General features: G+C 43.4%; 813 protein-coding genes, 5 tRNA genes, 1 other RNA gene, 11 pseudogenes, 4 riboswitches and 2 other annotated features (2 of these 836 running past the window's edge). Of the genes and pseudogenes, 679 read left to right on the top strand and 151 right to left on the bottom strand.

Annotation, left to right across the window (positions count from 1 at the left end):
• The 4 genes from prmA to mtaB form a co-directional block, all read left to right on the top strand.
• Nucleotides 1–492: the end of a 50S ribosomal protein L11 methyltransferase gene (gene prmA, locus NST34_RS24805; RefSeq protein WP_341128940.1), read on the top strand. The gene continues 564 nt to the left of window position 1, outside the view; 492 of the gene's 1,056 nt are visible here — the last part of the coding sequence; the start codon falls outside the window, past its left edge; it ends in the stop codon at nt 490–492.
• Between the two features lie 2 nt (nt 493–494).
• A complete protein-coding gene (locus NST34_RS24800; RefSeq protein ID WP_042190984.1) occupies nt 495–1,178 on the top strand; it encodes a site-2 protease family protein in 684 nt (227 codons plus the stop codon).
• 278 nt (nt 1,179–1,456) lie between these two features.
• A complete protein-coding gene (locus NST34_RS24795) occupies nt 1,457–2,221 on the top strand; it encodes an RsmE family RNA methyltransferase (RefSeq protein ID WP_042190982.1) in 765 nt (254 codons plus the stop codon).
• 3 nt (nt 2,222–2,224) lie between these two features.
• The gene (gene mtaB, locus NST34_RS24790) at nt 2,225–3,568 is read left to right on the top strand and encodes a tRNA (N(6)-L-threonylcarbamoyladenosine(37)-C(2))-methylthiotransferase MtaB (protein WP_339243213.1); all 1,344 of its coding nucleotides are present in this window, start codon (nt 2,225–2,227) and stop codon (nt 3,566–3,568) included.
• A gap of 709 nt (nt 3,569–4,277) precedes the next feature.
• Here mtaB and NST34_RS24785 read toward each other — a convergent pair.
• Together NST34_RS24785 and NST34_RS24780 are read right to left on the bottom strand one after the other, a co-directional pair.
• Nucleotides 4,278–4,604: an AzlD domain-containing protein gene (locus NST34_RS24785; protein ID WP_341059756.1), complete on the bottom strand. Its 327-nt coding sequence runs from the start codon at nt 4,602–4,604 to the stop codon at nt 4,278–4,280.
• Nucleotides 4,595–5,329 (bottom strand): AzlC family ABC transporter permease, encoded by a 735-nt coding sequence (locus NST34_RS24780; protein WP_341129593.1) that lies wholly within the window; start codon nt 5,327–5,329, stop codon nt 4,595–4,597. Before NST34_RS24780 ends, NST34_RS24785 begins: the two co-directional genes overlap by 10 nt.
• Nucleotides 5,330–5,558: 229 nt before the next feature.
• Between NST34_RS24780 and NST34_RS24775 the strand changes: the two genes are divergently transcribed.
• The 4 genes from NST34_RS24775 (at nt 5,559) to NST34_RS24760 (ending at nt 11,132) form a co-directional block, all read left to right on the top strand.
• Nucleotides 5,559–7,769 (top strand): hypothetical protein, encoded by a 2,211-nt coding sequence (locus NST34_RS24775; protein WP_341128939.1) that lies wholly within the window; start codon nt 5,559–5,561, stop codon nt 7,767–7,769.
• A 158-nt stretch (nt 7,770–7,927) separates the two neighbouring features.
• Complete coding sequence (locus NST34_RS24770; RefSeq protein WP_042190972.1) at nt 7,928–8,488, top strand: ECF-type riboflavin transporter substrate-binding protein; 561 nt, start codon at nt 7,928–7,930, stop codon at nt 8,486–8,488.
• A gap of 110 nt (nt 8,489–8,598) precedes the next feature.
• Nucleotides 8,599–10,305 (top strand): ABC transporter ATP-binding protein, encoded by a 1,707-nt coding sequence (locus NST34_RS24765; protein ID WP_341128938.1) that lies wholly within the window; start codon nt 8,599–8,601, stop codon nt 10,303–10,305.
• Nucleotides 10,302–11,132, top strand: coding sequence for an energy-coupling factor transporter transmembrane component T family protein (locus tag NST34_RS24760; RefSeq protein ID WP_341128937.1), 831 nt, complete (start codon nt 10,302–10,304; stop codon nt 11,130–11,132). Before NST34_RS24765 ends, NST34_RS24760 begins: the two co-directional genes overlap by 4 nt.
• Nucleotides 11,133–11,184: 52 nt before the next feature.
• Here the strand turns inward: NST34_RS24760 and NST34_RS24755 are convergent, their stop codons facing one another.
• A complete protein-coding gene (locus tag NST34_RS24755; protein WP_076284792.1) occupies nt 11,185–12,171 on the bottom strand; it encodes a Na/Pi cotransporter family protein in 987 nt (328 codons plus the stop codon).
• Between the two features lie 99 nt (nt 12,172–12,270).
• On the opposite strand from NST34_RS24755, the gene NST34_RS24750 reads away from it, so the two are divergent.
• Nucleotides 12,271–13,695, top strand: a complete 1,425-nt coding sequence (locus NST34_RS24750) for a class I SAM-dependent rRNA methyltransferase (protein ID WP_341128936.1) — start codon at nt 12,271–12,273, stop codon at nt 13,693–13,695.
• A 471-nt stretch (nt 13,696–14,166) separates the two neighbouring features.
• On the opposite strand, the gene NST34_RS24740 is transcribed toward NST34_RS24750, so the two are convergent.
• Nucleotides 14,167–14,841 carry a DUF4097 family beta strand repeat-containing protein gene (locus tag NST34_RS24740; RefSeq protein WP_341128935.1) on the bottom strand — a complete coding sequence of 225 codons (675 nt, stop codon included), beginning with the start codon at nt 14,839–14,841 and terminating at the stop codon, nt 14,167–14,169.
• Nucleotides 14,842–15,238: 397 nt separating this feature from the next.
• Between NST34_RS24740 and NST34_RS24735 the strand changes: the two genes are divergently transcribed.
• The 30 genes from NST34_RS24735 (at nt 15,239) to rnpB (ending at nt 52,626) form a co-directional block, all read left to right on the top strand.
• Entirely contained in the window at nt 15,239–16,039 is an 801-nt protein-coding gene (locus NST34_RS24735; RefSeq protein WP_341128934.1) for a MerR family transcriptional regulator, read from the top strand.
• Between the two features lie 293 nt (nt 16,040–16,332).
• Complete coding sequence (addB, locus tag NST34_RS24730) at nt 16,333–19,845, top strand: helicase-exonuclease AddAB subunit AddB (protein ID WP_341128933.1); 3,513 nt, start codon at nt 16,333–16,335, stop codon at nt 19,843–19,845.
• 2 nt (nt 19,846–19,847) lie between these two features.
• The gene (addA, locus tag NST34_RS24725) at nt 19,848–23,957 is read left to right on the top strand and encodes a helicase-exonuclease AddAB subunit AddA (RefSeq protein WP_341129592.1); all 4,110 of its coding nucleotides are present in this window, start codon (nt 19,848–19,850) and stop codon (nt 23,955–23,957) included.
• Between the two features lie 41 nt (nt 23,958–23,998).
• Nucleotides 23,999–25,180 carry an exonuclease SbcCD subunit D gene (locus NST34_RS24720; RefSeq protein ID WP_042190957.1) on the top strand — a complete coding sequence of 394 codons (1,182 nt, stop codon included), beginning with the start codon at nt 23,999–24,001 and terminating at the stop codon, nt 25,178–25,180.
• Nucleotide 25,181: 1 nt separating this feature from the next.
• Nucleotides 25,182–28,595 (top strand): AAA family ATPase, encoded by a 3,414-nt coding sequence (locus NST34_RS24715; protein ID WP_341128932.1) that lies wholly within the window; start codon nt 25,182–25,184, stop codon nt 28,593–28,595.
• A 366-nt stretch (nt 28,596–28,961) separates the two neighbouring features.
• Entirely contained in the window at nt 28,962–29,321 is a 360-nt protein-coding gene (locus NST34_RS24710) for a histidine triad nucleotide-binding protein (RefSeq protein ID WP_042130338.1), read from the top strand.
• A 139-nt stretch (nt 29,322–29,460) separates the two neighbouring features.
• Nucleotides 29,461–29,634 carry a 30S ribosomal protein S21 gene (gene rpsU / locus NST34_RS24705; protein WP_036657994.1) on the top strand — a complete coding sequence of 58 codons (174 nt, stop codon included), beginning with the start codon at nt 29,461–29,463 and terminating at the stop codon, nt 29,632–29,634.
• 15 nt (nt 29,635–29,649) lie between these two features.
• Entirely contained in the window at nt 29,650–30,093 is a 444-nt protein-coding gene (locus NST34_RS24700; protein ID WP_042190953.1) for a GatB/YqeY domain-containing protein, read from the top strand.
• A 139-nt stretch (nt 30,094–30,232) separates the two neighbouring features.
• Nucleotides 30,233–31,597 carry an NfeD family protein gene (locus tag NST34_RS24695; protein WP_149647677.1) on the top strand — a complete coding sequence of 455 codons (1,365 nt, stop codon included), beginning with the start codon at nt 30,233–30,235 and terminating at the stop codon, nt 31,595–31,597.
• A gap of 63 nt (nt 31,598–31,660) precedes the next feature.
• Entirely contained in the window at nt 31,661–32,662 is a 1,002-nt protein-coding gene (gene floA, locus NST34_RS24690; RefSeq protein ID WP_042190951.1) for a flotillin-like protein FloA, read from the top strand.
• Nucleotides 32,663–32,680: 18 nt separating this feature from the next.
• Nucleotides 32,681–33,232: a hypothetical protein gene (locus NST34_RS24685; protein ID WP_076299665.1), complete on the top strand. Its 552-nt coding sequence runs from the start codon at nt 32,681–32,683 to the stop codon at nt 33,230–33,232.
• Nucleotides 33,233–33,403: 171 nt separating this feature from the next.
• Nucleotides 33,404–33,697, top strand: coding sequence for a sporulation protein YqfC (gene yqfC, locus NST34_RS24680; protein ID WP_060621997.1), 294 nt, complete (start codon nt 33,404–33,406; stop codon nt 33,695–33,697).
• Nucleotides 33,694–34,875, top strand: coding sequence for a sporulation protein YqfD (yqfD, locus tag NST34_RS24675; RefSeq protein ID WP_076284784.1), 1,182 nt, complete (start codon nt 33,694–33,696; stop codon nt 34,873–34,875). Before yqfC ends, yqfD begins: the two co-directional genes overlap by 4 nt.
• A gap of 15 nt (nt 34,876–34,890) precedes the next feature.
• Entirely contained in the window at nt 34,891–35,862 is a 972-nt protein-coding gene (locus tag NST34_RS24670) for a PhoH family protein (RefSeq protein WP_042190944.1), read from the top strand.
• A gap of 14 nt (nt 35,863–35,876) precedes the next feature.
• The gene (locus tag NST34_RS24665) at nt 35,877–38,132 is read left to right on the top strand and encodes an HD family phosphohydrolase (protein ID WP_076284783.1); all 2,256 of its coding nucleotides are present in this window, start codon (nt 35,877–35,879) and stop codon (nt 38,130–38,132) included.
• The gene (ybeY, locus tag NST34_RS24660; protein ID WP_076117315.1) at nt 38,129–38,626 is read left to right on the top strand and encodes an rRNA maturation RNase YbeY; all 498 of its coding nucleotides are present in this window, start codon (nt 38,129–38,131) and stop codon (nt 38,624–38,626) included. Before NST34_RS24665 ends, ybeY begins: the two co-directional genes overlap by 4 nt.
• Nucleotides 38,626–39,021, top strand: a complete 396-nt coding sequence (locus NST34_RS24655) for a diacylglycerol kinase family protein (protein ID WP_042190936.1) — start codon at nt 38,626–38,628, stop codon at nt 39,019–39,021. The genes ybeY and NST34_RS24655 overlap by 1 nt, the downstream gene beginning before the upstream one ends.
• A gap of 205 nt (nt 39,022–39,226) precedes the next feature.
• Nucleotides 39,227–39,646 (top strand): cytidine deaminase, encoded by a 420-nt coding sequence (locus tag NST34_RS24650; RefSeq protein WP_042130321.1) that lies wholly within the window; start codon nt 39,227–39,229, stop codon nt 39,644–39,646.
• A gap of 630 nt (nt 39,647–40,276) precedes the next feature.
• A complete protein-coding gene (era, locus tag NST34_RS24645) occupies nt 40,277–41,170 on the top strand; it encodes a GTPase Era (protein WP_042190933.1) in 894 nt (297 codons plus the stop codon).
• A 112-nt stretch (nt 41,171–41,282) separates the two neighbouring features.
• Nucleotides 41,283–41,426, top strand: a complete 144-nt coding sequence (locus tag NST34_RS24640; RefSeq protein ID WP_076117313.1) for a YqzL family protein — start codon at nt 41,283–41,285, stop codon at nt 41,424–41,426.
• 36 nt (nt 41,427–41,462) lie between these two features.
• A complete protein-coding gene (gene recO / locus NST34_RS24635) occupies nt 41,463–42,218 on the top strand; it encodes a DNA repair protein RecO (protein WP_341128931.1) in 756 nt (251 codons plus the stop codon).
• A 424-nt stretch (nt 42,219–42,642) separates the two neighbouring features.
• Nucleotides 42,643–43,530: a glycine--tRNA ligase subunit alpha gene (gene glyQ / locus NST34_RS24630; protein ID WP_042130314.1), complete on the top strand. Its 888-nt coding sequence runs from the start codon at nt 42,643–42,645 to the stop codon at nt 43,528–43,530.
• Nucleotides 43,523–45,598: a glycine--tRNA ligase subunit beta gene (gene glyS, locus NST34_RS24625; RefSeq protein WP_076284782.1), complete on the top strand. Its 2,076-nt coding sequence runs from the start codon at nt 43,523–43,525 to the stop codon at nt 45,596–45,598. The genes glyQ and glyS overlap by 8 nt, the downstream gene beginning before the upstream one ends.
• A gap of 239 nt (nt 45,599–45,837) precedes the next feature.
• Entirely contained in the window at nt 45,838–46,314 is a 477-nt protein-coding gene (locus NST34_RS24620) for a YaiI/YqxD family protein (RefSeq protein ID WP_042194373.1), read from the top strand.
• A gap of 39 nt (nt 46,315–46,353) precedes the next feature.
• Nucleotides 46,354–48,174 carry a DNA primase gene (dnaG, locus tag NST34_RS24615; RefSeq protein WP_042190927.1) on the top strand — a complete coding sequence of 607 codons (1,821 nt, stop codon included), beginning with the start codon at nt 46,354–46,356 and terminating at the stop codon, nt 48,172–48,174.
• 40 nt (nt 48,175–48,214) lie between these two features.
• Complete coding sequence (gene rpoD / locus NST34_RS24610; RefSeq protein WP_042130309.1) at nt 48,215–49,348, top strand: RNA polymerase sigma factor RpoD; 1,134 nt, start codon at nt 48,215–48,217, stop codon at nt 49,346–49,348.
• A 106-nt stretch (nt 49,349–49,454) separates the two neighbouring features.
• Nucleotides 49,455–50,279 carry a hypothetical protein gene (locus NST34_RS24605; protein WP_341128930.1) on the top strand — a complete coding sequence of 275 codons (825 nt, stop codon included), beginning with the start codon at nt 49,455–49,457 and terminating at the stop codon, nt 50,277–50,279.
• Nucleotides 50,280–50,284: 5 nt separating this feature from the next.
• Nucleotides 50,285–51,055, top strand: coding sequence for a tRNA (adenine(22)-N(1))-methyltransferase (locus NST34_RS24600; RefSeq protein ID WP_341129591.1), 771 nt, complete (start codon nt 50,285–50,287; stop codon nt 51,053–51,055).
• Nucleotides 51,031–52,146: a Nif3-like dinuclear metal center hexameric protein gene (locus tag NST34_RS24595; protein WP_341059774.1), complete on the top strand. Its 1,116-nt coding sequence runs from the start codon at nt 51,031–51,033 to the stop codon at nt 52,144–52,146. Before NST34_RS24600 ends, NST34_RS24595 begins: the two co-directional genes overlap by 25 nt.
• Nucleotides 52,147–52,210: 64 nt before the next feature.
• Nucleotides 52,211–52,626, top strand: an RNA gene (rnpB, locus tag NST34_RS24590) — RNase P RNA component class A.
• 532 nt (nt 52,627–53,158) lie between these two features.
• On the opposite strand, the gene NST34_RS24585 is transcribed toward rnpB, so the two are convergent.
• On the bottom strand, nt 53,159–54,379 hold the full coding sequence (locus NST34_RS24585) for an aminotransferase-like domain-containing protein (RefSeq protein ID WP_341128929.1): 1,221 nt from the start codon (nt 54,377–54,379) through the stop codon (nt 53,159–53,161).
• 93 nt (nt 54,380–54,472) lie between these two features.
• Here NST34_RS24585 and pdxR point away from each other — a divergent pair, with 93 nt between their 5' ends.
• On the top strand, nt 54,473–55,912 hold the full coding sequence (pdxR, locus tag NST34_RS24580; RefSeq protein ID WP_341128928.1) for a MocR-like pyridoxine biosynthesis transcription factor PdxR: 1,440 nt from the start codon (nt 54,473–54,475) through the stop codon (nt 55,910–55,912).
• A 5-nt stretch (nt 55,913–55,917) separates the two neighbouring features.
• On the opposite strand, the gene NST34_RS24575 is transcribed toward pdxR, so the two are convergent.
• On the bottom strand, nt 55,918–57,858 hold the full coding sequence (locus NST34_RS24575; RefSeq protein WP_076299660.1) for a S8 family peptidase: 1,941 nt from the start codon (nt 57,856–57,858) through the stop codon (nt 55,918–55,920).
• A 309-nt stretch (nt 57,859–58,167) separates the two neighbouring features.
• Here NST34_RS24575 and NST34_RS24570 point away from each other — a divergent pair, with 309 nt between their 5' ends.
• From NST34_RS24570 to thiI, 6 genes are all read left to right on the top strand, one after another.
• Nucleotides 58,168–58,665 carry a YpuI family protein gene (locus NST34_RS24570; RefSeq protein WP_042190914.1) on the top strand — a complete coding sequence of 166 codons (498 nt, stop codon included), beginning with the start codon at nt 58,168–58,170 and terminating at the stop codon, nt 58,663–58,665.
• A 234-nt stretch (nt 58,666–58,899) separates the two neighbouring features.
• Nucleotides 58,900–59,121, top strand: coding sequence for a DUF1540 domain-containing protein (locus NST34_RS24565; protein ID WP_042190912.1), 222 nt, complete (start codon nt 58,900–58,902; stop codon nt 59,119–59,121).
• Between the two features lie 12 nt (nt 59,122–59,133).
• Nucleotides 59,134–59,547, top strand: coding sequence for a hypothetical protein (locus NST34_RS24560; protein ID WP_341128927.1), 414 nt, complete (start codon nt 59,134–59,136; stop codon nt 59,545–59,547).
• A 182-nt stretch (nt 59,548–59,729) separates the two neighbouring features.
• Nucleotides 59,730–60,440 carry a lytic transglycosylase domain-containing protein gene (locus tag NST34_RS24555; RefSeq protein ID WP_149647605.1) on the top strand — a complete coding sequence of 237 codons (711 nt, stop codon included), beginning with the start codon at nt 59,730–59,732 and terminating at the stop codon, nt 60,438–60,440.
• Between the two features lie 127 nt (nt 60,441–60,567).
• Nucleotides 60,568–61,719 carry a cysteine desulfurase family protein gene (locus NST34_RS24550; protein WP_341128926.1) on the top strand — a complete coding sequence of 384 codons (1,152 nt, stop codon included), beginning with the start codon at nt 60,568–60,570 and terminating at the stop codon, nt 61,717–61,719.
• Between the two features lie 3 nt (nt 61,720–61,722).
• Nucleotides 61,723–63,009, top strand: a complete 1,287-nt coding sequence (gene thiI, locus NST34_RS24545) for a tRNA uracil 4-sulfurtransferase ThiI (protein ID WP_341128925.1) — start codon at nt 61,723–61,725, stop codon at nt 63,007–63,009.
• Between the two features lie 37 nt (nt 63,010–63,046).
• Here the strand turns inward: thiI and NST34_RS24540 are convergent, their stop codons facing one another.
• Nucleotides 63,047–63,739, bottom strand: coding sequence for a TerC family protein (locus NST34_RS24540; RefSeq protein WP_341128924.1), 693 nt, complete (start codon nt 63,737–63,739; stop codon nt 63,047–63,049).
• A 172-nt stretch (nt 63,740–63,911) separates the two neighbouring features.
• Between NST34_RS24540 and NST34_RS24535 the strand changes: the two genes are divergently transcribed.
• From NST34_RS24535 to NST34_RS24510, 6 genes are all read left to right on the top strand, one after another.
• A complete protein-coding gene (locus NST34_RS24535) occupies nt 63,912–64,571 on the top strand; it encodes a TerC family protein (RefSeq protein WP_341128923.1) in 660 nt (219 codons plus the stop codon).
• Nucleotides 64,572–64,840: 269 nt separating this feature from the next.
• Nucleotides 64,841–65,350 carry a hypothetical protein gene (locus NST34_RS24530; RefSeq protein ID WP_042190902.1) on the top strand — a complete coding sequence of 170 codons (510 nt, stop codon included), beginning with the start codon at nt 64,841–64,843 and terminating at the stop codon, nt 65,348–65,350.
• A 206-nt stretch (nt 65,351–65,556) separates the two neighbouring features.
• Nucleotides 65,557–67,398, top strand: coding sequence for a translational GTPase TypA (gene typA, locus NST34_RS24525; RefSeq protein ID WP_042190900.1), 1,842 nt, complete (start codon nt 65,557–65,559; stop codon nt 67,396–67,398).
• Nucleotides 67,399–67,523: 125 nt separating this feature from the next.
• Nucleotides 67,524–67,820 carry a YlaH-like family protein gene (locus NST34_RS24520; RefSeq protein WP_042190898.1) on the top strand — a complete coding sequence of 99 codons (297 nt, stop codon included), beginning with the start codon at nt 67,524–67,526 and terminating at the stop codon, nt 67,818–67,820.
• An 83-nt stretch (nt 67,821–67,903) separates the two neighbouring features.
• The gene (locus NST34_RS24515) at nt 67,904–69,001 is read left to right on the top strand and encodes an LCP family protein (protein WP_042190896.1); all 1,098 of its coding nucleotides are present in this window, start codon (nt 67,904–67,906) and stop codon (nt 68,999–69,001) included.
• 101 nt (nt 69,002–69,102) lie between these two features.
• A complete protein-coding gene (locus tag NST34_RS24510; RefSeq protein ID WP_042190894.1) occupies nt 69,103–69,555 on the top strand; it encodes a pyridoxamine 5'-phosphate oxidase family protein in 453 nt (150 codons plus the stop codon).
• Nucleotides 69,556–69,584: 29 nt separating this feature from the next.
• Here the strand turns inward: NST34_RS24510 and NST34_RS24505 are convergent, their stop codons facing one another.
• Nucleotides 69,585–70,160 (bottom strand): YhcN/YlaJ family sporulation lipoprotein, encoded by a 576-nt coding sequence (locus tag NST34_RS24505; protein WP_042190892.1) that lies wholly within the window; start codon nt 70,158–70,160, stop codon nt 69,585–69,587.
• A 105-nt stretch (nt 70,161–70,265) separates the two neighbouring features.
• Here NST34_RS24505 and NST34_RS24500 point away from each other — a divergent pair, with 105 nt between their 5' ends.
• Together NST34_RS24500 and NST34_RS24495 are read left to right on the top strand one after the other, a co-directional pair.
• Nucleotides 70,266–71,597: a PhoH family protein gene (locus NST34_RS24500; protein WP_042190890.1), complete on the top strand. Its 1,332-nt coding sequence runs from the start codon at nt 70,266–70,268 to the stop codon at nt 71,595–71,597.
• 387 nt (nt 71,598–71,984) lie between these two features.
• Nucleotides 71,985–73,211, top strand: a complete 1,227-nt coding sequence (locus tag NST34_RS24495; RefSeq protein WP_341128922.1) for an extracellular solute-binding protein — start codon at nt 71,985–71,987, stop codon at nt 73,209–73,211.
• On the opposite strand, the gene NST34_RS24490 is transcribed toward NST34_RS24495, so the two are convergent.
• Both NST34_RS24490 and NST34_RS24485 read right to left on the bottom strand, forming a co-directional pair.
• Nucleotides 73,203–74,330, bottom strand: a complete 1,128-nt coding sequence (locus NST34_RS24490; RefSeq protein WP_256721654.1) for a coiled-coil domain-containing protein — start codon at nt 74,328–74,330, stop codon at nt 73,203–73,205. The genes NST34_RS24495 and NST34_RS24490 overlap by 9 nt on opposite strands.
• Nucleotides 74,331–74,657: 327 nt before the next feature.
• A complete protein-coding gene (locus tag NST34_RS24485) occupies nt 74,658–74,894 on the bottom strand; it encodes a DUF2626 family protein (protein WP_042130273.1) in 237 nt (78 codons plus the stop codon).
• A gap of 345 nt (nt 74,895–75,239) precedes the next feature.
• On the opposite strand from NST34_RS24485, the gene NST34_RS24480 reads away from it, so the two are divergent.
• The 38 genes from NST34_RS24480 to NST34_RS24295 all read left to right on the top strand — a co-directional run bounded on the left by NST34_RS24480 (nt 75,240) and on the right by NST34_RS24295 (nt 118,269).
• A complete protein-coding gene (locus NST34_RS24480; RefSeq protein ID WP_042130271.1) occupies nt 75,240–75,890 on the top strand; it encodes an RsfA family transcriptional regulator in 651 nt (216 codons plus the stop codon).
• A gap of 164 nt (nt 75,891–76,054) precedes the next feature.
• Complete coding sequence (locus tag NST34_RS24475; RefSeq protein ID WP_341128921.1) at nt 76,055–77,011, top strand: ketopantoate reductase family protein; 957 nt, start codon at nt 76,055–76,057, stop codon at nt 77,009–77,011.
• Between the two features lie 27 nt (nt 77,012–77,038).
• A complete protein-coding gene (locus NST34_RS24470; protein WP_341128920.1) occupies nt 77,039–77,425 on the top strand; it encodes a DUF3397 domain-containing protein in 387 nt (128 codons plus the stop codon).
• A 151-nt stretch (nt 77,426–77,576) separates the two neighbouring features.
• Nucleotides 77,577–79,286 carry a peptide ABC transporter substrate-binding protein gene (locus tag NST34_RS24465; RefSeq protein ID WP_341128919.1) on the top strand — a complete coding sequence of 570 codons (1,710 nt, stop codon included), beginning with the start codon at nt 77,577–77,579 and terminating at the stop codon, nt 79,284–79,286.
• A 221-nt stretch (nt 79,287–79,507) separates the two neighbouring features.
• Entirely contained in the window at nt 79,508–80,440 is a 933-nt protein-coding gene (locus NST34_RS24460; RefSeq protein ID WP_076284768.1) for an ABC transporter permease, read from the top strand.
• A gap of 33 nt (nt 80,441–80,473) precedes the next feature.
• The gene (locus tag NST34_RS24455) at nt 80,474–81,388 is read left to right on the top strand and encodes an ABC transporter permease (RefSeq protein ID WP_042194363.1); all 915 of its coding nucleotides are present in this window, start codon (nt 80,474–80,476) and stop codon (nt 81,386–81,388) included.
• An 11-nt stretch (nt 81,389–81,399) separates the two neighbouring features.
• Nucleotides 81,400–82,395, top strand: coding sequence for an ABC transporter ATP-binding protein (locus NST34_RS24450; RefSeq protein ID WP_042190876.1), 996 nt, complete (start codon nt 81,400–81,402; stop codon nt 82,393–82,395).
• Nucleotides 82,392–83,312 carry an ABC transporter ATP-binding protein gene (locus NST34_RS24445; RefSeq protein WP_042190873.1) on the top strand — a complete coding sequence of 307 codons (921 nt, stop codon included), beginning with the start codon at nt 82,392–82,394 and terminating at the stop codon, nt 83,310–83,312. The genes NST34_RS24450 and NST34_RS24445 overlap by 4 nt, the downstream gene beginning before the upstream one ends.
• Nucleotides 83,313–83,543: 231 nt before the next feature.
• Nucleotides 83,544–85,175 carry a bacillithiol biosynthesis cysteine-adding enzyme BshC gene (bshC, locus tag NST34_RS24440; RefSeq protein WP_339266557.1) on the top strand — a complete coding sequence of 544 codons (1,632 nt, stop codon included), beginning with the start codon at nt 83,544–83,546 and terminating at the stop codon, nt 85,173–85,175.
• A 122-nt stretch (nt 85,176–85,297) separates the two neighbouring features.
• A complete protein-coding gene (locus NST34_RS24435) occupies nt 85,298–86,569 on the top strand; it encodes an adenosylhomocysteinase (RefSeq protein ID WP_188114736.1) in 1,272 nt (423 codons plus the stop codon).
• 364 nt (nt 86,570–86,933) lie between these two features.
• A complete protein-coding gene (gene mraZ, locus NST34_RS24430; RefSeq protein WP_036683674.1) occupies nt 86,934–87,371 on the top strand; it encodes a division/cell wall cluster transcriptional repressor MraZ in 438 nt (145 codons plus the stop codon).
• A 36-nt stretch (nt 87,372–87,407) separates the two neighbouring features.
• Nucleotides 87,408–88,361, top strand: coding sequence for a 16S rRNA (cytosine(1402)-N(4))-methyltransferase RsmH (rsmH, locus tag NST34_RS24425; protein WP_341128918.1), 954 nt, complete (start codon nt 87,408–87,410; stop codon nt 88,359–88,361).
• A gap of 23 nt (nt 88,362–88,384) precedes the next feature.
• Nucleotides 88,385–88,777 carry a septum formation initiator family protein gene (locus NST34_RS24420; protein WP_341128917.1) on the top strand — a complete coding sequence of 131 codons (393 nt, stop codon included), beginning with the start codon at nt 88,385–88,387 and terminating at the stop codon, nt 88,775–88,777.
• 45 nt (nt 88,778–88,822) lie between these two features.
• Entirely contained in the window at nt 88,823–91,054 is a 2,232-nt protein-coding gene (locus NST34_RS24415; RefSeq protein WP_341128916.1) for a penicillin-binding transpeptidase domain-containing protein, read from the top strand.
• Nucleotides 91,055–91,134: 80 nt separating this feature from the next.
• A complete protein-coding gene (locus tag NST34_RS24410) occupies nt 91,135–93,060 on the top strand; it encodes a stage V sporulation protein D (protein WP_076299654.1) in 1,926 nt (641 codons plus the stop codon).
• A gap of 55 nt (nt 93,061–93,115) precedes the next feature.
• Nucleotides 93,116–94,603 (top strand): UDP-N-acetylmuramoyl-L-alanyl-D-glutamate--2,6-diaminopimelate ligase, encoded by a 1,488-nt coding sequence (locus tag NST34_RS24405; RefSeq protein WP_341128915.1) that lies wholly within the window; start codon nt 93,116–93,118, stop codon nt 94,601–94,603.
• Nucleotides 94,603–96,006: a UDP-N-acetylmuramoyl-tripeptide--D-alanyl-D-alanine ligase gene (locus NST34_RS24400; RefSeq protein ID WP_306035475.1), complete on the top strand. Its 1,404-nt coding sequence runs from the start codon at nt 94,603–94,605 to the stop codon at nt 96,004–96,006. The genes NST34_RS24405 and NST34_RS24400 overlap by 1 nt, the downstream gene beginning before the upstream one ends.
• A gap of 21 nt (nt 96,007–96,027) precedes the next feature.
• Entirely contained in the window at nt 96,028–96,993 is a 966-nt protein-coding gene (mraY, locus tag NST34_RS24395) for a phospho-N-acetylmuramoyl-pentapeptide-transferase (protein ID WP_042190854.1), read from the top strand.
• A gap of 3 nt (nt 96,994–96,996) precedes the next feature.
• On the top strand, nt 96,997–98,418 hold the full coding sequence (gene murD / locus NST34_RS24390) for a UDP-N-acetylmuramoyl-L-alanine--D-glutamate ligase (RefSeq protein ID WP_076284760.1): 1,422 nt from the start codon (nt 96,997–96,999) through the stop codon (nt 98,416–98,418).
• Nucleotides 98,419–98,472: 54 nt separating this feature from the next.
• Nucleotides 98,473–99,570: a stage V sporulation protein E gene (gene spoVE, locus NST34_RS24385; RefSeq protein WP_042130238.1), complete on the top strand. Its 1,098-nt coding sequence runs from the start codon at nt 98,473–98,475 to the stop codon at nt 99,568–99,570.
• A 5-nt stretch (nt 99,571–99,575) separates the two neighbouring features.
• A complete protein-coding gene (murG, locus tag NST34_RS24380; protein WP_042190850.1) occupies nt 99,576–100,688 on the top strand; it encodes an undecaprenyldiphospho-muramoylpentapeptide beta-N-acetylglucosaminyltransferase in 1,113 nt (370 codons plus the stop codon).
• 308 nt (nt 100,689–100,996) lie between these two features.
• Nucleotides 100,997–102,280, top strand: coding sequence for a UDP-N-acetylglucosamine 1-carboxyvinyltransferase (gene murA, locus NST34_RS24375; protein ID WP_042190848.1), 1,284 nt, complete (start codon nt 100,997–100,999; stop codon nt 102,278–102,280).
• Between the two features lie 63 nt (nt 102,281–102,343).
• Nucleotides 102,344–103,114, top strand: a complete 771-nt coding sequence (locus tag NST34_RS24370) for a cell division protein FtsQ/DivIB (protein WP_042190846.1) — start codon at nt 102,344–102,346, stop codon at nt 103,112–103,114.
• A 344-nt stretch (nt 103,115–103,458) separates the two neighbouring features.
• Nucleotides 103,459–104,721, top strand: coding sequence for a cell division protein FtsA (gene ftsA, locus NST34_RS24365; protein WP_042190844.1), 1,263 nt, complete (start codon nt 103,459–103,461; stop codon nt 104,719–104,721).
• Between the two features lie 61 nt (nt 104,722–104,782).
• Nucleotides 104,783–105,904, top strand: coding sequence for a cell division protein FtsZ (gene ftsZ / locus NST34_RS24360; RefSeq protein WP_076284759.1), 1,122 nt, complete (start codon nt 104,783–104,785; stop codon nt 105,902–105,904).
• A 351-nt stretch (nt 105,905–106,255) separates the two neighbouring features.
• Nucleotides 106,256–106,402, top strand: coding sequence for a hypothetical protein (locus tag NST34_RS24355; RefSeq protein WP_223179028.1), 147 nt, complete (start codon nt 106,256–106,258; stop codon nt 106,400–106,402).
• A 143-nt stretch (nt 106,403–106,545) separates the two neighbouring features.
• Nucleotides 106,546–107,493 carry a sigma-E processing peptidase SpoIIGA gene (gene spoIIGA / locus NST34_RS24350; RefSeq protein WP_042194361.1) on the top strand — a complete coding sequence of 316 codons (948 nt, stop codon included), beginning with the start codon at nt 106,546–106,548 and terminating at the stop codon, nt 107,491–107,493.
• Nucleotides 107,494–107,584: 91 nt separating this feature from the next.
• Nucleotides 107,585–108,307, top strand: coding sequence for an RNA polymerase sporulation sigma factor SigE (gene sigE / locus NST34_RS24345; RefSeq protein ID WP_028530613.1), 723 nt, complete (start codon nt 107,585–107,587; stop codon nt 108,305–108,307).
• Between the two features lie 78 nt (nt 108,308–108,385).
• Nucleotides 108,386–109,168 (top strand): RNA polymerase sporulation sigma factor SigG, encoded by a 783-nt coding sequence (sigG, locus tag NST34_RS24340; RefSeq protein ID WP_036683631.1) that lies wholly within the window; start codon nt 108,386–108,388, stop codon nt 109,166–109,168.
• Nucleotides 109,169–109,377: 209 nt separating this feature from the next.
• Complete coding sequence (locus tag NST34_RS24335) at nt 109,378–109,722, top strand: YlmC/YmxH family sporulation protein (RefSeq protein ID WP_076284758.1); 345 nt, start codon at nt 109,378–109,380, stop codon at nt 109,720–109,722.
• 133 nt (nt 109,723–109,855) lie between these two features.
• Nucleotides 109,856–110,713: a peptidoglycan editing factor PgeF gene (gene pgeF / locus NST34_RS24330; protein ID WP_339243116.1), complete on the top strand. Its 858-nt coding sequence runs from the start codon at nt 109,856–109,858 to the stop codon at nt 110,711–110,713.
• Nucleotides 110,714–110,715: 2 nt separating this feature from the next.
• Entirely contained in the window at nt 110,716–111,402 is a 687-nt protein-coding gene (locus NST34_RS24325; RefSeq protein WP_042190837.1) for a YggS family pyridoxal phosphate-dependent enzyme, read from the top strand.
• Between the two features lie 11 nt (nt 111,403–111,413).
• Nucleotides 111,414–111,854, top strand: coding sequence for a cell division protein SepF (locus tag NST34_RS24320; protein WP_042190833.1), 441 nt, complete (start codon nt 111,414–111,416; stop codon nt 111,852–111,854).
• A gap of 34 nt (nt 111,855–111,888) precedes the next feature.
• Nucleotides 111,889–112,128 (top strand): YggT family protein, encoded by a 240-nt coding sequence (locus NST34_RS24315; RefSeq protein WP_042194359.1) that lies wholly within the window; start codon nt 111,889–111,891, stop codon nt 112,126–112,128.
• A gap of 9 nt (nt 112,129–112,137) precedes the next feature.
• Nucleotides 112,138–112,920 (top strand): YlmH family RNA-binding protein, encoded by a 783-nt coding sequence (locus NST34_RS24310; protein ID WP_042190831.1) that lies wholly within the window; start codon nt 112,138–112,140, stop codon nt 112,918–112,920.
• Between the two features lie 227 nt (nt 112,921–113,147).
• A complete protein-coding gene (locus tag NST34_RS24305) occupies nt 113,148–113,660 on the top strand; it encodes a DivIVA domain-containing protein (RefSeq protein WP_042130215.1) in 513 nt (170 codons plus the stop codon).
• Nucleotides 113,661–113,901: 241 nt separating this feature from the next.
• Nucleotides 113,902–114,176 (top strand) — a binding site (T-box leader).
• 374 nt (nt 114,177–114,550) lie between these two features.
• Complete coding sequence (gene ileS / locus NST34_RS24300) at nt 114,551–117,643, top strand: isoleucine--tRNA ligase (RefSeq protein WP_341059800.1); 3,093 nt, start codon at nt 114,551–114,553, stop codon at nt 117,641–117,643.
• 335 nt (nt 117,644–117,978) lie between these two features.
• The gene (locus tag NST34_RS24295) at nt 117,979–118,269 is read left to right on the top strand and encodes a DUF5665 domain-containing protein (RefSeq protein WP_371915735.1); all 291 of its coding nucleotides are present in this window, start codon (nt 117,979–117,981) and stop codon (nt 118,267–118,269) included.
• Nucleotides 118,270–118,273: 4 nt separating this feature from the next.
• On the opposite strand, the gene NST34_RS24290 is transcribed toward NST34_RS24295, so the two are convergent.
• Nucleotides 118,274–118,522: a hypothetical protein gene (locus tag NST34_RS24290; RefSeq protein WP_341128913.1), complete on the bottom strand. Its 249-nt coding sequence runs from the start codon at nt 118,520–118,522 to the stop codon at nt 118,274–118,276.
• A gap of 173 nt (nt 118,523–118,695) precedes the next feature.
• Nucleotides 118,696–119,421, bottom strand: coding sequence for a TraR/DksA C4-type zinc finger protein (locus tag NST34_RS24285; RefSeq protein WP_042190825.1), 726 nt, complete (start codon nt 119,419–119,421; stop codon nt 118,696–118,698).
• Nucleotides 119,422–119,667: 246 nt separating this feature from the next.
• Here NST34_RS24285 and lspA point away from each other — a divergent pair, with 246 nt between their 5' ends.
• From lspA to NST34_RS24215, 14 genes are all read left to right on the top strand, one after another.
• A complete protein-coding gene (gene lspA / locus NST34_RS24280; protein ID WP_042190823.1) occupies nt 119,668–120,180 on the top strand; it encodes a signal peptidase II in 513 nt (170 codons plus the stop codon).
• Entirely contained in the window at nt 120,173–121,144 is a 972-nt protein-coding gene (locus NST34_RS24275) for an RluA family pseudouridine synthase (RefSeq protein ID WP_042190820.1), read from the top strand. Before lspA ends, NST34_RS24275 begins: the two co-directional genes overlap by 8 nt.
• Before the next feature lie 207 nt (nt 121,145–121,351).
• Nucleotides 121,352–122,605, top strand: coding sequence for an LL-diaminopimelate aminotransferase (locus NST34_RS24270; RefSeq protein WP_341128912.1), 1,254 nt, complete (start codon nt 121,352–121,354; stop codon nt 122,603–122,605).
• A 626-nt stretch (nt 122,606–123,231) separates the two neighbouring features.
• The gene (pyrR, locus tag NST34_RS24265; RefSeq protein WP_149647673.1) at nt 123,232–123,795 is read left to right on the top strand and encodes a bifunctional pyr operon transcriptional regulator/uracil phosphoribosyltransferase PyrR; all 564 of its coding nucleotides are present in this window, start codon (nt 123,232–123,234) and stop codon (nt 123,793–123,795) included.
• Between the two features lie 4 nt (nt 123,796–123,799).
• Complete coding sequence (locus NST34_RS24260) at nt 123,800–124,705, top strand: aspartate carbamoyltransferase catalytic subunit (RefSeq protein ID WP_042190812.1); 906 nt, start codon at nt 123,800–123,802, stop codon at nt 124,703–124,705.
• A 110-nt stretch (nt 124,706–124,815) separates the two neighbouring features.
• Nucleotides 124,816–126,099, top strand: coding sequence for a dihydroorotase (locus NST34_RS24255; protein WP_341128911.1), 1,284 nt, complete (start codon nt 124,816–124,818; stop codon nt 126,097–126,099).
• Nucleotides 126,100–126,217: 118 nt separating this feature from the next.
• Nucleotides 126,218–127,396, top strand: a complete 1,179-nt coding sequence (carA, locus tag NST34_RS24250) for a glutamine-hydrolyzing carbamoyl-phosphate synthase small subunit (RefSeq protein ID WP_042190808.1) — start codon at nt 126,218–126,220, stop codon at nt 127,394–127,396.
• A gap of 1 nt (nt 127,397) precedes the next feature.
• A complete protein-coding gene (carB, locus tag NST34_RS24245; RefSeq protein ID WP_341128910.1) occupies nt 127,398–130,625 on the top strand; it encodes a carbamoyl-phosphate synthase large subunit in 3,228 nt (1,075 codons plus the stop codon).
• Nucleotides 130,626–130,735: 110 nt separating this feature from the next.
• Nucleotides 130,736–131,482: an orotidine-5'-phosphate decarboxylase gene (pyrF, locus tag NST34_RS24240; protein WP_076284747.1), complete on the top strand. Its 747-nt coding sequence runs from the start codon at nt 130,736–130,738 to the stop codon at nt 131,480–131,482.
• Nucleotides 131,479–132,117: an orotate phosphoribosyltransferase gene (pyrE, locus tag NST34_RS24235; protein WP_042190802.1), complete on the top strand. Its 639-nt coding sequence runs from the start codon at nt 131,479–131,481 to the stop codon at nt 132,115–132,117. Before pyrF ends, pyrE begins: the two co-directional genes overlap by 4 nt.
• Nucleotides 132,118–132,651: 534 nt before the next feature.
• Nucleotides 132,652–134,139, top strand: coding sequence for an ABC transporter substrate-binding protein (locus tag NST34_RS24230; protein WP_339797913.1), 1,488 nt, complete (start codon nt 132,652–132,654; stop codon nt 134,137–134,139).
• A 112-nt stretch (nt 134,140–134,251) separates the two neighbouring features.
• Entirely contained in the window at nt 134,252–134,416 is a 165-nt protein-coding gene (locus NST34_RS24225; RefSeq protein WP_019909365.1) for a hypothetical protein, read from the top strand.
• Between the two features lie 82 nt (nt 134,417–134,498).
• Nucleotides 134,499–134,575 (top strand) — tRNA-Met (locus NST34_RS24220).
• A gap of 44 nt (nt 134,576–134,619) precedes the next feature.
• Nucleotides 134,620–134,693 (top strand) — tRNA-Ile (locus tag NST34_RS24215).
• 119 nt (nt 134,694–134,812) lie between these two features.
• Here the strand turns inward: NST34_RS24215 and NST34_RS24210 are convergent.
• On the bottom strand, nt 134,813–135,274 hold the full coding sequence (locus NST34_RS24210; protein ID WP_341129590.1) for a site-specific integrase: 462 nt from the start codon (nt 135,272–135,274) through the stop codon (nt 134,813–134,815).
• Nucleotides 135,275–135,484: 210 nt separating this feature from the next.
• On the opposite strand from NST34_RS24210, the gene NST34_RS24205 reads away from it, so the two are divergent.
• From NST34_RS24205 to NST34_RS24185, 5 genes are all read left to right on the top strand, one after another.
• Nucleotides 135,485–135,748 carry a GNAT family N-acetyltransferase gene (locus tag NST34_RS24205; RefSeq protein ID WP_076284744.1) on the top strand — a complete coding sequence of 88 codons (264 nt, stop codon included), beginning with the start codon at nt 135,485–135,487 and terminating at the stop codon, nt 135,746–135,748.
• Between the two features lie 76 nt (nt 135,749–135,824).
• Entirely contained in the window at nt 135,825–136,301 is a 477-nt protein-coding gene (locus tag NST34_RS24200) for a GNAT family N-acetyltransferase (RefSeq protein ID WP_076299641.1), read from the top strand.
• Nucleotides 136,302–136,517: 216 nt separating this feature from the next.
• Complete coding sequence (locus NST34_RS24195; RefSeq protein ID WP_341129589.1) at nt 136,518–137,120, top strand: restriction endonuclease; 603 nt, start codon at nt 136,518–136,520, stop codon at nt 137,118–137,120.
• Between the two features lie 206 nt (nt 137,121–137,326).
• A complete protein-coding gene (locus tag NST34_RS24190) occupies nt 137,327–137,572 on the top strand; it encodes a hypothetical protein (RefSeq protein WP_340972110.1) in 246 nt (81 codons plus the stop codon).
• An 11-nt stretch (nt 137,573–137,583) separates the two neighbouring features.
• Nucleotides 137,584–137,799: a hypothetical protein gene (locus tag NST34_RS24185; protein WP_340972108.1), complete on the top strand. Its 216-nt coding sequence runs from the start codon at nt 137,584–137,586 to the stop codon at nt 137,797–137,799.
• Between the two features lie 97 nt (nt 137,800–137,896).
• Here NST34_RS24185 and NST34_RS24180 read toward each other — a convergent pair whose 3' ends face one another.
• From NST34_RS24180 to NST34_RS24170, 3 genes are read right to left on the bottom strand one after another with little or no spacing between them, the layout of a single operon-like run.
• Nucleotides 137,897–138,421, bottom strand: a complete 525-nt coding sequence (locus NST34_RS24180) for a hypothetical protein (protein ID WP_341128909.1) — start codon at nt 138,419–138,421, stop codon at nt 137,897–137,899.
• An 11-nt stretch (nt 138,422–138,432) separates the two neighbouring features.
• Nucleotides 138,433–139,293: an SAR2788 family putative toxin gene (locus NST34_RS24175; RefSeq protein ID WP_341128908.1), complete on the bottom strand. Its 861-nt coding sequence runs from the start codon at nt 139,291–139,293 to the stop codon at nt 138,433–138,435.
• Nucleotides 139,294–139,314: 21 nt separating this feature from the next.
• Complete coding sequence (locus NST34_RS24170; protein ID WP_341128907.1) at nt 139,315–140,259, bottom strand: S8 family peptidase; 945 nt, start codon at nt 140,257–140,259, stop codon at nt 139,315–139,317.
• Nucleotides 140,260–140,527: 268 nt separating this feature from the next.
• Between NST34_RS24170 and NST34_RS24165 the strand changes: the two genes are divergently transcribed.
• The 4 genes from NST34_RS24165 (at nt 140,528) to NST34_RS24150 (ending at nt 142,022) form a co-directional block, all read left to right on the top strand.
• The gene (locus tag NST34_RS24165) at nt 140,528–140,692 is read left to right on the top strand and encodes a hypothetical protein (RefSeq protein ID WP_341128906.1); all 165 of its coding nucleotides are present in this window, start codon (nt 140,528–140,530) and stop codon (nt 140,690–140,692) included.
• On the top strand, nt 140,685–140,885 hold the full coding sequence (locus NST34_RS24160) for a helix-turn-helix domain-containing protein (RefSeq protein ID WP_341128905.1): 201 nt from the start codon (nt 140,685–140,687) through the stop codon (nt 140,883–140,885). Before NST34_RS24165 ends, NST34_RS24160 begins: the two co-directional genes overlap by 8 nt.
• 226 nt (nt 140,886–141,111) lie before the next feature.
• Nucleotides 141,112–141,182, top strand: a tRNA-Ser gene (locus NST34_RS24155).
• A 336-nt stretch (nt 141,183–141,518) separates the two neighbouring features.
• Nucleotides 141,519–142,022, top strand: a complete 504-nt coding sequence (locus tag NST34_RS24150) for a hypothetical protein (protein WP_341128904.1) — start codon at nt 141,519–141,521, stop codon at nt 142,020–142,022.
• Nucleotides 142,023–142,358: 336 nt separating this feature from the next.
• Here the strand turns inward: NST34_RS24150 and NST34_RS24145 are convergent, their stop codons facing one another.
• Nucleotides 142,359–143,348: a hypothetical protein gene (locus NST34_RS24145; protein WP_341128903.1), complete on the bottom strand. Its 990-nt coding sequence runs from the start codon at nt 143,346–143,348 to the stop codon at nt 142,359–142,361.
• Nucleotides 143,345–143,839, bottom strand: coding sequence for an RNA polymerase sigma factor (locus tag NST34_RS24140; protein WP_341128902.1), 495 nt, complete (start codon nt 143,837–143,839; stop codon nt 143,345–143,347). The genes NST34_RS24145 and NST34_RS24140 overlap by 4 nt, the downstream gene beginning before the upstream one ends.
• A gap of 408 nt (nt 143,840–144,247) precedes the next feature.
• On the opposite strand from NST34_RS24140, the gene NST34_RS24135 reads away from it, so the two are divergent.
• A complete protein-coding gene (locus NST34_RS24135; protein WP_341128901.1) occupies nt 144,248–144,421 on the top strand; it encodes a hypothetical protein in 174 nt (57 codons plus the stop codon).
• A gap of 124 nt (nt 144,422–144,545) precedes the next feature.
• Here the strand turns inward: NST34_RS24135 and NST34_RS24130 are convergent, their stop codons facing one another.
• From NST34_RS24130 to NST34_RS24120, 3 genes are all read right to left on the bottom strand, one after another.
• The gene (locus NST34_RS24130) at nt 144,546–144,737 is read right to left on the bottom strand and encodes a hypothetical protein (RefSeq protein ID WP_341114452.1); all 192 of its coding nucleotides are present in this window, start codon (nt 144,735–144,737) and stop codon (nt 144,546–144,548) included.
• Nucleotides 144,738–144,783: 46 nt separating this feature from the next.
• Nucleotides 144,784–145,326, bottom strand: coding sequence for an ImmA/IrrE family metallo-endopeptidase (locus NST34_RS24125; RefSeq protein WP_231573332.1), 543 nt, complete (start codon nt 145,324–145,326; stop codon nt 144,784–144,786).
• A gap of 140 nt (nt 145,327–145,466) precedes the next feature.
• Entirely contained in the window at nt 145,467–145,643 is a 177-nt protein-coding gene (locus NST34_RS24120; protein WP_076098563.1) for a YjfB family protein, read from the bottom strand.
• A 149-nt stretch (nt 145,644–145,792) separates the two neighbouring features.
• On the opposite strand from NST34_RS24120, the gene NST34_RS24115 reads away from it, so the two are divergent.
• Entirely contained in the window at nt 145,793–145,939 is a 147-nt protein-coding gene (locus tag NST34_RS24115) for a hypothetical protein (protein WP_156113170.1), read from the top strand.
• A gap of 78 nt (nt 145,940–146,017) precedes the next feature.
• Here NST34_RS24115 and NST34_RS24110 read toward each other — a convergent pair whose 3' ends face one another.
• Nucleotides 146,018–146,449, bottom strand: coding sequence for a NucA/NucB deoxyribonuclease domain-containing protein (locus NST34_RS24110; protein ID WP_339248645.1), 432 nt, complete (start codon nt 146,447–146,449; stop codon nt 146,018–146,020).
• Nucleotides 146,450–146,556: 107 nt separating this feature from the next.
• Here NST34_RS24110 and NST34_RS24105 point away from each other — a divergent pair, with 107 nt between their 5' ends.
• Both NST34_RS24105 and NST34_RS24100 read left to right on the top strand, forming a co-directional pair.
• Complete coding sequence (locus NST34_RS24105) at nt 146,557–146,973, top strand: cytidine deaminase (protein ID WP_042194350.1); 417 nt, start codon at nt 146,557–146,559, stop codon at nt 146,971–146,973.
• Between the two features lie 173 nt (nt 146,974–147,146).
• Complete coding sequence (locus NST34_RS24100) at nt 147,147–148,622, top strand: glycosyl hydrolase (protein WP_341128900.1); 1,476 nt, start codon at nt 147,147–147,149, stop codon at nt 148,620–148,622.
• A gap of 81 nt (nt 148,623–148,703) precedes the next feature.
• On the opposite strand, the gene NST34_RS24095 is transcribed toward NST34_RS24100, so the two are convergent.
• Nucleotides 148,704–149,192: a PH domain-containing protein gene (locus NST34_RS24095; protein WP_341128899.1), complete on the bottom strand. Its 489-nt coding sequence runs from the start codon at nt 149,190–149,192 to the stop codon at nt 148,704–148,706.
• Between the two features lie 117 nt (nt 149,193–149,309).
• On the opposite strand from NST34_RS24095, the gene NST34_RS24090 reads away from it, so the two are divergent.
• Together NST34_RS24090 and NST34_RS24085 are read left to right on the top strand one after the other, a co-directional pair.
• Nucleotides 149,310–149,870, top strand: coding sequence for a hypothetical protein (locus NST34_RS24090; RefSeq protein ID WP_149646645.1), 561 nt, complete (start codon nt 149,310–149,312; stop codon nt 149,868–149,870).
• 382 nt (nt 149,871–150,252) lie between these two features.
• Nucleotides 150,253–150,588, top strand: a complete 336-nt coding sequence (locus NST34_RS24085) for a YolD-like family protein (protein WP_042130171.1) — start codon at nt 150,253–150,255, stop codon at nt 150,586–150,588.
• Here NST34_RS24085 and NST34_RS24080 read toward each other — a convergent pair.
• On the bottom strand, nt 150,585–150,749 hold the full coding sequence (locus NST34_RS24080; RefSeq protein ID WP_179283823.1) for a hypothetical protein: 165 nt from the start codon (nt 150,747–150,749) through the stop codon (nt 150,585–150,587). The genes NST34_RS24085 and NST34_RS24080 overlap by 4 nt on opposite strands.
• A gap of 298 nt (nt 150,750–151,047) precedes the next feature.
• Between NST34_RS24080 and NST34_RS24075 the strand changes: the two genes are divergently transcribed.
• The 9 genes from NST34_RS24075 (at nt 151,048) to NST34_RS24035 (ending at nt 156,660) form a co-directional block, all read left to right on the top strand.
• Nucleotides 151,048–151,734 carry a M15 family metallopeptidase gene (locus tag NST34_RS24075; protein WP_341128898.1) on the top strand — a complete coding sequence of 229 codons (687 nt, stop codon included), beginning with the start codon at nt 151,048–151,050 and terminating at the stop codon, nt 151,732–151,734.
• A 76-nt stretch (nt 151,735–151,810) separates the two neighbouring features.
• Nucleotides 151,811–152,281 (top strand): WGxxGxxG family protein, encoded by a 471-nt coding sequence (locus tag NST34_RS24070; protein WP_076284736.1) that lies wholly within the window; start codon nt 151,811–151,813, stop codon nt 152,279–152,281.
• A gap of 161 nt (nt 152,282–152,442) precedes the next feature.
• A tRNA-Leu gene (locus NST34_RS24065) sits at nt 152,443–152,528 on the top strand.
• Between the two features lie 40 nt (nt 152,529–152,568).
• Nucleotides 152,569–152,814, top strand: a complete 246-nt coding sequence (locus tag NST34_RS24060) for a TipAS antibiotic-recognition domain-containing protein (protein WP_341128897.1) — start codon at nt 152,569–152,571, stop codon at nt 152,812–152,814.
• 30 nt (nt 152,815–152,844) lie between these two features.
• Nucleotides 152,845–153,276, top strand: a complete 432-nt coding sequence (locus NST34_RS24055) for a MarR family winged helix-turn-helix transcriptional regulator (protein ID WP_341128896.1) — start codon at nt 152,845–152,847, stop codon at nt 153,274–153,276.
• Nucleotides 153,277–153,400: 124 nt separating this feature from the next.
• The gene (locus tag NST34_RS24050; protein WP_060626660.1) at nt 153,401–153,754 is read left to right on the top strand and encodes a carboxymuconolactone decarboxylase family protein; all 354 of its coding nucleotides are present in this window, start codon (nt 153,401–153,403) and stop codon (nt 153,752–153,754) included.
• 104 nt (nt 153,755–153,858) lie between these two features.
• On the top strand, nt 153,859–155,553 hold the full coding sequence (gene lpdA, locus NST34_RS24045; RefSeq protein ID WP_341052369.1) for a dihydrolipoyl dehydrogenase: 1,695 nt from the start codon (nt 153,859–153,861) through the stop codon (nt 155,551–155,553).
• Nucleotides 155,546–156,490, top strand: coding sequence for a lipoate--protein ligase (locus NST34_RS24040; RefSeq protein WP_076284732.1), 945 nt, complete (start codon nt 155,546–155,548; stop codon nt 156,488–156,490). Before lpdA (NST34_RS24045) ends, NST34_RS24040 begins: the two co-directional genes overlap by 8 nt.
• An 85-nt stretch (nt 156,491–156,575) precedes the next feature.
• A tRNA-Leu gene (locus NST34_RS24035) sits at nt 156,576–156,660 on the top strand.
• Nucleotides 156,661–156,767: 107 nt separating this feature from the next.
• Here NST34_RS24035 and NST34_RS24030 read toward each other — a convergent pair.
• Nucleotides 156,768–156,974, bottom strand: coding sequence for a DUF6809 family protein (locus NST34_RS24030; protein WP_341129588.1), 207 nt, complete (start codon nt 156,972–156,974; stop codon nt 156,768–156,770).
• An 88-nt stretch (nt 156,975–157,062) separates the two neighbouring features.
• Between NST34_RS24030 and NST34_RS24025 the strand changes: the two genes are divergently transcribed.
• Nucleotides 157,063–157,371, top strand: a complete 309-nt coding sequence (locus NST34_RS24025; RefSeq protein ID WP_341052373.1) for a hypothetical protein — start codon at nt 157,063–157,065, stop codon at nt 157,369–157,371.
• 104 nt (nt 157,372–157,475) lie between these two features.
• On the top strand, nt 157,476–157,646 hold the full coding sequence (locus NST34_RS24020) for a hypothetical protein (RefSeq protein WP_341128895.1): 171 nt from the start codon (nt 157,476–157,478) through the stop codon (nt 157,644–157,646).
• An 84-nt stretch (nt 157,647–157,730) separates the two neighbouring features.
• Here the strand turns inward: NST34_RS24020 and NST34_RS24015 are convergent, their stop codons facing one another.
• The 6 genes and pseudogenes from NST34_RS24015 to NST34_RS23990 all read right to left on the bottom strand — a co-directional run bounded on the left by NST34_RS24015 (nt 157,731) and on the right by NST34_RS23990 (nt 160,848).
• Nucleotides 157,731–158,129, bottom strand: a complete 399-nt coding sequence (locus NST34_RS24015; RefSeq protein ID WP_076284730.1) for a nuclear transport factor 2 family protein — start codon at nt 158,127–158,129, stop codon at nt 157,731–157,733.
• A gap of 4 nt (nt 158,130–158,133) precedes the next feature.
• Complete coding sequence (locus tag NST34_RS24010) at nt 158,134–158,955, bottom strand: cytoplasmic protein (protein WP_341059830.1); 822 nt, start codon at nt 158,953–158,955, stop codon at nt 158,134–158,136.
• A gap of 26 nt (nt 158,956–158,981) precedes the next feature.
• Nucleotides 158,982–159,611, bottom strand: coding sequence for a DsbA family protein (locus tag NST34_RS24005; RefSeq protein WP_076284728.1), 630 nt, complete (start codon nt 159,609–159,611; stop codon nt 158,982–158,984).
• A gap of 100 nt (nt 159,612–159,711) precedes the next feature.
• Nucleotides 159,712–159,891: pseudogene (locus tag NST34_RS24000) on the bottom strand (FMN-dependent NADH-azoreductase); the annotation flags it as partial.
• A gap of 121 nt (nt 159,892–160,012) precedes the next feature.
• Nucleotides 160,013–160,216 (bottom strand): annotated as a pseudogene (locus NST34_RS23995) (transposase); the annotation flags it as partial.
• A gap of 509 nt (nt 160,217–160,725) precedes the next feature.
• Nucleotides 160,726–160,848 (bottom strand): hypothetical protein, encoded by a 123-nt coding sequence (locus NST34_RS23990; protein ID WP_341128894.1) that lies wholly within the window; start codon nt 160,846–160,848, stop codon nt 160,726–160,728.
• A 56-nt stretch (nt 160,849–160,904) separates the two neighbouring features.
• On the opposite strand from NST34_RS23990, the gene NST34_RS23985 reads away from it, so the two are divergent.
• Nucleotides 160,905–161,327 carry a hypothetical protein gene (locus tag NST34_RS23985; protein WP_339797843.1) on the top strand — a complete coding sequence of 141 codons (423 nt, stop codon included), beginning with the start codon at nt 160,905–160,907 and terminating at the stop codon, nt 161,325–161,327.
• Between the two features lie 148 nt (nt 161,328–161,475).
• Here the strand turns inward: NST34_RS23985 and NST34_RS23980 are convergent, their stop codons facing one another.
• Both NST34_RS23980 and NST34_RS23975 read right to left on the bottom strand, forming a co-directional pair.
• Nucleotides 161,476–162,549: a Gfo/Idh/MocA family oxidoreductase gene (locus NST34_RS23980; RefSeq protein ID WP_341128893.1), complete on the bottom strand. Its 1,074-nt coding sequence runs from the start codon at nt 162,547–162,549 to the stop codon at nt 161,476–161,478.
• 327 nt (nt 162,550–162,876) lie between these two features.
• On the bottom strand, nt 162,877–163,707 hold the full coding sequence (locus NST34_RS23975) for a DNA-binding protein (RefSeq protein WP_341128892.1): 831 nt from the start codon (nt 163,705–163,707) through the stop codon (nt 162,877–162,879).
• Between the two features lie 376 nt (nt 163,708–164,083).
• Between NST34_RS23975 and NST34_RS23970 the strand changes: the two genes are divergently transcribed.
• The 3 genes from NST34_RS23970 (at nt 164,084) to NST34_RS23960 (ending at nt 171,402) form a co-directional block, all read left to right on the top strand.
• Nucleotides 164,084–167,980: a X2-like carbohydrate binding domain-containing protein gene (locus NST34_RS23970; RefSeq protein WP_341129587.1), complete on the top strand. Its 3,897-nt coding sequence runs from the start codon at nt 164,084–164,086 to the stop codon at nt 167,978–167,980.
• Nucleotides 167,981–168,064: 84 nt separating this feature from the next.
• Nucleotides 168,065–168,910, top strand: a complete 846-nt coding sequence (locus NST34_RS23965) for an NAD-dependent epimerase/dehydratase family protein (RefSeq protein ID WP_341128891.1) — start codon at nt 168,065–168,067, stop codon at nt 168,908–168,910.
• 281 nt (nt 168,911–169,191) lie between these two features.
• Nucleotides 169,192–171,402 (top strand): helix-turn-helix domain-containing protein, encoded by a 2,211-nt coding sequence (locus tag NST34_RS23960; protein WP_341128890.1) that lies wholly within the window; start codon nt 169,192–169,194, stop codon nt 171,400–171,402.
• 179 nt (nt 171,403–171,581) lie between these two features.
• On the opposite strand, the gene NST34_RS23955 is transcribed toward NST34_RS23960, so the two are convergent.
• On the bottom strand, nt 171,582–172,505 hold the full coding sequence (locus NST34_RS23955) for a helix-turn-helix transcriptional regulator (protein ID WP_341128889.1): 924 nt from the start codon (nt 172,503–172,505) through the stop codon (nt 171,582–171,584).
• Nucleotides 172,506–172,912: 407 nt separating this feature from the next.
• On the opposite strand from NST34_RS23955, the gene NST34_RS23950 reads away from it, so the two are divergent.
• The 7 genes from NST34_RS23950 to NST34_RS23920 all read left to right on the top strand — a co-directional run bounded on the left by NST34_RS23950 (nt 172,913) and on the right by NST34_RS23920 (nt 184,613).
• Nucleotides 172,913–173,797, top strand: a complete 885-nt coding sequence (locus NST34_RS23950) for an ABC transporter permease (protein ID WP_143759569.1) — start codon at nt 172,913–172,915, stop codon at nt 173,795–173,797.
• A 15-nt stretch (nt 173,798–173,812) separates the two neighbouring features.
• Nucleotides 173,813–174,709, top strand: a complete 897-nt coding sequence (locus NST34_RS23945; protein WP_042190759.1) for a carbohydrate ABC transporter permease — start codon at nt 173,813–173,815, stop codon at nt 174,707–174,709.
• 108 nt (nt 174,710–174,817) lie between these two features.
• The gene (locus NST34_RS23940) at nt 174,818–176,473 is read left to right on the top strand and encodes an extracellular solute-binding protein (RefSeq protein ID WP_042194338.1); all 1,656 of its coding nucleotides are present in this window, start codon (nt 174,818–174,820) and stop codon (nt 176,471–176,473) included.
• A 98-nt stretch (nt 176,474–176,571) separates the two neighbouring features.
• Nucleotides 176,572–177,705, top strand: coding sequence for an SGNH/GDSL hydrolase family protein (locus NST34_RS23935; protein WP_076284720.1), 1,134 nt, complete (start codon nt 176,572–176,574; stop codon nt 177,703–177,705).
• Between the two features lie 61 nt (nt 177,706–177,766).
• Entirely contained in the window at nt 177,767–179,473 is a 1,707-nt protein-coding gene (locus tag NST34_RS23930; protein WP_341128888.1) for an alpha-1,3-galactosidase-related protein, read from the top strand.
• Between the two features lie 145 nt (nt 179,474–179,618).
• Nucleotides 179,619–182,000 (top strand): glycoside hydrolase family 95 protein, encoded by a 2,382-nt coding sequence (locus NST34_RS23925; protein ID WP_341128887.1) that lies wholly within the window; start codon nt 179,619–179,621, stop codon nt 181,998–182,000.
• 552 nt (nt 182,001–182,552) lie between these two features.
• Nucleotides 182,553–184,613: an alpha-galactosidase gene (locus NST34_RS23920; protein WP_341059845.1), complete on the top strand. Its 2,061-nt coding sequence runs from the start codon at nt 182,553–182,555 to the stop codon at nt 184,611–184,613.
• Between the two features lie 71 nt (nt 184,614–184,684).
• Here the strand turns inward: NST34_RS23920 and NST34_RS23915 are convergent, their stop codons facing one another.
• Entirely contained in the window at nt 184,685–185,554 is an 870-nt protein-coding gene (locus NST34_RS23915; protein WP_076284717.1) for a helix-turn-helix domain-containing protein, read from the bottom strand.
• A gap of 253 nt (nt 185,555–185,807) precedes the next feature.
• Between NST34_RS23915 and NST34_RS23910 the strand changes: the two genes are divergently transcribed.
• The 3 genes from NST34_RS23910 to NST34_RS23900 all read left to right on the top strand — a co-directional run bounded on the left by NST34_RS23910 (nt 185,808) and on the right by NST34_RS23900 (nt 194,996).
• Nucleotides 185,808–188,132, top strand: a complete 2,325-nt coding sequence (locus NST34_RS23910; RefSeq protein WP_076284716.1) for a glycoside hydrolase family 95 protein — start codon at nt 185,808–185,810, stop codon at nt 188,130–188,132.
• Between the two features lie 227 nt (nt 188,133–188,359).
• The gene (locus tag NST34_RS23905; protein WP_341128886.1) at nt 188,360–189,901 is read left to right on the top strand and encodes a response regulator; all 1,542 of its coding nucleotides are present in this window, start codon (nt 188,360–188,362) and stop codon (nt 189,899–189,901) included.
• Between the two features lie 301 nt (nt 189,902–190,202).
• On the top strand, nt 190,203–194,996 hold the full coding sequence (locus tag NST34_RS23900) for an S-layer homology domain-containing protein (protein WP_341128885.1): 4,794 nt from the start codon (nt 190,203–190,205) through the stop codon (nt 194,994–194,996).
• 396 nt (nt 194,997–195,392) lie between these two features.
• Here NST34_RS23900 and NST34_RS23895 read toward each other — a convergent pair whose 3' ends face one another.
• Complete coding sequence (locus NST34_RS23895; RefSeq protein ID WP_340972030.1) at nt 195,393–197,147, bottom strand: cache domain-containing sensor histidine kinase; 1,755 nt, start codon at nt 197,145–197,147, stop codon at nt 195,393–195,395.
• A gap of 227 nt (nt 197,148–197,374) precedes the next feature.
• On the opposite strand from NST34_RS23895, the gene NST34_RS23890 reads away from it, so the two are divergent.
• The 3 genes from NST34_RS23890 to NST34_RS23880 all read left to right on the top strand — a co-directional run bounded on the left by NST34_RS23890 (nt 197,375) and on the right by NST34_RS23880 (nt 201,000).
• A complete protein-coding gene (locus NST34_RS23890) occupies nt 197,375–198,331 on the top strand; it encodes an ABC transporter permease (RefSeq protein WP_042190740.1) in 957 nt (318 codons plus the stop codon).
• A gap of 27 nt (nt 198,332–198,358) precedes the next feature.
• Nucleotides 198,359–199,249, top strand: coding sequence for a carbohydrate ABC transporter permease (locus NST34_RS23885; RefSeq protein WP_042190738.1), 891 nt, complete (start codon nt 198,359–198,361; stop codon nt 199,247–199,249).
• A 137-nt stretch (nt 199,250–199,386) separates the two neighbouring features.
• Nucleotides 199,387–201,000 carry an extracellular solute-binding protein gene (locus tag NST34_RS23880; protein ID WP_197071323.1) on the top strand — a complete coding sequence of 538 codons (1,614 nt, stop codon included), beginning with the start codon at nt 199,387–199,389 and terminating at the stop codon, nt 200,998–201,000.
• Between the two features lie 68 nt (nt 201,001–201,068).
• Here NST34_RS23880 and NST34_RS23875 read toward each other — a convergent pair whose 3' ends face one another.
• Complete coding sequence (locus NST34_RS23875; RefSeq protein ID WP_076284712.1) at nt 201,069–201,920, bottom strand: helix-turn-helix domain-containing protein; 852 nt, start codon at nt 201,918–201,920, stop codon at nt 201,069–201,071.
• A gap of 131 nt (nt 201,921–202,051) precedes the next feature.
• Between NST34_RS23875 and NST34_RS23870 the strand changes: the two genes are divergently transcribed.
• Nucleotides 202,052–204,517: a beta-mannosidase gene (locus NST34_RS23870; protein ID WP_076284711.1), complete on the top strand. Its 2,466-nt coding sequence runs from the start codon at nt 202,052–202,054 to the stop codon at nt 204,515–204,517.
• 267 nt (nt 204,518–204,784) lie between these two features.
• Nucleotides 204,785–206,968 carry an alpha-galactosidase gene (locus NST34_RS23865; protein ID WP_076284710.1) on the top strand — a complete coding sequence of 728 codons (2,184 nt, stop codon included), beginning with the start codon at nt 204,785–204,787 and terminating at the stop codon, nt 206,966–206,968.
• 44 nt (nt 206,969–207,012) lie between these two features.
• Here NST34_RS23865 and NST34_RS23860 read toward each other — a convergent pair whose 3' ends face one another.
• Nucleotides 207,013–207,891, bottom strand: coding sequence for a helix-turn-helix transcriptional regulator (locus tag NST34_RS23860; protein WP_042190729.1), 879 nt, complete (start codon nt 207,889–207,891; stop codon nt 207,013–207,015).
• Nucleotides 207,892–208,209: 318 nt separating this feature from the next.
• Between NST34_RS23860 and NST34_RS23855 the strand changes: the two genes are divergently transcribed.
• From NST34_RS23855 to NST34_RS23795, 13 genes are all read left to right on the top strand, one after another.
• Complete coding sequence (locus NST34_RS23855; RefSeq protein WP_076284709.1) at nt 208,210–208,407, top strand: hypothetical protein; 198 nt, start codon at nt 208,210–208,212, stop codon at nt 208,405–208,407.
• On the top strand, nt 208,400–209,662 hold the full coding sequence (locus NST34_RS23850; protein ID WP_076284708.1) for a DNA polymerase IV: 1,263 nt from the start codon (nt 208,400–208,402) through the stop codon (nt 209,660–209,662). Before NST34_RS23855 ends, NST34_RS23850 begins: the two co-directional genes overlap by 8 nt.
• Nucleotides 209,659–210,132, top strand: coding sequence for a hypothetical protein (locus tag NST34_RS23845; RefSeq protein WP_042190722.1), 474 nt, complete (start codon nt 209,659–209,661; stop codon nt 210,130–210,132). The genes NST34_RS23850 and NST34_RS23845 overlap by 4 nt, the downstream gene beginning before the upstream one ends.
• Before the next feature lie 151 nt (nt 210,133–210,283).
• Nucleotides 210,284–213,214 carry an insulinase family protein gene (locus NST34_RS23840; protein ID WP_341128884.1) on the top strand — a complete coding sequence of 977 codons (2,931 nt, stop codon included), beginning with the start codon at nt 210,284–210,286 and terminating at the stop codon, nt 213,212–213,214.
• A gap of 258 nt (nt 213,215–213,472) precedes the next feature.
• Nucleotides 213,473–213,904, top strand: coding sequence for a MarR family winged helix-turn-helix transcriptional regulator (locus NST34_RS23835; RefSeq protein WP_042190718.1), 432 nt, complete (start codon nt 213,473–213,475; stop codon nt 213,902–213,904).
• Nucleotides 213,905–213,922: 18 nt separating this feature from the next.
• Entirely contained in the window at nt 213,923–215,305 is a 1,383-nt protein-coding gene (locus NST34_RS23830; RefSeq protein WP_341128883.1) for an MATE family efflux transporter, read from the top strand.
• Between the two features lie 293 nt (nt 215,306–215,598).
• The gene (locus tag NST34_RS23825; protein WP_076284705.1) at nt 215,599–216,498 is read left to right on the top strand and encodes a carbohydrate ABC transporter permease; all 900 of its coding nucleotides are present in this window, start codon (nt 215,599–215,601) and stop codon (nt 216,496–216,498) included.
• Between the two features lie 63 nt (nt 216,499–216,561).
• Nucleotides 216,562–217,344: a carbohydrate ABC transporter permease gene (locus tag NST34_RS23820; RefSeq protein ID WP_283912227.1), complete on the top strand. Its 783-nt coding sequence runs from the start codon at nt 216,562–216,564 to the stop codon at nt 217,342–217,344.
• A 139-nt stretch (nt 217,345–217,483) separates the two neighbouring features.
• Nucleotides 217,484–218,848, top strand: a complete 1,365-nt coding sequence (locus NST34_RS23815; RefSeq protein WP_341128882.1) for an ABC transporter substrate-binding protein — start codon at nt 217,484–217,486, stop codon at nt 218,846–218,848.
• Between the two features lie 132 nt (nt 218,849–218,980).
• Nucleotides 218,981–220,753 carry a cache domain-containing sensor histidine kinase gene (locus NST34_RS23810; RefSeq protein WP_076300792.1) on the top strand — a complete coding sequence of 591 codons (1,773 nt, stop codon included), beginning with the start codon at nt 218,981–218,983 and terminating at the stop codon, nt 220,751–220,753.
• Nucleotides 220,728–222,326, top strand: coding sequence for a response regulator transcription factor (locus tag NST34_RS23805; protein ID WP_042190710.1), 1,599 nt, complete (start codon nt 220,728–220,730; stop codon nt 222,324–222,326). Before NST34_RS23810 ends, NST34_RS23805 begins: the two co-directional genes overlap by 26 nt.
• Before the next feature lie 24 nt (nt 222,327–222,350).
• A complete protein-coding gene (locus NST34_RS23800; protein ID WP_341128881.1) occupies nt 222,351–224,216 on the top strand; it encodes a DUF2264 domain-containing protein in 1,866 nt (621 codons plus the stop codon).
• Nucleotides 224,206–225,321 (top strand): glycoside hydrolase family 88 protein, encoded by a 1,116-nt coding sequence (locus NST34_RS23795; protein ID WP_341128880.1) that lies wholly within the window; start codon nt 224,206–224,208, stop codon nt 225,319–225,321. Before NST34_RS23800 ends, NST34_RS23795 begins: the two co-directional genes overlap by 11 nt.
• 175 nt (nt 225,322–225,496) lie before the next feature.
• Here the strand turns inward: NST34_RS23795 and NST34_RS23790 are convergent, their stop codons facing one another.
• Complete coding sequence (locus NST34_RS23790) at nt 225,497–226,507, bottom strand: LacI family DNA-binding transcriptional regulator (RefSeq protein ID WP_149646679.1); 1,011 nt, start codon at nt 226,505–226,507, stop codon at nt 225,497–225,499.
• A 345-nt stretch (nt 226,508–226,852) separates the two neighbouring features.
• Here NST34_RS23790 and NST34_RS23785 point away from each other — a divergent pair, with 345 nt between their 5' ends.
• From NST34_RS23785 to NST34_RS23740, 10 genes are all read left to right on the top strand, one after another.
• Nucleotides 226,853–228,166, top strand: a complete 1,314-nt coding sequence (locus NST34_RS23785; RefSeq protein WP_076300769.1) for an ABC transporter substrate-binding protein — start codon at nt 226,853–226,855, stop codon at nt 228,164–228,166.
• Between the two features lie 2 nt (nt 228,167–228,168).
• A complete protein-coding gene (locus NST34_RS23780) occupies nt 228,169–229,047 on the top strand; it encodes a carbohydrate ABC transporter permease (RefSeq protein WP_179085781.1) in 879 nt (292 codons plus the stop codon).
• Nucleotides 229,034–229,873: a carbohydrate ABC transporter permease gene (locus NST34_RS23775; protein ID WP_076284699.1), complete on the top strand. Its 840-nt coding sequence runs from the start codon at nt 229,034–229,036 to the stop codon at nt 229,871–229,873. Before NST34_RS23780 ends, NST34_RS23775 begins: the two co-directional genes overlap by 14 nt.
• 23 nt (nt 229,874–229,896) lie before the next feature.
• Entirely contained in the window at nt 229,897–231,552 is a 1,656-nt protein-coding gene (locus tag NST34_RS23770) for an alpha-glucosidase (RefSeq protein WP_341128879.1), read from the top strand.
• Nucleotides 231,553–231,569: 17 nt separating this feature from the next.
• Nucleotides 231,570–232,514, top strand: a complete 945-nt coding sequence (locus tag NST34_RS23765) for an MTP-1 family protein (RefSeq protein ID WP_445667676.1) — start codon at nt 231,570–231,572, stop codon at nt 232,512–232,514.
• A gap of 36 nt (nt 232,515–232,550) precedes the next feature.
• Nucleotides 232,551–233,612, top strand: coding sequence for a BtaManbiosPhlase (locus tag NST34_RS23760; RefSeq protein ID WP_042190695.1), 1,062 nt, complete (start codon nt 232,551–232,553; stop codon nt 233,610–233,612).
• Between the two features lie 67 nt (nt 233,613–233,679).
• Nucleotides 233,680–236,229 (top strand): beta-mannosidase, encoded by a 2,550-nt coding sequence (locus tag NST34_RS23755; protein ID WP_341129585.1) that lies wholly within the window; start codon nt 233,680–233,682, stop codon nt 236,227–236,229.
• A 31-nt stretch (nt 236,230–236,260) separates the two neighbouring features.
• Entirely contained in the window at nt 236,261–237,274 is a 1,014-nt protein-coding gene (locus tag NST34_RS23750; RefSeq protein ID WP_076300771.1) for a zinc-dependent alcohol dehydrogenase family protein, read from the top strand.
• A gap of 202 nt (nt 237,275–237,476) precedes the next feature.
• A complete protein-coding gene (locus NST34_RS23745) occupies nt 237,477–238,661 on the top strand; it encodes an MGDG synthase family glycosyltransferase (protein ID WP_341128878.1) in 1,185 nt (394 codons plus the stop codon).
• Entirely contained in the window at nt 238,648–239,859 is a 1,212-nt protein-coding gene (locus tag NST34_RS23740; RefSeq protein WP_076284695.1) for an MFS transporter, read from the top strand. Before NST34_RS23745 ends, NST34_RS23740 begins: the two co-directional genes overlap by 14 nt.
• A 23-nt stretch (nt 239,860–239,882) precedes the next feature.
• On the opposite strand, the gene NST34_RS23735 is transcribed toward NST34_RS23740, so the two are convergent.
• Nucleotides 239,883–241,268: an MFS transporter gene (locus tag NST34_RS23735; protein WP_341128877.1), complete on the bottom strand. Its 1,386-nt coding sequence runs from the start codon at nt 241,266–241,268 to the stop codon at nt 239,883–239,885.
• 110 nt (nt 241,269–241,378) lie between these two features.
• Here NST34_RS23735 and NST34_RS23730 point away from each other — a divergent pair, with 110 nt between their 5' ends.
• From NST34_RS23730 to NST34_RS23720, 3 genes are all read left to right on the top strand, one after another.
• Nucleotides 241,379–242,263, top strand: coding sequence for a LysR family transcriptional regulator (locus tag NST34_RS23730; protein WP_042190664.1), 885 nt, complete (start codon nt 241,379–241,381; stop codon nt 242,261–242,263).
• A gap of 421 nt (nt 242,264–242,684) precedes the next feature.
• Nucleotides 242,685–243,308 carry a hypothetical protein gene (locus tag NST34_RS23725; protein ID WP_341128876.1) on the top strand — a complete coding sequence of 208 codons (624 nt, stop codon included), beginning with the start codon at nt 242,685–242,687 and terminating at the stop codon, nt 243,306–243,308.
• 74 nt (nt 243,309–243,382) lie between these two features.
• The gene (locus tag NST34_RS23720; protein ID WP_076284692.1) at nt 243,383–243,571 is read left to right on the top strand and encodes a hypothetical protein; all 189 of its coding nucleotides are present in this window, start codon (nt 243,383–243,385) and stop codon (nt 243,569–243,571) included.
• 56 nt (nt 243,572–243,627) lie between these two features.
• Here NST34_RS23720 and NST34_RS23715 read toward each other — a convergent pair whose 3' ends face one another.
• Complete coding sequence (locus NST34_RS23715; RefSeq protein WP_341128875.1) at nt 243,628–243,864, bottom strand: hypothetical protein; 237 nt, start codon at nt 243,862–243,864, stop codon at nt 243,628–243,630.
• A 279-nt stretch (nt 243,865–244,143) separates the two neighbouring features.
• Here NST34_RS23715 and NST34_RS23710 point away from each other — a divergent pair, with 279 nt between their 5' ends.
• From NST34_RS23710 to NST34_RS23700, 3 genes are all read left to right on the top strand, one after another.
• Nucleotides 244,144–245,127, top strand: a complete 984-nt coding sequence (locus tag NST34_RS23710; protein WP_042190654.1) for an ABC transporter ATP-binding protein — start codon at nt 244,144–244,146, stop codon at nt 245,125–245,127.
• Nucleotides 245,105–245,878 carry an ABC transporter permease gene (locus tag NST34_RS23705; protein WP_076284690.1) on the top strand — a complete coding sequence of 258 codons (774 nt, stop codon included), beginning with the start codon at nt 245,105–245,107 and terminating at the stop codon, nt 245,876–245,878. The genes NST34_RS23710 and NST34_RS23705 overlap by 23 nt, the downstream gene beginning before the upstream one ends.
• Nucleotides 245,879–246,006: 128 nt before the next feature.
• Nucleotides 246,007–247,146, top strand: a complete 1,140-nt coding sequence (locus tag NST34_RS23700) for a 5-methyltetrahydropteroyltriglutamate--homocysteine S-methyltransferase (protein ID WP_341128874.1) — start codon at nt 246,007–246,009, stop codon at nt 247,144–247,146.
• A 592-nt stretch (nt 247,147–247,738) separates the two neighbouring features.
• Here the strand turns inward: NST34_RS23700 and NST34_RS23695 are convergent.
• The 3 genes from NST34_RS23695 to NST34_RS23685 form a co-directional block, all read right to left on the bottom strand.
• The gene (locus NST34_RS23695; RefSeq protein WP_341128873.1) at nt 247,739–248,680 is read right to left on the bottom strand and encodes an NAD(P)H-binding protein; all 942 of its coding nucleotides are present in this window, start codon (nt 248,678–248,680) and stop codon (nt 247,739–247,741) included.
• Nucleotides 248,681–248,758: 78 nt separating this feature from the next.
• Entirely contained in the window at nt 248,759–249,658 is a 900-nt protein-coding gene (locus NST34_RS23690) for a LysR family transcriptional regulator (RefSeq protein ID WP_341128872.1), read from the bottom strand.
• Nucleotides 249,659–249,747: 89 nt separating this feature from the next.
• A complete protein-coding gene (locus NST34_RS23685; protein ID WP_341128871.1) occupies nt 249,748–250,938 on the bottom strand; it encodes a coenzyme F420-0:L-glutamate ligase in 1,191 nt (396 codons plus the stop codon).
• A gap of 205 nt (nt 250,939–251,143) precedes the next feature.
• Between NST34_RS23685 and NST34_RS23680 the strand changes: the two genes are divergently transcribed.
• The gene (locus NST34_RS23680; RefSeq protein ID WP_341059892.1) at nt 251,144–252,091 is read left to right on the top strand and encodes a helix-turn-helix transcriptional regulator; all 948 of its coding nucleotides are present in this window, start codon (nt 251,144–251,146) and stop codon (nt 252,089–252,091) included.
• A gap of 64 nt (nt 252,092–252,155) precedes the next feature.
• Nucleotides 252,156–252,701 (top strand): DinB family protein, encoded by a 546-nt coding sequence (locus tag NST34_RS23675; protein WP_445667675.1) that lies wholly within the window; start codon nt 252,156–252,158, stop codon nt 252,699–252,701.
• A 61-nt stretch (nt 252,702–252,762) separates the two neighbouring features.
• On the opposite strand, the gene NST34_RS23670 is transcribed toward NST34_RS23675, so the two are convergent.
• Nucleotides 252,763–254,370, bottom strand: coding sequence for a response regulator transcription factor (locus NST34_RS23670; RefSeq protein WP_341129583.1), 1,608 nt, complete (start codon nt 254,368–254,370; stop codon nt 252,763–252,765).
• 14 nt (nt 254,371–254,384) lie between these two features.
• On the bottom strand, nt 254,385–256,073 hold the full coding sequence (locus NST34_RS23665) for a sensor histidine kinase (RefSeq protein WP_042190641.1): 1,689 nt from the start codon (nt 256,071–256,073) through the stop codon (nt 254,385–254,387).
• Between the two features lie 431 nt (nt 256,074–256,504).
• Here NST34_RS23665 and NST34_RS23660 point away from each other — a divergent pair, with 431 nt between their 5' ends.
• The 4 genes from NST34_RS23660 to gnpA all read left to right on the top strand — a co-directional run bounded on the left by NST34_RS23660 (nt 256,505) and on the right by gnpA (nt 262,041).
• Nucleotides 256,505–257,965 carry a carbohydrate ABC transporter substrate-binding protein gene (locus tag NST34_RS23660; protein ID WP_341128870.1) on the top strand — a complete coding sequence of 487 codons (1,461 nt, stop codon included), beginning with the start codon at nt 256,505–256,507 and terminating at the stop codon, nt 257,963–257,965.
• Nucleotides 257,966–258,055: 90 nt separating this feature from the next.
• Nucleotides 258,056–258,997 carry a carbohydrate ABC transporter permease gene (locus tag NST34_RS23655; protein ID WP_339242973.1) on the top strand — a complete coding sequence of 314 codons (942 nt, stop codon included), beginning with the start codon at nt 258,056–258,058 and terminating at the stop codon, nt 258,995–258,997.
• A gap of 39 nt (nt 258,998–259,036) precedes the next feature.
• The gene (locus NST34_RS23650; RefSeq protein ID WP_341128869.1) at nt 259,037–259,861 is read left to right on the top strand and encodes a carbohydrate ABC transporter permease; all 825 of its coding nucleotides are present in this window, start codon (nt 259,037–259,039) and stop codon (nt 259,859–259,861) included.
• 26 nt (nt 259,862–259,887) lie between these two features.
• Entirely contained in the window at nt 259,888–262,041 is a 2,154-nt protein-coding gene (gene gnpA / locus NST34_RS23645) for a 1,3-beta-galactosyl-N-acetylhexosamine phosphorylase (RefSeq protein ID WP_341128868.1), read from the top strand.
• Nucleotides 262,042–262,474: 433 nt separating this feature from the next.
• Here the strand turns inward: gnpA and NST34_RS23640 are convergent, their stop codons facing one another.
• Nucleotides 262,475–263,380, bottom strand: coding sequence for an AraC family transcriptional regulator (locus NST34_RS23640; protein WP_341128867.1), 906 nt, complete (start codon nt 263,378–263,380; stop codon nt 262,475–262,477).
• 170 nt (nt 263,381–263,550) lie between these two features.
• Between NST34_RS23640 and NST34_RS23635 the strand changes: the two genes are divergently transcribed.
• On the top strand, nt 263,551–264,405 hold the full coding sequence (locus NST34_RS23635; protein WP_341128866.1) for a sugar phosphate isomerase/epimerase family protein: 855 nt from the start codon (nt 263,551–263,553) through the stop codon (nt 264,403–264,405).
• A 124-nt stretch (nt 264,406–264,529) separates the two neighbouring features.
• Nucleotides 264,530–265,543 carry a Gfo/Idh/MocA family protein gene (locus NST34_RS23630; RefSeq protein ID WP_042190630.1) on the top strand — a complete coding sequence of 338 codons (1,014 nt, stop codon included), beginning with the start codon at nt 264,530–264,532 and terminating at the stop codon, nt 265,541–265,543.
• A gap of 88 nt (nt 265,544–265,631) precedes the next feature.
• Here NST34_RS23630 and NST34_RS23625 read toward each other — a convergent pair whose 3' ends face one another.
• On the bottom strand, nt 265,632–265,850 hold the full coding sequence (locus NST34_RS23625) for a hypothetical protein (RefSeq protein ID WP_341128865.1): 219 nt from the start codon (nt 265,848–265,850) through the stop codon (nt 265,632–265,634).
• A gap of 266 nt (nt 265,851–266,116) precedes the next feature.
• Here NST34_RS23625 and NST34_RS23620 point away from each other — a divergent pair, with 266 nt between their 5' ends.
• The 4 genes from NST34_RS23620 (at nt 266,117) to NST34_RS23605 (ending at nt 269,097) form a co-directional block, all read left to right on the top strand.
• The gene (locus tag NST34_RS23620) at nt 266,117–266,647 is read left to right on the top strand and encodes a hypothetical protein (protein WP_341128864.1); all 531 of its coding nucleotides are present in this window, start codon (nt 266,117–266,119) and stop codon (nt 266,645–266,647) included.
• 16 nt (nt 266,648–266,663) lie between these two features.
• Nucleotides 266,664–267,311, top strand: coding sequence for a hypothetical protein (locus NST34_RS23615; RefSeq protein WP_341128863.1), 648 nt, complete (start codon nt 266,664–266,666; stop codon nt 267,309–267,311).
• Nucleotides 267,312–267,411: 100 nt separating this feature from the next.
• On the top strand, nt 267,412–268,524 hold the full coding sequence (locus NST34_RS23610) for a hypothetical protein (protein WP_341128862.1): 1,113 nt from the start codon (nt 267,412–267,414) through the stop codon (nt 268,522–268,524).
• Nucleotides 268,525–269,097: a type 1 glutamine amidotransferase family protein gene (locus NST34_RS23605; protein ID WP_341128861.1), complete on the top strand. Its 573-nt coding sequence runs from the start codon at nt 268,525–268,527 to the stop codon at nt 269,095–269,097. It abuts the gene before it with no gap.
• 58 nt (nt 269,098–269,155) lie between these two features.
• Here the strand turns inward: NST34_RS23605 and NST34_RS23600 are convergent, their stop codons facing one another.
• The gene (locus tag NST34_RS23600) at nt 269,156–269,728 is read right to left on the bottom strand and encodes a hypothetical protein (RefSeq protein ID WP_042190616.1); all 573 of its coding nucleotides are present in this window, start codon (nt 269,726–269,728) and stop codon (nt 269,156–269,158) included.
• Nucleotides 269,729–270,038: 310 nt separating this feature from the next.
• On the opposite strand from NST34_RS23600, the gene rnhA reads away from it, so the two are divergent.
• From rnhA to NST34_RS23585, 3 genes are read left to right on the top strand one after another with little or no spacing between them, the layout of a single operon-like run.
• Nucleotides 270,039–270,701 (top strand): ribonuclease H, encoded by a 663-nt coding sequence (gene rnhA / locus NST34_RS23595; protein ID WP_341128860.1) that lies wholly within the window; start codon nt 270,039–270,041, stop codon nt 270,699–270,701.
• A 44-nt stretch (nt 270,702–270,745) separates the two neighbouring features.
• A complete protein-coding gene (gene ung / locus NST34_RS23590; RefSeq protein WP_076284675.1) occupies nt 270,746–271,414 on the top strand; it encodes a uracil-DNA glycosylase in 669 nt (222 codons plus the stop codon).
• 31 nt (nt 271,415–271,445) lie between these two features.
• Nucleotides 271,446–271,850: a hypothetical protein gene (locus tag NST34_RS23585; protein WP_042190609.1), complete on the top strand. Its 405-nt coding sequence runs from the start codon at nt 271,446–271,448 to the stop codon at nt 271,848–271,850.
• A 93-nt stretch (nt 271,851–271,943) separates the two neighbouring features.
• Here the strand turns inward: NST34_RS23585 and NST34_RS23580 are convergent, their stop codons facing one another.
• Nucleotides 271,944–273,053 carry an AI-2E family transporter gene (locus NST34_RS23580; protein WP_076300786.1) on the bottom strand — a complete coding sequence of 370 codons (1,110 nt, stop codon included), beginning with the start codon at nt 273,051–273,053 and terminating at the stop codon, nt 271,944–271,946.
• Between the two features lie 206 nt (nt 273,054–273,259).
• Nucleotides 273,260–273,547, bottom strand: a complete 288-nt coding sequence (locus NST34_RS23575) for a hypothetical protein (RefSeq protein ID WP_341059917.1) — start codon at nt 273,545–273,547, stop codon at nt 273,260–273,262.
• Nucleotides 273,548–273,856: 309 nt separating this feature from the next.
• Here NST34_RS23575 and NST34_RS23570 point away from each other — a divergent pair.
• From NST34_RS23570 to NST34_RS23545, 6 genes and pseudogenes are all read left to right on the top strand, one after another.
• Nucleotides 273,857–274,039 (top strand): annotated as a pseudogene (locus NST34_RS23570) (DeoR family transcriptional regulator); the annotation flags it as partial.
• Between the two features lie 51 nt (nt 274,040–274,090).
• Nucleotides 274,091–274,630, top strand: coding sequence for a DeoR/GlpR family DNA-binding transcription regulator (locus NST34_RS23565; RefSeq protein WP_331281445.1), 540 nt, complete (start codon nt 274,091–274,093; stop codon nt 274,628–274,630).
• A 146-nt stretch (nt 274,631–274,776) separates the two neighbouring features.
• Nucleotides 274,777–275,688 (top strand): 1-phosphofructokinase, encoded by a 912-nt coding sequence (pfkB, locus tag NST34_RS23560; protein WP_341128859.1) that lies wholly within the window; start codon nt 274,777–274,779, stop codon nt 275,686–275,688.
• A 38-nt stretch (nt 275,689–275,726) separates the two neighbouring features.
• On the top strand, nt 275,727–277,655 hold the full coding sequence (locus NST34_RS23555; protein WP_076284670.1) for a PTS fructose transporter subunit IIABC: 1,929 nt from the start codon (nt 275,727–275,729) through the stop codon (nt 277,653–277,655).
• Between the two features lie 273 nt (nt 277,656–277,928).
• Nucleotides 277,929–278,429 (top strand): Crp/Fnr family transcriptional regulator, encoded by a 501-nt coding sequence (locus NST34_RS23550; RefSeq protein ID WP_076284669.1) that lies wholly within the window; start codon nt 277,929–277,931, stop codon nt 278,427–278,429.
• A 317-nt stretch (nt 278,430–278,746) separates the two neighbouring features.
• Nucleotides 278,747–279,418 carry a YitT family protein gene (locus NST34_RS23545; RefSeq protein ID WP_076284668.1) on the top strand — a complete coding sequence of 224 codons (672 nt, stop codon included), beginning with the start codon at nt 278,747–278,749 and terminating at the stop codon, nt 279,416–279,418.
• A 732-nt stretch (nt 279,419–280,150) separates the two neighbouring features.
• Here NST34_RS23545 and trhO read toward each other — a convergent pair.
• Nucleotides 280,151–281,047, bottom strand: coding sequence for an oxygen-dependent tRNA uridine(34) hydroxylase TrhO (trhO, locus tag NST34_RS23540; RefSeq protein WP_341128858.1), 897 nt, complete (start codon nt 281,045–281,047; stop codon nt 280,151–280,153).
• Nucleotides 281,048–281,530: 483 nt separating this feature from the next.
• On the opposite strand from trhO, the gene NST34_RS23535 reads away from it, so the two are divergent.
• The 9 genes from NST34_RS23535 (at nt 281,531) to metE (ending at nt 292,305) form a co-directional block, all read left to right on the top strand.
• A complete protein-coding gene (locus NST34_RS23535; RefSeq protein WP_042190589.1) occupies nt 281,531–282,325 on the top strand; it encodes a TIGR00266 family protein in 795 nt (264 codons plus the stop codon).
• 167 nt (nt 282,326–282,492) lie between these two features.
• A complete protein-coding gene (locus NST34_RS23530; RefSeq protein ID WP_341128857.1) occupies nt 282,493–282,846 on the top strand; it encodes a hypothetical protein in 354 nt (117 codons plus the stop codon).
• A gap of 610 nt (nt 282,847–283,456) precedes the next feature.
• On the top strand, nt 283,457–284,158 hold the full coding sequence (locus NST34_RS23525) for a response regulator transcription factor (RefSeq protein ID WP_042190586.1): 702 nt from the start codon (nt 283,457–283,459) through the stop codon (nt 284,156–284,158).
• Nucleotides 284,155–285,153 (top strand): sensor histidine kinase, encoded by a 999-nt coding sequence (locus NST34_RS23520; RefSeq protein WP_341128856.1) that lies wholly within the window; start codon nt 284,155–284,157, stop codon nt 285,151–285,153. The genes NST34_RS23525 and NST34_RS23520 overlap by 4 nt, the downstream gene beginning before the upstream one ends.
• Nucleotides 285,154–285,238: 85 nt before the next feature.
• Nucleotides 285,239–286,009, top strand: a complete 771-nt coding sequence (locus NST34_RS23515) for an ABC transporter ATP-binding protein (RefSeq protein WP_076300832.1) — start codon at nt 285,239–285,241, stop codon at nt 286,007–286,009.
• On the top strand, nt 285,984–287,933 hold the full coding sequence (locus NST34_RS23510) for an ABC transporter permease (RefSeq protein ID WP_341128855.1): 1,950 nt from the start codon (nt 285,984–285,986) through the stop codon (nt 287,931–287,933). The genes NST34_RS23515 and NST34_RS23510 overlap by 26 nt, the downstream gene beginning before the upstream one ends.
• 17 nt (nt 287,934–287,950) lie before the next feature.
• Nucleotides 287,951–288,574 carry a DedA family protein gene (locus NST34_RS23505; protein WP_042190577.1) on the top strand — a complete coding sequence of 208 codons (624 nt, stop codon included), beginning with the start codon at nt 287,951–287,953 and terminating at the stop codon, nt 288,572–288,574.
• Nucleotides 288,575–288,623: 49 nt separating this feature from the next.
• On the top strand, nt 288,624–289,484 hold the full coding sequence (locus NST34_RS23500) for an undecaprenyl-diphosphate phosphatase (RefSeq protein ID WP_042190575.1): 861 nt from the start codon (nt 288,624–288,626) through the stop codon (nt 289,482–289,484).
• Between the two features lie 160 nt (nt 289,485–289,644).
• Nucleotides 289,645–289,850, top strand: a riboswitch (cobalamin riboswitch).
• A 154-nt stretch (nt 289,851–290,004) separates the two neighbouring features.
• The gene (gene metE / locus NST34_RS23495; RefSeq protein ID WP_341128854.1) at nt 290,005–292,305 is read left to right on the top strand and encodes a 5-methyltetrahydropteroyltriglutamate--homocysteine S-methyltransferase; all 2,301 of its coding nucleotides are present in this window, start codon (nt 290,005–290,007) and stop codon (nt 292,303–292,305) included.
• A gap of 138 nt (nt 292,306–292,443) precedes the next feature.
• Here the strand turns inward: metE and NST34_RS23490 are convergent, their stop codons facing one another.
• Nucleotides 292,444–292,596, bottom strand: a complete 153-nt coding sequence (locus NST34_RS23490; RefSeq protein WP_076120659.1) for a DUF1540 domain-containing protein — start codon at nt 292,594–292,596, stop codon at nt 292,444–292,446.
• Between the two features lie 369 nt (nt 292,597–292,965).
• Between NST34_RS23490 and NST34_RS23485 the strand changes: the two genes are divergently transcribed.
• Together NST34_RS23485 and NST34_RS23480 are read left to right on the top strand one after the other, a co-directional pair.
• On the top strand, nt 292,966–293,745 hold the full coding sequence (locus tag NST34_RS23485) for a hypothetical protein (RefSeq protein WP_042190570.1): 780 nt from the start codon (nt 292,966–292,968) through the stop codon (nt 293,743–293,745).
• A gap of 237 nt (nt 293,746–293,982) precedes the next feature.
• A complete protein-coding gene (locus NST34_RS23480) occupies nt 293,983–295,113 on the top strand; it encodes a DUF4349 domain-containing protein (RefSeq protein ID WP_341128853.1) in 1,131 nt (376 codons plus the stop codon).
• 173 nt (nt 295,114–295,286) lie between these two features.
• Here the strand turns inward: NST34_RS23480 and msrA are convergent, their stop codons facing one another.
• Nucleotides 295,287–296,273: a peptide-methionine (S)-S-oxide reductase MsrA gene (gene msrA / locus NST34_RS23475; RefSeq protein ID WP_341059928.1), complete on the bottom strand. Its 987-nt coding sequence runs from the start codon at nt 296,271–296,273 to the stop codon at nt 295,287–295,289.
• A gap of 99 nt (nt 296,274–296,372) precedes the next feature.
• Entirely contained in the window at nt 296,373–296,993 is a 621-nt protein-coding gene (locus NST34_RS23470) for a TVP38/TMEM64 family protein (protein ID WP_341128852.1), read from the bottom strand.
• A gap of 165 nt (nt 296,994–297,158) precedes the next feature.
• On the opposite strand from NST34_RS23470, the gene NST34_RS23465 reads away from it, so the two are divergent.
• From NST34_RS23465 to NST34_RS23425, 9 genes are all read left to right on the top strand, one after another.
• Entirely contained in the window at nt 297,159–298,094 is a 936-nt protein-coding gene (locus NST34_RS23465) for a Gfo/Idh/MocA family protein (protein WP_341128851.1), read from the top strand.
• Nucleotides 298,095–298,119: 25 nt separating this feature from the next.
• On the top strand, nt 298,120–298,443 hold the full coding sequence (locus tag NST34_RS23460; RefSeq protein ID WP_042190561.1) for a hypothetical protein: 324 nt from the start codon (nt 298,120–298,122) through the stop codon (nt 298,441–298,443).
• 124 nt (nt 298,444–298,567) lie between these two features.
• Nucleotides 298,568–298,885, top strand: coding sequence for a winged helix-turn-helix transcriptional regulator (locus NST34_RS23455; protein WP_042129916.1), 318 nt, complete (start codon nt 298,568–298,570; stop codon nt 298,883–298,885).
• Between the two features lie 250 nt (nt 298,886–299,135).
• Complete coding sequence (locus NST34_RS23450; protein ID WP_340971915.1) at nt 299,136–299,867, top strand: hypothetical protein; 732 nt, start codon at nt 299,136–299,138, stop codon at nt 299,865–299,867.
• 200 nt (nt 299,868–300,067) lie between these two features.
• On the top strand, nt 300,068–300,817 hold the full coding sequence (gene ric, locus NST34_RS23445) for an iron-sulfur cluster repair di-iron protein (protein ID WP_076284448.1): 750 nt from the start codon (nt 300,068–300,070) through the stop codon (nt 300,815–300,817).
• Between the two features lie 404 nt (nt 300,818–301,221).
• Nucleotides 301,222–301,932, top strand: a complete 711-nt coding sequence (locus NST34_RS23440) for a hypothetical protein (protein WP_341128850.1) — start codon at nt 301,222–301,224, stop codon at nt 301,930–301,932.
• 218 nt (nt 301,933–302,150) lie between these two features.
• Nucleotides 302,151–304,574, top strand: coding sequence for a nitrite reductase large subunit NirB (nirB, locus tag NST34_RS23435; protein WP_341128849.1), 2,424 nt, complete (start codon nt 302,151–302,153; stop codon nt 304,572–304,574).
• A 32-nt stretch (nt 304,575–304,606) separates the two neighbouring features.
• Nucleotides 304,607–304,927 carry a nitrite reductase (NAD(P)H) small subunit gene (locus NST34_RS23430; protein WP_042190549.1) on the top strand — a complete coding sequence of 107 codons (321 nt, stop codon included), beginning with the start codon at nt 304,607–304,609 and terminating at the stop codon, nt 304,925–304,927.
• 52 nt (nt 304,928–304,979) lie between these two features.
• On the top strand, nt 304,980–305,771 hold the full coding sequence (locus NST34_RS23425) for a formate/nitrite transporter family protein (protein ID WP_076284451.1): 792 nt from the start codon (nt 304,980–304,982) through the stop codon (nt 305,769–305,771).
• 272 nt (nt 305,772–306,043) lie between these two features.
• Here the strand turns inward: NST34_RS23425 and NST34_RS23420 are convergent, their stop codons facing one another.
• Entirely contained in the window at nt 306,044–306,769 is a 726-nt protein-coding gene (locus NST34_RS23420) for a Crp/Fnr family transcriptional regulator (protein WP_042129903.1), read from the bottom strand.
• 419 nt (nt 306,770–307,188) lie between these two features.
• Here NST34_RS23420 and NST34_RS23415 point away from each other — a divergent pair, with 419 nt between their 5' ends.
• Genes NST34_RS23415 through pgmB form a run of 3 tightly spaced genes read left to right on the top strand, consistent with a single transcriptional unit; the run spans nt 307,189 to nt 312,442 of the window.
• Nucleotides 307,189–309,495 (top strand): glycoside hydrolase family 65 protein, encoded by a 2,307-nt coding sequence (locus tag NST34_RS23415; protein WP_076284452.1) that lies wholly within the window; start codon nt 307,189–307,191, stop codon nt 309,493–309,495.
• Nucleotides 309,492–311,774, top strand: a complete 2,283-nt coding sequence (locus NST34_RS23410; RefSeq protein ID WP_341128848.1) for a glycosyl hydrolase family 65 protein — start codon at nt 309,492–309,494, stop codon at nt 311,772–311,774. Before NST34_RS23415 ends, NST34_RS23410 begins: the two co-directional genes overlap by 4 nt.
• A gap of 32 nt (nt 311,775–311,806) precedes the next feature.
• Nucleotides 311,807–312,442 (top strand): beta-phosphoglucomutase, encoded by a 636-nt coding sequence (gene pgmB / locus NST34_RS23405; RefSeq protein ID WP_076284454.1) that lies wholly within the window; start codon nt 311,807–311,809, stop codon nt 312,440–312,442.
• Nucleotides 312,443–312,516: 74 nt separating this feature from the next.
• Here pgmB and NST34_RS23400 read toward each other — a convergent pair whose 3' ends face one another.
• Entirely contained in the window at nt 312,517–312,681 is a 165-nt protein-coding gene (locus tag NST34_RS23400; RefSeq protein WP_179085761.1) for a hypothetical protein, read from the bottom strand.
• 317 nt (nt 312,682–312,998) lie between these two features.
• On the opposite strand from NST34_RS23400, the gene NST34_RS23395 reads away from it, so the two are divergent.
• The 16 genes from NST34_RS23395 (at nt 312,999) to NST34_RS23320 (ending at nt 336,702) form a co-directional block, all read left to right on the top strand.
• Nucleotides 312,999–314,792: a cache domain-containing sensor histidine kinase gene (locus NST34_RS23395; RefSeq protein WP_076284455.1), complete on the top strand. Its 1,794-nt coding sequence runs from the start codon at nt 312,999–313,001 to the stop codon at nt 314,790–314,792.
• A 19-nt stretch (nt 314,793–314,811) separates the two neighbouring features.
• Nucleotides 314,812–316,140, top strand: coding sequence for a response regulator (locus NST34_RS23390; RefSeq protein WP_042190532.1), 1,329 nt, complete (start codon nt 314,812–314,814; stop codon nt 316,138–316,140).
• A gap of 117 nt (nt 316,141–316,257) precedes the next feature.
• Entirely contained in the window at nt 316,258–317,178 is a 921-nt protein-coding gene (locus NST34_RS23385) for a carbohydrate ABC transporter permease (protein ID WP_042129891.1), read from the top strand.
• Nucleotide 317,179: 1 nt separating this feature from the next.
• The gene (locus NST34_RS23380) at nt 317,180–318,052 is read left to right on the top strand and encodes a carbohydrate ABC transporter permease (RefSeq protein WP_341128847.1); all 873 of its coding nucleotides are present in this window, start codon (nt 317,180–317,182) and stop codon (nt 318,050–318,052) included.
• A gap of 132 nt (nt 318,053–318,184) precedes the next feature.
• The gene (locus NST34_RS23375) at nt 318,185–319,648 is read left to right on the top strand and encodes an ABC transporter substrate-binding protein (RefSeq protein WP_076284456.1); all 1,464 of its coding nucleotides are present in this window, start codon (nt 318,185–318,187) and stop codon (nt 319,646–319,648) included.
• 400 nt (nt 319,649–320,048) lie between these two features.
• Nucleotides 320,049–322,670 (top strand): bifunctional acetaldehyde-CoA/alcohol dehydrogenase, encoded by a 2,622-nt coding sequence (gene adhE / locus NST34_RS23370; protein ID WP_042129885.1) that lies wholly within the window; start codon nt 320,049–320,051, stop codon nt 322,668–322,670.
• Between the two features lie 253 nt (nt 322,671–322,923).
• Nucleotides 322,924–325,185, top strand: coding sequence for a formate C-acetyltransferase (pflB, locus tag NST34_RS23365; RefSeq protein ID WP_076284457.1), 2,262 nt, complete (start codon nt 322,924–322,926; stop codon nt 325,183–325,185).
• 217 nt (nt 325,186–325,402) lie between these two features.
• On the top strand, nt 325,403–326,140 hold the full coding sequence (pflA, locus tag NST34_RS23360) for a pyruvate formate-lyase-activating protein (protein ID WP_076284458.1): 738 nt from the start codon (nt 325,403–325,405) through the stop codon (nt 326,138–326,140).
• 422 nt (nt 326,141–326,562) lie between these two features.
• Nucleotides 326,563–327,972 (top strand): extracellular solute-binding protein, encoded by a 1,410-nt coding sequence (locus tag NST34_RS23355; protein WP_076284460.1) that lies wholly within the window; start codon nt 326,563–326,565, stop codon nt 327,970–327,972.
• A gap of 127 nt (nt 327,973–328,099) precedes the next feature.
• Entirely contained in the window at nt 328,100–328,984 is an 885-nt protein-coding gene (locus tag NST34_RS23350; RefSeq protein WP_042190519.1) for a carbohydrate ABC transporter permease, read from the top strand.
• A complete protein-coding gene (locus NST34_RS23345) occupies nt 328,984–329,814 on the top strand; it encodes a carbohydrate ABC transporter permease (protein WP_042129876.1) in 831 nt (276 codons plus the stop codon). Before NST34_RS23350 ends, NST34_RS23345 begins: the two co-directional genes overlap by 1 nt.
• A gap of 29 nt (nt 329,815–329,843) precedes the next feature.
• The gene (locus NST34_RS23340) at nt 329,844–331,700 is read left to right on the top strand and encodes a cache domain-containing sensor histidine kinase (protein WP_076284461.1); all 1,857 of its coding nucleotides are present in this window, start codon (nt 329,844–329,846) and stop codon (nt 331,698–331,700) included.
• Nucleotides 331,675–332,460, top strand: a complete 786-nt coding sequence (locus NST34_RS23335; RefSeq protein ID WP_076284462.1) for a response regulator transcription factor — start codon at nt 331,675–331,677, stop codon at nt 332,458–332,460. The genes NST34_RS23340 and NST34_RS23335 overlap by 26 nt, the downstream gene beginning before the upstream one ends.
• Nucleotides 332,461–333,006: 546 nt before the next feature.
• Nucleotides 333,007–334,032 (top strand): ABC transporter permease, encoded by a 1,026-nt coding sequence (locus NST34_RS23330; protein ID WP_341128846.1) that lies wholly within the window; start codon nt 333,007–333,009, stop codon nt 334,030–334,032.
• Between the two features lie 15 nt (nt 334,033–334,047).
• Nucleotides 334,048–335,010: a carbohydrate ABC transporter permease gene (locus tag NST34_RS23325; protein WP_256716416.1), complete on the top strand. Its 963-nt coding sequence runs from the start codon at nt 334,048–334,050 to the stop codon at nt 335,008–335,010.
• A 93-nt stretch (nt 335,011–335,103) separates the two neighbouring features.
• Nucleotides 335,104–336,702 carry an ABC transporter substrate-binding protein gene (locus NST34_RS23320; RefSeq protein ID WP_341128845.1) on the top strand — a complete coding sequence of 533 codons (1,599 nt, stop codon included), beginning with the start codon at nt 335,104–335,106 and terminating at the stop codon, nt 336,700–336,702.
• Between the two features lie 82 nt (nt 336,703–336,784).
• Here the strand turns inward: NST34_RS23320 and NST34_RS23315 are convergent, their stop codons facing one another.
• The 3 genes from NST34_RS23315 to NST34_RS23305 are packed head-to-tail and all read right to left on the bottom strand — an operon-like array spanning nt 336,785 to nt 341,111.
• Complete coding sequence (locus NST34_RS23315; RefSeq protein WP_341128844.1) at nt 336,785–338,062, bottom strand: ABC transporter substrate-binding protein; 1,278 nt, start codon at nt 338,060–338,062, stop codon at nt 336,785–336,787.
• 23 nt (nt 338,063–338,085) lie between these two features.
• Complete coding sequence (locus NST34_RS23310) at nt 338,086–339,330, bottom strand: response regulator (RefSeq protein WP_341128843.1); 1,245 nt, start codon at nt 339,328–339,330, stop codon at nt 338,086–338,088.
• Between the two features lie 11 nt (nt 339,331–339,341).
• Nucleotides 339,342–341,111 (bottom strand): sensor histidine kinase, encoded by a 1,770-nt coding sequence (locus NST34_RS23305; RefSeq protein WP_341128842.1) that lies wholly within the window; start codon nt 341,109–341,111, stop codon nt 339,342–339,344.
• Between the two features lie 351 nt (nt 341,112–341,462).
• Between NST34_RS23305 and NST34_RS23300 the strand changes: the two genes are divergently transcribed.
• The 8 genes from NST34_RS23300 to NST34_RS23265 all read left to right on the top strand — a co-directional run bounded on the left by NST34_RS23300 (nt 341,463) and on the right by NST34_RS23265 (nt 350,934).
• Complete coding sequence (locus NST34_RS23300; protein WP_341128841.1) at nt 341,463–343,715, top strand: copper amine oxidase N-terminal domain-containing protein; 2,253 nt, start codon at nt 341,463–341,465, stop codon at nt 343,713–343,715.
• Nucleotides 343,716–343,938: 223 nt separating this feature from the next.
• The gene (locus tag NST34_RS23295; protein WP_042190503.1) at nt 343,939–344,400 is read left to right on the top strand and encodes a Fur family transcriptional regulator; all 462 of its coding nucleotides are present in this window, start codon (nt 343,939–343,941) and stop codon (nt 344,398–344,400) included.
• A gap of 2 nt (nt 344,401–344,402) precedes the next feature.
• Nucleotides 344,403–344,666, top strand: coding sequence for a membrane protein insertion efficiency factor YidD (gene yidD / locus NST34_RS23290; protein ID WP_042190501.1), 264 nt, complete (start codon nt 344,403–344,405; stop codon nt 344,664–344,666).
• A gap of 350 nt (nt 344,667–345,016) precedes the next feature.
• Nucleotides 345,017–347,029, top strand: coding sequence for a methionine--tRNA ligase (metG, locus tag NST34_RS23285; RefSeq protein ID WP_341128840.1), 2,013 nt, complete (start codon nt 345,017–345,019; stop codon nt 347,027–347,029).
• A gap of 220 nt (nt 347,030–347,249) precedes the next feature.
• Nucleotides 347,250–348,239 (top strand): metal ABC transporter solute-binding protein, Zn/Mn family, encoded by a 990-nt coding sequence (locus tag NST34_RS23280; protein ID WP_341128839.1) that lies wholly within the window; start codon nt 347,250–347,252, stop codon nt 348,237–348,239.
• Nucleotides 348,240–348,273: 34 nt separating this feature from the next.
• Nucleotides 348,274–349,023 (top strand): metal ABC transporter ATP-binding protein, encoded by a 750-nt coding sequence (locus NST34_RS23275; protein ID WP_042190495.1) that lies wholly within the window; start codon nt 348,274–348,276, stop codon nt 349,021–349,023.
• Nucleotides 349,024–349,353: 330 nt separating this feature from the next.
• Complete coding sequence (locus NST34_RS23270) at nt 349,354–350,157, top strand: metal ABC transporter permease (protein WP_341128838.1); 804 nt, start codon at nt 349,354–349,356, stop codon at nt 350,155–350,157.
• A 63-nt stretch (nt 350,158–350,220) separates the two neighbouring features.
• The gene (locus NST34_RS23265) at nt 350,221–350,934 is read left to right on the top strand and encodes a cytochrome c biogenesis CcdA family protein (RefSeq protein ID WP_042129852.1); all 714 of its coding nucleotides are present in this window, start codon (nt 350,221–350,223) and stop codon (nt 350,932–350,934) included.
• On the opposite strand, the gene splB is transcribed toward NST34_RS23265, so the two are convergent.
• On the bottom strand, nt 350,931–352,007 hold the full coding sequence (gene splB, locus NST34_RS23260; protein ID WP_341128837.1) for a spore photoproduct lyase: 1,077 nt from the start codon (nt 352,005–352,007) through the stop codon (nt 350,931–350,933). The two genes, NST34_RS23265 and splB, sit on opposite strands and share 4 nt — an antisense overlap.
• A 193-nt stretch (nt 352,008–352,200) precedes the next feature.
• Between splB and mntR the strand changes: the two genes are divergently transcribed.
• From mntR to NST34_RS23245, 3 genes are all read left to right on the top strand, one after another.
• Nucleotides 352,201–352,626, top strand: a complete 426-nt coding sequence (gene mntR / locus NST34_RS23255) for a transcriptional regulator MntR (protein WP_042190488.1) — start codon at nt 352,201–352,203, stop codon at nt 352,624–352,626.
• 303 nt (nt 352,627–352,929) lie between these two features.
• A complete protein-coding gene (locus tag NST34_RS23250; protein ID WP_076300852.1) occupies nt 352,930–354,561 on the top strand; it encodes a family 10 glycosylhydrolase in 1,632 nt (543 codons plus the stop codon).
• Nucleotides 354,562–354,652: 91 nt separating this feature from the next.
• Complete coding sequence (locus NST34_RS23245) at nt 354,653–355,582, top strand: patatin-like phospholipase family protein (RefSeq protein ID WP_076300853.1); 930 nt, start codon at nt 354,653–354,655, stop codon at nt 355,580–355,582.
• Nucleotides 355,583–355,662: 80 nt separating this feature from the next.
• Here NST34_RS23245 and NST34_RS23240 read toward each other — a convergent pair whose 3' ends face one another.
• The gene (locus NST34_RS23240) at nt 355,663–356,004 is read right to left on the bottom strand and encodes a hypothetical protein (RefSeq protein ID WP_042190481.1); all 342 of its coding nucleotides are present in this window, start codon (nt 356,002–356,004) and stop codon (nt 355,663–355,665) included.
• A gap of 7 nt (nt 356,005–356,011) precedes the next feature.
• Complete coding sequence (locus NST34_RS23235) at nt 356,012–357,052, bottom strand: DUF1385 domain-containing protein (RefSeq protein ID WP_143759581.1); 1,041 nt, start codon at nt 357,050–357,052, stop codon at nt 356,012–356,014.
• A gap of 114 nt (nt 357,053–357,166) precedes the next feature.
• On the opposite strand from NST34_RS23235, the gene NST34_RS23230 reads away from it, so the two are divergent.
• The 4 genes from NST34_RS23230 (at nt 357,167) to NST34_RS23215 (ending at nt 360,963) form a co-directional block, all read left to right on the top strand.
• Nucleotides 357,167–357,658: a YqhR family membrane protein gene (locus tag NST34_RS23230; RefSeq protein WP_076284474.1), complete on the top strand. Its 492-nt coding sequence runs from the start codon at nt 357,167–357,169 to the stop codon at nt 357,656–357,658.
• A 74-nt stretch (nt 357,659–357,732) separates the two neighbouring features.
• Nucleotides 357,733–358,803, top strand: a complete 1,071-nt coding sequence (locus NST34_RS23225) for a M24 family metallopeptidase (protein WP_341128836.1) — start codon at nt 357,733–357,735, stop codon at nt 358,801–358,803.
• Between the two features lie 47 nt (nt 358,804–358,850).
• A complete protein-coding gene (gene efp, locus NST34_RS23220) occupies nt 358,851–359,408 on the top strand; it encodes an elongation factor P (RefSeq protein ID WP_042190473.1) in 558 nt (185 codons plus the stop codon).
• 301 nt (nt 359,409–359,709) lie between these two features.
• Complete coding sequence (locus NST34_RS23215) at nt 359,710–360,963, top strand: aspartate kinase (protein ID WP_341129582.1); 1,254 nt, start codon at nt 359,710–359,712, stop codon at nt 360,961–360,963.
• A gap of 1,293 nt (nt 360,964–362,256) precedes the next feature.
• Here the strand turns inward: NST34_RS23215 and NST34_RS23210 are convergent.
• Nucleotides 362,257–363,669 (bottom strand): response regulator transcription factor, encoded by a 1,413-nt coding sequence (locus NST34_RS23210; RefSeq protein ID WP_341128835.1) that lies wholly within the window; start codon nt 363,667–363,669, stop codon nt 362,257–362,259.
• 86 nt (nt 363,670–363,755) lie between these two features.
• Between NST34_RS23210 and NST34_RS23205 the strand changes: the two genes are divergently transcribed.
• Nucleotides 363,756–365,228, top strand: coding sequence for an extracellular solute-binding protein (locus tag NST34_RS23205; RefSeq protein ID WP_341128834.1), 1,473 nt, complete (start codon nt 363,756–363,758; stop codon nt 365,226–365,228).
• Between the two features lie 97 nt (nt 365,229–365,325).
• Here NST34_RS23205 and NST34_RS23200 read toward each other — a convergent pair whose 3' ends face one another.
• Nucleotides 365,326–366,192 (bottom strand): YitT family protein, encoded by an 867-nt coding sequence (locus tag NST34_RS23200; protein ID WP_081382878.1) that lies wholly within the window; start codon nt 366,190–366,192, stop codon nt 365,326–365,328.
• A gap of 302 nt (nt 366,193–366,494) precedes the next feature.
• Here NST34_RS23200 and NST34_RS23195 point away from each other — a divergent pair, with 302 nt between their 5' ends.
• From NST34_RS23195 to NST34_RS32185, 30 genes and pseudogenes are all read left to right on the top strand, one after another.
• Nucleotides 366,495–366,758, top strand: coding sequence for a YqhV family protein (locus NST34_RS23195; protein ID WP_371915730.1), 264 nt, complete (start codon nt 366,495–366,497; stop codon nt 366,756–366,758).
• Between the two features lie 82 nt (nt 366,759–366,840).
• Complete coding sequence (spoIIIAA, locus tag NST34_RS23190; RefSeq protein ID WP_341128833.1) at nt 366,841–367,842, top strand: stage III sporulation protein AA; 1,002 nt, start codon at nt 366,841–366,843, stop codon at nt 367,840–367,842.
• A complete protein-coding gene (gene spoIIIAB, locus NST34_RS23185) occupies nt 367,835–368,353 on the top strand; it encodes a stage III sporulation protein SpoIIIAB (protein WP_042190466.1) in 519 nt (172 codons plus the stop codon). The genes spoIIIAA and spoIIIAB overlap by 8 nt, the downstream gene beginning before the upstream one ends.
• A 13-nt stretch (nt 368,354–368,366) precedes the next feature.
• Complete coding sequence (spoIIIAC, locus tag NST34_RS23180) at nt 368,367–368,570, top strand: stage III sporulation protein AC (RefSeq protein ID WP_036682849.1); 204 nt, start codon at nt 368,367–368,369, stop codon at nt 368,568–368,570.
• A gap of 7 nt (nt 368,571–368,577) precedes the next feature.
• A complete protein-coding gene (gene spoIIIAD / locus NST34_RS23175) occupies nt 368,578–368,967 on the top strand; it encodes a stage III sporulation protein AD (protein WP_042129828.1) in 390 nt (129 codons plus the stop codon).
• Nucleotides 368,968–369,009: 42 nt separating this feature from the next.
• Nucleotides 369,010–370,251, top strand: a complete 1,242-nt coding sequence (gene spoIIIAE, locus NST34_RS23170; RefSeq protein WP_341128832.1) for a stage III sporulation protein AE — start codon at nt 369,010–369,012, stop codon at nt 370,249–370,251.
• Between the two features lie 104 nt (nt 370,252–370,355).
• A complete protein-coding gene (spoIIIAF, locus tag NST34_RS23165; RefSeq protein WP_341059968.1) occupies nt 370,356–371,117 on the top strand; it encodes a stage III sporulation protein AF in 762 nt (253 codons plus the stop codon).
• A 40-nt stretch (nt 371,118–371,157) separates the two neighbouring features.
• Complete coding sequence (gene spoIIIAG, locus NST34_RS23160) at nt 371,158–371,799, top strand: stage III sporulation protein AG (RefSeq protein ID WP_042190462.1); 642 nt, start codon at nt 371,158–371,160, stop codon at nt 371,797–371,799.
• Between the two features lie 67 nt (nt 371,800–371,866).
• Nucleotides 371,867–372,787 carry a SpoIIIAH-like family protein gene (locus tag NST34_RS23155; RefSeq protein WP_341128831.1) on the top strand — a complete coding sequence of 307 codons (921 nt, stop codon included), beginning with the start codon at nt 371,867–371,869 and terminating at the stop codon, nt 372,785–372,787.
• 147 nt (nt 372,788–372,934) lie between these two features.
• Nucleotides 372,935–373,444: an acetyl-CoA carboxylase biotin carboxyl carrier protein gene (gene accB, locus NST34_RS23150; RefSeq protein ID WP_076284481.1), complete on the top strand. Its 510-nt coding sequence runs from the start codon at nt 372,935–372,937 to the stop codon at nt 373,442–373,444.
• Nucleotides 373,445–373,498: 54 nt separating this feature from the next.
• Entirely contained in the window at nt 373,499–374,842 is a 1,344-nt protein-coding gene (accC, locus tag NST34_RS23145; RefSeq protein WP_042190455.1) for an acetyl-CoA carboxylase biotin carboxylase subunit, read from the top strand.
• 114 nt (nt 374,843–374,956) lie between these two features.
• The gene (locus NST34_RS23140; protein WP_042132343.1) at nt 374,957–375,373 is read left to right on the top strand and encodes an Asp23/Gls24 family envelope stress response protein; all 417 of its coding nucleotides are present in this window, start codon (nt 374,957–374,959) and stop codon (nt 375,371–375,373) included.
• Nucleotides 375,374–375,447: 74 nt separating this feature from the next.
• Nucleotides 375,448–375,987 (top strand): alkaline shock response membrane anchor protein AmaP, encoded by a 540-nt coding sequence (gene amaP, locus NST34_RS23135; RefSeq protein WP_042129814.1) that lies wholly within the window; start codon nt 375,448–375,450, stop codon nt 375,985–375,987.
• Between the two features lie 15 nt (nt 375,988–376,002).
• Nucleotides 376,003–376,236 (top strand): DUF2273 domain-containing protein, encoded by a 234-nt coding sequence (locus NST34_RS23130; RefSeq protein ID WP_042190453.1) that lies wholly within the window; start codon nt 376,003–376,005, stop codon nt 376,234–376,236.
• Between the two features lie 298 nt (nt 376,237–376,534).
• Nucleotides 376,535–376,987, top strand: coding sequence for a transcription antitermination factor NusB (gene nusB / locus NST34_RS23125; RefSeq protein WP_042190451.1), 453 nt, complete (start codon nt 376,535–376,537; stop codon nt 376,985–376,987).
• 145 nt (nt 376,988–377,132) lie between these two features.
• Complete coding sequence (folD, locus tag NST34_RS23120) at nt 377,133–377,990, top strand: bifunctional methylenetetrahydrofolate dehydrogenase/methenyltetrahydrofolate cyclohydrolase FolD (RefSeq protein WP_042129810.1); 858 nt, start codon at nt 377,133–377,135, stop codon at nt 377,988–377,990.
• 12 nt (nt 377,991–378,002) lie between these two features.
• Nucleotides 378,003–379,382: an exodeoxyribonuclease VII large subunit gene (gene xseA / locus NST34_RS23115; RefSeq protein ID WP_341128830.1), complete on the top strand. Its 1,380-nt coding sequence runs from the start codon at nt 378,003–378,005 to the stop codon at nt 379,380–379,382.
• Nucleotides 379,360–379,617 (top strand): exodeoxyribonuclease VII small subunit, encoded by a 258-nt coding sequence (gene xseB, locus NST34_RS23110; RefSeq protein WP_042129807.1) that lies wholly within the window; start codon nt 379,360–379,362, stop codon nt 379,615–379,617. The genes xseA and xseB overlap by 23 nt, the downstream gene beginning before the upstream one ends.
• Nucleotides 379,604–380,551 (top strand): polyprenyl synthetase family protein, encoded by a 948-nt coding sequence (locus NST34_RS23105; protein WP_076299520.1) that lies wholly within the window; start codon nt 379,604–379,606, stop codon nt 380,549–380,551. The genes xseB and NST34_RS23105 overlap by 14 nt, the downstream gene beginning before the upstream one ends.
• A gap of 99 nt (nt 380,552–380,650) precedes the next feature.
• Nucleotides 380,651–382,555, top strand: coding sequence for a 1-deoxy-D-xylulose-5-phosphate synthase (dxs, locus tag NST34_RS23100; RefSeq protein ID WP_076284485.1), 1,905 nt, complete (start codon nt 380,651–380,653; stop codon nt 382,553–382,555).
• A 46-nt stretch (nt 382,556–382,601) separates the two neighbouring features.
• On the top strand, nt 382,602–383,504 hold the full coding sequence (locus NST34_RS23095) for a TlyA family RNA methyltransferase (RefSeq protein ID WP_076284486.1): 903 nt from the start codon (nt 382,602–382,604) through the stop codon (nt 383,502–383,504).
• Between the two features lie 138 nt (nt 383,505–383,642).
• A complete protein-coding gene (locus NST34_RS23090) occupies nt 383,643–384,089 on the top strand; it encodes a hypothetical protein (RefSeq protein WP_076284650.1) in 447 nt (148 codons plus the stop codon).
• A gap of 148 nt (nt 384,090–384,237) precedes the next feature.
• Complete coding sequence (ahrC, locus tag NST34_RS23085; protein ID WP_042190440.1) at nt 384,238–384,687, top strand: transcriptional regulator AhrC/ArgR; 450 nt, start codon at nt 384,238–384,240, stop codon at nt 384,685–384,687.
• 64 nt (nt 384,688–384,751) lie between these two features.
• Nucleotides 384,752–386,479 (top strand): DNA repair protein RecN, encoded by a 1,728-nt coding sequence (gene recN, locus NST34_RS23080; protein WP_042190438.1) that lies wholly within the window; start codon nt 384,752–384,754, stop codon nt 386,477–386,479.
• A 138-nt stretch (nt 386,480–386,617) separates the two neighbouring features.
• Nucleotides 386,618–387,730 carry a SpoIVB peptidase gene (spoIVB, locus tag NST34_RS23075; RefSeq protein ID WP_081382880.1) on the top strand — a complete coding sequence of 371 codons (1,113 nt, stop codon included), beginning with the start codon at nt 386,618–386,620 and terminating at the stop codon, nt 387,728–387,730.
• A gap of 199 nt (nt 387,731–387,929) precedes the next feature.
• The gene (gene spo0A / locus NST34_RS23070) at nt 387,930–388,745 is read left to right on the top strand and encodes a sporulation transcription factor Spo0A (protein WP_042129795.1); all 816 of its coding nucleotides are present in this window, start codon (nt 387,930–387,932) and stop codon (nt 388,743–388,745) included.
• A gap of 374 nt (nt 388,746–389,119) precedes the next feature.
• A complete protein-coding gene (locus NST34_RS23065) occupies nt 389,120–389,713 on the top strand; it encodes a hypothetical protein (protein WP_341128829.1) in 594 nt (197 codons plus the stop codon).
• Nucleotides 389,714–389,779: 66 nt separating this feature from the next.
• Nucleotides 389,780–389,903: pseudogene (locus NST34_RS23060) on the top strand (tyrosine-type recombinase/integrase); the annotation flags it as partial.
• A 204-nt stretch (nt 389,904–390,107) separates the two neighbouring features.
• Nucleotides 390,108–390,254: a hypothetical protein gene (locus NST34_RS23055; protein ID WP_234532344.1), complete on the top strand. Its 147-nt coding sequence runs from the start codon at nt 390,108–390,110 to the stop codon at nt 390,252–390,254.
• Nucleotides 390,255–390,790: 536 nt separating this feature from the next.
• Nucleotides 390,791–391,006: an HNH endonuclease gene (locus tag NST34_RS32185; protein ID WP_076284490.1), complete on the top strand. Its 216-nt coding sequence runs from the start codon at nt 390,791–390,793 to the stop codon at nt 391,004–391,006.
• A gap of 401 nt (nt 391,007–391,407) precedes the next feature.
• Here the strand turns inward: NST34_RS32185 and NST34_RS23050 are convergent, their stop codons facing one another.
• Nucleotides 391,408–392,151: a hypothetical protein gene (locus tag NST34_RS23050; RefSeq protein WP_341128828.1), complete on the bottom strand. Its 744-nt coding sequence runs from the start codon at nt 392,149–392,151 to the stop codon at nt 391,408–391,410.
• Nucleotides 392,152–392,451: 300 nt separating this feature from the next.
• On the opposite strand from NST34_RS23050, the gene NST34_RS23045 reads away from it, so the two are divergent.
• The 3 genes and pseudogenes from NST34_RS23045 to NST34_RS23035 all read left to right on the top strand — a co-directional run.
• Nucleotides 392,452–392,649, top strand: coding sequence for a hypothetical protein (locus tag NST34_RS23045; protein ID WP_076284493.1), 198 nt, complete (start codon nt 392,452–392,454; stop codon nt 392,647–392,649).
• Nucleotides 392,648–392,794 (top strand): annotated as a pseudogene (locus NST34_RS23040) (M15 family metallopeptidase); the annotation flags it as partial. The gene NST34_RS23045 and the pseudogene NST34_RS23040, both read left to right, overlap by 2 nt.
• Before the next feature lie 409 nt (nt 392,795–393,203).
• A pseudogene (locus NST34_RS23035) lies at nt 393,204–393,299 on the top strand (sporulation transcription factor Spo0A); the annotation flags it as partial.
• Between the two features lie 245 nt (nt 393,300–393,544).
• Here the strand turns inward: NST34_RS23035 and NST34_RS23030 are convergent.
• The 3 genes from NST34_RS23030 to NST34_RS23020 form a co-directional block, all read right to left on the bottom strand.
• Complete coding sequence (locus NST34_RS23030; protein WP_076284494.1) at nt 393,545–395,287, bottom strand: ABC-F family ATP-binding cassette domain-containing protein; 1,743 nt, start codon at nt 395,285–395,287, stop codon at nt 393,545–393,547.
• Between the two features lie 252 nt (nt 395,288–395,539).
• Nucleotides 395,540–396,787, bottom strand: coding sequence for a CynX/NimT family MFS transporter (locus tag NST34_RS23025; RefSeq protein ID WP_076284495.1), 1,248 nt, complete (start codon nt 396,785–396,787; stop codon nt 395,540–395,542).
• 296 nt (nt 396,788–397,083) lie between these two features.
• Complete coding sequence (locus NST34_RS23020; protein WP_076284496.1) at nt 397,084–397,647, bottom strand: helix-turn-helix domain-containing protein; 564 nt, start codon at nt 397,645–397,647, stop codon at nt 397,084–397,086.
• 146 nt (nt 397,648–397,793) lie between these two features.
• Between NST34_RS23020 and NST34_RS23015 the strand changes: the two are divergent.
• Both NST34_RS23015 and NST34_RS23010 read left to right on the top strand, forming a co-directional pair.
• Nucleotides 397,794–398,057 (top strand): annotated as a pseudogene (locus NST34_RS23015) (cyclic-phosphate processing receiver domain-containing protein); the annotation flags it as partial.
• A 94-nt stretch (nt 398,058–398,151) separates the two neighbouring features.
• On the top strand, nt 398,152–398,442 hold the full coding sequence (locus tag NST34_RS23010) for a MazG nucleotide pyrophosphohydrolase domain-containing protein (RefSeq protein ID WP_042190426.1): 291 nt from the start codon (nt 398,152–398,154) through the stop codon (nt 398,440–398,442).
• A gap of 60 nt (nt 398,443–398,502) precedes the next feature.
• Here NST34_RS23010 and NST34_RS23005 read toward each other — a convergent pair.
• Nucleotides 398,503–399,253 (bottom strand): annotated as a pseudogene (locus tag NST34_RS23005) (SDR family NAD(P)-dependent oxidoreductase).
• A gap of 163 nt (nt 399,254–399,416) precedes the next feature.
• On the opposite strand from NST34_RS23005, the gene NST34_RS23000 reads away from it, so the two are divergent.
• The 4 genes from NST34_RS23000 (at nt 399,417) to NST34_RS22985 (ending at nt 408,470) form a co-directional block, all read left to right on the top strand.
• Entirely contained in the window at nt 399,417–400,328 is a 912-nt protein-coding gene (locus tag NST34_RS23000; protein WP_076284497.1) for a LysR family transcriptional regulator, read from the top strand.
• 116 nt (nt 400,329–400,444) lie between these two features.
• Complete coding sequence (locus NST34_RS22995) at nt 400,445–406,894, top strand: phosphodiester glycosidase family protein (RefSeq protein ID WP_341128827.1); 6,450 nt, start codon at nt 400,445–400,447, stop codon at nt 406,892–406,894.
• Nucleotides 406,895–407,382: 488 nt separating this feature from the next.
• Nucleotides 407,383–408,042 (top strand): helix-turn-helix domain-containing protein, encoded by a 660-nt coding sequence (locus NST34_RS22990; RefSeq protein WP_042190416.1) that lies wholly within the window; start codon nt 407,383–407,385, stop codon nt 408,040–408,042.
• 119 nt (nt 408,043–408,161) lie between these two features.
• A complete protein-coding gene (locus tag NST34_RS22985; protein ID WP_042190413.1) occupies nt 408,162–408,470 on the top strand; it encodes a hypothetical protein in 309 nt (102 codons plus the stop codon).
• 183 nt (nt 408,471–408,653) lie between these two features.
• Here the strand turns inward: NST34_RS22985 and sda are convergent, their stop codons facing one another.
• The 4 genes from sda to NST34_RS22965 form a co-directional block, all read right to left on the bottom strand.
• Nucleotides 408,654–408,827 carry a sporulation histidine kinase inhibitor Sda gene (gene sda, locus NST34_RS22980; protein WP_081382883.1) on the bottom strand — a complete coding sequence of 58 codons (174 nt, stop codon included), beginning with the start codon at nt 408,825–408,827 and terminating at the stop codon, nt 408,654–408,656.
• Between the two features lie 216 nt (nt 408,828–409,043).
• Entirely contained in the window at nt 409,044–409,376 is a 333-nt protein-coding gene (locus tag NST34_RS22975; RefSeq protein WP_042190411.1) for a LytTR family DNA-binding domain-containing protein, read from the bottom strand.
• Nucleotides 409,377–409,513: 137 nt separating this feature from the next.
• Nucleotides 409,514–410,041 carry an accessory gene regulator ArgB-like protein gene (locus NST34_RS32180; RefSeq protein WP_445667674.1) on the bottom strand — a complete coding sequence of 176 codons (528 nt, stop codon included), beginning with the start codon at nt 410,039–410,041 and terminating at the stop codon, nt 409,514–409,516.
• A complete protein-coding gene (locus NST34_RS22965) occupies nt 410,022–410,687 on the bottom strand; it encodes a hypothetical protein (protein WP_341128826.1) in 666 nt (221 codons plus the stop codon). Before NST34_RS22965 ends, NST34_RS32180 begins: the two co-directional genes overlap by 20 nt.
• A 137-nt stretch (nt 410,688–410,824) precedes the next feature.
• Here NST34_RS22965 and NST34_RS22960 point away from each other — a divergent pair, with 137 nt between their 5' ends.
• The gene (locus tag NST34_RS22960; RefSeq protein ID WP_341128825.1) at nt 410,825–411,343 is read left to right on the top strand and encodes a DinB family protein; all 519 of its coding nucleotides are present in this window, start codon (nt 410,825–410,827) and stop codon (nt 411,341–411,343) included.
• A gap of 140 nt (nt 411,344–411,483) precedes the next feature.
• Here the strand turns inward: NST34_RS22960 and NST34_RS22955 are convergent, their stop codons facing one another.
• Nucleotides 411,484–412,053 (bottom strand): thymidine kinase, encoded by a 570-nt coding sequence (locus tag NST34_RS22955; RefSeq protein ID WP_042129772.1) that lies wholly within the window; start codon nt 412,051–412,053, stop codon nt 411,484–411,486.
• A 158-nt stretch (nt 412,054–412,211) separates the two neighbouring features.
• On the opposite strand from NST34_RS22955, the gene NST34_RS22950 reads away from it, so the two are divergent.
• The 3 genes from NST34_RS22950 to NST34_RS22940 are packed head-to-tail and all read left to right on the top strand — an operon-like array spanning nt 412,212 to nt 416,012.
• Nucleotides 412,212–412,421, top strand: a complete 210-nt coding sequence (locus tag NST34_RS22950) for a hypothetical protein (RefSeq protein WP_042129770.1) — start codon at nt 412,212–412,214, stop codon at nt 412,419–412,421.
• A 17-nt stretch (nt 412,422–412,438) separates the two neighbouring features.
• Complete coding sequence (locus NST34_RS22945) at nt 412,439–414,172, top strand: ABC transporter ATP-binding protein (protein ID WP_341128824.1); 1,734 nt, start codon at nt 412,439–412,441, stop codon at nt 414,170–414,172.
• Nucleotides 414,153–416,012 carry an ABC transporter ATP-binding protein gene (locus NST34_RS22940; protein WP_042190395.1) on the top strand — a complete coding sequence of 620 codons (1,860 nt, stop codon included), beginning with the start codon at nt 414,153–414,155 and terminating at the stop codon, nt 416,010–416,012. The genes NST34_RS22945 and NST34_RS22940 overlap by 20 nt, the downstream gene beginning before the upstream one ends.
• Before the next feature lie 173 nt (nt 416,013–416,185).
• Here the strand turns inward: NST34_RS22940 and NST34_RS22935 are convergent, their stop codons facing one another.
• Nucleotides 416,186–416,491, bottom strand: a complete 306-nt coding sequence (locus tag NST34_RS22935; RefSeq protein WP_060622617.1) for a DUF2627 domain-containing protein — start codon at nt 416,489–416,491, stop codon at nt 416,186–416,188.
• 167 nt (nt 416,492–416,658) lie between these two features.
• Here NST34_RS22935 and lpdA (NST34_RS22930) point away from each other — a divergent pair, with 167 nt between their 5' ends.
• From lpdA (NST34_RS22930) to lipB, 5 genes are all read left to right on the top strand, one after another.
• The gene (gene lpdA, locus NST34_RS22930) at nt 416,659–418,080 is read left to right on the top strand and encodes a dihydrolipoyl dehydrogenase (protein ID WP_076284503.1); all 1,422 of its coding nucleotides are present in this window, start codon (nt 416,659–416,661) and stop codon (nt 418,078–418,080) included.
• Nucleotides 418,081–418,210: 130 nt separating this feature from the next.
• A complete protein-coding gene (locus NST34_RS22925) occupies nt 418,211–419,242 on the top strand; it encodes a thiamine pyrophosphate-dependent dehydrogenase E1 component subunit alpha (RefSeq protein WP_341128823.1) in 1,032 nt (343 codons plus the stop codon).
• A gap of 3 nt (nt 419,243–419,245) precedes the next feature.
• On the top strand, nt 419,246–420,232 hold the full coding sequence (locus NST34_RS22920; RefSeq protein WP_042190385.1) for an alpha-ketoacid dehydrogenase subunit beta: 987 nt from the start codon (nt 419,246–419,248) through the stop codon (nt 420,230–420,232).
• Between the two features lie 157 nt (nt 420,233–420,389).
• Nucleotides 420,390–421,751, top strand: a complete 1,362-nt coding sequence (locus NST34_RS22915; protein ID WP_341128822.1) for a dihydrolipoamide acetyltransferase family protein — start codon at nt 420,390–420,392, stop codon at nt 421,749–421,751.
• A 57-nt stretch (nt 421,752–421,808) separates the two neighbouring features.
• A complete protein-coding gene (gene lipB, locus NST34_RS22910) occupies nt 421,809–422,519 on the top strand; it encodes a lipoyl(octanoyl) transferase LipB (RefSeq protein WP_076284505.1) in 711 nt (236 codons plus the stop codon).
• Nucleotides 422,520–422,601: 82 nt separating this feature from the next.
• Here the strand turns inward: lipB and prli42 are convergent, their stop codons facing one another.
• Nucleotides 422,602–422,703 (bottom strand): stressosome-associated protein Prli42, encoded by a 102-nt coding sequence (gene prli42 / locus NST34_RS22905; protein ID WP_094872112.1) that lies wholly within the window; start codon nt 422,701–422,703, stop codon nt 422,602–422,604.
• A 98-nt stretch (nt 422,704–422,801) separates the two neighbouring features.
• On the opposite strand from prli42, the gene NST34_RS22900 reads away from it, so the two are divergent.
• Entirely contained in the window at nt 422,802–423,929 is a 1,128-nt protein-coding gene (locus tag NST34_RS22900) for a tripeptidase T (RefSeq protein WP_341060022.1), read from the top strand.
• A gap of 219 nt (nt 423,930–424,148) precedes the next feature.
• Here the strand turns inward: NST34_RS22900 and NST34_RS22895 are convergent, their stop codons facing one another.
• Nucleotides 424,149–424,322 carry a hypothetical protein gene (locus NST34_RS22895; protein ID WP_179085764.1) on the bottom strand — a complete coding sequence of 58 codons (174 nt, stop codon included), beginning with the start codon at nt 424,320–424,322 and terminating at the stop codon, nt 424,149–424,151.
• A gap of 77 nt (nt 424,323–424,399) precedes the next feature.
• Between NST34_RS22895 and NST34_RS22890 the strand changes: the two genes are divergently transcribed.
• The 9 genes from NST34_RS22890 (at nt 424,400) to NST34_RS22850 (ending at nt 432,656) form a co-directional block, all read left to right on the top strand.
• Complete coding sequence (locus NST34_RS22890; protein ID WP_076299537.1) at nt 424,400–424,972, top strand: NUDIX hydrolase; 573 nt, start codon at nt 424,400–424,402, stop codon at nt 424,970–424,972.
• Complete coding sequence (locus tag NST34_RS22885) at nt 424,963–426,162, top strand: endonuclease Q family protein (RefSeq protein WP_076284508.1); 1,200 nt, start codon at nt 424,963–424,965, stop codon at nt 426,160–426,162. Before NST34_RS22890 ends, NST34_RS22885 begins: the two co-directional genes overlap by 10 nt.
• An 81-nt stretch (nt 426,163–426,243) precedes the next feature.
• Nucleotides 426,244–426,894 carry a stage II sporulation protein M gene (gene spoIIM / locus NST34_RS22880; RefSeq protein ID WP_076284509.1) on the top strand — a complete coding sequence of 217 codons (651 nt, stop codon included), beginning with the start codon at nt 426,244–426,246 and terminating at the stop codon, nt 426,892–426,894.
• An 89-nt stretch (nt 426,895–426,983) separates the two neighbouring features.
• On the top strand, nt 426,984–427,448 hold the full coding sequence (fur, locus tag NST34_RS22875) for a ferric iron uptake transcriptional regulator (RefSeq protein WP_042129744.1): 465 nt from the start codon (nt 426,984–426,986) through the stop codon (nt 427,446–427,448).
• Nucleotides 427,449–427,610: 162 nt separating this feature from the next.
• Entirely contained in the window at nt 427,611–427,844 is a 234-nt protein-coding gene (locus NST34_RS22870; protein WP_188114651.1) for a DUF4227 family protein, read from the top strand.
• A 158-nt stretch (nt 427,845–428,002) separates the two neighbouring features.
• The gene (xerD, locus tag NST34_RS22865) at nt 428,003–428,896 is read left to right on the top strand and encodes a site-specific tyrosine recombinase XerD (protein WP_042190365.1); all 894 of its coding nucleotides are present in this window, start codon (nt 428,003–428,005) and stop codon (nt 428,894–428,896) included.
• A gap of 227 nt (nt 428,897–429,123) precedes the next feature.
• Entirely contained in the window at nt 429,124–430,302 is a 1,179-nt protein-coding gene (gene deoB, locus NST34_RS22860; protein ID WP_042190363.1) for a phosphopentomutase, read from the top strand.
• Between the two features lie 45 nt (nt 430,303–430,347).
• Nucleotides 430,348–431,172: a purine-nucleoside phosphorylase gene (locus tag NST34_RS22855; protein WP_076284512.1), complete on the top strand. Its 825-nt coding sequence runs from the start codon at nt 430,348–430,350 to the stop codon at nt 431,170–431,172.
• Nucleotides 431,173–431,324: 152 nt separating this feature from the next.
• Nucleotides 431,325–432,656, top strand: coding sequence for a pyrimidine-nucleoside phosphorylase (locus tag NST34_RS22850; protein ID WP_340971701.1), 1,332 nt, complete (start codon nt 431,325–431,327; stop codon nt 432,654–432,656).
• 104 nt (nt 432,657–432,760) lie between these two features.
• On the opposite strand, the gene NST34_RS22845 is transcribed toward NST34_RS22850, so the two are convergent.
• Nucleotides 432,761–433,774: a serine hydrolase domain-containing protein gene (locus tag NST34_RS22845; protein ID WP_341128821.1), complete on the bottom strand. Its 1,014-nt coding sequence runs from the start codon at nt 433,772–433,774 to the stop codon at nt 432,761–432,763.
• A gap of 325 nt (nt 433,775–434,099) precedes the next feature.
• Here NST34_RS22845 and NST34_RS22840 point away from each other — a divergent pair, with 325 nt between their 5' ends.
• The 13 genes from NST34_RS22840 to NST34_RS22780 all read left to right on the top strand — a co-directional run bounded on the left by NST34_RS22840 (nt 434,100) and on the right by NST34_RS22780 (nt 449,633).
• Complete coding sequence (locus tag NST34_RS22840) at nt 434,100–435,287, top strand: D-alanyl-D-alanine carboxypeptidase family protein (protein ID WP_042194299.1); 1,188 nt, start codon at nt 434,100–434,102, stop codon at nt 435,285–435,287.
• Nucleotides 435,288–435,461: 174 nt separating this feature from the next.
• A complete protein-coding gene (spoIIAA, locus tag NST34_RS22835; RefSeq protein ID WP_042129729.1) occupies nt 435,462–435,815 on the top strand; it encodes an anti-sigma F factor antagonist in 354 nt (117 codons plus the stop codon).
• Nucleotides 435,812–436,267 carry an anti-sigma F factor gene (gene spoIIAB, locus NST34_RS22830; RefSeq protein WP_042129726.1) on the top strand — a complete coding sequence of 152 codons (456 nt, stop codon included), beginning with the start codon at nt 435,812–435,814 and terminating at the stop codon, nt 436,265–436,267. The genes spoIIAA and spoIIAB overlap by 4 nt, the downstream gene beginning before the upstream one ends.
• An 11-nt stretch (nt 436,268–436,278) precedes the next feature.
• Entirely contained in the window at nt 436,279–437,034 is a 756-nt protein-coding gene (gene sigF / locus NST34_RS22825) for an RNA polymerase sporulation sigma factor SigF (RefSeq protein ID WP_042129724.1), read from the top strand.
• A 98-nt stretch (nt 437,035–437,132) separates the two neighbouring features.
• Complete coding sequence (locus tag NST34_RS22820) at nt 437,133–440,066, top strand: PAS domain S-box protein (RefSeq protein WP_341128820.1); 2,934 nt, start codon at nt 437,133–437,135, stop codon at nt 440,064–440,066.
• 40 nt (nt 440,067–440,106) lie between these two features.
• A complete protein-coding gene (locus tag NST34_RS22815; protein ID WP_076284516.1) occupies nt 440,107–440,769 on the top strand; it encodes a response regulator transcription factor in 663 nt (220 codons plus the stop codon).
• 204 nt (nt 440,770–440,973) lie between these two features.
• Nucleotides 440,974–442,572, top strand: coding sequence for a HAMP domain-containing methyl-accepting chemotaxis protein (locus tag NST34_RS22810; protein ID WP_042190353.1), 1,599 nt, complete (start codon nt 440,974–440,976; stop codon nt 442,570–442,572).
• A gap of 41 nt (nt 442,573–442,613) precedes the next feature.
• Nucleotides 442,614–443,699 carry a chemotaxis-specific protein-glutamate methyltransferase CheB gene (gene cheB, locus NST34_RS22805; protein ID WP_341128819.1) on the top strand — a complete coding sequence of 362 codons (1,086 nt, stop codon included), beginning with the start codon at nt 442,614–442,616 and terminating at the stop codon, nt 443,697–443,699.
• 193 nt (nt 443,700–443,892) lie between these two features.
• Nucleotides 443,893–444,897 (top strand): helix-turn-helix transcriptional regulator, encoded by a 1,005-nt coding sequence (locus tag NST34_RS22800; protein WP_341060035.1) that lies wholly within the window; start codon nt 443,893–443,895, stop codon nt 444,895–444,897.
• Between the two features lie 191 nt (nt 444,898–445,088).
• A complete protein-coding gene (locus NST34_RS22795; protein ID WP_341128818.1) occupies nt 445,089–446,495 on the top strand; it encodes an MFS transporter in 1,407 nt (468 codons plus the stop codon).
• 136 nt (nt 446,496–446,631) lie between these two features.
• A complete protein-coding gene (locus tag NST34_RS22790) occupies nt 446,632–447,399 on the top strand; it encodes an ABC transporter ATP-binding protein (RefSeq protein WP_341128817.1) in 768 nt (255 codons plus the stop codon).
• Nucleotides 447,400–447,403: 4 nt separating this feature from the next.
• A complete protein-coding gene (locus NST34_RS22785; protein WP_341128816.1) occupies nt 447,404–449,392 on the top strand; it encodes an ABC transporter permease in 1,989 nt (662 codons plus the stop codon).
• A 19-nt stretch (nt 449,393–449,411) separates the two neighbouring features.
• On the top strand, nt 449,412–449,633 hold the full coding sequence (locus NST34_RS22780) for a hypothetical protein (protein WP_339266252.1): 222 nt from the start codon (nt 449,412–449,414) through the stop codon (nt 449,631–449,633).
• A gap of 91 nt (nt 449,634–449,724) precedes the next feature.
• On the opposite strand, the gene NST34_RS22775 is transcribed toward NST34_RS22780, so the two are convergent.
• Nucleotides 449,725–450,732: an ABC transporter substrate-binding protein gene (locus tag NST34_RS22775; protein ID WP_339266250.1), complete on the bottom strand. Its 1,008-nt coding sequence runs from the start codon at nt 450,730–450,732 to the stop codon at nt 449,725–449,727.
• 213 nt (nt 450,733–450,945) lie between these two features.
• Between NST34_RS22775 and NST34_RS22770 the strand changes: the two genes are divergently transcribed.
• The 6 genes from NST34_RS22770 to NST34_RS22745 all read left to right on the top strand — a co-directional run bounded on the left by NST34_RS22770 (nt 450,946) and on the right by NST34_RS22745 (nt 458,808).
• Complete coding sequence (locus NST34_RS22770) at nt 450,946–452,004, top strand: FecCD family ABC transporter permease (RefSeq protein ID WP_042190334.1); 1,059 nt, start codon at nt 450,946–450,948, stop codon at nt 452,002–452,004.
• Between the two features lie 2 nt (nt 452,005–452,006).
• Nucleotides 452,007–453,041, top strand: a complete 1,035-nt coding sequence (locus NST34_RS22765; protein WP_042194295.1) for a FecCD family ABC transporter permease — start codon at nt 452,007–452,009, stop codon at nt 453,039–453,041.
• Nucleotides 453,042–453,084: 43 nt separating this feature from the next.
• Nucleotides 453,085–454,800: an ABC transporter ATP-binding protein gene (locus tag NST34_RS22760; RefSeq protein ID WP_341128815.1), complete on the top strand. Its 1,716-nt coding sequence runs from the start codon at nt 453,085–453,087 to the stop codon at nt 454,798–454,800.
• A gap of 42 nt (nt 454,801–454,842) precedes the next feature.
• Complete coding sequence (locus NST34_RS22755; RefSeq protein WP_042190330.1) at nt 454,843–455,883, top strand: NAD(P)/FAD-dependent oxidoreductase; 1,041 nt, start codon at nt 454,843–454,845, stop codon at nt 455,881–455,883.
• A gap of 141 nt (nt 455,884–456,024) precedes the next feature.
• A complete protein-coding gene (locus NST34_RS22750; RefSeq protein WP_341128814.1) occupies nt 456,025–457,650 on the top strand; it encodes an AraC family transcriptional regulator in 1,626 nt (541 codons plus the stop codon).
• Nucleotides 457,651–457,782: 132 nt separating this feature from the next.
• Nucleotides 457,783–458,808 (top strand): iron-hydroxamate ABC transporter substrate-binding protein, encoded by a 1,026-nt coding sequence (locus tag NST34_RS22745; protein ID WP_256716300.1) that lies wholly within the window; start codon nt 457,783–457,785, stop codon nt 458,806–458,808.
• 143 nt (nt 458,809–458,951) lie between these two features.
• Here the strand turns inward: NST34_RS22745 and NST34_RS22740 are convergent, their stop codons facing one another.
• Nucleotides 458,952–459,980: an ABC transporter substrate-binding protein gene (locus NST34_RS22740; protein WP_256716301.1), complete on the bottom strand. Its 1,029-nt coding sequence runs from the start codon at nt 459,978–459,980 to the stop codon at nt 458,952–458,954.
• A gap of 103 nt (nt 459,981–460,083) precedes the next feature.
• Nucleotides 460,084–461,670: an AraC family transcriptional regulator gene (locus tag NST34_RS22735; protein ID WP_341128813.1), complete on the bottom strand. Its 1,587-nt coding sequence runs from the start codon at nt 461,668–461,670 to the stop codon at nt 460,084–460,086.
• A gap of 146 nt (nt 461,671–461,816) precedes the next feature.
• Here NST34_RS22735 and NST34_RS22730 point away from each other — a divergent pair, with 146 nt between their 5' ends.
• From NST34_RS22730 to NST34_RS22710, 5 genes are all read left to right on the top strand, one after another.
• Nucleotides 461,817–462,176, top strand: a complete 360-nt coding sequence (locus NST34_RS22730) for a (2Fe-2S) ferredoxin domain-containing protein (protein WP_042190321.1) — start codon at nt 461,817–461,819, stop codon at nt 462,174–462,176.
• A 168-nt stretch (nt 462,177–462,344) separates the two neighbouring features.
• Nucleotides 462,345–462,494 carry a hypothetical protein gene (locus NST34_RS22725; RefSeq protein WP_179085765.1) on the top strand — a complete coding sequence of 50 codons (150 nt, stop codon included), beginning with the start codon at nt 462,345–462,347 and terminating at the stop codon, nt 462,492–462,494.
• 169 nt (nt 462,495–462,663) lie between these two features.
• Nucleotides 462,664–463,818, top strand: coding sequence for an AI-2E family transporter (locus NST34_RS22720; protein ID WP_042190319.1), 1,155 nt, complete (start codon nt 462,664–462,666; stop codon nt 463,816–463,818).
• Between the two features lie 19 nt (nt 463,819–463,837).
• Complete coding sequence (locus NST34_RS22715; protein ID WP_341128812.1) at nt 463,838–465,310, top strand: carboxylesterase/lipase family protein; 1,473 nt, start codon at nt 463,838–463,840, stop codon at nt 465,308–465,310.
• Nucleotides 465,311–465,333: 23 nt separating this feature from the next.
• Nucleotides 465,334–465,738, top strand: a complete 405-nt coding sequence (locus tag NST34_RS22710) for a VOC family protein (RefSeq protein WP_341128811.1) — start codon at nt 465,334–465,336, stop codon at nt 465,736–465,738.
• Nucleotides 465,739–465,788: 50 nt separating this feature from the next.
• Here the strand turns inward: NST34_RS22710 and NST34_RS22705 are convergent, their stop codons facing one another.
• Nucleotides 465,789–467,285, bottom strand: coding sequence for an N-acetylmuramoyl-L-alanine amidase family protein (locus NST34_RS22705; protein WP_341060308.1), 1,497 nt, complete (start codon nt 467,283–467,285; stop codon nt 465,789–465,791).
• Nucleotides 467,286–467,492: 207 nt separating this feature from the next.
• The gene (locus NST34_RS22700; protein ID WP_341128810.1) at nt 467,493–468,683 is read right to left on the bottom strand and encodes a PstS family phosphate ABC transporter substrate-binding protein; all 1,191 of its coding nucleotides are present in this window, start codon (nt 468,681–468,683) and stop codon (nt 467,493–467,495) included.
• Nucleotides 468,684–468,890: 207 nt separating this feature from the next.
• Nucleotides 468,891–469,039, top strand: a riboswitch (FMN riboswitch).
• Nucleotides 469,040–469,165: 126 nt separating this feature from the next.
• On the opposite strand from NST34_RS22700, the gene NST34_RS22695 reads away from it, so the two are divergent.
• The 7 genes from NST34_RS22695 to NST34_RS22665 all read left to right on the top strand — a co-directional run bounded on the left by NST34_RS22695 (nt 469,166) and on the right by NST34_RS22665 (nt 478,735).
• On the top strand, nt 469,166–470,125 hold the full coding sequence (locus tag NST34_RS22695) for a DMT family transporter (protein ID WP_076284531.1): 960 nt from the start codon (nt 469,166–469,168) through the stop codon (nt 470,123–470,125).
• 303 nt (nt 470,126–470,428) lie between these two features.
• On the top strand, nt 470,429–472,180 hold the full coding sequence (locus NST34_RS22690; RefSeq protein ID WP_076284532.1) for a sensor histidine kinase: 1,752 nt from the start codon (nt 470,429–470,431) through the stop codon (nt 472,178–472,180).
• An 11-nt stretch (nt 472,181–472,191) separates the two neighbouring features.
• A complete protein-coding gene (locus NST34_RS22685) occupies nt 472,192–473,832 on the top strand; it encodes a response regulator transcription factor (protein WP_149647061.1) in 1,641 nt (546 codons plus the stop codon).
• A gap of 109 nt (nt 473,833–473,941) precedes the next feature.
• Entirely contained in the window at nt 473,942–475,645 is a 1,704-nt protein-coding gene (locus NST34_RS22680) for a sugar ABC transporter (RefSeq protein ID WP_341060055.1), read from the top strand.
• A 247-nt stretch (nt 475,646–475,892) separates the two neighbouring features.
• Nucleotides 475,893–476,783, top strand: a complete 891-nt coding sequence (locus NST34_RS22675) for an ABC transporter permease (protein WP_042129685.1) — start codon at nt 475,893–475,895, stop codon at nt 476,781–476,783.
• Between the two features lie 24 nt (nt 476,784–476,807).
• Entirely contained in the window at nt 476,808–477,686 is an 879-nt protein-coding gene (locus tag NST34_RS22670) for a carbohydrate ABC transporter permease (RefSeq protein ID WP_042190304.1), read from the top strand.
• Nucleotides 477,687–477,688: 2 nt separating this feature from the next.
• Nucleotides 477,689–478,735: a glycoside hydrolase family 53 protein gene (locus tag NST34_RS22665; protein WP_341128809.1), complete on the top strand. Its 1,047-nt coding sequence runs from the start codon at nt 477,689–477,691 to the stop codon at nt 478,733–478,735.
• Nucleotides 478,736–478,794: 59 nt separating this feature from the next.
• On the opposite strand, the gene NST34_RS22660 is transcribed toward NST34_RS22665, so the two are convergent.
• Nucleotides 478,795–479,829: a glycoside hydrolase family 53 protein gene (locus tag NST34_RS22660; protein ID WP_341128808.1), complete on the bottom strand. Its 1,035-nt coding sequence runs from the start codon at nt 479,827–479,829 to the stop codon at nt 478,795–478,797.
• 263 nt (nt 479,830–480,092) lie between these two features.
• Here NST34_RS22660 and NST34_RS22655 point away from each other — a divergent pair, with 263 nt between their 5' ends.
• The 5 genes from NST34_RS22655 (at nt 480,093) to NST34_RS22635 (ending at nt 485,462) form a co-directional block, all read left to right on the top strand.
• Nucleotides 480,093–480,755 carry a stage V sporulation protein AA gene (locus tag NST34_RS22655; RefSeq protein WP_339266226.1) on the top strand — a complete coding sequence of 221 codons (663 nt, stop codon included), beginning with the start codon at nt 480,093–480,095 and terminating at the stop codon, nt 480,753–480,755.
• On the top strand, nt 480,752–481,177 hold the full coding sequence (locus tag NST34_RS22650) for a stage V sporulation protein AB (RefSeq protein WP_076284537.1): 426 nt from the start codon (nt 480,752–480,754) through the stop codon (nt 481,175–481,177). Before NST34_RS22655 ends, NST34_RS22650 begins: the two co-directional genes overlap by 4 nt.
• Nucleotides 481,178–481,809: 632 nt before the next feature.
• Nucleotides 481,810–483,423 (top strand): spore germination protein, encoded by a 1,614-nt coding sequence (locus tag NST34_RS22645; protein WP_076284655.1) that lies wholly within the window; start codon nt 481,810–481,812, stop codon nt 483,421–483,423.
• A gap of 127 nt (nt 483,424–483,550) precedes the next feature.
• On the top strand, nt 483,551–484,885 hold the full coding sequence (lysA, locus tag NST34_RS22640) for a diaminopimelate decarboxylase (protein WP_076284538.1): 1,335 nt from the start codon (nt 483,551–483,553) through the stop codon (nt 484,883–484,885).
• A gap of 145 nt (nt 484,886–485,030) precedes the next feature.
• Entirely contained in the window at nt 485,031–485,462 is a 432-nt protein-coding gene (locus NST34_RS22635) for a peptidylprolyl isomerase (RefSeq protein WP_076299556.1), read from the top strand.
• A 57-nt stretch (nt 485,463–485,519) separates the two neighbouring features.
• Here the strand turns inward: NST34_RS22635 and NST34_RS22630 are convergent, their stop codons facing one another.
• Nucleotides 485,520–486,278: a YwaF family protein gene (locus NST34_RS22630; protein ID WP_076299557.1), complete on the bottom strand. Its 759-nt coding sequence runs from the start codon at nt 486,276–486,278 to the stop codon at nt 485,520–485,522.
• Nucleotides 486,279–486,558: 280 nt separating this feature from the next.
• On the opposite strand from NST34_RS22630, the gene NST34_RS22625 reads away from it, so the two are divergent.
• Nucleotides 486,559–490,002 carry a collagen binding domain-containing protein gene (locus NST34_RS22625; protein ID WP_341128807.1) on the top strand — a complete coding sequence of 1,148 codons (3,444 nt, stop codon included), beginning with the start codon at nt 486,559–486,561 and terminating at the stop codon, nt 490,000–490,002.
• 81 nt (nt 490,003–490,083) lie between these two features.
• Here the strand turns inward: NST34_RS22625 and NST34_RS22620 are convergent, their stop codons facing one another.
• Together NST34_RS22620 and NST34_RS22615 are read right to left on the bottom strand one after the other, a co-directional pair.
• Nucleotides 490,084–491,187 carry a sensor histidine kinase gene (locus tag NST34_RS22620; protein WP_341128806.1) on the bottom strand — a complete coding sequence of 368 codons (1,104 nt, stop codon included), beginning with the start codon at nt 491,185–491,187 and terminating at the stop codon, nt 490,084–490,086.
• A 38-nt stretch (nt 491,188–491,225) separates the two neighbouring features.
• Nucleotides 491,226–491,309: pseudogene (locus NST34_RS22615) on the bottom strand (DNA-binding response regulator); the annotation flags it as partial.
• A 358-nt stretch (nt 491,310–491,667) separates the two neighbouring features.
• Between NST34_RS22615 and mscL the strand changes: the two are divergent.
• The 21 genes from mscL to NST34_RS22510 all read left to right on the top strand — a co-directional run bounded on the left by mscL (nt 491,668) and on the right by NST34_RS22510 (nt 510,844).
• Nucleotides 491,668–492,072, top strand: a complete 405-nt coding sequence (mscL, locus tag NST34_RS22610; protein WP_076299560.1) for a large-conductance mechanosensitive channel protein MscL — start codon at nt 491,668–491,670, stop codon at nt 492,070–492,072.
• A 248-nt stretch (nt 492,073–492,320) separates the two neighbouring features.
• Nucleotides 492,321–492,496: riboswitch (FMN riboswitch) on the top strand.
• 216 nt (nt 492,497–492,712) lie between these two features.
• A complete protein-coding gene (gene ribD, locus NST34_RS22605) occupies nt 492,713–493,813 on the top strand; it encodes a bifunctional diaminohydroxyphosphoribosylaminopyrimidine deaminase/5-amino-6-(5-phosphoribosylamino)uracil reductase RibD (protein ID WP_149646792.1) in 1,101 nt (366 codons plus the stop codon).
• A gap of 101 nt (nt 493,814–493,914) precedes the next feature.
• Nucleotides 493,915–494,583, top strand: a complete 669-nt coding sequence (ribE, locus tag NST34_RS22600; RefSeq protein ID WP_042190280.1) for a riboflavin synthase — start codon at nt 493,915–493,917, stop codon at nt 494,581–494,583.
• A gap of 62 nt (nt 494,584–494,645) precedes the next feature.
• On the top strand, nt 494,646–495,899 hold the full coding sequence (locus tag NST34_RS22595; RefSeq protein ID WP_341128805.1) for a bifunctional 3,4-dihydroxy-2-butanone-4-phosphate synthase/GTP cyclohydrolase II: 1,254 nt from the start codon (nt 494,646–494,648) through the stop codon (nt 495,897–495,899).
• A 36-nt stretch (nt 495,900–495,935) separates the two neighbouring features.
• Nucleotides 495,936–496,403: a 6,7-dimethyl-8-ribityllumazine synthase gene (gene ribH / locus NST34_RS22590; RefSeq protein ID WP_042194286.1), complete on the top strand. Its 468-nt coding sequence runs from the start codon at nt 495,936–495,938 to the stop codon at nt 496,401–496,403.
• Between the two features lie 135 nt (nt 496,404–496,538).
• Nucleotides 496,539–497,330 carry a segregation and condensation protein A gene (locus tag NST34_RS22585; RefSeq protein WP_042190275.1) on the top strand — a complete coding sequence of 264 codons (792 nt, stop codon included), beginning with the start codon at nt 496,539–496,541 and terminating at the stop codon, nt 497,328–497,330.
• On the top strand, nt 497,299–497,901 hold the full coding sequence (gene scpB / locus NST34_RS22580; RefSeq protein WP_042190273.1) for an SMC-Scp complex subunit ScpB: 603 nt from the start codon (nt 497,299–497,301) through the stop codon (nt 497,899–497,901). The genes NST34_RS22585 and scpB overlap by 32 nt, the downstream gene beginning before the upstream one ends.
• A gap of 186 nt (nt 497,902–498,087) precedes the next feature.
• A complete protein-coding gene (locus tag NST34_RS22575) occupies nt 498,088–498,801 on the top strand; it encodes a DUF2953 domain-containing protein (protein ID WP_076284544.1) in 714 nt (237 codons plus the stop codon).
• An 83-nt stretch (nt 498,802–498,884) separates the two neighbouring features.
• A complete protein-coding gene (gene ytfJ / locus NST34_RS22570) occupies nt 498,885–499,388 on the top strand; it encodes a GerW family sporulation protein (protein WP_076284545.1) in 504 nt (167 codons plus the stop codon).
• A gap of 166 nt (nt 499,389–499,554) precedes the next feature.
• On the top strand, nt 499,555–500,754 hold the full coding sequence (locus NST34_RS22565) for a D-alanyl-D-alanine carboxypeptidase family protein (protein WP_149646798.1): 1,200 nt from the start codon (nt 499,555–499,557) through the stop codon (nt 500,752–500,754).
• A 35-nt stretch (nt 500,755–500,789) separates the two neighbouring features.
• Nucleotides 500,790–501,455, top strand: a complete 666-nt coding sequence (locus NST34_RS22560; RefSeq protein WP_076284546.1) for a nucleoside recognition domain-containing protein — start codon at nt 500,790–500,792, stop codon at nt 501,453–501,455.
• A 52-nt stretch (nt 501,456–501,507) separates the two neighbouring features.
• The gene (locus NST34_RS22555; RefSeq protein ID WP_042190265.1) at nt 501,508–501,996 is read left to right on the top strand and encodes a spore maturation protein; all 489 of its coding nucleotides are present in this window, start codon (nt 501,508–501,510) and stop codon (nt 501,994–501,996) included.
• A 66-nt stretch (nt 501,997–502,062) separates the two neighbouring features.
• The gene (locus tag NST34_RS22550; RefSeq protein ID WP_341128804.1) at nt 502,063–502,407 is read left to right on the top strand and encodes a peptidoglycan recognition protein family protein; all 345 of its coding nucleotides are present in this window, start codon (nt 502,063–502,065) and stop codon (nt 502,405–502,407) included.
• A 20-nt stretch (nt 502,408–502,427) separates the two neighbouring features.
• The gene (locus tag NST34_RS22545; RefSeq protein ID WP_036676166.1) at nt 502,428–503,186 is read left to right on the top strand and encodes a pseudouridine synthase; all 759 of its coding nucleotides are present in this window, start codon (nt 502,428–502,430) and stop codon (nt 503,184–503,186) included.
• Nucleotides 503,187–503,306: 120 nt separating this feature from the next.
• Complete coding sequence (locus tag NST34_RS22540) at nt 503,307–503,828, top strand: redoxin domain-containing protein (RefSeq protein WP_042190261.1); 522 nt, start codon at nt 503,307–503,309, stop codon at nt 503,826–503,828.
• Complete coding sequence (gene resB, locus NST34_RS22535; protein ID WP_341128803.1) at nt 503,828–505,513, top strand: cytochrome c biogenesis protein ResB; 1,686 nt, start codon at nt 503,828–503,830, stop codon at nt 505,511–505,513. The genes NST34_RS22540 and resB overlap by 1 nt, the downstream gene beginning before the upstream one ends.
• Complete coding sequence (gene ccsA, locus NST34_RS22530; RefSeq protein WP_042190256.1) at nt 505,510–506,772, top strand: cytochrome c biogenesis protein CcsA; 1,263 nt, start codon at nt 505,510–505,512, stop codon at nt 506,770–506,772. The genes resB and ccsA overlap by 4 nt, the downstream gene beginning before the upstream one ends.
• A 76-nt stretch (nt 506,773–506,848) precedes the next feature.
• Nucleotides 506,849–507,565, top strand: coding sequence for a response regulator transcription factor (locus NST34_RS22525; protein WP_036676174.1), 717 nt, complete (start codon nt 506,849–506,851; stop codon nt 507,563–507,565).
• Nucleotides 507,566–509,002: an ATP-binding protein gene (locus tag NST34_RS22520; RefSeq protein WP_076284549.1), complete on the top strand. Its 1,437-nt coding sequence runs from the start codon at nt 507,566–507,568 to the stop codon at nt 509,000–509,002.
• Between the two features lie 118 nt (nt 509,003–509,120).
• The gene (glpK, locus tag NST34_RS22515) at nt 509,121–510,614 is read left to right on the top strand and encodes a glycerol kinase GlpK (protein ID WP_341128802.1); all 1,494 of its coding nucleotides are present in this window, start codon (nt 509,121–509,123) and stop codon (nt 510,612–510,614) included.
• Between the two features lie 14 nt (nt 510,615–510,628).
• Nucleotides 510,629–510,844 (top strand): DNA-binding protein, encoded by a 216-nt coding sequence (locus NST34_RS22510; protein WP_341128801.1) that lies wholly within the window; start codon nt 510,629–510,631, stop codon nt 510,842–510,844.
• 70 nt (nt 510,845–510,914) lie between these two features.
• On the opposite strand, the gene NST34_RS22505 is transcribed toward NST34_RS22510, so the two are convergent.
• From NST34_RS22505 to NST34_RS22480, 6 genes are all read right to left on the bottom strand, one after another.
• Nucleotides 510,915–511,907, bottom strand: coding sequence for a 3-oxoacyl-[acyl-carrier-protein] synthase III C-terminal domain-containing protein (locus tag NST34_RS22505; protein ID WP_042190247.1), 993 nt, complete (start codon nt 511,905–511,907; stop codon nt 510,915–510,917).
• Nucleotides 511,908–511,958: 51 nt separating this feature from the next.
• On the bottom strand, nt 511,959–512,309 hold the full coding sequence (locus NST34_RS22500) for a hypothetical protein (RefSeq protein ID WP_042190245.1): 351 nt from the start codon (nt 512,307–512,309) through the stop codon (nt 511,959–511,961).
• Nucleotides 512,310–512,347: 38 nt separating this feature from the next.
• The gene (locus NST34_RS22495; RefSeq protein ID WP_042129622.1) at nt 512,348–512,716 is read right to left on the bottom strand and encodes a carboxymuconolactone decarboxylase family protein; all 369 of its coding nucleotides are present in this window, start codon (nt 512,714–512,716) and stop codon (nt 512,348–512,350) included.
• 10 nt (nt 512,717–512,726) lie between these two features.
• Nucleotides 512,727–514,370: a thiamine pyrophosphate-binding protein gene (locus tag NST34_RS22490; RefSeq protein ID WP_052404378.1), complete on the bottom strand. Its 1,644-nt coding sequence runs from the start codon at nt 514,368–514,370 to the stop codon at nt 512,727–512,729.
• Nucleotides 514,371–514,488: 118 nt separating this feature from the next.
• Nucleotides 514,489–514,584, bottom strand: a riboswitch (cyclic di-GMP riboswitch).
• Nucleotides 514,585–514,775: 191 nt separating this feature from the next.
• Nucleotides 514,776–516,026 (bottom strand): methyl-accepting chemotaxis protein, encoded by a 1,251-nt coding sequence (locus NST34_RS22485; RefSeq protein WP_042190241.1) that lies wholly within the window; start codon nt 516,024–516,026, stop codon nt 514,776–514,778.
• 122 nt (nt 516,027–516,148) lie between these two features.
• Nucleotides 516,149–517,105, bottom strand: coding sequence for a helix-turn-helix transcriptional regulator (locus NST34_RS22480; RefSeq protein ID WP_341128800.1), 957 nt, complete (start codon nt 517,103–517,105; stop codon nt 516,149–516,151).
• Nucleotides 517,106–517,278: 173 nt separating this feature from the next.
• Between NST34_RS22480 and NST34_RS22475 the strand changes: the two genes are divergently transcribed.
• Nucleotides 517,279–518,112 carry an SDR family NAD(P)-dependent oxidoreductase gene (locus NST34_RS22475; protein WP_341129581.1) on the top strand — a complete coding sequence of 278 codons (834 nt, stop codon included), beginning with the start codon at nt 517,279–517,281 and terminating at the stop codon, nt 518,110–518,112.
• A 72-nt stretch (nt 518,113–518,184) separates the two neighbouring features.
• Here NST34_RS22475 and serA read toward each other — a convergent pair whose 3' ends face one another.
• Nucleotides 518,185–519,777 carry a phosphoglycerate dehydrogenase gene (gene serA, locus NST34_RS22470; RefSeq protein ID WP_076284555.1) on the bottom strand — a complete coding sequence of 531 codons (1,593 nt, stop codon included), beginning with the start codon at nt 519,775–519,777 and terminating at the stop codon, nt 518,185–518,187.
• A gap of 245 nt (nt 519,778–520,022) precedes the next feature.
• Nucleotides 520,023–520,253: a binding site (T-box leader), on the bottom strand.
• 110 nt (nt 520,254–520,363) lie between these two features.
• Nucleotides 520,364–521,275 (bottom strand): hypothetical protein, encoded by a 912-nt coding sequence (locus NST34_RS22465; RefSeq protein WP_341128799.1) that lies wholly within the window; start codon nt 521,273–521,275, stop codon nt 520,364–520,366.
• A gap of 115 nt (nt 521,276–521,390) precedes the next feature.
• On the opposite strand from NST34_RS22465, the gene NST34_RS22460 reads away from it, so the two are divergent.
• Genes NST34_RS22460 through NST34_RS22450 form a run of 3 tightly spaced genes read left to right on the top strand, consistent with a single transcriptional unit; the run spans nt 521,391 to nt 523,188 of the window.
• Nucleotides 521,391–521,984, top strand: a complete 594-nt coding sequence (locus tag NST34_RS22460; RefSeq protein ID WP_042190233.1) for a CPBP family intramembrane glutamic endopeptidase — start codon at nt 521,391–521,393, stop codon at nt 521,982–521,984.
• On the top strand, nt 521,981–522,349 hold the full coding sequence (locus NST34_RS22455; protein ID WP_341128798.1) for a hypothetical protein: 369 nt from the start codon (nt 521,981–521,983) through the stop codon (nt 522,347–522,349). Before NST34_RS22460 ends, NST34_RS22455 begins: the two co-directional genes overlap by 4 nt.
• Nucleotides 522,343–523,188 carry a metallophosphoesterase gene (locus NST34_RS22450; RefSeq protein ID WP_341128797.1) on the top strand — a complete coding sequence of 282 codons (846 nt, stop codon included), beginning with the start codon at nt 522,343–522,345 and terminating at the stop codon, nt 523,186–523,188. Before NST34_RS22455 ends, NST34_RS22450 begins: the two co-directional genes overlap by 7 nt.
• Nucleotides 523,189–523,285: 97 nt before the next feature.
• On the opposite strand, the gene NST34_RS22445 is transcribed toward NST34_RS22450, so the two are convergent.
• Nucleotides 523,286–524,176: a polysaccharide deacetylase family protein gene (locus tag NST34_RS22445; RefSeq protein ID WP_188114675.1), complete on the bottom strand. Its 891-nt coding sequence runs from the start codon at nt 524,174–524,176 to the stop codon at nt 523,286–523,288.
• Nucleotides 524,177–524,279: 103 nt separating this feature from the next.
• On the opposite strand from NST34_RS22445, the gene NST34_RS22440 reads away from it, so the two are divergent.
• From NST34_RS22440 to NST34_RS22195, 50 genes are all read left to right on the top strand, one after another.
• On the top strand, nt 524,280–524,651 hold the full coding sequence (locus tag NST34_RS22440; RefSeq protein WP_341128796.1) for a hypothetical protein: 372 nt from the start codon (nt 524,280–524,282) through the stop codon (nt 524,649–524,651).
• Between the two features lie 263 nt (nt 524,652–524,914).
• Complete coding sequence (locus NST34_RS22435; RefSeq protein WP_042190227.1) at nt 524,915–525,529, top strand: genetic competence negative regulator; 615 nt, start codon at nt 524,915–524,917, stop codon at nt 525,527–525,529.
• 148 nt (nt 525,530–525,677) lie between these two features.
• Complete coding sequence (gene prsW / locus NST34_RS22430; protein WP_042129603.1) at nt 525,678–526,373, top strand: glutamic-type intramembrane protease PrsW; 696 nt, start codon at nt 525,678–525,680, stop codon at nt 526,371–526,373.
• 360 nt (nt 526,374–526,733) lie between these two features.
• The gene (gene ypeB / locus NST34_RS22425; protein ID WP_076284556.1) at nt 526,734–528,092 is read left to right on the top strand and encodes a germination protein YpeB; all 1,359 of its coding nucleotides are present in this window, start codon (nt 526,734–526,736) and stop codon (nt 528,090–528,092) included.
• A 129-nt stretch (nt 528,093–528,221) separates the two neighbouring features.
• Nucleotides 528,222–528,875 (top strand): flagellar brake protein, encoded by a 654-nt coding sequence (locus NST34_RS22420; RefSeq protein WP_042190221.1) that lies wholly within the window; start codon nt 528,222–528,224, stop codon nt 528,873–528,875.
• A gap of 207 nt (nt 528,876–529,082) precedes the next feature.
• Complete coding sequence (gene cmk, locus NST34_RS22415) at nt 529,083–529,793, top strand: (d)CMP kinase (RefSeq protein WP_231573321.1); 711 nt, start codon at nt 529,083–529,085, stop codon at nt 529,791–529,793.
• Complete coding sequence (locus tag NST34_RS22410) at nt 529,790–530,377, top strand: lysophospholipid acyltransferase family protein (RefSeq protein ID WP_042190219.1); 588 nt, start codon at nt 529,790–529,792, stop codon at nt 530,375–530,377. The genes cmk and NST34_RS22410 overlap by 4 nt, the downstream gene beginning before the upstream one ends.
• Nucleotides 530,378–530,552: 175 nt before the next feature.
• Nucleotides 530,553–531,875 (top strand): 30S ribosomal protein S1, encoded by a 1,323-nt coding sequence (gene rpsA / locus NST34_RS22405; protein WP_256716304.1) that lies wholly within the window; start codon nt 530,553–530,555, stop codon nt 531,873–531,875.
• Nucleotides 531,876–532,044: 169 nt separating this feature from the next.
• Entirely contained in the window at nt 532,045–533,370 is a 1,326-nt protein-coding gene (gene der, locus NST34_RS22400; RefSeq protein WP_042190218.1) for a ribosome biogenesis GTPase Der, read from the top strand.
• 12 nt (nt 533,371–533,382) lie between these two features.
• Nucleotides 533,383–534,000, top strand: a complete 618-nt coding sequence (gene plsY / locus NST34_RS22395; protein ID WP_042129592.1) for a glycerol-3-phosphate 1-O-acyltransferase PlsY — start codon at nt 533,383–533,385, stop codon at nt 533,998–534,000.
• Complete coding sequence (locus NST34_RS22390; RefSeq protein WP_076299572.1) at nt 533,993–535,033, top strand: NAD(P)H-dependent glycerol-3-phosphate dehydrogenase; 1,041 nt, start codon at nt 533,993–533,995, stop codon at nt 535,031–535,033. Before plsY ends, NST34_RS22390 begins: the two co-directional genes overlap by 8 nt.
• Before the next feature lie 66 nt (nt 535,034–535,099).
• Nucleotides 535,100–535,375 carry a stage VI sporulation protein F gene (locus NST34_RS22385; RefSeq protein WP_076284557.1) on the top strand — a complete coding sequence of 92 codons (276 nt, stop codon included), beginning with the start codon at nt 535,100–535,102 and terminating at the stop codon, nt 535,373–535,375.
• A 195-nt stretch (nt 535,376–535,570) separates the two neighbouring features.
• Nucleotides 535,571–535,750, top strand: a complete 180-nt coding sequence (locus tag NST34_RS22380; RefSeq protein ID WP_042129589.1) for a DUF2768 family protein — start codon at nt 535,571–535,573, stop codon at nt 535,748–535,750.
• Nucleotides 535,751–535,784: 34 nt separating this feature from the next.
• Complete coding sequence (locus NST34_RS22375; protein WP_149646812.1) at nt 535,785–536,153, top strand: 2Fe-2S iron-sulfur cluster-binding protein; 369 nt, start codon at nt 535,785–535,787, stop codon at nt 536,151–536,153.
• A 30-nt stretch (nt 536,154–536,183) separates the two neighbouring features.
• The gene (locus NST34_RS22370) at nt 536,184–536,930 is read left to right on the top strand and encodes a DUF3939 domain-containing protein (RefSeq protein WP_256716305.1); all 747 of its coding nucleotides are present in this window, start codon (nt 536,184–536,186) and stop codon (nt 536,928–536,930) included.
• A 636-nt stretch (nt 536,931–537,566) separates the two neighbouring features.
• On the top strand, nt 537,567–539,045 hold the full coding sequence (spoIVA, locus tag NST34_RS22365; protein ID WP_042129583.1) for a stage IV sporulation protein A: 1,479 nt from the start codon (nt 537,567–537,569) through the stop codon (nt 539,043–539,045).
• Nucleotides 539,046–539,421: 376 nt separating this feature from the next.
• Nucleotides 539,422–539,694, top strand: a complete 273-nt coding sequence (locus NST34_RS22360; protein WP_036676223.1) for an HU family DNA-binding protein — start codon at nt 539,422–539,424, stop codon at nt 539,692–539,694.
• Between the two features lie 117 nt (nt 539,695–539,811).
• Complete coding sequence (gene mtrB / locus NST34_RS22355; RefSeq protein ID WP_042190204.1) at nt 539,812–540,060, top strand: trp RNA-binding attenuation protein MtrB; 249 nt, start codon at nt 539,812–539,814, stop codon at nt 540,058–540,060.
• A gap of 94 nt (nt 540,061–540,154) precedes the next feature.
• A complete protein-coding gene (locus NST34_RS22350; protein ID WP_341128795.1) occupies nt 540,155–540,697 on the top strand; it encodes a hypothetical protein in 543 nt (180 codons plus the stop codon).
• Between the two features lie 90 nt (nt 540,698–540,787).
• Nucleotides 540,788–541,681, top strand: coding sequence for a heptaprenyl diphosphate synthase component 1 (locus NST34_RS22345; RefSeq protein ID WP_262495696.1), 894 nt, complete (start codon nt 540,788–540,790; stop codon nt 541,679–541,681).
• Nucleotides 541,682–541,684: 3 nt separating this feature from the next.
• The gene (locus NST34_RS22340) at nt 541,685–542,437 is read left to right on the top strand and encodes a demethylmenaquinone methyltransferase (protein WP_094870064.1); all 753 of its coding nucleotides are present in this window, start codon (nt 541,685–541,687) and stop codon (nt 542,435–542,437) included.
• Nucleotides 542,430–543,305, top strand: a complete 876-nt coding sequence (locus NST34_RS22335; RefSeq protein ID WP_042190197.1) for a UbiA-like polyprenyltransferase — start codon at nt 542,430–542,432, stop codon at nt 543,303–543,305. The genes NST34_RS22340 and NST34_RS22335 overlap by 8 nt, the downstream gene beginning before the upstream one ends.
• Nucleotides 543,302–543,904, top strand: a complete 603-nt coding sequence (locus tag NST34_RS22330) for a UbiX family flavin prenyltransferase (RefSeq protein WP_042190195.1) — start codon at nt 543,302–543,304, stop codon at nt 543,902–543,904. Before NST34_RS22335 ends, NST34_RS22330 begins: the two co-directional genes overlap by 4 nt.
• 4 nt (nt 543,905–543,908) lie before the next feature.
• The gene (locus NST34_RS22325) at nt 543,909–544,769 is read left to right on the top strand and encodes a menaquinone biosynthetic enzyme MqnA/MqnD family protein (protein WP_076299575.1); all 861 of its coding nucleotides are present in this window, start codon (nt 543,909–543,911) and stop codon (nt 544,767–544,769) included.
• Nucleotides 544,766–545,734 (top strand): polyprenyl synthetase family protein, encoded by a 969-nt coding sequence (locus NST34_RS22320; RefSeq protein ID WP_076284562.1) that lies wholly within the window; start codon nt 544,766–544,768, stop codon nt 545,732–545,734. The genes NST34_RS22325 and NST34_RS22320 overlap by 4 nt, the downstream gene beginning before the upstream one ends.
• A gap of 99 nt (nt 545,735–545,833) precedes the next feature.
• Nucleotides 545,834–546,277, top strand: coding sequence for a nucleoside-diphosphate kinase (gene ndk, locus NST34_RS22315; protein WP_060622704.1), 444 nt, complete (start codon nt 545,834–545,836; stop codon nt 546,275–546,277).
• A 27-nt stretch (nt 546,278–546,304) separates the two neighbouring features.
• A complete protein-coding gene (locus tag NST34_RS22310; protein ID WP_076284563.1) occupies nt 546,305–547,108 on the top strand; it encodes a CheR family methyltransferase in 804 nt (267 codons plus the stop codon).
• 107 nt (nt 547,109–547,215) lie between these two features.
• Nucleotides 547,216–547,377: a hypothetical protein gene (locus NST34_RS22305; protein WP_170880309.1), complete on the top strand. Its 162-nt coding sequence runs from the start codon at nt 547,216–547,218 to the stop codon at nt 547,375–547,377.
• 213 nt (nt 547,378–547,590) lie between these two features.
• The gene (gene aroC / locus NST34_RS22300) at nt 547,591–548,760 is read left to right on the top strand and encodes a chorismate synthase (RefSeq protein WP_042190184.1); all 1,170 of its coding nucleotides are present in this window, start codon (nt 547,591–547,593) and stop codon (nt 548,758–548,760) included.
• Nucleotides 548,761–548,762: 2 nt separating this feature from the next.
• Nucleotides 548,763–549,866 (top strand): 3-dehydroquinate synthase, encoded by a 1,104-nt coding sequence (gene aroB / locus NST34_RS22295; protein WP_076284564.1) that lies wholly within the window; start codon nt 548,763–548,765, stop codon nt 549,864–549,866.
• Nucleotides 549,860–550,234 (top strand): chorismate mutase, encoded by a 375-nt coding sequence (gene aroH / locus NST34_RS22290; protein WP_042190180.1) that lies wholly within the window; start codon nt 549,860–549,862, stop codon nt 550,232–550,234. Before aroB ends, aroH begins: the two co-directional genes overlap by 7 nt.
• Before the next feature lie 332 nt (nt 550,235–550,566).
• On the top strand, nt 550,567–552,132 hold the full coding sequence (gene trpE, locus NST34_RS22285) for an anthranilate synthase component I (RefSeq protein WP_340971559.1): 1,566 nt from the start codon (nt 550,567–550,569) through the stop codon (nt 552,130–552,132).
• Nucleotides 552,133–552,171: 39 nt separating this feature from the next.
• Complete coding sequence (gene trpD / locus NST34_RS22280) at nt 552,172–553,212, top strand: anthranilate phosphoribosyltransferase (RefSeq protein ID WP_042190176.1); 1,041 nt, start codon at nt 552,172–552,174, stop codon at nt 553,210–553,212.
• Nucleotides 553,202–554,032 (top strand): indole-3-glycerol phosphate synthase TrpC, encoded by an 831-nt coding sequence (gene trpC, locus NST34_RS22275; RefSeq protein WP_341128794.1) that lies wholly within the window; start codon nt 553,202–553,204, stop codon nt 554,030–554,032. The genes trpD and trpC overlap by 11 nt, the downstream gene beginning before the upstream one ends.
• A complete protein-coding gene (locus tag NST34_RS22270) occupies nt 554,025–554,702 on the top strand; it encodes a phosphoribosylanthranilate isomerase (RefSeq protein WP_341129580.1) in 678 nt (225 codons plus the stop codon). Before trpC ends, NST34_RS22270 begins: the two co-directional genes overlap by 8 nt.
• Nucleotides 554,699–555,898: a tryptophan synthase subunit beta gene (gene trpB / locus NST34_RS22265; RefSeq protein WP_042190170.1), complete on the top strand. Its 1,200-nt coding sequence runs from the start codon at nt 554,699–554,701 to the stop codon at nt 555,896–555,898. The genes NST34_RS22270 and trpB overlap by 4 nt, the downstream gene beginning before the upstream one ends.
• Nucleotides 555,895–556,719: a tryptophan synthase subunit alpha gene (gene trpA, locus NST34_RS22260; RefSeq protein ID WP_341128793.1), complete on the top strand. Its 825-nt coding sequence runs from the start codon at nt 555,895–555,897 to the stop codon at nt 556,717–556,719. Before trpB ends, trpA begins: the two co-directional genes overlap by 4 nt.
• Nucleotides 556,720–556,778: 59 nt before the next feature.
• Nucleotides 556,779–557,876, top strand: coding sequence for a histidinol-phosphate transaminase (hisC, locus tag NST34_RS22255; RefSeq protein WP_341128792.1), 1,098 nt, complete (start codon nt 556,779–556,781; stop codon nt 557,874–557,876).
• Nucleotides 557,877–557,923: 47 nt separating this feature from the next.
• A complete protein-coding gene (locus NST34_RS22250; protein ID WP_076284570.1) occupies nt 557,924–559,018 on the top strand; it encodes a prephenate dehydrogenase in 1,095 nt (364 codons plus the stop codon).
• Between the two features lie 762 nt (nt 559,019–559,780).
• Nucleotides 559,781–560,368: an RNA polymerase sigma factor gene (locus NST34_RS22245; RefSeq protein ID WP_042190156.1), complete on the top strand. Its 588-nt coding sequence runs from the start codon at nt 559,781–559,783 to the stop codon at nt 560,366–560,368.
• A gap of 5 nt (nt 560,369–560,373) precedes the next feature.
• The gene (locus tag NST34_RS22240) at nt 560,374–560,964 is read left to right on the top strand and encodes an anti-sigma factor family protein (protein ID WP_341128791.1); all 591 of its coding nucleotides are present in this window, start codon (nt 560,374–560,376) and stop codon (nt 560,962–560,964) included.
• A gap of 179 nt (nt 560,965–561,143) precedes the next feature.
• Nucleotides 561,144–561,731, top strand: a complete 588-nt coding sequence (locus NST34_RS22235; RefSeq protein ID WP_042190151.1) for a histidine phosphatase family protein — start codon at nt 561,144–561,146, stop codon at nt 561,729–561,731.
• 89 nt (nt 561,732–561,820) lie between these two features.
• Nucleotides 561,821–562,903 (top strand): hypothetical protein, encoded by a 1,083-nt coding sequence (locus tag NST34_RS22230; protein WP_341128790.1) that lies wholly within the window; start codon nt 561,821–561,823, stop codon nt 562,901–562,903.
• Nucleotides 562,904–563,148: 245 nt separating this feature from the next.
• The gene (locus tag NST34_RS22225; protein WP_042129535.1) at nt 563,149–563,328 is read left to right on the top strand and encodes an IDEAL domain-containing protein; all 180 of its coding nucleotides are present in this window, start codon (nt 563,149–563,151) and stop codon (nt 563,326–563,328) included.
• 267 nt (nt 563,329–563,595) lie between these two features.
• Complete coding sequence (locus NST34_RS22220) at nt 563,596–564,015, top strand: DUF2487 family protein (RefSeq protein WP_149646826.1); 420 nt, start codon at nt 563,596–563,598, stop codon at nt 564,013–564,015.
• 239 nt (nt 564,016–564,254) lie between these two features.
• Nucleotides 564,255–564,809 carry a QcrA and Rieske domain-containing protein gene (locus tag NST34_RS22215; RefSeq protein ID WP_042190144.1) on the top strand — a complete coding sequence of 185 codons (555 nt, stop codon included), beginning with the start codon at nt 564,255–564,257 and terminating at the stop codon, nt 564,807–564,809.
• 6 nt (nt 564,810–564,815) lie between these two features.
• On the top strand, nt 564,816–565,487 hold the full coding sequence (gene qcrB / locus NST34_RS22210; protein WP_042129529.1) for a menaquinol-cytochrome c reductase cytochrome b subunit: 672 nt from the start codon (nt 564,816–564,818) through the stop codon (nt 565,485–565,487).
• A gap of 26 nt (nt 565,488–565,513) precedes the next feature.
• Nucleotides 565,514–566,386 carry a menaquinol-cytochrome c reductase cytochrome b/c subunit gene (locus NST34_RS22205; protein WP_341128789.1) on the top strand — a complete coding sequence of 291 codons (873 nt, stop codon included), beginning with the start codon at nt 565,514–565,516 and terminating at the stop codon, nt 566,384–566,386.
• 93 nt (nt 566,387–566,479) lie between these two features.
• A complete protein-coding gene (locus NST34_RS22200) occupies nt 566,480–567,121 on the top strand; it encodes a DUF1405 domain-containing protein (protein ID WP_341128788.1) in 642 nt (213 codons plus the stop codon).
• 155 nt (nt 567,122–567,276) lie between these two features.
• Complete coding sequence (locus NST34_RS22195) at nt 567,277–568,176, top strand: sporulation protein YpjB (RefSeq protein WP_076284573.1); 900 nt, start codon at nt 567,277–567,279, stop codon at nt 568,174–568,176.
• A 140-nt stretch (nt 568,177–568,316) separates the two neighbouring features.
• On the opposite strand, the gene NST34_RS22190 is transcribed toward NST34_RS22195, so the two are convergent.
• A complete protein-coding gene (locus NST34_RS22190) occupies nt 568,317–569,186 on the bottom strand; it encodes a YitT family protein (RefSeq protein ID WP_042190138.1) in 870 nt (289 codons plus the stop codon).
• A gap of 168 nt (nt 569,187–569,354) precedes the next feature.
• On the opposite strand from NST34_RS22190, the gene NST34_RS22185 reads away from it, so the two are divergent.
• The 26 genes from NST34_RS22185 (at nt 569,355) to NST34_RS22060 (ending at nt 594,296) form a co-directional block, all read left to right on the top strand.
• Nucleotides 569,355–569,684: a nucleotide pyrophosphohydrolase gene (locus NST34_RS22185; RefSeq protein ID WP_036676271.1), complete on the top strand. Its 330-nt coding sequence runs from the start codon at nt 569,355–569,357 to the stop codon at nt 569,682–569,684.
• Between the two features lie 59 nt (nt 569,685–569,743).
• Complete coding sequence (locus tag NST34_RS22180; protein WP_341060083.1) at nt 569,744–570,265, top strand: tetratricopeptide repeat protein; 522 nt, start codon at nt 569,744–569,746, stop codon at nt 570,263–570,265.
• A 33-nt stretch (nt 570,266–570,298) separates the two neighbouring features.
• On the top strand, nt 570,299–571,102 hold the full coding sequence (dapB, locus tag NST34_RS22175) for a 4-hydroxy-tetrahydrodipicolinate reductase (protein WP_341128787.1): 804 nt from the start codon (nt 570,299–570,301) through the stop codon (nt 571,100–571,102).
• Nucleotides 571,103–571,117: 15 nt separating this feature from the next.
• A complete protein-coding gene (locus NST34_RS22170) occupies nt 571,118–571,540 on the top strand; it encodes a methylglyoxal synthase (protein ID WP_042129517.1) in 423 nt (140 codons plus the stop codon).
• Complete coding sequence (gene bshB1, locus NST34_RS22165; protein WP_076284575.1) at nt 571,537–572,247, top strand: bacillithiol biosynthesis deacetylase BshB1; 711 nt, start codon at nt 571,537–571,539, stop codon at nt 572,245–572,247. The genes NST34_RS22170 and bshB1 overlap by 4 nt, the downstream gene beginning before the upstream one ends.
• A 20-nt stretch (nt 572,248–572,267) precedes the next feature.
• Nucleotides 572,268–573,425, top strand: coding sequence for an N-acetyl-alpha-D-glucosaminyl L-malate synthase BshA (gene bshA / locus NST34_RS22160; protein WP_341060084.1), 1,158 nt, complete (start codon nt 572,268–572,270; stop codon nt 573,423–573,425).
• A 10-nt stretch (nt 573,426–573,435) separates the two neighbouring features.
• Nucleotides 573,436–574,761 (top strand): CCA tRNA nucleotidyltransferase, encoded by a 1,326-nt coding sequence (locus NST34_RS22155; protein ID WP_341128786.1) that lies wholly within the window; start codon nt 573,436–573,438, stop codon nt 574,759–574,761.
• The gene (locus NST34_RS22150; RefSeq protein ID WP_052404372.1) at nt 574,751–575,551 is read left to right on the top strand and encodes a biotin--[acetyl-CoA-carboxylase] ligase; all 801 of its coding nucleotides are present in this window, start codon (nt 574,751–574,753) and stop codon (nt 575,549–575,551) included. Before NST34_RS22155 ends, NST34_RS22150 begins: the two co-directional genes overlap by 11 nt.
• A 335-nt stretch (nt 575,552–575,886) precedes the next feature.
• Nucleotides 575,887–576,753, top strand: a complete 867-nt coding sequence (panB, locus tag NST34_RS22145) for a 3-methyl-2-oxobutanoate hydroxymethyltransferase (RefSeq protein ID WP_042190123.1) — start codon at nt 575,887–575,889, stop codon at nt 576,751–576,753.
• 1 nt (nt 576,754) lies between these two features.
• Complete coding sequence (gene panC / locus NST34_RS22140) at nt 576,755–577,645, top strand: pantoate--beta-alanine ligase (RefSeq protein WP_042190121.1); 891 nt, start codon at nt 576,755–576,757, stop codon at nt 577,643–577,645.
• A complete protein-coding gene (gene panD / locus NST34_RS22135) occupies nt 577,638–578,021 on the top strand; it encodes an aspartate 1-decarboxylase (RefSeq protein WP_042129504.1) in 384 nt (127 codons plus the stop codon). Before panC ends, panD begins: the two co-directional genes overlap by 8 nt.
• Nucleotides 578,022–578,132: 111 nt before the next feature.
• On the top strand, nt 578,133–578,774 hold the full coding sequence (locus NST34_RS22130) for a tetratricopeptide repeat protein (protein WP_149646832.1): 642 nt from the start codon (nt 578,133–578,135) through the stop codon (nt 578,772–578,774).
• A gap of 136 nt (nt 578,775–578,910) precedes the next feature.
• Entirely contained in the window at nt 578,911–581,772 is a 2,862-nt protein-coding gene (dinG, locus tag NST34_RS22125) for an ATP-dependent DNA helicase DinG (protein WP_042190117.1), read from the top strand.
• A 131-nt stretch (nt 581,773–581,903) separates the two neighbouring features.
• Nucleotides 581,904–582,557: a redox-sensing transcriptional repressor Rex gene (locus NST34_RS22120; RefSeq protein WP_076284581.1), complete on the top strand. Its 654-nt coding sequence runs from the start codon at nt 581,904–581,906 to the stop codon at nt 582,555–582,557.
• Nucleotides 582,544–583,845: an amidohydrolase gene (locus NST34_RS22115; RefSeq protein ID WP_341128785.1), complete on the top strand. Its 1,302-nt coding sequence runs from the start codon at nt 582,544–582,546 to the stop codon at nt 583,843–583,845. Before NST34_RS22120 ends, NST34_RS22115 begins: the two co-directional genes overlap by 14 nt.
• Nucleotides 583,846–584,014: 169 nt before the next feature.
• Nucleotides 584,015–584,533: a cell wall elongation regulator TseB-like domain-containing protein gene (locus tag NST34_RS22110; protein WP_076284583.1), complete on the top strand. Its 519-nt coding sequence runs from the start codon at nt 584,015–584,017 to the stop codon at nt 584,531–584,533.
• Nucleotides 584,534–584,940: 407 nt separating this feature from the next.
• Nucleotides 584,941–585,483 (top strand): hypothetical protein, encoded by a 543-nt coding sequence (locus tag NST34_RS22105; protein WP_042190109.1) that lies wholly within the window; start codon nt 584,941–584,943, stop codon nt 585,481–585,483.
• Nucleotides 585,476–586,978 carry an AAA family ATPase gene (locus NST34_RS22100; protein WP_076284584.1) on the top strand — a complete coding sequence of 501 codons (1,503 nt, stop codon included), beginning with the start codon at nt 585,476–585,478 and terminating at the stop codon, nt 586,976–586,978. The genes NST34_RS22105 and NST34_RS22100 overlap by 8 nt, the downstream gene beginning before the upstream one ends.
• Before the next feature lie 133 nt (nt 586,979–587,111).
• Nucleotides 587,112–587,984, top strand: a complete 873-nt coding sequence (locus NST34_RS22095; RefSeq protein ID WP_042129488.1) for a 3-hydroxyacyl-CoA dehydrogenase family protein — start codon at nt 587,112–587,114, stop codon at nt 587,982–587,984.
• Nucleotides 587,981–589,189, top strand: a complete 1,209-nt coding sequence (locus NST34_RS22090) for an acetate/propionate family kinase (RefSeq protein WP_042190106.1) — start codon at nt 587,981–587,983, stop codon at nt 589,187–589,189. The genes NST34_RS22095 and NST34_RS22090 overlap by 4 nt, the downstream gene beginning before the upstream one ends.
• A 21-nt stretch (nt 589,190–589,210) precedes the next feature.
• Complete coding sequence (gene asnS, locus NST34_RS22085) at nt 589,211–590,509, top strand: asparagine--tRNA ligase (protein WP_036676308.1); 1,299 nt, start codon at nt 589,211–589,213, stop codon at nt 590,507–590,509.
• Between the two features lie 26 nt (nt 590,510–590,535).
• Nucleotides 590,536–591,288 (top strand): DnaD domain-containing protein, encoded by a 753-nt coding sequence (locus NST34_RS22080; protein WP_060622747.1) that lies wholly within the window; start codon nt 590,536–590,538, stop codon nt 591,286–591,288.
• A 94-nt stretch (nt 591,289–591,382) separates the two neighbouring features.
• Nucleotides 591,383–591,970 carry a sigma-70 family RNA polymerase sigma factor gene (locus tag NST34_RS22075; RefSeq protein ID WP_179085770.1) on the top strand — a complete coding sequence of 196 codons (588 nt, stop codon included), beginning with the start codon at nt 591,383–591,385 and terminating at the stop codon, nt 591,968–591,970.
• A complete protein-coding gene (locus NST34_RS22070) occupies nt 591,967–592,452 on the top strand; it encodes a hypothetical protein (protein ID WP_076284585.1) in 486 nt (161 codons plus the stop codon). Before NST34_RS22075 ends, NST34_RS22070 begins: the two co-directional genes overlap by 4 nt.
• A gap of 18 nt (nt 592,453–592,470) precedes the next feature.
• Nucleotides 592,471–593,574 carry a hypothetical protein gene (locus NST34_RS22065; RefSeq protein WP_076284586.1) on the top strand — a complete coding sequence of 368 codons (1,104 nt, stop codon included), beginning with the start codon at nt 592,471–592,473 and terminating at the stop codon, nt 593,572–593,574.
• Nucleotides 593,571–594,296, top strand: a complete 726-nt coding sequence (locus NST34_RS22060) for a hypothetical protein (protein ID WP_341128784.1) — start codon at nt 593,571–593,573, stop codon at nt 594,294–594,296. Before NST34_RS22065 ends, NST34_RS22060 begins: the two co-directional genes overlap by 4 nt.
• 68 nt (nt 594,297–594,364) lie before the next feature.
• On the opposite strand, the gene proC is transcribed toward NST34_RS22060, so the two are convergent.
• Genes proC through proB form a run of 3 tightly spaced genes read right to left on the bottom strand, consistent with a single transcriptional unit; the run spans nt 594,365 to nt 597,671 of the window.
• The gene (gene proC / locus NST34_RS22055) at nt 594,365–595,234 is read right to left on the bottom strand and encodes a pyrroline-5-carboxylate reductase (protein ID WP_076284587.1); all 870 of its coding nucleotides are present in this window, start codon (nt 595,232–595,234) and stop codon (nt 594,365–594,367) included.
• Nucleotides 595,235–595,284: 50 nt separating this feature from the next.
• Nucleotides 595,285–596,532: a glutamate-5-semialdehyde dehydrogenase gene (locus NST34_RS22050; RefSeq protein ID WP_042190094.1), complete on the bottom strand. Its 1,248-nt coding sequence runs from the start codon at nt 596,530–596,532 to the stop codon at nt 595,285–595,287.
• A 35-nt stretch (nt 596,533–596,567) separates the two neighbouring features.
• The gene (gene proB, locus NST34_RS22045) at nt 596,568–597,671 is read right to left on the bottom strand and encodes a glutamate 5-kinase (protein WP_042190091.1); all 1,104 of its coding nucleotides are present in this window, start codon (nt 597,669–597,671) and stop codon (nt 596,568–596,570) included.
• Between the two features lie 422 nt (nt 597,672–598,093).
• On the opposite strand from proB, the gene NST34_RS22040 reads away from it, so the two are divergent.
• Nucleotides 598,094–598,300 carry a hypothetical protein gene (locus NST34_RS22040; protein WP_076284589.1) on the top strand — a complete coding sequence of 69 codons (207 nt, stop codon included), beginning with the start codon at nt 598,094–598,096 and terminating at the stop codon, nt 598,298–598,300.
• Here NST34_RS22040 and NST34_RS22035 read toward each other — a convergent pair.
• On the bottom strand, nt 598,272–599,183 hold the full coding sequence (locus NST34_RS22035; protein WP_076284590.1) for a LysR family transcriptional regulator: 912 nt from the start codon (nt 599,181–599,183) through the stop codon (nt 598,272–598,274). The two genes, NST34_RS22040 and NST34_RS22035, sit on opposite strands and share 29 nt — an antisense overlap.
• 189 nt (nt 599,184–599,372) lie before the next feature.
• Entirely contained in the window at nt 599,373–600,722 is a 1,350-nt protein-coding gene (locus tag NST34_RS22030; protein ID WP_341128783.1) for an FAD-binding oxidoreductase, read from the bottom strand.
• A 257-nt stretch (nt 600,723–600,979) separates the two neighbouring features.
• Here NST34_RS22030 and leuC point away from each other — a divergent pair, with 257 nt between their 5' ends.
• The 17 genes from leuC to mglC all read left to right on the top strand — a co-directional run bounded on the left by leuC (nt 600,980) and on the right by mglC (nt 625,788).
• Nucleotides 600,980–602,404, top strand: coding sequence for a 3-isopropylmalate dehydratase large subunit (leuC, locus tag NST34_RS22025; protein ID WP_042190084.1), 1,425 nt, complete (start codon nt 600,980–600,982; stop codon nt 602,402–602,404).
• 29 nt (nt 602,405–602,433) lie between these two features.
• A complete protein-coding gene (gene leuD / locus NST34_RS22020; protein ID WP_341128782.1) occupies nt 602,434–603,036 on the top strand; it encodes a 3-isopropylmalate dehydratase small subunit in 603 nt (200 codons plus the stop codon).
• A 186-nt stretch (nt 603,037–603,222) separates the two neighbouring features.
• Complete coding sequence (locus tag NST34_RS22015; RefSeq protein WP_341128781.1) at nt 603,223–604,791, top strand: N-acetylmuramoyl-L-alanine amidase family protein; 1,569 nt, start codon at nt 603,223–603,225, stop codon at nt 604,789–604,791.
• 147 nt (nt 604,792–604,938) lie between these two features.
• On the top strand, nt 604,939–606,378 hold the full coding sequence (locus NST34_RS22010) for an N-acetylmuramoyl-L-alanine amidase family protein (RefSeq protein ID WP_341128780.1): 1,440 nt from the start codon (nt 604,939–604,941) through the stop codon (nt 606,376–606,378).
• A gap of 114 nt (nt 606,379–606,492) precedes the next feature.
• The gene (locus tag NST34_RS22005; protein ID WP_340971504.1) at nt 606,493–607,152 is read left to right on the top strand and encodes a GerMN domain-containing protein; all 660 of its coding nucleotides are present in this window, start codon (nt 606,493–606,495) and stop codon (nt 607,150–607,152) included.
• 87 nt (nt 607,153–607,239) lie between these two features.
• Entirely contained in the window at nt 607,240–609,972 is a 2,733-nt protein-coding gene (locus NST34_RS22000; protein WP_341128779.1) for an S-layer homology domain-containing protein, read from the top strand.
• Between the two features lie 219 nt (nt 609,973–610,191).
• On the top strand, nt 610,192–610,872 hold the full coding sequence (gene nth, locus NST34_RS21995; protein ID WP_341128778.1) for an endonuclease III: 681 nt from the start codon (nt 610,192–610,194) through the stop codon (nt 610,870–610,872).
• Nucleotides 610,873–610,897: 25 nt separating this feature from the next.
• Nucleotides 610,898–611,164: a hypothetical protein gene (locus NST34_RS21990; RefSeq protein ID WP_042129455.1), complete on the top strand. Its 267-nt coding sequence runs from the start codon at nt 610,898–610,900 to the stop codon at nt 611,162–611,164.
• Nucleotides 611,165–611,568: 404 nt separating this feature from the next.
• On the top strand, nt 611,569–615,255 hold the full coding sequence (locus NST34_RS21985; RefSeq protein WP_341128777.1) for a dynamin family protein: 3,687 nt from the start codon (nt 611,569–611,571) through the stop codon (nt 615,253–615,255).
• Nucleotides 615,256–615,404: 149 nt separating this feature from the next.
• A complete protein-coding gene (gene purT, locus NST34_RS21980; protein ID WP_042190070.1) occupies nt 615,405–616,595 on the top strand; it encodes a formate-dependent phosphoribosylglycinamide formyltransferase in 1,191 nt (396 codons plus the stop codon).
• Nucleotides 616,585–617,049 carry a GNAT family N-acetyltransferase gene (locus NST34_RS21975; RefSeq protein WP_231573317.1) on the top strand — a complete coding sequence of 155 codons (465 nt, stop codon included), beginning with the start codon at nt 616,585–616,587 and terminating at the stop codon, nt 617,047–617,049. Before purT ends, NST34_RS21975 begins: the two co-directional genes overlap by 11 nt.
• Before the next feature lie 158 nt (nt 617,050–617,207).
• Entirely contained in the window at nt 617,208–618,860 is a 1,653-nt protein-coding gene (locus tag NST34_RS21970; RefSeq protein WP_339266128.1) for a response regulator, read from the top strand.
• A 2-nt stretch (nt 618,861–618,862) separates the two neighbouring features.
• Nucleotides 618,863–620,692 (top strand): sensor histidine kinase, encoded by a 1,830-nt coding sequence (locus NST34_RS21965; protein ID WP_081393087.1) that lies wholly within the window; start codon nt 618,863–618,865, stop codon nt 620,690–620,692.
• Nucleotides 620,689–621,711 (top strand): substrate-binding domain-containing protein, encoded by a 1,023-nt coding sequence (locus NST34_RS21960; RefSeq protein ID WP_076284597.1) that lies wholly within the window; start codon nt 620,689–620,691, stop codon nt 621,709–621,711. Before NST34_RS21965 ends, NST34_RS21960 begins: the two co-directional genes overlap by 4 nt.
• A gap of 283 nt (nt 621,712–621,994) precedes the next feature.
• The gene (locus tag NST34_RS21955; protein ID WP_143764073.1) at nt 621,995–623,071 is read left to right on the top strand and encodes a galactose ABC transporter substrate-binding protein; all 1,077 of its coding nucleotides are present in this window, start codon (nt 621,995–621,997) and stop codon (nt 623,069–623,071) included.
• A 145-nt stretch (nt 623,072–623,216) separates the two neighbouring features.
• Nucleotides 623,217–624,728 (top strand): sugar ABC transporter ATP-binding protein, encoded by a 1,512-nt coding sequence (locus NST34_RS21950; protein WP_042190063.1) that lies wholly within the window; start codon nt 623,217–623,219, stop codon nt 624,726–624,728.
• Between the two features lie 52 nt (nt 624,729–624,780).
• Nucleotides 624,781–625,788, top strand: coding sequence for a galactose/methyl galactoside ABC transporter permease MglC (gene mglC / locus NST34_RS21945; RefSeq protein ID WP_339266122.1), 1,008 nt, complete (start codon nt 624,781–624,783; stop codon nt 625,786–625,788).
• An 877-nt stretch (nt 625,789–626,665) separates the two neighbouring features.
• On the opposite strand, the gene NST34_RS21940 is transcribed toward mglC, so the two are convergent.
• Entirely contained in the window at nt 626,666–626,935 is a 270-nt protein-coding gene (locus NST34_RS21940; RefSeq protein WP_341128776.1) for a hypothetical protein, read from the bottom strand.
• 238 nt (nt 626,936–627,173) lie between these two features.
• On the opposite strand from NST34_RS21940, the gene NST34_RS21935 reads away from it, so the two are divergent.
• The 8 genes from NST34_RS21935 (at nt 627,174) to NST34_RS21900 (ending at nt 638,792) form a co-directional block, all read left to right on the top strand.
• Nucleotides 627,174–629,138: a WG repeat-containing protein gene (locus NST34_RS21935; protein WP_341128775.1), complete on the top strand. Its 1,965-nt coding sequence runs from the start codon at nt 627,174–627,176 to the stop codon at nt 629,136–629,138.
• Between the two features lie 258 nt (nt 629,139–629,396).
• A complete protein-coding gene (locus tag NST34_RS21930) occupies nt 629,397–630,152 on the top strand; it encodes a CAP domain-containing protein (protein WP_076284601.1) in 756 nt (251 codons plus the stop codon).
• 250 nt (nt 630,153–630,402) lie between these two features.
• Nucleotides 630,403–631,239, top strand: coding sequence for a GDSL-type esterase/lipase family protein (locus NST34_RS21925; RefSeq protein ID WP_076284602.1), 837 nt, complete (start codon nt 630,403–630,405; stop codon nt 631,237–631,239).
• A 108-nt stretch (nt 631,240–631,347) separates the two neighbouring features.
• Nucleotides 631,348–632,328, top strand: a complete 981-nt coding sequence (locus NST34_RS21920; RefSeq protein ID WP_076284603.1) for an ABC transporter ATP-binding protein — start codon at nt 631,348–631,350, stop codon at nt 632,326–632,328.
• Nucleotides 632,321–633,310: an ABC transporter permease gene (locus NST34_RS21915; RefSeq protein WP_042190048.1), complete on the top strand. Its 990-nt coding sequence runs from the start codon at nt 632,321–632,323 to the stop codon at nt 633,308–633,310. Before NST34_RS21920 ends, NST34_RS21915 begins: the two co-directional genes overlap by 8 nt.
• 168 nt (nt 633,311–633,478) lie before the next feature.
• Nucleotides 633,479–635,461, top strand: coding sequence for a DNA topoisomerase IV subunit B (parE, locus tag NST34_RS21910; protein ID WP_042190046.1), 1,983 nt, complete (start codon nt 633,479–633,481; stop codon nt 635,459–635,461).
• A 254-nt stretch (nt 635,462–635,715) separates the two neighbouring features.
• The gene (gene gyrA, locus NST34_RS21905; RefSeq protein ID WP_042190043.1) at nt 635,716–638,157 is read left to right on the top strand and encodes a DNA gyrase subunit A; all 2,442 of its coding nucleotides are present in this window, start codon (nt 635,716–635,718) and stop codon (nt 638,155–638,157) included.
• 203 nt (nt 638,158–638,360) lie between these two features.
• The gene (locus NST34_RS21900) at nt 638,361–638,792 is read left to right on the top strand and encodes a MarR family winged helix-turn-helix transcriptional regulator (RefSeq protein ID WP_076284605.1); all 432 of its coding nucleotides are present in this window, start codon (nt 638,361–638,363) and stop codon (nt 638,790–638,792) included.
• A 44-nt stretch (nt 638,793–638,836) separates the two neighbouring features.
• Here NST34_RS21900 and NST34_RS21895 read toward each other — a convergent pair whose 3' ends face one another.
• Both NST34_RS21895 and NST34_RS21890 read right to left on the bottom strand, forming a co-directional pair.
• Entirely contained in the window at nt 638,837–639,583 is a 747-nt protein-coding gene (locus NST34_RS21895) for an RluA family pseudouridine synthase (protein ID WP_231573316.1), read from the bottom strand.
• Between the two features lie 3 nt (nt 639,584–639,586).
• On the bottom strand, nt 639,587–640,450 hold the full coding sequence (locus NST34_RS21890) for a class I SAM-dependent methyltransferase (RefSeq protein ID WP_341128774.1): 864 nt from the start codon (nt 640,448–640,450) through the stop codon (nt 639,587–639,589).
• A 228-nt stretch (nt 640,451–640,678) separates the two neighbouring features.
• Between NST34_RS21890 and NST34_RS21885 the strand changes: the two genes are divergently transcribed.
• The 4 genes from NST34_RS21885 to NST34_RS21870 all read left to right on the top strand — a co-directional run bounded on the left by NST34_RS21885 (nt 640,679) and on the right by NST34_RS21870 (nt 643,400).
• On the top strand, nt 640,679–641,539 hold the full coding sequence (locus tag NST34_RS21885) for a helix-turn-helix domain-containing protein (protein ID WP_341128773.1): 861 nt from the start codon (nt 640,679–640,681) through the stop codon (nt 641,537–641,539).
• A 92-nt stretch (nt 641,540–641,631) separates the two neighbouring features.
• Entirely contained in the window at nt 641,632–641,997 is a 366-nt protein-coding gene (locus tag NST34_RS21880) for a VOC family protein (protein WP_042190035.1), read from the top strand.
• A gap of 169 nt (nt 641,998–642,166) precedes the next feature.
• Nucleotides 642,167–642,619: a flavodoxin gene (locus NST34_RS21875; protein ID WP_042190032.1), complete on the top strand. Its 453-nt coding sequence runs from the start codon at nt 642,167–642,169 to the stop codon at nt 642,617–642,619.
• A 25-nt stretch (nt 642,620–642,644) separates the two neighbouring features.
• Nucleotides 642,645–643,400, top strand: coding sequence for a hypothetical protein (locus NST34_RS21870; RefSeq protein ID WP_341128772.1), 756 nt, complete (start codon nt 642,645–642,647; stop codon nt 643,398–643,400).
• Nucleotides 643,401–643,478: 78 nt separating this feature from the next.
• Here the strand turns inward: NST34_RS21870 and NST34_RS21865 are convergent, their stop codons facing one another.
• Together NST34_RS21865 and NST34_RS21860 are read right to left on the bottom strand one after the other, a co-directional pair.
• Nucleotides 643,479–644,324, bottom strand: coding sequence for a GNAT family N-acetyltransferase (locus tag NST34_RS21865; RefSeq protein WP_076284608.1), 846 nt, complete (start codon nt 644,322–644,324; stop codon nt 643,479–643,481).
• 89 nt (nt 644,325–644,413) lie between these two features.
• Entirely contained in the window at nt 644,414–644,701 is a 288-nt protein-coding gene (locus NST34_RS21860) for a GNAT family N-acetyltransferase (protein WP_340971471.1), read from the bottom strand.
• Nucleotides 644,702–645,584: 883 nt separating this feature from the next.
• On the opposite strand from NST34_RS21860, the gene NST34_RS21855 reads away from it, so the two are divergent.
• The 18 genes from NST34_RS21855 to NST34_RS21770 all read left to right on the top strand — a co-directional run bounded on the left by NST34_RS21855 (nt 645,585) and on the right by NST34_RS21770 (nt 668,328).
• Nucleotides 645,585–646,487 carry an ArsR/SmtB family transcription factor gene (locus NST34_RS21855; RefSeq protein WP_341128771.1) on the top strand — a complete coding sequence of 301 codons (903 nt, stop codon included), beginning with the start codon at nt 645,585–645,587 and terminating at the stop codon, nt 646,485–646,487.
• A 235-nt stretch (nt 646,488–646,722) separates the two neighbouring features.
• A complete protein-coding gene (locus NST34_RS21850) occupies nt 646,723–648,471 on the top strand; it encodes an ABC transporter substrate-binding protein (protein ID WP_341128770.1) in 1,749 nt (582 codons plus the stop codon).
• A gap of 64 nt (nt 648,472–648,535) precedes the next feature.
• Nucleotides 648,536–649,489, top strand: coding sequence for an ABC transporter permease (locus NST34_RS21845; protein WP_339242616.1), 954 nt, complete (start codon nt 648,536–648,538; stop codon nt 649,487–649,489).
• Between the two features lie 16 nt (nt 649,490–649,505).
• On the top strand, nt 649,506–650,429 hold the full coding sequence (gene opp4C / locus NST34_RS21840; protein ID WP_339242614.1) for an oligopeptide ABC transporter permease: 924 nt from the start codon (nt 649,506–649,508) through the stop codon (nt 650,427–650,429).
• Nucleotides 650,430–650,440: 11 nt separating this feature from the next.
• Nucleotides 650,441–651,424, top strand: coding sequence for an ABC transporter ATP-binding protein (locus NST34_RS21835; RefSeq protein WP_042190016.1), 984 nt, complete (start codon nt 650,441–650,443; stop codon nt 651,422–651,424).
• Nucleotides 651,417–652,382, top strand: coding sequence for an ABC transporter ATP-binding protein (locus NST34_RS21830; protein WP_341128769.1), 966 nt, complete (start codon nt 651,417–651,419; stop codon nt 652,380–652,382). The genes NST34_RS21835 and NST34_RS21830 overlap by 8 nt, the downstream gene beginning before the upstream one ends.
• Before the next feature lie 210 nt (nt 652,383–652,592).
• On the top strand, nt 652,593–653,201 hold the full coding sequence (locus NST34_RS21825; protein ID WP_341128768.1) for a 50S ribosomal protein L25: 609 nt from the start codon (nt 652,593–652,595) through the stop codon (nt 653,199–653,201).
• A 323-nt stretch (nt 653,202–653,524) separates the two neighbouring features.
• Nucleotides 653,525–655,372, top strand: a complete 1,848-nt coding sequence (locus NST34_RS21820; protein WP_341128767.1) for a fibronectin type III domain-containing protein — start codon at nt 653,525–653,527, stop codon at nt 655,370–655,372.
• A gap of 332 nt (nt 655,373–655,704) precedes the next feature.
• Complete coding sequence (locus tag NST34_RS21815; RefSeq protein WP_339242601.1) at nt 655,705–656,349, top strand: YhbD family protein; 645 nt, start codon at nt 655,705–655,707, stop codon at nt 656,347–656,349.
• An 11-nt stretch (nt 656,350–656,360) separates the two neighbouring features.
• Entirely contained in the window at nt 656,361–657,044 is a 684-nt protein-coding gene (locus NST34_RS21810; protein ID WP_341124567.1) for a hypothetical protein, read from the top strand.
• The gene (locus NST34_RS21805) at nt 657,041–657,697 is read left to right on the top strand and encodes a hypothetical protein (RefSeq protein ID WP_076284617.1); all 657 of its coding nucleotides are present in this window, start codon (nt 657,041–657,043) and stop codon (nt 657,695–657,697) included. Before NST34_RS21810 ends, NST34_RS21805 begins: the two co-directional genes overlap by 4 nt.
• Nucleotides 657,698–657,743: 46 nt before the next feature.
• A complete protein-coding gene (locus NST34_RS21800) occupies nt 657,744–659,282 on the top strand; it encodes an MDR family MFS transporter (RefSeq protein ID WP_341128766.1) in 1,539 nt (512 codons plus the stop codon).
• A 292-nt stretch (nt 659,283–659,574) separates the two neighbouring features.
• Nucleotides 659,575–660,534, top strand: coding sequence for an ABC transporter permease (locus NST34_RS21795; RefSeq protein WP_042190003.1), 960 nt, complete (start codon nt 659,575–659,577; stop codon nt 660,532–660,534).
• 17 nt (nt 660,535–660,551) lie between these two features.
• Nucleotides 660,552–661,448, top strand: a complete 897-nt coding sequence (locus tag NST34_RS21790) for a carbohydrate ABC transporter permease (protein WP_042190000.1) — start codon at nt 660,552–660,554, stop codon at nt 661,446–661,448.
• Nucleotides 661,449–661,540: 92 nt separating this feature from the next.
• Nucleotides 661,541–663,376, top strand: coding sequence for an ABC transporter substrate-binding protein (locus NST34_RS21785; protein ID WP_042189997.1), 1,836 nt, complete (start codon nt 661,541–661,543; stop codon nt 663,374–663,376).
• A 143-nt stretch (nt 663,377–663,519) separates the two neighbouring features.
• Nucleotides 663,520–665,265 (top strand): sensor histidine kinase, encoded by a 1,746-nt coding sequence (locus NST34_RS21780; RefSeq protein WP_341128765.1) that lies wholly within the window; start codon nt 663,520–663,522, stop codon nt 665,263–665,265.
• On the top strand, nt 665,258–666,661 hold the full coding sequence (locus NST34_RS21775; protein ID WP_341128764.1) for a response regulator transcription factor: 1,404 nt from the start codon (nt 665,258–665,260) through the stop codon (nt 666,659–666,661). The genes NST34_RS21780 and NST34_RS21775 overlap by 8 nt, the downstream gene beginning before the upstream one ends.
• A complete protein-coding gene (locus NST34_RS21770) occupies nt 666,658–668,328 on the top strand; it encodes an extracellular solute-binding protein (protein ID WP_341128763.1) in 1,671 nt (556 codons plus the stop codon). The genes NST34_RS21775 and NST34_RS21770 overlap by 4 nt, the downstream gene beginning before the upstream one ends.
• Before the next feature lie 357 nt (nt 668,329–668,685).
• Here the strand turns inward: NST34_RS21770 and NST34_RS21765 are convergent, their stop codons facing one another.
• Nucleotides 668,686–669,105 carry a MarR family winged helix-turn-helix transcriptional regulator gene (locus NST34_RS21765; protein ID WP_076284623.1) on the bottom strand — a complete coding sequence of 140 codons (420 nt, stop codon included), beginning with the start codon at nt 669,103–669,105 and terminating at the stop codon, nt 668,686–668,688.
• A 164-nt stretch (nt 669,106–669,269) separates the two neighbouring features.
• Here NST34_RS21765 and NST34_RS21760 point away from each other — a divergent pair, with 164 nt between their 5' ends.
• Nucleotides 669,270–670,733 (top strand): MFS transporter, encoded by a 1,464-nt coding sequence (locus tag NST34_RS21760; RefSeq protein ID WP_341128762.1) that lies wholly within the window; start codon nt 669,270–669,272, stop codon nt 670,731–670,733.
• 28 nt (nt 670,734–670,761) lie between these two features.
• Here the strand turns inward: NST34_RS21760 and NST34_RS21755 are convergent, their stop codons facing one another.
• On the bottom strand, nt 670,762–671,835 hold the full coding sequence (locus NST34_RS21755) for a glycosyltransferase WbsX family protein (RefSeq protein ID WP_341128761.1): 1,074 nt from the start codon (nt 671,833–671,835) through the stop codon (nt 670,762–670,764).
• A gap of 13 nt (nt 671,836–671,848) precedes the next feature.
• Entirely contained in the window at nt 671,849–672,700 is an 852-nt protein-coding gene (locus tag NST34_RS21750; protein ID WP_341128760.1) for a glycosyltransferase family protein, read from the bottom strand.
• Between the two features lie 392 nt (nt 672,701–673,092).
• Here NST34_RS21750 and NST34_RS21745 point away from each other — a divergent pair, with 392 nt between their 5' ends.
• Nucleotides 673,093–673,503, top strand: a complete 411-nt coding sequence (locus NST34_RS21745; protein ID WP_341128759.1) for a hypothetical protein — start codon at nt 673,093–673,095, stop codon at nt 673,501–673,503.
• Nucleotides 673,504–673,594: 91 nt separating this feature from the next.
• Here the strand turns inward: NST34_RS21745 and NST34_RS21740 are convergent, their stop codons facing one another.
• A complete protein-coding gene (locus NST34_RS21740) occupies nt 673,595–674,950 on the bottom strand; it encodes a PFL family protein (protein WP_256716384.1) in 1,356 nt (451 codons plus the stop codon).
• 13 nt (nt 674,951–674,963) lie between these two features.
• Entirely contained in the window at nt 674,964–675,233 is a 270-nt protein-coding gene (locus NST34_RS21735) for an ACT domain-containing protein (protein ID WP_042189980.1), read from the bottom strand.
• A gap of 217 nt (nt 675,234–675,450) precedes the next feature.
• Between NST34_RS21735 and NST34_RS21730 the strand changes: the two genes are divergently transcribed.
• The 6 genes from NST34_RS21730 to map all read left to right on the top strand — a co-directional run bounded on the left by NST34_RS21730 (nt 675,451) and on the right by map (nt 685,624).
• Entirely contained in the window at nt 675,451–677,082 is a 1,632-nt protein-coding gene (locus NST34_RS21730; protein WP_076284628.1) for a diguanylate cyclase, read from the top strand.
• 21 nt (nt 677,083–677,103) lie between these two features.
• The gene (locus NST34_RS21725) at nt 677,104–677,478 is read left to right on the top strand and encodes a response regulator transcription factor (protein WP_341128758.1); all 375 of its coding nucleotides are present in this window, start codon (nt 677,104–677,106) and stop codon (nt 677,476–677,478) included.
• The gene (locus NST34_RS21720; RefSeq protein ID WP_341128757.1) at nt 677,465–680,722 is read left to right on the top strand and encodes an ATP-binding protein; all 3,258 of its coding nucleotides are present in this window, start codon (nt 677,465–677,467) and stop codon (nt 680,720–680,722) included. The genes NST34_RS21725 and NST34_RS21720 overlap by 14 nt, the downstream gene beginning before the upstream one ends.
• Before the next feature lie 267 nt (nt 680,723–680,989).
• Entirely contained in the window at nt 680,990–682,852 is a 1,863-nt protein-coding gene (locus tag NST34_RS21715) for an assimilatory sulfite reductase (NADPH) flavoprotein subunit (RefSeq protein ID WP_341129579.1), read from the top strand.
• 45 nt (nt 682,853–682,897) lie between these two features.
• A complete protein-coding gene (cysI, locus tag NST34_RS21710; protein WP_341128756.1) occupies nt 682,898–684,622 on the top strand; it encodes an assimilatory sulfite reductase (NADPH) hemoprotein subunit in 1,725 nt (574 codons plus the stop codon).
• A gap of 255 nt (nt 684,623–684,877) precedes the next feature.
• Nucleotides 684,878–685,624 carry a type I methionyl aminopeptidase gene (map, locus tag NST34_RS21705; protein WP_042129378.1) on the top strand — a complete coding sequence of 249 codons (747 nt, stop codon included), beginning with the start codon at nt 684,878–684,880 and terminating at the stop codon, nt 685,622–685,624.
• Nucleotides 685,625–685,705: 81 nt separating this feature from the next.
• On the opposite strand, the gene NST34_RS21700 is transcribed toward map, so the two are convergent.
• Entirely contained in the window at nt 685,706–686,110 is a 405-nt protein-coding gene (locus tag NST34_RS21700; protein ID WP_042189973.1) for a CBS domain-containing protein, read from the bottom strand.
• Between the two features lie 181 nt (nt 686,111–686,291).
• On the opposite strand from NST34_RS21700, the gene NST34_RS21695 reads away from it, so the two are divergent.
• From NST34_RS21695 to NST34_RS21675, 5 genes are all read left to right on the top strand, one after another.
• A complete protein-coding gene (locus NST34_RS21695; RefSeq protein WP_076300542.1) occupies nt 686,292–688,400 on the top strand; it encodes a methyl-accepting chemotaxis protein in 2,109 nt (702 codons plus the stop codon).
• 283 nt (nt 688,401–688,683) lie between these two features.
• Nucleotides 688,684–688,884 (top strand): cold-shock protein, encoded by a 201-nt coding sequence (locus NST34_RS21690; RefSeq protein WP_036685790.1) that lies wholly within the window; start codon nt 688,684–688,686, stop codon nt 688,882–688,884.
• Between the two features lie 121 nt (nt 688,885–689,005).
• The gene (locus NST34_RS21685; protein WP_042189969.1) at nt 689,006–689,233 is read left to right on the top strand and encodes a helix-turn-helix domain-containing protein; all 228 of its coding nucleotides are present in this window, start codon (nt 689,006–689,008) and stop codon (nt 689,231–689,233) included.
• A gap of 204 nt (nt 689,234–689,437) precedes the next feature.
• A complete protein-coding gene (locus tag NST34_RS21680) occupies nt 689,438–690,529 on the top strand; it encodes an LCP family protein (RefSeq protein WP_081383041.1) in 1,092 nt (363 codons plus the stop codon).
• A 44-nt stretch (nt 690,530–690,573) separates the two neighbouring features.
• A complete protein-coding gene (locus NST34_RS21675; protein WP_076300541.1) occupies nt 690,574–691,059 on the top strand; it encodes a DinB family protein in 486 nt (161 codons plus the stop codon).
• Between the two features lie 18 nt (nt 691,060–691,077).
• Here the strand turns inward: NST34_RS21675 and NST34_RS21670 are convergent, their stop codons facing one another.
• Nucleotides 691,078–691,287 (bottom strand): hypothetical protein, encoded by a 210-nt coding sequence (locus tag NST34_RS21670; RefSeq protein WP_076300540.1) that lies wholly within the window; start codon nt 691,285–691,287, stop codon nt 691,078–691,080.
• A gap of 123 nt (nt 691,288–691,410) precedes the next feature.
• Here NST34_RS21670 and NST34_RS21665 point away from each other — a divergent pair, with 123 nt between their 5' ends.
• Nucleotides 691,411–692,562, top strand: a complete 1,152-nt coding sequence (locus tag NST34_RS21665) for a GntR family transcriptional regulator (protein WP_341128755.1) — start codon at nt 691,411–691,413, stop codon at nt 692,560–692,562.
• Nucleotides 692,563–692,788: 226 nt separating this feature from the next.
• On the top strand, nt 692,789–694,897 hold the full coding sequence (locus NST34_RS21660) for a DUF5054 domain-containing protein (RefSeq protein ID WP_076300538.1): 2,109 nt from the start codon (nt 692,789–692,791) through the stop codon (nt 694,895–694,897).
• Nucleotides 694,898–694,972: 75 nt separating this feature from the next.
• Here NST34_RS21660 and NST34_RS21655 read toward each other — a convergent pair whose 3' ends face one another.
• Both NST34_RS21655 and NST34_RS21650 read right to left on the bottom strand, forming a co-directional pair.
• Nucleotides 694,973–696,280 carry an ATP-binding protein gene (locus tag NST34_RS21655; protein WP_076284637.1) on the bottom strand — a complete coding sequence of 436 codons (1,308 nt, stop codon included), beginning with the start codon at nt 696,278–696,280 and terminating at the stop codon, nt 694,973–694,975.
• The gene (locus NST34_RS21650; RefSeq protein ID WP_052404359.1) at nt 696,273–697,010 is read right to left on the bottom strand and encodes a LytR/AlgR family response regulator transcription factor; all 738 of its coding nucleotides are present in this window, start codon (nt 697,008–697,010) and stop codon (nt 696,273–696,275) included. The genes NST34_RS21655 and NST34_RS21650 overlap by 8 nt, the downstream gene beginning before the upstream one ends.
• Nucleotides 697,011–697,204: 194 nt before the next feature.
• Between NST34_RS21650 and NST34_RS21645 the strand changes: the two genes are divergently transcribed.
• From NST34_RS21645 to NST34_RS21635, 3 genes are all read left to right on the top strand, one after another.
• Nucleotides 697,205–698,116: an ABC transporter ATP-binding protein gene (locus NST34_RS21645; RefSeq protein ID WP_076284638.1), complete on the top strand. Its 912-nt coding sequence runs from the start codon at nt 697,205–697,207 to the stop codon at nt 698,114–698,116.
• 3 nt (nt 698,117–698,119) lie between these two features.
• The gene (locus tag NST34_RS21640; protein WP_076300537.1) at nt 698,120–698,917 is read left to right on the top strand and encodes an ABC transporter permease; all 798 of its coding nucleotides are present in this window, start codon (nt 698,120–698,122) and stop codon (nt 698,915–698,917) included.
• 297 nt (nt 698,918–699,214) lie between these two features.
• The gene (locus NST34_RS21635) at nt 699,215–699,574 is read left to right on the top strand and encodes a hypothetical protein (RefSeq protein ID WP_060622809.1); all 360 of its coding nucleotides are present in this window, start codon (nt 699,215–699,217) and stop codon (nt 699,572–699,574) included.
• A 35-nt stretch (nt 699,575–699,609) separates the two neighbouring features.
• Here NST34_RS21635 and NST34_RS21630 read toward each other — a convergent pair whose 3' ends face one another.
• Nucleotides 699,610–700,872: a serine hydrolase domain-containing protein gene (locus NST34_RS21630; RefSeq protein ID WP_341060122.1), complete on the bottom strand. Its 1,263-nt coding sequence runs from the start codon at nt 700,870–700,872 to the stop codon at nt 699,610–699,612.
• Nucleotides 700,873–700,938: 66 nt separating this feature from the next.
• On the opposite strand from NST34_RS21630, the gene NST34_RS21625 reads away from it, so the two are divergent.
• The 4 genes from NST34_RS21625 (at nt 700,939) to NST34_RS21610 (ending at nt 706,178) form a co-directional block, all read left to right on the top strand.
• Nucleotides 700,939–701,622 carry a response regulator transcription factor gene (locus NST34_RS21625; RefSeq protein ID WP_076300532.1) on the top strand — a complete coding sequence of 228 codons (684 nt, stop codon included), beginning with the start codon at nt 700,939–700,941 and terminating at the stop codon, nt 701,620–701,622.
• A gap of 3 nt (nt 701,623–701,625) precedes the next feature.
• The gene (locus NST34_RS21620; RefSeq protein WP_341128754.1) at nt 701,626–702,894 is read left to right on the top strand and encodes a HAMP domain-containing sensor histidine kinase; all 1,269 of its coding nucleotides are present in this window, start codon (nt 701,626–701,628) and stop codon (nt 702,892–702,894) included.
• A gap of 165 nt (nt 702,895–703,059) precedes the next feature.
• The gene (locus NST34_RS21615) at nt 703,060–703,833 is read left to right on the top strand and encodes an ABC transporter ATP-binding protein (protein ID WP_341128753.1); all 774 of its coding nucleotides are present in this window, start codon (nt 703,060–703,062) and stop codon (nt 703,831–703,833) included.
• A gap of 2 nt (nt 703,834–703,835) precedes the next feature.
• A complete protein-coding gene (locus NST34_RS21610; RefSeq protein ID WP_341128752.1) occupies nt 703,836–706,178 on the top strand; it encodes an ABC transporter permease in 2,343 nt (780 codons plus the stop codon).
• A gap of 86 nt (nt 706,179–706,264) precedes the next feature.
• On the opposite strand, the gene NST34_RS21605 is transcribed toward NST34_RS21610, so the two are convergent.
• Entirely contained in the window at nt 706,265–706,693 is a 429-nt protein-coding gene (locus NST34_RS21605) for a VOC family protein (protein WP_042189935.1), read from the bottom strand.
• A gap of 188 nt (nt 706,694–706,881) precedes the next feature.
• Entirely contained in the window at nt 706,882–707,280 is a 399-nt protein-coding gene (locus tag NST34_RS21600; RefSeq protein WP_094870196.1) for a DUF2871 domain-containing protein, read from the bottom strand.
• 349 nt (nt 707,281–707,629) lie between these two features.
• Here NST34_RS21600 and NST34_RS21595 point away from each other — a divergent pair, with 349 nt between their 5' ends.
• Nucleotides 707,630–707,845: a hypothetical protein gene (locus NST34_RS21595; protein WP_234532155.1), complete on the top strand. Its 216-nt coding sequence runs from the start codon at nt 707,630–707,632 to the stop codon at nt 707,843–707,845.
• Nucleotides 707,846–707,961: 116 nt separating this feature from the next.
• Here NST34_RS21595 and NST34_RS21590 read toward each other — a convergent pair whose 3' ends face one another.
• Nucleotides 707,962–708,927 carry an NAD(P)H-dependent flavin oxidoreductase gene (locus tag NST34_RS21590; protein ID WP_341060124.1) on the bottom strand — a complete coding sequence of 322 codons (966 nt, stop codon included), beginning with the start codon at nt 708,925–708,927 and terminating at the stop codon, nt 707,962–707,964.
• A gap of 208 nt (nt 708,928–709,135) precedes the next feature.
• Here NST34_RS21590 and NST34_RS21585 point away from each other — a divergent pair, with 208 nt between their 5' ends.
• The 12 genes from NST34_RS21585 to NST34_RS21530 all read left to right on the top strand — a co-directional run bounded on the left by NST34_RS21585 (nt 709,136) and on the right by NST34_RS21530 (nt 722,729).
• Nucleotides 709,136–709,798 (top strand): MgtC/SapB family protein, encoded by a 663-nt coding sequence (locus NST34_RS21585; protein ID WP_341060125.1) that lies wholly within the window; start codon nt 709,136–709,138, stop codon nt 709,796–709,798.
• A gap of 509 nt (nt 709,799–710,307) precedes the next feature.
• Entirely contained in the window at nt 710,308–711,465 is a 1,158-nt protein-coding gene (locus NST34_RS21580; protein WP_076286571.1) for an ROK family transcriptional regulator, read from the top strand.
• Nucleotides 711,466–711,493: 28 nt separating this feature from the next.
• Nucleotides 711,494–712,498, top strand: coding sequence for an asparaginase (locus NST34_RS21575; RefSeq protein WP_339242520.1), 1,005 nt, complete (start codon nt 711,494–711,496; stop codon nt 712,496–712,498).
• Nucleotides 712,499–712,587: 89 nt separating this feature from the next.
• A complete protein-coding gene (locus NST34_RS21570; protein ID WP_341128751.1) occupies nt 712,588–714,192 on the top strand; it encodes a glutathione ABC transporter substrate-binding protein in 1,605 nt (534 codons plus the stop codon).
• A 113-nt stretch (nt 714,193–714,305) separates the two neighbouring features.
• Nucleotides 714,306–715,229 (top strand): ABC transporter permease subunit, encoded by a 924-nt coding sequence (locus NST34_RS21565; protein WP_042189920.1) that lies wholly within the window; start codon nt 714,306–714,308, stop codon nt 715,227–715,229.
• A gap of 69 nt (nt 715,230–715,298) precedes the next feature.
• The gene (locus NST34_RS21560) at nt 715,299–716,210 is read left to right on the top strand and encodes an ABC transporter permease (protein ID WP_042189918.1); all 912 of its coding nucleotides are present in this window, start codon (nt 715,299–715,301) and stop codon (nt 716,208–716,210) included.
• Between the two features lie 13 nt (nt 716,211–716,223).
• Nucleotides 716,224–717,225 (top strand): ABC transporter ATP-binding protein, encoded by a 1,002-nt coding sequence (locus NST34_RS21555; protein WP_341128750.1) that lies wholly within the window; start codon nt 716,224–716,226, stop codon nt 717,223–717,225.
• The gene (locus tag NST34_RS21550; RefSeq protein WP_042189914.1) at nt 717,222–718,214 is read left to right on the top strand and encodes an ABC transporter ATP-binding protein; all 993 of its coding nucleotides are present in this window, start codon (nt 717,222–717,224) and stop codon (nt 718,212–718,214) included. The genes NST34_RS21555 and NST34_RS21550 overlap by 4 nt, the downstream gene beginning before the upstream one ends.
• Nucleotides 718,215–718,255: 41 nt before the next feature.
• On the top strand, nt 718,256–719,710 hold the full coding sequence (locus NST34_RS21545; RefSeq protein WP_341128749.1) for a leucyl aminopeptidase family protein: 1,455 nt from the start codon (nt 718,256–718,258) through the stop codon (nt 719,708–719,710).
• A 24-nt stretch (nt 719,711–719,734) separates the two neighbouring features.
• Nucleotides 719,735–720,427 carry a copper homeostasis protein CutC gene (locus NST34_RS21540; RefSeq protein ID WP_076286577.1) on the top strand — a complete coding sequence of 231 codons (693 nt, stop codon included), beginning with the start codon at nt 719,735–719,737 and terminating at the stop codon, nt 720,425–720,427.
• Between the two features lie 27 nt (nt 720,428–720,454).
• Nucleotides 720,455–721,405 (top strand): ROK family protein, encoded by a 951-nt coding sequence (locus NST34_RS21535; RefSeq protein ID WP_143764145.1) that lies wholly within the window; start codon nt 720,455–720,457, stop codon nt 721,403–721,405.
• Nucleotides 721,406–721,454: 49 nt separating this feature from the next.
• The gene (locus NST34_RS21530) at nt 721,455–722,729 is read left to right on the top strand and encodes an alpha-L-fucosidase (RefSeq protein ID WP_341128748.1); all 1,275 of its coding nucleotides are present in this window, start codon (nt 721,455–721,457) and stop codon (nt 722,727–722,729) included.
• 395 nt (nt 722,730–723,124) lie between these two features.
• Here the strand turns inward: NST34_RS21530 and NST34_RS21525 are convergent, their stop codons facing one another.
• Both NST34_RS21525 and NST34_RS21520 read right to left on the bottom strand, forming a co-directional pair.
• On the bottom strand, nt 723,125–724,120 hold the full coding sequence (locus NST34_RS21525; RefSeq protein ID WP_341128747.1) for an HAAS signaling domain-containing protein: 996 nt from the start codon (nt 724,118–724,120) through the stop codon (nt 723,125–723,127).
• Nucleotides 724,107–724,454, bottom strand: a complete 348-nt coding sequence (locus NST34_RS21520) for a PadR family transcriptional regulator (RefSeq protein WP_341128746.1) — start codon at nt 724,452–724,454, stop codon at nt 724,107–724,109. Before NST34_RS21520 ends, NST34_RS21525 begins: the two co-directional genes overlap by 14 nt.
• 529 nt (nt 724,455–724,983) lie before the next feature.
• Between NST34_RS21520 and NST34_RS21515 the strand changes: the two genes are divergently transcribed.
• The 5 genes from NST34_RS21515 to NST34_RS21495 all read left to right on the top strand — a co-directional run bounded on the left by NST34_RS21515 (nt 724,984) and on the right by NST34_RS21495 (nt 729,683).
• Complete coding sequence (locus NST34_RS21515; protein WP_042189900.1) at nt 724,984–725,451, top strand: MarR family winged helix-turn-helix transcriptional regulator; 468 nt, start codon at nt 724,984–724,986, stop codon at nt 725,449–725,451.
• A 96-nt stretch (nt 725,452–725,547) separates the two neighbouring features.
• The gene (locus tag NST34_RS21510; RefSeq protein WP_341128745.1) at nt 725,548–726,519 is read left to right on the top strand and encodes a ring-cleaving dioxygenase; all 972 of its coding nucleotides are present in this window, start codon (nt 725,548–725,550) and stop codon (nt 726,517–726,519) included.
• 32 nt (nt 726,520–726,551) lie between these two features.
• Nucleotides 726,552–727,613, top strand: a complete 1,062-nt coding sequence (locus NST34_RS21505) for an LLM class flavin-dependent oxidoreductase (RefSeq protein WP_179085855.1) — start codon at nt 726,552–726,554, stop codon at nt 727,611–727,613.
• A 15-nt stretch (nt 727,614–727,628) separates the two neighbouring features.
• Complete coding sequence (locus NST34_RS21500) at nt 727,629–728,195, top strand: NADPH-dependent FMN reductase (protein WP_341128744.1); 567 nt, start codon at nt 727,629–727,631, stop codon at nt 728,193–728,195.
• A 393-nt stretch (nt 728,196–728,588) separates the two neighbouring features.
• A complete protein-coding gene (locus NST34_RS21495; protein ID WP_341060132.1) occupies nt 728,589–729,683 on the top strand; it encodes a winged helix DNA-binding domain-containing protein in 1,095 nt (364 codons plus the stop codon).
• A 210-nt stretch (nt 729,684–729,893) separates the two neighbouring features.
• Here NST34_RS21495 and baiCD read toward each other — a convergent pair whose 3' ends face one another.
• Entirely contained in the window at nt 729,894–731,819 is a 1,926-nt protein-coding gene (baiCD, locus tag NST34_RS21490) for a bile acid Fe-S flavoenzyme BaiCD (protein ID WP_339266006.1), read from the bottom strand.
• A 178-nt stretch (nt 731,820–731,997) separates the two neighbouring features.
• On the opposite strand from baiCD, the gene NST34_RS21485 reads away from it, so the two are divergent.
• Both NST34_RS21485 and NST34_RS21480 read left to right on the top strand, forming a co-directional pair.
• The gene (locus NST34_RS21485) at nt 731,998–732,531 is read left to right on the top strand and encodes a PadR family transcriptional regulator (protein WP_052404357.1); all 534 of its coding nucleotides are present in this window, start codon (nt 731,998–732,000) and stop codon (nt 732,529–732,531) included.
• Nucleotides 732,532–732,589: 58 nt separating this feature from the next.
• Entirely contained in the window at nt 732,590–733,120 is a 531-nt protein-coding gene (locus NST34_RS21480) for a hypothetical protein (RefSeq protein ID WP_076286585.1), read from the top strand.
• 105 nt (nt 733,121–733,225) lie between these two features.
• Here NST34_RS21480 and NST34_RS21475 read toward each other — a convergent pair whose 3' ends face one another.
• On the bottom strand, nt 733,226–734,491 hold the full coding sequence (locus tag NST34_RS21475) for an alkaline phosphatase (RefSeq protein WP_341128743.1): 1,266 nt from the start codon (nt 734,489–734,491) through the stop codon (nt 733,226–733,228).
• A 128-nt stretch (nt 734,492–734,619) separates the two neighbouring features.
• Complete coding sequence (locus NST34_RS21470; protein WP_076286587.1) at nt 734,620–735,228, bottom strand: methyltransferase family protein; 609 nt, start codon at nt 735,226–735,228, stop codon at nt 734,620–734,622.
• Between the two features lie 107 nt (nt 735,229–735,335).
• Here NST34_RS21470 and NST34_RS21465 point away from each other — a divergent pair, with 107 nt between their 5' ends.
• Entirely contained in the window at nt 735,336–735,866 is a 531-nt protein-coding gene (locus NST34_RS21465) for a peptidase M56 (RefSeq protein ID WP_341128742.1), read from the top strand.
• On the opposite strand, the gene NST34_RS21460 is transcribed toward NST34_RS21465, so the two are convergent.
• Nucleotides 735,836–736,384, bottom strand: a complete 549-nt coding sequence (locus NST34_RS21460; RefSeq protein WP_341128741.1) for a MepB family protein — start codon at nt 736,382–736,384, stop codon at nt 735,836–735,838. The two genes, NST34_RS21465 and NST34_RS21460, sit on opposite strands and share 31 nt — an antisense overlap.
• Nucleotides 736,385–736,503: 119 nt before the next feature.
• Here NST34_RS21460 and NST34_RS21455 point away from each other — a divergent pair, with 119 nt between their 5' ends.
• From NST34_RS21455 to NST34_RS21405, 12 genes are all read left to right on the top strand, one after another.
• A complete protein-coding gene (locus tag NST34_RS21455) occupies nt 736,504–737,391 on the top strand; it encodes a phosphotransferase family protein (RefSeq protein WP_076286589.1) in 888 nt (295 codons plus the stop codon).
• Nucleotides 737,392–737,582: 191 nt separating this feature from the next.
• Nucleotides 737,583–737,780, top strand: coding sequence for a cysteine-rich CWC family protein (locus tag NST34_RS32175; RefSeq protein ID WP_197071231.1), 198 nt, complete (start codon nt 737,583–737,585; stop codon nt 737,778–737,780).
• Between the two features lie 87 nt (nt 737,781–737,867).
• Complete coding sequence (locus NST34_RS21450; RefSeq protein ID WP_042189883.1) at nt 737,868–738,434, top strand: 5' nucleotidase, NT5C type; 567 nt, start codon at nt 737,868–737,870, stop codon at nt 738,432–738,434.
• A gap of 156 nt (nt 738,435–738,590) precedes the next feature.
• Nucleotides 738,591–738,917, top strand: coding sequence for a PadR family transcriptional regulator (locus NST34_RS21445; RefSeq protein ID WP_042189881.1), 327 nt, complete (start codon nt 738,591–738,593; stop codon nt 738,915–738,917).
• Between the two features lie 6 nt (nt 738,918–738,923).
• Entirely contained in the window at nt 738,924–739,697 is a 774-nt protein-coding gene (locus NST34_RS21440; RefSeq protein WP_339797222.1) for a permease prefix domain 1-containing protein, read from the top strand.
• A gap of 29 nt (nt 739,698–739,726) precedes the next feature.
• Complete coding sequence (locus NST34_RS21435) at nt 739,727–739,879, top strand: hypothetical protein (RefSeq protein WP_339302227.1); 153 nt, start codon at nt 739,727–739,729, stop codon at nt 739,877–739,879.
• 152 nt (nt 739,880–740,031) lie between these two features.
• On the top strand, nt 740,032–740,655 hold the full coding sequence (locus tag NST34_RS21430; protein WP_339242482.1) for a TetR/AcrR family transcriptional regulator: 624 nt from the start codon (nt 740,032–740,034) through the stop codon (nt 740,653–740,655).
• Between the two features lie 45 nt (nt 740,656–740,700).
• Complete coding sequence (locus NST34_RS21425; protein WP_341128740.1) at nt 740,701–743,040, top strand: ABC transporter permease; 2,340 nt, start codon at nt 740,701–740,703, stop codon at nt 743,038–743,040.
• Nucleotides 743,041–743,055: 15 nt separating this feature from the next.
• The gene (locus tag NST34_RS21420) at nt 743,056–743,820 is read left to right on the top strand and encodes an ABC transporter ATP-binding protein (protein ID WP_341128739.1); all 765 of its coding nucleotides are present in this window, start codon (nt 743,056–743,058) and stop codon (nt 743,818–743,820) included.
• A gap of 23 nt (nt 743,821–743,843) precedes the next feature.
• A complete protein-coding gene (locus NST34_RS21415; RefSeq protein ID WP_341128738.1) occupies nt 743,844–744,875 on the top strand; it encodes an aminoglycoside phosphotransferase family protein in 1,032 nt (343 codons plus the stop codon).
• 14 nt (nt 744,876–744,889) lie between these two features.
• Nucleotides 744,890–745,378, top strand: coding sequence for a GNAT family N-acetyltransferase (locus NST34_RS21410; protein ID WP_341128737.1), 489 nt, complete (start codon nt 744,890–744,892; stop codon nt 745,376–745,378).
• Nucleotides 745,375–746,127 carry a hypothetical protein gene (locus NST34_RS21405; protein WP_341128736.1) on the top strand — a complete coding sequence of 251 codons (753 nt, stop codon included), beginning with the start codon at nt 745,375–745,377 and terminating at the stop codon, nt 746,125–746,127. The genes NST34_RS21410 and NST34_RS21405 overlap by 4 nt, the downstream gene beginning before the upstream one ends.
• Nucleotides 746,128–746,150: 23 nt before the next feature.
• Here NST34_RS21405 and NST34_RS21400 read toward each other — a convergent pair whose 3' ends face one another.
• The gene (locus NST34_RS21400; protein ID WP_341128735.1) at nt 746,151–747,416 is read right to left on the bottom strand and encodes an MFS transporter; all 1,266 of its coding nucleotides are present in this window, start codon (nt 747,414–747,416) and stop codon (nt 746,151–746,153) included.
• A gap of 49 nt (nt 747,417–747,465) precedes the next feature.
• Entirely contained in the window at nt 747,466–748,377 is a 912-nt protein-coding gene (locus tag NST34_RS21395; RefSeq protein ID WP_076286597.1) for a LacI family DNA-binding transcriptional regulator, read from the bottom strand.
• A gap of 311 nt (nt 748,378–748,688) precedes the next feature.
• Between NST34_RS21395 and NST34_RS21390 the strand changes: the two genes are divergently transcribed.
• Nucleotides 748,689–749,240, top strand: coding sequence for a polymer-forming cytoskeletal protein (locus tag NST34_RS21390; protein WP_341124612.1), 552 nt, complete (start codon nt 748,689–748,691; stop codon nt 749,238–749,240).
• 138 nt (nt 749,241–749,378) lie between these two features.
• On the top strand, nt 749,379–749,624 hold the full coding sequence (locus NST34_RS21385) for a hypothetical protein (RefSeq protein WP_042189863.1): 246 nt from the start codon (nt 749,379–749,381) through the stop codon (nt 749,622–749,624).
• Between the two features lie 64 nt (nt 749,625–749,688).
• Here NST34_RS21385 and NST34_RS21380 read toward each other — a convergent pair whose 3' ends face one another.
• Nucleotides 749,689–750,306 (bottom strand): histidine phosphatase family protein, encoded by a 618-nt coding sequence (locus NST34_RS21380; protein ID WP_042189861.1) that lies wholly within the window; start codon nt 750,304–750,306, stop codon nt 749,689–749,691.
• 156 nt (nt 750,307–750,462) lie between these two features.
• On the opposite strand from NST34_RS21380, the gene NST34_RS21375 reads away from it, so the two are divergent.
• Nucleotides 750,463–751,398, top strand: a complete 936-nt coding sequence (locus NST34_RS21375; protein WP_341124613.1) for a LysR family transcriptional regulator — start codon at nt 750,463–750,465, stop codon at nt 751,396–751,398.
• Nucleotides 751,399–751,415: 17 nt separating this feature from the next.
• Here NST34_RS21375 and NST34_RS21370 read toward each other — a convergent pair whose 3' ends face one another.
• Genes NST34_RS21370 through NST34_RS21360 form a run of 3 tightly spaced genes read right to left on the bottom strand, consistent with a single transcriptional unit; the run spans nt 751,416 to nt 756,277 of the window.
• Complete coding sequence (locus NST34_RS21370) at nt 751,416–753,269, bottom strand: ABC transporter ATP-binding protein (protein WP_341128734.1); 1,854 nt, start codon at nt 753,267–753,269, stop codon at nt 751,416–751,418.
• Nucleotides 753,266–755,107: an ABC transporter ATP-binding protein gene (locus NST34_RS21365; protein ID WP_341128733.1), complete on the bottom strand. Its 1,842-nt coding sequence runs from the start codon at nt 755,105–755,107 to the stop codon at nt 753,266–753,268. The genes NST34_RS21370 and NST34_RS21365 overlap by 4 nt, the downstream gene beginning before the upstream one ends.
• 42 nt (nt 755,108–755,149) lie before the next feature.
• Nucleotides 755,150–756,277 carry a helix-turn-helix domain-containing protein gene (locus tag NST34_RS21360; RefSeq protein ID WP_341060147.1) on the bottom strand — a complete coding sequence of 376 codons (1,128 nt, stop codon included), beginning with the start codon at nt 756,275–756,277 and terminating at the stop codon, nt 755,150–755,152.
• 183 nt (nt 756,278–756,460) lie between these two features.
• Between NST34_RS21360 and NST34_RS21355 the strand changes: the two genes are divergently transcribed.
• The 8 genes from NST34_RS21355 to rbsB all read left to right on the top strand — a co-directional run bounded on the left by NST34_RS21355 (nt 756,461) and on the right by rbsB (nt 763,050).
• Nucleotides 756,461–756,937 carry a DinB family protein gene (locus NST34_RS21355; RefSeq protein ID WP_305953493.1) on the top strand — a complete coding sequence of 159 codons (477 nt, stop codon included), beginning with the start codon at nt 756,461–756,463 and terminating at the stop codon, nt 756,935–756,937.
• 195 nt (nt 756,938–757,132) lie between these two features.
• Nucleotides 757,133–757,288: a hypothetical protein gene (locus NST34_RS21350; protein ID WP_341128732.1), complete on the top strand. Its 156-nt coding sequence runs from the start codon at nt 757,133–757,135 to the stop codon at nt 757,286–757,288.
• Between the two features lie 73 nt (nt 757,289–757,361).
• Nucleotides 757,362–758,342, top strand: a complete 981-nt coding sequence (locus NST34_RS21345) for a LacI family DNA-binding transcriptional regulator (RefSeq protein WP_341128731.1) — start codon at nt 757,362–757,364, stop codon at nt 758,340–758,342.
• 27 nt (nt 758,343–758,369) lie between these two features.
• Nucleotides 758,370–759,248, top strand: a complete 879-nt coding sequence (rbsK, locus tag NST34_RS21340; protein WP_149646930.1) for a ribokinase — start codon at nt 758,370–758,372, stop codon at nt 759,246–759,248.
• 2 nt (nt 759,249–759,250) lie between these two features.
• Nucleotides 759,251–759,649 (top strand): D-ribose pyranase, encoded by a 399-nt coding sequence (gene rbsD, locus NST34_RS21335; protein ID WP_076286605.1) that lies wholly within the window; start codon nt 759,251–759,253, stop codon nt 759,647–759,649.
• Nucleotides 759,650–759,667: 18 nt separating this feature from the next.
• The gene (locus NST34_RS21330) at nt 759,668–761,149 is read left to right on the top strand and encodes a sugar ABC transporter ATP-binding protein (RefSeq protein ID WP_341128730.1); all 1,482 of its coding nucleotides are present in this window, start codon (nt 759,668–759,670) and stop codon (nt 761,147–761,149) included.
• A gap of 2 nt (nt 761,150–761,151) precedes the next feature.
• On the top strand, nt 761,152–762,120 hold the full coding sequence (locus tag NST34_RS21325) for an ABC transporter permease subunit (protein WP_042189841.1): 969 nt from the start codon (nt 761,152–761,154) through the stop codon (nt 762,118–762,120).
• Between the two features lie 12 nt (nt 762,121–762,132).
• The gene (gene rbsB, locus NST34_RS21320; protein ID WP_076286607.1) at nt 762,133–763,050 is read left to right on the top strand and encodes a ribose ABC transporter substrate-binding protein RbsB; all 918 of its coding nucleotides are present in this window, start codon (nt 762,133–762,135) and stop codon (nt 763,048–763,050) included.
• Between the two features lie 70 nt (nt 763,051–763,120).
• On the opposite strand, the gene NST34_RS21315 is transcribed toward rbsB, so the two are convergent.
• Complete coding sequence (locus NST34_RS21315) at nt 763,121–764,989, bottom strand: LTA synthase family protein (protein ID WP_341128729.1); 1,869 nt, start codon at nt 764,987–764,989, stop codon at nt 763,121–763,123.
• Nucleotides 764,990–765,196: 207 nt separating this feature from the next.
• Between NST34_RS21315 and NST34_RS21310 the strand changes: the two genes are divergently transcribed.
• From NST34_RS21310 to NST34_RS21225, 18 genes are all read left to right on the top strand, one after another.
• Nucleotides 765,197–765,748 carry a sigma-70 family RNA polymerase sigma factor gene (locus tag NST34_RS21310; protein WP_076300553.1) on the top strand — a complete coding sequence of 184 codons (552 nt, stop codon included), beginning with the start codon at nt 765,197–765,199 and terminating at the stop codon, nt 765,746–765,748.
• Nucleotides 765,696–767,036, top strand: coding sequence for a DUF4179 domain-containing protein (locus NST34_RS21305; protein ID WP_341128728.1), 1,341 nt, complete (start codon nt 765,696–765,698; stop codon nt 767,034–767,036). The genes NST34_RS21310 and NST34_RS21305 overlap by 53 nt, the downstream gene beginning before the upstream one ends.
• A 68-nt stretch (nt 767,037–767,104) precedes the next feature.
• A complete protein-coding gene (locus NST34_RS21300) occupies nt 767,105–767,590 on the top strand; it encodes a hypothetical protein (RefSeq protein ID WP_341128727.1) in 486 nt (161 codons plus the stop codon).
• 195 nt (nt 767,591–767,785) lie between these two features.
• On the top strand, nt 767,786–769,756 hold the full coding sequence (locus NST34_RS21295; RefSeq protein WP_341128726.1) for a serine hydrolase: 1,971 nt from the start codon (nt 767,786–767,788) through the stop codon (nt 769,754–769,756).
• A gap of 142 nt (nt 769,757–769,898) precedes the next feature.
• Nucleotides 769,899–770,630: a class I SAM-dependent DNA methyltransferase gene (locus NST34_RS21290; RefSeq protein ID WP_341128725.1), complete on the top strand. Its 732-nt coding sequence runs from the start codon at nt 769,899–769,901 to the stop codon at nt 770,628–770,630.
• A gap of 65 nt (nt 770,631–770,695) precedes the next feature.
• Entirely contained in the window at nt 770,696–771,292 is a 597-nt protein-coding gene (locus NST34_RS21285; RefSeq protein ID WP_341128724.1) for a hypothetical protein, read from the top strand.
• Nucleotides 771,289–771,852 carry an adenylyl-sulfate kinase gene (gene cysC, locus NST34_RS21280; RefSeq protein WP_341129578.1) on the top strand — a complete coding sequence of 188 codons (564 nt, stop codon included), beginning with the start codon at nt 771,289–771,291 and terminating at the stop codon, nt 771,850–771,852. The genes NST34_RS21285 and cysC overlap by 4 nt, the downstream gene beginning before the upstream one ends.
• A 190-nt stretch (nt 771,853–772,042) precedes the next feature.
• Entirely contained in the window at nt 772,043–774,022 is a 1,980-nt protein-coding gene (locus tag NST34_RS21275) for an AraC family transcriptional regulator (RefSeq protein WP_341128723.1), read from the top strand.
• Between the two features lie 84 nt (nt 774,023–774,106).
• Nucleotides 774,107–775,135, top strand: coding sequence for a FecCD family ABC transporter permease (locus NST34_RS21270; RefSeq protein WP_042189822.1), 1,029 nt, complete (start codon nt 774,107–774,109; stop codon nt 775,133–775,135).
• Nucleotides 775,128–776,129, top strand: a complete 1,002-nt coding sequence (locus NST34_RS21265; RefSeq protein WP_149646941.1) for a FecCD family ABC transporter permease — start codon at nt 775,128–775,130, stop codon at nt 776,127–776,129. The genes NST34_RS21270 and NST34_RS21265 overlap by 8 nt, the downstream gene beginning before the upstream one ends.
• Nucleotides 776,130–776,168: 39 nt before the next feature.
• Nucleotides 776,169–777,230: an NAD(P)/FAD-dependent oxidoreductase gene (locus NST34_RS21260; protein ID WP_341128722.1), complete on the top strand. Its 1,062-nt coding sequence runs from the start codon at nt 776,169–776,171 to the stop codon at nt 777,228–777,230.
• A gap of 235 nt (nt 777,231–777,465) precedes the next feature.
• On the top strand, nt 777,466–778,245 hold the full coding sequence (locus tag NST34_RS21255) for an SDR family oxidoreductase (RefSeq protein ID WP_076286617.1): 780 nt from the start codon (nt 777,466–777,468) through the stop codon (nt 778,243–778,245).
• Between the two features lie 139 nt (nt 778,246–778,384).
• Nucleotides 778,385–778,861 (top strand): GNAT family N-acetyltransferase, encoded by a 477-nt coding sequence (locus tag NST34_RS21250; RefSeq protein ID WP_076286618.1) that lies wholly within the window; start codon nt 778,385–778,387, stop codon nt 778,859–778,861.
• A 68-nt stretch (nt 778,862–778,929) separates the two neighbouring features.
• Complete coding sequence (locus NST34_RS21245; RefSeq protein WP_341128721.1) at nt 778,930–779,634, top strand: class I SAM-dependent methyltransferase; 705 nt, start codon at nt 778,930–778,932, stop codon at nt 779,632–779,634.
• 19 nt (nt 779,635–779,653) lie between these two features.
• Complete coding sequence (locus NST34_RS21240) at nt 779,654–780,406, top strand: DUF4184 family protein (RefSeq protein WP_341128720.1); 753 nt, start codon at nt 779,654–779,656, stop codon at nt 780,404–780,406.
• Nucleotides 780,407–780,575: 169 nt separating this feature from the next.
• On the top strand, nt 780,576–781,814 hold the full coding sequence (locus tag NST34_RS21235; protein WP_341128719.1) for an ATP-binding protein: 1,239 nt from the start codon (nt 780,576–780,578) through the stop codon (nt 781,812–781,814).
• A gap of 125 nt (nt 781,815–781,939) precedes the next feature.
• The gene (locus NST34_RS21230) at nt 781,940–782,602 is read left to right on the top strand and encodes a DUF421 domain-containing protein (RefSeq protein ID WP_341128718.1); all 663 of its coding nucleotides are present in this window, start codon (nt 781,940–781,942) and stop codon (nt 782,600–782,602) included.
• A gap of 41 nt (nt 782,603–782,643) precedes the next feature.
• A complete protein-coding gene (locus NST34_RS21225) occupies nt 782,644–783,117 on the top strand; it encodes a GNAT family N-acetyltransferase (RefSeq protein ID WP_341128717.1) in 474 nt (157 codons plus the stop codon).
• Nucleotides 783,118–783,164: 47 nt separating this feature from the next.
• Here the strand turns inward: NST34_RS21225 and NST34_RS21220 are convergent, their stop codons facing one another.
• Nucleotides 783,165–784,574 carry an MDR family MFS transporter gene (locus tag NST34_RS21220; protein ID WP_076286623.1) on the bottom strand — a complete coding sequence of 470 codons (1,410 nt, stop codon included), beginning with the start codon at nt 784,572–784,574 and terminating at the stop codon, nt 783,165–783,167.
• An 87-nt stretch (nt 784,575–784,661) separates the two neighbouring features.
• Nucleotides 784,662–785,087 (bottom strand): MarR family winged helix-turn-helix transcriptional regulator, encoded by a 426-nt coding sequence (locus tag NST34_RS21215; protein ID WP_341128716.1) that lies wholly within the window; start codon nt 785,085–785,087, stop codon nt 784,662–784,664.
• A gap of 206 nt (nt 785,088–785,293) precedes the next feature.
• Here NST34_RS21215 and NST34_RS21210 point away from each other — a divergent pair, with 206 nt between their 5' ends.
• The 5 genes from NST34_RS21210 to NST34_RS21190 all read left to right on the top strand — a co-directional run bounded on the left by NST34_RS21210 (nt 785,294) and on the right by NST34_RS21190 (nt 789,920).
• Nucleotides 785,294–785,809, top strand: a complete 516-nt coding sequence (locus tag NST34_RS21210; RefSeq protein ID WP_341128715.1) for a CAP domain-containing protein — start codon at nt 785,294–785,296, stop codon at nt 785,807–785,809.
• 170 nt (nt 785,810–785,979) lie between these two features.
• Nucleotides 785,980–787,224 carry a stalk domain-containing protein gene (locus tag NST34_RS21205; protein WP_341060158.1) on the top strand — a complete coding sequence of 415 codons (1,245 nt, stop codon included), beginning with the start codon at nt 785,980–785,982 and terminating at the stop codon, nt 787,222–787,224.
• The gene (locus NST34_RS21200; protein WP_341128714.1) at nt 787,221–788,051 is read left to right on the top strand and encodes an AraC family transcriptional regulator; all 831 of its coding nucleotides are present in this window, start codon (nt 787,221–787,223) and stop codon (nt 788,049–788,051) included. The genes NST34_RS21205 and NST34_RS21200 overlap by 4 nt, the downstream gene beginning before the upstream one ends.
• Nucleotides 788,052–788,125: 74 nt before the next feature.
• Nucleotides 788,126–789,310 (top strand): multidrug efflux MFS transporter, encoded by a 1,185-nt coding sequence (locus NST34_RS21195; protein ID WP_341060159.1) that lies wholly within the window; start codon nt 788,126–788,128, stop codon nt 789,308–789,310.
• Nucleotides 789,311–789,326: 16 nt separating this feature from the next.
• Complete coding sequence (locus tag NST34_RS21190; RefSeq protein WP_341060160.1) at nt 789,327–789,920, top strand: hydrolase; 594 nt, start codon at nt 789,327–789,329, stop codon at nt 789,918–789,920.
• Between the two features lie 69 nt (nt 789,921–789,989).
• Here NST34_RS21190 and NST34_RS21185 read toward each other — a convergent pair whose 3' ends face one another.
• On the bottom strand, nt 789,990–790,802 hold the full coding sequence (locus tag NST34_RS21185; RefSeq protein WP_042189788.1) for an undecaprenyl-diphosphate phosphatase: 813 nt from the start codon (nt 790,800–790,802) through the stop codon (nt 789,990–789,992).
• A gap of 276 nt (nt 790,803–791,078) precedes the next feature.
• Between NST34_RS21185 and NST34_RS21180 the strand changes: the two genes are divergently transcribed.
• From NST34_RS21180 to NST34_RS21160, 5 genes are all read left to right on the top strand, one after another.
• Entirely contained in the window at nt 791,079–791,645 is a 567-nt protein-coding gene (locus NST34_RS21180) for a GNAT family N-acetyltransferase (RefSeq protein ID WP_341060161.1), read from the top strand.
• A 149-nt stretch (nt 791,646–791,794) separates the two neighbouring features.
• Nucleotides 791,795–793,300, top strand: coding sequence for a hypothetical protein (locus NST34_RS21175; protein WP_076286631.1), 1,506 nt, complete (start codon nt 791,795–791,797; stop codon nt 793,298–793,300).
• 12 nt (nt 793,301–793,312) lie between these two features.
• Nucleotides 793,313–794,071, top strand: coding sequence for a DUF6063 family protein (locus NST34_RS21170; protein WP_341128713.1), 759 nt, complete (start codon nt 793,313–793,315; stop codon nt 794,069–794,071).
• Entirely contained in the window at nt 794,049–798,539 is a 4,491-nt protein-coding gene (locus NST34_RS21165) for a hypothetical protein (protein ID WP_341128712.1), read from the top strand. Before NST34_RS21170 ends, NST34_RS21165 begins: the two co-directional genes overlap by 23 nt.
• Nucleotides 798,540–798,667: 128 nt before the next feature.
• A protein-coding gene (locus NST34_RS21160; protein ID WP_445667654.1) for an IS3 family transposase occupies nt 798,668–799,815 on the top strand; the annotation gives its coding sequence in 2 pieces (ribosomal slippage) (nt 798,668–798,926 and nt 798,926–799,815; 1,149 coding nt in all).
• 674 nt (nt 799,816–800,489) lie between these two features.
• Here the strand turns inward: NST34_RS21160 and NST34_RS21155 are convergent.
• Nucleotides 800,490–801,953 (bottom strand): ATP-binding protein, encoded by a 1,464-nt coding sequence (locus tag NST34_RS21155; protein WP_341128711.1) that lies wholly within the window; start codon nt 801,951–801,953, stop codon nt 800,490–800,492.
• Between the two features lie 205 nt (nt 801,954–802,158).
• Between NST34_RS21155 and NST34_RS21150 the strand changes: the two genes are divergently transcribed.
• Nucleotides 802,159–802,881 carry an MOSC domain-containing protein gene (locus tag NST34_RS21150; protein ID WP_076286559.1) on the top strand — a complete coding sequence of 241 codons (723 nt, stop codon included), beginning with the start codon at nt 802,159–802,161 and terminating at the stop codon, nt 802,879–802,881.
• A gap of 83 nt (nt 802,882–802,964) precedes the next feature.
• On the top strand, nt 802,965–805,034 hold the full coding sequence (locus NST34_RS21145; protein WP_341128710.1) for a serine hydrolase domain-containing protein: 2,070 nt from the start codon (nt 802,965–802,967) through the stop codon (nt 805,032–805,034).
• 95 nt (nt 805,035–805,129) lie between these two features.
• Here the strand turns inward: NST34_RS21145 and NST34_RS21140 are convergent, their stop codons facing one another.
• A complete protein-coding gene (locus NST34_RS21140; protein ID WP_340971244.1) occupies nt 805,130–805,561 on the bottom strand; it encodes a flavodoxin domain-containing protein in 432 nt (143 codons plus the stop codon).
• 412 nt (nt 805,562–805,973) lie between these two features.
• Here NST34_RS21140 and NST34_RS21135 point away from each other — a divergent pair, with 412 nt between their 5' ends.
• The 6 genes from NST34_RS21135 to NST34_RS21110 all read left to right on the top strand — a co-directional run bounded on the left by NST34_RS21135 (nt 805,974) and on the right by NST34_RS21110 (nt 815,568).
• Nucleotides 805,974–806,315, top strand: coding sequence for a DUF4181 domain-containing protein (locus tag NST34_RS21135; RefSeq protein ID WP_042189760.1), 342 nt, complete (start codon nt 805,974–805,976; stop codon nt 806,313–806,315).
• Between the two features lie 226 nt (nt 806,316–806,541).
• Nucleotides 806,542–807,447 (top strand): phosphatase PAP2 family protein, encoded by a 906-nt coding sequence (locus NST34_RS21130; RefSeq protein ID WP_076286556.1) that lies wholly within the window; start codon nt 806,542–806,544, stop codon nt 807,445–807,447.
• Nucleotides 807,448–807,531: 84 nt separating this feature from the next.
• Nucleotides 807,532–808,887: an MFS transporter gene (locus NST34_RS21125; RefSeq protein WP_341128709.1), complete on the top strand. Its 1,356-nt coding sequence runs from the start codon at nt 807,532–807,534 to the stop codon at nt 808,885–808,887.
• A gap of 33 nt (nt 808,888–808,920) precedes the next feature.
• Nucleotides 808,921–811,185, top strand: coding sequence for a beta-glucosidase family protein (locus NST34_RS21120; protein ID WP_341128708.1), 2,265 nt, complete (start codon nt 808,921–808,923; stop codon nt 811,183–811,185).
• 24 nt (nt 811,186–811,209) lie between these two features.
• Nucleotides 811,210–812,910, top strand: a complete 1,701-nt coding sequence (locus NST34_RS21115; RefSeq protein WP_341128707.1) for a glycoside hydrolase family 3 protein — start codon at nt 811,210–811,212, stop codon at nt 812,908–812,910.
• A 123-nt stretch (nt 812,911–813,033) separates the two neighbouring features.
• Nucleotides 813,034–815,568 (top strand): GH39 family glycosyl hydrolase, encoded by a 2,535-nt coding sequence (locus NST34_RS21110; RefSeq protein WP_341128706.1) that lies wholly within the window; start codon nt 813,034–813,036, stop codon nt 815,566–815,568.
• Here the strand turns inward: NST34_RS21110 and NST34_RS21105 are convergent.
• The gene (locus tag NST34_RS21105; protein WP_081393246.1) at nt 815,516–816,361 is read right to left on the bottom strand and encodes a lipase family protein; all 846 of its coding nucleotides are present in this window, start codon (nt 816,359–816,361) and stop codon (nt 815,516–815,518) included. The two genes, NST34_RS21110 and NST34_RS21105, sit on opposite strands and share 53 nt — an antisense overlap.
• 174 nt (nt 816,362–816,535) lie before the next feature.
• On the opposite strand from NST34_RS21105, the gene NST34_RS21100 reads away from it, so the two are divergent.
• The 13 genes from NST34_RS21100 (at nt 816,536) to nagA (ending at nt 833,587) form a co-directional block, all read left to right on the top strand.
• Nucleotides 816,536–818,338 (top strand): cache domain-containing sensor histidine kinase, encoded by a 1,803-nt coding sequence (locus tag NST34_RS21100; RefSeq protein WP_042189748.1) that lies wholly within the window; start codon nt 816,536–816,538, stop codon nt 818,336–818,338.
• Entirely contained in the window at nt 818,316–819,959 is a 1,644-nt protein-coding gene (locus NST34_RS21095) for a response regulator transcription factor (RefSeq protein WP_076286550.1), read from the top strand. The genes NST34_RS21100 and NST34_RS21095 overlap by 23 nt, the downstream gene beginning before the upstream one ends.
• A 22-nt stretch (nt 819,960–819,981) precedes the next feature.
• A complete protein-coding gene (locus NST34_RS21090; protein ID WP_341128705.1) occupies nt 819,982–821,361 on the top strand; it encodes a carbohydrate ABC transporter substrate-binding protein in 1,380 nt (459 codons plus the stop codon).
• 114 nt (nt 821,362–821,475) lie between these two features.
• Nucleotides 821,476–823,503 carry a DUF5107 domain-containing protein gene (locus NST34_RS21085; RefSeq protein ID WP_341060173.1) on the top strand — a complete coding sequence of 676 codons (2,028 nt, stop codon included), beginning with the start codon at nt 821,476–821,478 and terminating at the stop codon, nt 823,501–823,503.
• Between the two features lie 179 nt (nt 823,504–823,682).
• A complete protein-coding gene (locus NST34_RS21080) occupies nt 823,683–825,095 on the top strand; it encodes an ABC transporter substrate-binding protein (RefSeq protein ID WP_076299338.1) in 1,413 nt (470 codons plus the stop codon).
• 174 nt (nt 825,096–825,269) lie between these two features.
• Entirely contained in the window at nt 825,270–826,175 is a 906-nt protein-coding gene (locus NST34_RS21075) for a carbohydrate ABC transporter permease (protein WP_042189741.1), read from the top strand.
• Nucleotides 826,176–826,190: 15 nt separating this feature from the next.
• The gene (locus tag NST34_RS21070; protein WP_076299337.1) at nt 826,191–827,021 is read left to right on the top strand and encodes a carbohydrate ABC transporter permease; all 831 of its coding nucleotides are present in this window, start codon (nt 826,191–826,193) and stop codon (nt 827,019–827,021) included.
• Nucleotides 827,022–827,181: 160 nt separating this feature from the next.
• On the top strand, nt 827,182–827,889 hold the full coding sequence (locus NST34_RS21065; protein WP_076286545.1) for a DNA alkylation repair protein: 708 nt from the start codon (nt 827,182–827,184) through the stop codon (nt 827,887–827,889).
• 111 nt (nt 827,890–828,000) lie between these two features.
• Nucleotides 828,001–829,290, top strand: coding sequence for an L-cysteine desulfidase family protein (locus NST34_RS21060; RefSeq protein WP_341128704.1), 1,290 nt, complete (start codon nt 828,001–828,003; stop codon nt 829,288–829,290).
• Between the two features lie 196 nt (nt 829,291–829,486).
• The gene (locus tag NST34_RS21055; protein WP_341124666.1) at nt 829,487–830,953 is read left to right on the top strand and encodes a protein adenylyltransferase SelO; all 1,467 of its coding nucleotides are present in this window, start codon (nt 829,487–829,489) and stop codon (nt 830,951–830,953) included.
• 38 nt (nt 830,954–830,991) lie between these two features.
• A complete protein-coding gene (locus NST34_RS21050; protein ID WP_076286542.1) occupies nt 830,992–831,471 on the top strand; it encodes a DinB family protein in 480 nt (159 codons plus the stop codon).
• Between the two features lie 164 nt (nt 831,472–831,635).
• Nucleotides 831,636–832,421: a DeoR/GlpR family DNA-binding transcription regulator gene (locus NST34_RS21045; RefSeq protein WP_081382852.1), complete on the top strand. Its 786-nt coding sequence runs from the start codon at nt 831,636–831,638 to the stop codon at nt 832,419–832,421.
• Between the two features lie 23 nt (nt 832,422–832,444).
• Nucleotides 832,445–833,587, top strand: a complete 1,143-nt coding sequence (gene nagA, locus NST34_RS21040) for an N-acetylglucosamine-6-phosphate deacetylase (RefSeq protein ID WP_076286541.1) — start codon at nt 832,445–832,447, stop codon at nt 833,585–833,587.
• Between the two features lie 27 nt (nt 833,588–833,614).
• On the opposite strand, the gene NST34_RS21035 is transcribed toward nagA, so the two are convergent.
• Complete coding sequence (locus NST34_RS21035) at nt 833,615–834,388, bottom strand: AraC family transcriptional regulator (protein WP_076299332.1); 774 nt, start codon at nt 834,386–834,388, stop codon at nt 833,615–833,617.
• Between the two features lie 18 nt (nt 834,389–834,406).
• Nucleotides 834,407–834,988, bottom strand: coding sequence for a LysE family translocator (locus tag NST34_RS21030; RefSeq protein WP_076299331.1), 582 nt, complete (start codon nt 834,986–834,988; stop codon nt 834,407–834,409).
• Nucleotides 834,989–835,074: 86 nt separating this feature from the next.
• Here NST34_RS21030 and NST34_RS21025 point away from each other — a divergent pair, with 86 nt between their 5' ends.
• The 12 genes from NST34_RS21025 (at nt 835,075) to NST34_RS20970 (ending at nt 849,584) form a co-directional block, all read left to right on the top strand.
• A complete protein-coding gene (locus tag NST34_RS21025) occupies nt 835,075–835,623 on the top strand; it encodes a GNAT family N-acetyltransferase (protein ID WP_081393240.1) in 549 nt (182 codons plus the stop codon).
• Between the two features lie 141 nt (nt 835,624–835,764).
• On the top strand, nt 835,765–836,769 hold the full coding sequence (locus NST34_RS21020) for a Gfo/Idh/MocA family protein (protein WP_341128703.1): 1,005 nt from the start codon (nt 835,765–835,767) through the stop codon (nt 836,767–836,769).
• Between the two features lie 30 nt (nt 836,770–836,799).
• Nucleotides 836,800–837,717 carry a helix-turn-helix domain-containing protein gene (locus tag NST34_RS21015; RefSeq protein ID WP_231573306.1) on the top strand — a complete coding sequence of 306 codons (918 nt, stop codon included), beginning with the start codon at nt 836,800–836,802 and terminating at the stop codon, nt 837,715–837,717.
• 17 nt (nt 837,718–837,734) lie between these two features.
• Entirely contained in the window at nt 837,735–838,817 is a 1,083-nt protein-coding gene (locus NST34_RS21010) for a Gfo/Idh/MocA family protein (RefSeq protein WP_149646976.1), read from the top strand.
• Nucleotides 838,818–838,957: 140 nt separating this feature from the next.
• Nucleotides 838,958–839,662: a response regulator transcription factor gene (locus NST34_RS21005; RefSeq protein ID WP_341128702.1), complete on the top strand. Its 705-nt coding sequence runs from the start codon at nt 838,958–838,960 to the stop codon at nt 839,660–839,662.
• Nucleotides 839,663–839,665: 3 nt separating this feature from the next.
• A complete protein-coding gene (locus NST34_RS21000) occupies nt 839,666–841,048 on the top strand; it encodes a sensor histidine kinase (RefSeq protein ID WP_076299328.1) in 1,383 nt (460 codons plus the stop codon).
• A gap of 93 nt (nt 841,049–841,141) precedes the next feature.
• Entirely contained in the window at nt 841,142–841,675 is a 534-nt protein-coding gene (locus NST34_RS20995) for a hypothetical protein (RefSeq protein WP_149646979.1), read from the top strand.
• A 128-nt stretch (nt 841,676–841,803) separates the two neighbouring features.
• Nucleotides 841,804–842,925 (top strand): FtsW/RodA/SpoVE family cell cycle protein, encoded by a 1,122-nt coding sequence (locus NST34_RS20990; protein WP_339265861.1) that lies wholly within the window; start codon nt 841,804–841,806, stop codon nt 842,923–842,925.
• A gap of 30 nt (nt 842,926–842,955) precedes the next feature.
• Nucleotides 842,956–843,975, top strand: a complete 1,020-nt coding sequence (locus NST34_RS20985) for an LCP family protein (RefSeq protein WP_341128701.1) — start codon at nt 842,956–842,958, stop codon at nt 843,973–843,975.
• 176 nt (nt 843,976–844,151) lie between these two features.
• Nucleotides 844,152–845,327, top strand: a complete 1,176-nt coding sequence (locus NST34_RS20980; RefSeq protein WP_341128700.1) for an MFS transporter — start codon at nt 844,152–844,154, stop codon at nt 845,325–845,327.
• 218 nt (nt 845,328–845,545) lie between these two features.
• Nucleotides 845,546–848,722: a GNAT family N-acetyltransferase gene (locus tag NST34_RS20975; RefSeq protein ID WP_341128699.1), complete on the top strand. Its 3,177-nt coding sequence runs from the start codon at nt 845,546–845,548 to the stop codon at nt 848,720–848,722.
• Entirely contained in the window at nt 848,709–849,584 is an 876-nt protein-coding gene (locus tag NST34_RS20970; RefSeq protein WP_076286532.1) for an amidohydrolase family protein, read from the top strand. The genes NST34_RS20975 and NST34_RS20970 overlap by 14 nt, the downstream gene beginning before the upstream one ends.
• 130 nt (nt 849,585–849,714) lie before the next feature.
• Here NST34_RS20970 and NST34_RS20965 read toward each other — a convergent pair whose 3' ends face one another.
• Nucleotides 849,715–850,269 (bottom strand): helix-turn-helix domain-containing protein, encoded by a 555-nt coding sequence (locus NST34_RS20965; RefSeq protein WP_076299323.1) that lies wholly within the window; start codon nt 850,267–850,269, stop codon nt 849,715–849,717.
• A 124-nt stretch (nt 850,270–850,393) separates the two neighbouring features.
• On the opposite strand from NST34_RS20965, the gene NST34_RS20960 reads away from it, so the two are divergent.
• The 3 genes from NST34_RS20960 to NST34_RS20950 all read left to right on the top strand — a co-directional run bounded on the left by NST34_RS20960 (nt 850,394) and on the right by NST34_RS20950 (nt 853,386).
• The gene (locus NST34_RS20960) at nt 850,394–850,975 is read left to right on the top strand and encodes a LysE family transporter (protein ID WP_341128698.1); all 582 of its coding nucleotides are present in this window, start codon (nt 850,394–850,396) and stop codon (nt 850,973–850,975) included.
• A gap of 118 nt (nt 850,976–851,093) precedes the next feature.
• Complete coding sequence (locus NST34_RS20955) at nt 851,094–852,494, top strand: ADP-ribosylglycohydrolase family protein (RefSeq protein WP_076286529.1); 1,401 nt, start codon at nt 851,094–851,096, stop codon at nt 852,492–852,494.
• 28 nt (nt 852,495–852,522) lie between these two features.
• Nucleotides 852,523–853,386, top strand: coding sequence for a CAP domain-containing protein (locus NST34_RS20950; RefSeq protein ID WP_341128697.1), 864 nt, complete (start codon nt 852,523–852,525; stop codon nt 853,384–853,386).
• 130 nt (nt 853,387–853,516) lie between these two features.
• Here NST34_RS20950 and NST34_RS20945 read toward each other — a convergent pair whose 3' ends face one another.
• Entirely contained in the window at nt 853,517–853,795 is a 279-nt protein-coding gene (locus NST34_RS20945) for a hypothetical protein (protein ID WP_076286528.1), read from the bottom strand.
• Nucleotides 853,796–853,877: 82 nt separating this feature from the next.
• Here NST34_RS20945 and NST34_RS20940 point away from each other — a divergent pair, with 82 nt between their 5' ends.
• The 9 genes from NST34_RS20940 (at nt 853,878) to NST34_RS20900 (ending at nt 865,179) form a co-directional block, all read left to right on the top strand.
• Entirely contained in the window at nt 853,878–855,455 is a 1,578-nt protein-coding gene (locus tag NST34_RS20940; protein ID WP_076286527.1) for a spore germination protein, read from the top strand.
• Nucleotides 855,445–856,626: a Ger(x)C family spore germination protein gene (locus tag NST34_RS20935; protein ID WP_076286526.1), complete on the top strand. Its 1,182-nt coding sequence runs from the start codon at nt 855,445–855,447 to the stop codon at nt 856,624–856,626. The genes NST34_RS20940 and NST34_RS20935 overlap by 11 nt, the downstream gene beginning before the upstream one ends.
• A 33-nt stretch (nt 856,627–856,659) precedes the next feature.
• On the top strand, nt 856,660–857,766 hold the full coding sequence (locus NST34_RS20930) for a GerAB/ArcD/ProY family transporter (RefSeq protein WP_341128696.1): 1,107 nt from the start codon (nt 856,660–856,662) through the stop codon (nt 857,764–857,766).
• Between the two features lie 92 nt (nt 857,767–857,858).
• Nucleotides 857,859–858,284, top strand: coding sequence for a MarR family winged helix-turn-helix transcriptional regulator (locus NST34_RS20925; RefSeq protein WP_042189684.1), 426 nt, complete (start codon nt 857,859–857,861; stop codon nt 858,282–858,284).
• Between the two features lie 151 nt (nt 858,285–858,435).
• Nucleotides 858,436–859,821, top strand: coding sequence for an MFS transporter (locus NST34_RS20920; RefSeq protein ID WP_341128695.1), 1,386 nt, complete (start codon nt 858,436–858,438; stop codon nt 859,819–859,821).
• A gap of 166 nt (nt 859,822–859,987) precedes the next feature.
• Nucleotides 859,988–861,388 carry an MFS transporter gene (locus tag NST34_RS20915; RefSeq protein ID WP_341128694.1) on the top strand — a complete coding sequence of 467 codons (1,401 nt, stop codon included), beginning with the start codon at nt 859,988–859,990 and terminating at the stop codon, nt 861,386–861,388.
• 93 nt (nt 861,389–861,481) lie between these two features.
• The gene (gene hcp, locus NST34_RS20910; protein ID WP_042189677.1) at nt 861,482–862,774 is read left to right on the top strand and encodes a hydroxylamine reductase; all 1,293 of its coding nucleotides are present in this window, start codon (nt 861,482–861,484) and stop codon (nt 862,772–862,774) included.
• 243 nt (nt 862,775–863,017) lie between these two features.
• Nucleotides 863,018–863,590: a hypothetical protein gene (locus tag NST34_RS20905; protein WP_076286522.1), complete on the top strand. Its 573-nt coding sequence runs from the start codon at nt 863,018–863,020 to the stop codon at nt 863,588–863,590.
• 380 nt (nt 863,591–863,970) lie between these two features.
• Nucleotides 863,971–865,179 (top strand): hypothetical protein, encoded by a 1,209-nt coding sequence (locus tag NST34_RS20900; RefSeq protein WP_076299317.1) that lies wholly within the window; start codon nt 863,971–863,973, stop codon nt 865,177–865,179.
• Between the two features lie 175 nt (nt 865,180–865,354).
• Here NST34_RS20900 and NST34_RS20895 read toward each other — a convergent pair whose 3' ends face one another.
• Nucleotides 865,355–865,828 (bottom strand): hypothetical protein, encoded by a 474-nt coding sequence (locus NST34_RS20895; protein WP_076286520.1) that lies wholly within the window; start codon nt 865,826–865,828, stop codon nt 865,355–865,357.
• A 270-nt stretch (nt 865,829–866,098) separates the two neighbouring features.
• Between NST34_RS20895 and NST34_RS20890 the strand changes: the two genes are divergently transcribed.
• From NST34_RS20890 to NST34_RS20845, 10 genes and pseudogenes are all read left to right on the top strand, one after another.
• Complete coding sequence (locus tag NST34_RS20890) at nt 866,099–867,376, top strand: hypothetical protein (protein ID WP_341128693.1); 1,278 nt, start codon at nt 866,099–866,101, stop codon at nt 867,374–867,376.
• Nucleotides 867,377–867,498: 122 nt separating this feature from the next.
• Complete coding sequence (locus tag NST34_RS20885) at nt 867,499–867,909, top strand: DUF6855 family protein (RefSeq protein WP_042189670.1); 411 nt, start codon at nt 867,499–867,501, stop codon at nt 867,907–867,909.
• Between the two features lie 182 nt (nt 867,910–868,091).
• Nucleotides 868,092–869,636, top strand: a complete 1,545-nt coding sequence (locus tag NST34_RS20880; protein ID WP_341128692.1) for a flavocytochrome c — start codon at nt 868,092–868,094, stop codon at nt 869,634–869,636.
• Nucleotides 869,637–869,792: 156 nt separating this feature from the next.
• Complete coding sequence (gene dcuS, locus NST34_RS20875) at nt 869,793–871,400, top strand: DcuS/MalK family sensor histidine kinase (RefSeq protein WP_076286517.1); 1,608 nt, start codon at nt 869,793–869,795, stop codon at nt 871,398–871,400.
• Nucleotides 871,397–872,104: a response regulator gene (locus NST34_RS20870; RefSeq protein WP_076286516.1), complete on the top strand. Its 708-nt coding sequence runs from the start codon at nt 871,397–871,399 to the stop codon at nt 872,102–872,104. Before dcuS ends, NST34_RS20870 begins: the two co-directional genes overlap by 4 nt.
• 178 nt (nt 872,105–872,282) lie before the next feature.
• Nucleotides 872,283–873,626 (top strand): 2-hydroxycarboxylate transporter family protein, encoded by a 1,344-nt coding sequence (locus NST34_RS20865; RefSeq protein ID WP_076286515.1) that lies wholly within the window; start codon nt 872,283–872,285, stop codon nt 873,624–873,626.
• Between the two features lie 70 nt (nt 873,627–873,696).
• Nucleotides 873,697–874,881: an NAD(P)-dependent malic enzyme gene (locus tag NST34_RS20860; RefSeq protein ID WP_341128691.1), complete on the top strand. Its 1,185-nt coding sequence runs from the start codon at nt 873,697–873,699 to the stop codon at nt 874,879–874,881.
• Nucleotides 874,882–874,974: 93 nt separating this feature from the next.
• Nucleotides 874,975–875,385 (top strand): annotated as a pseudogene (locus NST34_RS20855) (MFS transporter); the annotation flags it as partial.
• A gap of 347 nt (nt 875,386–875,732) precedes the next feature.
• Entirely contained in the window at nt 875,733–876,338 is a 606-nt protein-coding gene (locus tag NST34_RS20850; protein ID WP_179085852.1) for a YkoP family protein, read from the top strand.
• A 78-nt stretch (nt 876,339–876,416) separates the two neighbouring features.
• Entirely contained in the window at nt 876,417–877,067 is a 651-nt protein-coding gene (locus NST34_RS20845) for a polysaccharide deacetylase family protein (RefSeq protein ID WP_188114678.1), read from the top strand.
• A gap of 21 nt (nt 877,068–877,088) precedes the next feature.
• On the opposite strand, the gene NST34_RS20840 is transcribed toward NST34_RS20845, so the two are convergent.
• A complete protein-coding gene (locus NST34_RS20840; RefSeq protein WP_341128690.1) occupies nt 877,089–877,928 on the bottom strand; it encodes an AraC family transcriptional regulator in 840 nt (279 codons plus the stop codon).
• 235 nt (nt 877,929–878,163) lie between these two features.
• On the opposite strand from NST34_RS20840, the gene NST34_RS20835 reads away from it, so the two are divergent.
• From NST34_RS20835 to NST34_RS20795, 9 genes are all read left to right on the top strand, one after another.
• Nucleotides 878,164–879,072 carry a chitosanase gene (locus NST34_RS20835; RefSeq protein WP_341128689.1) on the top strand — a complete coding sequence of 303 codons (909 nt, stop codon included), beginning with the start codon at nt 878,164–878,166 and terminating at the stop codon, nt 879,070–879,072.
• A gap of 88 nt (nt 879,073–879,160) precedes the next feature.
• Nucleotides 879,161–881,749 carry a metallophosphoesterase gene (locus NST34_RS20830; protein WP_445667699.1) on the top strand — a complete coding sequence of 863 codons (2,589 nt, stop codon included), beginning with the start codon at nt 879,161–879,163 and terminating at the stop codon, nt 881,747–881,749.
• Nucleotides 881,750–881,967: 218 nt separating this feature from the next.
• On the top strand, nt 881,968–882,921 hold the full coding sequence (locus NST34_RS20825; protein WP_076286513.1) for an ABC transporter permease: 954 nt from the start codon (nt 881,968–881,970) through the stop codon (nt 882,919–882,921).
• Between the two features lie 43 nt (nt 882,922–882,964).
• The gene (locus NST34_RS20820) at nt 882,965–883,846 is read left to right on the top strand and encodes a carbohydrate ABC transporter permease (RefSeq protein WP_076286512.1); all 882 of its coding nucleotides are present in this window, start codon (nt 882,965–882,967) and stop codon (nt 883,844–883,846) included.
• A gap of 56 nt (nt 883,847–883,902) precedes the next feature.
• Nucleotides 883,903–885,534 carry an extracellular solute-binding protein gene (locus NST34_RS20815; RefSeq protein ID WP_042189649.1) on the top strand — a complete coding sequence of 544 codons (1,632 nt, stop codon included), beginning with the start codon at nt 883,903–883,905 and terminating at the stop codon, nt 885,532–885,534.
• A 137-nt stretch (nt 885,535–885,671) separates the two neighbouring features.
• Nucleotides 885,672–888,029 (top strand): hypothetical protein, encoded by a 2,358-nt coding sequence (locus NST34_RS20810; RefSeq protein ID WP_076299303.1) that lies wholly within the window; start codon nt 885,672–885,674, stop codon nt 888,027–888,029.
• A 120-nt stretch (nt 888,030–888,149) separates the two neighbouring features.
• A complete protein-coding gene (locus NST34_RS20805; protein ID WP_341128687.1) occupies nt 888,150–889,955 on the top strand; it encodes a sensor histidine kinase in 1,806 nt (601 codons plus the stop codon).
• A 10-nt stretch (nt 889,956–889,965) separates the two neighbouring features.
• Nucleotides 889,966–891,552 carry a response regulator gene (locus NST34_RS20800; RefSeq protein ID WP_081382840.1) on the top strand — a complete coding sequence of 529 codons (1,587 nt, stop codon included), beginning with the start codon at nt 889,966–889,968 and terminating at the stop codon, nt 891,550–891,552.
• Between the two features lie 138 nt (nt 891,553–891,690).
• Nucleotides 891,691–893,526 (top strand): hypothetical protein, encoded by a 1,836-nt coding sequence (locus NST34_RS20795; RefSeq protein WP_341128686.1) that lies wholly within the window; start codon nt 891,691–891,693, stop codon nt 893,524–893,526.
• A gap of 376 nt (nt 893,527–893,902) precedes the next feature.
• On the opposite strand, the gene NST34_RS20790 is transcribed toward NST34_RS20795, so the two are convergent.
• Complete coding sequence (locus NST34_RS20790; protein WP_445667698.1) at nt 893,903–895,192, bottom strand: lytic polysaccharide monooxygenase; 1,290 nt, start codon at nt 895,190–895,192, stop codon at nt 893,903–893,905.
• A gap of 710 nt (nt 895,193–895,902) precedes the next feature.
• On the opposite strand from NST34_RS20790, the gene NST34_RS20785 reads away from it, so the two are divergent.
• From NST34_RS20785 to NST34_RS20775, 3 genes are read left to right on the top strand one after another with little or no spacing between them, the layout of a single operon-like run.
• Nucleotides 895,903–897,228 (top strand): glycosyltransferase, encoded by a 1,326-nt coding sequence (locus NST34_RS20785; RefSeq protein WP_341128684.1) that lies wholly within the window; start codon nt 895,903–895,905, stop codon nt 897,226–897,228.
• A gap of 44 nt (nt 897,229–897,272) precedes the next feature.
• The gene (locus NST34_RS20780) at nt 897,273–898,373 is read left to right on the top strand and encodes an acyltransferase (RefSeq protein ID WP_341060201.1); all 1,101 of its coding nucleotides are present in this window, start codon (nt 897,273–897,275) and stop codon (nt 898,371–898,373) included.
• 4 nt (nt 898,374–898,377) lie between these two features.
• A complete protein-coding gene (locus tag NST34_RS20775; RefSeq protein WP_340974917.1) occupies nt 898,378–899,514 on the top strand; it encodes a glycoside hydrolase family 18 protein in 1,137 nt (378 codons plus the stop codon).
• 195 nt (nt 899,515–899,709) lie between these two features.
• Here NST34_RS20775 and NST34_RS20770 read toward each other — a convergent pair whose 3' ends face one another.
• Nucleotides 899,710–900,603 (bottom strand): M23 family metallopeptidase, encoded by an 894-nt coding sequence (locus tag NST34_RS20770; protein WP_341128683.1) that lies wholly within the window; start codon nt 900,601–900,603, stop codon nt 899,710–899,712.
• A gap of 193 nt (nt 900,604–900,796) precedes the next feature.
• Between NST34_RS20770 and NST34_RS20765 the strand changes: the two genes are divergently transcribed.
• The gene (locus NST34_RS20765; protein WP_060622951.1) at nt 900,797–901,171 is read left to right on the top strand and encodes a hypothetical protein; all 375 of its coding nucleotides are present in this window, start codon (nt 900,797–900,799) and stop codon (nt 901,169–901,171) included.
• Between the two features lie 172 nt (nt 901,172–901,343).
• Nucleotides 901,344–902,984, top strand: coding sequence for an alkaline phosphatase (locus NST34_RS20760; protein WP_341060203.1), 1,641 nt, complete (start codon nt 901,344–901,346; stop codon nt 902,982–902,984).
• 66 nt (nt 902,985–903,050) lie between these two features.
• Here NST34_RS20760 and NST34_RS20755 read toward each other — a convergent pair whose 3' ends face one another.
• Nucleotides 903,051–904,103 (bottom strand): DUF418 domain-containing protein, encoded by a 1,053-nt coding sequence (locus NST34_RS20755; protein ID WP_341128682.1) that lies wholly within the window; start codon nt 904,101–904,103, stop codon nt 903,051–903,053.
• Between the two features lie 184 nt (nt 904,104–904,287).
• On the opposite strand from NST34_RS20755, the gene NST34_RS20750 reads away from it, so the two are divergent.
• The 4 genes from NST34_RS20750 to NST34_RS20735 all read left to right on the top strand — a co-directional run bounded on the left by NST34_RS20750 (nt 904,288) and on the right by NST34_RS20735 (nt 908,621).
• Nucleotides 904,288–905,436: a VanZ family protein gene (locus NST34_RS20750; RefSeq protein ID WP_076299299.1), complete on the top strand. Its 1,149-nt coding sequence runs from the start codon at nt 904,288–904,290 to the stop codon at nt 905,434–905,436.
• Nucleotides 905,437–905,588: 152 nt separating this feature from the next.
• A complete protein-coding gene (locus NST34_RS20745) occupies nt 905,589–906,356 on the top strand; it encodes an ABC transporter ATP-binding protein (RefSeq protein ID WP_042189627.1) in 768 nt (255 codons plus the stop codon).
• Nucleotides 906,343–908,262, top strand: coding sequence for an ABC transporter permease (locus NST34_RS20740; protein ID WP_076299298.1), 1,920 nt, complete (start codon nt 906,343–906,345; stop codon nt 908,260–908,262). The genes NST34_RS20745 and NST34_RS20740 overlap by 14 nt, the downstream gene beginning before the upstream one ends.
• 5 nt (nt 908,263–908,267) lie before the next feature.
• Complete coding sequence (locus NST34_RS20735; protein ID WP_076285453.1) at nt 908,268–908,621, top strand: YxeA family protein; 354 nt, start codon at nt 908,268–908,270, stop codon at nt 908,619–908,621.
• Between the two features lie 79 nt (nt 908,622–908,700).
• Here the strand turns inward: NST34_RS20735 and NST34_RS20730 are convergent, their stop codons facing one another.
• Together NST34_RS20730 and NST34_RS20725 are read right to left on the bottom strand one after the other, a co-directional pair.
• Entirely contained in the window at nt 908,701–910,092 is a 1,392-nt protein-coding gene (locus NST34_RS20730; RefSeq protein ID WP_340971127.1) for a sensor histidine kinase, read from the bottom strand.
• A 6-nt stretch (nt 910,093–910,098) separates the two neighbouring features.
• Nucleotides 910,099–910,800, bottom strand: coding sequence for a response regulator transcription factor (locus NST34_RS20725; RefSeq protein ID WP_340971125.1), 702 nt, complete (start codon nt 910,798–910,800; stop codon nt 910,099–910,101).
• A gap of 209 nt (nt 910,801–911,009) precedes the next feature.
• Between NST34_RS20725 and NST34_RS32170 the strand changes: the two genes are divergently transcribed.
• The 12 genes and pseudogenes from NST34_RS32170 to NST34_RS20670 all read left to right on the top strand — a co-directional run.
• Nucleotides 911,010–911,195 (top strand): hypothetical protein, encoded by a 186-nt coding sequence (locus tag NST34_RS32170; RefSeq protein WP_076285345.1) that lies wholly within the window; start codon nt 911,010–911,012, stop codon nt 911,193–911,195.
• Nucleotides 911,140–911,665 (top strand): annotated as a pseudogene (locus NST34_RS20720) (MMPL family transporter); the annotation flags it as partial. The gene NST34_RS32170 and the pseudogene NST34_RS20720, both read left to right, overlap by 56 nt.
• Before the next feature lie 305 nt (nt 911,666–911,970).
• Nucleotides 911,971–912,834, top strand: coding sequence for a MurR/RpiR family transcriptional regulator (locus tag NST34_RS20715; protein WP_060622962.1), 864 nt, complete (start codon nt 911,971–911,973; stop codon nt 912,832–912,834).
• Nucleotides 912,835–913,405: 571 nt separating this feature from the next.
• Nucleotides 913,406–914,311 carry an N-acetylmuramic acid 6-phosphate etherase gene (gene murQ / locus NST34_RS20710; RefSeq protein ID WP_036688725.1) on the top strand — a complete coding sequence of 302 codons (906 nt, stop codon included), beginning with the start codon at nt 913,406–913,408 and terminating at the stop codon, nt 914,309–914,311.
• A 57-nt stretch (nt 914,312–914,368) separates the two neighbouring features.
• Nucleotides 914,369–915,823 (top strand): ABC transporter substrate-binding protein, encoded by a 1,455-nt coding sequence (locus tag NST34_RS20705; RefSeq protein ID WP_036688723.1) that lies wholly within the window; start codon nt 914,369–914,371, stop codon nt 915,821–915,823.
• Nucleotides 915,824–915,927: 104 nt separating this feature from the next.
• The gene (locus tag NST34_RS20700; RefSeq protein WP_060622964.1) at nt 915,928–916,830 is read left to right on the top strand and encodes a carbohydrate ABC transporter permease; all 903 of its coding nucleotides are present in this window, start codon (nt 915,928–915,930) and stop codon (nt 916,828–916,830) included.
• An 18-nt stretch (nt 916,831–916,848) separates the two neighbouring features.
• Nucleotides 916,849–917,709, top strand: coding sequence for a carbohydrate ABC transporter permease (locus NST34_RS20695; RefSeq protein ID WP_036688719.1), 861 nt, complete (start codon nt 916,849–916,851; stop codon nt 917,707–917,709).
• Nucleotides 917,709–918,929, top strand: a complete 1,221-nt coding sequence (locus NST34_RS20690) for an anhydro-N-acetylmuramic acid kinase (protein WP_341128681.1) — start codon at nt 917,709–917,711, stop codon at nt 918,927–918,929. The genes NST34_RS20695 and NST34_RS20690 overlap by 1 nt, the downstream gene beginning before the upstream one ends.
• Entirely contained in the window at nt 918,930–919,901 is a 972-nt protein-coding gene (locus NST34_RS20685) for a GNAT family N-acetyltransferase (RefSeq protein WP_341128680.1), read from the top strand. It begins immediately after the preceding gene.
• Between the two features lie 2 nt (nt 919,902–919,903).
• Nucleotides 919,904–920,611, top strand: a complete 708-nt coding sequence (locus NST34_RS20680; protein WP_341128679.1) for a PIG-L deacetylase family protein — start codon at nt 919,904–919,906, stop codon at nt 920,609–920,611.
• Nucleotides 920,612–920,709: 98 nt separating this feature from the next.
• Nucleotides 920,710–921,852: an exo-beta-N-acetylmuramidase NamZ family protein gene (locus tag NST34_RS20675; protein ID WP_341128678.1), complete on the top strand. Its 1,143-nt coding sequence runs from the start codon at nt 920,710–920,712 to the stop codon at nt 921,850–921,852.
• Between the two features lie 17 nt (nt 921,853–921,869).
• A protein-coding gene (locus tag NST34_RS20670; protein ID WP_341128677.1) for a glycoside hydrolase family 3 protein crosses the window boundary here: on the top strand, nt 921,870–922,746 show its 5' portion. Its footprint extends 686 nt past the window's final position; only the first 877 of its 1,563 coding nucleotides appear in the window; its start codon is at nt 921,870–921,872; its stop codon lies beyond the right edge, outside the window.

The following is a 922,746-nucleotide window of genomic DNA, read 5'->3' as shown; positions in this document are numbered from 1 at the left end:
CTGGCTGTAGGTGCGATGCTGCTAGGTGCAAAATCCGTATTGGCCTTAGATTTAGATCCGGTGGCTGTGGAAAGTGCACGGGAGAATGTAGCTCTTAACAAGCTTGAATCATCCATAACGGTAAAAGAGAGCGATCTTCTATCGCTGCTGGGCGGGGAAGGCGTAGCTGATACAGCGGCTGGAGAGATGTGGCCATCCGCTAGACCTGGTCACTCACTAGAAGGAGCCGTTCCTGCTAAGCAAGAGCAAGAAGGCAGCCTTGGCGTGACATTGCCTGTACAAATTGTAGTTGCGAATATTTTGGCGGAAATCATCGTATTGTTTACGGATGATGTGTACCGCGCGCTTCAGCCTGGAGGCCTCTACATTACCTCAGGTATATATAAAGATAAAGAAGGACTTGTAGCGAACGCGCTGAGAGCGTCTGGTTTTGAGATTATTGAAATATCCCGTGAGGAAGATTGGGTGGCGTTTACAGCCGGAAAGAGGTAAAGATGGATATATTACAAAATATAATTCGAGTAGATTTAGATCAGCTTCCTTTCCTGCTCATTACAATTTTAATTGCTTTTACAGTACATGAATTCAGTCATGCTTATTTCGCGAATAAGTTCGGTGACCCAACAGCAAGATTACTTGGTCGCATGACGCTTAATCCTGCTGTTCATTTCGATTTCTTTGGTATTTTGCTGCTGCTAGTTGCTGGCTTCGGTTGGGCACGTCCGGTTCCGGTAAACCGCGATAACTTTAGTCGTCCTCGTCTCATGGGAGTCATCGTGTCGGCTGCGGGACCAATCAGTAACCTGCTCTTAGGAATTATTGGTGCTATAATATACGGTGCACTTGCGGCAACTGGAGTTCTAGATAATATCTCGAATGATCGCATGCTCGAGGCTGTATACTTATTCTTTGGCACCTTCATTCAATGGAACTTCTTTCTGTTTCTGTTCAATCTTATTCCGCTGCCGCCACTGGATGGCTATCGGATTGTGGAAGATATCGCCCCACGTTCGATCCGCGGCAAATTACAGCAATTTGAACAATGGGCTGTATTTCTCTTTTTATTGATTCTGTTTATTCCTGGGCTACGGACGTATACGATAGATCCGCTCGCAGGCTGGGCTAGTGAAATGTCGAGAACATTCGTACAGCTGTCTCTAAGAATTTTTGGCAGCTAAGGCAAGGGATGAAGTCTGTTCAACCTTTGTCAAACATTGTATTATGTAATTTGATCAAAATTTGATCGTTAATTTTCGTCTGACCGAACCTTATATTTCTTGAAGAAACGGGTGACGTCCTTATAAGGGCGACTAAGCCGTTTCTTCAAATATAAGAAAGTATAAGTATCACTCTATACTTTATGACTTATATTTTTCGATTAAACGCTTACCGTCCTTATAAGGACGCCGAAGGCGTTTATACTTGTTACTGAATTTATGAACAGGATGATGATGAGATGCAGCGATATTTCGTTACACCGGAGCAGTTTGGTGCGGATACCGTGAGAATTGATGGGGAAGACGCCCGTCATATCGCTAAAGTGATGCGTGGTAAGGCAGGGGACAAGCTTATTGTTAGCGATGGTGTTTCCCGTGAGGCATTAGTAGAGATTGCGCAGATTGAAATTGGGGAAGTCACTGTGAACATTTTGGAGTCCCTGGAGATGACGCATGAACCTCGAATTAAAATTACAGTCGCTCAGAGCTTGCCTAAAGCCGATAAGATGGAAACTGTCATTCAGAAGTGTACAGAGATTGGTGCTGTAGGCTTTGTTCCTTTTCTGTCAGAACGCACAATAGTGCAATACGACGAGCGTAAAGAAAGCAAACGACTGGATCGATGGCGTAAAATTTGTAAGGAAGCTGCCGAACAGGCTCATCGGAACATCGTTCCGTCTGTAGGGTCACCGTTGTCCTGGAAACAGCTTTTGCAGACTTTTAGTGAATATGATGCTGTTTATTTCTGTTATGAAAAAGAGGAAGGCTTACAGCTTCGAAGCAGCGTCGCTCCATGGTTAGCATCGCTTTCGCCGCAGTCTGGCGGGAAAGTTATGGTTGTGGTAGGTCCTGAAGGAGGTTTTACTCCGGAGGAATGCCTCAAGGCAGAAGAAGCCGGTGCAGTATCCGTAGGACTAGGACGGCGAATTCTGCGCTGTGAGACAGCGGGCATGGTTGCCGCTGCTTGTATATTATATGAATCTGGAGAAATGGGAGGAGCTTAAGAGATGCCATCCGTAGCGTTTTATACTTTAGGTTGTAAAGTGAATTTCTATGATACCGAAGCCATTTGGCAGCTATTTAAAAATGAAGGTTACGAGCAGGTTGATTTCGAGGGTCCCGCCGATGTATATCTGATTAATACTTGTACAGTAACTAACACAGGTGACAAAAAAAGCCGTCAAATGATCCGACGTGCCGTGCGCCGTAATCCAGAGGCCATCGTAGCCGTAACAGGCTGCTACGCACAAACCTCTCCTGGGGAGATTCTAGATATTCCTGGAGTTGACCTTGTCATCGGTAACCAGGACCGCGATCAGATCATGACACATGTGAAGAATATTGAAGCCTCACGTCAGCCGGTCAATGCTGTGCGTAATATTATGAAGACACGTGAGTTCGAAGAGATGGATGTGCCGGGCTTTGCGGATCGGACGCGTGCTTTTATGAAGATTCAGGATGGTTGTAACAACTTCTGCACCTTCTGCATCATTCCATGGTCGCGTGGACTTTCTCGCAGCCGTGATCCAAAAAGCATCGTAGCTCAAGCGCATCAATTGGTAGAAGCAGGGTATAAGGAGTTTGTACTAACGGGTATTCATACCGGAGGTTACGGTGATGATCTTGATAATTACCGTCTTTCCGATTTACTGTGGGATCTAGATAAGGTAGATGGTCTGGAACGGGTGCGTATCAGTTCTATCGAAGCTAGTCAGATTGATGAGAAGCTGCTTGAGGTGCTGAACCGTTCCTCCAAAATGTGCCGTCATCTGCATATTCCGTTACAAGCCGGTCATAATGATGTGCTGAAAGCGATGCGCCGTAAATATACGACAGAAGAGTATTACGCCAAAATGCAATTGATCCGCCAGGCAATGCCAGATGTCGGGATTACCACTGACGTTATCGTTGGATTCCCGGGTGAGACTGATGAGATGTTCCGTGCCGGTTACGATTTCATGAAGGCTGTAAATTACTCGGAGATGCATGTATTCCCGTATTCCAAGCGGACAGGTACTCCTGCAGCGCGGATGGAGAATCAGATCGATGAGGAGATCAAAAATGTACGCGTGCAGGAGCTGATTGATCTATCCGAAGAAATGCAATTAGCATATGCCCGTAAGTTTGTAGGACAGACGCTAAGTGTGATTCCGGAAAGATCCGCTAAAGGAGCTCCGGGCCGCAATATCCAGCATGGATTCAGCGACAACTATTTGCAGGTCTTCTTTGATGGAGAGGATTCACTTCAAGGAGAACTTTGTGAGGTGAAGATCACCGAAGCTGGTGTGAACGAATGCCGAGGGGAATTGGTCGGGGTTAGTCAGAGCGGTCTTAAGCTGGCTGTTCGTTAAGGAATAGACGTTATTTAAAAGACAGTAAAGGAGCAATTCTCCGTTAATGGAGAATTGCTCCTTTGTGTGTTTGGCGTTAGCTGAGAAATGCAACCGCATAGCAGAGGAATAGCTGCCGGATGGCTGAGACGTGGCTGCTACATGGGAGAGGCATAGCTCTCTCCTAATCTTGCGGTTTTCTATGGAGATACCAGCATACTTTTTAGCCATTTGAGCATACTTTCGGACTCCAGGGACAATATTCTTGGAAAAGTGGTACATATATTAGCAGTGATTTTGTAAAGAAGCCCAAAACTGCGCCCGTATCGCTCAGAAGGCGCGAAAGGTGAAAAAGAGGGGTATAAATCCCCCAGATATCGCCCGAAAGGTGTGAAACGTGAGAAAGAGGGGTATAAATCCCCCAGATATCGCCCGGAAGGCGCGAAAGGTGAGAAAGAGGGGTATAAATCCCCCAGATATCGCTGAGAAGGTGGTGGGGAGCGCCTGAAAGAGAAGCTCTCGCTTACAATCACTATAAATGACTTGTACTATGTCATCTTTTTAACTCTTTTATGGACGAAACAGGCATGATGAATCCTGATCGTTACGCAGAAATAATGCAGCTATTCCTGATAACGAATTCTTACGAGTAGCGCCAAGAAGTGGTCAGATAAGAGACGGGGGGAGCAGCAACCACGGTAACTCATTGCTTTTGGGGTCCCCTGAATGATCAAAAAAACATCCGCAGGATCATGATCGAAACAATCCCAACCAGTACAGTTCCCAGCAAACTCCGGGTCTTTATAGCGATCCAAAAAGTAGGGATTGCCGCAAAAAGCTCAACGTTATTAGCTATAGGTGAGAATTTTCCATCATTTAAGAGGATCTCCTGACCTATTAGTGCCGCCATAACAGAGATAGGAACATAATTTAACCAGCGCATTCCCCATTCAGGCAATTCGAATCGGCTTAGAATCATTAATGGAACCACCCTTGGAATGAAGGTTACCAAAGCCGCCCCTAGAATAATCAAAAATACATCCCATCTCACTTCCATTTTTCAAGCACCATCCCTACTGTTGACGCAATGACCGTTGCAATAATGACACCCACACTACCGGAGAATACGAAGGAGCTAGCTACAGCGATGATTACTGCTAGGATTGCGACAACTAAATCAAGTTTTATTTTATTACGATCAATCATGGAAATAACAAGGATGCCAATGAACATGGCAGGTAAAGCAAACTGTAGACCGAATTGATCTGGATCAGAAATCCACTGTGCCAAAAAAGCTCCCGCTATATTCGCAATAAACCAATTTAAATAGGCAGTGAGATTAAGGCCATGCATCCATTTTTCACTGATTTGTTGCTTATTCACTGTTTGATTAATAGCAACTCCAAAGGTCTCATCTGTCAGCAGGGTTCCAACCAGCATGTTTCTCAGTGGGGTAAGATGCCGGAAATAAGGTGAAAGAGCTGCACTAAGCAAAATATGACGAAGATTCACGATAAATATCGTAACGATAATAGCAACAGGCGAGCTGCTTACAGCTATCATTCCAGCAACTATAAACTGTGCTGAACCGGCATAAAGCATCAGACTGATCAAGGCAATCTCAGCAATGCTCAGCCCGGCGGTCTTTTGAACAACACCTGCTGCAAGTCCAATGCTCAAATAACCGAGTAGTGTAGGAATGCAATCTTTTACCCCTTTAAGGAAGCTATCCTCCTCTTTTGGAGTAGGGATTGTCTCTAGTTGAAAGTTCTCTATACTCATCATAGCCCCCTTGGTTCAAAAAAAGAATGTAGTAGCTAGCATATTACTTCCTAATATATTGATCAACCTATCACCTGATTATCTAGTCTGAAAGTCCTGAATTTGGCTTTATGGAGTTATAGGGTAAACACTTGGTGTACAATTGTCGATATAAGTAAAAGAGTGTGGGGATAAACCACCAAACGACATTATAACCTAAGGGAGAGAACAAATGACTGTGTACAGGAAAATGACGAAAATGCTCCTCATCATGATATTGTTAGCTACTGCGGTTTTTCCGGTAAGTGTCTTTGCAGCTGCCGGCGATATCAACTCGATTGAGTTTGAAAGCTCAGCCAAAGTGCAGCTTACGGTTGGACAAACGCCAAAGCAACTGAAGGTATATGCGAATGTGGAAGGGTCCTCCTCCAAAAGAGATGTGACTGGTGCAGTGGTATGGAATTCTTCTAACACTAACGCTGTAAAAGTAGTAAATGGCTTATTGACTCCGATAGATAGCGGAAAGGCTATTATTACAGCTACTTATAATCATGCACTCGCTACTATAGAAGTAGAGGTATCACATCCGATCAAAGAATTGAAGCTCGAATATAGCTCCGAAGGGAACTACAAATTGGGTGACGAAGAGGATAAACTGTTGGTCAAAGCCAATGCGATTGGTGGCGAAACAGCGACTTCTGCCAAGGATGTAACGGCTGATACCACTTGGAGCAGCTCCAATACAAGCGTGTTGACGATTGCAGAAGGTAAAATCACACTGGCGGGTGAAGGTACCTCAACCATTACTGCCAAATACAAGGATCTAACAGCAACCTTTAAAGCTGTAGTCAAATTGCCTTATTCTGAAATTGAGCTTAAAAATGATAAGGGCATCGTAATTAAGGAAATTGAAATGCTCGTTGGCGATAATCCGGTGAAAGTAGCTGCGTTTACCAAAGAGACTACAAAGACGACCGCAAATGATATTTCAGAGAAAGCGGAATGGTCTTCTTCTAATACAAGTGTCGCTACTGTAGACAAGGGAGAAATCAAAGTACTGTCCGCAGGAAAAGCTGTAATTACAGTATCTTATCTGGGGATTACACAAACTGTGGATGTATATGTACGTGCTCCTTACGAGGCGTTATTGCTTACTCCATCAGGCGATCAATTCTTGTTTATGGGTGAGAGCTTGAACGTTAAAGCAGAAGTTAGAGATGCTGCGAATTCCACTCCGAATGTATCCAGTAGTGCAGTATGGAGTTCGGACAACCAGCTCGCGGCGACGGTTACTGCGGGTACTGATGCTGCAGCGATCACCGCAAAAGCAGTGGGAACATCGGTTATTAAAGCAGAGTACAGAGGGATTAATAAAAGCTTTAAGTTGACGGTATATCCTACGATTACTGAGTTGGAAGCTGATAAAAAGGAACTGGACATGTACACAGAGGATTCCGTTAGTTTGCCAAAGGTCAACGGAACCAAGCTAGATGGAACGAAGCTGGATCTCAGTCAAGAAATCGAGTGGACTTCTGCCAACGATGAGATCGCCACCATCAAGGATGGCAAGCTCGTTGCTGAAAAGGCTGGTACTGTTAATATTGTCGGCAAAATAAAATCAGAGAATCCTACCTCCTCCAAAGCGGCTATCCGGGAAAAAAGTGTTGTAGTGAGTGTTACAGTTAAAGATAAGGTTCATATTTTGCTCGGACCAGAGGAAAACGTTGTGATTGTTACTGGTGAAGAGAAGGCTGTTCCTAAAGTCAAAGCTGTGATGGAAAATGGGAATGAACTCGATGCTACAAGTACTATGGAATGGGAGATTACCGGTACGAATGCAATTATCAAGACAACCTCTTCCGGCAAGGTAATCAAAGGACTGGTGAAGGGTTCTGCCACTTTAAAGGGAACCTACGCTAATAAGACTATTAGTATCCCGGTTACTATTGAACAAAAGGTTACTAAAATTGTTGTAGAACCGAATGCGATTGAATTGAATATTAAAGGTTCTAAATCCATAAAGGTAACGGCTTACTACTCTAATGGTAAGACGGGGAATATCTCCAGCAGTATGAATTGGGAGTCCTCGAATGAAGCAGTTGCTACGGTTAAAAGTACATCTGTTAAAGCCATAACAGAAGGAACTGCGACGTTATCAGGTTCTTACCAAGGGCTCGCTGCTAGTGTCAAAATTAATGTAGTTCCTAAGCTAATGAAGTTGACTGTCAACGAGAATAGACTGAAGATGGCTCCGGGAGCTGTTCAGAATGCAGTTGTGATTGCGCAGTATGATACGGGGAAGACCGCTATTGTTACTGGAAGTGCGGCGTGGACTAGCTCTAAGCCTTCTGTAGCTAGAGTATCTGCTAGCGGCCAGATTGTAGCTGTGAGCAAAGGAACGGCATCCATTAAAGGAAAGATTGGCACCAAGACAGTGACGGTAACCGTTACTGTGAAATAGATAAAGCAAATCATATAATAACTCTATAAGTGGTCTGGGTCTGCAAAGCCAACATTAATGTTGCTTTGCAGATTTTTTTATTTTAATCTATATTAATTCCGACTATTCCGATGTATAATTACATAAAATAAAAGAGAAGCGTTGGGGGAGATGAAAATATGGCAAAACAAAAGGTGTTATCGATTAAGACGATTGTTGCGATTGGTATCGGTTCTGCTTTATTCGTTATTTTGGGCAGGTTCGGTTCGATTCCATCCGGAATTCCAAACACTAACATTGAGACTACATACGCTTTACTGGCATTGTTCGCACTGTTGTACGGTCCGTTTGCCGGATTACTCATTGGCCTGATCGGACATACACTGAAGGATGCGATTTTTTATGGTTCCCCTTGGTTCAGTTGGGTGATCGCTTCTGGAATTGTTGGGCTCGTTGTTGGTCTGCTTGTGGCTAGAATTGGGATTCATGACGGGGAGTTCGGACGAAAGGAACTGATTCGTTTTAATCTGGCCCAGATTGTAGCAAACGCAATCGCCTGGTTCTTAGTAGCACCTGTACTGGATATTCTAATCTATGCAGAACCAGCGAATAAAGTATTCACACAAGGACTTATCGCCGGAGCATCCAATATAGTCACTGTAGCAGTGATTGGCTCACTACTCGCAATTGCATATGCAAAGACAAGAACGAAGCAAGGCAGCTTGACCAGAGAAGCCTGAGTAGCATATAATCCAAACCAAAAGCCGGTGGAGATCACCGGCTTTTTTATGGCTGTAAAACATATAATGGAAGTGAAATTCTTCAAACGAAGCTAAGAGGAAGGTCAAGGATGAAAAAAGCAGTGATTGAATTTAAGGATTTTAGTTTTCAATATCGAGCACAGCAGGAGCCTACACTCACAGATATCAACTTAACGATTGCCGAAGGGGAGAAGGTACTTATTGTGGGACCCTCTGGTTCTGGAAAAAGTACACTGGCTCATTGTATAAACGGACTCATCCCTTTTGCCTATAAAGGTGAAATGTCTGGGTCTTTGCGAATTATGGGTCTGGAGCAGAAAGAACTTAGTATTGCGGCATTGTCGGATCAGGTCGGGACTGTACTACAAGACCCGGATGGACAATTTGTTGGATTAACGGTTGGTGAGGATATCGCCTTCAGTCTGGAGAATCACGCGGTTCAACAGGCCGAAATGATAGAAAAGGTAGTGGCTGCGGCAACAGCCGTGGATATCCACGAATATTTGGGAGCGTCACCTCAGGAATTGTCAGGTGGTCAGAAGCAGAAAACAACCTTAGCTGGTGTTCTAGTTGGTGATGTGGACATCCTGTTGTTTGATGAGCCTTTGGCAAACTTAGATCCATATACCGGCACAAAAGCGATTGAGCTTATTGACCGAGTGCAAAAAGAGACCGGTAAAACGGTTATTATTATCGAGCACAGGCTCGAGGAAGTACTTCACCGTGCGGTGGACCGCATTATTGTGATCCATGACGGACGCATTGCGGCGGATATGCCAGCCGCTGAGCTATTAAGCACTCGCTTACTTTCAGAAGTAGGCATTCGGGAACCTCTCTATTTAACGGCTTTAAAGTATGCAGGATGTACGATTGCATCAGATATGAATCCACAGCATATAGATGAAATTCGGCTGGACTCTTGCTCCAGCAAGCTTGAGTACTGGTATGATAACAATAATTCGCAACAGGATAAACGTGAGAGTCTACCTATCCTTGAGTTACATGATGTTTCATTCGGTTATGAGAAGAGCAGACCAGTACTTCATAAACTTAACCTTCTTATTCATAAAGGAGAGATGGTCTGTATAGCTGGGAGAAATGGTGCTGGGAAATCCACGGTATCTAAGCTTATCTGTGGCTTTTATAAGCCCACTTCCGGTTCGATATTGATGAACGGAAGGGATATTGCCAAGGATACGATTAAGGAGCGGGCAGAGCGGATCGGTTTCGTGATGCAGAATCCTAATCATATGATTTCTAAGACGCTTTTATATGATGAGGTTGCGCTAGGCCTTAAATTACGAGGGGTGTCCGAGGAGATTATTCGTGAGCGAGTGCATCATGTTTTGAAAATATGCGGTCTATACGCTTTTCGTAGCTGGCCCATCTCTGCGCTCAGCTACGGTCAGAAGAAACGTGTGACTATTGCTTCTATTATGGTCCTGGAGCCGGAAGTGATCATATTAGATGAGCCGACTGCAGCACAGGATTATAGGCACTACAACGAAATGATGGAATTTCTTTTGACGCTTCGGGAACAGGGAATGACGGTCATTATGATTACGCATGATATGCATCTTATGCTGGAGTATGCCGATAGAGCTGTAGTGTTGTCTGATGGTGTTAAGCTTGCTGATGATAGCCCTGAGCGAGTATTAACCAATATAGAAGTAGTGAAGAATGCTAATTTGAAAGAGACCTCACTATTTACATTGGCTATGAAGGTCCAATTGGATCAGCCAGAAGAGTTCGTAAGAAGATTTATTGCATACGACAGGAGGAGCCGGGGCGGATGAAGGCCACAATGTTAACTTTTACGAAGCAAGATTCACCTATTCACCGTCTTACAGGCGCTACTAAGCTGATTTTATTTATAGTGTGGTCTGTGACAGGGATGATTACATATGATACAAGATGTTTAATAGTGATGCTATTATTTAGTTTGATTGCCTTTAGAGTCTCTAAAGTTCAATTTCAGGATTATGCTTTCGTACTATATTTTATCCTGATCTTCTTTGTGCTTAATCATATAGCTATCTTTATTTTTTCTCCTTTGGAAGGTGTAAAGGTTTACGGTTCACGTCATGATATTGTTCATCTTGTAGGTCGGTATACCGTTACATATGAGCAGCTATTCTATCAATTAAATATTGCCCTTAAGTATGCAGTAGTCATTCCCATGGCACTGTTGTTACTTCTAACGACAAATCCTAGTGAGTTCGCAGCGTCTTTAAACCGGATTGGTGTGAATTATAAAATTGCATATTCTGTATCGCTTGCGCTGCGGTACATTCCGGATATCCAAAGAGATTATGAGAATATATCGTTCTCTGCTCAGGCACGGGGAATAGACATCTCTCGAAAAGAAAAGCTGCCTAAGCGGCTTAAAAATATCATTTCGATTCTAATGCCCTTGATTCTGACTAGCATTGAGCGAATTGAGAATATTAGTACGGCTATGGAGTTACGTGGCTTCGGAACTAATAGAAAACGGACTTGGTACAGCAGTCGTCCGTTCTCAAGAAATGACTATATTGCTTTAATCTTATTCGCTCTGATCGCAATATCTTCGACGGTAATCACTTTTTACGATGGATCGCGGTTTTATAATATTTTCGATTGAAGTATAATAGTACAGTTGTGGAAAGTTTGGGATCAGGCGTTACAGTATATTGTTACGATTGAAGACGTTTCTCCAGTCTTGACCATACAGGCAGGTAACATAATGGCAGTGCGATTAGCGAGCATACTACATTGAAAATAGTCTGTGCATGGGCGATTTGTGAGGCGGCTCCTCCGCCAATCCATGCAGCAGTTGCTTGTAGGGGCCCAATAAGAGGTAGGAACAGTAGCGCACCGCCTACATTGAGCGCAACATGCGACCAAGCGACGAAGACGCCGGAAGATGAGCCGCCGATGGAAGCAATGACTGCCGTGACGCAGGTACCGACATTAGCACCGAGCACGATGGCTATGCCGAGCTCTGGCGGCATGGCACCCGAGGCGGCAATTCCCATGGCCATGGCTATAACTGCTGCGCTGCTATGTAACAGGGCAGTTAAGCAGGCACCTGCAGCGAGTCCCCATAGGGCACTTGTGGCGGCATGATTCAGGAACCAGAGGAATAGGCCACTCTCTTGAAGAGTTCCGCCGATGGATTGCATGACTGCGATTCCCCATAAGACTAGGGCGAATCCTGATACAGCCAGGCTGATGAATTGCAGCGGCTCTGATATTTTCCGGCACAGTGCTACCGCCCGTGACGTATGTGGTAACTCGCCTGCTATAACCGCAGCTGCCCACAGACTCAGCGAGGCAGCCAGCAATGGGGAGGCCATGGAATTGATCTGAAGTCCGATCAGTTCTGTGGTCAAAGTAGTGCCGATGTTGCTACCTAAGATAATGCCTAGTGTACGAGCATAGGTGAGCAGGCCGGCATTCACCATACCGATCGTTAGCACGGTTACAGCCGTGCTGCTCTGAAGCAGGGCCGACAGCAAGCTACTGGCAATCATTCCTTTGATTGGTGTAGAGGTAGCCTTATTAAGGCTTCTAGTCATCAGAGGGCCTGCGAGCTTGGACAAGGCTGTTTCCATAAGCTTCATGCCAGCCAGAAAGATAATAAGACCATATATGATAGGGAAAAGCAGTTCACGGAACATAGGGCATACTCCTTTGGACGAGGGTTGTACACCAATATATGAAAGTAACAAGTAGGACATGTATAAAATCATTTTTAGAAAAACAGGGAGTTGAAGTCATTGGCATCGGTTATTTTAGAACGCAATCGTAAAAAAAGACTGGAACAGGGCCATCCATGGGTCTACGCAGGTGAAGTTGCATCAGTAGAAGGAAACCCAGAGGCTGGGGGATTAGTTGATGTCCTTAACCATCAAGGTCGGTTTCTGGCTGTAGGATATTACAATCCAGCATCGCAGATTCGGGTGAGAATTGTATCGCAGGGACCACTGGCGATCATGGATACAGCTTTTTTCGTAGAACGGTTTACGAATTGTCTGCAACATAGAGAACGTTTCCTCCCTGGGGCAGATGCATATCGTTTGGTTTATGGTGAGGCGGACTTTTTGCCAGGGCTTATTGTGGATCGGTTCGGGGATATTCTAGTTGTACAACTCCTTACACTCGGAATGGACAAGCGCCGTACAGAGATTGTTGAAGCACTTGTACAGGTTATGGCACCGCGTGGTATTTATGAACGCAGTGATGTTAGCGTGCGCGAACTGGAAGGGATGGAGCAGACTACAGGTGTGCTGTACGGGGAATGCCCACGTCATGTTACCGTAAGTGAGAATGGCCTTAAGCTGGTAGTAGATATCGAAGAGGGCCAAAAGACAGGCTACTTCTTTGATCAGCGTGAGAATAGAGCATCCATTGCCCCACTCATGAAGGGCTGGGGTGGACGAAGTGGCATTACGCTGCAAGAAATCGAAGCAGAAGATGGCTCGTTACAAACTTTGCCGGTAAACAAGAGTGGTAAACACGTAACCTTCCCTTATTGGGATGGTGCTACAGTGCTGGAATGCTTCTCACACACAGGCAGCTTCACTCTGCATGCTTGCAAGTATGGTGCGAAAAAAGTAACCTGTCTTGACGTTTCCGCTCATGCCATAGAGAGTGCCAAGGTCAATGTGGAGCTGAATGGCTTTAGTGATCGAGTGGAATTTGTAGTGGATGATGCTTTTGCTTACCTGCGCAATCAGGTAAAAGGTCTGGAGGAACGTTCGGAGCGGGCGACGATTGCAAGCGGAACGGAAACAACAGTAGCGTCCACAAATGCTAAATCCGGAGGCAAAACAACCAAAACGGATACCTCCAAGCCGATGACAGCAGGTGGAGGTAAAACTTGGGATGTAGTTATCCTAGACCCTCCAGCGTTTGCGAAAACTAAAAGTGCAGTAGCAGGTGCTTGCCGTGGTTACAAGGATATTAATCTACACGGCATGAAGCTGGTGAACGAAGGCGGATATTTGGTTACTGCAAGTTGTTCTTACCACATGCAGCCGGATCTATTCCTTGAGACAATTGCCGACGCAGCTAAAGATGCAGGTAAAGTATTGAGACTTGTGGAATGGCGTGCAGCAGGCAAAGACCATCCGCAGATTCTAGGCGTTAACGAAGGACATTATCTGAAGTTTGCGATTTTTGAAGTGCGGAGTAAGAAATAAGCTGGCTGTTCATATATAGGTAATGGATTTTAATCCGTAAAAGGAGTCTTCGATCGAGGCCCCTTTTTACGGATTTTTTGCTATGTTCTAAGAAGAGTAGGATTCGGGATTAACAAGGTATGTCCGCTCAGTCCAAAAAGTTGCCAAAACAGCACGAAATTCATGAATAGCGACTCCTGAGTCCGAATGTAATCCAGAAAGTATAAGCCGCTGTAATGCGGCTTATACTTTATTTTGATGGAAGTCACGATCAAGCTTAATTTTGGGCCTCGGGTACATCATCAGATAATCGATTTACGGGTCGGATCAACAACTTTATCAAGGTGATTTTCCATTACAAGACGGATATTTTATCGGTTATAGGCCGGTGGAATAGTCGAAGAGGTAGGACCAGAAGTTTCAAAAGTGAAACAGGGGTTATCCCTTTCAATATTGTATCTGACTTCATACGATCCAATATTTAACTACTGGCTACTCAGAAAATTGTAAGGTAATATCGCCGTTATTTGTATAAGCAGATAATTTTTTCGAACCATTCTCTTTATTGGCAGGCAAATTGCTATCTCCTTTCTTTACCTTGCTTAAGATCGCGAAATCATCATATGACCCTAGAATTGAACCGCTAATATTTCCGTTTTTTGTTTCAAGGGTTATAGCCGTCCCTACATTCAATTTGTCCAGTTGGATATTTCCGTTATTTATGTTTACTTCCACTGTCCCTAAAAACACGATTGTTGGTAATACAATACTTTCATTTGATGTTTTTAAAGTCAAATTTTTTAAAGTTGCATCAGGTATCGATACCTGAATAGTTCTGGTTACTTGCGAGCCTTTTCCTCCGATATAGTCGTTCCATTCCTTATTACTGTCACTTACCATTGACAGTTCTTTATCGTCAGATAGATCAATCTTGTAAAAATCTTTCTCACTTTCATAGTAAACAATATGAATTTGTTCATCTTTAGATTTGAGGATATTTATTTTTTTGTCCTTTACATCAATTGTTAAGGTATCAATCTTTTGGGCAGGTATGATGTAATTTTTTTCCTCCATGGAAGTGGAGTCGGAGGAACATCCTGCTAATGATATCAATAGTGTCACCAATATGCCTATAGTAGTTAGTAATTTTTTTGCAGTACTTTTCATTATAAAATGCTCCTTTGTTAAATCATTTTTCTTTTAAATATAGCCAGTCCTACGAATGCCAATCTTAAGCTGCTATGCAGACAAGTTCCGATATGCAACAAAGCATTAGAGTTGAACATAATGATCTTGAAAAAGTCTACCCAAATATGTTGCAAGGGTTGGATTGGAATAAATACACAAAATGATAGTCACTAAAGTAGGATCTGTCAGCCAACCATACCAATATGACTGCATAGACAGCAATACATGTTTGATAATCCTTTGATACATGATTTAGTTCTTCATATTTGCCTTCCTCTCTGGTAATAAATTCATTTTGTATTTCGTTGCGTTTATCAGTCGCATATGTTTTAATCATCATAAACTTTTGTGTTACAAAAAGGTCAAGAGGGTAGATATGAACAACTATTTTACAATTAAGCAAGCAGCAGAGATCGTAGAGATGACCACTGAGACCTTACGGCACTATGATCGTATTGGATTAGTCAAGCCATGCCATAAAGATGAATTGTCGGGATATCGATACTATTCCGAGCAGGAGCTCGTAAAGCTGCAAACCATTGAACTGCTCAAAGCAATGGATCTTACTTTAATGGATATTAAAGATATTTTGCAGCAGAATGATCTCTCTAAAGTAATTGCATTTCTAAAACAAGCAGAAAAAAGAGCAGACGATAAAATTGCTCGTCTGCATTATGCAAAATCGAAAATTAAACGTGCCTATCTACATTATGAAAATAAGTTCCACGACGGTTATAGTCAAAGTGAAAATTACTTTGTCAGACACATAGAGGAAAGGGTAATTATGCTTTCGAATAAAATGGAAAGCCCCACACTTAAGAATTTATGGGACTATCACAGACATTTCTATCAACAAATTGAAACGTCTCTGCATTCACAATTTCTGTTTGAAGATATGGCAGGAATGTTCACGACTGAAGGAATAACACGATTATTTGCTGTTTGCTTGAAATATCCGTCTTTAGAGGGGCTGACTGTGCTACCAGAAGGGGACTATCTGTGTGCAATTTGTACCGAAGAGAATAAGAATGCTGTATTACAAAGTTTACTTGAAAGGGCAAAGACGGAATACGATGTGTGTCCAGATTTTGTTCTTCATAACATTATTGTGACTGGAATATTGCAGTGGGATTATCAGATACAACTGTTCATTAAGAAGGAAAAGAAAAATGTTTGATTGAAAGTCGCTAATTTAGCGGCTTTTTTTGATTAAGGAATCACGTTTCTTGCTTAACAAACTAGAAATACTAAACAGCAACTCACCAAAATACAATAGTTGCTGTTTACTTCGTAGCTTTTTTATTGTAAATCATTAGAAAATACTAGCAAACGCATGTTCTGATATGTGCAGCTATGTTATACTGAGGGGACGAGGAACGACTGAACTTTTTCATTTGAACATTATCAAACGGTGAGTATTTCACCTTGTATCATATACATTTTCTCCGCTACGGAAGGAGTCTATCATTTATGTCGGTAACCTTTTTACTAGGCCGCTCTGGTAGTGGCAAGACAACAAAAATATGGGAGTCTATTTCTTCTTCATTAGAGAAGGAGCCTTTTGGCGCGCCGATCATTATTCTTGTACCGGAACAAGGTTCCTTTGGAGCAGAACGGGGGCTTTTGACCGTAGGGAATGTGAAGGGAAGCATTCGGGCGCAGACACTGAGCTTTTCTCGGCTTGCCTATCGAGTGAAACAGGAAACTGGAGGCAGCGCTAGTCTGCCGATCAGTGAAGAGGGTAAAAAGATGTTGATTTACAAAATCATCAGTCGCCGTAAAGAGGAACTGAAATTATTCGGTGCCTCTGCCGACAGACCGGGTTTTGTCGAACGGTTGAATCAACTGCATACGGAGATGAAGCGTTGCTGCTTGGCTTCCTCTGATTTAGAGGAGCAGTTATCCGCAATGCGAGGCGCTATTGCAAGAAGTCCTATTCTTGAAGGCAAGCTGGATGATTTACAGCTGGTATTCAGCGATTTAGAGAAGGAAATGTCACGCCTCTATATCGACGAAGAGGATCGTTTAGCGGAACTAGCTGAGCATATTCCTGATTCCTCTTACATTCGCGGGGCGGAGATTTGGGTAGATGGGTTCCACGGCTTTACCCCGCAGGAATTCGTAGTGCTTCGTGAATTGATGCAGCAAGCATCGAAGCTGACCGTGTCCCTTACACTTGATCGTTCGTATCCCTATGGAGATCAGTTGAATGAGCTTGAATTGTTTCACCCAACTGCGGTTACTTACATTAAACTGCGTGGAATAGCTGAAGAGCTAGGCATTGATGTGTGGGACGAGCTTCTGGAGCCAGCGGTTCTTCCGCGTTTTGAAGAAAGTCCTGTTCTTGCTCATCTCGAAAGGGGATATGACCGCCGAAAGGTCTGGATGGGTGCAGATGAACTGGCAAATGAAGCGATATCTATAGGCGCAGCAGTTTCTCACAGAGCAGAGGTTGAGGGAGCACTGCGTGAAATGATCAGACTGGCGCGAGATGAAGGTGCAAAATATGGTGAAATGGCCGTATTGATGCGTAATATTGGAGATTACGAGCAACTGATTAAACCGTTGTTCCAAGATTACGGAGTACCTTTTTTTCTGGATCAGAAGGTAAATGAGCTGCACCATCCATTGGTAGAGTTTGTACGTTCCGCATTGGATGTGGTGCGTCGACGCTGGCGCTTCGAGGATGTATTCCGCTGTGTAAAGACAGAGCTTTTGCTACCGCTGGACGGTAGTATTACGCGTGAGGATATGGACGCCTTAGAGAATTATGTGCTGGCTTGTGGGATTCAAGGGTATCGCTGGACGGATGGCCGTTCATGGAAAGGGATTCCTAGCTTGTCGCTGGAAGGCGGCAGACAGATGGATGAAGAACTGCTTGCTACAATGGAGCGATGCCGTGCTAGTATAACGGGTCCTCTATTTGCTTTTGAGAAACGGATACAGAAGAGTAGAAGCGGCCTTGAACTATGTACCGCAGTGTACAAGCTGCTTGATGAGACGGATGTTGCCCGAAAGCTGGAGAAACTTAGTGTCGGTGCTATGGAGAAGGGGCAACCCGAGAAGGCTAGAGAACATAGTCAGCTGTGGGGTGCAGTGCTTGATCTGCTAGATCAGATCGTCGAGATGATGGGCAACGAGAGACTTGAATTTGATGTGTTCACCGGAGTCCTAGAGACAGGACTTGCTGAGCTTAAGATGGGACTTGTTCCTCCCGCGCTTGATCAAGTACTGGTTGGTAACATGGATCGGACTCGACCAACGGGAGTTAAATACGCTTTTTTGCTTGGATTTAATGAAGGTGTTGTGCCTGCGCAGTTTAAGGAGGATGGAATTCTCTCGGAAGGCGAACGCTCTGTGCTTGAGAACGCCGGTATGGAGCTTGCTCCTGGTGCTTCTCGTAAGCTGCTGGACGAGCGGTTTTTGATCTATAATGCGCTAACGACAGGAAGTCGAAAGCTCTGGATTAGCTACGCCACTGCTGATGATGAGGGCAAGGCGCTTCTTCCCTCTGAGGTAATCCGTCATTTGCATAGAATGTTCCCAAGGGTTCATGAGCACAGCTTGGCAGCACTTCCCCCTGCAGGACTACCAGAAGAAGTCAGAGATTTCATTCACCTCGGTTACATTGGTCATCCAGAACAGAGTCTTCGTGCATTGATTATGCAGCTACGCCAGTGGCGCCAGGGGACGGAGATACCTGAATTATGGTGGGATGTGTATAACTGGTTCGCTGCTGATGATATTCGTAGTCTCGAATTGAAACGTCTGCTCAGTTCATTGTTCTACCGTAACGTGGGAACGAAGCTAAAACGTGGAACAAGCCTTAGATTGTACGGTGGATCGACACTGCGAGGCAGTGTGTCCCGGATGGAGAAGTTTGTTGCTTGTTCCTTCTCCCATTTTGCATCTTACGGACTTAGACTGAAGGAACGCCAGCTATATAAGCTGCAAGCACCTGATATTGGACAACTGTTCCATGCTGCATTAAGTGATATGGCGGTAAGACTGAAAGAAGAGGGCCGCGGCTGGGGAAGCTTGTCTCCAGAGGAATGTCGGCGTGAGGCAAGTGAGACGGTAGAACGTTTATCGCCGATGCTGCAGGGAGAAATTCTGATGAGCTCTAAACGTTACGGATACATCTCACGCAAGCTAAAAAATATTGTTGGACGTGCTTCTGTAATTCTGGGCGAGCATGCCCGCCGAGGCAGCTTTGAGCCGGTAGGGCTGGAGCTGGATTTTGGTCCGGATAAGGAGTTGCCTCCTTTAAGAATTACGCTGCCGAATGGCTGTGTGATGGAGGTTGTTGGACGGATTGACCGTGTAGACATGGCCCGTGGAGAGAATGGAATTCTTCTGCGAGTGATTGATTATAAATCGTCTCAAAAAGATCTCAAACTGCATGAAGTGTACTATGGATTATCACTACAGATGCTGACCTATCTGGATGTGCTGCTTACGTATTCGGAGCAATGGCTCGGGCAACCGGCGCTTCCAGCAGGGACACTGTATTTCCACGTACATGACCCACTGTTAACCTCATCTAACGGGATGAACAAGGAACAGGCAGAACAAGAATTGCTGAAACGCTTCAAGATGAAAGGACTGCTTACAGCAGACCGCGAGGTAGTATCCCTGATGGATACGACTTTAGAGAAAGGGTATTCTTCTATCGTGCCTGTAGCAATAAAAGCTGATGGCAGTTTTTATAGTAGTGCTTCTGTAGCTACACCAGAGCAATGGGGACACTTATTATCATCCGTTCGGGGAACGATCTCGGATATCGGGACACGCATTACGGAAGGTGATGTGGCGATTGAGCCATACCGGATTGGGCAAGAGACAGCCTGCACATTCTGTTCCTTTAGACCCGTCTGCCAGTTCGATGAAGCCGTGGAAGGCAATGGCTACAACAATCTGGGTAAGCCAGGGAAGGACGTTATTTGGGATCTGCTGTCCCGCAAAGGAGGAACTACACCGTGAGTATGAAGTCTGAAATAGAAGCGAAACCGGTAGGAAGCATATGGAGTGATGACCAGTGGCGCGCCATCGCTGAGAGCGGTGATGATATCCTCGTTGCCGCGGCGGCAGGTTCCGGTAAGACAGCGGTACTTGTAGAACGGATTATTCGCAAAATCAGCAAGGAAGAGAATGGCTTTAGCGTAGATAGATTGCTGGTAGCTACGTTTACCAAAGCTGCTGCTGCCGAGATGCGCCAGCGGATTAGGGAAGCACTAGATCGGGAGCTTGAGGAGAATGGAGAGAATGACCATTTACGCCGTCAGCTGTCGTTGCTCGGGAAAGCCTCGATTACAACACTACACTCCTTCTGTCTGGAAGTGATCCGGCGTTACTATCAGATTATTCCTATAGATCCTGGTTTCCGTATCCTGAACGAACATGAAGCAGAGATGATGCGGCAGGAGCTGCTTCAAGAACTACTGGAAGAAAAATACGGTGAAGTAGGTGAAGATGGCGCGGATAGCGTATTTGTACAGCTTGCTGACTGGTTCAGTGGTGAACGCAGCGATGATGCGGTACATGCGCTCATACAGCGACTGCATGATTATGCCCGCAGCCATCCTTGGCCAGAGCAGTGGCTTCGTGATACCGCAGCTGATTTCTCATTACCAGACACAGATAGCTTAGGTCGAACTCCTTGGGTGCTAAGTATTCTTGAAGAAGCGAAGCTGACCCTTGCGGGTGCAGCCAGTCAGCTTATCCAAGGCCGGGAGATCGCGCTACAGCCGGGTGGTCCGGCGCCTTATGCCGAGAATTTGACGACTGACCTTGAGATGGTAAATGCATTGCAGGAGGCTGTGAATGAACGGCCATGGGCAGAATTATATGATATTTTCATGGAAGTATACTTTGGAAAATTGAAAGCTTGTAAGAAGGATTCGACAGATCCTGGACTGCAGGAAATGGTTAAAGAACTGCGCGATAGTGTGAAGAAGAGTATTTTAGATCTTCAGAAGGCATTGTTTGGCCGTCCTGCAGATGTTTTTTTGAGAGAACTGAACGAGGCGGCTCCTCTTATGGCAGAGCTTGCTGAGACGGTGATAGCGTTCGGTGAACGTTATCGAATCGAAAAAGCAGGACGGGGTCTCGTCGACTTTAGTGATTTGGAGCATTATTGTCTGCAAATTTTGCGCCATCCTGATTCTCTACCAGGCCATTCCCTGCCTTCTGATGCAGCGATGGAGTACCGTGCCCAATTCGATGAGGTTCTGTTAGATGAATATCAGGATACAAATAGTGTGCAAGAAGAGATTGTGCGGCTTATCTCCCGCGAAACACCTGGTAACCGATTTATGGTCGGAGATATGAAGCAAAGTATATATCGGTTTCGTCTGGCAGAGCCGGGGCTGTTTCTGGATAAATACCGTAGCTTTGGCTCTAAGAATACCGGGGGGAGCAGTAATACAGTAGGCGAATCCGAGTTATCTGAGAAGCCTAATGAATCGTCCGGCGGTTCGGTTATCGATCTAGCCCGTAATTTCCGTAGTCGTATGGAGGTTGTAAATGCCGTAAATATGATTTTTCGGCAGATTATGAACGAGACAGTGGCGGAGATTAATTATGACGAACGTGCTGAGCTTGTGTATGGAGCGAATTTCCCGGGTGCAGCAGAAAAGGGGCCAGATACTTTTTTTGCACCAGAGCTATTATTGATCGATCGCGGTGCGGCAGCAGGTAAAGTAGAAGAGACTGAGGATAGTGAGACTCCACTTCAGGAAAGCGAAGCTATTGAGAGTGAGACTGCGCAACTGGAAGCACGGGCGATTGCTCGCCGCATTTCACAGATGACTGGCCTGAATGGAGGATCTCCGCTACTGATTTTTGATAAAGGGCTTAAGATTATGCGCCCAGTGATTTATGGTGATATCGTGATTTTGCTTCGTTCGGCGAGAATATGGACCCCTTTAATTATTGAAGAGCTTCGGATGGAGGGAATCCCTGCATACGGGGATCTGAATAAAGGCTATTTTGAAGCTACAGAAGTAGAAATTGCACTCTCACTCTTAAAAATAGTCGATAATCCTCAGCAGGATATTCCACTCGCTGGTGTGCTTCGTTCACCTGTTGTTGGTTTAACTGAAGAGGAACTGGCTAAAGTTCGGATGTACAGCCATGGTTCTTTCTATCATGCTGTACAAATGGCAGCGAACATGCAAGATGGAAAGGAAACTGAGGAAGAATACGATCTTTTCTCGGCTCATGTGATAGAAACAGCAAGTGCAGCGGAAGAGAAAGTTACCTCAGATAATAATGATGAAATCATTAATGAGGTGGAATCTGGAAGTGGAGCTTTACCGAAAATCAGCCTAAAGCTGAAGCATAAGCTTAAGAATTTTCTAGAACGGCTTGAAAGCTGGAGAGATGCGGCTAGACAAGGCAGTCTCAGTGACCTGATCTGGCGTATTTATGGTGAGAGCGGCTACCTGGAATGGGTTGGAGGCTTGCCTGGAGGGTCACAGCGCCAGAACAATCTTAAGGCTTTGTATGATCGGGCTGTTCAATTTGAGAATGATACTGCGGCACGTGGATTATTCCGTTTTCTGGTGTTCATTTCACGGCTTCGTGAGAATGGCGGAGATCTTGGTGTAGCTGGTGGTGGCGGTGAAGAGGGCAATGGGGTCAGAATTATGACCATCCATAAATCCAAAGGCTTGGAATTCCCTGTTGTTTTTATAGCGGGCATGGCGAAGCAGTTTAATCGGCAGGATTTGCATTCTCCTTTCCTGATGCACAAGGAGCTTGGCTTTGGGCCACGTTTTGTGGAGCGGGAAACACGGGTCAGTTACCCAACGCTTCCTTATTTGGCTATTAATCGTCGTACTAAACTTGAATTGTTGGCGGAGGAAATGCGGGTATTATATGTAGCTTTAACTCGTCCGAGAGATAAGATGATTCTAGTAGGCACCGTAAGAGATTTGCCACGCAAAATCGCTAGCTGGAGCAGTGTGCAGAATCGGGATGAGCTGTTGCTTGCGGATCATTTACTAGCCCGGGGACGCAGCTATCTGGACTGGGTTGGACCGGCATTGATCCGGCATCCGGCGGCGGCTATTCTTCGGAAGCTAGGCGGCTCTGAAGGTACCGTCTCGACAGTGCTGCACAGCGATGTCTCAAACTGGAGCATGAGTGTGCAGAATGCTTCCGAACTGAATTCCGGGGCGTTCCTTCCTTCGGATAACTCAGAGGACAAAGCAGAAGAACGTCAATCTGTACTCAAGGCGCTGCAAAAAGGTGAATCTGTAAGTGTCTATGGATCAGTGAATAGCGATGAAATAGCTAGAAGACTAGAATGGCCCTATCCGTTTGCGGCTGCCTCTGGTATTCCTGCCAAAACCTCTGTTACAGAGTTGAAATCTTTGTTGTTGATGCAGGACCAGCCTTCTTATGATCTCTTAGAGGAAAGTGGCTATCCTGTCACCTCAACAGAAAACAATAAACGTACAGATGTGGCAGGAGCAGACAGTCTGCATTTGCGGCGTCCGAAATTTATGGAAAAGCGCAGTCTAACCCCAGCGGAGCGCGGGACAGCCTACCATACGGTTATGCAGCATATTCCGCTGGAGGGTTCTGTTGATCCTAAAGTTGTGGTAGAAACATTAGCCCGTTTGCAGAGATTAGCTATTCTAACTGCTGAGCAGGTGGAGGCGGTATCCCCCGATCAGATAGAGACTTTTTATACGAATGAACTTGGTCGTAGATTAATAGATTCTTCTTGGAAGCTTAGAGAAATGCCGTTCAGTTATATGCTTCCCGCAGGCGAGGCTTATGGAGGGCTCGATTATATGAATAAAGCCGTCACAGAGCTAAGCCATGGAAATAATAATGAAGGCTTTAGTGAAGGAGTGCTGATCCAAGGGGTAATTGACTGCCTGTTCCGCGAAGAGGACCGGATTATTCTGTTAGACTATAAGACGGACTCTGTTTTAGAACATCAGGGTGGGTTAGAAGCGCTTAAGGAAAAATATCGTTTTCAGCTAGAGTTATACAGCAAGGCATTACATGATATTTTGGGAGAACCGATCAGCGAGATTTGGCTGTACTTTTTTGACGGCGGACATGCTGTGAAATTATAAATCTATTCATTACCGCGTAGGAGCGGGGAAAGAGGACGAAGATGCGGATATTGCATACGGGAGATTGGCACCTCGGCCGAACGCTGGAAGGAAGAAGCCGGCAGAAGGAGCAAGAGCAGTTCATAGATGAATTGGTGGAGATCGCCGACTTTCATAAAGTGGATTTGATAATGATGGCGGGAGATGTGTACGATTCCGTTAATCCACCAGCGGCTTCAGAACAACTATTCTATGAGGCTGCCGCAAGGCTGACTGCAGGGGGCAGGCCCCTTGTTGTGATCGCCGGAAACCATGATCAACCGGAGCGCGTATCTTCAGTTTCGCCGCTTGTATTAAGGCAGGGGATTACATTAGTGGGGCTTCCTACCTCAGAGCCAGTGACTGTTCATGCTGCACGCACGGGTGAGATCGCCAAAATCGCAGCTCTTCCTTATCCCTCCGAGGCGCGTCTCGGTGAACTGCTTGCAGGAGATAGCGGAGAAGAGGAGCTTCGACTGGCTTATAGCGCACGGGTAGGCAAGCTCATGCAGCTGTTGGGACGGGAATTCACGCCGCAGACTGTAAATTTGGCGATGAGCCATATTTATGTGCTTGGTGGTGTGGAAAGTGATTCGGAACGTCCAATTCAAGTGGGCGGAGCGTATACCGTTGATCCTTCTGCTTTGGCTTGTGGAGCGCAATATACTGCACTAGGTCATCTTCATCGCGCACAACGTGTCAAAGGGGAAGGAATGATCCGTTACAGCGGATCTCCGCTGGCATACAGTTTTTCTGAAGCAGGACAGGCTAAATCGGTGACGCTGATTGATGTTGCGCCGGGTGGTGAGCCAACCTTTGAAGAAATCTATCTTCGCTGTGGGCGTCCGCTTGTAAGATGGAGCTCCACAGGTGGATTGCAGGAGGTATATAACTGGCTGGATGAAGGTAGAGATGCTTCTGCTTTTATAGATTTGGAGATTCGGCTTAGTGAAGCCATGTCGATGAATGATATTCAGCGCCTGCGCAAATCACGCGAGGGGATCATTCATATTCGTCCCATCTACCCGCAAATGGAGATGGAGCTCGAACAAACTGCCCGTTCACGAATGCCGGTGCAAGAATTGTTCCGTAAATTCTATCAGCGTCAGACAGGTGGAGCGGAACCGGAAGATAAGCTAATAGAGCTGTTCTTACAGCTAACCGAAGAAGAACGGCGTCAGCCGGAGGAAGGAGAGGAGAACTAAGGTGAAGCCTATTCTATTAAAAGTAGCAGGTTTACAGAGTTATAGAGAAATGCAAGAAATAGATTTTGAAAGTCTGTGTGAGACGGGTCTGTTTGGGATTTTTGGACCTACGGGCAGCGGCAAGTCTAGCTTGCTGGATGCTATTACTTTGGCAATGTACGGGAAAGTGGAACGTGCCGTTAACGGAACACAGGGGATTATGAATCACTCTGAGGATACACTTAGCGTGGCGTTTACCTTTGAGCTCACTTCTTCCGCGGGGGCACATCGTTATCGTGTTGAAAGGAAGTTCAAGCGGACTGGTGAACAAACTGTCAGCAACACGATTAGCCGTTTCATTGAAATCACACCTGACGGTGATAATGTTATGGCGGATAAGCTCGCAGATGTTACGCGCTGCGTGGAAGAGCATATTGGTCTTAAAATGGATGACTTCACGCGAGCGGTTGTATTGCCGCAGGGGAAATTTGCCGAATTCTTATCACTTCGTGGCGTAGATCGCCGGCAAATGCTGCAACGCCTGTTCCATCTGGAACAGTATGGCGATCAGCTGGCAATTAAGCTTAGCCGCCGGGTGAAGGAGAATGAGGCTGCGCTCCGCGCGCTGGAAGCGGAGCAGCAGGGTCTTGGCAGCGCAGGAAAAGGGGATGTAGAGGCAGCAGCTGAGCGCCTCGAGCAGGCCACCCTTTATGCTGCGGAATGCCGCCGAAAGCTGGAAGCGGCGCTGCAGGTCTCGGAGCGTTTCGCGCGTATACGCGAGCTCCAAGAGGAACGGACCCGCCGCGAGTTACAGCGGCAGGGGCTGCTCGCCAAGGAGGAGGAGATTCTCCTCCTTGAACAGAAGCTCGGCCAAGCTGACGAGGCCGAGGCAAGGCTTCCCGCGCTGAAAGCATGGCGCAGCGCGGAAGAAGCCTTTAAGAGCCGATTGGCCCGCGCGGAGGGCCAAGAGGTGCTGGCCGCCGCCGCCGAGCAGGAGGCGGCGCATGCCGCTGCCGTCGCGGCTGCTGCGCAGGCCGCACTTGCGGCGGAAGAGCCGGCCCTCCGGGAGGGGGCCGGCACCTACCGCCGCGCGCTCGAGCTCGAGTCCGAGCTCGGCGGCCTACGGCGCGAACTCGCGGCTCTGCGCGAGCGCCGCGAAGAGGCCTCCCGCAAGCTGGCGGAGCTGCGGGAGGGAATGGCCCGGGAGCGTGAGCTTTTGGCCAAGGGCCAAAAGCGCCAGCAAGAGCTGCAGCAGAGCTTGCAGCCGCTAGGTGTCCGCTCCCAGGAGCGGCAGTCTCTGCAAGAAGCGATGCAGAGACTGCAAGGGCTGCACTCCGCCGAATCCCAGTGGGATAAGGCGGAGAAGGAGCGCCGCGAGCGTGCCGCTGCACTTGCGGCTGCGCAGGCGCGACTCGCGGAGGCCGAGGGCCGTCGCGAGCTGCAGGAAGCTGCTCGCGGGCAACTGATCCGCGAGGCGGCGCTGCATCAAGAGAAGCTGCTGGCGACAGAAGAAGCTGCGCGCGCCGCAGCGGAGCGCCTGGAGCAACATGTCAGCACTTTGGAAGCGGCTATGAAGGATCAAGAGCTTCACAGATTATCGTTAGCACTAGCTAAGGAGCTGGAAGAAGGACAACCCTGCCCTGTATGCGGCAGCGAGCATCATCCTTCACCTGCATTATTGCAGGATAGCTTAGAGCAGCAAGAACTGGAAATGAAGCTTCAGCAAGTCCGAACATTGTCTAGACGGGCTTTGGAAGCTCGTCATCTGTTCCGTGGTCTTCGCGAACAGGATCAAGTATGGCTGGAGCAGGTATTTGGAAATGAAGTCATCGAAGCGGCAAATCACCCTGCAGCTGCAGGTTCAGAAGTAAGTAGTGCAGTTACTTCCACCGATTTAATCATTCCAGATGAAAAAGCCTTGGCAGAACTTGAAGCTGCACATTTGGGATTAAAAGGACAGTCAGGTGAAGTACGCCGAACTGCGGTACAGTGGCAGCAATCGATGCAGGAGGTCCAGCAACTGTGCCTCAAAGAAGCGGCAGCTGTCGCAGGTGAACGGAGCTGGGTAGAAGGAATTGCTGCCAAAGCTGAGGAACTCAGCGCCCAGCTAACGGCTCTACGGCAGAACTGGACACAGCAGTTCCCGGATATGGCACCTGGAGAAGTGGAACAAGCTTACCGTGATCTGTTAGCTAAGGATGCACAAGCTGAAGAAATTAGATCTCGACTTGATATCAGTGTCAAGTTTCTGGAGGAGAAAAGTACTTCAGTGCAGAACCTTCAAGAGACCATAACGGGGCTGGATAAAGAGCTGGCTCAGTGGATCACACAGATCGAAGGCAAGGAAGAATTGCAGCGTGAAAAAGAACAGCGTCTACTGGAGTGGACGAATGGTCGTGCTGCTGCTCCTCTTCTAGCGGAATGTGAAGGACGTCTGCAGGAATTGTTAACTGCTCTGGAGACAAGCAAGCAGTCACATCTCGCAGCGACGGAGAAGGCTCAGCATGAGGTTAAGGAAGCAGCGATTACTCGCCAGGCTGCGGAATCTGCGCGTGAACATTACGTAGCAGCTACCAGTCATTGGGAACAAAGCTTGGCTTCTTCACCGTTTAGTTCAGCCACTGAGGTTGAAGGAGCAGCGCTCACATCCGAAGCAAGGGAAATGGCTTATTCCCGCGTACGTGCTCATCGTGCCGAAGAAGCTGAGGTCTCGTTGCAACTGCGAAATATTGAAGAGAAGCTTGACGGAGCCAGCTTAAGTGAAGAAGAATGGCAAGAAAGTCAGGGGATCTTAAGAGAAAGCAAGGCTGAGGATGAAGTATCTCTTCAGTCAAGAGCACGTGCAGAGCGTGATCTGGAGGACCTGCGGCATCGACATATTCGCTGGATGGAGCTCGAAGCTAAGCGGATTGAGCACGCTTCTATGCAAGATCAACTCTCCAAACTACAGACGGTCTTACGTGGGAACGCCTTTGTTGAGTACATTGCTGAGGAACAATTGATGCAGGTGTGTCAGTCCGCTTCCCAGCGGCTTCGATTCCTGAGTAAGCAGCGTTATGCATTGGAGGTTGATTCGGGTGGCGGCTTTGTGATCCGTGATGACGGGAACGGCGGGGTGAGAAGACCTGTCTCAACCCTGTCTGGTGGAGAGACCTTCCTAACATCCCTTTCGCTGGCACTTGCTCTTTCAGCTCAGATCCAGCTGCGTGGGCAATATCCGTTACAATTTTTCTTCTTGGATGAAGGGTTTGGTACTCTCGACCCAGAGCTGCTGGATACAGTGATTACTTCACTTGAAAGGTTGCATAATGACCAGCTGTCTGTCGGTATTATCAGCCACGTTCCAGAGCTTCGTGCAAGGTTACCGCGCAAGCTGGTGGTAGTTCCTGCTGAACAAGGTGGAGGGGGATCTCGTATCCTTTTGGAAAAAATGTGAAGCATTTTAAACTGTGTGATCGATATCACAGATACAGCATCAACGCGCTGTTATAATACAGCTAAGCCGACATTACTTTAGAAACACCTCGGCGGACGTATGACCGGGAATGTACTCCTTTTCATACGTCCGCCGCCGAATCAGCTTTATAAGCTGTGAAGGGTGTTTCTCTTTTTTTTGCCTTTTTAGGCCCTACGGGTATATATATAGCTCAACTTCATTTGTAAACGGATTTCATTCTGTAATAGATACAGTTTTAGAGTGTGGATGTTGAATCTTCTAGCGTCTTTCGTAATTGGTGATTATCCTGTATGATTATCTTATGATGAAGTGGAATTTCACCAATTTTTAGGAGGCAAGCACTCTATGGAGACCGTGTTTAGCAAAATTATTGAGGGTACTATTCCTTCCAAAAAAGTATTTGAGAACGAACGTATTCTTGCATTCTACGACATCGAGCCGGCTGCACCGGTACATGTGTTGATCATTCCAAAGAAGTTCATTGCTTCCATGAATGATGTCACACCTGAGGATCTTCCGCTAATTGCAGAAATTCACAGTGTAGCGCAACAGATCGCTATCGACCTTGGGATTGCCGAATCTGGTTATCGTTTGATCAATAATTGTGGTCCAGATAGTGGACAAGCTGTGCCTCATCTTCATTATCACTTGCTTGGTGGGGCCAAGCTGGGAGCTCTCACAGGAAACTCAGCTTCTCACGCATAGTACAATCATTAAATGTTGAAGAACTTGCCAGAAAAAAAGAATAACACGAAGGTTGACACCATATTTCCGTTTGACCTATAATGGAATTTGATAAACCGTGTTATGCTCTTGGACGGTATGGTCGGAGGGAGGGGAAACTGTGTCTGAAACGAAAGTTCGCAAAAACGAGACAATTGATGCTGCACTTCGTCGCTTTAAACGTTCCATCGCAAAAGATGGTGTCTTGGCTGAGGTGAAGAAACGCAAACATTACGAAAAGCCAAGCGTTAAGAAAAAGCTGAAGTCTGAGGCTGCTCGTAAGAGAAAGTTTTAGGAGGATTACCCACGCATGAATCTTAGCGAGAGATTGAACGAAGATATGAAGCAAGCGATGAAGAGTAAGGACAAGTTCACGCTCTCCACGATTCGAATGGTTCGTTCTACAATAAAGTATCTTGAAATAGATTTGAAGAGAACATTGGACGACAACGAAGTGCTTGATATCCTTAGTCGTGAAATCAAACAGCGCAAAGATGCCCTCCAAGAATTTGAATCAGCGGGTCGCGACGAGCTTGCCGCGAGTACGAAGGCAGAAATCGAGATTATTATTAAGTATCTTCCCGAGCAACTTTCCGAAGAAGAAATTAAAGCAATTGTACAGCAGACCATCCAGGAAACCGGTGCTTCTTCGAAAAGTGAAATGGGTAAGGTCATGAGCGCACTGATGCCTAAGGTCAAAGGTCGCGCCGATGGTAAACTCGTGAACCAAGCGGTTCAGCAATTTCTGCAATAATATAGCGCCAGCACCCCTTGTAAAAGGGGTGCTTTTCTTTGTTTTGAAACGTAATTACGCTTACAACGTAATAAAGTTTATGTGTCCCGGGTCAAGTTGAAGAAGGGAGGTAAAAACATTGAAAAGATTACGGAAAATTATGTTAGCCAGCATTCCAGTTGTTTTACTGCTATTGCTCTTAACGCCGTTTATCCCGAACGTCAGCGCTGATGTAACGGTACCAAAAGCACCAAAGGCTGCGAATGGTGAGATGAAGAAAGGCCCTGTGTTTATTATTCCGGTTGATCAGAAAATTGAAAGAGGTTTGCAAAGCTTTTTGGAAAGAGGGTTCGCAGAAGCTGCTAATTATGGAGCGGTTCTAATTGTACTGGAGGTGGATACACCGGGTGGACTGGTGAGTTCAGCAGAACAGATTGGGACGATGGTAAGAGATAGTGACATACCTACGGCTGCTTTTATTAAAGGTGATGCCGCTTCCGCAGGCAGTTACATAGCACTTAACGCAGGTGCAATCATCATGAAGCCGGGCAGCATGATCGGTTCTGCATCTCTAGTAGATAGTAGCGGCCAGAAAGTAGATGACGCGAAGATGGTCTCCTACTGGAAATCAAAAATGATTGGAGCCGCTGCTCTAAATGAGCGTGATCCTGATATTGCTGCGGGAATGGTCGATAGTAATTTGGTTGTGGATAAGCCAGATCTTGGCGTATCTAAAGCGCAGGGCGAAATTATTGCCTTGTCTAGTGACGAAGCTTTAAAAGCTGGTTATGCTGATCAAATTACAACCACTCCAGAAGAGGCGATTACTTGGTTAGGTTATACTACAGATGACATTTTTCGTGTGGAGCATACGGGTGCCGAGAAAATGTCGCAATTTCTGACGAATCCGATTATTATGACGATTTTGCTATTCATCGGGATCACAGGCATTGTGATTGAGTTGATCGTTCCGGGCTTCGGTGCACCTGGGATTATTGGGACATTAGCCTTTGTTTTATATTTTTTCGGAAATTCTGTAGCAGGGTTTGCCGGATCAGAGACTTGGCTTTTGTTCATAATCGGACTTGTCATGCTTGTGCTGGAGCTATTCGTGCCGAGCTTTGGGATATTGGGGATACTTGGTTCCGTGAGCCTTGTGGCAGGTGTCGTACGCGCAGCATACAGCTTCACACATGCATTGTTTAGTCTCGGTATCGCATTCGCGGCTGCAACAGTAGTCATTGTGATTGTGGCTGTCGCATTTAAAGAACGTGGAATTTGGAATAGGTTTATTTTAAAGGATACGCTCTCTAAAGATCAGGGATTTGTACCTGTTGAAGAGAAGTTAAGCTTAGTTGGAGCTATAGGAAACAGTATTACTCCACTTCGTCCATCCGGAACGGCTATGATTGGCGGCGAGCGAGTAGATGTCGTTACTGAAGGCAGCTTTATTAGCGTTAATGCACCGGTCTCTGTTGTAAAAGTTGAGGGCGGACGGATTGTGGTGAAGGAAATTAAGGAATAAGGTAAAAGATAAAGGGTATGGCGAATAGTAGCTCCACAATAATTTACTGGAGGTTGTAAAGTTATGGAAGCATCTTTAATTACTTTTTTGTTGATTGCGGTAGTCGTAGTCATTTTGTTGAGTGTCTTTTTAAGCTTCTTCCCGGTCATGCTCTGGATTTCTGCACTGGCGTCAGGGGTTAGGATTAGTATTATTACCCTAGTAGCGATGAGACTGCGTCGTGTAACACCAAGTCGAATCGTTAATCCAATGATTAAAGCGACTAAGGCAGGTCTTGGACTGAATATTAATCAACTGGAGAGCCACTATCTCGCAGGTGGTAACGTAGACCGGGTGGTTAATGCGCTTATTGCAGCACAACGTGCAGATATTCCTTTGGAATTTACACGCGCAGCGGCTATTGATCTTGCAGGACGCGATGTGCTTCAGGCTGTGCAAATGAGCGTTAACCCTCGTGTAATTGAAACACCAGTTGTTGCGGCTGTCGCTAAAAACGGGATTGAAGTTAAGGTAAAAGCACGTGTAACTGTACGTGCCAATATCGACCGTCTCGTGGGTGGTGCGGGTGAAGAAACAATCATTGCCCGTGTTGGTGAAGGGATTGTAACGACAGTAGGTTCAAGTGATTCACATAAAGATGTCTTGGAAAACCCGGATTTGATTTCTCGGACGGTATTGTCCAAAGGTCTGGATTCAGGTACTGCTTTTGAGATCCTCTCTATTGATATTGCGGATATCGATGTAGGCAAGAACATCGGTGCGTATCTTCAAACCGAACAAGCAGAAGCGGATAAACGTATTGCACAAGCTAAGGCAGAAGAACGCAGAGCAATGGCTGTCGCTCATGAGCAAGAGATGAAAGCACGTGTAGTTGAGATGAAGGCGCTGGTTGTGGAAGCTGAATCTCAGGTGCCTATGGCGATGGCTGAGGCACTCAGAAATGGTCAAATCGGTGTGATGGACTACATGAACATCAAAAATATCGAGGCGGATACCCAAATGCGCGGTTCCCTCGGCAAAATGAATGATCAGGACGACAATAACCGTCCTAACAATAATAAATAAAAGGGGATGTGAATCTCCATGAGCTGGATCTATATTGTTGCGGTTATTATCTTCGCGATTGTATCCAATGTGAACAAAGCTACGAAGAACAAACCCAAAGGTACTACACGCGGAGGGATGCCGACCTTTGGTGGAGGAGACGGGAATCCTCTCCACCGTAATAAGGATGTAGACGGGAACAGAGATCAGCCAGAACTGTCTGGTAGCGGGTTTCCTGCTCCTGTTACTACATCCTCCCGTGAGTATGACGCATCACCTGCCTTTCCAGAGCCTGCGTACATCCCGACACCAGATTATTCTACTGGAGAAGGTATGTCTTTGGAGCATGCTGATGACGGAGTTGAGTTACGCACACAAAGAATGCAGGAAGAGGTGCGGCGTCTTCAATCTGCTTTTGATGGAATAGCTGGAGCAGATCCCAGGTCGAAGAAGACGAAGAGTTCATCCCCTGATACAGATGTTCAGTCAAATAGAACAGGGAATAGGGATGAGCTGCGTAATGGTGTGGTTTGGGCGGAGATTCTAGGACCTCCGCGTGCTCGCCAGCCGCATTCCTCCCGAAGATCGTAATTTTCGGTCAAGTAAACAATTAAGCCTTAGCTTTCTTATCTTAACGATAGGAAAGCTGAGGCTTTTTTTATGTTTTTTATACTTGAAAGGTGCTCCTTTATGAGTTCTTCTCATAAACAAAAGCGTTGCCGCATAAGGTGTACAGAAGGCAGGAAGGGGGAGCGTCTACTTATGACCCGTATTGGCCGCAGGCTGCGGGGATGGACAAACGGGGTGTTGGATTTACCACAGGACTTACTACAGGAAATGCCCCGGATCACCCTGATCGGCAATAAGGAACTGTATATCGAGAATCATCGCGGCGTGCTGCATTTTTCCTCAGGCCAGCTTAAGCTCGCGTTAGCTAAAGGATCGCTTGAAATCACAGGCGAGGATCTTGTCATTCGCAATATTCTTGGTCAGGAGCTGGCGGTAGAAGGCATTATCGGAGAGATCAGATATAAAGAAAGCGAGGGGAAATCATGAAGGAACCACCTCTTTCATCACTGCGGGGATTCGTTACACTGCATGTGACGGGGCCTCAGGTGGAGAGATTCATTAATGTCATTTCTGAAGCAGGTATAGTGATTTGGGATGTGAGGCCCGCGGAGGGCGGCGCTTCCCTTAAGCTGCTTCTGAATGATTTTTATGTCCTCCGTCCGATTTTAAAGAAGACAGGCTGTCGGATGCACGTTACAGGAAGAAGCGGACTGCCTTTTTTGATGGCGCGGCTTTGGAAACGTAAATTTTTTGGCATGGGAATATTAGTATTCGGGATTATGCTCTTTATGTTATCCACGATGGTATGGAGCATTAGAGTCGAGGGGAATGAAAAAATTGCCTCTGAGGATATATTGGCAGCTGCTCGCCAGGAGGGGGTGTATCCTTTTCAATGGATATGGCGTCTGGATGAGCCGGACAAGCTCTCTAAGGGGCTCCTAGCCCAATTACCCGGCGTTTCATGGATAGGGGTGCAGCGGACGGGGACGAGCATTAAAATTCAGGTGGTAGAATCTAAACAGCCGGATATCAAACCTCTACTTAGTCAGCGGCATTTGATTAGCAGAACAGATGCGGTGGTAACTGAAATATATGCGGAGCAGGGCAGACCGGTTGTAGCGCGTAACTCACGGGTTAAAAAAGGGGATATCCTGATCTCGGGTGCTTTAGGCGACGAAGAGAATGTACAGTACGTGGTGGCTAAAGGTGAGGTTAAGGGTCTAGTGTGGCATGAATACAATATAGAAGTGCCTCTTACAACAACAAATAGCTCATATACAGGGGAGCGTAAAGATCGAACCTATCTGGTGCTTGGTAAATGGGCTATCCAGCTATGGGGTTATGGCGATTCTCCTTTTGAGAAATCACGAACACTTACTGAGCACGATCCGCTGTCCTGGCGGTCCATTAAGCTGCCGCTGGGCCTAATGACTGAGAAAGAAATGGAGATTAGTGAAACAAGTGAGACATTAACTCCAGAGGCTGGATTTGAAAAGGGAATAGAGCGAGCGAAGAATGATATTTTGGCGCGTTATGGCGTTGATAGCGTCATCAAAAGTCAAAAAGTTTTGCATGAGAAGAAAGAGAATGGTAAAGTTTATATGAAAGTGATCTTTGAAGTAGAAGAAAAAATTTCCGAAGAACTGCCAATAGTAAACAATTGAGGAGAATGAGGCTACTTGTCAGAACAGACTGCAAGCATTCGTATTACTTTGCAAAATGCGGGAGAAGCGCAATCGCTGTTCGGCCCGCAAGATGGATTCCTAAAAATCATCGAGAGTGAAATTCCTGCTATTATTGATTCCCGTGAAGCAGAGTTAACGATACGTGGTGCGGAGCGGGAAGTAGACATGCTGGGACAATTGTTTAATGTGTTGCTGTCCCTCATTCGGAGCGGTTACATACTTACTGAACGTGATGTGCAGTACGCTGTGGAGCTGGCGAAAGACTTTCGGGTCGATCAATTGCTCGATTTGTTCAAGGGAGAAATTACAACAACTTTTCGTGGAAAGCCTATCCGTGTCAAAACGATTGGCCAGAAGCATTATGTGACAACGATCAAGAAGCGTGATATTGTATTCGGAATCGGTCCTGCAGGAACGGGTAAGACCTACTTGGCGGTAGTGCTTGCAGTTACGGCACTTAAAGAAGGTTCTGTTAAGCGTATCATTCTTACGCGCCCAGCAGTAGAAGCAGGAGAAAGTCTAGGGTTCCTCCCAGGGGATTTGCAAGAAAAGGTAGATCCATACCTTCGTCCGTTATATGACGCCTTATACGACGTTATGGGGCCCGATCAGGTGGCTAAGGCACTTGAACGGGGATTGATTGAAATTGCTCCGCTCGCTTATATGCGTGGTCGTACGCTGGATGATTCATTTATTATTTTGGATGAAGCCCAGAATACAACGCCCGAGCAAATGAAAATGTTTTTGACTCGACTCGGCTTCGGGTCCAAAATGGTGATTACGGGTGACGTTACCCAGATTGACCTGCCTCGCGGCAAGAAATCCGGTTTGATTGAGGCTAAAGCGATTTTATCCGGCATAGAAGAACTCGGTTTTGTTTATTTTGCGGAGCAGGATGTAGTACGGCATTCCCTGGTGCAGAAAATTATCGTTGCCTATGACCGCTCTGCCGAAAACCTCCAATAAAGGGGATTGTCTTCATGGCTTCAAAGCAACCATCTAAATTAAGCGGATTTGTATATACGAACAACGGATGGAAGTATAGCGCGGCGACACGCTATGCTCTTTTCCTGTTACTCGGACTTGTGTTCTACTTCAGCCTGTCGCCCGATCTACTACCTAAGCGGTACGATATTAAAGAGAATACGCTCAGCGCGAAGGAGATAACAGCGCCTAAGCAAATTTTGGACAAGAAGGCAACACTAAAGGCGGCGGAAGAAGCGGCCGAAGGTGTATCTCCAAAGTATAAAATTATCCCGATGAGGGCCGATAATCTTGTGACATCGCTGCTGGACCGGATTGATCGTCTGAATCAGGATGATTTGATTTCGCAAAGCGATAAGACTGAGATTTATCGTGATGAGATCCCGCAGAGAGCCAATGATTTTATTTTGAATTTCATAGCCTCAAATCGGGGTGCAGGTACTTATTCCGATCATCTTTTGGAGGAAATGCAATCTGTCATAAAAGAGCAGACCTATGTCATTCCAGATGAAACTTACATTAAGATTCCGCGACTGACCTCTCAGGACATTATCGAAATGAAGCCTGTCGCTCGTGATATTGTGACTAGGCTGATGAACGATCAAATCACGGACGCCCAGACTGCGCGCGCCAAAGTGGCGGAGCAGGTCAGTATCAGCTCTCTGAGTCAGCGTACGGCGCGTGAGGTTGTGCAAGAGTTAGTCCGGCTCGTTATTACAAGCAATAAGTTCTATGACGAAGATGCAACGAAGGAAGCGAAGGTACAGGCTCGTGAGAACACACCTGATGTGTTTATTGAGCAAGGGGAGGTTCTTGTCGCTAAAGGGCAAAAAATCACCCCTGAGCTGTACGCCCTATTGGATGAGAATGGCCTGCTAAGCAATGAGGTCAACTATTGGCCTCAGGTTGGATTGCTATTACTTGCTACCATGCTATCTGCGGGTCTGATGGTGTTTATCCGTTACTCTGGCGGAACTGCGGGCTTCAAGTATAATAATTCCCAGTTATTAATGCTGGTGCTTGTGTTTGTTATTACGATCATCTCCATGCGGTTGACCGCAATTTTGCAGACGGATGTCCATTCCTATCTCGGGTATCTGGCTCCAGTAGCCATTGGTGCTATGCTGATTACCATGCTTCTGGATATGACATTAGCGTATTTCTGTTCTATTCTGATCAGTATACTCGCCAGTATCATTTTGAATGTTCAGCAGAATTCGGTGTTTGATTTTACCTTTGGCTTCTTTTCAATTGTTGTTTGTTATGTAGCTATTTTTGCCACTCATCGTGCAGGCCAGCGTTCCACATTATTAAAAGGCGGGATTATGGTATCCCTTTTTGGCTGTGTGACCGTCTTTATGCTGACCCTCTTAGCTGGTGGTGAATGGAAAGATGTAAGCACGCTGTATGCCGTTGGTTTTGCTTTTGCGAGTGGACTTTTGACTGCAGTGCTTGTGATTGGTCTGATGCCTTTCTTTGAAGCTACCTTTGGTATTCTATCTGCCCTGAAGCTGGTAGAGTTGTCTAATCCGAACCATCCCTTATTGCGCAAGCTTCTTACGGAAACACCAGGAACCTATCACCATAGCGTAATGGTAGGTAACTTGTCAGAAGCGGCCGCAGAAGCGATTGGAGCAGACGGCCTATTGTGCCGGGTAGGATCGTATTATCATGATATTGGTAAAACAAAACGTCCGTTTTATTTTATTGAAAATCAGAATAATATGGAAAACCCACATGATTCTATTGAACCGAAGCTTAGTAAATCTATCATTGTAGCTCACGCCCGCGATGGGGTGGAGATGCAACGAGAATATAAGCTGCCCAAACCGATTCGTGATATTGCTGAGCAGCATCATGGGACGACGTTCCTGCATTATTTTTACCATAAAGCCCTGAAGCTGGCGGAAGAAAAAGGTGTAGAGCCTGATTTTACCGAGGAAGATTTCCGTTATCCTGGCCCGAAAGCCCAGTCGAAGGAATCGGCTGTTGTAGGAATTGCCGACAGTGTTGAAGCTGCGGTGCGATCCTTGCGCAAACCAACCGTCCTTCAGGTGGAAACGATGATTGAGAAAATTATTAAAAGTCGACTGGATGATCATCAGTTTGACGAATGTGATTTAACGATTAAAGAATTGGACATTATTGCACGGACGCTGAAAGAAACGGTCATGGGGATTTTCCATTCACGGATCGAATACCCAGAAGATGTGCGTAAGCCGAAAAAAGAGGAAGGGGCAGCTAACCCATGAGTTTGGAGATCGTTTGGGATAACGAGCAAGAAGAATACGAGATAAAGGACGATCTCATAGCACTGCTGGAGAGCATTTTGCAAAAAGCAGGTGAGGCGGAAGGGATCGATCAGGGAGAGGTTGCGCTTACTTTTGTCGATAACACTCGTATTCATGAGTTGAACTTGGAATACCGGGGAATTGACCGTCCGACGGACGTACTTTCTTTTGCGATGAATGAAAGCGGAGAGGACGAGCTGGACATTATATACGAAGTAGAAGAAGGCGAAGCGCTGGAAGATGTTCCGGATGTACTGGGAGATATCATCATTTCCGTAACTCGTGCTCAGGAGCAAGCGCAGGAATATGGTCATTCGCTGGAGCGTGAGCTTGGTTTCCTCTTTGTGCACGGATTTCTGCATTTGTTAGGATATGATCATCAGGATGAAGCTTCAGAGGCTGAAATGATGTCTAAGCAAGAGAAAGTACTAGCTCAGGTTGGGTTGACTCGCTAATGGTGAAGAACACGGCGGTAGGACATAAGAAGTTCTGGCACTCTTTTCGGTTTGCATCGCAAGGTATCGTATCGGCATTCAAATCCGAGCTTAACATGAAGGTGCATTGCTGTTTGGCTGTGGTTGTACTTGTTGCCGCTGCCGTGTTCAGACTTCCGCTGGCCAGTTGGATGTTGCTGCTCTTCTCAATCACGCTTGTCTTAACCGCCGAGTTGCTCAATACAGCAATTGAAGCGACGGTAGACTTGATCTCGCCGGAGATTCACCCACTGGCTAAGAGAGCAAAAGATACCGCCGCAGGAGCTGTGCTTCTTACGGCGGTGTTTGCTGTCTTAGTCGGGGTCTATGTTTTTTACCACCCGGTGATGGACTGGATTACCGGACTTATGTCATAATCAGGTTACAATTCAATTCAGGGGAGAGGCGGACCCGCGTTTTGCGATTCCGCCTCTTTGGTTACTGGATGTTTAGGAAGCGAGTTTTGTACGAAGAAAATTCAATGAAGTATTGCTAACAAAACTAAGTGGATGCTTTCGAAGCAAGTTTTGTACGAAGTGATTCCACGATGTAGCGCTAACAAAACTTTAGGAGGACCCAAATATGGATTCCGCTCTTCTTATGCAAGAAGCGATTAAAGCACGTGCTAAGGCATATATTCCTTACTCCCGATTCGGAGTTGGAGCCGCCCTTCTTGATCAGGATGGTCATATTCATCACGGATGTAATGTAGAAAATGCTGCTTTTGGCCCAACCAATTGTGCAGAGCGCACCGCGTTATTCCGTGCCATCGCTGACGGTCATGCTATCGGTTCTTTCAAGGCAATTGCCGTTGTTGCCGATTCCGATGGCCCCGTATCTCCTTGTGGTGTATGCCGCCAAGTTATGATCGAGTTGTGTTCACCCGACATGAAGGTTATCCTTGGAAACATGAAGGGCGATATTGTTGAAACGACGGTGGGAGAATTACTTCCCGGCGCTTTTGGTCCCGTAGATCTGAAGCAAGGACAAGCTCCAGAATAAATTTAGCTCATTGTTGAGTGTTAAGCTACTTTAGTTGCATTATATACAATTAAACTGCCACTATTTCGGTCCAAGCCTAATTTAGTTGCAGAATATACAATTAAATTTACGCTTTAATCCACATTTGGCTTTTGAGGTAGAACTTAGTTGCACAGAATGCAATTAAAACACCAAAAGCATAACTCAAACTCAAATTAGTTGTACAAAATACAATTAAAAGTGTGCGCTAACAATCAAGTTAGGCTAAAATCGTGCAAATTATGTGTTGTTAGAGTAACATTACGAGGTAAGCGCCGCGGCAACGCCGCCAGCGATTCTAATTACGTAAGGTTACTTGTAACACAGCCTAAAGCCAATCATCTCAGTAATCTTTATCCATGGTGAGCTTAATGCGAACCGTGTGAATAAGCGACAGTGAAGCGTGTCCCCGATAGGGGACGAAAGCGCTCATGCACGACCGTTTCAATCCCGCCGAACGTTGCAGGTACGCCTATTTCCGGGTGTCCAGAGGGCCGGGGCCCTTGGGGTCCCCCTTGGCTAAGGGGGATTTAGGGGGATCGAAAAAGCTTTAAAAAAGATTGAATGATTGAAAAAGATTGAACTAGAAGGAAAGTATGGAAGGAAGATAATATGAAATTCAAATCAGGCTTTGTCGCAATTATCGGCAGACCGAACGTAGGCAAATCGACACTCATGAACCAGGTTATTGGACAGAAGATTGCAATCATGTCGGATAAGCCACAGACCACTAGAAACAAAATCCATGGGGTCTATACAACGAATAATTCGCAAATCGTGTTCCTGGACACACCAGGTATTCATAAAAGACAGTCCAAGCTAGGCGACTACATGAACCAAACTGCAATGAGCACGCTGGGTGAAGTTGAGGCTGTGCTGTTCCTTGTGGATGCTGCAGATGGTTTGGGCGGTGGAGACCGATACATTGCTGAGCAATTAAACGGACTTAAGACGCCAGTTATTCTTGTACTGAACAAGATCGATAAAATAGAGCCGGAAGCATTGCTCCCACTTATGGCTCAGTATAACAAGCTGCATAACTTTGCTGAAATCATTCCAATTTCTGCTAAGATGGGTAGCAATGTTAACACGCTGTTAGAGCAAGTCGCTAAGTATTTACCAGAAGGTCCGCAATACTACCCAGAAGATCAAATTACGGATCACCCTGAGCAATTTGTGTGCGCAGAACTAATTCGTGAGAAGATTCTGCATTTGACGCGCGAAGAAGTACCGCATTCCATTGCTGTGGCTATCGAAGATATGAGGGTTGAGCCGAATGGTGTGGTGCATGTGTCTGCCGTTATTTTTGTTGAACGTGATTCTCAGAAGGGGATCATTATCGGTAAGCAAGGTGCGCTGCTGAAAGAGGTTGGCAGACGTGCTCGGACAGACATTGAGAACCTTTTGGGTTCGAAGATTTTTCTGGAGCTATGGGTAAAAGTGAAAAAAGACTGGCGTAATCAGGACCGCGTTCTGCGGGATTTGGGCTTCCATAAAGACCTTTAAGATCTTTATCCGTCATTCCTCGTTTGGCAGGAATTGCAAGGATAGAACCTGGCTCATCGCACATCCTAATTCTTGAAGAGACATCGTCTTTCCCAAGAAAGGATGAATACGAATGCGAAACTTTTCGTGGAAGTATTTTGCAATGACAGGAGACGTCGATGCTTACCTGCTATACAAGGAAGCTGGCTATCCACTTGAAGACAGTGGATTACAGCTAGTGGAAGAAGAGAAGGTCTGTGATGAAGAAGCGCAATAAGGACTGGTTGCTTGCCGAATGGTTGGGGGAAGAGGCATGCTACACAGGGTGGAAGGGATCGTCATCCGCAGCATGGACTACGGCGAGGGGAACGCAATTATTACGCTTTGCACCGAGAACGCCGGGAAAGTAGGAGTTCTGGTACGAGGTGCTAAGAAGGTTAAGAGCCGCCATGCTGCCCTGATCCAGCTGTTCACCGTCGGGGAATTTGTTTTTTTTAGAAATAACGGAGGTCTTGGAACGCTGAATTCCGGCGAGATCACGAAGTCTCACCACCCTCTGCGTGAGGATTTGATTAAAGCAGCATATGCATCATACGCTTGTGAACTGCTTGATAAAGTCCTGCATGATGAGGAGACGGGGAGCTTCTGGTTTCGCCAGCTTACGGCCTGCTTGAACGCACTTGAAGAAGATAAGGAACCTGGAGTTATCATAAATGTTTATGAAATGAAGATTTTGCAAGCAGCCGGTTATGGTCCAGAGTTCGACACCTGTGTGATATGTGGAGCAGAAAAGCCTGATGAACAACTGCTGATAAGCCCTCGCCTTGGTGGAGCACTCTGCCGCAGCTGTAAATATAATGATCCTCCAGCAATGGAGGTCTCTGCTCGTGCGTTGAAATTACTACGCTTATTCGCCAGACTTGATCTAACTAGATTAGGGAATGTGGATGTCAAAGAAAGCAGCCGTGATGAGCTAAAAAAAATTATGCGTGCCTTTATGGATGTGCAGCTTGGATTAAAGCTAAAATCACAGAATTTCCTGGATCAGCTCGACAAGTACAAGATTTGACGAAATCTGATTTTTCCGTTACTATAGGAACAGTTTAATTATAAGATTATCGCCGTTTTGCTCGACTTCGGGAGAACGTGCATTGATCGGGAAAGTAATGAGCGATATTGTCGCGATTCAGCGAGCTGGGGGTAGTGAGAGCCTGGCGGGACAATGTTCATGAACATGGCACCCGGGAGTACGGATACGGCGAATGAAAGTGGATTTCGTTCTTGTCTTTAGCAAGTGATATTGCTGAATCAAGGGTTGGAATCAAGTAGGGTGGAACCGCGGGAGAATAAGTTAAGCTCTCGTCCCTATGTCTGTTAATCAGGCATGGGGGCGGGGGTTTTTTGTTGCTGTCAGGAGCGAAAAATGCCGCCTCCATGGTAAGAAGTTTTAAGCAAGATGAACTAAAAACTTGTAAAGCGAAGGAGACGGTATTATGAACTTTCAGCAGATGATTTTGACGCTGCAGCAGTTCTGGGCTGAACAGAACTGTATTATCGTACAGCCTTATGACACTGAAAAAGGCGCCGGCACGATGAACCCTATGACATTTTTACGCTCACTAGGTCCTGAACCATGGAGAGTTGCGTACGTAGAGCCTTCACGTCGCCCATCCGATGGACGTTATGGAGAGAATCCGAACCGTCTGTATCAGCATCATCAATTTCAAGTCATTATCAAACCATCGCCTGATAACATTCAAGAGATTTACTTGGATAGTTTGAAAGCACTCGGCATTGATCCGCTCTTGCATGATATCCGTTTTGTTGAGGATAACTGGGAGAACCCTTCACTGGGTTGTGCAGGTCTAGGATGGGAAGTATGGCTAGATGGTATGGAAATCACTCAGTTTACGTACTTCCAACAGGTCGGTGGAATTGAGGCCAATCCAGTTGCCGTAGAAATTACTTACGGAATGGAGCGGCTAGCATCCTACATTCAAGATAAAGAAAATGTATTTGATCTTGAATGGGTTAGCGGCATGACTTATGGTGATGTTTTTCATCAACCGGAGTTTGAACATTCTACTTACACCTTTGAAGTATCTGATGTAAAAATGCTATTTTCACTGTTCAACATGTACGAAGAAGAAGCGCGTAGAGCGATGGAGCAGCATCTTGTGTTCCCTGCCTACGATTACGTGTTGAAATGCTCACATAGCTTTAATTTGCTGGATGCACGTGGAGCCATCAGTGTTACTGAACGGACTGGATTTATTACCCGAGTGCGTAATCTTGCCCGCTCTGTAGCGGCAACATATCTTGAGGAACGCGAGAAGCTTGGCTTCCCGCTGCTGAAGAAAGAAGGTGCTGACCGTGTCTAAAGATATCCTGTTTGAGATCGGTCTGGAGGAAATTCCTGCACGTTTTATCCGCGCTGCGATGGAACAGCTGCAAGATAGAACATCCAAGTGGTTGGATTCTGCACGGATTACCTATGCTGGAGTTACTGCTTATGCAACGCCACGTCGTCTCGCTGTTTTTGTTAAGGATGCGGCTGAGAAGCAAGAGGATATCAGCGAAGAAGTCAAAGGACCATCACGCAAAATCGCACTGGATGCAAACGGGGACTGGAGCAAAGCTGCTTTAGGGTTTGCCCGTAGTCAGGGTGTATCTCCGGAGCAATTTACGTTCAAAGAGCTTGCTGGAGTTGAGTATATCTATGCTACTAGAAATAGTGCTGGGGTAGAGACAGCTTCGTTGCTTTCTGAAGGTCTTTTAGGGATTGTAAATGCGATGACTTTTCCGAAAAACATGCGTTGGGGAGCTTACGATTTTAAATTCGTGCGTCCGATCCGCTGGTTAGTTGCTCTTTTCGGGAAAGATATTATTGATTTGGAAATTACGGATGTAAAAGCGGGTAATGTGAGCCGTGGACATCGTTTTCTGGGTACAGAGACTGTAATTTCGGAGCCTGCACAATATGTTGAGAGCATGCGTGCGCAGCATGTCCTTGTAGACGTGAAGGAACGGGAAGAATTGATCCTGAAACAAATCAATCAATTGGCTGAAGAAAAAAGCTGGACGATTGCGATCAAAGAGGATCTTTTGGAGGAAGTACTGTTCCTAGTTGAAACACCAACCGTGTTGTTCGGAACCTTCGACCCATCTTTCTTGAACATTCCACAGGATGTGCTGATTACTTCGATGCGTGAGCATCAGCGGTATTTCCCGGTATTTGATGCAGCGGGCAAACTTCTACCTTTCTTCGTAACGGTGCGTAACGGGAATGCAGTATCTTTGGATGTTATTGCTAAGGGTAATGAGAAGGTACTCCGTGCTCGTCTATCAGATGCCAAATTCTTCTATCAAGAAGATCAAAAGATGAAGATTGATGATGCACTAGCCAAATTGGAGAATATCGTCTACCATGAAGAGCTTGGCAGTGTTGGAGATAAAGTGCGTCGTATTCGCCAAATCTCCGATCGTCTTGCTGTAAAGTTGGGATTGTCTGATATAACCCTTTCTGAAGTAAGTCGGACTGCTGATATTTGCAAATTCGACCTTGTGACTCAAATGGTTTATGAATTCCCAGAACTTCAAGGCACCATGGGTGAAGATTATGCACGCAAAGCAGGAGAACCTGAAACTGTGGCAAAAGCAATCTTTGAGCATTATCAGCCAAGGTTCGCGGGTGATGCAGTACCATCGACAGATGCCGGTTCAGTTGTCAGCATTGCGGACAAGATCGATACGATTGTAGGTTGCTTCTCTATCGGTATAATCCCAACAGGCTCACAGGATCCTTACGCACTGCGTCGCCAGGCTGCAGGGATTGTTCAAATCGTGCTGGAGCATAAATTGCCGATTACGCTGCGCGAGATTTTTGAAGCAGCGATTGAAATTCATAAAAATTCAGGGAATTCGAAACATTCTGACGATGAACTACGTATAAACCTGTACGAGTTCTTCGGTCTGCGTGTTAAACGACTTTTATCCGACAATGTACGCTATGATGTTGTGGACGCTGTTACAGCAGCTGGCTTTGACAACGTGGTAGATGTTGTGGGCAGAAGCCGTGCGCTTATGGGTGCTGTGTTAGACCAAGCAGACTTTAAAATTACAGTAGATTCACTCACTCGTGTCAGTAATTTGGCAGCTAAAGCAACCAGCGAAGTGATTGATCCTTCTTTACTTAAAGAAGATGCTGAGCTGAAGCTGTACAAGACATGGCAGGAATTACACACACCGTATCTTGAAGCGATGTCCGCGAATAATGCCGAAGAAGCACTCCGTATTCTCTCGGGTCTAAAAGATGCTGTTACAGCATTTTTCGATTCCGTTATGGTTATGGCAGAGGATGAGCAGGTACGTGCTAACCGTTTAGCTTTGCTAGCTGGTATTGATGCTGACTCCAAGGCGTTTGCTGATTTTGGCAAGCTCGTTTGGTAAACGACTGAGCACCGGAGTTCCCGGCTGAATTCAAGATTCGACATTTGATCAAAGGACAGCTTTTTGAACAACATCTATAAGAAAAGTTTGTGTCTTATGGTATAGAATGTTGGTTTGGGGTATAAATATACGGAACGGTGCCAATGCGTCATTTGACATCCGTTCCGTATTTATGCATAGAAAGAAGGATTTCTTGCGGTAAGGGCGTATATATATTACACGGGAAATTGGTGATGATCATGGAGAAGAAGTCCCGGTCTAGAACTATAGTCGTGGATGGGGATGCTTGTCCGGTCAAAAAAGAGATTGCTGAAGTTGGCCGTGCCTTTGGTGTGCCGGTACTGATGGTATCTTCTTATGACCATGCACTGAAAGCTGAAGAGGGTGTAACGGTTGTGCAGGTGGACCGGGGAGATCAGAGCGCCGATCTATATATTGCCAATCATATTTCTGCTGGAGATGTGGTATTGACTGGGGACTATGGTCTCGCAGCACTTGCGCTCGGGAAACGTTGCAGTGTTCTTTCTTTTCGTGGCCAGGAATATGACGATTCCAAAATGGATTTTATGTTGGAAGGCAGGCATGCCAGGGCCGTGGAACGAAGACGGGGACATTATTCTAAGGGTCCAAAACCTATAACGGCAGAAGAAAAAATATATTTTCAACATAAAATGACAAAACTTTTAATACTTTTGCAGGAGAATGTGGAGCAATAGCGAATTATATTTATTTGTTAAGAATTGAAGGTGGTTGAAGTGGCTAGCGGACACGGGAATATTCCGGAAGAAGTTATCGAAAGCGTGCTTGCACGTCATGATATTGTCGATACAGTCGGTAAGGTAGTCCATTTGTCCAAGCAGGGGAAATATTTATGGGGCCTCTGCCCGTTCCATTCGGAGAAAACCCCTTCCTTTACAGTTACCCCCGACCGGGGAGTATTTCATTGCTTTGGCTGCGGCATGGGTGGAAATGCCATCAAATTTAGGATGGAAATCGAAGGATTAACCTTCCCCGAAGCCGTCAAAATAATGGCTGAAGAAAGTGATATTCCCGTTCCTGAAGGTAAGGGAGGCCTAATGTCTCCTCCTGATCCGGAACGCGATCGGTTGATTCAAGCTTATGAATGGTCTGCAAAGTTTTATCATTACTTGCTGAAGAATACGGAACACGGCAAAGCCGCAATGGAGTATTTAAGAGCCCGGAACTTCAGCGATAAAATGATTGACCAGTTTCAGATCGGATATGCTCCGGACCGCTGGGATACTTTGCTACAATTTTTGGAGAAACGGAATTTTGACCTTGCTGAGATGGAGAAAGGTGGACTCTTGTCTGCCCGAGGTGAGGGTAAAGGCTATATAGACCGTTTCCGTGGTCGGATTATTTTTCCGATTGCGAACCGCACAGGCAAGGTGATTGCGTTTGCCGGAAGAATTTTTGGTGAAGGACAACCCAAGTATCTTAATTCTCCAGAGAGTAGATTGTTTAACAAAAGCCGGATTTTATACAATTTGCACCAGTCCAAAGCATCCATCCGCAAAACGCGGCAAATCGTCCTCTTTGAAGGATACGGAGATGTCATTTCGGCCTGGGAAGCAGGTGTGCATAACGGTGTAGCAACAATGGGAACATCTTTAACTGAAAGTCATGTAGCACTGATGAAGAGTCTGGCCGATGAAATTGTACTGTCTTATGACGGTGACCGGGCAGGACAAGCAGCTGCTATGAAGTCCATTCCAATGCTTGAAGGCAGTGGCTTGCGTGTAAAGATCGCCTTACTGCCAAGCGGGCTCGATCCAGATGAATTCATCTCAATGCATGGTGGAGAAAGGTTTATGGATCAGGTTATTGATTCAGCGGTTTCATCCATAAAATTTAAGCTTATATATCTGAAAAAAAACCATATACTCCTAGAGGAAGATGGCAAAATTGCCTACGTCAAAGAAGCTTTGGAGGTCATTGCTTCGTTACATTCCTCGACCGAGAGAGAGGTTTACCTAAGGGAAATCGCTTCTGAGCTGGAACTTTCATATGATAGTTTGAAGCAGGATTGTAATTTACTTAGGGCATCGATGCAAAAAAACATCCCTGAAGGGGATAATAACGACAAAAGGTGGAATAATGGTAGGCATAAAAAAGGGCAAGTGCAGACACCAACTTTGCTGCCCGCTTATCATGTCGCGGAACGGCGTCTACTGTCCTTTATGATTCAGGACCCGGAAGCTGCCACGTATGTGGGCGAACGCCTCGGAGAAGATTTCAACATCGATGATCATGCGGCAATTGCCGCTTATCTATATGCCTATTACGCGCAAGGCAAACCACCCGGCATTAGTCGGTTTCTATCATCGCTTCAGGATGATCGTCTAGAGAAAACTGCTACATCAATTTCCATGATGGATACACCTCCAGACTGGAATATGCAGGTGCTGGATGATTGTATCCGTGAAGTACGGAAATACCCACTGCAGCGCAAGATGGATCAGAAGCGTGAAGAGATGATTCAGGCGGAAAAGTCAGGTGACTTTTTGCGTGCGGCACAAATAGCAAGTGAGATTATAGCCCTAGAGAGACAATGAAATGTTGACAGGATGTACCTAGGGAGGAGGGAGTCGAATTATGGCGAACGATCAGCATACTGAATTGGAAGCAGAATTTACTTTGGATCAGGTTAAGGATCAGCTTATTGAGCAAGGCAAGAAAAGATCATCATTGCTATACAAAGATATTATGGAGAAATTATCGCCGTTTGATCAAGACCCCGAGCAAATGGAGGAGTTCTATGAACAACTCAGTGATTTGGGGATTGAAGTTGTAAACGAGAACGATGAAGAGGTTAACAGCCTCCGGCCAAATGAGGACAATGAAGACAAAGAGGGCGATGAGTTCAGCTTTGATGATGATTTGTCACTGCCGCCAGGGATTAAGATTAATGACCCTGTCCGTATGTATCTAAAAGAAATTGGACGCGTTCCGCTGTTGTCGGCTGACGATGAAGTAGAGCTTGCTATGCGTATTAAGAATGGTGACGAGGAAGCCAAACGTCGTCTCGCTGAAGCGAACCTACGTCTTGTAGTAAGTATTGCTAAACGTTATGTTGGACGCGGTATGCTGTTCCTTGATTTGATTCAGGAAGGTAATATGGGTCTGATCAAAGCGGTAGAGAAATTTGACCATAACAAAGGGTTCAAATTTAGTACGTATGCAACTTGGTGGATTCGTCAGGCCATTACCCGCGCGATTGCGGATCAGGCACGTACGATTCGTATTCCTGTACACATGGTCGAGACGATCAACAAGCTGATTCGTGTCTCTCGTCAATTGCTGCAAGAACTGGGACGTGAACCTTCGCCAGAGGAAATTGCGGCTGAGATGGAGCTGACGGTTGAGAAAGTTAGAGAAATCATGAAGATTGCCCAAGAGCCAGTATCGCTCGAAACACCGATCGGTGAAGAAGACGATTCTCATCTGGGAGATTTCATTGAGGATCAGGAAGCCTTGGCTCCTGCGGATGCAGCAGCTTATGAACTGCTGAAGGAACAGCTGGAGGATGTACTGGACACGCTCACGGAGCGTGAAGAGAATGTACTTCGTCTGCGTTTTGGCCTAGATGATGGCCGGACGAGAACACTTGAAGAAGTGGGCAAAGTGTTCGGCGTTACCCGCGAACGGATTCGCCAGATTGAAGCTAAAGCATTGCGTAAGCTTCGTCACCCTAGCCGCAGTAAACGGCTTAAGGATTTCCTTGAATAGTATTTCATGAACTGGACCTTCTGCTGCTGAGTAGCAGGAGGTTCTTTTATTTGAATTACGACCCTAAAAGTGCTGACCCTGTGTATCTGGAAAGAAGGATGAGCCAGTGAATTTGGAAAAACGCGAAATTATTATAAAAGAGATTCAGTATTGGAGAAACAACAGATTGCTACCAGAGCAATATTGCGACTTCTTAACCAACCTGTATGATGATGAAGCTGCGGCGAAGGATAGAAATCCGATTTCGCTGAAGAATCTACAGCAGGGAAACATCAAAATTTGGCTGTTTGGTTTTGGAATTATTTCCTTGATTTTCTTGATTAGTCTTTATTTTAGCGTTTTTCCCTGGCCTTTGCAACTTGCAACAGCACTATCCGTACTAATTATTTGTTATGGATACTCAGCGGTTTACAGGAACCGAAATCATGTTATTAGTCTTATCCTGGCGGGGCTGGGCAGTGTGTTATCGCTTGGTTTTGGGCTATGGCTGATTGCTTTGCATGATCTTGATCCTCAGTTCTGGAGACCGATTCTGATTGGGGCTTGTGGCTTGTTATGGTGCATTCTGGGATTTGTGCTCCGTATAGGCTTGCTGCAGTATTGCGGTTATGCTTTTTGGGCCTTATTATATGCGGGATTCTTCGGTGGAAAACGCCCTGAGGCTTCGATGCTAGAGCTTGAGCTCTTATGGCTTCCACTCTGTGTAATGATGGTGTGGCTGAGCTGGCTATTACATCACAAAGTTAAAGGCGTTGCCAGTGTTTTTTTTGCAGTGGGAGTATCACTATGGATGATGCCGGAACTCGATGCTCTTTTATTGAGGCAGGATTATCCACAGTGGATTTCGTTTATGCTAATTTTAAAAATTGCGGTAGGCTTGGCCCTGCTGTTCTTGTTTCGAAAAAAATGGATAACGTGGGTGGCAACATGAACAATGTGAAATTATCAGATCGACTTCAGCAATTGCTGGAACAAATTCCGCAAGGAAGCAGGTTGGCAGACATCGGCTCTGATCATGCTCTGCTTCCTGTGGCTGCTGTAGAAAGCGGTAAGGCTGTATTCGCAGTAGCAGGTGAGGTAAACCCGGGTCCCTTTGATGCTGCTTGTAAGGGCGTTGCAGAGGCCGGACTAGGGAAGATAATCTCGGTGCGTCGAGGAGATGGCCTTGAGGTACTGGAACCTGGTGAAGTTAATTGTATCACGATCGCTGGCATGGGAGGGGCTTTAATTGCCTCGATTTTAGACCGTGGTCAGAGTCAAGGCAAGCTTAAGGATGTTACAACACTGGTACTTCAACCGAATGTGGGCGAGGATATTTTGCGCCGCTGGCTGTTAAATAATGAATGGGTTCTTACCGCTGAAAGTATTCTGGAAGAAGACGGCAAGTTATATGAAGTATTAACAGCTGTACCAGAGGATGCAGGTGCCGGAATTACAAATGCCAATGTATATCGAGAGGTAACGTTAGGCGATTCCGGTATGGTTAGTGGTCAGGAGACCTTGTTACAGATGGGACCTTTTCTGATTCAAGCACCGAATGAAGTGTTTTTTGCCAAATGGCAGGGAGAGGTTCAAAAATTGGAAGGCATTCTTACTTCATTGTCACGTTCAGAACTCGAATCTGCGGAGAATAAACGAAAATTAATTCGAGAACAGATCAAGGAGATTACGGAGGTGCTGCAATGCTTGCTAAAGGACAAACAGTAATTCAATATATGGAGCAGCTGGCTCCAAAGCATTTAGCTGAAGATTGGGACAAAGTCGGTCTGCAACTAGGTTCCTTACAGAAAGAAATAACCAATGTACTGGTTGCACTGGATGTGAACGATGAAGTCGTTGAAGAGGCAATTCGTCTCGGCTGTAATCTAATCATTGCCCACCATGCGATTATTTTTCGTCCGCTGCAAGGGATTCAAACAGACACTCCAATGGGCCGAATGTATGAAAAATTGATTAAAAATGACATCGCGGTATACATCAGTCATACTAATCTGGATGTTACCGAAGGTGGAATGAACGATTGGATGGCGGAAGCTCTTGGTATAGAGAACGGAGTGCCTATTAAAGACATTCATTCCGAGCAATTGTCAAAGCTGGTTGTGTTTGTGCCGAAGGATCATCATCAGAAGGTACTGGATGCCATTTTGAATGCAGGAGCAGGGGCAATCGGCAACTATAGTCATTGCAGCTTCAATATCGAGGGATACGGGACTTTTATTCCGGGAGAAGGCACAGATCCTTATATCGGGGAAAAAGGGAAGCTGGAGCGTGCTGAGGAGATCCGTATTGAGACAATCGTGCCACAGAGTATCCGCAATAAAGTGGTACAGGCTATGCTCAAGGCTCATCCTTATGAAGAGGTTGCCTATGATTTGTACACGATGGATCTTAAAGGCCGCAGTTTAGGGCTTGGGCGGGTTGGAAAGCTCAAAGAGCCTACCACACTTGGGCAATTCGTTGAGACGGTAAAAAAAGGTCTGAAAGTTGACCATGTACGTGTTGTGGGTGATTTGGATCGTCCAATTCGTAAAGCGGCTGTTCTCGGCGGTTCGGGTGGAAAGTATTATAACAGTGCTATTTTCCGCGGTGCGGATGTGTTGGTTACGGGAGATCTTGATTACCATACAGCACAGGATGCCGTGCTCGCTGGGATCACTCTGATTGATCCAGGACATAATGCAGAGAAGATCATGAAAGAGAAAGTAGCAGAGTGGATGACTGGGAAACTGGTGGAGCATAAGTACGATACAGCTGTACATGCTTCGCAGGTGAATACGGAGCCATTTAAGTTCCTATAAAATTGCCATTTAATAATGCTTGTGCCAGACAGGTGATGTCTGTATAATATATAATGTTGTTCGGAAAGTTTGACAGACAATCGCCGGTGACGTGAAGACGTCACGGGAGGAAAGTCCGGGCTCCATAAGGCAGGATGCTGGATAACGTCCAGTCGGCGCGAGTCGAAGGATAGTGCCACAGAAATGGACCGCCGATGGCCGCCTTAGGGCGGCACAGGCAAGGATGGAACCGAGGTGTAAGAGACCCCGAGGAACGCTGGTGACTTCGTTCCTGGTAAACCCCATCTGGAGCAAGACCTAATGAGACGCAGCAGATTCCTTTATTGGAATAGGCAGCCTTAGCCTGAGGCGCGTCTAGGTTGGTCGCTGGAGCTGTGCAGTAATGTACGGCCTAGATAGATGATTGTCGCTTATGGTGGGAGGGTAGTTCCCGATTGAACCACGACGAGCACAGAACCCGGCTTACGGCAAACTTTCCTAACTGCAACGTTATGATAACAACAACAACCATACAAGCGGCGGCGTATCTCGGGAAACCGGATCACGTCGCTTTTTTAAAATATAAGAAAGTATAAGTTTCACTTTATACATTATCCTTATATTTCTCGCAACGCTTACCATCCTTATAAAGACGCCGAAGGTGTTTATGCTCGTGGCAAGAAGATATGTAGAAAGTGGGAAACGTGTAGCATGGGTAATTATCAGATTTGCGGGTTCTGCGGACATTTATATGAACGAAACAATAAGAGGATGTGCAATAGTTGTGATGAGATGTATCAGAAAATCAGGCGTATCGTAGAGACTTCACCCGACACGATGGTATTAAATATATCCCTTCAAACAGGGGTAGGTGTCAGTCGAATCATGTCTTTCGTTGAAAATGGATATTTTAGGCTCAATAAAGATAGCATAGAAGTATTTAAGAAGTAAATTATTCTAAGCATGGCTGGAAAATAAAAAAAACCCGTCTTCCTCATCCCATAAAGGATGAAGAAGACGGGTTTTGTCATGCTCATGATCGAATGCCGGTCTGACTTTCCTGCCATTGTACCAACGCCTTCTCCAGACGCTGAACAGCAACGGGTACAAGCTCAGGTGGCGTATGTGTGAAATTCAGACGCATCTTATTCTTATGGGGCTGTGATGAATAGAACACTTCACCTGGAACAAAAGCAACACCGTTCTCTACTGCTAGAGGAAGTAATTCCTTCGTGTTGATCTCTTGGGAAAGCGTTAGCCAAAGGAACATACCGCCTCGTGGCTCCAGAAAATGAGCTCCTTCCCAGTTCTGCGATCGGAGTTCCGCGGATAAGAGCTTCATTCGGGAATAATATTCTCGTGAGATGACACGGATATGCTGCTCAATATCGAAATGCAGCAGCAGTTCATCTAAAGCGCGCTGGTCAATGGTGCTAGAATGCAGATCAGCTGCTTGTTTTGCCTTCGCGATGGTCTTGATTAGATTAGAATCGCCGATAATCCAGCCTGTACGCAAGGCAGGGGCTACGATTTTGGAGAAGGTTCCAGTGTAAGCGACACAATAACCGCCGTCATAACTTCTGTCGATGGACGCTAGTGAGGGTGGATAAAGATCTTTATTTTCTTCAAAGGTTATTTCACCATAGGGATTGTCCTCTAAGATAAGAACATTGTAGCGGCGGCAAATTCCCACCACTTTCTCACGGCGTTCCTTACTCCAGGTTGCTCCTGAAGGATTGTTGAAGGTCGGAACTGCATATAGGAGTTTGGGCCGTAATTTTTGTATTTGATCTTCCAGGTGATCTGGCAGAATGCCTTGCTCGTCATTGTTTATCGTATGAATATCAGCTCGGTAAGAGCCGAGTACCTGCAAAGCTGCTAGATAAGTGGGGGCTTCAACAAGTACAGCATCACCGGGATCAAGCAGTATTTTACATAATAAATCTATGGCTTGCTGGGAACCTGTAGTCAAGATCATCTCAGATGCTGTAACAGGGATTCCTTGCCGAGTAAGTCTTTCAGCGATTTTGTCACGTAGTGGAGTAAAGCCCTCGGTTAGTCCGTATTGAAGCGCTGAGGTATCGCTGGAGAGTACACGGTTATAAGCGTCTCGTACTGCCTCCAAGGGAAACAAATCCTCCCCAGGCAGCCCGCCTGCAAGTGAAATGATGTCATTGCCCTGTGTAACCTTTAGAATCTCACGAACGGCTGATGATCCTAGATGATTGGCTGCGGCCGAGTATTTGATATCCATAAATGAGTTCTCCACCTTTCGATTTGGTGCTATCATAATAGGAGTACTGTATAACAGTAAAGCGTTGAATATAACAGTGGAGGTGAGGGGTTCATGCATATCGATTTGATTCGCAGCGGCAGTAAATCTTTGCCTCATCAAATCAGTGAAACCCTAAGTCAGCGGATCTCATCAGGACTGCTCCAGCAAGGTGTCCGGCTACCCTCCGTAAGAAGTTTGGCTACAACTTTGAGAGTAAGCCAGGTTACAGTAAGCAAGGCATACGATGTGCTTGAGAAGCGGGGACTTATTTATTGCAGACAAGGAAAAGGCTGCTTTGTAGCCGACCCTGAACACACCAGACGTCAGGAAGATGGTCGCTGGCAGGATGTATATGATGATTATTTGCCGCGAGCTCAGCTTTGGCGCAATTTTGATTACTCTGAAGTTAAGTATCCCTTTCATATAGCTGCAATTCATAGTGAGTTACTTCCTCTAAAAAATATTGGTGACTCCTTCGCATCATTAGTTACGCAGCAGCCGGAGCTTATGGCAACCTATGGGAACTTCCAAGGTGATCTGGAGCTGCGAGGAATTATGAGAGATCATTTAAAAACACGTGGAATTGCACTTGCTTCCTCTGATGTAATGATCACAAGCGGAACTCAGCAAGGCATTGATCTGGTTGCTCGTACGTTTGTCGGACCTGGGGACACAGTGTATCTTGAGGCTCCTAGTTATACAGGAGCTATAGATGTTTTTGCAGGACGAGGTGCAGAGATGATTTTTGTACCTACGGACGGTGAAGGGATGCGGGTGGATATTCTCACAAGAATGTGTGATCAAAGACCGCCTAAGCTAATTTATACCATCCCAACTTTTCAGAATCCAAGTGGAGTAACCATGAGCATAGCAAGAAGACAACGTCTGCTGGAATTAGCCCGCAGTTACCGTTGCCTTATTGTTGAGGATGATCCATTTAGTGATTTATATTTCCATGCGCCTCCGCCGCCTACGATCAAATCGATGGATTCTGAAGGGCATGTAGTATATATGAAGAGTTTCAGTAAAGTTATTGCACCCGGCTGCAGAATTGCCTGTGTAGCCGCTAGTGGGAATATTCTGTCACGACTTATCGCCGCCAAGTCCGCAAGTGATTTAGGGAGTCCGCTGCTTACACAAAGGGCGGTACTGCCATTCATAGCGGGCAAGTATGAAACCTATGCTGCTCAGTTACGAGTTACACTCCGTGGTCGCATGGAAAAGGCGGCGAAGCTTCTGAAGCTTTACGCGCCGCCTGGAGTAAAATATATTCTCCCAGAGGGTGGTCTTAATCTCTGGCTGGAGTTGCCGGCTTCACCTGATATCGGAAGGCTACATGAGCTGGCCGAACAGGAGAGCATTTCTTTTTTACCGGGTGATGTTTGTTACTCTGCGGAGACCCCTTCCCGGCATATCCGTTTGTGTTATTCACAAATGAATGAAAAGGATATGGAGGAAGGCTTACGATTATTTCTCCGTTTACTTGGTAGATTTTTGAAGATGGGTGGTTAAGGTTGTTACTTAGAGTTACTTAATCTTTGTTTCAATTGATTCATTTGTTTTTGTACATGCTGTGGCCATAGCTGTAGTGGAACCTGATTGCCGCTAGCGGCTTGCAATGTTTTATAGATATCGACCTGACCCCAGCCAAAATATTTGTCATGCCCGGGAGTGCCTAAATCAACAGCATTTTTGGTCATAAGATCCATAACTTCCGTATTCGTTAGATTCGGATTTAGTGAACGCACCAGACCCGCCAGCGCAGCGACATGAGGACTGGCCATCGATGTACCGGATAACGCGGCATACTGGCTATCTGGGTAAGTGCTTGCTATGCTTTCTCCGGGTGCTGCGACATCAATATAATCGCCGTAGTTGGAGAAGGAAGCTTTTTCCCCTGAAGCATTTGTTGCAGCTACTGCAATCACTTCGGGATACGCAGCAGGAAAACCTGGTCGTTCCGTATTATCGTTGCCTGCAGCAGATACGAGGACGATATCTCGGTCGTAGGCATATTTGATCGCGTCATGAAGAAACTGGGAATCCGCATAGTTACCTAAACTCAAGTTTATGACTTTCGCACCGTTGTCCGCAGCCCAAATGATTCCTTCTGCAACAGAATAAGTGGTACCTGCTCCTGAATTATCGAGTGCTTTTACCGGAAGGATCTTGTTGTACCAGCTGATTCCAGCAACTCCCTCTCCATTATTGACCAGGGCGCCTATAATTCCAGATACATGTGTGCCATGTCCTACATCATCTTCTGGAGTGGAGCCATTGGTGATCGCGTTATACCCTGTCAAAAGCTTACCCTTCAAATCCGGATGATTGATCTGGACTCCGGTATCCACTACGGCTACGATCACTTCTTTACTTCCCTTAGAAAGATTCCAGCCCAGCTCCGTTTCGATTGCTGGCAGATTCCATTGATAGGTGGAGAATAACATGTCATTTGGAGTAACTGTTCCCTCTGCGTTTTTAGATATCGTATCATTGGTTAAATACATATAGTGAGGCTCCGTATATTCGGGGTGCCATTTATTGGTGAAATAGTCTTTGAGCTCATAATAAGTCATCTTCTCCGAACGGAAAATGTAGGCATACCCAAGCTTACGTGGCTTCTTGCCGTTGATATCAGCGGTTATCGTTTGAAGCTGCCCCGGAGTAGGTGAGTTGTTGCGGAAACGGACGACAATTTCATTCTCATAAAAATGGCTAGCGTTTTCGTTATCATGACCGGTCTTAACGGTGATATCTTTTAAATTATCGGTATGAACGGATTCTACACGGTACTTACCTTCCTTCGGATAAGGAATGAGACGCAGGTTCTTCAACTGATGGTCTGCAACACGACCAAGCACCTTTTGGTTAATAAGTGCAATGATGCCTACATTTTTTTCTTTGTTCCGCTGAGCGATAAAGTAATATTTCTCTTTACCGATTGTAAACGTTGGAGATTCATAGGATTGATGACCATGGATCGCTGATTTCGCCGTCTTAAGATATTTTTGCAGCTGCTGATTCTCCTGTTCGGTTCCTTGAGGAAATGAAGAGGACTTAAAGGTTTCCGTTTTATGCTTGCGAAAATCAATCCACATAAGCATAGTGATAAATCCGTGGTTCTGCTGCAAACGTTTTGCATACACTGATTTATCATGAAGCGAAGTCATTCCATCCGTTTCAGAGAGGAGCTTAGTCAAATGTCTGCTGACATCCACTCTATTCAGATGATCCGTCGCATCAACATCTTGAGATAAGGAGCTTTTCTTCAATGATTTTTCCTGTGAAGGGTTTGGTGCTGAATGTAGGGCTGAAGTTGGAGCAGGATTTGGTACAGCAACATTAGCGACTTCTCTGGTCGTCGTCCCATTAGTGGCAGGACGTAGCGCAAAGGTAAGTAATACAACTGTGAACGCAGCTGTTACCAAACCTGCAACCGTTAGATTTTTACGTGACATGATTTCCGCTCCTCTACGCATTGTAATGCCTATAGGTTTAGAAGAGAGCGTATGTTTTATGCATCTTAGAAAAGGATACCTTCCTAACGTTTTTTATGATAATATCAGAGAGAATAAGCATCTTGAGTTCGCATCCTGATATTGCAGGAGATACGTCGATAGATGTTCTTTTGATTTTCAGAAGGTTAGACTTCTCTGTGTTTGCATCCTGATATTGCAAGAATAAAGAGATATGTCTAAAGACTATTTCTTCATAAGATTAACTTTATTGACTACAAGAGCAGGGAATAATAAGGGGGAGCAACCGCCATGTCAGCAGCCAATGTGCAGAAATTATGTGAATCGACGAGAGACAAACTTAAAGATGTAATTGATAAGATGGAAATTTTTCTGAACGAGCATGCATTGCCTCAGCTTGTAACAGAAGATGATGAAGAAACTGTACAATTTTATCAAGGATTTCTGTCCGATGTCCGTCATCTGTTAGTGTTCTCGGAAATGTCTTATGAGAAGCTGGGAGTTGCGCTGCGTCGTGCTACATTCGATGAATCTTTTGCGCAGAAAGCGCTTTATAATGTATATCACTATGGCGTGAATAACTTCTTCTATCCAAAGAACGAAAGCTATTCTGAAGATGGACGTTATGCTTATACTGGACAGGATGCTATCCGTTTCCGTAAAAAGCCAGTTCGTCCGGCGCGTGATATCATTCTAGAAATTACCAAGACCTATGAAGAGCTACGCGATGACCTTACTTATTATGAGAACGACTATTTGACTGAGAAACGTATGCAAAATCAGGTTTAACAGTTCACTAGTTCGTGTAAAGGATCAGCACTTCGTCATAATGACGAGGGCTGATCCTTTTTTGACGTATTAGAATTTATATATTTGGGGCCCCCACAAAGTACCTGAGTACGCATCGAAGCACCCCCCCCACTTTGTGGGGATATTTTGCGTGGGCATCGTTACATCAACTGGAAACCGTCCTGTCGAATAGGGGGTAAATCATGCGGACATAATGAAGCCGAGGTGATAAATATGTCGAGTGTAAAGCCATTAGTCAAATGCAGTGTAAGCAATTGTCATTATTGGGGCGAGCATAATTTATGCCGGGCAGAAGAAATTATTATTGAGATCGACAAGCACGCTGGCAGTGGATTTAAAGAAGAATATGCTGAAGAAATGACGAATGAAGGTCACCACGATCAAGTCGCAACATCGTCTGCAACATGCTGTTTAACATTTAAGCCGAACTCCTAGGAGGCCGCCCTAATGGACAGAGAAAAGGAACATGAATCAGGTTCATCAAATGGACAATCCGGTCCGAGAAAAGTTATTTTGCGTCCGCGCAGAGTAGACTATCCACGCCGGGACAGAGAACATCAAGAGGAATATGCCGCAGAGGTGAATCCGGTTTCGATGCCGATCCGGGATACAACACCACGCGTGGCGAGTGAAGCTAAGGAGCATGAAGAGGATTATAGTGGAAGCAAAGCGGTGGGTTATACTGGGCTAGCTATGGGTATTGCCTCCTTGTTTCTCTGGTCCATCATACTTGGGCCCATTTCAGTTGTGATTGGTTATTATGCATATGCCAAGGAGCAAAAAACGCTTGGGGCATGGGCGATGGGGTTAGGGATTGTATCCACACTTAGTTACTTTGTGATGATACCCTTTGCTCGCTAAAAATGAACTGGTAAGTTTGAATTATAACAGGCTTTAGACCTAAATATCAGGGTCTGAAGTCTGTTTTTCATTCCAGCATATAGCAATAATCTCGGATAAATTGTAATATTAAGCCGTAATTCATCGGAATCTAAGGTTAGACCAATAGATATGATTCAACAGGATCAAAGGAGTGCGCCGGTATGGAGATTAATCCCGCTGTAACCAATGGGTTAGGGCAGCTTAAATGGGTAAGCTTAAAGAGTGCAACCGACAAGAGTAGCTCAGCAAATGAAACTGAAAGATCAGGCGCGTCAGCCTCTCAATTTGCAGCAATGCTTCAAGCTTTATCTTCTAACTCGTCTAATGGCGGGGATACAAACTTCTTGACGTCACTTCCGGATGCTTCATCAGTTAGTAGCTTGTTATGGCAACAGATAGGCGGAACAGCTGAAAGTATCGATAGTGTAATTTCCGGGGAAATAACGGATACTAAACCAACAAGCTATGATGATCTGATTCAAACGGCGAGTGCTAAGTACGGGGTGCCAGTCGATTTGATAAAAGCTGTGATTGATACAGAATCTTCCTTTAATCCAAACGTTGTCTCTTCGGCTGGTGCTAAAGGATTAATGCAATTAATGGATGGAACAGCGCGTGGGTTAGGGGTTTCTGATTCATTCAATCCTGCTCAAAATATTGATGGTGGTGTACGCTATCTGTCTTATCAATTGAAACGCTTTGACGGACAGGAAAAGATGGCATTAGCGGCTTACAATGCAGGGCCTGCAAGGGTAATTAACCTTGGGGTAAGCAATGATCAGGAATTATTGGAGAAACTTACACTGCTCCCTAAAGAGACGCAGTCTTATCTCACTAAAATAGAACGCGCTCGCGCGGAATACGCTGTATAATAAAAAGGATCAAACGGGTATTTCCCTTAAACCACATGCTGGTATTTGGGATCACCGTTTGATCCTTTTTCGAAATTTAAAAAAGAATGATTCTGTACTTTAAAGAAGTAAAGGAGACAATCGATATATGCTTTACTGGGATTATGCCGCCGCCACACCACCCTATGAAGACGTGGTGAAGACGATGGAACAAATTATGAAGCTGCATTATGCTAACCCGTCCTCCTTACACCGCGCCGGTAGTGAAGCGGCAAAGCTGATCAGGCGTTCACGAGAAGTATGTGCAGCTGCGTTATCTGTACAACCAAAGGAGATCCTATTTACATCTGGGGCTACGGAGAGTAACAATTTAGCCATTAAAGGTGCTGCTTTGCAATATCAATCAAGAGGACGTCATCTGATAACTACAGAAATAGAGCATCCCTCTGTGTATGGAAGTTGTCTGCAGCTGCAACAAAATGGCTGGGAGATTACTTTTGTAGCGCCTGACAGCACTGGAATGATTGATCCAGAGCGAGTGGCTGCTGCAGTACGGCGTGATACCGTACTCGTAAGTGTGATGCATGTAAATAATGAAATTGGAACAGTACAGCCGCTGATGGAGATTGGCAGGCTGATTAAATCCGTAAATCCACGAACCTTATTTCATGTGGATGGCGTTCAGGGATATGGTAAGCTTGCTGTTGACCTCAAAGGATGGAAAGCGGATCTTTACAGCTTGTCTCCTCACAAAATTCGAGGTCCTCGCGGAGCGGGGCTTCTCTATATTAAAGAAGGAATTCAACTGTTCCCCTTACTTTCAGGTGGTTCTCATGAAGAGGGACTACGTGCTGGAACTGAGAATGTACCTGCAATTGTTGCTTCTTCCAAAGCCGTGCGGATGGGTGTTGAGCAGCGCGAAACCTTCTATGCCCGATTGCTCCCACTTCGGGATCGGCTGTTACGCTTCTTGCACAGCGTTCCTGAATTTGTTATAAACAGCAGAGAGGATGGAGCCCCTCATATTGTGCATTTCTCATACCCTGGCATGAAAGGGGAAGTGTTCGCCCGTAAGCTGGAGGAACTAGGGATGGCTGTTTCTACTCGATCGGCTTGCTCCTCCCGGCTGGCAGAACCTAGTCGTGTTCTATTATCTATGGGGAAAGATGTCTCTGTAGCTTCAGGAGGCATCCGCATCAGTTTCGGTGATAGTCACACTGAAGAAGATGTCGCAGCGCTTGAGAAAGCACTAATTACTGCGGTACGAGCTTTAAAGATTGCTGAAGGAGGTATGAAGTAACTAATGAGTGTGATGAATCAAGAATCTGCTAAAGGCAGTGCCAATAGTATTGATTATGCCGATATGCTGCTTTTGCGTTTCGGGGAGTTTACATTAAAGGGCAAAAACCGTGCCAGATTTGAGAAAACGGTACTACGTCATGTGAAAGAAATGATTAAGCCATATCCTAAGGTGGTTCTAACCAAAGAATTTGGAAGAATTTACGTGGAACTGAATGGAGAAACTGCTGCCCCATTGGTAGAAGCATTGAAGAATGTATTCGGAATCGCTTCTGTCAGTCCGGTAAAGGTGGCCAAGTCAGATCTCGAGGATATTGTGGCTGTCAGCCGTCATTTTTTGGAGATCATCGCTCCTGCACCGGGAACTACATTTAAAGTTAATGCACGCCGGGTATGGAAAGAGTTCCCATATGGCTCCATGGAGATGAATAAGCTAGTCTCGACACCACTGCTGCAAGGCTATTCGGGACTTACTGTGGATGTAAAATCACCTCAATTGGAGCTGAAAGTCGAAATTCGTCAAGGTCATACTTTTATATTTTGCGAAAATATTGCTGGTGTTGGTGGATTTCCGCTTGGTACGAATGGAAAAGCGATGTTATTGCTGTCCGGAGGCATTGATAGTCCTGTAGCCGGTTGGTCATCCATGCGTCGTGGACTCGAAGTGGAGTGCGTACATTTCTATAGTTATCCTTATACGAGTGAGCTTGCCCGGCAAAAGGTGGTTGATCTTACGCGGGTATTGTCACGATATGCGGGAGTCATCAAGCTACACTTAGTACCTTTTACAGAGGTGCAGACATCTTTTACCGGAATAGGTCAAGATAATCTGATTATTACGTTGATGCGTCGAGCTATGCTGAGAATTACTACACAGCTTGCTGAACGTGAGGGTGCCCTCGCGATCGTAACCGGTGAAAGTCTTGGACAGGTTGCTAGCCAGACGTTACCAAGTATGAATGTGATCGGTCGTGCGACAGAACTTCCTCTTTTACGTCCGCTGGTAATGATGGACAAAAGTGATATTGTAGAGCTGTCTAAGAATATCGGCACCTATGACCTGTCAATTCTTCCTTATGAGGATTGCTGTACATTATTTGTACCTAAATCACCTACAACGAATCCGAATTTACGGATTGTAGATAAGATTGAAGCTACGTTCCCAGGTTACTCTGCATTACTGGACGCAGCGATTGAAGCCACGGAGACCGTGCTGATCACTCCGTATGGAGATGAGAAGCCTAAAGATGTAGTAAGTGCTCAAGCTGGATTACAGGAAGAATGGTTCTAATATTATAAACAAAAGGCTGTCTCATTCGTAGCAACATCTACGGTTGAGGCAGCTTTTTTGAATTATTATGGCTTGATTGGCGTCTCCAGTGTCCTCCAATTAAGATGCCAACAATGATCACAAATATAAACAGAGCTCTCAATAGTGGATGCTGCTCAAAAAATGGGGAAAGCTGCTGCTCATCTGTAATCATGCTTGAGGCTGTAAAGCCTAGGACTGCTGAGCCAATATAAATAATCCATGGATATTTGTTGATTAATTTAATAAAGAGAGTGCTTCCCCAGACCACAATTGGAACGCTGATTAACAGTCCTATGACAACTAGAGAGATATTGTGCTTAGCGACTCCCGCAATGGCGATGACATTATCCAGTCCCATCGCAGCATCGGCTAGAATGATTGTCCCCACAGCGGCCCCTAAGCTTTGACCAGCCTTGATATTCGTTGATTTGTTCTCATCTGTTAACAGCTTATAGGCAATTAGAATAAGTAAAATCCCGCCTACCAGCAGTAACCAAGGGATTTTTAATAACCATACGACCAGAACCGTTGCGAAAATCCGTAGTACGACGGCACCTGCTGTTCCAAGCACAATTGCTTTTTTTTGAGTGCTGTTCGGCAAATTATGCGCAGCAAGTCCGATGACTATGGCATTGTCTCCCGCCAGAATGAGATCTAGAAAAATAATATTGAGCAGTGATAATACAAACTCCCATATGGATGTATTCAAGGCATAGTCACCCCTAAAGTTAGTTAAGATGAGCACGAAGATATGCTTAGTTTTGTATACGCAAAAAAAGGGGCATACATGCTTTCATCCTCAAAAAAAGTTGGACAGGAAGCATAGCTTGTCACTTACGAACATACATGTAGTTACATGTGATTCGGGGAGGTAAAAGCGAATGGAATCATTATTGCTCCTTGGTGAAATATTGATGATCAATCTTGTGCTGAGTGGAGATAATGCTATGGTCATCGCGATGGCCAGTAAGGACCTTCCGGAGAAGCACCGGAAGATTGCGGTATGGTGGGGAGCTGCGGGAGCTGTTATTCTGCGCTGCTTGCTAACTTTTGCTGCGGTATTACTGTTGAAAATCCCTTATATCCAGGCTGGAGGAGGAATTCTGCTGCTATGGATTGCGTTCAAGCTGCTGCTGGAAGAAGAGGAGGACCTTAGAGTCGCGGAAACATCCTCCGTATGGAAATCCATCCGAACGATTCTCGTGGCTGATTTTATTATGAGTCTTGATAATGTCCTGGCAATTGCCGGTCTAGCCAAAGGGGATTTGGCTTTAATTGTCATCGGGATTGCGCTCAGCATTCCGATTGTAGTATGGGGAAGTGGCCTCATTGTGGGGTGGCTGCATAGATTTCCGATACTCGTATTTATCGGCGCTTATATTTTAGCCTTTACAGCAGGTGATATGATGCTTCAGGATGCAAAATTAGGGACAATGCTCTCCTTTTTGCTCCCATCCACGCATTCCATACTGCCGATCGCTTTAGGAATATTAGTAGTTGTTACAGGAGCAGTTAAACGAAGAACAACATCACTAGGTTAATAAATTGCAATAAAAGGCAATACTACAAGGACATCTCCATAAATTGGAATCGTCCTTTTTTGACGTATCAGAAAGTATATATTTGGGGCCCCCGCAAAGTACCTGAGTACGCATCGAAGCAAAGCGCCACTTTGTGGGGATATTTTGCATGGTCAGTGATGGCATTTTGTGTATGTTTCAGATAATATATGAATAAGAATCCTGTCGTTTTCTGGGTATGAGACGGCAAGGTAATGAGGTAGACGTGAATTTGAAGGGATGGGTGAAGGATGTCTTCCAAGAATGACATGAGACTAGGTATATTCATTGTAGCTGCGGGCGTCTTGATTTTATTCGGTAAGCTGGGGGTCTTCGGATTTTTGGGACGAGCCCTTTGGCCGCTAGTGATTTTACTTCCAGGATTGGTTCTACATATGTTGTTTTTTAGCCGCCGCGCTTCGGCAACAGTATTGATTCCCGCGGGAATATTAACGGTATATGGTTTATTGTTTGGTCTTTGCAATATATGGGGATGGGGGCTTATGAAATATTTATGGCCTGTGCTTCTGCTCGGCATTGCCGTAGGTCTGTATGAATATTCCATAAATTCTCCAAGACGGTCAGGGGGACTATCTGCAATTGCTGTAATACTAGGCGTTCTAAGCATAGCGCTTTGTATTTTCAGTCTTATGGGTACCGGTGTGATCTATCTAATTGGTATTGTATTCATCGTGGCAGGAATTTGGCTGATTACAGGTCGGGGTAGAACTCGTGGCCGAAATAGATGGTATCGAAGTTAATTAATGTTGGATCTTGTGAAAAAAAACGGAATTTGCCAACTGTTTTTTTCATAAAAAGACTTGCTTTTCATAGTGCTTTCACTATAATATTAATGTTATGTTGAAGCGTCGGCTTTCTGCCTGGCGCTTCTTTTGTGAGACTGCCGTGACATGCTAAGAATTTTAACAGTTTTAATTTGATAAATGAGAGGATTTGGATACAAATCATGCATTCAAGAAAAGATATTCGCAACATTGCGATCATTGCCCACGTTGACCATGGCAAAACAACACTCGTCGATCAGCTTCTTCAGCAATCGGGGATCTTCAGCGCACACGAACACGTACAAGAACGCGCTATGGACTCTAACGATATCGAGCGGGAACGCGGAATTACAATCCTAGCTAAAAATACAGCAATTACTTATAAAGAGTTTTTGATCAATATTGTGGATACACCTGGACACGCTGACTTCGGTGGCGAAGTAGAACGGATTATGAAAATGGTTGACGGTGTATTGCTGGTTGTTGATGCTTATGAAGGCTGCATGCCGCAAACGAAATTCGTTCTGCGTAAAGCATTGGAACAAAAACTTACACCGATCGTTGTCGTGAACAAGATTGACCGTCCAGCTGCTCGACCTAAGGAAGTTATTGATGAAGTGCTCGATTTGTTCATCGAACTTGAAGCAAATGACGAACAATTGGAATTCCCGGTTGTCTATGCATCTGCTCTTAATGGTACATCAAGCATGGTTCCTGAGAAGCAAGATGAGACAATGCTTTCACTTTACGAAACAATCGTTGAGCATATCCCAGCTCCAACTGAAAGTGTAGAAGACCCGCTTCAATTCCTCGTAACGTTGATGGATTATAACGAATACTTGGGTCGTATTGCTATTGGCCGTGTAAACCGCGGTGTGATCAAACAAGGTCAATCTGTAACTGTAATTATGCGTGACGGTAAGAGTAAAACCGCACGTATTGAGAAATTGTTCGGGTTCCAAGGTTTAAAACGTATTGAAACAGAAGAAGCGGGCGCAGGGGATATCGTTGCTATCGCAGGGATCAAGGACATTAACATTGGTGAGACCATTGCTGATCCAGCGAATCCAGAAGCACTGCCTGTTCTTAAGATCGACGAGCCTACGATGCAAATGACTTTCCTTGTGAATAACAGTCCTTTTGCTGGTAAAGAAGGTAAATGGGTAACTTCCCGTAAACTGCGTGAGCGTCTCTTTAAAGAACTTGAGACAGATGTGAGTTTGCGTGTGGATGAAACGGATAGTCCTGATGCATTTATCGTTTCTGGACGCGGTGAGCTTCACCTTGGTATTCTGATCGAGAATATGCGTCGTGAAGGTTATGAAATGCAAGTTTCTAAACCACAAGTAATCATTAAAGAAATCGATGGTGTTAAATCGGAGCCACTTGAGCGTCTTATGATTGACATTCCTGAAGAAAGCATGGGCTCTGTTATGGAAAGTCTGGGCACTCGCAAAGCCGAAATGGTCAACATGATCAACAACGGTACGGGTCAAGTACGTCTGGAGTTCCTGATTCCTGCACGTGGTTTGATTGGTTACAACACTTACTTCTTGACTTTGACACGTGGTTACGGCGTTATGAACCATGCTTTTGACAGCTACGCTCCACTGGTTGCTGGTCAAGTTGGCGGACGTCATCAAGGTGTGCTTGTAGCCAGTGAGACTGGATCAACAACACAATATGGAATAGTGGGCGTTGAGGATCGTGGTATTCTCTTCTTGGATGCAGGTACAGAAATTTATGAAGGTATGATCGTAGGCGAGCATACCCGTGATAACGATATTATCGTTAACATCTGTAGAGAAAAAGCACTTACCAACATGCGTACTTCAGGTAAGGACGATACTGTAAAAATGAAGACACCACGTACCTTCTCTTTGGAAGGCGCACTTGAATATTTGAATGATGATGAATATTGTGAAATCACACCTAAATCCATTCGCTTGCGTAAAAAGATTCTGAACAAAGGCGAACGCGAACGTGTAGAGAAGCAACGTAAAATGGCACAAGCAAACGCGTAAGATCAGCTTATTATAGTAAAGAGCCGTCGGAGGTGTAACTTTCGGCGGTTTTTTTTATAACAAAAACTCCCCTTACTGATGATATAATGTAAACGTATCTTAAATTTGGGAGGAGTGCGGTATCTATGCAAGTCTGGTTTGCTGAGCATCCAATCGTCGCTTATATTGTTATTTTTATATTGCTTACATTTGTGTATAATCAGGTTTTTCGTGTGAATCAAAAGTTATCGATTGGCAAAGAGATTATGCTGTACATAATGATGGCAATCGGCTCCGGCATGCTCCTCATTTTTCAACATGATAAGCTACCGATCATTCAGTGTCTGCTGGTCGCCGTCGGATTAATGCTGATGGTACGGATACGTTATATTGTAGAAGCTCGACAGAAGAGAAAGGCTGCAGCTGCAGCAAAAAGACAGTAATCGAAACTTTTACTGCTTATGCAACGTCTATTTAAGTGTAGCAATTTTAATTCCAAATGAAATGAAGAGGACTTTATTCTACTATGAGTACACGAAACAGCAGTTTACCTCCACGAGCAAGTGGTCAACAACCGAATAATAGAAAACAGCCTGTGAAGGGTGCTCCTAAGAAAAAAAAGAAGAAACCGCAAAAGAGAGGCTTTTTTGGCAGATTAGTTAGAATCCTGTTAACCTTACTCATTATTGCGATTCTTGGCGTATTGGGCTACGGGGGCTATCTGTACTGGAAGCTTGAAAATGGGGTCTTTAATGCAGGTAGTAAAGGAACGGTTGCGCCAGGACATTCGGCTACAGAAAAACCACTGACGATGCTTATCCTGGGTACGGATAATAGACCAAAACATCAATCTAGATTGACAGATGTTATTATGGTTGCAGCGCTTAATCCTAAGACAAAATCAGCAACCATTGTCTCTCTTCCGCGCGATACCTTAGTTGAGCTCAATGGATACAAGCAAACGAAGATTAACGAATTCTATGCTCGCTTTAAGGGGAAAGAAGATTCTTCTGGCATTTTGGCAGAAGATGAGATGAAGACAATGATGGGCAAATATCTAGATATTGACGTAGATTATACAACGATTCTGGATTTTCAAGGCTTCCGCGATGTGGTGGACGAGCTTGGTGGAGTCAAAGTCAACATTAGCGATAATATGTGTTATACAGACAGCGTTGACGGTACGAATATCAATTTGAAAAAAGGTCCGGCGGAGCTTGATGGAGATAAAGCGCTAGATTATGTGCGATACCGTAAATCTAATTGCAAGCCTAAGACTAAGGGTTCAGACGATTTTGATCGGAACAAACGTCAGAATGAGGTCCTTCATTCACTGGTGGATCAGATGCAATCGCTTGGTGGAGTATTAAAAATAGGCAAGGTACTTGACGCAGTGGATAGTAATATGAAGACTGATATCGAAAATTCGCAGATTAAAGATATGATTGCGACTTATTGGAAGATTTCCAAAGATGATATCGAATTCAAGCCCGTGACTGGAACGTGGCGAAGTCCGTATGTATATATTAATGATGAGGAGCTTGAGGCTGCCAAGAAAAGCTTGCAGGATCGATTAGCAGGAGTTTCTGCTAATTCCACTTCAGAATCCACTGAGGCGCCTTAAAATCCTTAATAACACTTCGCCCTAAAATTGAATGCAAGTTTCAGCCTGTGCTATAATATAATAAATTGAATGAATTTACGCCGCATAGGGGGCCAGTACTTATGTCCGAAGCCGTTGCTCAGCTGAACGAAACCTTGTTATCGATGCTGCAATCGGAAACTTTTGTTCTTCTCAACACAGTTGATGCGGAATCAGGAGGTCCAACGTCCACGGCCATTTCGTGGATTTATGCAGTTAGTCCTAGTACTGTGCGTCTGGCTGTAGATCATCGTTCCAGACTCGTGAACAACATGAAGGTCAACCCGTTAGTAACCGTCACTGTGTTCGGTGAGGGCACTGTCTATGCTATTAACGGCAATGCCGTTGTAAAGCAGGATCCACTTCAGGATGTACCTTTCAAGATGTGCTGCTTTGATGTTGAAATTATGGCGGTGCGTAACGCGCTTTTTTATGGAGCGCAGCTTGAATCCGCCCCAAGATATGCAAAGGTTTATGATGGACGTGCCGCTGAGAAGCTGGACGGACAAGTATTTGCTGCCATGAAAAAAGCCTAGTGAGAATATCACTGGGCTTTTTTTGTCCTCTACTGTGCATTTTTAATCGGCTTAGTATCCTCTGGCAGCTGCGGCATGATTCGACCGATGATATCAGCCAGTTCGGATGAGAATCCGGAAATTGGATGTCCCTGAGAGATATGACGGCTCATGTCCGCTAAGCGGCTGGAGAGATCCATATCGGCAGTGACAAGTGCACGTACGCTTCTAGGGTCTTTGCGGATAGCTTCCGCTACAGAATATTTAATGCTTCCAACACGTGATCGGTCTAGAGAACCTTCTACGTCAAGACCTACAATGGCTACCTTGTTCATGACTACACAGTGTGCACCATTCACACCAGGAACTCTTTTGGCCAACTGTTCAAAATGGTCCTTAAGTGCAATTTCACTTTCGCCCTTAACACTGACGGTGTGACCAGCTTTTGAGGTGGCCTTAGGATTAGTTGCACCATCGTTGGCCAATTGCCGAACCTCATGGTTTCCCGTACCCTTTACAGCATTCGCAGATTGTTTATTCTGAGGAGAGGGTGATGTCTTTTTATTAGCGATACCGCAGCTTGTCAATAGCAGCAGTACCAGCAACAGACACATTGATTTTCTCATATGTGATTACTCCTTTCAGCCAAGATCGTTTCTGTACCTTATCTTTTCCCTTGGCGGAAAGAGTTATGTATGATCAATCAAACCAGGCGCTGTGGAGGGGATAATATGAACAAGATATTTGTGCTAGATACCAACGTGCTTTTGCACGACCCCAATTCGATTTTCTCTTTCAAGGAGCATGAGGTGGTTATTCCGGCGGTTGTGCTGGAAGAAATCGACTCCAAAAAGCGCAACGCTGACGAAATCGGTCGAAATGCCCGCACGGTTTCCCGATTGCTCGATGGACTTCGTGAGCTAGGTCATTTGCATAGTGGTGTGGAGCTGGAGCATGGAGGCAAGCTGAAGGTAGAACTTAACCATCGCAGTTTTGTGAAGGTACAGGAAATGTTTGGTGAGGTATCTAACGACAATCGGATTTTGGCTGTAGCTCTCAACTATTTAATCGAAGAGAAAGAGAAGCCTGATCCGCGTCCCGTAGTGCTTGTGAGTAAGGATGTGCTGGTTCGCATTAAAGCGGATGTGCTAGGAATTACGCCAGAGGATTACTTATCAGATCGTACTGGAGATTTAAATGAACTTTACACTGGTTACCAATCTCTGCAGGTACATCCGGCATTGATTGATGAATATTACAGTCACCGCTCTTTAACGGTTAAACAGCTCGGGTTGTCGTATCCCTTGTACCCTCATGAATTTGTGATCCTCAAGGATGAGATAGGCACGGGCAAATCAGCTCTTCTCAAAGTGAATAGTGATGCGACCCGTCTGGAGCCGCTTTATCTGGGCAATGATTCAGTTTGGGGGATCAGCGCCCGAAATGCTCAGCAACGAATGGCATTGGAGCTGCTTCTCAATGATGAAATCCCGCTTGTAACCATTACGGGTAAGGCTGGTACAGGGAAGACATTATTGGCGCTTGCTGCCGGACTATTCAAAGTTGAGGATGAGCATAAATACAAAAAACTGCTTATTGCTCGTCCAGTAGTTCCTATGGGTAAAGACATTGGTTATTTACCCGGAGAGAAGGATGAGAAGCTCAGACCCTGGATGCAGCCTATTTATGATAATCTGGAGTTTCTGTTCGACACCAAAAAAGCTGGCGATATCGATAAAATCTTAATGGGCTTAGGCAGCATTCAGGTAGAAGCCTTAACTTATATCCGTGGCCGTTCAATCCCTGCGCAGTTCATTATTATTGATGAAGCTCAGAACCTTTCCCGTCATGAGGTGAAGACAATCGTCTCCAGAGCGGGTGAAGGAAGTAAAGTGATTCTTATGGGTGATCCGGAGCAAATCGATCATCCGTATCTGGATGCTGCGAGTAACGGACTTAGTTATATTGTTGAGAAGTTTAAGCAGCAAGGGATTAGCGGACATATTACTTTGGAAAAAGGCGAGCGTTCCCGCCTGGCCCAATTGGCAGCGGATCTTCTCTAACCTTCAATCCTCTTTTCAGCCGGGAGAAGCATAAACTCCCGGCTTTTTCCTGCCCGCCCAGAAACGGCGGAGGAATTTGGTAGGTTATGATACATAAATGGAGAGCGGTTAGCGGAGGGGGAGGAATTGTTCTGGAGAAGCGACAGCGCTCGCCTTTGTCTTCAGATTTATACCGATAAGATATATAATCAATAAATCTGGGGACAACAGCGATCGGAAGAATAATCCGCACACGGAGCGCCCTTCGCACACCAAAGAATTATGCACGAATAAACTCCTCCGTCGTTTCCCCTATATAATAGAAAGAGAACGTTTTCACATTCTAAAGACAAGCAGCGGCGGGTTTGGTAAAATAGGGGTGACGAATCATGGGGAAGGTGGGGAATTGTGCTGAAACGCAAAAATTATTGGCTGCTTTTTGCAATTTTACTACTATCGCTGACAAGCTTGTCGCCCAGTATGGAATTGAGTACCAATAACGACCCACATCCTATGAAAAAACCACAAAGTCAGTCGACAAACCCTTCTTCAGGGGAAGAGGGAACTATAGATAGCCTGCGCATAACAGTATCGTTAAATAGTGAGGAATTCAATGAACTGGAGCTTTTAAGCAATCGTTATACTTTAGAAAGTGGAGTAAAGGTAATATTAAGAAATATTGATAGCGAGGATGCAGACGAAGTTTTGAAGCATGATCTAACCATCGGGGATAGCCCGGATATCGTTATGGCGGATGGACGAAGTATTCTCGACTGGGCAACACGTGGATATTTATTGCCGGTGGATGTGTATCAGAGCATTCCGGGAACTGCACCGTTAACTCAGTTAATCCCATGGATGCAATGGAACGGATATAATTGGGGAGTGCCGCTGGATATTGACCCTTATGTACTTGTTTATTCACCACAGCGTCTTGTGGAACTGGGATTCACTACCTTACCAAGAAGTCTGGAACAGTGGAACACGTTGCTTCAGAATGTGCTTAAAGAGCAAGGGAAATATTTGCTCGCAATGGATACACGTAATCCATATGGATTATCCGCTGTTATGGAGAGTATGAACAGCAGCTTGCTATCGGATAACCAAGAAGTGATAAATTGGACTCAGAATGCTCGCAGTTATTTTTACCTTACCAGTCGATATAACAAAGATGTTTGGGATATGATTCAGAGCGGAAGCGTTGCTGTTGCTGCTCTACCGCTATCTGAGTGGAAAAAACACGGGAATTCGTCTTTAGTTGCTGAAGCACCACTGACCGCAAGTAACGGGAGAGGACTTGAATCTTATTACAGCCGTTCCTTTGCACTTCCAGCTCAATCCCCAAATCCAAAGGAAGCCGTGAGTTGGCTGACGTTTATCACTTCTGAGGATTCTCAAATGGATTGGCTGGAGAACACGGGAAGCTTGCCTGCGCTGGATGTCCTATATCGTTCAGAGCATGATTTCAAATATAGGCTTCCTTTTGGAGTCGAATTATTACTGACAGAAGAAACCGCCCCGGAGGTCGAATTCCAAGGCGGCTGGAGTAAGATTGTTGAAGCAGTATCCTTACTGCTTACAGGAAAAATTGATGCGGCTGGGTACAAAGATTTCATCAAGGAAGGCTTAGAATGAGATAGAAAGTTTAACTTGGAGGACGCCTTCTTTACTATCTACTTCTGTGGCGCGGAGGAAAGAAACGATTTTTCCAGGGTAAAAGCCTAAATCAAATTCCTCCTCAAGTGTTCTTCTAGTGGTATCAGGTAATTCGAGACCATTAAATACAACATGATCTACTTGGAATATAAGTCCGTTGATGGGTTCTTCCTGTATGATGTAGTGACCGGTTAATGAAAGGGCTAAAGCTCCACTTTTTCCTGTGGCAGTAATCGTTCCGTCATTAAAATGAAATGCGAAATCGTTAAATAGCTTATTCTGGGACTGAAGGAATTCGTTTAAATCCTCTTCCTTCAGATTCAGAACATAAGTCATCCCCTTACGAGTAAGAACTCCCTCTCGATTCTGGACAAACTGCGGTAATTTATTCATTGCGGAAGACAATGCTTTGAAGTAGGTCTTTACCTCGCGCAAACCAATATTCTCCCAATATAATGTGAATTCTTGAAGTAGAGCGCTCATATTATCAGGATCACTACTGTCTTTAATCCCGCCTTCAATTTCTTTATTGAGCGCGGCTACCCGAATTTTCTGTTCCTCCAGAGCGGTTCGCAGCTGTGCAAGATCTTTCGAGCTGCGCTGTGCAGTCTGGAGGGTCTTCTTTAGATCCTTATATTGGTCCTCGTATTGTGTGAGAATGTTGCGGTCATTTCCGATAATAATTTCATAATAATCAAATAGTGCCAGAAATCTGCTAATGCTCTTCGCGGATAGAAATGCGGTCAAGAGACCGTCTCTATCCCCCATATAATAAGAACGAAGGACCGCGCCTGCACGCTCTTGTTGGTTTGCGATGGCAGATTTTTTCTGGATAGCTTGCTCTTCTAGGTAATCTACCTTTTCTTCAAGCGCTTTTTGTTCAGCTGTAATCTTGATGATCTCCCGTTCGATTTCTGCGGAAGATAAGGTCTGCTCCAGAAGTTTACGGGTTTCTTCATTATCTGGTATAGAGGAATTGAAAAAAGAACCGCTAGGATCGGCAGACAGGTACATCGTAGATTGTAACGGAAACAATGTACAGCAGAAGAGAATTAGTATGGTTGCCATCATGCGGCTTTGGGCATTGCGGGAGCGCACCACACCACCACCTTTTTTTGAAATTTAAGATAAAAATTTATCTGTTTCACTCCATAAATCATCCTTCTATTTCTCGTAGAAACGGAAACTGTCTGTAAAAGACGGCAAAACCGGTTCTTCCTGAATGGATATATGTATGTACTAATAATATGTTTAACCCTTCTAAAATAGCATACATACAAAAAATCCCCACAAAGTGAGGCTATCCTTCAATGCGTACACAGGTATTTGAGGGACCTCATATATAATATATTAACTGATAAACAAAAAAACGGAAGTGATCCTTATTAGATAAGGACCTCATCCGCTTCAAGAGAGCACTGCAATTTATAGTGGAAGACCCATTTGAAAGATCGTCCAATAGCTGAAACCGGTGAAAGTCAAAATCATGTATGCCCAGAAAAGTAGGACATAAGTTTTTTCAGTAAACTTCAAATAACCGAGAATTACGAAAAAAGCGGTTTGCAAAAAGAAAAGCAAGGCCATTTCTGTCAGACCTCCGGCGAAAGCCATCAATCCAATAGCCAATGTAAAAAAACCTAATACCCGAAACATGCGGTCCAAGAGAGAGTCCCCCTTCCAGTATGTATCTCACGAATATTCCTTCGACTTATTATACCCGTTCAGTAAAAATGTGTAAACGAATTCATTGAAAAAAATACACTAATCTTGAAAAAATGTGATTTTTATAATTGACTGAAGTGATTAGTGCTTGAAAAAAGAGAATTTATTACTTAAAGCGTATGATGTGGGCAGATAATGGAAATACAATTTAGTATCAAATAGATTCTATGAACTCTATGAGAAGCATAGAAATGGAGTAAGCAGCTTTTATCCCTATTCACTACCCGGCAGAGCTGTCGGTTATGGAGATGGTTATTTCAAGATGTTGTTAGGAGGTTTGGTTGGATGACAGCCGTTAGACAGGATGCTTGGAGTGCAGAAGATGATCTAATACTGGCAGAAGTAACCTTGCGCCACATTCGGGAGGGCAGTACACAACTTGCTGCTTTTGAAGAAGTGGGTGAGAAAATCGGCAGAACGTCGGCTGCTTGCGGATTCCGCTGGAACAGCTGTGTTCGAAAAAGCTATGAAGGTGCAATTGGAATCGCTAAAGGCCAACGTCAAAAGAGAAGTTACCTGAAAAAGCAACCGTCGGTAAGAGGAGCGCAGGTAGCGGGTCTGATTCTCGGGGATACCGATGAGGAATTCGGACGAGGCGAAGGATTAAGTGAAAACACATTATCCATTGATGCGGTTATACGTTTCCTGAGACAATGGAAAGGTACGATCCAGGAGGCAGGACGCCAGCTGAAAATGCTGGAGAGAGATTTGCGCGAGAAGGAAGATGAATTAACAGAATTAAGATCTGAGAATGAGCGGTTGTCAAAAGAGGTTAATCTTGCTCAAAGTGACTACCGGGTAGTCAATGATGATTACAAAGCTTTAATTCAGATTATGGATCGTGCGCGTAGGCTAGCTTTCTTAAACGAAGAAGAAGAAGAAATGAAGACTCGTTTCAAAATGGATGGGAACGGAAATTTAGAACGTATTGAATAAAAGATAGGCAAACTAAAACACCCGTAAGTGGTTCGCTTTATTAGCGCCATTTGCGGGCGTTTTGGTTTTGTATTGTCATTTATGGAGGACGACAACGGCGGTTCTTCTTGGTATATTAAGGCTATACTTAGAAAAATTGCGCTTGAGATCAACAGGAGGATCAGATGAAAATCGATATAATCGGTGCGGGTTCACTTGGGCTGCTTTTGGCAGGGAGGCTGACCCAGTCCGGGAATGAAGTGAGATTGTGGTGTCGAGGGGTAGAGCAGTGCCGGAAATTAAAAGATGAGGGCTTAACTGTGAGCTATGAGGATGGGCGCGATCCAATTTCGATTTCGGGGGATCGATTTGTGTCCGCACCAATAGAGGGATTCGCAGATGCCTATCTCCGTGAGCCCAGTGATTGGATCATAGTAACGGTTAAACAGGACATACTACATAATGTTTTACCTGAATTTCTAGCCCCTCTTAGGGAACAACAGGTACACATCATTTGTTTTCAAAATGGCATTGGACATATGGAGATGCTCAGTAACTTGCTGCCGAAAGCTAATTTATATGCTGCCGTAACAACAGAAGCTGCGAAGCGAAAGTCTTTAACTGAGGTCATTCATGCAGGTGCGGGGGAGGTATGGATAGGGAAATGGAGCTTAAAGGATGGACAAGCCCATAGTATACATACTGATTTACAAGTGAATTATTTAATAGAAGTTCTCATTATGGCAGGATTCTCAGCCTTTTTGTCGAATGAAGTGGATACCATGATTTACCGGAAGCTCCTAATCAATGCCGTTATTAATCCGCTCACAGCGATTTGGCGTATTCCAAATGGTGAACTGCTTGCTTCAGAAGAGCGCCTGCAGTTAATGAAAGAACTTTTTAGAGAAGCTACTATGGTATATGATGCCTTCGGAATTACTTATGATCATGATGCGTGGGATAACATTCTTAAAGTGTGCAGGACAACGGCTGGCAATACTTCGTCTATGCTGGCAGATGTTCTAGCTTCAAGAAGCACAGAAATTCATTGGATCAATGGAAGTCTTGTAGAAATGGCAGAACGCACTGGAACATTGGTTCCTTTACATCGCTTGATCTGCCAATTAGTTGAGGGAATATAGGTATGATCTCGGAGGAGAGGTGAAGCTATGGGATTGCTGATGAATTCGGTCGGTACTTTAAGTTTGATTCCAATAATACCGTTTTTAATTGTTTATTTCATTGGAAGAGGCTTAAAAAAAGATAAAAAGAAAACTTTTATGCACGCTATGGACGTGACTACATTTTTTTTATTATTATCGGTCTCCGCATTATTTAACAACTTGTTTAATAACGGTTTTGGGTTTTATCTTATACTACTTATTGTATTAATATCCACTGGATTGATTGGAGGCGCTCAGAATCGACTGAAAGGAAAAGTAGATGGGAAGCGGTTATTTCGGGCAGTTTGGAGACTTTCCTTCTTTTTTATGAGCGTCGGATATTTATTATTTATGTTTGTAGGGCTAATTAAGTACATATCACAAGCGATGTAATGTTCCACTGCTCCGGTGAAGCGGCAACGTCACAAAAGTTTAAAGTTTTAATAAAAAAAGAATTTTCTGAAAACATACCACTAGATTTTTTTGACCACTGGTTGTATAATCATAAACCATATACCACATTCTATTTAGGGGGAACTGCTAGATGAAGAAGAGTAAAAGTCTATTGCTAATGCTTGCATTAGTACTTGTTATCGGCACAGTGCTTGCTGGCTGCGGCGGAAACAACGCGAACAGCGGCAATAAAGGTAACGCTGGTAACACTGGTAACACGGGAACTGGTAATGCGGCTACAGAAGAGAAATTGGCTGCGGACCAAACACTGAGAATCAACCTAAGCTCTGAGCCTCCAACATTTGACCCAGGATTGGCTCAAGATAGCCAAGCTAACACAGTCCTGAAGACTATGTACGAAGGTCTGACTCGCATGAATGATGAATCTGGTCAAGCTGAACCAGGTGTTGCTGAAAGCTGGGACATTTCTGCTGACGGTCTGGTATATACTTTCAAACTCCGTGATTCACAATGGAGCAACGGCGATCCTGTAACAACAGAAGACTTCGTTCGCGCTTGGAAACGCGTGCTCGATCCTGCTGCTGCATCTGCAGCGCCTTACGCTTATCAATTGTACTACATCAAAAACGCTCAAAAGTATTACAACAAAGAAATTACAGATTTCAGTCAAGTTGGTGTCAAAGCGGTTGATGAGAAAACTCTAGAAGTTACTCTTGAAGCCCCAACTCCATACTTCCTTGGATTGCTTTCCTTCTATACTTATTACCCAATTCACAAATCCACTGAGGGTAATGCTAAATGGGCAACAAGTAAAGACAGTATGATCGTTAACGGTGCTTTCACTCTTACTGAGTGGACTACTGGACAAACGCTTGTTGTATCTAAAAATGATAAATATTGGGATAAAAATGCCATTAAACTTAGCAAAATCGACTTCTCCCTTGTAAACAGCGGTGCAACTGAACTACTCAGCTACAAGAATGGTGAATACGATCGTGCCGGTGGACCAACTGGTGAAATTCCATCAGAACAAATTCCAATCGTGCAAAAAGAACTTCCAAAAGAATTCAGCCGTAAAGGTATTGCTTCCGTATACTACTACGAATTCAATATCACTGAAAAACCTTTCACAAACGCTAAAATCCGTAAAGCTCTTGCAATGTCCATTAACCGTCAAGCTTTGATTGACAATGTAGTACAAGGTGGACAATTCCCAGCATTCGGTTATGTACCTCCGGGTATCGCTGGTGCTGATGGTGAATACCGTACAGCAGTTAAAGATAACTACTTCACTGAAGATCTAGAACAAGCTAAAACTTTGCTTGCTGAAGGTCTGAAAGAAGAAGGTATGGATAAACTGCCTACATTCTCATTGACTTACAACACAAGTGAAGGTCACAAGAAAATCGCTTTGGCGATTGCTGATATGTGGAAAAACAACCTTGGTATCGACGTACAAACCGTTAACCAAGAGTGGGCTGTATTTATTGAAAACCGTCAAAACCTGAACTACCAAGTTGCACGTGCTGGTTGGACTGCGGATTACAATGATCCAATGACTTTCCTTGATATGTGGGTAACAGGTGGCGGTAACAATGACACTGGTTACGCTAACCCTGAGTATGACAAATTGATCAGCGAAGCTAAAGCAAGTACTGACTTGAAAGAACGTCAAGACAAGTTTGCAGCAGCTGAGAAATTGCTCATCGAGCAAGATCAAGTTTTGATTCCATTGTACTACTACACTAACAACTCCCTGACTAAAGAGTACCTCAAAGGTGTTACTCTTGACTTCAGTGGTGCAATTGACTTGACTCGTGGATACTTGCTTGAGCACTAAGATTTTGCTCTGGTAATTTAAACAGAATAGTTAGTTGACTGAAGTAACACAATACTTCGGGATATATATGTGGAACTCCATATATATCCCTTTTTTTTGTATTTCCGTCTATTTGTTATTTATTGTTATTAATAACATATTTAGAAAATGGACAAAAATCCGTTTTTTTCATAAAATCAATATAATGCTCTAAAAAAATTGTCGGAGGAGGTGTGATGGGGATGGTTCGTTATGTCGCAAATAAATTCTTTTATATGTTGGTTTCATTATTTGTACTGATTTCAGCAACTTTTTTCTTAATGAAAGCTATTCCAGGGGATCCGTTTACTTCTGAGAAAAAGGTACCGCCAGAAATTAAAGCGCGTTTAATGGAGCAATATGGTCTGGACAAGCCGCTCTCTCATCAGTATTTTAAGTATTTAGGTGATATTGTCCAAGGTGATCTGGGTGTATCCATGAAACGCCTGAATCAAGATGTATCACATTTGATCGGTCAAACCTTTTCAGCGTCGCTGAAGCTGGGACTCGTCGCAATTGTTGTGGCGGTTATTGTTGGGGTTCTTCTCGGCATGTTAGCGGCACTCTATCACAGAAAGTTTCTTGACAGCGCCGCGATGGTGTTGGCAGTTCTGGGGATTGCGGTTCCGAGCTTTGTAGTCGCGTCATTATTACAGTATGTGTTCGCTTTCAAATTGGGTTGGGTACCGGTTTCAGGTTTTAAAGGGCCAATCTATTATTTCCTACCTGTAGCAGCGCTCTCGGCGCAACCAATAGCATTTATAGCTCGGTTGACCCGTTCAAGTATGCTTGAAGTTCTGAATGCGGATTATATCAAAACGGCTAAGGCTAAGGGATTAAGCTGGATGGCAATTCTGAGCCGCCATGTACTTCGTAATGGTATCCTGCCAGTTGTTACTTACATGGGTCCTATGACAGCTAACATCGTAACTGGTTCGGTTGTTATCGAGCAGATCTTTGGTGTTGGGGGTATTGGTAAACAGTTCGTGGAAGCGATTGGTGTCCGTGACTATACCGTTATTATGGGGATAACCATTTTCTATGGTGTACTACTCATGGTGGCCCGTTTCATTACTGATATTGCTTATGTATTGATTGACCCACGTATGAAATTAAGTGGAGGAAAGGAGGGCTAAAGAGTGGCATCTGATAATAACTTGTTAAAGAACATGAATCTAAAACCGGAAGACTTTCAAAAAGTCGGTGTAGATGAAAAAGAAGCCGAGGTAATTCAGCGGGAGAGTCTCTCTGCCTGGAAAGATTCTTGGCAACGGTTGCGTCAAAACAAAATGGCGATGACCGCGCTTGGGATTCTAGGCTTGATCGTGCTTGCAGCGATTATCGCTCCCTTATTCTCGAAATATAACTATTACTCCAATGACTTGATGAATACCAATAAGCCCCCTTCCTCCGATCACTGGTTTGGAACGGATGATCTTGGACGTGATATTTTCGTTCGTACTTGGTACGGCGCACGGATCTCCTTGATCGTTGGTCTAGCTGCGGCAGCCATCGACTTGTTTATCGGTGTTATCTATGGAGGTATTATGGGCTTCTTCGGCGGCCGTGTAGATAATATCATGAACAAATTCTCTGAAATTTTGTACTCCATTCCTTATCTGCTTGTTGTAATTTTGCTTTTGGTTGTGCTTGAACCAAGTCTTGGTACCATCATCCTGGCCTTAACCATTACGGGTTGGATTACGATGTCGTGGATTGTACGCGGTGAAATTATGCAGCTCAAGAATCGCGAGTTCGTATTGGCTTCTCGTTCCATGGGTGCAGGTTCTGCGAGACTGTTGTTCAAACACCTTCTGCCGAACGCAGTGGGTCCGATTATTGTAACGATTACACTTTCTGTACCAAATGCAATTTTTGCTGAGGCTTTCCTAAGCTTCTTGGGTCTTGGTGTACAAGCTCCTATCGCTTCACTTGGATCTATGATTAACGATTCACTCACCGGTTGGTTGTACTATCCATGGCGTTTCCTGTTCCCTGCCATTCTGATCAGTTTAACCATGCTCTCTTTCAACATTTTCGGTGATGGTCTTCGTGACGCGCTTGATCCTAAGCTGAAAAAATAGGAGGGTTATGGATGGAACCTATTTTACAAGTCAAAGATTTGCATGTTTCGTTTTTTGTTAAAGGCGGAGAAGTGCAAGCTGTCCGTGGTATGAATTTTGAAATTGGCAAAGGTGAAACGGTTGCCATCGTCGGCGAGTCCGGCAGCGGTAAGAGTGTAACTGCACAATCGATTATGCGGTTGATCCCTTCCCCACCCTCTAAAGTGAAAAAGGGAGAAATTATTTTCCAAGGACAAAATCTGCTAGACAAAAGCATGAAAGAAATGGAATCCATTCGCGGTAAAGATATTGGCATGATTTTTCAAGACCCGATGACTTCTTTGAACCCAACCATCAAAGTGGGCAAACAGATCACTGAAGTTTTGATTAAACATCAGAAAATGTCAGCGGCCGAAGCGAAAAAGCAAGGTATTGAGATGCTCAAATTAGTTGGCATCACAAATGCTGAGGCTCGCTTTAACCAATATCCCCACGAGTTTTCAGGCGGTATGCGCCAGCGTGTAATGATTGCAATCGCGCTAGCCTGCCGTCCGGCTTTACTCATAGCGGACGAGCCTACAACGGCTCTTGACGTAACCATTCAGGCGCAGATCATGGAAGTTATGAGAGAGATGCAGCAAAAACTAGGTACCTCCATCATTTTGATTACCCATGATCTTGGCGTCGTTGCCGGTATGTGTGATCGGGTTATTGTAATGTATGCAGGTGAAGTTGTAGAGACTGGAACAAGATGGGAAATCTTTAAGAATCCACAGCATCCATATACCAAAGGTCTGCTGCGCTCGATGCCGCGTCTGGACCAAAAGAAGGGCGAGCCGCTCATTCCGATCATCGGCACACCGCCAGATCTGATCAAGCCGCCGATCGGCTGTCCGTTCACCGCGCGTTGCAATGAAGCAATGCATGTTTGCGAACAAATCGATCCCGGCGCCACAGAATTCAGCGAAACGCATATGGCGCGTTGCTGGAATCTGCATTCGATGGCCAAGGAGGTGCAGTACTCTTGAGTAAGAACCTAATAGAGGTAGAAGGTCTTAAGAAATATTTTAATGTAGGTCAAGGCAAGGTTCTTAAGGCTGTTGATAATATTAACTTCTCCATCCGTGAGGGCGAGACGCTTGGAATGGTAGGGGAATCCGGTTGTGGTAAGACTACTGCTGGACGTACAATTCTTCGCTTGTATGAGCCAACTGCCGGAAGTGTGAAATATAATGGTACAGACATTTATAAATTGCCTTCTAACAAAATGAAAGCAATGCGCCGTGACATGCAGATGATTTTCCAAGATCCGTACGCATCACTTAACCCGCGTTTTACGGTTTCTGATATCATCGGCGAGGCACTGGACATTCACGGAATGGCTGGCAGTCGTGCAGAACGTAAAAAACGGATCGAAGAGCTGCTCGATATGGTTGGTCTTAACCATGATCACGCTACTCGTTATCCGCATGAATTCTCTGGTGGACAACGCCAACGTATTGGGATTGCCCGTTCGTTAGCGGTAAATCCTAAGTTCATCGTTTGTGATGAGCCGATTTCCGCGCTTGACGTATCCATTCAGGCTCAGGTCGTAAACTTGCTTAAAGAATTGCAAGATCGTCTGGGATTGACTTATCTTTTCATCGCGCATGATCTGTCCATGGTTAAACATATCAGTGATCGCGTAGCAGTTATGTATTTGGGTAAAATGGTAGAATTGGCGGAAAGTGAAGAGCTTTATGCAAATCCTATCCACCCTTATACCAAATCTCTCTTGTCAGCTATTCCAATTCCGGATCCGGAAATTGAAGTGAACAAGAAACGTATTCACTTGCATGATGAGCTTGGTAGTCCTATTTATTCTGCTAACGAAAAGAGCAATGATAGTGACTTTGAATTAGTAGAAGTATCCAAAGGACACTGGGTAAGCAAAAAATTTGCTTAAATCTATAGCGAGTATTAGACAGGCGGGAGCGTTATGCTCTCGCCTCTTGTATGTAGTGGGGATATTTAATAATCATTTTAATGGATAAGAAAATAAAACGGCTGCTCTTGCATTGCTTTTTTGCAGGTATGTAATTCTTTTGACGCGGCCCCTGACTTTGGATACAATCATATAGAGTTTACGAACTTCGATTTACATATAACTGCTCAGTAGAACTGGAGGCACTAGCAAATGAATATTGTTAAGGAACCGCTCCCGGGTGGATCTGCACTCGCGCGCGACTATATAGAAAATTTTGAGAAGGTTAGTCATTTGTATGGTGGGGATTTCCGAAGCAAAGAGAGTAGAAGCATTCGGGCAGAATGGCTGGATCGTAGTGAGGGTCTCCGTGCAGACCGGACACAAGTTGCTGCATGTCTACGGCAATATAATGAAAAGCATAATTCACATGATGCGGTGATGTCTTCCCTGGCACTTTTAGAACAGCCGGGAACGTTAGTGGTTACTGGCGGACAGCAAAGCGGATTATTTACAGGACCACTACTTGTAGTATATAAAGCAATGACAACCATTATGGCGGCAAAAGAAGCAGCAGAACAGCTCGGTCGGCCTGTAGTCCCATTATTCTGGATTGCAGGAGAGGATCATGACTGGGATGAAGTGAATCATACGTATGTATTGAATCGTACGCAAGAGATTACAAAGATTAAGATAGAGAAATCAGAGGAGAAACGATCCTCGGTGAGTAATATTCGTGTAGAAGATGAAAGCTGGCAGCAAGTAGTGGAACAGCTGGATGCGCTACTTCAAGATAGTGATTTTAAACCGCAAATTATGGAATTTATTCGATCTTCTTCGTTTAGAGCAGATAGTATGACGGATGCTTTTGCCAAGCTGATGGGTTCTTTATTTGGTAAATTTGGTCTGATCCTGCTTGATTCTGCTGATCCTAACCTTCGTAAGTTAGAAGAGCCTTTCTTTACTTCGCTAATTATGCAGAATGATGCACTGGAAACAGCGTACATGAATTCTGCTTCTGATATCGTGAACGCTGGGTATGAGCTTCAAGCTGACGTTACGGCAGGCAATGCCAACCTCTTTTATATACATGAAGGTGTACGATTATTGCTTCATAAGAAAGATGGCGTTTTTGCCGATCGCAAGGGCCAGGTATCGTTCACCCGGGATGAACTACTGGAGGAAGTGAAGGTTCATCCGGAACTATTCAGTAACAACGTGCTGACACGTCCGCTTATGCAGGATTATGTGTTGCCGGTTCTAGCAACGGTGCTAGGTCAAGGTGAGATTGCTTATTGGGCCATTCCGCATCGTGCGTTTGAGATCATTGGGGGACAAATGCCCCTGATCATCCCGCGAATGTCTTTCACAGTGGTGGAAGGTACGCTTCATAAGCATATGGATAAATATCAACTAAGCTTTGAGGACGTAAGACAGGGACTAGATCGTAAAAGACATGAGTGGTTGGCTGCACAGGATGAGCTGGGGATTGAACAACGTTTCGAAGAAACTAAAGCTACTTTCTCCGCCATGTACGAACCACTGATTGAGCAGCTTGGAACCATTCAGGCAGGTCTGCTAAAACTAGGGAATAACAATAAAGATAAGATTTTAGATCAGATCACTTTTTTACAAGCGAAAGCCCAAGATGCAATGGCAAAACAGAATGAAGCTGCAATCCGTCAATGGGAGCGAATCGAGCTGTCGTTAATGCCACTGGGTAAACTGCAAGAAAGAGTGTACAATATCATGTATTACTTGAACCGCTACGGACTTCCATGGTTAGATGAGCTGATGGCTATTGAACCGGATTATAGTGGGACGCATCGTATCATTTATATGTAGAGAAGTAACGCTCCATAAAACAAGGAAGTAACGCTCACAAAACTTGGATTATGCTTACGAAGCGAGTTTTACTGCGAAGTAAAACATAGAAGTATCGCTCCATAAAACTTTTAGGAGGTTTCATTATGAGTTCATCAAAACAAAATAGTATCGTGGCTGATATGTCACTCGCACCCGAAGGTCATTTGAAAATCGACTGGGTTCGTCAACATATGCCGGTATTGAACCGTATCCGTGAGCAGTTCGAAGCTGAACAGCCATTCAAAGGACTAAAAGTATCTATTACACTTCATTTGGAAGCTAAAACCGCTTATCTGGCGAAGGTAGTCAAAGCAGGCGGTGCAGAAGTAACCATTACTGGATCGAATCCACTGTCTACACAGGATGATGTATGTGCGGCGCTTGTAGAGGACGGAATTACCGTATTTGCTAAATACAACCCGTCACCTGAAGAGTTCAAAGCCCTTAATATCAAGGCGCTGGAAAGCAAACCGGATTTGATTATTGATGATGGTGGGGATTTTGCTACATTGCTGCATTCTGAGCGTCCTGATCTAATGGAGAATATTCGTGGGGGTGCTGAAGAAACAACAACCGGCATCATTCGTCTAAAAGCTCTTCAAAAGCAAGGTGTGTTGAAGTTCCCAATGGTCGCAGTAAATGATGCTTATTGCAAATATTTGTTTGATAACCGCTATGGCACAGGCCAATCCGCATGGGATGGAATTATTCGAACAACCAACCTGATCGTTGCGGGCAAAACCGTAGTTGTTGTCGGATACGGCTGGTGCGGTAAAGGTGTTGCTATGCGTGCCAAAGGTTTGGGCGCAAAAGTGGTTGTCACAGAAGTGGATGCTATTAAAGCCGTTGAAGCACATATGGACGGTTTCGAAGTTATGCCTATGCTGGAAGCTGCTAAGGTTGGTGATTTCTTCGTTACAGTAACTGGTAATCGTTATGTCATTCGCGGTGAACATTATGATGTGATGAAGGATGGAGCAATCATGTGCAATGCAGGCCATTTCGATGTTGAAGTGAATAAGCCTGAATTGTCTGAAAGATCCGTATCTCAACGTACTGTTCGCAAAAATATCGAAGAGTACCAGCTTCGCGACGGACGTAAACTTTATCTGCTTGCAGAAGGCAGACTTGTAAATCTGGGTGCTGCGGATGGACACCCTGCCGAAATTATGGATACGACCTTTGCGCTACAAGCGCTGTCGTTGAAATATGTAAATGATAATTATAAGAGCATTGGCGTAAAAGTTGAGAATGTTCCTTATGAGCTGGATGAGCAGGTAGCACGCTACAAGCTGCAAAGTCTGGGCATTAACATTGATAGTCTGACTCCAGCACAAGTGGATTATTTGGACAGCTGGAATCTGAACGATTAATTACGGAACGCACAACAATAAAGTATATTAACCAAGTGTACCTTGAACTGAAGCAACTTTTGTAAAATATAAGAGAGTATAAGTTTTACGCTATACATTATCCTTATATTTCTCGCTTAAACGCTTCGGCGTCCTTATAAGGACACCGAAGACGTTTATGCTTGAAAAGCCATGCAGCGGACAAGATTCCGATTGTATGGCTTTTTTCTGTGGCGAAATGTTTTTTGGGTAACGATCCATCTGATTTAGCAAAAAATTCCTTTCACCAGAAAAAGGTTTTTGATTTTTAATGGCGAATCTATTATGCTTAAGTGGTGAAAAGTGGGGTAAAGTGGGGATTCGGGGATTAGGGGTGGGAAAAAGGATGTTCATGGGAGAGTATCAACACAGCATTGACGACAAAGGCCGAATTATTATTCCGGCTAAACTCCGTGAATTGCTTGGAACCTCCTTTGTGACGACCCGTGGTCTAGACTCCTGTTTATTTGTTTATCCCATGGAAGAATGGGCAATCATGGAACAAAAGCTAAAAAGCCTTTCACTGATGAAATCAGATGCCCGTGCATTCAGTCGCTTTTTTTTCTCAGGCGCAACAGAATGTGTATGGGATAAACAGGGAAGGGTAAATCTGCCGGCCAATTTAAGGCAGTATGCCAAACTGGACAAAGACTGTGTTATTCTGGGCGTTTCGAACCGGGTGGAAATCTGGAACAAAGAGCTATGGGAGCAGTACTTCGAACAGTCCGAGGAATCGTTCAACGAAATTGCCGAAAAATTGGTGGATTTCAATTTTGATCTATAAAACACAATATCGAATACTGTCCTGGAGGGATGCAGCTTGTTTCACCACATCACGGTGCTTAAAGAAGAAGCGACAGAAGGGCTGCACATCAAAAAAGACGGAATCTATGTAGATTGCACTCTCGGTGGAGCAGGCCACAGCGCACTAATTGCTTCCAAACTTAGCGGCGAAGGCCGATTAATCTGTTTGGATCAAGATGATTGGGCTCTGGAGAACGCAAAAGAAAGACTAGCTGAATACGGAGACAAGGTTGTACTCATTAAGACCAATTTCCGTGATCTGGAGAGTGTACTTAAGGATGTGCCCTTTGTACCACAAAAAGATGGCATTCCCCAAGTGGATGGGGTCCTCTTTGATCTTGGCGTATCCTCTCCCCAGTTTGATGAGGGAGAACGCGGATTTAGTTACAATCATGATGCTCCGCTGGACATGCGAATGGATCAGACGGCGCTATTAACGGCTGCTGATATTGTGAATACGTGGTCTGAGCAGGAGATTGCCCGTGTGCTTTTCCAATATGGAGAAGAGAAGTTCTCGCGGAGAATTGCTAAGAAAATTGTAGACAGAAGAGAAGAAAGTCCTGTGGAGACCACAGGAGAATTAGCTGAGCTTATCAAGGAAGGTATTCCGGCGGCTGCACGAAGAACGGGAGGACATCCCGCTAAACGTAGCTTCCAAGGTTTACGGATTGCTGTAAACGACGAGTTGGGTGCTTTTGAAGAAGGATTACATAGCGCAGTACGTTGCCTTGCACCAGAAGGTAGAGTATCCGTTATCACTTTTCATTCACTCGAGGACCGAATTTGCAAGCAAATACTAAGCAGCTATTTAAGCAGATGTACATGCCCGTCTGACTTTCCGTTTTGTGTATGTGGCGCGAAAGGCACGCTTAAGTTAATCAACCGCAAACCGCTTGTGCCTTCTGAAGAAGAGCTTGAGCTTAATACTCGAGCCCGTTCAGCTAAGCTGCGCATTGCAGAAAAATTGTAATTGACGATAAAGGAGAGTCAGAGATGGCCTATACCCGCGGCAATTTAGCAGTTCAGCCCAAAAGAAAAGAAGAGGTAAACCCCCTTTACCGCGAGAAGACAAAAGTAGTTACCAAACGAAGAGTACTTCCGCTGCAAGAGAAACTTTTGTATATGCTGACGCTAGGAGTATGCGTTTTGGTGGCTATCACCCTGATTTCACGTTACGTTCATATTTATGATTTGAACTTGCAGGCCCAGAAATTAGATAAGGATATAGCGACTGCTAAGAAGCAAATTTCCACGTTTGAGATGGAGAAGCAGAACTTGGAGCAGAAGGTTGCCCAAAAGGCAAAGGATCTTGGATACGTAGCACCGGATGAAAATGCTACTATCTTTATTCCGGCGAATCCAGTATCGACAGAAGGCGATAATTAGTGAGCGATTGGCAAGATCGCAATAAAAAAATTGTGAGGTTCGCTTATGGTAAAGAGAATAAAACTTCGCACGCTGTTTATAGGAGGGTGTATTACCCTCTTTTTTCTTGTTTTGATAGCTAGAGTGTTCTGGATTCAAGTTATGGAGGGCTCAGAATGGCAAGAAAAGGCTGCTACACTTTGGGCGCACACTTCGACTATCAAAGCAGAGCGAGGAACGATTTCTGACCGTAATGGGAGTGTGCTCGCAAGTGATGTCCCTGCTTATACTGTGGTTGTAAACCCGGCAGTCATTGCTGAAAAGGGAATTGGTGATGAGGTCGTCAAGGGATTGCATGAGCTACTCGGCAAGCCAGAAGATGAGCTGCGGAAACTGGTTGAAGCGAAAGACGAGAACGGTAAATACCTCAAGAATCGTGAGGTTCGTAACGAAGGCTGGAAGATCGATCAGGAACTTGCGGATAAGGTGAAAGAATTTTATGTAGCCCTAGGTAAAGAGCATAAAATTCAAGAGACTGGGATTGGTCTTGTTAGAGAGCAGAAACGATATTACCCTAAGGGTTCGCTTGCTGCGCATATATTAGGCTATACAGATCGAGATGGCAAGGCGATTATGGGTCTGGAAAAATCCCTAGATGAACAGCTTAAGGGTGCCGATGGCAAGCTGCTTTATCAAAGTGACGGTCAAGGGGTTAAGCTGCCGGATTCAAAAGATACTTATAAACCTGTAGTAAATGGCAGTAATTTCAAACTTACAATCGACAGTACAATCCAGCAATATATACAAGCGGCCATGGAAAAGGCATATGCGCAATATAAGCCGAAAAGTATGAGTGTCATTGCTGCTGATCCGAATACGATGGAGATTTTGGGGATGGCGAATATGCCTACCTTTGATCCTAATAAATATATGGATACGGGTGCTGATGCAGCGGGTTTCTACAATCATGCTATCAAATCAACTTATGAGCCCGGTTCGACCTTCAAAATTGTAACACTTGCTGCAGCTGTAGAAGAGAAGCTTTTTGATCCCGTAGCTACATTTCTGTCAGGATCTATCAGAATTAAGGGATACAGTAAGGCATTACATGATATTAATCGTGCCGGCTGGGGGCAAATCAGTTTCCTGGAAGGTGTGAAGCGGTCTAGTAACGTTCTTTTTGTAAAACTTTATGAAATGCTCGGACAAGATAGACTTTTACAGTATATTGATGATTTTGGCTTTAATGGGAAGACAGGAATCGATTTGCCAGGGGAAGCCAGTGGGGTCGTTAACCCTAACCTTGGACGTCCTATCGAAATTGCTACACTTGCATATGGGCATGGTAAAGTGCTAGTTACCCCGCTTCAACAATTGGTTGCTGTATCTGCTATCGCCAATGGTGGGAAACTGATGACTCCATATGTGGTAAAAGAGGTTACGGACCCAAACACCGGTGACACTAAGGTTACTCAGCCTAGTGTAGTGGGTCAGGTAATTGATGAGGCAAGCGCCAAGAAAACCGGTGAATACTTGGAGCAGGTAGTTGCCGATCAAGTCAAAGGTACAGGACGCAACGCTCACATAGAAGGTTACCGTGTCGCAGGTAAGACAGGAACGGCTATCAAGGTTGAAGGTAAGGACTACGTGAAGTCCAAAGTACTGGTCTCCTTTATTGGTTATGCGCCTGTGAATGATCCAAAGATCGCTGTTATTGTTATTATTGATGAACCGAACGTTGAGGTTGGCGGCGGTAAAGCTGCAGCTCCTGTATTTAAAGAAATCGTATCTCAGTCTCTGCAATACATGGGAGTTCCAAAGTTAGCGACTGAAACTAGCGATAAGGAAAGTAAAAAAACAGTTGAATCTGAAGCGCCTGTGCTCCGGACCACACCTGATCTGATGGGCAAAACGATGAAGGAAGCAAGAGAGACGCTTCTGGATCAAGGATTTGATTTTGAAGTTGTCGGTGAAGAAGCTTCTGTGGAAACCCAATATCCAGAGGCTGGAACGAAGCTTGCTCAAGGTCAGCGTATATACCTATTAAGCAAGCAAGGGGACAAGCCTACCATTCCAAATTTACAAAGAGAGTCGCTGCGTGATGCGCTTGAGATTCTAACACTTCTAAAAGTGGAGATTGCGGTAGAAGGCGAAGGATATGTCTCGGAACAGATTGAAGGAACAAAGAACGGCAAAACATTGGTTACTTTGAAGCTGAAACCATTAAATGATAAGAGTGAAGATGATCCTGCAACTTCGACTGCTGATGAGGGTACGGAATCGGAGAGTGGGCCATAGGCTTGTTCTAACCCCTGTTTGTCCCGAATAGTCATGAAGATAAGAGCTCATGTCTATAGGTGAAAGCGGGGGAGAACGGAATGAAGGTTTCGAAGGTCGTAACACGGCGGAGAATGTTGTGGACGCTGCTGGGACTGGCAGTGTTATTCGGTTCGCTGGTCGTGCGTCTTGGCTTTGTGCAATTATCCCAAGGCGAGAAATTAAGTGACAAGGTAGAAGATTCCTTGCGCCGCAATATTCCTTTTACAGCCAAGCGTGGTGAAATTTTGGATCGTGAAGGTATACCGCTGGCCTATAATATCAGTACGCCTACGGTTTATGCGGTGCCTGTGCAGGTGAAGGAGAAGCAAAAGACAGCGCAGCAATTGGCGCCTCTGCTTGGGATGACCGAGGAGAAGCTGATGAGCTTGCTGACTAAAAAATCAATGTCGGTGAAACTACAGCCCGGCGGCCGCAAAATTACGATGGAACTTGCCGCGAGCATCCGTGATTTGCAGTTGCCGGGCATCGTTGTCGCTGAGGATAGCAAAAGATATTATCCGTACGGCGATCTTGCCGCGCATATACTAGGCTTTACAGGTATTGATAACCAAGGAATTACCGGGGTCGAGAACATATACGATAATTTACTTAAAGGAATAGCAGGCAATATTTCGTATTTGTCTGACGCAGGTGGAAGACTCATGCCTGGATCATCGGAGAAGTATTCTGCCCCTCAGGATGGACTTAATCTGCAATTGACGATTGATAAACAGATTCAATCCATTATGGAACGTGAGCTGGATCAAGCTATGGTAAAATATCAGGCGCAGGGTGCTTGGGCTATAGCGATGAATCCGAAGAATGGTGAAATTCTGGCCATGGCTAGTAGACCGGGTTATGAACCGGGTTTATATAAGGAATATGATCCGCAGATCTATAATCGGAATTTGCCCATTTGGATGACTTACGAGCCTGGTTCGACGTTCAAAATCATCACACTTGCTGCAGCACTGCAAGAAGGTAAGGTAGACCTGCAAAATGATCATTTCTATGATCCTGGGTTTATCGAAGTGGCGGGTGCGAAGCTGCGCTGTTGGAAAAAAGGCGGCCATGGCAGCCAAACCTTCCTTCAGGTGGTTGAGAACTCCTGTAACCCTGGTTTTGTTGCTCTTGGGCAACGGCTGGGCAAAGAAACCCTCTTCAAATATATTCGTGATTTTGGTTTCGGCAGCAAAACAGGAATTGATCTAAACGGAGAATCTAATGGGATTCTGTTCAAGCTTAGTCAAGTAGGTCCGGTGGAGCTTTCGACTACGGCCTTCGGCCAAGGGGTCTCGGTTACACCTATTCAGCAGATTGCTGCGGTATCCGCGGCTATCAATGGTGGCAATCTCTATAAACCACATGTAACAAAATCATGGGTTAATCCGGAAACGGGAGAGACTGTATCAGAGGTGAAGCCTGAGCTTGTGCGGCAGGTTATTTCGGAGGAGACATCCAAGAAGGTGCGGGCAGCACTTGAGAGCGTGGTTGCCAAAGGCACGGGACGGCCGGCTTTTATCGACGGCTATCGTGTAGGTGGCAAGACGGGTACTGCACAGAAGGTTGTAAATGGACGTTATTCTCCGACAGAGCACATTGTTTCTTTTATTGGCTTTGCGCCGGCGGATGATCCACAGATCGTTGTCTACACTGCAGTGGATAATCCGAAAGGGATTCAATTTGGGGGTGTAGTTGCAGCTCCAATCGTGCAAAATATTTTGGAAGACTCACTGCACTATATGAAGGTTCCTGAACGCAGTGATCAGCTTCCAAAAACTTATAAGTATGGTGAAACTCCGATTGTGACCGTGCCTGACCTTACAGGTGCAACCGTACAAGATATCTATGAGGATTTAAATATGAATTTTAATCTGGCGCGTTCAGGCTCTGGCAATACGGTCATCAATCAGGCTCCGAAAGCTGGGGCAAGAGTAGAACAGGGCTCAACCATCAGGATTTATATGGGAGCTTCTAGTGAATAATGATAAAGGTATAAGGGTTCAGTTTGTATCCGAAAATGTAGAGTGAGGGATTACTATGAAAGTTAATGAATTATCTGCTTGTCTTGCTACTTCGCGTCTATATGGGGACGGGGAGGTGGAGATTACTGATCTTCAGATGGATTCCCGCCGTGTAAGTCCGGGTGATCTGTTTATCTGTTTACCGGGTCACACCGTAGACGGACATAAATTTGCGCCGCAAGCCGTAGCCTCTGGAGCATCTGCTATCGTATGTGAGCATAAGCTAGAGCTTGATATCCCACAGATCGTTGTGGATGACTGCCGTTTTGCGATGTCTGTCATGTCGAATGCATTCTTTGGCTCACCTAGCAGCCGAATGAGAATGATCGGGGTTACGGGTACAAATGGGAAGACAACAACGACTTATCTTATTGAGCGAATTATGCAAGACCAGAATATGAAGACGGGTCTGATTGGGACCATTCAAATGCGCTATGACGGCAAAAGCTACCCTATGTCAGGGACCACTCCAGAATCGCTAGATCTGCAGCGCTCGCTTCATGATATGGCCTCCAAAGGTGTGGAATGTTGCGTAATGGAAGTCTCCTCCCATGCGCTTCAGCAAGGACGTGTGAAGGGTGCGGACTTCCGTACAGCAATATTTACGAACTTAACCCAGGATCATCTGGATTATCATCATACAATGGAGGAGTATCGGGCGGTTAAAGGTCTATTCTTCTCTAGACTAGGAAATGTGATCTCTCCTTGGAAAGAAGAACGCAAATATGCTGTGCTTAATGCTGATGATGAGGCGAGTCACTATTTTGCAACCCAAACTGCAGCGGAAGTGATTACATATGGCATTGATAACAACGCTAATGTCCGAGCTTCGCAAATCTCGATCACTGCAAAAGGAACTTTTTTCCATGTAGATACGTTTAAGGGTGAGACGGACATTTCGCTTCGTATGGTTGGTAAGTTCAATGTCTATAATGCACTTGCGGCGATTACGGCAGCGTTGTTGGAAGATGTGTCACTGTCAGATATCAAGACTAGTCTTGAGGCGATTGATGGGGTAGCTGGACGGGTGGAGTCAGTAGATGAGGGGCAAGAATATGCCGTTATCGTTGACTATGCACATACACCAGACGGGCTGGAAAATGTATTAAGAACGGTCTGCGAATTTGCTACAGGTAAAGTGCTTACTGTGTTTGGCTGCGGAGGAGACAGAGACCGCACGAAACGTCCTTTAATGGGTAAGATAGCTGCAAAATATAGCGATATGGTATTCGTAACCTCTGACAACCCTCGGACGGAGGACCCTGAGCTAATTCTGAAGGATATAGAAGCAGGACTAGTAGAGGATGGGGTCACCTCTGACCGGTATCATATGATTGTTGATCGCCGAGAAGCAATTGGGAAGGCTATTGAAATGGCAAGCTCTGGCGATGTAGTATTGATTGCGGGGAAAGGTCATGAGACCTATCAACTGATTGGCGGAGTGGTTCACGATTTCGATGACCGCATCGTCGCTAAAGAAGTTATAAGGGGTCGAAGCTATTGATTACAAGAACACTGGGACAAATTGCTGTGATGTGCGCAGGGGAACTTCCTGCTGCTGAAGCTATGAATATACCACTTACGGGCGTCGTTACTGACTCCCGTAAGATAACTACAGGTTGCCTGTTTGTTCCTCTAACGGGAGACAAATTTGACGGTCATCATTATGCAGCTACAGCTATTGCTGCTGGTGCTGCAGGGACCTTATGGCAGCGTGATAAAGGTCCTGCGCCTGAGAGTGGCGGAGTCATAATTGTTGAAGATACGCTAGAGGCGCTTCAGAAGCTGTCCGCTACGTATTTAAATGAGGTCGCTCCGAAGGTTGTCGCTGTTACGGGCAGTAATGGCAAAACAACGACAAAAGATATCATTATGGCCTTGCTCGAAATGCAGTACAAGGTGCACAAGACAGAGGGGAACTTCAATAATCATATTGGTCTTCCGCTCACGATTCTATCCATGGCTGAGGATACAGAGATTGCAGTGCTTGAAATGGGTATGAGCTCGCGGGGAGAAATTGCTCTGCTGGCTTCTTTGGCTGCACCAGATGTTGCAGTCATTACTAATATAGGTGAGTCACATCTGCTGCAACTGGGATCCCGCAAAGAAATCGCCCGTGCCAAGCTGGAAATAGTCGAAGGGCTAAAGCCAGGTGGACTGCTAATTTATAACGGTGATGAACCGCTGCTGACTGAGGTAATGCAAGAGTCCACTTTTGAGGCTCCGGAGGGGATGGTGTCCTTCCGTTTCGGCCTGAACGGAGATAATGATGATTATCCGACTGGGATGATGTCCCATAGTGGTGGTATGACGTTTACGTCAAGCCTTCATAAGGAACATGCTTTTACATTACCGCTGCCAGGCCAGCATAACGTTGTTAACGCGTTGGCTGCACTAGCGGTTGCTCGCCATTTTGGAATTACAGAACAAAATGTAGAGAATGGGTTAAGCAATCTTAAGTTGACGGGCATGCGGATTGAAGTGATTCGGACTTCTTCCGGGCTTACACTTTTGAATGATGCTTATAATGCCAGTCCGACTTCTATGAAGGCGGCCATTGATGTGCTTCAAACTATGAAATGCAGTGGCAAAAAAATCGCAGTACTGGGGGACATGCTGGAACTTGGGCCGGATGAAATACAGTTTCATAAAGAAATTGGCTACTACCTAGACCCCGCAGTGACTGATTTTGTATATACCTATGGTCCATTGTCAGTCCATATTGCAGAAGCTGCAAAGGAAAGATTCGGAAACGAGCGTGTGCTGGCTTTTACGGATAAGTCAGAATTAACAGCCGTCCTTATCGAGAAAAGCAGCTCCAAGGATATTGTACTATTCAAAGGATCTAGAGGGATGAGGCTTGAGGAAGTGCTTCAGAGCCTTAATAAAGAGATTAAAGAGACCTAAAAAAATGGAGGGGGTGCACCCATGGATTATCAACTATTGTTATTGACTATTGCTGTTTCCTTTATCCTTGCGGTCATTGCCGCTCCGCTCTTCATTCCGCTACTGCGCAGGATGAAATTCGGACAGCAGGTGCGAGATGACGGACCGCAATCCCATTTAAAGAAAGCGGGAACGCCGACGATGGGCGGTATCGTAATCATCGTGGCTTTTACATTGGCTTATCTGAAATTTTCCGTGGTGAATAACGATTTCTACGTACTACTAGTGGCTACGCTTGGTTTTGGACTGATCGGATTTTTGGATGATTATATCAAAATCGTATTCAAGCGTTCTTTGGGCCTTACGGCGCGTCAAAAATTGTTCGGGCAGCTGTTGGTAGGTGCTGTGATGTGCGGTCTGCTGATTTCTGCAGGACATAGCACAAGTATCAGCGTTCCGGGTACTGATTTCAGCTTTGACTGGGGCGGCTTTTTCTACTATCCATTCATTATTATTATGATGATGGCAGTAACGAATGCTGTTAACTTTACCGATGGAGTAGATGGTTTGCTGTCTGGTGTAAGTGCTATTGCTTTGGCAGCTTATGCTGTTGTAGCGATGCAGGCTACGTCAATTGCAGCTGGCGTGTGTGCAGCGGCAATGATCGGGGCCGTTCTTGGATTTCTGGTCTTTAATGCCCATCCGGCTAAGGTGTTCATGGGAGATACCGGTTCATTTGGTATTGGCGGTGCGATAGGTGCGATTGCCATTGTCACAAAGAGCGAACTGCTGTTTTTAATTATTGGCGGTGTGTTTGTGGTGGAAATGTTATCTGTCGTGATACAGGTAGTTTCTTTCAAAACCCGTGGCAAACGTGTATTCAGAATGAGCCCGATTCACCATCATTTTGAACTTGGTGGCTGGTCGGAATGGCGTGTGGTAATTTCGTTCTGGGCGGTAAGCTTGATATTAGCCGCTGTTGGACTATTTATTAGCAAGGGGTTGTAGCGAATGAAACATCCAGATATGTATCATGGTGAAGAAGTTGTGGTTCTTGGGCTCGCAAAAAGCGGTGTCCAGGTTGCTAAAGTGCTGCATGATCGAGGCGCTGTAGTTACGGTGAACGATAAAAAGGAAAGAGATCAAAGTCCCGAAGCTTCCGAATTGGAATCTTTGGGAATTTGTGTTATAAGCGGTGGGCATCCGGATGGACTGATTCATGAAGGTGTAAGTCTGGTCATTAAGAATCCAGGCATTCCTTATTCTGCGCCTCCTGTGCAAAAGGCTCTTGAGCTTGGCATTGAAGTAGTTACAGAGGTAGAGGTTGCTTACCGTCTTTGTGCAGCACCGATGATTGGCATCACGGGATCCAATGGCAAGACGACAACGACGACCTGGGTAGGTCAAATGCTGGACGCTGCAGGTATGAATCCGATTGTTGCAGGTAACATTGGCACGCCTCTCTGTGAGGCTGCGCAAGAAGCTACAGAGGATAACTGGATGGTGGTCGAACTCAGCAGCTTCCAGCTCAAAGGTACGGAGACTTTCCGCCCCAAAATAGGTTGTTTGTTGAATATTGCGGAGACCCACCTGGATTATCATGGGAGCATGAAGGATTATGTCGATTCCAAAGCAAAGCTGTTCGCCAATCAAGTAGATACGGATACGGCTGTGCTGAACTGGGACGATCCTTTTTGCCGGGAGCTTGTGCCGTATATGAAAGCTACTATTCTTCCGTTCTCTATGTCCGAGGAGCTCACTCATGGTGTGTTTGTTAGCCCATCCTATATTACGGGTCAAGATGACGATCTGAAGCGCCGTATCATCTATCGCGAATCTGCAGACCGAGAAACAATCATTGCTGATGTAGATTCCATTAGCATTCCGGGACGGTTCAATGTGGGAAATGCACTGGCTGCATGTGGAATTGCCATTGCTGCTGGAGCGGACCCCTCTTTATTGGGTGAAGTGCTTGCTTCATTTCGCGGTGTGGAGCACCGGCTGGAGTATGTGGCTGATAAGGCTGGAGCCACTTATTATAATAACTCCAAAGCAACAAACTCCAAAGCGACGATTATGGCATTAACGTCCTTTGAGCGCCCTGTAGTGCTGATCGCTGGTGGATTAGACCGTGGTTCCGATTATTTGGAACTGCTGCCTGTCCTGAGCGGACGTGTTAAAGCGCTAGTGGCGTTAGGGGAAACTAAGGACAAGCTAACGAATGTAGCGCAGCTTGCAGGATTAAAGCAGATTATCTCCGTCGATAATGGGGAGAGTGCCGCTGCCGTGCTTGAGCAAGCTGTGCAGGAAGCTTCCGCTCTGGCGGAAGAAGGAGATATCGTTCTTTTGTCTCCTGCCTGTGCAAGTTGGGATATGTTTACATCCTATGAAGAGCGCGGGCGTATTTTTAAAGAGGCGGTGCATAACCTTTAAGTAGGGGGGTGGATAAGCCCCATCCCTACTACGGATGCAAGAGGTGTGCTCCTGATGAACAAAACTCGTCATGCTCCCGATATTTGGTTGCTGATTCCTATTCTATCTTTGCTGGTGATCGGCATGGTGATGGTATACAGCGCCGGGTCCGTTCTGGGCTTCCGCAATTATGGAGATTCGTTTTACTTTGTAAAAAGACAGCTTTTGTTTGCAGGACTAGGATTAGTCGCAATGTTCGTTACGGCGAATACCGATTACAGGGTGCTGAAAAAGCTGGCTAAGCCGGCACTTCTGATCTGCTTTTTCTTACTTGTTATTGTGCTTATCCCTGGTATTGGTGTAGTACGCGGGGGAGCGCGCAGCTGGCTAGGAATTAGCTCCTTCGGGATCCAGCCTTCCGAATTCATGAAGATGGGGATGATTCTATTCTTAGCCAATTGGCTAGGAAAAGAGGAATACGACATCACTTCCTTCACACGCGGCTTGCTCCCACCACTTGCGCTCATTGGGTCAGCCTTCGCGCTGATCATGCTCCAGCCGGATTTGGGTACAGGTACCGTCATGTTTGGTGCAGCCTTGATGATGGTCTTCACAGCAGGGGCTAGAATGAAGCATTTACTTTCACTTGGAGTAGCTGGTGCGGCAGGGTTTGTTGCTTTGATTGCAGCAGCGCCTTACCGGTTGCAGCGGATTACCGCTTTTCTTGATCCTTGGTCCGACCCCCTTGGTGCAGGCTACCAGATCATTCAGTCGTTATATGCGATCGGTCCTGGTGGGCTCGGTGGCCTTGGATTAGGAATGAGTCGGCAGAAGTACAGCTATGTACCTGAGCCACAAACAGATTTTATTTTTTCTATATTGGCCGAGGAGCTGGGGTTTATCGGTGGTTTGGCTGTGTTGATCCTATTTCTTATTCTAATCTGGCGCGGGATGAAGGTGGCGATGAGTCTACCTGACCGTTTTGGAAGCTATCTGGCCGTTGGCATCGTCTGTATGGTGGCTGTGCAAGTCATTATTAATATTGGTGTTGTTATTGGTCTAATGCCTGTAACGGGCATCACGCTTCCTCTGATTAGCTATGGCGGATCTTCACTTACACTGATGCTAACATCCCTTGGCATTCTATTGAACTTATCCCGTTTTGCGAGGTGAAAGAGATGCGTATCGTATTAAGCGGCGGAGGCACGGGTGGACATATCTATCCTGCGGTCGCTGTTGCTAGGCAAATGGAGTTGGAAGATAGCAAATCTACCTTCCTGTATATTGGTGGAACGCGTGGCTTAGAGAGCAAGCTTGTTCCTCAAGAGAATATCCCTTTCAAATCTATTGACATCACTGGTTTTCGGCGCAAGCTATCCATAGACAATGTCAAGACCGTGATGCGTTTCTTGAAGGGTGTTAAGGCGTCCAAAGAAATGTTAAGAGAATTCAAACCAGATGTTGTGATTGGAACAGGCGGTTATGTGTGTGGTCCAGTCGTTTATGCTGCATCCCGGTTGGGCATCCCTACTTTGATCCATGAACAAAATGCCATACCAGGTCTAACCAATCGCTTTCTGAGTCGGTATGCGAGTACAGTTGCCGTAAGCTTTGAAGGAACAGAGTCCTCTTTTCCGGGCAGCAAAAATGTGATCTATACTGGCAATCCACGTGCCACAACAGTTACTACAGCAAGTCCGCAACGTGGATTCGCATCGCTGGGGATTTCGGATGGCAGTACTGTTGTTTTGGTGGTTGGTGGCAGTCAGGGAGCTAAGGCTATTAATAGAGCCATGATTGAAATGGCCCCTAAAGTGGGTAAGGGTAATGGTGTTCATTATGTGTATGTTACAGGTGAACCTTATTTCGAAGAGACTCGGGCTGAATTGCGTCAAAAGCTGGGTAGCATACCAAACTGGTTGCATGTCCTTCCTTACGTTCATAATATGCCAGAGGTGTTGGCTTGTACCTCCTTGATCGTTAATCGGGCGGGAGCCTCTTTTCTCGCTGAGATTACAGCGCTGGGTATTCCCTCTGTACTCATTCCATCTCCTAATGTGACGAATAACCATCAGGAGGCGAATGCAAGACAGTTGGAACGTGAAGGTGCTGCTGTGGTGCTGCTTGAGAAAGATTTAAACGGCACGGCACTATATGAGGCGGTTCAAAAAATCATCGGAACTGAAGCCGTGCGTGAGCAGATGTCCGTGGCCTCCAAACGACTCGGCAAAAGAGATTCTGCGGCAGTAATCACAAGCGAGCTCCGAAGACTTGCGGGTAAGAAGTCTTAAGATATCATCGTTTTCCATACGGGTTTTCCTTATTGGCAGCTCTCTGTCACACACTTGGAGGAACGAACATAGGATAATCCTATAATCGTGACAATCACCCAGGACACTTCCAAACCTGAGATGTAGTGCAGGATATTCTTGAAATATAAGAAAGTATAAGTTTCACGTTATACATTATCCTTATATTTCTCGCTTAAACGCTTATCGTCCTTCTAAAGGACGCCGAAGACGTTTATACTTGTACATTTCATATGAGCTTGTAACGGAAGTGTTTGTGGTGGGTGAGCGGTAATCTCGGAGGTGATACATTGGACAAATTGGTGATTGAGGGTGGAAGTCCCCTGTCAGGCACCATTCGTATCCATGGAGCAAAAAATGCGGCGCTGCCGATTCTAGCGGCAAGCCTGCTGGCCGAAGGAGTTCACTCACTGCATAATGTGCCGAAGCTGCTGGACATCGAGACTATGCTAGACATCCTAGATCGGCTGGGCTGCAGGTGCGTGCATCAAGAGGATACGGTGACGATAGATACGTCTGCCGTCGGGACATCTCATATCCCTGAGGATTTAATGCGGCAGATGAGATCTTCCATTTTTCTAATGGGACCGCTGTTATCCAGATTTGGAGAGGTAACGATCTATCAGCCTGGGGGCTGTGCGATCGGAGAGCGTAAAATCGATCTTCATCTACAGGGACTTAAGGCGTTAGGGGCGGAGATCGAGGAGAGCAACGGAAGAATATTCTGTCGGGGTTCTAAGCTTATAGGGAGTGATATTCATCTCGACTATCCAAGTGTAGGAGCAACGGAGAATATTATGATGGCTGCCGCAAAGGCAGAGGGAACAACAACAATATCGGGGGCAGCGAGAGAGCCGGAGATACAGGACCTACAGCAGTTTCTAAATAGCATGGGTGCTCAGATTATCGGTGCAGGTACGGACACCATTACAATTCAAGGGGTGAAAAACCTATATCCCTGTACGTATGAGGTGATACCTGATCGGATTGTGGCTGGAACCGTAATGATTGCTGCGGCAGCTACACGAGGGAATGTGACTTTGACACATGCCAATGCGGGGCATCTGACTTCGCTTATTCATGTGCTCAAGCGGGCTGGTGTTCAAATCACAGTGTGCAATGATATAATTAATATCAGTTGTATGGGGCGTCCACGTGCTGTTGAGAGAATTGTGACTTCTCCTTATCCTTCTTTCCCAACCGATCTGCAATCTCAGGTCATGGTGCTGTTGTCTCTCGCTGATGGTTTCAGTGTAATCAAGGAGACGGTGTTTGAGGGACGATTCAAGCATGTTGAAGAAATGGCGCGGATGGGCGCTGATATTTCTATTGATTTGAATCGTGCGTTTATTCGCGGCGTTCAGAGATTGTATGGTGCTACTGTGGAAGCTACTGACTTGCGTGCGGGTGCGGCTCTGGTTATTGCTGGGCTTGCTGCACAAGGGACTACAGTCGTTGAGCAAGCACACCATATTGACCGCGGGTATGATGGAATAGAGAAGCTGTTTCAGAAGCTTGGCGCGCGCATAAGCCGCAAGGTACCCGTACCGGATCCACTTGATTTGGCCAATTAAAGCTCCCTGTCTCCTTCAGTTCTACCAAGGAAGGAGACAGGGCCTTATTACGGAGATATGAGAATGACAACAACCCGATTACCTCTTCTTAAAGAGGACAAGCCTAAGAAAAAAATGAGCCGTAAGATTACGGCGATCCTGCTGCTACTGTTCACTGCGCTTCTTGCTGTGATTTTTTTCAGATCGTCTATTAGTCACATTACAGTGATAGATTTTCAGGGAAGCAAGTATTCTACTAGTGAGGAATTACTCTCGCAAAGTGGAATTCATATAGGTGGACAATTCTTTGCCGTTTCTACGAAGTCTGTGGAACAATCTTTGCTGGAGCTTAAGACGGTTAAGGCTGTGGCCGTAAAGAAGGATTTTCCCGGGGTAATCACAGTGAAGATTGAAGAGTTCCCTGCGGTGGCCTATGAACTGGAACAGGGCGGCATCTTGAAGGCGATTCTGTCGAGTGGAGCAGCGGTGACTGTTAATGAGACTGGTATTGCTGTAGAGAAACCTATATTAACCAACTGGGATCCAGCTGATCCTAATAAGGCTATCCTATGCCAAACGCTTGGAAGCATTTCTAATGAATTGACAAGTGATATCTCTGAGATTGTTCCCTCGCCAACCTTGTCATTTCCGGATCGTATCAAGCTCTATACTAGATCCCGTTTCGAGGTGATCACTTCCATCTCTTTATTGAAGAGCAAAGTGTCATACTTGAATCAGGTAATAGAGACAAAGGAGCCTGGACTTATCACGATGCTTGAAGCCGACTCGTATGTTCCTTTTCAGGTCGAAAGTGAGGAGCAAAAGGGCGATGAGCAAAAAGATGTGCAAGAGTAGAGTAGAGGTAAATAGTCCCTACTAATAGAGTTCAAAAAATGCTACAATCGGAGTTACGGGCAAGAAGCTATATCCCTCTTTTTTCTTCGATTTTTTTGAAATATAATCTTATATATGGTTAGTAATAACCGAATAGGTATATATTTCTTGTGATAATTATCATTCTTATAAAAAATTATGAGTAACTAATCACATTTAGGGATGTTGGAATATTATTCCGTTCAAAAAATTTGTAGAAAAAAGAGGGAAAGGGTTAGGTATGTTGAATATGTACAGAGAAGTTTCCCGGGACCGGGAAAAGGTTATGCAAATTATTTCGATTATAACAGGAGGTGCCATAGGACTTGAGCAACAATGACATCATTGTTAGTTTGGACATCGGTACATCCAAAGTTCGGGCAATAATTGGGGAAGTTACCAATGGAACCTTTAATATTATTGGCGTTGGATCTGCTGATTCGGAAGGAATACGTAAAGGCGCGATTGTAGATATCGACCAAACTGTGCAATCGATCAAAAGTGCTATAGATCATGCAGAGCAAATGGTGGGTATTCAAATATCAGAAGTTTATGTAGGCATTTCCGGTAATCATATTGGCCTGCAATCCAGCCACGGTGTCGTGGCCGTTCAGAATGAGGATCGTGAAATCGGTGAGGATGATATCGATCGCGTTATTAAAGCTGCGGAAGTCATCGCTATGCCTCCGGAGCGAGAAGTGATTGATGTTGTTCCTAAACAATTTATCGTCGATGGTCTCGAAGGTATTCAGGACCCGCGCGGGATGATTGGTGTTCGTCTAGAAGTGGACGCAACCATCATTACGGGTGCTAAGACGCCAATACATAATCTACTACGATGTGTTGAGAAATCAGGGCTGAAAGTGAAGGATCTTGTGCTGATGTCTCTTGGTGCTGGTGGATTGGCGCTGTCCAAAGACGAGAAATCGATGGGATCTGTTCTGGTTGATATCGGGGCCGGGTCGACAACGATAGCCATATACGAAGAAAGTTCCCTTTGTGCAACCTCTACGATTCCGATCGGCGGAGAATTTGTAACTAATGACATTGCATACGGACTACGTACACTTACTGATCAAGCGGAGAAAGTAAAGCTAAAGTATGGTTGCGCATGGATTGACGATGCAGCCTCTGACGTTGTCTTCAAGGTGCTGCGCATTGGCAGTAATGTAGAGAAGGAATTTAACCAAGAGGATTTAGCGGCAATTATCGAACCACGGGTGCAAGAAATCTTCCATTTGATTAAACAGGAAGTGAAACGGCTTGGTTACAGTGAACTACCTGGAGGTTATATATTAACGGGTGGAACTGTTTCGATGCCTGGCGTATTAAAGGCGGCTCAGACTGAACTGGCTGCATCTGTACGCATCGCTGTACCGGATTATATCGGTGTACGGGACCCTGGGTTTACCGGAGGTGTTGGTATCCTGCATAATGTTGTCCGTAGCTTCCGTGGAAGAAGCAGTGGTGGAAGCAGCAACAAAAAGACGGTCAACCGGAGTAAGCAGAACGCCACTCCAAATCAGGAAACGGTTCAGAAGACCGGGTTTGTCGAGCGTCTAAAGAACATGTTCAGCGAGTTTATATAAGTGTAAGTCCAGATATACTTGGACCGGCCATCCAAGCACATTGAGGGGGAGATGGAACAATATGTTAGAATTTGATTTTGAAATGGAGAGCTTGGCGCAAATAAAAGTCATCGGCGTAGGCGGCGGAGGTAGTAATGCTGTCAACCGGATGATTGAAAATGGCGTTCAGGGTGTAGAATTTATTACGGTTAATACAGACGCCCAAGCGTTGCATATGGCCAAATCGGAGCACAAGCTGCAAATCGGGGACAAGCTGACCCGCGGGTTGGGTGCAGGAGCTAATCCTGAAGTCGGTAAGAAAGCAGCGGAAGAATCCCGTGACTTGATCTCTAATACCCTTAAGGGCGCAGATATGGTGTTTGTTACTGCAGGGATGGGTGGCGGTACAGGAACAGGTGCAGCACCAGTTATAGCTGAGATTGCTAGAGAATGTGGAGCCTTGACTGTGGGGGTAGTTACTCGCCCGTTCACTTTTGAAGGAAGAAAACGTTATAACCAGGCAATGCTTGGAATCGAAGCTTTGAAAGAAAAAGTCGACACGCTAATCGTCATTCCAAATGACCGTTTGCTTGAGATCGTTGATAAGAAAACACCGATGTTGGAAGCTTTCCGTGAAGCAGATAATGTTCTCCGGCAGGCTGTTCAAGGTATCTCTGACCTAATTAAGGTTCCTGGTCTGATTAACCTTGACTTTGCGGATGTAAAGACGATCATGACAGAGCGCGGTTCAGCGCTTATGGGTATTGGTATTGCAAATGGTGAGAACCGTGCGTCTGAAGCAGCACGTAAAGCCATCATGAGCCCACTCTTGGAAACGTCTATTGAAGGCGCCCGCGGCGTAATCATGAACATTACGGGAGGATCCAACCTCTCTCTATATGAAGTTAATGAAGCGGCTGAGATCGTTACATCCGCCTCTGATCCTGAAGTGAATATGATCTTTGGTGCGATTATTGATGAAGGCCTGAAGGATGATATCAAAGTAACAGTAATTGCTACTGGCTTTGAACATAAACCATTGCCTGAAACTCCAGGACGTCGTCCGGTCTCGACGAATAACGAGCCTGCGGCAGCACCGGATAAGAGTTCAGCTAATTTACGTCCTTTCGGCAATCAGAGTTCTTCTGACCAGCTCGATATTCCGACGTTCCTGCGTAATCGTACTCGGGGCAACAACGACTAATTAAATAGAATCAAGATTATACGAGAACACCGTATCGCTTAGCTGATTAGCTATAGCGGTACGGTGTTTTTTTGCGTAAATGTAATAAGGATCAAGCAAGACTATGAACGGCACTGTGTAGCTCCAAGGGGGTGATGGTTGACTAAGTAGTTACAGTAGGTGGTAACTGGTAGTCGGAGAGCGGAAAGCGGCAACCATTAACCATCGGATAATCCTGCCAAAATACAGTATTTAATAATAAGTAGATGGTTGAAGCGTTGATTCCTGCGAATCTGCAGTAATTCCTGCGCCAAATAAAGATTTCTAGCCAAAAGTGAGGATAATCCTGTATATTTGCAGTTTTTGGACTTCATGAAGCGGAGTTTTGCACAAAAAGTTGTATATTTGCAGGATTCCTCTATTCCATTAAATGATCCAGCGAATGATGGAGCGAATGACGCAGTGAATAAAAGATATAAGAAATTCCACAAAGAAGGAATAAATCCCCACGCGCTATAACTCGACAAAAAAACCGTAAGAATGCCCCCCAAGTTTAGACAGACTTTGAATGCGAGACTTTCTATACTAATCATATCGTCCAAAAACAGAGCCTGATCCAATTTGGCTAGAGGATAGATTCCGCCATTAAGCAGGTGAATGCACTGGTTGTTTATATTGACTTGATATTCGCCGCCAATCTAGTGATCGACGGAATTCTTTTGTGGCTGACAGGCTGGATGGTTAAGCTGAGAATCTCATGGTGGCGTTTAATCCTCTCAGCTCTCGTTGGCGCACTGTATGTAGTGATGATGTTTGTACCGGAGCTGTCTTTCATGTATACCTTCCTTATCAAGTTTGGATTGTCGGTGGTTATGTTATGGATTGCCTTTGGTTTTGGGAGTCTGCAAAGCTACCTTCGCACTATGGGAGCTTTCTATATTATCAATTTTGCAGCCGCAGGTGGAATTGTTGGTATTCACTATTTGCTGCAGAGCTCCAGCGACATTTGGAATGGTATTATGTTCACTGCTTCAGGAGGGCATGCCTACGGCTTAAAGATCGGCTTTTGGTTTGTCATTGCAGTATTCCCCCTGGTGTTAATCTGCTTCAAGGCAGTGCATTCTTCACGAATCAGAAGGGAGCAGCTTGAAACCTATATCGGTGAGGTGGTTGTTGAAATTGATGGTGTAAGTGTTTCCTGTCCTGGCCTGTTAGACACAGGTAATCGTCTCTGTGATCCTTTGACCCGCATACCGGTGATGGTGATGGAATCGACGCTCTGGGAGGGGCATCTGCCTGCTGCATGGAAAGGGAGACTCACTCAGGATGGTGCGGACAGACTTTTGCTAGAAACGGACGGGCAGTCGTTTGCTTGGCAGGATAGGATGCGACTAGTACCTTACAGGGGGATTAACCGAGGGGCATCATTTATGCTCGCACTGAAGCCAGACCTTGTGACGATAAAGCTCGGTGAAGATATCTTTTATAGTAAAAGAGTCTTAATTGGGCTGGATGGCGGGACACTCTCAGGAGATGGAGCCTATCGGGCGGTCATACATCCGGATTTAACTCAAAAAGAGAGCGCCACTGATGCAGCACTACCTTCCTAATCTTTAAAGCTAGCTGAACCAAACTTCTGATGGCTGAAAGCGGGAATTAAAAGCTTCATACGCTAACCGTGTACTTCTTGGAGGAGGAACAATAATGGTCAAATGGAAAATTGCTCTGCAGCTGCAATATTACCGCATGCTGTTTCTACTGGGGCTGAAGAGTCAGGAAATCTATTATATCGGCGGGAGCGAGGCTCTACCTCCACCGCTGACACGGGAAGAAGAAGAGTATCTGCTTCAGCGGCTATCTAGCGGCGATGCTGCTGTTCGTGCGATGCTGATTGAGCGTAACCTGCGCCTCGTAGTGTATATCGCTCGTAAATTTGAGAATACCGGAATCAATATTGAAGACCTGGTTTCGATAGGGGCTATCGGATTAATTAAGGCGGTTAACACTTTTGATCCCGAGAAAAAAATAAAACTAGCAACATATGCATCACGTTGCATAGAGAATGAAATTTTGATGTATTTGCGGCGTAATAGCAAGACACGGAGTGAGGTTTCTTTTGATGAGCCTCTTAATATCGATTGGGATGGTAATGAGTTGCTGCTCTCAGATGTTTTAGGGACGGAAAATGATACCATCTATCGGAACATTGAAGAACAGGTCGATCGCAAGCTGCTGCAAAAGGCGCTGGAAAAGCTGAGCGAACGGGAAAGACTCATTATGGAGCTGCGTTTCGGACTGCGTGGGGGCGAAGAAAAGACGCAAAAAGATGTGGCGGATCTGCTCGGCATTTCCCAATCTTACATCTCTCGTCTGGAGAAACGAATTATTAAGCGGCTGCGTAAGGAGTTTAACAAGATGGTGTAAGGTGAAATTAGCAAGGAATAAAATGGCCAACCCGGGAGATAATGTACAGTAATGTTTCTCCTTGGGAGGTAAATCATCATGACCCGAAATAAAGTCGAGATTTGCGGTGTGGATACTGCTAAGCTGCCTGTTCTAACGAATGTGGAAATGCGGCAACTGTTCACTTCGCTGCAGCAGCAGGGCGAGCGATCCGCCAGAGAGAAATTGGTAAATGGTAATCTTAGGCTCGTTCTAAGTGTTATCCAGAGGTTCAATAATAGGGGAGAATTTGTTGACGATTTGTTCCAGGTGGGCTGCATCGGTCTGATGAAAGCCATCGATAATTTCGATTTATCACAAAACGTTAAGTTCTCCACATATGCGGTTCCGATGATTATTGGTGAGATCCGCCGTTACTTGCGTGATAACAATCCGATTCGAGTATCGCGTTCACTCAGAGACATTGCTTATAAGGCGCTGCAGGTACGCGATAGTCTGACCAATCAGAATTCGCGGGAACCGACGATATTCGAAATCTCTGAAGCACTTGGCGTACCGAAGGAAGATGTAGTCTTTGCCCTTGATGCTATTCAGGATCCAGTGTCCTTATTCGAACCGATCTATCATGACGGTGGCGATCCTATTTATGTAATGGACCAGATTAGCGATGATAAGAATAAGGATGTGTCGTGGATCGAAGAAATCGCCTTACGTGAAGCGATGCGTAAGTTAGGTCAAAGGGAGAAACGAATTTTATCCATGCGGTTTTTCGAAGGGAAAACACAGATGGAGGTCGCAGATGAGATTGGTATCTCACAGGCACAAGTCTCACGTCTAGAGAAATCTGCGATTCAGCAAATGCAAAAGCATGTGAAGTCTTAAATCGTCTGAAATGAGGAGATATCCAGAATCCGTGATAAGGATTTTGGGTGATCTCCTCTTTTTACTGTTTCAGGAATTATATTGAGCCCCCGCAAAGTACCTTGGTAAGCATCTAAGCATAGCCTCACTTTGTGGGGATATTTCATGCATGTGGCCAAGCTTTCATAACATATATTGGACTATAGGTCTGATTGTACAGGGGTGGTGAGATGAACGAGGATTATTTAGGATCAGCCAAAAAAATGAAAATCTCTGATTTTCAGACTAAGGACGTTATTAACATTGTGGACGGCAAGCGGCTGGGCCAAATCAGTGACTTAGAGCTTGATTTACGCCGAGGTGTCATTGATGCAATCGTAATTCCCGGATACACTCGGTTTATGGGGTTGTTCGGAGGCGGAACCGATCTGATTATTCCATGGCGAAATATTGTCAAAATCGGGTCTGATGTAGTGCTTGTGAAGATTGAAGAATCAAGAATGCCTCAAGGGCAGGACGAGCGAGAAACGATGTATTTGGAACGAGGGGACCGAGGCGAACGGCGCACTTATTAATTAGGTGCGTTTTTTGTTTTTTATAAAATGATTCGAAAAGGCATGGCTTAAAAGTTAGTAAATTTGATGTTCTAGCTTAAGCGGCATTTTGTAGGGGTATTTACATGTGGTACACTAAGGCGGAGGTGAGGATATGGAACCGTTTGTGCAGGGGAAGGAAACACTTATGCTGCTCCATCTGGAGCCTTGGCGTGTGAAGCATAAAGAAATTACAGCAGGTTTTACGGGTAGACAGGGAGGGGCTAGCAAAAAGCCTTATGACAGCCTGAATTGTGCATTTCATGTTGGGGATGCTCCGGAAGATGTCTTAACGAATCGTAGAGCGCTTGCGGAAGCTCTTGATTTCAAGCCGGAAGCTTGGACCTGTGGGGAACAAACCCATGGAGCAGAAATAGCAGTGGTAAGGGAAGCCGATCGTGGGCGGGGTCAAAAGGATAGAACCTCGGCATTTCAGGCAACTGATGGTTTGCTTACAGATGTACCGGGAGTTTTTCTGACTTCTTTTTATGCGGATTGTGTACCCCTTTATTTTTATGATCCTGTGCACCAAGTCGTCGGTCTTGCCCATGCTGGCTGGAAGGGAACTGTGGCCCAGATTGCAGCCGCTATGGTGAGTAAAATGGAGACCATTTACGGAAGCCATGCGCAGGACATTATTGCTGCGATCGGACCATCCATTGGTGACTGCTGTTATGAGGTGGACGATTATGTGATGGAGCATGTTCATCGACTGGAAGGTGATCTGAGTAAACCAACAGAAACAGCCAGTACTGTGGAGCTGTACAGAACATCTGACACAGATGAGAACAAATACATGCTAAACTTGAAAGAAATGAATCGACGCATTATGATTAAAGCAGGAATATTGCCGACTCATATCGAATGTACATCTTGGTGTACAAGCTGTAATCAAGATTTGTTCTTTTCTTATCGTAAAGAAGATGGGGTTACAGGCAGGATGACGAGCTGGATCGGAATAAAGGAGAGTTGAAAGTGGCTTTAACACTGCAGGAGAGAATTGCTGAGGTAGAGGAACGTGTAGCACGTGCCTGCGCGGCAAGCGGCCGGGATCGAAATGACGTCAAGGTAATTGCAGTGACGAAATATGTTTCTCTGGAAATGGTGTCCTCCGTATTGGAGGCAGGCCTGGAGCATATTGCCGAGAGTCGCTGGCAGGATGCTGAGCACAAATGGAAGGTTTTAGGGGACCAAGGGACATGGCATTTTATCGGGCATTTGCAGACCAATAAGGTTAAAGACGTTATTGGCAAGTTTCAATATATACACTCTTTGGACCGGATATCTCTGGCGCAAGAATTACACAAAAAGGCGATTGCCGCAGATCAAGAAGTGAATGTCTTTCTTCAAGTAAACATCTCTGGAGAAGATACGAAATTTGGTCTGTCGCCTGAGGCGGTACCTGGATTTTTGCGTGAAATTGCTAGTCTAGACCGTGTAAAAGTAATTGGACTAATGACGATGGCACCTTTAGAAGGTGATCCGGAGCTTACCCGCCCTGTATTTCGCGGACTTCGTGAGCTGCGCGATGAGCTCAATCAACTTGCTTTGACACCTGAACCGATTACGGAGTTATCAATGGGAATGTCGAATGATTTTGAAGTGGCGATACAGGAAGGAGCCACCTGGGTACGCCTAGGTACGGTGTTAGTAGGCCATTAGGAGGGATCGTGATGAGCGTTATGAACCGATTTATGAGTTTTTTGGGCTTGCAGGAGGAAGAAGAAGTTGTGGAGCGGGAGCAAATCCACGAAGAGGATGAGTATGAGCCAGCCCCTGTCGAAACCCGCAAAAATCAAAGGGGCAACGTTGTCAGTATCCATTCGCAGAAGAATGTAAAAGTTGTACTTTATGAGCCACGTTCGTACGATGAGGCTCAGGAAATTGCGGACCATCTCCGTTCTCACCGGACGGTAGTGATCAATCTTCAGCGTGTCCGTAATGATCAGGCAATGAGAATTATTGATTTTTTAAGTGGAACCGTTTATGCCCTTGGGGGAGGAATCTCTAAAATTGGGGGCAATATATTTATGTGCACGCCAGATACCGTTGAAATTCAAGGTGCCATTACGGAAATCCTAGGTGACGATCCAGACTATAACAGAATGAGGTGAATGAGCTTTGCCCCAAATTGATTACATTATTGATATGCTGTTTAATATTTATTTTTACATGATTATTTTCTACGTACTGATGTCGTGGTTACCAAACGTTCGTGAGAACTTTATCGGAGAACTGCTGAGCAAGCTTGTTGAGCCGTATTTGACACCATTTCGTCGGTTTATTCCGCCACTCTTTGGTACGCTTGATATTTCCCCGATCATTGCACTATTCGTCTTGGAATTTGCGGCAGGTGGACTCAAATCCATTTTGCACTTAATTTTTTAGGCAGAAGTGATGAAGACAGAAGTTTACGGGCATTTTCATCCCGATGAAAGACAATTTGTGGACAAGGCTTGGGAATGGGTTACCCATGCTGGAGAATATCATGAGACGAAACTGACCGAATTTCTAGATCCGCGCCAAGGATTTATTCTGCAAAGTCTGGTCAATCGACATCCAGATGTTATCGTTAGATGGGAAGGCGGCCACCCTGAGGCAGAGCGGAAGCGAGCACTCATTGCGCCTGATTACCGTGATCTGGATCATGAGGACATGGAGCTGAGCGTTCTTGCGATAACCTCTGGTGAGCAAAAGTTTCTGGCGTTAGAGCATGGGGACTACATGGGCTCTATTCTGGGTCTTGGAGTAAAACGTGGAAAAATCGGTGATATTCATGTTCTGGACGATGGTTGTCATGTGGTAGTAGCTGCAGATATTGCAGATTATTTAGACATGAATTTAACTGGAGTACACCGAATACAGGTGAGCACGGAGGTATTGCCACTTTCTGCCTTGCGTAATAGTGAGGTGAAGCTGGAAATGATGGATTTGACTGTAGCGTCCCTACGATTGGATGGCATAGCCGCAGATGTAACACGGCTTAGCCGAAGCAAAATTCTTGCTCCCATCAAGGCTGGGCGCGTTCGGGTAAATTGGAAAGTGGAAGAAGACCCTTCCTGCGGACTTAAAGATGGTGACATGGTATCTATTCAAGGATTTGGTCGATTCAAGGTTCTAGAGGTTGGTAGTTTGACGAAAAAGGGCCGATACCGTGTTCAGGTTGGTAAATTTGTGTGAATCCCTTGCAGGAATCCGGCTTTACTTGTCGAAATTGATTATTTCGAGGGAATCAAACATTTTTAAAGCAGGACGCCGATATTTTATAAAAGAGGCGAACCATGAATGGCAGTTGGAACGTCGATACATCCTCTGCCTTTACTTGAAGTACAGTCTTTCTTCTTTGTCTGCTGCGCAGGTATGGTTCAGAGACTTAGAAGGTCCGAAATTTCTAGGAGGTGCACAGCATGCCATTAACACCGCTCGATATACATAACAAGGAGTTCTCTCGGAGACTTCGCGGTTATGATGAGGACGAGGTCAACGAATTTCTGGATCAAGTAATTAAGGATTACGAAAGTGTCATCCGTGAGAACAAAGAGCTGCAGAATCAGCTTTTGTCCATTCAAGAGCGTTTAGATCATTTTGTGAATATTGAAGAGAGTTTATCGAAAACGATCTTAGTCGCTCAGGAAGCGGCGGATGATGTGAAGAACAACTCCAAGAAGGAATCGCAGCTCATTATCAAGGAAGCGGAAAAGAACGCGGATCGGATTATTAACGAAGCATTATCCAAATCCCGTAAGGTTGCTATTGAGACTGAAGAATTGCGTAAGCAAGCTTCGATCTATCGCACTCGTTTCCGCACATTGGTGGAAGCACAGCTCGAGCTGTTGTCACAGGACGACTGGAATGCCTTGGAGAGTCGTGAGGCAAGCGAGAACGTAACCTTTAAGGATGATGTTCTACATCGTATCTAATGCACTATGATGAATGAATGCTGCTTGAATTTATAGGGGGGAATTCCCTCTAATTTATAATTTCATGCTATAATCGGCTAAATAGAGGGAGTTATTCCCTCTATTTTTATTTTCCGCTAAAATCGATCATAATAAAGTATTCCGCCTGCACAGGTATACTCCTAATTGCGGATTTGGCTAGCGGTTGTTGACATTTAGACTTAAAAAGTCTATAAATAGAACATATCTGTATAATGTTTATATGTATTCGATGACGGGACAAGTACGACAAGGTAACGTTCTCCAGAGAGTCGGCGATTGCTGAGAGCCGATTGTTCGAACCCTGCCGGAAGATCTTCCCCTAGAAGTTAAGCTGAAGCGTTGATCGTGCGTAAGCTTAGCCGTCCGCCGGACGTTACACCGGACCTGTGCATGAGATTTACGCGCAGGACTGAGATTGTGCTGAATACACTCCCCTTAAGGATGTGCTCATGCGCAGAATTAGGGTGGTATCGCGAGCGTTGTCTCGCCCCTTTGGGGGTGGGATGACGCTTATTTTGTTGTTCCGGGGTGGGCATCCCCCTAAATCCCCCTTTCTAAGGGGGACCCCAAAGGGCTGCCGCCCTCTGGACACCCGCAATGTAAAGCCTCGTGCAAACGGGTACGATGGTGGAAGCGAACGGACTCAGGTGGCTGAAGGAGCGGCCCTTCTTAGGCTCCCCTGGCGGGTTAGCCTGCGGGGCCTTCACTGCTAGAGCAGACCGGCGTTTCACTCGCCGCTCCATGTGGCACCCCGAGCCAGTGCTGCCCTACGGGATCGCGGCTCGGGTACCGAAGGCAAGAGCTGAATCAGACTGCCCAAGGATCGAAAAGAGCTTTAAAGACTAAACCATGAAAGGATTGACCATCACATGCAAAAAGTAGATGTCAAAGAAAAAGCGCGGGCAAGAGATGTCCGCATACTCAAGAAATGGAGCGACGAAAATACGTTCCGTAAATCGATGGAGAATCGTGAAGGACGTCCGAACTATGTATTTTACGAAGGTCCTCCAACAGCGAACGGTGCACCGCATATCGGGCACGTGCTAGGCCGTGTAATCAAGGATTTCATCGGTCGTTACCAAACGATGAAAGGTTACCGCGTGGTACGTAAAGCGGGCTGGGATACACACGGTTTGCCAGTAGAACTAGGCGTACAAAAGAAGCTTGGCATCTCCGGCAAACAAGAGATCGAGGAATATGGCGTAGAAAAATTCATTCAGGAATGTAAAGATAGCGTCTTCGGTTATGAGAAGCAATGGCGCGAGTTTACAGAGGGTATCGGATACTGGACGGATCTAGATAATCCTTACGTAACTTTGGATAACACGTATATCGAGAGCGTGTGGAACATCTTGGCTACTGTGCATGACAAAGGGTTGCTCTACCGCGGACATCGGGTTAGTCCTTACTGCCCAAGCTGTCAGACTACCCTAAGCTCCCATGAAGTAGCCCAAGGCTACAAGACCGTCAAGGATCTCAGTGCGACTGCAAAGTTCAAACTGGATGACAGTGGAGACTACGTACTAGCTTGGACGACTACACCTTGGACGCTGCCAGCACATATGGCGTTAGCCATGAACCCTGACATGGATTATGTACGTGTACAACAAGAAGACGGTATCTACATTGTTGCCAAAAATTTGGTGGAGGAAGTAATGAAAGGCGAGCACACAGTCCTTTCTACACATAAAGGTTCCGAGTTTATCGGCAAAACCTACGCTCCTCCATTCGGATACATCAAGGCAGAGAAAAGCAATGTCATCGTAGGTGCTTCCTTCGTTACAGATTCCAGTGGTACTGGGATCGTACACATGGCACCAGCGCATGGTGAAGATGACTATAAGACTTGCCGCGAGAACGGCATCAGCTTCGTGAACGTGGTTGATAATTCCGGTAAGTATACGGATGTAGTGTCTGATTTTGCTGGACGCTTCGTGAAAGATTGCGATTTGGATATCGTTAAAGCTTTGTCTGAAAAAGGACTGCTTTACGGTAAAGAAAAATACGAGCACAGCTATCCGTTCTGCTGGCGTTGTGATACACCACTCTTGTACTACGCAACAGACAGCTGGTTCATCAACACTACAGCGATCAAAGATCAGCTGATTGCTAACAACAACAGTGTAGATTGGTATCCTGATCATGTACGTGAAGGACGTTTCGGGAAGTTCCTGGATGAACTGGTGGACTGGAATATCAGCCGTAATCGTTACTGGGGCACACCGCTTAATGTTTGGGTATGTCAAGAAACGGGCAAAGAGTTCGCTCCACACAGCATTGAAGAACTAAGAGCGATGGCGATTGGTGATGTTCCTGAGGATATCGAGCTGCATAAGCCTTTTGTAGATAAGATCAAGCTACGCAGTCCTTTCAGCGAAGGCGCAGAGATGGTTCGCACACCAGAAGTTATCGATGTTTGGTTCGATAGTGGTTCGATGCCATTTGCGCAAAGTCATTATCCATTTGAGAACGAGGATAAGCTGAATGATCAATATCCAGCGGATATGATCTGTGAAGGGATCGACCAGACACGTGGATGGTTCTACAGCTTACTAGCTGTATCTACCTTGTTTAAAGGTAAAGCTCCATATAAAGCTGTTATTGCTCACGGTCATATCCTTGATGAGAATGGTCAAAAAATGTCCAAATCAAAAGGCAATGTTATTGATCCTTGGGATATCATGAACGATTACGGCACGGATGCTTTCCGTTGGGCGATTCTATCCGATAGTGCACCGTGGAATAACAAACGTTTCTCTCGTGGTCTTGTAGGGGAAACCAAATCGAAAGTTGTAGATACACTGGTGAATACGCATGCGTTCTTGACGCTTTATGCCGGCATCGATGGTTATGATCCTGCCGATCATCCTTTTAAAGTATCAGAACATAAGCTGGACCGCTGGATTTTGTCCCGTCTGAACAGCTTGATTCTTTTGGTAGACAAAGGACTTGCAGTTAATGACTTCGTGAATACATCCAAAGGTATTGAGAACTTTATAGATGAGCTGAGTAACTGGTATATCCGTCGTTCCCGTGATCGTTTCTGGGGTAGTGGTCTAGGTGAAGATAAGCTGGATGCTTACCGTACACTGACCCATGTGCTTTTGAAGACAGCGTCTTTGATGGCTCCATTTACACCGATGTTGTCTGAAGATATCTTCACGAACCTTGGCGGCGGAGAAAGTGTGCATTTAGCAGATTATCCGGTTGCTGATGAGAGCTTGATCGATAAAGAGCTGGAAGAGGATATGGAAAGTGCGAGACAAATCGTTGAGCTGGCGCGTAACGTGCGTAACGAAACAGGCATTAAGAATCGTCAACCGCTGTCTGAGCTGATCGTTTCGATGAACCGTGACTTCCATTTGGCTGAGTATGAAGAGATCATCAAAGACGAGATCAACATCAAGAACATCGTGCTAGAGACTAGCGATAGTGGATTTGTTGACTTCACACTCAAGCTGAATCTTAAAGTTGCCGGTAAAAAATACGGTAAAAACGTCGGCTTCCTGCAAGGCTTCCTAAAAGCTTTGGACAGTGACTCTACCCGCAAAGCGGTGCAAGATGGCTCAATCGCGATTGCGACGCCAGAGGGAGAAGAACTGGTGATCACTTCTGAAGAGCTACTCGTTGAAAAAGAAGCTAAAGCAGGTTTCGCCGCAGCTTCCGGATATGGAATTACGGTTGCGCTCAATACCGAAATCACACCTGAGCTTGAACAAGAAGGCTGGGTTCGTGAGATCATTCGTGCGGTTCAAGATTACCGTAAACGTTTGGATCTGCCGATCGAGAAACGGATCGCACTCACGCTGAGTGTAGACGATGAGCTTAAAGCAGCAGTTACAGCCTTTGAGAATGTATTGCGAGACAATGTACTTGTGACTACGGTTGATTTTGGCGGAGAACACGCTTTTGAAACGGTAGATGTCGGTGGTAAATCCATCGGTATCCATATTGAAGTGTAAATCTGCATTACCTGTCCCAAAACAGCATATACTAGCGGCACAAGTGTAAACAGAGAACTTCTGTTTATGCGGGAAATATAGTCTTTATATTTCGCCCGCGAAAATAACGAGCCTCGTGCTCAAGGAGATGTATTCTCTTTGACCGGGCTCGTTTACTTTGTGGCGAATATAGACGTATGAGAGGAGCTGTGGCTGTGGAGGATCAGAAGAACAGAATCTCCGTCAAGACATCCGGCAACAAGAACAGCCCAGATAAGGGAGCGGAGAAAAAGGTTATTCCTGAGGAAAACCCTGAGCGTTTAACAGCAGATCATCGCAATCCAGAAGACATTCCACTGGAAGAAAAAATGAATACAATGTATCGATTAACCTTTGAATGGGCCCATATCTTAGAGAAATCACGAATTTATCAGTATACGGAGCTGTTATATTCACCTTGGACTCTAATTTGGAAAAATATTTTATATGGAGCGGCTCGTGGAGTAGGGATCGCGCTTGGCTTTACTTTTTTTGCGGCAACGATCATCTATGTTCTTCAGGTTCTTGGAGCCTTGAATCTACCGATCATCGGAGATTATATTGCGGATATTGTACGAATTGTTCAGCGTCAGCTGGAATTCAAATAGCTTTTTAAGGCGTAGCTGTCTTTACTTGGTTTGTAGGAGAGAGTGGGGTTCGGTCAATCTTATTTGGTGTATTTATCCAACCTTGGGCTTCTATATTTCTCCCCAGTCCGTACCTTTCCTTTTTTAATCTTTGGAGAGGGCTGCGCTGCTTTTTTTCCTCGTGTAAGATGCGTAAGCCTCTCATTAATAATAAATATCGTCGGTCATCTTCATGACTGAGTTGTTGTACATTTTTAAAATAGTCATGATTCACTTACGTTACACTCCTTGTATGTCGATTTCAGCATGCGTTAGATCAGTTTACCAGCTGAATCTGAACATTTTCTTAACAAAATGACATAGCGCAGAAAAAATAAAAAAACAGCGGGCCATTCCACAATGAAACTGGAACCGCACGCTGTTCATTTTTTTGTGGGGACGATGCTTTTACTCCTCGCCTTCGAGAGGATCAAGCATGTAACTTCCCTCGCCACTATCCTTGTAACGCTCGTAGCTACGTCCCGGTACTACAACTACATTGTTGCCTGTAATATCGGTGGCGATAAAGTTCTCCCAAGGCTCTACGCAGCCTTCCAGCTCATCAGCTTCAATTTCCATATCATTATAGGAGTCAATGTTGCTGCCCTCCGCCATGGCGGGGGAATCGGAGTTTCCATAGCTTTCTACAATCTGCCAGGCATCCTCACCGTCAAAGCCGTTTTGATCCTCTCGTTCATCGAGACTCGTACGCCCAAATGGAGGAGACAAAAATTCTTCTTCAATGGGCCGAGTAAAAGGTGCATTTTGACGTGGGGCATGCTCTTTACAATAAAGCGTGGAGGGAATAGCGGATAGACGCTCAAAAGGGATCGGTTTACCGCTAGCTTTACATATCCCATAGGTGCCTTCATCCATAGCGTTGAGAGCAGCTTCAATATCATCCAGCTCATGCTCGTCCCGCTCTAGCAGTGAAATATCCATGGAGCGGTTATACAAATCGGTGGCTGCATCGCCAGGATGGTTGTCATTCTCGGAAAGTTCTCCGGTGCCATCCCGCATGGATTCCTGTAAGCCGTAATTTTCATTATTCTGAAGCCTGTGCTGAATAGTATCACGGTCTTTTTCTAATCGGGCGCGTAGCTCTGAGAGCTGCTGTACTGTCAGGTGCGTCATGATGAGTAAGCTCCTTTCTGTACTTTTTTAAGAATCCTTCCGACAAACCGATTTGCACCGGATGGTTCTTTGTTAGGTTGACCTGAGAGGCGTTATTTTAGCGATGGAAAATAGTCCCCAAGATTAAGCGCCCGCGAGGTGTCACGCAATAGACGATCTTCTAAGGGCTGTGCTACAATATACAAGTCTTATAACAGTATTCGTACCGCATTTGGCGGGAAAAATAAGAACGGAGTGACAACTTCTGTGGTGTACTATTTGATTGCTCTTATTGTATTTTTGGTGGATCAGGGAACGAAGTATCTCATTGCCACACGTCTTGAACTTGGAGAACAGATTCCGGTGATCGGGAATTTCTTCCTAATTACCTCACATCGTAATCGCGGGGCTGCTTTTGGGATTCTACAAGGTCAGCAATGGTTCTTCTTTTTAGTTACGGTTGTAGTGGTTGCAGGTATCGTTTGGTACTTGAACAAAACTAGACATTCGCGGAAGATGCTATCGGTCGCCCTTGGACTTGTTCTGGGTGGAGCGATAGGTAACTTCCTAGACCGGATGATCAGTGGTGAGGTTGTCGATTTCCTTCTGTTTAATTTTGGAAGCTATAGCTTCCCGATTTTTAACGTTGCGGATTCATGTATCGTCATTGGGGTTGGGTTGATTCTTTTGGACTCCTTCCGCGATCTTAAGAATGGTGAAGAAATCACGGAAATCAAAGAAGTAAAAGAAGCAAAGGAAGTAAAAGAAGGGAATGAATGATTTGAGTAAAGACGTCAATCACCAAGCGGCATCTACGAGCGAAGAAGAGAGGGACGTCACGGAGTGGACCGTTTCAGCAGAGAACGCGCGGGAGCGAATCGATAAATATATAACGGAATCTTGGGAAGAGGATATTTCTCGTTCTCAGGTGCAGCTGTGGATCAGTGGTGGCCATGTTACGGTTAATGGGGCACCGGTTAAAGCTAACTATAAGCTCTCAGAAGGCGATAAAGTTTCCATTGTCGTACCAGAAGCGGAAGTTACAGACTTGATCCCAGAGAATATTCCACTTGAAGTTGTATACGAAGACAGCGATGTCATTGTTATAAATAAGCCGCGTGGTATGGTTGTACATCCGGCTGCCGGGCACCCGTCAGGCACCTTGGTAAATGCACTGATGTATCACTGCAAGGATCTGTCCGGTATTAATGGTGAGATTCGTCCAGGTATTGTACACCGTATTGATAAGGATACCTCTGGTCTTATTATGGTGGCTAAAAATGATGCCAGTCACGCGTCGCTCGCAGCACAGCTTAAAGAGCACAGTGTAACACGCCGCTATATAGCAGTTGTACACGGCAATTTGTCGCATGACAAAGGAACGGTTGACGCTCCGATCGGTAGAGATCCACATGATCGCAAGCTATACACTGTAACGGAAAAGAACAGCAAGAAATCTGTGACCCATTTTACAGTGATGGAACGTTTCGGTGACTGTACACTACTGGAGCTGCAGCTGGAGACTGGCCGCACGCATCAGATCAGAGTGCATATGAAATTCATTGGTCATCCGCTTGTGGGTGATCCGATTTATGGACGCAGTAAAGGAACAGCTATGAATGGACAGGCGTTACATGCGGCGGTGCTTGGATTTATTCATCCTACGACAGGTGAATATAAAGAATTCAGCAGACCTATTCCGGAAGACATGGAAGATGTTCTGTTCACATTGCGCAGCAGATAAGTACAAATGAAGTGATAATTAGTCTATGGTATTGAACTCTGCTTTCCATCATATTTAATAACATAAGGATAAAGAGAAGGTTATGCCTTATTCTTTATCCTTATTTTTTATCACAGAAACGGATCTCTAGAAACATAAGCCATCCAAGGGACGGCGAAGCCGTTTCTTCTAAAATTAGAATAGATAGCCAGGAGATGAGATGAAAGTATGAGTATTGAACAATACCAAGACAGCTTCATTCAGACTAATTTTGCAGACCGTATCGGCGGTGCGAACTACGGCAAGGACACTTCGATTTATAAATTCGAGAAAATCAAACGTGCTAAAGCATCCGCAAAACTGGATTTCCCTGATATTGAATTGATCGATATGGGCGTAGGCGAGCCAGATGAGATGGCTGATGCAGGTATCGTGGCTAAGCTTGCAGAAGAAGCAGCTAAGGAAGAAAACCGTGGTTATGCGGACAATGGAATTGCTGAGTTTAAGACAGCTGCTGCTGATTATTTGCGGGAAGTATTCCGTGTTGAAGGTATTGATCCCGTTACGGAGGTAGTTCACTCGATCGGTTCTAAGCCTGCACTGGCGATGTTGCCTTCTTGCTTCATTAACCCAGGAGATATTACGATCATGACGGTGCCGGGTTATCCAGTGCTGGGTACACACACTAAATACTTGGGTGGACAAGTGTTTACAGTAGAGCTGAAGAAAGAGAATAACTTCCTTCCAGATCTGAACGAAATTCCAGAAGAAGTTGCTCATAAAGCCAAGCTTCTTTACTTGAACTATCCAAACAATCCGACGGGCGCTAGTGCGACTCCTGAGTTTTTTGCTGAGGTAGTTGCATGGGCTAAAAAATATGATGTAGTCGTTATCCACGATGCACCATATGCTGCCTTGACCTATGACGGTTTGAAGCCGCTTAGCTTCCTCTCTGTGCCAGGTGCTAAGGATGTTGGCGTGGAGCTGCATTCCTTGTCCAAGTCCTACAATATGACAGGCTGGAGAATCGGTTTTGTTGCTGGGAATCCTTTAGTTGTTAAAGCCTTCAGTGATGTGAAGGATAATAATGATTCCGGTCAATTTATCGCGATTCAAAAAGCTGCGGCTTACGGTCTTGCTCATCCAGAGATTACTGAAGCGATTGCTGCCAAGTATTCTCGTCGTCACAACCTGTTGGTAGATGCACTGAACAGCCTGGGCTTCCAAGCTGAGAAACCAAAGGGCTCCTTCTTCCTTTATGTTGCAGCACCTAAGGGTGTCAAAGGTGGTCGCCGTTTCGAATCCGGTGAGGATTTCTCGCAATTCCTGATTCGTGAGAAGCTAATCTCCACCGTGCCTTGGGATGATGCAGGTCCGTTTGTACGTTTCTCTGTTACCTTTATTGCTAAAGGGGAAGAGGAAGAAAGACGTGTCATCTCTGAAATCCAAAGACGCTTAAGCGATGTGGAGTTTGAATTTTAAACATTAGTTAGACATTGAAGCCGCCTAAGGGAAATCTTGGGTGGCTTTTCTTTATGGAGTGGCTAGTCTACTGTGGATTAGACTACTGTAGAATAGAGCTACTGTAAGATAGGGAATTCTTCCCTCTAATTTTGTGTTTTAGCTTCAATCCGCTAGAATATAGGGAATTTCCCCCTCTATTTCAGCATATTTGATTGTATTCAAGGAAATCCTTCAATTTATAGGGAGGAATTCCGCATAAACTGATCATAATGACTATTGTGGCCTAATTATAGGGAGGTTTTCCGGTTTTCCCTATAATACCGCCTTCCTTTTGTTGTTAATAGAAGCAGGCTTGGAAAGTGTTGTAGTTTAGGCAGATAAAGTTGACATGCAGGGTTTGTTCTGTCATAATTCTCATTAAATGAATAGCGCCTTTAATTCAGTCCTGTGAGGCTGGCAAGGTAACGTGAATCGAGGTTCGCGACTCTTAGAAAGGTATCCGTGTGTTTACACCGGACTGTCTTTTTATGCGCGCGGCCACCATCTTCTTCATCTGCGGATTTCACTCCTTGCCTGTTATAGGCAAGGAGTTTTTTGATTTCCAGGAACTTGAACAGGCGAAACAAGTGGAGGGTGACAAGATTATGGTTACTGAGAAAAATGTAATTATGGACGAAACGGCGATCCGCCGGGCATTATCGCGTATTGCTCATGAGATTTTGGAGAAGAACAAAGGGATTGAGAATTGTTTGCTGGTCGGTATCCGGACAAGAGGCGTATACCTAGCACAGCGCATCGCTGAGCGGATCAAGGAAATTGAAGGCGTCGAGATTCCTTACGGCGAACTCGACATCACGCATTATCGGGATGACCGTGAAGTAGGAGGCAGTGAAGCAGTAGTGAAGAGTAACGTCATTATTACTTCCGGCAATGATGGCATCCATGATAAGAAGGTCATTTTGTTCGACGATGTGCTTTACACCGGACGCACCATCCGCGCGGCGATGGACGCTTTGATGGATTGTGGACGCCCACGAATGATTCAACTAGCAGTACTGGCTGACCGTGGACACCGTGAGCTGCCGATCCGACCAGACTACATCGGTAAGAATGTACCTACCTCAAAGCATGAGCAGATTGAAGTGGCGCTGAAGGAGTACGACGGCAAAGACGAGGTCTACATTATTTCAAACCGGGAGGAACGATAACATCATGACACTTACTAAGGTAAAGGAACGTAGTCTGCTGGGAATAAAAGAGCTTGACCGGTCGGAAATCACTGGGCTGCTGGACAGAACGGCATACTGGGACAATCAGAGCGAGAAGCTAACTCCCATTTTGAACTCGCATTTTATTTCTAACATGTTCTTTGAGAACAGCACACGCACTCGTTTCTCCTTTGAAATGGCAGAGAAACGACTGGGTGCACAAGTACTGAATTTTACGGCTGCAGCTTCTAGTGTAGAAAAAGGGGAGTCGATCTACGATACAGTACGCACACTGGAATCGATGGGGATCGATGCCGGAGTTGTGCGTTTGAAGCCTGCAGGTGTGCTGCAGCAGTTAGCTGAGAAGGTGTCCATACCGCTTATTAATGCGGGTGACGGCAACAATGAACATCCAACACAAGCGCTGCTTGATCTTTACACCATGACCAAAACGTTTGGAGATTTAAAGGGTCTCACGGTTTCTATTATCGGGGACATCATGCATAGCCGGGTAGCACGCTCCAATCTGTGGGGACTTACAAAGCTAGGGGCTAAAGTGCAATTCTGTGCACCGGAGAATATGAAGGCTCCTGAGCTTATGGAATACGCACCTTATGTAACCATAGAAGAAGCTCTTAAAGCAGATGTAGTCATGATGCTTCGTGTGCAGCTGGAACGTCATTCTTCTGGTATCGTACTTTCCGCGGAAGATTACCGCAGACATTATGGTTTAACGGAAGAACGCGCAGCTAAGCTCGCAAAAGATACAATCATTATGCACCCAGCTCCGGTTAACCGGAATGTCGAGATTGATGATGCAGTTGTAGAGAGCAGTCAATCAAGGATTTTCCCGCAAATGTCTAATGGGGTTCCGGTTCGGATGGCAGTTCTCGAAAGAGCTTTATTATAAAGTTCAAAGAATGATGATGAATAAGGACTAATAAATATACACAAACATGAATTTTTATTATATAATAACGAGAGGGCCCGCAGCCGGGATCTGTGGGTAAAGGTAGAATCATGACAGTGATTATTAGAAACGCCAGCGTATTGAATAAGGAAGGCTTGTTAGAGCGGAAACATATTGTACTTGAAGAAGGTGTTATCTCGGGCTTAATCGATGGAAATGAAGCTGCTCCAGAAGCTGGAGAGATCATTGATGCTGAAGGTAAGCTGCTCATTCCAGGACTCATTGATATGCATGTGCACTTACGCGAACCGGGATTTGAACACAAGGAAACAGTGGAAACCGGAAGTCGTTCGGCTGCCAAAGGCGGATTTACAACCATCGCTTGTATGCCTAATACCCGTCCAGTAACAGATACCCCGGAAATCGTACAATTTGTCAAAGACAAAGCGCGTGAAGCAGGACTCGTTAAAGTCCTTCCTTATGCAGCCATTACGAAAAATGAGCTCGGACGTGAGCTGACTGATTTTGCAGCGCTTAAAGAAGCTGGAGCTATTGGTTATACCGATGACGGCGTGGGCGTGCAAAGTGCTCAAATGATGAAAGATGCTATGAACATCGCCGCAGCACTGGATATGCCAGTCATTGCTCACTGTGAGGATAATTCACTGGTTGAAGGCTGCTGTGTAGCCGAAGGTGAGTTCGCAAGAAAGCATGGCCTGAAAGGAATTCCAAATGAGTCAGAAGCCATCCATGTTGGACGCGATATTTTGCTGGCTGAAGCGACAGGCGTTCATTACCATGTGTGCCATGTAAGTACTGAACAATCGGTGCGACTGATTCGCCAAGCGAAAGAAATCGGCATTAAAGTAACTGCTGAAGTGTGTCCGCATCACTTGCTGCTCTCTGAAGAAGATATTCCAGGCCTTGATGCCAATTGGAAAATGAACCCGCCGCTTCGCTCCCGCCGCGATGTTGAAGCATGTATCGAAGGTTTGCTTGACGGCACACTAGATATGATTGTTACGGATCATGCGCCGCATAGTGAGGAAGAGAAGGCTAAAGGCATGCAACTTGCACCTTTTGGTATCGTTGGATTCGAAACAGCTTTCCCACTACTATACACAGCGTTTGTAGCAACAGGGAAATGGGATTTATCCTTACTAGTACAAAGAATGACTGCTGATCCTGCACGGGTATTCAGACTGAACACCGGTGTGATGGATATCGGAGCTCCTGCAGATTTGACACTGATTGATTTGGAGCAGGAGAAAGAAGTAGACCCAGGATCTTTCGCAAGTAAAGGACGGAATACTCCTTTCGGTGGCTGGAAGCTTAAGGGCTGGCCAGTAATGACATGGGTAGACGGCAAAGCCGTATGGACTGAGAAAAACTAGCGGACTGGTGGGGCGGAGTTGCTGATCTTTACGGATGCAGCGATTGTGTACACGTTCACTCCGGAAGGCTTGTAAGGCATAAGCATTAGACTACAGAAACAAGAAGGAGTGGAATGGAATGCAGGCGAGATTGCTGCTGCAAGACGGAACTTTATTTACAGGTACCGCATTTGGCGCTGAGGGCGAGAAGACAGGCGAGGTTGTTTTTAATACAGGAATTACAGGATATCAAGAGGTGCTGTCTGACCCTTCATATTGCGGACAAATCGTTACTATGACTTACCCATTGATCGGGAACTACGGGATTACTCGGGATGACTTTGAATCTGTTCGACCTTTTGTACACGGCTTTGTAGTGCGCCGTCATGAAGAAGTACCTAGTAACTGGCGTGCTGAATATAGTGTGGACGACTTGTTAAAAGAATACGATATTCCAGGGATCAGCGAGATTGATACTCGGATGTTGACTCGGATTATTCGCCACTACGGAACAATGAAAGCGATCTTGACCACCTCTAACAAACGTGTAGAGGAACTGATGGAAATGATGGGAAATACTACGATTGAGGAATTGCGCAATCAGGTAGCTCGTACATCAACTGCAAGTTCGTACAGCAGCCCAGGCAACAAAGAAAGAATTGTACTTGTGGATTACGGTGCGAAGGCTGGTATCCTACGTGAGCTTAACGAACGTGGTTGTGATGTTGTTGTAGTGCCACATGATGTAAAAGCGGAAGAAGTTCGCCGTCTGAACCCAGATGGTATCCTACTGTCCAACGGCCCTGGGGACCCGAAAGATGTGCCTCACGCTGTCAAGACGATTTCCGAATTGCTTGGTGAATATCCGATCTTCGGCATCTGCCTTGGTCATCAGTTGTTTGCACTTGCTTGTGGAGCGGATACAGAGAAGCTGAAATTCGGTCACCGCGGTGGGAATCACCCTGTGAAGGAACTGGAAAGCGGACGCTGCTTCATCACTTCCCAGAACCATGGTTATACCGTGAATGAGGAATCTGTGAAGAACACTGAACTAGAAGTTACTCACATTAATAATAATGATAAGACTGTTGAAGGTATTAAACATACTCGTTACCCAGCATTTTCGGTGCAATATCATCCAGAAGCGGCGCCAGGACCACATGACAGCAGCTACTTATTCGATCGCTTCCTCCAATTGATTGCCGATCATAAAGCAAAGACACCTGTTGTTTCACGTCAGGCACAACTTGCGGCAAACGCCAGAATCACGGCGCCAAAAACTAACTTACAGCTTGAAGCCGTGAAAGGAGCTCTATAACATGCCAAAGAACGATAAACTTAAAAAAATACTAGTGATCGGTTCCGGACCGATCGTCATCGGCCAAGCAGCGGAGTTTGACTACGCAGGAACTCAGGCTTGCCAAGCCCTTAAAGAAGAAGGCGTGGAAGTCGTACTGATTAACAGCAATCCAGCAACGATTATGACAGATACAAATATTGCAGATAAAGTGTACATCGAGCCTATTACGCTTGAATTCGTAACTGCGATTATTCGCCAAGAGCGTCCAGATGGATTGCTTCCAACGCTGGGCGGTCAAACTGGCCTAAATATGGCTGTAGAATTGGCTCGTGCAGGTGTACTTGAGCAAGAGAATGTTAAGCTTCTCGGTACACAGCTTGATTCCATTGAGAAAGCAGAAGATCGCGATTTGTTCCGTGATCTAATGCGTGAATTGGATCAACCTGTACCGGACAGCACCATTATCACTACTGTAGATGAAGCAATGAAATTCGCTGAGGAAATTGGATTCCCTTTGATTGTACGTCCAGCTTATACGCTTGGCGGCACAGGCGGCGGGATCTGCGATAACGAAGAAGAGCTGCGTGAAACTGTCAAAGCAGGAATTCGTTACAGCCCGATCGGACAATGTCTGGTTGAGAAGAGTATTGCCGGCATGAAGGAAGTTGAATACGAGGTTATGCGTGATGCTAATGACAACTGTATCGTTGTCTGCAACATGGAAAACTTTGATCCTGTAGGCGTACATACAGGTGACAGTATCGTTGTGGCACCTAGCCAGACGTTATCGGATCGTGAATACCAAATGCTGCGCACAGCTTCGCTCAAAATCATCCGCGCCCTGAATATTGAGGGTGGATGTAACGTACAATTCGCACTTGATCCGCAAAGTTATCAATATTATGTAATCGAAGTAAACCCGCGTGTCAGCCGTTCCTCGGCTTTGGCGTCCAAAGCAACTGGATATCCGATTGCCAAAATGGCTGCCAAAATCGCGATGGGTTACACGCTGGATGAAATCGTCAATCCGGTTACCGGACAGACTTATGCATGCTTTGAGCCTACACTTGACTATATCGTAAGTAAAATTCCACGCTGGCCGTTCGACAAGTTCATTCATGCGAACCGTAAGCTGGGTACGCAAATGAAAGCGACAGGCGAAGTAATGGCGATCGGCCGTACTTTTGAAGAGTCGATTCATAAAGCGATCCGTTCCTTGGAAATTGGTGTTCACCGGTTCCGTCTGCCAGGTGCAGAGACACTGGAAGAGAGCGTGCTGCGTGAACGTCTTGCGAAGCCTGACGATGAGCGTCTGTTCCTGATTGCTGAAGCTTTCCGCCGTGGTTACGGTTTGCAAGAAATCCAGGATATTACGAACGTGGACTGGTGGTTCCTCTCCAAAATTGAAGGTTTGATTAACTTTGAAGAGGTTATTCGCGGCGAAGAAACTTTGTCTGCGGAAACTCTATACCAAGCGAAACGTAAAGGCTTTACAGACCGTGCGATTGCTGAGATTCGTGCAGAAGGACAAGCGAACGGGAAATTTACCAAAGAAGCTGATGTGCGCGCGCTACGTTTGGAGCAAGGTTTAACACCTGTGTTCAAAATGGTAGACACTTGTGCGGCTGAGTTCGAAGCTTCTACACCTTATTACTACTCGACTTATGAGACTGAGAACGAGGTCATTCATTCTGATAAGCAAAAGGTTATCGTGCTGGGATCTGGTCCAATCCGGATCGGTCAAGGGATTGAGTTCGATTACTCCACAGTCCATGCGGTATGGGCCATTCAAAAGGCTGGATATGAAGCGGTTATCATCAATAATAACCCTGAGACTGTATCTACAGACTTTAATACTTCGGACCGGTTGTATTTTGAACCCCTATTCTTCGAAGATGTCATGAACGTAATTGCGCAAGAGAATCCGATTGGAGTTATTGTTCAATTCGGAGGTCAAACAGCGATTAACCTTGCGGCACCTCTAAGTGCTGCTGGTGTGAAGATTCTTGGAACTAGCCTTGATAGCATTGATGAAGCTGAGAACCGTAAGAAATTCGAAGCTTTGCTGGCACGCCTTGATATCGCTCAACCGAAAGGCAAGACGGTTACCGACGTGGATCAAGCTGTAGAAACTGCACAATCCCTTGGGTATCCGGTGCTGGTACGTCCTTCCTACGTACTAGGTGGACGTGCAATGGAAATCGTATATAACGATACTGAACTGCTTAGCTACATGGTAGAAGCGGTGAAAGTGAATCCGGAGCATCCGGTATTGATTGACCGTTACATGCTAGGTAAAGAGGTTGAGGTAGACGCGATTTGTGATGGTGAGACAGTAGTTATTCCGGGCATCATGGAACATGTCGAACGCGCAGGTGTTCACTCCGGTGACTCTATCGCCGTATATCCTCCGCAATATCTGGATGAAGGTCTAAAAGAGAAAATCGCTGAGATCACAATTAAAATCGCTAAGGAACTGAAAACAATTGGACTGGTTAACATCCAGTTTGTTATCTATCAGGACGAAGTGTACGTAATCGAAGTAAATCCACGCTCCTCGCGTACGGTTCCTTTCCTGAGCAAGGTGACAGGAATTCCAATGGCGCATTTGGCAACTAAAATCATTCTCGGCAGCAAGCTGAAGGATGACGGTTATACAGAAGGTCTGTGGCCGGAAAGCGATTATGTATCGGTTAAAGTGCCAGTGTTCTCTTTTGCCAAACTGCGCAGAGTAGAACCTACACTCGGACCTGAAATGAAATCAACCGGTGAAGTTATGGGCCGTGATAAATTGTACGCAAAAGCTTTATACAAAGGTCTGATCGGAGCAGGGATGAAAATTCCAGCTACAGGCGCTATCATCGTTACGGTGGCAGATAAAGATAAAGCAGAAGCTGTTGAACTTATGAAAGGCTTCCACTCCATGGGTTACAAAATCATTGCTACTGGAGGCACGGCACAAGCGCTTGAAGAAGCAGGCCTCAACGTAATGAATGTGAATAAACTGGATGAAGGTGCGCCAAACATTCTCGACTTGATTCGTGGTGGGCAAGCCAACTTCGTCTTTAATACACTGACTAAAGGCAAAACGCCAGAACGTGACGGATTCCGTATCCGCCGTGAAGCGGTTGAGAATGGCGTCGTATGTATGACTTCACTGGATACAGTGACGGCACTTCTCAGAATGCTGCAGACGATTAACTTCTCGTCACAGTCCATGCCTGCTTTTGTCGGACAATTGAACTAATCTCATAAAGATGCATAGGGCGGTTTGCGTTTACGCAGACCGTTCCGCTATGCCTAGGGTCTAATAAATAAAGGGTGTGGATGTAGTCTGCACTGGATAGGAGCATGGTTATGGGAGTAGGAGAAGTAGAGTGGAAAGCAATGGCGAATCGTCTGATGGTCGCCTTGGATTATCCTGATGTTACTGGAGCAAGAGCCTTAATCGACAAGCTGGAAGGAATTCCTTGCTATATGAAGGTAGGCATGCAGCTGTTCTATACGGCAGGACCGGAATTTATTCAAGAGCTGAAATCTCGTGGCTATTCTGTGTTCGTTGACGTGAAAATGCATGATATCCCTAACACGGTAAAAGGTGGCGCTCAAAGTCTTACAAATCTTGGTGCTGATATGTTTAACGTACACGCAGCAGGGGGCTCAGCCATGATGGCGGCAGCACGCGAAGGAGCGGCTTCAGCAGTTAGTGCTAATGCTGCCCTTAAGATGCCTTTGATTATTGCAGTTACCCAGCTAACCAGTACGAGTCAAGAAGTGATGAATAACGAAATTGGGATCGCTGGAGAGGTAGCGGATACTGTGGTAAGATACGCCAAGCTGGCTGCCGATGCGGGTCTAGATGGTGTAGTAGCATCGCCACAAGAGTCCGCAGCTATCGCAGAAGCTTGCGGCCCAGCATTTTGCACGGTTACACCGGGTATCCGGCCAGCAGGTGCTTCCTTGGACGATCAGTCCCGGGTTATGACACCTGGAAAAGCCATTCGTCAGGGTAGTCACTACCTTGTTGTAGGACGGCCGATTACAGCTTCACCAGATCCACGTCAAGCAGCACTAAACATTATTGAGGAGATGACCCTAGCATGAGCTCATTAAATAGAAGTGAACAAGTAGCAAGTTATCTGTTGGAGATTGGAGCAGTAGCACTGCGTCCCCAGGAGCCTTTTACATGGACCTCTGGTATCAAATCGCCGATCTATTGCGACAATCGTCTGACTATGGCTTACCCAGAAGTTCGTAACTATATTGCAGATGCCTTCGCGCAGCTTATTAAGAGCGAGTATCCGGACGCTGAAGTGATCGCAGGTACAGCAACCGCGGGTATTCCACACGCGGCTTGGGTAGCAGATAAACTGAACCTGCCAATGGCTTATATCCGTGATAAAGCTAAAGGCCACGGCAAGCAGAATCAGATCGAAGGTCTGATTAAACCGGGACAAAAGGTTGTTGTTATTGAAGATCTGATCTCCACAGGTGGAAGCTCCATCAAAGCGGCTCAGGCCGTGCAAGAAGCTGGCGCAGAAGTGCTGGCTGTACTCGCAATCTTCAGCTATGAGCTGGACCGTGCAGTGGATGCTTTTGCTGCAGCTGAAATGCCATTACAAAGCTTGTCCAACTACAGCACATTGATTGATGTGGCTCTTGCACAAGGTAAAATTGAATCGACGGACGTAGAAGTACTGAAATCTTGGAGAAAAGATCCTTCATCATTTGGTGTTTAAGCTTAAATAAATGAGTATATTTTAGGCGAGCCTCTCACTTTTCAGTGAGGGGCTTTTATTTTTTAACAGACACAACATACTCAACTGTCATCCAAGACACGAATAGTTGTATTTTGTACACTTAAACTAACTTTTCTTAGAGGAATTGGCACTATAGTTGCACTTTGTGCAATTATAATCAGCCTAGTATCTGCCGAAACCTTCTAGTAACGGTTATTAATTGTACAGAGTGCAATTAAAAGGAAAACAAAATAAATGAAGCTCTAATAGTTGCAGAAAGTGCAACTATCCAGTCGCAGGTGGTCCGATTGTGCCGGCCATAGGAAGGATAGCAGGTTAGTGGGAAAGTGGAGATCGTGTATCTGCAAAAGCTCCTAGTAACATTTTTATGAGAATAATATGAAGAAATCGTAGTATAACTTTAAACGTCCTGTAACTTCCCTTCTTGATTAAAGCTTTATACTGTTACTAGGATTATGGATTATTTATCCATAAGATGTAGAAGAATCAAGTATTTTATGGGAGGATATAATAATGAATCATATAAACAACAATAAACGGCTGTGGCGCCGCTGGTTAAGCCTTGGGGTATGCGCTGCGCTGATACTACCACTAATCTCTGATGGGTGGAATACGGCTTGGGCTGAGCCTTCTAAGGCTTCAGTGGAGCAACGTGTATTGCGTATTGGGAGTCTATGGTCTGGGGAGGACGATTCGTTTTTTCGTCAGCAGTTTACGGATATGTATGAGTTGCAGCATCCAGAAATCAAATTGGAGATTATTCCCGCTATAGATACGAATGACCTTCGGTACAATAACACCTCCTCAGACGCAAGCTCTGACAATTTGGAAAATATCCGAGCGATTATGGGAGGAGATAAGCCTGTTGATGTGATCGTCGGTGATAGCGCATTAGTGAAGAGTTTGGTGGATCATAATCTTGTCCAATCGCTGGAGCCGCTTATAGCGCGTGATCAGTATGATTTAAGCAATATGGCGCCTACGATGCTGAATGGAGTTCGTGAACTGGGTAGAGGAAGTCTTTTTGCGTTGGCGCCAATCTTCTCGTCTAGTGCGCTTTTTTATAACAAGGGAATCTTTGATGCTGCTGGTGTGGGCTATCCAACGGACAAGATGACTTGGAATGAACTGTTTACGCTGGCAGATAAGGTGACGAAGAAGTCATCTAATAAAGAAACTCGGATATACGGGTTCTCGATGAACCGTTACTTAAGTGATCCATTCTGGGATATGCAGAGCTATGTCGCACCGCTAGAACTTACGATGTACGATAATAAGGGTCAGCACATGACTGTAAATACCACACAGTGGAATCAGGCTTGGACTACTTACAGCCAGTTGGTTAAGAAACAAATTGTACCTGAGCTAAATGGGTTGGATTTTGCAGGAACAGAAGGGAATGCCTACAGTCCAATCCAAGGCGATCTGTTCCTCACAGGAAAAGCAGCAATGGTCGTTGGAGAATATGGTTATCTCAATGAACTGGCGGGAGTGGCCCGTAATGCTGCTAAGATCAAAAATTACAGTCCCATTAAATGGGGTGTGGTTACTGTACCTACCTTTCAGGAAAAACCGGATGTTGCCATTGGAACATGGCTTGGTAATATGATGGCTATTAGTTCTACGGCTACTAATAAGGAAGATGCCTGGGATTTGATTAAGTTCGTCAACAGTAATGAGGTTGCGAAAATTAAAGCCCATAACAAGAGTGAACTGACTTCCCGTAAGGATTATATTACCGCTCAGACCCCTTCTGTAAATTTGGAAGCTTTTTATACGCTTAAGCCTTTACCTGCAACGGATCCTTTATTGATCAGTTTACAGATGCAGAAGCCTGGGATTAGCCGAATTAGTGATGTTGGACGTCAATTATTCATTGATGTTTATCAGGGTAAGAAAACCGTCGAGAATGCACTCAAAGCCTGGGAGAAGCAAGGGAATACCATGCTGGATACACTTGAAAAAGATCCCACGGTCTATTTTGACTCGATCGGTGAATGACTCTGGAATATGCCCTTAGCCACCAGTTTTCTGGTGGCTTATTTTGTGGAACTTGGGCATGATAAGTTCAGAGCGGTGTATCATAAATTTGCGAAAAGGAGAAGAGGGCATCATGAATTGGATATACTTCGCGAAACTGTTCAGGACCAGATTTCAAGCAGGTTGTTTGGCTAAAAGATTGGAGCAAGATGGCTGGATTTACGGTTATCATGACCCGCGTTTTGTAGAAATTTATCGATCCCGTAAGGGAAGGTACGGGGTTAGATTTCTGCCTTGAGAACTTTTATAAATTCTTCCTTGACGTAGACCCAATTTGTAATGTATATTATTTATTGTCGCTGTTTGAATATTTTTTCTGACGCGGGGTGGAGCAGCCCGGTAGCTCGTCGGGCTCATAACCCGAAGGCCGCAGGTTCAAATCCTGCCCCCGCAACCAATTTATTTACAACAGCAATTCTACATTCGGATATTTTTAGATCCGGGCCCTTAGCTCAGTTGGTTAGAGCGGTCGGCTCATAACCGATTGGTCGGGGGTTCGAGTCCCTCAGGGCCCACTTATCAAAAACCCTTACTTTGTAAGGGTTTTTTGCTGTCTATAGGATTAGTGATATAAAGAAAATAGGATTGGGAAAGGCCGGGATTTTAAGTTTGCTCACGGATTTGCTAACGAGAATTATTTTTCTGCAGTTTCGAGCTGTTTTTCAGCGTATTTATTCAGTTCTGCTTCAATTTTGTCAACGGCCTCTTCCTGCATGATTGGGAGTAGGTGTGAGTATCGTTCGTTGAACATCGCAGGAGTCATATCCAGTCGTTCAGCAGCTACCTTTGGATTTATATAACCCCCGCCAGGGTAGCAACATACTAAATCATTATCCTCATATGAGTCTCCATATTCTTTTTTATAATCCTCGATTTGCATGTAGCGTTCCTTAAGGTCATCAATAATATTCTGAAAAAGTTTTACCCGTCGGATGGAATCATTCGTCTTCGGACGTTGAATGACTAAACCATCACGTGTCCAGTTGGCCGTCTGAATCACCTTGAGTTCTTTCTTTTCGAAGTCGATATCACCCCAGCGAAGTCCAAGGATCTCACCACGTCTCATTCCAGTATAAATTGCCAATGAAAACACAATAGACTGGCGGGCGCCTCATCAAGCTAACAGGCAGTAAAGTTTAACTTAAAATAAACTTTCCGTTTCCCGCAGTTAACTTAAGGTGTAATCTGAAAGCACCTTTTTTTGAAGGTGATACTCATCAAGAACCGTATTTATGAAAGAGTGACTTAATGCAAGCTATTAAATCTATAATAGAGTGTCCAGAGCGTCATATAGAGATTGCTGAATATGTTAAAGAAAAATAAAATTCGAAAAGATTTATCGCCATGGATTGCTCCTTTGTTCATTGACGAGAATGAGCGAGGGCAAGGTTTAGGTTCAGTATTGTTGGAGCATGCCAGAAAAATGGTGGGGCAATTGGGATATACGAAGGTTTATATAACGACTGACCATATTCGTTACTATGAGAAATATGGATTCAGAGAAATCGGTTTGGATAATTTCGAATGGGGACGACCCACCAAAATCTATGAGCACGACACTATAAAATAATTTATCGCAACATGGTTTGTTTGGGACTTAACTAATGGGAAACGATAGTTGAATCTACAGAGGGATGGTATCAAACATGGACTATGAAATCAAAATAGCAACCTTGGAACATAAAGAAATACTCAGCAACCTGTTACAATTCTATATTTATGATTTCTCAGAATTTATGGAGTTGCAGTTTGAGGCAAACGGTAAGTATGCTAATTATCCAATTGATGAATATTGGTCTAAAGACCCCAATTATCCATATTTAATCAGTCTCAATGGGAAAATTGTTGGATTTGTCTTAGTCAAATTAAAAAATCGGGAAGAAGATGACGCATATTTTTCTATTGCTGAATTTTTTATTGCGAAGAAGTATCGTAGGCTGGGATTAGGGAGATTGGTTGCTAAAGATATATTTGATATGCACCAGGGAAAATGGGAAGTTTACCAAATAGATAACAACAAGCCTGCTCAACTCTTTTGGAAAAAGGCAATAGAAGAATATACAGGAGGAAAATTTACTGAACGAATTGAAGTAGGAAGAAGAACACAAGTATTCATTAGTTAATGATATTCAGGACTAGCAAGGGCTTACGCTAACGGGAAACGTGAGTCCAAAAACCAATAGTAGTCTAGGACTTTTTCTTACCAGTCATATATACATAATGTTCCAAATAATTTATATTAAGGTTCTAGGGTTTGGGAGTAATGGCATTGCAATTTGGAAGAACCTCGCCGGCATTGGCGAGGTTCTTATATTAATGGGGGTTGCTGGTTGACAAAAATGATAATTTTGTTGGTTATTCTTGCTATCATTACTGCTGTTTTTGTATTCAAAGTTTTATCAAGAAAGAAGAGTTACCCTCCCCAAAGTATAGTAATTGATCCACTTAAGATTACGATCCAGGACATAGACCGAATGGAAGACGGAACTGGCTTTGTAGAATATCTGTATCGTTTATTTTTGGCCATGGGTTATAGTGATGCATATAAAACGAGAGGAGGCAGAGATTTTGGATCTGACTTAGTGTTTACAGACGGGGAGGGGATTCGAAATGTTGTTCAGGCAAAGTGTTATTCTTATCCAGTAGGGTTAGAAGCTGTTCAAGAGATCTATAGTTCCATGAGATATTACAGGGCAAAAAAGTCCATGGTAATATCCTCAAATCAATATACCTCAGCGTGTGAAGAACTTGCTAGTTATAACGCCGTAAGATTACATAGTAGAAGTGACCTTATAGAAATTATAAACTTTTTCAAGTCAGGGCAGATTGATAAAGCAAAGGATATCCTTGAGTCAGAGCCCAGGATTATACTGGAGTCATGGGATAATAAAGTAATTAAGAAGGACTTCAAAGTTGAAAAACGATGGGTTGCGAAGAAATAGATAGTTCTTAGAACAAGGAGCTTTTATACTGATGAACAATGAAGATTTTCAATATAGAAATACATACTTTTTCGTAGGGAATCCAACGATTCTATGGATCACCATACTTGGCTTGGTATTGTTAGGATTTGTATTGTTTTATTTGATTAAGAAATACATAAAGCAGAAAAATGAAACCAGGTATTTTAATACATAGGAGTACTGTTATGAAGAAAATATTCAAAGAATTTGGTATCCATTTTTGTGCGGCAACTATTCTTCTAGGTATTTCATTATTGTTCAATAATTATGATGTTGCGAATGAGGAACGACAATCTTTGATGGTTGTAATGATGTGTGGAGCCCTCATATCTATTGGTGGATATAACTATTTAAAAAACAGAAAAGGTGTTGTTGTGATGATCGTAGGAGTTATTGTATTAGGATTAGCGCTTTGTATCTTATCTTTTTAGGAGTGATTATATTGAGTAATGTATACAAAGTCTTGAAGACGGATTCAGAATTTCTAACGGCTATTTTGTCACAGTCACAAGTAGATATACTTGAACGTCGTGGTGATCTGTCTGGCTGTACAATTGATTGTGAGGGTCCATTCCAGAAATGGAGTCCAGTTAACGTTAAGGTTGCAGATGCTTATTACATGAGAAATGAATTTGAGTTCAGGAAAGTCTTGGCATAAGGATGTATAACAAACACCCCGTCAACCTTAAGTGGTCGACGGGGGATTTTTTTTAAAAATTAATTTAGTAATGAAATTAAGTTCAGTGAAATGTTCATTATATTTTTCCAGCATTATGCAGTACATTCAGGTAATATTCATAATGAGGATTGCTCAGTACACAATATTCATTTGGAATACCCTTTAAAATAATTAGATCATTCAGAATTTTTTGAGACAAACCTTGCATAGTAAATGAAGATATAGAGTTGTTATCTACACTTTCTAGTACAATATTGATTCGTCTCCCTTCTTGAATATCATTCCATATAAGTTCACTTTCAGATTTTTCTGACGCTCCTCTATTATCGTTAACCAAACTATTAAGATATAAGATCATTTCAGATAAATCCTGTTTCTCATCCTGGGTGTAAATTGAATAAAGTAACTTTGTGTCCACTATTTTATAGCACTTTGCAATGTGGTCGTACTTTGCATCTGGATCATTTTGTAGATTTTTAAAATCATCTTTACTTAGTTCAATTGCATTGTATTTTTTTTGAAGTAACTGTTCTGCTTGGTCTAAGGTGTAATTTGATGGTAGACCAGATGCTTTGAAATTTTCATCTAATTGTTTTAGCATGATATCTCCTCTTAAAAGAAAGAATGTCCTCCAACTCTATTATGCGTATGATAATGGACGTAGTAAAAATTACCTGGAAGCTGATCACAAGTTAACTCTGGACCTTTAGGTGCATTCCCACCACCCGCCAATCTCGCAACTGCATCTGCTAATGGTGCGCTTGTAGACCAGACATTTTTGGTATTTACGGTAAATATAGGATTCACCATCCTTGCAGCTGCTTCTGACAAGTCTATTGCATTGCCCACATAAAGATTTCCACCTAAAATTCGAGCTGTATAGTGATGGTATCTTTCATCTTTCTTTAAGATATCTCTTACTTCGGTAATCACACTAATAGTTTCGTACGCTACAACTAAGGCTGCTCCTATACTAAGCAAATAACCAAGCAAAGCTTCTCCAATAATAACACCGATTGGTATTACAAAGGAAGCTTGTAATTTATCCTGTTCAACCAAAAAACTCTCATTAGTTTCTAAATTTGTGAATGTAGCATTCATTTCTCCATCGTCATTAATACTATGTATCAATACTTCATAGACTGTTTCGTTTGAGGATCCATCTTCTGATTTTTCGTTTGTTACTAGTGTCATCTCTGCTTCTTTTTTATCTACAGTCATAACACCGACTATATCTGAGTCATTTTGTTCAGTTTTTCCAAAACTGCGGAACATATCGGAATTGCCATTAGAATATCTTGCTTCAACTTCCACTTTATTTTCATCTTTAGTTATAACATGAAAACTAGGAGATATTTCGTCTGACCGTTCACTCTTAGCATATGCTTGTGGTTGAATTACGAAACAAAACATAATAGCAAAGGAGAGCAGGGTTGAAATAATAGGCTTAATAAAAGATCTTTTTTTATTCAATTTTATCCCTCTTTCATTTAGTTAGTTAGATAAGGAACCGTTTCCATAAATATTGTCGTAGCCTTTGTTGCCCAGATCTTTTGAAAGGCTCGTTAAATCATTTTTAATAAAAGTATTAATATTTTCGTTCTTAGAATAGTCGTTAATCAGGAGTAGATTTGCAATAGTTCCAGTGATATGAGCAGTAGCAAAAGAAGTTCCGTTATAAACAGCATATTGGTCATTTGGAGACAAGCTAAGAATATCTTTGCCAGGTGCACTAAAGTCAACTTTTCCTCTAGACGCTAGGCTGAAAATATTTTCTGTGCTGTCTATCCCTGTAACGGAAATAACCTCCTTATATGCTGCTGGAAACTCAGTCTCAGAACCCATCTTATTACCCACCGCAGCAACAACAATAACTCCATGTTTGAGTGCTTTCTCAATGGCTGTCTTTAATTGTGGATCATCTCTCTTAATTCCAAAACTCATATTAATAATATCCGCGTCGTGATCGATAGCCCATTCAATACCTCTCACAAAACTCTCAATTTCACCTTTACCTTCATCGTTTAATACTTTAATAGATAAAATCTTAACATGAGGGGAAACCCCTACTAATCCGAATTCATTGTCATTTGCAGCAATGATACCTGCTATTGCAGTTCCATGACCTAATTTATCAAAAACTGGCTCTTCCAAGTCAACAGCATTGTATTGAATTATGGACGTGTTCTTTAAATCTTCATGTTGCTCATCAATCCCACTATCCATAATAGCTACTTTAATCACTTTAGAGATTTTGTTAGTCAAAGTGTACGAGATCTTTTGATTTTGATAGAGAACTCCCCAAGGAACTTGCTGTTTCTTATCAAAATTGATGACACTGGCTTCTTTAGGGCTAACTATTTGATAATGGATATTACTAGAATGTTTGAAAGAAGAAAATGCTAAACAGAAGAAAACTGTAAAGATTATTAATACCACAATTGAAATTTTGTATTTATTTACTAATATAATCCTCTCCTTTTAAATTTAGGTAAATTTCTTTAGATTTCCAATTTGTTGTATTATGCAAGAATGTTTTAGTAAATACATATTTGGAAAATAAATAAAAAATACTATAAAAATATCATAATTTATACATATTTGATATAATTCTATTTAATATCCATTACTAACATTGGTTTCTAGCAATCTGATCGAAAGTGATTTTATTTTTAAAAAAGAATGTATAGAGCGGATCGTTGAAATAGTGTATCAAGATAAATCAGGGAAGATATCTCAACGTAAAATTGAAGTGATGGGGATTCGTGGAGATCATATCCGAGCAACATGCTTATCCACTGGAGCACCGCGCGTATTCTTGGTAGCAAATATCCTCGCTTGGCAAACGATTTCAGAGAAACGCTATGCTTAGTGATACGGCCCGCAAGCTGCTGATGATCATGCGGCATTGCTCGTTGCATCATGGATACGTGCCTACGCTAGAGGTACTGGAGACGAAGAGTGGGCAGACACCAGAAAAGATCCGAGCCGGGCTGCAGGAATTGACAGAGAATAACTACATTCTGTGGGAGTTCGGGAAACCGCTAGGAGTGCAGTTGTCGTAGAGGGATGGGAGCGAACTGAGGATCAACCAGCATCAGTTACATGGGGCTTGGACGGCGGCCATACAGGTTACTGGACAGACTACTAGGAGGGCAGACATCATGGTGAAGAAATTGGAAAGTATTTGGGATTGCAGTAGAATGATGCTACCGGAGCACAAGCTTCGGATTATCAGTGATGAGCGGGAGCGGGGATTAAGATGAAAGCCGGTGCTTGACGCGCAGGAGTGGGAATTGATTGATCAAGTGCTAGGTCGGCTCATAACCGATTGGTCGGGGGTTCGAGTCCCTCAGGGCCCGCTTATCAAAAACCCTTACTTTGTAAGGTTTTTTTGCTGGCTATAGGTACATAAATTCAAAAGGCAGGGAATTAGGAAGACTGGAATTTTGAGCTTGCTAACGGATGCACTGATACCAGATTTATCGCCATGCGCTTGCAGGGATAGTTTAAATCTTTTGAATGCACTAAAGAGCAGAGGGATTTAATAAATCTTAAATAGAGGTCTGACATTCATTTGAAAAAAGTGCTATAATTATTAAATCAGTGTGTAGAGATATTGGTCTTTTTATTGGGCCAAAAATATATGTCTCATGATACGTCTGCCATCTGAAATATGATTCACGGAGATGACAAACATGCATGGAGACACAAGACTGCCCAGAAACGGAAAAGAAGGTATATTATTTTTACTCATTATTTCAATCATTTCAGTAAACACTATTGCCCCTATTATTGTGGGGTTGGAACGGGGCTTCAGTAAGGAAGTGTATATAGATACACTAAAGGTTATTCCGTTTATGTGGATGATCGTAGTTTTATCCGTAAGATTAGTTGCCGGGCCGATTGTTGGGAAAGTGATGCACAAATTCATGGGACAAACCGATGGATTTAATGCTAGGGTGCTGTTGAATACTTTATTGAATGTTACGGTGTTATCTATTTTACTATCGATAATCGGTACATGGGTTGGGACGAAACAAATAAGTCTAGAGCCACTTAAAAACTTCCTTCATATCTGGCCAAGAAACTTTGGTATAGCATTTTGGATTGAACTGTTGGTTGCTCAGCCGATAGCAAGATTTGCGATGAAAACATTACACACAAAACAGGATCGTAAAACAGAAAGTGTAAATGCGTAACTAGCTGAAACGTTGTATACGAATAAGAATCTCAGGAACGTCCATGGTGGGCGTTCTTTTTTTGAGTCCCGTTATCATAGCAGTATTGAACATGTAAAAGAGCCATCATAGGATTAATCTACAATGGCTCTTTTATACTTAGAATCTGATATTCTGACATGACGCAATGCAAACCATGCAGCCAACACAAAGAGGGCGCTGTCGCAAAGCCATGAAATGGTTTTGCAGCAACGCCTTTTTTTGTATCCAGCTAGACATTTTTAATGGGTATGGTGCCCGAAAAGTTGTCCCAATCGTTGTTCCTATCGCTATACTCTCGGTTTCCGACCATCATTCTTATGGTTTCATACTATCCCATAGCAGCTGGAATGCCCCGGACTCGACCTCGAAGAATACAGGTGCCTGACCGTAACGTACTAGCCCTTGACCAAACAGCGTCAGCTCTACCCGGGCGTTGTCTTCCAGCTGGAGATAGAGAACCTTGCGGTCTTCGCTGTCGTAGATGCCTTGCGCGGTAAGAGGCTCTGCTGCCAGCGGTTCGGCTGCTTGGAGTGCCTTCAAGAAGCCATTAAGTGCCTCGTCGTCAGCGAGCGGTGTGTACTGCTGCTGTCCGTTGTTCCAGCTGTCGAAGCTTTCCCACTGTGCGGAAGTAATTCTACCTTCCAGATTTAGCTTGCCAAATAGATCAGCGCCGCAGTTTACGGTGATCCCGTTTGTATGCTCATACAGTTCGGCGAATACCTCGCCGTTGATTTCCGAATAGGACATAATCAGGAAATTGGAGTCATATCCCTTTACGGAATAGATATCTGTTTCGCCGATGTTAGAAGCTAACTCAATATATTTGTCTTTACCGCTCCACTCATCGATGCCACCTGTAGTACGTCCAAGCTTGTCACCGCGCAGAGCGGCAGCATCGGCTGCGTTGATTCGAGTCGCAGACTGTGTATAAATGTTATTTTTATATACGACTAGAGCGATCATATCTGCCATAACGCCAGATTTGGTATCCGGCAGTTCCAGCTTGGGGATGACAATGCTTCCGGACGCATTTGTGCCAGAATTGCCTGGTTGGCTTGGACCTGGAGTTACCTGAGCGATTTGCCCTTGAGTACTCTGGCCGTTTAACTGCTGCCATATATTAGGTGCAGCTAAGCCGATCCCGGCGGCGAGGATGATACTTGCCGCGATATAAACCGTCTTGCGTGGACGTTTCCGTTCCTGCTGTTGCTCCAGTTTGTCTATCAATTCTTTTTTCATCTCTTCACCTGGTTTCATAGAATCCACCGCTCTCTTGTATGATGTTCGAAACTGATCTTCTTTCATTGTGATTCCACTCCTTCCAGCTCCAGTTTTAACAGTTGCCGTCCCCGTTGAAGTCTCATCTTCACGGCAGACTGACTAATCTGCAGAATCTTGCTGATTTCCTGGATGGGATAGTCCTCGTAATAATAAAGATGGATTACGGTTTTATACTTCATAGGCATCGCCATAACTAACTGCAGTAGAGCCAAATCCTCGGGGGTGTCTACCGCAATCGGATCAGCATTTTCCAGCTTAACCTCGCGCTTGCGCCAGCCTCTGCCCAGTAATGTTTTACAATGATTGGTGATTACTCGGATCAGCCATGCTTTTTGATGTTCAGCGTCTTTGAACTTTGGTGCTTTTTCTATCAGTTTGATGAAGGTATCCTGAGTGGCTTCTTCGGCATCTTGGCGGCTGCCTAAATGGACCAAAGCAATCCGGAACAGCATATCTGCGTAGATTTCGTAACTCTTTATCACATGATTTCCCGGCCGGGTCATGGATCGTTGCATGATTCAATGCCCCCTTTACCTATAACACCATTTAGGACGGCATTTGGTCACATTATGTTCCTGAGAAAATTTGTTAGCGTCTAGATCAAGGGTTAGAATCTAAAAAAGGCGCGATTGCCCCAGCAGCCATATCACTGCTGAGACAATCGCGCCTTTATAATAGAAGTTCCCCTTTACGGGAGGCCCTCCTCAATATGTTTATATGTATAGTTTGGATCAAACCTTTTTACAAGAGCCATGCTATATTGATAAATCCGATCCTTCTCTTTTCGATAGAATTATTTTTGTTCTTTTCTTCATTAATTCCCTCCATTTAGATAAAATGTATATATTATAAGATAATATATTGTGACTGGTATGTCATATCTATTGTATCTTGTAATTTACACATTAGAAGGGAGGAAGAAAATGATGCAACAAGAAGAAAAAATAAAGGAGCTGGAGCGGCGAATTAAGGTATTGGAGAATCATACTAGTCCCAGGCTACCAGGTCTCAAAATCTTATGGTTTATTATTTGGGGAGTTGTGGGTATATTCCTCATTCTAACTCTTATTGGTGTGATTCAGTTTGTATCCGCATAATAGAGAGCTTACTATTACAAATAAGGCAGCAATTTAACTACCGATAGGTAACCCGCGTAGGTAAAGAATTGCCTGGGTATACTATACTTGCTGCCTTTTTATTATGAACTTACACAAATCATCTTCAGTCGTCTTTGGGTTCTTGCAATAAAATGGAGAAGGTCCCCGTTTCATGATCCACTTCAATCGACTCGATCCCAACAAAATCCGGAATTTCGGGGTGTACTGCATCTACGTTATAATCTGGATGAGTCATCAATAATTCAATTACTTTAATGGCTTCCATATCGATCCCCCTTGCGAGAAATTCCACCATAATTAATGGTCCTTCATTGCGACTACCCTTATTATCTCCGCAGTCATTATTGAATATGTGTTAATCGTTCTTCGTTTCTTCCCATCACGGCCAATAATTGCCCCTGAAAAACACGTCTTTGAATTTGATCAATCCGCTGTAAAGCCAGCTCGCTTGGCACTTGAAATTCTGCTGCAAGATAGCTGATTGCATCTTCACGTTGCTCAGGCAATGTCATGCGGGAGATCATGGAGTAGGGCATAGCTGCATAAAGAATAAATCGCTCAGATTCATCCTCCTGTGCCCGCGTAAAATGTTCTGGCATCAATATTTGATCAGTACCATGGCGGAGCAGATGACAGAGCTCATGGAGAAACTCTAGCCGCTGCAGACTGGCTGGAAGCCGGTTGTCTATAAACATGGTGTACATCCCCGCTGATGCTTCGATGCTCTTGCTTCTTACATCCAAATAATGAACCCAAATATTAAGCCGTTCTGCAATATAAGCAATCGAAATTTGCGAAGGCTGAGTAAGGTTCAGACGCTTGTATAAATCTTCTGTCCACTTCTCCAGCGCAGTCATTTGATAATAGGATTTCATATTATTCATATCATTCACCTCATTCAGAATCAGTTATAGGATCGTATGTTCGCATAAATGAGCAAAAGAAAAGCCCGAAGGCTATGTAAAGTAAAAAACATAAGGACACATAAGAACTAGTGTTCTCGTGTGTCCTTAGCATAAAGCAATTAAACACTAATATCAAGTGTTTTTCCTAAATTGGGAGCAACGCTTTTGCCCAGCATTTCCACCATCGTTTGACTCTGGGTTTCAGCCTGATTTTTGGCAATATTCATGACTTGTATTCCTACATTTTGAGCTAAGGATGCCTGGCTCATTGCCATTGATAATGCGGCTATATCCATATTGCACCTCCTTTGTGTATATCCTGTTTATCGACAGTGCCTACCTAATTCATTAGGTGAATAGCATTTGTTTGCCAGTTCGCCCAAACAGCTTATCTCCTTTTTACATATCTTGTGCTGTAGTCATTAATCATTAGGAGGAATTAATTATGGGAATGGAACATTGTGGTTGTAACGTAGGTCCTGTAGTAAGCCCAGTAAATGTAGGTCCGGTGTGTAGTCCTTTTACTTCAACAGGAGCTATTCTGGTACTCTTCATCTTGCTGGTTATCATCACTAAAGCTTGCTTATTCTAAGCTAGCTGATGCACATTGTAGCCCCATCCGGTATACCGGATGGGGCTATTCTTTTGAAGCACTGTTCACGTTAGCTTATTATTTGAACATAAATTCTACGCGGGTTCCATCCGCATAATCTTCTAACTGATTGCCAACCCAGCTTCCTGCACCGCGGTTATCTTTTGGGGTTATGTATTCAATGTCGGCCCCTTTGCCGCCTTCATTACACATGGCCATGGGCCATTCATCGCGGTCGTAGCCTTTTTTGGTGGGGATCCCTTTTAAGGATTCTTTGCGGTTGTCTTCAGCCTGCTCACGGTTAATCGTGCACGTCGCGGACTCCCCTTTAGCAATCGCGTCCTGAATGTGCTTAGCAGTCTCAGGATAACGATCTGATGGGAAGATCAGCTGAACAACTTCTGAATCAGATGTGGACGAGGGGGCTGACGGATCACCGTTCTGTTCATACCAGTAACCGCCCAAAGCAAGTAACACAATAATGATGAGACTGGTGAGTAATTTCTGTATTTTCAAATCTGCTCCTCCTTTTTTGGAACTTAAAATAGTATATCTTATATCATAATGCAGTGCGATTTAATATACTTAGGAAAAATAAGAGGAGGACGGAATTGGATATGGAGTATTTGATTACGATTGAAGATCAGACGCTTATAGCCTCTGCTGAAGATATTATTACTAGACGCTATGAATGGGGAAGACACCATGTAGGGGCGGCGCTCCGTACTAAGACGGGGGAAATCTTTACAGCGGTACATGTAGAAGCTAGCATGGGACGAATTACAGTCTGTGCAGAAGCGATGGTGATTGGAAAAGCGATATCCGAAGGCTACAAGGAATTTGATACGATTGTTGCGGTAAGGCATTCTGATCCGGACAGCGAGGAAAGAGAAATTAAAGTAGTTTCTCCCTGCGGGATGTGCCGTGAGTTAATTGCTGATTACGGGAAGGATTGCAAAGTTATTGTATCCGAAGACGGCCGGTTAGCTAAATATGATATTTCTGAATTACTACCGCTGAGATATACAAGGTAAATTGGAGATATAGTCAGGAGCCGCCGGGCTCCTTTTTTTATTGAGCCGTGAATTTATTCAGCAGTTCCTTACACTGTCCTAAATTAATTTACAACTTCATTTCCATTCGCTGAGTTCATGTCACTATTGTCCCCATACTATAACTTAAAAAAGTTAAAAGGATGTGAGAGTGGATGGAACAGCGCAATCTTCGAAATATGGTTGATTCGGCATCGAGGTTTGTGAGCGATGTTCAGTGGCAAATCGCGTATCGTAAATTGCAAATGGCTCCGGCGGATTCGGAAACGGTACCTTCTGCTCAGAAATTGTTGAATACCCTTTATTTTCTGCAAGGAAAAGGATGGATTAGTGGACAACATGATTATTTGGAGAGCGCGGATGAGTTCAATGGGAAGCTGAAAAATACTAGCGGGCAATACGCCGCCCTTCACGGATATGAGCTGGGGGCAATCAATAATCAGACGGCGGCACTAATAGACAATCAGCGGGATTGGGGCGTTAGCAGCGCTATTCGCTGGTATAAAGCCGGTGGAATCGTAACGATTAGCTATCACGCACAGTTGCCAGGGACTGCGCCAGCTTGGGATAACGTATCTACGAGCATAAGCAACGCTGATTTTGACAAATATATAACCCCGGGTACCTCTCAGTACAACGCACTGATCGCTGATCTGGATAAGATAGCCCTTTCTTTAAAAAAACTAAATGATGCAGGTGTTCCTGTGCTCTGGCGGCCGTATCATGAAATGAATGGCGGATGGTTCTGGTGGGGGAAGAAGATCAACTACGTGGGACTGTGGAACCTTATGTTTGACCGTTTCACCAGCTATCATAAGCTGCATAATTTATTGTGGGTCTGGAGCCCAAATGCCAAAAATCAGTGGAGTGATGACCCTGCCGAATACTACCCAAGCGGTGACAAAGTAGATGTGCTGGCACTAGATATCTATGATGGGGATTTTAAGGGGAGTCACTATGATAGTCTATGGGATCTGGGTCGTGGAAAAGTGATCGCGATTGGAGAAAATGGAGAGCTACCGTCCCCTGCACTACTATCTAAATCACAGCCCAAATGGTCTTATCAGATGACCTGGGGCAAGCTTCTTTATGAGAAGAATACCGATGCGGTAATTAGAGCCTTTATGAATGACAGCTTTGTATTCACGCGGGAAGAGTATGCTGCTGAGGCGGCAATTGTAGCCGCTAAGGGAGACAGTGTGCTGCAGAGTGGACTATGGGGGCAATATTACAATAACATGACTCTTAGCGGCGCACCTGCGCTGACGCGAACCGATGCTAACATCCAATTTTCGTGGAAACAGGGTTCGCCTGATCCAACCATTCGAGTCGACGCTTTCTCTGTACGGTGGAGTGGAAAACTGACTGCAGCCTATAGTGAAACCTATACCATTTACTCCTCCTCTGATGACGGGGTACGGGTGTGGATTGATGGAGGGCTGATCATTGATAGCTGGGTGAATCAGAGTGGACAGGAGCGAAAAGGCAGTGTGAATCTGATAGCTGGCAAGCTACATGAAATAAAAGTGGAGTACTATGAGAATGAGGGGGACGCGCGAATTGTATTGCAGTGGGAAAGTCCTAGCCAACCCAAAGGGATTATTCCAGCAGGAGCGTTTTATCTTCCATAAGACGATATCCGAACTGATTCGAGCATAGGAATATTAGCGAAAAAGCCCCGGATTTCGGGGCTTTTTTAATGTGAAAGGTTCTTAGATTTGTTCACGGTAGCTAATGTTGTTGGCGATCTTCTCGTCACGAACAGCTTTGCGCAGAACATCTTTGACGGTTTGGGCATCATGGATTTTTCGGAAAAGAAGCTGAGGCGCTGAGGCATCATCAGAAAATACAGTTAATGTACCGATGCCGAGCATCCGGTCCATGATAGATTGTGCTACGGATAAATCGCGTACACGCAGTAATTCGATTTCTTCGACATTTTTACCGATAAGTCCGGTCTTTACCATAATGCGCTGGCTTGTAATGGTGTACGTAGTCGTGTTTAGGCGTACGATTCCTTTGAGGCGATCAGAGATACTGGCTGGTTTGCCTTTCCAGAGCACGACTTCTTGAGTAGCGTTTGGATTTGCTGATGGACGACGGGTGGTCACTGGAGCGGTTCCGTCAACGCTAGATCCGCATTCTCCACAAAATTTAGCGCCCTGCTTATATTCTGATCCGCAGGTTGTGCAATAAGGCATAAATACTCTCCTTCCCTGATTACAATTGAAATAATTATAACATAATAGTCATTTTACATAAATTTCATTTGCGCTTTACACAAACCGACATTATTCTGTTAAGTGGAGGGATAAATAATGAAAAAAGTGTTACTAATAGGAACGCTAATGCTGACTGTCATCCTTAGCGCCTGCAGCAATAATAATTCAACTTCATCGGCTCCTGCCTCGGAAGAAGAAGTGCAGGAAACCGTGCAAAACTTCTACAATGAAATGTCTAAGCTTGATGAATTAGGAAAATCATCTTTAGCGGAGTTCAACGAAGCTATTGCTGCTTATTCAGCAGGAGAACTTTCGGACAGGCAGTTGGAGAAGAAGATTAACGAATTCCAAAAGACCGCAACAGACCTATCCAATCAGGCTGAGAAAGTGAAAATTTCCTCTAGCTTGCCCGAAGACATTCGTAAACTGCTTGATGAGTCCAAAATTGCTTTTCAAAGTGCTTATTCTCTAAAAGAACAGGCCTCTCAAGGTGCTGATTCCGCAGAGGTCACTGCTGAGAAGTTCGAGGAATTGAATCAGAACGCTGACGTCGCGATGCTATACGGCATTTCCAAGCTTAATGAAGCAAGAGAAGCAACAGGACTCATCGATGCTGATGGTCAGTCCACCGCTGAATCAGAGAAAGTTCAAGAATAGATCGAAATTTAGACGCTGAACAGTTCAACTGTCAGCGTCTTTTTGATGCGATTTTGAGCTTGAGTAGAGGTAACACTGCCAATCCTATAAATAAGCCAGCTACGATTCCTTTTGTGAGGTCTGAGAGGGTACTGCTTCGATATACGAGGGGGTATAGACACAGGAATAATACGGGAATTAGGATGAGCAGGGCATTGTTTTTTTTCAAGTGGAAAGCTCCTCTCAATTAGATATTCAATATTATACAACTTTTAGATAAAAGAGGAGGATTTTGAAGTGGTATCTTTTTCCTGATTATTGATTATTCAGCGAAGGTGTGGATATAATACAAACATACGTTCGTCTGTAGCGGAATAAGTATAGAAATTAGGGAGGGGTTACCATGGGCAAAAAGCTGGAGAAAAACGGACTGTGGGAAAGTAGTCGAATGATGCTGCCGGAGCACAAGGTAAGAATTATTAGGGATGAACGAGAGACGCTGCGCCGCATTAAGCCTATTCTGGATGAGCAGAAGCTGGAGGAGATCGAATGTACACTTGCTTTATCGTTACGGAGTCATGTGCGCGTCACTGTTGTGCTGTTTGATCCTTTTGAGAATACGACAATTAGTGGTTTTGTGACTTCCATTCACACCCACTCGCGTGAGTTTAAGCTGCAGTGGGCGGAGGAATGGAAGTGGATCAATGTAGATGATCTAGTGGAGGTTTACATCGTCTAATGCTGAGAACCGCTGACTTCACTTTTTTCATAAGCAATTAGGGTCACCGTTGGGTTGCCGGTCAGATTTGCAATGGAAGCTTCGGCATTTCGAATAATTTCGAGTGCTTCTTCCTGCTCGCTCAGGGCAGCAACTTTATAGCTATCACTATGAATGTCCATATGTGTTCCCACCTTTCGCTAATATTTTGCCCTTTTTTGTAGAAATGATCCAAGGTGAAGAAGCTATGAGTAGGTGCTTTTCAGGGGAGATCTCGGGGATACCGGGGTCTTTTTTTAAAATATAAGAAAGTATAAGTTATACACCTATCCTTTATGTCTTATATTTCTCGCTTAAACGCTTATCGTCCTTCCTTATAGGGACGCCGAAGACGTTTATGCTTGTATGCTAAGGCAAGCAGGGGTATTAGTACAAGCGAATGGGGAAGCGGGATCATTGATTATACCAAGGGGTGATTCTATGCTGACTTTAGATCAAGTGAGGGACAAATCGGCAGCGAGGCTTGCTGGGCTTCATCCTGTTTTGGCAGCAGGGGCGAAGGCTTTGATTCAGCAAAGCTATGCCAGAGGAGTGCCCATCGTTATTACTCAGGGATTGCGGTCGATTGCTGAACAAAATGCCTTGTATGCGCAGGGGAGAAGTAAGCCTGGACCTATAGTTACCAACGCCAAGGGTGGAACCAGCTATCACAATTATGGCCTTGCGTTTGATTTTGCGCTTTTGCTGCCGGATGGAAATAGTATTTCCTGGGATATGAATCGTGATGGTGATAAAGATAAAATAGCGGACTGGCAAGAGGTTGTACAGGTGGGAAAACAGCTAGGGCTTGAGTGGGGAGGAGACTGGACGTCTTTTAAAGATTATTCACATCTGCAAATGGCCTTCGGCTTAACTACGACTCAACTTCGGGCAGGTAAACGTCCTACGACGGATCAGGTCAATGAAGCTTTAAAAAGAATTACTGGGGAGGATGACCAGGTGAACAAAGACGTTAAAGTAACGATAACCTTAAACGGCACTAAACTTACGGATGGTGTTCTTGATACCGGCGTAACGTATGTACCCGTGCGTGCTCTGGCTGAGGCGCTTGGAGCAAAGGTTACGTATGACGCAGCGAGCAAGACAGTGAATGTTGTAAAAGAGTAAAGCTATTCATGTATAGACAGTGCCACCCAAGGGGAAATTATCAGTGATAACTAACCATAAAGGGAGGCATAACACTGTGAATAAGCTGATAACAAGCCTTGCATGCGGTACTGTACTGTCAATGAGTATAATGGGAGCTAGTTACGCTAATCCAATCGGGTCAGCCGCTTTAGGCGGTATCCCGAACGCGAATACGGGCATGGATGGTACCGTGAATAACACTCGGATGATGAATACGGAAGGCAATCTAATGAACGGCACCACGGGAACGATGAATCAGCATGAGAGCATTATGAAAGATAAGATTCGCACAGGGGAAAATTATAGACCTAACACCAATAACTACAATGAAAATTACACCCGGGATAACTACAACAGAAATACGATAACTCCACTATCCAACACTACAACGGACGGTAGATATCGGGCAACCAGTACAACTACAAATACTGGGACTACCAGCAGAGGATCTAACTGGGGCTGGCTCGGATTGTTTGGACTCTTGGGCCTTGTCGGAATGAGAAGCAGAAGTGACGAACGCAGATAATTCACATGCCTATTAACCCGTGTCGGCACACGCTGAAGCGGGTTATTTTTAATGTGATAAAACTTTTTTTGAAAAAGGGATTGCGCGTTATCGATATTCATGATATTATATTTCTTGTCGCGTTATACGTAAACATCGTATGAAGCAACAACACATAATATGCCGGGGTGGCGGAACAGGCAGACGCACAGGACTTAAAATCCTGCGGTACGTGAGTACCGTACGGGTTCGACCCCCGTCCTCGGCATCACAGTGAAAACCTTGAGAAATCAAGGTTTTTTTCTATTATGATACTTATAGAAACAAGAGAAGCAGTTCTTGGTAACATGGAGAATGTATTTCGTGAATTGGCGAAACATAAAGATAAGTCTCCTGCTTCTGCTGAGGTTCAAAATTTAATAAGCAAATGGAAAAGCTGCCTTGAAGAATTTATGGTCGCTTTATCAATTACTTTAATCAATTTGACAAGCATTGGCGATTATGGCTATATATCAGATAGCCTATCTCATTTCTATGGTATAATTCCATTTTAGAACATCAATCCATTTTGGAAGGGACATTATATGTTTAATTTGAATGATTGTATTGGTTTCATAACGAATACTGCTTCAAAAAAAATAGTAGACGAATTCAACAGGAGACTTAAAGACATTGGAATTACGAAAGTGAAATGGACGGCCCTTTTTTTTATAGGGGAAAAAGATGGAATATCCCAAAAAGAACTATCCCAAAAAATGAATGTTAATGAATCGTCTATAGCCAGGCTTCTTGATCGCATGGAAAGAGAAAAATTATGCTCAAGAGTCAGAGATTCTCAAGATAGAAGAATAATCAGAGTTAATCTAACGCAAGAGGGTGAAGCTCTAAGAGCTGAGTTGCTTCCGATAGGTCAAAATTTTCATGATGATGCAACAAATGGCATATCCCAGGAAGAACTGCATATTTTTACGACAGTATTAGATAAGATGGTTCATAATTTGTCAAAAATCCACTAAATCATTCGATATTATTATAAGGAGGTTTTTTTTGCGCAAATACTTTACATAGCAACTATTGCAGTGTAAAGTATTATTATGAAATCATAAGTGAAACAATTCACATGAAAAGGATGGGATTCAATTGAAGAAGGATGTAAGACAAATGCTTCATGATTTTACAAGCGGGTTAGCTACTCTAGCTGAGACTAATGGGGACAGCGTAAATGCATTTATGAATTTGCTGGGAACCAATTATGCTGATGGTGCCTTAGACACCAAAACAAAAGAACTGATCAGTGTAGCGATTGGCGCGTATAATCGTTGCGAGTACTGCATAGTGTTTCACGTTTATAAAGCCTTGGAAGCAGGAGCGACCAGGGAGCAGATCCTTGAATCTGCTATGGTTGCTGTTGCCTTCGGCGGTGGACCTAGCATGGCGTATTCAGTCACATTACTTAAAGATTCTATTGATGAATTTGAACAAGATTTCAAGTAAGGATGTCATTTCATTGGCAATCTCCGCGCAATTGGCGAAGGTTGCCAAATTAATGGATACGGTAAATGTGAATAAAACTACACAGCAGACTAGGGGGAATTTATGTGGATATAAAACTTGAACAGCTTACTGGGCATGAAAAAAAATCAAGAGTGGGAAAGATCAACATTTCTGTCGGGGAATCAGTTTCAGTGGGCCAGACCTTATTGCAATTGGAGAGTAAAAAGGGCAATTCCCCTTTTAATTCAAAATATAAATGCGTTATAAATGAGATTCTGGTTGAAGAAGGACAAGAAATTGAGTTAGGCCAGTGTTTATTTAAAGTTACTGCTGAAAATGCAGGAAAAGAAAAACCTAAGCTGGATTATTTTGGAGGAATGATTTACGGTAAAAAGGAGCAGTTGCAAGCAGACCTGTTAATTATTGGGGCGGGACCAGGGGGGTATGTGTCGGCCATCTATGCTGCTAAACGTGGAATTAAAACGGTTATTGTAGAAAAATTGTCTATGGGTGGAACCTGCCTTAATGTAGGTTGTATTCCGACCAAGGCTTTGATTAAATCCTCGGAGGTCTTTCATAATATAATGAAGGCCGAAGATTTTGGCATTACGGTTAAAGATATTCAGCTTGATATGGCTAAAGTAATTGATAAGAAGGATGAGATCAAGAATACATTGGTTTCAGGGATAGATTACTTGCTTTCAAAAAATAATGTGAGAATTATCAGAGGTAGCGCATCCTTTGTAAATGACAAACAGGTTCTTGTCAAGAATGGAAAAGATGAGTATACCATAGAAGCGACGGATACCATTATTGCAACAGGTTCAAAAATTGCCAATATTAATTTACCGGGGATAGATCATGATTTTGTTCTAAACAGTACATCGGCCCTTAAACATAAGGAGAATATAAGTTCTATCACCATTATTGGCGGTGGTGTAATAGGCATGGAGTTTGCCTTCATCTATTCCAATTTTGGAATTCAAGTAAATGTCATTGAGTTTTGTGATAGGCTTTTGACCATGGTGGATGCGGAAGTCTCAGCAGAAATAAAAGAAATAGCTATGGACAGAGGGATTGGAGTCTACACTGGAGCTAAGGTTACAAGAATTGAAAAAGACCAGAGTGGCAAGGCTATTGTTATATTTGAAATGGACAATGCTGAAAAATTTATCACCAGCGAAAAAGTCTTGGTTGCTATTGGAAGAACGCCAAATATAGATGATCTGGAAATAGAAAAGGCGGGTATTGCTTTAAATGAAAAAGGCAAAGGCATATCTGTTAATGAATACCTCCAAACGTCTGCAGAACATATATATGCTATCGGGGATGTAACAAATCGTATTCAGTTGGCGCATGTAGCCTCTCATGAAGGAATAGCAGCTGTGGACCATATTTTAGGGACGCCTTCTCATGTAGACTATGGTATGGTGCCCAATGTAATATTTACATCGCCAGAAATTGCGTCTGTAGGTTTAACAGAAGAGCAGGCTGTGCTTAAAAATATGGACATATCGATTAGCAAGTTTCCTTTTCAGGCTAACGGAAAGGCGTTAACAATGAGAGAGGAAAAGGGCTTCATCAAATTAATTAAAGATTTGTCCAGTGGAAAAATAGTGGGTGCTTCCATTATTGGGCCGGAGGCTTCTGCACTAATAAGCACACTCACAATAATGATGAACAGCAATATCACTGAGGAAGAAATAATACACACTATATTTGCTCATCCTACTACTGGGGAAGCCATTCACGAGGCTGTTTTAGGTTTTAGCATAGGAGCACTCCACTTCGATGAATAAAATTGTCCTTTCCCAAGAGAATGATCCCTATTTTAATTTGGCCTTGGAAGAGGAGCTGTTGAGAAACGCCTGCCACGACGAAGTTGCGTTATATCTATGGCAAAATGATAAGACTGTAGTGATCGGCAGAAATCAAAACCCATACACCGAATGCGACATCGAACAATTAAAGAGTAATGAAGTGAGTCTGGCCAGAAGAATTTCGGGCGGGGGCGCCGTATATCACGACTTGGGGAATCTGAACTTCACCTTTATTTTCAAAAAGGAGCAGGAAAACCTCGAAAAGCAATTAGAGGTCATTAAAGGTGCCGTTGAGAGCTTTGGATTAGAGGTAGCGTTATCTGGTAGAAACGATATAACTTATCAGGGGAAAAAGTTTTCTGGGCATGCTTTTTACGCAGAAGAAGAAAACGGATTTCATCATGGAACATTAATGGTGGAGGTCAACCTGGAGCAGTTGGAGAGAATATTAAAACCGTCAAAATTAAAGCTGGAAGCAAAAGGAATAAGCTCTGTAAAAAGTAGAGTCATCAATCTGAAGGAACTGAATAATGACATATCTGTTGCCAGCTTGACGGAAGCGTTAATAAAAAGCTTCAAGAATGTTTACGGCAACGTTGCTGCTCCGGTGAGATATAGTAAAATGACATATACACCTTTACTTATGGAAAAATATTTTGATAACAAATGGATTTACGGAGAGAGCCCTAAATACAATGTTATTGTAGAAAGAAGTACGCCTTCAGGCAATATTCAGGCTTTTTTTAACGTGGAGCATGGAGTTGTAAAATTTTTGAAAATTTATTCTGACAGCTTAGCTATTTTGAATTTCGAAGAGTTTGAAAATAAATTCATAAATATAGATTTCCATCAAATCATGGAAAAAAATCTTCTTGAAGAAATTTTTCGGGATTTGTATGAGAATAGTTTTATATAAATTTGGCGGCGCTGATACGCTTTGATGCGATTGTGCCGTCCTTCGCCTAAAAAATTAATCATATAAAGCTTCAGTACATTTCCACCCGGGGTGGCGGAACAGGCAGACGCACAGGATTTAAAATCCTGCGGTACGTGAGTACCATACGGGTTCGCCCCCCGTCCTCGGCATCTCAGTGAAAACCTTGAGAAATCAAGGTTTTTTTGTTTTTTGGATTAGTTTCAAAAGAGATTTTTATTTAGAACAATTATTAAGCGCACAGGATTTACGCCTTAAATTATGGAGTTTTGTCATGAAAGGTACCCAACTTACTAGCAAGTTCCTCTTCCCCGGTTAAGACCTCGACCATGATGCCCGCCCCCAAGCGAAATCCATACTTGAAAATAGATGTTAACTCCATGCCATGAGTTTGAGCATATAAGTCTAATAACGCTTCCAACTCGTCGAACTCCTCCTCTGAAAGTCGCTCCTTCCAAATCTCTATGATTTCAGATATTTAGCGCCATTTGAAACAATATTTTTTTAAAATTTCTTGCCAACGCATTAGATAATCAGAATGAGAGGCGACTTAATTGACAAAGAAGAGATGGCTAACTATTTTTATGTTGTTTATAGTCTTATTATCGGGTTGTGAAAAAAACAACTCAGATACTTTAAGTGATACACCAACAGCTAAGGATGAAGAGTATAAACTGATGATTACTAATAACAGTTCGTTGGATTTAAAAAGCGTAGTTGTTACTGTTGATGAAAAAGATACCATCCAAATGGACTCTTTGATCGATAGTAATATTAAGCTTGGAGAAGTTGCAAAGTTCCAGATGAAAAATGGAAAACATGTATTTAAGGTTACACTCAATCGAAAAAAAATTACTCAGTAAGTAGAGAATTCACCAAAATTATTGTCATCAATAACTTAGTCTCTTCTGAACAGAACACTAACATAAACGATATAGTCATTAATCTTTCAGATTTTCTAGAGGGTATGACAGGAGAGCTCCTTGTTAAGAATCCGATAGATTACTTGTTCAACTCTACTTTTGATTTAACAGGCATCGAAGATCAAATCGTTGCCCTATATGCCAAAAAAAACGCCATCCTTTCCTATAATTCTACAGAAAGAATAACGTCTTTTTTTGCTTTATGGGTAGTGTAAAACCTTAGCTTGATAGCGATGGGTAGCGTCAGGAAAATACGGTTATCCTGACGCTACCCCGTATACAAGTTAAGTTACAAACAACTAATTTGAACTTAATGCATTATTGACAGTTGCGCTGTCCACGATTTGAATAAATTTTTTAACCTTATCATTCTCATCAAATTCATATAGATGGCAAAAGTCTGCTATAAATGATTTTCCTGTTGCTTTATACGTCCCACTATATTTTCCGTAGACGATAACAGTGTGATTATTAAACGCATAGATTTCATCTTTTGCAGAATAGCCATCCCATTCGGTTCCAAGGCGTTCATGTACGTTTTTCACTACTTCATCTGGACCTACATAAGTACCCGCATAAGGAAATCCAGCAGCTTCTGTCCAAGATACATTATCACTTAAATACATTTTGAAGGCATCCAATTTTCCTTCACCGGTTAATACATACGTTTCATGTAATAATTTTTGGTATATATTCATAACATTACCCCCAAGGAATTTCTTTCGTTACAACTTTTGCACTTAATTCTAATACGCCTTTATTTGCATAGCCTGGATATGCTGCTTCAAGCTTTGCAACAAAATCCGTAGAAGTTTTACTTTCTTCAGAAGCTTTAATTGCAGTTTTTAGATAATTGATAGTTGCAATAAGTGCTTGATTATCTAAGGATTTTTCAATTGAACCATGGCTTGGTACGATTATGTTAGCATTTAACCCTTGTAACACTTTCAAGTTCTCAATCCAAGCTTCCATTGCTTCTTTTGAGCTAGTATCTGCTATGAAAACATGTATTTCGTTGAATATATCAATGCCACCAATCAATAATTTCAATTCTCTGTTAAATAAGCTAGTTCTGTAATTATCTAAACCTACAAGTTCAAATGTTAAACCTTGAAAGTCAATAGTTTTTTCTGCAAATACTTGAGGAAATACAACATTACTTGGTGCGTTTTCTCCAAGTGCATCTTTCCAGACTTTTAATTTACCTAAGACAGAATGAACAATATGTTCAACAGTAGATTCTGTGGCATACGCAATGGCTTCTGGATACGCTGCTTTAATACTTTCTAACCCAAAGTAGTAGTCCGGATCTCCATGAATAATAAAAATTTTATCTAAATATAAGTTATTTTTATTTAGGTAATCAACAATTTCTTTCGAATCGGATTGAGTGAATTTCGCATTTATTAAGAATGCATGTCCTGCTTTTTCAACTAAGGTTGCAGTCACCATAAAACTATTTTCTTCAGAACTAAATATCGTCAATTTCACATCATTTTGATTCATTTCGAATGTTTTAAACATAGAATTTTATCTCCTTTTTGGTGAAATTATTTAATAATATAACAATCTTTAAAACGTGCTTCAATTTTATCCGACGTCATTACTCCGCCACCAATAGGAATTAATTGGTTATCCTTGTGTAGAAGTAAAGAGGGATAGCTATTTATACCAAGTTGTTGAACCGTGTTGAAATCATTTTGAACATCTATTATAGTTTCTTGAGATTTTAGTCGCTCTAGTACTTGTTCAGGATCCAAATGATGATCAATAGCTATCTTACGATATGTTTCAGGGTCACTCAGACTTTTTCCATTATAATAAAACGCTTTTTGCATGGCAGAAGTAAATTCTAACAAACGGTTCGGTGCTAATGAACGTAAAGCTGAAAAGCCAATTGCAGCATCTTTTGAATTCATTGTAAAAGTACCTTCTGACAACAAAGCCTGATATGAAGGACCAAATTCTGCACCAGTAAGTTTATTAATTCTTTTATTACCTTCTGATATATATGAGAATTTTTTTATTGGCAGATTATCTAAAAATAATCCTCCGGATAAAACAGTTAACGGAATTTCAGGGTGATTTTTGTAAAAACCTCTAATACTTTCTGAAAATCCATAGCACCATCCACAATATGCATCCCATACATATATAAGGGTGTCTTGTTTTGTCTCCATTAAAAACGCCTACCTTTATTTTTTTATTATTAACCAATCTCGCTGTTACTTAGAAATTCTCAGCTAACTTTTTAGAGCGTAGAATTGCATCTTCTTTAATCTATTGTGCTTTTTCAGGCGCCCTATTATGCCCTTCAACATCGATTGCTTCAAAAGAAGGGACGCAAAAAAAAATCATCATTACCAAAAGATGGCGATGCTCCATTTCTAGTTCTTCAGCTGGACCTTCAGAGTAGAAAGCACCATGTACTTGAATATGCAGTGCTTTTTTATCTGTAACAGGTACTGTTACTACTAGTTGTAACCATTGTAGTTACAACTAGAATGAAAGTCAATTCTTATTGACGAAAAAATTAACTTCCTATTATTGGGCTCAATCTAAAAATTAGTGGTTGATATGTTCAACTCAATAAACGGTGTCGATTGCATTCAATTAAAATGCCCGCCATATAACAACCACGATTGCGTGTGAAGTAGTGCCGGCGTTGGTAAGCTTTGATACGATTATGTCGTCCTTCTACGGTTGCACTCGTCCAACGGCAATGATGGTAGTTCACGATCTCATCCTGCCAATTACGCATGGTTTTCAAGGTGCTTCGCACGGCGCTTTCATACACAAAGGGTAGTAACGCAAAGCGTCTGCCCTTCATTTTGCTAACATTTTTGTTAACATGGCTACATATACAAATTTCTGAACGCAGAAAGTACAGAACACAAAAAAGTGCCGTCAACCCGCGTGGTTAAAGGATTTGTGTTCGTGCTTTCCGTGGTGTAGAAAAGGGGCTATAAAGGTTGTTTCAGGACTTAAAATCCTGTGGTACGTGAGTACCGTACGGGTTCGACCCCCTTCCTCGGCATCACTAAAAACAAGGGTTTCAGCTCATTTGAGCTGGAACCCTTGTTTGTTTTTTAAGCGGGGTTACTGGCATTTTGCTAACGCCGGTTCATTCTGGTTTTATAACGGCAGCCTCCTTTACTGAATTTCCGTCAAAGGAGCCGGATGCCAACAATATGCAATGTTCCCTTTTCGTACTCGTTTCTTTCGGTTTCCGCAAAAGGGCGTGTACAAAGATTTGAATTCATCAGATCCAATGAAAGCGCATATTTATAAGGGTTACCAGGTTAGATACAGTCCGGATGAAAGCATAATAACCATCGTATTATCAAGCGCAAACTTGAGCGGAGTCAGATATGATGTTTTCAATTCAAACAACAACTCTGTTTTGAATGGTCTCATTTCCATAGCCGGAAAAGCAGCAGTTGCATGCGCTGGGGTAATAAAAGGAGGCAGTTATGCAGGATTTTGCAATGTCGATGTTATGGTTATGGATTTGCTATTTTATAGTGACTATTGTTGGAGTTTTACATACCGTATTTAATATTTATGCGTTAAAAATGAGTCCAATGGACGAAAAAGGTATGGGGGAGGGATATGAAAAAACAAAGCCTTGGCATCCTCTTTATAATGTCATTCTGTTTTCTATCTTTGGTTGGCTATATATGCGGGGGTTATCTGTACCCAACCTTGAAGAAGCTCTTATTACAGGGGCGATATGGGCCGGAGTTTGCATTATAATTGATGTTTTGGGCTGGGTGATCATTAAGCATCCTTGGAGTCTTTCTTTCAAAGAATTCTATATTCATTATCAGCCATGGATTACACTTATATATTTGGTTATTTTTATGGGTCCTGTAATCGGATATTTGTTCGTTTAATTAAATTTCATATGGAGCATGAGGGCATGGCATTGAAATCGGGCGGTCATTGATTTCTGTTTTGCATGCTACACTTGTTCGAGTCATTGAATCGTATACAATTGTTCAGGCACATGAGAAGGCTCTTAACTTTCTCATGTGTTTGTTTTTATTTGGCAGACCTGATCTCATCTTGCAAAGTTATAGTGCTTCCAAGGGCGATGGCTTCATCGACCGCGAATGACAATCTGATGTCTGTTAAGGCATCCGCTAATGAGTATGCTGAAATTCCCGTGTGCAGGAAGCTGGACATATTCAATAAGGCTTGTCCTATCCCAATCTCTTCATCAGAAAGGGGAGAGGGATGAAACGGGTTCTGAAATAGACTAAGCTGTCCTGCACGCAATTCATGCAAGGAGAGACTTTCCAGACTGCCTTCCTGTCCGCCTTGAATCCGACTAATGTTCATATACTCGGTCTCTTCGGTTCCCAGGCGACGGATAATCTCATTATCGCGAATTTCCCCATGTGATCCGCGGATGAGTACCCGGTTGGTACGGAGGGACGAGAAATATTGGGAGCGAGTGAAGTCAAGCACAGCGCTTTTGCCGGAGGGAAACACCATAATTGCGATATCCTGCTGCTCTGTCTTCAGGTCATCTTCGGCCTCCCTCCCCCTATAAGAGAAGTCCATGATTGGAACCTCTAGCCGGCGAGCTGTGATTTCACATGCTGTGCCAGTGATCGAGAGCCATTTACGGATCAGGCTGATTCCATGATAACCATGTGCAACAGAGACTTGAACATGACCTACCTTGCCCAAATGTCCGGTTTGAATATAGGCGGTTCTTGCCTGATGGTGAGGCAACAGCGGATATTGCTCGGCTATTTGAATCAGAGGGAACTCAATGGCGCTGGATCGAAGCAGTTCATATTCAGCTGGCGTAGAGGCGGTGGGTGTTTCGGCCAACACAGGTACTTGCAGCGCTGCAAGCTCCAACAGCAGTGAGGCGGCAGCGGTCTTGGACACCGCAAGGACCACAAAATCGCTCTCGGCCGCAAGACGTTCTATCGAGCTGTATACGGTCAGTTTCCATTTGTCGATCTGTTGCTGGTATTTGGCAGGGTTGCGGATCAATACACCAGTTACCTGAAATTGCTGCGGAAGCAGGTGAGCCAACTTAAGATACATTTCCGCCCGCCAGCCGCTTCCGATTATTCCAAAACGAATAGGTCTGTTCATCTTTAAAGTACACCTCTAATGGTTGATTAGTATGTAAACACCTTCGTAGCACAGGCATCAGTTGTCTCTTATTATTGTATATAAAAAAATGATAGAGTACATAGGATTATGTATAATGTGAAACTATTACTTTTTGTTGTCTTTAGCTAAGCTATCTTATGCATTTACATACAAAGGAGCGATTATCCAATAGCCGGATGATCGCTCCTTTGTATAATCCACTTATAAAATTTCAATCAATGACCCATTCCGTGATTGTTAACGGTGTAAATTGTGGAACCCGAATCGACAGCGGAAGCACTTGCAGAGGCGATCATCAAGCTTGAACTAATTAAGACTACGACTGTAAGCAAGAACATTTTCTTTTTCATTAGTTAACTCCCTCTCTATTATAGTTTCCATTATGTTGTGATGCACTTGGAGCTGTGATTGATTAGCATAGTCTCTAAGGATCTCAAATAATGCCGCTGCTTTCTTAAAGCCTGTATCATCTTTCAGCTTAATACTTAATAGTAAGGTTTCCAGAATTGTGTTTATCGCATCGCACATATTCTCCTGTTTGTAGTGGTACATCGCCAGCAAGAATTTGTAATCCACAAAATATCTTATACTCTCTTGAGTTCCTCGTGCTCCTATGTCGTTAGCATTTATTTCGAATTCTCTCAGAATCCAATCTACGGAATAGGTATATTTTATCGAGGATTCCAAGATGGTAATTAGTCCCGGTAGTAGCTCTTCCTCAGCACTGTTTCTAATAAATTCAACATACTCCTTTAGGACTCCTGTCTTGCCTTCCAAAAGGTCGAGCACGTAGGTATTGGCTTTTGCAATATTACAGTAGTATTTGACTTCATTAATTCCTTCATCATCTAGTCCTTTGATCCAGCCCAATTCAGCATATTTTTGAATACACATTCTAGCCTCAGGATACTTACCGAGCTTTTGCAGTGCGATTCCTTTTGAACATAAGCTAAATCCAAAATAATAGGGAATACTCCGCTTCAGGTTTTGTTCTCTCAATGTGTCACTGCTTGTCTCATATATGAATGCAATCTGGGTAATCAATCTATCTGCAATTTCAATCATAGCACCCCAATTTTCCAATGAAAAAGATGCCTTAAGCATACTAGTTAAGAAATCAGCATTTAATCCATCCAAATCCAACTTCAATGCGATCTTCCTTTCTTCTGTATATCATTCATCTGTTATAGCTATGTCGTTTGTATCTCTAGACTATTCTTTATTTTACCAATAAAGTAAGTGATTTTCATCACTGGAACGAGGAAACAAGAGTTTGTTTTGTGATTGTCCAAATATAACTAAGGTACAGTGTTTTCACTAAGTTCCATAGAATCGAGGGAATTATGTTTGTTAGGCTGTTTATTTGCCCCTCTATTTAGGGGTTATTTGTACGTAAAATACCGAAATGTACCTATCTTGGAAATCCATATTCAATTATGATCTTTCCGAAAGAAAGCGCTATCAAAGTAATTTTGACCACATTTCCTGAGGGGGTAAGGATGATTTGAAGCGAATGGGAAAAAGATTGGGTATGAGTCTGCTAGTATTCATTATTGCAGCAGCACAGTTCGGTTTTACAGGAATGAAAGGCAATGTTGCGCAAGCGGCGGAAAAGAGTATGGCTCAAAAGCCGTATATGGGCTGGAGCAGTTACAGTATGCAAGTGTATGATGGGGCAGGAAACTGGACATCGGCGGAGAGCGTTAAGAAGCAATCGGATGCGATGCTTGAGAAGCTGCAAGCCCATGGATATGAATATATTAATATTGATGCGGGCTGGAATGGCGATATGGATGAATACGGGAGACCTATTCCTAGTGAAGTCCTTTATCCGAACGGATTTCAGGAGGTCATTGACTATGTTCATAATAATGGACAAAAGATTGGGATCTATCTGATCCCGGGGGTATCTATCGATGCATATAATCGAAATCTTGAGGTGTATGGGACAGGCGGCGAATGTCGTATTCAGGATATTACGGCCAAGCCGCTTACCATTATGGATTATTGGAATTCCTACACCTATAAAATTGATTTCACGAATCCCTGTGCCCAGAAGTATGTGGATTCCATTGCAGATATGCTTGGTGAGTGGGGGATCGATTTCGTCAAATTCGACAGCGTAACCCCTGGGTCGGGGATTGACAACTTGAGCCGGGATGCACGCGGCGATGTAGAAGCATGGTCCAAGGCTTTGGATAGAAATAACATCTGGTTTGAGCTATCCTGGGCGCTCGACCACAATTACGTAGAATTCTGGAAAAAATATGCTAACGGTTGGCGAATTGATTGGGATGTTGAATCTTATGACGGCAGTGGGTTGACAGCATGGCCGAGTATTTCCCGATTATTCCCCAAAGCAGCACTTTGGTGGCGGGATGCAGGCCCTGGCGGTTGGAACGACTTCGATTCTCTGAACGTTGGTAACGGCTCCATGGATGGTCTGACCAAGGACGAGCGAAAGACCGCGATGACGTTCTGGTCCATTTCTTCCGTGCCGCTCTATACAGGGAATGACATGACACGGCTGGACAGTTATGGACTAGAACTGCTTACCAATGATGAGGTTATTGCCGTAAACCAAGCCGGACGTCCTGGTCATCCGGTATCGATGGATACCCAGCAGCAGGTATGGTATGCCAATAATGGAGATGGGACTTACAGCGTTGCTTTGTTCAATCTGGGTAGTCGGGGTGCGGAGGTTAAAGTCAAATGGAGTGATCTTGGCCTTGATGGTCCGGCTTCAGTGCGCGACCTATGGAGCCATTCCGAGCTGGGAACCTTTGAGAAGGAATTCAGCGGTGGCATCCTTGAACCCCATGCCTCTCGCATGCTTAAAGTAACCGCGCTAAGCGGCACATCAGCTGTCAATAACGATGATACAGGGATGCGCTACAGCGGAGATTGGAAGCGAAATGGAGGCAAGGAGCTGTTAGAGGGGAAGCAGGATCTGAGCATTACAATTAAGGATTCCTCGGCTGCTGCTACCAGTACTCCTCAAGAGGATGCTCTTAACTCTGGGGCTGACCCTGCTGCGGATTCAGCTTCGGCAAGCAATACCACTGTTACGGATGTGGTTTACATTAATGATAATGACAGCGGCATTAAATACAACGGCACATGGCAGGTAAGCTCATCCCGAGAACATGGAGATTATAATGGCGATGTGCATTATACCGAGAAAGACGGTGATTCTTTTGAGTACACCTTTACGGGAACGGGCATTGAGCTGCTGACGGAAAAGCATGAATCGCAAGGAGAAATGATTGTTACATTAGACGATGGGGTTGCACAGACTGTAAATGCGTATACAAGTGGACCGAGAGAGGTACAACAATCTCTTTATAGTGTATCAGGACTTTCTAACGGCCCTCACACGCTTAAGGTAAGCAAGGGATCGGGAAATTATATGCTGCTCGACGCGCTGAGAGTGACAACAGAAAGTCCGGCTGGGGGTCAGAACAGTTCTATCACTCCGACTTCCGCTGGTTTTGATAAAGCAACGGAACAACAGAAGGATGTCACAGTCACGCTTAATCTGCATGGTAATACGCTGAGTGGTATTGAGAATAATGGAGTGGCACTCCGCGAAGAAGATTATACGGTGACTAATGACAAATTGACCATTAAGAAGGAATATCTTGCACAGCAATCTGCTGGCATAACAAGTCTTAACATCATCTTTAACGCCGGTGATCCACAGACGCTAGCGGTACACATTAGCGATTCTACAGGCATCCGTTATGTGATGGTTAATAATGACGATCCGGGAATCAAATATAACGGTACTTGGTCCCGCAGTAGTGGAAGAGGAATGGGCGACTACAATGACGATGTGCAGTATGCGGAGCAGAATGGTGATTCTTTTGAATATACCTTCAGAGGAACAGGGATTCAACTGTTCACTGAGGTAGACGAATCACAAGGGGATATGGATATATATGTAGACGATCAATTCAAGGGCACGGTAAGCGCTTATCGAAACGGGCGATTGTCACAGCAGATTCTGTACAGTATCTCTGGGCTTACAGATGGACAACACACACTCAAGGCTGTGAAAAAATCAGGCAGATTCATGCTGCTTGACATGCTCAAGGTAGAGATTCCGAATATGATTAATCCGGTCGCAGCGAGCTTTGATAAATCGCCTTCTGCTCAGGAGGACATTGAGATTACACTTCTACAACAGCCGGAAAGCTTTATTGGCATTACGAATGGATCATATCATCTGGTTCCTGGGACCGATTATACGGTAGCTGGTGACCGTGTTAAACTGAACAAATCTTATCTCGCATCACAACCAGTGGGAAAGCTGAACCTCAGCTTTACTATTGGTGGCGATTATCTTAATGATGTGCATTCAACGACAGTGGACGGCGATTCTTTTGAATATACCTTTAAGGGCACTGGAATCCGCTTGATCACACCTACGGGTCCAGATCAAGGTGAAGTAGATATTTATGTGGACGGACAATGGATTCAGACTGTGAATGCTTATAGTCAGAGTCGACTGACACAACAGGAGATTTATAGTATTTCTGGATTGGCAAGCGGCTTACACACACTTAAAGCTGTGAAGAAATCAGGTAATCTCATGCTGACAGATCGATTGAAATTCACAGTCCCAACCAGTGATGGCGGAACAACGAACCCTACAGAACCTCCAACACCAACGCCGACGGCAACACCTACACCGACTGATGCAGGGGGTCCGTCTATCCCAGCTCAGCCTTCATCCACACCTACCCTGACTCCGACGACAACGCCAACTCCGGCATCTGGAACTGATGGGAAGGATGATTCCGAGACGATGCGACATTCGGCGTATATCAACGGATATCCGGGAGGCTTCTTTAAACCCGATGCTCCCATTACCCGTGCTGAGATGGCAACCATCCTAGCGAAGGTTGCTGAGAAAGAGGCCACTGGATCAGGCGTAACATTCAGTGATTTTCCCTCCAGCTATTGGGGGGCAGATGCTATTGCCAAAGTAGCTAAGATGGGACTAATGAACGGTTATATTGATGGTACTTTTAAGCCTAATCAACCATTGACGCGTGCAGAAATGGCTAGTTTAACAGCCATGCTGAGCCCGAATTCTACAACATCGGGTCGCGGCTTCTCTGACATCACCGGTCACTGGGCACAGGCAGCGATAAAGAAAGCCCAAGATATAGGCATAATGAATGGCTACAGTGACGGAACTTTCCGCCCGAATTCCAAGCTTACTCGTGCGGAAGCCGTTACAGCTATCAACAGAGTTTTGGGCAGGGGCCCACTTATTGGTGTCACGCAGCCAGGGTGGAACGATGTTCCAGTCTCCCACTGGGCATTCGGTGATATTGAGGAGGCATCGACCGACCATATCTCGAAGCCTAGTACACAAGGCGGAGAACAGTGGACAGAATAAGTTGAGCGATGAATGAACGGAGGGGCCTTCTTTGGCCCCTTTTTTCTGAATGATATGAGATGAGAAAAAGAAGGGGGGATGAGCATGAATATTCTAATTACCGGAGCAAGTGGATTTATCGGAACGGCTCTAGCCAAGTATTTGGCAGATAAACATACAGTGATTTGTCTGTCACGCCAAGCTCCGGAAGGGGCTTTTGCGTATGTTCAGGGTTCTTTTGATTCGGCGGAGGATTTGAGCAGGCTGGACTCGTATGATATTCAGGCGGTGATTCATCTTGCCGCAGTTACTGGCGGCTCTACTGAGGAGGAAAGCCTTGCTGTTAATGTGCTGGGAACAAGGAGATTGTACCGATATCTGCTTGACCACGGTTGCCAAAAGTTCATCACAGCGAGCTCCATTGCCGTGGTGGGTGGACTCACTGAGGATTTTATTCCGCTTGAGCTGCCTATCCCAGATGATCATCCCTGTTTGGCAGCGGATGTCTATGGGCTAAGCAAAGCTATGGTCGAGGAGTTGACCCGGTATTTTCATCGCAATCATAAAGATACCGACTTTATCAATCTTCGCTTTGGAGCTGTAGCCTCCCCAGGCTGGATTCCTCCTGTCTTGAAGACAGGATCCAAGCCAACGCTCCCGTTCATCACACTGGGGCATGTCCATGCTGAGGATGTGGTGGAGGGAATTACTGCGGCACTGCAATCTCCACTTAAGCCGGGGGTAAGAACTCTCAATCTGGTTGGGCCGGATGCTAGCAGCAATTTGCCAGTGGCTGAGCTCCTTACCCCGTTGGTGGGGAATGATTATAATTTGGATTATTATCATTTTTCCGGTCAAGAATATAAGCCTTTGTATGCTATGGATCGTTTCAAGGAGGAATTCGGTTTTGTGCCTTCACGTTCTACCCGCCATACGATGGGTACAACTTAGGAGGGGTAACACACTGGAAAGATAAAAAAATTCGGATGGTGAATAAAAAGCAGTGATAACGGCGTATATCGCTGCTTTTTATCCAATTCTGAAAGTTTTAACACCTGTAAAATTGGATTTGCACACTTGACTATTAAGTAAAATGTTTTAATCTATGGTAATGATAGCGCTATCGAAATGATATTAGGGGAGGGGTCACTACGCTTAAATATTCCAATATCTTTCGTAAATTCTTAATCTCCTATGTAGTCATTTTGGTCATTCCCAGCATTGGCGGATATATGTCCTATCTGACTTCGATTTCTGTGACAGAGTCTATCTCTATTGAGAACGGAGTCACCCAGCTCCAGAAAAGTCAGGAAATATTGGAGCGCCGCATGGCGGAAGTAGAAGGGTTTACCAGGCAATTGGCAGTCAACCAGGAGCTAAACGTTCTGATGAATGAAAGAGACAATGAGACGAACGTGTATGGCATTTGGAGAACGATGCGGAATGTCCTGACTTTCGGTCAGACGAATGATTTTTTGCAAAACTATTATATTTACCTCGCCAATTATAATCTTATTCTAACCCCAGGTTCTTCTTACCGACCGGAACATTACTACTCTAATTTCAACTATAAGGATCTTTCACTACAGGATTGGACCAAAGAAGTGCTTGAGAAAACCCACCGCAGTGAAATCAAGCCACTCAGTGACTATGTTAGCAGGGGCATGCAAACCTCCGTTATTACCTATATGCAGTCACTCCCTCTGGATAGTTTCAACGATTCCTCACCAGCTGTCGCGGTAGTGATCATAGACGAGAAAATCATTTCTAGTCTGTTATCTGGTCTAACTGAGCGATACGGAGGCTGGGTTCATATCAGCGATGCTGAAGGAAATACGATTGTCCTGCAGGGAAGTGATGAGCAGAAAATGGCCCATATGACCGCTGATTCCGATTTTGATAAAAACAAGGTTAGTCAGTTCTATGAAGACGATCTAGTGATCACGACTCGTTCCGATTCGAACGGCTGGGTATACCAGACAGGAATTCCCCGGCATATTTTGATGGAGAATGCTAACAAGATCAAGCAAATGTCCATACAAATTACGGGAGGAACATTACTCATCGGCTTGGTAGTTGGACTAATATTAGCTTACCGTAACAGCGCTCCAATCAACCATATGCTTAGCGTCATGAAGGAGCAATTTGGCAAGGAAGAGGCCTCCGCCAAGAATGAATTTGACTTTTTAAGCGGAAATATTGCCAATATGATCACCAAGAATAAGTTGCTGGAAACCGAACTTAATCGTCAGCTTCCGTTGGTCAGGGATGCATTTCTGAAGCGGTTATTAGCGGGTGAATTCAAAACGCATGATGAGATTCTCACTGCCGCTGAGCAGGTGGGGATTAACTTGAAACAGAACACTGGATATGTTGGAATTGTTCAGATTAACGGCTATGCCGGTATGGACAGCGTTGAAATTCTCAATGAGCTGAATGCTTCCCGTTTGCTGCTGAAGCAGTCCCTATCGGATCTCGGAGTGGATGTACTAATGACGGATATGGGCTCTGACAAAGTGGTAACTTTGTTTTTCTCCAAGGAAGAAGAGACCGACAAAGCGTATGAGGCAGAGAATATCACTAACATTCTGGAGAATTTGGCGCAGTACGTTTTTAATGAGTACCGTATTACTACTCAGGCGGGCTTCGGTGATCTTTTTACAGAAATAACGGAGGTTAGCCTTTCCTTTGACCAAGCCAAACAAGCTCTGGAATATGCCGTCTACATGAATAAAAAAGGAATTGTATGGAGTAGCGAAGCCCAAAATGAGAATACGACCTACTATTATCCACTGGATACAGAGCAACGTCTGATCAGTACCATTCGGGCTGGAGAGCTAGAAGAGGCTAAACGGATTGTCCGTGCGATTGTTGCCCAGAACATGGAACAGCGTGAATTATCCATGGAAATGAAGCAACAGCTTGTTGGTGAAATAAAAGGGACGTTTCTTAAGCTTCTGGATCAAAAGGCTTTTACAGAATACCCGGACATCGAGAGTGTGAAGCGGAGGGTCATAGACATTGGTTCATCGGAACGACTCGAAATGATTCAGACCGAATTTTTTGTCATTATGGAAGAACTGTGCGGACTTATTGCAAATAAAAAGAAGGATGTTCATATTCAGATTATTAAGCAGATCAAGGAATATACCGTAGAGAATTATTCGGATACAGAGCTGAGTCTGTACCGGGTAGCTGAACAGGTGGAACGGCCTGAAAAATACATTTCTCAATTGTTTAAAGAGGTTACCGGTGTCAATTTCTCTGATCATCTGATAAAAGTGAGAATGGATCAGGCTGTGATTTTGCTCAAAGATAGTCGGTATACGGTCGATGAGATTGCTATGCGGGTGGGCTATAACAGTTCACATTCTTTCAGACGGGCCTTCAAGCGGTTAATCGGCGTTTCACCGAGCGCTTATAGACAGTCTATTGATGAATAAACAGTTGTTTGGTGAAAATTAAGTATTAGACTGATTCATTAAAAGAAGCAGCGGCGGACCAAGACTTGATAAATAAAGTCTTAGACTGCCGCTGTTGTCGTTCAACTAACGTTTCCCGATAGCTTTGAGGATCGCCGACGGTCTATGGATCACCGATCTCTGATCTCCGATATACGTGTCTACTTTACTTTATTTAATAAGCTTGTCACCATTCTGCTCAATGTCCCTTGATCGACGAAAGGAGCAAGACTTGCCAGCAGATCTGGGCTAAGATGTTCAGCTTCGACTCCACCAATCAACTTCTCGAGATTCTCCCTGTCCAGAAAAGGTGTGAGGCTTATGATCTGGTCCGCATCGATAGTGCCGTCTGCAACCCGGTCTACCAAGCGGTTTAATGTTTCTCTGCTAATAAAGGGTGCCAGCCCTTGAACGGAATGCCAGCTCAAGCTGCTCTCTTCTGCTTGTTGTACCAAGCGATCTACATGTTCTCTTTCCAGAAATGGGGCAATCCCAACAAGATTGTGCACTTCTAAGGAACCGTCAATCGATTTATCTACCAGTCGACTTAATGTGTCGCTGCTGACGAACGGAGCGAGTCCAGTAATGGTATTCCACACAATTTCGCCCTCTTCTGCCTGACGAACCAGTTCATCCAATGTACCTGTTCCAAGGAACGGAGCCAGCTTCATGATCACGTCTAACTTAAGGACGCTGCTGTCTAATCGTTCTGTAACCTTATGCAGAGCGCTTGCTTTTACAAACGGCGCTACTTCTACAAGCTCCTCCAGCTCCGCCTCTCCGGTATTGACCATCTCTGCAACTTGTTCCGGCCTGTTCTCTGCGATCTCCTCAACGATCGTTCCTAGGTGCGGGTGCTCCCGAATTTCTGTATTGTCTCCTGCATTTAAAATGTCGTCTACCGTTTTGCCGAATAATCTCGCAAACTTCGGAAGCGTTCCGATATCCGGTAGCGAGTCGCCCCGTTCCCATTTCGATACCGCTTGATGACTTACATTCAGTTGATCGGCAAGTTCCAATTGGGTCAAATCCTGGTCTTTGCGAAGCTTCGAAATATAAGCTCCAATTTTACGCAAGTCGAGCATTGTATACCTCCAATAAAACAAAATGTACAGTGCGCACTGTCAAAAACAGCATAGCATTTCTGCAAACGCAATCCTATCAAGCGTTGGTTGAATTGTCTCATGCGCTTTATTCAACTGCCGGTAGAATTGTCCAGATTGAAAATCTCCAGAGAGGGTCCTGATTCCGGAAAAATGGCCGTTCTACAGCTATTTTGTTCTCCCTGAATAGGGTTATTTGTACGCTGAAATGCCCAAGTGTACCTTTTCTTTGGGGATAAAAGTCAATTATGATCAACTCGTAGAAAGCGCTATCATAAACTACTGGCGGTTGCTTAGGGGGGATTGTTCTGGAGAAAGAAATAGTATTACATCACAAGTCGTTACCGAAGCGTAAGGGCTCTGTATTTTTACAAAATGCTCGTAGAAGTATGAAAAAGCACTGGCAGCTACATTTGCTCGTGATTCCACCTCTGTTATTTTTCCTCATTTTTAAGTATTATCCAATGCTGAATGCGGTTCTAGCCTTCAAGGACTACAACGTGATTAAAGGAATATGGGGAAGTCCATGGGTTGGATTTCATAATTTTCGATTATTTTTTGATAATCCACAGTTTTGGACGCTGCTCAAGAACACCATCATGCTTAGTGGTTACCTGCTGCTGGCGGGATTTCCAATTCCGATTATCCTTGCGCTCATGATTAATGAATTGCGCGGGGGAAGGTTCAAAAAGTTCGTCCAGCTGGTCTCATTTGCGCCTTATTTCATCTCGACGGTTGTCATGGTGTCCATTATTATGCTATTTATGGCACCTCGTCTTGGATTTGCGAACATCGCTCTCAACTTCTTCGGTTTGGAGTCGATCAATTTCCTTGGAGAACCGGGAATGTTTCGTTCGATTTATGTCTGGTCTGATATTTGGCAGACTGCGGGCTACAGTGCCGTTATCTATTTAGCAGCGCTTGCCGGTATAGATCCTACGCTTTATGAGGCAGCCAAAGTCGATGGCGCTTCACGCTTTCAAAAAATTCGTTATATTGATCTGCCAGGTATTGTGCCTACCATCGTCATCATCCTGATTTTGAATGTTGGGAATGTCATGGCTATTGGCTTTGAGAAGGTCTATCTTCTGCAGAACCCGCTCAATCTGGCGAATTCCGAGATCATTGCCACTTATGTCTACCGGGTCGGTTTGCTGAACGCCAATTATAGCTTTGCAACTGCGGTTGGTCTATTCAACTCGGTAATCAACCTTATTTTGTTGCTTACGGTGAATGGCTTGGCTAAACGCATCACAAACAACAGCATCTGGTAGGAAAGGAGCAACCACATGGCAGCAGTTCAACAAAAAATTAAAGAATCAACTGGCGATAAGCTATTTCTGACCACTATTTATATTCTACTCAGCCTCGTGGTCATCGCGGTGATTTATCCGCTAATTTTTATCATCAGCAGCTCGATTAGCAGTCCAGCAGCCGTTACCTCCGGTCGAGTCTGGTTATGGCCTGTAGATATTTCCTTCAAAGGTTTCAAGGTTCTGCTAAATACACCTGAGATCATTACAGGCTACGGCAACTCCATTTTTTATACAGCCGCAGGGACGTTCATTAGTGTTGTGCTTACGATCATGATCGCGTACCCTTTATCACGCAGAGGTTTCTTCGGACGCAACACTTTGATGATGATCATCACCTTTACGATGATTTTCAGTGGCGGGCTGATTCCGACCTATATGGTCGTGAAGGAACTCCATTTGATTGATACCCGCTGGGCACTGCTGATACCAAACGCGATTTGGGTATGGCAGGTCATTATTGCCCGGTCATTCTTTCAATCCTCCATTCCGGAGGAGCTGCTGGAAGCCAGCGAAATCGATGGTTGCAGTGATATGCGGTTTGTCTGGAGCGTTGTCATTCCATTATCGAAGCCCATTATCGCGGTGTTAGTCCTTATGTATGCGGTAGGACAGTGGAATGCATACTTTGACGCTTTGATTTATTTGAAATCAGCGAATTTGTTCCCGCTTCAGCTTGTCTTACGAAGCATCATCATCCAGAACAACAGTGCAGGTACAATGGATGCGATGAAAATGGTGGAGCGGCAGCAGCTTGCTGAGCTACTCAAATATGCACTTATAGTTATCGCTACTCTGCCTGTACTTGTTATCTATCCGTTTGTTCAGCGTTATTTTGTCCAAGGAATGCTGGTCGGTTCAGTTAAAGGTTAATTCACAGCTTTCAAAATCTGGAGAGGGGGAGAGGCACGCAGTAAAATGACAGAAAGATATCGTACTTGCCTAAATTATAAAAGGGAGTGATCGGATTTGAAGAAAAGTATGATGACCTTGTCATTGGTGCTGGTATTAATTCTTACGGTGGTGTTAAGCGGATGTGCTAATAAAAATACAGATAACACATCCTCGGCACCTGCTGACTCAGGTAACTCGGAATCAGCAAGCAAACCGGTGGAAATCAGCGTGTTCTCGGTTCAGGAATCCGGGATCGATGTTCCTACCAATAAATTTTCGAAATTTGTGGAAGACAAATTCAATATTAAATTCAAATGGGAAATCAACCCTTCAGACGGAGCCAAGGAAAAGCGCCAAATCTCACTTGCTAGTGGCGATTACCCTGATGCTTACCTGCTTACTCACTATATCGATCAGTTCTCACAGGCAGATCTTCTGAAGTATGGCAAACAGGGCGTACTGATTCCTCTGAACGATCTAATTGATAAATATGCTCCGAATATTAAAGCGGCTATGGAAAAGAACGATAATTTGAGAACGCTTAACACAGCGCCTGATGGTAATATCTACGGGCTTGTCGCTTACACAGAGTGCTTTCACTGCTCCTATCCGAGCAAAATGTGGCTCAATACCGAGTGGCTGAAGAAGCTGAATCTGGAAATGCCGAAGACAACCGAAGAATTCAAAAAAGTGCTGGAAGCTTTCAAAACACAAGATCCGAACGGGAATGGAAAAGCAGATGAAGTGCCGCTAAGTGGCTCTATTGAGGAGTTTGGTGTACGCATTGTACCATTCCTCATGAATGCATTTGTATACGATGATGACCGCAATTATCTGAACATGATGGATGGAAAAGTTCAATCGGCGGCTGTCACACCGGAGTGGAAGGAAGGCCTGACCTATATCAAATCTCTGTTTGACGCAGGTTTGATTGATCCAGGGGCATTCACACAGAATGCGGAAGCCTTTAAGAAAATCGGTGAAAATGCCGATGCGGAAATTCTGGGCGCTGGTGCGGGCATGCACCCTGCGATTTTCGTCAATATTGATCCGGGCAATAGAAGCTCGGCACACTACAATCCTGTACCACCGATTAGCGGACCGGAAGGTATCTCCTATGCGACTCATGATGCAGGTGGCGTATCCCCAGGAGCGAAATTTGTCATCACCAACAAAGCTAGCGAGGAAGCACAGATCGCTTTAATTAAAATGGTAGACTACATGTTTACTTCTGAAGGACAGACCAATGGTGGCAGTGGTATGAAGGGCATTGATTGGACTGATCCAGAAGAAGGCGACGTAGCACTGGACAAAGATGTTAAACCAGTGATCAAGACCATTCCTATGGCGGAGGGCGAAGCGCCGCGCAATGCGGGTTGGAGCGGCATGGGTCACTTCTATATGCCAAAAGAGTACCGTGATACCTTCGTTCAAGCTACTGACATCTACGCTTCCAGCGGTTATGAACGCAGATTGTATGATGCGACTCTGCTGTATGAGGGACATGAGCCTAAAGAATTATTCCCGATCTGGTCGATTTGGATTGATCCAAGCGAAATCGATGAAGCGAGCTTACTGCAAACCAACATCAAGAATTACATTGAGCAAAATCAGCTTCAATTCATCACGGGCAACAAGGATCTTAATAAAGATTGGGATGCTTATATAAAAGGTCTGAAAGACTTGAAGCTAGATCGTTATCTCGAAATCTTGCAAAAGGCTTACGAAACTTCTAAAAAATAAAATATTGAAATCAGAATCAGGTGCTGTAAGATATACCCCAGCACCTGATTTCTTGATTTCAAGGAAAAATATACATTTTTATTTACGGAGGATTAGTCATGACAGAAGAGAAACATTGCAATCATCAATTTGTAGTTCCAAGACGGGGACTACCGAATACAAGTGTCAGACTTGCGGGAAAGGAGCCGGTGACTGTCGCCTTTTTGGGTGGTTCCATTACAGAGGGGGCAGGTGCTTCCGACGCGGACACATTTAGCTGGAGAGCGCTGACTGATAAGTATCTGCAGGAGCGATTTGCGAATCATGAATTCCGCTTCATCAATGCGGGAGTGGGTGGAACGAATTCCACGCTGGGCGCTCACCGATTACAGTCGCATGTCCTGGAATACGGCAAGATTGATCTTCTATTCGTTGAATTTAGCGTCAATGACGGCAACGACCGGGAAGAATCCATTAGAGGTCTGGAAGGAATTGTGCGCCAGTGCAGACGGTTGTCGCCCGGCACTGACATTTGCTTCTTGTATACGGCAGCAGAGAAGAATCTGTCAGGGAGCAATCCCTTTAACATTGCCGTCCACGAAGAAGTAGCTGAGCATTACGATCTTCCATCTGTTAATTTTGCAGCTAGAGTTTATGCACAGACCCAGGCCGGACAAATGGAGTGGACTGAGCTGGCTCCGGATGGATATCACCCCAATGATGACGGACATGCGCTGTATGCTTCTTTTTTACAGGAATATTTGGATGCAGCTCTTGTTCCTGACAACACACATTCAAATACCGGAAGCGCGTTAAGTATTGCTCCTCTGGAGGAGCAAAATTATGAATACGGTAATTTACTGGATTTCAGAGGCGCTGATCATGCAGATGGGTTCGAGCTACGCGAGCTTACCCCTGATGATCCACTGATGAACTGGCGATTTGGAACGGAGCATTTATATACAGATAGCAAAGAGGCATCTTTTTCTTACACAGTAACCGGACAGAGTGTGGGTCTGCTGCTGCTCTACGGCCCGGACAGTGGGATATTCGAATATTCGCTCAATGGCGGTCCCTTTCATGCGGTTAACTTATTCGATGAATGGTGTCCGCTTGCGTTTCGGCCTATTATTGCTATGTTCGGAATCGAGGAACAACGTCAGGAATTGCAAGTAACCGTGCGAATTACAGGGGAAAAGGATGAACAGAGTAAAGGCACCAGTCTGCGCATTTTGCAGCTAATGTACAATTGATTATTCTAACCTAGAGGATTATACTGCCTCTTATTAAGCGTTTACAATTCTAAGAAAGTTGGTGTTGATCATTTCTTTTACAGAACACAGCGTCGATTCTTCTCCTATCGTAATCCGCCTGACTGATTATGGTGTTCTGCCAGATTCCGGCTTGGATGCTCAGCCAGCCATGACAAGAGCTATTGAGGCAGCCGCCGAAATAACTGGGCCGGTCCTGCTGGATTGTCCAAAAGGCTGCTATCATTTCTATCCGGAAGAGGCCATCCGAGCACCCTACTACATTTCCAACACTACCAGTGAAGAAGAGAATCCGGATGTCACCAAGACTATAGGAATTCTCTTAAAGGGGCTGCACAATTTAACATTTGAGGGCAATGACTCTACATTTATCTTCCATGGCAAGCAGACTATGTTCTTGCTGGATGGATGCAAAAATATAGAGATTCGTAATTTACATACCGACTATGCCCGGCCGACTGTGACAGAGATGGAGATTACTGAAAGCGGTACTCATTATTTCGATGTCCAGGTTCACCCCGATTCGCGGTATGAGATCAGGGATGACAAGCTGGTCTGGATCGGTGAGGGCTGGAGCTTCTCGGAAGGACCAATGCAGACCTATGATCCACTTAGCAATACGACTTGGCGGGTGGACAACTGGTCGGAGCTGGCTGATTCGGTTGAAGAGCTGGAGCCGATGAAGCTCCGCTTGCATTTTGATCATGGGCCTGAGGTTGTCCCCGGGCAGGTCCTGCAAAGCCGTGATGGTATTCGCGATCAGGTAGGTGTCTTCATTGTGGAAAGCTCTAACATCACCTTCAGCGATGTGGGGCTGCATTTTTTACACGGACTTGGTGTTGTAGGGCAGTTCAGCGACAATCTCACCTTTCAACGTATGGATATTTCGCCGCGCCTGGAGACAGGCCGAACGGTTACTGGCTTTGCGGATTTCATCCACATGTCCAGCTGCCGAGGTAAAATAACTGTTGCGGACAGCCGTTTTGCCGGTTCTCATGATGACGTCGTCAATGTCCATGGTACCTATCTACGGATCGTGGAGAAGCTGTCTGCGAATAGGGTGAAGGTTCGGTTCATGCATCCGCAGACTTACGGTTTTATGGCCTTCCATCCAGGAGACGAAATTGAATTTGTTCGTTCTGGCTCTCTGACCACCTATACTGCTAATGAAGTGATAGAGGTTACGCGTCTCAACCCACGGGAGCTAATATTGACTTTAGCACAGCCTATTCCTGAGGGGATTGGCAGCCATGATGTGATCGAGAATGTAACCTGGACACCGGAGGTTGAAGTCGTAAATAATCACCTCGCGCGGGTACCGACCCGCGGTATCCTTGTGACAACCCGGCGTAAAGTAGAGATTAAGGGGAATGTTTTTGATCGGATGCAAATGAGTGCGATTCTGGTTGCCCTGGATGCGGAGTCTTGGTATGAGTCTGGCAAGGTAGAGGATGTAACCATCGCTGAGAATCATTTTATTGAATGCGGGGGCATCGAGCATCCGGTTATTTTCATTTCGCCAGAGAACACAGAGGTTGATGATAGCACTCCTGTTCATCAGAGTATAGTTATTAAGAACAACAGGTTCGAGACTGGTGAAACGTTAGTCCTTAGTGCCAAGAGCACCCGCGGACTGGTCTTCAGTGCTAACGAAATTGTCATGGGTGGGGAAAGTACGAACTGTCTTTCCAGTGTTGCGGATGCGATACGTTTAACCGCCTGTAGCGAGGTCGATATTCAGGATAATTAATTCAATGAGTTAGGGCAGGTTGTGTTAGATCGCGATATGGATCGGTAGATCGATGTATAGAAAACGCTTATCTGATCTTTATAATGAGGGCAGACTTGGGGGAATACATTATTTAATTCATGACAGATCGTGAGGGAGAGAACCAATGAAACTTCAATATGACAAGCCAGCAACTGTATGGACCGAAGGGCTTCCGATTGGGAATGGCCGTCTGGGTGGTATGATCTTCGGCGGTGTGGAACAGGAGAAAGTCAGTCTAAACGAGGATACATTATGGTCGGGATTCCCGAAGGATGGGAACAATCCAGGTGCTAAGGAAGCTCTGCCAAAGGTTCGAAAGCTGATTCAGGAGGGCCGGTATACAGAAGCGGACACCCTGACTAGAGAGATGCTAGGTCCGTACACCCAATCATATCTGCCTTTCGGAGATTTACTACTTCGTTTTGAGCATGGTGGTGTTTATCAATCCTATCGGCGGACATTAGATATTGAACATGCGGTTCACCGCATTGAATACAAGATTGGTAATGTTACTTATACCCGTGAGATGTTCGCTTCACATCCTGATCAGTTGCTCGTGCTGCGTCTGACTGCAAGTGCACCGGGAGCGCTGAATGTACATGCTACGCTAGATAGTTCGCTTCGGCATAGCCTTCACGCTCAGGGTGATAACTTTGTACTCTCGGGAACTGCACCGGAGCATGTTGATCCAAGCTATTTTTGGAGTGACAATCCGATCCAATACGGAGAACCTGGCAAGAGCAAGGGCATGGCCTTTGAAGGACAACTCTCCGTAGTAGCAGAGGATGGGGAAGTTACCGTTGACGGTAGTGGAATTCATCTGTTGGGAGGAACGGCTGCAACCTTCTATTTCAGCGCGGCTACAGGCTTTAATGGCTTTGACAAAATCCCGGGAGCTGAGGGGAAAGATGCTTCTGCTATTGCAGCTTCTTACTTGGCAGATGTGAATGGAAAGTCTTACGACAGCTTGCTTCAAGCGCATGTCGAGGATTACCGATCACTTTTTGACCGAGTGAAGCTCCAATTAGGTAAGACACTAGCCCCGGAGTCGATGTCCACGGAGCAACGGATTACGACATACGCGGCACAAGACCCTGGTCTTGTCGAGTTGCTGTTTCATTACGGGCGCTATTTGATGATCGCAAGCTCGCGCTCCGGAACACAGGCTACTAATCTGCAGGGAATATGGAATGCGGTTACCCGTCCGCCGTGGAGTAGCAACTATACACTGAACATCAATACAGAGATGAATTATTGGCCAGCTGAAATTTGTAATCTGGCGGAATGTCATGAGCCGCTGCTGGATATGATCGGAAATTTGGCGAAGATGGGTGCGGAGACTGCTCAAGTCAATTATGGTGCCCGAGGCTGGGTGGCTCATCATAATACGGATCTTTGGGCACAGACAGCACCGGTGGGGGATTATGGTGACGGAGATCCAAGCTGGGCTTACTGGACGATGAGTGGCGTTTGGCTGACACAACATCTCTGGGAGCATTATGCTTTTGGCGGGGACGAGGAATATTTACGGACTTCCGCTTATCCTGTGATGAAGGAGGCGGCTCTGTTTGCACTGGACTGGCTTATTGACGATGGTAACGGAAGGCTTGTGACCTCCCCTTCCACTTCACCAGAGCATAAATTCCAGACAGCGGAGGGCTTGGCTGCAGTCAGCGCAGGTGCTACTATGGATATTTCGCTCATCTGGGAGCTGTTTACGAATTGTATCGAGGCTTCGGAAACGCTTGGAACGGATGAGGATTTGCGTGCAGAATTGGTAAGTGCTCGTGAACGTTTATTGCCACTGCAGGTTGGTAAGTACGGACAGTTGCAGGAATGGTCCTTAGACTTTGAGGATGAAGATATGTATCACAGACATACCTCGCATTTGGTCGGTATCTATCCGGGCCGGCAGTTGTCAGAAGAAGAGACCCCTGAGCTGTTCGCTGCCGCCAAAACTTCGCTTGAACGGCGTGGGGACGAGAGCACGGGCTGGAGTCTGGGCTGGAGAGTTGCGCTCTGGAGCCGCTTCCGGGATGGCAACCGCTCACTGCGCCTGCTCTCAAACATGCTGCGGCTGGTGAAGGATGGGGAGTCCGAACAGTATAGTCACGGCGGTGTTTATGCCAATTTGCTTGGCGCACATCCACCGTTCCAAATTGATGGTAACTTCGCCGCTTCTGCCGGAATTGCTGAGATGCTACTGCAATCTCACCTGGAGTATCTCGATCTGCTGCCTGCACTGCCAGATGAATGGCAGGAGGGAAGCGTGGCGGGGCTACGTGCCCGCGGTGGTTTTGAAGTTAGCATTCAGTGGGATAGAGGCCATCTCGTGGAAGCACAGATTACCTCCCTTCTAGGCAATGAATGTGTGATCCGCACAGATGCTTCGCTCATGGTGAGTAATGGCGGCAACGAGATGGAATTTGACCGCTCCGTAGATGGAACGGTGAGCTTTCCAACGACCGCAGGCCAGACCTACAAGCTTATAGTTGGTAAGCAATAATAGTCAGTTTCATACGAATATGGACAGCAGCAGAGACCTAAATTACAGGATCCTGCTGCTGTTTTTTTGTACGAATATAATGCTGATCAACAATTAGGGAAAAACTCCCTGAAATTCGGAGATTTTTGCTCGCAAGACTAACAATCAGGGAATTTCTCCCTGAAATTCATCCGATCTGGTGGTGAATTTGGAATTCACTCTGTTTTTTAGGGAGGAATTCCCTCATTACATTGAAATATAGTGTTTTCTGGCTTTTTTTAGGGAGGTTTTCCCTAATCTATCTCTTCTAGCTGCCCGAAGGTGAAAACGGAGTGTGGATACGAAATTGTTGAGCATGAGTAGTATTTTATGTACATCCTCTTCTTCTTGTCATCGACATGAATACTAGGGGGATTTAGGTTTGTGCTAGATGTGTTAGATCGCGGTATGGATCGGAAGATCGTTGTATAGAAAACGCTTTATCTGATCTTTATAATGAGGGCATACTTGGGGGACACAGGTACAGAGCCTGCCGCCTTCAAGGTCCAAAACGCAGTAACAAGGAGGCAAATCATGCTAACTGATAGTGCTACAACGGTAAAAGTGAATACGGACACAGCATCTCTTATCCGTGTAACCAATGATGAGGTGAATCTAGAGATTGATCTCGGGACGGGTGAAGCATCCGTTGCCCGCGGAAACACTTCTCATGTAAAAGGGATTCGCAGTGCATTCCGCTGGCAAGGTCGGGAATATAACACTGAACATTATCAGAGCCACACACTGAAGTCTCAGGAAGTGGTAGTTCGTGAGGGCTTTGGAAAAGGTGTTCACGTAGTCATTTTGCACGAAACGTCCCTGCTGCCACAGCTGGAGCAGCATTTCTATATTTATGAATCTTCATCATTTGTATTGATGCAAATCGTAATCGCAAGCGATGAAGAGATCAAGGCAAACCGGATGGCTGTCCTTCAGACCAAATCGGTGTCACTTGGCGGGGAGTCAGGGCAACCCGAAGAACCAAGCATTCTGCGTGTGCCGTACGACAACGACAAGTGGGTCAGATATACAGTAGTGAAGCCGCCGATGGATACGGAAAGCTATGAAGTAACTGCATTGTTCGCGCCGGAAAGCCGGCAGGGAATTATTATGGGTTCCATTACGCACAAGGTGTGGAAGACAGGGATTCGTATCAAAAGCGAACGGAGCGGAGGGATCGAGGAGCTGGATCTTTACGGCGGCGCTGTAAGTGAAATGACCCGCGATTTCCAGCCACATGGTTATGTGAAAGGAACAAGAGTAGAGTCACCGCTCGTTTTCGTAGGGTTCTATGATGATTATAGAAAAGGGCTTGAAGCGTACGGTCAGGCTAATACCTGGATAGAGGCTCCTCTGTCATGGGATGGCGGCGTTCCTATCGGCTGGAATAGCTGGTCTGCGGCAATGGCTGAGCTTGATTACGATCTGTATACATCCACCAGTAATTTTCTGAAAAATGAAGTGCAGCCGCTAGGATTCCAGAATGAGGACACACTGTACATCAACTTTGATGCTTTCTGGGACAATTTCACACCAGAAGAAATGAAGAATGCACTGGACCTGGTTCGGGAGAACGGTCATAGACCGGGAACTTACTGGACGCCTTTTGCCTTCTGGGGAAGTCCGGCTCAGTTTGGAGATCTCGTGGAAGGTACAAACGGCAAATACACTTATGGTGATATCTTGCTGCGAGACAGCGAAGGAGAAATTTTGCCGGATGTTGATGGAGGGCTGGCCATTGACCCGACACATCCAGGCAACCTGCAAAGAATAGATTGGTACACGAATAAATTTATCTCGGAAGGCTTCGAGTATGTCAAGCTAGACTTCTTGGCACATGGTGCACTGGAAGGGCAACATTACAATCCGGAAATTACGACGGGAATTGCGGCATATCACTATGGGATGACTTACTTGCAGAACAAGCTCTCACCAGAGGTGATCGGTCGGCCGTTCTTTATCAATCTATCCATCGCGCCATTGTTCCCTTATGCATTTGCACATAGCCGCCGGGTATCCTGTGACGTCTTTGGTACACTGCACGATACAGAATATTTGCTGAATTCGTTGACACATGGCTGGTGGATGAGTCATACCTTGTACCATTACAATGACCCGGATCATTCCGTGCTCTACAAGAGCCACAACCAAGATGCCACTGGCTGGCATGAAGGACGGAGCCGACTAACTGCTTCGGTCATCGCTGGAACGGTACTTCTGCTAGGCGATGATTTCCGAAAAGAAGAAGCAGCCGCACGGGCCAAAGCGTGGCTGGGCAATAAAGAGATTATGGATGTCGCCCGCCTAGGGAAGACTTTCCACCCTGTCGAAGGGGATCTTGGCAAGCAAGCTTCCGATACTTTCGTACTTGATGATGCAGAAGATGATGTATTCTATCTTGCTGTCTTCAACTATGATGCTGTGAATTCTGCTCATAAATCTATCTCCTTGGAGCGTGCAGGGTTGAAGGGTCAAACAGCTTACCAACTGCTTGATCTATGGGAAGGCACACAAGGGGAAACAGCGGGAGAGCTTGTAGTTACGCTCGAACCGGCAGAGTCCAAAATCTTCAAATTAACGGCAAAAGCCAACTGATTATACACATTGAAAAAAGAATACGCGCAACCGCTTCTCGCGGATAGCGCGTATTCTTTTTTGTTGGAGTCTTACATTCGTATTCGGCTTTGCGGATTAAGGCGGTATTGTGTTGGATTAATGCCGTAGCAGGTACTGAAATGTCTGGAGAAAGGATGGATGGAAGGATAACCCAGCTTCTCAGCGATCGCAGTCACACTAAGCTCACTCTCCAGAAGCAGTCCTGCCGCCCGCCTCATGACTAAATTATGATGATAGACGCGTGGCGTCATTCCGGTCTCCCGTAGAAACAGCTCATGGAAATATGTCCGCTTGAGCCCGCAGAACTGTGCCCAATCTTCGATAGACTTACCACGCTCGGGGTGGGTATTCAAATATTCCAGCAGGCGGACAATACGATAATCACTTGGCTGATGCTGATGGAGGGCATTATACCAGCTCAAGATCCAGCCGTACAGATAACTATTGGCCGTCTCATTACGATAGAACAGCGCGTCATTGTATGACTTGGCAATCATCACAAGACTATCGTATAGCAGGGGATATTTAGCTAGTGGAAATACGCAAGGCAACTCGTTCAGCTCGGCACAGGGTGCTTCGGTGGCTTTTTTTTCAAATTGTAAGACTTCAGGGGCATGGATAAATGAAAGGTTATTAGATACTGGAGAGCGGTTGTCCCATAAATCAAAATAGATGTTGTAGGACGACAGTGGATGAGAAGGCATGATATGAAAAGCATGGGGCTGACCGGGACGGAGAAAGACAAGTGTCCTCCGTTCAATCGGATAACGTATTCCGTCGATTTCCATCTCACCGGGGCCATCTGTAAACAAGTGGAACGCATATGCATTACCGACTCTCAGATGCTCATTGCTGCTGCCGTCGTACACATAAGGCATGATTGCGCCGACATACGGAGTCATTTCAGATAGTTTATTCATGCGGCCCCTCTTTTCTTAACTTACCGTACAAATCATCAAATAATCGAACAGGTCAACAAAGACAGTGATTCATCCAAATGATACGATAAATACAATAAATCCGCAACATATTGGATAGGTTTATGAAAGTATGATTCATCTTGAAAGAGATGGGATTAGGAATAGTTTTACACTATATAGCGGATTAATTAACAACATTTTTTAGAGGGTTGTCGCGCTTGCACAGATTCTACTATGGACAGGAGAAAATAAAATGAGCGATTTTAGATTATGGTATTCTACCCCTGCAACAGATTGGTCACAAGGATTGCCACTGGGCAACGGAAGAATAGGTGCAGTAGTGATAGCTGCTCCGTATCGTGAGGTATGGAACATGACCGAGGTTACCTACTGGTCGGGTCAAGCTGAGTCAGAGCCTGCTCCTTTCGGAGGCAAAGCTGCGCTGGAAGAGATGCGGAAGTACTTCTTTGCTGGCGATTATAACGAAGGTGACCGTCTAGCCAAACAACATCTGCAGCCGAAGAAACGAAATTTCGGTACGAACCTTGGTTTATGCGAGGTTGTCATTGACTTTGCAGAACAGGACACGGATTCCGGGTCAGCAGCGGCTATCGAGCGAGAGCTGGATTTGACCTGTGCCGTGGCTCAGACAGTGGTTCAAAGTAGAGGAACAACGCTGCATCGTGAGATTTTTGCCTCCCATGCTGATGATCTGGTGGTCTCAAGAATTTGGAGCGATGAACCGGGAGGTGTATCCTTTACGATCGGTCTGGAGGGGGGGTCAGAGTCGTTTACGACTCAAGTCGTGAATGACGATACTATTGAATTCAGAGGACAAGCCACAGAGAATGTGCATAGTGACGGCACTTGCGGGGTATGGGCAAAGGGACAAATTAAGGTAAGCATTTCCGGCGGTACGATGTACAGAGGGGACGGTCAATTGAGAATTGCCGGAGCCAATGAGGCGCGAATTTATTTTGCCGTCAGCACCGATTACAACCGTAGTAACTCGGAGTGGGAAATGGAGAGCAGCAGCACATTACAGCAGGCTTTGATTAAAGGATATGCGCAGTTAAAAGAAGATCATATCGAAGATTATGAGCAAGAATATGGTAAGGTGGATATCCAATTAGGTACCACTGGGAAGGTGAATCTGCCGACTGACCAACGTATTCGATTACTGGCACAGGGCCAGGAGGAGGATTCGCAGTTGTTCGCGTTGTTCCTGCAGTACGGACGTTACCTGACTATCGCTGGAGCACGGGCAGACTCCCCGTTACCGTTGAATTTACAGGGAATATGGAATGATGGTGAGGCTTGCCGTATGGGGTGGAGCTGTGACTATCATTTGGACATCAATACGCAAATGAATTACTTTCCGACGGAAGTCGTAAATCTTGGGGATAGTCATTTACCATTAATGCGCTATATTGAGGGTTTGTCTCATGCTGGAAAGTCAAGCGCTCGCGATTTCTATGGCAGCAAAGGCTGGGTAGCACATGTATTCTCGAATGTCTGGGGATTCACGGCTCCGGGCTGGGAGACATCTTGGGGGCTAAACGTTACAGGTGGACTATGGATTGCGACGCATCTGATGGAGCATTATGAATACAGTCAAGACCGTGTGTTTCTGCAGCAACAGGCATATCCAGTGCTAAAAGAAGCCGCAGCATTCTTCCTAGATTATATGACCATTCATCCAAAATACGGCTGGCTGGTGACCGGACCTTCTAATTCGCCGGAGAATCATTTCTATCCTACGGATAGCAGCGATGGGGCACAGCAGCTGTCTATGGGTACCACTATGGATCAGATGCTGGTGAAAGACCTTTTTGAGTTCTGTTTGAAGTCTGCGAAACTACTGAATACGGATGAGGAACTACAGGAGCAGCTGGAGCAAGCGATATCCAAGCTGCCACCATTTCAGATCGGCAAGAGAGGACAGCTGCAAGAATGGCTCGAGGACTACGAGGAAGCGCAGCCGGAGCATCGGCATTTGGCCCATTTGTTCGCGGTATATCCAAGTAATCAGATCACACCAGGTAAGACACCTGAACTTAGCGCTGCGGTGAGAGTAACACTTGAGAATCGGATGGTTCAGGAAGAACTGGAGGATGTGGAATTTACCGCCGCATTGTTCGGTCTCGGCTTTGCCAGATTGTATGATGGGGAAAAGGCCTTTAATCATATTTCTCATTTGATTGGTGGACTCAGTTTCGATAATTTATTTAGCTTTTCCAAATCGGGCATTGGAGGAGCGGAGTGCAATATTTTTGTGATCGATGGGAATTTCGGGGGTACGGCTGTTATTGCCGAGATGCTGCTGCAAAGCCATGAGGGTGAGATTCATCTGCTGCCTGCACTTCCAAAAGCATGGGGTACAGGATCGGTATCTGGACTGCGGGCCAAAGGAAATGCTGAGGTTGATGTAGCTTGGGACAATGGTCAATTGGTGAAAGCTACGATCCGTACCTACTCGCCAGGAACCGTGACACTTCGGTTGGGGGATAGAAGAGCTACTGTTCAAGGAGAAATAGGAGGAAGCTACTATTTTAACAGTCAGTTAGAGTTGGTATAATGATTCAGCGGGGGTGATATGAACCCCCGCTTTAATTATGCTGGGTTATTAGCGCATGATTAAAGGGCTATCCGGTCTGTTATGGACCGGATAGCCCTTTTGCCGATGTCTGCAAATTAACGATTCATGCCTGAAAATAACTTTCATTTATTTGGATCATAGTAGCCTAAGGGGAAAAGAATATAATAGAAGAAACAGATGCAGACAACAAAGAGGAGGGGACATCAGTGTATAGTATTTTTCTAGTTGATGATGAAGAAATAGGCCTTGAGATGATGAGAGATTATATCCGCTGGGAAGAAATGGGCATTTATGTCGTCGGAACTGCGAGTAATGGTAGAGAGGCTCTAGAGAAGATAGAGGCCATTAGACCTGATATTATTCTTACAGATGTCCAGATGCCGATTATGAACGGTATTGAAATGGCTAAAAAAATACATGAGAGCTATGACTGGATGCAGTTAATGTTCCTGACTGGGCATGACGAATTCAACTATGTAAAATCGGCTCTAAATGTAGGTGCTGTTGGATATTTACTGAAGCCCCTCGACTTGAATGAAATTGGAAGCGTTATCGCAAAGGTGAAGCAGCGCTGTGAGGAAGTTCAAATGAAGAAACGTTCCATGGAGGCGGCTAAAACGAACCTTCTTAAGGAGCTTTCCTATGAAAAAAATGCGGAACATGCCGCTGATCTGGCGACCAGCTATTGCAAGCTTACCCGTGAGTCTGAGAGGAATCGCTACGCAATGGCGCTGTTCAGTATCGATCCGATTGAGGCAGAGGGGGAACAGCAGAGTTTGGAGGATTGTAAGAACCGGTTGGTAGCTTTTCTGGATCATTTCTTCAAGTCGAAGAATATAGAGACGGTATTTGTGCCCTACAAAGATGGGGAGGTAGGTGTGTTTATGGAAGCACGCCAACAGCCTGGGTATTATGCGTGGGAGGATTTGGCCGCGGCTATCCGAAGTGGACTGGATTTCACAGTGACGGCAGCAGTCGGTGCGCAGGAAACCGAATTAACGGAGGTACATTGTCTGTATAAGCAGACGCGTGAAATCCTAAACGAGCGTTTCTATAAAGGTACGGGTTCAATTATTCATGCCTTGGCGATTTCAAACCAGTTTGATAGTGAGCATGTGCCACCTTTTAATAGGAAAGAGTGGTTTGAAGCTATCAATCAGCTAGATTTCGAGCAAGCCGCACAGAAGCTGCATCAGTATTTCGAGGGGCTAGCCCTACTAAGAATCAAGAAAAAAAATATCTGCGATTGGGCGATTGATCTTGTCGACGAGCTGCTGGAGCAACTGCATCAACCTGTTCCTGAGGGGGTTAAACGGGCGGAGTTATATCATTCCATCTATAATGCACTGACTTTAAATGAGATTGAGGATTTGATCCTGGGCACTGCAGGCAATGCTATGAGCTTGCTGGGTGAGCGGCTTATGGACAAAAACACGAAGCTAGTTCACAAGGTTCGCAGTGTGATCGACCAGAATTTTGATCAGCCGATTACGATCAATAGCTTATCTGATCAGGTTTATTTATCGCCCAACTATTTACGCTCCATCTTCAAAGACAAGACTGGTATCACGATTCACGATTATTTAACACGTATTCGGCTCGATAAGGCTACAGAGTTGCTGGCTGACGGCTCGCTCAAAATTCAGGATATCGCCCAAAGAGTCGGTTACGAAAGCACATCTTATTTTATCTCCCTATTTCTGAAGAACCAAGGGGTTACACCTAACGAGTATAGGAAGAGTCTATAATTGTGCCAGCGCTTCAGTTCGGCAAATAGGAAATAAAGTTACTTTCCCTTACGAATAGTAAACTTGCGATATGGATATTAATCCCTCTGCTTTTTACAATTAAGCATGTATTATAACTAGCACATGTGAGGGGCTTCATTCATCAAGGCAATCAAAGGAGTTTTAGTTCATCGAAAATCGGTAGCGCTTTCAAGATGCTTCTTAACCAACTCCTTTAATGACTTGATGGACAGATATAGCCCGAATATCACAAAAGTGCAAGGAGACCTACAAACGGAGGGATTAAATGTTTGGGAAAGCAATGAAAAGAGGATTTTTGTTCTTTGTCATCATCTGCTTGGTAATAGGCAGTGGCGGTCAGTTTGTCAGTACGGTTTATGCCGATGATACGGAGAATACTACCTATGAAGCTGAAGCTGATGGAAATGCTATGACTGGCAATGCTTCTATTTCTGAACACCCAGCGGCTTCCGGGGGGCAGAAAGTCGGAGGCATGTATCAAGGAAGCACTTTGCAGTTCAATCATGTGACTGTAAGTGAGAGTGGGAATTATAAAATTACAGTGTACTATTTTTCTGGTGATTCGCGGCCATTCAATATCAGTGCCAATGGCGGCGATAAGCAGTTTGAAGAACCACCCAAGACAGTGGATTGGGATACGGTGGGAACTTATGATGTGACACTTCCGCTGAATGCTGGAGAGAACAGCATCCTGATTGATGACAACAACTGGTATTCTCCAGACATCGACAAGATCGTAATTCATGGACTGGACGACAGCGACCCAGGTGAAGGATCTGGAGGCGACTGGAAGGAGAAGCTGCATGGTGCAATCATAGAAGCTGAAGCGCCTGAAAATATAATTACAGGCAACGCCAAAATAGCGGACAGCAGCGTTGGTTCCGGTGGAAAAATTGTAAAGGATATGAATAAAAACAGTACTTTACAGTTCACAAATGTCACTGTGCCGGCAGCGGGAACGTATTTGATCCGTATTTCCTATATTTCCGGTGACCAGCGGCCTGTCTATATGCAGGTGAATGATGGACTGGATGAATTGGTTGATCTGCCAAAGACAGCAAGCTGGGATACGGTAGGAACTTATGATGTAGAAGCCTCCTTGCAGGAAGGGCTGAACACGATCACTTTCTCGGATCATGACTGGTACTCTCCAGATTTCGACCGGATTGAAGTCATTCCGTATACGATCAGTTATGAAGCTGAGTCTCCGGTTAATGATTTAACTGGAGAAGCGCGAGTTGGCGATAGCCCGAATGCTTCCGGTGGACAGAAGGTAGGGTATCTGAATGGCGGCAGTTCCTTAACTTTCAATAAGATTACGGCTCCGATGACAGGGGATTATCGGATCACGGTAGCTTATTTCTCAGGTGACCCGCGCAGCTTATACGTCAGCGCTAATGGTGGGGCAGAGCAGTATTATGAACTGCCAAAGACACCAGACTGGGATACGGCGCTCACATATGAGCTTACACTGCCCCTGAACGAAGGCGAGAATACAATCAAATTCTCAGACGGCAACTGGTACGCGCCAGATCTGGATCGAATTATTGTAGAACCGGCATTGGGTACAGATCCTAATCCTCCAGTTGAAGAGGAAGGTGATCTGGGGACACCAGGGGCTTCGAATAACTACGGGGCCATCACCGTTACCGAATATACTTATGGAACGCTCGTATCGAATGGACAATATGAGGTTTCCTTTAATACTAAGTCTGGATACGCAAGCTACAAGTGGACGGATGGTCAGAAGCTGCAAGGAATCTATAGCAGCATCAAACTCGGTGATACTCTCGTTGAGACTACAAGCTATGAGAATCATGCAAGTGCTGGTGCTCCAGTAGAAATTCAGGATGGCTTTGGCAAAGGAGTGGAGCTTACTTATGTTCACACCTCAGCTGGACAGCCAACGCTCAAACAGGTTTACAAGTTTTATGACGATCAGAAGTATTTCTTAACTCGTCTGGATGCCATTAGCGATACGGTGCTACAGACTAATTATATGTCACCTATTACCGTAAAACGTTCAGGTGGAGTGGATATCGGTGCCAGTGCAGATAACCGAGTACTAACCGTTCCTTTTGACAATGATGCTTGGATTCGTTATAAATCTCAATCTATGAACCGTGCGGATACCAGCTATGAAATGACGACTATCTTTAATAACTCGACACGCAGCGGTCTTGTGCTTGGGTCGGTCACTCATGATACGTGGAAGACCGGGATCGACTGGAAAGGATCTTCTAATCGGCTGAATGAGCTAGCGGTTTATGGCGGGGCAGCCAGCGACGTTACACGGGATACCCAGCCTCATGGCATGCTTACAGGTGCAGAGTTGTCTTCGCCGATGATTATGGTGGGGGCATTCAGTGATTACCGCACAGGACTCGAGGAATACGGAAAAGCTAATGCGATCATCACACCTCCACTGTTGCTGAATCCTGAGTTGCCGCAAGGCGTACCTGTTGGTTTTAACAGCTGGGGAGCTTACGAAGGTACACTTTCATACCAAGACGTTGTGGATGTCTCCAATTATTATAAGGAGCACCTAAATGATTTCAATAATAACGGTAATGTATTTATTAATATGGATTCCTATTGGGACAATTTAAATGATAAGCAGCTTGCTGACGCTGTATCAGTAATTAAGGGCAATGGTCAGCATGCAGGTATTTATTGGGCACCATTTGTATATTGGGGCAACAATATGAGCCAGCCGGTAGAGGGTACCGACAATAAGTATACGTATGGCGATATTGTCCTCAAAGATGCCGAGGGTAAACCGCTGCCGACGCTGGATGGGGCTTTTCCTCTGGATGTGACACATCCAGGTGCTAAACTGCGCATGAATTATTTTTTGGACAAATTTAAGGATCTGGGCTTTACCTTCATCAAATTGGATTTCTTGACGCACGGTTCGCTTGAGGGACAACATTTCGATCCAACCGTAACGACAGGGATTCAAGCTTACAATGAAGGAATGCGTTATGTGAAAGATCGTTTGGATGGAAAAATGTTCATTAGCGCATCTATTGCGCCAATCTTTCCAAGCCAATATGCACACAGCAGACGTATTTCCTGCGACACCTACGGCAAGATCAATGAAACGGAATACATGCTGAATTCGTTAACTTATGGATTCTGGCAAAATGGCACAATTTACACCTATACGGATCCCGATCATTTAGCGTTGGCCCGTGCTTCCAGCTTAACTGAAGCTCGCAGTCGAATGAACTCTGGCGTCATCGCCGGTACCGTACTTCTCGGTTCTGATGATGTTAACGATCCAAAGGCACAGGAGTACATGACTGCCTTGTTTAACAACAAGGAGGTTCTCGAACTAGCGTTAAAAGGAAAAGTGTTCAAGCCGCTGGAAGGAAATACGAATGCAAATGCAGCGGATACTTTTGTGATGAAAGACGGCAACGATTATTATCTGGCTGTATTCAACTACAGCGCCAATGCTTCTGCAGACAAAACGGTGAATCTTGGTAGAGCCGGACTGGACGCAGCGGATTCGTACACGATGCAAGACCTATGGACGGGAGAGGTTTCGACTATTTCAGGAACACTCGCGTTGTCCTTGCAGCCGACTGAATCGAAACTGGTAAAATTGACAGCTGCACCTAAGAAAGTAACAGGTGTATCGCTAGATAAGACAGAGCTAACATTAACCGCTGGTGAAACCGGAAAGTTGACGGCTACGCTATCTCCGGAAGAGGCGGCGAATAAAGCAGTACACTGGACTTCGAGCGATACGTCTGTAGCTACCGTAGTGTATGGAACGGTAACGGCTGTAAATGCTGGGAAAACCACAATTACTGTGGAAACAGCAGACGGCGGCTTCAAAGCTATGGCAGAAGTTACAGTCAAAGCAGCCTCCACTGTAGAACCGGGAAATCCTGAAGTCCCTGCGAATCCGGGTAACAACAACGGTACTCCTGGTAGCATTGTAGATCAAGAGAATGGCGCGGGCACTCTAATCCTTACACCAGAGATGCTGAAAGTGGATAGTGCATCTGGTAATGTCATCGTGGAGATTAAGGGAGATACACAACAGATACAATTATCCTCTGATGTAGTTCGCCAGTTGGCGAATCACACGCTGGTTCTGAAGTCCGGTAAGTTCTCCATGAAGGTGCCGGCGGATCTGCTCCGCCAGTTGCAGAGCAAGCTACCGGAAGGTCAGCGGGATGATAGCACGATAACCCTGAAATTAGCACCACTCAGCAGCAAGGCTAATGAGATCATTGCTGCAGCGGAGGGAACTACTCAAGCACAGGTTAGACTCATGGGTGATATCTATGAGTTCAGTCTGTCGGTGACCACGAAAGCTGGCACATCAGAAACGCTTTCTGCGTTCGATCAACCCATTACGCTAAGCCTGACAGTAGGAGAAGGTTTTGATTCCAAGCGTGGAGGCATTTACTATATTGCGGATAACGGTAAGCTGGAATATATCTCTGCGAATTATGCTGATGGTGTATTGACAGCACAAGTTAACCACTTCAGTAAATATGCTGTGCTGGAGCTCAAACGGACCTTTGTCGATGTGCCAGCCAATCACTGGGCTAGTCCTGCAATCCAAGAGCTGGCGGCGAAGCTGTATGTTCAAGGGACTGGCAAAGACAAGTTTGAACCAAACCGTGCGATTACGCGTGCCGAGTTCACCTCTATGCTCGTTCATTCCCTAGGGTTGACCACAAGGGGAGATGTTAGCTTTGCTGATGTTGCACCGTCTGCTTGGTACGCGGAGTCCATTTCTATCGCTTACAAGGCGGGCATCGTGAGCGGCAGGAGTGCGACCAAGTTCGAGCCGGCTGCACAGATTACCCGTGAAGAAATCACGGTCATGTTAATGAAAGCCTATGAGCTGAAGAATGGCAAAGTAACTGTTGCTTCAACTGATGTGACATTCAAAGATATGAAGCAGGTCTCCTCTTGGGCAGCCGCTTCTGTAAAGGGAGCAGCCAGCCTAGGACTGGTTCAAGGTCAAAATGAAGGTCTATTTGCACCAAAAGGGATCGCTTCCCGAGCAGAAGCGACCCAAGTGATTTATAACTTGATTATGAAGTAAAACATTGCAAATATACAAATGAACGAAGGAGTTAAGCAATCTCTAGATGCTTAGCTCCTTCGTTTTTGGTGTTCACTGAAGCTTTATTAAAATGATAATGGTTATATCGAGGGGCTCGTGGCAAGCTCGTGGTAACTAGGCTAGGTGAGAGCGATTAGGGAAAATCTCCCTAAAAATAGCCAAAAAATTCTTGGATGCGATGTAATTAGGGAAATCCTCCCTAATAATCGGGCGAATTCTGAATTTACCTCCAAATCAGCAAATAATCAGGGAGGATTTCCCTGATTATCAGTATAATGAGCAAAAATCGCCAAATTTCAGGGAGGATTTCCCTAATTGTTAATCAATATTTCTGATTTCTCAATAAGCTTTGCGGTTATTCAGATGCGTCGTTCCTTACATTTCCTTTTGCGGCAAACGAATTTGCACAGTGGTTCCTATTCCGAGCCTACTAAACACTGTAACGCCGTAATGCTCACCAAACCTCAGTTTTATCCGTCGATCTACGTTTGAAATCCCATAACCTCGCCCGGGTTTATCGTCAAGTAAAGTGTGAAGTGTCTCACGGCTCATCCCCATGCCATCATCAATTACAGATAGAATAATATCACTATTTTCGACTATGCCTTTGATATGAATATTTAGCGGGCTTTCCTGATTCCACACCGCATGAAGCACCGCATTTTCTACAAAAGGCTGCAAGGCTAGCTTGACTGTAGAGTAAGGTAAGATCGCTTCATCAATATTGTAGGTGATGTTCAGTTGTCCTTTGAATCGGATCAGCTGAATGGCATTGTAGCTTTGCGTCAGCTTCAATTCTTCATTAATAGTTAAGATGCTCTTTCCTTTATTCAGGGAGATGCGATAAAACTTGGCGAGATGAAGCACCAAATCCTGAATGCGAGTATCTTGATGCTTTAGGGCAAGAGACGAAATGGAGCCAAGTGTATTGTACAGAAAATGGGGGTTGATCTGGGCCTGAAGCAGGTCAAGCTCTGCCTCCTTATTCTGTAGCTCCTTCTGATACACTTCGGTGATTAGACTTTTTAAGCGTGTAGTCATTTGCTTGAAGGCAAAATGAAGCTGGCCAATCTCATCATTACCTAAGTATTCATCATTCGTAGGGTTGAAGTCACCACGTTCTAGCCGCCGGATCATTCGGATTAACATTCGGATACGCTTGCTAAACATCGATGCAGTAATATAAATCAGCAATAATGCGACGATTATAAAGCCTAAAGAAATTTTGATGATGAGCTCTGACAGTGATTTTGCATCCTGAATGATACTGTCATAAGGGAATATAGAGACGGTTTTCCATCCATTTGTGAGCGTGTTATAGACGGCGAAAGCCTTTTCCCCTTTATAGGTAGTATCAAATCTGCCAGAAGGCAATTCATCAAAGTTCTGATCAAGCATTTCCGGCAGACTTGTATTTAATAATTGTTTGTCGGCGGCTGATAAAATAAGGCCCTTGTCATTAACAATAAAAATATCTTTGCCGCCTGCTTCTTTCTCCATTAAAGAATAGATCACCGATTCGGATATTTCGAAGACCAGAATACCGTAGGGATATTGGTTGCGATTATTGTTCAGTAACCTAGCCAGTGTAAACATTGCGGGATTATCTTGTGACTGTGGTGAGGACAGATGAATAATATTCCCATGAGACTGCATCAGCTGCTTGTACAGCTCTGTCTCTTTCACTTCGGGTGTAACCGGCTTGATATAGTAATTATCTTTGGGTAGTGATGGATTGTCGGAATAAATGAAAACGCTACCAAAATCGGGATAGGCAGCCATTACCGTGTCTATACGATTGCCAATATATTGATAGACGTCTAGATAAGATGGATCATCTTGATATTCGCTCGTGAGGTAAGTGGCTAGCCTATTATCCAAGTAAATAGAAGCGGAAATATGCTCATAGCTGTCCAGTTTGTTCTCCAGGTTCTTGTTGATCTGGGCCGTTGAATTCATCATATTGATGTAGATTTGATCGGTCAGCTTTGATTTTGTAAGTTCGAATGAAAAATAGACAAAAAGCATCATTGGAAGAATGGTGACCAGAACGAACACGAGGAATAGCTTGGAGCGAAAGCTAAGGTCGATAAAAGGCATATAAATATACTTTTTGTAAAAATGACGCATCGTAGAAGTCCCTTCTTTACTGTGAATTCACGGAAAGCCAAGTTTATCATATCAGACTGAATATCGAAATCCAATGCTCGAATGTTCAGAAACTCCTTTAAAAAGCGCTATCATTCGGAGGATTGAAGTATAGAAAGGAGCGCTATACGGACTTAAGATAAATAGGAGAGAAGCTGAATCGAGATGTAGCAGGGCATGCTGCACTAAATAAAAAGGGAGGGTATTTGATGCATAAAGCAAGCGCTATCAAAACAGTCAGGGGCAATAATTTTTGGTACAGATTAAAAGAGCAGAAATGGTTATTTTTGCTGATGCTCCCTGCCATAATTGCGACATTGCTATTTTCCTATGGACCTATGTTTGGTATGTATATGGCATTTACAAACTATCAACCGGGTGGAGGAACATTTTTTCAACAATTTTTCCATGCTGACTTTGTTGGCTTTAAGTGGTTTGAATATTTCTTTACCACAGGAGACTTCTACCGTGTAATGCGTAATACGCTTGCGACAAGCCTCTTGACCTTGTTATTCGGGTTTCCTGCGCCGATCATACTCGCGCTTGTGCTGAATGAAGCCAAACAGGGATTTTTCAAACGCTTCACGCAGACGGTTTCTTATCTACCGCATTTTATCTCATGGGTTATCGCCGCTAACATTGTAATTACGCTGCTAGCTTCCGATGGGATGTTCAACAATCTTTTAGTAACGCTCGGGATTGTTAACGAACCGGTAGCTTTTCTACAAAACGGACCTTTATTCTGGTGGATTATCGCCTTATCTAATATGTGGAAAGAAATGGGTTTTAGCGCCATTATGTACCTAGCTGCAATATCCGCTATTAATCCAGAGCTTTACGAAGCCGCAAGAGTAGATGGAGCTAGCCGATTCAAGCAAATGTGGAATATTACGCTCCCTGCTTTACGTCCAACTATCGTGATATTGGCCATTCTTGCAGTCGGAGGTATTTTGAATGCCGGCTTTGAACAACAATATCTGTTGCAAAATAACACTGTACTTGAGTACTCGGAAGTTATCGATATTTATGCATACAAATACGGGTTACAAAACAGCATGTTCTCATACGGGGCTGCCGTGGGGGTATTCAAATCCGTTATTGCCTTCATTCTTGTTGTAATCGTGAATCGAATTTCTAGAAAAGTGAACGACCAAGCGTTGTTCTAAATAACAAAATGGAGAGGAGCGCTTGAGATGTTTTTGAACAGATACGGAGATCATATCTTTAAGTGTTTTGTATATTTGATTCTTATCCTTGTATTGCTAGTTACCTTCTTACCTTTTTGGAATATTCTCGTTCTTTCATTAAATGCTGCTGAGGATACTGTTCGGGGCGGCGTCTACTTTTGGCCAAGAGATATCACCTTTGATAGCTACAAACAAATTTTGAAAGATACCGAAATTATGAATGGGATATGGGTAACAGTTAAACGGACCGTAATTGGTGCACCACTATCGGTTCTTGTGATTACGATGCTTGCTTATCCGCTAAGCCGGCGGAATTTGATGGGACGCAAGGGTTGGAACCTTTACTTCGTCTTTACGATGTATTTCGGAGGCGGGCTGATTCCTTACTACATGGTGCTTAAAGCCCTGAATATGATCGACACTTTCTCCGTTTTTATTCTGCCAGGCTTGATGAATGTCTTCTATATGATTATTGTCCGTACCTTTATGGAGGGATTACCTGGTGAGATTGAGGAGTCAGCGAAAGTAGATGGAGCGAACGACTTAATGATTTTCTTCCGGATTGTGCTGCCGTTAACAACACCAGTACTTGCGACAGTAGGCCTCTTTCAGGCAATATCGCATTGGAACTCGTGGTTTGACTCCTATGCATTTACTTACAGCTCAGACCTGAAGACCTTGCAAGCGGTCCTCGTCAAAATACTGAGTCAATTCCAGACCGGAGGTATGGTATCGCAATCGCAAATGCTGGCTAACTCCGCTAAGCGAAATGCTGTTTCAAGCGATACGATCCGGATGGCAGCGACGATGGTTGCAACATTGCCTATCGTTCTAGTATATCCGTTCCTGCAAAAGTATTTTGTTAAGGGTATGACTTTGGGAGCTGTTAAGAGTTAATATGATTAAATAACCGAACGCCAGCCGGAGAGGAGTTGTCCAGCTGGCGGCCCTGAAGGGGGGTGAGCGGACAGACTTGCTTGGTTGCTTGATAGACTTGTGACGTAACTTAATTAATGGGAGGAATTAGGGTGTCTATGATAAAGAAAAACAAATTGTTGAGCGTAAGTATAACTGCTGCATTATCTGCTTCACTATTAGCGGGCTGTGGCTCTAATGATGGAACAGACAATACAAACAAAGCGGCTGGAGACAATACAAAACAAGAGCCGATTACACTTACATGGTTTGATTCAAATACTAAGGGAGAGCCTTTTACTGATGCTGTCGCCCAAGAAATCACTAAAAAGACTGGCATTGAGATCTCTATTCAGCAGCCAACAGGAAATCCGACAGAGAAGCTAAGCTTGATGCTTGCCAGCGGTGACTATCCGGATGTGGTCGTGATGAGCCGTGGGGATGCTTCACTTGATAAATACATTACAAGCGGTGCCTTTATTCCACTCGATGAGCTGATTGAGAAGAATGGCCCTGATATCAAGGAAATGTATGGCGACACACTGACCAAGACTCGTTATAAAGATGGAAAGAACTATTACTTGGCTAACTGGTATGGACTAGATAGTGATCCAGTCTTCGGGATGCTGATGAGAAAAAATCTGCTTGCAGATCTGGCTCCGGATAAAGCAGATGGCAGAGCACCGCTTACAACAGATGAATTAGAAGCGATTTTGAAGGATTTTAAAGCGAAAAACAAAACGATTGATGGAAAAGAATCGATTCCAATGACCATGAACGGCGAGAATATGGGCGCCAACCTTGGAACATTCAAAGGCATGTGGGGTCTGAAAACTTACTATGATAACAATGGAACATTGCAATATGATGTTAAGGATCCAAAGTATCGTGAAATGTTGCTCTACGTAAATAAATTATACAGAGAAGGTCTGATTGAGAAGGAATTTGCGATTAGCAAAACGCAAACTTGGGTTCAAAAGCTGGCTACTGGCGCAGTATTCTCCACACCAGGCGCTTACTGGGATCCAGGTAACGGGAACGGAACTTTGAAGAAGGATGGCGGAGAAGATAATCAGCTCTTCCCATACAAGGTTGTTGCCCCTGGAGTAGACCCTGCCCAAACGACATTTGGACCAAGAAGCTCACTTGGATGGGATGCTATCGCTATTACTAAGAACAACAAGCACCCTGAAGAAACAATGAAGCTGTTCAATTTCTTGGCAAGTGATGAAGGACAGCATTTGCTGCTGTGGGGCCAAGAAGGCGTTCAATACACCATGGTGGATGGCAAGAGACAACCGGACCCTGCATTCTTGGATAGCTTCAAGGAAAACTGGGACGACACAGTCAAGAAGAGCGGTGTCCGCAAATGGTTGTGGTTTATCAAAAATGGTCTGGATGCAAATGAACAGCCTTACGATATGGCCGTTAAATATCAACGCAGTGAAGTAGATCAGATGGCAATCAAGAGTCTTGGGGATTCCGTATGGGATACAGCGGCATATGACAACTTGAGCCCTGATGGCGGAACACCTGAAGCACTGACTGCACAGAAGGTAAAAGATATTATGGATCAAAGCATTACGAGAGTAATCATTGCTCCTACTGAAGCCGAAGCCAACGCGACATTCGATAAGATGCTTGCGGAAATGAAAAAGGCTGGGGATGAGAAAGTAGAAGAAATCATTAACCAAAAGTACGCAGAGCGTATGGAGCTGTGGAATTCAAAATAATTATTGTAAGGGCTTCCTCTCTGCATTCAGGCAGAGGGGGAGCCTTTTTCTATGTTTTCAAATGTTAATTAAACTAGTCTATTAGCATGCGCATTTTTGCGGAAATCCAGCGGGGCCTGGTGATAGTACTTTTTGAATTGATGATAGAAATGGCTGACATTGTCAAAGCCGGACTCCAGAGCAATTTCGACCACACGTAGTTCTGTAGTAAGTAGCAGATTACGTGCCACGTTGAGCCTAAGTTGGTTGATATATTCTGTTGGTGTCTGGTTCAAGTACTGGCGAAAGGCCCGGTTGACATGACCGGCGCTTCTGCCCGATAACTCGTACAGGGCATGAAGGCCTTTGTTTAAGTTTTCTTTTAGATGCATCTTGGAAACGGCATGTTCGAGCCACAGTGGGAATTCTGGCTGCTCGATGGTTTCTGGAGAGAAAAAATGCTGGGTAAGTGTATCTACGAGTATTCCTTTCAGATAAATCCTGGACTTTACTTTGTCTAAGGTAGAAAGCATTCGGATGCGTTCGAAAGAACGAATGAAATCATCCATCTCCATTTGAGATAACATGGCGATTCTAGGGAGCGGAGTATGTAATAGCCCGTGCAGGAATCCTTCTTCATTCAGGTAACTAAAGGCATCATTAATGAGGCTTTTTCGGCAGGGAATGTTCAGAAAGCGGCAATCGTTATCCCCGTCAGCTTCATAGCGATGGGTATCATCGGGCCGGATGAAGACAAGGCAGCCAGATTGAAGAAGCTGGGCAGCCCCGTTGACGATATGCCGGCACCGGCCTTCAGTGAGTATGAAAAATTCATAAAAATCATGCGTATGTTCTGGGGATACCTGACTCAGAGATTCTACCCAGAAGGGATCAGCTAGCAATTCGGGGTTTATATGGCTTGCCTCAGTGTATTTGATCATGTTTTTCCTCCAGTGTTAGTGATGTTAAAATAGCACACTACTTTTGCGAACACAATAGAAGAAATGTATACATATTATTGTTAAAATTTTTATACAAGAAGTCAAAATAGCACATTTGTGGAGGCGAAAATATGCAACTTGTCAATCTAAACGGAAAATGGGAAATGAAACGGCTTCATGAACCGAAATGGCTGGAAGCCAACGTGCCAGGCTCTGTCTACCATGATTTGTTGAATGCAGGTGAAATGCCAGATCCGTTCTACCGCGAGCAGGAGTATGAGGTTCTGGAACTGTCCAATTACGATTACGAATATAAGCGTAGTTTTCAGCTGGAAGCAGGCGTACTAGAGCATGACCGAGTATTTCTGCTGTGTGAAGGGCTCGATACGCTTTGTGAGCTTTCCCTGAATGGAACTAATATTCTGAACAGTGACAATATGCACCGGACGTATGAAGTGGATATCAAGTCTGTATTGACGCCTGGTGATAATACTATCCACGCCATTTTTCGCTCCCCAGTAGAATTCACTCTACGGAAGCAAGCAGAATTGCCGCTCAGTGGATGTGCTGATGCGGTAGAGGGGATATCGCATCTGCGCAAAGCGCACTCCATGTTCGGCTGGGACTGGGGTCCAAAGTTACCCGATCTAGGAATCTGGCGTAGTCTCTCTATTCAGGGTTACAACAGTGCTCGCCTTGAAGATGTTTATATTACGCAATTCCATGAGAAGGATAAGGTCATGCTGGATGTTCGAGTTAGAACAGAGAGCTGGCAAGCGGCTGATCGAGAAATTGTGGTTAAAGTTCACACACCAGCGGGTCTGTGCATTGAGCATCGTGTGTCTGAAATGATTGGGACGGATCAACATATTGCACTGGAAATTATGGAGCCAGAGCTGTGGTGGCCGAATAATCTCGGTGCTCAGCCACTGTATAACGTAGAGGTTGTAATTGAGGAAAAGTCACAGGAGTTAGATCGTAGAGAATTTCGGATTGGACTTAGAACCATTACTGTGAAGCAGGAAGAAGATCAGTGGGGAGAATCGTTTGCTTTTGAAGTCAACGGTGTGCTTATTTTCTCTACAGGTGCCGACTATATTCTGGAAGACAATCTTCTACCTCGCGTGTCTAGGGATCGCACGGATCGCTTGCTCCAAAGCTGTGTCGCTGCCAATTTCAATACGATTCGCGTATGGGGTGGCGGGTATTACCCGGATGATTATTTCTATGATCTCTGCGATGAATATGGCCTCATTGTCTGGCAGGATCATCTGTATGCCTGCGGCATTTATGCTCTGACGGAAGCCTTCGAGGAGAATATCACTCACGAGACCATCGATAACATGAAACGTCTTCGCCATCATGCTTCGCTAGGCTTGTGGTGCGGCAACAACGAGCAGGAGCTGGCTTGGGACGAATGGGACTGGGAGAAGCATTACTCACTGCAGCTTAAGGCAGATTATATTAAGCAATATGAGGTGCTTCTACCGGCAATTGCTAAAGAAATTGATCCGAATACTTTCTATTGGCGTGCTTCACCCTCCTCCAAGGGTAGCTTTGACAAGCCAAATGACGAAAATTACGGAGATATGCATTACTGGGGGGTCTGGCATGGGAAGGAACCGTTTACCGATTATCGGAAGCTATATCCGCGCTATATGTCTGAATTCGGATTGCAGTCTTTTCCGGGCTTGAAGACCATCGAGTCGTTTACGCTGCCGGAGGATCGCAATATCTTCTCTTATGTCATGGAGTCCCATCAGAAGAACAATACCGGGAATGAGAAAATTCTCTACTATATCGGGGAGACTTACAAATATCCGAAAGATTTTGAGTCTGTTCTATATGCCTCGCAGTTGATCCAAGCAGAAGGGATGCGCTGCGGCGTTGAGCACTGGCGCAGACATAGAGGTCGCTGTATGGGTGCGTTGTATTGGCAGTTGAACGACTGCTGGCCGGTAGCTTCTTGGTCCAGTATCGACTATTATGGCCGGTGGAAGGCTATGCATTATGCGGCTAAACAATTCTTCGCGCCGATTCTTGTTTCTGCCCATGACGAAGGAACGAAGGTCTCCCTTCATGTCTCTAACGAAAGCAGAGAACAAGTTATTGGTGAACTGAGTTGGAGACTGCTCACTCGGGCATCGGAGGTCTTGCTGGAAGGCATAAAGCCAGTGGAGATTGCCGCGTTAAGTACTGCTGAGTTCGAACAGCTTGATTTCGGCCGCATCCTGGATTCGAAACAGAAGAAACGTGAGACTTATCTGGAATATTCTTTTGAGGTAGAGGGCGAGACAAAGAGTGGCGGAACGGTCCTGTTTGTTAAGCCGAAGCATTTTAGCTTCGTTGACCCTGAGCTTGAAGCCATACTTACAGAGGAAGAAGAACAATTCGTCATTACTGTGAAGGCTACGGCGTATGCTCGTTTTGTCGGCCTAGACTTCAAGGAAAGAGATGCTATCTTCAGCGACAACTATTTTGATATGTCGGGTGGTACAACTAGGACCATTACCATCGCTAAAAAAGATCTCGACCAGCCAGCTACGGCGGAAGAACTTCGTGCACAGCTTACTGTACGCTCCGTATTTGATATTTAATTAGGAAGATTCACAGGAAGTAGGCCCTTATCTTGGGGCCTCTTTTTTTATGTATTTTTTTTACTATAGCCGCTAATAATCATTTATTGGTCTGCAAAGCTTAATAACATGAAATTGAATTTTTTATAGATCAATATTTTACTACTTAAGGTATAGATATTAAGATTGTATCCCCTTCCAATTATCTTTAAAATAGACTTCAAACAACAAGATAAATTAAGCCAGTTATATTTCAACAAGATCTGATAAGAAGAGTAGGAGGATATTATGAGTATTTATTATGATGACAGCCGCAAGGTGTTTCATTTACAGTCTGAGCAATCCAGCTACGTTATTGAAGTCGTTAGAGGTGAGCTTCCGGCGCATGTCTATTGGGGTCCTAAATTAGAAGGAATTGTGCAACCGCTGAATTTGGTGGAACGTTGCTCTTTTAGCCCGACCTACACAATGGAGGACAAGAGAATCTCCCTCGACACTATTCCAAGTGAATTTCCGTCTTATGGGAATGGTGATTTCCGGGAACCAGCACTTGAGGTTCATTTGGTAGATGGTACGACCGTTACGGATTTCCTTTATAAGAGCTATAAGATCAATAAAGGGAAGCCTGAGTTAAAGGGATTGCCTTCCACTTATGTTGAAAGTGAAGAAGAAGCAGAGACACTGGAGCTTTTTCTTCAGGATGACAAAAGTGGACTGATTGCTGTATTAAGCTACACCGTGTTTAATAATCAGGATGTGATCACACGTTCTGTACGGATTGAGAATCAAGGTAAGGACAATGTGGTGCTGAAGCGTGTGTTAAGCGCAAATGTTGACTTCCATGATTCCGATTATGACATGCTGCAATTATCCGGTACTTGGACGAGAGAACGCCATATCTATAAAAGACCGCTTGTACCTGGTATCCACCGAATTGACAGTAAGCGCGGCGCGAGTAGCTCCACGCAGAATCCTTTTATGGCTTTGCTTGCAAAAGATGCAACAGAGGACCACGGTGAAGTATACGGGTTCAGCCTTGTGTACAGCGGAAGCTTTCTTGCGCAAGCAGAAGTGGATCCATACGGTATTTCCAGAGTGGGGATCGGCATTCAACCGTTTAATTTTCAATGGCTGCTTGAACCTGGGGAATCCTTCCAGGCTCCTGAAGCTGTGCTGGTAAGATCCAGTCAAGGGCTTGGGGGATTATCAAGGACTTATCACCGCCTATATCGGACCCGGTTATGCAGAGGCGAATTCCGTGATCGTAAGCGCCCTATTCTCATCAACAACTGGGAAGCTACCTATTTTAATTTTAATGCAGATAAAATCAAAGAAATCGCTCAAGCAGGCAAAGATCTCGGACTTGAACTGTTTGTCTTAGATGACGGCTGGTTTGGGAAACGAGACAATGATGATAGCTCCCTCGGAGATTGGGTAGAGGATCGCCGCAAGCTTCCTGAAGGTCTTGGAAAACTTGGAGAAGATATTACGGCAATGGGCATGGAATTCGGATTATGGTTCGAACCGGAAATGGTATCGCCAGAAAGTGATCTTTATCGTGAACATCCAGATTGGTGTCTTCATGTGCCAGGTCACAAAAGAACGTTAGCTCGCCAGCAGCTTGTTCTGGATTTATCCCGTAAGGATGTATGTGATTATATTGTGGAATCGGTTAGCTCCGTGCTGTCATCGGCTCCGATTACTTATGTGAAATGGGATATGAACCGGAATATGACGGAGATTGGATCTGCTCTTCTGCCAGCGGAACGTCAACGCGAAACGGCTCACCGCTATATTCTTGGACTTTATGATGTGCTGGAGCGTATCGTCACCCGTTTCCCTCATATTTTGTTCGAAAGCTGCTCCGGCGGCGGCGGACGATATGATCCGGGAATGCTGTACTATATGCCACAGACCTGGACCAGTGATGATTCGGACGCGATTGAAAGATTGAAGATCCAATATGGAACAAGCATGGTGTATCCTGCAAGCTCTATGTGTGCTCACGTATCGGCTGTTCCTAACCATCAGGTGCACCGTATCACACCACTCGAAACACGCGGTCATGTTGCGATGTCTGGTAACTTTGGCTACGAACTAGATATGACCAAGCTAACTGATGATGAGCGGGAGGATATCCGGAAACAGGTTTCTGAGTACAAGGAACTGAGAATGCTGATTCAGTTCGGTGATTTCTATCGACTGCTTAGTCCATTTGAGGGGAATCAGACTGCGTGGATGTTTGTTTCGGATGATAAAAAAGAAGCTTTTGCCACGTACTTCAGAGTTCTGGCCGAGCCTAATGCACCTCTCCGCAGATTGCGGTTGAAAGGACTCGACCCAGCTAAGAACTACAAACTTGAGCTTAACGGTGAAGTGTACAGAGGGGATGAGCTGATGTACTTCGGACTCTCACTTCCACAGCTTGAGGGCGATTTCAAAAGCTTACTAGTTGTACTCAAAGAGGTTTAATAAGAAAAGGAGTAAGCCACTGGCTTGCTCCTCTTTTATATGAATCAATTTTCGAAAAATACATGTTTGGTTTGGAACGCTAGATCCTGTTCGCGGTAAGTCGAAGGATTGACCCCAAAATAGGACCGGAAAACCTTTCCGAAGTAGCTGGCATTATCAAATCCGCTCTCCGTCGCAATCTGGTTGATACTCAAATCTGTTGTTTTGAGTTTGGAAGCTGCCAACTCGATCCGCCGTCTTTTTAAATACTCAAAGGGTGAAAGATTGATGTTTTTTTGAAACAGTCTGCAAAGATGATGTTTGGAAACACCAACATGAGCGGCAACATCGTCTAAGCTTAGATTATTATTATGCAGATCATCCTTCATGAATTGAATAGCGGCGTGAAGCTTGTCATTTTTTATATAGGTGGTTAACAAATTTGGTTTCTTGAGGTATTTCTCCATGGACAAGATCCACTGAAAGACTTTTCCCGTTAAAAGATGCAAATCTCTTTCTTCATGAACCTGAATGTCCTTGAATGTACTCCACAATAAATCTATCGAAACCGATTCTTGGGGGAGTTCTACAATTGGACCGCAATGAGCAGCGAGTTGGTTCCAAAGTGAAATCGCTAAAGGCCCCCGTAGATTGAGCCATAAAACTTCCCAAGGCTCGGTGCCTTCTTCCGGATAATAATACCTGTGTATGCTGGGGACAGTCACTAGAAAAGCTTTGCCCTTCGTTAACCGATGAACAACCCCATCTATTTCAATTCTACCTTCTCCCGATAATGTGTACTGAAAAATAACACAACTTCTCTCCGTCCGGTTCTGGCCGTTGAAGGAGTAGGCAGGTGAATCGAGTTGTTCCCAACCGATAGAATCAAACAGAAGCATGGAAGCTTCTTCTTCCGAGCGAAAGGTGTAGGAGGAACGGAACATTAGCAAAATTCCTTTCTAGAAAAAGCTTTTGAGTACAGATCAATAATTTACTACTGTTGTTTACTCTATCAAAGTGTAAAGTTTTTTCGTTGTCTGTTCAATCTCTGTTGAATACGCAAGTCTGGATACTCATTTTTTATAGCACATGGATGCAATCTAATGAACTGTGATCTCGTTCGGTCTGGATTAGATTATTCTCAGCTTTAAAAAATCAGATCCGGTATGGTGGGGGAAATTACCTCACCTTTTTTGTTGCTTAAAATTCCCGATTACGCATATAATACAAACAAGTGTTCTTATTTTTATGGAGGCGATCGCATGCAAATCAGCATCGGCCAAATAATTGAAATTATATATCAGGATAAGGCGAGAAATATCAGCCAGCGGAAAATTGAAATACACAGTATCCGTGACGGACGCATACGAGCAAGCTGTCTGACTACAGGAACGCCTCGCATGTTCTTGGCAGCAAATATTCTTTCATGGCAGCCCGTGCAGGAAAAGCGTCATGCCTAAGGAGCGTGTCATACTACTGTCTGACTGCCAGGCATTTTACGCCTCTGTGGAGAAGGCTGCCCATCCTGAATATCGAGATAAACCTGTTGCAGTAGGGGATCCGACAAGAATGAACGGTATTGTGTTGGCGGCCTGCCCGCTTGCAAAAGCAAAGGGTGTAACAACGGCTTCGCGTGTAGGTGAAGCTTTAGCAAAATGCCCAGAACTAATCGTAATACGTCCCCGTATGGGGACTTACATTAAAGTATCGCTCTTGATATCAGAGATTTATCGAACATACACCGACCTGGTAGAACCCTACAGTATCGATGAGCAGTTTCTTGATGTCACAGGATCTCTTGCATATTTCGGAGGATCGCTGCAGGATATGATTCATAAAATTCAGCATCATGTTTTACTTTCGACGGGAGTCTGGACTCGGGTAGGTATTGGATCTACTAAGGTTATGGCAAAGATGGCGACAGATAACTACGCCAAAAAGATGAAGGATGGAATTTACGAACTGACTTTTGATCAATTAGAGACGACCCTTTGGAAACTTCCCGTGCAGGATATGTTTATGGTAGCGGCTAGAATGACCAAGAATTTTTGGCGTATGGGTATATCCACAATTGGAGATATTGCGCGAATGGAACTGTCAGAATTTAAGCGACGAATGCGAACTACCATGGGGAAGCAAAGTGATATTCAAGCGGAATATTATTGGCAAACTGCGCGCGGGCTAGATCCTAGTCCAGTGGTCACAGGAATGCGTCATCAAATCAAATCAGTGGGACATGGCAAGGCTTTGCGCTGGAATTTATACACCAGGCATACGGATATTGAGGTTGTGCTGCTTGAGCTCGTCATTGAAGTATGCCAGCGAGCCCGGCGGTATGGTTATATGGGATCGGTAGTATCTATTTCAGTTTTAGAGACGGACGGAGAGCGTTCAAACGCTTACGAGCGTCAGATGACATTGCCCGAACCCACATCACTAACACACGAAGTAGCTGCTGCTGCGCAAAAATTATTTGCAGACAACTGGTCGGGCCTTCCCATAGGTCGATTAGCGATTTCCTTGACTAACCTATCAGATGATAGCGTCATCCAACTTACACTCTTTGATGACAGGGTTCGGGCTTACAACAAAGAACGTGCAATCGATCAAATAAAAGCTCGTTATGGCAGTAAAGCTCTAATCAGAGCTTCATCTATGCTTGAATCCGGTGTTGCCTTAGAAAGAGCTGAACAGATTGGAGGTCACTATAAATGAGTAAACTTGAGGGTAATGAACGCTGGAAAACGAAAATGATCATGACCGAGCATGTTGAGCAGTACGAGGAACAGCAGCGTGAGAACCCAGATAAAATGATAACTATGGAGGAACGTACGATGGTTCGAGACCTCATTTTGCTTCCTTATATAGATACTATGGTTAGCAAGAGCCTGAAAGAGATCGAGCCCTCCAGCAACATTCTTAAACGTGCCTATCTGATGGCTGGTCAAGCCATTCAACGCCGGATCATGCAGGATACTTATCGGCTGCAAAAAGAGCTGAAACAGCGGAATATCAGGGTGCTGGCAGATGAACAGGAGGAATTCTTGGTGTATTACAAAATCTTTTGCCGTGGATATCAGGAACGCTTTGGTTTAACTCGAGATGTTATGCGTACAGAGATAAGCTTAAGGTTGACTAAATACACAGCTGAACTCGGAGCAATATTAAAAGATCATTTGAAATAAAACAAGGCTTTGTCAGTAATTATACTGGTGTGGTCTTGTTTTGTGTGAACCAGAAATTAATCCCGGAGACCTTCTACTGATGGAATAATCGCCCAGGGATATGATAAGCTCATGTAGAGTTATCATATCCCTAAACAGAGGAGGGAAATCTATGAGCCGTTTGATCACAGGGAACACTTATTATGGATTTCAGGTTGTTAATGAGGAATTTATCCCGGAGAACGAATCCAACGTATTCACGCTGGAACATCTGAAGAGCGGCGCCAGGCTGCTGTTCGTGCAGAATCAGGATGACAACAAGGTATTTAGTGTAAGCTTCAGGACCCCGCCTGAAGATAGTACGGGGGTCTTTCATATTTTGGAGCATTCCGTATTATGTGGTTCAGAGAAATATCCGGTCAAGGAACCTTTTGTAGAATTACTGAAAGGCTCGATGCAGACGTTCCTGAACGCATTTACGTTTGGGGATAAGACGATGTATCCAGTAGCAAGCCGGAACGATCAGGACTTCTCTAATTTGGTGGAGGTTTATCTGGATAGTGTTTTTCAACCGAATATTTATAAGCAACAAGAAATTTTTGAGCAAGAGGGCTGGCACTACGAGCTTCAGCATCCCGAAGATGAGTTAATCTATAAAGGCGTGGTTTACAACGAGATGAAGGGTTCATACTCCTCGCCGACTACGGTATTGATGGATAGAATCAAAAAGTCATTGTATCCGGACACGATTTACCGTCATTCTTCAGGTGGAGATCCACAGGAAATTCCTGCGCTAACCTATGAGCAGTTTCTCAAGGCGCACAGCAACTATTATCATCCGTCTAACAGTTATTTTTATCTCTACGGAGACGTTAATATTGAAGAAAAGCTGCAATTTATAGACCAGGAATATCTTGGGTCTTATGAACGGAATAGCTTTGATACTTCCATTGCCCTACAACAGCCCATTGGAATGACGGAGCTGGTAGCGGATTATCCGATTCTGGAAGCAGAAGCAGCCACTGATAAGACTTATTTGAGTCTAAATTATGTGATTGGAACTTCTACTGATCGGGAACTGAACCTTGCTTTTGATATTTTAAAAAGCATGCTGATGGACAGCAACGCAGCTCCGCTCAAGCAAGCCTTGCTCGAAAGTGGACTTGGCAAAGACGCGTTTGCTTTTTATTCCGACAGTATGGTTCAACCGCTGCTTGGTATTACGCTAACGCATTCCAATGCCTCCTCCAAAGATGCCTTTGTGGAGCTGGTGAAGACTACATTAAAGCGTTTGGTCCAGGACGGACTAGATGAGAAGCTGGTGCTGGCAGCGGTCAACAGTAAGGAATTTGAACTGCGGGAAGCGGACTTTAACCAGTATCCGAAGGGTCTTACTTACAATATCGAAGTGATGAAATCCTGGCTCTATGACGGTCAGCCGACTACTCACATGCGCTATGAAGAGGTGCTCACGGCCATTCGGGAAAAGCTTGCGGACCGTTATTTTGAGAAGCTGATTGAGGACTATTTGCTGAACAGTGATCATTGCAGTGTAGTGGTACTGAACCCGTCCAAGACTATCGCAGCGGAAAAGGAAGCATCTACTCAGCATCAATTGAGTGAATACAAAGCGTCACTGCAACCAGATCAGTTGGAGCAGCTTGTTCAGAGTACACAGCATCTTCTGGCGCGGCAGAGTCGTGCGGATGCAGCCGAAGATTTACAGAAGCTACCGAGCTTGTCTTTACAGGATATTAACCGCAGCGTAGAACCTCAGGTGCCGACCCATGAACAAATCCATGAGGGCATAAAGGTGATCCACCATGAGGTAGCTACCCATAAGATTGCCTACTGCAAGCTTTATTGGGATACGGGTGTTATAGCTCCTGAACGAATTCCTTATTTGGTGCTATTGGCAGAGGTATTGGGCCAAATGGAGACTGCCTCTTACGCTATTAAAGAGCTCACCAGTGAAATCGGGATCAAAACCGGGGGCATATATTTCAGGAATGAGCTCTATGGCGCTGCAAAAGTTACGGGGGCGAGTTATCAGCCTAAATTCTCTGCGCTGGTGAAGGTGATGGCGGGGCATATTGGTGAATCACTGGACCTACTGCGAGAGATACTCTACACAAGTGCGCTCGACAATCTGACCAAGCTGCAGGAAATCGTCCGCCGGGAAGCCTCGCAGATGGAATCGATTCTGAATCAAAGAGGGAATGAGATTGCGGCCAGCCGCCTGATGTCCTATTTCTCGGATATGGGAGCTTATCAGGAACAACAGGGCGGTGTTACTTATTACCGCTTTATCCGCGAGCTTGCGGAGACGTTCGATCAGCAGGGAGCTCAGGTGGCAGACACACTGAAGGGCATCTGTGGGGATTTGTTCAATAAAAACAATTTGATCATCAGCGTGACTGGTACGCCTGATTTGTATGAAGAATTCATAGCTAATGCAGCGAAGCTGGGTATCCAGGATCGGCCAGTAGTAAATAGGCCTAAGATTACGGCACAGGGACATGCGGACAATGAAGGATTCATGTCTTCCAGCCAGGTGCAATATGTGGTTAAGGGATACGACTTCACTAAGCTAGGATTCACATATTCAGGCAAAATGCAGGTGCTCAAGAAAATCATGAGCCTTACCTATCTGTGGAATGCCGTACGTGTGAAGGGCGGTGCGTATGGCGGAAACCTGGTTCTGCGCAGAGATGGGATAATGATGTTCACCTCCTACCGTGATCCGAATTTGCAGGAGACGCTGGAGGTTTATGATCAGGCTTATCGATTTGTTGAGGGGTATGAAGCAGATCCCGATGAGATGACCAAAGCGATCATTGGCACCTTATCTATGCTGGATCAGCCTCTTAGTCCCAGCGCACAGGGACGGCGGGCGGACCGACATTATTTTGAACAGGTGACAGAGGCCGAACTGCAGCGAGAGCGGGATGAAATCTTGTCGACAACACCAGAAGATATCAGACAGTACACCGATTTACTTAAGGCTGTGACGGAACAGAACTATTTCACTGTAGTCGGCAATGCTTCAAAGCTGAAATCGAAAACCGCTTTATTCGGAAAGCTGGAAGAACTTGTGAAGTAAGTTTCTCTAATCGCTCCTTTTCAGTATATGTCTACGGGCATGTGCTGGAGAGGGGCGTTTTTTAATAAGGTGAACTAAAAAAATATTCTACAAAGGAACAGCGGCCGGAAGTCCAAACATTCACCGCAGTCATGTACTTACCTTAAAGGAAGAATAAAATCAGTTTATTTAGTTAGAACATTGACAGTTAGAGTTCTAACTATTATGATAATGATGTTACTTAGAGTTCTAACTAATACGAATGCGGAGGAAATAATAATGAGCAAACCCGTTGAAAATACACCATTTTCTAATTTGATTCGAGAGATCGGGATGAAACTAAAAAGTACAGCTGACGCCAGGCTGAATGAGCTAGGGCTGAATTCACAGCAAGGACGCATGATCGGTTATATTTTTGAGCATCAAGAAAAAGGTGTAATTCAAAAGGATTTGGCGGAAGTCTTTAATAGAAAAGGGGCGAGTATCACCAGCATGCTTCAAGGGTTAGAAAAGAAAGGCTATATCAAGCGTGTCACACCTGAAAATGATGAACGGCAGAAGAGCATTTTTGTTTTGGAAAAGGGCGCTCTTTTGGTCGAAGAGTTCAATGAGATTTTCTCAGGGGTAGAAGCAAGCATTACAAAAGCACTCAGTCCGGAAGAAACAGCAAACTTAAAGTCTTTACTGCAAAAAGTTAATTCAAGTCTATAAACGTTCGGAGGGTTAATCATGGAAACAGAAGTCTCCAATCAATATTATTTAGAATCGGCGCCGATCAAGAAGGCAATTGCTCATTTATCCATTCCTATGATGATCGGGATGTCTGTTGGTACCATCTATAATGTAATCAATGCTTATTTCATTGGCTTACTTCACAATACTAGTATGCTGACTGCCATTACGCTGGGTCTACCCATTTTCACAGTCTTAATGGCCTTTGGGAATATGCTTGGCGTAGGTGGCGGAACATTTATTACAAGGCTCGCGGGGCAAAAGGATACGGAGAAGGGAAAGAAGGTTGCCGGATACACTTTTTATGGAAGCATTATAGTGGGTATTCTTATTGCTCTAATAGCGATGTTAGCGATTGATCCAATTACGCGATTACTAGGCGCAGATGCTGCTACTCTAGACTTTACTAAGGCTTATGCTTTGACTCTTTTTGCCGGTGGATTTGCCATTGTGCTTAATTTTGCCTTGGAACAGCTAGTCCGTTCCGAAGGTGCCTCCAAAGAATCGATGTACGGTATCTTTATTAGTACGGCTTTAAGTTTAATTTTTGATCCACTCTTTATTCTTGTGCTGAAATGGCATGTGGCAGGTGCTGCGTTGGCGATGGTTTTAGCGAATGTGGGTTCCGCGATTTATTATGTCTATTTTTTAGAAACGAAAAGTGAGCATTTAAGGGGATTTTTGAAGCATTTCAAGATATCTGTTCGAGATCAATTAGAAGTATACAAAATAGGTGTATCGGAGTTATTACAATTCAGTTTTGTGATTGTGAGCACGCTTTTGTTAAATAACTTCGCGATTCAATATGGAGAAAATGTGGTTGCCGGATTTGGTGTGGCCTTAAGAATTGTGCAAGTTCCGGAGTTCTTATCAATGGGCCTATTCTTAGGTTTAATTCCACTATTTGCGTTTAACTTTGCTAGTCAAAATATGGCGAGACTTAAATCAACGATTAAACATGCTTTTGCCTATATCGGAGGTATTGCTTTTGTCTTTGTAGGTCTAGTGTTTCTGTTTAGAGGAACGATTCTGCACTTCTTCTCGAATGACCCTTCAGTGTTAAGTATGGGAACTTATATTTTGGTAGCCATGCTGATTTCTGCTTTATTTAATGGATTTACAGGTTTGTTTATGAGTATTTTTCAAGCGACCGGACAGGGGATACCAACAAACATTATGGCCATCACACAAGGCGTATTGTTTATCCCTATGATTATCGTGTTACATTCTGTTTTTGGACTTCATGGCGTGATCTGGTCAATGACCATAACAGAAGTTATAACGAGCTTAATGGGCGTCATCTTGTTTATGATTTTTAGTAAGAAGCTGAAAAGCACGGGTGGGGATGGAATAGGTGTTGTAGAGGTTGCGTCCGTGTAAAACGATCTTTACTTTACGTGGAAAAATAGAAATGTAGTGGATGGCGGGAGCTTGGCTCGCGCTTTTTTTGCAAATATAAGAAAGTATAAGTTTTACAATATACTTTATGTCTTATATTTCTCGCATAAACACCTTTGGCATCCTTATAAGGACGCCAAAGGTGTTTATACTTGGTTGTCTAGAAAATTTCGTAACTAAAGGATCGGTAAAATTAGTTCCAAAATGAACAATTCTAGTTCTTATGATCAACGCCTACTTTTTCTACAATTATGGATAAGTAAAGGAGGAGAACTATGATACGAAAATTTCATCTTAAAATGGATACGCGCGAAGCGATCGCTGGGTATTTATTCGTCGCTCCACTGATGTTGGGGCTGATCATCTTGACCTTGATCCCAGTGCTGGGCTCACTGCTGTTAAGCTTCACGAACTGGAACTTTGTGGCTGGGTTAGGGGGGATTAAGTTCGCGGGCATGGATAATTTCATAAGGCTGTTTCATGATGATGCTTTTATGAAAAGCTTGCTGAACAATCTGCTCTTTATTATCACAGTACCGGTTACGATCATCGTTGCGCTATTGCTGGCTATCTTGATTGATAAACAGGTGTTTCTGAAGGATTTGTTTAAAGTGATTTATTTCCTTCCGTACATCTCCAGTGTAGTTGCCATCGCTATGGTTTGGCAGGTAATGTTCCATCCCTCACTAGGACCTGTCAATCAATTCCTGATGTCACTGGGTTGGAGTAATCCGCCAAAATGGTTAGCTGATATTCATTATGCTTTGCCGTCGCTTATGTTGATCCAGATCTGGATTCAGCTCGGTTACAACATTATTATTTTTATCGCAGGGTTGCAGAGCATTCCGAAGGATCTTTATGAAGCAGCTGATATTGATGGCGCCAATAGCTGGCGGAAATTCCGCAATATCACGGTTCCCTGCATTTCTCCAACCACCTTTTTCCTGCTGGTTACAGGGGTCATTGGTTCATTTAAAATCTTCGATCTGATTCAAGTACTAACGCAAGGCGGACCTGCTAACTCCACGACAGTTATCGTATATGAGCTATATGACACTGCCTTCAACCAGTTAAAGACGGGTTATGCTTCTAGTATGGCACTTGTCCTGTTCCTCATCTGCCTGATCATTACAGCCCTGCAGATGTTAGCGCAAAAAAAATGGGTCAATTATTAAAGGCAGAAAGGAGAAATTACAGTGAGAAAAGAGCTTCTATCCAGAACCATCTGGACAATCGCGATGGGCCTGCTAGGCATCGCATTTCTTTTACCATTTCTATGGATGTTGTCCACTTCCTTTAAACTGGAGAAAGATGTATTTAACTTTCCAATTCAATGGTTGCCACAGCAGTGGAACCTCATTGAAAATTATAAACAGGTTTGGTCGGGTGACTTCGCTCGCTATTATGGAAATTCCATTTATATTACGCTAGCCACGACTATAATTAATGTGCTGATATGCGCACTGGCTGCTTATGGGTTCTCCAAGCTGCGCTTTCCGGGTAGAGATGCGATGTTTGTAGTTGTATTGGCCCTTTACATGGTTCCTCCGCAGGCTTCGCTGGTTCCACAGTTTCTACTATTTAACTGGCTGAATCTGATTGATACGCATTTAGGATTGATCTTAATTAACAGCTTTAGTATTATCGGTGCGTTTATGCTCAAGCAATTTTTTATGGGGGTAAACAACGAGTATCTTGAATCGGCGCGGATGGATGGAGCAGGTCATTTTCGTTCTTTTCTACAAATTGCATTTCCGCTGATCCGTCCCGCTGTAGCTACTTATGCTATTCTGCGTTTTATCTGGACCTGGAACGACTATCAGTACCCACTCATTTTTTTGAAATCTAAAGAGCTGTTTACTATTCAGTTAGGTATTCGGTTGTTTGGGGACCAATACGGGGATGTTTATTCCCTCATGATGGCTGGTGCGGTATCTGCAATTCTGCCACTGCTGATTATTTTTGCTCTCGGTCAGAAGCAGGTTATTGAGGGAATTGCCCTCGGAGGCGTGAAAGGATAATAAAAGTCAAAATAGTTTCTCTTCGGTAGAATATGAGAACTTTCCTCGTCTATCCTGCATGTTAGGATGTTCTTGTAAGCAGTTACATAGCTTTGGCTGTAAAGTGAGGTATACCCAACACATTTATAGGAGGGTCTATATGAAAAAGAAATTATTATCCGTGCTTATGATCACATCTATGGCGTTGTCATTGGCCGCTTGCGGTGGAAATGCGAAAACAAATAATGCAGGAGCAACAGATGCGCCTGATGCTGGTGGAAATAAGGAGCCTGCAGCAGAGAAGGTTACGCTGAAGCTGAGTACCTGGCAGACGGAAGCTAAAGCGAAGTGGAGTACGATTATCGCAGAGTTTGAGAAGGCGCATCCCGACATTCATGTAGAAGTGGATCTACTGAATGAAAAAGGCGATTCTGTAGCCTCTATGCAGAAACTGGATTTGATGGCCGCTGCAAGTGATCCGCTGGATATTGTCGAACTGCCGTATACCAACTATTCGCAGCGTGCAGATATCGGTGTGTTAGCGCCGATGGACGAATATATTCAGAAAGAAGGGTATAAGCTCTCCGATGAATATCTAGTGGACACTACGGTCAATGGCAAAGTCTATGCGTTACCGTCTTCTATGCAGCGCTGGTTCGTGCTTCTTAACAAAGAAATGCTAGATGAGGCTGGTCTGCCGGTTCCGACCGACTGGACTTGGGCGGATTTCGAAGAGTATGCCAAGAAATTGACCAAGGGTGAGGGCGCAACGAAGCGTTTTGGCGCCTATCTGCACAATTGGCCAGATTATTTCCAACTCCAGCTGATGAGTAAACCTGAGGATAATACTTTTCTAAAATCTGACGGAACCTCCAATGCTCTGGACCCGCAATTTAAGGCTAATCTGCAGATGATGAAGAAAATGATGTACGAAGATAAGAGTGCTACTCCATACGAGGATATTATTTCGCAAAAGCTTGCCTACCGGAATCAGTATTTTAATGGTTTAGCGGCGATACTTCCGATGGGTGACTGGATGGTTGCGGAATCGGGTGGAACGGATGCCATTCCAGCAACCTTCGTTACCGCGTTTGCGCCGATCCCTCGACTGGATAGTGAGAGCAAACATTACTCACCTGTTCAACCAACCTATATGGGGATCGCTGCTAAATCCAAGCATAAGGAAGCTGCTTACACCTTTGTACGCTGGTATACCTCAGAAGGACTGGAAATTGGCGGACGTGTCTTCTCTGGCTGGGCGAAGTCGGATACGAACAAATTGGTGGATACGATTGTGAGTGGTTCTAAGGATCCATCTATGATTGATGTTGAATCCCTGAAATATACGATGGAGAATTCAGCACCTGGTGCGACGCAAGTTCCGGCTAAATATGCGGATGAAGCTAAGAACAACGTTATTCCAGAAGCGGAAATGTATCTCCTTGGCCAACAGGATCTGGATGTCACCGTTACCAATATCGATAAGAAAATTTCGGAAGTCGTTCAGAACAACAGCGGAAAGTAGGCGGAGACTGATTGTACGCTTCCCCAAGGGGGCTTATAATGTGGGGGCAGGAAAGCATTTCTGCCTCCTGCTCCAAATTTAAAACAGATATGGGGCCTGTCATCCGTGTTTAGAAAGCATCAATCACTTCGAATGAAACTTGTCTGGTCTTCAATGATTTGCGTACTGATCCCGCTAGTCTGCATTTACATGGTTACAGATTATTTAACCCGGGATCTGATTCTGGAGAAGGCCGTTGGCAGCGCAAGAGAATCTCTCAATGCGTCCAGTGCCAATATGAATGCCATTTTTGAACAAACGCTGGAGCAGTCCAATTTTGTACTTCAGAACAGCGAAATCAGGCAGATGATGTCTGCTGTTCCAGAGTCGCTCCATTCAGCGAAAGAGATCATCCAGTATAACCGTATGTCGCGGATGCTGGATGATATGTTCGTTCTTTCAGAGTATTTGAAAGTGACACTGATCGGTAAGAATGGATTTATTTATACGAGTTATCCTTATAGCGACTTTAATCCGAAAACCTTTTACAGCGAGCGTTGGATGTCACTATTGAAACAAACTCAGCCGATTTCGACTTTCTGGAGAGCGGAGCACGACACCTACTACAACTATTCTGATAAGGGCTCAGCCAATTGGGTAACTATTGCGAGACCTATACAATCGACCTCCAGCAGCACGATCGGATATATGATTATCAACATCAATGAGCGTAAACTCCGCCCTTATCTGAACAATGACAATGGCAAAGAGATGATGCTTTTGGATGACAAGGGAACTGTAGTCTCACATGCTGATCCAGCCCGAATTGGTGAAACAATGACGTGGTGGAAAAAGGAAGGTCGGCTTGATACTGTCGAGATCAGTGGGGAGAAATTTTTGTATGTTGACCAGGAGCTGAGCAGCAACAGATGGCAGATGGTGAGCATTATCCCTATGAAGGCGGCATTGTCAAAGAATAAACAGATTTTATTTATCAGCTTAGCCGTGCAAATTCTATTCTTTACCTTCTTTTCCGTTCTCTTAACCGTTCTAATCTCTAAGCTGACTCAGCCCATCGTGAAATTAAGTGCTTTTGTAAAGCGAATAGGTCGTGGTCAACTGGATGAACGTTCGTTAATCCGTGGGAATAATGAGGCGGCTCAACTGGCCCGTACCATCGACCAAATGCTAGATCGAATCGAGTCCATGATTGAACAAATCACCTATGAGCAAACAGGAAAGAGAAAAGCTGAACTGGAAATGCTGCAGGCACAGATCAATCCGCACTTTATGTTTAATCTGTTGAATTCGATCCGGTTAAATATTCTGATGCAAGGAGACAAGGAGAACGCCGAGTTGATTGGTTCGTTGTCGTCTTTGCTCCGTATGACCTTTAACAGAGACAATGAGTTTATCCCGCTTCGTGAGGAGACAGATACGATATCTCATTATGTGACTTTGATGAATTTTCGTCATGCCAATCAGGTCAGGCTGGAAATGAATTTAGCAGACGGAACTGCTGAAGCACTGGTGCCTCGGTTTATGATTCAGCCTATGATCGAGAATGCCATCATCCATGGTTTCGAGCAGTTTGGTGGTGAGATCTTTATTGAAGCTCGTATTATTGCAACTACAGGAACCTTGGTTATCACCATTAAGGATAATGGTATCGGAATGTCACAGGAGAATTTAAAAAGACTTCGTGAAACCGCATACAGTAGTGAGCAAATTGCAGAAGAGGACAGAAAAGGATTCTCCGGCATAGGCTTACGTAATGTGGCCCAACGCCTCAGTATGATTTATGGTGCTTCATTTAAGTTGAATATATCAAGCGAACCTGATGTGGGTACGGAGATTTGTTTGGAGTTTCCACTGAACTACGGAAAGGTGGGTATAGAGAATGCTGACGGCAATTTTGGTGGATGATGACTATCCGGTTATCCGTTATTTGTCGCAGGCCGTGTCATGGAGTGAGCTCGGGATTGAACTCACCGGATGTTATTATAGCGGTCTTGAGGCTTGGGAAAAAGCACGGCAGAATCCACCGGATCTGATTATCACCGATATTGGCATGCCTAAGATGAACGGACTGGAGATGCTTGAGAAATTCAGAGCGATGAAGCCCGGAATTCGTGCGATTATTCTGTCCTGCCACAACGAGTTCAAATACGCTCAGCAGGCGCTGAAATTAAACGTAGGAGAATATATTTTAAAAGAATCACTGAATATCGAGCAGCTGGAACATGCACTCAGAACACTTGTGAAGGAAGTGGGTCTGAACAGGCAGCAGCATACCGAGATGCAGGTATATAAGCAAAAGCAATCACAAAACCGTGCTGCGCTAAAAGAAAAGTTTCTAAAAGATACGTTATACCAATCTTGGGACAAGGTAGCTTGGATCGAGCAAGCCCGGTCAAACGGAATTATGATCCATGCCAAGACCTACATTCCAATGCTTATAGTGATTGACCGTCCAGAGGAAGCCTCACGGGTGCGGCGTATGAGTGAATATACGATTTCTTTTGCCGTCGAGAATATTATGCAGGAAGTGCTTGAGGCTGATCACAGTTTATTTATTTCGAGATACAGCCATAAGGAGATTGTTATTCTTTTCTGCAGCGATCAGTCTTCCAGAGACCACCAAGCGATCTATCATTCCATTCAAAATGCAGCCTCTGCAGTACAGAAATATCTCAAGCTGTCTGTCTCCTGCATATTTGGTGCTGAGGCGCGCAGTCCTGAGGAAATTCGCGGAACACTGCAGCGGATGCTAAAGGAGAAGATCCAGCGGTTTTATTTTCCGGCGGCGGGCATTCACCGTTTTGAAGAGATTAGCTTTTCGCGGGATGATATTTATGCCGAATATGGAAGTCTGTACGCTGTTATTAATGATGATATTGCCTTGAATAGGGAAACAGAGCTTCGTGTTCATGTAAAGGAATGGCGAGAATGGGTGGCAACGCAAAAGTTTCATCCAAATGAAGTTAAGGAATGTGTTCTCCGGTTGCTGATGGACTTGCAATTGAAGACGAAACAGCTGCTGCAGTCTCCATTGCCTATGGCCGAAGAAAAGCTGTTTAGCGTGGTGAGTGACATTGATACCCTCGAGCATTTGGAAGAGTGGCTAGTTCAGTACTTGGAAGAATTAGCGCGGAAAATAAGTATATTCTCTATTAAGTCCAAACGGAGCGAAGTTATTAAAGCCCAGCAGTTCGTGATCAGTCATGTAACGGAGAAAATAACGCTGGAGGACATGGCTGGACGCCTGAACTTGAATGCCAGCTATTTCAGCCGCTTGTTCAAACGGGAAACAAACCAGAATTTCATCGAATATGTAAATATGCTAAAGCTTCAGAAGGCAAAAGAGCTGCTTAATCAGTCTGGAAAGACTGTGGAAGAGATCTCCGAGTATCTGGGATATGCCAACAAAAGTTATTTTATCAAGCTGTTTAAACGGGAAATGGGCATGAGGCCCAGTGAATATGCGGCTTGGCATTGAGTAAGGATTGGAGGAACCATTACTGTGGAACTGAAGGGTACTAAAAATGAATTACAAATGTTCTTAAATGACTTATATGCTCCGCTGGAGAGTCGATTTACTTCTGGATGTGCAGGAATCGATATGGGAGCTACAGGATCAATATACAATGAAGCTACCGCTCTGATGGAAGCCTTCGCTCGTCCGTTATGGGGGCTTGTTCCCCATGCCAGCGGGGGAGGGGAGAGTGCGCTTTGGCCGAAGTTCCTCGAGGGGATCGTCAATGGGACTGACCCTGAACATGAAGAATACTGGGGTGAATTCTCAACCAAAGACCAGCGTATGGTGGAACAAGCTGTGCTGGGACTGGGGCTTGCTCTTGCGCCGCATAAGCTGTGGGAGCCGCTGAGTGATGTTCAGAAAATGCAGGTATATAACTGGTTGAACCAGATCAATCATGTGGATCGTTCGAACCCGAATAACTGGCTGATGTTCACGGTTCTTGTGAATGTGGGCTTTAAGAAAGTCGGATTGCCCTACGATCAAGAGATAATGAATCATTATTTGGAGAAGATTGATACCTATTACTTGAGTGATGGCTGGTATTCCGACGGGCTGACCGATCAGAGAGACTATTATATTGCTTTTGCTATGCATTATTATACGCTGATATATGCTAAATTGATGGCGGATGATGATCCTCAGAGGGCTGCAGTTTACCGGGAAAGATCCGCGCAATTTGCCAAAGATTTTATGTATTGGTTTGCTGAGGACGGAAGTGCGATTCCTTTCGGACGTAGTCTGACCTATCGTTTTGCGCAGGTCTCTTTCTGGAGTGCGCTGGTGTATGCCGAGGTCCTTCCTTTTTCATATGGCGTTCTCAAAGGAATTATAATGCGTCATTTTCGTTGGTGGTTTGAGAAGCCTATTATGGGAATAGACGGATTACTAAGTATCGGATATGCTTACCCGAATCTGGTAATGACGGAGAACTACAATGCCCCCGGATCACCGTATTGGGCCTTTAAAGCTATGCTTATTCTTGCCTTGCCGGACGATCATCCTTTTTGGCAAGCGGAAGAAGAACCACTGCCTGTATTGAAAGAGATGTTACCACTCGAAGAGGCACGTATGCTGGTGAGTCGTCCGGAAGGAAATAAGCATGTTATTGCCTATACCTCTGGTCAGATGGCTAACTTTGATATGGCCCATAGCGCAGCTAAATATTCCAAGTTTGCTTACTCCACGCTGTTCGGATTCAGTGTGCCGAAGGCGGGTTATGGCTTAGTTCAAGGCGCTTACGACTCTACGTTAGCATTGTGTGAATGCGATGAACATTACCGGGTACGCAGATTCTGCGAGACGTGGGAAATTGGAGAGAATTATGTATATTCACGCTGGCATCCCTGGAGCGATGTACATGTGAAGACATGGATTATTCCAGCGGGTCTGTGGCATGTCCGTATTCACAGCATTCACAGCGCCCGGTGTCTCGACGTAGCGGAGGGTGGATTTGCCATTGGCCAGTCTGCTGGCTTCTCACGCAGTGATCGGGAAACCATTCATGTATCTAACACTGCTGTCTCGGTGCAATTGCCCTGGGGAATCAGTGCCATACATATGCTAAGCGGTTTTGACCGGGGAGAATGCGTGCTACCCGAACCGAATACTAATCTGCTGAAGCCTCGGACGTTTCTTCCGAGCTTGATCTCCAGACTGGAGCCGGGAGATCAGGTACTGATATCTGCTGTCTTTGGAGCAACGAATACTCCGGAGAATCAGGAGAGTCTGTCATCACCGCCGATTATTCAGTGGCAGTCAGACGGAAGGATTGCTGTATACGATCCTAGTAACGATGCACTTTTGCATACTGTTGATTTATTGGAAAGGAGCAACAAAGATGTGGACTAAGGCCATTGAGGATGCGATTCACAAAATTGGGAGTAACATTACTAACCATCCAGGCAAAGTGCCCCATATCGCCGAGGGGCAACAGTACGAATGGGGAGACAATGATGATTGGATAGAGGGATTCTATGTGGGCATGATGTGGCTTGCCTACGAATATGGTAAAGATTCATTCTTTAAGGAGGCGGCAGCCTCATGGCTAGGGGACTTCAAGCATCGTTTGGATCAGCACATCGCTTTAGATCATCATGATATTGGCTTTTTGTATTCACTAACTGCAGTAGCGGAGTGGAAAATAACAGGCAGTGAAGCGGCGCGGGCTGTCGGTCTGCAGGCTGCAGATACGTTGTGTAAACGCTGGCGTGAAACAGCTGGAATCCTCCAGGCTTGGGGTCTAGAGAGTGATCCTGAGAACGGGGGGCGTATCATTATTGACTGTTTGATGAATTTGCCTCTGCTGTTCTGGGCTGCGGAGGAAACGGGGGACAATCGCTACTATGATATAGCCCTTCAGCATGCGTTAAAGAGCCGAAAATTTCTTGTGCGCGGGGATGATTCCTCTTATCATACTTTTTACTTTGATCCGGCTACGGGGAGTGCGATTCGTGGAGGAACTCATCAAGGGTATGAGGATGGTTCGACCTGGACTCGTGGTCAAGCCTGGGGAATATACGGTTTTGCGCTGGCGTATCGCTATACGCAGAATGAGGATTTTCTTATTACTTCTAAAAGCCTGGCTCATTATTTTATAAGCCATCTTCCGGAGGATAGTGTGGCTTATTGGGATTTCGATGTGCCTGTGGAAGCGGGGACCCCTCGTGACAGCTCAGCTTCTGCGATCGCGGCTTCCGGCCTCTTGGAACTGCTGGACATTCTGGACGCAGATGACCCGGACCGGGCTATTTATGAAGAGGCACTACTCCGCAGCATGAAATCTCTGGTGGAACATTATGCGACATCTGGAGATCCAGAGGCGGAGGGACTTCTAAAGCATGGCTCCTATCATGTCAGAGGCGGACGCGTGCCTGATGGCCATATGATTTGGGGAGATTATTATTATTTAGAAGCGCTGATCCGCATGCAGACCGGAATCCGAGGATATTGGTAGTAGGATGAATGGAACAACGGTCCATTCACGTAGTGACCACAACGAGCGTCAACATACATCCTAATCTGAAAGTAAAGGGAGAGTTCCACAGCCATTTCATGGCTTGTGGGACTCTCCCTTTTTGTGATGTGCGTGTATTTATTCTCCATACAACATTCCTGTCTATATGAACTGATTATGTATTTGGATGTTGTGTGGATTCCCGAATGATCAGATGGGTAGGAAGGAGAATTTCTATAAAAGGCTCCTCGGGATGATCAATGCGCCAGAAGAGTTGTTCTATAGCTTTTCGTCCAAAGTAAGACAAATCTACATCCATCGTTGTAGTCAAAGGAGTTGTTATCCGTGATAACTGTCCATTATCAAAGCTCACAATAGATACATCTTGGGGGATCTGATACCCAAGCTTGTACATCACGGAATTGATCAAGAACCCAAAGCCGTCATTGACACAGAACCAAGCCGTAGGCTGCTTATCCAACTTTTGTACAGCGTTGAACACATCATCCATTTCTTCAATGGCACGATCGAACACCCATATTGGGTTGTATTCAATTGCAGATTGGTATAGAGCCAGGCGATAACCTTCTAAACGCTCGTAATAGCTTGGTGAGAATTGAATATTGCCGATGAAGCCAATACGGGTATGTCCCAATTCAATTAAATGCTGCACCGCTGTATAAGCGGCATAACGATTATTGGTGAGAATACTATCGGCCTTAAGATCAGGGTGATGGTGATCAATTAACACGGTGGGAATCCCTGTGCCCGTCACTGCTTGAATATATGGGGTCGTAATATGGGACAGAATCAAGATTCCTTCTACGGAAGGATCAAATAATATAGGAGGCAGAATCAATTGTTCGGAAGCGTGATGATCAATAGATTGAATAACCATACGCTTATTTCGCTTCGCTGCTTCCTTCTCGATACTCAAATAAATTTCTCCAAAAAAGTTACGTTTGGAAAATGCAAATTCTGATGCCAAAATGACAAAGGTTCCAGCTTCTTCTTCTGTGCTTTTGCGCCCTCGCGAATAGGTGTAACCCATTTCATTCGCAGTATCGATAATTAACTGTCTCGTTTCCTCACTCACACCGTCTTTACCGGACAGAGCCTGAGAAACAGAGTTCTTCGATATATTCAATCGATCGGCGATATCTTGCATTGTTACCTTCACCTTCATGCGAAGATACGTCCTTTCTAATTAGAAGTGTAATGAATATTCTTCCATACTGTCTCTCATAATACTAAAGATTATGCTGTAAAACTACATTACAACTATAAATTATTTTAACATTACAATCCATTTAAGTAAAGTTAATTTGTAATGTGATTAATTGTGTCTTTTTCATTAATACTCGAATAACAGGTTGACATTTTCGCTAAAAACTATAATAATAGCAATTGTAACGCTTACAAAGTCGCTTACAGGTATATATTCATCTAATTTTGTAACGTTACAAAATTATATCGAGGAATTACAAAATGCTGCACTGATGTGCATCGATACTCAGGGAGGGTTTATTTTATGAAGAAGAAGCTTTCAGTAATGCTTGCACTTACGCTTGTATTCACGATTCTTGCCGGTTGTGGATCAAAGAGCAGTAATTCAGGCACTTCAGCAGATGGAGTAACAACTATTGAGTTCTGGGCTGCACCTAACCCGACTCAACAAGCATATTGGCAGAAAATCGCCAAAGAGTACGAGACTGTTAACCCTAAGGTGAAAATTAACGTAAGTGCGATCAAGGAGTCCCCTACTTCTGAGGCAAGTATCCAAGCCGCAATCGCGGGTGGAAGCGCTCCGACGATGACTGAGAATATTAGCCGTGGTTTTGCAGCACAACTTGCGAACAGTAAAGCGTTAGTTCCTTTGGATACAATAGCAGGCTTCGATGATATTGTGACAAAACGTAATATGTCCAAAACGATTGAGCCTTGGGAATTTGCGGATGGTCATCAATATGTTCTTCCAATCTACTCGAATGCGATGATGTTCGGATGGAGAACGGATATCTTGAAAGAAGCTGGTGTGAACGAAATTCCGAGAACATACAGTGAAGTGATTGAGGCAACGAAAAAATTAAAAGCAAAATACCCGGATAAATATCTTTGGGCGAAACCAGACTTAGCAGATCCTACATCATGGAAAAGATGGTTCGACTTCTTTATGTTGTACAATGCAGCATCTGATGGTAACAAATTCATTGAGGGTAGCCAATTTGTTGGCGATGAAAAAGCTGGTGTAGACGTACTTTCTTACGTGGACAATCTTCGTAAGGAGAAAGGGCTCTTGACTCAGAACGTAACGGAACCTTTCGAAAATGGCGTGGGTGTATTTACGGATGTCGGTCCTTGGACATTTAACATGTGGGCTGAGAAATATCCGGAACTTGAGTACAAAAAGAACTTTGAAGTCACATTGCCTCCTGTTCCGGACGGTATGGATCCAGCAAATGCGAAAACTTTTGCGGATGCTAAAGGAATTGTTATCTACGCATCGGCAAGCCCAGAGCAACAGGCTGCTGCAATAGAATTCATCAAGTGGGTATACTCGGATGTTCAAAACGATGTTGCCTTTTTCCAAGAAACGAACTTGCCTCCAGCACGTGATGATGTAGGTACGAATGAAGCATTTAAACCTGTATTTGAAAAAACGCCTGTATTGCAAGAGTATGCAAAAGCAATCCCGAATGCTGTTCCATCCATGGACAATCCAAAATTCAACGAATTGCAAACCTTTATTGGTCAAGAGGCCTTTAACAAAATCGTTCGTGGTGAGATTGATCCAAAAACGGGTTGGGACAATATGAAGAAGGCGATTGAAGGGGAACTTCAATAATGATTGAAAAAAATAATAATCGGTTAGGCTGGCTTTTTGCCAGCCCTTACCTTATTTTTTCGACTGTGTTTTTCTTGGGCCCGCTTATTTGGTCTCTATATTTGTCTTTTACTAACTGGGACTTGATTTCACCAACTTATGATTTTGTAGGATTCAAGAACTTTACCAAAGCATTAGGCACACCAGGGGTAAGATCGGCATTTTGGGTAACGTACAAATTTATGATCGTATTTGTACCGATTGTCACAGCCATGTCGCTTTTTGTAGCGGTAATTGTAAAAGGCTTACCTAAATTAAAAACCGTATTTCTTATTGGATTCTTCTTGCCTTACCTATCCTCAGGGGTTGTTGCATCCCTTATTGTTAAAGGTTTTTTGTCACATACAAGTCCTGTTCAGACGTTTCTAAGGGATCGGTTAGGTCTTGATATTGACTGGCTCGGCGGATCTTTCTCGGCATTGTTCGTCGTTGCGATGATTATGGCTTGGAAATTTACAGGTTACTATGCGTTAATTCTTACTTCAGGTTTAGAAAGCATTGATCAGGAAGTATATGAAGCAGCGGCAATTGATGGCGTGAAGGACAGCCAAAGGTTCTGGAGAATTACGTTGCCTTTGCTTTACCCTGCGATTTATACAACCTTAATTTTATCCTTTGGTGCAACATTCGGTATCTTTACTGAGGTCTACCAATTAACAGGCGGCGGACCGAACTATGCAACGAATACATGGCAAATGGAAATATACAGTCAAGCATTTAAGAACCTGCAGGCAGGTTACGCATCAGCTATCGCGATTATGGCTGCGGTTGCGACATTTATATCTATATTCGTAATCCGAAAAATTCTGGAAATGTGGGGTAAGCGCAATGGTTGGGTCTAATTCAAACATCAAGCTCCGGCTGTCGATCCGCTATCTGATTGCGATCGTACTGCTCGTGATTATGGTATTCCCCTATTTATATATGGTATTGAACTCACTTGCAGATTGGTCACAGGTAGACCGGAAGCTGATACCGACGAAATTTACGCTGCGCTCGTATCAATGGCTATTTACAGGTGGTGAGACCGGGATTACAAGACCATGGATTCACGCCTTCTTTAACAGTGTGTTCGTTTCCCTGGTATCTACAGCCTTAATGATGATGTTCGCGATTATGGTCGCTTATGCGTTGGCGAAGCTGAAATTCCGCGGGAGAGACTCTATTAACAACTTTGTGTTGTTTCATATGTTCTTTCCGGCAATCATTCTGATCATCCCTAACTTTTTGATTATTCAAAAAGTAGGACTGTTCGATACGTATTGGGCGCTCATTATTCCCAAGGCGATGAGTTTATGGGGGATCTTCATGTACACCAACTTCTTTAAGGCGGTACCCGACGCTTTCATTGAAGCCGCCAAGCTGGATGGGGCATCCGATTTCAAAATCCTGTATAAGATTATGATGCCGATGTCGAAGTCCATTACGACCGTTGTATTCCTATTCCTGCTAATGGAACGCTGGACAGAGCTCCTATGGGATATGATCGTCGTCCGAAGTGACGGGATGTTAACATTGAACGTTTTATTATCTCAGATGTTCGGTCCGTATCAATCGTATCCGGGTCCGATGTATGCCGGTGCAGTGATGCTCACCTTGCCAATCATTATTTTGTTCATTATTTTCGGCAAGAAGTTCCAGGAAGGCATGCAATTTAACTTGAAATAGGTCTGCACAGGAGGGGTTATCGGTTGGAACAGCCGTGGTGGAAAGGGACGGTATTCTATGAAGTGTATATGCCAAGCTTCTGTGATAGTAACGGGGATGGGATTGGTGATTTCGACGGTCTTACTTCCAAGCTGGATTACTTGCGGGAACTTGGCATCGGGGGGATTTGGCTAACGCCGTTCTATAAGTCTCCAAAAGTAGATAACGGGTATGACATTGCAGATTATTGTCAGATTGATCCAGATTTTGGAACGATGGAAGATTTCGAACGGTTTGTTCAGGAAGCGAAGGCTCGCGGGATCAGAGTGATTGCCGATCTTGTCCTGAATCATACGTCTTCAGAGCATGCATGGTTCAAGGAATCCCGATCTTCAAGGACGAACCCGAAGCGGGATTGGTACATTTGGAAGGACGCTGTGAACGGCGGCGTACCTAATAACTGGGAATCGTTTTTTGGTGGAACCGCGTGGGAATGGGATGCTGCAACAGAACAGTATTACTATCATGGGTTTGCGAAAGAACAGGTCGATTTGAACTGGGCGAATCCCGAAGTTAAAGAAGCGATGAAGGATGTTATGGCTTATTGGCTGGGCAAAGGCGTAAGTGGCTTCCGGTTAGATGTTATCAACTTCTTATCGGTGTCCGATCAATTCCCGGATAACCCGATGGATGAAGTGACGGGTGAGCAGAAGCATGTACATGATCAGAATCAAGATGGAATTAAGGATGCCATCGAGGAAATTAGCAGGTTTGTTCATGCGCATAGCGGAATGTTCATGGTAGGTGAAGTCGGCTCTGAAGATATGGACATGCTGAAGCGTTACAGCGGAACGGGTAAGTTTGATGTGGTCTTTAACTTTAATCTGGGAAGCCAGAAGGAATTTAGTCCAGAGAATTTGTTCGCCGAGCTTAAGACGATGGAGAAGGTGCACCGTGCAGATCAGATTCCAACGTTATTCTTCGGTAGTCATGATATGGACCGCGTAATTTCGCGTTTTGGTGAAGGGGACGCGGAGATTGAGGAAGAACGGGCCCGCCTTATGGCAACGTTGGCCTTGACCGCAAAAGGGGTACCTTTCTTATATTTCGGTGAAGAGATTGGGATGCGGAATTTCGTAGCCCATAAGCTGGAAGATATGCGGGACATCCAAGGATTGAAGGCATATGAAATCGCACTACAGCGAGGGATAACCCGGGCGGAAGCCCTGAAAATTGCGAATGCAAAGGGAAGAGATGCGTCTCGCTCACCAATGCAATGGAACGCAAGTCCACATGGCGGGTTTACGTCAGGAACACCATGGATTGGCATGGGCCCAAATTATCAGCAATTAAACGTGGAGTCCGAATGCAATCAACCGAATTCATTATTACATTATTATAAAAAGCTTCTCCACTTGCGCAATACACAGGATGTATTTCAATTCGGGGATTATGACGTACTGGAACGCAGAGGCAATCTTATTTTATATGTAAGAACATTGAAAGAAACCAATACCAGAGCGCTCGTAGCCTTGAATTACGATAATCAGAGCATACAGATTGATCCTAGTGAGCTGCTGGATGGGCAAGCAACTAATATATTATCAAGCCGCCGAGACATAGTGAGCGGTACAGACTTGGTAACTCTGTTGCCGAATGAAGCCGCAATATGGATGCGTGCGCCGCTATTATTTGACTAGAGAGGAACTTTATTATTATGAAACTGCTCAAGAATGCTGTGAAGACATGTGAACAACTGCTCATGGAATACGCGATGAAAGACGTATCCGTAACCAATACACAGAAATTAACATTCACAGGTGTAGATCATAAAGATGTCTACAATATTACAGCTCCATTCCAAGATGAGGGTGAGTGGGTGATTGCGGGTCGGGTTGAATCCCGTGACAGCGAGCATTCCGATGTCGTTTTTTTTGTCGAACATGATGGACAATGGGTACCCCGTGAAGGAGCGCCTACCCTTGAACTTCAAGATCCTTTTTTCACGAAAATTAATGGCGAATTGATAGTTGGAGGCGTTCAAATTTATCCGCATCCGGTAAAGGCTGATGCCTTAATGTGGCGTACAGTATTCTACCGCGGGAAGAACATCGCGAGCTTAGAACCCTTCTTTAAAGGACCGGATGGCATGAAAGATCTGCGCCTAGTGGATCTGAAAGATAGCATCGGAGTACTGACCCGCCCTCAAGGAGATAAAGGAGGACGCGGTAAAATCGGCTTTACCCGCATTGCATCGTTAGAAGCGTTATCCATTCCATTGATCGAAGAAACACCGTTATTGGATGGACAGTTTGTTGATGAAGAGTGGGGCGGTGCGAATGAAGCACACTTGCTAAAGAACGGACTGCTCGGTGTTCTTGGGCATATCGCATCTTTTGATGATTCGGGCGATCGTCACTATTACCCGATGGTATTCGCTATCGATCCGGCAACAGGTGAGTACTCGGATATTCAATTAATCGCTGTACGCAATCAGTTCTTGCCAGGCGTTGCCAAACGTCCTGATTTGGAGGATGTCGTGTTCAGCGGCGGGCTCGTACGTCATGAGGACGGTACAGCTAATATATATGCAGGAATCAGCGATGCGGAAGCACAACGAGCAACAATCCCTGATCCTTTTGCTCAATTTGAAATTTTATAAGTATGAAATCCATTTGGTTAAGGGAGTTATTACAACATGAAAATCTATCGTTATGAACAAAATCCACTTATTACACCGGCGGACGTTAAGCCGTATCACGATGACTTTGAAGTGATTGGTGCATTTAATGCCGGTATTGCTAGCTATAATGGTGAAATATTAATGTTTCTCCGTGTAGCAGAACGCCCAATTAGCAAGGATCCAAAAATTGTGAAAGCTCCGATTTATAATCCGGAGACCAATGAATTGGATATTTTGGATCTGAATACAGATGATGAGCGCTTCGACTTCTCTGATCCGCGTGTGATTAAGAATAAATCCGCTAGTGCTACATTTCAGTACTTGACTTCATTATCTTATATCCGAATCGCTCGAAGTAAGGATGGACATCATTTTACGGTGGATGAGAAGCCATTTGTGTACCCTTCCAATTCACTGGAGACCTTCGGGGTAGAAGATCCTCGGGTAACCCAAATTGGGGATACCTACTATATTTATTTCTCGGCAGTCTCCCCTGTGGGCGTTGGAGAATCGCTGGTATCAACTAAAGATTTCGTGAATGTAACTCACCACGGCATGATCTTTGGGCCGGATAATAAAGACGTATTGATTTTCCCAGAGAAAATTAACGGCAAATATTATGCATTGCACCGTCCAACAACGAAAAGTACGGGAGATCCGGAAATATGGATCGCAGAATCGGACAACTTATTATATTGGGGTAACCATAAGCATCTGATCGGTTTGCGTGAGGGGATGTGGGATAGCGGCCGGATTGGCGGCGGTGCGGTTCCATTCAAGACCGAGAAAGGCTGGCTGGAGCTGTATCATGGAGCCACGCTGGAACATCGTTATTGCATGGGAGCAGTTTTGTTAGATCTAAATGACCCCTCGAAGGTGATTGCGCGCTCCAATGCTCCTATCATGGAGCCGGAAGCGGATTATGAGAAGAACGGATTCTTCGGCGATGTTGTATTCTCTTGCGGTGCACTCGTGGAAGGCGATGTTGTAAAAATGTATTACGGAGTCGCGGATACATCAATGGCTTGCGCAGAACTTAGTGTACAAGAAATTTTAGATAGCTTGATATACGTATAACAATAAAACGTCAAAACCGAAGTGGTTTTGGCGTTTTAATTTGGGAGAGATGATGAAGAAAATGAACATTAAATTAACTGAAAACTGGAAACTTCGTGATTTTCATGTGGGGGAAGCCCGGGATCTTGAAGTTGCATCGCCAGAGTTTATTGATTATTTCTGGATGACCACCTCAGTGCCCGGTGACATCCATACGACGCTTCGGGAGAAAGGTATTATTGATGATCCTTTCTTTGGCCACCAAGATCAGAAATGCCGTTGGATTGAAGAAAAGGTATGGTGGTATCGTACGGTCTTTTCATACGATTCTGATCTTAAACCTGGTGAGAAGATGGAGCTATTATTCGAAGGGTTAGATACCTATGCAACCGTATATCTCAACGGTGTGGAGCTTGGATCAACAGATAATATGTTCATTAGCCATTCATTTGATGTAACCCGTGAATTAAATAAAGGGAAAAATACGCTTGCCGTAAAATTTGATCCTATTCATGTACACGCAGGCGATAAAGTCCAATATTATTGGTCGGGCTATAGTAAGAAGCGGATTTGGACACGTAAAGCGCAGAGTCATTTTGGCTGGGACTGGGGTCCGCGTCTGGTCTGTGCAGGCATATGGAAAGAGGTACAGTTGATCAAACGGCGTCATGCACATTTAGATCATGTGTTTGCCCGTACAACTTCGATAGAGGGTCAAGTAGGTGTTGTTGATGTGGATTTATGCGCACATGCCTTTGATCGCGGATGTTCGTATACGGCGCGTGTGGAACTATTGGACGGGACGGAGCGTGTTACGGAAGCGAATGTCGCTTTGGACAGAGCTTCAGGGATTGCAGTTGACGGGGCGATTACAGCGCGTACGCTTCATCATTCAGTTACCTTGCAGGTTATGGATCCAAAGTTATGGTGGACCCATGATCTAGGAACGCCTTTCTTATATCATCTACGCGTTACGTTATTTGCTGATGGGAAGCTAATAGATACCTATGAGCAGCCATTTGGGATTCGAAAGATCGAATTGATGCAGCTGGATGAAGAAGGGCGCCATGCTTTCACTTTTGTATTGAACGGCGTAAAAGTTTTTGCTAAAGGTGCTAATTGGATTCCTATTGATAGCTTTATTGCGACCGTGCCAGACAGCCGCTATGCACATCTGCTTCAGATGGCCAAGGATGCCAATATGAATATGATTCGTGCTTGGGGTGGAGGCATTTATGAGCGGGATATTTTCTTTGACGAATGTGATCGGTTAGGAATTTTAATCTGGCAGGACTTCATGTTCGCTTGTGCACTGTATCCAGATTACAATCGTAATTTCATGAATAATGTTCACCGCGAAATTGAGCAGGTCGTAAAACGTCTTCGCAGTCGTACGAGCCTTGCTCTATGGTGTGGGAATAACGAGAATGATTGGTTGTATGAGGCACTGTCCTCTAACGGCGAGATCACACATCCCTTTTATGGAGAAAAAATTTATCATGAGCTCATGCCCGCAGTACTAGAGCAACTCGATCCCACACGAACGTTTTGGCCTAGCTCGCCTTTTGGCGGCAATGATCACAATTCACGTGATGTGGGCGATACCCATAACTGGCAAGTCTGGCATGGGAATAATGAGCCGCGTCAGTTTGGTGAACCGCAGACACAGGATTATAGTGTTGAAGGGATATCGTTCAAACGATTCAAGTCAGACTTCACGAAATTCGCCAGTGAATTCGGGCTGCATGCCGCTTCCAATCGTTACACCTTAGCAAAGAACATGCCGGACAATCAGTTCTATTGGGATAGCGATGAAATGAAGTATCGTAATAAAGATGTCCATTATCCTAAGGGCATTATGCTCATGGAAGGTTATACAGGAGTTCCGAAGGATATCAATGAATATATTCAATTCTCCATGCTGACTCAGGCTGAGGGATTGAGGTATGGCATTGAGCATTACCGCCGTAATAAGCCGGACACAAGCGGGGCTTTATTCTGGCAGTTCAATGATTGCTGGCCGGGAACAAGCTGGTCTGTTATCGATTATTATGGTTTACCAAAGGCGAGCTACCACTATGCGCGTAAATTCTTTGCACCGGTACTCTTATGTGTGGATCATGATCCGAATGGACCGCTGCAGCTATGGGCTCTCAATGATCGCCGCGAAGCTTATCAGGATGAGGCGGAATTAACGATCTATCGGATGGATGGTACAATTGTATATCAGCGTGCATTCGACGTTACCGTTGATTCGAACAGTAAAGTTAATTTTGCCAAGTTAACTGAAGCTGAGGTACTGCAGCAACATAGCGCTGGCGAGGTTGTGGTCGTACTTCGTTCGAAGAAGATGGCGACAGAAGATTATGTACTCTATTTAAGAGACTATAAGGACATGAATTTTCAACCTGCACATATTCAGATCTCTGTGGATGAAGCGAAAGGACATATCCGCTTGATCTCAGATCTTGTGGCACGGATGGTGATGATCGAACTAGATGCACCCTGGGTGATCATGGACGATAATTTCTTTGATCTGATTCCGGGTGAGGAGAAGATGGTTCGTGTTCATCATGTTGATGCCGGGGCACTGCCTTGGGAGACTTTACGTGTAACGGCAATGAATGATGCGGGTTAACAAAAACTTGGATTTAAGGAGATGAGTTAAGATGAAGGCGGCTGTATTTCAAGGAACTAAGCACATTGAATTTAAGGACTGGGAAGCTCCGGCTGTTGGCTCCAAAGAAGTTAAACTTCGTGTGAAATGCTGCGGGATCTGTGGTACAGATCAGCATATTTATCATGGATACCCAGGGTCTGCGGAGGTGACAGCTCCGATTGTGTTAGGACATGAGCTTGCGGGCGAAATAGTGGCTGTGGGGGATGAGGTTACGACCTTGCAAGTGGGGGACCGTGTATCGGTTGATCCGAACATCTATTGTGGAAACTGTTATTTTTGCCGGAATGGAAAAGTACATTTATGCGATAACTTGCAGGCTGTTGGGGTGACTCGTGACGGTGGCATGGGCGAGTATTGTGTTGTTCCTGTAGCGAACTGTTACTTGCTACCTGATGAAATGAGCTGGATCGAAGGGGCGATGATTGAACCTTTAGGTTGTGTACTTCACGGTTATAAGAAGCTGGATATCCGTAAGGCACACCAAGTCCTGATTATCGGCGGAGGTTTTATTGGTCAATTGTTCTTGCAGCTCGTCAAGGCTGCGGGTGTTAAAGGGATTATTGTCAGTGAGCCAGAAGTGTTCAAACATGACCGATTAGTCGAATTAGGTGCGGATGAAGCCGTATCTCCTGCAGCAGAAGGTGTGATGGAAGCTCTCCATCATCAATTTGATATTGTGATCGAATGTGTAGGCCGGGCGGATTCCATGGAGCTGGCGGTTAAGGCATCGCGTAAGGGTGGACAAGTCTTAATGTTTGGAGTTGCTTCCCCGGACACGTTGATTCAAGTCTCACCATTCGAAATTTTTACAAAAGAGTTGAACATCATGGGCTCTTTCATTAATCCATATACACATGAGGAATCGATTGCGTTAATTGAGAAGGGGATCGTTCAGATTGAGTCGTTGATTAGCCATCAGTTTTCGCTAAAAGATATACCGGAAATCATGGGCGAATATCCGAAACTGCGTGTTTCTAAAGGGATTATTGTGCACGAGAGGTAGTATTTAATCATAGTAAGCGTACAACAACGATGACTATTGGCTATTTGCCATAGGTCATCGTTTTTTTGTGGGCAAAAACTGGCTGCGACGAGGTCTCTCTTTATAAAATATTGAAATTAATATTCAGTTGAGAATCCCTTCACTATCAGTTTACGATTCAGAGTTAGAGTTAAAGGAGGCCGTGAGAAAAAGGAGCTTTGTCATGAACACAGATCCTAAAGTACTTATTGTTACGTCGGCATTTGGGGACGGGCATATGAAAGTGGCTGAGGCCATCGAACATTCATTTAGACGTCGGGGGATTAGTAGGATTACAACTATGGATCTATTCGCTGCAGTCCACCCTACCTTGAATGAGCTATCCCGAAGATTCTATTTAAACAACACGGGGTATACGCAAGAATTTTATGGATTCTTGTACACAATGACGAGCAAGATGAGACCAGAGCAGTTCATGGGTAGACTCATCCATTCTATGGGCAAACGAAAAGTACAAAGGATCATCGACGAGATGCAGCCGGATATTATTATTCATACCTTTCCTTATTTGGCTGCTGCTGAACTAGCTTCAACAACAGGAAGTCGAACACCTCTGTTCACGGTTATGACGGATTATGTAGTTCATGGCAGGTGGCTTCACCCACGAACGACGAAATATTTTATCGCTTCAGAAAGCATAAAGGCGACTCTGATGTCAGCAGGGATCGCTGAAGAGAAGCTTGTGGTCAGTGGGATTCCCATTCGCGAGGCTTTTGAACAGTCTCAGGATCGTGAAGCGCTTTTGCGCAAACATGGGTTAAACGGAAATCGTCAATATCTATTACTAGCGGCAGGAGCTTACGGCGTATTAAGTGACATTGGCGGTTTAATAAAACGAGTACTGCTTCAATCAAGCTTCGATGTCATCGTATTGTGCGGGAATAATCATAAGCTTCGAGAAGCTACGGGGGAGCTTTTTCAAGAGAACCCTCGAGTTCACATTTTGGGATATACCGAAGAAATGCAGGAGCTGATGTGCATAGCTTCCTGTCTATTGACCAAGGCTGGCGGGATTACCTTGACTGAGGCGATGGCTCAAACACTTCCAGTTATCGTCTACCGACCTCTCCCCGGTCAGGAGGCAGGCAATGCAGAATGGTTATCTGGGCAGCATTTGATAGAGATTGCACGAAATGAGGAGCAGGTAGTAGAGCAGCTCCAGCGATTGGAGCATATGGCGTACAGAGATGAAAGGGAACAGCATATGAAGGTCTTTTCGCGGAAATCAGCCTCGGATGCTATCGTTACCGAAGCTTTAGAGGCTATTAAATTGCGTCAGCCCTCTGTTCCCGCAGCAAAATCCATGCTTGTTGAAGGGCAGGCGAAGACGATTCATGGATATTATTAGGAAGAAAGAAAGACAACAGCAGACGTTTACCCGCCTCGCAATGATTCTCTTTTTTATAGAGTGGATAAGAGGGGCTGTCCTAATCACGTTCTTACCCACTTATATATTGACGAGCTGGGGGCTTACAACGTCAGTAGTTGGCATTGCGGTCTCCGTACACTATTTAACGGACAGCTTGATCAAAAGCTTCATCGGCTATCTCTTGGATAGATATCCTGGGCGTACCGTGCTTCATGGAGGGTTCTTTCTTGGGTTCGTTGGACTGTTATTGATGGTGACAACGCATAGTCCGTGGATGCTTATTGTAGCCTCTGCTTGCTTAGGTGCTGGATTCTCACCGATCTGGATCCTATGTATGAGCCAGGTATCAGAGGAAAAACGAGCACAACAGATGGGAACCTTGTACGTATACTGGATGGCTGGTCTAGGTCTGGGTCCCGTAATGATGAATTTGTTAATTGGTGGTGGTCTGTCACTGTCCCTTGCTGTCATTGGATTATTTTTCGTAGCGGGCTGGATCATGGTAGGTCTTGTAAAGATGAACAAGGTCTCGGTGCAGAGTGTGAATATATCCGTAGGTGAGCAGTTTGTATCTCTATGGAACAAAGTAAAAAAGGGAGGATTTCTGGTCCCTGGCATGCTGCTGCAGACTACAGCGGGCGGGATACTAGTTCCTTTTCTAACAAGCTTTGCTATTTCGCATCTGGGTCTATCCCATTCTCAGCTGTCTATCGTGTTATTTATGGGAGGAGCAGGCGTAGTTCTATTTCTTGTGCCCATGGGAAAATGGTTTGATCAAGTCGGAGGGAAGTGGTTCCTTGTCATTGGGTTCGGCGTATTTGCGGTTGCCTTGTTCGGCTTAACTTCTATTAATTCCTTCTCCGCCGCCATTGGGCTCTCGCTTCTGCTAGGGTGTGCTTATGCTGCTTTGCTTCCCTCTTGGAATGCTTTAATGGCCAGTTACATTCCCGAAGATTCTGTAGGGATCAGCTGGGGACTATTGTTTTCCATAGAGGGTTTAGGGGTGGTTATTGGTCCGCTAATTGGAGGCTGGCTGGGAAGCTCAGGAAATCAATTGCTGCCTTTTCAAGTCAGTGCCTGTTTGTTTGGATTGATTAGTGTTGTCTACTTGCTATCCCCCGCCCGATTATTTATTCACAGAAACAGAGGGATGGAGAAGCTTCCAAATGTATCGTAGTTAAGATTTATTTAATAGACTCTTCACAATTCCTGCAACTCCCCTGACTTCCGGCGCCGCCGACTCATGAATACCAAAGACAATGCAATGATCGTGAGAATAATCCCAAGTACTTGAAATCCCTCAAAGCTGAACTTGCCTCTCATTACGATGCCTATCAACAAGGAAGAGAGAATGGTTCCCAAATATCTTGAAGTATTAAATAAACCGGATGCTACGCCGATTATTTCCTTGGGTGAACTTTGGAACAAAGCTGCTTGCATACCTACATTATTCAACCCATTGCTAATCCCGAATGCAGCCAAAGCCAGGCACACGCTAATAACCGGTGAAGATTGATTCAATGTCACGAGCCATACCGATCCCGCAGTCATCAATATTGCAGACACTAGTAGTGCCGGTCCTGGTCCGGATTTATCGATCCATCGTCCTGCTATTGGAGAAGTAACTAGAGAGCATAGGCCTAAGGTTAGCATAAGTACCCCTGTTTGATACTCGCTGACATGGCGAACCATTTGCAAGTAGGACGGAACTCCGAAAAAGAGTGAGTAAAAGAGTACATTAACGAGCATGAATTCCACATTAACCCATGTCATTGCAGGATATTTGGCGAATGTGCGTAAAGGGATAAAAGGCGAAGTCGCTTTTAACTCATGTCGTACGAACACCCCTAGCAGAGCGAGTCCTATCAGTGAAACAATAACATTTCCTAAAGCAATGTGTCCGGATGATTTTGCTGAGAGCAATCCAATGAGCAGGGCAACAAGACCCATTGTGAAGAGCAGAATCCCTGATCCATCTATCCAAACGAACCATTTGCGAAGAGACATGCCCGGTGCAACGGTTAATGACGAGTTTTCCTTAGGGATATTTCTCCAAGACAATAGAAAGCTCACTACCACAAATGGAATATTGACGAAAAAGATAGCGGGCCAGCCCCACCAGTGTATAATAACCCCGCCAATAAAGGGTCCAATGGCTGCCGCACCAGATAGGAAGATGGACAAAACAGACAGCGCTGTCGCTTGTTTTTCCGTTACATGAATTCGCACTATAGCCATCCCAACGGCAACCATCATGCTTGTTCCAATGGCTTGCACAATGCGGAACACGAGGAGCCACGCGAAGTTTGGTGCGAATGGAGCTAATAATGAGGCAATGAAGGCTACTACAAGCCCTGTAAGAAATATCTTCCTCCTACCAAATAAATCGCTGGCCTTTCCCATGACGGGTTGAGCGATGCTACTAGCGATGTAGAAAGAAAAAATAATCCAGGAAACACCTGTATAGTCAAGTTGGAATACATTTTGCAATCTTGGAATAGCAACAGAAACCATTGAAGAGTTTAATGGGTTCAATAGTATCCCTAGACCCACTGAAATCATTAACCACCAATTCCGAGCACTCATTTTGTGTCCCCCTAAAGCGTATTAATGTCATCCTACTTGATTTTAATTATTCATTCCAACGCATTTTATGTTATATTCTCATTGACTTAAAGGAATGAATGGGGTGCGAAATGGAACTTCTACAGCTGCAATATTTTCTCGCGGTAGCTCGGTTGGAACATGTGACCGAAGCTGCGCGAAATCTGCACGTTACTCAATCATCACTTAGCAAAACAATACAGCGCTTGGAGGAGGATCTAGGGGTCCCTTTATTCGATCGAGTAGGGCGGAACCTGCGTCTGAATGAGTTCGGAAGCAGATTTCTTCGCCGTGCAGAAAGAGCTTTGTTTGAATTGGAGCAGGGGAAGCAGGAGCTTAGCGATTTATCTCACCCGGAACATAACACGCTTGAATTAGCAGTGACCACCGCCAGTACATTACCCAATATCCTTCGCGAGTTTCGAAAAAAGAGACCTGATATTCAATTTCATGTGCAGATGCTGACTACGAAGGAAATGGTTACACTTTTGGATAGAGGAGAGGTGGATTTCTGCTTGTCCTCACCCCCTTTAGAAGGGGACGACATCGAATGCCAAGTCGTATTTATCGACCCAATCCTTGTAGCGGTTCCTAAGGGGCATCGGTTGGCAGATCGAAGCAGCGTATCTTTGATAGAGCTGAGAGATGAATGGTTCGTCGGGGTTAAGAGTGGTTATGGAACTCGGGATTTAATAGACTCTGTGTGCCAATCGGTTGGATTTACGCCTAAATATGTATATGAGGGGGATGAACCTGCAAGGTTGATCACTCTTGTGGAAGCTGAGATTGGACTGGCCTTCATACCAAGTACAGCAAGAAATTCACGGGAAGACATCAAATATCTCCAAATAAAGAATCACGAATTGGTACGGGAAATTGCTTTAATATGGCACAAGAGTCGGTATATTTCGCGAGCTGCTCTGGAATTTCGTAAGGTAGTTGTAGAATATTTCGGATCGTTATCCAAAGAGGCTTAAGACAATTGGGGATGGTTATCTAGAGGTATTTAACTGGATGCAAAAGAACAATTGCATCCAGCTCAAGAACGCATAGTCAATAGAAATATTTTATAATGAAGATGTAGAAGAATCAGGTAGTGTTTAGTTATCTGATGTTGGTTCTTCCATAAACCATGAGATATGGGTGCATCTCTTACAAATAAGTATAGCAGCGTTTTTATTCGCCCAGTCAAATCCTAGAAAGGATGCTCCGCTTGTGTTAAGCAGTTTATAATCCAGATGAAAGGTATCGTTTTGACAACAAGGACAGGTTATTCGCGCGCCTGCAGCACTGTATCTCATTTTAAAAACCTCCTGTGAATTTGTATAGTTCTTTAACGCATCTGAGGTTATTAAGGTTTCATGTACTCGAACTTACTAGTCAATTTGGGGTGGAATTATGAATAGCTGGGAAACAGCATTTTCAAAGGTATGTGAGCTTTATTTTTCATCGGAAGTGAATTTGAAATTAGAATGGATCTTGGTTGGCTCGGTGGGTTCGGTTTTACAGGGCTGTGAAATGACTCCGGGAGACGTTGATATTTATACAAAAAATAAAGAAGGGATTGCACAATTTGCAGAACTTCTGAAGGAATATTCCTTGCTGGATAAATGTGAATTCCCTCATGGGGAGAACTGGTTATCCTCTTTAGAAGAACCTACATACACTCAGACCTTTTCTTCAGGCTTTTCATGGACAAAAGGGAGTTGGATCATCGATGGGTTTAAAGTGGAAGTCGTTCATATCTCCAATTCAGCGGGAATTCCTGATTCTATGGATGGCGATGGGATATGGGAAGGTGGACAATTCATTTGGAATCATTTTAGGAATGTGACAATCGGACGGTACACTATTCCTACGGTTCCTCTAGAAATACAGCTAGAATCTAATTTAAGAAGACAACGATCAGACAGGACACAAGCGATTATTACTGCATTGCAAAAATATGGCTACGATCATGAACTAATCGAAAAAGCTCTATCAAAGAAACACTTACCTTATTTTCATTCTCAAATGAATTGAGCAAAGGAGATTATTTTTAAAAAGGGAATTAACTGGTATAATATGGTTTATAATCGAGAAAGGTGTTGATTTCTATGTCTGACTTTTTTGATCCAGGACCTAATCCAAATGTGACGGACCCTGGCGGTCATAAAGCAAACCATGATGTCAATGCGCAAAAATATCATACACAAGGTGTTCCTGGATTTTGGAGCGAGGTAACCAATCTGTTGATCGCGGTGGCAATAATTGCGGTTATTTTCTTACTCATATGGATCTTCTAATGGCCATGTAATGAAAAGATGACAGTCCTCATTTAACTTGAGGGCTGTCATTATCGTTATTGGGCTGAGTATCCTCCATCGATGGAATTAATTTTCTGCCAATCCTCATCTGAGACAACATTAAATTTCATTCCATAAACATTCTGTTTCTGGCTTACTTTCTCTAGCGCTATCTCATTAATGTCTGCGGCAATAACGATAAGATCATTGTTAGTGTCAAAAATAGCCCGCCTGCGGTCATAACGCCACTTTTTGCAACTCCAAGCATTAAAGCCAGTCCTACTAATACCCACCACGCAAAATGGATTTTTTCTTGTTGTGATTCATGATGTCCGCCTCGTTTTCTATGATGAAATAACCTACATTTGCTCCATGCCGGACATTCGCCCAGTGATTCTTAAAAATTGCGATATTTCCTATAAACTTATCATAGTTGTCGTCTATACAAATCTCATTCCTCAGACGGAGAAAGTATCCATCTGGAGCCAGTTATCTAAATTTAGATACTCAAATAAAATAAATTTAACAATGGAATCACTCTTTTAAATCGTACGGGAGAGGATGGTTATAAGGTGGAGAAAATTATAGAAGTACGGGGGATTAGCAAGGTCTACGAGAAAAGAAAGACGAAAGAGAAAATACATGCCGTTCGTGATGTTTCTTTTCATGTAAATCGTGGAGAGGTGCTCGGTTTACTAGGCCCCAACGGTGCTGGGAAAACATCAACGATAAAGATGCTCTGTGGTTTGTTAGAATCGGATGGGGGTTCTATATCCATTAATGGCTTAGATATTTGCAAGAAGAGACTCAAAGCGCTAGAGCATATCAGTGCTGTATTAGAAGGGAACCGGAATTTATATTGGCGTCTTACGGTTCGGGAAAATTTAGAATATTTTGCAGGTAACCGAGGGTACTCTCGGAAGCAAATTGCCGATCAGACAGATAAATTATTAGAGCAATTCAACCTTAAAGAAAAGGAGAATGAGCTGGTTAATGGATTATCTCGGGGGATGCAACAAAAGCTGGCAATCGCTGTGGCGTTATTAGCTAATACGGATGTCATCTTGCTGGATGAGCCAACGCTCGGTTTGGATGTTGAGGTTAGTTATGAATTGCGAAATATTCTAAAAACGATAGTAAGGGAAGAGAAACGTACGATCATTATTAGCTCACATGATATGCCCGTCGTTCAGGAGCTGTGTGACCGTGCCATTATCATTAACAAAGGTGAAGTTGTGATTGACGACAGGGTGGAGAATTTACTTAAGTTATTTGAAACAAGGGCATATTCCATTAAATTAGGTGAGCAATTAAGCCCTGAACAGGAGAATAAACTGTTGAGTATATTCCCTTTAAGTACTTATAAAGCAAGCTCTCATGAAACGATCGTGGAAGTAAATTTAGAGCATGGTCAGGATATCTACGAGTTGTTCGATCTTCTGAAAGAGGAAGGAACGATGGTGGAAAGTATTGATCGAATAACCATTGATTTTGAACAAGTGTTTATTCAGATTGTGAAGGGAGGTAAGACTCATGAAATGGCTCCATTTATTTAATGCTAATTTTCGTAAGGAATATATTGAGTTGAAACGATATTTACCGAACACGATTGCATTAGTAGTCACTTTTTATATTATATTTCTGGCTGCATTTTTTGGAATTATGTTCATAGGAGATCCAGCTAGTTTTGATACGAATGTCCAATATTCAATTGTAAGTGTGGTCTTTTGGAGCTTAACGATGATGACGATGAACTTTATTGGTTATTCGGTAATCACAGAAGCGACGCGTGGAACGTTAGAGCAGTTATATATGTCTCCCATGGGTGTGTGGAAAATTATGCTCACGCGGATCGTCAGTCAATTGGGCTTACAGTCCGTCATTATGATTCTCTTGCTGTTTGGTGCGATGCTAACCTCGGGACAATGGTTGAGTCTTAATCCCATGACAACGATCCCAATCATTATAGTTACTATGATAAGTATGGTAGGCGTTAGTTTTATGATTGCTGGTTTGGCTATTATTGTGAAACAAATTCAAGCATTTCTACAGATTTTCCAATTTGTATTGATGGGACTTGTATTTGTTCCGATCACTGTAGCTCCGTTTTTAGCTTTTGCCCCATTCGTTAAAGGCGTGAATATGGTAAGAACGGTGATGCTGGAGAATCTAACGTTAACGGATCTATCTTTATCTGACTATGGCGTATTAATATTAAATTCGCTGGTTTATTTGATTCTAGGGCTCGTTGTGTTTGATCGCTGTGAGAAAATAGCCATGAAGAAGGGGCTTCTGGGGCAATACTAGCGCACACAATCGTTTATTTATTAGGTATAGCTAATACTTATAACCTGCCATAACTCATTGGTGTAACGGTATAGGCAATCGGATATGCTATATTAATTTTAATAATTTGTTCACGAGGAGATTAATATATGAGCACTCAAACCGAACCTAAAAAGCGAACCGTTACTCCATTTCGATATGATATTGTTGGCAGCTTCCTGCGCCCTCAAGCGTTGAAAGAGGCTAGATTAAAATTCAAGAACAGCGAAATTACTGCCGAGCAGTTGAAGGAAGTAGAGAACGACGAGATCGTCAAGCTCGTGCAAAAACAAAAAGAGGTAGGTCTTCAAGCTGTAACCGACGGCGAATTCCGCCGCTCTTGGTGGCATCTCGACTTCTTCTGGGGTTTTGATGGTGTAAAGCGGACCATTATTGATCAAGGCTACCAATTTAATGGTGCAGAATCCAGACCAGAAACCGCACGACTGACCGGAAAAATAAGCTACAGCAGCCACCCTTTTGTAGCGCATTATGAATTCTTAAAAGGCGCTGCTGGTGAGGATGTTGTTGCGCGCCAATCGATTCCTGCAGCAGCGCAGTTCCTGTTTGAGCTGGATCGGGTAGAAAATAAGGAAAGAACGAATGAATTATACCCGAATCGTGAAGAGCTAATTTCGGATATTGCCAAAGCATACAAAGCGTCAATTCTTGCCTTTTATGCAGCGGGCTGCCGCAGCATTCAAATTGACGATTGCACGTGGGGAGCGCTGTGCGACGAACAGTTTATAGCATTTATGAATCAGGTTGGTGTGAATGTAGCTGAATATGCGAACGAGCTTGCGAAGTTGAACGAAGAAGTGGTATCCGGACTGCCGGAGGATCTCGTTGTAACGACACATGTATGCCGAGGCAATTATGTTTCTACTTATGCTGGTGTAGGCGGAGGTTATGAACCTATCGCGCAAACACTTCTGAACATCAATAACTACTCAGGTTACTATCTGGAGTTTGATACTGAACGTGCTGGTGACTTCAAACCATTACGCTTCCTAAAAGACAATCAGCAGGTCGTGCTTGGCCTGTTCTCTTCCAAATTTGGTGAGCTTGAAAGCAAGGAAGATATTCTGAAGCGTATTGAGGAAGCGAAGCAATATGTCGATCTAAACCGGATTTGCCTGAGCCCGCAATGCGGCTTTGCTTCCACGGAAGAAGGTAACCACCTTACAGAAGAGCAGCAATGGCGCAAGCTTGCTTATATTAAAGAGATTGCTGAAGAGATCTGGAATTAACTCTAATTAAAAAGTAGACAGAGACAATACACCTTTAACCATTCGGATGTTCATCCGTACGGTTAAAGGTGTATTTTGATTTAAAGAGTGTACATGGATTTACTTGGCGTGCTGTCACTATACCAGTGGATTGTGAGTAATTAGGGAAAAGCTCCCTAATAAAAGCCGATAATTACTTTAAATGAATGGAATCAGGGAATTCCTCCCTAAAAACAGAGTGAAATCAAGATTTACCGTCAAATCAGTCGAATTTCAGGGAGGAATTCCCTAATTATTAGTCTGATGACCAGAATCCTCTGATAATAAGGGAGGAATTCCCTAATTATCTCCAGTGCGAGCATATGATTGAGCTTTACGGAGCAGAGAGACAGAGAATTAATTTGGAATTATTAACTCGCGGCACTTGCTGAGTTGCCCACGATTGTGGTTGCAATGGCAGAAAATTGTGTGTGTTCAGTAAGTAGAGGAAGCTTGGAATGCTCCTTCTGACCTTGGAAAACGGGTTGTTTTTGTGCCATCCTCAGCATAAAAGAAATCACCCCCGTTTATTAAACGGGGGTGATTTAGTCTAAGAGGTATGAGGTGCCACTTATTAATTGTCTTCAGAATGTCTTTCGCCAACCTGAAATTCATCGGCATGTTCAAACATGTATTTCACGGTCAGTGGCTCTTGCCCCGTCAAATTTTTAAAGTCGTCTGTGTAAATATCCATTTTCCCTTCACGGATAGCCTGTCCAAAAGTAACCATGCCTTCGGAAGAAAAGGGTGCTTCGGAACCTTCTTTAAATGCACCGTCGGTAGTTCTAGGCACACCCATGGCTTCGAATACGGCATAATTCTCTTCATCCGTATTTTCTTTGTAGGTGATATGATTACCGGTTACTACATTCCCGATCTTAATGAAGTCAGTAATCGTCATTAATTCTTGTCCATTGATATCAAGGATCGCTTCATGATAATTTTTGGAGGCTAGGGCATGAGCAACGGCTTTTGCACAATCCTTCCGCGAGATATAAGCCATTTTACCGTCACCCTGATTGTTTGTTAATACCCCGTCACCCTTCACATAAGTGAAGTAATTGGTAATCATCGCTTCCGCGTATTGGGAATTACGAAGGAAAATATAATCGAGCCCTACGCTTTGAACATAACGTTCGGTATAAATATGATCAATTTTTTCAACGCTTGGATTGGTTTCATCAGCCGCGTTTACTAGAGAAGTATAAATGATCTGTTTGACTCCGGCTTTTTTGGCAGCATCAACCACATTTCTGTGTGCATTTTGGCGTTTCTCCCCAACAAAAGGCATGGAGATCAGAGCAAGTTTATCAGCATGAGCAAAAGCTTCGGCAAGGCCTTCCTTGTTATTAAAGTTGGTCACATGTGTTTCAATCCCTTGTTCCGCATATTCTTTCAAACATGCTGGATCGTAAGCGCAAAAAATGATTTGGTCTTTATCTACTAGCTCTAACAAATATTCCGCAGCTTGCTTCCCTAGATTTCCATCGACACCCGTCAACAATAATTTACCCATGATCATCGTCACTCCTTGTGGATATAATTTATATCCTTATAGTATGTGAAAAAAAGAACATAGTCCAACGCATAAAACTTATGGTCGATTGCTAAAACCAATGTGGATTTGCTGAAGGAAGGAGGGCAGGGCAGGGTTGGTATTGTTTTTAAGATATCCTGCTTCGATTGCAAAGGTATGGTGTGAATCATCTAATGGGATTAACCGGACTTTATCTTGAAGATAGGCGAGCTGATAGTTATCCGGAAAAAAGCCAATCAAATTCTCCGTGATGATATAAAACAATTCAGTCTCCACATCGTCTGCGGTTCGAAGGATGTTCGGCTGATAACCGTCTTCAATTGCATGCTGGATCATTAGATGATAAGAGTTTCCAATAGCTGTTGGATTCAGCATGACTAGTGGATGTTCATATAACTCCTCTTTGGCGATCGATTCATGATGAAAAAGAGGATGGTGATGACTCACAGCCGCACAATAACGTCCCTTATATAAGGGATAGGTTACAATGTCCTCTTTTCCCTGAAACTCGGAGTCAAAGGCAATAGCTACGTCGTAGATCCCCTTTTGCAAGTATTCTGCAATATCTTTTAGCAATACTTTATTCAGTTCCAGCTTAATATTCGGATGATGATCCTGAAATGAGGGAATCAATTTCAACAAACTTTGGATATCCGTCATCGCCGCATATTCGATACTCAGGGATTGCGTATTATACTTTTGAAAGTTTTCCATGCTCATCTTCATATGGTTATATTGTTTCCAGAGAATGAGAGCTTCGCCATAGAAAAGCCATCCGGCTTTGGTTGGTTCGATAGGGATCTGCTTTCTGTCAATCAATTGAATGTTGAATTCCTCTTCAAGCGCGGCGATTTGTTGACTAATGGTGGTCTGCGATACATAGTTCTTTTTAGCTGTTTCGGTAAAATTTCTCCATTCAACGAGATCAATAAAATATTTAATCCTTCTTATGTTCATAGGATCCTCCGCTTACCGCTGTTTGCTTTATTATACCCCAGATAGCAAGAAGAGAGCCTCATTTACGAGACTCCCTGTTTGTACTAATCTTATTTTGTATAGTTATCGAAATAACCTTGAATATAAATCATCGGTGTTCCTTTATCGCCACTACCAGAAGTCAAATCAGATAATGAACCAATCAGGTCCGTTAATCTACGAGGAGTAGTCCCTTGTGCTTCCATCGCACCAACCAGGTCATCATTTTTATTCTGGATGTATTTAGAAATGGCTTGTTTCAGCTCTTCACCACGAAGATGAGAGAAGTTGTTATCGGCCAAATATTTCAATTTCACTTCATTTGGTGTTCCATCAAGTCCGGCAGTGTAAGCAGGGGATACAACTGGATCTGCCAGTTCCCATATTTTACCGACTGGATCTTTGAATGCACCATCGCCATAAACCATAACTTCTACAGTTTTACCTGTAATTTCTTTGATTTTTGCTTGGATACCATCTACGATAGGTTGGCAGTTGTTTGGAAATAGTTTTACGCTTTCTTCTGTTGCTTTATTGGATCCAAGCAGACCATAAGCTTCGTTAAAGCCACTGCTATCAATGGATTGTGTAAGAATATCATCCAGACCAAATACTTTTTCAGCACCGTTGTTTGTGAGAATACGCTTGGTTCTGAAGCGAGTGTGAATATCGCAAGTTAATACATTTTTTGTATAGTTTAAAATGGTTTTTGGGTTGTTGGAGAAGATGACTTCACAAGTCACACCTTCAGCTTCAATCAAACCTTTATAATATTCGATATAGTCAACACCTGTGAATGGGTGCTTAATATAGCCGAAAAGCTCACGGAATTGAGCCTCTGTTAACACATCCGTCCATGGATTAACGCCCTTAGCATCTAATTCGTCGATGTCTACAAGATGGTTGCCCACTTCATCAGCTGGATAGCTTAGCATTAAGACTACTTTTTTTGCTCCTTTGGCAATTCCACGTAAGCAGTTAGCAAATCGGTTACGGCTAAGGATAGGGAAAATAACACCCACAGTTTCTTCACCGAATTTTGCCTTTATATCAGCAGCAATATTATCAATTGTCGCATAGTTTCCTTGTGCCCTAGCCACAATGGATTCCGTTACGGTTACAATATCACGATCCTCGATCGTGAAACCTTCGACTGTTGCTGCATTCAATACCGTTTGCACTACGATTTCTTCAATGTTATCCCCATTGTTAATGATAGGCCCGCGGAGTCCACGTACCACTGTTCCAACTACTCTTTCCAATATGATCTCTCCTCTTATAAGAGTATACTCTATATATAAGTAATGGTTATAAACCCTATATTACTATACCCTTTTAGAGCGATATAAGTAAAATTAATGTTTATAATATCTAATATAAAAATGGTTTATAGATATAGAAGCTTTTAGAGGTTTTTTGCATTGTCGTTAGAGATAGAAAATCAATTTCTCGGGGAGGGAGAGCCGTATGAACAAAATGGACCGTTTGTTAGCTATAGTGCTTGAATTGCAGCGTAATAAAGTGTTGCGAGCGGAGGATTTGGCGGCTACGTTTGAAACGAGCGTGAGAACTATTTATCGGGATATTCAGGCACTTAGTGAAGCGGGCGTATCCATAATAGGAGCGCCAGGGCAAGGCTACTCCTTGATTGAGGGCTATTTCCTGCCACCCGTTAGTTTCACGCTGGACGAAGCAGTGACATTGCTTATCGGGACTGACTTTATCGAGCAGTGGTTTGATGCCCACTATGGCAATAAGGCTAGAAGTTCTAAAGCGAAAATAGAAGCTATCCTGCCAGAAGCCATCCGCAGTGAAGCATCGCAGATCCGCAAAAGTTTTCGTTTATTTGCATCCGCAGCAGATATAGCACCAATACAAGAAAAGGCATGTCTGGAAGCCATTCGTCGAGCGATATTAGAGGAAAGGAAAATAAGATTTCGTTATTCCAAAAGAATCGCCGAAGCCGATGGGAACCGTCAAAGTATTCGTACGGTTGCTCCTTACGGACTTGTGCTTCATCAAGGATCATGGGTACTCGTCGCCTGGTGTGAATTGCGTCAAGACATCCGTCATTTCCGGTTATCCCGAATGAGGGAGCTTATTGAACTGGAAGATAAATTTATACGGCCAGCGGATTTTCAATTGGAGGTATACCAACCTCCTGATGATCGCAACGTTCATGTGGTTATCTTAGTCCATTCTGACATAGCTGATAAGGTAAGGGAATCGAACAATTTCTATATGGAAACTATAGAGGATCATGCGGAAGGCTTACGGGTTACTTTTCGAGTTCGAGAGCCAGCGGAATTGCTGCAATGGGTGCTGGGCTGGGGAGGTGGCATGGTTGTGCTAGAGCCGGAATCTTTTCGCCATCAAGTAAGAAACGAACTAGAAATAATGTTAAAACGCTACTGACATAACGCTGTCAGTAGCGTTTTTGTATACTTGGATAATCAATGACTACAGGAGCTGATATATAATGATTACAACAAAAGAAGCCTTACAACGTTTCGAAGAAACTGCGACATACTATATTCATGAAGTAGAGCGATTCAATCTGGAGCAGCTGAAGCAAAAGCCAAGTGAAAACGAGTGGTCCATCGGACAGATGGTTCAACATCTCATTAACTCGGCACTGTATATGCAGCTTCGTAATATTGATCAATGTCTGGTGCTCAACCAAGATCCCTTGGTAACTCATGTGGGGAAAACCGAGGATGGTGCGGCTATATTTGCACAAGGCAGTTTTCCGCCCATTCGTATTCAGGTTCCGCCTTCCGCCCAATATACGCCGGAGCAGCCGGAGAGCAAGGAACAATTAAGTCAAGGGTTACATTCAGTCATCCAAAGAATGAGAGAGATCGAACCGTCTCTTGAAAAAGCGTCCAAACAAAATACCGTATCTCACCCGCGATTTGGTGGACTATGCGCGGAGGAATGGTTCCTGCTTATTGAGATGCACTATCGTCATCATCTTCTGCAGCTGGAGCGATTAAACAATGAATTGTTTCGGAAAGTGTTGTAATACCAAAAAAGAGGCCGTTGCTGATCTACAGCAACGGCCTTTCGTCGTAAAAGAAAGGATCTTAATTTCCTGAGCCAAGCGTCGCTTGAACATAATCTTTATATTCACTCGGATTAACTCCAAAATGCTTCTTGAAAAGTCTGGTGAAATAAAATTGATCATGTATACCGATTTGCGTAGAAATCTCTTTGACATAAGGGTTGCCCTTTAGAATTAACTCTGCGGCTTTCTCCATTTTTACGGTGTTAATGTAATGAATGATACACTGGCCGACTTCTTCTTTAAAGATTCTGGATAGATAGTTCTCACTTAAGTTGACCTGCTTGGCAATCAGAGATAAGGTCAGCTTTTTCTGATAATTTGCATTGATATAATCAATTGTTTGTTTAACATCCCTATTATGGGTAGTCACAATCTGTTGTTTTTGATGTGAGAATAATTGAAATAAAAGCTCCATCTGCGTTAGAATCTCAGCACTTCGTTTACTGTTTGCAATATTCTCAATAGTTGTTTTCAAAAGCTTTGGATCTTCAACGATAATGTGAGCATCGCATAATGGAAGATAGTGCAGACAATTGACGATGAATGTTTTGGCTTCAGCCGGCTTTATTTGTTTCGATCTGCAGGTCTCAAGGAAATTTTGAGTGGCTTGATTAACGGCTTCAACGCCCGAACGTTTCCAGGCCTGTATTAAATTCGTAGAGAACTCATGAACGTTTTCGAAATCGAGCGTATCATTTAAATGGACAATCTCGGGATCAATAATCGTTATTTCGTTGTAAAATTGGATTTCCAAGGATTCTTTACATCGCTCTAGCATTACTTTCGCCTCAGCGTATCCTCTAATGGGCTGGGAATAAACAATGGTAGGGGTAATGGAAATATACATTTTGATCAACTGAATGACTCTATGGATAAAGTCGGTACGGATAATTTGCTGATTGTCCAAGGTATCAGTGGAGATTAGCAACAACAATGCATTCGATTCAAGCTGAATAATTTCGAATTGATCTACGGTTTCCAGGATATCTAAGATAATGTTTTCAATGAAGGATACCGATAGCTGGTTTTTCCGTTGGCTAGGGCTGGCGCTATTTTGCTCAAAGGTGATGTAGAACAAGTAGCAGCTATTTTCACTAAAAGCGAGTGTTATAGAATTTTGCTGCTCAAGCTGATTCATATCATAATATGGGTCGGTAAAATAATCTTTTAAAATCGCATTCTTCACACTCTTTAAATTATGTTGCAATAGCTGAGATTGTGTCTCTAGCTGCTGCTTGGACTGAAGCTGTTCTTGGATTAGCTGCGTGGATTTCTCCAGCAACTGGATGAGGTCCGCAGTCTTCATACTAATCTTAAGCATATAATCTACAGCGCCAAGAACTAAAGCTTCACGAACCAACTCATACTCCCCGTGGTTACTTGCCACCAGGATTTTCCCGGCAAACCCTCTGTTATTGAGTTCTTTTATCAGCTGCAAACCATCCATATTAGGCATTTTGAGATCTGTAATGATGATATGGGGATTAAACTTCTCAACAAGGGTTAAAGCTTCAACTCCGTCAGAGGCTGTAGCACAGATCATATATCCAAGCTCTTCCCATGGAATCATGGTTCTGAGCGCGACTTTTACAATGGGTTCATCATCCACCAGCATTACATTATACATTGGATACACTAGTATCACCCCTTATCTTCTTCGTAGGTTTGTTTGGGGATAATCAGGCGGCAACAGGTTCCTTGACCCACCAAGCTTGTGATGAATAGTCCGTAGCTCTCACCATATTGAAGCTTAATGCGATCGGCTACATTAGAAATTCCGATACCGGACAGCGTATCAGCCTTTTCCGATTTTTTCGTGTCAAAGCCTTTTCCGTTATCAATGATTTCTATAACAAGTGTATATTCATTTTTTGCGTAAGCCTTAATGCGGATAAGAACTTTTCCTCCAATATCCGTAACCCCATGGATGATAGCGTTCTCAGCGATCGGCTGCAGAATAAGTTTAGGGATCAGACTATGTAATACCGATTCATCTAGATCATATTCAACGTCAAATCGATCAGCATAACGTATTTTTTGAATAGCAAAGTAATTGTCCAGATTATTAAGCTCTTGTTTGATGGTTATTTCCTCATCTTGATCGATGATGGTACTGCGCAGTAATTCTGCGAGAGAGGAGATACCATCACTTAGCACCGGAACCTGGTTAATCATTGCGAGCCATCGCAAGGAATTTAGAGTGTTGAATAAAAAATGAGGGTTAATCTGTGATTGTAGCATTTGTAATTCAAGCGAACGCTGCCTCTTTTGATCTTTCTGTTGATCCTCTATCAGTTGCTCAATCCGGCTGACCATGCTATTAATCCTATTAGCCAGAACACCCATCTCATCGTTGCTGTGATCTTCTATACGATTGGATAAATTGCCATAAAAAATTTGATTACAGAAGACAATAATTTGTTTGATAGGCTTTAGGATACTTTTATACAAGACGATGATAATTAGGATACAAAGGATTACAATGATGCTGACGACGATAAGGAGTCCAGTGGTGATTTTACTTGTCTCAGAATTAATATAAGAGAAAGGAACCGTAGAAATCATGTACCAGCCTAATTGATTATTATTGATATAGGAGATCTGATGCATTTTGCCATTGACTAAGCCTTGAAAGGAATGGTTCTTCTGAGCCTCTTGTTCCTTGATTTGCTTAAACAGTTGACCTTTATCATACGCTTCTCCAAGTGTTGTACCCTTTAGGTTGGAGGACATCACTATTCCTTCTCTATTCATGATAAGCAGATTAGAACCTGTTCCTAAGTCCACACTGGAAAGAATGACTTTTGAGAATAACTCCCCGCCGATAAAAACAAACACATAACCTAATGGAACGCCAATGTCTTCTTGATCAAAAATTTTACGCCCCAGGACAATCGTATGGGAAGCACGATAGCTTTTTACATAATTAAGACTGTCATAAGGGGCATTCAGATCTACCTGTTTCATGATTTCCCCATACTTTGGATTGGGAATGCCATCATAGCCTAATTCATAAATAGGTTCGTTCTTGGAATCTATGATCCGAACGTTCTGAACATATCCCGGATAAATGGTTCTGTACACATTATCCATAGCGTGGTTAATGGTAGCATTGCTAGGAGCGGGTTCATTAGGTGCTGCCGTTAAACGCTCCTGAATAATAGGATTGGTAGAAACAGATCCGGCAAGATATTGATAGTTATTAAGCTCGCTTAACATCGTTCGATTGAGCAGTGTCAAAGCCTGAAAGGTAGATTTGCTTAATTTATTGTTAATGGATTTGGAGTAGATAGTATAGGAATAGAAACCTATAAAGATGATTGGAATCACGGAAACGATTAAGAAGATAACGGTTAAGCGATTTTGAATTTTAATTTTTCGTATGATTTGTGGGGGACTAGGAAAATACCGCTTCCCTTTGTTATGACTCAGGTGGATGACCTCCCATTCGATATCCTTTACTTACAAGTTAACATAAAAAGAAGAATGGAATATATATGCATGGGCGAAAAGCAAGAATAATCTATGGAATCGTTAGTATTATCCATTCCTTTAACTGCTAAGTTTACAAGTCATGTGATTCTGATGAATAAGCATATCTGAAACCTGAATGATAGATGGATAAAATAATACATAGGTAAGTTTGTATTGTAAATGTAAATAAAACGTAAACACTTCTATACTTGATTTATCAGATAAAGCGTTTTCAATATTTAATCTGTGGTTGGGTCATTAGCAAGAACATCTTAAGGAGGGCGTTTATGAGAAAGACAATGAGTACGTTATTAGCAGTTACGCTACTGGGTGTGGGGTTGATTGGTTGTGGGAATAGCACGAATACACCAGCTGCCTCAAAGGATTCGAATTCTACAAAAGCTACGAGTACAGCGGAAGCGACAAGTACAACGAACGCCGAGAATACTTCTAAAGAGGATGCTAAGAAGGATTTTGATAACAAGGAACTGAGTATTGCTGTCTTCCAAGGTGGATATGGCGCCGATTATTGGAATGAAATTGTCAGTAAATTCGAGAGTACTTATCCAGGGGTAAAAGTGAATATGACGATCAACCCTAAGGTTGGTGAAGTGATCAGACCACAGATTGTTGCCGGTAATCCTCCTGACTTCCTATCTGTTACGGATACAGAGCAAAGTGGGATTATGCTTTCCCTCATTAAAGAAAAAGGACTTCTAGATATCAGTGATGTATTCGAAAGCAAGGCCTTAGACAAAGATGAGACGCTAAAGGATATGATTCTTCCAGGAATGCTGGACAGCACAAGATTTCAGCCGTATCAAGACGGGAAGATCTATCTGGCACCTTTTAACGCTGGACCGATGGGGTTGATTTACAACAAAACTTTGTTCGCGGAAAAAGGCTGGAGTGTTCCTGAGACTTGGGACGAGTTCTTTGCATTAGGCGATGAGCTGAAAAAAGAAGAGAACTTCTTGGTCAATGCAGATGGAACGAAAACGAAAAGAGCGTTGTTCACTTACCAAGGTATCTATCCGGACTATTTGGAAGAAATTCTGTATCCTGCGATTGCTAGTGCGGGCGGTAAAGAAACGTTAGATAAAGTCTTTGCTTATGAGGAAGGTTCATTTAAGAACGACACGATCAAAAAAGTATTGGATATATTCTACAAAATATCTAAAGACGGATATCTGATGGATGGCACGGTTGCCTTGAACCATACCCAATCGCAGACCGATATGATGATGGGGAAAGCGTTGTTTATTGTAAACGGCAACTGGATGGAAAATGAAATGAAGGATTCACCAAGAGAAAATGGCTTTGAATTTGGGATGACAACCGTCCCTGTATTTAATAAAGGAGATCAGAAGTACGTGCTTTCCAGCTATGAGCAATTCTCCATTCCAGCAAAAGCTAAAAATCCAGAGCTGGCTAAAGAATTCTTAAAGTTCCTGTATACGGATGAGTCCGTTAAATTATTCGCGGAAAAAGCTAATGGTGCGAAGGAGCTGTCGAAGCCATACTTGACCAAAGGTGTATATGACATGTTTGAGGCTTACAATGGTTCCATTTCAATTCTGCAAGGCTGGAAATCCTTACCAAAAGGCTCCAAAGTTAGTGTAGTCACTGAAATGTTCAAAAATACGATGACGCCAGTCATGACAGGTCAAATGACCACTGACCAATGGATGGATAATGTTGAAAAAGCTTTTGCACAGATTCGTAAAGAGAAAGCAGCTAGTAAATAATTTATAGCATCTCATGCCAATGCATCCTGTTAAGAATGGATACAGACATCTATGAACAGGATGCATTTTGCATGAAGAGGAGTGAGAAAGATGTCTGAGATGCAACTAACGGAAGTAGCTCCTAGAAACAGAAAATTAAAGACTAAGTCAACGAAAACTAAAAATCCGAAGCTATTCATAGCCGTATGTACCATTCCTGCGCTCCTGTTGACTCTCGTATTTATGATCATTCCAACCTTTCGGGCATTCTTTATGTCTTTTACGGATGCAACCGGGATGAGTGATGAGAACAAGTTTATCTTTCTGGATAACTATAAATATATGTTCCAAGATGAGATGTTCCTCAAAGCGCTTAGTAATACGTTCAAGCTGATGCTGGTCGTGCCGGTGGTTACCTTAGCCTTTGGCTTAGTGCTTGCTTTTCTATTGACGCAGACGAAGCTGAAAGAGAGAGGCTTTTACCGGACGGTATTCTTTTTCCCCAGCATTATCTCTTTGACGGTAGTCGGGATCATATGGTCCTTTGTGTTTCATCCGAACATGGGGATCTTGAACAATATTCTCTCAAGTATTGGGCTAGATCAACTGACTATGACTTGGCTTGGGGATAGCCGAACTGCATTATGGTGCGTTGCGGTCACTCTGATCTGGCAGGCGGTTGGTTACTATATGGTGATGTATATCGCTGCAATAGATGGGATTTCTGCGGATGTGTTCGAGTCGGCGACCATTGATGGTGCAGGGTATTTCCGGAAGCTTGTCAGCATTACGATCCCACTGTTAAAAGAAATCATTGGAATAACCTTCGTGCTGTCCCTGGCGGGTACGATCAATTTAAGCTTTATAGTCGTAACAATCATGACCGGCGGTGGACCGGCAGGTGGTACTACTGTATTACTCCATTACATGTACACTCAAGGGTTCCAAAATGCGAACTTTGGTTATGCCATGGCTATCGCGATTTTTACGCTTGCGTTTGCCTTTGTCCTTTCTTTTCTGTCTAGACTACTTACAAATCGAGCAGAAGGGTAGGGGAGAAGGGTGAATAGTAATCAACAGAGTCTTATAAAAATGAACATTATCAATTGGATCACTCGGCTGTTTCTGATTGTAGCTACTATTGTTTTGTTATATCCGTTTGTATGGAATCTTTTAGCCTCATTTAAGAGCAATACGGAATTTCTAACCGATCCTTTCTCCTTTCCACAAGCCTTACACTTGGATAACTATGTACGTGCTTTTCAGAAATCCAAGATGGGAAGTTATTTCCTGAATTCTATCTTTCTAGTGGTGCTTTCCACTGCGATTCTAGTTATTTTTGTGGTCCCTATAGCTTATGTATTAACGAGATTTAAGTTTTGGGGTTCCAAAATGATTCTTAATATTTATATGGCCTGTATCTTTCTCCAAGCTTCTTATATCATGGTTCCTTTATTTATTCAGGTGAATTCTTTCGGGATGCTGGACAATCGCGGGATGCTCGGTTTGATCTATGCTGTCCTTCAGTTTCCTTTTGCGATCTTTGTGTTAAGCGGATTTCTGCGATCTGTCCCTAGAGATTATGAAGAGGCCGCCAAGATTGACGGTTGCGGGAATACAGGGGTACTCGTCAGAATCATTGCGCCACTAGCTAAGCCGGGAATTGTAACGGTCTGTATGCTGGCAGCGATGGGCTTTTGGAATGAGTATCCACTGGCATTAGTTCTAATTCAATCGGATAGCAAAAAAACATTACCGGTGGGATTAGCCAATCTGTTTGAGGTTCAAAGGTATGCTACAGATTGGAGCGCACTATTTGCCGCATTGATCTTGGTACTCATTCCAACGATTCTCCTATATGTGGTAGGACAAAAACAATTGCTCCAAGGAATAAGCGCTGGTGGAATTAAGGGCTGAACTACAAAGTTATGGAGGGAATTTGTGTGGACAAAGGAAGATTTACACTACCTGGTGAAACAGGAATGGAAGAGGTCATAGCCGATCTTGTAGAGAGATGGGGTGTAGATGCTGTACGTGACAGTGATGGCACGAGTCTATCGCAGGACATTCTTGATATGGGTCTGCAAATCTATTCAACGCTTTGTCTGGTACGTGAGGACAACGAGTGGGCAAAGCAGCATCCACAGTATAGACAGCAGATTTATCTGATGTCTGCACCATTGATTGTGACACCGAAGGTGAAGACCATCGATATTATGGCAGATTTTTTTGCAGATCAATTTGTTCCTAATACAGATGTGGATATTAAAAAGTATTGGCAGGTTGTAAACCGGACCACAGGAGAAATAGTACCTTCGGCACATTGGAGTTATGCAGAGGGGATCGTCACGCTTGAGCAGGCGGAACAGTTTCACAAATATACCGTCAGTTTCTTGGCCTATCAGATTTGGGAACCGGTCTCTATGTACAATCACATCACGAATAACTGGACGGAAGAGCATCGCTTACCACTGGATGTTCGTTATCCCGAGGCGCAAGAGCATGTATTGAAGGTGCTGAAAGATTGGCTAGCAAAGCATCCGAAGACTGATATCGTTCGTTTTACTACCTTCTTTTATAATTTCGACTTGATTTTTAATAAGGAAGGTAAGGAGAAGCAAGTTAATTGGTTTGGCTATCTAAGCTGCGTAAGTCCATTAGCATTAGATCAGTTTGAACAAGCTTATGGATATCGTCTGACTGCGGAAGATTTTGTGGATCAAGGACGATATAATACACCGTTTATGAATCCGACGCCAAGGTATTTGGACTGGATGGAATTTAATCAGAAATTCATTGCAGGTTATGCCAAACAATGTGTTGATATGGTGCATGATTTCGGTAAGAAAGCCATTATGTTCTTTGGGGATCACTGGGCAGGGACAGAGCCTTATGGTAAATATTTTTCCGAGATTGGGCTAGATGCAGTGGTCGGGGCTGCCGGAGATGGGGTTACGACCCGTATGATCGCGGATATTCCTATTAAGGATACCGAAGCCCGGTTCTACCCTTACTTCTTCCCAGATATATTCTTTGAAGGTGGAGATCCTGTTGGAGAGTCCATGCCGATCTGGATAAAATGTCGCCGGGCACTTATGCGTAAATCGGTTGGAAGAATGGGGTATGGCGGATATCTAAGTCTGGCGTACCAATTCCCTAATTTTATTGATCATGTGACGGAGATTGCGACTCAGTTTAAAGGAATTCATGCAAATGCTGAAGGGACTCAGCCGTATAAGGCATCGTTTAAAGTGGCGATTCTTAATACTTGGGGCTACATTCGCAGCTGGCAGACGCACCAAGTAGCTCACTCTTTATGGAATCAAAGATGTTATTCCTACATAGGGGCACTGGAGTCACTCGCAGGCTTGCCTTTCGACATTGAATTTATAAGCTTTGATGATATTAGACAACACGGGATTGATCCTAGTATCGGTGTGATCATTAACGCGGGTGATGTACATACTTCTTGGAGTGGCGGAGATCATTGGAGCGATCCAAAAGTGGTGTCTAGCATTCGTGAATGGGTGCATCAAGGCGGTGGCTTTATTGGAATTGGTGATCCAACGGCATATGAGCATCAAGGGGTTCTCTTTCAACTAGCGGATATTTTAGGTGTTCAAAAGGAAATGGGTTTTACAGCAAGTGTTAATAAGCCTAAGGTAACGCCAGTAAAGGAGCATTTCATTACGGAAGATCTGGAAGGCGACATTGATTATGGTGAAGGGATGACCATGGTTTATCAAGCGGAGATTGGAGCACAAGTCTTGGATGTGCACGACAATAGCTGCAATCTTGCCGTGAATTCATTTGGGCAGGGTCGAGGCGTTTATATTGCAGGGCTGCCGTATAGTATCCAGAATACTAGATTACTGAGCCGGGCGATCTTTTGGGCTGCACATCAAGAGGAACAATTGTATTCTTGGTTCTCATTGAATCCGAATGTAGAGTGTCATGCTTACCCTGAGACTGGCCGCTATTGTGCTGTAAATAACACAGCGGAGACCCAAAAGACGACGATCCTGATGGAGAACGATTTGAGAATAGAGCTGGAATTGAACGGGATGGAAAGTGTGTGGCTGGATATGAATATGTAACTTCACTTTAAGACATACATTTAAGGAGTCAGTCGTAACTACGGAGAATATTTGGACTTGCGGCCGCTGTTGTCTCAAACTTTCCTGAATTGTACCGCTTCGATAGAGTAATTGGGGAATTTCTCCCTGAAATTCCGGGATTTTTGGTCATTAGATTAATAATCAGGGAAAACCTCCCTAAAGTTTTGCTGATTCGATAGCAATTAAAGGAATCCCCCTTATTATTAGGGAGGAATTCCCTGATTTCGTTCGTTTAGAGCGAATTTTGATTATTTTCAGGGAGTTTTTCCCTAATTAGTTTTAGAGCCGCCCCCTTCTTCGATTTCTCAGGGAAGGGGGCTTTTGCTTATTAATCATAAGCATGAATCCATCAACCGCAATGTTTTTGGTGAGTTCTTCTTACTTGGATTGAGATGTTCTGGGGTTTCCGTATCTAGAGAATCCGGGACAACTTGCGATACGCCCGCGGAGAAATCCCCTCATTCGCCGTGAACACCCTGCTGAAATAATGGATATCGGGATAGCCGACCTGATCGCCCACCCTCTCAATCGGCCAATCCGTTTCTCGCAGCAGCTTACGCGCTTCCCTATGCCGGATCGAGCGGAGGTATTCTCCGGGGGGCATACCTGCAACCTCACGAAAGAGCTTGGCAAAGTGGTCCTCATGCATATTCATGGATGTGGCCATGGATTTATTGGTCCAGCGTTCTGCTAACCGCTCTTCTATCTCGTCTATTAATGCCCTGATCCGCTCGGTGTGAACTGATGACTTAGCTGCATCTCGGGAGCTTTGCGTTCGAAGCAGCGAAGTCAGAATACCAAGTAGTAGCCCTCGACAGACCCACTCATAGCCGGCAGGCCGCATAGTGAATTCATGAACGAGCTGTTCCATGGCATGAACACATTCGGGTGGCGGGGAGTAGATCGGTTCTTGTGACAATGGCATGAAGGGGACAGTTACGGCTTCAAAGGCGAATTTATCGTGTATGACTTCATCCTCATTAACTACCATATCTTCATCATGTGTAATAATTGATTCCCCAAAGAAATCAAAATGGATTCCAATAAGCTTAGTGTCTGAATCTGACAGGATAATATTCTGATGATATACCCCAGATGAGAGGAAAATAAGCTGCCCAGCGTTCAGTATATATTCTTCCTTATCCATCTTTGTTAATAATTTGCCCTGGCGAACATATAGTAGCTCGAAGTCATATAGCCTTCTTCTTTGGAAGGTGCAAGGTGGAAGTGTCTGCAATTGTGCATAGTGAATTCCGGGTGCCCAATCACGAGAGGGTACCTGCTTTCTCAGTGGGTAAGAGGGATCTTTGTCAGACATGTCACTGCCTCCTGAATCTTTAATAGAATAGACCGGAATAATGCAAAAAGTCTCTTCTTCGCCTAAATAAATCGAATTTTAAATCTAGTATAATATAAATAATTAAAGGATACAAAGTGCATCTAAGCCTAGGGAGTGGAAAACGGAAAAGAACAAATAGGAGGATTCAAATGAAAAAGGGAATAAACATCTGGTCGTTTCGCGAAGGAACTGAAATTAAAGAATGCGTACGTCTAGCCAAAGCGGCTGGATTTGAGGGGATCGAGCTGTCATTAAATGAGTCAGGTGAACTTGGCCTGCAAACCACTGAGAAAGAAGCGCGTATCCTTCGTGATTCTATTAATGAAACGGGTCTGGAGATCGCGGGGCTGGCAACAGGTCTATATTGGTCTTATGCGATGACTAGTGAATCTGAAGCGAATCGAACCAAGGCAATCGACGTATGCAAAAAGCAACTGGAGCTGGCAGCTGCGCTTGGTGTAGATTCGATTCTTGTCATTCCTGGCGCTGTTGGTGTGGATTTCATCGAGGGCTGTGAGGTTGTTGATTATGAAAAAGCTTATGATAGAGCGCTGGAAGCGATTAGTCATTTAGCCAAGGATGCTGAGCAAGCAGGCGTTTCTATTGGTCTTGAAAATGTGTGGAATAAATTCCTGTTGTCTCCGCTTGAATTACGTACTTTTATTGATACGGTCGGTTCCAGTTATGTAGGTTCCTATCTTGATGTTGGGAATATCGTGCATTCCGGTTATCCAGAGCAGTGGATACGGATTCTAGGCCATAGAATTAAAAAGGTGCATTTCAAGGATTACCGTCGGACGGCTGGTGGGCTTCACGGATTTGTTGATCTGCTCGCTGGGGATGTGGATTATCCAGCAGTCATGAAAGCGCTTGAAGACATTGGATACAACAATTATGTTACCGGTGAAATGATACCGTCATACACACATTATACGGAGCAAATTATTTTTAATACTTCTGCAGCTATGGATGCCATTCTCGGACGTACCACTTTCAAAGCTTAAAGTAAGGGGGAAGGCGATGCTCAGCCTATAGCAATCATTGAGGCTGAGATACAATCCGCTGGGCTGGAAGGTGCTTGGATAGAGCTTGTTTAATTATTAATCATTTAGCTGGGGAGGCTTCACTATGTTGAAAATAGGTTTGATTGGCTTTGGATTTATGGGCCGGATGCATTTTGATAATTATGTTCGCTTAACGGAAGAGGGGCATCCCATCGCCCTTAAAGCCATCTGTGACTTGCGAATTGAGGAATTGAAAGACGGTAAAGCGGACGGCAATATGAGTACCGCTCGAGAAGTGTATGATTTAACAGCTTACAGTCTCTATGATGATCTGGAGAAAATGATAGCGAATGAGGAACTTGATATGATCGATATCGCAGTTCCTACTTACCTGCATGCTGAAATGGCTTGTTCTTTGCTGGAACGAGGATATCATGTCTTTTGTGAGAAGCCGATGGCTAGAACTTCAGTAGAAGCACAGAAAATGGTAGAAGCAGCGGAGCGCAGTGGAAAGAAATTGATGATCGGACAGTGCCTGCGTTTTTGGCCAGGGTATGAATATTTGAAAGAAGTTGTGGAAACTGAGCAATTTGGTAAAGTGACAGAAGGATATTTCTACCGTGGTTCAGGGGCTCCTAAAGATTGGTTTCTGGATGAGAAGCTAAGCGGTGGATGCATTGTGGATATGCATATTCACGATACGGATATGATTAACTATCTGTTCGGCAGACCGGATAAAGTATCGACCTTGGGACGGAATGTTCTACCGGGAAGCGGATATGATATTGCTTCTACACACTATTTTTATAAGGATGCAAAGGTGATCAATGCTCAGGTGGACTGGACGCTGGAGGGCGACTTTGGATTCTACATGGGGTACAGGGTTAACTTCGAGCGAGGAAATGTTGTATTTGATGGTAGTGGAGTCAAGGTGAATCCCAATGATGGAGCAGGCTTTACGGTAGAGCTTTCCCCGGATGCGGGTTACTACAGAGAGCTGGTCTATTTCTTGGATGCGATTATTCAAGATAAGCCTATTATCATTTGTACGCCTGAGAGTGCAGCAGATTCTTTGGAAATCATAGAGGCGGAAGTACAGTCAGCAAATGCCGAAGGGGAATGGATTGTACTTAACTAGCAGGATATAGAGGATGCAAAGGCGTGACGAGAGGAAAGATCATTGTAGATGATTTCTCCAGTCACGTCTTTTTGGCATGCATTCTCATCTAACCTTTATTGCGCTGGAATTTTGTATTGTCCCTAGCATAGTGTGATACGGAGCCGTCATATCTTCTAAGGCGTACCTGTACATCGGAGAACTCTTCAACGATTCCTGAGGCAACGTCAGAATACATTCCATCAGGATCAAGCTGTAGGGCAGTGATATAAGTTTGGGATAAAGCGGCTATGAAAAAATCAATATTTTTATTAAGTGTATGTGGCATGGTATTCCCTCCGGTGATATCTTCAACATGTATGAATATAAATAATCCTAAGGAACTATTTTACCACGATTTGCGGATGAATTTGAGGAGGAATTACTTGATTTCGGTCAAAAATATGCGAAATTTGGTTGTAATTGTATTAAAATCCGAAGATCATCCGAGGGCAGGTAGCGAAGTTGTTTCGCTGTCTGCCTTTTTTTTACTTTCTGGTTTGAAAAGAAACCTGCGGACGGATATGATTTGTGTAGTGAAAGGATGATCGCCAAATGACAGAACAGCTACAAAGAGCCAAGGAGTTATACACACGATTTCTGGGTCATTTTTTAGATATGCATAAGGCAGGTTTGCTGAAAGAGTATAAGAGTTTTGAAATTCCTAGAGAACAAGAGATAGAATGGCTCAATGAAATGGCCTTGGCGTACGCCGAACAGTTGTCGATCCGAGATTGGGATGCAATTACTGCACTAGATGCCTTATCGAGAAACTATCAAGACAGCTGGATTGTGGAGAAGGTATCTTCTTTTGCCTCGCGGAATATGATGAGTGCGGATAGTCTGGTTAGATTGATCTACGCAGAGAAACTGGTAGGGATTATTGGCTCTCATAAACAAGTGATCCCAAAAGAACTATTATTTGAGGCCTGTAAAGTTGCTGTGCAAATTCTCGAAAATGTAATCTCACAGCCGCTGGTCATTGACCCTGGACATGAGCTTAAGGAGCTTGGCCTTAAAGATAAGAGAGCTTTGAACAGTCGTGCAGAGCAAAGCTTAGAACAGGTGAAGGTGCTAATTAATTAACCGTTGGAGGGGAAATATGAGATTACTCGTAGCGCAACCTAATCACGAACCACATTTGGAGCATTTGCTCAAAGAAATGAGCAGACAGGATTCTTTTGACGGGGTGTTGTATCCAGAAGGTTATGTAGCAGATGAAGCCAGTGTAAAGACCTTATGTGAAGTTGCCAAAATATATAAAAAGCTGATCATTACAGGATATAGGAACAGCAATAACAAGGATAGAGCGCTAATGATTCATCCTTCTGGGGACATCATTTTGGAACGAGCCAAATCGCCGATGGATGAACAGCTGTATCGCCCGTCAGTTGCGGAAGCGGATGGCCTCAGTATTGGTTATTTGCTGTGTGTTGAGCTTCTGCAAGGATACGTTGGTTTGGAAGGACAGGCTAAGTCGTTAGATTTCATCGCACATCCGATTGGGGTAGGCATGTTCAGCGAAGAACAATTTGAATTATGGATCGAGGAAGCCACTAGGATTGCTGTGAAATATAACACGATGATTATTGGGACAAGCCATGCTGACGGATCTTACCGAAATTGTGGAATTTCGATTCCCATCTCATATTGGATCGACTCTACCGGACAACCTATTTATATTTCGCGTAATGATACGAGAAGTCGAATGATTAATCTCGATACTAGGCAGGTTAATGTTCTAGATTAGGGAATAGCCGAAGTTGACACACTGTTGTCAAATTGGGTGTGCTACGATTTCATAACAGATTAATTTCTGATGATTTATAGAAGAAAATGAGGGATACACAATGGCTGAACCTTTAAAAGCGATGTACAATGAACAATTCCTGCATGGTTTTGGCGAAAAGATTCGCAGTGTACATAGTGTTTTCGACACGGATGCATTTGTAATTTCGGCTATGGCGGAACCTTGGGATACGCTCGAACTGAAGGCAAGGATGCGGCGGATTACGGAGACACTGGGAAGTCATTTACAGCTTCCTTATGAGGAAGCGCTGGCGATTCTGTTCGCTATTACTGAGGATTGTGTGGGATTTCCATACTTGATCTTTCCAGATTTTGTAGAGGTATTTGGTCAAGGGGCTGAGCATTGGGAGCTGTCTATGCAGGCGCTGGAAAGGTTCACACCGAAATCATCAGCAGAGTTTGCGGTTAGACCGTTTCTCTTGCGTGAACCGGAGCGGATGATGGCGCAAATGCTAGTATGGTCGAAGCACCCCGATGAGCATGTGCGACGATTAGCAAGTGAGGGTTGTCGCCCTCGTCTACCATGGGGACAGGCGCTCCCAATGTTTAAGGTAGATCCAGCCCCTGTGTTACCTGTACTTGAGCAACTGAAGAAGGATTCCTCCTTATATGTGCGCAAAAGCGTGGCTAACAATCTGAACGATATTGCGAAGGATCACCCGGAGGTGGTACTTGAGACAGCTCGCCGCTGGATAGGTATAGATCCCCTCACAGACTGGATTGTGCGGCATGGTTGTCGTTCTTTAATCCGTAAAGCTAATCCGGAGATTATGGCTTTATTCGGATATGCGGAGCAAGCAGACGAAGCAACACCACTCATAACGAGTGCTTCTATAACGATTGATCCTACCCAATTGCGAATTGGAGAAAACTCTGAATTACAATACGAACTTCAAGTTTGTGAAGGAGCTCCTGCCCGTGTTCGAATAGAATATGGCATCTATTTCGTGAAGGCTACAGGTCGAACCTCTCGTAAATCTTTCTTACTATCGGATAAAACAGTACCTGGGGGTACAATTCTGTCAGGCAAACGGACGCATCGCTGGGCGGATTTAACCACTCGTCGTCATTATCCCGGGGAACATCGGATTGTCCTGTTGGTTAACGGGCGGGAAGTTGCAGATACGTTGTTGAAACTTGAGGGGGATCAGTAAATGAAAAAAGAAGTATTGATTTTTATTTCTAATGGATATGCAGATTGGGAAGCTGGCTATATAAGTGCCGAACTAAACAAGCCAGAAAGTGAATACAAAGTTAAGACAGTTTCTTTAAATAGCGACAATGTACAATCTATGGGCGGATTTACTGTTATTCCAGACTATACTATAGATAGTTTACCCGCCCAGTTTGAATTGTTAATTTTAATTGGGGGTACAGGCTGGAAAGATAATTTAGCGATTACTCCAGTGATTGAAAGTTGTATTCAGAATAGAACTCCTATAGCGGCTATATGTGACGCATCAACCTTTTTGGCAGAACGTGGCTATTTAGATGAGATTCCTCACACTGGAAATTCATTAGATTACTTAAAAGAGTTCGCTCCTAATTATAAAGGACACGCAAATTTTTTAGAAAAACAGACCGTTTCGAGTGACAATATCATTACTGCTAATGGTACGGCTTCTTTGGAATTTACAAGGGAAGTCTTGAAGAAGTTAAAGGTTATGCCATTAGTACAAATCGATGGATGGTATACCTTTTTCAAAAATGGGTTTTATCAAGAATAATGAAGTCATGAAAAAAAAGGTGTTCTCAGGTCTTATCGACTTGAGAGCACCTTTTTACTTATTTTTTCACTTCTGTAACACCCGTTACTTTTCCTTGATCCGAGGTATCGAAGGTGGATTGATACTTAGCATCTGCGAAGTAAACATTCCCTTCAACCGTTGCATTTACTAAACTGAAGCCATCTGCTTCGACGTATACATCACCAATAAATGTGCCGCCTTGAATACGGGCGTTTTTACTTTTGATCGTAAGTTTTGGTGCAGTTAGTTTATAGGAGTTAGTGATATTGTGCTCTGCATCTTGTGTGTAGAGAGCGATTTTTCGAGCAGGTTCATCTTTATTCGTGAATTGCCCGTCCAGTACGAGATCTTCGGTGAAGGTTAAGTCTTTCAGCGTAGCAGCAATCCAAGTACCGTCCGCACTGATTGCCTTTTTAAAGGCCTCTTCATTATCCACTACCGACGCTGAGGTTACAGCATCAGTGGTGTTATTAGTGTTGCCAGCGTTATTTGTGTTACCAGGTGTAGTAGTGGCGGTAGGGGTAACGTTGGCATTGTTATTGGTTGAGTTTCCGCATCCGACTAACAGCACAATTGCAAATACTGCGGCTACGCTTGCTATCTTTCTCATCTGTATAACCTCCCTGAGTAATTGTACTGATATCCTACGAGCTTAATATAGACTGATTAGTTAGTATTAATGTGGTGTAAGCACAAACGCTTACCGTCCTTGAGAGACGATGAAGACTTTTCTACTTGAGTACACAATAATATTTACCGATCATTCTACAAATGGTAATATAGGCCTGGACATCTCTGGCGTATAGTATGACCTGGAAAATATGAATTATTCGAAGGAATTCACGAAAAATAACATTCTTCTTTTGATGAAGAAGCATTTTGGATTACAATAAGTTAAGGTGAAAAAAGGAGCTGTACCAATGGCTAAACAGAAATATTATGTAGTATGGGAAGGCAAGCAGCCGGGAGTCTATAGCACTTGGGCGGAATGCCAGGCGCAGACCGATCACTATACCGGAGCCAAATATAAATCGTATGAATCTAAAGCGGTGGCAGATGCGGCATACACAGCGGGCTGGAAAGGTAATTGGGGAACAGGGTCATCAGCATCCGGTGCGGCTAAGTCCAAGGGGACAAGTTCTTTTAAACGAAGCGCTACAGTGGAGACCTCAGCGGAGATCGATTACAACAGCATTTCTGTGGATGTTGGAACTCGTGGCAATCCGGGTCCAGTCGAATATAAGGGTGTGGATACGCAAACCGGAGATATTATCTTCTCTTGTGGGCCGATCAAGAAGGGCACTAATAATCTAGGTGAGTTTTTAGCGATTGTGCATGCCTTGGCGCTCCTGAAGAAAGAGGGAAGTAATAAGACAGTCTACAGCGACTCTGTAAATGCAATGAAGTGGGTAAAGCAGAAGAAAGTAGCGACAACCTTGCCACGTGATGCTTCAACAGAGGAAATATGGGTACTTATTGATCGGGCAGAACGTTGGTTGCAAACCAATACATATGACAATAAAGTGCTTAAGTGGCAGACTAAAGAGTGGGGCGAAATTAAAGCAGATTATGGTCGGAAATAGTTAGAGTAAGGTTCTGGGTTTCGGCTAGAGGAGGAGAATTGGGGATGTTCGGCAACGATTGGGATGAGATATTACAAGATGAAATGCAAAAGCCCTATTTTCTGGAGCTAATGGCTAATCTGGAAAGTGAATATAAGGAACATACAGTCTATCCGCCAAAAGAATTACTGTTCACGGCGTTAAAGCATACACCTTATAGTGAGACAAGGGTTGTTATTTTGGGACAGGACCCATACCATGGAGCGGGACAAGCACACGGTTTAAGCTTCTCGGTAAATCCGGGGGTGCGTATACCTCCTTCACTGCGTAATATATATACGGAGCTATCGGAGGATATCGGTGTACCAATTCCAAACCACGGATCCTTACTGCGCTGGGCAGAACAGGGAGTGCTTATGCTCAACTCGGTACTAACGGTACGTGAGGGAGAGCCGAATTCTCATAAAGGTCTAGGCTGGGAGACATTCACAGATACCATAATGAAGAAGTTAAATGAAAGAACTACGCCGATGGTGTTTATTTTATGGGGAAGTCATTCACAGAAAAAAGGTGCCTTCATAGACCAAAGTCGTCATGAGGTTATTCAGTCTCCACATCCGAGTCCGCTCTCGTCGTATCGTGGATTCTTTGGTAGCCGTCCTTTTTCGAAGGTCAATCAGTTTTTGGAGTCGAAGGGAATGAAAGGTATCGATTGGTTCATTTCGGACATATAACTAATGGGATGTTGGGAAGGGGGAGGGAGCAATGAAGCATTGGGTTGGTAAACCGGTTATCATGTACTGCGGGGACGAACCTTACACGATCATGAAAGGCATTCTGCGCAAATGGGATCTTTCCGCTTCTGTAGCGGTCATCGGTCATCAGGAAATTGCTGTGCCATTTCGGGATATTGTGGTCATCAAAGCTTTGGCTCCTAGAGAAAGAGCACTGCCTCCAGTCTTGCATTCTGTGGGTTATGTGATGAGGGAACGGCAGCAATTTGATAATGCAGTATATTTTAAATCGGCTGTAAGTGTTTGGAAAGAAGATCGGCTGATTGCTCTGAATACGACCATCATTTCGCATACCAAAGGTTCAGTTACACTTCAGGATGGACAGAACCTTATGAAAGGCAATCATATTTTTGTAGTTCGTTCTTTGCGAGGTTAATTTCAGTAATCCTATAAAGAAGCACGAAAAGGTACATCTCCAATTGGAGATGTACCTTTTTTTATTTATGGAATCTCATTCAGTTCGTAAGTGCTATAGATTCTCATGCTTGAGAGGCTCAGCCTCTTCCTCTCGATCTGCAACAATAATCTCATACACTCGCAGAAAAATAATTTTGGCAATCATATAGACGGGCAGCGCAATAAGCACACCAATAATACCGTAGAAATCTCCACCTATAAGAACAAGAAGGACCGTGGTCAGTGGATGAACATCTAATGATTTTCCGTAAATGATCGGTGAGAGTACATTATCTTGGATTTGCTGTGCAATGAATATGACGACCAGCGACCATATTGCCATCGTGGGCGATTCAATGAATCCAACAATAACTACTGGTACTCCCGCAAGGAAAGAACCCACATAAGGAATGAAATTGAGCGGTACTGAAATTACTGCGAGCAGCAGTGAATAAGGCAATCCGATGATAAGGAAACCGATATACAACATAATACCGAGTACGACGTTTAGCACCACACGTGTGACGATGAAACTGCTCAGTGCGCTGTCGATATCCCCGAACATTTCTTTGCCTTCTTTACGGTACTTTCTAGGGATTAAGCCCTGTAGTTTTGGTGACAGCTTATAGTCATCTTTTAGCATGTAATACAAAATGATGGGCAAGGTAGCGATTAGAATAACAATGCTGGAAACTACGCCGATCAAATTGGACATCGAATTGGTCACCCAAGTAATAGCCTCGCTAAGATATTCTGATATACGGGCAGCTACGTCGGAGTCCCCTTGGAAAAAGCGTGAGAGTGTCGGATTATCCCTTAAAGCATTGAACTGATCCTGTAATCCCTGAACAAGGTAAGGCGTGTTATCAATAAAGTTCTGAATTTGTTCTTGCAGTGTCGGCCAGACTAGAACCCAGAAGAGAATAAACAATCCAGCAAACAAGAAATAAATGAGCAGGATGGAGAATGCCCGGTTTAATTTTCTTTTCTCAAGAACTCTTACTAACGGTCGTAGTAAGTAGTACATGAAACCTGATAGTACCATGGGAACGAGTAATAATCTGATAATGGCAGCCAGTGGTGCGAATAGAAACATTACTTTGGAGCCCAAGTACAAAATAAGTAAAAAAGCGATAATAGCAAGACTTGTCCGAAAATACTTCTGTTGTTGCAATAGGAACATCCCCCAAGTTCAAAATATAATCTATGTAGTTTAATAACCCTAATTCACATGACTTGATTCAAAAGAATGGATTACTCTCCTATAGGTAGTTCTTGGCATATCCGTGGAGGATGACCCAATGACTGAGGCTACGCCAAGTAAGTTGTTCACAACACATAACCATAACATCATCATATAAATCGCTCATCGCTCGGGGGCTTTGTGGATCATCTTAACTTCCGTCTAGAAGGTTTCTTTGTGGAAAGGGTGAATATTTCTGGTACTTCAACCTCGCCTCCGGTTTCCTTCGTAACTTGTCTTGCCTTGACGAGAGATAAAAAAGCAAAAAAATCCCCTAAAGTGGCCAGTGCGGCAGCAATGATTTCATAATCTTCAGCACTTAATTCTGCTGTTTCCTCACTATTACCGTTCCCGTTGTTTTTTCCATTACTATTTCCGTTACTCTTAGCGTTGCTGTTACCGCCCATTTTTTTGTTATTTCTTCCGTTGGCCATTTCTGATCACCCGCTTTTTCCTATATGTAGTATTAATATGTTTTAAACATCAGTGAGGAGATAGGCAATTGGTATGTAATTTTCTTATGGGCCTGTTTCACCTTGAGCGAAGCATGAAATCATTCCATTTATTACATTTTGCCGGAGTATCATTTTTAATGTTAAAGCGCTTTACAGATGATGAAAACGCTGTTAAAATCATAAACGAGCACAAATGATCAATAACAGTCATATATAATCAAATAATGGTCATAGATTTCCAAAGATAAGCGCATTTAATAAATGGGATAGCACTGTAACTTAAAGGAGCGAACCACGATGTTGTTTGAGGAAGAGAGAAAACAAAGAATCGTGCTTTTTGTGGAAAAGAATTCAAGAGCTTCGGTACAGGAGTTAGGTCAGGAACTGGGCGTGTCAGAGTCTACTGTGCGCCGTGACCTGAAAGAGCTTGAAGAAGCCAAGTTGCTGAAACGAACGCACGGCGGGGCAGTATCCCTGCAGAGTGTTAACTTTGAGGCGACTTATCCAGATAAGGAAGATCGATTGTTGGATGAGAAGCAGAGAATAGCACGCAAGGCCGTAGAGATGATTCAGGAAGGCGATGCTATTCTGCTGGATGCTGGAACCACAACACTACAGATTGCCAAAGAGCTGAGGGCTTTTTCTAATATCAAAGTCATTACGAATTCGATTATGGCGCTTAATGAACTGCGGGATTGTCGCAATATAGAAGTCTCGATTACAGGCGGAATGTTGCGGCCGGATACATTGGCTTTTGTAGGACCGATGACAGAGCGCTCTTTAGAGATGGTAAGAGTTGATAAAACCTTTCTTGCAACCAACGGATTAGACTTACGAGAAGGAATCACTACACCTAATATGCTTGAAGCAGCGACCAAACGTAAGATGATCTCGGTTGCGAAGCAAGTAATTCTTCTGGCTGATCATAGCAAGCTCGGTCAAGTATCCTTCTGTAAGGTTGCCGACGTGACGGAAATGGATCACTGCATTATTGATTCTGGTGCGTCTGATAAGTTCATCCGTGAGATTACGCAAATGGGTGTAGATTTCTCGCTGGTATGACCTTAGGTGGAGGATGTTAAACGGTTAGAAAATGTCTTAATTTGAGTGGTATGGAATCATTGTAAGATCGTTTGGAAAAATTACATTTGCCGCATGTTTAGCCGGTAATCTATGGCTTAGAAAACCAGAATAATTGAGGGATAATTATGATCTATACAGTAACGCTTAATCCTTCCATCGATTACATCGTGGAAGTTGAAGATTTGAGACTAGGTGGCTTGAACCGGATGAAACGTGATTTGAAGCTTCCTGGAGGTAAAGGGATCAACGTATCACGCGTGTTAAATCAGCTTGAGGTTCAGAATAAAGCTATAGGCTTTCTTGGTGGATTCACTGGACGATATATTGAGGAATGGTTGCGGAAAGAGTCGATTTCAAGTGATTTCGTATTTGTTTCTGATGATACCCGAATAAATATCAAGCTTAAGCATGGAGAGGAAACGGAGATTAATGGTGCAGGGCCCGTCATCCGAGATACGGAGGCAGAGGCATTATTACAGAAGATGGCTGTTCTGAATGCAGGTGATGTTGTGATATTGTCCGGAAGTGTTCCTCCTTCACTGGGTGCTGATTTCTATGACAAGTTGATATCTGTATGCAAGCAAAGAGGGGCCGAATTTGTCATTGATACTACAGGTTCAGCGCTGAAAAAGGCACTCCCTTATCAGCCGTTGCTCGTTAAGCCTAATCATCATGAGCTTGCAGAGCTATTCGGCGTTACGATACAGACTAAGGAAGAAATTATAACTTATGGTCGCAAGCTGCTCGAAGCTGGCGCGAAGCATGTGTTAGTTTCAATGGCTGGTGAAGGTGCCTTGTTCATTACGGAACAGGGGGTATACCACGCCAATGCTCCAAAAGGAGCAGTAAAGAATTCTGTAGGCGCAGGCGATTCTATGATCGCTGGATTCGTTGGCACATTTTCTTTGACTGGAGATTTAATGGAAGCTTTCCGTGCAGGTGTTGCCTCAGGTAGCGCAACAGCTTTCTCTGATGACCTGGCAGATAGAGAATTCATTGAGCAGCTGAGACCGCTGATCAACATCTCAGAAGTGTAAGCTAACAGCATTCAAAGTACTCAAGGGAGTTGGAAGATATGAGAATTACGGATTTGATGATAAAAGATACAATGATTATGAATTTAAAAGCAACCACTAAAGAAGGTGCAATTGATGAATTGATTGCCAGTCTTGCCGCAAGTGGTCGTATCAATGATCCTGTTCTATTTAAAGAGATGATCCTGAAGCGTGAAGAGCAGTCCAGTACTGGGATTGGTGGCGGTATCGCAATGCCACATGCCAAGACTAAAGCGGTGAATGAAGCGACAGTTGTGTTTGCCAAGAGTGCGACGGGCGTCGAATTCGAATCGCTTGATGATGAGCCGGCTCGGATCTTTTTTATGATTGCCGCCCCAGAAGGAGCGGGCAACATGCATCTTCGTACATTGGCCTCGCTGTCCAGACTGTTGATCGATAGCGAATTCATTGAACAGCTGATGAATACCCGAACGCCAGATGAGGTATCCGCCTTGTTCGATGCGAAGCAGGCAGAAGGAGAAGCCAAGGAGAAAGAGAGCGAAGCTGCTGAAGCTGTCAAGAAGTCAGAACCTGAAAAGCTAATCGTCGGCAACCCGGATTCCCAAGCATTCGTCGTAGCTGTTACTGCTTGTCCTACTGGAATTGCGCATACCTTTATGGCTGAAGATGCGCTCAAGAAGAAGGCTCTGGAAATGGGAGTTAATATCCGTGTAGAGACAAATGGTTCAGAAGGTGCCAAAAATGTCTTAACACCCGATGAGATTCGGCGTGCAAGTGGTGTAATTGTGGCAGCAGATAAACAAGTGGAAATGGCCCGTTTTGATGGTAAGCCAGTACTGCAAAGACCGGTTAGTGACGGTATTCGCAAATCGGAAGAGCTCATTCGCAAAGCAATGAACGGCGATGCACCGATTTACCATAATGAAGGTCGTAGTGGTAATGAAGGAGAGTCGAAAGAGAAGTCCGGCAGTATCGGGAGTAAAATATACAAGGACTTAATGAACGGTATCTCCCACATGCTGCCGTTTGTAGTCGGCGGTGGTATTCTGCTGGCGATCTCCTTCCTGATTGAACAAGTCGGTGGAGAGAATCACCCTCTATTCCAACTGCTGCAGACGATTGGTGGCGGTGATGGTGCCTTCCATTTCCTAATTCCGGTTCTTGCTGGATTTATTGCGATTAGTATTGGTGACCGTCCAGCCCTGATGCCAGGTATGGTTGGCGGTTACATGGCCTTGAATTCCAACGCTGGATTCCTCGGCGGTCTGGCAGCAGGTTTCTTGGCTGGTTATGTTGTTATCGGTCTGCGCAAACTGTTTGCAGGTCTGCCAAAAACGCTCGACGGATTAAAGCCGATTCTGTTATATCCGGTATTTGGTCTATTGATAACCGGTGGATTGATGTATTACCTGTTCGATCCGATCTTTAGCTGGATGAACGTAGGACTCATTAATTGGCTTAACGATCTTGGAACCGTTAATGCAGTAATTCTGGGTCTCGTTCTCGGTGGAATGATGGCTATTGATATGGGAGGTCCTTTCAATAAAGCGGCCTACACTTTTGCCATCGGGGTATTCACTACCAGTGGAAATACTAACGGATTCATGATGGCGGCTGTAATGGCAGGCGGTATGGTTCCTCCACTTGCAATAGCGCTGGCTACTACCTTCTTCAAGAACAAATTTACAGAATCAGAACGTAAATCAGGGTTAACAAACTATGTATTGGGCTTATCGTTCATTACAGAAGGGGCGATTCCATTCGCCGCTGCCGATCCACTGCGTGTCCTGACTTCTTGTATCCTAGGTTCAGCTGTAGCTGGTGGTCTCACTCAGTTTTGGAATATCAACGTTCCAGCACCGCATGGTGGGATCTTTGTAGCCGCGCTTTCGAGTCATGCGTTGTTGTTCCTATTGGCCGTTCTGATCGGATCTGTTATTTCCGGATTAATGCTCGGATTATGGAAGAAACCTCTTGAGGCAAAGTAATAAAATAAGTAATTTGAACTGCTGGGTGCCAGACGCTTCTTCTGGTGCTCGGCAGTTTTTTGAAATATAAGAATTTTTATACTTACGCTAAAAACTATTCTTCTATTTTTCGCAGAAAAGATCATCGTCCCTAAGAGGAAGCCGAAGGCGTTCTTCTTACCTAAACTTTGACCACGTATGCCCCTCTACCCTTGCGAGAATAATCTCCTTCATTGAGGTTTATTTTTGTATAATTGAAAATATATATAACAAGAGGGCAAAGGAGCGAGCGAGATGATACTGCACAAGGGGGAGGTCTTGTTCCGTCAAGGGGACAGCTGCGAATTCTTATATAAGGTGAAAAGTGGGCTGTTCAAGGTAACAAGGCTTCATGAAAATGGGAACATGGTGTTATTCAACATCTTGTATCCTGGTGAGATGGTTCCCCATCATTCACTCATTTCGCCAAAGGAGGCGCATGGAACAGCGGTTGCGATGATGAAGAGCGAGGTGGAGGCAGTTCCTTCAGCGGAATGGTATCAACAGGTACGGGATGAGCCAGGTCGAGCGATGGAGATCGCTATCCTTCTTCAGGAGAAGGTAAGGTTTATGCAGACTCGGCTAGATCACCTTACTGTTGGAACACCCGCAGAACGTATGGAGCTCTTAACCCGTTGGTTCAATGACTACTCTCATGGCGCAGCGCTAACAGAGCTTTTGACACAGGAAGAAATTGGACAATTGATCGGTGTGAGACGCGAAACAGTCAATCGTTTGTTGCGTACCGTGGAGTGATTCCTGCCTATTTTTATAACGAAGTGTTTAGAGTAGGGGATCTCCGTGGTATAATGTATTCAGAACTTATTAAATTACAGAAAGGATCAGGATACCATGTGTCCCCGAAGGACGATTCCCCAAAGGACGATTTGGAAACGTTATGATCTGTCTTATACTTAGCTTCCCTGTAGAAGGTGCGTGAACCGTTGTTACTCGACGAACCGCCTCTGCGAGGGGAAGGAGTATATATATGCGAAGGAGCAATACCTCCGGTTTTACCCGTCGTAGAGGTTGGTGGGACGTTTAGCCGCCATATACGATAAGGGGAGACCTGTATGAGGAACCACAATTACGGAGTGAATGTACTGCTCCGGTTGACAGTCATTTTGTTTGGAACATTTTTGCTTGCATTTGCTTATTATCACATCAATTTTCAGAACCATTTGTCTGAGGGCGGATTCGTAGGATTATCGCTACTCGGCAAATATGTATTAGGAATTTCACCTTCAATTTCAACTCTGCTTCTAGACGTTCCAGTACTCTTGATTGCATGGATGTTCAAAGGGAAAGCGTTCGTGTGTAACACCTTTGTTTCTGTAGGAGCTTTTACAATCTTTTACGGACTCATGGAACGTTATTCCGGTTTGGTCATCAACTTGCAGAGCAACTTGGCATTAGCAGCTCTTTTGTCTGGCGTACTGACAGGTTTAGGCGCGGGAATTATTCTGCGAAGCGGCGGCGCAAGTGGTGGAGACGATATTTTGTCGCTGCTGATCAGTGAATGGAAGGGAATTAAAGTAGGTACAGTATTCATCATGTTGGACGTAGTCGTTCTGGCATTATCACTCTTTTATATGCCTGTTAGAGAAACGATGTATACGGTGATGGCGGTAGTTGTAGCTGGTTATGTGATCACCTTTACAACCTCTTTAGGTAAACCAAAGTTAGTGAAGGCGCCAAAGATTCAGTCTACGCTGCGTAAGCCACATGATGGTACGGTAATATGAATAAGACTGTATAAACAGCTTATTTCGGGGATATACTATATTTAAGGTCAGCCAGAATTTCTGGTTGACTTTTTTTGTTTAGGAAATTATACAATACAAAAAAATGTGGATAACTCCGAAGAAAAAGGAAGGAGGGGTGAACGTGAAGAAGCAGGAGACATGAAATAAACGAGGAGTCATCCGTCAGATTCTAAAAACCGAGCGGACCTTATATCCTCCGAAATGCATGTTTTAGTCGAGCCTACGGACAAATGTATGCGAAAAACCGAATAAAAATGTGCCGCCAGTAACGTAAATGAGCCAATGTATGCGAAAAATCGAATACAATGTGCCGCCGGTAACGTAAACAAGCCAAATGTATGCGAAAAACCGAATACAATGTGCCGCCGGTAACGTAAACGAGCCAAATGTATGCGAAAAACCGAATACAATGTGCCGCCGGTAACGTAAATGAGCCAGCGCTGTTATTCGCCCCAGATCACCCGGGAAGGGGCTTGTTATTAGGGAATAAGTGCAATACGGTCCGTCCCTAATATATGTGCTCATTTCATCGAAATAAAGCCATTCGGTCCGTAAGCGGAACCTCACTACGAAAGTGTATATGGATACGAGTATGGAATTACGGATGTACTCAGCTTGTAACTCTACCTCAAGGACGACGTCAGGCGTTTTTCTTGTGTTTCTCTATAAAACAAGATGGCGCACAGTGATAATCCTGTGCACCATCTTTATTTAGCACGCTGCATTCGTGATAGCTTCGCATTCGTCCGAGCAATGACCACTGTGCTGTGCTTCACAGTTCTCACAGCAAATATGCTGAAGGTGGCAAGCATCGTTGGCGCAGTTGATGAATTGGTCAGCTGGCTGACCGCAGTGATGGCAACGACCAACAATGATATCCTCGTCGGTATGATTAATCTGTACGGAGATCCGCTCATCGAAGACATAACATTTTCCATCAAACAGTTGGCCCTGTACCTCAGGGTCTTTACCATAAGTCACAATGCCGCCATCCAGCTGGTACACCTGCTGGAAGCCTTCCTTCATCATAAACCCGCTTAATTTCTCGCAGCGGATTCCGCCTGTACAGTAGGTTAGAATTGGTTTATCTTTTAGCTCGCTCATATTCTCGCGAATCCAGTCCGGGAATTCTTTGAAGCTGTCTACTTCAGGGCGGATGGAACCGCGGAAATGACCAAGATCGAATTCGTAGCCGGTACGACCATCCAGAATTACCACATCATCGCGCTGCATCATTTCATAGAAATCTTTAGGCGCCAGATGCTCTCCGGTGATCACGTTAGGGTCCAGTTCATCCTCGACCCGGAACGTCACGAGTTCCTTTTTATAACGAACGAAGATTTTTTTGAAGGCATGACCATCAGCCTCATCGATCTTGAAGACGATATCGCTAAACAGCGGATTTGCGCGCAAATCCTTCATGTATTGCTCGGTTTGGGCAATCGTACCGGACAGTGTCCCGTTAATGCCCTCATCTGAGATGAGAATTCGTCCCTTTACGTCAAGCTCTTTGCAGTAAGCCAAATGCTCCTGAGCGAATTGTTCTGCATCCGGCACTTTTACAAATTTATAGTATAGCAGAATTGCATATTCCGATTGTGGTTTCATTCTTTTCACCTTTATCATTAGAATTAGACTACTAAATAAACGTTTAAGTATAAAAAGTATTGTAACATATTATCAAGACTTGAAAAAGATACTCTTGAATCGGTAATGGTTAAAACTTGGATATTAGTAAGAAAAACAGCGCAATGAATATGTCTGAATCATCATACCTATGGGGGATTAGTCTGCGAAGTGGCGGCGCGAGTGGATAAGACGGTATTTTGTCGCTGCTGATCAGTGGATGTAGGAGCCAAAGTAGGTACTGTATTCATCCTGTTGGATGTAGTCGTTTTGTCGGATGGTATAACCTGCATTTTTCGGGGATACTACGATTAAGGTCAGCCAGAATTTTGGTTGACTTTTTTTGCTGGGAATAGGCGAATAACATGGATAGTTATGATTGGCGAAACCGTGAATCACAACGCGCGTATTAATTTTCATTCGAAGAGTCACATGGTGACTTTAATAATAAGGAGGAACTGCGGGATGAGTGCTCACGAGATTGATTATGTCATTATGGGCGAGGAAATTCAGTGTGTGGAGGTGCAGCTTGACCCCGGAGAGAGTGTAATTGCCGAAGCTGGAAGCTTCATGATGATGGATCAGGAAATTACGATGGAGACGATCTTTGGTGATGGTAGTGGGGGGACGCGCGGAAGCGGACTGATGGGTAAGCTGATGGGTGCGGGCAAGCGTCTGTTGACAGGGGAAAGCTTGTTCATGACCGTATTCACACATAGCGGTTCTTATGGACGAAAAAGTGTCACCTTTGCTGCTCCATATCCAGGAAAAATCATCCCGCTCGATCTTCAGCAATACGCTGGAAAAGTGATCTGTCAAAAGGATTCATTCCTCTGTGCGGCGAAGGGCGTCTCGATCGGTATTGAATTTCAGCGCAAGCTGGGCACCGGCTTTTTTGGTGGAGAAGGCTTTATTATGCAAAAGCTGGAGGGCGACGGTCTTGCATTCGTACACTCTGGTGGCTACGTTATGGAACGCACACTACAGCCGGGAGAGACGCTCAAGCTGGACACAGGTTGTCTTGTCGCTATGACGTCTTCCGTGGATTATAATATCGAGTTTGTAAAAGGTGTCAAAACCGCGCTATTCGGCGGAGAGGGCCTGTTCTTCGCCACACTGCGCGGACCCGGCAAGGTGTGGGTGCAGTCACTGCCATTCAGCCGTATGGCTGACCGCATTCTGTCCGCAGCTGGTAACAGCGGACGCAAAGAAGAAGGCAGCGTACTTGGGGGACTCGGCAATCTGCTGGATGGCAGATAGGTTTGGGCGAGGTTAATGGTAGAACTTTCGAGGCAGAGAATGAGCGGTTTTAGCGAGTGGGCTTATTAGGGGGAGACAAGGGCAGAAGTACCCTTGTCTTGTGCGTGTTGGCCCCAATAGCGCGAAAGAGGGGCAAAAATGCCCTGGATTTCTGGGAATTGGCCCAAATGGAGCGAAAGAGGGGTAAAAATACCCTAGATTTGTACGGATTGAGCGAATCCGGCCAAATGAACGGTATAAATCCCGTAGAATGGGCTGGATTGAGCGAATCCAGCCAAATGAACGGTATAAATCCCGTAGAATGGGCTGGATTGAGCGAATCCAGCCAAAAGAACGGTATAAATCCCGTAGAAATGGGCCGGATTGAGCGAATCCAGCCAAAAGAACGGTATAAATCCCGTAGAATGGGCTGGATTGAGCGAATCCAGCCAAATGAACGGTATAAATCCCGTAGAATGGGCTGGATTGAGCGAATCCAGCCAAAAGAACGGTATAAATCCCGTAGAAATGGGCCGGATTGAGCGAATCCAGCCAAAAGAACGGCATAAATCCCGTAGAAATGGCTGGATCCAATTCTAATTGCTTCAGCAAAACATTGGTTACTTATGTTCGATGTGATATCAACATTAGACGTTTGTATTATCGACTCTGTGATGTCCCCCGCTACTGTATCTGCAACTAACTATATAGTGAGACCCGTGAATGATTATGCTCATTCACGGGTCTTTTTTTAGAGGTTGGGCTTGGGATAGTTTAATTCATAACCATCAAATACCTGCCTCGCGTTAGGCATGACGATTTGCCTCACGTTACGCTTGGCGATCTGCCTAGCTTTACGCTGATGATCTATCACACAATCTCCCTAACAATTTGACTAACCCTGTCCGCGATGTATATATTATTTGGCAAAGCCCTTATAAGAGGTTGTTCAAAAAGTCCGCTTTTGATCACGAAGTATTCCAAGAAGATTATTCGACATCGAATATTGAATTCAGGCGAAACTTCCGGTGCTCACGTAGCTTCCACTACGCTCCGCTCCTCAGTTTCTACCTTCATCCAATCTTCTCGGTGCTGAAAACCGTACTTTTTGAACACGTACTATAATGTTAAGGCTGTGACCGGAGGCATGATATGTTCAAAATATTTATTATAGAAGATGACCGTGGACTGGTGGCTCTGCTACAGGATTATTTACATAAGTTTGGATATGAAACACAGGCTGTGAATGATTTCGAGCGGGTTCGTACTCAGTTTGAAATGTTCGCTCCGCACCTGGTTCTTTTAGATGTTAATTTGCCAAAATACGATGGGTATTATTGGTGCCGCCAGATTCGTGGGATTTCCACCTGCCCTATCCTTTTTATATCTGCCCGCGATGGCAAAATGGATCAGGTGATGGCGTTGGAGAACGGAGCCGACGATTATATTACGAAGCCCTTTGATTACGAAATTGCGATGGCCAAAATTAAAAGCCAGCTACGACGCGCCTACGGTACCTATGCGGGAAGCAACAATGAGCGTACCCTAACCGTTGCCGGAATGGCACTGGATGTGGAGCGACTAGTCCTTACTCGAGGAGAAGCCAAGGTGGATTTAAGTCACACGGAAGCCAAGATACTAGATGAGTTGATGCAAAAGTCGGGAACTATCGTTACCCGCGACAGACTGCTCGAAAAAATCTGGGATGATCAAGCCTTTGTGGATGAGAATACGCTTAATGTCTATGTCACCCGTGTACGTAAAAAGCTTGCCGCTCTTGAGATTACGGACGGTCTACAAACCGTTCGAGGTCAAGGCTACCGCTTGATTCCGAATTGGGGGGATGAGGATTGAAGCTATTTTTAAGGGAGCAGATCCCTTTAATTGTTGTCTATCTAGCACAGCTCATCTTGATCACACTAGTATATCGGCTGGATGGGGGCAGTGGTGTGAGTGTTAGTCTGTATGCTGCTCTTCTCAGCACTTGTCTGCTGCTTGGCTACCTCGCTTATCGGTATATCAGCAATCGTACGTTCTATGAACGTCTGGAGACTGTACCCACCTCTCTAGATGAAGCTGGCGGTCCATCACAGGATTCTCCGCTTGCCGTGAGTTTACGAGGACTACTAGGGTCACAATTCCGCCTCTACAAAAATGATTTACACAGCTACCGCCACAAGCTGGAGGAACATATCCACTTTATTAATCAGTGGGTGCATGGGATGAAGACGCCATTGTCTGTCATCCATTTGATGATTCAAGATAAAGACGGACCGCCTTTTACGGCGATAGGTGATGAACTGGATCGTCTGAAAAAAGGACTGGACACTGTACTTTATACGGCTCGGCTAGATACTTTTGAGCATGATTTTTACGTGGAACGTTTGGATTTGGAAACCCTCGTACGTAGCGTGACCTCAGAGCAGAAGCGTCTGTTCATACGTAACCGTATATTTCCTACTATTAAAATAGATAAGCGAATCGCTGTAACCACAGATGAGAAATGGCTAAGTTTTGTGCTTACGCAAATTATTACGAATGCAATACGTTATACGACGGAAGTCGGCAAACATGTATATTTCCATGGGTACATACAAGAAGAAAAGAGAGCAGTACTGGAGATACGAGATGAAGGGGTTGGCATTCCAGCAGGTGATCAGCCGCGTGTGTTTGATCCTTATTTTACAGGTGTGAATGGACGAACCTTTCAAGAATCCACGGGGATGGGTCTATATCTTGTGAAACAGATCTGCGGAAAACTTGGTCACGAGGTGAGCATTTGCTCAGAAGAAGGTAAGGGCACGACCGTGCGGATAGTGTTTAGGGAGTCCTACCTTACAAAAATGTAAGGTCATTGTAAGTTAGAGAAATGGCAGCCTGTGTATACACTTTGTATAATGAAGGCAATCCAGTCGAAAGAAGGAGAGGTAACACTTGCCCATTCTAGATGTTCATAATTTATCAAAAATATATGAGGGTAAAGTGTCCACTCAGGCATTGAATCATATCCGTTTTTCTGTTGAAAAAGGGGAGTTTGTTGGCATTATGGGACCTTCAGGGAGTGGAAAAACAACACTGCTCAACACGATCGCAACCATCGACCAGCCGACCTCCGGTCAGATTCTGATCAACGGCCGAGATCCCAATCTGCTTAGCAGAAAAGAAAAGGCACTCTTTCGCCGCCATGAGCTTGGTTTCGTCTTTCAGCATTTCAATCTGCTGGATACGCTCACTGTAGAGGAGAACATTGTGCTGCCTCTCACGCTTGCTGGTGTCCGTGTTACGGAAATGGAGAGCAGATTGAAAGAAGTAGCAAGTATGCTGGACATTGAGCATTTGCTGCAAAAAAGGACATACGAGATTTCAGGTGGACAGATGCAGCGGACCGCCATCGCCCGGGCGATGATTCATCGTCCTTCATTGATTTTAGCAGATGAGCCTACAGGGAATCTGGATTCCAAAGCTTCAGGTGAAGTCATGAATATGCTGACAGAGGTGAATCAGGAAGAAGGGGCAACCGTGCTGATGGTCACACATGACGCAGTGGCCGCGAGCTTTTGTAACCGAGTCATCTTTATTAAAGACGGACGTTTCTATAGTGAAATGTACAGGGGGAGCAGCCGAGGCGCCTTCTTCCAAAGTATCATTGATATGTTGTCTCTGCTTGGGGGAACTAGCCATGACCTTTCGGCAATTCGCTTATAGGAATGTTACACGTAACAAGCGTAAATATGCGGCTTATTTTGTCGTCAGTGCTTTTTCAGTGATGATCTTTTTTGTGTGCGCATTGTTTATTTACCATCCGGATATTTCTAAGAGCTTGGTTTATAGTACAGCTGCTCATACAATGATGGCGGCAGAAGCCATTATTTATGTGTTTTGCTCCTTGTTCGTTCTTGTATCGGTCGGATCGTTCCTGCAGTCACGTAAGATGGAGTTTGGGATTTTATTGATGCATGGAATGACGAAGCGACAGCTGAACATGATGGTATTTTTGGAAAATATGATGATCGGCACCTCTGCCATCCTGACAGGTACTTTACTTGGGTTAATTCTAGGTAAGTTGTTTTTGATGATCGGATCTACTTTTCTAGGGATACCTCTTTTAACGTTTCATCTTCCATGGCAGGCGCTTGTACTAACGATATGTAGCTTTGCGCTGTTATTTATTCTAATCTCGCTAAGCACGTTCTTCTTTATTGGGAATGAATCACTGATGCGGCTGTTTCAGGGAGAACGAAAAGCAGAAGAGGAACCTAAAGTTTCCTTGGTGTTATCTTTACTGTCTGCTTTATTGCTGTTGACGGGCTATTTTATGGCAGCTACAGCACAAGCGGCTTCGGTTGAAAAGGTGATGTTCCCGGTCGTTATAATTACAGTTGCGGGTACCTATCTCTTTTATACTCAGCTCAGTATTTACACTGTTAAACTACTTAAGACGATCCGGCGCCTGTATTGGAACCACACGAATATCATTACTTTATCGGGCTTGTCTTACCGCTGGAAAGAGAATGCCCGAATGTTCTTTATGGTGACGATTGTTTCCGCAGTATCTTTTACTTCAGTTGGAGTATTCGCATCGATCCATACGCTTTCCAGAGAGTTGAAATTGGACTATCCCGCAGCAGTTGGTTATGTAGCCAAAGGCAATCAATTGCAGGATCCTTTTGATCAGCATTTGGACGAAATTCAGGAAGAGCTTACAACGCTCGGTTTACCCTATGAGACACTTAGTATTCCGATTAAATACGCAGAGGTGGAATCTCAGACCGGGCCAGATCGCACGTTAAGGCTTCCCTTGATTGCTTACAGTGATTATAAGCTTGCTCTGCTTCGTGCAGGGTTTACAACGGATGAGCAGCCTCTAAGTGGAGATGAAGGACTGGTGATGATCGGTTCGCAACGAGACCGGAGTCTGCAAGCGGGTAGAGTAAAGCCGATATACTCCTTGAAGCAAGGTCTTTCCATTCGAGAAATGGGCTATACCCAGCATGTTCCGATTGCCGAATATCTATTGCCGGAGCTGGATGGAAGGGATGGGGGAGATTTCAGTGGTGTTGTGATTAGCGATGAGCTTTACAAGGCCATTCATCCCGTACAGACCGATTTGTATACAGGATTTTACATGGATGATTTCCCGCGAACAGTAGGTATAGCGGCGGATCTTGCTCATAAAGGGAAACGGTCCTATGAAAGTAACTCGCCATACGCGATTGTTGTTAGCGGTACGCTGTTTGAAATACAGAGAACATTGTACAACACGATGCTATTCGCTTCTTTACTGGTGGGTACTGTCTTTTTCATTGCAGCAGGCAGCTTCCTTTACTTCAGGCTGTATACAGATCTAGATCATGATCGCCATCAATATTCTACATTGTCCAAAATGGGACTTACAGATCAAGAGCTAAACCGAATTGTAACGATACAATTGTCGTTGTTGTTTTTTGTTCCGGTTGGGGTAGCCATTTTGCATAGTGTGTTTGCCTTTATTGCGCTTCAGCGGTTGTTTTACTTATCTATTGCTGTGGAGACCGGGGCGGTGTTATTGGGATATTTGGCTGTCCAGGGACTTTACTTCTTTTTTATTCGCAGCCGTTATTTACGCAACTTGAAGAAGAACTTGATCTGAATAATGGGGGTTACGAAATGCAAGCATGGATTACAGATTTTATGGAGCAGTTTGGTTACTTTGGTATTTTCCTGATGCTCGCTTTTGAAAATATATTTCCACCGATTCCTTCCGAAGTGATCCTTCCTTTTGGCGGATTCATGACAACCACAACGAATTTGACCATTCCTGGTGTAATTATTGCTGCTACGCTTGGCTCACTGCTGGGTGCAGTAATTCTCTATTATATCGGTCGTTTGTTGGATGTAAATCGCTTGGAAAAGATCGTTGAACGCTGGGGCGGCCTACTCCGGATTAGCAAAAAGGACATCCACAAGGCTGACGCTTGGTTTGACAAATATGGCTATTGGACCGTATTATTTTGTCGGATGGTTCCACTAGTGCGTAGTTTGATTTCGATCCCTGCAGGGATGTCGGGCATGAAATTTGGAGTGTTTATGATCTTCACAACGATTGGTACGCTGGGATGGAATCTATTGCTGGTGCTTATTGGTGCGGCATTGGGTGAGTCCTGGGAAGACATCGCCATGTATATGGATATGTACTCCAACGTAGTGTACGTGCTTCTTGCAGGTGGAGTAGTGATCCTTGGGTATTTGTTCTTCCGCAAGCGCAGCCGGAAAATGAACACCGAAGGTTGAGCCGAGAAGGACTTATAGATAAAAGTTATGATTAAAAGGAGGAGAACAAATGGAGCTATTAACGATTATTAAAGCTATTATTTTGGGAATTGTTGAAGGATTGACTGAATTTGCTCCGGTATCCTCCACAGGTCATATGATTATTGTTGATGATATGTGGTTAAAATCGACAGAGTTATTTGGACAATATACGGCCAATACGTTCAAAGTGGTTATACAGCTGGGGTCAATATTAGCAGTTGTAGTTATTTTTAGAAATAGGTTCATTGAATTGCTGGGCTTAAAGCGCTTCAGCCGCAAGCAGTTGGATCCTGTAACCGAGCAACAACCACAGCTTGAAAAAGGCGGCCACCTGAAGCTTACACAGGTGCTTGTAGGTTTAGTGCCAGCAGGCGTGCTGGGGGTTCTGTTTAATGATTATATTGACGAGCATTTATTCTCTACATCCACCGTGTTAATCGGTCTAGTAGTCGGTGCTGTATTAATGATTATTGCGGATCTATTCGGACCAAAGAAGATTCAAACGGAGAGTGTCGATCAGATTACATATAAGCAGGCGCTAGGTGTTGGTCTGGTCCAGTGCTTCTCCTTGTGGCCGGGATTTTCTCGTTCCGGGTCGACGATTTCTGGTGGTGTTCTTCTGGGTATGAGTCATCGCGCTGCTGCTGATTTCACGTTTATTATGGCTGTTCCAATCATGGCAGGCGCCAGTTTACTCTCACTGATGAAGAACTGGCAATATTTCACCATCGATGCCCTGCCGTTCTTCATTGCAGGCTTTATCAGTGCCTTTGTATTTGCACTATTATCGATGCGTTTCTTCTTGAAATTGATCAACCGGATTAAGCTTTTACCATTTGCTATATATCGCATAGTACTTGCTGCAGTAGTATATTTCGTGTTTTTCTAAATCCGTTATAAGGAATCGATATAACAAAAGCCCCCGTAATCTATTGCAGATGACGGGGGCTTTCACGTATGATGACATCAGATTTAAGACACTCACTTTATCCTTATAATTCTCGCATAAACGCTTACCGTCCTTAAAAGGACGCTGAAGGCGTTTTAGCTTGACAATATCGGAGACAGGTGCTTGCCGGAAATTAGTAATTCGGTAGGCTTAATAGGGAAATTCGGTTTGAAGCCGATGCGGTCCCGCCACTGTAACGGAAGAGTCCATAGCAACATATGTCACTGGCAATTTACTACTGCTGGGAAGACTGCTAAGGATGCTGACACCGCTAGCCAGGAGACCTGCCTGTTTCAACAGCACTGCTTCACCTACGGAGGATAGGAAGGTGTTAGACGTTAACCATAGGTATATTATGGGCGTCTTTCCCTTTGACTTTTTTAGGGAAGGGCGCTCTTTTTTAAAGGAATGCAAGTGATATCGAGTCCAAAATAAGAAGATGGAGAAGGGGAGCTGCAAAGTGACGAACAAAGTAAAAGTAAGCAATCTTGGCTATCCAAGAATCGGAAAAAACCGCGAGTGGAAGAAAACGTTGGAAGCCTTCTGGGCGGGAAAAATAAATGAGGAAGCGTTCCGTACTGAAATGACAGGAATTCAGCTTCAGCATTTGAAGACTCAGCAGGAGGCAGGCATTGATTTAATTCCGGTAAATGATTTTACGTTCTACGATCATGTGCTAGATACAGCTGTAATGTTCGGGATCGTACCTCCACGTTATGCGTATGATGGTGGCGATATTGGGCTTGATCTTTATTTTGCGATGGCTAGAGGAAATGCTGAGGCTACCGCTTGCGAGATGACTAAATGGTTCAATACGAACTATCATTACATCGTTCCAGAGATCGGTGCACAAACGCCGCGTCTGACCGAGAATAAACCATTGGCTGCTTATCGTTTTGCCAAGTCCCAAGCGGGAATTGAGGGTAAACCTGTGGTTTTAGGCCTTTATACATTCCTTAAGTTGTCAAAAGGTTTTGCATCTGCGGATATTGCGAAGATTGCTGCTCAGTTTCTTCCGGTTTACGTTCAGCTGTTGCAGGAACTGAAGCAAGAAGGAGTAAGCTGGGTACAAATTGATGAACCAGCGATTGTTACAGGAATTAATGAATCAGAATTATCCTTACTTCACTCGATTTACACAGAAATTGCTGAATCCGTGCCTGGATTAAATATTATTCTGCAGACTTACTTTGAAGCTGCTGAACCGCTGGAGGCACTGTTCAAGCTTCCGGTACAAGGTTTAGGTCTTGATTTTGTCCATGATGGCGGGACGAACCTGGCATCGATTGAACGTCTTGGCTGGCCTGAGGATAAGTGGCTGGGAGCGGGTATTATTGACGGACGCAACATCTGGCGCTCAGATCTGGATGCTAAGCTGCAGCTAATCGAGAAGCTGAGTGTACATGTATCACTTGATCGTCTTATTATACAGCCTTCTTGCAGTTTGCTGCATGTTCCGGTTACTGTTCAGGGTGAGGTGAAGCTGAAGGCCACCGTCAAGGCTGCTTTAGCTTTTGCTGATGAGAAGCTTAGAGAGCTTGGCCTGCTTGCTGCAGCCTTAGAGGGTGCAGCAGAAGCTGCTGCTGCGTTGACGGCCAGTCGTGAAGCCCTTACTGCCTTCCGTGCACTTCCTGAACGCGGTCGTAAGGATGTGGCCGAGCAAGTTCTCGGACTTACAGATTTACCAGACCAACGTAGCCTACCTTTTGCTGAACGCCTGAAGGTGCAGCAGGAGAAGTGGCAGCTGCCACTTCTGCCAACGACAACAATCGGAAGCTTTCCACAGACCGTAGAAGTGCGCCAGGCAAGGTTGAAATGGCGTAAAGGCGTATGGAATCAAGAGCGTTACGACGGGTTCGTTCGTGAGCAGATTGCAGATGCAATCACTTTCCAAGAAAAGCTGGGTCTGGATGTACTCGTGCACGGTGAGTTCGAAAGAACCGATATGGTGGAGTTTTTCGGGGAGAAGTTGGATGGTTACTTATTTACTAGTAATGGCTGGGTTCAATCCTACGGATCACGCTGCGTTAAGCCACCAGTTATTTATGCGGATGTAGCTTTTATCCAGCCTATGACTGTAAAAGAAAGCGTCTATGCTCAGTCGTTAACTTCCCTTCCTGTTAAAGGTATGTTGACTGGTCCTGTTACGATTCTCAATTGGTCTTTCGTACGTGATGATCTTAGTCGGGAAGCAGTAGCGAATCAAATTGCCTTAGCGCTCCGTCATGAAGTTAAAGCATTGGAGGATGCAGGCATAGAGATGATTCAAGTAGATGAACCGGCTATCCGTGAAGGACTTCCTTTGAAGGCTGAAGATCATGAGGCATACTTGAATTGGGCGGTGAAGTCGTTCCGTATCGCGACGAATCATGTGAAGGCTACGACACAAATTCATACCCACATGTGCTATAGCGAATTTAATGACATGATAGACTCCATTTCAGCGATGGATGCGGATGTTATCTCTATTGAGACTTCACGTAGCCATGGGGAACTGATCGTTAGCTTTGAGGAGCAGGCGTATGATAAAGGAATTGGTCTTGGTGTATATGATATCCATAGTCCACGGGTTCCTGCAGTAGAAGAGATGACAGCTAATATTGATCGTGCGCTGCGGGTGCTTGATCCTGAACAGTTCTGGATTAATCCGGATTGCGGTCTTAAGACACGTGGCTGGCAGGAGACAGAAGATGCACTTCGTAACATGGTAAAGGCTGCCGCTATTGCAAGAGAAAATGCAGGAGTTAGTGCTTCCAAATAACATAAGAAGTATACAATAAATCATAGCCGGGGAATTTCTCCCTGGCTTTTTATTTCAGCCACTTGATAATAATTCTCATTCTTGATAGAATGAGAAAAGAAAAGAAGGAACCGTGGAGGGTCCCTTCAAATCATCACCTTATTTGCTTTCGAAAGTCTTGCAATCTGTTTCTTCTGCACGTGTAGGTTCTTGGGAGCTGTGGAAAGCTACAAAGATAGAATCAGCACTGCATTTGTTCTCTTCTGCCCAGTGGGTGCAGGAGTTAACTTCGCAAATTACGTCTTTTGCCATGAGGGTTCACCTCCCCTTTTAGTAATAGACAGCATTATTAAAAAACTTCTCTGTTCAACAAGGTGGAGCTTGTCCGAACAGAACCGTGTTCTGCCCTCATTCATTATGAATAGAGGGTTTTTTGGTATTTTTTTACGTGTTTAGACGTGGTAATTGTACCAAATAAAGTGCGTGTAAGCAAATGGGTTATTCGATAACAGAAATGTGACAAAGTTATACAAAAAATTATAAAAAAGCACAAAAGATACTTATTACTTACATACCTAAAAATAGAAAATAATTCTAAATATCTATATTATTACAAGAATTATATGGTAATATTTTCGATAGGGAACGGCCGCTCCTAATCTGAAATATTGGAGGATGAAGATGTTGAAAAAGTTATTACTATTCCCTTTTGCCTTAATGCTCATCTTGTGCTTACCTATTTATGCAGGTGCAGAAGGTGTACATAATGACCAAGCTCCTCAAATAAGTGAATCAGAAATCATAAAAGTCTACAAAGCCTCAGCTACGGGATTGTCAGAAATTTCAGTAGAGGAGTACAATGAAATTCTTGCACAAGGTCAAGCTTTAGAAGCTGCTAAAGAGGGGCTGATACCAAGTATACCCCTGTTCATAACGGACTCTTCCTTTGATGATGCTTCTGTAATTGCACCTAGAGATGCTTATCAAACAACGATATACTCCTACCAACAAAATGGTTATGTCTCATATGTCACTAGAAGTGGTTTGACTAGAAGAATCTCTCAGCCTGTATATAATAGTGCTTCTGCAAATTCGTTGTTAAACATTAGCTATTCAGTATCTCAAGGCTATATCGCGAATACAAGCTTTGGTGTAACCGCAAAACAAACAGCTGTAAGTACTGGTATTACTGGTGGCTCATCATGGTCTAATACTTATGGTGGCAGTAACACGACAACTGCATCAGTGAATCCTTACAATTATGCTTGGATGGAATACACGCCGATTATGAATAACTCATTTGGTGTGATTACGGAGAAGACCTATGCCAATGTTCAGGGTTCTTCAGTTCTTGTAGGCACTACTAGTTATGATGTTGATATTTACATGGCGAGATTATTAAGCGGTTCGTTACCAGATGGCGTATATGCCATTAAACAAAGCGCTTCTAACCCAGGTTGATTTTTGCCTGAAAAATAACAGCTTAAACTAAAAGAGTTGCAGAAATGCGACTCTTTTTTTTATTTAGAGAACATAATTCATAAGAAACTGTACACAATTCCATTTTTCAGTGCAACCTTCCAAGTTTTGGAACGTCTTAGTAAAGAGTGACGGAAGAGATCTGCTTAGAACAAGACATTCCGTAACGATATTATGATCCGTGCAAGCGGTATCTATTACATTTTTGGAGGAATGAGAATGCGCAAATGGGGTCTGCATTACTTATGTTTATTAATTCTTACGGTAGTCTTGGCGGGTTGTGGCTCAGCGGATAGAAATTCAGCGGCAGATAGTTTGGCAAAAGAAAATGGTAGTACGAGTAACGACGCAGCAGTAGAGGTACAATCGCAAAGCTCGATGGCCTCAACAGCGGATCAAAGCACTTCGGCAGCTCCTGAGGCAGAAGCAACTGGCAGCGAGAATATGGCTGTAAAGGGCTCCACATCAGAAAATACAGATCAAGCAAGTGCAGGATTTACTGGTAGCGATGTAGTAGCGGGCTTGAACAAGAAGCTGATCTATAAAGCGAATCTTAACATGGAAGTAGAAGACTATGGAAAAGCACAGACTGAAATACGTAATTTAGTAACCATGGCCAATGGATATATTATTGAGTTTAATGAAAATATGTCGCAGTACGAGCAAGGTGGGACGTTTATCCTTAAGGTGCCTGCCTCCGGATTCTCACCTTTTCTGAATAAATTAGAACAAGTAAAACACGAATCTCTACAGCGCAGCATTCAAGGTCAGGATGTCTCAGAAGAGTATGTTGATCTGGAGTCACGTTTGAAGGCAAAACAGCTAATGGAAGCACAATATACAGAGTTTATGAAAAAAGCGACGAAATCCACTGATCTGGTCGCCTTCGCGAACGAGCTTGGTTCGATTCAAGAAAGTATTGAGCAGATTAAAGGTAGAATGCGTTATATCAATCAGAATGTATCCTTTTCTACGGTAGAATTGAGAGTGTATCAGACGGATGAAAGCATTGCTGTGAAGGAGAAGGAGGAGCAAGGGCCGTTACTGGAACGTGCTTCAGATGCTCTTAAAGGAAGCTTAAATGCGTTATCTGTTATGTTTCAGTGGATTGTCGTTATCCTTGCAGGAGCGTTACCGATCCTCATTGGAGCAGCTATAATTTTAGCTATTGTTTTAGTTTCCCGTAAAAATATTCGCGAGCGTCGGGAGCAGCAGACCGAGAGAATTCGTCAGCGAAATAAGGAGCTGAACAGAGAGCAAGCCATCCCTGCGGCAACAGAGCCTAAGGAGGCGGTTTCAGAGGATAATTCGAAGGCTAATAAGGACTCAGAGGACTCAAAGAAAGAATAGCCCTGCAAGCATAAACGCCCTCGGCGTCTTCATAAAGACGGTAAGCGTTTAAGCGAGAAATATATGAATAATGTATAACGTGAAACTTATACTTTCTTATATTTTAAGAGAAAAAAACGGTTGTCATCCTAAAAGGACGACAACCGTTTTTTTTATGTGCTGAGGATTGATGTTTAGGCAGGCTGGAAGAGTATACGATACTCCCCGTATCCTTCCTTCTCCAAATCCTCTTTCGGTACAAATCGTAGCGCCGCCGAATTTATGCAGTAGCGTAAACCGTTTTCTCCGGGACCATCGTCAAAGACATGGCCTAGATGGGAATCCGCTACTTTGCTGCGCACTTCAGTGCGGACCATCAAATGACTGAGATCCGTCTTTTCTTTCACAGCGTAGTCCCGGATGGGACGAGTAAAGCTTGGCCAGCCGCAACCGGAATCGTATTTATCCTGCGAGCTGAATAACGGTTCGCCAGATACGATGTCTACATAAATACCATCTCCATGGTGATCCCAAAAATCATTCCGGAAAGGAGATTCTGTTGCACTGTTCTGAGTGACTTCATATTGAAGAGGGGTTAAACGTTCTTTCAAACTTTGTTTGTCCTCTTTATGTGTCCAGTGGGTTTCGATAAAATCCTCTCGGCCAGAACCTTTACGATAACGTTTGTAGTGGCCTGGATTCTTATGATGGTAGCCTTGATGATATTCTTCGGCAGGATAGAAGGTGGTTGCCGGGAGAATCGGGGTTACAATCGGACTAGAGAATCGACCGCTTGCTTGCAGAGCTGCCTTGGAAGCTTCTGCTTGTTCTTTTTGTTCGTCCGAATGGGTAAAGATTGCTGTTCCGTAAGAAGTCCCGCGATCATGGAATTGTCCACCTGCGTCGGTAGGGTCAATTTGCTGCCAGAACAGCTCAAGTAACTTGCTATAAGGGAAAATATCTGGATTGAACGTAATTTGTACAGCTTCAACATGTCCTGTCGTTTCAGAACAAACTTCTTCATAGGTTGGGTTCACTGTATGACCGCCGGTATAGCCAGAGACGACACTAATGATACCTGGCAATTCTTCGAACGGCGAGACCATGCACCAGAAGCATCCACCTGCAAAGGTTGCTTTTTCTGTCTTGGTATTTATATGGTTAGTCTGATGTTCACTCATTGATATCCCTCCATTCACATAATGCAATTAAATAGATCACAATTTAATTATAAAGCAAATACTAACTGCCTGCCAGTTTGTAACCGATAAGTTCTTTCGCTATCGGTTATTCTTCGCTTCTTGAGAGCGCGGACGCAAGCTCAGTCCAGCGATAATTAGCACAGCGACATAGGCGATGATGGCAATAACCGCACTTACAGGGTCCTGGAACAGATGATCTCCGAGGAAAGCGTATAATGCAATCCCCGGTATTTTTCCTATGCCGGAAGCTGCAATATAGCTCCAAAAAGGCAGACCAGCTGCTCCAGCGTAGATGTTAACAGCTGTTTGGGGAATGATAGGCACGAGTCTTGCTAGGACAATCGAAGCGAAAGGTCGCCGCTCAATGCCTACTGTGAACTTTTCGAGTGCGGGAATAGAGGCTAAATAAGCTCTCGCTTGGCTTTGAAACAAGTACTTCACAACGCCAAAAAGGATTGCAGCAGCCAAATTAGTAGCTAGCCAGCAAATCAAGGCTCCCGCTAAACTTCCGTATGCATAACCGAAGAATCCGATGACAGCTTTATAAGGAACAACTGGAAACAAAGCAAGTAAAGTTGCGATCCCTATAGAACTGAAAAGATTATGATCCTCTTTCATCCAGCTTAGGATGTCATATCTGTAGATAAACGCAAGGATTGTACCCGAAACATAAAGAATAATCGAGAACCATTTCTTCATAGATAATATGCCCCTTCTTCCACTCATTCATCTCATCATACGGGATATGAAGTAAATATTGAAGTAAAGATCAATTGTCAGAGAATGAGAAGCAGGTATAATAGCATTTGTAGAGAACAAAGAGAAAAGAACGATATATTGAAGTGTTAAGAGGGGGATGGATCAGTGATTGTACCTGAACGTAAAAGAGTCGCCATAATAGGAATCGGCAATATAGCCCGCAAAGTATATTTACCACTGCTCTCTCAGCATGATTATGCCGAGGTAGTTGGTGTTCTCAGTCATTCACCGACAACGGTGGAGCAGGCCGTTCATACCTACCGTTTTCCTAAAGGGACGACGAAGCTGGAAGAGCTGTTATCTTGGGATCTGGATGCAGTATTTGTACATAGCCCAACAACTACTCATTATGATATAGTAACAAAATGTCTCGAACGTGGGATTTCGGTATATGTAGATAAACCACTTTCCTATGATCTAGAAGAGTCCAGAAGGATGGCAGAGCTAGCACAAGATAAGGGGCTTTTGCTAGGAGTGGGCTTTAATCGCCGTTTTGCCCCAATGTATGTCACCGCCAAGCAATGGCTTGAAGAAGTTGGCGGAATTAGCCATTGCAGTGCGATTAAACATCGAACGAAGCTACAGACAAGCACCAGCCGCGAAACCGTGCATGATGATCTTATCCATATGCTTGATTTGCTGTTGTGGTTATGTGGAGATCAGTATGAACTGCTTCGTAGTCATCTTCACTCTAGTGGAGAAGGTCGTCTGCTGCAGGCATCTGGAATGTTAGGCTGGAAAGATAGTGCAGTTGGGATGTACAGTATGGTTCGTGAAGCTGGTATGGATTTGGAGAAGCTTGAGCTGCACGGAAATGGCAGATCAGTGGAAGTAGTGGATCTAGAAAAAGCCATTCTTTTTGAAAAAGATACCTTACCGCATATTCAAGGCTTTGGAAGCTGGGATACTGTACTCGATAGAAGAGGTTTTAGTGGAGTGGTGAATAATTTTCTTAGCAACATAAATACACCGGAGCTATGCAGCATTGCTGCTTCAGCGGTACTGCCTAGTCATATGCTGGCGGCACAGCTTGCTGAATGAGGTCTCTGAGAAAGGAGAAGAATATATGGAGGATAACCGTAAATTAGTGGAGGAACAGATCATCGAAAGCTATAAGCGCGAAGAAGAGATGATGATTCTTGTATTCGCTCAGTGGTGTGTAAATAATGGACTCGATCCACATGCTCTATACTTGCAGGCTTATCCGCAGCAGGAAGGGAATGAAGCTTTGCGTCAGGCACTTGCCCTCACGGTTTCCGCGGAGGAAGCGGGGGACATTTCTGATGACACCGTTTTGGGTGTACTTTCGCTTTTTGGAAATGATGACTTGGCACAAATCGTAACTGAAGCGATTGCTCTAAGGGGATCTAAAGGACCAATGGGGGATTGACATTGGGGATATAATAATAGAGTCAGATGAACTTTTTTCGGTAAACGATGTTCATCATGGTTAAAATGTGTTAATATTATATATACTAACTAATAGTAAGTTTCGCTAGTGAGAGGTGAGAACAATGGAAGAACATCAATTTGCGATGTGTCCCAGATTTGAAACAGCCTTCTCTTTCTTAGGCAAACGTTGGAATGGACTTATTATTCAGACATTGATGAGTGGACCGAAGCGTTTTAAAGATATCTCCGGCCTCATTCCTTCAATGAGCGATAAGATGCTGTCCGAGCGGATGAAGGATTTGGAAGGTGAGGGTATCCTGGTTAGGCATGTATACCCAGAAACACCCGTACGTATTGAGTACGAATTAACAGACAAAGGCCGTGCATTGCAGCCTGTTATGCAGCAGATTCAGTCTTGGGCTGAGAGCTGGGTAGACTAAAATTCACAGTGATGTTGTGGCCCTTTTTCCGGAATGGTGGAAAAGGGGCTTTTCAATTTCTAAATATTAGACAGTGACAGTATTGTTCCAATCCTTTATGCTTGAAAAAAACTTGCACAGTTTAAAAATAATTGTAATATAATAGAAAAACATTGTATGATCCTTGAATGGAAACGCTCGCGTATTGGTTTTTGCTCAAATCTACTCAGCTGGAGTACAGGCATAGCAAAACTATTAGGAGGCGAGGGAGATGAAGACGAAGACGACCCTGTTTTCCCGGGAAATAACGTATGGAAAAAAGGATGTTGCTGAGCTAGAGAATGCTTCTATCAAAGTACAGCTCATCTATGACAAGACGTTGTTCATGCTGCATAGCCATCTTCCTGATTCCTTATGGGATGCGTGGATTGGCGTGCCTTACAGCATTATCTCTTCACTCTACAAAGGAAACAATGATAGTGGGACTATTTTTCAAAAATGGATTCAAAGTCCGACCGGCTGGAAGTGTATTGGTTGTGAACGGCACTGTCTGGAGTCCACGGAACCTCCACAGGATGTAAATGCGGCGAATCATGGGCGACAATATAAGTTTCATAACGGCATTCGCCAGAGTATGGTGCTTCAAGCCTTAATTTGGTCCATGTACGAGAATACCATATTATTCAAACCCTTTTTAGGCGACGAGCCTTTTTTTGACGATGATGATTTGCATACGATATCCTCTTATTTCGTTCCAACTTATCTTAATGAGTTCCACCTTATTGAGCGGTCTAAGCCATGTAAAGAATACAAAGATCAGGATATACGAGTCTTTCAGGAATGGATTTCCGCACCTGATCTTGTCCTTAAATGGAATGGTGGCTTGACGGAAGGCAGATGGATGACCGGTGTTTATATGGATCACTCCCGTTTTGCCGGATTAGGACCTTATTTGAAGGATTCAAAGGGACAGCGGACGTATATGCAGGCTTATGTGCAATAAATTGAGTTGAAAAAGCACCTTTGTAGGCAAAGGTGCTTTTTTGCGTTTACGTTGCATGTACAACAATCTCCAATTTCGTTCAAAAATAAGATACAATTTCCGTGCGTACAATCACAAGTCAAAGTTCCTTTCAGGGTTAAGGTGAGCAAGTGGATAAGATTTATTCAGAACCTAATCCCATAACCCAAGGAGGAGCTATAATGGAAACTAAACAACTTAATGATAGTATTTCGGATTCGAAGCAAGCACAATCGGTACAGGCTGGGTTTACCCCAGATGCACTAGTGAGGGATATTGTATTACAGTTCCCTAAAGCGGCAGATTATTTCAAAGCAAAACGGATTGATTTCTGTTGCGGTGGAGCTAAACCTCTTGCTGAAGCAGCTGCTGAGCGTGGTCTGGATCACGAGATAATCATCGGCGATCTAAACAAGCTGTTCGAAGAGTATCCAGTACCCCAAGAGGAAATCGTTTGGAATACTGCACCTTCAGAAGAATTAATTGACCATATTATTAACAAACACCACCGTTATCTTCGTGAAGAGCTACCCCTCATTAGCCAAAATGTAACTAAGGTATATCGAGTGCATGGCGGAGATTCTCCCCATTTGGTGGAGTTATATAACTTGTTCAACACACTTAAGGAAGATTTACTTGAGCATACGGCTAAAGAAGAAGAAGATGAGTTTCCTAAGCTGTTGACATACGCTGCTAATCCTAGTGAAGAAGGCCTGACATCGCTTCGTGAGTCATTGTCTGAGCTGGAGAGTGAGCATGATGGTGCGGGCGATATTTTGAGGAAAATACGTAGTATAACAGATGATTTCACTCCACCGGCGCATGCTTGCACTACCTATCGATTGACATATGCCCGGCTGGAAGAGCTGGAGAGTATGACTTTTGAACACGTTCATTTGGAGAATAATATATTGTTCCCTAGGTTTCAGTGAAGATGAATAGTGTTCTAAAGAGTCCCTTAGGGGGCTTTTTTTATAGGGAATTATAGAATGTACAGAAAAGCGGATAACTCCGTTGAAAAAGGTAGCAGAAATGATCGTGAAAAATATGGGTAAGATCGATTGATGGATGGATGGATGGCAGGCGGAAGGATTGCTTAAAAGCGGACTACGAGATAGCGCCGAATGAGCAGAAAGAGGGGGATAAAGGTTAGCTTTCAAAGTTTTTTGCCAATTTTTAATATCATTGGGGAGATAATTAAAGATACTGAGAAGTAAGCTTGTTATTACTTATTTGAGAACATGGCTTGTTTAAGTTATCCTTAAAAAGACAGTATACATAACTTTACAAGCCTGAGACGCTATATGGTCATTAGGCGGGACAAGGCGGTGCCAGGATGCCCATGCGATCTTTGTGGAAATTGATGCTAGGATTAGTCATTGTATTCATAATAGTTGGATGCTCTACTAACAATGACGGCAATAGTAATGCTAATAATGGTGTGGCAGGATCAGAGGGACCGACAATATCGATAAGGGTTGGAGATAATGAACTGCTTACTAAACCATCAGATAGGTTACTTAGTGGGAGTTATAGAAATGGAATATCGATCATGGAGCTACTGAAAGGTAGTAATGTTGCCACATTTGCTGAGGATAACTCAAGCATTGTTTCGGTAAAGGATTTTTCGCTAGAGGCGGGAATGGTTTGGGAGCTTCAGATGGGCGGTCAAATCATTGGGAATGCGGATTGGAATAATACTGTAGGGTATGATTCACAGCTAGTCTTCACCGCGAAGTCGAAGGACCATCAAGCACCACTTCAAACTGTAAGGCTGACCTTGAACGGTGGAAGTGTTGAAGTAGACTTGCATCATACGTATATTATGTTATTTGAAGAGGATTTAACTGTAAGAGATCTGCTCAAAAGCTGTAGCAGCGTACAGTTGGCCGATGACAATAAAAAGGTGCTTTCCGTCGACGATTATACTCCTCTTAGTAATGAAGAATGGAAGCTGAAGGTGAACGGAAAACAACTACTCGATGATGGAATGGATATGAAGCTCAAGGCTCAAGATGAATTGGAGATTTTATTGACTTTACGCTAAAAAATCGTACATTAAGCCAGATCAACGGTTGTTCAGAATCGTTAATCTGGCTTTTTATGTGGAAAAGATATCTAACAATTATCAGTACACTAAAGTGTGAAAATATTCACAATTGAAGTGACTGCAATCACAATGACGACTTGAATTTGAACCGTATAATTCCAATATGTAGAAGAGAAATTGATCAGGTATTCATAAGCTTGAGGAGGCACCTAACCATGACAACGATAAGAGAAAAACTAGTATTAGTCGGCAACGGTATGGCAGGCATAGGTACGATTGAGCAGATATTGAAGCTGGGTGGAGCTTATGACATCACGGTTTTTGGAAGTGAACCTCACCCCAATTACAATCGGATCATGTTGTCTTATGTTCTTGAAGGAAGTAAGACCCTTAATGATATCATCCTAAACGACTGGAATTGGTATGAAGACAATAATATAACTCTACACACGGGAACAACGGTGACACGAATTGATGAAGGCTCGAAGCAAGTTGTTACGGATAGTGGGATGATAGTCCCCTACGACAAGGTAATTATTGCGACAGGCTCGAATTCGTTTATTTTACCTGTACCTGGCAGTGATAAAGAGGGCGTTGTAGGATTCCGAGACATTTCAGACTGTGATGCGATGCTGGCAGCGGCCAAACAATACAGCAAAGCGGCTGTCATCGGCGGGGGTTTGCTTGGGTTGGAAGCGGCAAAAGGTCTTGTGAACCTTGGTATGGATGTTACCGTAGTTCATTTGATGGAAGATCTGATGGAGCGTCAGCTTGATCGGAATGCCTCCTCGATGCTGCAAGCTGAGCTGGAGCGTCAAGGCGTGAAATTTGCTATGGGCAAACAAACGGTAGAATTGAGCGGGGAACAGAGAGTAAGTGGATTGCGTTTTAGTGATGGCAGTACGCTTGCTGCAGATTTTGTGGTAATGGCTGTTGGAATCAAACCGAACGTGACATTGGCAAAAGATAGCGGAATCTCCGTAAATCGTGGGATCGTGGTGGATGATTATTTGCAAACTTCCATGCAGAATATATATTCCATCGGCGAATGTGCTGAGCATCGCGGTATGTGTTACGGACTGGTGGCTCCACTATTTGAACAAGGCATGGTTCTAGCTAAACATTTATGTGGTAGCGATACCAAGCCTTATGAAGGTTCGATTGTTTCCACGAAGCTTAAAATATCTGGGGTGGATGTATTTTCTGCAGGTGAGTTTTTGGATTGTCCTGAACACACTGTGATCTCAAGCAAAGATGAATGGAAGAAAACTTATAAGAAAATTTTGCTCAAAAATAATGTGATTGTCGGTGCGGTTTTGTTCGGTGATGTAACGGAGTCCGCGAATCTGCAAAAGCTAGTAAAACAAGGCGCAGTAATGACCGATGAGATTTATACGGAGGTTATGGGAACGGGCTGCTGCGGTGGCGGAGCTAAGAAGAGCACATCCGTAGAAGCTATGGCGGACGAAGAAATTGTCTGCGGCTGTAATGGTGTAACTAAAAAAGCGATCGTAGATGCTGTTACTGAACATGGTTTTACTACTGTGGATGAGATCAAAGCATGCACTGGCGCTACTCGCTCTTGTGGTGGTTGTAAACCCGTAGTAGAACAAATCCTGCAATTTGTCTTAGGTGACAGTTTCCAGCAAGCTGCTAAGCAAGGTATTTGTGGGTGCACAACGCTTAGCCGTGATGAAATTGTTGCTGAAATTACAGCTAAAGGTCTTAAAACAACAAAAGAGGTCATGAATGTACTCGGTTGGAAACAAGAGGAAGGCTGCTCCAAGTGTCGTCCGGCGATTAACTATTATCTAGGGATGATGAACCCTGATACCCATCAAGATGAGAAAGAATCCCGATTTGTAAATGAAAGAATGGGTGCCAATATTCAAAAAGATGGAACCTACACCGTGATACCACGCATGTATGGTGGGGTAACTACGCCGGAGGATTTGAAGAAAATCGCCGACGTCTCCCTTAAATATGACGTGAAAGTTGTGAAGGTAACTGGAGGGCAACGCCTGGATCTAATCGGTGTGAAGAAGGAAGATTTGCCTAAGGTATGGGAAGAGCTGGATATGCCTTCAGGCTACGGTTATGCCAAATCCCTGCGTACGGTTAAGACTTGTGTGGGCTCCCAGTTCTGCCGCTTTGGCACACAAGATTCGCTGGGAATGGGCGCGCTCATAGAACGTAAGTATGAACGTCTTGATTTTCCTGCCAAGTTTAAAATAGCTGTCAACGGCTGTCCACGTAACTGTGCGGAATCCTGCACGAAGGATATTGGCATCGTTGGAAATGATGGTGGTTGGGAAGTGTTTATCGGTGGTAACGGTGGGATCAAGCCACGGATCGCAGACTCCTTCTGCAAAATTAAGACCGATGAAGAGTTGATCGAAGTGTGCTCCGCAGTGATGCAATATTACCGTGAGACCGGCAATTATTTGGAGAGAACTTCCGAGTGGGTTGAGCGTATGGGACTTGAGCGGATTCAAATGGTTATTTTGAATAATGAAGATAACCGCAAAGAGCTGGCCGCACGGATTGACTTTGCTCTGACTCAGGTTACGGATCCTTGGAAAAAAATGCTCAATGACAGCAGCACTCGTGCTGCGCTTTTTGAAGAAACAAGAGTCTAGCGGATATAACGCACACAGAAGGGGAGAGACCAATGAATAAGACAACACAAACGTATCCAATAGGATCAGTACAGGATTTCCTGCTGCAGATTGGCCGTGTGGTGATTGCTGGAAATGTGGAGCTGGCTGTATTTCGTACCTCTGACGGAGCGATCTATGCACTTGAGAATCGGAGCCCTCATCCAAAAGGGGGGCCGCTTGCGGAAGGGATCGTTTCGGGTCACTTTCTTTATGATCCACTGTATGATTGGAAAATAGATCTTCGCACGGGTGAAGTTCAGGCACCGGATCAAGGTATCGTTATGACTTATCCAGTCTCCCTTGTCGGAGACATTGTGACAGTGAGCTTGTAGACACCGAAGCTTGTAGTAAAGGATGAAATAGAAAACGGTGGGGTGGAGTACTATGTTTACTCAAAGTGTGGAAAACATTGTCGAGGCGGCAGTCAGCAAGCGAGACCAAATGAATGAAAGTTTACCAAGATATTTTCTAGCAGCCCTTTTGGCAGGAGCATATGTAGGCATTGGGATTATCCTTATTTTTTCGCTGGGAGCGCCTCTAGCGGCTGCCAAATCGCCTTTCCAACCCCTCATTATGGGTGCATCCTTCGGTATTGCCTTGACTCTTGTTGTGTTTGCAGGCTCAGAGCTGTTTACCGGAAATAATATGTTCTTTACGGTTAGTACACTAGCTGGTAGAACAAGTATCTGGGATACTGTAAAGAACTGGGTGCTTGTGTTTGTAGGGAATGTGGTAGGGGCAGTGATTTTAGCACTTTTGATTCGAGGAACTGGACTATTCAGTGCGGCTCCCCCAGAGCATCTGATCTTTGCGGCTGCAGCCAAGAAAATGAGCCTTCCGTTTTCGGAGCTATTTTTCCGTGGAATTCTATGTAACTGGCTGGTCTGTCTAGCGCTATGGATGGCCTCACGCGCTAAAAGTGAAACTGCGAAGCTGGTTCTAATCTGGTGGTGTTTGTTTGCCTTTATTGCGAGTGGATATGAGCACAGTGTGGCTAATATGACGCTGCTGAGTGTTGCTGTGTTGCTCCCGAATCACCCGGACACCGTTACAATTGCCGGATGGGTACACAATATGATACCCGTTACGTTAGGGAATATAATTGGCGGTGGCGTATTCGTCGGCATGGCCTACTGGATGATCTCTCCCGTGCGTGGTACTCAGATCAAGCGTTAAGAGTATATTTATGGTTATAGGGCTGACCTAATTTCGGGTTCAGCTCTTTTTCTAAATATAAGAAAGTATAAGTTTCACGCTATAAATTATCCTTATATTTCTCGCATAAACGCTTACCGTCCATTAGGGACGCCGAAGGCGTTTTTGCTTGTCTTGTGGTATAAAAAAAGACGCCTATGTTAGGCGCCTTTGACCACTCTATTTTATAATGTGCAGAATAATTGGGTCATGTATGTTTCATTGAGGAGAATAGAGGGTACATTATAATGGAATTAAATTCGGCAGATCTCGTTTGGACACATTTCGCAGTGGCAAATTTCCTGCAGCATGCCAAGATCCTTGATGACAATCATACCGTTCTCGTACTCAACCGCGTCTTTTTTACGCAAGTCACTCAGCATCCGGTTTACACTCTCACGAGTGGCACCGATCATGTTGGACAGATCTGTATGCGTAATTTTTTTGTTGATGAGGATGTTCTCACCATCGCTGCTCTTCTCACCATAAGTATTACCAAGTCGAATGAGAGTGGAGCAAAGTGCGCCTGGTTTGCCATACATCATCAGATCACGGAATTTCGTTTGAGTTAGACGGTGATGAATGCCCATCCATTTCATAAAGTCGATGGCAAAATCACAATGTTGGCAAATGAGAATTTCTAAATCCTTTTGCTCGATAACGCCAACTTCACTTTCTTCAATCACTTCTGCAGTAAAGCTGTGCTTGGTGCTGAAGAATGGGTCCGCTTGACCTACCATATCGCCGGCTTGGTACATATAAAGAATAAGTTCTTTACCTTCATCCGTTGATTTAGTTAATTTCACACGTCCACGTTTGATATAAAACAATTTATCCGAGTAGTCGCCTTCCCAGAAAAGATGTGAACCCTCTGGAACAACGCGTTCTTTCATAGTAACAAGAAGTCTGTTGAAATTCTGTTCGGAGAAACAGTTTGTATTTCCGTGGGCTTCGATGACATTGTAATGTTCTTTTAGCATAATCGACATCCCCTTTATTCCCTCAGTTTTTCAGTAAATTTTAAATTAATTATACCTCTAAAATCTTCGATTTGGTTAAGAAAAACCATTTAAAAGTGTCGAATTTTCAACATTGTGATTATTTTCACTTCAAAAGTGCAAGATGTAATATGATTTTTAACTAAAAAGGAGTAAGAAGTATATGTTCTTTATATATCCGCAGTGGCAATCCATTATTCTCAAATAATGGGTCTGTTGCTGTTTTTTTTTGTTCTTATTAGATTCTTCATATTATACTGCAAAAATTCATGATATAGAAATCCGTTCGATTTCAACTCCGTATAAACGCACACATCTTCATTAAGGTCAGACATTGGCGCAACGGGTATGGAACGATATCCTGAGAATAGAGCAAAAACCAGGAGAAGGGGAAATCATACATGGCTAAAGTGGCGGACAAATATCTTAAGGTAGATCCTTGGGCAATTATTGAAGAGGGCTTTGATCCAGAACGAAATCGGACCTCGGAATCTATTTTTTCACTGGGAAATGAGTATATGGGTGTGCGGGGGTATGCTGAGGAAGGTTACTCTGGGGATTCCCTGCAAGGCAGTTATTTCAACGGGCTAAATGAACAATTGGACATTGGCAATCATTATAAGGGGATTATTCGCTCGCTGAGATATATGGTAAATGCGGTGGACTGGCTGTATACGCGGATCACTGTGAATGGTGAACAGCTTGATCTGGCAAAAAGTAAAATATCGGATTATGTGCGCAAACTGGATCTTCGTAGTGGGACTTATCGGCGGGAGCTAATCTGGCACCTAGATGATGGAAAAATCTTAAAAGTTGTCTTTACACGCTTGGTAAGTATGACGATGTCTCATCTGGGACTACAGCGGGTGGAATTTGAGCCCCTTAATTTCTCGGGCAGCGTGGACATTTGTGCAGGTCTTGATTTCAGCATTATTCATGAGGAACGCGGCGAATGTATGTGGAGTAGTCTCCGCAGTGGAGAACAAGGATCTACCACAGCTATTATGGCGAGAACAGTGAATACAGCTAACAAGCTATTCTCTAGCTTTTCTTTACAATCTTCACAGTCGCTTCAGCTTACGCGAGTTGAACATGAGAAATTTATTGGACAAAGCTTTACTATGGATCTTGCTCAGGGAAAAGCGACCCATTTTACAAAGCTGGTTATCAACTATTCGGATAGTGAATCTGCCCATACAGCTGAAGAGCTGTGGAGCAAAGGGCTAGCTCTTGCTGAAAGTGCAAGCCAACTGAGCGATACTCAAATATTCGCGGATCAGACGGCATATTGGAATGGTATCTGGGAGACAAGTGATATTCGGATTGAGGGCGATCCTGAGAATCAGCAGGGCATTCGTTTTTGCATTTTCCAGCTTTATCAGACTTATCATGGTGATCATCCAGGGTTCAACATCGGCGCTAAAGGATTGACTGGAGAAGTGTATCGTGGTTTGGCGTTCTGGGATACAGAGTCGTATTGCTTACCATTCTATATGTTTAATAATCCTAAGGCTGCACGGAGTTTACTGGACTTTAGATATAAGACATTACCTCAGGCTATGCAACGTGCTAAAGATGTTGATTGCGATGGCGCTTGCTACCCTATTGCAACAATAGACGGAACTGAAAGCTGTGATCTCTGGCAGCATTCGAATCTTCAGCTTCATGTAGGGACTGCTATTTCCTATGGTATCTGGCATTATGTCAAAAATACTGGGGATAAAGAATTCTTGCACAGTAAAGGCGCTGAAATGCTGATCCAGATCAGTAGATTCTATGCTACACGCGGTCAATGGGGTCAACAGAGTGGGAAATATGGATATTTTGGCGTAATGGGTCCTGATGAGTTCCAATTGATGGTGAATAATAACTGCTATATTAATTTGATGGCCCAAAAATCATTTGAATACACCTTAGACACCCTGAGTGAAATGAAAGAACAGGCACCAGAGGCTTTTGCAATGGTTGCGGAAAAGACGGGACTCCGTGACGAAGAGCTTAGCGATTGGAAAAATAAAGCAGACAATATGAAGATTCCGGTTGACGAAGTGACAGGAGTATTTGAGGAGCATGATGGATTCTTCGATATGCCACATATTGATATTCATTCCATTCCTGTAACAGAGTTTCCGCTCTACTCGAACTGGTCGTATGATCGATTGTACCGTTATGACATGATTAAGCAACCGGATGTTCTCATGTTTATGTTCTTATATAATGGACAATTCTCTAAAGAAGCGAAGCTTGCTAACTATGAATATTACGAGTCTAGATGTATTCATGAGTCTTCACTTTCACCTTCGATCCATTCCATACTGGCAAGCGAAATCGGTAAGCCAGAAGAAGCCTATTCGTTCTTTGAATTTGCGACAAGACTGGATTTAGACAATTACAACCGTAACACACGCGAAGGATTGCACACGACTTCGATTGCAGCCGCTTGGATGAATATTGTGTATGGCTTTGGAGGTATGCGTTCAGATGGGGATCGTTTGTCCTTCCAGCCTTCATTGCCGGAGCGCTGGAACGAGTATAGCTTCCAAGTGATGTATGAAGGGGTATTACTACGTATTTTGGTCAACAAGACTTCAGTAACGCTCACCGCAATTAATGGGGGTAGCACTGATATTACAGTGTATGGGCAGTCAATTACGGTGGACGCATCCGGGACGACGCTTCCGCTAGGTGAAGGGATGTTGGCTCGATGAGCTGGGCGGTTAGGGATAGCTGTTTTGACAAGCAACTTGTGACGACGAACGGGAACAAATATATGTTAGGCAATGGCTATATGGGATATCGCGGGACACTTGAGGAATTCGGTAAAACTGAGTTAGTTGCCGTAACTTTAGCTGGTCTATATGACAAAGCGGGAGATAAGTGGAGAGAACCTGTCAATGCTCCTAATGGATTATGGACCAAGATTGTCTGCAACGGTCAACCTTTAAGTGTGCTAGAGCAAGAACCGAGCTCTCATGTTCAGGAGCTGAATATTCGTAGTGCCATTCATCATCGGAGCACTGGCTATAGTCTATCTGATGGTGGGATGTTGACATTTACAGCAGATCGTTTCGTAAGCCAGGACAATCTTCACCTGCTCGTTAGTAAATACTCTATCCATAGTACACAGGACTGCCAAATTGTGATTGAGACCGGGATTGACGTAGATGTATGGGATATCAATGGTCCCCACCTCTATGGTCAAAAAGTAAAGTCACAGGGTGAGGTACTAATCTCTTCCTCCACTAGTGGAGAATTGAACATTCCGGTAGTTGTGGCGGAGAGAGCCGTATTTAATTTCGGAGATCAGCAACTGGATGAGGGCGCTAGTATTCGCCGGATTTCTTTTGAAGCGCGTGCGGGTGAGACCTATGAATGGTTTAAGTACGTTGCGGTATATACTGGACTTGATGTTAGTGTACCGGAGTCAGAAGCAGTAAAGTCTGTCCTAGCTGCTGAATCGCTCGGTTATGACGAGTTATTAAAGGCTCATCGCCAGCAATGGGAAGAAAGATGGTCGCTTAGCGATGTCATTATCGAAGGCGATGAGGATGCCCAGTTTGCTCTAAGATACAGTATTTATCAGCTGTTAATTATTGCACCTACAGTTTCGGAAAAGGTTTCTATCCCGGCTCGAGGTTTATCGGGTCAGGTCTATAAAGGGGCCGTATTCTGGGATACGGAGATGTTTATGCTGCCTTTCTTCCTGCATACTGATCCAACGGTTGCTCGCAACCTGATGATGTACCGGATTCATACCTTGGACGGAGCTCGCCGGAAGGCCGCGGAATATGGTTTTTTGGGAGCATTCTATGCTTGGGAAAGTCAGGATACAGGAGACGATGCTTGTACACTGTTTAATGTGAATGATGTATTTACCGGTCGACCAATGCGGACTTATTTCCGTGATAAGCAGGTTCATATCAGTGGGGATGTTGTACATGGGATCTGGAAATACGTTCAATTTACAGGTGACGAGAGTCTGCTGACTAGCGGAGGGGCGGAAGTGATCTGGGAATGTGCCCGGTTCTTCTACTCTTATGCTTACTATAATTCAGTAAAAGAACGCTTCGAGATTCTAGATGTAACAGGTCCAGACGAATATCATGAGCGTGTGAACAATAATGCTTTTACGAATGCTCTGGTTAAGGAGACACTGGAGATTGCCTTGCGCACAGCAGAATTGCTGCAAGATAAGTATCCGGAAGTGTACAATCAACTCTCTACAGAGTTTAGCGAAGGTCCGTTTCTGACAGAGTTCAAAGCTATGCTGGATAGCTTCTATGTTCCGCAGCCAGACCCTGCCAGTCTTGTCATCGAACAATTCGACCGTTACTTCACCTTAGAAGATGTTAGGCTGCCAGATTTGAAATCCCGTGTACTTAACAAAAATGAGTATTTGGGTGGCGGTAATGGATTAGCCACAACCACAACAATACTGAAGCAAGCGGATGTCGTACTGATGTTAAATCTATTCAAACATTCCTTCACCAAGGAAGTGAAACAAGCGAACTGGGAATTCTACGAACCGCGCACCGAGCATGGGTCAAGTCTTAGTCCTTGTATCTACGCTTTGGTAGCGGCCGATATTGGTTCGCCGGATTGGGGATATCCATATTTTATGCGCACGGCTACTGTTGATCTCACGGGAGAATCTAAGCAGTACGTAGGCGATCTTTATATCGGTGGTACCCACCCAGCCGCTAACGGTGGTGCTTGGATGGCTGCGGTGCTTGGTTTTGCAGGGTTGGATTATGATGGGGGAACTGTCCATATCAAACCTTCACTGCCTAAACATTGGCAGTCTGTTGAGCTTCCGGTTACGCTTCGGGGGAATACCTTTAAGCTGCGGATCAGCAAGGATGAAGTTACAGTTATCACAGCAGCCGACTACAGCGGGACTCTGGTGTTCTCGGTACAAGGGCGAGAAGGAAAGCCCTGTGGTGCAGGTGAGAGCTTGCGGCTAACCTTGGTCGAAACAACAGTATAGACATTAACTAACAACGGAGAGGAAGTAAATCCATGTTGCAAAATATGAAGGGTGCCATTTTCGATCTGGACGGCGTTATCGTAGATACGGCCAAATATCATTATTTGGCTTGGGCGAGTCTTGCTGACGAGCTAGGCTTTACATTTACAGAGGAGGATAACGAACGCCTTAAGGGCGTGAGCCGGATGAGATCGCTCGATATTCTTCTGGAAGTTGGTGGCCTACAATTTGAAGAAGCGGAGAAGCTTGCGATGGCGGAGAAGAAGAATCGCATATATGTAGAGTACATCTCGAAGCTTGAGGAGTCGGAACTGCTTCCTGGGGTCAAAGAATACTTAACTGGACTGAGAACGCGCGGGATTGGAATTGCGTTAGGTTCAGCTAGTAAGAATGCAGAGTTTATTTTGAATAAGCTGAACATTACGGATCTGTTCGATGCCGTAGTTGACGGTAACAAAGTGTCACTTGCCAAGCCGGACCCGGAGGTATTCTTGATCGCTGGTCAGGAGCTAGGCTTACAGCCGGACGAATGTGTCGTGTTTGAGGATGCGGAAGCGGGCGTTCAAGCAGGTAAGGCTGCAGGTATGAAGGTAGTAGGCATAGGTAAGCCGGAAGTGCTGAAGGAAGCCGATATGGTTGTAAAAGGATTGTATGAGTTGTTGAGTTAAATAAAAAGGTGACCGACTCCAAAGTAGCTGATGCTACTGTGGGGTCGGTCTTTTTTTGCTTTAAATTCCTGTGCTCACGCTGTGTATTCAGCTATCAAGTACAACTGCGCACACCAAGTAGTAATGTCGCTCATTGGGTAATCCAATCGCTCATCCAAAGGCTCAACAAATGTGAAGCCCACAACAGTGTAAAACAGAGGCGAATAATACCTCTCATAGCCCCACGCAGTGGCCTTCACTCTCCCTCCCTTTTTTCTGTTTTCGGTTTTTAGGAATTCCGGTGATGGAGTTGCGGAGTGGAGGTTTGGAGCTGGAGAAACGAAGTGGTCGCCTTTATCCTCGGATTTCTACCGCCAAGCGGTATAAAATCAGGAAATCTGAGGATAACAGCGATCGTAAGCCCAAACGCTCCACGCAGTGACGTCTATATCACATGCTCTTATAATCCGTACAACAGAAAAAAACTACATACAAATGAACATAAAAAACTTTAAAATGAACATATGTAAGCGTTTATCCCTTTGATATAGTTATTTAACCCGGAGGTGTGACTATAGTGTTGTCTAGGCTGATTAGATTGATTCGAAAGCTGAGCGTCAAGCAGCAGCTCATCCTACTATTCCTGATTATGATTTCTCCTATTTTCTTTTTGAACATATATGGGAATTTGAAGGCAGAGCAAATACTGAAGCGCCATGTTACGAATGCATATGTGGAATTGAACAAGCAGAACTTTACGATCATTAATCGGGATATCGATACAGTAAATAAAATCACTACCACCGTGATTCAAAATCCTCTGATTCAGCAAATGAATATGACTGGCTCGGATACCATACTGGAGCGGGTCAAACGATATGAGACAATAGAGAAGCTGTTGGTCAGTTACTCTCAGGGGGCTGAACGTGGTGATGGCATCTATTACTCCCTTTATATATACGATCCGAATGATTATTACTTTTTTGCTCCCAATTTTCCACAGGTTAAGAAGGCGGGAGTTTATTTCTTTTCTAAAGCCGAAGAGCCTTACTGGTTTGAGGAGGTTGTTCAGAAGAAAGGACGCGGCTCACTGAAGTTCACGGAGAGGCTAAGCGCTCAAGCGGAGAATTTAAAGACACTTACTTACATGAGAGCTGTAAACAACATTTCCAGAAAAGCGGAGACTATAGGGGTTTTGGTCATCACCAAAATGGACTCTAAAATTGGAGAATCTCTCAAATCGATATCTTTGCCTGACGGCGAAATTTACTTAACAGACTTAAACAACCGTGTTCTCGCCTCTACTACGAATAATACTGGAGAAGTAATTGCGTTGCCGGAGACGGTTGTTGCCGAGGATCTGGAAGGTACTGTGGATGTGATTACCTCCGATTTTATCTATGTGGTTAACAATAACCATGCGCTTGGACAAAAACTGGTCTACAAAGTTCCGGTAAAGGCGCTACTGCAGCAACAGAACGAAATGAAAAGTGTTATTCAATATATCACCGTGGCTTATGCAGTATTTGGACTAATTATGATTACGTACTTCTGGCGTTCATTAATGACACCTTTGCAAAAGCTGGCTTTTTTCGTGCGAAAATACGAGCCGGGTAATCGAGTTCCAGAGACACCACGGAGGGGGAGTAACGATGAGGTCAGTGTGCTGATTGCTTCTACCTATGATATGGCCCGAAGGCTGAACGGATTAATCACATACAAATATCAGATGGAGCTTAAACAGAAGGAATCCCAGCTTCAACTTCTATACCAACAAATCAACCCTCATTTGCTTTACAACACCCTAGAGAGCATTTATTGGAAAAGCTCTTTAGAAGGAAATGTCGAATCCGCCGAGATGATCAAGGAATTGTCCAAACTAATGAAGATCAGTCTTAGTCGGGGAAGGGAGCTGATCAGCCTTGAAGAAGAGCTGGAGCATGCAACGGCCTATATCAAGCTACAGCAGCACCGTTATGATTATGTATTTCAAGTTGTGATGAATATTCACCCGGATACGAAAAGCAACCTAATTCCAAAAATCACGCTGCAGCCATTAATAGAAAATGCTATTATTCATGGGGTTAAAAATATGGGTGAGGATGGTGAGATCACCATCACAGCAGTATGTGAGGATGAAACCGTTAGGATCTCTATTGAAGATAACGGCTATAAGTCTGTTGACTATGAAGCCATAGAAGCTGTATTGAATGATGAAAGCCCCAATCCCACTAGCGGTTATGGTATCCGCAATATTAACCAGCGTATTCATTTACATTTTGGCTCTGATTATGGCATCTGCTATACCCCTCGTACAGAAGGCGGAACGCTAGTAACAGTTAAGCTTCCGAAATCGGAGAATCAGGACTAAGGAAGGGGAGCATGCAGATATGTTCAATATATTGGTTGTGGATGACGAACCATTGATTTGTAAAGGATTGAGCAATTTATTAGCTTCATCCGGGCTGGATATTTCTAATATCTATACAGCTAATAGCGGATTTGAAGCACTAGACTGTATACGTATGGAGGAAATTGATCTGCTCGTTACGGACATACAGATGGGTGCGATGAGTGGAATTGATCTGATGCAGCATGCCAAACTAGCCAAACCATGGGTACAGACCATCGTGATTTCTGCTCATGAGACGTTTCAATATGCTCAAATGGCTGTTAGGCTCGGGGCAAAGGATTATTTAATCAAGCCTTTGAATAGTGAGCAGTTTTTGGATTCGGTCCGAAATGTGCTCCTTAAGATGGGGAAGCCCTCACCAGAACTAGATGTCTTCATGTCTGGAATTAACGAAAGCTTTCGACTGGAAGAGCCGCTGCCGGAATATAGCAAGCTCTTGAACGAATTGCTCATTGACCCTGGGGTTGTACTAGCTGAAGGAGATAACCTGCTGAAGCTGGATAACCTGAAGCTACAAGGGCCGTATTTTTCCGTCTTAAAACTTAAGGTACCACTGACTGGAGTAAACCAGGAGAAGCAGTATACTATTCGGGACAGACGGCTTCTTTGTTATGCTGCGCTGAACATTGCCAAAGAATTAATGGATCAGGAATGGAACTCGATAGCCTTTTATGCGCCGGATGGAGAAATTACGATCATTATTCAATGGGATGAAAAAAGCTATGAGGATTCTTCTGCCGGCCAAATCAACAGGCTAGATATACTTGGTCGCAGTCTTCATTTTAATATCCATAAGTATTTACATCTGAATGTGGTCATTGGCATTAGCCAGATTTTAAAGGGGCTTTCGTTTATGGCCGTGTTGAACCGTCAGGCCTCTAATGCAATTCTCTGGAATAATGAGCATAGTGACCATTACGTGTTTTATTATGGGGATTTCAACTGGAACAGTTACACGAGTGATCCTTCTGTAGAAGAACTTCATACGCATAGCAATCTGATCGTACAAAAAGCAAAAGAATATATTGACGAGAACTATGCTCAAAAAGGACTTACTATTCACGATGTGGCTAAAAAGAATCATGTTAGCCCCAATTATTTGAGCTACCTATTTAAGAAAAATACAGGTTATAACCTGTGGGAATATGTAATCAAGCTCCGGATGGAAGAAAGTCGGGAGATGATTTTGAATACCGATCTTCGCAGATACGAAATTGCGGAACGTGTGGGTTATGAATCGCCCGAGCATTTTAGTAAAATTTTCAAAAAATATTATGGGATTAGCCCCAGCGAATTGAAGAAGTAAAAACACTCATGACTTCGGTAGATATAGACATGTTCAGTACAACCCTCATTTCCTACAATTTAAGGTAGGAAGCATTTTGCGAAAAATGCTGATAGAACAATGGAATGAGGGAGCCTGATGAATCAAACCGCAGTAGTAACCGAAAACCCGGCGACGCTGAAGGGGACACCGTACAAGCAAAACCGCTGGAAGAAAAACTTTTGGGGATATATGTTCCTCGTACCTGCCGTAATTATTTTTATTATGTTCTTGTGGGTTCCAATTTTTAAAGGCTTACTGTACAGCTTCTACCATGTTGATTTTGTGAAAGGTAATAGCTTTGTAGGCTTTGAGAACTACAGTAGAGCACTTAGTGATCCAGATGTTTTGACCGCATTAAAGAACACTGGGTATTACATGTTTCTATGTCTTATTATTGGTTTTTGGGTTCCGATTGCTTTTGCCATCATGATCTCGGAGCTGAGAAAGTTTGGGGGCTTTGTACGTGTAGCGGCTTACCTTCCTTTCGTAATGCCTGGTGTGGTTCTCTATGGACTGTGGAGATGGCTTTATGATCCGGTGGGCCCGATTAATGCGTTACTAGGCACAATGGGTGTGGATCAGGTTGCCTTCTTAACAGATACAAGATGGTCGATGATTTCCCTTGTGTTTATGGAAACATGGCAGCAGTTCGGATCAGGGATGCTAATATACTTAGCTGCTGTACTCAGCATTCCAAGAGATTGGTATGAAGCCGCTGAGATTGATGGAGCAGGTATATGGGCACGTATAAAGTACATCACATTGCCTTCACTGCGTAATTTGATCTTTTTGATGCTGATCCTGCAAATTATTGGTACTTCACAAGGGTATCAGTCACAGATGGCGCTGCTTGATGGCGGGCCAAATAATACTACGCTTACCTATGCGCTGTTGATCGTGAAATATGCATTTACAAGACTCGATTATGGAACAGCTACTGCGCTTGGCATGTTAATGTTCATTGTCCTAGGTGGTTTGGGCATTTTACAGTTCAAGCTTAACAAGGAGGACTACTAAGATGAAGAGCGCAGATAGAGGAATTCTTTCAGAACACGATTTGAAAAAAAAAAGTAATAAGATCGTTTATGGTTTGATGTGCGTCGTTATTTTGGTTATGGTTTTTAGCATGCTGTACCCGATTTGTATGACGTTATTCAACGGGTTGAAGTCGAATCAAGAAGTGAATTCATTCCCGCCGCATTTTTTCCCTCAGGAATGGCACTTCAGTAATCTTAAAGATGCGATGAATTACATTGATCTACCCATGTTCCTTAGAAACACCATTTATATCTTTTTAGGGAATATGGTCGTGACGCTTGTCGTATTGGGAATGTCGGCTTTTAGTATTTCTCGTATGAATGTTCCTTACAAAAGAGCTATTTACTTCTTCTTCCTGATGACATTGTTTATTCCGGCGACCAGTTACATGATCCCGAACTTTGTCAATTTGAAAGAGCTCGGATTGCTGAATCAGTATGCGGCCTTCTGGTTGCCAGCGGGAGCGAACACGTTCTACTTTCTATTGTTAAAGAACTTTTTTGACGGGATTCATCCAGAAATCTTTGAAGCAGCACGAATTGATGGGGCCTCTGAGCCGAGAAGCTTTTTCTCCATTGCCGTGCCACTATCCATTCCGATTTTTGCTACATTAGCGATCTTTATCTTTTCTACTGCATGGAATGACTGGTTCTGGCCATCTCTGGTTATGCACAGTGAAGAGAAATATACGCTTGCGACAGCCATTTATAAATACGTTATTAATGTGAAGGCACTCAATACTAATATTAAATTTGCAATCCTGTTTATAGTATCCTTGCCTCCAATCATTGTCTTCTTGATTTTCCAGAAATTCATTATGCGTGGGGTTGCTTTGTCGGCAGTGAAGGGATAAGCAATTATCGACGAATTTAACCATGGATCGTAAACATGCACATGAAAGGAATATAAATGCACCTCGTTTGTAAACGGTTTCTAATTTATGATCGATATGTAAGATAATTATGAATTGAAAAGGGGAGTTTCAATGCGTAAGTACTCTAGCGTTCTACTAAGCGTACTTGTAGCCGGATCGTTGCTATCTGCTTGCAGCGGCAACAATAACGGAAACACAGCGGGGAACAAAGGCGGGGAAGCATCTGCTGCGCCAACAAATGCGGTAACGGATAATACAGCAACCGCTACAGATGCACCAGTGGATGACATTACTCAAAGAAAAGTGACGATCAAGATTCACTATCCAACACCTGACTTAACTGAAATAAGAGCACAGGAAGACGACAAAATCAAACGTTTCCAAGAGGTATATCCGAACGTAGAAATCGTTAAAGACGACTGGCAGTACAATGTAAGTGAAATCGGAATTAAGATGGCTGCGAATGAAGCACCAACCTTCTTTAATACTTTTGCTACAGAAGCTAAATTCCTGGTTGAAAAGGGCTGGGTTGCTGACATCACAGATTTATGGAACAAATATGAATTTAAAGATCAAATTAACACAGTGCTTCAAAATCAATTTATCATCGACGGCAAAGTTTTCGGAGTAACACAAAAAGGTTATGTAACAACCACTATGATCAACAAAAAAATGCTGGATGAAAAAGGCGTAGCCATTCCGCCTATGGATTGGACTTGGGATGATATGCTGAATACGGCTAAAGGTGTAGCTGATGCCAAAAAAGGAATTTCCGGTATTGCTCCAATGGGTAAGGGGAACGAAGCAGGTTGGAACTGGACCAACTTCCTGTTTGAAGCTGGCGGAGAGATTCAAAAGATTGAAGGCGGTAAGGTTATAGCTACATTTAATTCCGATGCTGGCATTAAAGCACTGGATTTCTACAAGAAACTTAGATGGGAAGCTAACGCGATTCCTCAGGACTGGGCACTTGGTTGGGGGGATGCTGTAGGTGCGTTCCAACAAAGTCGTACAGCAATGGTAATGGCCGGATCTGATGGCGTTATCGAGCAAGCGTTGAACCAAGGTGGACTGAAACCTGAGGATGTGCTTACGTATCCTATGCCAGCTATGGAAAAAGGCGGAAAGCACACAGGGGTACTTGGTGGTGACTATCTAGTAATTAATCCAAATGCTACGCCAGATGAACAAGAAATGGCATTCCGCTACATTACTTTTGATTATTTCTCTGACAAAGGTTTGGAAGCACTGGATGCAATTCTTCAACAACGTACAACCGATGGCAAATATTTTATCCCGCCGCTCTTAGACTACTACTCAGCTGATTCTGAGTTTGGTAAGAAGACCAAAGCGGTTTATGACAAGTACACAAATGTATACCAATATAGCCCTGACATTATGGGACTTTTGGATGGTAAACCTGAAGCTCAATACAACACACAGGACTATTACGCAACCATGTCCAATGTTATTCAAGAGCTGTTCTCCAAAAAAGGAACGGATTCCAAGAGCCAGTTAGAAGCAGCAGCTAAAACAGTGCAAGAGAAATTCTTTGATACGATTAAAGCGGAATAGTTTAATGCAAAAACCGGCCCCTTTGGGGTCGTTTTTTTGTTGTGAAGATTTATAAATTTATAAATCTTCAGAATTAGTGATAATCAATTGGAAATTATGGCGGTGTAGAAAAATCGTAATTGACTGTGATGAAGAGAATACATTTTTGTGTACTGATTTTAGATATATGGAATAAAAAGGAGCTAAAATTTTGCTTATTAAAGTATAATTCTAAGATTTAAAGGGTTTTATAACACATAATATGGTAAAAAGACTATAATATGATCGAATGAAAGCGCTTTGAAAACAAATCAAAAAAACTTTATACTTTGTGAAAGATTTCACTATACAAGGTGGAAATCATGTGATAAGATAAATGTGTAGAGAAAAACAACTAAAAATTGACAGGAGGACGAGGGAGATGGCAGTTAAGAACGAAGTCGCCGCCCAAGTTAAACAAGTTACCGCTGAAGAGTATATTCAGAATTTAGTGGATAAAGCAAAAAAAGCGCATGAGGCGTTCATGGCGCTAGACCAAGAGCAAGTTGACACAATCGTTCATGCAATGGCGTTGGCTGGACTCGACAAACATATGTACCTCGCAAAATTGGCCGTAGAAGAAACTGGACGCGGCGTATACGAAGACAAAATTACGAAGAACATCTTCTCAACTGAATATATCTGGCACGGAATTAAATACGATAAAACAGTAGGCGTTATTGAAGACAACGCTTATGATAGCTTCCAAAAAATTGCTGAACCCGTCGGAATTGTTATGGGTATCACACCGGTAACCAACCCTACATCCACCACGATGTTTAAAGCGTTGATTTCGATTAAGACACGGAACCCTATTATATTCGGTTTCCACCCATCTGCGCAAGAGTGTAGTGCAGCTGCTGCAAAAATTCTTCATGATGCTGCCGTGAAAGCTGGCGCTCCTGAGAACTGTATCCAATGGATTGAAATGCCAACAATGGACAAGACAAACGCATTGATGAACAACCCAGACGTTGCTCTTATCTTGGCAACTGGTGGTTCTGCAATGGTAAAAGCAGCTTACAGCTGTGGTAAACCAGCACTTGGCGTAGGCCCTGGTAACGTACCTGCTTTCATTGAAAAGAGCGCGGATATTGATCAAGCCGTAACGGACATCATTCTTTCTAAAACATTTGATAATGGTATGATCTGTGCTTCCGAGCAAGCTGTTATTATCGAAGAACCAATCTTCGATCAAGTGAAGAAGAAAATGATTGCTAATGGATGCTACTTTGTGAATAAAGAAGAAGCTGCCAAACTGACTAGTGGAGCAATGAATGTAGATAAATGTGCGGTTAACCCAGCAATCGTAGGTCAATCCGCAGTGAAAATTGCTGAAATGTGTGGCATTCAAGTCCCTGCCGGCACAAAGATTCTGGTAGCAGAACTTGAAGGTGTAGGCACTAAATATCCACTTTCCGCTGAAAAATTAAGCCCGGTTCTTGCTTGCTACAAAGTTAAAAATGCAGATCAAGGTATCGAACGCGCAGCTCAAATTGTTGAATTTGGTGGTATGGGACATAGCTCGGCTATCCACTCCAACAACGAAGAAGTAATCATGAAGTTCTCTAACCGTCTGCAAACAGGACGTATTCTCGTTAACTCGCCTTCCACACATGGTGCGATCGGCGATATCTATAACACTAATATCCCTTCGTTGACTCTGGGTTGTGGATCTTATGGTCGTAACTCCGTGTCGCAAAACGTTACAGCAATCAATTTGATCAACGTGAAAAGGGTGAATCGTCGTACCGTGAATATGCAATGGTTTAAAGTACCTGACAAGATCTATTTCGAAAAAGGCGCTACTCAGTACCTGACCAAAATGCCTGATATCACACGTGTCGCAATTATCACTGACCCAATGATGGTTAAGCTTGGATATGTTGAAAGAGTTGAACATTACCTGCGTCAACGTCAAACTCCTGTAGCTATCGAAGTGTTCTCTGAAGTTGAACCAGATCCATCGACAACTACAGTTGAAAAAGGTACTGCAATGATGAACAGATTCCAACCGGACTGCATTATCGCACTTGGCGGCGGTTCCCCAATGGATGCTGCAAAAGGAATGTGGTTATTCTATGAACATCCAGACGCAGACTTTAATGGTCTGAAACAAAAATTCATGGATATCCGTAAACGGGTATACAAATTCCCTAAACTTGGTAACAAAGCTAAGTTTGTAGCGATTCCAACTACTTCGGGTACAGGTTCGGAAGTAACATCTTTCGCAGTTATTACCGATAAAACAACTGAACAGCACACCAAATATCCTTTGGCTGACTACGAGTTAACTCCAGATGTGGCTATCATTGATCCAGAGTTCGTATACAGCTTGCCAAAAACTGCAGTTGCTGATACAGGTATGGACGTATTGACACATGCTATCGAAGCTTATGTATCTGTTATGGCGAGTGACTATACTGATGGTCTAGCTATTAAAGCGATTCAACTGGTATTCCAATACCTTGAAAAATCAGCGCTGGAAGGCGACAGAGTAGCACGTGAGAAAATGCATAACGCATCAACACTTGCTGGTATGGCCTTTGCCAATGCATTCTTGGGTATTAACCACAGTTTGGCGCATAAATGGGGCGGACAGTACCACACTGCTCATGGTCGTACTAACGCGATCCTTATGCCACACGTTATCCGCTACAATGCTAAAAAACCTACGAAGTTCGCTTCGTTCCCTAAATATTCGCACTTCGTAGCTGATGAGCGTTATGCTGAAATTGCCCGTATTCTGGGATTGCCAGCTCGCACAACTGAAGAAGGTGTAACTAGCCTGATCAATGCTATTCGCGATATGAATAAAAAATTGGGCATCGAAGAATCGTTCCAACAACTGGGCTTTGATCCTAAGGACTTCGAATCCCGCGTAGATTACTTGGCTGACCGTGCGTTTGAAGATCAATGTACAACTGCCAATCCTAAGCTGCCACTGGTATCTGAGCTTGCTGATGTATACCGTAATGCGTTCTACGGAAGATTTGATAATTAATAAGTGGTTAAATAGAGAATAGGATAGTTGTGGACTTAGATAAAGGTGACAAATATCACTCGAAAGGTGATATTTGTCACAGTGTTTTTATAGAAAATAAACTAGAATGTTTATATAAACAACGGTCCCACATATGAAATGTTGATTGTGAAATTTGGAACAACCACATCTTTTTGGGGATCACGAGACACGGGATCAACCTTCAAGCCCGCGATCTCTACAAATATAATAAATATAGATGGAGGGATTTAGCATGTCGGTGATTGAAAAAGAAGTAAATGAAGTGAAATCCGGTTGGAGAAGTTTTACAAAAGGTAAATGGTCCAAGAAAGTTGACGTTAACAACTTTATTGCTAGTAACATTAAGCCTTATGAAGGTAACGAAGAGTTCCTCGTAGGTCCTACTAGTAACACAACTGAACTATGGAAGATTATTTCTCAACTGAGCAAGGAAGAAAGAGAAAGAGGCGGCGTATGGGATGTTTCCCTAGATACTGTCTCCACAATCACTTCACACGCTCCAGGCTACATTGACAAGGACAAGGAACAAATCGTAGGCGTACAGACTGACGCTCCTTTCAGACGTTCCATTCAGCCATTCGGCGGGATCAAGATGATGGTCGATGCTACGAAGGCTTATGGCTTCGAGCTTCCACAAAACATCGTCGACATGTTCACGAACATTCGCAAAACGCATAACCAAGGCGTATTTGATGCATATACACCAGACATGAGAGCAGTACGTAAATCCGGCGTTATCACAGGTCTTCCTGATGCTTACGGCCGTGGACGTATTATCGGCGATTACCGCCGCATTGCTCTGTACGGTATTGATTTCTTGATTAAAGACAAAAAGCAACAACTAGCTGAGCTTGAAGTTGATTCCATGACAGAAGAAGTAATTCGTTTGCGTGAAGAGCTGTCTGAGCAAATTCGTGCACTGGGCGAATTGAAAGAAATGGCAGCAGCTCACGGTATGGATATTTCCAAACCAGCGACGAACTTCAAGGAAGCTACTCAATGGGTATACTTTGGATATCTGGCAGCAGTTAAAGAACAAAATGGTGCGGCGATGTCCCTGGGACGTGTTTCTTCCTTCCTAGACATCTATGCAGAACGCGATATTGAAGAAGGTACTTTGACTGAAGAACAAGTACAAGAAATTGTCGATCATTTCGTAATGAAACTGCGTATCGTGAAATTCTTGCGTACACCTGACTATAATGATCTGTTCTCCGGCGACCCTACTTGGGTAACTGAATCCATCGGTGGTATGGCTGAAGATGGAACCACTCGTGTTACCAAGAACAGCTTCCGTTTCCTGAACACCCTGTACAACTTGGGTCCAGCTCCGGAACCAAACTTAACTGTTCTGTGGTCCGAGAGATTGCCTGAAGGCTTCAAGAAATATTGTGCTAAGGTTTCCATCGAAACTAGTGCAATTCAGTATGAAAATGACGATCTAATGCGTCCATACTGGGGTGACGATTATGCTATTGCTTGCTGCGTATCTCCAATGCGTATCGGTAAACAAATGCAGTTCTTCGGCGCTCGTGCCAACCTGGCAAAAGCTTTGCTGTATGCTATTAATGGTGGTAAAGACGAAAAATCCGGAGCACAAGTTGGACCGGAATTCCCAGCGATCACTTCTGAATATCTGGATTATGACGAAGTAATGAAACGCTTCAAACCGATGATGGAGTGGTTGGCTAAGACTTACGTTAACACTTTGAACATCATTCACTATATGCATGACAAATATTCTTACGAACGTATCGAAATGGCACTGCATGATCGCGACATTCTGCGTACGATGGCTTGCGGTATCGCTGGTCTGTCCGTTGCAGCTGACTCGCTGAGTGCTATTAAATACGCGAAGGTTAAACCGATCCGTAACGAACAAGGTATTGCAATTGACTTCGAAACCGAAGGCGAATTCCCTTGCTACGGTAATAATGACGATGCTGTAGACAGCATCGCAGTAGAATTGGTTGAAACCTTCATGACAATGATCCGTAAAAACAAAACTTATCGTGATGCTGTGCCAACTCAATCGGTATTGACCATTACTTCGAATGTAGTGTACGGTAAGAAGACAGGTACAACACCTGACGGACGTAAAAAAGGCGAACCATTCGCACCAGGTGCTAACCCAATGCACGGACGCGACAAGAAAGGTGCTCTGGCTTCACTGAACTCTGTAGCCAAACTGCCTTACTCCGATGCACAAGATGGTATCTCCAATACGTTCTCTATCGTACCTAAGGCACTAGGTAAAGACGATGAATCCTGTAAGTCTAACCTGGTACACATGATGGACGGATACTTCCATAATAACGCTCAGCATTTGAACGTTAACGTATTTAACCGTGAACAGCTGATGGACGCTATGGATCACCCAGAGAACTATCCACAATTGACTATCCGCGTATCCGGTTATGCAGTTAACTTCATCAAGCTGACTCGCGAACAGCAAATGGACGTAATTAACCGTACGTTCCATGGTTCGATGTAATTCGTTCCTATTTATAAAGATCTTTGATTTAAATTCTACATTGAAATAGTTGCAAGGAAGATACCGCCCTTGTCTCAAGGGCGGTAATATCTTGTTTGAGAATGGTTAAAATTTTAAATTTCACAGCCGCGATTAAGGAGAATGACAGTCTCAAGGACAGGGAGCTTCTTCGTGAAAGAGGGACTGTTAGTCTGTCGTGGCGAAAGGATGACATCCTATGATTAAAGGTCGCATACACTCTTTGGAAACCTTTGGGACCGTTGACGGGCCTGGTATTCGTTTTGTCTTATTCATGCAGGGCTGCTTGTTGAAATGCCAATATTGTCATAACCCTGATACTTGGGCTTTAGATGAAGGCAAAGAAATGAGTCTCGAAGAAGTGCTTTCCGAGATCGAGCCTTATTTGAACTACTATCGTTCTTCCGGAGGCGGACTGACTGTATCCGGTGGAGAACCTACTTTGCAGGCACAATTTGTAAAGCAGTTATTTACGGAAGTTAAGAAGCGTTGGAATTTGCACACTACACTAGATAGTAATGGTTACAACGAAGGTGACAAGATTAATGACTTATTGGATGTTACGGACTTGGTGATGCTTGACTTGAAGCATATTGATGAAGAAGCACACATTAAGTTAACTGGTAAATCTAATGATCGGACCTTGAAGCTTGCACGTTGGCTGTCAGATCATAACCGTAAGATGTGGATTAGACATGTATATGTTCCAGGCATTCATGACCGTGAAGAGGACCTTATCAATCTAGGTCGTTATATTGGAACCTTAAATGGCGTTGAGAAATTTGAAATCTTACCTTATCATCAAATGGGTATCTATAAATGGGAAATGCTCGGTAAGGCTTATGAATTGGATGGAGTGCCATCCCCTACGGATGAAGAAGTTCAGCGGGCGTACCGCTTAGTCGAAGAAGGTCGTAAGCAGACAGCGTTGGTATAATTCTTACCTACATTAAGTGGAGCCGTTCCTTCAGTGATTTACTGCTGAAGGAACGGCTTTTTTTGTTATGAGGGACGTCTGATGTCATTTAAAGGGGTAATTTTGTATTTTCGCTTTAAAAAAATGGTATATTTACTGCTGTTAATTAACGACTTGGAAATCCGTTATGATATATATTGTATCATTGCATTGAGTTTTTATGATTATTTTCAAAGTGTATGTATGGTTAAATCACGCTATAAAGCTTTTAATCGTAATTATTACTGAAATAAAGTTATATTATATTACATATTGTGTAGTTGATTCCGCTTTCATTAGAGATTTTTATCCCTATAGTGGATGAATCTTAACCTTACGAGAATGGAATCTGTTTTCTATAATAAGAAGTGTAAAGCACAACATTATATGGGGGGTCACAAGAAATGAAAAAAGGTATGACTTTGCTATTGTCCCTGATTTTTGTATCATCAGCTTTACTGGCAGGTTGCGGAGGCAACAACAATGCATCTTCTAACAAAGGAGATGGAAACGCTACCGCGACGAATGCAGCGGATGCTACAAATGCTCCAGCAACAGAAGAACCGGTTAGTAGCGAGCCGTTCGAAATGACGATTCGTCACACTCAAATCGGTGCCGACAAACAGAAACGTTTAGCTATTCTGCAAGAAGTAGTGAAAAAGGTAGAAGGCGATGTACCGGGTCTGACCTTTAAGCTTGATGGAGTAGATTCAGATGTAAACCGTAAAGAAAAATTACGTGGTGAAATGGCTGCAGGTAATCCACCAGAGATCTTCGATCTTTTCGGAAGCCCTGACTCTAAGATCTATGCTAAAGAAGGTAAATTACTCGATCTGACTCCAATCCTAGAGGAACTTGGAATTAAGGATAAATTCTCAAATCTTGATCCTTTCACTTATGAAGGAAAAATTTACGGATTGCCTATCGGTGGATCTGGTGAAGGGTTCTTCTACAACAAAGAATACTACAATAGCAAGGGTTGGAAAGCTCCAACAACATTTGCTGAATTGGAACAACAATTGGCTGACATCAAGGCTGACGGAAAAGTACCTTTGGCTGGTGCATCTAAGGCTGGTTGGGTACCACTTATGCTAGCTAACCACTTGTGGTCACGTTATGCAGGTCCAGATGTAACCGCTAAGTTTGCAACAGGCGAAGCTAAATGGACTGATCCAAACGTTGTAAAAGGTTTTGCAAAGTACAAAGAATGGGTTGACAAAGGATACTTCAAAAAAGGCGAACTTGGTTTCGAGTATGCTGAATATACAACACAATTCACTAGTAGTGAAGCAATCCTCTTGTATGATGGTACTTGGAAATCTTCCGTATTTAAAGAAGGACAATCTGGCGAAGGTTTGATTGGTAAAGTTGGATTCTTCAATATTCCTCCAGTTGATGGTGGCGTAGGCGACCAAACTGCATTGATGCGCGATGTAAACAATGGCTACGGTTTCTCTGCTTCTGCTGAGAAAGATCCACGTCAATTGGCTGCTGTGAAATCTTTCATCAAAAACTTGTTTAACGAAGAAATGCAATTACGTGGTCTTGTTGAAGATGGCGTACTGCCAGCAATGAAAATTGATCAAAACGTGCTGAATGAAAATATTACGGATGATCTGATGAGCGAAATCGTAGGTGTACTTAATAACTCACAATCTTCGTTCCCAGCATTTGACTCACTTGTTCAAGCTGATGTAACTACAGAAATCAGTAACATTCAAATTCAAAAGCTGATTGGTGGTCAGACAACTCCTGAGAAAATGGGCGAAGCTTTACAGAAGGTACAAGAAGAAGCAAACGCAGCAGTTGAATAAGTAGCTGCAAATTGAATGTACCCTGGTGCCAGAACCAGGGTACATTTTTAAACTCAAAGAATTTATGTGTTTGCAAAGCTCTAAAACATTCATTGTTCGCCAGATGTCAAAGCAACCGGAGGTAGTCATGAATAAAGCACTAAGAAATCCATTGGTATTTTTCCTTTTTATTCTTCCAGCACTGATCTTGTTCACGATGTTCTTCATCTATCCCATCTTTAGTTCAATCTATTACAGCTTTACTAGCTGGAATGGGGTATCTGACACAGTCAAGTCTGCCGGAATCAGTAATTTTGAGAAGGCATTAGGAGACGAACGATTCTGGATATCTGTCAAAAATAACGGTTTCTTTATTCTTTTCTCCTGTTTTGTACAGGTACCGTTAATCATATTCTTCTCGTTATTGATATCGAATGTAAAGAAGCTAAAAGGCTTGTATAAGACAGCGGTCTTCATGCCTTCTATTATGTCTACAGCAGTTATCGGTATTCTATGGGGCTTCATTTATGAGCCCAACATTGGACTTTTAAATAAGGTTCTAGGCTTAGTTGGTATTGATCCACTTTACTGGCTGTCGGATGAAAGATTCGCAATGTTATCCATCCTGATCACGAATGCTTGGCAATGGACCGGATTCTACATTGTAATGGTACTTGCAGCTATTCTGTCGATACCAGGTGAATTGGATGAAGCAGCTGCCATTGATGGCGCAACTGGATTCCAACGTGCTACACGCATCACGCTTCCTTTAATTGTTCCGATCATTTCTGTTGTAATCATGTTGTCCATTGCTGGAGCAATGAAAGCGGCGGATATCGTCATTGTAATGACTAAGGGTGGACCTGCTGGTTCAACCGATGTAATGGCAACTTACATGATTAAATATGCTATCACTAACTTTAAGTACGGGTACGGTAATGCCATTGCAGTCCTGATCTTTGTATTTACACTGGTGGTTACAGCCATTTATCAGCTGCTGATAGCCCGACGCACAGAAAGGATTGAATACTGATGCCACGCGCCCTGAAAAAAAGTCTGCCACACGTCGCACTATTGTCCTATCTGCTAGTTATTCTATTTCCTTTCCTGTTCGTGTTATTCTCCTCTGTGAAAAAGGATAACAATGCAATAGCACTTAACCCTTTTGGGATTCCAAAGGAGTTCGTCTTCAATAACTACGTTGAAGCTTGGGTAAATGCCAAGATCAGCACCTACTTTTTTAACAGTTTGTACATTTCCATATTGGCTTCTGTAGTATCTATCATTCTAGCGTCTATGTTTGCTTTTGCAGTTACTCGGATGCGCCAAGGCAAATGGAATACGATTTTGTTCACCTTAGTTATGGTGGGAATGCTCATTCCAAACAACGCATTGATGCTTCCTATTTATACGATTGTACGTAAGATGGGGATTCTGAATACGCACTGGGCGTTGATTATCCCTTATATCGCGAATGCAATTCCGTTTACGATAATTATATTGGCTGCATTTATGCGCTCGTTGCCTAGAGAAATTGAAGAGGCAGCGGTCATGGATGGGTTGAAGGCACCAGGTATCTTTGCTAAAATTATTGTACCTCTAACCGTACCTGCCATGGTTACTGTATTCATTGTTAATTTCCTGGGCAATTGGAACGAATTCTTGCTGGCAAACTACTTCCTATCAAATGATGAACTACGTACGCTCCCAGTGGGTATGGTTCAATTCCGTGATCAATATCAGATGAACTATGCACAAATGTCAGCGGGTATCGTCTTCAGCGTTCTGCCAGTAATTGTGATTTATGCGATTTTACAGGAAAAAATTATTGAAGGCGTAACTGCGGGTGGCGTAAAAGGATAACTTTTTTTCTCAGTCAGGAGCACTAGCCGATGAATTTGCGCTATAAATTATTTACGGCATTTTTGGGCCTGATAATCATTCCCTTATTTATTCTAGGCATGCTTATGTTTTTCGTGACTTATAACTCTATTGAGAAGAAGTACAGTCAACAGTCGGAATACTCGCTCAAAGCAATTAGTTACAGTATTTCAAATGTGTTAAAAGATATGGATAACGTTACAGACAACGGAATTGCTACCTCGGTTTTTCATATGGCACTTAGCGCAGAAGATCCTTCTAATCAAGATTTGACTGATGCTGAGCAACTCAATTTGAATGCAAGCCAGCGCAATTTCCGTAGTCTGTTGTTTAACCATCCATCGATTAGCTATGCTTTTTTATACAATTTTAACGGTAGAGGTAACTCTGAAATCGTGTCGCTTTTTAATAAGGAAAATTTCCGAACGCTACCCTATGATACTTTCAAAAAAAGTGATTTGTACCAGGAAGTAATGGATTTGAATGGCGTGCCAAAATGGCTGGCTCCTCATGAGTATCCTGAACTTACAGGAACTGAACCTGTGTTTACACAAATTCGACTCGTGAAGGAACTGAGCTTCTTTCAGAACATAGGTATCCTTGTTGTACAGATCAAAAATTGGGAGCTCGAATCGATATTTCGCAATTTAAAAATTGGGGATAGTAATCAGGATGTTTCGTTTATGCTAGTAAATGATGACGGAATGATTCTATTTGACCCAGATCAAAAGCTGGATGGGCAGGATATTCAGTCATTCGCGAATAAAGAGATTACCTTCAAAAAAGGGTTTCAGAGTTTTAAAACAGAGTATAACGGGGAGAAGAGTATTCTCTCCATGTATCATTTGAAAGATTATCCTTGGAGTCTAGTGTCTGTAACCTCATGGGACTCTTTATCTCGAGAAGTTACAGTATTTGCACGCTGGTTTGTAGGGGTTATCTTCCTTTGCTTTTTGGCAGCGGTGATCTTCAATCTATTCTTTATGAATCGCATTACTGGTGCAATAGCCGTAATTGTTCGTTTTATGCGACGTGTTGAGGATGGAGATCTAACTTCGCGGGTAGAAGTGAAGGGGAATGATGAGTTAACGCTTCTTGGTAAGGGCTTTAATGATCTTATGGATAAAATTAACCGATTGTTTAACAGAATCCATTTGGAACAGCGTCGCAAGAATCAAGCCGAGATGCGTGTTCTACAGGCTCAGATTAAACCGCATTTTTTATTCAATACGTTAGAGTCGATTAATGTTCTGGCTATACAGAATGAAGGCAAGAAAGTCAGTGAGATGGTCTACCGACTGGCAAGTATTTTACGAATTAGCATTCAGGATCGAGAAGAAATTACACTGGATGAAGAGATTAAACATCTGCGCAATTATTTGGATATTCAAAAATTTAGATTTGAGGATTTATTTGAATACGATATTGATATCCCACAAGAATTGATGAGTTGCGGCATTTTAAAGCTTACTTTGCAACCGCTTGTAGAGAATAGCATTCAACATGGATTTGAGGGTATTGATTACAAAGGTCAAGTTTCTGTGAAAGTTTGGGAGAAGCAAGGGGACTTAATTTTACGAATTGAAGATAACGGTATTGGAATTACACCATCTCAGTTGTCTATTTTCCAATATATTGTGAATGATCCTGTGGAGCAAGAGGTTGAAGTTGAACGGGAAAACCGGATGAATCTTGAACGTAGAGGCCTTGGCATTCGCAGTGTAGCAGATCGCATCCGCATTGAATACGGTGACAGATATGGAATATTTATTTGTTCCAGTCCAGGATATGGTACTATTATTCAATGTGTCATACCTAAATACGAGCAGGGGGAAGATCATTATGCTAAAAGTATTATTGGTAGATGACGAAGCCCCAATTCTGAATAATCTGAAGAGAGTGTTGCCATGGCAGGAGATGGGGATGGAGGTCGTCGGTATGGCGCGAAGCGGTATGGACGCCTTGCGCATTGCTGAAGAGGAGCAACCCGATCTTGTGTTGAGTGACATTCGTATGCCAGTGATGGACGGGTTAACTTTTGTAGGAAAGCTGCGGGAATTGGGATTGGATAGTGAGGTACTGCTTCTTACCGGGTATCAGGAATTTGACTATGCACGGGAAGCGATCCGGCTTGGGGTAAAAGAATACATTTGTAAGCCGATACATTATGAGGAGCTTGGCAATAAGGTACGTGAGATCGGAGCTAATATCCGTAGTAAACAGTTTAAGAATAAACTGTATAATAGTATCCCTTTGTTTCAGGAGATTCCTGAAGTTGACAATGGCAAAAAAACGCCGGATCAGCTAATGAACTTGGCCGCTCAATACATCACTGAACATCTTCATTCAGATATCGGGATTGAGGAAGTGGCGAATAAGATCGGCATCAGTGGCAGTTACTTCTGCCTCTTGTTTAAGAACCGTTTTGCAATGACTTTCGTGGAATACGTAACACAACAGCGAATTGAAGCTGCCAAGTTTATGCTTACTAACAGCGATAAGAGCATTACGGTGATTGGTTCCGGAGTCGGTTATCAGGAACGACGTTATTTCACGAAGGTATTTCAGAAGCAGACGGGGATGTCTCCTAAGGAGTATCGTGACCGGTGCCGGGCCGAAGTGTTATGAGGTCGGCGGCGTATGGTGATGTTTAGCGTCACTGCAAGGAATGTCTGTTACTCAGCATGGTGAGGTAAGCGTCACTACGGAGGAATGTTTGGACTTTCGGTCGCTGTTATCCTCGGATTTCTTGATTGGAAACCGCTGCTCGCGGTTGAAATCCGAGGATAGCATATGCTTCCGAGGTAGCTTTCCAAGGAAAGCTTTTAGGCGAACGCTCCGCTCCTACAGTTCCAAACCTCCTCTCCGTTCCTTCTCCCTCACCACACTTCGTTGTGGGTATGGGTCGTCCCGCTCCTGCGGTTGTGGGGAACTCCTTGGGGGAAAGAAGGGATTATCGACCAGCCTGCAGCTGTGATATAAGTACATATAGTAATTCAGCCTACGGCTGTAATTAATTTAATGATTTTAAACAGTAGAGATGATTATCCTTAGTTATTGAGGATAATCATCTCTTTTTTTATAGAAATATAATATGCTCCCTATACTCCCAAAATTTATCATATGTTTTAATTAGAGTGTAAGAAGGAAGTGCAAGGCGATAGCCAAGCAAGCGTGAAAAAGGCTCTAGATTGGGACGATGGGGAAATGGGGGAACAGAACATGAGTGTGACGAATCCTTCCGTCAGCTTATCAGAAGTGAAAAAACGCGGCAGGGGAAGAGTACCGAATTTTCTGAGAGTGATGAAGAAATATTGGGTGTTCTATTTGATGATGCTCCCAGCCATTATTATTCTGATCATCAATAACTACATACCGATGTTAGGGACGGTAATTGCTTTTAAGGATATCAATTACCAGAAGGGCATTCTAGGCAGTGATTGGGTCGGGTTCTCGAACTTCAAATATTTATTCTCGACAGAGACGGCGTGGATCATTACAAGAAATACCCTATTGTACAACACTGCGTTTATTGTACTCACACTATTTTTTTCACTGGCTTTTGCGATTATGTTTAACGAAATGCGCTGCAGATGGCTATCGAAATTCCATCAGAGTGCAATGTTTCTCCCATATTTTCTCTCATGGGTCGTCGTCAGTTATTTAGTATACGGCTTTCTAAGTGCTGAGCACGGGTTCATGAACAAGACACTGCTTCCGTTCTTTGGGGTAGATCCAATTGAATGGTATTCGCAGTCGCAATATTGGCCGGGGATTCTAGTGATCGTAAAGCTGTGGAAAGAGATTGGCTATACGACGGTCATTTATATGGCTGCGATCATCGGCATAGATCACGAATATTATGAGGCTGCGCTGATTGACGGTGCTTCTAAATGGAAGCAGATTCGTAAAATCACGCTGCCGCTGATCAGTCCGGTTATCATCGTAATGACGCTACTGCAGATTGGTAGGATTTTTAACGCAGACTTCGGCTTGTTCTTTCAGGTGACTAGAAACGCAGGAGCATTATACTCCACTACGCAAGTTATCGACACCTATGTATATCAGACCTTCCTGGCGATTGGTGATATTGGGATGTCCTCTGCCGCGGGTCTCGTTCAATCTATTGTAGGATTTTTACTGATATTCTTAGCAAATCTAGCAGTACGACGAATAAGTAAAGATGATGCGTTATTTTAGAGGGAGGTGAGCGTGTTGAGCCAGACAGAAACTGCAATCGGGCCGTCGGGTCGTACAGGAAAGAGAGCTAAACGGCAAAAACAACCCAATGAAATTTCTAATATCTCCAATTTGTTAATTAATATATTCTTCTGGATCTATACGGCGATTTGTGTGGTCCCACTGATCCTCGTGATTATCGTATCGTTCTCAGATGAACAATCGGTTGTGCAGCACGGCTACAGCTTTTTCCCGAACAAGTGGGATATCTCGTCATATGAATTTCTGTTAAAAGATTATTGGCAAATCATAGATGCGGCTGCCGTTTCCTTATTTGTGACGGTGGTTGGAACGATTCTGAGTCTCGTAATTATGGCAATGTATGCCTATCCTATCTCGCGTGGGGATTTTCCACATCGTAATTTCTTTTCGTTCTTTATGTTTTTTACACTTTTGTTTAATGGAGGCTTAGTGCCCTGGTATCTAGTTTATACTCAAATGATGCATTTGAAAGATACGCTATGGATTCTGATTATGCCACTGCTGGTTTCAGCATTCTTTGTCATCATTTTACGAACCTTTTTTGCAAACACAATCCCGCCGGCACTAGTTGAATCCGCTAAAATTGACGGGGCACCGGAGTTTCGGATCTTCGTTCAAATCATTCTACCTTTGTCGTTACCGGTGCTAGCTACAGTGGGATTATTTCAAACCTTGGCGTATTGGAATGACTGGTATCTAAGCTTGATCTTTATTTCACCCGAAGGGCATGTCAATCTGCAATATCTAATGTATAAGACGATGTTGAACGTTCAGTTCCTGACTGCAAGCCCTCAAGCGATGGCTGCCTTAGCTGCACAAGGTGTAGAAATCAATCTGCCGACAGAGACAGTAAGAATGGCAATGGCTGTTATTGGGATCGGTCCTATCGTATTCGTTTACTCCTTCTTCCAAAAGTATTTTATCAAAGGACTTACCGTTGGTGCTGTTAAAGGCTAATGAGGATTGGAATGGCTTAATTCGGCGTTCCATGCAAGTGTGTGAACGTCCGATTCAGCATATATAAATATTTTGAGGGAGGTTATGGTGTACATGAAGGCTATTCGAACAAGCACACTTTTAACGCTGATGCTTATCGTAGTACTCAGTCTTAGCTTAGCTGGATGCGGAGGGAATAACGGGAATAATGAAGGAGCCTCACCAGCGCCAAGTGAAAATGCAACCGCTACCAATGCTGTGGCAACAGATGAGCCCGCTGCAGATCCTACAGCTGAACCGGAGAAGAAATTAGATCCTTATACTGTTAAGTTAATCTATGTCGGTGCCGTTCAAAAGGATGAGCAGGTTGTAGAAGACGCTATCAATAAGCTTCTGGAACCTAAAATTAACGCCAAATTGGATATCGCACCGATCGACTGGGGTCCATGGGACAATGATGTTAATCTGAAGATTGCCAGTCAGGAGAAATTCGATATTATTTTTACAGCCCAATGGAAAAATTATGTAACCAATTCAGCTAAAGGTGCTTACCTCCCACTTAATGATGATAACGGCAAGTACGGTAATCTATTGAACGAATATGGCCAAGGGATTCTTAAAAATCTCGACCCGCAATTCTTAAAAGGTTCTGCGATCAATGGTGTGAATTATGCCGTTCCTACGAATAAGGAGCTAGCAGCACAAGGCGGGATCGTTTATCGCTCCGATATTGCTGATGAACTGGGTATTGATATGTCGAATGTAAAGACCATTCAAGATTTGGATGCCGTGCTCAAAGTCGTAAAGGAGAAGAGACCTGACCTAACTCCACTGTACTTCAAGCAAGGAGAGACCTTTAACTCCCAGTACATGGCGCAGTACGATACGCTTGGTGATGCTTCAATTCCGGGCGTTCTGCTTAAGGATTCATCGGATACTAAAATTCAATCCATGATTGAACTGGATCGTTATAAAGAAATCATCAAGCTTACTCGTGAATATATGAAGAAAGGTTATATTAACAAAGATGCGGCCGTGGCTACAAATTCAACGCAAGATGCAATGAAGGCCGGTAATGTCTTTATGACAGTACAATCACTTAAACCTGGTAAAGATAGTGAATTGGCTAATGCTACAGGTTTGGTCGGAAAACTGAAACAAATTGCTTTTAACGAACCGACGATTTCTACTAGTGATGCAGCAGGATCAATGTTAGCGATCTCCGCTTCCTCGGGTGATCCAGCTCGTGCCATGATGGTATTAGATCTTTTGCACACGGATAAAGAAATCAATAATCTGCTCGTATTTGGTGTAAAAGGTGTCCATTATGATGTCGTTAGCGGTGATACGATTAAAGCTACTGAGAAAACGGGTGACTATAATACCGCTGCCGCCTGGATGCTTGGAAGCCAATTCCTGAATCCTGTATGGGAAAGTGAAGCTCCAGACAAATGGGAGCAATTCAAGGCCTTCAACTCCAAAGGTAAAGCTTCTGTTGCGCTCGGTTTTAACTTCGACGCATCCTCTATGAAGACTGAAATGGCAGCTTGTAAAGCTGTTATGGATGAATATGACATCAGTTTGGATACGGGTTCTGTTGATCCCGATACCGTATTGACTAAGTACGCCGACAAGCTGAAGAAAGCCGGACTTGATAAGATTATTGCAGAGAAACAAAAACAACTAGATGCTTTCTTGGCTGCTCAAAAATAAATACTTTAAATGAAACTAAAAGGCTATCCCCGGCATGATTAATGCGCTGGGGATAGCCTTTATTGTACGCTTGGTGAATAGGTTAGCGGAAAGAAGTATCTATTTTTTGCACTACCTGAATGGCAAGTGACCAAGCCTGCTCGGGATCTAGCTTACCTTGCTCGGCTTTGGTTAAATACTCGAGCATATTTGTTTCTACATCGGCGTGGTGCGGACCGTAGTAGGTGGGAACTACTTCTTGTGCTGCTGTAGAGAGGACACGTCCAACCTCAGAATTAGGAAAATAGGGATCAGACAGGTTATGGATCTCGGGATCGTCATAAATTTCGGGGGTGGAGGGAAATGCCCCTTCTGACTTAAATGAAATTAGCTGTTGTGCGGGCTCGGTTAACCATTTGATAAGCGCGAATGACTCCTCTGGATGACTGCCTGTTCTAGGCAAGGTAAGGACGGAACCTCCTCGATTAGCGCTATTTCCTGGGATGGTCGTTACATTCCATAATCCGCTGGCTGTTGGAGCACTACTCTTGATATGATCAATCATCCAAGCCGGACAGAGCATCACTGCAAAGTCGCCGTTTAGCAGACCTGCGCCCCAGCGCTGTGTATCTACAGCAATACCTGCGGATAGATTCAGCTTCAGAGCTTGAATTGCAAAGTCCCAAGCCCCTTTTACTGCTGGATTATTTCCTATGATCAGCTCTTGGGAAGTGGGGCTGTAATATTGAAGCTTGGACTGACGCAGAAGGGTTAGATAAAGATTCTCTAAGTCATTGACAAAGGCTTTACCTGTTGCCTCATGGACTCTAGTGCCGGCTTTGAGGAATTGGTCCCAAGTTTGGATTCGCTTTGCTACTTCTTCAGGTTTGGTAGGGAGTCCAGATAACGCGAAGATATCAGTCCGATACAACATAGCATAGGGACCAATATCAGTCGGTAATCCGAAGATAAAATCATTACCGAGCACCTCCTGCCATTTCCAACTCAGAAATTGATTCTTTAGATCATTCGCTCCAAATGTTGTTAGATTATAAAAATAATCGGGGAACTGCTTGAAACGATCCAAATAGCTAATATCAATGGCCGCCACATCAGGGGAACTATATCCTGCTGCGAATGAAGTTTGCAGCTTGGCGGGAAGCTGCGTGGAGGTTGAGGTTTGAATATGGATTTCTAGCTCGGGATGCTGCAATTGATACTCTGCTATAAGCAGCTCAAGACCCGATCCAGCTGTAAGCCAGATGTTTAGCTGGATCGGGTCTTGAAGGTCGATATCTTCCTTGGAAGGAGAGATCTGGCAACCGCTTGTATGAAGCAGCAATCCAAAGCTTAACAGGATAGTCAACAACTTAGCATTCACATGCAAGAGAACACACCTCGTCTTTATTTGTTGTGCTTCTGAAATTCCTGAGGAGTCATACCCATGTATTTCTTGAATATGAGGCTGAAGTACGCAGGATCTTTAAAGCCAACTAATTCGCTAACTTCGTAAACTTTGAGCGTAACATTATTTAGCAGCTCTATTGCTTTTTGAATACGAAGCTTGGTAAGAAAACTGGAGAAGCATTCTCCTACATCGTCTTTGAACAGACGGCCTAGATAGGTTGGATTCATGTATAATTCATCTGCAATCATTTTGAGAGAGAGGTTCTCTTGGAGTCGCGAATTCATAGCCTCAATCATTATAGAGATTACCCTGCGTGTAGCCTTCACCTGTAGTTGTTCCGTAAGCTGTGGAGAAGCTGAGCACATGGATACTTCACTATAATAGATAACGGGTCGGGTACTATCCTTTTTGAGCTGTTGGCACGCCTGCAGGCTCTCATGATAAGCTGTTGCGAGGGCTCCAAGATCATAGTGAGGGTTGGAGACACCCGCGCTGAAAGGCGATTTCAAGAGGCTAGACAGCTTAATCATCATTTCCTGAGTTAGCGTCTCATCGATTCTTTCGGATTGTTCATAGGGATAAAACAACATGATTATCGCTTCTTGCTCCTCTTGAATGCCGACAACATTAGCGTAAAGCGAAAAACACTCTTCTAATATATTGATTACGGCTGCATACATCGCTTGTTCAGACCAGTACTGTGGCATAACATCACCTAGGTGATTTACAGTAATGATGACAAAAGAATGAAAGGGAGGTATGAGCTGTTCTTCAAAGTAGGGTAATGGAATGCCATAAAGTAGATCAGAAAGGCGTTTCTCCCGAAGATTCTTTTCTCGCAGCTGCGAGACTTGCCTGTGTTGCTTCTTCAATTCCAGACGTTCATACACACTTGTTACGACTTCGAGGATATTTTCAACTGAATTTGGCTTGACCAGATATTCTCGTACACCGTACCTTATGGCTTGGCTGGCATAGGAGAAATCCTGATAACCAGTGAGCAGTATCGTCTCGGTGTCAGGGTAACATTCATGGATATGCTTAGAAAGCTCGAGTCCATCCATGCCAGGCATACGTATGTCTGATATTACAAGGTCAATTGCCTGCTCTTTTAACAGTTGTATCGCTTCTAATCCGTTCTCTACTGAACCAATGATGCTAAAATTATGGTTCGCACTTCCCAGCATTTCTGACAGGGATCGTCGGACAAAACTTTCGTCGTCAACAATTAACACTTTCATCACTTCACCCCCTACCCTTGATCGAACTGTAATGGAACAGTGACTTTTACGAGTAAGCCTCCGAGCTCGCTGGTTGATAAATGAAGGCCAAATCCATGTCCATAGATTAGTTCTATACGATGATTCAGATTGGAGAGACCGATACCGGTGTGGAGCAGCTTCTCCGGATTAACCTCGCCGCTGATTAAGGCCTCTGCCATTCTTGCCTCGCTCATGCCTTCTCCGTTATCTTCTACTGTTAGCACAAGTGAGTTGCCTTCACTATAGGCCCGAATACGTATAAGCCATACTTCGCGTAGTGTAGGTTCAAGTCCATGCGTGATAGCATTCTCTACAAGGGGCTGAAGGGTTAGCTTCATAAGCTGCCTATTCATGACCTCAGGATTCACGTGCAGATCAACCTGTAGTTTGTCCTCGTAGCGTAGTTTTTGCAGGTAAATGAACCTTTCTAGTTGTTGTAAATCTTCCTCAACCGTAACAAATTCCGATCCACGATCAATGCTGTATCGAAGCAAATCGCTTAGTGCAATAACCATCTGTGACTCTTCTCGCATATGTTTATTAGCCAGTGACCAATAGATGGTGTTCAATGTATTGTAGAGAAAATGAGGGCGAAACTGTGCTTTAAGAGCTACGATCTGAGCTTGTTTTTCACTGATTTGTTTGCTTGAGAGGTCAGCAATCGTATGGTCTAGGTTTTGAAGCATAGAGTTATAGCTTGAGTATAGGATAGCCATTTCTTTATTCATGGTTGTTTTTACAAACGGTAGCGTGGTTCCGCGTTCAACGTTGCTTAGCTTGGTTGCGAGATTACGAAGCGGCTTAGACAGTGTCCACGAGAAAAAGAAGGTAAACAATAACGCTGCGGCCATCCCGAGCAGGCCAATTAAAATAATATTTCTGCGAATGCCATTTAAATCTTTAACAGCTTCTTTAGAATCAATGTAAGCAAAAATGCTCCACTCGCTGTAGGGGGAATAAGCGTAGGATACGAACATATTGCGGGAGTTTATGGTATTTGGGATGATTCGTGCTTTATGATTACTGAATTGACTTAGAATTCTATCATCCATATACAGACCTATCTCATCTGGATCGGTGGAATAAACAATGGTGTTGAAGGAATCAACAATTTGAATTTTCTCATTCTTACCAAGATGAAATTGGCTGACAGCGTTATGGATAACCTCCACAGGAAGGACGAGAAATAGGGTTCCTAGCCGATTTAAATCATTCCAATCATTAATTTGCCTAGCTCCCATGACCACAGGGATCGTGCCGTTCTGCCATACATCTGCACCAAACCAGAGCATACGGCCGTTATTCTGGGCTATAGCTGGAAACCAATAGGCGCCGCGGATTTCTCTCTCGCTGTCCCAGATTACTTTTAAGGAGCTGCTATTGGTATATACCTGATTATCTGAAAGTCCGAGCAGCTTGAACTGGATGTCATAATTGATGGAACGTGTCTGTTGATCGATGTAGCGGGTGATATCCATAGCGTCAGTAGGAGGTGTACGGGATTCTGCTAAGTCTCCTAGTGTTTCTTGTATCAAGGGACTGAACATGATCGTAGAAGAGAGTTTGTCGTTATCTTGAAGAATAGCGTCCATTTTACCTTGAAGCTGTTTGACGGACTCCAGAATATATTGGTTCGACCGGTTAAGAACGGCTTGGGATGACGAACGGTAGGACAAAAAAATCGTAAAGGCTACGATAGTGAAAATGATCAGTGAGAAACCCATGATTAATTGAACGAGGATGGAGATTTTCTTGGACATGTCATCACCCGCATGAAAAGATATTCTTCCATACATTGTAACAAAAGCAAATGAAAGCGAATATACCTTGCTGTAAAATACACATATTTATATGGATAATCTCATATTTTTCGGGTAGCGGATGAAAGGTTGTTTTTGCTTGTTTTAATACTGGGTTAATCTTTCTTTACTTTAAAATGAAACTTTTTGCGGTCGGATGCGTCTAATACTATGTTTTGTTATAACGAACGTGGCAAAAAGCAATTCTTCCGCTCCGCTGAGAGCGGTTGCGTTTTTGCGGGGAATATAAGAGGAGTATGAAAAAGACAGAGACCTACTTATATTTACAAATAGGAGCAGAGGAGTCATATCATGGATTTGAAGAAATTAACGTTAGTTGCTGTTTTGGCCATATCTCAGGCCGCCTCGGCAGTGCCGGCTTTTGCTGAATCTGTCAATAGTACCTCAGGTAATACCAATGCAGTAGGAGCAGCTGCCACATCTGCGACGGATGTAATGCCAGAAGCTACTGACCCATTGCCGCCAATGCCAACTGAGGTACCAGGGGGAGTCGTATCACCTACACCAACTCCAACTCCAATCTCTGGGGCAACAGCTGAACCGACGACAACAACTGAACCGACAACAACATCCGAACCTACAGCAACAACTGCACCAACTGCTACACCACTCCCAAGTGCAACACCTGAAACCACTACACAACCTACACCAACGGATGGTGTTCGTGCTGCAGCTAGTAATCAGCTTGTACTTATGATGAACAGCAACAAAATGTACCAAAACGGCGTTGAGTATTTGGCTAATCAGCCAATGGCCGTGAAGAATGGCGTCTCATACGTTTCGATCCGAGCTATGGTAGAACGCGTAGGTGTGAAATACATTTACGATTATAAAACGAAAGAGACCATTGTTACCAAAGGAAGCGACGTAATGCGCTTTAAAACGGACAGTAAGATCTATTCCGTTAATGGTAAAAATGTGACGATGAAAGGTCCAGCTTACCAAACTAATGGTACATTCATGGTTCCTTTGACGTCCATCACCGGGGCATTAGGCATTCCTTATACCGTAGATAATGTGCAAAAACGAGTGATTCTTACGCTGAACACGAAACCTAAAGCTTCTTTTACAGTGCCAACTGAAATTTATGCTGGTGATCCTGTCAATTTCGTGACCTCCAGCTCTTCACCGAATGGTACGGCCATTGTCGATGAACGCTGGGAACCAAATAAGCAAAATATCTATGATACACCAGGATTTTATGTAGTATCCTATTCCGTTATGGATGCGAATGGACAGTGGAGTGATCCATACTCTGTGACCATCAATGTACTTAAACCAAATACACCGCCAGTCGCTAATTTCACGACAGACAAAGATTCTTACAAGATGGGTGAAATGATCACTTATTCGGATCTAAGCAGCGACCCAGACGGTGATCCAATTGAAGTGACTTGGACGAACAAAGCAGAAGCTTTCTTTACACCAGGTCCAGCAACAGTCGCTATTCAAGTAAAAGATTCACATGGCGCAATCAGCACTTTTGAGAAGACCATTAATATTTCAGATGAAATCTTGTACAGTAAAGAAGATTTCTATAGATTATTCGGTGCTCCGGGTAGCGTATTTAACATCGACGGATCGATGGTTCCAACTTGGCAGAAGGTAGCTTATAATCTTTCTTCTGAGCCTTATACCCTTATCCGCAGTAACAGTCCAGAAACAGTGAATACGGAAGGGATCACGTATAAAGAAACATCATTCGGCGGAACTCGCTTTTTGGTCCACCACAAGAATAATATGAATATTAAAACGAAGGTGTATGTGATTGCTAAGAATAACAATCTGTACCCTACGACAATTACAACAGAGTATGTAGGCTTTGGTGGTCCGATCTCTTATCCTGAAGGTACTGGTAAAATGTCAGTGCAGCGGTACTGGGAATCTATGCAGACTAGAAGAGATTATAAGACAACAGTCCTACAACCAGGAGAAAGCGTCTCGATTCTTACAGATCTAAACAAAACTGCAATGAAACCAGGAGAGATTGTATCCCTCCAAGCGGATTTATTTAGTGATTATCCTATTGAATATAATGTCATGCTGATCGATGCGAATAAAGATCCTCTGACTACACTTCCTACACTTCCAATATTGGATCGTGATGGGGTGCATAACCGAGGAACTTATGCTGATTCTACACGCATCATCACGGTTACCGACGAAGTAGGAACAACTCCTGCGAGACTTCTTCTCGGTGACAATTTGAGTGATTTGAATTTGACCGGTGTAGACCCAATGAATGGTACTGAAGCATCCAATGCAGGTAATTTTGGTGTGTTATACAAAATCAAATTCGACCGTGTTGCACCTAATTCATTGATTACGTTTAATCCACGTGGCGGTAATTACATGGGACCAGTCATGGTTAATGGTCAAATCGTACAAATGCCGAATTCAGGAAGTCTCTCTAGTGCTGACATGAACAGTGTGATTTATCGTACTGGCGATTATGGCGGCTCCGTGGAGATTTTGTTCACAGCAGCTTCTGGTAGTAACTTGCCGGTGAATTTCCTGGTTACACCGCTGCCAGCGAAGAAATAACAAAATAGGTCCATCCATTAAGTTATTTGGGATTCACCTGAAATAAAAGTCCGGCTGAATATTCCGCAAAGGAATACTCAGCCGGACTTTTTGTATTTATATGTATGATTTTACTCTGATGAGCGCTCATACGCGTGGTTGTTTCATTGACGGGGCATTTATTTTGGGGCATTATTAAGAGAGTGAAATATAAATGAACTGAAATGTTATGGGAGATGAGCGTATGCTGTCGACAGAACAAATATTAGAGGTCATGTCGGGGCAAGGTCTGCGAATCACCGACCAACGCAAAACGCTTGCCAAGTTATTCGGCGAGAATAAGGGTTATTTGTCAGCGAAGGATGTCTATGAGCATATGGGCCGCAAGTATAGCGGACTTAGCTTTGATACCGTGTACCGCAATCTGCGTGTAATGGAAGAGCTTGGTGTACTTGAACAAATCGTCTTTGAAGACGGAGTGAAATTCAAGGGAAGCTGTAATCATCAGGATCACCATCATCATATGATCTGCCTTCAATGCGAGAAAACCTACCCGATTAATTTCTGCCCGATGAATTTAACGGATACACCTGATCAATTCCGGGTAGTCAAGCATAAATTTGAGGTGTTCGGTTATTGCAAGGAATGTGAAGAGAACCGGGAAGAAGAACTAGTCGCAGCAGCTAATCGCAAAAAAGGGGTCTAAGGATGGCTACCCTTCGTAGAACGATTCAGGCTCCCATTCGGGTGTACCGCAAGTACATTTCCCCGATTAAGCCTGCCACTTGTCGCTTCTATCCAACCTGCTCTGCCTATGCACTAGAAGCTATTGAAGTCCATGGTCCACTTAAAGGTTCATGGCTTGCTGCCAAGCGGATTGCTAGATGCCATCCCTTCAATCCAGGGGGACTTGATCCGGTTCCGCCTCTTGAGGAACACCCCACGAAGAAGGATTCTGCTCGTGCGACTTGACATAAGCCCTTACCATTGGGTATATTCACAGGTAATAGTATGAATTCCGAGGAACGGATGAGTAAATCGGTACGCCCATTACAGAGAGCCGGAACGAGCTGAAAGCCGGTATGGAGCGTTAGATTGAATATGGTCCGGGAGGAACTGTGTTCGAGCGGGAACTGCAATTGAGGTTCACGTAAGATAACGGCGTGTTCCAGCGTTAATGGACAGTTCCCGAGAGGGAACTGGCGAAGCCTGATCTCTGTGAAGAGACAGGAAATTTGGGTGGTATCGCGTGAGTTATACTCTCGCCCCATTATAGGGGCGGGAGTTTTTTGTCTTTTTATGAAAGAAAGGATGATTAATCAATGAGCGAAAAGAAAACTTTTTACTTAACTACACCTATCTACTATCCGAGTGATAAGCTGCATATCGGACATGCTTATTCTACCGTAGCTGGAGATGCAATGGCCCGCTACAAACGTCTACGCGGCTATGATGTAAGGTATCTTACAGGTACAGACGAGCATGGTCAAAAGATTGAACGGAAGGCAGAGGAAGCAGGTAAAACCCCTCAGCAGTTCGTAGATGACATCGTTGTTGGCATTAAGGAATTATGGCGCAAGCTAGACATCTCCAATGATGACTTCATCCGTACAACGGAAGAGCGTCATAAAAAGGTTGTTCAGGATATTTTTGATCGACTGCTCAAGCAAGGTGACATCTATAAAGGCGAATATGAAGGCTGGTACAGTATTCCGGATGAAACCTTCTATACAGAAACACAATTGGTTGATATCGTTCGAGATGACAATGGTGTAATCATTGGTGCAAAAAGCCCTGATAGCGGTCATCCGGTTGAACTGGTGAAGGAAGCGAGTTATTTCTTCCGGATGAGTAAATATGCAGATCGATTGCTGCAATTTTATGAGGAGAATCCGGAGTTTATTTTGCCGGAATCCCGTAAAAACGAAATGATCAACAACTTTATCAAGCCTGGTCTGGAGGATCTTGCGGTTTCCCGTACGACTTTCGATTGGGGTGTTAAGGTTAAAGGCGATGAAAAGCATGTAGTGTACGTATGGATCGATGCATTGACAAATTACATTACTGCTTTGGGTTACGGTTCCGAGGATCGTAGTCTGTACGATAATTTCTGGCCTGCTGATGTGCATATTGTCGGCAAAGAAATCGTCCGTTTCCATACGATTTACTGGCCAGTCATTCTAATGGCGCTGGGTGAGCCTCTTCCGAAAAAGGTATTTGCTCATGGTTGGCTGCTCATGAAGGATGGCAAAATGTCAAAATCCAAAGGGAACGTTGTAGATCCAGTTACATTAATCGATCGTTACGGCCTGGATGCACTTCGTTATTATCTGCTACGAGAAGTACCATTTGGTTCGGATGGTACATTCACACCGGAAAGCTTTGTAGATCGGGTTAACTATGATCTTGCTAATGACCTTGGTAACCTGTTGAACCGGACAGGTGCGATGGTAGAGAAGTATTTCGGTGGAGAGCTTCCAGCGTATGAAGGAAATGTAACAGCATTTGATGGTGAGCTTCAAGCTGTGGCAGAGAATACTTATGCCAAAGTAGAAGAAGCGATGGAAAAAATGGAGTTCTCCGTAGCGCTAACAGCGATCGGGATCTTTATCAGCCGCACCAATAAATATATTGATGAGACACAGCCTTGGGTGCTTGCTAAGGATGAGAGCAGAACAGCTGAGTTGGCTTCCGTAATGAGACATCTTGTGGAAGGTCTTCGCACCGCTTCCATTCTACTACAGCCGTTCTTGACGCAAACCCCAGCGAAGATTTGGGAACAGCTTGGCATCGAAGTTGGTGAATTAACGACATGGGACAGCGGCAAGACCTTTGGTCTGATTCCGGCAGGAACAAAGCTGGTGAAAGGCAATCCAATCTTCCCTCGTCTGGATGTGGAGCAAGAGGTAGCTTATATCGCCGAAGCCATGGGCGCTGGTAAACCGGCTGCTGAAGCGACCGAAGCAGCACCTGCGGCTCCTGTGGTATCCGAGCCTGAGGAAGAGCATAAAGAAGAGATCGGCATCGACGATTTCGCCAAGGCTGAGCTTCGGGTAGCTCAGGTCATTGCAGCTGAGCCTGTGAAGAAAGCCGACAAGCTGCTGAAGCTGCAGCTGGATCTAGGTTATGAGCAGCGTCAAGTCGTTTCTGGTATCGCGAAGTTTTACACACCGGAAGAGCTGGTAGGCCAAAAAGTGATTTGTATTGTGAACCTGAAGCCAGTGAAACTGCGCGGAGAATTGTCCCAAGGGATGATTTTAGCGGCTTCTAAAGGTGACCAGTTAACCATCGCCACAGTACCAGATAGCATGCCAAATGGAGCTATTGTGAAGTAAGATTCGTTTTGTAGAATCTATATATGTAATTGTTATATAAGAAAGGGAATGCTCCTTCAGCCAGCTAGGCTGTGGGAACATTCCTTTTTTCAACGTATAAGCAGGGATAAAATTCAGAATCATCTTATTAGGATTTATTGTTGACTTATCGTAATGATTACTATTATACTTCTAATAGTAAAGATTACGATTTGAGAGGGAGATCAATTTAATGGTTGCTATGAAGTCACGAATAAGTCTGCTTATACTTGCATTGGTGCTTGTATTTACACTCACTGCATGTGGACCAAAGAGCAGTGGAAGTATAGTTGAAGGGAAAGTAAATGTTGTAACTACTTTTTATCCTATTTATGAGTTTACTCGGGAAATTGGTGGAGATGATATAAATGCCATTAATCTTCTTCCGGTTGGTGTAGAGCCGCATGATTGGACACCACGCAGTCAGGATATTGTCAATACCTCCAAAGCGCAATTGTTCTTGTACAATGGAGCAGGGCTCGAGGGATGGGTTCCTAATTTTCTAAAAGGACTTGATAGTAGCAGTAAAGTGGAAGCTGTTGAAGTAAGTAAAGGTGTTGATTTAATAATGACCGATGAAGATGACGTACATGATCATGGGGGAAGCGGCGAAGAGGATCATCACGAAGATGATGCTGATCATAATAGCCATTCTTCTGAGGACAGCCTTCATACGGACCCACATACCTGGGTAAGTCCGAAATCAGCGATCATCATGGCGCGCAATATAAAAGAAAGCCTTCAATCTGTGGACCCTGAGCATAAAGATGGTTATGAAGAGCGTTACAATAAGCTTGCTGAACGTTTACAGGCTTTGGATAGTAAATTTGAACAGGAGCTTACCAAGCTGCCTAACCACAAAATTGTAGTTTCGCACCAAGCTTTTGCCTATCTTGCCCGTGACTATAAGCTTGAGCAGCATGCGATTATGGGATTATCCCCAGACGCTGAGCCGCGTGGACAGGATTTAGTAAACCTGGCGAAGATGGTTAAAGAGGAGAAAATTCAATACATCTTTTTTGAAGAGCTTGTCTCCGATAAACTGGCTAAGACGTTAGCGGCTGAAGCTGGTGTGTCTACTATGGTTCTTAATCCGGTAGAGGGTCTTACTGCGGAGCAAGAAAAGAACGGGGATAACTACTTCACCTTGATGGAGAAAAATTTGCAAAATCTGATTATGGCTTTACAATAAAAAGGAAAGTATAAGGAAAAGGCGGTGCTTAAGCATGCAATCGGTATCCTTGGACTGCCATCAGCATATCATCGATATACAGGATCTTTCTTTTTCATATGGTGAACAGAAGGTGATCTCGAATCTTAACTATAGTGTAAGAGAACGAGACTTCCTTGGTATCATTGGTTCTAATGGCGCTGGTAAAACAACACTGATGAAGATGATCGTCGGTTTGCTTCCGGCAAGCAGTGGTGAAATCAAATTATTTGGAACGCCTGTCCGCAAGTTTAAAGACTGGGAACGGATAGGTTATGTTCCACAAAAGAACGCCTTCAACCCGCTGTTTCCAGCAACGGTGCGTGAAGTAGTGCTATCTGGTTTGTACAACAACAAGAATCTTATTCGAAGAGTATCTAAGGCTCAGCATCGTCAGTGCGAAGATGCACTAGAAGTGATGCGGATACAGGATATTGCGGAGAAAAGAGTAGGCCAGCTGTCGGGCGGCCAGCAGCAGCGTGTATTTCTAGCACGTGCGTTGATCAACCATCCGGATCTGCTGATTTTGGATGAGCCTACAGTCGGTATTGATGCTGAATCACAAGCAGGATTCTTTGAATTAATTACACATATGCATGCCCATCATCATATGACATTCCTAATGGTGTCGCATGATATTGACATGATTAAGAATTACTTAGGGAATGAACCTGTGCAAACGAACGGTAAGATTAACTTTTTCTCCCGTCATTCTCATGATTTGCAGAATTGTACAGAGGAGAACCTGCAGCACACGCTCTCTTAGGTCATAGTTAAGCTCTGGTAGAAAAAGGGAACTCTCGATTATTGGGGGCGTACATAGAGCGTGGGAGCAGGGTTTCCCTCATCTTTAATCCTTTCCGTATACTAAATACCGCGACGCTGTAAGCGTGCCCCGTTAGGGGTGAAAGCGATCCTTCTTCGTCCTGACTATGTTCAGTAATCCCACCTCATACGCCAGTTGCACTTGACGGGTGTCCAGAGGGCAGAGCCCATGGGGCCCTCCCTTGGAAGGGAGGGTTTGGGAGGGATCGAAAAAAGATTTTAATAAAAGATTTTAAAAATGTTTCAATTGTTCTACGGAGGAGAGTTAAAGTTGGAAATTCTATTTAGCGATTTTTTTCAGCGAGCGCTTGCGGGCGGTCTTCTGATTGGCATTACAGCGCCGCTTATAGGCATTTTTCTTGTGCTCAGACGTTTATCTATGATTGGGGATACGCTGGCTCATGTTACGATAGCCGGTGTGGCACTTGGTTTTTTGACAGGATTTTACCCGCTGGGAGCAGGTCTTATTTTTGCAGTGGTGGCTTCCTTCGCGATAGAGAAGCTGCGCAAGGCTTATAAGAGTTATGCAGAGCTCTCGATAGCCATAATTATGTCGGGCGGAGTGGCTTTAGCCTCACTCTTTTTCACTTTAGGAAAAGGTTATAATGCAGATGTTATGAGTTACTTGTTCGGTAGCATTTATACGCTAGACAATACCGATTTAATCGTAGTAGGGATCGTAACGATAGCAGTTGTAGTAGTAGTATCTCTGTTCTTTAAGGAGTTCTTCTTACTTAGCTTTGAAGAGGATGCTGCGAGTGTCAGCGGACTCCCAGTGAAGCTGCTTAACATGTTGATTACCATTCTGACGGCGCTTGTAATCAGTACTGCGATTAAAATTGTTGGATCTTTGCTGGTATCAGCTCTACTGACCATTCCTGTGGCCATCAGCTTATTGTTATCTCGAAGCTTTAAATCCTCAGTCATTCTATCCGTCATCATTTCGGAAATTGCTGTTGTAGGCGGACTAGTGGTTGCAGGAGTTTGGAATCTGGCGCCTGGTGCAACCATTGTGCTTTTACTCATATCACTATTAGTGTTGACTTTGATTGGTAAAAAGGGTTTGCCAGCATAAACAGCGAATAAAATATAGGGTATGCCCTGAAGTGACTCGAATGCTGGAAGGAGAGCCGCTACCTTGTCTAATATCAATGCAGGAATAGCCTTAGCAGCAGGGGTAGCATCATTTATATCACCCTGCTGCTTACCGCTTTATCCCTCTTATTTATCGTATATTACCGGATTATCCGTTCAGCAATTGAAGTCAGGCAGCAATACCAAAGAGGTCCGTATACGCACAATAACCCATACATTGGCATTTATTTTAGGTTTTTCAGCGGTTTTTTACACCTTGGGATTTGGTGCAGGACTATTTGGACAATTTTTTAATGGACAGCGTGATCTGATCCGGCAATTATCGGCGATTTTGATTATTGTGATGGGATTATTTTTGCTTGGGATCTTTCAGCCGCAATTTCTACTTCGCGAACGTAAGCTTGATTTAAAATGGAAGCCGGCGGGTTATGTGGGATCCTTTATTTTTGGGATCGGTTTTTCAGCGGGCTGGTCTCCATGTATTGGACCGATTCTGACTGCGATTATCGCACTTTCTGCAAGTGAGCCTGGCACGTGGTTTACGTTAATTACGGCTTATAGCATAGGGTTCGCATTGCCATTCTTTGTCTTAGCCTTCTTTCTTGGGGGAGCCAGACGTATCCTTAAATATTCAAATGTGCTGATGAAGATTGGTGGCGTTCTCATGGTATTTATGGGCGTTCTGCTCTTTACAGATCAAATGTTTCGGATCACAGTTTGGCTACAGGGAATCACACCAGATTGGCTCATTTTTTAAGTGAAATAATCAATTCCTGCTTCTGGAAAATGTTCGAATATCCGCTCTGTGATAAACTCTCGCAGGGCGGTTTGCTGTTCATCTGGATAAACATATTTATTTTGTCCCCAGCGTCCCCATTTCTTCTTACGCTTCTCCATGTCCATTTCTAGCTTGGATTTGGGGTAGCGCTTCTCTATAACCGTCTTTGCGGTTTTGGTGAATCGATGCTGAATCATTTCGAAGGTTAGTCCTTTTCCGATTTCAGGGGGAAGGGTCTGGGCTAACTTGGCCAGTAGCTCAGCATAACCTTCTTGCCAGCCGTCATACCAAATAATTGGAGCAATGATAAAGCCAAGTGGATAACCCGCCCGTGCTACCTTTCCAGCGGCTTCAATACGCTCCTCAAAGCGGGAGGTGGCAGGCTCGAAATTTTTGATTACATAATCTGCGTTGACGCTGAAGCGAACTCGGGTATGTCCGTTATGCTCCAAAGCAAGCAGTGGTTCAACATGTTGGTATTTGGTCACAAAGCGCAGGCGGCCAAGGGGTTCTTTTGCCATAAATGTAATTAGTTCTGCCAGAGAGCCGGTAATATGCTCAAGTCCTAAAGGATCTGATGTGCAGGCAGCTTCAAAAGTGGTGATTTCTGGATTGCGCTCCTCAATATATTTTTTGGCAGCATCTATAATGTCACCTGTGTTTACATATACGCGAATGTAGGGCTTTGCCCCTAAGGTAGTCTGCAAATAGCAATAATGGCAGTGCCCCATACAGCCGGTGGCAATGGGAATAGCATAATCAGCCGATGGCTTTGATTGGTCAAATTTCAAAGTTTTGCGTAGGCCGACAACAAGCGTTCTTTTGGCAATTTTATATTGCTCGACCTCCGTTTCACCAGGAAAATTCATAATCCGATTATGTGATGTGGTCATACGATAGGGGATATCGTTAGCTTTTACCCATTCCATTATTTTTTCACCTTTAGGGTAATTTAAAGCATTCGGTTCGAAGAAAACAAGTTCTGGAAGAAAAAGTGCAGTAGGTTTTCTGGGTCTTTTTACAGTAGAGGGCTCTGGCGTCACTATAGTCATAAATTCACGCTCCTTTTGAATGACGAGTATGTTTATTATGTCTAACTCAGCCCCAATAGAAGCATGGTAAACATGTGCAACTCATCTGTAAGTTCCTTTGAAGGACTTGCCAAGGTGCGTTAGAAACATGTATCATTGTTAGAGCAAGGTTTGGCCCGGCGCCATGCTCATTATAGAAAAGAGGTAAAGTTTAATGCCAACACCCAGCATGGAGGATTATTTGGAGCGCATATACAAGCTCATAGATGAGAAAGGTTATGCGCGGGTCTCGGATATTGCCGAGGGACTGGAAGTACACCCCTCCTCTGTGACCAAGATGATCCAAAAACTGGATAAGGACGAATATCTCATCTATGAGAAATATCGTGGGCTTGTCCTAACCAACAAAGGGAAAAAAGTAGGAAAACGTCTGGTTGATCGTCATCAACTATTGGAGGAATTCCTCGGATTGATCGGAGTACAGCAGGAATACATTTATAATGATGTTGAAGGAATCGAGCATCACTTAAGTTGGGATTCGATTACGCGTATTGAAACATTGGTAGAATATTTCCGCCGCGACGAAGAACGTGTACAGACTTTATATGCGATTCACAACGAACTGACAAGCGATTCTTGAAATGTTTTTCCCGAAACGGATACTGTCCTAAAAGTTATGCGCAGCAAGGCTTTCGTGAGCATAATCAGTGGATAGTATAGCCGTTTCTATTTTGTTTAGTGCAACCTTTCCCAGTTTTTAGCGTCAAAACGGATACAGTCCTTTTAAAAATATAAGAGAGTATGAGTTTTATTCGGTACTTCTTATATTTTTTGCAGAGACAGATACCCCCTTTTTAGAAGGAGGCATTCTCTCATCTGCTTGAAGGATTTATCCGTTTTTTCTTATTTTTGGATACATATTTTTTAGATTTGGGGAGGAATTATGAATTATCGTAAATGGATGTTGAGCTTGTTAGTACTTATGTTGTTTCTGCCTTTATGGTCTCCTGGTGCACGCGCGGCAGCGGTGCAAATTACGATTGAACTGGATGGAGAGGCGCTGATTAGTGATGTGCCTCCGTATATCACAACTTCCAATGTAACGATGGTGCCAATAAGTGTGATCAGTAAAGGATTAAATGCCGGCGTAGTATGGAATCAAAATAGTAAGACTGTAACGATCACTCAAGGAGATACGGTTCTCAAGCTGACCAGTGGCCTGAAAAACGCATGGGTAAACGATACTTCGGTAGCGCTGGATACATCCGTGCAGATTAAGCAGGGGCGGGTAATGGTACCCATTCGTTTTGTAAGTGAGCAATTGGGACTGCAGGTGTTATGGGATCAGGTTAATAAGCATATTTCCTTGATCTCCAACACTGAACCACCACAATCTGTCGATCCAGAAACACCAACGACACCAACGACACCAACAGTGCCGACGATACCGACTATCCCTGGTGGATCGACTAGTAAGGAGATGAAGGGGGCTTGGATCTCTACCGTATTCAACCTGGACTGGCCTTCAACGTCTTCGGCAGGAAATGAAGCGAAACAAAAACAGGAGTTTGATAATTTGTTAGACAAGCTAAAGGCTGTTGGCTTTAATGCTGTATTTGTTCAGGTTAGACCTTCAGCAGATAGTCTGTATCCATCGACTTTAGTTCCTTGGTCTAAGGTATTGACGGGTACACAAGGGAAGAATCCGGGATATGATCCTCTAAGCTATATGGTCAGTGCTGCGCATTCCCGCGGCATGCAGTTTCATGCTTGGTTCAACCCATTCCGTGCAACGACGGATGCTTCCACCTCAGCGTTAGCAAGTAACCATGTGGCAAAAGCACATCCAGAATGGATTGTGAATGCCGATGGTAAGAAATACATTAATCCAGGTATTCCGGAGGCTCGCCAACATATCATCGACACGGTGATGGAAGTGGTTAAAGGTTACGATATCGATGGTGTCCATTTGGATGATTACTTTTATCCTTCAAATGTTACTTTTGCCGATGATGCTGCTTATTCTACCTATAATACGAAAAAGCTTTCTAAAGCTGATTGGCGCCGAGATAATATTAATGAATTTGTCCGTCAGTTGGGAGAACAGATTCATAAGGTGAAGCCAAAGGCTTCTTATGGGATCAGTCCTTTTGGAGTATGGCGAAATATTAAAAATGATAGTACAGGTTCGGACACGACTGCAGGGGTATCTGCTTATGACAGCATGTATGCGGATGTTCGGACATGGATTAAGCAGGGCTGGATTGATTATGTCGCTCCGCAAATTTATTGGAGTTTGTCCTTTAGCACAGCTCGTTATGATAAGTTAGTTGATTGGTGGGTAAAAGAAGTCGAGAATACGAATGTTAAACTCTACATCGGGTTAGCTGGTTATAAGGTCGGAGCCAGTGATCAAAAGGCTGAATGGCAAAGTGGAGATCAAATTATTAATCAGCTCAAATATAATGAGAAGTACGAAGAGGTTGCAGGTAGTATTATGTTTAGAGCGAATGACGTCGTAGTCCGCAATCCGTTCGGATTGTCGAGCTTACTGACCTTTTATTTTAAATCCTAATAGCTTAGTTGTTATTCATAAGGAGTCATGAATGTTCCCCCGTGCTCATAGATAAGCAATAGAATCTATGGGAAACGGGGGATTTTTGTGTATGGAGATTAACGCAGTATTTGAAGGAGGAGGCGTAAAGGGGATTTCTCTTGCGGGAGCAGTTGAAGCTACAGAAAGGGCAGGCTGGACTTTTAAAAGGGTAGCAGGAACCTCCTCAGGTTCGATTGTAGCCACTTTACTAGCAGCGGGCTATGAAGGGGAGGAAATGTGTCGGATAATCCAAGGGACATCCTTTTCATCGTTTTTGAAGCGAGGTCCCATTTATAATACGGCTATCGTTGGTCCTGCGCTGCGAGTGTTATTGAAGAAAGGATTATATTCTGGGGAAGCCTTGGAGTCCTGGATAAGAGCATTATTACTAAAAAAGGGGATCATCACCTTCCGTGATCTGCCTCCCGGTAAATTATCTATCATCGCATCCGATATCACAAATGGAAGGATATTGGTCTTGCCAGATGGCTTGGAGCAGTATGGGATTTCTGCGGAGCATTTTGAAGTGGCCAAGGCAGTGCGAATGAGCTGCAGCATTCCTTATTTTTTTGATCCTGTGATGTTAAGACTAAACGGGCAGGCAGCAAGAGGGAAATCCTTTGCCGAGCAGTTTGTGTATGTTGTAGATGGTGGGCTCTTGAGTAATTTCCCTTTGTGGCTATTTGACGGCAAGAATAATGGGAGCAAACAACCTGGGAGCAGAATTCCTACGGTAGGTTATCAATCGGTAGGTAAGACCGATCCACAGCCGCATAAAATTAGAGGGCCATTCAGTATGCTCCAAGCTCTGGTAACCACCATGCTCTCTGCTCATGATGAGAAGTTTATTGAAGGGGATAAATTTGTTCGTACGGTAAAAATTCCTACGCTTGGGATTGGAACGACTCAATTTGAAATTACAAAAGCGCAAAGCGATGAAATGTATGCTGCTGGACTCAAAGCAGGAGAAGATTTCTTTAAGGAGTGGCGACCAAGATAACGAGCGAGGTATCCATAAGAGAAAAAAGCATCCCGCACGTTACTTAAAACGTGGAGATGCTTTTTGGAGTTCTTTTGAAGTTAGTGATACTTCGGAAGCTGATCATCATTTTTCCCTTTACTTCCTTCGATCACTTGGAAAGGATAGCTTTTGCGTTTTCCTGGTGCAGCTTGAGTCTTGCGAATTCCTGCTACCTTTGACATGGTCTTCTGGGAAGGCTTCACTTTAACCTTAGATCCACTGCTGCTACGAGCGTATTTGCCTGGTCCCATTTTTTTGTAAGCATAATAAATGATTGCTAACAGTACTAGGGGGAGAATCAGCTTCGACAGCGTAAAGAAGGGCTCGGTCAAGACTCCAATCACAAAACCGAAAATCGCAAGCGTAACCGTAATCCAAAAAATTAAAGCATGCCTGATCATAGATCACTCATCCTTTCGCAGGATCCAATATGCCGCCTGACACACTTGCCTCCGAATATCCTCTTGCTTCAATCGCAGCATCAAGCTCACGCATACGGTTAAAAGAGGCAATAGATACTTCTACCTGATCGTCTTTTGGCTCTTTGGTTGTAAGGAGTTGCAGCCACAATCCAGGGTAACCCAGATATTTAAGGCCTGGTACTTCTCTTACCGCATTGGTTCCCTTTAGAACTTCGAACGATACACCAATTACGACTGGCAACAAGATAATCCGCTGGATCACTCGTTCCCAAAGATTATCCCATGGGACTACGGAGTAAATGATCACACCGAGGATAATCGTCAGCATCATAAAGCTACTTCCACAGCGGTAATGCAGACGGCTGTATTTCTGAACGTTCTGAACAGTCAGTTCTTCGCCTGCTTCAAAAGCGCTGATGACTTTATGTTCGGCGCCGTGATACTGGAACAGTCGCTTGATCACAGGTGTTTGAGAAATCGCCCATAAATAGACCAGCAAGAGAATCATTTTGATGCCGCCTTCTATGAGGTTGTGCAGTACGTAGTTATCAAATACATTTTTAAATAAAAAATCCTCTACAAATACCGGAACAAGCGTAAAAATGAGCTTTCCGAACAAGAAGGAGAGAATACCCATTACAGCAACCCCAAAAATCATTCCAAGGCTCCAGCCCTCATCCTTTTTCTTCGGCTTCGCTTTTTCCTTCTCGATATCTTCCGGTTCCAATTCATCTTCAGCGTAGGATTCGGCTGAATAGTTCAAGTGCTTAGAGCCTTTAGCGCTGGCATCTATTATACTGACAAGGCCGCGAAGCAGCGGAATCTTGCGCAGTTTCGTGACCCAGCTCTTATCGCTTTTGGGTACTTCTAAAAATGTGATTTCCTGATTCTTGCGTCGCACGGCTGTTACATTGATATGCTTACCGCCGAACATGACGCCTTCAATGACGGCTTGGCCGCCGTAACTGGGAGTTTCCTGGGACAACCAATTCACCTTCTCGTATTTAATATGATTTATATAATACATTGTAACTAATTTTTGAAGACATTACTAGTTGGATCGCCTTTTGCTGTACATACTATCTTCTAGAGAGAACGAGAGATAAATTGGCATTGAAAATAAAGAAAGCGAGGCAATTTCATGAGCAAATCACATCAACAACAATCGGGGCATACAAATATTTGGCTTTTTGCACTCGAATTAGGTTTTTTTGCAGGATTAATTTGGGGTGGGCTTCATTGGCTAGTCTATTGGTTCAGTTTTACCAAAGTAAGCCCTGGCTTTATCGCAGAGCCTTTTTTCAGGCATGCGTTTTTGACAACAGCATTTGGACATTTCGTGGGATATATGATGTTTATTGTATTTTCGGTCATCGCCTCCATGCTGTATGTACTGCTTCTCCGCAAGCTGAAGGGACCTTGGCCAGGCCTGGTCTACGGCGTTTTATGGTGGGCGATTATATTTATTCCTGGTTCGCAGATGTTTCTTATGCAGCCCCCATTCAAGCTGCCGTGGAACACTGTCATTAGTGAGTTCTGCATTTTTCTGCTATGGGGAATGTTCATTGGATATACAGCAGCGATCGAGTATACGGACGAACGGAAGCGTGAGCAAAGTACAGCGCTTGCCTAACGGCGCGAAAAAACTTCTCAAGGGGATATCCCTATGTTAAAATACAATGTGGCTATTTCGAGAGGAGAATGAAAATGGGTAACAAGCGTGTCTCCAAGCTGCGTAAGGTTTTGCAGGATCAAGGATTGGATGCAATGTTGATAACTAGCGGTTATAACCGCCGCTATTTAAGTGGATTTACCGGATCGTCCGGTTATGTACTGGTGACAAGTGATGATTGTTATCTGCTGACTGACTTCAGGTATATGACACAGGCCGTGGACCAAGCAATGGGGGTTAAAGTTGTAGAACATACAACTAAGTTCATTGATACAGTTCGCGAGCTTCTGCCTTCTGGTAAAGAGGTACGTATCGGTTTCGAACAGGATGATGTTTCATTCAGCGCGTACACCTCATATGCAGAAGCACTTAAGCCGGCAGTGTTAGTTCCAATTTCCAAAGCTGTGGAAGACCTTCGTATGTTCAAGGATGAGGAAGAGCTTGCCGTTATGCAACGTGCAGCAGATCTGGCCGATGCTACATTCAGTCATATTCTGAACGTGATCAAGCCGGGCATGACTGAGCGCGATGTTGATTTGGAAATGGAATTTTATATGCGGACCCATGGTGCAACTTCTTCATCGTTTGATACGATTGTTGCTTCAGGTGAACGCTCGTCTATGCCACACGGCGTAGCAAGCAGCCGTGTAATTCAAGGCAATGAATTCATTACCCTTGATTTCGGTGCATTACTTGATGGCTATTGCTCAGATGTGACAAGAACTATCGCACTCGGAGCACCGGATCCGAAGCTGAAAGAGATCTATGATATTGTGCTGGAAGCTCAGCTACATACTTTAGCACATATCAAGCCGGGTATGACTGGACGGGAATGTGATGCCTTGGCACGTGATATCATTGCTAGCTACGGATATGGTGAACAATTTGGACACAGCACAGGCCATGGACTTGGAATGGAAGTTCATGAGTGGCCGCGTTTGTCCAAACTTAGCGACGATATTATGCAGCCGGGGATGGTAGTAACTGTGGAGCCTGGTATTTATTTGCCGGGAATTGGCGGAGTACGTATTGAAGACGACATTGTGATCACGGAGAGCGGAATATCACTGCTGACCCATTCGTCTAAAGAATATACAGTACTGTAAGTAAGTGTGATGTATTAGATTGATTATAAATTTTGGAGGGATTTTTAGTGATTTCAGTAAATGATTTTAAAACAGGTTTGACCGTAGAGGTAGAGGGAGATATTTTTACCGTTATTGATTTCCAACACGTTAAGCCAGGTAAAGGCGCAGCATTTGTTCGTTCCAAGCTTAAGAACTTGCGTAACGGTAATACAGTAGAGCGTACATTCCGTGCAGGTGAAACGATTGGCCGTGCTATTATCGAAAACCGTGGTGTACAATATCTCTATGCCAGTGGATCGGACCACGTATTCATGGATAACGAAACTTATGACCAATTCGAATTGTCCGAAAAGCAATTGGAATGGGAATTGAATTTCCTTAAAGAGAACATGACTGTAAACATCGTTAGTTACAAAGGTGAGATTCTTGGGATCAACCTTCCTACCAGCGTAGAGTTGAAGGTTGTTGAAACTGAGCCTGGCGTTAAAGGAAACACGGCTCAAGGTGCTACGAAATCGGCCAAGCTTGAAACCGGACATAGTGTTCAGGTTCCATTGTTCATCAACGAAGAAGACATCTTGCTGGTTGATACTCGTGAAGGTAAATATATCTCCCGCGCGTAGGAAACAGAACAATAACCTAGATATTACCAGAAGAGCCTCCCCGTTTATACGGTGGAGGTTTTTTTATGAACAGTAACGGATAAAGATGCTATGGAAACCTACATTAAAATACTGGAAGTTGAGTAAAATAAGCACAGCTGAAGGGCAGATGCTGACCTTATCTTTTTTTTCACAGCGGGGAAATTTAATAAATTTTTTATGAAACCATTAACGCAAGGCACTGTTTTCGTATTATACTGATTTAAAGCGGGAAACCGATTAGAAGCAACTACATAGACCGATATGGGGAGTGAATGGGACTTTGTCACTTTATGTTATGAAATTCGGAGGCAGCTCCGTCGGCGACACTGAACGAATGAAACGCGTCGCCAAGCACATCGCAGACAAGCAAGATGAGGGACATCGCTGCGTTGTGGTTGTATCTGCAATGGGGGATACAACAGATGATTTGATCGATACGGCGAAGCAACTAAACGGGCAGCCGCCCGCACGTGAAATGGATATGTTGATGACGACAGGTGAACAAATCTCCGTCGCTCTATTGTCCATTGCCCTGCATGGGATCGGGCGGAATGCAGTTTCTTATACAGGATGGCAGGCTGGATTCCGAACAGACGAAACTCACGGCAGAGCTCGTATCAATGAAATTGACCCGCGTCGTGTATTAGCGTCTTTGGAGCGTGAACAGATCGTGATCGTTGCAGGCTTTCAGGGAATGACTGTGGACGGTGAGATCACCACATTAGGCCGCGGTGGTTCGGACACAACAGCCGTAGCATTGGCTGCTGCTATTCAAGCAGATGTATGCGAGATCTATACCGATGTAGATGGTATCTACTCCACAGACCCACGTATTGTGAAGACGGCACGTAAGCTGAAGGAAATCTCTTACGATGAAATGCTGGAGCTTGCCAATCTGGGAGCAGCTGTATTACATCCACGTGCAGTGGAGTACGCTAAGCGTCATCAAGTTAAGCTGGTCGTTAGATCGAGCTTTAATCATAATGAAGGTACTGTTGTGAAGGAGGAAACAAGCATGGAGCAGGGAATCGTAGTTAGTGGTATTGCATTTGATAAGAATGTAGCACGTGTCAGTATTCTTGGAGTTCCTGATGTACCAGGTGTACTCGCTCAGGTCTTCGGCAAGCTTGCTGAAGAGGGCGTTAACGTAGATATCATCGTACAAAGTGGTGTTCAGAATGAGCAGGCTGACTTCTCATTTACAGTTTCTCTTGATGAGCTGGATCGGGCGAAGGAAGTAATTAAAGAAATTCATAAAACTTTGCCTTATCGTGAAGTTACCTCCGAGGATAACCTGGTGAAGGTATCCATCGTTGGTGCTGGTATGGTCAGCCATCCAGGGGTAGCGGCTCAAATGTTTGATGTACTCTCCCAAGAGGGTGTAAGCATCAAGATGGTCAGCACTTCTGAGATCAAAGTATCTTGCGTCATTGAATCAGGCAATTTGCCATCAATCATACAGGCGCTGCATACCGCCTACAATCTCGATACAACAGAGCAGGCTTTCGTCGGAGGTCCTAAAGATCGCCGATAAGAGCTGCTGGGGAAATAAAAAGGGATGCTTACAGCTAAATGGCTGTAAGCATCTTTTTTTATTGTTTAGGAAATTATACAATACAAAAAAATGTGGATAACTCCGAAGAAAGAGGAAGGAGGGGTGAACGTGAAGAAGCAGGAGACATGGAATAAACGAGGAGTCCTCCGTCAGATTCTAAAAACCGAGCGGACCTTATATCCTCCGAAATGCATGTTTTAGTCGAGCCTACGGACAAATGTATGCGAATAATCGAATACAAATGTGCCGCCGGTAAAGTAAACGAGCCAAATGTATGCGAAAACCGAATACAATGTGCCGCCGGTAACAGAAACGAGCCAAATGTATGCGAAAAATCGAACACAATGTGCCGCCGGTAGCGTAAACGAGCCAATTGTATGCGAAAAACCGAATACAATGTGCCGCCGGTAACGTAAGCAAGCCAAATGTATGTGAAAAATCGAATACAATGTGCTGCCGGTAGCGTAAACGAGCCAAATGTATGCGAAAAAGCGAATACAATGTGCCGCCGGTAACGTAAACGAGCCAAATGTATGCGAAAAAGCGAATACAATGTGCCGCCGGTAGCGTTAACGAGCCAAATGTATGCGAAAAAGCGAATACAATGTGCCGCCGGTAGCGTAAACGAGCCAAATGTATGCGAAAACCGAATACAATGTGCCGCCGGTAGCGTAAACGAGCCAATTGTATGCGAAAAATCGAATACAATGTGCCGCCGGTAGCGTAAACGAGCCAAATGTATGCGAAAACCGAATACAATGTGCCGCCGATAGCGTAAACGAGCCAATTGTATGCGAAAAATCGAATACAATGTGCCGCCGGTAGCGTAAACGAGCCAAATGTATGCGAAAAATCGAACACAATGTGCCGCCGGTAACGTAAATGTGCCAATTGTATGCGAAAAATCGAATACAATATGCCGCCGGTAACGTAAACGAGCCAATTGTGTGCGAAAAACCGAATACAATGTGCCGCCGGTAACGTAAATGTGCCAATTGTATGCGAAAAATCGAACACAATGTGCCGCCGGTAACGTAAATGAGCCAGCGCTGTTATTCGCCCCAGATCACCCGGGAAGGGGCTTGTTATTAGGGAATAAGTGCAATACGGTCCGTCCCTAATATATGTGCTCATTTCATCGAAATAAAGCCATTCGGTCCGTAAGCGGAACCTCACTACGAAAGTGTATATGGATACGAGTATGGAATTACGGATGTACTCAGCTTGTAACTCTACCTCCAAGGACGACTCAGGCGTTTTTCTTGTTTAGACTTATAAACCGAGTTTGTTGCGGTATTCCTGCGGTGTTATGCCATAATGCTTCTTGAATAGATGAATGAAATAGCTAGGTTTTTGATAGCCAAGCAAGGTGGAAATTTCATAGATTTTTTCAGGCGACTGCTCTAGCAAGAGGATTGCCTTCTCCATACGAACACGAAGCGTATATTCACTGATTCCTTCACCAGTTTCAAGCTTGTAAATCTTCGAGAGATATGAAGGATTCAGATATACGCTTGAAGATATAGTCTGTAGTGAAGCTGTACCAGGGTTCTGCGCGATGTAATCCTGTACCTTGCGGATAATGGAGTTTCGGGAATCCTTCTCCACACTGCTAACCGAGCGTCGGTAGCTGGCGATGACCCGTTCACTCCAGTTACGTAGCTCATCGACTGTTTGCATAGGCTGCCCGCTAGTAACGGTGTAGAAATCTTCACCGATCGTGTCAGCCAGCCATTTTTTGGTGCGATGAATAAGTGAAGAAATGGAGGAGGCAATGGCAAAATAAGCTTCAAGGATATGCTCTTGTGAGTCTCTCCATTCTTCTTCCAGCTCTTTCAGGATTGCTGCCAGCTTATCGTTGGCTGCTTCCCATTGGCCCATTTCCAGCAGCAATCCGAGAGTCGGTGTTAGGTAGAGCTCATTTAGCTGCTGCATTTCACCGCGGTTTGGTTCCTTGGCTAGTGAAATGAACAATTCGGTATCCCTTCCGATGAAATGCCTGAAACTCGCCAGTGAGGACTGATACATGGTCCGGATATCTTGCGGAAATTGGCCTCTTTTACTCGTTAGAACGGATACGCCTACCTTTAAGTAGGATTTAGCCGCACGTTGGAGCTGAAAGGCCTGTGTTTCAATCCAGACATCGAGTTCCTCTTCTTCACTTATCTTTGTTGATTCAATCGTATATGGAAGGGACTTGTCTGACAGCAAGCAGACGATAAATCCGTGCATATCTGTACAATGCCATAACGCCATACGGGGGCCGAACAGCTCAGCAGCAATGTTAGTCAGTGCATATTCAATGAGTGTCTCATCACTCTGATCGTACTCGCCTTCTGTTGTGTCTATCCTCAGCAGCATCATGCTGTAGGGAGTGCCTCTGGCAATGGGAACTTCATACATTTGAAGTTTTTTGGAAAGTGGACCTATGGCCGGGTCCTGCTTGCCGGTAATCAGATCCCGCAGTAGATATTCCCGTAGCTTAGACAGCTGTTCTCTAAGCGTATAATTAATTTTTTGAATCGAAATGATTCCTTGCCACTCTTGTTCAAGCTCGTCTAGTGCTTTGCGAACGGCGCTCATTAATTCTTCGTCTTCAACTGGTTTAAGGAGATAATCGCTGGATCTCAGCTTCAGCGCCTGTTGACGAAACCGATTGGAATAGCAACAAATATGTTGAGCCAATTACACTTACAACGGTTAAGGCCATTGGTAATAACTATTACTATAAAACCGGCGAGAGTATGGAGAACAACGTTCTTAACACTTATATGAAAGATAATCTGGGCATTGATGTGAAATATGATTGGGTTGTCACCGACACCAACCAAGCCTATCAGACGAAGATTAGACTTATGTTGTCTTCAGGTGATAAAATGCCGGACGTGATCACTTACCGCGGCGATATGGAAACGGTCAATATGCTGATTGACTCCGGACAGTTCACAGATGTTGGTGGCTTGATCGACAAGTATGCTGGCGATGTATACAAGAAGGGTATGGAGCTGAATCCGGATACATTGTTACCAGTAACACGCGATGGCAAAGTTATGGCGCTTCCGGTTCTGGATTACGCTTATAATGACGACATGGTTCTCTGGCTGCGTCAAGATTGGATGGATAAGCTGGGTCTGCAGGCTCCTAAGACACTTGCTGATTTCGAGAACATCATGGATGCTTTTGTAAACAAAGATCCTGATGGCAACGGTAAGAAAGACACTCTTGGTCTCGCAACCGGTTTTAAAAATACTTACTTGAACTGGATCGCTGATATCAGCTGGTTGTTCGGTGATTTCGGCACCATGCCAGAACAATGGAACGAAGGTACAGATGGTACGCTGAGCTATGGCTCGATCGATCCAGGTGCGAAGCAAGCACTGTCTACACTGAAGACATGGATGGAAAAAGGCTATATCACTAAAGATGCAGGTCTTGTCGATGAAAATGGTGGTTACGAACAATTCACTAAAGGTCAAGCGGGTGCAATTGTAGGCCGCAACTGGCTTCCAGACTGGCCGTTTGGTGATCTGCTGAACAACGTACCTGGTGCAAAATACAAAGCTTATGCAATTCCTGCCGGTCCTGATGACAAAATTGGTACACAAAGTGGTAACCCGTCTGTTAACGGATGGATGCTGATCAATAAAGATTCGAAGCATCAAGAAGCACTGCTGCGTTATTATAACTTCTTATTCGATAACTGGGCGAATCCACAAAAAGGTGGCATTTTCGAAAATGGCTTTGCTGAAGGTTATGACTATGCCAAGCAAGCAGATGGTACTGTAGTTAAAGACCCGGCGAAATATCCGGATCTATTCCCTGGCTATGGCGACCGGACACATTTAGTTGAACCGATCTACTACTCTCTTACCTTTGACGGTGCCCGTGAGCCGGGATTGTACGCAGAGACGATGAACAAACTGGCAAGCGGTGGTACGCCTGAAACACCGTACGAGATCGCTACAGCTGCGGTTCGTAAACCGGAGAATATTGAAGCCATGAAGATCGTCTTGGAGCAAAAGGATATTCGTATGAAGAATTACTTCCAAGGACCTCTGACTGAAACCATGAAATCCAAAAATGAGCTATTAAAGAAATTGGTACTTCAAACGTACTCCAAGATCATTTACGGTCAATCCCCTATCGAAGAGTTCGATACGATGGTGGCCAACTGGAAGAAATCTGGCGGTGATGAAATTACTAAGGAAGTGAATGACTGGTATATTTCCGCTAGTAAAAAATAAGCAAATAGCATCACTAATAAATGAAAAGGAACGCTGCAGATTTGAATGCAGCGTTCCTTTTCATTTATATAACAGCAAGGGAGGTAGGTCCCTGAATTTATCCTAATCGTTTGAACCGGCCCTGAATCTCTACAGTCTCCACAACATTGACGAAGGAGCTTGGGTCTGCCTCAAGAATAGTTCTCCGCAGATTTGCAAGTTCATACCGAGTCGTTACTGTCATTAGCATGGTATTTCCCTCATGACTGTATCCACCCTCTGCATTGACGACAGTGATGCCATGAGGTAACTCTCTGAGACGGGTCAGCATCATCTCCCGTTCTTTGGTAACGATAAAGCAGGTCAGCTTCACATGGCGAATATGGATCATATCGACTACTCTACTCTTTACAAAAATACAGAGCATAGCGTATAAGGCGGAATCCCAGCTTTTAAAGAAGCCTAAACTCAGAATAACTAATCCATCCATTAAGAACATGATATTCCCCATGGGAATATCCCGTTTACGTGAAATAATCGAGCCTAATATATCAAATCCCCCAGAAGAGCCCCCAGTACGGAGAGAAAAACCAACGCCCCCAGCAATAATTACTCCGCCGAAAATACTTGCAAGAATGGGGTCCTTGGTCATTTGCACCTCAGGAATAATGGTAATGAACCAGGTGGTGGCCACGACGGAAAGCAAGCTTAGTAAGATGTATTTTTTCCCCACTGCAATAAATCCCCAGACAATTAAAGGAAGGTTTATTACAAAATAAAGCTTAGAAATGTACTTCGGATCCGTTAAATAACCGACGACCGAAGCCACCCCTGCTACCCCACCGCTCAGAAGCTGATGAGGAATTAGAAACAATCGCATCCCGCTTGCAATTAAAAAGGCTGAAAAAATAATGATAGCTACTTCCTTGAGTGGTCTGACTACGGTCCGCATGTTTTGCGGTAACCCGTAACTTCGAACTTGCATGACACAAATCCCCTCTTTTTCTTATGTCTTTATAGTCTGCTCTTTTTGAAAATATAAACCCACTATATTTCCAATTAACAAGGATACCACAGATGGAAGTGTTCGTAAAAAATAATTTTATCGTACTGATTATATTTATTTATATAGGTGTGTACTATGAACTCTTTCACAGTTGGACTTGCAATTCTGTCATTTCTCCTTGTCTAAAGTGAGTAATTATCGCATATCCATGGATAAGAGAAGGACAAACAAGCCCTGAATATCATTCTGTGTGAAATAGTAAAAGTTAGGAGTGGAGTGGATTGGACAAGTATGTAAGCTGGATGGCGACTCTTCGGCTGTTCTCGGGTAGTGCGGAGATTATAGCTGCACTGATTATGCTGCGGTTGAATCAGGTAGACAAGGCGCTTGCAGTCAATTCTGGACTAGCTTTGGTAGGCCCGACGATCTTGATATTGACGACAGCGATCGGACTTACAGGGATGGCTCAGCAGTTGTCCTGGAGCAAACTGGGCTGGGTCGGTTGCGGTGTAGCCTTTCTCTTAATCGGGATTCTAAAAAAATGATAGATGATAGGCATATTGAGCGCGTACAAGCATAAATATGGAATAAAGCAATTAGATAGAGGACAACTTGGGGGTACTTTGTATGGCAGATGATTGGTTGCAATTGTTTCCTGAAAAAGTAAGAGCACTATTAAAGTGCCTTCCCCTTCCGCTACTTGGAATGGTGGAAGAGATTCGGGTCCGTGAAGGTCGTCCGCTGGAGATTAACTATTCAGGTAAATATCACTTTCTTAGAGCAAATGGCAGCGTAACGCAAAGGCCGGAAGAAGCCTATAGGCCGGATCGGGAGGACACTCATAGACTGCTAGATCTGATCAGCAACCATTCACTATATACGATGGAAGAAGAGCTGAGAAAGGGATTTATTACGATTCCTGGCGGCCATCGAATAGGACTTGCTGGTCGGACGGTGCTGAGTGGTGGTGGTGTGGAGCATCTACGCGACATTACAAGCTTCAATATTCGCATAGCCCGTGAGGTTCCCGGAGTCGCGGATAAAGTGCTACCTTATCTGCTGGACAAGGGGAGGCAGCGAATGATGCACACCTTGATCCTCTCGCCTCCACAGCACGGGAAGACAACACTTCTTCGCGATATCGCAAGACAAATCTCCTTAGGAGATTTGGGGAAACGTGAAGGCGGAAGACCCGGTATGAAGGTGGGGATTGTCGATGAACGTTCTGAGATTGCCGGAAGCAGACGCGGGATTCCCGCCTTTGATGTCGGTCCGCGCACAGATATCCTCGACGGCTGTCCCAAAGCTGAAGGCATGATGATGATGATTCGTTCCTTGTCACCGGATGTATTGATCGCTGATGAGATTGGTCGTCCTGAAGACGCTGAAGCAGTCACTGAAGCGCTGCATGCTGGAATATCAGTCGTTGCTTCGGCTCACGGTAAAGAAGTAATAGAACTGGCTCGTAGACCCGGGCTTGGCGGGCTATTGGAACAAAAGATGTTCGAAAGATACGTCATTCTGCATCGCTCAGAAGCAGGACTCTCCTTTCGTGTTCTGGATGGACAGAAACGCGGATTACTTCTTATCTCACCCGGGGATCGATTAGGTGGTGATTTACATGCTTAAGCTATTCGGTGCCGTTCTGATTGTGCTGGCTGGTACGCTAGCAGGGCTCCAATTTGCAAAACAATATGCAGACAGGCCAAGACATATCAGAGGCTTGATAGCAGCGCTACAGCGGCTAGAAACAGAAATAATGTACGGCTTTACCCCATTGCCTGAAGCTATGCGGCGTATTGGGATTCAGTCTAAGGAACCGCTCAAAACGTTGTTTATTAAAACAGCTGAGGAGATGAGCCCACCCCATGATCGAAGTGCCCAGGATGCCATTCAGAGGGCTATGGACTCGCATTGGAAGTCTACCGCATTGAAGGGGACAGAAAAAGAGATTCTCCGCCAGCTCAGTTGTACTCTCGGTACAAGCGATAGGTCCAATCAGAGCACTCATATCGCGTTAGCATTGCAGCAATTGAAGCAGGAGGAGTCGGTGGCCAGAGAGGATCAAGGCAAATATGAAAAATTGAGTAAAAGCCTGGGTCTGCTGCTTGGAGCATTGATCGTCATTTTGATCTTTTAGCGAGGTGCCAGGAATGAATATTGAAGTCAATGCGATTTTTCAAATTGCCGGCATTGGCATAATTATCGCCATGATACACACGGTGCTTAAACAGATGGGAAAAGAAGATTTCGCACATTGGGTTACCGTAATCGGGTTCGTCGTTGTGCTATTTATGGTTATTCGAATGCTGGACGGACTGTTGCAGGAAATAAAAACGATCTTTCTTTTTCAATAGGCGTGCTATGGAGATCATTCAAGTTGTTGGAATAGGGCTGATATCGACCATATTGATTCTCGTGCTGAAGGAACAAAAACCGATGTTTGCCTTTCTCCTCGCTACTGCCACAGGGATTCTGATCTTCCTGTTTCTAATCGGCAAGATTGGAATGATACTTTCCACACTGGAGCGGGTGGCAGAGTCATCGGGGATGGAAATGATCTATTTGAAGACCGTGTTCAAAATCATCGGAATTTCATATATCGCTGAATTTGGAGCACAGATTGTGCGTGATGCAGGGCAGGAATCGATTGCTTCCAAAATAGAGCTCGCCGGAAAAGTCCTCATTATGGTACTAGCTGTACCCATTATCAGCATCATTATTGAAACGGTCATGAAGCTGCTACCTGCTTAAAGCAATTGAAGGAAGCTAAGCAACGATTAGGGAGGAGAAGTTATGCAAAAGTGCAGTGTTTTTCGTCCTCCAAAATTAAAAATAATACTGCTGCTGCTCCCATGCTTCTTCATTCTATGGTTTGCAGGTACAGCTCAGGTGGCCATAGCTTCTCCAGGAACTCCAGCACCTGGATCGGGGAACTCCTCCCCAGTAGACCAGTGGGTCAAGGGTCAGGTGAACAATCTGCCAACAGATAAGGTGGAGTCGTACTGGGATCAACTGATGAAGGATTACGGAGGTTTTTTTCCAGACGGGGCAACACCATCACTTATGGACATGCTGCTTCCAGGGGATAAGGGACTCAGCTTACAAGGTGTATTATCCGGGCTTCTTGGATTTATGTGGCATGAGGTGCTGTACAACGGAAGGCTGCTGGTCACGATTGTCATGGTTAGTGTGCTCAGCATGATACTGGAGACGCTACAAACCGCTTTTGAGCGAAAAACGGTCAGCAAGGTGGCTTATACGCTCTGTTATATGGTAGTGCTCGTTATTGCCGTGAACAGCTTCAATATCGCTATAGGTTATGCGAAGGATGCTATCGACCGGATGATTGATTTTATGATGGCCATGATTCCGCTACTGTTCGCGTTACTAGCTTCCATGGGGAACATTGTTACCGTCTCGGTCACACACCCACTAATTGTTTTTATGATTCATACCGTTGGCACACTGATCCACACCATTGTCTTTCCACTATTATTCTTCTCGGCGGTGCTGCATCTCGTAAGTGCATTGTCGGAGAAATACAAGCTGACCCAGTTGGCGAATCTGCTAAGAAATATCGGAGCCGGATTACTAGGAGTACTGCTCACTGTGTTCCTCGGTGTGATTTCAGTCAGGGGAATTACGAGTTCAGTGACAGATGGTGTTACGATCCGGGCCGCTAAATATATTACAGGAAACTTTGTTCCGGTCATCGGAAAAATGTTCGCAGATGCAACAGACACAGTGATCTCAGCTTCACTCCTGGTGAAGAACGCTATTGGGCTATCCGGAGTGATCATCATTTTGTTCCTTTGCGCTTTTCCGGCGATCAAAATTCTGGTGCTTGCTCTGATCTACAATGTAGCTGCTGCTGTAATGCAGCCATTAGGAGAGACGCCGATTGTGGTCTGCCTCCAGACCATCGGAAAAAGCATGGTGTACGTATTCGCTGCTTTGGCAGCTGTATCGTTAATGTTTTTTATGGCCGTCACGATCATGCTAACCGCTGGCAATTTAACCGTCATGATGAGGTGAGCTTGAAGGCTATGCTAACAAAACTTAGCGGGTGCTTACGAAGCTAGTTTTGTACGAAGAAATTCTCTGAAGGCTATGCTAACAAAACTTTTAGGAGGGAAACGATGAGCTGGTTGGGCGATTGGCTACGAGAGATCATACTTGTCGTGCTGCTAGCATCATTCGTTGAATTACTGCTCCCAAGCAAATCCATGGAGCGTTATGCAAGGCTGGTGCTGAGCCTCCTGATCTTGCTTACCATGCTTAGCCCGATCGTTTCTCTCCTTAAAGGTGATGCAATAGCCGAGCTGAGTATAGCCATGGGGCGACAGGAGAAAGAGGGAGGCTTATTCACAGGAGGGGGAAGTGGAGATCCCTCTTTGGAAAAGATTCTGGCAGATGGTCAAAAGCTTGCACAAGGGCGACAGGATCAAAGCTTAAAGCTGGCCGCAGAAGAGGTTGCTGAGCAAATGAGGGAGCAGATCATAAGCGAGACCGGCAAACGCGGGGTTAATGTCACTGTAACGCTCGGCATGGGGAAATCCGGCAGCTCCGGTAATGAAGATATTCCTGTCATCTCTGCAGTGAAGGTCTCAATGTCCCAAGCAACAGCTAATTCCATAGGGGCTTCCGGTAATTCCAGCGCAGCCGCTGCTCCGCCGATTGCAATCGCTCCTGTAGAGCCTGTAGAAGTAAAGATCGGTACGAATCCAGAGAATGGATCAGCTTCTGCAGATGAGCCCAAAGCAGTGAACGGAAATGTAACAGAAAATAACACGCCTTCAACTGAAACGGAGTCCATCGTAAAGCTGTTGGAACAAAAATGGGATTTAGATCCCAAAGTAATCCAAGTAGATGGCGGCGTTGTGAATAACGTCAAGTTATGAGTCTGTAGCTTCTAAACTATCAATGTTAGGAGGGATAGGAGTGGGCAATTGGCTGAAAAAGCTGGAGCAATGGGCTGGGGGTGGGGCTGGCAGTCCGAAGAGAAGTCATACTTTTCGCTGGCTAATCATTCTGGGTCTGCTGGGCGCAGCGATTATGCTGTTTAATTCCTTCGTCAATGTGAAGAAGATTGATAACGAGAATACGGGGCGTGAGCCACCGCTGAATCAGTCCTCCCAAACGGCGCTGGTACAGAGTGATCCTGGAGCTACTAACTCGTTCGAGAGTATTGAACAGACACTGGAGAACCGGACGAAGGAGATTTTGGAAAAAATCGTTGGTGTCGGTACCGTTGATATCATGGTCACTGTGGAATCCACGGAAGAAATTGTCGTGGTGCGAAATATGAACGACTCCCAGCAGCTTAGTGAGGAGACGGATGCCAGTGGTGGAAAACGTCACACGACACAATATACGAGGGATGGCGAAATCGTAACCTACTCGCAATCGGGTGATGAAACACCTATTGTGACGAAGCGGATTAAGCCTCAGGTACGCGGCGTACTGGTAGTTGCCAAAGGTGCAGAGAACAAAGTCGTTCGTGGACTTATCGAGCAGGCTATCGAAAAAGGCTTGAATGTCCCAATTCAGCGCATTTCAGTAGTACCACGCAAACAAGAGTAGCAGGAGAAAGTCAAGAAGTGAGTGCTTCCGAAGCAGCCACTAGATTAAATTTTAGGAGGAATTAAGAATGAACGGCAAAAGACAAACAATATGGTTGGTTTCTATGCTCAGTTTGATGGTTGTACTCTCGGCATACTATTTATTTACTGAAGATTCAGGTGCATCGGTTCCAAAAGACACAGCAGGAACTATGCAGGTAGACTCCTTGAAAAAAGATACAGCAAACGCAGCATTACCAACGGTTGGCGACAAAGGTATCGTTGTGAACGAAGTGGTCAATCAAGGAGATGTTGTTGCTGATGGAGGCGTTGTAGATAACGCTACAGCCACTGACGATAGTGCAGCTACTGCAACTACTGATGACAGTGCAACTACAGCGGTTAAGGATGATAGCAGTAAAGCTGCAGCAGACAGCGGTAACTCTGAGAAAGCTTCGACGGACACTGCTGCAAAAGACTCCAGTAAAACTTCTGACCCGGCAGCTAAGGACACAACAGCTAAGGACACAGCAGCTAAGGATACAGCAACTAAGGATACGGCAGCTAAGGATACAGCGGCTACTACAACATCCAAAACCCCTGCTAAGAATGATAAAGAAATCCTGGATGAAGTAGCTTCACAAAGTGTATCGGCGAGCAGCATGTTCACTAACTACCTGTATGAACGTGAGCAAAAGAATCTAAAGAGCCAACAAGACTTACTGGCTTTGATTAACAATATGGAGAAGACGCCTGCTGATAATGCAGTTGCTCAAGAACAGCTCCTTAACCTTGAAGAAAAAGAATCTAAAATTACGGGCATCGAAGAACAGCTTCAACAAAAATATGGGGAAGCCATCGTGAAGGAAGAAGCTGGGGACAGCTATAAAGTAGTCGTACTGAGTGACAAGCTGGATGTAAAACAAGCGGTTAGCATCGTTGATCTCGTAATGAAGGAACTGAGTGTGTCTCAGGATAAAGTTAGTGTTCAATACGTTTCCGAGAAATAATAAGACGTGAAATTATAGGAAAAATGACGAAAGAGCTCGGGTTCTCCCGGGCTCTTTCCATTTCTAGCGTTTATGATATAATACATAAAGTTATCTTGTCCGCTTAAGAAGTGGCTTCGAGAGAAAGCTGAAGGAGTGAACTAATGTATGTTCAAGTTGAGCGAAATTAAGGAATTAATTAAATTGCTGGACCAGACCTCCTCTGTACATGAGTTGGAGATCGAAAGCGAAGGAATGAAGCTTGCAATTCGCAAACCGGATCGCCCTGAAGCTGATGGAACAGCAGTACTGGCGACTCCTTATAATGCCTATCCCTTTACGCCTGCCCCGCAGCCGCAGAGCGTGCAGCAAGTGTCCTATCCAGTAATCAGTGAGGTTCCTCCAGCACAGCAGCCACAAGCCGTCGCAGAAGGCAATCTACATAAAATTGTATCTCCAATGGTGGGAACATTTTATAGTGCCGCTTCTCCGGAAATGCCATCGTTCGTTAATGTTGGAGACCGTGTTGGTGAGAAAACAACGGTATGCATTATCGAAGCGATGAAGCTGATGAATGAGCTGGAAGCGGAGATTAAAGGTGAAATCGTGTCCGTACTGGCTGAGAATGGTCAGCTTGTAGAATACGGTCAACCACTATTCTTGGTTAAACCGGAATAAATACCGCAGATTACTTATGGAGCGGAAGCTTCGCAAAACTTTGGGAGGAAACGCATGAACATTCAAAAAGTGTTGATTGCCAACCGCGGCGAAATCGCGGTCCGCATTATTAGGGCCTGCCGAGAACTGGGCATTTCCACCGTCGCGGTCTATTCGGAACCCGACCGGGATTCACTGCATGTCCGGTTGGCTGATGAAGCTTACTGCATCGGTCCGATGCCGTCCAAGGACAGCTATCTGAACTTTACAAATATTATGAGTGTAGCCACCTTAACAGAATGTGATGCCATCCATCCTGGTTATGGATTTTTAGCTGAGAATGCAGATTTTGCAGAAATTTGTGAATCTTGCAATATTATCTTCATTGGGCCATCTCCAGATGCAATCAACCGTATGGGTGATAAAGCTGTGGCGAAGGAAACCATGAAGCTGGCTGGAGTTCCGATCATCCCGGGCTCAGATGGCCTTGTAGGTGATGTTGAGGAAGCCGTCATGCTGGGTCGTGATATCGGATACCCGATTATCATTAAGGCTACCGCAGGTGGCGGGGGTAAGGGCATTCGGATTGCTGAGGACGAGGAATCATTGGTGAAGCAGATTACTGCTGCACAACAGGAAGCGCAGAAGGCGTTCGGCAACGCTGGTGTATATTTGGAAAAGTACCTTACAGGTATGAAGCACGTAGAGATTCAAATTATTGCAGATAAGCATGGTAATGTAGTGCATTTAGGTGAACGCGACTGTTCCGTACAGCGTCGTCGCCAAAAGCTGATTGAAGAGGCACCTTGTTCTGTACTTACACCGGATATCCGTGAAGCGATGGGGAATGCAGCAGTTCGTGCAGCACTCGCTGTGAATTATTCGGGAGCGGGAACGCTTGAATTCTTGCTTGGACCGGATGGACAGTTCTACTTCATGGAGATGAATACTCGTATTCAGGTAGAGCATCCGGTAACGGAAATGGTTACGGGTGTGGATTTGATCAAGGAAATGATTTCGGTTGCAGAAGGAAATCCTTTGTCATTTACACAGGAAGATATCGTGATTAATGGCTGGTCGATTGAATGCCGTATCAATGCGGAAGATCCAGAACGTAATTTTATGCCTTCACCAGGTAAAATCGGCTTTTATTTGCCGCCTGGAGGTCTCGGTGTTCGTGTAGACAGTGCGGCGTACCCTGGTTATACGATTTCCCCTTTCTATGATTCTATGATTGCAAAGCTGATTGTATGGGCACCCACACGTCAGGAAGCGATTGCAAAGATGAAGCGCGCCTTGGCTGAATTTGCCGTGGAGGGAATCCATACTACGATCCCTTTCCATCAGAAACTGTTGGAGCATCCTGTATTTCTGGATGGTAATTTTGACATCAAGTTTCTGGAAGAGTATGAAATTTAGGACGACTTCGCTTTGTTTGTCATAAAGTTCGTCAAATGATATAGTATGTTTAATAAGAGACGTGCTTTACGCTTGAATTTATGAGAATCTTTGTTGAAAGGTGTGAAGTCTAAAATGAGTACATTGCCGACAGAATACGAACGGACAGAAATCGGTGAGATCCAGATTGCTCCTGAAGTGATCGAGGTGATCGCAGGTTTAGCGACCGTTGAGGTTAAAGGTGTAGCTGGCATGAGCGGTGGTTTCGCCGGTGGTATTGTTGAGCTTCTCGGACGTAAGAACTTGTCTAAAGGAGTTAAAGTAGAGGTTGGACAACGCGAAGCTGCAGTGGATGTTTCTGTAATCATTGAATATGGTAACCGTCTTCCTGAAGTGGCTGCTGAAATTCAGCGTAATGTTAAGCGTTCCATCGAGACTATGACTGGTCTGACTGTTGTGGAAGTGAATGTGCATATTCATGATGTACAATTCAAGAACAACAACACTGTAGACAAGAACGAGGAAGCTGAAACGGTTCTTCGCGTGAAATAACAGTCGTCGTTCTTCCATAAACCCCCGACAGTAAAGTCGAGGGTTTACTCTAATTTAAGGAGGTTATGAGACTCGTGGCAAAAATTTTGGACAGACTTTTGCTGTTTGTCTACAGCTTAAGTATCGGAATATTATCTGTTATTGCCATCCTCCTCTTGAGCGGTGCTATTCCTAAAACTTTGGAGATTGAGAATGGACCAGCAGCTTATATTACTGCAATTGTAGTAGCAGTTGTCTTGTTCCTTCTGAGCATCCGATTTTTCTACATCTCTTTGCGTCGTGATCGCGCTTCTTTACCTTCTGTTGATCAGCGTACAGAGTATGGGGATATCCAGATTTCAGTGGAGACCATTGAGAATCTGAGTCTGAAGGCTGCCGGTAAAGTGAAGGGAATCAGAGATCTCAAATCGCGTATTCGCGTTTCTCAGGCGGGCCTTGAAATTACAATTCGCGCAGTAGTGGATGGTGAACATTCATTGCCGCTACTAACCACAGAAGTGCAACGTCAGGTGCATGATTTTGTGCAGGAGACAACCGGTATTCCGGTTGCTGATGTGTCTGTATACATTGCTAACCTCACGCAGTCTCCAAGCTTCAAAAGTCGAGTGGAATAGAGGTGAATTTCCCTTATGTCTTGGAAAGAAGTATGGGAAAGTCACGGGGGTAGAATCGCCGGAGTGACTTTCGGCATTGGTCTAGGTTTGATATATTTAATTTGCGGTTTTTGGGATATGTTGTTCTTTGCACTGGTAGTGTTCATCGGATATACGTTCGGCAAAAGAAAGGATAACGCAGAGGCTCCCCTGTTTCAGTGGCAGGAGCTGATTACGCGTCTATCCGGACGCTGGCGTCCCTTCAAGTGAACCGCGATAGTCTTTTTCCCGGAGCAGGAAGCCGTAAGTTTGTGTTGTCCAATGCCCCTGGAAGAAAGACTTTGCGGTTTTTTTAATTGTGAAAGATATCTTTAACGGACATCGGACAATAATCCTCTAAGGATTAGGGATAGAATTCGAAGGATTTGGGCTTAAAATAATTATAGGCGATGTGATTAAAGTCTGAATTATTATCACACTTGAGGTGTGAAGTTATATTTATGGTTGCCCGACGTTATAGAAGTTTGAGTAAAGATGTTAATGCGATATAAGATTTTAGGAGGAACACATGAAAAGACGTATAGCGAGAGAGATTATTGTCCAAAGCCTGTATCAGATGGAAATGAACGATGTAGAGAGCGCGGAAGCTGTGGAAATGCTGCTGGAGGAAGCTTCAGAGGAGAATGAAACAGAGCGTGTAATTACGGACGAAATTCAGCTTAAGCACTATGTGGTGGAGCATGTAAACGGTGTGTGGGAGCACAAGGTTGCAATTGACGATATGCTTGAGCATTACTTGAAAGGCTGGCAAATGAGCCGTCTGTCACGTGTGGATCGTCAAATTTTACGTCTTGCGGCGTATGAAATGGTGTTCGCGAATGATGTTCCGGCTAAGGTTGCTGTGAATGAGGCTATAGATTTGGCCAAGCATTTTGGAACGGATGATTCCGGTAAGTTTGTAAACGGTGTGCTTGGTAAGATGATCCAGGAGATCGATACAATTAAAGCTGACCATTCTTAATTTTTAAAAAATATAAGCAAGTATAAGTTATTCACCTATTCTTTATGTTTTATATTTCTCGCATAAACGCTTACCGTCCACATAAGGACGCCGAAGGCGTTTATGCTTGTACAATAGTAAAGTATATAAAAGGGGAGAGACTATCATGACAGCAGCAATCATCAGTGGTAAACAAGTATCTGAGGAAATTCGTATTGGTATTGCCCAGGAGGTTGCTGAACTGGCGAAACGTGGCGTGAAGCCCGGTCTGGCAGTAATTCTAGTAGGTGAAGATCCAGGATCACAAGTTTATGTTCGCAACAAGGAAAAATCTTGTATCAGCCTTGGTTTCCATTCGGAAGTGCATAAACTGGATGAGTCTACTACTCAAGAAGAATTGCTGGCTCTCGTAGCGCAGCTTAATGGACGCGATGATATTGATGGGATTCTAGTTCAACTTCCATTGCCTAAGCATATTGAGGAAAAAGCTGTTATTGATGCGATCTCCGTGGAGAAAGACGTTGACGGCTTCCACCCTGTAAATGTAGGTAACCTAGTGATTGGTGCTGACAGTCTGCTTCCTTGTACACCTGCAGGTGTAATTGAACTAATCAAACGTACAGGAACAGGAATGGCTGGTAAACATGCTGTGGTCATTGGCCGCAGTAATATTGTAGGTAAGCCAGTGTCTTTGTTATTGCAACGTGAGAATGCTACTGTGACGATGTGCCATTCCCGTACAGCTAATATGCAAGAAATTAGCCGTCAAGCAGATATTCTAGTTGTTGCGATCGGACGCGCGAATTTCATTGACGCTTCTTACGTGAAACCGGGTGCTGTTGTCATTGATGTGGGTATGAACCGTTTGGATAACGGTAAGCTTGCGGGTGACGTTGATTATGATAGTGCAAAAGAAGTTGCCGGATACATCACACCTGTTCCGGGTGGGGTTGGACCGATGACAATTACAATGCTGATGAGCAACACGCTGATTGCGGCTAAGCGCCGTCACGGCTTGGAATAGGGGTAGGAATTCATGGCGGCAGAGCGGCAGGTCTATTCGATAAAAGAACTCAACCGTTACATCCGCATGAAGCTAGACTCGGATAATTTACTTTCGGATGTATGGATTCGCGGAGAGATTTCCAACTTTACGCATCATGGTAGCGGTCATATGTATTTCACGCTAAAGGATGAGAGCAGTCGGATCAAGGCGATTATGTTTGCTTCTCATAACCAGCGCCTACCCTTTATTCCGAAGGAAGGTGCTCGGGTAATTGCTAGAGGTAATGTGACCGTATATGAACGGGACGGGCAGTACCAGTTCTATGCCACACACATGCAGCCAGATGGAATTGGTAGTCTATATTTAGCCTATGAGCAGCTGAAGAGCAAGCTTGAGCAAGAGGGGCTGTTTGTAGAAGCGCGTAAACGTCCTTTGCCTCGCTTTCCAAAGTGCATTGGCGTGATTACTTCGCCAACGGGGGCAGCTGTGCGGGATATCGTGATTACACTCCAGCGGCGGTTTCCGCAGGTGGCTATTGTAATCTATCCCGTACTGGTGCAAGGCAAAGGCTCCGCGCCTTCGATCGTGAAGGCGATTGGAGCGCTGAACCGCATGGGTGAGGCCGACGTGCTTATCGTCGGCCGCGGCGGCGGTTCGCTCGAGGAGCTGTGGGCGTTTAACGAGGAGGAAGTCGCGCGAGCGATATCGGCATCAAGGATTCCGGTCATCTCGGCCGTTGGCCACGAGACCGATTTTACGATTGCCGATTTCGCCGCCGACCTCCGCGCGGCTACGCCCACAGCGGCCGCGGAGCTGGCCGTGCCACACGCCGGCGAGCTAGCTGCGCAGCTTCGCCAGCAACAGCAGCGGCTCCGCCAAGCGCTGCAAAGACGCGCCCAGCGCGGACGCGAGCGTCACGCGGGGCTGGAACGCTCGCTGGCGCTGGCAGGCCCGCGCCGCTCGCTGATGCAGCACACGCAGCGGCTGGATCAGCTGCGTGAGCGGCTCCAGCGCTCAGCGGATGCACGGCTCAGCCGTTCCCGCGAGCGCAAAGCTGTGCTGCATCATAGTCTGCAGCGGTTCCATCCGCACGGCAGTGTTGCCGCTGCGCGTCAGCGCACCGAAAGCATGCGCCGTGAGCTGATGGGTGCTATGCAGGCCCGCCTGCAGGAGAAGCGAGCTCGCTATATAGCGGAGATTCGTCATCTGGATGCACTGAGCCCTCTTAAAGTTATGTCGAGAGGCTACAGCTTAGTCTATGACGAAGCAGAAGAACATTTAATCAAATCGCTGACCGAAGTACAGCTTGGCGATCTTGTAGTGATAAAGATGAATGACGGACAGCTGAACTGCCAGGTATGGGGAATGAAGGAGGATGGCAAAGACGATGACGAAGGAAGCGGAACTTGATTTTGAAGGCGCCATGGACCGGCTGGAGGAAATCGTACGTGAGCTTGAACACGGCGACGTTCCCCTGGAGAAGGCCATCGATTTATTTCAGCAAGGTATGAAGTTATCTCAGCTTTGCGGCAGCAAGCTTGAGCAGGTAGAGCGTAAGATCGAAATGATTACCCTAGAGGACGGAGAACTGCGTAAGAAGCCGTTTGGTGCACGTCTGGAAGGGGACGCCGATGACTCGCTTTGAGCATGAGCTTGAGAGAAACGCTGAAGGAGAAACAGTGCGTCAGCCACTGGAGGATTACATCGCGTCCTTAAGCGATCTAGTCTCACATGAACTAGAGGTTATTCTCCCCACGCAATGGATGGTTCCAGAGAATTTACAGCAAGCCATGAAGTATTCACTTATGGCTGGGGGCAAACGCCTCCGACCACTGCTGGTGATTATCGCATGTGAAGCACTGGGAGGAAGTCGAGAGGCTGCCCTGCCTGTCGCTGCTGCTATAGAGATGGTACATACCTACTCGTTAGTTCATGATGATTTGCCTGCCATGGATAATGATGATTATCGGCGCGGGAAGCTGACGAATCATAAAGTCTTTGGCGAAGCGACCGCTATTCTTGCGGGTGATGCCCTTCTGACCCATGCTTTCTACAGTGTGGTACAAGCCTCGCGTAAATTTGGCGTCCCTGCGGAAAGTGTACTATCCATCGTGGAGGATTTGGCGGAAATGGCAGGTCCTCGTGGTATGGTTGGCGGTCAGATTGCAGATATGGAAGGCGAGCAGGGTCTAACCGATCTTGCACAGCTAAAGTACATTCATCTGCATAAGACAGGAGATTTGATTATCTTTTCGCTATTAGCTGGCGGTCGTATTGCAGGTGCTAACGAGCAGCAGCTTGAGGCTTTGCATAAATTCGGAACAGCCATTGGACTCGCTTTTCAAATCCAGGATGACATTCTGGATTTGATTGGAGACGAAGGTAAACTTGGCAAAAAAACAGGCAGTGATGTTAAGCAGCATAAAGTAACCTATCCTTATTTTATCGGCCTCGAAGCATCGCGAGAAGAAGTGAAGCAGCTTACAGAAACAGCCCGAAATGCTGTTCTGAACGGTGGCTTTCATGACAGCCAGCGCCTGCTGGAAATTGCAGATTACTTAATGGCACGTGATCACTAATTATGAACTTTCGAAACGGCTGTATTTCGACAGCCGTTTCGTTTGTGTTATAATGGGTTTTATATAATTTACAACATCTAGGAAAGCGGGGAACTATACGTGCTGCTTCCACAAATAAATGATCCTAAGCAACTAAAATCATTGTCAGTCGATGAATTAACTACCTTAGCGGAGGAAATTCGTCGATTTCTGATTGAGAAGCTTACAGCAACTGGGGGGCACCTCGGATCCAATCTAGGAGTCGTGGAGCTCACTTTGGCTTTGCATTATTGTTATAACAGCCCTCGTGACAAAATGATTTACGACGTTGGGCACCAGGCTTATGTTCACAAGATCCTGACTGGTCGTCAAGACCGCTTCGATACCCTGCGTAAATATCAGGGCTTGTGCGGCTTCGTTAAGCGCTCCGAAAGTGAGCATGATGTATGGGAAGCTGGACATAGCAGTACCTCATTATCGGCAGCAATGGGGATGGCGATGGCTCGCGATCTCAAGGGTGAAGACAATAAGGTTATTGCCGTGATTGGTGACGGTGCTCTTACTGGTGGAATGGCGTTTGAAGCACTTAACCATATTGGCCATGAGAAGCGTAAGCTGATGGTTATTTTGAACGATAATGAAATGTCAATTGCTCCTAATGTAGGGGCGATGCATAATTATCTAAGTAAAATACGTTCAGATCGCCACTATTTGCGTGCCAAAGATGAAGTAGAGGGGCTGCTTAAGAAGATTCCGGCCATCGGAGGACGATTAGCAAAGACTGCTGAACAGTTAAAAAATAGTCTCAAATATATGATGGTACCTGGAGTATTGTTTGAAGAGCTCGGCTTTACGTATCTCGGTCCTGTAGACGGACATGATCTGGAGAAGATGATTGACACCTTCCACCAAGCAGATAACGTGGCTGGACCTGTGTTGGTACATGTACTAACAACTAAAGGTAAGGGCTACAAACCGGCTGAGACCGATTTCTATAAATCACATGCCATTTCACCATACAAAATTGAGTCGGGTCAGGCGCTTAAAGCTGTGGGTCCTCCAATGTACACGGAAGTATTTGGCGAGACGCTGATCGAACTGGGTCGGGAAGATTCCCGTCTGATTGCTGTTACACCTGCGATGCCAGGAGGCTCGGGCTTGTTTCCTTTTGCTAAGGAATTTCCCGATCGTATGATTGATGTCGGGATTGCCGAGCAACATGCGGCTACGCTTTGTGCAGCTTTGGCTATGGAAGGGATGAAGCCGGTATATGCGGTGTATTCTACCTTCATGCAGCGTGCCTATGATCAGATCGTCCATGATATTTGCCGGCATAACGCGAATGTTATGTTCGCCATTGACCGCGCGGGGTTTGTAGGTGCGGATGGTGAGACTCATCAGGGTGTGTACGATGTTGCTTTTATGCGCCATATTCCGAATATGGTGATGATGATGCCAAAAGACGAAAATGAGCTGCGTCATATGATGAAGACGGCGCTTGAATATAATGACGGTCCGATTGCTTATCGCTATCCGCGTATTAACGGTACAGGTGTAGCAATGGATCCTGAGCTGCGTACTATTCCAATCGGATCATGGGAACGACTGCGTACAGGCGAAGGTTATGCTGTTGTAGCCTGCGGACCTATGGTTCAAGTGGCTGAAGAAGCTGCTGATTTACTCAAGCGGGAAGGGATTCAGGTAGGCGTCGTAAATGCGCGGTTCCTGAAGCCACTCGACAACTCCATGCTGCTTGATTTGGCTCACGCTGGAACCAACATGGTTGTTATTGAAGAGGCTTGCCAAGCGGGAAGCCTCGGCAGCTCGGTATTAGAATTCTACGCAGAGAATGAAATTTATGACGCTCGTGTACATCTGATGGGTGTACCTGACATCTTTGTGGAGCACGGCTCTATTAAAGAACAGCGCCAGGAAACAGGTCTTACTGTAGAAGCGCTATGTGCACGTATCAAGTCCATGATGGCTTTGAGTGCTTATAACTACAAAACAACTTCGTCTTCCTAAATGGAAGCCGGAAATTAGCAACCCTTTGAACGATCGGGAGATGACCATGGAACACCGTAAAGAACGGATAGATGTACTACTTGTTGAGCAAGGTTTTTATGAAAGCCGTGAGAAGGCTAAAGCAGCCATTATGGCAGGACTGGTGCTCGCGGATGAAGAACGCATTGAAAAGGCTGGTATGAAGGTGTCACGGGAGGCTACCCTTAAGGTTAAAGGCTCTGTGCATCCTTATGTCAGTCGTGGGGGCCTAAAGCTGGAGAAGGCTCTACGCCAATTTAATATTGATCTTACGGGACGGACCATGCTGGACATCGGTGCTTCTACTGGAGGCTTTACGGATTGTGCACTTCAGAATGGAGTAAGCCATGTGTACGCGATTGATGTTGGCTATAATCAGCTGGATTGGTCGCTGCGTAATGATGAACGCGTTAGTGTGATGGAACGAACGAATTTCCGATATATGACGCCTCCAGATTTGGTGGGTCCGATTCCAGATTTTGCGAGTATTGATGTTTCATTTATCTCCTTAAAAATAATTCTTCCACCGCTCAAAGCTTTGCTTAAGCGCCCGGCGGATATTGCTGCGCTGATCAAGCCGCAGTTTGAGGCAGGACGGGAGAAGGTTGGTAAATCAGGTGTAATTCGTGATTCTGCTGTTCATAAAGAGGTATTAATTAATGTACTGACCATGGCGGCAGAGCTAGGTTACCAGCTGCAGGGATTAACTTTTTCACCGATTACAGGCGGGGAAGGCAATATTGAGTTTCTTGCTCAATGGAGATTAACACCTGAATTGGCGGAAGCTGAAGAAGGTACATTACAGCCTTCAGATGCTGTATCATCAGTCATTCCAGTGGAGGATTTCCCATCCCTAGCGGATGAAGTGATTAAGCAGGCTACGGGTACTTTTAATGTAAATTCGACTCATGGAAACTCATCGCGCCGGTGAGTTTCTTTTTCCATATGGAAAATAACAATTATTTGGAAAGCTTCTAAAAAGGCAGCTTAGAAGAAGGAATTGGCATGGCTTCACGCGAATAAATCACCGAGGTGATTGATAGTGGCGGGTAGCTCTGACAAGGTCGTCATGGCGTTTATTGGAGTAGCATTATCGATTTTTATAATTTATCGGATATATATATGGCTGCAAAATTCTCCGCGTTCTTTCATGAAGGATCAGATCCCGTTTAATAAAGTGATTATTCCTCACCCATCTATAGACATACTAGAGGATGAAGGGTACGAGGTCGTTGGAGGGAAGCTCAAAATCCCGTTGTCCTTCAACGTAAACGGGGCGCAGATGTATAGCCGGTTATTTATAGATTATGTGGCGACTAAAGAGGAAGGATCAATATATTTGGTTATCCTTTCTAGACCACGCAAACCTTTGGATTTCACAGGCAGTGGCTTACGAGATACCTTGCTTCCGTACTTGCTGATTTATCCGGAATGTAGCGGAGTTTTGTATGTTAATACTGCAGCGGGATCTATTCAAGTGATTAAGCTTGGCAGAGATGACGGAGAATCAAACTGAGTCCATATTTAACTAGGTGTATGCTTCCGAAGTAGTTTTGCCGAAGCAATTCGGGGAGCATCGCTTACAAAACTAAGTCCATGCTTCCGATGTAGTTTTGTCGCTGCTAATCTGGAAGTGTCGCTTACAAAACTTTTAGGAGGCAACAATGAAGGGTCAACGACATATTAAGATACGTGAGATTATTACGCAAAAGGATATCGAGACACAGGACGAGCTGGTAGAAGCCTTGCGTGAATCTGGTTTTCAGGTTACTCAAGCTACAGTATCTCGAGATATTAAAGAGCTATTGCTCATCAAGGTGCCTATGGATGATGGAAGATATAAATATTCGCTTCCAACTGACCAACGGTATAATCCCATACAGAAGCTGAAGCGCGTTTTGGTGGATAATTTTGTGCAGATCGATTCATCGGCTAATCTTGTGGTGATGAAATGCTTACCGGGGACGGCTAACTCAGTCGCTGCTTTGATTGATAATATTGACTGGCCACAAATTATGGGGACCATCTCTGGTGATGATACCATTCTAATTATTTGCCGCCAGCCTGAGGACAGTAAGACTGTAATTTCACAAATCATGGGTTACATTTCTTAAATTATAAGAAAGTATTAATTTCATTCTATTAAATTCTTATCATCTTCTCGGAGGTGCTCTATTAGTGTTAGAAACCTTGTCTATCCGCAATCTAGCCGTCGTTGAGGCGGTAGATGTGCATTTTTATCCTGGCTTCCATGTGCTCACAGGGGAGACTGGGGCAGGTAAATCCATTATTATTGATGCGCTTGGACTGATTGCCGGAGGGCGCGGCTCCGCGGATTCTATTCGTTACGGTTGTGAAAAAGCAGAGATGGAAGCGCTCTTCAGCCTCCCAAGCGGTCATCCCGTCTGGGATACTTTAGAGCGTCTTGGCATTGAGGCTCAGCGTGAGGAGCATCTTATAATACGCCGTGAACTCACCTCTCAGGGTAAAAGTACATCACGTGTAAACGGACAGATGGTCAATCTTACTATGCTACGTGAAATTGGCGAGCAGCTGGTTAATATTCATGGACAGCATGAACACCAAAACTTATTGAAGGCAGAACGACATTTGGGACTTTTAGATACATACGGAGAACCCATTATCGGGCCGCTAAAAGCGGTATATCAGGAAAAGTATTCAGCCTTTGCAAAAGTGGAGAAAGAGCTCCGAGAGCTGCAGGAATCCAGCCAAAAGGCTTATCAAATGCTTGATTTGTACCGTTTTCAGTTAGAAGAAATTTCATCTGCAGCATTAAAACCGGGAGAAGATGAATTACTTGCCGAAGAACGGGTCAAACTATCCCACAGTGAGAAAATGATGGATTCCGTATCCGGTGCATATGAGCTTCTCTACGATAGACAAGGCTTAGAATCCATAGGTAATGTCATTTCCAGACTCGAGGATGCGGTTCGTTATGATGAAAAGGGTCTTAAATCCGTGCTTGAGCAGCTGCAATCTTCTTATTATCAACTAGAGGATGCTGCATTTCAGCTTCGTGATTACCGAGAAGAGATCGAATTCAATCCACAGCGACTCGAAGAAATCGAGAATCGTCTCGATTTAATTACCGGACTCCGCCGTAAATACGGAGATAGTGTAGAACAGATTTTGGCTTATTATGAACAAATCCATCGGGAAACCGATCTGCTTGAGAATAAAGATGAATATCTGGAGAAACTGACGACCAAACGCGATGCATTGCTGTCTGTATTGATGGATGCAGCTACTGAATTAAGTGAAGCACGGAAGCTGTGTGCGTCTGATTTAGCCACGCAAGTGGAGAGTGAGCTTAAAGATCTTCAAATGGAAAGAACTTCGCTACAGGTTAAATTAGACACGTTGGAGGACCCACGTGGAGTTGATTATAAGGGTCGGCGTATTCGTCTTACAAGACAAGGGATCGACAGTGCGGAATTTATGATTTCCCCTAACCCTGGCGAGCCGTTAAGACCTCTTGGCAAAATTGCCTCGGGTGGTGAGTTGTCGCGAATTATGTTGGCAATGAAGAGTATTTTTGCGCGTCATGATGCGATTCCAGTTCTGATTTTTGATGAGGTAGATACCGGTGTGAGTGGTCGGGCTGCTCAATCCATTGCAGATAAACTGTATAAGCTGTCCTCCACTTGTCAGGTGTTCTCCATTACGCACTTACCGCAGGTGGCTTGTATGGCTGATCATCAGTACTTAATCCGCAAAAAGGTTGAGGACGGAAGAACCATGACGGAAGTGGAATCACTCTCGAATGATGGACGTGTAATGGAGCTGGCCCGAATGCTGGGTGGGGTGGAAATTACCGAAAAAACATTGCACCATTCGCAGGAAATGCTTAATTTGGCCGAGGCAAGTAAGGCTGCAACAAGCTAAGCGGAACAATGATTGACAGTAATAAAAGCCTGGGGGCAAGGTTATCTTATAGGTACGCAATTGGCGACCACCTTTTTCGTCAAGCGAAAGAAGCAAAAGGGAGCGTGACAGCCATTGAAGCCTAACCTCAGGAAGTTAATGCCAGGCCTTTTATTTGCCTTCTTTCTTAGTTTATCGGGCATAACGGGAACCCACCAAAGTTTTGCCGCACCACTGAACAGTGAACCTGCCAAGGTGACTGCGCATGGAATGAAACCGGAACTGAAGGTGATCCCGGGAGGTCAAACGATCGGAGTAAAGGTGAAATCAGCAGGTGTTCTGGTTGTTGGACATCATCTGATTGAAGTATCCGAGAAATCCAAGCTTTCCCCAGGTGAGGTCAGCGGTTTGGTGCCAGGTGATTTGATGATCTCCATTGATGGAGAGAAGTTGGACGAGTTATCTAAGGTGGCCAAGCTTGTGGATCGTGCTGGAAAAGCGAATAATTCTCTGACGATTGTCTTTAAACGCGCTGGGAAAGAGCATACAGCCAAGCTGAAACCCGCGTATGATATTAATGACAAAGTCTGGAGGTTAGGCCTGTACATTCGAGATTCTGCAGCGGGTGTCGGCACGTTAACTTTTTATGCCCCGAAACAGGGGGTTTATGGAGCTTTAGGACATGTGATTACGGACATGAATACAGGAACACCAATTGTTGTTGGCAGCGGTCATATTGTTCAGTCCAGTGTAACTTCGATTTCTAAAAGCCAGGATGGCGATCCGGGTGAGAAACGAGCCCATTTCTTAAAAGAAAGCCAAGTGCTTGGTAATGTGGAGAGTAACACAGATTTTGGCATCTTCGGTAAAATGAGTCGTAATCCCGAGCATAGTCTTTATAAAGAACCTATTCCTGTGGCAATGAGCAATCAAGTCAAGGAAGGTCCAGCTGAAATTCTTACCGTTGTAGATGGGCAGCAGGTAGAACGATTTAAGGTTGAGATCATTCATGTGGCACATCAGCAGACGCCGGCGACAAAGGGTATGGTCATTCGTATCACAGATCCGCGACTGATCGATAAGACAGGTGGTATCGTTCAAGGGATGAGCGGAAGTCCAATCGTTCAAAATGGACGGCTCATCGGCGCTGTAACTCATGTGTTTGTAAATGATCCTAAGTCCGGCTACGGTTGCTTCATCGAATGGATGCTTAAGGATTCTGGTGTAACCCTACAGGAGAATAGGTATCCATTAAATCTTAAGGCGGTTTAGCCTTAAGATTTTTTTGTCGAAGGATTACGAAGATCATCGAACTTTGAAATAAAATATTTAATTATAATCCATGCCAGAAAAAAAATAAAGAAAAATAATTTTCGACAGAAGGGAATTCAATCTCCATGTCGAAAATGTTAAGAGACAAGAAAAAAATGTTATTTTCGAATAGCAGATATAATTAAGGAGGAAGCAGCCAGTGCAGAATATTGAAGTGTTGTTGGCCGATGATAACAGGGAGTTTACGAATTTGCTTTCCGAATACATTTCTGAACAAGAAGATATGACGGTAACGGGTATCGCCTACAATGGTGAAGAAGTGCTTCAAATGCTAAGCGAAGCACGCAAAGTTCCCGATGTCCTTATTCTTGATATCATCATGCCACATTTAGACGGTCTGGGTGTCTTGGAACGTCTGCGTGATATGGATCTGAATCCTCAACCGAAGATCATCATGCTGACCGCTTTTGGTCAGGAGAACATCACTCAAAGAGCTGTACAGCTTGGTGCATCCTATTATATTTTGAAACCGTTCGATATGGAGGTCCTGGCAAATCGTGTACGTCAGCTTGTAGGGGTCCAAGGCAGCATGAGCTCATCCTCTAACATGTACAACTATTCGTCGACGTCCAGATCGAATGTAGTGCCGCTTACGAAGGGCAAGAATCTTGATGCTAACATTACCTCGATCATCCACGAGATCGGTGTTCCAGCACATATTAAGGGCTATCAGTACCTGCGCGAAGCGATCACCATGGTATATAACAATATCGAGATCCTTGGTGCGATTACAAAAACACTCTATCCAGCCATAGCAGAGAAATTCAAGACCACGCCTTCACGCGTTGAACGTGCCATTCGCCATGCGATTGAAGTGGCTTGGACCCGTGGCAACATCGACTCCATCAGCCATTTATTCGGCTACACGATTAATATCTCCAAATCTAAGCCTACTAACTCGGAATTTATTGCCATGGTAGCAGACAAGCTACGGATTGAGCATAAGGTTAGTTGAAAGGGTTAGGGGCAGTGCGTGGTAAGGGATTGTGGGTTTCTGGTAGGTGTTTAGGCTGAAACGATTTTGCCTATAAACTTCTATTTGTATATGTATAAATTTCACTCCTTTATTGGGTTCGGTAAATCCAATGGAGGAGTGTTTGTTTATGACTGATTTTCAATTTCAGATTGATAATTTTGTTGTACTGTACTTCGCAGGGAATATCTTATAAAACATCTTGTGAAAAATGAATTAGAAGCAGATGAACAGTTAACTTTCTTCAATAAAGTTAATTATAGAGATTATCTAATGGAACAATTTAGCATCTGATAAAACAAATATTTTATCTAAAAGGAGACATCTGAACTTGAAAAAATAATGGGAGTTGAAATATGAAAAAAATATTATTGGTTTGTATTATGATAATGTTGATGCTAGCATCGGCTTGTGGAAATGTTGAAATGACATCAAATTCAAATACTTCTAGTGAGCCTAAACCTGCAACGGATGAGTCTATTATTCAAAAAAACACATCCGTATATTGTGCTCAGGAAAGTATAAATTTGGATAGTGAAACTGAAAAATATTTCTATGGAACTTGGAAAGTTGAGAAGCTTTTAGGATTTGCAAATTCATATAATGATGCTTCTGAATATCCAACAGGGCAAAAATTTATTGGAGATGAAATTATCATCAAAAAAGACTTTTTTTCATCAAAAGGACTTAAAAACTATAGTGTTTATCAATATGAACTAAAAAAACCATTATATGAGATTACAGCGACATGTTATAACTCTGACTCTTTTTATAGATTATATAAAATAGATATCCCAGACTTAAATATAAATGATGTAGTAAAAGTAATAAATATAAGTGACCCTTCTACAAACCTTGGAATACCTTTAAGTTTTTTTGTTGTTAATAACGATAGGCTTATCTTGTTAGCAGAGGCAACTATTTTTGAGCTTAAAAAAATTACTGATTAAATGAATGCGATTCTGAAAATGCCTGTGAAAATTAAAGGTTTACTTAAAAGAGTTAATGGGGAATTGAGTCTTTGTAGAATATTAGGTCATTCCTCAGTGGAGGTTACTCAAAATGCATATCTTGATTTTTCAGACGAAGAGATTGGGAAGATATCAACTACATAGTCCTCTGGCTAGTATGGATATATAATTATTCAAAAAGACAGCTAACTCTATTGTTTAGAATTAGCTGTCTTTTTGTTGTTTTATATTCTATTCCATCTGAAACCAAACTTACATACTCTCGAACTATTCATGTGGTGAAATAATGAAAATATTCTATAATAAAACGATTATTTACTCAAAATAATAGTTAAATATTAATGGCTTCTTAACAAAATTGGAGGGTGTAAACGTGAATCGATATGTAGTTGGTGAAAATGTTACAACGCCAGATGGTAAAGGAAAGGTTTATGCCTATAGTAATAACTGGTATACAGTAAAGTTAGAAAAGCATGGTGAAATTAAATATTACACAGAACTGCAATTAAGCAAAGTATAATAACACTGCTAATTAAAAAATGAATCCGAAGGAGATTACATAAAATGGGCCTATTGAAAAGGAAGCAAAGAAACGAGAGGCAAAAGAGCTGCGTAAGGCACTTGAAGCCGCTGGTCGCACCAATTACGTTATGATTCATCACATTTCTAGGTTCCCCAAGTCTGAAGCAAATGTAGTAATGGGGATGGGCAGGGAGTCGAAAAGAACACAATTAGAATAAACGGTGAGACTGTAACTGTCACAGGTTTGGAATGGCGTATAACGAACTATGACAAGCATTTAGAAAGCGTAAGGAAACACGATTCTCAAGAAAAAATAAGAAAAAGAATTAGTTCGAAAACAGAAGGATTAATGGAAAGTTTAAGAAATGGACAAAGGAAAACAAGGATAGGTTAAGGGTATATAGAGATAAAAGGACTGCTAAAAATTATAATATTACTGACATAGAGTGGACTAATTGTAAAAATTATTTTGATAATTCGTGTGCTTACTCTGGATTAAAAGCAGATGATCATTATATTCCAAGAGGCGCTACCATGCAAAAACATGATCTACACAAAGAACATGTGAACGACGATGGAGCAAACGATTTATCCAACTGTGTACCAGCTTGTTATAGTTGCAACAGCCAAAAATGGAAATTCTGTTTTGAGGACTGGTACAATGAAAGCAACAAAAGCTATACTGAGGATCGGATTAATAAGATACATATTTGGTTAAAAATTGACTTTAGAAGATATCTGGAAAGTTAATAAATTTTTTGTTTTACTAAGATATATATAAACATGGTTAAGTTGAAAAAGCTAAAGATAATTAAACTTGAGAGAGCATTAAACATACATAAAAAATCAGGCGCGTTACAGAATTTACTGTATAGTGCCTGATTTTTTCCATAAAATTAACTACTCCATAGAATTCCATTAGTATTAATTAATTCTTTTATTTCTTTTCTGTATTAAGTAGAGAATTCCGCCAAATACGAATCCACAAATTACTCCAGCCAATAATGATTTAAGTACAGCGAGAGCAATTTCTTCAGTTGATGAATCAGTTACTGCAATATTAATAATAAATATTAAACTGAATAGTACTGTCGATACAAGGAAAGACTTTGATTTTAGAAAATTAATCATTTTTTCTCCTCTATTGTTTTTTAGTTGACAGTTTTATCCCAAAGTACTCCTCCACTTTTATCGCCTTCTTGGAATACATTATAAAATTTATCCTGAACAGTTAGTCCATAACCTGCGATTTCAAGTCCGAAATGAAATTTACCCTTTCCGAAAATTCTCACTTTTCCAGTCATTTCATAGGTAACTCCTTCTTCCCAATCGTCAACCTGCCAAATTGACAAAGTGCCTTTGTTATACCAAGCATCGACTAGATGAGGATTAACTGCTGTACCATTATAGGTAAAGTACCCTTGTACACTAATTGAAAAAATTGTGTTTCCCAGTATACTTTTAACATCGAGAGTATATGTTTTTGTTGGTGTTGCTTGACTTGCTGCTAATTTAGCCATATCGCTCGATAATAAAGCACTATCAATGACTTGTTCATCATCAGTTACTGTCTCGACAATAAAGAATGGGGAATCAGTTAATGTAATTTTAACATTATCTGAGATAATATGTTCTTTGAAATTTCCATTCTCAATGTTAGTTCTTAAATAACTTTTGAGATCCATGTCGCTATCAGCTTCAGTTTCTGGAAGAACAGTTTTTTGGTTTGTATTAACAAAGTAATCCGTTATTAAGGATTCATTCACAGGATTATTTTGAAAAAATGAATTGATTGCTTGATTTGCTTCTTTCGTATTGTCAACATCAGCCTGTTCCAAATTCTTGATAAGATTATCTTGAATACTTTGTATTTCTTCAAGATATTGAGTGTTCACTGCTGTAGCACCCACAGTAGCTGAGAATAAACTGAACAATAGTAAACAAGAGAATAAAGACATTAAACATTTCTTCATAACATAATCTACTTTGTGGTATATTTGTAATAATATGGAGTTTATGGAAGCCGAATCTAAAACTAAAGAGTAATATTAAAGCCCTTGAGGATTATCTCAGGGGCTTTAATATATGTGTCTATTTCATATACTTTATTGAGTAGTTCTCAGTAATGACCACAGTTTAGATTTTAATCTCCTGGCTATAATTGTTATATGCAATTACGAGGGAGAACGTTTCATATGACTAAAAAAACCAACAAGAACGAATATAAACTTGTTATTCATTACGCCACTCCTGAAGCACATGATAAAAAGATCGGTAAAAATCAGATGAGCAAAAGGAACTATAAAATGAATTTGTTAGTTATTCACTATGCTAGCGAGGAAGAATCTAAGTCTATTGAATACCTTGAGGAAGAACTGATAAAGCGGTACTGATGAGGCAAAAAAGTTGGGTTTCGAATGGGGCGGAGATTGGACTTCGTTTAAAGATTATCCACATTTTCAATTGACGTTTGGACTGTCTACAGCAGATTATCGTAATGGTAAACAGCCAACTCAAACAGTTTTTGACTATGCTCTTATTAGTCCGAAACCAGATAAATCAGTTCAAAAAGAGGATGATAATGTGGAAGCAGTTAAGGACGTTCTAACTAAAGATAATAGTGTACATAACGGATTTATTAAAGATAATGAGAACTATGTTCTAATTAGTGTATTGAAAGCACTAGGTCATAAGGTAAGCTGGGACAATGTTAATAAAAAGCTGTATATCAGCTAATTTATAGGTGTGATGCGAAAATGCATTGCACCTATTTTTTTATTTATATCTGGCCACGTAGTATAGTCACAATGTAATGTCATTGTTAACTCTAGATGCTTACGACATAATAAAATATGTAAACAATTTTGCGTGCTTATGTCTAACCGTATGCCAATAAAGTCTATGAACAATTAACATAACCAAGATGTGAAATCCCTTACCCCATAAGGGCTACACCATTAATATCTCCAAATCTAAGGCTACTAACTCGGAATTTACTGCCTTGGTAGCTGACAAGCTGCGGATTGAGCATAAGGTTAGTTGAAAGGGTTAGGGGCAGTGCGTGGTAAGGAATTGTAGGTTGCTGGTAGGTGTTTACAGTCAGTATTTAAAAACCGATAAACTTTTTCCATCTCACCCGATAAACCTATATGGTTTATTGGGTTTTGTTATTATATTAGGCAGTATGTTGCGGCAAGAACTATCAACAAATCAATGCAGTAAAAAGACACTGAGATCTTATTCATCAGTGTCTTTTTTGTAGACATTTTCCCACCAGAGGGTTGTAGTTTAAAGCAGCTTAATCAGCTCTTCTAGCTCGTCAACCATACCTTTTGCAAGTTCAAAATTATTGTCTTTTAAAGCTAATTCTATTTTCATTTCAACTGCTTTTTTATTTTGTTCATTTTCTAAATAATCTTTATCAAAATGACTGGCATAAATCATCTTTCTGAATTTTCGCATACTCATTTTTCTAATCGTCTTATCGTCAATGATTAATACATAATCCATACCATTTACTACAGAATAGAAATCATGAGAAATCATGAGAATCGCACCTTTATAGTCTTCAATGGCTTTCTCCAGTGCGATTTGTGTATAGGTGTCTAAATGGCTTGTCGGTTCATCAAGAAGCAATAAGTTTGCTTTGCTAGCAGAAACTTTTGCCAACTGCAGTATATTTTTTTCGCCACCAGATAAAGATTCTATCTTTTGATTAAGAATTTCTCCTTCAAAGCCATAGTTTGAAAGATGTGCTCTAATCTCGTCATAAGTTGCAAACCCAGCATCGATGAAGTCTTCTAGTATGGTATTAGAATCCTTTAGCACTTCGTCTTGAAGCTGAGAAAGATAAGCCACTTTAATATCAGCATTTATTTCAATTGAATCATGATTATTTTTAAAGATATCTCGGAGTAAAGTCGTTTTCCCGGTACCGTTTGGACCGATAAGGGCTACTTTATCTGTAGGTTTCATCTCAAAGTTAACATTTTCTAAAATCAACTCATCAAAGGAAACACTATAATTATTCACATTTAAAACAGTGATGTCTTCTTCAATTTCATTGTCCACACCAAAACTGATTTTCGGTTGCTTAATATCAACGAATGGCGCTTTAATTTTTCGTGCTTCCAATCTTTCTTGAAACTTAACCCTAGCTTTTAACGCTCTCCCTCTAGATGCTTCTGAATTATAGGTTGCGATCGCTCTAAGATTATCAATAATGTTATCGTATCTCTCAATTTCTTCTTGTTCAGCGACTGCGATTTCTTGTAACTCAATTTTCGTCTGAAGTAATGAGAAGTTATACTCAATATATCGCCCATCGAACTCTTGGATCTCCATGTTTTCAAGGTGTATAATTTTGTTAAAACAATGATTCAATAGATAACGGTTATGCGTAACAACTAGCAATATTCCTTTGTGAGCATTAATAAGATTTTTAAGTGCATTTAGGTTTTCAAAATCTAAAAATACATCGGGCTCATCCATAATCATTAAGTCTGGACTAGTCAGCATTTCCTTCATCACTTGAATAAGCTTGAATTCCCCACCACTTAGATCGGATACCCTAGCATCTTTTAGCTTCAAAAGGTTGGCTAAATTTAGTTTCTTATTAATATTGCTTTCAAAATCATTTCCATCCATTAAATCAAAGGCATCTAGAGCTAATTGATACTTTTCGAGTAATGAATCAATATCTGATGATGTTTCCATTTCAGTGAGAATAGCTGTTATTTCATTTTGTATCTTAATAAATTCTTCTCCTATATATTCAAAAACGGTTGTTTCTTTAGTTCTGTCTACTTGTGAGAACTGACTTACATATCCAATTTTGCAGGTTGGGTCAATTTCTAACTTGCCTTCGAACAAATATTTTTCAGGATCCATCAGTATATCGATCAGTGTACTTTTACCACTGCCACTTGTTCCTATAAAAGCGCAATGTTGTGCTTCTTCAAGCGTAAATGAAATGTTTTTATATAGTTCTTTTTGCGGGAATGCGAAGGATAAATTATCAACTTTTATCATAGTGTTACCTTTCTTTATAACTAAAATAGTGACTATTAATAGATGTATTGAGGAGCATAAGATTTTGAGTTTACCGTTGATAGAGTAACACTGTTTACAAACAACTTCAATCATTTCGAAATAAAAGAGCTTGATATACAAAAAAACACTCCTTTATTGGGTTCGGAAAATCCAATAAAGGAGTGTTTTTTTGATTGAATCTAAAATTCCCAAATCATTGCTCGCCCAATTCTTTTACTTTAAATTATGAATTTATGATTTAGTAGGGCCCACGAATTGATTTCTAGAAGCACCTAGACCAAATATAAAGAGTAAGACAGATGCGCCAACTAATATGAAGAGTGGAAGGGTCCAACTGTTTGTTACATCATGCAAATATCCGATTAACGCCGGGCCAATTGCAGCAAGCAGGTATCCAATGGATTGTGCCATACCGGATAGTTCTGCAGCCTGATGTGCATTAACTGTACGTAAGCTGAAAAACATCATGGACAAACTAAAAGCGAAACCTCCTCCGATTCCGAGTATAATGATCCACAAAAGAATCATACTTGGACTCCCGTAAATTAATCCTAGTGTTCCAATCAAAAGCAGAGTCGATGTAATGGCAACTAAAGAACGTTGGCTAGACATGCGCCCAGCAATGATAGGAACGATAAAAGTAAATGGAAGTAGTGCCAGCTGCATAATTGAGAGAAACCAACCCGATTGACTAGAACTGATGCCTTGATGTTTTAGGATTTCAGGTAACCATGCAATTAGAACATAAAATATTGTAGATTGTATCCCCATAAACAAGGTGACTTGCCAAGCAAGCGGGGATCGCCATATATTCACATGATTGTTGACCACCTGCTTATTGCCATCAACAGAAGTTTGTTTCGTCCGATATTTCATTTGTGGTAACCAAAAAATTATGGATACAATGCTTAGAATACCCCAGATTCCCAACGCACCTTGCCATTTCAAACCTAATCCAACTGCAAGAGGAATACTAATACCAGAAGCAATCGCGCCACATAGATTCATGGAAATGGCATAAACACCTGTCATCGTACCAACTTGTTTAGGAAACTCCCGTTTAATAAGACTCGGCAATAATACATTACACACTGCGATTGCAAATCCAATGATAGCCGTTCCGATATACAAATTAACCGCTCCAGTTAGGGAACGTAAAGCAATGCCAATGGTTAAAAAAATGAGGGAAATCAGAATGATGAGTTCCGCTCCAAACTTTCGACCTAATTTAGGCACAAAAGGTGATAACAAGGCAAAAGCAAGCAGAGGGACTGTGGAGATCAAGCCTGCTAAAGTATTGGAAATATGAGTGTTGTCCCGGATGAGACTTACTAAAGGTCCAACCGAGGTTAGGGGAGCACGTAGATTTGCCGCAATAACAATAATCCCCAGTATAATTATCCATCTTGCAGATTGCATGTGGTTTTTATGACTTGATGTTTCATCTTTACTATTAATAAATTGGTTTTGCGAACTCATGATGTCTCCTCCTACATAATTATCTTAAAAATAAATCAATACTTGTACTATCTTTTTATCTTTTCTTCTGATCTTTAAAATCTCAACCATTCGCGCGAATAAAATAAGTATATTATAATTAATATATTATAACAACTGGTATATTATAATATATTAATGTGAATTCAACTTCTTTATATTCATTAATCTTTAATTGGTTATTTTTAAAATGAGCAAAAAAATTACACAAAGAATCCTCGTTGAATGAAGATTCTTTGTGTAATTTGATAATAAAACAAACCGGAATTTTCCGAATATTAAATTCCATATTTTAAGGTGATATGTAGAACAACTTCGCTGTTCGTATGATTTGAATATGAATGTGAACCATCTGCACGAAAACTAATCGAATCATATTGATTCAATGTGTAGATTTCTTCATTAACATGAATGGTAATGGTGCCTGTCATTACCGTCGCAATTTCGGTTGTATTCATATGATGAACTTCCGGATGGTAAGAGCTGTTAGGTTGTAAATATGCACGGTACATTTCGATATCATGGCTTGCATTTTTAAATATTGGTTCAACGACCCAATTCTTTTGATCACTAGCAAATCGTAGTCCTTCACCGGCTCGGTAAAGATTTACAGGATTTTCTGATGAGAACAAAGCCATAAACGGTAAAGATATGCCTTTTGAGATTTTCCATAACATTCCAACCGTTGGATTTGTTTCTCCGCGTTCAATATTTCCAAGGGTAAGTTTGCTCACACCCGTCAGTTCTGATAATTCTTCAAGGCTCAGTTGTTTTTCTTTTCGAAGTTTTTTGAGTGTTGAGCCAACCTGTAATATAATTTGTTTTGGATCATCAACTTCCACTTGATTTCCACCTCATTCGTAGCAAATATATTGTTAAGTATATTAGTTTTCAGGATTCATTACAAAGTCAGTTTGTCATCCTAACTGAAATTTGTATTAGTTCAAATTAAGTTTCAAAGCATAGTCCATCAAATGAACTTTTTGAAAATAATGAAGTGAATATTCTTTCGCTTGACCATGATCTAGTTGAAGACACCGAGGGAAATGAGCTGAAGAATGGGTATGATTTTGTGAAATACTTTTGTGAGCATGGTTTAAGAGCAAATAAAATTTATCAACATACGGATAATCCTGTAGGCAGAATGAATATGTACGAGACCTTGTTGGCTGCTCAACGAAGAGGTTTTATATATAAGGATATAGAAATTTATTATTATCCCATAACAGTTAATAAGTATAGTGGAGATTGATAAAAGAGGATTCAGAGGTTAGATTTGTTATACTTCATGTAAAGATGTCCTAATTACTACATAACTTTATACCCTAAAAGCGAGGCGTAACGAAATGAATACATCTGAGTTTCAACAGTATGTGAAGAAGTTCAGTGAAACCAAAGGTTTTGACACGAGCTCCATTGAGCAGAGAATGCTGTACTTAATGACTGAAGTAGGGGAATTGTCCAAAGAGGTGCTATCCGTATCCTTCGACCCCGGTGCAGAGAAGAAAGAAAACTTGGGATTTGAGATGTACGACGTGGTGTGGAATATTTTTGATCTAGCCAATAAACTGGATATTGATCTAGAGCAGGCATTTAAACGTAAGCTGGAAATCAATGAACAGAGATCATGGGAGTAATACAAAACAATCCAAGGACATCCCGCTCGGGAAGCCTTGGATTTTTTGATCTATAATTTTTTATTTAAATGAAGCATAACCTTCATCAGCCATTACAACACTACCGTTAATTGCACTAGCTTCTGGTAAGGAGAGCAAGTATACAGTGTCTGCAACTTGTTCAGGCAATGTTAATTTGTTACCCATTACTTTGCTCTTCATCTGGTCGACCATTCCTTGATCTTTATATCCTTGGATAATTGGCGTATCTACAGCGCCTGGAGCAACGGCAAGCACGCGGATTCCATGAACGGACATTTCAAGTGCTGTGGATTTTAGTCATCATAATGACCGCACCTTTAGAAGCGTGATACGCGAATGTACCTGGGGAAGCTAGGAATCCAAATACAGAAGCTGTATTGATGATGACCCCTTTGATGCCGAGCTCACGCATTTTTTTACCTGCTGCGATAATACCGTGGGCAACACCATGCTGATTGACATTAATAACACTATGATAATCTTTAAGGTCTTGGTCTAGTACAGGAGTGACGCGGCCGATCCCGGCATTGTTGAACATAACGTCAATTCTTCCATATGTGGCAACGGTTTTCTCAACCAGTGCTTCTACCTCTTCGTATTTTGAAACATCCGTTTTGACGAAAATAGCTTCGCCACCATCCTTGATGATCTGTGCGACCGTTTCTTCACCTAATTGTTGATTGAAATCGGCAACGACCACTTGATCACCTTTACTTGCAAATTTAATTGCGGTTTGTTTCCCGATTCCACTGGCTCCACCTGTAATTACGGCTACTCTTTTGTCTGTCATTTGGGACTCCTCCTCGAGAAATATAGTTATACTAGAAATATAGGTTCATAAGGTGAAAAGGTTATTTACTAACTTATTTACATTGTAGCACTTGTTTAAATTAATTAAAATTTAAGTAAATTTAATAGGTGTTAAGTAAATATTAACTTAAGGAGTGATTCAAATGAATTTAGAGCAATGCGAGAATATCGTAGAAGTCGCAAAGATTGGTTCACTAACCAAAGCTGCTCAGAATCGTCATATCACCCTGTCTGCCATAAGCCAGTCCATAACACTGCTGGAAGCGGAGCTTGGAGTTACTTTGTTCATTCGTTCGCGAGGCCAACGAGCAGTTCCCACAGCAGAGGGACAAGCCATTATCGGCAAAGCAAATGAAGTCTTGATGAAAGTAAATGAATTAAAAGCTGAAGCACAGATCTACAGCGATGCGCTTAGTGGTCATTTGAAGATTGCTACGATTCCGGGACCCATGCATCTAATCGTGAAGGTCATATCCGGTTTTAAAGCGGATTTTCCAAATGTGAAAATAGAGATTTTTGAAAAGGGGCCTAAAGAAATTCTGGATAATGTGCTTCAGGATGAAATGGATATCGGACTGATGGTCTCGCCAGAGGGCTTATCAGAGAAACATAAAGGGGTCGTATTCGAGGAATTAATGGAAGGTAAGATTGTTGTAGGCGTACATCCTCAATCACCACTAGCTTTAAATACAATAATTACACCCGAACAGTTAGTAGGCCAGACGTTGGTTTTATACGATGATCATTACATACAGGACTTTGTGGAGCGTTATTTACTGAAAGTTGGGCCGATGAATATTCTTTTTACAAGCAATAACACCCGTGCCATTGATAATGCAGTTGCGTCAGGACTCGCGATCACGATTGGGATGGATTATTCCTTTCTAAAAACATTTGAGGGTTCTCAGAAGATCATGAAGACGATCGAGCTACGATCACCAGATCATAATACTCCGGGGTCCATTGTTTCAGCTTCTAAACAAGGATCGAAAACAGTCAGAAGATTCATCAACAGGTTGAAACATGAATTTGAGGAGGGGATTAGAAGAAGTTAACAGTATGCCTTGGTAGATTTTATCTAACCTTTACGCTTCCTAGTTAATATTAACCCTATGATGTTGTCCATTTCAGATCGTAATAAGGACAGCCAAGTGGGGAGGATGTCAACACAGTGAGAAGGTATCTAAGGCAAATTAATGTGGCAGTTATTTTTGTTTTGTTGATTTCGTTATTACAGCCGGGAGTATTTGTTCACGCTTCCATTTCTGATCTACCAGCAACAAACTACGGAACCGTTATTGATATACGGCAAACAGAGCTTGCACCTGGGGCGATGTACACCTGGATGGATCTTCAGAATGAACGTGGTTTACAAAAGATACATGCAGTGGAGTTCAACCCACGGCAAGGCCATTTAGAACTGCGGGCAGGTACGAAGGATGGAAAGGTATACGGTATGAAGGGTGTTACAGAAATGGCCGCTTATGCGGATTCGCCTGGAAACCGGGTGATCGCAGGGATTAACGGTGATTTTTATGAAATCTCCGGTTTTGCCACGGGTGTTCCAAATGGATTATTTATGGATGATGGTGTAATCCTGAACAGTTCGATTTCAGCTTTTACTTTCGGTTTAAAAGAAGATGGCAGCTCGATTTATGGGGTGCCGAAGCTGACCAAGAACGTAACGATTAATGGAAAAACAACTAATTTAACCAGCATCAACCGTTATCGAAATACGAATGAGCTGGTTCTTTATACGGAAGATTATAATACAACTACAAAGTCGACCAATGAGGGTGACGAGGTTGTTCTAGATATTGTCGAGGGAGAAGTGAAGAGCGGTCAGACCTTGAAGCTGAAGGTATCTGAGATTCGCAACAATCAAGGCAATACGCCGCTTACCAAAGGAAAAGTAGTTTTGTCTGCTAACGGAACGTCTCGTGCTGTTCTGCAGGGGTTATCGGCTGGCGATAACGTTACTGCGACCTTTGCGCTTAGCGGAGAATGGAATGATGTGAAGGTAGCCATTGGCGGCGAAGGGCCGCTGGTAAAAGACGGAGTAGTTCAACAAGGTGTTGGACCTTTAGGAATTCATCCGCGTACAGCCATTGGGACAAAAGCGGACGGAAGTCTCGTTTTATTCGAAGTGGATGGAAGATCGCCAGGTTTTAGTGAGGGCGTAGATACCGATGAGCTTGGCAACATTCTGAAGGATATGGGCGTAGTGAACGCCATGAATCTGGATGGTGGCGGCTCTTCTACTTTTGTGGCCAGAATGCCGGGTGCATCTGGTGTCAAAATGATGAATCAGGGCTCTGATGGCTATGAACGTAAAACCGGCAACGGTTTGCTGGTCGTCAACACAGCCCCAGAGCAATCTACAGCTTCTAAGCTGGTTGTGCAGCCGAATGCGGAACGTATTTTGCAAGGCTCCAGCTTTATGTTCAAAGCAGCAGGAGTGGACGAGAACGGCCATCCGGCACCTTATTCGGGTACGCTGAATTGGCAGGTGGACGCTGACCTTGGTACTGTCGATGCGAACGGAGTCTTCACCGCAGGAACCACTGCCGGCACAGGAACGGTAATTGTAGAGGCTGGGACAGTCAAAGGCAGTGGGGAAATCGAAGTCGTGGATAAGCTCACAGACCTTAGGTTTCCTGATGAGATCAAAACTTATTCTTCAGGTGCTGCTGCGCAATTAACTGTGAAGGCGCTACGTAATGGACAGGTAATTCAAGCTGACAACCATAGTTTTGAATGGCGGGTTGAGGGCGAGATCGGAAGTGTGGACGAGAAGGGTTTGTTTCAAGCGACGAGTGAAAACGGGAAGAACGGGAAGATTTATGCTAAGTACGGGGACGCCCAGACCTCATTTGAAGTAAATGTGGGGTTGCCGCCTGTAATGCTGGAGGATTTTGAGAATGGCATTGATAAATATATAGCCTCCAGTGCAGCAGCTAACAGTGTAGCGATTCAGGAAGTGACGGATCAGGATTTTGTCCGCAACGGGGATAAAGCCTTGAAGCTGGAATATGATTTTGTTAATAAAACAGGCACATCCGGTGCTTATTTAGCCGCAAGCTCAACCGCCAATCGGATTCAGATTCCGGGGTATCCTGAGAAGATCAGTATGTGGATCTACGGAGATGGCAAAAAGCACTGGCTGCGGGGACAGATTCGTGATGGCAATAATGCGGCAGTGCCTGTGGATTTTACAGATCAGGTGAATGGAGTGAACTGGACGGGGTGGAAATACGTCGAAGTATCCGTGCCTAAGGGAAAAACCACCCCGTTAACGATGGATATGCCTGTTCGCTATATGGAGACAAGCAATCTTAACAAGAGCGCAGGTGCAATTTACGTTGATGATATTCGTGCCATTTATGGTCCGATAGAGGAGGATAGAACACCTCCTGTGCTTAAAGATGCCTATCCTGGCGTGAACGAGATTGTCAAAACAGCTACACCGACCCTTTCCGTCAATGGTGAGGATGATGGTTATGATCCAGTGGTGCATCCGGGAACGACCTTAATCGATCCGGACAAAACACGAGTATATGTGGACGATCAAATAGTGGAGCATGGCTTTTATCCTCCAAAAGGTCAGATCACTTATAAACCAAAGGTTCCACTTACAGAAGGCCGTCATAAAGTAAAAGTTGCCATCCGCGATTTGAGCGGTAACCAGACGATAAAAGAATGGTATTTTACAGTGAATTTGGGCTCTCCGTTCTATGTGTACAAAACACCAGAAGCCGTTTATGCCGGGAACACTTACACTTTGGATGTAACGGCAGAGAAAGCGGGTAAGCTGAAGGAAGGAAATCTTACGTTTGCTTTTAATCCGGCTGCAGTTAAAGATTTGCAGGTAATTCGAGGGGATAAGGTATCAGAAACGCAAATGGAGTCAATCATTGATCCAGCTTTGGGCACTGTGCGTCTTAACCTAACGAATATCAATTCCTCCAATCTACGAGATACGGATCTCATCGGACAAATTCAATATACGGTTCGAAATGATTATGTGGGTCCCTTTACACAGGAGCAGCTCGCTGGGGATACAAGCAAACCTTTTGTAATTGAAAATACATCCGGATCTGTAACTTCGACAGAAGGTACCGGGGTTCCTATTTCTTTTATTGGAGCGGCTGTTGAATCTGTTGTAAAGACACAGTTGATGCTCACTTGGAACCATTATGATCTTGCGAAGGGCTTTGATGCGTCTTTTGCGGTAAAAGATCTGAATGGAAGTGTTGTTGAAGGTGCGAAGCTGCTGTTCGATGGATTGGAGGTACAAGGCGCAACTTCAGAGGGAAGTGGGACACTTACTACTGGCTTTGTCACTTCAGCAGAAGGAACTTTTAAATTGCAGGCGGTAAAAGGAAATACCTATAGTCCTGTAATGACGTTCAAGGTTGCTCCATATGACGGTACTGCTGCCCCGCGTAATGTTAATGTTACGATGGGCCAGGATGCAGCGACTTCTCGCCAGTTTACTTGGCAGACAGAACCGCTAACCGTGAATACTGTAGTAGAATTGGTGAAAAAGGCAGAATTCACAAGCTTTCAAGCAGCGAATGTAATGAAAATTACTGGCAACAGTTCAATTTACAACACCAACAATGATGGAACGATGCGAGTTCATAAAGCGGAGGCAGTAGGGCTTATCCCTGGAACCGAATATGTATATCGTGTGGGGGATGGGGAGTCAAATGTAAGTGAGCAAGGAACCTTCGTTACAAGCGGGGGGGAGAGCGCTTCTACAAAATTCTTGTTTATCGGAGATTCTCAAGCAGATTCTAAAGCGGGATTTAGTCTTTGGGGCAATACGATAGAGGCTGCTTTTGCCTATATGCCGGATGCTGAAATGCTGGTCCACGCTGGAGATATGGTGGATAAAGGCTTTGAACAAGAGCAGTGGAACTGGTGGTTTGATGCAGCCCAAAAGCAGCTGATGAATACCACGCTTGTTCCGATTATTGGGAACCATGAAGTGATGGGAACCAATGGCGATGGGGATTATCTGGCGCAATTCAATAACCCGCAAAACGGTGCGGCGAGCGTAAAAGGTACGAATTATTCTTTTGACATTCAGGATACACATTTTGTTGTTATGAATACAGAGCATTCAGGTGCTCCGTTCACTGAACAGGCAGAGTGGCTGGATCAGGATCTATCTGCTACAGATAAAAAGTGGAAGGTGATTTTTTTCCATCAAGGGCCCTATGGCAGCATCTATTCGAATGAACAGGTGCAAGCAAAGTGGGTGCCGGTGTTTGATAAGCATAATGTGGATCTAGTGATGAACGGCCATGATCATATTTACTTGCGAACTTTTCCAATGAAGGATGGTAAGCAGGTAGCAGAAGGCGAAGGCACACGATATGTTATCGGCGGTTCCTCCGGCCCTAAGTTCTATGCGCTGACGCCACGTTTTTGGCAGGAAAAAATATATGACGAAGATGAGCAAATCTATACGGCTGTTGAAATTGGGAAGAACGAGATTACGGTTACGGCAAGAACGGTAGACGGTGTAGAAATTGACCGTTTAGTGATCGAAAATTTTGTTCCAAAATCCATTAAGCTGGATCAAACAGCTGTTGAGCTTGAGCCTGGTGCTAGTCTGCAATTGCAAGCTAAGGTAGTGCCGGATGAGGCTAATCATCTGACAAAAATTTGGTCCATCGTTCCTGAAAGGGCAGAATCAGTAGTTACCGTAGATGGAAATGGCTTGGTTACAGCTCTAAAACCAGGGACAGCTAAGGTGAGAGTCACAGTGGCAGGTTACCCGAATGTTTTTGCGGAAAGTAAGATAACTGTAGATGCGCTGCAAGCGATTAAGCTTCAGGGCAAAGGACAACTTAAACCAGCAGAGGTCGACCAGACAGTCACCGAAGCTGTCTATGCATCCGGTAAACGAATCCCAATATTGGATGGACTTCATTATTCCAGCTCGAATGAGCATATTGCTACAATCAATGAACAGGGCTTGGTCCAGGCTCATCAGGAAGGCTCTACTGTGATCTCAGTAACCTACAGGGAGTTCGCCTCGGAGTATAGTCTCGTCGTAACAAATGATGAGGCTCCTATTCTTACAGAAATAACGATAAAAGGGCCGGATTCGCTGGAACAAGGAAATAAAGGCTCCGTTGTTGTTCAGGCGGTATATAGTGACGGAAGCAAGCAAGAATTGGTCGAGGGCGTAAGGTATGATACATCTGATCATTCCATTGCAATGATTAGTGAGAATGGGGAGCTTCACGCATTGAGTGCTGGTATAACAAAAGTCAGCGCTGTTTATAAGGGGTTCAGCACTGAATATATTTTGACAGTGACTGAGAGCACGCCAGGTACGACTCCGACACCAAGCCCAGAGCCAACACCGGAACCAACACCAAGCCCAGAGCCAACACCAACACCAGGAGGCTGGGTGCCGGGACCTGCTGTGACACCAACGCCAACTGCTACACCGACACCAACTCCGTCGGCATCTGCACAAATAGGTGTAGTAACTATAACAGCCTCTCAACTGTCAGAGAACAAGAATGCTCAAGGTGAAGTTGTGGTTTCTGTTGACGGATCGGTTACGGAATTGCTTTTGCCAGGCAATGTGGTTGAACTGCTTGGACGCGCACCGCTTAGAGTGGTTATGCAGGATTTATCCGTTACGATTCCTGCTACAGTACTGGCAGAACTTAGTAAGCTAATCTCAGCTGAGGCTCTTGCCAAGAGTACGATTTCACTACGGTTGAACACTTTAGCTAGTAATACAGCCGTGGATCTGTTGGATCGTGCAGGTACACTAGCTGGAGCACAATTGAGAGCGAAAAGTGATCTGCAAGAATGGTCGCTCAGCATCCTCACAGAAAATGGCCAGTCCTTCTCATTAAGACAGTTTGCAGAGCCGATCAAGATTTCATATAAGGTCGGTGCGACTGTAGAGCAAAGCTTACTGGGTATTTATTTTATGGATGATGCCGGTAAGTTGGAGTATATGAGCAGTACATGGATGAATGGTTATCTATCTGCTGCTGTCAGTCATTTTAGTAAATATGTTGTATTAGAATATGACAAAACATTCAATGATCTGAAGCCGGATCACTGGGCTTACCTTGCTGTGAAGCAGCTTGCGGCAAAACAACTTGTACAGGGGGTAGCTGTGGATCGTTTTGATCCAAACCGTGCGGTTACACGTGCGGAGTTTACAGCGATGTTAGTCCGTGCGCTTGGCTTAAAAGGTCAAGCAGTAGCTGGTTTCACTGATGTACCTGCTGATAAATGGTATGCAGAAGCAGTAGGGTTAGCAAAACAAGCTGGAATTGTTAACGGTCAGACCGCTTTACTGTTTGAACCGGATGCCAAGATCTCTCGTCAAGAGATGGCAGCGATGCTGGCTCGTGCATATGCATATGCCAATAACAGCGTATCTGTAGCTAGTCTTAACGTTTCAGCATTTAATGATATCGGCACTGCACCACAAAGGGCTCAAGAGGCTATCAGCGAGGTGTACAGACTTGGATTGATGCAGGGACGTGCTGTAGCGCAATTTGCTCCGAAGCAAAACGGCACACGTGCCGAAAGTGCACAGATGATCCTCAATCTGTTGAGTGTTTTGGAGTAACGATTATGGCCAGTTCCAGGTTGTTGGGACTGGCTGTTTTTTTAACAAATTGGATTAGCTGGAAGCACACAATGGTTTGCATACAGTAGATGGTTTGGGATCATTATGGACTGTATTGCAGCTATTTCAACTTTTTGGTGGTCTTTTTCCAAGTTTTCGGACATCATAACTCTTATTGTCATACTTTTGCACCGAACCGTAGTATATTTAAATGAACAGTTGCATCTGAGTCCGATAGCTGAGTGAAATGGCATAAATCAGCTTAATAAGATCTCCTCGGTCCGATACGCTGTAATTCCCAACCAACGATTACAATCCAGAGCCTGGCAGATGAGTATCAAATCTTCTCCGATATTTTGGAAATCTAGTATTATATTGGGTTTTTGGTACTGAGAATCACCCTTCAGAGGCAAGTAATTACTAGTATTAATTGTTATAAGCCAACACAAATTGTTATGTTGTGTTATGATAGTAGGGAGGTGACTCCCATGAATGATTTTGAGAACTATCCCGATGAGCTGGGTAATTTCATTCGGCACATCAGAAAGACGAGAGGGTTAACCTTAAGAGGACTGGAAGAAAAGAGCGGCATAAGTTACTCACAGCTTAGCAAGATCGAGCGTGGAGAGAGCATTCCGCTAAAAGACAATCTGGACAAGATCATCGAAGCACTTGGAACAGATCTGAAGAATCGGATGTATCATTTGGCAGACTATATGCCAGATATTGAATATATCAAGACCTTAAAGCATGGTTATGAGCTGCCACAGCTTAAACAGTCTCAGGACTACATTTATGAGACGGCATTTAACAAGCTTAAGGAATTCAGGGCAAAGGAAGGTAAAGAAACATCTTACGTTTCCTTTGATTCTAATGAAGTCATAGTTTATGAAACGGAATATGGGGCAGGAATGGTAATAGAGAAGATTGAGAAATACAATCTTACCGACGTCCTGAACGATAAGTTTGAGGGTTGCCTCGACTCCTTAAGAAAGAGCCCTCGGAAAGGGCGTCAAGCCTTTCTATTTGGCGAGTGGTTACGGGAGTGCGTTTATGAGCTGAAGGAAGAAGAACAGGATCAGGTCATACAAGCGCTCAAAGAATTTACGCAGTTTAAAGTACAACAGATAAAGGGTGCTTATAAATAATGTGTGTTTCATAAATGATCTCAAAAATGAATAATGTTGCCCTTTCTTGCAGCCATCTATTCATCTTGATCCATAAACTAACAACTAAAAATGGTTTGACAGAAAAGGGGATATTAATAATGAAAATTAACATGAAGTTTACCAGCAAGGGAAAAGTCGCTATAGAGAATTTTAATAACGAGGAATTGCTGGAGATCTTCGCACGATACATCAAGACATTATCCAAAAAGTATGATATCGAAGTTGATGTTCCTCTTGAAGAGAATCAAAATATTGTTGGTGATGGCGCTGTAATTGCGACTGCACAAAATGTGAAATGCGATGTAGAAACTTTTTTCAAAGAGCTGGGTAGAGATATTAAAGTTCCTTTGAAGAAAAGACTTGGCGGAAAATTGGAAAATGTATTTAAAACGGAAATTACGGAGTAGAAGATTACTCTATTTCAGGGAGTAGTCCTTACTGCATATAAAGAAGGTAGGGCCTTCAGGAGGCTCTACCTTCTTTATGTTGATGATGTTAACATGAAGACAATCTAGAGAACACTCGCAGTGAAGCCATAGGAAGTTATGTAATTATGTCATAATTTGCGAATTAATTTGTGTATGGGGATGTTATGATTTTTCAGTTTGTATGAGATCTCTACTGTCTAAGATCTCTCTAACAATCTCTATGAAATCTGGTAAAGCTTGTGCCTCAAGCGCTAATTTATAGATGTTAAGTAATTCTTCATCAGATATTGATTCAAGAGATGAGGGGCGTGGTGAGGGATGAAAATAGTAATTCATTTGGTTCCTCCATCATATATTTGTTTTTATTACACATTTATATATATGGTATCATTTGGAATACAATCCGTCTCCTGTCATTCATCCTATGAATTTTTCTTTACATCTTAGGGGAATTATGGGATAATAGCTATTTTGTGTGATAATAGATTGGTTTACTTTGAATTTTAATAAACAAAAACAATCCCGACATGTATAGTACATGTCGGGATTGTTTTAATCAGAATCTTTCTTATGAGTAGATAAGTACTTCTTTAGGCGAGGTTCATTGGATTCCGAAACGGTAGTGAACTGCTTACCTTGATTAAAGCATACAATCTTGCGTCCGGGATCATAGCCTTCTATGTTGTTGATATTAACGACGTTGCTGCGGTCAAGGCGTTCGAATCCCTTACCCTCATACGCTACGGAAAGATCGGAAAGCGTGGTGGGGAGAATAAATTCGCCTTCTTTCGTATGGACGAATATTGTATTCTTATAATTGGAGAAATACAATATATCTTCCTCTAGAATATCACTAGAGGAACCGTCTTTCTGTAAGACACGCATCTTTTCCCCATCCTTGTTTGATTACTTGCGCAGTTCTTTTGGAATCTCAGGGCTGTTAGCAAGTGGTTTCAGAATTGTTGCAAAAACAACAGCAGAAATACCTAATAGGTTAGAAGCATAACGAGCTAAATTTTTCTTCATTTGATTGGCCTCCTTTGTAATGGAATTATAACTGTAAAGGATTGAACTAAAAATGCCAATCCAATGACAGACGAATGGATCCAAAAATTCAAAGAAACCAGAATTATGGAAATGATCTTTAAACCCAAATACCATTCTTTGGGGATTTGCGCATTAGCATCAGGATTTGGAGCACATAGAATCATTACAAGCAAAGAAAAAAGATTAATCCAAAGGATATGGTTATGTATTAGATAAGTGATATGAGGGATCAGTGAACAGATAAAGATAGATACAATATTGCAGGACCTTGCGGATTTTAAATGCACTCCACCAGAAGACATTCTTAGGAGCATGCAGCTAAATAAGGCTAAGAATGTTTCCTTTAGCTGTCCAGTGAGCCCGCCGATGCATAACGAAGTTATAATAATGAATAAAGTATTTAAAATAATGCTAAGGGCATAATGCATGATTTCAATGGAATGCGTTTGCTCTGGATTACTTTTCTTAATGACCTCAACAATTTTAAAAGTTAAATGACTCATAGTTATTTCTATCCTTTTTGTGTGAGAAATATAGATATCCCCATAATAGTACTCCATAAAAAATTGGGATGAAGAAAAAGAAAAAAGATTCAAAAAAGTAGGTGAGTAAAGTAACGACAATTACTGTAGGAAGATTAAGAGCAAATAATAATTTTTCGCTAGTCGTTGGTTTAATTCTTACATCGGGTTTATCAGGTACAAAGTCAAATCCAATACGTTTATGACCCACATACATACCAATAAGAACCGCGGCTAATGCTGATAATATCTGCATTGTCATTATGTTTTTTGTAATCGGTTCCGAAGTATTTAGAGGCATGTTGATTACAGAGTCTAATAGATACATAATTATGGTTTGAATCACCGAGTAAGCTTGATAAGCCATTCCGGTTAATATGGAAGCGTAGAAGGGATGAATCCGGAATAACATCCACATAAAACAAAACATTAGTGCATATTGTGAGAAAGTATCTAATGAAGCTATCCCATAGTTGATTCTAAGGGTATAAGAAAAAAAGCCCATAATAAAACTAGCAAACAACATCTCTTTATGATATAAGTCAATTTTGAAAATTTTGAAAGCCAGAAAGAACATTGCATAGGTCTCTAGTATTGAAAATATCATAAAAAGCATAAAATCTATCATGCCGACACTCCCGATGACTTCTAGTTTAACTAACCCTATTATTGCAAGTATCGTATAAAATGGACTAAAATACAACAACTACAGTATAATTTTCCTCCTATTTTTTCAAAAAAATTCAAAATGAGAGGGGTTTAGACATGGATCGACGTCCAAAAAGCAGTGAGTATCTTGAGGAATTATCAAAGTATGTCGATTTAGTGCCAGTTGAAGGGGACATTTGTACTGTTTTTAGAGCGCAGACGGATGAGATTTGTAGCTTTATTTCGAACCTTACGGAAGAACAAGGAGAGCATCGTTACGCTCCTGATAAATGGAGTATTAAGCAAATGGTTGGCCATCTAGCGGATACTGGAAGAATTATGTCTTATCGTTTGTTGCGCGTTGCAAGAGGAGATAAGACCCCGCTGGCGGGCTTTGATGAAAAGGACTATGTGCCTACCGCAAATTTTGAAGCGCACACTCTAGAAAAACTACTGGCTCATTACAAGCTTGTCCGAGAGTCAACGCAAGCTCTGTTGGACACTTTGCCGGAAGATGCATGGACTCGTAAGGGAACGGTTAACAATGCAACCATCTCCGCGAGAGCAGTAGCGTGCGTATTGATTGGGCATGATCATCATCATTTGAATATTCTTAAAGAAAGATATCTGGTTTAATCGAGTTTTATTTTTAAAAAAGCATTCCTGAGGCCATTGCGGCTTCGGAATGCTTTTTTAGCTAAAGGTATATATTTTGGGCCCCCCCCGAAATGTACCTGAGTAAGCATCGAAGCAAAGCCTCACTTTGTGGGTATATTTTATAGTGGAGGATTCTTGTGACATTTACGGCACACTGGATAGTAGGCTTCATTGCCGCCAATTTGGATTTGCTTGCCGCTGTATACAGGCTTACCATTTTCTACTCTTAGAGCCATCGTTGCTTTACGCTCGCAGAACCAGCAAATGGTCTTCATTTCCTCAATTTTATCAGCGTAAATCAGCATGTATTTGCTGCCTTCAAATAGCTGGTTCTGGAAATCATTTTTAAGTCCAAACGCCATAACGGGAATGCCTAGTTCATCTACAATCCGTACTAGCTGTAGAATGCAGTCCTTGCTTAGAAATTGACATTCATCAATTAGTACACAGTGGGGTTTGGGCTGGTTACTGCTGACGATATTATAAATATCGGTATTCTCGTCGACGGGTATGGCCTGTTTCCGCAGCCCAATACGGGAGGAGATAAAACCAACTTCGTCCCGATCGTCTATGGATGGAGTGAAAATGAGCACCGATTTCCCTTGCTCTTCATAATTATGCGCAACCTTGAGTATCTCAATGGATTTACCGCTGTTCATTGCTCCGTATTTGAAAAACAATTGTGCCACTTCCATCTATCCTTTCGTATAAGCCAATTATCTAATCTTAAAAATGCGACCTCATTAGAGTATCATATTCGTGTCAGCTGTATCCAGTGAAAAGATTGCGATAGAATTGAATGTGGTATGATAAAAGGAATCATGTGATTGGAAAGGAAGTAATATGTGTGACTGAAAAAATAGACGAGTACAAGGAACGGTTAGCTCTGATTCAGCAGAATGGAAATCTTTCTATCGAGGCTGAGGCTTTGCTGGAAGAGATGATGGCAGATTTGGTGGAATTGAATCGAAGCAATAAAGCGCTGCGGCGGGCAATAATGAAAACTGGGCAGGCCTCCACAATGTCGACTCGTTTAAGGGATGCACTGTACGAATAGAAAAAGAGGGTATGCGAATGGGTTTGATTTTCTCTTTTCTCAAAAAATATAAAGTCGCTGCAATAGCTGCCCTAGTGATGATGCTTATTGAACTAGCGGTGGAATTGTCACAGCCTTTACTCATTTCCAAAATTATTGACCAGGGCATTAAAGAACAGAATTCCTCTGTAGTATGGCTCTGGGGCGGTGTATTGATCGGCAGCGCGGTAGTTGCGTTTATAGCTGGGGTATTAAGTTCTTTTTTTGCTGCCCATGCGAGTCAGAGCTTTGCGTTTGATCTTAGGGACAAGTTATATGAAAAGGTACAATCGTTTACATATGAAGTATTCAATCGGTTTGCCACCTCGTCGCTGATCACGCGTCTGACCGGCGATGTATCGCAGCTGCAGGACACTATATTTATGAGCCTCCGCTTTATGACGCGGGTGCCACTGGTTGTGGTGGGCAGTGTGATTATGGCATTGGTTGTTCATGTGAAGCTGGGATTATTTCTCACTGTAGCTCTACCTTTGTTGCTTCTCTTCCTTTACTTCATCATGAGAAAAGCTTCTTTGTTATTTCGCAACGTACAAAATCGGCTTGACGGTGTGAATGGTGTAATCCAGGAGAATTTAACGGGAATTCGCTTAATCCGTGTGTTCGTGCGCATGGGGCATGAGATTGGACGTTTTACGGTCTTTAGCGGGAATTTGATGAAATCCACGGTATCTGCGCTACGTTTGACGGAGACAACGATGCCATTTGTTATGCTTATTGTGAATGCAGCGATTATGTCGATCCTATGGTTTGGACGGATTGAGATTGCAAATGGGGATGCTACTTTAGGAGAAACTGTTGCAGTTATTAACTACTCTTTACGAACCATAGGAGCGTTGTCAGCTATATCTGGACTTGTCGTTACAATTTCCCGAGCACGTGCCTCCTCACAGCGTATTACAGAAGTGATGTCAGCAGGCGCTGGAGTTAAGGAAGGCGGAACCGCAAAGGGCGAACCGATACAGGGTCACGTCCAATTTGAAGGCATCAGCTTCAAGTATCCTGAGAGTGATATTTCGGTGCTAGAGGATATTACTTTTGAAGTTGCTGCTGGTGAGCGGGTAGCGATTATGGGAGCCACCGGATCAGGAAAGTCTTCTCTTGTCGGTCTAATCCCACGTTTATATGAAGAGACAGACGGTATCATTCGCATTGATGGGCAAAAGAGCACCGATATCGATATTTCAAGATTGCGGCGATCGATCGGTTACGTTCCTCAAGAACTGCAGCTCTTCAGCGGATCGATTCGCGATAATATCGCTTGGGGCAATGAATATGCCACACAGGAACAAATCGAACACGCAGCGGCTGCCGCACAAATTCACGCAACAGTGATGGGTCTGCCCAAAGGTTATGACACAATGCTTGGTCAGCGAGGGGTAAATCTGTCTGGTGGGCAAAAGCAACGGTTGACCATTGCTCGGGCGCTTGTGAGGAAACCTGCTATTTTGATCCTCGATGACAGTACGAGTGCGCTTGATGCTGTGACAGAAGGACTTTTGCTGGAGGCACTGAAAGAGATTTCATGTACAACCTTCCTGATTACTCAGAAGATCAGTTCTACTGCATCTGCAGATTTGATTCTGCTGTTGGATGAAGGACGCTTAATCGGTAAGGGAACACATGAGGAGCTTATGACAAGCTCTGCGCTGTACCGCAAGATTTATGAATCACAGGTAGAGGAGGCGAAGCAGCATGTTCAAAGCAATTCTTGAACCCTTTCGTCACCCAAAACCTGTCATTGAGCTTGGAGCAGGAAGAAGCCTTGGTTCAGCTGCTGGAGGGAAGCCAAAAGCAAAGGCGAAGGATTGGGGCGGCACGCTCATGCGGATTTGGAGCTACCTTGCCGAGCGTAAAGCTAAGCTTTTTCTCGTTCTGTTAATGGTAGTCTTCAGCTCGGCTTTAGCACTGCTCGGGCCTTATATGATTGGTAAAGCTGTGGATGATTATCTGGAAGGCACTGGCGGACGATCGTGGACGATTTTTCTGATCAGCCTAGCTAGTGTTTATATCTTCTATTCATTAACTTCTTGGCTGCAAAATATATGGATGATTGAAATTGCCCAGGAGACCGTATTTCGGATGCGCACGGAGTTGTTTTCCCATCTTCATCGGTTGCCCATCTCATTTTTTAATCGGAGACAGCAGGGCGAAATTATGAGTCGCCTCACCAACGATATTGAGAACGTCAGCTCTACGCTGAATAGCTCAGCTATTCAGATCTTTTCCAGTGTTTTGACATTGCTCGGAACGGTGGGGGTAATGCTCTGGCTCAGTCCTCTATTGACGCTGCTCACGTTCCTGGTTGTGCCGTTGATGTTATTAGGCATGCGCTGGATTACTCGGCGTACGGGTCCGCTTTTTAAGGAACGTCAGCGCAATGTGGGTGAGTTAAACGGTTATATAGAAGAGACGTTATCCGGTCAACGGATTATCAAGGCTTTTTCACAAGAGGAACGGGTCATCGCTGGTTTTCATGAACGCAATGAGCGAATTATGCTCTCTGGATACTGGGCACAGTCGATTTCTGGCTTCATTCCTAAGCTGATGAATGGACTTAATAATTTGAGCTTCGCTATTGTGGCTGGAGTCGGTGGTTTGTTAGCGATTCGCGGAGCGATTACGGTCGGTGTGATTATTGTGTTTGTAGAATATACGCGTCAATTTACTCGCCCTCTTAATGACTTAGCGAATCAGTGGAATACACTACTGTCAGCGGTTGCAGGAGCGGAAAGAGTGTTTGAAGTGCTGGACGAAGAGACGGAAGCTAAAGATGAAGGTGCAGCCACTTCGCTGGTTAAAGTTGAAGGTGCAGTGAAGTTCGAAAAGGTATCTTTTTCATATGACGGAAGTTCTAACACACTGCATGATATTAGCTTTGAAGCGAAGCCTGGCGAGATGATTGCCTTAGTAGGACCTACCGGTGCCGGCAAAACAACACTTATCGGGCTGTTATCTCGTTTCTATGATCCTAATCAGGGTAAGATTACGCTGGATGGCTTAGATGTCACTTCGATTCGGCGTGAAAGCCTGAGGAGCCATATGGCGTTTGTATTGCAGGACTCCTTTTTATTCAAGGGCAGCATCCGCGATAATATTCGTTACGGTAGACTGGATGCTTCCGATGAAGAGGTCGAGGCGGCGGCCAAGCTGGCTAACGCTCATTCTTTTATTATCCGTATGCCGGAAGGTTATGATCGAATGCTCTCTGCAGATGGTAGCGGTATAAGCCAAGGACAGAAGCAACTGCTATCCATTGCAAGAGCCATTCTTGCCAATCCTTCGATGCTTGTTCTTGATGAAGCCACTAGCAGTATCGATACGGTGACCGAAATCAAGATTCAGGAAGGACTTCAGGCGCTAATGAAGGGACGGACCAGCTTCGTTATTGCCCATAGACTGGGCACTATCCGTGCAGCTGATCGAATTCTTGTTCTTCAAGGGGGCAGATTGCTGCAGCAGGGCTCCCATGAGGAGTTGTTGAAGCAAGGTGGCTTGTACAGCGAGTTGGTGCAAGGCGGTCGTAGGGAAGTGCTTGATAAGGCTAGGCTTTAAGCTGTGCATAAAAAGGCGGGAGTTTTCAAGGAAGCGCAGGTCGCGTCCATGAAAACTCTCGCCTTTATGTAATGTGTGGATATTCATTATACATATGAAGTGAGCTGTTGGATGGTTTAATTGCAGAATGTGCAATAGATTTCGGTTGTACAATGAGGGGATGATTAAGCTGCTTATGAGATCGTTTCTTGCGCGGCAGCTTGTTTCGCTTTTTGTTTCTCCTTGAACCGAGGGCCAACATAATTACGTTTGCGGTCTCTTGTTAGAATCCAGCCGCCAAGGAAAGTCATACCTGCTGCAAAGAGAAGAAACCCTCCGCCGAAATGCAGCCAAGCGAAATCTGGAACAACGGAGTCATCGCCATGCATAGAGATATAATCAAAAATATCGTCCTTCATCATTAAGAAGCCCTTCATTGCGATTAAACCAGGAAACACAAGAATAAGGATGGCAATGAAGCGTGAAATTAATAGTTTCATAAGTGTCTCCTACCCCTCTTAGCCCATTAGATTCAACCATATGATAACGCTTTAGTAAGAAAAAGTCCATTTGGATATGACGTTTATAAGTTTTGTAATACTCTAAAAAGAGAGTACAATATACAATGTAAAATGAACTTACGTGTAATGACTGGAGGATACATATCATGACAATTTCATGTGACGTGGCCATACTTGGCGGAGGAACCGGGGGATATGTGGCAGCCATTCGCGCTGCACAGCTTGGAAAGTCCGTCGTCGTCATCGAAATGGACAAACTGGGAGGAACCTGCCTGCACCGTGGCTGCATTCCTAGCAAATCGCTGCTCAGAAGCGCAGAGGTATATGCTGAAATCAATGAGAGCGAGAGCTATGGCATTGAGACAAGCGGTGTACAGCTTGTATTCCCAAAAGTACAAAAGCGCAAGGAAGCGGTAGTTGAACAACTTCATCAGGGCGTACAATATTTGATGCGCAAAAATAAAATACAAGTTATTAAAGGCAAGGGGCGCGTAACGGGTCCCTCTATTTTTTCCCCGCGTAGTGGTGCTGTTGCTGTGGAACTAGAAGACGGTGAAATGGAAACAGTGGTCTCTAACCATCTTATTATTGCTACAGGATCTCGTCCGCGTGTATTACCTGGTCTGGAACCAGACGGGAAAGTTATTCTTAGCAGTGATGAAGCGCTCACCCTCGACGAGTTACCCTCTTCCATCATTATTGTTGGAGGCGGAGTAATTGGGGTGGAATGGGCCTCTATGCTGGTTGATTTCGGAGTGCAGGTAACGGTAGTTGAAGCTGCTGGTCAGTTACTGCCACAAGAGGATGAAGAGGTAGCTAAAGAGCTGCAACGTTTACTTAAAAAACGTGGGGTTAAAATACTGACTGAAGCTACAGTGGATGCTGCAACCTGCAAGGTAACGGACGATGGAATTTCGATTGATGCCCGTAAGGGAGAGCAAACTCAAAGTCTATCCGCAGAAAAGCTACTTGTATCCGTAGGTAGAGTAGCGAATGTAGAGAATATTGGTCTGGAAAATACTGATATTCGCTTTGATAAAGGAATTATTGCTGTAAATGCTAGTATGCAGACGGCTGAGCCACATATTTATGCGATTGGTGACTGTATTGGTGGACTACAACTAGCTCATGCAGCCAGCCATGAAGGCATTATGGCGGTCAACCATCTCGCTGGTGAGAAACTTCACCCTTATCATACACATCTTGTACCGCGTTGTGTCTACACACGTCCTGAAGTTGCGAGTGTGGGTCACACTGAGAAGGAAGCTAAAGCATTGGGACATGATGTAGTAACTGGTAAATTCCCCTTCTCGGCCATTGGCAAGGCGATTGTGTACGGTCAGAAGGACGGGTTTGTTAAAGTTGTGGCGGACCGAAGCAGTGGAGATATTCTCGGTGTGCAGATGATAGGTCCGCATGTTACCGATCTAATCGGGGAAGCTGCATTGGCTCAACTGCTGGATGCAACACCTTGGGAGGTTGGCGAGGCTATTCATGCTCACCCTACACTTTCGGAGATCGTTGGAGAAGCAATGTTAGCTGTAGATGGAAGATCTATCGGGATTTAGCTTTTCTTTTTGGGTAAAAAGGGATTATAATAAACTCAAGCCAAGTCTTAGTACCAGGTTTTAAGATCAGGATACAATTGGTCTTAAATCCTGTAAGACTCAGGCTTTATGAATAAGGAGGTATCTCTTTATGGAATCCCAAGATACTGTAGAAACGATTAACAGACATAAGCAGCTTGGACTAAGTGACGGCCAGGTCATCGATATGTACAGATATATGCTGCTCGCACGTAAATACGACGAGCGCAGTCTGCTGCTTCAGCGCGCTGGCAAGATTAACTTTCATGTCTCCGGCATTGGCCAGGAGGCGGGTCAGGTAGCAGCAGCATTTGCGCTGGACCGGCAGAATGATTATTTTTTACCTTATTACCGTGATTATGCTTTCGTACTCTCCGTGGGTATGACTACTCGTGAATTGATGCTGTCTGTGTTCGCAAAGGCAGAAGATCCAAACAGTGGTGGGCGGCAAATGCCAGGTCACTTTGGTAGTAAGCGTCTGCGTATTGTGACAGGCTCAAGTCCTGTAACCACGCAGGTCCCTCATGCGGTTGGTTTTGCTTTGGCAGCCAAAATGCAAAAGAAAAAATTCGTCTCATTTGTAACCTTCGGGGAAGGCTCTAGCAACCAAGGCGATTTTCATGAAGCTTGTAACTTTGCCGGAGTGAATAAGCTGCCGGTTATTATCATGTGTCAGAATAATCAGTACGCGATCTCTATTCCTGCTCACAAACAGCTTGGCGGTAAGGTCAGCGATCGTGCTCTGGGTTATGGGTTTCCAGGTGTGCGTGTAGACGGCAATGATCCACTGGAAGTATATCGTGTCGTTAAGGAAGCTCGGAAAAGAGCACTTGCGGGTGAAGGTCCTACGTTAATCGAAGCCATGATGTACCGTTTATCTCCACACTCCACCTCGGACAATGATTTGGCTTATCGGACCAAAGAAGAGGTTGATGAGAATTGGAAGAAGGACGGCGTAGCAGGATTCCGTAATTACCTGATCGGTCTGGGACTTTGGAGTGACGAGCAAGAACAAGATCTTATTGCCGAATGCAATCTTGAGCTTAAAGCAGCAATCGAATATGCTGACAACGCTCCGTTCCCGAAACCGGAAGATACACTGCTGCATGTTTACAGTGATTCCGACCTGAAAGGAGGAGCATAAATCATGGCTATAATGGAATATATCGATGCCATTCGGCTCGCGATGAAGGAAGAAATGGAACGCGATGAATCCGTGTTTGTGCTTGGTGAGGACGTGGGGCTCAAAGGTGGCGTATTTACCACAACAAAAGGCCTGCAAGAACAGTTCGGAGAAGAACGTGTACTAGATACACCGTTAGCGGAATCAGCTATAGCTGGTGTGGCGATTGGTGCAGCTATGTATGGTATGAAGCCGATTGCTGAAATGCAGTACTCTGACTTCATGCTTCCAGCAACGAATCAAATCATTAGCGAAGCGGCCAAAATCCGCTATCGTTCAAATAACGATTGGAATTGCCCGGTTGTCATACGTGCGCCTATCGGCGGTGGTGTATTCGGCGGTCTGTACCATTCTCAGTGTCCGGAATCGATTTTCTTCGGTACACCAGGATTGAAGATTGTCGCACCTTACTCTGCTTACGATGCAAAAGGACTTTTGAAGGCAGCCGTACGTGATCCTGATCCGGTTTTATTCTTCGAGAACAAAAAGTGCTATAAGCTGATCAAGGAAGAAGTGCCAGAAGGTGATTATACCGTTCCTATTGGCGAAGCTAATCTGCTGCGTAAAGGAACAGATATTACGGTTATTGGTTATAGTTTGCCATTGCATTTTGCGATGCAAGCAGCAGAAGAATTGGAGCGCGAAGAAGGCATTACAGCGCATATTCTGGATCTGCGGACCTTGCAGCCTCTTGATCGTGAGGCGATCATAGCTGCTGCTCGTGAGACAGGGAAGGTTCTTATTGTGCACGAGGACAATAAAACGGGCGGTATTGGTGGCGAAGTGGCGGCGATTATCGCTGAGCATTGTCTATTTGAACTAGACGCGCCGATCTTCCGTCTTTGTGGTCCCGATGTTCCAGCGATGCCAATCAGCCCGCCAATGGAGAAGTTCTTCATGCTTAGCAAAGAAAAAGTGAAGGCGGAAATGCTTCGACTGGCGCAATATTAAAATAGTTGAGTGGACGCAAAGCTTCGTACAACTTAAAGATTATGCTTACGATGCAAGTTTTACTGCGCAGTATTTCTAAGAAGCGAAGCTTCGTAAAACTTAAAGATTATGCTTACGAAGTGAGTTTTACTTCGTAAAACATTTGAGGAGTGAAAAGATGTCTGACAACCAAAAGTTGACTGACGTGATCATGCCGCAGCTGGCGGAATCGCTAGTATCGGCGACGATCGGCAAATGGCTGAAGAAACCGGGCGATCCGGTAGAGCAATACGAACCAATATGTGAGCTTATTACAGATAAGGTAAATGCTGAATTGCCTTCAACGATAGATGGAGTTATGGGTGAACTATTGGCGGAAGAAGGTCAGGTTGTCAATGTCGGTGAAGTCATTTGTCGTATTGCCGTGCCTGTGACTGCACCTGTTGCTGTAAACGTGACTAACACTAATACAGTTGCAGCTAATAATGTTGCAGAACAAAATGCGACTTCAACTGCTAACGATACGATGCGTGCACGCTACTCTCCTGCGGTACAGACTTTGGCGGCTGAGCATAACATCGACCTGACTTTAGTTATGGGTACTGGTATGGGTGGCCGAATTACCCGTAAGGATGTGCTGGCCTTCATCGAAAGTGGCGGAGCTACATCTCCAGCTTCGATTTCTGCTAGTCAACCAACCCCAGTGGTGTCACAACCGCCTGCTCCACAGTTCGTTCAAGCCCAAGAGAAGAAGGCGGAAGAGCCTCTTCGCCATTCGGGTCTACATTTGAGCGAATCTCCTCGTATTCCAACAATTGAAATCGAGGGTGGACGAGGCAGCAGTTCGGAATACCTGATTGATGTAACACCAATCCGGAATACAATCGCTACAAGAATGCGCCAAAGTGTCTCGGAGATTCCGCATGCTTGGACAATGATTGAGGTAGATGTGACTAATCTGGTCGCACTGCGCAATAAACATAAGGATGAGTTCAAGCGTAAGGAAGGTATCAATCTAACCTATCTGGCTTTCATGATGAAGGCTGTTGTGAGTGCGATTAAGGATTATCCGATTATGAACTCTGTCTGGGCTGTAGACAAAATTATTGTCAAACGTGATATCAATATCTCGTTAGCGGTAGGTACTGAAGATTCGGTTATCACTCCTGTAATTAAGAAGGCTGATCAGAAAAACGTTGCCGGGCTGGCACGTGAGATTGATGAATTGGCACAAAAAACCCGCGAAGGCAAACTGAGTCTGGAAGATTTGCAGGGAGGGACTTTCACTGTAAATAATACCGGCTCATTTGGCTCCATTCTTTCTTATCCAATCATTAACTATCCACAGGCAGCGATTTTAACGTTTGAATCGATTGTAAAAAGACCTGTGGTCATTAACGATATGATAGGTGTACGGTCAATGGCTAATATTTGTCTGTCGCTGGATCATCGGATTCTGGACGGAGTGATTTGCGGTCGTTTCTTGCAACGCGTCAAGGATAACATTGAAGGATATACCCCAGATACGAAACTTTACTAAAAAATAATAACGAGCCAAACTGTGCAGGCATGAGACTGAAAAAGGGGACCTGACGGTATGAATAATTCGGATATTCGTAAGCTGCAGATTTCATATGACCCTATTATGGAGTATGGGGAGGCTTGGGATCTGCAGAAGGAAAGTGTGCACGCCATTGATGCTGGTGAGCAACCGGAACGATTGATTCTTTTGCAGCATCCGCCTACCTATACTATTGGTTCACAGAATCATCCCGAACATCTTCTTCTAGATGAAGAGCAGCTCAAAGAAAAAGGAATTGCGCTGTTTGAAATCGACCGGGGAGGAGATATTACATATCACGGACCGGGTCAGCTTGTAGGTTATCCGATCCTTATGCTCGGTGAAGAAGGTAAGGTGGATTTACGCGGGTACTTGCGCAGTCTGGAAGCAGTGATTATTGATTATTTGGCATCCTACGGAATTGTAGGAGAACGGAAGCCGGAGTATACAGGGGTATGGGTTGGCGACGAGAAGATCTGTGCCATTGGTGTTAAGTTTAACAAAAGCAAATTCCGAAGAGGGTTTGTTACTAGCCATGGTTTTGCTTTTAACATTTCTGAAGGAATATCTGGATACGGCTTTCAAGGGATTATTCCATGCGGTATCACTGAATTTGGAGTAACTTCCCTAGAGGAGTGTGCAGGTCGTCATTTTGAACTACAAGATGTGGCCAAAGAATTGGTTCCATATTTCCTAAGACACTTTCCTTATGAAGAGCAGGATGAGTTTTTTGGCACTATGGCTTAAGGTTTAATAACGAACTAACAGGCAAGCCAAATAGCGGCAAGGGGGTCCCTAGCCGCTATTATCAATGTTCCTTGTGAAGAGATTATCCTGCAAGGAAAGGCTCGATAACCATAAAGAGCGTAGAGGCAATCATGGCGAACAACATGACGTAGATGAAGATTTTGAACCACTTATTACGTTGCATGAGTAACTCCTTTAGATTTAGTTTAAGTTAATAGCATGAAGATGGATGGTCTTTCTGTACAACCATTGTAACGTATTCACGAAAGAGAGGGAAGTCCAGTGATTTCACAAGACAGATTGATTCAAGAATTTATGGAGCTTGTCCAAGTTGATAGTGAAACAAGAAATGAGCGGCAGATTGCCGATGTGCTCAAGAGCAAATTTAACGCTCTTGGCTTAGAGGTTACCGAAGATGATTCCCAGGAAAGAACTGGACATGGAGCGGGTAATCTATTCATTACCTGGCCGGCTGAGAACGGTGGATCTGCGCCAAAGCTACTGTTCACTTGTCACATGGATACAGTTGTTCCTGGACAAAATATCAAGCCTACGCTCGGCGCGGATGGATGGATTACAAGTGACGGCACTACGATCCTTGGAGCAGATGACAAAGCTGGGCTAGCTGCACTGTTCGAAGCGATCAGAGTGATTCAAGAGCAAAAATTGCCACATGGTCAGATTCAGTTCGTAATTACTGCGGGTGAAGAATCTGGATTGCTAGGTGCACGTTCGATGGATCCGAGCAATTTGGATGCAGACTTCGGTTTCGCACTCGATTCCAATGGTGAAGTCGGTGCGATTGCAGTTGCGGCACCTACACAAGCTAAGATTACGATGCAAATCTTCGGAAAATCAGCTCATGCAGGTGTTAATCCAGAAGACGGCATCAGTGCGATTCAAGTAGCCAGCAAAGCAATTGCTGCCATGAAGCTTGGTCGGATCGACAACGAAACGACTGCGAATATCGGTAAATTCGCTGGCGGCGGACCTACGAATGTGGTGTGCGATCACGTTCAATTGGACGCAGAAGCACGTAGTATCGTGCAGGAAAAAGTTGGCGATCAAATCGCTTCGATGCGTGAAGCACTGGAGACCACTGTCCGCGAATACGGTGCAGAATGCGAATTCCGCAGTGAAATTATTTATCCAGCGTTCAGCTTTAATGAAAACGATCCAGTGGTACAGCTTGCACAGCGGGCTATCACTTCTATGGGTCTTACGCCGCGTCTGTTCCACTCTGGTGGAGGAAGTGACGCTAACGTATTCAATGGCTTAGATGTTCCGACCATTAATCTCGCAGTAGGATACGAGCATATCCATACCACTAAGGAACGGATTAAAGCCGAAGATATCGTTAAAGTGGCTGAGCTTGTAGTAAATATTGTTAAAGAGAGTGTGAGGGGCTAACCTTCTTATAAAATAACAGAGCAGCGATCCTACCGTAACGGTGGATTGCTGCTCTGTATTTTTTTATGGGGAGTTTAATGCAGCCAGATTTAGGGGCATCCAAAAAAGTTATTTGAGGCTAAAGGACCCAGATGACGCTATAAGCAAATTTATCGCCTTTTGGGACACCTCTATATTCGGATGCACATGTATGATTAAATCCTAAAGGAGAGAGTGAATTTAACCTGCTTTGGTTGGAATGATCTTGGATTGATCCTTTAGGGAGAGAATGTATGAGAGAGGCATATCGGGCCCATACCGCTCTATCCACCTAGCTAAAATGGCCTTGATTTCCTCCGGTTTACCTACCATTGTAACTGCGGATGAGCTTGTACGGCTGAAGATTTCGTTCATCTGAAATTCCTTCTTTCCCTTTAAGTTTGCTATAATACACCGTATGCACAATAGAGAAAAAGGAGACCAGAAACTTTATGGGAGAACAACATTTGCACAGCAAACCCGAGCTTGATGAAGTGACATTGTCTACACAGCCTGTTTTTGATGGGAAGATTATATCTTTACAGGTGGACACAGTGAGACTGCCTGATGGAAATACTGCGACACGTGAAGTTGTGAAGCATCCCGGCGCCGTAGCGGTGCTTGCTTTAAACAACAACAAAATGCTTGTTGTAGAGCAATACCGTCAGCCCATGCAACGCACTGAAGTAGAAATTCCGGCTGGGAAGCTGGATAAAGGTGAAGATCCATTAGTTGCGGCTGGTCGTGAACTTCAAGAAGAGACTGGATTTCACAGTGGAGATCTGAAATTGCTTAAATCCTTCTATACTTCTCCCGGCTTCGCCGATGAGATTATTCATTTGTATGTGACTACTAATGCAAAGCCAGGGGATATGTCCCTGGACGAGGACGAATTTCTAGAAGTTTCGGAGCTTACCCTGGAGGAAGCGTATCAATATATGGCTGACGGGCGCATCGCGGACGCGAAGACGATGATGGCAGTGTATGCTTGGCATCTATACACGCTGACAGGCCAATGGAATTAACAACTGAATTGAAGAGTTTCTATTGCGATCTGCATGTTCATATTGGACGAACGTCGGAAGGACAAGCGGTCAAAATCAGCGGCAGCCGTGAGCTTACCTTTGCGGGCATTGCCAAAGAGGCTGCAGAGCGCAAGGGACTAGAAATGATCGGTATTATTGATAGTCATTCACCAGGCGTTCTACGCGATATTCAGCGTTCCTTGGAATCTGGAGAGATGACGTTAGCTGAAGGTGGAGGGATTGCTTACCGAGGGACTACGATCATTCTGGGAACAGAGATTGAAATCCGCGAGCCTGGGCGAAAAGAGTGCCATGTGCTCGCCTACATGCCGGACGTGGAGCGCATGACCGATTTTAGTGCGTGGATGAGCCGCTATATGCGGAATGTGAATCTAAGTTCCCAGCGCCTGTATGCTCCGGCTAGGGAGCTTCAGGATGAGATTTATGGGCGGGGAGGCATTCTTATCCCTGCACATATATTCACGCCTCACAAGGGCTTGTACGGCTGTGCAGCGGAGCGTATGGCAGACATATTTGATCTGGATCGCATAGCAGCAGTTGAGCTAGGGCTGAGTGCAGATTCGGAAATGGCGGGTTATCTTTCTGAGCTGGATGACTTCACATTCCTAACGAACTCTGATGCGCATTCACTGGGCAAACTAGGTCGCGAGTATAATGTAATGGCGTTGGCACGACCTTCTTTTGCTGAACTACGACTCGCACTAGAACGTAAGGAAGGGCGGAAGGTAACTGCCAATTTCGGACTTAACCCCCGGCTGGGTAAATACCACCGAACCTACTGCGGAGGTTGTGGCAGTATTATTGACGAAGCTTATGTCACATCGGAACGCTGCCAGTATTGTGGCAGTCTTAAATTGGTGAGAGGTGTATTCGACCGGATCCTAGATATCGCAGACCGCAAGACGCCTCTAGTACCCGCAAACCGTCCGCCTTATCACTATCAGGTTCCACTTGAATTTATTCCAGGCCTCGGGAAGGCTAAGATGAACGCGTTACTGCAAGCTTTTGGCACGGAGATGAACATTTTACATGGTTGTGGTGAAGCGGAAATTGCTAGCGTAGTAGGAGTGGATTTGGCGGCTATGATCGTTCGGGCCCGCTCAGGCATATTGGAATTATCAGCAGGCGGTGGGGGAACATACGGTAAAGTCGTACAACCTGGAAAGTAGAGTTATTGTCCTAAGGACAAGTCATATCGCGGGACGTTTTCTCATATGGTGTAACATGTAACCGGAAAGGGGAACGTCTCGATGCGTAATTTAAGGCTGATGATGAAGGAACAGACGCCTCTGTATATTTTTGTCGGCGTATTATTTCTGGTAGGTGTTGTATTTGGAGCTCTTATCGTTAGTGCGCTTACGATGGATCAGCAACAGGAGCTGGGGGATTATCTAGGAAATTTCTTTGTAACGGTTGATCAGCAGGGTCTACCCGCAGCACCTGATTCGTACTGGAGTATAGCGGCCTTAAATCTGAAATGGATTGGGCTGATCTGGATCCTTGGATTATCAGTCATCGGGCTGCCGGGAATCTTGATTCTTGATTTTCTTAAAGGGGTATTGATCGGCTTTACGGTCGGTTGTCTAGTAAGTCAATATTCATGGCATGGAATGCTGTTCGCATTAGTCTCCGTGGCTCCGCACAATCTGGTACTGATTCCTGTGTTGTTAGTAAGTAGTGCAGCGGCGATCGCCTTTTCCTTACAGATGATTCGTAGCCGAGTGCTAGGACAACGTCGGACGCCAGTGACTCGACCTTTTACTATGTACACCATATTGTCACTTGTAATGGCACTGTTGATTCTGGGCATTTCTAGTTTTGAGACCTATGTTACGCCGATCATGATGCGCTGGGTTACGCCTTCACTTGTACAAGCAGTGACTACCTTGGGCTTGCAGTAAAAGCGTTTGACTTCTCAAAGCGACACCCCCTATAATGGAAGAAGTGGTTTGAAGACCGGTGAGGTTATTTTCCAAGGGGGAGGGAGACAATGGAAGCTCGGATAGACAAAATTAAGCAACAGTTACAATCCCAAGGATACAAGCTTACACCCCAACGGGAAGCGACCTTAAGAGTGCTGCTGGAGAATGAGGAAGATCATCTTAGCGCAGAAGATGTTTTTATGCTCGTGAAAGAGAAAGCTCCCGAGATCGGTCTTGCGACTGTATATCGTACCCTGGAACTTCTTAGCGAGCTTCACGTCGTAGAAAAGATTAACTTCGGTGACGGTGTCGCCCGTTATGATCTGCGAACAGATACTGCGAAGCACCATCATCATCATTTAATTTGTGTGCAATGCGGTAGTATGGATGAGATTCGCGAGGATTGGCTAGGTCCGCTAGAAGAGCGACTGGAGAAAGAATTTAATTTCACAGTGCTTGATCATAGACTTGATTTTCATGGGATATGCTATCGGTGTAGCGATAAGAATAATTCAAACGGAAATCCGTCCTAAGTCATCTTATAATGAAATTCACTTCATAAGCTCTCCCCGGTTTTTTTACCGGAGAGAGCTTTTTAAATGATTGGTCTATTGGAGGTATACATATCAGTCCGTTTTGGTGCATAAGGTGAAGGACGAGCAGATCTTAACTGTATGTTAGAGGGAGGCGTCCATATGATCGTTTCTGTGCCCAAAACAGTTCGAAAGCTGTATTTTATGATCATGTTTGTGGCTCTAAGCTATTTGCTCTACAGTGCTATGAGCTGGCTTGGTGAATGGATCAGTCCGATAGAGAATTATGGAATTCCTGAAGGCTCCGCTGTTCGGGCTTTTGATCATGCCGATCGTGGTGATGATGGTCTGGATACAAGACAGCGTTTGCGCTTCTATTACTGGTATGGAGAATGAAAGCTTCGCAGGAAGCAGGAACAAGCGAGAAGAATGTCGAAGAAAACAAGGTGGATTCATGCAGCGTATACTAAATGTACACATCTGCAGAACCCTCATGCTGAATGTGCTGCAGGAAGTCACTATGAGTAGCTGCGCCAGGACAGGAGCGTGAAATAATGAAGTCACACTTGCAGCCGTTTTTACATTATTTGTCCGGAGATAAAGGCTTGTCCCCGAATACACTGGAATCTTACGGTAGGGATGTATCGCAGTTTCTGGAGTTCGCTGAAGAGCGGGGGGCTAGTCAGCCTGATGAGATCCGAAGATCGCATGTGATATTATATCTTGGCTCATTACGCGGAGCTGGTCGAGCAACAGCGACGTTGAACAGGAGCGCAGTGTCCCTCCGTGCTTTTTTTCATTATTTGCTGAAGGAACGTTTGATTGAGCAGGATCCAACACTGGACATGGAGACCATGAAGCCTGATAAGAAACCTCCTATGGTGCTTACCATTTCGGAAATAGAGCAGTTATTGGCTGCGCCGGATGTTAGTACGCCACAAGGAATGCGCGATAAGGCTATGCTGGAATTACTCTATGCAACAGGCATTAAGGTCTCTGAATTAATCTCACTTAACGTAGATGATGTGCACACGGATATGAAATTTGCGCGTTGTACAGGAACTTCTGGCAAGGAGCGGGTAGTTCCCATTGGAACCCTTGCAGCTGAGAGTGTAGCGGCTTACACTTCACTTATGCGGGACAAGCTGCTTCGTGATCACCAGGAGGAACCAGCCATGTTCCTGAATAGTCTAGGCGGAAGATTAACCCGGCAAGGCTTTTGGAAAATCATAAAAAAATATGCACGGGAAGCAAACATTGAGCAGGATATTACCCCGCATACACTTAGGCATTCCTTCGCAGCCCATTTACTGGAAGGCGGAGCAGATTTGCGTTCCGTACAACAAATGCTGGGTCATGCCGATATTTCGACGACTCAGATTTATAACGGCATAGCCCGTAAGAATATGAAGGAAGTATATGAGAGCCACCATCCTAGAGCTCGATAATTCTGCTTTAAAGATGCTTTTTGTGAGTAAGATGGTTATGATGGAATCATACTGAAAGGATAAACTGGGGAATGATCCGCAGGTTATCTTTTAGCAGAAACGGATACCTGATAAGCGGTACATTGTATCGCTAACTTCGGAAGCGAATGTCTTCTGGAAGACGGTACAGCCGTTTCTTCTTGTTGGTACGAAAGAATATCTATATTAAAAAAGGAGTGAAGACAACAATGTCCTCATTTAAACGAATTGGTTTTATTGTTCTAGATAGTGTTGGTATCGGTGAAGCGCCAGATGCTGCGAATTTCGGTGATGCTGGGTCGCACACGCTTGGTCATATATTGGATCGTGTTCCTGGTTTGAAGCTTCCTAATCTCCAGAAGCTCGGGTTAGCTAATATTGCTCCGCTGCCACCGCTAGAGCCTGTAGCTTCACCAACAGGGTACTACGGAAAAATGCAGGAAGTATCTGTAGGCAAGGATACGATGACCGGACACTGGGAGCTAATGGGGCTGAAAATTGAGGTTCCTTTCAATACGTATCCTGACGGTTTTCCAGCAGAATTGATTGAGAAGTTCGAAGCGGCAACTGGTCGTAAGGTAATCGGGAATAAACCGGCTTCCGGAACGGAGATTCTTGTTGAATACGGCGAAGAGCAAATGAAAACCGGTGCTTGGATTGTCTATACCTCTGCGGACAGCGTATTCCAGCTTGCTGCACATGAAGATATCATTCCACTCGAAGAGCTGTACAGCGCTTGTAAAATAGCCCGTGAGCTGACGATGGCTCCAGAATTCTCGGTTGGTCGCGTGATTGCTCGTCCATATGTTGGCGAACCAGGGAAATTCGTTCGGACGCCAAACCGGCATGACTATGCTGTGAAGCCGCCAGAACCAACGGTAATGAACGCGCTGACTGATATCGGTAAGGATGTTATCGCAGTTGGTAAGATCAACGATATCTTTACAGGAGAAGGAGTTACGGCTTCTTATCCAACGAAGAGCAATGAACATGGAATCGAAGTTACTATTGAGCAGCTTCGTCAACCGTTTGACGGTTTCCTGTTTACGAATTTGGTGGATTTTGATTCTTTGTATGGACATCGTCGTGACCCAGAAGGATACGGCCGTGCACTGGAAGTGTTCGATCAGGCCCTGCCTGAAATTCTATCTACGCTCGGTGAAGATGATCTATTGATTATTTCTGCAGACCATGGTAACGATCCGATCCATAGTGGAACTGACCATACCCGTGAATATGTACCGCTCTTAATCTATAGCCCGCGGTTTAAACATCCAGAAAGTTTGGGCATTCGTGAAACCTTCTCTGATGTAGCTGCAACCATTGCTGATAACTTTGGTGCGAAGGCGCCGCAGTATGGGACAAGCTTTTTAGCGAAACTGCAATAAAAGGGTTGTGGGTTGCTCCACAACATCAATGAAGGAGGATCATCCATGAGCGCATTAACTCAAAAAGAAATTCAAGAAGCAGCTATTTATATAAAAGACAAATGTCCGGTGGCTCCGGAAATTGGATTGATCCTTGGTTCAGGCCTCGGTGTGCTTGCAGACCTTATTACTGATGGAGTAAGCATTCCATATGATGAGATTCCTCACTTTCCTGTGTCTACTGTAGAAGGACATGAGGGCGAGCTATTAATTGGTATGATCGAAGGCCGCCGAGTCGTGATGATGAAGGGCCGCTTTCATATGTATGAGGGTTATGGACCGGAGGTAACGGCATTCCCTGTACGGGTTATGAAAGAGCTTGGTATAGCGAGTTTACTAGTAACGAATGCAGCTGGTGGAGTGAACACAGATTTCACGCCGGGTGATCTTATGCTTCTTACGGATCATCTTAATATGACTGGGCGGAATCCTTTAATAGGACCTAATGATCCTGCACTTGGTGTGCGCTTCCCAGATATGTCGACCGCCTACAGTCGCCGCCTGATCCAGGTAGCCAAGGAAACGGCAGCTCAGCAGAATTTCGAGTTCAAAGAAGGCGTATATGCAGGTCTATTGGGACCTTGCTACGAAACGCCTGCTGAAATCGTAATGCTTCGTACGCTAGGTGCCGATGCTGTGGGCATGTCTACTGTATCGGAGACCATTGTTGCTCGTCATGCAGGTATTGAGGTTTTGGGCATCTCCTGTATTACTAACATGGCCGCGGGAATCCTGGATCAACCTCTCAATCATGAAGAGGTGATGGAAACTGCAGAACGTGTGCGTGAACGTTTCTTGAAACTGGTCTTAGGCTTTATTCCGAAAATGTAATTTCGGGCACTGCATTTTGAATTACTGGGAGGTCATAATTATGACACAAGTGATTAAATTTAAGCCATTGACGCATGAACAGGTAGTTAATTTAACTAAACCAAAATATATCGGATTTGCTCGCGCAAATGTCCGTGAAATGCAGGTGTAAAATGAGAGCTGTCGACATTATTCAGAAAAAAAGAGACGGTGGAGAGCTGAGCCGTGAGGAAATATCCTTTCTAATTCAAGGCTATAGTAAAGGTGAAGTTCCTGATTATCAACTTTCCGCTTGGGCCATGGCGGTTTATTTTCAAGGCATGAACGCACGGGAGACCGGTGATCTAACGATGGAAATGGCGATGTCCGGTGATCAAGTGGATCTGAGCCCAATCGCAGGCATTAAGGTTGATAAGCACTCCACAGGTGGAGTGGGAGATAAAACCACCGTGGTGCTTGCACCGTTGGTAGCCTCTGCTGGAGTACCGGTAGCGAAGATGTCCGGCCGCGGACTTGGGCATACAGGAGGTACACTTGATAAGCTGGAGTCGATCACTGGCTTTTCTATAGAGATGGATCGCGAGCGTTTCTTTGATCAAGTAGGGGAGATCGGAGCTGCCGTGATCGGCCAGTCGGGCAACATTACACCCGCTGACAAAAAGCTGTATGCCCTTCGGGATGTAACAGCAACTGTTGAATCCATCCCTCTTATTGCAAGCTCAGTGATGAGCAAGAAGATTGCAGCGGGTGCAGACGCCATTGTACTGGATGTCAAAACCGGCAGCGGTGCTTTTATGAAGACGCTTGATGATTCAATTGCGCTTGCCCAGGCTATGGTGGATATCGGCACCCATTTGGGTCGTAATACTGTTGCCATCATCAGTGATATGGATCAGCCACTGGGTTACGGGATCGGAAATGCGCTGGAAATTAAGGAAGGAATCGAGACCTTGAAGGGTCACGGTCCTAAAGATTTGCAGGAAGTCTGCCTTATTCTGGGCAGTCAGATGCTTGTTCTTGGCGGTAAAGCCAAGGATGAAGCGGAGGCTCGTTCGATTCTGATGACACATATTGAAGATGGCACAGCGCTGGAGAAATTCAAACAGATCGTGAGTGCGCAAGGCGGAGATGTTTCACAAATCGATGATCCGGAGAAACTCCCTGCTGCTAAACGATTCATTGAAGTGAAAGCGAAGACTAAGGGTTTCATTGAGGGGATTCAAGCAGAAGAAATCGGCATTGCTGCTATGCTGCTTGGTGCAGGACGTGAAACCAAGGAATCTGTAATAGATTTGGCTGTAGGTATTCAACTCTCTAAAAAAGTTGGAGATGCTGTAGAGATTGGTGATACACTTGCAGTATTGCATATCAATGATGCCAGTGATAAGAAAGTAGAGGAAGCTGAGGGTAAGGTGTTAGAAGCTTACCGTATTACTTCTGAATCGGTTCCACCATTGCCATTGGTGTTCGCGCTTGTTACGAAGGATGGAGTAACACGGTACTAGCCAAGGAAATGTAATTATTGTCATGACAAAGACCTGAAATAGACAGTACAATAGCGAGCCTCCCGTATTAGGAGGCTTGCTGTTTTACGTTTTTGACGAAGCAGCTACAAATGCTTATCGATAAGATTGAAAATCTGAGAAGCCCCGCTGCTTGTATTACATAATACGACCACAGTCTCTCCACTAGCCGGATAGATAGCCGATCGGAAGGAAACACCGGGATCGTATCCCATAATGTGAAACTTGAACACTTTTTCTTCTCGGAGGGTGATCCATACACCATAACCATAATAGCCTTCACCATTCACATGTATGTGGGGAGTAAGCAACAATGAAGTGAGTACTGGACTCAAAAGGGTATGGTTCATTAGCCCGTTCCAGAATAACTGCATGTCGGGAGCAGTTACGAAAGCTCCACCGTCAGCGCCTCCTTTTACCGGGATTGAATAGATGTTGCTTCTCCAGCTACCGTTCTCTTCCTCTATGTATCCTAGTGCACAGTTGGCTGGTAAGGCATCTAACGTAAAGTAACCGGATTGCTCCATTCCGCAAGGCTTAAAGATGTGAAGCTCCACATAATCGGAAAAGGACATTCCACTCAATTCCTCCACCAGAAGACCTAGCACGATATATCCGGCATTGTTGTAGTGAAAACGTTCACCAGGGGTCCACATCATGGGGAGGTTTCTAAACATCGGTACAAAGTCTTCCAGTTGCCGTAAAGTGTACATAGGTTGTGTCTTCCACAGTTCTTCGAAGTCATCCATGATTGTTTCATCAAAATAATCTGGAATCCCAGAGCTATGCGTAAGTAACTGATGTATGGTGATTTCAGAACTAAAGAGAGGGAACTCTACCTTCTTCAGATAGTCTGATAATCTGCTTTCGAAAGAAATCAATCCCCTTTCGACCAGTTGACAGACGGCAATTGCTGTGAATATTTTACACCCGGAAGCGATCCCGAACCGAGTATGAATATTATTTTCGCGCTTATCCGACTTATTGGCATAACCGTGACAGCTGATGGCGATTTCTTTATCATATTGTTTTGCTAGTACTACGCCTGAGAAATCGTTCTGTTTTGCTTCTGTCTCAATATAAGTTTCAAGTGGGTTCATTCGTATATTCACTCCTCTGTAAGACAGTATAGGTTCTTAGTTAGCATTCGTTGAAAGTCTACGATTTACCTTTAAAAGTCCTAAAATGAGAGCTAAAAAAATGGAAATACTTTAAATTTGAAATATTATTTAATCTCCCCTATAATAAAAATGCTCTGCAACTGCTGCTGGGCTTTTTTTAATTGATGACATCCTTACTTCTTGAGATAAATAATTGTGGTTATTTCCTTAAAAATGGAATAATTTTCACCCTTTCTGACGAAACTGGAACACAGTACCTGTGATATGAAGGTTAACGTTCAGGAGGGGAACCATTGTGAGAAAAATGCGTTTTGCTGTGCTTGTGCTCTGTATCGCTGTATCGGTTCTAGGACCTATGTCAGGCGCTTATGCAGAAGAAAAAACCAAGGACTCTGGCAGTAATGCTGCCGCTGTAGACCTCGCACCGGGAGCACGTTCTGCTATTTTGATGGACGCTGGTACCGGAACTGTTATTTATGAGAAGAACAGCCATGATAAGCTGCCTCCCGCAAGTATTACGAAGATTATGACGATGTTACTAACGGTGGAAGCGCTGGATGAAGGAAGGCTGCAGCTGACTGATAAGGTGCGAACAAGTGAATATGCGGCTTCTATGGGCGGATCGCAGATTTTTCTGGAGCCTGGTGAAGAAATGTCGGTAGACGATATGCTTAAAGGTATCGCTATGGCTTCTGGTAATGATGCTTCTGTGGCGATGGCGGAGAAAATAGCTGGTTCAGAGAGTGCTTTTGTCGATCTGATGAATAAACGTGCAGAGGAACTGGGTCTAAAAGATACCCATTTTGCCAACTGCAACGGTCTTCCAGCCGCCAATCACTATTCCTCAGCTTACGATATTGCGGTCATCAGTCGTGAGCTTTTGAAGCATGATCAAATTATCAAATATACCGGTTCCTATCAGGATTACTTACGTAAGGATTCAACCAAACCGTTCTGGTTGGTGAACACGAACAAGCTAGTGCGTTTCTACACTGGTGCTGATGGTTTGAAGACAGGTTATACTGCTGAGGCAAAATTCTGTCTGTCCGCTACAGCAGCAAGAGATGGCTTACGTGCTGTCGCTGTTGTGCTAGGCGAGCCGAACACAAAGACGCGCAATAGTGAAGTGTCAGGCATGTTCGATTACCTGTTCTCGCAATATAAAGTACACACGATCCACAAAGAAGGGGATGCCATAGGCACCCTAAAGATTGAAAAGGGCGTAAAATCCGAGTTGCCGATAACGGCCAAAGAGACGTACAGTGTTCTTTTGAAAAAAGGTGTGACTCAAGAAGGCATTCGCCACGAACTAGTATTGCCGGAAAGCGTGAAGGCTCCAGTAGCTGAAGGTCAATCTGTGGGCAAGCTAGTGGTCTACCAAGGAACCCAAGTGATTAAGGAATATGAATTAAAAGCAGGGGAAGCTGTGCCGAAAGCAGGCTGGTGGAAGCTCTTTAAGCGCACAACAGGCTCGATGTTCGGCGTAGATTAAAAACAGTTTTTTGTAGATTACCCCCATGTACTCTGTAGATTCATAGGGGTTTTCTTCTAGTTTTGTCGTGAGGCAGGATTCCTGATTTGCCGCGTAGAAAACCTTGTCCTTGAAGGGAATAGGTACTTTCTTTCAAGGTCAGTTTTCAAAGCAACGAAGAGGAGAGTGGCAAGCATGAATTCTCATGTGGAGATGGAGCATCACAGGGGTGTGTTGATTGTCCGTTTATCAGGGGAGTTGGATCATCACGCAGCCGATTTTGTAAGAATGGATATGGATGAAGCGATTATGCGTGGTCAGGTATCGCATTTGGTTCTTAGTCTTAAGCATCTGCAGTTTATGGACAGTTCAGGCCTAGGCGTGATTCTGGGAAGGTATAAACTGATCCACAGTAAAGGTGGAAAAATGGTTGTGTGTGATGCAACGGCACCTGTGAAGCGGCTGCTGGAAATGTCAGGCCTGTTCAAAATCATGCCCCTATATGACGACGAGAGTACTGCACTCTCGGATTTGGAGGTTGCGTTATGACAAATAGTAAGGCTGGTAACTTCATGAACGTGCAGTTCGCTGCACGCTCGGAGAACGAATCGTTCGCACGTGTAGTCGTAGCGGCGTTCGTTTCCCGGCTTGATCCTACGATGGACGAGCTGAATGATCTGAAGACAGTCGTGTCGGAAGCGGTCACCAACTGTATTATTCATGGGTATGATAGTGATCCGGAAGGTATTGTGACCATTTCGGCATCGCTGGACAACGAAACGGTACATCTAACCATTGAGGATCAAGGACGGGGCATTGAGGATTTGGAGCTGGCGCAACAGCCGCTGTATACCTCTAAGCCAGAGCTGGAGCGGTCGGGCATGGGCTTTACTATTATGGAGAATTTCATGGATGAATTTGAAGTCACTAGTGAACCGGGACACGGTACTTCTATCTCAATGAAGAAAACCATCGTCTCGAAAAAAGCTTTATACAATTAGGGGTTGGAGCCATGGATGCAGAGTCAAAAAAAGCTCCGCCGACCTATTTGGACGATGCGGAGGTCAAACGTCTTATCGCGCTCAGTCAGGCCGGAGATAGTCTTGCCCGCGACACGCTTGTAAGCTGTAATATCCGACTGGTCTGGTCGGTAGTACAGCGGTTTATGAACCGCGGGTATGAGCCTGACGATTTGTTCCAGATCGGTTGCATTGGACTCCTGAAGTCCGTTGATAAATTTGACCTCAGCTATGAGGTCAAGTTCTCCACTTATGCGGTGCCGATGATTATCGGTGAGATTCAGCGTTTCCTTCGTGACGATGGCACCTTGAAGGTCAGTCGTTCCCTTAAGGAAATGGCTAATAAAGTTCGTAAGATGAAGGACGAAATGTCTAAAACGCTTGATCGTCTGCCTACGATTGGTGAAGTTGCGGAAGCGCTAGGGGTTACACCCGAAGAAGTGGTATTCGCTCAAGAAGCCAATAAACCACCGACCTCTATCCATGAGACAGTGTTTGAGAATGATGGAGATCCGATCACGCTGATTGATCAAATCGCTGACGAATCACAGGAGCGTTGGTTCGATAAGCTGGCATTAAATGAAGCTATCGGAGGCCTCAGTGAACGTGAACGTCTGATTGTCTATCTTCGCTACTATCGTGATCAAACGCAGTCGGAGGTCGCCAGTCGCCTAGGGATCTCTCAAGTACAGGTATCCCGGCTGGAGAAGAAAATATTGCAGAATATCCGTGAGCAGATTGCTCAGTAGGATAAAGTTATTCATGTAATGACGCTTGTAAAATAGCGAATTAGAACAAAAAGCCGCCCCGAAAAAGGGGGGGCTTTTTATGTGGAGGTGATCTCAATATGCATTCACTCGGCGACGAGAATGTGATCACATGGTCTATGGATATGGAAGAAAATCTACTGACGATGTCGAGAATTTTAGAGGAATGGGTTGGTTGCACAAGTAAGACTAAACCGCACAGCCCTAGTTTTTTACGGGAACTTGTGAATGTAGTGGATCGTGATCGATATGATGCTTACATGGAAAGATTAAATGCTGGTCATATCAGTAGTCTTGAGTATCGGATGCAATTACCTACTGCAGGACTGAAGTGGGTTCAAAATATCGGCACGCCTATCCTAAATAAGGAGAACAAGGTCTGCCGAATAGATGGGGTTATGCTGGACATTACTGAACAAAAAACGGCACAAATTCAATTAGAAAGCACATTTTCTTTGTATCAACAGATGTTCTCTAATCTAGATGTGGCGGTTTGGTCTTACGATTACGTATCTAAGAAAGTGTTATTTATATCGGATGCCATTCTCAATATCACCGGCTATTCCGTTGAGCAGGCGAAAGAGGATGACTTTTGGCTTCGTATTGCACATAAGGAAGAAAATCCCTTGTTTCATGAGATCATATCATCGGTTGGTCAAGGGATTCCACAACTTAGTGAATATCGAATCATCCACGCAAGTGGTGAGCCTCGATGGCTACAGGTCAGAATCATACCTAGTCTAGATGAATCCCAAGCGGTGGTTCGGCTAGACGGGATCTTGGCAGATATCACTGAAAGAAAGTTAATGAAGGAGGCATTACTCAAAAGTGAACAGCGCTATAAATCCTTATTTGACTATAACTCAGACGTCGTATGTGAGGTGAACCTGCAAGGTAATATTTTGGCAATCAATTCTGCAGCAGAGCAAATTACTGGAGAAGCTTTAAGTATGATCGGAGAGAACTTGTCCATCATGAATCTATTTGGAGTAGAAAATATACCGAGGATGTCGGATTTATTTGAAAGAACAGTACGGGGATCTGCTCAGCACTATGTTGTTGCCTCTTCGCGTAAGGATGGATCAGTGAGCCACTGGACTATGAAAAATATCCCTATTTATGTGAATAGTCGTATTGTGGGTGCTTTTGTGGTCGCTAAAGATATAACATCAACAGTAGAAGTAGAACAAAAGCTGGCACAGCGAGAAGCAGAGTACAGACTAATTATTAATAACATGAAGGATATGATGGGGGTTCTGGATCAGAAAGGAAATTTCATTGTAGCCTCCCCCTCCTGTGAGACCCTAATCGGTATTCCTGTAGGTCTAATCAAGGACACTACCATCTTAGAGTATATCGATCCAGATGAGCAAGAAAGCTTGCGTGAACAAATAACAAATATTTTTCGGACAAAAGCAAGTAAGATGTTTTACAATCGTTTTATTCACACAAAAGGTTATATCTTAAATTTAGAATGTCTTGCTACTCCCGTTCTAGGTGAGGATGGAGAAGTAATGAGTATCGTAATTGTAGCAAGAGACATAACCAAGAGAGTACAAATGGAACAAGAATTAAGGGAAAGCGAGGAATTCAATCAGCAGCTGATCAAGATGTCGCCTGAAGCGGTCGTTCTGCATTGCGATTATAAGTTTGTTTATGTAAATTTCTCTTGTCTTGGATTATTTGGAGTTAGCGATGAGAGTCAATTGATCGGTAAAAATATTTTCAATTGGGCACATCCTGAGTATCTGCCGCTGGCGAAAGAACGCATGCGTGAGATCTATAAAGAACCCTATAAGATCTTAGTTCCTATTGAACAAAAGGTCGTACGTTCAGATGGGACGATTATCGATGTAGAGGTAACAGCTAGCTCCATTTTGTACAAAGGAAAAGTCGCATGTATCTCTATATTTAGGGATATAAGTGATCGGAAAAAAGCAGATGTGGATAGACAACATACAGAGCAGATTATTCGAGAGAGTGAGGAACGGTATTTTCGCCTGCAAACGAGTCTCGATCAGTTCTCTCAAGATCTTTTTGGTGTGATGAAGATTAGTCATATGGAGCAGCGGTTACTTAGAGAAGTCAGAGAAACTCTGCAGATATCAAATATAAAATTTATCGCAGTTGAATCTAACCATGATAAATTATGTGAAATTATCGAGACTGAGCAAGGGTATTCACTCAAGATCGGGGAGTCCCGAGGAAAAAGCTACTTGCTATCGATTAACGAGAAGACGCTTTTACTAGAAATCGGCTCTATTCGAGTGTGGCTTGAGACGATTACCCGTTATGTCAGTGTTCTCTTTGATCATTTTTTGCTTATCGAAGATTTAACGAAGGATCTTGAGCTAGCAGCTTCCAAGCAAGTGGCTCCTACATGGCTTCTCCGATTTATGTTTAATTTATCCGAGAATGAGCGAAAAAGACTTGCTCAGGACTTACACGACTCAGCGCTTCAAGAACAGATTATCTGGTATCGTAAGCTGGATTTTCTTTTAGGTGAAAGGTCCATTAATGGGGAACTTAGAGAACAACTAGAACAGATCTCAGAAGGTTTACTTGATGTTATTTATCAACTGCGGATTATTTGTAACGAGCTCCGACCTCCTGCATTAATCAATGAAGGTCTTATCTCCTCGCTGGAGACGTTGTTTGAATTTACGCAGCTACGTACCAACTATCAGATTTATTTCGAGTCTGAAGGATTCACGCATAAGTTAGATGATGAAGTGCTTATAGGTCTGTACCGTATTGTGCAAGAGCTTTTAGCTAATGCAGCAAAGCACTCTTTTGCGACAGAAGTCCACATCACCTTAGCTAGTGAAGACAATCATATTCATTTGGATTATAAAGATAACGGAATCGGAATGAATTTATTTGGTGAGGATTCACTTACAAGTATGGGGATTTATGGGATGAAGGAAAGGGTTCGAAGTATGGATGGGTCAATAGTATTCCTATCGCCAGATAAAAAGGGATTAGCGGTCAATATATCTATACCTGCAGATTAATCATGCGGCATAACAATTGGATAGAGGGGTAGTCATAGGCATGATTCAAATATTGTTAGTGGATGATCATCCATCTGTTATGGAAGGGACTAAAATGATATTAGAGCAAGAGGGAGACATGAAGGTTACTCTAGCTAATTCAGCGGATGAAGTGCTTGAAATGGTGAGTAGTCATTCCTTTGACGTAATGTTATTTGATCTTCATATCGCGGATGTGAATGGGATTGATTTGGCGAAGCAAGTATTAACAATGAACGCGGATGCGATTATCTTAATCTACACCGGATATGAATTTACTAACAAATTTAACCTGATGATAGAATCGGGGATCTTTGGGTTTATCTCAAAAACAACCAATAGAGAGCAGTTGATTACAGCGGTACGATGTGCATTAAGAGGGGAAGTCATTCTACCGCGGACCTTAGTCAAGCAGTTAAGAAAAGTACCGCCTAAAGGATTAGAAATCAATGATGAACAAGCAACCTCCATGATTAGCAAAAGGGAACATGAAATGCTGACGGAAATCGCAAAAGGAAAAAGTAATAAGGAAATAGCGGAGATTGTGCTTATGAGTCAGCGGTCACTAGAATATAGTTTAACGAATTTGTTCCAAAAGCTAAATGTGAAATCTAGAATTGAAGCGGCTATAAAAGCTAAACGGCTCGGAATATTGAAGGAATCAGATTTTACTAATTCATTGTGAAAATACGTAACAACCCTATAGATTGAAATCCCGATCACTAGATAGTGAGGCGGGATTTTTTGTTTTGCGCGTCATTGCGGAGGTACGCAATAATTTTGCGTGATCACGCTATTTATTTTCGGTTACCATATTCTTCTTACCGTTTATGATGAAATAGTTCCTAAGAATTACTAAAAATTGACTAACGTAATGAGGTGCAGAAGGATGAAATGGTTTTATAATTTGAGAACAGCAGTGAAGCTAATCTCAGCATTTGTGTTGGTATCAGTCATTTTATGCTTTGTAGGATTCTATGGAATAAGTAATTTGAGTAAGATGGATGAGTCCATCGAGGATATGTATAAAAATCGCTTAACACCGATTGCCTATCTCGGTGAAGCGAATGAACTTTTTTTAACGAATAGAATAAACATCCGGGATATAAATACGATGGCCCAAACCGAGGTGAAGAAAAAAGAATATCGGGATAAATTACATAAGAATGTCCAAAGCATTGAAGACATCATGAGTAAATATAGTAAGACAAGATTGAGAGAAGAAGAATTAGAGAAAATGAAGGATTATCCTGAGATCTGGCAACGCTATACCACCAGCGTGGATCATGCAATTGAATTGGATAAGAAAATCATTAGTAATGAAGAATATACCAATTATTTGCTAACAGGAGATTTACAGCTGGCCACTACGGAGATGACGGATTTCTTGCAAGGTTTAATTGATATCAATATGAAGCAGGCACAGGAATCCAGTGATAACGCCAATGAATTATATCAATCCTCTCGGTTGATTACCTTTAGTGTTACTATCATTGCACTTTTAATCAGCGTGGGTTTTGGCTATCTAATCTCGCAAATTATAGCACGGCCTCTTAATCAAGTGATGCGCCTGCTAGGTAAAGTAGCCAACGGAGACTTAAGCGAAACTTCGAATCTAAATTCTAAGGATGAGATCGGAAAACTTGCGAATTCTGTGAATGAAATGGTTCTGAACTTAAGGCATACTGTGGGGGGGATTTTGTCCTCTGCGGAAAGTGTCTCGGCGGCAGCACAGCAAATATCAGCAAGTACTGAGGAAGTAGCTAGCGGCAGTATGAGTCAAGCCACTGCAGCGCAAACGATGAATGAGTTGTTCCGAGAATTGTCTGAAGCGATTAATTCAGTAGCTCAGAGTGCAGAGCAAGCCTCAGAGCTGTCAGATCATACGATGCGTATTGCTCAGGATGGAGGTGCGGTGGTTACTGACTCCATTCAAGGGATGACGTTACTTAACAACCAAATGTCTAGACTAGAAGAAGGCTCAGATAAAATTGGCGAGATCATTGCGGTCATTGATGATATTGCAAAACAGACCAATCTGCTGGCTCTTAACGCAGCTATTGAAGCGGCTCGTGCAGGTGAACAGGGCCGAGGTTTTGCTGTTGTAGCGAATGAAGTAAGAAAGCTAGCAGAGCGGAGCAGTGAGGCTACTAAGCAAGTCACGGACATAATTAAAGAAATGCAAAAAAATACACACCAAAGTGTGAATGCGGTAGTCGAAGGCGTAGCTTTTTCACAAAAAAATGGGGAAGCCTTTGATCATATTCTCTCTATGGTGAACGATACCGCTCATAAAGTAACAGAAATCGCTGCTGCCAGTGAGGAACAGGCCGCGCAGTCATCAGAGGTGTTGTACTCGATTGAGAGCATATCGGCAGCAACGGAAGAAATGGCGGCAAGCAGTAGTGAAACGGCAACAACGGCTAATGCATTAGCACAGCTTGCGGAGGAACTAAATGCACTCGTATCTATTTTTAAAGTTAAATAAACCGTGTCATGGGGATCATCATTGATAGGAGAGGAGAAGTAGTGCAAAAGTTAAAGGTGCTCGTTGTAGCTACTTCAGTAATGATGCGTAAACAGATCTCGAACCTTATTGCGGAGGATTCAATTATCGAGGTCATTGGAGCAGCTCGAAATGCATCCGAAGCGGTTAGCATGGTTCAAGAACTCAGGCCTGATGTCGTGACGATTGATATAGAAGTGCCAGAATTGAATAGTTTAGTAGCACTCTCTAGTATTATGTCGCAACGTCCAACCCCTATCCTTATCCTAAGCTCGGGGTCAAAGGATGGAATAACAGCAACCATCACAGGTCTACAGAACGGAGCAGTGGACTTTATATCCAAGCCCACTCAAATCCATGGACCTGATTTATCCCAAATAAAAGACGAGCTAATATTCAAAATTAAACAAGCTGCTCAAATTCCTTTAAGAACCCTTATCCTTAACAATATTACTGTTTCGAAAGTGATGACAGGACTACAGGCAGAAGACAATTCTAAGAACGGATGTACGGATGAATTCGATCAAATCGTAGCCATAGGATGTGGAGTTGGTGGTCCGAAGGCGCTTGAAATCGTAATTAGCTCGCTTCCAGCGAACTTCCCATATCCTTTGTTAATCGTTCAGCATATGCCACCCAAGTATACGAAAGTATTAGCAGAACGATTGAATCGATTCTCAAGTGTACGGGTGGTTGAGGCGAAAGATGATCAATTGGTACATGGCGGAACGGCATATATCGCACCTGGTAATTGTCATATGACCGTAGTTCAGCAAGGGCAAGTATGTAGAATCAAACTTCACAAGAAAGCTTCAGTGAACGGATACCGTCCATCCATTGATGTATTGTTCGAATCGATTTCTGGACTGAAAATCTTGAAGCGGCATTTGATTCTAATGACCGGAAGGGGAAACGATGGCGCGAGAGGCATGCTGAATGCCAAACAAGCTGGCGCCCAATCTACCCTTGTAGAGTCGCAAGAGACTTCGATTGTAAATGAAATGCCTGAAGCGGCGGTTGAGCTCAAGTGCGTGGATTATGAAGTTCCTTCATTTTTGTTAGCCTCGAAGATTATGGAGGTTACGGGGATGTTGGACGAACAAATTTGATGAATAATCATTACCATAGGCGTTGGTAGGAGGAAAATCCACCAACGCTTTTTTTATGTAAACCTAGGGTTTCATCCCAAGTGGGGATAAAATTCCTATAGATCTATTCTATGTTGACACTTCCAAATGATAACGATTATCATTTGAGTTGTGAATGGCTTTATTTGTATTGGCGAAGAAGGAGAGGCTTTCGATGGCTTTAAAAATATTGAATTTGGAGATTCATGATCTTTTTGAACAATTTACAGAGCGGATAGAAGGGCATGTTGAGCACAACCAGTGGGAACAACGTCTTACCATACCCTCGCATATCGGTCAGGGAAGCATTACACGTACGCGGATTCGTCCAGGCATGGAGATCATGTATACGGATATAACTTACGAACAAGATATGAAGCTCTATATTCAGGAAGCTTGTCCGTTATTCGAACTAAGCTATAACGTGAGTGGAGAAATCTATTGCGAATGGAACGGCAAGGAAAGTCACACGGAGAAACAAACAGGCAATGTTCTTTTTTTAGAGGATGTTCAGGTGTATGAAGAGAAAAAAGCTGGTGTCTCCAATCAATTGTTAGAAATACGGCTAGCTCCTAGCGAACTGCTGTATTATGCCGGAGATCTAGCGGAGAAACAACAGATGGAGACCTGGCTTAAACATCATCGTGGAAATATTGACCGTTATCCTGACACTGCGGCGATTCGAAAATGTGTCTTTGAAATGATCCATTGTACTTATCATGGAACATTGAGACGATTATATATGGAGAGCAAAGCGCTTGAATTTATCGCTTTATTTGGGGAGTCCGATGGTTACGGCTCTATGAGCGGGAGTATGACGTTCCGGCATGATGATATTATAAATCTAAAGCGGGTACATGAGTTGGTGCAAATCCATTTCGAACAACCGCTGTCCATACGTGAGTTAGCCAAGCGGGTAGGCATCAATGAATTCAAGTTAAAAAAGGGTTTCCGTGAGTTATTTGGCATGACGATCTTCGAGCTTGTTCGTATAAAGCGGATGGAGAAGGCACTTTGGTACATGGAGGTAGAAGGTTTGAATATAGGAAAAACAGCCGTTTCGGTCGGATATAGTAATGTCAGCAATTTCACGACAACCTTCCGTAAGCACTACGGCTGCAATCCAAGCGAGTACTTAAAACGTATCGAACAACAGACTTTGGAGCGAAATAGGATCTAGAAGGATTTGTACTTACAGATGGCTTCATGCAGTAGGACATAGGGTTCGGAATCGAACACTATATTCTGCCTGTTTGAGGTTTTTTTGTGTTTGCTCCCTTATCAAGGAGTAAACCTCCCTTAACAGGTAGAGAAAAAGACTATTATAATTGATAATCATTATCATAGATTTCATGAAGAGGTGGTCATACAATGCAAGAAGTTGATTCGCGACGTTGGTATGCGCTATGGGTTATTCTACTTCCAACATTACTCATTTCATTGAATACTTATATGATTCAAGTCGCCCTTCCATTAATGCAACATCGCTTGAATGCGAGCTTCTCTGAAGCACAGCTTATCGTCACCGGATTTTCGCTAGGATTAGCTGTGGCGTTGATCATTAGTGGTAAGCTTGGGGATATATACGGCAGAAAACGAATGCTGATTATCGGAGTGAGTGGATTTACGATTATGGCAGTGTTGGGTGGTTTGACCTCAGATCCGACACTTCTGATTGTTATTCGCATCGTACAAGGTATGGCAGCTGCGCTTATCCAGCCTCAGGTTTTGTCTACACTTCAGGTCAGCTTTCTGCCAAAGGAAAAAGGGCTTGTTTTCGGTATCTATGGTGCAATGATTGGCATTGGATTCGCTTTCGGATTCATTCTCGGAGGCACTATTGTGAATTGGAATCCGTTCGATCTTGGTTGGCGAACGGTATTTTTTTTCAATGTGCCCTTCGGACTTCTCGTCCTGCTGTTAATGCCGATTGTTCCTGAAACAAGAGCCGAGCAGACGCACAATATTGATTGGACGGGAAGCTTCCTACTGCTGATCGGTTTGTTTCTGCTGATCTATCCGTTATCTGAGGGACAAAAACAAGGATGGCCCTTGTGGATCTCAGGCTGTCTAATTATAGCTTTATTCGTGTTGTTTACTTTTATCTGGGTTGAAAATCGGAAAGGAAAGCAGGGGAATTGTCCATTAGTCGATCTGTCTATTTTCAGACATAGAACATTTAGTATAGGTCTGGCGACCGTGCTTGTCCTTTATCTAGGCATGTTCTCCTTCTTTTTTGTTTTAAGCTACTATATGCAATTTGGCTTACACTATAATGTTCAAGATACAAGTTTGGTTTTTTTGGCTATAGGTATAGGTTTTTTTCTGACTTCCCTGATATCATCTCGAATGGTCAGAAGATGGAGGATGAGTGTACTTAAAATAGGTGCACTGATAATGGGATGCTCTAGTTTATTACTTATATGGGAGCTAAATGTGGATGCGACGCATCTGCTGGGCGCACGAAATATTTTAATATTATTGATATATGGCTTCGGTCTCGGCATGGCTACTACACCATTAGTCAACGTCACGCTCAGTTCAGTACCAGCAAGAATTACGGGCACAGGGTCAGGTCTGATCACTACATTTATGTATTTAGCAAACTCGTTAGGGGTGGCTCTAATCGGTATTTTGTTCTCCACTTCGTTGAAACATTCTCTTTTGGAAGCAGATTTATCGGATTATGTAAGGGCGTTTTCCTTCTCACTGGCAGCTATCGGAGGACTTGCTTTTACTGGTTTTGTTTGTCTTTGTTTCTTACGAGAGCGGAAATGATAGAGGAGGAATCAAGTTTTCTTGTTCTGTGAGCAATCTAACAACCGTTCTCTTCACTTAGTTTTATAGTATTTACAGGAATAACATAATTCCATTTAATGTTAATCCGCCAAGCTATGAAGGGGACGGTGCGAGCATGCCTATTCTAGAGGTAGAGAATCTCTCAAAAGAATATAAAGGCAAGGGCAAAATGAATGTGTTTCGGGCGCTAAACGGCATAAGCCTGAATGTGGATAGCGGAGAGCTTGTTGCGATTATGGGGCCTTCGGGGAGTGGTAAAACGACGCTGCTAAACATCCTTAGCGGGATCGACATGGAATATAGTGGGGTAGTCCGGATTGCAGAGACTAGTATAAGCGAGATGTCTAAGAACGAGCTTGCACTGTTTCGCCGGCAGCGAATGGGGTTCGTTTTTCAAGATTACAATCTGCTGGATAGCCTGACCCTACGGGAAAATATAATGGTGCCCATGGTTCTGGATGACCAAGAGGGAGACGACATCAATACCAAGACAGATGAGACGTTATTGCTCTTTGATCTGGGCGAGGTGAAGGATAAATATCCGTATATGGTTTCAGGAGGACAGCAACAACTAGCGGCGATTAGCAGAGCGATTATTAATGATCCGGAGGTGATCTTTGCGGATGAGCCAACGGGGAATTTGGATTCCAAATCCTCAAGTATAGTGATGAAGACCTTCGCCAAACTGAATGCTCTGAAAGGAGCAACGATTGTGATGGTCACGCATGATCCTTTTGCGGCCAGCTATTGTAATCGCGTGCTCTTTATCAAGGATGGGAAGGCTCTATTAGAGATTACTAGGGACAATAAAGAGCGGAGAGCATTTTTTGATAGGATTCTGGAGAGTCTGGCCTTCATTGGAGGGGGAGAAGATGACCTTTAGGAGAATGGCTATTCAGATTTTTAAGGCGAACCTTAGAAGGTATTTGTTATTTTTCCTATGCAGCAGCTTTACGATTATGGTCTTTTTCGCCTTTTACTCCCTGTACACGAACCCTGATTTTAATGACCCCTATCAAGTAAATGGAATGGTGTCTGGTAATTTATATGCTCCTTTTTTGGTTATGAGAGTGTTTGCTGTTCTATTTATTGTATATGCGCAAATGGCCTTTTTGAAATTTAGAAAAAGCGACTTTGGGCTGTTAATGGTTCTTGGAATGACGAGCCACAATATCCGTAAAATTATTTTGTTAGAAAATAGCTTGATTGCATTAGCTTCGATTCTCACGGGTTTAGGTGCAGGGACGGTCTTCTCCGGTCTTTTCTTCATCATCATCTCGTTGTTTGTTAATATAGGGGGCAGTTCTTTTTCACTTACGCTGGAAAGTTATCTGTATACCATTAAATTCTTCGGGATTATTTACATAGCTGTGATTGGAATCCAATTAATATTAACGCTGAGATACAACATTGTACGCCTTCTAAAAGAATCCAGAGCCGCAGAACGTAGCCTTCTTCATGGTAAAATCACAGGGATTATCGGAGTCGTATTACTGGGGATCTCCGTTTATGATATGATTACAAATTACAGTCCAGATGATGCCCGTATGATGTTGATCAATCTGGGAGTAAGTATGGTGGGTGTCTATTTGCTGCTGTCAGGTCTTGGTGACTGGATGAAACTTTTTATATCGCGATCAAGCAGAGCCTATCACAAGCACCTGCTGTTTAGTTCCAATTTGATCTATACCCTTGGTCGCTCCAAAATAGTGCTTTCTCTTATCACCTTCCTCGTCTTCATCACGATTTCTCTAAGCGGTATTATTTTTTATTTGACCTGGAATGCTGAGGATATTCCTGTTGCAAACAATCCATATGATATTGCCTATGCAGAAGTATTCGGGAAAAATAGTATCTCACCAAAAATACTAAGCGAGATCACGGATCATGGCGCCACGCCGCTGCTTTCACACCAAAAGCTGGAGTATATCGACTTGTTTAATTTCAAAATATTTCTGGACCAGAATATAAATGCATTAATAGGCAGTGATTATCATGTGGAGAAAGATCACTTTTTTAATCTTGCCTTAGTTGCTCGAGGAGAAGAATGGAAGAATCAAAGACCAGAGATGCCCAGCTTCGAAATGAAGCTTTCTTCCGGGAATCATACGTTGTATTCACAAGGACTTATATTTAAAATGCTATTTAACCCTGTGCCGAATCTTATGAATGGTCTTCATGTCATTGTTAACGAAGAGGATTATATGGCGCTGAAAGCGGAAAATAAAAAAGCGATCGGTAACCTTCAGCTCTTGAATTTTAAGGATTGGAAAAAAACTGCGGATATAGATGCTAAGTTAAATGCCGCTTTAGCCAAATATAACAAAGACAATACAGAGTCCTGGTATGGCAATGAGCGGCAAGAGGCGCTCGTATTCTCTACGAAGTCTAGAATAAGTGACTATCTACAGTTACAGGAGTCTGGCCGATTCGGAATCTTCGTAATTTCATTTGTTGGTTTAATATTTTTCGGCGCCTCCGGGATAGTACTGCATTTCAGTATTCAGACCGATTTAGAGCGTGAGAGGATCAAATTCAGGAAGCTGAACAAGATTGGAATTACTTCTAAGGACGTGGATCGCATTATAGGCGGCCCTTTAAAAGTGCTGTTTTTTCTCCCGTATGCATTAGGTATTGCATTGTCTTCTTTTTATGTTGTTAGTTCTTCCAGGGTTGAAATGTCTACAGCTCTGGAGCCGATGTGGTTTTGTTTGTTGGTAGGCGGAGCGTATCTTTTATTTCAAGTCCTCTTTTATCGTATATACACCAAAATATACACTCGCAATATGCTGGCTCATATCGGACTGCTTGATGTTCCCACAACGAATAATACAAGATGTAAATTTAATTCCAATTATGATAATATTAACAAATAAAATCGTGGGGGGATTCCATTTGAAAAAGATTTTTTCCAGAATTGCAGTCGCATTAATGATCTTGATCCTTGTTGCGATAGTCACTTGCTTTTATATTGGTGAATTCACCTATGCGTATGGATTAATTTTGGTGCTGTTTTTCGTATTTGCGGGGATGGGGCAGCTCTATAAGCTTAAAAATGATGAGTATATGTACAAAAAATTAAATAACACTGATGAGTATAATGAATATACTAGATGATATAAATTTAATAGAAACTTCTTATGTATAACCAAAACACCCCACTTTAGGCGATGCCTAATAAGTGGGGTGTTTCTTTATGTGTCTATTCTTATTTCTTACCGTTGCGCTCAAGAATCATATCAACGAACAGATCGATTTGTGCAGTAATGGCAATAGGATCATAGCGATAAAAAGTATCAAAATCGTTGTAGAACAGATGGTCGTTCTTCGCAGCAGCAAGTCCGTTCCAAACGGGTGATTCCTTCAGCTCTTTCAGCTTATCACCTTTTTTATCAGGATCATAAGTAGTTAGGAACATGTAATCCGCTGCATATTCTGGTAACAGCTCCATGGATAGCTGCAGTGTTTGGTTGTCATTGCTGTTCTTAGTAGGCATTTTCAGCTTAAGTGCATTATAGAGGGCTTGTCCACCACGGCCCGCATTGTTACCGAAGGTCCATAGCTCACCTTTGTCAGTCAGCTCATAAATTCCGAATGTATCATTTTCATTCACGACACCTTTAAGCTTTTCGCGGCCTTCAGCAGCCTTTTTCTCAAAGTCAGCAATGAATTGCTCAGCTTTATCAGGTGCTCCTACAATATCTCCAAACAGTTTTACGGTTTCATAGATGTTCGTAGCAGTTCCGTATGGAATATGAATGGTTGGAGCGATTTTGGATAAAGCATCATAGTTGTCATCGTACATAACTACAATTAGATCAGGTGCAAGTTCTAGTGCTTTCTCAGCATTGACTGGAGCACCAACATCTTGTGTGTTTTTGAGCAGGTCTTTCAAGAAGGGGTTATCAAAAGTACTAGGTTCAACGCCTATGACGTTAGCTCCAACGGAGAGTAATTCCCCACCATAATAATCTGTAACGATCCGCTGAGGTTTAACTGGGATTTGAACAGTACCTTTAGTAGTTTCATAGCTGCGCATTTCGGCAGCGGAAGCATCAGGAACAGCTGTTGCCTCTGCACTCGGGGCTGTTGTTGCTTCAGTTGTCGCTGTTGGTGTATTAGATGAAGCCTTGTTGTTTCCCCCGCAAGCCGTCACAAATACAGACAATAACATTACGAGTGCCAGGATGGGGAAAAGGGTCTTTCTTTTTAGCATGGTAAACCTCCCTAAGTATATGTACCAAATGATAATAATGAGAATCATTATCATCATTATTATCAATTTGAACTGTATCAAAGCTTAGAATTTCTGTCAATGCAATAAATTAAATGGTACCAATTAAATCTATCTATTGCCAAACCTAGGAAATGTAATTTACAATAGTCTAATGATAATGAGAATCAATTTCACAGAAATAGGGTGGCATTCATGAATCAACAGATAACTACCAGGATAGGAGCCGATAAAGGAGTAGTTAAACGAGAATTTCGTTCACGTCCTTGGGCGGCAACATTAATCTTGGTCGGCGGTCTGGCGCTATTATTATTAGGAATCGCTGTTTCCGTCTCCTTCGGTGCAGCAGATATTAAGCTGTCTGTGGTATGGTCAGCTGTGTTTCACTTTGATCCGGAGATCATGGATCATCAGATTATTAGAGAATTAAGATTACCTCGTGTACTTGGCGGAGCAATGATAGGGGCTAGCTTTGCAGTTGCAGGTGCCATTATGCAAGGGATGACGCGAAATCCATTGGCTGATTCAGGTCTGATGGGTATCAACTCAGGCGCAGGATTTGCGCTTGCACTATGTTTTGCTTTTTTTCCAAATTTATCGTTTATGTATTTGATTCTATATTCTTTCGTGGGTGCCGGCGTAGGCGCGGGTGTTGTATACGGAATAGGATCACTTGCTAAGGGAGGATTAACTCCTGCTCGTTTGGTGCTGGCCGGTGCTGCTTTTAGTGCACTTTTGTCTGCGCTGAGTGAAGGGGTAGCTTTATATTTTCACATCGGTCAAGATTTAGCCTTCTGGTACGCGGGAGGTGTGGCTGGAACGAAATGGATCCAACTCAAAATCATGTTCCCTTGGATAGGGGCCGCTTTAATTGGTGCAATGGTAATCTCTCGATCGATCACGATGCTCAGTTTAGGTGACGATGTTGCGAAAGGTCTAGGTCAGCGTACAGGGCTTGTGAAGTTGGCAGGTGCATTAATCGTATTGATTTTGGCTGGATCATCGGTTGCAGTAGTTGGTGCAGTTGGTTTCATTGGACTAATTATTCCCCATTTGACACGATTTTTTGTGGGTGTCGATTACAGATGGATTATTCCTTGTTCAGCGATCCTCGGCAGTCTACTTGCTGTATTTGCAGATTTAACTGCGCGGATGATTAATCCACCTAATGAAACGCCACTTGGCGCTATTATTGCACTGATTGGTGTACCTTTCTTCCTTTATCTTGCACGTAAAGAAAGGAGGGAGCTGTAATGATGGAAAAGACGACATTCGGTTCCTTCGAAGCCGCCAAAAACAAACGGGGCTTAATTATCATGATTTCGTTGGCTGTACTAATTGTGATTGCTTTTATTATTAGTATGAATACAGGTTACATACGTTTGACTCCTATGGAGTTGATTAATACATTGTTCGGTAAAGGAACCGACAAGCAGGAGTTAATCTTGTTTCAGTTTCGGCTGCCACGTATTGTGATTTCCGTTCTAATTGGGGCAGGTCTGGCTGTATCCGGTGCTGTGATGCAGGGCGTCTTTCGTAATGCGTTGGCGGACCCTGGTATCTTAGGGATTAATGCTGGTGCAGGAATTATGGTTATGCTGTTGATCTCTTTTTACCCTACGGCAACCGCGGCTCCAGTGTATCTGCTGCCAATGGTAGCGTTCGTCGGTGCGGGGCTTACAGCTGCCTTAATCTATGCTCTAGCTTATAAACGGCACCAAGGAATATCGCCTATGCGTCTACTGTTGACTGGTGTAGCTGTCGCAGCTGGGATGAGTGCAGCTATGATCGTGCTTACGCTAAGGCTTGATCCAGAAAAATACCAATTCGTCGCTACTTGGCTAGCAGGCAGCATTTGGGGAACAAGCTGGAAGTTTGTACTTTCACTCCTACCGTGGATTCTTATTCTGGTGCCTTATGTCATCTATAAGGCAAGGGTGATGAACGTACTGAATCTAGGGGAGCAGACCGCTGTGGGACTTGGTGCCGCAGTAACGAAGGAACAATTTCGGCTTCTTGCGGCTGCGGTAGGATTAGCAGCGGCGAGTGTCGCTGTTAGCGGTGGAATTGGTTTTGTGGGATTGGTCGGACCCCATTTGGCGAGACGGTTAGTTGGGCCGAAGCATCAACTCATGCTTCCGACTTCGGCACTGCTTGGGTCACTACTCGTTATTACAGCGGATACCATTGGACGCTGGATCCTCCAGCCGTCTGAGATTCCTACGGGTATCGTTGTAGCTGTAATTGGAGCACCATACTTTTTGTATTTGTTAGCCCGTACGAAATCTTGATGAAAGTAGGCTGATCTCTCACCAGAAGGAGCGAATTATTAACATGTTGCGTCGTTTTTTTGCTTACTATAGGCCCTATAAGGGATTGTTTATTCTTGATTTTTCTTGTGCTATTGCTGCTGCACTACTTGAACTGGTCTTTCCGTTAGCCGTTAACCGGGTAGTAGATGATCTGCTGCCAAGCGGCAATTGGAGATGGATACTCTATTCATGCCTCGGCTTGCTGGGGATATATATTGTCAGTGCCTTTATGCATTTTGTCGTCACTTACTGGGGGCATAAGCTGGGGATTAATATCGAATCGGATATGAGAAAAAAGCTTTTTGACCGAGTTCAGAAGTTATCTTTCAATTTCTTTGACAACAACAAGACCGGCCATCTAGTATCCCGGATGACAAATGATTTGATGGACATCGGTGAGATTGCCCACCACGGTCCAGAGGATCTCTTTATAGCAGTAATGACGCTGCTCGGTGTGTTCGGCATTATGCTCAGTATCAATTGGCAATTAGCTATTCTGACGTTTGTGATCGTTCCGCTTATGATTTATTTATCCATGTACTTCAGCCGGAAAATGTCTAAAGCCTTCCACATTATGTTCGCGGACATTGCTGACTATAACGCACGTGTGGAGAACAATGTAAGCGGGATCCGCGTTGTGCAAGCTTTTGCTAATGAGAATCATGAAATTTCCCGTTTTGCGGTCAATAACGAACGCTTCCGTATAACAAAGCTGATGACCTATCGAATTATGGCTTGGAATTCATCCTTTAGCTTTGTTCTCATGAAACTGGTCTCGTTATTTGTTCTCGTATGCGGAACATATTTTGTAATCCAGAAGCAAATGACCTACGGTGAATTTATTGCTTTTGTGATGTTGTCCAATGTATTTTTAGGACCATTACAACAGATTAACTCGGTCATTGAGACCTATCCCAAAGGCATTGCAGGTTTTAAACGTTATCTCGAACTGCTGGAGACGGAGCCGGATGTTGATGATGCGATTGATGCTAAGACAGTTCATGATCTTAAGGGGAATATAACCTTCCATGATGTGGCTTTCGCCTACAGCGATAAAGAGAACGTACTCCAAAATGTGAATCTGTCGATTCAAGCAGGAGAGACCGTTGCTCTGGTCGGTCCATCTGGTGCGGGTAAGACAACGCTTTGTAGTCTACTACCTCGCTTCTATGATGTAAGTGAGGGTAACATTAGCATTGATGGAATTGATATTCGTTCCATGAAGCTTGAATCTCTTCGTTCACACATCGGGATTGTACAGCAAGATGTATTTCTGTTTGACGGAACCATCCGTGAGAATATCGCTTACGGGCGGTTGGGTGCCTCCGATGAAGAAATCTGGGAGGCAGCACGGCGCGCCCAACTGGAAGAGCTGATCAAATCCCAGCCTGCTGGGCTGGATACTATGATCGGGGAGCGGGGCGTTAAGCTCTCTGGAGGTCAGAAGCAGCGGCTATCCATTGCCCGGATGTTCCTGAAGAATCCAACGATTCTCATTCTAGACGAAGCCACTTCGGCGTTGGATACCGAGACGGAGTCCGCAATTCAGGAAGCACTTGCGGAGTTGTCACAAGGTCGTACGACGCTTGTTATTGCTCATCGATTGGCAACGATCAAGAATGCCGACCGTATTGTTGTTGTTGCGGAAGGTGGTATCGCTGAACAAGGCAGACATGAAGAACTGTTACAGACTACCGGAATTTACAGTCGACTACATGAGGCACAATTTGGAACGTAAGAAGCTAAGGGCATCAATAGAATATACTTTTGGAGGGACATAATGAACAATCAACTGGAATTATACGATGTAACGATTATTGGCGGCGGACCTGCTGGGATGTATACAGCTTTTTATAGTGGAATGAGAGACCTCAAGACGAAGTTGATTGAAGCGAAGGATGAGCTCGGAGGAAGAATGCTTATTTATCCTGAAAAAATGATCTGGGACGTAGGCGGAGTAACGCCGACTCTCTGTCATCAGCTGATCGGGCAGCTCAAGGAGCAGGCGCAGACCTTTGAACCCACAATTGTGCTAGGACAGCAAATTATGAATCAAGAGAGACAAGAAGACGGGACATATATCTTAACCTCGTCTACCGGGGAACAACACTGGACACGAACCGTTATTCTGGCAATTGGTTACGGAATCCTACAAATGGCTAAGCTCGAAATCGAAGGTGCGGATCGCTATGAGGTGACGAATCTTCATTATACCGTTCAGGAGCTAGAGCCATTCCGAGGCAAAAGAGTGCTGATCTCCGGCGGAGGAGACTCTGCAGTAGATTGGGCAAATGAACTGGAGTCCATTGCAGCAAGTGTAACGATTGTGCACCGTCGTGAACAGTTTGGAGGTCATGAGAAAAATATTGTGCGGATGAAGGAATCTTCGGTCAATGTCCGCGTGCCCTATGCAGTAAGCCAATTACACAGCAGTAATGGGGAAACGATAGATCAGGTGACGATCAACCACATAGAGACAGGTGAATCAGAGCAATTTGAAGTGGATGCAGTGATCGTAAACCATGGTCTTAAGAGCGATTTTGGTCCGTTAAAAGAGTGGGGCCTTGATATGGGCGAATGGTGTGCGAATGTATCTGATAAGCTGGAGACCAATCTCCCAGGCATATTTGCAGCTGGTGACTTTGTGGATTACACAAGTAAGGTACGTTTAATTGCCGGTGCTTTCACGGATGCAGTTCTGGCGCTTAATAGTGCCAAGCTGTTCATAGATCCAACTGCGGCTAAAGTTGCTTATGTGTCTTCTCACAATGAGCGGTTTAAAGAGAAGAATAAGGCGCTTGGTGTCGTTGACGACCATTAATAGCGGTAAATTCTTAAGGAATAGGTTTGATTTTAATGTTGTGCGTATAGGGCTTCTTATCCATTTCGAGCGGAGAGAAGCCTTATGCGCCTTCTTTATATTTCAAGGTTTAATAGCCTGATGATCTGGAAGGGAGCAGGAATGAAGCTATCTAATAATAACCTGGTACACAGAATTTATATGTTAAAAGAGGCTGGGAAACGCCAGTGCGGCGGTGGTCACATCAGTAATCTCCAGATGGCCCAGTCCCCACTCTTCCTGACACCAAAAGAAGCTACCGTTCTAATAACCATTGAAGGAGAGATAGTAGCTCTTAAAATAGGTGAAATTCTTTTTTTAAGTGCAGGTACGATTTATCATATTAATGCTCCATTAGAGACCGTTATCTCTGTTCTAGCAATCTCCTATGAGGTATATGGGCTAAGCACTAGCACTGAGCAAGAATTGGTTTATGGACTTTGCCGTGAATTTTTTCCGGTCAATGGGATTTTACCAGTACGTACGACGAATAAAATAACCCGCTTATTCAGCGAATTGGAAGATGTTGCTGCCAATAATTTAGAAGCACAGGCAGATAGAATTCAATCCTTGCTGTATCAGCTGCATCAACTGGTCGTAGAGGCTGACGCTGAAGCAGACATTACGGATAGTTCATATTTCAGAATGCTCTCTTATATTCACCAGAACATCCAAAAGGAGATTACGCGAGAGATGATGTCTAGAATGATGGGATTTAATCCTCGCTATTTCTCAGTATGGTTCCGCAAGCAGACGGGGTGGAGCTTCACCGAATATGTAGCTCATTTAAGAGTGAATAAAGCGAAAAAATATTTGATGTCCAGCCAAGCAACAATCCAGCAAATTTCTCAAAAAGTAGGCTATTCAGATGGACTATATCTGAGCCGGAAATTCAAGCAAGTCACCGGGATGACTCCAACAGATTTCCGTTTGCGTCCCAAACCGAAGCGGATAGTAGCGTTGCAATTTTTCGGGGATTTACTTGCGCTGGGAGTGAAGCCTGTCGCGGTTGAAAAAGATGTGATGAACTACTCATTGCTTTTACAGCCGGAACTGGCGGATGTACGATCGTTTGAGTTGCAGGGATGTTCGGCGGAAGCGGACTTGTCTGGACTGGAAGCTGATATAGTCATTGCACCGACCTATCTGAGCCCCCGTCAGCTTAAATGGATGGAAAAGTTGGGTCCACTAGTTACGGTGGAATGTGATGAAATGGACCGCTTAGAACAGATTCGTTTATTCGGCAGACTGCTGGGAGAAGAGGAGAGGGCAGAAGCATGGATAAGACACTATCATTTGAAAATAGATTTGGCCAAGCAGCGCTTGTCCTCACTAATTGAATCTGGTGAAACGGTAGCGGTGTATGAGATTAGGCAAGATAACAGTATTTATATCTGGAATCATACAGCCCGAGGTGTGTACAATCTGTATCCAATGCTAGGGTTAGCTCCGCCGGACAAGGTAAGGTCAGATGTTCTGGAGCGGAATGATCATCTATGCATCTCACTGTCGGAATTGCCAATATACGCGGCTGACCATATGTTTGTGGTTGTATCAGGACGAGAGGACTGGATGTCGAGAACACGTAAACGCATTAGCAAGAGTGTGGTTTGGCGCAATCTTCCAGCATTCAGGAATGAACGCATATATTACCTCAAGCTTGAGGAATTTTGGGGCAGCGAAGGGCTTGCACTCGAACGTCAGTTGGAGATACAGACAGATTTGTTAATCGGCTATAAGTTAAGCTGACAATCGTCCATAGCCAAATTGATGTATTAGCGTGTATATATGTTTTCCCACGGAGACGTTATATTAAACATGGATCTAAATGATATTGATTATCAATATCACAATAATATAAAGTCTCAAGGGGGATTTACATTGTACAGAGTAATATCGTTAGGAAAAACAAGTATGATAGCCGTTGTACTTACGCTGGTGCTAATGTTGAGCGCATGCGGACAAGCTGCTAATCAGGGGAATGCTCCAGCTAGCACGTCTGCTGAAGTGGCTAAAAGCACTAATGATTCTGTAGTTGCCAGCACGGAGCCGGCTGCTGATGCAGAGTACTGGACATACGAAAGCGACAAAGGTCCGGTGCAGATCCCACGCAATCCACAAAGAATTGTAATTCCGGTACAAGACTTTATCGGTGATCTTCTGACGCTGGGGGTGACGCCCATTGCCGTAGCTGGGAATGACATCTTGAATCATCCATATTTCAAAGAGGCGCTTACAGGTGTAGAAGTAGTGGGTGATGACATGACGGTGTCCCTGGAGAAAATAACGAGCCTGGAACCGGATTTGATTATCACTTATCAGGAAGATACCTATGAGCAAATCTCCAAGATTGCTCCGACTGTCTTTATTCCTTGGGGCAAATACGACTATAAGGAACGATTGATCGAGATCGGGAAAATCTTGAACAAGGAGCAGCAGGCTGTAAAATGGGTGGCGGATTTCAATCAGAAGCTGGAAGCGAAGAAAGCGGAATTGGCCGATCTGATCGCAGCTGACAAAAAGGTGGCAATCTTTGAAATTGCCGGTAAAGAGCTGTATCTATACGGTTCGTCATATGGGCGTGGTGGAGAGATTATATACAACGGATTGGGGCTGCATGCACCTGATCTTGTCGAAGAGGTAGCCTTTAAGGAAGGCTGGGCTTCCCTTTCTCTCGAAACGCTGCCCGAGTATCTAGGAGAAGCTGATTATATATTCCAAGGCTTCAGCCGTGGTGTGGAGCAGGACAAGCTGGACATTCTGGACAGTGTCTTCTGGCAAAGTCTACCTGCTGTTAAGGCGGGTCATGTGTTCACTTACGATCTCAAAACTTATTATCTCTCTGATGCTTATGCGCTGGACAAGCAGCTGGATGAGATAGTCACGTTGTTGAAGTCCCTACAATAAGTTAAATTTGAAGCGTGAGATAAAAACACTCACAGATAAAACGCATTTAGATGCTTATAAGTTATCTTAGTAGGAATTTTGTACAACAATAAAGGGATGTCCGCTTAGCCGCTATGGCTTCGGACATCCCTTTTCCTCATGCATTATTTATTATTTATTAGCCAATCGGCCAGCTCTTCGGTCTGGGTTAATACCGCGATAGGGTCATAATACCAGGAACGTTCTTCTTTCCAAACATAGAGGTGTCCATTTTTGACTGCAGGAAGGTTGCCCCAAAATGAATCAGCCTTGTAATCAGCTTCTGTAAGGTTATTTGAGGTTAAGATAATATAATCTCCGGCATACTTAGTTAACGCTTCTTTAGATATTTCCGCCCATTGCTTCTCCATAATCTCCGCTGCTACTTCTGTAGGCGGCTTGCGACCAAGCGCTTGATAGATGGGCTGTCCGCCTCGGCCAAAGTTATCGCCATAGACCCAGATAGATTTTCCACCGTCTTCCATGATGGAGAAGGTTGCATCCGCCGGGAGGACCTTGTCCACTTTTGCTTTAGCTTCGGCTATCCGTTTGTCATAATCTGCAAGCCAATTCTTTGCTTCTTGTTCCTTTCCAAGGAGTTCTCCGAAATAGGTTAATTCTGCATGAGCATCTTTTAAATCCCCGTAAGGCACAATGATGGTAGGAGCAATTTTGCTAAGCGTTTCATAGCTTTCTGCTTGTCCCGAAATAATCAAGTCAGGATTTAGTGCGATGATTTTTTCAGGTGACATTTTACCGTACGCTCCTGTGTCTGTAACACCGGTAAGAGCCTCCTTATAATACATATTCTCTAAGGTCAAGCCTGGAGCTCCGATAGGAATGGTATCAAGAGCTATTAGACTTCCCAAGTATTCCTCAGCGACAATTCGTTTAGGATGAACAGGGATTTCAACATCACCTTTTACGGTATTTACTGTCTTGACAGCAGGGGTTTCAGCACTTTCTGCTTCTTGACTAGTTTCGGTTGGTGCTTGTGTTGCTGCTGTTGTATTACTGGTGTTACTGGTACCACCTGTATTCTCCACCGTAGTATTGGAATTTCCACAAGCTGATAGGACTAGAATTAACGTCAGCATGAAGGGAAATAGAAGCCAATGATTCTGTTTCGAAGTATTCTTTTGTAGATTATGCAATTTGTTGTTCCTCCTATGGTAATTGATTATCATTCTCAATAAGAACTTTACAATCTTCTCTGGTTATTTACTATGGACGAATATGATCTTCGTTTGTGCATATTTATGATGTCATCACACGCAGCAATTCTTTAAGCTGTGCTTGAGAAGACAGCGGATCAAATCCATAGAACATGTCACCCTGGTTCAGGATGTATACCCGATTGTTACGGACTGCATCTAACTGCTTCCAATCACGAGAACGCAGAAGGCGAGAGAGGCGTTTTCTTCCCTCAGAAGATGATGGGATGCTAGTGATAATAATATAGTCTGCAGGATAGGTTCCGATTTCCTCAATAGAAGACACTAGATACCCTGAATCCATTATTCCGTTCTCCATAATGATAGATGGTGGCTTGAATCCAAGATCTCCGTACAAAATCTGACACCCCCTACCGTAACTGCTACTGAAACAATAAGCTGCTCGGGAACTAAGCTCCCAAACGATAGCTGTCCCTCTTTCCGATCCTATCGAATGGTTCAGTTTCTTATTGGCAGCATGGCAGAGCCCATCGTAATGACCTAACCATTCTTCTGCTCGCTGTCGCCGGTTGACTACATCAGCGATCAAACCAAATTGCTCTCGCCAGCTCATTTGCATAAAGGGTAATTCAATGACCGGAGCAACTGGAGTCAGAATCTTATTCTCAGGAATATTGTAGCTGATAATGATATCTGGTTCTGCTAAAGCTATCGAATCAAATAGAAGGGAAGAGTTACCTTCGTTCATCGTAAGTTGTTTGGAGGCTGGCACTTGCTCTAAGCTCCGATGCCAATCCGAATAAACACCGAGTTGAGGCATAATTTCCAGTACCCGTAGGATAGCTGTGTGATTGTAGTTTAAAGCAACAATTTTTTTGTTCTTATTCTGATAGGCTGTAGGTGAAAGACCCACAAGCTGCTTGAATTTACGGCTCAGATAAGTTCCTTCTTCATAACCAACCTCATGCGCCAGCGTTGTTAGATTTGGGGAACTGGTGAGGATTCGCTGCTGTGCTCTGCGGATTCTTAACAGTGTAATATAAGCGCTGAAAGTTTGACCCATAATTTTACGAAAGGTACGTGAGAAGTGTTCAGGGCTTACCCCAGCTAACGTAGCCATCTGCTCCCGAGTAATATCTTCGTTGTAATGAGCTTCTATGTATTCAAACACATTTTCAATCCAGCTTCCTGACGTCTCCTTTTTAGCAGCCAGTTCATGATGAAGATCCACGATGAATTGAGTGAATAATTGCTGGACCTTAAACGGTTTCCGATCATCGGGTTCTATCCAAGCACTGTAAAGCTCACCAGATAGTGCGATCAATTGTGTGGAGGCGTGGTGTAAGGCTGGGCTGCCATTTAGAAAATTTTGCTCTTGCCTATGGTTGGGCATACTGGTGTACTCTATCCACATCCCCTGTAACTGTTGCTCAGTCTTTAGCTTCAATTTTGAAGTTGCAGCAAAGGTCATGATGATTCCGGATTCGAGGCTATGAAGTTCGCCATCTATCTCAAGCTGACCTTTACCTTCCCAGACAAACATAATACAGGAATTCGTAGCTGGGATGTTATCGGTTGCGTAGTGGGAAAGACTTGTTAGGCTACTAATCTTAACAGGCATATAAAAAGGATGGGAATGATGTGGCATCCCGCCGGATTGGATGGGCATGGTAGAAATCGCTCCCCTTTTCAATGATAATCATTCTCAGTTATAGTATACCAGTCTTTCTTTCTATTGACTATAATGGCTCTTATGATAGTGTTTAGAATAATCCGCTAACGGAATATTTTAGGCATGAAAGGAATGGGGATTTCATGACAACTTGGAATTTACAAGGAACCGTAAGTCACTTGTTGATATGTAATGGTAGCAGCTGCAAGAAACATAAAGGTGAAGAGGTAGCTGAAGCGATAGAAGATGAGATTGAAAAGCAAGGTGCACAGAGTCTTATACATACGACGGTAACCCGTTGTAATGGTAGATGTTCAGATTCCTGCGTCGTGATCGCATACCCTGAAGGTGTGTGGTACAAGGAGATCACACCTAAATCAGCGAAATCGCTAGTACGGAAGCATTTACAGGGCGAGAGACTTGAAGATCATCTGCTGTATACATATGATGGTCAGCTGATGGCTGCAAATGACAAGGGAGCTAAAGGGAAGAAGAAAAAATAGCTGTTAACTGATCGAAGCTTCGCAGCTAAGTGAAATCAAAGTAGAAATGATTGAAGTACCGTCAATGCGCTGGCGGTATTTTTTTGTCTTTTCAGGAAAGCAACTTCGTTTCTTTTTGTTTAGTAGAGGATTATGATTGAATGAAAGGAAGATCTAGGGGGAATAGACATGTTTAAGAGGTTTACAATGGATGATCATGCAGAAACGGCGCAGTTGTTTGCGGAATCTTTTTGTGTATTACATGAAGAAACTTTTCATACATATATGATGCTTGCGACTGAAGAATACAGTACTACGATTGCAGAATTCATGGCGTAGCAGATGCCAAAAAACCGGATTCTAACAAAGTATATCAATCCATTGGTTTTGTGGAGGCGGGCAGAATTGCAGATATCAAATTTGACTTGCGCCCCTAACGTTGACTATGCTATTAAAAAGTGAATAAAATAACACTTCATATAAGGTGGCGCATGGGGGAGAGGGTTCGATGGAGAGGCTGCAGGTGTGGCCGGGGAAGTTTAAGAAGTTTTTTCTGAACAATAAATTTGTGGTAACCTTACTTATTTTATTGTTAACTGGGGTAACTATCCTGGTGTTCTCAAAGATACCGTTTATTTTTACGCCTATCTCTGTATTGCTGCATACGGTGGCTGCACCATTGTTACTATCCGGTATCGCTTATTACTTGTTGAATCCGTTAGTAGACCTAATGGGAAAAAGATTCAGGATGAAACGTGTGTATGCAATCATCATTCTTTATCTGTTAATTGCGGGTATTATTACATTGATTCTGGTGATGGTGATTCCGATTCTTCGAACGCAATTATCTGGTTTGATTGACGATTTTCCAAGGTATAGTGACTTGATCCAGGAACGATTTATGAATCTGACGGGAAGCGAATTCTTTGGTCAAGTTCAAGATAGTATAGGAACCAACCTAAGTGAAATCACCAGTAAAATTACGGCTTGGGGCACTTCTTTTCTGAATAATGCGCTAACAGGTGTAGGAAGCTTCGTCGGAGCCGTTACGGAGATTGTGCTGGCGGTGGTGACGACACCGTTTATTCTATTCTACTTGCTTCGTGATGGAAAAAGATTGCCAGATTACATTTTGAAATTTGTACCTACCGCGCTGCAGCCGCAGACTCGGATGGTAATGTCGGAGATGAACGCCCAGGTATCTTCCTATATTAGAGGGCAAATTATAGTAAGCTGCTGCATTGGTGCGCTGCTCTATATTGGCTACTTGATTATTGGTCTGGAGTATTCACTTGTCCTTGCCATTGCTGCTGCATGTACAGCAGTTGTTCCCTATTTGGGTCCGGCAATTGCTATTACACCAGCCTTAATTGTGGCCATGGTCACTTCGCCATTTATGCTGCTGAAGATGATCATCGTTTGGACGGCTGTACAGCTGATTGAAGGAAAGTTTATCTCTCCGCAGATTATGGGCAAGACACTGAAGATTCATCCGATCACGATCATTTTTGTGATTATTTTTGCCGGCAAAATGTTTGGCGTTCTTGGCATTATCCTTGCAGTTCCTGGTTACGCGGTGCTCAAGGTTGTATTTACACATATTTTTCAATGGTTCCGGTTCCAGTCCGGATTGTATAAGCAGATTGAAGAGAATAAGGAATAATGTGGAAGGGTGAAATGTAATGGTAGGACCGATAGCAGTAACCTCTTACGGTAAGCTTCAAGGACGAGAGGAGGATGGCGTGAACGTTTGGCGTGGAATCCCTTTTGCCGCTCCACCAGTTGGAGAGCTTCGATTTCGTGCGCCGCAGCCACCAGAAGCTTGGAGCGGAATTAGAGATGCTTCTGAATTTGGTCCAGTTAGCCATCAGCCAGCGGATACGAGAGGTACGCGTTTCGGTGGCTTAACACCTCGTCATTCTGAAGATTGTTTATATTTAAATGTATGGTCACCTGCATCCCCAGGCGAGGCATTTCCTGTAATGTTCTGGATCCACGGGGGTACATTTGTGACTGGTGCTGGAAGTCAGCCACAGTTTGATGGCACTAGTTTCGCGAAGAACGGTAATGTAATCTTGGTGACGATTAATTATCGACTGGGACCGTTTGGTTTTATGCATCTGTCTTCGCTTGGTGATGGATTTGCGTCTAATCAAGGCTTGCTGGATCAAATTGCCGCGCTGGAATGGGTAAAGCTTAATATTGCCGCCTTTGGAGGCGACCCTCAGCGAGTTACGGTATTTGGAGAATCAGCTGGCAGCATGAGTATCGCTGCCCTTCTGGCTATGCCTGCTGCAAAGGGATTATTTGCTGGAGCGATCATGCAAAGTGGGGCTGCTCAAACCTTGCCAAATCAGCAAGGAAAAGATATTGCTGTAGCATTACTTACTGAACTAGGCATTTCTCCCGATGGAGATACTAGCCTACTTAATACGTTCTCAGCGGAACAAATTATAGAAGCAGCCACAAGAATGACCATTAAATTAACGGGTGGTTCAATAGGCATGTTGTTTCAGCCTGTCATTGATGGGGATACACTTCCTGTAGATCCTGCACAGGCTGTGGCAGAAGGATCGGCCCAGGGGATTCCTTTGTTGATTGGAACCAATCGAGATGAGGGGAATTTATTTTTCAGGGGAGAAACACCAGGTGCAGACTTTGATGAATCGCTCAAGGCGCTGGAGCAGATGATGGGAACTGGAAGTCTGGCGGAGGTTGCCAGCCACTATTCTTCTACATGGGAGGGACAGGCGGAGATTCTAACGGATCTATATTTCTGGGGAACCTCTATATCCTTAGCTGAGAATCAATTGGCCTATGCGCCTGTGTGGATGTATCGTTTTGATGGGACGGTCCCTGGCCATCCATTGTTAAACAAAGCTGTACATGGTGCGGAAATTGTCTATGCTTTTAACAATCTGTCTCATGTAACTCGCTTGGGTGCGGAAATTACACCCGCAATGCAAAAATTGGCTGAAAGTATGCATGCGGCATGGATTGCCTTTGCTCATCGAGGAGACCCAGCGACATCTGAGCTATCATGGCCTGAGTATAATCTGGAAGGACGTCCTACACTGATCTTTGATGAAGAGATGCGAGTAACTCAAGATCCGGATTCAGAGAAACGCAAGAGAATTGTCTCTATTCTGGTTTGAGAAGTCTGAGGGGATGAGCGGAGATGAAGGTCCAAGGGTTTAATCATGTAACGGTTAATGTAAGTGATTTATCACGCTCATTGAATTTTTATACTGGTATTTTGGGTCTTCAGCTAATACACAAAGGGAATACAGATGCTTATCTGGAATGGGGAAGCGCATGGATTTGCCTCATTGAAAAGCCAGAATACACTGAATTAATGGGCAGTGTAATTGGGATAGACCACATTGCCTTTAGTATAGCGGAAGAACATTTCGAGGAGGCTTTACAGGTACTCCGTACCCACGAAGTACGAATCATTAGAGAACCTGTTAAAAGGGGAGTAGGCTGGACCGTCAACTTTCTCGATCCAGATGGGATTCAGTTAGAGCTACACACTTCTAATCTAAGAGAACGAATGAGTATTTGGAATAACAAACAAGAATAAAATAGAAAGGGGAGCTTCTTAGCTAATTGGCTAAGAAGCTCCCCTTTTTTCTATCGACCTAAATATTCCTTAATCCCTAGAACTACTGCTTCGGCTATCCTATTCTGAACATCTACCGTGAAGAGTAATGCTTCGTCCTTGGTATTACTTAAGTAACCACATTCTAATAAAATGGCTGGCATTTTAGTTTCTCTTGTTACATGATAATTTGCTTGACGAACGCCTCGATCCTGAAGACCTGTAGCAACAGTAAGATATTTATGAACGGTTTGCGCGAATAATAAACTATCTTTACGTGTGTAATAGGTCTCTGTACCACTAGGATTGCTCTTACTGCCCACTGGGATACTATTGGCATGAACAGAGATAAACAAATCTGCTTTCACCTTATTGGCGAGGTTGGATCTGTCCTGCAGGGTCGGGTATGTATCATCACTTCGAGTGAGCACAACCTCAATATTTGGCTCTTTCTTTAGTAATTCTGCAATTTTTAGTGCTGTTGGCAAGGTGAAATCCTTCTCTTTGCGGTTACTTCCAGTGCCAGGATCTTTCCCACCATGTCCTGCATCAATAACGATTATCTTCTTGTCTGTGTTGCCAGTAGAAGGTGGAGGCGTTGTGACCGGTACTTCAGGTACAGTGGTTGCAGGAGGCGTTGTGCTTGTCCCATTTAGATCCACTATAATAAGTCCATCGTTAGCATTCGTTACACTGTAGTTATTCGCGCTGTTCAGATCAATCACAATCCGGATCGTAGAGGGAGAACTACTGAATAATGAATAACGAATGGTTGAGACGTTAGGATATTCGGTAATCGTTAACTGCCCACTTTGGTTTTTTCCGACAGAAAGGTTCTGATGAAAGCTGTCGCCAAAGCTGGTATTCGGTAAATCTACGACAATTCGGTCTTTATCTGTCATTGTGAATACATTTGGTGTTACACTGCCGTTCATCGCGATGATGAGCTTGTTATCGATGAAGCTAAGATTTGTGACTGCTGCCGTCGAGGTGTTTCCATCAGTTGTTGTGTTACCATTCGCTCCATTATCAGAGGGTGCGGTTACAGATGTGTCTGGAACTGTAATTTCTGGTTCGCTTCCGCCAATCTCTGGTACTGGAGAAGTTAAGTATACCGTTTTGGTCACATTATCCCAACCGACAGTAGTTCCTGTCTGTTCACCAACAAATCTTAAAGGAACGAGGGTCGTGTTGCCACTGAGAAAAGGAGGGTTGTCCAGTTTTACCTGTTTCCCCGAAGCCTCTGCCATCGCATTATTCACGATAAGCTTTAATGTCGTTCCCTTTTGCTCAATGGTTGCAGTCTTGGTCACATTATCCCATTTCACGGTATAACCAAGCTGCTCCGTAACGAGGCGAAGTGGAACCATCACGCTTCCATTTACAATTTGAACTTGTGCTTCTTTTGAAATCTTTAGATCATTGCCGTCTAGATTGATGTGTGTCTCTGCAGAGCCGGCATAACCAGTTCCTGGATGAACCAGCACCAACAAAAGCAGCAGTAACGCCAAAAAACCAAACTTCTTCATCTGCAATCCCTACCATCCCCGTTTCTTGGTTTCTAGCAATTCTTACTTTTTCTTCCTATGATGCAGTTTCGGCTTATATAAATCTTAAACGACAATAGTTTCCAAAAGTTGCGCTCTTTTAGAGTGAAAAAGGAAAAATTTCGGTATAAAAAGCGAAAAGAGAGCTTTCCCAAACATTTGGGTTAGCTCTCTTTCCCAAACAACATTTTATTGCAAAGAAGTATAACCCGTTTTTTCTACCAATTCCTGACCTTGAGCAGATTGCATCCAATCTAGAAAGGGCTGAATATTGGGGTTGTCACTTCCAGCAGTCACAGCATAAAATTCTGTAGCCAAAGGGTACTGTCCACTGCGAATACTCTCTTTGTCGGGCTTAACACCATCGATGGCGAGTAGTGCAATTTCCCCACTTTGATTCATTTCTGAGGCGTAAAATAAGAAGCTGTACCCAAGTGCATTTTTATAATTGCGATAACTGGAGGTTTGTTTAATAATTCCGCTCATAATATCCGCCACGTCTTCCTTAGGAGGTATCATGAGTGTAGTGTCTCCCATAAACTTTTGCAGCATCGTCTGGCTCCCACTATCCTCTGGGCGTTGAAAAGCGCGAATACGGTTATTAGCTCCGCCTACATCTTTCCAATTGGTGATCTTGCCTGCGTAGATATCTTTAAGCTGGGCGGTGGAAAGTCCAGTTACTTCGTTTCGTTTATTCACAAAAAATACGAAAGCCTCGCGGCCGATGGGTGTGAGCTTCAGCTCGACGCCTTTTCGCTTCGCATGTTTCTGTTGGGCAAGAGAAGGAGCAGCGACAAAGATAATATCAGTTTCACCTTCGATTAGTCTTTTGTAAGCTTCCGGTGTGCTACTGCAAATCACTTGACTTGTTTGAAAATCATATGGATTATAACTGGCCGCAGGATAAGCAGATTGCACGAAAGCTGAATACAGTGGGTATAGTGCGGTTGCGCCATCCAATTTTGGTAAGTTGTTATCGATATGATATGAAGAAGGTTTATCCAAATTCACTGCTTTGGTATTCTCAGCAAAAGGTTCGTATTGTACCAAATTAACTTCCCGATCATCGACCGTGGCAATGCTGTTGATATATGCTTGTTTGATCTCATATCCTGCGGTTACGAGCACACTAAGTCCGAGGATGGATAGCAATATAATATTGCTTGTTTTTCGGGACAACACATTAAAAATAAGGAGTACAACATAAATAGCTATCACAACAGATAAACTCGCCACAAGTGGAGTATAAAACATTAGTCCCCCGTAAAGCGCGGTAATTATCGAACCTATGAATCCTAAAAAAGCTATGACTCCGACAGCAAAAAAGGAGAACAATAACTTCGTCCAGAATGACTCCTTCATCCAAAATGATTCTTTCATAACAGCCTCCTTAGAAAAATTCCTAAACTATGGAAAAATAAACATAATTTCATTATACAGATTTTTTTGGATGAGACAGTAGAACAATAACTAAAAAATATGTAAGAAAAGCTGTGATACATGAAAATTTTATGTATATTTTCATAAAGTACTGGACGAATGGCAAGAAGAGGTTTATTCTGAGATTGTGAAAAAAACAACGGAATACAAGATTCTCGGGGTAGGGTGAAATTCCCAACCGGCGGTAATGTTCAAAGCGAACTGAGCCCGCGACTCACTTGTTCTGCTTGCAGAGAAGTGACTGATCTGGTGTGAATCCAGAGCCGACGGTAAAGTCCGGATGGGAGAGGATCATAAGATAAAGGCGCTAGGAGTCTATCCTGTACGTCTTTATTGATAATGCCCCCGAGTCGACCTTTTATGGTGATTCGGGGGTTTTTGGTCTCTTATCGAGGGTTTGTATCGACAAGGAGAATGGAATTATGAGTAATGTAACAGCTTCATCATCAGCTAATAAGGTAAGCAGCACGTCGCCGTTACGCAGTGGGTTTTGGCTCGTTGTGTTCGGTGCAGCACTATGGGGCGTTGATCCGCTCTTTCGTATTATCCTCTTAAAATCTTTGACCTCATCGCAAATTGTTCTTTTGGAGCATGTGGTGCTTTTCTTGGCTGCTTCCCCTGTTCTTTGGCGTCACCGGGCGGAGCTAAAAGGTATTGGATTTCGCCAGATTGGAGCTTTGCTAATTGTTTCCTGGGGAGGTTCTGCCGGGGCGACAATTCTATTTACGATGGCACTCTCCAGTGGGGATTTAAATGCTGTGCTGTTGCTGCAAAAGCTTCAGCCAATATTCGCTATCGGTCTTGCAGCCTTAATTCTTAAAGAACGTCTGCCTAAAAATTTCGGAATCCTCATTTTTGTGGCACTGGTAGGAACCTATCTGCTGACCTTTGGCTGGAGTATTCCATTCGGACATGTGAACAACTTTATCGGTGTTAGCAGTCTGATGGCCTTAGGAGCGGCCGCATTGTGGGGTGGCTCAACAGTAATGGGACGTTATCTGCTTGGGTCTATGAAATATGAGACCGTGACTTCCCTAAGATTTATATTGGCGCTGCCGTTGCTTTTCGTTATCACCACATTAGAAGGTGCTCCTTGGCAGATTAATGGTGGATTTGGTGCATCTGCTGCCATAGCCATTAATTTGTTGCTGCAGGCTCTGCTGCCAGGACTACTCAGTATGCTGATGTATTACAAAGGACTAAGCACTACCAAAGCTTCCTTTGCTACATTGGCTGAACTAAGCTTTCCTATGACGGGAGTAATTATTAACTGGATCGTATTCCAGCAGCTCGTCACCCTACCGCAAATTATAGGGTTCGCGTTGATCTGGACCGCTTTATTTTTCATATCGAGTCAACAATCTAAAGCACAAACGCTCTGAACAGACACTGATTGTATAGATTGAACTAAATAAAGTATAAAGGGATGACTGGAATGCCTAGCGGCTTTCGGATCATCCCTTTTTGTATGTCTCTACAATACATTAGACTGCAAAAACTGCAGAAATGTTTCGTACGTAGCATATAGCGCAATAATTTAAGCCTTTACAATAGAGAAGACGATAACAGTGCTTGAACAAGCTATCACCTGTCTACCTCATTTTGCAGGCAGAAATTATCTATGCGTTAATGAAGATTATTTGTACAATAGAGGCTATGACATTTGAGTCGGAGTGTGAAGGAAAGTGTATAGATATAATTTATTTACCAAAATCGTAAGTATCATGGTCATCATGCTGATTCCTATTACGATCCTCTATTTCTATTCCAATAAGACGACCACGGATGTGCTACGTACGGAGTTAAATACTTCGAACAGCAATCAGCTCAGTTTTTTTCAGAATCAAGTAGAGAGCAATATGGAGCTGTTGTCCTCCTGGCCGATCCTGCTCATTCATGATCCTGATATTTTGAGCTTGAAGGATACTTATTTGAAGGGAACACATTTGAACCTGGATGCGATTAACCTGATTAAGCGGATTCAGACCAAAATCAGTATTCAGGAAAGCTCCTCCAACTGGAAGAGTAAGTTGTACCTCTATTCACCGTCCATCCACCGAATGGTGTCAGAGAATGATGCTATACCGTATTCGGATGAGGATTTGAAGCGGGAAGTTAAGTCAGGCTGGCATGTAGAAAAGATCGTTGAGCAAGATGGCGACCATTTTGTGTTCTCTTGGTTTTCTTTTACCCCCTTCATGTCAGAGTTCACTCCTGAAAAGGTCAATACGATTATGAAAGTGGAGTTTGACAGCCGAAACATTGAAGATATGCTGGATAAATTCAAAAGTGATGGCAGGAGAGATCCTTTTTATTATAAACAGGGTACTGGACTTATCTTTAACCGTAGTGCTGACAAGCTGCTAGCTAATGAATTGGTAAAAAGGCTGGAGCAAGAGCAGCTGAAGCAAAGTGAAAATCGTACAGTGAACATTAATGGTGAGTCCTACAGTGTAAACATAGTCTATTCGGATAAAATGGGCTGGTATTTGATCGACTATATGCCGCTGTCAGAAATACTGCATCCGATCCAAACCTCCAACCGCTTATTTTATTTTGCTATTGGTGCATTGTTATTAATGAGCTGTCTCGTAGCCTATCTACTGTATGTTCAGGTGCAGGTGCCCGTTCGATTATTGGTTGGAGGCTTCCAGAGGTTGAAGCAAGGAGACTACTCTGCGCGGGTGGAGATCAAAGGTAAGAATGAGTTCAGCTTCCTGTCCGGAAGGTTTAATAGCATGGTGGAACAGATTCAGAAGCTGATTGAGAATGTGTTAATGGAAAAGATCCATGTCCGAGAAGCTAGATTAAAGCAGCTTCAATCCCAGATCAATCCGCATTTCTTCTATAATTGCTTCTCATTTATTACGAGTATGGCGAAGCTCGATAATATGGGTGCTGTCGTCGGTATGTCGCATAATTTATCCCGGTATTACAGATATACGACCCGCCAAGAACGCGATCTTGTTGCTTTATCTGAAGAAACGGAATTTGTGACTCACTATCTGGAGATCCAAAAAATGAGGATGAGCAGACTTCAATATGAAGTTCTTATCCCGCCGCAAATGCGGAAAAGAGATCTTCCTCCGTTGGTTCTTCAGCCTTTGGTCGAGAATGCGGTTATCCATGGGATTGAGCCTGTCTCTAAAGAGGGGCTGGTGCGAATTACGGGCACATGCAACGGAAGAGTTATGACATTAACGGTTGAGGATGACGGAAAAGGCATGACCCCGGAGGAAATTATCGTATTGGAAAATAAGCTAGGCAAAGCGATGGATGAAGAAATGGGCTGCGGGCTTTGGAATGTGCATCAGAGAATGCGGCTGCGTTTTGGTGAGGATGCAGGATTGACAATCGCACCATCATCACTCGGAGGATTGCAGGTTAAACTTCAGTGGTTGTTACCGCTAACTGACAATAATATGGATGACATCTAGGAGGGAATATGATGATAGAGATATTGTTAGTCGATGATGAGCCTTATGTAACAGAAAGTCTGGCCCGCACGATTCCGTGGGACGAGATTGGCGTAAAACAAGTACATCAGGCGGCATCGGGTGCCGAGGCTCTGGAAATATTGGAACAGCAGGACATAGATATCATGGTTACTGATATTTCGATGCCTGGAATGTCCGGTTTGCAATTAATTGAAACGGTGAGCGAGAGATGGCCGGATATCCGGTCGATTCTGCTGACAGGTTATTCTGATTTTCAGTACGCTAAGAAGGCGATTCAGCTACAGGCTTTTGATTATATTTTGAAGCCAGTAAGTGATGAGGAATTTATCAATAGTATCTCCGGAGCGATTGAGTCTCTAAAAGATGAATGGGAGGCACATGATAAATATCATTTGCTACTCTATAATCGCAAAGCCGATTACAGTGTCTTACGGGCTAACTTGATGCATGAATTACTGCTTGGTAGAGTGCTGTCTGAGCGGACACTTGCATTAAAGCTTAAAGAATATGAAATCTCTTTCGAATCAGATGTTGAAGCGGCGATGTTATTGATTCAGCTGGGTAAGCATTATGCGGCAATGGATCATCATTCTGTCTCCTTAATGGAATATGCCATCGGCAATATTGCCGAGGAGCTCTTTAAGGAGCAGTTCCATGTCTGGTTTTGCAAAGCACCCCATGATTGTTTAATTTTGCTTGTGGAACTGAAGCCAGTCATCCAGCGAGAGTTAGAGAAGTCGAATAATTACGATGCTGCGAGACAACAAATCCTTAAGTCAGCGATCGCTAACTTCAGAATTAGTGTGAGTAACTACCTGAAGGGTGAGATATCGCTTATCGTAACGGAGTGGTTTGCTTTTCCCGAAGGGATGACGGCTGCCTATCGAAGTGGCTTAAGTTCAATGTATTTGACAACACATAATGAAACAGGCTCGGTACTTTATCTGGGGGATCGTCATCTTCAGGAGATGATGAGCATCAAATCACTCGAAAGCCTTTATCGTCCGCCAACGCTCATTCATTTGCTGGAATCTAAACAATGGGATACAGCCCGCCAGAAGATAGCTGATGTGTTCCGAGATATGGAGAATGCACGCTTTTCAAGTGAGCATCTGTATGAAGTCTTTCTGTCCATTACTAATGCATTCATGTACATTGCCCACAAAGGGGGGCAGTTCATCTCACAAATCGACCAATATGCGTTCGATCCGATGTTGACTCAGAGCATCATTGTTTCTTTTGACAAACTGAAGGACTGGGCGTTCGATATGCTAAACAAGCTTCAGAAGGAACTCTCAGAAAGTGATCAGAACACGAAAAGTTATATTATTAAGCAGGTACATGAGCTGGTAGGGAACCATTCTGGGCATGATCTGTCGGTCAAGACGATAGCGGATCATGTGTATCTGCACCCCGTATACTTATCTAAAATATATAAGGCAGAGACAGGAGAAGGGCTCGGAGACTATATTATCCGCATGCGGATGGAACGTGCACTTTATTTACTTAAGAATACGAATAAAAAAATCTATGAAATCACTACCGAACTCGGATATCAGAATCCGCAATATTTCAGCAAAATGTTCAAAAAGCATTACAATATGACACCAAATGAATTTCGTGACGGATAGAGAGGTTGAGAAAGGTGCAGAAACCTTGTTTAAATGACGTATTCGACATCATCTTCGTTCCCTATAATTAAGTCATAACCAACACTTAAGGAATCTAAGGGGGAACAAAATGAGCGCGATGAAGAGAAAAAAATGGCTGCCGCTCCTGTGTATGAGTATGCTTTTGGTAGGTAGTCTCGCAGGTTGTTCGGGCAATAATGCCGCTGATGGAAAGAATACAGCCGGTGATACGACTACCAATACAACATCTAATTCTGAAAACGCCTACAAGGATAAATATGATCCTGAGGTAACCATTACAACGGTATGGGGTGTTGACCCTGAGCTTAAATTCAAGAATGGGGAAAGCATTGAGAATAACGTTGCTACGAAGTGGACAAAAGAAAAGTTCGGCATCAATATTAAATCACTTTGGTCCATCACAGATACGAATGGTGCTTTTGGAACCAAGCTACGCCTGTCGATGTCATCTGGTCAGGAAATGCCTGATGTTGTAACGATCGGTACAGGTGATAGCACGATTGCTCAGGATTTGATCGATTCCGGTATGTATGCTGAAGTGGGGACCCTGTTCGATAAATACGCCTCAGCTACTTGGAAAGAAGCCATGGCGCAGGATCCTAACGTATGGAACCAATACAGCCGCGATGGCAAAAAAATGGGTCTTCCTGTACTTGATTACGCGTACAACCATGATTACATTCTCTGGATCCGCCAAGATTGGCTGGACAAGCTAAATATGCAAGCACCTAAAACGATTGATGAGCTGGAAAAGGTTATGGATGCATTCAAGAATCAGAACCCTGATGGCTTGGCACCAGATAAAGTAACTCCGCTCAGTATCGGCTTTAAGACATCGATGAACACTTGGATGGGCGATCCTTCCTGGATCTTCGGTGCTTATGGAACGCTTCCACAGCAGTGGAATCTTGATGCTGATGGTAAATTGGAATACGGTTCTGTAAATGCAGGTATGAAGCAAGGGTTGGAAAAAATGAAGGAATGGCTCGCAAAGGGTTATATTCCTCAAGAAGCAGCACTTTGGGATGAGAACAAAACAGCTGAGCCGGCAGTGGCGGGTACAGCAGGTATTCTCCCAGGACCTTACTGGATGAGCGGTTGGCCGCTTCAGGATACTGTGAAGAATGCTCCGAATGCTGTATGGGCTCCAATTGAAATTCCAGCGGGACCAGATGGTAAAGTTATGCGTCATGGTACACAGTTCACCAACGGTGTAACTCTGATTAGCACTAAAATGAAAAATCCAGAAGCATTCTTCACCTATCAAAACTATCTGTTCGATAACTTCGCTGATCCTAAGCCTGGTAGCGAGCTAGATAACGGTCTCTTCGCAGGATATGACTATGAACTAGATGCAAACGGTAAGATGATTGATAATGAAAAAATTGCTGGTGGTTATGTGAACAGCGTTCGTTATATGCTGGTTCGTGACGGTGCCCGGATTCCGGATGCCCAAATGAAAGCCCTTCTTAACCTTGCAGATGGTGCTGAACCAACCACTCGTTTGGAGAAGGATGTAGCTGTTAACTACGGTAAAGATACCCCTGCAGCAGCGAAAGTTCTATTGGCACAAGAGGATAAATCCTTCAAAAATATGTTCACCGGTCCTACTACTGAAACTATGAAATCGAAGATGGATTATCTGAACAAAATCGAGAACCAAACGTTTAATGAGATCATCTATGGCAACAAGCCACTAGAAGCTTTCGATACCTTCGTAGCGACCTGGAAATCAGGCGGTGGCGACCAAATCACTAAAGAAGTAAATGAATGGTATGACAGCGTAAAATAATGCTCTGTTAAGAGTATGAGTAGCACAATTCGGGACTGTTTCCTCAGCTGTTTATTTAGCTGTGGGAACGGTCTCTTTTTGCGTTAGCGGTTATCCGAATTTGTATAAATTTGCTTCTGTTTCTATACGGTAAAGAGATTGGTTTTGTACCATATATATTGGTTTTGCTCGCTATTTGGGGAATCCTGTCGTTGCTATAATTTGAGTATGGTTACAGAAGAACTTGACACGATATGGGGGACCAAGAATGAGAACACTTAAAAAAACATGGCCATTTCACTTAATGTTGCTGCCGGCGATGATATTCCTGATCATCTTCAGCTTTATCCCGATGGGCGGAATTGTGATGGCGTTTCAGGATTATAAGCCATGGCTAAAAATTTCGGGATCAGCGTGGGTTGGATTAGATAATTTCCGCTATCTATTTGAACGTAATGACAGCATGCAGGTCATTTGGAACACATTGATTATTGCCGTTCTGAAGATGATCTTCAATCTGGCTGTGCCGTTTGTGTTCGCCATTCTATTGAATGAGATTCGCAAGGTTTATATACAGCGTACAATTCAGACATTGGTTTATTTACCTCACTTCTTGTCTTGGGTCATCCTTGGCGGGATCTTGCTAGATTTGCTTGCTACAGATGGCTTCGTCAATCAGATCCTCGGCAGTATGGGAATTAAACCCATATTTTTCTTAGGTGATAATAACTGGTTCAGGTTCACGGTCATTCTCACAGATGTATGGAAGGAATTTGGTTATAACACGATCGTCTTCCTGGCTGCTCTAGCAGGAATTAACCCTTCATTATATGAAGCTGCTGAAATAGATGGTGCAACCCGCTGGAAACAGACACGTTTTATCACAATGCCTTCTCTACTGCCAATGGTTGTTGTGGTAGGTACTCTGGCTCTCGGAAATGTATTGAATGCAGGGTTTGACCAGATCTTTAACCTCTACAATCCGCTGGTCTATCAGAAAGGCGATATTATCGACACCTTCGTATACCGGACAGCTATTCTGAATGGTGAGATGGGCTTTGGTACAGCAATCGGACTGTTCAAGTCAGCCATTAGTATGGTCTTAATCCTTGTATCGTACAGTCTGGCTAAAAAATGGGCAGGATATCGCATTTTCTAAACTACCAACGGAAGAGGGAGACCTATGTATTACAAAACTAGAGGTTATCGTATTTTCAACATATTCAATACTTGTTTTCTGATCATACTCGCACTCATGTGTATTGTTCCTCTGATTCACGTATTAGCTGTATCTTTCAGTGCCAAGTCTGCGGCTGACGCCAATCTGGTGGGCTTGTGGCCAAAGCAGTTCTCTCTGGAAGCTTATAAAAAGACAATGAATAATCCGATATTCCTACACTCCATATGGGTATCTGTGCAAAGAACTGTACTCGGAACCGGACTTACGCTTCTGATTACTTTTCTGGCGGCTTATCCGCTATCTAAGGAAAACTCAGCCTTCAAAGGCCGGAATGTTTATTCCTGGTTGTTCGTGTTCAGCATGGTGTTTAATGGTGGTCTGATTCCATTCTATATTGTTATTCAAAAGATTGGCTTAATGGATTCCTTCTGGGTACTCGTTCTGCCAGGCGCGGTGAATACATTCTTGGTAATTCTGATGCTGAACTTCTTCCGCGGTATTCCTAAAGATTTGGAGGAAGCTTCGCTAATTGACGGTGCAGGACATTTCCGTACCTTGTTCAGCATTTACTTACCGATTTCATTACCATCGATTGCGACGATTGCACTGTTTAGTATGGTGTTCCACTGGAACTCCTGGTTCGATGGACTGTTGTACTTGAACAATTCCAAGCAGTTTCCGCTGGCGACCTTTCTGCAGACCGTTATCATTCAACGGGATATGAGCTCCATGAGCATTAATCCGAAGGAGATGGAATTAATCTCGCAGACAACGGTTAGAGCTGCGCAAATCTTTATCGGGGCTGCTCCTATTCTAATCGTATATCCATTCTTGCAGAAGTATTTTGTTAAAGGAATGACACTTGGTTCTGTAAAGGAGTAGGGATGATGATAACGACATTTATTAATGGAATGGACATCTCGTTTTTGGATGAAATAGAGCAGGGTGGAGGCAAATTCCATAGTCGCTCTGTTCGGACTGCTGAGGAAGGTGAGGATTTACTCCACATCCTTAAGGACAATGGAGTAAATGCCATACGGCTGCGGATTTGGAATGACCCTCCAGGCGTCTTTTGCAATTTGGAACGGACGCTGGTTATGGCAAAGCGGATCAAAGAAGCAGGGCTGGATTTTCTACTGGATTTTCATTATTCAGATAAATGGGCGGATCCAGCTAACCAATGGAAGCCAAAAGCTTGGGAGGCACTTGACTTCAGTGGTTTGACATCCGCCGTGTATGATTATACACGCGAGACCCTTGAAGCTTTACAGTCCCAAGGCACACTGCCCGATATGGTGCAGATTGGTAATGAAATTACGCCAGGCATGTTATGGGGAGAAGGCAAGGTTGATGGAGATTGTGATACTCCGGAGCAGTGGGAGCAGTTCACTACGCTAGTTAAAGCAGGTATAGCGGGCGCGAAATCCGTCGATTCTGACTTGTCTATCATGATCCACATTGACCGGGGTGCTGATCATCCGGTGAGCCGTAACTTTTTTGATCGTTTCTTAGAACATGGTGTAAATTATGATGTTATCGGATTATCATTCTACTCTTGGTGGCATGGTACTTTGGACGACTTGCAGCTTAACCTGAACGAATTAGCGCTGCGTTATAACAAGGATATCATTGTGGTGGAAACAGCCTATCCATGGACACTGAATGCACCTGAAGGATTTCCAGTAATTGTGAATGAGGAAGCCCAGCTCCATGATGGTTATCCAGCCACAGAAGAGGGTCAAGCTAAGTATATGAAGGATTTCATAAACGTAATTGAGAATACACCTAACGGAAAAGGAATCGGTTTTTATTACTGGGAGCCTGCTTGGATTCCTTCGCAAAAGGAATGGTCTGTTGGGCATGAGAATGGGTGGTCCAATTTAGCTCTGTTTGATTTTGAAGGTAAGAAACTGGATTCGCTCCATTTCTAAAGATTATTAAGATAGAAAAGAAGACAGCCAATGGTTAAGCACCGTGGCTGTCTTCTTTTTTAATTCAAAAAGGCATCTAAAGCCACCGTAGGCTTACCAGAAGAATCAAAGGCACCTTTTGTGTAAGCGTACCATGTACCATAACTCTCCGGCTCCCAATAGAACACGCCAAGCCCTTTACCGCCACTTACCGATTTTGTTTTGCTAATGATGTCGGTAAGAAAAGCTTTCGCCGTTGTTGGAGCACTAACGTCCATGCCGACCTCTGAAATGATCACCTCTTTACCATACCGGGCAACCATATCATTCATATTCGTTAATATCTGAGCATTCAGTGTAGACCAGTTGCTTGTAGTGGGATATAGTGACATGCCGATCACATCATAGTTGGCACCGTTAGACTTCAGACCGTCAAACATCCAGCGGAATAAGGAATTGTCGTAGCCGTTAGAGAGGTGGACGATGACTTTTGAACTACTACTGACCGCTTTTACTGCACTATATCCTGAATTGATCAACGCGGCAAAATTACTCATACTTACAGAAGCTTTTCCATCCTCCCAAAGCATTCCATTATTTGTCTCGTTCCCTACCTGTACCCATTCCGGCGTAACACCGCTAGCTTTGAGTGTATTCATAACATCATACGTGTGGTCATATACCGCTGTCTTTAGAGCTGTAAAGTTCTTGCTGGTCCAGGCAGCAGGTTTCTTCTGATTGCCGGGATCTGCCCATGTATCACTGTAATGAAAGTCAATCATGATTCGGAAACCCATGTTCTTGGCCCGAACGGCCTGTTTCACAACATCGGCTTTGTTAGAGAAATTAATGGAAGGGTTAACCCAGACCCGTAGTCTAATGGAGTTCATTCCGTGATCTTTGAGAATTTGCAGTAGGTCTTGTTTCACACCGTTATCATTGTAAAAAGACCAATTATAGTACTCCATCTCCGATAGCCAGCCTACATCAGCCCCTTTTGCAAAAGTCGTAGCAGCTTCCGCTGGTTTGTTATTCCCAAAGTTGAAACACATACTAAACACGAGAGACAGGCAAACGAACAATTTGAACGTTGTTTTTGAGTTCTGTTTGTTCATGATCATAACCTCCAGATTAGGATTTTAACAACAGGCGCCCTTAGTTTAGCGATGTTTGTATCCGTTTACATAAAACTCCTCCCTTTCTCTTTTATAACAAGATTGTAAGGTGGGGTAAGCATTCCCGATACCAATAAAAATTCAACATTTCAGCATCTTTGGAAATTGATTCAGAGCTTCAAGAGTAAAAATAAGGCTTTACTCCCATACTACCGTTATCTTGCACCGGAGCTACTTGACCACAACCTTTAGGAGGAATGCGGATGAAACAACATTCTGCTCCCGCCATCTATATACAGCTTAAGAACCGGGTGACGGTGCCCAAAGGTAAAGGTGTCACATTGGGTGATATTGCATTTTTGATCGCGGAGCCAGAGCTGAAAGAGTCGTTGGAATCGATTCTGCTAATGAAGCCAGAGCAAAGTGACGGTAATCTAATTTTGATTGACCTTCTGATGGTTATTCCCCGCATTTATGAGCTTTTGCCGGAAGCGGATATTGAGCCGATCGGTGAAGGGAGAACGATTGTGCAGATTGAAGGTCCAGTGGAGAGGCGGAAGCCTTCAGTAGCGATGTTTGTCTTAGTGTGGCTGCTGCTGTTCTTCGGATCTGCGCTGACAATCATGAATTTTCATGCGGATGTAAACATGCAGGAGGTTCAAATCCGAATTGTGGAGATGATAACCGGTCATCGGGATGAACATCCGGTTGTATTTCAGATTGCGTATTCTGTAGGAATCGGCTTTGGGATGGTCATTTTTTTCAACCATTTATTTAAGAAAAAGTGGAATGAAGAGCCTACACCGCTAGAAGTGGAAATGTACCTGTATCAGAAAAATATCGACCAATACGTCATCAATGAGGAGTATAGCAAAATGAGGCGCCGTGGAGAAAATCAACCAGAGAACGTGGAGGACGGAAGATGACGGCACCTATAACACTAGGGTTGAATTTGCTGCTGGGTATTGCAGGGGGGATCGCTGTAGGTGGTGGTGTGATCGCTTTATTTGTGGTTCTCGACATGGTGCCCCGTCTGGCTCAATTAACTTCTTCTTACGATAAAGTACATTGGTACGAGGGTGCGATGGTAGTTGGATCATTGCTAGGAACCGTAAGTGATTTTTGGAATTGGAAAATATCCTCAGGTCCTTTAGTTGAACTTGGTATAGGACTTTTTGACGGGATTTTTGTCGGGATGCTCGCTGCAGCATTGACCGAGGTATTAAATGTGCTGCCGATACTCGCTAAACGCTTGAACATGACACATTATTTGTTCGGGCTGTTAATGGCGATGGTAAGCGGGAAGGTCGCGGGTTCTTTGTTCGACTGGTTTGTATACCGACAGTAAACGGAGGTTATGGAATGAGCAAATTTATTCACAGCGGTGATTCTCTGCCAGAAGAGGATCATCAGGAAGAAAACGCTGCGGCTGCCGCAGCAATGAAGAATACCGCAGAGGATCTAGTTGATGATCATACCGAGGTTAACGGAGCTTCTATGACCAGTGAAGACGCAGATCCGGCGGAAAATACTACAGCAGCTGATCCGAGTCAAGAACAGCAGGATGCAGAAGCATCTGCGGAGCTAGGGGCAGAAGAGCAGAGCACTGAAGCATCAGAACAGCTGGATTCCGGGCAGCAGGATGCAGAAGCATCAGATGAGCTAGGGGTAGAAGAGCAGAGCACTGAAGCATCAGAACAGCTGGATTCCGGGCAGCAGGATGCAGAGGCATCTGCGGAGATAGGGGCAGAAGAGCAAAGCACTGAAGCATCAGAACAGCCGGATTCCGGGCAGCAGGATGCAGAGGCGTCAGATGAGCTCGGGAATCAGGAGCAGAATGAGCCTAGTAAAGGATTTTTTGCCAGGTTATTCGGCTTAGATTCAGACTCTGAATCCGAAGATGAGGCGCAAGATCAGAATACCCAACAAACAGGCGGATCAGAGTCCGCAACAGAGTCCGGGGAAGAATCTCAAGCCAAAGTGACGCCAAAGTCCAAACTATCTAAAAAGCAAGCGCAACAAGAGTCACAAGACAGCAATAAAAAGGGAAGCAGCAAGCTACAGAAGAAACGAGATCGCGAGCACTCCAACTCATTAAAAGAATCCGTCATTTACTGGCAAGGTAATGATGAAATCCCAATGTCCTTGCAAGATACGAAACAAACACTTACTGAGGTAATGGGACTGGGCACAAGCTTTGATGTAACGTTCAGACAGATGTCCTTTGGCGGACATAAGACAGCTCTACTCTGTTTAAGTGGTTTTACCAACACAGATGTGACCGATGATATTCTAAAACGTTTGACCTATCTCACCTCTGAGAATCTGTCTACGGGTGTGCTGTCTAGCTTTATGAATGAATATGTCCCTCACATCCAGGTGGAAGAGGGGAATTCTTTAAGTGAAAGTATCGAGAAGGTACTTGAAGGCTTGAGCGTGCTATTCGTCGAAGGTGAGAACAAAGTTATCATCATGGATACTCGTTCTTACCCTAGTCGCAGTCCAGCCGAGCCTTCGATTGATCGGGTGGTGCGCGGTGCGCGCGACGGTTTTACAGAGACTTTACTGAGCAATATCTCGCTTGTCAGAAGACGGGTTCGAGATCCAGGGCTGAAATATGAGCTATTTCGGGTTGGACGACGGACACAAACAGATGTATGCGTGGCTTACATTGATGATATCGTTGATAAAACACAGGTTATGTCTGTTATCGACAAAATCAAAAGCATTGATATTGATGGTATTCCTCTGGCAGATAAACAATTAGAGGAGGCGATTATCGGCGGTGGATGGAATCCATATCCTATGGTGCGTTATTCTGAACGCCCCGACGTCGTAGCTTCCAATTTATTGGAGGGACGGGTAATACTGTTTGTAGATACCTCACCAATTGTTATTGTTCTTCCGACTACTTTTTTTGATCTTTGTCAGCATGCAGAGGAGAATCGTCAGACTCCTTTTATGGGAACGTACTTGCGGTGGGTCCGTTTCATCGGTATATTTGCGTCCATGTTCCTGCTGCCGCTATGGATGTTGCTTGTCATTCATCCTGAACTAAAGCCGGCTATGCTGGATTTCATTGGACCTCAAAAGACCGCCAGAATTCCAATACTCGCCCAGTTTCTAATTGTGGAGCTTGGGGTTGATTTACTGCGGATGGCTGCAGTACACACACCAACGCCTTTAGGTTCAGCGATGGGTCTGATTGCAGCTATATTGATTGGCGATATAGCGGTTCAGAGTGGTTTGTTTGTAAACGAGGTAGTTCTGTATATGGCTGTAGCCTCCATTGGTATGTTTGCAACCCCGAGTTATGAGCTGGGTCTTGCGAATCGAATCGTCAGGCTTGCGTTGCTAGTTGCCGTAGCGGCATTCCAGGTGCCAGGATTTATGATTGGCACGACGCTACTGACTATTTTCCTTACTACCCATCGCTCCTATAACTCGTCTTATATGTGGCCGTTTATACCTTTTAATGCAAAGGCAATGAGTGAAATTCTAGTGCGTAAGCCAGTCTTAAGCTCGAAGACAAGGCCGTCTTTCAACAAAACTAGAGACAATACAAGGGTGCCGCCTACTCAAAAGAATGATTAACAATCGTAGTAAAATACAAAACTACTGCAAATTAGTCCATTCAATGGAGTTCCCACTGTCTGTTATACTGAATACACTAAAGACAGGGTGGAACCTTGATATTCCACAGAAATTGGAGGACTAAAGAATGTTTCTACACGGTACTAGCCGAATTAACGATGCTGGGCATTTGGAGATCGGCGGATGTGATGTAACTGAATTGAAGGCGGAATATGGAACCCCGCTATATATATTGGACGAGCAATTGGTGAGACAACGTTGCCGGGAATATATGGATGCTTTTAAATCCTCTGGACTTGGGTTCCAAGTAGCTTATGCAAGTAAGGCGTTCTCAGTAATGGCTATGGTTCGTTTGGCTGATGAAGAAGGCTTATCGCTTGATGTTGTATCTGATGGCGAACTTTATACTGCTTTGCAAGCTGGCTTTCCTGCAGAACGCATTCATTTTCATGGCAACAATAAGACGTCTGAAGAGATCGAAATGGCGATTGATGCCGGGATCGGCTGTTTTGTAGTCGATAATCTGGTAGAGCTTAATCTTTTGCAGTCGATTGCATCACGTAAAGAAGTTAAGGTTAACATCTTGTTACGTGTGACACCAGGTGTCGAAGCTCATACGCATGAGTATATAACAACAGGCCAGACCGATTCCAAATTTGGATTTGATATCGGTAATGGATCAGCTTATGAAGCAGTTAAAGCGGCAGTCAGCAAAAAGAATTTAGTGCTGCTTGGCGTACATTCCCATATTGGTTCTCAAATTTTTGAAACGGATGGATTCCAGCTTGCTGTTGAACGTGTAGCGAGTTTTGCTCGTAGTGTTAAAGAAGGTTTGGAAGTGGACTTCCGTGTAGTAAACCTAGGTGGAGGTTTCGGTATTCGTTATGTTGAGGGGGATACCCCATTACATGTTTCTGAATATGTAACTGCAATTACGGATGCCGTGAAGACTCATTTTGCTGGAATCTATAATGCTTTGCCTGAAATTTGGGTGGAGCCGGGCCGTAGTATTGTTGGAGATGCAGGTACTACACTTTATACAGTAGGTACGAACAAGGATATCCCAGGCGTGCGTAAGTACGTTGCCGTTGACGGTGGGATGACTGATAATCCACGTCCTGCATTGTACCAATCTAAATATGAGGCATTACTTGCTAATCGTGCGAATGAAGAGGCTACAGAAACTGTATCCATCGCTGGTAAATGCTGCGAGAGCGGAGATATGCTGATCTGGGATGTAGAGCTGCCTGAGGCTGAAAGCGGCGATCTGTTGGCTGTAGCCTGCACAGGCGCTTACAATTACTCCATGGCGAGCAACTACAACCGGCTTCGTCGTCCGGCTTTAGTGTTCGTTCAGAACGGACACAGCGATCTTGTAGTGCGTCGCGAAAGCTATAATGATCTTATTGCCAACGATATTGTTCCTGAGCGTATCGCTAAACAAGCTGCTGTTGCTAAGTAACAGCCGTTAATGTTAGGTAGGGAAAACTGGTAAGGCATAAAGAGCAAGCAGGAATTACTCCTGCTTGCTTTGCTTTGTGCGTAGTTTCATAGTAATATAATTGAGGTATTCTAAATTTGTTAATTTTGAAAGGGGTCATTTACATATGGCAAAGCAAGCGAAAATTACTCTTGAAAATGGCGGCGTAGTGCTGATTGACTTGTTCGATCAAGATGCACCAAACACTGTAGCTAACTTTGAAAAGCTAGCAAAAGATGGTTTCTACAATGGATTGACATTCCACCGTGTTATCCCTGGTTTCGTAGCTCAAGGCGGATGTCCTAACGGAACTGGATCTGGTGGTCCAGGATACACAATCAACTGCGAAATCAACCCAAACAAGCACGAGCGCGGAACACTTGCTATGGCACATGCGGGTAAGAACACAGGCGGAAGCCAGTTCTACATCTGCTATGCACCGCAACCACACTTGGATGGAGTTCACACTGTATTCGGTAAAGTAGTTGAAGGTATGGATCTTGTTGATACTTTCAAAGGACGCGACAAAATGACTTCGATAGAAATCATCGAAGCTTAAGAATTCTTAATTTAAAAAGGCTAGTCTCCGGATTATCGGAGGCTGGCCTTTTCTTATTTAATAGGGAATCCGGCTTATTCGTTTACGTCTCGATTTACGCTGCTCTGGCACCCAGAAGAATACCAAATACATGAGCAGAAACACAATGAAGGCAAACAACTCTTCAACAAGCAGGTAATAAGGATAAGGCCCGAAATAATCCAATACAGAATAAGTGCTGGGCTTATGAGATAAGAACATGTAGTTAGATCCTAGGATGTAATTGGCGATCCACACACAAGCGGCCACAATGTTTAGTCCAAGCATGGTGAACAGGAGAGATTTCCAAGTGGGCTTATAGCCCTCAATCCAGGTCATATAAAGAGAAGCGAGAACAATACCACCATGTGCTATAAAGAACAGTAGAAATCGGAAATGAGGGAATGGATAGACCAGATTCGGTGTGAGTAAAGCAATGAATGCTCCACCAATCCCAGCAAAATACAGAAAGGAATATAGTGCTCGGCTGCGAGTGATCAGCATGATAACGGATAGTAGTAAAGTAATTCCGCATAGTTCGAGCGGGAGTGAGCTACTGGATTGCCATACGCCTTGAGAGAGGTACCATATTTGAAGTCCTGTTTCTGAGAACAAAAGAATAATAATCAGCAGCAAGCGCACACTTTGCCGAAGTCTCACATCAGTCCGAATCTCGAATCTTAAACTGTAAAACAGTATACAGACCAATGTAATGATAGACAGAGCAATCCAATGTGAAGGGGAGAACATAATGAAATCCTCCGTACGCTGTCGATCAAAATAAGATGAAAGATGCATGAACCAACCTCCTTCGTACCTAAAAAGCACTTCAAAAAACAACTTTGTAAATTTTTGATATTTTCTGTTTCTGAACATCCATAAAATGGTTATATATGTATGCATTCTGTCAGCTAACCCACAAAAGGATGGCTTTTCATTATTTTAACATAAGATGGGGCAATGGGCGCGGAATTACATAAGAAGCATTCGAGCATGAGGAATGGCAGAGATTACGCTTCAAGAGGGGATACAAACATAGAAAAATCAAATTGGAAAAGGAATTGGAGGCTTTAGGATAATGTTAAAGAAAAGAATAAGTGTGATGATCGTTGTTCTGATGCTTGTAGCGCAATATGCCTATGGCATCGGGTTCACTCCACAAGTACAAGCAGCGGCAATCGATCAAGAGCGGAATATCATCACCAGTGTCTCAATGGCTGTATATGGTGAAGACGGGCAGACGGTTACGGATAGCGTCTATGAGCAAGAAGCTAATGTAACATTAGATTATACGTGGTCTCTTCCTAAAGCTCATCCGTACAAGCAAGGTGACACCTTTACCTTTCAGCTTCCAGAGCAGTTTCAGCTTTTTAATGATATTAGCGGCTTGTTGGTCTCAGAGGATGGAGATGTAGGAACTTTTACAGTTGAGCAGTTATCACACCAAGTAACAATGACCTTTAACGACTACATAGAAACGCATGATGACGTGCAAGGAACGCTTCGGATCAATACTAAGTTTGATAAACAAAAAATCTCAGGAAGTACTGTTCAGCAGATTTTATTTCCGGTGAGCGGTGGTGTTCAGACGGTTACTGTGAATTTTAAACCGAATGTAGGATCGACCATTGAGAAGAGGGGGATTCCTCAGGGGTTTAATGCAGACCATATTCTATGGTCTGTTGACGTAAATAAATCATTAAAAACTGTTGGAAATGCAGTCGTAACGGACCCTATACCAACAGGTTTGTCACTTAGCACTCCGGTTACTGTGAGTGTGTATCAACTGAGTATCCAGTTGGACGGTTCGGTAACACAAGGCGCACTACTCGATACCAGTAAATATTCTACAGAGTTCACTGGAGGATCGTTAAATGTTCATTTCACTGATCCTGCGATTTCGAGTGCTTACCGTATTGAATACTCCACAGCTATTACTGATGAGCATCGGCTAAGCTTCACGAATACAGCGACTTTTACAGGAGATGGGCAAGTTCCTGCAAGTTCTTCTGCTACTGTTCAAGTAGAACGAGGAGGAAGTTTGAACAAGTACTCTAGCGGATATGACTGGAGCAATCAAATCATTTCCTGGGCAATCGAATATAACTATAATAAAAAAACGATTCCGCAAGGAAATGCTGTACTAAAGGATTTGTTTAATGATTCTCAAGCGTTAGTAGCCAATTCTATAAAAGTATACACGGTGCAACTGGATTCAGCGGGTACAGCAACGTTGAGTAATCTTTTGACCAAGGATATTGATTACACTGTAGTTGCAGCTTCAGACGTGAATAAGTCAGGGTTCACCTTACAATTTAAACAAGATGTAACATCTCCTTATCGAATCGAATATAAGACCAAAGCTGTAAAGCGTGTGTTTGAAGATACCATAATCACTAATACAGTTACGGACAGTACCTATACTGGAGAAGCTACACGCTTAATACGGTCAGCCATTTTGTATAAGAACTTATCAGGCGTAGATTATCAGAATAAAACGGTTGGATGGAAAGTCACATTAAACAGTGATAACTATCCAATGGGTCAGGTTGAAGTTACGGAGTCATTCCCGTTTGGCGGACTGAAGTTTATTCCGGAATCACTCGTAATTAGAAATTCTAATGGGAATGTATTGAATCCTTCCAAATATAGTTTGGTTTACAATGCTCCTGTTCAGGCTAATAAAGGATTCAAGGTTGTCTTTAATTCGCAGATTACTGGTCTTTATACGATTAGCTATACAACGGAATTTAATAAGGATTGGATTTGGTCTAATACTGAAAATTTCAATAACAAGGTTAGGATGGACTGGTTAGACACGTCCGAAATTCCTCGCACAACAGAAGCAGAAGGGCTATTTATTCCAAGAACTGAAGCGAAAAGCAATGGTTTGAAGTTTGGTTCTTATAATGCTTCAACTAAAGAATTAGCTTGGACATTAGGGGTCAATTATAATAGCAAAACGGTTGCAGAGCCAAAAGTCGTGGATATTTTGAAATCGGGTCAAACCCTGGTTCCTGGATCGCTGAAAGTATACACCATGAATGTTGCTAAGAATGGAGACCCAACGAAAGGTGTCGAGGTAAACAGTAGCAAATACACTTACGGTGTTAATGGTAATAATGAGCTGAAGCTCTCTTTTACAGATGCTATTCAATCCGCTTATTATATAGAATTTCATACAAGTCTTGAAGGCAAAGTCATTGGCACTTCTATTGATAATAAAGCCAATCTCTATGATGGGGCAAAAAAGGTATCCAAGGATTTGAACGCTACCGTAAAGATTCCTTATGGAGACGAATATCTCTTGAAAAATGGTGTTCAGAATGGCGAAAAAATCGATTGGAGCATTCAAATTAATCGTAGTCAGTCTACTGTGAAGAATGCGTTAATCAACGATACTCCTAGCGCTAATCAGATTCTGCTGCAGGATTCATTCCATCTGTATCCTACAATCGTAGCTGAAAATGGGGATGTAACAAAAAGCGGACCTGAATTGATTCAGGGTATCGATTACAGCTTAGAAATAAAAACAGATGTAGACGGCAAGCAGTCGTTTGATTTAAGCTTCGCCAAGGAGATTAGTAAACCTTATATTCTCGACTATCAATCCCTGATTATGGCGAATACAGGAGACAAAATTATTAATACTGTTCGTTTCAGTGGATTTAATGTTATCGAAATAAGCAAAGATTCTTCTAAAGAAATTATCGTCGGTGTGTCGAGTGGATCAGGATCAGGTAGCGGGGTTAGAGGTTCCTTGATGATCAAGAAGCTGGATGCAGAGGACAACTTGAAGACGCTGGCAAATGCAACTTTTGCACTCTATCGTCTTAACGGCTCAGACCGGGTATTTATTAATAGCTTAACCACAGATTCCGCTGGTACAGCAACATTCAATAAATTATGGTTGGGTAACTACGTATTGATTGAGACGACAGCTCCTAGTGGCTATGTACTTGATCCTAAAGAGCATCCAGTGTCCATTCATTCTTCATCAACGAATCAACTCGTATTTACGAATCAAAAAGCAGTTGAGCCTACACCTACTGCAACGCCAGAACCAACTATAGTCCCAACCGCAACACCATCAGCTTCATCGGAACCGACGGCTACTCCGTCAACAGAGCCGACATCAGGACCTACGTCTACACCAATCTCAGGAACCCCAGGAGGTCCGTTGACACCTACACCTACGAGTTCGCTGGTGCCAGGAGTAATCATCAATGATCCGGCAGTACCTGCTGGCCCTGGGAATACGAGCGATCTGGAATCCGCGACATCAGAAGAAGTAGGAACTCCTGATTTAGTTATTACAGATGAAAATGTTCCTTTGGGTGAAGTCGACATTGTTGATGAGGAAGTTCCGAAAGGTACAGTCAACAACAGCACTTCAAGTGCCCCTCAGCTTCCAAAGACGGGAGAAAGTAGCCCTGCGCCGCTCTACATGACAGGTATTGGATTAATAGCCATAGGCTATATTCTAAACCGTGTGTTTAGACGTGGAGGAAACTTAAAGTAAGTGAATAAGTATGATTTGAAATTGAACTGAAAGAAGCACCCGGCGTGATTAAAGTCGGGTGCTTTTGTTTGTGTTCAGAACCTATTCACTCGCAGGGAAGGAAGTCTCGAATTCGGTTTGTTTACGTGAGCTTTTGGCTGAAATCGTTCCACCGTGGAGCTCTGTGATGCTCTTGGCAATCGCGAGTCCTAAGCCGCTTCCGCCAGTCTCTCTGGAAAGTGACTTATCTACACGATAAAATCGCTTGAATAAGTGGGGGAAATCCGTGGCAGGGATCGGGTTACCGTAATTCGTGCATGTAGCAATCACTCTGCCGTCTTTTCTATAAACGGAAATATCTAGAATCTTACCTTCTTTACCGTATCTAACCGCATTGGTAAATAGGTTCTCATATAATCGTACTAACTCGTCCGCATCACCATGGATAATCAAAGGGCCCATATCCGTATGAATACGGCAGGTCATACCCGCTTGCTCCAATACGGGAGCGAATTCCTCGACAAGCTTTTCGAGCAGCTTGCCGAGATCTACAGGCTCCATATTAAGGGGAAGCCCGTTGCTGCTAACACGTGTATATTCAAATAAATCGTCGATTAGCTTTTTAAGAGTCAGGGACTTCTCATAGGCGATATTCACATAATAACGCAGCTCAACCTCGTTCTTATAACGATCCTTCTCCACATATTCCAGGAATCCCAGTACAGAAATTAGAGGGGTTCGAAGATCATGGGATACACCAGTGATTAGGTCGTTTTTGGCTTTCGCTGCTGCTCGTTCTTCATCTATAGCGGATTTTAGCTTGCCCGCCATGAGGTTCATATTTTCCGCGAGTTTACCGAGTTCATCCGTTCCTGTTACTGGTATCTTGAAAGATAAATTGCCGTCAGCAATCGCTTGAACCCCGCTTGAAATGTTATGAAGATGGCTTGTTGTATTTCTGGATAGCTTCAGGATGAAAAAAATAAATAAAGGAACCCCAATAAGAATCACTATAGGAGTAGAACCGATGTTATTGGTCACCCAGCGGATGAGTTTAACGCCCCAGAAGGAATGAGAAGGATTGAGCCATAGCAAAAGGGATGTCCCATAATAGCCGACCAATAAAATTGCTGCTGTAAGAGCTAGACTCGTTAGGCTAAAGCCAACTATTTTCCAAGATAAGGTATCGAATCTTTTAAAGTTCATCTAGAAGAACCTCCTTTTTCCAGTTTGTAGCCAACGCCCTATACCGTCTTTAAATACTGTGATTTTCTTGAATTAGCTTCAATTTTTTCTCTGATTTTTCGAATGTGTACGATGAGTGTATTACTGAGTCCAGTGATTTTATCTAGTTCCTGACCCTTGGCAGATCGGGAATTTTTGTGTTTCCCGAATTTTTATACAGGCCTCTATACCGTCCGTACTACAAGAAGTATACAATATTCTCGATTGAAATCCTTATTTGAAGGCTGGCGAGGATCGATGGGAAACAGTTTGTTTAGCTCTTTGAAAAACTTAAGGCTATTATAAAACCGTCCACATACCAAAGATGAAACAGGCGAACTTCCCAATGGCGGCATGTAAAAGTAAAAAGTAAACTTAATAGTTTCTTAACAAGCCTTAAGATTTGGGAAGCGGCTATGCTATAATAATTTCAAATTCAATAGGTTGGAGGAGAATTGGAAGATGTGGAAAGAGTTTAAAGCTTTTGCCCTGAAAGGAAATGTACTAGATTTAGCCATTGCTGTCGTTATCGGAGCAGCTTTTGGTAAGATTGTGACTTCATTAGTATCTGACATCATTATGCCAATTGTTGGCTTAATAACAGGTGGTATAGATCTGAAGGATCGGGCTCTAAGTGTTATGGTTATGCATAATGAACTGCTTATCCCTTATGGGCAATTTTTGCAGGCGGTAGTTGATTTCTTTATTATTTCCTTCTCAATCTTTATGGTGATTAAACTGGCTAATAAATTCCAGCGCAAAGAAGCCGTTAAAGTTGAAGTGGTGGAGACGCCAGCACCCGCAGAAGATATCGTGTTGCTAACGGAAATTCGTGATTTGTTGAAACAACAAGAACGCGGATTGTAATTGGGAAAAGAAAAAGCGCCTGGAGATACAGTCCAGGCGCTTTTTCTTTTGTTATGTAAATGTATGGAATGGGTTTTAACTGTACATTTGCAGGCTATGTATAACCATGTCGTTTCTTCTAGTAATCACCATACCTCTCAGAATTAAGTTACAAATTTTAAGTAAATATATAAAACGCACTTGCATTTCGAAGGTGTAAGTGATAATTTTGTTAGTAAGGAAAAGTTGAACCTCAATTAAATAAAGGATCAATCCTTCAGGGCAGGGTGTAATTCCCTACCGGCGGTGATGTTGTTGTAGAGTGCTTATTTATTAAGTTTATCTACCACACTTAGTCCGCTACCCGGCTCGCGTTGTTGACGCGAACGGTGGACCCGGTGAAATTCCGGGACCGACAGTATAGTCTGGATGGAAGAAGGAGAGGTTAACCGCTTGTCTGTAATAGACAGGTGGACTGCAGTGTTTTCATTTATTATGTGCGATATTTCACAATTGCCGTCGTTTGACGGTTATTTACGCACACTTTTATTTGGACTGCCGATAAACTCTCGCATAACCCATCTTTACTCCTCCTGGAGAATGAGATGGGTTTTTCTGTTTTTACGCATCAGATAGACAGTAAGTGGATAGGGGGAACGAGATGGATAATATGAATGACGAGTTTTATATGTCGTTAGCGCTGGATATGGCAGAACGGGCCCAAGGACAGACGGGAATTAACCCTGTTGTTGGCTGTGTTGTTGTAAAGAATGGAGCGATGATTGGACTTGGAACTCATTTGCAGCGCGGAACAGGTCATGCTGAGGTTCATGCCTTGAATATGGCGGCTGGCCAAGCACAGGGCAGCACTGCCTACGTAACACTGGAACCATGCAGTCACTATGGCAAGACTCCGCCCTGCAGCCAAAGGCTGATCGACGAGGGAGTAGCCAGAGTGGTAGTCGCTTGTGAAGACCCTAACCCTCAGGTTGCCGGTCGCGGCGTTCAAATGCTGCGTGAGCATGGCATTGAAGTAGAAGTAGGATTGCTGCGTGAACGTGCGCTGCGGTTGAATGAGCGTTTTATCAAGTATATTTTGACAAAACAGCCTTTTGTTACGCTCAAGAGCGCCAGCACGCTGGATGGTAACCTAGCTACCAAATCTGGTGACAGTAAATGGATTTCAAATGGTGAAGCGCGGGAGATCGTACATACGCTGCGGCATCGGCATCAGGGAATAATGGTCGGTGTGAACACAGTGATTGCAGATAATCCTTCACTAACTACAAGAACGGAAGTGCCGGGTATTCATCCGATACGGATTGTGATTGATTCTGGACTACGTATTCCTTTGGATTCAACAGTTGTAAGTGACGGTCTAGCGCCTACTATCATCGTGACAACTGAAGCCGCAGATGATGAAAAGAAAGCAGCACTTCTTCAAGCAGGTGTGCAAATCATTGTTAGTGGAGCAGGACCACGGGTGGATTTGAAGGCTGCTATGGTAACACTCGGTGAAATGGAAATCGGATCAATTTTACTTGAAGGCGGAGGCACGCTAAATGGTGCGATGCTGGAGAGTGGGCTAGTTGACCGAGTGATTCTCTTTTTCGCTCCAAAGATTGTTGGCGGTGGTGCTGAAGCGAAAGGGACGTTCGTATTTCCTGGTATAGAGCTAATGAAGGATGCGATTTCTCTGGAGGGATTGGAAGTAAAAGTGCTCGGAGATAATGTATGTATCAGCGGTACTCCGGTACGCTAAAGTGAATGATCACAAAACTTAATCGTGTGCTTCCGGAGCAAGTTTTGTTCGGAGAGATAGCGGAGAAGTGTTACTCACACAAAACTCCTAGGAGGGAAAGCATGTTCACTGGATTAGTCGAAGAAGTTGGCACTCTGAGAAGTGTCTCTACCGGTGGAGAAATGATGGTGCTGAACATTGCCGCTTCCGTCATCATGGATGATTTGAAGATTGGTGATAGCGTATCGGTTAATGGCGTCTGTCTTACAGCGACAGCTTTAGGCGAGAACTATTTTACAGTGGATGTCATGCCTCAGACCTATCGAAACAGTAATCTGAAGGAGCTACGTCCTGGCAGTCGGATGAATCTGGAGCGAGCAATGGCAGCCGGTGGTCGATTTGGAGGTCATATTGTTCAGGGACATGTAGATGGCACTGCTGTCATCAAAAGCGTAAAACGTGATCAAAATGCAGTAGTCTATGAGATTGCGCCGGATCGTAAATCGCTGTTTAAATATATCATCCCTAAAGGTTCGATCACGATTGATGGCATTAGCTTAACAGTAGTAAAAACGACGGCTTCATCGCTTACTGTATCCATTATTCCGCATACGTTAGGGGAAACTGTGCTAACTTATAAGCGGGCAGGAGATAGTGTGAATATTGAGTGTGATGTCCTGGGCAAATATGTAGATCATCTTCTTCATTATGGCTCAGCTGCACAGGATGAAGAAAGTGATAGCAGCTCCGGGATTAGTCGTGATTTCTTGGCGGCAAACGGATTTGTTTAAATAATGAGTAAGCTTACGAAGAAGGGAATAATCCTTCGTAAAGCTATTAGGAGGATAGGATCATGAGCGAACAATCGAAGAAGGATAGTGTCTTGGATCCGATTGAAGAAGCGATATATGATTTAATGCGCGGCAAAGTCATCATCGTAGTGGATGATGAAGATCGTGAGAATGAAGGGGATTTTATAGCTCTTGCTGAACGGGCGACACCAGAAGTCATCAATTTTATGATCACTGAGGGGCGTGGATTGGTCTGCATGCCAATTACCGCTGAGCGTGCGGAAGAGCTTGAACTACAGGCTATGGTCAGTCACAATACAGATAATCACGGCACAGCCTTTACTGTATCGGTTGACCATATAGATACAACTACTGGTATATCAGCAGGGGAAAGATCCTTGACTGTAAAGGCCATGATTGGCCCTAAAGCGAAGCCGTCTGATTTCCGTAGACCTGGCCATATGTTCCCGCTGATTGCGAAAAAAGGCGGTGTACTGCGCCGTTCCGGACATACAGAGGCTGCTGTTGATTTAGCCCGTATGTGTGGTGCATATCCAGCCAGTGTGATTTGTGAAATCATCAAAGAAGATGGCTCGATGGCCCGGTTGCCTGATCTGGTTGAGATTGCTAAGAAGCATGATCTTAAGTTGATCAGCATCAAAGACCTCATTCACTATCGGAACGAGAAGGAACAGCTCGTCAATCGCGAGGTGTCTGTACGTCTGCCTACCGATTTCGGTGAGTTTCAGACCATTGCCTATACAAATGAAGTGGATGATAAAGAACATGTAGCATTGGTGAAGGGCGATATTTCCGGTGATGAGCCAGTGTTAGTACGAGTACATTCCGAATGCTTGACGGGTGACGTATTCCACTCCCATCGCTGCGATTGTGGTCCCCAGTTTGAAGCAGCGCTTCGGCAGATCGAAGCTGCTGGTAGAGGCGTATTGCTCTATATGCGTCAAGAAGGCAGGGGCATTGGTCTTATTAATAAGCTTAAAGCCTACAAGCTTCAAGAAGAAGGACTCGATACTGTAGATGCCAATCTAAAGCTTGGTTTTCCAGCAGATTTGCGTGATTACGGGATTGGAGCACAAATTCTGAAGGATCTAGGTATAAGTCAAATTCGTCTCTTAACGAACAATCCTCGAAAGATCAAAGGGTTGGAAGGTTATGGATTGGAAGTTGTTGAGCGAGTGCCAATTCAAATGCCGGAGAATAAGGATAATACTAATTATCTCCATACGAAGCAGGCGAAACTTGGGCATTTGCTGTCTTTTGACGACATTGAACAAAATGAGGATTCGAAAGTATAATCACACACAATAAAAAACGAAGGGTAGATGAATGATATGCCGAAATATTTAGAAGGACATTTAGTTTCCGAGGGGTTAAAATACGGAGTCGTAGTAGGACGTTTTAATGAATTTATTACTAGTAAGCTTTTGTCAGGTGCACTTGATGCATTTAAACGCCATGGTGCTAACGATGATGAAGTAGATGTTGCTTGGGTTCCAGGCGTGTTTGAAATTCCGTTAATCGCTCAAAAAATGGCGGAAAGCGGTAAATACGACGCTGTAATCACTTTAGGAACTGTTATCCGTGGCTCTACAACGCACTATGATTATGTATGTAATGAAGTTGCAAAAGGGGTAGCTGCGATCAATCTTAAAACCGGCGTGCCGACGATTTTTGGCGTAGTAACTACTGAGAATATTGAACAGGCCATTGAGCGTTCAGGAACCAAAGCAGGGAATAAAGGCTGGGATGCTGCGACTGCTGCGATTGAAATGGCGAATCTTAACAAACTGTTTAAGTAAGACAGCTATTGACGAATCAGTCGAATTCGTGCTTATTTATAGTATAAGAAGAAAGCATGGATTATAGAGCCCTTTCTACTTGTGTAGCGTCCTTTAGGGCGCTGCACTTTACTTTTTTTGGCGGGAGGATGCTTCGTGACTGTATTGTACAAGCTGGAAACGTTTGAAGGTCCGCTGGATCTGCTTTTGCATTTAATTGATAAGGCGGAAATCGACATCCAGGACATTCCGGTCGCCGAGATCACCGAACAGTATATGGAATACCTGCGAAGTATGCAGGAGCTTGAACTGGATATTACGAGTGAATTTCTCGTGATGGCCGCAACCCTATTATCTATAAAGAGCAAGCTATTGCTGCCCAAACCACCGGTCATTGAGATCGATGATTTTGAATATTACGAAGAAGATGAATTTGATCCACGAGCTGAACTCGTTCAGCGACTGATTGAGTATCGTAAATTCAAGAGTATTGCTGTTCATTTAATGGATATGGAGAGCGAGCGGAGCTTGATTTTTACGAAGGAGCCGGAGGATCTGGGTCCATACGTGCCTGAAGAGATAGACCATACGCTAAAAGGACTACATACTTCCGACCTTATAGCTGCTTTCCGTAAGGCACTTAGTAAGGCGGCAAGAAGGTCATCTTACCAGCGGATCACCCGGGACGAAATATCGGTAAAAGATCGTATACGTGATGTATCGGATGCGCTGCAGCGCAGAGGAAAAGGCGGAAGGCTCCATTTCTCAGCACTGCTTCACGATGAAATGGCGCGACACGAAATCGTAGTTACTTTTCTTGCGATTCTGGAACTGATGAAAATGAAGGCGATTTTTTGCTATCAAGAGAAATTGTTTGAGGACATCGTAATGGAGTGGAGAGGAGGAGAACACTTCAATGGATTACAAAACGCTGAAATCGATTATTGAGGGCCTGTTGTTTCTATCAGGTGATGAAGGGATCTCCGTACGGCAAGTCGCCGAGATTACGGAGCAGCGGCCAGAGCTTGCGGCTGGAGCATTAGAAGAACTAAAAGAGGATTATGTAACACAGGAGCGGGGATTGCAGGTAGTCCAAATTGCCGGGAATTATCGGTTGGCTACATTACCTGAGCATGCCCATTATTTTGAACGCTTGGCTTATTCCCCATCCAGATCAACCTTGTCTCAGGCCGCATTAGAGACATTGGCGATCGTGGCCTATCGTCAGCCCATTACACGGGTGGAGATCGAAGAGATTCGAGGCGTGAAATCCGAACGTGCTATTCATACGCTGAATAACAAGGATTTGATCCATGAGGTAGGTCGTGCGGAGGCCGTAGGGCGTCCAATCTTATATGGGACGACTAAATCATTCTTGGAGAGCTTTGGCCTAGCAAGTCTGAATGAGCTGCCAGAACCATCTAACTTCGAATCCACTGATAATTTGGAAGAGGAGACACAGCTATTGTTCAATAAGCTGGATACTCAAATGACGTTCGAGGATATAGAGCAACCTTAGTTTTTTTTGTTATTCCGCAATGATTTGTATTGCTGGGACTGCCCATAAACCATTCATAATGGTTTATGGGCAGTCCCTATTTTTTTGTAGAGCCACATTTTTTAGCCAAACCCCGAATTTTTTCCAGATTAAATTGCCATACTAAACCAAAGGTTCCCATTATTAAGGTTTCTTGGAGGTAAATACGTGACGTTATGGCTTGGAATACCCCTCGGATTGCTGGTACTGGCAATGATCCTGGTTCTGTCTTCATCTATCGATTTCCGCATCCGGTGCTATAAACATGACAAAAATGATCTGATCGAGTTAGATGTTAAGACACTTTTTGGTCTGATCAAACTGCACTATGAACTGCCTCGATTGGTCTTTAAGGGATTGGAGCAAGGCGTGCTTGGAAAGTTTAAAGAGACGGGTACCGCGACTACAGGTGTTGACACTGTAAAGGAAGAACAATTCGATAAAGAAAGAATTGAGCGCTGGCGGGACAATGTACAGCTAGCAGTGAAATCCACACGTGGATTGAAGAAGTGGTTCAAGGAAACTGTATCACATGTCAAAATATCAAAGCTCGACTGGTCCACAGACTTCTCACTAGGTGATGCGGCAGACACTGCCATAGTATCAGGAGCCGTCTGGGGATTGAAATGGAGCATCGTTGGATTTATTTCGCAGAGGGTCAAATTGAAACACAATCCACGAGTGTTTGTGAAGCCTGTTTTTCAAGATGAGCATTCTTTTTCAATGGAGTTCGTATGTGAGGGTAAATTGTCCGTTTCCTATGCCGTATACGCATCATTGCAGCTTATTCTTCGTGTCTTGAGGGAGGCGGGGGGAATCAGTAAGTGGAGAAAAATACTAAAACGGATGCGTAGGGAGTCTCATGGGCAAAGTTTAGAATGAAAGTTACATACAAATGCGTGGATGTGGGGATGATAAGCGCTGTAGAAGCAAGAGAAATCGTACTCAATTAAGGAGGAAACAATATGAGCGACCATCCTATTCAGGGTCTAATGCAAACAGCGATGGAAAATATCAAGGGCATGGTAGATGTTAATACGATTGTTGGAGATCCAGTACAAACACCTGACGGTAGTATTATTCTGCCGATTAGTAAGGTGGCCTTTGGGTTTGCTGCAGGGGGTAGTGATTATCGAGTAGAGGATTCTATAAGTGGATCAAGCTCCCAAGGCGGTGTCAAAATGCTTCCTTTTGGTGGCGGTAGTGGGGGCGGTGTCTCCATCAGACCGATCGCTTTTCTAGTGGTTGGTAAGGATGGGGTAAACATTGTGCCACTCGACAATCAAACGCATTTGTTCGAAAAAATTATCGATGCCACGCCTGGGCTCATCGACAAAATCCAGACCATGTTCCAAAGCAGCAGTTCTTCAGGTCAAGCTGGGTCAACTGCTACACAAGCACCACAAGCACAAGCACCACAAGCACCTGCTAAACCCGATCCAAGTACATCCCAATCTTCAACACATTAGGTACACATAATTCAACAAATAGCCTCGGGGATATCGCCTTACATCAGGCGGTGTCCCTTTTTGTGTGGAGAGGACATACCCTAAGGCTCGCCCGCATACACTTGTACAACATAAGCATGAAATGAATGATTTTACTTAAGAACCGATAAGAATCCGGAGGATAAATATGAAGACAATAACCCGTAAATTTCCAATCGCCTTATTACTGAGCATTTTGCTGCTGTTTCTGACACCGCTAACTTTGATTCATGCGGAGAACAGCTCCATATCTACGCATGCAAGGGCAGCGGCGCTGATTGATGTGGAATCCGGGCGTATTTTGTATAGCAGTCGAGGAGATGAGCCGATGCTTATTGCCAGCCTGACTAAAATAATGACCGCCCTCGTCGCAATTGAGAATGGTGATTTAGCATCCAAAGTCAAAGTTGGTAAAAATGCTTTCGCCAAAGAAGGCTCCTCAATTTATTTACAGCAAGGTGAAGAGATGACGCTGGAAAATATGTTGTATGGTCTAATGCTGCGCTCTGGGAATGATGCGGCAACAGCGATCGCTGAACATATCGGCGGTTCTGAAGAAGGGTTTGTATACCTGATGAACAATAAGGCCGAAGAGCTCGGATTAAAAAATACTCATTTTGCTAATCCGCATGGTCTAGATGCAGAAGGCCATTATTCGAGTGCTAACGACTTAGCTGTGCTGACGGCGTATGCTCTTCATAATCCTGTATTTAAACAAATTGTGAAGACACAGGAGAAAACTGCGGACAATCCAAATGAGAAATGGGATTACAAGTGGAGAAACAAGAATAAAATGCTGTACTTATATGAGGGCGCAGATGGTGTGAAGACAGGATATACCAAAAAAGCGCTACGCTGCCTTGTCAGCTCAGCGACCAGAAACGGCCAGCAGCTTGTCGCAGTGACCATAAATGATGGGGATGACTGGAATGATCATGCCTCACTGCTAAACTTCGGGTTTAATCATTATCCACTAAAAACAATGATCGAACGCGGGGACCCCGTGAGCGGTTATGACTTCGTGACAGCCAAAAAATTTGCCTATCCGCTCGGACAAGGCGAGCAGGATAGAGTGACCACTAAACTTGTCTTGAATCAGATCCCTGCGGCGTCAGTCAAAGCTGCAAGATCAAACTTTGGATTGCAAGGGGTTCTCGTTCTAGATCTAGGTGGCAAGGAGATAGGCCGGGTTCCAGTATATACACGAGAGTCCTTACCTCCTGAGGAATCCGCTTATACTAAAAAATATAGTACAACGCAAGCACACACTTATCCTGCTGATAATTGGTTTCAGGCTATAGGGAGTGCACTGAAGGCGTTATTTAAATTGGGCGAAAGTTCCAAGTAAGCAGATAGCTGAATAATGAAGAGGGAGGCGTATCCATGATTAACGGGATCTGGCTAGGAATGATCATCATCGGTTTTCTGTTCGCCGCCGTTAACGGCAGAATGGATGAATTTACAGCCGCCGTATTCGACGGAGCCAAGAGTGGAGTTACAGTAAGTTTCGGCTTAATAAGTGTGCTTGTATTCTGGCTAGGAATCATGCGGATCGCAGAGGATGCTGGTTTGCTTAAAAAAATAGCCAAGATTCTTGGACCAATCGTAGCCTTCCTCTTTCCAGATGTGCCGAAGGGCCATCCTGCAATCGGATATATTCTCTCCAACATGAGCGCTAATTTGCTTGGACTTGGCAATGCGGCTACACCTATGGGGATCAAGGCGATGCAGGAGCTGCAGAAGCTCAACCCGGATAAAGAAACGGCCACACCAGCCATGTGTACCTTACTGGCGCTTAACACAGCAAGTATTACGCTAATTCCCGCGACACTAATTGCGATCCGATTGAATTACAATTCGGCAGATCCTGCGGGAATAGTAGGCACAACCCTCGCCGCAACGGCTGTGGCGACTCTTGCGGCTATAGTTGCTGACCGGTTTTTCCGAAGGATGACATTGCTGCGCAAACCTCCAAAGCCGCCGTCAGCAAAGTCTGGTTCTGCTCCATTGGCCAAGACGTCGCTGCCTAATTCTTCATTGAAAGGGTGAACATGACTTGTACCAGTTAATCAGTCTCCTATCGGCATGGGCGATTCCGGTCATGATTACGTTCATCCCGCTCTATGCTTTTACGCGTAAAGTCCCGGTGTATGAGTCATTTGTTGAAGGGGCCAAGGATGGATTTGGAACGGCAATCGCGATTATTCCTCATCTTGTGGGAATGCTTGTGGCGATCAGCGTCTTTCGCGCATCGGGCGCACTCGACTTCCTAATGGGATTCATATCTCCTGCTCTGCGGGGACTTGGCGTACCTCCAGAAGTACTGCCGCTCGGCCTTCTGCGGCCCCTTACTGGGACAGGCTCGCTTGCTTATACCACGGATCTGATTCGCGTTCATGGTCCGGATTCTCTAATCGGCATGATTGCCTCCACCATACAAGGCAGCACGGACACAACGCTCTATGTATTAACGGTTTATTTTGGAGCCGTTGGTGTGCGTAACGGACGTTATGCACTTAAGGTAGGTCTATTCTCCGATGTTGTTGGCTTCGTCGCCGCGATCGCGGTCTGCCTCCTGCTTTTTGGGTAGGAGGCGTCACCCCCTTTCCTTCCTCGACATATGCTATTGCAGCAATGTGGAGGGAGGCAATCCGCTATGAACTACAAAGGTTTTATTCTGCATCAGTCTCGCTGTACTTCCATTAATGGCAAAGGCTTTGATTTCTGGGTTGGTGTGGACGGAGCCATTTATGCAGCACCACTGCTGACCGATCCGGAGTATATTCACATTTGCTTGGAAGGTGATTTCAGCTGGGAAGATGGCATTCCTCCATTATCTGGAAGGAAGGAACAGCTATTTGCCACAGGTAAACTCATTTTAGAACTGGTAGAGCGCTACCAAATCTCCCCTTTAATCATCGAACCCCACAATAATTACTGCCCAGGCGCATTTTTTCCATGGAATGAACTTGTGATTTATCCCTCTGATGGTTATCATTAATCTGAGGTGACTAGTCGAAAATGGAAAGATTACAGAAAATTTTGGCGCAGGCAGGTGTGGCGTCCAGACGTAAGTGTGAAGAAATGATTTTGGCCGGTAAAGTGGAAGTCAACGGGGAACTCGTAACTACGCTTGGCACGAAGGTGGACCCCGCAACAGATATTATTAAAGTCTCCGGTAGACTGATCCGGGGCGAGAACAAAATCTATATTATGTTCAACAAACCTAAAGGAGTCATTACAAGTGCTTCCGATCCAAAGGGTCGCAAGGTTGTAACAGACTACCTTAAAGGAATTACAGAACGGGTTTACCCTGTAGGCCGTCTGGATTATGATACGGAAGGACTGCTGCTGTTAACGAATGATGGAGATTTCGCTAACTTGCTTACCCATCCTAAGCATCATGTACCCAAGACGTATCACGCTACGGTCAAGGGTATTCCGCACGGTACTGCACTGGACAAGCTAAAGGCTGGGATCAAGCTGGAAGATGGTATGACAGCGCCTGCCGAAGTAGAGTACAAAGATATTGATGAAGCGAATAAAGAAGCAGTAATCAGCATTACGATTCACGAGGGACGTAACCGTCAGGTACGACGCATGTTTGATGCGATTTCACACCCCGTTCTCCGTCTGAAGCGGATTTCATTCGGGGATATTATGCTGCAAAATCTTAAACGTGGATCCTACCGTCATTTGACTAAAGATGAAATTAACCATCTGCAGCAAATTGCCAAAGCAGGATTACTCAAAGAAAGAACTCCACGTAAAGAGTCATAAAGACACACAATATTCACAATTAAACCCCCTAATACTGTGACGAAATTCGCTATAATGTTCATAGGATGTTCACACCTTACAACATAAGTATGAGTTGCGTCACAGAAGGGGGCTTTACATGTGGGTAAAGCGAGAAAACCAATTCAAATCGTAATTCTGTTTCTAATCGTTCTAGTAGGTGGTTATGCAATTGGTTCCTCTGTATTTGGTGGAAGCGGAAAACCAGAGGAAGGTAGTAAAGCGCCTGCCATTGATTTGCTGGGTCTTGATGGACTTGGGCATACGTTAGACGAGTATAAGGGGAAGGCTATTGTGCTGAATTTCTGGGGCTCATGGTGCACGCCATGTGTAAAAGAAATGCCGGCTCTCCAAGCACAATGGGAAAAATGGAAGGACAAAGATGTAGTCGTTATTGGAATCAACGTAGGTGAAGATCAGATGACTGTCGAGAATTTTGTGAAGCAAGTCAATATTGATTTTCCGATTTTGATGGACACGGGACGAGACGCTGTACGAAGTTATGGTATTTCTCCACTCCCCACTACTTTTTTTATTAATGCAAAGGGTAAAATTGACAGCATTCATATTGGTCAGCTTGATTTAGATTCACTAGATGATCAAATTGGGAAGCTGGTGGATTGATGAGTGAACGCGAGGCTTTTATAACCAATACCAAATGTGAATGTGGCCATCAGAACCCTGTAGGCACTGTTCTATGTGAAGCATGCGGAAAGCCGCTTGGCAAAGAATCGGACTGGGGCGAGAATCTGGAAATGCGTTATGATGGTGTAGCCCGTCGTTCGCAGCGTGTTAATCCAAGCATTATTGATCGAGTTTGGAACTTTTTTTCATCTGTCAAAATAGCGATATATCTAATCGTTTTGACACTGTTAGGCTCTATGCTGGGAACCATTTTCCCTCAGGAGAGTACTTTCCTTAATATTGATGCATCGAGTTATTATAAGCAGGAGTACGGAACTGCTGGGGACATCTACTATAAGCTTGGACTTTCACATACATACGAATCCTGGTGGTTTGTGACTCTACTCGTAATGATTGGTGCTTCATTAGTCATTTGTAGTTTGGACAGAGTACTTCCGCTATATAAGGCATTAACTAGGCAGAAGATTCGGAAACATCGTCAGTTCTTAACTCGGCAAAAGGCTGTGCTAGTTACTGAAGTGCAAGAAGAACCAGAAGCTTGGGTTGCTCGGGTGGTTCAGCCTATGCGTAAAAAGGGCTACCGAGTCAAGACGGATGGAGGAGCTCTGCTGGCAGAGAAACACCGCTTCAGCCGCTGGGGGCCTTACGTAATACATATTGGTTTGATTATTTTTTTACTTGCTGTACTGGCAAGAGGATTGCCGGGTCTCAACATGGATCAGCATCTTGCTTTCCCGCAAGGGGAAATTACACAGATTCCGGATACTACCTATTATTTAAAAAACGAGAAATTCACCGTAGAGTTCTACACCGATGAAGAGATGCCTGAGGAGTTTCGAGGCAAAAAAATCCTTCCAAAATTATTCCAAACTAAAGCAGTGCTTTATAAATGTACCGCGGATTGCGCAGATCCTACTAAGGAACCGCAGCTTACCGAGGTGACAACGCATAATATCCAAGTAAACTCACCTTTGGATTATAAAGGATTGAAAGCGTATCAGTTTGATTATGATCTAACACCTGTACTGCGTTCTGTACAGCCTGTGCTTAAAAATTCCGCCACTGGGGAGTCGTACGGTAAATTCAAACTGGATATGAAGAATCCGCAGCGTACGATTACAGCGGGACCCTATACGATGACTTTAAAAGAGAAGTATATGGATTTTGGACTGAATGAGGATGGTCAGCCGATATCTAAGTCGCCTTATCCGAATGCACCAGCATTCTTATTCTTGATTCAAGGACCGAATTTGCCAGCGGAAGGGCAGCAGTACTTCTATTTTCCTAAGCAGGTAGATAAGTCTCAGTTTCAGCAGGTGGCTATTAACGATAAGCTTGGTGGCAGCAATAGATTTCTTGAGCTTGAAGTGGACAACATGAGCGATGTTGATTTTTCGGAATCGACTACATACTTGAATATACGTATTGATCGTGCAATGCCTTTTGTATGGTTAGGTGCAGCAATCGTGATGCTGGGTTTAATCCTTGGATTTTACTGGCAGCATAGACGCATCTGGCTTACCGTTGTAAACGGAGAGCTAATACTCGGAGGACATACGAACAAGAATTGGTTCGGCTTCCGTCGTGAGATCGTTTCTATTTTAGAAAAAGTAGATATGGTAGTCGATGAAAAATCAATAGATAATGGAGGAGGCCTTACATGAGCTTGCTCGATATCAGCAGTGCCGTCTTTATTGCCGCATTCTTATTATACAGCGGGTCGTTTATGTTATTCACTATCGCTATCATGGGTCGCAAGTGGTCGGGCCGCAAGCCAGAGGAACATACTGCTCGATGGGGTAAAATAGCTTTTATTGTTTCTTCTATAGGTCTTATCTTTCATCTTATTTATTTCTTTACACGTTGGTTTGGTGCAGGACATATTCCGGTCAGCAATATGTATGAGTTCATGACTTTCTTATCCATGATGGTTATGGTAGCCTTTACAGTGATGTACGCGATCTATCGCAAAGTTATTCTCGGTCTGTTTGCAGTTCCAATTAGCATTATTGTGATGGCGTACGCAGCTGTATTTCCACAGGAGGTTCAGCCGTTAATTCCATCCCTGCAATCGAACTATCTCAAGATTCACGTAACACTGGCAGCACTAGGTGAATCCTTTTTCGCGGTAGGTTTTGCGGCAGGGCTGATGTATCTGCTACGGACTGTTAATTTTTCCAGTAAAGAGAAGGCGGATCGTAAGCAACAGAGACTGATTGAATTTACTCTCTTTTCAATCATTGTTATAATTGGGTTTCTGGGTTCAGTTTTTGCTTTCCGCGGAGCAGGTTATGAGACTGTTTTTGTTCGTCCCAACGTTACGATTGACAGCGCAGGGCAGGAAAATAGTACAATAGAGAAAGTGAGTTATCGAATGCCGCCGATTGTGGCTCCTCACAATAGCGAAATTGAAAGCTTCCAGTCGTTTCTTGGCATGAAAGAACCTCTCTTTGAAGCTCCTTCATGGATGAATGGTGTGAATGCTGGCCGGAAGTTTAATACTGTAATCTGGTCGATTCTTTCCGGATTACTCCTTTACGGAATTCTTCGCTTGATCGTACGCAAGCCACTAGGCGCAGCGATTCACCCGGTTATGGAGGGGATTGATGAAGGCGATCTAGATGAGATAACGTATAGGGCGATAGCCATTGGCTTTCCTATTTTCACATTAGGCGCTTTGATTTTTGCAATGATATGGGCGCAAATAGCCTGGGGAAGATTCTGGGGATGGGACCCCAAAGAAGTCTGGGCACTCGTTACTTGGCTTTTCTATAGTGCTTATCTTCATTTACGATTGGCTCGTGGATGGCAAGGGCGAAAATCTGCCTGGCTTGCCGTTCTAGGCTTTTTGGTCGTAATGTTTACCTTAGTTGGCGTTAATCTAGTCATCGCCGGACTTCATTCTTATGCGGGGACGGACTGAGCATAGTTTACCTGCTAACACAGCACAATGGATTTAAGGTTACGTTCTACTGTATTGATGAAGGGGTTGTTGTGAAATGGCAGATCATTTAAACAGAATTCTGGTAGTGGATGATGAGGAACGCATTCGCCGCCTGCTAAAGATGTATCTTGAAAAAGAAGGTTATGAAATCGACGAAGCTGAAGATGGCGAAATCGCTCTTCGCAAAGCAACAGCAAATGACTACGGTCTAATTTTGCTGGATGTTATGCTGCCTGGCATTGATGGAATGGAAGTGCTGACCCGACTCAGAGGGGTCAAATCGACACCTGTCTTAATGCTTACAGCTAAAGGCGAAGAGATTAATCGTGTACAGGGCTTTGAAATGGGCGCGGATGATTATGTCGTGAAGCCATTTAGTCCTCGCGAAGTGATTTATCGCGTGAAGGCCATTATGCGCCGTTCTTCAGCAACAGCATTTTTGTCCAAAGAGAGCAACTCCAGTAATAACATTGTATTCACTCATCTTATTATTGAGCATGACGCACACCGAGTAACTGCTGGCGGTGAAGAAGTGAGTCTGACACCGAAAGAATACGAACTGCTGCATTATTTGGCGATTTCACCGGATAAAGTGTTCTCTCGTGAAGAACTCCTTAAAGATGTTTGGAATTATGAGTTTTTCGGAGATTTGCGTACAGTCGATACCCATGTTAAGCGTCTTCGTGAAAAACTGAATAAAGTATCACCGGAATCCGCGGCGATGATTACAACTGTATGGGGTGTAGGCTACAAACTTGAGGTACCTAAATAAGTGAACTTCTGGAGAAGTCTTGTCGGCAAGCTGTGGGTCACGATCATCTGCCTGGTCGCTGTCGTGCTTATTACACTCGGGTTGTTTCTACTTCCCTATATCGACAGCAACTTTGCTAATTCCGGCGATATCAAACGTTTATTTATGTATACGTGCATGATCGGATTTTCTTTGACGACATTCTTCGCGTTGTTCTTGTTTACCAAGATCACTCAACCGATGCAACGTGTCATCGAGGCTGCAAACAACATTCGACGTGGTGAATACGGAACAAGGCTGACGCTGGTCACAAGTGACGAGATTGGCCAATTGGCGACTTCCTTCAACCATATGGCTGAGGAGTTGGAAGAGAATATTCGCAGTCTGCACCATGAGAAGGGCCATTTATCCAGTGTATTACGCAGCATGAGTGATGCTGTAATCACCTTTGACATCGAAGGCCAGATTATTCTGACCAATCCGCATGGTCAATCGCTACTTGAGAGCTGGAGCGATTTAGAGTGGGAACAAGAGAGTGACATTGAACCTCATACGGAAACGGCTGAGAGTAATGTTCCACCTCCCCTGCGTCCTTTATTTTTGAGCACGTTGAAACAAGGCGGCGATGAGCGTTCTAATGTACATGTCCGGCAGGGCGTGTGGTCCGTCCATATGGCACCTTTATATTCTGAGGGGAGCATTCGTGGAGTGGTTGCTGTTCTGCGTGATGTGACTGAAGAAGTGCGACTCGAAAAAATGCGCCGTGACTTCGTGGCAAACGTCTCTCATGAGATTCGGACGCCATTATCGATGATGCAAGGTTATAGTGAGGCTTTACTTGACGGCATGGCTTCTTCACCAGAGGAAAGCAGTGAACTGATTCAGGTCATTCATGATGAATCGCTCCGTATGGGACGTCTTGTAAAGGATCTGCTCGACCTTGCGCGAATGGAAGCTGGACATACGGATATGCTGAAGGCAGAAGTAGATGTGAACGAACTGCTGGAACGAGTGTATCGTAAATTTTCCGTACGTGCGAAAGAGCGTGATATTCATCTGCAGCTAAATAAAGAGAGCGATGTCCTTGTTCTTAAGGCAGCGGATGAAGATAAGCTTGAGCAGGTCTTAACCAATTTGCTCGATAATGCTTTTCGTCATACGCAGGGTGGCAAGAAGATCACAGTTCATACAGGAACTTGTGTCTTAGAAGGGCGTCGCTATTTTGAAATTAAAATTCAGGATGAAGGCGTCGGCATTCCGCAGGAAGATCTGCCTTATATATTTGATCGTTTCTACAAAGCCGATAAGGCACGTGTACGGGGAGAATCAGGTGGAACGGGACTCGGGCTTGCGATTGTTAAAAATATTGTTGAATCGCATCACGGAACCATTTCAGCTTCCAGTAAGTTGGGCGAAAGTACAACCTTTACCCTAAGACTTCCTGTCGAAAAACAGTAATTCCAAACACAATGTGTGATAGCGCCTCTGACAGCAGAGGTGCTTTTTGTTGAAACAAACACATTAATCTTGTTCATCGTGGAACATATCTCATTGTTTATGCTTGGGAGGCCATCAAATGATTTTATCTTTAGACCAAGGGACTACCAGTTCACGAGCCATAGTGTTCGATGAGGACGCTAGAATCGTCTCACAAGGGCAATATGAGGTTAAACAATCTTTCCCACACCCTGGCTGGGTGGAGCATGACCCAGAGCAAATCTGGGCGTCACAGCTTGCAGCAGCAAGAGATGCGATTACTCAGGGCGGGATAACGCCTCAGGAAATATATTCCATTGGAATTACAAATCAGAGGGAAACGGCCCTGATCTGGGATAGAGCAACAGGCAATCCGATTTATCCTGCGATTGTGTGGCAGGACAGACGTACTGCAGAGCTGTGTGAAGAGATCAAGAGTAAGGGGGTAGAGGGACTCATTGCTAGCAAGACGGGACTCGTTGTGGATGCTTATTTTTCTGCAACAAAATTCTCCTGGATTCTTGATCATGTAGACGGCGCACGAGAGCGGGCGAATAATGGCGAGCTACTAGCTGGGACAGTAGACAGCTGGCTAATCTGGAAGCTTACTGGCGGGGCTGTACATGCTACTGATGTAACTAATGCATCGCGTACGATGCTATATAATCTACATGAGCGCTGCTGGGACGAAGAGCTAATGGAGGAGCTTCGTGTACCACGCTCCATCCTGCCAGAAGTGAGGATGTCCGGTAGTGAATTTGGAGCAGCAGACGCGCAGTGGTTCGGGACAGAAATACCTATTCACTCTGTATTGGGGGATCAACAAGCTGCTTTGTTTGGACATACTTGTCTTGAACCTGGCAGTGCCAAAAACACATATGGAACTGGATGCTTTATTCTGATGAATACAGGTACAGAAGCTGTAGTCTCCAGTCATGGGTTGTTGACCACTGTAGCTTGGGGAATGGGGGATGAACTCTATTATGCACTCGAGGGCAGTGTGTTTGTAGCCGGAGCGGCTGTACAATGGCTTCAGGAGGGGTTAGGACTCATAACGGAACCGGCAGGCTCGGAAGACAAAGCACGGGAAGTAGAGGACAGTGAAGGGGTTGTCGTCGTACCTGCTTTTACTGGACTAGGTGCCCCTTATTGGGATATGTATGCACGTGGAGCAGTCTTCGGTCTAACTAGAGGAACCACCTCGGGGCATTTGGTAAGAGCAACGTTAGAGTCATTAGCATTTCAGTCTAGAGATGTAATTGGGGCGATGGAAAAAGATGCAGGCATGCCATTGACCGGACTTCGTGTAGATGGTGGAGCGGTTCGTAATGATTTGCTGATGCAGTTCCAGTCTGATATCCTCGGTAGTGAAGTTACTCGAACTACATATGCGGAGACGACTGCGCTGGGAGCAGCACTTCTGGCTGGATTAACCTCAGGAGTCTGGACAAGAGAGCAGCTAGAAAGCTTTAACAAAGCTGAGAGGGTCTTTTCACCTGTAATGGGTATAGATGAGCGTGAACGACGTTACAACGCCTGGAAAGACGCTGTAGCGCGTACCATGGGCTGGGAAAAACATGAAAGATATCAGTGATCAGGGAGATGCATATGTCTATGTTTAATGGAACAGAATCTGATCTACCGAGTGGACTATCTAAGCCTGCACTTACAGCACTTCATGGTGCTGGGTATACACAGATTCACCAAATCAGTATGCTCACTGAGTCAGAGCTTCTGCAGCTCCATGGGATGGGACCAAAAGGGATTGATGTACTACGGCGTGCGCTCACTGAAAAGGGGTTATCCTTTGCCAGCGAGTCCTAAAGAACAGATCAACCTAAAAAGCGGCAAGCTAAGGATAATCCTTGGCCTGCCGCTTTTTAGGTTGTGACGCTTAATATTCAATAACAAATGCTACGTTTTGCCATCCAGCGCCCACTGTCCAGAACAGAACTTTATCTCCGCGTTCGATCTTTCCTGTAGTAATAGCTTTGTGTAGAGCGATAAACGGGCTACTGGTTGAGGTGTATCCGAATTCATCACCTATGTAAACCGCAACCTCACGATCAATACCCACTTTTTCACAAACACCAACGATATTAGGCAGTGAAAGCTGTGAGAAACAGGCCGCTTTAATAGATTCAGGCGCTATGTTGTTATCAGATAGAAGCGTGCGAATCGATTCAGAAGCAGCATCTACGCAAATGGAATCATCAAATGGAATGAATTTCACATTGAATTCTCCAGCCGCGACGCCTTTTCTACCCAGATTAGCCAAGCCTTCAGCCGGGAACATGGAGTTGCCGTAAACGCATGTGTCTGTTTGATAGACAGAATCAATGAAGCCTACCGCATTATCATCGCGCACAAGAAGGACTGCCGCAGCTGCATCACCGAAGTTAGCATAATAGACTGGATCATTCTTATCTGCATGAGGTGCTACATAATCGGATCCGATGACCAAAGCACGTTTAATTCTAGGATTGGCTTGCATTTGACGGCTCACCTGTTCTACGGAAGCAGTCATACCTGCACAGTTAGCGTTGCTATCTATACAAATTGTATGGGATGCGCCGTTAATTAAACGGTGAATCATTAAAGAGTTAGTAGGAAAGATATATTCAGGAGTTTGACTTGCATAGGCAATAAGATCGATATCAGCGCCAGTGAGACCATTTTTATCCAACACATTACTGGCAGCCTCAAAAGCCATCGTAAGAGAATTTTCTTCCTCATTCTTAATGCTATAGCGCGTATCACGACCTAAAGTGGTCAGTAGACCTCGGATATCAATACCCTTTTCGTCAAAATGCTTAATAAAAAAGTCGTTACCAACTTTATTACTAGGATGATAGATATCAATGTCTTGAATACGAATTCCGGTCATATGAATGAATCCTCCTGAAAAACTCTATAGTTTTTTTAGTTATAAGAAGAATTAAGCTGTAACGGTGGAAATGATCTCGATGTTATCTAGTCCTGCTTTACGACCCAGACGAGCAAGCTGCATTTTAAGAATTGGGTTATTCTCAAGGGTTAGATTTACTTTTACAAATCCATCATTCTTAAACATTACGAAGCAACCTTCCAAAAGAGGCACAACATCAGGTGCAGTTACGTTTAGCTTTCTGCAGTCGATTTGTAATTCATAGTCAGCTGGAGTGATAGGATTAATAGTTTGTTGATAAGCTTGGATAGATTTCAGACCATCTTCTTCAGAAAATGTTCCTTCCAGCTCAATATTGATTACTTTTTTAGTAGTGTCTGTCTTTAAAATAAACTGTCCCACGTTAACATCTCCCGATATTTTAATTTTACTGAAAATAGTTACTTTATTTCTTCAATCGTTTCGAGAAGAATATTAAAAGCGGTGATGATTCTAGGTGCCCCTATAGCGGGTACTAAGTGTAATAGAATACCTTTGAGTTGTTCTACAGTAACTCCCACACGAAGAGCCATGACATAATGAACACCCAATTGATCAAACTGACCCATCGAAATCAGGGCAGAGATAACTGCGATTTCCTTCCAGTCAGCTTCGATTGTGTTGCGTTGAAAAATATCGCCGTAGGCATTCCCCATAATAAATTCAGCCAAATCGGGGAAATGTTCTTTAATCGGAGCCAGTGCTTTAGCTCCGTAGTCTCCAGAGAGATTCGTGAAGTGGTTCAGACCACTGTTTACATTGTCTTTCATAAGTGACCTCCTAATTTAGGTTCAAAGTACGGTGAGCAGTCGGAGGGACCTCATCACGGTCTGTTAGCAGTTCAATGACGGCAACACGGTTGATGGCAACAGCATCCTTGATGGCTGTTTCGAACTCCTCCGCTGTCTCACATTTGTAACCCTTAGCGCCTAGTGATTCTGCGAATTTCACAGCATCCATAGGGACTTCGTAGATAGTTCCGTCAATACGTCCTGTAGTTTTTTCCATACCTTTTAGAGCCATATCTAGCTGTTTATTATTCACAACAATGAATATGACAGGAATATCCTTGCAGACAGCAGCGTTAATCTCTGCGCCTAGCATCATAAAGCAGCCATCTCCTGTAATGCAGAAGATCGTTTCTTCTGGAGCAGCAACCTTTGCACCAATCGCCATTCCGATGGAATTACCCATACAAGCAAAGTAAGCATCGAAAACAAAACTGCCCGGTTTCTTAACCTTGTACCATTTCGCAGCATGGAAACCGTGACTTCCATCATCAACAAAGACTGTGCTGTTATAAGGAATCAAATCACTCATCGTACTCAAGACCGATGCAAGTGAAAGGTTTGGTAAAATCGGAGGCTCTTCGGTATAATCGGAATTTGTCGGTGCTTCGCGTTTTGTGATGTTGTTCGTGTCAATATTATTGAGATAGTAAACTAGATTGTCCCGTAGATCTCCAGTCACTGGAATCGTTTTAGAGAACAATATTTTTCCGACAAAAGTCGGATCGCTATCAAACTGAATTAATGTTGCAGGATGATTTTCCCTTTTAAGATTACAAATAGTCATATCACTTAAACGTGACCCGAGAACGATAAATAGATCACTTTGATTCAGCAAGTCATCCCCATGGGTACAACCGCCTACTCCAATTGGACCGTGATAGAGTGGATGATCCCAAGCTATAGCCCCTTTACCACCTGGAGATGTAACTACAGGAATATTAAATGTTTCCGCTAATTGAATTAGCTCACTATGTGCTCCTGAGCGGTTAACGCCTTTACCCGCGATAATTATTGGATTCTTAGAGTTATTTATAGCATCAAGTACACGGTCGATATTAGCATGGCTAACCAGTGATTCGCGTTCAGGGATTACAATATTACATTCCTCTAGCAATTCCGTTTGTACATCAAAGGGAATACAAAGGTGAACTGGACCACGATTACCGCTCAAAGCAATGGATATGGCATGATTAAAGATTGTGTTAAAGTGATCTCCACGTTCAATAAGCTTGCTATATAAGGTGGCAGGTCTAAACATATCAGCTAAATCAGCTAGAAAAGAAGTAGAGTCCTGACATTGGGGAATTCCAAGCTCTTTAATAGATTGATGGCCAGTAATAAATAGGACAGGTAGGTTGTTAGCCTTAGCATGTGCTGCTGCAGTTAATAGGTTTGTTCCACCAGGACCTGAAGTACCAAAAGCTACACCTAGTTTTCCAGTTTTAAGCGCATACCCGGCTGCTTCGAAGCCGGAACTGGACTCATGTCTCCCAGGAATAAATTCAATACCGTAATCTACCATTTTAAGAACAATAGGACAAATGGATTTCCCAATAATACCAAAGGAATGGGTAACACCTAGGTTCCGTAGTGCTTCCGACATGTAATCTGCGACTGTCTTCAAAAAATACACCTCACAAGTTGATTGTTATTTTAAAATCAAACATTAGAAAACCTGTGCTCTGAATTAGGGCACAGGTTGGTGGCATAAATCGCCATAGAGACTGAACAATTGTTCAGTCGTCTTGGTTTTCTGCAACCTGGCAGTCATGGCCTCTGATTAAAAATGAGGCTGTAGATCCATGGTTTTGCGTCATCCTCTTTCGAAGATTTTGCCAATATTAATTTTAAAATTTATAAGAAGAATTTTCCTTTACAATATATTCCTAGAGTACCTTTGTCAATATATTTTCGCAAATTAACTCGAATTTTGACGAAAGTCTTGTCCAACCTATGAAATAATAGATATAAAAAAACTCCCCCTAAGTCAAAACTTAGGAGGAGTTTTTGGACTTGTTTATATATTTTTGCAAGTGACTTAAAACTTGAAAATATGGATAGTCTTCTGTAGATTAAACACAGCCTGTGTCATTTTCTCAGTTTCTTCAGCAACAGACTGCAGGGCATTAATTTGTTCATTCATAGCGGCGGATACTTCCTCGGTGCCGGCAGCGGTTTGCTGTGTGATTGCAGAGATATTCTCTATTGCACTTGAGATTTTCAAGGCACTTTCCAACATCAGATCACTTTCAGCAGAGAAGGAAGAGATTTGCTCGGTAATATACTGCACACTTTGCACAATTTGAGCAAAGATATGAGCAGATTGAGTGATCATCTCATTCTGTACCTGTACGACTTCTTCGTTGATAGCGATATTGTCGATCGCTTGTTTGATATCAGTTTCGATGCTCCGAACTAAGCCAAAGACTTCCTTCGTTGAAGCCGTTGATTCTTCGGCAAGTTTACGAACCTCCTGTGCGACTACAGCAAATCCTCGACCATGCTCTCCGGCGCGTGCTGCTTCGATGGAGGCATTCAGCGATAAGAGGTTGGTCTGCTCAGCGATCTCTGTGATGGTTTTTGTAATCATCGTAATTCCGCGAGCATTATGAGACAGGGCTTCGATAGTATCAGCTACTTTTTGAGTAGCCTGGATGTTTTTGCGCATGCCTTCAGCTTGAGTATCAACGGACTGCCGTCCTTGTTCAACTAGTTCTAATGTATGTATTGAACGTCTGTTCATTTCTTTCGTTGAGTTCGTATAATTGGATACTTTATTCTCAATATCTTTAATGGATTCTGTCATTTCAGCGATATCCGTAGATATTTCATTTGCACCAAGAGCTAGCTCGTTAGACGAAGAGGCTACCTGTGCCATGACAATTTTCAAATTCTGATTCTTATCTTCGATTCCACGGCTTGCATCCATAACTTGACGAGTGATTTGTGATGCTTCTGTCAAAATCTTCTTGAGCTTGTCAATCATAGTATTAAAGGAACGACTTACGTCCCCCATAGACCCGTTCTCATCGGCTCTACTAGTAAAATCCCCTTTTGAAATACTATGAGATACATTCGCGATGTCATCAAAAGAAGATGTAAGCGTTCTCTCGATAAAGCGGGCCACTGGGAAGGTTAGAGCAGCAAGAACAACGATTAGAACAATACCCAAAATAATGTTGCCTAAGATCATAAAAGTAACTAAAACAGGGATGGCAAATAGTGCGGCAACGAGGTAACATCCGGCAACAATTCTTTGTTTTAACGGAAGTTTATGCATCCAGTTCATTGGTATAATGTCCTCCTTATTAATATTATGTATTGGTGTTATTATATGGGATTTAAAGGTGATTGGTCTATAGTAAGAACTGACATAAATCTTCTTTTCGGAGTAGTTCTTTAGATTTCGTGTCAAAAATCCTCATAAATAGCGGAAATTCTTGCGATAGCAGACTTTACCATCTCTAAAAGTTCTTGCGGTGAAAGTACAATAACCGAGGGACTAAAAGAAAGGATTATCCGGCAGGCCGACTCGATCGTATTAAATTCGGCATCTACGTTCACCCACTCTGCATTGCTTGTTGGCTCTATCAATTGGACAGTGACGAATCTTTCTCGCTGTAATTCTTTTAAGACAGATGTTCTAACCCTTAGCTTTACTTGATACTTTGGCAGTGCTGCTTTAAAGGCCGTGGTGGACTCTTCCCAGTACTGTTTTAAATCAAAGTCATCAGGTCTTTTAAACCACTCATGTGTCTCCTCAACGTTAACTAATCTGGACACACGAAAGGTTCGTAGTTCATCTTTGCTTTTGGCTACGACATACCATACTCCGCGTTTTGCAACTAACCCAAGAGGTTCAATGAAACGGACCGTTGTCTCGTTGCTCCGGAGATAAGTGATTTTTACTTTACGGTCCTCCCAAAGTGCTCTCTGCAGTACAGAAAGGAACGGATAAGTCTCATCCGAAGGATGCCAACTGGCGCCATCAATATGAATACGCTCGCTTAGGTAATTTGCTGGGTTACTAAGTCGATGTGAGGATGCAGCCTCTAGTTTGAGAAGAGCGGAAGAGTAGTCGTCTTGTATCCCCAGATCCTTCATTATAGATGCGTCAGCGGACAGAAGCAGTGAACCAATCTCTTGTGGCTTCATTCCCGTTAGGGAGGTTCGGTACCCTTCAGTTAGCATCCAGCCTCCTTCACGACCACGTTCAGCTAAAATGGGTATTCCTGCAGCACTTAATGCTTCCATATCACGAAACACAGTTCGTTCTGATACCTCGAGTGTTTGGGCCAATTCTCTAGAAGTCATTTTTCCACGATTTTGCAACAGAAGTAATATTGATAACAAACGGTCGGCTCTCATTAGGCTATTGTACCTCCTCGAATTATTGATTAGACGATCACCATTAATCATTTCTAAATTATGATTATATTATATATGTCAGTTGATGTCATATATACGGGCTATACTTATAAAACGTAAGGAATGTTCACAGAATATTGAAATCCGAATTCAGGTGGAAAGGGTTGAGGGCTATGACATTGAAAGGGAAAGTCGCATTGGTCACCGGGAGCAGCAGAGGTGCTGGGAGGGGGATCGCTTTAGAATTAGCAAGAAGAGGCGCTTTTGTCTATATTACAGGGAGAACCACAGATGTATCCGTCACAGAACATATTAAGGGGAGCATAGATAGCGTACTTAGAGAAATAAAAGAGAGTGGAGGTTCTGGTGCGGTAATACGATGTGACCATACGAAGGATCAAGAAACAGAAGCAGTGATCCGTCAGATCGCTGAAGAGCAGGGGCGGCTCGATATCTTAGTTAACAACGTATGGGGAGGCAATGATTTAGCTATCGAGCAGAAGCCTTTTTGGGAGCTACCTACAGCGCATTGGGACAATATGTTTAATGCCGGTGTGAGAGCACAGATGATCACAAATTATTACGCAATTCCCTTCATGCGCATGGCAAAAACTGGTGGTCTAATTATCCATACAACCTTCTGGGATCATTATAAATATTTAGGCAACTTTTATTATGATCTTTCTAAAAATGCACTTTTACGTATGGCTTTCGGATTGTCGAAGGAGTTAAAGGATGACGGCATTGCGGTTATGCCACTTTCACCTGGATGGATGAGAACAGAAGCGGTTCTAGAAGCCATGAATACAGATGAGGAACATTGGCAAGAAGTTGAGGAACTGAAAATGAGTGAATCGACGACATATATTGGTCGAGCAGTGACTGCACTAGCCGCTGATCTAGAGGTTATGTCTATGTCCGGTGAGCCACAGCAGGTTGGAAAGCTTGCTGAAAAATATGGTTTTACAGATATTGATGGAAGGATAATCCCTTCGTTCATAATATAGGAAGAAAAAGATTCGTAAAATATAAGAAAGGCCACTCCAATACATTCTGGAATGGCCTTTCTATATTATAGATTAAAGAAGGATGATTTCTTCAGCAGTGTTAATTTCTGGTAAACCAGCGAGTTTCACAAGGACTTGCTTAGGAACGGCTTTGTCAACGGTCAGCAGCATGATTGCAGCGCCCCCAACAATTTTACGTCCCACTTGCATGGAAGCGATGTTTACATCGTTCTCACCAAGCAATGTACCCACGAGTCCGATAATCCCTACTTTGTCGTTATGGGATACAAAGATTTGATGACCTTCAGGAGCAATATCAACTGGGAACTTATTCACTTGAACAATCCGTTCTCCGTAACCTTGCAGCAGGGTGCCGGCAACAAGATACTCTTGGTCACGATCAGCTTTTAGAGTAACAGTAATCAGGTTGGTAAAGCCTTTAGTTTTAGAAGCTTTAGTTATTACTACGTTCACGTCGCGTGTTTTCGCTAAATGCATGGAGTTTACGATATTAACGTCCTCTGCAAAGTGGCGGGAGAGCACACCTTTTACAATGTAGCGGGTTAGTGGTTGGGTATCTACATCCGAAAGATCACCAGCGTATTCAACATGGATCTCACGGATAGCAGCAGCTGCAATTTGGGTAACAAAGCTGCCCAGTTTTTCCCCAAGCGTGAAGTAAGGTTGAAGCTTATTCATTACACTTGGAGCCACTGGAGGAATGTTGACCGCGTTAATGAACGGTTCATTACGCAGAATATGCAACACTTGCTCCGAAACATCGATCGCCACATTTTCTTGAGCTTCAATCGTAGAAGCGCCAAGGTGAGGAGTCACGATGATTTTTGGATGAGACAGGAAAGGATGATCTGCTTGCGGCGGCTCTTTCTCGAATACGTCGAACGCAGCGCCAGCAACAATACCGCTATCTATAGCTTCTACCAATGCCATTTCATCAATTACACCACCACGTGCACAGTTGATGATGCGCATTCCCTTTTTCATCACTTCGAATTGCGGGCGAGAAATCATATGGCGTGTTTCCGGAGTAAGTGGAGTGTGCACAGTAATGAAGTCTGCTCCGCGAACAACATCGTCTACGGAAGCCAATTTAACTTCCATCTTTTCAGCACGTTCAGCTGTTAGGAAAGGATCGAAAGCAAGAATTTCCATACCGAAAGCTTTAGCACGTTTAGCCACTTCGCTACCGATTCTGCCCATTCCGAGTACACCTAAAGTTTTGCCGCGAAGCTCTACACCTACGAATGTTTTTCTATCCCAGGTTCCACCGATTGTTTTTGCATAAGCTTGTGGAATATGACGGGCCAGAGCCATCATCATTGCGAAAGCATGCTCACAAGTCGTAATTGTATTTCCATCAGGAGCATTGATCACAACAATACCACGCTTTGTTGCAGCATCCAGTTTGATATTATCTACACCAACACCTGCACGACCAATTACTTTTAGATTTTTTCCTGCTTCGATGATTTTGTCTGTTACAGTAGTTTGACTGCGGACAAGGAGACCATCGTATTCACCGATAATTGCAATGAGTTCGTCTTCGCTGAGTCCTGTTTTTTTGTCAACAACTACATCTTCTGCGTCCATCAATTGCTGAATGCCCAAATCACTGATTGGATCCGATACTAATACTTTAAACATGGTTTCTTATCCCCCTTAAAGTTGAAAAGCTTTATATGTCGAGGACGCCTTTTTGGGCAATCCACAATACCTGAAGATTCACGAACTAGTAGAGAAAAAACATGTGATAATAGTAGATCAACGCGGTGTCGCATAAAAGAAGCTACGTGCAGAAGTGCCGCGGAATCGGTAACTTTGGGCAAAAGGATAGTATAGATTAGGTATTTAGAAATTAAAAAACTCCCGACCCCCATACTACTGCCGTAGTAAGGGACGAGAGTTATCTTCGTGGTACCACCCTAATTCACTGCAACTTGGAAGAAGCAGCCTCATTGGCCTGCAAAGGCCACACTGGTAACGGAGTTGATCCGATTGCACCTACTTTAAGGTTCGATACAATATCTCAGGAGCGCTAAAGACATCTGTTTGTCACCGGTTTACACCAACCACCGGCTCTCTGAAGACTTCCAGAATCTTTGTTCCATCATCGTTTTTGATTGATTAATTTTTTCATAATGTAACACGGTAATGTAGATGTGTCAATAGGCTTTGAAAGTAGGCTTTCTTGAAGTGAACTTCATTTTTCGTTATGATTCAATGACTGGTTCTATTCATAAAAAAACGGGAGCTGTGGAATCGTCTCCTTGCTATAGTACTGCTCTCGCCACTTCATAAAATCCTCTACCTGTATAGCACCTGTGGAAATAAGCAGGGTTACTGAGGACTGAACATCCGTAAGATTCAATGAACTGGCTGTACCAGAATGTATCAAATCGTCTATTTTTGCAGTAATGTCCTGAGGATCGTAGGCTGCAAAAATTCCGCGATTTAACATCATATCAGCGATGGATGCGTTCTTTTGAAGAAAAGGCATTTTTTTCCACTGGATAAAGGACATGGTCTTTAGCTCACCAGCAACAGAAGGGATTTTCTGGTTTGTCTTAGAGCCCCACTTTAGCATAGAATCATAAAAGTTCTTTTGTGCGAGCAGTCCGAATTTAACCGCACCGGCAGTATAAGGATCATTTTTCAGCAATTTTGCCGTCTCTGCACCAGATGCACTTGCACTTATTTCACCAGAAGCTTTTGAGAATAAAGTTAAGCTTTTGAGTATGTTTAGCTGTGATTGATGTAATAAGGGAGAGTCGGAAAAGATAGAGTCCTGGTTAACTCTTTCATATTGTTTATCTGCTAGAAGGCTAAGATTCTTCATAGCTGCTGCATTTACACGGGCATCTGTACTGCGTGCTAACTTGTCCACTTGTGTGTTCCAATTCTGCTTGAATTCCCGATAAGGCAAAAATACGTTATGATAGAAAGTAACAAGATCCTTCTGTTGGTAAGAGCCCGTGAATTCTTCTAATCCATATCCATTACTGCTCTTTTGTTGCTCATATTTAGCTTCCGTTTTGTCTGCGCCAACCTTGACGCCTGTGAAAAATGCGGCGAAGGCGCAAATAAGGAAAAACAAAAAAAATAGAGTGTACAACATTTGTGTACGGGAGTTACGTTGGCTCATAATAAGTGCTCCTTTTTCTGGGGGGATTATCCTATGTATTATGTATTGATAGCAAGATTATGGACGGTTTCTCTTTCGGAGCTGCCCCAAAAAATTAAAGAACAGGCAGGTCACGATGAAAAAATTCAAATTTGGCGAGATTAAGATAAAAAAAGTAGAGCCAGGTCAGTTAACAGACCGTCTTCTGCTCCTCAATCTCTACATTACTCAGGGGCTTACATTAATTATCGGTTTGATATGGATATTATTTCAGAAAAGAAATCCTTTTCAGCTATTAATTTTTCCAGAAAACGTACATTTTGTGGCATGGGGTCTTGGACTTGCTGCTGTAATGCTGGTAGTTGATTATTTATTGACTCATATTGTACCTGAAGAAAGCATGGATGACGGGGGAATAAACGACCTTTTATTTCGAAATCGGCCCGTATGGCACATTGTTGTAATTGCAGCTATGGTATCGATCTGTGAAGAGCTTCTGTTCAGAGGAGCCATTCAGTATTCCATTGGTCCTTATTGGACGAGTATTTTGTTTGCTCTTATTCATGTTCGCTATTTGCGCCACTTTGTACCTACCGGATGGGTGTTCTTAAGCAGCTATGGTCTTGGATATATATACATTCAATCAGGAAGCCTATGGGCACCTATACTATGTCATTTCTTCATCGACCTTTTCTCTGGTCTGGTGATCCGCTACAGGAGGGAATCATGAGTGAGGAATTGAGCCGGTTGAAGTCTCGTCAGAAAAAGCGCAGTGGCGAAGGCAAAACTTCTGGCAAAAGTAAAAAAACGAATCCGCGATCGGAGGGGGCTCCTAGAAAGAGCAATCATTCCCGGACAACAACGGCAACTTTATCAAGGAAAGCGCGCCGTCCTGCGGCTTCTGCGAAGGGATCTAACGCTGGAAACAAAGAGCAGGAAGAATCTGTTCCATCACGTTCGAGTACGTATTCATCAGAACGGGTTCGGCTTAGTAAAATGTTTGTTAACTCTCTGATTTTCATTTTTGTAATATTGCTGGTAGCGCTCCTCTGGTGGGGAATTGAAGGGGCGCCGCCTTTGAGTACTTTATGGTGATTTTTTGGATTTGGGGATTGGTTGTGGTTGTGCTTTTGATCGCGCTAATCATTGCAGTGATTATGGTGAGTAACGCCTTTAGAAACAGAATTATTACCGAGGAAATAATTTTGAAGTCGCTCCCAGATGAGTTTGATGGATTTCGTCTCTTATTTATAACTGATATCCATCGCCGCCGCCTTCCAACAGCACTGCTGACTCCGTTAAAGGGAAAGGTGGGTGCTGTTTTATTAGGCGGTGATCTAACGGAAAAAAACAGTCCTCTGGATCGACTGACTGATAATATGACTTTAGTGACTTCTATTGCTCCTACCTATGTAGTACATGGAAATCATGATTATCGAGCTGATATTTCACTAGTTGATCAGATTATCCGGGGCAGTGGTGCAAAGCTGTTAATGGATGAGAATGTGTGTATTGAACGTGAGGGAGCTTCTCTTTGGTTAACGGGAGTGGATTTTCCGAAAAAGGGTGGTAACACTTCTTACCGTCCATTACCTGGATTAACGTCACGTGCTTCTTCAATAAATAACACTTGTCGTATCATTCTTGTTCACGATCCGCTCTGGTTGTCCAAACGTCAAAGTGTGCCAGCGGATCTGATATTAGCAGGCCACACGCATGGAGGGCAGGTCATTCTTCCTTTTTTGGGTCAAAGGCATGTGGAAAATTTCTATCATAAATATGATGCAGGAATGTTTCAATGGCCCAGAAGAGATGGGACAGGAAGGGATGCGAAGCTGCTGATTAGCAGAGGGTTTGGAACCTCTCACTTGCCGATCCGCTGGGGAAGTCCTGCTGAGATGCACGTGCTAACGCTCCGTAAAGAGAAACATTAGAAAACTGTCTTTGTACTGATTGAACGGGTGGACAAAAAAACAGGTAATCTCCTTTCCATCAAGGGGATTACCTGTTTTTATTTATCCTAACTAGGAATTAGCGCATCTTAAGCTCAATACTGCGAGGATCTACAAAGCTATAGCCCTTGCCTTCAAGAGTAGTAAGCAGTTTATCCAACGCTTCAACTGTCCAAGGTAGCTCATGCATCAGAATATTACTGCCGGAATGCAATTGATCCGTCACATTTTTGATTAACTTATCTGTTTTTCCGGTTTCTTTCTCTTTCATTTCCCAGTCCAGTGATCCATTGGACCAGGTCATATACAACATCCCATTCTCAGCGGAAATCTTCTTACCTACATCTCCGCCAGCACCATGTGGGGGACGGAAAAACTGAGGGGCTTCACCAATAATCTCCTTGACCGCATTTTGAACGTCTTCGATTTGCTTTTTGACCTCAGTGTAAGACTTGTCCTTCAACACAATATGATCCCAGCTATGGTTGCCGATAATCCCTCCGCGGTTATGAATTAACTCTAGAAGCTCGGGATGCGCTTTAACGCGGTATCCATTCACGAAGAAGATCGCTTTGGCCTGATGTTTGTCCAGAACATCCATTAACGGATTAATCATTTCCGCATCTTTGGGACCGTCATCAAAAGTGAGTAACACGACTTTTTTATTTGTAGTTTCCTCATTTGGGACGATGTCGTAATTTTTGTTCATATGGTACAGCAGTGGAATTTCAGCGGAGGCTTCATCCTTACTGGCTGTATTATTACTACCTGTAGTTCCTCCATCTGCTGACGCTTCAGGGGTAGGACTGGCTGTAACTTCAGGGGAAGGCGCTGTAGTTTCTGCGCTCTGTGTAGCTGCCGCCGTAGGCGTATTGTTTGTGGTGTTTGTATCCTCGGCTGTCTTTCCATTCGCACCGCTGTTGCCACAGGCTGTCAGCAGTAAGGTAGCCAGTAGGAGCACTGATGTCATTTTACCCACTTTTTTCAACTCGCTTTCTTCTTATTAGGTTGCATGAGCGGCAATCTTTCCGCGAACACTAAACATGATTTTACCATACAAGGAGGCTGGAAATATGAATACTTCGTCATTTTTATGTGGGGTGCTGATGGGCGTCGCAGCCAGTATGATTATGTCCAAAAAGCGGAATTCTCTAATGTCTTCGCTGGGGCAATCGGGCGGTTCCATGAGTGGAGCAGCAGATAAAGCAAAAGAAAAAATAATTGGTATGGCTACGACAGGGTTTGGAAACACTGCTGCTTCAAGCAGCAATGCTCAAAGTAATGGTTCGAACAGCGGAACCTCTGAGCATAAAACGGAATCACCGGCAAAATCAAAAGAATCCAATCTCAAATTACTGAAGGATTTCATTCGCAACAATCCTGAAGTGAAGAGCGAAGTGGAGCAAATTCTTAAAGAAACGCATACTGCCATACCGGGATTGTAACCGTAAAGGACTCCTTCAGAATCATTTTGAGGATGAAATATTCCGCAGAATGATTCTTTTTTATATTCAAGGGCTTGAAAATGGTTTATGAATTAGAATAAGCTCTTCAGTAGTGGCAATGCTTTAAGAGGATTTTATATATTTATTTTCGTGCATTTATCTCTGCAAAATGATAACATACATACATAGTAACCATTTTTGGCTCATTACTCGGGACTCATCATACATTATAATAAATGAGCTTGCAAAAGGAGGATCCTGTCATGAGAATAGAGCGATTAAGTCAAGATAAGATACGGATTTTCCTCACTTTTGACGACCTGAGCGAGCGGGGCATCCAGAAGGAAGACATGTGGCAGGAAGTTCCCAAGGTTCATGACCTGTTTACGGAGATGATGGACCAAGCATATAGTGAACTAGGTTTTGATGCTACCGGTCCGCTTGCCGTAGAAGTTTTCGCATTGCCCGCCCAAGGCATGGTCGTTATAGTGACCCGAGGAAAATATGATCACCATCAGTACGGTGCGTCCGGGGAAGAAGAATTGCCAGAAGAGATTTACGAAATGGAAGTTACTCTTGAACAAAGCGACTCCATTGTATATGCATTCCGCGATTTCGAGGTTCTTGTTGAAGCGGCCCATGTGCTCATTGGTAATATTACTTCCCAGGGGAAACTGTATTCTTATAACAATAAATGGTATCTGTACTTCGATCCTAAGGAATTTGAAGAAACAGCGTTGTCAGGTCTTGTTGGCGTACTAGCTGAGTTTGGAGATTCCTCACCGGTTACTGAAGCTGTCCTCGATGAATACGGGAAGACAGTAATGCCGGAGAATGCAGTCCAGTTATTGTGCACTCATTTTAAGCGTCAGGATTAAATAGCATGATAGGGCTGATAAGCATCATTTTAGCTGATTAGCCCTATTCTTGTTCTTGATGGTATGGCGGTCATTCTTGAATTAAAGCTGTTATCTGCCTTGCTGTAATCAGCAGAATAAGGCGCTAGGGATATAGGGAGGTTATTCGGTGCTCGTGTTATCGGTTATTTCGTCGGCAGTAGCGCCGGGACTTGCTCTGCTGACCTTTTTTTATTTGAAAGATAAGTATGATCAAGAACCGCTTCATATCGTTATTAAGGTGTTCCTGCTAGGCCTTCTGATTGTATTCCCTGTTATGATCATTCAGAGAGGACTAATGCTGGGACTGAATGGCGGTCCTTATGTGGAATCGTTTCTCATATCCGCTGGCGTGGAAGAATGTCTAAAATGGTTTGTGCTTTACCATATGATTTACAATCACACCGAATTTGACGAGCCATATGATGGGATACTATACGCCGTAGCGATTTCGCTCGGCTTCGCAACAATAGAAAATATAATGTACGCTTGGTATAGCAATGCATCAATCGGTTCCATGTTCCTGAGAGCTCTGCTTCCGGTTTCTGGACACGCTATGTTTGGTGTAATCATGGGCTATCATTTAGGGAGAGCCAAGTTCTCAAAGGGAGCTAAAACAAAAGGGATTCTGTTAATCTCTATCTTGCTGCCATGGTTGTGGCATGGGATTTATGACTTTATTTTGAGTACGACAGCTAACTACTGGATATGGTTTATTGTTCCTCTGATGGCTATTCTATGGTACGGAGGGATGGGGAAAGTGGATAGGGCGAATAGCCGGTCCCCTTTCCGCTTTCTGAAACGAGAAGAAGAGGTTAACCTATAATCGAGATGGACACACTTATATTCAAAGGATTGTTCCTTAGCGGGAGATTCCAGAGAGGAGAGAGGTGTCTTTTTTTGCGTATAAAAGTCCGTATACTTTGCAAACAATGCGGTGAGACCTACATATTAAGAGGGATAAAAGAGCAGGGTGTGATTCAAACCGGCTTTAAGCAATGCCTTTGCAGTAATAGCAGTGGTTTTGAAATCGAAGAGAGAGCATAAGCGCTATGCTATGCAAATTTGGAGTGAAATCCCTCTATTCAAACACTTTAGTCATATTGTGTTACAGAAGGGTGCATAAGACTCCTAGTTTATTGTCAAACTAACGCCAATAAGCTATCGAAAGGAGTCTTGTAGCCCTATGTACAAAAGATTAAGTGCTGTAATGTTCCCGCTGACTGCGCTGCTGTTAATTGGAGCGCTCGTGTGGGGTTATCAGGAGAATCAGGAGAAGAATGCGATCCTAATTAAGGCGGAGAACCAATATCAGCGTGCCTTTCATGATTTGTCTTACCACGTGGAGCGTCTTCATGGAGAGCTGGGAAACACACTAGCTGTTAACTCCGCTTCTAACGGGATGCACCGCAAAGGACTTGTTAATGTGTGGCGGATGACCAGTGAGGCGCAAAATGAAATTAATCAGTTGCCACTCACATTACTGCCATTTAGCAAAACGGAGGAGTTTCTGTCTAAAATCTCAAACTTTTCTTATAAAGCTGGGATTCGTGATTTCGCTAAGAAGCCTTTGACAGATGGTGAATTGAGCAATTTAAAAGCATTGTATAAGAGCTCTGGAGAAATCTCAAAAGATTTGCAAGATGTTCAGAATAAAGTGATTGGTAGCCGTTTGCGCTGGATGGATGTTGAAACCGCATTGGCTACAGAGAATAAGGCAGAAGATAATTCGATTATTGACGGCTTTAAGTCGGTGGACAAACGTGTCGAAGGTTACCCTGACCTGGATTGGGGTCCTTCAGTTGCAAGCATTTACGATAAACGCTCTGTAAAAATGCTCGGAGGTACCCCAGTTTCAGTTGAAGATATCAAACGTAAAGCCATTAAGTTTGCTAATGCAGGCTCGAACGCTAAGGTAGACGTTAAAGAAAACGGCAAAAATACGAAGTGGCCTTCTTATACGGCTACAGTCAGTGGTTCGAATAATAAGCAGATTATCAGTATGGATTTCACCAAAAATGGTGGTTTATTGATCTCTTATTACGATAACCGTGAGATAGGACCTGCTAAGGTGACCCTAGAAGAAGCAGTTACCAAGGCGGAGCAGTTTCTTAAGAAAAAAGGATATCCTCATATGACTGCGGTTAATGCTGACCGTTATGATAATATCGGGAATTTAACCTTTGTAACGAGCCAAAATGATGTCTTGATTTATCCTGAGAAAATGACGATCCGTATTGGACTTGATACTGGGACAGCGGTTGGATTTGAGGCTAGCGAATATGTCAATGAGCATAAGGACAATCGTAAAATTCCAAAGCCAAAGCTGACTCTGGCGGAAGCGAAGAAATTTCTGAATTCGGATTTCAATGAGAATTACCATCGCATGGCGTGGATTAAAAATGATGACTCCGTAGAAGTCTTGACTTACGAATTTGGCGGAGAGGTAAATGGTACTCAGTATCGTATTTATCTTAATGCGGACGACGGCATTGAAGAGTCCGTGGAAGAAATCAGACCTTCTTCAGGGGTGGAACAAAAGTGAAAAAACAGGGCGCATCCATCATTTGGATGCGCCCTTCTTTATTTTTGAAATTCAAATAATATTTATCTCATTGGGTGATATTCCCATGCTATAATCATTGTTAACTATACTGATTTGGCGGTGACATCTTTGTATCCTAAAATTAATGAATATCTATACATACAGGTTGCTTCCAGTGACGCTGCTGAAGCAGAAGTTGAATATAGATCGAGAATTGCAGAGACAGAGGACGACGCATTCCTGATTGAAATTCCTATGCAGGAGAGTGACGGTCGTCTGAAACGACTTTTTATGGGGGACGAGCTTTCGGTTTATTTTATTACTGAGGGTGGCATTAAAAATTACTTTAATACTCATGTTCTCGGGTTTAAAGAAGATGTAATTCGTATGGTTCGGATACAAAAACCAGAGGCGGATTCGATTTTCAAAATTCAGAGGCGAAGCTTTTTTCGGGTGAATGCAGATCTTGAATTAGCTGTGAAGGATAGCTTTGGCAAAAGATTCCTTGTACGTACAGATGATATCGGTGGCGGAGGAACGTCTTTCTTGGTGGATCACCAAGTGAAGCTCGAGGTGGGAGCGAAATTATCCTGCTGGGTTCTAGTGCCTTATCGAAATGGTAGTATTGAGCATGTGGACTTTGAAGGTGAAGTGGTTCGGATTAAAAAGCTTGAAAACGGGCGCCAATTGGCCATGCTGAAATTTGTGGCTATTACGGATAATGAGCGTCAGAAAATAATACGTTACTGCTTTGAACGACAGTTTGATTTCCGCAACCGATAGGCATTTTTCTTAGCTCTATTAAGTGTTCTGATTTTGCACTGAAGTATAAACTGTGGTATAATTTTATAAGTCGCAGGCAATGCCTGCTTTTTTCTTGATAATATCATCAAGCATATCCATTTGTATGTGCTCCTTGATATTGCAGGAACGAACTTGACATCGCTAGATGCTTTTCTTATGAAAGAGTGTTTGAGGAGGAATGCCCCGTTGGATAGGCAGGGTACACATACTTACGACAGAATTAACGTCGCCATCGACGGACCTGCCGGGGCAGGCAAGAGTACTGTAGCCCGATTGGTAGCCCAGAAGTTATCTTATATTTATGTCGATACAGGCGCAATGTACCGGGCAATCACCTGGTATATGATCCGAGAAGGCATAGAACCGGAAGATCAGAATCAAGTGAACCAGAAAGTTCACGATATGGTTATTGAGCTTATTCCGGAAAAAGACATCCAGAAGGTGCTGATTAATGGGGAAGACGTAACGCCGCATATTCGGAGTCTTCAGGTTAGCGGCCTTGTGTCGCAGTATTCGAAGATCGAAGGTGTAAGGTCCAGACTGAGTCATTTGCAGCGTCAGATGGCGCTTCGCAAAGGCGTTGTAATGGATGGCCGCGATATCGGTACGACCGTGCTGCCCGATGCCGAAGTAAAGATTTTTATGACGGCAAGTGTGGAAGAAAGAGCTCTCCGTCGTTATAAGGAATTGAGAGACGCGGAATCGGTGACGCTTCAGCAGCTTGAACATGATATTGCACAGCGGGATCGTCTGGATGAAGGACGGGAGATTTCACCGCTGCGACGTGCGGAAGATGCGATTCTTCTCGACACGACCTTTATGGATATCGATCAAGTCGTGGAGGCCATTGTATCCCATTGTAGATCTCATGTTGACGGGGAGAGAAATCATTTATGATTTATGTATTTTGCCGAGGATTGCTTCGCTTGATTTACGCAATTGTTTTCCCGCTTAAGATTGTGGGGGAAGAGAATGTGCCAAAGGAGGGCGGGGTGCTGCTCTGTGCCAACCATATTAGTTTGCTGGATCCGATGACTATCGGGATTAAGTTAGACCGTCAAGTAAAGTATATGGCTAAGGCAGAACTTTTTGAGGTTCCTGTGCTTGGCTGGCTCATTAACAAATTGGGTGCTTTTCCGGTCAAACGTGGTGGTGTAAGCAAAGAATCCATTAAAACGGCCCTTAACACACTTCGCGGTGGTAATGTCATGGGTATCTTCCCGGAGGGTACGCGTAACTCTGACGCCGGAGTTGCCAAGAAAGGTGCTGCAAGCTTTGCACTTCGAAGCGGTGCTGCAGTTGTTCCAGCCGCTATTGTCGGTGAGTACAAACCCTTTCGACGGATGGTTGTAGTCTATGGGGCTCCTATAGATCTCAGTCAATTTGCCGGTGCAGGAAGTGAATCTCTCGAGGCTGTTACCGATGTCATTATGGAACGCATCAATGAGATGAAGAAGTCGGGTATACCAACTGTTGGTTAAGGGATAAACGGAATCACAAATTTCGTCCTGTGCTATGATTAAATAACGGCATAGTCGCTATTTTTTGGAACATACTATCTTTAAGTGTAATTTGTAATACCAAGCAATGCTTGTTTTGAACTCTGCTATACGCAGGTTTAAATAAATGGGGTTTTGAATCGAGGAGGCTAATCACATGTCTGAAGAAATTAAAAATCAGGAAACTACGGAGAGCAATGAAACCGTAGAAGCGGTGGAATCCGCTGTGACAGAAAATAACGGAGCTGTAGAAGAAGTTGCTGCCGTTAACGAAGAAGAAGTGACTAACCAAGCTGACTTGGAAATCATTTCTCTGAAAAAAGGCGATACCGTGAAAGGAACAATCGTCAAAATTGAAGATAACCAAGCTTATGTAAGCATTGGATATAAATACGACGGTGTGATTCCGATTCGCGAATTGTCCGCAGTACAACTGGACAACGCTGCTGCAGCAGTAGAAGTTGGACAGGAAGTAGAATGTAAAGTTGTTAGCATCAACGACAACAAGGAAAGCCTTGTTCTTTCCAAACGTGCTGTTGATAGCGAAAAATCATGGGAAGATCTTGAGAAGTACTTTGCTTCCCAAGAAGCTTTCGAAGTTACTGTGGCTGACGTTGTTAAAGGCGGTCTAGTAGCTGATGTTGGAGCACGTGGATTTATCCCAGCTTCCATGGTTGAGCGTCACTTCGTTGAAGATTTCAGCGATTACAAAGGCCGTACCCTTCGCGTTAAAGTGAAAGAACTTGACCGTGAGAACAGCAAAGTAATCCTGTCCGCTAAAGAAGTTCTTGAAGAAGAGTTCGAAGCTAATAAGCTTAAAATTATGGCTGAACTGTCTGAAGGTCAAATCATTGAAGGTACCGTACAACGTCTGACCCAATTCGGCGCATTTGTTGATGTTGGCGGAGTTGACGGTCTTGTACACGTATCCGAAATCGCTTGGAATCACGTAGAGAAGCCTTCTGATGTAGTTTCTGAAGGTGATAAAGTACGTGTTAAAGTACTTAAGGTTGATCCTGAAAAAGGAAAAATCAGCCTGAGCATTAAAGCTGCTGCTCCAGGTCCTTGGGACTCTGCTGCTGGCGAAATCAACATCGGTGATGTTGTAACAGGCGTTGTAAAACGTCTTGTGAACTTCGGAGCATTCGTTGAATTGCTTCCAGGTGTGGAAGGTCTTGTGCACATTTCACAAATCTCCCACAAACACATTGCTACTCCACACGAAGTATTGAAAGAAGGACAAGAAGTACAAGTGAAAGTACTGGACTTCAATCCATCCGAGAAACGTGTTAGCCTGAGCATCAAAGAAACTGAAGAAGCTCCAGCACCTACTGCTAGACCTGAACGCAGCAACAGCAGAGACAGAGCTCCTAAAGAAGTATTGAATAACCCTAACGTTTCTCTAAGCAACGAAGGCCTTAGCTTCACGCTTGCTGAACGTTTTGGAGACAAGTTGGACAAATTCAAAGGTAATAACTAATCCTGCTTTTTGAATATACGGGTAAAGTAATCGGCGAGCCCTCGATACGGGGGTTCGCCGATTCTCTTTTTCCAGTGACAGAAAGATTTATTGGAACTAACATGAGTGTTAGCCAATTTTAATGTTTTTTGCTATGATGAGTATCGTAAGGATGACAGGAGGAATGAATATGGCAAGACCCGTTGTGGCAATCGTTGGGAGGCCTAACGTCGGGAAATCGACGATTTTTAATCGGCTGATTGGCGATAGATTGGCCATTGTAGAAGATAAACCGGGGATTACACGTGACCGGATTTATGGTATTTCAGATTGGAACGGTAAGTCGTTCAGTGTGATTGATACCGGAGGTATTGAAATTGATGGAGATGACACGATTCTGAAATCAATCCGCGTTCAAGCGGAGCTGGCGATTGAAGAAGCGGATGTTATTGTATTTATGTGTGAGGCGAAGAGTGGTGTGACGAATTCAGATGAAGAGGTAGCTCAGATTCTGTTCCGTTCAGGTAAACCGATCGTTCTTGCCATCAATAAAGTGGATAATATGAAGCGTGCAGATGATATTTATGAGTTCTATAGCCTAGGTTTTGGAGATCCAATCGGAATTTCCGGTAGTCATGGTACAGGGCTCGGTGACTTATTGGACGCTGTCGTAGAACGTCTGCCAGAGAAAATAGATGATGAGTATGATGACGATGTCATTCGTGTAGCTTTGATTGGCCGTCCGAATGTAGGTAAATCCTCTTTGGTTAACGCAATTCTGGGTGAAGAACGCGTTATCGTTAGTGATATTGCAGGTACTACTCGCGATGCCATTGATACGCCTTTTGAACGTGATGGACAACGTTATGTGCTTATCGATACTGCAGGTATGCGCAAAAAAGGCAAGGTATATGAGAATATTGAGAAATACAGTGTTATGCGTGCGATGCGTGCGATTGAACGGGCTGATGTGGTTCTCGTTGTAATTAACGGTGAAGAGGGCATCATCGACCAGGACAAGCATATCGCTGGTTATGCACATGAAGCTGGTAAAGCGTCTATTTTTGTTGTAAACAAATGGGATGCCATTGAGAAAGACGACAAGACTATGCAGAACTTCGAGTCTAAGATTCGTGACCACTTCTTGTTTATGAGTTACGCACCGGTTGTCTTCTTGTCGGCTTTAACTAAACAGCGCCTGCAAAAACTGCTACCAGTGGTGCAGCATGTATCTCAACAGCATGCACTACGCATTACTACGCATCTGGTGAACGATGTTGTATCGGATGCCATTGCGATTAACCCTCCTCCAACTGACAAAGGCCGTCGCTTACGTATTAACTACGTAACGCAGGTTGCGGTGAAGCCACCGACGATCGTGGTGTTCGTAAATGACCCATCGCTGATGCACTTCTCCTATGAACGTTACTTGGAGAATAAAATCCGCGCGGCGTTTAATTTCGAGGGAACGCCAATCCGTCTCTTTACACGGCGCAAATCCGAAAACGAAGGTTAGGGGAGAAGAAGTGTGGCGCTTGAACTTCTGGTTATCGTTGTAAGCTATTTGCTTGGTTCTGTCAGCTTTAGTGTGCTGTTCGCCAAGCTACTAAAGGGAATTGATATCCGTCAATATGGGAGCGGCAATGCGGGGGCTACCAATACACTGCGTGTACTGGGAAAAGGTCCTGCGATATCTGTGCTAGTGCTGGATGTACTGAAGGGTGTTGCCGCAGTTTGGTTAGGAACTTGGGTAGGCGGCTGGGGAACCTGGGTTGCTGCTCTTTGCGGAATCGCTGCCATTGTCGGACATAACTGGCCGCTTTACTTTCGTTTCCGTGGGGGAAAGGGCATCGCTACTACGATCGGTGTTATGGCCACACTGTGTTTATGGCCTGCACTGCTCGCTGGTGTTATCGCCATAGGATCTATCTTTATCACTCGTTACGTGTCACTTGGCTCGTTGATTTTTGTCGCGCTGACACCGGTCTTTCTATTGTTGACAGGATTTACACAGCCTGTGCTCTGGACCAGTATTATCATTGCGGTTTTTGCCTTCTGGCGGCACCGGACGAACATTGTTAAGATTGTAGAGGGCCGTGAGAACAAGATAGGCTCAAAAGTAAAAGGAGGGAATCGTGTTGTCTGATAAAGTAACCGTACTAGTAGCGGGGAGCTGGGGAACTGCGCTGGCAAGTGTGCTGGCTGCGAATCACTCGGAAGTTTATCTGTGGACACGTAACTCTGATCAAGCTGCCGAGATCAATGGTTCTCATTTCAATAATAAGTATTTACCGGGGATTTCTCTGCCTGCAAACATCATTGCAACCACCGATCTGGAGACCGCAGTTTCCGGTTCTAAAGCGGTTGTTATTGTAGCCCCATCTTCAGGTATGCGACAGGTTGCTCGCAGTCTGAAGCCGTTCTGGAAGGATGAAATGCTATGCGTTCATGCTACGAAGGGCTTTGAGACTGAAAGCAAGAAACGGATGTCCATCGTTATTGCTGAAGAACTCGGCTGTGACGAAGGGCAGATTGTCGTTCTCTCCGGACCGAGTCATGCAGAGGAAGTAGTGCGCCTGTGTCCTACTACAGTTGTTGTGGCTTCACCTGATGATAAGCGTACTGCTGAAGCACAGGAATTGTTCATAAACAATGATTTTCGTGTATATACGAACCGTGATCAGGTAGGAGTAGAGCTTGCCGGCGCACTAAAGAATATTATTGCACTCGGTGCAGGTCTATCCGATGGTCTAGGATTTGGGGATAATGCTAAGGCGGCGCTTCTGACACGTGGACTGGCCGAGATTTCTCGGGTGGGCGTCGAGCTTGGAGCGAATCCTTTGACCTTTGCAGGGCTTGCAGGTGTTGGCGATCTTGTAGTGACTGCTACGAGCCAGCACAGCCGTAACTGGCGTGCTGGCTTTATGCTCGGGCAAGGGAAACCACTGGATGAGGTGCTGGAGTCGATGGGAATGGTTGTCGAAGGTATTCGTACCACGGAGGCAGCTTATGCCATTTCCATCAAGCTAGGGGTCCAAATGCCCATTACAGATCAAATTTATCATGTCCTTTTTAAAGGTAGAAGTCCGCGTAGTGCTGTTGAAGCTCTGATGGGCCGTGATCGTAAACCTGAGCTTGAGGCAATATCTCAGGAAACTTGGGAGCAGTGGCATTCCTGATCCTGTTCACCTTTTTCCGCAAATTCTCATATGTTGTATTGGGGATTGACGGAGGAGGGATGAAAAGTGAGCAGAGATTTTTCCAAGGATGCATTGAACGCCATTAACAAAAAGGCGGGCAAGAACATTACGGAAAGTGCCGTCAAAAAGCTAGCCAGTACGGTCAAACCAGGAACTACGCAGAATGAAGCCCAGCTCCGCCAGTTAATTAAGCAGGTGTCATCGATGGCGAAAGTGCCGGTCAGTGAAGCTACTGTGCAGGAAATTGTTAATGCCGTCAAAAAAGGCGGCGCAGGTTCCGGCACAATGGAGTCTTTAATGAAAATGATGCTTAAAAAATAGCTTTAGGTTGGGTGAGCAAAAGATTCAGAATCCATGAGATTCTGTTATCTTTTGCTCTTTTTTTATTTATTGGTAAACTCTCACAGCTAAAATATCTTAATAATAATATATAAAAAATGATGTTTTTTTACAGAATAGGATAAGGTCATGATATAATAATCCCTAATATATTACAGGCGAATGGGGGCTTTGACCTTGGATCCGATGACAAAAATGTGGTTGTCCCTGATTGCAATGCTGATTATGGGACTGTCTGTATTTCTAATAACTTTTGCTCGGAGCAAAACAAAGGGACTGCTTAAAGCATTGCTATCTATCCTTGCGTTTGTCATCATGTTAGTTGGCCTATTGGGTGGAGTTGTTTCGATTATGTAAGCAGTTACATAATGTTGAGGAAGGAAGTAACATCATGAAATCGCAAAATGGCGTCACCGTTATGTTTCAACCTGAAGGTCGTAAAGCTGTGGTGAATCGTGGTATCTCGTTACTGGAGGCAGCTCGTAAAGCCGGAGTGAGCATTACCACTCGCTGTGGAGGCAAAGCAGGCTGTCTGATGTGCAAGGTTAAAATTGCGACTGAAGAGGCCACAGCGCTGAGACCGCCAGGGGATATTGAACGACGTAAGCTTGGAACTACGTTAGAAGAAGGAGTGCGTCTGGCTTGTCAGGCTGCCGTATGGAGCGATGTGACCGTTCAGGTGCCAGAAGATCCACTTAAGGCTGCTGTACGCCGTAAGCTTGAAGCTGCGCGGCGTGGGGAAGAAGATGAGCTGTGGTAGTGTTAGATTGTCACCGTGGGAGGGACTCGGTTGGAGTTTATACGAAGAAAGAAGAAGCTAAAGGCAGGAGCAAGACTTTTTCTGGTAGTGATGTCAATCGCTCTTACTCTTTCCGGATGTCTGTATCCTGGAGAAGAAAAGCGTGCTAGCGTTAATTATCGAGAAAGTGTTAAGCGGATACAAGCAGCCGTTGATGATTTTCAACAAGAGGAAGGTGTGCTTCCGATCCTTAATGCGGATGAAGCTACTCCAAGATATGAGAAGTTCCGGATAGACCTAGGCAAGCTGAACAATAAGGGATATTTGGATGATATTCCGGCTACGGCTTTTGAACAGGGCGGAAGCGCTTATTTTCTTATTTTGAATGAGGAAAGCGATCCAGTTGTTAAGGTGATGGACCTTGTTACCGTTCAAAAGGTGAATGATGTGCAGCGTCAGATTAATCGTTATAAATCAGCTCATGACGGCTCTTTGCCCGTACTAGATGAGCTATATCCTGGACTTTACACCATTGATCATAAGAAAGCAGGAACAAGCTCCATATCATTAACTAGCGTCTATTCCGGGCAGGTTCTTGATTTCATCATGGATAAGGCTGGAACGGTCTATGTAGATTATGTCTTTGATATTATAGCTGCCATCGAAAAGAATGGTGGAGAACATGACGAGAAAAAAGATTTGCGACTAGATCTGGAGGAAGCTTCCTATTACGTGCCCGTAAAGTCTTTGCCGTATCTATGGATTAACAATCAGCCTGTCCCGCAGTCTCCTAGTTGAAGTGAAAGTTAAAGCTTAAGAGCGTCTAAGCTTCGGTTATATCCGAAGGATTAGGCGTTTTTGTGTTGTTCAGATATTGCCTTAACTGAAGCTTAATTGTCTTACATAAATCGTAGATGGAATTAAGGTTCAGTTTCATAGCGCGTAAGACTGGATTGCTAGAAATGATGGTAAGAAAGGAGATTCAGCTCAAGCTAGAAATAAATCATGAAATAATCGTAACCGTATAAAATTAAAGGCAAAAGGATGTAGATGACATACGCTAAAATTTCCTTCATGCATATTCACTAAAATAGTTCTATCAATAAATCCTATCTCATATGATGGATGAGTAAGCTTCCGGGCGTCAGACGCCTTGCGGCGCGCACAACTAATTTTTAGAAATTACATTGCAAAATGCGCGATTATGGGTCATAAATTCGTTCCGGATACATATGATGATACTAGTCCAAATGCATGTCCGAGCATTCGGAGTTTAGCGCGGGGCCAGTACGTCCCGGTCGAAAGCAGCTAGGCTTCGGGCGGGCATACGATAAGTCCGGTTGATGTCCTGCAAGGGTCAGATTACCGGCGGAACGCGAAGTCGATGCTCTTCAGGCATTTTTTCTTCGGAGTAATATGAGGAGGGGATCTCTTTTGGAAAAAGTGGATATTTTCAAGGACATTGCCGAGCGTACCGGCGGAGACATTTATCTTGGCGTCGTCGGCGCGGTTCGCACGGGGAAATCGACATTTATTAAGCGCTTCATGGAAACAATTGTCCTGCCTAACATCACGAATGAGGCAGATCGGGTAAGAGCTGTGGATGAGCTTCCGCAAAGCGCAGCAGGCAAAACAATTATGACCACTGAACCTAAGTTCGTGCCTAACAACGCAGTCCAAATCAAGGTTGCGGAAGGGCTTGAGGTTAACGTTCGACTGGTAGACTGTGTGGGTTACGCTGTAGAAGGCGCTAAAGGCTACGAGGATGAGAATGGACCACGAATGATCTCTACACCTTGGTTTGAGGAGCCAATTCCTTTTCAGGAAGCGGCAGAAATCGGGACCCGTAAGGTCATCCAGGAACATTCAACGCTTGGTGTTGTAGTAACAACAGATGGTACGATTGCAGAAATTCCGCGGAACTCGTACGTGGACTCTGAAGAGCGCGTCATTGCAGAGCTGAAGGAAGTGGGTAAGCCATTTGTGCTTGTCATTAACTCCACTCGCCCACGCAGTGAGGAAGCACAGCAGCTCCGTAGCGAGCTAGCCATCAAATACGATATCCCTGTCATGACACTCAGCGCAGCAAACATGACCGAAGAGGATGTAACAGGTGTACTGCGTGAAGTATTGTACGAATTCCCTGTTCATGAGGTAAACGTGAACTTGCCAAGCTGGGTCATGGTGCTTGGAGAGAACCACTGGCTGCGTAGTAGCTATGAGAACTCCGTTCGCGATACGGTAAAAGACATTCGCCGCTTGCGGGATGTTGACCGGCTCGTATCTCAGTTCACAGAGTATGATTTTATCGATAAAGCAGGCCTAAGTGGTATGAACATGGGTCAGGGTGTAGCAGAGATCGATCTGTATGCCCCAGAAGAGCTGTATGATCAGGTTCTGATGGAGGTAGTAGGGGTTGAAATCCGTGGTAAGGATCACTTGCTCCAGCTGATGCAGGAATTCTCACACGCGAAAAGAGAGTACGACCGTTTCTCTGAAGCTTTAGAAATGGTCAAGACTACCGGTTACGGTATTGCTGCTCCTTCACTAGCTGAAATGGCGCTAGATGAACCAGAGCTGATTCGTCAAGGCTCTCGCTTTGGGGTTCGCTTAAAGGCCACCGCACCATCTATTCATATGATTCGTGTTGATGTTGAATCTGAGTTCTCACCAATCATTGGTACAGAGAAACAAAGTGAAGAGTTGGTCCGTTATTTGATGCAGGATTTCGAGAACGACCCGATTAAGATTTGGGAATCCGATATTTTTGGGCGCTCCTTGCATTCCATTGTGAGGGAAGGTATTCAAGGCAAGATCGCGATGATGCCGGATAATGCGCGCTACAAATTGCAAGAAACGCTTGGTCGGATCATCAATGAAGGCTCAGGCGGACTTATTGCAATTATTCTCTAACTTAAATTTAAGCAGATTGGAAGAGTGGGAGAGATCCCACTCTTTTTATGCGTAAAAATAACGAAACTTGATTCCTAGTTCCTATAATAACGGTGAATCTGACTCAATTTTTTTTCTGAAAAGAAGAATTAACCTGGTCTTATAGGTCTATAAAATTAGATGGGAATTAGATGTTTATGCAAGCATAGATGATAATTTCTACTCCTTTTTTGTCTAACTGCTTGAATTTATGGATGGGCTGTATTACTATAAGTTTGTTGCGCTTCAAGGTCTATGGGCGCCAGTGTTCAGTAATAAACGGGATTATCACGTATATTTTACGTTTAAACGGAAACAGTGTATGATACCGGAAATTTACTCAGGGAGGTGAGAAAACATGAATAAATCTGATTTGATCAATGTAGTTACAGAAGCAACTGAACTTCCCAAGAAGGATGCTACTAAAGCTGTAGATGCGGTTTTCGAAGCAATTACAGAAGCGCTGCAAAGCGGTGATAAAGTACAACTGGTTGGATTCGGAAACTTTGAAGTGCGCGAACGTTCCGCACGTAAAGGCCGTAACCCACAAACTGGTGAAGAAATCGAAATTCCTGCAAGCAAGGTACCGGCATTCAAACCTGGTAAAGCGCTGAAAGACGGAATCAAATAAAGATTTCTACATATCAATCCCATAGTCTTTTTAAGTAACAACTATGCCGCCCTCCAAGGCGGCATTTGTTTTTTGGAATAGCATGGGCTGTACATTAGGTTTAGAGGAGGATCAGCGATGACGGATAAAAATACGAGCGAAAATCCGCTTCCGACAGGTAGCGACTATATTGTGGTTAAGGCCAAAGAAAATGGCGTTCAAGTCATTGGGCTAACTAGAGGTACGGATACACGCTTTCATCATACAGAGAAGCTAGACAAGGGTGAGGTGTTGATTGCCCAATTTACCGATCATACCTCAGCAATGAAAATCCGCGGAAAAGCTGAAATTTTAACGAAACACGGACAATTGGAAAGTGAAAGCTGAAAAGCAGGCATAGCCTGCTTTTTTTCAAAATATAGTAAGGGTGAATGATCATATCCACAAAAAAAGTGGGTACTATGGATAAGGGGGCGTGTCCATGAACAAAGCCTGGTTGATTGGTGCCGTATTACTCTTGACTGCGACCTCTGCTGTTATTTTGCCGAAACTGGCAGACTTAGACTCATCCGTACAGCAGAGAAATGGGACAGTGGAGACTTTTACTGGCAGCCATAACACAGTGCTGGGCAATGACAATCTTGTTGATGTTCTGGGCGCTCTTCCGTTGACCTTATCCATAGATAGCGTTGGCTGGGAAGATCATGTTCTGTCACTGGATCTGAAAGTGAGCGGGAACGATCATGAACCTGAGGAACTCTATCAAAATATGGCTCAGGCCATTTCCTTTGCTATTCAGGAAACCTCGAATGTGGATCAACTTCTACTTCGCATTGTGGTAGAAGATAAATGGCTAGGTAGCCGCCGACTGCTGTTGGCTGGTGATATCAGACGTTCTGAATGGTCTTATACGCTGCAAGATGAACTTCAGTCTGCGGATAATCTTCCTATATCGGATCGTCTCAAAACGGGCTTCCGCATTAGTGAAACCGAGCTCTGGAAGAAACAGTTCATTTATCCTTGAATGGATTAAAAGAAACTCAGGCGTACCACAGTGCGTGACAAAAAAACATGTGATATAATAGACAAGATTGTGAACAAACGAATTATTATTATGTCAATGGCTTCGGAGGCTGAAATGAAACCGTACTGCATACCGCAACTGGCTAAACCCTACACCGACTACGACATGATTCAGAAGCATACGGATTTGCCGCCGTTTTCTGATGGCCGGGGTCATTTGTTATATATTTTTCTAAATCATGCTTCTTCTGCAAAAGGAAGTGCCGGGGAGTTGTACACGCTTGTGACAGCGCTTGTTCAACTAGGTCTGGACACGCATGAGGTCATTGACCGTTCGAATGATAGACGGGGGGGAGACCCTATGCGTTCCCGTCAATTGAAGGTTCTAGCTGGCGATTACTTCAGCAGCTGGTTTTACCATTTGCTTGCAAAGAGTGATCAGATCGAGATGATTGGAATCTTGAGTAAGGCGATTGCAGATTTCAATGTCTTGAAAGCGAATCTCTACGTGAAGATGAGAGGCATACGTCTTTCGGCTGAACAATACTTGCGGCACATGGTACAGCTGAATATGCGGCTGTTCCTTTCTTTTACGCCTATGATTGAGAACTCCTTAGTGGAGCTGTGGGAAAAACTGCTGGCAGAATTCAGTCAGTGCGAGACCGTTGCTATTGAGCTTCTTCGTAGTGATGATCCTGCGAATGCAGGGAATGGCTATTGCTACTGGAAGATGATGGAGACTGCAACGGAGGAAGAACGTAAGCAACTTCAAGACCTGAACCTTGATCAGAAGGAATGGAAGATGCTAAAAATGAAATATAAATGTGATTCGCAACTGACGGACAAGCTTCATCAATCGCTTCAGTCTATTCAGGGGCTATTGCAAAGCGTTAAAGACGAGAGTTTACTTAGAGAGCTAGAGATCGCGCTGGATCGTTTTCTCCTGCAGATGAAGGTCACAGGACAAGCAGCCGTGGAGGGTTAAGGGATGACTATGGAAAAAACGACAACTGCTGTGGGTGACAACAGCAAACCAAAAGAGCAGTTTGTACATTCCGTATTTGAGAGTATTGCTGGAAAATACGATTTGATGAATGACATCCTAAGCTTTCGCCGCCACAAGGCATGGCGTAAATTCACGATGAAGAAGATGGGGATGAAGCGCGGGGATTCGGCCGTTGACCTATGTTGCGGAACCTGTGATTGGAGCATCGCTTTGGCGGAAGCCTCGCAGACTGGCAATGTAATCGGACTGGATTTCAGCGCAGGTATGCTTGAAGTAGGTCGCCGCAAAGTGGAAGAGCGCAAGCTTCAGGACCGTATTTCGCTGGTGCAGGGCAATGCTATGGAGCTGCCTTTTGAAGACAATGCGTTTGATTATGCAACGATTGGATTTGGACTACGCAATGTGCCAGATCCTGTTCAAGTGCTTAACGAAATGAAGCGGGTAGTGAAACCTGGTGGAATGGTTGTATGTTTGGAGCTATCCAAGCCGATGAAACAGCCGTTTAAAGGTGTATATTTCTTTTATTTCCAGCGTGTGCTTCCATTGCTGGGTAAGTTATTCGCGAAAAGGTACGAGCAATACAAATGGCTGCCAGAATCATTGGCAATGTTCCCAGACCGGGAGCAACTGGCCACTATCTTCCGTGAAACCGGACTTCAAAAAGTGGAATCCTTCCCCTTGACCGGAGGCATCGCGGCATTACATATTGGGCTCAAGGAGAACGGGAATGTTTAAGAAAATCGGTATCTTTTTACAAATGATTAAGTTTGAACATACGGTATTTGCTTTACCCTTTGCCTTTATGGGTGCTTTACTGGGATCTGTGGTCATGAATGATAGCCTCCCATCCTGGAGTCAAATTGGCTGGATTGTAATCGCTATGTTTGGAGCACGCAGTGCAGCTATGGGATTGAATCGATTGATAGACCGAATCAGTGATGCCAAGAATCCACGCACAGCGGGAAGAGCGATTCCTGCAGGGTTACTTAAGATCGGTGAAGTTGTCATTTTTATAGGCATTTCGTTTTTCTTGCTCTTTTGGGCAGCCTTTAAATTGAATCCTTTGTCAGCTAAGCTGTTACCTATCGCTGTATTCCTTCTTGTTATTTATTCATTCACTAAGCGCTTTACATGGGCATGCCATCTTATCCTCGGCCTCACCATTGCGCTTGCACCGCTGGGCGGCTGGGTAGCTGTGACCGGTAGTGTGAATTGGACTTCAATGGTATTTTACTTCACAATTGTGTTTTGGACGGCTGGTTTTGATGTTATATACTCTTGTCAGGATGTTGAATTTGATCTTAAAGAAGGCTTAAAATCCATTCCAGTGCGATTTGGGGTCCAAGGTGCACTCGTTATTGCTCGTGTGTTTCACATTCTTACGGCGATTGGATTCGTATCGCTGCTGTTTTTGACGGATTTAAGCTGGTGGTATGTGGCTGGTATGATCCTCGCATATATTATTCTCTTTTATGAGCATTATATTGTATCTCCGAGTGATCTCAGTCGTTTACAGACCGCTTTTTTCACTATGAACGGCGTGCTAAGCATCGTGGTGTTCTCTTTCACTCTGATTGACTTGGTGGTGCATTTCAAAAAATGACGCTTACTAAACCGAAAAACTTCGTGGTAGGAATTACAGGGGCAAGCGGTGCTATTTATGGTATTCGTCTGATCGAAACGTTGCTATCGCTAGGCTACTCCGTTCATTTGGTAGTAAGTAATGCGGGCTGGCGCGTTTTTAAAGAAGAACTAGGTTATATCGCATCAGACCGGGAAGGCTTTTTGAACGAAAAGTTCAAAGGCTATCCCGGTTCTCTACTTTATCATCCTGTCGCTGATATCGGTGCATCTATTGCAAGTGGTTCGTTTCGTGTGGAAGGGATGATTATTATGCCTTGTTCCATGGGAACATTGTCTGCGGTTGCTAATGGAACCTCCGACAATCTGATGACTCGTGCTGCTGATGTTATGCTTAAGGAAGGACGTCCACTGGTCCTTGTTCCTCGTGAGACACCTCTGCATGCTATTCATCTTGAGAATATGTTGAAGCTGTCCCGTCTGGGGGTTCGGATCATTCCGGCAATGCCGGCGTTTTACTTTGGGCCACAAAGTATGGATGATCTGATTAATTTCATGGTGGGTAAAGTGCTTGACAGCTTTAATATTGAACATCAATTATTTCGCAGATGGGGGGATTGAAAGGATGGAGAATAACAGCCACACCATCATAGGCAAAATCAGCTATACTAACTCATGGCCGGTATTTCACAATTTTCATCCCTCTGCACTGAAATATCCGGCAGAGATGGTGAGTGAGGTACCTGCCATTCTTAATCAGGGGATGAGTCGTGGAACGATTCATGTGGGTGCATTATCCTCTTTTGCGTATGCTGAAGCCAGTGATAAGTTATTGCTGTTACCTGATTTATCGGTAAGTGCGGACGGTCCTGTGAGGTCTATTTTTCTTTTTTCTCGAGTGCCTCTTGCACAGATAGGTACAGGTACGATTGCTGTTACGAACACTTCTGCAACATCGGTAAATTTGCTGAAAATTTTAATGGAAAAGGCTTTTGGCAATAAACCAGAATATATTAGCGCTAATCCTGATTTGGATGCTATGATGCATCAAGCAGATGCCTGCTTACTCATTGGTGATCATGCGATTAAAGCCTCTTGGCAGGATCAAGGGTATATCGTTACGGATCTGGCGGAGCTTTGGAAAGAATGGACGGGCTTAGGGATGACCTTTGCGGTCTGGGCAGTGAATCGAAAAGCTGCGAATGACAAACCGGAAGCCATTGCGGAGATTGCAGAAGCTTTTGCTGAGAGTAAACTGCGGGGACTAAGTGATTTAGATCCTATAGTACTTGCAGCCTGCTCGACAATTGGAGGAACTAAGTCTTATTGGGAAGGGTACTTTCGCAATTTAAGCTATGATTTTGGAGAAAGGCAGCAGAAAGGTCTGAACCTCTATTTCCGCTATGCCTATGAGATGGGTCTGCTGCCGCAGGCAGTGAAGATGGAGATTTGGAGTCATAAACTGTTGACACGGGTGAAGGAATGAAACGACTGCAAATATTCGGATTACTGAACAGAGACATGGATCAGATTGAAAAAGATTTGTACCGTAGCGTACAGGGTGATGACGACCTACTAACCGAGACTTCTCTGCATTTATTAAAAGCTGGCGGTAAAAGATTGCGTCCCGTATTTGTTTTGATGGGTGGGAAATTTGGAAAGTATGATCTTGAGAAGCTGAAGCGTGTGGCGATACCGCTAGAACTAATTCATAGCGCTTCACTAGTTCACGATGATGTCATTGACGATGCAGAACTGCGCCGGGGTGAACTTACTGTTAAGGCCAAATGGGGCGATAAAATTGCCATGTACACCGGTGACTACATATATGCGAAAGCACTGGTGATGACGACGGAGCTGAAGAATCCGCGAATTCATCAGATTTTGTCCAAGGCCATGATTGAAATGTCGATCGGTGAGATGGAGCAGATTCGTGACTTCTTCAACAGTGAGCAAAGTGTGCGTCATTACCTGCGGCGGATTCGCCGCAAAACAGCGCTGTTGATTGCAGTCAGTTGCCAATTAGGTGCACTTGCTGCTGATGCTGAACCAGAGGTGGCTCGTCTACTTTATAATTATGGATACAATGTAGGGATGGCTTTCCAGATTCGTGATGATTTACTTGACCTCTCAGGCACCGAAAAGCAAATCGGTAAACCTCCAGGAAGTGATATGCGGCAAGGGAACATCACCCTTCCTGTCATTTATAGCCTGGAGGATGAAAGATTGCGAGCTCCGCTTCTTGAGGAGTTGAAGTCTATTCGTGAAGGGCACAGCACAGTAGGGCGTGCTATTGATCTTATTCTTTCTGGAGACGGAATTGTCCGTTCCGAGGAGCTGGCTTCGCGATATATCGCGAAGGCACTTGCTGCACTAGATCAGTTGCCTAACAACAAGACTAAGCGTAATCTGCGCGATATTGCCTTTTTTGTAACAGGTAGAGCTTATTAGTATTTTGGTGATCATGAAATTAAACGTTTCCAGAAAGCTCGGTTTCTGTTAAGATAGCGTCAAAACAACCCAACTAATGGGAAATTGGAGAGTGCCTCTATGGAAAAGACGTATCTGATGGTCAAACCGGATGGAGTACAACGTGGATTAATTGGGCGTATTGTCTCACGCTTTGAAGATAAGGGCTTTAAGCTGGTCGCTGCAAAGCTGATTACAGTTAGTGAAGACCAAGCAAAGAGACATTATGCGGAGCATGCTGGCAAGGACTTTTTTTCAGAGTTGGTTTCTTTTATAACTTCAGGTCCAGTGTTTGCAATGGTATGGGAAGGTGATGATGTTGTAGCATTATCCCGTACGCTCATTGGTAAGACGAAGGTAGGAGAAGCCTTGCCGGGTACGATTCGAGGCGACTTTGCCAGCCATACACCGCTTAATTTAATTCATGGATCAGACTCGCCTGAAAGTGCAGAACGAGAAATTGCTAATTTCTTTACTCCAGATGAATTGAATCTTTATAACAAAGAGATCGCAGTCTGGATGTAGGAGCCAAGCGGGAGGCGGGGGATTAACATGTCTGATCGTAATGTTGCAGCATTAACAGCAGATTCAGATTACATCGGGTTTATTCATCATGTTAAGCAAAGCACCGGAATTGATCTGGCTCAGTATAAAGAAGCGCAGATGAAGCGGCGTTTAACGACTCTTCGTGTGAAGAATGGATATCAAACCTTTAGTGATTTTTTTGCCGCAATGATGAAGGACAAGGAATTATTTTATGAATTTTTGGACCGAATGACGATTAATGTCTCCGAGTTTTGGCGGAATCCGAATCGGTGGGAAGTACTGCGAGATATCATTCTTCCTGACATACAACAATCTGGTCGCAGATTGAAACTGTGGAGCGCTGCATGTTCCACTGGAGAAGAACCCTATACGCTGGCTATGATTTTATCGGATAAGAATTTATTGGGGCAGACTGGCATTCTGGCTACGGATATTGACGACGGTGCGCTTTCCAAAGCAAAGCAAGGTTTGTATCTGGAACGTTCTTTAAAGGATGTGCCTAAGGATGTTGCTGCGCGTTACTTTAAACCCGAGGGTCATTTATTCAAAGTTAGCGACACGCTTAAGAAAAACATAGATTTCCGTAAACAGAACCTACTGCTGGACAAGTTCGATGAGGGTTTTGATCTTATCATTTGTCGCAATGTAATGATCTATTTTACTGAAGAGGCGAAGAATAAGCTCTACCATAAGTTCTCGGCTAGTTTACGTCCAGGCGGGTATTTGTTTGTAGGTAGTACAGAGCAGATCTTTACGCCAGCGCAATATGGCTTTGAATCGACGGAAACCTTTTTCTATCGTAAAAAATAAATACTTCTTGCTCCTTCGTCTGTGTACTTTTATAGGTATACTTTCGCTATCGTTCAGTGATACTGGGTAGTAGAATCTGTAAGCTAAGCGAAAGGATCGTTAAACCGATGGACAAAAGCAAGGTCATTGCCGCGTACAAACGAGGCTTTATTACCGTTCGTGAGTGCGGGCAAATTCTCGGTGTAGAAGAAATGCAATTGAAGCGCCTTCTGCAACTGGAAGAGCGTAAGTCTACATTTCCTTCAACAAGTCAGCGGATCGGAAGCTAACAAGTGCCGGACCGAGCCGAGGAGCGCCATTCATACTCTTTAGAGTATGAATGGCGCTTTTTCTTTACACAAAAACCAATTCATTTTGTCGCGAATGGAGTCGTTTTAGGGAGATCCCTTTCTTGTCAAAGAGGATTGCCTATACTATAATGAGCAAAGATCATTAGGATTTTAGCGGTTTACAGTTTAAAAGTATAAAAGGGGGAACGCAGCATGAGTTTGCGCTATTTAACAGCGGGGGAAACGCACGGCCCCCAGCTTACGGCCATTATTGAGGGATTGCCAAGTAATTTGACATTGGATTTTGAAGAGCTTAATTTTCAATTGCAGCGTCGACAAAAGGGTTATGGACGTGGACGTCGCATGCAGATTGAGAAAGATACGGCACAAATTGTAGGTGGAGTGCGTCATGGCTATACTACAGGTGCTCCAGTAGCCTTGGTAGTAGAGAATAAAGACTGGACCCACTGGAAGAACATCATGAATATCGAGCCTATTCCTGGCAGTGACGAAGAAAAACGCCGCGTAAATCGGCCGCGTCCTGGCCATGCAGACCTGAATGGCGGATTGAAGTACAACCATACAGATCTTCGTAACGTACTGGAGCGCTCCAGTGCTCGCGAAACAGCAGCCAGAGTTGCATGTGGCGCTGTAGCCAGACAGCTGCTTGCAGCTTTTGGCGTGAAGGTAGCAGGGCAAGTTATTCGTATCGGTGAAATTGAAGCGCCTGCTAACGATCTGCCTATTGATGAGCTGATTGAGCGGACAGAACAGTCCTCTGTCAGAGTTGTCGACAAAGAAACGGAACAGAAGATGGAGGCTTACATAGATCAGATTAAGGAAGAGGGAGACTCCATCGGTGGAATCGTTGAATGTATCGTCGAAGGACTTCCTATCGGACTTGGCAGTTATGTACAGTCTGACCGGAAGCTTGACGGAGCAATCGCTGGGGCGGTAATGTCGATTAATGCATTCAAAGGCGTTGAAATTGGCATTGGGTTTGAAGCTGGCAAATTGCGAGGATCGCAAGTCCATGATGAAATTATGTATGAAGCTTCTAAAGGATACTACCGTGCAAGTAATCGCTTAGGTGGTTTTGAAGGTGGTATGACTAACGGCATGCCGGTTGTAGTTCGCGGTGTCATGAAGCCGATCCCTACCCTTTATAAACCGCTTCAAAGTGTGGATATTGACACGAAAGAACCATTTACAGCGCAAGTTGAACGCTCCGACGCTTGTGCAGTTCCAGCGGCGTGTGTTGTTCTGGAAAACGTAGTAGCTTGGGAAATCGCAAAAGCTTTCCTTGATAAATTCGGTGGCGACTCACTGGAAGAAATTAAAGCGAACTATGAAAATTACCTATCACAGCTGGAGAGCTACTAATTATGCGTACTATTAATGTAGATTTGGGCGACCGCTCGTATCCTATTCTTATCGGTAGTGGTTTACTAAAGGACATCGCCCATTATTGTACTGAGGCCGGATTTTCGGAGCGTAGTCCACTGTTAGTAGTGAGTGATACTGAAGTAGCGCCAAGGTACTTGCCGGCACTTGAAGAAGCTTTACGTTCTCACGGTTATACTGTGGTTAGTCACATAATGACGGCAGGTGAAGCCTCTAAATCATTAGCCGTGTATGAAGAAGTCATGACAACCGCGATTCAAGCAGGATTAGATCGCAATTCAGCAGTTTTAGCTTTAGGCGGCGGCGTGGTTGGCGATTTAGCAGGATTTGTAGCAGCAACCTATATGCGTGGAATCGGCTTTCTGCAAATTCCAACGACGATCCTAGCTCATGATAGTAGTGTGGGTGGTAAAGTGGCGGTCAATCATCCATTAGCCAAAAATATGATAGGGGCTTTCTATCAACCGTCAATGGTACTCTACGATTTGGATACATTACGTACTCTTCCAGCACGGCAAGTGTCATCAGGTCTGGCTGAAGTGTTAAAGCACGGTCTCCTCGTGGACAAAGAGTTCGCATATTGGTGTCGTGATCATGCCGAAGAGCTGCTAGAGCTGAATGTCGAAGCCTTAGGTTATGCTTTAGAGCGTGGCTGTGCAATTAAGGCAGATGTAGTGGCGAATGATGAGCGTGAGCATGGACTTCGAGCGATATTGAACCTTGGACATACGATCGGACATGCCATTGAAGCAGTTGGTGGGTATGGTGTGTTTCTGCACGGAGAAGCGATTGCGATTGGGATGGCGGGTTCAGCGCTATTGGCTGCGAAGCTTGGGCGGGATACTTCCATTTATGAGGATACTGTATCTATGCTGACCGCGCTGTCACTGCCTGTACGGCTTCCTTCCGAGTATGATGAAGATGAACTGATGGACGCTATGATGCATGATAAGAAATTCAAGGAAGGCAAGATGACCTTTATCGTGCCTGATTCCATAGGCTCTGTAAGCATTGTGAACGATGTGCAGGAGTCGCTTGTGCGAGAGGTTCTCGCAGAGCTTAAGAAGGAGGGAAGACCGTGGTAAACCGAGGAATTCGCGGAGCAACAACCGTGACTAAGAACGAAGAGGCAGAGATTTTACGTGAGACCGTTATATTGCTGCGGGAGATCGTAGAACGTAATGATGTTATAGCTGAGAATATAAGCAATGTATGGATTACGATGACCAATGATCTGGATGCTACTTTTCCTGCAAGAGCTATTCGTGAGATTGAAGGCTGGGAAATGGTTCCACTTATGTGTTCAACGGAAATCCCGGTTAAAGGAAGCTTGCCGATGTGTATCCGGTTGATGGTACAGATTAATACGGATAAATCGCAGCGTGAGATTCGCCACGTTTATCTGAATGAGGCTCAGAAGCTACGTCCGGATTTATCAGAGAGCAAGTCTTAAATTATAGTTGTGGGTTGTCAATGACCCTCGTCATCATGTATAGTGTAGTTAGCCGAGTATAGAAGAGTTTAGTTTAGTTGAGATGAGTATAGTTGAGCAGAGTGCGAGAAGTTTTTTAGATTAGCATGTATCGTGTAAGCAGAGTCTTTATTTTGATATGCACTGAAGTCATTTATCAGTGATATATCTTATTTAGGGATAAGTCTGTAAACACTACATAATTATGCTAATCCATGCTCAAAAACATATACTTACTTACACAAACCCTCTACTTCGGTAGAGGGTTTTTTTGTATTTCGGAACCATTCATATATCTAAGGGGGCATCTAACAATGACGAATCCAAGTGTTCAAGAGGTGGTAAAGCTGTCGCGGGATTATAATCTGATTCCTGTTGTAAAGCGACTGCTCGCGGATATGGAAACACCTATCCGATTATTCCAACGTTTCGCTGAACGTGATCGCGCGTTCTTACTTGAAAGTGTAGAGGGTGGAAAACAATGGGCACGGTATTCGTTCATCGGTAGCGATCCCTTTTTGATGATATCCGGTAAAAAGGGTGCAATTAACGTTGAAGTCGGCGGAGAGAAGAAGCAACTATACGGAAAGCCGATTGAGGAGCTTAAAGCGTTACTTCGTTCATACCGTAGTCCTAAGCTTGACGAAATGCCTCCATTTACTGGAGGGGCTATCGGATTTTTCGGATATGATCTGCTGCAATATTATGAGAAGTTACCTCAGCATCCTGTGGATGATCTCCAAATGGATGATATAAGATTTATGTTTTGCGATCGGATTATTGTTTTTGACCATGTGAAGCAACAGATTCTGCTTGTTGGTAACCTGCATGTAAAAGACGGAGATACAGATTCGGATATCAGATCCAATTATGAAAGTCTGAGTCGTAAGCTGGAGGCTATGGCCGAAGATCTACAAAAAGAAGGCCCTAAGGAAAATGTGAATCGTCGCAGCATTCCGCAGGATATCGAGCTTGGAGAGATTCATTCTAATCTCACTAAAGAGCAGTACATCAACAATGTAGAACAGGCGAAGGAATATATTCGCTCAGGCGATATTTTTCAAGTGGTATTGTCACAGCGGTTGCATATTGAAACGGAAGTTTCTCCATTGCATGTATACCGGATGCTCAGAACTCTTAACCCCTCTCCTTATATGTACTATTTGAAAATGGACGAGGAGATTATTGTTGGCACTTCACCTGAAGCACTCGTAAAGGTGGATGGAAATCGTGTAGAGACACGGCCGATTGCTGGAACTAGACCAAGGGGTGACAGTGAAGCAGCAGACCGGGCGTTTGCTGCGGAGCTCTTGGAGGATGAAAAAGAACGTGCGGAACATCTGATGCTTGTTGATCTGGGTCGTAATGATCTAGGGAGAGTATCCAAATTTGGTTCAGTAAAATGTGATTCCTTTATGGAGATTGAAAGATACTCCCATGTCATGCACATGGTATCGAATGTGTCAGGCACGCTCAGTGAGGATAAAGATTTCTTTGATGCCTTTCTCTCCTGTCTGCCTGCCGGAACGGTTTCTGGGGCACCGAAGCTGCGAGCAATGGAGATTATAGCAGAGCTGGAAAAAGAAGCTCGAGGTGCTTATGCCGGAGCAATTGGATATTTAGGGTTCTCAGGAAACATGGATTCTTGTATCACCATTCGTACCATCATCTTCCGGAAAGGTCGTGCGTACGTACAGGCCGGAGCAGGTATCGTTTGGGATTCGGTTCCCGAGAAAGAGTATGAAGAAACGGTGAATAAGGCGAAGGGCATGCTGAAAGCTATTCGTATGGCAGAAGCTATGTTTCCAACCGAAGTGAAAGAAAAACAAGTTATCAACCAAGATTATATGTACGAATATACCCCTGAACAAGTGGTTTGATTTATATAGTAACTCATTAAGGCTGGGAGGAAGAACATTATGGATGCAACGAAATTAATTCAATCAGGAATCGCCGGACTAATCGAAGGCAAGAATCTGACACGTACAGAAGCACGGGATATAATGGGTGCTATAATGCTAGGAGATGCTTCACAAGCGCAAATCGGTTCACTGCTGACCGCTTTACGAATTAAAGGAGAAACCGTGGAGGAGATTACGGGTTTTGCAGAAGCTATGAGAGGGTTCGGCACATCCGTACTGACTGATCGCGCACGCTTGTTAGATACTTGTGGTACGGGCGGTTCCGGCATCCATAAATTTAATATTTCAACCGCCTCAGCAATTATTTCATCAGCGGCTTCTGTAAGAGTTGCCAAGCATGGAAATCGCTCTGCTTCAGGCAGAGCGGGAAGTGCGGATGTACTTGAAGCCCTTGGCGTAAACATTCATCTGAATGCAGACCAAGCCCGAGAATGTCTGGATCGTATCGGCATTTGCTTTTTATTCGCACAAATTTATCATCCTTCGATGCGGCATGCAGCAGCTCCTCGCAAGGAGCTTGGTGTACGTACGATCTTCAATATGCTGGGTCCTCTTACGAATCCCGCTGGAGCTGACCGTCAGCTCCTAGGGATTTATGACCGAAATAAGACGGAGACGGTGGCTAATGTACTGAAGGAGCTAGGTTCCAAGCGCGCAATGGTTGTAAGCAGTTCGGATGGTCTGGACGAGATCAGCATCTCTGCCTCTACATTAGTGTCTGAACTAAAAGAGGGTGTAGTGACCACTTATGAAATTACTCCGGAGGGATTAGGTCTTAACAGACATCCACTTGAAGCTGTTTTGGGTGGAGACGCAGCAGAGAACGCAGCAATTATTACCTCTGTGCTCCAAGGTGAGATCAATCCCTACCGAGATATCGTGTTAGCTAATGCAGGAGCATGTATATATGTTGCGGGTCTGGCAGATACCATGGCCGGAGGCGTCGAGAAAGCTAAAGAAGTAGTGGATTCGGGTAAGGCATTATCCAAGCTGAAACAGCTTGTTGTGATGACGGAGGAGCTTAATTATGTATCTTGATAAAATTGTCGCTACAAAGATCAAAGAGGTGGAGGTGCTCAGTAATAGCTTTTCTCTAGCTCAAGCTGAACGTGATATAGCAGCACTCCCTCAGACTAGAGGCTTTCGTAAGGCTCTGACCCAGGGGAAGAACAGGGATATAGGTTTGATAGCGGAGGTAAAGAAGGCATCCCCTTCAAAAGGGCTGATTCGTGAGGATTTCGATCCTGTTTCCATTGCAAAAGGTTATGAAGCGGGCGGCGCTGATTGTTTATCTGTTTTGACGGATACGGATTATTTTCAGGGAAGCGCTGCTTACTTGCAGCACGTGAAGGAAGCTGTAAATCTGCCGCTGCTACGCAAAGATTTCATTATCGATGAGAAACAAATTTATGAAGCGCGTATTCTTGGAGCAGATGCGGTGTTGTTAATCGTTGCTATTTTGACACCGGATAAACTGTCTCATTTTATAGAAATAGCTACTGGGCTTGGAATGGATGTATTAATCGAAGTTCATGATCGGAATGAGCTTGCAGTGGTATTAAGTACAGACAAGATAACACATCCTAATATTCTGCTGGGTATTAATAATCGTAATCTGCGTACCTTTGAGACGTCCTTAGAGACAACGGCAGAGCTGGCAGCACTAGTACCTCAAGGGGTACCTGTGATCAGTGAAAGCGGAATTGCAGGGCCAAGTGATATTGACTACTTAAGAACGACTGGCGCTCACGGGGTCCTCGTAGGGGAATATCTAATGCGTCAGGCAAATGTAGAAGAAGCGGTAAATGGATTGCTAGGAATGCTTCCAAATGGAAAGGACCGTGTCCGGCATGGCTGAGACATTGGTAAAAATCTGTGGACTTCAGGACGTTGAAGTGCTAAAATGTATGTTACACTTACCACTAGATTATATTGGATTTGTATTCGCTCCTAGTCGTCGCAGGGTTACTCTGGAGCGTGCTTCCGAACTGATTGCTGAACTTCCGCAATGGAAGACTAGTGAAAAACCTAAAGCTGCTGGGGTTTTTGTTAATCCAGAGCTGGATGAGCTGAGCGAACTGCTCTCCGTTGTGTCACTAGATGTCATTCAGCTACATGGGCAGGAAAGTCCAGCCTTTTGTCAAAAGGTTCAGCAAGCTTTCCCACACGTTCAGGTGTGGAAGGCATTGTCTGTTGCTGATAAAGAGTGTGATGACGCTGATAACAAATATACATTGGAACAATACGCAGGCTTCGTTGATGCTGTATTGTTAGATACTTATGATCCTCAGCAGAGCGGCGGCTCTGGGCGCACGTTCGCTTGGGAGAGGTTGCCTGATTATCAGGAAATCGCGCTACGAAATGGTTTGCCGTTATTTGTGGCTGGCGGACTTCATCCTAATAACGTAGGAGAGTTGCTAGATACTTATGCTCCGTACGGAGTAGACGTATCTAGTGGAGTAGAGAGTGAAGGCGTTAAAGATATTATTAAAATGACAGCTTTTGTGGAAAGGGTGAAGCAATCATGACACAAGTACCGGACCAGCATGGACGTTTCGGTTCATTCGGAGGGCGCTTCGTGCCCGAAACTTTGATGACTGCATTGATTGAGCTGGAGGAAGCCTATGAGAAGTATTCGGCAGACCCTGCTTTTCAAGAAGAAATAGATTATCTATTAAAGCAATATTCCGGACGGGAGACCCCACTGTATTATGCGGAACGTCTAAGTAAACATCTGGGAGAAGCAAAAATATATTTGAAGCGTGAAGATTTGAATCATACAGGTGCTCATAAGATTAACAATGCGATTGGTCAGGGAATTCTGGCTAAAATGATGGGTAAAACCAAGGTGATCGCCGAGACTGGAGCTGGTCAGCATGGTGTAGCTACTGCTACGGTTGCAGCCCTACTTGGTATGGAATGTAAAGTGTTTATGGGGGAAGAGGATACTCGTCGCCAGGCACTCAATGTATTCCGTATGAAGCTGCTTGGTGCTGAGGTGATTCCCGTTACTTCCGGATCGCGTACCTTAAAAGATGCCGGCAACGAAGCGCTTCGCTACTGGGTTAGCAATGTGGAAGATACTTTCTACATTCTCGGTTCTGCCGTAGGCCCACATCCTTATCCGATGATGGTTCGTAATTTTCAGAGGGTTATTGGTGATGAAACGCGGCGCCAGATTCTTGAGGCTGAAGGAAGACTGCCGGATGTGCTTGTTGCTGCAGTAGGTGGCGGTAGTAATGCTATCGGCATGTTCTATCCATTCGTAGAGGATAAAGGTGTCGGTATGATTGGTGTTGAGGCAGCAGGCAAGGGAATTGACACACCATTTCATGCGGCGACGATGAGCAAGGGGACTCATGGCGTATTCCAGGGTTCGATGAGTTACCTTCTGCAGGATGAACATGGTCAAGTAACAGAGGCTCATTCCATCTCCGCAGGTCTGGATTATCCAGGCGTAGGTCCTGAACACTCCTATTTAAAAGATATCGAACGCGCAAAATATGTTCCGATTACGGATGCTGAGGCGCTTGATGCACTGAAGCTGCTATGTGTAACGGAAGGTATTATTCCAGCTTTGGAGTCAGCACATGCGATAGCCCATGTAGTGAAGATGGGTCCAACCCTTACCAAGGATGATATTGTTGTTATCTGCCTGTCAGGCCGGGGAGACAAAGATGTGGAATCGATCATGGCGTACACAGAAGGGAAGGGAAATGAATGACAACCGAAACTACAAACCGGATGGATTTGGTATTCCGGAAGCTTAAAGCTGAAGAACAGACGGCATTAATTCCTTTTCTGACGGTTGGAGACCCTGATCTGGAGACTACGCTTGCCATCATCGCAGAACTGGAGGCGGCAGGTGCAGACATTTTGGAGCTGGGAGTACCTTACTCTGATCCGCTAGCAGATGGCCCTGTCATTCAGCGAGCGTCTGCACGAGCTCTGCGGGGGGAGGTTCACCTGCGTACCTGTATGGAGACCGCGTTAAAAGCTCGTCAAGCCGGAAGCAGCCTGCCCTTTATTTTGTTTTCCTATTACAATCCTATCCTGCAAATGGGGCTGGATACATTTTTCGCAGAACTGAATGCTCATGAGATTAGTGGTCTTATTATTCCAGATCTTCCTGTCGAGGAATCAGAGGAGATGCGTCGCCGCAGTAGTGAAATTGGCGTTAATCTCATTCCACTAGTTGCACCGACCTCAAGTGAACGTATTGCGAAGATTGTCTCAGGTGCGAGTGGGTTTATCTATTGTGTATCCTCGTTAGGTGTGACAGGGGAACGATCCACTTTCCATGCTGATGTAGAGGCGTTTATTGATTCCGTGCGTCAAGCTACGGATCTGCCGGTGGCTGTAGGATTTGGGATCTCAACTGGCGAACAGGTTGCCCGCTTTGCTCAGATTTGCGATGGCGTGGTAGTAGGTAGTGCGATTGTTCGTAAAATAGAAGAGGTCATTCCGCTGCTCGATAATCCCGCTACACGGAATGAGGGGCTGTTGCAAATTCGAGAATTTGTGGCACAATTAAAAAGACCATAACAGTGTCATTTTGACCTGTGTATAGTGGAGTAATCAACTATGGAGAGCGAGGACTATTCATGAATCCAAAACCGAATATAGTTAATCTCCCTGTCTACAAACCAGGGAAACCTATAGACGAAGTTAAGAAGGAGCTTGGCTTAAGTGAGGTTATTAAGCTTGCATCCAATGAGAACCCGTATGGAGCTTCCCCGAGTGCTAAAGAAGCTATTCTAGCAGAGCTTGAGAATCTTTATCTATATCCAGACGGATCGGCCGTTGAGTTGACGGCAGCACTTGCCAACCGTCTTGGTGTGAACAGCGATAATATTATTTTTGGCTGTGGTTCTGATGAGATTATTGCTCTTATTGCTCGTGCTTTCTTCTTGCCAGGTGATGAGACAATCATGGCTGACCAGACCTTCTCTGTGTATAAGAGTAACGCAGATATCGAAGGCGCTGTGTCCATCGAGGTACCACTTGTAAATGGTACACATGATCTGGATGGGATGCTGGCCCGTATTACGGACCGTACGAAGGTTATCTGGATTTGTAATCCGAATAACCCAACAGGAACGATTGTACCAGAGGAAGCCTTGGTTTCTTTCCTTGATGCTGTTCCTTCCAATGTAATGGTTGTTCTTGATGAAGCTTACTGTGAGTACGTAACAGATCTTTCTTACTCCAACGGTATCCAATTATTAAATCGTTATACGAATTTGGTTGTGCTTCGCACATTCTCCAAAATTTATGGCTTAGCTGCATTGCGTATTGGTTATGGCGTTGCTAGTCCTGAGATTATTTCATTGATCAACAAGGTACGCGAGCCTTTCAATACCACTCGTCTTGCGCAAGCGGCGGCTCTTGCTGCCTTGAATGACCAAGAATACGTGGAAGAATGCCGTCGTCTTAATAGCGCGGGTATTGTCCAATTACAAGGTGAATTCAAACGTCTGGGCCTTGAATCCTTCCCTGCACACGGGAACTTCATTATGGTAGATGTTCGTAAACCTGCAGCCGAGGTTTTCGATGCTTTGATGCGTAAAGGAATCATAGTAAGAGCGGGTCATCAAGTTTACCCTACTTATATTCGTGTTACTGTGGGCTCTGCTGAACAGAACACAGCGTTTATAACTGCGCTGGAACAAACGCTTATAGAGTCTGGTGTGCGCGCTTAGTAATAAACAGCAAGACTAGACTAAAAAAGGCAGGTAGTTCAAAGAACATGACGACAAAAATAGCTATATTCGGTGTCGGTCTGATCGGAGGCTCACTGGCCCTTTGCTTTAAAGGCAAGGAGGGCCTGACCGTCGTAGGACATGCCCACCGTCCTGAATCCGCGAGTAAATATATAAGCAGAGGTGTGGTTGATCAAGCCACGCTTTCTGTTGAAGAAGCGGCACTTGATGCTGATTTCATTTTTTTATGTGTACCGGTAGGGATGTTAGAGGATTATCTGCAGCAATTAAGTAAGTTGCCTCTAAAACCCGGCTGCATTATTACAGATGTAGGAAGCACGAAAGCTAGTATTGCCGCATGTGCGGTCTCCTTAGATATTCCTGGAGTACATTTTATCGGCGGACACCCAATGGCAGGATCAGAACGCTCAGGTGTTGAGGCAGCTTCATCACTGCTATTTGAGAATGCCTATTATGTGTTGACGCCCCCTCCAGGAGTGCCAGATGAGGCTTATCATGCACTGGAGTCTTTACTACACCACACAAGAGCACAGATTGTACGCCTTGATCCAGAACGCCATGATGAGATTGTAGGTGCCATTAGTCATTTACCGCATATTATTGCTGTTGCTTTGGTAAATCAGATTCGTGCCTATGACGATACCGACTCCTTATATAGCACGCTAGCTGCAGGGGGCTTTCGGGATATCACTCGGATTGCGTCCAGCGATCCTATAATTTGGCGAGACATATTGCTGAACAATCGTTCCGTAATGCTTCGTTTATTGAAGGATTGGAACGAGGAAGTTTCTTCTTTTGTTCGTCTCCTGGAAAGTGAAGATGGCGTAGGTATTGAAGAGGCTTTCCAAGAAGCGAATGGCTTCCGCAGTCAGTTGCCTGAACGGCGTAAAGGCATGATCGCACCTTTATTTGACCTACATATTGATGTACCGGATCATCCGGGGATTATTGGTCGTATCGCTACCGAGCTGGGGGACCAAGGCATTAACCTTAGCAACGTACAAATCATCGAGAGTCGTGAAGATGTGCCGGGTATTATGCGCCTATCTTTTCGTCAGGAGAACGATATGGAACGTGCGAAGGTGCTTCTGCAGCAGCACGATTATACCGTATATGTGTAGTTAGTAGCCCTTCCAATATGGAGGGGCTTTTATTTCGTTTTAGGATCTGAAAGAGCATACTGTTGAAAACAGCTACTGCTTCAAGTGGATGCAGAAGAGGGTATTAATAATGAGTGGGGCTAATACAGCGCTTACAGGACAAAAAAAGACCGCTTACAAAGTAAGCGGCTACAGTTCACAATAAATTGGAACCGTGTAGTATTTGGATAGGAGTGGAGAGAAACCATACTGTACTTTTATTATATGTATACGTTTACATTTTGTCAACAGTTTATTAAAAAGAGATTAAAGTCACATTACAGTGATCAAAGTCTTATGGTTGAACTTCATGTTCGTTTATAATCTGTTGTCAGGTCATGCTGACGAGATTACTGCTCTGAAGTCTATTAATGTCATCCTATGAGAATCTGTGATACAATAGATCTGGTATATTTCTAGATTCGTTATAAAATTTATATGCTCATAGAAATATGCCATTTTTCTTTTTATATTCATCACAATCATCATGCCTTAATTATTGGGTGTTTGAATATACATAGGTGTATTTCAAAATTGAAGAACGGATAAGTTGCACGTCATATATTTTCCCTTAAATTCCCACAAGGAACGTTTGTCTTACATAAAAGGTCGACAATATCGTTTCTTCTTGTAATAAACTAAAAAGTTGTAGTAAACCAGCGCAACTTTTAAAGCCCAAACCGGTATAATAAGTACGGACCGGACGGGAAAAGACGTGCAAGGGCGAGGAGGGCCAATCTCACCATGACGGATTCCCAGTTGATCCAGGAAATTAAACAAGGCAACACAGAATTATATTCAGAATTAATGCGTCGTTATCAACGAAAAATATTGGCATTTGTATATCATATGCTTAGAAACTCACAAATGGAGCTAATTGCAGAGGACCTTTGTTCGGAGACTTTCTACAAGGCATTCCGTAGCTTGCATTCCTTTCGAGAGGTAGATGCTTCCTTTTCAACGTGGTTGTACACTATTGCTCGTAATACCGTGCTAAGTGAGCTTCGTAAGAATCGTGCCGGAAATGTATCCCTAGAAGAGAGTGGATATACTCCCGTTGCACCGTTTGAAGTAGCGCCTGAGCAGGCTGCATTGCGTAAAGAACGGATGAATTTGGTTCGTGAGGCAATTAATAATCTTCCGGAGAAACAACGCTCTGCGTTAATCCTGCGTGAATACGATCAGATGGATTATCAAGAAATTGCAGAAATTTTGGATCAGAGTGTAAGCTCCGTGAAATCATTGTTGTTTCGTGCCAGAAGTAGTGTGAAGCTTCAACTCGAATCCTATTTCAATGAGCCTGAAGTTGAAGAGCAGGTTGAGAGGGTGTAAGGCGAATGAATTGCAGGGAAGCGCAAGAATGTATTCCGCTCTTGTGGGACGCTCCCCCCACACATCCTAGGCGGATTTTGCTCGAACAACATATTGAAACTTGTCCTTACTGCGCGGCTGAATGGTCTCTGTGGCAAGAGAGTAGCCAGCTTATGCATGATTTGAAAGAAGAGATTAGTGAAGAGCGTGCAGAAGTTATAAATGTTAAAGTTATGGAGCGGATTTATCTAGAGAGTCCTTGGTTGATGCCAGGGGATGGGAAATCCGCAGGGACATCTACCATTGTTCGTCATAGGCTTAGTCTCTGGATCGCTTGCTTCCTGGCGGTATTTTTGTCTAGTGTTCTTTACTTTACTATGTTTAGAACACCTGCAGATATCACTGTGGCTCAAAGTGGAATTGTAGAGACTGGCGTTGCTGGCTCTATGGAATGGACTTCTACTTATCCCATTTTAGGCTCTGAAGGTGGGATTATTGAACCGCTTGTAGTAAATATGGGACCTACTCATCCTCAATATTGGATGATGTTATCCATGCTTGGCGTGGGTTTTGCAGTGTTTTCGTTAACCCGGCTGAATCGATATCGCAGATCATAAAGGGTCTATTGATGTATGACTTAGCTATTGCAGTATATAATAGTGTTAAGAACGATGTAGGAGTCCCTTTATGTAAAGATAAGGGGCTTTTTTGTATTCTAATACGCATAAAAGAAGACTTTTTATTTCATCCATGTTACATTAAGAGACAAATACTTGGGTGAAAAGGGGGAGGCAATATGCTAATCGGCTTGATACGCCATGGATTGACGGACTGGAACGCAATTGGAAAGATACAGGGGCAAAGTGATATTCCGCTTAATGATGAAGGACGGATGCAAGCTGCTATGCTTGCTGACCGCTTATTACAAGAGCCGTATCGCTGGGATTATTGCATTACAAGTAATCTTTCCCGGGCAGCAGAGACAGGCAAGATCATCGCTGATAAATTAAATGTACCGTTGCTTGATCCTGATGATCGGATCCGGGAACGTGCCTACGGGCAAGTAGAAGGGCTTACTGCCGCTGAGCGTGAAGAGAAGTGGGGGAAAGATTGGAGTCAGCTTTCACTTGGTCAAGAAACTGACGAACAGCTTCAAGCACGTGCACTTGCCTTTATGGAGGATATTTCTGCGCAGCATCCCAATCGGAACATACTAGTTATATCTCATGGAGGGTTCCTCGCTCAACTGTATACTGCATTTTACAAAGATAAGTATTCTGAGCGGATTGGGAATTTATCCCTGACAATTTTGGAGAAAAAAGAACGGGAATGGAACCCTATTCTATATAATTGTACTCGCCATATCCTGCAAAATCAGCGTTAACCCGTGCATCGGGTTATTTTTTTTGCGCAAAGGGGAATAAAAAGGGCTGTATTTCCCATAATGGTAGTAAAACGGTGAGGCGATAAAACATGAATCTGGCGGATATGCTCACTTATGCAGATATTGGACAGCTGACCGCCATAGCGGGACGCTACCGGTGTGAATGCAAGCAGAATTCCAAACATGACTTGATCCAGAGTATTTTGATTATGCTTGGAAGCAGAAGTTTTATGGAGTCTCATATCCGGGAATGTGCTCCGGAGGATCTACGGTTTCTGAATACATTACTTTTTGATGAACGCAGCTACTTTAGTCTGGAAGATTTGTTGGCTGTAGCTAGACAGGCTTCTTTTGATGCTCAAGAAGGAAAGACCGGGGGCTTCCGGGAAATGGTTTCTCGTTTCAAAAGCGGAGGCTGGCTCTTTAGCGGTTCCTCCCAGCAAACCAGATACTTGTTCCAAGTGCCTAAAGACTTGAAAGATCGCTTTCGTGAGACGATGAGCGCACATATCAAGGATAAGGTTGCGGTTAGCTCTGAACCAGCCATGTATCGAAATGAAGGAGAATTGTTATTAAGTGATCTGGTTATGCTTCTGAGATATATCAAGGAAAATGAGCCAGAGCTTAATCAGGAAGGGGCAATGTATAGGCGGTATCAGCAAGGAGTGATGAATGCACTTCATATTCCGGAGGATCTTCTTAGCAAAGGCGGCTGGAGATTTGGTTATGGTAGGGCATGTGAGCATTATCCGCCTAGATTAGCGCTCCTGTATGATTATGTTCGTCATCGCCGCTGGATCACTGAAGAAGGTTTTCGGCTAAGGCTTACGGCGACAGGAGAGGCAGTGTTAGCCGACGGAAAATGTGACTCGTTGATGCAGATATTCTCTTTTTGGTTAAAACTATATAAGGGGGCTGTACCAAACCTGCCTTCACTTGTGTATTGGGTAAGCATTAGTGCTGGGAATTGGGTGAGCGTACCTTCATTAGTGGATGGTATTGGGTGGTTAATTAAACCGTTCTATTATGACAATGCTGCCTCTATTCTGGAGCAACGAATTATTCGGATGATGGTGCACCTTGGGATGCTTAAATTAGGGGAGACTACTGCTGGTCTCACTGTGATGATGACGCCGTGGGGGATGGAGATAGCCGTGCCTAAACATCTATAGTAGTATGAAGGCATACAAGCAAATGCTTATGGGGATTACATACGTAGATGAGGACTTCGCTTTGGTTGTTGATAGGAACAATAGATGAAGTATTGATCAGAATGGGTAAATATGTAGAACATAGACAGGATTGTTGAATATGATTTAGTAGGTGCCGTCACTTTTGAAACCGAAAACAAAATCATCTTGATGGATATCAAAATATTAAAGCAATAAGGATCTCTTAAACAGCGGAGGTGTATCGAATGGACAAAATGAAGGCTACGTACGAAGTGATGCTAGGACTTGCGGCAGAAATGGTGTGGGATGAAGCGCTGCGAAAGCGTCGCTCCGACATCTTGCACCGTGAGATTGACACGGCGCTGGCTACAGGAGATAAATTGGCTTTTCGAAATCTTACAGAAGAACTTAAAAGTTTGGCATAAAGAAATGCGCTTAGCGCATTTCTTTTTTTTGTTATATATTTTTTCTAATGGAGCAATGAAGCTCTCAAAGTCTGAACTCCATTATCTAAATAAACCTTTAGACAGGTGAGCACAAAAACTTTCTGTATCATTTGAGGGTGAAGGAAGACGAGAGAAATCTAAATCTAGACGTTTGTCCTCCTCTTTCAATATAATGGGATTTATAACATCGGGCAAATTTGTGAAAAGTGGACGCGAAGAAGGATCGCAAATAGGGAGATGACATTAATGAAATTCAGTGATTTTGAAGTTGAACAGTGGGAAGAAAATCGAAAGTTCTATGATACATGTCTCATACCTTTTACAGGATTAAGTGGGTCCGAGAGTCCTCCTGAGACGGTTCAAGCATTAGAAAGATTACGTGATTTTATGGATTTGGTGGAAATACCGTTTAAGGGACGGATTGTAACTTACCCGGCGATTCAGTATGGAGGGGAAGGATATGTCGATCTAATTAATGAGGTTTGCCGAAAAGTCAAATCCAGTGGTTTCCAGTATGCCGTGGTGTTAACAGCAGATATAGCACTTCTGGAACAAGAAATTTTTGAAAGCGATTTAGTACTCTCTCTGCCTATCATTGAGGGCTCTCTGGAAGGTAAGATTAATAGTGATATTGGTATGAAAATTCAAAAGATGTGGGGACGGTGAGTCTCTTTTAAATGTGACAGAAAATCAACAATTGTAAGTGAAAATCACTTTTTGGCCTGTCACAAATTAGACAATATTCTTGACGGGTTTTAGTGCCTAAGCTATTATTAGGTTGAATCGAAATGGTATGTGATGTATTTCATTGAAAAGATTTGAAAACGGATTATTTATAGTAAGGCATCTCTGATCGGACACCTTAGATACTTTCTTATATCTTGAGAAGGGGGTTATATAACAGTATGAGCAGCCATAATGATCAACAGGATATTTGGCCTGAACAACCACCCAGCCGTAAAGAGATGTCGCGCAGGCAATTTTTGACCTACACGCTAGGTGGCGCTACTGCTTTTATGGGGGCAGGTACAATTCTCCCAATGGTCCGTTTTGTCGTGGACCCAATATTACATAAGAAGGGCGCAGGTGATTTTATAAAGGTTGCTGAAATTAGCAAAATCACCGAAGAGCCCCAAGAGTTTACGTTTGAATTGAAACAGAAAGACGGATGGTACGACAGCACAGCGACGCTGACTGCGTGGATCCGTAAAGACGCAAAGGGTGATATTTATGCGCTTTCACCCATTTGTAAACATTTAGGATGTACGGTTGGATGGAACAATGATAAGGCACATCCGGACGAGTATCATTGTCCTTGCCACGGTGCGCGTTATACCAAACTCGGCAAAAATCTCGAAGTAGCTCCAAAACCGCTTGACCAGTATAAAACGAAATTTGATAACGGGTGGGTTCTTTTGGGTGATATTGTGCCTAATACAGTAGCTAGTGAGGAGGCGTAGGTTCTAATGTTTAAAAATGTCTATAACTGGATTGACGAACGTTTGGATGTTACGCCAATTTGGAGAGACGTGGCCGACCACGAGGTTCCTGAGCATGTTAACCCGGCCCATCACTTCTCTGCGTTTGTGTATTGTTTTGGCGGACTGACCTTTTTTATTACAGTGATTCAGATCTTATCGGGTATGTTCTTAACGATGTATTATGTTCCAGATATTATCAATGCTTATGCAAGTGTTGAGTATTTACAATCTAGTGTTGCCTTTGGACAAATTGTTCGCGGAATGCATCACTGGGGTGCCAGTCTTGTCATTGTTATGATGTTCCTTCATACGATGCGCGTCTTCTTTACAGGCTCTTATAAAGCTCCGCGTGAGATGAACTGGGTAGTTGGAATGCTCATCTTCTTCGTAATGTTGGGGCTTGGTTTAACGGGTTACTTATTGCCTTGGGACAATAAAGCTTACTTCGCGACTAAAGTAACACTCGAAATTGCTAACTCTGTTCCAGTGATGGGACCCGTATTGAAAGAACTTATGCAAGGCGGTACGATTGTTGGTGCAGAAACGTTGACTCGGTTCTTCGCACTTCATGTATTCTTCCTCCCAGCGGTGCTTCTTAGTCTGCTCGTAGGACACTTTATTATGATCCGCAGACAAGGGATTTCTGGACCGTTGTAAGTTAATCTAAGAGAGGAGGAATACGGATGTCACATGGAAACAATTCTAAGGAAAAGGTTGTATATGTCGGTGATACCAGAGTTCGTAAAGGCAATGGATTTATCACACCTCCAGACTATTCAGCCTATCCTGGTAAATCGGAAGCCTTTATCCCTAACTTTCTACTGAAAGAATGGATGGTTGGCGTCGTTGTACTTGTAGGAATATTAGTGCTTACTATTTCAGAGCCAGCGCCGCTAGGGTTTCCAGCGAATGCGAGTGCTACGGTTATCCCAATTCCTGACTGGTATTTCTTGTTTCTCTATCAGTATTTGAAGCTTCCTTATGCTTCAGGTGATTATATCGTTCTGGGTACATTAGGTGTAACCGGTGTAGCTTTTGGTTCACTTCTTTTAGCACCATTTCTTGACACGGGCAGAGAACGTCGCTTCTATCGTAGACCGATCGCTTCATCTTTGATGTTCTTATCGCTAGCGGCGATTGTGTACTTAACAAATACCGCTTGGACGGAATACAAACATGAAATGGCTGAAACTGGTCAAATTCCTGAAGATGTTCAACGGGAAGAGAAGGCGGCAGAGAATAGGGCGAAGGGGCTTCCAACCTCGAGTGCAGTTAAGGCAAAGGAAGTAGCGATTGTAGATAAGGATGATCCGGCTATGGGGCTGTTTAAGCAAGCTACTTGCATCTCTTGTCATGCGGCGGATTTGAAAGGGGCAGGCGGGCCTTCACTTCGCGGCGTTGGGGACACCCATGATAAAGAAGCAATCCTTACTATTATAAAAGAGGGTCAAGGACAGATGCCGAAGATGTATGATATTGCTCTGGGAGCGGGGCTTTCGGATCAAGACATTGATGCCTTGGCAGACTGGCTTGCCAAACAAAAAAGCGAACAGTAAAATAAAAATAACGCAAAACCTGATCGAAACTGCGGTCAGGTTTTTGTATGTCTAAATGTAAAGTTGCCACTACTTGGGAGGTTAATGATCTGTATGTCCGTTCTTGATAAACTGTTTAAGCACCGAGGAATCATTTGGTTGTTATTTATTGTGAATCTTCTCGGTACCATTTATGGCTACATATGGTATGGCAATCAATTGGAGTTCACGGCGGCTAACTTTCCGCTTTGGCTGCTCCCGTTTGTTCCAGATAGTCCAACCGCAAGCTTGTTCTTTACCTTGGCGCTGTTGCTAATGCTCTTTCCTCCAAAAAGCTATACGGGAAACAATGTAAGGGAGCTTATTGAGGCGTTAGCGGTTGTGACGTCTGTGAAGTATGGGATTTGGGCAGTAAGTATGATTTTTGCTGGAGATTATCAAGGAGATATTCTAGTTTGGAAAGACTGGATGCTGGTGATCTCTCATTTGGGGATGGCGGTAGAAGCTTTGATCTATGCACGATTCTTTTCTTTCCGCAAAATGATTCCGCTAGCGCTGTTCTGGACCCTTGCTAACGATATGCTGGACTATTCCTATGGAATATACCCATGGTTACCTTCTGTACTGAATGATGATGTCACACAGGTGCAATATTTCACGATGGCGCTTACGGTGTTTAGTGTAATTGTTGCTTGGTTGTTTAGTAGTAGACAAAGACCCGTAGACTCTATCTATCAGTTTAAGAACAGGTTCTAGTAAGCGGTTCTAACCCTTGTCCGCCTGCCATACATTTAGAATTATAAGAAGTATAAGTTTTATACTATACTTTATCCTTATAATTTTACGAGAAACGAATATCGTCTAATAAAGACGACAACGTCGTTTCTTCTTAGGTAGGAGGGGGATGTCTCATGCTCCGAGGGAGATATTATGTGTTGGTTATTCTAGTGTTTTGCTGGTTATTGACCAGCATGAATGTTGAAAAAGCCTCAGCAGCGCAAGGGAATGCTGGTGAAGGTTCTGGCAAGGTTTCGAAGCAAAGCGCCGACGTTAGTTCGGGCAACGGTTTGACAGTGATGAGCGGAAAGACTGGAGCACAGCAGCTAGAACAAGCCGCTGAGGCATTGTATGGGTATGTCTTGGAAGGGGATGTGATGAAGGTCCGACAAGAGACCGAAGAGATCTCTAGGATCATAGTGTCCTCTTCTTTTGAAGGAATGACCTCTGTAGAGGGCATTAATGCGTTGTCAGGGGTCATTATGGACCTGAAGGCTGCTGTGGCAAGTGCAAAAGTATCTCAGCAGCAATTGGAGGCTACAGCTACCAGGTTACGATTAGCTGCCAACAGTCTTAATCAACCCGGACAACCCATTTGGCTTCAGTATTATAAGCTAATTCGCGAGGATTTAAATGCGATGGAACAAAGTGGTGCTACAAATGATCTGACGGGATGGAAAACGGCTGTAGAGAGGCTACAGGGCAGGTATGAAAATATCCGGCCAGCGGTGATCGTCTCTCGGAAACCTGAAGTTGTAAATGCATTTGATTCTTGGCTCTCATATGCCGCAGGCATTCCTTCTTCCTCACAAAAAATCGAACGGGCCCGGTTGCTTGAAATTGTGTCTTATGGTCAGGATACTGTGCGGGTAATGTTCGGAAAAGAGAAGGATGAGCCGGCTTTGTCAGTACCCCTGGCCTCACAAGAATTTGGGATTTGGGGAGGACTAGCCGCAGGGTTTATTATCGCTGTATTAGCTTATGCGGGTTATCGTAAGTACCGTGGAGAGAATCAGAACTTCAAACCAATTTAGTGGAATGGTTATATAAATAAGTAAAAGGAGCGGGGAAGAGTCCCCCGCTCCTTTTTTAACGAATCAAAACTTATATATTTGGGGCCCCCGCAAAGTACCTGAGTACGTATCGAAGCAAGACCCCACTTTGTGGGGATATTTTATGTTTCTCTGAATCCCTCGCCTTGTACGTCGTGCACATCGCTAATAATTACGAACGCGTGCGGATCAATCGATTTGACCAGTAAACTAAGACGGCGAATTTCCTGCCTTGAAACTACACAGTACACCATATGTTTGGCTTGCTTAGAATACGCACCGATTGCAGGGATGAGTGTTACACCTCGTTCTAGTTCAGCAGTTATTAGATCAGCAATTTGAGGTGCCTCATCACTAATGATTGTAAATGCTTTGGCGGCATAAGCGCCTTCCTGGATAAAATCGATGACACGGGATGCTATGAACACTGCAACGAGTGTGTACAGAATTTTTTCTTTAGGAATATAGAAGATGGAAGAGCCGATAATGAAAATGTCGATGGCCAGAATAATCTGCCCCATACTCCAGCCGAAATTCCGTCCCAGAATTCTTGCCACAATGTCTACGCCACCTGTAGTGCCACCAAAACGGAACACAATCCCAAGTCCGGTTCCAAGGGTTACCCCTGCGTATAGTGCAGCAAGAATAAAGTCATGTTCGGTACTGAAAGGAACAATCCATCCAGCAGAGATCAATCTTTCGAAGATCCACAAGAAAAGGGACAAAGATCCGATTCCTACCCCTGTGTATACAATTTGGCGGCCGCCTAGGACTTTCCAACCGAGCAGAAACAATGGGAGATTGATTAGAAGTGTTGTTAAAAAGATTGGAATGTCAAAGGCATAATTAAGCAGCAGTGTGATTCCCGTTACGCCGCCTTCCATTAGTTGACTGGGAATGATGAAATACAATAGTCCGAATGCATATACTGCGGTTCCGAGCATGATAGGGGCAACTGTTTTGCTGATTGAAATTACCTTGTTTGAATTCATGGAATCCCTCGTTAGGCCTTGTTAAGGCAGTTTTTCTTTTCCTATAATAAGTATACCTTTTCTTGCAGGTGTTAAAATATTCAAAAAAGATTTGTCTTCAAAACGTCTTTACGATAACATAGGGGCAAACAGAAGGCAAGATATACGGAGGGGGCAAAGATACATTTTATGGATAAAAGTCTTGGTGACATTCAGCGTGAAGTAGACGCTTATATATCGCAATTTAAAGAAGGATATTTCAGTCCGCTGTCTATGTTAGCCCGCATGTCCGAAGAAGTCGGAGAATTGGCGCGGGAAGTCAATCATGAATTCGGTGAGAAGCCGAAGAAATCTGATGAAGCAGAGAATTCTATAGAGCTTGAACTGGGAGATATTTTGTTTATTACTGTTTGTTTTGCAAATTCTCTTGGGATTGATTTGACTGAAGCACATAATAAGGTCATGCATAAGTTTAATACCCGAGATGCTGGTCGTTGGACACCAAAAGACACCGATTAGGCCTCTATAACATATGCTGTACCAAACGAACGGGATTTAGCCGTGAGGATGGTGAGGATATGGATCAAAGGGATTATGTAAGAGAAGCCTATCGCTCTATATTGCGTAGTGACTTTGCAGAAGCTATTGTATGCTTTGAAGCCGCGATTGCAGCAAGTCCGGCTGATGCTGAAGTCAGATATCGTTGTTCCATAACGTATGCCCGCAGTGGTATGCTAGATAAAGCTTTAGTTCATGCTCAGGCGGCTATGAAGTTAGATGGCAGCAAACCTGAGTATAGTCTACATCTACAGCATCTTCAAGCTATGATGCATGTACAGGAAGCTAAGCGGTTGATAGAAGATGAAGATAACAGAACTCGTAACCCGTATCATCCGATTACGCTACTTAAAGAGGCCATCACCCTTGATCCATTATATGGGGATGCTTATGTATGGCTTGCCATCGCACATAGTCGGGTGAATGAACATATGCAGGCTATGGCCGCCTTGAAAGAAGTGATTTCTTTACATCCGGATGATTCTGGCTTGCGAGAATTGATGGTAGACCTTCAGAAATCCATACAATCGTATATGCAGTAACTATATAACTAGTGAAAGCGAGGATGAAAAGATATGAGCAACAAGATCAGAGTTATCGTATCCGGTGCAGGCGGGAGAATGGGTAAAGAGGTTGTTAAACTTGTGCTGCAGGACGAAGAGTTGGAACTAGCGGCTGCGGTAGATCGTTCAACAATGGATATAGATGCAGGCCGTCTAGTAGGTCTCGAAGACTCAGGAGTTATTGTAACTTCAGATCTTGAGGCTGCCCTCACGGGAAGCAACGGAGATGTTGTGGTCGATTTCACTACACCACAATCCGCGTATATGAATACAGTGCTAGCCATTAAATATGGAGTGCGTCCGGTTATCGGTACAACCGGATTCACACCGGAGCAAATTGTGGAACTGGACAAGCAGTGTCAAGACCAGGGGATAGGTGGACTTATTGCTCCAAACTTCTCCATAGGGGCTATTCTGTTGATGAGATTTGCGGCTCAAGCTTCAAAATACTTTCCACATCTGGAGATTATCGAGTATCATGGTGACCAAAAACTGGATGCTCCATCCGGAACTGCAGTCAAAACTGCAGAGATGATTTCAGAAGTACGGGAAGAGCTTCGTCAAGGAAACCCTAAAGAAGAAGAAACGATTGAGGGTGCGCGTGGGGGTTACTATAATGGATTCCGGATACATAGTGTCCGTCTTCCTGGTGTGTTTGCCCAAGAAGAAGTGATTTTTGGTGGGTTCGGACAATCCTTAAAAATCCGGCATGATTCTTATGAGCGAGCAGGCTATATGCCAGGCGTTAAGATGGGTATTCAAAAGGTAATGGGATACACTGGCTTGATCTATGGATTTGAGCACTTTATAGAATAGACAGGGGAGAACACCATGTTAAAGATCGCATTTATTGCACATGATCGTAAAAAAGATGAAATCGTAAATTTTGTATTAGCCTATGAGCATGTATTTGTAGGTCATGAACTATTTTCTACGGGGACTACTGGCCAACGGATCATGGATGTGACTAGCTTGAAGATTCATCGCTATATGTCAGGACCATTGGGTGGAGATCAGCAAATTGGGGCAATGGTAGCCCAAGATGAATTGGATCTTATTATTTTCTTGCGCGACCCATTAATGGCACAGCCACATGAACCAGATATTACAGCTTTACTTCGTCTATGTGACGTATATGGTATCCCTGTAGCAACGAATATCGCAACAGCTGAGGTGCTTGTGAAGGCGATTGATCGTGGTGACTTTGCTTGGCGTGAACTCGTCCATAAATACAAACCAGGTGTTGATGAATGAAGCTGGACATTCTTGTATTTGGGGCTCATGCGGATGATGCGGAGATCGGAATGGCAGGTACGATTGCGAAGCATACCGCTGCAGGACTAAAAGTAGGTCTGTGCGATTTAACAGCTGCGGAAATGTCCTCGAACGGTACTGTAGAGCTACGCATGGAAGAGGCACAGCAAGCTGCTGATCTGCTTGGCGTGTCTGTGCGGACGAATTTGGGTTTATCTGACAGAGGGCTGTTTATAACAGAAGAGCATGTGGCCGCTGTGACAGCAGAAATTCGCCGGTTTGCTCCTGCGATTGTTTTTGCTCCTTATTGGGAAGATCGTCATCCGGATCATATTGCGTGCAGTAAGTTAGTAGAAGAGGCTGTTTTTAATGCTAAACTACGTAAATATATGCCGGACAAGCCGGCAGTTCCGGCTCCACAGCTGTTTTTTTATTTTATAAATGATCTAGGACGTACGGATCTTATTGTAGATGTTACTAAACAATATGGGCTGAAGGAGCAGGCGTTGTCCTGCTATCGCTCCCAGTTCACCAAGCCGCTCGGTGCCGATGCTGTATCCACACCGCTAACGGAAGGTTATATTGAACGTGTTCGTTCCAGAGACATGTTGCTTGGACAGCGGAGACTTATTCCCTATGCGGAAGGGTTTGCAACAAAGGTTCCCTATGCAGTAGATCTGTTTACTGCAGGGGATCAAACTATATAAGGTATAGAAGGGGACGGAATATGGATCGTTTGAAAATAGGCATCACTTGTTATCCGTCTCTTGGCGGCTCAGGCGTAGTAGCGACTGAATTAGGAAAACTCTTGGCCGAGAAGGGACATGAAGTTCATTTTATTACACACAGCATTCCGTTTCGGTTAGGGAAATTCCAGAAAAATATATTTTACCATGAGGTAGAGGTTAATGATTATTATGTATTCAAATATCCTCCTTATGATTTAGCACTTGCTACGAAGATGGCTCAGGTTGCCAAAATGCAGAATTTAGATCTGTTTCATGTTCATTACGCCGTTCCGCATGCTGTTTGTGCTTTCCTTGCTAAGCAGATGCTTGGTAATGATATAAAAGTTGTAACGACTTTGCATGGCACTGATATTACGGTACTTGGACAGGATGAATCGCTAAAAGATCTAATCCGTCTTGGAATTAATGAAAGTGATGCCGTAACAGCCGTATCGAAGGATCTCATTAGAGAAACACGAGAAGTGCTGGATATTACGCGCGAGATCGACCTCACTTATAACTTCGTTGATCATCGTGTCTATTATCCACGGGATGTATCGAATCTGCGAGAAGATTTTGCTTCTCCTGAGGAGAAGATCTTGATGCACATCAGTAACTTCCGCCCAGTTAAAAGGGTAAGCGATGTTGTCGATATCTTTGCTAAAGTGAATCGTGAAATCCCTTCACGTCTGCTGCTTGTTGGCGAAGGGCCGGATCTTCCTAAGATTCAAGCTAAGATCAGTGAAATGGGTCTGGATGATAAAGTCCGCTTCTTAGGAAGACAGGATGAGATTGCTCAAGTTATTTCGTTGGCTGATCTTCTTCTGTTACCTTCTGAGAAGGAAAGCTTTGGTCTTGTCGCCCTGGAAGCGATGGCCTGTGGTGTTCCGACTATAGGTTCGCAAACCGGAGGTATTCCGGAGCTCATAGAACATGGCAAGACAGGATTCATTGCTCCAATTGGTGATACAGAAACTATGGCGAAATATGCAATCAAATTCCTATCGGATGATCGCATGGTGGAGCAGTTCAGACAAGCTTGTCTGGAAACGGCCTGCAAAGATTTCTGTAAGGATTCGATTACAAGTCAGTATGAGGATATATATTACCGTGTGCTCGGGCGCAAGGTACCTAGACTGGATACAGTCAGGGGGTAAGGAGTTCGTAATGAAATGGAAAATGGCGCCATCTGCTATGGCTCTTGCGGCGGAAAATGTAATTTCTGAGCTAACGCAAAACGGCCATGAGGCTTTTTGGGTTGGAGGCTGCATTCGCGATGAGCTATTGGGTAGGCCAGTGCATGATATGGATATTACAACTTCAGCAGTGCCGGAGGAAGTGATAGCCATCTTCGCACGCAGTATTCCGACAGGGCTAGCACATGGGACGGTCACCGTGCTTCAGGATGGGCATGGATTTGAGGTGACGACATACCGAACTGAAAGCGGATATGTCGATCATCGTCGTCCGGACCATGTTGAATTTGTTAGTGATGTGAAGGAAGATCTTCGTCGTCGTGATTTTACGATTAACGCGATATGCTGCGGGCTGGGTGGAGATTTGATTGATCCCTTCGGAGGCGAGAAGGATCTAGCTCTCCGTGTGATCCGCTGTGTGGGTGATGCAGAGGAACGGTTCGATGAGGATGCGCTTCGCATGCTTCGCTGCGTTCGTTTCGCATCGGTGTTAGATTTCTCCATCGCTAAGAATACGTGGAGGGGGCTCCTGCGTCAGCGAGATAAGCTGGCGCATATTGCTGTGGAGCGTGTCCGCGCGGAGCTGGACCGCATCATCGTAGAGGGGCCGCATCCTCGGCGCGGCCTTGCTATGCTAGCGCGCTGTGAGCTGCTCGCGCGCGGCAAAGCCCCGTTCCCCTGGACCGGAACCGATCTGGCGGCTGCTGCCGCTTTAACGGCCGGGATAGGGGAACTGGAGAGCGCCCGCCTGCGGTGGGCGCTTCTCCTCCATGCCCTGAAGCAGTCGGCCCAAGAGGCCGATGAGCTGCTGCGGGCATGGACGTTCTCTGGGATGACGCGTACCAGCGTCGTCCAGGTGCTGCGGGTCCGCGAAGCTTGGACCGCTGCCCTGGAGGCTGTGCCGCCGGGGGGACCGGGCGGCACGGATCTACTGCGGCGGCGCTGGATCGCCGCCGTGCTGACCTTCGGCGTGGAAGCCGCCGAAGGGTGGCTCTCGCTGCTGGCGATCCTGCCAGCAGCTGCCCTTCCCGCTGTGAACTCGCCAGCGGACACGGAAATCTCGCCCGCTGTCACTACGGCGCCTGCAAGAGAGTGGATCGCACAAATGCCATTGAAGAGTCTCTCGGAGCTTGCTGTTACAGGCAATGAGTTGGCGGAAGCGCTTGAGAAACGTCCAGGACCTTGGCTTGGCAATATGCTGAGTGCACTTCTGCAGGCGACTGCTTCGGGAGATCTTCTTAACAATAAACAAGAATTGCTGCTTGAAGCAAAAAGGATGGATGGACATGAGCTATGAAAAAGCGCTGTCGCTAAACGGGTTGAAGCAGGAAGCTTCTGATTCGAATTGGCTAGACAGAGTTCAGCTCCTGGAGTCTGTCGTATCTACTCAGGAGGAAGCCAAACGATTGGCGGAAAACGGTGCGCCAGAAGGAACAACCGTAATCGCTGAAGAACAGACCGGTGCTAGAGGGCGAATGGGTAGAAAATGGTTTTCTCCTCGTGGCAAAGGCATTTGGATGAGTATTGTATTGCGTCCGAAGTTACCTTTGTTACAGACTCCTCAGTTAACACTGCTTGCTGGGGTTGCTGTCTGTAAGGCAATTCGCCGTGTAACCGGAGTAGACGCCGGGATTAAATGGCCAAATGATTTGCTTGCGGGCGGTCGAAAGATATGTGGAATTTTGCTCGAGTCTTCGCTAAGAGAAGGAGAGCTTCATTATTGCATCGCCGGGATTGGAATTTCTGCGAACTTGACTGAAGACGATTATCCTGATCATCTGAAGGAAGTAGCGACTTCTCTTCGGATTCAGCGGGGCGGTGTCCCTATTGACCGTTCGGAACTGGTAAGAGCTGTATTGAATGAGTTAGAGCTGCATTTCAATCTTTACATGGAACAAGGTTTTAAACCTATCAAAGAGCTGTGGGAGTCGATGTCAGTTACTTTGGGTCGCCAAATCGCTCTGAATAGCCCTCAGGGACGCTCTGAAAGCGTTGTAGTAGGTTTGGATGAGTTAGGTGGACTAATCCTTAAAAACAGCGCAGGAGAGATTTCTAGCGTATGCTCAGGTGAAATCGAGCTTTTATAAATCTTTTTTATATGACAGGGTGTCATCCCCTGTCATATTTTTTTCGTGTATTTCCGAGTCCTTTTTGTTATACTATGGGGCAGAGGCGGTATCGTTTTGCGAACTGTACTCTTGATCTGATGAACTTATAATGGTTTTATTATTGGAATCACCTTCATAACTGCGTTAGACGGTTACGTTGGATTCTGCTCTGAGCCGTAAGGACCGAGACAGAAGGGACGATCGCGAGTGACTCTTTTTTGCCCTTCGGACCTTTTTAGCAAATCGTTGCTAAAAGGTTTTTTTGTTGCGATTTTTACGGGGATGTAATTTCAAAAAGGAGGACGAAGAGAGAAATGGCAAACAAACAAGCACTTAATATTGTGAAAATGAAAAAAATGAAAGCAGATGGTGAGCGGTTAAGCATGCTGACTGCTTATGATTACCCATCGGCTCTACTTGCTGAAGAAGCCGGTATCGATCTTATTCTGGTGGGTGACTCCCTGGGAAATGTGGTACTTGGATATGATACAACTTTACCGGTTACGATTGACGATATGGTCTACCACACTCGTTCGGTAACTCGGGGCGCACAAAAAACATTCATTGTGGCAGATATGCCATTTATGACCTACCACGGAAGTATAGATGAAACCTTGCGGGGTGTGCGCAGACTGATGCAGGAAGGGCGGGCTCATGCCGTCAAAATGGAAGGCGGTCTCGAAATTTGTGAGACAGTTACTGCGGTTGTAGCTGCGGGAGTTCCTGTGCTGGGGCATATTGGACTTACACCACAATCGGTAAATATGATTGGCGGCTACCGCATTCAAGGTAAGGACGCCAAAGATGCAAAACGTCTGATGGATGAAGCTAAGGCCCTTGAAGCAGCAGGTGCTTTTGCAGTGGTACTGGAGCTGGTGACAGAAGAAGTAGCACAAGCAATTTCTGAGGCACTGAGCATTCCGACCATTGGGATTGGTGCAGGTCGTTATTGTGATGGACAGGTATTGGTTTTCCATGATTTGTTGCGTTATGCCTCACCCTACCGTGAGAAACGTTTTGTCAAAACCTACGCGGATGTGGGTAGCCTGATTCGTGAGGGTATCAGCCAATATGTGCAAGAAGTGAAGGATCGCTCGTACCCAGATGAAGGTCATGTTTTTAAAGCAGATGAAACCGTTCTGGAATCTTTATACGGCGGTGCCGGAAAGGATGGGGAATAAGATGAGAGTCGTCAGAAGCATTAAGCAACTTCGCGAAGCTTTGGAATATATGAGACAAGGTGGGCATACCCCGATTGGGTTTGTTCCAACCATGGGATACCTGCATGAAGGACATGCCAGTCTGCTTCGGCGGGCAGGAGAAATGAGCAACACGGTCGTTATGAGCATATTTGTGAACCCGCTGCAGTTCGGACCGAATGAGGATTATGATTCCTATCCGCGCGATGAAGAGCGTGATTTGGAGCTTGCGGAACGCGAAGGTGTCGATATTGTATTTATCCCCAGTGTGGAAGAAATGTATCCGCAGCCTACCCGGACTACTGTCTCGGTATCAGAGCTTACCACTCGACTTTGTGGGGCTTCGCGTCCAGGGCATTTTAATGGCGTAACAACAGTTGTTAATAAACTATTCAATATCGTGCAGCCAGATTATGCTTTCTTCGGGCTAAAGGATGCTCAGCAAGTAGCTGTGCTCCGCAGAATGGTATCTGATTTGAATATGAATGTTGAAATTGTACCTTGCCCTATCGTTCGTGAAGGAGATGGACTTGCACTTAGCTCGCGTAACGTATTCTTATCTCCAGAGGAACGTTCTCAAGCTCTAGTGTTATCTCGTTCCTTGCGTGAAGCACGTCAGTCTATTGAAGAAGGAAAAGTAACAACCGTTGCTGAAGTGCGGGAATTGTTGATCTCGGTTATTTCCAGCTCTCCTTTGGCGGTCATTGATTATGCGGAAATACTGACTTTCCCTAATCTGGAAGGCTTAGAGAACGAAGTTTTATTAACGGATGTAAATGGGGAAATTATTATAGCGCTTGCCGTGAAGTTTGGCAGAACGCGATTAATTGACAATAATGTATTTATTCCAAAGGAGGTTGCCGCTCTTGTTTAGACATATGATGAAATCCAAAATTCACCGTGCGACGGTGACAGAAGCGAATTTGAATTATGTGGGAAGTATTACCATTGATGAGAATTTAATGGAAGCGGCAGATATTCTTGAGAATGAAAAAGTGCAGATCGTGGACAACAATAATGGTTCACGGTTAGAAACTTATGTTATTCCAGGGCCTCGCGGCAGTGGTGTGATCTGCCTAAATGGTGCAGCTGCACGTCTTGTTCAACCGGGAGATACAGTAATTATTATTTCGTATGCGATGTTGTCTTCGGAAGAACTGGAGTCGCATAAGCCAACGGTGGTATTCGTGGATGAGAACAACAGACCAGTGAAGCTGGCTGATCATGAATTGCATGCTACAATCGCTTAAATTATGGACTTACGCCATGTAATGAATGGCAGGGATGAAAGACCCCGTTCTCGCAGAAAATGAAGTCAGGCAAGCTGAACTGATTTCATCTTCAGTAAGGGGGGATAGCCCATGTTTCAACATTTGTTTGCTGAAATGAACAAGGTGCTTCAGGAGATCGTTACAGATTACCCTACAGCGGAGGGTGCCCGCCGGAATGAGCTTTTATGCAATTATAATATGCTGCATCGACTTAGTGATAAAGTGATGGATGAATGGCTGGCCTTTGCAGAGAAGCTAAGTCACTTTCGTGAAAGTGTAGATTTTACGACTGTGGTTGAAGAGGAAGTGCCAGAACAGGAAGCACCCGAGCTGTGCATGGATACTTTTGTTAGAGGTCAGGGGTATTATAAGCTGCTGATGTATGGAAAATGTATTGAACAGTTTAAGGAAGTTATTGTGCAATATCCGGATAGCTTGGCTGCTCGATTATATTTAGCCATCTCTTACCTGCAGGAAGGGGAGGGGGAAGCTGCTTGGAATCATCTGAACCATATGCTCGGTTTGATACGGGAAACCAAGCTGAAGGCAATGGTTTATAACGCTTTAGGTTGCATCAGGGCCTCTCAAGAACGGTTCAATGAAGCGCAGGAGCTGTTTGGCCTTTCTTTGCAACTTGACCCGGCACTTCCTGAACCAACCGTTAATTTGGAGGTTTGCCGCCGCCGAGGAGGTAAGCTTCATTTCGGAAATCAGCTTGTTTCATTATTGTAAATTATTACGTTTACGGTTTATTATTCCGCATTTTCATTCAAGCGATGCATCCCCTGAACCAGTGGTGTGCATCGCCTTTTTTCGCAACTTCTGTTATGCTGATTAAGAGTCTCAATTGAAAGGGAATAGAATTATAATGAAATTTGCCGTGCTTGATTTTGAAACAACGGGAACCCAATCCGTGGGTGAAATTATCCAGGTTGGCCTTGCAATTATAGAAGAAGACCGGTCCATCTCCCGGGTATATGGTTCCTACGTCAAGCCCGGAACGCCGATACCTCCTTTTATAACTGGTCTAACGGGGATTACCGACGATGATGTAAAGGATGCACCTGAGCTGGATGAGATGATGATGGAGCTTGTCCCACTCTTGGATGATGTTGTGCTTGTAGGGCATAATGTCGCATTCGACTTCCATTTTTTGCAAAATGCTTTAGACCGATGTGGGTATTTACCATTTCAAGGGCGGATTTTAGATACGATTGATTTTCTGAAAATCTGCTTTCCTTCCCTCACATCCTATCAACTAGGATCAGTTAGTGCACATTTTGGAGTGACGCATGATCGTCCGCATCAGGCAGACAGTGATGCACTCGCAACTGCTCTTGTATTGCTGAAATGTCTGGAGGAGCTCTACGATTTGCCTCTGCTGACGATTCAGAGACTCTGTGAGCTGTTTACGGAAGAGGATAGTGATTTGGGTTGGTATTTTGATGGTCTGCTGCGTGAACGGGAAGCGGAGACGCTTCAGCCCGAAGGTGATCTGACTTTCTATCGTCAATTAGCGCTTGCTGTAGGAGACTGGAATGAATTAGCTCCACCTCGAGACGAGCATGCTGAGAATCCACTACACAATTTATCTTTTACAGATTATATGGATGAAGTAACGAAACGACTTAAAGAAACTTTGCCACAGTATGAAAGCCGAGAAGCTCAGGATATTATGATCAATGAGGTGATGACGGCACTTGCCGAAGACAAGCATCTATTGATCGAAGCAGGGACAGGAACCGGTAAATCCCTTGGTTATTTATTGCCTGCCATATACCAAAGCGTACGCACTAATGAAAAAGTCATGGTCAGCACTCATACTATTAATCTGCAGGATCAATTGCGTGAGCGTGATATTCCTTTGTTAACGCAGGTAGTTCCTTTTCCATTTAAAGCTGCAATTTTTAAGGGCAGAGGGCATTATTTGTGTCTTCGTAAGTTCGAACATAAAATTAATAAAAAAGACTTTATAAGTCCGAGGGAAGATGCGCTTACTGCGGCTCAGATGATCGTTTGGCTGACACAAAGTGAATCAGGAGATGACGAAGAGCTCAATCTAAGTGGACGTGGCGGAGATTTTTGGGAGACGGTGGCAAGCGATACCGATTCTTGTCTGGGTCGCTCGTGTCCTTGGTTCCGTAAGTGTTATTATCATCGGGCTAAGCATGAAGCTGGTATTGCAGACGTGGTCATTACGAACCACTCTAAGCTTTTCGCTGATGTTAAGGCTGGGCATCAACTACTTCCCGCTTATGAACATCTTGTAATAGATGAGGCCCATCATCTGGAGGACGTGGCTGGCAAGCATTTAGGCATGCATATGAAGCATTTCACGGTGGCACATACATTATCGCGTCTTTATAAGGATAGTCGAAATGGCCAACTTCCTACACTTCGCCAAATGCTTCAGTCATCAGGCAGTGAGGAAGCTTCTGAATGGAGCGGAGTGATCGATAGAATCTATCCGGACCTGCTTACCGTAAAAGAAACCTGGGATCTGCTTAGTGATAAACTATTCAGCCTCTTGCCGGAACGTAGCGATGCAGCGGCGGGAGAAGCCGGCCAGTTAGTCATGCGGCTACTTCCTACCCGTAAACCGAAAGATTGGGATGAATTGGTTGCTTTAGAGAATACTATGAATCTGACATTAAGCGAAATTATCCGTAAAGGTGATAAAATGCTTAATGAGATGCGAGATCAAGAAGGTCAATCTTCCTCAGATAGTCTAGTTACCGATATTAGCGGCTTATTTAAGGATTTAGCTTCGATACGTGAGCAAGTACGGTTTTTTATGGGATTAAATGATGAGAATGTAGTATATTGGCTGGAGGCGAATGGAAATTATCGCAGTAAATCGCTACAGCTGTATGCCGTTCCTGTTGATGTTAGTACTCAGCTTAAGGAGCTGTTTTTCGACAAGAAGAAAAGTATCGTGCTAACTTCGGCGACACTCTCTGTGGATAAATCTTTCCAGTTTATGATTGATAATCTCGGACTTAATGAAGCTGCGGAAGAGGGGCGTCTGATGACGTCACTCCTGCCTTCTCCCTTTAAGTATCGGGAGCAGGCGCTGTTAGTTATTCCGCGGGATTTCCCTAGTGTGAAGGGGAGTGTAGGCGATGCCCGATTTGTCGATACACTCGTACAGTCACTAGCAGAAGCAGCTATTACAACACGTGGGCGGATGCTTGTCCTGTTTACTTCTTACAAGATGCTACGCCAGGTTTACGATCCTCTGAAAGAGGCTCTAGCCTCACAAGAGATCACGGTGCTAGGTCAAGGCGTGGAGGGGGGCAGCCGTAGCAAGCTGATCCGCCGTTTTCAGGACAGTGCAGCTTCTGTACTGTTAGGAACAAGCAGCTTTTGGGAGGGTGTAGATATTCCAGGTGAAGCATTAACATGCTTGGCCATCGTGAGGCTCCCATTTCAACCGCCAAACCACCCCCTAGCGGAAGCGAAGTCTGAGTTATTACAAGCCCAGAAAAAGAATCCGTTCATGAAGTTGTCTGTTCCTCAGGCGGTTATTCGCTTCAAGCAAGGATTTGGGAGGCTGGTACGGACAGCGCAAGATCGGGGTATTGTTATTGTGTATGACACAAGGGTGATCGAATCTCACTATGGGAAGTATTTCCTCTATTCGTTGCCTGGCCCGAAAATGGAGCATATGCTTACGGATCAAATGGTTCCTCGTATAGCGGAGTGGTTGGAAGACGGAGGCGTTTCTTGAAAAGAACGTCATCGATCTTATTAATCACTCTACAAGGAAGGGCGGTATAAGAATACCGCTCTTCCTTGAGACGAGGTGCAGATATTTCGATAGGATTTGAACAGAATATCACTTAAATTAGGAGGTAAATTATGAAATCGGATAAAATATCAGAAGCCGTTGTTCGCAGACTTCCTGTGTACTTGCGTTTCTTGAATGATCTCCAGAAACGTGAAATATTAACCGTTTCCTCACAAGAACTAGGACAAAAACTTGATTTAAATCCTGCTCAAATTCGTAAAGATTTAGCTTATTTTGGAGACTTTGGTAGAAAAGGTATCGGGTATGACGTAACTTATCTTATTGAAAAAATCCGTCATATTCTGAAGCTGGATCAACAATTGAATGTGGCTTTAGTAGGTGCTGGTAACCTTGGACATGCATTATCTAATTACAATGCTTATCTGAAAGATACTATGAAGATTACCGCTATATTTGACTCCTATGCACCTAAGGTAGGGCGGAAAATCAACTCTCTTACCGTTCAACCGATGGAGGAGCTTGGTCAGACGGTTCGTGAGCAAGGTATTCGAATTGGGATAATTACTGTGCCTGATTCAGAAGCGCAGAATGTAGCAGATATTCTCATTGAGTCTGGCATTGAGGCGATTTTGAATTTTGCACCAGTGATTCTAAAAACACCATCGAATATCCGTGTTCATGCTGCCGATTTTACAACGGATTTGCAAAGCCTTGCTTATTATTTGAAAGACGGAAAGGAAGAAAGCGGAAATGAAGAGCAGTAAAACGATTATTAAGGGCGGGCGTTTTCTTATTCCGGGAACGGATGAGCCGGTTCTGAGCGGATATATGACTATTGAAGATGATTTGATCACTTACATAGGAAAAGAAGAACCTTTAATGGAAGATGATGTGCAAGTTGTTGATGGCAGTCGTCTGCTGTTTATGCCAGGTCTGGTAAACACACATGGCCATGCCGCAATGTCATTGCTTCGTGGTTATGGAGATGATTTAGCACTTCAGGTGTGGCTTCAAGAGAAGATGTGGCCGATGGAAGCGAAATTCACTGGAGAAGATGTATACTGGGGAACCTCCTTGTCGGTACTGGAAATGCTAAAAGGTGGTACTACAACCTTCTTGGATATGTATGATCATATGGATCGAGTAGCAGAGGTAGTCGAATTATCAGGCATCCGTTCCGTACTGATGAGAGGCGTAATCGGATTATGCCCAGAGGAAGTACAAAATCACAAGCTTGCGGAAGCGATTTCTTTTGCACGAAATTGGCATGGTAAGGCTGATGGTAGAATTACGACGATGATCTCGCCACACGCCCCATATACTTGCCCACCGGACTTCTTTGTTAAGTTTGTACAAGCGGCACATGATTTGGATTTACCGATGCATACCCATATGTCCGAGACCAAACGCGAAGTGGAGCAGAATGTGGTGGATTACGGACTTCGGCCTGTAGCGCATTTAGAGAAGCTTGGAATGTTCACACGTCCGTCTATTGTTGCACATGGCGTTCATTTGAATGATGAAGAGATCGAGATACTGGCTCGTCATGATGTAGGCGTGTCTCATAACCCAGGAAGTAATCTGAAACTGGCTAGTGGAGTGGCTCGGGTTACGGATCTTCTAAAGGCTGGTGTGAAGGTGTCACTGGGTACAGATGGTGCGGCAAGCAATAATAACCTGGATATGTTTGAAGAGATGCGTCTTGCAGCCCTCATCCATAAAGGTGTAAGTGGTGATCCGACGGCTGTCCCAGCTCCGGAAGCGCTGCGTATAGCTACAGAGTATGGCGCAAAGTCTATCTTTTTAAATGATGTGGGTAGACTCGCTGTTGGCATGAAAGCGGACTTTATCGCGATTGATATAGACCAGCCGCATTTGCTACCACACACAGATCTGTTGTCTCATGCTGTATACTCTGCCAGCGCCAAGGACGTTGAGCATGTATGGGTGAATGGTAAACAGGTTGTAAAACATGGAGAATGTGTAACGCTAGATGAGGAAGCAATCCGTCGTAAGGCGCAAGAATCATTTGATGGACTGCTTAAACGATAGTCTAAGATCATAACGAATAACTGAAAGGCTGTGACTTTCTGCGATTGCAAAGTTACAGCCTTTTGTGTTTCTGATAATTAGATCATTGAATTGGATATGAAACTTTGGATAAACACACAGGTGTGTTATATAATCAAAAAAGATATATTACTAGAAAGGGAGCTGTACCTTGAAGAAAAGGAAAAAATGGATCCTCCTGGGGTCAGTTCTGATTCTGCTCCTTCTGTTCGGACTTATCCAGTTCTATGCTTATATTATGAAAGATCAATGGAACGAGCGAGATATCGCTAAGGATGTCGCTAAAACCAGTGCTGGTCTGACAGAGGTAACCAAAGCGCAGAAATCCGTGTGGGATGATAATGCGGTGTACTGGGTCTTAACAGGGAAGAATGAAGCCGGGACCGAGTTGATGGTTTGGGTACGTTTTACTGTAGACGGGAAGTTTGCTGAAGGAACCGACGCAGTATATGCTGAAGAACTAAGTAAAGGGACCTCTGAAGCGAAAATGCGTAGCCTTATAAAAGCCGATCTTCCGGACATCAGCATTGAGCGGTTGTTGCCAGGAGTATATAACGGGGAGTATGCTTGGCAGCTTTTTTATAAACAAAGCGGTCGATATTATTATCAATTTTATCGGTTCTCAGATGGGGCTCGAATGGGTGAAGGTTACAGTTTACCTAGCCGCTAAATTAAACAAAAGCATTATAGGAGAAACAAGCGGACCATTTATGGTTCGCTTGTTTTTAAAATGACATATTATTTGATATACTATAAGTACACGAATTGTGATATACTATAAGAGTAGTTTTTATGTATTGGTATTTAAAGATTCATACGAAAAAAGGTCTGTTAGTTAAGAGTAACAGCCCTTTTTTTGTCGAATTAAATCAATAAATTTAATAAAATGGAAAGAATTAAAAAATAAAATTTTAAATATCTTCACACTTTTTTTCAATATAGTATATACACCTGTGATATACTACTGTTTGTAATTAGAACAGTGTTAGTAGAACGTCAGGCTCTGATGAGCTCTTAGCAGCTATGACTTTGGATCATTCTGTTTACATTTTTTCATCTTTGAGAGGAGGACGTTTCTTGAAATTACGTCTTGTACCTGTACTGATAACGTCTCTACTGTCGGCTATGCTATTATTCGGAGGATTCTTTTTATATCGTCAGTTTGCTTTACAGGAACCGCTCCAAAAGATTGTAACCGGATTTGAGGGAGTAAATACTTCACATATTAGTATTAACCGCGATGAGGTCACTTTGAAACTTGATTTGCAGCCGGGCACGAATTTACGTGATCTAGTATCGTATGTATCCAAAGAAGGAAAATCAGTGATTGAAGGACGTAAACTTAAACTCGATGTGGAGCAAAATTCAAGTGAACTATTGGATGATTACTGGGATAAAGCGATGTTCTCTGTAGCTGAAGCCATGGAGAGCCGTAAATATACGATTATACCTACAGAACTTGATAGATTGAAACAGCAAAATACGGAATTTAAAGATGTGATAGCATCTACTGATATCGACGACAACAATGTGTACGTAAGCTTGAGTAATGGAAAAGAAAGCAAATTTATTATTTTGCCGCGAAAACCTGCGACCTTGGGGGTATGGAATAATGCCTAAGTACCTTAAAGAAATTTTACTCGGATTTATTCCTGTGCTGTTTATTTTCATGGCTTTTTTAGGTATTAATATATTCCCGATTGTTATAGCAGCTGGAATGCTTACTGCATTACTTATAATTGCTCATTTGCGTGGCGGGCTTACGGTGAACGCTGGTGCGGGGAAGAAACGCCAGAAGGAAGGGCCTTCAAAGCTCACTTTTGAAGAAATTGGTGGGCAAGACAATGCGAAGCAAGAGCTTCGTGAGGCACTCGATTTTTTGATCCGGCACGAGGAGATTAGTAAATTTGGGATTCGTCCTTTGAAAGGGATTCTGCTCACTGGCCCTCCAGGAACAGGTAAGACCCTTATGGCCAGAGCAGCAGCGCATTATACAAACTCCGTATTCGTAGCTGCATCAGGTAGTGAATTTGTAGAAATGTATGTTGGTGTCGGGGCTGGTCGGATCCGCGATTTGTTCAAGGATGCTCGTAACCGTGCTGTTAAGGAGAACAAACAAAGTGCCATTATTTTTATTGATGAAATTGACGTAATTGGCGGTAAGCGCGAAGGCGGTCAGCAACGTGAATATGATCAGACCTTAAATCAGCTATTGACCGAGATGGATGGTATTTATAATAACGAAACTCCGCGTATTTTGCTGGTAGCTGCAACAAACCGGAAAGAAATGCTTGATTCAGCATTGTTACGTCCTGGACGCTTCGACCGTCATATTCAAGTGGACATGCCTGACAAAAAGGGCCGCAAATCGATTCTCGAATTGCATGCGAAGAATAAGCCACTTCATACAGAGGTGAGTCTCGACAAAATCGCTGAAGAAGCCTATGGCTTTTCCGGTGCTCAGCTTGAAAGTGTCATGAATGAGGCTGCGATTTATATGATGCGTGAGGACTTGACGAAAGTTGAGCAGCGGCATCTGTCGATGGCGATTGACAAGGTAATGATGGGTGAAAAAACGGATAGAGAAACAAATCATGAAGAGAAAAAGAGAGTCGCCATTCATGAATTGGGACATGCCATCATGGCAGAGCTCCTTCGTCCCGGAAGCGTTAGTCAGGTTACGCTGACTCCGCGTGGGCAAGCCCTTGGTTATGTGCGACATAATCCTCAGCAAGAGCAGTATTTGTACACCAAAGATTATCTCGAAGATCAGATTATGATTGCACTTGGTGGAGCAGCTGCTGAAGAAATGTATTATGGTGGACGAAGCACAGGTTCACGCGGTGATTTCGATCAGGCGCTGAATATTGTGGAAACGATGATGAAGTCAGGTTTAACTTCGCTGGGTATCGCTAAGCTGGAAATGGTTACCACTGAAGAGCTTATGAAGGAAAATAGTAAGATATTGGATGAACTGATGACACGCACTCGTGAGCACCTTGAAAAGCAACGAAATGTATTTGATTACTCTCTTGACATTTTAATGAAGGAAGAAGTACTCTCTGGAGAGCAATTTCGATGTCAATTTCGTGACAGCGTCCTTTTACCAGCATAAATATTTATGCTGGTTATTTTTTTTTACTTTTCAGGCATGCTAAGATATCATTATATGTCGGGCTTTATAAATTTTTGCGACAGACAAGGTACAATACAAAAGTATAGATACCTGAAAGGATGGAGACTTTTTTATGAATTTCAAAAAAATAGGTGTCATCGGCGGTGGCACAATGGGACAAGGTATTGCTGAAATGTTAGCAGCCAAAGGCCTGGATGTATTACTAGTGGAGAAAACCGCGGAGAAACTGGACTACTCTTACGAAATGATCGAGACAAGTCTAGATAAGCAACTGGAGAAATGGGCGATCACTCAAGCTGAGAAGAAGCTGATTCTTAGCCGCATTCAAAAAGTGACACATTTCGCGGAGCTCAGCTCTTGTGACATGGTTATCGAAACCATTGTTGAGGATTTGGAAGAAAAGAAAAAGATTTTGAATCAATTGGATCAAGTATGCCCGAACCACATTATTCTTGCCAGCAATACATCAACACTTAGCTTGACTGAACTTGCAAGTTCTACGATGTATCCGGAACGCGTGATCGGAATGCATTTCATATATCCTGTAGCTAAAGTGGATCTTGTAGAAATCGTACGTGGTCTGAAAACTTCAGATGCTACTTTTGAAGATACAAAATCCTTTGTTGATGAGATTGTTGAGAAAAAAGGTGTAATGATTTATGAATCCCCAGGATTTGTAACATCACGCCTCATTTGCTTGTTTATCAATGAAGCTATGCATGTGCTGCAAGAAGGCGTTGCCTCCGCACAGGATATTGACGATGCTATGCGTATTGGTTATCAATTCCAATATGGACCGCTTGAAATGGCTGACAGATTTGGCCTGGATTCGGTACTTGCGGCACTCGAAAATATGTTCCGTGAATACGGAGAACTGAAATACCGTCCTTCTACAATTCTTAAGAAGATGGTACGTGCAGGACAACTGGGTATGAAATCAGGAGAAGGCTTCTTCAAGTACGACAAGGATGGTGACCGTGTATGAATATTTTAGTTATTAACTCAGGTAGTTCTTCTTTGAAATATCAGCTGTATAACATGACCGATGAATCGGTTTTGGCTAAGGGTTTGGTTGAACGTATCGGGATGGATTCCTCCATTCTGAATCATAAACCTACCGGCAAAGCGGAAGTGACAGAAGTAAGCGAAATTCTGGAACATAATACTGCGATCCGCAAAGTCCTTGCTTGTCTTACAGACAAAGAGCATGGTGTAATTGAATCTATTAAAGAAATTGATGCTGTAGGTCACCGCGTAGTGCATGGTGGAGAGTTCTTCAAATCCTCCGCACTTGTGGATGCTGACGCAAAAACGAAAATTCGTCAATTGTTTGACCTTGCACCACTGCATAACCCAGCAGCAATGATGGGGATTACGGCTTCTGAAGTAAATATGCCAGGTGTACCGCAGGTTGTTGTATTCGATACTGCATTCCACCAAACCATGCCTGAAAAAGCTTATATGTACGCTATTCCTAGAGTATTGTACAATAAATATAAAGTTCGTCGTTATGGCGCACACGGTACATCACACGACTTCGTAAGCAAGGCTGCTGCGGAGTACTTGGAGCGTCCGCTGGAAGATCTGAAGATCATTACTTGTCATATCGGTAACGGCGGTAGTGTAACTGCAGTTCAAGGTGGAGTGTCCGTGGATACTTCCATGGGTATGACCCCTCTGGAAGGTTTGATGATGGGTACTCGCAGTGGTGATCTGGACCCAGCAATTGTCCCTTACGTGATGAACAAGGAAGAATTGTCCGTAGGCGAAGTTAACTCCATGTTGAATAAACATAGTGGCCTCTTAGCAATTTCGGGCGTAAGCAGTGACATGCGCGATATTATCGATGGTATGGAAAAAGGTGAGCCTAATTCCACACTAGCTTTTGAAATGTATGAGTACCGCTTGCGCAAGTATATCGGTTCATATACGGCTGCTATGAACGGTGTAGATGCGATCGTATTTACTGCCGGTGTTGGTGAAAATGCTTCATTGCTTCGTGAGAAACTGCTAAATAACCTTACGTTCCTGGGTATTGAGTTGGATGCTGAAGCTAACAAAGTTCGTTCCGGCGATCCACGTCGTATCTCTACGGAAGATTCCAAGGTACAAGTGCTAGTAGTTCCGACAAACGAAGAACTTGTCATTGCACGTGATACACACCGTATTGTGCAAGGAATTAACGGCTAAATTAGAGGAGAGATTGAAGGCATGGCTAACAAGAGTGTAATTAAGAACGTGAATGAACATGTTGGAGAGAGTGTTGTTATCGGTTGTTGGGTAAACAACAAGCGCTCCAGTGGTAAAATTCAGTTCCTCCAGCTTCGCGATGGTACAGGTTATATTCAGGGAGTTGTAGTGAAATCAGAAGTGCCTGAAGAGGTATGGGATGCAGCTAAGAGCCTCACACAGGAAAGCTCTTTGTATGTGACCGGAATTATCCGCGAGGAACCTCGCAGTCAATCTGGTTTTGAAATGACTGTAACTGGAATTGAAGTCCTGCATCTTACAGAGAATTATCCAATTACTCCGAAAGAGCATGGCGTAGATTTCTTGATGGATCACCGTCACCTCTGGCTGCGTGCCTCGAAGCAGCGGGCTGTTCTGGTAATTCGTGCGGAAATTATTCGTGCAATCCAACAGTTCTTCAACGAGAGTGGATTTACAAAGGTGGATCCTCCGATTCTGACGCCAACGTCAGCAGAAGGAACTACTAACTTGTTCCACACGAAGTACTTCGATGAGGACGCCTATCTAACACAAAGCGGACAGTTGTATATGGAAGCTGCAGCAATGGCACTAGGCCGTGTATATTCCTTTGGACCAACTTTCCGTGCAGAGAAATCTAAGACTCGTCGCCACTTAATTGAGTTCTGGATGATCGAGCCAGAAATGGCCTTTACAGATCACGAAGAAAGCTTGAAGGTTCAGGAAGAATTTATTAGCTTCGTAGTGCAATCTGTATTGAAGAATTGCCGTGCGGAGTTGGAAGCGGTAGGTCGCGATATTTCCAAGCTGGAGAATATCAAAGCACCATTCCCACGCATTACTTATGACGATGCGATCAAGTTCTTGAACGATAAAGGCTTTGAAGATATTGCTTGGGGTGATGATTTCGGTGCACCTCATGAAACAGCAATCGCAGAAGCATACGATAAACCTGTATTTATTACTCATTATCCTGCTTCTTTCAAAGCGTTCTATATGAAGCCAGATCCAAACCGTCCGGAAGTCGTACTGTGTGCGGATATGATCGCTCCAGAAGGCTACGGAGAGATTATTGGTGGTTCACAGCGGATCGATGATCCTGCGCTGCTTGAAGAGCGTTACAAAGAGCATAATCTTTCGATGGACTCTTACAAATGGTACATGGATCTGCGTACTTACGGATCTGTACCTCACTCTGGTTTTGGACTTGGACTTGAGCGTACTGTAGCTTGGATCTGTGGCCTTGACCATGTACGTGAGACTATTCCATTCCCACGTACACTGTACCGTCTCTACCCATAAGTTCTTATATTTGAAGGGGGACGTTCATGGACGGCAAAGGATGGAGTACCTGGGGCGAAGGCGTCTCCTTCGGTCTGGAGAACGGAATGGCCGTCATACCTTACGCATTACTGAAGTATTACCGGAAGCTGAATTTAAGCGGAAGTGAAGCTATGCTGCTGATACATCTGCTTTCTTTCAGGCAGGTGGAAGGGATTGACTTCCCTTCTCTTGAGGAGCTTCAGGTTGTAACTGGCCGTAGCATATCTGTACTAGCAGGAGAGTTGCAGAAGCTTATGAAGGAAGGTTTTATTAGCATCGATGGAGACAACGATGAGCTAAGAGACATCCATTATGAACGCTACAATTTCTCAGGGTTATACGGAAAGCTTGGTGCTTATCTAGCGACAGTTGTACAAGAGCATGAGCAAGATAAGCACGTAGGTGGCTATGCAACGTCGGCACCTCGAGCTGCTTCAGGGGGTGGATTCGGCGGAAAGCCCCCCTCATCTCCTTCTCAACTTGGGGCTGAAGAGGAAAGCCGAAATCTATTCAGTATTTTCGAAAAGGAATTCGGACGTCCGCTATCTCCAATGGAGTGTGAGACGATATCCAGTTGGGTGGATCAAGACCGGTATCCCGAGGAGCTGATTCTGTTAGCGCTGAAGGAATCTGTATTTGCAGGAAAGGTTCATTTCCGTTATATTGATCGAATATTGCTGGAATGGGCCCGCAACCGGGTCAAGAACGCTCAGGATGTAAAGAACTATACACAAAAATTCCGCAATGGCGGAAGATAGATAGATTAGGAGAGAACCGCACTGCTTTAGCCCATCGCTAAAGTCAGTGCGGTTCTTTTTAATATTTTTATAAAAAAATGCAGGGGTAGTTGTTATCGGGCGCGTCTATTGCTGTGGGAAGGAGGGGAGAGTCATTGAAGAAGAGGTATTAATCCAGCGGATTTGCCAAGGTAACGAGGATGCGTTCCGTCAATTTGTAAATACATACAGTCAGCAAATTTACAAAATTACTTATTCTGTATTACGCGATGTCAAAATGGCTGAAGATGCTGCTCAGGAAGCTTTTTTACAAATGTACAAATCTCTCCCTGACTACCGTTATCAAGGCTTAAAGTCATGGATTACACGGATCGCCTTAAATAAGGCAATTGATGCGAAACGTAAACGTGATCGACTTAGGGAACTTCCTGTTGACTATGAGCTTGTACTGAGCCAGACCGCTTCCAACGAAGAGGATGTGTTGTCAGGTGTTATACGCCGTGATCGGATGGATCGGCTGCTCGGTGAAATCAATAGCCTGCCTGAAACTCATCGTGAAATTATGGTGGCTTATTATCTGGAACATAAAAAATATGATCAGATTGCTGCAGAGCAGGGAATTTCCCTGAAGACGGTAGAGTCCAGATTGTATAGGGCGAGACAATGGATCCGAAATCATTGGAAGGAGGACGAATGGCTATGATGAAGCGTGGAGACGATCTAATCCAACGGGAACAAGCGAAATCTTATATTGAAGGTCACATGGACGAGGCGACCAGAGAAGATTGGGAACAGTTGCTGCTGGAAGATACGGAAAGTTTTACTTCATACATGGAAATGTTGGATGAGCTACAGGAGGATCTGCCTTCATTGGAGAATTCGTCTATTTTTACAGAGAGGGTTATGGCAGATTGGGCTAGTATGACGGAATCGTCAGCAGCATTGGAACAAGTGACGGTTGAAGAAGGGGTACGGCGATATCGCTGGTATGAAAAGACAATCTTTCATTATGCGGTTGCCGCGTCACTTACGCTGTTGATAATGACATCTGGTATGTTTGATAAGCTGCACACAGGTCAAATGGAGCTTATGATCCCTAAAAAAGATAATTCCCCATCATTTAGCGAGCAAGTCATACAGACAACTAGCGGATGGTTGGATCAGCTAATGGGCAGCAGAAAGTGATGAGAGGAGAAATGAAATATGCAACAGCAGCGTAGTAAATTAAAAGCTTTTTTTCTTAATTTGATTCCTGGAGCAGGTCATTATTATATGGGAAAACGCCCACAGGGAATTGTTTATCTTCTGTTAAGCTTTGGCATCTTATTTATGTCATTCTTAATAGCTGTGGCTGAAGGTGCCGAGGATATTCTATTAATGGGTGTGATAGGGTTCCTACTTATTGGGACGGTTTCGATGGTGCATCTGGTGGTTAAAATGCTCCAGATGCCTGCTCCGGCAATGACTCCAGATGGATCGAATTTTGATTTTTCTTCAATGCCCGTTAAGACAGACGATAATGAGCGTGTACATGTAATTTTATTATCGTTCATTCCAGGATTGGGTCATTTTCATATGGGGTTGATGCAGCGAGGATTGTCTTTCCTCATTTCTTTCTTCGGTTTTATGACCGTGATGTTATTCCTGGCAGGGATTACGTCAAGTGATGTTTTCCTTCTCCTGTTTGGCGTATTACCAGTGATTTGGTTATATTGTATGTTTGATGCAGTTCAGTTAATCCATCGTAAGCAAGCTGGAGAAGAAATGGTAGATCGTACTTTATTCGAAGAGATGGAGGCTGGTCGTGAGGAGGGGCGCCGTAGCAAAGTTTTGGCTACATTGCTTTCTGCTTTTCCGGGTGCCGGACAAATGTATCTAGGGCTGCAAAAAAGAGGATTACAGCTCATGCTGCTATTTCTAGGGAGTATTTATGTCATGGACCTACTGCGTTTAACGCTGCTATTCTTCCTCATTCCAGTCATTTGGTTTTACAGTTTGTTCGATGGCTTACAGCTTGTCAGCCGACATGGACGTGAACCTTTACAGGATAAGCCAGTCATAGAAGGATTTTTAAATCATCAAGGATGGCTTGGAGCTGCTCTGATATGTCTAGGACTGTATTACATTGTAGTTAATGTCGCAGTTCCTGCGCTTGATATCAGATTTCCTGGATGGCGTTTAGAGTATATAGTCAATGAATATTTCAGGACCTTTATCGTATCTGTGCTGTTGATTGGCGGTGGTTTGAAGCTGATGGCGGGAAGCAAGAACAATAAAGGGAGAAAAGGGACAGGTGGTCATTCTTGAATAATCCGACAGAATTACAGCAAGGAGTTAATGTTTCAAGTGAGCGTCCGGTTGCTGAAGATAAATCAAGACGCTGGCGTGTAGGAACGTTGTCGATGGGATTGAGCCTTTTATTTCTGGGAGCTCTAATTATGGTCTCGCAGTGGAGGGGCGCGGAGGTGTTCGAGACGACGTTAGCTTGGTGGCCGATCATTTTTATATTATTAGGCTTAGAAATTGTAATATACACTTTATGGTTTCGTGGAAAAGGAAAAATGTATTATGATGTGCTAAGCGTTCTGTTTGTTGGGTTTATAGCTGTATGTTGTCTAGTTTTTGCGGGATTTAGTTCTTTAGGATTAACACAGGAATTTCGCCGTACCGTTTCAGCTGTGCAAGAAAGTTACGCATTGCCAGATTGGAAGGGAGCCGTTCCAGAGGGCGTTAGTACCATCATTATCCAAGCTGCAGAGCCTTATGGGATTAAAGTAGATCAAACGGGTGGAAACGTGCTGAATGTATTCGGGAGTTATTCTTCAAATAAAGGGAAGCTACAAGAAGCACAAGAGCAACAGCTGCTTCAAACTAAGCATGTTGGGAATACGCTATACATCATTTTAGGGGAAACTCCTAGAGATCTGCTATTCGATAATTCTAGGAACACGCTGGACGTGACTGTTGGGGCTCCGGCTAATGTTAAAGTGATTGTTCGAGATACTTATGGAAATGTTGTAACGGGCTAATCATGGCCTTAAATTGAAAAAAAAGATCGCTTCCTGACCAATGTGGTATGGGAAGCGATCTTTTTATTTTACGAATGCAGCTCTTTCTCAAGCGCAGCGCCCATTTCACGGGAACGTTCGGCACAGCGATTTACTGCCGCGATGACAGTTTCAAAAAATTCTCCCTGCTCGAGTACTTCTATCGCTGCTTGTGTAGAGCCATTCGGGGATGTGACCTTCTTACGAAGTGCAGCTGGATCCTCGCCCGTCTGTTGTACCATTCTAGCAGCGCCTAGCACTGTTTGAACAGTTAGCTGTGTGCTTTGTTCAAGCGGCAATCCACCACGGATACCTGCGGCGATCATAGCTTCCATCATATAATAAATATAGGCAGGCCCACTGCCGGAGATACCCGTTAAGGTCTCCATGCGTTCTTCATCAATGACTGTTGTTAGTCCGACAGCTTCAAAGATGTTGAGTGCTAGGCGTCGTCCTTTCTCATCTACTTCTTTGGAAAAGGCTATGCCAGTGGCACCAAGACCTATGGAACTAGAAGTATTCGGCATAGTACGGACGATGGGTTGCTCTTTGCCAAGCAGACCTTGCATCGTTCGAATGGACAGCCCAGCAATTACAGAGACTATGATCTGATCAGGTGAGAGAAGTGGGCTGAGTCCCCGAAGTGCTTTTGCAGCGTCTTTTGGTTTCATAGCCAACACGATTACTGGTGAGTTCCGTAGGTAATCTGTTTTTTGTTCAGGATCATTTGTACCGATTACACCGTAACGACTTCTTAGTTCTGCCAGACGTTCACTACTGCTACGGTTAAGCATAATAACATTATCGGATTTTACGATACTACGGCTAATCATCCCGCGAACGATGGCTTCTGCCATAGAGCCTGCGCCATAAAATACAATATTATGATTCATAAGTGGAATGGAAGGTTGCTGACACATGGCTCAAAATCCTCCTAAAAGTGGTGTAATTAAAAACGGATGCATGGACACTAACCCCGAATTTGACCTGTTCCGTAAATCTTATATTTGGTTGAAGTAAGAGCAGGCAGACCCATCGGTCCACGGGCATGGAGTTTCTGTGTACTAATGCCGATCTCTGCACCAAATCCAAATTCAAAGCCGTCTGTGAAGCGGGTTGAAGCATTGTGGTAAACAGCTGCAGCATCAACCTCCTGTAAGAAGCGTGAAGCGTTATCCGGATCTTCAGTTACGATACATTCCGAGTGCTTCGTGCCATACTGGGCGATATGCTGCATAGCTTCGTCTAAATCGCTGACGATTTTGATATTCAAGATATAATCATTATATTCAGTAGCATAGTCCTCTAATGTTGCAGGTAATGCCCATGGGACAAAGGATAATGTTTCCTGGCAGCCACGTAATTCAACGTTAACATCACGGAAAGCTTCGGCCAAAGAAAGCAGATACTCGTTTGCGTAATCCTTATGAACGAGTAGCGTCTCCATGGAATTGCAAACTGAAGGGCGCTGTGCTTTGGCATTCAGACTAATGTTCTGAGCCATTTCTGGCAAAGCGCTTGCGTCGAGATAAGTATGGCAGATGCCTGCACCCGTTTCAATGACGGGCACGGTTGCGTTAAGCACAACATTTTGAATCAGAGAACTTCCTCCGCGAGGGATAATCACGTCAAGTAGTCCGTTGAGCTTAAGCATTTCATCAACGGAGGAACGGTTGGGATCTTCGATCAACTGTAGCGCATTTTTCGGCATTGAAGTATTTGCTAGAGCGTTGTGAAGAACCTCGACAATTTGTCGGTTGGAGGACAGGGCGGAGGAGCCACCTCGCAACACAACAGCGTTACCAGTCTTTAGACACAGACCAGCGGCATCAACAGTTACGTTTGGACGTGCTTCATAGATGATGCCGATGACACCGAGTGGAACACGGAGTTTCTGGATGTTGAGACCATTTGGACGTTCAATAGTTTCTAGCGTGTCACCAATTGGATCAGGTAATACAGCGATTTGTTGAAGTCCTTCTGCGATACTGTTAATTCGGCCTACATCTAACGCTAGTCGATCAAGCATGGACTCGGGAGTACCACTTAAGCGTCCGCGTTCCAGATCTTCCCGGTTGGCAGCAATGATAGCTGGAGCTTCACGACGCAGCGCATCAGCCATAACTAAGAGTGCTTCATTTTTTTGGCCGGTAGTTAGACTCGCTAATACTCCGGTGGTTTCCTTGGCTAATTTTGCTTTATTGACAACTTCACTCATGACGATTCCTCCTTAATTTTGTATGGGCAAAATTTTTACCTCAATGTAATCCATTCGTCACGGTGAATGACCTCCAGCCGGTGTACTTCTCCCAGCTTCGGTACAATCTGACGGCTGGGTAAGCCTTGAATACTGCGCAGCTGAGTGTCATCGTAATTCACAATCCCGCGTCCCAGCAACTTGGAGTCTGGTCCAAGGACTTCTACAACATCCCCAGCGTGAAAGTTACCTTCGATCTGCTTGACGCCGACAGGCAGCAGACTATGACCGCCATGAAGCAGCGCTTCAACGGCGCCTTCGTCAACGTACAGGGAGCCGAGTGGGGTGGACATAAAGCCAAGCCATTGCTTTTTAACAGGTAAAGAAGATAACTTGGTTGCAAAATAAGTACCTCGGCCCGAGCCTGTCGCTGCGAGTTGTAAATCCCCTGGTTCGGTAGCTCTCCCAACAAAGACGGGCACACCGCCTCGTGTAGCGATCTTGGCAGCATCGATTTTTGAACGCATGCCACCTGTCCCCACACTAGAGCCAGCTCCACCAGCAATAGCATAAATCTCCGGCGTAATATCATCAACGAACTGATAGCGAACAGCGTCGGGATGTTTCCGAGGATCTCCACTATATAAGCCATCCATGTCAGTTAAGACGAGCAATCTGGTGGCTTTCAGCAGGTTAGCTACCAGCGCGGACAAAGTATCGTTATCACCGAATTTTAACTCATCAACGGAGACGGTGTCATTCTCGTTAAATACGGGTACCGCTCCTAGGCGAAGCAGCTCTTCTACCGTCATCATCGCGTTGTTCATAGCTCTGCGACTACAAAAGTCGGTACGGGTTAGTAGGATCTGTGCTGTGGTTATTCCATGCTCGGCAAAAGCTTCCTGATATGCCTGCATGAGCAGTACTTGGCCTACAGCAGCAGCTGCTTGCTTCTCATGCAGCAGCTTCGGACGTGTAGGATAACCGATACTGCGAAAGCCTGCGGCTACAGCACCGGAGGTTACTAATAACACCTCGCAGCCGTTTCTCTTCAATTCGGCAATCTCTGAAGCGAAGAAGGACACGGCTTCGCGATTCAATCCGCCTTCTGTTCCAGTCAGTGAGCTGCTGCCTATTTTGACTACGATTCGTGTCGTCATATCTGTTCACTTCCTCAGTATTTTTATAGATGCTGAAAACGACAAAAAGCCCCCATCCTTAGACTTAGCAAAGGACGAAAGCTTGTAAACTTCCGCGGTACCACCTTCATTGATGAGGGATCATCCGACTTCATTCTCGTAACGGGAGGATCCGTCCTGCTTAGCACAGGCCGCTCGGGGGTAGGATTCGGAACGAAAACCGCGGTAAATTCTTTCAGCCTGTCGGAATTTACTCTCTAGGCGCGGTTAGACTCATTCTTACTGGTCCCGTCTGCACGTTTCACTTATTTTCAATAGAATACCATGGAGATGGTTGCTTTGCAAAGGAAAAACGAAGGAACTATTTCTCGCATTAGAAAGCTTTGATTATTCTGTTTAACCTCTAAGTAAGGGTATAATCTGTTACCAAGAGGTGGATTGAATTGACTAAAGACAACAATCCTGAGCAGGCGCAGAATCAAGATCTAAACGAAAAAGCAGAGTTCCAGAATAGTGTAACTCGTGAATTTGTGGAAGATCATACAGGGACACCTAACGATAATGGGCCAGTTAATGAAAGTGTGGCTCGGTGTCAGATGATCAGAGCGGCCTTCCAAGGGTCTATTCTTCGGTTAATTCAGATACCGTAGATTTAAATGTTTCTACAAAAGCCTTAGCGGCTTTAGATAAATAACGTCCGCGTCGATAGGCTACGACAAGTGTTCGGCTAGGGGCAGGATCAGTGAGCGGTAAGTAGACAGGGACGAATTCACTCCGCGGTGCACGGGCAATAAAATGAGGCACAAGAGTTACGCCCATTCCAGTGGCGACCAGTGACTGAACTGTTTCCATGTTATTGCTCTCAAAAACAATTTTTGGTTCGAAGCCAGCGTTTCGGCACAGATCCATAGTCATTTTACGGAAGCCTTGGCCTTCTTTAAGTACGATAAATGGCTCGTCCTTTAGTTCTTCCAAAGAGGTCTTAGTTCCATCTAAGCTACGTTTAGCTAGCGGGTGTTCGGGTGGGACTGCAAGATCGATCCTTTCCTCACCCAGTTCTTCGTAAGCAAGTGCCGGAATTTCGAGCGGCAATGAGAGCAGGCTTAAATCAGTCTGACCACTCGCAGTGAGCTTCTCTAGGTTCATGGAGGAGTCTTCGAGCAGAGTGATTTCTACTTCCGGGTAATTTTGTTTAAAAACCGGAAGCACATGCGGCAGTAAATGTGCACCAGTGATCGGCATACTGCCTACAACGACGCGCCCGGTACGCAGTTCAGAAATATCAGACATTTCTTGTCGCAGCAGTTCTACGCCATCAATGATGATTTGAGCTTGCTCTACGAATTTAGATCCAGCATAGGTCAGTTCAACAGAGCTGGTATTTCGCTGGAACAGCATTACACCGAGCTCTTTTTCCAGCTTGGAAAGCTGCTGACTGAGTGATGGTTGGGCAATGTGCAGCTTGTCCGCTGCACGGGAGAAGTTTTTTTCGGCTGCGATTTGCAGTACATATTGTAGTTGTCTCAGTTCCATGTATAAACTCCTTTGGGAGATTGTTTTTACTTATAAGTATAAACTATGAAACTGAAGTTTTATATAGGTTCACATGTAAGTTCGTGCACGAACGCACTGACCGGCAAATAGGAAGGGGTGGATTACCAGTATTCGCTGGAGTCCTTTATGTTTGCCGGTCTAATTTCGATGCTACGCTATTACGTCTTACTATACTTTGCGGGCTGGAGAGATGCTTTGAGGGTTGTTAAATATATTTCCCGGGTCATATTTAGCTTTGACTCTCCGTAATCTAGGATAGTTCGCTCCATAATATACTGGTCCGGAATTTTTAATTCCCTGGTCTGGAACGTTGATGTAGCTCCCCACGATAAATGGCTGCAGCTTCCGGCGTGTATTTCGTACTACGAATATATTTCTGGCAGCTTCCGATTTCTTGATCCATGAGCTATTCCACTCAACATAGAATTTCGCTTTACGCCAGTAAAAGGCTGTAGATTTGGGTGACTTACGGCTCACAGCTCCACCCCAGTTGAGGAAAAAGAAACCTGCGAATTCTCCCTCCACTTTCTCTAAGAATTCACGCATGGACTTAATTGCCTTGTCCGGGAAGGGTTTTCTTACGAAACCGCTGGAGAACTGGTTGCTGACTCTTTGAGTTAGCACTGGATCAGGCGCTAACATAAAACTCACTACTTTTGTATAGGGCAAAGAGCGGATGATTTGATTCGTAGGCGTTCCAACGCTCGTAACGGGCTTTAAGAGGCGGGAAGCCTCTGCCTTTGATCCGAGGAACAGCCCCGTCATAGTGACATTACCGCCTTTTTTCGGACCAATGGATAATTCACTGCCCAGTTTGGTATTAACGCAAGGAGCCCAGAGTTGCCAAGCTTTGAATACCTTCTCGAACTGATCCCAAGGCCAGGTGATACGAAAAACGGTAGCCGAACCTGGAGCAGGACGTACTTTGAATTTGTAACTGGTGTAAACTCCGAAATTCCCCCCGCCACCTCCGCGGGAAGCCCAGAGGAGATCAGAGTTACTATTCTTATTGGCACGAATAATTTTCCCTTTGGCATCAACCATTTCGAGTTCGATTAGATTATCACTAACAAGGCCCACGGTTCGCTGGAGCGGTCCGATACCCCCGCCTAGGGTGATGCCTCCGATTCCAACCGTAGGGCTATCACCGAATGGAGCCATATATCCTTGCCCAGCAAGCGTGTGTGCAATTCTCCCCACTGTATTTCCGGTACCCACAACAACAGTTCCTGATTTTTTATTTAGTTTGATTTTCTTCATTTCACTTACATCGATGACAATTCCTCCGGTGACCTGTGAAAGATTAACCTCCAGAGAATGTCTACCGCTTCTTGCGCGGATGGGGACTTTATTCTCGTTAGCCCATTTTATGGCGTTCGCAACATCTTGTGTTTTTTGTGCGAAAACAAACACTTTCGGGAATTTGTCAGTATGCGGATCCCAATTCTTACGTGCCGTTTCATACCCTTGATCACCTTTGAAAATAACTCGCCCGGTAAGTCTCGTTCCTGACCTCAATTGTTCCAACTCCTTCTGCGCTAACAAATGCACTGCATTTCAACAACCAGGACCCGATATAGTATGAAGGGCATTCGTCTAAGGAGTGGGCTGACTAGGGTCTCAGCAAAAAAATCATCTTCAATTTATAGGTTAAACCTATCACTTCTATAGATATCATATCTTGGAATTATAAAGATGGTGATGTTATATTTAGATCATTCAAGAGAGACTCCACGCTCTCTTCCAATGAACGATTCTATTAATGAGGTGAAATTATGAGCAACAAGACAATGTTTGAAAAGATTTGGGATAATCATGTTATTCATCAAGAGGAAGGTAAACCTAGCATTATTTATATCGATCTGCATTTGGTTCATGAAGTAACTTCTCCACAAGCTTTCGAAGGACTTCGCCTCAGTAACCGCAAGGTTCGCCGTCCTGAGCTGACTTTCGCTACAATGGATCACAACGTTCCTACCAAGGATCGTTTTAATATTAAAGATCCAATTTCCAAGCAGCAAATTGATACACTTTCTAAAAACTGTGCTGATTTTGGTGTTAGATTGTTCGACCTGAATGATATCGATCAAGGCGTTGTACACGTAATGGGACCTGAGATCGGCTTGACGCACCCTGGTAAAACTATCGTTTGCGGTGACAGCCATACCTCCACACATGGAGCATTTGGTGCGCTGGCTTTTGGTATCGGTACTAGTGAAGTTGAACATGTAATGGCTACCCAATGTTTGCAGCAATCCAAAGCTAAGACTATGGAAGTTCGTTTCACAGGTAAACGCAATCCTGGTGTAACAGCAAAGGATATGATCCTTGGTGTTATTGCTAAGTATGGTACTGATTTTGCAACAGGTTATGTAATTGAATACACAGGTGAAGCTATTCGTGAGCTGTCGATGGAAGAACGTATGACCGTCTGCAACATGTCGATCGAAGGTGGAGCAAGAGCAGGTTTGATCGCTCCTGACGAAACTACTTTTAACTATCTGCGTGGACGTCAATATGTGCCGCAAGGCGAAGCATATGACGCTGCAGTTGAAGGATGGAAGAGTCTTGTTAGTGACGAAGGTGCTCAGTATGATACGGTGGTTGAATTCGATGTGGAGACATTGATTCCACAAGTGACTTGGGGTACTAGCCCGGGCATGGGTACAGATATCAACTCTAGCGTGCCAAATCCGGCTGACTTTACCACTGAAAATGAACGCAAAGCTGCTGAAAAAGCGCTTGAATATATGGATTTGACTCCTGGAACTCCTATTTCTGAAATTCCAATTGATTATGTATTTATCGGTTCTTGTACTAACGGACGGATCGAAGATTTGAGAGCGGCAGCCGTGGTAGCAAAAGGCCATAAAGTCTCTGACAAGGTTACTGCCATTGTTGTTCCTGGATCTGGTCGTGTTAAAATGCAGGCTGAGAAGGAAGGGCTTGATAAAGTCTTTACTGACGCGGGCTTTGAATGGCGCGAAGCGGGATGCAGCATGTGCCTTGCGATGAACCCTGATGTACTGCAACCTGGGCAACGCTGTGCATCTACCTCGAACCGTAACTTTGAAGGACGTCAAGGTCGCGGTGGACGCACGCATCTGGTATCCCCAGCAATGGCTGCTGCAGCTGCGATAAAAGGCCGTTTCACTGATGTACGTGATTGGAACTATAAGACGGAAGCTGTCAGCTCATAGAACTAGAGAGAACACGGGAGGATAAAACTATGGATGCTTTTAAAAAAATAACAGGAATTGTTGCACCAGTAGATCGGGTGAATGTAGATACGGATGCTATTATCCCAAAGCAGTTCCTGAAACGGATTGAACGGACAGGATTTGGACAATTTTTGTTCTACGAATGGCGTTTTGATGAGGCTGGTAACGATAACGCTGCCTTTGAAATGAATAAGCCACGCTATAAAGGTGCTTCTGTCTTGATCTCACGTGCTAACTTTGGCTGTGGTTCCTCACGGGAACATGCACCTTGGGCGATTATGGATTATGGGTTCAGAGTTGTCATTGCACCTTCTTATGCAGATATCTTCTACAACAACTGCTTTAAGAATGGCATTTTGCCGATCAAGCTTTCGGAAGAGCAAGTGGATGAGCTGTTTAATCGGACAGCCGAGCATGATGGCTACCAATTGACCGTGGATCTTGAGAGCAATACACTTCACGATGAATTTGGACTGAGCATCAGCTTTGATCTGGATGAGCACCGTCGTCAGTTCTTGCTGCAAGGTCTGGATGATATCGGATTAACCCTTCAGCATGCAGATGAAATTGCTGCGTATGAAGAGCGTCATGCGGCTAAGTTATTCTCTTAATAATAGGATATAACTGGTTTGATTCTTAACTTTTACAAAAATTACGCAAAACTTCTATTTCCGGGTGTCGGAAATAGAAGTTTTTTTGCTATAATCGAAATATTGATTGGTGATAAAGGAAACATTTGGTGATTTCTGTCGTCTTAATACTTATCTAGATCTATTACTTGCAGAAGGAGCGGGAAAATGAGAAGAGTTGGGTATCGAACGTTGCTACTATTGTTGCTGCCATTATTCTTACTATCATTCACTGGACGTGAAGCTGCCGCAGCTGGTAGCAGCTCAGGCAGAATTATTATGGACAATCAAGAGCTTGCTTTACCAAAAGGAATTAAACTTGAGAACGTCAATGGTAGCGTTATGATTCCCGTCAGAGTGGTAGTGGAGAATCTTGGATTTGAGGTATTGTGGGAGCAGCAGGCCCGCAAAGTAACGGTTCACCAAGATGGAAAAAGCATTGAGCTGGCTGTAGGAAAAAAAACAGCTGATGCGGATGGAGTAACGTTTGATTTAAACGCAGCACCCAAGCAAAGTGGTGGTACAGTTCTCGTTCCGATTCGCTTCGTAAGTGAGCAGTTCGGTCTAAAGGTTGGCTGGGATAATAGCGATAAAACGGTCTATTTGACGGGTGGACAAGCTTCGGTGGCTACACCTGAGGGAACCGTTACTAGTCCAACAGCAACAAGTACTCCTTCTCCAATTCAGATTACTACACCCGGCGTGGATAATGGCACAAGCGCTGGAAGTGTTTTGCCCTCACCGACACCACAATCATCCTCAGTACCAGGAAGCACTGGTGTGAATGCAGCAGGTCCGCTGGTAAATGGGGCAGCCTTCACTGAGAATCGATTAATCATCGCTGTTTCTGGGGCTCCTAAACCTAGCATCACAAAAATGAGCAGTCCAGATCGAATCGTCGTAGATTTTCCCGGTGCAGCTTTTGCTCCTGATTTCGTAGGAGGTCTACCGAGTATTACCACAAAAGGAAGTCCGCAAGGGAAGCTGGATGTTACTGGTTACCCTCTAGTTTCTGAGATCCGGTATGCGTTGTTCAGTGTAAGTCCTTCTACTGTTAGGTTCGTGATTCAAACGGTCGGGAGCCAGCCTTATCAATTAAGTACGGATGAAAGTACTGGACTGGTGACACTGGATTTGAATGTTACAGGCAGTGAAGGGAACACCTCAGGTGGTAGTGGAATGACAGGAAAGCCAGTTGTAGTTCTCGACGCGGGTCATGGAGGGACACAATCAGGAGCAGTCAGTCTCACGGGTAAGCTGGAAAAAGACTTCAATCTGGCAGTTATCCGTAAAGTTCAAACACTACTTATGCAGGAAGCTTTGGTTGACGTCGTATTTACTAGGACTGAAGATATTACGTTGGGTCTTCAGGATCGAGTAAATATCGCAGAAGCAGCAAAGGCTAATCTATTTATTTCAGTGCATGGGAATTCACTAGAGCTGGGTTATCCGAATAGAGACAAAATAAACGGCAGTGAAACGTACTATTCGCGTAGTGGGAGTCTGCCGCTTGCTCAGGTCATGCACAAACATCTGATAGCAGGTACTGGATTCAAGGACAACGGAGTAAGAACGAAAAGTCTGCATGTTACAAGAGAAACCAGTATGCCGGCAGTACTTCTAGAAGTGGGGTATCTTACTAATTCAGGAAATGAATCAGGGATGTATAGTGAGCAGCTTCAAGACAAATTAGCGAGGGAAATTGTAGCCGGTATTAAGGAATATCTAGGACTTTAATGCTTAATGTTGGTGAGATTTCTCAATTTTTATGGAATATATTCGCAACCTTTATAGATTATTAGCGTCTAATAGAGGTCTGAGGTTGACGTAGACAGGCCATCACGATCGCTATTCACAGGCGAATACTAGATTTAGAGGTGAAGAATGAAGAAATTCAGTTTGATGTTGTTTTTGTTGCTCTTAGTATTTGTTTTGCCTGAGAACGGACATGCTGCTGCCGGGAATAGCAAGATTTTTCTGGACGGCAAGGAGCTGACCTCAGGGCAAAATGTCCCGGTTGAGAATGTGAATGATACAATCATGGTGCCGTTAAGGTTGATCTCTGAAAGCCTTGGATATAACGTGGGTTGGGATCAGAAGAGCAAGACGGTAACGATTGAACAGCAAGGAAAGGTCATCAAATTGGTTGTGAATCAAAAGATAGCCTCAGTTGATGACAAGACAGTAACACTTACCACAGCACCTATCCTTCGTAGTAATACGACACTTGTACCGATTCGGTTCATTAGTGAACAGTTTGGATTAAATGTCTCGTGGGACAACGTGAAGAAGAGTGTGTATCTTATTACCCCAGGATCCTCAAATGATAACGGCAGTTCAGGTGGAAATACTGAAAATGGTGGATCTGAGGTTGTACCGCCGGTAGATCCTTCTAAGAATTTAACGATGGTAAATGGTGTGAGCTTTAGCGAAAATCGTTTGAGCATTGCCATGGAGGGTAATTCAGTACCGAAAGTGACAGTGATGACTGGGCCGGATCGGTTAGTTGTTGATTTACCTAATGCCACCTTCTCAGACCTATTTGGCACAGGACAGATCCTTGATCCTGACCTAAACGGTAGCTTGGAAGTGAAAGATTATCCCGATGTATCAGGAGTACGTTACTCCCTTTATAGCACGAATCCTTATACAGTACGTTTTGTAATCGATTTGAACTATGCTAAGAATTACAACGTTAGCGTAACTGGAGACGATTCTAAGCTGGTTGTAATCGATCTAAATGCGGAAAGCACTGATGATACTACTACACAACCAGGAAATAATGGCAGAAAGCTAGTAGTATTAGATGCAGGGCATGGGGCTAAAGATTCTGGAGCAGTGGGTGTTACAGGTAAATACGAGAAGAATTTTAATTTGGCCATCGTACTTAAGACAGCTGAATTGCTGAAAAAAGAAAGTAATATTGACGTCGTGTTAACACGAAGTAATGATACTTTCTTGGAGCTTAAAGAAAGAGCAGCTATGGCGAATAATTTAAAAGCTGATATCTTCATATCTGTACACGCCAATAGCTCAGGTTCCTCATCAGCTAGTGGAACAGAAACGTATTATCAACGGGAAGCCAGTAAAGCATTGGCGAACGTGATGCATAAATATCTTGTTCAAGCTACAGGGCTTAGCGATCGCGGTGTACGTTATGGGAATTTCCATGTTATCCGTGAAACGAAAATGCCTGCAGTATTACTTGAAGTGGGATACCTTAGCAACAAAAAAGATGAAGCATTGCTCTTTACAGATGCACTTCAAAACAAAGTTGCGGCTTCAATAGTGAGTGGGATTAAGGAATATTTGGGTATAAAATAACAGACCAGTGGCAGACGAGCGCCGCAAAGTCAGCTTTCTGCTTTTATTTTAAAAGGCAAGAAGTGGTTTTGCGGTACCTGTCTGCCCGTATTCATCTAGAGGAGGCGTTTATTAATGATGAAACAAAAATGGAGTACAATTGGGATCGCTACACTGCTTCTGCTAGTGATTGCTGGCTGTGGAGACAAGCCTACTGCGGCTCCAGCAAATGGTGTGGAGCAAGATACTTCAAATGTTGTAAGTGGTGCGGGGGAAAGTACACCGGCTCCAAGCGATGAACCAGGAAATGAAGTGACTAGCACTCCGCAACCGACAGCAGATAATAGCAACACAGAAACTCAGGCAACTGCAAAGCCAGTAGCAGATGAGAAGCAAAAACAGAGCCAGAGTATCGATGCATATTATACGGATTCACAAGTTATGGATCTGATTCCTGCTAAGACTAGCATTAGCTTCTCTGACGATGTTGAGAAATATACAGAGACGTTCAAAGCATTGCAAAGCAACGAGAATACTGACCTTGTATCGTTATGGAGCAAGATTGAACTGAAATCGTTAAAGTTTGTTGATGGTCAAATTGTGATGGATCTTCATAAACCGGATGAAGCACAGCTGGGTGCTGGTGGGGAGTCCTTAGCGATTTCATCACTTGCCAAAACCTATTTTCAATTTGAAGAAGTAAAAAGCATCGAAGTTTTGGTGGATGGTGAAAAGGTTGAAAGCTTGATGGGTCATGTTGACCTAATGCATCCTATGACTAGAGATAATAGCTAATTGTTATTACAACAAAGGATAAAAGCATCTAACTGACGAATTTTAAATTATACTATTTATTTGAGTCATAGAGAGGGGAATAATCTATTGTCCGCGCAAAAAAGGTCAAAACGACCATTGAAGGCTTATTCTACGAAAGCAGTATCGGCTGTTATGGCTGGAACCATGATTTTTAGTGGCGCAAGCGCAGTGTTTGCAGACACAGCTGCTACGACAGCAGCAACAACCACTACACAATCTGTAGGGATTTTTAGCGATGTGAAGACAGGCTTCTGGGCTGAAAAGCATATTTATAAATTAGCATCACAAGGAATTGTGGTTGGAAATAATGGTTTATTTCGCCCGGGAGATTCTGTAACTCAGCAGGAAGCCGTGCTTATGGCATTACGTTTTATGAAGTTGCAGGATAAAGTGGATACTTCTTCAGCTGTGGCCTTGCCTACTGATTTTAAGGTTTCAAATTATTACAAAGATTATGTTGTTCTAGCTTTCCAGCAAGGTCTTTTGGACAAAACTACGGAAATGTCTCCTGATAATTTGAAAACTTCATGGGGTGAACGTAAAGCATCCCGAGAATGGATTGCTGAACTGTTAATTCGTGCACTAGGAAAAAGTGCAGATGCAACTGTAGCAGCTAGCAAACCGACAGGCTTTGCAGACGATTCTAAAGTTTCTGCGAACAAAAGAGGGTACATCAACGTTGCTGTTGATCTAAAATTAGCCAATGGTCTTGACGGTAATCGCTTTGATCCACAAGGGGCTGTGACCCGTGCTCAGCTGGCGACCTTTTTCAGTCGGGCAGAAGCCCATAATACACTTGAGTATGATAACACTTACACAGGAACAATTAGTCAATTGAAAGACGGGAAACTGACTGTGTTTAATAACGGAAAGTCTTCTACATATACCCTGGGAGCGAGCACCGCTTATTACACAAGCGCTTCTGAAAGTAGAATAAATCTAAGTGATATCCAACCTTACACAAAGGTTACTGTAATTGGAGCGACATATAATGCAGCTTATGTTGAAGTGACTGACCCTACACAACAAGTGGAGAGTCTTTCCGGAAGCTTCGCAATGGTAGCACCTGGTAATAAGCTATGGCTGAAATCAGCTACTGGGTTCACTGAATATTACTACGATGAAACGACTACCTTTGTAGATGCGAATGGGACTTCAATTGAACCTGCTTCGCTGGTAGCAGACAGCATAGTTACGTTACAGCGTGAAACTTATAGTGGTTCACATAAAGTGGTCAAGGTTCAAGTGACTTCAGGTGTTGTTAACAAAACGACAACAGGAACCATTCAAAGTATAGATCTAACTGGGAAAAGCATTACGTTTAAAAATGCTGCTGGTACGGTGGAAACCTTTAAATGGGAAGATGGAACTTCATTATTCACTTATCAAGCATCCGTGTTGCAGCCTGCAGAATTGAAGACAGGTTCTGCTGTTAAATATACGGTTAAAGAAAATGTGATACGGTCTGTAGAAGTGACAGAAGGTGTTGAACGGACAGTTCAAGGTGTACTTACAGAACTGACCAGTTCAACTGTTGTTTATAAAAAAGAAGATGGCACTCGTGAAGTCAAACTGCTGGCAACAAAACCATCAATTGTTATTCCGAACATGAATAGCGCTGTGGCCGATGATCTTATAGCTGACACAGTAGGTGGAGACAAAATTCAGCTTACGCTGAACAGCAGTGATCAAGTCATAAAGATTGAAGTGTTAAGCCGTCAAATTGAGCAGTATAGTGGAGCGACGGTTATTGATTATAATACTAAAACTCAGCTGTTGACAGTTATGGATACCAATAAAAAAGCGCATGTCGTTCAGTTGGATGAAAAAACAAAACTGTTAATTGAAGGTGCACTTCCTAACTTAACTAATATCGGTACGAAGCTTATTGAGAACCGTAAAGTAAATGTAAAAGCTATAGGACAACGGGCTTTGTCGTTGGAAATTGTCACAAAGTATGAAGGAACCTTGACGGCTGTTAATACTTCCTCGAGAACTATTGTATTGAAGCTTAATGATGGGCAAACTTTAACGATGCCTTATCCACAATTAATTGATCTCTTTGGTAAGAATAGTCCAACTTTAAGTGATGTTCCTGTTGGTAGTAATGTGACAGCCTCACTGACAACTGGCCAGGACATTATTGCAGTACTGAAAGTGAAGACAGCTTTACAAGTTGAAGCAGCAACTGTTAATGCCGGAACCAATCGTTTGAGTGTTAAATGGAACGGTGGAACAAGTGAGATCAATACTGCTGTACTTCCAATAACAAATGAAGCTGGCGAGAGCATTAAGCTGACAGCTGTGAAATCGGGAGATTTTCTTAATGTGACTTTTGATGGAAGCACTCCACTCGCTATTCAGACAGTTAAGCTTACAACGGGTCAGATTAATTCAGTCGATGCTGCAGCGAATAGTTTGGTGGTAAAAGAGTATGCTGGTGCAGCACAAAACTTTACTGTAAGCGGTGGGGTTAGAATCATACGTGATGGCGCCACAACAACTGCTCTTAGTAACTTAACAACAGCGGACAGAGTGGAGATTCGTAAAGACACGGATGGAGCGACAGTCATTCGTGTGTTACCACAGTTAACTCGTTCATTCTCTCGCTATGACAGTACGACGAACTCATTGGTGACTAAGAGAGCTAATCTGAACGATAAGTATCAGTTCACTCTTGCTTCAAATGTATATATTCATCAAGGAGATACGACATTGTCCGTGCAATCTCTGAAAGAAAATGATAATATTATAATGTATTTCAATAATGATATCGTGGTTGAAATTGTGAAACAATAGTAGCAATGGTGGATTTCTGAGTGAATCACCGTCTTGACACAGGAGCTTTGCCTGCGTCAAGACGTTTTTTTTGAAATATAAGAAAGTATAAGAGTTGTATTTTCTTGAAATGTATGAAACCATACGTTATAATACAGACTTTGCTTATATTTCTTTACATTAGAGAGGACACGCTCATGTGAGTTTTAATGAGCGTAATCGCTCCGTGGAGGGGACACTATGAAAGTTGTAGAGGTCCGCCACATTTTGGATACGATTGGAGACTTGTTCCCTGATGCTCATTGCGAGCTAAATCACAGTAACGCTTTTGAATTAACGATAGCGGTACTGTTATCAGCCCAATGTACGGATGCAACGGTGAACAAAGTGACCGTGGACCTGTTCCAAAAGTACAAAGCCCCCATCGATTATATTTCTGTACCGCTGGAGGAATTGGAGGGGGATATCCGGCGCATCGGCCTATATCGTAACAAAGCTAAGCATATCCAAAGCCTATGCTCTATACTCATAGAACAGTATGGTGGCGAGGTGCCTGAGGCTCATGACTTGCTTGTAACTTTACCCGGTGTAGGTCGTAAAACTGCAAATGTAGTAGTATCCAATGCTTTTGGAGTTCCTGCCATTGCAGTGGACACGCATGTGGAGAGGGTTGCTAAACGACTTGCATTAGCAGGCTGGAAAGATTCTGTGCTGGAAGTGGAAAAGAAGCTGATGAAGGCTGTGCCACGTGACGAATGGACGATCACTCATCACCGGCTTATCTTTTTCGGACGATATCACTGCAAGGCACAGAACCCAAAATGTCAAGTTTGCCCGCTCCTTGATGTATGTCGAGAGGGCAAAAAACGTATGAAAACAGCTGTTGTCAGGAAAGCTAAAGATCATACGCCAAAAAGTTAGAGTTGAAGAAGAGGATGGGATAGAGATGAAATGCATTTCTGTATACACAGATAATTTTGAAGTGTTCTCGGATATTTTTGATCGCGTAGTGGAAAGCCCACTCGAAGAGAACGAAGAGCAAGAAGTAGAAGGTATCACGATCAGTCATTCCGGTGACGTTCCTGAACACTATTTTGAGCGTATGTCAGTGAAACCTGAGGTTGTTGTAATGAGAGATAAATCTCGTGGTTTGACTATTCTGCAACACGGAAAAGTATTCGAAATTCTGTTGCCTGTTTCGGAAACTGCATAAATTTAGAAGTGATAAAAGGAGTCGGCCCTAGGGTTGGCTCCTTTTTTGTTTCTTACTTTTCTAGCGAAAAAGCAGAAAGATGTTTGAATAACCTCATTTCGTAAGAGATGATAGGTTATTTTGTAAGTAGTGTGTATTTAATTTGTGTCAAACTGGTGATAAACTGTAATTATTATTTATAAAAAAGGTTCTGCGTGACATCACAGAAATTACACCTGTATAAACATTGCATAAGCATAAACGTCTTCGGCGTCCTTATAAGGACGGTAAGCGTTTAAGCGAGAAATATAAGGATAATGTGAAACTTTTACTTTCTTATATTTTAAAAATGAGTCTGATTTCGTATTCTTGAATGGGTTATATTCAAAGCATGATTAGATGGTAACAGTGGAGGTGGAGAGTCAGTGAGAGCGGAACAGGTTAGAATCGAGAAAGAGACATTAAGTGAAACGGCATCGCTGCTTTTCCAGTTGCGTGGATTAATGCATCGCTGGGGTGATGAAGGCTCTGAACGTATATATGAAGATTTACAACATAAAGAGGGTGGGAATGAGCTGACACTAGCTTTTTGCGGACATTTTTCGGCAGGAAAATCCAGTATGATCAATCTTCTTTGCGGCAGTTCAGTGCTGCCTTCTGGACCTGTGCCGACTAGTGCGAATATTGTCTCTATTCGCAGTGGAGTTCCACGAGTGCTTATTTATCCTAGAGTTGAAGGAAGTAAAAATGATCCTTCTCCTATAGAGACAACTCCAGAAAGATTACAAGAATACTGTCGAAATGGTGGTGAATATTCCGCAATTGAAGTGTGGAATGAGATACCACTGCTAGGCAAGGATGGCGTACTATTGGATACACCTGGTGTAGATTCGACGGATGATGGTCATCAGGCGGCCACCCGCTCTGCGCTGCATTTAGCTGATGTCGTATTTTATGTAATGGATTATAACCATGTACAGTCAGAGAATAATTTGGCCTTTGCTAAAAATCTTAGTGACTGGGGTAAACCTTTGTATCTGATTGTTAATCAGATCGATAAGCACAGGGAACAAGAGATTTCCATTGAGGAATATAAACGTCAACTTGAAAATGCTTTTGAACAATGGGGGATTCATTGTGCGGGAATTCTATTCACCTCTCTCAAAAAGAAAGAGCATCCTCTTAATCATTGGGATCATCTACTCAGCCTTATAACCGAACTGTTGGAACAAAAGGAACAGCTGCTTCAATATAGCTTGTCTCGTTCTATTCATCATACAGCGGATTCTTCTCTAACTGCATTCCGTGAAGATCAGCAGGAGGAAAGAGCAGCTCTCCTTGAAGAACTAGAAGGTACGAATGCAGAGACAGTGACGAATGAACTGAAGTCACTCGAAGAAGAGAAGGAACGACTTGAGGCGTTGCCTCAGCAGTCACGAGCGAGTTTGCGAACTGGCCTAGACATCTTACTTAATAATGCTAATCTAATGCCTGCAGATGTAAGAGAGGCGTCGGGAAGCTATATGGAAAGTGCTAGCCCTACGTTTCGATTAGGGTTATTCTCTACGGCTGCACGGCGGGAGAAGGAACAAAGTAAACGACTGGCAGTCTGGCAAGGACTGTTGACCCGAGAGGTTTCTGCTCAGCTGGAATGGCATTTGATTCAGCTGGTACGTGATTGGGCGGAGAATCTCGGGCTGTGGGAGGAGGAGGCGGAGACGACTCTGAAGCAAGGGTTCCCGGCGGTGAGCCAGGAGTGGCTGGCGGCTGCAGTTAAGCCGGGAACGGGGTATAGCGGCGAGGCGCTGCTCAATTTCTGCCGCACACTTGCGGCAGATATTAAGAGCCAGTTCCGCCGTGCCGCGTTAGCGGTGAGCGATGAGCTGTTAGCGAAGCTGCCGCCGCTCATGGAGGAGCAGCGTGCCGTACTCAAGCGCCGCGAACAGGCTCTTGCGCGGCAGGCGCGCGCCGTTGACGCGCTAGCCGCGCTGGACCGCGCGGCAGCTGCCCGCGCGCACGAGCTCGCGGCGCTGCTGCCGCCGCGCCGGCCCCTCACCCCCGGCATCCTGCCGGAGGTGAGGGTAACCCCGCGAGCGGCTGCGCAGAGCGCCGCACCGCGGGAGGTCCAGCCGCCGCAAAACGTCGCGGCTGGAAGTGCCGCCGCCGCAAATTGGGCGGCGGGAACGGCTTCGCCGGCGGGCGGACGCCGCCGGCTATCCGCAGCCGCTGACGCGCTAGCGGCTGCGGCAGAGCTGCTGCGCCGCGAGCCAGCGATGGCATCGGCGGCGCGGAGTCTGGCCGCACGGGCGGAGGATCTCGCCGGCGGCCGCTTTACCCTCGCGCTGTTTGGTGCATTCAGCGCGGGTAAGTCCTCCTTCGCCAACGCTTTGCTCGGCGAAGAAGTGCTGCCCGTGTCTCCACATCCCGCCACGGCTGCGGTCAACCGCATATTGGCGCCGGAAGGTGACTTCCGCCATGCCAGCGCGGTTGTCACAATGAAGACCATGGCAGATTTCTGGGATGACATCTGCCATTCCTTCAGTGTGCTGCAACTAGGAGAACCACAGCAAAACTCATGGACAACAGTTCTAGCAAGCTTGCCTGCTAGGGGAGTTCATCCCTCTGCGTTGCCACATGCTGGATTTCTAAGGGCAGCAGCGGCTGGCTGGGCAGAAGCTGAGCCCTTGCTGGGAACGGTGCGAACGGTTGATTTAGAAGAATACCGAGGCCTTGTAGCGGAGGAGACCCGAGCCTGTTTTGTGCAGGGGATTGATTTGTATTATGCCTGTCCATTGACCGAAAGCGGAATTGTACTCGTGGATACACCAGGAGCCGACTCATTGCATGCTCGTCATACAGGCGTAACCTTTAATTACATGAAAAACGCAGACGCGATTTGTTTTGTTACCTATTACAACCACGCCTTTTCAAAAGCAGATCGAGGTCTGCTTGCGCAGCTAGGCCGAATTAAAGATAGCTTTGCACTTGATAAAATGTTCTTTATTATCAACGCTTCTGATCTTGCTTCAGGCGAAGATGAATTGGAAGAGGTACGAGAACATGTTGCTCAAAATTTACGTGCAGGCGGCTTACGCTCGCCGAGAATTTATGCACTCTCTAGCTTGCTTGCTCTGGAAGGCAAAACCCAGCATGATTATGCACGCTATGAGGCTTCCCGTTTCCATCATTTTGAGCAAGCCTTATCAAACTTTGCGGGAGATGAACTTCCTCAACTTTCACTTAACGCAGCTGCAGTGAGCATCGCATCTGTTCGCCGCAGGGCGGAAGAGTGGCAGAATCTCGCTTCTATGGCGGCAAACGAGCGTGAAGCAGGATTAAAAGAAATGCAAGAACGTCGTCAGCTAGCTATGAAGAGACTTTCCCTATTGGAGACCGAAGAACGTCCTAGCAGAGATCTTGTTCATGAAGGTGAGGAACTGATCTATCATGTCTGTCAACGAATTAGCTTCTCCTTCACCAGAAATTTTCAGGAATCTTTCCACCCCTCATTATTACGTGAGGACGCAGGAAATTTAAAAGCTATCTTCGCTGCGTGTGGTGCAGAGCTGATGCGTACCACTAAGCGTGAATTGGAGCAAGAGCTATGGGCGACAACGCTGCGACTAGAAAGTACCGGGCGTAGACTTGTTCATGAAGCGGCTGAAGCGGCTGCTACTGAGCTGTTTTTCTCTACTCAAGAGTTTCATCTGATGGAGAATGAAGAAGCAGCATGGCCTTCTCCTAGTGAGCTGGAATGCCAGCTTCAGTCCGTGGAATGGCCAACCTTATGGGGACATTTCAAATCCCCTCGCTATTTCTTTGAAGGCGCTGGCCGGGAGCAAGTCAAAGGTGCGGCTGAGCCTCTTGTGAAAGAAGCTGTTAATGTTGCGGCGGCAGAGCAGAAGAAAAAATTGCTTGCGCATTATGTCGATTGCATAGCCAGAGAATTAAAGGTTGCTGCAGAACGCCTACAAGAAGGGTTAGCGGAGCAAGAGAAAGCGATGTTAGATCTCCTTAAAGGGGGTGAATCCGCAGATCATTGGGGTCAATTAGGTCACCAATTATCTCTCTTGGAACAATCTTTCGTTGATAGATTAGACAAAAATCTTTGAAATTTGTAGGAAATTGTCGAAGAACACTTGCAATCTGGCGTATGATGGATGAAAATAAAGAAGCCTGAAAATATACAATGAAACTGTTTTGTTTTCAGAAATTTATGGAAACGAGATAGTCAATTTGCCGAAAGAGGTTGAAATCGACAATGTGGGGAGCTCCTTTTTCAGCTCAAAGCCGCAAGCTGCTGCTACTGGGCAGCGGGGAACTGGGTAAGGAAGTCATAATCGAAGCTCAACGTCTTGGCGTAGAGACCGTAGCTGTAGACCGTTATAGCGATGCACCAGCGATGGGTGTAGCTCATCGTTCACATGTTATTGATATGCTGGATGCAGAGGCGCTTAAAACGCTTATTCGCTCAGAAAAACCGGATGTTATTGTTCCGGAGATTGAAGCAATCGCTACTCATGCTCTTCAAGAGCTTGAAGAGGAAGGTTTCTTCGTTGTTCCGACCGCACGAGCGGCTCGTCTGACCATGGACAGAGAAGGCATTCGCCGACTTGCTGCTGAAGAACTTGGATTGCCAACAGCGGATTATCGTTTTGCAGATAGTCTGGAAGAACTGCATCAAGCCGTTGCAGAACTAGGCACTCCTTGTGTCATCAAGCCGATTATGAGTTCTTCCGGCAAAGGTCAGAGTGTTTGCAAAAGACCGGAGGATGCGGAAGAATGCTGGAACACTGCTTTGGATGGAGCGAGAGCTAAAGGCACTCGTGTTATCGTAGAGGCATTCGTTACCTTTGAAAGTGAGATTACACTTTTAACGGTGCGGTCCGTGTCTGGCACGATATTTTGTCCACCTATTGGGCATATTCAGAAGGACGGGGATTATGTCGAATCATGGCAGCCTCACTTTATGAAGGCGGAACTTCTGGATGAAGCTCAGTCTATTGCCAAGGCAGTTACCGATCAGCTCGGAGGTTTTGGTATTTTTGGAGTGGAGCTTTTCTTGACGGATCGAGGCGTATTGTTTAGTGAAGTGTCCCCTAGACCTCATGATACGGGGATGGTAACGATGGCAACGCAGGATTTATCTCAATTTGCAGTGCATGTCAGAGCTATTCTTGGTTTTCCAGTCCAGTCAGTACAATTACTGACACCAGGTGCCTCAGCTACGCTGAAGGCTGAAGGAGAAGGACGAGCTTTTGTTGTGACCGGAATTGGTGAAGCTTTGGATCTACCTAGGACTCAGGTTCGGGTGTTTGGTAAACCAGAAGTCCGTCCAGGGCGGCGGATGGCTGTAGCGTTAAGTGCGGCGGAAAATGTGGAAATCGCGCGGACGGTAGCCAAGCAGGCAGCGTCTATGCTAAAAGTGGAGGTAAATGAGGATGAACAGTAGTACCATGGCACCTGTACTGGAAATTCGCAAATGCGGCTTGAATGATCTGGAGAGAGTGACAGCGCTTCTGCGTGAATTCGGCTATCCAACAACGCTTAGCGTGATGAAAGAGAGACTTGAAAGCATGGAGAATAACCATCTCCAATGCACGCTTGTTGCAGAACTAAACAATGAAGTTGTGGGAATGGTCGGTCTTAGACAGGTAATCTCGTATTACAAACAGACAGATTGTATCACTGAGATTACTGCACTTATCGTATCAGAAGAACTCAGAGGAAACGGACTCGGTAAAAGACTTGTGGCCGCAGCTGAAGAATGGGCACGTGAGCAAGGTTGCTGTCAGCTCTTCTTGAGAAGTGGTAACCGCGTAGAACGCGCACCGGCACATGCTTTTTATCGTCATCTAGGTTTCGAAAAGACAGCAGGCTATCGCTTTAACAAAGCGTTGCTATAATACTTATAGGTTCCGATCATCCCCATCCCAGCTACGGCGGGATGGTTTTTTTTTGCTCAAAATCTATTTAAATAACTTAACCATAGATGGAATAGTTTGAATCATATAGAATGAATTTTATGACAGCTAAATAAATCGTGTCCAAAGAGGGATGAGAAATGTACAAGTTAATTCTTGCTGAAGATGAAGAAGATGTAAGGGAAGGGGTCATCAGTCAGATTGATTGGGAGCACTATGGCTTCGAAATTGTAGAACAGGCGGAGAATGGACGAGAGGCAGCGGATGCGATAGATCGTTTACTCCCGGATGTAGTTGTGACTGATATTCAAATGCCTTTTATGAACGGGCTGCAGCTGGCGGAATGGATTCGCGAGCGGCATCCTAATACCAAGATCATTATTCTGACAGGGTATGATGAATTTGAATATGCACAGAAGGCGATTAAACTGCAAATCGATGAGTATATTTTGAAACCGTTTTCTTCACAGGAGCTGATTGATGTTCTGCTAAAGGTCAGAGCCACTATAGAGGCTGAAATCGCAGAGAAGGAGAATGTTTTTGTACTCAGTGAGCATTATCGGAAAAGTCTGCCTGTGCTGCGTGAGCAGTTTTTATCTTCACTAGTTTCACGCAAGTTACGAATGAATGAAATAGACGAGAAAAGTTCGGAATACGGAATAGATCTACATGGAAAATGGTTCCAAGCCTCGGTAATTAGTGTGGATTATATTCGTCCAGAGCGGGAAACGGTTAGCCTTACCGCAGGTAAGCAAATTTCTTTGCGAGATACGGGAGAGAGAAATTTACAGCTCTTCGCTGTGCTGAATATTGCAGAAGAATTATGTAATAAGCATAATTTTGGCAGGGTGTTTATCCATCGTGATGAGGTAGTGCTTCTTTCCATTTGTGATGCAGGAGAAGAAACTGAAATTACGGGGAAGACTTTTGAAATTCTAGAAGAAATCCGCCACAATGTGCAGCGGTTTCTTAAGCTAACGGTAACCGCTGGTTCTGGAACGGTTTGTCACTCGCCTGCTATGCTATTTAACTCCTTTGGAGATGCCATGCAAGCGTTAGATTATCGTCTCATTCTTGGCAATAACAGAGTCATTTGGATCGAGGATGTGGAGTCACGTTCGAATACACTCTTGGCCTATGATGAATTGACCCAGCAGTCCTTAATCCGAACGATTAAGATGGGAACCGTACAGGAGCTTAAGGAGGTCGTGGAGGAGTTATTTGGCGGATTGAATGCTGAGCAGGTATCTACTCAGGATTATCAGATTTTTTTGCTGGAGATTATTACATCCATCCTGCGTGTAGCCAAAGAGTCCGGTAGTGATGCTGCTAAGTTCGTTGGATCTGGCATTTCCTCATTAACTGAGATGAATAAATTCAATAGTATGAGTGAAGCCAAGCAATGGATTATTACGATCTGCAGCCGGCTAATGGACTCTATTGCCTTAGAACGCCAATCTAGCTATAAGCTGCTCATTGATGAAGCTAAAGATTACATCCGTAGCCATTATGAGGAATCGGATATTTCTATCGGAAAGGTCTGTCAGCATTTACATATCAGTACGGGTTATTTTAGCAGTATTTTTAAGAAGGAAATGAAGATGACTTTCGTTAGTTATCTCTTGCAAATCCGATTAGAGGCAGCAAAGGAACTTTTACGCTCCACGGAACTGAAGGCTTTTGAAATCGCCGAGAAAATTGGCTTTGCTGATCCTAACTATTTCAGCTTTTGCTTCCGTAAAAAATATGGTCAGTCTCCCAAAGAGTATAAAAATAGCTCCAGAGGAGGGTAGTTATGCGGCAAGAAAAGCCCTATTCTTTTCGACTGCGGCCGCAGCATCCAACAGGGGGGAAACGCCGGTTGTCCTCTAAGCTGCGTAGTATTCAAGTAACGATTACGCTCACTTTTACATCCGTTGCCGTTCTTGTAGCCGTTGTTGTCAGCCTTATGCTATATAACAAGTTTGCGAAGACAGCAGAAGAGAATGCCAATATGAATATGCAGCAGATTATTGAGCAAGTGAACTACAATTTGGAGCTTTATGTTAAAGGAATGCGAAATATTTTTGAAACAGCAGAAGATCAAATTACGAATAGTCCCTCCGTAGACTCCGCTTTACTGATGGAAAGAATGGCCATGTTAATGGGAAGTAGAGAGGATCTGGTTTCTGCTGCGGTTTTTACACCACAGGGGAAATACGTCGTGGGTACAGCAGGACAGAAGTTGCGCAGCAACACACAGTTAGAAACCCAGAGCTGGTTTACAACGGCCAAAAGAACATCTGAGATCTCCTATTCAGCGCCCCATATTCAGAACTTGTTTAAAGGTCAATATATTTGGGTTGTGTCGATCAGTAAACTCATTCAATATCAGGAAAATGGAGTCCTAAAAACGGGTATCCTCCTGATGGATTTTAACTTTCGCACCATAGATGAGCTGAGTAAGCAGGTTAAGCTTGGTAAAAGAGGATACGCTTACATCCTCGATCAGTTAGGCAACATCGTGTATCATCCGCAGCAGCAGCTTATTTATGCTGGTTTAAAGTATGAGAATGTGGAGCCGGTATTGGAATATGCTTATCGTAGCTATTTGGATGAGTCTACAGGTGAAAAACGATTTATTACAGTACGTACGTTAGAACAAACCGGGTGGAAAATAGTAGGTGTTGCTTATTATGACGAGATCGTGACCACCAAGCGTGATCTGAACACCTTTTTATCCTGGTTTTTAGCGGTAGTTATTTTATGTGTAATTATCGTATCTGTCTTCTTGTCTGCGCGAATTGCCCGCCCCATCCGTAAGCTGGAACGTACACTTCAGCAGGTAGGAGAAGGGGATCTCAATACTCGAATCGATGTGAGTGGCGCATATGAGGTTGAACAGTTGTCCAAGCGGTTTAACCTCATGCTGCAGCGTATTCGTCAACTGATGGATCAAATTATTTATGAACAAGAGACGAAACGTAAGGGTGAGCTTGAAGTTCTGCAATCCCAGATCAATCCACACTTCTTGTACAATACCTTGAACTCTGTGATCCGGCTTGCTGAACGTGGTAAGACGGAGGAGGTAGTCACAATGATTCAATCTTTATCTAAGTTTTTCCGAATTAGTCTAAGCAAAGGGAATAATATGATTACCGTGCAGGAAGAGCTTGATCATATTCGTCATTATCTCGTCATTCAGAGCTTTCGTTTTAAAAATAAATTCCGCTACGAGATCATTGCACAAGATGAAGTACTGCAGTGTCAGACGATTAAGCTGATTTTGCAGCCGATTGTAGAGAATGCCTTGTATCACGGAATAGAAATGATGCCTGATGAAGGCTTTATCTCTATCCAAGCAGAACTGAAGGACAATCTTGTCATTATAAGGATTAGTGATAATGGATTAGGAATGTCCAAGGAGACTATGAAGGTTATTTTGACAGGCGGCAGTAAGAGTATGAGTGGTTCCGGGGTAGGCGTAAGAAATGTGAACGAGCGTATTGAGTTGTACTATGGCCGTGAATATGGACTTTCTTTTGAAAGTGAAATTGAAGAAGGCACTACGGTTACCCTTATCTTCCCGGCATTAGCAAAAGGCGAAGGCAATGAAGGGCTTAAGGAGGATGAGACATCGTCATGAAAACCTTTCGTTTTTGGCTAACCTTGTTAATGTGTGCGGTGTTATGGACTACAGTTACCTCTTGTTTTAATTCAGCGCCCAATTACATCAACACAAATAAGACCCGTAATATCCATCTTATTGTGAAAATGAACAGGGGCGATTACTGGAATACGGTTAAATTGGGAGCAGAAGCTGCAGCGCAGGAATTCAACGTCAAACTAACCTTCAAAGCTCCGGACTCCGAGAGTGACATCACAGAACAGGTGAAAATGGTGCAGGACTCCATAAAAGAAAAAGCAGACGTGATTATTTTAGCTGCAAGTAGTTACATGGGGCTTGCTCAGGTTGTAGATCAGGCGGCTTATTCCAAAATCCCTGTCATATCCGTAGATGCGGAAGTAGGTTCAGCAAGAGTAAGGACATATATTGGCTCGAACGGCTATGAAGCGGGTCAAAAATCTGCAGAACGATTGATCAAGCTGTTAAAAGGATACGGCGAGGTTGGCATTATTAACTTCACCAATTCAACGCAGAGTGAGAAGCTGGAGTCTTCTAACGGCATTGAGTATGGTGCAAGAGATGCGGAGGAGCGGGAGAAGGGATTTTTAAATTACACTGCACGTTATCCGAATATACAAGTGGTTGAGATTTCATACACGACCTCCAGTATTAAGGATGCAGAAGATCTTACGCAACTGATGCTGCTGAAGCATCCGAATCTTCGGGGAATCGCGAGCCTGAATGAGACTGCTTCACAGGGGGCGGCAATGGCTATCCAAAGTCGGGGGCTGCAAAATATAAAAATGGTAGCCTTTGATAGCTCTCCTTCCATGATGGAATTGCTGCAGGACGGTACTGTTCAAGCAACAGTGATCCAAAATCCTTTTAGCAACGGGTATTTGGCTGTAAAACATGCCGTTGAAGTGATCGAAGGAATCGATGTACCAGAACGCGTCGATACAGGAACAAAGTTAATTGATTTGGACAATATGCTGTGGCCAGAGAATCAAAAGCTGTTATTTCCGTTTGTTAGATAGAAGCTGATTTAAAATAGGCGCCGAAGGCGTTTATGCTTATACGTTTCGTGTAACGGATACCATCCTTGAATGGGGCGGTATTCGTTTTTTATTTTAGAATATAAGAAAGTATAAATTTTTAATGAAAATCATCCTTATATTTCTTCTTGGGTTCATTAGAATTTTTATAGTAATGAGTAGGATTTTATATTCGCAAGCGTTTTCAGGTGAGGCATAATATGGATGTACCCGAGACGATCAGGGGCAAACAAAAAAAGAAGTATAAATAGGAGGTCAATGAATAATGAAAAAAATCACTTCCGTTCTATTAGCTAGTGCTTTGCTGGGTGCTGCTCTGACAGGCTGTGGTGGCAACAACAAAACTACAGATAGTGCTACAGACAAGGCAACTAACGCTCCAAAGACTGAGAACTCGGGCACTACAACAGAAACGCCTAAAGTTGGGGTCGCCATTTACAAATTTGACGATACTTTTATGACAGGTGTTCGTAACGCTATCGATAGTGCTGCTAAAGGCATCGCTACAGTAGATATCGTAGATAGCCAAAATTCACAACCCACACAAAATGACAAGGTTGACTTATTCATCACTAAAAAATATAACGGGATGCTGATTAACCCAGTTGACCGTACAGCTGCTGGCGTCATTATCGAAAAAGCAAAAACAGCAAACATTCCAGTGGTATTCCTTAACCGCGAACCGCTTCCTGAAGATATGAAGAAATGGGATAAAGTTTATTATGTAGGTGCGAAAGCAGAAGAGTCCGGTACAATGTCCGGCCAACTGATTGTTGACTACTGGAAAGCACATCCTGAAGCGGACAAGAACGGCGACGGAGTTCTCCAATATGTAATGCTGAAAGGTGAACCAGGACACCAAGATGCTGAGCTTCGTACTACTTACTCTATTCAAGCTATCGAAGATGCAGGAATCAAGGTAGAGAAACTGGCTGAAGATACAGCAATGTGGGATCGCGTAAAAGGACAAGAAAAAATGGCGGCATTCCTTGGCTCCCACGGCGACAAAATTGAAGCGGTTCTTGCTAACAACGATGATATGGCCCTCGGTGCAATCGAAGCTCTGAAAGCTTCAGGCTACTTTACGGGTGACAAATTCATGCCGGTAGTAGGTGTGGATGCAACTGCTCCTGCGATTCAAGCGCTGGAAGATGGAACAATGCTCGGTACGGTGCTGAATGATGCGAATAACCAAGGTAAGGCTGCCATCACAGTTGCTGCTCTGCTTGCTAAAGGCGAAACGCCTTCGAAAGATAATGTAGGCTTTGATATCACTGACAACCAATACGTATGGATTTCCTACAAAAAGATTACGAAAGACAACATAGCTGACGCTAAGTAATTAACCTCGGCTACAGAGTTACTCATGATCATATGACAGCACGGGGAGCGGATAACCGCTCCTCGGTATTTCTTTTAGGCAGGGAACAGGATGGAACCGCTGTGCCTCTCATAAAAAAGAAAAAAAGCGTAGGGGGCGTAACAACATGGAAAAAGCTGAGTTTTTGCTGGAAATGAACAACATTACTAAAGAATTCCCCGGCGTTAAAGCGCTGGACGATGTTAGTTTAAAAGTAAGACCGGGTTCGGTGCATGCACTTATGGGTGAGAATGGTGCAGGTAAGTCCACACTTATGAAATGTCTTTTTGGTATTTATTCACCGGATGCCGGTGAGATCTTTTTGGATGGCGAGAAGGCTTCCATCAGCAGTTCAAATGATGCGTTAAAAAGTGGTATTTCGATGATTCACCAGGAGTTGCATCCCGTGCCGTTCCGAAGTGTTATGGAGAATATCTGGCTAGGACGTTTTCCAACGAAGGGAATCGGACCGATTCAGTTTATTGACCATAAGAAAATGTTCACTGACACGGAAAATTTGTTTAAAGATCTGGATATCGACCTGAATCCCGAAACATTAGTGGGTAAGCTTTCCGTATCCAAAATCCAATCCATTGAAATTGCGAAGGCTGTCTCTTTTCACTCCCGAGTTATTGTAATGGATGAACCCACTTCTTCCTTAACCAGTGTGGAGGTGGAACATTTATTCCGGATCATACGGGATCTCAGAAGTAGAGGCGTAGCTATTATCTATATATCTCACAAAATGGAAGAGATTCTTGCAATCTCTGACGAAGTTACTATTATGCGTGACGGTAAAAAAATCGGAACTTGGCCAGCGGCAGAATTAACTACAGATCTTATCATTTCCAAAATGGTGGGCCGAGAATTGACCAGCCGTTTCCCTGAACGCTTCAACGTACCTGGTGAAGTATACATGAAAGTGGAAGGCTTAACCTCTCCGGAGGAAAGATCTTTTAAAGATGTGTCTTTCGAATTAAGACGTGGAGAGGTCCTTGGTATTGGGGGTCTGGTAGGTGCCCAGAGAACTGAGGTAATTGAGGCGTTGTTCGGTCTGCGAGCCTTGAAATCCGGAACGATCTCTATTAAAGGCAAGGATGTTACTATTAATTCTCCGAAAGATGCTAAGAAACACGGAATGGCTTTGCTTACCGAAGAGCGTCGTGTAACAGGCATCTTTCCAGTCTTGTCTGTTCATGAGAATGGTGCGATTGCTAATCTACATCGTTATCAAAAACCGTACTTCCTGTTGAATAGCAAGAAGAAAAAAGTTGAAGTCGATAAAATGATTGAAAAATTACGAACTAAAACACCTACAACCAAAACGCTAATAATGAATCTTTCTGGTGGTAATCAGCAAAAGGTCTTGCTTGCTAGATGGCTGCTTACTGAGCCCGAAATCCTGCTTCTGGACGAGCCGACCCGTGGTATCGACGTAGGGGCTAAATTCGAGATTTACTCCATAATTGCCGACTTGGCGCAGCAAGGGAAGAGTATCATTATGATCTCCTCTGAAATGCCGGAGCTGCTCGGAATGTCTGACCGTGTAATGGTCATGTCGGAAGGACGGCTTACAGGAATATTAGAAGGCGAGCAAGCTACGGAAACCGAAGTTATGCGTCTCGCTGCACAGCATTAAGGAGTACGGATAGGAGAATATGTTTGCGTAATTTTAAGGGGGATCACTACTAATGAACGTTAAAAAAGCTCAATCCTTTGTGACTCAAAACGCAATTTACATCGTGCTGGTACTGCTGATTATGGGGATCATCATATATGATCCAAACTTTATGTCCATCAACACCCTGCGTGACGTACTGATTCAGTCGTCTACACGCGTTATCATCGCACTTGGGGTTGCCTTTATCCTTATTACGGCAGGTACTGACTTGTCCGCTGGACGGGTGGTTGGTTTTACGGCAGTTATCTCCGCTTCGATGCTGCAAATCCCAGACTATTCCCGTCGTTTTTTTCCAGATCTTCCGCAAGTGGAAGTATGGCTCCCAATCCTAATTGCTATCGTTGCTGGTCTTCTCTGTGGACTTATAAATGGTATTGTCGTTTCCAAGCTTCATGTTCCGCCATTTATCGCTACCTTGGGTACAATGCTAATCGTGTACGGGCTGAACTCCCTGTACTTTGATATGGACCCGAACCAATCCCAGCCAATCGGCGGTCTGCGTCCTGATTTCACCAAGATCGGCTCGGGCTTCATCGGGAGCGGCCAATATTCAATCCCGTATATCGTGCTGATAGCCTTGGGTGTCGCTGCCATTGTGTGGGTGGTATTCAATAAAACCAAGCTGGGTAAGAATATGTATGCTATTGGCGGAAATATGCAGGCAGCTAAAGTATCCGGTATCGATGTTTCCAAAAACCTGATTTACATCTACGCTATTGCTGGTGCGCTTTATGGTCTGGCGGGTGTTCTGGAAGCTGCTAGAACAGGTGGAGCAACTAATAACTACGGTAACATGTATGAGCTTGATGCCATTGCAGCTTGTGTAGTTGGTGGTGTATCTACAACCGGGGGTATCGGTACTGTGCCGGGTGTTCTAGTGGGGGTTATCATCTTTACTCTCATTAACTACGGTCTGACCTTTATCGGTATTAGCCCGTACTATCAGTTGATTATCAAAGGTTTGATTATTATAGCCGCAGTCGCATTTGATATGCGGAAGTACTCTTCGAAGAAGTAGCAGCGTGGTGATTAGGTGTAACGTGATAGAGAATTAGAGATTTAGGCGTAGTGATTAAGGGATAACTCCGGGGAATATTGGGATTACGATCGCTGTTGTTCTCAGATTCCTTGATTGATACCGCGTTAGCTCCGTTACCTATATCACCTCGCTGGGTAGGGCAGAAAAAGCGTTTGCTAGTTATCGCAAACGCTTTTTGGCATGCCTTTTTCGATGGCTTCGCTTCGAAAAAGTAGCAGGTAAAACAAACAACTAACACTGTCACAAATAAAATTGCGACAACAACACTGCTGCAACTACACTGCTACAACTAACACCGTCACAACCAACATCACTATATCCAATACCGCTACAACAATATCGTGCGAACACCTTCTCCTACTGCCGCCAGTAATCCTATAGAGACTTAGCCACGTCTAAGACCAACTTATATTACATGCAGACACTTCACTTGTTTTTGTTTGAAATGTGGCAAATGAACGGTAATGATCCCGTAGAATCGACGAAAACGAGCTACAGGTGGTAAAAGAACGGTAATAATCCCGTAGAATCGGCTGAATTGAGCTACAGGGTAAAAGAACGGTAATAATCCTGTAGAATCGGCTGAATTGAGCTACAGGTGGTAAAAGAACGGTAATAATCCTCTAGAATCGGCGGAGTTGAGTTATTTGAAGCGGATGCATGAAGAAACAAGGGTATAAATGCCCCAGAAATAGCGGAAAAGAGCCATAGTGGAAGAATAAGGGGTATAAATACCCCAGAAATAGCGGAAAAGAGCCAAAGTGGAAGAATTAGGGGCATAAATACCCTAGAAATAGCGAAACGAGCTACTGTGGAAGAACAGGAGGTGTAACTGCCTTGAATCGATAGAAACGAGCTACATAGTGAGATAGTGTTGACGTAACACGCTGATAGCAGCGGAGAGAACAGAATGATTGCGTACAAGCGGTAGCGTTCGCCTATGTCTCCGAATTTCATCCGAAACTGAGGTACAAATCAAGGGATTTGGAGACAGCAGCGATGGGAGCAACGTTCCGTTCGTGGAGCGGCCGCTGAGCACATACCGCATCATCACATCAATCGCACTTCCGTGCTCGCTCAACACATCTCGCACAAAATCAAACCCACCCACATACTTACTCTGCACATCCTACGTTACTCCTCGCTCCAGGCGTGCTCTATCCAAGTCCCTCCGCCCGTTAGTCCGCTCATGCAAGCCCCGCCTCACCACTTGCACAGCTTTCAGTCTCGCCGTCATGTTCACCCTCACGCAACACCTATTACACACCCTAACCCTTCTCCCACACCTCAAAGATCAAAATCACATAAACCAACATTCTCCCATATTCTATAGGCAAATGCCTTTGTTAAAGGGGAGCGACTCGATGTTAAGGATTAGATTGAATGAGCTGGGGAAAGGGAATGACAATGGTCCATTGCAAGCGGATGTATGGAGATGGGACGGCATTGGCTGGAACGAATATATTACGCAGCAAGAAGAAGATTTCATACGCACAGAAGAGGAGCTGTTCGTTACGATCCCGGCAGAGGCGGGATTATATCGTGTAGACTACTCTAATAAGCCTTATGAGACGCCGTATGTATTACCGGAGTGGGTTGATGACGAATTAAGGAATACTGGGCTACATCCGGCGCCCTTTAATCTTAAAGAGGGTATGCTCTGGGGATATATTAACGACGAAGGTCGTGCTCAGATTGAACCTAGATACGAATATGCTGAGGATTTTCAGAAGAACGGGCTAGCAATTGTACAACGAAAAAACAGTAGCGGACTGATCGACAGCTCTGGAAGGGAGCGGGTGAAGCCCATTTACTCGTTTATTGCCCCTTTTTCGGAAGGACGCGCAGTAGTATCAGATGCGAAAGGGTACACATTTATCGATGAAAAAGGTAAAGAGGTGACTCCAGCCCGTTATGATTATCTAAACTCATTGCATGAGGGACTTGCATTATTTTCGAAACAAAATACAACGGGTGGTCCATCACTATATGGGTATGTAGATGCGCAAGGCAAAGAGGTTTTGCCTGCAATTTATGTGGACGCCAATGATTTCATGAATGGTGTGGCTTTAGTCAAGATTAAAGAGGGGGAGTACGCACTCATTGATCCTGAAGGGAAGATTCTCTATACGTACAATCATCCATTCGTAGGGAGTCCGGGTGATGGGCTGCTCTCCTATCAAGCGACTGAGAACGGTAAGTACGGCTATTTAAACACGGATGGAACAGTAGCTATTCAGCCACAATTCACTTCTGCCTTACCTTTCTCGGAGGGGCGTGCAGTGGTGAATACCGCTGAGAACTATGGCAACGCCTACGGGCTGATTGATAAACAAGGAAAAATGATTATCCCCGCGAAATATTATGAAGTCCTGCAGCTTGGTGAAGGCAGAGCAGCTATAGGAACACCAATATTCCCTAGTCAACCTTATCGAGGCTCACGGTATATTATCGCTGATGCAGAGACAGGAGCGATTCTGAGCAATCATACCCTGCTTGGTGTGAATAATTATCAGGACGGACTGGCATCTGTATATGATGCTAAGGAGACTTTTTTTATAGATCGAACTGGAAAAAGAGCAGCTCAGCCTCCAGTTATTCAAGGGACGGGAACACTTACCCTCAGTGGACGCCTAATTAGAGCAGATATAGATCAACGTACAGCATATTATGATCGTCAAGGGAAGCAGATTTGGAGGCAAAATGGAGTCATCCCACTTAGACCTCCGTATTCCGTAGTCGAGAAGAAGTACAAACCGAACAGGGATTATCTGGTTTACTATCCGGTTGTTGAAGGAATTGCAAGCGCGGAAGTTTCTAGAGAGGTTAATGATAAATTACGGAAGCTTTCGCTAGTCGAAGACCCAGGTAGTAATGGAGCAACACAGGATTTCAGTTATAATGGTGATTTTTCAGTGTCCTTTTTCCGCAAAAACCTTCTAGTGCTGGAGTTAACGGGATACCGTTATCCTTTTGGAGCAGCCCACGGCATGCCTACCAAAATCTATACACATACTAACGTACGTAACGGAAGGTTCTATAAGCTAGGTGATTTGTTCAAGCCAGGAAGTAGATACGTGGAGAAGCTCAGTAAAATCGTAGGTAAGCAGATTGAGAATGATCCTGAGTACTCCTATGTTTTTCCGGATACGTATAAAGGAATTACCTTAGATCAGCCTTTCTTTGTAGATAATGAAGCGTTATATCTTTATTTCGCACCTTATGAGATTGCTCCTTATTCTGCGGGTTTTCCTACTTTCCGTATTCCTTATGCAGAAATTATGGGACTTATCTCTACTGAGGGAGAATTTTGGCAATCGTTTCACTAGTTACTTATTATCTATTAGCACATAGAAGTTGCTATTCTCTCGAGAATAGCGACTTTTTTTGCTTTTTAACGCCAATATCGAATGCAATTCATGCTCAGGAAACTTACAATCAAGACTAGTAAATGTTAAAAATTAGAAGAGCACAGCTGATAGATTTATGCTACAATGACTGAGGAACAAATTACAACTTTGTAACATTTGTAGCTGGTCACTCTAAGCAGAAACATATATTACACACAAGAAAGAGGAGATGGCAGAATGAAGAACAAGAGATTAAGAGCAATTATTGGTGGTAGTGTAGCAGCTGTTATGGCACTTAGTATTTCTCTTCCACTCGAAGCGAATGCGGCCTCAACTGAGGTAACAGTAATTAAATCAGGTACTAGCTATGAGCAGGTTTTACAATATTTAAAACAAGCTAACCTACAGGGACTCCCTATTTTTAATAGCACAATCGTGGTAACCAAGCCTCAAACAGGAACGGTTCCAAATAAAGATACATCTACCGGAACTCCGGTTACTAAGCCTTCGGATACAACTACTGTAACTAAGCCTGTAACTAAGCCTTCGGATACGACTACTGTAACTAAACCTGTAACTAAACCTACAGAAACTACACCTACTACAGGTGCTGCGAGCAATAAAGGAACTTATGTTCAACAGATCGTAACGCTGGTAAATAAAGAGCGTGCAGCAGCTGGTTTGAAGCCTGTTTCTGGGTTGGACAGCCTTCATAAAGTAGCAGCTACAAAGGCTACGGATATGCGTACTAATAACTACTTTTCACACACTTCACCTACGTATGGTTCACCATTCGATATGATGAAATCCTTTGGTATCACTTATAACGCTGCAGGCGAGAACATCGCCATGGGTCAAAAAACACCAGAAGAAGTAATGAAAGCATGGATGAATAGTCCTGGTCACAAGGCTAATATTTTGAATGCTAATTTCAATTATATCGGTGTAGGTTATGACAATAACTACTGGGTTCAAGAATTTATTGGTAAATAATCGAAAAAAATGTTGCTGGAATCAAACGTTCTCCGATGAAAATCGGGGAACGTTTTTTTGTACCCAAACTTTAATCGCTAAATTTTTTTGAAAAATTTTCGTATTCAGATTCGGGTTAAATAAGCGGATTAGCTGGATTTATTTCTATTTTAGACATTTGCAAAACCGGTATGGAAGATTTATGTTTATGTACATAGTTAAGATCTTTGTAAAATGTGGAACAATACATAATAGAACGGCACACGGAGGGATGGCTTTGAATGATTCAAAGTGGACATGGCGCACGGTCAGCCTGATTTCCATAGTAACAACAATAATTCTAATTGTAGGTTTAGTTTATGCGGTCAGAGACATCATCTATCCGGTTGGAGAAGCGTCAGGGACCAACTTACCTCAGCAAACAGCCGCTCCAGTGACGGAGACGGTTAAGAAGCTCAAAGTTGTTGCTCTCGGAGATTCGCTAACCAAGGGAACTGGTGATAACACCGGAGAAGGATTTGTTAAGCGTACGGTTAGTGGTTTATCCGCTAAAGGTGTCGAAGTTGATTTACTGGGTAATATGGGAATTAATGGTTTAACAACTGCTGGACTGCAAAGCAAGCTGGATGAAGATGGTATAGATTACGCGCTGCATATGGCGAATGTCATTCTGCTCTCGATCGGAGGGAATGATTTATTCAAGGACTCCAATATTTTGCAGAATAGTGGCGCACTTCAAAGTGAATCCACGACTGATCAAGAGCTGACTCCAGAGTCTTTGCTAGCAGCCCTTCCGGAAGCAGTAGAAAGATTAGGTAAGATTCTGGAGAAAATCACGGAAATCAATCCAAACGCTCAAATTTATTATATGGGGTTATACAATCCCTTTGGTGATATACCAGATCTACTTGTACCAGGTAATCAGGCGGTTGCGAAGTGGAATAATGCAGCAATGGATATTATTAATAAGCACAGCAATATGACATTGGTTCCAACCTTCGACTTGTTTAACAAGCATTTGGGCAAATACTTATCAACGGATCATTTTCATCCGAATGGGGATGGCTATCAACGAATTGGAGAGCGATTCATTCAGGCTATACACTAGAACAGAAGTGAGAGACAGCTTTCTAAGAATGATGATTTGTATTAGATAAAATATCCTTTGAGCAAGTACTAGCCGAGGAAATGACAGTAACAAGGAGCTAAGGAGAATATGACAAAAGCGAACAGTGGAGAATCCAGCCCGGTCGTCTTGTCTGTAGACGGGGTACGGAAAAAAATAGGGCGAAAGTGGATTATAGATGATGTTACGTTTGATGTGAGAGAAGGAGAAATCTTTGGCTTCCTCGGACCCAATGGAGCTGGGAAGACAACTACGATTCGAATGCTTGTCGATTTGATTCGTCCAAGCGAGGGCAAGATTACGGTATGTGGTTACAATGTGAACCGAAATCCGGAAAAAGCGTTGCAATTTGTCGGCTCTATCGTTGAGAATCCTGAGGTATATACTTATTTGACGGGATGGGAGAATTTACAGCATTTTGCCCGAATGCAGCCAGGTATAGATAATGCACGTATTAGTGAAGTTGTAGATATCGTTCGGTTGGATCAACGAATCCATGATAAGGTAAGTACATATTCGCTTGGGATGAGACAACGACTTGGTATAGCGCAGGCTCTTCTGGGACGTCCGCGTCTGCTTATTCTGGACGAGCCTACAAATGGCTTAGATCCAAAGGGAATTAAGGAGCTGCGAGAATTTATACGCAAACTAGCAGATGAGGGTTTAGCGGTATTTGTATCGAGTCATTTACTTAGTGAAATCCAGCTTCTCTGCGACCGTGTTGCAATTATTAGTAAAGGGCGAGTACTTGCAGTGGGTGCGGTTGATGAGCTGATCGCTCGAAATTCTCCTTATGTACTTTGGGAGCTGGAGCCTTTTGCTGTTGCTAAGGGATTACTGGCTGATCGCCCGGATATTCAGATTCAGAATCTAGAAGACGTTACCTTGGATGATTCAATAATTGCAGGTATGGGCCCGAATTCTTTAATCACAATTATGGAGCAGGATTTGATCCCCGAGATTGTGGCTGTTATGGTGACTGCTGAAATCGAAGTTAGGGCTGTGCATAAAATCAATCCGACACTGGAACAGCTATTCTTGAAACTAACGGAGGGTGAGAACGTTGAATAATATGCTTCCGCTAATCCGTAATGAATGTTTAAAAATCATAAAAAAGAAACGGTTTTATGTTATACTGCTGATTCTGATTGTACTGGTGCCTATGTTCACCTACGCTCAAATGCGCTCAGCTGAGCGTAGCCGAGATAAATTCAACTCCGATTGGCGCCTGGAGATCCAGCAGCAGATCATTGATAATCAAAATTCTTTGGGTAGCGACCGAATTCCAGAGGAATGGAAGACTTATCGGCGAATATTTGTACAGCAGCTTCAGTACTACCTTCACCATGATGTGAATCCGAACGAGCCAAGTGGCGTTACCTTTACCCGTGAGTTTATGGATAATTCCGTTACTTTATTTATTCCGCTGCTCATTATGGCGGTAGCCTCGGATTTAGTTTCTGCGGAGCGAACTACAGGGACGATCAAAATGCTGCTGACAAGGCCAGTTAAGCGTTGGAAAGTTTTGTTTAGCAAATTAGCGGCTCTGCTTATGTTTGTCTCGCTTATTGTGCTCTCCACCTTTGTGATCAGCTACCTTATCTCTGGTCTTGCTTTTGGATATAAGGGCTTTAATATCCCTGTCTTTACAGGCTTTAAGATCAGTGGAGACTCGGTGGATATGTCTACTGTGCATGCAGTACCACAATGGAAATATATGCTTATGCAAGGTGGATTGGTCTGGTTCGTAAGTGTCGTAGTTGCCCTGCTTGCTTTTATGATCTCTGTACTTGTAAGGAGCACTGCTGCTAGTATAGTGGTTATGATGGCAGCGCTGATCGCTGGAAATATTCTGACTAATATGGCCTCAGCCTGGACAACAGCGAAATATTTATTTATGGTAAATCTTGGACTGACCGGTTATTTGTCAGGAACTCCCGCACCCATAGAGGGGATGTCCTTGTCATTTTCCATGGCTGTACTGGCTGTATGGGGGGCTGCTTCGGTGATCATTTCATTCGCCGTCTTTACGAAAAGGGATATTTTGAATTAGAATGTACAAAGTGACGAAAACGTTTGTTTGCATTTCTAGAGATATAAGAAAGTATAAGTTTTGCATTTATACTGTATGTCTTATATTTCTCGCTTAAAGGCTTACCGTCTTTATAAGGACGCCGAAGGCGTTAATGCTTGAGTATAGAGAAAAGAAGGAGGAGCATGAATGCTCGAACAGATCGATATGTTTGCTGAAGTTTCTAATAACGGCGAGAATAGCCGTACTGGATACGATGCTGACGACATTCAAGTGCTCGAAGGTCTGGTTGCAGTACGCAAACGACCTGGCATGTATATCGGCAGTACAAGTTCTTCGGGACTACATCATCTAGTATGGGAAATTGTAGATAATGCTGTGGATGAGCATTTAGCCAAGTATTGTACGAAGATTGACTTACTGCTTCGCAAAGATGGCTCAGTAACGGTGACGGACAACGGTCGTGGGATTCCAACTGGAATGCATAAGACAGGAGTGCCAACGCCGCAAGTTGTATTTACAATTTTGCATGCAGGCGGTAAATTCGGAGGATCTGGTTACAAGAAATCAGGCGGTTTGCATGGCGTAGGGGCTTCAGTAACGAATGCTTTGTCTGAATGGCTTGAAGTAGAGATTTATCGTGAAGGCAAAATCCATCGTCAACGTTTTGAATATTGGGTGGACAAGAAGGGGAAAGAGCATGTTGGCGAACCTGTAACGGGCCTTGAAATTCTGGGCAACACTAACAAAACCGGTTCGAAAATTACTTTTAAACCGGATATTCGCGTCTTTCCAAATGGAATTGCCCTGAATTATGATACGCTGGCAGAGCGAGTACAGGAGATTGCTTTTCTGAATTCCGGTCTGCGTATTACGCTGCATGATGAGCGGAGCAATCGTCAGGACGAGTTCTTTTACGAGGGTGGAGCAAGCCAATTCGTACAGTTCCTAAATGAGGGCAAGGATGTTCTACATGATGTTATTCACTTCAGCGCTGAAAAGGACGATATCGAAGTGGAAGTAGCCCTTCAGTACAATGGAGGCTATACAGAAACCTTGGCTTCCTTCGTTAACTCCATTCCTACTCGTAGCGGCGGTACTCATGAGACAGGCTTTAAGACCGCGTATACTCGTGTGTTGAATGATTATGCCCGACGTACACAGCTGCTTAAAGAAAAGGATAAGAATTTAGAAGGAAATGATTTGCGCGAAGGTATGATGGCTGTCATTAGTGTCAAAATGTCCGAGGTTGAATTTGTTGGACAGACGAAGGATCAGCTTGGTAGTGCTTCTGCTCGTAGTGCAGTAGACTATATCGTATCTGAGAATATGGCTCGTTTCCTGGAAGAAAACCCACAGGTAGCACAGAGCCTTCTGAAAAAATCAATTCAGGCCTCGAAGGCTCGGGAAGCGGCTCGCAAAGCCCGCGATGAGATCCGTACAGGTAAGAAACGTAGCGAGAGCTCGAATCTTGGCGGAAAATTATCACCTGCGCAGTCTAAGGACGTTACACGAACTGAGCTGTTTATCGTAGAAGGTGATTCAGCTGGTGGCTCAGCGAAGCAAGGCCGTGATTCAAAGATTCAGGCGATCTTGCCGCTAAAAGGGAAACCGATGAATCCGGAAAAAGCCAAGCTGCTGGATATCCTGAAGAACGATGAATATAAAGCGATCATTTCCACGATTGGTGCAGGAATTGGTCCGGATTTTACCGTCGAAGACAGCAATTATTCCAAAATTATCATTATGACCGATGCGGATACAGATGGAGCGCATATTCAGGTGCTGCTGCTGACATTTTTCTATCGTTATATGAAGCCGTTAATAGATGCCGGAAAGGTTTTCATTGCCCAGCCTCCGCTTTATAAGCTGACCCGCAAAACGGGCAAGCTGGAAACCGTAAGGTATGCATGGAGTGATGAAGAACTGCAAAATTACTTAAAGGAATTCGGCAAAAACTTCGAGCTTCAGCGTTATAAAGGATTGGGTGAGATGAACCCTGATCAGCTGTGGGAAACAACGATGAATCCAGAATCGCGTACACTGCTTCAGGTGCAGATTGAGGATGCTGCTAAGGCTGAGCGTCGTGTTTCTACACTGATGGGTGATAAAGTCGATCCACGTAAACGCTGGATTGTTGAGAATGTCGATTTCACTGAAATTGTAGAGTAGTTGCAGTTAGTAGTGCTGCAAGTGACGAATACTTCCACTGTTTTTAATTTTTTGGTGATAGGCAAACGGAGTGGCGGAATCGTTCTGGAGGAGCGTTAGCGTTCGCCTTTGTTTCCGGATTTTACCCGCTAACAGCGGTATAATCAAAAAATCTGGAAACAACAGCGACCGGAAGAATGATCCGCAAAGCGAAGTGAAAGAATATCACCAATCTTTAAGAAAGTGGACAGATTGAGGAACAGAAGGTGAGCCAAGTGAGTAGTTTATCAGAACAATTTTTGCCGGCTTTTCTGGAAGAGGTCGTCGGTGACCGCTTTGGTCGGTATTCCAAATATATTATTCAGGACCGGGCGATTCCCGATGTCCGCGATGGACTTAAGCCTGTACAACGCCGTATTCTTTATGCGATGTACGACTCTGGCAACACGCCTGACAAGCCGTACCGCAAGTCGGCCAAAACCGTCGGGGATGTAATGGGTAATTACCATCCACATGGTGACTCCTCGATTTACGACGGTATGGTTCGTATGGCACAGCCATGGAAGATGGGGCATGTTCTTGTTGACGGTCATGGCAACTGGGGCTCGATGGACGATGACCCAGCTGCGGCAATGCGTTATACAGAAGCACGCTTATCTCCGATTGCAATGGAGATGATGCGTGATATCGAGAAGCGGACGGTGCTGTTTAAGGACAACTTTGACAATACAGCCAAAGAGCCTGTGGTTGTTCCTTCCCGGTATCCGAATCTACTCGTAAACGGCACGAGTGGGATTTCCGCAGGCTTTGCCACTGAGATTCCGCCACATAACCTACGTGAGGTTATTGATGCTTGTATCGCAGTGATGCAGAAGCCGGATATTGAACTTGAAGATATCATGACCTTTATGAAAGGTCCGGATTTCCCTACAGGCGGCACTATTATGGGCGGAGACGGCATCATGGATGCTTACCGCACTGGTAAAGGCCGTATTTATTTACGCTCCAAGACTGAGATTGAAAATATGCGTGGAGGCAAGCAACAAATCGTAATTACGGAAGTTCCATTCCAGATTGTAAAATCACGACTAGTTACCTCCATGGAGAATATTCGATTAGAGAAGAAAATCGATGGCATTGCTGAAGTTCGTGATGAGAGTGGACGAGAAGGACTTCGGATTGTAGTTGAACTCAAGAAAGAAGCGGATGCCCAAGGCGTTTTGGCGTATCTGCTCAAAAAAACCGATCTTCAAATCACCTATAACTTCAATATGGTGGCGATTGTCAACAAGGCTCCGCAACAGCTTGGTCTTAAAGCCATCTTGGAGGCTTATATCGCGCATCAGCGTGAAGTAGTGACTCATCGCACCCAATTTGATCTGGAACGCGCAGAAGACCGTGCTCATGTCTTAGAGGGCTTGGTTAAGGCACTGAATATTCTGGATGAGGTCATCGCTGCCATCAAAGCATCGAAGAACCGTCAGGATGCTCAGAACAATCTCGTGTGGATGTTCGGGTTCAGTGAACGTCAAGCGGATTCTATTCTTACCTTACAATTGTATCGTCTGACGAATTTGGAGATTACTTCACTCCAAAAAGAATTGGATGAAATGATGGCAAAGATTACACATCTGCGTGGCATTTTGGAAAGTGACAAGAAGCTCGTAGCTGTAATCCGTAAGGAATTGCTGGAGATCCGCGACAAATACGGGATCGATCGCCGTTCGCTGATCCAAGGCGAAGTTGAGGAGCTTAAGGTTAGCCTTGAAGCGCTGGTCAACGCAGAGGATGTGTTAGTAGCACTTTCCGCTGACGGTTATATTAAGCGTACAAGTATGCTTTCCTTTACCCGCTCTGGTGGGGAACGTCATACATCAGGCGTTAAAGAAGGCGATCATATCGTTAAGCTGCTCGATGTGAATACCCGTGACAGTCTGCTGGTATTTACGCGCAAGGGGCAGTACTTCTTACTTCCTGTTCACCAGATTCCAGAGTTTAAATGGAAAGAACCTGGTACTGCGATTGTTAACGTTATCGGATTGTCTAAAGGGGATGGAATCATTAGCGTGATTCCGGTCAATAATCTTGATGATCCGCAGCAAAGCCTCGTGTTTATCACCCGCAGAGGTCAGGTTAAGCGTACAGAGCTCAAGGAATATTCTACAAGCCGCTCTGGAGCCGTAGCAGCCTGTAAGGTAGCAGACGGTGATGAGATCATTACAGTGGCTACTAGTACGAATGACAAGGACATTGTACTCGTGACTCGTGAGGGAATGAGTATTAGATTCCATGAGAATGAAGTTAATCCTATGGGCCGTGTTGCATCCGGTGTAAGAGGCATTCAGCTTCGTGAGGGCGATGAGGTGATTTCTTGCTTCTGGGTCAGTGAAGATGAAGGTGAGATCCTTTCTATCTCCGATATCGGATATGCGAAACGTTCATTACTAGTGGATTATCCATCTCAAAGCCGCGGTGGCAAAGGGATGCCAACCTTTGAATTTAAGGAAGGCAAGCGAGTACGACCAAATGGCAGTAAATTGGCAGGGGCTTTCTATTGCAGAGAACCGCTGGAACTTAATGCAATTACACGGGAGAATGCACATCACACGTTCTCTTCTGAATCTGCACCACTCGGAGAGCGTCGTTCTACAGGCAAACAGATTGTTCCTGTGGAGAAAAAGGATGAGATTGTTAATCTTTTCCCGGCAGTTAAGTAAAATAAACTAGTAATAAACAGATTTGTTAAAATAACTTATCAAGGTGCTTAGTCAATTCTTCTTGAGAACTGACTAAGTGCCTTTTTTAATTTTCCCGCTTATCAGTTTAGAAGATTTATTTTTCTTCTTTTGCAGGAAATGGAATTTGTTTCGCGAAAATGTAGTTATACCGGATAGAACCGCAAGGAAAGGAAGGAATCAGTGTGCACGCTTCTGAATTCAGTAAAATTTGGCATAAAATTTTAAAAGATTACAAACTACATATGGACAGTAATCTTGCCCCATCGCTAACGGATGCCCAACTCACAGTACTTGAACTGCTTCAGGAACGTGATGCCATGAAGCCTTCTGATCTGGCTCCACATCTGGCGACCAGTCCTGCAGCGGTTACTATGTTACTTGATCGGATGGAGAAAAATGGGCTTATCATTCGGGAGAGAGATGCTGCGGATCGCCGTATTGTATGGGTGAGTATAACGGAAATTGGAACGCAGGAGACTGTACGTGGTTTGAAGATCCGCAGTGATTTTTTTGCAGAAGCGCTTGATCCGATATCCTCTCATAACCAACAGCTACTACTCTATTTAATGGGCAAAATGGTTGTTACAACTGCACCGGAAGGTTCTACACCATGAATATATACAACAACTCTTTATTTCAAAAAAAAGAAGGCCATCCATTAACGGATAGCCTTCTTTTGTAATTCCTTGGACCATAAATCCCATGGATGGGTTTGCGGAGGCAGGGAAATAAGTTCTACTTCTTCTTTAGTAACTGGGTGGGGAAAGCCTACAAGTGCAGACCACAGTGCAATTTGCTGTCCAGGTCTGTTCACCGAAGCCCCATACTTCTGATCACCGTATAAGGGGCAGCCGATGGAGCTAAGCTGCACTCGAATTTGATGTGAACGACCGGTAAGTAAATCGATCTTGAGCAGGCTGTAACCCTCAGCGCTGCCAAGTACTGTGTAATCCAGAATGGCTTCCTTACCGCCGGGTGTTCCTTTCCGGACTACAGTGACGGTATTGCTCTTGGCGTCTTTAAGCAGCGTATCGGTAAGACGGCCATGAGATGCTGGTGGTTTACCGTGCACGACCGTTAAGTACACCTTATGAAAGCTGTGAGTTCTGACACACTCGGATAGTCTTGAGGCTGCTTTTGATGTCTTGGCAAAGATCATTGCACCCCCAACCGGACGATCCAGGCGGTGGACTAGCCCCATATAGACGTTGCCAGGCTTGTTAAAGCGTTCCTTCACATCTTCTTTGAGCAGGTTGAGCAGATCAGGATCTCCAGTAGCATCCTCCTGAACAGGAATATTCACGGGCTTCACTATGCCTAGAAGATGATTATCTTCGTATAACACTTCAAAGCGCTTCGACATTCCGTCCAGCGGCTCGTTGCTGCCAGATAAATGCTGTGTCATGGCTTACGCCTCCCAGCGTCCCAGAATACCGCATGGCAGGTTCATGCCGGAGGAAGTGATCGGAAGACCGATTTCACCGGAGGTGAGCTTCCCACCATAACGTTTACCCATGGTCATCGACAACATATTACGTAGGACAGTTGGAGAAATCCCAGTGGTGTATGAATTGATTAGCATAAACAAAGGTTTGTCGCTCATAATTTGCATACAGCTCTCAAGGAAAGGATATAAGCTGGATTCCAGCTTCCACATTTCTCCGCCAGGTCCTCTTCCATAGGAAGGCGGGTCCATTATAATCGCATCATACTTACTACCACGACGTTGTTCACGTTGTACGAATTTGAATACGTCATCCGTGATGTAGCGAACTGGACGATCACCCAGGCCGGACAGCTGGACATTTTCTTTGGCCCATTGCACCATTCCTTTGGCTGCATCCACGTGAACAACAGAAGCGCCGGCACTTGCTGCGGCTACAGTAGCTCCACCAGTGTAAGCAAATAGATTCAGTACAGAGATCGGACGGTTAGCAGCCGAAATCTTGTCCATCATCCAGCTCCAGTTGGCCGCTTGTTCAGGAAATAACCCTGTATGCTTAAAATTTGTAGGACGTAAATGGAATTTTAATTTTCCGTAACTAATTTTCCAATCATCCGGAATTGTTTTCTTCATTTCCCATTGTCCACCACCCGCTGAGGAACGGTGATAATGACCGTGTACATCACGCCATTTCGCTGTCTCATTGGAGAGTGGCCAAATAATTTGTGGATCCGGACGGCGCAGGATAATGTCACCCCAACGTTCAAGCTTCTCTCCACCGCCAGTGTCAATTACTTCATAGTCTTTCCAGTCGCTAGCTATATACATTTTTTAATCCATCCTTCAAAAATTCATTTAGCCTTTATTGTACATCATTTCACCATATAGCTACAAACAAAATACGCACAAGCTCAACACTCTACTTATTTTATCCAATGAAGATTATGTGTATAATATTTCCATGCTCACAGCTATTATTCTGGCAGATCAAGCAATGATTGTGTATGATCAGATATCAGAGTCTTTACAATATTTATGATCGGAGAATAGCAGCTTATGTTCAATCTCGCGCCTCTATATTTCCCGATAACTGCAAATCCAGTACAAACTAGTGAATTTCTACCCAGTCAAGCTTTGCAGCCATATATTCGCTGTTTCTGGGGCTCTGTCACACCGCGTATTCCTACAGAGGCATCCGTTCACGTAGTGGACAAGGCATCTGGTTACGAACCTCGAATGGAAACAATTATTCCAGATACATGCATGGACATTATTTGGAATCTGAATGAATCGACAGGCTTAACAACTACCGTTTTTTCCGGCATCAATGATGCTCCTTTTGAAGTCCCTTCAGACAGAGGGGAAGGTATGATCTCAACCTTTGGTATCCGATTTCATTTCTGGGCCGTTCATTTTTTTGCAGATGACCATCTCCGGGATGTCCTGAATGCATTTGTAGATGTGGACCAATACTTTTGTGCTTTTAAAAAAGAGCTAGGACTTCTGCTGGAACAAGCAAATTCTATGAATGATAGGATAGTGGCAGCTGAGGCTTATCTTTTTCAGCGTCTTGAGCGTGGTGGACGGACTAATGATCGGATGATGAATGCAATTTATACCCTAATTAAACAAAAGGGTGTGGTAACAGCTGAGGATTTGGAAACCAGCTCTAATCTAAGCCGACGCCAACTCGAAAGACTTTTTCAAGAATACATAGGTGTATCACCTAAAAAAACAGCTGACCTTGTGCGATTTCAGAATGTATGGCGGGAAATGTATCAACTGCCTGTGCAGACGAAGAATATGCAGGATCTTATTTTTACGTATGGATTCAGCCACCAGCCTCATTTTATAAACAGTTTCAAGAAATATGCAGGAAGAACACCACTTGAGGCTTTAGTCTATGCGGGCAGATAAATGTCGCAATTTTGCAATACAAAGGGTGCTAGCCTTGTTAAACTCAAGTAAGAAATGGGCACTATGATGATGAGAATGAAAGGGGACAAATTATGATTTCGTCTTTTGAAGGTACTAACATCTACACTAAGGATACTGCTGCGTTGGCTGCATTTTATTCGGAGGTGCTAGGGATTCCAATTCCGTTCGAAGGCTACGGCAATTTTGATGGCGCAAAGATTGGATTCGACAAGAAGCAGCCTGGAATCATCATTTGGGATGAGACGAAATGGGAAAAGCTCACGACTGGCTTTGTTAATTTAGTATTCAGCTGTGATAATCTCGATGAGACGTACGAGCAGTTAAAGGCTAAGGGACTGGATTGTCAGCCACCGGTTACGATGGCGTATGGCGGGAAAGAAATGAATTTCCGCGATCCAGATGGTAATCACATTACCTTGCTCGAAGGAGCATACTAAATAATTTTGAACAAAAAAGGGATTGAACGCAAACATCAACCGTGTGAATAAACGGGAGTTTGCGTTTTTTTTATTTTATTCATTTGACAATGATAATCATTATCAAATAGAATGAGGGTGAAGCACACATCATTTAAATTTTATGTTTAGTAATGGGAGGAACAGAAAGATGACTAAAGTGCTAGTGGCATACGCCAGTCTAACTGGAAACACTGAGGAAATGGCTGAATTGATTGTAGAGGGAATACGCCAAGCAGGCGGTGAAGCCGTTTTGAAATCGGTCACTGAATGTAACGCGGTTGAGATAAATTCATATGAAGGCGTTCTGTTAGGAGCATACACTTGGGGAGATGGTGAGCTGCCTGATGAAGCTCTTGATTTCTATGAGGAGATGGATGAGCTTGATTTGACCGCTATGAAATCAGCAGTTTTTGGCAGTGGAGACACAGGTTACGCGATTTATTGTGGAGCCGTGGACTTATTCGTGGAGAAGTTAAAGGAACGTGGAGCTGTGATATTACAGGATAGTCTTAAGATTGAATATGGCCCGAACGCTGCTGAAAAAGAAGCTTGCCGTCAATTCGGTCGTCAATTTATCGAAGCTTGTATGGTGGCATCATAGGATGGGCGGGCCAGCGGGAAGTTGGATGAAGAAACAAGTGAATTTACATACGCCTCCATATAAACGACTGCATGATTATCGAGTGGAGCACATTATGCTTGGAGGGGCCGAGAATTTATCAAGCGGAGCTCTAGCGACCGGGCTCCCACGCTGGCGCCAGCAGGTTCAATATGCTGTAGGGCATACACTTAACGACTTTTATAGTTTGCTGCCTGAAGTTCGAAGGGAGACACCGATACAATTTCTGTTAGAGCGTCGTTGGCCACCTAGGGGGGATGCTTTTCCTTCATTACTGCAATATTGGGATATCAAGACGAGTATAGCGGATGAACTAATGCGTATCGTTTCGACCAATCATTTACTGGAAATTCCGGTAATGCTATACGAGCAGTGGTATGTGCCAGTCCCGGAGCTGAGCTTGGAGCTTTCGATGATTACTCAATTAGCTTGGAATTCTACTCAGAATGGTCGAAGCCTGAACATTCAGAAATTTATGGTGAATGGCAATGAGGATACTATTGCGGGCTTTTTGCATATGACAAACGTCTTTTGTTATGCGGCTTACGGTGAACCTGCGGAGACCGTGGAAATCTACTCCTTGCTAGAGGGTCGTAAATACTCTTACAAGGGAAATGCAGTCCCGTATAAGGAGTCTTTGGATTATGTTCGATTGTTATCTGTATTTCTGGAGCAGGAAGTGCACGCTGATGGCTCATTAAACTGTAGCGACCGTAGAAATGATAGAGGCGAAGCTAATGTTGGAGGCTTTGGGCTCATGTGATTACTCCTAATAATAAAATAAGGCCTCCTGCTCTACAGGCGAGAACGCCCATTAGGCAGGAGGCTTTAATTCTATGGATTAGCCGATATAACGGTAATAATCCTGTTTATTCTGAATGATAAAGCCACAGCTTTCATATAGCTTAAGCGCATTGGGATTATCTAGAGCGACCTCGAGATTAATTCCATTATAGTTTTTACGTTCTCGTTCGATCGTTTGAAGAAGTGCACTTCGTCCAATGCCTAGCCCACGTAGCTTCTTGCTGACAGTAAATCCATAAATCCAGGTTTCATTATCTTCGGTCCACAGCCGCATTTTACCAACAGGTTGTCCGTCCATTTCGATCATAATATGTTCTTGCAGGCCTTCCTGTTTCTGCAGGTCATAGAGTTCGGCAGCATCTTCAGTCTTTATGTCAAAGCCTCCACAATCCAGCTCAACGAGAATTGGGGCTTCGTCTTCACGAGCAGGGCGTAAGATCACAGTCCCTGTGGCTGAGCTTGCTTCAGAAGAAGCAACCGAATTTCCGCCCCATTTCATTTGGTATTCCGCGTGATTAAACTCTAGTGGTAGCGTTTGAAGGAATGCTACACCAGATGATGAGGCAGCAGGAGCGTTTAGAAGTAGGGTATCAACATTGCCTCGTTTGATAATAGTTTGCGCTCGGTTCCACAGTGAGGTGAAGATGCCCCGTCGGCGGTAGCCTGGTCGAACCATGCCACAGACCTCCATATCGCTTCCAAATCCATAAAGTCCTAAGAAGCCGACGAGTAAATCATCTTCATAAGTCACGAGCCATTCCGTATCTCCTACGCTTGATGGCTGACGAAGCATGTCCCAATTCAATTTCAGTGAAATTCCATCATATTGCTCACAGCGTTCTTGTAATTCTTCTATATTTCTCAAAGTATCAGTAGTAGTCAAACCCGTTTCCTCCTAAAGTGTATTTGAACTAAGTGTATTAGTTCGAATAGGTTAATAAAGCTTCACGGAAACGGGAACGGAGATCAGTCTCACTCGCCTGTGTTCCCGCTCAGCACGTCCTTATACTCCGGATGCTTCTCAAATTGATGAGCTGCATAGGAGCACACAGGAACAATTTTCAAATTTTCATTTCGAGCCTTATCTACAACAGCCCGTACAAGTTCTTCACCGGTACCTTGACCGCGCAGTTCCTCAGAGACACGAGTGTGGTCAATGACCAATTCCCCAGCATCTTTATCCAAACTGTATGTGATCTCGGCAAGGTCCTTACCGTCATTCGCAACAAAAAAACGTCCTGTTCCAGTTTGAATTTGCATCTTATGGCTTCACTCCTAAAATGTTATTGCCTATATTTTACTACCACGATTTGCAAAAAGCGAGGAACGAAGCAGATTGATTGCTCGCCCTGGACGTTTGATGGCGTTCCATAGATGGATTTATCGAGGAAGTTAGGATTATTGCTGTGAATGATGCGCTCATGTTACTAAAGGCAGTTGCTTTGTAATGTTTGTTCTGCAAGTAGTTTGGCTTTGCGGAATGGGGATAGGAGGCAGAGGTGATGGAGTGACTTTTGGCGAGCCGAGAAGGTGGAAGGGGTTGGATTTCTGGACAACCTAGTGTGCTGGATACGCAAGCCGGCCCAGACATTCCCGGCACTCTGACGCAGGAACATCCAGGACAGCCGGACTCATGGGAATCCTTGAGACCTCAGCGTGGCCAAAATTCCTGTTATCATAATCATCCACTGGAGCTTTCGGACTCAGATGACGTTAATTGCAAATTTTTAGCCGTTTGAGTAAAGTTTCGGACTCCATTGCAACTATTCCTTAGGAAAAAGCACAAATTAGGCGATTTCTATGCCAATAGCGCCTATGGAGTCCGATAGAACCCCAAATTGGGGGGAATACTGCTTATAAGGTCCACTGTGCCCGATAGCAACTTCGTGAGGGTATGTGTTCACCGATGGAGCCGAACTGTAATGTCCTGCTGCATATGAGTAGCAATTCCCTTTTAGACTCTCGCAATCTCAAAATCAAAGTGAGATGCAAATAAATTCTGCATTCAAACAGTAGTCAAGCAGCAGTCAATGAATTTTTATACACTCCCGTTTATAAAGTAGCTTGCGTATTCTCAGGATAATACAATAAGATTAAGAGAATATCTCACTACTGAAAAGAACCGCTAGCAGGAGGAATCATTGTGGAATACAAAGTTGAGGTTGAATTTGGATCGATTTATGAGTTGTTGAATAGCTTACATACTTATCTATGCAAAAAATCCTATAAGAAGATTGACCTAGGGGTAGTGTGGGTTACTGAAATTGAAAGCACCCTAAGTGAGGAACTATTATCCCGTCTGAAGGAAACTGAACTAAACAATGAATGGAAAATGTTGAATCTGCTCATTTACTGTTGTCCATTCAAGGATGATGTAGACAGTGTATTGAACTGGATTGAAGGGTTAACAGTTGGCGAGTTATATGAGACCTTATCAAAATATGTAAAGGTATTTCCAAGCCATATGGAGGATTACCGTAATCGCGTAGTATTTTTACTCTCCGAATGGAACCGCCAGTACTTTAGTCAATGCAATCCTGCGATTCTAAGCAAATTACAACAGCATACGGATTTGAAGAACATGGAGCTTAATGCACTGGAAACTGCTGATTTTGTGAACAAAACGACCAACGGATTCTATTTCATGCCTACTGATGGGTTTAAGAAGCTTGTATTAATTCCACAGTATCATTTTCAGCCTGCTAATATCATCTATTGCTATGGTGAATTAACAATCTGTCATTATGCGGCCTGGATTTCGATGGAGAACGAGGAAATTTCACCTTTTATGTATAGAGCCATTCGTAGTCTGGGTGAAAAAAGCCGTCTGAAAATTCTCCATGCTCTTAGCGGTGGTCGCAAAACATTCACCGAAATTGTTAAGCATGCGGGAATCTCGAAGGGGATTGTTCACGATCATATTTTTAATCTTCGTTGTGCAGGTTTGCTTCATGCCTATATTGAAGGGGAGAATGTCACCGGATATAGTCTACGCCTGGAAGGCATTCATCGGATGAATGAGCAGCTATTTGAGTATTTAAAATAATCATTTCACAAAAAAAATATAACCATCTAAAAGTCAGAATTCTCTTATGCAGAGAGGGTTTTGGCTTTTTTTAGTTGTCTTAATTTTCATTTGATTCTGTTTATAGAGAATTTTTTTAAAGTTCTCTCTTTACAGAACTCGAAAACCTTTCTATAATGAACATCAGAAGTTATTCATACTTAACAGGTAGGAATTATAGTTATTATTCTATTAGAGAGAAAAGGGAGATAGGTACATGAGAAAAAATGCGATTGTAATCACTTCATTACTGCTTACGGGTTCACTGTTACTTTCTGCTTGCGCTAACAACAGTAATAACGAATCCTCGTCTGGTAACAACGCGGCTGCAGGGTCCAATTCAACCAATGTGGAAGCAACAACTCCGGCAGAGACTGTTCCTGCGGGTGCGCTAAGCGAGCCTTTTACCGCAACCGATTTGTCCAAACTTCCAGCAGTTGCACAGAAACGTACAGACACCATTATCGTAGGGTTAACGGACCCAAGCGGAGCTTTTACTCCGTATTTTCAGCAAAGTGGTTATGATGGCAATGTATCCTCACTGCTATACGCTTCTCTCGTAACTGTAGACGATAAAGGCGTTCCAACACCGGAGCTTGCAGAGAGCTGGGATGTTTCGGATGATCAGCTTACATACACGTTCCACTTGAGAAAAGATCTGAAATTCAGCGACGGTTCACCATTGACAGCAGATGACGTGGCTTTTACTTGGACGATCCAATACGACAAATCGTATGACGGTAGCTCCCAGCTTCCATCACTAAATGTTAAAGGCGGCAAAGCCTATAAAGATGGTTCTGCTACAGCAATAGAAGGGATAAAAGTGATTGATCCACAGACGGTCTCAGTGACACTTGAGCAACCAAACGCAACAGCGCTGGTACAGCTCGGCTCGAATGTTCTGTCGAAAGCTTACTATGGCAAGGACTATAAATTTGGAGATCTTGAATACATCAAGAAGCTGCATGAGAAGCCACTTGGAGATGGACCTTACAAGCTGGAGAAATTTATTCCGGGGCAAGAAGTGCGTTTTGTAGCGAATGAGAATTATTTCAAAGGTAAACCAAAGACGGAGCATTTCATTTATAAAACTACGGAAGGCGATGTATGGCAGTTCGTAGAAACAGGTGAGGTAGACTACGCTTCTTTTAGTGCGACAGACGAGAATATCGAGAAGCTGAAAGCGCTCGGTTTTGTGAATATTATTCCTTACACTCCAAGTACCTATGGTTATTTGCAAGTCAATCTGAAGCATGAACAGCTCAAGGATAAGCTTGTACGTCAAGCCATTGTGTACGGTCTGGATCGTCAGAGTATTTATGTAGATGCAGCGCAAGGTGCAGGCTCAATTGCCAACATCCCGGCATCGCCGATTTCCTGGTCTTACACTGAGGAAGGCATTAATCCTTACAAATATGATCCGGAAAAAGCAAAACAATTACTCGATGAAGCTGGCTGGACGGTAGGCGCGGGGGGGATCCGTGAAAAAGATGGCAAACCGCTGTCCATCCATTACCTTGGTTCGAAGAGTAAAAACACAGATATTTTCATCGCTGTAGCTAAAGAGAATTTTGAAGCGCTGGGTATCGAATTCCAGCCTGAGGTTTTCGCAGACTTTAACTCACTGGTATCGAAAGTAGAAGGTGGGGACTACGATCTCGTATCCTTCTCCACAAGCATGTTGACTGATCCGTCTGACGGGTTCATGCAATTCTTCGATGGAGAAATCACGGATTATGACAATCCGAAATTCCTGGAGCTGTACAACAAAGCCTTGGCCACTACTGATATTGAGGCACGCAAAGCGGTATATAAAGAGTTGTATCAGCTTTTCAATGATGAACTGCCTATTATTTTCACAAGTTATAAAAAGACGGTATACGCCTATAACGGACGTATTGAGAATCTCTCGGTCAGCCCGTTCATCGGTCTTGCTGGCAGTCTGCCAACTTGGAGCCTGAAATAAATAAACCAGTGTCCCCTGCCCTGACTGGATTCAAGGACAGGGGACGAATCATAAGGAGTCTGTCATGAGCGCTTATTTATCGAAAAGACTGTTGTACATGGTCATCATCTTATTTGCGGCATCATTATTGATCTTCTGCCTGTATGCTTCAACTCCCGGAGACTTCATAACCGGAAATATCAAATTGACTGCAGAACGTAAAGCTGAGCTGCGTGAGATTTACGGCTTAAACAAGCCGATGCTTGAGCGCTATGGAATCTGGATGAAGAATGCGCTGCATGGCGATTTCGGGTATTCCTTAGCCCAACAAAAGCCTGTGCTGCAGCTTTTTAATGATTATATTTGGAATTCCTTTTTACTGGCTGCCGTTTCCACGTTTCTGACGTGGGTGATTGCAGTTATTATTGGTGTGATTTCAGCTTATAAGCAATATTCCTGGTTCGATACACTCGTGATGATCGCTATATTCGCAGCAATGTCGCTGCCGTCATTTTTTATAGGCTTATTCCTGATCAAAATTCTGGCCGTCGATCTGAAGTGGCTGCCTCCGGGTGGAATAATCACTACGGGCAGTAATGCTACGGGTCTGGCGTATTTTAAGGAGATTGTAACGCATATGACCCTTCCGGTTGTTGTTATGACCCTCCTTGGATTGGGCTCACTCACCCGTTATTTCCGCAGTAATATGATCGATGTCTTAAAACAGGATTATATCCGCACCGCCCGTGCTAAAGGCTTAAAAGAACGAAAGGTGCTATTTACACACGCCTTACGTAATGCCTTGCTGCCCGCAATTACACTGGTTGGTTTCGAGCTTCCAGCACTATTTGGCGGATCACTTATTATTGAAAAAATATTCAATTGGCCTGGGATTGGCCAACTGTATATGCAGTCCTTCGGACTTAGGGATTATCCTTTGCTGATGGGCTTTACGATGTTTATTGCCATACTTACCGTCATAGGAACGTTGCTTTCGGATGTTTTGTACCGGATTGCCGATCCTAGAGTTCGGCTATAGAGAGGAGGAAGCTGACGTGGCAGTTCAAAGTAATGTAGCGGGTATCTCGAAACCACAGACCACCAAAGGAAAATCCTCTTTATTCCGGCAATCCCTTCGGAGGTTGCTGAAGAACAAGCTGGCGGTATCCGGGTTTGTGGTAGTGATCTTTATGTTTGCGCTTTGTTTTCTTGGTCCTCTGTTCTCTCCCTATACGGATAACAAAATTAATATGGCACTGATGAACAAGGCCCCTAATATGAAGCATTGGCTTGGCACTGACGCGCTGGGCAGAGATATTTTGACCCGGGTGATGCAGGCAGGACGCATTTCACTAACCGTAGGACTGGCATCAATGGTTCTTTCGGTGTTTATCGGGGCCCTTTTGGGAGCCATAGCTGGGTATTACCGCGGAATCGCCGATCAAATCATAATGCGGATTGCGGATCTTCTATTGACGGTTCCGAGTTTGCCGCTGCTTTTTATTTTTGGAGCATTATTATCGGAGTGGAAGATTCCAACGGACTACCGGATGTATATCGTTATGCTTATGCTCAGCATTGTGAGCTGGCCAGGTATGGCGCGTATGGTACGGGGGCAAATGCTTAGTCTGCGAGAACGTGAGTTTATGCAAGCAGCTGTAGTATTAGGCCTTCGGGATCGCCGTAAATTATTTAACCATTTGCTGCCGAACATTATCCCGCTGCTGATCGTTATGGCAACGCTCAACATCGGTGGTGCTATTCTGAGTGAATCGGTTCTTAGCTTTTTTGGGCTAGGTGTTATGCCGCCAACGCCAACCTGGGGCAATATGATTGACGCAGCGAATAATATGATCGACTTCAAGGATCGGCCGTGGCTGTGGATTCCGCCTGGGCTATCCATCTTCGCGACAGTAATCGCGATCAATATTTTTGGTGACGGACTCCGGGACGTACTTGATCCTAAACAGAAGAGGTAGGTGACCCTCACATGAGTGATTTAATGAATATAGACGGTCTAAGTACATACTTCTTCACGGAAGAAGGAAAAGTGAAAGCCGTTGATGATGTAAGCTTCCGTGTCCGTGAAGGAGAGACGGTCTGTATCGTCGGAGAATCGGGCTGCGGCAAAAGTGTAACTGCGATGTCCATCATGGGTCTTGTTGAAGAGCCAGGGGGCAAGGTAACCCATGGCAAAATTGATTTTCAGGGTGAAGATTTGTTGCAAATGGACAAAAACACACTGCGAGCCATCCGTGGCAACGAGATCGCGATGATCTTCCAGGAGCCCATGTCCTCTCTTAATCCTGTAATCAAGATCGGTGAACAAATTATGGAGCCGTTGATCGTGCATTTGAAGATGAATAAGAAGCAGGCGCGTATCCGGGCGATTGAACTAATAAAACAGGTTGGCATATCACGACCTGAGCAAATTGCTGATAGTTATCCACATGAATTAAGTGGAGGGATGCTGCAGCGGATAATGATCGCTATTGCTATCGCCTGCAGTCCAAAGCTATTGATTGCAGATGAACCGACAACGGCGCTGGATGTAACGATTCAAGCACAAATTCTGGATATGCTTCGTGAAATTAAAGACAACTCCGGCATGTCTATTCTATTAATCACCCATGATCTGGGTGTAGTCGCAGAGATGGCCGATTACGTGATTGTTATGTACTCCGGAAAGATTGTGGAGGAGGGGGAGGTTGTTGAATTGTTCAACAATCCCAAACACCCTTATACGAAAGGGCTGCTCAAATCGAAGCCAGTTATCAATCAGCGGCAGGATGAGCTGTATTCCATACCAGGCCAAGTACCAAATCCGCTTGAGCTGGTACCTTCTTGCTATTTTCATGACCGCTGTGAGCATTGCATGCCTGTATGTGTCAGCCAGCAGCCCCAGCTTAAAGAAGTGGCCAGCAGACAAAAGGTAGCTTGCTGGTTGTATGAGGAGGCGGTTGTTCATGCCTGAGGCATTGCTTGAGGTCAATCATCTGAAGAAATATTTCCCTGTTACCAAGGGATTGCTTAACCGCACGGTTGGGCATGTAAAAGCCGTTGATGATATTAGCATCACGCTTCAGCCAGGGGAGACGTTTGGGCTTGTAGGAGAATCCGGGAGCGGGAAGAGTACAGTCGGACGGACGATTTTACGGCTAACGGATAAAACGGCAGGCGAGATCAAATTCAAAGGGATAGACATTCATTCTTTGTCTCCCACTGAATTACGAAATATCAGACCCCAAATGCAGCTAATCTTTCAAGACCCGTATAGCTCACTTAACCCTCGGGTCCGCATAGGGGATGCTATCGGAGAAGCTTTACTGGATCATAGCTTATGCTCAAAATCAGAGGTTCGTGATCGGGTGCTTGAGGCGCTTGAGGCATGTGGTTTATCCTCTTATCATATTGATCGCTTTCCGCATGAATTCTCAGGAGGACAGCGACAACGGATCGGAATCGCGCGTGCGCTTGTGCTGAATCCTGAGCTAATCATTGCAGACGAGCCAGTCTCGGCCTTGGATGTGTCCATCCAAGCACAGATTATTAATTTATTTAGTAAGCTGCAGCAGAACCGTGGGCTCACCTATTTGTTTATCTCCCATGATTTGAGTGTGGTTGAGCATTTATGTTCAAGAATCGGTGTTATGTATCTGGGATCTATGATGGAGACGGCTTCTAGAGATGAATTATTTAAGAATCCGCTTCACCCGTATACCAAGGCATTGCTATCAGCTGTTCCAATACCTATTCCCAAGCTGAAAAGGGAAAGAATTGTCCTTAAGGGGGATATTCCAAGTCCGGTGAACCCTCCTTCTGGCTGTAAATTCCATACCCGGTGTCCCTATGCTCAAGAGGTTTGCAGATCTGAAATCCCGGAATTCCGGGATGCTGGCAATAACCACTTTGTAGCTTGTCATTTGGTCTGATAGCTGTCAAAGATATAATGACGATTCGCTCCTAAGTCTTGAATAATTAAAGTTGAATTGTATAATAATACAATTTGACCTTATTTTTGCCTGAGCACAAAAAGTCTTAAAGGGTTTCGAAGCCAGGTTAATGGGGTAATAGAGAGTGGTTAGGTTAGACGTACATATCTAATCGGTCTAGTATAAAATCCCTACTTAGGAGGAATCATCGTGAATACAACAGTACGTTTGACAGAAAGATCCGGCTCGACTTCTTCACAGCGCAGAAAAGGCTTTGTACCGGTAGTCGTGTACGGTGCAGGTTCAGATAGCCAGTCCTTTACAGCGGATGCTAAGACAATTACCGGGATTTTGGCTAATAACCCTCGGGCAGTATTAACCTTGGAATTACCAGACTCGGGTAAAAAGAACGTTGTCATCCAAGAAATCCAGCGCCAGCCAGTATCCAAACAACTGCTGCATATTGATTTTCAACAAATTGATATGAAGGCTAAATTGGATACAAAAGTGGCATTCCACTTTACAGGTGATCCAGTAGGTGTGAAGAGTGGCGGCGTGCAGCAAATTGAATTGCATGAGCTGGATATTCGCACACTTCCAGATAAATTAACGGCATCCTTTGAGGTGGATATCAGTGGACTAGATATTGGTGATCAATTGCTGGTGTCTGATCTTCCGAAGCATGAAGGCTGGGAAGTATTGACGCCTGAGGACACTTTGATTGTCCGAATTGCGCCTCCAGCTGCTCAAGAAACAACCGATGAAGATGCTGCTGAACCAGCTGCAGTCGAAGCTTCTGGTGAAGATAAAGCTGAATAGAATAGTGAATAAATCATAAAGAGCAGATAGATTCCTACCATAGGAGCTTTCTGCTCTTTTTGTTTTGTCTTCGTAAACACGAATTAATAAAATAAGTGCGGTCTTTCGTATAGTTTCTTAAATGGGATTTATGGTTGTTTCGCCTCATTTAGTTAAAATTTTACAGAAAATCGTTGACGAATAGGCCACGAAGGCTGAAAATGAGGACAATTACCATGGTAAAGAATTCAAAAGTTCCTGTTGTCGCTGTTTGAAAACGCTTTAGTATTATGCTTCAAAGATCTCTCATTACCCAGTTCATCATGATTATGAGGAGGAAAGTTATGAAGATGAGGAAGCTGTTTTCGATCTTAATGACAAGTCTGTTGGTGCTTGGGGTAGCTCTACCTTTTGGTGGAAAAGCGAGTGCAGATGCCACAAGTGATGCTTCAAATCGTGCTTTAGTCTGGCTGAAGGCCCAGCAGGATGCAACGGTGGGATATGCTTTTGAAGGCTTGGTAGATAGCTTTGAGGATTTCTGGGGACCTAACAACCCCAAACAGATTGTATATACGTATGATCAAGCTGTTGCAGCTATTGCCTTTATTGTAAAAGGTGAACGGACACGGGCAGAGCAAGTGTTGAACAAAATGCGAGACATTCAGGACCCTTCGGGCTTCTGGCTGAATTCTTATTGGTATAACAATGGCTTCGGAGAAGAAATTCGTAAACATGTGGGGCCGGTTGTATGGATGGCAATGGCAGCTATGGCTTATGAAAAGCAATATAATGACACGCGATATCGTCCGATGGCGCTCAAAGCGCTCGATTGGAGCTTACAGTATAAAAAAGCAAATGGCAGTATCGCAGGAGGATGGAGTGCTTGGAGTAACTCCGATGAGCCTTGGAGCTCAACCGAGCACAATATCGATATTTACCGGGTGCTACAGTATTATGCTTCGGTGGATTCCTCAAAGGCTGCCACATACAATAGCGCAGCTACTGGAGTCAAAACCTTCCTGGATAATTATGTGTGGGATGACAGTGTCAAACGCTTCAAGGGAGGCTGGAAAAACGATACGAATCTGATTGATCCTAAAATTCCTTTAGATGTGAATCCATGGGGAGTACTGGCTTTAGGAGTAACTGGAACGCATAACTATGGAGCAAGCTTAGCCTATGTTGAAAATGCCTCCGGCACCCCGGGGACCCTTGCAAATCCGCGTTACAAGCAGACGCTTACTTACAATGATGCTGGGAATACGCTGACCGGCTATGATTTTGACTGGACGGATGAAGTTTTACCCGCATATGACGATAACGGGAATCAAATCGGTAACACGGGTGCTGATGTATGGTTTGAAGGAAGCGCATTTATGTCGCTCGCCTACTTTATGCAAGGCAATGTATCCAAAGCGGATGCCATTAACACTGAAATTATTAAAAAACAAGGCACAAGCGGCGCTTCGCTTGGGGGAATCCCGTACTCACTGAAAGGGACCAGCAACAGCTATTGGGTGATGGCGCAGCAAAACTGCGTGTCCAGCACGGGTTGGTTAATTCTATCCCTGCATCGATTTAACCCATTCACCGGGCAATACTTGACGGGTGGTGGTAATACTGGAGACACGACAGCACCTACTGCACCTGCTAATCTGACAGTAACCAGCAAGACGGATACAACAGTTAACCTGAGCTGGTCTGCTTCAACTGATAATGTTGGTGTAACGGGATATCTCGTTTATCGCGGAACACAGCAGGTAGCCTCTGTGGCAGATACTACAGCTACTGTTACTGGACTAACTCCAAGCACAGCCTATACGTTTACAGTAAAAGCTACGGATGCAGCGGGTAATCTATCATCCGCTAGTAATGCCGCAACAGTTACTACAAATCCCACTGGAGGCAGCGGAGGCGGTGATCATGTGACGGCTGACTTTACAGCAGGGGTAACGAGACTTTCTTCAACAGAAGCGAGCATTTATATTACACCTGTGACCAGTGCTCTTTATGTAGATGTGCATTATAAGGTTAACGGGGGGCCACAGCTTAATTACCGGATGATCAATAGCTCAGGTACATGGAAACAGACTGTGAGTGGGTTAAGTGCTGGCAGCAGTATTGAGTACTGGTTCACTTATGAGAAATCCGGCCCACAATATGATTCAGCTCATTATACTTTTGTTCAGTAGTGAGATTATGAAAGACTTGAACAATAAAATTCGTAGATAGAGCAAGTAAAATAAAGAAGGCTGTCCCAGATGCCATAGTATTGGCTTGGGAGGGCTTTCTTTTCTTTGTTTTAAATGAAGAGTGAAGCAACAGCCTAGCTTAAATCAAAGAATACAGTGCGGGTAAAAGAGCGAAGATCCTCCTCTAGACGGAGGTACGCTCTTTTTTTATGCCGTAAAATCTTGAAGGGAAACTTTAATGCAATGATTTGTTTCAGTAGGAGATTTAAGGGGGAGTGTTTTATTTACAACGTAACAGTGTTATGTTACGATGTTTTCGAGGAGTGATCGAAATGGAAGATGATTTGATTTCGAAGAAGCAACTACTGGATTTAACCGGTATTTCATATGGGCAATTGTATCGCTGGAAAAGGAAGCAGTTAATCCCCGAGGAATGGTTTATTCGCAAATCTACCTTTACTGGACAAGAGACTTTTTTTCCTAAAGAGATGATCTTGTCGCGAATTCACAACATTGTGAATATGAAAGATGGGCTTTCTTTGGATGAAATGGCTGATAAGCTATCGGATAAGGCATCCTTTGAGAAGGTGAGTGTAACTGCTAAGGAAATTATAGAACGTAACATTGTTTCGACAACAACACTGAGGAAATTTGGAGAAAGTCTCGGTGATGAAAGTAAATATACTTTTGAGGAGCTCGTTCATTTATTCGCTGTAGACCGCCTGCTTAGTGCTGGGGAAATGAGTATGGAGGAGGCGGAGCTTCTGTTTCGCACTTTGCAGGAGAAAGTTTCAAGGCTCGAGAGTGGAAGCTGGGAGTTGTTTTTTGTCCGGAAAATGGGGGTTTCATCCTTCATTCTGGCACAAGCGCCTGCGGAGTTATGGTTTGATGAAGGGGTTAGATTAGTCAGTAAAATGACATATGCAGATTTGATCGAACAATTGAAAGGTAAGCTTGCCTACAAGCTTGTTGAATAGGAGGAAGAGTAATGGACAAAAATCAGCTGCCTGATTTGATAATAAACGGGGTTAGTGGTGGGGCCGGAGGTACTTACAACAACGTAAACATGGATGGTGTAGGTAAAGTAGTCGGACCGATTGTGGCGCGAATGTTTAAAGGAAATGGGCATATGAATTTGAATGATGATCTCGCAGCAGAAGAAGCAGAATGCAACGGGGTCATCAAAGTGATGGGTAATATGCGTTTTGGCACCCTAAAGGTGGATGGGGTTCTTAATGTAGGTAAGAGTTTTCGAGGTGAAAGCTGTACCCTTAACGGAATGGTGAGTGTCAAAGGGGATTGTGAACTTGAGGATTTTGTAGGTGAAGGTAGCTTTAGTGTTGGTGGTTTACTAAGTGCCGGTCATGTGGATTTCAAACTGCAGAGTCAAGGGAAGGCTAATGAAATTGGTGTGGAAAGCCTCGTGATACGGCAAGTGAATAATGGGTTTTGGAGTAAGATGTTTAGCGGAATCATCCCTAAACTTCGACCTGAGCTATGTGCACGAACGATCGAGGGAGATTTTATAGATGTAGAATATACAACTGCGGATATCATCAGAGGAAATATTGTCATTATTGGCCCAGGCTGTACACTCGGACGGGTAGAGTATCGCGAACAAATTACAGTGCATCCAGAGGCTAAGGTTGGAAAGGTGGAGAAGGCCCTGTGAATGATAATCTGAAAATAATTGGAACAACATCTTCAGCCGGTGGTTCTTTCAAAGATGTTAAGATCACTGGAGAATGCAAATTCGCTGGAGATGTGAATTGCGAGAAGATGAATCTGACTGGAAATGCCAATATAGCTGGAAATCTGCATATGAAGCAAATGAAAATCACTGGCGAAATTGCACTCGAGGGTAATCTTGAAGGGGATTCCTTACGTGGACAGGGTGAAATAAAAGCAGCCTCCGTAAAAATCGATGAGCTTCATCTCTACGGAAATTTGGATGTGAAGGGTGATTGTGAAGGGGAAAAATTGCAAATTTCTGGTGCCTTAAGCGTAGCTGGATTACTTAGTGCTGAGCATTTGGAGATTAAATTGTTTGGTCCAAGTAGTGCGAAGGAGGTTGGGGGCAGTATCTTAACCATTAAGAAGAGTAAAACGGGGAGACTGCTGCATATGATGAAGCCAACTTCGAAAATACTGTTTGAAGCGGGGCTAATCGAAGGCGATGCTATTGATCTGGTCAATACAAAGGCTAATATGGTAAGGGGAGAACGTGTAATCATTGGTCCGGATTGTGAAATTGAAACGGTGGAATTCCGCGATACACTAGAAGTTCATAAGCACGCAACAGTGAAGCATCAAGTGAAGATATAAAGAGAATTGTATAATCATTTTTTTGAGAAAAAGAGGAGTGGAACATATGAGTGCTGCCAAATCGCCCAATCTGGGTATTGTAATCGCAGGTCTACTATTAGGAATTCTTATGGCCTCCATGGACAGCACCATCGTTGCAACTGCAATGGGTAATATTGTTGGGGAGCTTGGCGGAATGGACAAATTTGTCTGGGTGACATCAGCCTATCTCGTAGCCGAGATGGCGGGTATGCCCATTTTCGGCAAGCTGTCTGATATGTATGGTCGTAAGAAGTTTTTTATTTTTGGAATTATCGTATTCATGGCGGGTTCGGCTCTCTGTGGAACGGCTGATACAATAACTCAGTTAGCTGCGTACCGGGCTATTCAGGGCATTGGTGGTGGGGCGCTGGTGCCAATCGCTTTTGCCATCATGTTCGATGCTGTTCCGCTGGAGACGCGGGGCAAGCTCGGCGGGGCATTCGGAGCAGTATTTGGATTGTCGAGTATATTTGGTCCATTACTGGGTGCGTATATTACCGATCATATTGCTTGGCAGTGGATATTTTATATTAACTTACCCCTTGGACTGTTGGCTTTTGCGATGGTCGTATTCTTTTATAAAGAATCGCATGAGCATTCTAAACAGCCCATTGACTGGTTGGGCGCGGGTACGCTGCTTGGTTCAGTCATTTGCTTAATGTTTGCGCTGGAGCTAGGCGGGAAAGAGTATGCTTGGAATTCTTCCATGATTCTTGGTTTATTTGCAGCCTTTGCCATCCTTGCAGCAGTGTTTCTTGTTGTAGAGACTAGAGCGAAAGAACCGATTATTTCCTTTGCTTTGTTTAAAAAAAGATTATACGCGGTGAGCATTATCTGTGCACTATTTAGCGGTGCAGCCTTTATTGTGGCTTCTGTGTATATTCCGATCTTTATTCAAGGGGTATTGGGCGGATCAGCTACAAATTCAGGACTTGTATTGCTACCAATGATGGTTGGCTCAGTGGTTACAGCTACGATGGGCGGATTTCTGATGTCAAAAACCAGTTACCGCAGCCTGCTGATTCCAACATTCGCACTTTTGGTGATCGGTACTGGACTTGTAGCGACACTCACGCCGGATGCTTCACGACTGCTTGTTACTTTATATATGATTTTAATTGGGCTAGGGATTGGTGCTTCATTCTCAGTGCTAAGTACGGCATCTATTCATGGATTGACGGCACAGCAACGCGGCTCTGCCAGCGCAACACTGAATTTCATTCGTTCATTGGGCATGACCATAGGCATTACTACCTTCGGTATCATTCAAAGTCACTATTTCTCAGGCAGTCTTACCAAGCTACTATCGGATAATGGTGGAGGAGCGGTTCCGGCGGGAGCTATGGATTTTAAAGATCCGCATGCTTTGCTCTCACCTGAGACTAGGGCGCTCATTCCACCTGAAATTCTGAGTAAGATTACAGCTGGGTTATCTTCTTCCATAGTAAACACCTTTGCTTGGGCGGTGACTCCTGCAGCTTTAGCGTTATTGGCTTCGTTCTATATGGGACGTCAGAAGATGGATGCCTCTGCGGAGGGGGATGTTCAAGCGTCTGGGCATTAACATGTAGTCTAGATAATATTCGTTTGGTTATGTTTCAGTGAAAATAGACATATAAAAAAACGACCACCACTTCGGGTACTTCCTAAGTGGTGGTCGTTTTTTTGTCTAAAGTCATATATGCCCTCCATCTCTAGTCCCACAAACAGGTAGAAAATGGTCGATTGTACTGCGAATTTGGTTCACAAGTATCTGACGGTTTCCCTGATAAGACGTTCTGCTCTCTATCTCGCCAGAAGCTAAGATTCTGATACTCTGAAAACGTAATCAAAATCTGGGTATAGGAGATTCCGATATGGGGGTACCTGCTGGCGAACTGCTTCCCAGCGTCGATCCGGTTCATCGATCCCGCTGGAAGATGAAGAACAAACATAAGTTGTTCTTCATGGCTTTTCCATTTCTTGTTGTCACCTTTATTTTCTATTATCTGCCGATCAGCGGATGGATTTATGCCTTTTATGATTTCATTCCCGGAATACCGTTGTCAGACACGCCTTACGTTGGTTTGAAATGGTTCAAGACGATTGTATCTAATCCGACACAGACTGCAGAGGTTCTGCGGGTGCTGAAGAACACGCTTGCCATGAGTTCACTCGGATTAATTACATCCATCTTTCCAGTGATCTTTGCCATTATGTTGACTGAGATTAAGTCAGGCTGGTATCGCAAGTTGGTGCAGACACTAACCACGATTCCAAACTTTATCAGCTGGATTCTGGTATATGCATTGGCATTCTCGTTGTTCTCTGTAGATAACGGTGTCATCACTCACATTTTAGTGCAGCTTGGAGTGGTAGATGAAGGGTATAACTTCTTAGCCTCCAGCTCAAATATTTGGGTCACGATGATCGTTTGGTACTGGTGGAAATCGTTAGGCTGGGGTGCTATTCTCTATCTTGCTGCAATCGCAGGCATTGATCAGGAATTGTACGAAGCTGTTGAGGTGGATGGTGCAAGTCGGTTCCGCAAAATTTGGCATATCACCATTCCAGGTCTGATTCCAACCTTTTTTGTACTTCTGCTGCTCTCCATAGGTAATCTAGTCAATAACGGGATGGAGCAGTACTTTGCCTTTCAAAATGCGATGAATAAGGATTCTATTGAGGTGCTGGATCTTTATGTATACAACATCGCCTTCGCGAACAACTTTCCTTTTGCCACGGCCGTCAGCATGTTGAAATCGGTTGTCAGTGTAATTCTACTATTCGCAGCGAACACGTTGTCTAAGATGGTGCGTGACGAATCTATCATTTAAGTCAGGGGTGATCCCACTTGAGAAAGAAAAAACTAACGGCTGGAGAACTTATCTTCCAGATTATGATCTATACACTCTTTGGATTGTTCACCCTGTCATGCATTTACCCATTCTATTATTTGTTCATCAATACGATCAGCTCGAATGATCTTAGCGCAGCGGGGGATATCAAATTTTATCCAAGACAGATCCATTTTGATAACTATAGTAAGGTGCTAAGAATCAGTGGTCTAGGACATGCGGCAACAGTCTCCGTGTACAGAACGGTTGTCGGGACGTTGCTTACTGTGGGGTCTTCAGCTTTTTTAGGATATTTGTTCACCAAAAAGGAAATGTGGGGCCGGAGTATTTGGTACCGGAGTGTCGTGGTTACGATGTATTTTAGCGCAGGTCTGATCCCTTGGTATATTACAATGCACAATTTGCATCTGACCAATAATTATCTGGCTTATATTTTGCCTACGATTATTACGCCATTCAACATCATTTTGGTCAAAACCTTCGTTGAGGCCATTCCACCATCCCTTGAGGAGTCAGCGTCTATGGATGGTGCTGGTTACATGCGGGTGTTCTGGAGCATTATTGTACCGCTTACTACGCCAATTTTGGCTACGATTACGATTTTTTCCGCAGTGAATCAGTGGAACTCATTTATTGATACGGCGTTTCTGATGACAGATACGAAGTACTTTACGCTCCAATTCTTGTTATGGCGTTATTTGAACGAGTCCAGCTCGCTCGCAGCTTTAATTCGTAATTCACCAGATATGGCCGCTAGTGTAGCGAATATGCAGACTCCAACCTCTGTACGGATGACCGTAACGATGATCGTCGTATTGCCGATTCTAATCGTTTACCCATTCTTCCAGCGCTTTTTCGTCAAAGGGATTATGATCGGTGCGGTTAAGGGCTAATAAGCTACCGAATCGGTAACGAAATGGGGTTTTCCTCTGCTAGGCGCAGAGTTGAACTATAAGTGAAGAGTTGAAAGGGAGGGTATAAAGCAATGAGACTAAGAAGAGCATCGCTTGTCATGCTATCCGTAATCCTGGTCTTTGTTCTGGCAGCATGTGGCGGGGGGAATAATACGGCTAACTCGGGTAAAAACACGAGCACAGAGAAACCTACGTCCGCTGCAACGAATGCGCCGGCGGAAGAAACAGCAGCACCGGATGACGGAGCACTTGATCATTCCAAGCCGCTGAAGCTGACCGTATTCTCTACAACGGCTAACTATGCGGGTCCACAAACCGGATGGTTTGCCAAAATCATCAAAGATAAGTTCAATATTGAGATGGATATTGTAGCTTCAAACCTTACAGGTGGAGATACCAAAATCTCTGCAATGATGGCATCGGGTGATCTTGGAGATATCATTATTTTCGGTGATGATAAGAACCATTATCCAAATGCGATCAAAGGAAAGCTTCTTTTAGACTGGACACAAGACGGACTTCTGGATAAATACGGAAAAGACATTGGGAGTACGTTCCCAAAAGCGATTGAGAAAGCAAAGGTTGCTTTTGGTGGTGGATCATCCGTTTTTGGCATCGGAAACAGCGTAGCTTCTAATCCATCTGGACCTTCTGAAGGGAGAGATATGACTTGGGGGCCAGACCTGCGATGGGATCTTTATCAACAAATCGGAGCACCTGAAATTTCAAAGATTGAAGATTATTTGCCCGTGCTGAAAAAAATGCAAGAGCTTGAGCCCAAAAATGAGCAAGGAAAGAAAACCTATGCTTTCTCGATGTGGTCTGACTGGGACGGCAACTATAAAATGACACTGGCGAAACAGTTCGCCAACATGATGGGCTATGACGAAATTCCTGATACCGCTGTATATGTTAAAGCAGACGAAGAGAAATATTATGACTTCTTATCCGAAGACAGCTGGTATATGAAGTCGCTCAAACTGTATTTTGAAGCTAACCAAATGGGTCTGGTGGATCCAGATTCTATGACACAAAAATTCGACGATGTTGTAGCGAAATACAAGGATGGTCGTCTGTTGTTCTCTTGGTTCCCGTGGCTAGGGGCAGCAAACTACAATACACCGGAAAGAACAGCAGAAGGTAAAGGTTTTGCATTAGTTCCGTTCAAGGATGAGCTGATGTATTCCACTGGCTTCAATGTATACGGTGGTAACGGTATTATAGCAATCGGTGCAAAAGCTAAAGAACCTGCTAGAATTATGGAATTTATTAACTGGATGTATACTCCGGAAGGTGCAATGATCTCTGCAGGAAGCGGAACAGCGGTGCCTAACGGACCTAAAGGTCTAACCTGGGATATGGATGCAAGCGGTAAACCTGTCGTGACTGACTTTGGTTGGAAGGCTTATGCCGATCAACAGAATACACAAGTGCCTGCAGAATATGGTGGTGGTGACTACTATTACGGCTCTAATCAAATGAACTTCTCTTTTGTAGTTCCGGCGATGGTGAATCCAGACAACAAAGAGCCATACGATCACAATCTATGGACGACAACCCTAGAGCGTAATCCGTCTAAGCTTGATAGTGACTGGAGAGCGAAGATGGGCGTTCTGACGCCTAAGGAGTATTTTGAGAAAAATAATCTATTGGCCGTAGCACCACAAGGCTTCACTGGAAAAGAACCATTGATGATGGACAAAACACTGGAGCAAAAGAACAAACAAATTGGTACGGTCATTCAACAAATTTCTTGGAAAATGGTTTTTGCTAAAGATCAAGCGGAATATGACAAATTGAATAAAGAAATGCATGATAAGGTGAATGGTCTCGGCTATGCCGAAGTTATGGATTTCTCGATTAAAAAGGCAGAGGAATTGTTCGAGGCTCGTAAAAGCGTGAAATAAGGTGTGATTAGAAAAATACAAATAGGGCGGGGCGGCGTGGAGGCTGTTCTGCCCTATTCTATTCAATTAAGGATAAATGTGGTATTCTCACATTGATATATATATATAGAACGCTTACAGGAAGAAGGAAGAGGATCATTCGGATGGTAAGAGTACTTAAGCGTAATCATACCCCAGTTGTCAAATCCTTACGGAATACCTTATTCATCTATCTAGTTATCGGAACACTTCTTCCGCTTCTCTTAGTAGGATTCGTAACCTACACCTCTATTTACTCTATTCTTTCAGGGAAAATTGGCAATGGTATAAGTGCAAGCTTGAAACAGGAAGCCTCTAGCTTGGAGAATGCCATCGACAATATGGATTTTGCCTCTAAACAGTTTGCGCTGGATGGTCAGATTGTGGAAGAAATGTCCTCATTTATTCAGGAAAAGCAAATTTATCGCAAATCGCAAATGATGAACTCCATCAACCAGAAGATCAACCTCGTTAATTTCACGAATCCCTACATTGGACTTACAGCCTACATTATGCCAAGCAGTGATGATCCGGTTCTGTTCACGAATATGAGTGCGCGCAGAAATTTCGATATCAGTACGTTACCTTCTTTTATGCGATATAACGGAGCTGATTATTATGGACCTCATTCTACGATGTATGCCGTCGGCGATAATCTCGTGTTCTCAGAGCAGCGCATTGTACGCGTACCAGGTGAGCATAAGCTATATATTTATTTAGAGACGAATTATAGCCTGCTTCGCAAAATATTTAATCAGGAATCTTACGGGATGAAGGTTAACCACCTGCTTGTGAATCAACAGGGCTCTAGCACTTATGTCATTGATGGTAAATTGCCTCAAGGAATTATCAAAGCTGCTGGAAGCAACTCTAATCTATCACATGAAACACTTACCGGATATCATCTGTTTCGATACGCTAGCCCACAGGGATGGAAGCTTATTGCAGTAGTTAAAAAGTCCGAATTCAACAGTGAAATTTATTCTTGGTTCTATAAAATGATCCTGCTCGCGTTCTCGACACTACTCTTTGCTGGAGTTCTGGCTTTGATGATCTGGAAAAAGATTTATGGTCCTTTGCGCAAGGTTAACCTTGAAATTAATCGAATGGCGGAAAATGTTACCTCTCCGGTTGCCTACACGAATGTGGAAGAGTTTGATTTTGTGCTCAGTAACTTCCAGCAGATGAAGAAACAGGTGAATGAGCTGATTGTTGCGGTAGCCCATAATGAGAAGCAGAAAAGCCAATTCGAGATTGAAAAGCTACTTAGCCAGATTAACCCTCATTTTTTGCATAATACATTGAACACGGTGCAGTGGATGGCAAGGCTTAACGGTCAGAAGGAGATCGACAAGCTGGTTACCCTTCTTGTTAAGGTGCTGCATTATAATCTGGGCAAGCAAAGCATCATTGTTACCCTTGGAGAGGAAATTGAAGCGATCCGAAATTATATGGAACTGCAGCGCATCCGTTATGACTATGAATTCGAATTTAACGTGGAGGCTGATGAGGATGTATTGTCTGTGGCTGTACCCAGATTCTTACTTCAACCTCTTGTTGAGAACTCGATTTATCATGGACTAAGCGATAATGGCAGGGTGGACGTCTTGATTACAGAGCATGGTGAAGGAGAAGTTCAGCTGTGTGTAAGAGACAATGGGGCTGGAATGGATGCGGATACGTTAGATCAACTGCTGTCAGAGAATGGCGCCAAGAAACGGGGGCTCGGAATCGGATTCTCGTACGTGAACCGGATGCTCAGAACCTACTATGGAGAACAAATGAAGCTAGAGATGTACAGCAAGCTAGGGGAAGGTACGGTTGTATCTATCGTGATTCCGAGGAAAGGTAAGGAGGACTTCGATGATTAAGGCTGTAGTGGTTGATGACGAGAGACTTGTGCGGAAAGGCTTCATATCTCTAATTGATTGGTCATCCTTAGGGGTTGTGATTGTCGGCGAGGCGGGAGATGGCAAATCGGCCTTGGAGCTACTTCAACAACAGGATGTGGATCTGTTATTTGTAGATTTGACCATGCCCGGCATTTCTGGGTTCGAGCTAATTAAACTAGTAAGGCAGCGTTTCGCAGGTATTCGCTGTGTTGTGCTTACTTGCCATCATGAGTTTGACTATGTGCAGGAGGCCATGCGTTTAGGAGCCGTTGATTATATTGTCAAAACTCTATTGGAGATGGAAAATGCGGACGAGACTATACGTCGCCTGGTCGATCGCATCAAATGGGAGGACAATACAAGGGATGCACTGGTTCATGGTGAAGGTAAAAGGATAGCTGCAGACAAGGCACTGCTCTATTTACCATTAAGCAGCCACTGTAATGAAGAAGAGTTATTTCACCTATCCTTCGTGAAGAATAATCCGCTGATTACCTTTCATGAGATGTGGATGTCGCCCTTGCTTCACCGGTTCTCGGAAGAAGAGGGGAAGCGTGAGCTTAAGAACCAGCTTTCTGGGAGATGGCAGACCGCGCTCATCAGTGGGTTAAGAGATCAGTCACTACAGGAATTGGAGGAGCAGCTAACCACGAAGCTTCGGCATATGCTATTTTATCATTCTAGTGCTGAAGAACTGACCTGTCTGAATTATGAGGAACTAAAGAAGGAAATAGCGGTTCCCCATTTAAAACCGGATGAAGCTGATCTATTCGTGCAAGCTCAAAATCTCAAGTGGACGATTGATGGAAACGAATGGGAGAATTTTGTAACGAACATACTCATGCAGAAGCCAAGGCAGGATAGATTTCTAACGTTCGCCCATTCCCTTTTGCAAAGCTGGAGTTCTTTACTTTTGAAGTCAGAGGATGCTGTTCAACTGGAACGGGATATTTCGTTTAATTTGAACTGGTGTCATTGGAAGACCTGGCTACGCCGATTTTCTGATCATGTGGGAAGGAGAATGCTCGAGCTAGGATTGACTAAAGAGGTGATGTCTTGCCTTATTCGCGCAGTTCGTTACATGCAGAGCCATGCAGGTGACAAAATCAATCAGAGCGACGTAGCGGCGGAAATTAATATGAGCCGTGGTTATTTCAGTCAATGTTTCGCTCGTTTTGCCGGGGAGACATTCGGTGAATGTTTACGGGGAATGCGGCTTGAGTTGGCTAAATCATTATTGCGGGAGACTTCATTACCCGTCTGTGAGATTGCTTCAAGGTCTGGCTTTGAAGATGACCGTTACTTCAGTAGACTGTTCAAAGAACGTATTGGTCAACTCCCGAGTGAATATCGTGCGGAGGGGAAGGACCAATGATGAGATTGTGTAGATCTATCCTCTTACTTGTAATGATGATCGGACTTACATCATGCCGTGACCAGAACAAAACAGTAGATTCTACTCGAAGTCCTCAGGGTGAGGTCGAAGATGCTTCTATAGCGTATAGCAAATACGAAGATCCGATCGTGATTCGTGTAGGATTTAAGGTTCCCGATTCCAGGCTAAATACAGGTGACAGCAACGACAACAATCCTATCACCCGTTATTTGGAGAGCATTACGAATATCAAGGTAGTTCACTCTTGGGAAGCGAAGGGTGAAGATGCTTTTAATCAAAAAGCACAGCTTGCGATCGATAGCAATGATTTGCCGGATGCGATGGTTGTTGATCGAGATCAATTGAAGAAACTCATTGATAATGACATGATAGAGGATCTTACAGAGACCTACAATGTATATGGCTCTGATTTAATTAAGGATATGTACAATTCTACTCAGGGTGAGGCATTATCCGATGCTTCTCGATACGGCAAATTATACGGATTGCCTAATGTAGCCATTGATGCGGATTCGCCTGTTCTGCTCTGGGTGCGTCAGGATTGGCTGGATAAACTGGAGCTGCAGGCACCGCAAACCTTCGAAGATATTGAGAACATAGCGAAGGCTTTTATTGAGAAGGACCCCGATGGCAATGGCAAAAGAGATACGGTCGGACTTAGCGGCTACAAGAATATCATCTATGGGACAAAGCCATTAGTAAATGGTCTGGATGCTGTGTTTAGTGCATTGCATGCTTTTCCCACCAATTGGATCAAGGATAACGCTGGGAATATTGTATATGGATCCATTACACCTGAGACCAAACAAGCGCTTGCCAAACTGGCTGATTGGTATAAAAGAGGGCTCTTGGACCCTAATTTTGCACTTTATAAAGAAACGCAAGAGCCTATTATTACAGGGAAATCAGGCATGTTCTTTGGCCCGTGGTGGATGCCATATTATCCTTTGTCAGAGGCGGTTGCTCTCGATACGAAGGCAGAATGGAGAGCGTATGCTGCTCCACTTGATGAGTCTGGTAAGTTTGTTGCTCATTTGGCTCCGGTAACAGACCGTTACCTTGTTGTGCGTAAAGGTTTCGAGCATCCAGAGGCGATTATGAAGCAGTTGAACGTGTTTACAAGACTTGAGAGAAGACAAGACCCTAATTCGGAGGAAGTTAAGAAGCTGGATGATTTCTCTGCGCAAACAGGAATTCAGCTGCGTGCTTATTATCCGTTTGACCTTTTAATTGATTATTCGGATGCGATAGAGAAACATTATGCAGATATCCAGCAAGCTTTGCATGGCAAAATAGACCCGGATACATTAAATCCAGATACCCGTCTCATTTATGATCAATGGGTGGAGGACACTGAACAACCAAAGAAAGATCTGGAAGGCTGGAAAGCAGCGAATGCATATAAATATGGAGTTGCCGTCTTAACCTCAACTGCAATTGAGGGAGTGCGGGGAGTATTTTACGGAAACACCCAACTAATGAAGAGTAAGTGGACGGAGCTTCAAAATCTGGAGAGCGAGACATTTTTGAATATCATTGTGGGCGATTCACCGCTTAGTGACTTTGATGTTTTTGTAGCGAAATGGAAGAGCCTCGGCGGGGAGGCGATTACGAAAGAAGTTGCTGAAACTGTAAAGGTGAAGTGAGCACGGGATGATATAGATTTTTTCGCTAAAAGTAGCGGAGTGAATGGACTGATTGTGGAAAAGTGGAGTGTCCTCACCAAGGAAACGGGAGCACTGATCGATAATTAGGGAATTTCTCCCTGTAATTCTGAGATTTCTGCTCATCTGACTAATAATTAGGGAAATTCTCCCTATAATTTCGCTGATTTGTTGGCAAATACCGATATTACTCTGATTTTTAGGGAGGATTTCCCTCTTTCTATTCATTTAAAACATTTACCAGCTATTTTCAGGGAGCTTTTCCCTAATAATTCTCAAAAAAAAGAAGCTGTCCTTTAAGTAGCCTTTACTACTTTTGAGACAGTTTCTTTTTTTGTCCTATTCTTCGTCAGTGCTGATTTTTTGAAGTAAGTAGCGAAGCTGCTCTACTTCCTCGCTGGTTAATTTACCAACTAGGCTCTTGTTGTAATCATCTAAAATAGACTGAAGAATTGGCGAGAAATCGATTGCTTTAGGCGTTGGATACAGTAGTTGAGAGCGTCGATCATTAGGATCTGGTTTACGTTCAATATAACCCGAATTCTCTAATTGCTTCACGGAGCGTGCGGTGGTGGCTTTATCGAATTTTAGTTCAGAAGTTAGTTGATCTTGTGTAATCCCTGGTCTGGAAGTAATTAGTTTTAGAAAACTATGTTGCCCGCCACTACCTATTCCATAGGGCATGAATTTTTTTACCAATTGCTTTTGATTTTGACGATGAAAATAGGAAATCAACTTTCCTATAGGCTCTTTTTCCAAGATATAGACACCTCTTTGGGTTTATAGTTCGCGCATTTGCTACTCTGAGACAAAGTGTACAATAAAGTCGTTGCGTGCGCAACTAAATTGATGTACACTGGGTAAGTAAGTTTTGTTGCGTACGCAACTAAACGTTGATTTTATATTCAATGAGGTGTTAGTTTATGAGTTCTATTAGCGCAACCTATCAGGAAGACAAGGAAATTCAGAAGAAACGCTGGATGATTTTAATTGTTCTGAATATTTTCACCTTCATGTCCACACTAGATGGTAGTATTGTCAACATCGCTCTGCCAGAATTATCGAAACAATTGAAGATACCTATGGCACAAATCGAATGGGTAACCACAGGATATTTGATGGCAATTTGTGCTGCGATTCTTTTCTTCGGGAAGCTTGGAGATATTGTCGGGAAGATTCGAATCTTTAAGATTGGTACGATAGTTTTTGTTATTGGTTCTATGCTGTGTGGATTTAGTTTAAGTTTACCTGCATTACTTGTTTCACGTGTCATTCAGGCGATCGGAGCTTCGATGACAATGGCGAACAGCCAGGGAATCGTTACGGATATCTTTCCTGCCAATGAGCGGGGGAAAGCGCTTGGTTTCATAGGTACATTCGTGTCTCTGGGAAGCATAGCTGGCCCTAGCTTAGGTGGGATTATGGTTTCAACATTAGGCTGGGAGTATATCTTTTGGGTGAACATTCCTATTGGAGTGATCGCTATCCTGTTAGGCTGGAAGGTACTGCCTAAGGATTTAACAAGGACGAAATCTACAATAGACGTTCCAGGTAGTTTACTCTTCGCTATTTTTATCATAAGTTTGTTCGCAGGGCTATTATTGGGACAGCAGCTCGGTTATGGCGATAGCTTAATTGTGACGTCTTTAATCGTAGCTATAGCCAGCTTCATTGCTTTCTTATGGACGGAGCTTCGCCGGAAAGAACCGCTACTACAATTATCATTATTTAAGAATCCGTTGTTTTCATTAAGTATTTTATGTGGGTTTCTCGTGTTTACAGCGAACTTCTGCTTTAATATCATCGCGCCGTTTTATGCACAGAATATGCTGAATCTATCGCCCTTTGAAGCGGGATTCCTGTTGATGCTGTTACCGATATGTATGGTAGTCGTAGCACCAATAAGCGGTGCTTTATCGGATAAAATCGGGTCTGAATTCCTAACTTTTGCAGGGCTGGTAGTCATGGTTATTGCTCAGTTTGGATTAGCTGAGCTTCATGAAGGAAGCTCTGTTGTGCTGGTAGGCGTGTGGATCGCTATGTTAGGAATAGGGAGTGGTCTGTTTCAGTCGCCAAATAATTCACTTGTGATGTCTAAGGTGCCTAGAACTCAGCTTGGTTCTGCGGGCAGCGTCAACTCGCTTGTTCGTAATGTGGGGATGGTCGTCGGTATTACGATAGCTACGACGATTCTCTTTCATGTGATGAGCAGTGAAGCTGGTTATCGGGTAACAGGTCTAGTTCCAGGTCGACCAGAGTTATTTATCAGTGGGATGCATGTAGTGTTCATGACTTCGGCATCCATATGCTTTGTGGCTGCACTGCTAACGGGTTGGAGAATGATTAGTGCAAGAAGCGCCAGAGTGCAGACTTCGGAAAGACCATAAGGAATAAAAGAAGAAGATCCTTCTGACGCTACGGCGTGGAAGGATCTTCTTTGTGATGATATTGAAGGGCTTTCTTAATGGCTTGCAAGTATTGATACCGATAATGATCATCCGGTTCTAAATAGGCACCCTCAGCCCACTCGTTCCAAGCGTTAATATAAATAAAATCACTTTTGAACATCTTCTTGGTCCTCTCAATTTGTCGTGACAGGTATTGACCGAATTTGTGAGGATTTGCACCTAAAGTACTTTGTCCGGCAGCACCTTTGCGTGGTGTATTATCCCAGTTAACAAATGCTCCTGGATATATAATTTCCCCATCCCTATGAGGTGTCCGTTCTAACATAGATTCCCATAATTCATCGTAATCAATGACAATATGCTTTTGATCCTCCACCTGCTTGGAACTCCATAAGTGCTTTACACCGCCATGTGCGAATGTGTAGTGAGGCTCGAATTCTAGACTGGCGTCGAACCCGTGCTCTGTATTTAGGGGGAATCCGCCCAGAGTCCGGACAAGATGAAGGCCCTGAAGTCCGTTTTGCTGAGCCAAATCACGCCAACATTGAAGCATCTCATCACACCGAGGGATGCTGGAGGATCTATAGATAATGAATACTGGTTTGCCGTCTACACAAATATATCGTTCATCTTTGAAGGCCTCCAACAAAGCATAAAAATGCATTCGCCAATCCCGTTCTTCTCCATATTCTTGTGGCATCAAGACATCTTCTTCAGTGCCATCCCAGCTACGTGTCCAAGGTTCGTTAGCCCAAGATAGACAAAAGGGGAAGTCAGGCTCTTTGCTGGCAAGAATCTGCTGAACCGGTTGTTCCAGAAGTCGCCTGCCATTGAACCAATAGTGATAATAACAAAAACCATAAATGCCATGAGCTTTTGCAGTTTCTGCCTGCCATTGTTTCACGTTAGGGTCCGTTAAATCGTAGTAGTTATTATTTAATGGTTTTTTCGGTTGATCATGTTCAGGATAAAGGGCTGTAGCCTTCCTGACATTTGTCCATTCTGTAAATCCCTCTCCCCACCAGGAATCGTTCTCTGCTATCTGATGAAACTGAGGCAATACAAAAGCGATGCATTTCAAGTCAAGTCACCCCCTATGGTTCCGTGAATATTTTTTTGAGAAGCAGCTTTCCCTGCTGAAGATAAGAATGATTGTACTTCACTTCCTTTAGAGCACGAGAGGCCGAACTTCTCCTTGCATCACTATGAGCAATATAGTACTTGAAGCTCTCAGAGAGCTCTTTAAAGTTCTGGAAACGAATAAGGCCTTCTTCTGAGATGGGGTAACTTTGAAAATGGAGATGATCTTCCACGAACTGAAATACACCGCAAGCAGCGACCTCCATAATTTGCTGCACAGATCCTGTGCAATTGATGATGATCCTTGCTCCATTATAATAGTTAGATATTTCTGTTTTATCGTAGGTGATGTCTATGAAATTTTTGGTGGGCTCCCACCCGCTACCAAAGGTCATTATCTTGAGACCATGAAGTAGTTCCGAATGAGCTAGGGTTTCAAGAACACTATTCATTTGAAAATGGCCGAGAATGAGTACGTCACTGTGGTAACGGTTCTCCACACGTCTTGGATAATAGAGTTCTGTATCTGGAGCATAAGGGAGGTAGCACGAATGTTTCTCACGTAAACCTTGATAATAGATTAGATTAGCTATGTTCTGTGTGAAAATATAATCGAATAACAGCGCTAGATTACGTTCTGTTCGCGTAAGGCAGGTCGCATCTGCCATCCATACGGCCTTAGGAGCGTTATAAGCTTTGAGGGCAGGAATATTCTCCTCAGGGAACAGGGATTCTGATCCCAAGGCTAGTATCAGATCAGGCTGATACTGTGCTAAATATTCTTCTAGATTATGATGTAACTTAATGGCAAGCACTTCTTTGACCAGATGCCTTAGCTGATCTTTAAAAAGTCGTACATTAGGCATTTTATCACTTATCTCTGAGGGGACCAGAAGCAATACTCTTAATTGCTTTAGTTCCCGTGTTATGGTTTCCGCTCTGTAAGAGTTCTCGAGAATGAGATTATGGTGTTGCGATTGATGAACTTGGCTGATGGAGACTTCGTGAGTTGAGGGCCTTTGAGGAGTGAGCCTAGTAGCTGTCTTCTTCATAATTCCTCCTGTATTCATTGGAGCCAGTCGTTCGCTCTAGCACCTAGTCTTGCTAATCATTATATGTGTAGGGGGTTCATTTGACTTTAGGTATAAGACCATTAATCTGAATCTTGAAGGAAAAAGCGGATTTAGTAAAAGATGTATATCTATCTATGACCGGATTGTCTTGTCTAACATAAAATATACTATAAAACCTGAAAGGGATGATCGTCTTGCCAACCTTCGATAATATTCTTGTTACAGGAAGTCAGACCATTCAAAATGATCTGCATGTTAACGGGAATGAGACTATCGATTCAAATCTGCACTTGAATGGTAGTCAGACGATAATGGGAAGCCTTAATGTGAACGGTAGTGAATCTATACTTGGTCATTTGGGTGTAACCGGTGAAATTAGTGGTGCAGGTACCATCAAAACTGCGACCCGTTTGATCGCGGTGAATCAGGCTTTGTCACCAGTTTCAGCACCTACGAGCCTTCAGCAAGTCAGATATTTTGCTGTGGGAGTTGCAAGTCAGACAGGACTCGTGCTGAAGGGCACGGATGGAAATGACTATGTATTATTTATCGATTTGACCGGGGGAACACCTAATATTGGGATCCAGCGGGCCTAAATCTGATAACATTAACATCTTCAAGCTCTGAACAATAAAAAAACAGCAAGTCGCCTAGATACAAATAGGGACTTGCTGTTTGAGGTTTCTATTAGTTCTTAAAGCTGTGAATTGGAGCAGGAATTCGTCCGCCTCGGTTGATAAAGTTGGCACAATTGAAGCCGTTGACAGCCATGACAGGCGCATATCCAAGTAGGCCGCCAAATTCTACGATTTCGCCTACATCCTTGCCAATGACAGGAATGACGCGAACAGCGGTTGTTTTGTTGTTGACCATTCCGATAGCAGCTTCATCGGCGATGATGCCAGAGATCGTCTCTTTGGTGGTACTTCCCGGAATAGCAATCATGTCCAGTCCCACAGAACATACACAGGTCATGGCTTCTAGCTTCTCAAGCGTAAGAGCACCACGCTGTACGGCTTGAATCATTCCGTGATCTTCACTAACTGGAATAAAGGCTCCACTGAGTCCGCCAACATAGGAGGAGGCCATCACGCCACCTTTTTTAACATTGTCATTTAGAATCGCCAGAGCTGCTGTTGTTCCTGGTGCGCCAGCTTCTTCCAGACCCATGACTTGAAAGATCTCCGCAATGGAATCCCCAATTTCTGGTGTTGGAGCCAGAGATAAATCGATAATCCCAAAAGGCACGTTCATCCGTTTTGATGCTTCCTGCGCAACTAGTTGTCCCACACGCGTAACTTTAAAAGCAGTCCGTTTGATCGTTTCACACAAGGTTTCGAAGTCCTGACCTTTTACTTCCTCTAATGCACGCTTGATTACACCCGGGCCACTGACGCCAACGTTGATGACACATTCCCGTTCACCGACCCCATGAAAGGCTCCAGCCATAAAAGGATTGTCCTCGACAGCATTACAGAAGACAACCAGCTTAGCACAGCCGATGGAATCCCGATCCTTGGTGCGTTCCGCAGTTTGAATAATGATATCACCCATTAATTTCACAGCATCCATATTGATTCCACTTCTGGAGGAGCCGACGTTGACGGAAGAACAGACTCTTTCAGTGACTGCGAGTGCTTCTGGGATACTGTCGATTAGAATACGATCACCTTTGGTGCACCCTTTTTGCACAAGCGCAGAGAAGCCGCCAATAAAGTTAACGCCAACTTCTTTGGCAGCCTTGTCCAAAATTTCCGCTACAGGCACATACGTATCCGTCTTCACGGCACCAGCAGCAATAGCAATAGGGGTCACAGAAATCCGTTTATTAACAATGGGTACACCGAATTGTCTTTCCAGATCTTCACCTGTTTTGACGAGCTTCTCGGCGGATCTAGTGATTTTGTCGTATACGTTTTGGTTAAAAGTTCTCATATCTGTATGTGCACAATCCATGAGGCTGATCCCCATCGTTATAGTACGTACATCCAGATTCATTTCACGGATCATCTTATTCGTTTCTTGTACTTCCACCAGTGATATCATGGTCATCCTCCTAAATGCGGTGCATAATATTAAAAATATCCTCATGCTGAAGCTTGATTTCCACGCCGATCGCTTCTCCGATCAAATGTAAATCCTCAACAATATCCTCAAATGCTTTAGTCGCGCCAGAAATGTCTACAATCATCATCATGTTAAAATAATCTTGTACAATCGTCTGAGAAATATCCAGAATGTTCAAATTGTGCTCGGCAAGATATGTACATACCTTGGCAATAATTCCTACTTTGTCTTTTCCTAATACAGTAATAATCCCCTTCATAAATACAGCCTCCCTTTGTATATGGTGATTACGCCGTGTAAACGGAATGAACCATTCCAATTATTATTACAAATGCTGAAGCAAGCTTCAACCAAAGGTTTTTTGTCTGTTTGATCATTTTTATATAAAGTCCTATGAATTTAAAGAAAATTCGATTGACAGTATATGAAAAATATGATGAAGTGAGAGATTGATACGATACTCTGAAGGAGTAAATATGACTACACAAAAATATAAAAATATGGTTGAAGAGCGGACCAAACAAACCCTCCAGGAATGGTCGGAACTGTCGGAAGTTAACGAGAAGGACATTTATCGTTTTTTGCATAATTTGAAAGGTACGGCAGGAACAGTGGGGTTACAAGAAGTTGAACAGTTTGCCGATGCAACGTTGCCCTATTTCATGGAAAGTAGCCTTAAGAGCTGGTCTATTGAAGAGTGGGGCGATTATTTGTATCCGCTTATTCCACTGTTTAACCAAGATTCATCGGTTTCTCTAGGTTCAGTTAAGACGTTAGACAAAAAAGGAAATGATGATGCGCTCCCACATAATGATATTTTGCTTATTGATGATGATGTAGAATTAGTGGCTTATTTAAAAGAATCATTGGAGAAGCAGAACTATTATGTAAGCATTGCCTTGTCCGCTGAACGGGGTCTCAAGATTTTTTATGAAACCAAACCGGATCTAATTCTTCTGGATATACTTTTGCCTGATATCAGCGGAATTGAGGTCTTGAATCAAATTATCGGCAAAGCCAAAAAAGAACGTATTCCAATCATCATTATAAGTGGGGAGTACTCCAAAGCGACTCAACTGCATGCGTATAGGCTGGGTGTGATGGATTTTTTATCGAAGCCTGTAGATATTGATTTATTTCTGGCTTTGATTAAAAACCGCTTTGAGTTAAAGCGGGAGTGGCAGGAATCCATCATTGTGGATGAATTGACGGGTGCGTTTAATCGAAAACACTTTAATCAAGTGATGAAGCAGCTGATTTGCGATTTTAAGCGCACGGAACGGGTGTTTTCTTTAGCACTGATTGATCTGGACTATTTCAAAAAGATTAATGATACATATGGTCATCTAATCGGAGATGAGGTATTACAGTCCTTGTCTGAGCTTGTAAAGGGTTCGATTCGCATGGAAGATACCTTTTGCCGCTTCGGTGGAGAAGAGTTTGCTGTGTTTCTGCCAAATACGGATGCGAGTTCTGCATTGACAGTAATAAACCGTATTCAGGAGCAATTTGCTGCCACTGACTTTTTTGCGAAGAATGAAGTCTTTCATGTGACCTTCTCGAGTGGGATATCAGAGGTAACAGAAGCTGAGAATATTGCCGATAAAATTGTAGAAGAAGCAGACCAAGCTCTCTATGCCAGCAAAGATGCCGGAAGGAATCAGACTACACTCTACACGGACCATTTATCGTCGACTAAAAAGCATTCGGTTCTAAATGTAATTGTTGTGGATGATGATGCGTTGATTCGAAAAATAGTGACTCATCAGATTGATACTTGGGAGCCGGAGGATATTGCTGAGGTGAATATCAGCAGTTATGCGAATGGGCTGGATTTCTTGCAATCGGATTGGTATTCCATAGATGAGAAATATATCATTCTACTGGATGGTGTGATGCCGGATCTTGATGGCGTTGAAGTCCTGGAAAGAATTCGCAAGACGTATCCTGAAGTGAATATATTAGTGATCATGCTGACAGGGAGAAATAATCAGGCGGATATTGTACATGCCCTGCAGATGGGTGCCGATGATTATGTAGTAAAACCTGTCCATATGCCTGAGCTGTTGTCCCGAATGGAACGGTTGGCTCATAGATTTTTGTTCTAACACGAAGGGAATTGTGCGAATATGCAAAAAATATTGGTAGTGGATGATGAAGAAGTATTACGGATGTTAATCGAGGATACATTGGAAGATTTGGAGAATGTTGAGATTCACACAGCGGAGAATGGGTTGGAAGCTCTAACTAAGCTGTCTACGGATCCTTATGATTTGGTGATTCTGGATTATATGATGCCGGAAATGACAGGGATTGAAGTGCTTCAGCAGCTGGATGAGGAGAAGAAGAAAAGTACAGCTATATTAATGTTAACGGCCAAAGCTCAAGATGTAGATCGAATTCGAGCAGTTGAAGCAGGTGCGCGTTACTTCATGCCGAAACCATTTAGTCCGATGGAACTCTTGCAGATTGTGGAGGGGATCCTGAGTGGTGAAGAAAAGTAACGCTAATCACAGCATCAAAAATAAATATTTCCGCATCATTGTATTAGTGTTTTCTTTAATCATTCTTATGGGAACTGTTTTTTTTATTTTCATAAACTATGAGCAAGATGAATTAAGTAGAGAACGTGAAAGTTTGCAGTATAAAGCAGACACGATCAGCGAGATGGCGAGCACGTTAAATGAGGTGTTTTTCCGAGCTAGGGGATTCACTTTGCTTAAGGACGAGAATGAATTAAAGCTCTTAAATGCAGCCTTAGTAAAATTTGATCAAATACTGGATACGTATTCTAATCTTAATTTATCCGCCGAAGAAGCCTTGTTTAGAGATGGTTTAAAATCATTTTATGTCCAGTATAAAAATAAAACCTTACCGGAAGCAATTCGGCTTGTCGAGGCTGATGATTATGCTGCTTTAAGAGTACTATCCGGAGATGGTATTACTAAATCAGTGAATGATTTTCTAACGTATACGAAAGAGTACAGACAGCGATCCGATGCAGCATTAAATACCATGGCTATGGATTATATTAAACGAGCTAACGAATTCACCTTTATCGCCTTCTTTTTTAGCACGATTATTCTACTGTTCTTTACCTTTATGATCTGGCGGATTCTTAAGAATTTGATTAATCCTATTTTGAAGCTGGAAGGGGCCACTCATTCCTTGGCTGCCGGTGAGGAAATTCTTCTCGGCAAGCTTAAGCATCAAGATGAAATTGGTCGGCTTTATAATGCATTTCTAAATATGGCCAGAAGTATTCAGGACAAAGAAGAAGAATTGATGATGCAGAATGAAGAGCTGCACGCGCAGCAAGATGAACTTCAGGATCAGCAGTATAGACTGCAACGTTCGCTTAGTGAAATAGAGAGTATGATGAAGGCACTTGATCAATCCTCAGCGGTGGGGATCCTTACAGATAAAGGCGTATTTACCTACGCGAATGATAATTTAAGTAAATATACCGGCTATAAAAATTCTGAAATTATCGGTTTTACCTATAAGTTATTTGAACTCTATAATATATCTAGAGAACAAATGCAGAAGATCTTCAACAAATTATATACGGGTGGGGTATGGAGCAATGAACTCCAGATTCTGACTAAAGACGGATTGCCAATCTGGATGCATCTGACTGTCGTGCCGTATCTGAACAATGAGGGTGTGATTTACCAGTACATTTTTATCGCGTATGATGTCACCTCTATGAAGAGTGTACAGCTGGAGCTAGCGGAAACGCTGAAGAATACGGAACAGACAAAAAAAATGCTTGAGCTTAATAATCAGCTGAATCATGACATTACTTACACCTTAGATAAACATGAATTTGCAGATAAGTTTATTCAGTTCATGCATCACCTGTATTCATTTGATTCGAGTTTCTTCCTTCTTGTAAAAGATAAGATCGCGGCTGTTAATGGGATTCCTCAGGAAAATGTAGAGCGTTATCTCGATAATGAGAATAATGAAATGTTATATCGTTTGAAGACGGAAAAAACCTATCTGATTAAGCGTCTAGCTACGCAATCGGAACAGGGGATTTCTGCGGATGAGGTCTACTGTTATGATTTCTATACCACTGTTGTAAATGCAGAAGATGAGATTCTAGCTGTATTTTGCGGGACCCGGATTGGACATTCTTTCAGTAAAGAAGAGATTAATGAGGTTCAAGGAATGATGAACCGCGTAGCTCTGGCGATTGAACGTTTGTTCATGTACGAAGAGATTGAACATGGGCGAAAGCTGAACCGCGATATCGTGAATAACGTAAACGAAGGCATTCAGTTCGTGAGTACAGAAGGCGTGATGCTTCAGATGAATAAGGCGCTGTGCAACATCGTTAACTATGACTGGATTGAAGGTACACTGACTCCTAGAAAAGAATGGATGGATTATTTCATCGAACGCTCGAATGAGAACCTTGAGCTTCGGTCGTTTTTTGAACAAGCAATCTCTGAGGATGCTCTGGAGTCCAGCAGTATGCAATACTCTATTGGAACGGAATCCAAGAAGCATATTGATGTTTATGCGATTCCTGTTTTCCGCCGGGAGCTTAGAATTGGTACATTGTTTGTATATAGAGATATCACTAGGGAGTACGAGCTGGATCTTATGAAATCTGATCTTGTCAGTACGGTAAGTCATGAGCTGAGAACGCCATTATCGAGTGTATTAGGATTCACGGAACTGCTATTGTCCAAAACCATGAAGCCTGAGAAGCAACTGAAGTATTTGGAGACGATTCATAAGGAAGCGAAGCGGTTGACTGAGCTTATTAATGATTTTCTGGATCTGCAGAGAATGGAGTCAGGGAAGCAGCAGTATATCACGGAGCATGTAAATCTTAGTGAAATTGTCCTTGGGGTTATCGATCAATATAAACTTAGTAGCACACATCATGTGCTATTGGTGGATGAGGCTCTGAATGCGGAGGTAGATGTGGACAAGGATAAGATCGTCCAAGTTCTAACGAATTTGTTAAGTAATGCGATCAAGTTCTCACCCTCTAACAATGAAGTGAAGGTACTGCTGCATAATGAGCCGGATCATATTATTGTGCGTATCCAGGATAATGGTCTGGGCATTCCAAAGGATCAAATCGGACAGCTATTCCAAAAATTCAGACGAGTGGACAACAGTGCCTCCAAAAGAATTGGTGGAACAGGTCTCGGTCTTGCCATCTGTAAAGAAATTATTGAGAAACAAAAGGGAACCATCGGTATTGATTCGGTAGAGGGTGAAGGGACAACCGTTTGGTTTAGCCTTCCAATCCTTAATGCAGAAGCAAGCCGGCAGCAAGATGAGCTGAATAAATGGAATGCTGATAAAGAGCTCAAACCGAATGTAATGATTGTTGAAGATGATTATAGTCTTTCGTTGCTTTTATCAGAAGAGCTTAAAGGGAAGGGGTTCCGTGTTACCCATCACTATCATCCACAGCAAGCTTTTGATCAAGCCTTGAAAACACCATTTGTTGCGATCGTGGTTGATTTGATGCTTGGTGAAGAACTGGACGGCTGGGATTTGATCCGAATGCTAAAAGAGGATTCGAGAACAGAGAATATTCCGATTGTTATCTCTTCTGCTCTGGATCAATCAGACAAGAACCAATTGAATGATGTGATACAGAAGTATTTAACGAAGCCTTATCCGCCAGGTGAGTTATCGAATACGCTTGAAGAGATTGTGAAGATAAAGACAGGGGTAGGCGAGGTATTATTTCCCGAAAGTAAGAAGGATTTATAGTTTTTATTTATCACAATATTTTATAAATAGTATCATTTTTTATAATGAAACCGATCAAAACAGGGCAAATCATACTGTTTTGATCGGTTTTTACGTACTTTATTGATACTTTTTCAATAATTAACAATTTTTAGGTGAAAATGACTTCATTGATCGTTTACAAATATTGTGATAGCCTGATTTTATGAGGTTCTAAAAAAGGCTCAGATAAATTCAATTGAGGCACGGATCATAACCAGATTTCATGTTTAGGAGAGGTGGATATTGTTGCAACTACAGGTAACGAACAGTCCTTTTAACGAGAACCAAGTCGAGCTTCTCAATCGTCTTCTACCAACCTTAACGGAGACGCAGCAAATATGGCTCAGTGGATATTTGTCCGCGATTGGACGTACTACGGCGGCAGCGCCAGCAGGTGCTGAACTTCAAGTGCCATCGAATACGATTGGAAACACAGAGGTTGGCACTTCCGTAACGAGCCAACCAGCAGCCTCACGGGAAGTGACCATATTATTTGGTTCGCAAACGGGGAATTGCCAGCGACTTGCGGGGAGCTTGTCCCGCAAGCTGGAAGAGCAAGGGTTTCAGGTCACACTCTCCGCGATGAACAATTTCAAACCTACAGCGCTTAAAAAGGTTGAGAATCTACTTCTATTGGTGAGTACTCATGGAGAAGGTGAACCACCTGATAATGCAAGGATTTTTCATGAATTTCTTTACAGTAAGAGAGCTCCTCAATTAGAGAACCTGCGGTTTTCAGTTCTGGCTCTGGGAGACACCTCTTATGAATTTTTCTGTCAGACGGGTAAAGAGTTCGATCAGAGGTTAGAGGAACTTGGTGGTAAGCGCCTAAGTCCACGTGTGGATTGTGATCTCGATTATGACGATTCCGTTGCCGAATGGTTTGAAGGTGTAATTGGTGCATTAAATGCAAATTTAAATGCTCCAGCCATTGCTGCAAAAGCGGTTCAAGCCGCGGAGGACGCAGAGTCACAAGAACCTCTATATACTCGTAATAATCCTTTTAAGGCAGAGGTACTGGAGAATCTGAATTTGAACGGACGCGGTTCGGACCGGGAGACTCGCCATTTGGAACTATCGCTTGAAGGCTCTAATATACAGTTTGAACCTGGGGATGCACTGGGAGTATACCCAGAGAATCATCCTGAACTGGTGGACGCTATTATTCATACTATGGGCTGGAATCCTAATGATAAGGTTCCGTTTAATAAGAAAGGTGATGAAGGAGCCTTACGTGAGGCACTTCTGCATCATTATGAAATCACTGTATTGACCAAACCTTTGCTGGAGCAAGCGGCAAAGCTGTCTGCTTCAAACAAGCTGAGTGAGTTATTAGCTCCAGACCGTGCTCCGGAGCTTAAAGCGTATATTCAAGGACGCGATCTACTCGATTTGATCCAGGACTTCTCACCGTGGGAAGGTCCAGCCAGCAGTTTTGTGACGATTTTGCGGAAGCTTCCTGCACGGCTATATTCTATCGCCAGCAGTTATAAAGCTAACCCGGATGAGGTTCATCTAACCGTCAGAGCTGTACGTTATGAGGCTCACGGTAGGGAACGTTACGGTGTCTGCTCAGTGCATTGCGCAGAAAGAGTAGAGCCGGGAGATACTTTGCCTATTTACATTCAGCATAATCCTAACTTTAAGCTGCCGACTAATCCGGATGCGCCGATCATCATGATCGGACCAGGCACAGGTGTTGCACCATTCCGCTCTTTCCTCGAGGAACGTGAAGAACTGGGAGCGGAAGGGAAATCTTGGCTGTTCTATGGGGATCGGCATTTTGTAACAGATTTCCTGTATCAGACTGATTGGCAGAGAATGCTAAAGGATGGCGTTCTAAGTAAGCTGGATGTCGCCTTCTCACGTGATACCGAAGAGAAAGTATATGTACAACATCGCATTTTACAAAAGAGTCGTGAGGTTTATGAATGGCTGCAAGAAGGTGCTCATATCTACGTTTGTGGTGACGAGAAGTACATGGCGCATGATGTTCATTCTGCACTGCTTACGGTGATTCAGAGTGAGGGCGGACTGAGCCCTGAAGCGGCAGCGGCTTATCTGGAAGATATGCAACAGACGCAGCGTTACCAGCGTGATGTCTATTAATGGATAGATGGAGTTATCGAATGACTTCGGGGGGAGATAACAACAATGGCAAACAATGAGAAGGTTAAGCCGATCGGCGGGCCTCCAAGTGATGTTGAGCATATTAAATCGGAGAGTAACTATCTGCGGGGTGCATTAGTTGAGACACTAAGCAATCCGATTACGGGTGGTCTGCCTGAAGATGATAATCGGCTGCTTAAATTTCACGGAAGCTATATGCAGGATGACAGAGATTTGCGCAATGAACGGGAACGTCAGAAGCTGGAGCCAGCATTCCAGTTTATGCTTCGCGTAGTTGCCCCAGGTGGTGTAGCTACACCGGAACAATGGCTGGTGATGGATGATCTGGCACAGAAGTATGGTAACGGAACCTTACGTCTGACTACAAGACAGGCATTTCAAATGCATGGCGTTCTCAAATGGAACTTAAAAAAGACCATTCGAAGCATCAATGATACGCTAATGACAACCCTTGCAGCTTGTGGGGATGTCAACCGTAACGTAATGAGCAATCCGAATCCTTATCAATCTGAGGTGCATGCAGAAGTCTATGAATGGGCGCGCAAAGTTAGTGATCATCTATCCCCACGTACTCCCGCTTACCATGAAATTTGGCTAGACGGTGAAAAGGTAGTGGATAGTTTAGGAGATCGGGCAGAAGTTGAACCGATCTATGGTCCGGTATATTTACCGCGTAAATTCAAGATTGGTCTTGCGGTGCCTCCTTCAAATGACGTAGATGTGTTCTCGCAGGATCTAGGCTTCATCGCTATTCTTGAGAATGATAAGCTGGTAGGGTTCAACGTTTCTGTAGGCGGCGGTATGGGAATGACGCATGGCGATACCAGCACGTATCCTCAGCTTGGCCGTATCATTGGTTTTTGCCGTCCTGATCAATTGATCGATGTAGCGGAGAAGACAGTAACGATTCAGCGGGATTATGGAAATCGTTCTGTCCGCAAAAATGCACGGTTCAAGTATACGATTGACCGCCACGGTCTGGAATGGTTTGTCGATGAGCTGCATGATAGACTCGGATGGCAGCTTGAGGCGGCACGTGAGTACCATTTCGACCATAATGGAGACCGCTATGGCTGGGTGAAAGGTACCAATGGAAAATGGAATTTGACGCTTTATATCCAAAGCGGACGGATTCATGACCAAGAAGGGTACACATTGATGACTGGACTGCGGGAAATTGCCAAGATTCATACCGGGGATTTCCGGCTTACGCCGAATCAGAATTTAACGATTGCTAACGTAACCACTGCTAAAAAGCGAAAAGTGGCTGAGCTGGCTAAACAGCATGGACTTACGGACGGAGCTCATCTGTCTGCGCTACGACGCAGTTCGATGTCTTGTGTGGCGCTACCAACCTGCGGACTTGCAATGGCTGAAGCAGAACGTTATTTGCCTTCGTTGATTGATAAGCTAGAGCTTGTCCTTGATGAAGCTGGTCTACGTGATGAGGAAATCGTGATCCGGATGACAGGCTGTCCTAATGGGTGTGCAAGACCGGCACTAGGCGAAATCTCGTTTATTGGTAAAGGTCCAGGTAGATATAATATGTACTTGGGAGCAGGGTTTACGGGAGATCGCTTGAACAAAATGTATAAAGAAAACATAGATGAAAAAGAAATTCTGGAGACGCTGGAGCCAATTCTTCATCGTTATTCGAAAGAACGTCTGCATAGCGAGCATTTTGGAGATTTCGTGATCCGTGCAGGTTATGTCAAAGCGGTTTCGTCAGGTCTTGATTTTCATGACTAATCTAATTTAGACTGAAATGGGTGTCCCAGAGCCTGCATTATGGCTACTGGGACACCTCTTTGTTGGTTGGCATTACCCTAACCACATTTTCATAAGAATAAGGGAAGTTTTTTAGTTTCAGACAGGAATAAATATTTTTTTTGCTTAATGATTTGGATTTCTCGTGTTTTTCTTTCATAATATAAAGGGGAAACTAAATACAAAAGAAGAGCCATTGCCCGAGAGTGATGTGTTCTGTACAGAAGAGGCGATATTATGATTATCATGAAAACGATGGAAGAGATCGAAAAAATGCGTGCGGCGGGAAAAATTCTCGCTGAATGTCATCGTCAAATTGCGCAAATTCTACAGCCGGGAATTACTACCTGGGAGATTGATGAATTTGCAGAAAAATTTATACTGTCTCAAGGAGCAACTCCTGAGCAAAAGGGATATAACGGATATCCGTACGCAACCTGTGCCTCTGTAAATGATGTAATCTGCCACGGATTTCCGAAAAAGGAACCACTTAAAGATGGAGATATAGTAACCATAGACATGGTAGTTAACTTAGATGGCTGGTTGGCAGATTCCGCTTGGTCATATGGGATTGGCAACATTAGTGAGCAGGCGACTAAATTGCTAGACACCACAAAAGAATCTTTATTCCGTGGTATCGAGCAGGCAGTTGCAGGCAACCGTATCGGGGATGTCGCTCATGCTATTCAAGTTTACGCAGAGTCTAATGGTTTTTCTGTTGTGCGTGATTTTATTGGCCATGGGATTGGTTCAGAAATGCATGAAGCACCAGAGGTACCTCACTATGGTCCGGCTGGCAGAGGACCTCGTCTTAAAGAGGGGATGGTATTTACCATTGAACCGATGCTGAACACAGGCAGCTACAGAACAAAAATTGATGCGGATGGTTGGACTGCACGTACCATTGACGGCGGTCTGTCAGCACAGTATGAACATACATTAGCTATCACCCCTCAAGGAACCATTATTCTGACTGAACTATAATTTAGGGTAGAAAAAAGACCTGATTAGCTTCATCTTCTCATGATGTTGCTGATCAGGTCTTTTTGTTGTTCAATTAATCAGTTAATCAGTAATGTTGCGAGTATAATATTCAATGATATCTTTTCGACGAATAATTCCGACAAACACGCCTTCTTTATCAATCACAGGAACAAAATTCTGATCTGCGGCGAGCGTCAGCATATCCTCCATTTCGGCATTTATGAGAACGCTCTCGTTATGAACATGCTTCTGGATATCGCTTACTGGAACTTCTCCTATATTGTCAAAAGTTAGACCTGCTGTGTTTTTTAGCTTCCACAATAGATCCCCTTCCGAAAGTGTTCCTACATATTTTCCTTCATTATCAATAATAGGGATAGCCGTATAATGGTGCTGCTCTAATTGTTCTAAGGCTTCCAGCATGGATAGTGAGTTAGTGATATAGGCAACTTGATCTTTAGGCAACAAAAAAGAGGATATTTCCATCGGCATGAACTCCTTTGTATTGAGATTTTTTTAGTTAGGCTACTTTTATTTAAACATACTTTTTGAAGGGATAGGTGTTTTAAATTTTATTATTTAATTATAGGTGAAAAGACCTATTTAATGATAGTCGTATTTTGTCGATTAAAGATAAGGTATATTATCCTAGAGTGGAGTTGTTCAGATGGCGTTATATCGTAGGCTTTCTTTAACGGTTAAATTTGTTCTGGTAGTAAGTTTAGTTATCATTGTTATCTTTTTCTTTAGTCTAATCGCGAATCTGCTTAATCTTCGAAGTGTGAGCATATCGAACGGTGAACTAGAGGCGGAAGTTGCTGGGCGAAGTTATGCGGAAACTATTCAGAATAGTATGGTAGACATAGAGTCGGCAGCAAAGGTATTCACAGATGTACTGGTTGAATCAAGAGAACATCAAACTTTGAGTCGTGAAGAAGTTATTTCTACAATGAAATCGATGCTTGAGAACAGACCCGAGCTTTTTGCAATTAGTACATTGTGGGAACCCAATGCCTTCGATCAAAACGATCAGGCTAATATCAATAAGACGCCATATGATGATGGTACGGGGCGTTTTATTCCTTATGTTCTTAGAAATCAAGGTTCAATAACGGTTGAACCCTTAAAGAATTATGATGTAGAAGGTGCGGGTGATTATTACCTTTTACCTAAAAAAGAGAAAAAACCGATCTACATTGAACCCTATTCCTATGAGACGACTGGTGGGGCTATAGAGATGATTTCGGTTATGCTGCCCATTTTGGACAAATCGGGCACTTTTCTTGGGACGGTAGGATTTGATGTTTCGTTATCAAAGCTCCAGGAGGATGCTGATAAATATAAACCTATGGGTGGATACGTTTCTCTAGTCACGGGTAATGGTAAATATGCAGCTAATCCTAATGATCCAGAAAGTGTACTTAAAGATTTCGGTGATACGGAAGAGAAAGCTGCACTGTGGAGACAAGTGAAGAATGGGAAGTCGGTTCAGGGGTACACCAATAATTCCAAAGGAGAAAATGTACTTCGTATTTTTGTTCCGATTCCACTGCCAGAAAGCGATCAGGTATGGTATACGCAGACTGCGATTCCTAAAGCTACAATCATGGCTGATTACGAACAATCGAAAACAGAATCATTTATTATCATGCTTGTTGGGATGCTGATTCTAGGAATAGTTATAGTCTTACAATTATGGTTAATGGTGATCAAACCGCTTCGAGTATTATCTGAGAAATTGCAGCTTATGGCTCAAGGGGACTTAACACAAACATTGCAGGTTCGAAATGATGATGAATTCGGTAAGATGTCTTCACATTTTAATCAGATGACATATAAGCTTCGAGAAATGTTTGGACTTGTGGCTGATTTATCGATGTCAGTGGGTGCTACTTCTGAAGAGTTGACAGCGAACGCGGAACAGACAGGGAAAGCTGCTGAACAGATTGCTGTGGCTATTGGACGAGTCGCCGAGGGAGCGCAACTGCAGAATGGTTATGCAGGAGAATCTTCTCTGGCCATGAGCGATCTTAGCATTGGAGTGCAACGTATCGCTGACTCTTCATCAGCGGTGTCTGCATCTGCAGACGAAGTAACCGATCAAACGAAGAGAGGCAGTGCACAGCTTCAAATGGCGGTGAACCAGATGACAGAGCTTAAGCAATCCGTGGATGAGACGAGTCTGGCGATTGAACGACTAGGTGAAAGATCTGTACAGATTAGTGGGATTATTGGTCTGATCTCGAATATCAGTAAACAGACTAATCTATTAGCATTAAACGCAGCAATTGAAGCATCCAGAGTGGGTGAACAAGGTCGTGGATTTGCTGTAGTAGCTTCGGAAATACGCATGTTGGCGGATCAAACGAAACAAGCTGCCGAACAAGTTACTGAATTAGTCGAACATGTGGTCCAAGATACTAATCAAGCCTCACAGGCTATGGCTGTTGGTAATGAGCAAGTACGTATCGGTGTGCAGGGTGTATCTGACAGTGATCTTTTGTTTACATCGATTCTTGCTGAAATGACACAGGTTACAGATCAGATTCAGGAAGTATCTGCAGCTGCACAGCAGATGACTGCTGGTACAGAGCAAATTTCAGCTAGTGTAAAAGTATTAGCTGAACTTGCATCAGAAGCGTCCGCAGATTCACAAAGTGTTGCAGCAGCCTCAGAGGAGCAGCTTGCTTCTATGGAAGAAATCTCAGCTTCGACGGAATCCCTCAGCTCAATGGTGCAAGATTTGCTGGACAAATTGTCTTATTTTAAAATTTAAACTGATGTGATATCGTGATTACAGGTGGGAAACCCTGTCCTTTTCTAAAGGATTAGGGTTTTTCCATTTATTACATAATCTAAAAGGTATCTACATGCCATCGGATGTGCTATAATCAATATATCGAAAGTAGTTGCCTGCTAATTCACATAGCGTAGAGGGTTATTCTTAAGATGACAATAACCTTGTACCATATGTGAATTTTTATTTTTTTAGAGATTTTGTAAGAGATTTTTTTGGGATAAGAATAACATGTAAATTAAAAAAAGGTGGTAATTATATTATGCAAACAGGAACAGTGAAATGGTTTAACGCAGACAAAGGCTTTGGTTTTATCGAGGTTGAAGGCGGAGAAGACGTATTCGTACATTTTAGCGCAATCACTGGTGACGGATTCAAATCTTTGGATGAAGGACAACGTGTAGAATTTAACGTAGTTCAAGGCAATCGTGGTCAACAAGCTGAGAATGTTGTAAAACTCTAAAGTTGTGAAAAGAATCCCCAAACTTATAGTTTGGGGATTTTTTTAAATAAAAGAAATTATAAGTTTCACACAATACTTTATGTCTTATATTTCTCGCTTAGTAGAAAGGTGGCGGATGTAAGTGCAGGTGTTTGAAGACTGGAATTTAAAAGTGAAGAAAACCTTTAACGCTACAAGCAACAAAGAAGTATTGACTGTGTCTGAAGCCGGTAGCTTGCTTGGTCTGTCTAAAGATCAAATGAAAAGCTATGTAGACCAGCATAAGTTAACCAAAGTCCCAATTATGAGAAGTGTTGTCAGGTATCTTTTACTGAAAAGTGAAATCGATACGATCCTGAACAAAACCTAATGTAACCTCAATATACTTTGCAGACCCATCCTTGATAGGATGTGGTCTTTTTTTTGCCTCAAAAATTTCTTATAAAAAGAAACTTATCGATCCAATGATCGTCTATAATAATGGGATATTTAGGTAATGGAGGGTAGGCACAAATAAAAAGTGATGTTCATTAATGGTGAGAAGTCGCATAAACAGAAAGGGTAATTCATTCAAATGAAAAATAAACAGAGCACTCATCCACCTGCTTCATTTGCATTAAGTAGAATCGAGAAAAAGAAAGTGAAAAAGAATAAAATCAGCAAGAAAATGAAGATTTGGTATTTTTCGATCGCTACCTTACTTCTTGTTGGACTGGGATCCTTTATTTTCCGTAAAGAACTAATGATTTTTGGGTTTGATAATGTTGTAGCACCAACTATTGAACACACCCTTGAAGAGTCCTATGTGCCGTTGGAAGACACTGAAGAATCTGGATTACAAGCAACGACGGAAAATAAAGACCGTCCTTTCTCTATCCTTCTACTAGGCACCGATCAGCGTGGCAAAGAAAACGGACTTTCTGATTCCATTATTTATACAGTTATTCGACCTATAGACCATAAAGCACTGCTCGTCTCCATTCCCCGTGATTCATATACTGAAATTATTGGAGCAGAAAATATCAAAGGAGCACGAAAAGAAACCAAGATTAATGCAGCGCATTCCTACGGTGGTCCTCAGATGAGTGTGGATACCGTTAAGAATCTACTGAACGCACCTATTGATTACTATGCTACTATTAATTTTAATGGGCTTGTGGGTGTTACAGATGCTCTTGGAGGAGTGGTGCTTCCAATCACCAAGGTGATAGAGAATAAGAGCCCCGATCATGAGAAACTAAGAATTGAGCCGAACAAACCGATCTATTCCGGTAAGGAAGCTTTAATGTATGTAAGATATCGGGAAGATTCTGATTTTAAGAGAACAGAGAGACAAAGGATTTTCCTAAAAGCAGCGCTTGATCGGATGAAAAGAATAGATAATATTCTTAATATACAGAACATTATTGAAATTGCTGGCAGTAACTTTAAAACCAATATGAAGTCAGATTTTATTTTGGATTTGGCTAAGAAGGTAATTCTTGAAGGTGGAACCCCTGAAATAACGAGTCATATGCTCCAAGGGGAAGGAAAACATACGGATCAATGGTATTATATACTCGATGAAAATGATGTAAAGCGTACCCATGATATGATCGAGATTTGGCTGAATCCAGAATCTACGGAGGCTGATCTAATAACTGCTTCTAAGGATGATGCTGCATAATATTTTTGCTATTCTATTTTATATTCACACGGAGGTTAGCTTCTATGGCAGTAAAATCAAAGGAGCAAATGATACTCGAATTTAAGTCTCTTATTCCATTCGTGAAATCATTAGAAGAGGTGCCAGATAAACATTGGGATAAGCCCATAGCTACTGGTAAATGGACCGTGAAGGATATTCTCTGTCACCTCATGCTCTGGGATAAATATTTCTATGAAGGTGCTATTAAGAAGATTATTTTGAAAGAACCACTAACAACGAAACATTTGGATTTTAACGAATTTAATGCTAACGCGATTGAGTATGCCAAATTGTTATCCAAGCAAACCTTGATAGAACAATTTGTGCTCTACAGATCTAGAATTTTAGATACAGTCTCTGGATTAACGGATGAAGAATGTGATTTGGAATATAAGGATGGAGACCGCAAGAAGTTCAGTGTTCGCAAGTATATGAGAAGTTTTATACCACATGATAAGCATCATAAAAAACAGATTGAACAATTTCTAAAATACATACAGCAAGGTTGAAAGTTTGCCTTTTATGGCTTAAACTTTAGCGCGATTCTGAACCAATTTCATGGATTGGCGAATGAGTATTGGGCCGAACATGCTGCCGGCTGAGGCGGCTATAAAGGAATGTAAGGGAAACCTAATGGCAAAGTAAATGACCGTTCCAGCTACAAAGTCAATAAGAATGAATTTCTTGATCTCGGATAGTGGGATTGTGACGAATACAAATGATTCTTTATTTTTCAAGTGGTTGACCTCCTATTTGATAACGCAGTATATAAATCCACTGTTCATTCTATTTTGAGAACAAGATGTCCCATTCGAAATATTTAGACTAACGGCATAGAAGAGTAAAGGGTGAAGACTCGAATGGATAATCAGGATCATCAAAAAGAGCGGAAACCGCTATTATATATACAGACAGCTAATCATGTTATGGAAGAAATCAGGAAGAGAAAGCTTCAGTCACATGATCTCGTCCCATCTGAAGGGGAGATTGCCAAGTTGTACGGTGTCAGTCGCATGACGGCGAAGCTTGCTTTGCAGATCTTGGAGAAAAAAGGGATCGTTTATCGCCATGCCCGTCGTGGGACATTCATATCCGCTGATTACCACCATACACATTCCGGTGAACAGATGCTGGAGAAGGCGATCGAGGAGAAGAAATCGATACGAAGGATTGCATTGGTGATTCCTAATATGGATGATTATATCGGTAGAATAATTACTTCCGTCGAAAAAGAAGCGCGTGAAGCGAATTGTCATTTACTCATTCGAATGACTGGGGACAAAGAAGACGAAAGCATATGCTTGCAAGAGCTGTATGATGATCAAGTAGAGGGTATTATTTTATATCCGCGTGGGAGTACGCAGTGCAGTGAGAAAGTATTGGAGCTTAGTCTATTAAACTACCCTCTAGTTATCATCGATCGTATCTTTCGAGAGGTGCAGATTGACTGTGTCTACCATGATCATTACCATGGGGCTTATAAAACCACCCAGTATTTGATTGAGAAAGGCCATCAGGAAATCGGATATCTTTCAATGGCATTTGATGGTGTGACGAGCAGGGAAGACCGGTATAGAGGTTATCTTCAAGCTATGTTGGATCATGATCTGCCGGTAAACAGTCGTAATATTTACTTGAGCTGCTCAGAAGATTATATGCATCAGTTGAATGCTCCGAATGTGCAGTTGGCGTCATTTTTAGGTAATAATTCCGCTTTAACGGCAGTCGTATGTGCAGACGACTATATCGCTACATCATGCTTATATACGGCAATCTCCATGCAAATATTGGTTCCGGATCAATTGTCAATCATAGGGTTTACCGACATTCAATTGGCGAGCTTGCTGCCTGTTCCATTAACTACAGTAAGACAAGCTACAGAGAAACTCGGACAAGTTGCTGTCCAGCGAGTTGTTAAACGGATGGATAATTCACGTGAAGGAGCACTAACGATTAAGATTGATACCACCATCGTCGAGCGAAGCTCCGTTAGACCCAACATTATTAAATGATCCGCTTGAAAATTACCTTTTGAGACTCTTTCCCCACATTTTTGTGGAGGGAAGAGTTTTTTATATCAGTGACATAAAAGCGCGATAATGTATTTATCATGTTATTTAATGATATTATTTCAGACTATTTGATTGTATAGATCAGTGACATATACTAGTCTGTAAATAGATCGTTGGAAATTCCAGTTTTCAATAAGCCATAATCTAATGGAAGCAGGTCGGGAAAATGAATAACACTAAGAAGGTCCATGTTGTATTTAAAACGCATTTGGATATTGGGTTCACGAATTTGGCTGCGCATGTATTAAGACAATATATGGAAGAGTATATTCCGAAAGCGATCGCTTTGGCCGATACATTAGAGGCTGAAGGTGGTCGCGCGCAATTTGTATGGACGACTGGATCCTGGCTAATTCGTTATTATTTGGATCACGCACCTGCTTCGGAAAGAGAAGCGATGGAGAAGGCAATTCGTAAGGGACATATAGTGTGGCATGGGTTACCGTTCACTACACATACTGAGCTTATGGATAAGGAGCTTTTCCGATACGGGCTAACGATCAGCCAAGAGCTTGATCAACAATTTGGGAAACAAACGATAACCGCAAAAATGACGGATGTGCCAGGTCATACCTTGTCCATGGTTCCGTATATGCAGAAAGCAGGCATTCAGTATATGCATCTCGGAGTTAACCCAGCCTCTATGCGTCCTGATGTACCAAAGCTGTTTCGCTGGCAGGCAGGGGATGGCAGCGAATTAATTGTGAACTATGCCGGAAGCTACGGAGAGCCGGTTGAGATTGAAGGGATCGACGATATATTGCTATTTGCGCATACGGGTGACAATTGTGGGCCGCCAAGTGCTGAGGAAATCGAAGAGCAGTTCCGTGAAATCCAAGAACGATACCCTGACGCTGAGATTATTGCGTCTTCACTAGATGCATTTGTTAGAAGTCTTATGCAAGTTCGCGAGCAGCTTCCTGTGGTTAGTGAAGAAATCGGTGATACTTGGATTCATGGTGCAGGGACAGATCCATTAAAACTTGCCAAGCTTCGCGAGCTTCAACGTTTGAGAAGCAAATGGCTGTCCGAAGGAAGCTTAGACGAGCATAGTATTGCCTATAAAGGGATGAGCGATGCTATGTTGATGGTAGCAGAGCATACATGGGGTTTAGACGTAAAGAAATGGCTTCCTGACTTTCGAAACTATGCGAAAAAAGATTTCAATGATGCTAGAATCAAGGACGAGATTGATGTAGACGATATTCCTGCGAAATTCAATTATATTGGTGCATTCGCTATGGATGAATTCGATAAACATTCTAGTGGTTTATTTACCTCAGAACAGAGCGTCCGGAAGTATTCGATGATCGAACGTTCCTGGGCGGAGCAACGGGGCTATCTGGATCAGGCAATCGCATGCCTGGATAAAGATAAACAAGCGGAGGCAAAGGAAGCGTTCGGTAGGCTAGAGCCTACGAGGAAAGATTGTTCCGCTGATTCTGAGCAGGTTAGTGTCCAAGGGGTGTACGCGGTTGAAGGTTATAAACTGACCTTTGGCGTGAATGGCTCACTTGTTCATTTATCGGACGCTAATGAGAAAGTATGGGTAGACGAAAGCCATCCCTTCGGCGTTTACGCCTATGAGACGTTTGGAACGGAGGACTACGCCAGATACTTCCGTACCTATATGCAAAATTTAGGCTTCACCCATCCATGGTCTGATGCCGACTTTAATAAGCCTGGCTTTGAATTTGTTCGACCATTACCTAGCCATCAGCTATATGAGCCCATCGTGACTGATATGAAGCGAGTAAATGGAAAACGGTTCTTGCTACGTTTACGTATGCCGGTACAAGCCTATGAATTATATGGTGCGCCGAAAGAACTTGAATTAGTGTATGATTTTGAGCATGAAGGTACGGTTGACGTATCACTGCAATGGTTCGGAAAAGAAGCCAACCGCCTTCCAGAAGCAAGCTGGTTCGGTTGTGCATTGAATGTCGATAATCCTAATCTTTGGTTGATGGATAAGATGGGCTTGCCAGTCTCACCTTTGCGTGTAGTGAAGGACGGGAATCGTAATCTTCATGCCATTGGACGTGGCGTTAGTTATCAGGGGGCAGATGGGAGCGCCTTTATCGAAACCATGGATGCTGCGTTGGCTGCACCGGGTCAAAAAAGACTGCTACAATTCGATAATTCTTTTGTTTCTCTAGATAAAGGATGGCATTTTAATTTGCACAACAATATCTGGGGTACGAATTTCCCTATGTGGTACGGTGAAGATGCAGTATTTCGTTTTCGTCTAAATTTACAATCGAACCGTAAGTAAAATAATAAATGTACTTGTGACTGAAATGCACCCCTTAGAATAAACATTGGAAAACCCTCTGGGTCCGATGTCTTTCTATGAGGTGCATTTTTGCTCAGTTTCTGCAACTGATAAGATCTCAATGTTAAAAAGACAAATTTCCACTTGGAAAATTTGGTTTTCATAGGTGATATCCCATATTCCGCCGATTTCTTCTACCGCATTCTTTACGCTTTTTAGACCGATACCATGAAAATGCTTGTCTCGTTTTGTTGTGGCTAATTCTCCGAAATGATTCGTACGTATTGAATGCTGATATGGATTCTGTATTCTGATAAATAAAGTACCCTTATGATAATGAAGTTGGAATTTAATATAAGGCTGAGTCACACCTGGATGCCTGCATGCTTCTATCGCATTATCAAGGGTGTTCCCTAGAATAATGCTAAATGCATAAGCATCTAGGTCAAGCTGAGGTGGAATCTTAATATCCGTTTGAAAGGAGATACCCAGCTTTTTGGCAAATTGCGACTTGTAATTAATGATAGAGTCGATTAGGATGGAGCCGGTATTACTTTCACCTGAAGAGAGTTCTATTACTCCAAGAAGCTTATCCACATCATTCAGTCCGGCTTCTTTTTCCCCAGCTTGTAATTGAGACCTCAGGCCGAGCAAGATATTCCTGAAATCATGTTGAAACGTAAAGACTTCTTGCTGCCTTTCTTTCGTGAGCAGATACTGGTTCATATAGTAGGTGTTCTGCTGTTCCAACAAGTAGTTTTTATTCTGTGCCGATTGTATGGTTAATACACGATCACACAAAAGAATGATCAGGAAGTTGATCAATAGCATTCCTCCGGACAAAGTCGGATACAACGCCGGATATTCCCGCAATGACAGCTCGCCCGATAATTTTGCAATACTGAGAATGCTGATAAACGGAAAGCAGAACAGCCCGATCCAATACCAACTGCTTAGACTGCCCTCGCCAAAAGCTTTGGTAAAACGAAGCGTGATCTGTACCAGTATAAACATCAGAATCTTAGACAAAAACAAGGTAAAGATGTATCCGCTTGTCGTATACACAGGTGCAGTAGCTGCATCTGAAAGAATAATCAGTGCGACTATAAATAAAGCAGCACCAATACGCCATTGTATTTTTCCTTTATACAAAAAGGACAAGAGAACGATCCCCACTATATTAAGCCCTAGCATCCATAAGCCGGGGAGTGGGCTGTAATGAAGGAGGAGTACGAAAATATAATAAGCAGTGTATACGGAATAAAGGATTACTTTGGATTCCCAAAGCCGTGGGAAACAATGGTCATAGAAATAATGAATGATAAATGGGAGAGCTGCCAGTGTGAGGGCATAGAACAGCTCATCCAGTAGAATATTATTCAAGCAGACTCCCCCTGAATTGCAAATAACTCTTTTTCACTACGGTGCTTTGCTTATCGCTAATCGGAAGTTCTTCCCCACTCGTTAATACAATTTTTTTGCCCTGAATTTGTTTTATGTAATCGAAATTCACAAGATACGATTGATGAATCCGCACAAACTGCTTCGAAGGTAGCTTTCCTTCTTCTATAGATAAAGTACTGTAATATTCCGTTTGATCTTCCGTTGTTTGCAAAATGATTTTTCGGCGATCACTTGCCAAGTACATAATATTACGGATTGGAATAAGTAGTTTAGTTCCACTTTGGTGTACAGGCAGTAATTTTGGTTGGTTTTGCTGACGCTTGACCTTTATTTGCTGAATCATAGAGATTAGTTTTTTTTCAAAAGACTCGTTATGTATAGGCTTCTTTATAAAACCGGAAGGTTGAACGTCAAATAGTTGAACATGATACTCTTCGTGGCTCGATACGTAAATCAACCGAACCCTATCATTATCACAATCTCTCCGTAATATATGACCCGCTGTTATTCCGCTTATTCCCTTCATTTCTATATCCATAAAAATAAGATCAAATGGACAACCATGTTGAATGGCTTTCGTGAAACTTTCACCAGAATAGAATATCGATACCTCTATCTTTACAGTCTGCTGAATGGGATGGTTAAGGATCAATCTCTCAATATATTCTGTTGCCTTGAAATCATCATCACAAATAGCAATATGTATCATGTGAAATTCCCCTCCTGTGTTATAAATAATAATACATTATATGGGAGTATAATCAACCTTTATCCTTTTAGGGATCACTTGGAAGCGGCGAAAGTTACATTTATTCCCGTGTTTTTTACCATTGCGATTAGTAATTCTAGTAAACATGCTAATTTAATATCAATTAGTAGCAGACGGTATGGAGGAGTTGAAAAATGAATACAACAATCTTTGAAGCTGAGGGATTAACTAAACAGTACGGCAGTGCAAATGCGCTTCATAATATAAATATGCAGATTAAACAGGGTGATATCTATGGCTTTGTAGGTGAGAATGGAGCAGGTAAAACCACACTCATGAAAATAATTAGTGGATTAGTTTACCCTACAAAAGGGACTATCCAATTGATGGGTAAAAGTAGTGAGAAGGACATCGCACGAGTCAGAAAAAAAATGGGGGTTTTAATAGAGCTACCTGCCCTCTACCCCCATATGAATGCTGAAGAGAATTTAAGCTTTTATTGTAAGATTCATGGTATTTCGGATTTCAAGAGAATTAAAGATGTGCTGAATTTAGTGGGACTAACGGATGTTGAAAACAAAAATACAACGGAATATTCTCTGGGCATGCGTCAACGCTTAGGGCTGGCAATTTCCCTTCTCAATGAACCGGAATTTTTAGTGTTGGATGAACCGATTAATGGACTTGATCCTACAGGAATTGTAGAGATGAGAAAATTATTGGCTAAGCTGGCACATGAAAAAGGGGTTACCATCTTGATTTCCAGCCATATCTTGAGTGAGCTCCAATTGTTAGCTACCAAATTCGGGTTTATTCATAAAGGGCAGTTCATTAAGGAAGTCTCTGTGGAAGAACTCTTGCAATCAGCCGAAGCGCAAATTTGTATTAAGACCGTTGAAATAGCTGCAGCAATAAACGTGCTTAAGAACGATCTTAATATTCATTCGATCACATTGTCAGAAGCCGGAGAAATATTGGTTCCCAAGGATTTGACAGATCTTGAACAGTTAATGTCAACGTTAATTAGAAATGGAATTCCACTTGAAGGAATCAACCTGTCCACAGCAAATCTTGAGCATTATTATATGGATCTGATAGGAGAATGAGAAATGAGGGATTTTCTGAAAGCTGAGTCTTACTTTATAAGAAGGGATATCATGTTTAAGGGAATTTCTCTTCTGTTCCTTATAGCAAGTCTGGTACTAGCAATCTGGATTGGCGGTAAAGGTGGTTTTGAAATCGGTAATCTCGCGGAACCCTTAACGATTGTGACACCTTTATCTTTATTTTTTTATTTTATTATTCCAGTTTACGTATGTTTTTTTGCAACCGAAGGATTTGAATATGGATCTATCAAAGTTATCCTGGCTTCCGGACAAAGTAGGTTTATCTATATCACGGGGAAATACCTTTCTGTTTTTAAAATTATTATATGGTGGATTTTACAATTTACAGTAGTGTTTTATCTCGCTTATATGATAGCTGCTTTGATAATTGGGACTGACATCGGTAATCGTAATTTTTCTGCTGACTTGATTCAGGTTTCCCGTGTACTGGGATTAAATATCCTTTATTTATCAGCTTATGCTGCTCTAATCATTATGGTAGGTATTCTTATTAAAAGAACGGCTTCAGCGGTGGTTGTAACTTTTTTAATTATATTCGGAGACTTCATGATATCCGGTTATTTCCGTGATGCTTCCTCCGCATTGTTAAGGGGGATTTCAGACCATGCTTTAACGACCCAAGTTATGAAGTTTTCCGGAATCTACGTCGTTAATTCACAACATATAGTCCTAACCGGAGCAAAGAGCTTTATGGAAGTGGTGCTGATTCCTGTGATTATCATAGCTATTAGTTTGTCTGTCACCTATATTTCATTTGGAAAAAGAGATATACACGCGTAGATAAAGGAGGAATTGAAATGGACAGGGGTAATAGGTCACCAAAAACGATCGTTATTGTAGGTGCGTTGCTAGCTATTGTAGTTTTTGTTGTTCTTTTTGTTGGTATTGAGATGGGATGAGGCTAATATAAAATCTCCGGCAACAATATTGCCAGGAGATTTTTTTGTTCAGGGCTTGTTTTTGATTGGGCTGATATCGGAAGAGTACTGAAAGTCACAGAGGATTATTTTAATTATCGATATAATGAAAGCGTTATCTTTTTTATTGCAGTTTACTTAAATTAAAAGGAGATAAGCTATGAGAGTGAGCAAAGTTTCTTTTAACCAGCTTGTGTTTATTTGTTTAGGGATTCAATACATGTTAATGCATTTGTTCTCTGCAGGCGAGGCGATTGTCATCACATCCATAGAGCTTGTTATATACATGATTTTTACCGTTGTTGGCCTTGTAGGATTTTTTATGCGGAGCAGAAAAGTGGATAGTGAGGCTATTTCCGGATTGGTCGCATTATTCTTCAGTGTATTATGGATGGTATCTTTATTTTCGCAATTTAAGAAAGAAAGCTACCCAGATGCTTTAACGGTAATTAATTCGCTTGGCGTAGCTACTGCCTTACTTGTGCTTCTGGCTGAGTTCATCATTATAGCTAAGGCCTAGCGTAAACACAAACAAAAAAAACAAGACAGGTCTATTTAAGACTTGTCTTGTTTTTTGTGCATCCCCAGAAATGAAAGCTCACCCTGTGCATTCCGCTTAAATTCATACTCTGAATCATGCTTCGTATGATGGAATCCTGTTTCCGAGATTGGATAAAAGGGAGTGACCTCTACATCATTCCAGACAAAATAGTAATCTTGCCCACTACGCTCCACGCTCGCTTTGCAGCCATATCCCTCATAGGTTCCCATATATGAAGCATAAATGCTGTCATCAAGCGGGAAGGCATGTGGAGAGACAGGCACCCTTTCAGGTTCGCCGAATACTAATCCAGCTAGCGATTCTGTTAACTTAGTGACGGGTACGCAATCATAATTAGTCAACATGATGACGCTTGTTTGATCTTCAGGGTATCTATGCAGTTCACTTCGGAAGCCGCGATAGGCACCGCCGTGATACATTCTTTTTCGATCAAAACGTTCGTCCAAGAACCAACCGAATCGATATTTGAGATTACTGGAATGAAAAGCCATCTCTAGGGTGTTATGAGACACTAATTGATCAGAGTACAAGGCTTGATCCCACAGGAAAAGATCGGCAGCCGTCGAATACATCCCGCCAGCGGATAAGATAGAACTCATATCTATGTATTCCCCCTGAGTATACTCTCCCCAAGAAGAATGATAAGGCGAGGCTAATTTCGGAATAATTTGCTGGTTGTTATAAACTCCTGTATTTACCATGCCCAGAGGCTGTAATATAAAAGTAGTGATATAATCTTCAAATGTCATCCCTGTAATCTTCTCAATAATCATCCCCAGCAAATAATAACCTGAGTTGTTATAGGCAAATGAAGTGCCAGGCATAAATGCAGGGGGCTGACTCACAAATAGCTGAAACATCTCCTGTGGAGTCAGCTTTAGCTTATTTAATTTTTGATTATATTCGGGTATGGAAGTGTAGTTGGCTATGCCAGAGGTATGTCCTAGCAGGTGAAGGATGGTAATCCCCTCTAGTGCATGCTGCTGAGGGAGATATTTTAGGATTGGATCTTCCAGTCTGAGACGTTTTTGTTCTTTTAGCATCAGGATAGCCATGCCAGTGAATGATTTGGTAAGTGACCAGATCCGGAATTTGGTATCTAAAGTGTTCGGGACCTGATGTTCAAGATTCGCATATCCGTACGCTTTATGTAACTTGATTTCTCCACGTTGAGCTATTAAGACTGTGCCGCTTAATGGCCAGCTTTGTTCGTATTTATCTAAATAGTGCTCCAGACGCTGGAACTGTGTATCCACAGGTAACCCCTCCTTAAAGGCATATTCTAACATAATAATAAATTCAGTTGAAGTGGAGAGAAATCGATGAGATATGATTGTTTGATTATTGATGATGAAATTGAGCTTGCGGAGACCACCTGCGAATATTTTAATTTGTTTGATGTTCAAACCGCATTTGTTACGAGCGCCGATGCCTGTCGGAGCTTTTTGAGTGAGCATCAGGTGTCGATGTTACTCCTAGATATTAATTTAGGTGGTGAATCCGGCTTCCAGTTATGCAAAGAACTGCGTCAGACGACCGGGATTCCCATCCTGTTTATTAGTGCCCGCTCCAGTGAGGATGATGTATTAATTGCGCTAGATATCGGGGGAGATGATTATATTCATAAGCCGTATACCCTGAGAGTGCTGCTGGCAAAAGTAAAGGCGGTGCTTAAACGGTACAACAACGAAGTTGTAGCCGAGTCCTCCCTTCTTGAATCCGGACCCATCCAGATTGATCCCGAACTCAGAAGGGCAAGTCTTAACGGCGTACCCCTCAAGCTGAAAACAATGGAATATAAATTGCTAAAGTTTTTGATCCAGCATAAAAATCGGGTAATCCCTAAAGAGGAGCTATTTACAGGGGTATGGGGTGATGTTTTTGCGGGAGATGGCACCTTGAATGTACATATCCGTCATCTTCGAGAGAAGATCGAGCAGAATCCTAACGATCCGCAGTACATCCGTACCGTATGGGGCATCGGTTATGCTTTTGAGGATAAATAAGCTATGACTAAAAAACTGTTGATAGCTCTGATGCTCACTATACTCGCTGCAAGTATAACTCTCTTATTGCTGATATTTAATTTGAAAGTGGAGACCTCAACAGACCGAGTGGCGATCAATACCATTGTTAAGCTTACAGAGCAGCATTGGGATAAGCTTGAGCCGAAACTGTACAAGGAAAGTCCCTATGATTTCGCCATTATTGATACTTCTGGTGAGCTAAAATATCAGACTGAAAATGCGATTTCCGTTAGCGTTAATGAAGCTATCAATAATCGGGATACCTTAGTCGACGTTGTTGTTCAGGATCAGCTGGTGGGTAAAGTAATTATTAATAATGATTACCGTACGATTTTTATACATATGAAACAACAATTTATACAAGTTTCTGTTGCAATGCTGCTTTTGCTTACAATTCTAGGCATTCTCTATATTTGGTTCCTGAATAGATCCATTCTTCGTCCGTTTCGCAAAATGCAGCTATTCGCGAACCATGTCGCAAGAGGCGATCTTGAAGTGCCTTTGGAAATGGATCGTAATCATCTATTTGGTGCTTTTACCGAAAGCTTCGATATGATGCGGGAAGAGCTTGCGGCGGCTAGACACAGTGAATATTTAGCGAACAAGAGTAAGAAGGAGCTGGTTGCTAGTCTCAGTCATGATATTAAGACACCCGTCGCTTCGATGAAGGCGATTACGGAACTGATGTTATTAAGCGCAAGAGATGAGAAGACAAGCAGACAGCTAAACACTTTGTATTCCAAAGCGGATCAGATTGATCAACTGGTCACAGACATGTTCCATTCCACCTTGGAGGAGCTGAATGAACTAAAAGTCAGCTTAACGGAGGAGCATAGTCACCTGCTGACCCAAATTATAAATAATGTGAACTTCTACGAACGGATTTCAGCTGCATCTGTGCCAGACTGCATCATTATGGTGGATCCTTTACGGCTGCAGCAGGTCATCGATAATGTGGTGAACAATTCCTATAAGTATGCCTTCTCCGGTACACCCATCGATATTACATTCGAGATTAGGGATCATTATCTGGAGATTGATGTTCTGGATTATGGTCCGGGTGTTCCTGAGGAGGAATTGCCTTTAATATTCAATAAATTCTTTCGGGGCAGTCTGGCCGTGAGCCAGAACGGTGCAGGTCTAGGTCTGTACATTTCTCGTTATATGATGCAAAAAATGCAGGGCGACATTGTATGCTCCAATCGGGAGGATGGATTTACTGTAAAGCTGCTGATTCCTTTAGCAGGATAGAATTAAGAATTCGCTAAGGATTGCACAAAGACATGTTAAGAACATTTAACGTACGATTAGGTTGCAATTACGAATGAGTCTGTGATTGCAGCCATTATATTGTGCGTAGAGCTAGGGTTACTATTAGCGTAATTAATGAGTATGAACGTAAATGGAGTGTTCAACATGAACGAAGTGAATAATAAAGTATTGATGCAGACCCATAAGCTTGGAAAAACCTTTTCCCATGGAGGAACTCAGCAGCATGTATTAAAAAATCTGGATCTGACCTTATATCATGGTGATTTCACGATTATCATGGGCAGCTCTGGTTCTGGTAAATCAACACTGCTGTATGCCATTTCGGGAATGGATAAGCCAACGCTTGGAGAGGTCTTGTTTGAAGGTCAAGATATTACGGCGATGAGTAATGATCAGCTGGCGATATTCCGGCGGAAGAATTGTGGATTTGTGTTTCAGCAGATCCATCTGCTCGATTCAATGAGTGTCCTCGACAATGTATTATCAAGTGCTTTTCTTGTCCAAAAGGATAGAGCTAGGGCTGTGGAAAAAGCCAAAAAGCTGCTCTTAGATGTAGGCCTGGATGACACCATCTGGGGTAAGTTTCCAGCGCAAATTTCAGGAGGAGAAGCTCAGCGTGCCGGTATTATCCGGGCCCTTATCAACAGTCCAAAAGCGGTCTTTGCGGATGAGCCGACTGGAGCGTTAAATAGCTCAGCAGGAATAGGGGTACTGCGTGTCCTAACCGAGGTAAATAAGCAGGGGCAAAGCATAATTATGGTAACCCATGATCTCAAAACTGCGCTGCGTGGTAATCGGATCTTGTATCTGCAGGATGGAGTAGTCATCGGAGATTTGCGCCTTTCCCCTTATAGCGAAGATAATGGACCTGAACGGCAGCAGCAATTACAGTCCTTTCTGACCGAATTGGGGTGGTAGGGATGAGAAGCTTAATAGGAAAGCTTGCTTGGTCCAATATTCGTAAAAGAAAAAGTGCAACGATTACGCTCTTCGTATTGATTATGATTGCTGCGCTGCTGCTGAACATTGGCCTCACGGTCAGCTTGAAGCTTAATTCTTTTCAGCAAGAAAAAATATCGAAGCTAAATACACCTGATATCACCGCTTATTTTCCTTTAAATGAGAATGTGAAGAATTATGAATCTCTGGTGGATAGCTATCCTTATACTGAAACATGGGAGAATGAGGCGGCGCTTCTGCTACCTGATGTAAAGATAAACTACGGGGGAAACAATACAGCTATTGCTTTCTTGATTCTTAATAAGGATTCGCAGCGCTCTATGGGACTATTTAATACCACTTCTCGGTTGGAACCTGCGGATCAAAATACAATTTATTTGCCGTATATCTTTCACGGAGGCTCAGGGTATAACCTTGGGGATACGATCTCGTTTGAATACGATAACAACAAATTTACTTATACCATCGGTGGATTTACGGAGGAACCCCTTTTTGGGACATTGACGAATGGGGCTTTGAAAATATTTTTAAACGATGAAGGTTATAAGCAATTAGAGGAACGGCTTGGGAAAGAAGTTCAATTTAATTTTTTATCTGTACAATTAAACGAACGGGCGAAAGAAGTCAAGCTGGAGCAAAAGTTGAGTGAACAGATTTTTGGATCTGGAAACACAAGTTCATTTTTAGTCATGCGAACTGATGTGGGGCTCGAAGGTAACCGCGTTTTTGTGAATATTTTAGCCGCTATTCTGATTGTATTTGCATTGATTATGGTTGTAATCTCGTTGATTGTGATCAGGTTTCAGATCTTCGGGAATATTGAGGATAACCTAACCAACATCGGTGTTTTGAAAGCGAACGGTTATACGTCAAGGCAGATCATATCCTCATTTCTTTTACAGTTCGTCTCAGTATCTATAATGGCCTCCATACCGGGAAGTTTGATCTCTGTTCTAGTCATGCCCTTAGTAGGTAATATGATTTCGTCTTCGGTTGGACTGTTGTGGCCGACAACTTTTGAATTATTAAGTGCTTTGTTGAGTTTGCTTATCGTTACGGTGCTGATTCTCTTAGTTGCCTACCTGTCTAGTAGAAAGATTCGAAGGATTACTCCGATAGCAGCTCTTCAGAGCGGGCTTCTTACCCACAATTTTAAGAAAAATCATTTTCCGCTAGCGAGCACTTCATTGAATTTGCAATTCGCCTTAAGTCTGAAGTCTTTATTTAGACAGACCAAGCAGAATTTTATGATCGTGCTGATCGTTGCAGGGTTGACCTTTTCGAGTATATTTTGCTCCATCCTTAATTTTAACTTTAAAGGGGATACTTCAGCCGTTTTAGATTTAGTGGGTCTAGAACGTACCAATTTGCAACTTGATCTAAAAAAAGCTGATCATGATCCAAAGATATTTGCAGAAGTAGAGGCCATGCCTGAGGTTCAGAAGATCTCCATATTGGAAGGTAGAGTAGCTTCTATAGATGATTCCAGTTTTATGATCCGTGTATCTGATGATTATGCCAAGCTGGAGACGCAGACGGTCTATAAAGGTAGGCAGCCCATTTTTGATAATGAAATTGCGGTATCCGGTGTAATTGCAAAAATGAAAAATAAATCGATTGGGGACGAGATTCCAGTTACGTTTAATGGGGTAACCCAAAATTATTTGGTGACTGGTCTTAGCCAGCAGATTAATCAGTTAGGTATGGTTGCTACTATAACAGAAGATGGAATGAGAAAATTGCAGCCGAATTACTCAGTCCAGTCCATTAATGTGTACTTAAAGGAAGGGGAAGATCCTCAAATCTTCATTCAAAAGCTTGAAGAACGTCTCCCTGGACAATGGAACGTAACGAACATTTTAGACATGTTAGAAAGCACGCTCAGTACATTCACTTCAGCAGTATCTTCTATGACAGCAGTCATTACCGCGGTCACAATTATAGTGGTTAGTTTAATTTTGTATTTGGTGATTAAGACGTTGATTATGAAACGTAAGCGGGAATTCGGTATTCTTAAAGGTATCGGATATACGACCTTTAATCTGATGACACAGATTACGTTCAGTCTTTTTCCGGTGATTGTAGTTGGAGTATTATTGGGGAGTTTAGCAGGTTATTTTTTCTCGGATTCGGCGTTTGTATTATTGCTTTCAAGTCTAGGCATTTATAACGTTCAGCTGACGGTTAGTCTGCCTCAAGTGCTTCTACTGTGTGCTGTCATTCTAGTTTTTGCTTATGTGGTATCCATGTTAGTTGCAAGACGGATTCGGAAGGTCAGTGTATATGATTTGATTATGGACTAAGAGCTTGAACAAAAACAACGAGATGGAGGTAGGCCGCATCTGTATTAATAGGTTTCACAGCCACTCCATACTCGTTGTTATTTTTATTACATATTCATTCGTCCGTCATCATAATTGAATTGCCAATCGATGCCGAATTTATCTTTTAGACTACCATAACACGAGCTCCAGAAGGTTTCTTGTAATTCCATACCTACTTTTCCGCCTTCTTTAAGCTTATGGAAATATTTCTTTATGCCATCCAAATCTTTACTAACTACCGAAAGACTAATGTTATTTCCTTCCACAAAAGGCATGCCCGGAAAAACATCAGAGAACATTACATTACTGCCTTCGATATTCAAGCGAGTGTGCATAACTAAATCTTTGGCTTCTTCAGGAAGAGTGAAATTGGGATCAGGTGGTGTTTCGCCAAAGGTCATGATTTGTGGACGTTCAACGCCAAATACCTCCGCGTAAAATTCTGCGGCTTGACGGCAATTCCCGTTGAAATTCAGATAAACATCGATAGACATTTACTTCACTCCTTAAAAGTTTTATTGGCTCGAAAGCATAGTTTAAAGTTAAAATTTAAGATATCTCGCGACTTCCATATTGTATCATTTACCAGTGTATAAACAAATATACTTATAGTCTCATTTGGTATGAACTTTTACATGATTATAAAAAGGAGCCGCTGGAGTGTTATCCAGCGGCTCTTTCCCTATGATTTAATTCGTTTACCGAGCAGAATTAGTAGCCATATGATACCGGCTCCTACTATGGCATGACCGAGACCGGCAATATGCGGTAAGAAGCTGATATCAGTCCCGTTAATTTGCAGCATCCCGCGAGTGGCCATAGTACCGATCGTGATCAGGAGACCAATGTTATATACAATGTACCATGCGCCAAAGGATTTAGCTTCATGGATATTAAATAACTTGGCTAGGATCAATGCGATTATAAAGAAGAAGAAGCCCAGTACAAGGATATGAGTATGAAGTGCAACTAAGATGGTGTTTCCTTCGAAATCATTCATTTTGGTAATTTCACGATAAGCAACACCTGCTATCAAACCAAGAATGGCATAGAAAAAAGACGTGTAATACAATTTTTTCATGATCATGACTCCTTTATGTTTATTGTTATATTGAAATCATATCTTTCAAATAAGAACGCAGTATGAACAAATGATTATATAGTGATTAATTTCACGGAATTGACAAAAATAAATCTCTTAAGCATGTCCCACATAGTTTCCACACAATATTCATCTATAATCATTAATATTATTGAACCCCACTATTCATTGAATTCAGGGTGTTCGATGGCACGGGAGGATGAATATGAAAAAAGCGGATTGGATCATAGCCATTCTAGTTATGGGAATGGGTCTGATGTGCATGTTGGTTTCAGCAAATTTTTTTCGTATTGATTTTTTCCGTATTATAAAGTAGGAGATGGTTTTTTTGAAAAGAGGAGTATTTGCAGTAATCTGTGTTGTTATTTTGTCATTTGGAATTGGAACAGCAGCTTATGCTGCCGGGTTTGCTCCAAGCACTTTTAAAGAGATGTTGCCCTTTATGAAAGAAAGACATCCTAACTTAGGTGATTCCGAGCTAGAACAAATGTATAAGAGCTGTCATCAACAAGAGGGCATTTCTAATACTCGAGGAATGATGTAAGGCTATGCTGATATAGAGTCAACTATAAACAACGCCTTTTAAAAAGAACCCTTTGTTGCATACAACAAAGGGTTCTTTTTTTATCTTTATCATCGCATAAGTATCGTATTACAATCTTAAGTTACCGGGTTCAATGCTCCCTGATACTCATACATTAAATTGTCAATAATCTGCTGTACGGACAATATCTCTTTAATCTCATGAACTCTGGACCCGGCAAACACTAACCCGTTCTTAACATCTCCTCTAAGGGAAGTTAGCAGGGATTCCATGGTACAGAAGCGATGCGAACATACCTTTAGACAATTAGAGCATTTGGCTATTTTTAATTTGGCATCATCACTAATACGATCTGTGAATTCATTACGAATCGCTCTGCCATCTAGCCCAACTGTAGACTTAATTAGAATAGTATCACCTTGCTGAGCATCTACATATTTTTGCTTAAAGGCCAGAGGAGCATCACATTCATGGCTCGCCACGAAACGAGTTCCCATCTGAACACCAGAAGCGCCAATCCGAAGGGCTTTTGCGATATCATCTCCCGTCAGAATCCCACCAGCAGCAATAACCGGAATCGAAACGGCTTCTACAACCTCAGGAAGAATTTCGAACATGGATCTCTCTGTGCCCAAATGGCCCCCGGCTTCAAATCCTTCCACTACGACTGCAGAGGCACCAAGTCTTTCGGATATTCTGGCTAATTTGGCGGAGGAAACAATAGACACCACAGGAGTACCATACTCTTTACCCCAAGCATAAATATCTCTGGAAATCCCAGCTCCAGAAATAATAAAGTCCACTTTTTCTTCCAAAGCGACCTTCATTTTATCAGCAAAATCCTTCATCGCGAATAGAACATTCACACCGATATATCCAATCCCTTTTGAGAGCTCTCTTGTTTTGCGAATATGCATTCTCAGTTCATCGGTGGTGATTCCTGTACCAGAAATTGTGCCGATCCCGCCTGCATTGGCTACAGCAGCAGCTAAGCCACTTAAGGATATGCCTACGCCCATACCCCCTTGAATTACAGGAACCTTGGATTTAATATGCCCAAATTGGATTGTTGGTAGTTTCATATACGCACCTCTTTCACTAGTTGTAGACCGTTATATAATGTCTACTGGAGTAACAACTATAAAGGTATCACAGCTAAATCTTTGCAGATGTGACTGTGCGCATGCTCAAACTATGTTAAATATCATGTCCATATTATAGGTGGGGGAAATATAGAAATCCGTTTATGATACAATAAATAGCAATATCATAAGGAGAGAAGGACTATGTATGGAGTTTGAATATTTGCTTCGTGTAGTTGGAGCTGGAATTTGTGGTGTTTTAGTTGGCTTTGAACGAAAAAGTCGGATGAAAGAAGCGGGAGTTAGAACGCATTTTATTGTTGCTTTAGGTGCTGCACTTATGATGATCATTTCAAAATATGGATTTCAGGATCAAGCTGATTGGTCCTATGTTAAGCTCGATCCCGCACGTATAGCTGCCCAGGTAGTAAGTGGAGTGGGATTTCTTGGTGCAGGAATGATTTTCATGCATAGACACACTGTGAAGGGCCTGACAACTGCAGCGGGGATTTGGGCAACGGCGGGACTAGGGCTGGCGATTGGATCGGGTCTTTATATTCTTGGTGGAGGAGCAACGATTATTATCTTACTTGGGCAAAAGATTTTGCATGGCCGATACAGTTGGCTGGCCTCACCGAAAACGCAACAGATTGTGATCTGTCTGACTAATTCAGAAGGAGCCGTGAGTAGAATTCAACAGCTACTTGAAGAAAAAAATATTACCATTTTAAGCTTTCACGCTGAAAATAATAGTCTTGCCTCCGAATTGAATTTAGAAATTATCGTAAAATTTCCTGAATCGTTTAATGCTGTGAAATTGTTGTCACTGATACAAGAGGACGCGTCTGTTAAGGCGATAGAGTTTCAATAATTTTTTTAACACTCCGCATCAAAAGTTGGTTTCTATATGAAGAACTTGCTTTTGATGCGGGTTCAATCTCCATTTCACTATCAATCCGCGCACGATTCTACTCTTTTTCCAATATTCAGATTCACAAAACTTCTGCATCGATCCCAAACCTCTTTTTGTTTTTAAGATATTTCCTCCAACTCTAAATTAAGTTTTTCCTATTATTAGTTTCCACTCGGTCTATTATGAGAGAGGTTTTGGTCTTTGATGTTATGTTTGTGTTATGTATTTATTGGAGATTGTTATAAAAATCACATATTAAACGCTTTCATTTATTTCGAATAAAAAAATATGTCATTTATATTGACATACAATCAATGAGCCTTTATTATTAATCCCATCACTGGAGAAACTAAACTGAAATTTAATCAAATAATACATTAGCGTAGCTTAATTGGCAAATTTTTTCTTATTTTTATAGTTTTATTAGTTTGATTAATGCACTGAAGAAAATAATTAGGAGAATGTCTGTGAAAAAGCACGATCAGGATTTTATGAAGCGGCAAAATCGTTTGACGGTCTTCGAAATCATAAAAAATCAACAACCAATTTCTCGCGCTTCCATCGCCAAACAAACGGGTATGAGCCCTACAACTGTAAGTCGAATTGTTGGGGAATTAACTGAACAGGGCTATCTACTGGATTCGGATCAGGTATCGTCAGGATTAGGTCGGAAATCAACGTTGCTAGCTATGGTTGACGCTTCTGTATTGTCGGTTGGGGTTGAGCTGGATCGCAGTCTTATGATTGTAGGTATCGTAGATTTGCAAGGTAAGCTTCTCTGCAGCAAGCAATACCCGCGTACTCCGGACGAGAGTCCAGACAAGACACTGGAACGAATCAATGAAGCGATTGAACAACTGACGCAGCAGCATGTGATTGACAGAACGCGTATCGTCGGTATTGGCGTTGGACTTCCTGGCATTGTGAATAACGAAGAAGGTATTGTTGTCTTCTCTGTTCAGCTTGGATGGAAGAATGTTGCCTTAGCAAAACGCCTAAAGGAACTAACCGGTTTTGAAATTGCTGTTGATAATGAGTTGAAAGTTAGAGCTCTTGCTGAACACCTCAAAGGCGCTGCTGTTGGATCTGTCCGTACCGCACTATTGGGCTTCGGGCAAGGCGTTGGCTCGGCGATGATCCTTGAGGGAGAGATTTATCGCGGGGTGATGAACAGTGCTGGTGAAATAGGGCATACGACAGTGGATCCTAACGGAATGATGTGCGAGTGCGGTAAGGCGGGTTGCTTACAGACCTATATAAATATCAGTTCATTGTTGTCGGAAGCCAATCGGATTCGTCCGATTCGCACGATCGAGGAGTTATTTGAAGCAAAGGATGCAGGAGAGCATTGGGCGGTTCATTTGATCGAGCGTGCGCTCATGTATATGGCGATTACAATCAACAATGTCGTATGCATGTATAACCCTGATAGTGTGATCCTGAGTGGAGAACTTGTAGACAAATTTCCGGATATTTATGAAGCAGTCGAGAAGCTATATCTTTCACGCTTCACATGGGAACCCCTTCGTGGGTCTTTCTCCATTCATCGTTCGATGTTGAACGAGAATGGTGTAATTATCGGATCTGGACTACTATCGCAAAATCGTTTTTTCGCATTGGATTAAAATAATTACATCGAAGGAGGTTGTACATATGGGGTTTACAACATTAGTAGAAGAATATCGCGGTGGCTTACTGGAGAATGTCCATTATGGTGCAGTTAGCGTGGTCGATGAGAAAGGTAATATTTTGTATAAAGCAGGTAATCCGGAGCATATGACCTATCTTCGTTCAGCTGCTAAACCATTCCAAGCTTTACCGGTTATGAAGCGTCGGATCGATGAAGTTTACGGTTTGACAAGTAAGGAAGCCTCACTCTTTACTGCTTCGCATCGGGGAGAGGCCTTTCATATTGAAGCACTTGAATCTCTTTTTCAGAAAATGGGATTAAAAGAAGAGGGACTTCATTGTTGTTCTACATACCCACTGAATGAGGAAGCCAAGGCAGAACGCCATCGGGCGAATGAGCCCACTCGTAAAATCTTTCATAATTGCTCAGGTAAACATGCAGGGTTAATGGGCCTTAGCAAATATATGGGTTGGGATATAGATACTTATTATGATCCTAACCATCCCGTGCAACAGGAGATCATTGATATCATGGCTTATATCGCAGAAGTATCGAAGGAATCCATTCCTCAAGGGATTGATGGCTGTGGTCTTCCTATCTTCGCACTCCCTCTTCATAAAATCGCTTATTCATATTTAAAGCTAGCCTGTCCTGATTTGATTGAGAATACGGAAATACGTAACGCAGCTGCTGCGACTGCAAAGCTTATGAACGATAATCCGGTGATGATTGCGGATACGAAATTCGTCTGCTCAGAGCTTCTAAAGGATGATAATCTGACGGCAAAGGGCGGCGCTAAAGGTGTATATGGGATTGGACTCCGAAAGGAACGAATCGGTATCTCGCTAAAAGTATCCGATGGCTCCGAGCAAGTATGGCCTTGTATCATCGCATCGATTCTGGAACGTTTAGGCTATAGCAATCAAGATACGATTGATCGTTTATATGCACTCGTGCCGAACACTATTGTCAATGATGGCGGCACAATTGTGGGCGAGCGACGTGCTGTATTCCAATGGGAAGTCTGATTATAAGGATCGAGAATAATCTTCAAGTCTCATGAATAATCGGACTGGGAGCTTTTCTAATACATCGTTTCTAAAGGGGAGTGTATAACATGAAAGCAAAAGGAAAAGTATGGTCAATGTTCATGCTGCTGCTTATTACAGTAGTAGTGACTGCAGGGTGCGGCAACAAAGCGAACAACGAGGGACAAGGCGGCAATACCGCTGGTGGAACGGAAACTAGCACCCCAACTACAAAAAATGATAAAGACATTGTAATTGCCATCAATGCTAACTTTATTACGCTGGACCCTCATAACGCAAGCGATACACATTCAATCAGCGCTGCCAGAACGATGTACGAAGGTCTAATGGGTTTTGATGAGAATATGAACGTAGTTCCTGTTCTTGCCGCAAGCCATTCCATAAGTGAAGACGGGTTGATCTACACGTTCAACTTGCAAGAGAACGTTAAATTCCAAGACGGTACTGACTTCAATGCTGAAGCGGTTAAAGTAAACATCGCCCGTATTCAAGATGAGAAGAACAATCTGAGACTGCGCAAAAGCTTTGCAAAGGTAGCCAAAGTGGAGACTCCTGATGCCAAAACCGTGGTTATTACACTCAGCGAGCCATACAACGCATTTTTAAATAAAGTAGCTATGGCACCTATTATTAGCCCGAAAGCTTTAGAAGAAAACGGAGCTGATATTTCGAAAAAACCTGTAGGAACGGGTCCGTTTAAGTTCAAAGAATGGGTGCAAGGTGATCGTCTAGTTGTTGAGAAGAATCCGGATTACTGGCAAAAGGACTTGCCGAAAGTGGATAGTATAACCTTTAGACCCGTACCAGAGAATGGATCGCGGATTGCGATGCTGAAGACTGGTGAGGCTGATTTCATTTATCCAATGCCTACCGAGCAAGTATCCGAGGTTGAAGGCCTTGAAGGAATTACTATAGATACCATCGATTCAACCATTGTTCGTTATGTAACTTTGAATACGATGAAGAAACCTTTCGATGATGTAAAGGTACGTCAAGCCATTAACTATGCTATCAACAAAGATGCGTATATCAAGGTGGTGAAATCGGGTCTTGGCGCTAAGCTCGATTCCACGATGTCATCCAAAACACAATATTATTCCCCACAAACAGGTTATGACTATGACATTGAAAAAGCTAAACAATTGCTTGCTGAAGCGGGATATCCAGACGGATTCGAAACCGAAATTTGGGGAGAAAACGAATCTGAAACGATGAAGGGTATGCAATTTATCCAACAACAGCTAGCGCTTGTAGGCATTAAAGTAGAAGTGAAGTCCATGGAAGGCGGTACTTTATCCGACCAAATTAACGCTGCTAAAACACCTGAAGAAGCAAAAATTCAAATGTGGTATGTCAGCTGGTCTCCATCCTCCGGTGATGCAGATGGTGCTACTAGAGGGTTGTTCAGTAGTGAAATGTTCCCACCTGCTGGCTCGAATACAGCTTATTATAAAAATGAAAATGTAGATAAATGGATTGCTGAAGCAAACAAATCTGTTGATCCAGAAGCGGCTAAATCCATTTATGCAAATATTCAAAAAACAGTATGGGAAGATGCTCCGTGGGCATTCATGGGCGTTGACCAAATCATCTCAGGCAAAAGATCGAATCTGGAAGGTGTCAAAGTCTTCCCGGATGGTTCCATTAATGTCCTAAATGCAGAAGTGAAATAATTCAAGTCAAACGCAAGATTTAATTTCCCAAGAATTGAACGAGGCCGCTTCTTAAGAATGGTAGGAAGCGGCCTCAACTAAATCATTTGTCGATACTGAAGGGGGCTTATGAGTTGGGTAGATATGCTTTACAAAGACTCCTCGGGGTTATTCCGTTGCTATTCATTGTATCGGTATTAGTCTTTCTGTTTATTCACTTAATTCCGGGCGATCCGGCCCGGCTTATTGCGGGTAAAGACGCCACGCTTGAAGAGATTCATGGCATTCAAGAGCAACTAGGTCTCAATCTGCCGCTGTGGAATCAATACATAAACTACATGAGCGATCTACTAAGTGGTAATCTGGGCAATTCGATTCGATCAGGGATTCCAGTAACCGATATGCTAGAAAGTAGAATAATGCCTACCTTGTGGTTAACGTTTCTCAGCATGGCTTGGGCGCTTGTCATTGGTCTTCTAATTGGTGTTATTTCAGCGGTTTATCGTAATAGATGGCCTGATCACTTAGGCACATTGACAGCCATTTCAGGGATGTCGATTCCTGGATTCTGGTTAGGTTTGGTACTCATTCAAATTTTCTCGGTAGAGCTTGGCTGGTTTCCGACCGGTGGTGTGGATTCATGGAAATCGTATATTCTTCCTTCCATTACACTTGGAATGGGAATTATGTCGATGCTGGCTCGTTACTCGCGGTCATCGATGCTAGAAACGTTACGGGAGGATTATATCCGTACTGGACGTGCGAAAGGCTTACGCGAGTATGTTGTTATTAGCAGGCATGCGCTGCGCAATTCTCTAATACAGGTCGTTACTGTAGCTGGACTTCAATTTGGATTCTTGCTTGGTGGATCGGTTATGGTTGAGACAGTTTTCAGTATTCCTGGTCTTGGTAGACTGCTGGTGGATTCCATTTTGTTCCGGGATTATACAGTTATTCAAGCTTTGCTGCTGCTGTTTTCAACACAATTTATCCTTATCAATTTAATTGTAGATTTATTGTATGGCGTACTCAATCCGAAAATCAGGTTTTCTCAGTAAGCTAGAGTAACTGAGAGGCAGAATTACGATAGTTTTCTATAGGGTGAATATAGGATTAGGAGGGATATCATGAGCGACAATTCGGCGGTAATGGGAACTAATTCTCCTATACCCGGAGAGGTAATAGCCCCGGAGAAAACAAAAGGCCGCGCGGGTGTTTTTATTCGCAAGTTCAGCAAACAAAAGATGCCCCTTGTGGCTGCATTTTTTATCATATTGCTTTTTTTAATTGCCATTTTCGGGCCATTTCTGACCCCTTATAATCCTGATGAACCGAACTATGATGCGCTAATGCAGGGTCCGTCTGCCAAGCATTGGGCGGGAACGGATGAATACGGCCGTGATATTCTAAGTCGCTTAATTGATGGTACAAGGTTGACTTTGGCGGTCAGTCTGAGCTCCGTATTGATTGCAGGTGTACTTGGAACCATCCTTGGTCTTGTCAGTGGATATTATGGCGGTTGGCTGGATCGGATTATTATGCGTGGCAGTGACGTATTGTTCTCATTCCCTGATTTACTGCTTGCCATTGGGATCGTCGCTATACTTGGGCCTGGTTTATCCAACGTTGTGATTGCCGTTGCAGTCTTCGGTACACCCTCGTTCGCCCGCATTATTCGGAGCGTAACATTATCTGCGAAGGAAACATTGTTTGTTGAAGCTGCCCGTTCAATGGGTGCAAAGAATCGTCGAATCATTTGGCGACATATTTTTCCTGAAACAGTCCCTAGTATCATCGTTAATCTATCTATGAAAATTGGCGGGGCAATCTTAGCCGCTGCGTCACTGAGCTTTCTTGGAATGGGTGCGAAGCCAACGGAGCCCGATTGGGGGGCAATGTTAAGCATGGGGCGCGATTATTTAAGTATAGCTCCACATATCGTTTATTTTCCGGGTTTAGCTATATTTTTGACAGTACTTGCATTTAACCTGGTCGGGGACGGACTGCGCGATGCTCTTGATCCCAAAATGAAAAACTAAGGAGGGACAAGACATGACTCAAAATTTGCTGGAAGTACAAGGGCTGAAAACGGAGTTCAAACGCGGCGATGGAAGTATAACGGCAGTTGCAGGTATTGACTTTGTGATTAAGAAAGGTGAAGTGCTGGGTCTAGTTGGAGAATCCGGCTGTGGCAAAAGTGTTACCTCACTGTCGATTATGCGGCTCCTTAAGGATACGCCAGGCCGAATTTCTGGCGGTTCTGTTCGTTTCGAGGGAACGGATCTGACAAAGGTTACGGACAAAGAGATGCGCCAGATACGGGGAAATGAAATGGCGATGATTTTTCAGGAGCCGATGACTTCGCTTAATCCTGTGCTGAAGATTGGTTTGCAATTGATGGAGCCGATAATGTTGCATTTGGGTTATGGTCGGAAGAAGGCTCGTGAACATGCCATTCATATGTTGCGGTTAGTTGGTATACCACGTGCGGAAGACTTGGTGGATGAATATCCACATCAGCTCTCTGGCGGTATGAGGCAGCGTGTAATGATTGCGATGGCGATGTCTTGCCATCCGAAACTGCTGATTGCAGATGAACCAACAACGGCGCTTGATGTAACGATTCAAGCTCAAATCCTAGATCTAATGAAGCACCTGAAAGAAGAACAGGATATGGGAATGCTGCTCATTACCCATGACCTTGGTGTAGTAGCAGAGCTATGCGACCGTGTAGTCGTTATGTATGCTGGTCGTGTAGTGGAGGAAGCTTCTGTTCATGAGCTATTTGCAAGACCGCAGCATCCATATACGAAGGGATTAATTCAATCCGTTCCTAAGCTGCGTCAAAATGTACGTCGCTTGGATTCCATTAAAGGGAATGTGCCTGATCTATCACAAATGCCAGCAGGTTGTAAGTTTGCGCCACGCTGCGATTATGTCACAGAGCGTTGTCTCTCGCAGGAGCCAGAGTTACTCCCGATTGAGGGACTAGAGCGAAAGAGTCGTTGTTGGCTTACACAGCAGGAGAACACGGAAGGAGGGGAACGTTTGTGAAGGAGACTCCACTCATTGAAGTTAAAAGTCTGAAGAAGTTTTTTTCGGTGAAGAAGGGCTTTTTCGGAACTACTAGATATTTGCACGCAGTTGATGGGATCTCATTCGCTATACGTAAAGGAGAAACGTTCAGCCTTGTGGGTGAAAGTGGCTGTGGTAAATCTACTACGGGTAGATTAGTGACTCGCTTGCTGGAGCCGAATGACGGTGAAGTGTGGTTTAAGGGTCAAAATATTAGCCATATCTCAGACAATCAAATGCGGCCTATTCGTAAAGATATACAGATGGTGTTCCAAGACCCCTATGCTTCGCTTAATCCACGGATGAAGGTGAAGGATCTTGTGGCTGAACCTCTGCTCATTCATACAAAGCTCTCGTCCAAAGAACGGGATAAACTAGCATGCGAGTTACTAGAGACAGTGGGATTGAATAGTATCCACGCCGAGCGCTACGCTTTTGAGTTCAGCGGTGGGCAGCGACAACGGATTGGAATCGCTCGGGCGTTATCTGTTCGCCCAAGCTTAATCGTGGCGGATGAGCCTGTGTCAGCACTGGATGTATCGATTCAGTCACAAGTGCTAAATCTGTTGCAGGATCTGCAGGAAGAGTATGGCCTGACATATTTATTCATTTCACATGATCTGAGTGTTGTTGAGCATATTAGTGATCGAATTGGAGTTATGTATCTTGGTTCGCTCGTAGAGACGGCGGATAAGGATACCTTGTATGATCGTCCAATGCATCCATACACACAAGCACTGCTATCTTCTGTACCTGTACCCGATCCTACCTTAAAGAAGGAGCGCATTATTCTGAAGGGAGATCTTCCAAGTCCGGTTGATCCACCGTCGGGATGCCGTTTTCATACAAGATGTCCCTCCTGCATGGAAATCTGTAAGCAGCATGTACCGATATTCCGAGAAGTCGAACCAGGTCATGAGGTTGCGTGTCATTTATTTGATGAAGAAATGCTGAAATTAGAGCGATAACTGAAATTGTGAGATAACTTTACGGAAAAGAAGGGACAGCGATGAATATCTTATTCGATTCCGCTAATGTGGCGGATACTATTGTCTATTTAGCTTATGACGAGGAGTCTTTTCCTTTTAAGCTGGGAGTGCCCCACAAACAGTGCAGCAGTGTGACTTGGTTACATGCTCGCACTGAGGAAGAGTCTGATGTGTTAGCGGTAGGAATGGGAAAGCGCAAGGATATTACGCTTGAGAGGATTCGCCGAGCGGGTGGAGCTGCTGCTCGTGCAATTCAAAAGGAAGGACGCAGAAGTGCTTCGCTTATTCGCTTAGCATCCGAGGCTATAAATAGGAATAAGGATATTTCTGCTGATGATGAATTACAAGCTTGGATGGAAGGCTGGATTCTCGGCTTGTACCGTTTCCAAACTTATCGGGGAACTACCAAGGTGGAAGGCTCTGTTGATTTACAGCTTCAATCGATAGATTGGCCTGAGCTGTCATCGATTGAATTGGAAGCTGTACGTGTTTCTGCACAGATACGCGCTGAAGGAGCTGTAGTTGCTCGCGATCTTGTGAATGAGGTACCTGGGACACTGAATCCTGATCGTTTTGCGGAATGGATGGCAGAATTTTTCGACCGTGATGATGCTGCTTTGAAAGTCCATATCTATCGAGGACAGGAGCTTGTGGAACTTCAGATGAATGGGTTGCTCGCAGTTGGAGCAGGGAGTAAGCACGCTCCAGCCCTAGTTGAAATTCGTTACGAGAGTAACCCTGAATTACCGATGTTAGCACTGGTAGGTAAAGGTGTAACCTTTGACTTAGGTGGCATGAATGTGAAGACGGCTAGCGATATCAGCGATGCACGCATGGATATGGGGGGTGCAGCTGCTGTAATTGGGGCTATGGATATTTTGATACGGAAGCGTGCCAATGTAAATGTGACCGCACTTATTCCAGTCGTTGATAATGTGCCAGATGCTGAGGCTATGTTACCTTCGTCTGTTATCCGCTACCCTAACGGGGTAACTGTTCAGGTTGCGAATACGGATGGCGAGGGTCGACTTATCATAGCGGATGCGCTTATTCATGCCGCGAATATCGGAGCAAACCAAGCTGTTGATATCGCTACCCTAACTGGAAATGTCGGTGCGGCGCTCGGATTAGGCATCGCGGGCATATGGGGCGATGCAGATATAACGCAGAGCCTGGTTGAGATCGGGGAGCGTAATGGAGAACGACTGTGGCCCATGCCGTTAATGGATGAATATGAAGCAGATCTTCGGAGTAATTACGCTGATCTCCGCAATGTTAGTACTTCCCCCTTTGCAGGTGCGATTACAGCAGCCCTATTTATTCGGCGCTTTGTAGCAGAATCGATGAGCTGGGTTCATATTGATATGGCTGGGACGGTACAGTACAAACAGGATGTGGGGTACTCTGAAGCTGGAGCGACGGGATATGGTGCACGTCTGCTCGCCGATTATGTCATGAAGCAAGTGCATCATTAACAACTGGAAGAGTGGGTGAAAGTTATGAGATTGGAAATCATCGCTACTTGTATGGATGATGCTCTGACGGCTGAGGCGAATGGCGCAGATCGTCTTGAGCTTATTACTGCCATTACGGAAGGTGGATTAACACCAGGAATAGGGTTGGTGGAGCAGGTAGCCAAATCGGTTAGCATTCCTGTCTTTGTTATGGTCCGTCCGCACAGTCGATCATTTAACTATTCCAAGGATGATATTTTGACCATGGCTGCAGAGATCAGGCAGATTGCAGCCAGTGGTGCTTCGGGAGTTGTTCTTGGCGCATTAACACCGGAAAAAAAGATCGATGAGCATGCGCTTGAAATATTATTGCCGTTGACAGATGGCTTACAAGTAACCTTCCATCGTGCTTTTGACGAGCTGGAGGACCAAATTGCAGGTTATCGGACGCTTTGTAATTACCCGCAAATCACTCGTATACTTACCTCTGCTGGACCAGGTCCGGCACCTGAAGCCATTCCCGCTATGCGTAGGCTAGTAGAGGAATCAAGAGGTAGTTCGATAAGTATTTTGGCTGGAAGTGGTTTGAAGCCAGAAGGTATTACAACGTTTATTCAACAGACCGGAGTCACAGAAGTACATTTTGGATCGGCTGTTCGTCATGGCAAAGATGCGTTGTCGCCAATCGATCCAGTAGCCCTGCGGGCGTTAGCTAAGAATATTCATTCGAACGGCTAATAATAGATAGTGAAAAGGTGAATGGTTATGCATAAGGCTGAGAGCTATGTAGTAGGAATTGATTTAGGCGGAACAAAAATTGCCGCAGCATTATTCGATTCAAAGGGTACCATGTTGAATCGGGAATTAATGGAGACAGCTGGCGCGCGCACCGCTGAAGAGGTGGTGCAGCGAATGATCGGAATGATCCGCTCTGTATCCGAAGGGCGACCGCTGATTGGAGTCGGACTGGCTTCACCTGGAGCTGTGAATAGCCAGGATGGAATCGTAATTCACGGTACCAATCTTCCTGAATGGGATAATGTTCCACTGAAACATTGGATGGAGTCAGAACTTGGCATAGAAGTGAAGGTGGTAAACGATGCGAACGCTGCGGCTTGGGGCGAGTATGTAAGAGGGGCTGGTAAAGGCTCGAACAACATGGTGTATGTTACCTTCAGCACAGGAATTGGAGCTGGAATTGTTATGGATGGTGAGCTACTGCTCGGAACGAACTCATTTGCAGGAGAACTCGGTCATAATATTATTGACCCGAACGGAACGGAATGTAGCTGTGGAAGATATGGATGCTGGGAAGTATTTGCTTCGGGTACAGCGATTCGGGATATGGCACTGCGGAGTATGGAGAGCAGAACGTCGATGATTACAGAGCTGGCTAGTAGAAGTGGTGAAAAGATTAATTCTCGACACGTCTTCGAAGCGATGGCACTAAAAGATCCTGTGGCTGTTGAGGTGATTGAGCGAACGATTCATTATATGGCGATTGGATTAGCTAACGCGGTACATACGTTTAATCCTGATCGCATTGTAATTGGTGGAGGCGTAAGCAAAGCTGGTGAACTACTGTTTCCAGCGCTGAGAGAGAAAACAGAGGAACTTGTCATGAAGCCGTATAAAGGAACTTATACTATTGAATCAGCAGGTCTGAGGGATGATGTAGGTCTTATAGGCGCTGCAGCATTATTTCATACCGTCTAGACTATCTGAACTATTTATCAAAGTTAGCGAAAACGGAGGGGCTGTAGAGATGGGTACAAGAGAAGAAAGAACGAGATGGTTCTTACAGGATAGATTCGGTATGTTCATTCATTGGGGATTATATTCCATTCCAGCACGAGGTGAGTGGATTCGTGGAAACGAGCGAATGAGTAGAGAGCATTATATGACGTATTTCGATGAATTTGACGCATCTCGATATGACCCGAAGAAGTGGGCCAGCGCAGCAAAAGCAGCGGGGCAGAAGTATGCGGTTCTTACGACCAAGCACCACGACGGATTCTGCTTGTTTGATAGCAAGCTAACAGATTTTAAAGCGACTAACACGCCTGCTGGACGTGATCTCGTTCGAGAATATGTAGACGCTTTCCGGGCGGAAGGTATTGCTGTAGGTCTGTATTACTCTATTATTGATTGGCATCATGATGACTACCCTGGATATGGTGATAAAGCGCATCCTGATCGGGATAACGAAGCGGCTAAAGACAAGCCGATTGATTTTGATCGATACTTGGAGTATATGCATGGACAAGTGAAGGAACTGTTGACGAATTACGGCAAAATCGACATCATGTGGTTTGACTTCTCCTACGACAATATGACCGGAGAGAAATGGAAAGCAACGGAGCTAATCCGTATGATTCGCTCTATCCAGCCGGATATTATTATCGACAATCGTTTGGGTGGGAATATCCGCGCGGCCGAGCCAGAAGAATATGCTGGAGATTTCTTTTCTCCAGAGCAGATCATTCCTCCCGGTGGCATTGTTGACGTGAATGGTCAATCCATTCCATGGGAAGCATGCATTACGCTTAATGATAACTGGGGCTACCATTCCGAAGATAAAAATTATAAATCAACCCAGCAGGTCATTCGCTCAATGGTCGAATGTATCAGTAAGAATGGGAACCTCCTCCTTAATGTTGGACCAGATGCTAAGGGTGAAATGACACGGGAATCACTGGTTATCCTTGACGAAGTTGGGGAGTGGATGCGCCTTAATGGCGAAAGTATTTATGGATGCGGGAAGTCTTCGCTGCCTAAGCCAGAGTGGGGACGTTATACGCAAAAGGGCAACAAGTTGTATGCGCACGTCTACGACCGTGGAATTGGCCCGATCTATTTCCAAGGCTTGAAAGGGAAGATTAAAAAGGCTAGATTACTACGTGATGGTACCGAGCTAAAGGTGGAGGTGCCGTGGATGGCTGAGGAATATTCGGATGTTGACGGTGGAGCGTTTATTACATTAAAAGGGGCTAAGCTTCCCGACGAGATGGATACGGTTATTGAGCTTGAGCTTCTTTAATTAAACCAGATAGAGTGTCCCATAAGTCATGAATGGCTGTTGGGGCACTCTATTGTTTTTTGATTGATTCCTATAATAATTACGACATATACAAAGTACCTATCGAGCACAGATGACTCTAATCGAAGTATTATTGCATTTTTGGGATGTTAACGGACCGTATAGACACTATTGGTATGAAAAACACCATTTATGAACCTCTTTCAAGGGAATAGCTGCGCTGGAATCCGAAACTCTGTTTAAAAGGCTGGGAATTCGCAAATAACGTCCTCTGGGTCCGTAACACTTAGAGGGTGCTGACTGACACTGTGAAAGCTGTTGAAGCAGGCAGCCAACGAATCAGAATACAAAGCGGCGATTCTCCAAATAACAGGAGAATCGCCGTTCTGTGAATACTAAAGGCGAGCCTTGCGGAAGCCTTCATATATATTGAGAACCGCAACTAAAATCAGGCAAGCAATTCCCCCACCTACTAACCCCGTTTCAAATTGATTAGCTGAAGTTGTTAATAAATTAGACATGTAGTTAATGAATTCTTGGTTAAATACATTCGGATTTATAAGGATAATAGCGAATACAATAAGCACTAAAAGCTCGAGGCCCGTATTACATAATGCTAATTCTCTAGTCCATTGTCTCTTTATTAATTTATATATAGTTAATGCGACTTCTAATCCGATCACAATAAGAATAATAGGCCAATAATCAAGTAACACATGCTGATTAAAAGCTGGGGCTACGAAGTTAAGTGCGCCTTCACCGCCTCTATAGACTCTGATCAGGTGTTCAGCATTAAAATAAACAGTAGCCCAAATGGCAGTCCACAGTAAACTTCCGAACACTTCGAAGCTTGTAATTGCTTTTTTCTTATGGACAAGCGCGATATCCTTCAAATCATCAGGAGTCCATTTCCTTAATTTTGTAGTAAGTGGATGACCTTCCTTTCCTTTATCCGCCCGTTCGATAATAGCGAACACAACAGTTATCCAAAAAAAGACTTGGATTCCTACTTCAAGGAAGATTCCAATTCCTCTACTTATAACTGCAGTAACAATATCCGCAACTGTTTTATCTCCGCTATAGCCAATCAAGTAATCAGCAACCAGAGCGATTAAAGAAACAACTACAGCGATCGGTATAATCATTTTTAACAACGTAACATATAAATCGAAATAGCGTGGGCCGATGAGATACATGGGCTGATCGCGATACTCACTAGCTAAAATAGCGGGATTGCCCAATTTTGTAAGGACGGCTTTTACCTCTTTTTCGTCATAATCATCCGGTAACATATCCTCGATGGTAGATCGTAATTCGAGAGCGATATCCTCCCGATTTTGTTCCGGTAACCTCCGAGTCACTTCATGAATGTAAATCTCAATTAGATTCATGGTCATCCTCCCCTTGTAATAGGCCGTAGAGCTCTTTCGAATTCTTAAGCCATTCTTCCTTTAGCTGTAAAAAAATTTCTACGCCATAGTCACTTAGAACATAATACTTACGGGGTCTGCTCTCGGATTTGTCCCAGCTGCTCGTCACTAATTCCTGTTTCTCTAATCGGCGAAGTAATGGATATAGGGTGCTTTGATCGATGATGATGCTGGATTCCTCCAACAATTGAACGAGCGAATATCCGTACTGGGGTGTTCGTAATTGACTTAAAACGGCTAGCGTTAACGTACCTCTCCTTAGCTCTGTGATTAAAGAATTTAATAAAGTACTCATTCACCCACCTCATTATTTAAAATATAAGGATTTATAATCTCTTATAAATTGTTCTTATATTTTTGGTTTAAACGCTTGCTGTCCTTGAGAGGACGTCGAAGCCGCTTATACTTACTATGTGTCATACAGTATTCGATCTATACTATGCATCATACACTATTGTTGTTCTAACATCAATTGAATAAAATAATCTTCTAAGAAATAAATAAGAAAATTTTTCTATTTTGTGAAGCAGTTTGATAAAAAGGAGGTTGTGAAATGATTCCATTTTTTAGTGACATCCCGAATGCTTCTACATGGGAGGTAGTTAAACCGGTTCATAAGGGTTGGTCAAAGGGAAGTTGCTAATATGCTGAGCCGAGCGGAGAGTGTTCTGGAGTGGTATGATGATTTTCAAACCTATATTCCGAAGTGGTATTTGGCAAGCGTGTAGGATTTTTACTGAGCTTGACTCCTCGTCAGTTTACTAGTATACTCATATTAACAAATCAAATAACACATAAAAAAAACAAACGATGGACGTGACCAAATGAGAAACAATGGATTCACTGAAGATAACCAATTAAGCTTATTGATCTGGTTGCGGCTGGTTAGGGTATATGAGAATAGTAACGATCTTTCCAATGAATTCTTGAAGCAATTTAACTTAACAGTTAATCAATTCGATACCTTGGTACAAATATTATTACATCAGCCTGTAACACAGATGGAAATTGCCGAGCATCTAACCATTACTAAAGGTGGGGTATCCCATATGCTTGGCAGATTAGAGAAAGAAGGATGGATTGAACGCAAACAGGATTGGAAAGTGAAGTACATTACTTTAACGGAAAAGGGCCAAACACTTATTGAGAAGGTACTGCCCTTGCAATCGGATTTCCAAGCCTCGTTATTCGATCCACTGACAGATGAGGAGAAGAAAGTGTTTTACAGCATGCTTAAAAAGATTCATCGCCATAGCCAAGATGAGAATCGACTCCCGCGAGGTGTTCAGTAGTATCGCAAAAGCTTTATTGATAATAAAGCTTACTTTTTTCTTCATCAGTATACTAGTAAACTTAAATTCGACAAAACTCATTAGGAGGTTTTTAAAATGAAACAACAACCCATAAACGGACAACATCATGTGTCTATGCTTACTAAGGACGCTAAACAAAACTTATGGTTTTATACAGAGGTCCTGGGACTGAGACTTGTAAAGAAAACGGTCAATCAAGATGATCCATCCATGTACCATCTATTTTATGGAAATCGTAATGGTGCTCCTGGAACCGAAGTATCTTTCTTTGAAATGCCAAATGCAGGTCAGACCCGCAAAGGGACGAACAGTATTAGCTCTTTCTCCCTTCTTGTTCCTAGCGATGAAGCCTTGTCGTATTGGGCTAGTCGATTAGATTCTTTTGAAGTTCCTCATGAAGCGATAGTAAGTATCGGGGAACGTAAGTCGCTTACTTTTTATGATAGAGATGAATTGACGGTCCATTTAGTATCGGCTGAAAAAGATAACGGTATCGAGCTAGTTGAACCGTGGATTACAGAAGACATCCCTCCAAAGTATGCCATCGTTGGGTTAGGACCCGTTGAATTGACTGTACGTGAGGCTGGCCGCACAAAAGCGGTTTTGGAAGATATCTTGGGCTATACACAAGTTCGGACAGTACCCTCCATGGGTGATTCCAAGAATATGGTAGATATATATGAAACGGGGAAGGGTGGTTTATACACCGAGCTCCACGTCAAAGAAGTAAATGACAAAGATCGGGAGAGACCGGGTAAAGGGAGCATCCATCATGTGGCTATAAGAGTGAAGGATATCGAAGAACTAACCGAATGGGCCGCTAAGATCACTGCTGCAGGATTTAAAAATACAGGGGTCATTGATCGTTATTACTTCCATTCCTTGTATTTCCGGGATCCGAACCATATTCTTTTTGAGCTTGCTACAGATGGCCCGGGATTTGAGATTGATGAAACTTTTGACGCGCTAGGAGAGAATTTGACCTTACCTTCATTTCTGGAAGAACGTCGTGAAGAGATTGAATCGAAGCTTCATCCTATCCGCTAAACCTAATACAACTATGAAAAGAGGACATAATCATGATGGAACAATATAGAATCGATGAGAAAAAAGGGTTGGAGCTAGGTTTATACACGTTAGGTGATCACACCACAGACGCCTTAACAGGAAAAGCAATTAGTGAACGACAACGGATTCAAGAGATCGTAGCGGCTGCCAAATTAGCTGAGGATGCTGGATTAGATGTATTTGGGGTAGGCGAGAGTCATCAACCGAAATTCATTACCTCAGCTGCCTCGGTTGTCCTTGGAGCCATTGCAAATGCAACCGAACGTATAAAGCTTGTCAGTTCAGCAACTGTACTAAGTACAGCAGATCCTGTACGTGTATATGAGGACTTTGCAACATTGGATTTGTTATCAGGCGGTAGAGCAGAGATTGTTGCTGGACGTGGATCGCGTCTCGGGGCCTATGAACTTTTTGGTTATGACGTAAGAGATTATGAAGAATTGTTCGAAGAGAAAATTGAATTGCTCATGAAAATAAATGAGTCCGATCGCATAACGTGGGAAGGGAAATTCCGCCCTGCATTAAATGATATGGAAATCTTCCCTAAGCCCTTAAATGGAAAGTTACCAATTTGGCGAGCGGTTGGGGGACCTCCAGCAAGTGCAATTAAGGCGGGAAGAATGGGGATCCCGATGATGCTGACCACCCTTGGTGGACCGTCATCTGCCTTTAAAGGTTCTGTAGACGCGTATCGTATGGTTGCTGCAGAGTCAGGGTTTAATCCAGCAGAACTTCCCATCAGTACAACTTCTTTAATGTATATTGATCCGGACTCACAAAAAGCATTCCGCGATTATTATCCATATATCAATCACTTGATGAAAGAGCTTCGTGGGTCTTACTATCCGAAAGAACAATTTGCGGAAGCGATGAGTGTGAGAAATGCACTGCTCGTGGGAAGCCCGCAACAAATTGTGGAGAAGATCCTCTATCAACATGAGATGTATGGCCATAATCGTTTTCTAGCTCAGATTGATGTCGGTGGGTTACCTTATGCTCAAGTGGAACAAATGATTGACCTGTTCGCATCTGAAGTAGCACCAGCCGTAAGACGTGCTACAGCTAAGAAATAAGAAAGAGGGGATAGTATGAAGATCATTGGGATTTCAGGATCCATTGTTGGATCGAAGACTAGAATTGCTGTACAGCAAGCACTTAACAACATCATAGAAAAGCATCCGAATTTCGACGTAGAACTAATTGATCTAGGAGATTATAAGCTGGAATTTAGTGATGGACGCAGCTACATGGATTATACAGGTGATACCAAAGTTGTTCTGGAGAAAATCATGGCCGCCGACGCGTATATCATTGGCACCCCAGTTTTTCAAGCTTCGATTCCAGGAACACTTAAGAACCTATTTGATTTACTCCCGGTTAATGGGTTTAAGGATAAAGTTATCGGAATTGTAGTAACTGCAGGTTCTTCAAAACATTACTTAGTGGCAGAACAACAACTGAAACCGATCCTCTCTTATATGAGAGCGGTGGTGGTTCCTAAGTATGTTTTTATTGAAGAGAAACAATATGACCGGAAAGTAATTGTGGATGATGATATTATTTTTAGACTGAATCGACTAGCTAATGAATTGGTGAACACCACGAATGCGTTGCAGCAAGTGAAGCAAGCGGAAGAAGCAGCGTTTTTCTTTTAAAAAGAAGGGCTCTGTTTAAGAAAATACCTTCAGTCTGTAATATAAAAGGGGATTTTATCCCTAACGTTGTATTTCGTGCAACAGAATGGATCCAAAAGAAAGGGGATCTGAATTCTGTTGCATTTTTTACAATTAAATATAGGTTAAAACTCTTTTTTGAAGGTTTTCTGCAAATTCTAATGTACGAAGTGCAACAGAAACCTTTTTTTGAGGTCTGTATATGACTTTCTATTGCACATTATGCAATGGAATGGAGCTCATATTCTAATTTAATCTCGTATTTCAATAGAATCAATAGTAATATCGACATAGACATGAGCAAGGACTTAACCATTTTGTTAAATAACTGGAAGTATATAATTTGAGGATTCATTTCTGAAAAGGGGGAGTAGTGTGACGAATAACCTTATTGCAAATAGTAGGTTGTATAATCAAATGATTGCAGGCTCTTTACATCACACACCAGAGCAGGTCGTGAAAAAAATGGGGGCTATGCAAGCGCAAGACTATATGCAGGCGGTTTGGGCCATCGGACTACGTTCTCCTGCTACGAAATTAGCTGATATAGAGCGTGCAATCGCTGACCGTAAGATTATACTTACTTGGACGCTGCGAGGTACGCTTCATTTCGTCCCAGCAGAAGATGTAAAATGGATGCTACAGCTCTCTGCACCGCGTTTAGCATCACAAACGAAGCGGCGAATGGCTGAGCTTGGACTTGATGATCAGACACTGGAGCGCTGTAGAGAAATTATTGTTGATGCTCTAAAGGGCGGGAAGCAGATGGATCGTTCGGTCCTACTTCAGCTAATAGAAGAGGAAGGCATCCACACGGGGAATCAACGCGGTTATCACATGCTCTGGAATAGTGCCTATCAAGGACTGATTTGTTTTGGTCCGATGAATGGTAAACAGCAAACGATTGTATTGTTAGAGGAATGGGTGCCAGATTGCCGTGAGCTATCTTACGAACAATCGTTGCAAGAACTCGCGTTGCGGTATTTTACAGCCCGTGGATTAGCGACCGTTCAGGACTTCGCTTGGTGGGCAGGCATAACCCTTACAGATGCCAGACGAGGGCTAGAATCTGTGAAAAAAGAACTTCAATCGACAGATATAAATGGCAGTGAGTATTGGATGTCTAACCATCGAGTAGTTTCAGCGGATGAAGAGTCAGGTATCTATTTACTTCCAGGTTTCGATGAGTACATTCTTGGTTATAAAGACCGGAGTGCTGTACTTGAACCTGAGACGGCTCCTTTAATTGTTCCTGGCAACAACGGTGTTTTCCTGCCTATGATTGTTGTTGGTGGCCAAGTTATAGGTACATGGAAACGTTCGATTAAGAAAAAAGGAATTGAGATAGTCATTCATCCATTTAGAGAACTTGGAAATGCTGAAGAAGCTGTGTTTAAAGCTGCTGAAAGATATGCTGCTTTTATCGGGCTGCCGATACTCAATTTTAGCGTGTCTTCTACATTGACATGAGAATGAAAATATCGTTCAGGGGTGAAGATCAAGTTCATGAATGAGGGCGAGTTAAGGTGCTTTATAGAAGACGAATACATATGGAACAGGTGCAGGCACTAACGCACTTATTAGCCCCTGAAAGTTGATTTTTCAGATAGTTCTGATAAGAACGTAACCCGGCAGGTGCGACCTGCCGGGTTTATTCATAAATCTAATTGACTATATGAACTAAATTCGTCTAGCTAATTCTGCACCCTCCCAAATAGCATTAAGCGCTCTGCGAGCTTGTACTGCATCCCCAATTACATGATAAGGAATGGAGCTTTCCTCCAAGAAGTTCTGAAGGGGTTGCTTGTTTAGGGCGCGTGATCCTACTGCGATTACTACATAATCGGCTGGCAGGCTGAGAAGCTCCCCATCTTTTTCAACCATCACGCTATTCTTTTGGATCGTCATGCACTTGCTGTTGGTCATTAATCTAACACCGTGGCCATATAAGCTTTCCATTACACAGATTTTACGAAGGATACCCAGATCATTTGCTACATCGGCTTGCATTTCTACAACAGTGATTTGATTTCCGCGTTCGACCAGGAGCTCAGCGACCTCGAGACCGACCAAACCCCCTCCAATAATAACAACTCGACCTTCAGGATGAGCTGTTCCCCATAATACATCATGTGAATTTACTACATGACTACTCAGAACACCTTCTACTGGAGGGATAATTGGGGCCGATCCGATTGCAAGAATGACTTCATCCGGACTGATTTCTTGAATAAGCTCTGGAGTAACCTCCGTATTCATTCGGATTTCTACACCTTCACGTTTAGCCGTCTCTCCCATATTCAGAGCAGCCGCGGCCATTTCTTCTTTACGCGGTGCGGCACCAGCGATATAAAGCTGTCCGCCTAGAATGTCATTCTTTTCGCATAAAATTGGAGAATGCCCACGACGTTTCAGTGTGATTGCTGCTTCTAATCCGGCTGGCCCACCACCGGCTATAAGTACTTTTTTTGGTGTGCTCGCTCGCTGTAATTCATATTCACTTTCTCTTCCGGTAGCAGGATTAAATACACAGCTGATGAAAGGCACCTTCGGATTTACGAATCCATCGAAGCAGCCTTGATCACAACCCACACATTTAACAATGGTGTCCGCGCGTCCAGCTAATGCTTTGTTACAGAATTCAGGATCTGCCAATTGAGCGCGGCCAATAGCTACGAAATCAGCCAGTCCTTCGGCAATAATTCGATTAGCAATAGCTGGATCATTAATACGACCTACAGCTATAACTGGAATGTTAACCACGGATTTAATTTGTGCTGCATTATCTACATTGAAGCCCACAGGTAGATCGATAGGTGGTACTTCATATTTGATAGCTGCGCCTGCTGGAACTCCGCGCGATACATTAATCGCATCAATACCAGCATCCTCAGCGAGCTTCGAGAAGAGCTTCATATCTTCCAGTGTAAGTCCGCCGGGAAGATCCTCGATAGCAGAGATTCTCATCAAGATAGGGAACCTAGGTCCAACGGCTTCTCGAATGGCACGGATACAAGCGAGCGGAAAGCGACAACGATTCTCCCAGGAACCGCCGTACTCATCCTGACGGAAGTTCATCGCTGGGCTTAGAAATTGTTGTGGCAAATAACCATGACCAGCATGGAATTCTACACTGTCAAATCCAGCTTTTTTCGCACGTGAAGCAGCATCTGCGTAAGCTTGAACCATCTCACTAACTTCGTGATTCTCCAGCTCTCGGGGGATATGTGTTACACCCTCGAAAGGGACAGGGGAGGAGGAGACTTGAATCAGGTTGGGAGTTACTTTCCCTCCATGCCATAACTGAAGACAGCTTTTGCCGCCTGCATCACGAATAGCATGAGCCAATTGGGTCATACCAGGAATGAATTTATCATCATAAATGGCTGGAGCATCCTCAGAAGCAGCCGTTGGGTGAACGGTTGTTACTTCAACTGTATTTAAGCCGTTACCTCCTTTTGCGCGTGCTACATGGTAATCAATCAAGCGCTCGCTGACATACCCACCCGGAGCATTCATTTTTGTTCCCATGGCAGGCAAAATGACCCGGTTCTTAAGCTCCATATTTCCTATCGTACCTTTGCTGAACAAATGTGCGAATTCCATGCTATAACTTCCTCTCTCTATATATATGTTAAAAATAACTAGGTTATTTTAACCTATACTATCGAACGGAACGATAAAAGTATGTGCATAAAATCACGAAGTATTTGGCACAAATGCAGTCCTTGAGGTAAGATAAGAAAATGACCGGAAATGAAGTCCGGTAGTTCGGAGGATGAATATGGATATTGAAGTCTTGATTCTGGCTCAACTAATGAAAGGGTCAAAACATGGTTATGAGATTAAAAAAAATATCATTTTCGTAATGAGTAACGATAAAATCGTTAATAATAATTCGCTGTATCCGAAGCTGAAATTGTTTGAAAAGCGAGGTTGGGTGATTAAAAAAACGGAAATGCAGGAAAACCGGCCTAAACGGTATGTGTATTCCATCACAGCCGAGGGTGAGGAGCGGTTTCATATCTGCTTGAACGAATTTTCACTGGAGACTATTCGTATTGATAATGAATGGTCTATTCGTCTTGCTTATTATGAGCTACTGGATCAGGAGGCCCGCCGAAGATTACTTGATTACAGAGAGACTTACATGAAAGAGAAGCTGGAACATTTACAACAGTTATCCCTAGTGGTTGGGAACGGTGAAGATTTGGATTACTCTGAAGAGCTATATTTTTATACCCGAAGTATGGTATTACATGAGCTAGAGTTAATCCATGAGCTTTCCCATAAACTGGACGCCTTGGATATGCATTGATCCGTATCTCGCTGTCGATCATCATTGTAACTGAAATTAATCAAGAAGGGGGTTTTCCTTGAGAAAAGTATACTTATTAACCCTTGGTCTTGTACTCCTGTTTATTTTTTCAGCCTGCGATCAAGAACAGGCAAGTGATTCTGTAATTAAGGAAGTAACGGTTACATCCAAGGGGAGAGTCATTCAATCTGTCTTAAAGCCACTTGAAAGGAACACTAATTCAGAAGAAGTTAATGTATCTTTCCAAAGCCTTATGGCTGAACCGGATGTTTCAATTCCCTATGTGAAGCTTGGAGAAATCATAGAAATCGAATTTAGCAATACAGCCCCAAACAGCTACAAATTGACAGATTATATTTTGAAAGATAATGGTACTTTAAAGTATAAAAAAGAAACAGCAGAGCCGGTAAATGTTGAATGGGCGGATAAGACAGCTACTTTTAAGCTCGATTCGAATATGGCGGCTTTTCTTAGTTCAGATAGTAAGGATTATGAATCAGGGGCAACTATACGGGGATTTCGACTGACAGGCGAGTGGCTAGACCAGACTAAGGAAATCACGTTTGTTATTCGAACAGATGCTAAGTAGGTATGGAGATCATCATAGTGTATAAGGGAGAACCCGGGATTGCGATTCATCAATCAAAAAGACTAACCAGAAAGTCTGGCTAGTCTTTTATGTTGTTCGATCTTTTTATTTCACTTTAATACCCATGGCTTGCGCAACCTTAGTGAATACTTCGGTATTTTCGTATACTCCTGTAAACAACTGAGCGTTTTTGCCCATGGCCGTAATTGGAATATTCACTGCTGTATGACCTGAAGTTGTCCAGTCTACAACGAAATTCTGTTTGGAGTTAGCGATGGCAAACGGACCATCTTCTTTGGAAATGCCGTCACCTGATTCATCTTCAGCGTCTACGGCTTCAATAGAGAATCCACCTGTTTCATGGTCGGCGAGAACTAGGACAAGGGTATCCGGATTCTTTTTAGCGAAATCTTTGGCAATCTGTACGGACTTATCTAACTCTTGCCCCGCTTTAATCGTCATCTTGGCATTGTTTTGGTGTGCAAATTCGTCAGTACCCTCTTCTTCAACCATCAGGAAAAATCCTTTTTTATTTGCTGCAAGCGTGTCTATCGCTTTTTTCGTCATTTCAGGGAGGGATACAACCGGGTTGTAGATATCTCCTTCACCCTCTGGCTTTTGCTGGAACATTTCCTCATTTGCAAATAACCCGAGAAGCTTGCCGCTTTTCGCCTTTTGCATATCGGTTTTGTTCGTTACGTAGGAGTATCCAAGCTGTTTAGCTTTGTCTACAAGGTTCCCTTGCGTTCCTTTGCTCTTCTCTGAAGGATCTTCAGCTGGCTCATCTGCGAACTTACCTGGATTCCCAGCAGGATACCAGAAGTCTTCGCCTCCACCGAGAAGAACGTCAACTTTGCTCTTGGTCAGAAGCTGCAGAGCGATATCACTTTGTTTGGAGCGATCTTCAACATGAGCACCGAAGGCAGCGCCTGTAGCATCAGTAATTTGGCTGGTAGTTACAACGCCTGTAGATTTCCCTGCTGATTTTGCATATTCCATAATGGTTTGTACGGACTTTTTATCTGCATTCATCCCAATGGCACCGTTATAAGTCTTGACTCCGCTGGCATAGGCTGTGGCTGAAGCAGCTGAATCTGTAACAGGGACAGTGGAGCTTGTATGAATTAATCCAGCATATGGCATAGAATCCATCGCTAGATTTCCTTTTTCACCTACTGTAGCTAGGCGGATGGCATTGCGCTGGGCAGTACCCATTCCGTCACCGACAAACAGAATCACATTTCTTGTGTTTGATGAAGCTGCATTGGCCTGATTTGGTGCTTGTGTAGTGACTACGTTGGAAACGAAGAGAGCAGTTGCTGCAGTCGCTACAATTGCCGTCTTAACGCCGTACTTTTTCGGTGATTTCATAATTTCCCTCCTAATGTATGTTTACAACCTCATACTATAGTAATTACATTAAGAGAATGTTTTCGGATATTGTAAAAAATGTAAATTGTAGCGTGCTTGAAAGGATAGGATTTACAGTAGGTAAGATTTCAAAATAAAATATATCTAGGTGTATTATTACAATATTGAATATATTCATCTCCGAATACAGATTTTAAATGCTGCTCTTCCTGAAGAATAAGTAAATGAATGGCTACCATGTTAAGAAAGAATATAATTAGTGTTAATGAATTTGGATACATAAGATACAATCCAAGAAACATGAGATCAAAACCGACAAATGCGGCATTTCTACTAAATTTATATATACCGTGCGTGATGAGTTTTGTTACAGTAGACTTATCAATCCCAACTCTCCACGAAGTACGCATGGCAATCATTGCTTGTATGAAAATGGAACATCCGAGGGCTACTACACCAACACCGATAAAGTGAATCGCCGGATGATTAAAATGTTCTCCTACTAGTGTAACTATGTATGACTCCGCTAAGGAAAACGTAAACCACGCTGCTCCCCACACAAAAGTAGTAGTCTTAACGAACAGCTCGGTATAATGGATCATAGATCGTTTATTTCCTTTAGCTAATACGTTTCCTTTAATGTGGTTCTTTTTGTAAAGTATAAGGAGCTTCAAAAGGTAAGAAATAAGGAATATGGAGAAAAGAATTAGGGATAGGATATTTTTTAGATTACTCATTGTAATTTCCTCCTCACTAATACATATGAATGATTGCTCATATGTTTGGTTATATCTTATTTCCTGATGCTGTGCATGTCAACTAAATATTGATTTAGGGGGATAATGTGAAAACGTCAAAGTATAAAAGATGGTGGTTAGGGGTCCTGATTATTGCGGCTATTGCATTAGTAAGTACTGGAATCGGAATGCTGGTCAAGCCATCGGGGTTGTCAACATATACTTCAAAAGAGTATAAGGTCACTTTGAAGTATCCCTCCGAGTGGGTAGTGGATCCAGAATATGCTGAGAGGTATCAGGGGGATGACGGATTTTTTCAATTATCCGCTATTTCTGGAGAGGGGTTATCCATCGATGAAGTAGCAAACAAGGATGCATTTCATCAACTGAAGCCTTATGGCTCTGATCCACAAATCATTGAACTGACACTAGAGGGGTTAAAAGCGGAAAAGAAAGCACGATTGATTGTGCCTTCTGCTGATCAGGAAGAGGAATGGAATCAACAGGCTGCTATTATTTTGAAATATCCAGAAGCGGTGAAAATAGGAGATTCTTTGTACAATTATTTTATTTTATGGGCGGATATAAAACATGTGGAGGACATAGGTCAGACTGTTCGATTTACTGGAAAACCGTAAAGTGTTTGCGCACGAAGAAAGTCTGCTGGCTTAATTACCGGTATCTCTAAGAAATATTCCAACTGCCATTTTTGTGTTTTTTGAGCTTGACGACTCGTGGGATTATCCCATGGGGGGTACACTCTTAGTGCTCTTTTGCCACCTTCACCTTTATTGGATAATATATCTTGTTTACCTAGCACAGCTTTTGGAAATACAAATTGACCAAAGTGATTCTCATTGCGCGTACTTATAACGAAGAGATCAGCAGGATCTGATATATCATAGGGTTGGATGGGGCCATCTCCAATTCTCTCCCATAACGTGACAAACTGCCCGATCTTTGTAGGTGTGATTTTTGCAACACGGAATCTAATGGATAGCACGTTTATATTAAATATATATGCCCCATAATCAGCATTGTGTGGTTCATGAATGAGGTCAGAGCAATCAAGATTGCACGGGTTATATACAAGCTCTTGGGTAGCAAGCAGATCACTATGAATGATACCTGAAAAGCTGTGATTCTTAAATTTCATCTGTTCAAATCTCCCGGTTGAGTTCCTTAGAAACTCCTAATGTTCTCTATCTTAATGCAAGAATAGGGAGTTCACAACCGTGAACAGAGCACCTTTCCCTTGAGACTGGAGGTAGTCGTATGAAATCCATACATAAATTAATTGAAATTTTTAAGCTGAGTGTTTTGAATATAGAGTCGGTTCCAGAGTCGTTTAGTTCTGAAGTGTATAAACTTACTCTTAATAATCTAGACAACGTATACGTGAAAATTCCATACAACAGGGATAAACTGGTTCGCGAATTTGAGATGCTTGAAAGACTAAAGGGTGTTATACCTGTTCCAAAAGTATTGGATTTCTGGGACGGAGATAATAGAAGTGTCGGTGCATTGCTTCTCTCCGCTATAGATGGGGTGCCGTGTACGAGTAACATTGATCAGAGTCTGGCGTTTCAAATCGGTAATTATCATGCCATGCTTCATGAAGTTACCATGCCAGCGTATGGATGTTATGGATCCGATGGTTTTCAGATGGTAGAGAACAATAGCTGGAGATTATACCTGAAAAATAATTTTGAAAAGTGGAAAGAACCTTGTAAGGAACTCCTTCATCCTGATTTATTTGAGAAATGTATTACTCACTTTGATAGCGTATATTCGGCGTTACCTGAACCTGATGGGCCTTGTGTTGTTCATATGGATTTTCGACCAGGCAATATATTAATAAAAGATAATGAAGTCGTTGGTATAATTGATTACGAGAGCGCTCGTGGTGGTTCCTCTGAAATTGATTTTACAAAAATAAACCGATACGTCTGGGAAGTGAACCCGCTAACACGGCTCCCTTATGTGCAAGGCTACGAATCGGTTCGTCCTTTACTTGATCTGGAAGCTATAATACCGTTTTATAGTTTTTATGATGCTTTTAGTGCGGTAGTTTGGTGTAAAACCAGAGGGATTGAGAACAATAAGGCATTTCTTCAGGAAAGTATAGAGGTATTGCAAAGGTCTATAGAAGGAATGAATTGATGGGAAAAAATGTGAAATGACTTTATTGCATGTTGGGAATTGCTGTGCTTGCTTTATTGAATAATCCTATGCTTGGTAACGCTAGACTTAGAATGTTCAGAGGCGGTTATGAAGGAAGTATTTGAATTTCAAGGAAAAGAAAAGTAAATAAATAGAAGTGAAATGTTTAATCGTATGGGGGAGTAGAAGCTTTGGAAATAAAAAATAAACAAGTTGAACAACGGTATTGTCCTTTATGTAAAGAATTAAATCATTGTGGTGCTAATAGTGGTGATTGTTGGTGTTTTCATACGGAAATTCCTGCAGAACTACTAGAAAGGGTGCCTTTGGAACTGAGTGGTAAAGCCTGTATCTGTCAAAGATGCGTAGAGGCGTTTAAAAAACATTAAATAGAAATTTAACTAACTCAAGACGAAAACAGTAATTATATTGTGTATACTTAAATAGTAATATAAAAAAACATATGGGGGACACAGATGAGAAAGCCTATAATTGCAGTTGATATGGATGACACGATATGCCATCTAGTCAAACGAGCTATATACCATAACAACAATGATTTCCCCACTCATGTACTGAAGTACGAGGAGATGCTTGATTGGAATACGGATCATTTACGTCATCCAGATTGTACACAAGATGTATTCTATGGGCGGCCTGGTTTATATGAGGAGCTTGAATTATTCGACGAGCATGTTGTAGGTGAAATGGAGAAGCTGCACAATGCTTATGATGTTATTATTGTTACGGCGGCCCAGCCCAATGCAGTTGTTGAAAAATGGAACTGGCTGCAGAAGCATATGCCGTTTATTCCCATCGAAAATTTCTTCCCATGCAAACGAAAGAATCTTATTAATTATGATCTTCTGATCGATGACGGGGTTCACAACTTGGTTCCTGCATTGCAGGACGGAAGGAAAGTACTCTGTATTCCGCATCCATGGAATTTGAGAGCCCGTGAACAATATGGATTTCCATTATTGACCTCCTGGGAAGGTGCGAAAGAGAAGATTGATCAGATTTTTGAAAATTCAAGAGACTAGCTGATTTGAGGAGAGTTGCTCACATAGAGCAAATCTCTTTTTTTATGCTTTTTAGATTTTTTTGCCTATTTTTTTCGCAACTACTTCATCTGTCGTAGTAATTATGGTATACTGCAACTACTACGACAGATGAAGTAATCATAGGGGGTACCATTTTTGATCAGCAGTGATGTTATACGTGGTTACAATGATACGATGATCCTCTACATGCTGCTCGATGGGGAATCCTACGGGTACGAGATTTCTAAGAATATCAGGCAGCTGACTCAGGAGAAGTATGTCATGAAGGAAACAACGCTGTATTCCGCCTTTACCCGGCTGGAGAAGAACGGGTACATTGAATCCTTTTATCTGGATGAGAGTCTTGGCAAGCGGCGCACATATTACCGGATTACCCCGCTGGGTCTCGCCTATTACCGAGAAAAATGTGAGGAATGGAAGGTTACGCAGGAAGTTGTAAACCAATTTATCAAGGAGTGGTGATAGTGCATGGAGACGATCATAGTATATCTGGATAATATGTTTGCGGGTCTACCGAAGACTCCGGAACTGGAGCATTTGAAGCAGGAGCTGCTGTCCGGGATGGAAGATAAGTACCTGGAGCTGAAGCGGGATGGCAAGTCTGAGAATGAGGCGATCGGTATCGTTATTTCGGAATTCGGCAATATTGAGGAGCTGACTGCTGAGCTAGGCATCCGTCCAGCCGGACAGGAGAAGACTGTGCCCATGCTTAGTGAAGAAGAGGTTTATGCTTATGCGGCTGCCAAACGTAGCTCTGGATTATGGACCGGTCTCGGTGTTTTTCTCTGCGCATGCGGGGTGGCGCTGTTGATTACTCTTAGTACATTGTTTGAAAATAATGCTGATATGGCTGATAAAGGTTCGATGCTGGGGATGGTCGGAATGTTCGTGCTGGTCGCTGTGGCCGTTGGGATGTTTATTTATAGCGGCATGAAACTCGAGCGCTTCGAAAGTCTAGAGCAAGGCTTTCAGCTACCTTATGCGCTCAAAACGGCGCTTCAGCGCAGTCAAGCCCTTTATGCTCCGACTTATCGCCTTGCTTTGATTGTGGGCGTCTGTCTTTGTGTGCTGTCGCCGACCTTTATCTTCGCAACTTCGTATTTCAACGATGATTTCGCTGCTTATGGAGTTTCTGCCTTTCTGGTGATTGCAGCAACTGCGGTGTTCTTGTTCGTCTATTATGGAAATATCCAAGAAACTTATACGAAGCTACTGAATGAGCCACATATCGATGCAAAGTAGAAGGGAAAAGAACAATTTGTGAGAGGGCTGTGTTGTGGCCTTTGGCGACGGCGATTTTTCTGTTTACGGGCTTTGTCTATGGGCGATGGGACGTTAACTGGGCTGTATTCCCAATTGCTGGCATCCTGTCCGGTATGTTCAGCAATGTGTATCATATTCTAAAGCGCAAAAAAGTCTCCTGATTATGCTGACTGCACATTAAGGTAACCTCATCCTTTGGAGGTTACCTTTTTTCTTTTGTCCAATTTGCTGGAACATCATTGACATGATGTATTAAATGTATTTAAATGGAATAGACCGACGGTCGGTCTATAAAAAGGAGGACTCAGAATAAATGAGAATTTCCAAAGAAGCGGAAGAACGCAGAAATGAAATATTAGATAAGGCAGAAATGCTTTTTTTTACGAAAGGTTATGCGAGAACTACAGTGAACGACATCTTGCAGGAGATCGGGATTGCCAAGGGCACGTTCTACTATTATTTCAAGTCGAAGGAGGAGGTTATGGAAGCAGTGGTCACACGATTCATCGATGCTGGAGTAGACGTTGCGAAGATCATTGCTGCTGATTCAAAGCTCTCCGTACATGAAAAGCTACTACAAATCATAATGGCACAGAAACCTGATTCGGAGAGAAAAGGTCACATGATTGAACAGTTTCATCAAGCTGAGAATGCACTAATCCATCAGAAAAGCTTGGCTGAAACTATTTTGAAGCTAACACCTGTGTTGACAGAGGTGATTGAGCAGGGAATCGAGGAGAGCTTGTTCCACTGTCCTTATCCAAAAGAAACGATGGAATTTCTGTTGGTTGCCTCACAATTTTTATTGGATGAAGGGATTTTCAAGTGGCAGCCGGAAGAGATCATTCTCAAAATTCAGAGCTTTATTTATATTATGGAGACTACGTTGGGAGCTGAAAAAGGAAGCTTTTCCTACGTAACGCAAATGTTTGAGTAAGGTCCGTGCAGGGAGGATGAATGAGACGTAGGGGAGAGATCGTCAATGCTGCTACAAATTGTGAAAAAAGATTTTCAAAGAAATAAAATCATAACGATCGTCTTATTTATTTTTATGATGTTATCGGCGTTGCTTGCTGCTTGTGCTTCTCAAGTCATTATGGAATTGTCCGGTTCTTTAAGTCATTTGCTGGATAAATCAAAGGCTCCCCATTTTGTTCAAATGCATTCTGGTCCAATAGATAACGCAGGTATTCAAAAATTCGCCTCTACAAATCCTCTTGTTAAGAATCAACAAACAGTAGAAATGCTAAGGATAGATGGCTCGCAGATTGTCTTAGGTAACAGCAATAAGTCGGAAGAGAACAGCGTAATGGATATAGGTTTTGTTAAGCAGAACCCATCATTTGATTTGCTGCTGAACTTAGAGAATCAAGTGATTAGGGTAGCTGAAGGAGAAATCGCAGTTCCTATTTATTATATGAAGCAGAATGATCTGAACATTGGTGATCAGGTTACCCTTTCCAATGGACAGTTAGATCAAAAATTTATTGTTACGGATTTTGTTCGAGACATCCAAATGAATCCAGCTATTGTTAGCTCTAAGCGCTTTGTCGTAAATGACACGGATTATAATGTACTTAAGAAGAACCATGGAGAAGTTGAGTACTTAATTGAATTTCAAATCACCGATTTAAGTAGACTTAGCGAGTTCCGGAATACCTATCAATCCTCAGATATGCCCGGTAAAGGACCAATGATAGACTATCCTTTGTTTAAGACGCTGAATGCGCTGACAGATGGGATTATTGCAGTTGTCATTATTTTGGTAAGTATCCTTCTTATGATTATTGCCGTCCTATGTTTAAGGTTTACGATGATCGCGACTTTAGAGGAGGATTATAGAGAGATTGGCGTCATGAAAGCAATTGGGATCTCACAGCGAGATATTAGAAGGATCTATTTGGCAAAATATATGGTGATGGCAGCATGCGCTTCACTGCTAGGATATTTATTATCTTTGGGTGTGGTGCGATTGTTTACAGCGAATATCACATTGTATTTGGGGACTGCTCCGAAAACGATCCTTCAGCCTATTGTTCCAGTCTTAGCGGTCGGTTTGATCTTCGGGATGATTGTATTCTTTTGCAGAGTTATTCTTAGAAGGTTTAATCGTATAACAGTAGTAGACGCTTTAAGGTCAGGGACTGTGGGAGAGTTGAAAGGCAATAAAAGTAGAATGGTGCTGAGTAAGCGCAGGCATATAAATGTGAATGTTTTTCTTGGCCTAAAGGATGTTTATGGACGCTTCACCATGTTTGGATTGTTATTCTTCGTATTTGTGATCTGTCTGTTTATCATTCTTGTGCCAGTGAATATATTAAATACCCTTCAGTCCCCTCGGTTTATTTCTTATATGGGTGTAGGTCAGAGTGACATGAGAATCGATTTACAGCCATCTGATCAAATAGAGAAGCGATTTAATGAACTGATAACGACGCTAAATAAGGACTCCGATATAGCTAAATTCTCACCATTAATTACTTCTCGATTTAAAGTGCTAGGCAGCGATGGCGTATGGGAGAATATTAATGTTGAAACAGGAGATTTCTCTATTTTTCCGCTCACCTATGTTAACGGAGGAACCCCTGAAAGTGGGGATGAGATTGCCCTTTCTGATCTGAATGCCAAGGAATGGAACAAAAGGGTTGGGGATAGCGTTCTTTTGGAGGTAGATGGCACTTCGAAAAAATTGTCGGTTAGCGGGATCTACCAAGATATAACGAATGGAGGTCGAACTGCAAAAGCCCGATTACCTTATGACCCGAAGTCCGTGCTATGGTATATCGTAGCTTTAGATGTGAATCCGAATGTTTCCGTTCAGGAGAAAATGGATCAATATGCAAAGTTATTTTATCCAGCCAAAGTTACTCATCTAGAAAGCTATTTATCTCAGACGCTCGGGAATACGATTCGCCAATTAAAGCTGGTCACTGGCTTATCCATTGCCATCTCGATATCAATTTCAGTATTGATTACAGCTTTATTTCTAAAAATGCTTCTAGCGAAGGACGTCTCGCAAATTGCAATTTTGAGAAGCATTGGCTTTACGTTAGAAGATATTCGAAAGCAATATCAGGTAAGGCTACTACTGGTTTCTGGTCTTGGAATCATTCTCGGAACCTTTGCAGCTAATACCATCGGTCAAAAATTCACTCAATTACTCGGATCTTTTATGGGAGCATCCAAAATACAGTTTGTAGTTAATCCGGTAATAGCTTATCTTGTTCTCCCTCTTTTTTTCATGCTCATTGTAGCACTCACAACCGTAGTAAGCACGATATCGATGAAGAAATCCAATTTATCTAAACTGATTGTCGAATGAGGGTGAGGTGGTAGTATGTTCATATTAGAGACGAAGGGTTTAAATAAAACCTTTGTAACCGGGCAAGGAACCCCGCAGACGGTATTAAAAGATGTTCATCTACAGGTATCAAAGGGAGAATTCGTAGCTATAATGGGGCCTTCTGGCTCAGGGAAATCAACATTGCTCTATACGATCAGCGGTATGGACCGGATGACTTCAGGAAGTGTTGTTTTTAAAGGGCAGGACATTAGTGGTCTTTCTGAGAGTGAATTAGCTGAACTGCGTTTAAATCAAATGGGATTTATTTTTCAGCAGATGCATCTTTTAAAAAACCTGACTATTCGGGACAATATCATCTTATCCGCTTATCGAGCTAAAATCGTTAGTCGTAGAACCATCAATAACAGAGCCGCTGAGTTAATGAAAAAAACCGGAATCTCCGCACTCGCTGAGCGTGATATTACACAAGTGTCGGGTGGACAACTGCAAAGAGCAGCGATCTGCAGGTCAATCATCAATGAGCCTGATATTCTATTTGGTGATGAGCCAACAGGTGCACTGAACTCTAAAGCTGCTAGTGAAATTATGGAGATATTAATAGATATTAATCATACGGGTACAACGATTTTACTGGCTACGCATGATGCGAAAGTCGCTACTCAGGCAGAACGTGTCCTGTATATGCTGGATGGCAGCATAGTTTCTGAGCAATGGCTTGGTAAATTCAATCGCATAAATGGGGACTTAAAAGAGCGGGAAGAGAAGTTGTCGGCTTGGTTATTGAAGTTGGGATTCTGATTGATAGGAAAGGGATACATAACATGGGAAATCTGAATTATAACTTAAATTTCGAAATGCTATGTGTAAAATACGGATTAGGTCATTTAAAAAATGAACCAGAACAGGTAACAGGTGGTCTTCTGCACAGAATGTATCGTCTACAAACGGACAAAGCGCTCTATGCAGTGAAAGCTCTAAATCCTCAAATTATGCATCGGGATACAGCCATGAACAACTATACTCTTTCTGAAAAGGTTGCAAATATGGCTTATCAAAATGGGATAAATGCAGTACCAGCTATCGTGTCCAAAGATAGTTTTATGCATGAATTCGAGGGTCAATTCTATTTATTATTTCCATGGGTCGAAGGTAAGGCATTGCCATCAGGAGGTATTAATATAGGGTGTTGTAAAAAGATTGGCGAAAACCTTGCTAAAATTCATAAGATCGATTTCGCTACACTTCTTGATCATCATCCTAATGAAAATCTTGAGGCAGTAAATACATCCACTGTTCGTTGGAATGAATATGCTCTAACAGCAAAACAGGATGGTTTGGAATGGTCTAGCTTGCTATTAGATAACCTGAACCAAATAAATCATTGGGAACAACTTGTAGATTCTTCAGCGGAACAATTATTGAATCATATGGTGATCAGCCATCGGGATTTAGATCAAAAAAATGTACTATGGGATGAGCATCAGATACCCATTATTATTGACTGGGAAGCAGCAGGACCTATCCATCCAACCCAAGAGCTAATAGATGTAGCCCTTTATTGGTCAGGCTTTGAATCGGGAAGTGTAAGCAAAGATGCTTTCTGCACGCTCATTAGTACCTATCGGGAGCAAGGTGGCGAGATTTATGCTAACTGGTCCGACGTGCTAAACTATGGTTTTCATGGGAAGCTAGAATGGTTAGCTTATAATGTCAGACGATCACTCGGACTGGAGAGTACAGATGATGCGGAGCGAGAGCTTGGAACCCGTGAAGTAATAAATACAATCACTGCTTTAAATGACTATGATCACTTTATTCCTCAGTGTATCGAATGGTGTAACCAAGACTACTAAAGGAGAACTTATTTATGAATGTAGTAAACGCTACTATGGAGGATATAAGAGGATGGCTGGAGCTGGCGGCAGAGGTGGAGTCCCTTTTTGGGCCGATGGTAGATGATCCGAATTTTACTCTAGCGTTAGAAAAAAATATCAGGCGAGAAAGCGCTTTTTGTGTACGAGAAAACAATGGTTCGCCAGGTTCAAGATTACTTGGAGCTGTGTTATTCTCTTCATCCAATGCCCCTAATTACAAGATTGGTTGGTTATCTGTTTCAGCCATAGAGAGAAATAAAGGAGTTGCGACAGCCCTTCTTAACAATATTCTCGAAAGTATCGAAACCCCAGCAGAGATATTCGTTACTACATTTGGTGAGGATCATCCAGAGGGTCAACCTGCTAGAAGATTTTATCAGAAGTTTGGTTTCTTTCCTTTGCAGGATGGGGTTCCAAATGGCCTCGAAGGTGGCTCAAGACAAAATTTCAAGCTGACGATCGCTCACAAGGATTCATTATGAAAAAAATAATTTATTTATCGGTGATTTCATTTTTCTTGCTAGCGATTTCTTTCAGCCCATTGTTCAACTATATCCGTGAGTATATGATTTCAGATCAAATCAATCAGCGTTATGAGATCAACCATGCTGAGAAAGGGTATAACACGTTAAACGTTCAAGAACTAACGGTTGATGATAAGCATATTAAGATCCAAGAAGAAAATACAGGCAGGAAAGCAGAATTGACACTTTGGGATGAAGAGGAGAGTGTCCCGCCTGGAGATATTGTGAAAGTTCAGTTTTTATTAAATGGTCAAAAAATCTCAACTCCTGATGAAATATGGTTGTCTAATCGGGAACGAGGAAGCAGATATTTCTCATGGATAGATATCCTTACTGTTACGGATCGAAAGACTGGCGAGAAAGAAATTAATATAGTCCAAAGACTTACAGATGATAGTCAGCCGATGGAAAAGAGAAAATGGAAAATAATCACGATCTCACATGATGGCAGTATAGAAGAAAAGGTGCTGAGTTATGCTCAAAGAAGTGACAATCATCTAGGGGTGAAGCTTATCGAGTTCTCGGGTACATCACTTATGGGTATGGGCTACTATTCGGATATTACTAAAAGTTATCCAAGTGTATTTTTCCCTCTAATTTATCCATTTTTAACAGGTGTCGTGGGAATCTTCTTATTGATCATTATAGTTGTTCAATTACTGATCGAGCTTCATAATAGGCGCGTTATTAGGAGAAACGGGCGATAACGGTCATAAGATATGTTCTAAAATTACTTATAATTACGAATCACCTTTAACTTGGACAAGGTTAATAAAGCAAACAGTAGTAGCAGGACTCCGATGGAACCCATGACAGGGGCTGGACTGAAGTGATCGGACAGGAATGAAACAGCTGTAAGACCAATTGAGGGCGCTACACTCATAATGGAGCCAAGTACACCGAAGACTCTACCTTGTATATCCTCCGAAACTTCCAGTCTGAGGATTGTATTTATCAGCAATGTACAGAATGAGAACATAAAGCCAATTAGAAGAATGATGGGAATGGCTAAGGCAGCAGTAGTGACGAACGATAACAGGAGGTACAGGGGACCCAGACACAGCAGTCCAGTCATGATAAAGAAGCCGCGATTCTTTAATTTGGAGCCGAGAAACAAGATCATGCTGGAACCAATCATATAACCTAGAGGAATGCAGGCTTCCATGAGTCCAAACTGAAAGGGACTAGAATTCCATACTTTGACGGCCATAACTTGCGTTAGCATCAGTGAAGGCATAAAGAACAAAGTGAGCGTAGGAAGCATGATGATTATTGCTCGGGCGAAGGGGTATCTCCAAATATAACGAACGCCATCCGCAAGATCCTGTGTGAATTTTCTTTCTTCTTTAGGTCCGGTATTCACTCGGTTTGGGAGTGGAAGGGAGCGGACAACAAGAACTAGTAGAAAGGAAACGAAAAATGTAGCTCCATCAAATAATATGGCATCTGCCGCTCCAAAACTTGCTACAAAAACACCTCCAGCCGAATACCCAATCGTCCTACAGATGTTCTCCGACAGGTTCAGAATCCCGACTGCTTTTTGCACATGTTCTTTTCCAACTACAGTGGTAATTGAAGCTTGATACGCAGGGGATTGGAATAATGCTGAGACTGTCGTAAGTCCCGTTAATATTGCCACGATAATGAATGATGTAGAAGACATGGAAATGGTCAGAGCAAGCGTAACTGCTAGACCGCAGCTTATCAAATCAGTGATTAACATAATGGTTCTGCGATTGATCCTGTCTGCGAGTGTGCCTCCTATCGATCCGAGTAAAGAACTGAGCAATAGATTGATTATCGTAATAATGGCAATCATTTTAGCGCTTCCGGTCGTCTGAAGTACCCATAAACTTAAAGCAATGCTGTGAAAGGTATTTCCAAACAAAGAAATGGAATAGGAGCTGAGTAGCAGCATAAATCTCCGGTTTCCCCAAAGGGTTGGATAGGATTGAGCGGTGGTGGATGCATGTTTTGCTAATACAGGATCTGTCATGGGTAACTCTCCTCTCGACTTAAACGCTTAAGTGAATATCGAAAAAAAATTAATCAACAAAATAACGATTATTCTCTTGTTTGGAGTAGTCAGGACGATGTAACAACTCCTGCATTAGTTCAAAAGCAGTGGCTGATTTATCCCCAGTGAATATGAATTTCTGAACGTCTTCTCCAAGCATTTCTGGGCAATTACAGGTACATAGAACAGAAAGACGTGCGAATACCCCGGATTTTTCAACACAACTTCCGATAAACTCATTAATAACTATGGCCTCTTTGTAGATCCCCTCCGATAAGATTGTATTCAATTCTTCCATATTTTGAACTTTGAATATTGCTTTCTCAGGTAAAGGAAGACTATCTTGGATAAAGTTAGTGAGCAGGGAGTTATTGAAGCTCTCCATAATTAAACAAACCTGTGAAAGATCCTCCGGCATTACCTTCCGTAGAGCTGAACGATAATTGTAAAGAACTTGCTTAAACAGCTTATCTTCAATCATGCTGTCGATCAAAATCAAGGGGATACCTTCTACAAAATGTTTGGAAATCGAATAGAAGGATTCATCGTGCACATCGATCAGAAAGACGGCTTCGAGCTTTCTTTCAACGATGATATTCAGAGAAGGATGGTCAGTACCAAGAGAATATAGCAGCGTATGATATCCGGCATCCGTTAAACGCTGTTCCAAAGCACGAATAAATGTGAATTGGGCATAGAGTTTCCAAGGTGGCATATAAGCAGAATTATGGACAAGTACCCCTACTAATCCCGTTTTTTTATTGGCAAGCGAACGGGCTGCTAGATTAGGAATGTAATGAAGTTCTTCGGCAAGTGACAGAATTTGATTGCGGGTCTTCTCAGGAATGGTTTGGTTATCGACGCGGTTCAGAACATAGCTTACAGTCGCAACGGAGACATTTGCTTGTAGCGCGATGTCTTTCATTGTAGTCTTTTTCACCAGTAAACTTCTCCCTTGCTGAGATATTTATTTCCAAATATTATCATTAACACTTGAATAGAGTCAACGATTGACTTTATACCAAGAAGCAAATGATGCTTGTGTTCATTTTTATAATTTGGGTAAATAGATTTAAGAAACTAAATCAGTCAGCGAGAAGAGGTGTGACTCATGGGAACGAATCTTAATCGGGAAGAGAGCGCGCTGTGAAACCGCTTTAGATACTGACACAAATTTGTGAAATTATTCACTTAATTATTAAGAATTTTAATATATAATTAATTCATAATCAAAATTAGGGGGAATCGAAAATGAGACTATTTAAAATGATTTTAGTGGCTGGGGTTTCGGTAGCAGTATTGGCAGGTTGTGGAGCAAATGAGGATAAAGCAACTAATTCGGCGGCAACTTCAGCTCCGGCTGCTGAGCAGACAGATGCTGTCACTACAGCTTCGATCGTGAATCAAGCAGATGCATTTACTAAGGCTGTTAGCAAAGATGGAAACTGGATTGTTGCGATTCTAAATGATGTAACGATTCCTGATGAGGTTGTTGTAGCTGGAGAATTCCGTAATAAAGGAGCCGCAGATGGCGATATCTACCGTAAGATTGCCCTTTATTCGCAAGATGCTGATCACAAGATCACTGCTACTTATACACTAACCGTACCAAAGTTTACAGTACAAAGTGAGAATTTGAAAGTTGAAGGCGGAACGATTAAAGGCGATGTTTATGTAGAAGCGAAAGGCTTTACTCTGCCTGAAACCGCCACTATTGATGGTAACCTCTACTTCGCGAGCGAAGATCTGAAAACATCAGCTGTTATTGATGGAAAAGTGACTGGAACAACAGAAGTTAAATAATTTCGTAATCAACTTATACAGTAGAAGCCAATCCATAGACTATGGGTTGGCTTTTTTCTTTTTGTGATTATGTGATCTTCAGTTGATTTTCTTAATATTGAACTTATAATATTACTACCACTACTAGGAGGAACACATATGTCTAAGGAGTATTCACGCACATATATCGAAAGTGTAAAGCTTGAAATGTTAAATAGATTGGGACTTAAGCAAGTGTTCTTTAAGGAGCAAATAGGTGACGGCCTGATTTTTGAAGCGGTTGGTTTTGATAAAGGGAGCAAGCATCGTTTTTGTGTTAGACCGAAGACGAAAACAATTGACGAATTTATTTCAGGAAAATGGATGAAGGTCCGCAGCTTTACAATCAAAAGTGTGGAAATTTAAAATTGAAGTCTAAAAAGGGAACCCCATTTAAATCGGAGTTTCCTTTTTTATTTTTGAGAAGGATTCATTGATAATGTGAAGTATCGCCGTACAGATCGATAGTTGTATTGTTGTCAGTTAGGGTTACTTTACACAATGCTGTAGAGAGAATATCCGGTAGTTCCCCTAATTCCTGCAATGATTTATTGAGAAAATGAGCCATAATGACTTTCAGGGTCATCCGATGCGTGACAATAAGTACCTCATGTCCTTCATTATCGTTAATGATACGCTCAATAGTCGGCGTTACTCTTTGTTCAAGCTGACTATAGGTCTCACCTGGGGCTAGAGGAATAAAAAGATCAGGTCTGGTGAAAAAATGGGTGTACTGTAATGGATATTCTTGTTCAATCTGATCTGTGTTCATTCCTTCCCAAATGCCCATGTTAATTTCCATTAATGAAGCTTGCTGTTGAATCGGTAAACTCCGATTTCCTCGTAAAATCTGCGCAGTATGCAATGCTCTTGGACTAGTACTAGAATAAATGGCTCCTAAATTCTCACCTTCCAAACGTTCTCTCAACCATTCCGCTTGCTGTTCACCCAAGGTTGTTAACGCTGAATTTTGATGTCCTTGCATTCTTTTCTGCAAATTCCATTCGGTCTGCCCGTGACGGGTTAGAAATAATACTGTCTCTTTCATTAACGAAACCTCCCTTTTGAATAGTTGTAAGTATAAGATAAATAATTATAAATAAACAATATATAATAGTTAATATCCATAATGTATAGTTATAGTAAGAAAGCCGAAAGTCCGTTAAACAATGATTTTATTTTATATAGTTAGGAAGAAATCAGGATGAACTATCATGTATTAAAATTGTTTTATTATGTTGCAATAACAGGGAGTGTGACCAAAGCCTCTGAACGTTTGCACATCAGTCAACCCGCTATATCAGCGCAGATCCGCAAATTTGAACGGGAGAATAATATCGTATTATTAGAGGTCATAGGAAAGAGAATGGTGCTAACACCGATTGGGAGAAAACTGATCGAACCACTTGAAAAGTTATTTGCTATGGGTGAACAGGTACAGCAGATTATTGAGGATTATCATAAATTTCCTGCGGGCCATATTCGGATTGCAGGTAATTACCTGGCCACAAGCATACTCATCCCCCGGTGGGCATCATTATACAAACAATCTTTTCCGGAGGTTAAAATTCAGATCTCTACTGCTAATTCTCATGAAGTCATGGAACAATTAAATAACTTTGAAGCAGATGTGGCGATTTATAGTGATATGGCGTTTCCTTCTCATCATACAGGGGTGTTCGAACATCGTGAGTTGTACAAGGACGAGTATGTGTTCGTAGTTTCTTCAAATCATTCTTTAGCCAAGCAGGAGGTTAGCTTTGAGGAAGTGATGGCTGAGGCATTTATTATGAGGGAGGAAGGTAGTGCAGCCAGAGAGAGAATTGTACAATTATGTGAAGAAAGAAAGGTACAACAACCGAAGATCGAACTGCAATTTAATGGAGTAAATGAGGTTATTCAAGCCGTGATTGCCGGTTATGGGATTAGTTTTGTATCTGCGTTGTTAGCAAAGCCTTATCTTGATCAGGGTATGTTAGCCAAGGTCGAAGTGGAAAATGTAGTCTCTAAGCATTCGATATGGATGAGCCACAGAAAGAAAGAGCTTCAAGAAAGCTATATCCAGTCATTTATTAAGCTCGTCATGAAACGATTAAAAGAAGAGGATAATTTATACTCGGTTCCAACGCATACACCTTGATTAAAATAACTTATGAATTACGATGTATGCATTGAACTGAGATCAAAGATTGGAATGTAATTGAAGCAACTCAGGTGCACTAATGTCTTCTGCTTCAGAGATTTAAATTGAATGTTATATAATTGTGAGTATAGCCCATTCATTTCTAATAAAGACTCATGTGTACCTTCCTCAACAATCGAACCCTGATTTAATACGATAATTCTAGATGCTTCACGTATGGTGGATAGTCTGTGTGCAATAACCAATGTGGTTCGATTCTTCATTAACAAATCAAGAGATTGCTGAATCATTCGCTCAGATTCGTTATCGAGTGCGGAAGTTGCTTCATCTAGAAGTAGGAGTGGAGCATCACGAAGAAAAGCTCTGGCAATGGCTATGCGTTGTCTTTGTCCACCAGATAAAGTCGATCCATGTTCACCTAGGATAGTGTCATAACCATGGGGCATCTTCGTAATAAACTCTTCTGCACCTGCGAGCCGAGCGGCATCTCGAATATCCTCTTCGCTAGCTGTACTAGTACTGAAGGCGATATTGTCTCGTATAGTTCCTGAGAACAAATAAGGGGTTTGGGGAACATAGGTAATCATTGCACGTGCTTCTTCAAGCTGATCATGTACAGACTTTCCATAAACCGTGATGCTTCCTGCAGTAGGCTCATAAAGTCCATTACATAATCGAACGAGCGTCGTCTTCCCTGACCCGCTTGGCCCGACAACCGCGATAGTTTCTCCATGTTGTATATGAATATTAAGCCCTGTAAATAGGGAGGCTTCATTATCCGTTTTACCCGAATAGTTGTAGTGGACATCCTCTATTTGTAATGCAGCTACCTCTACGGAAGCGAATGTTGATGAGCTGGATTCTGGCAAAGGATGAGTAACTCCTTCATCAGGTGCATCAAGTATAGCGAATACGCGGTCAGCTGCACCTAAAGCCTCCTGGACACCTCCCCATGTTTGAGACATATGGACAAAAGGCCATTGAACCCTCCCCATCAAAATAATAAAAGCGAGTACTTCACCTGCTGATGTTCCGCCACTTAGAGCTGATAACGCAATTAAAGCGGCGCATGTCACCATTACGAGATTGTTGATAAAGGCAGAAGATTGCCATAAGAGACCATTTAGAAGCGATTTTCGCAGCTGCATTCTTCTTAACTTCTCACGTTCTAACGCATATTTATTTAAGAGAGTTTCTTCAAGCGAAAAGGCTCTGACGACCTTCATTCCTTGAAGCGTTTCTTGTAAGATTCCTCGTAATTCCGCCTCTTTTGCATATATTTGAGTAGATAATTTTCGTAATCTGCGATCAAAGAAACGTCCGGAAAGAAAAACAAGGGGGCCCGATCCGAGAGCTAACAGGGCGATCCAGACATCCATTTTAGCCAAATATAGAAAGGAAATGAAACAGAGAAGTAGATTATAGCCTAGATCGTATACAATGCTGTTTATCATCCCCATGGCCATCCCTGCATCCTTAGTGTTACGAGAAGTCAAATCACCTGAATGCATGGACTGAAGGTAACGGAATGGAAGTCGGTGACTTTTGTCAAACAGCTTCGCACGAATATCCCAAGCCATCCGACTTTGCATAACAAAGCGGAAGTAATGCTGCACCATAAGACAGCAGATAATGATGACACAAGCAATGGCACAGATTACAGTTATACGTGCTAATGCATCCATATTGGCGTTGTTGATCGTATCAATAAATACTTGCTGAATGGCTGCAAATCCTATGTCCATTACGAGTTTAGCAGAGAGCAGGAGTACAGCCACAATAAATCCAATTCGATAAGGGCTAGCGTAAGAGATTAATCTACGCAGAGCATACCCCAATTTTAGATTCTTGGATTCCATCTCATTCATATCTCTACCTCCCTGACCAGAGTAGAAATATCAGCCTTCTTCATTGAGGTCTCAACCATATTGTAATACTGTCCTTGTAAAGTCATTAACTCCAGATGAGTCCCAGCTTCAACAATAGAACCCGCCTCCATATAATAAATGTGATCTGCATCTCTGATGGTAGATAGTCTATGCGCGATAACAACCGTTGTACGATCATGCATGAGTTCTTGCAGGGCCTGGCCGACAATCTCCTCATTATGGCTATCAAGTGCAGCTGTGGGTTCATCAAGAAGGAGAAGCTTAGGCGCTCGGACAAACGCTCTGGCAATAGATAGCCGCTGCCTTTCACCGCCAGATAAGGTATGGCCCCGTTCCCCAATGGAAGTCTGATATTGAAGGGGGGTTCTCATAATAAATTCATGTATCCCCGCACTTTTTGCTGCTTTAATAATTTCTTCATAGGTTGCGTCAGGTCTTCCCCATGCAATATTTTCATATAGAGTTCCAGTGAACAGATAAGGCTCTTGAGAAACATAAGCCAAATGATTACGCCAAGACCGAGGGGGAATGCTGCTTAACGGCAACTTACCAGATTGGATGACCCCTTCATTAGGTTCATAGGTTGCGAGTATTAATTGAAGGAGGGTGCTTTTTCCACTGCCACTAGGACCGGCAAACGCAGTTACTTTACCTGGTTCTATGGTTAGATTAACGTTAGTTAATACTTGATGATTACCATAATGAAAACCTACATTCTCAAAGGTGATAGGGTACAAGCCACTAATTGCTTGGTTGTTATTCATCGGCGTTTCATTATGAGAATCTTCCTGATTACATTCACGGCTTGCGTCTTCTTCTGGTAAATCAATGACTTCAAACAATCGTTTACCTTGCGCCAGCGAGGCTTGTAATTCTGTCCATAGATTAGCCAGCTTTGATACAGGGTTTGTAATTTGCTCGAAACAAATCAGAAATGCCGCCACTGCTCCCACATCCAATCTCCCTTGGATAACTAGATATCCGCCGTAGGAGAGAACATATAGCAATCCACTAAGAATAACGGCAAAGGGCATATTATAGCCCACAGCTTCTAAGCGTGTGACAGGTAAATGAATGTTGAAATATTGCCTAACACGTTGTGTGAATTGATTATGCAGCTTAGGTGCAAGGGAGAAGGCACGCACAACCTCAGCACCCTGTACCGTATCTTGAATAAACATTTGTTGAGCGGTTTCAATTTGCTGTCTTTGCTCGTGCATGGAACGTAGGCGGGAAGTGAAGGGAATCATCACAAGTGGAACAAGCGAGCAAATCAATATAGTTCCGAGCGTTAAGACATATTGGAGTGAGAGCAGATAAGTTAGGAGAAATGTAATTTGCATCAGATTACTGAATAGTTCAATGGTCTTCTGATTGATACCTTGCTGAGCAGCTGGGGCAGAATCATTGATACGACTAATGAGATCAGCAGAATGATAACGATCCAAATCTTTCATCTGTACGTTTAATAATCTAGCTAGCAGTGATACCTGAAGCTTGGAGGTCGACTTGAATTCAAGCACACCTGATAAATAAGTCAATAAGAAGCTGGCTAAAGCATCTACAATAACGATTACTAGAGCAAAGATAGCACCAGACATCAAAAAGGACATGTTCTGATTCGTAGCAGCGTTGATTATACGTCGTAAAGATTCAGCTATCCCAACTGTTGCAAGGGAAACGACGGCAGCTAAGAGACATAATATGAGGTACCAGCCTAAATAGGGTTTTCCAAGTTTCAGTAAACGCATAAAAGTGTTAGAAACTACTTTGGATTTTTTGATCGAGTCTGCTTCTATGTTTGTAGATCCATTCAATTTAGACCCTCCCCACTATGGTTTTAATTTGCTGTGGTTCACTTAAAAGATAGGAGGTTCCTCATCGAGCATGACTTTTGTGGTGACGGCAAGTAATTCTCTCAATTTATCCATTCGAAGATGGTAATATAATCGATGATCGGTTCTTTTTAGTTCGATAAGGTCTAAAAAAAATAGGAAGTTGGCATGATAAGTTACTGCCGCGGGCGTTATGCCAAGTGCTGATGCAATTTCTTGTCCATAGTGAGGGCGATTCCTTAAGAGCAGCAAGAAGTCTAAACGTCGTTTATCCGAGAATGCTTTTAAAAAAAGTTCAGTTTTCTCTCGATCAGCAGCTGGTCCGAATACATGATCATTAAAAATGCCGAATATAACCCAAGCGATACGAGAACTTCCTGCGTAAAAGAAGAGAACATGATTCCCAACTTGTGAGAAAAAGCTGACATGAAAAGTAGTGGGAACATCATAAACTGCAGGTTCATTTTTGTTGATATCACGAATGAATCTTTCAGGATTCGCTAGGAACAAACCTTCATAACGCTGAGAGGCTTGTTCAGACTCCCTTCTTAACTCCTCTTTCCAAAGTGAAAAGACATCCTTGTAGAACTGGTTTAAGAGCTGCATATAACGTAGCTTAGTTTCTTCGGGATAAGCAAGGCACTCTAGTAATGGCCCCTGCGCTTCAATCACATCCAGCTGCGGTTTTGTTCTTGCCACAAGCTCAGCCATTAAGCGGGTATCCTTCTTGACGATTTCCCAATCGTTTCCTTCTAGCAACTCATCTAATTTATCGTAATACACACCATATACCATTTCAGCGACTACCTTTTCTGCAGGACTCTTTTCCAGTCGATTTATCCATGCTTCAGCTGTTTGTGGTTCTGGACAAGTGCAAATGGATTCATAGAAAGCAAAATCGAGTGCTTTATGAAAAAAGTTGTACTGGAAAAAAAACTGAAGTTCTCGGTAGGAGTGAGGTGACAACCGTGCTCGTGCATCTTTATGATAAGACAACGCTTGTGGGTCCATTTCAAGTTTGTAATCCTCAGCTGCCTTAAGCAACTGCTCTTCACAAGCAATCATTCCCATAGAAACAATGAATTCCAAAGCTTCGTTGTACGCAAATTTTATGTTCGAAAGTAAGGTGTCTTTCATGTTATCTTCCATCATAACCTCCGATATTTCTCGTTATAGAATTTAAATGTTGGGATGATACGACTAATATTTAATGATGACTTAATGTTAAAATAAACCATTCATTTTCTTTTGTAAAGGGATATTTTACAATTCGTACTAACTGCTAGGATTCGGTTGTCGTGCATGGTAAACTATGGATAAAAAATAGGAGGGGCCATGATGGAGCCAATCGTGTTCAAACAAATTGAATTTGTACGTAGTGTTACTGTTCGTGCAGTTGAAGAACTTTCCGAGGAACTATTAGATATCATTCCACAGGGCTTTAATAACAACGTTAGATGGAACTTGGGACATATTTATTTGGTGCAAGAGAAGTTCGCTTTTCATTCCGCTAGGGAGCTTATGCAATTGCCGGAAAGCTTTGAACGATTATTTGCAAAAGGTACTAAACCTGCAGAGTGGAGCGAGAAACCACCAACACTTGAAGTGTTAATTGAGATGCTTTCGGAGCAACCCAAACGTATTCAGGAAGCTATGCACAATCGCTTAAGTGAGCAAGTAACCCCTCTTACAACGGGTAGTGGATTAACCTTAAATACAATCGGAGAATTCATAAATTTCACGCTTTACCATGAAGGGATGCATTTTAATACAATCAAACTATTAAATCGATTTGCTGATAAAAGACTTTAGAGATCTTTAGTAGACAAAAGTCTAAGGTCAAGGAGGTATTCGATGGAGGTTGGAAGAATTTTAGGTATTGCATATAATGTGATCCCAGTTAAAGACTTGGAGAAATCTGCAGCTCGGTTTGTGAAACATTTGTCGTATCACTTCATAACAATTTGAGTTGTGAAGATGTGAAAGTCGGAAACATTAGTGACGAAGGTGAGTATGGTAAGTTTTTTGTATTTGAAGATCTGGATGGTAATTTATTTGATGTTTGGGAACAACATGATTGTGAACTGGTTTATTAGCCTCACTAAGGATATCGAGTTCAATCGATATCTTTTGTTATATATTGGAACGAAAAAAGATTTGTAATGAAAACGGTTTTATGATAATCTAATTAATGTAATACATGTAACCGGTTACACATTGGGGGATGAAATGAATCATGATGACGATTAAAGATGTTGCAAAAATAGCTGGAGTATCGGTGGCAACCGTTTCTAGGGTGTTAAATGAATCTGGTTATGTGAATATCGATACTCGAAAAAAAGTTGAAGCAGCTATCAAAGAAATGAATTATACCCCTAATGAGGTTGCAAGGTCATTGTATAAACGGAAATCCAAATTAATAGGACTTCTATTACCTGACATTACGAACCCATTCTTCCCGCAATTAGCACGTGGGATAGAAGATCGGATGCAGGAGCATGGTTATCGGATAATCTTTGGTAATAGTGATGAGAACGAGGAAAAGGAATTGGATTATATTCAAACCTTTATCCAAAATAATGTTATTGGCATGATCTCATCAACCAATTTTCCCGAGAAAGATATTTATTCTAATTTGAAAATTCCGGTTGTATTTCTTGACCGTACTTCTAATGACAGTCCCTCCGTATATGCAGATGGCAGAAAAGGCGGACGCCTTGCTGCTCAAGAAATCATTGCACGGGGAAGCACCAAGATTACAGTTATGCAAGGACCGGCGCATATTAAACCGGCGCAAGATCGATTTCAAGGTGCGATTGAAGTACTTGATGAAATGGGAATCACTTATCAAGTGATCCAGACTTCATCCTTCTCCCACACGGAAGCGGAACAATGGGCTGTAGAGTTGTTTGATAAATATATAGATACAGATGGTGTAATTGCCAGTAATGATATCGTGGCGACAGCAGTTATTCATGAAGCACATCGCTTAGGTAAAAGAGTGCCACAGGATCTCCAAATCATTGGATTCGATGATATCCCACTCAGCAGTCTGTTGTCACCTTCGTTATCTACTATCCGTCAGCCTGCACATGACATGGGCCGTGAAGCAGCTGGTTTACTTATTAAGTTAATTGAGCAAGATAAAGTAGAAGATAAAATCATTCAATTACCCGTCAGCTTTGTAGAGCGGGAAACAACAAGAAGTAAAGAATAGATGACAACATAAGAAAGGTTGATGGACATGGCTAAGATTTGTGTAATTGGAAGTTGTTCAATGGATTTGGTGGTAACCTCATCTAAGCGACCTCACGCAGGAGAAACTGTTCTTGGAGAGAGCTTCGCTACCGTTCCAGGAGGCAAGGGAGCGAATCAGGCCGTAGCTGCTTCGCGTTTAGGGGCAGAAGTTATGATGGTTGGTTGTGTAGGTGAAGATTTCTATGGTACGGAGATCATGGAGAATCTTAAGAGAAATCGGGTTCTTACCACCAATGTGGAACCGGTTACACATACCAAAAGCGGTACTGCTCACATCATTTTAGCAGAAGGTGATAATAGTATTATCGTTGTAAAAGGAGCTAATGATTCAGTTACTCCTGCTTTGGTTGAGCGAGCACTTGATGCTATTAAAGGATCTGATATGGTGCTAATCCAACAAGAAATACCCGAAGAAACGGTGTCTTTTGTAAGCGAACTTTGTCATAAATTTAATATCCCTATGCTGCTTAATCCGGCACCTGCGCGTCCCATCAGTGACGCGATTATAGAAAATGCCGCCTATCTGACACCTAATGAACATGAATGTACGATTTTATTCCCTGGGGTGAGTACTACAGATGCCTTAAGGAAATATCCAAACAAGCTGTTTATCACAGAGGGAAGCAATGGCGTACGATTTTACGATGGAGAACAAGAAGTTCTGGTTCCTACTTACAAAGTTAACGCTATAGATACGACAGGTGCTGGAGATACTTTTAATGCGGCATTTGCAGTTGCTTTAGCTGAAGGCAGCTCCATTCTGGATAGTGTAAAGTTTGCCAATCGAGCGGCTTCCTTATCCGTTACTAAATTTGGTGCACAAGGTGGTATGCCGACAAGAGCAGAAGTGGAGGCGAATCTTTAGTTATGAAGAAACAAGGGATATTAAACAGTCATATTTCCAAAGTGCTTACTGACTTAGGCCACACTGATACAATTGTCATCGCAGATGTGGGGCTTCCAGTTCCACCAGGTGTTCCGAAGATTGATTTGGCGGTTAAACTAGGGGTTCCTAGCTTCCAAGATATCGTTGATATCATTTCGGAGGATATGGTCATCGAAAAGGTGATCGTTGCAGAGGAATTAGAGACTGATAATAAAGTCACCTCTCAATACTTGAATAATAAATTTAAGGAAATACCGATAGAAGCATATTCACATGAGCAATTTAAGCAGCTGACGATGCAGGCTAAGGTTATTATTCGCACGGGTGAAGCTAAGCCGTATGCAAACTGTATTCTACAAGCTGGGGTCTATTTTGGATAAAAAGGGGGTTCTAAGTGTATGCACATTACGATGAAAGATATTCATAAGTCTTTTGGCGCTAACCGTGTATTGACCGGTGTGGATTTTGAACTTAAGGATGGTGAAGTTCATGCCCTGATGGGTGAGAATGGCGCAGGTAAGTCTACGCTGATGAATATTCTGATCGGTCTGCACCAACGTGACCAAGGCACCATTCGTATAGATGATCAGGAGAAATACTTTACGAATCCCAAAGAGGCAGAACAATATGGAATCGCATTTATCCATCAGGAGCTGAATGTATGGCCAGATATGACGGTTCTGGATAATCTATTCATTGGCAAGGAACGAACATCCAAATTCGGCCTGTTAAATAGGAAAGAGATGAAAGCGTTAGCAAATGAACAGTTTGCTAAGCTCTCTGTGACCATTCCTTTGAACCAAGAGGCGGGGGAATGTTCAGTAGGTGAAAAACAGATGATTGAGATCGCTAAAGCGCTTATGACTCATGCGAAAGTTATTGTTATGGACGAACCTACCGCTGCATTAACCGAGAGAGAAATACAGAAACTATTTGAAGTCATTGCCTCGCTAAAGAAAGAAGGCGTCTCTATCGTCTATATTTCGCATCGGATGGAAGAGATTTTTACGATATGTGATCGAATCACCGTGATGCGAGACGGGAAAACCGTAGATACGAAGCCCATTCCTGAAACTAATTTTGACGATGTAGTTCGGAAGATGGTAGGTCGTGAATTAACGGACCGGTTCCCTGAGCGTACTTCTAAACCCGGAGAAGTGGTTCTTGAAGTTAAGAATGCTTCAAAGAAAGGGCAATTTAAAAATGCTAATTTCTCTGTGCGAGCTGGCGAAATCATAGGATTCTCTGGATTAATGGGATCTGGACGTACAGAGATGATGAGAACCTTATTCGGATTAGAATCATTAGACCAAGGTGAGATTTGGGTGAAGGGACAGAAGATTCCCATTCGGAATCCCAATGACGCTATGCAAGCTGGAATCGGCTTTGTTACAGAAGACCGCAAAGATGAGGGGTTAATCCTAGATTTCTCTATTCGAGATAATATGGTACTGACGAATTTATACGACTTTGCCCCTAAAGGTGTAATCAATGCTAAGAAGGAACAAGAATTCGTGGACATGCTTATTAAACGGCTACACATTAAGACACAATCATCATCCATTTTGGTCCGGAATTTATCTGGGGGTAATCAACAGAAAGTAGTTATCGCCAAATGGATTGGTATTGGCCTCAGTGTTCTTATCCTTGATGAGCCTACACGCGGCGTCGATGTTGGGGCAAAACGGGAAATTTATCAGCTTATGAACGAATTAACTGAACGAGGTGTCGCCATTATTATGGTATCCTCAGAACTTCCTGAAGTCTTAGGGATGAGTGACCGCATCGTAGTTGTTCATGAAGGGGAAATCAGTGGAGAACTTTCACAACAGGAAGCTACGCAAGAAAAAATCATGACGTTAGCTACAGGGGGGCAATAGTAATGACTACTATCAAAGATGAGAGTGTAAAGAAAGGTTTCCAAATTGGGCAAATCACGCAGAAATTAGGGCCATTACTAGGGCTAATCATTCTAATTATTATCGTAACCGTGCTGAACCCAAGCTTTATGGAACCCCTTAATATACTGAACTTGCTTAGACAAGTCGCAATTAATGCGCTTATCGCTTTTGGGATGACTTTTGTTATTCTAACGGGTGGTATCGATTTATCAGTAGGGTCTATTCTAGCTTTATCCAGTGCCTTCACAGCCAACTTGATGTTGTCAGGCTGGGATCCAATCTTAGCTATTGTTGTGGGTTGTTTAGCGGGTGGACTGATGGGGATGGTCAACGGACTGATGATTACGAAAGGCAGAATGGCGCCGTTTATTGCTACACTGGCGACCATGACTATTTTCCGCGGATTAACGCTTGTATACACGGACGGTAATCCGATCACAGGTCTTGGTGACAGCATGACGTTCCAATTGTTTGGTCGTGGATATTTACTAGGAATACCTGTACCTGCTATCACGATGATTATAGTATTCGCTGTGTTGTGGATTGTACTGCATAAAACGCCATTTGGCCGTAAAACGTATGCTATTGGGGGTAATGAGAAAGCTTCCATTATTTCAGGGATCAAAGTAGACCGCATCAAAATAATGATCTATTCCTTAACCGGTATGTTATCAGCATTGGCTGGTGCCATCTTGACCTCTAGATTGAACTCAGCGCAACCAACAGCAGGTACATCCTATGAGTTGGATGCGATCGCGGCAGTAGTATTAGGGGGGACGAGCTTAACAGGTGGCCGTGGACGTATCGTAGGCACATTAATTGGTGCTCTTATTATCGGGATTCTGAACAATGGCTTGAACTTGCTCGGCGTATCATCATTTTACCAAATGGTAGTTAAAGGGATCGTTATTGCGATTGCTGTACTCATAGACCGTAAGAAAGCCGTATAAGGGGGATTCCACATGAAAAAGCTCACATTAATTTTTACTTCCTTACTCTTGATTCTTATGACGGGCTGTTCCTTAGAGCCTCCAGAGTGGGCAAAGCCGAACAGCGGCGGGGGCCCAGGGAATATGAAGATTGGATTATCCATATCTACCTTGAACAATCCGTTCTTTGTATCTGTTAAAGATGGAGTTTTGGCAGAAGCTAAGAAGCTTGGTATGGAGGTTCTCGTTATCGATGCGCAGAATGATTCAGCCAAGCAAAGTAATGACGTTGAAGATTTAATGCAAAAAGGTGTAAATGCGCTGTTAATCAATCCAGTAGACTCTTCAGCGATCTCGACGGTTGTTCAGACAGCTAACAGTCTAGATATTCCAGTCGTTACTTTGGACCGTTCTGCAGATAAGGGAGACATTAAAGCCCTTGTTGCCTCTGATAATGTAAAAGGTGGATCAATGGCAGCTGAATATATTGTAGAGCAACTTGGAAAAGGTGCAAAGGTTATAGAACTAGAAGGATCACCGGGAGCATCAGCTACCCGTGAACGCGGGAAAGGATTCCATGAAATTGCCGACACGCAGCTTGAGGTGATTGCGAAGCAAACTGCTGATTTTGACCGTACGAAAGGGTTGACCGTTATGGAGAACCTTCTCCAAGGAAATCCAGATGTACAAGCGGTTTTCGCTCATAATGATGAAATGGCTCTTGGTGCTATAGAAGCGATTCAGAGTTCAGGTAAGAATATTCCTGTCATCGGTTTTGATGGAAATGAAGATGCACTTAAATCCATTGAGGCGGGTAAACTCACAGGAACCGTTGCTCAGCAGCCTGCATTAATTGGGCAGTTAGCGATTCAAGCAGCGAAAGACGTATTAGATGGCAAGACGGTTGAGAAACTGATTGCCGCACCTCTAAAACTGGTCGTAAAAGAATAAGAAAATGACTATAGAAAAACACTGCATTCGCCGATTTGGTGAGTGCAGTGTTTTTGATATATATATAAGCTTATTTTTCCTCAATTACTCTATCCGGTAACTGTGTTACATAACTATCTGATAGATGGAGAAGCTCTAAAGCACGATCGAACTCATCCTCGGTCGTTTGTTGCGTGTGGTTACCATCTCCAGATAAGGTATAATGCTGACCATCCTCGAAGCCACTGCCAGATAGGAAGAGCTCTTCATTATTTACGAACGATCCTGTTGGCAAATAATAGCGCTGAGGAAGTAGGTTATAAGTTGATTGATTCAATAAATCTTGTCCGAAATGAATATGATCCGCAAGAGAAACACCCAATAAATTAGATACAGTAGGCAAAATATCCACTTGACCGCCCAACTGTTCTTTTACACTTGGCGTTGTAATCCCCGTCGCTGATAGGATCAACGGAATATTAATTAATTCGCGTTCCGTATATTCATGACCAAGGATTTCCTGTAATAAGACGTGATCGCCCTCTTTTAGAGAGAAGATAGGAAGTCCGCGGTGATCTCCGTACAATGCAATCAAGCTGTTATCCCATACCCCATTTTGTTTGAGCTCATCAATAAAAAGTCCAAGTGCATAGTCAGCATAATTTTGAGCACGAATATAATCCCCGACTAATGTTCCTTCGAATCGTTCTGGAAGGGCCATTTTGTATTTATCCTCAGGGATCGAGAACGGATTATGCGCTGACATCGAAATAACATGGGAGTAGAATGGCTGATCCTTCTGATCCATCCTTGCTAGCTCTGCAGCTGTTTTCTCATACAACACCTCATCAGAAGCTCCATAAAATACCGTGTCCTCTTCACCATAATATTCCTTATCGTAATATCGATTAAATCCTAAGGCAGTATAAAGCTCGCCACGGTTCCAAAAGTCGACTTTATTGGTATGGAATGTTGCCGTATCATAACCTTGCGCTTGAAGCAGCTTAGGTAAGCTTGGAAGCTCTTTTGGCGCATACATTTGAGTGGCTGGACCATCAGGTGGAACATAGAAAGAAGTATTTACAATGAATTCGGCGTCAGAAGTATTTCCTTGTCCAACCTGCTGGTAGAAACGCGGAAAGTAATAACTGCTAGCCGCAAGCTTATTCATATTCGGCGTAATTTCTACTCCATCAATCTTTAGATTGATTAAGAAGTTCTGGAAAGACTCCATCTGAAGAATGACCAGGTTCTTTCCTTTGGCGGCTCCAAATTGAACCGGATTTGAGGTTGCTTGAATTCCTTTGGTCTCGTTAATCGCTGCTTGTGTAATCTTAGCGACGTCGATTTGTTCTTCTTCTTGATTGGCTAATAGAGAGTAAGCTTCATAATTGAGAATGCCCATTTGCTCGGCTTTAACGGTTTCGTTCATACTGGCTCGGTTAGGAAAAATATTCATTGCGCAAATGACGATGGAAACACAGAATAAGATCGCAACCGCTTTCCGGTTACTTTTACGCGACATGGCTTTTTTCCAATTAAGTGCCTTCTGTTTTCTCAACATGACCAAACCAATGACAATGATATCCACAAAAATAAGCATATATTGCGGACGCATGACCGAGAAAATACTTTTCTTAACGGCTCCAACTTGCTTGACCTGATCTAATACTTGTGAAGTAGCAATAATGCCAAAATGATTATGATATACAATGAGTGAGAAAAATAGTGTAGTGATCAACACATTGACCAGCATGTAGATGGCAATTTTTCGTTTCGTTGCGAACCATTCAATCAAGCAAAAGACTAGAAGCACAAAAGGGATTTCTTTAAGCCATGTGGTCCACGTAGGCCCGTCTTCAAAGAGAAAATACCAAGCAAAATAACTTTTAACTAGCATAATGAGAGAGAAAAATAATAGGGATCTTTTACTGAGTGTACGAGGTTCTTTAAACGGCATCTCTTATGCCCATCCTTTTCTTTTAGATTAGTTCATTCTATTACTTGAAGTGTTTAAAATCAACTAGATTGGGGTATAGAAGAGACTTATTTTCCTTAATATTACATTTAGGTGAATGAAACCATACATAGTATAAAAAAAATTATTTTTATGGGAAATGAACTTTTTAAGTTACTCCTAACTCTTATAGGGGAGAGAGGTGAAGGCATGGATGTTGCTCGTTGGGTGAAAAAAGCCAAAAAGGGGAATAAAGAAGCATTGCTCCACTTAATCATGTCTGAAAAAGACGTTTATTATAGGCTAGCGTTCAGCTATATGGGGAATGCGCATGATGCCATGGATGCCATGGAGGAAATGATCGTCACACTTTATGAAAAGATCGGTCAACTAAAGAAAGAGGAAGCATTTTATAGCTGGAGTAAGACGATTTTGGTGAATGGCTGTAAACGACTACTTCATAAGCGCGGCAAGCTGGTGCTGTTAGAGGATTGGAGTAAGGTTGACGATAGGGAAATAGGCCAAGTAGTGAGTAGTAATGATCCTTATCGCAGAAGTGAGCAGCAAATGGATATGGAGACCTTGTTGTTACAAGTAAATGAACATCAGAGAGAAGCGATTCAATTAAAGTATTTTCATGATCTCGATTATCAAACGATAGCTGACATTACGAAGGTTCCGATAGGAACGGTTAAATCAAGAATTTACCATGGATTACAAACGCTCAAAAATCAGTACAGAGGTGATGTTGATGAACAATAACGTCGAGCAACAATTAGCTGATGAAAAGACACGCATAGCGTCCATTACCGCACCTGAAGAATTAGAAATGAGATTAAGAAAGGCTTTGAATTCGGCTCCCGCAAAAAGAACGAAAAGAATAGCACCGATTTGGAAGGTTGCGGCGGTTGTTTTATTGGTGACAGTGATCTCTGGACAAAACTACAATGCTTTTGCTTATTTTGGCAAACAGCTTTTTGGATTTGATGAATTGCTTAATGGCACAACTTTACAACAGCTAAATGAAAAAGGGTTGGGCCAAAACATCAACAAGAAAACTACGTTACTAGACGGAACAACTCTTACCATTAACGGAATTATGGCGGACGCCAATCAATTCATTATGTATTACACCTTAACTAACCCAAATGGACTAGAGGATATGTCTGTAGACGCTTTTAGACCCTCAAAAATAAGTGGTTTTTTAACCGATTCAAACGTAGTAAGTGGGACTGCGTTAATCAATGAAGGTCATACGGAGATTAAAGGTCAGATGTCGTTTGACAGCGTAAATCCATTTTCAAAAAAACTAACGTTACACTTTTGGCAGCAGCTAGCAGAGAACGGCCAGATGAGCGAAGGAACAGTTACGTTCCCTTATAACCCTAATGAGGCCATGGAAACTCAGATTAAACAATCGATCAATAAAAAGATTAAAGTCGACAAAGGTACGATTACCTTCAAATCAATCACAGCTACACCAACGATGACTGTAGTAAAAGGGAAGCTGGATGTCGATAATTTTGATCGAGTGAAGCTTGGATTACATGGGATACAATTAATTGTCGATGGAACACCTGTAGAGATCCTGGGTAGTGGTAATCAAACCTCATTAGGTGGAAGAACATTTGATATTCGCTTCGACACATTGCCTAAGGAGCTACATTCCATGCAGCTAGTCGTTAAAGAATTTGCTGGGTATCAGACGATAGATGAAAAGTATCTCCTGACTGCGAGAAGTGACAAGCCATTAATGCTGGGTGATAAAGAACTATGGTTAAAGGATGTATCCAAAACCTCTAAAGGTATCGAAATAACGATTGCTACGGATGATGATGTAATGCTGGATGGTGTGTCTATTGAAACGAACAACGGGAGTACAACTTTAAAAACAACGATTAATCAAAAAGAGGTAAAACAAACGGATGGTAAACTAATGAAAGAACGAACTTTATTATTTGATACACAAAGTGAGCCTGAGTCATTACTAATAGAAGGATTGCATTATTTGAAAGCATATAATAAGGTGATTGAGATTCCAGTAAAGTGAAGAAATGTGCAATATCCATTTTTTATAACATATGGTAATCTATATGGACGTGAGAAAAGGAGGGGCACATGGATAATACAGAGGTTTATAGAGTGAGGCGTCCGTCGTTAATACCACTTCTGGTGTATATCAGTCTGCTAATGGGGATTCAATTATTTCAAATTTATAATCTAAACTATCGCTATACAAGTAGTGACAACTTAGTGCTTTCTTGTTTACTTTATGGTCAGGCTATTTTGTGTTTCATTGTTGCAATTGTTTTAGTCTACAGGATATTTACGATCAGAAGAGTTGTTGAAATTCAGATTCAACCGGAATCTATATTAATAGAAGATCTAGGAATAGAAGCAGAGCGGATTAATGACATATATATAAAAGGATATTTTAGTCCTGTAGTTGGGATTAGACCTAAAGTGAATAAATTTGCTCCTTATAAATTATGCTTTAATTTTCTGTCACAAAAAGATGAAGATGAAATAATGAAACAGTTAAAAGCTTGGGCCGAACGAAATCAGATCAAAGTAACTCATAAAAATTTTTCGAGATGGTTATAAGCTCTTCTAGACTAATATACGAAATGAAAGACACTGACTCCTTGTTGGTGTCTTTTTTTTGATTAAACCGTTATGTCATATGACATGTAACAAAGCTAATTGGTGACAGAACGTTTCTAGCTAGAATGACAATCTGTTTGTGATACTCAGAACAGGTTCACTAATCACAAATAACCAAATTGAGGAGAATGGATTATGAAGAAAAAGACACGCAGGCTTAGCGTCATCGCACTATTATTATCAACAGCTGTATTTACAGCATGTTCAGCACCAGTCTCCACTAACGCAACCAGTTCGAAAGGATCTTTAAATAGAAAAGAAATCGAGGCTTTCGCGGACCCTATATTTGCGCAGAAAATGAAGGAATACAATGTGAACGGATCCAATTTTGTAGTGGTTAAAGACGGAAAGGTGCTCGTGAATAAAGGGTACGGATATGCGGACAAAGAAAAGAAAACACTTGTTGATAAGAATACCGTCTTTCAGATCGCATCCGTGTCGAAGACATTTACCGCTTTAGCAGCTTTGCAGCTAGTGGAACAAGGAAAGATGAATCTTGATCACGATATCAATGCGTATCTTGGCGGAATGAAAGTACCAAATGAAACGGAAACTCCGTTAACCTTAAGAAATATGTTATCTTACACAACGGGCTTTGATTACCCGGATAAAGCTAACTTTGTTGCACCGGAATATGTAGATCAGGACATCCCCATGAAAAAGTTTATGACGGAGCATATGCCGACTGTCGTTCGGACGCCGGGTGAAGCGTATACCTATGATAATTTTGCCTTTTTACTTGCGGGCTATGCGATTGAGAACGTAAGTGGTACCCCGTTTTATAAGTATATGGAGAACCATGTGTTCAAACCGTTAGGAATGAACTCTACTAGTGCTCGATTTACCCCAGAGCTTTTAGCTAGAATAGCCACGCATTATGGACCAGATGGTAAACCTCATCCAACCTTTGGGCATGCGCCTACCGATGGGCCACAGGGCAGCATCCTTTCCACAGGAGAAGATATGGCTAAATATTTAACTCTGTTTCAACAACAAGGTAGTGTGAATGGGAAGCAAATCATTAGTAAAGAAACCACGAAGATGATGCAAACCTACTCTGTATTTGCGAATGAATCGCTTCCGATGACGACGGTTGGAGGATTTGAAGGGTATCGTAATGATCTGATGAATGGCTATCATGTGGTTCTCAAAGGTGGAAATATGCCTGGTCATCAATCACTGATCGTATTATTGCCTGAGGAGAATACCGCTTTCTACATGTCTTATAACAATGACACAATGATGAGCTTAGATATTTATGAAGCCTTGATGGATCACTATTTTCCTGAAAAGAAAGCACCAGAGGCGCCAACGTATCTCCCATTACCTGCATCAGAAGGTACTATATATACTGGAACTTATTTGAACACCAGATTCTATTTCTTGAAATCGAACTTCACCTATGCAGATGGCAATCTGATTATGGAGACTGGAACAAGCGGTACACATACGTTACGAATGATTAATCCGCTATTGTTCGAAGATGAATTAGGTAACAAATTGGCCTTTAAAAAAGATCATAAAGATCAGATCGAATACTTTTATTATACGAATCCTAATAGCCCAGACTTTGTTTCAGATGCTCGTAAGGTTCACACGAAGCCAGCATTCGCTGATGTATCTGAGGAGAGCGCTTATAAATCTTACATCGACAACCTGTATTCGCTTGATGTGATAAGTGCTAAATCTGGCAACAATTTCGAACCACAGGGAACGATGACGCAAGGTGAGTTTATGGATGCTCTAATTCTTGCCCATGGATGGTACGGCTTTCCTCATTTAATTGAGGGGAATAAAGAATTAACGAAAAAAGGAATCCCTGGTTTAGATCGTAATGCTGTCATCACAAGACAAGTAGCAGCCGTTATGATTCAAAATCTAAAACAAGCAAAGCAAGCTTCAGAAATTACGCTTAAAGGTGACACAGACTCATGGGCCACTGATTCGATCATAGCATTAGTGTCACAAGGCATTGTAGATCCTGATACAAAAGTGAATGATGATGGGTCTGTCGATTTTCGTTCTAAAAAGCCTTTGCTTCGCCAAGAAGCGAGTGCATTACTTGATCTTGCTTTTGGATACTATACGTTGCCAATCAAACACTAAGAATTGGACACCTCAGAGAGACTCTTTGGGGTGTTTTTTTTAATGATAGGTTTAAGAGGTAAATGAAATTATCGGTAGTATAAGGTTGTTTTAAATGCTAAAATTACCCAAAAGAATTTTCTTACAGCAAGGAGGTATTCTGTTGGATTACAAAGGGTCATCGGTGTATGACAATGAAGATTTTTTCTATAACTATTTATTGAGAAGAAACAGAGCGGATAGCCCAAATAACATTATTGAAAAGCCGGTTATATATGATCTTATGGGCGATGTACTTGGGAAAAAGGTGCTCGATTTAGGATGCGGGGATGCTAAGTTCGGATATGAGTTGCTTGAGCAGGGATGTAACTTTTACGAAGGTGTGGAAGGTTCAAGTAATATGGTCAAAGCGGCAAAAGAACTGTTAAATACATCTAAACGTGAGATTCACCATGCTACTATGGAGAGTTGGAATTACCCAAAAGAGAAATATGATTTGGTAATCTCTCGATTGGCTATTCATTATTTACAAGACCTAGAACCAATCTTTGATAGTATCCGTAGTGCGCTTATCCCTAATGGTCAGTTTATTTTTAGTGTACAGCATCCGGTTCTAACATCATCCATGAAAAGTGCAACAACTTCAGAAAGAAAGTCGGACTGGATCGTCGATAACTATTTTGAAATGGGTAAGAGAATGGAGCCTTGGATTGGAGAAAGTGTAGTTAAGTACCACAGAACTTTTGAAGAGTATTTTCAGTCACTGAAACATGTTGGATTTAAAATAGAGGATATTAGAGAATGTAAACCAAATCCTCAGTTTTTTAATAGTGAAGGAGAGTATAAGAGAAGGATGAGGATCCCACTTTTTCTCGTGTTTAAATGTATAAAATAGTTTGTTGAAGTAACGCTAGTCTAATGAGCATATGAATGAAAAGAATTGCAATAAGGAGGACTAAGATGAAACGGATGCAGTACATACGCCCAACCGAGCATTACGATCAAAGAATTACTGATATCGATGAGCAGATTTGTGCATTGATAAAACAACGTAAGGAACGCTCGGATAATAATCCAGGATTCCCATCTTTTGAGTATATTTCAGATTGGGCGGCGAAGTTTGAACTCTACGAGGATTTTTTGAAAACGGTATTTGGGACATTATTTAGTGAAGATCATTTTAAGCCGATGGTCGAGCCAACGGATTTTAGAAAACATATTGCTGTTCTACAATCTATTGAGGCAGATGAGTTCTTCTATACACTGACCTCTATACGACAATACAGTAATGCAAGTGTTGTCACGCTTAGTATAGATTGGGATATTACCTCTGAATTATTTGCCAATAAACTTAACCATTTTGAGCTGTGTATAGGAGAAGCGTATGACAGTAGAATGACGAATGGCGGAAGTTCATCAGGACATGCAGCTTATAACTACGTAGTATCTCCGCCCCTCCCTGACGATATCTCCGGTATTAAATTAGAGTTCAGGGAATTTAGTTCACCCTTAAAGAAGGACGGGACAGGTACTGAAATTGTGTTTAAGCTAGAATAACTATACAAAGTATTTTAACAATAGAATCTAGCAGGAAGAGGTACGTATCTATGAATCAAATGATCTGGCTAACTGGACTATCGGGTTCAGGTAAATCTACGCTTGCAGAGGAACTGAAAAATCACATTGAGAATTGCTACATTCTGGATGGTGATACATTGAGGAGAGGTATTAATCAGGATCTTCAATTTAGCGAAGAAGATCGATTGGAAGTTGGTAGAAGAATTGGTGAGATTGGTAAGATTCTGCTTGATGCGAACCTGAATGTGATCGTTGCCTCGATCTCTCCCTACCGCTCTACACGCGATAAGGTCCGTTCTCTCATAGGGGATTCCTACAAGGAAGTTTATGTTCAATGTCCTTTGGAAGTATGTGAGGAGAGAGATCCGAAAGGTCTATATAAACAAGCAAGAGCCGGACAAATCAAGCATTTTACGGGTATTGATTCTCCATATGAGGAGCCCGTTAGCCCGGATGTGATCGTAGAGACAGACAAGTTTTCCTTAAATGAATGTGTGTCGAAAATCCTTCAACACACATCAGCTATGGGGAGGAAATAAAACATTTATTAAATTTGATAGAAAGACGAGCAAACGAATCAATTGTTGCTCGTCTTTTTTACGTTCCATTGTCAGTAACACTGCTGGAAAATAGTTCTGCGAATATCATTGTAAATGATAATCATTATCATATATGATGGGGGTATAAATCTCTCAACATGGAGTGATAGAGAAGGGGGAGCGCAAGACGGTGACATTGAATGATCAAGCTTTGCTATGGAATCAGGCATTCATCAAGATCATAGATATACGACATACAAGAATGGAACAAGGCGAGGAGCTGCATGCGTACAGAATGCCCTCAAGCGTCTTCTTATATGTGACTAGAGGTAGCGCACATCTCCAACTGGACGGCATAGCACACCGCATCAGCCGGTTTTCATTGCTCCATGGGGGCAAGGGTCTCTACCTTGATATTACGGCAGATGAGCTGCTGGAATACTATATTATTTTGTATAAAGCGGTACTAGCACTACCATCCCGTCAAGAAACGATCAAGCTGATGGAGAAGCACAATCCGTTTCAAATGCAATATGTATTTAAGCCCCATTATCCGATTTCCGTTTTCCATCATGTCACCTCCATGAGCAAGGAGTGGCATCGTTCAGATCTACTCAATAAGCTTCAAGTTAAAGCGATATTTTATCAAATGGTTTATGAAATTCTAGAGCAGATGGAACGCCAGAATATCATAGCCGTTAAGCCTGACTTGGTGGCCCAAGCGGTTCGTTATATTCATGAACGCTATCGGGAGCCGATAACGCTTGAGACGCTGCTTGAACACCTTAGTTGCAGCTCCAGACAGCTACTGCACGCCTTTAAGAAGCAAGTGAGAACGAGCCCGATCGATTATTTGATTCAATTGCGGATGAGCAAAGCGAAGCAGTTGCTTCTATCCACAGATTTCACGCTGAAGGAAATTGCCGAGAGTGTAGGCTATACCGACAGCTATTATTTCAGCCGTATCTTCAAGAAATACGAGGGTGTTTCTCCCACCAGCTTTAAAGAAGCAGCGTTGCAACAGGAGCAGCGTCGAAATAATCCATCCTTCGTGTTCAGATCTCCCATTGTTGCTAGAAGGCAGCAACGTTATATTGGTAATGAGTTTGAGAATCATTATCAATATAAAAGAGAAGGGGAAATACCGATGTATCGTAAGTCAAGAACAACAATGGCAGCAACCTTATTATTTTGTTTCGTTCTCTTTTTGAGTGCATGCTCGACAGGGGGAACGAATGTCACACCGACAAGCAACAGCACTTCTACTAATAATGTTGCAACTTCCGCAAGTCCAGCTGCGAGTCCGTCGACGGATGTAAGTAATGACACAAGAGTGATTAAGCATGCGATGGGGGAAGAAACGCTTACCGGCGCCCCTGAACGTGTTGTCATATTGACCAATGAAGGAACAGAGGCACTTTTGGCACTGGGCATCAAACCGGTCGGAGCCGTTCAGTCTTGGATTGGTGACCCTTGGTACGACCATATCAAGAAAGACATGGAAGGCGTTACGGTTGTGGGAGACGAGCTTCAGCCGAATATTGAATTGATCGCGAGCCTCAAGCCGGATCTGATTATCGGTAATAAGGTCAGACAAGAGAAAATCTACGACCAATTAAAGCAGATAGCTCCGACGATATTCTCCGATGACCTGGCAGGAGATTGGAAGATTAATTTCAAACTCTACTCCGAAGCTTTAAACAAGCAGGAAGAAGGAGCGCAGGCGATGGCGGACTTCGATAAACGAGTTGCGGAAGTCAAGGCGAAGCTCGGTAGCAAAGCAGACACGAAAGTGTCGGTGGTGCGCTTCTCCGCGAAACAAGTGCGTATTTATCAGAAGCAAACGTTCTCCGGCGTGCTCTTGAGCCAATTAGGAATTGCACGGCCTGAATCGCAGGATAAAGACTCCTTTATCGAAGTTATGACCAAAGAGACGATTCCTAGCATGGATGGTGATGTTCTCTTCTATTTCGTGTCGGAGACTCCGGGCAAGGACGATGCATCGAAGGTCGTGGAGGAATGGAAAAAAGATCCGTTGTTCCAAAATTTGAGCGTTTCAAAGAACAAAAAGGTGATTCAAGTCGATGAAGCAATCTGGAACTCGGCAGGCGGATATGAAGCAGCCAATCTGTTGCTGGACGAACTCGTTAAATACTTTGATGTGAAATAATAAAGGCGGATCGAATCAACAAGCTGGCGCTGTATTCGCGTCAGCTTGTTGACGATTCCGGCAGTTTAGTTGTTAAGACTGCCAATGAATAGGAGGCTCGGTGCAGACGTGAATGGTTCTTTCCTAAGCAAGCGAAAGCTCGCCGGCCTAGTTGTCGGTGCAATTTTGCTTCTAATTAGTATGTTATGCAGTGTATTGTATGGTCTTCATCAATTCAGCTTGAAAGATCTATGGCTGGCTTACAGTCAATTCAACGGTTCGAACGAACATCTTATTCTGACGAAGGTTCGTGTTCCCCGAACCCTGATTGCGGCACTGGTGGGGGCAAGTTTAGCAGTAGCCGGGGCAATTATGCAGGTTCTGACAAGAAATCCGCTGGCTTCGCCCTCTGTCTTCGGTGTAAATGCGGGCGCTGTGCTATTTATTGTCATCGGGCTACTCGTATTCGGTTCCTCGTTAACGATGAGCGGCATGGTCTGGCTTGCTTTCGCAGGTGCGGTCGCAACATCGGCGGTTGTCTATACGCTTGGATTGCAAGGAGGCGGTTTCGAGCCTGTAAAGCTGACCTTGGCCGGCGCTTGTATGGCAGCTTTCGCTTCCTCTATTACATCCGGCATTATTCTAATTAATAAGCAGTCGTTGGAATCAGCCCTATTCTGGATGATCGGCTCTGTAGAAGGAAGAAATCTGGAGCATTTATTGATGGTTCTGCCTTATATGGCAATAGGAATGACGATCTCACTATTACTATCGGGCTCGTTAAATATTATGGCGATTGGAGACGATAGCGCGAAGAGCTTGGGACAGCGTCTAACGCTGGTCCGCGTGCTGTCGGCTACGGCAATTGTACTATTGGCGGGAAGCTCGGTAGCAGCAGCTGGTCCGATTGCTTTCATAGGACTTATTGTCCCTCACTTATGCAGATACATCGTTGGGCATGATTTTAGATGGCTGCTTCCTTATACCGCATTAGTTGGGGCGATTCTTTTGGTGACTGCGGATTTAGCATCGCGCTTTATTCTGGAATCCAGAGAAGTTCCGGTTGGTGTCGCAACGGCGATTATCGGCGTTCCCTTTCTGATCCATGTGGCTAGGAGGAAACAGCATGCTTAAAGCGCGTATAGCGAAGCATTCGTTCTTGTTGTTTTTAGGTTTAACTTGTATCGTTGCCGCCTTGTCGCTCCTTAGTTTATCCGTTGGGGGAGTTAGCGTACCATTAAAAGAGGTACTTGCTTCTCTTACGGGGCGAAACGCAGAAGCCAGTAACCTGATCATTATGCAGTTCCGTTTGCCTCGAATAGTAGCCGCTATACTCATTGGCGCAGCATTGGCAGTAGCGGGTGCGCTATTACAGGGCGTCATCCGCAATCCTCTCGCTTCGCCCGATCTGCTGGGTGTAACCGGAGGGGCATCGGTAGCTGTGGTTGCCTTCATGACTTTCGTGACCGGGTACAGTATCCACTGGGTACCGTTCATTGCCATCGGCGGCGCGTTGGTTGCGACAACTATTAATTATGTATTTGCTTGGAAAAAAGGTGTTTCGCCGTTTCGGCTGGTGCTGATCGGTATTGGCATTTCTACCGCAATGGGCGCGCTCACTACGTTTCTGCTAATTAGCGGGCCGGCTTATTTGGCCGCACAAGTGCTGAATTGGATGACGGGAAGCATCTACGGCACCAATTGGAGTTATATTGAAGTGCTGTGGCCGTGGGTAGCGGTATTCATTCCTTTATCGCTACTGCTCGCGAAGGAATTAAATGTGCAATCCTTAGGTGAGGATGTCGCTCGCGGGCTTGGAAGCAGGCTTCAGTTAAGTCGGATGATTCTCTTATTTTATAGCGTTGCACTTGCCGGTGCTGCAGTTGGCGTAGCCGGGACGATATCGTTCATCGGATTGATGGCACCTCATATCGCCAGAATGCTTGTTGGAAATTCTTACAAGCTGATCATCCCGGTATCCGCCTTAATAGGTGCAATCATTCTACTGTTGGCGGATTTGGCAGGAAGAATGCTTTTTCAACCGCTAGATGTTCCGGCAGGCGTGTTCACAGCAGGCATTGGAGCTCCTTTTTTCATGTATCTGCTGTTTAAGCGCAAGAAGATTTAGATCTTCTTTCAAGAGGATGAGAACAGAGGGAGGCAAAGAATGGTTCAGAAATTGGAGCTTTTTGACGTAACTATAATCGGTGGAGGACCGGCGGGGTTGTATGCTGCCTTTTACAGTGGAATGCGCGACATGAAGACGAAACTGATTGAGGCGAGAGAGGAACTCGGAGGAAGGACATTAATGTATCCGGAGAAGATCGTCTGGGATGTCGGCGGCATGGCCCCGAATCGCGCAGCGCAGCTGACAAAGCTCATGATCCAGCAAGCTCAAACTTTTGATCCGACCATTGTACTGGGTCAACAAATTACCGGGTTAGAGAGATTGGTTGATGGCACGATGCGTATAACATCTGCGACCGGAGAGCAGCATTGGAGCCGGACGCTGATTTTGGCCATAGGCCATGGTGCGCTAAAGCTTGCTAAGCTTAACCTGCCCGGAGCGGAAAATTACGAAAAGGATAATCTCCATTATAACGTTACGGATGTGGCAAGCTTTCGCGGTAAAAGAGTGCTAATCTCCGGAGGCGGTGATTCAGCTGTCGATTGGGCTAATGAACTAGTAGGAATCGCTTCAGCGGTTACGCTCGTGCACAGGCGGGAACGATTCAGTGGTATGGAACGGAATGTGAGGCGGATGAAGGCATCGAGCGTTCAAGTTCTTACGCCATATGCCATTAAGGATTTATATGGGAATGGCAATCGCCTTGATGCTGTTTCAATCGCTCCATTAAATGCGGACGGGGAATGGACGGATGAAACAGAACAGGAGCATCTTGCGGTGGATGCCGTCCTAATTAATCATGGGCTACGCGGGGATTTAGGCCCTATTGTAGATTGGGGGTTAGTGAGAGAGGATTGGAATTTTAATGCGGACGAGAAGCTGGCAACCAATCTTCCGGGAGTGTTCGTGGCTGGAGATACGGCAAATTACGGCAGCAAGCTTTATCTTATTGCCGGAGCTTTTACGGATGCAGCGTTAGCCGTGAACAGCGCCAAGTTGTATATCGAGCCGGATGCGTCAACAAGAGCGCAGGTCTCCTCACATAACAGTAAGTTTGATGAGAAGAACAGGGCGTTAGAACTTGTAGAGGAACGAAGCTGAAGGGATGACTTACAAGCGATGTAAATTCATTAATAGTTTTGGAAAGTTTATCTATGTTTGAAGCAGAATTTCAGCTGCTATTGTTAAAGGATAGAACAGTAACTGTTCCTACACTAATTCACATAATTAATAAGACGGTACACTATCTCCCTTATAGATTAGTGATGCTGAATCTGCTTATGTCTATGGATCTCTACCTATCTATCCTTCTAATTTATGATCGGAGATGGTATAGATGAACTCATTGAAAAATAAAATAGCAATCGTTACTGGAGCAAGCAGATCCACAGGAATCGGAACAGCCATATGCCGTTCACTTGCAAGCCAGGGGGCAGATATTTTCTTTACGCATTGGCATCCTTTTGATGAAACGGAAGGGAATGGTGGAGAAAAGGAATGGCCGGAGCAACTTTGTGCAGAACTGAAAAGCTTGGGAGTCAGGGCGAGTCACATGGAAGCAGATTTTTCCAATCCTGAAATCTCAATAAAGATTATGGATCAGGTAGAACAAACTTTAGGAAATGCTTCCATTTTGATTAACAATGCAGCTTATTGCGTGCCCACGAATTATCAGAACCTGAGCATCACTTCGTTAGATCAACACTATGTAGTGAACAATCGTGGCACGGTTTTACTCAGTACTGAATTTGCCAGAAGATTCGAAAAGAATCATTCAAAGGGGACTCCAGGTAGAATTATTTTTATGGTTTCTAAAGGGCCTGACCCTGATAACCTGGCTTATATATTGACAAAGGGTGCATTAATTGGATTAATTGAACCTCTTTCTGTTGGTTTAGCTCCGCTACATATCACAGTTAATGGTTTTGATCCGGGTCCTACGGATTCCGGGTGGATAACGAATGAGATGAAAACTCATTTTTTGCCTATGTTTCCAATGGGAAGAATCGGGTTGCCTGAAGATGCAGCTAGAGGCATTAGTTTCTTAGCGAGTGATGATTCGCAGTGGATTACGGGGCAAGTGATAAAGTCTGAAGGTGGATTTCTAGGAAAATAAAAGATATAAGTACTTCATCCTGGCTACCGATTGAACGGTAGCCTTTTTTAGCTAGTGGGCAGACTCTCGCTACAAAACATGGAAAATGATGATATAATATCCAAACTCAATAATTTAGATATGAAGGGAGAAGCCCAGCATGATTACTCTCAGAAAGATCACACTAGAAAACCGACGTGCTATTTTCAATTTGGAGGTTTCAGACGATCAACGTCGCTTCGTAGCTTCCAATTTATCAAGCATGGCTTCGTGTTATGTCCTTGTAACCAATGGTGGTCATCCATTTCCGTTTGCGATTTACGCGGATGAAGAGCCGGTTGGTTTTGTGATGATGACTTATGGAATCACTGGATATGAAGTGCCATCCTTTGTAAATGATAGCTATTGTATCCTGCGACTAATGATTGATAAACGATACCAGAATCAGGGGTACGGCCGAGAAGCCATGACAAGAATTTTAGAATTTATCCGCACTTTACCGGCTGGCCCCGCACAATATTGTTGGATTTCTTATAAGGCTGATAACTTGCCCGCTAAAAGGCTCTATGAAAGCTTCGGTTTCCGTGACAGCGGCGAAATTATTGAAGGAGAGCTAACAACCATATTGCGACTTTGATTTGTTTTCCACTTTTCAAAGGTAGTTTCTTCAGCATTATGCTTAATTTAGAAAGCCCGAGGTGTGATATGGAAAGAGTAGCGAATATTAGAATGGAAGAGAAGAGATATCATGATATGTGTTACGATAGTTATAATTTATTCGAGCCAGGTTCCTGGCTACATAGACCCGTACAAACGGCAATCGATCTTTTAGAAGCGTACACCGCTCAAGAATATTTAAGTGTACTAGATTTAGGATCTGGGATTGGTAGGAATAGTATACCCATAGCGGAATCCATGAAAAATAGAAATGGTAAGGTTGTTTGCGTGGATTTATTGGAGTCGGCCATAGAAAAATTAGAGAGTTATAGTCAGAAATTTGGGGTAGAACCCTTTATTGAGACAAGATTTTCAGACATTGAACATTTCGTTATAGATAAGGAGGAGTATGACATTATTTTAGCAGTGTCTTCTTTGGAACATGTAAGTTCGGAGAAGGTACTTCACAGAAAACTTAATGAAATGATTTGTGGAACAAAAACAAATGGTACCAATTGCATTATTATCGGATCGAACATACAAGAGGTAAACCTTGAAAATGGACAAGAATTAGATCCAATGTTTGAAGTGAATTTATCTACAGAAAAAATGCTGGACTTATTAGTTCATCAGTACACTGAATGGGAAGTTCAACAACAATTTGTAAAACAATTAGAATATGAAATTGAAAGAAACGGACAAGCTGTAAAACTTACAATAGATTGTATTACCTTTGTTGCTAAGAAGTTATAAAGAACACTAGGAGATGGTTATGCCTTTTACCTTTGCTCATCCTATATTTGCACTTCCGTTTAAATATGTGAAACCAAAATATTTTAGTACTACAGGCTTGATATTAGGAAGTATGTCGCCTGATTTTGAGTATTTTATTATGCTTGAGCCCTATCAAAGTATAGGCCATTCTATTACAGGACTATTTTTGCAGGCGATTCCCCTATGTGTGATCCTTGCAGTGATTTTCCATGTCATCGTAAAGGAAATATTAGTATTGCAACTTCCTTCAAATTATAATATTGATCAACGAGCATACAATACCTTAAGCAAGTGGAGATTGAATCCTAAGGGCTGGGTAGTGTTTATCCTATCTGTGATAATTGGTTTTTTAACTCATGTGTTCATCGATGGATTTACACATTTCAATGGTTACTTTGTTGAGCGATACTCCCCTCTAAGAGACCTAATGATTTATAATTTCCCTCTTTATAAAATACTGCAGCATTCTTTTTCGGCATTCGGATTAATCATGCTAACCTGGATGATAATTAGTTCTTTGTATCGACACCATGAAACGATAACGACAATACCAGCGGTTTCTACGAAACAAAAGATTGTTTTCTGGACATCAGTAGTTGTTGTAGCAGTTGTTTTGACCAGTATAAAGTTATTTTTTAGTTCGAGCGGGAATATAATCGGTATTTTTGTGGTTTCACCTATAACGGGGATATGCTTAGGAATTGTACTTGCATCGCTCATTATAAGCGTGATACAAACAACAAAACAATAAAAATCATCGCTTCATCAAAGCATCCATAGGGTGCTTTTGTTTTTTATTATTTTAAAAATGGTTGAGAAATACATAGTTAATAAGGGGAACTTTACTTATAATATTATTTTAGCGTATTTTTCCAGTACGCTGTATTTTAAGCAACACTAGGCTGAAAGGAAGTTATCCCTTGTTTGAGACCTTGCTTTTGAATTTCTTGTTTTTATTGTTTCCAATCTTAATTTTTCTACTTTTCTTTGAGAATCGTGCTTTTGCTTATAATAGTAAGATTCTAGTTCTACTGTCGGCAGTGACCATGTGTCTCTGTATAGCCAAACCTTTTAAACTCGATATGGGCTTTATTTTTGATTTGAGATATGTTCCGTTTATTATTGTGGCTCTTTTTGGTGGATACAAGAACGTTCTACCGCTATATATCCTTTTAAATATCTATCGATTCTATGTAGGTGGAGAGGGTACGTTACAATCCTTTCTTTTCGCCACTTCAATCCTGATTCTGGTTCCTCTATATAGTAAAAGATTCTTAAAACTAGATTCGAAAAGTCGCATCATCGCGGCAACAATAATTTCTTTTCTGACAATGGGATTTTACCTAATTATATTAGGTTTTACACAGGGGAGTTTAAATAGGGAATATTGGTTTCTCACCTTAAATGCCTTTACGACGCATGTCGGGGTGATGTGTATCAATATGATCTTAATAGAAAAGATTATTACTAATATTAAGAATCGCGACCGAATTATGCAATCTGAAAGATTAAATGTCGTGAGCGAGCTAGCGGCAAGTGTATCACATGAAATCAGAAACCCGCTTACAGTGACCAGCGGTTTTTTGCAGCTGTTGAATAAATCTAAGACGATCACAAGGGAGGAGAAACAGTACGTAGAGTTATCTCTATTAGAATTACAGAGGGCTGAAAAAATCGTGAGTGACTATCTTTCATTTGCTAAGCCGCAATCCGATAATATGGTTTATTCCAACATGCAGGAGGAGGCAGAATATACTAAAAATATCATCATGCCTTATGCCACTATGCACAAAGTAGAGGTCAAATTTAATTTTAATAATTCACTATTCAAAAATTATGATCGGAACCAAATACAGCAATGTCTTATTAATCTATATAAAAATGGAATCGAAGCCATGAAGGAAAAGGACGGTGGTACGCTGTTCATCGATATTTCGGAAAAAAAACAAAATATTATTATCAGTATTCGCGATACTGGCATTGGAATGACAAAGGAAGAAATATCGCGTCTCGGTAAACCGTATTATTCGACCAAAGCCGAAGGGACAGGACTGGGAATGCTTATGGTCTACAGTACCATTGATAAAGTGAAAGGCATTGTTGAAGTTGATAGTGAAAAAGGCAAAGGCACAACGTTCCTTATCACCATTCCAACATAAGGGCAAGTTGCAGAGCGTCTCGTTTGCTGTTTATCCCCCACTAGGAGTGTGTAATACCTTTCATGAATGGATTTCGTGTCATAAGGGCAACGACCTTGTGCGAGGTCCCAGCTGGAGGTGCAGCAATGGAGATATTTGTAACTATAGGTGTCAAACTGATCATTAGTTTCTTTGGTTTGTGGATCATTACCTTTATTACTGGCCGCAAGACGCTTAGTCAATTGACGCCACTTGATTTCCTGTCATCATTGATTTTAAGTGAGATTGTAGGGAATACGATATATGATAATGAGGTGAAGATCTGGCATCTGCTGTTTGCGCTTTTCATCTGGACCGCTTTGTCTTATTTGTTTGAAAAGGCAACGACCCATTTTGTGAAGTTCGGGAACATGGCGGAAGGCCGGACGGTGTTGCTTATTGACGATGGCAAAGTGAATCAGGATTTGATGGAGAAATACGATATTGAGTTTACCCAACTGCTGTTTATGCTGCGGCAGCAAAATATTTTTTCTCTAAGTGAAGTGAAGTATGCTCTGCTCGAAACGAATGGTTCACTGTCGGTTATGCGCAAGTCTGAAGAGGAGCAATCGGAGCAGTCTTCCTCCTTTTCCATTACAGTTATTGATAAAGGTAGGCTGCTAGAAGATTCGATGCGTGGCAGAACGATGAATAAGATACAGATCCAGGAATGGATCAGGGAGCATGGCTATCAATGCGTTGAGGACATTGCTTATGCTGAATACAAGGAAGACGGATCACTTTATATCATACCTAAAAACAAACCATAAACCTTGTTAATAGTAATATATTTTAATGGAGGTACATCTTTATGGGGATTTCTTTATGTAAAGCAGACGTAAGTGATGCGGAATTTATTCATCAAATGCAAGTCAAAGCCTTTATGCCATTACTGGAGAAATATAAGGATTATGAAACCAGCCCAGCCAATGAATCCGTAGAACAAATGATAAACCGAATTAATCAGTCTTTTACAGATTACTATATAATTAAGACTTCTGATATTGCTGTGGGCGGTGTCCGAATCGTTAAAAAGGAAAACAATACTTATCGTGTCAGCCCCATATTTATTATGCCAGAATACCAGGGGATGGGGATCGCCCAGCAGGTTTTTGCAATCATGGAACAGAGATATAATGACGCGAAAAAATGGGAGCTGGATAGTATTGAGCAAGAGCAGAGGAACTGTTATTTATATGAAAAGGTAGGATATAAACGAACAGAAGAAACAAAGCGAATAAACAATAAATTAACTTTAGTATTTTATGAAAAATATATGGATTAAAATTTAGACAGCGGACAGCTCGTGTCCGCTGTCTTTTTTGATTAAAATTAATAAACTCTAATACGCTTCACAAATAACGATAAAATTAATCCGATAACTGCAATTGCTGCGATAAATAAGTATGCATGTGTAATTCCTGCGGTTAAAATTTCAGGCTGTGCAGCAGTTGGATGTGTATTAGCGAATCGTGTTTGTCCGCTAGACATTAGTGTAACGGCGAACGTTGTACCAAGAGCACCTGCGATTTGTTGAAGTGTGTTCATAACAGCAGCCCCATCCGGATAGTATTTCACGGGTAACTGATTTAAGCCATTGGTTTGAGCGGGCATAATGACCATAGCTAATCCGATAAACATAGCGCAGTGTATTAAAATAAAGGTCAGGTTACTGGTTTCAGTAGAATTGCTTGTAAATAGAAAACCTGCAATGGTTGCGATGGAAAATCCTAGCGGCAGCAATAATTTCGGACCGAATTTATCAAATATTCTACCCGTAACTGGAGCCATAGCTCCGTTAATCACACTGCCTGGAAGGAGTAGAATTCCTGCAGCTGTAGCTGATAACAATAAACCACCTTTTAAATATAACGGTAATAAAATGGCAGAGGATAAAATGATCATCATTCCTAAAAAGACCATTATCAGACCTATTGTAAACATAGGATATTTAAACACTCGTAAATTTAGCATCGGCGTTTCCAACTTAAACTGTCTTAATACAAACAGGATTAAGCTGATGACACCAACGATAAGAGGCAGATAGACAATGATTTCACTTAAATCATGATCAGCGATGTTGCTAAATCCAAATACGATGCCACCAAATCCGAAAGTAGAAAGTAGAATAGATAAAATATCTATTTTAGGTTTAGAGATTTTGGCTACATTTTTGATAAATGTTAATCCGAAACCAAATGTAAATAATAATAAAGGTAAACTTGTCCAAAAGATAAACTCCCAGCCAAAATGATCCACGATCAAACCAGACAAAGTTGGTCCGATGGCCGGTGCACACATAATAACAAGTCCCATCATCCCCATGACAGTTCCACGTTTATGTGCAGGGAAAATTATTAGAATAATGTTCGTCATTAGGGGCAGCAATAAACCAGTTCCCAAGGCTTGCACTAAACGCGCAATTAATAAGGAGGTGAAATTGGGGGAGAGGGCAGCAATTAAAGTACCAATGATAGATAATAACAAGGATGCTGTGAATAATTGTCTAGTGGTAAACCATTGCATTAATAGGGCGGATATCGGAACGAGGATACCTAATACAAGTAAATATCCTGTGGTTAGCCATTGAACCGTTGAGGCGTTGATTGAAAATTCATCCATTAAGTTGGTAAAAGCCATATTTAAGGCGGTTTCACTAAATAGCCCGACGAATGCACCTAGCATAAGTGAGAAGGCCATTAGGGCGGGACGTTTAACTTGAACAGCTGCTGTTGATTCCATGATAGGGATAAACCTCTTTTCAGAAATGGATTCGCATTATTTTTGAAGAATAGATGATATGTCAACTATAGAGCAGAGGATATGCATTTATGCCTCTCTTACATTATTCTGCACACGAGTTAACAAAGTTGTTAGCGCTGAGTACTCCGCAGGAGAGAATCCTGTCGCTATAATTTTGTTTAATTTGATCGTCACCTCATTGATTGTAGTCTCTAATTTCCTGCCTTCGTCTGTGACAAAAACATTTACCGAACGACGGTCTTGCGTACTTGTTACTTTATGAATGTACCCCTTGTTCTCTAAGCTTGCGATCATTCGGGCAACACTGGCTTTATCCTTCCCAAGCTTATTAGCAATCTCGTTCTGAGATAGACCTTCTTTCTCAAGCAACAAAGCCATAAGTAAATGTTGTTCAGGCGCAAGCCGAACGGGTGCAAGCAATTTTGTTAAATAATTGGCTATTTCTAAGTGTAAATCTCGAATAACTAACCCTAGCGGGTCTTTGGAATCCATATGATCTCTCCTAATTAGAAAAATAGATGATATATCAACGTTTATGATTTGTTTATATTAACATAAAGTAACATATGCATGTCAAGTCAAAGAGAAATCAAGTACATAGGGTTAACAAAATTTATAGTAGAATTATAGACTTTGGTACAAGCGTGAGGACCTCTTCCACAATATATTGTTGTAAATACAGTGTAGGAGGGAAAATCATGAAGCAAAGAATATCTTCAATAAGAAGAGTCAAAAGTTCTTTGAGTAAAGGAATAAAAACGAAACGTAGTCCCGTAACGAAAAGAGTAGGGAAGTCAAGAATTCATATTAGACAAGCTAATGCGTTTGAACTACAAGTATTTAGATTGGTCAACGAAGAACGGACGAGTAGAGGAATTGCTGCCTTAACTCTAAATACGCAGCTTACTGATCTTGCAGTTTTGAAATCAAGAGATATGAGGGATAATAATTATTTTAGCCATACCTCTCCAACTTATGGCACCCCATCACAAATGTTAGATCGATTTGGAGTGGCTTGGCGTGCTTATGCAGAAAATATCGCGGCGGGCCAAGCAACACCTGAAGCAGTAATGAGAACGTGGATGAACAGTACTGGTCATAGAGCTAATATTTTGGATCCTCGCTTTACGGATATTGGGGTTGGTTATGTAGGGGGAACTGCTACAAGTCAATATCAACATTATTGGACACAACTGTTTATTCAGAAACCATAAGAGATTACAGAGAAGCCACTCTATAATGAAATACGCCTCTGATTGTGTGTCTAACCATTGAGGTGAAGTTCATTTATGGGGTGGTTTGTCTTGTGTTTTTGAACTGCTTTACAGAAACCTTTCTGGAAGAATGTCGTCTAACAAGATATGGAATTTTGAGGAGGGGAACTATGCGTAAAAAATGGATACTTATAGGCGTCTTGCTGCTTATGGCAATCACTCCATTGATTGATGTCACAAAGGTACAAGCCGCAAAAGTATTGTTTGACGGAACTAGTAGTGCGGAGCAACTAAAAGCACTAGCTTCGATTAATAAAATTCGGCAACAAATGGGGTTGGATGATGTGAAACTTGATCCTGCCCTCGTTAAGGCGGCGATTAATCATGCTCGCTACGCTAATGCTAATTTTACGATAAAGTCTGAAGGCGATTTATCTATAGAAGTGAAAGGTCGTGAGTTCTTTACCCAACAAACGCCTAAAGAGAGAGTGTTAACTTCGGGTTTTAGCGGAGAAGTACCGGAGATTATGGAAACCGTATATATGAAAGAGCGGGCCTATGATGAATTTGATATGGCTTCAGAGATTAACGAGCTAGCAGTTATGCATGATCGCAGGGAAGTGATGCTGACCCCGGCAGTTGCTTCTATTGGCATTGCACGAGTGGGTAAGTCTACCGTGATTGTTGGTGCTGTGAAGTCAGAAGGCGTAATGATTACACCAGCGACTGCGAGCGTATTTCCTTATGATGGAATGACGCGAGTGTGGGCAGGCAACATTTACAAAATGAATGCACAGCAGTTAATTCAAGGAGAAGCTACAACACTTACGGTGTTTAGTAGTCTACGGGATGTAGCAGACCTAAAGGCTAAACTAAGCACACAGGCAGGCAACCGCCACATTAGTATCCCGCTTAGTGTGAAGAAACTCAATTCTGGTTACGGGTATGTACTAACAGCGCAGCGTCAGTTGAGGGGGGATCGGGAGTATACCGCGGAGGTTTCATTTCAATCTGGTGGCAAAACGCTAGTGAAAAAATGGACCTTTAAGACAAGCCCATTCCTGTATCAGTTGAACATTGATGATATGCCACTTCTATCAGCACCGCCGCTAAACATTGTGAATGGCATTTCAGAAGTGCCCATGCGTTATCTCTTTGAGTTATTTGGAGCCAGGGTAGAATGGAACAAGGCAACTCGCACGATTACCGCTGAAAAAAATGGACTTTCTCTGAAGATGACCATCGACGATCATACAGCCTACATTAATGGACAAGCTGTGCAGATGAATAGCCCACCTCATCTATACGGTTACGCGACCTATGTTCCTCTCCGATTTATATCCGAAACGTTCGGATATGATGTAGAATACGATCCGATCGAACGTTCGGTGGACATTTGGACAGGTCTTTTATGAATATAAATAATCTATTTTTCCACATACTATATTGTAATTATAGATACTTCAACGACCCCAAGAGAAATTGGAGCAAGCTCGTTAGAACCCTTCAGCATCATGAACTTCTCTTAGTGACTGGAGGGAAGGGCAGCTTTATGATGGAGCGAAAACGACATTCGTTTAAAGCTGGTATGTTATTCTATATTTCTCCAGATGTTAAGCATTCAATACAGATAGATGCTGAAGATCCCTTATGCTTTCTGTCCGTTCATTTCAACTATGCGAAGGTGAGCATGAACGAGGAGAACTGGGGAATTAGTGGTGATGTGGATTCACTCCATTTGCAAGCTGTATCCGAATTGAAGGATTATTATCAAGTGGAAGATATCTTCGGACAAATGATTCAGAGCTGGAATACTAAGCTGCCAGGGTATGAATTTGTAGCGAAGACTTTGTTACAGCAGCTTATCATTGCAATTGCTCAAAATACACAAAAACAAAGTCAAAATTACTCCACTTCATTAAAGGTGGAAAAAATTATTAATTATATGCATCAAAAGATCAATGAGAAAGTTAGCTTGAGCGAATTGTCAGATTTGGTACAGCTTTCACCTGCTTATTTATCGAGAGCATTCAAAGAGAGTACAGGTTATTCGATCATTGAGTTTTTTAATAAAATGAAAATTGATAAAGCGAAAGAGCTGATTCTTGAAGGGGACATAAAAATCAAAGCGGTTGCGCAAACCCTTGGATTTACGGATGAATTTTATTTCAGCAGAATTTTTAAAAGAATGACAGGCATCAGCCCTTCGGAATTTCAGAGCAAAAATATCCATGGAGTTTAGAATAATGCATGGTATAGAGCCAATCTGACTGTTAATATGAGGTTGTTATTGTTAGCAGAAAGAAGGCTTTTTTTATGTCCATGTGGAAAAGGAATTTGATCGTTTGCTGGTTTGGTATGTTTGTAACAGGTGTAGGTATGAGCCAGATTGCGCCAGTATTGCCACTTTACATTAAGCATCTTGGCGTGGATAATGCCGATTCCGTTGCTCAGTTTTCTGGCATTGCTTTTGGGATTACCTTTATCGTTTCAGCCATATTTTCACCCATTTGGGGACTGGCGGCAGACAGGTTCGGACGGAAACCAATGCTTTTGCGGGCAAGTCTTGGGATGGCGATTGTGATCAGCTGTATGGGTTTTGCGCCTAATGTGTATGTATTAATTGCACTAAGATTATTACAGGGCACAATAACGGGTTATAGTACAGCTTGTACTACATTAATCGCGACTCAGACGGATAAGGAACATGCAGGATATGCTTTAGGAACTCTTTCAACAGCCAGTATTGCTGGAGCTTTACTTGGCCCAACGATTGGTGGTTTCATTGCAGAGAGCATGGGTTTACAAAGTTCATTTTTTGTTACGGGTGGACTGATGCTGGTTGCCTTCATTACAACGGCTTTGTTCGTGAAGGAATCTTTTCATCGTGAAGATAAAAAGACGCTAAGTATCAAGGAGGTCTGGAGCAGTGTTCCAGAGAAAAGCCTAACGCTAACCTTGTTTGTAACCTTCTTTATTCTAACTGTTGCTTTATACTCTGTAGAACCAATCATTACGGTATATGTTACTCAACTCTCCAAGAGTGCTAGTCATGTGGCTCTGCTTGCAGGGATGACCTTCTCAGCTTCAGGGCTGGCTAACATTATTGCTGCACCAAGGCTTGGCAAGTTGTCTGACCGAATAGGTGCTCAAAAAGTTATACTAGTTGCGCTTATAGCGGCAGGACTTCTGTTTATCCCACAAGCGTTTGTTCAGAATCCTTGGCAGTTAATGGGTCTGCGTTTTCTACTAGGATTAGCGGCAGGTGGGTTAATACCTTCTGTGAATATCCTCGTTAAGAAAATAACACCAGATGCGCTTACAGGCAGAGTGTTTGGATTTAACATGTCGGCAGGTTATCTTGGCACATTTGCGGGTTCGGTTCTAGGTGGGCAAGTGGCAGCCTGGTTTGGGATCCGAGATGTATTCTTTATTACGAGTGTTTTGCTATTGATAAATGCAGGCTGGGTTTATTTTAAAGTATATAAAAAACTAAGCTAAAATGGGAGAGAAGACAATGGAAGACTTAAAGAGATCAGAAACTGAATGTATTGATGCAAAGAAAACGGCGCTGGTTGTAATCGACTTGCAAAATGGAATTGTTAACATGCCGAATAAGGCTCCACATACAGGTGAGCAGGTGGTTCAGAAGGGCAGCAGTTTAGTTCAAGCCTTCACGGAAAAGGGGGCATTTGTGGTACTTGTAAGAGTATCCTCGTTAGATGGACAGGATATGTTAAGACCTCAAACAGATCTGAACATGAATGCAGGAGCCATTCCAGAAGGTTGGGATACCTTGGTACCTGAATTATCTGACTTCAAAAACGCACATGTGATATCTAAACGTCAGTGGGGGGCATTCTTCGGAACGGATCTTGATTTACAGCTACGGCGTCGTGGTATAGATACAATTGTCTTGTGTGGTATTTCTACATCCATAGGTGTGGATACGACAGCTAGAGAAGCTTATCAGCTTGGTTACAACCAAGTTTTTGTGGAAGATGCAATGACTGCTTCTACGAAAGTAGAGCATGACTATGTGTGTAAAACCATTTTCCCTAGGATCGGCAAGATTCGGTCGAGTGTTGAAGTAATATCCCTGTTAAAATAGGATGAAAAGCCCTCATGCTCTCTGTAATCCCAGAGATTGTCATGAGGGCTTTTGTTTGAAATCATGTACTTACATGAAGATAAGGAGTAGTATCCCAGCCAAGAAGCAGTAATAAGAGAAGTACTTCAAATTACCTTTAGCCATAATCCCCATAAACCAGCGCATAGAAAAATACGTAACGATTAGTGTAGTGATAAATGCAATTAAGTATGGAATTGCTAGTTGCGCTCGGTTCGGGTCACTGGCAATATCAGATGCCCCCATAACAAGTCCGCCCAGACTGATTGGAATATACAGCATAAAAGAAAAGCGTAAAGCAGTTTCTTGCTTCATTCCCACAGCAATGGAAGAGATGACCGTTGCGCCTGAGCGACTTATTCCAGGAATAAGAGCTACAGCTTGGGCAAGTCCGACTATGACTGCATCCTTCGCTTTTAAATCCCCATCTTGTTTACGACCGCGAAGATTACGAATTAACCATAAAGCAACCCCGGTTACCAGCAAGGCGATGGACACGGTGTGTACTGACGAGAAGATCTCCTCAATTTGGTCCTTAAAGAACAAGGCTACGATAACCGCAGGCATGGTGCCAATGATAATGTACAAAGAGAACATAAAATCTGACTTATATTCCTCTTTGCGGGTCAGAATAAATTGAACGAATCCAGTGATCAATCTTCCGATATCTTTGCGGAAAATAAAGCAAATCGCAATTAGAGAAGCCGTATTTGTTAGGATTTCAAATGATAGCCCATTCTGTTTTAAGCCTAGCAATTTCTGCGCGATGATTAAATGGCCGCTCGAGGAAACGGGGATTGGCTCAGTTGCCCCTTGAACAAACCCTAGAAACAAGTATTTAAGCCACAGTATAATATCTTCCATTTTTCCTCCCAGTATTTTTGTAATCTTTTTAATCATATCTCATTCAATGAAGAAATGACAATAGAACCATCGTGCCATATCTAAGTTCATCCCCTTAAATGAGGACTTGACTGAACCAGTTATAATATTCTTGAATGGCTTGTACACTAACCGAGCCTATCGCGAAAGTAAACTAAATGAGGTGGAACTATTTGTAGTTCATTAATTAAAATTCATCGGCAGGGCATTCCGAAAGCCGCCAGCGTTCTGGCAGAAGCCTTCGCAAAGGATGATCCATTGTATCAGCATATTTTGCCTGATGAAACAACCAGACTCCGCGTTTTAAACATTTTTTTTCATCGTTATATTGAGATGTTGTATCCTTATTCGGATTTACTAACGACGTCAACAAATTATGAAGCTGTCGCCTTGGTGTTCCATTCGGAGCGTCAGAGCGGGACATTGATTTCGAACGTCAACTATATGAAACAAATTGGGCTTGCGGTTCTCAAGTGTTTACCGATTTGCCGAATCATTGGTGTGCGAGGATTTATTCGAGGGTTAGCCACTTTGAACAGTATGAGCTCCTTATGGTTATCGATGTTTGGAGATCAGAAGTATATGCATTTGGATATGCTTGTAGTGCAAGAACGTTACCGTGGGCAAGGATATGTATCAAAAATTATGATGCCGCTGCTCGCCGAGTGCCGCGAGAAGAATGCATTATGCACGTTAGAGACACAGACGCCAAGCAATCTACCTATCTATGAGCATTTTCAGTTCCGCACAGTTAAGGTTATCCCCTTACCCAACAGTACATTAGAGCAGTATTGCATGGCATGTACTCTAGATTCTGCAGAGTAGAAATGCGTGGATAGAATCTATTATTTTGTTTAACAATAAATAGCATAACCTTCGATGAATTGATATAATAGAAACATATATTCGCGTACTTCAGAACCCTATACGGATGTATACGGGTTTTATTTTTATTTGGTGAGGATGGCAGAAAGATGAATTGGTCGGATTTTGGCGAACGAAATAAACGATTGAATCCCCTATGGAATCTGGGGGCTGGGATGAACCTTGGCGAAATCCAACCGTACAAAGAAATGGTATCTTTAAGCATCTTGTTGCAAGTCTATTATTTGGAGCTAGAATCCAATGAGAGAAGATCCAAGGAAGATATAATAGCGTTGGCTTGGACTGCATTGGAACGGTTCAATATTGCGAATCTCGGGACTACCGAATCCGTAGAACGTTTAGTAGATGGCCTGCTCTGGAGCGGAAATGGTGGGGATTTCGAATCCTATTATTATGATGATGCGGCTCGGCAAATGTCTGTGCAGAAATATAAGTATTTCATGGTGGATGAGGATGCGACCCGCAGTAGCTGGGAAGAGAGCGGTAGAACAATCTATCGTCTCTCCGAATATGCCATGGAGCTTATTTTTATGAGTCATGAGATTATTGAAGAGTTCCAGATCAGCATCAAGCTGCTCGAGATTCAGATGCATATTAAGCATGGACGTGTAACTCGGGCGCTTCAGGATGTGAATGAGCTTATCTCCCGGGTTAGGAAGATGACTCATGAGCAGCAGGAATACCGGAATGCATTGCGCCGTAACCCGAAGCATATTTTTAGTGAATTCGGAGTGGCCCGGCATCAGAGACTTGAAGAAATTCATCAGCAATTCGATGAAGAACGCAAGCATTTTGATAATATTCATCGTTCTCTGGCCCGGCTAGCCAATGACGAGAAAGATGTGATCGACTTTAATGAGATCCGTATTCTTTCTGAACGAGTCGAGCTCTCAAGGCGTGTACACGATGAGCTGGCTGAGATAGTCTTGAATATTTTCGAGGTGGAGACCAACTTAAGATTGAACTTCCCTGAACTATTCTGGGGAGCCGCCGGCTTTAATTTTCGTACGCATGTATGGGAGGAATGGGTTAAAGAAGAGGGTCTGCCAAGCGGTGACAGCTTTGAACTGCTGCTCGGCGGATTGTTTGCTCCGAATCAGGATTTTGTCTATCCACTTCCTTGGGCTTGGGAGGAACAAGAGGTTGGTTTTATCCCGGATATAGTAATAGATGAACTTGAAGATGAGCACTATGCTGAGAATGCTCAATATATTCCTAAAGGTATTCCATGGACGGAAGTCGTTGAACTGTGGAAGCCTGTGTTCAGTGCACTAGCCCAGCGAGGGAGCTTTACGTTTACTACAGAAGCTTTTACCGAGGAGGAATTAACAAGATGGGCACGCACACCAGATGCTGTCGATCTGTGGGTGCAGTTTTTTCATTCAGAGATTGTAGTACAGGAACAGGCTCCGGAGAACAGCAACGGATCTGATGAATGCCAGCTGCTAATCAGGTACGTACTAGCGGATGATCCTCAACTGGAGAGCTTGCACGGCAAGCTGTTGCGGACGAGCATTGCGCAAGAATCAGCCCTAAGGGTACGCTGGTCTGGTCTAGACATGAGCCCATATACTATTACGATCGTGGAGAGGTGAGAGGTTACTAGCATGAGTTATACATTAGAACAGGTACAGCAAGCTTCACGGCTATTTTTTGAATTACTTCGTAAAAAAGTAATCCCTCTCGATGATCCTGCGGCAGCGGAATGCCTGCAGGATGCAGGAACATATGATGCGCTTCAATATGTTGCCAAGGAGGCAGGCTGCCGAGTGATGAATTCGGGACACCGTCTCCATTTGTTGGTCAATCCACTCGGGTCAGTGTTCGCCACCAACTTTACCCAGTTGAAGAATAAATACTCACGAATTGAACGCAAAACTCATTTACATATCATTAATATCATCATCCTTGTGTTTCTGGCCGAGATGGATCAGGACGAGACTTACTTTAAGTCCGGGCAGGACAGTATGTCCTATATACAGATATCCGATCAGGTGTCTTCACTTTTCCAAGCATGGATGCAGATGGATGATGAAGGCCGGTTTAGTCAGCAGTGGCGCTTGGATATCCAAGCGATGTCGAAGGTGTGGACTAACCTCTATATGCAAACTAAGAGTCAGGAAGAGAGCGATCTTCTGACAAGAGGCGCAGGCTCACGAATTGGGCTGATTCATGAAGGCATGAAGCTCCTGGAAGAGGAGAAGCTCGTGTTCATCTCGGAGTCAGAGAAGCGGATATTCCCACGGGAAGAGCTTTATGAGAGAATGCGGTATTTATATCATGATGTTGACCGGTATCAGGAATTGAAGAAACTTATCGGACGAACTTTAGCTGAGAAAGACGGTGCTATTAATGCCGCGGATTGAACGCATACGGATTACAGGACTTAAATATGAGAAAATGCTCAAGAAATATGATGATATGATTCTGGACCTCTGTAACGAAGAGGGGCCAAGCAATACGCTTATTACGCTTATGAATGGAGGCGGGAAGGGCGTACTGCTGCAATCCATATTTCAGTTATTAATGCCTAAAACACCATGGGGAAAAGACAGTGAGAACCAGGTGGAAGCATTTTTTCATAATCATAAAAAACAACTTAAACCTTACACCTTTCATGTAGCTATCGAATGGCATCTGGACAACAATGAGCGTAATGAATATATGACGACTGGTATTGCTATGACGGCACATAACTCACTGGATCAGCAGGATATTAAAGTGGATTACCTTCTATACGCACTTACCGATTATGGCGATGCGTCTGAACTCACCCTTTCGACGTTGCCACTCTTCGATGAAGAGACTGCTGAACCTACGAGTTTTGAAACGATCCAGCAATTTATACGAGATCGGCGGGGAGAAATTGTACCTTTCGGTAGCCATAGCTCGGATTTAAAAAGATATTATGATTTCCTGGCTACCCGGGATATCCATATCGCCGAGTGGCGCAATATGCGGCGGATCAATGGGGAAGAGGGTGGTATTAAAGGTTATTTTAAAAAGAATGACGCCTTTACCAACCATAACTTATTCGAAAAGCTAATTATCCCTGAGATTGGCTCCAGTCTAAATGAGGGACCCAAAGAAGAAGACAATACGCTGCAGCGGATGTTTATTGACACGGCGACAGTAGCTCAACGTCTACCGATGCTTGAACAGCGGGAACAGGTCTATACAGAGTTTCTTGGCATGGCTGCACCTTTATACGAGCTGGTGAAGCTAGGAGTAGAGGCAGAGAGTGTTGTTCAAGAAACTGAACTTCGTGGGCGTCAGATCTATACGGTTATTCATGAAGAACAGAGAAATGCGGAAGAAGAGCGAAGTAAGGTTGGTAATGAACTGGCTGGTCGTTATCAGGATGCGAAGCAATTGCGATTTGAGACGGACAATCTAAAGTATTTGCGCAGTAAGGAAGAAATGGAACTGAAACAGGAAGAGTTCAAAAAGCTTAGTGATGATCAGAGACGTGCACGTGGACGGCTGGACGATTCCAAGACTCAGGAGAAAAAGCTTGAAGTGGCTCATTTCTTAGCTAAACGTATGCTCCACACACGACAAATTGAGCAATGGCAGAAAGAAATTCAAGCGATCGAAGGATCTCTGGAGATGAAAGAACGTCAAGAGGTCATTCAGACGGCTAAAGAAAAGCTTCGTAAACAATGGGATGTGGTGTCAAGCCTCTGGCAACAAACGATCAGAGGATTTGGAAACGCTGAGCGAGCACTGACGACTGAAGAAAAAGGTCTGCGCAAGGAGCGGGAGAGCTTCCTGTTGGAGTTAGCAGGCCTGGATATCCAGATTAATGAATTGACGCTATCTATCCGTCAATATACAGAAGAACTCGGAACATTCGCAGCTCAGCATGGTCAGGACGCTGCACATGCTCCGGTGGCGGCGCTTCAACGTACGATTTCAGCTGCCAAAACGATACTTCTGGATATGGAAGTGCTAGACGAACAGCATAAAGAGGCAGAGAACCGAAAGCTGGCACTGCATAAGAATCACGCAGAACTCAGCGAGAAGCATCGCTCTTATGAACGAGAGGTAGACGAGCTCGGGGCACTGCTTGATTCGCAGACCTATAAAGAATCACAATTATGGTCACAGATTGTTGTTCTACTGGAAATGTTTGATGAACATAATCGTTTGGGAGCTACTGGCCTTTTTGAAGAGCAGGATACGATTCAACTACGATTTATCCGAAAAATGGATGAAGTGGAGCAGCAAACAAAACGTTCCAGACGAGAGTACTACAATCAGCTTATGGACGTGGAACTTCAGAATCAATCCTACTGGCTGCCGAATTCAGATATTCTCGCGGTCAAGGATACACTCGATTCGCTCAAGATTCAATCCACACCGGGCAGTTCCTATTTAAATGATCGTCCATACCTTGAACGTGAGGAAGAACTAGAGCGCCATCCACTCCTTCCTTATAGTCTGATTGTTACCCGGCGCGAAGCTGATAAAATCAAACCGGATTTGCTGAAGGACACGCTGCTGAAATCAGCGGTGCCAATCTTTATCCGTGAAGAGATGGTAGCTTCAGATCCAGTATCTTTTAAGCTTCTAGCTAACCAAGGCCCACAAATGGTACTGGAGCCAGATCGGTTCTTAAACTTTAAGAGCGGTATTCAGGCAAAGCTTAAGGAGCAAGAACAAGTGCTTCAGGACGCGGAGGCTTATTTATCGAAGTTGAAATCTGTGCGTCAGGAATATGAGCGGTTATATCAAACAGAGAACACTGTGACGATTACAGCCAAACGCAATACCCTTATGAAACTGCAGAGTGAACTTCAGCAGAGCATTATCAGTCTGAGCAACGAGATTAATGAGAACGATAGCACGCTTGCTCGGATCGGTCGGGAACTTATCGAGAATAAAGCGCTTAGTGCAGAGCATGAGCAGAGAGCAGCAGCGTTGCAAGGTTGGATTGAACGTTCGAAGAAACATGAGCAGGATCAAAAGGAGAAGAAAAAGTATACAGATCGTAAGAGTCTAGTGAGCAAAGAGCTTGCGAGTAAGGACCAGCAACTCGAGCATCTTGAAGCGCAAATGGTAAGCCTTGGCGGAGAGCGTGAGAAATGGATGGGTGATGCCAAGTATGCTCTGTTCCCTAGACTGCAGCATTGGTTCCCTGAAATTGTATTTCCGACATATCATCAGCTTTCGGATGATATGGAACCCACATCAATAGATCCCGTAGAGCAGAACCTTCTGTTGCAGCAGCTCAGTACCGTTGAAAGTCTGCAGCAATCGCTGACGGAGAATGAGCTTGAAATTCGAACAAGAGCCGCCCAGATTAAAGCGGCGAGCGAAAATCTAACGGAGCTTGAAGCCAGCCTGAATCAAGTGGATGAGAATTGGCGGAAGGTAACAGAGCCTGCTGAATCTACTGAATCCATTATGGCTGCAAGAAACCGTCAAAAGTCGGAAACTGCTTCACTGGAAGAAGACTATCAGATGGTTCACGATTCTTTCATCCGTTGCCAGACCGAATTGGAGAATTTGCAGAAGGAATTGCGTAAGGTAGAAAAAGGAATCAAAGAGAAACATGAGCGTGCCGTGGAAATTTGGAATGAGCAACTCGAGCAAAAAGAGGCGGACATTCAGGAGCGTTTCCAAGAGAATGAGCTCATGCTTAACCAGTGTAAACGATCTTTGGAACGAATGGATGCGTTTATTCAGACGTTATCCAATCAAATCAAGATCATGAATGCGCATATTGAGGATCGGGTCAATCTACGGACTGTGCCAGAAGAATTAATGCTGAGCGTAAGAGAAGGCTGTGAGTCACTGGTTGCTGACTGGCTTCTTCGTATTAAGGATAGCCGAGTTAGACGGGACGAGGTTTCCAGAAAGGTGAAGGAAGAGAAAAATTCATTAACCGGAAAACTTGCCAAAAACGAACGGAATTCTGAACTGGAGACCAAGATTCTAGATCGATTAAATACGGTTCATTGGGATAACTTCGCTATTGCTCAGCAAGTTCTAGATTCGATGTTACGTAGTTCACGCGATCAGATTGAGAGCATTCAAAGCGATAAGGAGGATATGGATCTGTCCCGCAAGATGTGGGTAGCCCGTGCTTCTTATCGTGTAGTACAAATCATTGATATTATGAAGCGAATGGAACGTCGGATGATTATTCATAATGAGAATAATTATGCCTTCCCGCTAGTACGCCTGAATTATAAGAATATCAATATACCGAGATCAAGCGATGAGGTAGAGCCGATGGTCAGCGACTATTTCAATCGTTGTATCCATGAATTGCTCTCAAAATATCCAAAGATTGAACAAGTGCCAACACTTATAATCAAAGAGGTTATTAATGACGGACGAATCGTCTATGCGGCGCTTCAGAATCGCTTCCCGATTCTTCAGGTATATAAACCAGTAACGGAAAATTACTTCCTCTACGCCGCTCCGGAAGACTACCATTATTCCGACTGGGAAATCATCAATCGGGGTGCGCTGGATGAGGCTGTCGGCAGTGGTGGACAGCGCCAATCTGTACAGCTGCTGGTAGCAATGATGATCATGACACATAAACGTGTGAATCGTGAGAACAAAGGGTGGACGGTCTTTTTATATGACAATCCTTTTGGAGAAATGGTTTCTAATAACGTGCTTGATCCCGTATTTGAAATTTCTAAGGCTCTAAAATTTCAGTGGCTGATTGTAACACCACCGGAGCTAGTGAAGAATGACGTTAGCGTTCGCTTTGGTGTGTACTGGCAGCTCTATTTCGGAGGCGTTAAAGGGGATATGTTAGAATCCACCCTAGTCAAGGGAGGAAGAAAGCTCATTCCTGTTTCACTTTTTTGACCCCTTGTATCCATAATGAAAGAAGCTCTAGTAGCATAATGCTGCTGGTATTATCCCCTCATGGTTGACAGTGAAAAAAGAGCACATGGTATCATGTGTTTAACACAGTCGACCGGAGGGGATTTTTCATGGCTAAAAAGGGGCAGACGTTTACGAAGTATTCAGAAGAATTGAAGAACGAGGCGGTTCGACTTCACTTAGAGGAGCATATGAGCTATTCACAAATTCTAGAAAAACTCGACATCAAGAGCGATGCTCAGTTGGTGAGGTGGATACGTAAATTTAAAAGTGGGGAGACCTTTGAGGACCGACGCGGAAAAGGTGGAAGGAAGCATTTTGACAGTAAAGACGAAGAAATCGCGTATTTGAAGGCACAGGTCGAATACTTAAAAAAGCTCAATCCCAATCTACATGGGGAGGGAAGTTGGATACAAATACCCGGTGCCAATCCATTCAAGAAATGAGCGAGCGATACCCAATTGTTTGGCTGTGCAAACTGGCTGAATTGTCCCGGGCTGCATACTACAAATGGAAAAAGACCTCTGACCTGCGGGAAGCACGCCAAGAGAAGGATACGAACCTTAAGGAACATATCTTAGCCATTCATCGGCTACGTCCTGCCTATGGCTATAAGCGAATGCGTACAGCGCTTCGTAAAGAGGGATTTCCCGTAAACCATAAGAAAGTTCGCAGGTTGATGAGAGAGCTAGGCATCCAATCAGTGATTCGCAAGAAACGCCCGTTTGCCGGGCGTAAGCCTTCTGTCTTATTTCCAAACGTACTCAACCAGAAATTCACAGCCCACGCTCTTCAGCAAAAGCTAGTCACGGATATTACCTATATCCGTACAGGCCACGAGTTTGTCTACTTATCTGTAGTGATGGATCTGTACAACAACGAGGTTGTGGCTTGGAGAATCTCTGTCCGTAATGACTTGAAGCTAGTGGTAGATACTGTGAAATCTCTCCAAGACTCAAAGGCTCTCCTGCACTCAGACCAGGGCTTTCAGTACACTACTCGGACGTATGCCCAGGTTTTAGAGGACAAGGGTTTGGTCGGTAGCCACTCCCGGCGGGGGAATTGCTACGACAATGCTTGTATAGAGTCATTCTTCTCTCACCTTAAGACCGAAAAATTGTATTTGGAGAAACCCAAGAATCTTGAAGATGCTGAACATTTGGTTAAGGAGTACATCCTTTACTACAACAAGGAACGCTTCCAGAAAAAACTCGGCGACCTGTCTCCGGAAGAGTACCGGAACCAGATCGCCGCTTAAAAGGCTTCTTTTTTACTGTCTACTTGACGGGGCTATGACCACTGCTGGAGCTTCTTTTTCGTTATACATTATCCTTATCTTTCTCGCTTATAACGCTTACCGGCCTTAAAGGACGCCGAAGGCGTATATGCTTACTATAATAGAATTAATAAAATTTCGAGACTGCGGAGAAATGTATGCGAAAAACCGAATACAATGTGCCGCCGGTAACGTAAACGAGCCGAATGTATGCGAAAAACCGAATACAATGTGAAGACAGTATCGTTAACGAGCCAAATGTATGCGAAAAACCGAATACAATGTGCCGCCGTAACGTAAACGAGCAGAATGTATGCGAAAAACCGAATACAATGTGCTGACGGTAACATAAACGAGCCAAATGTATGCGAAAAACCGAATACAATGTGCCGCCGGTAACGTAAACGAGCCGAATGTATGCGAAAAACCGAATACAATGTGCCGACAGTATCGTTAACGAGCCAAATGTATGCGAAAAACCGAATACAATGTGCCGCCGGTAAGGTAAACGAGCCAGCACCGTTATTCTCCCCAAATTACCCGGGAATGGGCTTGTTATTAGGGAATAAGTGCAATATGGTCCGTTAAGCGGAACCTCACTACGAAGGTATGGATACTAGTATGAATGAGGATCATTCATTGCGGCACTTCATATGCTATACCGCAGCTTCCTCTGGCTCTAAAATTTTTGGAATGGTTACCGTAAATGTAGTGCCTTGCTCAGGAACACTTTCTACACTGATCGCTCCGCCATGATTATGTACAATATTCTGCGTGATCATAAATCCAAGGCCTGTTCCTGTTTCTTTTGTCGTATAAAATGGTTTACCAAGTGCTTTAATCTGTTCCTCTGTCATCCCGCAACCTTCATCTTGCACGCTGATTCGGGCTTCACTTTCATTTGTAAGCACATGAATATATATGTTTCCTCCACTATTCATTGCTTCCATCGCATTTTTGAGTAAATTAATAAATACCTGTTTCAGCTGATAAGCCTCACCATGGATCCAAATGGAGTGATCTGTACAGACAGGGAGGATCTGAAGGTTTTTCAGTGCAGCTTGTCCATTCATTAGTGTGGTGACTTGTTCTAGTAAAGATAATAAATCCACTGCTTTACTGATATGCGTCGTTTGTGGCTTGGATAAGACCAGCAGCTCGTTAACGATAAATTCGATGCGCTTCAATTCTGACTCAATAATGAAAAAATATTTATCATTCATGCGCTCGGAAGAGCGAAGCAGCTTCATGAAGCCGTTAATGGCGGTAAGCGGATTTCTGATTTCATGCGCGATTCCAGCAGCTAATTGCCCTGCAGTAGATAATTTCTCGGATTGGATTAGCCGTTCTTCTTCCAGCATTTGCTGAGAGACATCTTTAAAAATTCCGATAAATGCCATGTTTCCATTGAAAATAATCGGTAATGTGAATCCATCCACAAATTTCTGCTGACCGTTTAAGCAATTAATTAAGTAGCAAACAGAGCCAATCGTGTCACCACTGTAATACCTTTCCCTTCGTTCTTGGAGGATTGCATGGTTGGTAAGGTCTACAATATTAGTAGTGGATGTACCCACCAATTGATTCAGGCTCTCCGCATGGATTAACTGTAAGCCCGCTGAATTCACATACTGAATAATCCCTTTTGCTGTAATAACAACGGTCAGAGGTAATCCCTCCAGGAGTTGCAGGAATGATTTATCTTTTTCTAGTAGACTGCTTTCCGCTTCTTGTAGCTGAGTTTCTATATGCCTGATCAAGGTCTTGTTCTCAAATTGAGTAAAATAATATAGGGGTGCACCATTAGCTCCCGAAACGATAGATATGGAGATCTCTATTGATAACAGCTGTCCGGTTGGTAGGTAGTAGGCCTGTTGGAATCGATGAGGATGGATGTTCATAGAGGAAAGAGACCTTCCAAGCTCAGCAATTTGATGGATCTGACTTAGAAGGGTTCGGACGGATGGTGAAGGTGTTATTAACTCGTTATGATCATATCCCAATAGGGTACTTAGGGCTGAATTCCATTTTAGGAACGTTCCATCTAACGAAACTAGAGCCATTCCAATTACAGCATGTGTAAAAGCAAAATCAAAACTTTGGAATTCATTGGACCGCACTGCTATTCACCTCTCATATTCTTTCCACTATATGTAATAGTCATAGTATAAAACATATAATCAAATAAAATATATAAATTTTTATGTGATCGAGAATCGTTCGAAATAGCTATGTGTTGTTGTGAAAATAAGGGTGCAAGAGTCAAACGATTTCAGTTAGAATTAAAGGATATGTTGTATTTTTAGAAAGTGGAGGCGTTGTGCCGTGGAATCAATCGTTGGTGAAATCAGAGAAATTAATCGCTATCCAGTCAAGTCATTTGCAGGTGAACGATTGGAAACCTGTGTAATAGAACCGTATGGAATGTTAGGTGATCGCTTCTGTGCCTTTTATGATGAGTCAAAAGAGGGCTGGTGGCGGTATTTTACGGCTAGAAATAATCCTAAAATGCTTACCTACCAAGCGCAATTTATCAATGGAGAAATTCATGTAAGGGCTTCGGATGGACGAACCTTTGGGTGGGATGAGCATTTATTGGAAGAAATCCAAAGCCAAACTAAAACGCGAATTACCATGTCTAGTATAAAAGCTTCACATCCACAGCCAGAGCACCCGCAATTGTTATCGGTGGATGGCGCCAGTATTTTACTCATTACGGATGCTAGTTTGAAGAAGCTAGAGGCTGCGTGGGGACATTCCTTAGATCAGCGCCGGTTTCGTGGGAACTTTGTTATAGCTCTAAGCGATGAATCTCTTTTCGAAGGGGATTGGATCGGGCGGCAGCTCTCCATAGGAGATGTTCAGCTACAGGTAGATAGTTTTTGTGAGAGATGTATGGTTATCACGATGGACCCGGATAGTCAGGAAAGAGACCCTAAATTATTGAAAAAACTAAACCAAGAATTTGAACTACACTTCGGAGTGTACGCTTCTGTAGTTAAGACAGGGGAAATCAGAATTGGAGACAAAGTAGAATTAATGGATTAGATAATGATATAAACGTCCTTTACATTCTCATATGGATAATTTACCCTTTAAAGGAATGGAAAATTCATAGCGGGAGGGAATGTATGAAGAAGAAAATAATATCCCTGTTGATGGTATCTTTACTTTTAGTAGTTTATCTTCCAACGAATGCATTAGCAGCGGATAGTAGCAAAACGCAAACATATGTGAACACTCAGAAGGTCGCAGCAGAGAAGGCAGCATTCTTAACGGAAAAGATAGGAACGACAAGTCTCCAATATGCTCTTATCGATGGCGATAATATCGTTATGAGCGGCACAGCTGGATACAGCCATGTGGAGAGCAAGACAGCACCAAGCACTACAACGATGTATGGAATTGGCTCGACGAGTAAAATGTATACGACCGCTTCTATTATGAAGCTCGTTGATCAAGGAAAGGTAGATTTGGATGCACCTGTCGTATCGTATCTGAATAATTTTACAATGGAAGATTCACGCTATAAGCAAATCACCGTACGAATGCTGCTGAATCATTCATCAGGTCTTGGGGGTTCGAACTTATCAAACTCTTTCTTATTCAATGATTCTGATTCTATCGCCAAAGATAATTTGCTAGCGACTTTGACAACTCAACGCCTAAAGGCAGATCCAGGAGCCTACTCAGTATATTGTAATGATGGATTTACGCTGGCGGAGTTGATTGTTGAGAAAGTTAGTGGAATGGACTTCACTACATTCATCCATCAGAATTTTACAGGTCCTTTAGGGCTTGGGCATACGAAAACGCCAGTAGATTCTGTGGATTCTAGACAGCTGGCAAGTGTATACAATGCTACCTACCCTGCCGCTTTACCCCAAGAGACGATTAACGTGATTGGAACAGGGGGCATCTATTCTACGGCTGAAGATTTGGTGCGATTTGCAACTATTTTCACTGGAGGATCGAAAGAACTTCTATCAGAAAAATCAGTAAAAGCGATGGAGCAAGAGGAGTACAAGCGTGGAATGTGGCCAAAAGGAAAAGATAATTCGTTTGCGTATGGATTGGGCTGGGACAGTGTAAATTTATATCCATTCAATCAGTACGAGATCAAAGCTCTGACAAAGGGTGGGGATACAACTCTGTATCATACTTCACTTGTTGTATTGCCTGATCAGCAGATGGCAGCAGCTGTGGTATCTTCTGGTGGGGATAGCACAACCGATCAGATGCTTGCTAACGAAATATTGCTCAGTGCGCTACAAGAAAAGGGAGTTATCAAGGAATTAAAACCTACACCTACATTTAAAGCTTCGAACAAAGAGGTTATGCCGCAGGAATTGCTGGATTATGCTGGTGTCTATGCTGATTCTACACAACTGATGAAGATAGAGATTAGTAAAGCTGGGGAATTGAGTGTATCTTCGATTATGGCACCTACATTTCCAGGTCAGAAATTTTCGTATAATACAAACGGTGAATTCTTAGATGCAACGGGTACTAATAAAGTCAGCTTTGTGAAGGAAAGCAATGGACGTGCCTACCTTTGGATTCAAGGGTATGGGGTCATTCCAGGGCTTGGTGAGACTGCTCTTTCTCAATATTCAGCTGAAAAGCTAGAGGCAAACGCTTTATCCAATGAGGTCTTGTCAGCTTGGCAGCAGCGTCAAGGGAAATTGTATTTTGATGTCAGCGAGAAGTATAGCTCACAATTTTACATGAGTATGCCAGTAGCTGGAATTGCTATGTTCCCTGATGCACCGGGCTATATGGGCTCAAATAAAATAACTGGGCCGAATAAAGCTGAAATGACCGTGCAAATTCCAACTTTAGGTGGGCGCGATCTTGCGGATATTGTTTTTGAAAATAAAGAGGGCGTGGAGTATCTCAAGATTGGAAACCAATTATTTATAACGCAGGATGCCATTAAACCTATCTATGCCGGCCCGCAATCATTGGTAACCATTCAAGCAGATGGATATGCGAGATGGTATGAAGTACCTGAGACAGCATCAGGCAAGTTGATGACAGTAGGGCTACCACCTAAAGGTTCCTTTGCTGTTTATGATGCGAATGGTGTGTGTGTCAATTTCTCTACTGTCAGTGGTCTTACGCAAGTTAAACTTCCGAGTAACGGGAAAATTGTATTTGTAAGCGATGTGGGTGCGAAGTTTGAATTGACAATCAAGTAGTAATAAACCATTCAATTATATTTTATTAAAAAAGATCCTGTTATCCAGATAATATATCTGGATAACAGGATTTTTATTAGAAAATTCTATATTCCCTATTTAAAATTCTTAGAAAACTCTTTTATTTTATCTACAAAAATCCCCTTGAGCTGATCAGTACCTTCTTTGGGAGCCTTATAGGCTTTATAACCGCCAAAGGATTCGATGCAAACCGCAGCTTTCTTTAGATCATCCGGAAAATTCTTCTCAATTAATTCCTCCGTAGTCTTTGGTTTTTCGTTACAAATATAGTAGCCCATCTTCTTATTTAGTAACTCATCTTTATTTTTTTTGATAAAATCACGAATCGCTTTATATATTTTCTCGTCTCTTACTCCAGCACCTAAAATAATGCTATCAAATGCCTCAAGACTTGGCTTCTCTATTTCAATATTACAGATCTTACTCTGAGGAAGTTCTTCTGATAATACCTTTGCGCATTGCTCTGTTGCCCCTGATTTTGTAGCGTATAGAATAAGTACTGCCATTGTGGTCCCTCTTTTCAGTTTAAATTGTTCAGGTTTCAAAATACCCTCGCAAATCGAATATCTTGATAATCGAGATATTATCTATACTATCGAAAATGCAGATCTTTTGTCAAGTTAGCAACAAGTTCTCATGCGTTAATCAAACACCCTTATTATGGTATCATAGGGATAATTACGCTATCACTAACTACATCTTTTAAGAATCAAACGATAAAGAGGGGAGTGGAGATAAGTTGAGTATTATCGTAATGCTAGTCATCTATTTTTTGCTTGGAGTATTCGTGATTAAATTAGGCATCGATAACTCTAGAAGTACGCAAATATCAAAAGAATTATTAAATGAGTTAAGAGAAATCAAAGAACTAATGATAAGAAATAAATATGAATAACTTCTTAGAAGGAGGCAACAGGATTGATTATTCCATTTTTATTATTAATTATTGCTTTTTCTGGTTTTTTTCTAAGGATATGGATTGTTGGCCCGGATAAAGAAAAACTTTCTGACGACGGTAATGAGCTAAATATAAAAGGTAAATTAATACTTGGACTTATTGGATTAATTTCGGTAATTGTCATAATGATAGCTGATGGCGTACAGGGGATGGGAATGAAGTGGTTTTGGATTGTATTCATAATTATTTCCCTAGGATTTCAGTCATTTATTGATTGGAAATTTTTAAAGCATACGAAACAACATATCGTTTCACTGATTTTGTTAGTTGAAGGTGTGGTGTTAGTTTATTTCCTTTTCTAATCGTTTGTACCATAAAGCCTAATCTCCTGTCGCGTGCACAAGGGATTAGGCTTTTTTGCTTATTGTAGATAAACGATCCTTTTGATTTATTGATCACTTTTTCACATAAGAGGAGGGTTAAAATCTACCCTAGTTTAAGTTATTATTCGCCTATCCGAATTCATGAATGGAGCTTTATAATCTCAAATGTAAGCGTTTCCTAAATGAGTATAAAGGGGATGAGGAGATGACGACAAAAGGGACAAAACGTTTTATATGGGGATTTCTTATAGTATGGGTCATGTTAATGACGATCTTTACGTTTAATGATCTGAATCTATCCAAAGCTCTGTATAACGAACATGAATCGCGGTTTGGTTGGTTTTTTGAGGTATATGGAGAACATCCAGCTTTTCTAGTGTTATTCGCAGCTGGGAGTATTCTATTTAGTACGGTTAGAAATGAACGGTTGATAAAGAAGATTATGGTCCGTCTGGTGTCCGGATTATTCATCCTACTTAGTGGATTTGGTATTATAACGATTACTTTAACTCGTGGGTATGGGCTGGATGGGGATCATGTTATGATCAACAGTTTAATTATAACCGTACTATTTGCAACGTTGTGTCAATGGCTATTGAACCGTATAGCTGTTCAAACGCTCAGACAGTATAATCGTGCTGCTTGGGCAGCTATCGTGATCGTATTCGCGGAGATTCTGCTTGTAAATGTCCTCAAAATCTTTTGGGGAAGGATGCGTTTTCGTAATATGGAGGGCGATTATTCTCTATTTACAAGCTGGTTTCTCCCCCAAGGCATTCAAGAGAACGGCGTCACAACGGAAGCATACAAATCCTTTCCTTCGGGTCACTCTGCCAATGGCTGGACCATGATGCTGTGGATGATGTTTATGCCTTTCGCTAATAAATGGCGCAATATCATGCTTGTCTGTGCGGTAGTGTGGGGAATCAGCACCTCGACTAGCCGCGTCATTATGGGAGATCATTTTGCAACGGATGTATTATTTGGAGCATTTATTACAATTACTTGTATGCTGCTGTTCTGTAAGCTCTTTAAGGTTGATCTGTATCCTAATAGTCAGCCTAACGCTACCGCTCTGTTAAAAGATAAAAATGCCCCCTATTTTCGTTAAAATACGGACAGTTTAAAAGAATCAGCTTCAGTACAATGCAATTAAGAAAGCGCTAACAAAATGCGGCGCAGGGGAGATGGTTGTATGAATGAAAATCAAATGCCATGGAGAGAGCGAATTAGTTATGGGCTAGGCGATACCGCGTCAAATCTGATTTTCCAGATGACAACACTTTACCTCATGTACTTCTATACGGATGTGTTTGGTCTGAACCCTGGTTCAGTAGCTGTGGTATTTCTTGTTGCACGGGTAATCGACGCGATCGTCGAGCCGTTCATTGGTGTCATGATTGACCGCACGCAAACAAAGTGGGGGAAATGCAGACCCTATTTTCTTTGGCTTGCTGTTCCTTTCAGCTTGACTGCAGTACTTATGTTTTTGACGCCGGATTTTGGTGATACGGGCAAACTTGTATACGCATACATTTCGTACACCGTGCTCGGTATTATGTATTCCGGTATTAATCTACCACTGTCTGCAATCCTGCCAAGTCTGACTAGTAATTCTAATGAACGTACAGTGATCAATACGGTTCGTATGATATTCGCCGTAATTGGGGTTGTTACAGTTAGTGCTGGAACGATGCCGCTTGTGAAAGCTTTTGGTGGTGGCGATCAAGCAAAGGGTTTTCTGGTCACCATGATCTTGTTCTCAAGCATTGCACTGCTGCTGTTTCTAAACATGTTTGCGAACACTAAAGAACGCGTAAAAGCCATTGATGAAAAACCGCTTCCGATGCGAGAAGGTGTTAAAGCGCTCAAAGGCAATGTACCTTGGTTGATCATGCTTCTGATGAGTTTGTTCCTGTGGATCACAACATCGATACAAGGACAGACCAGCATTTATTATATGACCTATTATATGAAAAAGCCTGAACTCATTCCTATCGTGAATTCGATGCAATTGTTGATGATATTTTCGATGGTGATCGCTCCTTTTGTAGTGAAGAAAATTGGGAAAAGGAACACAATTATTATGGGATCAGTGGTTTCTATCATTGGCTACCTTATTGCAATTACTGGGGGGAATGCCCTTTCTGTTCCGGTGCTGTTGGCAGGGCTTCTTATAAGCGGGCTTGGCATGGGAGTAGGAGCAGGTCTGATTTTTGCAATGATGGCCGACACGGTTGATTATGGGGAGTGGAAATCAGGTGTTCGGGCACAAGGCCTACTTTATTCAGCTGCTAGTTTTGGGGTTAAGGTGGGGATGGGACTCGGTGGAGCACTTGGTGGGGTGATATTGTCGATGGGTGGTTATGTAGCTAACTCCACGGCGCAGTCAGAATCCGCATTAGCTGCGATTTCATTTAACTATTTGTGGGCACCGATTATTGGCCAAATTATTATGATTACTTTGCTGTTGTTCTATCGTCTTGACAAGGATCAACCCGTTATGATGCGTGAACTCGAGGAACGTCGCAATTCTTCTATCGCTATGTAAATAAACTAGTCATTCATAAGGAGTGAAATGAACATGGTACTTAACATTCAAGAAATTATTGCACAAATGACTTTAGAGGAAAAAGCAGGTCTTTGCTCAGGACTAGATTTCTGGCAGACAAAAGCCGTCGAACGACTAGGTATTCCATCCATCATGATGACAGATGGTCCACATGGTCTGCGTAAGCAAAAAGCTGGGAATGATCATTTGGGTATATTCGATAGTGTCCCTTCTACTTGTTTTCCGGCAGGAGCTGGAATGGCTTGTTCTTGGGACCGGGAGCTAATCAAGCAGGTAGGCGCAGCCATTGGGGAAGAGTGTCAGGCTGAAGATGTCTCTATTTTACTGGGGCCTGGAGTTAATATTAAACGTTCACCCTTATGCGGCCGCAATTTTGAATATTTCTCTGAAGATCCGTATTTATCCTCCGAGATGGCAATAGGCCATATTGAAGGTGTTCAGAGCCAAGGCGTAGGAACTTCGTTAAAACACTTTGCTGCAAATAATCAAGAGCATCGGCGTATGTCTGTAGATGCAATTGTAGATGAGCGTACACTAAGGGAAATCTATTTGGCGAGCTTCGAAAGCGTGGTGAAAAAAGCGCAGCCATGGACCGTTATGTGCTCCTACAATCAGGTGAACGGCGAGTATGCTTCAGAGAATCCGTATTTACTCACGGATATATTAAAAGAAGAATGGGGACATGAAGGGTTCGTAGTTTCTGACTGGGGTGCGGTGAATGAGCGAGCTAAAGGCTTAGCGGCAGGTTTGGAGCTAGAAATGCCGTCAAGTAATGGTGCCGGTGATCAGAAGATTATCGATGCGGTTCAGAGCGGAACATTATCTGAAGCAGCACTGGATCGTGCGGTGGGTCGCTTGCTTTCTATTATTTTCAAAGCTGTTGAGAATGACAAAGAAAATGCTTCCTATGATCCTGAGGCACATCACCAATTAGCTAGAGTTGCTGCCAGAGAAAGCATGGTACTCCTTAAAAATGAGGGTGGTCTTCTTCCTCTGAAACGTGAAGGCTCCTATGCTGTGATCGGTGATTTTGCCCGTAATCCACGTTACCAAGGTGGTGGAAGCTCACATATCAAGCCAACTAGGTTGGATGATATATATTACAGCCTTCTAGAAGAAGCGGGTTCATATGCGAAATTGAGTTATTCTCAAGGTTACGTTTCTGATAGCGATGAGCCGAGTCTGGAACTTATTGGGCAAGCCATAGAAGCCGCTTCACAAGCAGATACGGCGATTGTGTTCGTCGGATTGCCAGAGCGCTATGAGTCTGAAGGCTACGACCGGACTCATCTTCGTATTCCAGAGAGTCAGATCCGCTTGATCGAAGCAGTCGCTGATGTTCAGCCTAACACTGTCGTTGTGCTGAGTAACGGATCGGCCATTGAAATGCCTTGGATCAGCAACGTCAAAGCTGTGCTTGAGGGTTATCTAGGTGGGCAAGCGCTTGGTGGTGCCATCTCCGATCTGTTATTCGGAAACGTAAGCCCATCAGGTAAGCTGGCAGAGACCTTCCCTATGGAGCTGGAACATAATCCTTCCTACTTAAATTTCCCTGGCGAAGGAGATACCGTTGAATACAAGGAAGGATTGTTTGTAGGATACCGCTACTACGATGCTAAGCGAATTTCACCTTTATTCCCGTTTGGTTATGGTCTCAGCTATACAACATTTGCATACTCTGATTTTTCGGTAAGTTCGCACTCTTTGAAAGATACTGACACGCTGCAAGTAAGCGTGAAGGTTACCAATACTGGCGCTATGCAAGGCAAAGAAGTAGTACAGCTATATGTAAAAGACGTACTCAGTAATGTGGTGCGGCCAGAGAAGGAGTTAAAGGGCTTCGCGAAGGTAGATCTGCAGCCTGGGGAAACGAAGCAGGTAAGCTTTACGCTTGATAGCAGAGCGTTTGCTTATTATAACGTGAAGCTGAAAGATTGGCATGTGGAAACCGGTGAATTTGAAATTTTGGTGGGAGCTTCTTCCCAAGAGATCCTGCTTGTTGAGTCTGTGGTTGTTGAATCAACTGTATCCCTCGCTAAATCCTATACCCGTAATTCAACTATAGGTGATCTTATGGGAGATCCACAGGCTGCTGCTATTATTCAAGCTATGCTGTCACAAGCTGGTGAGATGATGCCCATGCTTCAGGATGGCTCGGATATGATGATCGAGATGATGCGCAACATGCCGATTCGTGCAATGGTTATGTTCAGTCAAGGTGCTATGACGGAACAAGGGTTAGATGAGCTGATTAATCTATTGAATTCCAATAAATAAATCTGGGAGAGTGAGATAAAAGACATGATAGATTTGAAAGCTAAACCGTTTCATCTAGATGATGAGGGGATTAAATGGGTAGAACAAACCTTAGCCTCTCTGGATTTGGTGGGCAAGGTCGGGCAGTTATTTTGCCCGATCGGGTTCACCGATGATAAGACGCAGCTGGCACTTTTGACACAAGGGATTAAGATTGGCGGGATTATGTTCCGTCCCGGTCCAGGAGAGCTGGTGCAAGAAACACATCGCTACTTGCAGGATACATCGGATATTCCGCTGCTAATTGCAGCTAATCTTGAAGCAGGAGGTAATGGTTCTGCGGCAGAGGGTACTTTCTTCGGTAAGCAGCTGCAAGTGGCGGCGACGGATAATACCGAAATGGCTCGTAAACTTGGTATCATTGCCGCGCGGGAGGGTGGTGCTGTAGGCTGTAACTGGGCTTTCGCACCCATTCTTGATATCGACTATAATTTCCGTAATCCGATAACCAATGTTAGAACATTCGGTTCTGATCCGCAGAGAGTAGCTCGCATGAGCAAGGCGTACACCGAAGCGATTCAAGAGCATGGCATGGCGGTATCTATTAAACACTTCCCTGGGGATGGCGTTGACGAAAGAGACCAGCATTTGTTGACCTCTATTAACTCACTTTCAGTGGAAGAGTGGGATGCAACCTTTGGGAAGGTATATGCGGATTGTATAGAAGCTGGCGCACATACGGTTATGGTAGGGCACATCGCTCATCCTGCCTATTCCAGAGAATTACGTCCGGGGATTACAGATTTGGAGATTATGCCTGCAACGTTAGCTCCTGAGCTTTTAAATGATTTATTGCGTAACAAGCTCGGCTTTAATGGATTAATTACTACAGATGCTACGCCAATGGCGGGATTCACGATGGCAATGAAGCGGGAGCTAGCGGTTCCGACATCCATCGCTGCAGGTTGTGATATGTTCCTATTTAACAAGAGTTTAGAAGAAGACTTTGCCTATATGATGAAAGGAATTGAGACCGGCATTCTGACGGAGGAGCGCGTGAACGAAGCAGTGACTCGTATTCTTGCAGTGAAAGCTGCGCTGGGACTTCATAAGAAGAAACAACAAGGCACGCTCGTTCCAGAAAAAGAAGCCCTTGCCGTCCTTGCTTGCGAAGAGCATGTGTGTTGGGCTCAGGAATGTGCAGATGAGTCAGTTACATTAGTAAAGGATACACAGGAGATGCTCCCCATTAGTCCTGAGAGTCACAAACGTCTACTGGTATTCACACTAGGAGGCGAGGAAGGATTATTCGGAGGGGCAGATATTGCACCGCACTTCATTTCCAAGCTAAAAGAGGAAGGATTCGAGGTAACGCTCTTTAATAAGAGTGAAGTTGATTTCAGTGCCATGTTCGGAGGTGTGAAAGCGTTAACGGATCACTATGATGCTGCGGTTTATATCTCAAATCTGGAGACCCATAGTAATCAAACCGTTGTACGGATTAATTGGGCACCTCCATTTGGGGCAGACATGCCATGGTTTATTCAAGAAATGCCAACGATGTTCATTTCTGTAGCGAATCCTTATCATTTGATCGACGTCCCGCGTATACCAACGTTCATTAATGCCTATTCACCAAGTAATTATGTGGTAGATGCACTGATTGAGAAGCTTGTGGGGCGTTCCTCCTTTAAAGGAGTTAATCCTGTGGATCCGTTTTGTGGCTATTGGGATACACAACTATAATTAGAATTCATAGAGATCTGTAATAGTATCAAGCGATTGAATAGGATAGTTCTATTCAATCGCTTTTTTTATAATATAATAGGGCATAAGACATATATTGAGAGAGTGAGAGGAGGGTGCTAGTTGCAAAGCTACACCTACGAAAATATTGAGATGGACGATCATCTTCCGGTCCACATGTTTTTGCACAGTACCCATCAGGTCCCGAATCATTGGCATGATAGCATTGAAATATTATTCGTACTCAAGGGGAAACTTGAACTTTTCACAAAGGACAGATTTAGAGAGTTAAATGAAGAAGATTTGTTCTTGATTAATGCTAATGAAATTCATGCGATTAAAGCTGAAGAGAATAATTTGGTGCTAGCGCTGCAAATTCCAGTTTCTTATTTACTTCTGATTGAACCTCAGATCGAAAGAATGTTATTCGATTGTAATTCTGCGGCTGCTAGCTATGAAGAACAATCTAAGTTTGATGAACTTCGTACATTGCTGGCTGAGATGATGCTGCTCCACAATAAGCGCCCACAAGGGTATCATCTACGCATACAGTCCTGTCTTCTTAATTTAACTTATTTACTCATGCAAGGATTTCGTGAACAAGACCAAAGTCCTGAGAAACATGATGATAAGCATCGTGAACGGCTATTGCGAATTACCTCTTATGTCAAAGAGAACTACAATCGGGCAATTAACATCCAGCAGTTGGCCCTTCAGGAGTATTTGACCGTTCCGTATTTATCGCGTTTTTTCAAAGAGTATATGGGTACTTCCTTTACCAAATATGTGAATGCGGTGCGTTTGGATAAAGCTGTAAAAGATTTGACGCTTACCAATCTATCCATCACACAGATCGCTCATGATCATGGGTTTCCCAACCTGAAATCCTTTAATGCGGTGTTTAAAGAGTTCTATCGACAGACGCCTGGAGAATACCGGAAGACCGTCTTGGACGGACGCAGTTCATTTCAGAAAAGCAGTGTGGCCCAGTTTAACTACTTTGACATGAATCCCACACAGGCGTTTGAGTCGCTATTCAAATATCTGCCTAACAAGAATTTATCAGCTACTTCCAATCTACCAGTTGCCCTTCATATACATAAGCAGACCCATGAGATTTCGGTAAAGTCTAACCAAAGCAAGGAGCTTGCGCATACTTGGAAGAAGCTCATGACGGTAGGAAAGGCCAAAGAGGTATTGTTTGCAGAGGTACAAAGACATATCAAGCAAATGCAACAGGAGATTGGGTTTCAGTATATACGGTTTCACGGTATTTTTGATGATGAGATGATGATTTATGGCGAGAATGAGCGGGGAGATGTGAGCTTAAACTTTGCTTATATTGATTCATTATTTGATTTTTTACTGTGCTCCGGATTGAAACCGTTTTTAGAGCTCTCTTTTTTACCACGCCAGCTTGCGGGAGAGGGAGCTACTTCTGTTTTTTATAAAAAGAGCTTGGTGGGTAGTCCTAAGGACCTCGGTAAGTGGAATCAGATGATTCTTCAGTTTATTACGCATTACATTCATAGATATGGCATTCATGAAGTGAGGCAGTGGTATTTCGAGGTGTGGAACGAACCGGAAATCCATATTTTTTGGCCAGATACTTATGAAGCTTACTGTGAGCTGTTCATTTCAACATTTCAAACCATCAAATCCATAGATTCTGAGCTACGTGTGGGGGGGCCAGGTGTTTTATCTCTTACGTTAATGCAGTCAGATTGGCTGACAAGGTTTATGAATGATGTGTGCAGACGAGGCGTAAAGCCTGATTTTATATCCTTTCACAGTTATCCGTATGATGAATCGTTAAGATCAACTCAAGTGATTCAGGTGGATTATGAAGAGAATCCGGATGTGTGGTTTCAGACAATAGAGCTTTCAGCGGATACAGAATATTTATCGCGAGTCATTATTAAATTGAAGAAAACCGTATCGGAAGCTATGGGAAGTGATGTTCCTGAACTGCATATGACAGAATGGAATGCCACAGGCTCTCACCGTGATTTAGTGAATGATACATGCTTTAAGGCAGCCTATATCGTGAAAAATGTACTGGAAAATATGGATGGTCTCCATAGTTTTGGTTATTGGACGGCTACGGATTTGCTAGAGGAGTTCAAAATGTCGTCAGAAACGTTTCATGGAGGTTTGGGGCTGATGACATATAACGGGATACCAAAGCCATCCTTCTACGCGTTTAAACTACTTGCAAAATTAGGCCGCCAATTCATTCATCAAGGGAAAGGATATTACATTACTAGTAGTGATATGGGGCTACAGGTGTTGATGTATGCTTACGCGCATATCGATTCATTGTACCAAAAAGGTGATGCCTCGCTCATTAATCGCACGAATAGATACGATGTGTTCGAAGAAGGTGGAGACATAGAGTTGACGTTGGAGCTTGCAGATATTCAGCCAGGCTCGTATACGATCAAAAGACATACAATTAACAGGCAAAATGGAAGCGTTTTCGACCTGTGGGTACGAATGGGGGCGCCTCATCCTATAGATGCTGACACCCTTAATTATTTGAAGCAAGCCAGCTGCCCGCAACTGACCTTTGAACAAGTCGAAATAACGAGCACCTATTCGTTAATTAGTAAGTTGTCTCCGCATGAGGTGCAGTTGGTGGAATTGATGCGCTTATGATGGGGTTATTTACAACTGGACAGAATCCTGGGTTCGTTAGACAAAGTTCCTCGGAGTATTGCGGTTGAAGCTTGGATAGCTCTGTGAAATAGTAGCTGATCATATGATTACCACTTGCCGATCCATTCTGAAATGACAGTGATAAAAAAGTGTGGACATGACTGTAATAGTACTTCGTTTCCCGTTTAGGTAGCCTGTATACATGTGGAGGCGCGTAGGTAACAACATCAAAGAGATTGGCATAACGGTAACTCTTGCGGACATATTGTTTAAAAGCATTAACGAAGTTCGGATCGCCTACACGTGGTGAACCATAGGTGTACAGAATAGGTGAGATGTGCGAGGTGTTGGCCGCAAGATCAATAGCACATAAAGTGGCGAGTGCTCCGCCAAGACTGTGACCAGTAATGTATAAGGTCTTATCGGGAGATAACTTAGCGAGTGTAGAGATAATCCCATCGCGCGCTGATGAGTAGATATTCGTGAAACCGCGGTGGGTAAGGGTATCTTCTTTAATGTAATTGAATCTCTCTTGTGAGGCCATAACGTTTGACATCCAATCGGTTGTGGAGCTGGTTCCTCGGAAGGCAACGATAATCTCTTGTGGAGATTCCAAAATAAATCCAAAGCGTTCCCACACCTCGCTGATGGATCTTGCTTCAATCGTATCCACGATCTGATAATCTAATGGAACGACGAACGAACCCTCTTTATTTGAGAACTGCGCATAGGTCTGTCCGCAGATAGCAGCTAGAAAGATAGCCCTTTGCTCTTGATCATTTTTGGTACCCATGTGCATCCCGCCCTTCTTCCTAAACTATATTAGGGGGACGAGGGAGAGATTCCTATATCATGCGAGACCCTGTACTAATGTGAAAGGGCTAAATTCTACACCGCTTGAATACTTACTTCAGATGATCTGTTATTAGGAGGTTTATCGATATGAATCTAACTTTAGTGTACGTAAATGATTAAATTACTTCGAAAGTCAAAAGTTCAGCGACGCTTAATGATTTCATTTCTGCTGCTGGCTATTATCCCACTGTGCACCTTCGGCTTTCTAGCTTACCATAAATCGAATGAAGCAATCACCTCTAAGACAACTACCTTTGTAAATGATATATTACGCCTCTTAGGAAGCAAGATCGGAACAGAAGTGGCCAAATATGAGACTTTCGCCGATCAAATTATGTTGAATGGAGATATTCAGCAAGCACTGCTCCGCTACAATAGATTGAGTGATCTTGATATTAGTAACATACATAAGAAGTTTGAAGACACTGTGTTAAGCGATAAATTTTGGCTGTTTGCTACAATCAAAACACTACAGATTCTAACTAATAATGGACAAGTTCTGTACGATTATGGATACGAAGAATTTACTACAGAGGATAAACAGCGAATATTTGCTCAGGCCAAACAGAATAAAAGTGCAGATATCTGGACCACAGCCCATACGACAGCTGGTGATAATATCCTTTCATTGTCTAGGAGGATTCCACTTTCATATGGATCGGGTGAAACTGTAGGGTTCGTCATTATGGGGATTGATGAGGAATTATTCTCACAGATTTTGTTTGGAAGCATTAATATGGGACAGGGTAGTGAACAAATCATTATGAATGATGCAGGAGAAATATTGACGAGCAACAACCACTTGTTTCAGTCGGATCAAGATTTGGAAGCTAATCGTACTTTAAATCATTTGATTAATTCCCGTATGGAGACGGGGACAGTAACGCTGCGGGCAGAACCCTACTTTTTCTTAAATACACATAATGAGGTACTTCATTGGAATGTAATTAGTTTAATTCCGCAAGCCTACTTGAATATGGGATCTGTAGAGATTAGAAATGAAATGTTCTTCATTGCCGTCATATGTGTAGTTGTTTCATCCTTATTTGCAACCTTCATCTCTGTTAGTATCTCCACCCCCCTTAAGAAGTTAGTGAGTGGAATGAACCAGGTCATGCGAGGTAATTTAAAGGTAGAAATAAACGACAATCATCCAGATGAAATCGGATACCTTTCAGGGAAATTTGAAGCCATGATCGAGGAAATCAAACTATTGATTGACCGTGTGGAGCAAGAACAGGCACAGAAGAGGGGTATTGAGCTACAAATGTTGCAGGCACAAATTAATCCGCATTTTCTATTTAATACATTGAGTTCGTTAAAATGGACGGCGATGCTAAGTCAGGCGGATAGTGTAAGCAATGGTTTAGGTGCACTGGCTGAATTACTTCGAAGTACAATTGTTCAGAAGAATGAACGGATAACGCTTGGGGAAGAGCTTCGGAACATCAAGAACTATGTCGTTATTCAACAAATTAGATACGGGATGTCATTACAGGTTGATGTGCAAATTCCTGAACAGTTATTAGATACTCAAGTGTTGAAATTTTTGCTTCAGCCCATTGTTGAGAATTCGATTATTCATGGACTAAGCGGCGAGAATATGGAACCTAGAATTACAATGACTGCTGAATTGAACGGAGAGGTGTTAAAGATTAAGTTAAGCGACAATGGGAAAGGGATGAGTGCTGAGAAGTTACAGGAGATATTGCAACTTAAAGATAATCATTCAGAGAATCGATTAGCAAATATCGGTATTGGAAATGTACGGGAGAGAATCAAATTACATTATGGAGACCCCTATGGATTAGAGATTTGGAGTAAGCCTGATCAAGGCACGGATGTTATCATCACGATACCTTATATTTCTACACTTCAGGAGGACTCAGCTGATGCGGATACTAATTGTGGATGATGAGAAAATAGTGAGGATTGCACTTAGTACACTAATTAAATGGGATGAATATGGTTTTAAATTAATGGGTGCTGTTGCAGATGGATACAAAGCTCTTGAGGTCATAGAGACAGAATCGATCGATATCGTGATTATGGATCTAGTGATGCCTAACATGGATGGACTTGAATTAATCCGAACGCTCAACGAACGCAAATTCACTGGGAAGTTTGTGGTGCTTAGTAATTATGATGATTATGCTTACGTGCGGGAAGCCATGAAGCTTGGAGCAGAAGATTATATGTTGAAGCTGACGCTTAAGCCAGATGAGCTGATTGTCTTGCTGACGAAGATCTCGGAGCAATTATTAACGGAACGAGAGCTTAAAGAACAGGACATTCATATGAAAATTAAGCTTAATGAAACGCAGCTTCAGCAACGGAACAGCATATGGCGAGAGCTTCTTTTAGATCAGGAGCAGGACATGGTTTATTTGTTACAAGAAACACAGAAGTACGGGATACCCTTCGATAGACTTGCTGGTAATCTTATTATGATAAGAATCGATGATTATGTGGAGGCGCTAAGTAACGGCAAAATTAATAACAAGAGGCTACTTAGCTTTTCTATAGCGAATATTGTGAAAGAAACCGTGTCTGATCACTTTGCATTTGATTTCATAGAGATGGAGAGTAATCAGTATATTGTTATAGTTTATGAACAGAGCGGTTATTCTGACGAACCCAGTTGGTTACTGTTGATGAATAACTTAGTGCAGATGCTTAAGCTGTATTTGAATTTAAGTGTCAGCATTACATTAAGTGATGCATTCGTAGGTTTGAAGCAGTTGAGAGAACAATACACTTTGTGTCTGCGAGCATCTACAAACAACTTTTATACGGGGCCTGCATCTGTCTTGGTTGCTGGGCATTCAAAGTTAACCCAGTCACTACACTCCATTAATTATGTGGAATGGTTGGATCAAGTCAAAGCAGCAGTTGAAGTAGGGAACACAAAGCTAGTATTGGAGAATATAAGCATATTATTTAATGAGGCAAAACAAATCAAATGGGACCCTTCAGCCTTAAAATTTCACCTTTTGGGATTATTATCTGACCTAGACAACTTGATCTTAAAATGGAACACACAAGTACTATCATCCACTGAACAAAATAGAGTAGGGGCAACAACGCTCTTAGAGAGTTTTGAGAGTGATATTTCACAAGCTGAGTCTATGGAAGGGCTTAGTCTATCTATTGAACAAGCGATGCAGGAAGCCATTAATCTATTGTATCAAGTTAAAAGTAATATTTATCGCAAAGAAGTACTTCGAATCACGGAGATTTTGCAGGAGAATGTTGAGAATAAAATAACGCTTGACCGTCTCGCTCAAGAAGTAAATATGAATGTTAATTACTTATGTCGTGTATTTAAGCAAGATACGGGCAGAAGCATTGTTCAATATATGAATGAACTAAAAATCAATAAGGCAATTGAATTGTTAAAGCTTCCGGATACGAGGATTAAAGAGGTGGCTTCACAAGTGGGGATAGATGATCCGTTTTATTTTAATCGGGTATTTAAGAAGGTCGTGGGGCTTAGTCCTTCAGATTTCCGTAAGAAATTACTCGCAACTAAATAAGTCCAAGGAGGAGGCACCTGTTATGAAATCTATGGAATCTATTAAAAATAGTTTAATATTCGCAGGTGTGATCCTATTATTATGGGCTAGCACAGGATGTACTCCTTCAGATTCGAGCTTGAGCAAAATACAATCCTCCCAAGTGAAACATGAGTTTGCGAACAAAATTCTGAACTTAGCTGTATTTGAGGGAGGGCAAGGAAAGGATTATTGGCTCGCGGTGAAACAACGATTTGAATCAGACTATCCAGGGGTAACTGTTAATTTGACTGCAAGCCCCAAGATCATGGAAATACTTAAACCGCAAATCGCAGTTGGTAATCCACCCGATATCATTTATATCTCACAGAGTGAGACGACAGGTATGATTGAAGAAATGTTGAGAGATAAATTATTACTCGATTTGACGGATGTATTTGAAGGGAATGCTCTTGATAATCAAGAACCTCTTAAGAATAAAATGCTGGATGGTATTTTAGATTATGCTAATCCCTTAGGGGATGGAAAAATTTATGCTGCACCGTTCTATACCTCTCCAATGGGGCTAATCTATAACAAGACTCTTTTTGAGAAAAAAGGCTGGAAGCTCCCAGAGACATGGGATGAATTCTTGAAGTTAGGTGAGCTCGCTAAGAAGGATGGAAGATCACTATTTACCTACCAAGGTTTGTTTCCGGGTTATTTAGAGTCTATTTTCTGGCCGTCAGTGGCATCTGTAGGGGGGATGGAAGACGTCTGGAAGGCGGAAAATTATGAGAAGGATGCATTTAGGTCCGATTCCGTCAGACAAATAGCTGAGGTGTTGAGTGCTATAGCACAAAAAGGTTATGTCATGCCAGGAACCGTTAAGTTAAGCCATACACAAGCACAGGCTGCTTTTCTACAAGGTAAGGCATTGTTCATTCCTTGCGGAATATGGATAGAGAATGAAATGAAAGGCACTCCACGCGAAGAAGGATTCGAATTTGGTTTTCTCGCACCACCTGTGTTTAATAAGGGGGATCAGAGGTATGTCATGTCCTATTTGGATAGCCTGTTTATTCCCGCCAAGGCGAAGAATATTGAACTTGCCAAGGAGTTCCTGCGTTATCAATACAATGATGATATCGTTCAGTTAAATGCGGAGAAATCCAAAGGTATAGTCACGGTTAAAAATGGTCTGGAAATCGTAAAGCCATACACTTCTCCAATATTCTATGATTCCGTTCAAATATCTCAAAAAGATGTAGCACCGATTGTTTTTCAATGGAAACAAGCATCGCAGCTAGTCATCAAAGACGTAGAGGCAATATGGAACCCCATAACTGGCCTAATGAGCAATACGCTGACTGTTAAACAGTGGCAAGATGAGGTTGAGAAAATAACCAAGAGTGTGCGGGAATTAAGTTCTTCTATAGAATAAACCTGTTTATTGAGTGTCCTAAATCGTACAGGTTTTGTTCAATTCTGTTAATGGTAGCTTTAGCATTTAGCAGTGTAAAATTGGATTAACTATATGGGATTGGATGTGACGTGAATGAGTGTAGTCATTTCAACATTAACTCTTGAAGGTGCATTATTAGAAGGAGAGAATCCTCTTCCAATGTTCAGAAACAGAGACCATCATACAAAAGTAGGAGATAATGGTACACTTACGCCAGAATTGAGACAGCAGCTGGGTGAACATACAGGTGGGAGATATTTACCTTATCGCATGCAGGATCGCTATACACGTGAAAGAAAACCGATGGTTATGAAGTCGATTGTATTGGAAAATGACATCTTAAAAGCAGTCTTTTTACCTGAGTATGGAGGTAGACTCTATTCGCTTAAAGATAAACGTACGAACAAAGATATATTGTATACAAATCCTGTCTTTCAACCGGCTAATTTAGCGATTCTAAACGCTTGGTTCTCTGGAGGGATTGAATGGAATGTGGGACAGGTAGGTCACACCTTTACGACCGCCTCTCCCGTGCATGCTGCCAAATTGATGGATGATAAGGGCAATGAATTTCTAAGAATTTATGAATATGAGCGTTGTAAAAACATTTTTTGGCATATTGATTTTCATCTTCCTCAAGGGGCTAAGGAGCTCTCTGTCTATGTAAGAATCATTAATGATAGCAAAGCGTCGATTCCTATGTATTATTGGACAAATATTGCAGCACCGGAAACCTTGCAATCAAGAGTATTCTCATCCACTAGTAAGGTTATCTATATTGATCACCAAGTGAAGGGGTTTGGATTGGGAGATTTGCCAGTGCTTCCTTCAGTTCCAAATGAAGACTCGTCATATCCAATGAGAATTCCTTTCTCTAACGAGTATTTTTTTCAGACAGAAGCAGATTATAAATCCCCGTGGGAAGCAATTGCCTATGAGGATGGTAGTTTATTCTACGAACGTTCGACTAGCCTCTTAAGATATCGTAAATTATTTTGCTGGGGCAACCATGCAGGTGGTAGAAGATGGTGTGATTTCTTAGCGAAGCCAGGCGAAGGTAATTATGTTGAGATACAAGCAGGGCTTGCTCCAACACAGATGCATGGACTAGACATGCCTGCAAATTCAATATGGGATTTCACTCAAATATTCGGTATTACTCAGGTGGATGCACATAAGGCAAATCAAAGCGATTGGTCTGAGGCTCGGGATTTTATTGAAACGCAAGTCAATGAACAATTGCAAGAAGATGAGGTGTATATTCTTCATGAGAAGTTGCAAGCTTATGCTAATTTAACACCATCAGAACTATTGCACTCAGGCTCAGGCTGGGGAGCACTTGAGGACATTCGTAGAAAAGCTCATAATGAAAGGTCGATTCCGGATGGATTTCTATTCTTGGAATCCAGTATTGCAGCACCGCAACTTCCATGGTTAGCCCTGTTACAAGAGGGAGGTTTGCCAGTGGGAGATGTGCAAGATATTCCGGCCTCTTGGATGGTCCAAGAAGAATGGATGGAATTGCTTCGTACCAGTCTAGAGCATGCAGATAATCAAATATGGAATTCCTACTTGCATTACGGCATTATGCTCTATGAGTATGGAAAGGAAGATCAAGCAATAACTGCATGGTATCAATCGCTTGAATTGAAGCCGTCTGCTTGGGTTTATCGTAATCTGGCGATTACCTCTGAACAGAGAGGAGAGGCAGATCAGGCTCTGGTCTATTATGAACTGGCGTATTCTTTATACAATGGCTTTCCTGACAGAGCATTTGCAGATGAGTATATTAGCATGTTGATTAGAAATAAACAATTTGCTAAGGCTTGGAGTGTGTACGAATCACTTCCTGAAGAGTTCAGGCAAAGTGATCGTCTCCAAATTATTATTGGAGCTGCTGCTCAGGAGTTGGGTCATAATGAATTCCTATTATACTTATTCCAGAAAGAATTTGCTGTGATTCGTGAAGGCGAAGTTACGATTGTGGAGCTGTGGTATAAATTTCAAGCTAAAAAGCTAGCGGAGAGCCGAAATACTGTATTATCTGAAGAATTAATGAAGGAAGCTATCACCCTATATCCACCGCCTAATAACATTGATTTTAGAATAGTGGGAGCTTAACCAAGAGAGAGTTTCGATGATTTTAATCGAAGCTCTCTTTTTTTTAGGATGCTGAAGGTGATTAAAATTTAGATAAAATTGTGCATGCTTTGTTCAATATCGTCGATGTTAGACCTGAGTTGCTTCGTTATATACTTACTTGTGAAAGCACTTTCATATTTGAGGGGGATGCTACACACGTGAAAAAAAGACAAAAGAAGCTCACAGGTTTGTTGCTTGCTATGTCGATGGTTCTAACGTTATTGGCTGGTTGTGGATCAAGCAATACCACGAACAATGCTGCCCCGCCTGAAGCAACTAAGGAGAACACCCCTACAGCTACAACTGAGGCTACCACCGAAGTTAAAGCTTCTGGACTAGAAGGTAAGGTAGTATTCTGGTCGATGTGGAGCAGCACTGAACCACAAGCGAAGGTTATTGAGTCTGCAGTTGCTGAATTCAAGGCGGCTAATCCAGAAGTTGAAGTGGATCTGAAATTTACCGGTCGTGATATCTTAAAATTGATCAAGCCTGCTTTGGATGGAGGAGAGCAAATTGATATCTGGGAAGCCGATCCAGGTAGCCCAGCTGGTATTCAAGGGATGAAAGATTACGTTATGAAGCTTGATGATTTGCTTGCGGAGCCATCCATCGGAATGGAAGGCAAGTCAGTAAAGGATTCAATGATTCCAAGCTTGTTAAGCTGGATACAATCGCTATCCACAAAGTACGGTTTAGAAGAAGGTATTTATTCGATTCCGCAGCAACCGTATGCAGTACTCTTTTTCTATAACAAGGAAGTGTATGAGAAAGCTGGGATAACAAAAGCACCTGCCACTTGGGAAGAATTCCTTGCAGATGCTGAAAAAATCAAAGCAGCAGGTTCAGCACCGCTTACCTTTGATGACGCATATCGGGACTTATTTATTGGATCCTATCTGGCAAATGCGATGGGGGCAGATTGGGTAAGCCAGCTTGTGCAGGATAAGACCGGTGAGATGTGGAATGATCCAATCATTCTTCAATTCGCTAAAGATATGGCTAATTTAAACGCTAAAGGTTTTTTCTCTAATAAAATTGCCGGAAGTAAATATCCTGCGGCTCAGCAAGATCTCGTGCTTGGTGGTTCTGCTGCTTATCTAAATGGAACATGGCTTCCGAATGAAGTGCTTGCCACCTCAGGACCAGATTTCAAATGGGGCACGTTTCAATTCCCAGATGTTCCAAATGGAAACGGTAAAGGTGGAAAACAAGGGTTGATCTTTGGATCTCAAGGGATGTTCATTAATAAATCGAGCAAGAATGCAGAGGCTGCTTTTGAGCTTATCAAACATATCGTTAGTAAGCAGATACAAGAAAAAATGGCGAAGGATGCACTTGCGATCCCAGCAACTATTGATTCTGAATGGCCTGCGATGCTTGCTGAAGCAGAAGCTGCTTTTCTAAATGCAAAAGAAAATATGCCTTGGGGTGGAGGTATTGGTGATGGAGGCGACTTTACGCTTGCTACCATTGTGCCTACCTTCATGGAACTCATCACTGGCAAACTGAAGCCAGAAGAATTCGGGCCGAAGCTAAGTGCGGAAGCTAAGAAATTCTACGCTGGTAAATAAAACATAACAATTCCAAAATTACCCTCCGTCACGTCGTTCCCTTTTCTCGAGTCTTTTTGTTCAATCTAGATTTTATGTAAATCTATATGTGGCGGTCAATAGCGGCGGCTGCATATAGATTTTTTAAAGTATAAGGAAGAATAAGTTGCACATTATGATGCGGGGGATACAAAGATGAGAATTAGTAAACCGATTATGATGCTATTCCTTCTGCCTGCTATCCTGGTTTATATGTCGATCTTTTTTTATCCAACCTTGCGGGCAGTGTTTATGAGCTTTTACGAGATATCTAATATAAACAGTAGTATCAGTGAATGGAAATTTATTGGTTTAGACAATTACTGGGGGTTATTTCATAATTCCTATTTTTTAAATTCTTCATTAAATGTGCTTAAGATTTGGATTATTGGTGGACTCATTGTTTTCGTTATGGCTTTTTTCTTCTCAGTGCTTATTTCCTCCGGCGTTCGTTTCAAAGGCTTCTGGAGAGCCTTGATTTACCTGCCTAATACTGTATCTGTTGTTGTCATGTCAGTAATATGGCTTCAGTATGTGTATAATCCGACCTTTGGATTGTTGACACATGTATTTCGCCTTCTTGGACTTGAACAATTAGCTAATATTCAATGGACGGATGACCAGCATTTATTTTTATCCATGCTGATCGCTTTTTGTTTTGGATCAATTGGTTATTTCTTATTAATTCTTGGTGCGGCCATGGATCGGATTCCTAATGATTACTACGAAGCAGCATTATTGGAAGGAGCAAACACAGTATATCAGTTCTTCCATATTACTCTTCCGTTACTCCGTGATGTGTTTAAGACCACGCTGGTGTTATGGACGGTTACAGCCATTAACTTCTTTGTATGGTCTTCCATTTTCGGGAGAAATGATCCACATACGATGACTCCTGGCTATTATATGTACTTGAAGGTATTTGGTGGGGAGAGAATTTCTGATACGCAAGCTTTCAATGTTGGAGCAGGAGCTGCGATTGGTGTATTGATTACTGTTGCAATTATTGGCTTTTCCTTCTTGATTGGTCTGTTGTTTAGGAAGGATCGTTTAGAATACTAGGAAGGAGGAGACAATATGCGTCTTCACTCAATCACTCGAATCATTCGATATGTTCCATTAGTAGTCTGGCTTATCTTTACAATTATTATTTTTGGATACGCATTCCTTGCTTCACTCAGCACGACAAGAGAGATATTTACGAACAAACTACTGGCGAGCGGAATTCATTTCTCTAACTATACCCGATTATTCGAAGAAACGAAGATCGGCTTGTACTTTTTGAACAGTCTAGTTTATACGGTAACCTCTTGCGTAGGTATTATTGTTGTTGCAGCTCCGGCTGCTTATATATTGGGACGAATTCAGTTTAGGGGAAAAAGGTTAGTTGATTTAATGTTTATCTCGGCATTATCAGTTCCGGGGCTACTGATCTCGATCCCGTTGTTTTCGTTATTTTATTCATTGAATTTAACAGGCTCAACATTTACGTTAATCTTTGTATACATTTTTACGAATGTCCCTTTTGCTGTATTTTTGCTTACAGGGTTCTTTGCATCCATTCCGAAAGAATTGGAGGAATCAGCAGCGATCGATGGATGTGGGCCGATTAAAGCTTTTATCAAAATCATCTTACCTATGGCACAGGCTGGTATTTTGACGTTAACGATTTTTAATGTGATGGGGATCTGGAATGAATATTTTTATGCTCTGATCTTTGCTAATAATCCGGATCGACATCCAATAGCATTAGCACTTCAATCCATCGTAGTAGGATATACGAATACTGGTAATTACTCGGGTATTTTTGCTGCATCACTTTTGGTGTTTCTGCCCACGTTTATACTTTATCTTCTTGTGTCCAGAAAGATCGTTGCTGGGATTACAATCGGTTCTGTAAAAGGTTGAGGTAATAACCACCTAATAATATAGGTGGTTATTTGCGCACCCATAAGGATTTCTTAGGAAACTTAACTTGCGACAAGGAAACCCATACAGTACACTTTCTTTAACTAGTACAAACCTAAGATAGCTTGGGAAAGAACTTTGAAAAAGGAAGTGTTAAATAGTGGATTTAGAGATGGTCATGCAGGAGCTGAAAGCGCTTGGTAAGGAACGAACCAAGAAAATATATATGTCTAATGGAGCAAAGGAACCGCTATTTGGCGTGGCTACCGGAGCAATGAAGCCAATCTTCAAGAAAACCAAAATAAATCAGCCATTGGCTGAGGAACTTTATGCGACTGGGAACTATGATGCCATGTATTTTGCCGGCATCATTGCTGATCCCAATGCAATGACGGAAGCGGATTATGACCGATGGATGGATGCGGCTTATTTTTATATGCTGTCCGACTTTGTAGTGGCAGTAACCTTGGCAGAAGCAGATATTGCACAACAAGTTGCCGATAAATGGATCGCGAGTGGTGAAGAGCTGAGAATGTCAGCGGGCTGGAGCTGTTACTGCTGGCTGCTTGGCAGTCGGCCGGATGTTGAGTTTTCCGAAAGCAAGCTTGCTGGTATGCTTGAGATGGTGGAAAATACGATTCATGATTCTCCAGAACGTACCCAATACGCAATGAATAATTTCATGTACACAGTGGCCGTATCTTATTCGCCACTTCATGATAAGGCCAGTGAAACCGCAAGAACTGTAGGGCCAATTGAAGTTGATAAGAATAAGGCAAAGAGTAAATTGATTCACGCGTACGCAAATATTCAAAAAGCAGTCGACAAAGCTCGGCTTGGTTTTAAACGCAAGCATGTAAGATGTTGATCTAGCAGAAGCTTCTAGAGAAGAAAAAGGAAAAAGGATTCCCTGAAACTTCACTCTGCGTTACTATATAGAAATGACTCCAAGTGGGAGAGAGAAGGGGGAAAAGCATACATGGGCAACTTATTGGAAATTTTGCACAAGGAAGTCGTACCGGCAGAAGGCTGCACAGAGCCGATCGCAGTTGCGTATGCCGTCTCCTTGGCGGCAGAGCTTCTCGAGGAAGAAATAACGGGGATTCAGCTGCATCTCAGTGGTAATATTATTAAAAATGCAATGGGAGTGGGCATCCCTGGGACGGGCCAGACAGGTCTGCCTATCGCCGCAGCCCTTGGTGCGGTGGTCGGACGTTCGCACAAGGAGCTGGAAATCCTATCAGGCCTGACTCAGGATGAGCTAAAGCTGGCAAATGACCTGCTTGATCGAAAGCTGCTAAAAGTGGAGATAATGGACACTCCTGAGAAATTATATATTGAAGCACAGGTGAAGACAGAGAATCATACAGCGACTGCCATCCTTGCTAAAGAACACACTAATATAGAATATCTGGCTCTGGACGGGAAAAAAGTGACACCTAAGAAGTCTAAAGCAGATTGTGGTAAGCCTGGACTTTCTGATACTGAAACCTATGAAGGCTCTGTAGATCGGATATTCGAGTTTATAACTACGGCTCCATTTTCAGACCTTAGCTTCCTCTTGGAAGGCGCTCGGATGAACAAAGCGATTTCCGAAGAGGGACTCCGAGGCGATTATGGGTTGCAAGTAGGGAAGAAGATGAATCAGCAATCTGCTGTGAATTTGTTCGGCAATGATGTAGCGAACAAAATAATAGCGGCTACTGCTGCGGCTTCAGATGCTCGCATGGATGGCAGCGCAATGCCTGTGATGACAACAGCGGGCAGCGGTAATCAAGGCATCGCCTGTACGCTTCCTGTTATATCTTTGGCGGAATTACTTGGCAAGGATGAAGAGACGCTAGCTCGGGCGCTTGCACTAAGTAATCTGGTCACTGTGCATATCAAGCATTATATTGGGCGGTTGTCGCCTTTATGTGGTTCAGGAATTGCAGGTGGAGTTGGAGCGAATAGCGGGATCATTTATCTCATGGACGGCACTCTTGAGCAGATCAAGCATGGGATACAGAATACGATAGCCTCTTTATCAGGCATGATTTGCGACGGTGCAAATTCAACCTGTGCGTTGAAGATATCCACCTCCACCAATACGGCGATTCAGGCAGCCACACTGGCGATGAACAATATTGCTCCTACAACCAAGGATGGAGTTATTTTCGAAGAGGTGGAAGACACTATCCGCAACATGGAGCGGCTGGTTCAGGAAGGTCTGGCGGATACTGACAAGACCATCTTAAATATCATGCTCTCCAAAGGCGGAGCGAATTAGCTTCCTTTAAGGTAATAACAGGTTAGAACATCATAATTTTAGACCGTCTGGTTCCCTACATGAATGGCAGGAGACTGGGCGGTCTTTTTATCTATTCTGTAAGGGTATTTGTTATTGCGAAGATTTGCATTAAATTTTAACATAACTTATTCTGAGATCATAAAGGCATAGACTGATGGTATAAAAAGGAGATATTATGACGGAGAAGATAGATATAGGATGGAACTTTGAGAACAGTTATGCTCATCTGCCGGAATCCATGTTTACAAGGATCAAACCAACTCCTGTGCGTAAGCCGGAGTTAGTTATTTTAAATGAAACATTGGCTACTGCCTTAGGGCTGAATAGCACAGCACTACATAGTAAGGAGGGTGTTCAGAATCTTGCAGGCAATGAAGTCCCTGAAGGTACTGTAACGCTTGCTCAAGCGTATGCTGGACATCAATTCGGACATTTTACCATGTTAGGTGACGGCCGAGCTGCGCTGATTGGTGAGCAGATCATACCCCAAGGTGAACGCGTAGACATTCAGCTTAAGGGCGCGGGAAGAACACCATATTCTCGTGGTGGCGATGGCCGAGCCGGACTTGGACCGATGCTTCGTGAATATATCATCAGCGAAGCCATGCATGGTTTGGGTATTCCTACCACTCGCAGCTTGGCAGTGGTAACTACTGGAGAAACGATCATTCGAGAAACAGAGCAGCCTGGTGCTATTCTGACCCGAGTTGCTGCAAGTCATCTACGGGTGGGCACCTTTCAATATGTTGCAGCGTGGGGTACTGTTGAGGATGTCCGTACTCTGGCAGATTACACATTACAAAGACATTATCCGGAAGCTGTTTCTCAAGAGAATCGTTATCTTTTCCTGCTTCGAGAAGTGATTGGACGTCAGGCTGAATTAATTGCCAAGTGGCAGCTGGTAGGATTTATTCACGGAGTAATGAACACCGACAACATGGCGCTTAGCGGAGAAACGATTGATTATGGTCCTTGCGCCTTCATGGATGTGTATCACCCAGAAACGGTATTCAGTTCCATTGACCAGCAGGGTCGTTATGCCTATGGCAATCAACCGGGTATTGCCTCTTGGAATCTCGCGAGATTCGCGGAGACTCTCCTGCCATTGCTGGCTGATGATCAAGAACAGGCGATTCAGCTCGCTGAAGAGGAAATTGCAGATTTTAAAGAGCGGTCTTACCATCACTGGCTCTCAGGTATGAGGGCGAAGCTCGGAATCTTCAACGAAGAGGTAGAGGATGTAGCGCTAATTGAGGATCTGCTAGATTTGATGCAGAAATATCGGGCAGACTATACCAATACCTTCTGTGCCCTAACTTTAGAGAAGCTGGAAGAAACCGCTCTGTTTGGTGCAGCGGAATTTACGAAGTGGCAAGAGTTATGGCAGGCTAGACTTAGCAGACAGCAGCAATCGAAAGAGGTTTCGCTGCAGCTAATGCGCAATAGTAATCCTGCGATCATTCCGCGGAACCACAGGGTAGAAGAAGCGCTCCAAGCGGCAGTACAACAGGAAGATTACAGTGTGATGGAGCGATTGCTTAAAGCTCTTTCCAATCCTTACGCGTATTCCCCTGAACAGGATGAATACTCGGCACTACCTGAGGAATCAGCACGTCCATATCGAACCTTCTGCGGCACTTGATTTGCTGATAATGATCTAAATAATGAGGTGAAGTAAGAATGTTTCATGCATATGATGTTCTGGCTAACCAGTTGCTAGCTAATGCGAATGATCCAAGTTGGTATGTGCCCTTTGAGGTAGCCGTAAAAGACTTAAGAGAAGAAGAAGCATTTTGGAAAGTAACGGAAGAAAGCAATAGTATTGCTGAGATAGTGCAGCATCTGCTCTACTGGAATGAAACTTGGCAAACAAGGTATAAAGAAAAGAGTGTCCATGCGGTTCCTTCAGTGGATAACAATAATACCTTTGTCGTTGCAGAAGGAGTAACGTTCCAAGAGCTTCAACAACAACTCTTAGAAGTTCTTTTATGTTGGCAGGAACTGATTACAAAGGAACAATTGGATGCCGATGTTCAAGAATTCCAAGGCAGTCAGTGGTGGGAAGTAATAGGCAATGTGACAACACATAACGCGTATCACGTAGGGCAAATCGTTTTTATTCGAAAGATCCAAAAGAGTTGGAATCGCACTATGAAGTGAATTGAAGGACGTTAACGGATGTACATTCATCTGGCTAACGTCTTTTTTTCGAATATCAATGAAGATAAGTTGCGCAAAATACTTACATATACTTATAATTACTTATTTAATACTTGCAAATACTTACTTAATAACTTATGATGACTTTAGGAGGTGCATACATGATGTTTCAAGAGGAGAGATTGTTAAAAATACTCGAATATTTGAAACAACACCAATCGATGAGTGTTCAAGAGATCTGTACGCAATTTGATGTATCCAGAGATACCGCACGTAGGGATATTGTTAGATTAGTACAAGAAGGTGTTGTGATCCGAACGCATGGAGGGGTATCGTTACCTGAGTTACAAAAAGAATTGTTATCTTATCAGGATCGATTGATCGATGAATCTGAGAGTAAGCAGAGGATAGGGAAGGCTGCGGCGCAGCTTATCCAAGATCATGAGACTGTGATTTTAGATGTATCAACCACCGTGCAGTTTGTAGCAGAACAGATCAGCGCGAAGGATATTACGGTTGTCACGCACTCGATTGATAACGTTGGGATCTTGTCACAGCGGGAGGATCTGCAAATTTATGTTCTTGGTGGTTACTTGAATGTGAAAAACCGCTTGTTATATGGCCCTTCTATTATCGATAAACTTAGTGAAATCCGTGCTGATAAAGCCTTTATTGGAGCATCCGCGATCCGTGCTGATGGACTCTATTATCCATATGAAGAAGATGTGCGGGTGAAGAGAGAAATGGCCCGAAGATCAGATCAAGTCATCTTAGTGGCTGATCACACCAAATTTATTGGCAAATCATTTTTCCGTCTAGACTTTGAGTTCGTTGACATTCTAATTACCGATCGGGAACTCCCCAGTGAGATCAGAGAAATTCTAGATCAGAAGAACATCACAGTGATTGAATGTCCAGAAGAAACTGAAGAGGCTCGAGAGCAAGACTGATAACAAAATCGAGGAGGATATTTATGTCTTATATTCTGCAAAATGTACAAGTGGCGCTTCAGAATCGTATTGTCCCAGCGGCTAATGTGTGGATTTCTGAAGGGAAAATTATAAAGATAGATACAGAGGATCTTTCGATTCCAGAGGGACAACATGAACGGATTGACGGTGGTGGCCATTTATTAGTACCCGGGATGATAGATGTTCATATTCATGGCGCCAATGGCTTCGATATGATGGACGGTACGGAAAAGAGTATTCAAGAGGTCTCAAGTGCTTGTGCTTCATCTGGCTGTACCTCATTTTTGGCTACCTCTGTGAGTTCTACGCTAGAAGATCTTTTAGAAATGATTCGTAGTGTCAAGCGTGTGATCGGACATGAAGTGGGCGCAAAGATCGCAGGTATTCATTTAGAAGGACCTTACTTGAACCCGAAGCGAAAAGGAATGCAGAACGAAAAGTATCTACGCCATCCCAACTTAGAGGAAATGAACCTGATTTTTGAAGAAGCGGGTTCACTCATTAAGATGGTTACAATCGCTCCGGAGTTGCCGGGAGGGATGGAGCTCATTTCCTTTTTGAAAGAAAAGGGTGTAGTTATAGCCATCGCTCATTCAGATGCCACATATGAAGAAGCTAAACAAGCCTTTGCGTCGGGGGCAAGTCATGTTACGCATTGTTTTAATGGCATGCGTCCTATCCATCATCGAGATCCAGGGGTAATTGTGGCTGCTTTTGAAGAGAAGCATGTAAGTCTTCAAGCGATTGTGGACAACGTCCATCTGCATCCTGCAATTATTCGATTAATGCATACCTTGAAAGGACCAGAAGGAATGGTCTTGATTACAGATGCACTGCAAGCTATGGGATTAGGTGATGGGGATTATATGTTTGGAGGCCATCATGTTACGGTATCCGAGGGGGTAGCGAGACTGAAGGATGGAACGCTAGCTTCAAGCACAGTGACTATGAATGAAGCCTTACGTTATACTGTCGAAACTGGAATTCCATTGGTAGACGCCGTAAAGATGGCTTCAACTACGCCGGCCAATATTCTTGGACTTCAACAAAAGGGGACAATAACATCCGGCTTTGATGCTGATCTGGTCCTCTTGGATGATGAATTTAAAGTGTGCTGGACAATGGTGGATGGTCAAATTTTATAAATCATGATGAATACAGGTTACTTCTGCTCAATGCAGTTGTAACCTGTATTCATGTGCGGTTATGCCAAACACGCTTTTAAAATGCCGGTTCAAATGAGTTAAATCCACAAATCCACAATCTACTACAGCGGCATAGATATCCTTAGTTTTCTCAATGGACTGCTTGGCATGCTCTACCTTGCAATTCAAGAAGAATTGATAAGGTGATATTCCTGTATGTGTCTTAAACTCTCGGATAAATTGATATTTGGAAAGTCCAAACTCTTTACAGAGATCATCTAGTTTTAGTACATGTTCTAAACTGCAGTACATCATTTCCTTTGCTTTTTTGACAAATTTATTATTTATCCTGTGCTCTGTAACTAGTTCAGTATTAGATACTACATGAACCAGGTTTAACAACAGCTCACTGCACAAGGACTCCTCTTTGCCATTCTGGATGGCATGACTTAGCGCTAATATGCACTGTGCCAATTTGTCATCGTATAGAATGGGAGAGGCGAAGCGAAGTTCTTTTTTTCCAAGTATCTCTTGTATCAAGGTTGGTTTGATATATAGCATGACATAATCAATACCTGCTTTATCATATGAATTGCCATCATGCGTTTGCTCTCGATTAAATAGCATTACGCCATTTTTATGAGAGGATTGCAAGCTACCATCAAGGTTATATTGCTGAATGCCACGTAAGGTGACACCGATTGCGTATTCCTCATGGCAATGTTTTTTATAAGTGAAATCACTCATGCTAGCTGACAATGTTAGGATATCTGCTGACTTTTTATAGTTGAATTTCTCCACGCTCTTAACCTCCACGACTTATAGGATTCCCGATATCATAATGGCAGAGTATACTAAAAATAGTGCCATCAGAGTATTTAGAACTTTTTGGTGATTTTGCAGAAATGCTCTGAAGATTGCCCCAAATACAACCCATGTCGTAAAAGCAAAAAATCCGATCACAGTTATAATTATAACAAACATAAATAAGGTGAGAGAAGAAGTATAGAATGGCATTACATAGCTGGGAATGACTGTTAAAGTAAATAAGAGCACTTTAGGATTCACAAGTTGCATAAGTAAACCCGACCGAAAATTGGCATTTGGATTAGGCTTGTCTTCCATTGCACCCATTTTAAAGATTTTATAAGCAAGATAGAGCATATATATACTTCCGACGACTTGCATAATGATCAGGATATTTGGGATGACCTCCACCAGAACACGATTCATCAAGGTAGAAAGGATAAGCAATAGACCAAAAGCCATCGTAGCCCCGTATACATACCGCATGGTTTTCTTAGCCCCTGAATGTTGCACGGAAGAAAGAATAACAATATTGGCAGGACCGGGTGAACATGTAACTACAATGCAATAGAGAAGAAAGGAAATTATATTCATGATGACCTCCAGTAAAAGTTGTCTTATGAATATAAACCTCATAACTTGATTGTTTATAGTACATTATTGCAGAGGAGATCAACATAATGAATGAGACAAAACATTTAACTATTAGTACACTCACTGAGGGCGATTATGTATCTACATGCCGGGTATTTGAAGAATCAATATCGGATGCCTTTAACAAAGAAGGATTAGGTCACTTACTAGAGGATATACAAAGTGAAACCGATCATAAAAAGCAAAAGGCGCTATCTTCACTGGAAAAGGCAAACTCGGATATTTATTTCTTTACCGCTAAAATCAATGGGAAGGTTGTGGGTACGATTTCCTATGGTCCCTGTGGTGAGACTATTCAAATCTGTGCAGAACATCAGTTGGATCATTTGGGGGAATTGGGGAGTTTATACGTGTTGCCAAGCTATCAGGGGCAAGGGATTGGTTCGGCATTAATTAAGAAAATGATGATATTTCTAAACGAACAAGGGATCGAGCAATTTTGTTTGGACAGTGGCTATAAACGTGCACAAATCAAGTGGAAGCGTAAATTTGGGGAGCCTTATAAGGTAGTAAAAGATTATTGGGGACCCGATTCCGATCATATGGTTTGGTTGTGTAATGTAAGAAGTGATTAAATGGAAATTGTACATCATATGAAACGATAGCGTCGTAATATTATATATATAATGTCGCATTTTCCTACTAATAAAGGGTTTTGTTCTGTGATATTTTATTAGTAGATGTCAGAATAACATATATACGGGAGGCACAAGCAAATGACGATTAGAATTGGTAAGATTAGCTATTGGCATGTACATGCTTGGGACTATACGAAGCAAGCTCAAGAACATGAGGATACTGTATTGGCTGCAGTTTGGGATGAAGATGCAGAGCGTGGGAAAAAAGCTGCCGAAAGCTTAAATGTTCCTTTTTTCGAATCACTGGATGACCTGCTTGCGCAAGAGGATATAGATGCCGTCATAGTGGATGCGCCGACCAATGTGCACAGAGATGTAATTGTTGCTGCGGCTAAAGCGGGCAAACATATTTTTACGGAAAAAGTAATTGCCCCCACACATAAAGAAGTTGAAGAGATCATAAGCGCAGTGGAAGAGAACGAGGTGAAGCTGACCGTATCCTTGCCACGTCTAAATGATGGATACGCATTAACGATTCAAGAAGTTCTAAGTCAAGAACTGCTCGGAGAGATTACTTACGTTAGAGTTCGCTTATCTCATAATGGGGCTACAGAAAACTGGCTTCCCGATCATTTCTATAGCTTGGAACAATGTGGTGGCGGAGCTTTGATTGATCTAGGCTGTCATCCTATGTATTTGACGAAGCTTTTCTTAGGTCAAGATGTGACCGGTGTAAGTGCTAATTTTGGTTATGTAACGGGCAAGGAAGTAGAAGATAATGCAGTGGTAACATTATTTACAGATTCAGGAGCAATTGGTGTGGTCGAGGCTGGTTTCGTGAATAGTCATTCGCCGTTTACCATCGAGGTACATGGAACCGAGGGGACTCTTCTTTACGGAACACCAGAGGATAAGCTTCTTCTTAGAAGTAACAAATCCGCTGACAAAGAGGAAGGATGGAAAGAAGTAGCGCTACATGATAATCGTGAAAGCGCATTCCATCAGTGGGTTAATCATATCCAAAAGGATACTTTCGCCACCGAGAATGTTCAAATTGCTGTGGAGCTTACGAGATTAATGGAGGCGGCGAATCGTTCTGCTAAAGAAGCTCGTATGATTCGGTTAGCAGATCTAGACGCTTAACCGGTCTCCACCTGTTAGGAGGATTTAACATTGAGTAACTTTCCCTATGAGATGATGTTTGAGAAGCATGATATGCTCGAAAGATTGGATATTTCAATCCAATGGGGACATTACGAGATAACAGTTCTTAGATTTCATTTGACCTCTTTTCCGCCGGGAAGAGTCATAGATTTCCATAATCATTCTGAATTCGAATTTCATTTTATTCCAAGAGGAAAGGGAGAAGTGACTCTTGGCGATTTAAAATACCCCTTGTCTGAGGGAATGTTTTATTTAACCGGACCGGGTGTCATGCACCGCCAAGAGGCGGATCCAGATGATTCTATGGAAGAACTGTGTCTACATGTGGACATCAAAGAGAAGATCAGAGAGGAGGTTGATCCTTGGGAGGTTGCGGAGGCTGAGACCTGTGTTCAGAAGCTAAAGCAGCTACCACTAGTTCCAGCGCAAGATTATCACAGCGCTATGAAATGTTTTCTTGAAGCCTATGAAGCTTGTGAAGGTAAACTAACGGGATATTACACTTCCATTAAACATCTCGTAATCAGCATTTTATTAAAGGCAGTAAGAGCGTATGATGCAGGTGGAATTCGAACAGAAGCACCTGTTAGAGATATGTCAACTTATCGGTACCAATACGCCATTCAATATATGGAAGCTAATTATTCAGGAGCTGTTACCTTGGAGAATGTTGCTGAAAAGCTGAATATTAGTTCAAGGCAGCTGCAGCGAGTGTTTAAACAAGTTAACGCCGATCAATCTTTCAGTAGGGCGCTTGAGGATATAAGGTTGAAAGCGGTCTGCCGTAAGCTTGAAGAAAGCAATTGTCCGATCGAACAAATCGCTCAAACGGAAGGGTTTACGAATGCTACATATTTGCATATTGTCTTCCGCAAGCGGTTAGGCATGACTCCAGCAACTTATCGAAATACAAAACAAACTAATTAGAAGTGAGGGTGAAAGATATGAGTAAAGTGTTTCGCGTAGGAATTATTGGATGTGGTGGAATTGCGAATGGCAAGCATCTTCCAAGTTTGAGCAAGCAAAGTAAAGTGGAGATCGTAGCTTTTTGTGACATTATTAAAGAACGTGCTGAAGAAGCAGCGGAGAAATACGGTACTAGCGAAGCTGCTGTATATACGGATTACACAGAACTATTAAAAGATCATTCGATTGATATTATTCATGTGCTAACGCCGAATGACGCTCATGCTGAGATCTCAATTGCAGCCCTTGAAGCAGGAAAACATGTTATGTGCGAAAAACCAATGGCCAAGACGGCAGCAGATGCCAAACGAATGGTGGAAGCAGCGAAACGTACAGGCAAGAAACTAACCATTGGATATGACAACCGCTACAGAGAAGACAGCTTATATTTGAAAAAAGCATGTGAGTCCGGGGAGCTTGGTCATATCTATTTTGCAAAAGCACATGCCATCAGACGGAGAGCGGTACCGACATGGGGAGTATTCCTCGATGAAGAGAAGCAAGGTGGAGGACCTCTGATCGATATCGGAACCCATGCGCTGGATCTAACGCTGTGGATGATGGATAACTATAAACCAAAAGTTGTGCTGGGCACCAAATATCATGAACTCTCACAAAAAGAAGAAGCCGCCAACGCCTGGGGACCTTGGGACCCTAAAAAGTTCACCGTGGAGGACTCAGCCTTTGGGATGGTCGTAATGGAGAATGGCGCCACAATTATGCTGGAAGCGAGCTGGGCACTCAATTCTCTGGATGTGCATGAAGCGAAATGCAGCTTGAGCGGAACTGAAGCAGGCGCAGATATGAAGGACGGACTTAGAATTAATGGAGAGAAATTCAGCAAGCTGTACACCAATAAAATTGAGCTTGGGGCAGGCGGCGTTGCTTACTATGAAGGAAAAGCAGAAAGTGCACCTGACATCGAATTAAGAAAGTGGATCGAGGCTATTGAACAGGATAAAGACCCGGTTGTAACACCTGAACAGGCTTATGTTGTTTCGCAAATATTAGAAGCGATTTATGAATCTGCACAAACGGGTAAGGCTGTGTATTTGGATTAGATTTTTGACAAGCATAGCGATATAGAGTAATATCCACTTGTGATTTAATTACAGGGATCTGAGACAAGACTCTCTCTTTACTGGGAGAGTTTTTTTGTTTTTTTTGCATGTTTGAATACTGGGTTATAGGGGTGAAGAGCATGAACACTGTAGAACGCAATCAAGTACTTATTGTGGAAGATGACGATAATATTAGACGGTTTATAGCTATCAATTTAACGAATAATGGGTTTGTGGTTAGTGAGGCTGCTTGTGGAGAAGCAGCATTGCAGAGCTTTGAGACGAACCGGCCAGATGTTATTGTTCTGGACATCATGTTGCCGGATTTAAATGGGTTTGAGATCTGCCGGAAGCTAAGAGAGCAGGATCCTGGGGTCATTATCATTTTTTTAACAGCACGAGGACAAGATCTGGATAAAATCAATGGCCTTGAAATTGGTGCCGACGATTACATTGTGAAACCTTTTAATCCATTAGAACTGGTGGCACGGATCAAAGCGATATTGCGTCGTACAGAAACAGCTTTAAAACCGCAAAAAACTATCCTTCAAGCTGGACCGATTCGCCTGGATTTGAACTCGAACAAGATGTTTAAGCACGATGACATTATTGAATTAACCCCGAAGGAATTCCAGTTGATAAAGACCTTTTTAGAGCATCCGGATACAGCACTATCTAGGAATGAATTAATGAACCTGGTCTGGGGTGAGGATTTTATTGGTGATCCGAAGACAGTAGATGTTCACGTGCGTAAGCTAAGAGAGAAGATTGAAGAGGATGCCTCTAACCCGCATTGGATTGAGACTGTATGGGGGCTCGGATACCGCTTTAGAAAGGATGGTTGAAGAATGGGTATTCAGAAAAGATTAGTAGGAAGCTATTTTGTAGTGATCTGTCTTACTGTGCTCATTCTTGAGATTATTCTTAATTTATCTGTACGTTATTATTATTTTCATAATATAGAGCAAACCCTGATGAATCAAGCAGAACTGTCGGCTTCTTTTTATCAGCAATATTTTAGCGACGAGGATTTAGAGGAACAATCGGATAGGTTGTTAAAGGGCTTTGCAAGCCATTCCGATGCACAGGTACAGATTATTAATGCTGAAGGTCGGCTGCTGCAGGATTCTAATGGAATCCAAGGCGATTTTACGATGACAGATAATATGGATGTGCAAGCAGCCATAAAAGGGCAGCCCGGCAGTTGGAAGGGTGAGGACCCTGTAACCGAAGAAGTTATTTTTACGGTATCCTATCCTTTACAAGCCAAAGGTAACATCGTTGGGGAAGTAAGGTTTGTTACCTCCTTAACGGAAACGATACATACAGTTAATCAAATTGCGGTTTTGCTGATCGGGATAGGTTTGCTCGTGATTGGTATTGTCACCTTGCTTGGATTATTACTATCTTGGACCATAACCAGATCCATTAAAGATCTGAAACAGGCAGCAGACCAAATGTCCGAAGGAGATTTCAGCATAAGAGTACAAAAGCGTTATCAAGACGAGCTTGGTTCCTTGGCAGATACATTGAATATGATGGCCAGTCGAATCTCGAAAAGTGAACAGCTTAAGAATGATTTTATCGCATCCGTATCCCATGAACTGCGTACGCCATTGACCTCTATCAAAGGCTGGGTAATCACCTTGAAGGCGGGTGGGAAGAGTAACCAGGCTCTGTTTCATGATGGGCTAGATATCATTGAATCTGAAAGTGACAGGTTAACTCATATGGTGGATGAATTATTGGATTTCTCCAAATTGGATAACGGAAGAATCGCAATTCACCTCACGACTGTGGATCTAACAGAGCTGTTGCAGCATATTGGCAGACAACTCACCCCTAGAGCAACCCGACAAGACATCTTGCTTCAAGTGAAAATAGAAGAGAATCTGCCTGTCATTCAAGCTGACGAGAATCGTGTGAAGCAAGTCATGATTAATCTCATTGATAATTCGCTCAAATTTACTAGTTCCTCAGGTCGAATTCTTATAACTGCCCATACAGTTCCAGGGAAAGTTGTAATTACAGTTGAGGATACTGGGTCAGGCATCGCAGAAGCGGATTTAGAGAATGTGCGGCGAAAATTCTACAAAGGGGATCATCAGGCGTCAGGCAGCGGTTTGGGACTGTCCATCTCGGAACAAATTATCGCATTACATAATGGAGAGCTGCGAATAAGCAGCGTTTTGGGCAAAGGAACGATTGTCCAATTCGACTTGCCGATATAAATAGAGCTCAAATTTAACTATTTCATAACCACTTTCATCTCTTTCACAGATAAAATACTATATATGCGGACAAGCGAGGAGTCGATGATCCAAATGCCGAGCAAATTCATAACAATAGGTGCTATGTTAACAACGATACTTTTGCTCGGAGGATGCGGAGTGCCGGCGACACCAGGAGAGCTCATTAAGCCTCCATCATCAGAAGCAAGCCTGCAGCGAGACAAAACGAGCCAGGAATTTATCAAATGGCTTCCCGACAAAGCTCAATTGATAACTCCGTTGGATGGACAAGAGGATAATGCTATCTCCTTTGGGGATATGGATGGAGACGGTATCGACGAAGCTGTAGTTGTATATGAGTACAGCAAAAACAAAGGTTCTTCTATAAAAGCAATGCTGCTTAGGCAGGAAAATGAAGCGTGGCAAAAGATTTCGGAGGTTGAGGGGTTTGGGTATGGTCTGGATTATGCCGGATTCTATGATGTCGATGATGATGGCCATAACGAACTCGCGCTGGGCTGGTCATTGGGCGAGGCGGGGAACGGACTGGATATTTATACGCTGAGTGAAGATAAATTAAAGCTGTTATCGAAGAAGGCGTATCAGGACAAATTTGATCTGAGATAATCATTCCACTTTATAATCCGCTGCACTTCAGCTTCATCTTGAAACAAGATGTATTAGTGCTCAGGCGGATTATTTATGATGCTCATTTTACAACAAGAAAAATACAGAAATTAAATAGAGGTTGTATCATGTTTCTCACCACCAAAATTGCAAAGCTGGACAGATCCGTACTTTTTCTCGTAACATGCCTAGTTGGTATTGGTACTGTTGCTATTTATGGCGCGACTACGGATACACGGTTAGATGGTCTTTACATCAGTTCGTTGTATTTATTTGCTTTATTTTGCATACCCATGTTATTCATCGCATTGGTAGATTATAAGATTCTATTAGGCTGGTTAGCGTATCTCTTTTATAGTGTGGGTATTGGTCTACTTGTGCTAGTCAAGCTGGTTGGAGAAAACCTCAATGGTGCCGTGCGTTGGTTAAGTATTGGAAGCTTTCAGCTCCAGCCCTCCGAACTGGCAAAAATATGTACGGTGCTGCTCATTGCTCATCTATTGGGTAAACGAGAAGGACAGCAGCTTCGCTTTTTTCAAGATTTAGTGCCGGTTTGTTTCGTTTTTTTTATTCCTTTTATTTTGATCATGGATCAACCCGATTTGGGTACAGCGCTCGTTTTTGCGGGCATATTGCTTAGTATGCTTTGGATAGGAAACATCCGTGCTCTATATATGATCTTGATCCTCGGTGTGGTGATCATTTCGATTGGCACGATACTATGGCTCTATTATGCCAACTTCGATTTGTTATCCAAGATTGTCGAGCCCCATCAATTGTCACGAATTCAGGCTTTTTTGGACCCGCAGAGTGATCCCGATAAATCTTGGCATGTCAAAAACGCAATGATAGCCATTGGCTCCGGTGGATTATCGGGTAGTGAAGGTATTTTTTTGCGAAAAGGATATATTCCATACGCGTATTCCGATTCGATCTATGTAGTCATCGGTGCAAAATACGGTTTTATAGGTTCATCCATTTTGCTGATGCTATATTTATTGCTCGTCTATCGAATGATCTTTATCGCACTCGAAAGCAGGGACCGTGCAGGGGCATATGTTGTCACCGGGTTTATCGCCATGATTATCTTTCAAGTTTCTGTTAACCTTGGAATGCATCTTGGATTGCTGCCCCTGACGGGGATATCCTTGCCGTTTATTAGTTATGGAGGTAGCTCGTTACTTACTAATATGATTGCGATTGGCATAGTGCTAAGTGTGAAAGTCCATAAGGATGAAAGCACGGATTGAAAAAGCTACTGGAACTGAGTGGAGGGAATTATGACTAACAAACGCAAGTGGACAACAACTCGTAAAATTCTGACGAGCATTGGACTTGTCTTAGGCGCAACGATTATCGGAATTGGAGTATATGCAGGGTATTTATACAAAAAGACGGATAACGCGATAGAGCGCATGGCTGCTCCAGTCAACGTCCAGCCAACCGCTGCCCCAGAGGAAAAAAAGGAGACGGTATCGGTTGAACCTATGATTTTTCTGCTTGCCGGGGTAGATAGTCGGGACGGTGGTGGTGGGGTAATGAATACCGATGTGCTAATGCTTGTCAGCTTCAATCCTGACACGAAGTCGACGAGTTTCTTATCTATACCGAGGGATTTGTTGCTAAAACCTAAATCGTTGCCCTCTCGCAAAGCTAATTATTATTATGCTTACCATTACATAAAAGATAAAACTGAAGCTATCCCTAATACAAAAGAGTTTTTCAGCAATTTACTAGGTCTGCCAATTGATCACATGGTCGTAGTGAATTTTGATGTGCTGAAGGAGACGGTTGACTTGCTTGGCGGGCTAACCATTGATGTCGATATGGATATGAAGTATATCGATTCGGCAGATGGAACGAACATCAACTTAAAGAAGGGCTTGCAGAAGCTGGATGGCAAACATGTGCTTGATTTTGTGCGTTACCGCAAATCGAATCAAGGAACGGCTGAATCCTCCGATTTTCAGCGCAATGATCGACAGCAGCAAGTAATTAAGCAGATTCTGGATAAGCTAGGGAATTTCCAAGGCGTGTCCCAATGGGGGAAGGTATTGGACATCATCGGTGAAAATGTGAAGACAGATATTCCACAAGCGGATCTCCAGCAATGGTTGTTGAACTTCCCTAAACTCAAACCAGATCATATCAATTCCTTACATGTGGAATCTCTTTGGAAGAGTCCATACGTGTATGTGAATAAAGAGGATCTTAAACAAGCACTTACTACTCTGAGTACGGAAGCGGGCGTTAGCTCCGAAAGTTCATTGCACCTGGAGAATATTGGGACGGTAGATTGAAAGGCTATCACTTAAACTGCTCTAAGGAGCAGTTTTTTTGTGTCCAGTAATAATCCCGATAACCAGTAAAGTAATCCGCCAACGGGTAGAGGCCTGACTTCCAGGCGTAGTACCATGAACACAGCGATTATGAGTCGTATATTGTTTAGGTTTACTTGAGAGGAGAAGGGAATTTCATGAAATACAGACTGGGTATTATGTTTCTAATCGTACTTACAGGGATGATATCGATAGCCGCATTTAATCCGATTATTGGCCCGCTTGCTCGAAATTTGGGACTTAGTGATTTTCAATCAGGATGTTTGGTATCGGTAGCGGGACTTTGCTGGCTGCTCGGAGGATATTTCTGGGAAAAACAAACATTCATGAGCCGAAAATGGCTGCTCGCTTCGATTATGTTCATCTACATGGCAACACTAGTCATTTTTGCACTGCTGGCTGATTATGCAGTACATGCTGAGAGTAAAACAAGCCTATTTTGGAGTTTCTTTATACTTCGCGCAATCGCCGGTTTTTTCTTTGGAGGTATTCCGGCATTAGCACAAGCATATGTTATGGGCTGGAGTACAAAAGAGACCCGTACTCAGGGAATGGCATTATTCGGTGCAGCCAATGGACTTGGCTTCGTAGTAGGACCTGCAATGAGCGGAGGAATGGCTTCGCTGGGACTCACCTCACCAATGTACGCCGCAGCCATATTATTATTCACCTTGGCTATTTTATTTCTAGTGTTTATTCCTAAAGAAAAGAATATCGAGATCGAACGGCAGGCGATTTCACTTTCACCCAATGACAAACGGATACGCCTCTATTTATGGATTGGGCTATTGCTATCTTTTGCTCTGAATATTGTGCAGGTTACTATCGGATTTTTTGTGCAAGACAGCCTTGGATACAGTACCCAGCAAGCCACTCAGTTAATTGGAACGGGTCTGGCTATCTCGGGAGTAATGGTGGTACTCTCGCAAATTGTGATCAGCAAATATCTCAAATGGCATCCTAAAAAAGTGCTACTCGTAGGGCTATTATTTGTGGCTTTGGGTCTGCTAGGCTTATTATTGTTTATCAGATTTGCTTATGTGGACTTTACATTCTTGGGAATTGGCATCGGCTTTACATTGCTTGGCTACAGTGCGGGTGCTTCAATGGCGGTTCAAGACCATGAACAAAGAAGCGTTGCTTCCTTTATTGCGGCCCTTCAAGGTGGAGGATCATTCATAGGTCCAGTTATAGGCACAGCTTTATACACCGCGAATATGGCACTTCCTTATTCTTTCTGCGTGTTGTTGATTGGTATTGTAGGTATCGCGAATTTGAAAAACAGATCAACGGATCATGTGGAGAGTTGTTAAATAGAACTGCTCATAGAGTAGATTCGAAGCTGTCGAGGGAGTCTCGACAGCTTTTTTATTCTGCAGCTTTCTGCTGGCAGTGGCTTTATGTAGAAAATAAGGAGAAAGAGTTTTTTACCTCGTAACAGCCTTCCAATTAATAGTATAATAAGAACTCGTAGGAGTTATTTGAATAAAGTTGTATACATACTCTATTTGAGGAAGAAGGAGCTGAGAGCATGACTGTTAAGACTACAGCGGAACAAATCCGCATTATAGAATATGATCCTTCTTACGCTAAGGCGGTTGCAGAAATGTGGAACCGTAGCAACGAAAGCTGGGGTGGAGGCACCAATCAGAGAACAGAGGATACAGTGCGCCGCGAGATGGAAATCTCGTCCAATCTGAATGTGTTTCTCGCCGTTGATGGTGAGGAAGTGGTTGGCTTCTGCAGCTTTGCCCATTACCGTCAAGACGAAGGAGCTTTGTATGTTCCGTTGTTGAATGTACGACCTGATTATCACGGATACAAGGTAGGTCGTAATCTGATTTTGAACGCTGTTCGTACAACAATTGAAGCGGGCTGGCCACGTCTTGATCTGTTTACTTGGGCAGGCAATACGAAGGCCGTACCGATGTATAAGAAATGTGGATTCTTTTGGGAAAAAAATGAGGATTACGTTCATCTGATGAACTTTATTCCGACGGTTCTGCAGACGGAAGCACTCGCTCCTTATTTTGAACAGCTGGATTGGTATGCAGACAGTACCCGTGAACTGCCCATTCAGCCGGATGGCCGCCGGGAGCGTGGTTTTGATTTCTTCGATTACACTTGGCAAAAGGGAGAACTCTCCTTACGTGCAGAATTCGAGAAGACCGGTCGCGGCCTGACGGCTCTTGATACACCTGACTATGAAATCTCCACGGAGATTGACGATCACGATCTTGTATTCGGTTCCACCTACAAGATTCGCTATCACATCAAGAATCGTTCGGCGTCTGATCTGGCTATTGAGATCAAAGGCCAAAATGACAAAAATATTCGTTTTGCCTTGTCTGCTGCACCAACACTCGCGCCAGGAGAAACACTTATCGTAGAAGGTGAGTTCGAGCTTGATCCGATTCGTGAAGAGCAAAACGACAAGAAGACTCACCCCGTGGTTATGAGCAAATGGATCATCGGTGGCAAGCGCGCTGAGTTCCGCATAGGTGTTGCTCCTAAATTCCCGCTGAAAATGATGATGGAGTTGCCAACACGTGAGCTGTATCCGGGTCTTCACGCTGAGTTATATTTGAACGTTGAGAATAATTTTGCAGCGGAAGCGGAATTTTCTTTTGATTTGCCAGAGGAAGAATTTTTGACGTGGGCGGATCGGGCAGTAAGCTTCTCGGTTCCAGCTAAAAGTAAGGCTTCCATCCGAGTCCCCTTTACCCTAAATTCATATGGCCTTTATTCACGGGATATTGAGGTGACGGCCGTTCCGGCTGGAGAGAAGGCAGTGTCCTTTATCAGCAAATTATCCGTGCTAATGAAAGGAACACATGGCCGCTTCGGTGGGGAAAACGGGGATCAGTGGGTGGCTGTAAACGGCGCCTATTCCGTACATCTTAATAATAACGACAATGGGATGTGGATTGAATATCCCGGATCGAGCCATAATTTCTGGTTAACCCATCCGAAGTTAGGTAAACCATTCGCCGAAGAATTCTCGAAGAAACAGGCTAAAGAAGTAAAGATCTATTCCGAAGGAGAGGGCCAAGTTCTAGAGACCCTTTATGAATCGGATGAATTCCCGGGTCTGGAGATAAAAAGAGTGGCTAAGCTTTTTGCAAACGGAATCGCTGAGTTTTATAGCGAGGTACGCAATACTAGTAACCAAACGTTGGAAGAGGATATGTATCTGCTAACGAATTTCGGATTTTTTGGCAAACGGCTCATCCTGCCTTATCAGGGGCATTACGTAGATATGGGCGATGCTTATTCGGGTGATCCGAGTTATTGGGACAGCGCTCAAATTACGGAAAATTGGTTGTTTAGCAAGGAAGAAAATGTCACATGCGGCGTTTGCTGGGACCCTTCGCTGAAGCTGCTTCGTCCGGAGTATCCACTTGGACTGGAGCATAATCTTGGTCAAATCTCTGCTGGAGATGTCGTACGAACAAAGACACTGGTGTTTGCTCTAAACACCTTCCTGAAGTGGTCGGATTTCCGCACCTTTGCACGGAAGCAGCTGGATCCGATCACACCGGTGTTGGATGATCATCTTGAATTAACGCTCGGCGGTGGAAATCCGTTTGCGGCGGGGGCGCTTCATGCGGAGTTCATCGAACGAAAGATGACTCCGCTTAATGGAAGTCTCGAGCTGTATGTACTAACGGATAGAGGAGAGGAGCAGGAAGTCGCTGAGATGGAGCTGCAAAGAGAGCAGAATCTGCACTCCGCGGGCTTTGAGCTTTCACCTGAGGAAGCAGAATCTTCTTCAGAATACAGCCAATCAGGACAGAAGGTTCGAGTCGTCTATCGTGGAGAGGATCGTATTCAAGAGCGAACAGGCCTCTGGTTCCCTCAAACGGAAACAGCAGCCGTTATCTGTGATATAGAAGAGGGACCAGCGGGTCCTATTTACACTGTGAGTAACGGAGTACTTTCTATTGCAGCTACTCCTGATTTCGGCAGTGTTGTGCACTCCCTGAAGCACCATGGAGAAGAATGGTTGGATAGCTCCTACCCGGAAGCAGCACCACGTTCCTGGTGGAATCCTTGGCATGGTGGACTCGGTGTAGGTATTTCAGGCATAGGTGGATTTAGTCGTTTGGAGGAGCCAAGAAGCGCAGCTTGGACCGAGCAAATGGATGTTCAGGGCAATGTATGGAAAGGATTACGTATCACTACTTCAATCGAGAAGCAGGAAAAGAACCGAGGGATTGTTGTTAATCAGCATTACCTTATGCTCCCCGGCGTCCCTGTGCTCTGTGTGTTGCATTCGGTGACTAATGACAGCGGAATGACCTTGCCGAATTATTCGTTGTCGGAGGAGAATTATATCAAACCTTCGCCAGTCTATGCCGAAGGATGGATGGAATTCTCCAAGGAGGGCAAGTTCTTATTAGGAACGGTTGAAACCTATCTTGAGGCCAAGGGACTATTGCGAATTGGTGCATCTTCGCGTAAGGATATGCTGCATATGGTGAGCAGTCACCCGAATCAGAGTGCCTCGGCGTATGTGAACAATAAGGTATTTAATCACGGGGTGCATCATCATCTTCCGCTTCTAAATGGAGAAACCGTTTGGACACAGCCCTCCTTCCTGATCATGGGAGAACTCGCTCTGAATTCAGAGGATGTCCGCAGTCTTTTGAAGCTGACCTTTGCTAGACCTACTGACGAAAAGGAGATCTTAAATGCCGATCATTGATATTCACATTCATCTGTCGGACATCGACAGCTTTCATCAAACAGCACTGGATCTCTCCAAAGTCGATTACACTGCTGCCGGGCTCAAAGCGGAGTTTGATAAGAACGACGTTGTTCTCGGCATTGGAATGGGGGTCACGGAACAGACGAAGGGAGCTTTCCCTGACTCTACTTCCCCTAATCCGATGAGCCTTGACTTGGAGGATACTGTGCCGCCTTTCTTAATGGAATGCGTGGGGATCAATCCGAACATGCTCGGAGGAAAGGATGCACAAGAGGAACTGGATCGAATTGAGGCACGGCTGCAAGCGCCCGAGGTAGCTGGTATTAAGCTCTATGCCGGGTACTATCATCATTACGTTTATGACAAAATCTATTCGCCGATCTATGAGCTGGCAGCAAAGTATGGCACGCCTGTGGTCATTCATACCGGTGATACGTACTCGATGAATGGATTGCTAAAATATGCACATCCACTTACCGTGGATGAATTAGCGTTTCAACGACGTGATGTGAATTTTATGATCTGCCATCTTGGCGATCCGTGGGTGATGGATGCCGCCGAAGTGGTGGCCAAAAATCCAAACGTCTATGCCGATTTGTCCGGTCTTGTAGTCGGTGATCGGCCTCATTTTGAACGGTTCATGAATGAACCTCTGTTCATGGATCATTTTCGCCGGGCGCTGGTGTATTCCGACCACTATGAGAAAATGTTGTTCGGCACGGATTGGCCACTCGCTCCTATTGACCTGTATGCGGAATTTGTCCGCCGACTTGTCCCTGAGCAGCACCACGAAAAAGTATTTTACGAGAATGCCTTCGCCTTATTTCCACGCATCCAGCAGCGGATTGCGGCGCTCTAAGCATTACGAACAAGCCATCCTTTAGTTCTTCTAAAGGATGGCTTGTTTTTTGTAAAAGGATATTAACTCATCTAGCAACCCTATCATAGAGAACGTAGTCCCAAGTCTCAAGTGCCTTGGGATTTTTTTGCTAAGAGGGGTAGTATAAAATCATGCTTAACCGGGTTATTGTTTGTCCTGGATTATGATATACATGGGGTTTGTCTGCGAGGAATGTGATAGAATCACCTGATTTCAAGAGGTATTCATTGTTATTGACACGGAAAGACAATTCTCCGTCAAACACGGTGATTAATTCTTCGGTACCTTCCATATGAGAATTGGCATCAAGGTATCCACCCTTGTCTATCTCCACGGTATAACCTTCAAACCGTTTACTTTCTTCAAATGGAAAAGATAGATACACTCGATATTTTCCGTTATCTTCAAGCAGTGGCTGAATGTCACTTCTTAAGATTACTCTTGTGTCAGGCTTTGGGTAATCTATCAGCGCAGAAAATGAAATTTTTAAGCCATTGGCGATTTTCCAAAGGGTTGTAATGGTTGGTGTCGATTCGCCTCTTTCGATTTGACCAATCATTGTTTTGCTGACTCCTGTTAATTCCGCAACCTTTTCCAGGCTTAACTCTTTACTTTTTCTTATCTTTTTTATATTTTCCGCAATAATTAGATTTATTTCTTCCACTGTAATTACTCCTGTCTCCATTTACTTTATAACGATCGTGATATACAATAAAACGCACGAATGTACGTTATAACGTCTGATGGATACATTATAGCATACAAGTTGGAAGGGGAGATATAATTTAGTGTTTGTTTCTTTGTTTTTATATGCATTTGTTGCAAGTTTTACTCCAGGACCCAATAACATTATGGCAATGGGTTTTGCAAACCAAGTTGGGCTCAAAAAATCAATGAAATTTTGTTTAGGAGTGGGTACAGGATTTTTTATAATCATATTGTTATGCTCCTACTTTAATCTACTTTTGAATAATCTTCTTCCACAAATTAAATCTATTATGGCTGTAATAGGCGGAGTCTACATGCTGTATTTAGCAGTTAAAATGATTACAAGTAAACAACCAGAAAGTGATGCAGCTGGAGATAAACACAATAGCTTTATTGCGGGAATGCTTTTACAATTTATCAATCCAAAAGGGATATTATATGGGATCACAGTTACATCAACATTTATCCTTACCTATCCTTCTTCCTCTTTTAGATTATTGAGTTATTCTTTAATTCTTGCTTTCATCGGTTATATGGGCACTTTTTGTTGGTGTTTGTGTGGTTCTCTTTTCAAAAAAATGATATCTAAATATAGAAGTCAATTTAATGTACTGATGGGACTGTTGTTAGTGTATTGTGCAGTTTCGATAGTGTTGGGATGAAGGATTATTAAGGGAAAATCAATATTCGACCAATACTTTTTTGTCTAGTTATTTTTTACTTCTAAAGCTTATGATATTGATGTATTGTGGATAGATACGAGGACAAAGGAGATGCAATATGCTACCATCACTCACATTTCTTAAACTTCAATTAGAGGGAGTTCTGCGTAATAAATTCGAGCAGGGGCATCAAACCTCCGGTTATTTAGCTAAGTTGGAAAAGCTCCCTGCAAGCTATGATGCCTATCTAGAATTCGCCCATAGCTTGGCTGTCATTCCAATGAGGGACAACTGGCCTTACTATGAGCCAAACGATTTAGATGAGATATGGCGGGAATGTGATCCGGCTCGACCTCTAGGTCAGGTCGGGATTTTGAATCTGAAGGATAGCTCAAAGCGTGTAGAGGCAGGTTTCCTTGCTTCAGTCTGTGGCTCAATGCTAGGCAAACCGATAGAGGTAAACCCCAGCTTGTTGGAATTACGTCAAGCGTTAACTTCTGTAGGGGAATGGCCACTGAATGATTACATTTCTGAAGAAACTCTCCATGCGCTGGATCGTCGTCATTGGTCTTGGTTTGAGACGACACGGGGGCGAATTCGTTATGTGGCACCTGATGATGATATCAATTACACATTAATGGGAATGATGGTGCTAGAACAATTCGGTGATGGTTTTACGAAAAGAAATTTAAGGGATTTATGGTTAAATCACCTTCCGATAAGTACAACTTGGGGGCCGGAAAGAGCTATTTTGATGCGATCAGGGATTAGCTATTTGGAGCATGATAAGGAACTATTCAATCATTCTGAAATAGAGGCTTGGCCTGATTTTATGGTGCAGGGAACGGAACTATGCGGTGCGGCGATTCGTGCAGATGCTTACGGATATGCCTGTCCTGGTCAACCTGCTCTGGCTGCTGAGTTAGCTTGGCGGGATGCAAGTTTTACTCATCGCCGGACCGGCATTTACTCCACGATGTTCATTGCTGCTGCGATTGCTGTTGCTCACGTGCAGCGCGATCCCATTGAAATAATCAATACGGCTCTGCAATTCGTACCTAAAAGAAGCCGATTCTACGAGATTACTAAAGATTGCCTTGAGATGGTAGCGAATGCAGATGACTGGCTGGAAGCGTATCAGAGCATTAACCATAAGTATGCGAATTATTGTCACTGTGATGTTTATCAGGAAATAGGCACCTTAATTAATACCCTGCGTTTTGCAGACAATGTTGGTGATGGAATATGCAAGCAGGTGATGCAAGGCAACGATACGGATAGCTTTGGAGCAACGGCTGGCTCTCTGCTTGGGGTTTATTTCGGTCCTGATCACTTAGAATCAAGGTGGCTTAAACCTTTTCAAGATCGGATTCATACGGGGCTTTCTAATTTTCATGAGCAAAGTCTTTCTTGTTTAGCGGAACGGATGGGGCGTTTACCAGAGCTGCTGCAAACCGGTCGATATCAAGTTCAGCCTAGTGAGCTCTATGTGAGCAAGAATACGGATCTCGATACATAATAAGCTTACAAAAAGTCCACAGCAACAAATGTTGCTGGTGGATTTTTTTGCTTTTTATTTTTTTGAATTAGAGATGAATAATTCAATCGTGCTTTACAAAAACTTTATTCGATTAAGTCACTACTTTGCCAAATCAGGAGGGGTCGTTATTAAACCATTTATCGTAATAGTAGCGCTATTGCTCGTTACAGCTTGTTCGGGTAATCAATCTGCCAACAACCAAATGACTACTCAACAAACGAAGGTTGGACATCATGCTGGCAAAACAGCTACAACAACAACCTTAACTCAAGCGTCTTCTATTTCCACAGAGAATGCTAGGAAATCAACGATTAATGCTAAACAAGTACCCGGCGATGTAACGAAATGGCTGGATGGGTTTATCCGCACTACTCCACCTACAGGTGGTACAACAGGGGATCAAACCACTTATCCGCAAACTTCCGCTAAGCCACAGTATTCTGCTAATCCGCAACAATCGGCCAACCCACAATATTCTGCTAATCCGCAAACCTCCACCAATGCATCGGCATCAGTGCAGAAAGTGTTGGAACTGGTAAACAAAGAAAGAACAAACGCAGGCTTGAAACCCCTTAGTTTGAATAGTGAGCTGTCGAAAATGGCTTTGGCTAAAGCGCAGGATATGTCCGACAACAATTATTTTGACCATCAGTCACCAACCTACGGATCTCCGTTCGACATGATGAAGGCATTTGGGATCTCCTATAATACAGCAGGGGAAAATATCGCCAAAGGCCAGTCGAGCCCGGAAGAAGTAATGAATCAATGGATGAACAGCCCTGGTCACCGTGCCAACATTCTGAATAGTTCCTTTACTGAAATTGGAATAGGTTACTATAACAGTGAGTGGGTTCAAGAATTTATTGGTTAGTGTGATCAGCAATCTAAACGTCACATATTAAAAGCTAATTTTAAAACCCATGTCATCAGACATGGGTTTTATTTTTATAAAGGAGGGTAGTTAATTCCACATATGGCTGGAAGATCGAAATCGATGATCACTATTTCGTCTGGGTTTTGTCGACATGCTCGGATGGTTGACCTTGCGATGATGGAGATTGCTGTGGCAGCCATTTTTGTACCAGTGGCCACATTAAATAAGTTATTGTGCCTACAATCAAGAAATTAAAGATGATGAGTTCTGAGGTACTCATGACGCGAAAAGAGGCCATTAGATTACGAAATGTTTCTTGTATGTTAAAGAGTGAAATGAAGTCAAGCAGAAAGGTCAGTGCTATTACTAAGATTAATAAGAGTATAGTTACGACGAATATTTTCATACTACTTCCCTGCCTTCATTGTTAATCTTCCAATAATATTTGCTGTTAATGGGTAGAATAATCACGCAAAGAGCAGCAAATAATGGAGAGAAAGGTGAAGGGCATGGCAGAGGATGGCAATGCAAGTAGCAAAAGTGCTGGAAGCAATCCACAATGGACCGTCCCTTCAATTCCGATTGATTCAACAGAATTAAGAGTCAATTTAGAGCAGATTCGCCAAAAGACAGGGAATAGTGGAGATATAATTATTCGAGAATTTACGATTGGGGGCTCGGAGGAGGAGCTTCAAGCCGCAATTATTTATGTGGATGGCATTGTTAACAATACAACCATTAATCAATTTGTCATGGAAGTCTTGCTGAACGTCATGCTGAGTAATGAACAAAGGACATTAAATGATCTGGTCCAAGTAATCACTGATAAAATTGTTCCAATCGGTGGTCTGAAGACGCTTGTTCAATGGGATGAACTCTATGATGCTCTGTTGTGGGGGCAGACTATTTTATTAATTGATGGATCGAATGAAGCCCTAGCGATTGCTACATCGGGCGGTGAAGTCCGCGCTATAGATGAGCCCGGTACGGATACTTCTATTCGAGGATCTCGTGAAGGGTTTGTTGAAAGCTTAACGACAAATATTTCGATGGTTCGGCGTCGCATAAGAAATCCTAATTTATGGCTGGAATCGATGACATTAGGTCAAGTTACACATACCAGGATAGGGATCATGTACATAAATGGGATCGCGGATGATAGCATTGTTGAAGAGGCGAAGCGACGTCTCCGCAAGATCAAATTGGATAGCATTCTGGAATCAGGATATATTGAGAAAATGATAGAAGATCAGAGTTTTACTCCGTTTCCAACGGTCCTACCTACAGAACGCCCAGATACCGTCGCTGCTAATCTTTTAGAAGGAAAAATTGCAATTATGGTGGATGGAACGCCCTTTATGCTAATCATCCCAGCCGTTTTTAATCAATTCTTTCAAATTACAGAGGATTCTTATCATCGGTATGATATCAGTGTTGCATTGCGGCTGTTACGAATCGTAATGTTCATCATTTCGATGATTGGACCTTCTTTCTATATTGCAGCAACAACCTTTCATCAAGAAATGATACCAACGCAGTTAGTGATTTCGCTTGTTTCACAGCTAGAAGCAACGCCATTTACCGCGTTTGTTGAGGCGCTATTAATGGAGGTTATTTTTGAAATTCTGCGTGAAGCGGGTGTTCGTATGCCAAAAGCAATTGGATCAGCAGTATCCATCGTTGGAGCACTTGTCATTGGGCAGGCAGCTGTACAAGCAGGTTTAGTGTCAACGGCAATGGTTATTGTTGTTTCACTTACAGCTATCTCTAGTCTAGCGACGCCTGTTTTCTCAATTGCTGTATCCGCGAGATTGTTACGTTTTCTCCTCATGATCAGTGCAGCAACGTTCGGTTTCTTTGGAATGATTCTTACCTTGATTATGATCATTGCACATATGTGTAGTTTACGTTCATTTGGTGTACCTTACATGGCTCCTTATAGTCCAATGATGCATGTAAAGAATAGTCAGATTCATGCACCTTTACCGATTTGGATGAGACATTTGATTCCAAAATTGATGAAGAAGCCTACAACAGAGCAAGTGGGTGATCAAGATGGGACGTAGAATGGCACGGTTTTGTTTGTCGATGGTTATGATTGCTCTCCTTACGGGTTGCTGGGATAGTCGAGAGTTAACGGATATCGGTTTTGTGGTTGCGATGGCGATTGATAAAGGAGAAAAAAAGAACATTAGGGTTACGGTTCAGATCGTGAATCCTGTAAATGTCTCAAGTACACAAGGAGGAGGTAGCCCAATGCCTTTACCTCCAACCACATATTCAGCAGAAGGAAATAATGTATTTGATGCCACTCGCGTTCTCTCACAAAAACTTTCTAGGCAATTGCATTATGGTCATGCGATAGTTCTCTTGGTAGGTGAAGAATTAGCTACAACACAAGGGATAAAGAAGCTTTTTGACGGCATTGAGCGGGATAGTGAGTTTCGTCCTTCCGCTACAATGGTTATCGCGAGGGGAACGACAGGAGAAGAAATCATTAAACAACGAACGAGTCTCGATAATTCACCTGCCATTAAAATTAAGAAAATGGTAGCTGAAACCGAGAAAGCCTTTGGTGAAAATATCGATGAGAAAATATACCAAGTCATTCAAGCCATCGTCTCATCTGGTAAAGAACCTACGATTACTGGCATTCAACTCGATTCTACAAATAAAGAAGACAAATTAATGGCTAATGGGATTGCTACTTTTAAAGATGGGAAATTAATGAGGTGGTTAGACGGAAATGAAAGCCGTGGATTCTTATGGGTGTTAGGCAGAGTTAATTCGACATTGTTAACCATGGATTGGAATGGTCAGCCACATACAATCGGGATCGAGAATATACGAACCAAATCATCATTTCATTCAAGCTTTGATAAATCCGGTAAACCAATTATTGAGGTGAAGATTGGCGCGGATGCAAATATTGGTGAGGTTGATGTCCCAATTGATGTAACTAACCCGAAATTGTTCTTGCAAATTGAGCGCCTGTACATGCAAGCCGTTCATGATGAAGCGGTAGCCACGATTAAATTAATGCAACAGCAAAAGTCGGACATTTTTGGATTTGGAGAAGTGGTGCATCGTGATCACCCTAAGCAATGGAGAACGTTAAAGCGGGATTGGAACGATGTGACCTTTCCCACCATTGAAGTAAAAGTGAAAGTGGAGGCTTATTTGCGTAATACTGGGTTGCGTAATAGAACCATAATGGAAAGTATCGATAATAGCTGATAAATGAATTGTTCATAGAGAGAAGGAGTGACATTGGAAAAAGCAAAGATCAGTCCCCGTCAATTGTTTATCCTTGTATTGATGTTTGAAATCGTGAGTGCGATTATCTCCGGATTTGGTGCGGAAGCCAAGCAAGATGCATGGATCACCGCAATCCTCGGAATGCTCGGGGGAATTTGTTTATTTCTAATCTATCATCGATTGTCTTTATTTTATCCGGATCTTCCGCTCACGGAATATGCGAAAAAAATATTAGGGCCCGTTGTGGGTCGTATCGTCGCCTTGTTATATGTCGTCTATTTCTTGTTTAATGGGAGTTTTGTAGTCCGTGAATTCGCCTCAATGGCTGTATCCTTTGTTTTTACACAGACTCCCTTTCTCGTTATTATTGCTTTGATGCTACTTTCGGTTATGTATGTCATTGGAAAAGGTATTGAGGTGTTGTCGAGGACAGCGGAGCTCTTTTTTTCTGTGTTACTTCTTGTTACTGTAACCGGTCTAATTTCGATTGTTACATCTGGGAATGTAAATCTTCAAAATTTAAGACCTGTACTTGAAGAGGGATGGTTAACCGTACTGAGGCAATCGATTCCAAGCACCGTTGTATTTCCTTTTGGAGAGATTATAGTGTTCTTGATGTTGTTTCCCTATGTGAATAAACCGCAACAAGTGAAGAAAACAGTGATTACAGGATTATTGATCAGCGGATCTTTTATCGCGTTTGTTACGATGCTAAATGTGTCTGTCCTCGGTGCGGATCTATTTACAAGAACACAATACCCATTGCTAACAACCTCGGAGTTGATTGAGGGAAGAGCTTTATTAGAACGATTGGATGTATTGTTTCTCGTCACGGCTATTGTCGGTGGTTTTTTCCGTATCGGCATTTATTTATATGCGACGCTAATCGGTGCGGCAACATTGTTCGGTATTCCCTCCTATCGCAAATTAATGATCCCCGTGACTATGGTTATGTTTATTTGTTCCATTGCGATGGCAGGAAACTATGTAGAATTTATCTATACAGGATTACGTGTCGTCCGGTTCTATGTCCAGATTCCGATGCTGTTTATCATTCCACTAATACTTCTAGTGATGGGCTGGCTTCAAGAGAAGAAGAAGCTGAAATCTGCGAAATAAGGAGCTTATATTCTAGAGTTGCATTTATTAGCCTTTACAATTATACTCGTCATAGCAACTATAATCATGTCAATTATCTGGGGGCCATACCATTGGAATTAGAAAAATACATAGGCGTAATTGTACACCGGGCAGATTTAAAGCTGAATAACTATTATCAAAAAGTGGTAAATCCCTTTGATATTACGGTGGACCAATGGGAGATCCTCGTTATTCTTTGGGAGAGTGAAGGGATTACTCAAAAGGATATTGCTGAAAGACTCTATAAAGATCAAACTAACATTGCGCGTATGCTCTTCAAGCTTGAAAAGAAAGGCTTTGTTCATCGTGTAACCCATGAGACGGATAGAAGATCTTTACGTGTATATCTAACCTCTAAAGGGCGTGAAATAAAAGATGAGATTCTTGCTCCCTCTCTTGAAGCGTATAGAAAGACCATTGAAGGGTTAACTGAGGAAGAGGTTGAAACCTTTAGAAGGCTACTTTCTGTCATTCATAATAATGTAAAGGATTTATAGTAGATTTTGTTTGTAAAAAGAGAAGCTCTTCATGCCAATTAGTTGCTATGACGATTATCGTCAAGACCATTTGTTTTGAATCGTTTGTTTTTTATTACTTAATACTTGCTATAGCAACTAATGCTTCGACAATTATAAGGAGGATACAAAGATGAGAACAAGCAATAATAAAATCGGGATTTTTGATGCCCAGTACAGAGCGTTGACTATCGGTATTATTCTGGCAGTCACAACAGTAGCATTTGAAGGATTGGGGGTTACGACGATTGCACCAAAGGTGGCGCAAAGTTTGAATGCGATCCATTATTATGGTTGGATTTTTAGTGCATTTCTTTTATCCCAAATCATTGGCACAATGGTCATTGGACAGCAGATTGATAAGAATGGTGTATATAAATCATTTGTAGTTTCTATTCTAATCTTTGTTACGGGTATCGTCATTGCAGCAACTTCCTTCAATATTTACATGTTGATCGGCGGAAGAGCTTTTCAAGGTTTCGGAGCAGGTGCACTTTTAACTTGTGTATACTCCAGCATTACTTTAAGTTACCCTGACAGTCTAAGAACAAAAATACTTGCAGCTTTCTCTAGTGCTTATATTCTTCCAGCATTAATTGGTCCTTATATCGCAGGGCTTTTAGCCGAAAATCTTTCGTGGAGGTTTGTGTTCTGGCTTGTTCTGCCGTTCATTGTTCTATCTGTATGCTTAACGCTCCCATTATTTCGTAAGTTACAAACTGAAAATAATAATACTTCAACGACGAAAAGAGGGACGTATAAAGAAATATATGCAATTTTATTAACATTAGGAACAGGGCTGCTATTAGCAGGATTAGGATTTTTACCTTCTTGGAAGGGGATTGTGATTTCAATTGCAGGGGGCTTAATTATGATTCAACCTTTACGGAAACTGCTGCCTGAGGGTGCTTTAGTAGTTAAAAAAGGTTTGCCGGCAACCATTGTTACTAGAGGGCTGTTTGTTGCATGCTACTATGCTGTTGAAAGCTATGTTGTTCTAGCTCTAACAAATGTTAAAGGGTTATCGGCAGATATTGCGGGCTTAATCGTTGCTGCCGGGGCTATAAGTTGGTCAATAGCAGCGTGGATGCAATCCAAGCTTGATGAACAAGACCATGGGAGGGGCCGTAGACAACGGGTGACGATTGGCGTTGCTTTTATGATAGTCGGAGTTGCGCTGGTCATAACCGTGATAGGCATTTCAGGTAATGGAATTGTGCTCGCAGTGTTCTCACAAATACTTACCGGTTTTGGAATAGGGCTGGCACATCCAACCACGGGAGCTATTGCACTACAGCATGCCGAAGATGGCGATGCAGGTTCAATTTCAGCGAATATTCAATTTATTGATGCGTTTAGTCCTGCTCTTAGCATCGGATTAGGCGGTGCCCTAATTACCATTAGTGAATCCTTTGGATGGGGCGTAATGACAGGAATCCTCTTGGCCTTATCGATCCAGCTTCTTTTCGTAATTTTAAGCTTTATAGCTACTTTCCGAATTGCGAAGAAGGCAAGCTGAGGCAGATATAATATATGACTGTGAAAGCGAGGGGGAAGACAAGGTTGTACTGACTGTAGCCCATTTAAACATCTCATATCCCATCTTTATGGGATTGGTCCTGGCAATGGATCTACTTATAATTGTTAGTAATTCTTAGACAAATATGAGTGGGGACGGGATCAGCATGAATGTTGCAAAAAATACAGAGCTAGCGGGCACCCGCAGGCGGCGGTTGGGTATGATGGCGGCTATTTGTATGGGAGCTTTTATTTCCCATTTTACAGCCGGAATTATGAATGTATCGCTTCCTTTTTTTATAAATCATTTTCAGACGGAGCTTGCGAAGGGGTTATGGATCACAACAGGGTACCTACTAGTGATTACTGCGCTTCTCCCTGTGATGGGAAAACTGGGTGATCGTTATGGGTTTCGCCGCATTCATAATCTCGGATATGTGATTTTTACAGTTGGTTCGATCTTGGTCGCTTTTTCACCTAATCTGCCAATATTGCTTACGCTTAGAGTTGTGCAGGGCATAGGCGCTGCGATGTTCCAAGCAACGAATATTGCGCTCATCACCATCCATATGCCGAAAGAGAAAAGAGGACATGCACTCGGAATTCTGAGTACGGCTGTCGCACTGGGCGGGATGACAGGCCCTATTGCTGGAGGTTTGATTGCGGAGTGGCTTAGCTGGCAGTGGCTATTTTTGATCCATGTTCCTGTGGCGATTGTGGCTACAGTTATGGCATACCGGTACATTCCGAGCCGTGTGCAAGATCGTAAATCGGGAACTGTCAGCATCGTGGGGGCTAGCTTGTTCATGGTATGGATCACCTTGCTTCTTCTCGTGATAACAAATGGGAGCAAGTGGGGGTGGGTGTCTACGCAGACGATGGCGAGTTTGATGGGGGTTATCCTGCTGTTGGTCACGTTTCTATTATGGGAACGGAGGCAAAAGACACCTTTTCTACCTCTTCGGGCGCTGAGAATTCCTTCTGTGGCGGGTGGCTTGATCGTTAGCTGTGCCTCTTTTATTCTTTCTAATACCTTGCTTGTCCTTATTCCATTTTATTTGATGGGAGCAGCGGTTCAGTTTTCGTCCTCCACGACCGGTTACATTATGGCGGCTTATCCCATTGCATTGGCCTTTGCAGGTCCTCTTGCAGGCTACTGGTCCGATCGTTATGGTTCTCGTCGGCTGATGCTTATGGGGCTGAGTGCTATGGGAGGCGGGTTCGTCCTGTTGCTAGTATTTTTAGAGAATATCCCGGTCTATGGAATCGCTGCGATTCTATGTCTTATTGGACTTGGGATGGGGCTCATTGCTTCTCCGAATAATAGCTATATTATGCAGCAGACGCCTAAGGAACACGTAGGTTCAATTGGAGGAATAATTGCCTTAACACGAAATGCGGGGATGGTGTTTGGCTCAGCACTTGGACTTGGAATGGTGAGTGGAGAGTTAGGACAGGAGAGTCCGCTTCAGGCGTTCAGAATGGTTTTTGGGATTAATCTTTTCATTTGTATAGGCGTTATTATAATGATGGTTGTTATCAATAGACGGCCATTTAAATCTGCTTGATCTAAAAAAATGTGTGTGTAATCACAACTCAAGGTTTAGTGTTCTGTTACGTTGAGAGTAACGAAAGATTATCTAAATATGGAGGATAACGATATGTTTTGTTACCAGTGTGAACAGACACCGACTGGCGGTTGCACCGTTGTTGGAGTATGCGGCAAAAATGAAACCATTGCGAGTTTACAGGACACGATGATTTTTGCCTTAAAAGGAATTGCAGCTTATGCAACACATGCTCGGCAGCTAGGATATAGCGATCCTGAAGTGGATCGTATTACCCACGAAGCTTTGTACATGACCTTGACCAATTCCAACTTTAATACGCAGGAGCATTTGGAAATGGCGATGAAGGTTGGAGATGCGGCGGTTCGCGTCATGGATCTGCTGGATCGTGCGCATACGGACCGCTTTGGGATTCCACAACCAATCACAGTCAGCCAGAATAAAATTGAAGGTCAATGTATTGTGGTGACAGGGCATAACCTGTATGCACTCGAGGAATTGCTGCAGCAGACGGAAGGAAAGGGCATCAACATCTATACCCACTCGGAAATGCTACCTGCCCATGGCTATCCAGCGCTCAAGAAGTATAAACATCTGAAAGGCAACATCGGCAAAGCTTGGTACGATCAACGCAGACTTTTCGAGCAGTTTCCTGGTGCGATTCTTGCAACTACAAACTGTGTGATGCCGATTAAAGGTACGTATGCAGACCGCTTTTTCTCATATGAAGTTGCAGGACTAGAAGGTGTAGCGAAAATCACGAATGACGATTTCTCCCCCCTAATTAATCGTGCGTTGTCATTACCTGCGGCTGATGTAGAGTCAGATCTGGTACTTACGACAGGATATCATCATGAAACAGTAATCGGGCTGGCACCAGAGATCATTCAGGCTGTCAAAGATGGGCATATCCGCCGGTTTTTCGTCATTGCAGGTTGTGATGCGCCAGGTAAAGGTGGGAATTACTACCGCGAGTTGGCGACATCCTTACCGAACGATACCGTCATTTTAACCACTTCTTGCGGAAAATTCCGCTTTAATGACGTAGATTATGGAACTGTTGGAGACACAGGCATTCCGCGTTATATTGACCTTGGGCAATGTAATAATTCTGGTTCTACGGTGAAGATTGCTTTAGCTCTGGCTGAGGCATTTGATTGTACGGTGAACGAGCTGCCTGTCAGCATCGTGCTGTCCTGGTTTGAGCAAAAAGCGGTAGCCATTCTGCTTGGTTTGTTCAGTCTTGGCATTCAGGATATTCGTATCGGACCGAAACCGCCTGAGTTTATCTCGGATGGGGTGTTGGATGTGTTGGTAGAGCTCTTTGGGTTAAAGCTGATTACCACTGCTGAAGAAGATATGAACGCGATGTTGGCGTTGTCGTAGGTTTAATAATCATGTTATGTGGAATAGTTCGACAGAGGGTGTCCCAAAAGTCATAAAATGACGGAGGGACATCCTCCTTTTTTATGTGGGAGCGTAGCGGTCATTTCCAAAATTCAGGTGAAAAGTAGGTAGACTTAGGACAAGCGATCACTATAATGAAAATAAGATACATTCATAGAACCAATTTATAGCATATAAACAAGAATTCGGCTAAGTAAATAAGCGATTAGAGGAGGCCATCTCGTGGGAAGATCATTCGCAAATTTGCATATCAGGTCGAACAACCTTGAGAACACTGTCGAAGCATTAAGAAAGCTAAGCGAAAGGCATGGCGAAATATTAGGTAAGTCAAATAATGAGGCTACAGAGATCAAAGTTGTCATGTACGTAAGCAAAAACAACGAGAACTGGATCAGCGTGCTCCACGATTATTTTGTATGGGGTACGGTGAAGGAGATCGGCAAAACGTTGTCCTCGCTTATCGAGGAGCCAGTGATGACCGTCGGATATATGAATGAGGAAATATTCGAGTTGTCGTTTTTCGAGAATGGAAACCTTCAAGCCGAAAGAATCTTTTGTGAACAGTGGACGAGGGATGAATATGAACAACTCAAAGAAGAGCGTCTTAATGATGACTACTTGCGGAAAGCGTTGGATATCCGTATTGAGGATTTTGAGGACCTCATTAGTATTACGAGACCGGAACAAGCCGTAGATAAGCTGTCAGAAATCGTAAGAATGTCTTTATGGAGTGATTCGGAGTGGATCCCGCATGAAGAAACTCTCAGAGAACGTTTTGGGACATATGAATTTTGAAAAAAGTATGAAGGAATACCGGAATCATGTTTGCGTTAAAGTTTATCTGTTATCTGGGTATTGTTCGTATGCCATTGATTCTCTGTAAACAGGAGGAGTATTTATGTACATCGTATCCCGGCCAACACCGCCGTCTTTTATGAACAGGATGCTGGGCAGGCGTTTGAAGTTATGAAGCAGTGGCTCTTGTCGAAAGAGTGCGAAGAAGCGATTTCAGAAAATAACAGATGAACTGCTGCCATTAGAGGAATTAGAAAATACATGGAAGTCTCCTAATTTATTGATCAGACGATAGTTCTTTAACCGCGAATATTAGTTCAAATAGCAGTTAATTCACGTCGAATTGATCTTGATGTGTTTTAGTGGAAAGGATGATAGAAATGCCAAATGATAACCAAGCTCGTCCTTCAGCTGGTTCTGTTAGAGAAGTTGGTAGTTATCCTATCGATCTGACAGGTCCATGCAGTCACACTCTTGTCATTAAGCCTGGTGTGGGTAGTCTATCTATTGGTCCGTCGCAATTGGGGAAGAAGGCAGACCTTCATGTCGCGTCTGATGCGCAAATCGATTGGACCGTATTCGATGCCTTTGCCACGCCGGCTGGCTCTCCCTGGCCACGATTTCTACATTATACAGGCAGTGACCCAGGCTTTTTTGACTGGGCAAAGAAACGGCCCATTGAAGAGATGACGTGGACACCGATCCTGTCTGCAGACACGGTGGTGGACACCAGTCAGTCCAATTTGTATGGCTTGCATATCGAGTTGGCCCCATCCGGGAGTTCCCTTAGCCTAAAGCTTCCAAAGCGGTCTTTCCGTCTGAGTGTGTCCGGCGATCTAACACGCTTCTCGGCCACAGGCGATATGCCATCATCCCTGACACTAGCGCCGCGTACCGGCCGACGCAAGAATGATATTCCTTTCTTGCTGCCCGACCTGGGTGAGTTGCACCAGGTAACGAGCTTGACGCTACAGAACACACCGCTGGGACAGCCTATCTCGCTGGAGTGTCTAAATCGGTATCCAAACCTTAACTCATTGAGTTTGTGGGGGAACTTCTGCGACCTGGACATATTGGCTCAACATGCCAAATTAACGAATCTGGAGCTACGTTTCATGCCGGATCTGGGGGAGCTTCCTACCTTGAACGTCTGGCCGTTGCTTGACAGATTCATCGCCTACAATGTGGAAGAGATCGCTGGCAAGCATCTGAAACAGCAAATGAAAAAACGAGCTGAAGCACGCCCTTGGACCGACCATGCTTCAGTGAGCCAATTACGAAAGCCTGAGTGGTGGACGACAGAGTTCGGCCGCCCGTTCTCGTCCTGGCCTAAACGTCTGGCCAAGCTGGCTAATGAAGCTTATAACGTTGCACAGGCAACTTTGTCCGAGGCCCGAACCTTTGCCGAAGCCGAGGCAGCCATTTCTGCCTTCACCGCGCGCTTTAACAACCTCAAAGGCATCGAAACCACCGAACGAGAAGACCTTGCTGAAGCGGTATGGCAACTCAGCCAGTCTGATCATCTGATTGGTCAGCCAATAACAGAGGAGATGGCTCAACGCTGGTTCGATGCATCGCGCGATTACTGAATGAATTGAAAGTCATTACAAGCCTTGAACAGCTACAATCTTTTAAGAAAAGATTCAAAAAAATATGTAATTAGGAGCAATGGAAGGTAAGTAAAAGAATGTACTTCTATTGCTCCTTCTCTCATTTAACCCTCCCAATTTAAAGAATGCACTACATTATACTGGCGGGATATTGTTATATGATTAACCCCATTTCACGGAGTCTATCTTTAATTTTCTTTATACGAGCTTCTTTTTCGGTAGCTTCAGTTAATACCACCACAGATGTTTCGTTATACTTCTTTATAATCCTCTTTAAAGTTAATTCTTTAATATCCTTTTTACTCTGCATTGTAACACGAGGGACAATTGTATGGTTTTCTATGGTTTTGGGATCTGCAGAAATTCGTTCTAGTAAATTAAGTAGAAGCATCAGTCTTTTGTGTCCCAACCTCGGAACTTGGTATAGTTTTTTCCATGAGGAATTTAGTAGGTGATCAAGGTTTATATATCCCTTGGAGTATAGAGCATTTATGAGGCCCGTTAAATTTGGTCCCTGCTCTTCTGCATAAGCAACAGTTACAATACAAGCAATATCCTTACTATAAAGATGCGCTGGAAGTGGGAAAAATTGTATTAACGCCGCATTTCCATCGATGATGTCATTCATGATGATTTACCTCCAATAAAAATTTTTGGTCATTATTCACGTATAGAATTCTGGTGAAGGTTGTGCAAAATATTATTACACTCTGCATTATTAAAACCCAAGCTACTGATCATTTTCTGAACATCAGCAAAGCCCATTGCATGAGCATATAGAATATTCAGAAGATTTTACTATTTAATAAGTAACAATCGACTCGAATATTCGCTGCTGCGCTTCGTAATCAACACTAAGTAATGGTATGATGTAGGCATCAATTTTATGGGGTGCACTATGATGGATATTCGAATCAAAGAACTGCTTGATGCTACACAGCAAAAATATGGATTGGACAACTACTACTTACAATCTCATGAAATTTATCGCGACGTTACGATACTGGGAGAGACCAACTATTTTCTTAGTATGGAATGGTTTCCTGCACATATGAAGGAATGGAAGGGCGATTACAATCCGGAAGGAACTGCCGTCATCACGATTGACCTACAATCCCGCAACTATAAAAGTGTGATTTTTGTTGGCGGGATATCTTATGCGAATGGGACACCATTCCAAAATATAGATTTTAACGGAGTCATCCGGTGGATTGAAGATGAGGCAAGGATTGTATACGGTAAACAATTCCACTTAGAGAAGGAACAGATTGGAGAATATCATTTTATTGAAAAAATAGGTAGCATACCAGTCACTCCTGGTGGACGGATCGAGCTTCGCTTCGATGCGGAAGGCAGGCTTGTTTTTTACAGTGTATATGGCCAGTTTCCTTCCAGCTCCCTTGTGCACAAAGAGAACTATACTCTCACACTTCAAATGATAGAGCCACAGGCGAGGAAACAACTACAGCTTATAGAATATCCGGTGTACGAGACGAAGCAACTCCTGCCGATCTATGGGATAGAAGAAATCTACATTTCAAATGACGGAACAACCACCATCCCATTTGAGTTTATATCAGGTACGAGAGCACGACTGAGTATTGATCAAGTAATACATTGGGAGCAACAGAATACGGAGCTGGAGCCGTTCGAAAGTACGGAGATACGCCTACTTGAGGTAGTTTCCATTGAGCAGGCAATAGCTAGTGAGCCGCATCCGGACTCATTTCCTATCACAGACGCAGAACAAGCCGAATGTATAGCCGCAGTCGAAGCTGGTTTAAGCCAGCTCTTTCCGGATGAATCCGGAGAATGGATGTTGAAGACTTTTCAACGGGAAAGAGGACATATTCAGGCAACACTGAGGATGAAGGCGCCAAGTAATCGTATATTCCAGCGTAAGATCCTCCTGTTCATCGATGTGCAGAATTATAAGGTTATAAATTATATGGATAACAAGCCAATGCTCGATATGTTTGATGAGTTCAAGAGCGAAGAGGGGATTTCTGTAAGCCATGACGAAGCTTATGACAAGCTCAAGGGATGGTTCGAATTAACACCCGTCTATGTGTATGATCCTGGGCAGAAGAAGTATGTGCTGTGCGGGAAGTTAGATTGTAATTATGCTGTGAAGGCCACTAGTGGAGATGTGGTGGAGTTGAGTAGTTTGGAATGATAGTGCAAGCTTTCTTATACTGAGTAGGACGAATAAAGGTAATGAAGTATAGTAAGGTGATGCAAATATAATAAAATCAGTAGAACTTACTAATTTTGTGAGTTACTTTGGGAGTTGAAAATATGACGACAGCTACAGGAACCAAGGAAAATCCTTGGAAGTTAAAGACACCACCGCAAACATCCGAGTATGAAATGTACAAGGTCGAAAAAGACGGTAAAGAAATTATAGTTTGCACTGTAGGGAAAACGGTTTTGCATTATGACTACCGCTGTATTGAAGATCTGCACGCCATGCTTATACAAAATGGTGATTGGATGGAGTTAGGAAGTGCTGATGAGCAAAAACCAGCAAAAGAAGGTACCGTTGAAGCATGGGGGCGTTCACCTGAAAACCCTGTCGGCGGTTGGTATGGATTAAAGAAGGGACTTCGGGGGCGATTCGGAATGTATATCCCACCGTTGCTCGAAGAATTGGGTCTTGCGGAAGTAGAGCATAATCCAAGAAACAATCGGATGAAAGCGATCTTGTAAACGAAGGAGAGCCTAAAGGCTCTTCTTTTTTTGAGCCATGCCCCTAACCGGTGGTCTTTCGTACACATTGCAGTGATTAATTTAGTTACAAAACGTTTTTTTTAGTTACATAAACTTTCAAGAGCAGGGCCTTTGCCGTTAAGCTGATTGTAAAAATATTCACAAGGGGGCAAAGCTATAACATGAATAAAAAAGTAACCACTGCTCTTATTCTCATTCTCTCAGTCATGCTTGTTATCACAGGATGTGGCAACAGCAACAGCAGCAATGGAAACGGGAACAAGAACACCAGCAAGAACACCAGCAAGATCAACGAGACAAAGGAAACTGAAGCCGTTTCGGGAGCATCCAAAGCTAGCTATACACCGTACGATCAACTAAAAGATAAATATGACATCATCATTATTGGTGCAGGCGGTGCCGGAATGTCTGCTGCACTTGAGGCGAGAGCAAAAGGTATGAACCCGGTTATTTTTGAAAAAATGCCGGTTGCCGGCGGAAATACAACAAAATCATCTTCGGGAATGAATGCTTCTGAAACGAAATTCCAAAAAGAGCAAGGCATTGAAGACAGCAATGATCTGTTTTATGAAGAGTCCTTAAAAGGTGGCCATGATACGAACGATAAAGAGATGCTTCGTTTCTTCGTAGACAATTCCGCAAGTGCGATTGATTGGCTGGATTCTATCGGGATTAGATTGAATAATATCACGATTACAGGCGGGATGAACGAAAAACGTACACACCGTCCTGAAGATGGCTCTGCAGTAGGACAATACCTTGTCAAAGGTTTGGTAAAAAACGTACAAGAACAAGGCATTCCCCTTTTTGTGAACGCCAATGTCAAGGAAATTACCGAAAAAGACGGTAAGGTCAATGGTGTCAAAGTTATCTTTGACCAAACGGAAGAGAAAACGATTACAGCGTCTGCTGTCGTGGTGACAACCGGCGGTTTCGGCGCCAATTTAGACATGATTTCAGGAGTCAGATCTGATTTGGAGGGGTACGTTACCACCAACCAGCCGGGCAGCACCGGTGACGGTATCAAGATGATTGAGAAGCTCGGCGGTACCACAGTCGATATGGATCAAATCCAAGTTCATCCGACTGTACAGCAGGAAAAATCCTATCTCATTGGGGAGGCTGTTCGTGGGGAAGGAGCGATCCTGGTTTCAAGTGTAGGCAAACGTTTCACAAACGAACTGGATACAAGAGATAATGTCACCGCTGCAATCAATAAGCTTCCTGAGAAATCTGCGTTTCTTGTATTTGATTCCGGCGTAAAATCTCGCGCTAAAGCGATTGAACAATATGAAAAAATGGGCTTCGTTATCCAAGGAGATTCGATCGAGGCTTTGGCAACAAAAATGGACGTACCAGCAGATCAGTTGAAAACTGCACTGGACACATGGAACAGCGCGGTGACGAATAAACAGGATGCCGACTTCGGTAGAACGACCGGAATGGACAATGACTTGTCCGGCGCGCCATATTATGCAATTAAAATCGGCCCTGGAATTCACTACACGATGGGGGGCGTGAAAATCAACACCAACACAGAAGTTTTAAATAAAGATGGACAACCGATTCCAGGCCTTTTTGCAGCAGGCGAAGTTACCGGAGGCTTGCATGGTCAAAACCGGATCGGTGGTAACTCTGTTGCGGAAATTATTATTTTCGGCCGCCAAACGGGTATGAAATCCGCTGATTTCGTAAAAGCTCAATAAGTTATCCCCCCTGTCTCTTTTCGGTTAGACAAACAAACGCTTGGGCTCATCTTAGCCATGCGTTTGTTGTGTTATTATGACGGTGTAGCGTATAAGGTCATAGCGATCCTTGCACGTATACGTTAGAATGAAGAAAAATTTCCGGAGGGACAGCTGATGAAAATTGGCAAACACACACTTCGGCTGCAAACTACAATTACTTTGATGATTGGTGCAGTTCTTATCATAATGCTGCTAGTGGTCTATGTGCTATTTAGTATAAAGGTTTCCTCACAAACAAAATCCTCGTTGGAACAAAAGGCTGTGATCATTTCCCGTACGTTATCGCGTAACCCTCTAATTATTGAAGCGTTAAACAAATCACGCAGCTCGTCTGAATTGCAAAGCTACACTGAGGAAATCCGATTGTTGAACAATGTGGAATTTGTTGTGGTCATGGATATGAATGCAATCCGATATTCCCATCCGGACAAGGACAAAATTGGTAAGCATTTTATCGGTGGCGACGAAGCCGCAGTCTTGCAGGGGCAGGAAAGCATTTCGGAAGCCGAGGGTTCTTTGGGCCCATCTGTAAGAGCGTTTTCACCTGTCTTCTCTGCAAGTGGGAAACAATTAGGAGCGGTGGCAGTAGGGATATCACTGGGAAACATCAGACTTGCCATAAGAGAGAACGTGGGAATCCTTTATTGGGGATTGCTTATAGGCAGTCTAATAGGGGCTGCGGGAGCATTTCTGCTGGCACGTGTTATCAAAAAAATGATGTTTGGCATGGAACCGGCCGCTATTGCTAAGCTTTTGGAAGAGCGTAACTCCATGCTACAGTCAGTTAGGGAGGGAGTCATTGCCGTTGATAAAGAGTCACGTATTACTTTGATTAATACAGAAGCCAGGCGTTTGCTTGCAGCCATTGGCATGCAGGATGATCCCTTGAACCAGTCGGTAGAGAGCTTTTGGCCATCACTGCGGATGAATACAGTGCTCAAAACCGGTGAAGCCAGCCAGGACTTGGAGGTGGAGCATAGCGGTGTTACGTTACTGGCAAACGTGGTTCCCATTCATGTAAAGGGAGCTGTAGAAGGTGCAATTGCCACATTCCGTGATAAGACGGAGATCAGCATACTTATGGAAAGGTTATCTGGCATCTCCTTATATGCTGAGGCATTGCGTGCCCAGGCGCATGAGTTTATGAACAAGCTGCATGTAATATTAGGATTAACACATATGAAAAGGTATGATCGGTTGGAGGCGTATATAACAAGTACTGTCACAACAACACAGGCAGAGATGGGAACGGTGGTGAGACAAGTGAAGGACCCTGTGATGGCGGGATTTCTATTGGGTAAGCTGAGCCGGGCCAGAGAAGCCGGAGTTCGACTGGTGCTTCTGGAGGATGGGGTTCTGCCGGAGCCTAGCGATCCGGAACGCTCCTGCCAACTCATTACGATAGTCGGTAATCTTTTGGATAATGCAATGGAAGCGCCGGAAGGTAGAGGCAGCAAATATATTCATTTCAGCTTTCAATATCAGGATAAGACGCTGATAGTTACGGTTAGCGATAATGGAAGCGGTATCCCAGATGAGAAATTGCCGCTTATTTTTCAACAGGGGTATTCGACAAAAGGAAATGACCGAGGCATCGGCTTGTATCTGGTTGAGCGGAGCCTTAAAGCTATGGGAGGTAAGATTGTTTGTGAAACAGGAAAGGGAGAAGGGACTCGATTTACGGTTAGTTTACCCTATCGAGCAAAGAGTGATGGTCAATGATTAGTGTATTGATTGTAGAAGATGATCCGATGGTAGCCGAGATGAATAAATTCTATCTGGAGCAAGTGGAAGGTTTTCAGTGTAAAGGCTGGGCAAAATCAGTGGGTGAAGCTCTGATCAAATTGGCAGATGAGTCTTTCGAGCTGATTCTGCTGGATATTTACATGAAAGAGAGCAATGGATTGGAGCTGCTGTCCGCTCTCCGTCGAGGCAGTAAACGAATAGATGTGATTATCATTTCAGCTGCGAGCGATAAGGACAGTATCCGAGACGCGCTTCAGAACGGTGCAGTCGATTACCTTATCAAACCGTTTGAGTTTCAACGCTTTCTCGCAGCCCTTTCCGCCTACAAGGAGCAGAATTTTCTGTTCCGCAATCAGGATTCCCTGGATCAGTCTGAACTAGATAAGCTAACCGGGTATAGGAAAGAGCCCTCGGCCGTTCAGGATTTATCCAAGGGCTTTACCCGGCATACATTGCGGACGGTCTGGAAAGCGGTGGAGACCCATAATGCAAATTCCTTTAGCACTGAAGAGATTGCAGTTAGTTCCGGAATCTCGCGGGTTTCGGTCGGGAAATATCTTGCCGTCCTCGCAGATATGGGAGCGCTGAACAGTGAATTGACCTATGGCACCATAGGAAGACCTGTACAGCGATATCGCATGTCTTCCCGCGGCAGTTCTGTGATTTCTAAATTCATATAATTTTTTGGAGTGGGCCGCCGGTTCCGTGTTTTATAAGGAATCGGCGGTTTTTGATTGCCTATTTTTGATAGCGCTTACTTTAATAATTTTTATAATTCAATCAATAATTACGTAAAAACAAAAGCGCTTTCATTTCCGCTACTATAAGGCTAGAAAAGAGTTTAGGAGGAAATGAAAAATGCAAAATACGATTCCATCACCTGTTTCCCAAGGAAAGGAAGGTCCCCTGCCAGAAAAGGCTGCCTTCATTCAAAAATGTAAGCAATTTAAGGTGGGTGTCTTTCCGCTCCCTGTGTATCTAGCTCTGGCAGTGGTCATTCTTCTTGCAAGTGTGGCGGGGAAGCTACCGAATGACATGATTGGAGGGTTCGCTGTCATTATGGTTCTGGGTATTCTGCTGAGTGATATCGGTATGAAGCTTCCCTTGTTGAAAAATATAGGCGGCCCCGCAATCATGGCCCTTATGATCCCATCCCTGTTAATTTACTTGAATTTGTTCAACTCTACTGTGACAGACGCTGTCACTACATTGATGAAAGAGGCCAACTTTCTGTACTTGTACATCTCCATCCTGGTGAGTGGCAGTATGCTCGGTATGCACCGCAAAACACTGGTAGCGGGTATTACGCGCATCTTCATCCCGCTGATCGTCGGGACGATTGCCGCAGTTCTGGGCGGACTACTGGTAGGAACGCTCACAGGTTATAGCATGTATCATACTTTCTTCTTTATTATCGTACCGATCCTTGGCGGTGGAATCGGTGAAGGCATTCTTCCTCTCTCCATTGCATACTCAAGCATTCTGGGTGGACACGAAGCGGGTTATTACGTATCGCAGATGATCCCGTCGGCAATTATCGGCAACGTATTCGCCATCATTGTGGCGGGCTTCCTGAAACGTCTGGGCGAGAAAAAGCCCCATCTAAGCGGTAACGGTACACTAGTCAAATCCGGTGACGATCTACAGCATGACAATCCGGATAACAAACCCAAAGATTTCATGATGATGGGTGCGGGACTTCTGATCGCATGCAGTTTCTTCATTGTTGGGGCATTGCTTGCAGATTATGTAGGGATACCCGGACCGATTGTCATGATTCTGATGGCCGTACTGATCAAATGTGTCAAGGCACTTCCAGAAAGATTCGAAAATGGGGCTTACCAGTTGTATAAGTTCGTTGCTGGTAACCTGACATGGCCGCTCATGGTAGGTTTGGGCATGCTATACGTTCCTCTGAAGGATGTAGCTGCCATTATCTCTCTACCTTATGTGCTGACCTGCCTTGCCATCGTCTTCAGCATGGTGGTTTCCGGCTATTTTGTGGGAAGAAAAATCAATATGTACCCTGTCGATGCGGCAATTGTAACCGTCTGCCATAGCGGCTTGGGTGGAACCGGAGATGTAGCCATTCTCTCTGCCTCCAATCGTATGCAGCTCATGCCTTTTGCCCAGATCTCCACCCGGATCGGCGGCGTCAGCACCGTTATTGTGGCAACTATTCTATTGCGGTTTTGGAGCTGATTAGGATGTCAAGCATACGGCCAGAAAGCTTATAGAGAAAAATATATTGCAATTAACAGGAGGAACAGTAATGAAAATAATGGATGAAGTAATGAAGATGCATGTTGGCGGCAAGCTGGAGACCGGCTTGAAGAACCCTATTCGAAGCATGGAGGATTTATCCAAGGTATATACACCCGGAGTAGCTAAAGTGTGTCAGGCTATCGCCGCAGACCAAGATAAAGCATACGAATATACGATAAAGAAAAATTCGGTGGCGGTCGTTAGTGACGGAACAGCTGTACTCGGACTTGGCGATATCGGTCCCAAAGCAGCCATGCCGGTCATGGAAGGCAAAGCAGCGTTGTTCAAACAGTTTGCAGATGTGGACGCTTTCCCAATCTGCCTGGATACAAAAGATACCGAGGAAATTATCGCGATTGTCAAAGCAATCGCCCCTACCTTCGGAGGCATTAATCTCGAAGATATTTCTTCGCCTCGTTGCTTTGAGATTGAAGCGAGACTTAAGCAGGAGCTCGATATTCCAGTCTTCCACGACGATCAGCATGGAACGGCGATTGTGGTACTGGCTGGAATTTTGAATGCGTTAAGAGTATGCAACAAGAACATTAAGAATGTGAAGATAGTGGTGAACGGTATTGGAGCCGCCGGTATCGCCGTATCCAAGATGCTCCTGCATGCCGGTGCTGTAAATTTGATCGGTGTGGACCGCCAGGGTGCAATTAACCGTGCTGTCCATTACGATAAATCGCATTGGAGCGAGTTTGCACTAATTACAAATCCTCATCTGGAGATAGGTTCCTTATCTGAAGTTATTCAGGGTGCTGATGTATTTATCGGACTATCCGCCCCCGGTGCCTTAAAGCTAGGTGATGTAAAAAGAATGGCTGCTGATCCGATTGTATTTGCCATGGCCAATCCTACTCCGGAGATTGATCCTGAAATTGCCGCGCCTTACGTCAAGGTTATGGCGACAGGGCGCTCCGATTTTCCTAACCAAATTAATAATGTTCTCTGTTTTCCCGGTATTTTTCGTGGAGCCCTTGACTGTGGCGCCACTGAAATCAATGAAGATATGAAACTGGCTGCTGCAGAGGCGATATCTTCAGTAATTGACGCCAGTGATCTTCATGAAACTTATATTATGCCGAATGCGTTTGATCCACGGGTAGTGGAGCGTATCCGGGAAGCGGTTATTCGAGCGGCGCTCAAGAGTGGTGTGGCAAGAATAGGTACGTTAATGGAAAGCAATTAAAGCTGTATAAACATCCGATCCGGATTATTCATAAATTAGTTTTTCGGAGTTCTGTGCATATCTCGAATACATGATGTTAGGTAACTCTGCCTTATGCTTGTTTCTCCATTCGCTGGAAGAATATCCAAGCATGTCGGCGTAGGTATAACGCTTCGCGGTGGATTGTTGCAAGCGATCATTGGTTTGGCGTCTATGGGGATGATTTCTAATCTGCCGCTTCTTATCGTGATGAGGATCCTTTTTGTGGGGGGGATCGCACTAGCCGTTCCTTCACTTGTTTCGCTTGTTGGGCAAGTGGGCGGCAAGATGCGCGGGATAGCTGTATCTGTATATACTTTTATATTGTTTACAGGCACAAGCTTTGGTCCGATTATCTCGCTTCAATTGATGAATCATGTAAGTTATTTAATTACGTTTCTTCTATTGACATGTATTCTGTGCATTGGGTTGCTAGCAGCATGTCTTATTCATCATGAGGAGGCAGGGGAGTTAAACAGCCAGTAAATTTGTGATCAATAAACAAAAGACGATGAAATGACATCATAACGATTGTTTATTCAAGGTAACTTCTTTTGAAGTTACCTTTTTACTTTGAAGTCACGTGGGCCCGTAATGTGGTCTGGAGAAGCTTATGTCCTAATGAAAATAGTTGTATAAAAATTTGATATACGCGCAGAGAAATTCCGGTGAATAGCGTCAAATAGAAGTGGACGTTAAAAAGATTTAATTTGGTTCATTATGTTCCTTGTTACAGTCGAACAGTTCTTAAGCTTTTTGTAAGAATCCGATAAGAAAAAAGAAAGTTCTGTTATGTACAATGTATGAAATGAGAGACTATAACTGTATTAAGGATGGTGGATGAGTTGGGTTTCAAAATACGTAAAACCACAGTGCAATCCGTCTGGATGATGTGGGAAAAAGCTTTTGCGTTGCTTTCACATTTTCGCGGATCGCATAAGTCGAGTTTTGGTATATGTACCGTGATGCTAAAAAAACACCGAGGACAGCCAATTGTATGCCAGGACGCCACGGTCATCAACCAGGGGGAGTGGGTGGGAGAGCTCCACCTCGATAATGGAAGCATCCTGAAGTTGATCCAGTCCGAAGGATCGGATCGTGCTGCACTCCAAACGGCTCGCATGCTGCGTAAATCAATGCAGCAAATCAATGAAGCCTTCGAATCGCAGTCCGAGTTCAGGCAGGTCAAGGCTTTATTGGGGATTACACTGCTCCATCGGGGATTAACACACGGTCTTGGTTTTGAACAACAAAATATAAAGTCCGGTGTTTTTGAACGCATCACCACCATTTATCTTCGATTGCTGCTGTCTGCTATGCATCCGGAAGGGAGACACAGAATCAGTCGGCGAACCGAACAACTGGTCCCGATGTTACTGATTCATTCACGGGCCTCACTGAAGAATAGGTTCTCACCCGGACAGAACTACTCTGGATAAGTCTTAAGCTTGTTATATGGAGGTGTAATTATTCTTACATATTTAATAGGAGGGATACTATGTACCGCCACTCTTTACATGTTTATTCCGAGTTTGATTACGCGAGTGAGCGGCTTTGGTGTCTTTCGCAAAGGAACGGTAAAAAAACAGGTGGCATTCACTTTTGACGATGGGCCACATCCGAAATATACGCCGATATTGCTGGATTTATTGAAGTTGCATCAAGTGAAGGCTACTTTTTTCGTGCTAGGATCGAGAGCGGAGCAGTATCCAGACCTGATCAGAAGAATGGATCGGGAAGGCCATCAGATTGGCATCCATAATTATTGTCATACCTCTAACTGGCTGATGCTGCCCCGTACGATTAGGCGAGAACATCTGGACCGCTCTGCTGATATTATAGAGTCTATAGTCGGAACCCGACCCAATCATTACCGTCCACCCTGGGGATTAATCAATCTATTTGATTTCTTTCGATACAAACAGTATCGAATTGTTCTATGGTCGCTGAAGGCAGGCGACTGGAACACCCGGGTCTGTCAAACCCGGATGCAGGCCACTCTGTTAGGTGGAATCACCGATGGCTCCGTTGTCCTACTTCACGACAGCGGTGAGACTGTGGGCGCGGACCGGCATGCTCCTTATTTTATGTTGCAAACTTTAGAGGAAGTGCTAAACCAACTACAGGCAAGAAACCTGCAATTTGTTCGCCTTGACGAAATGTCTTGACGTATTCCAGTGTCTTTGCTGTTAAGTCTTGAATTGTTTGCGGAAGCAGAGCGGCGAGATACCCATCATTAATTTGAAGGTTCGTCCAAAATGGGAGGTGTTATCAAACCCAACCATTCCCGCAATTTCAGTAACATTAAAAGAAGAGCCAACCAGCAAATCACGCGCTTCTTTAATGCGGATGTTATTGATATATTCAATGAAGCTGAACCCGGTGGCTTCTTTAAAAGTTCGGCATAAGTAGGAAGAGCTTATGTCGAATTTCTGTGAAATCTCACAGAGCTTAAGCGGTTCCATATAATGTTGATTTACATAATTAACGATGTCCAGGACTTTCTTATGTGTACGATTGGATTCCACTAATGGGGTTACACGGCTGTCAAATAGTTTACGATTAAGATAGAGAAGCAACTCCACCAATATTATTTGTTGGTATTGTTCATATCCGCGAGCTTGCTTCTTTCCCTCCTGGATCATCTTCTGAAAAAGCTGTTCGATGAAATACTGATCCTTCCCGGTCATCTTCAAAGCGCGGTAATCACTTTTGAACAATTCGAGCAGTTCCTCACATTGACCGCCGGTGCAGAAATGCTGCAGGAATTCTTTTTTAAACAGCAGTGTAACCCGTTCATACATATTGCAGCCGGAATTAACCAGTTTGTGCATTTCGTGAATATCCATAAATAGCAACGTACCGCCCGCAACCTGGTAGGTTCTGTCCCCTATAAAATAATAAAAATCCCCGGATATTAAATACAGAATCTCATATGCATCATGATAGTGTCTTGAAGGCATGCTGGTGTATACCTGTTTCTTGCGGCTGATCTCAAAAAGAGTAGACTCATAAAATACCGGTTTCATTCAGCACCTCCTAAGAGGATTGTAGACTTAATCTAGGGGTTGTAGCAATATATGTATAAAAATTAATAATTACAAGAAAATACGTGCTGTTTGGACAAACTTTTTGAGATAAGCTTAAATTGAATTACCAAGTGTTGGAAAAAGGAGGGCTGTCATGCTCAGATAGGTTGGGGATAAGGTTCGCTGCCACTCAAAGTTAAAGCGCTTAAACTATTTAATCAAAGGAGAGATTGCGGTGCTTAATTCAACGAATAGTAAGGTTTCCAAGAAGATGAAATTTTCATTGTTGATCCTGCTCAGTTTTTCAATGATTTTTTCTTATGGCTATCTGTCCAGTGCATCTCAACAGAAAAGTTATGCGGCAGGGAACCCTGATTCTAATTTCTCACCGGCAACACTTCAATTCTTGCGCGACAACACAGGTCTGGATGGTGAGCAGTGGAACAATATTATGATGCTTGTCAACAAACCGGAGCAGGACGATCTGAACTGGATCAATTTTTACGGATATTGTGAAGATATTGATGATGACCGCGGATATACGATTGGAATATTCGGTGCGACTACAGGCGGCTCAAATGATACCGGTCCCGACGGTCCGGATCTGTTCAAGGCATATGATGCTGCCAAAGGCGCGAGTAATCCTTCGGTTAAAGGCGCATTGGCCCGGATCGGTGTCAAGGGTTCGATGAAAGGGAAGATCCTCGAAATCAATGAAAGCGAAGAGAGCTTCTGCAGAAAAATCGGCAATTTGCAAAATGATCCCGAGTGGAGAGAGGCTATGTGGAAAACGTTCTACAATATCTACATTAAATACAGTGTGGAGCAGGCCCGCAATCGCGGCTTTAACTCGGCATTAACTATTGGTTCCTTCGTGGATGCAGCGCTGAACCATGGAGCTACCGGCGGTTCCGAGACTCTTCAAGGGCTTTTGGGTAAATCAGGAAGCAGCACGGATGAGAAGACTTTCATGACCAAGTTCTATAAAGAACGGACCAAGATTGTAGATACTAATGAGTATAACGATCCGCCAAACGGCAAGAACCGTGTGAAGCAGTGGAGCAATTTGCTCAACATGGGAGAGACAGACCTGAAGGGTGCAGATTCGGCAGTCCTTCAAGTCACCGACTGGGAACTCCAATAACAGGAATGCGAGAGTAGACAAAACCGCCGTTCTTCTTGGAGACGGCGGTTCGATGATAAGTGAGATTAATGAAGAGGGAGATGGTCGAATGGATAACCACCAATCTTATCTCAAAAACAGATTTCCAAAGGTAATCAGTCTAATGGTTGTAGGTTTGCTGCTTGCCATGGAGTTGACCGGTTTTGTTTCAGCAGGAAGGGAGGGAAATGAGGAAGATCTTGCAAGCGAAGTTACTGCAGCTCAGGAAACGATTGCCCAGTGGATTTTTAAAGACAAAGGCGAGAACGGGGTATTTCCGGCTACAGGCGGGGTATATCAAACGGCTTCATCCATTCGTGATGTAGGAACAAATACGGATGCATACACCTATGAGCCCAGTGAGAACAGCGTACGCAACCAGGGCTGGCATGAAGGAACGGGCACTAAATACTGGCTTGCCACGCTTTCTACCCAAGGCTTCGAAGGTATCTTCCTCTCTTCACAGCAAACTTCTTCAAGTACAGGGCCTAGGGATTTTAAGGTGCAATACAGTATAGATCAGCAGGAATGGACAGATGTTGCGGGCGGCAACCTTGTTCTAGCCCAGAACAATTTTAATTGTTCCAATAATTCCTGCAAATTAACGAACCTCGTTTTGCCTGCGGGAACTAACAATCAAGATGTACTCTATATCCGCTGGGTGGTTAACTCTACGAAAAGCGTGAGCGGGGGAACAGTGTCCAGCTCAGGCTCAAGTAGAATCAAAGATGTAGTAATTAAAGGAACACGTAGCAACGGCGAACCTGGGGACACTCCCACACTTGAGGTAAGCAAAACTCCCGCTTCAGGGGCTGCAGATGTTTCCCTTAATGCAGAGATCACTGTGAAGTTTAATAAAGCCATCAGTCTCGATAGTGGTTATCAAGTTGAAATCACAGAAAACAATGTTCCTCTTAACAACATCTCTGCCTCGCTTCTCGGTCAAGACTCGGTCAAAGTTAGCCACCCCAATTTTACTGCCGGCAAAACTTACAAGGTGACCATCCCTAAAGAGCTTGTTAAGGGGGCTACGGATGGCCGGACACCGGAGAACGATATTACCTGGAGCTTTAAGACGAAGTCACCGGATACCGGCAACAAAACACCAACACTGCTGAACATGACTTTTAATGGGGACCCAAAGACAAGTATCGCCTTTGACTGGTATACAGCCGAAACTGTCAGAGGTACAGTAGTGCAAGTGGTGGAGGCCTCCAATGCGGGAGGAAGCGAGTTCCCGGAACAACTGGCAACCTCTTATGAGGGCAGCTCAACAGTTATTGAAACCTTAATGACATCAGGAGACAGAAGTTCCAAAAAGTATAAAAAGTTCGCTAGTCACAAAGTTATTACAAGCGGTCTCAATCCTGGAACTAAGTATATATACCGGGCCGGTAACGGTGATGCGGACGGCTGGAGCGAGGCGGGTTCTTTTACCACGGACAAGGCGGATAATCAGGATTTCCATTTCCTCTACGTGACCGACACCCAAGGCTCAAGTAAATCGAATTTCGATCTGTGGCAGGATACTTTTAAGAGAGCTATTGAGAAAACGGTAGATCCAAAGTTTGTTCTTCTTACAGGGGATCTAACGGATGATGGTGATCTGGAGCAGCTGTGGCAGTGGTTCTTGGGTGTGCCGAAAAAAGAATTTGCCAATGTGCCATTTGCACCGATTATCGGCAACCATGAGATAGAGGATTATCCGAATAATAACTTCTATAACCATTTTAATCTTCCAAAAGATGTCGGGACGGGTGCTCATGACGGGTCTGTATATGCTTTCGAATACGGCGATGCTCTGTTTATGCAAATCAATTCCCAGTACGAAGGGGAGGTCAAGCCGTACAAAGCAGATATTCAGTTCACGAAGCAATTGGAATGGATGCGGAATCAGGTGGCAAAGACCGATAAGAAGTGGAAATTCGTCTCTATGCATAAGGGAGCTTATTCCTCAGGGGATAATGCTTCGGCAGAAAGCGACCGGGTAGAATTTTACCGGAAATATCTGATTCCTGTATTTGATGAGCTGGGTGTGGATATGGTGTTTGAGGGACATGACCATATGTATATGAGGTCTTTTCAAATGCTGAACAACGTTCCGATTAAGAATGTCATTACCGATGAGCAAGGAAATGTGCTGAATCCCAAAGGGACTGTGTATCTAATGGGCAACTCGGCCGCTTCGAAATTCTATGCTATTAATCCAGACGCAGACACTTTTTTTGCAGCAAAAAACGATCAGCCCAACAAGAAAATGTTCGTGGATGTTTCCATTACAAACGATGTGTTGAAATTTACATCCTACACAGCAGTTAAAGATAAACCCCTTGCCGTCTATGATGCTTACAGTATTAAGCGGACTGACGTCAAACCCGGCATTGTCGAAAATCCAAGCGCAGTAAGACAGTCAGGGAACCGTGCAGTTCTTTCGTGGAAAGCACCAACAAATAGCCCTGACCCGGTGCGGGGTTACCGGATTTATGAGAAAAATGATAAAGTTAGCACAAATTGGAGCGTGTATGTGCCGACGGTAAGCGGTCAGACGAGTTACAGCTATACATTAAACGGCATAGATTCTGCTAAATCCTACAATTTCGTTATTAAAGCAGTGGGGACAAGAAATAACTCGCTTCCAGCAGAGGTAGGAATGCAATGAATCCTCGAAAAACAAAATTACTAACCGAATGTACCCTGGTTAAAAGACACTAGCTCACGCTAGTGTCTTTTTCCTTCCAAGGGCAAAGACCTATAAATATTGCACCTTATGTATATTTTATCTGTGTTTCGGAATTTTAATCCCCTTTATAATAAGGTTTGTAACAGGGTTGGTAGGCCGGCCGAGCTTTACAAAACGAAAAAGAAGAGGAAGCTACAATGTCAAATGAAGCAGGGAAAAAAATAAAGCTTTCACGAATCGGAAATTCGCTAAGGCAACAGAAATATCTTCAACTTATGGTGCTACCTGGTCTTATATGGCTAATTGTTTTTTGCTACATCCCTATGGTCGGACTTTTTGCAGCATTTTTTGATTATAATCCTTTTCTGGGAATTCTAAAGAGTCCATTTGTAGGCTTCGCGCACTTTAAAGAACTGTTTCACGATGAGTTGTTCTGGAATTCGGTAAGAAACATGTTCGGGTTAAGTTTAACGAAGACGGTTTTTGCCATCATCATGCCGATTTTGTTTGCCTTAATGCTTAACGAAATCAAGAATATGACCCTGAAAAAAATCGTTCAGACGGCGAGTTATCTTCCGCACTTTATCTCGTGGGTAGTTGTTGCAGGACTGTTTATTATGTGGCTCAACACCGATGGCATTGTCAATCATGTACTGATGTCGCTTGGTTTCACCAATGAGCCCCAAGCTCATCTGAATTCTCCCGGAGGCTTCTGGATCTGGATGGCAATTATTGACACCTGGAAAGAGACCGGGTGGTGGGCGATTATATATCTCGCTGCCATTGCTGCGATTCCTGTAGAACAATATGAATCTGCTGTGGTGGATGGAGCAAGTCGCATCAGAAGAATGATTAGCATCACTATTCCGTCCATTAAATCCACAATTATGATGGTAGTTATCCTTAGTATTGGAAGCATGATTTACGGAGGACTCTCCGGATCAAATCTGCAGCAATCTCTACTCTTTGGGAATTCGCTCAATTATGACAATTCCATGATTTTGGAAACCTATATCGTAAATATGGGGCTTTCCCAAGGTCGCTTCTCTTATGCTATTGCTGCAGGGTTAATCTTATCATTGTTATCGTTTGTGCTGTTCAGTGGAGCAAATGCAGTCAGCCGTAAGTTAACAAACACCAGTTTATATTAACAAGCAAATTCCCGTATAAAGTGAACCGTCAGGAGCGAAGGAAATGAAGGGAAATACAGAAGACAAAGTCATCAACATAGTTCTGTTTATTCTTATGTCGATTGTCACCCTGGTAACGTTGTATCCATTGTACTACTCATTCATCATATCCTTGAATGATGCCAATGACATCGCCGAAAAAGGCTTCATCTATTTATCTCCAAGAAAATTCACACTTGAGAATTTCAAGATTGTTTTTACAGAGAGCAAGTTAGCTCATTCATTCCTAATTACAGGGGCGAGAACGATTTTGGGTACAATTGCAAGCGTATTGTTTACTGCTTGCGTGTCTTACCCCTTATCTAAAAAATACTTGGCCCTTAGAAGCTTCTATATCCGGACGGGTGTAATCACCATGTATTTTTTTGGTGGAATCATTCCAACCTATCTGCTGCTCAACTCACTTGGATTAATTGATACCTTCTTGGTTTATATCATACCTTCCCTGTATTCATTTTTTAATGCCATTTTGTTTATTAACTTTTTTTCCTCCATTCCCGATGCGTTAGAGGAATCAGCCAAGATAGACGGTGCAAATGATTGGCGTGTTTTCTGGAAAATATTCCTTCCGTTGTCTGCGCCGATTCTGGCCACCGTGTCGTTGTTCTATGGAGTACAGCAATGGAATTCATGGTTTGATGCAGCCTACTACACCAATTCACCAGACCTGGCCACCCTGCAACTGGTTCTTTATCAGATCATCAGTCAATCGGAAGGAGCCGCGATTGCTGCAAATTATCTCGGAGCCGGTAAGCAGAATATTAACATTATTGATTCCATGAAGTATGCAACTATGGTTGTGTCCGTCGTTCCGGTAGCTCTCGCGTATCCATTCCTGCAGAAATATTTTGTCCAGGGCATGATGGTGGGCTCTGTAAAAGGATAATGCTCGATATCTAGGTCACTTGCCTTGATATACACACAAAAAAAGGGGGAAAGAAGATGAGTAAGGGAAAAAGGATTGTGTCAATCTTTATGGCAGTAATGATGGCTGTTGTTTTTAGCGGGTGTCAATCGAATAAGGATGCGGAGAGTTCAAGTCAGCCAGCAACGGGTACAGAAGCAACTGCGGGTTCGGAAGAATTGACGCAGGAACCTCTAGTTATCAAGCATTTCTATAATTATGACTGGTTCAATGTCGATTGGACAAGTTCGCCCTCCGGTCAGGAAATTCAAAAGCAGGCCAATGTAAAGATTGAATTAAGCAAAGCAACTTCTGGTGATAATACCAAGCTAAATATGATGGTTGCTTCCGGTGACATTCCTGATTTGATTACAACCAACAAGGATGATCCCGCCATCGATTTAATGATCAAGAATGGCATGGTTTTGCCGATTTCTGATTTTATTGATCAATATGCGCCTGAGATTAGGGAGCAGAGTGAACCAGAGGTCTTTAAATACTACAACTATAAGGATGGAAAGCAATATTTCTTCCCGTCGTTTCTCGTTACCCCATATGACCTTCAACAATCAGATTATAATACGGTTAGCGGAGGTGATGGAGTAAGCGCTATCAGAAGTGATGTTTATGAGGCAATCGGAAAACCAGATATGTCAACGCCTGACGGATTCTTTAATGCAGTGAAAGCAGCAAAGGAAAAGTTTCCTAAGCTTACCGGCTGGTATTTCGGGGCTTTCAACAAAGATCTGACCTTCTTTAAAGCAGGTGAATTTCAAGGTTATATGTTCCCTGCTACCCAATTCGGCATCCATGTATATGATGTAAACGCGGATGGAAAGCTCACATCGGGTGTGCGTAATCCGAAATTCACTGAATTCGTAAAGTTCATGAATAAAATGTACACGAATGGATTAATGTCCTCTGAATCATTCGTAGATGCGCAGGATATTAAAGAAGCTAAGAAACAAAAAGGGGATACGATCGTATTCTCCGGGATCGTGAATGATTTTAACGAAACGATCAAAACTCAGGATAATCCGGAAGTGGGCTGGGAGCCTCTACCGTATTTCCCGGATGGTAAGTATTTCAAAGATGGCTCTGGTTGGACAGCTACGCTGATCTCCAAGAAAGTCGCTGACCCTGAACGGCTGGCTAAATTCATCTCTTTTATGACTTCTCAAACAGGTAGAGAGCTTGATGCTTATGGGGTAAAGGGCGTTCATTGGGAGATGAAGGAGATCGATGGGAAGCAAGTACCAAGACGGACTCCGGAATTCCAGACCTTATACGAAACCGACGGAAGCAAATATCAGAAGGAAACAGGGGTATCCACCTACTTTGCTTTCTCGGATGACTATATCCATGGCAGAATGGCTGCACTTACCGATTCCGAGAAGACAGATTACAGAAAGAACTTGGAGAGCATTGTCAAGCCGCACAAAGAAGCGGATATCGCATTGGGACTTATTCATCCATTGTCCACTTCTGAAGAAGGGATTATCCAAAATAAGCTCAATGAGCTCTCCAAAGCGTACTACCCTAAAATGGTTATGGCCAAGAACGAGGGTGCCGCTTTAGATACCTATAATGAGTTTGTGAAGAAGGCGGAAGACACCGGTTTGGCAAAATTGGAGGCTGCTTGGACCGCTAAGTATGCGGAGTTTAAATAAGTCAGCTTAGCAATAAAATAATGTTAATCAAAGAAGTGGATGAGTGTGACGAGAATCAGGCTCATCCTTCTTCTTTTCGCAAGGAAAACTCTTAAATCCACTACAAATCCGCGTTATACGTTTATTCGGGGGATACAATGAAGGAAACCATTAAAATCTGCAAAAAAGGGTATGACATTGTCATCGAGAAAGGTTCTGGCTGCATCAGGGAATTGTATGACAATAAAGATGCTAACCGGGTGAACCTTGTTGACCGCAACAGGCGATTCGGGAGCTTGGCCGCAACCTTTAAAGACAAGAAATCATACCATACAGAAATAAGCCATGTCGCAGAGTCCAAGAAACACATCGTTATAGATGACCAACTCATCACCCATTCTTTTTCTTATCTGAGAGGTTCCTGTGCCGTTTTTACCAATTTCGAATATAACTCCACCTTAAAATACGAATTTATGGACGAGTTTTTTATCCTTTCCATTGAAGCTGCAGACACGAATATCAGCCAATTCGGCATGAACCTTGATTTCAATTTTTTAGGGAAGTTAGGCACAGGATATGAGGATCAGGTGATCCCGACATCCCCCTATACCTCAGCAGACGGCAAAGCCTCCTATTATCTAATGACAAGGCCTAACGGCAGATGGGTTCTGGTTACCTCACCTCAACCCCTGGCTGGGTGGCGACTGGAGTATTCTCCCAATAATTTTGGACATTTTATTCTCGGATTGAAGATGTTTGAGAGCTTTGATGATGTTTTTGTTTCAGATTCAGGCACGAAACAAAAACATACGATAGCCCTTAGGATCGACTTTCCCGACACGTACAGGGAGGCCATGTCGCTTGCGAGCTCCGCCTTGGGATCCCCTGTTCCCTATTTTCCGGTTGCAGGGGGAACATTGGGGACAGAGCTTCCCATGACTATTGAAGGAGTATATAACAAAATTATCCTTCATTCACCATCAGGTAACAGCACGGATATTACAGAGCATGTAGTAGAAGATAGCGGCGGATATCAGGTTTCAATTAGGCTTTGTGAAGAGGGATTCTACAGGGTTGAAGCATTTGGAAATTCCCTGAACAGCCTGGACTGTGTATTATTCAGCTTCAGCGGTTGGAACGAGCTGTTCCGCAAGGCGAGCAGTACTATCGAACAACCCTATCACTGTGATGAGAATCTTGCTGAGGGAGGGGTGTGGTGCTGGGCTCTGTGTGAACATATCAAGCGGTTTGGGGTGGACCCGCAATTGGCGGACAGGGTTTTAGAACATATTGATCATAAAATATTGAATCTGTCCGGAGTCTCCCCTACGCCAGGATGCTCCATCGTACCTTATCCGCACAGGTTTGAGGGTCGGGAATATGGGCCTTACCATATCTTCGAGTCAACCCGAATACAAGAGCAGTTTTTTGGGGTGTCTATTCTTCTATCTGCTTATCAAGCATTTGGCAATTCAAGCTATCTGGAGTATGCGATTGATACCTTGCTGAACCTGCTCCATGAGCATATTGCCGAGAATGGGGCCATCCTGTGTTATGAGAAAGGAAGAGAGATCGATTATACCACCGTATGCGCCCCTGTAATTGCAGTGGTGGATATGGCGAAGGTGCTTGGGGAGAGGAGAGATCCCAGAGAGGCTGTCTTTCAAGCAGCAGCCGTGAAAATTGCGGATTATCTGCTGCAACGGGGATTTCATTTCCCTACGGAGGGGGATCAGGAATACTCACAGTCGGAGATGGAGGACGGCTCGATCTCCTGCACGGCATTATCCGTTCTGTATGTTTGCTTTCACATTGAATTCAAGCATGAATACATTCGATTTGCCGAAAGTATTCTACGGCTTCATGATGCCTGGAAGATGTACACGCCTGATGCCCGGATGTACCAGTCATCCTTCAGATGGTGGGAGACCATCTGGGAAGGCGATCAGGACGGCCCGTGCATCAATGCAGGACATGCCTGGACGATCTGGCGGGGAGAAGCCGATTTCTATTACTCACTCCTCACAGGGGATATGAACAGGCTGCTCTCTTCCTACAATGCTTACCTAACCAATCTCAGCAAGATTCAACAGGATGGCACTGTATATGCCTGTTATATTCCGGATTATATTCCTTATAGCACGGAACCTGGGGTGCTGGTCCACCGATACCCGCTGAAGCCAGACCATTCTCTCTCCAGGTATGTGTGGCCGCGGGCAGTGGATACCTGGTTTAAATCGAGCGGCATTCACAGCCAGAAGGGTAAGCCGATTGCTTTGAATGGTGAAGTTACGTTTCATGAAAATTGCCTGGTTTTTATGAGCACGGCTCCCGAGTTTAGTTATTTTTTTGTTGGTGATATAAGGGGAAGAATCAGGCTTGCTACAGAGAAAAGAATCACAATCATATCTCAAACGGAGTATTTGTCAGTATACCAGGGTCGTATTGAGGCTGCTCAGGGAATCCGTTGCGAGATTACACCGGAGAACAAATGGATTGAAATTGAATTAGGGTAATCTCCCATGTAAGAGAGCAGTAAAGCTCAAAAAATGTTCATTTTTTGTCGATTTCAGTAAGTATTGATATAATAAATACGGTCGCGGCAGTGGATATTGAGGGACAGAGAGGGACGAGTTATGTTAAGAATGCTTCGGGGACCCGTAAACACCAGCTATACTTGGAAGATCATGATTTCCTTTGTGCTTGTCCTTCTCATACCCGTAACCTTGTCGGCTGTTTTTATCTACATTCGGTCTGTCCAATATGTGGAGGATCAGTCTAAGACCGCCCTCAAGGAAGCCTTGGCAAAAGAAAAAGAGAATGTGCATCAAATTTTTAACGATTACCGAAAACTCGGGAGCCAAATTGCGCAATACCCTTTGCTGATTTCATATTTTGATGATTTATATATGTCCGATACCAACAAGATTGATTTTTCCTATCATTACCTCAATTCTTTTATGGATTGGGTCCGCAGCCTGGAGACTACGGAGTATCACTTCCGGTTCTTTACTGCGAATGACAACACCTTTCAGAATGAATGGATTTACCATTCTAAGCCTTACGGTAACGAAGCATGGTTTGAAGAAGCGATACAGGCGACCTACAGCGCTCCATACTGGGAGAATCTCCACAAAGCCCGTATTTTGGATTATGACAAAGTCAAAAACCCAGCGATTCGCGATCAGGAAATCTCCTTGTTCGTGCCTATGTTATCCTATACAACCAACGATAGAAAGACGCTGCTGGAAATTTTTATTGCACCTGACGCTATTTTTGGTGGTCTCGGCAAGATGGAGGAGTTCAAACAGGGAGCCGTGTTCGTATATGATAGCGTAGGTCAACTGGTCTATGAATCCAATCATCACCCGGCAGGTGTTCTCTCACAGCTATCCTCCCAATTAAACAAGGCTGAACAAAGTACATCCAATTTCGTTACGAAGGTGGGAAGCCAGTCCTTTCTGACGGAAATCCAGACATTAGAGAATCCTAACTACAGAATTATTGGAATGTTTCCTCAGAATCTGGTTATCCAAGAAACCACGAAAGCGCGAAACACCTTCGTAGTTTGTCTCGTAGCCGCACTTATCTTGATGATTCTCATCTCCTATGTTTTTTCCAGAAAACTGATGAAGAAAATAAAAAGGCTCGTAAAGGTCATGAGGAGCGTCCAGAAGGGCAACCTGAATACCCAAGTGGTAATTGAAGGAAATGATGAAATTGACGAACTCGGCAAGGATTTTAATAGAATGCTTAACAGGATAAATGAACTGATCGAGACGGTATACAAAACGGAAATTCTTCAGAAGGATGCGCTGTTGAAAGCGCTTGAGAACCAGGTGAATCCCCACTTTCTGTATAATACGCTGGAGACCATCAAGATGATGGCCGAGATCAACAGGGAAAGGGAAATCTCCGATGCGTTAACCTCATTGGGCGCTATGGTCCGCTACAATTTGACAAAAGACAACAGGCTGGTCCTGATAACGGAAGAAATCGAACAAATCAGGAGCTATTGCAGTTTGCAGAATTTGATGATGAACGGCCGATTGGAGCTGGTATGCTCGATTGCAGAGCAGATATATTCGTTAAAGATGCTGAAGCTGATCCTTCAGCCGATCGTAGAGAATGCAATCCTCCACGGGTTTCGCAACTTTGATGGTCAATGTGTCATCAAAATTTCGGCCGAGGTATACCAAAATAATATCCGATTCACAATTTGCGATAATGGGAACGGCATTGAGCCCGGGAAGCTCAGAGCCTTGAGAGAACGGTTGGAAAACAACCATAAAAACAGGTTATCCCCAGGTGAGAACGGAATCGGTCTGTCCAATGTCAATGACCGGCTTAAGCTGGCGTATGGAAGCTGCTATGGTATAGAGATTGAAAGTGAAATGAGGGAAGGAACCCGAATTTATATCAGCATTCCGGTTATTGATTAACCAAGGAGGGATGAACGTGTATTCATTATTGATCGTAGATGATGAGAACATCATTAGAAAAGGGTTGCGAGTGATTATCGACGATCTTGGGTTCTCGTTCAGGGAAGTGGTGGAAGCCGAAAATGGAGTCCAAGCTTTGGCAATATATGAGAAACACAAGCCGGATATTATTATAGTCGATATTCAAATGCCTCATATGGACGGTATTGAATTTCTTAAAAAAATAAGGGATATAGGTGCTGATAGCCGGGTTATTATTTTCAGCGGCTACAGTGAATTTGAATATGCCAGGGAAGCTATTCGTTTTAAGGTTACCGAGTATTTGCTCAAACCGATCAAGAGACAGGATCTGGAGGCTGCCCTGAAGAGGGCTTTGGACGATCTGGACCAGGAAAAGGGAACGGAAGAACTGCCTCCTGGGAGCCTCTCCGAGACAGATGGGAATATGCTTAAAGATATGCTGCTAAGCGCTGGTGGGAGCGATGAGGTCTTTCAAATGTTTTTATCCGAACGAAGGATTGAAATGCCTTGCCCGCATTTCATCATTTTATATGCACAGTTTACCCACCTGCAACTTTTTTCAGATGCCGGACAGGGAAGTATTCTCCCTGCAACTATGCTCGGCAGTAAGCTGGTGGCAATGTTTCCTCAGGTACTGTCTGTTCCGCATGTGAAAAACAGTGTGATCTCTATCATCAACATAAAAAAAGGAGACGGTTTGAGAGAACTTCGAGCCTCCTTAAACGAAATAAATGAATATCTCCGGGAAAAAGGGCTTCGAGTAAACTGGGGAGTCAGCGGTATTAGCAGTAAATCTGTGCCTCTGTACACGCTGTTTAGGCAGGCCAAAGCCGCCTTCATGGAAAAATTGGTATACGGCGAAGGGAATATTTATTTTGCAGATGAACTGCCTAAACTCGCTGACAGGTTGCACTTTAACGAATCTGATATTACCCAAATGATATCCATGCTCAGAATGATGGACACCGGGAGGCTGGAAGTCTTCATCAATCAGAGGTGCAATGAGACAAGTATAAAAGGAATGGTAACGGTGAAGGAATACCAGGACAAGCTTTGCAGCTTGCTTATACAGGTGGGGTCCGGTATAAACGGTTCCGAAAAGGCCGGTGTTTTTATGGCTAATAACATCTATCAATTCGTGGAGGAACTGGAGGAATGTACTTCTTTACCGGCGGCCAATAAGCGCTTTATTGATACTTTAGTATTGATAAGTACCTATGACCATAAAGAAGGAACAAAATCAGGAGACAATAAATCAATTGCGCTTGTCAAACTATTCATCCAGAAGAATTTCCACAAGGTAATCAATCTCGATATGCTGGCAAATCAGGTTTCCATGAATCCTTCCTACTTCAGTGTATTGTTCAAAAAGGAGGAGGGCATATCCTTAACCGATTATATTGTGAATGTCAGAATAAACAAGGCAATGGAATACCTAATAGATCCCCAGTTCAAAGTGTACGAGGTCGCAACCAAAACCGGATTCAATGATGAGAAGTATTTCAGCAAGGTATTTAAGAAAAATGTGGGGATTACACCTAAGGAATATAAAGAAAAAAGCATATTCCACATGTAGGTTTATTTTTAACAACAATAAATGCGATTTCAATAAATATGGCACGCTTTCTTGAAATTTTCCATTCTTTTTTACAGGCAGTGTTGCTAATATTCAGATTGTAGTCCCCTACAACACAAGTTTAGAGGAGGAGAAAAAATGACTTGGGCTAAGAATAGGTTTTATTGGATGTTTTTTTTATCTTTTTTGGTAGCGTTTACAGTCGGTTATGTCCGGCATGCCGAAGCAGCAGGAACTAGTACAGTCTATCCGTTTCCGGCAAGTCTCGCTTCAAACAGCGATTTTCAGGTGTGGGTCGAAAACACTTCATCACCCGTATGGACTGCACCGGGAATGGCCGCTACCCCCAAAGCAGTTACCAGCTTCGCATTCACGGGTACGGTGACTGTTAAGGTACAGTACAAGTCCAATTTCACATCAGCTAATATTATGCCTTCCCAATACGGAATAACGTATACTAAACCGGCGGCCAACCAGCTTCAGTTCACGTTAAACGATTATAAAAAAAGCAAAATTATTATTCAGATCGACAACGATCCGAATAAAGAGCTTTTCTTGTTCGGGGATCCGCCTGTAGGGACGCCTCCTGCCGGTGCAACCGTCTATCAAGCAGGGGCGCATTATCCCGCTAATAATGAACTCACGATGCAGGACAATCAGACGATTTTCCTCATGCCGGGAGCTGTTCTGCATGCCAGAATTGATACCGCTAACAATTCCAACCTAAAAATTCTGGGCCCAGGAATTGTTGTTGCCTATGATACAGGTGTGAATCCGAATGAATCAGAGTTTGAAAACAACATGGTATTCTATAAATCCAACAATGTCGAGTTGCGGGATTTCATCCTGGTACGAAATTTTAACGACAATCTGATCCATCAACTGGTTGTACGCAATACGGACAATGTGTCCATAGACAATGTTAAAGTTATTAGCGATGCTAGATGCTCTGACGGTTTATCGCTTGGTGGAAATAATGGGGTAGATGTTAAGAATTTCTTCAGTGTATCCGGTGATAATAATCTTGTCATTGGCTGGTGGGGCAAAACCGATAATGTAACGATCGATAATTACATTGCTTATTTCCCCGAACATGCCGGCATTGCTCAAACTTCAGCCATCTTCGCTCAGGGGATTGAGGGAACTAAGCCGGGCGAGGATACCAGCTCGATTGGAACTGTTCGCATTACTAACTTCTATGCCATAAAGCAAACAAATGTACTGGGAAGCATATGGGGTAAAATTCAGGACAATATCGATAATTTTACGATCGAAAATCTCTATACCGAGCCGGGTTCGACTAGGGACAACTTGCTGTATTTTGACCTGAATGTATCCTCCAATAAAAATTTCAACCTGAAGAATGTATACTTTGATAAAACCACTGGAGGCTATCTTAGTGATAAATATTATGTAAGATTTGACAACGTATATTATAAAGGCAATTTGGTCGCCAATACTTCCGCTGCTAATGTTACAGGCTCTGGGAAAGTTCAAGTGTTGAATGGGACATCCGGGAAGCACTATGAATTTGAAAATGGTCAATTGAATGGGCCAATTGCCGCCAATAAGAATTATGCATCCTTTGGAAAAGCTGTGGCCGTTATGAACAGTGTAGGGAGTTTCGCGGAAGTTACAATAGATGTGCCTGTAGCCGGAGACTATATACTGGATATTGCCTATGCGAACGGATCGGGGGCGGATGCCGCCCAAAGCGTCTATGTAAATGGAATTTACAAGTTCCAGGCATCATTCCCCAAGACAAATGCTGGATGGGACCAGTCTGCCTCCTCATGGAAGAAAGTATCTGGCGTCGGAACGGTAAACCTGCAAGCGGGGACCAACAAAATTAAAATCCAAAAGGATTCCAATGACCTCTACACAGCAGACCTTGACTATCTTGAGGTAACTTTAAAGCCTATCCATGTGGAGATGGAAACCGGAACCGTTGAACCGTTGGTGGAGGCGCGCTGATTGTAAACAAGTACTATGCCTCCGGATTGAAGGCTGTAGGGGTTATGGATGCTGTAGGAAGCTATGTCAATCTCACCGTAACCGTTCCGAGTGTATTTGTTTTACCAGGCTCAATTGGTTCCATTTGAGTACAAATGTTTTCATGTATTCCCTCCGATTTTAATATGGAAATATTACTAAGCCCAGCCAGCAGTTGTAATGAGGTAAGTTAATATTTAACGTTAGTTTATCATGAAAATTGTCGGCCATGTACGAGTGCCAAAATTTGTGAAAAGGTAATTGAACGATATGATCGAAACAGTAAAAAACCACGAAGTACAGTTTCACTGTATCTCGTGGTTTTTTAAGATTTAGGTATTCTATGCTTTTAACATCATTACTTCAACAACCATAACGCCGGGGAATTGGCAGGCTCCCAACTGGTTAGCGATGTATGGGCTTGACGACATTCATACACAGAACCATTATAGGTTACCAACGCACCGACTGTGTAAGAGGTATTAGGTGCCCAAGCTGGGGTTGTAGACGCTGTCGCGGTTGTTCCATTGATGGTGCTGGCCACTGATTGATTGTCTGCGGCGTCGAAGGCATATACATTGAACGTATATGTTGTGCCTGCACTAAGACCTGTTACTGTATAATCCGTTGTGGAGCCAGGTACAGTGGTGATTAATGTCGTTCCTCTATAAATACGGTAGCCTGTAACACCAACATTATCCGTTGACGGAGTCCACATTAACTGAATGCTGGATGATGTTGGGGTCCCCATAACATGTAAGCCGCCGGGGGCTGTCGGTGCTTGCGTGTCATTACCGACGGGTGCATCGGTAGTAACACTGACGGAATTGCTTCCATTTGAGATATTGCCAGCAGCGTCTCTTGCCTTGACACTAAAGGTATAGGCAGTATTCGCGGTTAATCCCGAAACGGTGTAATTTAATGTTGTGCCGGATACGGCAGCGACCAAAGTAGATCCGTTAAATACTTGGTACTCTGTCACACCGGTATTGTCCGTGGATGCGGTCCAGGCTAAGGAAACGCTGCTGGATGTTTTTGCAGTTGACGTCAAAGCTGCTGGCGCGGAAGGCGCTTGGGTATCTACCGGGTTGCTGCCGCTAAAGTTGACATCAATGACATTATAGAAGGCGTTCGGAGTATCTGCGACTTCCCACACAGCCAAGATGACGTGATATCCACTACGTTCTGGAACGTAACAAGTGTCTGAGTAAGAGAAGGGTGGCTGAACACCTCCATAGTTCACCGAACAGAAAGGAGTAAGGTCGAATGAATCCCGAGTAAGAGCGGAGTTAGGATTCCAGTTGGGCTTTGTAATATAGTATTTCCAGCTTGCCGTCGAATGAGCGGCAGTCAGTTTCCAAGTGAATGTATTTTGTCCAGCAGATATGTTGACTTTAGACCAGCGTGTTGCCGATTGTTCATCAAGCTTAGGAAAAGCTCCGTTAGCACTTGCAATCTTCCCGTCTGCTGGCCCTGCAGCAGGGAACCCCTTAGGGGCCTCTAGACTTTGGGGCTCATAAACAATCGGGCCACAATCTGTATTTTGTCCGGATTTACAGAGTGCTGCCCGGCTAGCAGGTCCTTCAACATAGCCGTGAGAAAAGGACCTTTCCGGGAATAACATTATAACCAATGAAAAAATCAACATGATACTCCCATAAGCTAGAAACTTTGCCGAAGGTGAATGAGAAATGCGAATAAATGACATTTGATTCCTCCTCTTTTAATGAAATATGCACTGCGAATGAATGATGCATTCAGACCCGAACGTCTTATCTCAATTACAACTCCTTTCTTTGTTGAACGTATTTATATAAACTCATAAAGAGCTCATATATCGACATGAAAGGTAGAGAAAAAGGTGTGTAGGGCTAAATTCATTGAATGATAACAAATGTTGTAATACCATAGTGATTATATGCAAAAAAATGGTATTTGTCTACCAAAAATAGAAATAATATGATATTTTTAGAATGAAATATCTTCTCCTGAACCCGATCTACATTCCCCCCCCTATCTTCCCATTTGATTCCTGGAATCTGAAAAATTCATTTAGAATTATGATCAAACGACAAATATATTATTCTCTTAATTTCTCTCTCTCTTTTTTTCTTTTTCTTTTTTTGTGATGAAAAATGAAAACTACTGTATGTAAAATAAAGCGGTAAATTATATATTATTCAGAAAATTACAATAACAACGCTTTCAAAGGTTGCTATTTTTGGTTTTATTTACTATTATTAGTTGGAATTACTTACAAAGGATGTAAGTAATTGATATTAGTGTGGGATTAACTGTCTGGAGAACAGTTCAATTCATAGAATTATAAGCTTTAAATAGATAAAAAGGAGTGAGGAGATGCAATACTTTTTTTATTTGTCAACCTTCATTTTTATTGGGTTTCAAATTCTTTACACAGTCATCCCTTTATTTTTCAGTAAAGTTAAGAAGTTGAATAACGATTGTGATGAAAAATCGATTTCCGTTTTAGTTCCTGCTTATAACGAGGAGCTCACTATTAAGAATTGCATAGATGCAATGGAGGGCCTAAATTACAGCAACTATGAAGTCATCATTATTAATGATGGTTCAAAGGATCAGACGTTTCAAAAATTAAATGAGCTTTTGAACTTATCGATAAGTGACAGAGAAGCAGAGGGTAAGCTTACATATGGCGCTATTAAAGGAATTTATTATTCGGAGAAATATGAAAACATATTTGTAATTGATAAATCCAATGGCGGAAAGGCAGATTCTCTCAACGCCGGCATCGATTGTACGAGTTCTGATATTGTTATTACGCTGGATGCGGATAGCATGCTGGAAATAAACTCGCTTAAATATGTAAGTCAATATTTTCAAGATGATAAGATCATCGCTTTAGGTGGTACGGTGAAGATCGTACAGGGCGCTGAGAAAAGGAACGGAGTTATCCAAGATAAATTTACTGGTAAAGGTATTATAAAAAGCCAAGTTATCAGCTACATCCATGGATTTTATGTTAGAAAACTAACACAATCGGTTTTTAATTCAATTGTCGTTATTTCAGGCGCATTTGGTGCTTTTTATAAGAGTATATTGGTGGACGTTAACGGGTTTAGAAGTACTGTAGGCGAAGATATTGATATTACCTTAAAAATTCACGAGTTCATTAAAGCGAATAACTTGAATAAGAAGCTCGTCTACGCGCCAGAAGCCGTATGCTACACGGAATGCCCAGAAAACTTAAGTAACTTTTATAAACAAAGAATACGCTGGCAAAAAGCTTTTGTAGATTGCATATTAATCTATTGGTCTAAATTATCGCGAAAGTTTAGCGTTGGCGTCAGTCTCTTTTTTGCTATTGATGGTTTTGTTCTAGGTACATTAACAGCATTTACAAGCGTTTTTTATCTTATACAATCGCTCTTTCTAGGTACAAATTTATTTAAGGCTTTTATTCTCATGTTTTCTGTAATTGTCATTAATGCGCTGCAAATCGGGATTTCTCTCTATTTATGCAAAAAATATGGCAGCAATTATTCAGTTAAAGATTATTTTAGGATGTTTTTGTTTAGCCAAGTTGAATTACTAACCTATCGAAATCTGCTGCTTTATATGAATATCGTAGGCACATTTAAATACTTTGATAATGACGAGGGCTGGGGATTCGTTGAGAGAAAAGGTGTTTCAAGTATCAGCTAGTCTCCTATTGTAACTATCAGCAAACTATTCATCGGGAGGTATTTATGAATCATATATTGAAAGATAAACGAATCATATTTATAGATGTATTAAGAATAATGTCCATCATAGCCGTCATCATTCTACACTACACTGCAGACTTACTTACAAGGACAAATGATTTCAATACAACCTCTTGGTGGATTAGCAACTTTTTTAATTCGATATCCAGATTTGCTGTGCCAGTGTTTTTTATGATAAGTGGTGCAATGATCCTTAGAGTGGAAGTGAAATCATATCGGCAGTTTTATATTAAAAAAGTACTTCCTTTAATCATTTCCTTAGTTAGCTGGTCACTCATTTATGCCGTTTACACCCAATATTTTATTCAAAAAAGCAGCATGGGCGTTTATGATTTTTTCATTCATTTTTCGTACGGTTTAATCTTTGATAAAAATTATATACATTTATGGTTTCTATACGCGATTATTGCGATCTATATAACAGTTCCATTAATTAGTAAGTTGGTAAAAGTGTGCAGTGAAAAGGATTTGAAATATTATCTGCTGATCTGGTTCCTGATTAGTATGGTTTATAAATTCATCTCCGATCTTGTATTCAGATTGACCTCCGAATATATCAATATTCCTATAACTAATATACCTTTTTTTATGGGTTATCTAGGATATTTTATCCTGGGATATTATCTCTTTAACTATACGATATCGATGAAAGCCAAAAATCTTTTCTTTAATTTAGGCATTATATCCTTTTTTGTTACGCCATTAGCGACCTATTTTTCTTCCTTGTACAGTGGTGTGTTAGATGAAATGTTCTATGGCAACTATTCACTCACGACATTTTTTATGGCTATTGGAACGTTTATCTATTTTAAAGAAAAAGAAACCGCGATTAGCGAGAAGTTAAATTACAAAGTCAAAAAAATAATCAGCTCCATTTCCAAGGCTAGCTTTAGTATCTACTTAATTCATTTGTTAGTTGAAATATTGGTATCCAGAAGAGCAGAAATACAAGCTACTATACTCCAATCCATATTTAACCTTGCTTTTAATGTCATTATTGTATTCTTAATTAGCTATATCACGGTTAAAGTCTTAAATCTAAATAAATATATTACACATGTATTATTTGGGGGAAGAAGTTAACATGATGAAAATAAGTATATATACAAAAGTCTTCCTGGCTATATTAGCTATAGGCATGGGAATTTACTATTACAATCTCAATGATTCAGACAAAAAAATAACCTCCGTGTACATACCGTTATGGAAAGATTTTAAAGATCTTAAGCTAAAAGACAAAAACATTGATATTGCTATTCTCGCCTTTGCCAAAATTAATAAAACCAATGTATATTTTGATCTAGACCCTGCTAAAAATGAGATCATTAAAGAAAATATAAAGAAACTGCAAGCAAATAATAAAAAAACGAGTTTCATACTTGGTGTTGGTGGGTATAAAGCGGACGGATTCTCCGATGCTTCATTGGATGAAAACCGGTACTCCTTTACTGAGAGTATGATCGCAATGGTTAAGGAGTTAGATTTAGATGGGATCGATATAGACTGGGAATATCCAGCCTTTGATTCCTGGAATACGACTAAAGCCCGACCTGAGGATACCAAGAACTTTACTAGTCTAATGAAGGAACTTGATGAAAAATTGGATAGACTCCCGCGTAAAAATAAAAATTACTATTTAACCTTTGCTGCAGGGAATGAAGAGTGGTTCTTCAAAAACGTTGAAGTTAAAAAAGTAGAAAAGTATGTGGATTTCATTAATGTCATGAGCTATGACTTGACTGGAGCTTGGTCAGATACAACAGGGTATAATTCGAATTTATTTATAGATAAGCATAAAAAGAGCAAAACCAGCGTGGATCGTATTATTCATTTATATTTAGATCGTGATGTTGATCCGAGCAAGCTTCTCCTAGGTATTCCAGCTTATTCCTACGGATGGGAGAATGTTAAAAGTGATGTGAATAAGGAGGCCTCATTTTTACTGGGTAAACCTATCAATATCGACAAAGTAGATTTAAGCTACAAGACGATAAAAGAAAAATATATGATCCAAGATGGATTTAAACGATACTTTGACGATACAGCGAAGACGGCCTATTTATATGATGGTGATACTTTTATTACGTATGAAGATAAAGAGGCCTTGCAGGCAAAAGTTAAATATATCAAAGATAAAAAACTGGCTGGTGTCATGGTGTGGGAGTATTCTCAAGATTCTGACGACGGCATTGTTAAGTACTTATCTGATAATCTGAATAAGTAGCAAGTGCTAAATAGAAGAGGAATAGTCTGAAGAGGCTTATTCCTCTTTTTTGTGTTTTCTTTCTTTAGCTATCCTAAAGCTGATTTGAAGTCTATGCCCGAAGTCGTCCGCATCTTTGCTGAACATCATCGTTGTTAAAGCTGTTCATTCCTCCTACGGTAACTCCTCCGAAAGACAGCTTCACTCTTCACCAGATCATGGTTCATTGCGCATTGGCGTGACTTCTGTTCCTTTTAACGGCATAGCCTTTGCATTTGTATCTTCAAAGTATAACGGCAGTCCTTCTGCTAGAATAGGCAAAAGGGTTTGGGTTGGGTCTTGGCGCTGATGATGAATATGCAGGTGGGGTTCTGATGTGGAACCACTATTTCCTACATGTCCAAGCACTTCACCGGCATTGACGTGATCTCCAACTGCAACGGTAACACTATCTTGTTTGAGGTGATTAAGTAATAAGTAGGTTCCCGTCGCATCAATCCTGAGATAAACGTGATTTCCTTCCATGGAAATGAATTTTTCAGTACCTGGCACAATATCAGATTCATCGTCAAAAGCTGCAATAACCGTTCCAGATACCGGTGATAGGACCTTTTGCTTCCAAATTCCGTAATCTTCCAGACTAGTACTTCCTGTATTATAGGGTTCCATGACTAAATCATAGGCCCAACGTTCCGAAGGCCAAGTGGCATGAGGCAGATTATTGTCGGTGGAATCACCACCCCAGCCAACAATTGTTTGCTCAGAAAATGGCCATTTAACAGTGACTGAAGGGTGGACGTTGATTATACGTACAGGATATGCCAACTGTATAATATTCATGGTTAGGAGGAAATGTGAAGCTAATACAGTACATAAAACGAGAGGCATCCATTTATCGGAAATTCTTTTCTTTTTGATAATAGAAACTAATATTAAAAAGATATTTAATAATACTCCTACGAAACCCAGAATTGGGATGATAAATTTAAGTGCCATCCATGCATAGACACCAGGTAAGCCATTAATCAAAAATACGCAGATCCATGACAGTAATGCTGCAGCTAAAATTGTACTACCTAAATACCCGAATGCTTGAATTATTCTTTTCATATTCGCTCCTAACGTATAAGAAAGTATATAGTAGTTAGACGAATATAACTGGAAAATCACTTCGACTGCTATTTTGGATAATATCACCGCAGGGAAATCTGAAAAACAAACATTTGTACAACTATATTTGTCTTGTACCGTTCTTTGAAGTTGGTAATAGACTAAATCAATCTCAGAGAAGGAGTTGATTTAGTTGGCCAACAGTGATGTACGTCTTGCTCTATGGTCGGGTACTAATTTTACCAATCGCCGGATTCGATTCAGACGTGGAGGAGTTGCGGTTCGTGATCTTGGAGCGTTTCGGTTTAACAACGTTCTTTCGAGTTTCCGACTCAGAAATGTTGTGGAGAGCTCTCAAGTAACGCTTGTACTATTTTCACGCATTAACTTTCAGGGATCGTTCCGTGTGTTCCGTGGCAGCCAAAACGTAGCGAACTTGAATAATTTTAACTTTAACAATGTCACATCTTCGTTTATATTGGTAGGCCGTATCCTTACAAGCTCCGAAATTTCCCAAATTCAAAGCACTGGTAGAGCGCCTCGAGATATCCTCGTAATAAGACAATAATAATGCAAAGGGTGCCCCTAGGGCGCCCTTTTTTTTGCAATTATCAGTAGCACAGGTCAAGACAAAATATGCATAGAATTTAATATATAACAAGAGAATAGGTGCTGTCCCGCAAACAATCCTCCTTTAAACTAGTAACGTACTTAACAAAATCTGCTAGAGGAGGATTCAAATGCGCAAAAAGGTTATCGGGAGAATTTGCAGTACCGTTATGGTTTGTAGTCTGCTTGCAGCAGGCAACGGAACGACCTACGCCAGTGGCGCCAATAACTCTGATGCTCCTACCAACAAATCGGTCAAGAACGTGATCCTGTTTATTACGGATGGGATGAGCTTATCCGATGTGAACTTGGCCAGATGGTATCAAGGAGGGCAGGCGCTTGCGATGGATAAGTATTTCAGTGGGCTGGTGAGAACCTATTCTACGGATTCACTGACCACAGATTCCGCTGCGGGAGCTACGGCTTATGCCACAGGACATAAGGTTAAGAGTGAGACCGTATCCATACTACCCGACCGAATAACGATGCCGTTTGTGGGTGCAGTTAAGCCAGAGGACGTGAACAAACCTCTGCCTACCATTATGGATGCAGCGAGAATGGCAGGGAAAAGTACAGGAACGGTATTTACTTGTGAATTAACGGATGCGACGCCGGCTACATTTTTAAGTCATGCATACACGCGTGACAATGCGCAGTCTATAGCAGAACAGATGGTCTACAGTGGCGTAGATGTTCTTCTCGGGGGTGGGTCCGGGTATTTGGTACCCGGCAAAGAAGACATTAACCGTAAGGACGGAGAAGATTTAACCAAAATCCTGAAATCAAATGGGTATGAATACGTAACGGATAAAGCAGGTTTAATGAATTCTAAAACGAATAAAATCTGGGGTCTGTTCAACCCTGAAGCACTGGATGCTGATTTTGATCTGAACCCGCAAAAGCAACCGAGCCTTGCTGAAATGACCAAAGTAGCGATAGAGAAGTTGTCGCAGAACGATAATGGTTTTATTCTGATGGTCGAAGCAAGCCAGATTGACTGGTATGGTCATGATAACGATCCGGTGGGGATTATGAGTGAGACATTAGCGTTTGATAAAGCCTTTAAAGCCGCTGTTGACTTTGCAGAAAAAGACGGAAATACAGCAGTCTTGTCCGTTTCGGATCATGCTACTGGCGGGCTCAATATGACGAACTATGATTCCACCAAAGACCTAGTCTCCGTATTGAAGAAAGCGAAACACACCAGTTATTACATTGAAGGCAGTATTAATGAGCACAATTTCAAAAAGGTCCTAGCGGATAATTATGGACTTAGTGATTTAACCAAAGAAGAAGCGGATCAAGTCAGATTAGGAATGAAAGATAACCTTTCGCCGGTCATCGGTAAAATCTTGGGGAATAAGATAGGCGTAACCTTCTCTACGGATGATCACACATCGGAAGAAGTTGGATTGTTCGCCTACCATCCGGCTAATTATAAACCGACCGATTTCGTGAACAGCGGTGTAATCCAGAATACGGATGTGAATAAGTATATTCAAGAAGTGACCGGACTCAATCTGGCGCAACTTCAGGATACACTGTACGTATCCAGTGATAAATTCAAGGCCAAAGGAGCTACGATCACCCTAGATAAGACCGATAAGACTAATCCGGTGGTTGTAGTGAAAAAAGCAGGCCAAGTTCTCAAGCTGCCTATAGATAAAAACATCGCCATTCTGGATGGCAAAACAACGAAACTCAATGTACTGACAGTAATGATTAAAGATAAAGTGTGGGTTTCACAGGATGCATTAGACTTGATTCTCTGATTATTACAGTTCAAGGTATGATTGTTCGACTAAAAGTTAAAGCGCTTAAACCCGAAAACCCCTTTTTTATGAGGGGTTTTTTGTTGCAGGCTTTGTTCCATAGGTCATCAAGCGCCAAAGCTTTTCTAAAGGTCCCATGGAAAAGAACTTGAACCAGATGGTACTAAAAATGATTTGAATCATATAAATCAGAACAGCGATGTAGAGAATATCTTTGGGTGAAACGACTTCGAGACCTATCGTTGAAATGATTGCCGTCCCTATAATGCTTTGAGCTACATAATTTGTAAATGCCATTTGACCCACCCGGGATATGGGTGTCAGGAATTTCACCATTTGTTTGTTTTCTAATAGTAGAAATAATGTTGTTAAGTAAAACAAAGTGGTTGGAAGTGATCCTAAGCCCGTAACTGAATCTACATTGCTGCTCCCGCTTTGAGAAGCGTTCCAAATCCATAATGAGAAACCAACGAACAAAAGAAATGATGCCATTTGAATCCATCTAATTGGTTTTGATAATTCTTGTATAAGTGTCAGCCAACCTGACTTTGCAGTTAAAAAACCGGCTAAAAACATAATAAAGATTTGCATAGCGTCATTAGAAAAAATATCAAGGATAGATGAGACTGCCCCTTGAGACGGTAAAAATATTTTTACCATCAAGGAAATGATGTAAATGGATGTCATACCCATAAGCCACTTTTTAAGTGTAGAAACCGTTGTGTGATAAAAAGGGATCAGAAACAATCCGATAATGGCGTATACGGGTAGAATGGTTCCCCAAAAGATAAATACATGAATGATTCCCAGCAGCAAGAGGATTAGTAAACGTCTAGCCATACGCCATCTAGGTCGATCTCCCCGGCTTTCGGCTCTTGAGGCGAAAATGTATAGACCTACACCAAATAGGAATGAAAAAATAGAAAAGAACTTTTTTTGTACGAAGATGATTATCAAAGTATTGATGATTCCATTAATGCCACTATAGTCTGGTAAGGGATCTCCTTCCATAATAACTTTAAAGGCTCCAACATTTATCAGCAGAATGCCAAAAAGAGCAAGCCCGCGAATGATGTCGAGTGAAATGATTCTTTCTTTTTGTGAAATCGAGGGATTCATTAATAGTTCTCCTTTGAAAATAGTTTCATTTGCTTAGAAGTCAGTATAAGTGGAGAACCTTACATTAAATTGATGCCAACATTACAGGATCCTTAAATTTGATAAAATGTTCCAACTCCAGTTGAATTAGAATCCGTTTTATGGTTAATATGAATACTAAATAATTATAGGGTGTGAACTAGAAATGTCAGCATATACTCAACCAATCTTTGTGGCGGCGATCTTTTTTGTGGTTTTAGCATTTGCCTTATTTGTTCCATGGCTCATTTATACCTATAGAAAGTATAACTATCTGCCATTTTCTACCACGTTAATTTCATTTTCGTTTATTTTTTACTTTCTAGCAGCGTTATTTTTAGTCTTGTTGCCGTTGCCAGAGATACGCGATACTTGTTCACTACAAAAACCGGGCACACAACATTATTCACTTATGCCATTTCAATTTATAGTGAGCACCTTAGGGAATAGTGGTATCGTGTTATCACAGCCTGCAACTTATAGACTGTTATTTAGCCAACCCTCATTCTATCAAGCTTTTTTTAATTTCTTGCTATTATTACCTTTTGGTGTTTATTTGCGATATTTTTTTCAAGACAAGAAACACTGGAAAAAAGCGCTAGCAATCACGTTCTTATTAACATTATTTTATGAGATAACACAGGTAACAGGTATTTACGGGATTTATAATTGCCCTTATCGTATTTTTGATGTGGACGATTTATTGTTGAATACTACCGGCGGGGTACTGGGCTTCTTTATTGCTCCAGCTGTGTTGGCGTTATTCCCATCAAAAAAGAAAATTAATGAGAAAGCAGATAGATTATTGGCTCTTGATGAAGTAAGAGGGATGTCTGTGTTGCTGGCTGTTATTATTGATATATTTATCAGCAACATAGTAGTTAAAGTTGTGCTGAGTATGACCAACGTTAATATGGTTAGTGAATTTATTGTGAGCACAATTACACTTTCTGTAACCTTGTTTATTATTCCATGGATTTGGAATGGATCGACAATCGGTACGAAAATAATGCGTTATCGCTATGACAGTAAAATAAGTCGAGTGGAAACGAACAAGCGATTATTTAAACGCTTTGGTGCCATTTATGCGATGTACTTCATAACAGTCATTGCGAATACTTTGAATAACGTGGAACTATCAATGGATTCTCCATTTTATAAGGCATCTATATTCTTAACGTTAGGTGCAGCATTGACCTCTATCATCTTAACGATCGTGTTGTTCATTCATGTTATATTAGTCGTGTTTGGCAAACAAAAACGCCGCTTTTACTTTGATGAAGCTTCTGATTTATATACAACGAGAAAAAAATGAATTTTTTTCAATCGTAAAGGGGTACTCCGTAGTCTTAAATGGCTACTGGGTACCCCTTTTTTTGGATTTAAGCTTATTGTAAGGTTGGCATGAATTTGCTGTAAGGTTCACAGCCTATAGTATAAGTATCAGCAAATTATGAGGTGAAATGAATGGAACCATTATTAAAAGTAGAAAACATAAAAAAAGTGTACGGGAAGTTAAGTGCTGCATACACAGCCTTAGAAAACGTGTCATTTGACATTCATGAAGGTGAGTTTGTAGGGATTATGGGACCTTCGGGCGCTGGAAAATCAACCTTGCTAAATTTGTTAGCAACTATTGATTCCCCAACTGAAGGGAAGATTTATATGAAGAACAAGAGTATTCATGATATGAAGGAAGCAGCCTTATCAGACTTCAGACGTGAACATCTCGGCTTCATCTTCCAAGATTACAATTTACTCGATTCCTTGACTGTAAAGGAGAACATATTGCTTCCTCTGGCGATTGCTAAAATTCCAGCGAAGAAAATCAATCACCTCGTGACTCAGATTTCTAAAGTATTTGGGATTGAAGATCTACTGGCAAAATATCCTTACCAAATCTCTGGTGGTCAAAAGCAAAGAACCGCTGCGGCTAGAGCGCTCGTGACAGAGCCTGCACTGATTTTGGCTGATGAACCAACAGGTGCGCTTGACTCTAAATCAGCAACAGATTTATTGGAAAGCTTAAGCACTTTAAATGAAAATAACAACTCGACCATTATGATGGTGACTCATGATGCCTTTGCCGCAAGCTTCTGCCGCCGGATTATTTTCATCAAGGATGGTTCATTTTCAACAGAAATATTTCGTCGTGATCAGACACGCAAAGCCTTCTTCCAAGAGATCTTAGATGTTCATGCGGCCATTGGGGGTGAGGTAGATGACGTTATTTAGTCTAGCAAGAAAAAATATAGCCCGAAACTTTTCACAATATTTTTTATATATTGCATCGATGGTGTTTAGTATCATCATTTACTTTACATTTGTGACTTTGAAATATAGCGATACTATAGCAGAACAGACGGCTTCATCCCAAAAACTAGGCTCACTAATGAGTGGGGCGGCAGTCATTCTCATCTTTTTCGTGTTCATATTTATTGCTTATTCCAATTCATTTTTTATGAAAAAACGTAAAAAAGAAGTCGCATTGTATGCGTTGCTAGGGGTACGTAATCGTCAAATAGGCTTTATGCTCTTTTTCGAAAATTTATTGTTAGGATTATTCTCTTTAGTAGTAGGAATTGTACTTGGGTTCCTATGTTCAAAAGGATTTATGACGATTTTAATTCATTTAATGGGTTATGACGTTGTAGCACCCTTTACATTTTCAGCGGCGGCAGCGATGAACACGGCTATCGTATTTCTAGTTATATTTTTAGTAACATCGTTTCAAGGCTATCGCTTGATCTATCAATTTAAGCTGATTGATTTATTTCATGCTTCCAAAAAGGGAGAAGTGGCGCCTAAACCATCTATGATAGTAGCTGTTCTTGGAGTGTTACTCATTGTCTTGGGCTATTGGCTTGCAATGCAGGACCTTTTCACTTCTAAGGTATGGGAAAAAATTGGATTCCCCTTGACTGTATTAATCATTTTAACAACGGTTATTTTGGGTACATTTTTATTGTTCCACAGTGTGACTGGCTTTGTGTTAGCAATGATTAAGAAAAATGAAAGGTGGCTTTGGAAAGGCCTTCATGTCATTACTATTTCGCAGCTGCTCTATCGTATTCGTGGGAACGCACGTACATTAACTGTGATTGCCGTGTTGAGTGCTACGACAGTAACTGCCGGTGGAGCGGTCTATGGCCTTTATTACAATACGAATGACTCGGCGAAAACGATTAATCCGAATACCTTTATGTATCAATCCACAGATGCAGAAATGGACAAGCAAGTGAGTGCTGTAGTATCAGATACAAAATACGATAAAAATATTGAAGCACTATCCATTACGTTTCATACGAAAGAGTTAAACTCGCCATCAACATTCGATAGCTCTGATAAAAGAGAATATACAGTTATCGATGAAAAAACATACAACCAATTAGCAAGTCTACAACATAAAGAAAAATTAGATGTAAAGGACAGCTACGCGGTTATTTTAGATATCGGATATGACAAAAGGTTCTCACCAATATATACAGGGAAAACTATAACAACAGGCAACGGCCATCCTCTCACATTCCAAAGCTTTAAAACGCAAAGCGTATTGAATGTAGGTACAGCAGGTATAACCGTGGTAGTCTCGGAGGATCAGTATAAAGTGTTGCAAAATGATGGGGAAGTGCTGCACTATCGTGTTCTTGGGGTAGATGATGCTTCTGTAGATTTATCTAAAAAAATTGCAAACCAATTACCTGAAGAAGCGTTATTTTCAAGTGGTCCACAAGATTACCAAACAAGTTTGGAAGGTGTGGGGTCTCTACTGTTTATCGGAAGTTTCCTTGGTCTAGTATTTCTGGCTGCTACAGGCAGTATCATTTATTTTAAGGTTTTGACAGAGGCAGAAGAGGATAAATCACAGTACAATATGCTGCATAAAATGGGTGTCAGTGCAAAAGAAATGCGAAAATCAATTGCGTCACAGGTATTCGTTATCTTTGTTGTACCGCTTGTAGTAGGGTTATTGCATAGTGTAGTGGCTTTAAAAGCATTCTCTAGTCTACTGATGATAGATTTAGCAAAACCTGTGTTGCTCTGGATGATTGCTTATACCGTAATTTACGGGTTGTATTATTTCTTAACCGTAGCTTCTTACAATCGTATTATCACACTAAATAATAGAACAGAAGGATGATTGAGATGAAAAAATTTCTAATTACTATGGGTATTTTGTTTGTTATTGGAGTTGTAGGGGTCTTTGCTATAGCCAAGATTGATTTCAATCGCTTCAATGCCGAAAATTACTACTTACAAATCACTGAGGATGGGGAACCCCATGAATATAAACTGAGCGATGGTTCGGTCATGACCTCTTATTCTTATACACTAGAGGCTACAAATGCCAAAGGTACTACAATTCCACTGGAATTTAATGCACAAAAAAATCTTCGTAAAGGCGCCTACTTGAAAATGTATGTAAAAAAAGGTGATCAAGTCTCCTCATACGATGAAGTGAAATTAGAGGATATTCCGCTAAAAGCACTAAAAAACTAATAAATTGAAGAAGGGCTGTCTCCAATAAAGTAAGTGGAGAACAGCCCCTTTCTCTGCCTAATAAGTAAGTCATTTTGAATTATAAAAGTATAGTAATGGTGGTACCGGTATTTTCAACGCTCGTCAAATCGAGTTTCCCCTCATGAGCCCAAATAATATCTCTGGCGATGGCCATACCTAACCCAGTTCCATGCTTACTCGTTGTGTTTGTACCCCGATAGTAGCGTTCGAAAACCTGTTCCAGATCTTTAGCCGGAATACCCTGGCCATTATCAGAAATTGTAATTTGGGTATGCGGACTAATGGTTTCCACTCGAATCTTCACCACGACATTTTCATCGTTATGCACAAGCGCGTTATAGATAAAGTTAAGGATCGCTCGTTTTAGTAATTTTTTATCTACTTTATGTACGGCTTTAACTACATTTGCCTCAAACTCTATCTGCCGTTCACCAAAGGTCGGATCATTTAAAAGTTCAATCGTCATTTCTCGTAGAAACTGAACGAGATTCACATCTTCAAATTGCAGGGATAGCTGGTGATTACGCAAACGCGTCGTTAAATTGAGGTCATCTAACAAATCTTTCATATACATCGATTTACTCTTGATAATTGCTGTGTATTCCTGTAATTCTTGGGCTGTTAAATCTGTGGCACTGTCGTTTATAAATTCTGCATAACCTTGAATAGAAGCAAGTGGCGTTTTCATGTCATGCGAAACATTACTAATCCATTCCTCACGCATTTGGTCGAGATGCTTACGTTCCTCTTCATGTCGATCGAGCTTTTCAGATAGTTCATTCATGTTTCGGAAAACTTCTTCATAAACGCCTTTAGGAGTAGGCATTTTCTTAAAACGTCGCTCCCTAAGCTGTTGAATACCCTCTATTAATGTATGAAGGGGTGCAGTTAACTTTTTCCCAAATAGAAATCCAATGAGGATTACAATAAGCACATCAACGATTAAAAAAATGAAAAGAAAAACATTAACATCTTTGAAAATTTTAGCGTAGTCATAGGTCATTACGTACCGGCCTATTTTTGGATTATTAATCCCTAAAAAGTAACTGAAATTTTGGGCTTCGCTGACAAAAACCGTCGTGCGTGCATCTAATTCTTTATATTTATACATTTGTACAATTTCAATAGGAGAATACTCTGTTTTCAATTCTTCAGGGGTATAAAAGGCAGCTGCTTGCTCCCCTTGGTCATTCAAGAATTGTACCCAGGCGCTCATTTCTTGTAGTTTTTTGAGACCTTCTTCATTCACAACAGGTTTGCCAGCCTGTAATTCTACGTATTGTGAAAAGGTCCGGCTAAAGGTTTCTGCAGATGCTTCTTCAGTGCCAAAGTTATTATTATTTACCTTTATAACGAATAAGGAAAGGAACAAAATCGCGTTTACAATACCAACGATCACAACAATAGTCATAACCGATCTTAAAAAGCGGAGTGTCAATTTCCATTTCAACTAGTCTCACTCCTTGGTATTTAATTTATAACCTAACCCTTTAACCGTCAAAATAAAGGAAGGATTTGAAGGGTCGGCCTCAATTTTTTCGCGTAAGCGCCGAATATGTACCATCACTGTATTATCGGAACCAAAAAAATCCTCACCCCACACCTGTCCAAACAAGGTTTCTTTGCTTAGAATCTGATTGGGATGATGCATAAAACAGCTCATTAAACCGACTTCTTTGGCGGTTAGCACGAGGACCTCGCCATTCTTTTTTAATTCTGTCTCATTGGCACTAAGCTCAAAGGGGCCAGCTTGTAAGCTTTTCGGAGCTTTTTTTTCTTCTGTAAAGCCAGCTCTTCTCAGTTGTGCCTTTACCCGATAAGCGACTTCTTTCGGACTGAACGGTTTAGTAATATAATCATCGCCACCTATCGCCAGTCCTAACAGCTTATTAATTTCCTCGTCTTTTGCAGACATAAATAAGATTGGTGCATTTGATGTTTCCCGAATTTTTCTGCATAAGTCATATCCTTCTCCATCTGGGAGCATAATATCTAGCAATATAAGCTCAGGATTATACTCCTGGAACTTGTCCCAACCCTCTGCAACGGTCCCGGCAGTTACAACGTCTGCAATACCTTCTTTATGTAAAACTGCCTTCATCAGACGAGCTAAATCATCTTCATCGTCTATGATTAATACCCATTTATGACTTGCCATTTGTTTCCCTCCAAATCCGTCTTTATGTACATTATTACATTATAAAGGACTCTTTATTTCTTGCGCAAAAAAATCGCAAAAGAAAGGCTTGCATGAAGATGGGTATTACTTAGACGAACATAGCAAAGCAATATTCGGTGATTTATTAAAATTCATTCTAGATAGCCAAATCAGGTAAGTAGGAGAAATTGTTACGCCCCCTGCCTTCCATGGCATTGATCTGCGCTGTATATGGCCCTTTGAAGATGTTCGCTAAAATGATGGAAGAAGGTGAGTTACTGTATTCGCTTGAGCTCGAAGAAGAACTTGCAGACAGCTTTTGGAATGCCATTAGATTGCAGCGACTTGCAAGGAGTGCAAGCAGCCTTAACAGGAACAACTGCAACCAATGCTGATTTGCAGAATATTTCACAGGATGACTTTGTACGTACAGCCGTGATTATGCTGGTCGGAATCATAATTGTGCTAATAGTCATTACGCGCTCTGTGTCCAGTTCTCTGTTCATTATTGCTTCCTTGGTGCTAGTGTACTTACTTCTCTTGGAATCAGTGAAATCTTGAGCTGGATCGTTCCATTTTTCAGCTTCATTATGATTGCAGCCCTGGGCGTTGATTACAGCATATTCCTGATGATGCGGTATAACGAGCTTGAAGGGGATGTTGGATCACCTGCGCCGCGTTGATTCCTTCGGGCGTAATGACACTTATACAGGTAGCATTCGTATTAATCATTGCACTATTATTACTAAGTGTAGCGGCCATGCCGGTGTTCTTGACTGCATTAAAGCAGCTTGCTAGCAAATTAAATGGTTCAAGCAACGGTGCTACATCAAAGAATGTAGTTGACAAATCGAGTCATATTTAGACGGCAGTAAAATTTAAAAATACATGCGTATTACGTATGCTGAGAACAATAGAAAAAATCTTCGGGGACCTTTGTGGTCCCTTGTTTCACCATATCAGAAAGTATATAATTATCGACTATACCTTACAACTTTATTACGCTATAATCAACGTAAAGTCACCAGATGATCTAAGAGTAGGATGATTTTAATAGATTAATTAATATTAGCTTTTGATATGCCAAAACGTATTTTGTTATTGAAATAGGTTGTTTATATTGTTTATGATATTATTAAAGGTGTTAATTAAATCTAGAGTAGGTAGATTATGAGTCTAAATGACAACGTATTAATTAAAATTCGTGAGATGCGAGAGAGTTTTACACCAGTTGAACGATTGGTCGGAGATTACATTTTAGAAAATACGGAAGAGATCCCTCATTTGTCGATTAAGGAATTGGCTCAATCGAGTAAGACAAGCGATGCATCTGTCCTTCGTTTCTGTAAGACGATGGGTTACAGCGGATACCGCAATTTTATTGTGAGTATATCGGCATCTTTGGGTTCTCGTGATGAGGATTCAAAGGCTCAATATACAGATATTCAGCCAGGTGATGATCTCTCGACAATTATATCAAATATTTCATTGAATAATTGCAAGTCCATTGAGGATACGCTTAGTGTTATTGATCGAAAAGAAATTACAAGAGCTGTAGAATTACTATGTCATAGTAAGCGAATTGTTTTCTTTGGAATAGGTGCTTCGGGACTCGTTTGTATGGACGGGGAACAGAAGTTCTCGCGAATTAATAAGATGTGTCATGCCTATACAGATGGTCATAGTCAGCTCACGGCAGCAACTTTACTTGAGAAAGATGATGTTGCCATTTTCATTTCTAACTCTGGAGCAACTAGTGATATTATTGATGCACTGGAAATTGCCCAAAAGAATAGAGCGAAATGTATTGCGATTACGAAGTACAATAAAAGTGAGCTTGCGGAGCGGGCGGATATTGTACTGAGCATATCCACACCTGAAATAACAATCCGCAGTGGGGCTATGGGCTCGCGTATTGCGATGCTTACGATCATCGACATATTATTTGCTGGTGTCGCAAGTGCAGAATATGAAGAAGTAAAAACCTACTTAACAAAAACGCATAATATATTAAAGAAAAAACTTAGAAATTAGGTTCTGATAGAATGAATGTGGAGGAAAGCATTGATCATGGATCAATGCTTTCTTTTTTTTTGTATTTCATTCACTTCGTATACTTAAATAAACTATTTATCAATCCATGTCAGATTATCTACATGATGAATACGTTGATCTAATGAATATAATAAGTAGTTTAATTCAATAATTAATAGCTTGGCACACAATTATGAGGAAGAAAATGAATGGAATCGAAGACGAAACATCATTCGGTTGAACACGGATGATGTAACTTTATGTTTCGTTTGGATCGATAATCAGCAAATAATACATTTTTTTAAATCGCTTTAACCTTAGAGCCATAGCGATCAAAGCAATTGGTAAAAATTTAAATTGCATCTTGTAAGCGCTTTATAAATGTGGTATAACATAGTATGTAAGGAATGAAATAAAACATCAGAATTTATTTTCTTTATGAAATTATATTTCAAAATCTATTGACGAAGCGATGGTGTTGTATTAGTATAAGAACATAATAATTGTAAGTTAATCTAACGCGTTTTGTTAATTACATGACATATTAAGGCTGGGAAGAAGGAGGATGGCTATGAATGACTACCTTGCGGGATTGACAACAGAGGCTGTGAATCCAGACACATTAATGATTGATGAATGTACTACGGAAGAAATGATCCAGTTAATGAATCAACAAGATGCACTGGTCCCCAGAGCTATAGCTGAGGAGATTCCGCAGATTGCAAAGGCGGTAGATATTCTACATCATAGGTTGTCTAATGGTGGAAGAATGTTTTACATAGGAGCTGGCTCATCAGGAAGATTAGGTGTTCTGGATGCTTCCGAATGTCCTCCTACCTTTGGTACAGATCCTTCCTTGGTGCAGGGCTATATTGCTGGTGGTGATATTGCTTTGCGTACTGCGGTTGAAGGCTGTGAAGACGATATGGATGAAGGGATCGCATTAATCGAAAGCATTGGTGTAACAAACAAAGATGTACTTATTGGGATTTCGGCAAGCGGTAGTGCAAACTACGTTATTGCAGCTTTAGCGAAAGCAAAGGAACTTGGAGCAGCCACTATCGGTGTTTGTAACAACAGAGGCTCAAAGTTCGAACCCATTGTAGATGTTTGTATAACACCTGTTGTAGGACCTGAGGTCATTAGCGGTTCGACTCGATTAAAGGCAGGAACTGCTCAGAAGTTGGTGCTTAATATGCTGACAACATGCACAATGGTCAAGTTAGGAAAAACGTACAACAACTTGATGGTTGATCTGAAGGCTAGTAATTTTAAGCTCGTAGATCGCTCGATTCGTATCATCATGAACACGACTGGTGTAGATACATCAACCGCCGCAGAAACACTTGAAAAAGCATCTATGAACTGTAAGCTGGCAATTATGATGATTAAATCGGGGTTAGATGCAAAAGAAGCAGAACAAGTACTTAACGCAAACGGAGGACGCTTGAAACAGGCAATCGCATCATTGGTTTAGGTGTGAAAAGTGGAATAACAGGATGGATGCTATTAATAATTGAGGAGGCTGTTTTCGATGAAAAAAAGATCACGTGGATTAACTCTGTTTTTGTCAGGAATCATGATGGTATCACTATTATCGGCTTGCGGAGGAAACGGAAATAACGCTCCAGCTTCTACAGATTCCGGTAACACAGGAACTAGTAACGGTGGTTCTGAGCCTAAAAAGGATACGATTACAGCACTTTTACCTCCGATATCAGCGAACTATCAAACACGTTTTGCTGATATGGAAAAAGAATTTAATACACTACATCCTAACTTGACTTTGAAAATCGAGCCAGCGAGCTGGGAAGATATGACGCAAAAACTTGATACTCAAGTAAATGCAGGTTCTCCTCCAGATATTGCTTTTATCGGTGCTTCAGGAATTTCGAAATATGCAGCACTTAATGTACTAATCGACCTTAACGGTGCCCTTTCTGATGAAGCCAAGGCAGATTATGACGAAGTTCCATTGAAATATTTCCAACTAGGTGACGCTCAATACGGCCTACCAGCGTATATGGAAATCCACACTATCGGTGGTAACAAACAATTCCTTGAAGAAGCCGGAATTGATTGGAAAAGCATTCAACAAAACGGTTGGACTTATGAAGAGTTCCGTAATGCAATTTCTAAAGGCGTAGTGAAAAATGATAAAGGTGAAACTACTCGTTATGGTTTCGTGTTCGCAACATCTGGTGTAGCATCTAAAGACTATCTAGCTATTCTTGCTAAAACTGCAGGTTTACCAGATTACTTCGATAAAGATCTTAAATATACGTATACAAGCAAAAACTTCTTGGGTCTACTTACATCTATTCGCGAAATGATCAACGATGGTTCTATGCCTAAAGAGCTAAGCTCTATCGATGCTGGTAAACGGTGGAACATGTTCCTAACGGGTCAAACGATGATCACAGGTAAAGGTTTATCTGCATTTGAAAACTCTGCTCGTCTAAACAATGAGAAGATTAAAGCGAACGATGGTTCAGCTGTTGCAGATTCTATTGAAGTTGATTATATTTCACTTCCAGTCCCAACATTCAACGGTGCCGATTATGTCCCTACTTCAATCGTTGATGGTTATATCGCACTTCGTGGTAAAAAAGCTCCATCTGAAGAGCACATCAAAAATATTGCCCTAGCAACGAATTTCTTGTCTTCTGGTTCAATTGCTGCTAACTACAGTAATGAGCTGTTCTTATCACCAATTACTGAATCTGCACGTAATGCAGAAGTACTTGAAAAATTCCCTCGTAACGAAGATAACGTTGCTGCAGGTAAAGCTATGATGGCAAAAGCGCTTCCGGCTCGTACAGATATTCCTACTGATCTGGCTGCTGAAGCATTAAAAATTGAAACAGAAGTTATTATTCCTAAACTACAAGCCTTACTTGCAAATGAGATTGCTCCACAAGAAATGTATGATGCAGTTAAAGCAGCTGCAATTAAATCTTTCGGTAAAGATGGTATTGTAGTTGACTAGTCTGTCGTAGGCTGACATGTGAAAGCTGTGCGTAGCTAGAACGTACAGCTTTCCTTCTAAATTAGCTAGAGCTTGTACTGTTTTTAGAAGAGAGGTGCGACCCAATGAATCAAACGTTGACTAAAAGAAAAAAATTGAAACTCGAAAGTGACTCAGGTTGGGGATACGCGTTTATCGCAGTAGCACTTATTGCGTTTTCTTTATTTACCGCATATCCAGTCATCAATGCTTTTATTATCAGCTTACAAAAATATGGTCCATTAGGATCCACTTTTGTCGGCATGGATAACTTCGTTAACTCGTTTTCAGATGAACTTTTCTGGAAAGCACTGAAAAACACGTTAGTATATACGCTATTAACTGTTCCGTTTAATATTCTTCTATCATTTTTAATTTCAATTTTGATTATTCCTTTCAAGAAAAAAACACAAACGATCTTTAAAGCACTATATTACTTGCCAGCCGTAGCATCTGGTGTAGCGCTTTCTGTTGTGTGGCTGTGGATCTTCGATCCGTTAAAATCAGGTATTGCCAATAAGCTCGTGAGTTTTTTAGGTATTGAAAATCAAAACTGGCTTGGTTCCAGTGCCACTGCAATGTTCTCACTTGTGTTAATGTCATGGTTATCAAGTCATGGTACAGCAATTATTATTTATATAGCCGCATTACTCGCTATTGATAACAGCTATTATGAAGCAGCTGAAATTGACGGCGCGTCTTTCCTGCAAAAGCTTTGGTTTATCGTTGTCCCTTTCCTTAAGCCAACAACGCTATTCCTACTTGTTACTGGTGTTATCGGTTCCTTCCAAGTATTCCAAAACGCTTATCTTATGACAGGCGGTGGACCAGACCATGCAACAACAATGGTAGGTTTGTTAATCTTTAACAATGCGTTCACATATTTTGAGTTTGGTGAGGCAGCGGCACAATCATTAGTTCTAGCAGCGATTATCGGATTTATATCTTTCCTTCAATTCAAGTTTATAGGTAAAGATGTAGAATACTAGGAAAAGGAGCAGAATACTATGGGTTTGTACAACAATAGCTTAAGAAGCAAAGGGTATCTGTTTATACGTAATGGTGCAAACATTACGTTCCTTATCCTATTTGCCGCAGCTACCATATTCCCGATATACTTTATGGTCATCTCCTCGTTCGGTGATCCGGTAGAAGCTGGTGCAATGAGCTATTCTATCCTACCATCGAAGATTTCATTTGAATCTTATAAATTCTTCTTTAACTTCAGCCCACATACATGGGACTGGTTATTGAACTCCTTTATAGTGGCAGCGTGTATCACGGTATCTAACGTATTTTTTGCTACACTTGCTGGATATGCTTTTGCAAAAATGAAATTTAAAGGGAAAAACATTTTGTTCGCTATTTTGCTGGGATCCATGATGATTCCTGTTCAAGTCACTCAGGTTCCACTATATATTTTGATCGTAAACATTTTTGAATTACAAAATACGTACACAGCGTTGATTATGCCGAGCATAGTAACGGTATACAATATCTTCTTGGTTAAGCAGTTCATGTCCTCCATTCCAGGTGAAATTATTGAATCTGCTAAAATCGAAGGTTGTTCCCAGCCTAAAATCTTCTGGTATATCATTATGCCTCTATCTAAAACAATTATGGCAGTACTAGCAATCCTAACGTTCATGGCGGCATGGAATGACTTTTTCTGGCCGTTCCTAGTAACGAATACGATGGATATGCAAACCATTCAGGTCGGCTTGAAAAACTTTCGCTTTGCGAATACAACTTACTTTGCACCGATGATGGCGGGGGCAACCATTTCAGCAGTTCCAATGTTTATTTTGTTCTTCAGTTTACAAAAATACTTCCTTGAAGGGGTAACAGTTGGAGCGGTGAAAGGTTAATGGACAAACAATCAAAAGTTGATGCAACATACTTAGTTGGCTTGATGTCCGGTACATCAGTAGATGGTATTGATGCAGCAGTAGTTAAGCTTTTCCCATCAGCCGAAATAGAGCATGGAGTAGAGATTGAATTACTGGCTTTTGAAAACACACCTTTTGAGATGCAAGTTAGAAACTCCATATTTGAGCTTTTTGATCCCGCTAGCGCTACGATTGATAAGGTTGGCGCAATGAATATGTGGCTTGGCGAATTATACGCCCAAGCCACATTATCCGTTATAGGGAAATGCGGCCTTTCGCCTTCGCAAATATTCGCAGTAGGATCGCATGGTCAAACAATCTATCATGCTCCGGATGAGAATGTTATGGGCGGTTATAATCTGCATTGTACCGTTCAGATTGGGGATGGTGCAGTTATCGCCAATCGCACAGGAATTCCTTGCGTATCAGACTTTCGAGTTGCTGACATGGCAATGGGTGGACAAGGAGCTCCGTTAGTACCATTTACCGAATACTTATTGTTTAACAATCCAAAGAAAACACTTCTGATGCAAAATATTGGCGGAATAGGCAATGTGACTGTTTTGCCTGTAAATGCCTCACCGGATGAGGTATTTGCTTTTGATACGGGTCCTGGAAATATGATTATCGATGGCCTTGTATCGCAATTATTTGCACCAATGACAATGGATGTTAATGGCGAAATTGGTGAGGGCGGTCAAGTGATTGATGAGCTATTGAAATGGATGCAGCAGGATAAATATTATACGATGCCGTTACCAAAATCGACAGGCAGAGAACGGTTTGGCCAACAATACGTGGCACAAATTATTGAAATGATGAAGGTTAATAACTGGAAAGCAGAAGATGTTGTTGCAACAGCTACGTACTTAACTGCCTGGAGCATCGTCGATAGCTATGAACGGTATATTGCACCGCAGCACCAGGCTGAGCAATTGTTAATTGGCGGCGGTGGAAGCTATAACAAGACGCTTTTGCGTGATTTACAGCACTTATTTGTACCGCATAACGTGCAGGTGCTGACGCAGGAGGATATCGGTGGTAATAGTGATGCTAAGGAAGCAATTGCTTTTGCTCTGCTAGCGTATTACACGATGGAGCGCTTACCAAACAATATCCCGCTAGTAACTGGAGCTTCACAGCCAGTAGTAATGGGCAAAATTTCCTGGCCCTATATTGGACGTTCACAGGAGGCTTAAATGTTGCAAATCAGACCCTTTTCAATTGAAGATCACTCTGCAGTTGTAGAGCTTTGGAATCGTGAGGCTACAAAATATGATTATAAGCCATTTACAGAGCGAGAGTTTCAAGATACATTCATCGACCATCCTTATTTTGACGCTGACTGTATATGGGTAGGCTGTGACGAAAAAGGGATTGTTGGTTTTGCAGCTGGCTGCTGCGGTGACGATCTCCCTCTTGGAGATGTGGCCGGTTATATTACGAGTGTTATTATAGATACCCATGTGGCTTCTCTGGAGCTTTACGATGCTTTTCTATTGCGTTTAGAAAAAAGATTCCAAGAACTTGGGAAAAGACAAGCGGATGTATTGTTTTTCAACCCTGTTAAGCTGAAGTGGATTATACCAAGTGCACCTCAGCATGAGCATAATAATGCCCCGGGCATCAGTAAGGATCAGCCATTATATGAAGCTTTAATGGCTAGAGGCTACGAAGATCGAGCGACGCAATGCGGCATGTATTTAAAACTCGGAAGCTTTATAGTTCCCGAAGATATTTTAGATAAGGAAACCAATGCAAATAGCAAGGACTATTACATTACGTCCTATGTCCCTGATTTACATACAGGGCTTGAAGCAACGCTTGCTGCCCTGCAAAATCCGCAGTGGAAGAACGATATTGTTACTTATGTGAAGGTTGGCGCACCACTTGTAGTAGCTGTGTACGGCAACGAGGTTGTGGGCTTTGCAGGTCCAATTATTTCGCAGCCTGATGGAAGAGCATTTTTTTGCGGTATCGGAGTGCACCCAGAGCATGAGGGTCATGGCCTTGGCAGTGTATTATTTTTCAGAATGGTTGAAGCTTTTCAAAATGTGGGCTGTCAATATATCTCTCTATTCACTGGAAATAATAATCCGGCTCTTCGAATCTATCAAAAAGCGGGCTTTACTATTGAAAAACAATTTTCTATATTGCGGAGGGAACTTTAAAGATGAGCGAAAAATTCACAGTATTAGCAATTGGAGCACATGTTGGTGATGTGGAGCTAGCTTCTGGTGGTGTACTCGCTAGTCATAGTTTAAAGGGAGATCGCATTGTGACACTAGCGTTAACTGCGGGTGAACGAGGGGTCCCGGCAGGACAGGATATAAAGGAATATCGTCAGCAAAAAGTGAAAGAGGCACAGGTTTTTGCGGATATGCTAGGCGGTGAAGCCATTGTATTCGATGATTATTGTGACGGAGAGTTGCCTGACAATCAGGAAATTCGTATGGAGGTTTGTGATGTAATTCGTCGCGTGAAGCCTAACATTATTATTACACACTGGAAAAACAGTATGCATAAGGACCATGCGCTAACGCATCATATCGTAAATGATGCCCGTTTCTTCGCAAGTCTATCATCCTTTGAACGAGCGCTCCCCGCGCACTTTGCAGCAAGATTATATTACTCCGAAAACTGGGAGGATGCGGTTGATTATGTCCCTTACATATATGTGGATTTCGATCAAGCGGCATTTGATCTATGGATAGATGCTTTAAGCAAGCATTGGTTTGTGACGAATAGCAAATCTTTCAAATACATGGATTACTATAAAGCACTAGCAGTTGTTCGCGGCTGTGAAGCAAGAAAGACATATGCAGAAGCATTTATGGTGCCTGCTGAAACGGTGAAGGTTAGGCAGTCTAGTCTTTGGTAACTATTCAACTAGCTAAGAGGGAGTGTTTCTATGTATAGCAGGAAACATTCCCTTGTTCTATCCATTTATGCGAAAAAGCAGCTAGGAGGCAGCTTCATATGGTGTTAAATGGGATTGATTCTATAACGAATTATCGTTATTTGTTCGAAGGTAAGCGCGTAGGATTGATTACAGCGCCGACAGGTCTTACGAAGGATTTTGCATCAACGATTACTATATTACATGAAAATTTTAATCTTGCTGCGATGTTTTCACCTGAGCATGGCGTTCGCGGAGATTTGGATGCAGGAGCAGTAGTAGACACTTACATGGATCCTTTTACGAATGTTCCAGTCTATAGCTTGTACCGTAAAGACTCCAAGCGTTTAACAAAAGAAATGCTGAATGAAGTAGACATCATTGTATACGATATTCAAGATGTTGGTGTACGCTATTACACATATATTTATACGATGCTGTATGCACTTGAAGATTGTGCAAATGCAGGTGTAGAATTTGTTGTTCTTGATCGTGTTAATCCGCTTAACGGGGTAACGGTAGAAGGGAATGTCTTGAAGCCCGGCTTCAAATCATTTGTTGGAAATTACGAGCTAGCCGTGCGATACGGCTTAACAGCAGGTGAGGTAGCAACGATGGCAAATGATCAAATGAATTGGAATGCATCGCTGCATGTCGTTCGTTTGGAAGGCTGGGAACGGAGCATGTCCTTCCCGGATACAGGATTAACTTGGGTTCATCCTTCACTTGGAATGCCACGATATGAAACAGCTTTATTATATACAGGAACATGTTTATTTGAAGGCACGAACTGCTCGGAAGGACGAGGCACAACGTTCCCGTTTGAAATGATTGGTGCTCCGTTCATTCAAGCGCAGCAATTGGCAGATGAGATGAATGCAAAAGGTATCCCGGGTGTGCTTTTTCGTCCAGTTCATTTCAAGCCAACGTCATCTAAACATTGTGGCGAGCTATGCGGCGGGGTACAAATTTACATTACAGATCTCCAAGTGCTGAGGCCTTTAGAAGTTGGGGTGACCTTATTATTTACGATAAGAGATTTGTACGAGCAATTTTCATTCCTGCCTCCTGTGAAGGAGGGCTCTCGTCCATTTATCGATTTGCTGGGGGGAGACAACATGTATCGTACGGAAAATATGCAAGCCAAGCAGCTGCTTGAACAGTTTGCAGCGGAAAGCAAGCAATTTGCAGAAATAACACAGCAGTATCATTTATATCGCTAGAGGAAGGTGAATAATTGATGAGAACAATAGAACATATGAGCTTGCGCGAAAAGATTGGACAAATGTTCGTAACAGGCTTCCCTTCAAACGAGATCACTCCTGAGCTGAAGGAAGTTATTGAGCATTATAAAGTCGGCAATATTATTTTATTCTCACATAATATCGACAATAAATATCAATTAGGCGAGCTTGTTACTGAGCTGCAGCAATGGTACACGACACATACTGGTATCCCGGGTTTTATTACGATCGACCAAGAAGGCGGTCGAGTCACTCGTATGCCTAAAGACGCGACCAATGTTGCTGGAGCCATGGCAATTGCTTCTTCAGGACGACCTGAAAATGCGTATGCAGCAGGCAGAATGACTGCCAGAGAATTGAAAGCATTAGGTATTAATTTTAATCTAGCTCCAGTTATGGACGTTAACAATAATGCATTGAATCCAGTCATAAATGTTCGTTCATATGGTGATTCTGTTGCAACAGTATCCCAGTATGGAATTCAAATGATGAAGGGATTGCTCGATGGAGGCGTCATGTCCTCACTTAAGCATTTTCCAGGTCATGGTGATACAAATGTCGATTCACATATTGGCTTGCCTACCATTGAAAAAACACTTGAGGAATTAGAGCAGCTTGAGCTGCTGCCGTTTAAGGCCGCAATTGAGCAAGGCGCTCAAGCGATTATGAGTGCACATATTTTATTTCCAAAAATTGAAAAATCCGGTGTGCCCGGAACTATGTCTCATACCATTATTACAGAGATATTAAAAGGAAAATTAGGATATAAAGGGTTAGTTGTATCGGATTGTTTAGAAATGGACGCGATCAAACGATACTATGGTACGGCAAAAGGAGCGTTAGGAGCTGTTAAAGCAGGTATTGATTTGGTAT

Origin of the sequence: Paenibacillus sp. FSL H7-0714 (assembly GCF_038003765.1) — a bacterium.
Classification (GTDB): Bacteria; Bacillota; Bacilli; order Paenibacillales; family Paenibacillaceae; genus Paenibacillus_AQ.
This window is presented reverse-complemented; position numbering and strand designations above follow the sequence as displayed.

Coding starts and splice junctions, on each gene's coding strand:
- NST34_RS24800 (WP_042190984.1), top strand. CDS start 495: ATGGATATATTACAAAATATAATTCGAGTAGATTTAGATCAGCTTCCT.
- NST34_RS24795 (WP_042190982.1), top strand. CDS start 1,457: ATGCAGCGATATTTCGTTACACCGGAGCAGTTTGGTGCGGATACCGTG.
- mtaB (WP_339243213.1), top strand. CDS start 2,225: ATGCCATCCGTAGCGTTTTATACTTTAGGTTGTAAAGTGAATTTCTAT.
- NST34_RS24785 (WP_341059756.1), bottom strand. CDS start 4,604: ATGGAAGTGAGATGGGATGTATTTTTGATTATTCTAGGGGCGGCTTTG.
- NST34_RS24780 (WP_341129593.1), bottom strand. CDS start 5,329: ATGAGTATAGAGAACTTTCAACTAGAGACAATCCCTACTCCAAAAGAG.
- NST34_RS24775 (WP_341128939.1), top strand. CDS start 5,559: ATGACGAAAATGCTCCTCATCATGATATTGTTAGCTACTGCGGTTTTT.
- NST34_RS24770 (WP_042190972.1), top strand. CDS start 7,928: ATGGCAAAACAAAAGGTGTTATCGATTAAGACGATTGTTGCGATTGGT.
- NST34_RS24765 (WP_341128938.1), top strand. CDS start 8,599: ATGAAAAAAGCAGTGATTGAATTTAAGGATTTTAGTTTTCAATATCGA.
- NST34_RS24760 (WP_341128937.1), top strand. CDS start 10,302: ATGAAGGCCACAATGTTAACTTTTACGAAGCAAGATTCACCTATTCAC.
- NST34_RS24755 (WP_076284792.1), bottom strand. CDS start 12,171: ATGTTCCGTGAACTGCTTTTCCCTATCATATATGGTCTTATTATCTTT.
- NST34_RS24740 (WP_341128935.1), bottom strand. CDS start 14,841: ATGAAAAGTACTGCAAAAAAATTACTAACTACTATAGGCATATTGGTG.
- NST34_RS24735 (WP_341128934.1), top strand. CDS start 15,239: ATGAACAACTATTTTACAATTAAGCAAGCAGCAGAGATCGTAGAGATG.
- addB (WP_341128933.1), top strand. CDS start 16,333: ATGTCGGTAACCTTTTTACTAGGCCGCTCTGGTAGTGGCAAGACAACA.
- addA (WP_341129592.1), top strand. CDS start 19,848: ATGAAGTCTGAAATAGAAGCGAAACCGGTAGGAAGCATATGGAGTGAT.
- NST34_RS24720 (WP_042190957.1), top strand. CDS start 23,999: ATGCGGATATTGCATACGGGAGATTGGCACCTCGGCCGAACGCTGGAA.
- NST34_RS24710 (WP_042130338.1), top strand. CDS start 28,962: ATGGAGACCGTGTTTAGCAAAATTATTGAGGGTACTATTCCTTCCAAA.
- NST34_RS24700 (WP_042190953.1), top strand. CDS start 29,650: ATGAATCTTAGCGAGAGATTGAACGAAGATATGAAGCAAGCGATGAAG.
- NST34_RS24695 (WP_149647677.1), top strand. CDS start 30,233: ATGTTAGCCAGCATTCCAGTTGTTTTACTGCTATTGCTCTTAACGCCG.
- floA (WP_042190951.1), top strand. CDS start 31,661: ATGGAAGCATCTTTAATTACTTTTTTGTTGATTGCGGTAGTCGTAGTC.
- NST34_RS24685 (WP_076299665.1), top strand. CDS start 32,681: ATGAGCTGGATCTATATTGTTGCGGTTATTATCTTCGCGATTGTATCC.
- yqfC (WP_060621997.1), top strand. CDS start 33,404: ATGACCCGTATTGGCCGCAGGCTGCGGGGATGGACAAACGGGGTGTTG.
- yqfD (WP_076284784.1), top strand. CDS start 33,694: ATGAAGGAACCACCTCTTTCATCACTGCGGGGATTCGTTACACTGCAT.
- NST34_RS24665 (WP_076284783.1), top strand. CDS start 35,877: ATGGCTTCAAAGCAACCATCTAAATTAAGCGGATTTGTATATACGAAC.
- ybeY (WP_076117315.1), top strand. CDS start 38,129: ATGAGTTTGGAGATCGTTTGGGATAACGAGCAAGAAGAATACGAGATA.
- NST34_RS24655 (WP_042190936.1), top strand. CDS start 38,626: ATGGTGAAGAACACGGCGGTAGGACATAAGAAGTTCTGGCACTCTTTT.
- NST34_RS24650 (WP_042130321.1), top strand. CDS start 39,227: ATGGATTCCGCTCTTCTTATGCAAGAAGCGATTAAAGCACGTGCTAAG.
- era (WP_042190933.1), top strand. CDS start 40,277: ATGAAATTCAAATCAGGCTTTGTCGCAATTATCGGCAGACCGAACGTA.
- NST34_RS24640 (WP_076117313.1), top strand. CDS start 41,283: ATGCGAAACTTTTCGTGGAAGTATTTTGCAATGACAGGAGACGTCGAT.
- recO (WP_341128931.1), top strand. CDS start 41,463: ATGCTACACAGGGTGGAAGGGATCGTCATCCGCAGCATGGACTACGGC.
- glyQ (WP_042130314.1), top strand. CDS start 42,643: ATGAACTTTCAGCAGATGATTTTGACGCTGCAGCAGTTCTGGGCTGAA.
- NST34_RS24620 (WP_042194373.1), top strand. CDS start 45,838: ATGGAGAAGAAGTCCCGGTCTAGAACTATAGTCGTGGATGGGGATGCT.
- rpoD (WP_042130309.1), top strand. CDS start 48,215: ATGGCGAACGATCAGCATACTGAATTGGAAGCAGAATTTACTTTGGAT.
- NST34_RS24595 (WP_341059774.1), top strand. CDS start 51,031: ATGCTTGCTAAAGGACAAACAGTAATTCAATATATGGAGCAGCTGGCT.
- NST34_RS24585 (WP_341128929.1), bottom strand. CDS start 54,379: ATGGATATCAAATACTCGGCCGCAGCCAATCATCTAGGATCATCAGCC.
- pdxR (WP_341128928.1), top strand. CDS start 54,473: ATGCATATCGATTTGATTCGCAGCGGCAGTAAATCTTTGCCTCATCAA.
- NST34_RS24575 (WP_076299660.1), bottom strand. CDS start 57,858: ATGTCACGTAAAAATCTAACGGTTGCAGGTTTGGTAACAGCTGCGTTC.
- NST34_RS24570 (WP_042190914.1), top strand. CDS start 58,168: ATGTCAGCAGCCAATGTGCAGAAATTATGTGAATCGACGAGAGACAAA.
- NST34_RS24565 (WP_042190912.1), top strand. CDS start 58,900: ATGTCGAGTGTAAAGCCATTAGTCAAATGCAGTGTAAGCAATTGTCAT.
- NST34_RS24560 (WP_341128927.1), top strand. CDS start 59,134: ATGGACAGAGAAAAGGAACATGAATCAGGTTCATCAAATGGACAATCC.
- NST34_RS24555 (WP_149647605.1), top strand. CDS start 59,730: ATGGAGATTAATCCCGCTGTAACCAATGGGTTAGGGCAGCTTAAATGG.
- NST34_RS24550 (WP_341128926.1), top strand. CDS start 60,568: ATGCTTTACTGGGATTATGCCGCCGCCACACCACCCTATGAAGACGTG.
- thiI (WP_341128925.1), top strand. CDS start 61,723: ATGAGTGTGATGAATCAAGAATCTGCTAAAGGCAGTGCCAATAGTATT.
- NST34_RS24535 (WP_341128923.1), top strand. CDS start 63,912: ATGGAATCATTATTGCTCCTTGGTGAAATATTGATGATCAATCTTGTG.
- NST34_RS24530 (WP_042190902.1), top strand. CDS start 64,841: ATGTCTTCCAAGAATGACATGAGACTAGGTATATTCATTGTAGCTGCG.
- typA (WP_042190900.1), top strand. CDS start 65,557: ATGCATTCAAGAAAAGATATTCGCAACATTGCGATCATTGCCCACGTT.
- NST34_RS24520 (WP_042190898.1), top strand. CDS start 67,524: ATGCAAGTCTGGTTTGCTGAGCATCCAATCGTCGCTTATATTGTTATT.
- NST34_RS24515 (WP_042190896.1), top strand. CDS start 67,904: ATGAGTACACGAAACAGCAGTTTACCTCCACGAGCAAGTGGTCAACAA.
- NST34_RS24510 (WP_042190894.1), top strand. CDS start 69,103: ATGTCCGAAGCCGTTGCTCAGCTGAACGAAACCTTGTTATCGATGCTG.
- NST34_RS24505 (WP_042190892.1), bottom strand. CDS start 70,160: ATGAGAAAATCAATGTGTCTGTTGCTGGTACTGCTGCTATTGACAAGC.
- NST34_RS24500 (WP_042190890.1), top strand. CDS start 70,266: ATGAACAAGATATTTGTGCTAGATACCAACGTGCTTTTGCACGACCCC.
- NST34_RS24480 (WP_042130271.1), top strand. CDS start 75,240: ATGACAGCCGTTAGACAGGATGCTTGGAGTGCAGAAGATGATCTAATA.
- NST34_RS24475 (WP_341128921.1), top strand. CDS start 76,055: ATGAAAATCGATATAATCGGTGCGGGTTCACTTGGGCTGCTTTTGGCA.
- NST34_RS24470 (WP_341128920.1), top strand. CDS start 77,039: ATGGGATTGCTGATGAATTCGGTCGGTACTTTAAGTTTGATTCCAATA.
- NST34_RS24465 (WP_341128919.1), top strand. CDS start 77,577: ATGAAGAAGAGTAAAAGTCTATTGCTAATGCTTGCATTAGTACTTGTT.
- NST34_RS24460 (WP_076284768.1), top strand. CDS start 79,508: ATGGTTCGTTATGTCGCAAATAAATTCTTTTATATGTTGGTTTCATTA.
- NST34_RS24455 (WP_042194363.1), top strand. CDS start 80,474: ATGAATCTAAAACCGGAAGACTTTCAAAAAGTCGGTGTAGATGAAAAA.
- NST34_RS24450 (WP_042190876.1), top strand. CDS start 81,400: ATGGAACCTATTTTACAAGTCAAAGATTTGCATGTTTCGTTTTTTGTT.
- bshC (WP_339266557.1), top strand. CDS start 83,544: ATGAATATTGTTAAGGAACCGCTCCCGGGTGGATCTGCACTCGCGCGC.
- mraZ (WP_036683674.1), top strand. CDS start 86,934: ATGTTCATGGGAGAGTATCAACACAGCATTGACGACAAAGGCCGAATT.
- NST34_RS24420 (WP_341128917.1), top strand. CDS start 88,385: ATGGCCTATACCCGCGGCAATTTAGCAGTTCAGCCCAAAAGAAAAGAA.
- NST34_RS24415 (WP_341128916.1), top strand. CDS start 88,823: ATGGTAAAGAGAATAAAACTTCGCACGCTGTTTATAGGAGGGTGTATT.
- NST34_RS24410 (WP_076299654.1), top strand. CDS start 91,135: ATGAAGGTTTCGAAGGTCGTAACACGGCGGAGAATGTTGTGGACGCTG.
- NST34_RS24405 (WP_341128915.1), top strand. CDS start 93,116: ATGAAAGTTAATGAATTATCTGCTTGTCTTGCTACTTCGCGTCTATAT.
- mraY (WP_042190854.1), top strand. CDS start 96,028: ATGGATTATCAACTATTGTTATTGACTATTGCTGTTTCCTTTATCCTT.
- murD (WP_076284760.1), top strand. CDS start 96,997: ATGAAACATCCAGATATGTATCATGGTGAAGAAGTTGTGGTTCTTGGG.
- spoVE (WP_042130238.1), top strand. CDS start 98,473: ATGAACAAAACTCGTCATGCTCCCGATATTTGGTTGCTGATTCCTATT.
- murG (WP_042190850.1), top strand. CDS start 99,576: ATGCGTATCGTATTAAGCGGCGGAGGCACGGGTGGACATATCTATCCT.
- NST34_RS24370 (WP_042190846.1), top strand. CDS start 102,344: ATGACAACAACCCGATTACCTCTTCTTAAAGAGGACAAGCCTAAGAAA.
- ftsZ (WP_076284759.1), top strand. CDS start 104,783: ATGTTAGAATTTGATTTTGAAATGGAGAGCTTGGCGCAAATAAAAGTC.
- NST34_RS24355 (WP_223179028.1), top strand. CDS start 106,256: ATGAAGCGGAGTTTTGCACAAAAAGTTGTATATTTGCAGGATTCCTCT.
- sigG (WP_036683631.1), top strand. CDS start 108,386: ATGACCCGAAATAAAGTCGAGATTTGCGGTGTGGATACTGCTAAGCTG.
- NST34_RS24335 (WP_076284758.1), top strand. CDS start 109,378: ATGAACGAGGATTATTTAGGATCAGCCAAAAAAATGAAAATCTCTGAT.
- pgeF (WP_339243116.1), top strand. CDS start 109,856: ATGGAACCGTTTGTGCAGGGGAAGGAAACACTTATGCTGCTCCATCTG.
- NST34_RS24320 (WP_042190833.1), top strand. CDS start 111,414: ATGAGCGTTATGAACCGATTTATGAGTTTTTTGGGCTTGCAGGAGGAA.
- NST34_RS24315 (WP_042194359.1), top strand. CDS start 111,889: ATGCTGTTTAATATTTATTTTTACATGATTATTTTCTACGTACTGATG.
- NST34_RS24310 (WP_042190831.1), top strand. CDS start 112,138: ATGAAGACAGAAGTTTACGGGCATTTTCATCCCGATGAAAGACAATTT.
- NST34_RS24305 (WP_042130215.1), top strand. CDS start 113,148: ATGCCATTAACACCGCTCGATATACATAACAAGGAGTTCTCTCGGAGA.
- ileS (WP_341059800.1), top strand. CDS start 114,551: ATGCAAAAAGTAGATGTCAAAGAAAAAGCGCGGGCAAGAGATGTCCGC.
- NST34_RS24285 (WP_042190825.1), bottom strand. CDS start 119,421: ATGACGCACCTGACAGTACAGCAGCTCTCAGAGCTACGCGCCCGATTA.
- NST34_RS24275 (WP_042190820.1), top strand. CDS start 120,173: ATGAATGATTTGAGTAAAGACGTCAATCACCAAGCGGCATCTACGAGC.
- NST34_RS24270 (WP_341128912.1), top strand. CDS start 121,352: ATGAGTATTGAACAATACCAAGACAGCTTCATTCAGACTAATTTTGCA.
- pyrR (WP_149647673.1), top strand. CDS start 123,232: ATGGTTACTGAGAAAAATGTAATTATGGACGAAACGGCGATCCGCCGG.
- NST34_RS24260 (WP_042190812.1), top strand. CDS start 123,800: ATGACACTTACTAAGGTAAAGGAACGTAGTCTGCTGGGAATAAAAGAG.
- NST34_RS24255 (WP_341128911.1), top strand. CDS start 124,816: ATGACAGTGATTATTAGAAACGCCAGCGTATTGAATAAGGAAGGCTTG.
- carA (WP_042190808.1), top strand. CDS start 126,218: ATGCAGGCGAGATTGCTGCTGCAAGACGGAACTTTATTTACAGGTACC.
- carB (WP_341128910.1), top strand. CDS start 127,398: ATGCCAAAGAACGATAAACTTAAAAAAATACTAGTGATCGGTTCCGGA.
- pyrF (WP_076284747.1), top strand. CDS start 130,736: ATGGGAGTAGGAGAAGTAGAGTGGAAAGCAATGGCGAATCGTCTGATG.
- pyrE (WP_042190802.1), top strand. CDS start 131,479: ATGAGCTCATTAAATAGAAGTGAACAAGTAGCAAGTTATCTGTTGGAG.
- NST34_RS24230 (WP_339797913.1), top strand. CDS start 132,652: ATGAATCATATAAACAACAATAAACGGCTGTGGCGCCGCTGGTTAAGC.
- NST34_RS24225 (WP_019909365.1), top strand. CDS start 134,252: ATGAATTGGATATACTTCGCGAAACTGTTCAGGACCAGATTTCAAGCA.
- NST34_RS24205 (WP_076284744.1), top strand. CDS start 135,485: ATGTTAAAGAAAAATAAAATTCGAAAAGATTTATCGCCATGGATTGCT.
- NST34_RS24200 (WP_076299641.1), top strand. CDS start 135,825: ATGGACTATGAAATCAAAATAGCAACCTTGGAACATAAAGAAATACTC.
- NST34_RS24195 (WP_341129589.1), top strand. CDS start 136,518: ATGATAATTTTGTTGGTTATTCTTGCTATCATTACTGCTGTTTTTGTA.
- NST34_RS24190 (WP_340972110.1), top strand. CDS start 137,327: ATGAAGAAAATATTCAAAGAATTTGGTATCCATTTTTGTGCGGCAACT.
- NST34_RS24180 (WP_341128909.1), bottom strand. CDS start 138,421: ATGCTAAAACAATTAGATGAAAATTTCAAAGCATCTGGTCTACCATCA.
- NST34_RS24160 (WP_341128905.1), top strand. CDS start 140,685: ATGCTTAGTGATACGGCCCGCAAGCTGCTGATGATCATGCGGCATTGC.
- NST34_RS24150 (WP_341128904.1), top strand. CDS start 141,519: ATGCATGGAGACACAAGACTGCCCAGAAACGGAAAAGAAGGTATATTA.
- NST34_RS24145 (WP_341128903.1), bottom strand. CDS start 143,348: ATGAAAGAAGATCAGTTTCGAACATCATACAAGAGAGCGGTGGATTCT.
- NST34_RS24140 (WP_341128902.1), bottom strand. CDS start 143,839: ATGCAACGATCCATGACCCGGCCGGGAAATCATGTGATAAAGAGTTAC.
- NST34_RS24135 (WP_341128901.1), top strand. CDS start 144,248: ATGATGCAACAAGAAGAAAAAATAAAGGAGCTGGAGCGGCGAATTAAG.
- NST34_RS24130 (WP_341114452.1), bottom strand. CDS start 144,737: ATGGTGGAATTTCTCGCAAGGGGGATCGATATGGAAGCCATTAAAGTA.
- NST34_RS24125 (WP_231573332.1), bottom strand. CDS start 145,326: ATGAATAATATGAAATCCTATTATCAAATGACTGCGCTGGAGAAGTGG.
- NST34_RS24120 (WP_076098563.1), bottom strand. CDS start 145,643: ATGGATATAGCCGCATTATCAATGGCAATGAGCCAGGCATCCTTAGCT.
- NST34_RS24115 (WP_156113170.1), top strand. CDS start 145,793: ATGGGAATGGAACATTGTGGTTGTAACGTAGGTCCTGTAGTAAGCCCA.
- NST34_RS24105 (WP_042194350.1), top strand. CDS start 146,557: ATGGAGTATTTGATTACGATTGAAGATCAGACGCTTATAGCCTCTGCT.
- NST34_RS24100 (WP_341128900.1), top strand. CDS start 147,147: ATGGAACAGCGCAATCTTCGAAATATGGTTGATTCGGCATCGAGGTTT.
- NST34_RS24095 (WP_341128899.1), bottom strand. CDS start 149,192: ATGCCTTATTGCACAACCTGCGGATCAGAATATAAGCAGGGCGCTAAA.
- NST34_RS24090 (WP_149646645.1), top strand. CDS start 149,310: ATGAAAAAAGTGTTACTAATAGGAACGCTAATGCTGACTGTCATCCTT.
- NST34_RS24085 (WP_042130171.1), top strand. CDS start 150,253: ATGGGCAAAAAGCTGGAGAAAAACGGACTGTGGGAAAGTAGTCGAATG.
- NST34_RS24080 (WP_179283823.1), bottom strand. CDS start 150,749: ATGGACATTCATAGTGATAGCTATAAAGTTGCTGCCCTGAGCGAGCAG.
- NST34_RS24075 (WP_341128898.1), top strand. CDS start 151,048: ATGCTGACTTTAGATCAAGTGAGGGACAAATCGGCAGCGAGGCTTGCT.
- NST34_RS24060 (WP_341128897.1), top strand. CDS start 152,569: ATGATACTTATAGAAACAAGAGAAGCAGTTCTTGGTAACATGGAGAAT.
- NST34_RS24055 (WP_341128896.1), top strand. CDS start 152,845: ATGTTTAATTTGAATGATTGTATTGGTTTCATAACGAATACTGCTTCA.
- NST34_RS24040 (WP_076284732.1), top strand. CDS start 155,546: ATGAATAAAATTGTCCTTTCCCAAGAGAATGATCCCTATTTTAATTTG.
- NST34_RS24020 (WP_341128895.1), top strand. CDS start 157,476: ATGACAGGAGAGCTCCTTGTTAAGAATCCGATAGATTACTTGTTCAAC.
- NST34_RS24015 (WP_076284730.1), bottom strand. CDS start 158,129: ATGAATATATACCAAAAATTATTACATGAAACGTATGTATTAACCGGT.
- NST34_RS24010 (WP_341059830.1), bottom strand. CDS start 158,955: ATGTTTAAAACATTCGAAATGAATCAAAATGATGTGAAATTGACGATA.
- NST34_RS24005 (WP_076284728.1), bottom strand. CDS start 159,611: ATGGAGACAAAACAAGACACCCTTATATATGTATGGGATGCATATTGT.
- NST34_RS23990 (WP_341128894.1), bottom strand. CDS start 160,848: ATGAGACCATTCAAAACAGAGTTGTTGTTTGAATTGAAAACATCATAT.
- NST34_RS23985 (WP_339797843.1), top strand. CDS start 160,905: ATGCAGGATTTTGCAATGTCGATGTTATGGTTATGGATTTGCTATTTT.
- NST34_RS23980 (WP_341128893.1), bottom strand. CDS start 162,549: ATGAACAGACCTATTCGTTTTGGAATAATCGGAAGCGGCTGGCGGGCG.
- NST34_RS23970 (WP_341129587.1), top strand. CDS start 164,084: ATGGGAAAAAGATTGGGTATGAGTCTGCTAGTATTCATTATTGCAGCA.
- NST34_RS23965 (WP_341128891.1), top strand. CDS start 168,065: ATGAATATTCTAATTACCGGAGCAAGTGGATTTATCGGAACGGCTCTA.
- NST34_RS23960 (WP_341128890.1), top strand. CDS start 169,192: ATGTCCTATCTGACTTCGATTTCTGTGACAGAGTCTATCTCTATTGAG.
- NST34_RS23955 (WP_341128889.1), bottom strand. CDS start 172,505: ATGCTCGACTTGCGTAAAATTGGAGCTTATATTTCGAAGCTTCGCAAA.
- NST34_RS23950 (WP_143759569.1), top strand. CDS start 172,913: ATGAAAAAGCACTGGCAGCTACATTTGCTCGTGATTCCACCTCTGTTA.
- NST34_RS23945 (WP_042190759.1), top strand. CDS start 173,813: ATGGCAGCAGTTCAACAAAAAATTAAAGAATCAACTGGCGATAAGCTA.
- NST34_RS23940 (WP_042194338.1), top strand. CDS start 174,818: ATGATGACCTTGTCATTGGTGCTGGTATTAATTCTTACGGTGGTGTTA.
- NST34_RS23935 (WP_076284720.1), top strand. CDS start 176,572: ATGACAGAAGAGAAACATTGCAATCATCAATTTGTAGTTCCAAGACGG.
- NST34_RS23925 (WP_341128887.1), top strand. CDS start 179,619: ATGAAACTTCAATATGACAAGCCAGCAACTGTATGGACCGAAGGGCTT.
- NST34_RS23920 (WP_341059845.1), top strand. CDS start 182,553: ATGCTAACTGATAGTGCTACAACGGTAAAAGTGAATACGGACACAGCA.
- NST34_RS23915 (WP_076284717.1), bottom strand. CDS start 185,554: ATGAATAAACTATCTGAAATGACTCCGTATGTCGGCGCAATCATGCCT.
- NST34_RS23910 (WP_076284716.1), top strand. CDS start 185,808: ATGAGCGATTTTAGATTATGGTATTCTACCCCTGCAACAGATTGGTCA.
- NST34_RS23900 (WP_341128885.1), top strand. CDS start 190,203: ATGAAAAGAGGATTTTTGTTCTTTGTCATCATCTGCTTGGTAATAGGC.
- NST34_RS23895 (WP_340972030.1), bottom strand. CDS start 197,147: ATGCGTCATTTTTACAAAAAGTATATTTATATGCCTTTTATCGACCTT.
- NST34_RS23890 (WP_042190740.1), top strand. CDS start 197,375: ATGCATAAAGCAAGCGCTATCAAAACAGTCAGGGGCAATAATTTTTGG.
- NST34_RS23885 (WP_042190738.1), top strand. CDS start 198,359: ATGTTTTTGAACAGATACGGAGATCATATCTTTAAGTGTTTTGTATAT.
- NST34_RS23880 (WP_197071323.1), top strand. CDS start 199,387: ATGATAAAGAAAAACAAATTGTTGAGCGTAAGTATAACTGCTGCATTA.
- NST34_RS23875 (WP_076284712.1), bottom strand. CDS start 201,920: ATGATCAAATACACTGAGGCAAGCCATATAAACCCCGAATTGCTAGCT.
- NST34_RS23870 (WP_076284711.1), top strand. CDS start 202,052: ATGCAACTTGTCAATCTAAACGGAAAATGGGAAATGAAACGGCTTCAT.
- NST34_RS23865 (WP_076284710.1), top strand. CDS start 204,785: ATGAGTATTTATTATGATGACAGCCGCAAGGTGTTTCATTTACAGTCT.
- NST34_RS23860 (WP_042190729.1), bottom strand. CDS start 207,891: ATGTTCCGTTCCTCCTACACCTTTCGCTCGGAAGAAGAAGCTTCCATG.
- NST34_RS23855 (WP_076284709.1), top strand. CDS start 208,210: ATGCAAATCAGCATCGGCCAAATAATTGAAATTATATATCAGGATAAG.
- NST34_RS23850 (WP_076284708.1), top strand. CDS start 208,400: ATGCCTAAGGAGCGTGTCATACTACTGTCTGACTGCCAGGCATTTTAC.
- NST34_RS23845 (WP_042190722.1), top strand. CDS start 209,659: ATGAGTAAACTTGAGGGTAATGAACGCTGGAAAACGAAAATGATCATG.
- NST34_RS23840 (WP_341128884.1), top strand. CDS start 210,284: ATGAGCCGTTTGATCACAGGGAACACTTATTATGGATTTCAGGTTGTT.
- NST34_RS23835 (WP_042190718.1), top strand. CDS start 213,473: ATGAGCAAACCCGTTGAAAATACACCATTTTCTAATTTGATTCGAGAG.
- NST34_RS23830 (WP_341128883.1), top strand. CDS start 213,923: ATGGAAACAGAAGTCTCCAATCAATATTATTTAGAATCGGCGCCGATC.
- NST34_RS23825 (WP_076284705.1), top strand. CDS start 215,599: ATGATACGAAAATTTCATCTTAAAATGGATACGCGCGAAGCGATCGCT.
- NST34_RS23820 (WP_283912227.1), top strand. CDS start 216,562: ATGGGCCTGCTAGGCATCGCATTTCTTTTACCATTTCTATGGATGTTG.
- NST34_RS23815 (WP_341128882.1), top strand. CDS start 217,484: ATGAAAAAGAAATTATTATCCGTGCTTATGATCACATCTATGGCGTTG.
- NST34_RS23810 (WP_076300792.1), top strand. CDS start 218,981: ATGAAACTTGTCTGGTCTTCAATGATTTGCGTACTGATCCCGCTAGTC.
- NST34_RS23805 (WP_042190710.1), top strand. CDS start 220,728: ATGCTGACGGCAATTTTGGTGGATGATGACTATCCGGTTATCCGTTAT.
- NST34_RS23795 (WP_341128880.1), top strand. CDS start 224,206: ATGTGGACTAAGGCCATTGAGGATGCGATTCACAAAATTGGGAGTAAC.
- NST34_RS23790 (WP_149646679.1), bottom strand. CDS start 226,507: ATGAAGGTGAAGGTAACAATGCAAGATATCGCCGATCGATTGAATATA.
- NST34_RS23785 (WP_076300769.1), top strand. CDS start 226,853: ATGAAGAAGAAGCTTTCAGTAATGCTTGCACTTACGCTTGTATTCACG.
- NST34_RS23775 (WP_076284699.1), top strand. CDS start 229,034: ATGGTTGGGTCTAATTCAAACATCAAGCTCCGGCTGTCGATCCGCTAT.
- NST34_RS23765 (WP_445667676.1), top strand. CDS start 231,570: ATGAAACTGCTCAAGAATGCTGTGAAGACATGTGAACAACTGCTCATG.
- NST34_RS23760 (WP_042190695.1), top strand. CDS start 232,551: ATGAAAATCTATCGTTATGAACAAAATCCACTTATTACACCGGCGGAC.
- NST34_RS23750 (WP_076300771.1), top strand. CDS start 236,261: ATGAAGGCGGCTGTATTTCAAGGAACTAAGCACATTGAATTTAAGGAC.
- NST34_RS23745 (WP_341128878.1), top strand. CDS start 237,477: ATGAACACAGATCCTAAAGTACTTATTGTTACGTCGGCATTTGGGGAC.
- NST34_RS23740 (WP_076284695.1), top strand. CDS start 238,648: ATGGATATTATTAGGAAGAAAGAAAGACAACAGCAGACGTTTACCCGC.
- NST34_RS23735 (WP_341128877.1), bottom strand. CDS start 241,268: ATGAGTGCTCGGAATTGGTGGTTAATGATTTCAGTGGGTCTAGGGATA.
- NST34_RS23730 (WP_042190664.1), top strand. CDS start 241,379: ATGGAACTTCTACAGCTGCAATATTTTCTCGCGGTAGCTCGGTTGGAA.
- NST34_RS23725 (WP_341128876.1), top strand. CDS start 242,685: ATGAATAGCTGGGAAACAGCATTTTCAAAGGTATGTGAGCTTTATTTT.
- NST34_RS23720 (WP_076284692.1), top strand. CDS start 243,383: ATGTCTGACTTTTTTGATCCAGGACCTAATCCAAATGTGACGGACCCT.
- NST34_RS23705 (WP_076284690.1), top strand. CDS start 245,105: ATGAAATGGCTCCATTTATTTAATGCTAATTTTCGTAAGGAATATATT.
- NST34_RS23700 (WP_341128874.1), top strand. CDS start 246,007: ATGAGCACTCAAACCGAACCTAAAAAGCGAACCGTTACTCCATTTCGA.
- NST34_RS23695 (WP_341128873.1), bottom strand. CDS start 248,680: ATGGGTAAATTATTGTTGACGGGTGTCGATGGAAATCTAGGGAAGCAA.
- NST34_RS23690 (WP_341128872.1), bottom strand. CDS start 249,658: ATGAACATAAGAAGGATTAAATATTTTATTGATCTCGTTGAATGGAGA.
- NST34_RS23680 (WP_341059892.1), top strand. CDS start 251,144: ATGAACAAAATGGACCGTTTGTTAGCTATAGTGCTTGAATTGCAGCGT.
- NST34_RS23675 (WP_445667675.1), top strand. CDS start 252,156: ATGATTACAACAAAAGAAGCCTTACAACGTTTCGAAGAAACTGCGACA.
- NST34_RS23670 (WP_341129583.1), bottom strand. CDS start 254,370: ATGTATAATGTAATGCTGGTGGATGATGAACCCATTGTAAAAGTCGCG.
- NST34_RS23660 (WP_341128870.1), top strand. CDS start 256,505: ATGAGAAAGACAATGAGTACGTTATTAGCAGTTACGCTACTGGGTGTG.
- NST34_RS23655 (WP_339242973.1), top strand. CDS start 258,056: ATGTCTGAGATGCAACTAACGGAAGTAGCTCCTAGAAACAGAAAATTA.
- NST34_RS23650 (WP_341128869.1), top strand. CDS start 259,037: ATGAACATTATCAATTGGATCACTCGGCTGTTTCTGATTGTAGCTACT.
- NST34_RS23640 (WP_341128867.1), bottom strand. CDS start 263,380: ATGTCTGACAAAGATCCCTCTTACCCACTGAGAAAGCAGGTACCCTCT.
- NST34_RS23635 (WP_341128866.1), top strand. CDS start 263,551: ATGAAAAAGGGAATAAACATCTGGTCGTTTCGCGAAGGAACTGAAATT.
- NST34_RS23630 (WP_042190630.1), top strand. CDS start 264,530: ATGTTGAAAATAGGTTTGATTGGCTTTGGATTTATGGGCCGGATGCAT.
- NST34_RS23625 (WP_341128865.1), bottom strand. CDS start 265,850: ATGCCACATACACTTAATAAAAATATTGATTTTTTCATAGCCGCTTTA.
- NST34_RS23620 (WP_341128864.1), top strand. CDS start 266,117: ATGACAGAACAGCTACAAAGAGCCAAGGAGTTATACACACGATTTCTG.
- NST34_RS23615 (WP_341128863.1), top strand. CDS start 266,664: ATGAGATTACTCGTAGCGCAACCTAATCACGAACCACATTTGGAGCAT.
- NST34_RS23610 (WP_341128862.1), top strand. CDS start 267,412: ATGGCTGAACCTTTAAAAGCGATGTACAATGAACAATTCCTGCATGGT.
- NST34_RS23605 (WP_341128861.1), top strand. CDS start 268,525: ATGAAAAAAGAAGTATTGATTTTTATTTCTAATGGATATGCAGATTGG.
- NST34_RS23600 (WP_042190616.1), bottom strand. CDS start 269,728: ATGAGAAAGATAGCAAGCGTAGCCGCAGTATTTGCAATTGTGCTGTTA.
- rnhA (WP_341128860.1), top strand. CDS start 270,039: ATGGCTAAACAGAAATATTATGTAGTATGGGAAGGCAAGCAGCCGGGA.
- ung (WP_076284675.1), top strand. CDS start 270,746: ATGTTCGGCAACGATTGGGATGAGATATTACAAGATGAAATGCAAAAG.
- NST34_RS23585 (WP_042190609.1), top strand. CDS start 271,446: ATGAAGCATTGGGTTGGTAAACCGGTTATCATGTACTGCGGGGACGAA.
- NST34_RS23580 (WP_076300786.1), bottom strand. CDS start 273,053: ATGTTCCTATTGCAACAACAGAAGTATTTTCGGACAAGTCTTGCTATT.
- NST34_RS23575 (WP_341059917.1), bottom strand. CDS start 273,547: ATGGCCAACGGAAGAAATAACAAAAAAATGGGCGGTAACAGCAACGCT.
- pfkB (WP_341128859.1), top strand. CDS start 274,777: ATGATCTATACAGTAACGCTTAATCCTTCCATCGATTACATCGTGGAA.
- NST34_RS23555 (WP_076284670.1), top strand. CDS start 275,727: ATGAGAATTACGGATTTGATGATAAAAGATACAATGATTATGAATTTA.
- NST34_RS23550 (WP_076284669.1), top strand. CDS start 277,929: ATGATACTGCACAAGGGGGAGGTCTTGTTCCGTCAAGGGGACAGCTGC.
- NST34_RS23545 (WP_076284668.1), top strand. CDS start 278,747: ATGAGGAACCACAATTACGGAGTGAATGTACTGCTCCGGTTGACAGTC.
- trhO (WP_341128858.1), bottom strand. CDS start 281,047: ATGAAACCACAATCGGAATATGCAATTCTGCTATACTATAAATTTGTA.
- NST34_RS23535 (WP_042190589.1), top strand. CDS start 281,531: ATGAGTGCTCACGAGATTGATTATGTCATTATGGGCGAGGAAATTCAG.
- NST34_RS23530 (WP_341128857.1), top strand. CDS start 282,493: ATGGAGCGAAAGAGGGGTAAAAATACCCTAGATTTGTACGGATTGAGC.
- NST34_RS23525 (WP_042190586.1), top strand. CDS start 283,457: ATGTTCAAAATATTTATTATAGAAGATGACCGTGGACTGGTGGCTCTG.
- NST34_RS23510 (WP_341128855.1), top strand. CDS start 285,984: ATGACCTTTCGGCAATTCGCTTATAGGAATGTTACACGTAACAAGCGT.
- NST34_RS23505 (WP_042190577.1), top strand. CDS start 287,951: ATGCAAGCATGGATTACAGATTTTATGGAGCAGTTTGGTTACTTTGGT.
- NST34_RS23500 (WP_042190575.1), top strand. CDS start 288,624: ATGGAGCTATTAACGATTATTAAAGCTATTATTTTGGGAATTGTTGAA.
- NST34_RS23490 (WP_076120659.1), bottom strand. CDS start 292,596: ATGGCAAAAGACGTAATTTGCGAAGTTAACTCCTGCACCCACTGGGCA.
- NST34_RS23485 (WP_042190570.1), top strand. CDS start 292,966: ATGTTGAAAAAGTTATTACTATTCCCTTTTGCCTTAATGCTCATCTTG.
- NST34_RS23480 (WP_341128853.1), top strand. CDS start 293,983: ATGCGCAAATGGGGTCTGCATTACTTATGTTTATTAATTCTTACGGTA.
- msrA (WP_341059928.1), bottom strand. CDS start 296,273: ATGAGTGAACATCAGACTAACCATATAAATACCAAGACAGAAAAAGCA.
- NST34_RS23470 (WP_341128852.1), bottom strand. CDS start 296,993: ATGAAGAAATGGTTCTCGATTATTCTTTATGTTTCGGGTACAATCCTT.
- NST34_RS23460 (WP_042190561.1), top strand. CDS start 298,120: ATGGAGGATAACCGTAAATTAGTGGAGGAACAGATCATCGAAAGCTAT.
- NST34_RS23455 (WP_042129916.1), top strand. CDS start 298,568: ATGGAAGAACATCAATTTGCGATGTGTCCCAGATTTGAAACAGCCTTC.
- NST34_RS23450 (WP_340971915.1), top strand. CDS start 299,136: ATGAAGACGAAGACGACCCTGTTTTCCCGGGAAATAACGTATGGAAAA.
- ric (WP_076284448.1), top strand. CDS start 300,068: ATGGAAACTAAACAACTTAATGATAGTATTTCGGATTCGAAGCAAGCA.
- NST34_RS23440 (WP_341128850.1), top strand. CDS start 301,222: ATGCCCATGCGATCTTTGTGGAAATTGATGCTAGGATTAGTCATTGTA.
- nirB (WP_341128849.1), top strand. CDS start 302,151: ATGACAACGATAAGAGAAAAACTAGTATTAGTCGGCAACGGTATGGCA.
- NST34_RS23430 (WP_042190549.1), top strand. CDS start 304,607: ATGAATAAGACAACACAAACGTATCCAATAGGATCAGTACAGGATTTC.
- NST34_RS23425 (WP_076284451.1), top strand. CDS start 304,980: ATGTTTACTCAAAGTGTGGAAAACATTGTCGAGGCGGCAGTCAGCAAG.
- NST34_RS23420 (WP_042129903.1), bottom strand. CDS start 306,769: ATGCTAAAAGAACATTACAATGTCATCGAAGCCCACGGAAATACAAAC.
- NST34_RS23415 (WP_076284452.1), top strand. CDS start 307,189: ATGGCTAAAGTGGCGGACAAATATCTTAAGGTAGATCCTTGGGCAATT.
- NST34_RS23410 (WP_341128848.1), top strand. CDS start 309,492: ATGAGCTGGGCGGTTAGGGATAGCTGTTTTGACAAGCAACTTGTGACG.
- pgmB (WP_076284454.1), top strand. CDS start 311,807: ATGTTGCAAAATATGAAGGGTGCCATTTTCGATCTGGACGGCGTTATC.
- NST34_RS23390 (WP_042190532.1), top strand. CDS start 314,812: ATGTTCAATATATTGGTTGTGGATGACGAACCATTGATTTGTAAAGGA.
- NST34_RS23385 (WP_042129891.1), top strand. CDS start 316,258: ATGAATCAAACCGCAGTAGTAACCGAAAACCCGGCGACGCTGAAGGGG.
- NST34_RS23380 (WP_341128847.1), top strand. CDS start 317,180: ATGAAGAGCGCAGATAGAGGAATTCTTTCAGAACACGATTTGAAAAAA.
- NST34_RS23375 (WP_076284456.1), top strand. CDS start 318,185: ATGCGTAAGTACTCTAGCGTTCTACTAAGCGTACTTGTAGCCGGATCG.
- adhE (WP_042129885.1), top strand. CDS start 320,049: ATGGCAGTTAAGAACGAAGTCGCCGCCCAAGTTAAACAAGTTACCGCT.
- pflB (WP_076284457.1), top strand. CDS start 322,924: ATGTCGGTGATTGAAAAAGAAGTAAATGAAGTGAAATCCGGTTGGAGA.
- pflA (WP_076284458.1), top strand. CDS start 325,403: ATGATTAAAGGTCGCATACACTCTTTGGAAACCTTTGGGACCGTTGAC.
- NST34_RS23355 (WP_076284460.1), top strand. CDS start 326,563: ATGAAAAAAGGTATGACTTTGCTATTGTCCCTGATTTTTGTATCATCA.
- NST34_RS23350 (WP_042190519.1), top strand. CDS start 328,100: ATGAATAAAGCACTAAGAAATCCATTGGTATTTTTCCTTTTTATTCTT.
- NST34_RS23345 (WP_042129876.1), top strand. CDS start 328,984: ATGCCACGCGCCCTGAAAAAAAGTCTGCCACACGTCGCACTATTGTCC.
- NST34_RS23340 (WP_076284461.1), top strand. CDS start 329,844: ATGAATTTGCGCTATAAATTATTTACGGCATTTTTGGGCCTGATAATC.
- NST34_RS23335 (WP_076284462.1), top strand. CDS start 331,675: ATGCTAAAAGTATTATTGGTAGATGACGAAGCCCCAATTCTGAATAAT.
- NST34_RS23320 (WP_341128845.1), top strand. CDS start 335,104: ATGAAGGCTATTCGAACAAGCACACTTTTAACGCTGATGCTTATCGTA.
- NST34_RS23310 (WP_341128843.1), bottom strand. CDS start 339,330: ATGAAAGTGTTAATTGTTGACGACGAAAGTTTTGTCCGACGATCCCTG.
- NST34_RS23305 (WP_341128842.1), bottom strand. CDS start 341,111: ATGTCCAAGAAAATCTCCATCCTCGTTCAATTAATCATGGGTTTCTCA.
- NST34_RS23300 (WP_341128841.1), top strand. CDS start 341,463: ATGGATTTGAAGAAATTAACGTTAGTTGCTGTTTTGGCCATATCTCAG.
- NST34_RS23295 (WP_042190503.1), top strand. CDS start 343,939: ATGCTGTCGACAGAACAAATATTAGAGGTCATGTCGGGGCAAGGTCTG.
- yidD (WP_042190501.1), top strand. CDS start 344,403: ATGGCTACCCTTCGTAGAACGATTCAGGCTCCCATTCGGGTGTACCGC.
- metG (WP_341128840.1), top strand. CDS start 345,017: ATGAGCGAAAAGAAAACTTTTTACTTAACTACACCTATCTACTATCCG.
- NST34_RS23280 (WP_341128839.1), top strand. CDS start 347,250: ATGAAGTCACGAATAAGTCTGCTTATACTTGCATTGGTGCTTGTATTT.
- NST34_RS23275 (WP_042190495.1), top strand. CDS start 348,274: ATGCAATCGGTATCCTTGGACTGCCATCAGCATATCATCGATATACAG.
- splB (WP_341128837.1), bottom strand. CDS start 352,007: ATGACTATAGTGACGCCAGAGCCCTCTACTGTAAAAAGACCCAGAAAA.
- mntR (WP_042190488.1), top strand. CDS start 352,201: ATGCCAACACCCAGCATGGAGGATTATTTGGAGCGCATATACAAGCTC.
- NST34_RS23250 (WP_076300852.1), top strand. CDS start 352,930: ATGAATTATCGTAAATGGATGTTGAGCTTGTTAGTACTTATGTTGTTT.
- NST34_RS23245 (WP_076300853.1), top strand. CDS start 354,653: ATGGAGATTAACGCAGTATTTGAAGGAGGAGGCGTAAAGGGGATTTCT.
- NST34_RS23240 (WP_042190481.1), bottom strand. CDS start 356,004: ATGATCAGGCATGCTTTAATTTTTTGGATTACGGTTACGCTTGCGATT.
- NST34_RS23235 (WP_143759581.1), bottom strand. CDS start 357,052: ATGTATTATATAAATCATATTAAATACGAGAAGGTGAATTGGTTGTCC.
- NST34_RS23230 (WP_076284474.1), top strand. CDS start 357,167: ATGAGCAAATCACATCAACAACAATCGGGGCATACAAATATTTGGCTT.
- NST34_RS23225 (WP_341128836.1), top strand. CDS start 357,733: ATGGGTAACAAGCGTGTCTCCAAGCTGCGTAAGGTTTTGCAGGATCAA.
- NST34_RS23205 (WP_341128834.1), top strand. CDS start 363,756: ATGAAAGATAATCTGGGCATTGATGTGAAATATGATTGGGTTGTCACC.
- NST34_RS23200 (WP_081382878.1), bottom strand. CDS start 366,192: ATGCAAGTTCGAAGTTACGGGTTACCGCAAAACATGCGGACCGTAGTC.
- spoIIIAA (WP_341128833.1), top strand. CDS start 366,841: ATGGCAGATGATTGGTTGCAATTGTTTCCTGAAAAAGTAAGAGCACTA.
- spoIIIAB (WP_042190466.1), top strand. CDS start 367,835: ATGCTTAAGCTATTCGGTGCCGTTCTGATTGTGCTGGCTGGTACGCTA.
- spoIIIAC (WP_036682849.1), top strand. CDS start 368,367: ATGAATATTGAAGTCAATGCGATTTTTCAAATTGCCGGCATTGGCATA.
- spoIIIAD (WP_042129828.1), top strand. CDS start 368,578: ATGGAGATCATTCAAGTTGTTGGAATAGGGCTGATATCGACCATATTG.
- spoIIIAE (WP_341128832.1), top strand. CDS start 369,010: ATGCAAAAGTGCAGTGTTTTTCGTCCTCCAAAATTAAAAATAATACTG.
- spoIIIAF (WP_341059968.1), top strand. CDS start 370,356: ATGAGCTGGTTGGGCGATTGGCTACGAGAGATCATACTTGTCGTGCTG.
- NST34_RS23155 (WP_341128831.1), top strand. CDS start 371,867: ATGAACGGCAAAAGACAAACAATATGGTTGGTTTCTATGCTCAGTTTG.
- accB (WP_076284481.1), top strand. CDS start 372,935: ATGTTCAAGTTGAGCGAAATTAAGGAATTAATTAAATTGCTGGACCAG.
- accC (WP_042190455.1), top strand. CDS start 373,499: ATGAACATTCAAAAAGTGTTGATTGCCAACCGCGGCGAAATCGCGGTC.
- NST34_RS23140 (WP_042132343.1), top strand. CDS start 374,957: ATGAGTACATTGCCGACAGAATACGAACGGACAGAAATCGGTGAGATC.
- NST34_RS23130 (WP_042190453.1), top strand. CDS start 376,003: ATGTCTTGGAAAGAAGTATGGGAAAGTCACGGGGGTAGAATCGCCGGA.
- nusB (WP_042190451.1), top strand. CDS start 376,535: ATGAAAAGACGTATAGCGAGAGAGATTATTGTCCAAAGCCTGTATCAG.
- folD (WP_042129810.1), top strand. CDS start 377,133: ATGACAGCAGCAATCATCAGTGGTAAACAAGTATCTGAGGAAATTCGT.
- xseA (WP_341128830.1), top strand. CDS start 378,003: ATGGCGGCAGAGCGGCAGGTCTATTCGATAAAAGAACTCAACCGTTAC.
- xseB (WP_042129807.1), top strand. CDS start 379,360: ATGACGAAGGAAGCGGAACTTGATTTTGAAGGCGCCATGGACCGGCTG.
- NST34_RS23105 (WP_076299520.1), top strand. CDS start 379,604: ATGACTCGCTTTGAGCATGAGCTTGAGAGAAACGCTGAAGGAGAAACA.
- NST34_RS23095 (WP_076284486.1), top strand. CDS start 382,602: ATGGAACACCGTAAAGAACGGATAGATGTACTACTTGTTGAGCAAGGT.
- NST34_RS23090 (WP_076284650.1), top strand. CDS start 383,643: ATGGCGTTTATTGGAGTAGCATTATCGATTTTTATAATTTATCGGATA.
- ahrC (WP_042190440.1), top strand. CDS start 384,238: ATGAAGGGTCAACGACATATTAAGATACGTGAGATTATTACGCAAAAG.
- spoIVB (WP_081382880.1), top strand. CDS start 386,618: ATGCCAGGCCTTTTATTTGCCTTCTTTCTTAGTTTATCGGGCATAACG.
- NST34_RS23065 (WP_341128829.1), top strand. CDS start 389,120: ATGAAAAAAATATTATTGGTTTGTATTATGATAATGTTGATGCTAGCA.
- NST34_RS32185 (WP_076284490.1), top strand. CDS start 390,791: ATGCAAAAACATGATCTACACAAAGAACATGTGAACGACGATGGAGCA.
- NST34_RS23045 (WP_076284493.1), top strand. CDS start 392,452: ATGACTAAAAAAACCAACAAGAACGAATATAAACTTGTTATTCATTAC.
- NST34_RS23030 (WP_076284494.1), bottom strand. CDS start 395,287: ATGATAAAAGTTGATAATTTATCCTTCGCATTCCCGCAAAAAGAACTA.
- NST34_RS23025 (WP_076284495.1), bottom strand. CDS start 396,787: ATGAGTTCGCAAAACCAATTTATTAATAGTAAAGATGAAACATCAAGT.
- NST34_RS23010 (WP_042190426.1), top strand. CDS start 398,152: ATGAATACATCTGAGTTTCAACAGTATGTGAAGAAGTTCAGTGAAACC.
- NST34_RS23000 (WP_076284497.1), top strand. CDS start 399,417: ATGAATTTAGAGCAATGCGAGAATATCGTAGAAGTCGCAAAGATTGGT.
- NST34_RS22990 (WP_042190416.1), top strand. CDS start 407,383: ATGAATGATTTTGAGAACTATCCCGATGAGCTGGGTAATTTCATTCGG.
- NST34_RS22985 (WP_042190413.1), top strand. CDS start 408,162: ATGAAAATTAACATGAAGTTTACCAGCAAGGGAAAAGTCGCTATAGAG.
- sda (WP_081382883.1), bottom strand. CDS start 408,827: ATGAATTACTATTTTCATCCCTCACCACGCCCCTCATCTCTTGAATCA.
- NST34_RS22975 (WP_042190411.1), bottom strand. CDS start 409,376: ATGCGTGTCTTACAGAAAGACGGTTCCTCTAGTGATATTCTAGAGGAA.
- NST34_RS32180 (WP_445667674.1), bottom strand. CDS start 410,041: ATGAGTCATTTAACTTTTAAAATTGTTGAGGTCATTAAGAAAAGTAAT.
- NST34_RS22965 (WP_341128826.1), bottom strand. CDS start 410,687: ATGATAGATTTTATGCTTTTTATGATATTTTCAATACTAGAGACCTAT.
- NST34_RS22960 (WP_341128825.1), top strand. CDS start 410,825: ATGGATCGACGTCCAAAAAGCAGTGAGTATCTTGAGGAATTATCAAAG.
- NST34_RS22945 (WP_341128824.1), top strand. CDS start 412,439: ATGGGTTTGATTTTCTCTTTTCTCAAAAAATATAAAGTCGCTGCAATA.
- NST34_RS22940 (WP_042190395.1), top strand. CDS start 414,153: ATGTTCAAAGCAATTCTTGAACCCTTTCGTCACCCAAAACCTGTCATT.
- NST34_RS22935 (WP_060622617.1), bottom strand. CDS start 416,491: ATGAAACTATTAATTTCACGCTTCATTGCCATCCTTATTCTTGTGTTT.
- lpdA (WP_076284503.1), top strand. CDS start 416,659: ATGACAATTTCATGTGACGTGGCCATACTTGGCGGAGGAACCGGGGGA.
- NST34_RS22925 (WP_341128823.1), top strand. CDS start 418,211: ATGGAATCCCAAGATACTGTAGAAACGATTAACAGACATAAGCAGCTT.
- NST34_RS22920 (WP_042190385.1), top strand. CDS start 419,246: ATGGCTATAATGGAATATATCGATGCCATTCGGCTCGCGATGAAGGAA.
- NST34_RS22915 (WP_341128822.1), top strand. CDS start 420,390: ATGTCTGACAACCAAAAGTTGACTGACGTGATCATGCCGCAGCTGGCG.
- lipB (WP_076284505.1), top strand. CDS start 421,809: ATGAATAATTCGGATATTCGTAAGCTGCAGATTTCATATGACCCTATT.
- prli42 (WP_094872112.1), bottom strand. CDS start 422,703: ATGCAACGTAATAAGTGGTTCAAAATCTTCATCTACGTCATGTTGTTC.
- NST34_RS22895 (WP_179085764.1), bottom strand. CDS start 424,322: ATGAACGAAATCTTCAGCCGTACAAGCTCATCCGCAGTTACAATGGTA.
- NST34_RS22890 (WP_076299537.1), top strand. CDS start 424,400: ATGGGAGAACAACATTTGCACAGCAAACCCGAGCTTGATGAAGTGACA.
- NST34_RS22885 (WP_076284508.1), top strand. CDS start 424,963: ATGGAATTAACAACTGAATTGAAGAGTTTCTATTGCGATCTGCATGTT.
- spoIIM (WP_076284509.1), top strand. CDS start 426,244: ATGCGTAATTTAAGGCTGATGATGAAGGAACAGACGCCTCTGTATATT.
- fur (WP_042129744.1), top strand. CDS start 426,984: ATGGAAGCTCGGATAGACAAAATTAAGCAACAGTTACAATCCCAAGGA.
- NST34_RS22870 (WP_188114651.1), top strand. CDS start 427,611: ATGATCGTTTCTGTGCCCAAAACAGTTCGAAAGCTGTATTTTATGATC.
- xerD (WP_042190365.1), top strand. CDS start 428,003: ATGAAGTCACACTTGCAGCCGTTTTTACATTATTTGTCCGGAGATAAA.
- deoB (WP_042190363.1), top strand. CDS start 429,124: ATGTCCTCATTTAAACGAATTGGTTTTATTGTTCTAGATAGTGTTGGT.
- NST34_RS22855 (WP_076284512.1), top strand. CDS start 430,348: ATGAGCGCATTAACTCAAAAAGAAATTCAAGAAGCAGCTATTTATATA.
- NST34_RS22850 (WP_340971701.1), top strand. CDS start 431,325: ATGAGAGCTGTCGACATTATTCAGAAAAAAAGAGACGGTGGAGAGCTG.
- NST34_RS22845 (WP_341128821.1), bottom strand. CDS start 433,774: ATGAACCCACTTGAAACTTATATTGAGACAGAAGCAAAACAGAACGAT.
- NST34_RS22840 (WP_042194299.1), top strand. CDS start 434,100: ATGCGTTTTGCTGTGCTTGTGCTCTGTATCGCTGTATCGGTTCTAGGA.
- spoIIAA (WP_042129729.1), top strand. CDS start 435,462: ATGAATTCTCATGTGGAGATGGAGCATCACAGGGGTGTGTTGATTGTC.
- spoIIAB (WP_042129726.1), top strand. CDS start 435,812: ATGACAAATAGTAAGGCTGGTAACTTCATGAACGTGCAGTTCGCTGCA.
- sigF (WP_042129724.1), top strand. CDS start 436,279: ATGGATGCAGAGTCAAAAAAAGCTCCGCCGACCTATTTGGACGATGCG.
- NST34_RS22820 (WP_341128820.1), top strand. CDS start 437,133: ATGCATTCACTCGGCGACGAGAATGTGATCACATGGTCTATGGATATG.
- NST34_RS22815 (WP_076284516.1), top strand. CDS start 440,107: ATGATTCAAATATTGTTAGTGGATGATCATCCATCTGTTATGGAAGGG.
- NST34_RS22810 (WP_042190353.1), top strand. CDS start 440,974: ATGAAATGGTTTTATAATTTGAGAACAGCAGTGAAGCTAATCTCAGCA.
- NST34_RS22800 (WP_341060035.1), top strand. CDS start 443,893: ATGGCTTTAAAAATATTGAATTTGGAGATTCATGATCTTTTTGAACAA.
- NST34_RS22795 (WP_341128818.1), top strand. CDS start 445,089: ATGCAAGAAGTTGATTCGCGACGTTGGTATGCGCTATGGGTTATTCTA.
- NST34_RS22790 (WP_341128817.1), top strand. CDS start 446,632: ATGCCTATTCTAGAGGTAGAGAATCTCTCAAAAGAATATAAAGGCAAG.
- NST34_RS22785 (WP_341128816.1), top strand. CDS start 447,404: ATGGCTATTCAGATTTTTAAGGCGAACCTTAGAAGGTATTTGTTATTT.
- NST34_RS22775 (WP_339266250.1), bottom strand. CDS start 450,732: ATGCTAAAAAGAAAGACCCTTTTCCCCATCCTGGCACTCGTAATGTTA.
- NST34_RS22770 (WP_042190334.1), top strand. CDS start 450,946: ATGAATCAACAGATAACTACCAGGATAGGAGCCGATAAAGGAGTAGTT.
- NST34_RS22765 (WP_042194295.1), top strand. CDS start 452,007: ATGGAAAAGACGACATTCGGTTCCTTCGAAGCCGCCAAAAACAAACGG.
- NST34_RS22760 (WP_341128815.1), top strand. CDS start 453,085: ATGTTGCGTCGTTTTTTTGCTTACTATAGGCCCTATAAGGGATTGTTT.
- NST34_RS22755 (WP_042190330.1), top strand. CDS start 454,843: ATGAACAATCAACTGGAATTATACGATGTAACGATTATTGGCGGCGGA.
- NST34_RS22750 (WP_341128814.1), top strand. CDS start 456,025: ATGAAGCTATCTAATAATAACCTGGTACACAGAATTTATATGTTAAAA.
- NST34_RS22735 (WP_341128813.1), bottom strand. CDS start 461,670: ATGCCCATCCAATCCGGCGGGATGCCACATCATTCCCATCCTTTTTAT.
- NST34_RS22730 (WP_042190321.1), top strand. CDS start 461,817: ATGACAACTTGGAATTTACAAGGAACCGTAAGTCACTTGTTGATATGT.
- NST34_RS22725 (WP_179085765.1), top strand. CDS start 462,345: ATGTTTAAGAGGTTTACAATGGATGATCATGCAGAAACGGCGCAGTTG.
- NST34_RS22720 (WP_042190319.1), top strand. CDS start 462,664: ATGGAGAGGCTGCAGGTGTGGCCGGGGAAGTTTAAGAAGTTTTTTCTG.
- NST34_RS22715 (WP_341128812.1), top strand. CDS start 463,838: ATGGTAGGACCGATAGCAGTAACCTCTTACGGTAAGCTTCAAGGACGA.
- NST34_RS22710 (WP_341128811.1), top strand. CDS start 465,334: ATGAAGGTCCAAGGGTTTAATCATGTAACGGTTAATGTAAGTGATTTA.
- NST34_RS22705 (WP_341060308.1), bottom strand. CDS start 467,285: ATGAAGAAGTTTGGTTTTTTGGCGTTACTGCTGCTTTTGTTGGTGCTG.
- NST34_RS22700 (WP_341128810.1), bottom strand. CDS start 468,683: ATGAAAGAATCATTTTGGATGAAGGAGTCATTCTGGACGAAGTTATTG.
- NST34_RS22695 (WP_076284531.1), top strand. CDS start 469,166: ATGAGTAATGTAACAGCTTCATCATCAGCTAATAAGGTAAGCAGCACG.
- NST34_RS22685 (WP_149647061.1), top strand. CDS start 472,192: ATGATAGAGATATTGTTAGTCGATGATGAGCCTTATGTAACAGAAAGT.
- NST34_RS22680 (WP_341060055.1), top strand. CDS start 473,942: ATGAGCGCGATGAAGAGAAAAAAATGGCTGCCGCTCCTGTGTATGAGT.
- NST34_RS22675 (WP_042129685.1), top strand. CDS start 475,893: ATGAGAACACTTAAAAAAACATGGCCATTTCACTTAATGTTGCTGCCG.
- NST34_RS22670 (WP_042190304.1), top strand. CDS start 476,808: ATGTATTACAAAACTAGAGGTTATCGTATTTTCAACATATTCAATACT.
- NST34_RS22665 (WP_341128809.1), top strand. CDS start 477,689: ATGATGATAACGACATTTATTAATGGAATGGACATCTCGTTTTTGGAT.
- NST34_RS22660 (WP_341128808.1), bottom strand. CDS start 479,829: ATGAACAAACAGAACTCAAAAACAACGTTCAAATTGTTCGTTTGCCTG.
- NST34_RS22655 (WP_339266226.1), top strand. CDS start 480,093: ATGAAACAACATTCTGCTCCCGCCATCTATATACAGCTTAAGAACCGG.
- NST34_RS22650 (WP_076284537.1), top strand. CDS start 480,752: ATGACGGCACCTATAACACTAGGGTTGAATTTGCTGCTGGGTATTGCA.
- lysA (WP_076284538.1), top strand. CDS start 483,551: ATGTTTCTACACGGTACTAGCCGAATTAACGATGCTGGGCATTTGGAG.
- NST34_RS22635 (WP_076299556.1), top strand. CDS start 485,031: ATGGCAAAGCAAGCGAAAATTACTCTTGAAAATGGCGGCGTAGTGCTG.
- NST34_RS22630 (WP_076299557.1), bottom strand. CDS start 486,278: ATGCATCTTTCATCTTATTTTGATCGACAGCGTACGGAGGATTTCATT.
- NST34_RS22625 (WP_341128807.1), top strand. CDS start 486,559: ATGTTAAAGAAAAGAATAAGTGTGATGATCGTTGTTCTGATGCTTGTA.
- NST34_RS22620 (WP_341128806.1), bottom strand. CDS start 491,187: ATGAACTTTAAAAGATTCGATACCTTATCTTGGAAAATAGTTGGCTTT.
- mscL (WP_076299560.1), top strand. CDS start 491,668: ATGTGGAAAGAGTTTAAAGCTTTTGCCCTGAAAGGAAATGTACTAGAT.
- ribD (WP_149646792.1), top strand. CDS start 492,713: ATGGATAATATGAATGACGAGTTTTATATGTCGTTAGCGCTGGATATG.
- ribE (WP_042190280.1), top strand. CDS start 493,915: ATGTTCACTGGATTAGTCGAAGAAGTTGGCACTCTGAGAAGTGTCTCT.
- NST34_RS22595 (WP_341128805.1), top strand. CDS start 494,646: ATGAGCGAACAATCGAAGAAGGATAGTGTCTTGGATCCGATTGAAGAA.
- ribH (WP_042194286.1), top strand. CDS start 495,936: ATGCCGAAATATTTAGAAGGACATTTAGTTTCCGAGGGGTTAAAATAC.
- scpB (WP_042190273.1), top strand. CDS start 497,299: ATGGATTACAAAACGCTGAAATCGATTATTGAGGGCCTGTTGTTTCTA.
- ytfJ (WP_076284545.1), top strand. CDS start 498,885: ATGAGCGACCATCCTATTCAGGGTCTAATGCAAACAGCGATGGAAAAT.
- NST34_RS22565 (WP_149646798.1), top strand. CDS start 499,555: ATGAAGACAATAACCCGTAAATTTCCAATCGCCTTATTACTGAGCATT.
- NST34_RS22560 (WP_076284546.1), top strand. CDS start 500,790: ATGATTAACGGGATCTGGCTAGGAATGATCATCATCGGTTTTCTGTTC.
- NST34_RS22555 (WP_042190265.1), top strand. CDS start 501,508: ATGATTACGTTCATCCCGCTCTATGCTTTTACGCGTAAAGTCCCGGTG.
- NST34_RS22550 (WP_341128804.1), top strand. CDS start 502,063: ATGAACTACAAAGGTTTTATTCTGCATCAGTCTCGCTGTACTTCCATT.
- NST34_RS22545 (WP_036676166.1), top strand. CDS start 502,428: ATGGAAAGATTACAGAAAATTTTGGCGCAGGCAGGTGTGGCGTCCAGA.
- resB (WP_341128803.1), top strand. CDS start 503,828: ATGAGTGAACGCGAGGCTTTTATAACCAATACCAAATGTGAATGTGGC.
- ccsA (WP_042190256.1), top strand. CDS start 505,510: ATGAGCTTGCTCGATATCAGCAGTGCCGTCTTTATTGCCGCATTCTTA.
- NST34_RS22525 (WP_036676174.1), top strand. CDS start 506,849: ATGGCAGATCATTTAAACAGAATTCTGGTAGTGGATGATGAGGAACGC.
- glpK (WP_341128802.1), top strand. CDS start 509,121: ATGATTTTATCTTTAGACCAAGGGACTACCAGTTCACGAGCCATAGTG.
- NST34_RS22510 (WP_341128801.1), top strand. CDS start 510,629: ATGTCTATGTTTAATGGAACAGAATCTGATCTACCGAGTGGACTATCT.
- NST34_RS22505 (WP_042190247.1), bottom strand. CDS start 511,907: ATGACCGGAATTCGTATTCAAGACATTGATATCTATCATCCTAGTAAT.
- NST34_RS22495 (WP_042129622.1), bottom strand. CDS start 512,716: ATGAAAGACAATGTAAACAGTGGTCTGAACCACTTCACGAATCTCTCT.
- NST34_RS22485 (WP_042190241.1), bottom strand. CDS start 516,026: ATGAACTGGATGCATAAACTTCCGTTAAAACAAAGAATTGTTGCCGGA.
- NST34_RS22480 (WP_341128800.1), bottom strand. CDS start 517,105: ATGAGAGCCGACCGTTTGTTATCAATATTACTTCTGTTGCAAAATCGT.
- NST34_RS22475 (WP_341129581.1), top strand. CDS start 517,279: ATGACATTGAAAGGGAAAGTCGCATTGGTCACCGGGAGCAGCAGAGGT.
- serA (WP_076284555.1), bottom strand. CDS start 519,777: ATGTTTAAAGTATTAGTATCGGATCCAATCAGTGATTTGGGCATTCAG.
- NST34_RS22465 (WP_341128799.1), bottom strand. CDS start 521,275: ATGAGCCAACGTAACTCCCGTACACAAATGTTGTACACTCTATTTTTT.
- NST34_RS22460 (WP_042190233.1), top strand. CDS start 521,391: ATGAAAAAATTCAAATTTGGCGAGATTAAGATAAAAAAAGTAGAGCCA.
- NST34_RS22455 (WP_341128798.1), top strand. CDS start 521,981: ATGAGTGAGGAATTGAGCCGGTTGAAGTCTCGTCAGAAAAAGCGCAGT.
- NST34_RS22450 (WP_341128797.1), top strand. CDS start 522,343: ATGGTGATTTTTTGGATTTGGGGATTGGTTGTGGTTGTGCTTTTGATC.
- NST34_RS22445 (WP_188114675.1), bottom strand. CDS start 524,176: ATGACATCAGTGCTCCTACTGGCTACCTTACTGCTGACAGCCTGTGGC.
- NST34_RS22440 (WP_341128796.1), top strand. CDS start 524,280: ATGAATACTTCGTCATTTTTATGTGGGGTGCTGATGGGCGTCGCAGCC.
- NST34_RS22435 (WP_042190227.1), top strand. CDS start 524,915: ATGAGAATAGAGCGATTAAGTCAAGATAAGATACGGATTTTCCTCACT.
- ypeB (WP_076284556.1), top strand. CDS start 526,734: ATGTACAAAAGATTAAGTGCTGTAATGTTCCCGCTGACTGCGCTGCTG.
- NST34_RS22410 (WP_042190219.1), top strand. CDS start 529,790: ATGATTTATGTATTTTGCCGAGGATTGCTTCGCTTGATTTACGCAATT.
- rpsA (WP_256716304.1), top strand. CDS start 530,553: ATGTCTGAAGAAATTAAAAATCAGGAAACTACGGAGAGCAATGAAACC.
- der (WP_042190218.1), top strand. CDS start 532,045: ATGGCAAGACCCGTTGTGGCAATCGTTGGGAGGCCTAACGTCGGGAAA.
- NST34_RS22375 (WP_149646812.1), top strand. CDS start 535,785: ATGAAATCGCAAAATGGCGTCACCGTTATGTTTCAACCTGAAGGTCGT.
- NST34_RS22360 (WP_036676223.1), top strand. CDS start 539,422: ATGAATAAATCTGATTTGATCAATGTAGTTACAGAAGCAACTGAACTT.
- mtrB (WP_042190204.1), top strand. CDS start 539,812: ATGACGGATAAAAATACGAGCGAAAATCCGCTTCCGACAGGTAGCGAC.
- NST34_RS22350 (WP_341128795.1), top strand. CDS start 540,155: ATGAACAAAGCCTGGTTGATTGGTGCCGTATTACTCTTGACTGCGACC.
- NST34_RS22345 (WP_262495696.1), top strand. CDS start 540,788: ATGTCAATGGCTTCGGAGGCTGAAATGAAACCGTACTGCATACCGCAA.
- NST34_RS22340 (WP_094870064.1), top strand. CDS start 541,685: ATGACTATGGAAAAAACGACAACTGCTGTGGGTGACAACAGCAAACCA.
- NST34_RS22335 (WP_042190197.1), top strand. CDS start 542,430: ATGTTTAAGAAAATCGGTATCTTTTTACAAATGATTAAGTTTGAACAT.
- NST34_RS22330 (WP_042190195.1), top strand. CDS start 543,302: ATGACGCTTACTAAACCGAAAAACTTCGTGGTAGGAATTACAGGGGCA.
- NST34_RS22325 (WP_076299575.1), top strand. CDS start 543,909: ATGGAGAATAACAGCCACACCATCATAGGCAAAATCAGCTATACTAAC.
- NST34_RS22320 (WP_076284562.1), top strand. CDS start 544,766: ATGAAACGACTGCAAATATTCGGATTACTGAACAGAGACATGGATCAG.
- ndk (WP_060622704.1), top strand. CDS start 545,834: ATGGAAAAGACGTATCTGATGGTCAAACCGGATGGAGTACAACGTGGA.
- NST34_RS22310 (WP_076284563.1), top strand. CDS start 546,305: ATGTCTGATCGTAATGTTGCAGCATTAACAGCAGATTCAGATTACATC.
- NST34_RS22305 (WP_170880309.1), top strand. CDS start 547,216: ATGGACAAAAGCAAGGTCATTGCCGCGTACAAACGAGGCTTTATTACC.
- aroC (WP_042190184.1), top strand. CDS start 547,591: ATGAGTTTGCGCTATTTAACAGCGGGGGAAACGCACGGCCCCCAGCTT.
- aroB (WP_076284564.1), top strand. CDS start 548,763: ATGCGTACTATTAATGTAGATTTGGGCGACCGCTCGTATCCTATTCTT.
- trpE (WP_340971559.1), top strand. CDS start 550,567: ATGACGAATCCAAGTGTTCAAGAGGTGGTAAAGCTGTCGCGGGATTAT.
- trpD (WP_042190176.1), top strand. CDS start 552,172: ATGGATGCAACGAAATTAATTCAATCAGGAATCGCCGGACTAATCGAA.
- trpC (WP_341128794.1), top strand. CDS start 553,202: ATGTATCTTGATAAAATTGTCGCTACAAAGATCAAAGAGGTGGAGGTG.
- NST34_RS22270 (WP_341129580.1), top strand. CDS start 554,025: ATGGCTGAGACATTGGTAAAAATCTGTGGACTTCAGGACGTTGAAGTG.
- trpB (WP_042190170.1), top strand. CDS start 554,699: ATGACACAAGTACCGGACCAGCATGGACGTTTCGGTTCATTCGGAGGG.
- trpA (WP_341128793.1), top strand. CDS start 555,895: ATGACAACCGAAACTACAAACCGGATGGATTTGGTATTCCGGAAGCTT.
- hisC (WP_341128792.1), top strand. CDS start 556,779: ATGAATCCAAAACCGAATATAGTTAATCTCCCTGTCTACAAACCAGGG.
- NST34_RS22250 (WP_076284570.1), top strand. CDS start 557,924: ATGACGACAAAAATAGCTATATTCGGTGTCGGTCTGATCGGAGGCTCA.
- NST34_RS22245 (WP_042190156.1), top strand. CDS start 559,781: ATGACGGATTCCCAGTTGATCCAGGAAATTAAACAAGGCAACACAGAA.
- NST34_RS22240 (WP_341128791.1), top strand. CDS start 560,374: ATGAATTGCAGGGAAGCGCAAGAATGTATTCCGCTCTTGTGGGACGCT.
- NST34_RS22235 (WP_042190151.1), top strand. CDS start 561,144: ATGCTAATCGGCTTGATACGCCATGGATTGACGGACTGGAACGCAATT.
- NST34_RS22230 (WP_341128790.1), top strand. CDS start 561,821: ATGAATCTGGCGGATATGCTCACTTATGCAGATATTGGACAGCTGACC.
- NST34_RS22225 (WP_042129535.1), top strand. CDS start 563,149: ATGGACAAAATGAAGGCTACGTACGAAGTGATGCTAGGACTTGCGGCA.
- NST34_RS22220 (WP_149646826.1), top strand. CDS start 563,596: ATGAAATTCAGTGATTTTGAAGTTGAACAGTGGGAAGAAAATCGAAAG.
- NST34_RS22215 (WP_042190144.1), top strand. CDS start 564,255: ATGAGCAGCCATAATGATCAACAGGATATTTGGCCTGAACAACCACCC.
- qcrB (WP_042129529.1), top strand. CDS start 564,816: ATGTTTAAAAATGTCTATAACTGGATTGACGAACGTTTGGATGTTACG.
- NST34_RS22205 (WP_341128789.1), top strand. CDS start 565,514: ATGTCACATGGAAACAATTCTAAGGAAAAGGTTGTATATGTCGGTGAT.
- NST34_RS22200 (WP_341128788.1), top strand. CDS start 566,480: ATGTCCGTTCTTGATAAACTGTTTAAGCACCGAGGAATCATTTGGTTG.
- NST34_RS22195 (WP_076284573.1), top strand. CDS start 567,277: ATGCTCCGAGGGAGATATTATGTGTTGGTTATTCTAGTGTTTTGCTGG.
- NST34_RS22190 (WP_042190138.1), bottom strand. CDS start 569,186: ATGAATTCAAACAAGGTAATTTCAATCAGCAAAACAGTTGCCCCTATC.
- NST34_RS22185 (WP_036676271.1), top strand. CDS start 569,355: ATGGATAAAAGTCTTGGTGACATTCAGCGTGAAGTAGACGCTTATATA.
- NST34_RS22180 (WP_341060083.1), top strand. CDS start 569,744: ATGGATCAAAGGGATTATGTAAGAGAAGCCTATCGCTCTATATTGCGT.
- dapB (WP_341128787.1), top strand. CDS start 570,299: ATGAGCAACAAGATCAGAGTTATCGTATCCGGTGCAGGCGGGAGAATG.
- NST34_RS22170 (WP_042129517.1), top strand. CDS start 571,118: ATGTTAAAGATCGCATTTATTGCACATGATCGTAAAAAAGATGAAATC.
- bshB1 (WP_076284575.1), top strand. CDS start 571,537: ATGAAGCTGGACATTCTTGTATTTGGGGCTCATGCGGATGATGCGGAG.
- bshA (WP_341060084.1), top strand. CDS start 572,268: ATGGATCGTTTGAAAATAGGCATCACTTGTTATCCGTCTCTTGGCGGC.
- NST34_RS22155 (WP_341128786.1), top strand. CDS start 573,436: ATGAAATGGAAAATGGCGCCATCTGCTATGGCTCTTGCGGCGGAAAAT.
- NST34_RS22150 (WP_052404372.1), top strand. CDS start 574,751: ATGAGCTATGAAAAAGCGCTGTCGCTAAACGGGTTGAAGCAGGAAGCT.
- panB (WP_042190123.1), top strand. CDS start 575,887: ATGGCAAACAAACAAGCACTTAATATTGTGAAAATGAAAAAAATGAAA.
- panC (WP_042190121.1), top strand. CDS start 576,755: ATGAGAGTCGTCAGAAGCATTAAGCAACTTCGCGAAGCTTTGGAATAT.
- NST34_RS22130 (WP_149646832.1), top strand. CDS start 578,133: ATGTTTCAACATTTGTTTGCTGAAATGAACAAGGTGCTTCAGGAGATC.
- dinG (WP_042190117.1), top strand. CDS start 578,911: ATGAAATTTGCCGTGCTTGATTTTGAAACAACGGGAACCCAATCCGTG.
- NST34_RS22120 (WP_076284581.1), top strand. CDS start 581,904: ATGAAATCGGATAAAATATCAGAAGCCGTTGTTCGCAGACTTCCTGTG.
- NST34_RS22115 (WP_341128785.1), top strand. CDS start 582,544: ATGAAGAGCAGTAAAACGATTATTAAGGGCGGGCGTTTTCTTATTCCG.
- NST34_RS22100 (WP_076284584.1), top strand. CDS start 585,476: ATGCCTAAGTACCTTAAAGAAATTTTACTCGGATTTATTCCTGTGCTG.
- NST34_RS22095 (WP_042129488.1), top strand. CDS start 587,112: ATGAATTTCAAAAAAATAGGTGTCATCGGCGGTGGCACAATGGGACAA.
- NST34_RS22090 (WP_042190106.1), top strand. CDS start 587,981: ATGAATATTTTAGTTATTAACTCAGGTAGTTCTTCTTTGAAATATCAG.
- asnS (WP_036676308.1), top strand. CDS start 589,211: ATGGCTAACAAGAGTGTAATTAAGAACGTGAATGAACATGTTGGAGAG.
- NST34_RS22080 (WP_060622747.1), top strand. CDS start 590,536: ATGGACGGCAAAGGATGGAGTACCTGGGGCGAAGGCGTCTCCTTCGGT.
- NST34_RS22070 (WP_076284585.1), top strand. CDS start 591,967: ATGATGAAGCGTGGAGACGATCTAATCCAACGGGAACAAGCGAAATCT.
- NST34_RS22065 (WP_076284586.1), top strand. CDS start 592,471: ATGCAACAGCAGCGTAGTAAATTAAAAGCTTTTTTTCTTAATTTGATT.
- proC (WP_076284587.1), bottom strand. CDS start 595,234: ATGTGTCAGCAACCTTCCATTCCACTTATGAATCATAATATTGTATTT.
- NST34_RS22050 (WP_042190094.1), bottom strand. CDS start 596,532: ATGAGTGAAGTTGTCAATAAAGCAAAATTAGCCAAGGAAACCACCGGA.
- proB (WP_042190091.1), bottom strand. CDS start 597,671: ATGACGACACGAATCGTAGTCAAAATAGGCAGCAGCTCACTGACTGGA.
- NST34_RS22035 (WP_076284590.1), bottom strand. CDS start 599,183: ATGGAACTGAGACAACTACAATATGTACTGCAAATCGCAGCCGAAAAA.
- leuC (WP_042190084.1), top strand. CDS start 600,980: ATGAGCAACAAGACAATGTTTGAAAAGATTTGGGATAATCATGTTATT.
- leuD (WP_341128782.1), top strand. CDS start 602,434: ATGGATGCTTTTAAAAAAATAACAGGAATTGTTGCACCAGTAGATCGG.
- NST34_RS22015 (WP_341128781.1), top strand. CDS start 603,223: ATGAGAAGAGTTGGGTATCGAACGTTGCTACTATTGTTGCTGCCATTA.
- NST34_RS22010 (WP_341128780.1), top strand. CDS start 604,939: ATGAAGAAATTCAGTTTGATGTTGTTTTTGTTGCTCTTAGTATTTGTT.
- NST34_RS22005 (WP_340971504.1), top strand. CDS start 606,493: ATGATGAAACAAAAATGGAGTACAATTGGGATCGCTACACTGCTTCTG.
- nth (WP_341128778.1), top strand. CDS start 610,192: ATGAAAGTTGTAGAGGTCCGCCACATTTTGGATACGATTGGAGACTTG.
- NST34_RS21990 (WP_042129455.1), top strand. CDS start 610,898: ATGAAATGCATTTCTGTATACACAGATAATTTTGAAGTGTTCTCGGAT.
- purT (WP_042190070.1), top strand. CDS start 615,405: ATGTGGGGAGCTCCTTTTTCAGCTCAAAGCCGCAAGCTGCTGCTACTG.
- NST34_RS21975 (WP_231573317.1), top strand. CDS start 616,585: ATGAACAGTAGTACCATGGCACCTGTACTGGAAATTCGCAAATGCGGC.
- NST34_RS21970 (WP_339266128.1), top strand. CDS start 617,208: ATGTACAAGTTAATTCTTGCTGAAGATGAAGAAGATGTAAGGGAAGGG.
- NST34_RS21965 (WP_081393087.1), top strand. CDS start 618,863: ATGCGGCAAGAAAAGCCCTATTCTTTTCGACTGCGGCCGCAGCATCCA.
- NST34_RS21960 (WP_076284597.1), top strand. CDS start 620,689: ATGAAAACCTTTCGTTTTTGGCTAACCTTGTTAATGTGTGCGGTGTTA.
- NST34_RS21955 (WP_143764073.1), top strand. CDS start 621,995: ATGAAAAAAATCACTTCCGTTCTATTAGCTAGTGCTTTGCTGGGTGCT.
- NST34_RS21950 (WP_042190063.1), top strand. CDS start 623,217: ATGGAAAAAGCTGAGTTTTTGCTGGAAATGAACAACATTACTAAAGAA.
- mglC (WP_339266122.1), top strand. CDS start 624,781: ATGAACGTTAAAAAAGCTCAATCCTTTGTGACTCAAAACGCAATTTAC.
- NST34_RS21935 (WP_341128775.1), top strand. CDS start 627,174: ATGTTAAGGATTAGATTGAATGAGCTGGGGAAAGGGAATGACAATGGT.
- NST34_RS21930 (WP_076284601.1), top strand. CDS start 629,397: ATGAAGAACAAGAGATTAAGAGCAATTATTGGTGGTAGTGTAGCAGCT.
- NST34_RS21925 (WP_076284602.1), top strand. CDS start 630,403: ATGGCTTTGAATGATTCAAAGTGGACATGGCGCACGGTCAGCCTGATT.
- NST34_RS21920 (WP_076284603.1), top strand. CDS start 631,348: ATGACAAAAGCGAACAGTGGAGAATCCAGCCCGGTCGTCTTGTCTGTA.
- parE (WP_042190046.1), top strand. CDS start 633,479: ATGCTCGAACAGATCGATATGTTTGCTGAAGTTTCTAATAACGGCGAG.
- NST34_RS21895 (WP_231573316.1), bottom strand. CDS start 639,583: ATGACACAGCATTTATCTGGCAGCAACGAGCCGCTGGACGGAATGTCG.
- NST34_RS21890 (WP_341128774.1), bottom strand. CDS start 640,450: ATGTATATAGCTAGCGACTGGAAAGACTATGAAGTAATTGACACTGGC.
- NST34_RS21885 (WP_341128773.1), top strand. CDS start 640,679: ATGTTCAATCTCGCGCCTCTATATTTCCCGATAACTGCAAATCCAGTA.
- NST34_RS21880 (WP_042190035.1), top strand. CDS start 641,632: ATGATTTCGTCTTTTGAAGGTACTAACATCTACACTAAGGATACTGCT.
- NST34_RS21875 (WP_042190032.1), top strand. CDS start 642,167: ATGACTAAAGTGCTAGTGGCATACGCCAGTCTAACTGGAAACACTGAG.
- NST34_RS21870 (WP_341128772.1), top strand. CDS start 642,645: ATGAAGAAACAAGTGAATTTACATACGCCTCCATATAAACGACTGCAT.
- NST34_RS21860 (WP_340971471.1), bottom strand. CDS start 644,701: ATGCAAATTCAAACTGGAACAGGACGTTTTTTTGTTGCGAATGACGGT.
- NST34_RS21850 (WP_341128770.1), top strand. CDS start 646,723: ATGAGAAAAAATGCGATTGTAATCACTTCATTACTGCTTACGGGTTCA.
- NST34_RS21845 (WP_339242616.1), top strand. CDS start 648,536: ATGAGCGCTTATTTATCGAAAAGACTGTTGTACATGGTCATCATCTTA.
- NST34_RS21835 (WP_042190016.1), top strand. CDS start 650,441: ATGAGTGATTTAATGAATATAGACGGTCTAAGTACATACTTCTTCACG.
- NST34_RS21830 (WP_341128769.1), top strand. CDS start 651,417: ATGCCTGAGGCATTGCTTGAGGTCAATCATCTGAAGAAATATTTCCCT.
- NST34_RS21820 (WP_341128767.1), top strand. CDS start 653,525: ATGAAGATGAGGAAGCTGTTTTCGATCTTAATGACAAGTCTGTTGGTG.
- NST34_RS21815 (WP_339242601.1), top strand. CDS start 655,705: ATGGAAGATGATTTGATTTCGAAGAAGCAACTACTGGATTTAACCGGT.
- NST34_RS21810 (WP_341124567.1), top strand. CDS start 656,361: ATGGACAAAAATCAGCTGCCTGATTTGATAATAAACGGGGTTAGTGGT.
- NST34_RS21800 (WP_341128766.1), top strand. CDS start 657,744: ATGAGTGCTGCCAAATCGCCCAATCTGGGTATTGTAATCGCAGGTCTA.
- NST34_RS21795 (WP_042190003.1), top strand. CDS start 659,575: ATGGGGGTACCTGCTGGCGAACTGCTTCCCAGCGTCGATCCGGTTCAT.
- NST34_RS21785 (WP_042189997.1), top strand. CDS start 661,541: ATGAGACTAAGAAGAGCATCGCTTGTCATGCTATCCGTAATCCTGGTC.
- NST34_RS21780 (WP_341128765.1), top strand. CDS start 663,520: ATGGTAAGAGTACTTAAGCGTAATCATACCCCAGTTGTCAAATCCTTA.
- NST34_RS21775 (WP_341128764.1), top strand. CDS start 665,258: ATGATTAAGGCTGTAGTGGTTGATGACGAGAGACTTGTGCGGAAAGGC.
- NST34_RS21770 (WP_341128763.1), top strand. CDS start 666,658: ATGATGAGATTGTGTAGATCTATCCTCTTACTTGTAATGATGATCGGA.
- NST34_RS21760 (WP_341128762.1), top strand. CDS start 669,270: ATGAGTTCTATTAGCGCAACCTATCAGGAAGACAAGGAAATTCAGAAG.
- NST34_RS21750 (WP_341128760.1), bottom strand. CDS start 672,700: ATGCCTAATGTACGACTTTTTAAAGATCAGCTAAGGCATCTGGTCAAA.
- NST34_RS21745 (WP_341128759.1), top strand. CDS start 673,093: ATGATCGTCTTGCCAACCTTCGATAATATTCTTGTTACAGGAAGTCAG.
- NST34_RS21735 (WP_042189980.1), bottom strand. CDS start 675,233: ATGAAGGGGATTATTACTGTATTAGGAAAAGACAAAGTAGGAATTATT.
- NST34_RS21730 (WP_076284628.1), top strand. CDS start 675,451: ATGACTACACAAAAATATAAAAATATGGTTGAAGAGCGGACCAAACAA.
- NST34_RS21725 (WP_341128758.1), top strand. CDS start 677,104: ATGCAAAAAATATTGGTAGTGGATGATGAAGAAGTATTACGGATGTTA.
- cysI (WP_341128756.1), top strand. CDS start 682,898: ATGGCAAACAATGAGAAGGTTAAGCCGATCGGCGGGCCTCCAAGTGAT.
- map (WP_042129378.1), top strand. CDS start 684,878: ATGATTATCATGAAAACGATGGAAGAGATCGAAAAAATGCGTGCGGCG.
- NST34_RS21700 (WP_042189973.1), bottom strand. CDS start 686,110: ATGGAAATATCCTCTTTTTTGTTGCCTAAAGATCAAGTTGCCTATATC.
- NST34_RS21695 (WP_076300542.1), top strand. CDS start 686,292: ATGGCGTTATATCGTAGGCTTTCTTTAACGGTTAAATTTGTTCTGGTA.
- NST34_RS21690 (WP_036685790.1), top strand. CDS start 688,684: ATGCAAACAGGAACAGTGAAATGGTTTAACGCAGACAAAGGCTTTGGT.
- NST34_RS21680 (WP_081383041.1), top strand. CDS start 689,438: ATGAAAAATAAACAGAGCACTCATCCACCTGCTTCATTTGCATTAAGT.
- NST34_RS21675 (WP_076300541.1), top strand. CDS start 690,574: ATGGCAGTAAAATCAAAGGAGCAAATGATACTCGAATTTAAGTCTCTT.
- NST34_RS21665 (WP_341128755.1), top strand. CDS start 691,411: ATGGATAATCAGGATCATCAAAAAGAGCGGAAACCGCTATTATATATA.
- NST34_RS21660 (WP_076300538.1), top strand. CDS start 692,789: ATGAATAACACTAAGAAGGTCCATGTTGTATTTAAAACGCATTTGGAT.
- NST34_RS21650 (WP_052404359.1), bottom strand. CDS start 697,010: ATGATACATATTGCTATTTGTGATGATGATTTCAAGGCAACAGAATAT.
- NST34_RS21645 (WP_076284638.1), top strand. CDS start 697,205: ATGAATACAACAATCTTTGAAGCTGAGGGATTAACTAAACAGTACGGC.
- NST34_RS21640 (WP_076300537.1), top strand. CDS start 698,120: ATGAGGGATTTTCTGAAAGCTGAGTCTTACTTTATAAGAAGGGATATC.
- NST34_RS21635 (WP_060622809.1), top strand. CDS start 699,215: ATGAGAGTGAGCAAAGTTTCTTTTAACCAGCTTGTGTTTATTTGTTTA.
- NST34_RS21625 (WP_076300532.1), top strand. CDS start 700,939: ATGAGATATGATTGTTTGATTATTGATGATGAAATTGAGCTTGCGGAG.
- NST34_RS21620 (WP_341128754.1), top strand. CDS start 701,626: ATGACTAAAAAACTGTTGATAGCTCTGATGCTCACTATACTCGCTGCA.
- NST34_RS21615 (WP_341128753.1), top strand. CDS start 703,060: ATGAACGAAGTGAATAATAAAGTATTGATGCAGACCCATAAGCTTGGA.
- NST34_RS21610 (WP_341128752.1), top strand. CDS start 703,836: ATGAGAAGCTTAATAGGAAAGCTTGCTTGGTCCAATATTCGTAAAAGA.
- NST34_RS21605 (WP_042189935.1), bottom strand. CDS start 706,693: ATGTCTATCGATGTTTATCTGAATTTCAACGGGAATTGCCGTCAAGCC.
- NST34_RS21600 (WP_094870196.1), bottom strand. CDS start 707,280: ATGAAAAAATTGTATTACACGTCTTTTTTCTATGCCATTCTTGGTTTG.
- NST34_RS21590 (WP_341060124.1), bottom strand. CDS start 708,927: ATGAAACTACCAACAATCCAATTTGGGCATATTAAATCCAAGGTTCCT.
- NST34_RS21585 (WP_341060125.1), top strand. CDS start 709,136: ATGGAGTTTGAATATTTGCTTCGTGTAGTTGGAGCTGGAATTTGTGGT.
- NST34_RS21575 (WP_339242520.1), top strand. CDS start 711,494: ATGGGGTTTACAACATTAGTAGAAGAATATCGCGGTGGCTTACTGGAG.
- NST34_RS21570 (WP_341128751.1), top strand. CDS start 712,588: ATGAAAGCAAAAGGAAAAGTATGGTCAATGTTCATGCTGCTGCTTATT.
- NST34_RS21560 (WP_042189918.1), top strand. CDS start 715,299: ATGAGCGACAATTCGGCGGTAATGGGAACTAATTCTCCTATACCCGGA.
- NST34_RS21555 (WP_341128750.1), top strand. CDS start 716,224: ATGACTCAAAATTTGCTGGAAGTACAAGGGCTGAAAACGGAGTTCAAA.
- NST34_RS21545 (WP_341128749.1), top strand. CDS start 718,256: ATGAATATCTTATTCGATTCCGCTAATGTGGCGGATACTATTGTCTAT.
- NST34_RS21540 (WP_076286577.1), top strand. CDS start 719,735: ATGAGATTGGAAATCATCGCTACTTGTATGGATGATGCTCTGACGGCT.
- NST34_RS21535 (WP_143764145.1), top strand. CDS start 720,455: ATGCATAAGGCTGAGAGCTATGTAGTAGGAATTGATTTAGGCGGAACA.
- NST34_RS21530 (WP_341128748.1), top strand. CDS start 721,455: ATGGGTACAAGAGAAGAAAGAACGAGATGGTTCTTACAGGATAGATTC.
- NST34_RS21525 (WP_341128747.1), bottom strand. CDS start 724,120: ATGAATCTAATTGAGATTTACATTCATGAAGTGACTCGGAGGTTACCG.
- NST34_RS21520 (WP_341128746.1), bottom strand. CDS start 724,454: ATGAGTACTTTATTAAATTCTTTAATCACAGAGCTAAGGAGAGGTACG.
- NST34_RS21515 (WP_042189900.1), top strand. CDS start 724,984: ATGAGAAACAATGGATTCACTGAAGATAACCAATTAAGCTTATTGATC.
- NST34_RS21510 (WP_341128745.1), top strand. CDS start 725,548: ATGAAACAACAACCCATAAACGGACAACATCATGTGTCTATGCTTACT.
- NST34_RS21505 (WP_179085855.1), top strand. CDS start 726,552: ATGATGGAACAATATAGAATCGATGAGAAAAAAGGGTTGGAGCTAGGT.
- NST34_RS21500 (WP_341128744.1), top strand. CDS start 727,629: ATGAAGATCATTGGGATTTCAGGATCCATTGTTGGATCGAAGACTAGA.
- baiCD (WP_339266006.1), bottom strand. CDS start 731,819: ATGGAATTCGCACATTTGTTCAGCAAAGGTACGATAGGAAATATGGAG.
- NST34_RS21485 (WP_052404357.1), top strand. CDS start 731,998: ATGGATATTGAAGTCTTGATTCTGGCTCAACTAATGAAAGGGTCAAAA.
- NST34_RS21475 (WP_341128743.1), bottom strand. CDS start 734,491: ATGAAATCACCGAAAAAGTACGGCGTTAAGACGGCAATTGTAGCGACT.
- NST34_RS21470 (WP_076286587.1), bottom strand. CDS start 735,228: ATGAGTAATCTAAAAAATATCCTATCCCTAATTCTTTTCTCCATATTC.
- NST34_RS21460 (WP_341128741.1), bottom strand. CDS start 736,384: ATGAAATTTAAGAATCACAGCTTTTCAGGTATCATTCATAGTGATCTG.
- NST34_RS21455 (WP_076286589.1), top strand. CDS start 736,504: ATGAAATCCATACATAAATTAATTGAAATTTTTAAGCTGAGTGTTTTG.
- NST34_RS21450 (WP_042189883.1), top strand. CDS start 737,868: ATGAGAAAGCCTATAATTGCAGTTGATATGGATGACACGATATGCCAT.
- NST34_RS21440 (WP_339797222.1), top strand. CDS start 738,924: ATGGAGACGATCATAGTATATCTGGATAATATGTTTGCGGGTCTACCG.
- NST34_RS21430 (WP_339242482.1), top strand. CDS start 740,032: ATGAGAATTTCCAAAGAAGCGGAAGAACGCAGAAATGAAATATTAGAT.
- NST34_RS21425 (WP_341128740.1), top strand. CDS start 740,701: ATGCTGCTACAAATTGTGAAAAAAGATTTTCAAAGAAATAAAATCATA.
- NST34_RS21420 (WP_341128739.1), top strand. CDS start 743,056: ATGTTCATATTAGAGACGAAGGGTTTAAATAAAACCTTTGTAACCGGG.
- NST34_RS21415 (WP_341128738.1), top strand. CDS start 743,844: ATGGGAAATCTGAATTATAACTTAAATTTCGAAATGCTATGTGTAAAA.
- NST34_RS21410 (WP_341128737.1), top strand. CDS start 744,890: ATGAATGTAGTAAACGCTACTATGGAGGATATAAGAGGATGGCTGGAG.
- NST34_RS21405 (WP_341128736.1), top strand. CDS start 745,375: ATGAAAAAAATAATTTATTTATCGGTGATTTCATTTTTCTTGCTAGCG.
- NST34_RS21400 (WP_341128735.1), bottom strand. CDS start 747,416: ATGACAGATCCTGTATTAGCAAAACATGCATCCACCACCGCTCAATCC.
- NST34_RS21390 (WP_341124612.1), top strand. CDS start 748,689: ATGAGACTATTTAAAATGATTTTAGTGGCTGGGGTTTCGGTAGCAGTA.
- NST34_RS21385 (WP_042189863.1), top strand. CDS start 749,379: ATGTCTAAGGAGTATTCACGCACATATATCGAAAGTGTAAAGCTTGAA.
- NST34_RS21380 (WP_042189861.1), bottom strand. CDS start 750,306: ATGAAAGAGACAGTATTATTTCTAACCCGTCACGGGCAGACCGAATGG.
- NST34_RS21375 (WP_341124613.1), top strand. CDS start 750,463: ATGAACTATCATGTATTAAAATTGTTTTATTATGTTGCAATAACAGGG.
- NST34_RS21370 (WP_341128734.1), bottom strand. CDS start 753,269: ATGAATGAGATGGAATCCAAGAATCTAAAATTGGGGTATGCTCTGCGT.
- NST34_RS21360 (WP_341060147.1), bottom strand. CDS start 756,277: ATGATGGAAGATAACATGAAAGACACCTTACTTTCGAACATAAAATTT.
- NST34_RS21355 (WP_305953493.1), top strand. CDS start 756,461: ATGATGGAGCCAATCGTGTTCAAACAAATTGAATTTGTACGTAGTGTT.
- NST34_RS21345 (WP_341128731.1), top strand. CDS start 757,362: ATGATGACGATTAAAGATGTTGCAAAAATAGCTGGAGTATCGGTGGCA.
- rbsK (WP_149646930.1), top strand. CDS start 758,370: ATGGCTAAGATTTGTGTAATTGGAAGTTGTTCAATGGATTTGGTGGTA.
- rbsD (WP_076286605.1), top strand. CDS start 759,251: ATGAAGAAACAAGGGATATTAAACAGTCATATTTCCAAAGTGCTTACT.
- NST34_RS21330 (WP_341128730.1), top strand. CDS start 759,668: ATGCACATTACGATGAAAGATATTCATAAGTCTTTTGGCGCTAACCGT.
- NST34_RS21325 (WP_042189841.1), top strand. CDS start 761,152: ATGACTACTATCAAAGATGAGAGTGTAAAGAAAGGTTTCCAAATTGGG.
- rbsB (WP_076286607.1), top strand. CDS start 762,133: ATGAAAAAGCTCACATTAATTTTTACTTCCTTACTCTTGATTCTTATG.
- NST34_RS21315 (WP_341128729.1), bottom strand. CDS start 764,989: ATGCCGTTTAAAGAACCTCGTACACTCAGTAAAAGATCCCTATTATTT.
- NST34_RS21310 (WP_076300553.1), top strand. CDS start 765,197: ATGGATGTTGCTCGTTGGGTGAAAAAAGCCAAAAAGGGGAATAAAGAA.
- NST34_RS21305 (WP_341128728.1), top strand. CDS start 765,696: ATGGATTACAAACGCTCAAAAATCAGTACAGAGGTGATGTTGATGAAC.
- NST34_RS21300 (WP_341128727.1), top strand. CDS start 767,105: ATGGATAATACAGAGGTTTATAGAGTGAGGCGTCCGTCGTTAATACCA.
- NST34_RS21295 (WP_341128726.1), top strand. CDS start 767,786: ATGAAGAAAAAGACACGCAGGCTTAGCGTCATCGCACTATTATTATCA.
- NST34_RS21285 (WP_341128724.1), top strand. CDS start 770,696: ATGAAACGGATGCAGTACATACGCCCAACCGAGCATTACGATCAAAGA.
- NST34_RS21270 (WP_042189822.1), top strand. CDS start 774,107: ATGAATAGGAGGCTCGGTGCAGACGTGAATGGTTCTTTCCTAAGCAAG.
- NST34_RS21265 (WP_149646941.1), top strand. CDS start 775,128: ATGCTTAAAGCGCGTATAGCGAAGCATTCGTTCTTGTTGTTTTTAGGT.
- NST34_RS21260 (WP_341128722.1), top strand. CDS start 776,169: ATGGTTCAGAAATTGGAGCTTTTTGACGTAACTATAATCGGTGGAGGA.
- NST34_RS21255 (WP_076286617.1), top strand. CDS start 777,466: ATGAACTCATTGAAAAATAAAATAGCAATCGTTACTGGAGCAAGCAGA.
- NST34_RS21250 (WP_076286618.1), top strand. CDS start 778,385: ATGATTACTCTCAGAAAGATCACACTAGAAAACCGACGTGCTATTTTC.
- NST34_RS21245 (WP_341128721.1), top strand. CDS start 778,930: ATGGAAAGAGTAGCGAATATTAGAATGGAAGAGAAGAGATATCATGAT.
- NST34_RS21240 (WP_341128720.1), top strand. CDS start 779,654: ATGCCTTTTACCTTTGCTCATCCTATATTTGCACTTCCGTTTAAATAT.
- NST34_RS21230 (WP_341128718.1), top strand. CDS start 781,940: ATGGAGATATTTGTAACTATAGGTGTCAAACTGATCATTAGTTTCTTT.
- NST34_RS21225 (WP_341128717.1), top strand. CDS start 782,644: ATGGGGATTTCTTTATGTAAAGCAGACGTAAGTGATGCGGAATTTATT.
- NST34_RS21220 (WP_076286623.1), bottom strand. CDS start 784,574: ATGGAATCAACAGCAGCTGTTCAAGTTAAACGTCCCGCCCTAATGGCC.
- NST34_RS21215 (WP_341128716.1), bottom strand. CDS start 785,087: ATGGATTCCAAAGACCCGCTAGGGTTAGTTATTCGAGATTTACACTTA.
- NST34_RS21210 (WP_341128715.1), top strand. CDS start 785,294: ATGAAGCAAAGAATATCTTCAATAAGAAGAGTCAAAAGTTCTTTGAGT.
- NST34_RS21205 (WP_341060158.1), top strand. CDS start 785,980: ATGCGTAAAAAATGGATACTTATAGGCGTCTTGCTGCTTATGGCAATC.
- NST34_RS21200 (WP_341128714.1), top strand. CDS start 787,221: ATGAATATAAATAATCTATTTTTCCACATACTATATTGTAATTATAGA.
- NST34_RS21195 (WP_341060159.1), top strand. CDS start 788,126: ATGTCCATGTGGAAAAGGAATTTGATCGTTTGCTGGTTTGGTATGTTT.
- NST34_RS21190 (WP_341060160.1), top strand. CDS start 789,327: ATGGAAGACTTAAAGAGATCAGAAACTGAATGTATTGATGCAAAGAAA.
- NST34_RS21185 (WP_042189788.1), bottom strand. CDS start 790,802: ATGGAAGATATTATACTGTGGCTTAAATACTTGTTTCTAGGGTTTGTT.
- NST34_RS21175 (WP_076286631.1), top strand. CDS start 791,795: ATGAATTGGTCGGATTTTGGCGAACGAAATAAACGATTGAATCCCCTA.
- NST34_RS21170 (WP_341128713.1), top strand. CDS start 793,313: ATGAGTTATACATTAGAACAGGTACAGCAAGCTTCACGGCTATTTTTT.
- NST34_RS21145 (WP_341128710.1), top strand. CDS start 802,965: ATGAAGAAGAAAATAATATCCCTGTTGATGGTATCTTTACTTTTAGTA.
- NST34_RS21140 (WP_340971244.1), bottom strand. CDS start 805,561: ATGGCAGTACTTATTCTATACGCTACAAAATCAGGGGCAACAGAGCAA.
- NST34_RS21130 (WP_076286556.1), top strand. CDS start 806,542: ATGACGACAAAAGGGACAAAACGTTTTATATGGGGATTTCTTATAGTA.
- NST34_RS21125 (WP_341128709.1), top strand. CDS start 807,532: ATGAATGAAAATCAAATGCCATGGAGAGAGCGAATTAGTTATGGGCTA.
- NST34_RS21120 (WP_341128708.1), top strand. CDS start 808,921: ATGGTACTTAACATTCAAGAAATTATTGCACAAATGACTTTAGAGGAA.
- NST34_RS21115 (WP_341128707.1), top strand. CDS start 811,210: ATGATAGATTTGAAAGCTAAACCGTTTCATCTAGATGATGAGGGGATT.
- NST34_RS21105 (WP_081393246.1), bottom strand. CDS start 816,361: ATGGGTACCAAAAATGATCAAGAGCAAAGGGCTATCTTTCTAGCTGCT.
- NST34_RS21100 (WP_042189748.1), top strand. CDS start 816,536: ATGATTAAATTACTTCGAAAGTCAAAAGTTCAGCGACGCTTAATGATT.
- NST34_RS21095 (WP_076286550.1), top strand. CDS start 818,316: ATGCGGATACTAATTGTGGATGATGAGAAAATAGTGAGGATTGCACTT.
- NST34_RS21090 (WP_341128705.1), top strand. CDS start 819,982: ATGAAATCTATGGAATCTATTAAAAATAGTTTAATATTCGCAGGTGTG.
- NST34_RS21085 (WP_341060173.1), top strand. CDS start 821,476: ATGAGTGTAGTCATTTCAACATTAACTCTTGAAGGTGCATTATTAGAA.
- NST34_RS21075 (WP_042189741.1), top strand. CDS start 825,270: ATGAGAATTAGTAAACCGATTATGATGCTATTCCTTCTGCCTGCTATC.
- NST34_RS21070 (WP_076299337.1), top strand. CDS start 826,191: ATGCGTCTTCACTCAATCACTCGAATCATTCGATATGTTCCATTAGTA.
- NST34_RS21060 (WP_341128704.1), top strand. CDS start 828,001: ATGGGCAACTTATTGGAAATTTTGCACAAGGAAGTCGTACCGGCAGAA.
- NST34_RS21055 (WP_341124666.1), top strand. CDS start 829,487: ATGACGGAGAAGATAGATATAGGATGGAACTTTGAGAACAGTTATGCT.
- NST34_RS21050 (WP_076286542.1), top strand. CDS start 830,992: ATGTTTCATGCATATGATGTTCTGGCTAACCAGTTGCTAGCTAATGCG.
- NST34_RS21045 (WP_081382852.1), top strand. CDS start 831,636: ATGTTTCAAGAGGAGAGATTGTTAAAAATACTCGAATATTTGAAACAA.
- nagA (WP_076286541.1), top strand. CDS start 832,445: ATGTCTTATATTCTGCAAAATGTACAAGTGGCGCTTCAGAATCGTATT.
- NST34_RS21030 (WP_076299331.1), bottom strand. CDS start 834,988: ATGAATATAATTTCCTTTCTTCTCTATTGCATTGTAGTTACATGTTCA.
- NST34_RS21025 (WP_081393240.1), top strand. CDS start 835,075: ATGAATGAGACAAAACATTTAACTATTAGTACACTCACTGAGGGCGAT.
- NST34_RS21020 (WP_341128703.1), top strand. CDS start 835,765: ATGACGATTAGAATTGGTAAGATTAGCTATTGGCATGTACATGCTTGG.
- NST34_RS21010 (WP_149646976.1), top strand. CDS start 837,735: ATGAGTAAAGTGTTTCGCGTAGGAATTATTGGATGTGGTGGAATTGCG.
- NST34_RS21005 (WP_341128702.1), top strand. CDS start 838,958: ATGAACACTGTAGAACGCAATCAAGTACTTATTGTGGAAGATGACGAT.
- NST34_RS21000 (WP_076299328.1), top strand. CDS start 839,666: ATGGGTATTCAGAAAAGATTAGTAGGAAGCTATTTTGTAGTGATCTGT.
- NST34_RS20995 (WP_149646979.1), top strand. CDS start 841,142: ATGCCGAGCAAATTCATAACAATAGGTGCTATGTTAACAACGATACTT.
- NST34_RS20990 (WP_339265861.1), top strand. CDS start 841,804: ATGTTTCTCACCACCAAAATTGCAAAGCTGGACAGATCCGTACTTTTT.
- NST34_RS20985 (WP_341128701.1), top strand. CDS start 842,956: ATGACTAACAAACGCAAGTGGACAACAACTCGTAAAATTCTGACGAGC.
- NST34_RS20980 (WP_341128700.1), top strand. CDS start 844,152: ATGAAATACAGACTGGGTATTATGTTTCTAATCGTACTTACAGGGATG.
- NST34_RS20975 (WP_341128699.1), top strand. CDS start 845,546: ATGACTGTTAAGACTACAGCGGAACAAATCCGCATTATAGAATATGAT.
- NST34_RS20970 (WP_076286532.1), top strand. CDS start 848,709: ATGCCGATCATTGATATTCACATTCATCTGTCGGACATCGACAGCTTT.
- NST34_RS20955 (WP_076286529.1), top strand. CDS start 851,094: ATGCTACCATCACTCACATTTCTTAAACTTCAATTAGAGGGAGTTCTG.
- NST34_RS20950 (WP_341128697.1), top strand. CDS start 852,523: ATGTTGCTGGTGGATTTTTTTGCTTTTTATTTTTTTGAATTAGAGATG.
- NST34_RS20945 (WP_076286528.1), bottom strand. CDS start 853,795: ATGAAAATATTCGTCGTAACTATACTCTTATTAATCTTAGTAATAGCA.
- NST34_RS20940 (WP_076286527.1), top strand. CDS start 853,878: ATGGAGAGAAAGGTGAAGGGCATGGCAGAGGATGGCAATGCAAGTAGC.
- NST34_RS20935 (WP_076286526.1), top strand. CDS start 855,445: ATGGGACGTAGAATGGCACGGTTTTGTTTGTCGATGGTTATGATTGCT.
- NST34_RS20920 (WP_341128695.1), top strand. CDS start 858,436: ATGAGAACAAGCAATAATAAAATCGGGATTTTTGATGCCCAGTACAGA.
- NST34_RS20915 (WP_341128694.1), top strand. CDS start 859,988: ATGAATGTTGCAAAAAATACAGAGCTAGCGGGCACCCGCAGGCGGCGG.
- hcp (WP_042189677.1), top strand. CDS start 861,482: ATGTTTTGTTACCAGTGTGAACAGACACCGACTGGCGGTTGCACCGTT.
- NST34_RS20900 (WP_076299317.1), top strand. CDS start 863,971: ATGCCAAATGATAACCAAGCTCGTCCTTCAGCTGGTTCTGTTAGAGAA.
- NST34_RS20895 (WP_076286520.1), bottom strand. CDS start 865,828: ATGAATGACATCATCGATGGAAATGCGGCGTTAATACAATTTTTCCCA.
- NST34_RS20890 (WP_341128693.1), top strand. CDS start 866,099: ATGATGGATATTCGAATCAAAGAACTGCTTGATGCTACACAGCAAAAA.
- NST34_RS20885 (WP_042189670.1), top strand. CDS start 867,499: ATGACGACAGCTACAGGAACCAAGGAAAATCCTTGGAAGTTAAAGACA.
- NST34_RS20880 (WP_341128692.1), top strand. CDS start 868,092: ATGAATAAAAAAGTAACCACTGCTCTTATTCTCATTCTCTCAGTCATG.
- dcuS (WP_076286517.1), top strand. CDS start 869,793: ATGAAAATTGGCAAACACACACTTCGGCTGCAAACTACAATTACTTTG.
- NST34_RS20870 (WP_076286516.1), top strand. CDS start 871,397: ATGATTAGTGTATTGATTGTAGAAGATGATCCGATGGTAGCCGAGATG.
- NST34_RS20865 (WP_076286515.1), top strand. CDS start 872,283: ATGCAAAATACGATTCCATCACCTGTTTCCCAAGGAAAGGAAGGTCCC.
- NST34_RS20860 (WP_341128691.1), top strand. CDS start 873,697: ATGAAAATAATGGATGAAGTAATGAAGATGCATGTTGGCGGCAAGCTG.
- NST34_RS20850 (WP_179085852.1), top strand. CDS start 875,733: ATGGTGGATGAGTTGGGTTTCAAAATACGTAAAACCACAGTGCAATCC.
- NST34_RS20845 (WP_188114678.1), top strand. CDS start 876,417: ATGTTTATTCCGAGTTTGATTACGCGAGTGAGCGGCTTTGGTGTCTTT.
- NST34_RS20840 (WP_341128690.1), bottom strand. CDS start 877,928: ATGAAACCGGTATTTTATGAGTCTACTCTTTTTGAGATCAGCCGCAAG.
- NST34_RS20830 (WP_445667699.1), top strand. CDS start 879,161: ATGGATAACCACCAATCTTATCTCAAAAACAGATTTCCAAAGGTAATC.
- NST34_RS20825 (WP_076286513.1), top strand. CDS start 881,968: ATGTCAAATGAAGCAGGGAAAAAAATAAAGCTTTCACGAATCGGAAAT.
- NST34_RS20820 (WP_076286512.1), top strand. CDS start 882,965: ATGAAGGGAAATACAGAAGACAAAGTCATCAACATAGTTCTGTTTATT.
- NST34_RS20815 (WP_042189649.1), top strand. CDS start 883,903: ATGAGTAAGGGAAAAAGGATTGTGTCAATCTTTATGGCAGTAATGATG.
- NST34_RS20810 (WP_076299303.1), top strand. CDS start 885,672: ATGAAGGAAACCATTAAAATCTGCAAAAAAGGGTATGACATTGTCATC.
- NST34_RS20805 (WP_341128687.1), top strand. CDS start 888,150: ATGTTAAGAATGCTTCGGGGACCCGTAAACACCAGCTATACTTGGAAG.
- NST34_RS20800 (WP_081382840.1), top strand. CDS start 889,966: ATGAACGTGTATTCATTATTGATCGTAGATGATGAGAACATCATTAGA.
- NST34_RS20795 (WP_341128686.1), top strand. CDS start 891,691: ATGACTTGGGCTAAGAATAGGTTTTATTGGATGTTTTTTTTATCTTTT.
- NST34_RS20790 (WP_445667698.1), bottom strand. CDS start 895,192: ATGTTGATTTTTTCATTGGTTATAATGTTATTCCCGGAAAGGTCCTTT.
- NST34_RS20785 (WP_341128684.1), top strand. CDS start 895,903: ATGCAATACTTTTTTTATTTGTCAACCTTCATTTTTATTGGGTTTCAA.
- NST34_RS20780 (WP_341060201.1), top strand. CDS start 897,273: ATGAATCATATATTGAAAGATAAACGAATCATATTTATAGATGTATTA.
- NST34_RS20775 (WP_340974917.1), top strand. CDS start 898,378: ATGAAAATAAGTATATATACAAAAGTCTTCCTGGCTATATTAGCTATA.
- NST34_RS20770 (WP_341128683.1), bottom strand. CDS start 900,603: ATGAAAAGAATAATTCAAGCATTCGGGTATTTAGGTAGTACAATTTTA.
- NST34_RS20760 (WP_341060203.1), top strand. CDS start 901,344: ATGCGCAAAAAGGTTATCGGGAGAATTTGCAGTACCGTTATGGTTTGT.
- NST34_RS20755 (WP_341128682.1), bottom strand. CDS start 904,103: ATGAATCCCTCGATTTCACAAAAAGAAAGAATCATTTCACTCGACATC.
- NST34_RS20750 (WP_076299299.1), top strand. CDS start 904,288: ATGTCAGCATATACTCAACCAATCTTTGTGGCGGCGATCTTTTTTGTG.
- NST34_RS20745 (WP_042189627.1), top strand. CDS start 905,589: ATGGAACCATTATTAAAAGTAGAAAACATAAAAAAAGTGTACGGGAAG.
- NST34_RS20740 (WP_076299298.1), top strand. CDS start 906,343: ATGACGTTATTTAGTCTAGCAAGAAAAAATATAGCCCGAAACTTTTCA.
- NST34_RS20735 (WP_076285453.1), top strand. CDS start 908,268: ATGAAAAAATTTCTAATTACTATGGGTATTTTGTTTGTTATTGGAGTT.
- NST34_RS20725 (WP_340971125.1), bottom strand. CDS start 910,800: ATGGCAAGTCATAAATGGGTATTAATCATAGACGATGAAGATGATTTA.
- NST34_RS32170 (WP_076285345.1), top strand. CDS start 911,010: ATGGCATTGATCTGCGCTGTATATGGCCCTTTGAAGATGTTCGCTAAA.
- NST34_RS20715 (WP_060622962.1), top strand. CDS start 911,971: ATGAGTCTAAATGACAACGTATTAATTAAAATTCGTGAGATGCGAGAG.
- murQ (WP_036688725.1), top strand. CDS start 913,406: ATGAATGACTACCTTGCGGGATTGACAACAGAGGCTGTGAATCCAGAC.
- NST34_RS20705 (WP_036688723.1), top strand. CDS start 914,369: ATGAAAAAAAGATCACGTGGATTAACTCTGTTTTTGTCAGGAATCATG.
- NST34_RS20700 (WP_060622964.1), top strand. CDS start 915,928: ATGAATCAAACGTTGACTAAAAGAAAAAAATTGAAACTCGAAAGTGAC.
- NST34_RS20695 (WP_036688719.1), top strand. CDS start 916,849: ATGGGTTTGTACAACAATAGCTTAAGAAGCAAAGGGTATCTGTTTATA.
- NST34_RS20690 (WP_341128681.1), top strand. CDS start 917,709: ATGGACAAACAATCAAAAGTTGATGCAACATACTTAGTTGGCTTGATG.
- NST34_RS20685 (WP_341128680.1), top strand. CDS start 918,930: ATGTTGCAAATCAGACCCTTTTCAATTGAAGATCACTCTGCAGTTGTA.
- NST34_RS20680 (WP_341128679.1), top strand. CDS start 919,904: ATGAGCGAAAAATTCACAGTATTAGCAATTGGAGCACATGTTGGTGAT.
- NST34_RS20675 (WP_341128678.1), top strand. CDS start 920,710: ATGGTGTTAAATGGGATTGATTCTATAACGAATTATCGTTATTTGTTC.